The sequence below is a fragment of the Winogradskyella poriferorum genome, from assembly GCF_050618035.1.
Classification (GTDB): domain Bacteria; phylum Bacteroidota; class Bacteroidia; order Flavobacteriales; family Flavobacteriaceae; genus Winogradskyella; species Winogradskyella poriferorum_A.
In genome coordinates, this window is the sequence record NZ_JBODPY010000001.1 from 57,672 (window position 1) to 980,417 (window position 922,746).

Consider the following 922,746-nt stretch of genomic DNA (forward strand, 5'->3'; position numbering starts at 1 on the left):
GAGGTTTTTTTCCTCATCTTCGTAAATAAGGTATACCTTTAATTCATCATGACGAACTAAAAACTCCTTGATCCCCTCAATACCCATAGCCTGAAACGCAGTCGCATAACCATCGGCCGTCATACAATCTGGAGCAATAACTGAGACACTTAGTATATTGGTTTTAGAGGGATAACCAGTTTTGGTATTAATAATATGTGCGTAGCGTCTTCCATCTTGGTCCAAGTTGAACTTTCTATAAGTTCCAGATGTAGCCATTGCACCTTTCATTAAACTAATAACTTTAGAGTAAGATTGTGTGCCATCAAAGTTTGGATCATCAATTCCTACAGACCATGGTTTTTGACGCTCTTGGTTAATACCAGAGACCCTTAAATCACCTCCTATATCCACCAAATAATTATCCACACCTTTAGACTCTAAAAACTCACCTATTAAGTCGATTCCGTAACCTTTAGCAATAGCATTAAACTCTAAGTAAGACGTATTTGGCTTAATTATTTTGTTGTTTTTTAAACCAACCCTATTAAATCCAACAAATTGAACTAAACTATCTATGGTAGTACTATCAGTTAAAAATTTATTTTTCTCCGCACCAAAATTCCAGGCATTAACAACATTGCCAATAGTAGGATCAAACGTTCCTTCAGTTAACCTATATATATCCTTCGAAGCCTGGAAGACACGCTTAAAGTGCTTATCTATAACAACATCTTCGTTTCTATTAAGCCTAGAAATATCAGAATTTGGTAAATACGTCGATAAAGACTTGTTTACCACGTCAAATAGACTGTCTATTTGGGTTATATAATTGACATCATCCTCTGCAGTATATTGTATATTAAATGCAGTACCAAAGACTGGACCCGTAAGTTTTATATTCTCCGGTTTATCTTCGGAGCATGTCATTAACAGAATGCAGAAAATTAAAACAAGACTCTTTTTCATTTTAGTTTAAATTCATATCGATTACTTGTATGCCATTATATTCTATCAGATATTCTTTATTTAGATAAATTGGTAAATCCTCACCATTTGGATTTCCTAATCCTACACCAGCATAGAGCACTTTCGCATTTTTTTCATATGCATGCTTTTTAAAGGTCTCCATCCAAACAACATCGTAATTATTAGGGTTTTCAGGTAACATTACAGCCCTAACAATAACGAAGAACCACTCCTTGTTTTGATCTATACAAACAAATTGTGGGTGCTTTTTCAATTTACTATTTACAGCCACAAACTCAAATCCTCGGGATTCTAAATCCTTACCTACATGATTCATAGCTAAATTATGTAGCTCCTGTAAAGTCAATGCTTTCATACTGCAAAGATACGAAGATGTGGACAGAAATTATTCCCAATTACTATAGTAAAAGTAAATCTTAAAATGGCTTTTGTAATCATCAACATGAATAAGAGTAATAAAATTTGTTTAACTTTAAACAGCTTAGAATATGTATGATTGTAAAAAAACAATCCCTTGGTTAAAATAACCCTAACATACTCATACCTGATGGGCTTAAAAACAACATGATCTCATGTTAAAATTTAATTAGCTAAAAAAATAAAAATGGCCGCAGCAACAACCGACTGGACTAAGGAAGAATTAAAAATTTTTATTCTTATTTTTTGTGCGAGTGTCGACTCTAATGCCACAGAAGATGAAATTAATCTTATAAAATCAAAGACGTCACCAGACACCTATCTCAAAATGCATAATGCCTTTTCGGCACATACAGAGCAAGAGAGTATTGATAAGATAGAAGATTCTATTCATTTGCATGATTTTACAGAAATGGAACTTGCGGAGTTTAGACAGGAGATTTATAAGTTATTTTTGACGGACAGCAAATTTCATAGAAAAGAAAAAAGTCTTGATCGTATATTAGACAATATATTATACTAATGATAAATTATTTATTAATAGTATTGGCTTACTAATTTATCAATGAAGTCTCACCCAGTTTCCAAGCGTGTTGGACTCTTATTTGGTCCACTACTTTTTTTTGTAATTCAACTTTTACCATTTGATTTAATATCTGAAAAAGCAGATAGTGTTATCGCTATAGCGGTCTGGATGATTATTTGGTGGATTACTGAAGCTGTTTCAATATCAGTGACTTCACTTCTACCATTACTCTTATTTCCTATTTTAAAGATAATGCCAATGGGTGATGTTGGAGCCAATTATGGGAGTCCTATAGTCTTTTTATTCTTTGGTGGTTTTGTATTGGCCTTGGCCTTAGAGAAGGTTAATCTTCATAAGAGAATTGCGCTCACAATAATCAATAAAACAGGTACATCTCCAAATAATGTTATCCTAGGTTTTATGATTGCAACAGGATTTATGAGTATGTGGATTAGCAATACAGCGAGTACAGTTGTTATGTTACCTATTGCAATGTCTGTTATAAATATGTTGATTGATGATGAAGATGGATTTACAAAGAAGGATCGAAATTTTGCGCTAAGCGTTATGCTAGGAATAGCATTTTCCGCAAATGCAGGAGGTATTGCTACCGTAATTGGAACACCACCAAATTCCGTGCTCATTGGTCTTTTAGAAAATGAATATAACATCGAAATTTCATTTGTTAAATGGATGACACTTGGCTTACCATTTTCAACCATACTCATAGGTATTATTTATTTTATTCTAATAAAATTATTTCCTAACAAGGGACTACTCTTTAAAGCGAGTCAAAATGTGTTAAAAGAAGAACTGAAATCCTTAGGTAAAATTACTCCAAGAGAACGCCAAGTGTTAATTGTTTTTGCAGTGATTGTTTCTCTTTGGATTGGTCGCAGTTTATTAAACTCTATATTCCCATCTCTTCAACTTAGCGATACTATGATTAGTATATTGGGAGCCATTGCCCTATTTACCATCCCATATAACCTTAAAAAAGGTGAATTTATATTGGAATGGAAAGACACTCGTAATTTGGCTTGGGGTATTTTAATTTTATTTGGAGGTGGATTGGCACTAGCTAAAGGAATGTCATCTACAGGTATTGTAGATTTAGTGGCAAATTCCATTTCTACAAGCAATATAAACATCCTACTAACTGCAAGTTTATTAATAATACTTATGCTATTTATGACTGAGCTTATGAGTAATGTTGCGCTTACTGCAGTATTAGCTCCTGTTGTAGCAGGTATTGCAATAGGATTAGAGGTACCAATGCTTCATTTACTAATTCCTGTAACAATAGCAAGTAGTTGCGCCTTTATGTTACCAATGGCCACACCACCAAATGCCATAGTATTTGCTAGTGGCTACATAAAAGTAAAAGATATGGCGCGTGTTGGAATTATCTTAAATATCATCTCTGTGCTACTACTTATTTTAATGTTTAAACTCGTTATGCCACTCATCTTTTAGACATGAAATCGTGCTACTATATTTTACTTATTTTTCTTGCCTCTTTGTGCCTAAATTGTGAGAAAGCCAGTGAACTACCAGACCCCTTAGAAGCAGGATGGAATGGAGAGCCTGTTTGTGAAATTCTCGAGGATAACAAGGAACTACGCGTGCTAAAATGTACCTTTCCGCCAAATGTTGGACATGAATTGCATTATCACAACCCTCATATTGGCTATACTTTAACCGGTGGCAAATTTAGAATTACTGATTCCTCAGGAACTCGAGAGGTTGACGTCCCTACAGGATACACTTTTAAGAATGCAGAAAAAACAACGCATGAAGTTTTGAATATAGGCGAAACCACTGCAGTATTTCTCATAATGGAATATCGTTAAAATAAAGTTCTGCTTTGATACTGTTTTCTAATTTTAGTATCTTCATAGTAGAAAAAGAAAAACTATGAGTACAACTAAAAGATTCGATCTAGCAGTTAAAAAACTCTACCAAGCATTTCATAATAATACCCTCAATCCTGATGATTGCAAACACTGTGCTGTTGGTAATATTCTGAACAATAATGATAGCTGGAAACATTTGACTGATAAACATGGCTCAACTGAACTAAGTTACTTAGGCAGACTACATTTTAACTTAGGCAGACGATTTAATGGGTATAATCCACAAGAATTATTAATTATAGAAAAGTCATTTCTTGAAGGTTGTGGTTACTATGGATTTAAAAAAGGGAGTAAATTGTACAGACCCGAAAACATAAAAAATAAAGACATCTTATTCAATGGTCTAAGTGCAGTCGTTTCTATATTATGTGAACTCGATGGCAGTAAAAACATTATGGATTGTTCTGCTTTATTCGACTTTAAATCTCAAGAATTAGAACTTCAATATTAATTTTAAACATAAAAAAACCAGCACTTATAAAGCACTGGTCTATTTATTTTTCTAGATTCCTGCTTAACACAGACGACAAGTTTACTGAATGACGCTTAGTGACTATCCACCAAAGTCATCAAATCTAATATGTTCATCTGGAATACCAAAATCCTCTCCCATTTTCTGAACAGCTTGGTTCATTAATGGTGGTCCACAGAAATATAATTCTATATCCTCTGGCGCATCATGATGATTTAAGTAGTTATCAATTACACAGTTATGAATAAAGCCAACAAAACCATCACCTGCTTCGTCATTAATATCGCTTTTAACCTTCCAATTATCTTCCTCTAATGGTTCAGATAAAGCCATGTAGAATTTAAAGTTTGGAAAGTCTTTCTCTAATGCTCTAAAGTGCTCAATGTAGAACAACTCACGCTTAGAACGTCCACCATACCAATAGGTTACTTTTCTTCCTGTTTTTAAGGTCTTAAATAAGTGATATAAATGAGAACGCATTGGTGCCATACCTGCTCCACCACCTACATATAACATTTCACTTTCAGACTCATTGATAAAGAATTCACCATAAGGACCAGAGATAATAACTTTATCACCAGGCTTTTGAGCAAAAATATAGGATGACGCAACACCTGGATTAACATCCATCCATTGGTTCTTAGCGCGATCCCATGGTGGTGTAGCAATACGTACATTAAGCATAATTTCTCTTCCTTCTGCAGGATAAGAGGCCATAGAATAAGCACGCTCAACAGTCTCAGTGTTTTTCATAACTAAAGGCCATAAACCAAATTTGTCCCATTCTGCTTGGAACTTATCTGGTGTCTCATGTTCTTCAGGGTGAGCTGTAATATCTATGTCTGAGTACTTTATTTCACATGGTGGTATTTCAATCTGAATATATCCACCAGCCTTATAATTCATATCCTCAGGAATCTCAACAACAAACTCCTTAATAAATGAAGCTACGTTATAATTTCTAACAACAACTGCCTCCCATTTCTTGATACCAAATACTTCCTCTGGGATTGTTATTTCCATGTCCTGCTTTACTTTTACCTGACATGCAAGACGTGCACCATGTTGTAATTCCTTTCTTGAGAAGTGTGGTGTTTCAGTAGGTAATGCTTCACCTCCACCAGAAAGTACATGACACTCGCACTGAATACAAGTTCCACCACCACCACAAGCAGAAGGTAAAAATACTTTATTACTCCCTAGGGTATTTAATAAAGTTCCACCTGAAGCTACTTCTATTTCTTTTTCACCATTGATGGTAATTTTAACCGGACCAGATGGTGATAATTTTTGTTTTACAAATAACAGTAATGCTACCAACAATAGCGTTACTAATAAGAATGCCGCAACAGTAGTTGCAATAATTCCAAAATCAACTGCTAAAATCATACTATTCACTTACTTTGTTTAAGTTATCGGCTAATACTTTATCTTCTTCAGAAAGTTCAACTTTCTCTTCTACCTGAACTGTTGTATCTTCTTTTTTAGCCCCTTCATCGCCACCAGTTAACATACCACCAAAACTCATAAATCCGATAGCCATTAAACCAGTTATGATAAAGGTAATTCCTAACCCTCTTAATGGAGCAGGTACACTTGAATATCTAATCTTTTCTCTAATAGCAGCTATAGCTAAAATCGCTAAGAACCAACCTATACCAGAACCTATTCCGTAATTTAAGGCTAACCCTAATGTGGCAATTTCTCTAGATTGCATAAATAATGAACCACCTAAGATCGCACAGTTTACCGCAATTAATGGTAAGAAAATACCAAGAGAATTATATAATGATGGTGAGAATTTCTCAACCACAATCTCTACTAATTGTACCATTGTTGCGATGGTAGCAATAAACATTATAAAAGAAAGGAAGCTTAAATCATATTCAGCAAATTCTGGGCCTAACCATGTTAATGCTCCAGGTTGAAGAATATACTGATCTAACAACCAGTTTAAAGGTACTGTTATAGCAAGTACAAATATTACAGCGGCTCCAAGACCTACTGCTGTACTAACTTTCTTAGAAACCGCAAGGTAAGAACACATTCCGAGGAATGTAGCAAACACCATGTTGTCTATAAATATTGACTTAAAAAATAATTCTACGTGTTCCATATTATATTTTTTGAGATCCTAAAAACAATAGGACAATACTCCGTTTTAATCTTCTATTAATGCTTTATTTCTAGATCTTTGAACCCAGATAATAATTCCTACAACAATTAATGCCATTGGTGACAACAGCATAAAACCATTGTTTTCGTATCCTATACTATATAATCCAGTTTTAGCAATTGGATCTCCTAAGACAGGTATACCAAGTAATGTTCCAGATCCTAGTAATTCTCTAAAGAAACCAACTATAATAAGGATAACACCATACCCAAGAGCATTACCAATTCCATCTAAAAACGAACGCCATAATCCGTTACCTAAAGCAAAGGCTTCAAAACGACCCATAATGATACAGTTCGTAATAATTAAACCAACAAATACAGAAAGCTCTTTACTTAATTCGTAAGCAAAAGCTTTTAAAACTTGATCTACTATAATTACCAATGCAGCAACTACCGTTAACTGTACGATGATTCTAATTTTTGATGGAATAATATTTCTAATTGCAGAAATAACAACATTACCAACACCCATTACAAATAATACTGAAATGGCCATTACGATTGATGCTTTTAACTGTGCTGTAATTGCCAAAGCTGAACAAATACCAAGTACCTGAATTGTAATTGGGTTGTTATCCGCTAACGGATCTGTAATTAAAGCTGCATCTTTTTTTGAAAGTAAACCCATAATTAATTTAGTGTTTTAAAAAATGGTACATATAATGCTAAATCCTTCTTAATCATGGCTGCTACACCATCACCAGTAATAGTAGCTCCTGCTATAGCATCAACCTCATGATCGTTTTTATCCTTATTCGTTGGATCGGCATTACTTTTAGATACTGTAACACCTTTAAACTCTCCATTAGACATTAAATGTTCACCAATGAAATCATCCATAAAGAATCTTTCTTTGATATTAGCACCTAATCCAGGTGTTTCTCCTTTGTGATCAAAATATGCACCTTGAATGACCATATTCTCATCCATAGCAACGTACGCCCAAATAGCATCCCATAATCCTTTACCTCTAATTGGAGCGATGTAATAAGACTTACCATCCTTAACTCCAACAAATAAAGGTAATTGTCTAACACCACCTTTCTTTGCTTTATCCTGCTCTTTTTTTACATCAATTAGATAAGCATTATCATCTTCTTTAATCTCATTACCATTGGTAATGACTAATTGCTGTTTTATGTATTCATTGAACAATTCTGGCGCTTTATCTGTAGAAACAAATGACGCACTATTCTCTGTGTTTTCATTAACACCCATTGCGTACAAAATGTTCTGCTGTTTCTCTAATCTTTTGTTCTCAGTAATTCGCTCTTTTAATGAAGACGCTGTAAAAGCTAGTAAGGCTCCAACAACTACAACCATTCCAATGGCGAATACAACCGTATATATATTTGAATCTGTCTTGTTACTCATAACTATGCTACTTTAGCTTTTAGACGTTTCATTCTTCGCTTAACATTACCTTGCACCACATAATGATCGATAGTTGGCGCAAATACATTCATTAATAAGATAGCAAGGAAAACACCTTCTGGGTATGCAGGATTAAATACACGAATCATAATTGAAATGAAACCAATTAAAAATCCATAAATCCATTTTCCTTTATTTGTTTGTGATGCTGTTACAGGATCTGTAGCCATATAAACTGCACCAAATAATATACTTCCAATGATTAGATGTTGCCAGAATGGAACACTCATTAATCCGTAGAATTTGCTCGATTCACCAATCCAACCAGCATCAACAACACCATTAAAAATAAGACCCATTGCTAGAGCTCCTAATAAGGTACTCAACATAATTCTCCAGCTACCGATTTTAGAGAATATTAAAAATAATCCTCCAATAACAATTAAGAATTTTGAAGTTTCGCCAACAGATCCAGGTATTAATCCCCAGAACATGTCCCAATAATCAATACCTGCTAATGAGGTGTTTTGTGCGTATGCACCTAACAAAGTTTCACCAGAGATAGCATCTACGTTTTGACCACTCGCAATTTGATTGGCTCTTTCTACTGCACCATGTACCCATACCTTATCACCAGACATCCACGTTGGATAGGCGAAGAATAAAAAGGCTCTAATGGTCAAAGCAGGGTTTAAGATATTCATTCCTGTTCCACCAAAAACTTCTTTACCGATAACAACACCAAAGATTACTGCTACTGCTAACATCCATAATGGAATATCAACCGGTACAATTAGAGGTACTAACATTCCTGTTACTAAATAACCCTCTTCTACCTCGTGTCCTTTTATTACCGCAAAAATAAATTCTACTGCAAGTCCAACGCCATATGAAACTGCTACAAGCGGTAAAACCTTTAATAGCCCTATAACAAGATTATCCCAAGTCCAAAAAGAAGCACCAAGAAAACCATTGGCTGCATCTATTTCACCTAAGGCTAAATAATGTTGATATCCAGCATTAAACATACCAAAAATTAAACATGGTACTAATGCGATTATAACCGTATTCATTGTACGCTTTAAATCGTCGGCTGCCTTAACGTGAGTGCCACCATGAGTGGTCTCGTTTGGCATGTATAAAAAAGTAAAAAGTGCATTAAAAGCAGGTAACCACTTTTTATCCTTATTCTTTACTTTAAAATTGTGTAAATTCTGTTTTAAACCCATTATCCTATCTCTTTAAGCATTAAGTCTAATCCTTCTCTTATTATCTTTTGATGTGGTTGCTTTGAAACACAGATGAATTCTGTTAATGCAAAATCTTCAGGTGCTACTTCGTACATACCTAAAGCTTCCATTTCATCTAAATCTTTATACATACAAGCCTTTAGAATTTGCATTGGGTAAATATCCAAAGGAAATACTTGTTCATAACTTCCTGTCACTACAAACGCACGATGCTCGCCATTGGTGTTTGTATTAAGTTCATATTTTTTCTTCGGATTTAACCAAGAAAAAGTGAAGGCTCTAGACGTAGAAATTTTATTGAAAATTGGTTTATTCCAACCAAAGAATTCATAATCATCTCCCTCTGGAATTACAGTGATAACATTATTGTAATAATCTAAGTGACCATCTGGTGCAACTTGCTTTCCAGTAAGCACATTTCCAGAAATGATTCGGTCATTGCCATCTTTATCAACACCATTATCGTAAATCATAGTTGAAACCTCAGCACCAATTTTTGTTTTAAAGTATCTTGGCTTTTTAACTGACGAACCACCAAATGCAATAACGCGTTCTGCATTAAACTTACCAGTTAGTAGTAATTCACCTATAATTACTAAGTCTTGAGCATTTACAGTCCAAACGACTTCGCCTTTATTAATTGGATCTACTTTATTGATAAGAGTCCCCACATTACCAGAAGGATGTGGTCCTGAAACAGTATAAGTAGTTGCATTTTCAAGGCCTGCTAACGGTGAGTTAGTTCCTTTTCCTACTGAGATATGAACTCCACCACTTGTCAATTTAGAAAGTGCAGTTACAGCAGTTTGCAATTCTTCTTCTTTACCTCGAAGCGTATAATCTAAGTCTGCTGCCAATGGAGCACTTGCATAGCCTGAGATAAAAATTCCTTTCGGAGTACTCTCGGGATTTGCGACTACATCATATGGTCGTTGTTTGATGAATGCCCAACAACCAGATGCTAATAAATGTGCCTTAATTTTGTCAGCATCAGCAGATAGGTCAAATTTACCATGATCTAAATGGCTTTGCTCTTTGTCTGCCGTAATTTTTATCGCATCAATTCGTCTTCTTGGTCCACGCTGTATTTCAGTTATTTCTCCCGAAACAGGTGAAACAAACTTCATAGCTTCAAAATCCTTGTTATAAAAGAGTGTTTCTCCTGCTTTCACACGAGTTCCTTCTTTGGCAACAAGTTTTGGTATAATACTGTGGAAATCTTCAGGTCTGACGGAGTAAAAATTGCTTATTATCGCATTTTCAGTCGCTTTTTCGGCTTCGCCTACAAGCTTGATGTCTAAACCTTTCTTAATTCTGATGTCTTTTGACATATATATTAACGATTAGTTATCTAAAAATCCGTGCAAATTTACGAATTAATGATGAAAAATATTTCATTCTAAAACATCTTTTTTATTTATAGTGATTATAAATAACTTAAATATATGATAGGTATAGATTTTGATTATCTTTAGACACTGAATAGATTTTTACATGAAGAATAAGGCACTTAACCTTCTAGTCCTAATATTATTACCTGTTTTGGTAATGAGTCAAGCCGAGGAAATTACACCACCCGATTTTATTAAAACCATCACATTTAAAAGTAATACCACTCAAGGTCAATTACCAATTTTACAGTTAGGAGAACCCTTGATTTTAGAATTTGATGCACTCAATGCAAATGAAGAGGACTTTTATTATGTAATAGAGCATTTTAATTATGATTGGACACCTTCAGTTTTGGCTAAAGCTGAGTATTTAAGAGGTTTGGATAATCAAAGAATTCTTGAATATTATAATTCTTTCAATACGTACCAGGTCTATTCACATTATAAATTACAGATTCCTAATTTACAGACTCGTGCCATACTAAAAACAGGTAATTACATGATCTCAATTTTCGATGATTATGGCGAGCTTATGTTTAGTAGAAAGTTCATGGTCTATGAGGATTTGGTAAATGTTGGCGTAAACGTTAAGCGATCTCGAGATGTTAAGTTTGTAGCAGAAAAACAATCTGTAGATTTAGTTATTGCAACAAATAGTTTCAACTTCAATAATCCGCTAGAAACTATTAATACTGTAATTATTCAAAATAACAACCTAAATACAGCCATTTCTGGGCTTCGACCTCAATACACGCTAGGCAATCAGTTGATATATCGCTACGTTGAAGAATCTGCTTTTTGGGGCGGAAATGAGTACCTGTTCTTTGAAACCAAAGATGTTCGCGCAGCGAATGTTGGTGTTCAGTTCATCGACTTGCAAGAAATCTATGAAAGCTATTTGTTTACAAACACCCCAAGATGGGACCGACCGTATACTTATAATCCAGACATTAATGGAAATTTTCAAATTACCGCTATTGATCGAACTGATATAGACGTAGAAGCAGATTACACAATGGTCCATTTTTCTTTGCGCCATGAAGAATTAAAAGACAAAAATCTTCATGTTTACGGCAACTTTAATGCATTTGCCATTGAACCTTTAACCCAATTGATTTACAATGGAGAAAGTGGAAATTATGAAGGTATGTTGCGATTAAAACAAGGTTTTTACAATTATAAATTTGTGGCGGTAGACCAAAACACCAACCAAATAGATGAGGGTTTTGTTAGTGGAAACTTTTGGCAAACTGAAAATAACTACAAAGTATTAGTGTACTATAGAGATCTTGGTGCTAGATTTGATCGACTTATTGGATTTGGTGAGGCTACTTCCGTTAATATTTCAAATTAATTATGTAAGTTTCATTAACTTTTGAGACTAAATTTCAATTATTACATCCAACAAATTCGAAATTTTAATGCAAACCGATATCGTCCTATTTTCTGAATTATGTGATGAACTTTTTAAAGCTGAAATTAATCAGCCTGTAGTAGATCATATACCAACTTCAAAATTATATGAGCAACTGGATTTATCATTAAATGAAAATGGCCTCTTAGATAATGAGCTTGTTAATATTCTAAAAGATATAATAGCAAAAACTCCCAAAACAGCATCTAAACGATTTTTCAACCAACTGTTTGGTGGTAGAATTGGTAAAGCCACACTTGGCGATCTTTTGTCAGTGATGTTTAATAACAGTATGTATACCTATAAGGTCGCTGGGCCACAGGTTGGTATCGAAAAACAGGTTTTAAGAAATATTTCCAAATTAGCTGGATACGATGAAAATGCTAATGGAACATTTGCACCAGGTGGTTCCATGAGTAATCTCATGGCCTTGGTAATGGCACGCGATGCAAAAAACGAATACATAAGGTCAAAAGGAATTAGTAGAAAAATGACGCTATACACGTCTGAAGAATCACATTATTCTATAGCAAAGAATGCAGCATTAACTGGCATAGGACGTGACCAAGTAAAACTTGTAAAAGCAAATGAAAAAGGTGAAATGCTTGTGTCGCATCTCATCGAATTAATTGAGGTAGATATAAATAATGGTGATGTACCATTTTTTGTTAATGCCACTGCAGGAACAACTGTTTTAGGCGCTTTTGATAATATTGAAGAAATCAGTGCGGTTTGCCAATCCTATAACTTGTGGCTACATGTAGATGGTGCCTATTGTGGTGGTGTTATCTTCAGTAAAAAGTATAAACACCTTGTTGATGGTTTAGAAAAATCTGATTCTTTCAGCGTTAATGCTCATAAAATGTTAGGCACACCGTTGAGTTGTTCTATCATTGTGACTAAGCATAAAGGCCAGTTATATGAATCATTTTCAAACGATGCAGAATACCTTTATCAAACCGATGGTGATGACTTTAATTTAGGAAAAACCTCATTACAATGTGGTCGACGAAATGATGCGCTTAAAATATGGACACTTTGGAAATCTGTTGGAACTTCGGGACTAGAAAAAATAGTCGATAAACAATTTGAGCTCGCCGCATATTCAAGATCGTATATTATAAATCACAAAGATTATAAGCTTCATAGTTTTGAAGATTCAATTTCAGTATGCTTTAGTTATAAAGATATTTCTGCAAAAGATTTGTGTACCTCATTATATGAAAAAGCAGATCTGATGGTTGGGTTTGGCAAACACAATGAAACCGAATTTGTGAGAATGGTTACCATCAATACTTGCCTCGACAAAACAGACATTGACGACTTTTTCATCGTATTAGAAGCACATGTAGCCGAAAATATGTTAAAAAAACCTGTAGGATAGCCGAAAAATAAAGGCTTCTACAAAAAAATAGCTTATTTTAGCTTAGAATATTTTATTAAATATGGTACAACAAGTCACAAGTGGCATAAAAATTTCGGTTGAAACCAACTTTGAAGGTACTTTTTATAAAAATTATAAAGTACACTTTGCATTTGGCTATAAAGTGACCATAGAGAATCAAAGTAAAGACTCGGTTCAACTTAATTCAAGACACTGGAAGATTCTTGACGCCTTAAATAATGAGGAAATTATTGAAGGAGAGGGTGTAATTGGCAAAAAGCCAGTTTTAAAACCTGGAGAATCGCATACTTACAATTCTGGCTGTTTATTATCGTCTCCATTCGGTGCTATGCAAGGGCACTACAACATGGTAAATTTCACTAAAGCTAGCAAATTTAAGGTCTATATTCCGTCCTTTAAACTCAGTACACCATTTGCACTAAACTAGGCCTTAAAATCTTCTAAATATTTGAATTTGTAAAGTGTATCTCGTTGCAGGATATGGAAAAACGCACAGTTTGAATAATGCACAAATTCATAATCTGAATAAATATCAAAGGTGGTTTGGTCTATCTCATAAATACCATCACAATCGATATTTCCGTAAGGAGAAATTCGTCTAAATCTAAAATGATTTTTAGGGTTTAAGTTATAAATTTCGAACCAAGCACCAGCCGCAATTCCACTTAACCACTGGGCATGATTTGCCTTATTATCATTTGACTTTGGCAAGATTGTACCGACTAAACTTGGATTATAGCCTTTGAGTGTGTCGATAAAAAGACGTCTATTCTCTCGGCTTACAGTAGATTGAAAACTTCCAATATTGCCCATAGTATCTACTAAATATACCTCATCAAAAGTGTCTGCTATAACGACATTACCAATTGTACTCGGCGTAAACCATTTAGAACGTATTAAACGCTTCTTAATTTTTTCATCGTTCACAGAAGCTATTATTGCATCCGTTACAAAACGGGCACAATTACATGCATCCTTTATAAAAGCAGCATAGCGCATTAGACCTTTCTTTTGCATCATATCAATATGTTTCCTAGCTTTGGAATAATTGATAGTATTGCATACCGATGCATACAAATTCCCATCGCCATGCGTAAGTTTTGGATTGGTAGCAAGAAAGCTTAGAATCTCATTAAGATTTACAATTTCATCACCTTCAAATTTGGCTTTTAAAGGGAAGTTTAGCTCAAAATCCGTTTGCTTTCCCCGAACTCTTCCGTTTGGCTCTGAAGTGATATATCTGCCAAAATCATGATACTCTAGAATACCTGTTTTCTTGTCTATTAAAACAAGGGCCGCATGTCCTGCTCTAACATGTTTTTTACTTCCAATAAATGCAAATCTTAAGAATTTAGAATACCATTCATCAGCATGCGAGACAATTGTTTCGGGATAGGCTAAGGTTAATATTACGGCATTATTTTTTGACACAGATCAAATTAAAATAAAACACAGCAACTTACAAAATATAATATCGAATCATTAGCATTTCTATAACGTTTCAAAAGCTAATTCCAAGGATAAAAAATTGTAACTTTGCACTTTCAAAAAATCAATTCACTAAAAAATTAATACACCATGGGAAAAGGTTTCTTTAATGTTCCAATCGCAGTGAACGAACCTGTTAAATCATATGCTCCTGGCACACCAGAACGCGAAGCAGTTTTAGAGGCATACAAGCAAATGTTTAACAGTAAAGTAGAAGTCCCTTTATACATCAACGGTAAAGACATTAAAACAGGAAACACAAGAACGATGTCTCCTCCACATGATCATCAACATATAGTAGGAGAATATCATCTTGCTGAACAGCAACATGTTGATGATGCTATTGCAACTGCATTAGAAGCAAGAAAAACTTGGTCTCAATTACCTTGGGAGCACAGAGCTGGAATTTTTCTAAAAGCAGCTGAATTAATTGCTGGACCTTATCGTGCTAAGATCAATGCTGCTACGATGATAGCTCAGTCCAAGACCATTCACCAAGCAGAAATAGATGCTGCTTGTGAATTTATTGACTTTTTAAGGTTTAATGTTCAATTTATGACAGACATCTATGCTGAACAACCAGAAAGTACCAGCGATGCTTGGAACCGCGTAGAATATAGACCTTTGGAAGGATTTACTTATGCGGTAACACCATTCAATTTTACAGCTATTTCAGGAAATTTACCAGCTTGTATGGCTTTAATGGGAAATGTTGTAGTATGGAAACCTAGTGATAGCCAAGTTTATTCGGCAAAAGTTATAATGGATGTGTTTAAAGAGGCAGGTGTACCAGATGGTGTAATAAATGTGGTTTTTGGTGATCCTGTGATGATTACCAATACGGTACTTTCAAGCCCGGATTTTTCAGGTTTACATTTCACAGGTTCTACATTTATATTTAAAGAACTTTGGAAGCAGATTGGCGAAAACATCCATAATTACAAAACATATCCTAGAATTGTAGGTGAAACTGGTGGTAAGGATTTTATTATAGCACACAAATCAGCTAATGCTAAGCAAGTCGCAACAGCTATCTCTAGAGGCGCCTTTGAGTTCCAAGGTCAAAAATGTAGTGCCGCATCAAGAGCATATATACCTAAAGGATTATGGAATGATGTAAAAAATTATGTTTTAGAAGATATCAATTCATTTAAAATGGGGTCTCCTGAGGATATGAGCAATTTCATTACGGCAGTTATTCATGAAGGATCCTTTGATAAACTTGCAAAATATATTGACCAAGCAAAAACTGACTCAGATGCCGAGATTATTGCAGGTGGTGGTTACGATAAATCAAAAGGTTATTTTATTGAGCCAACTGTTATTGTGACTTCAAATCCTAAATACACTACGATGTGTACTGAATTATTTGGACCTGTTATAACGATTTATGTATATGAAGACAGTGACTATTCTGACACCTTAAAATTAGTAGATAAAACTAGCGAATATGCTTTAACAGGTGCCGTATTGGCAACAAGCAGATATGCGATTGATGAAGCAACCAAAGCTTTACAAAACTCTGCTGGAAACTTCTACATCAATGATAAACCAACCGGAGCAGTAGTTGGTCAACAACCATTTGGTGGAGCAAGAGCATCAGGCACAAATGATAAAGCAGGTAGTGCTCAAAACTTATTACGTTGGGTGTCTCCAAGATTAATTAAAGAGACTTTTGTTACTCCTACCGATTACAGATATCCTTTTTTAGGAGAGTAACACATAAATATTCGATAAAAAAAGTCCTTAGAAAAATCTAAGGACTTTTTTTATGGATTGTATTTCAAAGGAAGATGAATTACTTTTTTAGTTTGAAAAAAAGGTTCATCAAAATAATCTGACAGTAAGTAGGCTTTAACTGATTTAAAATCTTTTAGTTCATCCGTTAAGTTGCCACCCTTAAGGTAAAGAATACCATTCTTAAGAGTATTACTTTGCTTCTTTTTGGTCTTACCATTAACCCATTTTTTAAACTGTGGCATTGCGGTAACTGCTCTGCTAACAATAAAATCATATTTCTCGTCAATAACTTCGACTCTAGTATGGGTCGTCCTCACATTATTTAATCCTATCTCTTCACTGACAGCATTAATTACTTTAAGTTTTTTGTTAATACTATCAACAAGATGAAATTGACAATTTGGGAATAAAATAGCCAACGGTACGCCAGGAAACCCACCACCTGTACCTACATCTAAAATTGAGGTGTCGTCCGCAAAATTAATGACCTTAGCAATTCCTAAAGAATGTAAAACATGCCTTAGATAGAGTTCCTCAATATCTTTTCGTGAAATCACATTTATTTTAGCATTCCATTCTTGGTACAATGGTCCAAGAGCTTCAAATTGCCGTAGTTGTTTTTCACTTAATTCTGGGAAATATTTCTGTATTAAATCCACCTACTTCCTTTTTGGCAAAAATACGTTAATTTGTTTTTCAAAAATTAACGTAATAGGTTAATGTTTCGATTTATTAATTAATTATCTTTGACCTGTTACAATGTAATTTAATCCCTTGCGTTATAACGAAAACTAACGATTATATGGCACAACAAACTTTATCTTTTTCTAGAGCAGATTCAGCTAAATTTTTTAGAACCCTTAACAAACGCGTCAATAATTATTTTAAGGAAAACAATATTAGAAGAACAGGCAACTGGCAACTATGGGTAAAAACCATAATTATGTTTGCTATGTTCTTAACTCCTTACTTTTTATTATTAACCTTAGACATTCCAACTTGGGCACAAATTTTACTCACTGTAATAATGGGTATTGGTATGGCAGGTGTTGGAATGAATGTGATGCACGATGGTAATCATGGTTCTTTTTCAAATAAAGAGTGGATTAATAGACTAATGGGAAGTAGTATTTATATTCTCGCTGGAAATGTCTATAACTGGAAAGTACAACACAACGTATTGCACCATACCTACACTAATATTCATGGGCATGATGAAGACTTAGAAGCGGGTAGAATTTTACGTTTCTCAAAACATACAAAATGGCGTAAGCATCATAAATTTCAGCATTACTATAGTATTTTCCTTTATGGTTTATTGACCATAAACTGGGCAATTACAACAGATTTTCAACAAATGTATCGTTACATGAAGCGAAAATTGTCATATGGGAAATTTCCAAATCCTGTAGCCAACTGGAGTAAACTAGTAGTTTCAAAACTTATTTACATAAGTATGTGGATTGTCATCCCGATAGCTGTTACTGATTTAGCATGGTATGAAGTTTTAATAGGCTTCTTTATTATGCATTATGTAGCAGGACTTATTTTGAGTGTGGTATTTCAATTAGCACACGTAATGGATGAAGCTGAAATGCCTGTACCAGAAAAAGATGGCACAATGAAAAATACTTGGGCCATTCATCAGCTTAAAACTACTGTAAATTTCGGTGCTAAAAATTGGTTAATTAATTGGTATACTGGTGGTCTTAACCATCAAGTAGAACATCATATCTTCCCGCATATAAGTCATATTCATTATGGCAAAATTGCTAAGATTGTGAAGGATACTGCCAAGGAATTTAATTTACCATATAAAGAGTATAAAACTACAAGAAAAGCAATTGCAGCCCACTTTAGATTCCTAAAAGAAATGGGAATGCAACCTGCTTTACAATCATAATTCTATTACAATATCATGAACCAACTTTCAGATAGAATTAATAATCTATCGACATCAGCTACCCTTGCTATGGCAGCTAAAGCTAGAGAGTTAAGAGCCGAGGGAAAAGACATTATTGGACTAAGTTTAGGAGAACCAGATTTTAATACACCAGATTTCATTAAGGATGCCGCCATTAAAGCTATTAATGATGACTACAACAGTTACACACCTGTTGATGGCTATGGTGATTTAAAAGATGCTATTATTACGAAGTTTAAACGCGATAATAATCTTGTTTATAACCCTGCTCAAATAGTTGTATCCACAGGTGCAAAACAATCGCTATCTAATGTTGCTGCAGTGTTAATCAATGAGGGTGATGAAGTAATTCTTCCTTGTCCTTACTGGGTCAGCTATAGCGATATTGTAAAACTAAATGGAGGTGTACCGGTCGAGGTAAAAACATCGATAGATACAGATTTTAAAATGACCGCTACTCAATTAGAGGAAGCTATTACACCAAAAACAAAAATGATTTGGTATAGTTCACCCTGCAACCCAAGCGGATCGGTCTACAGTGAGGAAGAGCTACGATCATTAGCTGATGTACTCCAAAAACACCCTCATATTTATGTTGTATCTGATGAAATATATGAACATATCAATTTTAAAGGTGGCCACTTTAGTATGGCAAATTTTAGTGATATGTATGATAGAACAATTACTGTAAATGGTGTATCGAAGGCTTTCGCAATGACCGGTTGGAGGATTGGTTATATTGGTGCTCCAGATTGGATTGCTAGAGCATGTAATAAGATGCAGGGGCAAGTTACAAGTGGTGCTAATTGTATTGCGCAACGCGCAGTTATTTCAGCCTTAGAGGCAGATCCATCGCGTATTTCATATATGGTTGAAAAGTTTAAAGAACGTCGTAAACTTATTTTAGGACTACTTAATAACATTGAAGGTTTTAAAACGAATGAACCTGAAGGTGCATTTTATGTTTTTCCCGATGTCTCAGCATATTTTGGTAAAACAGTAAAAGGTACTACTATAAACAATGCTACTGATATGTCCATGTTTTTACTGCAAGAAGCCCTTGTTGCGACGGTTACAGGAGAAGCATTTGGTAATCCAAACTGTATAAGAATTTCTTATGCCGCATCAGAAGAAAATATAAAAGAGGCAATTAAACGTATAGAAGAAGCGTTAAGCTAACATATCGTTTCATCAATCGCCTTTTTTTATTAGAAAAGCTATAACCAAAAGTAGGTTATAGCTTTTTTATTTAAAGATTGATCTAGTATATCGATTTAGAATATTGCAATGAGCAATATGGCAAAAAATGTAACTTTCAAAATAGCTTCGGTATGATTAACCATATTTAATTGAGAAGCTCTAAGACGTCGTCTAATTCCAAAAATTGACTTTGAAGTCGATGCACTAAAATTTTCTCGCACTAATGATTTATAGTTTGAATTTAGAATTCCATGATTTGTAAAATGTCTTACTTCAATGGGTTCTGGTACTGTTTCTAATTCTTGGTTTAATAATAATTCCATGACTGATGATTTTAATTGGTTACATGAATAAGACGGACATTTAAAAAAAATGTTACAGCCTTAAGTCCAACTATAGAAAAACTTAGGAACATCAATCTCAAAAAATATCAGTAAAATTATAGGCTAGCTATATTTTATAAATTTTTAAATTTTTTTGAAAAACCTATCGATTTCGCCAGAAAAATGGTGTTAATAGGATCAAAATTGTGAAGAGTTCCAAACGCCCTAACAACATTAAAAATGAAGCCCACCATTTTCCTAAAGCTGGTAATACAGCATAATTATTAACTGGACCAAAATCCCCAAGCGCCGGACCAACATTTCCTAAACTTGATGCTGAAAGGCCAATTGCAGATTCAAAGTCCATCTGAAACATTGAAAAAATTGCTGCACCAATAATAAAGGAAAGCATATAGAGGATAAAGAACCCTAGTATATTAAATACAATTTCGCCTGAAATTGATTTTTTATTGTAACGCACTGGTAAAATAGCATTGGGGTGCAAAGCCCTCTTAAACTCTAAAAAGCCATTCTTTATTAAAATGAGATGCCTTACAACTTTAACACCACCCGACGTACTACCTGCAGACCCACCTAGAAACATAAGTCCAAAGAAAAACACGGTTAAAAAAGGTGTCCACATTGTATAGTCGGCTGTTACAAATCCTGTTGTAGTCACAATAGCTAACACCTGAAATAAACCATGTCTAATGGCACTTTCACCTTCCCCAAGCACCATAGGATGCGCTACTGAAGACTCTGAGACATTAGCTCTAAAGTAAATTAGTAAGGCTGCAACGATGGTGAAACATAAAATGAATCTGAAGTAAAGCTTAAATTCATCATCCTTAGTAATCTTTGATACTTTGCCCTTGAATAAATAATAGCTCAAAACAAAATTGGTTCCCGCAAGGAACATGAAGAATATAATTATGTATTGTATTGCTGGATTGTCATTCCAGTGGGCAATACTAGCGTTTTTAGTTGAAAAACCTCCCGTTGAGAGCGTACTTAAAGCATGATTAATGGCGTCGAAAAAAGACATTCCTGCAATCTGTAACAATATCGTTTCAGCTGCAGTATAACCCACGTAAATTAGCCAAAGACGCTTTGCTGTATCCGTTATCCTAGGATGAAGCTTATCACCACCAGGACCTGGAGCTTCGGCGGCAAAAAGCTGCATTCCACCCACTCCAAGCAATGGTAAAATAGCAATAGCCAATACAATAATACCCATACCACCAATCCAGTGTGTTGTACTACGCCAAAAAAGTACACCTTCGGGTAAAACCTCTATATCATTTAATATACTGGCACCTGTTGTGGTATAACCAGACATCGTTTCAAAAAAGGCATCAGTAAATGTTGGAATAGCTTCTGTTACGAGATATGGTAAAGTTCCTGTAAGGGACATCACAATCCAACCAAAAGCCACCACAATATAACCTTCGCGTTTATTCATTTCCTTGCGATGGTTCCTTGTGCCTACCATAGCAAAAGTACCTATGAGAAGGGTCACTAAACCTGCTAAAAACAACTGTAATGTGACACCATCTTTATATATGAGACTAATTAACGTGGCTATCATCATAAACCCACCATTAAAAAGCAACAGCAGTCCAAAAAAATGGAAGATGATTTTATAATTTAAATGCAGTCTCGACATATTTAAGAGAAAAACGCTTCAACTTCAGATATTGAGCGTGGTAGGCAACATACTACTACCCTATCACCAGATTCTATAGTAAAGCTACCCAAAGGTATTAAACCTTCTCCATTTCTAATAACTCCTCCAAAAATTGCAGAACGTGGAAACTGAAGATCTTTTATTTGTTTATTGGTGATTTTAGATTCTGGTTTTACAACAAACTCTAAAAGTTCAGCATTCATATTGGTAAGTTTGGTCATGGCAACAACCTCCCCTTTTCTGATGTATCTAAAAATATTATTTGCTGCAAGTAATTTTTTATTGATCAAAGTATCTATCCCAATCGATTGGGACAATTGATAATAGTCCATATTTTCAACCAAGGCTATGGTCTTTTTTACACCCTTAGACTTTGCCAACAAACAGGACATTATATTAGTTTCAGAATTACCTGTAACTGAAATAAATGCGTCCATTTCTGAGATACTCTCTTCTTGTAAAATATCAACATTTCTGCCGTCACCATAAATTACTAATGCATTTGGTAAGCGATCCGCTAAATCCTCAGCAACAGACTTTTTGCTTTCTATAAGTTTTACATTAAACTTGCTAGCACAAAGATCTCTGGCAGTTTTAAATCCTATTTTACTTCCTCCAAGTATCATAACATTTTTGATTCCAACCTTAACTTTCCCTGAAAGTTCAAAAAGTTCCTCATCACCACCTTTAGAAGTCATAAATACCACTGTATCCCCTTCTTTAAATTGGGTATCTCCTCTTGGTATGATAGTATATTGGGTACCAAATCGCTGAATGGCTATTGGAATAAAATGTAGTTCAGAATATAATTCCGCTGCCTGTTTTACAGTTTTATCAATAAAAGTTGCAGTTCTAGAAAGTCTTAAACTCAACATGGTTAACGCACCTTCTTCAAACTCATAAGTATCATTAAATCCATATTGATTCAAGAGTAATTCTATTTCTGATGCCGCTAATGATTCGGGAGAAATTAACTCATCTATTCCGAACTTAGAGAAACCTATGGTCTCCTTGTCATCAATAAATTCAGTATTAGAAATTCGGGCTATGGTTCGCTCGGCACCTAATTGTTTTGCTAAAACTGACGCTGTAATATTTGTAGTTTCAGAAGACGTTACTGCAATAAATAAAGCTGTATTTTCAATACGCGCTTCTCTCAGGATTGAAATAGAAGTCGCATCACCTTTAATGGTCTTAATATCTAAATGCTCACCAGCATAGGCGAGGCTATCTTTTCTAGTATCAATAAGTGTTATCTCTTGCGACTCGTAGGATAATAATTTAGCTAAATGAAATCCTACCTCTCCAGCACCTGCGATAATTATTTTCATCTAATTTAGTTCAAATAGGCCTACAAATATACATATAATTTGATGTGAGCATCAATTTTAAAAATGATATAATAAGAATCGGAAATTATTAAGAACTCTCATAATACCTTATATTTGCAAAAATTTTTTCATGGCAGAAAAAGTGAAACCATATAAGGATAGTGAAGCCTCCAAAAAGAGTCAGGTTACTCAGATGTTTGACACCATTTCGGGAGAATATGACGACTTAAATAGAGTTATTTCATTTGGCATTGATGTAAAATGGCGAAACAAGGTGGTTAAGCTAGTTTCTGAGACCAATCCTAAAAATATTCTTGATATTGCTACAGGCACAGGTGATCTAGCAATTAATCTTGCTAAAACTAGTGCTACGGAAATAATTGGATTAGATATTAGTGATGGCATGTTAGAAGTTGGTAGAAAAAAAATTACCAATAAAAAACTAGATGGTGTCATTTCTATGATTATCGGCGATTCTGAAGATTTACCATTTGAGGACAACACGTTTGACGCTATTACCGTTGCATTTGGAGTGAGAAACTTTGAAAATTTAGAAAAGGGTCTTGCTGAGATTTTAAGAGTACTAAAGCCAGATGGTATTTTTGTAATTTTAGAAACTTCAGTACCAACAAATCCTATCTACAAATTTGGTTACAATACTTATTCTAAATATATTTTGCCAACCATTGGGAAATTATTTTCTAAGGACCGTGTCGCATATAAATATTTAAGTGAATCGGCATCTGTATTTCCTTATGGTGAGGAGCTAAACAATATTTTAAGAAAAATTGGGTTTATTAATGTCGTAGATAAACCCCAAACAATGGGTGTAGCCACCATTTATACTGCATCCAAAGCATAGAATGAAAAAATTCGTAATATTTTTAACCTTACTTTTAGTAGCTCAAGTTGCTAATGCTCAGTTATTTACTAAAGAAAAAGTATCAAACAATATTGATAACATTGATCAAAAGCTGTTGACTTGGGGCTATTTTCTCGGATTCAATCAGTATGATTTCAAATTTGAATACAACCAAGACCTCGAAGATATTTTAGTAGACAAATCGTTTGGATTTCACTTAGGTTTAATTGGAGACTTACGAATTAACGACTACATGAATTTAAGGTTGGAACCTGGTGTATTTTTTACCACTAGAAATTTGCGCTATGATGAAAGTTACTTCAATGGCGCCATGGTAAGCGATGCTGATTTACTCAGAGAAGTAAAATCTACCTATGTGCACCTTCCATTACTGCTTAAGATTTCAACAAAAAGAATAAATAATTTTAAGCCTTTCATCGTAGGCGGTATATCTACTGCACTTAACCTCTCCAGTAACCAAGAAAATCCAGACGATAATAGCGCAGGTCAATTTAGAATGAAAAAAGGCACCTATTTCTATGAAATTGGATTCGGTATCGACTTGTATCTTTTATACTTCAAATTTACACCCTCTATAAGAGGAATATTTGCAATTAATGATGAAGTGGTTAGAGACTCAGACCCTAATAGTCCATGGACTGGTAATATCGCGAAAATGCAGACTCGAGGTGTATTTATCAATTTTACTTTTCAATAGTCTTACGACAAAACTCACTTAATACAATTGCAGTTGCATTAGCCACATTGAGACTTTCTGTATTTTTAAGGTCACCAAACTGAGGAATCGTAATTTTCTTATCTACTAATGCTGAAATGCCCTGAGAAATGCCATTAGCTTCATTACCAAAAATGATTAATCCTTCCTCAGATAAATCTGAAGCGTATATATTATCACCGCTCATAAAAGTGCCATAGACTGGTAAATCAGAACTTTTTATAAAATCTAATAAGTCCTTATAATCAATTTTGATACGTGCTAAAGATCCCATTGAGGCCTGCACAACTTTAGGGTTATAGCAATCTACAGAATTAGGACTACAAATAATCTGTTTTATATCAAACCAATCACAAAGTCTAATGATGGTTCCTAGATTTCCAGGATCCCTAATATCATCTAATACTACAGACAACCCAGATTTATTTATTTTCAGCGTGGCAGGAATCTTAAATATTGCTAACGCTTTATTAGGATTTTTTAGAAATGAAATCCGATTTAAGTCTTTATCTGAAATTATTGAATAATTCTCATCTTCAACATCAAACAATGCTTCTGTAGTAAAAAGATGGTTTAGTTCAATTGGAGAGTTTAAAAATTCTGCTATACCTTTTATTCCCTCAACCACAAACAAACCTTCTTGGTGTCTGTACTTTTTTTGACCTAAACTTTTAATTAACTTTATTTGATGCTTTGTAACCATTAAAATGTATTTACATTTGTTTGATAAAGTACAAAGTAAATCTTTTTTGGACTAATTTTTGTTCAGTAAGGATCATATCTAATTAATGTATAAGACTTTTGAGACTAGCAATTTATCTTGCTTTTAGGAAATTTTTTTGTGGAACTATCCCTCGTGCCATAGTCCTTATACTTCTTCTAATACAAGTAAGTTCTTGCAACATTGTTAAACGTGTAAAATCTGGCGAACATCTTATTACTGAAAATATTATCCTCGAAGATGGGAAAGTAAATAAGCAAGAACGTGTAAATAATATCATAATACAGAAGGTTAATTCTGGCATGCAAGGCATCATTAGAGCACCACTTAAGTTACACTTATACAATCTTGCAAGACCCAATATTGACTCTATAATCGATGCTAGAATATTAAGTAAGCCAACTAAAGTAAAACGTAAAACAAATCTCTTATCCAAAAAACAATTTGATCGCTTTATCGATTCTAAACGGAGTTTTAATAGTTGGTTAAAACGCACTGGTGAAGCACCTGTGATTTATAATGATGCTAAAACACAAAAAACAGCATCTAATCTCAATAAGTATTATGCAAAGCGTGGTTGGTTTAACAATACTGTTGACTTTGAAGTAGAAAAAGACAGCAATAAACGTGCAAAAGTATCCTACAAGATAACTAAGAATCAGCCTTATATTTTAGATTCAATAAAACCGATGATAAGCAGTCCTGCAATTGACAGTTTATATTCTGAATTCAGTAAGTCCTCATTACTTAAAAAGGGAGATCAATTTGATGAAGACAATTATGACCGTGAAAGGGAGCGCATTAATGCATACTTGAGAAATTCTGGTTTCTATTATTTTGGACAAGACTATATTAGAATGGTCATTGATACTATTGGTACTAATCATAAGGTAAATACCGAGCTTATCATTGCCGATAGAGCAATTAGAGGCGAAGATTCAACAATCACTAGACCATTTAAGGTTTACAAAATAAAAGAGATTAACATTTTTACCGATGACAATTTTGACAATAGATTCAAAGCAATTTCAGATACGACACATTACGGTGATTATACGCTATACAGCAAGAATAAACTAAAGTTTAGACCTAAGGCCTTAACAGATGCTGTTTTTATTCAAAAAGGAGATATCTACAGTGACCTAGCAAGGAGTCGAACATCTCGATATCTCAACGATTTACAAATGTTTAGGTATCCAAGTATAGACTATGTAGAAAATGAGGAAGACACTACCTTAACTGCAAATATCTATCTCGAACCTAGAAAGAAATATACACTTAGTTTCGATCCAGAAATTAATCAAAGTAACATTCAGACAATTGGTTTTTCCTTCAGTACAGGACTGAAAATTAGAAATATATTCCGAGGTGCAGAAACATTAGAAGTTACAGGAATTGCGGCCATTGGTGCATCTAAAGACAGATCTGATGACGCTTCGGCATTTTTTGATATCAATGAATTTGGTGGTAACATAAGGCTGACACTACCTAGGCTATTTACACCTTTTAATACAGATAAAATAATACCGAAGTACATGTCGCCAAATACGGTAATTAACTTATCTACCACAAGCCAACAAAATATTGGTCTAGATAAACAGACCTTTGCTGGGATTGTAGCATATAACTGGTCTCCAAAAAACACAGTGACAAATTCAGTTGAGTTATTTAATGTTCAATTTGTTAAAAATCTAAATACAGACAACTATTTTGGTGTATATAGTAACTCCTTTAATAGACTCGATAATATCGCTCGCGATATTGGATATATAGGACAAAACGAATCATTAGAAAATCCTGCAAATAACTTTGGACCTGCAGATGTATTTATTGATGATGTCCTCAATGAAAACACATCATTAACACCTCAAGATGAAGATTATATTTCAGTAAGCAATATAGATGAGCGTAAGGACAGATTAACAGAAAACAACCTCATCTTTTCATCGAGTTTTGATTACAAAAAAGACAAGCGCCAAAATATTTTTGACAATGATTTCTCTATATTTAAGTGGCGTGTGGAGCTAGCAGGAAATTTACTTTCTAATTTCTCGGAACTCTTTGGGAGTACAAAAAACGAAAACGGCAACTATGAAGTATTTGGTGTGGCCTTTTCACAATATTTCAAAACCGAGATAGACTATGTAAAGTATTTCGACTTTGGACGTAATAACATCTTTGCTTTTAGAAGTTATGCTGGTATTGCCATACCATATGGTAATTCTAATAGTATTCCTTTTGCTGAGAGTTTCTTTGGAGGTGGACCAAATGACAACCGTGCATGGACGGCATATAATTTAGGGCCTGGTCGCTCAAACAATACCAATGAATTTAATGAGGCCAATTTTAAAATACACATTAGTGCAGAACAGCGATTTGGTTTATTTGGTGATTTAAGAGGTGCTTTATTTGTAGACGTTGGTAATATCTGGAATGTTTTGGACAATGTTGAAGATGAAGACGCAACATTTACAGGATTTAAGTCTTTACAAGATATTGCTGTTGGTTCAGGTTTTGGATTGCGCTATGATTTCGACTTCTTTGTACTGAGATTTGATGTTGGATTTAAAACTTATGATCCTGCACAAGATTTAGATAATAGATGGTTTAGAGACTATAATTTTAGAAATGCCGTCTATAATATTGGTATCAATTATCCATTTTAGGACAAGCTCATTCTTCGACATCGTTTTCGTTTTTTATTCTTCATTTATCTTCCATTTCAGACACAATAATTTTTAAAATTATGTATTTTTGAACTCTAAATTTTCAATCATAATACTATGAGTCACAATATCAAACCTGGTGTAGCAACAGGTAGAGAAGTTCAGGAAATATTCAATTTAGCGAAAGAAAAGGGGTTTGCCTTACCAGCAGTAAATGTTATAGGTTCAAACTCAATTAATGGTGTTTTAGAAACCGCTAAAGAACTTAATGCTCCTGTTATCATTCAATTTTCCAATGGAGGTGCACAATTTAATGCAGGTAAAGGATTAAGCAACGAAGATCAGAAAGCAGCAATCGCTGGTTCTATTGCAGGTGCAAAGCACGTACATCAAATGGCGGAAGCTTACGGAGTTCCTGTAATATTACATACGGACCACTGTGCAAAAAAATTATTGCCTTGGATTGATGGATTATTAGATGCAAGTGAACAACACTTTAAAGAAACAGGAAAATCACTGTTTAGTTCACATATGATCGATCTTTCTGAAGAGCCTCTTGAAGAGAATATTGAGATTTGTAAAACCTACCTTGAGCGCATGAGCAAAATGGGTATGACATTGGAGATCGAACTAGGTATTACAGGTGGTGAAGAAGATGGTGTAGATAATAGTGATGTAGACGAATCTAAATTATATACTCAGCCAGAAGAGGTAGCATATGCATATGAGGAATTAATGAAAGTAAGTGACCAATTTACCGTCGCTGCTGCTTTTGGAAATGTACATGGTGTATATAAACCTGGGAATGTAAAATTGACTCCGAAAATCTTAAAGAACTCTCAGGAGTATGTTTCAGAAAAATACAATGTAGAACATAATCATATTGATTTTGTTTTCCACGGAGGATCTGGTTCAACAGTAGAAGAAATTAGAGAAGCTATTGGATATGGTGTTATTAAAATGAATATCGATACCGATATGCAATGGGCTTTCTTAAGTGGTGTAAGAGATTACATCGATGAGAAAAAGGACTATTTACAAACGCAGATTGGTAGTCCAGATGGTCCAGACTCACCAAACAAAAAATACTACGATCCACGCGTTTGGTTACGCAAAGGAGAATTGTCTTTCGTAGAAAGATTAAAGAAAGCGTTTGAAGATTTAAATAATGTAGATACATTGTAAAAATCTCATTGCTAACAATTTATAGAACCCACTAAATGATTTGTTTTTAGTGGGTTTTCATTTACTACATTTTGAATTGTTGTAATTACCAATTTTTGAAGATAAATTGGAATGTAGTAATTTTATAAATCATACATTTGCAGAATAACTAACTAGAACTTTGATTAAGATTTAAACGCTTAATCTTGAATCCAAAAAATATAATTTTATATGACAGCTTGGTTCAAAAGAAAAGACAAAGGTATTCAGACCTCAACTGAAGAAAAAAAAGACACACCTAAAGGCTTATGGTATAAGTCGCCAACTGGTAAAATAATAGACACCAAAGAACTTGAACAAAATTTTTATGTGAGCCCAGAAGATGGATACCATGTAAGAATTGGAAGTAAAGAATATTTCGAAATCCTTTTTGATGACAACAAATTTAAAGAGTTAGATGCAGGACTTAGCTCAAAGGATCCTCTAAAATTCGTCGATACTAAAAAATATCCAGACCGTTTAAAAGCCGCACAGGCTAAAACCAATCTCAAGGATGCGGTTAGAACGGCAGTAGGTAAATCAATGGGCAAGGATTTAGTCATTGCTTGTATGGATTTTGCCTTCATAGGTGGTTCTATGGGAAGTGTTGTAGGTGAAAAAATTGCTAGAGCAGCAGATTACGCTTTAAAGAAAAAACTCCCATTTATGATTATTTCTAAATCTGGTGGTGCACGTATGATGGAAGCGGCTTATTCATTAATGCAGTTAGCTAAAACTTCTGCTAAACTTGCGCAGTTGGCAGATGCAAAAATTCCGTATATCTCTTTATGTACAGATCCTACTACTGGTGGAACTACTGCTTCATTTGCGATGTTAGGTGATATTAATATTTCTGAGCCTGGAGCGCTTATTGGGTTTGCAGGACCAAGAGTTGTTAGAGACACCACAGGTCAAGAGTTACCTGAAGGATTTCAAACATCAGAGTTTTTATTAGAACATGGCTTCTTAGATTTTATTTCTCATCGTAAAGATCTTAAGAGAAAAATTAATCTTTACATCGATTTAATTACAAATCAGCCATTAAGAAATTAATAAACTAAAGACCTCAGATTGAGGTCTTTTTTTGTATCTCAAAAATTGGTTAATTTCGCGATTCGCAATTAACCAATATTTAGTCCATGAAACAAAAACTACTTTTTTTATTAGTAGCTGGCATTTATTTAGGCCATGCTCAAGCTCCTATTAGTCAATTTGCAAATGACTCTCAGACAAGTTATGCCATTGTAAATTCTACTAATCCTATTGACCAAAGCACAACAGGTTCTGCATTAACCTGGAACTTTACCATGCTCTCACAGGTTGGTACTAATACAGATTCTAACGCGGCACCAACTGCCTTAGAATTATCAACTTACCTAAATACGACGGAAGTTTTAACCGTTACAACAGATGCCATGCCTCCTGTTGCGACTAAGGTATTTATTAGAGATAATTCTGGTGAAATTTCTTTAACAGGTGCTGAACAAGGATCAGATTTAACACTAATATTTGATAATAATGCAACACTTGGTACTTTTCCTTTAAGCTTTAATTATTCAAATTCAGATACTACAAGCGGTGAGTTCACTGGTGAGGCTAATGGAACAGGTATAGCAGGTACATTTTCGGGTACATTTGACACTGACGTTGATGCCTACGGGACTTTAAATCTAAATGATTTTGGATTAGGTTCTTATTCTGGCAGTGTTACAAGGTTAAAAACTGACCTCAGTATATCGCTTGTAGTGGCTAGCGTATTCAACATAGGAACAGTAGATCAAACTAATTATTACTATTACGATGATACAACTGGTGACCTTGTATTTAGAACTTCGACCAATATTATTGATATTGATTTTCTAGGTAACGTAGTTAATGAAACTGTTGTTCTTTATGAAGCATTAGATCAAAGTGTTTTAGGTAATGACGAAGTTAATTTAGAATCTAATACTATATCAATTTATCCAAACCCAGTAAAGGAAACCTTAAATATTGTTTTGGACGAAACTTCAGAAATCGAAAACATTATTATTTCAGATTTAAATGGTAGACAGTTTAATTTTGAAGGCATTCAAAATAAAAGCATAGATGTATCTAGCCTTTCGAGCGGATTTTATTTGCTACAGATTTATTCAAATAAGGGTATACAGTCAAAAAAGTTTTTCAAACAATAATATTAAAAAAGAGCTACAAACTATGTAGCTCTTTTTCTTTATATACCCTAAATAAACCACTAATTTAGAGTTATTTCAATTTCGGTTCCGTTGTTGAATGTAAATGTTGCCTGGTTATCGCAATCTCCATTGCCGTAATCAAACAATCCTCCAAAGTTTGTTCGTTGTACATCGAACGAACCACTTACAAAATAAGTACAGATAACTTCTCTTCTTAATGGCGTTATAACTTCATAAGTGTGCGTATTACCATTTACAAAAGTAGCAGTCCAATTACCAGTAATTTCAAAAACGTTATCACTAAAAATACCACTACCAAATCCTTCTACCCACTCTCTTATTCGAGTTCCTTCACGAGACGCCTGTACGCCACTTGGCCAAATCACAGTTACCTCTAACGAATGTGTAAATTGAGGATTGCCATTTTCATTCGATAATTCTTTGAGTATCGATCTGCTTCCGATGACATTTTTGTCATCAAAATAAAAATCTAACAAATTGTAATTAATAGAAATTTGTTGTGCTTCGGGATCTCTTGTATAATCAAAAATAATCTGACCCTTTAAAATATGACCATTAACCAAACAGCCTTCAGTACCAAAATCTAATGTCACTTCACGGTAACCTTGTTCAGCTAAAACGGTTATCGTAACACATGGAGGTATATCACCAGTATAGTTACCTCTTCCTGTTTCGCTAACTTCTTGTCCTTCATAGGCATCAATAATCAAATCTCCCAAAATATTATCTACTTGGTCAATTTCCGCAGATTTTTGAACTTCCTGCGTTTCTTCAACTTGATTAGTAATTTCAGGTGCATCTTCATCTTTATTACAAGAAGTAAGAATCAAACCTAAAACGACAAAACCAACTAGTCCTTTTTTAATTGCATTTAATTTTTTCATGATTACTTTTTTAATGTTAATATACTGTTAAGACCTAGGCAATCGAAAAAGGTTTAATTCCATAAAAATTATTCTGCAGTCTAAGTGACTTCCTTTAAGGAAATCTAACCTGTATTAAAATTTAAAACTGAGTCGCACTATTAAAATATTGATAGCTAAGTATTTAATAATCAAAAGAAAAGTTGTTGAAAAATCTATAAATTGCAAAAAAGCGCTATATTTGCACGCTGAAAGAAAGTCTTTCATAATACATAACAATCATTTACAATAATATTAGAATGTATCTTACAAAAGAAAAAAAAGAAGAAATCTTCGCTAAACACGGTAAAGGAAATAATGATACCGGTTCTGCAGAAGGACAGATTGCACTGTTTACATACAGAATTAATCACTTAACTGAACACCTTAAAAATAATCGTAAAGATTATAATACAGAGCGTTCATTGGTAAAATTAGTAGGAAAGAGACGTGCACTACTAGATTACCTAACTAAAAAAGATATCTTGAGATACCGAGCTATAGTTAAAGAGCTTGGATTAAGAAAATAATTTTTGCAAAGACCACGTTTAAAGACGTGGTCTTTTTTTAACTTTATCACTCATTCGTAAGAGTTTAAAAAGCGAATTGAAGAAGCTACTCATAGTTTTTCATTGGTCATAACAACAACTACACAACAACACAACGACCATTGTTTAACAAAGTGATTATTGAAACGTTTCAATAACACAATTATTAAAAATTTTATGATTCCAAAAACTTACAAAGAGGTCATAGACCTTGGTGATGGTAGAGAAATATCTATCGAAACCGGAAAACTGGCTAAGCAAGCACACGGTAGTGTTGTGGTGCAGTCAGGAAAATGTATGCTATTATGTACTGTGGTATCTAATTATCATCAAGCTGATGTTGACTTTTTACCATTAACTGTTGACTATAGAGAAAAATTTGCCGCAGCAGGAAGATATCCAGGAGGATTCTTTAAACGTGAAGCAAGACCAAGTGATGGTGAAGTTTTAACCATGCGCTTAGTTGATCGTTGCCTGCGACCTTTATTCCCTAAAGATTACCATGCGGAAACACAGGTGATGATTCAACTTATGTCTCACGATCCAGAAGTTATGCCAGATGCTATGGCAGGATTAGCGGCATCTGCAGCAATTCAACTTTCAGATATTCCTTTCGAAACTGCAATATCTGAAGTAAGAGTAGCTCGTGTAGATGGTAAATTTGTTATCAATCCAAGTTTTGAGCAGTTAGCAGCCTCAGACATTGATATGATGATTGGTGCATCTGCCGACTCTGTTATGATGGTAGAAGGTGAAATGGATGAGATTTCTGAAGAAGAAATGGTAGAAGCCATTAAAGCAGCACACGAAGCTATTAAGGTTCAAATTGATGCGCAATTAAGACTTGCTGAAGCTTTCGGAAAGAAAGAAACTAGAGAATATGAGCCTGAAGTTGAAGATGAAGAATTAGCTAAGAAAATTCATGACATGGTTTATGATAAAACATATGCCATTGCCAAAGCAGGTTCTGCAAAACACGAACGTGGCGCGGCTTTTAGTGAAATAAAAGAAGCTGTTTTCGAATCATTTTCTGAAGAAGAGCAAGATGAATTAGGAAAATTAATTCATAAATATGTTGCTAAAGCTCAAAAAGAGGCTATAAGAAACTTAACTCTAGATGAAGGCCTTCGTTTAGACGGACGTAAAACGGATGAAATTAGACCAATTTGGTGTGAAGTAGATTATTTACCATCAACTCATGGTTCGGCTATTTTTACACGTGGTGAAACACAAGCTTTAGCCACAGTAACCTTAGGTACAAGTAGAGATGCAAATATTATAGATATGCCATCTTTTGAAGGTGAAGAACGTTTCTACCTACATTATAATTTCCCTCCTTTCTCAACTGGTGAGGCCAGACCAATACGTGGTACATCTCGTCGTGAAGTTGGTCATGGTAATTTAGCACAACGTGCCTTAAAAGGTATGGTGCCAGATGATTGCCCATATACTGTACGTGTTGTTTCTGAAGTATTAGAATCTAATGGCTCTTCTTCTATGGCAACCGTATGTTCTGGTACAATGGCTATGATGGATGCTGGTATTCAATTAAAGAAACCTGTTTCTGGTATTGCTATGGGTCTTATTTCTGATGGTGATAAATACGCTGTATTATCAGATATTCTTGGTGACGAAGATCACTTAGGCGATATGGACTTTAAAGTTACTGGTACTGCTGACGGTATTACAGCAACACAAATGGATATTAAGATTAAGGGACTTTCTTATGAAATTCTTGTCAAAGCTTTAATGCAAGCAAGAGAAGGTCGTCTTCATATTCTAGAAAAATTAACAGATACTATTACTGCACCAAATACCGAAGTAAAAGCACATGCTCCAAAAATTATTACTAAGGTTATCCCTGGAGAATATATCGGTGCTGTTATCGGTTCTGGTGGTAAGGTGATTCAAGAATTACAGAAAGATACAAATACAACAATTGTAATCAATGAAGATCCTGTAACTGAAGAAGGTATTGTTGAAATTCTTGGTACTGATCAAGAAGGTATCGATAAGGTTATTGCAACAATTGAAGCCTTAATGTTTAAACCAGAAGTAGGAAGCGTTTACGAAGTAAAAGTGATAAAAATGTTAGACTTTGGAGCAGTTGTAGAATATACAGAAGCTCCAGGAAATGAAGTTTTATTGCATGTAAGCGAGCTTGCTTGGGAACGCACTGAAAATGTTTCGGATGTTGTAAATATGGGTGACGTATTTGATGTGAAGTATTTTGGTACAGATCCTAAGACACGTAAAGAAAAGGTTTCTAGAAAAGCTATACTTCCAAAACCAGAAGGATGGCAACCACGTCCAAAGCGCGATAATAATAATCGTGGTAGAGACAATAGAAACAATCGTGGTCGCGACAATCGCAATAGAGATAACCGCAGAGACGATAGAAAGCCAAGAGAAGATAATAAAGAGGATTAATACTTTTTGTATCTCAATAAATAAAAAAGCCTATCAATTTTTGATGGGCTTTTTTATTGATCCACTATCTATTAGAACTAATGTTATAACACTTAAATGAAATAAAACTAAATTTTTATTTCATTTTTGTAACATTTCTTCAACTTGTTACGTATAATAAAAAGCAACACTAAGTTGCTGAATGCACAAATCTGAAAATTAAATGAGACAACTTAAAATTACTAAGCAGGTTACCAACAGGGAAACCGCATCATTAGATAAATATCTTCAAGAAATAGGAAAGGTAGATTTGATTACTGCTGATGAAGAAGTAGAATTAGCACAGCGTATTAAAGCTGGTGACCAAATCGCTTTAGAAAAGTTGACTAAAGCTAATTTACGTTTCGTTGTTTCTGTTGCAAAGCAATATCAAAATCAAGGTCTTACTTTACCAGATTTAATTAACGAAGGTAATTTAGGATTAATAAAAGCTGCACAGCGTTTTGATGAAACTCGTGGTTTTAAATTTATCTCTTATGCAGTTTGGTGGATTAGACAATCTATTTTACAGGCATTAGCAGAGCAATCTAGAATCGTAAGATTACCATTAAATAAAATTGGTTCTATCAATAAAATCAATAAGACTTTTGCTTTTCTTGAGCAAAGTCATGAGCGTCCACCATCGGCAGAGGAAATTGCCAAAGAATTAGACATGACTATTAACGATGTTAAAGAGTCTATGAAAAATTCAGGTCGCCATGTATCTATGGATGCTCCTCTTGTAGAAGGTGAGGATTCAAACTTATACGATGTATTACGCAGTGGAGAATCTCCAAATCCTGATAAAGAACTTCTACATGAATCTTTAAGAACAGAGATTGAGCGTGCCTTAGAAACACTAACACCACGTGAGGCAGATGTCATTAGATTATATTTTGGACTAGGGAATCAACATCCAATGACCCTTGAAGAAATAGGTGAAACATTCGATTTAACACGTGAGCGCGTAAGACAAATTAAAGAAAAAGCGATTAGAAGACTAAAACATACGTCGAGAAGTAAAATATTAAAGACATATTTAGGTTAGTATTTCGTATATTTAACGACCAACCTAATAAAGGTAACAACAGTTACAAAACATAACTGTTCGTTTTTTGATTGATGAAAGAACCCACGGCTGATTACCGTGGGTTCACTTTTTTTATATGTTACTTATTGTATTCCCATATATAAATGAAAGCTATCTTTTATATAAGTAGTTTTTCTAAGGGCCTTACTCGACTTATGATTGATGATATGATCCTTACTATTAATCGCAATAATAGAACACGAAGAGTTACAGGTATACTCATAATTAGAAATAAACACTTCTTTCAAAAGTAGAGCAATACTAAAAAGCTATATTTGCATTTTAATTGGATTAAGAATGCGGACTTCACGACCGCTGACGGTCTAATGGAACTAACAATTAACTTTTTAAAACAAAGCTGATGAGTAAATGCCTTATCGCCCCTTCAATGCTGGCCGCAGATTTTGGTAATCTTCAAAGAGACACTGAGATGGTAAACCAAAGTGAAGCCGATTGGTTTCACATTGATGTTATGGATGGTCATTTTGTACCAAATATTTCCTATGGAATGCCAGTTATTGAAGCAATTAAAAAGCATGCCAAGAAACCTCTTGACGTTCATTTAATGATAGAAAAACCTGAACGATATATTGAGGAATTTGCTAGAGTTGGTGCGGATATAATTACCGTGCACTATGAATCTACAGTTCATCTTCACCGAACCTTGAGGCAAATTAAAGATGCTGGTTGCAAGGCAGGAATTGTGTTAAACATCACGACACCAATTTCAGTATTAGAGGATATTTTACCTGAATGCTACATGATATTGTTAATGTCTATTAACCCAGGATTTGGAGGACAAAAGTTTGAAGAGGTGACCTATCAACGCGTGAGTAAATTAAGAAAAATGATAGATGATCAAGGACTCGACACACGTATTGAAATAGATGGTGGCGTAACCGATCAAAACATTCAAAAACTAGTCGAAGCTGGAGCGGACACTTTCGTTGCTGGAAGTCATATTTTTAAAAGCGAAAATCCAATCGGAACAATTCAACGTTTGAAAGCACTATCTAACTAAAAAAAGCGCCTTAGGCGCTTTTTTATTACAACTGTTTCATTAAAAAATGTATTAAATCTGTGGTTGTTATTATTCCAACCAAACAACCATCATCCACTACAGGTAATGCATGAAATTCATTTTCTGAGAATATTTTAGCAACCTCTTTTATTGTCGCTGTTGAAGGAACAGTAACTACATTTTTTACCATGACCTGATCAATAGAAAACATATTATATACAAGTGTATCTACCTCTTCATCGGACTCATATACAGCATCTGCAAAACTGATTCTTAATAGATCAGTGTAGCTTAGCATTCCAATAATTACTTCTTCTTGAACAACAGGAATATGTCTAATCTTATTCCTTTTAAAAAGCATTTCGGCAGTCTCCAGATCATCATCTCTGTTAAGTGCAATGATGTTCTTGGTCATTATATCGGAAACGTAAGGGATATATCTCATGATTAGTAATTTTATGATTCACTATTAAAAGTACCTCAGAAAACCCAGATAAATCATGATAAATATCATATGGCCAATAAGTAAATTTTCACTAGAGATTAAGAACCACTTCCGTAGCCATAGTTATAGCCATAATTATAGCCATAACCATAAGACTTACTTGCTCCAACGCTATTTATAACATAGGCCATATTTTTAAGTTTACCAGCCTCATTTAGTTCTTTCGAAAACTCTAATAATTTCTTTTCTGTGTAATTAGCGCGCGCAATATAGATTGTCGCATCAGCTAATTGCGAAATCAACATTGTATCTGTAACTAAAATGATTGGAGCTGTATCCACAATTATATAGTCGTAGTCTTTTTTTGCTTCTTCAATTAAGGTTTTAAACCTCCCATTTGTTAATAAATGAGCTGGATTTGGAGGTATACTACCGGATAAAATAATGTGATGGTTAGGATGCTTTTCAAATCCTTTTATTATGGCTTCTTTCCAATTAAAATCTATATCATGTAAATAATTAGATAAACCAGGTCTATGCTTATCCTCGTTAATGTGAGAATGAATTTGAGGGTTTCTCAAATCCGCACCTATAATAAGTACCTTTTTATTTATACTAGATAGTGCCAGGGATAAATTTAGACTCACAAAGGTCTTGCCTTCACCTTTTATTGTTGATGTACAGTAAATGACTTTACTTTTTTCATTATCCTGTACTGGCAGAATATAATCAACGTTTGAACTTAAAATTCTAAAGGATTCTGCAAGTGCACTTCTATCATTAGGATCATTGAAGATTAAATTTTGCTTCTTTTTTAAATCTGGTATTTCACCAATTACTGGAATTTCAGAGGAAACCTTAGTTAAATCATCTTTCCCATGAATTTTTGTATCTAGCGTAAACATTAAATACAGGAAACCAAAAGGAATTAGTAATCCTGCCAAAAAAGCCCCAATGTATATAATTCCTCTTTTTGGAGAAATTGGTTTAACACTTGACAATGCATTTTCAACAACCTTTATTGAAGGCTCAGTAATTGCAAGATTGATAGCTGCCTCTTCACGTTTTTGGAGTAACAATAAATATAGACTCTCTTTTATTTTCTGTTGGCGCTCAATGGCCCTCAGTAACTTTTCCTTTTCTGGAATTTGAGATACTTGACCAATAAATTTTTTATTTCTAGACTTTATTTGGTTTTGAGTGACTCGTAATTGAGCCATATAAGAGTTGAGCGATCGATTAATATTAGACTTTAAATCTTCTATAGTATTCGTAGCTAATTTAACTGCAGGATTATTAATACCTCCACTACTAGCTAACCTATCACGCTCAAGAACTGTTGTATTATATTCATTAACTAAATTATTTATACTTTGATTCTGCAAACCAATATTTGCAGGTAATAAATCTGACTCAGTTGTTGTAAGTGCCTCTTTCAATAATTTGGCTAGTGCCAATTGGTTTTCAATTGTAAAAACTTCCTCATCTGATTTAGTTCTTTGTCTTAAACCCAATTCTGCATCTGTATCAAGATCTATAAGATTATTATCCTGTTTAAATTCTTGTCGATCAACTTCAATATCGTCTAACTCGTTTGCCAAAAATGCAAACCGATCATCAATAAAATCAATAGTGCGTTGTGAAACTAATTGTCTATCCGTAATTCCATCTTTATTAAAAACACTTACTAAAGTATCCAAAATACTTTCAGACAATTCAAAACTCTCTCCTTTTAAAGTGAGTTGTAATAAATCACTTTGTTCACCGATTGCTTCAACTTCAATTTGAGATTTCAGCAAGAGAGCAGCCTTTTCAATAGTGTTAAAGTTTATCAAATAGGTTTTACCAATTACATCTTCCAACACTTCCCCTTTATTATAAATTATATTGAAGGGTAAATCGTGCTCCACAATTGTAGAGTTATGGTTTTGGAATAAATAGGTTTGTTCCGTGGTAACGTTTATTACTTCGAATTTATCATTCTCAAGAATTACTTTATAGGTATCGTCACCAGTGATGCTATCTGAACTTATTAATTGGTCATATTCAAATGGTAATTTTGCAACAGGTGATGTTTGAATAGTACCTTCTTCAAAAAATTTAGTGTTTAAATTTAGCTCTCTTACGACTCGCTCAATTATAATGTAGGAAGTTAATATTTCAATCTCATTTTCAAGATTGATGTTAGAACGTTTAAAAATAAATGCTGAGGTGGGTAATTCAAGTCCATCAGACTCATCTAATATCTTCACCTTGGCAGTTGTCTCATAAATTTTAGGCGCATATCTTAAATAAACGTAAGCACTAAATAATGTCAAAAGTGTAACTAAAATAAACCAAGGCCAATAATTTAGATATCGCCTCAACTCCTTTTTTAAATCTAAACTTTCCTCTTCTTGAAAAGCCATCATACTCTTAAACGAATTATCCATAAACTATCTAGAAACTAAAATGGCAACACTTAGCAACAATGAGGCAATTGTTAAAACATTATTTATGTTTCCAATAAAACCCGCATTTTTTACTCTAGGGTTATTTGGATTTACAATAATTACATCATTGGGTTTTATAAAATAAAAATCGCCACTCATAAATGAACTTGACGTTAAATCTATATGAGTAATTTTTCGTACACCATCTACCTCTCGCGTAACTAAAATATCTTCTCTTTTACCATTAATTGTCAAGTCTCCAGCGTATCCTAATGCTTGTAAGAGGGTAATATTTTGCTCAGTAAAATTGTATGTGCCAGGTTTATTAACTTCACCAAGTATAGTAATTTTAGCATTTAACAACCTCACACTGACGGTGGGATTGGATAAATGTCCGCCAGAAACTAACTGTTGCCTTATTTCATTCTGTAGTTCCTCAGTTGTTAAATTTGAAGTCTGAATTTTCCCTAATACAGGAAAATTAATAGTATTCTGCTCTGAAACTAAATAGCCTTCTAATTGTAATAATTGCAGGTTTTGGGCAATTTGAGCTTGTGAAATATTTTTGTTATATGGTATTGATGCTTCTGGCACTAAACTCTCAACAGTAATTTTTAATATGTCATTAGGTTGAATTTTTGCAGATTCATAATTCACTTTATTTATCCCTTCATTAGAAGCGTCCTGTAAGTAAAGGACTTTTTTCTTGGAGGCACATGAGGATAGCATGCACAAAAATAAAACACTTATAACTCTAATTTTCATGTAATGTATATTCGGTATTAAACAAATATAATCGCAATTGTACCATAAACAAAGTGGAGTACTTACTTATATATCTTTACTAGTCCTTTTTCTAATTAAAAAGGGTGACAGATATAGAAAAGAACCATAAATCAATAACAAGAAAATTTGGTGATTTAACTTTAAATGTGTCAAATTAAAAGCGATAATAATAATTACAAGATTTATGATTACAATGATTAATGTTGTTTGTAAATGCGTAAAACCAATATCCAAAAAACGATGATGAATATGATTCTTATCTGGTTTAAATGGATTTGCTTTATGAATAAAAATTCGAATAAAAAATATTCTAAATGTATCTGCTAAAGGAAAAAATAATAATGCAAATGCCAGTGCTGGAGCATCGCGGTAATATATAGACTGATCATCGGACTGCGCTATGTTAATAAAACTTATGGTAAAAAAAGCCAACAGAAAACCAACTATTAGCGACCCTGTATCACCCATAAATATCTTGTTTGATTTAGAAAAATTAAGTTTTAAAAACGCAATCAAGGCACCACACAATGCTATGGCAATTGTAGCCAAACTCAAGTCATTTTCGATAACAAAAAAGTAAACAAATAATCCGCTTACAGCTAATGCAAAAGTTCCAGCTAAACCATCCACACCATCTATTAAATTAAAGGCATTGATTATAAGTACGTAGACAAACATTGTAAAAGTAATGGAAACCCAATATGGCAAAACATCGATATCTAAAATCGTTGAAAAACTAATTATTCTTGTGTCTGTGAAGATAATTAATAAACCAGATGCTAATATTTGACCAGCAAATTTCTTTGTAGCAGACAATACTGTTAGGTCATCTTTTAAACCCAAAAAAAAGAGTATGGTTAGTCCTCCCATTACTAAAAGAAGGACTTTAGTATTCAAAAATGCTCCAACAATGGTCATAACCACAATCAAACTCAAAAAAATCCCAATACCTCCTAATGTTGGTGTATTATTGGAGTGAATACTTCTTACGTCGGGGACATCCATCAAATTTCGTTGCTTGGCCACATAAAGTATAGTCGGAAATGTTCGATATGCTAAAACCAGTGACAAGATAAAAGCTATAATAAGCCAAATTTCAATATGATTAGCCGGAGAAAAATCTTCAAATAAAGTTTTAAACATGGTTGATGATTAGTAGCAATCTAAGTATTTGAAATATACAAAATTATTATTCTCAACTGTATTTTATGGACTTATTTATATAAATCAACTAATACCTTTATGATTCGTTCTGACGTCTTACCATCCCACTTTGGTATAGGTTGTCCCTTTTTCCAATCACCTTTAAAAAGCAAGTCAAAATATTTTTTCAATTGATCAGGGTTCGTGCCAACTAGCACATTTGTCCCCAAGGAAATTGTTTCAGGCCGTTCAGTATTATTTCTTAAAGTCATACAAGGTATATTCATAATTGAAGCTTCTTCTGTTATCCCTCCAGAATCAGTAATTATTGCTTTGGCATTCTCAACTAAATAATTGAATTCAAAGTAACTTAACGGTTCAGTTGTATGCAAACGTGGATGGTTAATTTGCAATTCCTTTAATATTCTAGCGGTTCTTGGATGAACAGGAAAGATAATTGGCAATTCTCTAGAATTTTGCATTATCCCATTTATCATTAATTTTAATTGTACTTCTTCATCAACATTGGCAGGTCGATGCATGGTCATAACAATATATTCTTTTGGTGCAAGAGTCAATTCATTCCAAATTTTAGGCGCAAAAAAACTAGACCTGTACTTAAGCAATGTGTCAATCATTGTATTCCCAACAAAAAAGATACTATTCTTATCAACTCCATTGCTTATCAAATTCTCATTAGCTTTTTTTGAAGTCGTAAAAAAATAATTAGTGATGCTATCTGTAATTAATCTATTTATTTCTTCTGGCATAGACCAATCTTCAGATCTAATACCAGCTTCTATATGTGCTACTTTAGTATGAAGTTTTTGAGCAACTACCGCACAAGCCATAGTTGAGGTTACATCACCAACAACAATTACCAAATCGGCCGGATTAGCCAATAGTTCATCTTCAAATCTTAACATTATAGAGGCGGTCTGTTGAGCATGACTACCTCCATCACAATTTAAATTTACATCTGGTTCTGGTATTTGAAGTTGTTCAAAAAAACTACCAGACATATTATTATCGTAATGTTGACCTGTATGAACTAAGCGATAATTAATGTTGACTCCCTTTGATATCTCCTCATCTAATGTGTGAATAATAGGCGCAATTTTCATGAAGTTTGGTCTTGCACCTGCAATTATTGTCATTTCTAACGGCATAAAATTCAATTAATAGCGTCCCAAAGTTAGATTAATAAAAAAACGAACCAAATGTATTTGACGTTTAATTCTTGATGGCTGATTTATAAGACGGTAGGCCCACTCCAAATTATTAGAAACCCACCATTTTGGAGCTCTCTTCACGTGCTCAGTATATACATCAAAACTTCCTCCTAGTCCTTGATACAATGCACTGTGCTCTTTTTGAAGTCTTTCCATTAAAAGTTCTTGTTTTGGAGAACCCATAGCCACAAAAACAATACTTGGTTTTTTGGCTATTATTTCATCAATTAATTCTTTAGTTTCAGCCTCCGTAATATAACCATTTCTATATCCACAGATATTTATTCCTTTATACTCATTTTTCAATTTTTTTACAGTAGTATCAATAATCTCTTTCTTACCTCCAATTAAATAAAATGATTTGGATTGGTAATACCTTTCAACAATGTTAAGCCACAATTCACAACCAGGAATTTTACTAACATCTTTATATCCCTTTTTATGTAATGCCCATACAGCACCTATACCATCAGGATATCCAAGATTTCTACTAACTATTCTGCGACTTTCCTCAGTAGCGTGTAATATCTTCTCTGCATTAACCGCAACTAGAATTTTCTTATTCGTATAAGCATAATCAATTAGTTCTCCTCTTGATTCAGGAGCATAAGTTAAAACCCTATTTAATAATACTGACTTCATATTATTTGACAGATTCTAAATGGAAATGAGCCATAGCGTTAAACATAAATGCATTACTCCAACGCATGTAAGATATTTTGGAGCTAAAGCCTCTTCTATATTGATAATAAAAATAACCATTCTTTGATTGCATATTCTTTATCGTCCAATCTAAAATGAGTTTCAAGAAATCTTGATTCGCTTTAAATTCATTAAGCTTTGAGGCTGTAACAATTACCTGTGCAGGACAATGTATATCAATAGGATAGGTTTTATTGTGATAATATTTTGACTTTCCGTCAGGTTCGAAAAAATTCTCCTTATAATATTCCCAACCTATTTGAATATTATTTTGAAATGATTGGTCCTTGGTAATCGTTTGATACGTAGCTATGGCATCTAAATTAAATCCAGTATGAAAGCTATCTTTCCAATTTTGAACAGGTAATAAACCATAAATCCAAGAGCCGTCCTTTTCTTGCATATTGCAAGCCGCAATTACTGCTTTTCTAGCTTCATCGTAATACTCAAGCTTTTGGCTGTATTTATAGGCATAACTTAATATTTTTGCACCTAGCAAGGACGCATTAATTACTGTGTTATTGCCATCTAACACACTATACGAAAAAATATGGCCTTCGCCATATGGTGTTCTTGTTAAGTCCTTTAGCACAAATTCTGCTGCAGATACTGCAACTTCAATTACAGATTCGTCCTTTGTGATTTCATAACTTTCAATTAAGGCTTCAACACAAAAACATGTTACAACAACAGTAGGGGTGTGTTTTTTAAATAAGAATAGTCTTCTAGCTTGCCAATCAAAATTATAACCCCAACATGCTCCAGAATACTCATTGTTCTTAAGGCTTAATAATAACCCAGTAATGTTTTCTATTTTTCTAAGCAACTCCGTTTGGGAGCCGAAAATATCATCTCCATTTTTAGCTGCGTGGTATAGTTTGCAATACCCTGATAAAAATAAGGCTACACCTTTGGCATTATGTTCCTTAGGTACCAAAAACAATTTTCGGAAATTGATGGGACTACGCTTAAAACCTTGAATCCATGCTAACCTTGCCAAATCCCAATACTTCATTGGTAGGGCTTGAAAAAATTTTGAGTTGAGTCCATCATAGGGGTCCCATCCTTTATAATCTTCGGATTCACAATAGTCATTTAGTCTTAAAAATGAATCTTTAAAGTCAACCATTCATCAATAAATTTTCAAGTTGCCTTACTACTTTACTCGCTAGAAAATGTTCCTTTGCAAAGTTATGATTATATTCTCCTATTTGACTACATCTATCTGGATTCTCAATTAGTCTTATAAGTGCATTTGCATAGTCCTTTGGATCTAAACTATCCATTAAATAGCCCATTTTTTCATTTTCAAAAAAATCATTTATACCTCCAACTGGCCGTGTAATTACAGGTAATCCAAACGCCATGGCCTCAATCACCGAGGTTGGCATTCCTTCCCCGTGAGTTGTTGGCAAAACATAGATGGATGACCTTCTAAAAGTATCAATAAGCAAATTACCATTGATGTTTCCTAGAAATTCTACTTGTTTAATTGGTGCTTTTTTGACTTTTTTCTTGGCTCGATTAAGAGCACCACCTTCACCTGCGACTATAAGCTTTACATTCGGAAACTTTTTCAAGATATGTTTAAATGCTTCTAGAATAATAAAAATACCCTTATTCTCTTCTATTCTAGCTAGAAAAAGAATAGTAGACTCGATAGGTTTCGAATCCATAGAAAATCCTTTTAACAATCTATCATCTACTTTTGTTGTTGTCAAATAAATAGGTTTTTTAACTCCCCATTTCAATAAAGTTTTTCTAAAAGAACCTGCTAGAACCAAAATAGAGTCTGCTTTATTAAACACTCTAACAAAATATTTTGGATTATTTTCGATCTTATTAACCGCTTCACTATCCCATCCATGAAAAAAAACAACTGTTTTAATTTTTAGAAATTTACTGATTATTAGAAATAACGCATCTCTTTTGATGGCAGTTTTGCCTAAGGATGGATTTAAAACAATAACATCATATTTTACAAACAGACATTTTACAAAAAACTTGAAATAATCATATATCAAAATCAAATACGATAAATAATTATTTCGTCTTCCAATAACATTATAAGTTACTTGATTATTCCAGTAACATCTCAGACCAATGAAATGATTTGAAACACCACCAGGTTGAGAAAGACACGGCACATTTATCAACACCTTCATATCCATTTCTGAATTGATGAATGATTCGAAAACCGCTTTAATTTCTTTAGTTCATCTTCAAAAACCCTCCTTAGATACATTATATCTTTATCTGTTATCTCAATTTCAATTGGTTTATTTGAAATATTTATTTGTTCAATAAACTTGGCCATTCTTTTCCTAGACCTGAATGAAAAAAAAGGTTTAATTATGTCTGTAACCTGAGGATTCCGCATTAATAAGTTTAACCACTTAATCCGAGGTGTTGAAGAGGCATTCAAATGAATAAAATCAAATTTAAAAAAACTAACTATGTCTAAGTCATCTAATAAGTCCCTTAAAACTCCTTCCTGTTTTTGCTCATGAATCAAATCATCAAAATAAATTAGTTTTATCTGATTCCTAGAAAAAAAACTAAGGTATGTATCAATTTGATTGGAATACATACCATGAGCAACATATGAGTTGTTTGATAATTCTTGATAAGAATTTAACTCTTTATTTAATTCTCTAGCAATAGCATCAGAGAATGATCTATTTTCCCTCAAAGTTCTTACGAAATACTTATAGGCAGAAATTGCCCGATCTACAGGATTACGAAGACAGATTATAAGATTGGCTTCTGGGTTATAATCATGTATTCTTTTTGCACATAACTCATCAAAATATAGATAATTAACAGCACTATGTAAACGAATTTCTGATCCTCGCAACCGATAAAATGACTCTATATGTTCATATCCTTTTGAGAAAATTCCATCTTCAGAAAAAAAATGATAATCCTTAATCTCTTTTGGAGCATCAATTAATGGATGCTGCCCTAACCAATCATATAAACTTGTTGTACCGGCTTTTTGAGCACCAATAATAAATGTATTAATTTTCTTACTCATAAAGAAATTTTTGTTTTATAGCTATGCCAAAGAGATAACCAATACTCATAGATAGAATAATTTGATCCGTACGAATAGTTCCCGCAATAATTGCTCGCCCTAACCATATTAAAAAGCAGAACAACAATAAAACTTTTAAATAACGATTCATTTTTTTTATCCAACCAATATTTCTTAAATAAAATATTAATACCAATGAATAAACTATTAACCCAATAACACCAAAATCCACTAGAAATTCGATAAAATCGTTATGAGCAAAATTCCCTCCTAAACTAATAGTTGCGAAAAATCCATAACCAAAAATAATACCGATAAAATCAGAGTCCAACCATTTAGTCAATAATGTTTGCCATATAACATCTCTTCCTGATGCTATCATATTTCTTTTCTCGTCTTGAATAGTTAATAGTCTATATTCTAAGCTTTCGAATGCGGAATCAATAAAGAAAAGATACCCAAAGACAATTAAAACGAGGAAAAATAGAATTTTCCAGTTTAGTTTAAACGTTTTTTTTATCCATCTAAAATTATACAAGCCGTATAAAAACAAAAAAATGAAAATCACCAAAGCCCCTCTTTTCCCTGTGAGCATTGTCAATATTAAAGCGATTATAAAAATCCAAATATTATATTTTTGAAACTTGAAGAGCAACAATGGTAAGATCATAACAAAGATATAGCCAGCAGAAGTATTTATGACATCAACACCATCTATATTACGCGCTGTTATAAAAGCATAAAAAATTTCAAAAAGCCCATTAAAAAGAACAACTATAATTAAAGTATTAAGTAAGCCAACAGATAAGTGTTGACGTATTGTTCCATAAAAGAAAAATAAAGCTACTGCGAATATGTAAATAGCAATAACCAAATCTCTTGGACTATTTGTGACATGGTATGATGGAATACTATTAAAACCTATACAATAGTAAATAATCATCAGACCTATGAACAATCTCCAAAATTTAAAAAAGGTTAGTCTACTTGACAACTTACTGTAAATAGACAGGTTCCTTAAATTATACCAGGAAACAAGAATCAGGCTTATCCCACCAATTGCCTGGACAATAGGACGTGAGCCTCCTTCATCATTACGAATCGCAATATCGGCGGTCAAATAGATCAATATAGATAACAGTGCTAACTTAAATAAAATCTTCATCAAAATCTTTTATTTCCTTGCTACGATTTAAAACATCATATACCAGCTCAATATTGAACCAGTCCCCTTGTTTCTTTTTGTCGTCAGATATATTGATAAACATTAATTTCCCAGAATAACCTAATTTATTCATTGTAAATAATGTAGTCGAATAAAAACTCACTATATACTTCGGTGTAATTGTACTTTCTAAATAAAATATTTCAAAAGGTTTAGAGTTTTCAAATTGACAAATTGGGAACTCATAATGATTTTCGATACGATGTTTAAAATACTTAATTCCTAATTGATTAGAATTTGCAAATTTTTCTATCCTTTTAATCATAGATAAATAATCTAATTCAGAAATCATCTTTTTCTGAACAATAGGTGTACCCAAAATCCATATTTCAGGACTGTCATTTTTTGGCACAGAATATGTACTTTTTGATTGCTTTAGGTCATTATTCTCAATTGTATCGTTTATTGAGAATTCCAAATTATCGAATATTGTAAAAAATTTATATGGTCCTTTATATTTCTTCTTTGTCCTTAAAAAAAACTGACTGAAAATAAAATCACGATTTAAAAGCCTTGATTTTGGTGTAATTTTCTTTTTTCTGTTATAAGATATGACAATTGTTAGTGTTCCGTCATCTACCACTACTGGCTTATGGTTTAATTCATGTAGATTTATTAAATACTCACACCAAATATTATATAAATTGCCAATGATAATATTTTCAAAACTTAATCGTTTTAACTTTTTCTTAGCCAAAAATTCGGCCCTAAATATTCCAATCCTCTTTTGGTCAAATAAAAAAATAACTTCAGCAAATTTTTCATCATTGAACAGTTCAAGAATCTGATGATTAACTTTTTTTCGCTTAGACATCAAAACCAAAATGCAATTTCTTCTTTCAATCCCATACTTCCCTAAATACTCTGTCACGTTTAAAAATTGAAACGTACTTGATATCATAATTAAATATTTACAAAATCTAGGTTTCATTTCAATCGGTTTAGGTTTATATAATATAAAATAGCTACAACCATTTCAGATAATAGCGAACCTATAGAAACTGCAACTAATAGTGAAGAAAAAATATTACTTGCTAAATAAGTAGTTAGAAAAATCGTGACAACTTTTAAACCTATTATCGTTTTAAAAATTTTAATATTCATCAAGGCATTCAAGGCATTATGAAATATAAGATTTGTTCCATAAAACACACCAGAAAATATCATAATTTGGGCAGCTACAATACCTTCTTGATACTCAGGAAAAAACACAGGAAAAATATAATTCAAGGAATAAGCGAAAACAGCACCTCCTAAAAAGGTCAGTGAAAATAAATAAATCGCAGATCTAATGGCAAATTGGCTGACCTGCTTTTGACTATCGGTTTTACCATATCGATGTGACATTTGAGGAAACAAATAGCGATTTGTATATTTTGGTATGTTAAGCATCGCCTGTCTAATACTCCAAGAAGGAGCATATAAACCAACTAAATATGGTGTACCTATCAATATCAATACTAATCTTGGGAAACTTTGTATTTGAGAATTCACATAATTCCAGAAATAAATTGGTAAGCCTACCTTAACTAGATAGATGAAATCTTCTTTTCTAAATTTATGCTTTGCCTTTAATGGACTGTAACAGCTTAACAAAAAAACTGTTTTTGCAGAAATTAGCAATAAATAAAAAATATATCCCCAAATTTCAAAATAATATATCAACGGAATAAAAAGAATATATAAAACAGTTAATACAAATTGAATATTAGCTAGCCTATTAAATGCTGATGAAGATCTATATGTAGCACCGAAAAGATCAACGTTTAGATTGAACGTCGTTAAAACTAAGGCAAGAATCAAAAATGTAAATCCTTCTAAGTTTATTATTTCAAAAATGTAAAAAAACAGTCCAAACAATGACCCAATTAAAATCATAAGTAACCCAAGTATTCTCACATAATATTTGGCTGTTTGCAAAAGAGTTAATCCCCTCGAGTTATTTCCTTTACCTATCCAATATGGAATTTCTCTATTTATACCTACCGTGACGCCAAGATTTAGAATAGTTAGATAGCTAACAATAACTGTAAAACTTTGCCAATAGCCTAAAGACTTTGGATCTATCCATCTGAAGATAACAAAACCAGCGAGTATTTGGATAGTTGTTTTGAAGAGACCTGAAAAAATATATTTTCCAGCAATTTTCTTCTTTTTTTCAATTTTCATCTTTAATTTTTGGAAACCATCCTAAATCTGTTAATAAATTTATAGAATAAATTGTATTGGTATACTTCTTCTTTATCCAAATACGAAACTTTCTGTAAATAGATTGTTTTCTTTTTGAATAACGTTTTCTATGCACCTCAAACTCTCTTTTAGTCAATTCTAGATCAAAAAAAACTTCTATTGAACGGATAATTTTAGCAGGGGATTTTTTAAATTCTTCAAATTCTACAATTAAAGTATTTTCATCATTAACTTCCTTCCAACCATTATAAAACAACAAAAGATCGTCAAACAATCCATTTTTTTTGCATTTATCTAACCAATTATCTGAGGTCAATCCATATTTAAACCCTTTAAACATTTTATGTATTCCGCTTTCAACTCCTCTCTGATAAGCTAAAATCACCTCATGAGGATCTCTTAAAAGAACAACTTTTCTCGTATTTCTTAATAATTCAACATTATTCCTAGAAGGAAATATATGTTGTTTATAAAGAACTTTATCATCCACCCATTTTTGACATATTTCCTTATTGAACTCACGTATATCGCTATGTAAATTATGTAAATACTTCAACTCATTTGGCTTTGGAAAATGCTTGTAATCTGCTGTCTGCTGTATAGCTTCAATAGTATGTAACTCACCGATTGTAGACATAATAGAAGTACTAGCACTTTTTGGGATAGCAATCAACAACATAAAATATCTGATTATTTCATCGAAGTAAAATATTGAATACTCTAATAAATCTCTTTGTTAAATAAATTTTCGACTACTTTATTTTCAAGTTGAAAATAATGCTTATTACAATTATTCTCAATATATTCTATAATCATTCTTGTGCGATTGTTAATTGTTTATTGTATAAATATAAAAGCCATTCTTTAGGTGTAAGATGTCCACAATACTATACGAATAGTTTCATTAATTTATTAAATATCTCTAACTAAATAACCTAGTACATTTGTACACTTCGTTAGCTTAGTAAAAGTATTATATCATTTTAATAAATGAGCTTTACTTGTGAAGCAACCTTTGTCAACAAATCTAAACTAAAATGAATTAGTTCAAATAGATTATTTATTAAACCTATTAACATTATAATATAAGCCTTAATTATGTTATGGACGCTGAACTAAAACAAATTATTTTACTATTTTTAACCTAAATTTAGTCCACTATTATGAAAACTACGAATAATGACCAAATTTCACGTAAGGAGGCCATTAAAAAAATGGGGAAATACGCCGCCATTACTGCTGTAGGCACATTTATGATTTTAAACCCACAAAAAGCTCAAGCAGACTCTCCTCCTGATCCAGGAGGCGATCCAATTACTGGTTAAAGACTTTTTTAATTTTGAACAATCACTTTGCCCCAACGTTGCAATATTTATATGATGACCATTGGGTGCTCTGGTATATCAAATCGAATCGATATAGTATCGTAGACACTAAGTTTAAAACGAGCCTGGATCTTTATTTACAATCAGAAAATCCACAAAAATTTACAAGTTATTTAAGTACTGCATATCCTGACATTAATGGACATGAAGTTTGTAACCAGATTTTTGAATATTTAAAGTCATCCAATGAGCATGTTAATGACGAGATTAAATCAGATCTCACCAAAAATGATGATTTAAGAATTTATAAAAAGTGTTATCGAATTAATGAAAAATCAATACTTCTATTTTCTAATTCTCTAGCACTTTTAAATTTAATACACCCTCAGCTTTCATCCTATGAAATTGCGATCAATCTAAATTCAAATGTATATTTCGATATTTTATTAATTCATGATGAAATCGTATTACTAAAAAATAACAACTGTATTCTAAAAATACCAAAACATGACATTCACATTTTGCGAGGAAAAATCGTAATGCACATCATTTGTGAAATTCATAATCATGAAGAAAAAGATTGGTTAGGTACTTTTCATGGCACGACCATTTCAGATGGTAAAAGTGCTATACTATTTGTTGGCCAATCAGGCAGTGGTAAAACAACAATAAGTACTATTTTGGCTTCCTGCGGATTTTTCATGTTAGCTGACGATGTATCACCTATGCTGGCTAAAAACTCCCAAATTTACTTTAATCCAAATGGTGTATCTATTAAGGACACATCATCTGGTTTAATGAAGAATTTTATAAAAGACTATGATAAATTACCTCAAGTCATCTTAAATAAGTCTAAAGGACCAATCCGATATTACAAATTTAATAACCCGCCAGAGTCACATTATCCATGCAAGTCCATTGTTTTAGTAAATTACGAAATTGGCACTAGTACCCAACTGAAGAAAGTTGGAGTTGATGTGATATTAGAAAGATTGATACCAGAGTCCTGGTTATCACATAACCAAAATCATGCAGAAACATTTCTCAAATGGCTTCAGACGGTCAATTGTTATAAATTGAGCTACAGCGATAATGACGAAATGATGAAAGTGGTTTCCAAACTCTTTAAATAATTGCATTTATATTTACCTATAAATGGCAAAACTACTAAATACATATCAGCTGATTGCCAATATTCTAAGCTTTAAGTCAAACACTCTCGAACTTAAAAATGAATTAGAAAATGGTGATGTAGACTATGATCTACTTGTAAAAATTACCAGTGAACATCTGATCCTACCTACAATCTACTGCCGGCTAAAGGAGAAAAATATTTTAAAATCCATCCCCAAAGATCTCGAGATTTATTTGGAACAAATAACTGAAATAAACCGCAATAGAAACCGATCTATAATTCACCAGGCTAAATCAATTTCTCAATTACTAGATAAGCATCATATTAAGTATACTTTTTTAAAAGGTACAGCTTTATTATTAGGTGGTCACTATAAGGATCTCGGAGAACGCATGATTGGAGATATTGATATTCTAATTGAAAAAGATACTATTGATTATAGTTATGAACTCTTCAAAAAAGAATATTACCCAATTAAAATGACTTTAGGAGATTATTTTTTTGAATCTAAACACTTACCTCGTCTTAAGACCGATCATTACATATGTGCGTTAGAACTTCACAAAAAGCTTTTTAATAATTCTGATTTTGACGGACTATCAAATAGAAGCATTATTAAAAATCGGATCACGATTCAAAGTTATTATATACCGAACAAAACACATCTCTTTGAGCACAATATTCTAAACCATCAAATTAATGATAAAGGCTATTTCTATAATGGTCTAAATTTTCGCACGTCATATGATGCATTGCTGCTTATAGCAAAACATGAGAATGACATCATTAAAGGTAAATTAAAAACAAGGGAAACTGAGGAATACATACTTAGACAAAAGTATCTTTTTAAGGATTTTTCAAACCTCTCTTATAAAAATTCAAAAAAACTCTTCACACACATTCATTCGAATAACTTATTGAGAGTTGTTTGGATTAAAACAGTTACGGCATACTTACATTTAATGAACATCTTAAAAAGACTAATAAAATTAATATCAAATTCCAATTATCGAAAAGCGATTTGGAAAGACCGCCAAAGAATAAAAGCTCTTTTATTTCAGATAGTCAAATTTGAACACAGACCTAGAGCCTAGTTAAACTTCAGGAGACATATCTATTTGTTTTATAGGTTTTAAAGTTTAACTTTGACTAATTAAAAATATTTTTTATGAAAAATCCACTTTTGCTATTAATAATTTGCCTTTTTAGCTGTAGTATTTTCTCACAAAATAGTACTGATACAAAAGAATGGTTTTTGAGTATTGGATTAAATGCAATTAATAGCCAGGGAACCAAATCTCCATTCAATGGCATGGATGAATGGGCTATCAATGCCCCAGTTTCTGCAGCGGTTGAATTAAAATGGAATACAGGTTTAGCAGTTGAACAATCTGTAACTTTAAACTCTTTTGCAGAAGGTGAAAAAATAGATAACATAATTCTACAAGAAGATTACTCCTATTTATCATTTGACACTCATGTAAAGTATTATTTCGGACAGCATCTCTTTCCTAATTTAGATTGGTTAGATGTTTATGCTAATTCTGGAGTGGGATTTTTTAAGATTGATAACACAAATGTTTCGTTTAATCTGGGCGGTGGATTATTATTTTGGCTTAATAGAAGACAGACCTTTGGAATTAGAACCCAAATCATTGGTAAATTGGCACTAGACAATTCAGATAGTGGCATAGATAACAATCATTTTCAAACACACATACAAGCGTTTATTGCACTGTAGTGACCTAAAAGACTATATATAAAAAGAGAGTCTTCCCTTTGTGGAGACTCTCTTTTTATAGTTATATTCTATTTTAAAAACCTTCTTTTAATAAATTATCAAAATAGTCTATTGTATACCTAAGACCTTCTTTTAATTGAATTTTCGGTTCCCATCCGTTTAACTCTTTTTTAGCCAAACTAATATCTGGTTGACGTTGCATAGGGTCATCTTTTGGTAATGGTTTGAATGTAAGTTTGGATTTAGAGTTTGTTAAATCTAGTATTTCTTGGGCTAGTTCTAACATTGTAAATTCATTAGGATTTCCAATATTAACAGGCCCCAAGAACTCATCTCGACTATTCATCATTCTTATAGTCCCTTCAACTAAATCATCCACATATTGGAAACTTCTAGTCTGGGTACCTTCTCCAAAAATAGTGATATCATCACCTCTTAGAGCTTGTACAATAAAATTTGATACAACCCTTCCATCATTAGGATGCATTCTAGGTCCGTAAGTATTAAAAATTCTAATAATCTTTATTTTTACCTGGTTTTGAATGTTATAATCCATGAACAATGTTTCGGCACACCTCTTTCCTTCGTCATAACAAGATCTTAAGCCAATAGGATTTACATTTCCCCAATAGGACTCCTCCTGAGGATGTACCGTTGGATCGCCATACACCTCGCTCGTGGAAGCTTGTAAAATTTTGGCATTTACTCTTTTTGCTAAACCAAGCATATTAATAGCACCCATTACAGAGGTCTTTATGGTCTTAATTGGATTATATTGGTAATGTACTGGTGACGCAGGACAAGCGAGATTGTAAATCTCATCAACTTCGATCATATATGGATTAATAATATCATGCCTTACTAATTCAAAATAATGATGATCCATTAAGTGCTCGATATTACACTTAGAACCAGTAAAATAATTATCTAAGCAGATAACTTCATTGCCTTCATTCAAAAGTCTTTCGCATAAATGAGAACCAACAAAACCAGCACCTCCAGTAACAAGTATTCTTTTCATTCTTATGATTTTATATTATTCAAAAATAAGACTTTTAACATATAAATCCGGAACATTAATTTCATCATAAATAGATACCATATAACGATAGATATAAATCTTGTTAAAAAGATCAATTCAACATCAAATAATAAAAAACTCAGATAATGATCTAAGTTTTAATCTAATCAACTTTAAATGTGATCAGGGTAGGATTTGCTATTATTCTTCCTAAAAAAGCTCTGCTTTGAAAATCAGAAAAGACACAAAACAATAAAGCAAGCTTTTTATTTGCTTGCTTTTTTGATTTATTCGTGACCACGGTAGGATTCAAACCTACGACCGCTGGAGCCGAAATCCAGTGCTCTATTCAGCTGAGCTACGTGGCCCTTTATTATTGTGTAAGCTTCGCTTTTACAATTGTAGAAATAGTCTTACCATCTGCTCTACCTGCAAGCTCTTTATTTACAATTCCCATGACCTTGCCCATATCTTTCATTCCTTCTGCACCAATATTATCGATGGTCATTACAACTACTTTTTCAATTTCTTCTTCACTTAGAGCTTCTGGTAAAAATTGATTAATAATCTCAGCTTGTTCTAATTCTGGAGTTGCCAAGTCCTCTCTGTCTTGCTCTATGAATATAGCAGCACTATCCTTGCGCTGTTTTACAAGTTTTTGTAATAACTTAAGCTCTTGCTCTTCGGTGAGGGAATCTGCACCAGTGGCTGAAGTCTGCTCTAACAAGATGGCTGACTTTATCGCTCTAAGGGCAGCTAGAGCTGTTTGATTCTTTTCTTTCATAGCCGTTTTCATGGCCTTCATTACATCGTCTTGTAAACTCATAAGTTTAAATTTTTGGAGTACGAAGATACTAAACATTTAGAAGTTTTAACCTTTAGAAATAGGCTAAAAAACAAAAAACCCAAAAAGCTGAGGGACTTTTTGGGTTTGACTCAGGTGTGTATAAAACACATTAAACTGAATTGCTATTAATCGACGTTATCGTGTAAGAATGAATTATTACTTCTTAGTTGAATTTCATCATTATCGTCTGTTCCAACAGACATTCTAGAAGTATTATTTTCTGAAGAATGCTGTGCATCTTCTAAATTCACACCTTGTCTTTTGTAAGCAGGTTCTTTTTCTATTTCATCTATTTTAGCATTGTTGAACTTGTAATTGAAGTCTTTCATTTTACGTCTTCTTTCATCTGCCCTAGCTTTAATTAATTCTGAAATTGGACTGTTCATTGGATCAATCTCTTCTTCAACCACTTCTTTTGTTTCTTCTAAAGGCAAGATTTTTTTCTCGAAGACAATTTCTTCCTTAACTTCAGGAGAAGTAGCAGTATTCATTGAAGACTCAAACGTTTCAAAATCATCCAAAGCATAGCGTTTTTCACCTTCTTCATTTACCTCTGTAACAGAAATAATCTCCACTGGCTCGTTAACATCCATATCCTTAACCTCATCATCTAAACTAAAGAACATCTTTTCTTCATTAGATTCTGGTTTCTCAATTTCATCTTGTTTAGTATTTGATAAAGGTAAATCGAACGTAAGTGTAATTTGTTCTTCAGGTTCTTCAACTATTTCCTCCTTAACAGAGGTAACAGGTGTTATGATAAAGTCATTAGATTCTTGCAATTCAGATGTTCTATCTAATACCTCTTCATAAACAACATTCATACTCTTAAGTAAATCAGTCGTCGGAATAATGTCCATTTCATCAAGACTATCCGCTTGTATTTTAGACTCTATTTCCTCTTCATCATCTACCAACGTATGTCTTACAATTTCTGATTCCTTTTCTAAAACAATATCTGGAGTTATTATAGCCGGTTCTTTTTCTATTGTACTAACCTCTTCATTAGGCGCTTCCTCCAACTCATGTATTACTTTTTTAGCTTCTGTATTTGAAATCTCATTCTGTTGGTCAATATTAAATCCAGTTGCTATAATCGTTACAGAAATTGACTCTTGTAACGACTCATCTTCACCAACACCCATAATGATATTTGCACCATGACCAGCTTCCGTTTGGATATGATCGTTAATTTCACCGATCTCATCAATTGTAATTTCTTGTGAACCAGAAACAATTAGCAACAATACATTTTTGGCTCCTGTAATTTTATTATCGTTTAAAAGTGGTGAATCTAAAGCTTTCATTATAGCCTCCTGAGCTCTGGTTTGCCCTGAGGCTGTTGCTGATCCCATTATGGCAGTCCCACTATTACTTAAGACAGTTTTCGCATCACGCAAGTCAATATTCTGAGTGTAGTGGTGTGTAATTACTTCAGCTATTCCTCTCGAAGCAGTGGATAATACTTCATCAGCTTTAGAGAAACCAGCTTTGAAACCAAGATTCCCATATACCTCACGTAACTTATTATTATTAATGACAATAAGTGAATCTACATGCTGCCTTAATTTTTCAATCCCACGTTGCGCTTGCTCATTACGCATTTTACCTTCAAATTGAAATGGCATGGTAACAATACCAACGGTCAAAATATCGAGCTCTTTCGCCATTTTAGCAATTATTGGTGCGGCACCAGTACCTGTACCACCACCCATTCCTGCAGTGATAAATACCATTTTAGTGTTGGTATCTAACATCCTACGGATATCCTCCAAACTCTCTACTGCTGCCTGCTCTCCAACATCTGGATTTGCTCCAGCACCTAGTCCTTCGGTTAAGTTAACACCAAGTTGAATTTTATTTGGAACACCACTATTTTGAAGTGCTTGAGCATCTGTATTACAAATAACAAAGTCAACACCTTTTATACCTTGTTGAAACATGTGATTAATGGCATTACTACCACCACCACCTACACCAATAACTTTAATAACGTTAGATTGATGCTTAGGTAAATCAAAGGATATGTTACCAAATTCGTTACTATTACTCATATTACTTGTGATTATGGGATTTTATTTTGATTAATTAATTGATTCTTATTCTGCGTTATCTAAAAACTCTTTTACACGTTCCGTTAACTTATCTAAAAAGGAACGCCTTTCGGTTGCTACATTCTCTTTCGCACCTATGGTTTCCTCCTCTGTTGGCACTTCTGAACTATCATTTACATTCTCCTCTATCTCACCTACCAACTCTGCTTGTTTTCTTTCTTGGCGCTTTAAACCGTCCATCACCAATCCAACAGCAGTTGCGAAAAGTGGGCTTGCAATATCATCATCACTATCTCCAGCTAAATGTTCGTTAGGATAGCCAATTCTAGTATCCATACCAGTTATGTACTCAACTAACTGTTTTAAATGTTTAAGCTGACTGCCTCCACCTGTCAATACAATACCAGCTATTAATTTTTTCTTTTGCTCTTCATGACCGTAGTTCTTTATCTCTACATAGACCTGCTCAATAATTTCCACTACTCTAGCATGAATTATCTTTGAAAGGTTTTTTAATGTTATTTCCTTTGGTTCTCTTCCGCGCAGACCAGGAATCGAAACAATTTCATTATCCTTATTTTCCCCTGGCCATGCTGAACCAAATTTTATTTTCAATAACTCTGCTTGTTTCTCAATAATAGAACACCCTTCCTTAATATCTTCAGTGATAACATTTCCACCAAATGGAATTACAGCTGTATGTCTTATGATGCCGTCTTTAAAAACCGCTAAATCTGTGGTACCACCTCCAATATCTATTAGGGCAACTCCAGCTTCTTTCTCTTCTTGACTTAAAACTGCATTCGCGGACGCTAAAGGTTCTAGCGTTATACCTTCAAGTTGTAATCCAGAACTTTTTACACAACGCCCTATATTTCTAATTGAAGATACTTGACCTACTACAACATGAAAGTTTGCTTCAAGTCTACCTCCATACATTCCTATAGGTTCCTTTATTTCAGCTTGACCGTCAACCTTAAATTCTTGAGGTAAAACATGTATGATCTCTTCTCCCGGAAGCATTACGAGTTTGTGTACCTGATTAATTAATCGGTCAATATCTGCCTCATCAATTACAACTTCCGAATTAGAGCGTGTTATGTAATCACTGTGTTGTAAACTTCTTATGTGTTGGCCAGCAATACCAACTGTAACTTCAGTAATCTTCTCTCCTGCAGCAACTTCTGCTTCTTGTGCTGCCTGCTGAATCGATTGGATAGTTTGCGTTATGTTATTTACTACACCACGATGAACACCTAAACTTTTAGATTTTCCTACCCCTAATATTTCGAGTTTACCATACTCATTTTTACGACCAATCATAGCAACAATCTTAGTTGTTCCTATATCTAATCCTACTGCTATGTTATGATTTTCCATAGATTACTTTTTGGTGCAAATCACTTGTTTATCAAATTTTAAACTTACCCTCGAATAGGAGTTCAAAATTTTATCTTTATATGCCTTTTGATAAAAAGCCTTAAAATTATTTATTTTCTTACCGAGCTTTTCTAGTGTTCCTACATGAACAATAAAATCACTTTTACGAATTTTAAAGTCTATGGTATTGTCATTATTCTGCCTAATTTCAATAACATATTTCTTTAAAAATTCATCTTCATCAACGGCTTTTGCAAATTGAAAAACCGTATTTAATTTATTTTTATTGATATTCCCAGTAACGAGAGGTACTCTTGCTGTAAAATTATTTGACAAAGGCATAAATGAACCCTCATCATCTATGTAATACGATGCTTCTGAACTTACTCTTGCAATAGGTCTTTTTTGTTCAATTTCTGTGAAAAGCTCACCGTTTACTGACATAAACACTTCTGCTTTCTTTATCATTGCGTTAGAATTCAGGGCCTCTTCTAACTCGTTCAAATCTATAATATCTTTAGATTGCTCCGTAACATGCTCTTGATTTTGTATTAACAATTTACTAACAGTTGCATCAGTGATAAACAATTTGTTTTCACCTAAAAACTGAGGCGGTTTTATCTCCACTTTTCTAGTGCTATTTCTTTGATTTGAAAAAGCAAACAAAAAGCCAACGATTAGCACCAAACAGATTATTTTTATGTAATTCCAATTAATTCGCAAGGCTAAATTCTTCTTTTAAAAATTTAACTTCTTCTCCTATATCACCAGCACCAATAGTTAGTATTACCTGAGCATTTGATTCTTTAATCTTATTTATAATTTCTGATTTTGAAACCAGGGCTTTCGATGGATTTTTTATTAAACCAAGGAGCCATTTAGAATTAACTCCTGCAATAGGTAATTCTCTTGCTGGGTATATATCTAAAAGTAATATTTCATCAAACTCCGATAGGCTTTCTGCAAATTCTGCAGCAAAGTCTTGTGTTCTACTGTATAGATGTGGTTGAAAAATGGCCATAACTTTCTTCCCAGGATACATTTCGCGTACTGCCTGATGAACAGCTTTGATTTCTTCAGGATGATGCGCATAATCATCAATTAATACAAAATCGTCTGATTTAACCTGATAGGTAAATCGTCTTTTAACACCTTTATAAGATGCTAATCCCTTGGCGAGCTGTTCTAGAGGGCACCCAAATTCAACAGCCATCGCCAAGGCAATTATTGCATTCGACAAATTATGTCTACCAGGTAGGCTAAGCCTGAAATCTTCATATATTTTTTCGTGTGATTTAAAATCAAAAACATAAGATCCATTATCGATTCTTATATTTTGAGCTGAATAATCAGAATTATCTTCAATTCCGTAGGTTATTCCATTAAGTGGCAATCCGTTCTTAACAAATAATTTTCCTTCGGGTTTAATACATTTTATAAATTCTTTAAAGGAATCATGTAGCGCTTTCTCATCACCATAAATATCTAAGTGATCCGCATCCATAGAGGTAATACCTGCAATATTTGGTGATAAGGTTAAAAAAGATCTATCAAATTCATCAGCCTCTACAACGGTAACTTCGGTTCCGTTTAGTATGAGGTTAGAATTATAATTTTCACTTATTCCTCCAAGAAAAGCTGTAACCGGGACATTACAATAATTTAGTAAATGCCCTAAAATACTTGTTGTTGTTGTTTTCCCATGAGTACCAGCAACTGCAAGACAATTTGTTTCTTTGGTAATTGCACCCAATACCTCTGATCGTTTATAAACTTTAAAGGCATTAGATTTAAAAAAGGTTAATTCTGAATGCGAATTTGGTATAGCAGGCGTATATACAACCAATGTTTTTTCCTTATTCTTAAATGTCTCAGTTACTAGATCAATATCATCTTTAAAGTGAATATCAATCCCTAAATCCTGCAATGTCTTAGTTAATTCTGTTTCCGTCTTATCATAACCGGCAACATTCTTTCCTTGGGCCACAAAATAACGTGCAATAGCACTCATACCGATACCACCAATACCAATAAAATAGACGTTATGTTTGTTTGCCAATTCCATTATCTATATAATAGTTTATCTACCTCATCAGCAATATCTTGTGTTGCATTTGTTAAGGCTAACTTTTTAATATTATCTGCAAGCATGGTTCTCTTATCATCATTAAGTAGTAAACCCAAAAATTCATCCTTAAAATGACTATCAAGGTCAGATTCTGATATTTTTATTGCTGCATTCTTATCCGCAATTGCATTGGCGTTTTTGGTTTGATGATCTTCTGCAACATTAGGTGAAGGAATGAAAATCACTGGCTTCCCTACTATACACAACTCTGAAACAGAAATGGCTCCAGCGCGAGAAATAATGATATCTCCTGCATTGTAAGCTAAGTCCATCTCGTTTAAAAAGGCATGAACCTGAACGTGATCTAGTTTGCTATATCTCTTGTACTGATCATAATATAGCTTTCCACATTGCCATATTAATTCAACATTATTGGCTTCAAAGAAGTCAATATGATTTTCGATTAATTGATTAATTCTCCTTGCTCCAAGACTACCTCCAAGTATTAATAACGTATGCTTACCATGTTTGAGCTTAAAAGTATCTTTTGCTTCAACTTGGCTATTTTTAAAACTAATTAAATCCTTTCTTACAGGATTACCAGTGAGCTTTATTTTCTCCTTTGGGAAGAAGCGTTCCAAACCATCATAAGCGACGCAAATTTTATCTACTTTTTTTCCCAATAATCTGTTGGTTATTCCTGGATAAGAATTCTGTTCTTGAATTAAACTTGGAACCTTTTTTGATGTCGCCACTTTTAAAAGAGGTCCGCTAGCAAAACCTCCTGTCCCAATTACGACATCTGGTTTAAATGATTTTATAATTTTTCTTGAACGCATTAGACTTGAAATCAACTTAAAGGGAAAGACCAAATTCTTTAGAGAAATTTTTCTCTGAAAACCTGATATCCATAAGCCTTCAATTTTATATCCGGCTTGAGGCACTTTATCCATTTCCATTCTATCAGAGGCTCCAACGAACAAAAATTCAGAATTTGGATGTCTTTCTTTTAATTCATTCGCAATAGCAATTGCAGGATATATGTGACCTCCTGTTCCACCACCTGACAATATGAATTTATATACACCCATTATATAGCTTCGCTTAGTATATCCAATGGATTATCGTTTTCTAAATCTTCTTTACTCTTAATTTCTTGTCGTTTTGCACTAACACTTAGTATAATACCAATAGCCAAACATGTCATCCAAATAGAAGTACCACCGCTGCTTATTAGCGGAAGAGTTTGCCCTGTAACAGGAAATAATTCCACTGCTACTGCCATATTAATTAATGCTTGAAATACTATAGGGAGACCAACTCCAAGGACCAATAACTTTCCAAATATGGTATCTGCTTTTTGAGAAACTATTACAATTCTAAATAGCAACCAGCTGTAAAGCACTAAGAGAAAAAGACCTCCAATTAAACCATACTCCTCGATAATAATAGCGAATATGAAATCTGAAGAAGACTGTGGAAGAAAGTTCTTTTGCCTACTCTTACCAGGCCCCACACCTTGTATACCTCCTGACGCTATTGCAATTTTTGCTTTTTCAATTTGATAATCTGCTTCTGTATCTTCACCATTTGAGAAGTTTTCAATTCTACTCATCCACGTATCTACACGATTCGGCATAGCATCTGGAAAAGCTTTAGCCACCAAAATAAACATAGTTAAGGCCACTAAGCCAGTACCTATGATTATTAACAAATATTTGATCGGATAACCTCCAATAAAAGCCAGCATCATAATCATAGTGAAAATTATTGCTGTCGTTGAGAAGTTAGCTGGTAATATTAATATTAGAATTAAGAAAACCGGCGCCCAGAGTGGTATTATAGTCTCATTAAAACTAACTACTTTATCCTTTATTTTGGATAAATAGCGCGCGACATATACCATCAATACAACTGCAGCTAAAGTGGACGTCTGGAAGGACATATTGACTATAGGAATTTTTATCCAACGACTTGCATTAGCCCCTTCAATGGTTGTCCCTTGAAGCAAGGTTACTAATAATAACACAACCACAATCGGTAACATAATCATGGATAGTCCTCTAAAGTATCTGTAAGGAACCTTATGAACGCCATACATGATAGAAAACCCAAGTAGAAGATGCATAAAATGCTTTACAAAGTAGGAGAATGTATTACCTGTTCCTCCTGTATAGGCGAGATTACTTGCAGCACTGTAAACAGGTAAAAAAGAAAAGATAGCCAATAACGTCGCAATTGCCCAGATTGCTCTATCCCCTTTTATTTGTGTTAGTAATTTCTGCATGCTTATCCCTCAGTACTCGATTCTAATCTCGATTTTAAATCATATTATTATAAATTACGTACGGCGTTTTTAAATTGACGTCCCCTATCCTCATAATTTTCAAATAAATCAAAACTTGCACATGCTGGTGACAACAATACATTATCACCTGCTTCAGAAACCTTGTATGCAATCTTAACAGCCTCTGACATATACTCTGTTTCGATAATGATATCTACCATGTTTCCAAAGGCTTCAAATAACTTTGAATTATCAACACCTAAGCAGATTATGGCTTTTACTTTTTCATTTACAAATGGAAACAACTCTTTGTAGTCATTTCCTTTATCTTCTCCACCAACGATCCAAACAGTTGGCGCATCCATACTTTCTAATGCAAAATATGTTGCGTTAACATTAGTAGCTTTAGAATCATTTATGTACTGTACCTTATTTATTTTTAGCACGTGTTCTAAACGGTGTTCTACCCCTTGAAAGTTCTCCAAACTCTCCCTTATGGTTTGCTTTCTAATTTTTAATAAATGTGCAACGGTAGAAGCCGCCATTGCATTTTTAATGTTGTGTTTCCCCTCTAATGTAATGTTCTCTGTAGGCATTGTTAATTTGTTATTATCTATTGTTATTGTTATTTCGTTATCTCTATAATATGCACCTTGCTCAACTGTTTTAGTTAATGAGAAAGGCAATAATTTTGATTGAATTGAATGATTTTTCATCCACTCAGAAATGACAGGATCATCACCATCATAAATGAAGTAATCATCAGAAGATTGATTCTCTACAATCCTGAATTTTGATGCGATATAATTTTCGAATTTATAATCGTAGCGATCTAAGTGATCTTGTGTGATATTGGTTAAAACAGCTATTGAAGGTTTAAAGTCAACAATATCATCCAATTGAAAACTACTTACTTCCAACACATAATGATCAAAGTGATTTTCGTGTAATTGTTTTGCAAAACTGTCTCCAATATTACCTGCCAAACCAACATTTAAATTCTTTTTTAAAAGATGATGTGTTAAAGTCGCAGTAGTTGTCTTACCGTTACTCCCTGTAATTGCTATCAGTTCTGCATCAGTAAAACGTGATGCAAATTCAATTTCAGATACCAACTCTATCTCAGCAGATCTAATTTTCTTAACGATTTCTACCTTGTCTGGAATACCAGGACTCTTCATCACCAAATCTGCATTTAGTATTTTAGATTCTGTATGAGTTTCGTCCTCAAATTCAATCTCATTATTTAAAAGAACGTCACGGTATTTTGTTTTAATAGTTCCATTATCAGAAACAAAAACGTCATACCCTTTTTCCTTCCCAAGCAATGCTGTACCAACACCACTTTCTCCACCTCCAAGTATCACCAATCGCTTCATTACCTGATCTTAAGTGTAACAATCGATATTATTGCTAATAGTATTCCTATAATCCAAAATCGTGTTACTATTTTACTTTCGTGATATCCTGATTTCTGATAGTGATGGTGTAATGGCGACATTTTAAAAATGCGTCTTCCTTCGCCATATTTTTTTCTTGTATACTTAAAGTAGCTTACCTGTAAAACAACAGAGAGGTTTTCTGCTAAGAAAATGCCACATAAAACAGGAATTAACCACTCCTTTCTTACGGCAATTGCTATCACAGCAATAATACCTCCTATAGTTAAGCTACCTGTGTCTCCCATAAAAACTTGAGCTGGATAGGCATTGTACCATAAAAACCCTATTAAGGCTCCAACAAAAGCTGCTATATATATGGTTATTTCTTCAACCTTTGGGATGTACATAATATCTAGGTAATCTGAAAAAATAATGTTACCAGATATCCATGCAAATATGCCTAGAGTCAATACAATTATGGCTGATGATCCTGCAGCAAGACCATCAATACCATCTGTAAGATTTGCGCCATTTGATACTGCCGTAATGATAAATATGCTCACCAAAATAAATATGATCCAAGCATACTTATTAAGATTAGGACCAATCCATGTAATTAAACTTGAGTAATCAAACTCATTCCCTTTTACAAACGGAATGGTTGTTTTAGTTGACTTTTCTTCTGGCTTAAATAATTTTGTCGCAGGCAGGTCAGGATTTTCAGCAAGTAGCACTTTTTGTTGCTCAATAGGTAACTTTTCCTTTATTGTAACATCGTTATGAAAATATAATGTAGCACCAACAATAATGCCTAATCCAACTTGCCCTAAAACTTTAAATCTTCCTTTTAGACCTTCTTTATCGTTTCTAAATTTCTTTATATAATCGTCTAGGAATCCTATAGTACCCATCCATAAGGTTGTTACTATCAAGAGGATGATATAGATGTTTTCTAACTTTGCAAGCAATAAAACAGGTATCAAGGTGGCAAGAATGATGATTATTCCGCCCATTGTTGGTGTTCCAGCCTTTTCAACCTGACCTTCTAGACCTAAATCTCTAATGGTTTCACCAACTTGTTTACGTTGTAAAAATCTTATGATACGCTTACCATAAATTGTAGAAATTAACAATGATAAGATTATGGCTACCGCTGCTCTAAAAGTTAAGAACCCAAAAAGTGTTGCTCCAGGAAACTGAAATTGTTGTTCTAAGTATTCAAATAAATAATACAGCATCTACTTTTGTAATTGTTTTAAGAGTTCTTGTACTGTTTTATAATCATCGAAATCGAAGCGCTCTCCTTTTATTTCTTGATACGTCTCATGTCCCTTACCAGCAATTAGAATAATATCCTTTGACGTGGCCATTTGACAAGCTGTTTTTATGGCTTGTTTTCTGTCTGTTATTGAAAGCGTTTTTTTAAAATTTTGAGGTTCTACACCTGCTTCCATATCTGCTATAATGGCATCAGGTTCTTCACTTCTGGGATTATCACTTGTAAAAATGACTTTAGTACTAAGAGCTGAGGCTATATGGGCCATTTTTGGTCGTTTAGATTTGTCTCTATCACCACCACAACCAACTACTGTAATGAGCTCTTCGTTCTTTGTTCTTATGCTATTTATCGTCTGTAAGACATTTTTAAGTGCATCTGGAGTATGAGCATAATCTACGATCGCTGTAATTTTATCCTCTGAAATAAAATATTGAAAACGGCCACTTACATTTTCTAATTCGCTAATCAGCCTTAAGATTTCATTGGTTTCTAAGCCTAATAATTCTGCAGTAGCATATATAGCCAGAATGTTATAAGCATTAAAATCGCCGATAAGCTTTGTCCAGAGCTCGTTATCATTAAGCTTAAGTAATAAGCCACTAAAATCATTTTCTAATATTTGAGCTCGATAGTCTGCATAATTTTTAAGGGCATAGGTATACTTTTTGGCTGCTGTATTCTGCAACATCACCAAGCCATTTTTATCATCAATATTTGATAAGGCAAATGCACTTTTTGGCAAACCATCAAAGAATGATTTTTTTACATCGCGATATTCTGCGAAAGTGTTATGATAATCGAGATGATCATGTGATAGATTTGTAAATACACCTCCAGCAAAATTCAATCCTTCTGTTCTACTTTGATGAATACCATGAGAACTTGCTTCCATAAAACAATATTCAACACCCTCTTCGTTCATAAACTTCAAATACCTATTTATACTAAGTGAATCAGGAGTTGTGTGTGTCGCAGGATATATAGTATTATCTACCATAATTTTAACCGTAGATAATAATCCCACCTTATAACCAGCCTTTTTAAATAACTGATATAACAAACTCGTTACTGTTGTTTTGCCATTGGTCCCAGTAACACCCACTAACTTCAAATTATCTGACGGATGTTCGAAATAATTTGAAGCCATAAAAGCTAAAGCCTGATTAGAATCCGCAACTTCTATATATGTCACACCCTCAATTAGAATATCTGGTAAAATCTCACAGACTACTGCTTTAGCACCTGATTTTATAGCTTTTTCAATAAAATCATGACCGTCTACTTGAAGTCCATTTATTGCTACAAAAACATCTTGATCTTTAATTTGTCTAGAATCAAATTCAATTTTCTTTATATCAACGCTCGTACTTCCAACAACAGCATTTATGGTAACCCTATATAATATGTCTTTTAATACTTTCATGAGGCTTCCAACACTATAGTCTGATTAGATTTTAATTTTTCGTGTCTATTTACAGACTGTTTTTTGATAACACCACTTCCCTTTAATTTTACATTTAAGTTTACCTGTAAATTCTCAAGCAAGGCAATGGCATCCATAGCAGGCATACCGACAACATTTGGCATTAATTGCTTGTATTTGTTAGCCATGACATTGTAATTAGCAAAGTCATTTTCAACTGTAGTGTTATTAAATTCTAAAGAATTGACCTCATCGATAATTGGTGTATCTGTATATATTTTTTGAGCAATCCTTTTAAATACAGGCCCTGAAACATCAGCACCATAATACCCTACACTCTTATCTGGTTCATGGATAACTACAATACAAGAGTATTTTGGATTTTCAGCAGGAAAAAACCCAGCAAATGAAGAGATATAATTTAACTTGTCCTTATCTGAATAGTCCTTTTGACAAGTCCCTGTTTTACCTGCCATTGAAAAATTCTCTGAATAAAGTCCGTGCCCAGTACCATGTTTCTTATCAACGACATTCTTGAGAAGTTTTTGAAGCTTACTTATGGTCTCTTTGGAACATATTTTTGGATTTATAATTTCCTTTTCAAAAGGAACAATTACCTTATCAAATTCCCTTACCTCCTTTAAAAATCTTGGCTTAACCATTACGCCGCCGTTCGCAACTGCATTATAAAAGGTTAAGGTTTGTAATGGCGTAAATGAAACTCCATATCCATAAGCCATCCATTGTAAGGCAATACCACTCCATCGTCCGTTCTTAATTCTTGGATCAGGAATAATTGGATTTGGCTCTCCTATTATTGGCAAAGCCAAACTATCCTTTAGATTCATTGAATAAAGCCTGTCCACAAACTTTGATGGCTTGTTTCGATATGCTATATCAATAGCTTTAACAATGCCTGTATTTGAGGACACCTCAAAGGCTTCCGATACACTAATTTTACCGTAACCACCGTTTCTTGAATCTCTTACCTTATTCCCATAAAATGAAAGAATTCCATTTTCAGTATCAACAACATCACTCGTATCAATAACTTTATCTTCTAAGGCAGCCGCTAAAGCCATTAATTTAAATGTAGAACCAGGCTCATGACTTTCACCTACGGCATAATTCAATCGTTCGTAATAAAATCCATTCTTATTCCTACCTAGATTCGAAATCGCTTTAATTTCTCCAGTTTCCACTTCCATCACAACTACACAACCATGATCTGCCTTGTATTTCTCTAGCTGACCTAACAAAGCATGGTGTGCAATATCCTGAATATTGACATCGATTGTTGTATGAACATCATAACCGTCTTTAGGTTCTATTTGATTGAAATCCGCAATTGGTTTCCATTGTCCATTACCAATCTTTTGTTTCAAACGTTTGCCATTTTCTCCTCTCAAGTATTTTATACCAAAAGCTCCATCGATACCAACACGTGTAGCATAACCATTTTCATCAATCTTCTCATATCCAATAGAACGTTCAGCTATTCTTCCCATGGGATGTTCGCGTTTGGTTTTTTGACTAAACACAAAACCACCTCTAATAGCACCAAGTTCCAACAAGGGGAATTGCCTAAATCTTATAAAGTCAGAATAGGAAAGATTGCGAGCCAATAGGACATATTGATTGTTGGTTTCTCTAGCTTTTCTAAGTTTGTTTTGATAGCCTAAAGACGACTTACCAGTAAATGCTTCTAATGAATCACATAATGGACGTATGTAAGTTTCGAAATTTGAATTTGAAGAGGTCACAGGATCGATACCTACATCATATTTTGGTATTGAAGTAGCGAGCAAACTACCATCTGCAGAATACACATTACCTCTATTTGCAGGAATTTCAAAATCCTTAACAGTTCGTTTCTCGGCTAATTCTCGGTAAGTATCACCTTGAATAAACTGTATGCTACATAATTTAAAAACCACCGCCAGTGCAAAAACAAACAATGAGCCTGAAACAAAGTATAATCTATTTAATATGTTAGTCTCTGTTGTTGCCAATGAACATTCAGTCTTTTTGTGATTTAACTTTTATTTTTTTAGGAGGTATTTCTGAAATCTCTATACCTTTTTCTACGACTTTATCAATTATGGTAGACTCCATTTTAAGACGCATTAATTTAGAGCGACCATCGACAAATGCAGAACGTAACTCTTTAACCTCATTAGTGAGCTTAGCTATTTCGTGCACTTTTTCATCTGCGCTGTGAGAGCTGGCAATCATTACTACAGCTAAGGCAGAAACAAAAATGATAATCCGCCAATTTTTAAACGAATCATCACTGATTAGAAACTTCCCTCTTAAAATGCTGTAAATACTTTTCTTCATATTTTTTCTGCAATCCTCAGCTTTGCACTTCTCGCTCTATTATTAATTTTAATTTCTTCTTGTGTTGGTGTGATTAGACCTCCAACCTTTTTTAACGGTACTTCAAAATTTCCAAAAATGTCACGCTCTGGCTCACCCTCAAACATTCCGTTTCTAATAAACCGTTTAACCAACCTATCCTCTAATGAGTGATAAGAAATACAACTTAAACGACCTCCTATTTTTAATATCTCAGGCACTTGTAACAACAATTCCTTTAATGCCTCAATCTCTTGATTGACTTCTATTCTAATAGCTTGGTAAATTTGGGCCAATACCTTGTTCTCTTTCTTATGATTTAAAAACCGATTTAAAGCTTGTTTTAATTGCTTACTGGTTTTAATATCTCCGGTTACTCGAGTCTCTACAATTGCTCTAGCCATAGCAGGCGCTTGCCTTAATTCTCCATACTGGAAGAACATTTGTCTTAACTGTTCCTCCTCATAGGTATTTATCACCTCATAAGCAGACAAGCTACTTTCTTGGTTCATTCTCATATCTAAGTCTGCTTCAAATCGCGTAGAAAAACCTCGATCTGCAACATCAAACTGATGAGATGAAACTCCAAAGTCAGCCAATATCCCATCAACCTCCTTTACGCCATAAAATCTTAAGAACCTTTTTATATATCTGAAATTCTCATTTATGAGAACAAAACGATCATCTTCTATTTTGTTGCTTAATGCATCCTTGTCTTGATCAAAAGCAAACAGTTTACCATTTTCTCCAAGCCTTGATAAAATTTCCTTACTGTGACCACCTCCTCCAAAAGTGACATCTACATAAATTCCATTGGGCTCAATTGCTAAACCATCAACCGTTTCCGTTAAGAGTACTGCATTATGATAAGCCATCGTCAGTATCATCTTGACCCATTACCTCCTCAGCCAATTCAGCAAAATCTGATGTAGCATCATCAATTGCAGTTTCATACTTATCCTTATCCCAGATTTCAATAATATTTACGGCAGAAGCCAAAACAACATTTTTTGAAATTCCTGAAAAACTGATTAAATCTTTTGGAATAAGCAGGCGACCAGCACTATCAACCTCAACCATTTTTACACCAGCCGTAAACCGTCGAATGAAATCATTGTTCTTTTTCTTAAATCGATTAAGCTTATTAACCTTAGCCATTAGGACATTCCATTCTGCCATCGGATACAATTCTAAACAAGGCTGAAATACAGCGCGCTTAAGAACAAAGCCATCTTGCAATGCAGAAGACATCTGCTTCTTTAAGACACCTGGTATCATTAACCTGCCTTTAGAATCAGCCTTACACTCGTATGTTCCAATGAATGATTTCAATTACTCTGATTACTCTTTTTTAACGATTGAATTTCAAATATATTGAAAAATTTACCACATTTTACCACATACTCCCACTTTTGTTGATAAGTTTTATTTCGATAAAAATCAAATACTCAAGTGGACTAATTATACTGCGGTTTTCAACTGTTTTAATTAAGTGGTAATTATCAACATACTTTTTAGTTCAGCAAAAAATTTAAAATTTGATATTTCACCTGTAAACTTTCATTTAATGAGGATTTAATTATATTTGTTTTTAACTCGAAAGCACTAACATTATAGATGGAGCACCTTTTAAAAAAAGAAAAGGAATTTAGTTACATTGAAGTAGGCGAAGGAACACCAATAATTGTACTCCATGGCTTAATGGGTGGGCTAAGTAATTTTGACGCTGTTACTTCATTTTTCGGCACAAATGGCTATAAAGTTGTCATTCCTGAATTGCCGATTTACACCATGTCGCTTATAAAAACTAATGTTAAGAGTTTTGCAAATTACCTTAGAGATTTTATTGAGTTTAAGGGATTTAACGAGGTTATTTTATTAGGAAATTCACTTGGTGGACATATTGGTTTATATCACACCAAAATGTATCCTGAAAAAGTTAAAGCTCTGGTGATCACCGGAAGCTCAGGTCTTTACGAAAGTGCTATGGGTAGTGGCTATACAAAACGCAGTGATTATGAAGTCATTAAAAAGAAAGCACAAGATGTATTCTATGACCCTGCGGTTGCCACAAAAGAAATTGTTGACGAAGTTTATGAGACAGTAAACGATAGAAATAAGCTTGTTAAAACTTTAGCGATAGCGAAAAGTGCAATTCGCCATAATATGGCAAAGGACCTACCTAAGATGCTTACTCCAACATGCATTATTTGGGGTAAAAATGATACCGTTACACCTCCTGAAGTTGCAGTTGAGTTTCATGATTTATTGCCAAATTCAGATTTATTCTGGATTGATAAGTGTGGACATGCCGCGATGATGGAACATCCAGAAGAATTTAATAAAATCCTTAATAGTTGGTTAGAAAGTCGTAACTTCTAACAAACTAAATTACTTTTCCTCAAGAGACTGTATGAAAATAAAATCAGCTGATTTCGTAATTAGCAATTCTGATGTATCAAAATGTCCTAGTCGGCCATTACCTGAGTATGCCTTTATTGGAAGAAGTAACGTTGGTAAGTCATCGTTAATTAACATGCTTACCAATAGAAAAAGTTTAGCAAAAACTTCTGGGAGACCTGGCAAAACGCAACTGATCAATCATTTTATTATAAACGACAATTGGTATTTGGTTGATTTACCTGGTTATGGATATGCTCGTGTTTCAAAGTCTTCTAAAAAGAAATTCCAGAAATTTATTACCAACTATTTTGAACAAAGAAAGCAGTTAGTCTTAGCATTTGTATTAGTTGACATAAGACACGATGCTCAAACCATTGATTTGGATTTTATGGAATATCTTGGCGTAAAAGAAATTCCTTTTGGAATTATCTTTACCAAGGCAGACAAACTAAAACCAAAGGCCATTGAGAGGCAAGTAGATGCGTATTGCTCACAATTACTTAAAACTTGGGAAGCATTACCACCATATTTTATCACCTCCTCTAGCAAAAAAATTGGTCAAGAGGACGTCTTAAATTTTATAGAGGCAACCAATAATGAAATTGAGGATTTACGCAATAAATCCTTTTAAGCTTTAACATCCAAGGCATCTCTTAAGGCATTCCCTACCAACATAAATGCCATTACCAATAGCATTATTGATATTCCTGGAATTAAAGCCAAATAAGGTTGTCCTAGAATGATATAATTATAATGATCTTTTATCATAGCGCCCCAACTCGCCATTGGTGGTTGCGCACCAATACCTAAAAAACTCAAACCACTTTCAATCAAAATTGCAGCTGCAAAATTAGCGGCACATATTACTATTAGTGGGCCAAAAATATTTGGAAGTATATGCTTAGTAATTATTCTGTAATCATTAAACCCTAGAGCTCTAGCCGCAGTAACATATTGCATTTCTTTGGTACTTATAACTTGCCCTCGAACTACACGAGCAACCTCAACCCACATGGTTAAACCTACCGCAATAAAGACCTGCCAAAAACCTTTACCTAATGCTAGAGTTATTGCAATCACCAAAAGTAAAGTTGGTATAGACCAAGTCACATTAATAATCCACATTATTAGAGCATCTATTCTACCTCCATAATAGCCTGCTAAACTGCCCATAATTAACCCTACTACTAATGAGATAAAAACTGCAACAAAGCCTATAAAAAATGAAATTCTTGAACCTATAATGACACGACTTAAATAATCACGACCATACTTATCTGTTCCAAAATAAAAGACTCTTTTCTCTAAGTATTTACTGTAATCTCCATTAGGAAAAACAGAAAGATCTATTACCTTTATTTGACCTTCAGAGTTATCAGTTTTATATTCTGAATAGATTAATTGATTTCCATCGACTTTATATGTTGCAATAGGAATCTCTGTATCAAGATTTTCTTCTCCAAATAAAATACGACTAAAAAATCCTTGATCTGATGTTATGCCAGAGGGTATGGTAAGCATTGTCACTTCAAATCCTGGAGCTTGAGAATGTATTGACAAATGCATCTGATTGGAATTCTTTGAAGCATCTGGTGTAAGAACATAGGCGAAAACTGAAATAAATGCCACTAGGACAATAAAACTCAAACTAAAAACGCCCCAAAAGTTTTTTTTGAACTTTTGAAGCGCTAAGCTTGTTAATGAATTTCTATTAAATTTCATTTATTTTTTAGTAGTCCTATTTTAATCCTATAAAACTACTATTTATTCTAATTCTTTACACCTGCAACATTGTTTTTAATTGCATATGTCATTCTTAAATCATTTAGGACATTCAAGGCTTCTTCTATATAAACATCTCTAGAAAGATTTTCGTGCCAACGCTTACGTTTTTCTTTTAAAACAGAATCTTGTTGCATTAGGTTAATTTCATAAGGCAATGAATTAAACGTAAGATCAGTTTTGTAATCTGATAATTTTTCAAATCGCTTAGCCTCTTGCTCGTTTAATTCCATCTCTGCCCTGTAATCGTTGTAATTGAGAGAATAAACTTCTCGATCTCTAATTTTCTTAACCCATTTTGCGTTAGCGTCTATCAACTTTAGTTGTTCATTAGCTGCCATTCGCGCTTTACTTTTATTTATGGTTTCTTCATAATCAAAATAATTTCCCCACTGCTCATAATCAACTGGATCTATTTTATCCCAAGGCAATGGGTTTTCTTGATCTTTTTCACCAATATTAATGTAACTATAACGGTCTGGTACAATAACATCACTTTTAACACCTTCTAACTGTGTAGACCCACCATTGATTCTGTAGAATTTCTGAGTCGTGAACTTAAGAGCTCCCATATCACCGTTAGAATTGTTGCGCACCATTCTATTTAGGTCTAGAACATTTTGTACTGTCCCCTTACCATAAGTTTGTTTACTACCAATTACAATACCACGCTTATAATCTTGCATTGCTGCTGCTAAAATTTCAGATGCTGATGCCGATAATTCATTAACCAAGATAACAAGAGGTCCATCCCATACAATTGCTCTATCACGATCTCTCAGTACTTCTTTTGGCTCACCTGTAGTTTTAACCTGTACAACAGGACCTTCTTCAATAAACAAACCGACAATGTCAACTACGGTTTGAAGCGATCCTCCACCATTGTTTCTAAGATCTAAAACTAACCCTTCCATTCCAACTTCTTTAAGCCTCTCAATTTCCTTCTTTATATCAGATGCAGCATTACGATTATCGTAACTCTGAAAATCAACATAGAACTTTGGAAGATTAATAACACCAAAAGTTTTACCTTCTTTCTCTACTGTAGAAGACTTAGCATAGGTTTCTTCTAACTCAACTATATCTCTGGTAATAGAAATGTCCTCAATAGTTCCATCAACTTTTTTAAGCGTTAGTGTAACTACTGTTCCTTTTGGTCCCTTTATAAATTTTATGGCATCATCTAAACGCATACCAACCACGTTTACACCTTCCTCCTCATCTTCTTGTTTTACCTTAAGGATTTGATCACCAACCTCAAGTTCGTTAGCTCGCCATGCTGGTCCTCCACTTATGATTTCATTTACAACAATTGCATCCATCTTCTTCTGAAGTCTTGCACCAATACCTTCAAAATTACCTGACATAGCAACATCAAATCTGTCTTTATCCTCTGGTGCAAAATAAAATGTATGCGGATCAAACTCTTCGACTACTGCATTAATATACACAGCAAACCAATCTTTGCGTTGTCTATCATCTATAAAATCGTATAACTCGTCAAGCGAACGCTTCGTAGCTTCTCTAGCTTCTTTTTCTAATTCTGCCATGGATTTATTATCCTTTGTGGTCTGCTTTTCATTCGTTGCAGAAAATACACTTTCAGGAAGTTCGTTTGAAGCAACATCAGAATCTCTTTGTGATACTACCTCATCATAATTTGCAATGGTAGAAAACTTAAGCTGTTGTCTCCAACGCTCCTTCATTTCTTTTTTATTCTTAACGTAGGCTAAAGACTCATATTCGGAAGTGTAAGTCTCATCCTTTGTAAAATCAAACGGCTTTTCTAATAACTCCGCATACAAATCCTTAGATTCTGAAATACGTTTTAATAATCTATCATGGGTTAAGTTGAAGAATGACAAATCATATGACTTTAATTGATCGTCAATCTGATTTTTATACGCTTCGAATTCTTCTATATCTGATTGATAGAAATAGCGCTTAAAAGGATCTAGTTGATTTAAATAATCATAAAATACATTTTCTGAAAATTCATCATTTAACTCTTGTGGATCAAAATGTCCTTGATCGAGAACATAAGTAATCAACTGTATGAGTAGTTTATCTTTATCCGGATTGTCAAATGTCTTACTCGTAAAGCTGCACGACGCAAATGCTATTAAAAGTGCTAGTAAAAAAAACTTGTAATTCCCTCGCATAATCTCTTTGTTTTTGCTATTAAGTTCATACTCAATAATTCACTAAAATAGTGAGAAAAAATCGTGCCATAAAAAAACACGACACTAATTTTTTGTTAAACCTTAACATACTTAACATTTTGAGGTTTTTACTATTTTTACCTTAATTATAAAAAGGACACCATATGGCACAAAGGCCTTTAATTTTAGTAACCAACGATGATGGTATTACGGCACCCGGAATAAGAACTTTAATTAAGGTCATGAATGGGATTGGAGATGTTGTGGTAGTAGCTCCCGATAGTCCTCAGAGTGCTATGGGACATGCTATAACCATTAATTCTACATTGCACTTGGAGAAAGTTGTAATTGATGGTAACCAGCCAGAATATAGCTGTTCAGGAACTCCAGCAGACTGTGTAAAACTAGCTGTAAATGAAATTTTAGACCGAAGACCAGATATATGTGTATCAGGTATAAATCATGGTTCTAACTCTTCTATTAATGTTATCTATTCTGGAACTATGAGCGCGGCTTTAGAAGCTGGCATAGAAGGTATACCTGCTATTGGATTTTCCTTACTCGATTACAGTTGGGGCGCGAATTTTGAACACTGCAAAGCGTTTGTTGAAACTATTACGAAAGAAGTTTTAAAAAATAGCTTACCAGATGGTGTTGTTCTAAACGTAAATATTCCAAACCTTAAAGCACACGAAATAAAAGGTATTAAGGTTTGCAGACAAGCTCGGGCAAACTGGAAAGAAGAATTTGATAAGCGGACTAATCCAATGGGTAGAGAATACTATTGGTTAACAGGTAAGTTTGTGAATATGGATCATGGTGAAGATACGGATGAATGGGCTTTGGCAAATGGGTATGTCTCTGTAGTACCGGTTCAATTTGATTTAACTGCTCATCATACTATTCAAAATCTAAATACTTGGAATCTTAATCAAAATGATCATTAAATCGGCTAGAACATGAAATATTATATTGTTGCTGGCGAGGCCTCAGGAGATCTACATGGCTCTAACTTAATGAAAGCACTTTTTATACAAGATAAAAGTGCAAATATTAGGTTTTGGGGTGGTGATTTAATGCAATCTGTTGGTGGAACTTTAGTGAAGCACTATAAAGAAAGACAGTTTATGGGCTTTGCTGAAGTTATATTTAATTTGAGAAAGATCTTAGGCTTAATAAAATTTTGCAAGAACGATATAGAAGCGTATCAACCCGATGTTATCATTTTTATAGACAATTCTGGTTTCAATCTTCGTATTGCAAAATGGGCAAAACAAAAAGAATTTAGAACCCATTATTTTATTTCACCACAAGTTTGGGCATCTAGAGCTAAACGCGTAGAAAAAATAAAGCGCGATGTCGATGCCATGTACTGTATTTTACCATTCGAAAAAGACTTCTACAAAAAATTTGATTATGATGTAAATTTTGTTGGACACCCTCTAATTGATGCGATTTCAGATCGTCCTCAGGTTAACGAAATAAAATTTAGAAAAGCTCATCATTTAAGTAATAAGCCAATAATTGCACTTTTGCCTGGAAGTCGAAAACAAGAAATTACAAAGATGCTTGGTGTAATGCTCAGTCTAGTTGATGATTTTAAAAATTATCAATTCGTAATTGCCGGAGCACCTAGTCAAGATTTTGAATTTTATAAACCTTTTATGCATCAAAATGATGTTGGTTTTATAGCCAACAAAACTTATGATTTGCTTAGTATTTCGTATGCTGCTTTGGTCACCTCTGGCACTGCCACACTCGAGACAGCCCTTTATAAAGTACCTCAAGTAGTCTGTTACAAAGCCAATCCTATTTCTTATCACATTGCTAAACGCATCATAACTCTTAAATACATCTCGTTAGTAAATTTAATAATGGACAAACCGGTTGTAACTGAGCTTATTCAAGGTGATTTAAATCAAAAAAAGTTAAAAGAAGAACTTGAATCTATTTTGAATTCTGAAAAACGCGAACAACTTTATCTCGATTATTTTGAACTCGAAGAAAAATTAGGTGGTAAAGGGGCCAGTGCTAAAACTGCAAAACTTATTTATGAAGCCATTACGTAGTATAAAATTATTGAGCCTTGTTATTTTAATACTTGTAAGCTTAACAAGTTGCAAATCTAAAAAGCGTTATACCGCAACCAAATCCTCTAGCAAGACTATTAAGGTTAACACAAATTCCAAAGTCTCTAAGGAAGCCAAAGACATTATTAAATATGCAAAAACCTTTAATGGTACACGTTATAAATATGGTGGGACCAACAAACGTGGTATGGATTGTTCTGGACTTGTTTACACAAGTTTTAGAGAACATGACATTAGTGTCCCAAGGACCACATCAGAATTAAAGTCTTATGGTGACTGGGTAGATATTAAAGAGGTTAATGTTGGTGACCTTGTATTTTTTGCAACTAAAAAAAACAGTCGCAAGGTTAACCATGTAGGCATTGTAACCAATGTACGCACAGGCAATGTAGAGTTTATACATGCCTCGAGTAGTAAAGGTGTAATGATCTCCTCGCTTGCAGAACGCTACTGGTACTTTGCCTTTGTACAGGCAAGACGTGTATTGTAAATCTTTTTTATTTTAGGGTTTCGTTTTATGAAACTCCTCAATTTTAATATCATAAAGCTTACACTAGCTCTAATTTCAGGGATTGGTATAGCACATTATTTTAATATCAATTCACGTTTGGCGTGGCCCCTCACATTAGCACTAATTTTAATAGTAGCAGTTTATTGGTTTAAGATTAAAAATACCATTCATAGACATCCCATTTTTGGAATTCTGATCTACCTCTGTTTTTTATGCATTGGCGCAAACACTTATAACCTTAAGGACGAAAAACAGCACTCTGATCACTATACTAACTTAAACCTCGGCCCAGAACTGCATCGGATTGAATTGCAAATTTCTGAACGCTTAAAACCAGATACCTATAACGCCAAATATATTGCGAGAGTAATTGGTATTGATGATGTTAAGTCTCAAGGTCGGCTTTTGATTAATGTGAGCAAGGACTTTAGCCGAACTAGTTTTGGTATCGATGATAAAATAATTGCTGTAACCTCATTAAATGATATACAAAAACCACTGAATCCTCATCAATTTGATTACAGCAACTACTTGCAACTAAGACACGTCTTTGGTCAGCTATATTTAAATTCCAAGAATTACAAAGTCATAGATTCATCAAAGCAAACAATATATGGATACTCAGACTTCTTAAGATATACCATAAATCGTAATCTTATTGAAGCCGGATTTAAAGATGATGTATTGTCTATTATAAATGCACTTTTATTAGGGCAACGTCAAAATATTGATAAGTCTATTTATAATAATTATGTTAATTCTGGAACTATTCACATTTTAGCTGTTTCTGGTTTACATGTTGGAATCTTATTGTGGATTTTGAATTTCATACTTCGACCAATATTATTCTTAAAATATGGAAGAATTATAAGACCCTTAATAATAGTCCTACTTCTATGGTGTTTTGCAATAATTGCTGGCCTTTCACCATCAGTAACAAGAGCCGTAACTATGTTTAGTATCATTAGCATTGCAATGCATTTTAAACGCCCCACAAATATTTATAACACACTATTTATTTCAGCTTTTATTATTCTTCTATTTAAACCAAGATTTTTATTCGAAGTTGGTTTTCAACTTAGCTATCTAGCAGTATTCGGAATTGTCAGTATACAACCCTTAATTTATAAATTATGGAAGCCTAAATTTTTAATAATCGATAAATTTTGGCAGATTTTCACAGTTACGATAGCTGCACAAATTGGTGTCTTACCCATTAGTCTATTTTATTTTCATCAATTCCCAGGATTGTTTTTTGTCTCTAACCTGATAGTTATTCCTTTTTTAAGCCTTATACTCGGATTTGGATTACTAATAATAATTCTAGCGTTACTAAATTGGCTTACACCAATTATTGTTGACACCTATAGTACTATTATAGAATTGCTTAATGACTTTATTGCTTGGATCGCACAATACGAAGAATTTCTATTTAGAGATATTCCATTTAGACTATTTGAAGTCATCTTAACTTATTTAGTAATCGTAGCATTTGTACAAACCATTCGCACAAAAGCTGTCAAATGGTTTTCCATATGCCTAATTGGCGTCATTACTTTTCAAGTCTCTTTTATTACAAAAAAGTACCTTACTAAAGATGAGGCCTTAATCATATTCAATAAAAGTCGGCACACTCTAATTGGACAAAAAAGTAATAGTAGACTAGTTCTACATCATAATCTAGATGTCGAAAAAAGAAATATTGACAATACAATTTCAAACTACATGGTTGGAGAGGAGATTTCAGAAGTTGTTGAAGATCACATCCAGAATATTTATCAATTCAATAAACGGAGAATTTTAGTTGTTGATAGCATTGGCGTATATAACAACATAAGCTTTAAACCAGATTATATATTACTTATTAATTCCCCAAAACTCAATCTCAATAGGCTTATAGATAGCATTAAACCCAAACTCATCATTGCCGATGCTAGTAATTACAAATCCTATATCCACCGATGGCAAAAAGCAAGTCTGGATAAAAAAATCCATTTCCATTACACAAATGAAAAGGGAGCTTTTATATTAAAATAAGGGTTTTTTACTCAGCCTTAAAGGAAGGTTTAAACGCTCTGTAATAATCGTTAAACGCCTCTTGCGTTGTCATTTCCTTATGCTTATTCTCTTTAAACAATTTAAGGTATAACTCTAATTGTTGCGGTTTTAAGTAACCAGATATTGGTGCTAACATATTAGCATCTTCGTCTAAAAAGACCATTGTTGGGTAGGAGTTAACTCTTAAATATCTTGTAAACTCATGCACCGCATTTCTCCGCTTTACCTTTGCAGGATCAAAGTTTGGATTACTAAACGTGCGCTCTTTAAAATTAACAGTAGAGTTACCTTCTGCATCAAACTTCACCGCATAATAATTATCATTAATATAATCTACAACATCCGCATTATGAAAGGTATACTTATCTAACATTTTGCATGGCCCACACCAATTGGTGTATACATCCATAAATATTTTCTTGGGCTGTTGCTTCTGCATTTCTAAGGCCTCCTCTATGGTAAGCCATTTGATTGTAGCCTCGTTTTCCGATACCGGATTTTGGATTGACAAAAAGGTGCCAAATGCCACGAAAGCTATTAGGTATTGTAACTTTTTCATACTTCGATTTGTTGCAATTGTTATACCGAACTTACAAAAAATGCTCAGAAAATGGCTCATTTTAGCGTTTTTTAACGGTTATAACCTAGCGCACACCATGCATTAATTTCTTTAAAAGCGGGTGTAATGCAAACGAGATTAGACCGAGTACAATTGGCACTATTGTAAAGATTAAAAAGAAATTAGACAGACCACTTTCATTAGATATCTTTTCAATATCACCACCCACATAATGTGCCATTTTATTTCCTATAGCAATAGCGAGATAATACACACCAAACATAAAGGCTACCATTCTTGCAGGTATCAATTTACTCAAATATGATAAGCCCATTGGAGATAAACAAAGCTCACCCAATGTATGGAATAGATAAGCCAAAACGAGCCAAATCATACTCAGTTTAGCTGACTCAGCACCAAGAGGAACATTTCTAGACGCAAAGGCTAAAAATCCAAATCCTATGGCCATTACGATTAACCCTAAGCCATACTTTACTGATGCTGGCGGATTATACTTACTGTCCCACCACTTTGTAAATAATGGCGCAAAAATTATAATGAATAAGGAGTTTAAAATGGCAAACCATGTAACTGGAACTTCAGTTTCTGTTGATTGAAATTCTGTGTATAATTTAAAAATAACAATCGCCCATACTATTAAGAAACTAACTCCTAAAATTATATTTGAAAAACTAATTCTATTAAACGTTTGTCTAAAAAGACTTATTAAAACATAAGTAATAATGGCTATTGGTACAACAGTAACAATTAAATCTATGATCTTAAATGTCATTGCCGCATTGCCTACAAGTAGTCGATCCGTAAAATCTCTGGTATAAAGTGGTAATGACCCAGCGGCTTGTTCGAAGGCCGCCCAAAAGAAAATGGTAAAAATACAGAATATTGTAAATGCAATCATTCTATCTCTAACAACACGCTCATATCTTGGAATTCTAACTACAAGAATTATAATAAACATAATCGCTGCCAAAAGCGCAAAGAATAAAGAATCGGTCATCCCAGCAATATCAAAACTTAAAACATGTATATCGCCAATCTTACTTAAGGGATCGTTTACAATAAAAATTAATGCGGATAGAATAAAAATTCCTATTAAGACATAATCTAGGGTTACAAACTTATTTAGCTTTCCACTAATCTTTTCTTTAGTATCATCAACGTTATCGGTAAGTGTATCAATAATACCCTTTTCTTCATCTTTAGGTTTAGCACCAACATCTCCAAAAAGTGGTTGCGCATAATAAAACTGAACCATTCCTAAGAACATGAATATACCTGCCAATCCAAAGCCATAGCTCCATCCAACTTTTTCACCAACCCATCCACATAGCATTATACCAATAAAAGCACCAGCATTTACACCCATGTAAAAAATATTATAGGCACCATCTTTTTTATCGTCGTGCCCTTCATACATTTTGGAAATGATAGACGTCATATTTGGCTTAAAAAACCCATTACCTAAAATTAAAAATGCAATACCTATATATAAGAATGCAGGTGTCTCCACAGCCATTGAGGCATGCCCTAAAGTCATTAATAGCGCTCCTATGACGACTGCCATACGATAACCTATTTTGTTATCTGCTAACCAGCCACCAACAATTGGTGTAAGGTATACAAACAATGCATATGTCCCTAAAAGAGATAATGCAGATTCGGTACTCCAACCCCAACCAGGATTATCACCAGTAACCATTCCGGTAAGAAAAATAACAAGGATAGCACGCATTCCGTAATAGGAAAAACGTTCCCACATCTCAGTAAAGAAAAGCACGAACAATCCTGCCGGATGGCCCATAACTTTAGTCGCGAAAAAATTCTCGGAATTTTTATTCATAAAAAGATTGTTTAGTTAGTATAGAAAAACCCTCACACAAAGAATTGTATGAGGGTATGATTTTAATTAGTCGTTGATATCTGGATCGGCAAGTTCATATTTTTCTGCCTCTAGCATTTCGTGCTCATTATCTTCTGCACCGTGTGTAAGACTCTCAAGTTTCTTTCTAAAAACCATAACTAAAAGTCCGAAGGCCACACAGAAAACTGCGATTCCAGTAAAGATGGTGAACTCACCTAATTTTTCAGAAGCCTCTCCTAACAGACCAGCAAGTTTATTGCCAAAACCAGTCATCGCAAAATAAACACCCATCATTAATGATGCATATTTTATTGGCGCCAATTTAGTAATATATGATAACGCTACCGGAGAAATACATAGTTCTCCAACAGTATGGAATAAATACGCTAATACTAACCAATACATAGCAGATGCACCAGCGCTTTCATATTCAGCAGAAGCTGCAGTCATAAAGAAGAAACCAGTACCCATAATGATTAATCCAACAATCATTTTAAATAATCCTGTAGAAAGTTTTCCTTTAAGTTTACGATGTGCCCAATAACCAGCCACAGTTGTTCCAAGGAAGATAATAAACATAGCATTTAATGATTGGAACCATGATGCTGGTACTTCCCAGCCCATCAACATTCTGTTGGTTTTCTCTGAGGCATAAATATTCATTAAACCACCAGCTTGTTCAAAAGCACCCCAGAATACAATTACTAATAAGAATGATATGAATAAAACTACAACACGATCTTTCTCAATCTTGGTAAGTGGCTTATTCATCGCTTCTTTTTCAACCTTGTTTTCAGAAGCGCCTAAGAAGTTACCAACCTGTTTTAAATATTTTAATCCAACAAGATACTGAATCAATCCAGCTGCCATACCAATACCAGCAAGTCCAAATCCGTAGTGCCATCCATGAACTTCACCTACATATCCTACGATTAAACTCGATAAGAATGCTCCAATATTAATACCAATATAAAATATAGTAAACCCTTTATCTCTTCTAATATCTCCTTGCTTGTAAAGACCTCCAACCATTGTAGAAATGTTTGGCTTTAGCATACCTACACCAGCAATGATTAGTCCTAAACCTGTGTAAAATGCCCATAATTGTTCAACAGCCAAAATACTGTGCCCAGCAACGAGTAATATTCCACCATAAAGAACTGATTTTTTCTGACCAAGAAATTTATCTGCAATCCAGCCTCCAGGAATTGAGGCTACATAAACCAGCATTGTGTACCATCCATAAAGGGCCAGTGCTTCTCCATTTGTCCAACCAAGACCTGCATTATCTCCTGTGGCTTGTGCAACGAGATAAAGTACTAAAATAGCACGCATTCCGTAGTAGGAAAAACGTTCCCACATTTCGGTAAAAAATAATACATATAATCCCACTGGATGCCCAAAAAGTTCCTTTTGGTGCGGTTGTTTGATTGCTGTTGACATATAATTAAAATTTAGTTAGTTAGTTTGATTATCCTTTGATTTTAGAAGTCTCCTCCTCTTTTTCTTCGGAAACTTCTCGCTTATCACCGAGCGTTTTATGAATGAAATTAGTCATTTTCTTATACAGATGAAGACGTGTATTGCCACCATATATCCCATGGTTTTTGTCTGGATATATCATCCATTCAAATTGTTTGTCTGCCTGAACCAATGCCTCAACCATTCGCATTGTATTTTGTAAGTGTACATTATCATCACCAGAGCCATGTATTAACAAGAAATCACCTTTAAGTTTATCTACATGATTAATTGGCGAATTTTCGTCATAACCACTTGGGTTTTCTTGTGGAGTAGTCATATAACGCTCTGTATAGATTGTATCATAGAATCTCCAGCTCGTTACAGGTGCCACAGCAATTGCCATTTTAAAAACATCATTACCTTTAAAAAGCGCATTACTACTCATAAAGCCACCATAACTCCAACCCCAAATCCCAATACGATCTTCATCGATGTAGGACAACTCACCTAATTTTTGAGCCGCAGCAATTTGATCTTCAACTTCATATTTACCCAATTCATTTTGAGTTACTTTTTTAAATGCTGCACCTTTAAAGCCTGTTCCTCTCCCATCGATACATACAACTACATAACCCTCTTGTGCTAATAACTGATACCAGTAATCATTTATACCATTCCAACGATTTGCAACAGACTGAGATCCTGGCCCTGAGTACTGATACATAAATAGAGGATATTCCTTCTTCTCATCAAAGTTGGCTGGTTTAATCATCCACATATTAAGATCATTGCCATTGACATTGATGGTGAAAAATTCTTTTTTTGATGTTTTATATTCTCCTATCTTTTGAGCTAGTCTATCATTATCCTTTATACTCTTTACAACCTCTCCCGATTTAGCACTATTTAAAGTATATTCTGGAGGTGTTGTTGCACTAGAATGTGTATTGATAAAATAGGTGAAATCTGCACTAAAGGAAGCACTGTTTGAGCCTGTTGTTTTAGTGAGGCGTTTTTTATTCTTACCATTTAATTTAATTGAGAATATATCTCTGTTGATAGAGCCATTTTCAGTAGACTGGAAATAAATAGTATTTGCTTTCTCATTAAAGCCATAGTAGTCAGTAACTTCCCAATCGCCTTGTGTTACCTGATTAATTAAATCTCCATCTTTAGAATAGTGGTAAATGTGATTAAACCCATCCTTCTCACTCGTCCAGATAAAACTATTATCCTCTAAGAACGTAAGATTAAATGTTACATCAATATATGCATTGTCTTTTTCCGCCAAAGCGATTTTAGAGGTATTTGATTTGGTATCTATCATCCACAAATCCAATTCGTTTTGATGTCTATTCATATACTGTGCACTTAAGACATTAGCGTCCTTCGTCCACTTAATTCTTGGAATATAAAAATCTGAGTACGCTTTGTTCACCTTGATTTCACTTAGAGATTTTGATCCTAAATCATAAAGGTGTAAGGTCACTAAAGAATTTGCTTCACCAGCTTTTGGGTATTTAAAAACTTGCTGCGTTTGGTATAAGCCAGATCCAAAAACATCCATAGAAAATTCTGGGACAGCGGTTTCATCAAATCTTATAAAGGCAATTTGATTACTATCAGCATTCCAATCAAAAGCTCGTACAAAACTGAACTCTTCTTCATATACCCAATCTGTAATACCATTAATGATTTTATTTTTTTCACCATCGAAAGTAATCTGTTCTACATTACCAGATGCTAAATCTTTTACATATAGATTATTTTCAAAACCATATGCTATTTTAGTCCCATCTGGAGATAAAGTTGGTTCCTGAACTAAATCATCAGATACTTTTGTTACCGATTTTGAATTGATATCGTAAACATAATACTCACCTAATGTAGAACGTCTAAAAACCGGAATTTGGTTAGTTGTAAGTATCACTTTAGATTCATCGTCACTAAAGCTATAATCAAAAAAACCTTGAATTTCTTCAATATCTTCTGAAGAGACCAAGGTTTTTACTTTCTGTAATGTTTTATAATCATAAATATCAATACTCGCATTTCTTGTTTGCCTATCGAAATTTAGAATTGAATATTGCTTTCCATTATTCATAGAATGTAAAGCCTGCATACCTTCGGTTCGAAAGGTACCACTCCATATTTCCTCAAGTGTTATTTGCTTATTTTGACAGTAGATTAACGTTGTGGTAAGAAAGCCAATGATGGCTAAAGCGTGTTTCATTTTCATAAAGACAATTTTCAAAATAACGATGTCAAGTTTACTAAAAATTATGCAAAAAACCTTCTTTATTAACAGTAAATCCGCATAATAAAAGGTAAAAGGACAAGTTTTATACCAATCCTCTGTATCTTTGTATTTTTTAAAATTAACCACACTATGCCAAATATGATTGCTGGCTTTTCAAAGCTTTCAAAATCCGAAAAAATCGACTGGCTTCTCACGACATATTTCTCAGATATAGAGACGTCGAGAGCTTTGGTAAAACAGTATTGGAACACGGACGAAAAGCTACAAAGGCTTCATGATGAGTTTATTGAAAACACAATTACTAATTATTATTTGCCCTTAGGTGTGGCTCCTAACTTTTTAATAAATGATTCGCTTTATGCTGTTCCAATGGCCATTGAAGAGAGCTCTGTCGTTGCCGCAGCTAGTAAGTCTGCTAAGTTTTGGTTGGAGCGTGGTGGTTTTAAAACTGAAGTCATTTCAACAGAAAAAATAGGTCAGGTTCATTTTACTTTTAAAGGTGCATTTACCAAATTGAATGACTTTTTTAATTCTATAAAGTCAGTTTTTGTAGATGACGCCTCAGATATCACAAAGAACATGGAACGGCGTGGTGGTGGTATTCTAGATATTGAATTAATAGACAAAACTGATGAGTTAGACAATTATTATCAGCTACACGCCACCTTTGAAACACTCGATGCTATGGGTGCTAATTTTATTAATTCTTGTCTAGAGCAATTTGCGAGCACTTTAAAGCGTGAAGCCACAAAATACGACGGTTTTAATAGTGAAGAGAAAGACATTTCGGTAATAATGAGTATACTTTCTAATTATGTTCCTAATTGTCTTGTAAAGGCTGAAGTTGCCTGTCCAATAGATGCTCTTAAAAGTAAAGACATAAATAACCCAGAGTTGTTTGCCACTAAATTTAAACAGGCCGTTAACATTGCAGAAATTGAACCTTACAGAGCCGTTACCCATAATAAAGGTATAATGAACGGCATTGATGCTGTCGTACTGGCAACAGGAAACGATTTTAGAGCTGTAGAAGCTGGTGTGCATGCATACGCCTCAAGACATGGTAAATACTATAGCCTCACCCATTGTTCTATCGACAATGGTATTTTTAAATTCTGGATTGAAATCCCACTTGCACTTGGGACTGTTGGTGGATTAACTAGCCTTCACCCTTTAGTTAAGTTTTCACTTGAGCTGCTTAAAAACCCGACAGCGAGAGAACTTATGCAAATTGTAGCTGTGGCAGGCCTTGCCCAAAACTTTGCAGCAGTGAAATCATTGACCACAACTGGAATACAACAAGGTCATATGAAGATGCATTTAATGAATATTTTAAATCAATTTGAAGCAACTGCAGATGAAAAGTCTCAATTGATTGAGCATTTTAAATCGAATGTTGTAACTCATAGTGCCGTAGTTGAGGCTATTGAAAATCTAAGAAACTAAATTGAAAACCTTTAGAAGTAATGGTAAGTTATTGTTAACTGCAGAATATGCAGTTTTAGATGGTGCCTTAGCTTTAGCTTTACCCTCACGTTACGGACAATCATTATCCATTTCTGAGGCCAAAAAAGACCTTCATTGGACAAGCTTTGATGAAAATAACAACATATGGTTTCAAGATAAATTTGAATGGATGAATGGACAACTTATTTCCAAAGCACATGAGAATCCTATCTCAAAACGACTGCTTCAAATTTTTGGTGCTGTACAACAATTGAATCCAGGATTTTTAAAAGATGGTGATTGTTATAACATTGAAACATATCAAGATTTTAATAGACTTTGGGGACTTGGAACGTCTTCTACATTAATTAATAATGTAGCGCAATGGGCCAAAATTGATGCCTATGAGCTCCTTGATCTTACCTTTGGAGGTAGTGGCTATGACATTGCCTGTGCACAACATAATCAGCCTATTACCTATCAACTAACCGATGACAAAAAACCGACTGTAGAAGTAGTTGAATTTAATCCTAGTTTTCAAACCAACCTCTATTTCCTTTATCTAGAGCAAAAACAAGATAGTAGGTCGGGTATAAAAGCTTATCGTGCTCTCGGTAAAGTTGATAACACATCATTAACTGAGATTTCTGAGATCACACATTCCATAATAAACACGTCTCAGCACGATGAATTTAATAGCTTAATTGATGCGCATGAAAATATCATTGCACGTTTAATATCTGATGAACCCATTAAAACTAGATTATTTAATGACTTTAACGGATCTATTAAAAGTCTTGGCGCTTGGGGTGGCGATTTTATTTTAGTGTCAACTAAAACTGATCCTACAAACTATTTTTCTGCTAAAGGCTACAAAACTGTAATACCTTATAGAGATATGGTATTATAAAAAAAGCCTTGCATTATCTGCAAGGCCTTCTTTTATAATTTATTTGTTTAACACTAATAAACAGTCTTAGCTCTATTGTCTTCGATATCTGCTGCTTTCTCTAAAGCTTGGTATACTTTTGACTGTACAGAATTTCTCTTCTCTGTATTTAATCTGTTTATAATTGCTGTATAGTTTTCTAAAGAAGTAGCATCACTAATTTTAGTCACCTCTACAACATAAACTCCTTTTTCACCATCTATAGGCTTTGAAGTTCCACCCTCTGATAATCCAAAAGCTGCACCAACAACTTTAGGTTCTACACCAGCGCCTGATAAAGTTGTACTCTTTATTGTTAAAGCAGCAGCTGTTCTTGGACTTTGGCTTTGATTTGTTGCAATTTCATTTACAGTTGTTGCCGAAAGTTTCTCGCGGATCATCTGTGCCTTCTTTTCCTTTCTAATTTCAGGTAAAGCAATTATCGAAGCGTCTTCTACACTCATTAAACCTTCATCATTACTTTCTACCAATTTAGCCACAATAAAACCAAACCCAGATACAGGGAAATTTTTATAATCACCAACATCTGTATCCTCATTAAAGGCCCAACGTACAATCTCTCTTTGACTTCCTAAGCCAGGAATATTCTCATCTAATTCTTTAAATGTAATTGGCTTAACGGTTAATTCGCGCTCCTTAGCTAAGGCATTAAAATCAGAATCTTTTGCTGCGATTTCAAACTTCGACATTTTATTGAAAACATCTTGTAGTGTTTGATCAGATGGCTCAATTTTATCAGCCAATGTTGCTACTTTATAAGTTTTATTAAAGCTCTTTTGCTCTAGAACTTCAATAACATGGTAACCAAAAGACGTTCCTACAACATCAACATCACCTACCTTATTATCGAAAGCATAAGCCTTAAACTCAGGTGCCATACCTGCATTGTAAGCAAACTCAATTTCACCGTCTTGCTCATTACTTACTTTATCAGAAGATAACTCTAATAAATCCATGAATTTTTTACGTCCACTTGTAATTTCTGCTAAAATACTGTCTGCAGTTTTCTTTGCTTCTTCTGGTGTTTTAGTCACAGTAGCATCTGCTCTCTGTCCACCAATATAAGGTACCAATATATGACGCACCTTTACCGAGTCTGGCAATTGTTTTACCTCAATTAATTTTGAAAGTTTGTAGTACTCACCATCCTTATATGGTCCATAATAGTCACCTACATTTAACTGCATTATACTATCCTTTGCCACTCCTGGAAGTTGCGCTTCTCTAAGGAAAGTATCATCAAATTTAAGGTCTGAATATAAGTTTACAAACTCCTCAACATCTTGAGTATTGTCAAACCCAGGAATTGTATCTGTGTTCTTGCTACTGTCATTATACTCTAAACGATCAGCTTTTAAGGCTACTAAATCAGATTTGATTTTATCTTCATCTGCCTGTGATGCTTCTTCTTTGAATTCTACATAAACCAATTCTCTTGTCGCATCTACTTTAAACTTATCCTCATTTCTATTCATGTAGTCTTTTACATCAGACTTTTTTACTTGCACTAAACTATCGGCAATTGAAGTGTAAGGAATCTGAACGTATCTTACGTCTACAGTTTTAGCATCTCCAAAATAATCGTTTTCTGCTTCGTTAATTGTTGTATTAACCCCAGCTTTAATCATATTATAATAAGACTGTTGTACAGCATTCGCTGCGATAGTCTGCTCATTATTAGCCCAGCTCTCATAATTTACCAAGAAGTTTCCTAAAGGTGCAGTATCGCCATTAAGGTCTTTAAGATTAGCAATAAATGCATTCAATCTATTTACATCAAACTGACCATTTTCATCCTGGAATTCTGGATATGAAGAAAAACTTGTCTTAAGAAGATCTCTCATTTCATCTTTCTCAACACCTAATCCCAACTCGTCAAATTCAGTTTCTAACAAGATTTTACGTAATTCTTGGTTATAAATTACATTCATAGCTTGAGTAGATGTTGTTCTACCACCAGATCTATCTTGATAATTCTTAACTTTTTGCTGAAACTCTGTTCTATTAATATCCTTTCCGTTAACTGTTGCAATTACATCAATATTCCCTCCTGTTAAGGCATCAGAATTTTTGAATAAATCACCAATTACAAAGGCAAATAAAGCCATTGCGATTACAAGTATTAATACAAGTGAGCGTTGTCTAATTTTATTTAAAACTGCCATAGTCTCTTTGTTTGCTATAAATAAGTCTGCGAAAATAGCATTTTCTTAGAAATAATAAAAGGAGAAACCTAGTTTTTAAGGGAGATAAAGACAATTAATCTTGCTCTAAAATTTTAAGCAAAACAACATCAATTTTGGTTGAAGAAACTTCCTCTATAGTGAACTTAAAATTATCAATCTGTACGTCCTCATCAACAGATGGTATATCTTCGGCATAATTAACGATGAGACCACCTAAAGTTTCATAATGTTCGCTCTCTGGAAGGTTTAATTTATAGGTTTCGTTAATGTAATCTACTTCTAAGCGTGCTGAAAATCTATATTGATTTTCCGATAGCACTTCCTCCCTTAATGCAACAGTATCGTGCTCATCTTCAATTTCACCAAAAAGTTCTTCGATAATATCTTCAACCGTCATAATACCGCTTGTTCCGCCATACTCATCAATCACAACGGTCATACTGCGACGCTTTTTAATGAGGATATTCAGAACATCTTTTATTAAAATGGTCTCTGGTACAAAACTTACAGGAATAATTATTGAACCAATATCTTTTGGCTTTTTAAACAACTCAAATGCATGTACATAACCTAAAATATCATCAATATTATCTTTGTACACTATAATCTTTGTTCGACCTGTATCGATAAACAACTGTGTTAAGTTTTCTATAGAGTCATTAATCTCAACAGCAGTTATTTCCGTTCTTGGGATCATAACCTCACGTGCCTTTACATCAGAAAATTCGAGTGCATTTTGGAATATTTGAATCTCACTATCAACACTTTCCATGTCTTCGACCGACTCCATCTGTTCACTAATATAATTTCCCAATTCGAGCTTAGTCATTGCCAAGACAACATCCTCACCCTTTGTTTTAAAAACAAAATTCAATACCGTATCGGACAGCCACAATACAAAGTCTGAAATCCACGAAAAAATAAGATAAAATATATAGGTTGGAAGAGCTAATACCTTTAATAAAGTGTTGGCATAAATTTGAAAAAACACCTTTGGTAAAAATTCTGCCGTAAATAAGATGATTAAGGTAGAAATAACCGTTTGTGACAGCAGTTGTAAGTCAACCAGCAGATACTGCAAGGTAAGATTATCACTTGGTAACATTGACTGAAACCAACGTACCAAAACATCTCCCATTTTTAGCCCATAAATTACTAATGCTATATTGTTACCAATTAGCATTGTTGCAATAAACTTTGAGGGTTTTGCTGTAAGCCTAGCTAAGATATTGCCTAGAAAATCACCCTGTTTTTTCTCGAGCTCAATATGTATTTTGTTAGAAGACACATACGCAATCTCCATGCCCGAAAAAAAGGCAGAAAGTATTAGAGATACAACAATTATGACTAAATCGGAAGCCATGGCTTAAGGCTTATTGCGGTCTTCAAATTTTTTTCTGAAGTGTTGTCTAAAAAAGAACATAAATACGGCTAAGGTCGCGAAGAAGAAACTTATATAAGCACTATTTCTGTCGTTACTCCACTCTGATATTCCTTTGTATATAAAGAGTACCGCAATAACTAAATAGGCAAATTGAAAGAATTTCAATAACTTCATTTTCATTATAATTTACAACAAAGATAATTAATTATCGAGTTCAAATACGGCATCAACTTCTAACATCTGAAAGTTCTTAAATTCCTTATCAGAATCAAAACCGTTACCTCTTGTTGGACCTACTAATCGTTTTAAAGTGAAGGGCTGATTTGTGAAAATCCATTCTAATTTTTCATTGTAATAAAGCTGTTCTGTAAAAAGAGAGTCTTTGGTTGGTGTAGCCACCACAACATTTTTTCTTAAATCTATTATATCGGTATCGTTGTACACTATTGCATAGTCTGCAAAAATCTTAGTCACCTTATCCCCTTCACCATAGACTACAAGTTCAATACCATTTGGGAATTCTGAAAAAGAGAAATCTCTATTTGAATAGTCTAACATTTTTGGACTAATTAAATTAGCCATAAGCTTTACAGAATCCTCTTCAACCTCTGTATACTTTAAATCGATATTTTCAGCTTCTCCAACAGGTTGGTTTTGTAAAACACCTACCTTTTGTACTTCTTCGAAATCATTATTACACGAAAAAAACAAAGTCACAGCTAATACTGTGACTAAGTTTAATTTTATATGTAATTGTTTCCAATTCATTAAATACTTGGAACTTTAACAGATCGTCCAATCCAACATCCTATCTGAATGGTTTGTCCTGCATTACCTTTAGTAAATATATCTGCTTTAGAAGGTGCACTTGCTCTGTAGCTTGTTGCTGTTTGTGCTGCTGCCTTCTTTAATCTACCGTCTATTCGTCCAGCCTTTTCAGCAGTACTTGCCGCTAACCAGAATACAGCTCTTTTGCTAAAGTTATCATCACCACAACTGTTTGCACTTTTAGCATACATGTTTGCTATTTTTAAGTATGGTGAACCATCTGAAGGATTTAACTTCATAGCTTCCATAAAGTACTGTCTAGCTCTACTGTAGCTTCCTTTCTTTCTAAAGTCATCTGCCAACTTCTTATAAAGCTTAGACTTTCTTAAAGGATCCGTCTCTAATTCAATAGTTTGATCGAAATACTTTTGCTCATTTGTAAGTATGTACAAGTAATAAGCCGTATCCGCATTTGGTTCTAAACTGTTTTTCTGTTCTACTAATTGTAAGAATAATGGATCATCTTTACAGCCTTTAGCATACATTCTGTTCATAGCACGCTGTAACCAAATTTTATTCTCCTTATTCTGATCAAAATCTTTTTGGTAAAGAGGAATCAACACTTCACAACTCGCTCTTTGTCCTAATTTAGTATCCATACTAGACGTTACCTTTTCGAACGCTGCTAAGTTTGCTTCGTAGTTTTTCTTATAACTCTTTTCCTTTCTTGTTAATTCTGCGCCACCTTCTTCTTTTTGAACAAGCTTGTTTAACTTTTCAGTATAGCTCTTTTCTAAGTTCTCAATAAGTTCGATTACATCATCATACTTATCAAACATTTGCTGAGCAGATTTAACTTTTAGGTCGTATAGATCTACGACTAAAGAGAAATAAGTATATAGACCTTGAGCACTTTTAAAATGTCCTGCATCTTGTTTAAAGGCGTTATCAAACATTTCATAAATGGTCTCACCCGAAGCTCCAAGTTCTTTTCTATACTTGTAAGTTAACTGAGCCTTGTCAGAAATGACTTCACCAACAGGATATTTAGAAGCAAAATTTTCTCTTGCCTGATCCCATAATAACAGTAAATCTTTTATGTGAGCCACCTGGTCTGCTCCTGTAGAGTTACTAATCTTATGTTTTAAGATTTTTTCTCCGTGAGCATAAATTGCTCTATTAAACTTTGGACATTTGTTACGTACAATGTTCCAAGGTCCATAAGCATCATCATATTTTTTACTCTTCACATAACTATCAAATATTGATAGATTGTTCATACACTCTTCATCTTGTTGAGCTACAGTAAAATTGAAGCCCAATAAAAGTGCAATCATCAATAATGTAATTCTCGTCTTCATCTTAATTATTTATGTTAGTTATACTTTCTTTTCTGGAACCATCTCGAGTTAAGTGATAAACTTACATTAAAGTTTATAAAATTCTCCTGAATGAGGTTCTGATTTGTCGTTCCTCGCTGTCCAAATTCAAATCCTACGTTAGCATTTGAAAATAAACTGCGTTCACCAATCGGTAATCCTAGACCAAAAGATATGCCAAACTCATTTATTGACTCATCTTTTACAACTAATCCTGTGTTCGCAAAGTTTACACCAGCTCTATATACAACACGTTTAAAATAGCCAGAGAAAGCGTCATAGTTAGGAATATAGAATCCTCCTAAAGCAAATTGAGACGAATTTTCGTAACTACTTATTTGGTTATTAAATATTGGATTTGAGAACTCACTTGTATTTCTGTAAGTATACTCTGCTCCAACAAACCACTTTTTAGGTCTACCAATACCAGCTCCAAAAGACATCCTAGAAGGAATTATCACCTTCGTTTGTTCGAGTCCTTGAGACTCCAAATTGTCTTCTAATGTATTTCTGACAATTTCAGAATTACTAAACTGATCAAAAATAACAGTTGAATAACTTCTCTCATTATTGGATGTTAATTCACTCTGTGGCGCATAAGTCGCAGTAGCAGATAGCTCTAACTTATCTGTTACCATGGCTTTGTAGGCTAGACCAATATTTAGATTAAGTCCACTAAGGTCAGAACGCGTATTTTCTCTGGTTTGATACTGTACTAATTCGCCTTCAGGTGTATATTCTAAAGCTAATGCCGAATTCTCAACACTACCAAAATTGTAATTTACGTCGACTCCAATACCGAGGTTTTTATTTATCTGATATCCAAAACCAGCAAAAACACGATTGGTACCACCTTCTCCAGTATATCTGTAAGTTAAATCACCGTCATCATTAATATCTTCTAATTTATAACCTACTGAAGTGTATGGCAATAAGCCAAAACCAAAACCAAATTTACCTAAAGGTACAGAAAGTGCGAGATAATCGAAAGTAGAAGAGTTAGTTTTTACCTCAGAAGAATTACTTTTTAGATTAACGTCAGACATTGTCCCAGCAACGGTAAATTTTACAGGTCTACTTTCTCCGTCAAATGGATAGGCATCTACATTTTTCCCTACGTAAGAGGCAGGATTTCTAAGGTTTACATGGATACTGTCTAAATAAACACCTATTCCTCCCATGCTTCTATTTTCAACAGTTCCTTTAAATTTTAGGCTACCAATACCATAGAAAGAATAAGGTGAAGTCGTTCCTTGTTGTGCAAAGGAACAAGAACTAAATATTGTAATGGCTATTACAACCAGACGTTTAATCATTATTAAGTATTATAATCTAGGATGAAATTCAACCCCTCCAAAAGAAAATTTGAATTCGCAAATATGGTATTTTTTAATTGGTTTGACAAAAAATTGGCATCACCTCCTGTTAAAATAACTGTTAAATCTTGATGATTCTCTTTGTAAGCGTCAATTACACCATCAATTTCTTTAATTACGCCAGTCATCACGCCAGAATGAATAGATTCTTTTGTTGAGTTACCAATAATTGATTTAGGTTGGCTTGTTTCTAATAACGGTAAATTCGCAGTTAAATTATTTAAAGACTTGTACCTCAACCTGATTCCTGGTGAAATAGCTCCTCCTAAATACTCGTTTTCGTTTGTAATAAAATCATAAGTTATACATGTACCAGCATCAATAATAAGCACATTATTATCGGGATATTGATCTACAGATGCACTAACCAGAGCAATTCGGTCTACGCCTAATGTTTTTGGTGTGGCGTATGAATTTTTAAATGGAAACTTCAGCTTGTGATCTAGTATTAAAACCTCAAAATGCTTCTCGATTCGCTCAACATGTTTATCACTAAGCCTACCAACAGAAGAAATTATAGCATGTGAGATGCTGGGATAATCTTTTTTTAATTTTTTGAAGTTTTTTTTGAATTCGGAAAGCTCAAAACTCACCTTAAATTCTATGGTCTTACCAGTAAAGACAGCAAACTTAACAAAGGTATTACCAACATCGACTATGAGATTCATAAAAGGAGTGTATCTCGCAAATTTATAAAATCAAATTTTACATTTTTCTTTTTGTGAATAATAAAATTGAATATATATTTGCATCCGCTTTAATAAGCAACTGGTGCCTTAGCTCAGTTGGTAGAGCAAAGGACTGAAAATCCTTGTGTCCCTGGTTCGATTCCTGGAGGCACCACCATCAAAAACCCGATTCATTTGAATCGGGTTTTTTGGTTTTATATGGTCAGATATTGATGTTGCTTCGTTAGGAGTGAGTAACTTCGAAAATGGTAGATTTCAAATCCACTTTTAACTCTGCAAACGCATCGTGGTATTTCCAATTGAAAGCGAACTCACTTTCATTTTTTGATTGAATGGTCAACTCACCATCAAATGCCTTGTGGGTATTTCTCAATCTTATTAATTCTAGCTGTTTCAAAACAGATGGCTTTTTAAGTCCACTGTGAATCTCGCTCATAGAAAGTGTTGTTCTATTGATTTCCTTATGGCCACCTTTTCCTGCTCTTGCTACAGCATCATAATCATTCTTTCCTTCGAATAAATCTAAATACCATACTTGAGGAATACCTGGCATAAATAATTGAATCACCCTTGCCAAAAGCATTTTTTTTGAATCTTCTCCAAGCGCACTAAAGAAAGTAGCATTGACCTGATAATAGGAAATTTTTTTACCATCCGGTCCATAAAGATTTTTCACCTTTCCACCTCGCTCAATAATTAAATCCATTAAAGAATCTATTTCATCATCATCTAGCAATCCGTCGTTAAACTTACCGTCAATCTCTTTCCCCTTTAAATCTAAAACAGGAATACCATCATGGCAACCTAACATATTAATGGCATGGTAGTCATTAGCCAATATTTCGTTAGCCCATTTTAATAGTGCAACATTAGTGCTATTTTCAATAGTATGTATAATGAGTCCTGGAAAGAAAAAATCATATATGTGGTAGCCTCTAGAAGCTACGGCATCGTGTAAATTTGAACCATACTCGGCATGAATTTCTGGTAATAAAGTAAGCTGGTTACGATCTGCTATTTCCTTTATTCTACTCAGATAGTCCCAAGTACCTGGTACATTAAAAAAATTAGACTCACCAATAGCTTTATGCAAATAAGCAAAGGCATCGAGCCTTAGTATACTGCAACCATAAGCCTTGAGTTGCTTTAGTGTGGTCTCATAAAACTCCCAAACCAAGGGCGATTTGGCGTTAACATCCATTTGCCCTAAATAACTTCTGTTTTTATTCAGAATATTTACAATGTCATTCTTATAATGTTCAAATTCTAGGACATCCAGCTCCTTAAGAGTATCAATAGTACTGATTTGTTTATTAATATGTTCTGTCAGTACAATAGCTTTATCATTAGGAAATCCTTCTATTGAAATTAAGTCTGCTGAAGTAATTGGATTATATATAACCTTCTGATAAAATGTGTTCCAGTAAGGTTGCTCGGATCCATCAGGAAAGATGACATTAAGAATAGGCAAACCAGGCTTACGCATAAATAGTTTTTCAAAATAAGCCTTCTTTGGTATTACAAGACCATCCTCATTCATTTCACCATGTGCTTTCCAAAACGTATTCCAATTGATAAAGAAGTCTTTATATTTTGATGCCTCACCATTTTTAAGCAAATCCTTAAACTGTGGTGAAGCAACAGAAAGATGATTGAGAACTATATCAAATTTAAGTTCTATTCCTAGAGCATTAAGCTCCTTTATGTCTTCTTGGCTAACCAAATCTTTGTTAATTCCATAATCGATTACAGAAAATCCACGATCTAAATCACTATTAAAAAAAGTTGGTAAGACATAAAACAACGAAAAGGCATCCTTAAGTTCTGGTAGATTGAGCATCTCAACAGTATCACTTAATTTATAACCAATACTATCTGGATAAGCATTTAGCATTACCCCTTTTATTTGATTTAAAGACTTATCAAAACTCATTGTAGACTATAAAACTTATTAATAATATTTAAAATTACAACTCCTATCTATCATATAGAATAAAAGTAAAACAAAACAGGTTTAATTCTAACGAAAAGCATTTCGGTTATAATTTAAAGACATCAATAAGAAAAGACCTATAGCTTAATTGCTTTTTTTATATATTGGTAGTTATTACTAACTAACTAATAAATTCATGCTATCTATTATTTCATTTATTGGCTTCACAGGACTTGTGGCCGTAATATCTTGGTATGCCACACGTAAAACAGATGAATCGTCAGCAGACGGTTTCTATCTAGCAGGCCGTAGTTTGGGCGCACTTACCATTGCTGGATCATTATTACTTACCAACCTTTCAGCAGAACAGATTGTTGGACTCAATGGCTCTGCATTTAAGGAGGGCTTAATGGTGATGGCATGGGAAACTCTAGCAGCAATTGCAATAATATTTGGCGCTATTTTCCTACTCCCAAAATACTTAGGTTCGGGTATTACAACCATACCAGAATTTATTGAAACACGGTTTGACAAACAGACAAAAGCCCTATTATCGTTACTATTTTTAATTGCCTATGCTATTGTATTGTTACCAACAATATTATACTCAGGTTCTTTGGCTTTTAGCACCATGTTTGATTTACCAGAATTGCTTGGGATTTCCCAAAATGGAGTCATTTGGATTTGTGTTTGGAGTATTGGAATCATTGGAGTGATTTATGCAATTTTTGGTGGTTTAAAAGCGGTTGCCGTATCTGATTTAATAAATGCTATTGGATTATTAATTGGCGGGCTCTTAATTCCTGTTTTTGGGCTTTTACTTATTGGAGATGGAAGCATCGGTGAAGGACTAAGTACTTTATTCGAGACTAATCCCGATAAATTTAATATGAGAGGAGCTGTGGATTCTTCGATTCCATTTGGGACCTTATTTACAGGTATGATGCTGGCGCAAATTTATTATTGGGGAACCAATCAATCTATATTGCAACGTGTATTTGCAGCTAAAAGCTTAAAAGAGGGTCAAAAAGGTATGTTACTTGCTGCTTTCGTTAAGTTTATAATTCCTGTTGTTGTTGTTTTACCAGGTATAATTGCTTGGCATGTTTTTGAAGGTAACTTGGAGAATGCTGATCAAGCATATCCTGCCCTTGTGAAAAAAGTACTACCAACGGCCTTTATTGGATTCTTTGCTGCCGTTTTATTTGGTGCTGTATTAAGCTCCTTTAATAGTCTTTTAAATAGTAGCGCTACCCTTTTTGGTTTCGACCTTTATAAGCAGTACTTCAAAAAAGAAGCAACTGAAAAAGAGACTGTAAAAGCAGGAAAAAAGTTTGGTCTTATTGTAGCGGCAATTTCGATGTTAATTGCACCATTTATAGCAAACGCACCAGATGGTTTGTTTAGCTATATTCAACAATCATTAGGTAGCTTAAGTGTACCTATCCTTGCGGTAGTACTTATAGGCGTATATACCAAAAAAGTACCAGCTATAGGCGCAAAACTTGTTTTGTCTGTAGGCGTTATACTTTATTTAATAAGTCTAATTTTCTTAGAACCGCATTTTAGAGGTGCTGCTGAAGCGCAAGCCATTGCGAATGGTATTACAGACATAGGAGAATTAAGTATTATTAAAGCTGAAGCTTACCCACATTACCTCCATGTAATGGGAATACTGTTTGTAGTTAATATTTTGGTGATGCTAATTCTTGGCAAACTAAGGCCTAAAAAGGATGAATACATTCCTAAACAAACTGATATTATTGATACTACGCCTTGGAAGCACGCTATCACAGTAAGTATAATAATAGCCGTTTTAGTAATTACGACATACTTTATATTCTAAACAAATAGCTTCCAGAGTTATGAAAAAAACGTGGTGGAAAGAGGGTATTGTCTATCAAATTTATCCAAGGTCTTTTAACGACACATCAGGTAATGGCATTGGTGATATACCTGGAATAATTGAAAAACTTGATTATATAAAATCTCTTGGTGTTGACATCATATGGTTGTGTCCTGTGTATGAATCTCCTAATGATGATAATGGTTATGATATTTCAGATTATCGCGCCATATCAAAAGAATTTGGTGGCTCAGAAGCCTTTGATAGATTATTAAAAGAAATGCATAATAGAGGTCTAAAATTAGTAATGGACCTCGTATTAAACCATAGTTCTGATGAACATTATTGGTTTAAAGAATCTCGAAAATCTAAGGACAATCCTTATAGAGATTATTACTTCTGGAAACCTTCAAACACTAATAATCCTCCTAACAATTGGGTGTCTTTTTTTAGTGGATCTGCATGGCTTAAAGATGATAATACCAATGAGTATTTTCTTCATCTTTTCACCAAAAAACAACCTGATCTCAATTGGGAGAATCCAAAGGTTCGCAAAGAAATTCATGACATTGTAGACTTTTGGTGTCAAAAAGGTGTAGATGGTTTTAGAATGGATGTGATTTCACTAATTTCTAAACAACTTGATTTTCCTAATACACCATATCCTGAAGATTATGGAAAGACCATAAAGAACTATTATGCAAATGGACCTAGAATCCATGAATATTTACGTGAACTCAATGAAAAGGTGCTATCTAAATATGATATTATGACGGTAGGGGAAGGTCCTGGTATAGACCTCAGTAATGGATTAGATTATGTCGATGAAGAAAGAAAGGAACTAAATATGATCTTTCACTTCGATCATATGTTTATAGATAATGGACCTGGTGGCAAATATGATCCGATAGATGTCCCTCTTTCGAAATTTAAAAAGGTATTTAGTGATTGGGACGATAAACTAAAAAATAAAGGTTGGGGCAGTATATTTCTTGGAAATCATGATTTCTCAAGAATGGTCTCTAGGTTTGGCAATGATAATAAAGCTTATCATTCGATTTCGGCCAAGTTATTAGCCATGTTATTATTAACCATGAGAGGGACAACATATATTTACCAAGGTGACGAAATAGGAATGACGAATGTTGCCTATCCTTCGATCGATGATTACAATGATGTAGAAACCTTAGGGAGTTGGAACGAGGCCTTAAAACGAGGTGAAGATATGAGCAAATTCTTAAAATTAGTACATAGACAAAGCCGTGATAACGCTAGAACACCAATTCAGTGGAATACTACTAAAAATGGAGGATTTTCGAATAGTGATCCATGGCTTAAGGTAAACCCAAATTACTTGGATATAAATATTGAGAACCAAGAAAAAGACGAAAACTCTATTCTAAATTTTTACAGAAAAATGATTACTGTTAGAAAAGAAAACAAAGTCTTGGTCTATGGTGATTATGAATGTATTAATGAAGAAGACGAAAATCTCTTTATTTACAGACGTCGGGATTCTGAAGAATCGTATATCGTATTATTAAATTTTAGTGACAGTTACCAAACTATAGAGCACAATAAGCTCAACCTAGATGCGACACAAATAGTTATCTCAAATTATATTGAACCATATAGCACAACCCAACTAAGGCCTTGGGAAGCACAATTAAGAAGATACTATAATTAAAGTGATTTAATCTTAATATCTCTAAACCAAACCTTATCACTATGGTCTTGTAATCCTATGTGACCAGTTTTATATTTACCGAAACCTTCCCAATCCTTAAATTTAGAATTAGCTACCATTTCTTCCCATCCTTCTCCATGCAATGGAAATTCCATTACCTGAGTCCCGTTCATGGACACCTTAGCCAAATTTTCATCTTGGTTCACTTCGATTACACATAAGTTCCATTCTCCAGCAGGATTAATATGCTCATCTGGACACCCAATCATATCGTACAAAGACCCAGCTTTGTGCGTGCCATTAGCAATAAAGGAATCTGGATGTCTTTCATTATCCAATACTTGAATTTCTGGACCAGTCATGTAGGCCTCACTATATTTCTCATCCTCGTATACACCCCAAAAAATACCGCTATTACCACCTTCAGAAACCTTCCACTCAAGAGATAAAACAAAATTTGTGAAAGTACTTTTTGTGATGATATTTTTTCCACCCTCAGGACCAGGTGTAAAGGCCATCGCGCCATCTTCAATTGTCCATTCTGAGTACATATCATCGGATAAATAGCCTCTCCATTGGTCTAATGATGTTCCGTCGAACAAGGAAACCCATTCCTCATTTTCATTTGTGTTCATAGTCTCTGTAATTTCATTTTCTTCTACTTCAATTGCCATTTTATCTTTATTTTCCTTGCAACCCATAAATAAGAATAGTGCCAGGCTAAATACTATTAATTTCTTCATTTTATAATATTTTAAATTCCAAGTATATCTCTTAAGTTTTGTTTATCCGAATCTGCACCTGCAAAATCATCAAATCTTTTTTGTGTAGCTTCTATAATATGATCTTGAATAAATTTAACGCCCTCTCGTGCACCTTGCTCAGGACTTTTAATTACACATTCCCATTCTAATACCGCCCAGACATCACATCCATATTCTGTTAATTTAGAAAAGACAGATTTAAAATCTATTTGACCATCTCCAGGCGAACGATATCTACCTGCTCTGTCTTTCCAATCATTATATCCTCCAAACACGCCTTTTTTACCAGTTGGTTTAAATTCTGAATCTTTAACATGAAATGCTTTAATGTACTCATGGTAATGATCTATATAAGCCAAATAATCGAGTTGCTGTAAAACAAAATGTGATGGATCATATAAAATACTTACACTCTCATGATTTCCTGTAGCCTCCAAAAAGCGCTCAAATGTATCACCATCATGGATATCTTCAACGGGATGAACCTCATAACATGCTGCAACTCCATTTTCTTTAAAAACATCTAATATTGGTAACCACCTATTTGCTAATTCTTCAAAACCAAGGTCTATTAAACCAGCTGGTTGTTGCGGCCAAGGATGCATAACAGGCCACAGCAATGAACCCGAAAAAGTAGCATGAGATGTTAAACCTAGTTTATTACTTACAATTGCGGCTTTCTTCATTTGATCAGTTGCCCATGCGGTTCGTTCTTTATACTTCCCCTTAATATTATTAGGGGCAAAAACGTCGAACATAATATCGTGTGCAGGGTGCACTGCTACCAATTGTCCTTGTATATGGGTGCTTAATTCGGTTATCTCTAAACCATAACTATTTATTCGCCCTTTAAACTCATCGCAATAGGTATCACTTTCTGAGGCAAGATCTAGGTCAATAATATGCTTATCTAATGTTGGAATCTGAATACCCTTATAACCCAAATCACTCGCCCATTTACACAAGCCATCCAATGTGTTAAATGGTGGCTTTTCGTCCATAAATTGTGCTAAAAATATTGCAGGTCCTTTTATTGTTTTCATGTTTTGAATTCTTTAATCTAACGCTACCCAGACATTTCCTTTTTTATGTGAATCCACAGCTTTTTCTATGAAATCCATTCCTCTCATTCCATCAATTATTGTTGGGAACTCACCATGGTCATATTTTTCATTTCGAATCGCTCTTGCGACACCCTTATATATATTACCCATAGAATCGAAAATACCTTCAGGATGTCCTGGTGGTAATTTTGTTCCATCCAATGACAAGTCACCATTATAGGAATGTCCTGGCTTAAGAACACGCATTGGGTGACCATCTTCTAAGAGGTATAAATAATTTGGATTTTCTTGTTCCCATTTAAGACCTGCCTTATCTCCATAAATCTGAACCGTAAAGTTATTCTCTTCACCAGTAGCGATTTGACTCGCTCGGATAACGCCCTTCACGTCATTTTCACATCTAATTAAGACTGTTCCATCAATATCCATTTGATTGTCTTCATATAGATAGTTAAGATCGGCTAAAATTGAATTTACTCGTATTCCAGACATATATTCAACCATGTCAAAAGCATGTGTTCCTATATCTCCTATGCAACAACTTATCCCTGATTTCTCTGGATCTAGACGCCACGTAGATTTACGTGCTTCTTTATCGTGAATAATAGGATTTATCCAACCTTGATAATACTGTGCATCAATTTTTTGAATTTTACCAATATCTCCATTTGCTATCATATGACGCATTTGACGTACCATAGGATAACCTGTATAAGTGTAAGTAACTGCAAAAACCGTGTTAGCTAACTTAAGAGTCGCATGAAGAATTTTAGCTTCCTCATAAGTAGTAGTCATTGGTTTTTCGCAAATAACACTAAAACCATTCTCAAGTAGCTTTTTTGCCATTGGGAAGTGTAGAAAGTTTGGAGTTAATACCGAAACAACTTCAATACGCTCCTCCTTTGGAAGTTTTAGCTCTTCTTCTATTAGCGTATCGAGGTCGCTGTAGACTTGTTTTGTCGGTATGCCTATCTTTCGAGCAAACTTTATACTTTCTTCTAATTCAATATTAAAGACGCCTCCTACCAATTCATAACGGTCAAACATTGAGGCCGCAACTCTGTGGAGTACACCAATTAAAGAGTCTCCTCCTCCACCTAAAATTCCAAGTCTTATTTTATTACTCATTAATTTTTAGTCTTTATATTCTACTTTTTCATTTTTAAATAGAACGGCAAATAAAACCAATACTAAAGCCGCAAAGATTGAAGGGAAAACCCAAATATCTTTCCAACTATGTACACCTTCACTGATTAAGTTTTCATCCACTATCTGACCAGCTACCCAAAAACCTACCAGCATACCAATTCCATAGGTAGCAAGTGTAATTAAGCCTTGTGCCGCACTCTTTACCTTCTCTCCTGCCTTAGAATCAGTATAAATTTGCCCAGAGACAAAAAAGAAATCATAACATATACCATGTAATGCTATTCCGAGAATAATCATAAAGAACAATTCACCAGTATTTCCATAGGCAAATAGAAGATATCTTAAGGTCCATGCCAACATTCCAAATAGAATGGTCTTTTTAAATCCGTACTTCTTAAAAAAGAAGGGTAATAACAACATAAACAAGACTTCAGAAACTTGTCCTAAAGATGCCCAAGCAGTAGAATTTTCAACTTGTGACTCTGTTAAAAATGGACTTATATTTTGATAATAGAATGCCAATGGAATACAGATTAAAACAGATGACAAAAAGAACACTAGAAAGTTTCTATCTTTAAGCAAATTAAGGGCATCAAGACCCAAAATATCTGCTAGTTTTACTTCGTCATCTTTACCTCTGCTTGGTGGTGTTTTTGGTAGTGTAAAACTAAACACACCAAGAATTGCTGAGGCTATTGCTACCATTAAAAAGGTATTAGACAGCATACCTTTTCCAATATTTTCTATAGAGTCCCATTTAAATACGAAACTAATTACCAGTCCTGCTACGATCCAACCAACCGTACCCCAAACTCTAACAAATGGGAATTGCTTTGCAGGATCATCCATTTGATTAAAAGACACCGAGTTTACTAAAGCTAATGTTGGCATATAGGCAATCATGTATCCTAATACGTAGGGATAAAACACTCCAAACTCTGTAGTTTGAGACATTAAATACATAAGTACAGCACCTATCAAATGTAAAACACCAAGAATTTTCTCTGCATTAAAAAAGCGGTCTGCAATAAGTCCTATAATAAATGGAGCGATAATTGCACCCCAAGACTGTGTTGAATATGCCATTGCCGTTTCTGCACCTGATGCACTTAAATTATTCCCGAGAAATGAGCCCATTGTTACGAACCATCCCCCCCAAATAAAAAATTCGAGAAACATCATAAAGGACAGTTTTGCTGATGTGATTGATTTCATAATTAATTTAGTTTTTCTGATGCACTTAGTAAAAGATTTTTGGTATCTAATATGCCCTTCTCTTCTGGCATACCACCTTCAAATTCTACGCCTATATAGCCTGTATAACCTGCATCTTTTACAGACTTTAAAATTCTTACGTAATCTAAGGTTGTTTCATTTCCATCGTCATCAAAAGCATATGACTTAGCACTAACAGCTTTAGCTAATGGCATTAACAACTCAATACCTTTATATTTATCTGGATATTCCTCTTCACAATCTCCCCACTTCTCCCCATCTTTTCGTTTAACACACCAATTTCCAAAATCTGGTAAGGTTCCACAGTTATCCATATTTACTGCTTCTAGCGCATTCATCAATTTGTCAGCATCTGAAGACAACCACCCATGGTTTTCACAAAGTACATTTATGTTCTTGGTTGCAGCATAAGTTGATAATTTTATCAAACCATCAACCACAGCCTCATGCCAAATTCCAGGATCATTCGTTCCAAAAGTGTTTACACGAATAGAATGACATCCAAGAGCTGCTGCTGCATCAACCCATTTTTTATGGAGTTCTACCGCCTCATCACGTTTAGCTTCGTCTGGATCAGCAAGGTCACCTTCATTATCTACCATGATCAGTAAATTTTCAAGATTGTATGTCTTGCTTTCTTCTGCCAGTTTTTCAACTAAAGCGTCAACACCATGTTCTTCATAGAAAGGTTTATACAATTGACTAACATACTCTAAGCCCTCAAACCCTAATGAATCTGCTACCTTAGCAAAATCAAATGGATTCATCCCATGAAATCTAATATTTTCATTTAATGACCATTGTGCTAATGATAATTTGAAAAACGGTTCTTTTTTCACCTCTTCAGTAGTATTTGAGTCTTTGGTTTCACTTTTCTTTTCTTGACAACTAGTAAAAACAACAAATGCTGCAATTACAGGTATAAGTATATACTTTTTCATCATTAATTAGTTAGTTTAAATCCTTTGAAAAATAATCAAATAGCAGAGCAGTAATGTTTATTTTTATTCAGTGAAAGAATTTAAACAAATATTTATGTCTCAGGGTAAGCCGCTAAAGACATATTTACCAAATGTCTTTTTCTATATTCATTGGGAGAACATTTTTCGTGCTTTTTAAAGACTGTTGAAAAATATTGGCTTGTTGTAAAACCACAACTATAGGCCACATCTCCAACCGTATAATTTGGGTTCTCCAACAAGATTCGTTTAGACATTTCTAGACGCCTCATAGTTAAGTAGCGCATAGGTGTTAAATTGGTCAATTGTTTGCAATGATGAGTAAATCTAGTAAGGCCAACACCTGCACTTTGTGACATACGCTCAATAGTCCATTCTTCGGATAGATTTTTATCTAACTCTTTTAAAAAATATTCAACACTTCGCGAACTGTCCGTAAGTGATTCGTTAAGTACGATATCTTCTGTTTTCAGTAAATCTAGAATTAAAATGAGCAAATAATTCACAAGAAGTCGTATCCTAGAGGCATTCGTACCGTTCTTATCTTTATTCACGGCTACATTAATACGTTTAAAACAGTCACGTATCTTTTGATCTGTTTTTAGAATAGACTTTTCGTTTTGACGTAAAAAAGTTGTGAGTTGTTTTAAGTCCTCTTTAGTTAAGGTAATCCAGTCTGGCCATACCCATTCCTGATGTGGACGCCTTACTCCCAAATCGAGTATTACCCAATAGAATTTTCCCATCCCAATGTTTGGATTCCCAACTTTGTGAGCTTCCCATGGTCTGGTAATCGTTAAATGGTTTGGAGTAAGTAAAACCTCCTTCCCTTCTTGCGCATAAGGCATGGTACCAGATTCGAGAAAATGAAATTCTATACCTTCATTTCTATGCCAATCCAAGCCCCAATCTTGAGGTTCATTTGCATCCCAATAACCAATGCTATTTAACCCTAAAGTATTATCGTCTAATCGGTCACCTGGATAGGTATGCCTGGCCAAGGCTTTGAATTTTAATTTATTGCGCTTATAAGCATCTATAAGTGGCAAACATGTATCGGCATGATAAACGACACCATCGGCCTCGTAGGGTTCAATTTCTTGTATGTTTATTTTCACTGAAATATTTTAAACAATATTAATATGCAAATTAGGTAATTTTCTTTTTTCTTAAAATATTATTGGGTTTTTATATGACATCTTCAATAATATTGAGTACTTTTTATCAATTCAATGAGAGACTAAATAAAAATTATGAATAACAATGCTAATCTAGAAGACACTCAATACGATGCAATCGTCGTAGGAACTGGCATATCAGGAGGTTGGGCTGCCAAGGAACTTTGTGAAAGAGGATTAAAAACACTTGTGTTAGAACGTGGACGAATGGTAAAGCATATCCAGGACTATCCTACTGCAAATTTAGACCCATGGGATTTACCTAATGCAGGCCAAGCTGCTCAAGAAGACATTAAGCGTCAAGAAAAACAGCATAGGACAGGCTATACGACGCAACAGGCACGTAAACACTTTTTTGTTGACGATATCGATCATCCTTACAATGAGGATAAACGTTTTGATTGGATGCGTGGTTATCATGTTGGTGGACGATCATTAATGTGGGGAAGACAAAGTTACCGCTTAAGTGACATTGATTTTGAAGCCAATAAAAAAGAAGGTGTTGCCGTGGACTGGCCAATTCGTTATAAAGATTTAGAGCCATGGTATGACTATGTTGAAGAATATATTGGTGTAAGTGGTGAAAATCTAGGATTAAAGCAACTTCCTGATGGGAAGTTCTTAAAGCCTATGGAATTGAATTGTGTAGAAACCCATCTAAAAGAAAGTATTGCCGATAATTTTGATGATAGAGTTTTAACCATTGGTAGAACTGCTCATATTACTGAAGGAACAAAACCTGGTGCTGGTAGAATAAACTGCCAGTATAGAAATAGATGTATGAGAGGTTGTCCATTCGGCGCATACTTTAGCAGTAACTCATCTACCTTACCTGCGGCAGAAGCTACTGGAAATATGACCATGAGACCATTCTCAATTGTTCATGAGATTATTTATGATGATAAAACAAAAAAGGCTGTAGGTGTAAAAGTCATCGATGCTGAAACGAATGAATCTTTCGAGTTTAAAGCTAAAGTTATTTTCTTATGTGCATCAGCAATAGCATCTACTTATATTTTAATGAACTCCAAGAGTGATCGCTTCCCTAATGGACTTGGTAATGATTCTGGTGAATTAGGACATAACCTTATGGATCATCATTTTAAAGCTGGAGCTACCGGAAAATTTGATGGTTTTGAGGATAAATATTATTCAGGTAGAAGACCAAACGGTATTTATATTCCGAGATTCAGAAATTTAGGTGGCGAAACAGATTCTGAAAATTTCTCACGTGGTTACGGTTATCAAGGTGGTGCCAGTCGCCAAGATTGGTCCGAAAGTGTAAGAGAGCTTAGCTACGGAAAAGAATTAAAAGATGCTATTCTAAAGCCAGGTGGTTGGACAATGGGTCTTACTGGCTTCGGTGAAACACTACCTTATCACGAGAATAGAATGTATTTAGACTATGAAAAGAAAGATAAGTGGGGATTACCAACAGTTACTTTCGATGCTGAGTTTAAAGAAAATGAACTCAAAATGCGAGAGGATATGATTAATCAAGCGATGTCCATGTTAGAAAAAGCCGGTTTTAAAGACATTAAGCCAATGGATTCTATTGGCGCTCCAGGTTTAGGTATACATGAAATGGGTACTGCACGTATGGGTCGAGACCCAAAAACATCTGTTTTAAACAGACACAATCAAGTACACACAGTTAAAAACGTTTATGTAACAGATGGAGCTGCGATGACCTCAGCTGGTTGCCAAAACCCATCTTTAACTTATATGGCTTTAACTGCTAGAGCTGCTGCTCATGCTGCAGATGAATTTAAAAAAGGTAATCTTTAAAACATAAATTATGAAAAGAAGAGAAGCAATTAAAGGAATAGGATTATCTTTTGGAGCACTCCTTGTTAGTTCTAGTGCCTTAAGCATATTACAAAGTTGTACGCAAGAGAAAGGTCCTATTTGGGAACCTACATTCTTTGAAAAAAATCAAGTGCAATTCTTAAATAAGGTTACAGACATCATTTTACCAAAAACACCAGACTCACCTGGTGCAACTGAAGTAAATGTCCCACAGTTTATTGACAAATTTATAAACGAAGTCTATGAAGCTGAAGACCAACAAAACTTTGCCAAGGGAATATCTAATATTGTAAATACTCTATTAGAAAGAACAGGCAAAAGCGATATTGAAGACCTCGATGCAGACGATATTGAACCTATACTTGCTGAAGTTCTAAAAAAGACAAAAGAAGAAGACCAGAAAATCTGGGAAGCATATGAGGAGGCTAGATTGAATGAAACGGCGATTGATGCTGATATTCTTAATTATGTAACGCTTAATGGTGTACGTGGACTTTCTATATACGCTTACAAAAATTCGGAGGTTGTTGGTGAAGAAATTTTAGAATACAAGCCAGTTCCAGGAAAACAAGAGGGATGTATTGACCTAAGTGAAACAAACGGTAAAGCATATTCCCTGTCATAAATTTAATGATATTTTTAAATGACTCAGTTTCCAAAAATTTCGCTTTATTTCATCATTCTACTGATATGTCTGTCTTGTAACAACAATGTTAAAAAAGACACACCTAAAACAGAGAAATGGGTTAACCTTTTGGAAAAAAATAGTCTCGAAGATTGGATAGTAAAAATTAAGGATCACCCAGTAGGTGATAATTTTAATGAGACCTTTATCGTTGAAGATTCCATTTTAAAAGTGGACTACACAAAATATAATGATACCTTCAATAATACCTTTGGCCATATTTACTACAAAGAGCCCTATTCTAATTATAAATTAAAATTAGATTATAGATTCCTTGACGATCAGGTTGCTGACGGTGAAGCTTGGGCTTATAAAAATAGTGGTGTAATGATACATTGTGAAGATCCAAAAAATATTGGATTAGAACAGGGATTCCCAGTATCTATTGAAGTACAATTACTTGGAGGTGATGGTGAAAACGAAAGACAAACCGCTAATTTGTGTACTCCTGGAACTCACGTCAATATAAAAGATGAATTGGTAACTGAACACTGTATAAGTTCAACTTCAAAAACCTATCATGACGATCAATGGGTTCATTTAGAAATTGAAGTTTATAGTGATTCTCTAATTAGACATTTTATCAATGGTGAAAAGGTAATGGAATACACGAAACCCATTTTTGGAGGGGAATATTCATCAGAATCTTCGATGTCACTGGAAGGCCAACCTGTCAAATCTGGATATATCTCTCTACAGAGTGAAAGTCATCCTATTCATTTTAAGAATATTGAATTACTTGAACTAGATTAGATTATTCCTCTAACCAATTTCTGCTTCTATTTACGGCTTTGTGCCATTGTTGAATTAATTTTAACTGACCTTCTTTATTGGTATTTGGCTCAAATGTTTCATCCTTCTCCCACTGTTTTCTGAGCTCTTTTTTGTTCTTAAACATACCAACGGCCAAACCAGCCAAATAAGCCGCACCTAATGCTGTTGTCTCCAAATTTGTAGGCCTAACTACATCACATTCAAAAATATCTGACTGTATTTGGAGTAATAGATTATTAGCGGAAGCACCACCATCTACACGAAGCTCTTTAATTTTCATATTCGAATCATTCTCCATGGCCTTGACTATATCATAAACCTGAAGCGCAATACCCTCTAGTGTTGCCCTAGCGATATGACCTTTGGTCGTACCTCTAGAAATTCCCATAATACTACCTCTTGCATAAGGATCCCAATAAGGCGCTCCTAATCCTGTAAATGCTGGCACCACAATCACATTATCACTATCAGCCACAGAATTTGCCAATGCTTCTATTTCTTTAGCGTCATCAATTAAATTTATACCATCCCTTAACCATTGAACTGCTGCGCCTCCTACAAAAACACTACCTTCTAGAGCATAATGTGTTTTCCCATTAATTTGCCAAGCAATGGTTGTCAATAATTGATTTTCTGATAATACTGGTTTTTTTCCTGTATTCATTAATAGAAAGCAACCTGTACCATAAGTATTCTTTACCATGCCTTTTTTGGTACAAAGCTGACCAAACAATGCTGCCTGTTGGTCACCTGCAATACCAGCTATTGGAATTTCGCCACCAAACAGTTTCGAATATCCATAAACTTCTGATGATGATTTTACTTCTGGTAATACTTCTTTTGGTATCTCAAACAATTCAAGCAGTTTTTTATCCCATTTAAGTGAATGGATATTAAACAGCATTGTTCTAGAGGCGTTACTAACGTCAGTAACAAAAACTCTACCTTCGGTAAGTTTGTAAATTAGCCAAGTATCAACGGTCCCAAAGCATAATTTTCCTTCTTTAGCCAATTTCATTGCTCCATCGACATTCTTCAATAACCAACGTAACTTCGTTGCCGAGAAATAAGCATCTAATATTAACCCAGTTCTTTCTTGTACTAATTCCTCATGACCCTTTGCTTTTAACTCATCACAATAAGTCGCAGTTCTTCGGTCTTGCCATACAATAGCATTGTGAATTGGTTCTCCAGTCTCTCTATGCCATACTATGGTCGTTTCCCGTTGATTAGTAATCCCTATACCTGCAACGTCATTAACATCAATATCTTTAGAAAGCACCGACTTAATCGTTTTTAATTGAGAATCCCATATGGCTTCGGGATTATGTTCTACCCAACCATTTTGAGGAAAAATCTGTTCAAAATCCTGTTGGGAGGATTCTATGGGCTTCCCGTCTGAATCATAGGCTATGGTTCTGCTCGAAGTTGTACCTTGATCTAATGCTAAAATGACTTTGTTTGACATATGCTATTATATTAAATAACCAGAGGCTAAAGCCTTAAATTCTTTGATTTGATTTTGTTTCCATTGATCTGATTGCTCAAGTTCAATAGCCAAAATATCTGCAACCTTTTCACTAATATCTAAACACGCTTGCGCATCTAAAAACAATAATCTGATGCGCCTCGCTAAAACGTCTTCAATAGTTCGTGCCATTTCATGCTTGACCGCCCAAACTACTTGACCAATTGTAAACTCATAATTAGGATGAAGTAACTCTTGTAGACTTGGGTCACTTTCAATAAGCGCTTCCAAAGACTTGGCATCACTGCCATAAAACCAATGGACACCATTAAGTTTTGCTTTCTCCGCAGAAGAAATGTTCCCATGTATAGACATTGTCCTTGTCTTTGATTTTATATTTGGTAATACGTGAGCCTCTATAGCTTCATTGACTACATCCTCGCTCATTTCCCTGTAAGTTGTCCATTTACCTCCAACAATTGTGATAAGACCACTTTCTGAATGTATGATTTTATGACCTCGTGAAATTTCTTTTGTATTACTTTTATCACCTTCTGGTGCAACCAAAGGCCTTAGTCCTGCAAATACAGACTTGACATCCTCACGTTTTGGAGCTTTGGTTAAATATGTTTTTGCAGTATCTAAAATAAACTCTATTTCCTCCTCTAAAGGTTTCGGCTCATAGCTTGGTTTCTTAATTGGAGTATCTGTTGTACCAACAACAACTTTGTTATGCCATGGTATAGCAAATAAAACACGTCCATCACTAGTTTTTGGTACCATAAGCGCTGTCTCGCCATCGAGAAAAGATTTATCTAAGACTAAATGTATCCCTTGACTCGGAACTATTTTTAAGCTTCTCTTTTTTCGACCAGCCATTTTTAAAATCTTATTTGCAAAAACACCTGTCGCATTAATTACCACCTTAGCTGAAACTGATATTTCTTCGTCATTTTCTGTATCTAAAACTGAAACACCGTTGACATGACCATTTTCATCTTTTGAAATATCATTAACCTTGTAATGGTTTAAAATAACTGCTCCATGACTTGAAGCAGTCTGTGCTAGATTTAAAGCCAGTCGAGCATCATCAAATTGGCCGTCTAAATAAGTTACACCTCCATTAAGTCCCTGAGGTTTTAAATTTGTTATTCGTTTTATGGCCTTACTTGTAGAGATTATTCGCGAACCACCGAGAGACAATCGGGCGGATAACCAATCATAAATGGTTAGTCCAAATCCATAATAATACTTAAACCACCAATTATAACTTGGTATCAAAAAGGTTTGGCGTTTAAAAAGATGGTTGGCATTCTTTTCTAATAATCCTCTTTCTCGCAATGCCTCAATCACCAATTTTATATTGCCTTGAGCCAAATATCTTACACCACCATGAACCAGTTTGGTGCTTCTACTTGATGTTCCTTTACCAAAATCGTGAGATTCAAATAGTGCTACCGAAAATCCTCTAGAAACTGCATCTACAGCAATTCCTAATCCACTTGCACCACCTCCAACGACGACAATATCAAATTGTTCTGTGGACTTTAATTTTTCTAATTGATAGGTTCTATCAAACATTGATAGGATTTATATTTTTTTAACTTGACTTAATATACTCATTGTACATTGCAATTGGATATAAGGCTGTCCAACCACAAAAATCTCTCTTTGCAGGCATGCCATAAGACACTAAATCTGGTGCGTAATTTTCCCAGAATGTCCCAGTTGCTTCAAACACAGTGGCCACATTCTTATACGTTTTTTCAGCAATTGATTTGGCCAATTCGTCTTCACCATAAGCTGTTAACCCTCTTAAAACCATATAGCTTGTTGGTGCCCAAACACCACCTAACCAATAATCACCCCATCCTAAATAATCTGAATCTGCAGCAGACAGTGCAGGTAATGGCATAGTTCTGTTAAACTCGTTTTCATCTGTGAGATAGCCTAAAAAACGAGATAATCTATCTTCTGGAACTAATTTACCTAGAAGTGTCCAATACATTCCTATATGTCTACGAACAACTTGCTTATCAAATCCTAGATCGTAATAGAACCCATCCTCTTCACTCCAACATTTATCGTTTATTGCTTTTGCAACTTTGGCATGAAATGATTCAAACGCTTCTATGTCTTCATTGCGACCAATAGTCTCAGCCATATCTCTTAACTGGATACTGTACATAGCCATTTGTGCAGAAAAATCTACCAATCTCCCTTGCTTGTTCCAGATCCCTTGCTTTGTATTAACATACTCTGCTATAAACGTATTTAGCTTTGTCTCGTCTGACGCATTCATGGCACTCAACTTCTCTCCAAGTTCATGATGTGTCATGCCATTACCTTCAGTTGGCTCCCAATCTCGAGGTGCACGAGGAATATTATCCATACCTAATCCTAAGGTGTCACCATAAAATAAATTGTCGTCCATCATATAAGTATCGACATGAAATTGAAAGTTCTTTTTTAGAATAGGATATACTTTTCTTATTCTTTCAACATCATTAGATACTTTAAAAATTTCAGACTCAGCAAATGCTAATAACGGTGGATTTATAGATACTGGATGATCTTTAGACCATAAAGGTTCTCCGGTAATACGATATTCTCTGCAGATATAACCATCCTCTTCCATTCTATCGTAAAAATTATCGAGGGCTTGATAAACAGGTAGTTCATCCAAATGATACTTTGCGAAACAACACATAAAACAAGTATCCCATAAAAATATATTTGGTGAAAAGGCCGCATCTATAAATGGTGCTTTAAAAAACGGCTCATCATCGCCACCACGTACCTTTTTCTTAGTAATTTCTAATGCTTTATCATACATGCGTTGCGACAATTCCTTACTCACGACAGATTCTTTTATTTGTGTTACATTTTCTTCCTTACAACTCATTAAAATTGAACTTGTACTAATTGCTCCTGATGCCAAAGCAAGGTTCTTTGCAAAATCTCTTCGTTTCATATTAATTGTGTATTTAGATTCATTTGGTTCTTAGTTTAAACATTGAAAACAATAGAGCAATTGCGGTGACACTCAATAAAAATACAAAGCTCATATGAAGTGTAAAACCATCTGATATATACCCTATCACTATTGGACCAAGTAAAAATCCTAAAAAGCCTATGCCTGTTACAAAAGAAATACTCTTTGAGGCTGCTATACCTTCGGTTTTTCCGGCCATTCTTATTAGTTCTGGAATTATGACTGATAAGCCGAGTCCTATAATTCCGAAACCTATTAAACTCAAAACTAATCCAGCGGACAATACGGCCAAATAACCCAAGGAAGCCATCAAACACCCTAAAAACACAATTTTAGCTGAACCTATCTTAGCACTAATTCCATCACCAAAAAAGCGTCCAATGGTCATCATTATTGAAAACACAGTAAATCCAAAACCAGCATAATTTTCAGAGGCTACCTCAACAACTTCTAACAGATAAATTGAGCTCCAATGTTCTATAGCACCTTCATTACCCATTGTAGTCATAGCCAAAAATGCCAAAATAAAAAGTGGTTTAAACACTTTTAAAGGAAGCTTACTTTTTTCCTTTTTCTCTTCTTCAACTTCATTTATCTTGAAGTAAAATCCAGCTAAGAATAAGTTGGTTACAATTACTGCAATTGCCATTAATAGCATATGATAGAAAGGTGTCTCAAAAATGGTCATTAGAACGGTACCAACTAAGGCACCTATAGCACCTCCTAGACTAAAGAACCCATGTGCCGCAGACATGATGTTGACACTATCGGTTTTCTCCATCTCGGAAACCAAAGTATTCATTGCAATATCGGTAAGGCCTGAAAAGTTGCCTACAATGAACAGAGCAACACACAACATAGTATATGAAGGTGCTAATAATGGACCTAAAAAAGCTATACAAAACAAGCAAACGCCAACAATAGTGCACTTCCCTAATCCAAATTTACGTGTGACAATAGGTACTAGTGGAATAAAAAACAAGAGACCTAAGGCCAAGCAAAAAAGTGCAAAGCCAATTTCTGAATCTGACAATTGTAATTTTTCTTTAACTCTCGGTATATAAAGTACCCAAGTACCAATCATTATATTCAAAGAGCTAAATACCCAAACTACCGAAAAATAGCGCCAATTGGATAATATGAGTCTTAGTGAATACATCTATTTTAGATTGGTTTTTATTTAAAAAAGTTCTTCTGGATCAACTAAATTATTAAGGTGATTTTTGTAGGTATCATCAAGCAAAGTCAATCCATACTGATAAGATGCATTCATCCAGCCAAATCCTTCTTGAGTTATATATTCGAAGTCCGTACCAACATTACCATATTCTGCAAATACTTTGTGTGTAGCAGCAACAACATCATACTTTTCTGGAATTGTACCATTATAATCAATAGCATTTCTAGTAATCATATACAACCATCGGTAAACTAATTCATTTAGTTCATCTGTAAAACCGTGGTTTTTTAATCCTCCCCAAATTAGCATCTGGTGTGGTGCCCAGCCGTTAGGATAATCCCATTGTCGTTGAATTGCATCTTTTGGGAGATTCGCATCCATTTGTCTTGAAGTTCCTGCGATACCACCTTTTTCCTTCAATTGGCTCATCAAAGATTTTACCAGTTTATGTGCATCTCTAACATCAACTAATCCTGCCCATAACGGAAAATAATTTGAAGCACTTTCGAATAGGGTTTGCTCCTGTTTTACAAAATTATAGTCAAAGTATTGTCCATGCTCCTCATTCCACATCAATTCCTGCATAAGATCAGCACGTTCTTGCATAACCTGAAACCAATAAGTACTATACCAGCCATTAAATTCACCACCAAAGTAGTCTTCAATTAAATGTGCAAAATCAGATTCGTACTTATACAGTAAACTATTTAATGCAACCGTATTTAAATCTGCACAAACATCATCTAAACGCCACGAAGTATCATGTCCGGATTCTCGTAAACTTCTATCATGTAAAAAGTATACATCCAATGCTTCATTCTGTATTTGTCCACTTTGATACTGATCAACAAAATCTTTAATTGATAAGCCTGCTTCATCTGCAAACGGTTTTAATGCCACATCATAGTGCCCTTCTTCGCATTCTGGAGTTACACCTATACCTTCTGCTCTATATCTATTTAATCCATTTTCGGTTAGGCGCATGCCTTTTACCATCCAAACCGTTCCATATTCTTTAATAGCTGTTTTAAGATGGCTTGCCAACCATTCTTTATCTTTTGTAATTTCAAACACCTCAGATATTAAACTGCTATAAAATGGAGGTTGTGTTCTTGTTAAATAATAGCTTCTGTTGGCATTTAGAATCTTTCCGTAATGCTCAATCTGATATTGAAAATTATCTGCCATTGCTTTGGCCAAATGGACTTTGTCATCGCACATTAAACCAACAGCTTCAAAATAGCTGTCCCAACCATACATTTCATTAAATCTACCACCAGGTACAACAAACGGCACACCATTTACTTGACCATTCTCTTTTTCTAATTTTAAGCTTAAAATACCTGGTTGATCATTTATCGATTTAACGAATTCTGGAGTAATGACTTCCGGTAATTGAACAGTTTTAATTGGAAGTGTTGTTTCTAACTTTTTGTAATACTCTATAGCCAAGTCGTCTGTATAAGGCACATACACAGGTAAAACACTTGCCGTTAAAGTCTCATTCTTTGTATCAGATATTAAGGCTTCAATACCTGATTTATCCATTTGTCTTGTCAATCCCTTCCAGTAAAAATCTCTTATCATTCTTGAGATCCTATCCGGAGGTAATTCGTCAATATAATTGGGATTAATAGCAGCAATATCCTTTCCTTCTTGCTTTTGAATCACCAATTCTTGTAGAAGGTTTGATAATTGATAGGTTCCATTAATAGTAATTGAATCACCGGAATCAGAAAGTAATTCAAAGGATTTAGGCCCTTTATCCTCTATAGTAATTTTCTTATCACCATCAGTGTCCTCTTGCTCTAAAAGCCTATCAATAGTTTCCTCAATATTTAAGTTTAAAATCATTTAAAATTATGCTTTTGATTTAGACATTCGATCAATTAATATGACAAAGACAATTAATAATCCCATTGGTATTAGCAGAAAATAAAATGCATTTGCACCACCTACACTTTCAAAAAGCTCACCAACAATTCTAGAACCAATTGTTCCGCCTAAAGCTGAAAATATGATGATTAATCCAGACATTGGCGAATGTAGTTTCTTTGGTAATGAACTAAGAACAGATGAATTAAGTAATGGGTAAATTGGCGCTATAAACAATCCAATTAAGGGCAAAATAAATCCTAATGCGGGTACATCTGAAAGCGATTGTATGGTGGCAACTGCATTTCCATCAACCTTCAATTGAGGTAAAATGTAAATTAAAATCCCACCAGATATTACTACGCAAGCAATGACTAAAACAACCCAATTTAAGTACTTTGTTAAAGCACCTGCTATAAATCTACCAGCCGCAAGTGTTAAGGCCAATATGCTCGCCATCTGAACACTTAAAACAGAACTAAAATTAAATATCTTCTTGTTAAAAGTAGGTAACCAAGTCATAATACCTTGTTCTATCATAACAAATAAGAAAGCTGAAATTATAAATACCAATACTAATGGTACTATTATTAATTTAGCTGAAGCCATTATATCCTCCTTTAAATTTGTTCCTGCTGCTTCTACCGTATATTCTAATTTTGAAAACAATAAAAACACAAAGGAAAGCAGTATTAAAGCAGACAAAACATAATAAACATTTAACCAGCTATTAATATTTTGCTCATCATTATAAAAGGCAGGAAATAAGAAATAAGCTAAGGCTATTCCAACCATAAAAAATCCTTCAACTGAACTCATAAAAGAAGCATGCTCTTTTTTTGAACTTGTTAAAATCCCAATTAATGAATACACTGATAGTTTTATTAATGCAAAACTTACACCTATTGATAAGAATAAAACTTTAGTATGAAAAAATGAGTTCCCAAAAATCATGTAGAGACACCCTACAAAGACAATGGCTAAACCTGTTAGCATAGCTTTCTTATAACCAAATCTCGGAAGAAATGAGGCGACAATAAATGAAACTATGGCAATTGGAAGGTCCTTAAAGGCTTCTAAAACTGAAGCTTGTGATTCTGTTACCTCATAAATTTTTATAGATCTTTCAATGACTATACCTACACTATTTAAAAGAATAGCAAATACAAAGTAATTAAGGAATATCGAGATTTTTATACCTAAATTTTTCATGTCTCAATTTAATTTTATCCTGCTGTTTCTATTTCATCACTAACTGATTTAGGCTCCTTTAATCGCATCGCCAGTATTGCAGCAATTACAAAAAATACACCTGCAAACATTATAGCATTTGTGGCCAAACCTCCTAAAAGATGCTTATAAATAGGTCCGAAGGATAAGGTCTGTATTCCCATAGGTATTACAATCATCATATTGAGAATTCCCATGTAAACGCCGCGTCTTTCCTGCGATACCACTTTTGAAACCATAGTATAAGGAATACCCATCATAGCGGCCCAACCAATTCCAAATAAAACCATTGGCACTAGGACCAAATTAGGATCTTGAATATTTGGTATTGCAAACAATGCAATGGCTGTACCTACTAAACTTAAGGCATATACTTTTTTACCTCCAAACTTCATAGTTAATGGTACTAACGCAAGTGCAACCAGCATAGTCACCACATTATAAGTTGTATTCATTTTTGCGGCTTGTGCTGCCGCTTCAGATGTTGAATAATTTAATGTTTGCCTAAACAGTGGTGTAATAAATTGCCAGTAAATGAATAAGGCATACCACTGGAATAAATACACACCTGCGATCTTCCACATAAACTTGGGCATATCTTTTATAGCCTCAATTATTTCTTCAAAAGGTTCTCTCACGCGATGCGCAAAACCTAAACTTTTGCTGTGATTAATCTCAGCTAATTCTTTATCGCTAGGTGGGATTTCTGGTGTTTTTAATACAGACCAAAGAATAGTCGTTATAGATAAAATTCCTCCGATATAAAATGAATAATAAAGCCACTGTGGAATTTTCCCAGCCACTTCTATATCACCACCAAACCACTTTTGAAATAGAATAATTGAACCGTTAGCAAGAAGTATTCCTGCACCTACGAATAGGCTTTGCATTTGATATCCTAAACTTAATTGCTTCTCTGGCAGTTTATCACCAACAAATGCACGGTATGGTTCCATCGCCATATTATTACCAACATCCAACAGCCAAAGCAAACCAACAGCAAACCAAAGCACTGGACTATTTGGAAAAGCAAATAAACAAAGACTACCTATTAGGGCACCAATTAAAAAATATGGTTTACGTCTTCCCCAACGTGGTGACCAAGTTTTATCAGACATTGCACCAATAATAGGTTGAACGATTAATCCTGTAACAGGTCCTGCAATATTTAGAATAGGTAGCATATCTTCTGGTGCTCCTAGATATAAAAAGATTGGGTTGATGGCTGTTTGCTGGAGTCCAAAACTGTATTGAATACCAAGAAAACCAACATTCATATTGAAGATTTGCCAAAAAGACAATCTCGGTTTGGTTAGTTTCATATTTATGATTATTAGTTAGTTACCTAATTTAATAAAATGACTGAAAACACTTTTGAAAACCACCAAAAAAGGTGATTAATCCACAATAGTGTTATTCACAATCATATCGGCATATAGGCGTTGCGACTTAATGATATTATGTTCTATCGCTAATACCTTTTCATTAAATTCATCCATAATATCTCGTGCGCGCTTTTCCCTGTTCAATTTAGTATCTATAAATGAATTTTCAATAAAAACCTTGAACGTGGGCTTTTCTAAAAGCATAGTATACGTACCTTCAACAATACAAAAATCAAAATCCTTGGAATTTAAAATTTCTTCTGATATATCATTGTTTTTGTAATGAACCAAGGGCTTCCTTATCTCACCTTGGTTATCTAGAAAATTCTGAATATTAGAATCTAAGAGTTTTAGGTTTACTTCAGATGGACCAACATGACATATGTCCTCTAGTCTTTTATTATGATTATCCTTTGGAGGCAAGTGAAAATAATCATCTCCATGAAAAAGGAAACCTTTGAGTCCCAGCTTATTTTCTATATCTACAAATAAAGCATAGGCTAAAGAGGTTTTACCACAACCCGATTCACCACCTACAGCAATGCATACTCTCTTTTTTGAAGCTAGGTCTTTATTTAGTTTTGCAATAATTTGATCGTTGATGTTTTCAAAACTAGAATGATATGTAAGCTTATCACCTATCATATAGTTTATTCAAACTTCATTTTAATTCTATCTACAATTAAGTTACCAACATTACGTCCTTGAGTAAGCCCTAAATCTATTGCAGCTCTATAATGAATCCCACCATATAATCGACTTACAGCGGCTTCCTGAGCTGCGAGATTAAACGAATCGAAAGATCGTATTGGAAGTCCAAAAGGTACTTCAGTGTCATCATCAAACTGGAAATTATCACCAAAAATTGCTGTTAACGTCGTAGATGCTGCTCCTGAAACAACAGAATGTCCACTGGTATATTCTGGGAATGGTGGTGTCTGTAAAATAGGTAACCAATCAGGATCTAAGTGCTGATTAATAAGCGTTTCTGGCCTAATTAAGTTACTACGGTATTTTTCATCCCAGCAACTTATAAATGCATCTGCAATTGCAATTGAAGTTTTGGTGTATGCATTTACAGTTTGTGCTACATTAGCATCACTTTTTCTTGATGCTATTTTAACAATACCTATCCAATGTGCACCAGGAGATATTTTCTTAGTAGCAAACATAAAGTGCCCTCTAGTTACGGAAACAAAAGGATTACAATCCCAAAATTGAGCAATTTCGATTTCTTCTGAATCATCACCCTTTGCTGTTATTTCTTTACTAACCTCATAAACCTCCATAAGTTCATCATGGAACTTTGTTCCTTTTTCTAATGAAAATTCTGGATGTCTTGCTGGCTTAAACTGTGCTGCCGAATCTAAAACAAAAGTTCTAATCTTATTCCAATGCGGTTCAATTCCGTCCATATATGATGGTGGTGTAGGTTGCCAACGCGATGGGTCATCCGTGTCAACCGTGAACTTAGGCATCGTTCTCGTTTGGCTATAATTATCTTTATCCATCCATTGCTTAATGTGCTTTACCACATCAAATGCATATGTTTTTGAAGCATTAAATTCAGCTTCATTTTTCTCTTGCCAATCTGTATACAAACTGTCTTGAAGCACCTCCATTTTTTCTTCCGAAAAAATAAGACTCTTACTTAATTCCATATGAGCTATGATTGCCGCCAATTCTAAGTTGATATTTTGACTTTCGTCGGCTTTTGGTATATCGGTGAGCTCATTGACTTGTCCTGCCAAGGATTCCATCTCGTTTGTCTTCTGTGCTAAAATCTCATAGGCCGCAATGTTAGGATATACAAAAACTCTACTCGCTACTGGTGGTGAGAAAATATCATGGATTTGTATGTCCATCACTTTATCTACTGAAGCATGAAAAACTTCAGGTGTAATTTCAATCGGTTCTGCAGGTTTACTGCAACTTGCTACTAGTACTGTAATTGTTAAGTATAGATAATACTTTAAACGCTTCATTTTCAATCCTTCTTTTTATAAGCTCGTCTGATAAGACTTGCCATTATTGGTAACAATTAAATATTTGTTCTCTTTTATTTTTACAATTCTTCTTCCTCTAATTCCCATAGGTAACGGTAAGGCTTCATATTCAATATTTTCTAAATCCTCAATATTTAATACGCCTCCAGAATTTGAAGATGATTCTCCTAGCTCTGTCACAAAACCATTATGATTACCTGTAAATACAATTTGACCATTATCTACAAATACATCCTCTAATGTACTTAATTGTGCTTGATTAGGAAGCGGTTTGGCATCAAATGTAGATCCATTATTTAAATACATCATAGACCGTAACTCATGTAAGCTTTTGATATTAATAATTTCATCTTCTGATTTATCTGTTAAATCTGAAATACTATAAACCGATGCAAATGACTTATAGTCTGTATATTTTTTTCTTAAATATGGCATTTGTTCTACCAGCTTATCTTTGGAAGCAAAAGGTACGTATTTACCAAAGAAATCGTAAAATATTAGCTGATCTAATTTTTCATTTTCATCAAAATCATCCAAGTACATTTTTACTGGAATTTCTTTCGAAGCCTTCCACTTAAAATTTAGACCAACATTACCTCCAATAATATCTAATTTTCCATCATTATTTAAATCTGAAATGGCAACCGTATTCCAAAGTCCACTAGTATCACCAAGTCCAAAGTCTTTAGTTTTGTCCAAAAACTTTCCATCGGCTGTAAAAGACATTATTGTTATTGGCATCCAATCACCCACGATTATTAACTCAGACAAACCATCACCATTTAAATCTGCCCATTCAGAGTCGGTAACCATACCAAAACGTGCTTTGGCGTAAATCTCGAAGGTATAATCACCCTTATTCTTTAGAATATAACTCTGTGGAGATAATCCATAGGCTCCTGGAACAGCTCTATTTCCAATGAATAAATCAACGAGGCCATCACCATCGAAGTCATGGCTAGATACTGAACCTCCATTGGTATTAATTAATCGAGATGGGAGCTTTGAAAAAGTACCACTTCCATCATTTAGATAAACGCGGTCCTCTAATAAAGGATGTCCACTATTGTAATCGTTTCCACCGCTTAGTGCATAAATATCTAAATCACCGTCATTATCGATATCTAAGGCAATGGCATCTGTGTCTTCATATTTTGAATCTTCATCAAAAATCTTGGTATCACTTTGACTAAATTTACCATCATTACTCATAAAGAAAAGGACAGGTTTTTGATTTCTTGCGCCCCCAATATAAAGATCTTCTAATCCATCAGCATTAAAGTCTGCCTTTACCACAGATGGACCTTCAAGAGACAAATTCTCAGGTGCTAAACCATCTAGTTCATAATCTAAGAATACATTTTCTCGATGACGGAAAGGGAATTCCACATAATCTTCTGATTGAATTTTCTCAAAATTATAGGATGAACCCTCACCTTTTTCTATAGCGACAATCGAATTGATTGCTAATTGGTCCATTTTAGAAATGGTCCCATCTAACCAAACCACACTTAAAGAATCGACTTTATCTGTTTCTCCTAAACCAAAATGCAGATTGCGAGTTGAACTCGACAAGTAGCCCTTTACAGTAGACTGCTCCTTGTAATAACTCTTACCATTAGCATAAAGCTTAACCTTTGCACTATTGACGCTATTAGGAAGCCTTACAGTTAGGTAATTCCCAGAACTCGTGTTTTCTAAAAGAGAAACATTTTCATTAATGTTATTTACCACGATATCTAAATCACCATCATTATCTAAATCTGCATATGCTGCACCATTTGAATAGGTGCCTTTATCATTACCATCAATGCTTGTAGGTTCAAAAGATAGACCATCGGCATTCGTAAATAGCTTATTAGACAAACTAAGTGTTGGCATGCTATTTATGAGCTTCAATTCAATACTATCGTGCTTCGTTTCCTTGTAAGTTGCGAAGTCAATTGTACTTAAGTATTTTATATAATCTAAATCATTTGGTCTTTTATAAATACCATTTGTAATGAATATATCATTTAGCCCATCATTATTATAATCCATTAAAAGCGGCGACCAACTCCAATCCGTAGCATAGGTATCCGTTAACAAAGCTGCATCAACAAAGTAAGACCCATTGTTGAGCTGCAAATGGTTTCTTGCATATTGCTGTTGAAATCCGAATGAACTTTTAATCTGATTTACTTTATCTGAATCTTCTCCTCCAGATTTAAGAAAGATCTCTGCATCGTAAGGCATCATATCTAGACTAATAATATCTAGCTTACCATTATTTGTGATATCAGCAATATCGGCACCCATTGTAAACCTTGTGGTATGATTAAAATAGGCCTCACTTGATTCTTTAAATGTTTTATCTCCTTGATTAAGATATAAGTAATCATTCTCATGAAAATCGTTCCCAACGTAAATGTCTATAAAGCCATCATTATTTACATCAGATGTTGCTAAAGCTAATCCATAACCTAAAGCACTACTGTAAATATTTGCTTCCTCGGTAACGTCAACAAATTTGTTATTCCCATCGGAACCTTTATTTTCAAACATGATATCACCCGATAACGCATCTCTTTTTGTCCGTGCTTTTGCATTCCCATAAGAGTAAACGGTATGGATGGAATGGTTCATAAGATACATGTCTAAATCACCATCATTGTCATAATCAAAGAAGGAAGCTTGGGTAGAGAAGCCAGAGAAATCCAAACCATAAGATTCAGCTTGTTCTTTAAATTTATTATCGCCTTGGTTTATGTAAAGCTCATTTTCACCTTTTAAAGATTTGTAATTACCTACTTTACAAACATAGATATCCAATAACCCATCTCTATTTATATCTGCCATAGTAACACCTGTAGACCAGGAGCTCATCTGACTGATACCAGCTTCTTCTGAAATATCCTTGAAATTAAGACCACCTAGATTAAGAAATAGTCTATCTGGTTTTTGATTTGCAGTTAAAAAGATGTCTTCTAATCCATCATTGTTAATATCTCCTATAGCTACCCCACCACCATTGTAGTAATAGAGATATTCAATAATATTTAAATCACCTGTATCCTCTAGATCATTAGAAAAGTTTAAACCAGACACGTCGGATTCTATATTATTGAATGGCGCTGGGAGTTGCTCCTCTTTTACCTCTACACTTTTATCTTCAGCACAAGCAAAAAATACAGCTACTATTAAACCAAATATTACAGTGTGTTTAAAATTCATATACCTCAAGTTCATCATTGTTTCTTGCAATAAATATGGTATTGCCAAGTAACTCTATATCTCTTATCTCTCCTTGTATTTTTAAGCCTTTTCCTGTGGTATGGTGTTTAAATTCGTTATTCCCTAAATTTTCTAAGTAATTTCCATAGGAAGCATCGTATCTACCAAATTCTGGCATCACACCATTAAGATTTCCACCCATAAGAATATCCAAATCACCATCCTTATCAAAATCTGCTGTTGTAATAGCATATATTGGTGTGAACTGTACCTCTTTTGGTAATTTTTTCACCTCAAAATTGAAGCTCCCGTTGTTAACTAAAACAACAGTTTTTAAATTATTCGCCTCTATTACAGTACTTGCATTTAATTGCTCTTCAGAAAAAATCTTGGTAATATCTGCATCTTTAAACGACTCATAATCTGGAAACTTTTTACTCAAATATTTAAGTTGATCTACCAGATTATGTCTTAAAGCGTACGGATATTGTCTTCCGTTTTCTGCTGTAAAAGTAAGAATAGGATCTACATAACTATTACCATCAAAATCATTAGCATATAGTTTTATTGGATTAGATGCAGACGCTCTAAATCGACTATTTAATCCATGATTACCTACAATTAAATCTGCATCGCCATCATTATCAAGGTCAGCTGTTTCAATAGTATTATACCATCCCTTTAAATCAGATAAATCATTTTCTACTTCATTGAATTTGCCTCCTGAATTTTCAAACACTCTAATTCCCATAAATTCTCCAACGACTACTAAGTCTTGGTTACCATCTTTATTTACATCTACAAATAAGGCATCGGTTACCATTCCTAAGGTTGCTAATTCAGGAGCTAAATCTGAAGTGCTTTCCCTGAAATTTCCTGCACCATCATTAACTAAAAGATATCCAGAAGCCGGATCACCATAGTTCTTTGGAATAGAGCGTTCACCCACAAATAGATCTAAATCGCCATCACTATCGATATCTGCCACCGCAACAGTACTGCTACTGTGATAGCCCTCCGCTGTTGGAAGTATCTGTTGGGATAGGCTAAAATTCCCTTTACCATCATTTGTATAGAATTTATCTAAGTAATTTGGGCTAAACTTTGAATACTCAACACCACCACTACAAACGTATAGGTCTAAATCACCGTCGCCATCTGCATCAAAGAAAACACTTTCAGCGTCCTCTGTTGCCTTACTACCAGCAAAAACAGTATTATTCGCTTCAACAAAACGGTTGTTCTTATTAATAAAAAGTTTTCCCGAATTCCCTTTTGATCCTCCAATAAAAATATCGGCATTTCCATCGCCATTAACGTCTCCTAAACTCATTTTAGGACCTTCTGTACTCCTCATAAATGGAAGTAAGCGCTCAATATTAAAGTCTACATAATTGTTTTCTTTGTGTGAGAAATTGAGAATGCTTGTATTCTTAGTAAAAATTTTATTTAATTCTTCTTCACTTTCATTAATCGGTTTAGAAGCATCCTTTTCGTCAAGACTTATTGTTGTATCCACCTTGTTAATTGGAACTTCGGTAATTTTTCCTGATGGCCAATTTACAGTTAGAACCAAACCTTCTGTTTCCTGGAACCCAAAATTAGGGCGCTTATCCATAGAAGATTGGAAACCTCTTACAGGTTGTTGTTCTAAGAAATATGTATTCTCTGGACTTGATAGCTTTAATTTCGCACCAATTCCGTCAATATTTTTTGCTTCACCCTTTAATTGTACTTTCAGATAATGCGAACTAGAATCACTTAGGGTATTCTCATATACAAAAAGTGGCATGTTTACATTGTTAACAATAACATCTAAATCTCCATCATTATCTAAATCTCCATAGGCCGATCCATTTGAAAAACCTTCTGTATCTAAACCATTGGCAGTCCGCTCAAATTTTAAATCACCCGTGTTAATGTATGAGTGATTCTTAACTTTATTTGATGGAATAATATCAATAAGCTTTTTATAATTGACCTGATTATCTCTAATTATAGATTCTATGACCTCTTGGTTAGAGATATATTTTAAATAATCTTGATTTGTAAGGTCTTGATAAATTCCATTAGCAATGAAGAGATCTTTTAATCCATCATTATTCATATCAAAAAACAGAGCACCCCAACTCCAATCAGAGGCCTCAACACCACTAAAACGGCCTACTTCAGTAAACGTAAGATCACTATTGTTAAGTTGCAACATATTTCGAGTAAACTGGTGGTAATAATCGTTCTTAACATTATACTGGTATTTATTCCAATCTTCAAATGTGGTCACCGTTTTCAAACGATCGTACTCACTTGGTAGCATTTCGGTAATGAAAATATCATTATAACCATCATTATTTATGTCTGCTGCATCCGCTCCCATAGAAGCGCCACTTATAGAGTTAATTGATGTTGTAAGACATTCTTTGAAAGTGCCATCTTGATTGTTGATGTATAGGTAATCGCGCTCAAAGAAATCATTGGACACGTAAATATCTTGCCAACCGTCGTTGTTCATATCACCGACCGTTACACCTAGACCAAAACCAATAACGCTACCGTAAATACCAGCTTGCTCACTTACATCATAGAATTTACCATCTCTATTCTCAAAAAGTTTATCACCACCAAGTACATCTCTTTTAGGGCGCTCATTTTTGGTAAGGTTAAAACTTCCAATTGCTTGGTAGGAGTTATTCAATAAATACACATCTAAATCACCATCATTATCATAATCAAAGAATGATGCGTGCGTAGAAAAGCCTTTATCATCGAGGCCTAATTCACCTGCCATTTCAGTGAATGTAAGATCTCCATTATTTATAAAAAATTCGTTTTGCTTATTGTCTCCCTGAACATCACCAGAGTTACATACGTAAATGTCCAAATAGCCATCTGCATTGATGTCTACCATGGAAACACCTGTAGACCAAGCCTTGGTACCACCAACTTTAGCTGATTCTGAAACATCTTCAAACTTAAAATCACCCTTATTTATGTAAAGTTTGTTTTGATTTAGATTGGATGTTAAATAAACATCTTGTAGGCCATCATTATTGACATCTCCAATGGCAACACCACCACCATTATAAAAATTACGGTACTTATAAACATTAAAATCATCCGTAGAAACGAGGTCATTACTGAAACTTATCCCAGTTTCTTCTTCAGAAAGTAGTTTAAATTGCGGCGCTTCACTTTCTTGAGCATTATCTACTTTATCATCATTACATGACAAAATAAATAGAGATAGTACGAATACTATAAAGTGCTTTTTCATTATTATTTAGTTAGTTCTTTATATCTGTATTCCATGTCTTCAATAACTACGGAAACATCTTTATCATTCTCTTCCTTTAACCTAATTTGCCTATTACCATCAATCTTAACAAGCACATCCTTCACCTTTATAAATTCATTACCTGGATACCATTTCATTAAGGTATCTTTTACTTTTGGCATCAGTTTATCCGCTTGTAAATCTTTATTCCAAGGTGCCCAAGCCACATGAGAGAACTTCACATCCATGGCAACTATTTCCTCTTCAGCATTGAACTTGGCATAAAAGAGCATTCTTATTTTATCTTCTGCGGACGCAGAATCATTAGGTTTTAAAACAACCTGAACATAATTATTACTTGGGCCATGTGAGAAAATTTTCTTCCTATTATACTCCCAGCATGTATCATAAAACTGGTCCTTAGATTGCCCAAATTTGAAACTGTAAAAAATAGAATCATTTTTTACTCCACTAGCTAGTTCACTTTCAACTAATCTAGTATACTCCGACTGACATGCAACTAAAAAAAATATTAAACAAAGTAGTGCTGGTTTAATAACGCTGATCTTCATTTCTAAACTCTTTTAATTTTCAACTTTATATAATTCTAAATTTCTATTGTTAATTGATACCATCAAATACATTTCTTCTCCTCTACTTTCGACATGAAAATCTCTAATTTGACCATCAATCTTCAGAGATTTTACTTCATCAAAACCACCTTGGGATGAACCATAAAGCACCCATCCTTTAGAAGCATCGTCAATGCCAAATTGAGGTTTGATAAAAAATTGGTTTCCACCAACAACAAGGTCTAAATTACCATCTTTATTCACATCTAAGGCTTCTATTGCCGCCACATTAGAATACTGTATTTCTACTGGTAATTTTTGACTTACAAATGTCTCATTTTTATTTAAAAAAACAGCGGTATTTAGCATTTTAACATCAAAAATATCGGCATTTTTTAACTGCTCATTTGAAAATATTGAAGCTACTGTCGCCTCCGAGTAGTCCTTATAGTACAAGAGCTTTTGTTTTAGACTTGCAAGCTGTGCCACTAACTCATCTCTGTCTACAATAGGATAATAATTTTCACCTCTTTTTTGACAAATAATTTGCTCAACAGTCCCATTATTATCAAAATCTGATAGGTACATTCGCATACCAGGTTTATAGAAAGAATTCTCACCTTTATTTCCTGCAACAATATCTAATTTACCATCACCATCAACATCAATTACCTTTAGTGTTTTCCAAAGGCCATTTGTATTTTTCAAACCATACTTTTCAGTTTCATTCACAAAGGTTCCACCCGTATTAATAAATATTGAAATAGGCATCCATTCGCCAGAGACAACAAGATCTTTAAGGTTATCATTATTTAAATCTACCCATTGAGAATCTGTAATCAATCCTATTTCTCGTAAAACATCAGGTTGGATAACTTCAAATTTATTATCACCATTATTATTAAGAATAAATCCAGAGGTCGGTTTACCGTAGGTATCCACTTTAAAACGTTCACCAATAAAAATATCTGAATCTCCATCTTGATCATAATCATATACTGAAACTGTAGAAGTACTTATTGGTGCAGGAAACACCAAGGTCTCTATACTATATGAAAATGTATTATTACCATTGTTAATGTATAGCCTATCATTTAAGGCAAAATCAAACTTTGAAAACGTTTTTCCACCACTTGCTACATACAAATCTAAATCGCCGTCATCATCACTATCAAAAAAGACAGCATCTGTATCTTCTGAGCTTGAGCTTAAGTTGAAAGGAGAATCAATTTCTGTATAATCTCCTGATGCTTCAGATATAAACAATTTACCTGACTGCCCTTTTGCGCCACCAATATAATAATCATTAATACCGTCATTATTGATATCAGCATAAGTTATTTTAGGACCTTCATTATTACACATTTCTGGCAGTAATTGCTCTTTATTAAAGTCGACTGCATTGTTTTCTTTATGTCTAAAATTGAAAAAACCTTCTTGCTTTATTAGTATAGGATCTCCTTTTACATTAGACGTCTCTGCGAGTAACTGGCCTTGTTCTTGATCTAATTGATATACTTGATTTGTGGTGAGATTATATTTTCTAGTCTTTACTCCATTTGGCCAAGTAACAATAAGACTATCAATTGTTTCATTATTACCAGTGCCAAGCAGCAACTGATACGAAATAGAACTTTGAAATCCTCTTGAAGGAAAATTTTCTAAACTTCCATATTGGTTTTCACCGTAATACGCTTCGATCTTTGCACCAATAGCATATTTGTTCTTATCTGAACCTTTTAAATTAACGGTAATACTCTTATTAGAATTTAAGTCTGTCGTATTTTCATATAAAAATGCAGGCATATTTACGTTATTGATGACTAAATCTAAATCGCCATCATTATCAATATCACCATAAGCACTTCCATTACTAAAACTTGGTAATTCAAATCCCCAATCCGTTGTGGTTTCTGCGAATTGAAAATCACCATTATTTTTAAATGACGTATTTGGTACGGCCTGAGAGGGCATCAAATCTACCAACTTGTTCATTATTTCCTTATCTGTTGCAATCATATCCCTTATTCGGTCCTCATTTGCCATATAAATAAGGTAGTCTCTATCTAGAAGATCTTTGTAGATACCATTACTGATAAAAATATCTTTTAATCCATCATTGTCTGCATCAAATAAAAGCGATGCCCAACTCCATTCTGAAGCTGCTACATTAGAAAGTCTGCTTATTTCTAAAAATGAATCATCTCCCATGTTACGATGTAATGCATTTCTAGAAAATTGCTGGTGATAGCCTTTATTCTTTGCTATATCGTATTTATTCCAAGATTCAAAAAGTGTTTTGGTACGTTGTCGTTCTATTGTTCTTGGCAACATTTCGGTTACCATAATATCTGCATAGGAATCATTATTTAAATCTGCCGCGTCGGCACCCATAGAGCCCATTGATATTGATCCAAACTGGTTGGTCAAATCTTCAGTAAATGTGCCATCTTGATTGTTTACATAAAGGTAATCGCGTTCAAAAAAGTCGTTTGAAATAAATATATCTGGCCAAGTATCATTATTATAATCGCTTACTGTAATGCCTAATCCAAATCCAATCGCACTAGAATAAATATTAGATGCTTCTGTAACATCTACAAAAACATTGTTGTCATTTCTTAATAGTTTATTACCTGTTTCTGTTGGCTGATTGCGCTGATCCTTTATAAAGTCATAATTACCAACGGCCTTTATTGAATTATTGAGCAAATAACAATCTAAGTCACCATCCTTGTCATAATCAAAAAAATTAGCTTGAACACTAAGGCCTGTTATATCCAGTCCAAAGTCGCTAGATTGTTCAGTAAAGGTTAAATTGCCATTATTAATGAACAACTCATTATGTCGATTTTTATTTTCGCTAGGTGGACCAGCTTTACAAACATAAATATCAAGCAATCCATCATTGTTTATATCTACAAAAGAGACTCCAGATGACCAAACACCAGAACTGGCAACACCTGCCGACTTAGTGATGTCCTCAAATTTCCAATTGCCTTTATTGAGATATAATTGATTGTCTACTAAATTCCCAGTAAAGAAAATATCTAATAAACCATCATTATTAATATCTCCTAAAGCTACACCACCTCCATTAAAAAAGTTTCTATAGGTGTATGGGTTAAGCTGTTCGGTATATTCTAGTGAATTATTAAAAGTAATGCCTGTTGTACGGCTATCTTTTAACTGAAATAAGGTAGATATTTTATCTTTTTCAGCGCTACATGTAAACAGTAATACACTGACAATTAAAAGAATAAACAGGTTTTTCATTTAAGTACTAAAATTTTGCTATTAAAAAAAGAGGTACAAATAAATGTACCTCTTTTTACTCAAATAAAATACTTAAAAATTAAATTAATAACCAGGGTTTTGCGTTAACGTTCCACCACTAGCTTCAATTTGTTCTTGAGGAATTGGGAATACAGTTCTGAAGGCATCACTGTTAGTTTTTTGCCACCAAGACTCGCCCCATTTACCGAATCTGATTCTATCAGTTCTTCTACTAGACTCTTGGAACATTTCTTTACCTCTTTCATCAAAGAAACCATCTGCGTCTATTGATGCTAAAGGTGCAAGACCTGCTCTAGCTCTAATTGTATTTACATCTGGTAACGCCATATTCCAGTTACCAGCATTTCTTGCCATTGCTTCACCTCTCATTAAGTAAACATCACCTAAACGTACGATTGGATAATCGTTGTTCATGTCTGGTCTACCGAATAATTGGAAACTAAATTTCTTAGCTCTTGTACCACTCTGTCTTATTGAGTTAGGCTCTAACTCATTAATCGCTGGAGTATACTCAACAACAATAGTTGGGTCATCAGAAGCATAGTCTAATAAGTCAGCTCCATCAAAATCAGTTTGAGAACCTGCTAAGAAGTTTGCTTCTTTTCTTAAGTCATTATTATCATAGCTATTGTAGAACTCTTCTAGTACTTGATAACCATTCCATGGCTGTGCATCAAGTGCAAATGTTTGTTGAGAACTATAGTGTAAGTTCATCTGAGAGAAGTTCATACCTCCAGCATTTGACTCATCGTAGTAAATAGACCAAATCATTTCAGGGTTAAACTGATTGTTTGGTGCAAATACTGCCGCATATCCAGTTAATTGATCTGGATCTGATGCTACATTTGGACGCTTAGCTAAGTTAGAAACCGCACAACCGTCATCACATAACTGGTATGGACCGTTATCTATAATATAACTTGCTGCCCACATAGCTTCTTCATATCTAGCTGTACCAGTATAAACCTCAGCGTTTAAGTATAATTTAGCTAATAAACCTAAAGCTGCAAATTGATTTACAATGTAAGGTTCTTGCCCCATACCTAACGGGCTACCAGATAAATCCATAGATCCAGTTACAGCAGGAATTCCAAGAGCACCAAGTAATTCTTGCTCTACAAAGTTAAATACAGCAGTTCTGTCTGACTGTGGTGCATCACCACCAGACGATGTAATAAGTTTTACTCTACCGTATAAATCTAATAATCTCCAATAGAAGAAGGATCTTATTACTCTTGCTTGAGACTCCTCACCAGCTGATAAACCAGATTCTAGTGCTAAGTTAGTCTCTGCAATTCCACCATAAGCATCTACCCATGTACCATTAAGTGGTCCATTAGAAGAGTTAACTGTATGTCTGTGCATATCTAACCAGATACCACCATCAAACCAGTCACCACCTTTTTGACCAATGGCCATCTCATCAGAAGAAACTGTTTGTACAGAATAGTAACTACCGTGACCGGCAGAACCATTTCTTAGTCGTCCATAAGCAGCTGCCAACGCTCCAGAAGGGAAGACACCACCAGCAGTCTCACCAGAATTGTCTGGCACACCATCATCGGAAAATTCAGTTACTAACTCATCTTCCAATACTTCTTCAAGATCCGTACAGGTGTAACACATTGTAGCCAATACACCCAAGAATACTACAAAAGATTTTTTCATCATTTTTCTCATTTTTCTCATTTCAATTTTTATTAAAATTTAACGTTTAAGCCCAACGTAATCGTACGATTTTGGAAATAGTTATAACGTCTATCAATACCTGGAGCTAACACCTCTGGGTTTCCAGTATTTCCACCGTTATCTACAGCTCCTAAATCTTGGAATGCTGGTTCTGGGTCAGCACCCGTGTAATCTGTGATTGTAAATAAGTTCTGAGCTGTTAAAGATACTCTAGCACTCTTAATGAATGACGTATCTCCAAGATCAAAATTGTATCCAACAGTTAAGTTATCTAATCTTAAGAAATCAGCTTTCTCAACATAGTAAGAACTAAACTGCGCAGTTCTAATATCATCTCTCGCTAAATCAGTATTCACATAGTTATATGAAGACTGAGATCCAATTCTTGGCTCGTAGAATACACGGAATGTATTCACTAAACTGTGACCAAACGCACCTCTAAAGAATGCATTAACATCCCAGTTACCAAATGAAACTTGGTGAGTCCAACCAATTTCCCAATCTGGGAAACCTTGACCTAATACAGTAAAGTCACCATCTTCTGCCAATGCAGAACCTTGATCAGCAACAACGTTACCGTCACCATTAATATCTGCTAAGATTGGAGTTCCGTTAGCGTCAACCTGTCCAGTAAATACAGGACCCCAGATTTGACCAACTTCTTCACCTTCTCTTACTAAGATTACCTCTGTATCATTTTGACCAGGAGCACCTAAGTTTGCAATAGTTCTGTCACCACCAGCATTTTTCTCTAATACTGTTTCGTAAGTTGAAGCAACAAGACCCATATTATAGTTTACTCTATCATTTCTGATAATATCGTAATTCACAGTTAATTCAAAACCTTTAGTGTTTAACTCACCAGCGTTTTGGAACTGTGAAGTAAATCCATTATTTGATGCAGCATCAATAGAGACTGCAGTAATAAAGTCAACAATGTCTCTGTTATATAAATCTACTGTAGCAGATAACCTGTCCATTGCAAATTCGATACCGAAGTTAAGCTCGCGCTTTTCCTCCCATTTTAAATCTGGGTTTGCAAGTCTTGTTCCAATTCCTGTAGAAGAAGAACCAAATCCACCAGCACCATTTGTTACGTTAAATGTAGTCTGTGATAAACCAACTCCTGGAGGAATCGCACCAGTTACACCATAACCTAAACGTGCTTTTAATAAAGATACGTTATCTAATTCTAAATAGTTATTTAAGTCTGCACCAACCGCTACAGATGGGAATGTACCCCACTGATTGTCAGCACCAAATCGGCTAGAACCTTCTCGTCTTATAGATGCACTTAAATAAATTGCGTCATCAAAGGTAAAGTTACCTCTTAAGAAGAATGCGATAATTCTATCGTCATCATTTCTACCACTATTGGCAATAATTCTACCAGCTTCATTTAAATCTTGTGACACTTCGATAGCGTTACTAAAATCAAAATTAACACCTGGAGGGAAATCTCCTAATTGTAAATAGTTTTCGTTGAAATCATTTTCCTGGAAAGAATAACCACCATCTAACTTCATTCTAAAGAAGTCGTTAAATGTTTTGTTATAAGTACCAAAGAGTTCTAAAGTACTTGTTCTTGCCTCATTACTATAGAAATCAGCTCTACCTTTTCTAAATGGACTAACAGCACCACCTCTAAAGAATGATGTTGTTGGATAATATTGATTGTTATCTGTTCTAGACACTTGTTGTCCAACATTTAATGTAGCAGATAAATCATCAGTAATTGAATATCTAAAGTCAGCGTTATAGTTTATTGTAGTAGTAGCACCAGCATTTCTATTTTGCTCTGCAATTGAAACTGGGTTGAAACTATCGAATAAACCAAGTGTTTCGAAATAACCTCCGAATTGCTCAGAGTTAAATGCGAATGGCGCGTCGTCACCAAATACTGGAGCAGTTGGGTTATAAACGATTGCATAACGTAATGCTTCGTTAAAACCAAAATCACTGTCTCTTTGAGTAAATGCTGAATTAAAGTTAATTCTTAATTTATCATTAAATAAAGTACCAGTAAAATTACCTCTAATGTTTAATTGCTCAAACCCTGAGTTAATTAAAATACCTTCTGTGTCCCTGTAGTTAACTGCAACCCTGTAGTTAGTGTTTTCTGCACCTCCAGACATTGCTATGTTGTGAACCTGAGAAAACGCTGAACGTGTTACTTCATCCACCCAATCAGTATCATTTCCTAGATCTGTACCACCAGTTGCTAGGAACTGTCCACGATCCATAATTTCTACAGCGTTAATCGCATCAGAAACACCATACTGACCGTTGTACTCAACAGAAAAAGGTTGGTTACTACGACCTGATTTTGTAGTTACTAAGATTACACCACTCGATGCTCTCGAACCATAAATCGCTGCTGCAGAACCGTCTTTTAATACTGTGATGTTTTTAATATCACTAGGATCCACATTGTTTAAGGATTGTCCAAGTACACCGTCGATTACTACTAAAGGCTCAGTGTTACCACCAACAGTAGAAAGACCTCTCAGTCTAATTACACCATTGTTGTTTGGATCACCACCTTTGTTGTATACCGATAGACCGGCTACTTTACCTTGTAATAACTGAGATGCATTGTTAATTACACCCTTGTTAAATTCTTCTTCACTAACGCTTGTTACAGCCGTTGTGATTTCTTTTCTAACCTGGTTACCATAACCTACAACAACAACCGCTTCTAATTGAGCAACATCTTCTTCAAGAGTTACATCAATAGTCGATTGTCCGTTCACAGCCACCTCCTGAGTTTTAAAACCGAGATAACTAAAAACAAGCACAGCATCTGAAGCTACATTGTTTAAGGTGTATGTACCATCTAGGTCAGTTTGAGAACCATTAGAAGTTCCCTTTACTATTACATTCACTCCAGGTAATGGACCTGACGTGTCTGAAACAGTACCTGTTACAGTTTGGGCGTACATGATACTTCCCAAAACAAAGAAAAAACTACATAAAATTTTTCTTAATAGATTTTGTGTCATACTTAGTTAGTTTAATTAGTATTTGGTTAGACAGTTATTAAATTAACAAATTTTTGTTAAATAAATATTAATTAAAAAACTAAAATGCCTCTTTTTTAAGAGAATGGCAAAAATTTCTTAATAAAATACTAAAAAAATTTACGAAAAGGTTTTCGTAAATTTTTCGAGATTATTAAGATTTAAGGTATCTTTAACTACGTAGATGAAATACGATTCGAACGAAGCTTTACAATAATTTATGAAGAAAATTACCTTAAAAGAAATTGCTAATCAGTTAGGAATTTCTGTCTCTACAGTATCAAAGGCGCTTAAGGATTATCCCGATGTTAGTTCAGCAACAAAAAGTAAAGTTGTTGAACTTGCGGAATCCCTTCATTTCACACCTAATACATTTGCTCAGAGTTTAAGAAGTCAGCAATCTAAAACTATAGGTGTCATTATACCAAGTATGGTTCATTATTTTTTCTCCAGTATTATTGACGCTGTTCTTAAAGAGGCTGAAGCTAAAGGATATATGGTGATCATCATGCAGTCTAATGAAGACTACGAACTTGAAAAAAAACAAGTAAAGCTCTTATTAGACAAAGGCGTTGACGGGATTTTAATTTCTCTATCAAATGGTACAAAGGACACCACACATCTCCAAAGGGTTATTGACTTTGGAATTCCCCTAGTCTTATTCGATAAAATTTCTAAATTATTAAAATGCTCTAAAGTCATTATCAACGATATTAAAGCCTCTTATGATGTTGTAACTTATTTAATAAATAGAGGTTGTAAACGCATCGCTTATTTTAGAGGCGATCTAAATCCTCAAAATTCGATTGACCGTTTTCTGGGTTATAAAAAAGCATTAGAAGATAATAATATAGCATACGACCCTGCTTTAGTGTATTCTACTCCTAACGCTAATTTTGACGACGGTTATCAAACTACTAAAAAAGCTCTCGAAGAACATCAAATGAATATTGATGCCATTTATACCATCACAGATCTCACGGCTATCGGTGCTATAAATTATCTGAATGAAAAACAAATTAAAATACCAGACCAGATAGCTGTATTTGGTTTTAGTAATTGGTTTATGTCTTCCGTAATAACGCCGACCTTATCCTCAGTGGAGCAAAATGCCTATAAGACAGGTGAAAAATCGGTCGAAATATTATTCCATGAAATTGAAAGTAAACAGAAGGGTGAAAAATACGATTATCAGACGATTACTATTGAAACTGAACTTATCTTAAGAAACTCAAGTTAACACCTTCTAGCTTTTTAGCATTTGCTCTATTTCTAATTGAGATACTTTTGGTGTTGCACCTTCTTTAGAGGCTACTATTGCTCCTACAGCACATGCCCTATTAAGTGTAGACTGATTATCAAAATGGTTAAGTATGCCATCCACCAATGTTGCAAGAAAGGAATCACCTGCTCCAACAGTATCTTTTACCTTAACTGAATATCCGTTATTTCTTAAAAAATTTCCTTCATCATAAAATAGGGCACCTTTACTGCCCAAGGTCACACAAATTTGTTCAGTATTAGTTTTTTTTGAAATGAATTCAATCAATTCTTTCATATCATCCGATTCAAAATTAAAGTACTCACCTATTTCAATTATTTCCTCATCATTAAACTTAATCAGATCTGCCCTTGTCATTAATTCAATAAGATCACCCATTTTATAATGTGGTTTTCTCAGATTAACATCAAACACTTTAAACCGTGCTTCGTTAAGTAAGGCCAATAATGTTGTTTTAGATGTAATAGAGCGTATACTTAGACTTCCGAAAATAAATACATCGGAAGAGATGGTAATAGATTTTAAAATATCTGAAATTTGAATCTCATCCCAGGCACAGGGTTTTTCAATCGTATAAGTTGCCGAACCCGTCTCATCGAGTGCGACTAAAACACAACTTGTCTTTAAATTTGGACTTATTTGTACGCCAAAAGTATTGACATCATGCTCATTCATATAATCAACCAAAGACGTACCATCAGCATCATCACCTACACAACTTATAACATTGACATTATTACCAAATGAAGCCAATCTTATTGCAACATTAAGTGGTGCTCCTCCAATATTTTTATGAGTTGGAAATACATCCCATAAAACTTCCCCAAAACAAGTTATTGAAGACATAATTAATTAAAATTAAATTCCCTTATGGAGACATCTCTTAACTGAAATGTATCGTCATTACTTGATATTGAAATTGAATCTAAAGGACTATTAGGAAAGAAGAGCTCTGTTAAAACAATTTCACCATCATTAATAAAAACCTCTATCGACGTTTTATCTAAAACGACTTCTAATTCGATTAAATTGAATTCCCCTTCTATATGGACTTTTGAGATGCTTGGTGCGAACTTATCCGAAAAATTAACTTTTCCAGATTTTGTTCTATCAAGAAAGATGAATTTTTCTTTATTGTTTAAACCTAATTTTAAAGTATCACCATATGCGTTATATAGATTAATGGAATAAGCTTCATTTTTTAATTCAGTCATGGTTAAACTAAAACTAAGTTTTTCAAAATCTATAGTATTATCAGAAAATAAAGTTTGAAAATCTCTTGGTGTTATAACATCTTTATTTTTCTCCTTAGAAACAAAATTCTTAAGTTCTCTTACAGGTCGACTTCTAACCAAATAGCTTTCATCCTTTTTCAACAGAATCAATTCTCTTGGAATAGTCATCGTACTTCTCCATTTATAGGTAGGTGTGTCGCGAGCATAGTCCCAATTAGACATCCACCCAATGAATAAATTTCTACCATCATCTTGTGGAAGATTAGACCACGTCACACCTGCGTAATTATCTCTACCATAATCCAACCAAACAGCCGTATTCTTTTCAAGTTGTTTGTTGAAGTTTTTATCTAGTGTAAAGGTGCTTCCATCAAAATCTCCTATAAAATATTGGGTTGCACTTCCTCCATTTGGCCCAGACGGATTAATACTCACCAATAGCACCCATTTTTCTTCGTCCAATCCTTCAACCTTCATTGGAAAAAGATCAGGACATTCCCAAACACCACCATGCTCACCTTTAAGTTCTCCAAAATCAGATTCAAATTTCCACGCTTTTAAATTCTCGGAACTGTAAAACATAATTTTATTACCTGCAGCCAAGGACATAATCCATTTAGAATTACGCTGATCCCAAAACACTTTAGGATCTCTAAAATCTTTTATGCCAGGGTTGGAAATAACTGGATTTTCAGCATATTTAGTCCAGGTCATTCCTTCATCTAGGGAATACGCTATACCTTGGGTTTGAAAATCTATATCTCCACGCTTTTCTCCATCCATATTATGATATGTGTAAATAGCGACAACAGGAACCTTACCATCAACTCCAAAACCTGAGGTATTGTCATAATCAACAACAGCACTCCCTGAAAAAATAAGTCCAAGATCATCTGGATAAAGCGCAATTTGTTGCTCCTCAAAATTTATAAGATCCTCGCTAATAGCATGTCCCCAATGCATTGGTCCCCATACATTATCATCAGGATAGTGCTGAAAATAGAGATGATATTTACCGTTTAAATAAAACATCCCATTAGGATCATTCATCCAATTGTTTTCAGGTGTAAAATGATAATTAGGTCTATAATATTCTTGGTCAATTTCTGTACTTACGACTTTCGCTTCTGTCTCTGTTTTACAGCTAGAAAACAACAGAACAAAAAGCCCAAATAAAATGGTGTATCGAGTATATTTAACTTTCATTTTTAATTAATTTTTTACTTAATTCTTCTAAGGAAATACCTTTTGTTTCAGGCATCATAAAAATGACAAATAATAACTGGAAGACCATCATGATGGCAAAGAATAAAAATACCGTTCCTGGACCAATACTTGCAAATAAAACAGGCACCAGTGACGGGATAATTGCCGCTAAAACCCAATGTGTTGAGGTTCCAAATGATTGTCCACTTGCACGTAAATGATTTGGGAAAATTTCAGAGATATAAACCCAAATGATTGCCCCTTGACCAATGGCATGAGATGCAATAAATAAAAATAGAAATATCGGGACTGCTAGTCCTTCCCAATTTTGGTAAAAAGCTATTGATACAAGACTCAATGAAATAATGTACCCAATAGAACCTATATACATTAAAACCTTTCGTCCGAGCTTATCTATTAGGAATACACCAAATAAAGTGAAAATTAGATTGGTGACACCTATACCAATACTACTCAATAAAGCGGTACTTTCACCAAGACCAGCTTCTTCAAAAATTCTTGGTGCATAGTATAGAAAAGCATTTATACCAGAAAACTGATTAAACATGGCAATTAAAAACGCGAGCAGTAAAGAAAAGCGATACTTCTTCATGAATATATTTTCATTAGTCTTCTGATTGCCAGATTCATATCTAACAGATTCTACAAAGGCATTAGCGTCACCTTCTGGGTCAATCAACTCTAAAACCTGTTTTGCCTCATCTTCCTTCCCCTTAGATATTAACCAACGTGGACTTCTAGGCACAATAAAGATTAATAAAGTATAAATTAGCGCTGGGAAAGCCTCAACTCCAATCATCCAACGCCATGCATTTTCACCAACATTTATTAGTAAGTAATTGGATAAAAACGCAATTAAAATTCCAAACACAATATTAAATTGATACAATGCAACGAGCTTACCTCTATTTTTTGCTGGTGAAATTTCAGACACATAAGCGGGCGCGGCGATTGTAGACGCACCTACTCCTATTCCTCCCAAAAATCTAAAAAAGGCAAAACTGTACGGATCATTTACTAAAGCAGATCCAATTGCAGAAATAAGATAAAATAAACCTATCCAAATTAAGGTGGTTTTTCGGCCTAATCTATTGGTTGGTATACCGCCAAAAATAGCACCAAATACAGTTCCCCAGAGTGCCATAGCCATGACAACCGAACCATGAAAAGCATCTGAAGATTGCCATAAGGCCTGAAGTTTCTTGTCCGCTCCAGAAATAACAACAGTATCAAATCCAAATAAAAAGCCTGCAAGGGCAGCCGTAATTGACCATAATAAGATCCTTTTATTCATAAGGCATATTGATTTTATTTCGTCTGAAGTTATAAATCTTTTACCACACCAAAAGCCAAATACCAAAAATTAGCTCAAAACAACCCCGAAAACGATTTCGTCTTGTTTCCTCTTATAACTCAAGTAAAAAAACAACATTTCAAAAGTGTTTGGACATCAGAGAAATATTGATTTATATATCTGTTTTTCAATTACTTAACTTAATTTTTTTTATGCTGAATTTAGATACTTTTAGGAATTAAAAAAATATGGAGAAATGTCAAAAAGTAATTTTATGTACCGTATTAATAAAAGTCCATTGAGATTCTTTAAATGAGTCAATTAAATAAACATAGTAGCAGACTAACTCAAGACGAGTCACAACCAGCATCACAAGCCATGCTTTACGCAGTAGGCCTTAAGGATGAAGATATGAATAAGGCCCAAGTTGGAATTGCCAGTACAGGTTATGATGGCAACCCTTGTAACATGCATTTAAATCGATTGAAAGACGAAGTAAAAATTGAGTGCAATATTGCTAATATGGTTGGTCTTGGTTTCAATACAATCGGTGTATCAGATGGTATTTCAATGGGAACATCTGGAATGAATTATTCCTTGGTTTCTAGAGATATTATTGCTGATTCAATTGAAACTGTAATGAATGCTCAAAGCTATGATGCCTTAATTGCTATTGTTGGCTGTGATAAAAATATGCCTGGTGCTGTAATTTCAATGTTACGCCTTAACAGACCTTCAATAATGATGTATGGTGGTACCATTGCCTCAGGAAATTATAAAGGACGTAAACTAAATATCGTTTCTGCCTTTGAAGCTTTAGGACAAAAAGTGGCGGGTGAAATCGATGATGCAGAATATAGAGAAATCATAAAAAGAGCTATCCCTGGAGCTGGTGCTTGTGGTGGCATGTATACAGCAAATACTATGGCTTCTGCCATAGAGTGTATGGGATTTGCACTGCCTTATAATTCATCCATACCTGCTGAAAACCCAAATAAGCTTTCCGAAGCTGAAAGACATGCAAGAGCAATAAGAAATCTACTTGAAAAAGATCTTAAGCCTTTAGATATAATCTCAAAAAAATCTATCGAAAATGCAATTGCTCTGGTCAATGCCCTTGGCGGTTCCACCAATGCTGTTTTGCACTTTTTGGCTATTGCACATGCTGCAGATATTGAGTTTACACTAGAGGATTTTCAGCGTGTTAGCGACAGAACGCCTTTAATCGCAGATCTTAAACCTTCTGGTAAATATCTTATGGAAGATGTACATGGTGTTGGAGGAACTCCTGCTATTATGAAATATCTTTTAGAAAACGGCTTTTTACATGGTGATTGTCTCACTGTTACAGGAAAAACATTAGCTGAAAATTTAGCGGATGTGGAAGCTATCGAATTTGAAGAACAAGATGTTGTTTTTCCTACGGATAAAGCATTAAAATCCTCGGGTAACATTCAAATTCTTTACGGCAACCTGGCATCAGAAGGCGCCGTAGCCAAAATCTCTGGAAAAGAGGGATTGCTTTTTGAAGGAAAGGCCGTTGTTTATGACAGCGAACAAGAGGCTAATACCGGAATTTCAAACGGAGAAGTAAGTAAAGGAGATGTTGTTGTAATCAGATATGTTGGTCCAAAAGGTGGCCCAGGAATGCCAGAAATGTTGAAACCAACATCGCTTATAATGGGTGCTGGTTTAGGAAAATCAGTTGCCTTAATTACAGACGGACGTTTTTCTGGAGGAACACACGGATTTGTTGTTGGGCATATCACACCAGAAGCGCAATCAGGTGGAAACATAGCCTTAATTGAAACTGGAGATACAATAAGAATCAGCGCTGAAGATAATTCGATCAACGTCCTATTATCGGAGGAAGAACTATCAAAACGAAGACAAAACTGGGTAACACCCAAACCAAAACATACTAAAGGAATACTATATAAATATTCCAAAATTGTGGCCTCAGCATCGCAAGGCTGTGTAACAGATAAATTTTAAATGGTTGTAGAAATAACGGTCTCAACCAAACAGAATTCATATGAAAGAAACGCAAACACTCAAGGACCAAAAGCAAAGTTCTGAAACTACTGTTAGAATTAGTGGTAGTGAGGCTATTGTTAGGTGTCTATTGGAAGAAAATGTAACTACTATTTATGGTTATCCTGGTGGCGCCATAATGCCTGTGTATGACGAATTTTACAAGTATCAGGACAAAATTCATCATGTCCTTACACGTCACGAGCAAGGAGCCACACATGCAGCCCAAGGTTATGCTCGTATCTCTGGTGAAGTCGGTGTTGCCATCGCAACATCTGGGCCTGGTGCTACAAATCTAATAACAGGCATTGCCGATGCTCAAATAGATTCTACACCTATGGTCTGCATTACAGGTCAAGTACCATCGCATTTATTAGGTAGTGATGCGTTTCAAGAAACGGATATCGTAGGTATCTCTACACCTGTAACTAAATGGAATCATCAAATCACTAAAGCATCTGAAATTCCAGAAGTAATCGCCAAAGCATTTTACATAGCTAAAAGCGGTAGACCTGGACCAGTTCTTATCGATATAACAAAAGATGCTCAATTTGAAGAATTTGATTATAAATACGAGAAATGTAACGGCATTAGAAGTTATAAACCTGTACCTAAAATAGATGAATCGTCTTTAGTAGAAGCTGCAAAACTCATTAATGAAGCTAAAAAGCCATTAGTGGTTTGGGGACAGGGTGTTATTTTAGGAAAAGCCGAACAAGAGTTTAAAGCTGTTATCGAAAAGGCTGGACTTCCATCAGCCTGGACAATTTTAGGTGTATCTGCAATTCCAACTTCTCATCCTCTAAATGTTGGAATGGTTGGTATGCATGGTAATTATGCACCAAATGTTTTAACAAATGAGTGTGATGTCCTCATTGCAATTGGTATGCGTTTCGATGATCGTGTCACTGGTAATTTAGCGACCTATGCGAAGCAGGCTAAAATCATCCATTTTGAAATTGATCCTGCCGAAGTTGATAAGAATGTAAAAACGGATGTTGCCGTATTAGGTGATGCAAAGGAAAGCTTACAAAAGTTATTACCGCTTTTAAATGCTAATTCTCATGAAGCGTGGCATCAAAAATTTAAAGACCTGTATAAAATTGAGTTTGATAAGGTTATAAAAAATGATCTTCATCCAACAAAAGAAGGGCTCACAATGGGTGAAGTTTTAAAAGAAATAAATATCCAAACTAAAGGTGAAGCTGCTATTGTAAGTGATGTAGGTCAACATCAAATGATTGCGTGTAGATATGCAGAATTCAATCAAACAAAAAGCAATATTACTTCAGGTGGTTTGGGTACGATGGGTTTTGGTCTTCCTGCCGCAATAGGTGCAAAAATGGCTGCTCCAGAAAGAGAAGTTATCTCCATCTGTGGTGATGGCGGCTATCAAATGACCATACAAGAATTAGGCACAATTTTCCAACAGCAAGTCGCTGTAAAAGTGGTTGTATTGAACAATGACTTTTTAGGAATGGTAAGACAATGGCAACAATTATTCTTTGATAAGCGCTATGCTTCAACGGAAATGACAAATCCCGATTTTGTTGCTATAGCCAAAGGGTATTACCTCAAGGCTAAGCGTGTTACTAAACGCGAAGAACTTGCAGATGCTGTTGCAGAAATGGTTGCAAGTAAAGAACCTTACTTTTTAGAAGTATGTGTAGAAAAAGAAGATAACGTATTCCCAATGATCCCCTCTGGGGCAACAGTTTCAGACATAAGACTTGAATAATATGAGTAACGAAATAAGACATTTTACGGTTTCAATTTACACTGAAAATAATATTGGATTATTAAACAGGATTTCGGCAATTTTTCAGCGTAGACATATAAACATTGAAAGCTTAAACACTTCTAGATCTGAAATCGAAGGTGTTTCTAGATTCACTTTAGTGGTGGACATTACTGAAGATCAAATGAAAAAAATAATAGGTCAGTTAGAGCGACAAGTGGAAGTGATTAAGGCCTATTACCATACTGATGAAGAAACCATTTATCAGGTTTCTGCAATGTTCAAAATAAAGTCAAATCTTCTATTTGAAGAACGTCAAATTCAGAATATCATCAAAGAAAGTAATGCTAGAATTGTAACTGTAAACAAAGAATTCTTTGTTCTAGAAAAGTCTGGAAGAAAACAAGAAATAGACTTGCTATATCGCGAATTAAGTGCGTTTGGCATTATGCAATTTGTACGATCTGGACGCATAGCTGTAACTAAAAACGAAATGAAAATATCTAAAATGCTCGAAGCATTTCAACATTAAAACACAAAGACAATGTCAAATTATTTTAACACATTACCATTAAGAAAACAATTAGAACAATTGGGCAAATGCCGTTTTATGGATGCTTCAGAATTCGAAGATGGCGTTAATGCATTAAAAGGAAAACAAATAGTCATTATTGGATGTGGTGCGCAAGGCCTCAATCAAGGTCTTAATATGAGAGACTCAGGCTTAGATATTGCTTATGCATTAAGACCCGCTGCCATCGCAGAACAAAGAGCTTCATATAAGAATGCGACTTCAAATGATTTTAAAGTTGGCACATACGAAGAATTAATTCCAACTGCTGATGTAGTACTTAATTTAACACCTGATAAGCAACATACTAACGTTGTAAATGCGGTAATGCCGTTAATGAAAAAAGGTGCTACCCTTAGTTACTCTCATGGGTTTAATATCGTTGAAGAAGGCACCAAAATACGTGAGGATTTAACGGTTATTATGGTGGCTCCAAAATCACCTGGAAGTGAAGTACGAGAAGAATATAAAAGAGGATTTGGTGTACCAACCCTAACTGCAGTTCATCCAGAAAACGATCCTGAAGGTAAAGGTTGGGCGCAAGCAAAAGCCTATGCCGTTGCAACTGGCGGACATAAAGCTGGTGTTTTAGAATCGTCCTTTGTAGCTGAAGTTAAATCTGATTTAATGGGAGAACAGACTATTCTTTGTGGTTTACTTCAAACTGGTGCAATACTTTCTTTTGATAAAATGGTTGAAAAAGGAATTGAGCCAGGATATGCTGCGAAATTAATTCAGTTTGGTTGGGAAACAATCACAGAAGCCTTAAAACATGGTGGTATTACCAATATGATGGATCGTTTATCAAATCCAGCAAAAATTAAAGCTTTTGAATTGTCAGAAACATTGAAATCAATAATGCGCCCACTATTTGAAAAGCATATGGATGATATTATTTCTGGTCACTTTTCAAAAACTATGATGGAAGATTGGGCTAATGATGATGTTAATCTATTGACATGGAGAGAAGCCACTGGTGAAACTGCTTTTGAAAAGACCTCTTTAACTTCAGATCACATTACTGAACAAGAGTATTTTGATCATGGAACTTTGTTAGTTGCCTTTGTAAAATCTGGAGTTGAGCTAGCTTTTGAAACTATGGTAGATGCTGGTATAATTGAGGAATCTGCTTACTATGAATCACTTCACGAGCTACCGCTTATTGCAAATACTATTGCACGTAAAAAGCTCTTTGAAATGAATCGTGTTATATCAGACACTGCAGAATATGGATGTTATCTATTTGACCACGCTTGCAAACCGTTATTAGCAGACTTTATGAAATCTGTTGATACATCAGTTATCGGTAAATCATTTACAGAAACAAATGCTGTGGATAATGTTGAATTGATTGCAGTTAATGATGCTATCAGAAATCATCCAATTGAGGCTGTCGGCCAGCGATTGAGAGCTGCAATGACTGCTATGAAAGTAATTAAAACTGCAACTGTTTCGGATTCTGTTTTAGCTTAAGTTTCTGTGTTACTGATTAAATGAAACAAACTGAAACCACATACAAACCTTCTTTAAAAGCTGTAGAATCTGCCGCTCAGAAACTTAATGGTATTGCTAACGTAACACCACTACTTAAGAATGTGCGGTATTCAAAACATTTTGACGCGAATATATATTTCAAAAGAGAAGATTTACAGGAAGTACGTTCTTATAAAATTAGAGGCGCTTACAATAAAATTTCTTCGCTGAGTTCTACTCAGATTGAAAATGAAATTGTTTGTGCAAGTGCTGGAAACCACGCTCAAGGTGTAGCACTTTCTTGTAAGTTGTTGCAGATAAAAGGAACTATTTTTATGCCTGCTCCTACTCCAAACCAAAAAATTGAGCAAGTAAAAATGTTTGGAGAGGACTATATCAAAGTGGTTTTGGTTGGTGATACTTTTGATGATGCTTATAATGCTGCAATAGAAGAATGTGAAAAGCTGAACAAAACCTTTATTCATCCTTTTAATGATGAAAAAGTAATCGAAGGACAAGCGACTGTTGGATTAGAAATAATTGATCAGTTTAAAACACACCCTATTCATTACGTTTTTGTGCCTATTGGAGGCGGAGGGTTGTCCGCAGGTTTATCAACTGTATTTTCAGCACTTTCCCCTCAGACCAAAATTATTGGTGTTGAACCAAAAGGGGCGCCTTCCATGCTCACATCAATTAAGAACAATAGAAATACGACACTAAAAACTATTGAGAATTTTGTCGATGGTGCAGCGGTAAAACGCGTTGGTGATTTAAATTTTGCTATCTGTAAAGAAACACTTCACGATGTTGTTACTGTTGATGAGGGCAAAATATGTCAGACTATATTAGATCTTTACAATAAGGATGCAATTGTTGTAGAACCTGCCGGTGCTTTAAGTCTTTCTGCTTTAGAACAATATAAAGATGAAATAAAAAATAAAAATGTGGTCTGTATTGTTAGTGGTAGCAATAATGATATTACTAGGACAGCAGAAATTAAAGAACGTGCCTTATTGCATGCCAATTTAAAACACTATTTCATTATTAAATTTCCGCAGAGAGCAGGTGCACTCAGGGAATTTGTAGCTGAAATTTTAGGTCCGACCGATGACATTACTCATTTTGAATACACCAAAAAAACCAATCGAGAAAATGGAGCAGCAGTTGTAGGATTACAATTAAAATCTCCAGAAGATCTAGAGCCATTAATTACCAAAATGAAGCTTCATAATTTTTATGGAGATTACCTTAATGATAAACCAGATTTATTTCAATTCTTGGTATAACTTAACGTACAATTAACCTACTTTAAGCATGGTTTATCGTAACTTCAGACTTCTTAAATAAAACGCTATGACATCAACGTTTAAAACTATTCCAGACATATATAAAATCACAAGTTTAATTCACCAGAAGACGTATTTACTTAATGGTGAATTAGTAGAATGGGCTGGTCCAACTTCCAACATTTATTCAACAATCTCTTCAACAGAAGAATATAAACCAACTTTACTCGGAAGCATTCCTGTCTTAACAGAAAAGGAAGCCTTAACTGCATTAGATGCTGCTTCCAAAGCTTATGACAAAGGGCAAGGCCTATGGCCGACAATGAAGGTGGCAGATCGGATTGCGTGTATGGAGAAGTTTGTGGAACAAATGAAAACCAAGCGCGAGGAAGTTGTAAAATTATTGATGTGGGAAATCGGTAAAAATTTGGCTGATTCCCAAAAGGAATTTGATAGAACTGTAGAATATATCTACGACACTATTGAAGATTATAAGGAAATGGATCGAAACAGTGCAAAATTTCATAAACACGCTGGTGTACATGCACATATAAGACGTGGTCCATTAGGTGTAGTCCTGTGTTTAGGTCCTTACAACTATCCTTTAAATGAAACTTTTGCGCTTTTAATTCCTGCTTTAATAATGGGTAACACAGCAATATTTAAACCTGCTAAATTTGGTGTGCTTTTATTATCGCCGTTAATTGAAGCCTTTCAAAATAGTTTCCCAAAAGGTGTGGTAAATATATTATACGGAAGAGGTAGAACTGTTGCCACTCCAATTATGAAGGATGGTCGTGTGGATGTCCTAGCCCTTATTGGTCATAGTAACTCAGCAAATGCATTACAAGATGTGCATCCTAAAAGCAATAGATTAAGAATGGTGTTAGGACTTGAAGCTAATAACCCAGCTATAGTTTTACCAGATGCAGATTTAGATTTAGCCATAAATGAATGCATTACAGGAACAACATCATTTAATGGGCAACGTTGTACCGCTCTGAAAGTTTTATATGTTCACAAAGATATTGTTGATGAATTTAATAAACGTTTCTCAGAAACAATTGACAATTTAAAATTTGGTAATCCTTGGGAAGATGGTGTAAAACTTACACCATTACCAGAACCAGATAAACCAGCGTATATTCAAGAATTAATTGATGATGCCCTTCAAAACGGTGCAGAAATTATCAATAAAAAAGGTGGTGAGACTTCAGATAATTATATCTTCCCTGCTGTTATTTATCCAGCTAAAAACAATATGCGCGTTTGTGAAGAGGAGCAATTTGGACCAATTATCCCAATTATTCCATTTACAGATATTGAAGAGCCTTTAGATGATATGGCATCGTCAAACTATGGTCAACAGGTAAGTCTATTTGGCAAGGATACTAAGACACTGGCACCACTAATTGACACCTTAGTTAATCTCGTATGCCGTGTTAATTTAAATAGCTCATGTCAAAGAGGTCCAGATGTTTATCCCTTTACTGGAAGAAAGGATTCAGCGGTAGCGACATTAAGTGTGCATGATGCACTTCGTTCATTTTCAATACGAACCTTTGTCGCCTCTAAGGATAATGATTACAACAATGAGATTTTAGAAAAACTTCTTAACTCCAGAGCTTCTAACTTTGTAAGTACAGATTATATCCTATAAATCAATTCATTAAAACTGAGATTTTAATAAAATTTAGCCTCAAAATATTTTGATTCCGTAATTTTTCACAAAATTTCGAAATCAGGTATTGCTAGATAAAAATTAATATGTAGTTTGGCCGTATGAATGTACGATTAACATGTAATAGAGCTTTTAGACCCTTCGGGTTGTCTACTTCTTTTCGCCGTCGCTAATAGTTTAGCCTGCAAAATCTCTATTCATTAATTTTTTCAATATTGTGCATCTTTCAAATTTTACATACCAATTTCAAATTATAGTTAACCAAAGCGTTAACCCATTTTTATTTCGTCGTATTCGCGTACGTCGCCCGTAAGGGTATGTCTATTTCTTTGGAGCCTAGGTGAGTCCGGTTCCGTATTTCAAAAAACAATTACAAAATTTTTAATTCAAATTCAATTACAATGCAAATTGTTATTGCAAATAAATCACATAGTATTTACGCAGAAATTATCTGTAACACCATTGCTGAGGCTGCTAAGGTTAGAGGAACAGGTATTGCTAAAAGAAAGCCTGAATATATCATCTCAAAAATGGCTAATGGCAATGCCGTTATCGCTCTAGAAGGAAATACGTTTGCAGGATTTTGTTATATAGAATCTTGGGGACATGGCAAATTTGTCGCTAATTCTGGCCTGATTGTTCATCCTGATTACAGAAATATTGGACTAGCAAAAAAAATAAAGAAAGTTGTCTTTGAACATTCGAGAAAAAAGTTCCCAGAGGCCAAAGTATTTAGTATTACTACTGGTCTGGCAGTGATGAAAATGAATAGTGAACTCGGTTATAAGCCAGTAACATTCTCAGAGTTAACTGATGACCAAAGCTTCTGGAATGGATGCCAGACTTGCAAGAATTACGATGTATTACAACGAACAGATCAAAAAATGTGCTTATGTACAGGCATGTTGTACGATCCAAAAAAGGAATTAAACACTAAGGAACAAAAACATAATTACGATAAGAAAGTATGGACGCGATTAAAAAATATAAAGCAGACCATGTTTCTAAAAAAAGATAAGTCATGAAAAAGTTAGTTATAGCATATAGTGGTGGATTAGACACATCTTATTGCGCATTGAGTCTTAGCAAACAAGGCTTTGAAGTCCATGCGGTATCTGTGAATACTGGTGGATTCACCTCTAATGAAATCAAGGAAATAGAATCAAATGCTTACAAAATGGGCGTAACAACTTATAAAAACATTGACGCGATTTCTACCTATTACAACAAGGTTATTAAATATCTCATATATGGGAATGTCCTAAAGAACAATACATATCCTCTATCTGTAAGTGCGGAACGAATTATTCAAGCTATTGAAATTATTAAATACGCCAAGGAAATAAAGGCCAGTTATATTGCCCATGGAAGCACTGGTGCAGGAAATGATCAGGTTAGATTTGATATGATTTTCCAAACACTAGCTCCTGAGATAGAGATCATAACACCTATCAGAGATCAATCTTTAACGCGACAAAAAGAAATTGATTACCTCATATCAAATGGTATAAACATGTCATGGAACAAGGCAAAATACTCAGTCAATAAAGGACTTTGGGGTACAAGTGTTGGAGGTGCCGAAACACTGACATCCGATTTACCATTACCAGAATCTGCTTTTCCGTCTCAATTAAAAAATAACGGTCAGGAAGACGTGATATTGACCTTTACAAAAGGCGAACTAACTGCTGTAAATGATATAAACCAGTCACCAGAAAAAAACATTGAATTACTAAATAATCTTGCTTCAGAATTTGCCATTGGTAGAGACATTCATGTTGGAGATACCATTGTGGGCATAAAAGGTAGAGTTGGTTTTGAAGCTGCAGCAGCACTAATAATCATAAAAGCGCACCATTTACTAGAAAAGCATACACTCACAAAATGGCAAATGCAACACAAAGACTATATATCCAATTTTTATGGCATGCATCTACACGAAGGACAATACTTAGATCCAGCTCTTAGAGATATGGAAGCACTATTACAGAGTAGTCAAAAAATGGTATCAGGTGAAGTATACATTACCCTTAAACCTTACCATTTTACGCTTAATGGTATTAAATCTGAGCACGATTTAATGAATGCCAAATTTGGTAGTTATGGCGAGGAAAACAATGGCTGGACTGCTGATGAGGCAAAGGGTTTTATTAAGATAAATGCCAACGCCAATAAAATTTACCAACTAACAAATACAGAATTATGATTAAGGCAGGAATAATAGGTGGCGCAGGCTACACAGCTGGTGAATTGATACGATTATTATTAATTCATAAAAAGGTTAGTATAGACTTTATATACAGTACCTCTAACGCTGGCAATTCTGTTCACCAGGTACATCAAGATTTAATCGGCACTACAGATTTAAAATTCACATCTGAAGTTAATCCAGATATCGATGTTTTATTTCTGTGCTTAGGTCATGGAAATTCAAGTGCGTTTTTATCTAAAACGATATTCCCAGAAAAAACAAGAATTATCGATTTAAGTAATGATTTTAGACTTGAAGAAGATCATGTTTTCCATGGGAAAGAATTTGTCTATGGGTTACCAGAACTTCATAAGGAGATAATTAAAAATGCAACATACGTTGCTAATCCTGGTTGTTTTGCCACAGCAATTCAGTTAGGTTTATTGCCATTGGCGAATGCTAATGCATTAGAAAGTGATATTCATATTAATGCTGTAACTGGTGCTACAGGTGCAGGCACTTCATTGTCTGCAACTACGCATTTCACCTGGAGAGATAATAATTTTTCGTATTACAAACCATTTAAGCATCAACATTTAGGTGAGATCAATCAAACCTTAAAGGGTTTGCAAAAAAACTCCATTCCAGAAGTTTATTTTATGCCTAACCGTGGCAACTTTTCAAGAGGTATTTATGCCACTATGTATACAGATTTTGAAGGAACTTTAGAAGATGCCTTTACATTATTTGAAAATTACTATGAAGAGGCTCCATTTACAATTATTTCTAAATCTCCTATTCATCTCAAACAGGTTGTTAATACCAATAAGTGCATTATAAATGTGCACAAACACAACAACACACTTCTTGTAAACAGTATCATTGACAATTTACTCAAGGGTGCTTCAGGACAAGCAGTACAAAATATGAATTTGATGTTTGGTTTTAACGAATCAGAAGGACTACAACTTAAAGCAAACTATTTCTAAAAAAAGCAACATGAAAATAGCAATTATTGGAACAGGAAATCTAGGTAAATCCATTGCAAAAGGATTAATAGTAAACAATGCAATCACCACACTTTATCTTACTAAAAGACACATTGATGAATTGGATGACTTCAAAGGCTACAATGATGTATTTCTAACTTCAGATAACATTGAGGCTATAAAACAATCAGACATACTCATACTAGCGGTTCAACCTGCGCATCTCGAACACATCCTAAAACATATAAAACCACATCTTAATGAAAATCATGTGGTAATTTCTACAATCACAGGATTCACAATTTCAAAAATTGAAGCCGTGATTGGCACAAACAATCATATTATTAGAGCAATGCCAAATACTGCTATTGCCGTTGGTAAATCCATGACTTGTTTGTGCAGTAATGAAAAAGGGCAACAACGTATTAAAGTTGCTATTTCAATTTTCAACAGACTTGGAAACTCTATTGTAATTCCAGAAAGTCAGATGCAAGCTGCAACAGTGGTTTGTGCTAGTGGCATTGCGTTTTGGATGCGACTAATTAGAGCAACAACTCAAGCGGCTATACAGTTAGGATTTGATGCTAAGGAGGCACAGGAACTTGCCATGTTTACTTCTGAAGGTGCTGCGAATCTATTAATTACTACAGGAAACCATCCTGAAGAAGAGATTGATAAGGTTACAACACCAATGGGTTGCACTATAGAAGGGTTGAACGAAATGGAGCACAAAGGATTAAGCTCATCATTAATTCAAGGTATGGTGGCATCTTTCAACAAAATTAACTCTATTAAAAAAGAACAAATATGAGTCTGTTTGATGTATATCCATTATATGATGTAACACCTGTAAAAGCAAAAGATGTTTTTGTTTATGGTGAAGATGGTAAGAAATATCTAGACCTTTATGGTGGTCATGCTGTGATTTCCATTGGACATTCTCATCCTGAATATGTCAATTCCATTAAACAACAAATTGACAATATTGGTTTTTATAGCAACTCTGTTCAAAATCCATTACAACATCAGCTTTCTAAAAAACTGAATACGCTATCAGGATGTGAGAAATATCAACTATTTATGTGTAATTCTGGAGCTGAAGCCAACGAAAATGCGCTTAAACTTGCTTCATTTCACACGAATAAATCAAGGATTTTAGCATTCAAAAATTCCTTTCACGGCAGAACTTCTGCTGCTGTAGTTGCAACAGATAATAAAAAAATTATTGCTCCTGTTAACGCACAACAGCAAGTTGATTTTGTTGCTTTAGGAGATTTGATTAGTGTCGAGGAAATCTTAAAAAAGAATAAAACTTGTGCAGTTATCATTGAGTGTATTCAAGGTGTTGGTGGTTTAGATCAAAGTACTACCGAATTCTACCAAGGATTGGAAAAACTCTGTAAAACCTATAACACCGTGCTTATCGCGGATGAAGTTCAATCTGGTTTTGGGAGAACAGGCGATTTCTTTGCATTTCAGGCTCATGGCATTAAACCGGATATCATTTCCATAGCAAAAGGTATGGGCAATGGGTTTCCTGTAGGTGGGATTTTAATTCATCCCAAAATAGAGGCGTCATACGGCTTATTAGGAACAACATTTGGTGGTAATCACTTGGCGTGTGCTGCAGTTCTTTCCGTACTAAAGGTCTTAGAAGAAAAGGAACTAATGAAAAATGTAAAAGAGATATCCAGTTATATGATAGAAAATCTCTCTTCAATTTCACAAGTTAAGCTTATAAAAGGTCGAGGATTAATGTTAGGATTAGAATTTGAATTTCCTATCGCTTCTTTAAGGAAAAGACTTATTTACGAGCATCACATATTTACAGGTAGCTCTAAAAATCCAAATCTGTTGAGAATTTTACCTCCACTCACAATTAAAAAAGAGCATGTAGACAGCTTGGTCTCTGCTTTGAAAAAAGAACTGAATTAAGATGAAACATTATACACAAATACAAGATATTACCAATCTAAAACAAGCAATTAAGGAGGCCATTTTACTAAAATTAGATCCTTTTAAAGATCAAGGTATTGGCAAGAATAAAACTCTTATGATGTTGTTTTTTAATTCAAGCTTAAGAACAAGATTAAGTACTGAAAAGGCCGCAACAAATTTAGGTATGAATGTAATGTCCATGAATATTAGTAATGCCTGGAAACTAGAATTTGAAGACGGCACTGTTATGGATATGGACACCACAGAGCATATTAAAGAAGCTGCTCAAGTTATATCCCAATATGCTGATATTATAGCGATTAGAGCATTTCCAACCTTAGAAGATAAGATCAAAGATGAATCTGAATTAATACTAAACAGTTTTAAAACATATGCAACAGTTCCTGTTGTAAGCTTAGAAAGTGCTACTGGACATCCATTACAATCTTTAACAGATGCAATTACTATCACAGAGTATAAAGAAAACCCTAAACCAAAGGTAGTACTAACTTGGGCACCTCATCCAAAAGCCTTACCTCAAGCTGTGGCAAATTCATTCATTGAAACTATGCAATTAATGGATGTAGATTTTACAATAACGCATCCTGAAGGCTATGAATTAAACCCAAAAATTGTTAAACACACTCAAGTTAACTACAACCAAGATGAAGCCTTAAAAGATGCTGATTTTATCTATGCTAAAAATTGGAGTAGTTATCAAGATTATGGCCAAATTCTTAGTGAAGATGAGAGCTGGAAAATCACTAAGGATAAACTTGGCAAAGCAAAATTTATGCATTGTCTGCCTGTAAGACGTAATGTGGTTGTTGATGATGATGTTTTAGACAGTGATCAATCTATTGTTATTCAGCAGGCAAATAATAGAACATTTGCGGCTCAATACATTCTCAAGAACCTACTAGAAAACTTGTAAAATGGAGACACTAAAAGTCATAAAAATTGGAGGTCATATCATTGATAATCCAAAAGCTTTGGATAAGTTTTTAGATACTTTCTCTAAAATAGAAGGCCCAAAAATACTAGTTCATGGTGGTGGTAAAATTGCGAGTGAACTTGCAAAAAAAATGGGCGTGCCTGTCAAAATGAACGAGGGTCGTAGAATTACAGACGAGCCTACATTAAACATCATCACAATGGTTTATGCTGGTAAAATTAATAAGATGATTGTCGCAAAACTTCAATCAAAACAATGTAATGCCATTGGATTAACAGGTGCAGATGGAAACACTATTGAGGCTACAAAAAGGCCTGTAAACACGATTGACTACGGTTATGTCGGCGATATATCCAAGGTAAATATCGATACCATAAAAGAGTTTATTGATACAGGTAAAACACCTGTATTTTGTGCAATTACACATGAGAAGGGTCAATTATTAAATACTAATGCAGATACCATAGCCTCAGAAATAGCAATTGGATTTGCTAAAAAACATAATGTAGAACTATACTACTGCTTTGAAAAAAGTGGTGTTTTAAAAGATATAAACGATCAAACCTCAGTCATTAAAAAAATTGACACAGTCTCTTACCAAAAATTAGTAAACAACGGTATTGTTGCCGATGGTATGTTGCCTAAACTCAATAATTGTATCAATGCGGTTAATCAAAAGGTAAACAAAGTCTGTATTGGCAAGTCAGAGGGTTTTTTTAATGAGAAAGAAGGTTATACAACAATAATAAAATGAAAAAAGAATTAACCAAAAAGGCGATAGACTTATTAAAAACGCTAATTGAAACACCATCATTCTCTTCGAAAGAAAATGAAACAGCGTTAGTAATTGAGTCTTGGTTTAAAGACCATAATATCCGCTACCATAGGAACAAAAACAATATTTGGGCTATCAACAAACACTTTGATGAATCTAAACCCAACTTGTTACTCAATTCACACCACGACACTGTAAAACCAAATAAAGGTTATACAAAAGATCCATTTAAAGCAATAATTGAAGATGATAAATTATTTGGACTTGGTAGTAATGATGCTGGTGGATGTCTTGTTTCATTATTAGCCTGTTTTACTTATTTCTATGCTAAAAAGAACCTCAATTACAATCTAATAATTGTAACTTCAGCAGAGGAGGAAAGTAGTGGCCCAAATGGACTAAACAGCATGTTATCTGTTATTCCAGAGATTGATGTTGCCATAGTTGGAGAACCAACACAAATGCATTTAGCTATTGCAGAAAAAGGACTTGTTGTTTTTGACGCTAAGGTAAAAGGAACACCAAGCCATGCTGCGCACCCAAATAATGACAATGCGATCTACAATACAATTGATGTACTCAATTGGTTTAAGGACTTTAAATTCGACAGAAAATCACCAGTGTTGGGTGATGTAAAAATGACGGTTACACAGATTAATGCGGGACAACAACATAATGCCGTACCATCTGAGGTTGATCTTGTTATTGACGTTAGGGTAAACGATAAATATTCAAATGAGGAAATCACTAAAATCCTAAAGGATAAGTCGCCATGTACTCAAATTAAACCAAGAAGTCTTAGATTAAATTCTTCTTCAATTCCAAAAAATCACGAATTGGTAAAAGCTGGGATTGAACTTGGCAGAAATACCTATGGTTCACCAACTTTATCAGACCAAGCTACCTTAAGTTGTCCATCTTTAAAACTTGGCCCAGGAGACAGTACACGATCACATACCGCAGATGAATTTATTCACTTAAGTGAAATTGAAGAAGGTATAGAATTATACATAAAACTACTAAAACACGTATTATGAAATTATGGGATAAAGGTTTCTCAATAGACAAAAAAATTGAGGAGTTTACTGTAGGAAATGACAGGGTTATCGATTTACACATTGCCAAATACGATATTAAAGCCTCAATTGCTCATGCTGAAATGTTAAACTCAATAGGAATCCTAACAGATTCAGAATTTAAGGCATTACAAAAAGAACTTAACAATCTACTTGATGAGGCAAATAACCATAGACTAACAATTGAAGATTCTTTTGAGGATATTCACTCAAAAATTGAATATGAGCTCACTTTAAAGCTTGGTGAAACAGGTAAAAAAATACATACCGCAAGATCTAGAAATGATCAGGTGTTAGTGGCTTTGCAACTTTATTACATGGACAACATCAACATAATTAATAAAAAAGTAAAAACACTTTTTGACACCTTACTGGATTTGTCAGTTATACATAAAGACAAACTTTTACCAGGATATACACATTTACAAGTTGCCATGCCTTCATCTTTTGGTTTGTGGTTTTCGGCCTATGCAGAATTACTTATTGATGATGTACATTTATTAAATGCTGTATTGGCTATTGTTGATCAAAATCCTTTAGGCTCTGCTGCTGGATATGGAAGTTCCTTTCCTATAGATAGAGAATTAACAACAAAAAGCTTAAAGTTTTCTACATTAAAATTTAATGTAGTAGCTGCACAATTAAGCAGAGGTAAAAGTGAAAGATCTTTAGCCATGGCACTCGGAAGTGTATGTAATACCATATCGCGTTTTGCAATGGACATTTGTTTGTACATGAGTCAAAACTTCAATTTTATAAGTTTCCCAGATGAACTTACAACAGGTAGTAGTATAATGCCACACAAAAAAAATCCTGACGTCTTTGAATTAATTAGAGGTAAATGCAATAAAATTCAAGCATTGTATTCTGAAATGTTGCTGCTAACAAATAATTTACCAAGTGGTTATCATAGAGATTATCAATTATTAAAGGAAAATATGATTGATGCTATAGAAACGACGAAGGATGTTTTAGACATATTCGAATATTCTATTAAGCAAATTATTGTCAATGATATTGATCTTACGGATGAAAAATATAAATACATCTTCACTGTAGACAGCATTAATAATCTAATTATAGATGGGATGAGCTTTAGAGATGCTTACAAAAATATTGGCGAGAAAGTACAATCTGGAACGTATCAACAAGACGCGGGAAGAGCCCATACACACCTAGGAAGTATACATAATTTAGGCTTAGAAAAGATAAAAGAAAAGTATCCAAAATGAAAAAAAAGCATCTGTTGCCAGATGCTTTAGAACTCTACTAGTTACTTAATAGCCCTAACCCTAATAGTTTCTAGCAGTCTGTTCTTAGGACTACAAATATAACTATACTCTTGGTAAATCGCTAGTATCTTTTAAAGGTAAATGTGATTCACCCATTAAATAAGCATCTACATGGTGCGCTGCTTGCCTTCCTTCAGAGATGGCCCAGACGATTAATGACTGGCCTCTACGCATATCTCCAGCAGCAAAAATACCTGGTATATTAGTAGCATAATCTTTTGTCGTTGCCTTTATATTTGTTCTAAAATCCATTTCTAAACCAAAGTGATCAGCTAAAGTTTTTTCTGCACCTGTAAACCCAAGTGCCAACAATGCTAAATCACACTCCCACTCTTTCTCAGAGCCAGGTAATTCTTTTAATTGTGGGCGTTCACCTTCCTTGAAAATCCATTCAACCTCAACTGTTTTTAATGCTTTAAGATTACCATTGCTATCACCAATAAACTCTTTAGTTGAAATACTGAAAAAACGTTCCACACCTTCTTTATGCGATGAAGACGTTCTCAGTCGCATTGGCCAATACGGCCATGGTTGATGTGCTGGTCGGCCTTCGGTAGGTTTGTCTAAAATTTCAAAATTAGTCACCTTTTTTGCACCATGTCTGTTGGATGTTCCAATACAGTCAGATCCTGTATCACCACCTCCAATTACGATAACATTTTTATCCTTGGCAGAAATAACATCCTCAAAATCTCTTAATCCATCAACATATTCATTATTCTTTTTAAGAAAGTCCATGGCCTGAATAACACCATTTAAATCTGCTCCTGGAATGGGAATACTTCTTCTTATTGTCGCACCACCACAAAGCACAATCGCATCAAACTCGTCCTTTAATTTATCTGGATCTACATTTTCTCCAACATAAGCGTTTGTTTTAAAAGTAATACCCTCTTCTTCGAGTACTTTTAAACGTCTATCAATGACTTGCTTTTCCATTTTAAAATCAGGAATACCATAACGCAACAGACCTCCAACTTTTGCATCCCTTTCAAAAACTGTAACCTTATGACCAGCACGATTTAATTGTTGAGCAGTTGCCAATCCTGCCGGACCAGACCCAATTACTGCAACAGTCTTACTTGTTCTATTTTCAGGCGGATTTGCTTCAATCCAACCTTCTTTAAAAGCAGTTTCAACAATATTCTTTTCGATATTTTCAATGGTTACCGGATCTTCATTTATTCCTAATACACAAGCTTCTTCGCAAGGTGCTGGGCACAACCTACCTGTAAATTCTGGAAAATTATTAGTCTTGTGTAAAATCTCAGCAGCTTCTTTCCATTTACCCTTATAAACTTTATCATTAAAATCTGGTATCAAATTGCCCAATGGGCAACCACTATGACAAAACGGAACACCACAATCCATACAACGTGCACCCTGATCCTTTAATTTGTTTTCTTCTAAAGGAACTGTAAATTCCTTATAATTCTTAACACGTTTATCTGGTGCTATATAGCTTTCATTCTGACGCTCATATTCTAAAAACCCTGTTATCTTTCCCATGTCTTAAGCTAATTTTAGTTGTTCTTTTTCTAATCTCAATAATGCCTGTCTATATTCCTCTGGCAACACTTTTTTGAACTTTGGTAAATAGTTCTCCCAGTCTGTCAATATGCGTTTCGCCAATGGACTGTTAGTCGCTACATAATGATTTTCAATAAGCACTTTAAGTCGGTTTTCATCCTCTTGTAAGCTTATTGGGTCAATATTTAAATCTGCACCATTACAGTTCTTAATAAAGCTGTTATCAACATCTAAAACATATGCAATTCCACCACTCATACCAGCTCCAAAGTTTCGGCCTACACTACCTAAAATTACCGCAACACCCCCAGTCATATATTCACATCCATGATCTCCAATACCCTCAACAACAGCAGAAGCACCAGAATTTCTAACACAGAAACGCTCTCCGGCTTTTCCATTTATGTAAACCTCACCGGAAGTTGCACCATAAAGTGTTACATTACCAGTTATGATATTTTCTTCTGGAACTATTGTGCTTTCTTCTGGCACTTTAATAGTAAGCTTTCCTCCTGAAAGTCCTTTACCGAGATAATCGTTGGTGTTTCCATGAACAGTCATGCTTACACCTTTTGTTGCAAATGCCCCAAAACTCTGACCAGCTGATCCATTAAAGTCAATATTAATTGTATCATCTGGTAATCCTTGCGCACCATAAATTTTAGAAATCTCATTACTTACTATGGCACCAACGGCACGATCAATATTTGTAATTGGAAGTTTTAAATGTGTACGCTGTCTTCTGAAAAGCGCTTGATGGGCCTTTTTAATGATTTGAAAATCCAAATGGGTGTCCAAATTATGGTCTTGTACATCTGTATTATAAACGTCTACACCGTTTGGTACCTCAACCTGATGTAATATTGGTGTTAAATCTATACCTGAAGCTTTGTAGTGTTCAATGGCCTTATTTCGATTTAACTTTTGAACCTGACCTACCATTTCATTAACTGTTCTGAAGCCAAGTTTCGCCATAATTTCTCTTAATTCTTGAGCTACGAAATACATATAATTTACCACGTGCTCTGGCTTTCCTTTGAATTTTTTACGTAATTCAGGATTCTGAGTGGCAATACCTACAGGACATGTATTTAAATGGCAAACACGCATCATAATACAACCTGAAGCGACTAAAGGTGCAGTCGCAAAACCAAACTCTTCAGCACCAAGTAGACAAGCAATGGCAACATCGCGACCTGTTTTTAACTGACCATCACACTCAAGCACTATTCGGTTTCTTAGGTCATTCATAACCAAGGTCTGTTGTGCTTCGGCAATTCCAAGCTCCCACGGCAGACCAGCATGTCTTAATGACGTTAATGGTGAAGCTCCTGTACCGCCATCAAAACCAGAAATTAAAATAACATCTGCCTTTGCTTTTGCCACACCTGCAGCAACGGTACCAACACCAACTTCAGAAACTAATTTTACATTTATTCTGGCCTCTCGATTAGCAGATTTTACATCATAAATCAATTGTGATAAATCTTCAATAGAATAAATATCATGATGAGGTGGTGGTGAAATTAAACCAACATAAGGTGTAGAATTTCGTGTTTTTGCAATTTCAGGATTTACTTTAGGCCCCGGCAATTGACCACCTTCTCCAGGTTTTGCTCCCTGAGCAATTTTAATTTGAATCTCATTAGCATTTGTCAGGTAATTTGAAGTCACACCAAATCTTCCTGAAGCCACTTGTTTAATGGCTGAATTTCTCCAGTCGCCTTGTGAACTTTTATAAAAGCGTTCTTGGTCTTCTCCGCCTTCACCAGAGTTAGACTTCCCTCCTATACGATTCATTGCAATTGCCAAGTTCTCGTGAGCCTCTTTACTAATAGAACCATAGGACATGGCACCAGTCTTAAAACGTTTTACAATCTCAGTCCAAGGCTCCACCTCCTCAAGTGGAATAGGATCAAACTGATCAAACTCAAATAACCCACGAATGGTCATTAAATGTTTAGATTGATCATTAACCAATTTTGAGTATTCTTTATATGTCGAGGCCTTATTTGTTCTAACAGACTCTTGTAATTTAGCAATGGTAAGCGGATTAAACATATGTTTTTCTTGTCCTCTTCGCCATCTATAATCACCTCCTACTTCTATGTCTAAATTAGTTTCATTAACTCTGAAAGCTTTTTTATGACGTCTTACAATTTCTTGTTCTATTTCTCGTAAACCGATACCTTGAATTCGAGTAGGTGTATTTGGAAAATACTTCTCCACAGTAGCAGTATTTATTCCTATACATTCAAATAATTGTGATGCACGATAAGAATTTAAAGTTGAAATCCCAATCTTATTCATAACCTTCAAAATACCTTTACCGATAGCTTTATTATAATTCTTAATCGCTGTCAAATACTCTAGATCGGTTACATCATTGGTATGTATTTGCTCTTGTACAATCTCATTAACGATATAAGGATTAACAGCACTTGCACCAAAACCAAAAAGCAAAGCAAAATGATGCACTTCTCTAGGCTCTGCCGATTCAATAATAAGACTTACTTGAGATCGTTTTTTTAATTTGTGTAAAGCATGATTAACATAAGAACACGCTAATAATGCTGGGATAGGTGCATGATTTTCATCAACATATCTATCTGATAAGATAATAATATTGGTACCCTCATCGATGGCTTTGGAAGCTTTTACAACAAGATTCTCTAAAGCAATTTCTAATTCATTCAATCCTCTATTGACCTCATAAAGCATGGATATGGTCTCTACTTTAAAATCTGGGTTAGAATCGTAATTTCTAATCTTATCCAAATCGTGTTTAGAGATTACGGGATTTTGAATTTTGAGCTTTTTACAGTGCTCTGGTGAGATATCAAATAGATTAACATCGCTTCCAAGCGTTAAACTAATATCCGTTATCAATTCCTCTCGTATTCCATCTAACGGTGGATTGGTAACCTGTGCAAATAATTGTTTAAAGTAATTATAGACCAATTGAGGACGTTCAGATAATACTGCAATTGGCGTGTCACTACCCATAGAACCAATCGGTTCTTTACCTAGTTGTGCCATTGGCCTTATTATCGTATTTAAATCCTCTTGTGTATACCCAAAGATGATTTCACGCTTCTTAAGATCGATTTCATCATATAATATTGGACCTTTCTTAGCTGAAATATCCTTAAGGTGGATTAGGTTATTATCTAACCATTCTCTATAAGGATATTTATTAGCTATTTTTTCTTTTATTTCTTCGTCATTTACAATTCTTCCTTCATTCATATCCACCAAAAACATTTTCCCTGGCTCCAATCGGCCATGATATTCCACATTTTCAGGCTTAATATCAACAACACCTGTTTCTGAGGACATAATTACATTGCCATTCTTAGTTACCGTGTAACGCGATGGTCTTAATCCGTTTCTATCCAATACAGCGCCTATATAATTACCATCTGTAAAAGGTATAGAAGCCGGTCCGTCCCAAGGCTCCATTAGACATGAATTGTATTCATAAAATGCCTTTTTTGCATCGGACATATCTGGGTTTTTCTCCCAGGCTTCTGGTACAAGCATCATCATCGCTTCAGGTAAGGAGCGCCCAGTCATTAATAATAATTCAACAACCATATCTAATGTTGCTGAATCTGACTTCCCTTTTAAAACTGTTGGAATAATCTTTTTAATGTCGTCACCAAAGGCATCACTTTTTATAATTTCCTCACGAGAAAACATACGCGACACATTACCCCTTAAAGTGTTGATTTCACCATTATGACATATATATCTAAACGGTTGTGCTAAATCCCATGTTGGAAAGGTATTTGTAGAGAATCGTTGGTGTACAAGCGCCAATCTCGTATCGAGTGCAGAATTGAATAAATCCAGATAATACTCATTAATATGTTCTGGTTTCAAAAGACCTTTAAAAATGATAATCTTTGTTGAGAGACTTGGTAAATAGAAAAACTGTGCCTCCGATAATTTTGAATTATAAATGGTGTGTTCTGCTATTTTTCTCGCCGCAAAAAGTTTGAGATTAAACTCTCTATCAGACATATCAGTTTCAGCCTTCCCAATAAAAATTTGCTTAATTGATGGTTCGGTGGTTTTAGCGATCTCTCCAAGTATTTCACTATTAACAGGAACATCTCTCCAGCCAATTAATTTCAAGCCTTGATTTTCAATTTCTTGCTCAAAAATATCTATACAATATTGTCTTTGATTATCCTTTCTTGGGAGAAAAACATTCGCAACTGCATATTGCCCAGATTCTGGTAATTCAAATTCACAAAATATCTTGAAAAATTTATGAGGAATATCGATTAAAATACCTGCTCCATCACCTGTTACACCATCAGAACTTACCGCTCCACGATGCTCAAGTTTCACTAAAATTTCTAGAGCCTTATGAATTATATCATTTGATCGCTTACCGGTTAAACTACATATAAATCCTGCACCACAATTATCATGTTCAAACTCTGGCAAATAAAGTCCTTGTTTCTTCAACATATTTCAAAAATTTTCTACGGTTTTTATGAACAAATCAGTTATCTAATATAGGGGCAGTTCTTGGATTAAAAAAAAATGGAAATCACTTTTCTCAAATCCCTAATTAAGTCTTATTTATTTGAAAAAATCACAAATTTTCACTCTAAAAATGCAAATTATTCAATGATGATTTTTTATTAAAGAAGCGTTAAAATTTACGAAAACGATTGAGTAAAAGTCCAAATACTAAGAATTCATCATTTAAAATCAATTTTTATTACTAAAACTGAAATTTCACAATTATGATTTCAACAAAAAAATCACTTAAAAATATTTTACCCTATAAATTTTAGGGGTCTTTATTTATAATTTCATAAAAATGATAATTCAACCCTATTTTTTTAAGGGTTATAAATAAAGTTTACATAGTTTTGGTTCATCTAACTGATAAAAGATTAAAATTTATGAAACGATTATTTACTTTGACATTACTATTAACGACTTTAGTTTTTAATGCTCAAGAAACGGAAGAGAAAGAAGAAAAAAAATTATCCATCTCAGGTAGTATAGATGCCTATTATCGAGCTAACCTTACAGCTCCAAATGATGAGAATGCTATCGCACCAGGATCATCTTTTGCAAATTTACCTGGTTTTGCTCTCGGTATGGCCAATGTAATTGCATCTTACGAAGGTGAAAAAGTAGGATTTGTTGCTGATTTAGTATTTGGACCAAGAGGTACAGATGCCATTTTTGCATCACCAATGTATTCTGCAACTGGTAATATTGTTAATCAATTATATGCCTACTGGAATGTTAGCGAATCTGTGACATTAACATTAGGTAATTTTAATACCTTCTTAGGATATGAAGTTATTTCTCCAGTACCTAACTTTAACTACAGTACATCTTATTTATTCTCTTATGGACCATTTAGTCATACGGGTTTGAAAGCTGATTTTGCTTTATCTGACGATGTAAGCCTAATGCTTGGTGTATTTAACGATACGGATTTAACTGAATTTAATGCTACAGGCGACTATGCTGTGGGTGCTCAATTAGGATTTTCAGGTCAATTCCTTAACGTACTTTACGATCCATCATTTTTCGAAATTGACTTCACTGGTGGATTTGATTTAACAGATGACTTTTTCCTTGGTATCAATGCTGCTTACTTAAGTTTAGAAGATGATGCTGGAGGATTCTTAGGTGCTGCTATTTACCCACAATACACTGTATCTGATGCATTCGCAATTGGTCTTCGTGGTGAATATTTTGCAGAAGACAAAGAATTTGGTGCTATAGGCACAGGAGTTGAAGACTCAAGTGTATTCGCTGCAACGTTAACAGGAAGTTATACTATTGACGACCTTATCATCAAACCAGAAATAAGACTAGATAGCGCTTCTGATGATGCATTTATTGACAACGACTTAGCTGCAACAAAGAGCTTAGCCTCTTTCTTAGTTGCTGCCATATATAAATTTTAGGATATCTCACAACCTAAAAAGCTTAGGTTCAATAAGTAATTCTAAAAAATTTATTAATTAAAAAAATAAAATTATGTCATTATTTAATATGCCCCTTATAATTCAAGATACTGCTGCTGTTGAAGGCGATATGGGAATGCTTTGGATGTTATTATCTGGTATCCTAGTTTTCTTCATGCAAGCTGGATTCACACTAGTAGAATCTGGTATGACAAGATCTAAAAATGCAGTTAACATAGCAATGAAGAACTTACTGGATATTTGTGTGGGTTCATTAACATACTGGTTCGTAGGATATTCATTAATGTATGGTGATACATCAAATGGATGGTTTTTCTGGAGCGGTCTAATGCAAGGTGAAGGAGCAGACTTGTTCTTTCAAACAATGTTTGCAGCGACAGCAGCTACAATTGTATCAGGTGCAATAGCTGGACGAACTAAATATACAACCTATATAATATTCTCAATTGTCATGACTGCAATTATCTATCCAATTTCTGGTGGATGGCAGTGGCAGGGATCAGGCTGGTTGACTGAACTAGGATTTATAGATTTTGCTGGATCATCAATTGTGCACTCTGTAGGTGGTTGGGCTGCTTTAGTAGCTGCAATTATGGTAGGTCCGAGAATTGGAAAATTTGTAGACGGTAAAGTACTACCAATTCCTGGCCACAACCAAATTTTGGCAACCTTAGGGGTATTTATCCTTTGGTTAGGATGGTTCGGATTCAACGGTGGTTCTCAGTTAGCTTGGGGTGGTGATGACGCAGTAGGTGCTTCTACTGTAGTTTTAATAACCAATCTCGCCGCTGCAGCTGGAGCCTTAGGAGCATTAGTTACATCATGGATATGGATGGGAAAACCAAACTTATCACAAACATTAAACGGAGCACTTGCTGGTTTAGTGAGTATTACTGCAGGCTGTGGAAATATGACAGATGGAGGTGCTGTATTAGCAGGTTTAATTGGAGGTGTAATTGTTGTATTCTCAATTGAGTTCATCGAGAAAAAACTTAAGGTTGATGACGCCATTGGTGCAGTTTCTGTTCACGGTGTTGTTGGAGCTTGGGGAACATTAGTAATAGGTCTTTGGGGTGTTGATGGAGATACAGGCATTGGATTATTCAATGGTGGTGGAGCTGGACAGTTAGGATCACAAGCAATAGGTGTTTTAGCTTATGCGGCCTGGGCAATAGTTCTTTCAGCGATTGTCTTTGGAATTCTTAAAAAGACTTTAGGACTGCGCGTTACTGAGGAAGAAGAAATTCAAGGTCTTGATATTTCTGAACATGGATCAATTGCTTATCCAGGTAAAAGACAGAGAGAACTTGATAATGAATAAATCTAAACATTACTAACAATACAATCTTAAAGATGACTTAATTATATAGGTCATCTTTAAGAGTTGTAAATAATTATCTAAACACTAACAAATAACAACATGAAAAAAATCGAAGCAATTATCAGAAAATCCAAGTTTTCTGCAGTAAAAGGAGCATTACATGATGTAGGTGTAAACTTCTTTTCCTACTGGGATGTAACAGGACTTGGAAATGAAAAAGAAGGTCACGTTTATCGTGGTATTTCCTACAGCACTAGCGATATCCAAAGACGCTATTTATCAATAGTAGTGAATGATGATTTTGAGGATGTAACCATAAAAGCCATTTTAGAATCTGGTGCAACTGGAGATGTTGGTGATGGTAAAATCTTCATATCAAATATCGAAGAGTGCTATAGAATTAGAACTGGAGAAAAAGGAGGAAATACTTTAAAATAAAAAACATGGAATTACTAACTACAAATAACGTATGGATGATGATCTGTACGGCACTCGTTTTCTTTATGCATTTAGGTTTTGCATTTTTAGAAATCGGTCTTACACGTCAAAAAAATACAATAAACATTTTATTCAAAAACATATTTATAATTACGATTGGCCTGCTATTATACTGTCTGGTAGGATTCAACTTAATGTATCCTGGTGAGTTTAATGGATTTTTAGGCTTCGCCGGATTTGGACTAGATGCACCACTTACTGAAGCAGGCGCCTTAGACCTAGCTTATAATGAAGGCTACACCTATTGGACAGACTTTTTATTTCAAGGCATGTTTGCCGCTACAGCCGCAACAATAGTTTCTGGTGCTGTTGCCGAGCGAATTAAGATTGGACCATTCATGATTTTCACAGTATTATATGTTGGAATTATTTATCCAATTGCAGGATCTTGGAAATGGGGTGGCGGATTCTTAGATAGCTTAGAAACACCATTTTATGATTTCGCAGGTTCTACACTGGTTCACTCTGTAGGAGGATGGGCAGCTGTGGTTGCAGTCTTCTTATTAGGATCTAGAATCGGTAAATTTAAAGACGGTAAGCCCCAAGCGATACCAGGTCACAATATACCATTAGCAACAGCTGGCGTTTTAATCCTTTGGTTAGGCTGGTTTGGATTTAACGGAGGATCTGTTTTATCTGCTGATCCAACATTAACATCATTAACTCTAGTTACAACTTGTTTAGCAGCTGCTGCAGGAGGTGTAGTTTCTGCACTAGTATCTGGAGTGATGTTTAAAAATCTAGATCTTACTATGTTCTTAAACGGCATACTAGGTGGTTTAGTTGGTATCACAGCTGGTGCTGATCAAATGAGCCCAACAGACGCCATTATTATTGGTGCTGTTGCTGGAGCACTTATTGTTTTTGCAGTAAGCTTCATTGATAAATTAAAACTTGATGATCCTGTGGGAGCAATTGCAGTTCACTTAATATGTGGTATATGGGGAACACTAGCAGTAGGCCTTTTCGGTGAGCTTGCTGGTGGCGCACAATTTGTGAGTCAATTAATTGGTGTAGGCTCTTATGCTGCTATATGTATTGTATCATCGTTCTTAATTATTTTCGTTCTTAAGAAAACAGTTGGAATCAGAGTTTCTGAAAAAGAGGAGCTTGAAGGTCTTGACGGACACGAGCACGGAATGAATGCATATTCAGATTTTAGAATGAACGAACATTAAAATGAAATTTAAATTGATTGTTTAGATAATTAGTTGTTAGTGAAAGCCCTCTGGGATATTTACTGTTCTGGAGGGTTTTTTAAAAATGGTTAGACTCAAATTTACGCAACAACATAAATCAATTAAAAAAGCCCTATAATTTTTATAGGGCTTCTTTTATATTCTATAATACCGTTTTGAATTAATTAAGCAGAATTACGACTTGCATTAATATTTCCAAATAAAGATCTGGTCACCATTTTCTCAAAGACTTTAATCTCCTCTTCATTTAAGGTCCTATCTTTTTCAAGTTCTTGAATCTTCTTAAGCGCATATTGCTGAATCGTCAATAAAGGCAACACAATAGACTCCCTTACATCAATCGAAGCCTTAGAAACCGGCTCATCTTCCATTAACTCTTTAGATCCTGTAAGTTTTAAGATAAGTCGCTTTGAAGTTTGATATTCTTCATAAATCAGATTCCAAAAATCGCCATATTCAGGATCCTCAGACATATATCTAGTTAAGTTAAAAAAGGACTTAGACAAGGACATCATACTGTTTGCAATCAAAGCTCTAAAAAATCTTGATTCTTGATACAGATGCTGTACCTTTTCAAATTCACCTTTATCTTCATAATGTTTTAATGCTGTACCTACACCAAAGAAACCAGGAACATTTTGCTTTAATTGACTCCAAGAACCCACAAATGGTATGGCTCTAAGATCTGAAAAAACTAAACTATCTGATTTGCCTCGTTTTGAAGGTCGACTACCAATATTGGTTTTCGCATAGTACTTTAACGTACTCATTTTCTCCAGATAAGAAAGGAATTTAGGATGTTTCTTAAAATTGATGTACCTCTCATAACTTAAATTAGCCAAACTATCCATGACTGCTTTATCTTCTCCTGGCATTTCATGATTCTTATCACTCAATCGATTTAAGATTCCCGAGCTTATTAATTGCTCCATATTATATCGAGACGAATCTTCTGTACCAAAATTAGAGCTAATGGTCTGACCTTGTATTGTCAATTGAATTTCTTTATCCTCAACTGTTGGCCCTAAAGAGGCGTAAAACTGATGCGTCTTACCTCCTCCTCTAGCAGGTGGTCCACCTCTACCATCAAAAAAGATGACATCAATATTGTATTGTCGTGATAATGCTGTTAGGCGTTCCTTCGCTTTAAATATAGCCCAGTTTGCCATTAAATAGCCACCGTCTTTTGTTCCGTCGCTAAACCCAAGCATAATCGTCTGCTTGTTTCCTCTTACCTCAAGATGCTCTCTGTAGTTTGGATTGGTATATAACTCTTCCATAACTGCAGGTGATGCTTCTAGATCAGTCACTGTTTCAAACAGTGGCACAACATCTGCTGTTAAATCATCACCAAAAGCAATAATTTTTAACATGGCGAAAAGTTGTAAAACATTCAGCGTCGTTTGATTATTACTAATAATGTATCTATTACAAGCAATTTCTCCATTCTTTTCTTGAATAGTTTTCATTGCCCTAATTGTTTCTACAACATTAATGGCCATTTCATCTTTAAACTCTATATCATCTGAGATGATTCCTTTAATCTCGGAAAGATGCTTAAGCTGTTTCTCTAATGGCAATTCAAAGAAATTTTCTGGAAAAAATGAAGTTTTATTAGCTATGAGTTCACCTACTAATGCTCTAAACATAGCATCATGAACGCGACTATCTTGTCTTATATCTAAACTCGCGAAATGATAACCAAACAAGGTAGTTCTATTAATGAGAGTTGTTACCTTATCTACAAAAAGCGATTGATGCTCCTTGATAAGAACTTCTCTAATTTCAATTAATTCATTTCTGAATTCTTCAAGTGTAATGCGTATCGAAGGATCTCTATGTAAGAGTGTATTATGTAATTTGTGATTAATATCTATAATACGCTCTCTTATTCCTTTAAACGTAAGACGACGTCTTAAATATTTAATATCCTTAATATAATTCTTAATAATGGATTCCTTAAGTTTTCTTGCCACATCAAGCGTTATACTTGGTGTTACAAATGGATTACCATCTCTATCTCCTCCAGGCCAGAAACCAATATTAATTAATGAATTATCAATCTCGCGTTCATCAAAGATATTCGTCTGTACATAATCATAAATTCCACCAAAAGAATGGTAAAAAACATTTTTCAAATACCAGATTAAATTCACAGCCTCATCATATGGTGTTGGCTTTTTATCTTTAAAGAAAGGCGTCTTACCCAATTGCCCGAGTAGACTTCTAATCTCTGTAAGATTATCTACTTTGATAGCTTCAGCTAAGTCTGTAATAATACCTAAAACAGTCCCAGGATAAAATTGTGTTGGGTGCGCCGTAAGTACAATTCTTACTTTAAACGCCTCAAGATACTCTCGTAATAAGTCCGTTTTGTTATCAGCAGCTGCATTTTCTTTTAAACTTCGCAGTGTACCAATACCTTCCATATTATTCACAACCGGAAAAGCCGCATCTTCCACCGCATCAAATAAAACCACCTGTCTTTCTATATACTGAATAAATCGAAAAAGTAAGTTGATTTGACTTTGAGGTGATCGTCTTGCTTGATACTTTTTGAAAAAGGTATCTACGATCGTGGTAGGATCTTCATGATTATCAAATCCTTTTTTACACGTCTCATAAAAAAGCGGTAAGAGTGCTACCGTTTTTGATAGGGTATCAAAAGGAAGCGTCATGAATATACTATTGTATATCTGATATTTTGATAAAACGTTTTGGTTAAAACGCTTTAGTTTAGGTTCTGTTGACATGTTCTAAATAATAGTTGATTGTCCTAAATGGATGTTCTTAAAATTAAGATTCGAATCTTTCGGATTAAAGATAAAATCTTCTAGAAAATCCCCTACAATAGAAGTCGTAATTTTATTTGATTTTTCGTTGATATCTGGAGTTGAAATTTTAAGCTTTAAAGATTTTTCAATTCCTGTTCTTATAAGGTTCGCTTCATTATTTAAACCAAAATGATCTAAAAGCATAGCTGCAGATAAAATAGATGCCACCGGGTTTGCTATTCCTTTACCTGTTGCTTGAGGGTAAGAACCATGAATCGGCTCGAACATCGCATATTTTTCTCCAACAGAAGCTGAAGCCAATAATCCTATTGATCCACCAATTACACTAGCTTCATCACTTATAATATCACCAAACATATTTTCGGTTAAAATCACATCGAATTGCTTTGGATTTAGAATCATTTGCATTGCTGCGTTATCAACAAATAAAAAATCTAATGTAACATCAGCATAAGATTTTGAAACATCTGTAACCACACTTCTCCATAATCTAGAACTTTCCAAAACATTGGCTTTATCTACCAAGGTAACTTTGTGGTTCCGAGTTTGGGCTGCTTTGAAAGCCAAATGGGCAATACGCTCTATTTCTGGCCTTGAATATTCACATAAATCGGAAGCAACATTACCATCTTCGCTTAAATGTTTCTTACCAAAATAAATACCACCAGTCAATTCTCTATAAATGGAAATATCTGTCCCTTCAATTATAGATCTTTTAAGTGGCGATTTATCTAATAATGTTGGATAAGCTTTAACTGGCCTAATATTGGCAAAAAGCCCTAATTCCTTTCTTAACTTCAGTAATCCTTGCTCTGGCCTAACCTTAGCAGATGGATCATTATCGTATTTAGGATGACCTATCGCTCCAAATAATACAGCATCACTCGACTTACACAAATCTAAAGTCTCTTCTGGCAAAGGGTCATTGTACTTGTCTATAGCAATGGCTCCTACATCTGCATTTACGAATTGAAAATTATGATCATATTCAGAAGCGATAGCCTTTAAAGCCTTTACAGCTTGGTTTGTTACTTCTGGTCCTATTCCATCTCCTGGTAATACTGCAATCTTTAACTTCATAAAATTTTATACTGTTCTTTGTGCTTCAAAAGCTTCAATTAATTCTTTACTGTTTATCAGATAATCAATATCGTCATACCCATTAATCAAACATGTTTTTTTATAGGCATCAATTTCAAATTTCTCTGAACGTCCATTATCTAAAATCGTAATAGTTTGTTGCTCTAAGTCAACCTCAATCTGCGTCCTAGGATTAGACCCAATTGCACTAAAAAGGTCACCTAAAAAAGACTCAGAAACCTGTACAGGTAAAAGTCCGTTATTAAGCGCATTCCCTTTAAATATATCTGCAAAGAAACTAGATACAACTACTTTAAAACCGTATCCTACGATAGCCCACGCGGCATGTTCTCTACTAGAACCACAACCAAAATTATTGCCAGCAACTAAGATATCTCCACTGTACGTTTCATCATTGAGAACAAAGTCTTCATTCACCGATCCATCTTTATTAAATCTCCAGTCTCTGAAAACGTTATCACCAAAACCGTTCTTATCAGTAGCCTTTAAAAAACGAGCAGGTATAATCTGATCTGTATCTACATTCTCTATATTTAATGGAATCGCTCTCGATTGTAATTTTGTAAACTTCTCCATTAATTTAAGTGTTTAGTTATATCAATTATTTTTCCTTCTACTGCAGTTGCCGCGGCCACTAACGGACTAGCTAATATGGTCCTTGACCCTTGACCTTGACGACCTTCAAAATTTCTATTCGAAGTAGACACACAATATTCGCCTTGTGGAATTTTATCGTCATTCATTGCTAAGCAGGCTGAGCATCCTGGTTGTCTTAGCTCAAAACCGGCCTCATCAAAAATATCCTTTAGTCCTTCTTCAATAATCTGCGCTTCCACTTGCTTGCTACCAGGCACCAACCAAGCTGTCACATTATCTGCTTTCTGCTTTCCTTTTATATAGTTGGCTGCTACTCTAAAATCTTCTATTCTTGAGTTTGTACAGCTTCCAATAAAGACGAAGTTTATTGGCTTATCAATAAGACTTTCACCTGGTTTAAAATCCATGTAAGCCAAAGATTTATTGAATGACGGATTATTCTCCTCAGGAATACTATCATTTATTTTTATGCCCATTCCTGGATTGGTACCATAAGTCACCATAGGTTCAATATCAGCTGCATCGAAAAAGTACTCTTTATCAAATGATGCACCTTTATCGGTTGGTAGTGTTTTCCAATAGGCAACTTTTTTGTCGAACGCCTCACCTTTTGGAGCAAATTCTCTGTCTTTCACATACTCAAATGTAGTCTCATCTGGTGCAATCATACCGCCTCGAGCTCCCATTTCGATACTCATATTACAGACTGTCATACGACCTTCCATGCTCATTTCTTCAAAGACATTACCTGCATATTCGCAGAAGTATCCTGTACCAGCATTTGTTCCTAATTTTGAGATTATATAAAGAATAACATCCTTTGGCAGCACTCCTGGTTTTAATTTTCCATTAACAGATACCCTTAAACTTTTTGGTTTTTTCAATAACAAGCATTGACTCGCAAATACCTGAGCAACCTGGCTTGTTCCAATCCCGAAGGCAATAGCACCAAATGCACCATGGGTTGACGTATGGCTATCACCACAAACCATGGTCATACCAGGTTGTGTAATACCTAATTCTGGAGCCATCACATGAACAATACCATTATACTTATGCCCAAGCTCATAGAGCGTAATATTATTTGCTTTACAGTTCTCAGAGAGTTGCTTTAACTGTTTTCTTGAAAGCTCATCTTTAACAGGCTTGTCCTGATTTTGAGTTGGCGTATTGTGATCTGCCGTTGCAACAATTTGATCAGGTCTATAAATAGGAATTCCTCGTTCTTTCAATTCGTTGAAAGCCTGAGGACTTGTTACTTCGTGTATTAAATGTTTGTCGATGTATAAAATCTGAGGTCCATTTTCAATGCTACTAACAACATGCGCATCCCAGACCTTGTCAAATAACGTTTTCTTCATCATCTAAGTCGTTATTATTTCTTTGTATACTTTACTCGTCTCTATTATCTGATGAATGTCATTATCATCAATTTCTTTCTTTCTATCAGCAAAACTCAAGAAATTACTATAAACTTCATCTAACTGTAACTTGGTTAATTCATAACCAACCTTTTTAGCTCTGTAGGCTAATGCAGCACGTCCACTTCTCGCTGTAAGAACAATAGCAGAATCTGTTACACCAACGTCTTTAGGGTCGATAATTTCATAAGTTTCACGATTTTTAATAACACCATCTTGATGAATCCCAGAACTGTGAGCAAAAGCATTAGCACCGACAATTGCCTTATTTGGTTGGGTATAAATACCCATGTTATCACTTACTAATTGACTAATACCATAAAGCATCGATGTATTGATGTTGGTATCTAAGTTAAGATAAGGGTGTTGCTTTAAAATCATTACAACCTCCTCAAGGGCTGTGTTTCCTGCGCGCTCACCAATACCGTTAATTGTACACTCAATCTGTCTAGCACCATTTATAACACCTTCGATTGAATTGGCTGTTGCTAATCCCAAATCATTGTGGCAATGACAAGAAAGAATCGCTTTTTCTATTCCTTTTACGTTTTCTTTAAGGTATTTTATTTTGGCTCCATATTCGCTAGGCAAACAGTAACCTGTAGTATCTGGAATATTTAAAACAGTTGCTCCTGCCTTGATAGCTACCTCACATACTCTAGCCAAATATTCATTATCCGTTCTACCAGCATCTTCAGCGTAAAATTCCACATCTTCAACAAAAGATTTTGCATATTTTACCGCAGCATAAGCACGTTCTAAAATCTCTTCTCTTGTGGATTTGAATTTGTGCATAATATGAGAATCGGAAGTTCCAATTCCCGTGTGAATTCTTGGCTTCTTTGCCTTCTTCAAAGCCTCAGCAGCCACTTTAATGTCATTCTCAACAGAACGTGTTAATCCACATACCGTTGCATTTTTTACAATTTCTGATATCGCTTCAACCGAAGCAAAATCTCCTGGGCTTGATACCGGGAATCCTGCCTCAATAACGTCAACACCCAAAGCATCTAACTTAGATGCAATCACAACCTTTTGCTCCTTATTCAACTTGCAACCAGGGACTTGCTCACCGTCTCGCAAGGTTGTATCGAATATTTGAATTTTGTTTTTTGACATTTTTGAAAATAAAGTTTAGTATTCTTATACGAATTTATACCTTGAAACTTTTTAAGTCTATTAGATACATTTTAATTTTACGATGTTCAAACGCAATAATGTATATCAAAAATCTGATTTTCAATTATTTAAGCCTGTTTTCAATTGATAACTAAAGACCAAAAAGACAACTTATTTTCTCTTGTAAAATCCTTAAACAAGTCTGAGAAAAGACAATTCAAACTTTATGTAGGAAGATTGGGCGTAAATACCGACTCTAAATTCTTGAATTTATTTAACCTGTTAGACAAATCCAAAGTGTATGATGAGTCGGCAATATTGAATTCTGGGATTGTAAAAAAACAACAATTAGCCAACGTCAAGGCACATCTTTACAAGCAAATATTAATCAGTCTAAAATTAAACCCATCACATCAAAATGTGAGATCTCAAATTAGAGAACAACTAGATTTTGCCTCTATTCTTTATCATAAGGGATTATATAAGCAAAGTCTTAAGATTTTAGATAAAGCGAAAAGTCTAGCTATTTCCAATGAGGAGAAAAATATGGCTTTTGAAATTATTGAGCTCGAGAAAATTATTGAAGCACAATACATTACTCGAAGTATAAGCAGTAGAGCCGATGAACTCGTAATCGAAGCCAAAGAATTCAGTTCCTTAAACGTTATTGCTTCGAAATTATCCAATCTTTCGCTTCAATTATATAGCATTATGCTTAAAACTGGCTATGTGAAAAATGAAGAAGAGAGTGCAACGGTTACAAAATACTTTAATGACAGATTACCAAAATTAGACTACAAGAAAATAGGCTTTCGAGAAAAATTATGGTTATACAAAGCACATTTATGGTATAGTTTTTTAATGCAAGATTTTTTGAGTTGCTATAAATACTCCTCTAAGCTGGTAGACATATTTTATGACAACCCAAAGATGATTAATTTAAACCCTGTTTTCTTTCTTAAAGGCAACAACTATCTTTTAGAATCCATCTTTTATTTAAGAAACAAACCAAAGTTTACAGAAAAGCTTAATGAATTAAAGGAAACAGTTGACAACAACAAGTTTAACAAGGATGAAAATGTATCAACACTTGTTTTTCTATACACGAATTTTCATAGTATAAATCAACATTTTATTGATGGTAGTTTTGAAGAAGGCTTAGCGCTTATTCCAAAGATTGAAACAGATTTAGTTAAATACAAAGACCGTATTGATCCACATCATCAAATGATTTTTTATTACAAATTTGCAAGTCTAGAGTTTGGCGCAGGCAATAATAAAGCGTGTATAAAACATCTCGATAAGATTATTTCGAACAAGTCATTATCAATGCGAGAAGATTTACTCTGTTTTTCGAGAGTATTAAATCTTGTAGCCCATTACGAGGCTGGCTTAGACTATCACCTCGATTCACTGCTTAGAAGCACCTATAAGTTCTTAATCAAAATGAATGACCTGCATGAGGTGCAAAAGGAAATGATAAAATTTATCAGAGGTTTACAAGATATTTATCCTCACGATCTTAAAAATGCCTTTAAAGAATTAGTCGAGCGCTTAAAGGTTTATGAAGATCACCCATTTGAAAGGAGGTCCTTCTTATATCTTGATATTATCTCTTGGCTAGAAAGTAAAATTGAAAACAAAAGTGTAGGTGAGATTATCAAAAACAAGTATTTGACAAAATATGCGCCTTGAAATTATAGATTTCATAAAAAAAGCATAAAAACCAAAAATAAATTTGGATTTTAATTTTTTGTAATGCAATATTTGTACTCACAAAGTTCAAAAACTTACTGAAATGTTATCAAGAAAGGTGGAGGGAATAGACCCGATGAAGCCTTAGCAACCCTTAGATTTACTGAGAAGGTGCTAAATTCTACTTGAACAAGCGAGTCATTTTTTGCAAGTTCGGATAGATAACTCAAGACTAATTACTCATCTGTAATTAGCATATTTCTTTATAACATTTTTCTATTAAGTACGCTTCGATTGAAGCTTATTTGGCTTTTGGTTTAATTATTTATTAACTCAAAAACTTAGAAAAATGAGTACACAAAAATTCGCAACCAAAGCGTTGCATGCAGGACACGATGTAGAAAAAAATGGAGGCACAAGAGCTGTACCTATTTACCAATCTACAGCATATGTCTTTAATGATTCAGATCATGCCGCTAATCTTTTTGCATTAGCTGAAACTGGTAACATCTATACCAGAATTAACAATCCTACTAATGATATTTTAGAGCAACGATTAGCTGCGCTAGAAGGTGGAATTGCTGCCGTAACAACGGCTTCAGGAACATCGGCTATAGCAACTAGTTTACTTACACTTTTAAAGGCAGGTGATCATATAGTAGCTTCAAATAGCTTATATGGTGGCACTTACAATTTACTAAGTGTAACTTTACCAAGACATGGTATTACCACAACATTTGTAGACCCCTCTAATCCAGAAAACTTCAACAGAGCAGCACAAGAAAATACACGTGCGTTTTTTATTGAGTCTTTAGGAAACCCTAAACTAGACGTGTTAGATATCGCAGCTATTTCTGATGAAGCCAAAGCGTATAAAGTTCCACTTATTGTTGATAACACAGTGGCAACACCATATTTGTTAAATCCTATTGAGCATGGTGCTAACATCGTTATTCATTCCTTAACAAAATATATTAATGGAAATGGTACAGCATTAGGAGGTGTTATTATCGACGCTGGTACTTTTGATTGGACTAATGGCAAGTTCCCTGAATTCACAGAGCCTTCAGCAGGCTACCATGGTTTAGTATATAGTGAAGCTTTAGAGGCGGCAGCATTTATTGCTAAAGTAAGAATTGAAGGTTTAAGAGATTACGGTGGTGCGTTAAGTCCATTCAATGCATTCCAAATTATTCAAGGATTAGAAACTCTAGAACTGCGAATTAAAAAGCATAGTGAAAATGCTTTAGAATTAGCAAAGTGGTTGCAAGCGCAACCAGAAGTAACTTGGGTAAATTATCCAGGGCTCGAGACTAGTGCATACAAAAGCTTAGCAGATAAGTACCTTCCAAACGGGCAAAGTGGTATTGTAACCTTTGGTGTTGAAGGCGGTTATGACGCTGCAAAAATTATCGCAGATAAAACAGAACTCTTTTCGCTTTTAGCAAATATTGGAGATACAAAATCACTAATTATACATCCTGCGAGCACAACGCATCAGCAGTTAAGTGATGAAGCACAAGAAAGTACTGGTGTAACCAAAGATTTAATTCGACTTTCTGTAGGTATCGAAAACATCGAAGATTTAAAAGCTGATTTAAAAGATGCATTTGCTATTGTAAAACAGCAAAAAGTCATTCAAAATTAGCCTTTAGTGTTGTTTAGTTTAAACAGGTGCCCTTGCATTTAGGGCATCTGTTAATCTTCAAAAATTTTAAAATTCTAAAACATGAGTAATTTACAATTCAGTGTTTCGGGAGCGAGTTCTTCCGCGACAAAATTTATAGGAAATACAAGACAATTTACATTAACTGTTGACGAGCCAGAAGCATTAGGTGGTACAGACGACTTCCCTAATCCGGTAGAATATATTTTAGCTGGTTTTGCAGGTTGTATTAATGTCGTAGGACATGTTGTAGCCAAAGAACTAGGCTTTACAATCAACAACTTAAAGATTGAAGTTAATGGCGAACTTAACCCAAATCGATTTTTGGGAAGCTCTAATGAAGAAAGGGCTGGTTTTAAATCTATAAAATTACATCTTATACCAGATACAGATGCAGATATTGAAACCCTAACGAAATGGTTACAAATTGTCGAAGATCGTTGTCCAGTTAAGGATAATCTTCAAAATAATACACCAATTTCTATTGCTGTAGAAAAAGAGTATAATGTTTTATAAGTGCTAAATGAACAGATTAGAACATATAAAAATCTCTAATTTTAAGACCAAATCTGGTAAGATTAAGGATATATCTTTGTCTTACCAGACCTTTGGTCCAAGTTTAGGTGAAGCACCTGTTGTCTTGGTTATACATGCATTAACAGGGAATTCTACTGTAATTGGACCCAACGGCTGGTGGAATGATCTAATTGGTGAGCATAAAATTATTGACACTAATTCGTTTACAGTTTTAGCTTTTAATATTCCTGGAAATGGCTATGATGCCATACCATCTAATTTGATTGAAAATTACAAAGACTTTATTGCTAGAGATATTGCTGAAATATTTGCACTAGGATTAGATCAGTTGGGTATCACATCGTTATTTGCAACTATTGGAGGTTCAGTTGGTGGTGGTTTAGCTTGGGAATTAGCAGCGCTAAGACCCAACCTTATTGAACATTTAATACCAGTTGCGACAGATTGGAAATCAACAGATTGGCTTATTGCTAATTGTCATATTCAAGATGCTATTCTTAACAATTCTAACAAACCTTTAGAAGATGCAAGAATGCATGCTATGACCTTATACAGAACACCAGAGTCGTTTACCGAAAAATTTAAACGTTCCAAAAAATCTGATAGCCTATTCAATGTAGAATCTTGGTTGAATCATCATGGTGACAAGCTTAATAACAGATTCATTTTATCTGCTTACAAAATGATGAATCAGCTATTAAGAACTATTGACATCACAGAAGAAAGAGGTGAATTTTTAGAAGTGGCAAAACAGATAAAAGCAGATATACATATCGTAACCATCAATTCTGACTTGTTCTTTAAACCAGATGAAAATTGGTCGACATTTGTTAATCTTAAGGGTGTTAAAGATAATGTTGAAATAAAAGAAATTAAGTCTATTCATGGGCATGATGCCTTCTTAATAGAATTTAATCAGCTTGCTAGATTTCTCAAACCTATTTTCAAAACAGAAACAGCCAAATTGCAGCAACAAAAACAGTATGTGGCTTAAAAATAATTGTGCTATTAATCTATAAACCCGAACTTTACGTTCGGGTTTTTTTATTTTATGATTTAAGTATAAACCTAAACAGCAGGTATTATTAGAATTTTCTGTAATCTTTAAGAATTAACTTCGACAAAAAGTACTATCTTGATTTTTTGATACTAACTATAAAGCTAATCTATGTCTAAAACATACTACGATCCTTCAGACCTTAGAAAATTTGGTAAAATAACTGAGTGGAGTGAAGAACTAGGCAACAAGTTTTTTGAATATTACGGTAAAGTATTTGAAGAAGGCGCACTTTCTGCGAGAGAGAAGTCCTTAATTGCTCTAGCAGTTGCACATACCGAACAATGTCCTTATTGTATTGATGCCTATACAAAAGATGGGTTGCAGCGCGGTGTTACCAAAGAAGAAATGATGGAGGCCATTCATGTAGGTGCTGCTATAAAAAGTGGCGCAACCTTAGTACATGGTGTGCAAATGATGAATAAGGTGAATAAACTAGACGGATAATTTTATATGACTAAGTTAAAAACACAGTCCTTGCACAAACGCGAAAATGCTTTAGCACAAAGCAAGAGACAACTCGAAATACTATCTAATGGTATCTTTCAAAATGGAGAATTACCTAAGTTTAAGGATAAAATTGCCGAAACAAATCAATTCCCTTTAAAAGCGAAAAAGCTTGAGATTCTGCAGATAAATGTTGGTTATATGTGTAATCAAGTGTGTGAACATTGTCATGTAGATGCTGGGCCAGATCGTAAAGAAATTATGACGGTCGACACCATGAATCAGTGTCTAGAAGTCATCAAAAATACTGGTGCACACACTTTAGATCTTACAGGTGGTGCTCCTGAGATGAATCCTAATTTTAGATGGTTTGTAGAAGAAGCTTCAAAAGCTGGCATTAAAGACTTTATTGTTCGTTCTAATCTTACGATAATAAGAGCGAACAAGAAATACCATGATTTGCCACAATTTTTTAAAAAACATAATGTTCATGTGGTGAGTTCTATGCCTCACTGGACTAGAGGTAAAACCGACAAGCAACGTGGCGATGGTGTTTTTGATAAGTCCATACAAGCCCTAAAAGATTTGAACGCTATTGGATATGGTATGCCAGATAGCGCGTTAAGACTCGATTTGGTTTATAATCCATCAGGCGCGTTTCTTCCGGGAGATCAAGCCTCAATGGAAAAGGATTTCAAAAAAGCATTAATGGAAGATTTTGGTATCCAATTTCATAACCTTTTTGCCATAACGAATTTACCGATAAGTCGATTTTTAGATTACCTCATTGCTTCTGAAAACTACGAGGATTATATGTATCAATTGGTAGATGCATATAACCCATCTGCCGTAGCAAACGTTATGTGTACCAATACACTTTCCGTAAGTTGGGACGGTTACCTCTACGATTGTGATTTTAATCAAATGCTAGAATTGCCTGTCAATAGTAAAGTGAAGCATATTTCAGAATATAACGAAGATTTACTGGAAGGTCGCAATATTGTTATTTCTCAACACTGTTATGGTTGCACTGCAGGTGCAGGTAGCAGTTGCCAAGGGACCGTTGCATAATTAATAGATAGTCTCAGTATGTCTTTCAAAGAACTTAAAATAACCAGATTATCCTCGCAAAGCTCTGCGAGATATCTTAGCTTTATATTGTTTCTTTCCATTCAATTTCTGAGTTATTCTCAAGATAGTTTACACGATCTCCTAGAGAAGTATAATAAAGAAAGTGTGCGCTATATATATGTATCTGAACTAGCAAAAATTCAGTCTGATGTAGTAATCTTAGATGCACGTGAACCAGGAGAATATAATGTTAGTCATATTAAAGATGCTATACCAGTTGGTTTTAACAATTTTAATAATAATGTACTTAACGAAATAAACCAAGACACTGTAATTGTTGTTTATTGTTCTTTAGGTGTGAGGTCTGAGCGTATTGGCGAGAAAATAAAGAAGTTAGGATACAGCGTATACAATTTATATGGAGGTATCTTTGAATGGAAGAATAGCGGTTATGATGTTTACGACACCAATAATAAAATTACTGAGAACGTTCATGCTTATTCTGAAGAATGGAGTAAATGGCTCTTAAAGGGAAATAAAATATATGACTGAAGCACTCGTAATCGTTTTTGTAAAAAACAGAAAATTAGGCACTGTTAAAACACGTTTAGCTAAGACTATTGGCGATATTGGTGCATTTGAAGTATACTCAGAATTACTGAAAATTACAGAAAAGGAAACTTCAGCACTTACTGTTGATAAGCACATTTATTATTCTAATTCTGTGGAACATGTGCAATGGCCAAACGATTATAAAACGATACAATCAGGATCTAATCTTGGAGAGAAAATGTACAATGCATTTAAAGATGGATTTAAATTAGGTTATAAAAAAGTTGTCTTAATTGGTTCTGACCTCCCAACAATTTCAGCTTCAATTATTGAAAATGGAATACAAGCCTTAGACTCGAATGATGTAGTTTTTGGACCAGCAGAAGATGGTGGTTATTATTTGGTTGGCCTAAACAAACTTAACGAATATATTTTTGAAAATAAACCATGGAGCAAGCCTAATTTATTAGTAACAACCTTAACTGAACTAAAGGTATCTAATTACTCATATCACTTATTAAAGACTTTAAATGATATCGATACTTACGAGGATTTAATAGTATCAGATTTTTATAAAAATAACGCAACCCTACAAGAAAAAATACAGCAATTAAATGATTAAATACATCACTGAGAGTACAGAATATTTACAATCCAAAGGCTTTGACAATCCTGAAATTGGAATAATCCTTGGCACTGGTTTAGGCCAATTGATTAATGAAGTAGATATAATTGCTCAGGCTAGTTACAACCATATTCCTAACTTTCCAACTGCAACTGTAGAATTTCACAAGGGTAAGCTCATTTACGGCGAATTAGCTGGTAAGAAAGTGGTTGTAATGCAAGGACGTTTTCATGTCTATGAAGGCTATTCATTACAAGATGTTACTTTTCCTGTTCGGATAATGGAAAAACTTGGGATTAAAACCCTATTGGTTTCAAACGCTGCAGGTGCCATAAATTTAGATTTCAAAAAAGGAGAATTAATGCTCATTGATGATCACATTAATCTACAAGGCAGTTCTCCCTTGGCTTTTAAAGGAGTTTCTGAACTTGGTGAACGTTTTACAGATATGAGTGCACCATATGATGCAGTCATCAATTCTAAAATTGAGACTATAGCTTCTGATAACGGAATTAAATTACACAAGGGTGTATATGCAAGTGTTGTTGGACCTCAACTGGAAACAAGAGCTGAATATCGCATGCTTAAAATTATTGGTGCTGATGCCGTTGGCATGAGTACAGTGCCAGAAATTATTGTTGCAAATCATTTAGGCTTAAGAGTATCCGCTATTTCGGTTTTAACTGATGAGTGCGATCCTGATAATCTAAAACCTGTCAACATTCAAGAAATTATTGAAATGGCCAATAAGGCCGAACCACATATGATCACGATTTTTAAAGAATTAATAAAGACGATATAGATGAGTTATTTAGAGACTACACATAATGTATATAAAGAAGCCGCTTTAACTCCTGACGTAGGCTTATGTTGCACAACAAACCCAATTTGGGAACTGCCAGGATTAAAAATCCCTAGAATTATGCAAGAGATGAACTACGGTTGTGGTAGTACCGTACATGCAAGGGATCTAACGAACAATCCTAAAACCCTATATGTTGGTGTTGGTGGTGGTATGGAGCTTCTTCAATTTGCTTATTTCAGCAGACAAAAAGGTGGTGTTGTTGGCGTTGATGTTGTCGATGAAATGCTCGAAGCCTCTAGAAAGAATTTCGTTGAAGCAGAAGCATTGAATCCATGGTTTAAAAGTGAATTCGTTGAGCTTAAAAAAGGAGATGCTATGAATCTTCCTGTGGATGATAATAGCATTGATGTAGCCGCTCAGAATTGTTTGTTCAATATTTTTAAGGAGGACGACCTCAAGAAGGCTATTGAAGAAATGTATCGTGTACTTAAACCACACGGAAGATTGGTCATGAGCGATCCAACTTGTGAGCAACCGATGAACGAAACGCTGAGAAATGACGAAAGATTAAGAGCTCTTTGCCTTAGTGGAAGTTTACCAATAAAAGACTATGTAAAAGCCTTGACCGATGTTGGTTTTGGTACTATTGAAATTAGAGCTAGAAAACCATATCGTATTCTTGATCCTAAACATTATCCTACAGATGAACTCATATATATTGAATCTATAGAAGTCGCAGCCATTAAAGACCCAATGCCAGAAGACGGTCCTTGTGTATTTACAGGTAAGGCAGCAATCTACTTTGGAGAAGACGACTATTTCGATGATAAAAAAGGTCATGTGTTACTTAAGAATCAACCATTAGCAATTTGTGATAAAACTGCTGGTGCTCTGAAAGCTTTAGGAAGAGATGACGTCTACATTAGTGAATCAACATTTCACTACGATGGTGGTGGATGTTGTTAAACAACATCTCATGACAATATTTAGAACACTCATCCTTTTTCTTGCACTAGGCCTTGTATCCTGTGGTGCAAAAAAGGGAGTTGTTAAAAAAACCTCACCAGACAAAGTAGTGATAGATTCTTTAATCATCACTAAGGTACCTGATGCCACTCCACCACCTTCTCCATCAGATCCTCCAGAGACTGAAGAAGGTAAAATAACTGAAATGATTGAGGTTGTTGATGAAAAAGGAAATACAATAGCTGAAGTAGAGAGCTTAGATGAAGTAAAGGAACTTATGAAAGAGAAACAAAATGATTCTATAAATGACCTAAGTCTTCATCAAAATGTTTCGAAACGATTTTATGAAAACCATGAGCTCTGGGAGCAACTGCTGAAAAAATATGTAACCGAATCTGGTTCAGTTAATTATAAAGGATTTCAGAAAGATGGTAAAGATCTGGCGCTTTATATTAATATGCTAAAAATGGGTTATTCAAAAATTAATGAATACTCACAGGAAAAAAAATTAGCTTTTTGGATCAATACCTATAATGCTTTAACTGTAGATTTAATATTAAGACATTACCCAATTAAAAGTATAAAGGATATAAAAGACCCATGGGATCAACGTTTGTGGAAATTCGGTGACAAGTGGTTAAACCTCAATGATATTGAACACAAAATTTTGCGTAAAATGAATGAACCTAGAATTCACTTTGCAATTGTCTGTGCTTCTGAGTCCTGTCCAAAGCTTCAAAATGAGGCCTTTACAATTTCTAACCTAGAAAAAATGCTCACTATGTCTACAAAGGACTTTTTGAGCGATTCTTCAAAAAATGAAATCTCTGCTAACAGTATAAAACTCTCAAAAATATTTAAATGGTTTGCTAAGGACTTTAAACAAAATGGAAGCCTCATTGATTTTCTAAATCTATACTCTGAGGTACAGATCTCGAATGGTGCAAGCAAAAGTTATAAGGACTACAATTGGGATTTAAATGAATAAGATTTCCATTATTATTCCTGTTCTCAATGAGGAAGAATTCATTGGAGATCTACTAAGTCATATTGCAACCGTTTCAGTTACTTTAAATATAGAAGATATTGTTGTAGTTGATGGTGGCAGTACCGATAAAACAAAAGAAATTGTTGCTACATTTAAGGACGTAAAACTTTTGAATTCAGATAAGGGCAGAGCCAAGCAAATGAATACTGGTGCCAAAAACTCTAATGGTTCTATTTTATATTTTCTTCATGCTGATGCTTTACCTCCTAAAAATTTTGATGCGCTTATCTTAAAAGAAGTATCACGTGGTAACAGTGCTGGATGTTTTAGAATGCAATTTGATAGCAACCATTGGTGGCTGAGGCTTGCCAGTTGGCTCACTCAATTTAATTGGAGACCATGCAGAGGTGGTGATCAAAGTCAATTTATTACAAGAGCATTATTTGATGAAGTTGGTGGTTTTGATGAAAACTTTATTATTTATGAAGACAACATTCTTATTAATGAACTTTATAAGAGAAACGAATTTGTAGTCATCAATAAAAAAATTAAAACCTCAGCACGACAATACAAAAAAGTAGGTATTTGGAAGCTACAGTATTATTTCTGGTCCATTTATGTACAACGCTGGTTTGGCGCTTCGGCAGATGATATTTATGCCTATTATAAAAATAATGTACGATAACTACTTATTTCTGCCTCTCTCATTCGGATACAAATAGTTTACAGAATCACTTTGAAAAACTTCTTTGGTATCAATATCCATAGCTGATAGCTTACCTGTAAATGCAGCACCAGTGTCAATATTCCAAACATTTGCAGCATTCATAGGTTCATATTTGTGATAATGTAAAGTAGGTGTATGACCAATGTAGATTTCTTTATAATGTCTTAATCGGTGAGGATACTTCTCTGAGGTTTTAGGCATTCTTTTATCCAAAGTCAACGCCATTTCCCAGAGTGTTCGGTCAAAATAGAAGCCTCTTATATCATACTCTCGAGATACGCCGTGCATAGATGTAAATCCGGCATGTACAAAAAGTCTATTAGCATCATCTATGTGAAAAAGATCCATAGCCTCAAAAAAATCTAGATGTGCTTTTTTAGTTGCTATTGAATAACCTTCATAGCTCTCTACGGTTTCCTGACCTCCATGATCTAACCAAACAGGATGAGACAAGTCTTCTCTCAGCCAATCTTCACACCAAACATCATGATTCCCTTTGATGAAAATACAGTCGTTCTCTTCCTTCAGTCTAATTAAATAGTCTATGACTTGAGCAGACCCACTCCAACCATCTACATAATCGCCAAGAAAAACTAATTTATCATCACTAGTTATCTTAGCACGTTCAACAAGTTGTTCTAAGGCTCTTAAACCGCCATGTATGTCACCAATTACCAATGTTCTCATAGCTTCAATTTAAAAGTCTGAGCTATCAAAAGTAATTAAATTTATTAGCTTGAATGTATTAAAGAAAATGAAGTAGCTGGCAGTCTTAATTAAAACCAATAAAGGCTAGAAGTATTGTCCAATACCAAATACAATACCACTATTTGCCTTATCACCAAGGCTAAACCCATAGTCTATTCTAAACACAGCATTAAATATTCTTTTATGTATAAATCGAATTCCCAGCCCTGAAAACAGGCTCGCATTTGTACCATCAATTAAATCCGAAAATTCACCTCCTGGTTCACGCCAGGTTCCTGCATCAATAAAAGCGTTTCCTTGAAGGGCAAACCAACCTTTTTCATATAGTATTTGACGAAATTCAGTATTTAAGACTATAGATGCTGTCCCACGATCTACCACATTACCGACTCCGCGTATATTTAATTGATTGTCTAAAGCAAATGCAGCGAATGGCGAGTTGGTATTTGAGGCATAACCAAGTCTCAATCTATTGGCCCAATTACCTCTCGACCCAATTCGTTTAAAATATTCAAAATCATTTCTACCCACAAAGGTGTTTTTAAGAAAATCTGTGTCACCATCGGCATCTATTGTGGCATTAAAATTGAAGATGCTTCTAAAACCTTCTACATACTGATATTCGTTAGTAATAGTGTTGTATTCATACTCCCCAACAATGGATAAACGATTTAAATCTAGAGTTTCTGGGATATCCGATTGCAATTCACCATTAAGAAAATTGTACGTTTCATTAGCATAGTTGAATCCTAATTCAAAACGGTTATTAAAATTATGTTCATAAATAGCTCTTATTTCAAAAGCTTTACTATCAAACTTGTAATTGACATCTGCTCCGTCCTCTAGAAAAATAGGATGCTGTAACACATTGTTTTGATAATTGAGTCCTAGGCCTAGTTTACGAGTAAATAGATTTGGCCCCTCCCAGAAAAATCCATAAGAATCAAACACGTTTTTACTATAAAATCCTCCGACAAGTTGGTTCTGACCAAGTAAATTAAAGTCAAAAAGAGACACACGATAAGCAAGGTCATCATTAACATCTTGCGATACATTAAGACCTGGTATAATTGCAAAATTTTCAACTATTGTGTAGGTCACCTTATAGTTGCCATCCTCTAATTGCTCATACTTTGAAGAAGCGCTTGCTACGGAAGGTAATAATCTAAAGCGCCTTTCATCTGAAGCAATTCGTAAAGAATCCAATACGCTCCCTTCCTTAACAAAGGCTAAGCGTTTTAAGAATTTTGTACGTGTTCTCTTGTTTCCTTCGATTTCTACTTGAGAAATAATTGACTCTTGAGCATACAGATTTACGCTAAAGAATACAGAAAGAAATAGCACAAGGTGAATTAGTCGCATACTGGGAATTGGTTTTTCTTTTTCAAATAATTTTGAATTGTTAGACGAAAAAGAATGTCACCAATTACAAGGATGCTCAATTATATCTCGAAAAATAGAAGAGAAAGCTATTTTGTACCGTATTGATTTCTAATCAATTCTTCAACTGGTTTATTTTGAGGCGTAAACATAAAATTAGCCTCTCCACCTACATTTTGATGATCTATAAACCATTTCCATATAAAACCACCTGCAAACCAATCCTCATTCCAAAACGTTTCATACAGTGCCTTAGTCGTATTTACCTGAGCTTCTAAATTGACTTGATCCATTTTTCGATCTGAGACCCAAGGTCGCTTACCAGAATAATCAACACTGCGATAACCATATTCGGTAAATAGAATCTTTTTATCTAAGGTTTCAGATAAGTTTTGGATATTCACTTTATGCTTTTCCCAACCTTTTAAGCAATCTTCAAAGCTTGGTGTCTTAAGATGGCTTACCGGAAAGTAAGCATCAATACCTATAAAATCCAATTGATCCCAAAATGGTGTGCGTCTATATTCGTCCCAATTAGCAGCGTAAGTTAACTTACCATCGTATATTGACTTTATTTTTTGGATTAAAGAGCTCCAATAATCAGGTCTGTATTTTACAAATAATTCAAGCTCTGTCCCAATACAAAATATTTCTGCATTTGTTTTTTGTGCCAAATCTGCATACTCTAGAATAAAGCTCGAATAAGAATCTTCAAGTGCCTTCCAGTCCTCTTCGGAAGACATCATTATTTTACCCGTAAACTCACCTCGCCAAACCCATATTTGTGGTTTAATCATAACTTTTATGCCCTCCTTCCTTAACTCAGAAATATACTGATCAGCACCAGCACGAGTTTCACCAAACCATTGCCTATCGGTATTATGTATAATTTCAGGATGCTCCAAATTTTTTATAAAACCAAATGGCATTATAGCCGCATAATTGGCATTTACACTCACAACAGGCTTTACATGTGAGCTGTCTACCTTATTTGGCGAAGCTACAAAGCTAACTCCATTTACTTTCTCGGGTTTATAAAGCGTAGCGGCACAACCTAAAAGTAAAAAGCATAAAATGAGCGTTATTAACCGATTCATAATTATAAATATTGCCTAAATTTAAAGAAATTGAATTATGGTCTATAAGGATTTAACAATTCCTTCGACTATAATGGAACTAACCATCTAAATCAATATGGAACACATCGTAATAATTGGAAATGGTGTTTCTGGTGTAACTCTAGCCAGACATATAAGAAAACTATCCAATAAAAAAATTACAATAATTTCAGGTGAAACTAAATATTTCTTCTCTCGTACCGCACTCATGTATGTATATATGGGACACATGAAATTTGAACACACGCAACCTTACGAAAACTGGTTTTGGGAGAAAAACAGGATTAACTTAAAACAAGGTTTTGTGAAGTCTGTCGAGACAAAATCAAAGACACTTTATTTTAATTCTGGTGAAACTTTACAATACGATAAACTCGTAATTGCAACTGGTAGCAAACCTAATAAGTTTGGATGGCCAGGACAAGATTTAGAAGGTGTTATGGGTATGTACCATAAGCAAGATCTAGAAAACTTAGAGATCCATGCACCAAACAATGAAGTGTGTAAACGAGCCGTAATTGTTGGTGGCGGATTAATAGGTATTGAGCTGGCTGAAATGCTTAACTGTAGAAGTATCCCAGTTACTTTTTTAGTTAGAGAATCAAGCTTTTGGAATGGTGTTCTACCAGAAGGTGAAAGTGCTATGCTGAATAGGCACATCAGAAATCATCACATCGATTTGAGATTATCAACTAATCTCAGGGAAATAAAATCTGATGAAAACGGAAAGGTTAAATCTGTAATAATTGATGAAACCGGTGAAGAATTGCCATGTGATGTCGTAGGACTAACAGCAGGTGTTTCACCGAATATAGATTTTCTTAAAGATTCTGAAATTGAAACTGGCCGTGGTGTTAAAGTGAATCGCTATTTAGAAACAAATATTAAAGATGTTTATGCCATAGGTGATTGTGCAGAACAGCACGAAGCTATTGGAAATAGACGACCTATTGAAGCTGTATGGTATACAGGAAGAATGATGGGTGAAACCTTGGCACAAACACTTTGTGGCAATCCTCTTAAATACAACCCAGGACACTGGTTTAATTCGGCCAAGTTTATGGATATAGAATATCAAACTTACGGTTGGGTACATGGTAGTAAAGGGCGACCAGATTACGAAGCTCATTTTCATTGGAAACACGAGGATGACACTAAATGCGTGACTATAGCTTATCATAAAGAAACAAATGAATTTTTAGGTATCAACACCTTTGGAATACGTATGCGTCATGAAACTTTCGACACATGGCTTACCGAAAAACGAGATGTTGATTATGTTATCAATCACCTTACTGAAGCAAATTTTGATCCTGAGTTCTATGCTTCATTTGAAAAACAAATTCTTCAATCCTATAACAACCAATTACAAACTACTATCTAATGAGCAATAAATTAAATCATAGTATGTCTCTGGCAAAACCAGATGCACTTAATATAACTGTAAAACAAAAATTGGCATTAGGTCTTGGCTTGGTTGGGCTTTTAATACTAGCCTTGGCACTATTTAATGTAACTTTCCCATATAAATCTATAGTACTTTGGCTTACTCTAGGTTTAATTGCCATTGGAACCATTTTATATTCAAGAGGTGCCTACCTCACAAAATTAGAAGGCATAAAAAATGATGGTACCTGGTTTAAATCAATTTCCTCAAGAGGATTTTGGGGTTGGTCTGCTGGTATCATTTTAACTGCTTTTTACATTATTCTATATTTCTACCCAGAATATTTAGGGCTAGGAAAAGATGGTGCAGAAAACACAGGGCTTATTAGTTTATTTGATCCTTTAAGTCAGCTATTAAGTGGAAGAAATGCAAGTCAGTGGTTTGTTTATGGGACCCTATATACATTAGCCATTTTAGCCTTTGGTTATAAATTCCTTTTGAAATATAGACATAATCGATATCAACAACTTAGAACTGTTTCGGTAATGTTTTTTCAATTGGCCTTTGCTTTTTTGATTCCGGAATTTATGTATGTCATGAATAATGACCTGCCTTATTATGATCTAAAAAGCGTTTGGCCACTTAACTATTACATTTTTGATGAGTGGTCTGTAAAAGGGTTTTTGAACGCTGGTAATATTGGTTTAGCGCTGTTAGTCTTTGGTGTCCTTTCCATTTTTGTCATAACACCAATATTAACTTACAAATTTGGCAAACGTTGGTACTGTTCATGGGTTTGTGGCTGTGGTGGCTTAGCGGAAACTGCCGGTGACTCCTTTAGACAATTATCATCAAAAAAGTTATCGGCTTGGAGGTTAGAGCGTTGGTTGATTCACTTCGTTCTTGTCTTTTCAGTAGTAATGACTACTGCAATGGTTTATACGTATTTAGGGTATAAAAGCAATGATTTTTGGTTAACAAGAGGTGTGTTTATTACCTTGGTAATTGCATTTCTAACACTCATTTTTGCAGGTGTAATGGCTTACAAACGAAAAGAACTTGGTAAAGATGCAAAATATGGTGCCATCGGCTATTTTGCAGTAATTGCCTTATTACTAATTATGCATTACACTGGCACGACAGATCAACTATTTTACATAAAATCAGGCTCACTGCGTTCGGCATATGGTATATACATTGGCTCTATTTTTTCAGGTGTAATCGGAACAGGTTTCTATCCAATATTGGGAAGTAGAGCTTGGTGCAGATTTGGTTGTCCGATGGCGGCTATACTAGGTTTTCAGCAACGCTTATTTTCCAAATTTAGAATAACCACTAATGGTGGACAATGCATTTCTTGTGGTAATTGCTCAACTTACTGTGAGATGGGAATTGATGTTAGGGCTTACGCTCAGAAAGGTGAGAATATAGTAAGGTCAAGTTGTGTTGGCTGTGGTATTTGCTCTGCAGTTTGTCCAAGAGGTGTTCTTAAGCTAGAGAATGATAATATGAAGGGACGTATAAATCCTAATGAAATTCTTCTAGGCAATGATGTAGATCTTATGAAATTGGTTAATGAGAAGTAAGAAGTTGTATTTTTGCGCATTTAACACGAATTAATGTCCATAATTAAAGTCATTATTCCTGCCTATAACGAACAGGATTCTATTCAGCATGTTATAAAAGACATTCCGGATATTGTTGATGAAATCATTGTTGTAAGTAATAACTCAACTGACAATACAGAAACTAATGCAAAGCAAGCTGGAGCAACCGTTTTGGTAGAACCCCAAAAAGGATATGGCTATGCTTGTTTAAAGGGCATGGACTATATAGCAGACCAAGAAATCAAAACAGAAATTGTTGTTTTTCTTGATGGTGACTATAGTGATTATCCTGAGGAGTTACTTAAAATCGTTGACCCAATTATAAAAAATGATATAGATTTTGTTGTTGGTGCACGTGTAGAAGAATTACGTGAGAAAGGCGCTATGACCTTTCCTCAAATATTTGGTAATTGGCTTGCAACCAGCTTAATGCGCCTATTTTTTGGTTCAACCTTTACGGATTTAGGGCCCTTTAGAGCTATTAAATATGATAGACTTTTGGACTTAAAAATGGAAGATAAGACCTATGGCTGGACTGTTGAGATGCAACTAAAAGCTTTAAGACAAAAACTCTCTTACAAGGAAATACCAGTGAACTATCGGAATAGAATAGGTGTCTCAAAAGTTTCAGGAACCGTAAAAGGTGCTATATTTGCAGGCATAAAAATCCTTTCTTGGATTTTTAAATACAGTTTTAAGTGATTTATTTACAATATTTCATAATCGTAATTTACACTATCGCCATTGTCCTAATCTTTTTATACTCATTGGCACAATTAAACCTGTTATTTAATTATTTATCCTCAAGACGAAAAAAAGAGGAATGTGAGAAGTTCGATTTGGACAATCCTGACGAAGTACCTTATGTAACCATTCAGCTTCCTGTTTTTAACGAGATGTATGTTATGGAGCGTCTCTTGGATAATATTGCTCTTCTAGAATATCCAAAGGACAAATTAGAGATACAGGTCTTAGATGATTCTACGGACGAAACTGTTCATTCTACACGCGAGCACGTCGAGAAATTGGCTTCAACTGGCTTGGATATTAAGCATATTACAAGAACGAATAGAACAGGTTTTAAAGCAGGTGCGTTAAAAGAAGGCTTAAAAATTGCTAAAGGAGAATTCATCGCCATTTTTGATGCTGATTTTTTACCTCAACCCAACTGGCTAAAGCGAACCATACCTTATTTTAAAAATGAAGAAATTGGTGTTGTTCAGACACGATGGGGACACATAAATAGAAATTATTCGCTTCTTACTAAAATACAAGCCTTTGCTTTAGACGCGCATTTTACACTCGAACAGGTTGGAAGAAACTCTAAGGGTCATTTCATTAATTTTAATGGAACTGCTGGAGTGTGGCGTAAAACGTGTATCGAAGATGCTGGTAATTGGGAAGGTGACACGCTTACGGAAGATCTAGACTTAAGTTATAGAGCACAGCTTAAAAAATGGAAGTTTAAATATCTTGAAAATGTTGAGACACCTGCAGAATTACCAATTGTTATTAGTGCTGCAAGATCACAACAATTCCGTTGGAATAAAGGTGGTGCCGAAAACTTTAGAAAGATGCTCTGGCGTGTTGTCAAATCCAAAAATATTACGACCAAGACCAAGGTTCATGGCTTATTGCACCTACTGAATAGTTCAATGTTTTTAAGCATTTTCGTTGTTGCGGTTTTAAGCATACCAATGTTATATATTAAAAATGAATATGCGCATCTTAGAGACTATTTTTATGTGATGAGTTTCTTTGTGATGAGCACCATCATATTCTTTGTATGCTATTGGTTTATGTACCGAAACATATATGGTAGTGGCTTTAAAAAGTTCTTTGGTTATATCGGTATGTTTTTTACTTTCTTTTCTATTGCCATGGGATTTTCATTACATAACTCCATTGCCGTAATCGAAGGTCATGTTGGTAAAAAGAGTGAATTCGTAAGAACACCTAAATTCAATATTAAACGATTTAAGGATAATTGGAAAAACAATAAATACCTCAGAAAATCACTTTCAAAAAATGTAGTTTTAGAGGGTCTTCTAATGCTTTACTTTGGATTTGGACTATACAGTGCTTTTATTGTAGGCGACCAAGGTGGTGATTTTGGATTGTTCCCTTTTCACCTAATGCTTTTTATAGGTTTTGGCTATGTCTTTTTTAAATCTATAAGCTCAAAGGTCTAAGACCTTTCTTCAAAAGGTATTACTATATCTTTTTCTACATAATCCTTTAACCCTTTTAATAGTATAGCCCAACAATAGGCGGAATGCTTAAAATGATCATTTTGTTCCGGCCAGTCTTTATGAAAAAATCTGAGATATGTTCCTTTTTCGTTAGGCTCTAAATCATAACCAAATGTCGTTGGGTCCCAATCCGTATCAGAAATGGTCATCTTAAAATGAATATGTTCACCTGCTTTACAGGAGCTCACTTTTGCAAACCAATTATATTCATCCGTGAAGTTGTAGTTATAGGTTTCACCTATATGAGGTAATCCGTCACACTTTAAGGGCCACCAATTTACAAGATGCTTTGGTTGTGATACGGCATCATAAACTTCATGCGGATTCTTTTCAATTAAAACATTATGATAAATAGCATTGGCCATAATTAGTACATTGTTTTTAAAGTTAAGAATCTTTTTGGATGCAGTAATGTGCTAGAGTTAAATAATTCTATCTTTGAGCGTATGCTAGGCGTGAGTAACATTATAAAATATAAGAAGCTACCTGTTTTATTTATCTTGCTGAGCTTTGGTCTTTATTTTATGTTCGCCTATGATTTGGTTAGGACTGACAGCGCTAAGCTTCTCCTCCTCTATTCGGGTCTTTTTATTTGTGCATATAAGCTCATTAAAACTACAGGTTTTTACTTTAGAGTTTTGGTCTTTGCAGCTATACTATTCCGGCTGTTGTTTCTTCTTTCTATACCAAATTTATCTCAAGATTTTTATCGCTTTATTTGGGATGGCCAATTACTATTATCAGGGTTAAATCCTTATTTATCCACTCCTGATATGCAAATGGAGCTAGGAGCGTTGACGGACTTTTCTAATCTATCAGAATTGCATTCAGGCATGGGAAGTCTGAGTGCTCGAAATTTTACCAATTACCCACCTCTGAATCAACTTTGTTTTGCATTGGCCAACCTTTTTCCAGAAAACAGCATTCTGAGTAGTGTCATTGGTCTTCGTTTAATCATTATAAGTGCGGATTTGGGTACGCTTTATTTCGGTAAAAAATTACTGGAGCATTTAAAACTACCATCGAGTCGTATCTTTTGGTATATCTTAAATCCATTTATCATTATTGAGCTTACTGGCAATCTGCATTTTGAAGGTGTTATGGTGTTCTTTCTTGTGTTGAGTTTGTACTTATTATCTCGCGGAAAGCGGCTTAAATCTGCAATATTCCTAGCGTTTTCAATATCAATTAAGCTGATTCCACTTATGCTTTTACCCTTATTTTTTAAATGGTTTAAAACCGAAGACGACAAAATAAAACTTGTTGCGCTACTTAAGTATTATAGTGCTGTTGGACTTACCATATTACTTCTTTTTACACCTTTTTTCTCAACACAATTTATAACCAATTATTCCCAAACTATAGGGCTCTGGTTTGGAAATTTTGAGTTTAATGCAAGTATATATTATCTGCTCAGAGAAGTTGGATATACAATAACAGGTTACAATGAAATAGCAACCATTTCCAAGATTCTACCTATAATCTCAGTTCTAATTATTCTATCTCTTGCCTTTTTCAAGAAAAACAATACAATTCAAGCATTAAGTTCTTCCATGCTGTTGGCACTTACTTGCTATCTATTTTTGAGTACAACAGTACATCCTTGGTATCTTACAACTCTTGTTGCGCTATGTATTTTTACCAATTACAGATTCCCATTGGTTTGGTCTTTCGTTATAATATTGAGCTATTTAGCCTATGCCAACACAGATTACAAAGAGAACCTCTGGATTATTTTATTAGAATATACCACAGTGTTATCCTTCTTCATTTGGGAAGTTTTTGTTAGAAAAAGAATTAGAGATTAGTCATTAATCTCTTCTGGTGGCTGTACAGCTTCAGGATCGTCACTGTCAAAGTCTTCATAATCATCTTCATCATAATTCTCCATAGTTACTGCTAACTTAGTACTCACTTTTACGAGATACTTGGTATCATCTGTAGTCACCTCAACAGCTTCAATCAACTCATTTTTAGCATTTCTAAAGGAGATAATGTGATCATCATCATACCCATCAGGATACTTTTCAACCAACAAAGCCAAAATCTCAGGTGTCAGTTTTTTAAAATCTACGATGACTCGTTTAAGATTATCTTTCATTTTAGGGTTAGGTTATTTTGTATATCTAAGATACAAACGAATTGAATACAAATATTAATTGAATATTAATTTTGCATAAATTATTTTCCAATAAGAGTTAGGCAATCAAAAGCCTCTATAACATCTTGAGCGTATTAATCTCCTGTGTAGTTAGATGTTTCCAGTGGCCTCTAGGAATATCTTTTTTGGTTAAATGTCCAATGGCTACGCAATCTATTTTAACCAAGTCGTATTTTAAAGCTTCGAAAATAGTTCTCAGTATAGAATTACCAGTGTTCTTAATCTTAATACCAATTTTATTTTTTGGTTCACCATCTATATAGCTGATTTCCTCAACTGTGATAAGCTTACCGTCTACCTTAAATCCTTCCTGAATCTTTTTGAGGTCTTCGAATTTTAAATTCTTATCTAAATCAATCTGAAATAAACGTGCTACACCAGTTTTGGAGTTGGTAAATTTCTGTACAATTTTGTCATCGTTAGTAAATAGTAATAATCCTAATGAATTTCTGCCTAATCGTCCAATAGGTTTAATCTTGGCGCTTGTAGCATTTGCCACCAAATCCATCACGGTTCTTCCTTTACCTTCGGCTGTAGTGGTAGCAAAGCCTTTCGGCTTATTTAACAACACGTAAACTTTAGGTTCTGGACTAATACGTCTACCATCAAATTTTACCTCATCATCAAGTTTTACCTTATAACCCATTTCTGTAACAACCTTTCCGTTTACAGTAACTAAGCCCAAAGCAATATTTTCATCGGCTTCACGTCTTGAACATATTCCTGAATTAGAAATATATTTATTAAGCCTTACCTCATTGCTATCACCAGAATTAGCAGTTGCAGGCTTCTTAGACTTTGGATAGTTCTTCGCACCCTTAGAGGTCTTTTGATTTCCAAAAGCCTTATTCTTTCCTTTACCTACTCTTTTACCACTCATAACGAACTATTTATTAGGCTGCAAAAGTAATATAATACTTTACATTACCTATTGTATTTCAACAGTAGTTTGCCTTTCTCTATTTACCGTTAATTTAGTTACATCTGGTCTTGAATAATGCCCTACAGCATCAAAATTTTGACGTTCTTCTAATACTCGATTAAAATCTATGGTCGCATAGAATAATCCTTCTTTATTGATTATGGGTTCCACGATCCACTCACCATCAGGACCTGCAATACAACTCCCACCATTTGCTAAAGTATCTGGAGCATTTTTTATTATGTCATCAAAATATGGTGTGCTTTCTGGAAAATCTGCTTTATGCATTAGTGCAGAGACTGAGACCACATAAGATCTAGACTCTCTCGCAATAAATCGTGTAATATCTTTTGTATTGTGATCACTACCAGGCCAAACAGCGATATGTAGATTCTCACCTTGACCATATAATGCAGTTCTAGGTAATGGCATCCAATTTTCCCAACAATTGAGGCCACCAACGGTAAATGCTTTTAGTGGATGAACTTGTAAACCATGTCCATCACCAGGTGCCCAAGTTAAACGCTCATCATATGTTGGTTGTAACTTTCTATGAACCGATTTAATTTGGCCGTCTTCATTAATGTATACTAAAGACGCATAAATACTATGACCACCTCTATCTAATGGACGCTCCATAATCCCTAAATAAACTGCAATTTTGTGGTCCTTCGCCAATTTACGTACTTCATCTAATTCTCCATTTTCTATGCATATCGAATTACTCACATAATGTGCATGTAAGATCTTATTTATTTTGGTATTCCATTCTGCACCTCCAGTTAAGGCCAACCAAAACGGATATCCAGGTAATAAAGCCTCACCAAAAACTATAAGCTCTGCATCATCCTTAGCAGCATCTATTATGGATTCTTTTATCTTATTTAAAGTGCCAGATTTATCTAACCAAACAGGTGCTATCTGAGCCATTGCTATTTTTAGGGTATTCTGCATTAGATTCGATTTAAAACAATTGAAATATCTATTAATAAAATAGAAAACACACCTGCAACTATTATAAGTTTTAGCATATTATGCAAAATGAGGTAATGTGTTTTCCTTTTTGATTTCCAGAGTATAAGTAGGAAAACAAATAATAAAATTACAGCTAAATAAAAAAAGTAGTACATATGGCCTATATCGAAATACAAGACCAAAACAATACCAGAAACTATAGTTAGAATAGCTACAATAGTCAGCATAATTTTTGTGATGTTCTCACCGTGTACAACAGGAACAGTTCTATAATTGAGTGCTAGATCACCTTTTATATTTTCTAAATCTTTAATAAGCTCCCTCATTGATACCAATAGAAACAGAAATATGGCGTGGGCAAATACCACAAGTTCGAAATTCCCATAATAAATAAAAATGGCAAAAAATGGTGTCACTGTTAATACTGCAGACACAATATTACCAACCATTGGTTGTTTTTTAAGGCGATGCGAATAGAACCAAATTGCAAAAATGTATAGGGCAAAAAACAGAACCGCCTTAAACGACACATAGCTTGCACAAATTACAGCCAAAAAGTTAAGCACAAAATAGAAGGATAGTTTTGTGTTTTGACTAACTAATCTATCTAGCATGGTTTTTTGTGGTCTATTGATTAAGTCCTTTTCTGAATCGTAAAAATTATTGATAATATAACCTGCAGCAATCGTCGCTGAGGATGCCAAAACAAGCATTAAAAGGTTGACATCTAGGAGGACAGATTTTACTGGGAGATGATTGGCAAAAATGTAAATTGAAGCCAAGTATTGTGCGATAACAACAACTAAAATATTGTACCCTCTAACAACAGAAAAAAGACTAAAAAATTTAAGCAGAATATGTTTTTGCCGTCTTGAGAGCATATTTAAGAATTAAAAGATCCTGTAAATAGTTCAGGAGGACGCGAATTAAAAATTGTATACGACCTCTAACTTTTGCCCTTTTAAAGCTTCTTTGGCCTTATCGATATTCTCAGTAAAGCCAAGAATATATCCGCCACCACCAGATCCACAAAGCTTCAAATAGTAATCGTTTGTTTCAATTCCTTTTTTCCATAATTCGTGGAATTGTTTAGGAATCATCGGCTTAAAGTTATTCAATACAACCTTAGAGAGTTGCTTGGTGTTTTTGAAGAGTGATTTTATATCGCCTTTTAAAAAGTCGTCAACACAAGCATCTGTATGTTTAATAAACTGATCCTTAAGCATACTTCTAAAGCCTTCATTCTTCATATTCTCCATGAAGATATTTACCATTGGTGCAGTTTCACCAACAATACCACTATCTAATAAAAACACAGCTCCTTTGCCTTCTGTTTTTTGAGATGGAATGCCAGTTGCTTCTATATTATCCTTTGACTTTATTAAAATTGGAAGACTTAAATAGCTATTTAAAGGATCTAATCCTGAAGATTTACCATGAAAGAATGACTCCATTGCAGAGAAAATAGACTTTAATCTTAAAAGCTTTACTCTGGTCAAATTTTCAAGAACTGTTATCTTATCAGTAGCATACTTATCGTAAATCGCTGCTACTAATGCACCACTACTACCTACACCATAACCTTGTGGTATTGACGAATCAAAATACATCCCTGAATCTACATCCTTTTGTAAGGCTGTAAAATCAAACGACACTAAGCTCGAATCAATATCGCGCAAGTAATCTACGAACTTAACTAAACTTTGATTTGATTTCTGTGCTTCTTCAGATGGGTTTTCATCCACTTTAAGCGCACCATTATAAAAGTTATAAGGAATAGATAAGCCTTTAGAATCTTTAATTATTCCGTACTCACCGAATAACAGAATCTTAGAATAAAATAATGGTCCTTTCATAGTTTTAAGGTGTTGGGGCTGGCTATAACCGTTTGGCACCATTACCAACGCTATCACAAATATAGTGACCGTTTTGGCAATATGCAACTAACTCACTCTTAATGAAGTCATAAACTTTTGATTCTTCGGCCTTTGGAAATAGCACATGTACATTGGCTCCTGCATCTAAAGTGAAACAAATATTAGAATTAGTATTCTCTCTAAATTTCCATATTCTATTGATAATTTCTAGTGTATTTGGCTTCATTAAAATAAAGTAAGGCATGCTCGTCATCATCATTGCATGTAAGGTCAGTGCTTCACTTTCTACAATTTTCATAAATGCACTTAAATCGCCTGATGCTAAAACATGTTTTAATTTTGAAAGATTTTCATGTGCTTGATTAAATCTTTCTTGCGCAAATGGGTGGCCAAACATTAATTTGTGCCCAACTGTACTACTCACCTGTTTCTCACCTTTATCTACAAGAAGTATGGCATCTTGATAATCATTAAAGTTTGGATGAACCTCACCGTCAAATCGTACACCAAACAAATCAGAACTCTCCGTACTTTCATTTTGGCCCCAAACAACCAATTCCCCTTCGATACTTCGACATGCGCTTCCTGATCCTAATCTTGCCAAAAAAGAAGCCTTTCTATTAAAAAATGCTTTTGAATACTTTTCATTTAAATCTTCTTCTATACTCATTAAGCATAAGGCCAAAGCACTCATACCAGAAGCAGAGGAAGCAATACCTGAACTGTGCGGAAAGGTATTAGAAGTTTCAATTTTAAAATGATAATCATTTAAAAAAGGAACATAGGATTCGATACGTTCAAAAAATGTCTGGACTTTTGGCTTAAAGGCTTCATTTTTCTCACCTTCGAAATACACCTCAAAACTAAATTCTGAGTTACTTTTCTTGGTGTAAGTAACCTCCGTAATCGTCTTACAATCCGAGAGTGTAAAACTAATAGATGGATTTTCAGGAATTTGATTTTTGCGTTTGCCCCAATATTTCACCAATGCAATATTACTTGGTGAAGACCACTTTACGGAACCACTTTCAATTTCGGAATTATAGGAATTAAGAATAAATTCTTGCTCTGTCATGTAATAAATTTCTGTTGCAAAAATAGATAATTTCTAAGGCTTAGCCTCTGTTTCTTCAGCCATAGCCATTAATTTTAGCATAGTTTTATAAGTATACCCTAATCTTAATATTTGAAAATTTAATCCTATTTAATATTTAACAACTATAATATCTACTTGAATTAAAATTAACATATGTTAATCCTTATGTTAATAGTAATATATATCTTACAAAAACTAATAGCTTCATTATCAATTCAGTAAGAGTAACTTTTACTGTCTTTTTCAACTCTTAGATACCACAATTCTAAGCGGTCATTATTCCTCTAGGTTTTCTGCCTCAAACCATAGATTTATCATTCTTGTGGTAAAATTTAGTTATTAACCAACCTAATTTAAGCATGAAAAATCATTACTTAAAAGCAATTTCTTTACTCATTTTTTATCTATTCTTTATTCATCATTCCTTTGCCCAATGGGATGTAGTTGATATTAACACAACAAATAATCTGTACGATGTTCACTTTATTGATAAAGATACAGGATGGATAGCAGGTGATAATACAGTTTACAAAACTGTTGATGCAGGTACTAACTGGACTGAAATATCAATCCCAAAGTGGTTTAAAACTTCTTTTTTTTCTGTGCTTCTAATGCTTTAGGACTACTCTTAGATTTGAAGACGACATTGCCACTTTGAATATATGTATTCACATCTTCCAATCCTAATTTTGCAAGTAGTATTCTAAGGTCAGCCATGGATACTTTTCTATGACCACCAACATTTATGCCTCTTAAAAATGTAATGTAATTATTCATAAACAATAGTTTCAAATTTAAATTAATCTTAAAATTACCCATTATCAGGTATTTCGACAATTAATAAAACACAGTAAGTTTGACTATCGTTCTTACCTTAATGTCTATTGTTGCCCTAAGCTCTACAATAATTCTTTAATCTCAAAATGTTATTAACCAAAACTTTTTTACTATGAGACAATATTATTTTAATTCATTTTTATTTCTAATTATTAATATAGGGTTAATTTCACCTGTTACAGCTCAATGGGACGTAATTGATATTAATACAACTAATAATCTGTACGATGTTCACTTTATCGATAAAGATACAGGATGGATAGCTGGCGATAATACAGTTTACAAAACTGTTGATGCTGGTATTAATTGGACCGCCTACAATTCAGCAGTTACTGATACAAGGTACTACGGTATTTATTTTATAGATCAAATGAATGGCTGGGCTGTAGGCAAAAAGAAAACTGCAAGTACTGCCGGAAGAGTGCACTATACCACAGATGGTGGAGAAACTTGGCAAGTCTATTTTACAGGTGGCAGTTTACCTTGGTGGTCAGTGGCATTTAATGAAGAAGGAACAAATGGTATTATGGTAGGACAAGAGGGACAATCTCTTTTTACCACTGATGGTGGCACAACATGGTTTCCTCGAACTCTTCCCTCAGGTGACGCAGGTATTATTAAAGACGTAACTTTTATTGATGATTTGACTGCCATAGCTGTTGGCTATGACTTAGGCCTTGGGGTTGTTATGAAAACTACAGACGGTGGAAGCTCGTGGACAAATATAATTACTGATCTTGAGGGGAGGCTTGATTCAGTGTCATTCAGTAACTTTTTAGATGGAATAGCAGTTGGATCCAGTGGTAAAATATACAAAACGAGTGATGGAGGTAATACTTGGATTGAAAAGTCAAGTAACACTGCAAGTACATTGAATGGCGTAAAATATTTTGATGAAAATAGAGCAATTGCAGTTGGTACTGGTGGAATAATCGTCGGTTCTCATGATAACGGTGAAACTTGGGCTATAGAACAAACAACTTCAGATTTCAGTTTTACACTCCGTGGTGTAGATAAAGGAGGGGTTGCAACAACTTTTGCCGTTGGAGCTGTTGGAGCTGTAATTAAAGATAATTGTGTCCAAAGTGGCACAATAGTATTTGAAGATAACACAGCAAGCCCCTTTATATCACCCGATTTAACCATTGAATCTAAAATCTATTTTTATTACAATATAATAGAAGACGAAAACACGCCACCTACTTGCACTATTATCGAAGAATTCATTGTTGTCAATGGAGAAGTATTTAAAATGGGATGTCAATATTTAGGTAACGGTTTGCTACAAATGTGGATGGACTTTTCTTTTGAAGAAAGCCCTTTATCCTTATCTATTCCAATTCCTGATTCATTAACTCAAGATGGAATTAGCATAAACTTTGACGAAACTTCGAGACCACCCAATTTTAATATTGACTTAGGGATTAGACAAGATGTTAACGAAAGTATTAATGTTTTTGCTGGCGGAAGTGCAGGAGCAGAAATTATTCTTGGAGGAGTTGCAGTTGGTCCTGCCCAACTAGCTATATCAAAAATTGGTCTTTCTGGTGGTGGCGGAATGGGATTGAAGTTTGAGAATGATCTTTCGGGTAACCAAGTTATTACTCGAAGATTTGAACGTGGTGCTGGAATATCTGTAGAATTCCCATCTATTAATTTAGTTTCAGATGTCCTTAAAGGCACTCCTAAAGCGTCAATATCTTTTAAAGGAATGAATGGGCAAAGTCTTAAATTTACGGAAAGTAGTGATAATACAAAAAAGGCCAAAGCCGCATTCATATTAGAAACTCTTGGAATTGGTGGTATTAAGCTTAGTCCATTTGCTGGTGCCTATATCACAGCATTAAAGAATAGTTTAATTGACCTTAATCCAGACCTCTCTCAGTTCTATTCAACTTATCATAACTCCACACTAAGTGGAGCAAATGCCGAAGGGAGTATTTCATTAGATTTTAATTTTGAACTTGGTAATACGAAATATAATTTTCTAGAAGCTTCCGCTAGTGCATCCTTCTCAAGCAAAAAAGAGATTTTTACAAATAATTTAAGAACATTTGAAATAAGTCATGCAAGAGCTTTTAACGTATCCACATTAAACTTCAAAGTATTAAACGATGCGGTTGACTTTGGTAATTTATTAAGTTTTGAGGTTGGTGGTGAAATGAGCTTATCCGGAACATTTAATACTCTAACTAATCAAACCCAAAATCTTTCTTTATCTTTTAAAGGCTCAGCTTCGCCACAAATTTCTCCATTGCAATTATCTACAACAAGAGAATATAAATTTATAATTCCTGAAAACGTAATTGCAAATAATAGTGTGGCAGATAATATAATTGGTGTGGCATCTGACCTATTGACTATTGGAAACTCAAATAAAACCTTTAATGCTGGTTTTGAATCTTTTACAGGAGCTCTGGATATCAATTATGAGAATAATCCATCAAGTCTTGGCGATTTTGAAGAACACAATTTACTAGAGGTAAACGAGACTGACATTATTGGAATAACCGACAACATAGGAATAGATTTAGGGGCTGCAGTCGGCGTCGGTGTAGGAATAAGTCTTGGTTTCGAATATAGTTACATATCAGAATCAACCTATTTACAAAGTCAATATATTGTTGCGAATGACACTATTTTACCAGTATTTGAAAACACTAAAAATTTAAATAATTTAATAACACTTAGTGATGAAATTACAACCCTTTATGAAGGAACAACATTGTTACTAGATGACGCGTTTGATGAGTTAATCACAGTTGTACAGGAACCTATACAAGATGGAGTTGACTTTGTTGTAGATATAGGAAATTCAGCCGCAGAACTTACAGGTAATTTGATCTCTGATGGTGAACAATGGATTCTGAGGTTAGTAAACCCAGAATATACAATAAGTTTTGACAGAGGACCTTTAATTAATTCTCAATATGGTAGAGCATATATTTCCGAAGTAAATTCTAGCTTCACAAATACCTCTAAACTCTATATTGTTAGTGATAATCTAAATGTTAACCTATTAGACATCAATGATGAAGTGATTACAACTTTTGATCCCGTATCGCTGAGTATGATGATTGATCAAGAAAAAATTGATGCCCTTGGATTTTCAGATACAGAAAAAGCATTGGCAAAACTGTATAAGTTTGATGAAACTAGCTTGACATGGATAGAACTTTCAGGTGATAATAATCCAGATTTAGATTTTGTAGAAACTTCAATTACAGAAGCAGGAAACTACGCTATAGGCATAAACTACAATACTGCTTCTGATTTATCCGCACCAGAAATACCAGATTTTTTTCCAACAGAAGGAAGCATTATCCCTTCGATAGACGAGCACTGGGCTGAATTGTTTGAACCTGTCACAGGTGTCGGTCTTGATTTGTCTCAGACCATTATTAAAATAGATGATGTCGAAGTCCCTATTCTGTGGGACCCTGTCAATGAAAGAATACTATATACCCCTGAAATTGCTTTAGTCGATGGTCCACATACATTTGAGGTTATTGTTAAAGATTTAAATGGCAATACTAATTCTATATTTTCAAATTATACCGTTGACAGTTCCCTTAGCGTAGATGATATTTCTGATATAGATAAGTTTAAAATATTTCCAATTCCTGCACAGGACATATTGAAAATAAAAGGAAATTTATCAATTATAGAATCAGTAGAAATTTATAACATCGATGGACAGTTTGTAAAAAGAATAACCAATAATTATGAAAGTATTGATATTCAAAATCTTTCTTCTGGTTTATATTTTGCAAGAATAAGTACAAGTAGTGCTTTTCGAGTTGTAAAAATCATTAAACAATAAATACTCATTAAAAATTGAGTAATTTATTTTAACTGTGGGTTTTATTTTACTAAAAATAGAGCCCACATTTATTGACCTATTGATTGAGAAACAATATATGCACCAGTCCAAGCATTCTGAAAATTAAACCCACCAGTAACTGCATCAACATTAATCACTTCACCGGCAAAATATAATTTTGGAATAACCTTACTTTCAAAGGTTTTAAAATTGATCTCTTTTAAATCCACACCACCAGCAGTAACAAATTCCTCTTTAAATGTGCTCTTGCCAGTAACCTCAAAAATAGCCTCTGTTAATTGTATTGATAAATGTTCTAATTGATTTTTATTGACGTCCGCCCACTTTGTAAATTCTGATATACCTGAGGCAAGAACTAAATTTTTCCAGAGTCTTTTAGGTAGGTCGAATTGGGTTGAATTAATGATATTTTTCTTCGCAAAATCCAGTTTTATAGATTTTAAGGCATCAATACAAACTTCCCTGCTTAACTGAATAAAATTAATCTGAATTTTGAACTTATAATCTCGTTTGGCCAATTCAATAGCTCCAAAGGCTGAAAGTTTTAAAATTGCTGGTGCACTAAGCCCAACATGGGTAACAAGTAAAGGTCCGGTGGAAACCAAGTTAGTTTCCAGCACTTTTACTTCAACATCCTTTGCTACAACACCTGGAATATTGGTTATCCGTTTATCCTTAATATCAAACGTAAAAAGCGATGGTACAGGTTTTACAATGGTATGTCCCAAGCCTTCAAGGATATTCCAGATTTTTGAATTACTACCAGTGGCTACCACTAACTTATCACATGTAAATGCAGTAGCTTTAGTTGAAATTTTAAAAATAGAATCAGACGTATCTATCGTTGTCACAGACTGATTATACAACACTTCTACTCCATAGTTTTTACTCTCTTTCAAAAAACAATCTATAATAGTTTGAGAGGAATCTGACACCGGAAACATCCTCCCATCATCTTCGATTTTTAGTTCAACACCACGCTCCTCAAACCAAGAGATGGTATCTCCTGTCATGAATGTATGAAAGGGACCAAGAAGTTCTTTTTCTCCTCTTGGGTAGTTCATTGTGAGATCTGCTGGAATAAACTCTGCATGGGTTACATTACAGCGCCCACCACCTGAGATTTTTACTTTCTGAAGACCAACTTTACCACGTTCTAAAATGGCAACAGACAAATCTGGATTCTTTATAGCAATATTAATTGCAGCAAAAAAACCAGCGGCACCTCCACCAATTATTATAATATCTTTGTGATTGTCCAAAGTATTCAAATGAAAGGTAAAATTACTATGATAATACCCAAAAGACTAATTTTTGTATTACTAATAACTCTGGCTTGCACATCCTTTGGAAATTTGGAACTTCTAGGTGACTTACCTAACAGTCTTAAAGAAGTTTCGGCTGCGGAACGTATTCCTCATTCAGACTTAATATGGGTTATTGAAGATTCTGGAAATGATAATGTTCTATTTGGGATAACACAAAAAGGTGATATTAAGAAAGGTATTGAAATTACAAATGCCCAGAATAAAGATTGGGAAGAACTTACCTCAGATAAATATGGCAATATCTATATAGGCGATTTTGGAAACAACAATAAGAAGCGCACGTCATTTAAAATTTATAAAGTCAAGCAACAAGATTTAAATAAAAAACAAGCTACTGCCGAGGTTATTTCCTTTAAGCTACCATTTATTGAGGAACCTCATGATTTTGAGGCCTTCTTTCTCCATGAAAATAGCCTTTATTTAGTCACAAAGGAAAATAAAGGATTCACTTTATTTACGTTACCTAATACCATTGGACAACATGAAGCAAAGTTTATTGAGCATTTTCAACTAGAGGGTAAAGACACTAAAATCACTGCAGCAGACATTAGTGAAAATGGTGCAACTGTAGTCCTATTAAATCATAAAAGAGTTTGGAAATTTTCAAATTATAAACTCCCTAAATTCTTTGATGGTAATATCGAGAAGTTGAGCTTTAAGCATAATTCACAAAAGGAAGGTGTCTGTTTTATGAACGACTCTACCCTTATTATTACAGACGAACGCAGTGGACATGATGGTGGTAATATTTATGGATTTAATTTGAATAATCCCAATTAAAACCCAAAGCCTAAATTAAAGGCAATACGCAGACCATCATCGCTATTAAAGGCCGAGAGATTCGCACTTATCATACTATAAGCGGTCAAAAATATACCACCTCCTATCGAGGTGTTCCATTGATCTTGATTAAAGGAAGGGTCACTGACTAAGTTATTATCAATCCAAACACGGCCATAATCAAAACCACCATAGAAACCTACATTAAAAGGTAAGAAATTTGATGATTTTCGTCTTAAATTAAAGCGTAAGTCAGTACTTTGAACAAAAGCACTCTTTCCAGAAAAACGCTCTCTTCTAAAACCTCTTAATCCCGTACGATCGCCAAGTACTGCGGCCTGATAGAACTCAAAATCATCACCAATATTAATATGACTTCTCAATTTTGTCGCCAATACAACTTGACCTTCTGGTACAAGCTTATAATCAAAAGCTAATTCTGGTATAATATATCCAAACCCTTTAGAAGTATTCGTGTTATTTCTATAACCAGCTTCTAAACTAAATAGCATTCCCAATGTAGGAAAGGTTTTGTCATCCTTAACATCATAAGTGTATTTTGCCTGAGCACCAAAAAAATTCTGTTCGTCAAATAGTGTAGCATCTGTATCAAACTCAGTTTCTAAATATCGCCCTGGTGTTCGCTCAACCTCATTGGCCTCGTAGGTAATACCGGCTTCAAATGAAGAACCATACTGTCCTTTCCAAATGATTGAAGGTGTTGCACTAATAGTTCTAATTTTGACTCGGTTAAAATCAAAATCCAGATTATCGTTATCCACTTCAGGGTTAGGTGTAGAATTACCAAAACCAAAATAGTTAACCGCAAAATTTGGACTATTATAATGTATATTAAAAACCAAATTTGAACTACCTATGACATTCGCAAATTCACCCTTGTAATTTAACACCAAACCACTAGTAGCAAAAAAATAACCAGCTGAAAACGTATGCTGTGACGAAAAAGGATTTCTCTCAAAATTGAAATTTGTAAGCACATTAGTAAATCCCAAACTAAATCCGTCATCAGGATTGGCACCCAAAGTAGGTACAATTTGATTTGTGCTATTCTTTAGTTTCTTATAGTTATAGACATTAGTTTCGTAATCATCAGTCAATTTCTTCTTGCCTTTATTAGTAACAAAGGTGTTATTCTTAGTCTTGTGATCGTAGTACTTAAGTTTTTTTCCATTCTTAATATCATAAACATCATTGTTTTGGCCACCAACCAATCTTACTTTAATAAGTTGGTCTCCATCTCCATAAACATTAAAAACATCATCATCATCCAGAGCATAAATCCAAATTTCTCTAGTGTCCTCCTTAAGGTAAGTTCTTTGATGAAAGATATCAGCCTTTTCGCCATCTTTTATTCTGTAGGCAGTTACTTTTGTTTTTCCACTCGGAAGACGCTCAACATCAAACCAATCATCTTTATTGGTTCCCTTAATCACAGCAAATTTATTTATGAGCTTATAGTAACGGTCAGAAATGTCTTTAAGATTACCACGACGGGCTCTAAGTAGTCGTTTAATTTCTTCAACATCTTCATCACGAACTTCCTCTGGCACATTTAAAAATGCATCTTCTATAACAGCATCTGTAATATTTTCCTGAATATATTTTACCTGCTTATCCCAAACTTCTTTATCAGATGATTCAATTAATGCCATATCTAATGGATACGGTTCTACATTAATTTCTTTTACATCAACTAATACCTCATCATATTTACGTAGTAAGCCAGCAGAAGGCAATAAACGAACTGCAATATCTAACAAAAATCCATCGCTCATTTTTGAGAATGCTTGGTCTCTATCGCGTGGCATAGGTCTATATACTTTTTGACCTTTCTCTTTAAATTCAATCCATCGCCATTGATCTTGGTGTCTATCCCAATCACCAATTAGCATATCAAAAAGTCGCGCTTTAATATAGGAAGCTTCATCTACAATGATATCCTCATCTTTTCGAATCTTTTTAAGCATATCATCTGTACTAATAAGTTCATTCTGGAAGCCAAAACTAGCCTTATCACTATGGCCTTCTGACGTATGTTCTTCAATCATATAAAGCTCATCACCAAAATCATCATTGTATTGACCAAGTGCATTCTGTTTGGGAATATAATATAGTACTGGATTAGTATGATAGATGCCAACCGCATCTGACAAATCACCAATTATAAATGGTGCATAAGGATGTGAACCTGTAAATACATCCATGACTAAATTCGTAGTAAAATCTTCATCTAACTTATCGCCTATATATTTGTCCTTAAAGACTAGGGCTTGTAAATATTGAGATGCCTGCTTTTCTAAAGCACGCATTACGTATTGAGCACCATTTTTATCTTCTAACCTTAGTGATTTAGACTGGTTTCCCCCTCCCTTTCTTACTGGTTTTAATCCTCCAAATAATGTATCAAGGTTTACAGTAGGGGCTTTAACAGTCGTTGCAAATTGCTTTCTAAAACGATCTCCCCAAAGAAATTTATAAAAACCTGATTTTTCGGCATCCTCCTTTTTGTAAATTGAAGCCTCGACAGTTTTTGGAAACTGGTACGGATAGTTCACAATCTCATAATCTTGTTTTGAAAATACCGTTGTGCTATAAACAGGATCTTTTTTTCCGACTTCGTAGTATCTTACATAAGATGACCCATCAGTAAATACATCCAATCTTGCATATCCATTTCCACTACTGCTAAATTTACCATTACCAACCAATCGTGTTGCTGAACTTTTAGATCCCGATCCGCTAACTATCTGTGGGATTCCAGCTTCAATGATGTACTGCAAATTATGATCATGACCCGAAACAAAGATCACTTTATCATTCTCTTGTGACAAGCTTACAATTCTATTTTTTAATTCGTTATACATCTTATTTTGGAGGTCAGCATTAGATACACCTCCTGTTTTTCGTATAACATTTTTTATAGTGCCAAGAATTGGTAATGGCTTCATATGGCTACCAAAACTATACTGTCCACCATGAGAACCATAAGTAAACATAGGATGGTGCAATGCAATCAATGTCGTTTTTCCTCGAGCTTTTTTTATTTCACTACTTAATTCATCCAAAAAATCAACGCGCGTTTTAAACTCACATTCATCATTAATCGTAGGATGTTTGTCCCAATCTGTGATGTACCAATGTGAATCAACCACTAATAAAACGATGTCATCAGAAATTTTCACCTTTTCTATTGGACAACCATTTTCAGGTAAAAAAGTGTCTTTCCCTAGAGCCTTCTCAACAAACTTCTCTTGTCTTTTTAACCCTTTTAATCCACTGTACCAATCGTGATTACCAGGAATAAAAATAGTCTCACCTTTAAAATCTTTTGCGACGTCTGTCTGTACTTTGATTCTATGTTCTGCAAGTTCTTTTTCTCCTTTTTTATTTGTAAACCCTTTTTCATAAATATTATCACCGAGAAATATTGCAGTACTATTTGAAGATGCCTCACGCAAGGCAAGACCAAATTCTTTGATGGCTGGATCAACTTCTCCTAGCTTCGAATTCCCGGCATCTCCTAAGAGATAGAACGAGTGTCTAATGGTCTTATCTGATGGAAAATCTGCTTTTGACACATCATTTATTTGAGTCTGGTATGTTGCACATGCATTTAAGACTAAGAATAAAATAATTATTAAGGATAAGCGTCTTTGAAAAACTCTCATGACATGTAATGGCTGGTAAATAGATTATAAATTTAACTAATTTTCTGACATCGGTTTATCGTTGAATTTTGTGTTTACAAATTATGAACTACAAGATAACATGGAACACCCAACTTTATGTCTTGCCCATTCAGGACGTTTAGCAAACCATTTTTGCATGGCAGGCTGTTCTTCATATGGTGCTTTTAACAACTCAAAAAAATCTTCGATTAAACTAAAATCTCCATCGTTAGCCTTATTAATTGCTAATTGTGCCATATAGTTTCTTAGAACATACTTTGGGTTAACTAAATCCATAGCCACTTTACGCTGTGAGTCGGTTCGCTTTTCGAGCTTTAATCTATTATCATAAGAACTAAACCAATGCTCCCAATCTGTTTTTACATTTATATCTAATTGTTCTAAATCATAAAACGCATCCTCAACAACCTTAAGCCCAGATTCGGGTTTACCTAGTTGGTAGTTAGATAATAATCTAAAAAACAATGTCATATCTGTCTCGATTAAAAGTAGACAATCCTCCAAGGACTGAATTAACTTCATATCATCTTCATCTTCATCTTCATCTGTTAGACCGATTTTTAGACGCATCATATCAAGTGATTTCCGCTCAAATTCAAGCTTATAATTAGTCAAAATCGCCTCAAATGGTTCAGCTTCTTCTACAAGTGGATAAAGCGCATTTGCTAATTGAAGTAAATTCCATAAGCCAATATTTGGTTGGTTACCAAATCGATATCGTTTGTGTTGTTTATCTGTAGTATTTGGTGTCCAACCAAAATCAAATCCTTCGAGCCAGCCGTAGGGTCCGTAATCTATGGTTAATCCCAAAATGGACATATTATCTGTATTCATAACACCATGCACAAATCCAACACGCTGCCAATGGATGATCATATCAAGTGTCCTTTGGGAAACCTCCCTAAACAATTCTATATACTTTATTTTGCCTTCTCCCTTTATCTTAGGATAAAAATGCTTTAAAGTGTAATCGGCTAGTTTTTTTAGATTGGTTATGTCATTGCGAGATGCAAATAGTTCAAAGTTTCCAAACCTAATGAATGTAGGTGCTACACGACTCACAACTGCTCCTTTTTCATAGGCTTGGTTTCCGTCATAAAGCATATCTCTAAGAACCTCATCTCCGGTTAACATTAAACTAAGTGCTCTAGTTGTTGGCACACCCAAATAATGCATAGCCTCACTACACAGATATTCTCTTATTGAAGATCTAAGCACGGCTAATCCATCACCTTGTCTCGAGTATGGTGTTTCTCCTGCCCCTTTCAATTGTATCGCCCATAACTTATTGTTTTCTTCAATTTCAAATAAATTAATGGCTCTTCCGTCTCCTAACTGACCTGCCCAATTACCAAATTGGTGGCCCGCATAAGCCATAGCATAAGGGTAAGTCTTCTCATAAATTTTGGATCCAGAAAAAATATCTAAAAACGCTTTGGACTTGATGTCTTGTTTATCTAATCCAAGATTCTCGGCTAACTCAACAGATGCGTGAATTAATTTTGGGCTAGTTGGCTTTTTAGGATTCACAAACGAAAAAGCTACATTTAAAACTTGTCTTCTAGAATTCTCTGAGTTTTTATCTGCAGGAAGTTGTTTATTATATGTATCTGAAATATTTAACTTCATTAAATACGTAATCTATTGAACAATAAAGCGACAGAAAGCTAAGTTACTAAATAGCCCTGATTCGGGTTCTAAATAATTCTTAAATTAGCATTCTAGCGCAATCTATATGGAAAATATCTTATTGGACGTTGAAAACTATGTGACAAAACATCTAAATGAAAATCTAGATCCAAATTTTGTCTATCATAATTTAGCTCATACCCAAAGAGTAGTAGAAAAAGTATTAGAACTCACTGATGATAACGAAGTTACTGAAGACGAAAAAAGACAACTCATTATTGCTGCATGGTTTCATGATACTGGTTTTATAAATACCATCGAAGGGCATGAAAAAGAAAGTGCTAAAATTGCTGATGACTTTCTATCTGAACACAATTTACCCGATGGTGAAATTAAAACCATAAAGCAAATCATACTTGCTACAGAAATGAATCATGAACCTACTAATAAGCTAGAAGGAATTATTAGGGATGCTGATTCTGCACATATTTCGAGTAAAAATTATGAGGACTATGCGTCGCTATTGCGCAAAGAATGGGAACTTACCTTAGGTAAGGAAGTAAATAAGCATGAATGGCTCCAAGAAAATATTGATTTTCTATCTAGCCATACATTTAATTCACCAATTGCTTCGAGCAAATGGGAAAAAAGAAAAGGTAAAAATTTGGCCTCTCTCATTCAAAGTCAAAACAAAATTAAGGCACGAACGGAAAAACTAAAACAAAGAAAAGCCGAACTTACCTTTAAAAAAGAGAAGCAAGATCTCCCAGATCGTGGTATTGAGACTATGTTTAGAGTGGCCTTAAGAAACCATATTACTCTTAGTGATATTGCAGATACTAAAGCCAATATTTTACTTTCTGTAAATGCTATTATAATATCTGTTGCACTATCTAATTTATTACCTAAGCTAGACAACCCTTCAAATGACTATTTAATTATCCCTACATTAATTTTTATGGCCTTTACAGTAATCTGTATTGTACTATCTGTTTTAGCGACAAGACCTAATGTTACCAAGGGTCAATTCACTAAAGATGATGTTGCTAATAAAAAGGTTAATCTCTTGTTCTTTGGAAATTTCCATCAGATGAAATTAGATGAATTTGAATGGGCCATGGGAGAAATGATGAAAGATAAAGAATACCTCTATGGATCACTCACAAAAGATTTATACTTTTTAGGATTGGTACTGAACCGAAAATATAATTTATTAAGAACGACCTACAGTGTTTTTATGATAGGTATTGTAATCAGCGTTATTGCCTTTGGTGTTTCGTTTATGCTTTCTGAAACAGCCATTAACGCTTAATGACTAATCTCCTTCATTAAGTCATCGTAAGTGTAAAAGTCTTTATCATTACTGTCTTTGTGGTAAAGCACACTAACTCTTATAGCTTTTAAGCCTGTGACAGCCTGTAGATCTTGAAGCTCAAGAATCTCTACATCATTATCTAAGTAATTTTTTGACTGAAGAAACTTAACATAGCGCAGGTACTCCTCTTCATCCTGCTTTTGAGAATAAACAATACTTATTTTACCTTTTTGTGTTATGCGTTCTTTTGTTCCTTTAATATAAGCCTTATCTACACGCTTTTTCACAATTTCATATCGTGCATTGTAAGTACCATCAACATCAAATTGTTTCTCATCCATTCTAAAGCTAATAGTTAATGGCTGATTAAAAACCAATATCATAGATGCAACGTCTAACTTAATAGGGAAATCTGATTGCATTTGATAATAAGAATTTTCCATTTCACACATCACCTGCAATTGCCATAATCTCAAATTATAGAGATAAATAGAACTAAAGGTATCCTCTTTTGTAAGGGATTCACCTATATACATGTTATGTTCTACACCATCAGTTTTGAAACGCTCAAAATAATGAGGATACATGGCCTGTGCTTCTACTTGCTTCTCATCTAGAAGAGAGGCCATATTCTTGTTAATAGAGGCAATAGTCTCATCATAATCCTTGCGGTGTTTGTAAACTGTTCCTAGTTTTTCATCTACAGAATCAAAATAGGAATCTATTTCATCCTTTAAGGAACTATTGGCCATTAAATGATTTATTACTGGATGAATATCTTGCTTAATAAATGCATTTATTTGTTGTTCACTATCGACTTGAAAATGACTATTTAGTTGATCTAACCATTCGCTAATTTGATATAAATACTGATCATAAATAGGCAATGCCTCTTCTGTTAAAGCATTACTCATAATAGACTTCAAAGCATTTAATTGAATTGTAAGATCTAGTTGAGTCGCTGTATTTCTAGCCACCGAAGACCCTTTAATATCTATTTGACCAAAAAGTGGGTAAATATCTTCAAAGGCAATTTGATTAAAATTTGGTTCCTTCCCATTAAATTCATCCTTTATGTAGTTTCTAGCCTCTTGCTCGAAGCGCCAATGTACACTTTGGTGGATAGAGGTACACTCTTGCTGAATTATCGCTTCAATCAAGTTTTCTTCCTCACTTTTAGAGCGCTCAACTGCTGAAACAATAAATGGCATTACATCTACCAATTTATTGGCATTGATACTATTTAAAACCTGTGGTTTTTCTGAGACAATCTCGAGAATACCCATTAATCCCTCATCATTAGCAATAGGTGCAAAAATCGCACTCTTTATACCCTGCTCTTTGAGTACTTTTACATGTGGCGCATGTCCTTTAGATTTCTCAAAGGCCTTGTCCACATTTGAAATTGAGAAATATTTATTCTCTTTCAATAACCGATTGTACGACCATTTACAGAGTGCATCTGAACAATTAGAAACTTCAAGATTATTCAGCAGGAAACTATTCATCCCAGCACCATATACACGCTCAAAAGTATCATCGTCTTTATTATAAATTGAAAAACCAACTTTAATATCCTTCAACCCTAAAAGTGATCTGAATATCTCATGGAAGTCTTCCATAAAACCTTCATCCTTGCGCTTGTCTTCTCCGATTAATGTAGATTTAATATTGGAAATTGATTGGTCATCAGTGACATCGAAAATATTCGAGATTACAAAGCCCTTAAAATCGTAACTATTTGGTGGAAACTTCTCCTTCCAAAGTTCAATATTCTCAAAATTATCTAAGAGTTGTGCATAATCTTCTTCTGTTATTTTAGGTGCACTCTCTTTTGGAATAATCTCGGTAAAATCAGCGTTATACAAGATCTTGTAATAGCGCATAATTCCGTTTGCGTCTGGAATCTCATAGAAGAATGGACGCTTAAAGTTTATATTATAGCCATAACAAAAATTCAAGATTATAGTACATGCTATGATGTACCTCTGATCTGTTGGCATGTTTTTAATTTGCAACTCAAAATCATCTCCTGCAATTTCAAGAATTGATTTAAAACGCTCCGATGAATTAAAAATGACATTAAGAAACGGTACTGATGCCGTTTTTATTTCATTCTTGGTAAGTATAGGACTAAAGGCATCTTGAAGGATACCTTCAATATTTTTTTCGTGGTCTTTTAGTAATCTTAAATCACTAAAACCTTCTGTAAGCACAGGGTTTTCTTCTGCAATTTTCAATACGCGTTTTGCATTAGAAGCAATAAAATTATTATCTGCTTCTACAAGATCCTTGTACTGATTTATAAACTTATTAAAGCTAACTTTAATAACTAAGGGCGAGTCAATTCCTTCGTTAACATCCATAGCGTTATAATATGTCGGATTAGTAATAATTTGATTCAAGACTAGTCGTTTAGGATAAGACTATCTTACAACCAATTTGTTACAAATATCGCAATCTTATTTTTAACGTACTAAATATTAGCTTTTAACCCGTTAAAACTGACATTGAGGTAACAATAAAAAACAGCTATTATACCATTAAATTTTAGGCTTTCACAAGCCCTAAAATTTGCTATTTATTCCTACTTCTTAATTAAACTAATCGCAAAGCCACCTCCTTCAGCCAGTCTTAAACTAAGCTTACTTTCCTTCGTTATTTCCATATTCTCGATGGCGATATCGAGTGGATTATCATCCCAATGTGCACTTTCACCATCTTTGTAAATAACAGCTTCATAAGTTTGATCTGCATCCAAGAAATCAAAATCTAAATCTAGAGTGATTGAATTCTCATCAGTAATAGAACCAACAAACCAATTACCAGTATTACGTTCTTTTCTTGCGATAGTAACATAATCTCCTACCGATCCATTTAATACAACTGACTCTTCCCAATCAACTCCTACATGTCTAATAAACTGCAAGGGTTCTGGATTGGCTTCATAGTGTTCTATTAAATCTGCCGCCATCTGAACAGGACTATAAATCACCACATACAGCGCTAATTGTTGTGCTAAAGTTGTATTTACTTGACTTTCCTCTCTATACTCATCGAATTTTATATTAAAAATACCAGGCGTAAAATCTATTGGTCCCGCGAGCATTCTTGTAAAAGCAACAGTTGGTAAATGACTTGGAGGATTTCCTTTCTCTATAGACCAAGCATTAAACTCTTGTCCTCTTAATCCTTCTCTCGAAATTGCATTTGGATAGGTACGTCTTAGTCCTGTATCTTTTATAGGCTCATGCGCATTTACAGCAACTTCGTATTTGGCTGCTTTTTCAACCGCCGTATTGTAATGATTAACCATATACTGTCCGTGATGGTACTCTCCATCTGGTAATATTTTACCCACATAACCAGATTTTACTGCATGCATCCCATACTTTTGCATTAAAGCATAAGCTGTATCTAATTGCTTTGTATAGGTTTCTGTTGCGGCAGAAGTCTCATGATGCATAATAATTTCTACACCTTTCGATTTTGCATAAGACGACACCTCATCAAAATTGTAATCTGGGTATGGCGTAACAAAATCAAAAACACCTTCTCGATCTGGGAAACCAATCCAGCGCTCCCAACCTGTATTCCAGCCTTCAACCAAAACACCTCCAATATTATTTTTTGCTGAAAAATCGATAAATCGCTTCACATTCTCTGTGGTAGCACCATGACGACCGTGTGCTTTACCTGTATCGACCCATTTGCCATCAATTTGCTCCATACCATAATCCCAAGAGGATTTACCCAAGTGCATTTCCCACCAAACACCAGTATATTTCATTGGTGTAAACCAAGAAACATCGCCTAGTTTATTAGGTTCATTAAGATTTACAATAAGGTTGGACGAAATCAAACCAGGAGCATCTTCAGATATTTGAATTGTTCTCCAAGGTGTTTTAAACGGAACACTGCGTTTTACTTTATACTCTGTATTTTCACTTCCTACAAGAATACTCTTAAACTTAAGATTGTTCTTATCTACTGCTAAAGTCATATCAGAGTAATCGACCAAAGTAGCTTCATGTAAACTTAAATGCAATCCTTTTTCACCAACCAAGGTTGTTGGTGTATTAACAGCATTATTAGGAATGTACGTCTGCGCTAAATTTGGATGATTCTGTTTGCTTATGGCATCGATTTCTGAAAATTTGGTCTCCGAATATAAATGTTCATAAATATCCCAATCTCCAGGAATCCAATAGGTCATATAATCTTCGGTGAGATTGAACTCTGTATGCTCTTCTTTAATAAGTGCTTCTGTCCAACCTTCCTGTTCAGGGAAATGATATCTAAAACCTATACCATCATCATATACTTTAAATACAACATTAACCTTACGTTGAAGAGCGGTTGTTTCCTGAAGTACTACACTTAGTTCGTTATAATGGTTTCTTACATCTAATTGCTCGCCCCAAGGCATTTGCCATGTTTCGTCAAAACTTGTTATATCTGCTGTTTGAATTTCAAGATTCTGACCAATAGGATCCGCATTTGTAAATTCAAATCCTAAATAAGAGGTATCAATAACCACCTCATTTTTAAATTTAACCAGATAGTAAGGACTACCTGAGTTATTTACATTAAAATGAACCTTAATATTTGATTCTGGTGAAGCTACCTCAATTGAACTTTGTTCATTAGTTGCACATCCTATAATTAAACATGCAAATAGCAATGCTAAAACTCTTATCTTCATATTTACAGTTTTTCTAATAATACAATATCATATTTTGAGTCGACCACGACGCGACCATCTTTTACATTTGTTGTTATACCAGAATAGGCATCTCTCACGGTATCACCATCTGAATATAATTTAGAAACATCAATAGATTTAGGTCCTTTGTGAACATCAACTCCTATGACTACAACATCTTTATAATTCCCTTTTTGAAAACTTCTAAAAAAGTAATAGGGTTGTGCCGTAATCATCTGATGTTTGCCCGCTCCTACAGCTGGGTGATTAGCTCTAAACTTACCTATTTTTTGCCAATGTTCTAAAATATCTTTTGTTGTTTGATTTGTATTGGCATCCTCCCAGTTCATTACCGATCTTAAATTTGCATCACCTTGTGCCTCATCAACTTTTAAAACTCTAGCGAGCTCATCACCGTAATAAACTTGAGAAGCTCCAGGTGTTAATAATAGTTTTGTTGCTGTTTCAAATGGCTTTTTTCTAAGGACATCAAATGGGCTACCATCATCATGAGAGCTCATATAATTTAAAACACTAAAACCTTTTAAATCTGTTTGCAATTTCTCATCATATAGAGCAAACATATCTTGAATTGGCATTTGCTGTGCATTCCATTTAAATTCAAAATTGATTTGAGCTGTGAACATCTCATCAAAATAATTGACTTTTTTATCGCCAAAATCAAATGCCTTTCCAGCAGATATACCATAGTTATAAACTTCTCCAACTAAATAAAACGGATTATCATCTAGCACCTTTTCTGGATTATTCTTTTTAAAGTCGGCAAATGCATAATCACATTCCTTCTTAAATTCCTCCCACACATAAGGCTCAGTATGCTTAACGGTATCGCATCGATAACCGTCTATTCCGAACTCTGTTATATAATCCGTTAGCCATTTCATAATGTAAAAGCGTGGTGCTCTTGGATGCCCTGTTCTTTCAAAAAAGGCGTCTAGTTCTGCCACTTCTTCTTCGTATCTACCTTCTGATTTCCATTTCTCTACTAACTGAGGTGGTAATTCCACGTCCTCATTAGATTCTGTTCTTATATCTGGTAGGTTAGCCACTAAAGTGCAGGTTACGGTATTCTCATAGTTGTCATAGGTGCATTGTTTATCCGTTCGTACCCATTCATTTGGCCAAACAGGATCTTTCTCTGTAACTGGACCTGTATGATTTATTACAGCATCTAAGACAATTCTAATACCTTTAGCATGTGCTTCTTTAACCAACTCATGTAAATCTTCCTTTGTACCATAGTTTGGATCTAATTTAGTCCAGTCTTTTGCCCAATACCCATGAAAACCATACGATACACCTGTACCTTCATCAGTTGCTCCATGAATCTGTTCCACCAAAGGTGTCATCCAAATAGCATTTATCCCTAAATCCGTAAAGTAACCTTCTTTTATTTTTTGAGTAACACCTTTTATATCGCCACCTTCAAAACCACGTAATTTTCCTGGTGTCTCATTGCGGTCAAAATTTACATCATTTGTAGGGTCACCATTATTAAATCGATCTGTTAGTAAAAAATAAAGATTTGCTCCTTCCCAGACAAAAGGTGTTTGTTCTGCGGTATTATTTACTGTAGAATTAGTTGATGTTTCATCTGATTTATTTTTGCAGGTCATCACTAATAGGCAGATTAACAGTGTTAGCGTTACATTTTTCATTTGTTATGATTGATTTTTAGAATATATGATTGTAATGGCCCAATATCAATTCGTACTTCGGCCTTTCCGTCATTAACTTTTAAACTTGAATTATATTGATTGTATAATTGATCTTCTACATTATATTCTCCATTCTCAAGCTTTAATTTTTTAATTAAATCCTCAGGTAACTGAAGTTCAAAACCATAAGTATTATCAGCATTGAAGTTAGAAATAATAATTAATTGTTCCTCATCACTCCATCTTACAAAAGATAGAACTTTATCATTATACCATTCTGTATGGGCTTGATTGTAGAAATGAATATCTTGATAAGCGCCCATTAGAGCTGGGCTATAAATGATGAAATTGAGTAATCGTTTATAGAAATCTCTAAGCTCCGATTCTTCTGTTGTAGATTGCCCTCCATCAAAATTCTTGTCATTCACCCAACGCACCAAACTTGGTACAGAACCATAATCAAAAATTGAAGTACGTGTAGGATCACCAAATCCTAAATCCTCAGCTCCTGGTTCTCCAAATTCCTGCGCAAAATATACCATTGTAGGTGATGTTGTAGACGTTGCAGATACGACCATAGCTGGTTTACCCTTCTTTGCATCTCCAGCAAAATCTGGACTTGCAATACGCTGTTCATCATGATTTTCCAGAAAGTGGAGCATGTGATGCTCTATATCTGAAAGTTCAGATAGAATTGGCGGAATGTTGTCTGTTTTGCCATGACCTTGCATTACATGTTTTAAAGTGTCATAAAGTTGCACTTTATCATAGAGGTAATCCATCTTACCCTTTTTTATATAATCTCTATATAAGTGTGGCTGATAAACTTCAGCTAATATAAAAGCTTCGGGATTTTTCATTTTAATACTAGAATTCATATAACTCCAAAATTCTACTGGCACCATTTCTGCCATATCAAAACGAAATCCATCTACGCCTTTTTCTAGCCAGTAGATTGCAATATCTTTAAACTTAGTCCAAGAACTTGGAATTCGCTTATCCTGCCAAAATTTGAAGTGTGCCTCATAATTCTCGTTTTCATAACCCTCAGGAAGTTCATCAAAGTCCTTCTTGCCATCTGGACTAATACCATAATTTACCTTAACGGTTTCGTACCAGTCATTAACATTTGGCTTTGATGCTCGAGAACCATTACCAGTCCATTTAGCAGGGTTTTCATCAAACTTACCATCTGCTAGAGGGTGTTTCTCACCTCCTAAGGGAAGGTAGCCGTTCTGCCAATCTGGAACCTTAAATGACTCTCCTGGATTATAATAAAAATTGTTATCCATCGTATAGGTAACTGAAGTATCATCTTCAGCTCCAAAATCTGTTACACCTTCTGGATTGGTTAAACTCTTGTAATTACGTGCTACGTGATTTGGAACAATATCTATAATAAGTTTTAAACCTGCTTTGTGTGTACGCTCTATTAATGCCTCAAATTCCTCTAATCTATTTTCAACATTTTCGGCTAAATCGGGATTAACGTTGTAATAATCCTTAACGGCATATGGTGAACCCGCACGACCTTTTACCACATCAGGATCGTCATTTGAAATGCCGAATTTGGTATAGTCTGTTATAACGTCGTGATGTGGTACACCTGTATACCAAATATGTGTGACACCTAGATCTTTAATTTCTGACAGGGCTTTATCCGTAAAATCATTTAACTTACCAACTCCATTTTCTTCTAAGGTTCCCCAAGGTTTATTTGTTGTATTAGTATTACCAAATAAACGTGTAAAGACTTGATATACGACTTCTTTTCTCTTCATACTCTGCTTTATATCTTCAGTTTCTGAGGTTGTTAAACTATTTCCTTGTTTATCATTTTTACATCCAATCACCAGTGTTATACCTAAAGCTAATATGATAAATTTATAGTGCTTCATATTTGGATTATTATTACAATTTAATTCTTAATTCTTCCTCGTTATTTGTATCCCAATCTATCTTAAGGGTTAAGGTCTTGTATTGGGAATTATAAGTGCCATTTACTGTAGCATTATTCAATTTTATTTGCTTTGGTTTTGTCTGTAAATTATGAATGGTTAAATCAATAGTTTTTTTATTTGCTTTAAAGTTCTTTCCAGTTTCCGCATCAAATTCAATTTCTAACCATTTACCTTCTATTTCGACTTCAAACTCCAATATTTGATATTGCCCTTTTTCAATGGTGTTTGTAGAAGTACCATCGTCTGCATACATGTAGCGTTCAGATTTATCAACAGTAACTGTATGATAATACTGCAATTGTATGTAATTTTCATCATATTCTTTTGTTGATTGCATTGGCTTTGCTAACGGAATAAAAGCACCACCCCTCGCATAGACAGGAATAAAGCTTTCATCCAAAGAAATGGTTTTTGTTTGCCCTCCTTCGATGACTTCATCAGTCTCTATATCAAACCACATCGAACCTCGTGGGAAGTATATCTCTTGTGTTTTTTTGCCTTGTTCTAAAACAGGTGATACCAGGATATCATTTCCCCATAGATATGCAGTAGAGTAGTTATATAGATCGCGATTATCTGGTTCTTCAAAAAATAAAGGTCGCATTAAGGGTCTTCCTTCTGTGTGATTCTCTATCATTAAATGATAATTATAGGGTAACATTCTATAGCGCATCTGTATTGCAAAATTTGCTAGACGTTTTGCTTTTTCGCTTCTAAAAACAGGCTCACTGGCTAGTGTCTCATCTGCGTGTGGCCTAAAGATGGGCTGAAAAACACCATATTGTAACCAGCGCGCATAAAGTTCATCATCGAGATTAGCACCAGCAAAACCACCTAAATCACTATGCATATAAGCCAACCCTTGCATTCCCATTTGTAAAGCCATCTCCGGCTGTGGTAATAATCCTCCCCAACTTCTACTCACATCACCTGTCCATGGAATTAACCCATAGCGTTGTGAACCCGAATAACCAGCTCGCATTAATACAAAGGGTCTTCGATTTGGATCTGCTTCTAAGCTAGCTTCATAAACTAATTTTGCCCAATTATGACCATAAACATTATGTAACTCATCGGCTGTTCCTGTTTCAAAATTAACCCAATTAGGTAAGGCTTCAGGTTCTCCCAAATCTCCCCAAAAACCATTAACACCATATGAAGAAATCCGTTTGTAAATATTTTTGAACCATGTTTCTCCTTTTGGTTTAAAAATGTCAATAATACCGCCTTTGCCAAAATAAAATTCAAATACCGCAGGATTTCCAATCGAGTCTTTGGCCAGGATATCCTCTTCCACAGCTTCATCCCATCGATTAGACGTTTTTAGAACATACGGTTCCGTAATCAATGTAGTTTCCACATTTTGAGATTTAAGGACTTCTATCATCTGCTTTGGCTCTGGAAATGAATCTCTGTAAAATTCAAAATTACCTAGTGTACCTTGAATTTCTTTACCAAACCAATACAGGTCAATAATAACAGCATCAACAGGAATATTTTCATCCTTAAACTTCTTAACTGTTTCCAGAGTTTCTTTTTGAGAATGATAACCGAATCTACTTGAGAAATTTCCCAGCGCCCAACGTGGTAACATAGGTTGTTTACCTGTTAAATCTGTATAGTTTTCGATAATGTCATACCAAGTCTTACCAGCTACAATTTGATAGGTTTTTCTACCGGATAGTGTTTCATAAGTTAACGTATTATTCTTGGCACTATCTAAATCGAGATATCCAATTGTAGAATTATCAAAATGAAGTAAATATTTACTTGAAGACAATACAATTGGTAAAGTATAATTTAGCAACTCACCAAAAGATTGATAGCCATATTGGGCTCTGTTATAAAGAGGTAATCTATACCCTCTGCGATTCATCCCTAAGGCCCTTGAGCCACCACCATATAAAACCTCATCATTTGTGAGATTAAATTCAATCTTTTCAGATTCATCTGCTATTATATGATCTTTCACCAAATCCATCTTCTCATGCATACTTTTATAATAGCCTCTTTTTTCAGATGTCAAAGGATTTCCATTGTAGGTGTACGCAATTTTAAAAGGTTCGGTTGTTACCGTAATAGCAATACCCTCAGTACCAAAAGTGATGTTATTACCAGCATATTTATAAGAAGTTTCAACTTGTTCTGGAGTCATGACCACGGCATGAGATTCACTTGTTTGTGTCTCCCCTTGAGGCACAAAAGTTGTTTCTAAAATATCATTCGAATAAAACTTAAAAATGTACTCTCCATCATTGGTTACTACAGAAAATATTCCATTTTCTTCAGAATGCGATTTGTATACTCTATCTGGATTCTGAGCCAACGCACACGTGAAGCACATAAATATCACTAGAAGACTAATACTGTTTTTAATCATTCGGTTTGATTTAGAAATTATTCGGTAAAACATCTATTTTATAAGTTTTACAATTAAATATAAAACCTCATAAGACCAGAAATGGCTCATGAGGTTTTAAGGTTGCTATTAATCTACTCCCTTTCCTAAAAGGAATGTAAGTGGTATATCCAGTCGTCTATTCCATGAATTTTCTGAATGATCAGTTCCTTCAAAAAATAAGTTCTTAGCGTCCTTATTAGAATAGCCTTTTAGTTCTAATATTCTATCAACTTCTGGTGCATATTGTGGGTAATATTGATCTAGGGTCTGATTACCATAGTCAAAATAGATTTTATTAGTACCGCACTTAGGAAAACGGTCTTCCATGTAGGCAAAAATTGCTTCTGGAAATGGATTATCATCTTGAGGCATAGCACCAACCCAATGTGTGGAAAGGCAACCTGCGCCTCCAAATATTTCTGGATACTCACTGATGGCATACATAGACATTAATCCTCCCATACTTGAACCCATTACGAAGGTATGGTCTTTATCTGTAAAAACTGAAAATGTCTTGTCGATGAGTGGTTTTAATTCTTCAACTAAGAACTTAAGATAATTATCTCCATTTAGCTCAAAATTTTGAGAGCCAGAAATATCCTTTAATGATGCTTGCGTAGCCTCATCGATATAATTAAACGATTTCTGCGGAAACAAATCTTGCCATCTAATATTAGCAATATTATGAATCGCTACAACAATAAAATCATTTGTTTTTCCTGCATTCATAAGTTGAAACGCCCATTCATCAACCTTCCACTCTTGTTTATTCCAAGTTGATGGACCGTCAAACAACATCTGACCGTCATGCATATATAGAACACTATATTTTTTATCCTTAGAATAGGTGTCTGGTAACCAAACATCAACAGGGCGCTCCTTAATATATTCTGATGGATATCCTTCTAATCGAAGTAGTTCCCCTGAACTTAGAGACGCATTAAACTTGACAAACACTTCAGTTTCAGGTTCGGAATTTATATCCTCCTCAACGATCTCAGACTTTACTTGTTTACAGGAAAGTGAAAGTGTAAGAACCACCAATATTAAGATTCTTTGTTTCATTTTAATTTTTTGTTGTGAATAGATAACTTCCTTTTGATGCTAACACCAATTTATCACTCCATGTAATACTTTCATCAGTTTGCACATTTCTTAATGCTTTATCATTAATACCTAGTTCATCAAAACGAGATAAATCTAGTTCATATGCATCCTCATTTTTGTTTATGATATTAATAACCGTTTCTTCGTCATTGGATCTAACAAGCACATAAATATTATCTTTTGGTGCAAAATGCATGGTTTCACCAGAGTGGATAGCACTGCTATTTTTTCTAAAGTTGAATAACTTAGAAACATACTTCTGCATGTCTTTTTGCGTATCCGTCAATCCTGCTCCTGTAAAGGCATTTACAGAATCCCCTTGCCAACCACCAGGAAAATCTGTTCTTATAAGACCATGATCACCTGGCTTTTCAAAATCATTCATAAGGATCTCTGTCCCATAATAGACCTGAACTGTTCTTGGTAATGTTGCGTACAAGGAAAGCGCCATTTTAGTGCCTTCAATATCACCTTCTAATTGTGTAAAAACACGGCTCATATCATGATTATCTGGAAAAACTAAGATATTCTCAGGACTGGCATAATGAAAATCATTAGCTAATCCTTCATAGATTTTTACAAGTCCCTTATCCCAGGATTCATCCTCTTTTATACCATCGATGACCAAGCGTTGCATGGCGAAATCCATGGTGGATTTTAAGTTAGAATTATAGCCATCTTTATTCTTAGACCCTTGTTGCCAATACGCAATTAATAAAGGATTATAACTCCACTCTTCACCAACGATATTAAAGTTTGGATATTCTGTCATTATTGCACCTGCCCAATTGCTCATAAATTGTTTATCAGGATATGGATAAGTGTCCTGTCTAATACCTCCTAAGCCCAGACTTTCTATCCACCATATACTATTTTGAATAATGTATTTGGCCATAAAAGGATTACGCTGATTTAAGTCTGGCATGGTTGCGACAAACCATCCTTGGTTATTACTTATCCTATCAATTTCTGAGGCATAGCCATCTTGATTGGTTGTTCGTCTATGTGAAGAATGTTTTACAGTCTGCCAATTCCAATTATCAATATTCTCTTCATAATGCTTCTGAAAATTTACCCAATCTTTAAATGGCAAATCCTTCATCCACCAATGTTCTAAACCACAATGATTTGCAACTTGGTCCATAATAAGTTTCATGCCTTTACCTCTCAGTGTATCAGCAAGTGCTCTATACTCTGCATTAGAACCAAATCTAGGATCTACATTATAGTAATCTGTAATCGCATAACCATGATAAGAGCCCTCTTTCATGTCGTTGGTTAATAATGGTTGTGGCCATAGCGCTGTAAAACCAAGATTTTTTATATAATCAACATTAGCTATAACACCTTGTATATCACCACCATGCCTTGCATAATTATCTGACCGATCTGTTCCTTGCTCATTCAAACCCTCTACACTATCGTTAGCTTCATTTCCATTCGCAAAACGATCTGGTGTAATTAGAAATAAGGCATCTGAACTATCAAATCCAACATAGTCTATTGCTGACTTCTCTCTTTCTTTCAGCTCATAAGTTTGCACCAAATCATTTTCACCTTCTTTGCTAAAAGTGATATTAAATTTGCCTGGCTCAGTACCTGCATCAATCTGAAAATCTAAAAACAAATAATTTGGACTGTCTGCTCTAATAACCTTAGTTAAAATAACACCTGCGTATGAAATGTCAGGTGTATAGGACCCAATATTTGGATGATGTACGAGTAATTGTAAAGCATCATTCTTAAAATCGGTCCACCAATGTGGTGGCTCAACTCTATCAAGATCGTTATTAATTTCTGTGATTTCTTGAGGGCTTGCCTTATCTGACGAAGTTGATTCGCTATTACAAGCAAAAACCAACAACAAAATAAGACAGATTATGAGTTGCTTTAAATTCCTCATATTACATATGATTTTAAATTACTATTCCTCTTATAAGGAATTGATTTCGTTATATAGTAACTAAGCTATTTGGTGTAATGGTAACCGTTTTACCATTAACCAAAATATCTAATTCGTTATCACCTTCAAGCTCAAAATGCGTTCGATCTTTATCAACTATAACTTTGATTATTTGATGCCTAAAATTCACCTTAAAAGAATAGCCATCCCACTGCTGTGGTATTTTAGGTTCAAATGATAATTGATCATTTTTAACACGCATACCTCCAAATCCTTCAACAATACTCATCCAAGTACCTGCCATAGATGTAATATGAAGTCCTTCATGCACTTCATGATTATAATCGTCTAGATCTAAACGTGATGTTCTTAAATAGAAGGTATATGCTTGGTCCATTCTATCTAATTTGGCGGCTTGAATACTATGTACACATGGAGATAATGAACTCTCATGAACCGTAAATGGTTCATAAAAATCAAAATGACGTTCCAATTCTTCGGTTGTAAAGTGATCTTCGAAGAAATAAAAACCTTGAAGGGTGTCGGCTTGCTTAATATATGGTGAACGCAAAATCCTATCCCAAGACCACTTTTGGTTTATTGGTCGTTGCGTTTGGTCTAAATCCTCAACTGTAATTAGTTCTTTATCCAAAAATCCGTCTTGTTGAAGGTATACATTATGTTCTTCAGAATATGGGAAATACATGTTATTGGCTACTGCCTTCCAATCCTCAATTTCTGCCTTCGACAATTTCACCTTATTCATAACACGTGTGTAGTCTGTGGCATATTCCTGTTGTACTTTTTCAATATTTTCTACAGCATAGTCAATACACCATTTTGCAATGTAATTTGTATACCAATTATTATTAATGTTATTCTCGTACTCATTTGGTCCGGTTACACCTAAGATCACATATTTGTTTTTGTCTGCTGAAAAAGATGCTCTCTGTTGCCAAAATCTAGCGATACCAATAAGAACTTCTAATCCCATTTGAGGGATATACGTATAATCACCTGTATATCTATGGTAATTATAAATAGCAAATGCTATGGCACCATTACGATGAATTTCTTCAAAAGTTATTTCCCATTCATTATGACATTCTTCACCATTCATCGTTACCATTGGATATAATGCTGCTCCATTTTTAAATCCAAGCTTTTCAGCATTTTCTATCGCTTTTTGAAGATGCTTATAACGATACGTTAAAAGATTACGTGCAACATTTTGATCTTTTGTTGCCATGTAGAAAGGAATACAATACGCTTCTGTATCCCAATATGTACTACCTCCATATTTTTCGCCAGTAAATCCTTTTGGTCCAATATTGAGTTTTGGATCGGTACCGAGATAGGTTTGATTAAGTTGAAATATATTGAAACGTATACCCTGTTGTGCCTTAACATCACCATCTATTGTGATGTCTGCCATTTCCCAAATATGAGACCAGGCTTCCTTTTGCTCAGTTAAAAGTTTGTCATATCCAACCTTTATAGCCTCATCGAGAACCGATTTAGCCACATTAACCAACTCATATTTGTCCTGATTTCGATCCGAAGTATAACCACCAAATTTATGTATTGTAAATACATCGCCCTGCTTCACTTCTTTTTGATAAGAAAAGGCAACATGCGTGGAGGTTTTATCTATTCCTGGACTTAAGTCTACAAGCTGTTCATTGTAGAATAATTGAGACTGCATGAACGTGCAGGTATAAAATTCAGTTTTCATGGTTTTGGCCTGAATAAATGCCTTCTTACAATCTTGTGACACACTTAGGGTATCCCAAAATTTATCATCCCAATTTGTGTCTTCGTTATTAATTGCGCTATCGATATATGGTAGAAAATCAATCGTCGCATTAGCATTAACAGGCTTTACACTATAATTTATAACACCTAATTCCTCACGATCTAAGCTTAAAAATCGTTTTGCACTTACCTCAACCTCAACACCATTTTTTAAGGTCGCATTAAAACTTCTAGAAAGCCAACCTTCTTTCATGTTCAACTCTCTTCTGAAATTATCTACCTTTTCACATGCAAAAAGATCGAGTGGTTCACCATTGACCGACACATTGATTCCAATCCAATTAGGTGCGTTAAGGACTTTAGCAAAATATTCTGGATAGCCATTTTTCCACCATCCTACTCTAGTTTTATCAGGATAGTAAACACCTGCAATATAACTACCTTGAAATGTGGGTCCGGTGTATTTCTCTTCAAAATTAGCCCGTTGACCCATTGCACCGTTTCCTATACTAAATATACTCTCTGATGCCTTAACGTTATCTCTGTTAAATCCTTCTTCTATGATGGACCATTCATTGGGTACTATATAATCTAAATTCATTGATATTAGGGTTTGAATACCTAGTGTATTCTAATTGTTTATTAGTGTATTTATAAATTCTTCTGAAATTTCGGTAAAATCATTGAATATGTAATCGGCTTCAGATAAAACTTCAGAACTACCAATTCCAATAGAAATCATATTTGCTCTATTTGCCGCTTGCACACCTGCAACTGAGTCCTCAAAGACAATACAATCTTCTGGAGCTCTACTTATTAGCTTTGCAGCGATAAGAAACACCTCTGGATCTGGTTTTGCCTTACTCACATCTGTACCATCAACAACAGCATCAAACATATCTTTTACATTTACTTTCTCAATGATATATCTTGCGTTTTTACTCGCCGAACCAAGGGCTATGCCTTGATTTGCCATTTTAAGAAAGATTAATGTCTTTTTTACATCTGGTAAAAGTTCTGACTCATCCATTTTATTAATATAAGATAAGTACTCTTCATTTTTTGATGCCATTAATCTTGTGAATTCATCTTGCGGTAAAGTTTTGTTTCCCCAAGATAATATCTTTTCGAGGGACCTCACTCGACTGACGCCTTTAAGTTGTTCGTTTTCTTTTTCTGAAAAATCTATACCCAGACTATTAGCAAGTTCTTTCCATGCCAAATAGTGGTATTTTGCTGTGTCTACAATGACACCATCAAGATCAAATATGAAACCTTTTTTATTCATTAATATATTTTTAATTTGCTGTAACAGTGTCGTCTACATCCTTCACCCTCGACACAAGAAGTGCAGCAATAATAAATGATACTCCACTTAGTACTAGTGCAAATATTGGTCTGTCGTTATATAAATATTTAACCATAGGACCTCCTATTAAGGCATTTAATATTTGAGGTAGTACTATGAAAAAATTAAAGATCCCCATATAAACTCCCATTTTTCTAGCAGGTATAGAACCAGCGAGTATAGCATATGGCATCGCCAGAATACTTGCCCACGAAATACCTACACCAACCATTGACAATATGAGCCAATTTTTATCTGGTAGAATATATAATGATAATAATCCAAGGGCACCTATAACCAAAGAGTAAGAATGTGTTTTCTTTCGGCCTATTTTCTTAGCTATAGCAGGAAGAAAAAATGCGTAAATAGCTGATACTAAATTATAGACTCCAAATAATATCCCAACCCAGTCACCGGCATCTTGAAATCCTTTACTATGCGTATCTGTAATATCAAGTCCATAAATATGTGATGCTATAGCTGGAGTAGCAAAAACCCACATTCCAAACAATCCAAACCACGAGAAGAACTGGACCCAAGCAAGTTGACGCATTGTTTCGGGCATTTTTGCAAAATCTGAAAAAATATTCATTAGACTTGATGATTCTTCCTCCATTGCTTCTTCTCCCTCAGCCGCATGAATCATCTCCATTTCTTCTGGTGAATATTCTTTGGTTGTAATTACTGTTACTAAAATACTACCTATTAAAACTGTTGCTCCAATAAAAAAGGACAGTAATAAATTAAAAGGTACTTCTCCAACTGACGCTTCATTAGTTACTCCAAACCAATTTGTCATTACATATGGCAACCAAGAACCAATTACTGCTCCAATACCAATTAGTACCGTTTGCACACTAAAACCCAATGTTCTTTGATCTGATGGTAAAACATCCGCAACAAGTGCTCTGAATGGTTCCATGGCAATATTAAATGATGCATCCATAATCATCAACATACCAGCACCAACCCATAATGCAGGCATAAATGCGGTAAACATATCTGAATTTGGCATAAGTATAAGACCTAATGAAGCTAATATTGCACCAACTAGGAAATAAGGTCTTCTTCTACCAAGTTTTGTCCAAGTTCTGTCACTGTAGTGACCAATTATTGGCTGAACAATTAAACCAGTTAAAGGTGCAACAATCCAAAACCATGAAAGCTCATGAACATCTGCTCCGAAAATTTGAAGTATTCTGCTAGCATTAGCATTTTGAAGGGCGAAACCCATTTGAACTCCTAGAAAACCGAAACTTAGATTCCATATTTCCCAAAAGCTTAATCTACGCTTTTCCATTAAATAGTATGATTTAGTTAATACTATTCTGATAAGCTATAACTCACCAAAACTTAAACGAGAAGTGAAAATATAAGTTTTGATTCAGGTTGTAAATATAGTTATTTTTTTAAATCGCCAACATCGAAGAATCATTTAGTTGATTCTCTTTCAATTAAATCGGTTGTAATTATAACTGTTTGATATTGTTCTTCTTCATCTGTGTTTTCTGATTCGAGTTTATCAATAAGTAAGTGTGCTGCCCTCTCACCCATTTGTTGGGCATGTTGGCTAACTGTTGTTAAACTCGGCGTTGCATGTTTTGAAAGCACACCATCAGTAAAACCTATTACTTGAATATCATCTGGTATCTCAAGTCCTAACTTTCGAGCAACTTTCATAGCGGATAAGGCATAAAGCTCATTTACAGCAAACACGCCATCAATTTTTGGATTTGAATTAAATAATTCTTCGATTTCAGATTCCAATACCTCTAAATGTTCTTCATAATCTAAGGTATCATCCATTTTCAATATCAAATCTGCCTCTGGTGTAATATGATGCTCTTGTAGAGCTTGTAAATAGCCTTGAGTCCTTAGTTTTCCTACACTGACATAGTCTTTTGTTGTAATAAGAGCAATGGATTTACATCCGTTTTCAATCAACTTCTGGACTGCCCGCTTCGCACCTTTCAAATCATTTACAACGACTTTATCGCATTTTAAGTCAGAAACCACACGGTCAAACATAACAATGGGCATTCCTTGACTCATTGTTTCATTAAAGTGGTGATAATCCTGTAGCTGTTGAGTCTCCTTTGAAATCGATATGATGAAACCATCAATACTACCATTGGCAAGCATCTCCATATTAATGACCTCTTTGGAAAAAGACTCATTTGATAATCCAATAATTACGTTATATCCTCTTTGATTTGCAATTAACTCAACACCACGAATAACCTTTGAAAAAAAATGATGCACTATTTCTGGTATGATTATACCAATAGTGTTGGTTTTTCTGTTTTTTAAGCTAAGTGCAATATTATTTGGCCTGTAGTTATACAGTTTAGCAAAAGCTTGGATTTTCTGTTTAGTATCGTCGCTAATTTCTGGACTATCCTTTAGAGCTTTTGACACTGTAGAAATAGAAACTTCTAACTCTTTCGCTATTTGTTTAAGTGTAATTTTTCGATTCATATCAACTTAAAATATGCATGCTTTTTAGCTAAGATAAGACAATTTTCAATTTGAAATTTTTCTAAAGAATTCAATTTTAACAGTAAAAATTTGACAAATCCTCATTTTTTCAATGTTTTTTTAAAAAAGTTAAACAGACTTAAAAAGTTTTTAACACTATAACGTTTTCGTGACTTATGTCATCTTTTTTAACACTTGAGGGACAGTAATTTTACATAGATTTAACGCAAGAAGTGAAAATATAAATCAATTAACTAAAGCAATTAATTTAAAAACACTGTATGAAAACAATCTTAAATGCTTTACTGTTTTGTCTTATTATGGTGCCTGCAACCTTGTTGGCACAATCAACCATAACAGGTACAGTAACAGACAAAGCTAATGCCATGCCTTTACCTGGCGTTAACGTCATTATTAAAGGCACTTCTAGAGGAACTTCTACCGATTTTGACGGTAATTTTACCTTAGAAGTTAGTGAAGGGGAAACTATCGTAGTTTCTTATTTGGGTTATACAACTCAAGAAATTGTTTATAATGGTGGTTCCACCTTAGATGTTGCACTTGTAGAAGACGCAGCACAACTTGATGAGGTTGTCCTCATTGGTTATGGTTCTACAACTAAACAAGATGCTACAGGTGCAGTTGAAAAAGTAGGCGACGAAGAATTTAACCGCGGTGCAATTGTTGCACCACAACAGCTGATTGCTGGTAAGGCAGCAGGTGTAAGAATCACAAGTGGCGGTGGTGCTGCTGGTGAAGGTGGTGAAATTAGAATTCGTGGTGGTGCATCGCTGAATGCTGTAAATGATCCATTAATTGTAATCGATGGTCTTCCCATAGATCAAAGAGGAGGTGCTCAAGGGAGTAGAAATGCATTAAATGCTATAAACCCTGCAGACATTGAAGACTTTGTAGTACTAAAAGATGCCTCGGCAACAGCCATTTATGGTTCGAGAGCCTCGAATGGTGTTATTCTTATTACTACCAAGAAAGGATCTGCTAATCAACCATTACAATTAGAGTACGGACTACAAGCTTCTACAAGACGCATTACAAATACTGTTGATGTATTAAATGCCAACCAGTATAGAGCCTTAGCCGAAGCCAATGGCGTAGATCCAAGTTCTTTTGGAAATGCAAACACGGATTGGCAAGATGAAATTTTTACGACGGGAATTGGAGCTATTCATAATATCACAGCTTCAAAAGGTTATGAAAATTTCAACTTCAGAGTTAATTTTAACCATGTTTCTCAAGAAGGTCCTTTATTAGGTGACTTATATGAAAGAAATGGATTTAACACCTCTTTTGTACACAGATTCTTAGATAACGATTTAAAGTTAACCTTAGTTGCAAGAGGTATTCAAGATGAGTATAGCTATGCTGATGCTGGTGCCATTGGTTCAGCAGTAAGATTTGACCCTACGCAATCTGTGAGAGATGAAGATGGTAATTTTACACAGCTAGGCGCGGCTTTAGCACCTGCTAATCCACTTTTTACTTTAGAAAACACAAACGACAGACAGACTATAAAGAGAGCAATTGCTAACTTTAACATAGACTATAGATTCTGGTTTTTAAGAGATTTAAAATTTAATCTTAATGCTGGTATCGACTATGCTGAAAATGATGGATATAGATTTGCACCAGCAAATCCAAACAACCCAGACGCATTTCCTTTTAGAGGATTCTCTTCTGGTTTAAATAGAAACACATCATTAGACTTCTATCTGAATTACAAAACTAATGTTGAATCTATCAATACAACTTTAGATATTACAGCAGGTCATGCATTTCAAGAGTTCTATATTCGTTCGGACATAGATCAATCAAATGGACCTGTACTTACAGTTGATACTGATATTAATAGAAATGCACTTGAATCTTATTTTGCTAGAGCAAGTTTTGACATTGCAGATAAATATTTGATTTCTGCGAGTTTTAGACGTGACGGCTCTTCAAGATTTAGTGAAGATAACCGTTGGGGTTCTTTCCCAGGGCTTTCTTTAGGTTGGAAACTTACGAACGAAAGCTTTATGGAAAATTCGTTCTTCTCTAACCTTAAATTAAGAGCAGGTTGGGGTGTAACTGGTCAACAAGAGTTTAACCAAAACTACGGTTATTTAGGACTTTACACACCTGCAAGAAATGATGCTGCCTTTATACAAGTAGGAAATACTTTTATCCCTACACTAAGACCAGAAGGTTATGATGAGAATATTAAATGGGAAGAAACCACACAATATAACGTAGCCTTAGATTTTGGATTCTTTAATAATAGACTTACAGGTACCATTGATGCGTACTACAGAGAGACTGAAGATTTAATATCTCGAGTTCCTCCTGCTGCAGGATCTAACTTAACTGATATTTTATTTACAAATGTAGGTGAGGTAACAAGTCGTGGTTTAGAGCTTAGTTTAAATGGAGTTATTGCACAAAAAGAGAACTTTGAGTGGAATACTAATTTCAACGTTACATTCCAAGAACAAGAAATTACTAAATTGAGTTTAACAGATGATCCTAATTTCTTCCTACCTTCACCTAGTGGTGGTATTGCTGGAGGTGTTGGTAACTTTATCCAAATCTTTAGACCAGGTTATGATCCTTCTACATTCTTTGTATTTAGACAAGTTTATGATAATGATGGTAATCCTATAGAAGGTGCCTACGTAGATGTAAATGGAGATAACCAAATTACTGAAGATGATAGACAGGCTTACAAAAAGGCAACACCAGATGCTTTTATAGGTTTTACAAATAATTTCCGTTACAAGAACTTAGATTTAAACTTTACGTTTAGAGGAAGTTTTGGTAACTATGTTTACAATAATGTTGCATCTGCAAATGGTAACGTAAATGCAATTATTGGTCAGGCAGGATATTTAGCCAATGCACATTCTGATGTATTAAACACAGGATTTGCAAATGTGAATTTATTTTCAGATGCCTACATTCAAAGAGCTGACTTTGTGAGATTAGATAATATCTCCTTAGGTTACACTATTCCGTTCTCTAAAGTTAAACTTAGAGCATCATTAACAGCAACGAACTTATTTGTCATTACGGAATATGATGGTTTAGACCCAGAAATAGGAAATGGTATAGAGAACAACTTCTATCCAAGAACTAGAGATGTTGTATTGGGACTTAATTTTACTTTTTAAAAAAATGAAGAATAATTATATAAACAACAGAGCTATGATGTTAAGAACAATTAAAAGTTTATTTGTAGTCTTTATGCTTGTACTATTTGTACAATCATGTGCAGACCGATTAGACTTACAGCCAGAGGATGAACGCCTCACAGCTCAAGCTGCTTTTGATGATCCAGATGCATACAAGCAATTTCTTGCTAAGTTATATGCAGGGATTTCTTTAAGTGGTCAGCAAGGACCTTCAGGATCTCCTGACTTGGCTGGTTTAGATGAAGGATTTTCTAATTACTTAAGACTATATTGGAAAATGCAAGAACTTACAACCGATGAAGCAATTATTGGTTGGAATGATGGTACAATTCAAGATTTACATGGTCAAGTGTGGACTTCTGGTAACGAATTTATCAGAACGATGTACAGTAGAATTATGTATCAAGTTGCACTTACAAATGAATTTTTACGCCAAACTACAGATGAGAAATTAAGTAGCAGAGGTGTTGAAGCCGATTTAAGAGCTGAAATACAAACTTTCAGAGCTGAAGCTCGTTTTATGAGAGCTTTATCGTATTGGCATGCTATGGATTTATTTGCAAATCCTCCTTTTGTAACTGAAGACGATCCAGTTGGTGCATTTTTCCCACCACAGATTCAACGTGGAGAACTATTTGCTTTCATAGAAACTGAGTTACTTGATATAATCGATGACATGGCTGCGCCACGTCAGAACGAATATGGTAGAGCTGACAGAGGAGCTGCATGGATGGTATTAGCAAAATTATATTTGAATTCAGAAGTTTACACAGGTACTTCTAGATATGCTGATGTTATCACTTATGTAAATAATATTGTAGGCGCTGGTTATTCAATTCCAGACATCCCTTACTTTCACTCTTTCTTAGCAGATAACGATTCTAATGGTGCACAAGACGAAGTTATTTTTACTATCCCATTTGATGGTTTAAGAACTCAGGCCTTTGGAGGTATGACATTCTTAGTTCATGCTCCTGTTGGAGGAACTATGGATCCTGCTGATTTCGGAATCAACGGAGGATGGTTCGGTATAAGAACTACACCAACTTTTGTAGATCAGTTTAGTTTAGAAGATTTTGATACTGCATCGGCAACTAGTGCTGTTGGTGCTTTATCAGATTGGGGACTAATTGGAAGTGGTACACCAAATGGATGGGATGGACCAGATATCCCAATGGCGGAATTATCTACAAACGTTTATCAAGGCTATATCAATTTTACCGATGGTGAAATGAAGTTTAGATTTAACAATGACTGGTCATTAAACTATGGTACAGATCCAAGTAGTGAAAATCCTTTTGCACTTTCGCAAGATGGTCCTAATATTCCAGTATCAGAGGGTCTCTATAAAGTTACTCTTGATTTGAATACTTTGACTTACTCATTTGATTCTGTAGATGGTAGAGAATTACTATATACTGATGGTCAAAATAAGGATATTGAAGAAGTTGGTCCATTTAACCAAGGTTATGCTGTTGCTAAATATAGAAATGTAGATGTAAACGGTAATCCAGGTTCAGACTCATCAGGAGATCATACAGATATTGACTTCCCAATGTTCAGATTGGCAGATGCCTATCTTATGTATGCCGAAGCCGTTGTAAGAGGTGGAGGCGGTTCTATGAGTACTGCTGTTGAATACGTTAATGAAATAAGACAACGTGCATACGGTAACGCTGCTGGAAATATTTCAGAATCAGATCTTACTTTAGATTTCATCATAGATGAACGTTCTAGAGAATTATTCTTTGAAGGTCACAGAAGAACAGACCTTATTAGATTTGGTCAATTTTCAGATTCAGGTATTTGGCAATGGAAAGGTAACGTACAACAAGGTACTACAACGGAATCTTTTAGAGATCTTATGCCAATACCTGCAACAGACTTAGGTATTAATACCAATTTAACTCAAAATCCAGGATACTAATTAACACGACAAATAAAAATGAAAAAATTATCGATTTTAGGCCTATTTATATTTGCCTTAATAAGTTTTAATAGTTGTGAAACTGAAGATGATGTAGTTTTCACAACAGATAATAGCGGAGATTTAACTTTTACAAATAGTTTTTCTGCGGAATATCTTTTGACACCACAAACAGCTGCAAATTTAGCTGAACGTTTTACTTGGGACAATGCAGAACTAGATGTGCCAACTAACGTAACTTACCAATTACAGAAATCAAATTCTGGAGATTTTTCAGATGCAGAAGTCATCGGTGCAACTTCAGGAAATGAAATTTCAATTACGATTGGAGATATGCTTGCTTATGCTGCACAGCTAGGTTTAGATGCTGATCCTAATACGCCTGCACCAAGTACAGGTGAAGTTCACTTTAGATTGAGATCTTTTTTAGGTGATGGTGGGCAAGAAAATTTTGGTGCCTCACAAGCACTAACGTTGGTAATGTTGGAAGTTACTGGTGAAGAGCAAGCTGTCTGTGATTTAGATCAGTACTTCTTAGTTGGAGCTGGTGTGAAATTTGCAGGATGGTCTTGGGATACACCTCAAGAAGCAAAATGTTCTGGTACTAATATTTACACCGTAAATGTTGACCTTTTAAATAATGTTGATGGTGATGGGAACTTTAGATTTTTTACTACTGCAACAGATTGGGGATCTGGAATTAACTACCCAGGTTTTATAGCTGAAGGTTATACTATAGATCCAATGTTCGAAGATGCACAAGATGGTGACAACAACTTCTTATTTACTGGTCCTTCTGGCAAGTACTTCTTAACTATAGATGCTTTAAACAAGACCATTACTTTAGATGAGCCAACAGCTCAAGGAAACTGTGACTTAGACCAAATGTGGGCTGTAGGTGCAGGATTAACAGACGCAGGTTGGTCTTGGGATACACCTGTACAGCTAATGTGTGAAGGCGATGGTGTTTATTCAGGTTGGGTAAATTACACAAGTGCAACCGATGGAAATAACTTTAGATTCTTTACAACTGCAACAGATTGGGGTTCAGGATTAAATTATCCTCACTTCGAAGGTGAAGGCTATACCATAGATGCCAATTTTGAGAATGCTCAAGATGGTGATTTAAACTTTGCCTTTATTGGTACAGATGGTCAATATTTTACAACTATTGATACGTTGAATAAAACTATTACTTTAGAGTAGTCTATCAATATAAATAAAGTCTATTTAAATTGAATAAAAGGCTATGTTTCAGACATAGCCTTTTTTAAATTTCGATGCTATGAATAAAAATTTACATTTCTTAATAAGCTTTCTACTCATTAGTGGCTTTCAATTTATAAGTGCTCAAACCTTTACTTGGAATCCACAATTTTTTAATGAAGATGAGAGTGTGACGTTAACCGTCTCAAATTTTGACCCAAATGCGCAATGGGGTGAATCAGACATTTACCTTTGGGCATGGCATATTGATACAAATGGGACTCAATTTAATAATCCAACAGCGACAGGTACAGACTTTGGCAATTCACCCGAAACAGCAAAATTTACAAACAACGGTGATGGTACTTATACCTATGATTTTGGATTACCAACCGATTTTTTTGATAATACCGGTATTGCTAGGATTGGCTATTTGATAAAATCGCAAGACGGAAGTAGCCAAAGTGGCGATAATTTTCAGGATGTAGGTCGAGTAGTTGTAGAAATTACTTCTCCTTCAACTGATGCTGTATTCGTAAATTCTGGTGATAATTTATCTATTACTTCTATTATAAACTTTCAAGGTTCTACAACTGTTCAAGGGTCATTCGAGATTTTCTTCAATGATGTTTCTGTAGATTCTGGAACTTGTGGTTTCCCTAATTGTAATGGGCAGGTCAATAACATTACTGAATATGGAATTGTTAGAGTTGTCGGAACTCCTCCTGCACCAAACAATGGTGAATCTGCAGAAGCGACTCTAGAAGTATTCGTTATCCCTACTGTTACCGAAGAAGCTCTACCGGCTGGTTTAGTAGATGGCATTAATTATGATGCGGATGCTACAAAAGCTACTCTGGTATTAACTGCTCCAGGTAAAGACTTTATTCAAGTTGCTGGAAGTTGGAACAATTATACACCTGGCAATAGTGATCTTATGAAAAAGGATCCTACCACAGATAAATTCTGGTTAGAAATTAACGGATTAACCTCAGGGCAAATAGAAACTTATCAATATTGGGTTTTTGACACGAGTCCTATAGCAGACTCCCCAAATTTGGTTAAAGCCGCTGATCCTTATTCATCATTAGTATTATCACCTTTTGATGATCCTACAATACCATCTAGTTCCTATCCTAATATTCCAATATATCCAGATGGACAAGAACGTGAAGTCACAGTTTTACAGACGGGTCAATCACCATACAACTGGCAAGTGACCAATTTTGTAAAACCAAAAGAAGAAGACCTTATCGTTTATGAGGTTTTAGTACGAGATTTTGATGCAAACCGTAATTATCAAAATATTATAGATCGCATAGATTATTTTAAAAATTTAAACGTAAACGCCATTGAGTTAATGCCTATTATGGAATTTGAAGGAAACGAAAGCTGGGGTTATAATACGGCATTCCATATGGCATTAGATAAATTTTATGGTACACCAGACAAGTTTAAAGAACTTGTAGATGTATGCCATCAAAATGGAATCGCTGTAATCTTAGATATAGCCTTTAACCATGCCTTTGGTAGAAATCCATTAGTACGTATGTGGATGGATGATCCTGACGGTGATGGTTGGGGTGGACCTTCAACTGAAAACCCGTATTTTAATGTACTTCCTCAACACTCATTTAATGTAGGTAGCGATTTTGACCATAGTTCTACATACACTCGCGATTATGTGAAACAGGTTATTGCTTACTGGGTTGAAGAATATAAAATTGATGGCTACCGATGGGATTTAACCAAAGGCTTTACTCAAAATTGTGGTGATGGTACTTTTAATGGTGATTTTGGATGTACCCAAAACTATCAGCAAGACCGAATTGATGTTTTGAAGGAATACATAGACCATGTTTGGGCTATTGACCCAGACCACTACTCTATTTTTGAGCACCTTGGTAATGAAAATGAAGAAAAAGAATGGGCAAACTATCGTTTAGCCGAAGGAAAAGGCGTTATGATGTGGGGTAAAATGACTAGTCCGTACTCTGTTCTAGCAAGAGGCTATTATACAGACCCTGATCCAAATACAGGACAATTCTCAGGTTGTAATATGGGTAATGGAAATATTACTGGTGTTGGCCATAAAAGTAGGCCATCATTCCTAGGTAAACGATTAATAGGTTATGCAGAAAGTCATGATGAGGAACGTGTACTTTATCATGCTTTGATAAATGGTAATACTTCTGGATCAAATGCTACATCCTTTGAATCGAGAACTAAAACAATGTCAGCAATTGGTGCGATGTTATTGACTGTTCCAGGCCCTAAAATGATTTGGCATTTCGGTGAATTAGGTATGGAAAATTCAATTTTTACAAGACAGGATGGTGTTGTAAATTTACCTGACGGACAATGTAATTATCAAGATGGTGGTGCTATACCAGGAGAGAATAAATTAGACACTAAACCGCAACCACAATGGGTAAATAACTGGCAATCTGATGCAAATAGAAGTCAAATATATGATGACTGGTCAAGATTGAATGCCCTCAAAATTGCTGAAGATGTCTTTGAAGGTGATTATACAATTGAAGCTAGTGATATTACTCCAAGAATAGAAGTTTTTAATACTGCACTTCCTAATTCTCAATTAAATAATGTAATAGTATTAGCTAATTTTGATGTTGTAAATCAGTCTGTAAATACAGATTTCCCAACAGGAATCACAACCATTTGGTACGATCTTATGGACGAAACTGGATCAACAACTATTGCCCAAACTACAACTTCTATCACACTTACTCCAGGTGAATTTAGAATTTTAGGTAATCAACCTGTTGCATCATTAAGTATTGATGAAGAATCATTTTCAAGATTTAGTATTTATCCTAATCCTACTAATTCAGGATTTAGTATAAACATGAACGCATCTACAGTTGAGATTCATGATCTAACTGGTAAAAAGGTAAAGCAATATAAAGGCAGTTTTACAAGAACTGATGTATTCGATATTTCGAACTTAAATTCTGGAATGTACATTGTCAAAGTAAAAAATGACACAGAGCAAACTTCATCTACAAAATTGATAAAAATGTAGTGTTTAAGTATTTAAAGGAAAGGCTTCTTTAACGAGAAGCCTTTTTTAATTATTTTAGTTAACTGAGTGTTATGTCAACAATTTAATTGAGTACCAATGCAAAAGAAATCCATTTATAAATTGAATTTATTTTTTGCCATTTTCCTTGTGGTTTCTTGTGCTTCTTGTGAAAGTGAAAGTCCAGATGAAGTTATTGTCGAAGAACAAACTATTAATTTTTTTTTATGGCGCTGATTTGTCTTACGTTAACGAAATGGAAGATTGTGGTGCGACCTACAAGAATTTTGATGGTACAGAAAGTGATGTTTACACCATTTTTAATAATGCTGGTGCTAACCTAGCGCGTTATCGATTATGGCATAATCCGCAATGGACTGAGTATTCAAATTTTCAAGATGTAAAAAAAGGGATACAACGGTCCAAAAATGCAAACATTAAGGTATTACTCGATTTTCATTATAGTGATACTTGGGCTGATCCTTCACGACAACTCATTCCACAAGCTTGGATTAATCAAATTGATGATAGGGAAGCATTAGGAGAACTATTATACAATTACACCTATAACACTCTGAATGCATTATCTAATGATAATCTCTTACCAGATATCGTTCAAGTTGGAAATGAGATTAATACTAATATTTTACAGGAAGAGGAAGACGCTGGGCCAATTGACTGGAATCGAAACTCTTATTTGCTGAATAAAGGTATTGAAGCTGTTAGAGCTATAGCAACACTAAAAAACAAAGATATTGAGGTAATGTTGCATATTGCTCAACCTGAGAATGGACTATGGTGGTTTGAGCAAGCTACCGCAAATGGTATTACCGATTATGATTGGATTGGTATTTCATATTATCCAATTTGGTCAGACTATTCATTAAACGAAGTTAGTGTACCATTGTCTACTTTAATCACAACGTACAACAAGAAACTAATGGTTGTTGAAACTGCTTATCCATTTACATTAAATAATGCTGATAGTGCTAATAATATATTAGGACAAGACGCTCTTACAGAAGGGTTTCCCGCAACACAACAAGGTCAACTGAGTTATTTAAACAATCTCTCTAATGCCATAAAGCAAGCTGGTGGTAAAGGTTTAGTATATTGGGAACCTGCTTGGGTATCAACGGATTGCTTTACGCAATGGGCACAGGGATCACACTGGGATAATGCTACCTTATTTGATCATACCGGAAAAGCAACTTTAGGCATGAATTATTATAATAATGCCCTTGACGATTAATTTCATATGAAAACATCCTGTCTGCATTTATTTATTGCTTTTACCCTCTGCTTTTCAACGCAATCAATGGCGCAAGAATTGAAAGATTATAAATGGAAAAACAGATTGGTCTTGGTAATTGGTAATAATACTAATAACACAACCTTCACTCAACAGTTAGAGGTGCTCGAAAATGATAATCAGGGTTTAAATGAAAGACGACTTAAACTTTTCAAAGTACTGCCCAATAAGTATCAGTTAGACGAGGAAGTATGGGTAGAAGGTTCACTAATATTTGACAAATACAACGCCAATAAAGACCCATTTAGGATAATTCTTATTGGATTAGATGGTGGCATCAAATTATCACAGTCTACTGTTATCTCGAAGAAAGATCTATTTGATCTCATTGATTCCATGCCCATGCGAAGCTCTGAACTTCGTTCTAAAAACTAAAAAAGCTTCTCAATTTTGAGAAGCTTACCTTTTTTTGTGCGGGCGGCGAGACTCGAACTCGCACACCTCGCGGCACTAGATCCTAAGTCTAGCGTGTCTACCAATTCCACCACGCCCGCAAATAAGGACTGCAAATATAAACAATACTTTCAATAATCAAACAGGATTGATTTAAGAAAATATTGGTCGCTGTTTTCTTATTTTTGTGAGAAATAAAATCAGAAGTATGCAATCCATTACATCATATATTGAGGCTAACAAAGACCGATTTCTTAATGAACTCATTGACTTACTTAAAATACCATCAATTAGTGCCGATTCTGCCTATAAAGAAGATGTACTAAAAACTGCTGAAGTCATTAAATTAAGCTTAGAAAAAGCTGGATGCGATGTCGTAGAAATTTGCGAAACAGAAGGTTATCCTATAGTTTACGGAGAGAAAATTATGGATAAAAACCTCCCAACAGTTTTAGTATATGGTCATTATGATGTGCAACCACCAGATCCTTTAGATTTATGGAATTCCCCACCTTTTGAACCTGTAATTGAAAAAACCGAATTACATCCTGAAGGGGCAATTTTCGCACGAGGTGCCTGTGATGATAAAGGGCAAATGTACATGCATGTTAAGGCGTTGGAATATATGACTTCAGAAAATCAACTACCGTGTAATGTAAAGTTTATGATTGAAGGGGAAGAGGAAGTTGGAAGTGAAAATCTTGGTCATTTTGTGAAAGCAAATCGAGAAAAATTAGAAAATGATGTGATCTTAATATCAGATACTGGAATGATCGCCAAAGACGTACCTTCAATAACAACAGGTTTACGCGGATTGAGTTATGTCGAAGTCGAGGTCACAGGTCCAAACAGAGATCTACATTCCGGATTATATGGTGGTGCTGTGGCAAATCCTATAAATGTATTAACCAAAATGATTGCGTCCTTACATGACGAAAATAACCATATTACGATTCCTGGTTTTTATGATAAGGTTGAGAATCTTTCTGATGCAGAACGTACCGAAATGGCAAAAGCTCCTTTTTCTTTAGAAAATTATAAAAAAGCACTCGACATAGACGCAGTATATGGCGAAAAAGGCTATACCACAAACGAACGTAACTCTATACGACCAACTTTAGATGTTAATGGTATTTGGGGTGGTTATATTGGTGAAGGTGCAAAAACTGTAATTGCAAGTAAAGCCTATGCAAAAATATCAATGCGCTTAGTACCACACCAAGATTGGGAAGAAATTACGGAATTATTCAAGACGCATTTTGAAAGTATAGCTCCCTCAGGTGTGAAAGTTAAAGTTACGCCTCATCACGGAGGACAAGGTTATGTTACACCTATAGACTTTGATGGTTATAAAGCCGCTTCAAAAGCCTACGAAGAGACCTTCGGTAAAACACCTATCCCACAAAGAAGTGGTGGTAGTATTCCAATTGTATCATTATTTGAGCAAGAATTAAACAGCAAAACCATCTTAATGGGCTTCGGCCTAGATAGTGATGCCATACATTCACCCAACGAACATTTTGGAATTTGGAATTATCTTAAAGGAATTGAAACAATACCATGGTTTTATAAGTATTATGCTGACATAAAAAGCTAAACTACTCCTTTACAATTTTGAACGAGCCGGATTTCGTTTCGGAGTTCACACCTATAAAATAAACACCATTAGTGTATTCTGTAAAATCTATCTCTATAATAGATTGACTAGATGTGATGGTATTTAAAACTTTACCTGAAATATCACTTACAGAAATACTAAGGTTGGTATCTAAAAAATTTTCAACCTTAAGAATAGTATGAACCGGATTTGGGTAAATGTTTAGGTCATTTACAGAAAAGGACTCTGTAGATAACGCAGTAAATGCAATACATGTACTTAATTCGGTACAGGTTCCATTACTTACCTCAACCGCATAGTTCCCATTAGTTGTTGGAACAAAAGTTTGTGCTGTCTCACCATTTATTGGATTATTGGTATCACAATTAATCCACTGGTACGTGCCAGTCGTTTGATTAGAAATTAAACTTGTGGCATTTTCTGTTACTGTATTGTCTAATGTCACCAATTCTGATTTACTCGCAGTATAGGCTAACACAAGTTTTGTTAATTCCGTCATATAAGGAAAATCAATATCAGCAGCACGGTCATTAGAAGTATGATAGTTTGGTGTTTGATCGTTTGTTTCCCAAGATTCGCCTACTAATACTGCAGAATACCCTTGATTCCAAAATGTGGAATGATCACTAAATGTCGTTCCAGGATCAACAACAATAGGTGTTAAATCAAACGTATAGGTATTTAATACATCCAATAGGTCATCCTTAATAGTAAGAGAGTTTGCAATATCTCTTACATCAATATCAAATTCATTGTCACCAGCAGTACCAGGTGCATCGCCATCATATCCTATCATATCCATATTCACAACACCAAGAATATTATCTCTTGTATTACCACCAGTGGTATTGGCTGCTTGTTGGGCATAATAATTTGCTCCTAAAAGCCCTATTTCTTCTTCATCCCACAGCGCATAGACAATTGTGTTCTCGGTACATTGGCTAGATAAAATTCTTGCAATTTCAATTACTGCTGCAACTCCAGTGGCATTATCGTCCGCACAAAATGTAGTAACAGAATCATAATGCGCACAGATAATGTAAATGTTATCTGGGTTTACAGAACCATGCTGCGTCGCAATAACATTTTTACCAGTACTATTAAAATTCTGAACCTGTACTGTAAGATTCGAAAAAGCTTCTAGTCGTTCCCTAATGTAGTCGGTTGACAAGTCATTATTACTTTGAACTCTATTTGAAATGGTTTGAGACATCCCATTAATAGTTGTGGTTTGCTCACCACTTAAATCCGCTACAATGGTTTCTAAATTTGAGGTGTTGACCATACCCATTAAATCTTCAATAGACTGGGCATAGAGAGTTGAACCAATTAGAAATAAAGTAATTATTGATAGTGTTTTTCTTAACATAAGACCATTGTATAACGAAGCATTGAATATACAAATTTTCAAATTTTAACATCCCATTTTTGTATCAATTCAATTTTTTATTCTACATTTGTAGAGTTAATTCTAATTTTGTAGAACATGGAACTTTCCAAAACCGAAGAACAGTTAATGCAATACCTATGGAAACTCGATAAAGCATTTATGAAAGATATCTTAGATGTTTATCCAGAACCTAAACCGGCAACAACTACTGTCGCCACGCTATTAAAACGCATGATTGGTAAAGGTTTTGTTGCCTATAAAACCTATGGAAAGTCTAGAGAATATTATCCTTTAGTAAAAAAAGAAGATTACTTCTCCAAGCATGTCAATGGTCTTATTAAAACATTTTTTAATGATAGTGCATCGCAATTTGCTTCGTTTTTCACGCGTAAAACAGATTTAAGCAAAGCGGAATTAGAAGAATTAAAATCTATTATTGACCAACAAATTAAAAATAAGTAGTTATGGAAATATACTTGTTAAAATTCACAGCCTGCTTATTTATCTTTTGGGTACTCTATATTTGGTTGCTAGAAGGTCAAAAGATGCACCATTTTAAGCGTTTTTATCTATTAGGATCCTTTGCAACGGCCTTAATTATTCCGGCATTATCTATTACGCATTATATAGAACCCATTGCGCAAAACTTTGATACTGCGCCCATAAATTTACCGATAGAAACTTCCCTCGCTACACCAGTTTTAGAAGAACAATCGAATATCGACTTAACCACGATAGTTTGGTTAATTTACGGGTTGGGTGCGTTATTGTTTAGTGTCCGATTTATTATTAATCTCATTAGATTATATAAGAGCATCACTAAAAGTGATCAAATACATAAGGGGAATTTTATTTACATATTGTTGAGACAATACCGCATTCCGCATTCATTCTTTAGATATATTTTTCTTCATAAAACGGCATATCAGAACCATGAAATACCAAAGGAGGTCCTATTGCATGAAGAAACACATGCCAAACAATTACATAGTCTAGACATACTTTTAGTTGAGTTATTGCAGATAGTATTCTGGTTCCATCCATTGGTCTATGTTCTTAAACACCACATAAAATTAAATCACGAATTTCTAGCAGATGAAGCCGTTCTCAATGATGGTGTTAATTCATCTAGCTATCAAACCATATTATTACAATTTTCATCAAACACTCAAGACGTTCAACTCTCGAGTGCCATCAATTATTCATCATTCAAAAAACGATTTACAGTTATGAAATCACAAATATCAAAAACCAAAAAATGGGTAAATAGCTTATTGCTTTTACCTGTTGTAGCGATTCTTTTCTACAGTTTTGCTGAGCGCGAATATGTGCAAAAAGAGAATCCGGAAACTGTTAATTCTATTAATGCAGAATTAGAAGACGCGGAAAAACTCAGGATGAATTACATCAGTGATGATCCTGAAATAAGACACTATACAGACCAAGTTTTTTATGTAAAAAATGAGATGACAGGTTTGAACGTAGCAAAGAAATTCAATGAACTAAATGACTATTATAAAAGAAAATGGATTTATGTTGGTAGCACACCATTATCAAGAAGAGAAATTCCTAATTCCGATTTTGATAAGTTGAATAATTCTGAGGTTTATTTGGTACTTATCGATGGCCAGCCAGTCGATAATTCTGAACTAGAAGCTTACAACAGAAAGGATTTTGCTACATACTCTAGTTCAAAAATATCTGCCCTTGCAGAAATGAAGCAACAAAACCTCTACAACCTCATTACTGAAGAGGGTTTGAGAATTCAACTACAATTAGCGGTAACGCAATTTAATATGCTTTCTGAAGAGTATGGTGAATTATTAACATACTTAGATAATAATTATCCTGAGACAACAATTGAATTGATAAACCTTTATGAGTTTATTCAACAACTTTATTCTAAAATACCAGAAGAAGTAGTAAATAAATACAACCTAATATTACCTAAACCAATTTCAATAAATACTCTTAACGACGAACTTAAAGCATACCTCAAAAAGTACGAAGCGTATAAAAAGCTCCAGGATACGCCACCACATTACATTAATAAAAGTAGTGCTGAAAAACAACAAATGGATGACCTATTTTCAGACTTAGGTGGTATGTACTTTAGAATGAAAAAAGAATATAAAGCTAAAGTGAAACGCCCTACAGCTCCTATACTTCCCTACGCTAAAATTACACTCAACGGTAAAACCTACTATAAAAAAAGGAGTGAGTTAACTAAGGAAGAAAAAGAAACACTTCCTCCACCGCCTCCACCTGCACCAAAGAAGTCTAAAGGAGGCCCTAATATTGAGGATCTGCAAGAAGTTTATAATCCTTCATTTTTAGAATATATTCTAGAAATGGATCAATTGGGAGCTTCATTCTATTTAAATGATGAATTGATTTCGGTTGAAAAAGCTAAGACTATTGCAGTTACTAATAAAGGAGAATGTACCGAAATGATCACTCAAAAAGATAAGGAGGGGAATTACCTTGTTAAATTATCTAAATCGGCTAATAATAAATATGCCAGAAGTATTGAAGTTAAAATACTTAATAAAAACGCTTATCTCATCGATGGTATAAAGGCAACAAAAAAGAACTTTAAAAAAGTAATTGAAAGCTTACATCAAGATATCACCACAGCGGATCGAAATCAACTAATGAATATCCATGTTAGTTCGTCTAAAGACATTTCAAACAAAGAGGTTTGGTTTATTTATAACAATCTGTTAGACTATGGTTTTTATCGCATTGTTACACCAAATCAAATTGTGAATAGAGCTAAAGGCAATACACCATTTGCTATTGAAAGTAAGATGTCGATTCAACAAAAATTACCAACCGAAAAAGAAATTGCCTCGTATAATCTTTGGGCTAAAAAGATGAAAGCAAAGTTTGCTAAAATGTCAGAGTCTGAAAAAATAAACGGTTATCCTCATATGATTAATGACGAAACTTTTAGATACTATAATTCTATTTATGATAGAATGACTTTTAAGCAAAAAAAGAAATCAGTCGCTCTTCCAGAAGCCGTTTTAGTCACTGAATGGCCAATGCCAGAATACACGGTTGTAGAAACTGTAAGCCAACCAATACAAGAAAAAGCTACTAAACAACAGATTGTAGCCTATAATAAATGGGCTAAAAAAATAAATAATGCTGTTGAGAAAGCTAAGGCCAATAACTCTTATGAATATCCAATCATCAAAAAGAAGGAAGTAGAACGTTATTTACATATCTACAAAAATTTAATGACCGAAGCGCAACGTCAAAACGCTGAGCCCTTCCCAAGCATTCCACCACCTCCTCCTCCAGCACCAGAAACACCAAAACCTATGGTAAAGGAAGTGAAGTCCATTAAACAGCCTAAACCACCAGCTCCACCTAAGGTAAAGGTCACAAAAACCAAGAATGGTGAACTTAGTGAAGTGCCACCTCCACCACCTCCTCCATCTATTTTAGATTCAGTCATATACTATGCTAAAAAAAGCATCCCTATGTATTTTGGAGGCAAAGAGATAACTTCAGATGAAGCTATTGCATTGGTAAAATCCAAAAAGGTTAAAGGATTAGAGTATAAAAACATCAATGGTTCCAAAAGAGTTCTTCTTACTAAAGAAGCAAAAAAGCATAAAAAGCGAAGCTAAAAACTCATCCATTTTTAAAAAAGCCTCAAGAAATTTTGAGGCTTTTTTGTCTAAAAGTGTAACATTATCGCATTTTTAACGTTCTAATACCCTATACATCAATCAAAATCATCATGCTAAAAAAATTCTTTATCCTTTGTTCTGGAGCGGATACCCAAATTTTAGAAGACTGTTCTAATGGCGAACAAAATAAATATGCAGGTATTGGCGCTACGGTGTTCTTTACAGCTTTAATGGCTACAATCGCTGCGAGTTATGCCCTTTATACCGTATTCGATAATTTATTGACATCCATTTTCTTTGGTTTCATTTGGGGCCTTTTAATTTTTAATCTAGATCGATATATCGTATCAACGATTAAAAAGCGAGACAGTGCCATAGATGAATTTCTTCAGGCCATTCCTAGGATTCTCTTAGCTATTATTATAGCTGTAGTAATTTCAAAGCCTTTGGAGCTTAAAATTTTTGAGAAGGAAATTAATCAAGTCCTTCTTGAGCAAAAAAATGAAATGACTTTATCCAATCAAACACAGATTGCCGAACAGTATACACCAAAAATTGAAGACCTAAATGCTCAAATAGAGGGATTAGAATCTCAGATCGACACTAAAGAATCTGAAGTTAATGCGCTTTACGACACCTATATCACTGAAGCGGAAGGGACAGCAGGCACTGGCTTATTAGGTAAAGGACCTGTCTATAAAGAAAAAAGAGAAAAACATGATGCTGCTTTGGCCGAGCTTCAAACACTAAAAGAAGAGAACAAGGCTAAAATTACCAATATTGAGAATGAAATTATCGCCTTACAAGGCGACTATAAAGCCAATGTTACAGATTCACAACCCATAATTGATAATTTTGATGGACTTATGGCTCGTGTAAATGCCCTTGGTGAATTACCATGGTTACCTTCATTTTTTATATTTCTATTGTTTTTAGCCATTGAAACCTCACCTATTTTTGCCAAACTCATTTCACCGAAGGGTGAGTATGATTTTAGACTACAAGATTTAGAAACTACGGTTAAAACGTGGACCATGCAAAAGGTTGCAGAACGCCAGTTACTTCTTAAAACTGATAATGATATAAACAATAAGGTTTATACCGAAATTGCAGATGAAGAAGAAGTGATGAATTATAAGCGGAAAAAAGCGCGGGAACTTATGCAACTTCAAGCAGATGCATTTTTTAAAAATCAAAAATCAGCACTTTAAACTTTAGTTGTATTTTTAAGATTGAAAAAATCAATCTTATGAAATATCTCTACATCCTTTTATTTGCCTTTTTATTTACCAATTGCATTAGCATTAAGGCCGATGTAAATAATACCACAGTTAGTTCTACCGATTATGACCTCGCAGAGGCTGGAATAAGATTGGTTATGCAACAACAGGAAACAGCTTGGAATAACCACGACTTAGAAGGTTTTATGGAAGGCTATTGGAAAAGTGAAAATCTTAAGTTTTATGGCGCAAGTGGACTTACACTTGGATGGGAACAAACATTAGCAAACTATAAAAAGCGTTATCCAACCAAAAGCGAAACAGGCAATTTAAACTTTGTGATTAATGATATTTCGAGAATAGAAGGTGATAATTATTGGGTTATGGGCGAATATCACTTAAAACGGGACATTGGGAATGCAGACGGTATTTTTATCATTATTTTCAAAAAAATCAACGGCGCATGGAAGATTGTTGCCGATATGTCTTGCTAAAAAAACAAAGTGCAATAAAAGCCGTCTATCTATCACCATAAACGCACCGTATTGCACTTAAATTTAAAAGCTATTGTTGTTCTTATTATGCTGCTACAATAGAACCGGTTGGTATTGCAACAGTATTTGTTTCCTCTTCGGATTTGAAGTGATCGTATAATTCTTTACAACCCAATCCGATGATTGATAATTTTTTAGACTTGTTAATAGACTCGTTGTGCAGTTGTGCCAACACCATAACACCAGCTCTATCAATACTTTGAATTTCCTCAATATTGATTAAAACTTCATCCATTTTATCGAAAATATTCGAAAAATGTGAATTGAAAGTTTTTATACTCAACTTGTTGAGTGTCCCTTTAATCTTAAAGCGATTGTTGTAACTGGTAATTTGAAGATCCATAATAAATAGATATTAATTCATATATTAATTTAAGGCTATTAATCAGTAAATTGGGTGCTATTATCTCAGAGGGATAGTCTAAATTTCGCAAATAATGAATGATGATATTATAATTTATCGATAAACGGTTGTATAGATTTGTTTACTTGAATTTGAGTGCTTTTTTTACCGATAAACAACAATATCATGTACTTCAACTATTGGTATAAATATAGATATTACTTTATTGACTTTTACCGAAGTAAAATGGTGTCCACAATATTTGCATTAATTGGAATTAATTAATCCACTTAAATAAGGGGCATCTTAAATAAAACTCATAAAATACTAGTCTTCTAACATATTTTCATTTCTGAAACCTGGATTATCTTTATACCAATCTTGATGGGATATTCCTCCTGATGTTGCCCATGACACAAAGTAATTATAGGCATCATCTATTCTTACATTTTCCTTTGGTACTTTAAAATCATGAATAATACTTATTGCCCATGGCATGCCATTAGAAGAGATAAAGTTTCCATCAGCATCTGAGTTTATTCCATCTGTTATACTAACATTAGTTCCTAAACTAGTTCTATTGTGAAGCGGTAAATGTACCTCTTTGTGCCGTTCTTGATTAATAATTATGAATGGATTAAATGGAGCCACCCCTAATTCTGAGGTAGTTACAGGTGCTGTCAACGTTATAGAAACTGTCCTTTCGTTTAAAAAATTGTCTGCATTATCTGTTAATATAATTACAGCTTTGTCCTGATTAGCTTCAGTTCCATTTGCATTAAGTGTTATGTAATCCGAACTATATGTTGTACCTGTGACACTTTCAACTTGATCTGGCAATAAACCATCTATCTCTATCCCAAAACCATTATCGTAGCCCGCACCATTAGCTTTTACACGACAAATGAGATCAACTTGAACAACGTCATTATCTGAATTTAAAATAACAATTGCTCTGTAGCTAAATGCAAGATCATTAAAATCATAGTCACCATATGTCGGCCACAAGTCTTCAAAAGCAATAGTTCCTTTCCCGTATTTACTAGGCGTAAAGACTTCAAATGCTTTTTCTGAATCATCAGGATAGGAATCTTCCGAATCGATTACACCATCTCCATCTGTATCTGTTGTATCTACACTATCAGAATAAACATGAAGTGTGGTTAAATCATTTATGGCTCTATTAAAACTAGTATTATTCCCAGCATTTACGCCGTATTGATATTGCCATCCTCCAGTTGTGGTATCCATAATAATCAAACTTGAATTTGATCCGCTATTAGCTAGCCATAATTCTTGGTTTGAATCAATAGTCATTGATGTAGGTTGAAATGGTAAATTATCTGCACTAATTCTAGTTGCTACATAATCATTATTTTGATTTAATTCAATACTGTAAAGCCCTGAAAATGTACAAACGTAAATAGTCCCGTCTTCTGCAAAATCAATATCTCCACCAGTAGTATTGTGTAATCCTGTAATCTGCCACGAATTCAATATCACACCAGATATAGGGTCTATTGTGAACAAAACTCCATTGTTGTCAGAGAAGTATAATAAATTGTCATTTGAATTATAAGCTAACCTAGGGCCTCCCATACCTAAGTTGGCTACTGTAGACCATTCATCATTTTCAATGGAGTATCTCATCAAAGGATATGGACTTGATCTTCCGATAGAGTATAGCATTAAATTTTCTTGATCAATGGCAGCTGTCCAGCTTCCCATAGGCATCTCTGATATCATGGTTAAATCACCATCAAGGGGATCAATTTGAAACAACTCGCCTTGACCGTTAACACAATACAAATAATCATTAACATCATTTCTCTCTAATTGTATAGTATTTCTCCCCGTTAAATTTTGAAATGAATAGTTGACTTCACCATTCACAACATCAACAAATTCGCCAGAAAAGTTCAATCTATCATTTCTTCTTATATAAACTTTATTACAATATTTTGGCAAAGTCACTAATTGTTCTAAAACTCCGTTTCTAGGCATTCCTTTAAGTACTTGCTTGTTTATAATGTCTTCTCTATAAACATCATCAGTTACAGTATTACCCGACTCATCTAAGAAGGTCTTCGTACCTAAAAAATTAGGATCTTCTGAAGTTACAAAGACTTCATATAAAGCGCTAGAATTATCATTTATCCTTATATTAACACTGCTATGGGTATTGTAATCAAAATCGGTTGGTACATCAATAAATAAAGCGTTTTCCTCAGCTGTAATATCATTCCCAATGTCTGGTTTCGCACAGGTATTCATAGAGAATAATAAGACTATGGCAAAATTTCTGACTAATAATTTCATAGTTTATATTTTTGAGTATGATTTAGTATTTTTCTTAATAAAATTAAACAACCTTGTGCGAGATTTTTAGAAAATTCTGTATTATGACCTTAATCTATGATAGTCTCCTAATTACTGTCGACGAGCGGTATGATTTGAGTAAAGTACACATGTACTATTTTCTATGTTACAAATAGTATTCACAGTATTAAACAAAATGTCAATCTAAAACGACAATTAGCAATACAAAGAATACCTTTATTAAACTTTGATTAACATTCTTTCTACTTTTTCATTTCTTATCAATTATAATATGTGTCTCTTACAAAATCTTTCAAACACTTTGGGCGAGGCGAAGCCGTTAGAAATTATATGTTCAATATTATTTACTTGATTGACCATATCATTAAAATTTTAACAAATTATCCATTTGAGCCATTATATCTAGAATCAATTTCATAATAAAGCTTATTGAAAACTTCTTGAAAAGAATGTATGCAAAAGCCACTCTGGACTAACTATTTCTTATCAATCTTAAAGTGACCTTTATTTTAACTATTAGTTTCTTACTGATAAATTTGGTAATAATTACCTCTTTTTCGAGTGAAACCTAAATAGATATCCAAAATTAGATTCGCCGAAAAAATATCAAAATTTACATAGGTTCGCTTATCTCAACCTATAGCTCTAAAATAAAACTCTATCACCTCGATTTAAAAACAATACTAGTCTTTCAATAAACTACTGTTTCGATAACCTGGATTATCCTTGTACCAATCTTTATAATTATTACCTCCAGAAGTGGCCCAGTCACTAAAAAAGTTATAGGCGTCATATATTCTAACTGATTCCTTTGGAACTTTAAAATCATGTATTATACTTAATGCCCAAGGGTAACCAGTATCGGATATATAATTACCATCAGGATCTACATGCATTCCACTAGTTTCTACTAAATTTTGACCAAGCTGAGTTGTTGAATTAAAAGGAAGGTGAATTTCGTGCTCTCTAACTTTATTTGCAATTAAAAATGGTTTAAATGGGGCTTCACCTAGAATGGTAGTGCTTGTGGGGTTTACAAAATTAATTGTAATAGTTCTCTCTGTAATTAAATTATCGGCATTATCTGTAAAAATTATGACCGCATTATCTTGAGCACTTTCTGTACCATTAGCATTTAAATTTATATAATTTTCGCTGTAGGAAGTACCTGAAACACTTTCAATATCCGACGATGCTAGCCCTTCTATCTCTATCCCTATACCATTTGTAAAACCTGCAGAATTTGATTTAACTCTGCAAATAAAATCCACTCTTACCACTAAATTATCTGAGTTTAATAATACTATTGCTTTATAATTTAAAGCCATATCATTGAAATCATAATCACCACTAGAAGGCCATAAATCTTCGAAAACAATACTGCCAGTACCATATTTACTAGGTGTGAAAATTTCGTAAGCTACATCGGGATCATTAGGGTAAGCATCATCATTATCCACAACACCATCTCCATCAGTATCGGTTTCATCAGGTTCATTTGAAAAAATTCTAAACGTGGTTAAATCATTAATTGTTCTTCCAAAATCAGTACCGTTGTTTGCGTTAATACCATATACATATTCCCAGCCACCTGTTACTGTATCCATTATGATTAAATCCGAACTCGATGCATTATTTGCAAGCCATAAATCCTGATTAGAATCAAATGTCATGGAAGTGGGGTAAAAAGGTAAATTATCTGCACTAATACGAACACTATCATATTCATTATTTTCGTTTAAATCCAGTCTATATAATCCGGAAAATGAACATAGAAATAATGTCCCATCTGCCGCAAAGGCTAAATCACCACCATGGGTGTTATGTAATCCATTAATGTCCCAAATATTCAAATTTGTCCCATCCACAGGATCAAACGTATATAATTTATCTAGTTTTGAAAAATACAGCAACCTATCGTTTACATTAAAATCTAATCTAGGTCCACCGATTCCAAGATTTGCAATAATTTCCCACGAATTACTTGCAATATCATATTTCATTAAAGGATGCGGACTACTTCTGCCTATTGAATACATAAATCCATTTTCTTGATCTATAGCAGCTGTATAACTGCCCATAGGCATATCGGAAAGATAAGTTAATGATCCATCTAATGGATTTACTTGGAAATGTTCTGCTGATCCGTTAACGCAATACAAATAATCTTCAACGTTATCTCGTCCCGTATTATTGTTGGAATCCACATTATTAAAATATTCAACTTTATTATCTGTAATTAGCTCAACAGATCCTGAATACTTTAAATTCTCCTTTTTTCGGATATATAATTGTTCATAGAAATTTGGAATATTTACTGAATGCTCTAAAATTCCATTTTTTGGAACGCCAGAAAAAATCAATTTATTAAGAATATCATTTTTAAATACCTCTTCGGTTACCATTTCACCTGACTGGTTTTCAAAGGTTTCATAACCTACAGAATGTGCACTCTCTGTATAAGCATATACATCATATTTAGAATTTACTGAATTATCATGTATTTTAATATCTACTTTTCTATATGTACTAAAGTCGAAACCATCTGGGATATTTATTGACTCAACATCTGTAACTTCTAATGATGAATTATCTATTTCTGGTTTGGCACAAGCACTCAACAAGGTTAATAATATTATGACTGAATTTTTTATTAAAAACTTCATTGATTATATATCTTTTTTGTTATTCATAGATTTGGAAATCATTACTAATTTAAATTGACTTTAGTAACATTTTTTTAATATTTCTATTTTAAGACCTTTTATTTAGACAAATGCCCATTTAATGTAGATAAGCTGTGGAGCAATTTTCATTTAATTAAATTTTGAGTGTAAGAACTAATTGGAAATTTGCACAATTACCTTGTTAAATAGTATTTTTTGGTATTAAGCAACAGGAGACTAGGACATATAAAAAAAGTCACTCTAGATTTATTATTTAAAATAATCATTGAGCGACTTTTTTAATCAACTTACTATTAAATTAATTTTAATTAAAAATTAGTTTAGAATTATTTCTATTACCGTTAGTGTCGGAGTACCAATCTAAATCTGGATTTGAAGTAACGAAATCATCAAAATTTGGATAGGCCTCTAAAATTGTTACATTCTCTTTTGGCCACGGCCAATCAATAGGTAAATCATTTAATGCCCATGGAAAACCGTTAGCATTGACAAATAAACTACTCCCAGTAGATCTGTCATCACAGTCTGAAAAATTATTATCATCATTAAACATTGACGGTAAATTCAAAGCGGCATAATTACTGTGTACTTCACTATATAAATGATGTATTTCCTGCCCTGATACACCATCTCTCAATAAAAATTCATCATAAGCACCATTTAATTTAGTTACAGTACCAGAAATTACTGGAATATTTGCGTAGTCTATTTGTCGACTATTAATTATAGCATCGGGATTATCGACATAAATAGATTTCAGATTCGCAAATACAAATAGGGTGGTACCATTATCACTATCATGTAATCTTGTAATGTCACTTGCTCCGTAATTATCTGAAGCATCTAGGCTTAATACCGCGTCATTATCTTCATCTATCACCCTTAAAACAAAACTATTATTATAACCACCTCCTAAAGCAGGAAACTTGTAATTAAACTCAATAGTTGTAACATAAGTATTTTGTCCATCGTTATTATCTCCGTTATTTAGCCCCTCCTTATAGCTATAATTATTAACCAAATCATTAAAATCATAATCGCCTTGACAAGGGTATAAATCTTCATAGACAGATGTAAAATACAAACCTTGCCCTTGAGGATAATTATAAGTAGCTATATCAGGGTTATTATCGTCTACATCAACACCTTCTTCAGATCCGTCTCCATCATTATCAACTATATTGTTATAACCTGGCGAGCATGAGTTTGATGATATAAATGTGGAACATGTATTAATCACATCATTATCTCCCATAGAACTTAAATAACTGTTAGAACATATATCTAATTCTCCTTTAAATTTCTTACCGCCATTAAAGGTTATAGAGCCAGTTTCAATAATAGAATAAGCATGGTCACCTTTAATGTTGCCACTTGAAATAATACTTGCACATTTAAATATAGAACCTTCTTTGACTTTAACCTCTTTATTTGAATTGTTCATGAATGCCCCTGTAATGAGTGTATATGATGCGTTCTTAAATTCTACTTCATCATTATTGATTAATGTCCCCGATATTATTGTTTTACAATAGTTTTTAAATTTACCATCGTTTACAGTGAAATTGCCAGCAACGGTTAATTCGGAACCTTCTTTATTATCAAATTTATCTGATAGGGTGACATGACCACCTATATAAACTGATCCCCCTTCATTTTTAAAATGTTCATTATTGTTGAAACTACCGGAGATGTTTATCGTTCCACCAAAATTTTGAACTTCTTCTGAAACTGAAAGATTTCCAGTAATATTAGTTAATCCCCAGTTATCTAAATCCTCAGCAATATTTGCATTTACTCCATTAAAAGTGCCCTCATTATAAATTTTTGAATTTATAGTCCCTGACAGATTTAAAGTCCCGCCTTGAGCCACATATATTGTAAGCTTACTCGAATTGTCATTTAAATAGGCAGGGGTCCATGAACCTCCACTACAAATGTAGATTTTGGTATTAGAATTAACATTTAACCCTTGTGTCGCGTTTCCGGTTATTTTATAATTCCCACCATCGTTTCCATTAAACTCAGAGTAGTCATCACAATTCCAACTTGGGGGATCGTCAGAAGAAAATGACCTTCCTGCCTCTTCGTTTTCTTCCGCTATATCATCTGTCAAAATAAGATTTTCTAATTGGTTTGGTGTGATAAAATACTGTCTAGTGTTTGTTGCGAGATCTACCTCCACCAAAACCATTTGAGTATGATTTGGTATTTGGACATCTCTATTTAAAGGATGGTCCTTATCAATATAGCCTTGATATAACAACTTATTAGAATTACCTTCCACTTTGAAAATCCTAATTTTGGCCATAAAGGCAATAGATTCTTCTGATAAACTTATGTTTGTGTTTTGAAGTTTCACCGGTCTGAGATTATGACCATCCGGAACTATTAGTGATGACATGTCATCAACATTTTCATTGGTTGGTGTTGAAGCTTCATCTTGAAATTCTCTACTGCAATTTTGATACATGACAAGCAATAGAACAAGAATAATATTCCATTTTTTCATTTTTAAACATTATTGGTTAATAGCACTACAAACCTAAAATGTTTAATAATGTAAGGGATTAAATTTAGCCTAAAGCTTTAAAAGAAGTCCTGAATGGTCAATAAGTGTCGTTAATTGGTAATTGTGACTTAAAAATTAGGATATTGATAATAATGATTGAAATAATGTTGGCTTTACCTTATCAGTTCTTCTTTGCTCAATAATCTTAGCAATTATCTCATTTCGGCTATGCGTCAATACCCTCATTACCTTTATTATTTCCTCGCTATTTATTGCTTTTATATATGTTATCTGATTAAGATTTGAAATACTTGATAAATATCTTGTCCCAGCTCGTAATGCAAAATTAAAGGATTTCTTTCTTCTTATAAAGATAACATTTGCATTATCACAATTATTACAAATCTGTATTAGCTCGTCTTGAATTATATCACTCATATTATTGACCAAGCAAAATTCTATTTCAAAATTATCATTAATATGATTTATTAAATCATCTGTAGGAATACAATCATTATCCTCTCCAAAAACTATTATCACACCAATTTTCATATCATTTAATTTAGGTTAAGTTTAAATTTTATCGGATAGTAGCTCTTTTGGCACGTTCCCAATTCACAGATTGATTATCCCCTATAAACCTTATAAACCCAAGAACCACTGACAGATTCATTATAAAAAAGTAGTAGGGGATGAATAACACCTTGATACTTGTGGCATTACTTTCTAATAACCATCCTAGCAAGGCACCTAAATACATTATTAATTGTAACCAAAAAAACACATTATAAAAGCCAAAACCTGTAAGACCGTCTTGATATATAATTAAAAAAGAAACAGGAATTATCAATAATAGACACAAAGGGGTTATGGTCCAGCGTAAAACACGATGCGAAATGTATTGAAATGAAAATAGGCCGTATTTAAAGATATTTAATAGTGACCTGAGTCTAACTACAGATTGAATCCCGCCTGCTGAAATTCTAATCTTACGCTTTAACTCCTCTTTTACATTTGCTGAAGCAGTTTCAATTGCATATGCTTCTGGATTATATTGAATGGTGTATCCTTTTTGAGCTACCCTAAGTGAAATGATAAAGTCATCTAATATGGTATCTGGTTCTACCTCGTTGTATAATTCAGTTCTTATTGCAAATAACTCTCCAGCTGCACCTACAGCAGAATACAGTTCTGCATCCCACTTTTTCAATTTTGATTCGTACTTCCAATACAAACCCTCTCCTGCTCCTGCTGCTACATCACTATCTCTATTTACTATTCTTTTCTCGCCTGAGACACAACCCACTTTTTTGTCATTAAAACAATTTACAATATGCATAATGGAGTCTTCTCCCAAATCTGTATTAGCATCACTAAAAACAACCAGAGGAGTTTTTACATGAGGCATCACTCTGTTCATGGCATTGATCTTACCTTTTCTTTCGTTGCTATGAAAAAGCTGCACATTGTCATAAGTTTCAAGTAGTGTGTTTGTCCCATCATTAGAACCATCTGTTACCCAAACGACCTTCAGTTTATCTTTCGGATAATTTAGATGCATTGTATTTTCCATTTTCTGGCGCACATAATTTCTCTCGTTATAAGCAGGAATCATAAGAGTGACCTCTGGGAACTCGTTTAAAGCTACACTGGCACTACAATCTTTTGAAAATAAGCGCTTTATTTTTACCATGGCATATAGCAAAATACCATAGCCTATGTATGTATAAACTATTATAAATAATAGTATCCAGAATAGTATTTTTAAAGTATCCATAAAAATGATTTTAATGTAAAATTAGTTAGCTTTTTGCTGTGTTTATAAATAATTCTTTAGTCAGACTTACAGTTTAGATAGTTCACCATTTGGTATCGATAGGTGGCAAATTACTGTCTTGATAAGGTTTAATACTTTACCTTCTCCCAAGTTTGTGTTTCAAAATTATATTGCTTTAATACTTTAGCAGGATTACCCGCAACCAAGGTATATTTAGGTATATCTTTTGTAACCACACTTCCTGCCGCAACTATAGAATGTTTACCTATAGTAACGCCAGGCACTATAACAACATTAGCCCCAATCCAAGATTCATCTTCAATGATAATGGGCTTAGTGGTAAACCCCTGTGCATGAATTGGTCTATAAATGTCCTTATAATTATGATTTAATCCAGAAATCACCACACCCTGAGCTAGTCTTACATCATTCCCTATATTTACCGGTCCAATTATTGTATTACTTAAACCTATTCTTGTCCTATCCCCAATGATAACGTCACCTACACCATTATTCACTGCTGAGAAATCTTCAATGGTTGACGCTTGACCAAGACTGAATTTATTCCAGGGCACCACATCCATCCTAGTGTGTCTTCTCACAACAGATCCTTTTCCTTTCTTATGAACAAATGGGTTTACAAACCATTTTATCCATAATCTAGGTCTTGCTTGATTGGGGATTAAAATAGACCAATGAGCCAATCGCTTTAATTTACTGTTCGATTTTATTTTAGACACAAATTCCATTAATGAAATTGTTTTAAAGTAGATTCCATGGCCGCGTAAATATGATTAACACTATTTTTCCAAGTGTGTTGATTAGCAAATTTTATCTGTGCCTTTGCTTTAGTTTTTGAATGCTCCGTTAAAGCTTTATCAATAAGCGACACATAATCTTCTTTTGTTTCTCCCAGGTAAACATAGTCCTTAAACATTTGCATTGCTTTTGTTTCTGTAGCTACAACTGGTTTACCCATAGCTAAATATTCGTCTATTTTTCTAGGATAATTACCTATAGTAATTTCATTAACAACCTGAGGGTTAATAGCAACATGAAAGCCTTTAATGTATGAGGCTAATTGGTCTGCTGGTTTGTAACCTAAAAAATGTACATTTTTTAACTCATGTAAATTCGAATATCTAAATGCTTCATCTTCAGGACCAACAAGAACAATATTCCAATCCGATCTTTTAACAGCTATAAACTCTAATAAATCTATATCTAATCGCAATGTAGTTAGGGACCCTACGTAGCCAATTACAGGGCCTTGAATTGTATTAAATTCCTCCGGAATGGCCATACTATTATCTTCATCGCTAAACATACTCACATCACACCCTTGTCCTACCATAATACTATTCTTGTTATATTTTGAGCTATAGTCTACATAGTATTCTGAATTATTGACAATGACATCTGCATTTTCCATTAAAACTGGCTCTAGACGCTCACCATGCTTTTTCCAATATGGCTCTTTAACTAAGTTGTCTCTAATATAATAGGTGTATAGCTCTGGTTGCAAAAACTCTTTTAAGTGAAGTCCCAAAAACATAGAACTGTCATTGAACAATAAAATATTTTTAAAACCTAAGCGATTGATTGCATCTGTAATATTCTCCGAAAATAATTTTGCATTTCGCCTATTTAAAAGTTTGAATATTTGGTGAGAATTAATCCAATTTATAGACTCAATGACACTCTTTGGATAAAGGTTCCATAAGTTTGATTCTATTTTTTGAATATCTGGAAGATGACCTTTTGAAATATGAATTCGCTTTTGAATTGACGGCTTATATTTTTGCCTATACCTCGTAATCCTGTCTAATGGTGGATTTACATAAAGAACCCTGTTATACTTAGCAAATTCCACAGCAATGTTTTTACAGTTACTGCCAATTTTTATATCCCAAGGCTGTATTCCTACTATTACTATATCTTTTCCTGTTACAGTCATTTCTAAATATTGTTATGGTTAAACGTCTGATAAATTCCCAAGACCTGTCTTGCTGCATTTTCCCAGGTAAATTTGGTATACCTTGCCAATCCCTTTTCAGTAAGCTGATTTTTATAATTTTTATCCGAACGTACTTTGGCTATAGCTTCATAAATATTTTCTGTACTATTTGGATTTACCAGACAAGCTGCATCACCTGCAACTTCGGGCATTGAGGATGTATTTGAGGTAATCACAGGAGTTCCACATGCCATTGCTTCGATGATTGGAATCCCGAAACCTTCTCTTAATGAAGGAAATAAAAACAACTCGGACAGACTAAACAATATTGGTAAGTCTGTGTCTACTACATACCCTGTAAGTATTATTTTATCGCTTAACTCTTCTTCTAAATCAATAGACTTTAAGATCGTACTTAGTTTGGATTCATTAAGACCAACAAGAACTAATTTTAAATCTTCTGTATACACATAAATATACATGTAAAAGGCTTTTAAGACACGTGCTGTGTTTTTTCTAGGGTCTGTATTGCCTAGATGCAACAAAAAGTGTTCTGGAAGATTATATTTCTGTTTAACTTTTGCCCTTGCTTTGTTATCAACCACAGCTTTAAAGGACTCATTGACACCATTATGTACTGTTTGTATTTTGCTGCTATCTAACTTATAAATTTTAGAAATATTTTGTCTTTCAAAGTTAGAAACCGTGATAAGCCTCTGGCTCTTCTTAACGATGCTGTTAACAATTAATCTTCTATAGAGATTTCCTATTTTTTGATACCAAGAAGCGCTACTTGTCAATTGTTCTAGCACACTTCCTTCTTTAAAAATAACATCATGGAGCGTAGTTACTAATGGCATTTGCAAAGCCAAAGGCGCTGTATTACTAGTACAATGCAGAATATCACAGTTATGAGCTTTAGCCAATTTAGGCAGTTTGAATTGTTCCCAAATCGGATATGCGCCACCTTCAATCTCAACGATATGAAAATTATCAGTACTAGAGATGACCTTGTTATCTACATCTGGTTTTACAAAGATGAAATACTCATTCTCCTTGTCTAACACTTGTAAGTTTTTGATTAACTCAAGAGCAACTCTGTCCATACCATGTTTCTGCGGACGAAATAAACGCTGTGCCTCTATACCAATTCTCATTTTCCTTGGCTTTTAATTTCTCCGTGTGATGTATGAATAAATTTAGTATTAGCTCCCTTTAAGTTAAAAAGGAGATAGAACATCCTTAGAAAAGCAGAAGGCATTGAAGCCATTGCTTTCAAAGTTGCGGTATTGTAAAACGGTATTGGAAGTGCTAATACAAAAGCTACAACCAAAAGCGCAAGATTTACTCCCCAGACAAAGCTAGATACGTAGGTTTTAATATTTAATCCAAAATCTAACAGGCAATAAACTAGCGCAGTTATAACTGTTATTCCAAGCAATAAAATTCTAGGTGGTACTATCATCTGAAAAACCTTATCAAAGAAGTTTATATTACCGCTTGTAAAAAGCGCTCTTAATCCAGTTCTGTAATATCTTTTTAGATATACAAACTGAGTTGCTAACCAACGTCTTCGTTGTTTTGAAAAGTCTGATGACTTCTGAACTTTCTCGTCTAAAACAACAGTATCTTGAAGATATTCTATGGTGATGTTCTTTTTAGCCAACTCAAACTCAAGTTCTTTATCAAATCCCCCAATAGCCGTAATCTTTTTCATAATGGCCTTAAATATTCTGTATTCAAAACCCATACCTGAACCAATCAATCCTGAAGATAATCCTAAAGCACGATGCCCTCTTCTGTAAATATGATTGTTTATTTCTTCGCTAGCTGCATCTAAAATAGCAAAAGGCGTATTTAGATTTTTTGCTTTTCTATGCCCTTGTACCACACGAAAACCATTCTGAAATGCCGTATTCATTTTCGTTAAAAAATGAAACTCCATAATGTTATCCGCATCAAGTATAATAGCATATTCATAATCGTCATCCATATAATGCATAGCAGCATTTAAGGCTTTTGCTTTGGTACTATTTTCAAAGCTTACTTCTACTATTTTAATAGGTAGTTTTTGAAGTTCTATTAGCGTTGTAGGCTGTAATGAATCTGCAATAACAACAACATCAAAAAAACTTGATGGATATTGTTGTATCAACGCTTTCTTTGCAACACCTACAATAACAGCATCCTCCTTGTAGGCGGGAATAAATATTACCATTTTGCTCAGCTCGTTATCTGTATTTTGCTTTCGTTTTTTATAGAAGTGTCCTGCGGCAGCAAATACTAAAACATATAGACATGATACTACGAAGTAAACAGCAAAGACAATTTCTGTGCCCTGCGCTAAATATTGAAATATCTGAGTTATAGTTTCCATGGTGATAGTTCTTCTAATAGTGAATAATTAGTTTTATTTAACTGCTAGTTCTCTTCTTTTAAACTTGCTAATTACTGTTCTTACTTTGAGAGCAACTTCTCTTACAAAGGGTAAATATTTACCACTTTTAATATTATAGGCAAGTGACTGAGAGTCGTATATCATCTTAAAGTTTTCTGTACAAAACACAGGTTTCTTGGTAAGCTTATTAATCTCTAGGGCTTGCTTTAAATTACTTTCCACAAATAGATTGTACTTGCTCTTTTTATATTCATTGGCTTTATGAATGCCATGACAGTTGGCTTTTTGCCTAGCTTTCATATTTGGCAGGTCTAGCATCACAAGTCTATCGTATTTTATCCTATGGTTTTCTAACCAAGTTTCGGTTTCAGTTCTATATTTTTCTAATCGAGATGTTACTAATGTTCCTATTTTACTTCCTGGGAGATACAATGGTGTCGCATTTAGTAGAAACGAGATATACTTTGGTCCATCGTCATTCTGTTCTTTAGTTGGATCTGCACATAATACACCATCAATATCAAAACATGCTTTATCTAAAGTAGAATGGTTAAAGATGTTCCACTGAAAATAGCGTGGATTAGCTACTGTTTCTAAGGCATAATTCACAAGATTTTCCTTGCCCGGTGCCGCATAAACTACTGCATACTTAAAATTGAATTTTGATTTTAAGTGTGCTAAATTCTCCTTACACTCCGCCAAGGCAGAACCACTAGCAATACTATCATCTACGACCAATACATTCTTATAATCTGAACTGTCAAAAAATTGTCTTCTAGCACCCGCTTTATACACAAAGCCATTAATAAATGAATGGATATCCGTATATGGTAAATTAAGATATAGCGCTAATAGATTAGCAGGTAGCATTCCACTTCTTGGCACACCAACCACCAAATCTATGTCTCTAGATATCAAATGAAGTTTTCTTAATATGGTTTCATTTAAATCGTTAATACTTCTATAATTCATGACTCTATTATTTTATGCACTTTTTAATCTTTTACTTTTATCCAATTGTGGAGAAACAAACATGAAAACCATAGTGGCGTACATGAGTATCCCTGTGGGCATTTGTCCAAAAACACCATTACCATAAGAGGCCGCCATTATACCGGCCATCCCACATGCAATTGCAGTTATTTGGATTTTTAAATTATGATCCTTGATTTTGAACATGATATTTCGAGCACCTGAAAGAAGAATGAAAAACAACATAAATAAATAATACACTAATCCAACCACACCTGTATCTGCCCAGACCATGACATACCAGCTATCAGTCGCTGTATTTGCCAAAAAAGTACGAGGTGTAAAACGTTTTCCCCAGTTACCTGTGGCTCCTATACCACCCCCAAAAGGTCTTGAAGCCAAATAACCTTTTAGCTTTCTTTGGTTAGCTAAACGTACTTGTAGCGATGCTTCATTAGGGTCAAATGCGGTGCGCATTCTTCTTATTTCTGCATTTCCCTGACCAATTGTTGTGTGTGCAAAAAAAACATACACCCCTATTCCCAAAACAGCCCCAAGCAAAAGGATTTTGAAATTTTTGCTAAGAATTAAAAACAAAAACCCGCCAATAGCTGGCACAGCAAGAGCACCTCTAGTTCCTGAAATAACCATACCTAGAAAACCTGCTAATGCTACGCTAAAAAAAAATACTCTAAGCTTAATACTTGTTTTTTTGAATAAAGCTAAAATCCCAAACACAACACCTGCATGTGCCTGAGAGGCACCAAATTGACCAGCGTCTGAATAAAATGAGAAAATCCTTAACTTCCCGAAAAGGACATGTGTTTCTGCACCACCCAACTCTAACCAACGCTGTTCAAAAGGATCAACTCCAAATTGAAATTGTTGTAAGCCCTTTAAAGTTCCTATAATCGAAAGAATTCCCCAAATTATAAAAAAGTTATTTAAATCTTTTTGCTTACTAAATAATATAAATAACAATGGAATTGCCAAAACCTGATAGAGTCCTACACCGCGCATTGCATAAAACCAAGCCTCCATACTGATCACTTCTGGATTTCCTAATTGTAATAACACATAAACCATCCATAAGCTTACCACTATAGTCAAGCTAGACTTCGCTTTTAGCCATGGTAGTTTTGTTGCAAATGATTTAAAGAATAAGGCGATATAGATTAGCACTAATAAGGCGTCTATAGTTAATCCCCATGGTGCTTGGACATATCGCGAAGCCCCTATAGCAAAAAAGCCTAAAATGATAAGAATATAAATTCCGATTTTTGGGTCTTTGAATATGGCATAAACCAAGACTGCAACAAAAAACAAACTCACACAAAGTGCAACCCCTATAACCTCAGCTTTAACGATTACTATTCCCAAAACACTCAATACTGCAATAAGTATTATTGCAGTATTGAGGTTGGTAATTCGCATTGAACCTGAGTTATTTTCAAAAGGGTTAATATGATTTTTAATTATGTTCATTGTTTATTCTGTAAAACTTAACTTATTGATTTGTTTTACATTACAAACATAGAATCTAAACCGAGTGATGTAGGCTAGATTTCGACGGATGAACATTAAGCGTAGACGAAAAGAAAACTAATATTGATAAAGAAATTCTACTATATTTTTTAGTGTATGCCCCATAGCCCATGTATTCAACCAAAACGCAAAGCCACAACCTCAGATCGTCGCTTCACAATAAAATACTATTTATCTTCATCTAGTTAAACCTGAAATCCTTTGGTCAACTGTTTTGATTGAAGCCAAAGGTTTTTGTAAAATTTATGACCGCTCTTAAAGATTTCGAAAAGCGAAACACGAAACGTCTTATTTAGAAAATAAGCCCCAACTATAATTCCAACAGTTGTAAAGACAAGTGTTGAGACAGCAACCATTTCAATGGACTTAAATACATATATGGCTACCAAATCCCCAATAATATTAGCGCCTAACATTATGGACACTTTTAAAGCATTGATATTAGGTCTATTGATACTGTCCAAACCAATTCCAGTCATTCTATCTATAGGAAGTAATAGCCCATAAACCGATAATATTCTCACGATAGCTACAATATCTATACCTGTTACCGCGGTATCTAAATATTGATATCCAGAGATTAGAATTACAAATGCTTCTGCAAAAACAAAGGTTCCTATGGACACGGCAAAGAACAAATAGGTTAATGCACCAGAATAAGTGTTAAATAGTGCTCTTACATTATCTGTTTTTCCCTCTAAACTCGCTTTTGACATTTTTGGAAAAGCTGTAGCCGTGAAACTTCGCAAAGGAATTTGTTGGATCTCAGTAAGCTTTAGCGGGATACTGAACAAGGCCACAGCATTACTGCCAAAAGGACTTATGCTAATAATTAAAATATCTGCATTGCGTAATAAGTTAGTTCCAATAAGTGTGAACGTGCTGTACTTTCCAAAGTTCAATAAGGTTTTTAGTGTTTTTTTAGTTGCTTTTCTGATGAGGCTTAAACCATCCCAGGATTGACTTATACAAACCAAAGAAGTCAATGTATTTACACCCAAAAACACTAAGGTAATCTCTAAGACAGAACACTTTAAAACAAAAGTATTGACCACTAAAAAACCAAAGAACAGCCCACTATTTAATGCTTTAATGATTAATATTTTATCGTACCTCATCTTTGCCTGTTGTACTACAAGCGCATTGTTAAACGGAAGGTTTACAAATGCCAGAACTGGATACCAGCTAAAAAAGACCACATATGATGATGTATTAATAACATCACCAAAAACTACTTTAACACTAAGCAATAACATGGCTATGATCAAAGTTGCTAATAAGCTGATAAGAACATTAGCGCCTATTAACTGGTCCCTATTCTTTTCTGTGGCTCCCGAAAGAAATCTTACCAGTCCATTATTGGTAATTCCATAACGAAGCATTTCAACAAGTGATCCTCCAGAAATAAATAGTACCCATTGAGCAAATTCTTGTGTCTCTAAACTTCTTGCCAACAAAGCAAAACCGCCAAAACCCAATAGGGCGATAATTAGGTTTCCTGATAAAGACAAGAAATTATCTTCTCTGATTACTTTATTGAACAGCTTCTTCATCTTAAATATGGTTATTCGTGTAGAACTGAAAACTGAACATATTCTTTAATCTAGTTCTCGTCTTAGAACGCTTCTTTGGCAACTCGCCCAAAACAGTTTCAACTTCCATAATCTCAACACCGTTAATAATAAACTGTAATTTTTCGCTCGCAATTGCTTTTAAATTATCTAGAATGTTATCATCTGCTTTAGACCATAATCTATTAGAACGACAAACCATTAATGCTAAATCTGAATTTGCTATTAATTCTGAAGGGTAGCTAAACTCAAGCAAATTTGGTAATTCGATCAAAATATAGTCTAAACTCCCATTGTTATCTTCTGAAAAATTGACCATAAATTCTTGATAATCCTTAACTCCTTTATAAGATTCGTCCATATTATATATCTTGTATTCACAAGTACTTAAATTATCATTTGCAGGAGATAAAAACGGATGGCCATAATCTATTCGTGGATCTTGATACCCAAAGAATTTATATAACCAGGCCGATCTGGAAATACTAGTCTTAGATTTATCTTCATCCGAATGGTTGAACACCATCACGGAATGCCCTGACGCCTTTAACTTTATAGCGATATTAGTAGCAATAACGCTTTTACCTTCATTATTTCTAGTGCTAAAAACAGTGATTATTTTTGGAGTCTTAGTAATATTTTGCGCTTTGAATGTTCTATCTAAATTCTGCATTACAAAATCCATCAAACGATCTTGCATTCTTACTAAATTTAAATGCGATTTTGCTCTAAAAAGCTTAGGAAGCATTCCCATGGATGGGATTTCTAATTTCTCTTTTGCTTTTTCTTCGTTCTTCAGAGAATCATCAAAAAATTCCATAAGTAAAATGGTAGCAAGTATTATTATACCAGTAATAAGGACTATTGCTATTATGATAATTTTTCGCTTAGACGGAATAGGTTTTAATGGATAAAACGGTGGATCTACTGCAGTTAAATTGCTAGACAGTTGTGTGTCTTGAAACTTAAGCTTAGCAAGGTTTAGACCATGCAAAATCTCAAGGTATTCTTGTTCTGCCACTTCTATTTCCCGTTCTATTCGCTTTAAATTAGCACCAGCCGGCGCATACGTTGCAAATTGTTTTTCTATGGCTTTATTCTGCGCATCCATTACCGAGAGTTTAGCTTTTAAATCTTCGGTCTCTACAACTTTATCCACCCAATCTGGCAATACTTTTTTAATAGGTACACCATCTGTTGAATTTTGGAACGAATACAATTCGTCCACATTAGTTTTTATTTCTTTCTGAAGTGCTTTAGCCTGTTTTTTTAATTGCTCTATATTTTGTGTAGAACGCTCATCGCCATTAGATTTGGCGGCGTACATTCCTATTTTATAATTAAGCTCTCCTAATTTCTTTTTACTTTTCACAATAGCATTATTCTTTTCTTGAATAAGCTCTTGTATCGCCATTTTTTCTTCTAAACGTTGCGCAGAAGCCTGTGTACCCGCTAGTTGAGCCATATTCTTTTTATAGGTCACTTCCATGTCTTCTTTTACGATTGCAACCGCTTTACTTTGCTCATAGTAATTTATAATGTTATTATCTTGATTGAATCTTAGCATCTTCTGCTCTATCGCCTTCAATTTCGTTTCTGACAACATCAGTTGTTTTTCGAAGTATTTTACAACAGCATCAGACCCATTTTCTTTTAGGTCCTTATACATCTTAGTACATACCTCTATATAGATTTTTAGTGTTTGTTGACAAATACCCGGGTCATCTATTTCGTAACTCAGTTTCACTAAGTCACTCGAGGAGATACGCTCTATTTTTACTTTTGAAATGGCCTCAATAGAATAATACGGGTGATCATAACTAAGTAGTGAATACACAAAATTAGAATTGTCACTGTGCATTACTTCCGTTAAATATGCCACTGTAGCTTCATAATCTAAATTGCCGTCTTTGTCTAGACTTGTTTGATTAGACAAATGGGCTTTAATATCCTTTGGTAGAATCTCCTGTAATTCGTCAAAAACTTCTTCTGAAATAAACTTATGGTTAGGCTTCTTTAAGGACAAATGTCTACTCAATAATCTTATCGCCACTTCTTCTTGTGTATCTCTAGATTTAATGATGTTGATAAGGTTATCAAATGCATTATTAGCGGCTAGATAATTAAAGGTCTTATCCATTTCTATGGACGATCCCGAGGCTATGCCTGTGTAAAGTATGGTTTCTGAATAGTAGTTTCTCTTTGGGTTTGCCGTAAGCAACACCGCTAATACCCCAAAAATCAATGGCACCACTATAAGAATCGTCTTATGCTTTAATATCAGTTTTATAAAATCAGTAGGTTTCATCGTTTCGTGCTTAAAAAATTAATTGATTTTTACACCCGTGTAATTCTCTAATAGCTTTTTAGCTAAAAGCAAGTTTGACTTTGCTTTTTCAAATTCTGTTGCTACACCAGCTGTGATATCAGATATTCTTATGTACTCATATATTTCCATTTGTCCATTGGTAAACTCCTTTTTTGCCATTTCCTTGTTTACTTTAGCATCGCTCAGGTTTATTGCTTGAATTTCGAGCAAGTTTTCCTTTAGAATTAAGTCTTCGTAATATCTAATTACTGTTTCTCTAATTTCATATTCTTGAAATTCCACCAAGCTTTTGGCTTGGGATATTTCTGCTTTTGCTTGTTTTATATCAGACTTTCTATTGAAAATATCGAATACAGGAATTTTTAAGTATAAGCCTACCCCATAGTTAGTCTGTATCGATGTACTCGCTAAGGTTACTGTATTAGGACCACTAATGTTATTTGAGAAATTATCGAATGTACCATATCGGGTATCTGCTTGGATTCCGAAATTTCGTGTCCAATTTCTACGCTTTGCCTTAAGATTTGCTTGCTTTACTTCGATTTCATTTTTTCTGTAACCAAGCATTCCGTTGTTTACTAAAGCTGAATCAATCAACACTTCTAGTTCTGGTATTAATAGTTTAAATGCATCTTGGGCTTCAGTATCTGTAGTTGTATCTTGAGCGTAATTAAACGTACTTACCATTACATTGACAATTAGCGTAATTACTATTTTAGAAAAATGTTTCATGGCTCTAGTTTTGTATTTGTTATACTGTTTCTAGAACACAAACTTACAATTGCACTAGAGTGAATTCTCTTATATTTCGATGGATAAACACTAAGTATAGACGAATTGAAGATGTATGTTGACTAAGCATTTTGCCTATTTCACAAATACTTAAGCACAAAAAAGCCACTATCCCAACGTATGGGCATAGCGGCTAAAAACCAACCATGATAAACTATACTGTACTCTTTTGAAATAATGCAGGAATTGTTCTTAAAAGAATCTTTAAATCGAACCAAAGCGAATATTTATTTCCTGCAAAATAATCAGCGTAACGATTATCTAGAGCAATACGCTCATCTTGGGACATATCACCTCCCTTTCCTCGTAATTCTACTTGCCATAGCCCTGTAATACCTGCAGGTGCCAAGAAGCGTTTAGACATCTGATCTTGTGTAAGCAACTCTGCTTCATATACCGGTAAGGGACGATTACCTACTAGTGACATATCGCCTTTTATAACATTGATAAGCTGTGGTAATTCATCAATACTTGTATTTCTTATGATTTTACCAATCTTAGTAATTCTTGGGTCTTCAACAATTTTAATAAAGCTAGAATTGTTGTTTTGCTCTTTTAATTTTAGTAGCGTATACCAATGATCGCAAATCTTTTTTTCCTCGTCATATTTTACTGGCGAACAATATTCACCGGCATGCAACTTGCTACATCTTGGACATTCTCCTGCATGAAGTTCGGCTTGGGCTTGAGAATTATTATATTGGTTTTTATCCTTAGCCAATTGCTTTAATAGCTTATCAGATCCTACACGCATTGACCTTAATTTATAGAAGTCAAATGTTTTTCTGCCAACACGCTTGGCGATGTAATATACCTTTCCTTTTGATTCTAACCGAATAGCTATAATGGTTAACAATAATAACGGTAAAAGCATGACTAATACCAAGGAAGCTATAACAATATCAAAGATTCGCTTTGACAACGGAAACTTATATTTTATAGGCCCTGGAAATACACCTGATGAACTTAAAACCTCACGAGATTTAGTTAATTGCTCGGCCCTAATTAAAATTTCCTCTATACTTGTAGACCCAACCACAAAATAATCATCTACACCTCTTTCAAAGGCTTCTTTATAAATTTTAGCGTTATGCTCTTCTAGCAGCAAAATAAACGGAATTGTTGATAAAGTCTTTTCATTTTTTAGTTTGTTATATAAATGCATACCATTATCACCTAGTAATTTATATTCACAGATGATAACCGTTATATCTTTATCGGTTTTTAGAACGTCTAATGCTTCTAAGCCATTATTGCAGTACACCACCAAATTTTCAATATCTTCAGTACTCCATTCTATGCTTTGGGTATCGTTCCCTATGTAAAGTGATTTCATGTTTTTCAAAAGTTTTTGGGGGCTTATTTACCAAGCATTGCTATAATGAATAGGGTATAAATTCTTCTTCACAACTTCATCTAATTCTTCTGGATTAAATGGCTTAGTCAAATAGTCTTGTGCACCTAATTTATAAGATTTTATACGCTCCTTGCTTTGCGATTTACTAGACAACATTATAATTGGTGTATGTTTAGTATAGCCTCTTAGTCTTATGTTTTGTAAGAGTGTAAAACCGTCCATCTCATCCATTTGAATATCGCTGATTATTAAATCGGGTAAATTCTTTTCTAGCCAAGCTTCTGCTTCCGCTCCTGAGTTAACTGCCTTAACGTTGTATTTATTTGATAAGAAAAACTCCAGTAGAGTTGTCATTGTTAACTCATCGTCTATAATTAATATCTTTTTTTTCATCACTTTAAAATTTTACTACTTTATAACTTGTTTAAAAAAGGCAATTGTTTTCTCTAAACCTTCGTCTAACTTTACATTTGGCTCCCAGTCTAATTCATTTTTTGCCAATGCTATATCTGGTTGTCTCATTAAAGGATCATCACTTGGCAATGGTTGATAAACTATTTTAGATTTTGAATTGGTTAGCTGAATAACCTTCTCTGCAAGTTCAATGATCTTAAACTCATCTGGGTTACCGATATTAACGGGCCCTGTAAATGCATCGTCTGTTCCCATAGTTCTCACCATACCTTCTACTAAGTCATCTATATATTGGAAGCTTCTCGTTTGCTCACCTTTACCGTATACAGTAATATCTTGGTTTTGCAACGCCTGAACTATAAAGTTTGAAACTACCCTTCCATCATTTGGATGCATTCTTGGTCCGTAAGTGTTAAAAATCCTCACGATTTTAATCTTTACATTATTCTGAGCATGGTAATCTCTGAACAAGGTCTCTGCGGCACGTTTACCTTCATCATAGCAAGAACGTTTTCCTACAGGGTTTACATTTCCCCAGTAAGATTCTGGTTGCGGATGTACCATCGGATTGCCATAAACTTCACTGGTTGACGCTTGTAAAATTTTAGCATTAACTCGTTTTGCCAATCCGAGCATATTAATGGCACCCATTACTGATGTCTTTATAGTTTTTATGGGATTGTATTGATAATGAACAGGCGAAGCAGGGCAGGCCAAATTGTAGATTTCATCTACTTCTATTAAATAAGGGTTAATAACATCGTGACGAATTAACTCAAAATATGGATGTTTGGTTAAGTGAAGGATATTCGCTTTTTGTCCAGTAAAATAATTATCTAAACAATATACTTCATGTCCTTCTGACAACAGTCTTTCGCAAAGATGTGAGCCAACAAATCCTGCTCCTCCTGTTACTAATATTCTTTGCTTGTTCATGGTTATTGGGTTTTATTTCTAAAGCAAACTTAGAGGTGAAATGACTTTTAGTGCGTCATATTTCGACAGAGAAACATTAAGTGTAGGCCAATGGACAAAATCAATTGATAGTTTGGTTTTTAATAAAGTAATCCACAAGAAAAATTACCAGACAATCTATTTATAAGGTTTTTTCAAATGAGTACATCCCTTTTACATTGATCTTGCACTTAACGAAAAACATATCAAACAAAAAAGGCATAAGAATATCTTATGCCTTTAGCCATTAATTAAGGGTCATCATGTGTTATGAATTCCACTCAAATGTAACTTGAATGTAATTTGATAAAATTAATATTAGACTTATTGCTGAAATCTGACGTTGAATAAATAGTAAGTGTCGATGAATGGTTTTTTGATTATATAATAAATAAAAAAAGGCTGTATCTTGTTTACAGCCTTCCATTGCTATTAATCAATAATCAAAAAAATACTTTGATATTATACACTTAAATATACACCAGCTACATATATAACACGAATTAATTTCGATTATTGAAACTTATCTATAGCTGGTTGGACAGCTTTTATCGATGAATGGTTTTTAAAGCAAATTTAATCGCTTCATCAATTCTGGTCGGTTAGAACGACTCACGGGAATAACATCCCTTTTTATAAGTACACTATTATCTTCTATATCCACAATCTTATTGATATTTATTATGTATGACCGGTGGACCTTCAAAAAAAGATTGTCTGGTAATTTTTCTTCTATTTTCTTTAGTGTAGAATGTACGGTGTAGTTTTTATCCTCGGTTTTAATCAAAATGTAATCGCCTTTGGCTTCAACCAAATAAATACTTGGAAAATCGATTTTGATTAATCTTCTAGCTATATTAACATACAAGTCATTCCCTGAAGTGGTCTCTAAGGATGCAGATCCACCTGCATTTGGGGATACAGAAACCGGAGTCAATTTTGCTTTTTCGATAGCCTTAGCAAAACGTTCCAGTCCTATTGGTTTTACCAAATAATCAACAATACAATCATATTCAAACGCTTGAATGGCGAAATTAGCATCAGATGTTGTTAAAACAATTTTAGGTGGATTGTTAATGGTCTCAATAAAATCGAAGCCTGTAAAATCTGGCATGTGTATATCCAAAAATATAAGATCTACTTCATTCTGGTTAAGATACTTTATAGCCTGAATCGCATTTGGAAACTCATCTAAAACAGTTAAGCTTGGTACATTACTACATAGTTGTGAGATAATAGCTCTAGCAGTAGCTTCGTCGTCAATAATAATACAATTCATAAAATAGCTTTATAAGGTCTTTAAAAAATTAGTCATGTTTTCTAAAGTAGCATCAAAATTAACTTGCCCTTCTTTACTGCCTTCCAAGAGGTTATGCTCATATTTAACGGCAGATTCATAACTGTTTACGAGTCCTAAAATACTAATTTTATGTTTAAGTTTGTGTACATTTGCAGCAGCTTCTCTAAAATTATTATCAGCAATATTTTTGAAGTAAATAGCTTTCTCTTGAGGAAGTTCCTTTTGAATAATGCCAATCAGTTTTTGCTCAAAGTCCTTATCACCACCAGACATGCTTTTTATATAGGATAAATTAGGCTGCTCCATGGTTTATTTTTTTAAGGTGAAGAAAAATGTAGTGCCTTCGTTGGGTATTGATGTTAACCAAACCTCACCCTTGTACAAATCCACAATCTTTTTAACGATTGATAAGCCAATACCGGTTGATTCTTTATTCTTATTTAAAGCGTGAAATATCTTGAAGATTTTCTCGTGATACTCTTTATCTATACCTAAACCGTTATCCTTAATAGAAAATTGGTAGTACGATTTCTGCTCCTCAACATCAATCTCAATTAATCCAATGTCTTTATCAATAAATTTTATGGCGTTACTAATAAGATTTTGAAATAATTGTTGCAGTTTAGTTTTGTCACCTAAAACAGTTGGAAGTTTATTGTTAATAGTTATACTGATATGATCAGGAACATAGAGAATTTGCTTCAGATCTTTAATAAGCTTGTTAAGGTCAACATTGGTTTGATTTTTAGTGTCCGAACTGATACTTGAATACAGAAGAACATCAGAAATCAGTTGTTCCATTTTTTCTAAGGTCATCTCGATGAGTTCAAAATTCTGGTTGGTTGCTTCATCAAAATCGCCTTTGTTATCCTCCTTAATCCACTGCACTAAGGCATCAATACTTCTTAAAGGAGATTTTAAATCATGAGAAACAATATGTGCGTATTCCTGCAACTCATTGTTACTTTTCTCTAAAGCTTCGAGAAGTAAGATATTTTTAGTCTCAGCTTTTTTGCGCTCTCTCAAATTTAACGCACTTTTTAATTGCATGGCAACTAGGCTTGCAATATTCTCAAGCACTCTTAAATGTTCCTTTGTGAAATAATTTTTAGAATGGTGTTCAGAATCTATGATCCCAATAACTTTACCATCGCTTAAAATAGGGACTGATATTTCGGAAAATCGGCGGTCATCATCAACAATATATCGGTGGTCTTTGCTCGTATCGCCAATAAGTTCTGGCTTGCCAGTTTTAGCAACACTTCCCACAATACCTTCTCCAATTGGTAAAACAATTTTATTTTCAATTTGTTTATGGCTGTTAAGCTTTGAACCATATGCTGCGATTTGTTCAAGATTTTTTTCTTTATGATTTACCAGATAAATAACACAATCTTTTGAGTCTAAGTACTGGGCAATATTATAGGTAATCTCCCAAGCAATCTCATAGATATCCATTTTACCTAAAAGAGCTTTTGCAACATCATTAATCAATTCTATAATCAATGACTGTTCTCGTTCCATGGTTACATCTTCAATTAAGGCAACTTGGTACTTAACATTGCCTTCTTGATCTCTAACCGCACTCACATTAGTTTTTGCCCAAAGGACGGAGCCATTTTTTTTTGCGATAGCGTTTTTCGACTATAAAATTATCTAACTCTCCCGAATCCAATTTTTCGAGATAAGCTTTAGACTCGGGAAAATCTTCCCCAAAGCTTATATCTGCAATGGTGAGTTCTGAAAGCTCCTTCTCCGAATAACCAAGTGTACTTTGAATTGACGTGTTTGTCCTTAGAATTTTTCCTTCTTGCGCTAGTACAATTCCAATTGACGAATTTTGGACTATAGTATCTAGTTGGCTTTTTTGTTCTTCTACAACCTGACTAATTCTTTTCTTCTCTGTAATGTCTGTAACAATACCTTGAGCGGCGATAACCACATCATTTTTGTCAAAGACCAAACTAGCATTTATATGTACCCATTTTACCTCCTTGGATTTTGTATAAACTCTTGCTTCGTAGTTTTTAAAAAAGCCTTTGGTAAGTAACTCCAAAAAAGAGGCCATGGCATATTCATAGTCGTCTTTGTATATAAGTTTCATTACATTAACAGGTTCTTTATCGATATCATAACCAAATAACTCTGTTGCGGCTTCATTAAACTTTAAGACATTTCCATTAATATCCATAATAACATAGGCATCGACAATATTTTCGAAAATGCCTTGTAATTCAGAAGTGGTTTTATTGTATAAAGAGGTTAATTCCGCATAGGAAGCTTCAAGTTTCTGATTTAACTCATAAAGTTCGGCTGACTTAGCTTCTAGAATTTCCTCAGCTGCTTTCCTCGACGATTTTTCACGAGCCAGTGCTCGTTTTAGTATATTTAATTCCTTTTGACTCATTCATTACCTCTTAGTGATGAAAAATCGCACTTCAGTGCCTTCACCATTGAGCTTTTCAAAGTCTATATCTACAGGTACTTTAAAAAGTTTAAAGGTTTCTAGCATTAAACCCTTACCAAGCATATACAAGGCTTTATCTGATTTATAGGTCATTACCATTTTGTCGTCGGTACGTTCTTCTAAGTCGAAGGTGGGTAGTTGTGCATCAGGATAAATCTTTTGAACCTCAACATGGATATGGTTCTCTATTGAGGCTAGTAAATCCATAGGATTTTTATAGTGACTGACTAAATCTGGATAAGATTTTAATAACACCGCGAACAAATGCTCTGAATACACCATAAGCAAATCGTCAACAGAAATATCTGTGTTATTGCTTAGATGAGAAAGGAGCTGTAACATCTCAGAAAACTCATAAGTTCCTACAGATGTATAGACACCACCAGAATTCAGTTCTGATTGACTTATGATCTTATCCACCATAGCCAATCCAAACTTTTCTTCTACCAACTCTAAAAATTCTGTAAATATTACACCTTTCATTGTTTCCCTTCTATTAATTCATTAATACACCAATATGACAATAATTTCTCAATTTTCGAAACATAATCCTCATATTTTAAAGGTTTTAGTACATAACCTGCAATACCCATTTTATAACATTCTAATAAATCGTGTTGATTGCTAGACGTGGTAAGTACAATAGTTGGGATATGTCGTAATTGATCATGTGATTTCAGAATCTTTAAAAACTCAATCCCGCTAATTTTAGGCATATTGAGGTCTAACAAAATTATATTCGGTAAGTAAGTTTTATCCTCAAGTAATTTTAAAGCCTCCTCGCCGTTGCTAGCTTTGACTATATTATGATTTAATTGAAGTGAACTGGTCGCTCTACTCAACTTCATCACCTCAATCAAATCATCTTCAATTAATAAAATATTTAAATTCTTCATAATACTTTCTTGAACTCTTCCATACTATATTAGCTATTGCAAGTTAGCAATTGCACTTTAGAAATGTATATTGGTTTCGTTCGGCTGAATTTAAATGTAGATGAATCGTGTATAAATATCGACAATTGGTTTTTTGCTATTTTAAACTTTCCTTCACTTTTTTAGGCAATCCCTTTACCACCACATCGTAAGAATGGTCTATGAGCTCAGTTATAAGCTTGTGAGTAAGTTCACCTTCATGGAAATAAACACTGTTCCATTGTTGTTTATGCATATGATAACCAGGCTTAATACTATCATAGTCTGCTCTTAGTTCTTGTGCATATTCTGGATCGCACTTAAGATTTATAAAGCCTTCTCCTTTTTCCCATTTTGAGAGTGAAGCCAAGGCGAACATTTTATTACAAACCTTAAATACCAAAACATCGTCATCAAAAGGAAAATGTTCTGTCACCTCCTTTTTGGCCATACAATAATTTCTGAAATCTTCTATATTCATTCTAGAAGCTTATGGTCTTTTTCTTCAGTTTTAAGTGCCGTATAGTCCAGTTTCCAGCCAATAGTTTCTACTAAGTTCTCAATAAGATTTATGGCCTCTAATGCCTCTTGCTTTGCCACATTATATAGACCACTTTCTGGTATTTTATCTTTAATATGTTCCTTTGCTTTAGCATGAAGTTCTGTTAGATCCGAAGCGTCAAACTTATTAAACATCCCATCTTTCTTATCGTAATAATTAATATTACTCTCTATAGATAAGATTTCTGGTTGCGGAAAATGAGATAGCACCACAGTTTTGGTTTTTGGATTTGAACTCATTTGTACTTTCCCTAAATCAAATCCTACATGTGCTTTTGCATTAATAACAACAAGGGCTTTCTTTTTACTAGATATTAATTTTAAAAATTTCTCCTTAACATCTTCATAGTGATAGATTTCGGCAAAATCGCCCTCTACTGTAATAAATTTGCACACACGCTTCACCTTGTCCAATAATATTAAGGACTGTGCATTAGTGGCCTTCTTGGTTTGCCATTGTCTATAAACGGTGACAATACCTAAGGTGACTAATATGCTTATAATAATTATAAAAAATGTTTCCATAATGTATATTTAGGACACCTTGATGACCCAGACCGTCACAATTAAGAATCTAGAATTTTAAATAAAATAGGTTTACTCGGCGAAGCATCATTGACAAATGGAGCAATTTGAAGGTTTAAAAAATAGGTGCCATCTTCAATTTTATTGGATACATAGATAAACTCTGTAATGGTAGCATCTGATCGTATTTTGCCTCTGGTGTTCCAAAACGCATGGTGTCCTCTAAGTTCTCCACCATCTTCTTCTCGATCTACACTCGGTAAATCAATCAGTAAGTGTTTCACCCCTTTCTTCACTAGAAGCTTAATGGCATCCTCTTCAAAATAAGTCCAATTGGTATTGGAATATTGTCTTGATTTTTTATCGCTAGTATTGGGTAAGGTTCTAATCACAATAGCATCTCGCTTTTTATTCCCAATTGCAAATTGTAACTGTTTTGCAGAAATCACGTAATCCTCCCCTTTTTTCTCTGGTGCTACACTGATCACCTCAGCGAGAAAGAAAAATTGATCTAAATACTTATTTATAGAATATTTATCCTCTATGATATGCCAAACCGTTTCGGTATGTGTACCATGCGAGTGTGGATTAAAAGTTATGGTATTAAAGTTTACCGATGCACCTTCTGCTACACTTATAACATCGCCATCAAAAACTTCTGGTGCAATTTTAGGTGGTCCAATATACCATGCATTGACGTTTTTATCACTGGCTTTTATAGGTATTGAAATATCGAGTGGCTTTGATAAATCAGTCCTTAATTTTCTAGAATTGTATTGTATTGTTGCAATCACCCTAAATTCAACTTAAATAGTTCTGAAGCAATTCCATCACTTAAAAATTGCCCCTTCTTTGTTACTCTTAAATGTTCATTATCAATATACAACAAATGTTGATTTATAAAAACATTGGCCTGCTCAATTAAGTAATCTTTATAGACGGTACCAAAATCGGTTTCAATCTTTTTAAAAGAGACACCCCAAATTGTGCGCAAACCTGTCATAATGTACTCGTTATAGCGATCTGTTTTGGTCAGCGTTTCTAATTCTATAGGCAACTCATTTTGTTGTAATGCCTTTATGTATTTTGTATTATTGCGTATATTCCAGCCACGTTGAGTGCCATTAAAAGAATGCGCAGATGGCCCAATTCCAAGATATGGTTTACCCTGCCAATAAGCAGAATTATTTTTACTGAAGAAACCTTCCTTTCCAAAATTTGATAGCTCATAATGTATGAACCCATGGTCCTCCAACTTTTCCTTAAGCAAATGAAATTGTTCGTGTGCTTGGTCGTCATCTACATTATCAATTATTCCTTTTTCAATAAAAGAGGCTAGGGCCGTTTTAGGTTCAACCGTTAAGGCGTAACTCGATATATGTGGCACTTCAAAACTTAAGGCAATCTCAATATTTTTGATCCATTGTTCATTAGTAGTGCCAGGTATTCCATAAATTAAATCAACCGATATATTCTTAAAATATTTAGTGGCTATTGCCAAGGTTTCTTTAGCTTCTTTAGCATTATGAGCGCGATTCATCAATTTTAAATCCGTATCAAAGAAAGATTGTATCCCAATACTGAGACGATTAATGGGACTATTAGATAGTACCTTTATGCTGTCGTGAGATAAATCATCGGGATTAGCCTCTAGTGTAATTTCTGGGTTTTCAACGACTTCGTAATTAGCATAAATGGCATTGATAATATTGGTTAACTCATTATGGGTTAAAAGGGATGGCGTACCGCCACCAAAGTATATGGTTTCAACGCATGTGCCTTTAAACTCATCTTTACGAAGCTCTAACTCCTTAACTAGAGCTAATAACAAGTCTTCTTTTTTCTTTAATGAAGTTGAAAAATGAAAATCACAGTAATAACAAGCTTGCTTACAAAATGGAATATGGATATAAATACCAGCCATATCATTTCTTCACTCTATCACCATTCAGCTTTACAAAAGCGGACCAGCCTGTATAGCTTTTCCCTACATCGACTCTACCTTGATTGTAAAAATGACAAACGGCAGCAGCCAATCCATCAGTAGAATCCAAGTTTTTTGGTAAGGTCTTTAACTGCAAAACACTTTGAAGCATTTTTGCAACTTGCTCCTTACTGGCATTTCCATTACCAGTAATTGCCATCTTTATTTTTTTGGGTGAATATTCCGTAATTGGAACCTCACGTGATAAGCCTGCAGCCATTGCAACACCCTGAGCCCTTCCTAACTTTAGCATACTTTGAACATTTTTACCAAAGAAGGGTGCTTCAATAGCGATTTCATCTGGGTGATACGTATCAATTAACTCTACAGTACGTTCAAAAATGAGCTTAAGCTTTAGGTAGTGATCGTCATACTTTTTAAGGTGGAGCTCATTAAGTTGCATAAACTGCATTGATTTTCCGACTACTTTTATTAATCCAAAACCCATTATCGTGGTTCCTGGATCAATCCCCAAAATAATTTTTTCCTTTCCCATTTTTTCAATCACAATACTGACAACCACTTAAAGCAATCGACAACCCAAAAGTTACATTAAATAAATCGCCATTAAACGCGCCTAAACCATTAATTGCTGGGTTATAATCATCTAATGATGTCACACCTGGGATATAAGCAATATCAGTATATATTGCAACCTTTTGATTTATAGCATAATGAATCTCTAATCCACCTAATACATTTAAATAGGTCTGTTTATTATCACCCAAAGTTCCCAAAGGTTTTACAAATGTAATTCCTGGCCCAGCATGTAAGACTGTACTTAAACGCTGAGGCAAAAATCCCAATACATGCGTTGGATCATAAACAAACTGTGCATTAACTCGAGAATAATTTGCCTTAAATTCTGGTGCATTGTCTTCATTTTTAAATCTGTTGAAACCATAATCTAGTTTCACACCATAATCTCTTTTAAACATATGCTGAATACCAAGATTTACAGTTGGAAAGTTAAGAGATTGAGCAGCGCTACCTTCTACAAATCCACCTGAGCTTGGGCTATTAAATCCCACTGCCACCAGTGCTTTCCATTTACTCGACTCTCTTAATTGTGCATGACCAAGTTGGCCCACAAAAACCAATAGAAAAAGGAGGATATAATATTTATTGTGGAGTGGAATCTTCAATTTTAAGTTATTTTGCGATATGTTTTATGACCTGCCTTACAAAACTAAGCAATTCTTCTTTGTACTTATCAAATTAAGTATTGTAGTTGGTGCGGGATTTTTTATTTATACCAAACTCGTAAAAAACGAAAATTTACTCTTTAGTAATTATATCTCATTTTTAATAGAAAATGACCCATTTTCGCCCAAAAACATCATTTTTTTGATCATTTTGACCATTTTTAACTGGTTTTTTGAAATAATCAAATGGCAAAATCTGGTTAAGTCCATTAAGAAAATTTCCCTGAAAGAGGCTTTTGAACAAAGTCTAGGTGGCCATACAGCATCGTTAATCACACCAAACAGAATAGGAGATTATGGTGCTAAAGCTATGTATTACTCAGGTGGTCTTAAAGGAAAGATTATACTACTCAATCTTTGGGGCAATATTTCTCAAATGACCGTGACAACAGTCCTTGGTATTATAGGGTTTTATCTTTTTCTACAGAGTTATGATGTTGAAATTAACTACTATCGTTTAACACGTTTTGTCTTTATATTTCTTGTAATCGGAACATTATCGATTTTTGGTATTACGCATAAAAAATTTAGAATAAAGGGATATGGATTAAGAGATATCACTTCATTTTTAAAGAGAATACCTAACACTATTCATACTACTACCTTTAGTCTTTCCATTATTAGATATGCTATATTCTCATATCAATTTTATTTCTTGTTAATGATTTTCGGAGTAGAATTAGGGTATTTTGACGCTATGATTGTTATTTGTAGCATGTACTTATTAGCCTCTATTATCCCAACGATTTCATTCTTTGATGTTGTCGTTAAAGGTAGTGTTGCTGTTTTCTTATTCAGCTTTTTAGGTGTTAATGAACTTACCATATTATCCATAACTACAACAATGTGGTTACTCAATTTTGTTATCCCAAGTGTATTTGGCAGTTATTTTGTGCTCAATTTTAAACTCCCAAATTCAGAAATATGAGTCTCGAGGGTATTTTAATAATCACTACTCTAATTTACCTTGTGTTAATGAGCTATCTGGTTTATGGTTTTGACCAAGTCGAGGATTTTAAATTAACAGACTTAAAGGCTTCTACTAAGTTTTCCATTATCATTCCTTTTAGAAATGAAGCCAATAACTTATTAGTGTTATTAAAGTCCATAACTGAATTAAAGTATCCAACCTCGCTTTTTGAAGTTTTGCTAATCAATGATGATTCTAATGATAATTCTGTAGAGGTCATTCAAAACTATCTTGAAAATCTTGACCCTAATCTAGGACTTAACATAAAAGTCTTATCTAATGTTCGATTTTCAAATTCCCCAAAGAAAGATGCTATTACATTTGGTGTAAATAAAGCTTCAAATGGTTGGATTATAACAACCGACGCAGACTGTATGCTTCCACCTTACTGGTTAGATGCATTTGATGAAAAAATTCAGAGTTCTGACTCGATTTCAATTGTTGGACCTGTGACACTAATTAATGAACCATCCTTTCTAAATAAATTTCAATTATTGGAAGTTCTGGGATTACAAGGTTCTACAATTGGTAGTTTTGGAATGAAAAAACCTTTAATGTGCAATGGTGCCAATTTCTCATATCAAAAGTCGGTGTTTTTAGACTGTGAAGGTTATAAGGGCAATAATGATATCGCAAGTGGTGACGATCTATTTTTACTAGAAAAATTTTTAAACTACAGTAATGACCAAGTCCATTATTTAAAATGCAATAAAGCTATTGTTTCCACTCGAGGTGAAGTAAACTTAAAAAGTGTAATATCGCAACGCATACGATGGGCATCGAAAACAAGTAATTATGGCGAATGGTTCACAAAACTTGTTGGGCTAATCGTTTTTCTAGCCAACCTAAGTATGATCGCAATTTTACCGTTGATATTATTAAATATGATGAGTTTGAGAATTGGATTTGCTTTAATTATAATAAAGTTAGGAATCGATTTTCTAATGGAATTTAAAGCTTCGAGATTCTTTAACCAAGAAAATGCGCTTTTATATTTTCTATTTTCTGGTATTCTATATCCGGTTTTTAGTGTCCTTATTGTCTTCTTAAGTATCATTTTGCCCTATCGTTGGAAAGGCAGAACCTTTAAAAAGTAATTTCTAGTTTTTTTTGGTAGCTTTACTAAAACCAAATCAACTTAAAGATGAAAAATATTCTAACTGCACTTCTTTTTTGTATGGCATTTCAATTGAATTATGCTCAAGAAACCTACACTCTCCAAGATGAAAATTTAGAATTAAAAACCGAATTAGAAGGAAAATTAGATTTATTGTGGAATACGTTTGATGGTGTATACCGATATTTTGTGCGTACTGATAACGGTGATATTATTGAATTAAAAAACACCAAAGGATCAAACAACAAATACCAAGAGGAATATAAAACTGTACTTAGTAAGCTTACTAATGGTTCTAATACCAAAAAACTTAAACTTACGGTTTATGATCTCAAGAAATTTTTGGACGCCTACAACCAAACAGCAGACAGTTCTTACGTATCTGTAGAGCGTGAACGTAAAATAGATTTTAGACTTGGTTTTTCTGGTGGTATAACCAACAATCCCTTTGTCAGTAACCCAGATAATACCATATCACCACTCATTGGTGCAGAACTTGAAATCTTTGAATCACAAACATTACCTCGACATTCAGGGTTTCTACAGGCTAGACATGCTTTTGAAAGTGATGCGTTTAAATATAGTGCCACAGAATTCTCACTTGGTTACCGTTACCGTTTCGTCAATTCCTCAAAGTTTGCGCTTTATGGACAAGTAAAGTTTGCCACATTAAACTTTACCAATAGTACAGTTATTGGATCCACCAATAACACCTTAGAGATAAGTGAAACTGCATTTGATCTCCCTTTAATCTTTGGAATTGGCTCCGATATTAAGGTTAGTGAAAATGGTTTTATTACCATCATTTACGGTGAATTATTCTCAGTTTTTTTAGATAATCAAGATAATTTTTCAACTGATATTTCAATTGGCTATAAATTTAATCTCTAATGAGCCTACGTAATTTTAAGACCTCCAATCCTGTATTTAATGGTTATTTCTGGGAAGATGATCAGTCCTCCTCTAAAACCATGTCTGTCTTTGGGATTTTTATTAAGTCCATGATAGGTATTGTAGTTATCGCTGCAATAACTGTTTACTTATGGAAGCTCAATGAAGATGGTATGCCAATGCGCTGGTTTACATTAGGTGGCATGTTAGGCTCTATTGTAATTAGTATTATCATTTCAGTAAGAAAACACTGGGCGCACATTTTGGTGCCACTTTATGTTATTGCCAAGGGGTTTTTCTTAGGCGGTTTTTCATCTTATGCTCATAGAAATTTTCCGGAATTACCTTATCAGGCAATTGGTGTCACCATAATCACATTTTTTGTAATGCTTATACTTTATCAACTACGGATCATAGTGGTTACAAAAAAACTTAGAAGTGTTATCATCACTGCAACAGTGAGTATTATGGTCGTTTATATCATCTCATTTATTCTGAATTTATTTGGTATAAAAACATATATCTGGGGAACATCTTGGTTTGCAATTGCGTTTAATGTTATTGCCGCAATCGTAGCATCTTTTGCACTTCTTTTGGATTTTGATTATATAGAACGCTATAAAGGAAAGGCTCCCAAATATAAAGAGTGGTTAGCGACTTGGGGACTGCTAGCAACCCTCATTTGGCTGTACGTAGAAGTCCTTAGGTTGATGCAAAAATTAGCGATTCGATTTTAGTCTATTTTTACCACGACCGGAAACTCAAATGCTGTCGTCACCTGTTGACCACGTTTAATGGCCGGATAAATTTTTGGAACTGCATTTAAACTATTTAAAATCAATTGCTCTATCTCTGGAATTGCGAGCTTTGTTGCTGGCTTATAATCAATAGATTCTACCTTTAAACTACCAGTCTTATCAATTATTAACTTGAGTTTTATAGTATCGCTAACATCATCTGTTACTACGAGTTGCTGTTCGCTTAAATACGTATTTACGGTATTTACTAGCGTGTTTTGAAAGCACAATTTACTGTCTTCCTTTGTACTTAATGAATCACAATTAGCAAATGTAGGATAAGTATCTACTTCATTCCAATTGAAGGTATGTAGTTCTTCCTCCAATAAATCCTCTGAATACACTTTCTTTTTTTCAAAATGATCACAGGACGTCATAAATAAAAAGACAAAAAGAAATGCTAGAAATCTCATCAGTATAGTTAAGATACTGAAAAGTACAATTTTTTTAGATTTTAGTCTTGTTCTAAAAACTTTTCTTTCTTCAGTTTATCCAAGCGATCTTTAGCAAAGGCAACAAATGGCGTTTCTTCTTCATGCTTTTCGATAAACGCTTCGTACAATTTAATCTTAGAATCATTATCTGCGTAGTATTCATCCTTTGTTCTGATTAAGAAAAACTCCGTCATTATATCTTTAGGATCTTCTCTTAATGCTTTTTGAAACGCCTCAATGGCTTCCTTATATTTTTTCTGACGATTTAAGATTCTACCTAGTCGTTGATACTCGTTGGACAAGGATACATCCTTTAAAAATAAAGCCTTCCTATAGTAATCTTCAGCCTCTTCAAAATCACTGAGACGTTCATAGTAAGACCCTATAACAAATATGGCATCTGCATTATACGGATCATATTTTAAGGCCTCCTTGCGATGAAATATAGCATCTTGATAATCTGAATTTTGAGCGTAACTCAGACTTAACTTCTCATGTATAAACTCCGATTTTTCACCTAATTCTATCAGTTTTTTAAACCAAACCACTGAATGGGTATAATATTCTTGAAAATAATAGGCCTGTGCTTTTAAGCTAATCAATTCTATGTTATTAGCATAGACTTTTAAGCCCTTATCAATTAAAATATGAGCCTCTTCAAACTTTCTTTTTTTGATATGGTTTTTGGCAATTTTAAAAATGGCTTTTTGATGTGATTCATCTAAATCAAAAGTCCTTTTAAAAGCCTCTAATGCTAAGGTGTCATTTTGCTTTTCCAAGACCAACCCATGTTCATAGTGAAAATTTGGATTTAAGCTGTCTGAAGTTATAAGGCCTTCCAATATATCTTTGGCCTCATCATACTGCTTTGTGCGCGTTAATAGTTTTGCATATTCATATTGCACCAAACTATTCTCTGGTTGCGACGCTATAGCGCGCCTATAATTTTCTAAACCAGCTCCATAGTTTCCAATAGCTACGTAAGCCTTTGCAATTTTATCGTACCTAATTAATGAATCTGATTCTGATTCATACGCCTCTATGGCTTTTGAATAATTTCCTACAGCAAAAAGAGCATCACCACTATTTTCATTATTCTGCGCCTTTATCCATATTGTGGTAATACACAGAAATGCCAGACTTAAATAAAATCGCATTTAATCCTTTTTCTTTTTATCCTTTACTACCTTGAAATAAATTGGCAACGTAAAAGGCACCTCTACTTTTTCTCCCTTTTTTTCACCAGGCTTAAATTGTGGTAATAAATTAATCACACGTTCGGTCTCTTCAACTAGTTTTGGGTGTGTGGCATTTACTTTAACATCCTTAACAGCACCATCCTTTCCAACTGTAAAACTCGCAATAATACGTTGCGTTTCCTCACTAAGATCTAAGGTACTTGCCATTTTAGTATTAAAATTTTTATTAACAAAAACACTCACTTTAGCAGTAGTACATTTCTTTCGCTCATCCTCAGTTTCTAAATTAACACAATCAAGATGAGTTGGATAGAGATCAAAGCGCTCAGATTCATTATTCTGTGAGGCATTCTTATCTGAATTGCTTAAATCTTCAATTTCTGTTTTCTTTACGGTCTCGGAAACTTTATTTTCGTCTTGTTCCTTTGTTGAAGTTGATTTTTTACTTTCTGCTACCTGGAAGACGATTGGTAATGAATATGGTACAATTACAGTCTTACCCTTTTGTTTACCAGGTGTAAACTGAGGAAGGGTCTTAATAACACGGATGGCTTCTGTTTCAAATTCTTTCTTAGATGCTCTAGCTCTCACATCTTTTATAAGACCTTCTTTATCAATTTTAAACGACACAAAAATGCGCTGACGCCCCGTAACACCTAATGAATCTGCTAAACCTATATTAAAATTTTTGTTGACATGCTTTGCCACAAATTGACTCATACATTTTTTACGCTCTGCATTAGTTGGCAAGTCTTTGCATTCGAGAGTTGTTGGTACTTCATCGATTACTGCAAATGGTACTTCTATAGATTCTTCTGCCTCTATTTTCTTTTCTGGACTTTCTGTTGGTTCATCACTAAAAAGTTCTAATCGCGAGCTACCTTTAGTATCGCAAACAATAAGACTCGTAAATGCCTTATCATTTGAAAGCTGGTTTAAAAGTGCATCAAAACGAGCTTGTTCCTCTTTAGTCTTATTGGCTAAATCACCAACAACTAAACGTAATTGACCATCTCTTGCATAAGACTCCCAATGCTCCATGGCCTCTTTAGTTTTTAGCCAATCTCGGTGTTCTGCATAAGTTCCGCGAAGTTTCATTTTATTGGCTAAATCAGTGTCCTTATCCGTAAGTACACCTTGCTCAGATTTTCGCCTAATCATGTCATCAGCCACATATTCCATATAAGCTTTAGACTTTAAAAACGCTTCTTTTGATAGCACATACTTGTCTAAGTATTTTTTACCGATACCTGCAAATTCAGAAATTTCAGCAAAGTCAGCACCATTATTCTTCATGGATACAATCTGGTCGTAGTACTTCTTTATCAATTGCTCCTCCGTTGGGTCTTGATTACTATATGATTGCGTTTCAAGGTTTTGTTGTGCTTTAACTTCTGTAGATGTATATATAAGCATTACTAGTACCACTGGTAAGAGTAAGGTGTATTTTAAAAGATTGGTCTTCTTAGACCTTGATTTTTGTAGCATTGCAATTCGTTTTTTGATTAATGATTTATTAAAGAAAGTATTGGTAAAGGAGACATTATTGACATCAAATATTTGATTTAATAATGCCTGATAATAATTAGAAGCACCATGATGCTTTACTGCCTTAGCATCTGCAATATATTCATGCAACTCTTTGATTCTATTTTGATAAATGTAAACAAGTGGGTTAAACCAAAATATGATCCTTAAGATTTCGAAAAATAGAAGATCTAAGCTATGCAACTCTTTAATATGTACTAACTCATGATTGTAAATGGTTGATTGTTCTTTTTCTGGAATACGATCTCCTAGAAAAATCATGTTGAAAAATGAAAAAACTTTAGTACTCTCAATGAGACGTACCACCAAAACGTTATTTCTCCAACGCTTTGGATTATTACTTCGCATCCAGAAGATTTTGGAGAGTTTGAAAAGAAATAAAGCTAAAGCAATACAACCTCCAATTATTAAAATAGTTTGCCAAATGGGTTGAGATGATTGCTCAACGGTAATACCGGTAATTTCAGCAATTTGGATTTCATTTTCGGTAAGTGTTTCGGCTCCAATTAAAACTTCTGGCAACTCAATAACAAAGTCTTTTGTAGTTACAGATTGTAATCTTGGTAACTTTAAGAATGGCAATACCAACGATAAAACCGAAGATATAAGTAAATAAGCACGATTATAATTAAAAAAAGTTTCCTTTCTAAAAACCAAATCATAGACTAGTAAAAACAAAGCCTGAAATGCAACAATTTGAATAATATTATAAAGCATACCTAGTTGTTTTTATTTATTTCTTTTAACAAGCCTTCGATGTCCTTAACATCGATATCATTTTTTTGAACAAAGAAGGATACCATACTTTTAAATGAGCCCTGAAAATAGTTGTCTACAAGTTTATTTATTGACTGGTTACTATAGGATTCTTTGGCTACCATTGGAAAATAAATATGACCTTTACCCTGTTTTTCATAATCTACAAATCCCTTAGATTCTAAAATCCTAATTATAGTCGATACCGTATTATAAGCAGGCTTTGGCTCTGGTAAAATCTCAATGACTGATTTAACATTGGCCTTCTTTAATTGCCATAAAGCTTGCATTATTTCTTCCTCCGCTTTTGTTAATTGCTTCATAGAACTAAGTTTTTAGTTATAACAAATATAACTAAATTTTTAGTTTCAACTAATTTTTTAGTTAAAATGTAACAATTTCTTAAAACTAACGTCATACCAGTGAATTTAAACAGATTAAATGGATATACTTTTAATATTTATAGCACTGGTTCTAATGTTCCTTGGTATCATTGGTAGTTTTCTGCCCATCTTACCTGGACCATTAACAAGTTGGGTTGGGCTTCTAGTCCTTCATTTTACCGATGGTATAGAACTCAGTCAAACCTTTCTAATTGCGACACTGGCTGTTGCAGTATTTATATATGTCTTAGACTATATTATTCCAGCACTTGGCACTAAACGATTTGGAGGAAGTCGGTCTGGAATGATAGGAACAACGATTGGTCTAGTAGTTGGTTTATTGTCTCCTATCCCCTTTGGGATAATAATAGGGCCTTTTTTAGGAGCACTTATTGGGGAAATGATTCATCGCAATGACATTGATAAAGCGCTTAAAGCGGCTTTTGGTTCATTTCTAGGTTTTATAGCCTCTTCATTTCTAAAATTTATTGTAGCCATAATTTTCCTTGGTTTTTTTATCATTAAACTGTCTGAACATACAGGTCCTTGGATTTAAAAAAACAGTTATAAATGAAAAAACCTGGAAGCATCTGCTTCCAGGTTCATTTTCTTGCTATTAACTCAACAATGACTTAAAGAGGGATTAATTAATTCTTGTTGACTGATGTAAATATATGTGACCAACCTTACTTTTTGTTGCGGTAAATCCGCAAACTTGGTGAGGCAAAACCGTAATTTTCAATAATAACGGTGCCTCATGCCCTGTTTTTATATAGCTAAAATGTGTGCTTTTTTTAGGATTTAATTATAAATAACCCTTTTCGCGTGCTTCTTGAAGTAAAGACTCATCCTTTCCATCGGTGACTGAAAACAACAATTTTAGTTGCTTTTTTCGCTTCTCTATAGCACTTGTAGATAGTGGAATATACTCACTAAGACTTTTAGTTTTTATACCCTGTGATAATAAATGCAGAATTTTTCTATTGACATCATCAACATAAATTTCGCTCGAAATAGTTTTCTTAATGTAATTGCTTACTGTACTACTGTAGTAAGGTGGAAATTTTAATATTTGCTGAAATGCATCTGCCAATTCCATTGAGGTAAGGTCGCTCTTAATTAAAAATCCGTCTGGATTAATTTCTTTAATGATATTATGAATCCTAAAAGATTCATTAAACATGGTGAGGATAATTATCTTACAATCTGGCATTACCTTTTGAGCCAATAAGGCCAAATCTTCACCAGATGCATACCTCCCATCTTCAGATGCTGGAAGGCTAATATCAAAAAAACAGACGTCATAAGGTGTAGCTTTTGATGCTCTGTTAATCATTAACTGTGCTGTGTCACAGTTATTCGCCGTATCTATAAGAAGCGTTTGATCTTCTTCCTTGGTCGACATTAACACATTTTGGTAGCCTTCAATAATTATTGGATGATCATCTACCATTAAAATGTTAATATGTTTCATGTCGATTTCTTTAAGTACGGAATTTCAATGTTAATAGCAGTACCATCTCCAATCTTAGATACAAATTCGATTTCTCCATTAACATCCTCTACTCGAGATGTGATGTTTTTTAAACCAATCCCCTTTTTATTTTTGGAAGTATCGAATCCAATACCATCGTCGATGATACTTAAGCAAATTACATTTTTTTGAAGTGAAATACTAATTTTTATTAGCTTGGCTTGTGCATGCTTATAAACATTTTGCATGGCTTCTTGTATGATTCTGTAAATGTTTATCTTAACTCTATTATCAACTACATCCCAGTCTATTTCATCACTATGGTCAAACTCATATTGAAGCTCGTAAGCCTGCATTTGACCAGAAATTAACTCCGATACAATATCTATAAAACCAGAACCGGCTACAAAATCTGTGTTTAATTCGTGTGAGATTTTCCTAATATCTTCCTCGATAGTTTTAAGTTGACCAATATATTCTGCTCTTGTTTTTATAGCATCTTTCCCATCCTTTAAATTCATACTATCCAAACTCAGGCGCGTTCCAAATAATCTGCCAAGAACACCATCGTGCAATTCTTCCGAAATACGTTTTTTCTCAAGTGCCCTAGCTTCATCTACTTTATCCTGTTGTTCACGCATAAGATTATAAATATCTTCATTAGCCTTAGATTGAACTTGAATTAATTTCAGCTTTCTATTCTTAGCACGTTGCGATATAAACAAATACACAATAATAGCGGCTAACACCGAACCAATTGAGAGGATTAATAAGTATAGATTTTCTTTCGAAATCTGTTCATTTTCGGCTTCTAACTTATCTGTTTTATACTCAATTCTAGCAAATTTATTCTGAGTAGCGCGTTCCTTACCATAAATACTATCTGCAACCCTAATATGTTCTCTGAGGTAGGAACTACTTTCATCACCTTTAGTGAGTTCTGCTAGAACGAGCATAGACTCTAAATAGTAATCATTTATTGGAATGGACTTGGCGAGACGATAACTCTGAAGGGCATATTTTTTAGAAGAATCTGCAACCTTATTACGTTTATAAAATCTAGCAAGATCTAAAGAAGCGTATAACTTTGTGTACTCATCTTCCAATTCCTCACTAATTTCAAGGGATTTTTTTAAATCATTTTCAACCTCTTTATAATCGTACTCACCTCTCAAAAACTTAGTATAGGTAAAATTGTTTAAGACCAAACCATAAAATGACATATCCGCTTTAAGTTGAGGACTATCAATAATTTCAGAAAAAATATTCAATGCGTTTTTATAGTCTCCTTTTTCGCGATAAGTAATTGCAATATTGTTTAAGGACTCAATTTCTAATTGTCTTCCATCCTCTAAATTCTTTGTCAAATCAACTGCTTGATTGTGAAATTCTAGAGCCTCGTCATAATTTTGAAGTTTTAATGAGACCAAGCCTAATAGATTAAGAATAGTATACTTTTTTGACTCTACGTCCTCTAAATCTAAGCTTTCGAAAATTCGAAGTGCTTTAATTGCATTTTGTTCGCTACCTAAATAATCCTTTTCGTCGTCTTGTATCGAGGCAATATTATAAAGAATATTAGCCTTATCATAGGACATATCTAAAGCATCAAAATACTTTAAGGCTTCAAGATAGTACGTGTAGGCCTCTGCTTTATCAAGCTCAATCTCACTATATAAATAACCCAGACCTGCATTAATTAAGGCAATACCTGTAGAATCTTTTAAGGTTCGAGCAGTCTCTAAATTTCTTAAGGAATTGATTTTGTACAACTCAAATTCTCCTGTAAGTAAATAAGTATAAGCCAATTTTCGTTGGCTAATGAGTGTTGTTGTATCTGATTTTGTTTTTTTAGATAAGGCTACGGCTCTTAAGCCGTAATCTATACGCTCTGTTTTAGATAGAGATTTGTCTGAAGATAAATCTCGTAAAATAAATATAGAATCTAATAATGAGTTATTTTCTTGCGAAAACAATGCAGTAGATACTGTTATGCAAGAAAATAAAATAAGCAGTTTAAACCTCAAGAGTCCTAGTTTAATTTACTCTCAAAGTTAAAATTTTTTAGGTAATCTAACCCGAGAAATTACCTAGACATATAAACGCAGTAAAAGCCCATAACAATACTTGCTATAGGCTCATTTATATGTTTGAAATAATTACCTTATCCTTCCGAAGGCATCATGTTAGCTTTCTTTTTTCCTTTTGCTAATAGATCTACTTTCGCAGGTTGATCTTTGTCACTAGTCTCTGTCATAACTTGTTCAGACTGAACTCCAGAAACCGTTAATAATGCAATAGCAACTAATGTAAGAGTAATTTTTAGAGTTTTCATATTTCTCAATTTAGGGTTTATTATAGTCAACATTGATCACAACGATTATCGTTGTAATGAGGGAAGGGAATGGATAATTAACTATTGTAGGCGACGCCTAAATTGTACTAAAAAAAACGAGGGACGTTTTGTATAAAAGTTAAATGGATTTCTTGTAAAGAGATATTTAGGGCATTACAAGAACATCAAATATAGATGTATTTATCAATCCTACAAATAAAAATAGGATAAAATGTATATTTTCATCGATTAAGTGTTGTTTTTGGATTAAAAATCTTCTAAAAACAAAAAAGCATCCCAATTTTCAAAACTGAAAAAAGGAAAGCCTTTCATTGGTAAATACCCATTAATTTGGGTTTTTACTACGTCTCAGAAATACTGAGCACAACACAACATCTTTATATAAACTATTCTGTTAAGAATAGGTTTTTCATTGATTATTCGACAAAAATATAACACCCGATTTTATAATACAACATAATTGATACTTATTTTAATCGGCTTAATTACTGTTAAACACGACTTCATTGTTATTCTCAGACTGGCAATCCAAATTCTTATGACTAACCATACAGGCTCCAGAATCATATACATTACAAGACAGTATCGGAGACATATATACATGAAGTGTCATGGCACGGCCTGCGGATGTATTGGCTAAATTATGAAAACCCATACTTTCATCCATAAAGGAATAATCTCCTTTTTTGTAAACATGATTCATAGTACTTTTTAAATTTAGATTATCATCTAACTCGTACCTATTCTCCATTATTTCACCATCTAATTGGTAGACCCAACATTTCTGTCCACCATGATCGTGTATTACAGACGCATCATTTTTATTCCAACACACTAACAGTAATTCAAATTCTTCAGACTTGTAGATGTAATTTCTAGAGTAGCCCTCGGTCTTCCATTTCTGAAACTCATCAAAGGCCTCTAAAGGAATTGCTAAGTTTTCTAAAATCTGATCAATAGCTTTCCATTCTGAATCTTTAATAGACGTAATCAGTTGGGATATGGATACTACTTTTTGCAATTGTGAATTTTTGTGTAAAATAATATTTGCCAACGAAATTCACAAACTAAACAATAGGAAGACTAATTTAACTTTGAAACAAAAAAATCGCTAAAGAAAATTCTTTAGCGATTTGCTTTTTTCGGTCTGGACGGGACTTGAAACCATTTATTTTATTTTACTACATTTACATCCACAGACCCTTTAAACACGAACAACAACGCCAAAAAACCAATGAAATAAGGGGTTTTTGAAAAGTTAAAAAATCAAATAAACAAAAAAGAAAACAAAATTAACCGTACAAATACCGTACAATTTTATTAATTTTGCACTTAAACCAATTCTAATGTCATGGCAACAGTCAACTTTCTTTACCGTTCTACAAAGCTGAAAGCACCTCTTACCCTTAGATTATTATATAGACATAACGACACTGACCATGTCTATAGTTCTAAGGTTAAGTACGAGGTTGAAAAAGACTATTGGAAAAAACACTTTAAAAACACCAAAGATGCACAACTCAAAAAACAACAGCTTGAGGTAAATACGGAGTTACAGAATATTGAAAACCACATTCTAGGAGCTTTTAAAGAAACAGATATAAATGACATATCAAAAGAATGGTTAACTCACCAAGTTCACTTGTATTACAATCCTCCAACTGAACATAATTTTAGTGAATATACTATAGATGTAATTCAACAAATAATTAACGAAGCACCCACAAGGGAAAATGGTAAAGGAGGAATAGGATTAGGAACATGTCGGATTAATGCATACAAGAGACTCAAAGAATTATTCAATGAATTCCAAGGTAAAAGAAAAATAAAAATTAAGGAACTTAACAGCAATAAGTTTAACGAAATCAAAACTTGGCTTTTAGAAACCAAGAATTACTCTTCAACTTATTCCACCAAAAAATTGTCAGACTTAAAAGGCATCTGCAAATATGCTAAAGGAAAAGGAATAGATGTTGCAATTGACCTTGACAGTATAAAAACAAAACAAGCTTCCGCATACGACGATGACATGGATGTCATAGCATTAACAGCCCAAGAGATTGAAAAAATTGAAAATACAGAACTAACTAGCAAAGCATTAATCAATGCTCGTAAATGGCTTATATTAGGATGCTACACTGGTCAAAGAGGACAGGCTTTGACTACCCGAATTACCGAGGAAAACTTTAAACCTTATGGAGAAGACTTGATAATAAAAATAATTCAGAAAAAAGGAAACATACCTATTAATATTCCAGTATTACCCAAAGTCAGAGAAATTTTCGAAAATGGACTGCCATATACAGTTTCAATTCAAAAATTAAATAAACATTACAAAGAAATTGGAGAGAAAGCAGGTATAGACGATATGATTATGGGAAGAATCCAAGAAAAAGGAAGAAGAGGAGTAAAGAAACTAAGACCAAAATATAAATACTTAAGCACTCATGTTGGACGCAGGACTTTTGCCTCTTTACATTACGGGGAAATGCCAACTCCACTTATAATGAAAGTTACAGGTCACAAGAAAGAAAGCACCTTTTTAAATTATATTAATCAAGCTGAAGACACTCATATTGGAGCATTTCTTGAGTATTACAAAACAAAAGGACTCAAAGAACGCAAAGAACCGAAACTAACAGTTATTAAAGAAGCTAATTAAAATGATACCTAAAGAATTTAGAGAGACTCTTAAAGTAGAGAGAGAATACAAAAGCTATTTGGAAGATATTGAGCGAAGCATTGAAATAATAACAAACCCTAAAGGTGATAATTTACCACCAGAGACAAACCATTCTCTGGAAGAGTTAGAAAAAGAAGCAAAAGCATCCCCTGAATATCAGTACGAAGCATCAATATGTAATAAGTTTAAAATAGAATATGAGGCTCTTAACAAATCCAACACATACTTCTTGGGATGTGAATTCGACACATACGAAAAGACATATCAATCAAGATTAAAAACTTTTCAAATTGAATACAAAGATTCAAAAGAACATGATTTCATTCATGACGAATTGAATAAGCTCATTCACTTCAAGTTACCAAATTATTTGGATATTAAACTAATCAAGTCTATTGGTTATTCTGTTGATAGAGCTAAAGAATATTTAATCGGGATTTTAGAAGACAATGACTTTACCGTCACATTCTCTAAAGAAGACAATGGCACTGAAAAATTATCAATAAAGAATAACTTGAGAGATTTATCAATAAGTAAAATTGATAACTCCAAATTAAAATGGAATGCCAAACCAACCCATTTAGTTGAACTAGCAATGGCACTTATTGAAAGCAAAAGTGTTAATATTGGAAAAGGGGTCGGGGAAATATCCGAAAAGAAATTTTACGATTATTTAGCCAATCTTTTCAATATCGATAAGCTATATCATGAGAAATACAAAGCAGACATTAGGAATCGAGTAAAGGACGAAACCGTATTCATCCCAATGTTAGATAGTTCACTAAGAAAATCAATTCTTGATAGACTTAAATAACGGAGTTTTAGTTAAAACATGTTAAAATTCATAGTTAGCAACTATTTACTAACTAATTGATTTTTAGTCAGTTGTGTAATTTAGCATCGTTTAATGTAAAAACCATTACGATGTCAAATATTATCACACAGCTACACAGCTTAAAGCCAGATGACTTACTAAAGCCTCTGGAATTATTAAAAAGAGAAATTGAAGAACTAAAACAATCTCTTAATCAAACAAAACCTACCGAATATCTTTCGAGAAAAGAAGTTGCCTTACTATTGAAAACAAATCCTCAAACAGTTAGCAACTGGACTAAGGAAGGCAAACTTAAAATCTACGGATTAGGAGGAAGAAGATATTACATAAGAAGGGAAGTTGAACAAGCTCTTATTGAGTTAAACCAATAGAGCTATGAAAACCGTACTAATTCAAAAGCAGCTTTTAGAGGATTTAACTATTGCACTTAAAAAACACAACAGCAACAACCCTAAACCAAAATTAAAACTAGATGTTGCAGTGTTTTTTCTAAGCTTGTTTAACAGCATTCCTACCAATTTTAGGGAAGAAGAGCGAACGGACATAATTTCACTAGATTCTCAAAGACTAAAAAGCTATCACGCTTCATATAACAAGTATCTTGCATTTTTTGTAAAAGAAGATTTCATTAAAAAAGAGAAAGACTATGGAGCAGATATTCATGAATGTAAAAGCTTTGTCCTATCAGTTAGATTTTTGACCTCTCCTCTAGTATCTTATAACATTGAGAGTATAACTCTTTTGAAAAAGTTTGATAGCAGTGGTAGAGATTCAATACAACAAGAAAAAAATAAGTTTTGCCAAGTAAAACGACCACACCTTGTAAAATTCTTTGACGATAGGCTGACAATAAATGCAATAGAGGCTTTTAACGAAATTAACCAAAACACAATCACGGCTAAAGCCAAAAGGAAAAGAAATGCCAGCATGGTACTAATAAAAGAATTTATAAAACAAGAATGGAAGTATTCTATCAAACCAAACTCAGACAACAGACTTCACACTAACCTTACTAGAACGCCAAAAGTTATAAGAAAGCATATCAGATATGACGGGCATCCTATTGTTGGAGTAGATTTAAAAACCTCTCAGCCGTTTTTTCTTTGCGTACTGATTGTTGCAATTGTAAAGAAGGATAAACAACTGCTCAAACAAATAAATGCCATTGAAATACTTGACGAAACAACAATAAATAAACTCTTTAATCTAGATTTAGACATTAATGAATTAAGAGAATTTGTACTCACTGTTTTAAATAAAGATTTGTATGACGAATTTGAGAAAAAACTAAATATTAGTTTCGATGAAAAAGGACAACCTTATAGAATGGTCTCTAATTACAAAAGAAACAAAAAGAGAAAAAGTCGGAAGAAAAGAGAAATAGAAAAACGGCACAGAACAAAAAAAGAATATAAAACATCTCGAGACCTTGTTAAGGCTGTATTAATGGAAATATTCTACAGTAAACCAAAAACAACAATAAAAGAAGCAAAAGTATTTAGAGAAACTTATCCTAGTATCCATAAAATTTTCGTTTGCCTTGATGAAAACAAAATTAATTTCTCCTTTCTTTTACAACATATTGAAGCTCACATACTTTTAGATTGTGTAGCAAAGGAGATTCATGTAAAATATCCAGAAATGCCATTATTTAGTATTCATGATGCTTTAGCAACGACCACAAAGTTTGTGCCTCAACTGAAAAAAGAAATGAAATCTATTATCAAGGAACTAACAAGTATTAAACCTAAAATAGAATTAGAAGATTGGAAAGAAATAAAGAATACAGATAATAATAATTTTATTACCCCTAATGTAGCATGTTTTTAATTAAAATTTAAACATGCTACTTACTGAAAAACAAACCCTTGCATTTAAAACAGATTTAATTCTTCAAAACAATTATCTCACATGCATTCATTTTAATCTCGTTCTTTTTTTTGTCAAACCCTTCTTTTAGAAAAAAACTAACACTCTTTCCCTCTTTAGCAAATCTCCTCCCTTGTTTTATAGATTGAAAACTGAAATAATATGATTCCCGACTATCATTAAGACTTATGAAACCTGCTTTACCATTTGGGAGTATTTTAGATATTTTACCATGATTCATTGGTTGACCATCGAACAACAAATCATTCCAAATATCCTCAACAATTTTCTTCTGCTCTCTCAAGCCTATAGAAGAATTCTTGTCCAGTTTAAAAAAGGCAATCAACTTTTCTTGTTTTGAATCTAATTGCGACCCATTATCCTTTTTAATACAGATAACTAATTGGGCATGTTCTTTAGCATATTCAAATTTGTCCTGTTTATAAAATATCCTAGCAAGGTGGGTAAATAAATTAACTTTCATAAAATCATCCCCAAAGTTCTTAGCAGCCTTTAAAGCAAATTCAAGAGACTTATCAAAATTCCCTTGTTCGAAGTAAATTTGACTTAACTCATATTCGATAAACCATTTTTCATTTGTTCCTTTATCTAAAGGTTTTAAAATTTCTTCTGCTTTTTCCAGTTCTCCCAACTCAAAATAACTTAAAGCCATTCTTCTTTTAAACCAATTAGCATTGTTATAATGGAAATTAGTAATAGTTTCTAATGCCAATTCTGCACTTTTAATACACTCTTCGAAAGCCCCCTCCCCATATTGTAGAGAAATCAGATAAGAATAATACTTTTCAAAATCTGATGCTAATTTTCTTTCAACGCCATTTTGTTCTATGGATTGCTCTCTTCTTGAAAGCTTTTCAGGAGAAATCTTATCAATCCAGTACCTAGTTTTAAACAAATTAAAATTTGGTCGCCTAAAGTGCTTTAAAACCTTAAATACTCCAATTGTAAATGGACACGGAATATTGTTATTTTCGCTTACTTCCTGCTGACCATTTAATTCATGTATTCGGTTTAAAGCTCTTTCTATTTCAACAATAAAATCAGAGTTAAAGTTTCTTATATATTTATCGAAATACGCCCAAACCAAATTATTTTTTATTAACTCAAAATCGGGAAACCCTTCCACATACCTTTCAGAAAGCTCAATCGACTTATCTAATTGACCACAATTTTTTAATGAATGGACATAACTCCAAATATCCCAATGATTAAAAACAACAGACTCACCTTCATATAATTGCTCATACAAAACAACCGCTTCATCAAATTTTTTTTCTTGCCTTAGTTCTTTAGCTTTCTGTAATTGATTTTCCATTTTTATCTATAAAGTCATAAAAAATAATTTTCAACTCATCATAAAGAGAAGCACTATTGCATTTAATTGGATAAACTGTTGTCAAGAAACCCTCTGAGTTTAAAAAAACGTCTAACATTAACAAATCGTCATCTGACTTAAAAATGAATCTATCCGAGAATTTCCCCTCTTTTACTGATACTAATTCAATATTTTTAGATTCTAAATCTGATTTAATATGGTCATACAGTTTTTCAAATAAAGTATCACTAAAATTCAGTCCTGAATTATAGAGGTTAATAGAATTTGACTTCATCATAGTTAAAAATTCGTCAACCTCTTTTTTAAATTCATCATTAGTGGATGTAACAATTTGATGTCGTTTGAATCTATTTTGACCATCATAGTAAATTATTAGTTTACCTCTGTCTCCTTTAGAATTTTCAATATTGTAATGCTCAGCATAATTATGATGTAATACAGAATTGACAATCACACCTAATGAAGCTAGTTCTCTTGAAATCCAGCAATAAAAATGATATAACACATCATCTTTATCTTCAAAAGACTTAGGCTTATCGATTAACCTTACTGGAGTTTCTTCAGTAAAAGGAAAAAAATCAGAACTTTCATTTTTGACCGTACAATTGTGGTTATCTCTCCATTCTAATTTTGAATAAGGAGTTATATATGGGGGATTTATCAAGAATAGTCTTTTGATAGCACAACCTATCCCTGAATAAACCCACTTAAAGTATTGCTTATTTGAAGTACCTCGTCCGTCTGGATTTAAGTTAAAAAAAATATTCTTCCATTTATATGATTGTGCTTTGTGGACTGTCAAAGCATAACCGTAATTTAAATTCAAAGCATTTATATACTTATCATGAAATTTAATTTCACGATTAAGTTCAATTCTCCGCTTTTTCCAAAACTGTTTTTCTAGACGATTGATATCAGCCTTGGCTTCCTTTAATTTAGTCTTAACTTGTTCTCCTCGGGCTTCCGCATCAGTGAGTTCTTTTACAGTATTTTCAAATCTCAAATATTTTTGTGATAATTTGAATTCTCTCCAATCCTCAGAGGAATTTTTTTCTTCTTTTATTTGCTCTCCAATCTTCCTACTAATATAAATCCTCTGAGCAATATATTCTTCTTTTGATATATCTTTTGAAACCCAGTAGTTAAGGTTACTAAGAACAGAAACCTCCAAGTTTCTTTCAATTAATTTTAACCTAAGTTCCCTATACTTAATTACAACGGGTTTCCTCCCTTTGAATGGTTGCGTAATGGGCTCAATTTCATCACCAACAGTAATTACCTCTGCAAACTCTCCTTTAAAAATTCGTTGAGGAACAGCAAACGGGTTATCGGGAGCAACAACAACGTCATTCTCTATAAGTAGAATATCACCCTTTTCGAGTTCATTATTTTTATTCAATACGTTTTTTCTAACCCAATTATTTGATTGTGAAATATTATCATTAGAGTAAGATAAAATTTTAGTATTGTACAATTCATTTCCGAAGTGCTTTGCCATTGACTCCTTCAAATGACTACCTGACTTTGACACCTTTACCAAATCCGAATCAATTAACTCCAATTGATTATATTGGTCTTTAATTATTTGTCCTCTTATATTAAATGCTTGCTTAACAATATTATTATTTGTAGGCGGATAAGGTGGGATTTCCAATTCTTTACAGTCAAGGAAATAATTTGATTTTAGATAACTCGAACATAACGCTGATTCTTCATAACTGCCATAACCAAGCCTATAATTATCTCCAACGAAAATAATCTTGCGCTTACTTTCTTCAATATTGGCAAAAGTCAAAAAATCGGACAGAAGATACCCTGTTCCAAACTGAATATTATCACTTATAAAACCTGAGTCTGTTAAATGATGAGCTTCATCAACAATATAGAGATAAGATTCTGGGTCGTTATTTTCCCTAATATTAAAAATCAATTTTGTATCTGTTAACTCTCCTTCTGATTCATCATTTTCCAATTCAATTTCTAATTCTTTATCATTAACTTCAACCTCTATTTCTTCTGAAAATTTAAACACATAACTGTAAAGGGTATTTACCGATTCCACCTGCTTTCTAACATTTCTCGCAATCCGATTATGGGGAGCAAGAACTTCACAACCTTTAATTGTGTTTTTTGGTATATTGTTGATTATATGATTGATTAAAAATGTCTTACCACATGAAAACGACCCAGACAGAATTAATATCTGTTGTTCATCGTTCTTCAAGAATTTTTCCACCTCAGCAAAAACATTGTTCTGTTCAGTTGTTAAACTATATTTTATTTCACTTTTTAAATCTTGCTCCTCATCTACTTTAAACTTATCTTCAGGATTCCATAAAGTAGTACTAAATAAGTGAGCCAGTCTTTCTAAATCACCATCACTTAAATTTATTCTTGTAGAAGTAATATCCTCAAGTGTTGGTAGAACCGTATTTTTATCGGCAATGAAAAACCAGTTTTTATCCTCATTAGGTATACTGCCACTTATGCTTACTTCACTAGTAAAACTAACAACACAATCAATAAACCTTGTATGAAATTTTGAGTTTTTACTTAAAAATTTTGCCTTATTAAAGATTATATAATCACCAATTTTTTGTTTGTGTTTTGACAGTTGTATATATGGATTTTTCTGATTCCCTCCTTTTACCGACTTCCCATTAATTGTCCAATTTTCTACTCGAAAATTCTCTGGTTCGGGTAATTCTAATTCTCCTGAATAATTCTTAAAATCAATTATCACAAAAGAAGATGAGGATATAAATAGGGCATCTGGCGCAACCCTTTGACCATCTTGGTCGGTAATTACAGGGTTTCCAATGAACGCATATTGTCCTTTGCTATATTTATAACGCTCAATTAACTCCAAAGCTAATTTTCTGAAAAATATATTTTCATGAACATGTTCAAACTTATTTCGGTAAACTTTTATTGGCATTTACATTTAAATCTTATACAACATTTGGTCTTGAGCTCTCAAGTAAATACGTCCAACATCTTTTTGACACACCTTAACATTTTCCGTTTTGAATTTCGTTCTTAGTGGATACTTAGCTGTATCTCTAAAAGTTCTGCTACATTCAATTACAAGGTTGGTAGGTATGCCTTGATTTGGCAATGGTCTTATTCTAACTCGACCCGTTTCTGGGTCAAGAAAACTTTCACATTCAATGTTTTCTATATAATCTCCAACAATCATTATTTATTGATTTAAACGTTTATAAACCTTCTTCAGCATATAGTTCCTTACAATCTTCCCAAAATCCTTATCATCCATCATTTTAGAAAAGATATCCTGATTTTGTTCCATCCTTCCAATTAGTTTGTCCATAAAAGCATCTTCAAAACCAAACTTGAAATTATCCAATGTGTTGTTTTGGGCTTGTTCCGTTAGCCTATCATCTGCTACCAATTCTTCTTCAATTTGGTCAAAAAAGAGTTTATCAGCTTCAGTAAATTCCGTTCCGAATTTAGTATTGAGCACGCTAATAATTTCAGATAGAGCTTCTTTCTCCTCTTTAGAGACTCTTATACCTGATTCAGTAATAGTATCTAATCCATACTCACCTTGACTTTCTAATACCAAATTTTGCTCAGTTATCTTTTGTAGCCTATAATATTCTAATGAAACCTCATCACCAAGCTTAAATCTATCTCGTTGATTTTTACGTGGTAATTTCTTTAATAAAAACCTAGAATAAGTAAACAGCTTCTCCAAATCCACATCGGTAAAAGGCATGATTTGAGTTAAAAAGGAATAGGTTCTAACAAAGGCTTTTAAAGCGTGTTTAAAGTCTTCCTGATTGATTATGATATCTAGTGTATCTTCCTTTGTATTCTCCTCTGGAAGCTCTTTAAAACGCTCCACAGCAGGGTCTATATATGCATTCAATTTACTCTGCTGCTTCACGTTTAATGCATTGATGGATTTGAAATAAATATTACAAAAATTATCTACTTCTGATTGCCAAATAATTTGAGCTTTTTCTATCTCATGCTTCAAGTCATAAAGATGATTTGGGTCTGTATTTGATTCTATAGTTGTTAACTCATAATAAGGTTGGAAGGAACTTATGATGTCTTCAACTTCATTGGTAAAATCTAATATAAATGTGTCTTCCTTCCCTGCATACATTCTGTTCAATCTTGAAAGTGTCTGAACACATTTTACTCCTGATAATTTCTTATCAACATACATAGTATGCAATAATGGTTGGTCAAACCCAGTTTGATATTTATCAGCAACTAATAACAGTTGATATTCATTTGTACCAAACTTTTTAGGCAACTCTTTCTCTTTAAAACCATTAAGTTCCACTTCCGTTACTCCTTCTGGATAACCACTGTATATAACCTTACCAGAGAAGGCAACAATTGTTTTAATGTCCTTGTAACCTTTATCTTTTATGTACTTATCAAATTCTTCTTTATATCTAACTGCATGCAACCTAGAACTAGTTACAACCATTGCTTTTGCCTTTCCTCCAATTTTTTTGGAAACAACTTGTCTAAAATGCTCAATGATAACTTCCGTTTTTTGAGCAAGGTTATGGGGATGCAAAGAAAGAAAACGACCAATTGCCCTAGATGCTTGTTTCTTGTTTACTTTTGGGTCTTCTTCTATTTCTTTTGAAAGTCTAAAATATGTTTTGTAAGTTGTGTAGTTCTGTAATACATCTAAGATAAAACCTTCTTCAATAGCTTGCTTCATACTATATACATGGAAAGGTTTAGGCTTACCATCAACGTCAATTGTTCCAAAGACTTCAATTGTTTTGGCTTTTGGAGTGGCTGTAAAGGCAAAGAAACTTAAATTATCTTGCTTGCCTCTTGCTTCCATAGATTTTCTAATGGCGTCTTCTGCATCATCGTCTAATCCAGATTCTAATTCTAGCTCCTCAGCTTCTTCTAACGTCTTAGCAGAAAGAACTTCTTTCATTTTCTTTGTAGCCTCACCACCTTGAGAAGAATGTGCTTCATCTATAATCACAGCATATCTTCTTGTTGGTAAATCTCCAATCTTATCAAGAACAAATGGGAATTTCTGAAGTGTAGTGATGATAATATTTGAACCTGCTTCAAGTGCATCAGCTAATTGCTGTGAATTCTTGTCAATCTTTTGAACTACACCTTGTTTATGCTCAAATTGATAAATGGTATTTTGTAACTGGCTATCTAAAACTCTGCGGTCTGTGATTACAATTACCGAATCAAAAATGCGCTCATTGCCAGCATTGTGTAAACTAGATAATCGATAAGACAACCAAGCAATAGAATTGGATTTACCTGAACCTGCTGAATGCTGAATTAAGTAGTTTTTACCTGTCCCATTGTCCCTTGAATTTTGGGTTAAGTTTCTAACAACATCCAATTGATGGTAACGAGGAAAAATCATAGTTTCCTTTTTCCTTGTCAAACCATCTAATTCATACTCTTCAACATTAAGATGAAGAAATTTCCCAATAATGTCCATGAAACTATCCTTAGCCCAAACATATTTCCACAGGTAATCAGTTCTATAACCATCTTTGTTAGGCGGGTTTCCTGCTCCATTGTTAAAGCCTAAATTGAAAGGTAAATATCTTGTAGCCTTAGCCATTAGTTTTGTGGTCATGTAACATTCATCTGTATCAACCGCAAAATGTACTAAAGCTCTCTTTTTAAATGCAAATATGGGTTCGGTTGGCTCTCTGTCAAAAACATATTGTTTTTTAGCATTACTAACATCTTGACCTGAAAACTGATTCTTAAGCTCTATGGTGGCAATTGGCAGTCCATTTAAACTCAATACCATATCTAAAGAGTTATTGCCATTACGCTCATAATAAAGCTGCCTAGTAACGCTTAAATGATTTTTATTGTATAATATCTTATCATCCTCGTTAAGTGTAGTTTCAGGCTTAAAATAGCCCATTTTAAACTTAACTCCGTAATCTGTAAATCCATTTCTAACTACATCAAGAGTGCCTCTCAAATCCAATTCACGAATTAGACGTTGAACAACTTTAGTTTCTACATCCTCCTTATGGATGTTACTTAACTTATTCCAAGCTTTAGGCTGAGAGTCTTTCAGGAAGTTAGTTATATAGGATGGAAATAAACCTAACTGAGCATCAAAGTCTTGAGACAGTCCTTTTACATAGCCCCCTTCTTCCAATAATGATGCTTCAATTGCTTCTTCAAATGTTAATTCTGTATGGATTCCTTTTGCCATAAATTACTTTTGTTTTAGCTTTTTAATATAATTTTCCACCCCAAAAGGCTTAAACGTATCTGAATAGGACATTCTAGAAGGATGTCTTGGATGTCCATCATTTGTTAAATCACCATAATGCAACCAATTAAAAGAATCATCAAAGTTTTCATAAAGTTCAAAAAGGCAATTCTTTAGATAATCTCTACAGGTAATCTCAACACCCCATCCAGCCCAAATATCTCTTAATTCGTAATCCCTTAGAATGTCTTTAATAGCCTTGTTATTATCTTGAATAATATCCAGATTGGCTATACTATCGATATTTTCAGGATATGTATCTCTCTGTGGATAAACATTTAACATTATCCAGCCATCATAACCATTAATATCAGCAATACGTTTAACTCTCTTAAGTGTTGTATCTAGTTTTACAGGGGTAGCAGTACTAGGGTTTATCCCAATGCAAATTAGGTTGCTTTCACCAATTTCACCCAGAGTATATCTAGCAGAATTATCTTTATTAGTTATGTATGTCCATTTAATCATTAGACTCAAGTTTTAAAAAGTAATAATTGTTTACCTGAGCCCATTTAAAACTATAATCTAAATTAAGTTTGACATTAACAGGTTTACCTCCAATTGGGGTGTTTAAATTAATACCGCCCTTAATCTTATGTCCATCAGAAATATCGTAGTCCCAACTTTTTGCCTCTTTACTTTTAGGATAAACAAAGTTTCTACTATCAGTCATAGTTAACTGAATTCCAGATGCATAAGAAGCATTTGCATAAGCTTCAAGTAGTTGCAAATCTTCATAAACTCCCAATTTAAAAATATCTTGTGCCCCTCTTAATTTACCAGTAGATGTTTTCGTTTTATAGCACTTCATTTCAATTGGCAAATACAGTTTAGATTCTCCTTTAACCATTCGCATAACTATATCACATTCTCTTAAACGTCCATTTACAGGTATACCTGTTTCCAGCTCAAGCTCTACCGATTCATCATTGTTGTATATAGCTAAATCAAGACTATTTTTTAAAAGGTATGCAAATTGTAATTGCATAGAAGCTTCTTTGTTAATAGAAATAAGACCACAACCAACCTTTGCCGAAAAGCTTTCCCAACAAATATCAATTATGTTTTTTACCCTATTTACTAATTCCTCCATGCTTAAATTAAAACTTCTTCTCTAACATCAATTTTACCAGTAACCACTTCACTGATTAATGTAGTTTTGTATTCATTCAAATATTTTATTTCTTTTTTCAAAACAGATAAAGTCTTATCTATTTCATTGTGCTTTGTTTTAATATAGGCAACTATTTGCTCTTGCTCATCAACTGGAGGGACGGGAAGTCTAAAATCCCTAAATTCAATAGCAGGCAGCCTCCATCTACCTGCTTGAGCACTTCCTCTTCCATAAGGAAAGAATAGTTTTTCATTATAAAACATTTGATAGAGATAAAGGTAATAATCACTTTTACTCTCACTACTTATACTTTCAAACACCCTATAGTCAGGACTAGTAACTCCCTCATATTGTGATTTATCAACAAATCCAGTCAATAAATCCATATGGTTCATAACAAACTGCTCTTTTTTGACCAGTTGGTATTTAGAATAGTCCATAGAAAGCTGACCGTCACCACTTGTTATATCTTTTATTTTAATACCTTTTTGAGTAACCGACAAGACATCATATCCTAGTTTTCCTGCTATATTTTTTCTTATATCAAATAGATATTTAGTTCTTCTTACATCCCAATGCTCTGGGATTTTCCCTAACCATTGAACATCAGAGTCTTTCATTGAAGCACTTGAATTAATGCCTTTTGTCACACTATGATTTATGATTGCTTTTCGTTCCTCTTTTAAAAACTGAACTATTTGTTTTTTTTGAGTAATTAATTTACCAATTTGAGATATTTTTTTGTCTAAATATCCTCCTATTTGGGTTTGCTCTTCAATTGTTGGAATAGGTATTTTAATATTACCTAGTTTTTCTGTATTCAAAATTTTGACAACATTGCCGTTAGCAATACTGTTCAATTCATCCTCAGAAGAAGACATGAAGTACTTTCCATATTCTGAATTAATATTATTCAAAAAAAGAATACCGTTAATTTGTTGATTGGTAATTAAATCAGTTCCTGCTATTCCAAATTTACCTATCGTGCCAATGCAACATAAAAGCACCGACCCTTTCGGTAAAATATTGTTTTCTTTTTTCCCTTTATCACTAATCTTTATATCAGAATCAATAATTGGGTTAAATTCATCTAACATATTTGGTTTTACCCAAATAATACCTTCTTTAGCATAATTATCTGGTTCAGCCATTGGAGGAGTGTATCCCGTTTTTATTCTTGAATTAAATTTAAGTTTTGAGATTTTCCAATGCTTAGGAATTTTACCAATCCAATCAACTCCAGAATCCTTATATAATTTATATTTTTTCATTATCTCCTTAAACCTCTTAATAGTCCCTTCAAATCAAAAAGTAATTCACCAATATGGTCATTCCAGTATTTATCTATATCGTCTTCAGGCTGGTCTTCGTCATTTAGAATAAATACAAAGGGGTCTGTAGACAACCTTAAGTCGAATTTTATAAACCTAGTTTTATCTGGAATATCTTCTTTTTTAATCACTTCATTTCTAATATCTAAACATATATCAATTACTTTTTGAGCATTGTTCTTGGAATATTCAAGCTGTTTGACCTCATCTATTTTGGACACCAAAAACTCCGTTAAATCAATATTCTCACTCATTTATAAAAATTTAGAAAATTCTTTAGCCATTTTTTCAGCCTTTTCTAGCAGCCAACTAAAATAGGCTTCCCATTCATCCACATTACTTAGGTCAGCATTTCTTCCAATGGTTATTCTTGAAGCTAATTTACCTTCCAACTCATTCCATTCTAAGGAAAACCCTAAACCTTCTTGGATAGCCTCTTTGTTTATTAAGAATTTTTCGAATAGCTTGGGAGATTTTGATATATAAATACTAGAGGCAATCGCATTATCTCTAGTGCTTACTGTTAATGAAATATGGGCTTCTGAAGTTCCAAAACTAATGTTATACCAATGTTGCGCTCTTGCTTTTCTGCCAATTCTTAAACTCGTATTATTGGCTTTAGCATAATCTTTAAATTGCTTCCAAAAATCCAATTGACTTAATTTTGTGTCGGTCAACTCTTTGGTTGTAGTTGCACTTTCCTGTAAAGCTTTTGCCCAGTCATTAGGCTCAACTATAATATGAAATTTAGGAGCAAAAGGAGAATCGCCAATTTGCCACAACTCCATACGAATTAGGAAGAAACTTAAGTCTGCTGAAGTATTATTGTTTAACCACTCCATTGCTTTTTGGTGCTCTTCTCTTACTTCTTTAACTATCCAAATAATAATACTGGCATTATATCCAGAGGCGTAAGTAATGATTTGACCTAGATGTTTATGGTCTGTATATTCTAATTGGTTTTCAATGATTACTTTTCGCTCTGAATCCTCATCAGTAGCCACCAAATCCACATTGTATCGTCCTATAGCTTCTTCTGGTCTCACATTGATTAACGAAATGCCTATTTCATCACTTAACAACTGAATATTCTCTTCTTGAGCCAACCATTGAGTAAAGTCAAGAGCTTCATGCGCCCAATACTCTCTTAAATTAACTTTGTTTAGCTTACCTAACTTTTTGTTCATTAGCTTATAACTTCTTTAATTAAACCATCGGTTTGCTCTTCTAACGCCAAAATATCAGCCTTAATCTCTTCTAAAGACCTCAATGGCTTGTACTCATAAAAGTATTTTGTAAAGTTGATTTCATAACCAACCTTGGTTTTCTTTTCATCCACCCAAGCATCAGGTACATGAGGTAGAACCTCTCTTTTCATGTAACTTTTAATGTCTTCTTTTAAAGGAATGTTTTCAGTATCTCTTAAACTGCTATCTGGTTTTGGGTTTCCACTACGGTCAGTAATCACTTTACCTTGTTCCTTAAGAGGTCTTTCAACCGTAACTTTAGAGTAACCAAAATCTTCATTATCAAAAATCTTGCAGTACTTACTCTCTTTAAAACTACCATAAAGCTCCGTTATGTCCTTGATGTGGTCATCACTGAGTTCATTGCGTTTATCGCCTAATGACTTGCTCATTTTCTTATAGAAATCTATAGCATTAATGAGTTGTATTTTACCTTTACGTTCAGAAGGCTTATGATTACTAATCATCCATATATAAGTGCTTATTCCAGTATTATAAAATAGTTGATTGGGGAGGGCTATTATGGCTTCTAGCAAGTCATTTTCTATTATCCATTGACGAATAGAGCTTTCATTCTTTTTACTGCTAGGCGAACCAGAGAATAATGGAGAGCCATTAAAAACGATAGCCAAACGTGAACCACCCTTCTTAGGGTCTTGCATTTTACTTATGAGGTTCATCAAAAATAGAAATGAACCGTCACTTACAGAAGGTAACCCTGCTCCATAACGACCACCATGACCAAGCTCATTATGTTCATCTTTTACTTCCTTTTCAACCTTTTTCCATTTAACACCAAAAGGAGGGTTTGTAATTAAGTAATCAAACTTATGATTTATAAACTGGTCACCTTTTAATTTAGTGTCAGTAATGCGTTTTAAACTGTTTGCATGTTTAATATTAGATGGGTTTTGACCTTTAATAAGCATATCAGATTTACATATGGCATAAGATTCTGGATTAAGCTCTTGACCAAACACTTCCAAACGAGCATCTGGATTTAATTCGGCTAAATACTCTTCGGCTACAGATAGCATACCTCCAGTTCCAGCACAACAGTCAAAAATGGTCTTCACAATACCTTTTTGAGTAAGAATTTCTCTGTCGTTCATAAACAAGAGATTCACCATTAAACGAATTACCTCTCTAGGTGTAAAGTGTTCCCCTGCGGTTTCGTTAGAGATTTCAGCAAACTTTCGTATTAGCTCCTCAAACATATAACCCATTTCCATACTGGAAATTCTATTTGGATGTAAATCGACTTCTTGGAATCGTTTTAACACCATGAATATTAGATTAGAATCATCTAACTTGGTAATCTGATTGTCAAATTCAAACTGTTCTATGATTTCTCTGGCATCCTCAGAAAAACCATTAATGTAATTTCTCAAATTGGATGCAATATTGTTTGGGTCAGCAATAAGCTTGTTAAAGTCGAATGGGCTTTTGTTATGGAAATTATAACCAGCTTCTTTATTAAGGATAGGGTCAAGATTTTGAATATTCATGGTCTTAACTTGACTATATTTTTTAAGCACTTTAGCTTTAGTATTTTCCAGTACGCAATCTAAACGCCTTAAAACAGTTAATGGCAAAATAACTTTACCATAATCGCTTTGCTTATAATCACCTCTTAAAAGGTCTGCTATAGACCATATAAAATTTGCTGACTCTTTAATGTTTGTCATATATTATCTAGTTAATTAAGGGAGAGAGAGAATTAGGGATAAATATAATTAAAGTTAGTTTCAAGACTAAATATTTTAGTAAGAAATTCCCTAAATTGTTTTAAGTTTATAAAGTTTGAACGCTATTAAAATCACCTTTTAGCAATGGCAATCTGTCAAATCAGCCAAAAGAGCTTCGTCAATTGATTAGTTAAACTTAAACGGTGTTACTATTTTAGAACATAAATAGTACATTTACCAAACAAAAGAATTAATAAAAAGTATAAGAATAGAAAATTAGATTCAACATATAAGATTGCATTAGCTGTTATTCATTGAACAAGAAAACTGGTAATTTTTAAAACCCAAGAATAATAGACCTAATGCCTGTGTCTTGGCACGGGCTTGGTTTATTTGGGTTTAGGTATACCAGTACCTCTTGTTCAGTAAGCTATAGTTCCGTGCTTTTCTTTTTAACAAAATAATAAAATCACTTTCGGAACTGGTGAAATAATAAAACCTCAAGATGAAACTATTTAGCCTAATTATTTTAGCTTCCATAACAATTTCAATCAATGCTCAGAACAAGAAAACTAAACAAGAAATTATAGCTCAAATAGAAGAGTTATCAAACTGGTCTGAAGTTGTATTTGGCAATGAAATGAAGTACAAATTAGACATGAAATATAACCCAACAACCAAGAGAATAAACATTGTAAACTTTGCTGATTGGGGAACTCGATTCAACAAAACAGAAATCTCATTTTACTTGTCCGATATTGACAAATCTTCTTTTAGCTACAATTCAAGTAAAATAGACAAAGAACTTTATTCAACATTTGTTACTATTTCTACTAATAACAAGTCAGTTGAATGGAAAAAAACAGAATGGAAAAAGGGCAAGAAGCATCTTGCAATTACCGAAGAATGGTATAATGATAAAATTAACGTTGCTGCAAATTCTAACCTATTGTCAAAATATTTATCACTCAGATATATCGATTTATGGTATGAGCTTACTGAATGCACGCAAAAAAAACAACTTAAGTAACGAATGGACATGACGAGAACGGAAAAAAAAGAAGAGATTTTAAATAAGTTATACAGTTTACAACTAGACTTGGAAGAGTACTTAACTATCTGGAAAAAAACAGGAGGTGGAACAACTGGACATGCAATTGGAAGCGTAATCTCTGCAATCAAAGAAAAAGCAGATTTCTTTAAAAGTAATTGTTAACCACATTGATTTTTTTTCGGAAAATTGGGGAGATTAGGGTCTCTATATAAACTACCCCCTACCAAGTCAAAAAGAAAACCCAATTTAAAAGAAGCACCCCCCTTCCAGTAAAAAGATTCTATCTCAAAACTTTTGAACTTTTTTAAATTCACTATCACTAATCGAGGCAAAAGGGTACGTCTATAAGGTGTTTATTAAGCTATAGTAATTTGTACATTATAATTGCTAAAAGAACATTTATGATTCACCCTAAACTCACTATTCAAAAGCATTACCAAAGTTTCCATCAATTGTCACTTCTTTTGCCATAATAATAATCCTGAATGGAAATGACCGTACAAAAACCGTACAAAAACAAAAAAGCTTCACAATTTTCTTTGCAGAAAAAAGGAAAGCTTTCCATTGGTTTAACTACTTAAACCGCCCCATTTTACTGGGAACAACACAACGTCTTTAAACAAAAAAAGCTCTAAATCTATAGAGCCTCTTTTTGAATCTTGCGGTCTGGACGGGACTCGAACCCGCGACCCCCTGCGTGACAGGCAGATATTCTAACCAACTGAACTACCAGACCGTTGCTTTATAGCGAGGGCAAATATACATTGCATTTTTAATATCACAAACAAAAAAGAGAAAAAATAGGCAATTCTCTAAACAAATTTTTGCCGCTCTATCATGTAAGTAGTAAGGATAGAATTAAAACCCATATTTATATCGGCCTCGACATATTTAATTCTGTATTGACCGCACTTTAAACTCAGGTTTTTAAAGTAATCTTCAACAGCCTTCTCATAATTATCTTTAATGTTATCTGGATATAAATTAATATATTCTCCAGTTTCTACATCAATAAATCGCTTAGGTCTATTATCAAAATTAAATGACAATTCTCTTTGCTTATCAAATACATGGAACAAGACTACCTCGTGCTTATTATGCTTAAGATGTCTAAGTGCTTCAAATAACTTTTCATCCTCTTCTGAGGTTTGAAACATATCTGTAAATAAAAATATTAAGGATCTTCTATGAATTTTGTCTGCGATCTCATGAAGATATTTATAAGTTTCGGTAGTCTGTGACTTGGAATTAACCAATACCGCTTCGCTTAATTTGCTCAATAGCATTTGATGATGACGCTCACTACCCTTTTCTGGTGCATAAAAATTATAATTATCGCTGTAAATACTCAATCCAACAGTATCACGTTGTTTCTTTAAAATATGCATTAATGAGGCCGATGCTAAAGCTGAAAAGGATATTTTATTAAGGTTATCTATGGTTGATCCAGCAGATTTAGGATAATGCATCGAGGCACTATTGTCTACAATAAGTTGGCATCGAAGATTTGTTTCTTCATCATAGCGTTTTGTGTATAATCTATCAGTCTTTGCATATAATTTCCAATCAATATGCTTGGTACTTTCACCTTGGTTATAGATTTTGTGTTCTGCAAATTCTGCAGAAAAACCATGAAAAGGACTTTTATGCATACCCGCTATAAATCCCTCCACGACTTGTTTAGCTAACAACTCAAGATTCTTAAACCCACCAGCCTTATTTAGCTCTAATTGTAAATCCATATTAATCGAAACTAAAAAAGGTTTGCCGAAATGGCAAACCTTTTATCATTTCTTTATTACTATTTCTTATAATAATGCATCAATTGCATCTGCATAAGCATTTTTAGGTGCTACACCAACTTGGCGTCCTACAACCTCACCGTTTTGAAATACAAGAACAGTAGGTATATTTCTAACACCATACTTTGCTGCAAATTCTTGGTTTGTATCTACGTCTACTTTACCAACTACAGCTTTACCTTCATATTCTTGACTTATTTCATCGATGATAGGACCAACCATACGACAAGGACCACACCAAGCCACCCAGAAGTCTACCATTACAGGCTTATCACTCTTTAATACCGTTTCTTCAAATGTCGCATCTGTTATTTCTAATGCCATAATCTATATTTTTAATAAAATTTTACTTCAATTTTGTATGCAATATTAGTCAAAAAAAATGCCAAACCTTACAAGGGTAGTATTTGTTTTGGTAATAGAACCATTGGCTGGTTATATGCTAATTTAACTTGTAATTTATTTCGTACGTCTCTAGCTCATTTAAGAGTTCTTGTGAGATTTTTACTTTTTGTTTTCTACTTGGCATATTTAATTTGAGCTTATCAGAATGATCGTAGACTATAAAATTTAATGCGTGATTACCATTATGCATCTTAAATACTTCTTGCAAATCAGCAATCTTATTTTGTTCTAGATCATCTATATTGAGCTGAATAGACAGTTTTTTAGCATAGGTGTCCATCACATCATGTAATAATTGGAAATTATTGAATTGAATTCTTGGCTCTCCTTTTTTGCCGGTCTCCCTATTCACCCAACCTTCTTTAACAAAAGCTCTTACATAAACAAAAGAATTAATAACAAAGAAATGCCTGAATTTTAAATATTCTTCGCCAAAAATTCTGAATTCATGACTATCCGAATAATCTTCAATAGTAAATAAAGCCCATCCTTTCCCTTGTTTACTCACACGATGTTGCACATCGGTAACTACACCGCCAAATGTAATTTCTCTATTTATAACAGTTTCTAAATCCTTGAAAACTGATATATCACCATTACAAAAGGTTTTCATTTCAATTTTAAAATCATCTAATGGATGACCAGAAATATAGATACCAACCACTTCTTTTTCTCTGGATAGCTTTTCCATAGTTCCCCAATCCTCACATGGTGGCACTTTTGGTTCAGCAATCTGAACCTCACTTGCATCACCAAATAAACTCACCTGAGCAGAATTTTCATTTTCTTGATGTTTGGCACCATAACGTATGGCTTTCTCTAAAAACGTAATCCCATCACCATCATGAGCAAAATATTGTGCACGATGTGTGTCTTCAAAACAATCAAACCCACCAGCATTTGCTAGTCCCTCAAAGGATTTTTTGTTGGCTGCTCTTAAATCGATACGTTTTGCCAAATCAAAAATTGATTTGTAATGGCCATCCTTTTTCCGGTTCTCAACAATTGTTTTCACAGCTCCATGACCAACACCCTTTATCGCACCCATTCCAAATCTTACGGCATTATTCTTATTTACCGAGAATTTATAATAACTCTCATTAACACTTGGTCCTAAAACTGGTAAACGCATGCGCTTACATTCTTCCATGAAAAAGGTGACCGATTTGATATCGTTCATATTATTAGAAAGAACTGCCGCCATGTACTCTGCAGGATAATGGGCTTTTAAGTATGCTGTCTGATAGGCAATCCAAGCGTAACACGTAGAATGGGATTTATTAAATGCATAACTCGCAAAAGCCTCCCAATCCTTCCAGATTTTCTCGAGTTTCTCCTTATCCATACCCTTTGCTGCAGCTTGGTCTATGAATTTTGGTTTCATTTTATCGAGGACAGCCTTTTGTTTTTTACCCATCGCCTTCCGTAAAACATCGGCCTCACCTTTGGTAAAATCGGCAAGTTTTTGTGACAGGAGCATTACCTGCTCTTGATATACAGTAATACCATAAGTTTCCTTGAGGTACTCTTCCATTTCTGGCAAGTCATAAATTATCTCTTCCTTGCCGTGTTTTCTATTAATAAAACTTGGAATATACTCCATCGGACCTGGTCTATACAAGGCATTCATGGCAATTAAATCATCAAAAACAGTAGGTTTAAGATGCTTCATATGTTTTTGCATTCCAGGAGATTCATACTGAAAGATCCCTACAGTCTCACCACGTTGAAATAGTTCATAGGTCTTTTCGTCATCTAAAGGAAAATTCTCAGGATCTAGTTCAATACCGTGTTTGGCCTTTACAATCTTAACCGTATCCTTTATAAGTGTTAGTGTTTTTAATCCTAAGAAATCCATCTTAAGTAAACCAGCACTTTCAACCACTGAATTATCAAATTGAGTAACGTATAAATCTGAATCTTTAGCCGTCGCCACCGGAACATAATTGGTAATATCTCCTGGAGTAATAATGACACCACAAGCATGTATACCAGTATTCCTAACGGAACCTTCTAGAACACGAGCTTGGTTTACCGTTTCTGCTTGAAGGTCCTCACCTTCAGATATATTTAATAATTGATTAACCTTTAGCAGTTCTTCTTGCCTAAATTTCTGAGCAAGCTCTTTTTCTGACTTCCCAAATATTTTTCCAAGTTTGGACATATTTGGAATTAGTTTCGCAATATGATCGGCCTCATTAAGTGGTAAATCTAATACACGTGCAGTATCTCTAATAGAAGACTTTGCTGCCATTGTACCATAGGTGATAATCTGTGCCACTTGATTAGCACCATATTTATCAATTACATACTGCATAACACGCCCTCTACCTTCATCATCAAAATCGATATCGATATCAGGCATACTCACACGATCTGGGTTAAGAAATCGCTCAAAAAGTAAATCGTACTTAATAGGATCAATATTCGTAATCCAAAGACAGTAAGCCACCACTGAGCCCGCTGCAGAACCTCGACCTGGACCAACAGACACATCCATATTACGTGCTTCCCTAATAAAATCCTCTACAATTAAAAAATAGCCTGGGTAACCCGTATTTTCAATAACGCTGAGCTCAAAATCTAATCGCTCCTTAATTTCCGCCGTTATTTCTCCATAACGCTTTTCCGCACCTTGATATGTAAGATGCTTTAAATACGCATTTTCACCACGCTTACCGCCATCTTCTTCATCTTTAGCATCTTTAAATTCTTCAGGAATATCAAAAGCCGGTAACAGAACATCGCGCGCTAATTCATAAGGCTCAATTTTGTTAACTACCTCTTGAATATTAATAATTGCTTCAGGCACATCTCTAAATAAGGCCTTCATTTCTTCGGAGGACTTAAAATAATAGTCTTGATTTGGCAACCCATAGCGATAGCCACGTCCACGACCAATTGGAGTTGATTGCTTTTCACCATCTTTTACACACAAGAGAATATCATGTGCGTTGGCATTTTCTTGCTCGACGTAATAGGTATTGTTTGTGGCAACAAGCTTTATGTTATGTTTCTTCGAGAACTGAATTAATACCTGATTAACACGATTTTCATCCTCCTGATTATGTCGCATTAACTCAATATAAAGATCCCCCCCAAAAGTATCTTTCCACCAAAGTAAAGCCTCTTCTGCTTGTCTTTCACCAACGTTCAACACTTTGCTTGGCACTTCACCATAAAGGTTACCCGTTAAGCAAATTAGATCCTCCTTATAGGTTTCGATAAGCGTTTTATCTATTCTTGGCACATAATAAAATCCATCCGTAAAAGCAGCCGATGATAACTTCGCCAGATTATGATACCCTTTTTTATTTTTTGCTAATAAAACAATCTGATAGCCATTGTCTTTTCTCGTTTTATCTTGGTGGTTATCACATACAAAAAACTCACAACCAACAATTGGTTTTATGAGTTTACACTCTTTATTTTCACCATTCTCCTCGGCATTTTTGTGTTGAGCCTTTACCTGTTTATTATGATTAGATATAGCACTCACAAAATGAAAGGCACCCATCATATTCCCATGATCGGTTAATGCAACAGCAGGCATCTCGTCTTTAGCAGTGGCATCTACCAAATCTTTTATGCTAATTGTAGATTGAAGTATTGAAAACTGAGAATGATTATGTAAGTGAACAAAATCTACCTCAGTCAATTGCTGTCTTATCTCATCTGAGGTTTCGGAACCATGACTAACAGATTGCTTATTCTGAAGGCGCTCATTTATCTTTGCGCTCTCTCGCTTAAGATTTATATGCTTAAGACCAATTAAATCAATTGGTTTTGGATTTGCTTCAGAAAAATTATCAAAATAATCGGGCTGAACGTCTAATTCTTCTTTGGTAAATTCTTTGCGTCTTATTAACTCCAAAAAGCATCGGGTGGTGGCCTCAACATCGGCAGTGGCATTATGCGCTTCTGCAAATGGTTGTCCAAACAAAAACTGATGTAATTCTGTAAGTGTTGGTAACTTAAACTTTCCACCTCGACCACCTGGTATTTGACACATTAAAGCGGTATGTTCTGTACAGGTGTCTAAAACTGGTAATTCTTGCAATTGATTAGCTATGTCAGCTCTCACAAATTCAGCTCCCATTACATTAAGATCGAACTTAACATTCTGTCCAACAACAAACTTTGATTTGTTAAGGATAGCTTTAAATTTCTCTAAAACTTCATCGAGTAATACACCCTGTTCGTCAGCTAACTCAGTAGAGATTCCATGAACTTTTTCTGCATCAAAAGGAATATTGAATCCTTCAGGTTTTATAAGGTAGTCTTGATGGTCAATACAATTTCCCATTGCATCATGCAACTGCCAAGCAATTTGAACAACTCTAGGCCAATTATCAGTATCTGTAATCGGTGCATCCCAACGCTTTGGTAAACCTGTTGTTTCAGTGTCAAAAATTAAATACATAAAACCCTTTTTGTGAAAACAAATCGAACTTTAAAAATAGTAAATAAAGCTACTTATATAAAATGAAGTTATAAACAGTTGTAAACAAAAAAGCCACCTAAAAAGGTGGCTTTTGATATATTATTTAAAATCTCTTATACATCCAAATAATCAGGAATTCCATCACCATCGGTGTCCACTGCATCAGCAGGATTACCGTCTCCATTTGGATCTGCATTTTCATTAATAGTTAAGATCCCATCATCGTCATCGTCATTATCTAAATAGTCTGGTGTTCCATCACCGTCACTGTCACCAGTTTCAAAATTAGATAGTAACCCATCACCATCATCGTCACTATCTAGAAAATCAACATCACCATCACCATCAGTATCAATTGGGTCTCCATTCGCATCAAAAGCTTCATCCATGGTTAAAATCCCATCGCCATCATCGTCATCGTCCAAGTAATTTGCTATGCCGTCACCATCAATATCATCATTAGTTAAATCACCATCACCATTAAAATCTTCAAAAACGTTTGCAATACCGTCACCATCATCATCATCACAATTTAAGTCGTCCAAAATAAGTTGTATTGATCCATCTCCAGGTCCACAAACACTAATATCCTCTAATAAATATGTTCTGTATTGTTCACATAATGCAATGTATGTACCTAAAGACGCACTACTAAATTGAGCTTCTGCCTCTGCTGTATTTGCCTGTGCTTGGGCACAAGTAATTTGACAATCTCCCAAGCCATCGATAATATCTTGGATTGTGCCTTCAACGTCTCCACAATAGTTACGTTGCGTATTAAGCGCGGCCACATAATTATTACAGGCCTCAGCTAGTGCTACACTATCAATAAAATCTAAACTTGGATCAAATGTGGCCTCATAAGCTAATCTTGCAACCAATGCATCAGCCTGTACATCCTCACATGTAATTGGATCTGCAGGGAATTCGCCAAACTCAAGAGGTACCTTATAAAAAATTCCGTTGGCATAACCGATAGAGTTAAGACCCGAAGAATCGAAAGCTAAAAATCGATATGTTCCAGTAAACGTAGCATTTACTAAATCAATTTCCTCAATTACTATCTCTCCCAATTCAGGATATACTGATACGCTTTCATCTGGCCTGTTATTTGTTGAATATCTGGTGTTAAACGCATCCGTGTAAACCGCTTCCATGGCATCAACATCTCCAAAAATATAAGTGCCTTCTGCAACAGTTGGAACTTTTAATTCTACAGTCTCAATATTGTTGGTACCAACTATGGTTAAAAACCCATTAGCTTCAATTTCGGCGTAAAAAACTTTGGCTCTCCAAAGCTCATTTTCGCGATCTCCTTGAAAAGCAGGATTATTAAACTGTATATCATCACCGCAACTAAATAATAAAAGGAACGTGAGAGAGATGAGGATTATTTTTTTCATTCTAAAATGCGTATTTATGTCCAATTCAAATATAACGAATCGAGACCGTCAAAAGTATAATATTTTTTGATATTCACTTAAGGTCATTAATCCATTGATAATTAAAAAAATGTATTATCTTTGCGCCCTCATTAATAACAGAGGTCGAGTACCTCACTAATTAATTATTATGCCTGTTAAAATCAGATTACAAAGACACGGTAAGAAAGGAAAACCTTTTTACTGGATCGTGGCAGCAGATGCCAGAGCAAAAAGAGATGGTAAATACTTAGAAAAATTAGGTGCTTACAATCCAAACACAAACCCAGCAACAATAGAGTTGAATGTAGACAAATCTGTAGAATGGTTACAGAATGGTGCACAACCAACTGATACTGCTAGAGCAATTTTATCTTATAAAGGTGCTCTATTAAAAAACCATTTAGCTGGTGGTGTTAAAAAAGGTGCTTTAACAGAAGATCAAGCTGAAGCAAAATTCAATGCTTGGTTAGACGAGAAAGCATCAAAAATCCAAGCGAAAGCTGACGGATTATCTAAGGCCGCTGCCGATGCAAAAGCAGTTGCCCTTGAAGCGGAAAAAGCAGTTAATGAAGCTCGTATAGCAGCAGCAACGCCTGTTGAAGAAGAAGTAGCTGAAGAGACTGAAGCTTCTAATGAAGAAGAGTAAAAATTAATTTTTTATACTTTTAACCCTGACCAATGTGTCAGGGTTTTTTATTTACTTCACAATGAAAAAGGACGACTGTTTTTATCTCGGTAAAATTGTAAAAAAATATAGTTTTAAAGGTGAACTCTTAGCAAAGTTAGACACTGATGAACCCGATTTGTACAATAATATTGATGCGATTTTTATAGACCTAAGAGGAAATTTAGTGCCATTCTTTGTAGAAAAATCGCAATTGCATAAGTCCGATCTATTACGTTTAAAATTTGAGGATATTGAAACTGAAGCTGATGCTGAAGCGCTTCTCAAATCAGATTTATATCTGCCATTAGAAATGCTCCCAAAATTAGAGGGCAATAAATTCTACTTCCATGAGGTTATTGGCTACACTATTATCGATTTAAATTTTGGTGAAGTGGGCATAATCAATAACATTAATGACTCTACAGCGCAAGCTATATTTGAAATAGATCGAAATGGTATTGAAATTCTTATTCCTATGAATGATGAGTTCATTGTAAAGGTGGACAGATCCAAGAAAGTGATCCATGTAAATACTCCTGAAGGACTAATTGATTTATATCTTGAAGGATAATGTCCGATACCTTTAAATTCAAGCAATTCAGTATTAACCAAGATAAATGTGCCATGAAAATTGGTACGGATGGTGTTTTGCTTGGCGCTTGGGCCAATATAAATCATAACCCTATATCTGTTTTAGATATAGGTGCTGGCACAGGTTTAATTGCACTGATGCTAGCACAACGCTCTCCTCAAAGTTTTGTTGAAGCTATTGAAATAGATGCTGATGCTTTTGAACAATGTGCAGGTAACTTTGAAAATTCTATTTGGAATGACAGGCTTTTTTGTTATCACGCTTCACTACTTGAATATGTGGAAGAAGTAGAGGACAAATATGACCTTATAGTTTGTAATCCTCCCTTTTATTCTGAAGACTATAAAACCAATAATAAAGCACGAGACCTAGCAAGATTTAATGATGCCATGCCTTTTGAGCATCTACTTTATGCGGTTGCAAATTTATTGGATGACAATGGTAAATTCTGCACCATCATACCTAATAAAGAGCAAGATCGATTTGTAAAATTGGCTAATCAAATTCATCTATACTTAAATGAGGTTACGCTTGTAAGAGGTAATAATAACTCAGAGCTCAAACGCAGTCTATTATGTTTTTCTCGTCAAGAATCAGAACTCCAAACCGACGAACTGACTATAGAAATTAATAGACATCAATACACGCCAGAGTACATTGAATTAACAAAAGAATTTTATCTCAAAATGTAGGCTTAGGGTTGGGCAATGAAAACGTTTTCGTTACTTTTGCTTCATAAATTTTAATTCACTTATGAAGCCAGATTTATTCGAAGCCCCAGATTATTACAATCTTGACGATTTATTTACTGATGAGCATAAATTAGTAAGGGATGCCGCAAGAGAATGGGTTAAAAGAGATGTTTCTCCAATTATTGAAGAATATGCACAACGTGCAGAATTCCCAAAACAAATTATAAATGGCCTCGCTGAAATCGGAGCCTTTGGTCCATATATACCTGAAGAATATGGTGGTGCCGGATTAGATCAAATTTCTTATGGTTTAATAATGCAAGAAATTGAGCGTGGTGATTCTGGTGTTAGAAGTACAGCATCCGTTCAATCTTCGTTGGTAATGTATCCTATTTGGAAATACGGAACAGAAGAACAACGTCAAAAATATTTACCAAAACTGGCATCTGGTGAGTGGATGGGATCTTTTGGTTTAACAGAACCAGATCATGGAAGTAATCCTGGCGGAATGACCACCAACTTCAAAGACATGGGCGACCATTATTTATTAAATGGTGCAAAGCTATGGATAAGTAATTCTCCTTTTTGTGATGTTGCTGTGGTGTGGGCTAAGAATGAAGAAGGTCGTATACATGGTCTTATTGTAGAACGTGGTATGGAAGGATTCTCAACACCTGAAACTCATAACAAGTGGTCCTTAAGAGCGTCGGCAACTGGCGAACTTATTTTTCAGGATGTCAAAGTTCCAAAAGAAAATCTATTACCCAACAAATCGGGATTAGGAGCACCACTTGGTTGTTTAGACTCTGCACGATATGGTATTGCTTGGGGCGCAATTGGTGCTGCAATGGATTGCTATGATACAGCACTGCGCTATTCTAAAGAACGTATTCAATTTGGTAAGCCAATTGCGGCTTTTCAATTACAACAGAAAAAGCTTGCTGAAATGATTACTGAAATCACCAAAGCACAACTCCTAGCATTTAGATTAGGACAGCTTAAAAACGAAAACAGAGCAAGCTCAGCGCAGATTTCTATGGCTAAGCGAAATAATGTTGAAATGGCTATAAAGATTGCCCGTGAAGCAAGACAAATGCTCGGAGGAATGGGTATTACTGGTGAGTATAGCATTATGAGACATATGATGAATTTAGAAAGTGTTATAACCTATGAGGGAACACATGATATTCATTTACTCATCACAGGATTAGATATTACAGGTTTGAACGCCTTTAAATAAGCACCTCAAAATATTTTAAGTAATGCCTCCGAACTCGGAGGCATTTTTAGTTTATGCATATTGTATCTTTACATTTATGAAAAAGATAATTATACTGTTGTTAGTATTTGGCCTGCTCAATTGTAGCTCTGATGATACTGAGCCGGTTATTCCTAAAAATTTCAAAGTCTTGTCCTTAGGTGATAGCTATACGTTTGGACAAGCGGTTTGCGACACTTGTGGTTATCCTGAGCAACTCGTAGATAGTTTGAGTAAAAGATTTAATGCTGTAGACACCTTTGAGCTTCAGGTCATAGCTCAAACCGGATGGAATACCAAAGACTTATTAAATGGTATTGAAAATGAAGATCCTCAAGGCAATTTTGATTTAGTGACCTTATTAATTGGTGTAAATAATCAATTTCAGAATAGACCTTTTACGTGGTTTGAAGAAGATTTCCCTACACTAGTTGATACAGCGACTCAACTCGCCAAAGGCAAAAAAGAAAATGTGATAATATTAACCATTCCAGATTATGCGAATACAGGTTTCGGCCAGGCTTTTGGTGGTGCAGAAATAACTGAAGAACTTCTTGTTTATAACGCCTATATTGAATCATTTTGTAACCAAAATGACTACAATTATATCGATGCTGAAAATTTAATTTATGATGGCCTCATCAATCCTGAATTATTGGCACCAGATAACTTGCATCCCTCAGCGCTTGCTTATTCAAATTTAGTGGTGCAACTTCTTCCTTTGGCTTACGAAATTCTATTAGAATAAATTGTGTAAATTCGATTTATGCTTTCAACAAAAAGTCGGCTAAATAGAGCGTACAACGAAGCCATTCGTATACCTTTTAATGATAATTCTAAATTTATTCTTTTTAGTGATTGTCACAGAGGCGATAACAGTTTTGCCGATGATTTTGCCAATAATAGAAATATTTATTTTCATGCATTAAAGCACTACTATAATGAAGGCTTTCATTATTGCGAATTAGGTGATGGCGATGAACTTTGGGAAAATTTATCTTTCACTTCCTTATTACATGCACACAAAAATGTGTATCTACTCATGAAACAATTTCATGATGAAGAACGATTGCACATGATTTGGGGAAACCATGATATGGTTTATCGAAAGCAAGATTACGTCGATAAATACCTCAACACATACTTTGACCCTAAAACAGGTAATGACGAAGAACTCTTTTGCGATATTAAATATCATGAAGGGATTGTTTTGAAACATAGCCAAACCCAACAAGAGTTATTTCTATGTCACGGTCATCAAGCCGACTGGTGGAATTATCTGTTTTGGAAGTGGAGCCGTTTCATGGTTAGAGTCCTTTGGAAACCCTTAAATGTCATGGGAATTGCTGATCCTACTAGTCCAGCTAAAAATTACAAAGAGCTTATTAAAGTAGAACGACGAACAAAAAAGTGGATTATTGATAACGACAATCTTATTACCATAGCTGGCCATACACATAGGCCTAGATTTCCTGAACCTGGCGATATAGCATTCTTTAATGATGGAAGTTGTGTGCATCCAAGAAGTATAACTGGTTTAGAAATAGAGGGTGGGAAAATCTCCTTAATTAAATGGCAAATTGCTACTAACGATGAGGGTATTTTGCAAATTGTTAGAGTGTTATTAGAAGGTCCAACGCCTCTAATTGATTATAAAACAGAATAGTTTATATCTCAGGAGCAAGTTCTACTTCAAGTCCTTCAAGTTCTGGTGTGATATGTAGTTGACACCCTAATCTACTATTGTCTTGAACATTAAATGCCTCTGACAACATTGCTTCTTCGTCATCTTGCATTTCAGGTAATTCAGTTTCTGATAAGACATAACATTGACAAGACGAACACATAGCCATACCACCACAGATACCAATGGTACCCTCTGGCGCTAATTCGTAACTGCGAACAACTTCCATAAGATTCATTGCCATATCTGTAGGTGCCTCCACTTTATGAGAAACACCATCACGGTCAATTATGGTTATGTTCACATCTTGATTATCCATTAATCAATGGCTTTTACAACTGCTTTTGGTGCTTCTTTACGCGTTCCGTCAAAACCATCTACACCTGCTACAGTTGTATATTTTAAAACGTAGCGTTTTCCTGGATGAATAATTTTATAGGCAGCTTGACACATTAGGGTAGCTTCATGAAAACCACAAAGAATCAACTTTAATTTACCAGGATAGGTATTAACATCACCAATAGCGAAGATTCCTGGTATATTAGTCTGGTAATCCAGAGCATTATTAACTTTAATAGCGTTTTTCTCAATTTCTAGTCCCCAATTTGCAATCGGTCCTAGCTTTGGTGACAAACCAAAGAGCGGTATAAAATGATCGGTTTCAATATTAAATGGCTCTTCATCTTTTTTAGTTATCTCAACACTTTCAACCTTTCCATCACCATTTATTGCTGTTATTTCGGCCGGCGTAATTAGATTGATTTTTTCTGCATTTTTTAATTCCTGTACCTTTTCAACAGAATCCAAATGACCTCTAAACTCGTTGCGCCTATGAACCAAAGTAACCGATTTTGCGACCTCTGCAAGGAAAATACTCCAGTCTAAGGCAGAATCACCACCACCTGCGATGACTACCGTTTTATTGCGATACATCTCTGGCTCTTTGATCATATACTCCACACCACAATCTTCATAGTCTGTGATGTTCTCAATCTGTGGCTTTCTCGGCTCAAAACTTCCTAAGCCACCAGCAATTGCTACTACAGGTGCTTTGTGCTTTGTCCCTTTATTGGTTGTAACAATAAATGACCCATCGTCTTGTCTTTCAATAGTATCAGCGCGCTCTCCCAAAGTAAATCCTGGCGCAAACTGCTTACATTGTTCTAAGAGTTTGTCTGTAAGATCTCCAGCCAATATCTCAGGATATGCTGGAATATCGTAAATGGGTTTTTTGGGATAAATTTCTGAACATTGCCCACCTGGTTGTGGTAAGGCATCAATTAAATGACACTTTAATTTTAATAATCCTGCTTCAAAAACTGTAAAAAGTCCTGTCGGACCAGCACCTATAATAAGAATATCAGTTGTAATCATGAAATTTGAATTGGAAGCAAATCTACTAAGGCCTCTTCTTTTAAAATGTGATAATTATCACATTATCTATTCTACATTTATAACACGTTCGATCTGTGGCGCATACTTTTTAATCGTCATCTCAACACCAGACTTTAGAGTCATCTGATTAACGCTACATGCTGTACACGCACCAACCAATTGCACTTTAACCAATTTATCCTCTTCAATAGATAACAAATTGATATCGCCTCCATCACTTTGTAGAAAAGGACGGATTTCATCAAGTGCTTTTTCTACATTGATTTTTAGTTCTTCTGAGTTCATTTATTTCTTTTTAACAGCAGAACAACCTGCCATTGTTGTAATCTTAATTGCCTCTGTTGCCGGCAGAGCCTCGTTTCTATAAACCACCTGCTGTACCATATCTCTGGTAATAGCTTCAAAAGCCTCCTCAATTGGAGTTGCTGTTTGAAGTGCAGCTGGTCTACCAATATCTCCTGCTTCTCTGATACTTTGTACTAATGGTACTTCACCTAGAAAAGGTACCTGCAAATCTTCTGCCAAATACTTGGCTCCAGACTCCCCAAATATATAATATTTATTCTCTGGCAGTTCTGCTGGCGTGAAATAGGCCATATTTTCAACAATTCCCAATACTGGTACATTGATATTTTCTTGCTTAAACATGGCTACACCCTTTTTAGCATCTGCAAGTGCAACATTTTGCGGTGTACTTACTACAACTGCACCTGTAATAGGTAAGGCTTGCATTATACTCAAATGTATATCGCCTGTGCCTGGTGGCAAATCAAGCAAAAGAAAATCTAACTCGCCCCAAGCGGCATCAAAAATCATTTGATTAAGAGCTTTGGACGCCATAGGTCCTCTCCAAATTACTGCCTGATCAGGCTTTGTAAAAAATCCAATTGATAAAATCTTTACACCATAATTCTCAACAGGTTTCATCTTAGATTTTCCATCCACATTTACAGATAATGGACGTTCCTCAGCAACATCAAACATAATTGGTACAGACGGCCCATAAATGTCAGCATCTAATACACCAACCTTAAAGCCCATCTTAGCTAGCGAAACAGCTAAGTTTGCTGTTACTGTAGATTTACCTACACCACCTTTACCTGAGGCAACAGCTACAATATTTTGTATACCTGGAATAGGTTTCCCTTTAATCTCATTTTTTGGTTTTTGTGCAGGAGCGTCGACCTTTACATTAACCTTTATTTTGGCCTTTTCATAAACTTCTTTATGAATGGTCTGAAGTATTTCTACTTCAGTTTTTTTCCTTGCCTGAAGACTTGGATTCTTTATAGTAATATCCACAATAACCTCATCTGCAAAAGTCACCACATTAGTAACAGCACCACTTTCTACCATATTTTCACCTTCTCCAGGTACGGTTATAGACTTTAAAGCAGTAAGAATATCTTGTTTGTTAAGCTTCACGTTAAATCAATTTTTTGTAATTGCAAAGATACTGCTAAAAGTTCAGATTTTTACAGCTTAAAATTGAATTGAATAATGGTAAGATATAATTTGATAATAGGCAGTAAATCAGATCAATTCCTTTGATGGATCCCAATAAATAGCCTCTAAATTTTGAATTTGATTTTCTACAACCTCAACACCTTCATTTTCTAATAACTGTTGCATTAGATTGGTGCCCTCAAAATGGTGCTTTCCGGTTAATAAGCCCTTTCTGTTTACAACGCGATGTGCTGGTACATCTTTTGTATGTGAAGCATTCATAGCATAACCAACGATTCTTGCGCTTTTTGTCGCGCCTAAGTATTTAGCAATAGCGCCATAACTCGTTACTCTTCCAAAAGGAATCAATCGAACCACTTCATAAACTTTCTCAAAAAAACCTAAAGTTTCGGGTTTCATTATAATTCTCTTAGAATATTAACTAATGTTATTAAAGCTACAATGCCAGTTATAATACCAATACTGTAATTCATGCTCTTCTGGGAAGTGAAAGATCGGTCCTTAATTTTATCAAAAAAGAAGATATAGAAATAAAGCATCACAAAAGTCCCCATCGAGGCACCTGTTACATAGGTTATAATGCTTAGTCTTTCAAAATTCATCCAGCCAAATGAAGCTAAGGTGATAGTCATATAAGCTTGATATGGTATAGGAAATACGTTGAGAGCTGATAAAAACATACCATGAAAGAATCGGCTTTTTTTACTTCTTACCTCAGGCTTTATAATAGGCTCTTTATGATTTTTAGCAATGACTAAAAAGTAAATGGTAATAAGCACAAAAATGACGAAGGCTACCCGTTGAAGAATATCTACAACATCTGGTCTATTCGACAAATATCTGGCAAAGATTGCCGCAATATAAGTTTGAATGAAAACAATGAGACAAACGCCTGAAGAAAAAGTAATACCTCTTCCCGGGCCTTCTTTAAGACTAATTCTTGCTGCCGTCATATTAAGCAGTCCAGGTGGAATTACACCAATTAATGCTACGAATAAGCCAAGGAAAAATACAACAGTAATGCTCAAATCTTAGTTGATTTTAAATCTAATATACGTAATTGCTTTGTCTTGTTCTAAATACTGAGCTTCGTAAAATGTTTGTATGGCTGTAACTTCTTCAGGACTCCCTTCTAATTTGTAAACATTATGATTTGCATATAAAACTTCGTGACCTGCACCATGCAACAAACCTAAGGTGTAACCATGCATAAACTCACTATCTGTTTTTAAATGCATAATCCCGTCTGGTTTTAAAATCTGCTTGTATTGTTGGAGGAAGGACGAATTGGTTAAGCGATGCTTTGTACGCTTGTACTTTATCTGTGGATCTGGGAAAGTAATCCAAATTTCGTCAATCTCATTTTCCGAAAAGGCATGCTGAATGAGTTCTATCTGTATTCTTAAAAAACTCACATTATCTAAATGTTCTTCTATAGCCGTTTTAGCACCACGCCAAAAACGTGCCCCTTTAATGTCTATGCCAATAAAATTTTTTGAAGGATTACGTTTTGCAAGATTAACAGTATACTCACCTTTTCCACAACCCAATTCTAAGACGATTGGATTTTGATTTTTAAAGACCTCTTCTCGCCATTTCCCCTTAAAGGTGAATTGTCCTTCAGTCAAGTCGCTTCTTGATGGCTGATAAACATTTTTAAATGATTCGTTTTCTTTAAAACGCTTTAGCTTGTTTTTGCTTCCCACTTTAATACAGTAGTTTAATAATGCCGTAAAATTAAGGAAACATTTTAGGTTTATCTTTGTTTATGAAAGTAGTTTTTACATTGTATCGGACTAATTAAATGCAAGATCTCGAATCCAAAAATATTCTTGTTGCACCATTAAATTGGGGCCTTGGGCACGCTACGCGTTGTATCCCAATCATTAAGGCTTTATTATCAGAAAATTATAAACCTATTCTTGCCAGTGATGGTGATGCACTGCTTCTATTGCAAAAAGAGTTTCCAACATTAAAATGTTTGGAATTACCATCCTATAATATCACCTATTCAAAAAAAGGAAGCAATTTTAAAAAGAAACTCATTAAGGATTCGCCTCATTTATTACGAACAATTCGCAAGGAAAAAGAAGCAATAAAAGAAATTGTTGATTCGGAAAATATCGTTGGCATAATATCAGACAATCGATTTGGGGTAAGACATAAAAAAATCCCCTCGATTTTCATTACCCATCAACTTAAAGTTCTAAGCGGAAAAACAACCTGGTTAAGCACCAAACTTCATCAAAAAATCATATCAAAGTTTGATGTTTGTTGGGTTCCAGATCATGAAGATGAGCATAATCTAAGTGGTGATTTAAGTCATGGTAGATTTAATCATATCCTAGTAAAATATATTGGTCCATTAAGTAGATTTAACAAAAGAGAAACCGAAATAGTCTATGACCTCATGGTCCTACTTTCTGGACCCGAACCTCAGCGCACCTATCTTGAACAAAAACTACTTGACGCACTTAGTTCGTACTCTGGAAAGGTCCTTTTTGTTAGAGGCAAATTTGAAGAACAGCAAAAAAAGAAAACTACCAGAAATATTAGTGTCTACAATTATATGACAAGCTTTCAACTTGAAGACGCTATTAATCAAAGTGCACTCGTTCTTAGCCGTTCTGGTTACACCACGATTATGGATCTAGCTAAGCTAGAGAAACGAGCTTTTTTCATTCCAACACCTGGGCAATATGAGCAGGAATACCTCGCTCAACTTTTAGATAGAAAAAAAATAGTTCCTTATTGTCATCAAGAGGACTTTGAGTTAAAAATGCTGAATGACACTATTGGTTTTTCTGGTTTTGTAAATCACAATAATACTATGAGCCTAAAGGGATTATTCCGCCTTTTCGAGGGTGAATGAAAATTCGCTTCCAACCCCTAGTTGACTTTCAACATAAATTTTCTCTTCGTGTGCCTCAATAATGTGTTTCACAATAGACAAGCCCAAGCCCGAACCACCTTCTTTTCTGGAGCCACTTTTATCCACTCTATAAAAACGCTCAAATAAACGAGGTAAATCCTTTTCATCGATTCCTTCTCCGTTATCCGTGACTCTAATAATGGCCTTATTCTTTATAAGGTTCTCAATGCTTACTTCTGTTGTGCCTTTCTCATGTCCATACTTAATAGAATTCACAATGAGATTGGTTAGAACCTGCTGAATACGCTCTTTATCTCCATAAACCATTATAGGCTCCTTATAATCCATATCGAAAGTTAACGTGATTTTCTTCTTAGAAGCTTTCATTTCAAATAACTCAAAAACTCCTTCCACTAATTCTACAATGTCAAACTCTTCTTTGTTTAATCGCAGATCTCCGACCTCTAACTTTGTGATCATATCCAAATCCTTAATGATATAGATAAGTCGCTCAACGCCTTTGCTTGCTCGTTGCAGATATTTCTTTCGGATTTTTTCATCATCCATGGCACCATCTAACAAGGTAAGTATATAACCTTGTACTGTAAACAGAGGTGTTTTAAGTTCATGTGACACATTACCCATAAACTCCTTTCTATATTCTTCCCTTACCTTAAGTGTTTCGATTTCGAGTTTTTTGTCCTTGGCATATTTATCGATCTCTCGCGTAAGTGTCCCCATATCTGTAGTAATAGGTTGCTGTCTTAGACTTGTAGATTCCAAAAGTGTAAGATCGTCATAAATTTTCTTTACCCTTCTGTAAATAAAGCGCTCCACCCTATACTGAATTATGACAAAACATAACAGGTAACATACAGGTGCAAAGAATATAACTTGCCAACTTAGTTTATGATAGTACCATAAAAAAACACTCACAAGGAGTGTCGTAAACACCGTTACATAAAGCGATGTTCGAATGGCAAATTTGTAGGTATTCTTAAAGTTACTTTTTTGCATTAGTCCACGAACTTGTAGCCAACGCCTTTAACGGTTTTAAAAGATTTATCACCAATTTTTTCACGAAGTTTACGAATATGCACATCGATAGTTCTTCCACCAACGACAACCTCATTACCCCAAACTTTGTCTAGTATCTCTTCGCGTTTAAAAACCTTACCAGGCTTGGTTACTAGCAAAGATAATAATTCAAACTCTTTTCTAGGCAAGGTAATTTCTTTGCCTTTTATGGTAATTTTATACTCGTCTTTGTATATGATAAGATCGCCAATTTTAACAATATTGTCCCCAGCGTTTTCCGTGTCTTTAAGACGTCTTAATAAGGCCTTCACTTTACTCACTAAAACTTTTGGCTTTATTGGTTTAGCGATATAATCATCGGCACCTGCTTCAAATCCTGCAACCTGAGAATAATCTTCACCGCGTGCCGTTAAAAAAGTGATAATCGTATTTTCTTGATCTGGCAATTCTCGGATACGTTCACAGGCCTCAATACCATCCATTTCTGGCATCATAACATCGAGAATAATGAGATGAGGCTTATGTTTTTTGGCTTTATTAATGGCCTCAATTCCATTTTCTCCGGTAATAACATTATAGCCTTCGGAAGACAAATTATAACCGACTATTTCCAAAATATCCGGTTCGTCATCAACCAAGAGAATTTTAATATCCTTTTTCTTCACGGTTAGGTTATTTTTAAGTTTCGTAAATATAAAGTTTATCTGCTTTAAGTTATGTATAATAATTAATTGATAACAATTCTCTAACATTAAATGGACTACAATAATAAAATCATAGAAGTTGATTTATCCTATGTTATTTAATTGTAAAAAATCAATCTTTAAGTAATGTAGGGGCTCAACACTTACAATTTGTTAGTATATTTATAGTCTAATTAATTAATCCTTTATTATGAAAAAACTTTACTTTTTACTTTTTTGTTTAACAATCGCTACATTTTCATATGGTCAGACTACAGTCTTTCAAGAGTCGTTTGAGACTGATGGAAATGGATCAAGATATACTACCTCACAGGTAGAATTCTCTGATGGATTTGGCGACTTTTTTGGAAGAACAAATTTGAATGCTTCTGCCGAAGATGCGGCTGATTTAATAGTTGGCACATTTTATTCATTATCTGGAACTGATGGTGATTTTTGTTTTGCAGGTATGGATATTGATGCAGCGAATGCAGGTGGATCAGGAGGTGGTAATGTCCATTCACTTCTTTTTGATGACGTAAACATTACAGGCTTCTCAAATTTATCATTAGCTATTTTATTGGCAGAGGATAAAGATGGAACTAATTTTGATTGGGATGATGATTCTTTATTTTATGTAGAAGTTTCTATTGATAATTCTGGAACTTTTAATAAAGTCCTTCAAGTCTCTACTGCGGACGCAATGGGTGGTTCAAATGTTAGTCAACCAATGATAGATTCAGATTTTGACGGCAATGGTGATGGCCCTGAAATAACAGACACCTTTACAGAATATTCTGCAGCGATAAGTAGTGGTAGTGTAATCGACATTAGATTAGTATGGGAAAATTTAGTAGCAGGTGACGAAGATATATCAATTGATAATTTAAGAATTGTTGACGGATTTGCTGCATCACCAAATATTACAGCAGGACCAGATGTTGCGGACTTAAATTATGAATTTAACTCAGGTCCATCTATGGAAGGTTCATTTACTGTTGAGGGATCTGATCTCACTGATGATATCACGGTTACACCGCCTGCCAATTTTGAAATTAGCACAACATCAGGTTCAGGATTTGTGACTACACCTATAGTCTTAACTCAATCAGGAGGATCTGTTGCTAGCACTACAATTTATGCAAGACTTAGTCAAGGCCTTGCTGTTGGTGACTATGCGGATGACGTAACAGTTACCAGTTCAGGTGCAACAGATAGAACTGTTAATTTAAGTGGATCAGTTTTTAATCCATTAACAAATGCTCTTAGAATTTCTGGTGTTTTTGATGTATTAAATAATGGAACTCCAAAAGGAATTGAAATAGAAGTTTTAAGTGATATTGCTGATTTAAGTGTGTTCGGTGTAGGTAGCGCAAATAATGGCGGTGGTACAGATGGTGAAGAATTTACTTTCCCAGCTGTTGCCGCGTTAACTGGAGATTTACTTTATGTTATTGGCACTGGACAAACAGCTGATTTCAACACCTTCTTTGGAGTAAGCTTAACGCCTTACGAATCAAGCGCAGCATTTATAAATGGAGATGATGCCATTGAACTTTTTGAGAATGGGCAAGTAATTGATGTATTTGGTGATATCAATACAGATGGTACTGGCGAACCATGGGACTATGTAGATGGTTGGGCATATCGCAATGTTGGTACTGGACCTGACGGTTCAACTTTTGTACTTGCTAATTGGACATTTAGTGGTACTGGTCAACTAGATGGAACACAAAATAACAATTCTACAAATCCTTACCCTTCTGGTAATCTTTTATCAATTGATGAAGGTATAAATGTAGATTTTTCAATTTATCCTAACCCAGCTGAGTCTGGTAATGTAACCATTACATTGAATAACAATGAAGAAGCAAATATTCAAGTATTTGATGTTTTAGGTAAGCAAGTTATTAATCAAAGATTAACTAATAACAATCTTGATGTATCACAGTTAAGATCTGGATTATACATCGTTAAAATAACGCAAAACAATGCATCAGTTACTAAAAAATTAGTCATAAAATAGTAGCATTGTTTTAAAATGAAGCGCAACTTGATAACTCAAGTTGCGCTTTTTTATTTTCCATATTTTTGCGTCATGCAATTAGAAGAGGCTATTTTTAATATTAAAACCCATGAAGAATTTGAAGCTACTGCACTTCAAATTTTTAAGTTTCAATTTGAAAATAATCCTGTTTACAGAGCCTTTTGCGATTTACTTTACAAGCATCCTTCTGATGTTAGAAGCATTAAAGACATTCCCTTTTTACCTATACAGTTTTTTAAATCACACAACGTATTATCCTCTACCAGTGAAACTCAAAAGGTATTTACTAGTTCTGGTACAACTGGTAGTAAAACAAGTAAGCACCTTGTGACCAATTTGAAGCTTTATGAAAGGAGTTTTATGAAGTCCTTTGAACTATTCTATGGTGATATTAGAGATTACACTGTTTTAGGTCTTTTACCTTCATATTTAGAAAGGGAAGGGTCTTCATTAATTTATATGGTGAATCATCTCATTAAAGCCTCAGCAAAGGCAGAAAGTGGCTTCTATTTAAATAATTTAGAACAGTTAGCCAATACCTTAATCAATCTTGAAAATCGAGGACAAAAAACGCTGTTAATTGGTGTCTCCTTTGCGTTATTAGATCTTGTAGAGGCCTATAATTTTGATCTTAATCATACCATTATAATGGAAACAGGAGGTATGAAAGGCAAACGCAAAGAATTAATCCGCGACGACCTTCATAAGCATTTAAAAGAAGGTTTTAATGTTTCAGACATACATAGCGAATATGGTATGACAGAATTATTAAGTCAGGCTTATTCTACTGGCAATGGTATATTTAGAACTCCTCCTTGGATGAAAGTACTAACTAGAGATACTGAAGACCCCTTAACTACACAACCTGATCTAAAGACAGGAGGATTAAATATCATCGATCTCGCTAATATTTACTCCTGTGCTTTTATAGCGACACAAGACCTAGGTAAGACCTATGCCGACGGAACCTTTGAAATTATTGGAAGATTTGACAATTCGGATATTCGAGGTTGTAATCTCATGGTGCTGTAAGGAATTATTAAATAAAACGACCAATTTAATACTTATGAAAAGAGGATTTTTCATTAGTTGATTGATTGGTTAGATGAGCAATGCCCAAAGATTTTGGGCATTGCTTGTATTTAAACTATTTTGAGGATAAAATTTGTTTTTTTACCTCTACTGAGAATTACATATTTATTTTTTATAAGATCTGAAGACGTAATCTTATAATCCTCACGGACCTTTTCCTTATTTACGGAAATCGCATTTTCTTTGAGTGCACGTCTAGCCTCTCCATTAGAATTTAAAAAACTTGTTTTTGCAGAAAGTGCTCCAATCATATCTAGGCCTTCTTCAATCTCTGTCCTATTTATCTCAACTTGCTTTACACCTTCAAAAACATCTAGGAAAGTCTTTTCATTTAGGGAATCAATATCGTCTTTAAAATTTTTACTAAATAAAATTTGGGAAGCTTTAACCGCATTCTCGAGTTCTTCTTTAGAATGTACCATGACGGTGATTTCCTCAGCAAGTCTCTTTTGTAATAAGCGCTGATGAGGCATTTGTGAATGCTCATTTATAAGAGACTCTATTTCATCTTGCGATAAAAAGGTAAATATTTTAATGTACTTCGCCGCATCTTCATCACTTGAGTTCAACCAATACTGATAAAATTTATAAGGAGATGTTCTGTTAGCATCCAACCAAACATTACCACCTTCAGACTTACCAAACTTTGAACCATCACTCTTTGTGATTAAAGGACAGGTAATAGCAAATCCTTTACCATTTCCAATACGTCTAATTAACTCTGTGCCTGTAGTTATATTTCCCCATTGGTCACTACCACCCATTTGTATGGTACAACTATTATCTCGATACAAGTGCAGAAAGTCATAGCCCTGAACTAATTGATATGTAAACTCAGTAAAGCTCATTCCGTCATTATTGCTTTCTCCAGAAATTCTATTCTTTACAGAATCTTTGGCCATCATATAATTAACTGTGATATGCTTACCTACATCTCTAATGAAATCAAGAAATGAAAAGGACTTCATCCAATCATAATTATTAACCAAAACAGCACTATTAGGTGCATCACTTTCAAAATCTAAAAAGTGCGATAACTGCTTTTTTATCGCTTCTTGATTATGACGCAGAGTAGACTCATCTAATAAGTTTCGTTCATTAGACTTTCCTGAAGGATCACCTATCATTCCGGTAGCACCACCAACAAGAGCAACTGGTTTGTGCCCACATCTTTGGTAATGGGCTAAAAGCATTATTGGAACCAAATTTCCGATATGTAATGAATCTGCAGTAGGATCAAAACCAACATATGCGCTTCGCATAGCCTCTTTTAGATGATCCTCAACACCTGGCATACTATCATGCAACATGCCTCTCCACTTTAGTTCTTCAACAAAATCTTGACTCATTATTCTTTATTTTTCGCAAAGATATGTTTCCGAAATTAAAGAGAAAAGACAATTCTAAAAAACGTAATTTTGCAGTATGATCTTAGTTACTGGCGGTACTGGTTTAGTAGGCTCTCATTTGCTTTATCAATTGGTGCTAAACAAGGAAAAAGTGAGAGCTACCTATAGAAGGGAAAAAACGCTACAACGTGTAAAATACGTATTTTCCTATTTCGAGGAAAACTCAGAAGAATTATTTAATCAAATCGATTGGGTCGAAGCTGATATAAATGATATACCTGCTTTAGAACAAGCCTTTAAAGGAATTACACACGTCTATCATTGTGCGGCCTTTGTGTCATTTGAGCCCGATAAATACAAACTGCTTCGAAAGATAAATATTGAGGGAACCGCCAATATCGTAAACCTTTGTTTGAGCAGTTCTATCGAAAAACTCTGCTATGTAAGCTCTATTGCAGCAATAGGACATAAAGAAAATCCTGAAGCACTTATCGATGAGCAAACACCATGGAATCCAGAAGAGGACAATAGCGTATATGCCATTACAAAGTATGGTGCAGAATTAGAAGTATGGAGAGGTACTCAAGAAGGACTAAATGCTGTTATTGTTAATCCAGGTGTTATACTAGGAGCTGGCTATTGGAATGGTGGTAGTAGTGGGAGTCTTTTTAAACAAGTTTATAAAGGCATGACTTATTATGTAAAAGGAATTGTCGGTTATGTTGATGTTTTTGACGTGGTAGATGCTATGATTAAGTTAATGAACAGCAACATCAATAATGAAGGATTTATTTTAATTTCTGAAAACATGACCTTTCAAGAATTTCAAAATAAAGTTGCTAGGGACTTAAACGTAAAACCACCTCAGAAAGAAGCTAAATCTTGGCTTTTGGGATTAGCTTGGCGCTTGGATTGGATAGGTCATAAGTTATTTGGTAAACGTAGAAATCTATCTAAACAAACCGCGAAATCTGCCTTGAGTATAACTAGATATGACAATTCCAAAATTAAAAAAGCCCTTGATTTTAAATTTAAGACTATAGATCAGTCCATCGAAGAAATCTGCGAACTGTATAAAAGAGATTTAAATAACTAAACTCACTTTTTTTCTGTAACCTTTGGTTTGTTGGTTACCTTTGATTTTGATTTATTTGCCTCCTTTATGGAATCTCGCCTGCGCTTGGCGTTAACTTGTTCCATTTTTTGAAGATCTTCCAATTGCTTTTTCTTAGACTCTAATTTGGCTTTTACTTCTTCAATAATAGAAGTATAACTCTCAGTATCAAAAGCCCAATAGGTGTTGCTATCAGCAAATTGTGCACTATCTATTTTATGCTTAGTTAATAAATAGGACTCTGGTTTTAAGTTACGTTTTTCAAATACCTGACGATTAACCCCTTTTGCTCCATTTATAACATATAAATCGAATAAAATTTCGGACATCTTATCCTTTGGTATTAAGTTATCTGGCTTTTTAGGTTTATCCTTATTATTACAGGAAACAGCTAAAATTGCTACTAATAATATGACGGTTAATCGTTTAATAATATTATCTATTAAAAGTTAATCTCTGCCCTGCCTTAACGTCTAATACCTTAAAGTTATTATAAGCTAATTGTCCATTTACAAAAGTATGTGTTATTCGACTTTTAAAGGTATTCCCTTCAAACGGTGACCATCCACACTTATACAAAATGTTGTCCTTATTTACGGTCCAAGGACTATTTAAATCTACTATTACCAAATCAGCATAATAACCTTCTTTAATGTAGCCTCGTTTTTCTACATCGAATAAAATTGCAGGATTATGACATGCTTTTTCTACAATTTTCTCAATTGAAATCTTACCGTTATGATGTGCTTCTAATAATGCAACCAATGCATGTTGTACTAATGGTCCTCCTGATGGTGCAGAGGTATAAGGATTATTTTTTTCTTCAACAGTATGTGGTGCATGGTCTGTTGCTATCACATCGATGCGATCATCTAACAATGCTTTCCATAATGCATCTCTATCTTTTGCAGTTTTCACTGCCGGATTCCATTTTATACGACTGCCTTTTGTTTTATAATCTTCATCTGAAAACCATAAATGGTGAATACAGACCTCTGAAGTTATTTTCTTGTCCTTTAATGGAATCTTATTTGAAAATAAATGTGTTTCTTTTCCGGTAGACAAATGGAAAACATGTAATCTAGCTCCTGTTTTCTTTGCTAATTCTATTGCTTTTGAAGAGGATAGATAACATGCCTCTTCGCTTCTTATTATAGGGTGAAATTCCATCGGAATATCATCTCCATACTCCGCCTTGTATTTAGCTAAATTTTCTCTTATAGTCCCTTCATCCTCACAGTGAACTGAAATAACCATATTCGTACTAGAAAATATTTTTTCTAATACTTCTGGGTCATCAACGAGCATATTTCCTGTCGAGGATCCCAAAAACAACTTTAAGCCAGCAACAGATTTTGTATCTACCTTTAATATCTCTTCTAAATTATTATTGGTGCCACCAAACATAAACGAGTAATTGGCATGTGATGATTTTGAAGCTATTGCAAATTTTTCTTCTAATTTCTCTACAGTAGTTGTTTGAGGTTTTGTATTTGGCATCTCTATAAAAGAGGTAATACCACCTGCTAATGCCGCTCTCGATTCTGTTTCAATATTGGCCTTATGTGTTAAGCCTGGTTCTCTAAAATGAACCTGATCATCGATTAGACCAGGAATAACGTAATTTCCTTCAGCATCAATAACGGTCATATCTGCCGACTTCACACTAATTGATGAATCTATACTTGCAATAACATTGTCTTCTATTAGGATGTCACCTTCAAAGATTTGTCCTTCATTTACAATTTTAGCGTTTTTAATGAGGGTATTTCGCTTCATATTAATATTATCTTGTAAATAAACTTTTTAATTTTAAACTAATTACACCAAAAACAGCTTCAGAGATTATACTGCCACTCATTTTGGATTTTCCTAGGATTCTGTCTTTAAAAATTACTGGAATTTCCATTATCACAAACCCTTTCTTGTATGCTTTAAATTTCATTTCAATTTGAAATGCATAGCCCACAAATTTAATCTTCTTAAGATTAATGGTCTCTAAAACAATTCTTTTATAGCAAACAAATCCCGCTGTAGAATCATTGATTTTCATTCCGGTAATCATTCTCACATATTTTGAAGCTCCATAAGACAGTAAAATTCTGGATATCGGCCAATTAACAACCGTAATACCCTTAACATATCGAGATCCTACAGCTACATCTGCACCATCAATCGAACAAGCTTCGTACAGTTTAATTAAGTCATTAGGGTTATGCGAAAAATCAGCATCCATCTCAAAAATATAGTCATAGGACTTTTCTAAAGCCCATTTAAAACCATCGAGATAAGCCGAACCTAGTCCTTTCTTGCCTGTACGCTGTAATAAAAAGAGCGAACCCTTAAATTCACCTTGGAGATCCTTAACTTTTTGAGATGTATTGTCTGGAGAATTATCATCCACAACTAAGATATGATATACCTTATTTTGTGAAAATACGTCCTTTATAATAGATTCGATATTTTCAATCTCGTTGTAAGTGGGTATGATGACTATAGCGTCGTTCATTCAGCAATTCTAAATTTTGACAAAAGTAAAATTTTTAATGCATTAATAAGTGTTTATTTAAGTCTTTCATTATTCGTGTTTACCAAGTTAAAAAGACCATATTTTATTTTTAATTTAGCCTTATGAGAGAATTTATCACTAATGAATGGTTTACAGTATTTACATTGTTAGGACTTCTTTCAGTTGTTGTAGCAAAAACACTTAACAGTCTTAGATTTAGTGATTTTATTTATGTTATTGGTAACTCAAAATACCTTAAAATATATTCACGAGATCAAAATTTCATTGATACCTTCGATGGCTTTTTATTCTTCAATTTTACACTCTCCCTAAGTGTTTTTATTTTCTATGCCTATTCTACTTTTGTCTCTCCATTGCAGTTTGATTTAATCACCTTTCTTAAAATGAGTTTTGCAATTGCAACTATTCTCATTATTAAAGTTTTGGTAGAACGTCTTATCGCAAGTCTCTTCGAAATAGACGAACTAATTGACAGTTATCTCTTTCAGAAAACAACTTTTAAAAACTACTCAGGCTTAGTTTTATTGATAGCAAATTTATTCCTTATTTATACTAACAATTTTACGACCATCATTCTATCGGTTACCATTGGTCTCGTAGGTCTAATAAATCTCATCGGATTTTACTTGACTTTTAAAACGCATCAAAACTCAATAAATCTTAATTTATTTTATTTTTTATTGTATCTTTGCGCTCTCGAAATTGGACCTTATGTTCTTTTATATAAGGTGTTTAGGGACTATAACGTATAAAACACAGACAGACGTATGAAAGTGAAAACAATTTTAGTGTCGCAACCAGAGCCTAAAATAGAGAACTCTCCATACTACGATCTTCAAGAAAAGCAAAAGGTAAAAGTAGATTTTAGACCTTTTATTCACGTTGAAGGTGTATCAGCAAAAGATATTAGACAACAAAAAATAGATTTAAGCAAATTCACTGCTATAATACTTACGAGTAGAAACTCGGTAGACCATTTCTTTAGGGTAGCTGAAGAAATGCGTTTTAAGGTGCCAGATTCTATGAAGTATTTCTGTCAGTCAGAAGCTGTTGCTTACTACCTACAGAAATATGTTGTTTACAGAAAGCGTAAAATCTATGTTGGAAAACGTACTTTTCAAGATTTAAGCCCTCTAATTAAAAAGTATAAGGAAGAGTCTTTTTTATTACCAACGACGGATAAAGTAAAACCAACTATTCCTGAAATATTAGATAACTTAGGTGTGAATTGGACCCAAGCTACTTTTTATAAAACAGTAATTAGTGACTTATCTGATTTAGCAGATGTATATTATGATATTTTAGTATTCTTTAGCCCTTCTGGAATAGAATCATTGTTTCATAATTTCCCAGATTTCAAACAGAATAATACAAGAATAGCTGTGTTTGGTAATACAACTGTTAAGGCTGTAGAGAAAAAAGGACTGCGAGTAGATATTGCTGCTCCTACGCCTGAAACGCCATCGATGACTATGGCGCTGCAGAAGTATATTGATTCTGTAAATAAAGGCAAATAAACAAATCGACATAAAAAATTAAAGCCCAATTAATATTGGGCTTTTTTATTAAAATACAATTTGATATGCTTTAATTTTTGAAGATTCGCTTTTAATTTCATCCTTATCAATCACAAAAACCTTTTCAGCATTTTTTAGAATTTTATTAAAACTTTTGAATTCAGAATTAATAAAATCATTGTAATATATAACACTTGCCTCTGGTATATTATCCAAATATTCTATTCTGTTTCTATATGAATAATGATAGAGAATTAAACTTTCCTTTAATTTTAACTTAGACGCGTCTCTTTTTTCTTTAACAACCTCTCCTTTTTCATTAATCCAAAGGGCATCCTTACAGTTTTCATCAGAGATATCTTTAGAAAATTCATATGTTCTGACCCATATAGAATCGCTAACTTTTTTCTCCGAAACAATCATTTCATCAGCCGAAGAATCAAAATTTAAATAAATCGAATATTTCTGTTTTAATTGTGCAAACATTAGTTGTGCCAACACCATAAAAAGAAAGAGAGGGAATTTTAATTTCATATTTAAATATTTGTTGGACCTACTACAACAATGCCTAAATATATAAATAATTTATTTTCAAAAGATTAGAAATAAAAAAGCGATTCGTTTGAATCGCTTTTTACTTTTTTTAAAACGCATAGCGCTGTGGTCCACCTCGCCTAATTTCCTCAGAGGCATAAGATTCAAATTTCTTAAAGTTATGTCTAAACGAATTAGACAACTTAAATGCCATTTTATAATAGGCATCATCATCATTCCATGTAGCTCTTGGACTTAGCACCTCAGTTGGAACACCTGGACAAGTTCTTGGTTGTGCTACTCCAAAGACAGAGTGAATATGATAATCTTCATAAGTATAATCTCCAAGATCACCATTCAATGCCGCTGTAATCATAGCACGTGTGTACTTTAATTTCATACGCGTCCCTACTCCATAAGGACCACCAGTCCATCCTGTATTCACCAACCATACATTAACACCAGCTTCTTTCATTTTACGACTAAGCATATCAGCATATTTTGTTGGATGTAATGGCATAAATGGTGCACCAAAACAAGCAGAGAACGAAGGTTGTGGCTCCACAACTCCTGCTTCTGTACCTGCAACTTTAGCCGTGTAACCAGATATGAAGTGATAGGCGGCCTGAGCAGGTGTTAATTTAGATATTGGAGGTAATACTCCAAAAGCATCTGCTGTAAGAAAGAAAATGTTTTTTGGATTTGCAGCAAACGATGGTTGCTTAATGTTGTCTATGTGAAAAATAGGATAACTCACTCTTGTATTCTGTGTAATGGTGCTATCCATATAGTCTACCTCGCCATTATCTTTAAAAATAACATTCTCAAGAATCGCCCCAGGTCTAATCGCTCTATAAATATCTGGTTCCTTTTCTTCACTAAGATCAATTACCTTGGCATAACATCCACCTTCAAAATTAAATATAGTATTTTCTTCTGTCCAACCATGCTCATCGTCTCCAATTAGCTTTCTATTAGGATCAGTAGATAATGTAGTTTTACCTGTACCCGACAGACCAAAGAAAATTGCTGTTTCTCCGTCTTCACCAACATTAGCAGAACAGTGCATTGGCAAAACATTTTTCTCAACAGGTAGAATAAAATTAAGCGCTGTGAAAATTCCTTTTTTCATTTCACCAGTGTAGGCAGAGCCTCCAACTAAAGCCACTTTTTTGGTAAAATTTAAAATAGAGAAATTCCCTTGCCTTAATCCATGATTTTCAGGATCTGGACAAGAATATCCTGGAGCACAAAGTACCAACCACTCCTCTTTAAAATCTTCTAACTCATCTTCATCTGGCCTTAAGAACATATTAAAAATAAACATGTTTGACCATGGGTATTCTGTAACAGTTCTTACGTTCATTTTATAGTTTGGATCAGCACAAACATACCCATCTCTAACAAACAATTCTTTACCACTGAGGTACTTCTCAATTTCTGCTTGAAGAAGGTCAAAATTCTCCGGTGAGATCGGTTTATTAGATGTTCCCCACCAAATCTTTTCACTTGTATAGTCATCCTTAACTAAAAAACGATCTTCTGGAGATCGTCCTGTAAATTTACCAGTATTAATAGCAAGCGTTCCATTTTTGGTCTCTCTTCCCATTTCTAATTCCAAGGTTCTTGCCTGTAATGCTTCTGGTGAAAGTTGATAGTTGATTTGAGCATCTTTAATGCCATATTTATCTAACGAAATCGTTTTCGCTGATTGGGTATGGTTTGCCATAATTATAGTATTGTTTAGGTCGCAAAATTAAAACTTTATTTTAGAATATAGTGTTATAATACTATTAATCAGTGCTACTTTTTATTATACCGATTAACATTCTTAACCAGCCAATTATAAATAATAATCCACCTACAGGTGTTATTAAAGCAATTTGTTTAAAATCAAATGAGGAAAGTGCATTAGTTGATAGACCATAAATAGATCCTGAAAAACAAATTAAGCCTAATATAATTAAATAAAAGACCTGCTTTTTCGCTGTAGACCCTAAGAAATTAGTACTGCCAATAATTAAAAGTAAAAAAGCATGATAGAGCTGGTATCTCACGCCAGTTTGAAATGAAGTTAAAGCATCTTCATTAATTAATTTTTCAAGCCCATGGGCTGCAAAGGCACCAAGAGCAATGCCGAAGATTCCTAAAATGGTGGCTGTAACCAATATTGTTTTGTTCATAAGTAAACAGACTTTTGCTAATAATTTAAATCTACTATTTAGTACATTCGTGCTGTACAAAATTAGTCATATATAGACACTATGCGAAAGATTTTAATCATTGGTGCAGGTAAATCTTCTTCCTATCTCATCAAATATCTAGTTGATAAATCTAATTCAGAAAATTTAGAGATTACAATTGGAGATATTAATGTAGACAACGCAACTAAACTTCTTGGAGAACATACCCAAAATACGCAGGTGATTCCACTCGATGTTTTTAACTCAGATTCTCGCAGATCTGCAATTCAAAACGCAGATATCGTTGTGTCTATGCTTCCTGCCAGAATGCACATCGAAGTGGCTAAAGACTGTATTGAATTTAAAAAGCATATGGTAACAGCATCATATGTAAGTAAAGAAATGCAAGCTTTAGATGCAGAGGCTAAAGCTAACAATCTCATTTTTATGAATGAAATTGGCGTGGATCCTGGTATTGATCATATGAGTGCCATGCAGGTTATAGACCGTATAAGGGAAAATGGTGGTGAGATGATTCTATTCGAATCATTTACTGGTGGGCTTGTTGCCCCAGAAAGTGATAATAACCTATGGAACTATAAATTTACATGGAACCCTAGAAATGTAGTAGTAGCCGGTCAAGGAGGCGCAGCCAAATTTCTACAAGAAAATCAATTTAAATACATCCCATATCATAGGTTGTTTAGACGCACTGAATTCTTAGACATTGATGGTTTTGGGAGATTTGAAGCATATGCTAATCGCGATTCATTAAAATACCAACACTCCTACGGATTAGATAATATAAAAACGCTTTATCGTGGTACTATGCGACGTGTTGGATTCAGCAAAGCTTGGCATGTATTTGTTCAACTGGGAATGACTGATGATAGCTACACAATTGAAGACAGCGAAAATATGAGCTATCGTGATTTTGTAAACTCCTTTTTACCCTATAGCCCAACGGATTCTGTTGAGCTCAAATTTAGACATGCCCTCAAAATTGATCAAGACGACATTGTATGGGATAAATTTCTAGAACTCGACTTATTCAGTTCGTCAAAAATAGTTGAATTGAAACAAGCCACACCTGCTCAGATACTTCAAAAAATCTTAATGGATAGCTGGACGTTAAATGCATCAGATAAGGATATGATTGTGATGTATCATAAGTTTGGATATGAAATTAAAGGCGAAAAACGTCAAATTGATGCTACTATGGTTGTTGTTGGTGAAGATCAAACATATACAGCTATGGCCAAAACTGTAGGCTTACCAGTTGCCATGGCAACACTCGATATCTTAAATAAAAAGATTACAACACCCGGTGTACAAATACCTATCTCAAAAGAAATCTACACGCCAATCCTTGAAGAACTTAAAAGTTATGGTGTTGTGTTTAATGAGAAAAAGGTTCCTTATTTGGGATATAATCCATTAAATCTCGAATAATTTCAATCTGATATCATTTTATTATTTTTAACTTTCAATTCGTAAATAAATTAAGCATGAAAGTTAATGATAAAGGTATTTTCATTGATGGTATTGATAAAAAGATACTTAGAGCTTTAATGGAAGATGCCAGAACACCTATTTTAGAGATAGCTCGTGGTGTAGGTATTTCTGGAGCTGCGATCCACCAACGCTTAAAAAAATTAGAAAAATCAGGTTTACTTGCTGGTTCAAAATTTATAATCAATCCTAAGATACTGGGTTATACTACAATGGCTTTTGTTGGTGTATACCTAGACAAGGCCGTAAGTAATCCCGATGCCGTAAAGCAATTACAAAAAGTACCCGAAGTCATTGAATGTCATTACACAACTGGTGAGTGGAGTATTTTTATTAAAATATTGTCTAAAAATAACGAGCATTTAATGCATGTCCTGAACTCTCATATACAAACTATTAAAGGTGTTTCTAGAACTGAAACATTTATCTCATTGCAACAACAAATTAATAGACAAATAAAAATCTAGCTCAATAAAAAAGCACCTTTCCCAAGGTGCTTTATATCTTTATCTAACTCGAAATTAATCTCTTCCTCCAAATACTTGTAAAGCCCAATATAAAAGTGATGCAAGAGCTCCTATCGCTGCAACAAGATATGTTCTTGCTGCCCATTTAAGAGCATCTTCTGCACCCTCATATTCTTGCTGACTCACCATATGCTTATTTTTTAACCAGGCCAAAGCTCGGTTACTTGCATCATATTCTACTGGTAAAGTGATAAAACTAAATAAGGTGGCTGCTCCCATAAAAACTAAACCAGCAACGGCTACCCAGTAACCCATACCAACTCCAGCTGCGGCTCCCATTATTAGACCACCAATAACTAACCACTGTGACATCCCTGAGGTTACACTTACCACTGGCACAAGTGCTGATCGCATTTGAAGCGCACTGTATGCTTGTGCATGTTGTACCGCATGACCTACTTCATGTGCTGCAACTGCAGCTGCTGCTGCATTTCGTTGATTATAAACAGCCTCACTTAAATTTACCGTTTTATTTTTTGGATTATAATGGTCAGTCAATTGACCTCTCACAGAAATAACTTCAACGTCTGCAATGCCATGATCCGCCAACATCTTCTCAGCAATTTCTCTACCACTCATTCCATTTTGAAGTTGACGCTTAGAATAGAAAGCAAATTTTTGCTTTAGTTTATTACTTACCAACCAACTTACCAATGCTATTGCACCGATTAAAACATAATATCCTAACATAGTTTTCTAATAATTATTTACATAAAATTACTAAATGATATGCAAAAAATAAGCCAAATTGAAGTTAAGAAATTTTGTCAGTTTGAGAGCTAATATCTGTAAAATTACATCGCCTCTAAGGACCAATTAAAGGCTTCAGCTATTTCTTCGTATACAATCTTACCTTTTACAATATTTAGGCCTTTTCTGAGCGAATTGTCTTTAGCACACGCTACTTCCCATCCTTGATTTGCCAATCTTAGTACATAAGGTAAAGTTACATTAGTTAAGGCCAATGTTGATGTATAAGGTACGGCACCAGGCATGTTGGCAACACAGTAATGTACAACATCATCAATAATATAGGTAGGATCCTCGTGTGTGGTAGCTTTTGTTGTTTCTATACAACCACCTTGATCTACAGCTACATCAACGACAACAGTACCAGGACGCATCTCCTTTAACATATCTCTAGTGATGAGTTTTGGTGCTTTTGCCCCTTTAATTAGAACACCACCAACAATTAAATCGTGATCTTTTATTCGCTTTCGGATATTGAACTCGCTTGAAAATTCTGTTACAACATGATTTGGCATTACATCATTTACATAACGAAGTTGCTTCATGTTTATATCCATAATTGTGACATGTGCACCTAATCCTGCTGCCATTTTGGCGGCTTGAATACCTACTACACCTGCACCTAAAACAAGTACCTTTCCTGGCGGCACACCAGGAACACCTCCTAATAAAACACCTCTTCCTTTAATTGGCTTTTCAAGATATTTTGCACCTTGTTGAATAGCCATACGACCGGCCACTTCAGACATTGGTGTTAAAAGTGGCAACGATCCATCCTCATCCTCAACAGTTTCATAGGCAATACATATGGCCTCACTTTTAATCATGGCTTTGGTTAAAGCCTCACTAGATGCAAAGTGGAAATAGGTAAAAACAACATGATTGGATTTAATTAAAGGATATTCCTTTTCAATAGGTTCCTTAACTTTTACAATCAAATCTGCAGAGGCATAGACCTCTTCTATAGTGTCTAATATAGTAGCACCAACTTCGGTATAATCTTTATCAAAAAAGCCACTGCCTAAACCAGCATCTTTTTGTACATAAACAGTATGATTGTTTTTAATGAGTTCAAAAACTCCTGCTGGTGTCATACCAACACGATTTTCATTGTTCTTAATTTCTTTTGGGACTCCGATGTTCATTGTAATAGATTTTGAGATTAATAGCGATGTGAATTACTACTAAAAAAATGAACAATCCAAATTTGAATTTGATTTGGCTGTCATTTTTATGAGATTATTATTTATATAAAATTTTATTGAAATAAATTCAACAAATAATTCATTTTCAAATAAATACATCAATAGATGTACGAAGCATAGAATCGACAAACTGAAAATCACAAATTTTTAGTCTTGCTCAACTACGACTTTTACAACCTTATTATCCTCTAACTTAATAACCAAATGCTGTGGTTCGGCATCAAAAAAATTTGGAGGTGTTCCCAGTTTATAGGCAAGATAATCTGTTGAAGAAACATCTAAAACATCAGGCAAACCTAATAGCTGAATGACTTCTTCCCTGGTTTTACTGTAAAGTACTTTTTGCTCGATAATATCATTGGCCATTTTATAACGAACATCTGGATTAACTCTCCATTCTGTAGCATCAAATTTGTCCTGAAAAATCGATAGAAACACAATACTAATTATAGTAGCTAAGACGAAAACAAGTGCTATTTTCTTAAGTCTTTCTAAAGTTATCATTTCTACTAAAAGGAATTATTTACGATACTTAAGTATAAAACTAACTAATAAAACTGCAGATACCAATGTTATACCATTAGCCAAAATGAGTGAGGGTCGCTTTAAAATGAGGCCATATATAAACCAAAGAATTACACCAACTAATAACATAAGGACCATGGGTAATGAAAGACCGGAAACATCCTTAGTTTTATAGGTTTTATAGACTTGTGGTAAATAAGCAGCAGTCGTTAAAACTGCCGCACACATCCCAATAATCTCTATATAATCTATTTCAATCACTAATTACTTAACCAACAATATTTACGATTTTACCAGGCACTACAATCACTTTTTTAGGTGTACGCCCTTGTAGCTGTTCTTGGGTTTTATCGTAAGCCAACACGGTCTTCTCAATATCTTCTTTACTCATATCTAACGGTAATTCTAGGGTAAATCGCATTTTACCATTGAAAGATATTGGGTAGTTCTTAGAACTTTCTACCAAGTGCTTTTCTTCAAATCTTGGAAAAGGTGCAGTAGAAATGGACTCTGCATAACCCAATGCTTCCCATAATTCTTCAGCAATATGTGGTGCATAAGGTGAAATTAAAATCAGCAAAGGTTCTAGTATCTGCTTACTTGTACACTTTTGTGCAGTTAATTCGTTAACAGCAATCATAAAAGTTGAAACCGACGTATTAAAGGAGAAATTATCAATATCTTCTTCAACCTTTTTTATGGTTTTATGTAGGGTTTTTAAATTGTCTTTAGTTGGCTCAGCATCATTAACATTTAGATCTTCTTGGCCAACATATAATTTCCAAAGTTTTTTAAGGAAACCATGTACACCTGTAATACCTGCAGTATTCCATGGTTTATATTGCTCCAATGGGCCTAAAAACATTTCATATAATCTCAAACTATCGGCACCATATTGCTCACAAATTTCATCTGGATTAACTACGTTGTACTTAGATTTAGACATTTTCTCAACATCTCTACCTACCTTGTAAACACCATCTTCTAGAATGAATTCTGCATCTTTAAAATCAGGTCTCCAGTTTTTAAATGCCTCAACATCTAATTCATCTGATGAGTTTATCATTGACACACCTGCGTGAATGGCTTGAATAGCTTTTCCTTCAATTAGCCCTTTAGAATAGAACTTATTAGTATTTTCCTCTCTATACACAAAAGCACTGGTCCCTAAGATCATGCCTTGGTTTATTAACTTCTTGGCATATTCGTCTTGAGGTACATAACCTTTATCGAACATAAATTTTTGCCAGAATCGTGAGTAAAGTAAATGACCTGTAGCATGTTCACTTCCGCCTATATATAAATCCACTTGTTGCCAATAATTAATAGCATCCTGAGAAAAGATTTCATCCTCATTATTAGGATCCATATAACGGTTAAAATACTGTGAGCTTCCAGCCCAACCTGGCATGGTGTTTAATTCTAATGGGAAGACCGTCTCATTATCAATATTATCATTATCTACAACTGTATTGGTTGTTGTATCCCAAGCCCAAACTTTTGCATTTCCTAGAGGCGGTTCGCCAGTTTCTGTTGGCAGATATTTTTCAACCTCAGGTAAGGTCAGTGGTAAAAATGACGCATCAATCATCTGCGGTAATCCGTTTTTATAATACACTGGGAAAGGTTCGCCCCAATAGCGTTGACGCGAAAATACTGCATCTCGTAGTCGGTAATTGGTTTTTCCTTGCCCTTGGCCTATTTGCTCTAATTCATAGATGGCACGTTTCGTTGCTTTCTTATAATTCAATCCATCTAAGAAATCGCTATTCGCAATTTTCACATTGTCTTTTGATGCGAAGGCTTCTTCTGAAATATCTACACCATCAAAAATATTTGGAATAGATATGTTGAAGTGCTTTGCAAAATCATAATCGCGCTGATCACCACATGGCACCGCCATTACTGCGCCAGTACCATAACTTGCCAATACATAATCACCAATCCAGATGGGAATAGGTTCTTTGGTAAAAGGATGCTCAGCATAGGCTCCTGTAAAAACTCCAGATATGGTTTTTACATCTGCCATTCTATCGCGTTCAGATCGCTTCGCTGTTGCTTCAATATAGGCATCAACCTCAGCTTTTTGTTCCGCAGTAGTTATTTGGGATACTAATTGGTGCTCAGGCGCCAAAGTCATAAACGATACACCAAAAATGGTGTCTGGTCTCGTTGTAAAAACATCGATATTTGCATCATGGTCTTTAACCTTGAAGGTTACAGAGGCACCAACCGACTTCCCTATCCAATTACGCTGACTTTCTTTGAGGGAATCTGTCCAATCAATGGTCTCAAGTCCTTGAAGTAAACGCTCCGCATAGGCAGATATTCTCATACTCCATTGCGTCATTTTCTTTCTAATTACTGGATGACCACCACGTTCTGAAACACCATTGATGATTTCGTCATTTGCTAAAACTGTACCTAATGCTGGACACCAATTTACTTCGGTTTCAGCCAAATAGGTAAGTCTGTATTTTAATAAAGTTTCTTGTTTTTCTTCAGAAGTAAATCCACTCCACTCCTCAGCTGTAAAAAGTGTAACGTCATCATCACAAGCCGCATTTACATTGGCATTGCCTTCAGCTTCAAAAAGTTTAACTAAGCTATCAATATCTTCTGCCTTATCACTGTTATAGTTATACCAAGACTCAAAAAGTTGAATAAAAATCCACTGTGTCCATTTATAATATTGCGGGTCTGAAGTTCGGACTTCCCTGCTCCAATCAAATGAAAATCCTATCTGATCTAATTGTCTTCTGTAGGTTTTTATGTTAGCCTCAGTTGTTATAGCAGGATGTTGTCCAGTCTGAATCGCATATTGCTCAGCAGGCAATCCAAAACTATCATAACCTTGAGGGTGAAGGACATTAAAACCTTTATGACGTTTGTAACGCGCATAAATATCGCTTGCTATATATCCTAGTGGATGGCCAACATGTAATCCTGCACCACTTGGGTAAGGAAACATATCTAAAACATAATATTTTGGCTTATCCGAATAGTTTTCAGCTTTAAAAGTTTGTTTATCGGCCCAATACTTCTGCCACTTGGCTTCAATCTTGTTAAAATTGTATCTCATTATAGCAATACCCTTGAAATAAGGTGCAAATTTAGTGGTATTACAACACAATTAAAAACTAAACGTTGTATTACTCGAGATAACTAAATTGTTTTTTATTTTTACTGTATTAATCCAATTTTAAATGGCCTCATCATTTGACAAATACCAGAAGCGCAAACTTATTTCATCCTACATCTCTGTTGTTATAAGTATCGCTTTAGTTCTATTTTTATTAGGATGCTTAGGTCTATTAGTGATCAACGCCAAAAAGGTAGCCGACCACTTTAAGGAACAGGTTGTAATGACCATTTATCTAAATGATACTGCTAAAGAGGTAGAAGTAAATCAGTTGACGAAAAGCTTGGCTATGGCCGATTATTCTAAAGAAGCACTTTATGTTTCTAAAGAAGAGGCTGCCTCAGTGATGAAGGCTGAAACAGGAGAAGACTTTATGGACTTTGTGGGTTATAATCCTTTAAAGAACTCTATAGATGTTTATTTAAAGGCAGACTATGTTACGACCGAGAGTCTTTCAGAAATATCAGAGGGATTATCTAATAAGTCTTTTATTGAAGAAATACGATATGATAATGACCTGGTTGAGTTGATGAACGACAACGTTAAAAAAATAACATTCTGGGTACTTATCATCAGTGGTGTTTTTACAATTATTGCGGTTCTTCTCATCAATAGTTCTATTCGTCTAGCGGTGTACTCCAAGCGCTTTATTATTAAAACCATGCAGATGGTTGGTGCAACGAAGAGTTTTATTAGAAGACCCTTTATTTGGAAAAGTGTACAACTTGGAATTATTGGTGCTATTGTGGCACTAATAGGAATGGCAGTCGTTCTATATTATTTAGATCTAACGTTCCCGGAATTAGAATTACTTAATAATACCATACTAATTATTGCATTATTTGTTGGTGTCTTTCTACTAGGAATTGTAATCACTTGGATTAGTACGTTTATTGCCACACAACGCTTCCTTAATCTTAAGACTGATCAGCTTTATTACTAGTTGCTTGCTTAGATCTAAAATAAAATGCTGTTATATTTCGTTAACTGCATAACTTCTAATGATTATGAAAAAAACAGTAATCTCTTTAATTACAGGATTCGCTTTAATATTTCTTTGTTTTCTATTACTTAAATCTTGTATCATTAATAATCCAACACCTGAAGATTGTGTCGTAAAGAGTGTTAGAGTCACAAAGATTACTGAAGGAAGCAGTTATGACATTGTATTTAGAGACGATGGTACAGATTTCTATTACATTAATAGAGGATTAGAGCAAGGTTTAAATTTAGATTCTCTTAAGAGAAAAGTTCTAAATAAAACTGTTACTTTGCACTTAGCTAAGGTTGTGGGAGGTATTACATCCGAACATATTTCGCAACTTGCCCTCGGTGACGAGATAATTTTTACTGAATTTAAAAACTAATGGGAGAGAAAAAACGTAAAGAAGACGCTAAAGCTGATTTTATTTTTGGCAAAAAAAATTACAAGTGGCTTTTTATTGGATTAGGTTTTATAGCCTTAGGTTTTATCCTCATGGCAGGCGGTGGCAGTGACGACCCTAAAGTTTTCGATCCATCTATCTTTAACTTTAGACGCATTCGCTTAGCACCTACTCTTGTTCTTATTGGATTTGGAATTCAGGTTTATGCCATTCTTCTTAATCCAAACAAAAAAGACTCTAAAAAGAAGTCGTAAAATCTATTGCTAATTGCTCTAAATACTCTGTAGTATTTTTTAAAGCATCCTCAAAACTCGTTGCTTTATCCATAATGGTTGTGCTATAGGCAATTCCCATATCTTTAACTTCATCAGAGTTTAAATCTGAGCTTCCCGAAAAAGAAGCTACTTTAACATTGTACCTTTTGGCCACTTCGATAATACCACTAATAGCCTTCCCTGAAAGTGTCTGGTCATCGAGTCGCCCTTCTCCAGTGATAATCCAATCCGCATTTTTAACGCTTTCCTCAAAATTGGCAATCTGCATAATTAAATCAATACCAGGAATGAGCTCACCATTTAAAAATGTAACTGTTCCCGCACCCATACCACCTGCCGCTCCAGCACCTTCAATTTGCTGTGTTTTGATATTAAAGTGATCATCTAAAAGTTGAGAAAAATGCTGTAGCCCAGAATTTAAATGTTCAATTTCTGATGAACTTGCACCTTTTTGTTTCGCATAGACATGAGCCGCACCCTTTGGTCCGTATAATGGATTCTTAACATCACACGCTATTTGAATCTTAATATTCTTAAGTCTTTGATTAACCTTGTTATCACTAATCTTATAAATATGGATAAGATTTCGACCCACTGGTTCTAGACATTTACCATGATGATCAAGAAACTCATATCCTAAGGCCGTAGCCATACCAATACCACAATCATTAGTAGCACTTCCGCCAATACCTAAAATAATATGTTTTGCACCTTCATTAATAGCACTAAGAATCAATTCTCCTGTACCAAAAGTCGTTGTATGCATACAGTTTTGATCTTCAGGTTTTAGAAGCTTAATTCCTGATGCTTCAGCCATTTCAATAAATGCTATTCCTGTTGTTTCAGAATACAAATAAGACGCCTTAATAGGACGAAATAAAGGATCCTTAACCTCAACGGTTTTAAATACACCCGACAAGTAAAAATTTATAACTTCTATCGTACCGTCTCCACCATCAGCCAATGGTAATCTTACAACTTTAGCGCCGAGATTATCTTTCAGAATTGGTTCTACAATATCGCAGAATTCCATTCCAGAAAGTGATCCTTTATATTTATCTGGTGCTAATATTATTTGCATTTGCTAACCTAGAATAGTTGGTAAAAAGAAGCTAAAAACAAGAATAAGTACAAAGAATGAAAGTAGAATTACACTCTCCTTTTGCATAAATTCTTTTGAGTTAAAAGTGTATTGTAATTCCATAGTTTTAGCCGGTACTTTACTAGTCAACTTACTCACAATAACTGCCATAACAACAGCAATAACAAATCCTGTTAGATTGTACCATATCCAGAATAAATCCGGAACATTTGATATCCCAAGTTCGGCTAATGCAGTATGGATGGATCCTTCACCATCATAAAAACTACCTTGACTAAATAAATAAATCAATTCCGGTAAATACTTGAAGACCAAATTAACAACTACGGAAGTTACAATGGCCACATTCATACCAATATGATTTACCTTTTTAAAGAAAATAGCTATAATAAACGCTGCTAATATTGGCCCAAAAAATAAGGACGAAATAGCATTTATTAATTCAATTACAGTACTCTGACTATTCCCAAATAAATAGGCTGCCAAAATGCAAACCGAACCCCAAAACACCACTAAGCCTTTTGATATAAACATATAGCGCTTACCTGATAATTTTTTCTGACCACTATTGAAAAAATCTTCTATCGTAACCGCACTGAGAGAATTAATTGTTGAACTCAAGGACGACATGGCTGCAGACATCACTCCAACCATTAAAATGCCAATTAGACCATTTGGTAAATAATTGGTTATGAAAACAGGAATCATTAGATCTGGTTTAATACCTGATTTTGCAAATTCTCCTGGATAGTGAATTCTTGTTGTTTCTTTAATACTCTCATAAAATTCTGGAATGTTACTGACGAGATACCCAATGATTAATCCCATAATACAATACACCAGAACTACAGGAAAGCGTAACAACCCATTGGCCATCAATAGCTTTTTTATGGTGCCTTCATCCCTCGCAGACAGCAAACGTTGTGCTTGAGTCTGATCAGTCCCATAGTACGACAAATACAAGAATAGTCCACCTAAAAGCATAGGCCAAAACCCATATTCATCGCCACTGAAAAACCCAAAATTATCTAAATCTATAACCTGTAACCTTTCAGGGGCGAAGCCATTAAAGGTCCCTGTATCTTTTAGTAAAGAATACCCAACAATTAAACATATTACCAATCCTGCAAATAAAATTATCATTTGAATGGCATCGCCCCAAACCACTGCTTTCATACCTCCTTGATAGGAATAAACCAAAGTGACTACACTAATAATGATTAAGGTATAATGAAAACTAATTCCAACAACAGCTTGGATAATTAATGCCATAGTAAACACCATCACACCAGTACCCAATGCTCGACTAATTTGAAACACCACACTAATTAGTTTTCGTGTTGATTTTGAGAAGCGTTGTTCTAAATATTCATAGATACTAACAATACCAGATTTATATAATGGTGGAATAATAAAAAACATAATCCCAATCATAGCTAGGGGAACAGCAAATTCGAAGGTCAACCATTTCATACCACCATTGGCTTTTAAACCTACAAAAGCAGGTGCTGAAATGAAGCTTATAGCAGAAAGTTGCGTCGCCATAGTAGACAAACTTAATGGGAACCAACCCAAACTTTTACCACCCAAGAAATAATCCTTTGAATCTTTATTATCCTTGAAAAAATAACCCATAGCAATAAAGCCTATGAGGTAAATGGCAATTACGGTGTAGTCTAACCAATTCATATGTTTATTCGTTTATTAAATCTAAAATCAAGGCAGCGCTCCATGAAAAATTCTTACCGCCATAGGCAGCTGTTTCAAATTGGGTTTTTCTGGCATCAAAATATTCGTAAAACCCGTGGTGATCAATGAAGTTAATTGTTTCGGTCTTAATACGATTTGCTAAGTCTATATATCCATAGCGTTTAAGACCTCTGAATATCAACCAATTTAAGTTTACCCATATTGGACCTCTCCAATACTTCTTTGGATTATAATGTGAACTTGTAGGGTCAAAGGATGCGCAAAGAAATAAATCTTCATTACCAAAATCTGCTTGTAGTCTCCTAACCAGTTTTTCGGCATGCTCCTTAGTTGGTATACCAGCAAATAATGGTGTAAAAGAAGAAGAGGTAGTATGTGCAATATGCTTTTGATTACGTAAATCGTAATATACATAAGAATCGGAATCCTCATGATATAGCTTTTCCTCAAACCTTACTTTAGCCTTGTCTAACCAATTTTGAAGGTACTCTACTTTTTCAGTTTGATTACCAATAATATTATATAAATCAATTAGGGCTTCCGTTGATTTTATGAGTATTGCGTTAAACAAAGGGTCTTGTACTAAAAATGGTGAGAGCTCAGCAATTTTTTCATCACTATAGTTATGTGCTTTTGCAATTTCCAAAAGATGTAAATAACAATCATATTCTCTGTTTGTAGGACGTTGAGAGGCATCAACATGTGTGGTATCCTTTCGCTCGTATTTATATTTTGGCGGATCCATAGTCTGCCAAATTTCATCCCAAATTGGTGAGTTATCCGTACCTGATTCCCAATTGTGGTAGATATAAACTAAACCTTCATTATAAGGATCTCGGTACTCATAAAAATGCTGATGGTTTTTATATACCTTATCAATATTTCTTGTAATGAACTCTAATATATCGGCTTTGTCTTCAGCAATTTCATAAAGCTCCTTTAAAACAAATCCTAATACTGGAGGTTGGGTAATCCCGGTTGTTTTAATGTTTTTTGGCGATGCAGGATGTAAATCCGATCTATGATAATCTGGTCCTGGAAAATAGGTGTCACTATGGTTGTGAAATACAATGTGAGGAATAAATCCATTTTGCCATTGTCCACTTAACAACGATTCCACTTCTCGTTTAGCCTTGTTCATGTCATAATGTGCATATCCAATGGCTATAAACCCAGAATCCCAATGCCATTGAAACGGATAAAGCCCTTCACATGGAATAGTAAATCCTTTATCCTCGTTAAAATTTGAATTTAAAACCTTTTTTGCGCCTTCAGCAAGATTGATTTTGCCCATAAAAGTAAAAGTGGAGATTCTTGATTAGTTGTAATAGTTAGCTCCTATAAATTTAAAACAAAATTTAAGAACAACGATTTTAATACCATTTCCTTTGAAACTTGTTTCTAATTGATACTTTTGCTCCATGGAAGTGATTGACGCAATAATTTTAGGCATAATTCAAGGACTTACCGAATTTCTCCCGGTTTCCTCTAGTGGTCATTTAGAACTTGGTAAAGCTATTTTGGGTGATAATTCTGTTCCAAAAGAAAGTTTATTATTCACTGTTGTGCTTCATTTTGCAACTGCATTGAGCACAATTGTTGTGTTTAGAAAAGACATCCTCGACATCCTTAAAGGCATACTGAAATTTGAGTGGAATGAGGACATGAAATTCATTGCCAAAATTGTCGTTTCAATGGTTCCAGCTACCTTGGTTGGGTTGTTTTTTGAAGAACAATTAGAACAACTTTTTGGTGGTAATATCCTTCTGGTAGGATTTATGCTCATTGTAACTGCACTTTTATTATTCCTAGCCGACAAAGCAAAAAATACAAGTAAAAATGTATCATTTTCAAATGCTTTTGTAATTGGTATATCGCAAGCTATAGCCATGCTTCCTGGAATTTCAAGATCTGGTGCTACAATTTCTACGTCTGTATTATTGGGTAATGATAAAACTAAAGCTGCACGTTTTTCATTTTTAATGGTTGTGCCATTAATATTTGGAAAGATCGCTAAGGATATCCTCAGTGGAGAACTCACCTATGAAAGCTCAAACTTTTTACCACTTAGTATTGGCTTTGTTGCTGCCTTTGTTGCTGGTTTATTCGCGTGCACATGGATGATTGCGTTGGTAAAGAAAAGTAAGCTCTCCTATTTTTCTATCTATTGCGCAATCGTTGGTCTCATCGCAATTATATGGTCAATAAGTCAATAATAATTGTTATGTGATGCTTAGTGGTGAAGATTTTAAAAACGGTCAAGTTCTTTTAATAGATAAACCATTAGAATGGACCTCATTTCAAGCCGTAAATAAATTACGCTGGGCCATTAGAAAAACATTTAAGATTAAGAAAATTAAAGTCGGCCACGCTGGCACCTTAGATCCTTTGGCAACCGGTTTACTTGTTATTTGTACAGGTAAAATGACGAAGCAAATAAATACATTTCAAGGGCAAGAAAAAGAATATACTGGCACAATTACGCTTGGTAGTACAACACCGTCTTATGATCTTGAAACTGAGATTGACCAAACTTATCCCATAGATCACATTACAGAAACTCTAATCCATGAGGCTACTGAAAAATTTATCGGAGAAATTGAGCAATACCCTCCTGTTTTCTCTGCAGTAAAAAAAGATGGAAAACGTCTTTATGAGTTTGCCAGAGCCGGACAAGAGGTTGAAATTAAACCCAGAAATATTGAAATAAAGGCCTTTGAAATCACTGCAATTGACAATCTTAATCTCAAGTTTAGAGTAGTTTGTAGCAAAGGAACCTATATTAGATCCTTGGCGCATGACTTTGGTAAGACTTTAAATTCTGGAGCTCATCTCACTGAACTTCGACGAACACGAATTGGAGATTTTAAAATTGAAGGTGCCATTTCTCCTGAAGAATTCATAGAGACACTGCATAAAGACGCTCCTTAAAAACCGTTGATTACAACCAACTCGTTCTATTTTTCGTATATTCAAAACACAGTGTATTATAAACTATGTATTTAATTGAAAAATATAAGGCTGCCATTATCACTTTCCTGCTCTCAGGAACTGTGATTCTTGCCCTATTTACGATTCAATTAAAACAAAAAGGTACACTAATCTCTGAAAGCTATTATGAGCTTGAGCCAGAACCAGAAAAAGAAGAGAAACGCTACGAAGAGTTAACCGACTTAAACGAACCTTCGACAAACAAGGCTTTTAATGAGGATCAAGAATTTAAAGAAATGATGCGCAATTTTAAAACACTGGCCTCAAACGACTTTCAGAAAACTACAGAACAGCTCGAGGAAGCTTCAGAGACAAAAGAAGTTAATGAAGAGACAAGCCTGGATAAATCAGTTAATTCAAATAATGGCTACGGTATTAATAAAGAAGAAACCAAGTCTTTTAAAGCGTTACAAGATCGCTTAAATAAACGTCTAGAAAACCAAAAAATAGCCGATGAGCATTCAAAAACAAGAAGTACACTCACCTATTCCTTAACAGGACGTACATTAGGCTATTACGAGATCCCAAGATATCTCTGTGAATATGGTGGTAAAATTGTAGTTTCAATAAGAGTAGATGAGAATGGAAATGTCTTTGACGCTTACATTAATGGTGCTTCCAACTCCACAAATCAGTGCTTAATAGATCATGCCATAGACTATGCTAAATCCGTACAGTTCGATACCTCAGATCGAAAGGATCAACTCGGAACCATTACCTTTTTATTTAAAGGGAAGCGCTAGATTACTTCAGTAAATTAATTAAATCACTAACCGTTGATTGACCTTTGTCTTTGTTGTACCAACGTTGTAAATCTTCTTTAAATTCTGGTGTCAGTTTACCATGAAGGGCTTTATAATCATTTACCAATTTTGTGGCCACAGAAGGTCTAGGACCAAAAGTATTTACCACTTCATTAGTGGTGTCATCTATCATAATTAGCTTTGGTATAGCACGACCACCATTGGTTAAAAACGCATCCATTAAGGCGTCGTTTTCATCGCGCATCACAATTTTGTAATCAATCTTATCATTGAGTTCTGCTACCTTATTAATCACAGGCATTACATGTGCAGCGTCACCACACCAGCTCTCCGTAATTACTAACCAAGTAGCTTTTTTATCAAAGGACTTTATACTTGCTATGTCCTCCTCAGACAGTTTAACCGTTTTATCCCAACGACGCATACGTCTGTCGTTTAGCATGGTATAATTAATCAAAGCGTCTGTTTTATCCTTACCAGTAGTCAACTGATCTTCTACCAGTTTTTCCACTAATTCGCGGTATTCTGAATAGCTAATACTTTTATCTAAGCTATTTGAAATTATATCGTTTATCATTGGTGTTTCTAGTACTTCCATAATACAAAGTTACGTCTAAGCTGCCATTTATTCTGCAACTGTTGTTACATTAGTAGTGTAGAATTTAAAACCTTACAAAATGGAAAAATCGCGTTGTGGCTGGTGTGTTGGAGACCCCTTGTACGAGACCTATCATGATGAAGAATGGGGTGTTCCCCTATACGATGATGATAAATTGTTTGAGTTTTTAATTCTCGAAACCTTTCAAGCCGGATTAAGCTGGATTACCGTACTTCGGAAACGTGAAAACTTTAGAAAAGCATTTGATAATTTTGACTATGAGAAGATTGCCAAATACCAACAATCTAAAATTGATGCACTGCTTTTAGATGCTGGTATTATAAGAAACAAACTAAAAGTTAAAGCGACTGTAACCAATGCCCAAGCATTTATCAAAATTCAAGAAGAATTTGGTTCGTTTTCAGACTATATATGGCAATTTACAGATGGGAAACCCATTAAAAATAAACTCAAAGATTACAGGAAAGGGCCAGCCAATACACCACTTAGCGATACGATAAGTAAAGACTTAAAAAAGCGAGGTTTTAAATTTGTAGGTACTACGGTTGTATACGCGCATATGCAGGCCACAGGTATGGTTAATGATCATGAGGTATCGTGCTTTCGTTATAACGAAGTTTAAGATATATCCTATTTTAAATACCTCAAAAAAGCCTCGCGTGACATATAGCTTGCACCCAAACTTTCTAGATGGTTAGTATGAAGTTGGCAATCTATTAGCCTATAACCACCCTTCTGCACCATATGAATAAAAGCCACTTTACTCGCATTACTTTTCAGTGCAAACATGCTTTCACCACAGAACACACCATTTTTTAAGTCTATACCGTATAACCCACCAACGAGTTCTTTATTCTCCCATACCTCGATTGATTTGGCATAGCCTAGTTTATGCAACTTTACATAAGCTTCAATCATCTCATCGGTAATCCATGTCCCTTCTTGACCTTGACGTTTGGCCTCAGCACAATGATGAATTACCCTTTCAAAAGACTTATTCTTAGTTACTCTAAATAGATCTTTGTTTAGCACTTGTTTCATGCTTTTAGATACTTTTAAATCTTTGGGAAAAAGAACAAATCTGGGATCTGGCGACCACCATAAAATTGGATCATCTTTATCGTACCATGGAAAAATACCATTAGTGTAGGCATGTATTAACCGTTCTGAAGATAAATCACCACCAACGGCGAGTAAGCCATCTGACGTTGCTTCAGTAACATGAGGAAACTCTATTTTTTGGCTCAAAAAGTGCATTTTCAGCGCTATTATAGCACTTTTTAGACAATTTTGCTGTTAAATCGGCTAATTGGTTTTGTCAGTTAGTTAATTTTATTGATATTTGACATGACCTTTATGTATAAATTTTTGTTCATCATTGCTTTTTTTTAAGTTTGTTTGTAAAGGTCAAACCTAAAACCACAACATTAAGTCCTGACTAACCATCAGGACTTTTTTATTGCCTGAAATTAAAAAAGACTCACAATAGAAGATGAGTCTTTTTATAAATGAAATTGTTCATTCTATTTATTCTCTGATAAAAACGATTATTTTACCTTGATTGAAGGTCATCAGTGAGAGCATATTACTACCATTAAAATTTAAACCCTCTATATACGAACAAAAGTAGTCATCAATACTACTATATCGTTTTAAAATAAATGTTCCATCTGCTTGATTCTCTCCATTGCAACTGCCAGTGATAACATAATTCTCAGTTGAACGTAATTCTTCACCATAATAATTGTTAAAAGTACCATCTTCTAAAAATTCTATTTTAGTTTCAGAGTCATTTTCTAGAATCCAAACCCCTAAGATATCCTTCTTATACTCCTCAATTTTTGATTCTTTGCAACCTGAAAACTGAATAGCAATTAAAATAAGAACTGTGAATATTCTAACCATAAAATGAATAATTAAACGTTAAAAAAAAGACCTGTTTTACTAAAACAAGTCTTTATTATAAATTATTATTTACAATTCCCTAAAATGGTAAATCATCATGGTCTTCTTCATTTAATTCACTCACTGGCTCAAAAGCATCTGTTGGTGGCACAGGTGGCATATCTGCATTACCAGACTCAGCTTGTAAAGCCTCAATTCGCCATCCTTGAATTGAATTAAAATACTTAGTTTCACCCTGTGGGTTTACCCACTCTCTACCTCTTAAGTTTATACTTACTTTTACTTGTTGTCCTACCTGGAAATTATTAAGTAATTCAGACTTGTCCTGCACAAACTCTACCATAATATGTTGTGGGTACTGCTCTTCTGTAGTTACTACTACTTCACGCTTTCTAAACCCATTACTACCAAAAGTCTGTGTTTCTCCAATTACCTTAATTCTACCTTGTACTTCCATGTTTTACTTAATCTATTTATTTTAATATTGATTCTTTTTTTGAGACTACGAAAGTAATAACTTCCATGCACTTTCTACATCACCAAAGCTCAAATAATTTTGAGCTAATTTGTGTTTTTTACGATGAGATGCCTCCTTTATATTAGGATAGCGTTCACTTAAATGTGCTATGAATTCACTCACCGCTTTTTGGGATGGCAAGCGCTCTACATTTGCTAGCATCCCTAAATTATTTCCAGTAAGGATCATACTGTTTTTTACATGTTCTGGCATGGCATCTACACCAATACCCATTGTTTTTAAAGGCTTAGGGATTTCAAAAAATCCTTTTTTGGCCCTACTGTAATAACTTCCTCCTGCTCTTGCTACCAGATCTAATGCTTCTTGATTTATAGATCCATCACCATTTATAACTTCTTCAGTGATGTGAATTTTAACCACTTCACACACAATTAAATTTCCGGCACCACCTTCTTTACCCAAATAAACTATGTCATTGATTTTACATTCGAGTTGTACAGGAGATTCAGCAACTCTAAACGGTTTAACCTCATCTGATGGTAACATAGTAAGCCCAGCCTTTTCAAACTCATTTACACCTTCGGGATACTCCGTACTCGCCAATGACATTTGGTGGACTAAATCATAGTTTACTACATTAATAACAACCTCCTTTACCGCTTCTGCATTAACCAATGTGTGTTTTACCGTATTGTCTCGCACACGTCTTGCAGGTGAAAAAATCAAAATTGGCGGATTGGTGCTAAAGACGTTAAAGTAACTAAAAGGGGACAGATTAGGATGACCTTCTGCATCTATTGTACTAGCAAATGCGATTGGTCTTGGTGCCACCGAGCTCAACAAATAACTATGTAATTTGGCTGTAGTAAGATCTTGTGGGTTAATAGAAATCATATAGCACTCTGATTTTCAACAAAGATAATTATATTGTGATGCCTACCGAAGTATTTATGCACATAGACGGACAATATTATTAACACTTTTGCATTATATTTAGAAATGAAATTGCGCTAACCAATGTTTAGACTGAACAGAAACGTAATCCGCTGGATTATCATACTTTCCTCTTTTATAATTATCTCTTTAATTCTGTGGAATACTTATGCTTTCTTTCAAAAATTTAAGGCCGAAGAACGCATAAAAATGAACACTTGGTCTGTTGCACAAATCGATCTTTTAGAAAATATTGATGATTTAGACAAGGACGTAAACAATGTTACGTCTCACGTCCTTACAGAAATGACAACGAGTACACCTATGCTGGTCATCGATGCAGATGGAGCCGTTAATAATTATATTAATATTGAAGAAACGAAGCTCAGTGATTCACTTAAGGTACAGCGTTTAATAGCCAAATTCTCTAATGAAAACCAACCTATTGAGGTTAAAGTGGGTAAAGAAACCATACAAACTATTTATTATGGCAATTCGCCATTACTTAATAAACTGAAGTATTATCCTTTGGCTTTACTTCTAATAATACTGCTGTTTGCAGCTGTTGTTTATTTCTTTTATCGTAGTTCAAAAAACGCCGAACAAAATAAGCTATGGACTGGTATGGCTAAAGAAACGGCACACCAAATTGGAACTCCCTTATCTTCTTTAGTTGGTTGGACAGAAATCTTAAAATCTGAAAATGTTAACCCAGAATACATTACAGAAATAGAAAAAGATATAACTCGACTACAAACCATTACAGAACGCTTTAGCAAAATAGGATCTGCTCCAACGTTACAAAAAACTGATCTTGTGGAAGCCACTTCCTCATCATTTGAATATTTAAGGTCGAGGTCCTCGAAATTAGTTGACTTTAAATTAAACAAGCCTAATACCGAATTGCCTGTAAATCTCAACCCACAACTCTACAGTTGGACCATTGAAAATTTAGTAAAGAATGCCATCGATGCCATGAAAGGGAAAGGAGAATTAACCTTAGATATTTCCCAAAATGACGCACAGGTGTTTGTGAATATTTCAGACACTGGAAAAGGCATACCGAAAGGGCAATTCCAGAAAATTTTTGAACCTGGTTACACCACAAAAAAGCGTGGTTGGGGACTTGGTTTATCTTTAGCCAAGCGCATTGTTGAAGATTACCACAAAGGAAAAATTAAAGTCTTGCATTCTGAGATTGGGAAAGGCACAACCATCCAAATTGCCTTAAAAACGGTTTAGAAGTTTATTCAAAATGTGAAGCAATTAATTTCGCAGTCGCTTCAAACTCCTCAGGTGTCATTTTTTGCTTTGTAGTAAACCGCGCATTTTCCATATTATGTAATGGAATTAAATGGACATGCACATGTGGCACTTCTAGACCTATGACCGACATACCCACACGCTCACAAGCAATAGATTTCTCAATAGCAATTGCCACCCTACGCGAAAAGGCCATAAGACCTAAATAGGTCTCTTCGTCTAAATCAAAGATTTTATTTACCTCCTTTTTGGGAATACAAAGTGTGTGTCCTTTAGTATTAGGATTAATATCTAAAAATGCAAAAAAAGCATCGGTCTCTGCAACCTTGTAAGATGGGATCTCCCCTTCTATTATTTTGGTAAACACTGTAGCCATGTTATAAATATAAAAAAGATTCCTATCTATAGGAATCTTTAAGTCTTATAGTCTTTCAAATTTTATTTAACGTGAGATCTCCAAGATATCAAATTTCATTACACCACTTGGAACTTGTATTTCGGCAACATCACCTACAGATTTACCTAGTAATCCTTTCCCGATAGGAGAATTCACAGAAATTTTACCACTCGCTAAATCGGCTTCGCTTTCTGCAACAAGCGTATAGGTCATCTCCATACCATTAACCTGGTTCTTTATTTTTACAATAGAAAGTGCCAATACCTTAGATGTATCTAGTTGAGATTCATCAATGACTCTGGCATTAGCCAAAGTTTCTTCCATTTTTGAAATTTTCATCTCTAGCATCCCTTGCGCTTCTTTTGCCGCATCATATTCAGCATTCTCACTTAAATCACCTTTATCACGAGCTTCAGCAATCGCTTGAGACGCCTTAGGACGTTCCACATCTTTAAGGTAATTTAATTCCTCTCTTAATTTTTTTAATCCTTCTTCGGTATAATAAGATACTTTACTCATAATTCATTCGTTTTTGTATATACAAAAAGACGCCGAACTGAGTTCAGCGTTTATCAAAATTCTTGTTACAAGATTCTAATACAAATATATAAAATATTTACGGTATAGCTTAAATAATCGTAAATTGACCCGTAAAAAATAAGATGAAAAAAAGGTTACTAATTTTGACTTTTATTATAATGTCATGCAGTGGTGATGATAATATTAATCCCAACTGTAATTTTCTATTTGATGCCGTAGTTAACCTTACCGTTAATACCAATTTGCCACAATTTAATCAGCTTGAATTTCCAGGAAACGGTGTATACGTATCTGGTCAAGGTAATGGTGGTATTTGGTTATGGCGAAGAGATTCATCCACACTCCTAGCTTGGGATGCCTCAGACCCTAGTTTACCACCTTCTTCTTGTTCTTTATTAGAATTAAGTGGTACAGGTGATATTGTGGAAACTAGTTGTGATGAAGTGAACCAATATAGCCTTGCTACTGGTGTTGGTCTTAGTGGAAATACACAACCCTGCACGTTAAAGCCATACAGGGTTGATGATCTTGGAAATGGTCAATTTTTAGTTACAAATAACTAAAAATTTAAAGTCACACCAAGTAAAACATTTGTTGTTGCCTGTGGATAGAAGCCTGAGAAAAATCCTGTTGAAATTCCCGTAGGGCTGTCGGGATCACCAAAATCAAATGATCCAAAATAGCCATTAGACACATACTTTTCGTTGAAAATATTGTTCACTAGACCTGTAAAAACTACTGAATCAAAAATTGAATTGGTCTCTATGGTATAGGTCACATTAAAATCATTAACAAAGAAGCTATCTAATCTAGATTCTGGATTTTCTGTATTTCCCATAAATTGTTCACCAACATATTTACTCAACAACGATAATTGTAAGTTTTCAATAGGCTGAAAAACGATAGCATTGGCAGCTACTAAATCTGGTGAAAACGAAATGTCTGTCTTCCCCAAATTTTGAAGTTCTCCATTTAATGACACAATCGTTTCTCTGTTTTTATTAGAACTAATTGTCATATTAGGTTGCAATGTTAATTGCGGTGTAACAGGTATTACAGCTTCTAACTCCAATCCTAATCTATAGCTTTCTCCACTGTTTGTTCTAATAGGATTCCCAACATCGTCTAAGCGTCCTGATAATACTAACTGCTCGTTGTAAAGCATGTAATAGGCATTAGCATTGAAACTAAAATTTCCTTTTCTATGTCTCCACCCAAGCTCAAAATCATTCAATTGCTCTGGCTCTATATCATTATTAGATTCAAAATCTGTTCTATTTGGTTCTCTATTCGCTCTAGCGTATGAGAAATAGAAACTATTATTAGTGTTTAAATCGTAAGTGATACCAGCTTTTGGATTAAAAAATGTAAAGTCTTTATCTACCTCAAAGTCTACTAAATCTGAAGTTGTTCCGTAAGTCTTATAGGTTACATTTCTTACCTGCAAATCTCCATAAAGACTAATTTTATCATTGAGCTGATAATTAGCTTTTGAGAATATAGACAGGTCATTTTTTAAACTATTTCCATCATAATAACGGTCACGAATATCTGACTGACTCGCAAACTCAGCCCAAATAACTTCACCAAAATGATCACCATCATAATGACTAAATGAACCACCAAAAATCATATCTAAGCCATTGTTTTTATAGTTAGCACTTGCATTGATTACATAAAAATCATTATCCAACCATCTACGACGAATTAAATCGGTTATATTTTGTGTTTCACCATTTACCTCGAACTCCTCGAATCCGTAGGTTTCAAACTCATCATCTTCCCTGAATTGTTCAAAATAACCACGTCCATAAGTGTAGTTTAAACCAACAGTTGTTGACCAATAGTTATTGTAGCGCTGATTCCAATGCAACTGATAATGATCTTGGCTGTAGTTATCCACTTCATTATCATAAAACTGAATATTACCATTATCATCCTCATAGATTCCTGCAGGATTAAAAGTTCTGTCCGATTCTAAAGTTGCTCTGTCTATACCAAACCATGATTGATAAGTCACTTCGTTACCTCCAAAAACTATCGCTTTTATCAACGTATTATCATCTATATAAGATCCCTGTAAAAAATAAGCCTTAAGATCTGCAGATGCCCTGTCGATATAACCATCTGATGAAATATTTGACAAACGACCAGCAATTTCAAAATGATCGTTAATGAGACCTGTAGAGAACTTAACGGTATGCTTTCTGGTATTGAAACTTCCAAAAGAATTAGATATTTCGCCTTTGGCTTCTTTAGATACAGCATCGGTTAAAATATTAATACTTGCTCCAAAAGCTCCAGATCCATTGGTTGAAGTCCCAACTCCACGCTGTAACTGTAAACTTTCTACAGAGGATGCAAAGTCACCCAAGTTTACCCAAAATGTTCCTAATGATTCGGCATCATTATAAGGTATTCCGTTAATAGTGATGTTTGTTGATTGTGGACTCACACCTCTCACTCTTATACCAGTATATCCTACACCAGCACCAGCATCTGAGGTGGTCACCACCGACGGTAGAAAATTCAATAAAATTGGAATATCTTGACCAAGGTTGCGCTTAGCGATTTCCTTTTTTGTAACGTTGGTATGCGTAATTGGTGATTTAGCATCCACACGTACAGATTTTACCAGGACCTCATCAAGTTTTTCAACTTTTGTCGAATCCTGCACCTTGTCTTGAGCACTTAGTGTCGTGCAAGCTATTAAGGCAAATAATAAGATTAGATTTTGACTTATTCCAAGTCGAATTTTGAATAAATTTTTAGTTTCGGCCATATTATTTTGAAAGACGAAACTGAATCTGGTCAACATAAACAATTGACCAAATTGAGATTTAAGAATACTAGATTTCATTACGATTAAAAAATAATCGAATAAAAAGAGGTAATTATTCTGTATTAATAATTAATTATTAGAGCTCTAAGCTCAATTCCTTAGCAGCATTACCTGCTCAGGTTCAATGGGTATGATCTCAGCCACTTATTGGCACCCCTTTTTTGAGAACGCCGCAAAGATAGTCTACAATTGAAAAATAACAATAGCTTAAGCTGAATTAATTATTTAATAGACATCTGGCTTTCGTCGATTGGCTTTCTTCTCAGAAGCTTTTCTTTTATCCTCAAGTCTTTTGCGCTTTACTGCTCGTGGAAGTTTGGTTTTTTTTCTCTCTTTTTCTTCTTTTAATCCTTGCTGGATTATATCTAAAAAACGGTTTATAGCTGTAGTCTTGTTCTTTAGTTGGCTTCGACTTTGGCCAGAACTTAAAATGAGTATACCGTCTTTATTAATCCTATTTTTTAGGATCGAATGTAAGCGCAGTTTTTGTTCCTCATCTAAATAATTTGAATTAACTAAATCGAAATATAAGACAATCTTAGTAGCTACTTTATTGACATGTTGTCCTCCACTACCAGAGCTACGAATTGCCTTAAAAGTAAGTTCAGATATTAGTCCTTCGGCATCCACCCTATTTAATTTGATGACTATCTTTTAAAAGGTCGTTGACGGTCTTCACCGGATTGAAAGTAATTATAGGAACCTCTACAAAAATGGTATTCCAAAAGGCCATACTACCATTCCATAGTCCAGGTAATTCGAGTGCTTTTAAATCCTTACCTGCTTTAGTCTTTGCGGTGATAAATGCTGCCTTGTGATCAACAAAATCTTCAAGGTTAAATGTTTCTCCTTTATAATTTCTAACACCACATACCAAATCTACTGGGTTAAAGTGCGTCGCATTCATTAAAATACTTTTCTGCGACTTATCATTTTGATTAATCTGAGCAGACTCTACAATCTGTAGTGAAACTTGTGAATTTTGATCTTTAACCCAAAAAGGGCCACCACCTGGTTCACCTTCATTTTTCACCATTCCACAAACACGAATAGGACGATTTAGCTTTTCTCTTAAATATTCAATTTTATACTTATCAGAATACTTCTCAAATTCATGTGAAATCCTAACATTTAGTTTTCGTGTTAGAAATTCAGCAATTTCAACTAAGCGATCTTCAGATACCGCATCTGAATCGAGCTCATTTAAAAACTCAAATGCTTTTTCTTGCACCTGTAATAATATACCAGCAAGTACCTTTTTATATTTTGCGACTTCATCCTTATATTTCTTCACCACTACATTATCTATATTTTTAATAAAAATAATGTCGGCATCAAGTGCATTTAAATTCTTAAGTAATGCACCATGTCCAGATGGTCTAAATAATAAAGTGCCATCATTTTCTCTAAAAGGATCGTTGTCTAAAGTGACGGCAATAGTATCGGTTGAGCCTTGCTGATATGAAAACGAAATGTCAAAAGATATACCTGTTTTTTGCTCCACAAACTCCTCTATACGTCTAAATTCTTCTTTAAACTTATCCTTATATTTTGCCGAAATGGTAAAATGTAACTTGGCCTCTTTATTGTCAGAAGCGTACAATGCGGCTTCGTACAAATGCTCCTCAAAGGCAGTAGAAATATGATCATTTTTATACTCATGAAAAGGCAGTAACCCTTTTGGAGAATCTCCAAAATTAAGATGCCCTTCGTTAAGCATTGTACTCACATAAACTATGGCTTTTTCACCAGAAGCCAAATTTTCATAGTCGACATCACTTTCATTGATCTTATCCATTACCAACTTATGAAATGGAAATTGCTCCAATCCTACACGGAATAATGAAAAATCTTTGAGTTTATTCTTATTAATAAACGAATTGAGGGATTCTTTTTTAGGATCGTACTCTTCTAAGAACTGAAAAAGGAATTTAAACATTCTTGTTGCTGCACCTGATGCAGGAACAAACTTTAATAATGATAAATCATTTCTTTTACCATCAAAATGGGTAATCGCTTTTTTAATATTATCATTATTCAGTCCAATTATTCCATTGTCTATTGTTGCAGCTTCATAAACGTTTGCAAATGGTATTCCTGTTTTAAATAATTCAATTTGAGAAGACACTTGGGCAACGGTTAAGCCCTTTGCCTCTATTTGTTTTAAATCCTCTTCAGTAAAAGTCATGCTGATTCTGTTAGTAGGTTATCTATATGTTTTATTGCCAATTTAAGACGTTCTTTCTTATTTCCCTTTAATAATACATATGGTCGCTTATGATCTATTAGAGCCTTTTCAAATGCTTTAAACATACGCTCTCTTTCATTGGGTTTATCTCTAAGATCATCTGGCTCCCACGGTGTGTCAATATAGGTTAAAAAATAGAGTTCATACGAATTTTTAAGCGCATATTCTTCTAAAAGGGGATCACAGGTTCCTGAATAATAGGCTTCACTATACACCTTAGTTTCAAGTAGATCCGTATCGCAAATTAGGATTGTATCCGTTTTCTGAGCTAATTTATTTTCCAATTGCATCTGACCTTTCGCAATGGGTAATAAATCTTTAGGCTCACAGGTTTTTCTTTCATTATTCCATTTATCCTGCAAATACGCTCTTGCATACTCTGGCACCCAAACCGAATTGTAGTGTCTCGCTAACTGTCTGGACAAGGTAGTTTTTCCAGTGGACTCTGGTCCAAATAATACTACTTTTATACAGTTTGATGGATGTTGTTTAAGTGCTTCTTCCATGCAAGATATCCAAAGATGGCGATTACCGTAAATCCTAAATATTGTAAACTCGTAAAGGTAAATCCTTTATATAAATACAAAGGTACAGATATGATATCACCAACAATCCAAAATATCCAATTTTCTATTTTCCGCTTGGCCATTAACCACATTCCGACAAAAAATATTGCCGTTGTTATGGTATCTACGTAAGCGACCCAAGACGTCCATTTATCAAATACTCTGTAAACGATATAAACAAAAAGTAGTGTTGCGAAAAAAATGCCAACACTTATTAATTTCTGATTTTTTGTGGTTGTACTTATTGGTGTTACATGGGTTTCGTCGACCTTACGTGTCCACACATACCAGCCATATACACTCATTAAAAAGTAATAGGCATTAATCATCATATCTCCCAAAAGCTCCCATTTAAGTAAAAGATATACGAATATTGCCGTGCTCAACATACCAGTTGGGAAAACCCAGATATTATTCTGTTTAGAAAACCAAACGGAAAGGAATCCAAAAACAACAGCCACAATTTCTAGAACTATATCTGTAACTTGATATTCGGCATATTGACCAAAAAGTAAATCAAAAATCTGGCTTATAATCACTTCGGTCGGTCTTTACTATCTTCATATTTAAAACTGCAATATCTATAGCTTGGAAAGCTTGCTTAATAGCTTCATTGAGAAAAGGCATGAGTTTATCAAAATCGCCATAGATTTGTGTGCTTAGTGGATTTTCTAATACCGTAAACTCTGAAGCTCTAAGCAACTTGATAAAATCAACAATGTGAGGTTCGTAATCATCCTTAAGCGGTGTGAGTGTTAATTCAATTGAAACTTTCATTATTAATTTATTTGGATGAAAATTTGAAATTAGGTTTTAGTAAGTACTCATAGAATAAGGGATCATTTTCAAAAGCATTTCCTATTACTACCATATTTGCGCCAGCCTCAATAGCCTGGTCAAAGGCCTCTTTAGACTTTATACCACCACCTACAATAAGTGGTAGATCCATAAATTCTTTAACAGCAGTTATAATTTCTTTATTAATTGGTGATAAAGCGCCACTGCCTGCTTCGAGATAAATGAGTTTCATCCCTAAATATTCACCTGCCTTAGCCGTATCTTTAATAAGACTTATATTTTCTCTCGAAATAGGTTTAGTTTGACTCACCCTTTCAACTGAGGTTATGTTACCACTCTCTATTAATAAATAACCTGTTGGAATGACTTCTAATTCGGTATTGTAAAGTTGATCTACAGCTTTTACTTGCATATCGATCAAATAATCGGCATTACGACCAGAAATTAGAGATAGAAACAAAATGCCATCTGCATACTTAGAGATTTGATTAGCGTTGCCAGGAAATAAAATGACTGGAAGTTCAGTATGGTCTTTAATTTCCAATACTAAGTCATCTATGCTTATTCCGTTAGTTTCACTACCTCCAACAAATATATGTGTAGCAACGGTTTGATTTATCTGTTCAATAAATTTTCCAATCCGATTTACATCAGCCTTATCCGGATCGATTAAAACAGCCAATTGCGTTTTACCAACTTCAGAATTTATTATAATGTCTTGATATAATTTTCTCATTAAGGTACTACATAAGCACAAGTAAAACCTTCAAATTCTAAAAAGGCCGTATTATATCTGTGCTTTTTATTTTTATAATCTATCCACGCTACTGTTTTACCATCCTCTATCATAAATGGTATAACTAAAAAATGTTCTCTAAATAACATACCAGGCGTTGCAAAGAGCTTGTATAATGATTCTTTTATTCCCCAAATAACCGTGAGTTTATTGATATAATCTTTTGATGATTTGTTGAGATATTGAAATTCGTAATCCACAAATTTCTCTGCAATTATGGAGATTTTGTCTCTTTGTTTTTCAATATCAATACCAACTTCCAAATCACTAATAATAACACCTGAAAAATTAAAAGAGTGTGTAATTGAAATATGCTTACCATCCTTTAAATGTGGTTTCCCATTGCTATCGTAAAACAAATCTCGATCGGTATAACCAAACTCTCTTAATAAATGACGCACACTTAAAAAACCACGTTGATGCATCTCACTTTTCATTCCCAAAACACGTTCTAGGCTATTGGGTTTTAAATCTAGAGGTTCTATCAAATCCTGGTAGGACTCTTCAATCTTCCAGATTTTAACACAGGTTTGTGAGTTTACATTAATGGATTTGTAAAGTGGCATTTAATATTCTAAAACCTATTGATTACCTTTGCACTGCCTTAAGCAGATGTGGCATTATTCGGTAAGCGAATTTAACCAATTCAATTCTAAAGCCAAAGGCAATTAAAACTAAAAAGAAATTAGAAAGATGAGTACAAAAATTGCATATGTTCCTTATAAGGTAAAGGACATGTCGCTTGCAGCATGGGGAAGAAAAGAGATAGAATTAGCAGAAGCTGAGATGCCTGGCCTCATGAGTTTACGAGAAGAATATAAAGATGAACAACCACTTAAAGGTGCACGTATTGCGGGATGCCTACACATGACAATCCAGACTGCAGTTTTAATAGAAACTTTACAAGCACTTGGTGCAGAGGTAACTTGGAGTTCTTGTAATATATTTTCAACTCAAGACCAAGCCGCTGCTGCGATTGCTGATGCTGGAACTGCTGTTTATGCTTGGAAAAATATGACTGAAGAGGAGTTTGATTGGTGCATAGAACAAACTTTATTTTTCGGTGAAAATCGCGAACCATTAAATATGATATTAGATGATGGTGGAGATCTCACTAATATGGTCTTGGACAAATACCCAGAGTTAGCTGATGGTATTAAAGGATTATCTGAAGAAACAACAACAGGTGTACACCGTCTATATGAGCGTGTTAAAAATGGAACGCTTCCTATGCCAGCCATTAATGTTAACGATTCTGTGACAAAATCTAAATTTGACAATAAGTATGGATGTAAAGAATCTGCTGTTGATGCTATAAGACGTGCTACAGATATAATGTTAGCAGGTAAACGCGTAACGGTTTGTGGTTATGGCGACGTTGGTAAAGGAACTGCAGCCTCATTTAAAGGTGCTGGTAGTATTGTTACTGTAACAGAAATAGATCCTATCTGTGCATTACAGGCAGCAATGGATGGTTATGAAGTTAAGCGTTTAGAAACTGTAGTAGCAAATTCTGATATTATTATTACAACAACTGGAAATAAAGATATAGTAAGAGCTGAGCATTTTAAAGCTATGAAGGATAAAGCTATTGTCTGTAACATTGGTCATTTTGATAACGAAATTCAAATGGCTTGGCTTAACGAAAACTATGGTACTACAAAAAACACCATTAAACCACAGGTTGATAAATATACGATTGATGGCAAGGATATAATTGTATTAGCAGAAGGTCGCTTGGTGAATTTAGGATGTGCAACAGGTCACCCTAGCTTTGTAATGAGTAATTCATTTACAAACCAGACACTAGCGCAGATTGAGCTATGGAATAATTCTGAGAATTATGGCAACGAAGTCTATATGTTACCAAAACACTTAGATGAGAAAGTTGCTAAATTACATTTGGAAAAAATTGGTGTTGAATTGACAGAATTAAAGCAAGATCAGGCGGAATATATTGGTGTTACCGTAGAGGGCCCATTTAAACCAGAGCATTATAGATACTAAACTAGTGATCTACTTTAACAAATAGACTAAACCCTTGCAGAACAGCAAGGGTTTTTTAATTTTATAAGTATGAAAGAGCTAACTAAGCTAACCAAATATCTCAATAGGTTTGAAACAGTAATCCCACAGTTTGAGGAGAAAAATCTATTAGTTTCAAAATCTTCTGTAGGTTGGCAAATAGATCATAGTCTTAAAGTTATTAATGGTATAATAAGTCAATTAAAAACATCTTCGAACGACAAGAAACCTAAATCTACATTATTAGGGAAATTCTGTTTATTAACGCGGTACATACCAAGAGGTAGTGGAAAAGCACCTAAGGTTGTTCTGCCTCCTGAGGTCATTAAATTAAATGACTTATTAGAACAATTAGAATTGGCACGCCTAAACATAAAAGACTACCCAAAGATTAATAATAAAGCTACTTTTAAGCATCTCTATTTTGGGATTCTCAACAAGACCTCAACTTTTAAGTTTTTAGAAGTTCATACAAATCATCATCTTAAGATAATTGACGATATATTAAAGTAAACCCTTTCTATTTCTAGAAAGGGCTTAACAATTAACTTAAGCATATGAAGATTAATCTTTATTAAGATTAAGACTTCCTAAATCATGGAAATAAAAGGTCTTTGAGTCTGACATTGACACAAACAAACCTCTTGAAAACTTACTTCCTAGTGAAAAAGTAACAACATCGCATCCATCTGTTTCAATGGTCCCTAAGTCTAATTCCATTACAAAATCATTAGAAATTCTATCAAAGACATTAAAGCTGTTTTCTTGCTGATTTGACACTATTAAAAAACCACTATTTCCATTATACTTTGCAATAGCAATACCTTCGATATCTCTGCTAAAATATTCTCCCCCAAAACAGCTTATTTCTTCGTCTCCCTTATCAGGTGATGCATAATATTTTCTGATGCAATGATCCTCATCTGAATAATATATATAACCCAACTCTTCATCAACAGCAATGGCTTCAATCTCCTTATTTCCACTGAAATTACCGAACTTTCTAGCGAATTGTAGTTTTAATCCTTGAGTGTCTACTATAACTTCGTATTGATATAAATAGTTTTTAATTGGCCCTTCTTTTCTACTGACTATTAAATAAGTCTTCTTTGTTCTCTGTTCCTTATAAAAAGCAATGCCCATTGGTCTGCGATAACTCACATTGGATTCATCTTCAAAAACTTTTAATCCACCACTATCCAACATTTTCATTTCAGGCACCGAAAACAATCTTATCTGATTCTTCTCTCTTTCAGTAAAACCAATTATATCAATGGTCGTTGTATCATTTATAAAAAAACCATTCGATATATCAACATTATTGGGGTAGCTAAGTCCAGTAATGGTCTTATCCATAATTATTTTCCCCTCCAAATCAAAAGCATAGATCCCACCATTTACCTCATCTTTATCGGTGCCAAACACAATTGATTCTAATGGATTCTCCCTATTTATCCAGATTGCTGGATCGTCGGTGTCATGAGGTGTCTTCTCAGTTATTAGTACCGGTTCAATTTTTGGAAGATGTTTATTATTACAACCAAAAATTACCATTATCAATACAAGCAGAAATGGCTTACCTTCTTTTAAACAAATCATATTTTAATCCTATTGATAATCTTCTTCCATAATACTCAGCTTGCATTGTTCTGCTTCTTACCCCTTGAAAATAGCGTAGAGGTTGATCTGTAATATTATTTAAATCGAGATAAATTCTTAGATTATCATTAATTGCATAATTGACATTGAAATCTACTAAAAATTGTTCGTCATAGTATCGATCTTCAAAGGCATTCCCTCCAATTTCATCGATGTAAGCATCTGAGTAATTCGCTGATAAACGAATATTAAACTTATTATCCGTATAAGCAATAGAACCATTAAACATGTTTGGTGCAGTACCAGGTAAATCTAAATCAGTTCTAGAACCTCCTTCTTGATTCTCAACGCCTTCAGTATCTGAAGTTAAATAGGTGTAATTAAGATATATATTGAAATTTTTTAGAAACCCTGGTAAGAAATCCAACTGTCTTTGGAATGAAAATTCAGCACCAAAAATAGTTGCTGCATCGCCATTTAATGGCTGAAAAAGATCAAATCCTGTAGAGCTGTCTGTTGATTGAGACGTGTAGATAAAATCACTAATATCCTTATAAAAAACACCTCCAGATATTATACCAACATTACTAAAATAATATTCTGCCATTAAGTCAAATGCCATTGAAGTAGTAGTTTCTAATTCTGGGTTACCAACAAATATTTCCTCGTCGTCATTGACCACATCAATAAAAGGAACTAAATCTTCATAATTAGGCCGTGCTAATGTATTTGTCCAAGCAAAACGAATAACTGCATTTGGATTTATGTCATATTTAAAATGAATACTAGGTAAAAGGTTTGTATAAGAACTCTCTTCAGTAACTGTTCCCACCAAATCTTCTTCATCCTGAATTTGATTACCTGTCGCAGTTATACTAGTACTCTCTACCCGTAGACCAGCCAAAACCGAAAGCTTATTGGAAAGCTTTTGATCTAACATTGCATAACCTGCAACCACATTTTCTTCAACATTGAAATTAGCCCTTAAAAATTCATCAGGTAAAGACTCTATTTCAAACAATGAACTGTTATTTAAGTTTAATTGCCCTAGATATCTTGGAGAAACAAAAGATCCAGCTGCATATCTGCCACCTGCCAAATAGTTGTCATCTGTTTGATCAGTTAATGGAATAGAACTAAAATCATCAAAGTCTCCAGTTAATGGACTAAATTCAAAAAAGTTATTGTTTCTTATTTTATCCTTTAAACGAAGTCTAGCACCAATCTTAACAGAACCGTCACCTTGACCGAAGATATCACTTGGCACTTCAAGATTAACAAAAGCATTTAGATCTTCTTCTTCTGTAAATTGATTCTCCTCTGTAATTTCTCTTAATGAATAACGATCTAAACTTGTATTAGCAGTTACAGAAGGGATTATCAATGGGAATTCTGGATCTGAAAGTAATACACTAAAAGGTATAGGGTTACCATCACCATTATCATCTAGTTCATATGAAATGTAACGTTCATTTAGTCGTTCTTCGGATGCACTTGCGTAAGAGGCTAACCAATCTAGTTTCACAGATCCAAAAAGATGATCTCCACCTAGTGTATAGTTTTGCATTCTTTGATCCTCTAATCTTGTATTTCTATTTCTATCATTATCTATACCTCCTTTAGTCTGTCTTCTTATTTCCCCTTGATATCCAATTATAGATTCGGTCCCATCTTCAAAGACTGGTTCTATCGCCCGATATCTTAATCTATAACGATTTTCTCGGTCATCTCTCCAATTATACATGGTTTTTAAATAGACTGTATTATTAGGGTCAAATTTATAATCAAAATTTGCCGAAAAACTACGTCGAATTCGCTGAACAATATATGTTCTTATATCATGTTCTTCAATATATGGTGACACTTCAATATCCTCACCTGATATAGGACTTTCAGCTTCATTCAACCAAACAAACTCTATATTATCAGAGCCAAAGTCATTGTCATTAACTGAAGCAGACAACATCCAACCAAATTTTCCATTCTTAGACCTATCTCCAAGTATAAATGATCCGTTTAAAATTCGTCTATCAGTAATGAAATTTACACCAGATCCGGCTGTTGCCGAAAGTCTAAATCCTTCAGGAGCTGTCCTCGTTACCAAATTAACCGAGCCTCCTAGTGCATCTCCATCCATATCTGGTGTCACAGCTTTATTTACCTCAATCTGCTGAATCATATCAGCAGGGATGAGATCCATTTGAATATTTCTATTATCACCTTCAGCTGAAGGAATTCGTGAACCATTCAAAGTGACAGAATTTAATTGTGGAGCCAATCCTCTCACTATTACATTACGTGCCTCTCCCTGGTCCACCTGCATAGTAATACCAGGAATTCTTTTTACCGCATCACCAATATTTGCATCAGGAAACTTACCAACTTGGTCAGCAGATACTATATTGGTAATATTTCGCTTGTTTTTCTGTGTATTTAGAGCTTTGGCTTGTCCTCCAACAAATCCTGTTAGGATTACGCCGTCTAGCTCTTCAGATTTTGGCTGTAGAACTACCTTAACCTCAACAGTCTGACCATCTGTTACATCAATACTAATTTCTTGACTGCTGTATCCTAAATAATCTATGTTAAGTGTTTGAGATCCAACTGGAACATTTAATAATAGAAACTTGCCTTCAGAATCTGAAACGGTCCCTTTATTAAGTTGTTTTATTGTAATAGTAGCGTAAGGAATAAAGAGTCCCTGTTCATCGATTATTACTCCTTTTATATTTCCATCTTGAGCAAATGAAAAAATACTTAAAAATGAAAGAATAATAAACAAAAAGTAATGTCTGTACATAATTTTATTTTAATTGGTTAACTGACTACTAATTAATAAATTAAGACACTCAATTAAATTATCTACACTTTACTATTGTATTAACATTTCCGCTATTATTAACCAATTTAATTATTAGATAACATTCAATTAAACATTTAGTTTTATGAAGTAATTTTTATTTAAATCAGTCCTTTTCGTATATTCATTTAATGGCTATAAATTCTAAACTTCCAGAAACAGGCACCACAATTTTTACAGTAATGAGTGCCTTAGCAAATGAACATAATGCTATAAATCTGTCTCAAGGTTTCCCTAATTATACGAGTAGTTCTAAACTAAACGAGCTGGTTTCAAATGCCATGACAAATGGGTATAACCAATACGCACCAATGACAGGTAATCTCGATTTGCGTTTAGCTATTACCCATAAATACGACTTACTTTACAATTCGACCTATCATCCAGAAAACGAAATAACCATAACTGCAGGTGCAACACAGGCTATTTATACTATAATCTCGGCATTTATACATCCAAATGATGAAGTTATTTTATTTAAACCTGCTTATGATTGTTACGAGCCAGCAGTAAAGATTAATGGTGGTATCCCTATCCCTTTAGAATTAAATACACCAGATTACAAAGTTGATTGGGACCAAGTGGCTACTTTTATTACATCTAAAACCAAGATGATTATCATTAATTCGCCACACAATCCAACAGGAACTGTATGGTCTAAGGAAGACATGTTAAAACTGCAAGAACTGACCCAGAATACAGATATCATAGTTTTAAGTGATGAAGTCTATGAGCATATGGTGTTTGATGATTTAAATCATTTTAGTGCTTGCTTCTTTCCAGATCTAAAAAAGAGGTCATTTATTACAGCTTCATTTGGTAAGACGCTTCATAATACAGGCTGGAAAATTGGCTATTGCTGTGCGCCTAAAGACTTAATGACAGAATTTAGAAAAGTTCATCAGTTCAATGTTTTTTCGGTTAATCACCCTATGCAAAAAGGAATTGCTGACTACATGAGTGATCCCAATACCTATTTAGAACTTTCAGCATTTTTTAAGCAAAAAAGAGATTTATTTTTAAATCTCATATCAGAATCAAGGTTTAAATTTAAACCGTCACAGGGCACTTACTTTCAAGTCTTAGATTACTCCAATATTACTGATGAGAAAGATACTGAGTACGCTGTAAGGCTCACCAAAGAAAATAAAATAGCCTCAATCCCATTATCCGTCTTTTATGACAATTCAAAAACTGATAAAACACTACGTTTCTGTTTTGCAAAAACCGACGAAACTTTAATAAAAGCTGCGGAAATTCTATGCAAAATCTAAGTTACTTTTTGTAATTTTCTGTGTCTCATATTTATGAATCAAAACATAATATGATGAAGCAAATTATTTTTCTAGTTCTTATAACATTTTCAATTGGTCTTAACGGACAAGAGGTTAAAAAAGATGGTAAAATTTACCAAGTAAAAAAGGAACGTATTTTCTTGGAGGGAAAGGATGTAACTGAGGTATTAAATAATGAAGAAAGTAGATCTATACTAGACACAGCAAAGTCCATATCCAAGTCTTCTGAAAAAGAAGAGAAAGCATTAAAAAAGAGACAAAAAGTAGCCAAAAAACAAGAAAAAGCTCAAAAAAAGGCTGAAAAAGCCGAAAAACGAGCCAAAAAGGCAAAAAAAGAAAAAGAGAAAAAACAAAAAAGATTTAAAAAAGCAAAAGCCAGTTTAAATAAAGCAGAAAACAAATACAATAGGCTTAAAAAGAAAGGTAAACTTTCACCTATAGAAGAAGAAAAATGGTTTAGTAAAATCGATAAGCTTAAAACAAAACTAGATAAGTCAAAAAAGAAATTATAATGACCAAAAGCAACCTTAATGTAGCACTTATTCAAACCCATTTATTTTGGGAGGATCCAGAAAAAAACAGAACGCATATAGAAAACAAAATCAATATGATTACGGATGATGTTGATTTGATAATCTTACCTGAGATGTTTACGTCTGGATTTACTATGAATGCACCAAAGGTTGCTGAAACAATGGACGGAAAAACAATAAACTGGTTAAAGACAATTGCCAAGTCAAAAGACTTAGCAATTATGGGCAGTTTGGTGATATCTGAAAACGATAATTATTTTAACAGATTCGTTTGCATTACACATAATGGCTTATTAGCTCAATATGATAAAAGACATACTTTCACCTTAGCTGGCGAGCATAAAGTTTACAAAGCAGGTACAGAAAAGGTTGTTTTTAATTATTTAGGTTGGCGCATTTGCCCATTAATATGTTATGATCTGCGTTTTCCTGTTTGGGCACGAAATGTGGAAGACTATGATTTATTATTATATGTTGCTAATTGGCCTAAGCCAAGAATAAATGCATGGGACGCTCTACTTAAAGCACGCGCTATAGAAAATATGTGTTATTGCATTGGTGTAAATCGTGTTGGCTTGGATGGTCTTAATTATGAATATCCTGGACATTCAGGAGCTTATGATGTTTTAGGGTATAAACTAGATCAAATAAAAACAGATACAGAACAAGTGGAAATTGTGACTTTAGAAAAATCACCAATCGAAAAATACCGATCAAAACTGAACTTTCTAAATGATCGCGATGGTTTTAATCTAGAAGTGTAAAGTCAATAATAAAATCAAAACTGGCTCGTATTTCCTCAACATCTTCAGTCGGTGCATAACTTACACGTTCTGGTTGAATGCCTAGAAGAAAATTACCCGTGTCAAATTTACCATTACCATTAGTATCATAAATAACTCTTAAGCCGTATTTACGTGGTGCTATATCTGTAAAATCAACGATTGGACTATTGGTCGTATAGCGTTCATAGATAACGACACCTTGATCATTAACCAATTGTACAATTAAAGGGAATTCGGCATTTTTTAGTTGTACCCTTAAATTTCCATATTCAGATTTCATTTTTGTTCTAAAAGAAAAATTGAGCGTGTCTTTATTTACGCCTCCATAAAAATCCTCAAAAGTCTCTGGCAAAACGGTTAGAACATAACTTTGACCTTCCTGCTTATCTATTGGAAAAGTATAAATATTGAAGATTGAATCGTACTCTACACCAAAATCCACAGATAAGGAGTCCTTATTAATTACACTGATTTTTGACTTATTAATTTTACTGATAGGAATATTAGGCTCCAACATTAATTCTTGATCAAAATTTAATGTTCCAGCATTTACAGCTTTTATAGAAAGCGAATCACCCTCAAGTACTCTAAAGCGATGTTTAAAAGTATCTACAAACTTCTCATTAGTAACAACAAACATTGCACTATCTCTTTCAAATACGGGCTTATACCAATAGTAAAGACTGTCTGATTGTTTATCTTTTGTTATGCGATATTCAAAATCACTTGGCCGATCACCTAATAATTCTATTTGCATTCCTTCATAACTTCCCTCGTAAGGAAATAAGATTCTAAACTCACCATCTTGTTTTGGCTTAAAAGCCTTAAAGTTAATCTCCTCATTAAATAAAACAAGCCTGAAAGTCGTATCTGAGGGTATGGTAATAAACTCTTTTCGATAACCTATTTTATCTTCTTTCTGATTAAATAGAAAGTTCGAATTCTTGTCTTTAAGCGCAATAAGCTTATACGTTCCAGCCTTTATATTATCAATACTAAAAGTTGTTAAACTATCAAGCGTATTTGTAACATATCTTGGTTTATCTTTAAATACAATCGAATCGGAATAAGTGGAGTCAACCTCATATAACATTACTGTTACAAATTCATCAGGTTGCTCGAGCAAGGCATCTTCAACATAGCCTTTTACAGAAAGTGAATCAATACTATCACCTGTAGAAAATACATATCTGTAATAAGGGTAAGGATTCTCTTCATTATTGTCTACAATGCTTTCTCCAAAATTAAAAGCATAGGTAGTATTTGGTTCTAAGGTATCTTTTATTTTAATGGATATGTATTTGCTAGCACCTCCCATAGGAATGATTGTAGGATCAGTATCCATAGGTGGGGAAATAATTAACTGCTTACGTAGATCTTTGATTTTAACGTACTCATCAAAATATATTTTAATCTCATCACCTTTAAAGTTGGTAGAAAAATTTTCTGGTTCTGATTTTAGAATAACTGGTGGTTCGGTATCCTTTTCACCTCCAGTAGGTGTTCCTCTATTTGCACAACTGGCAATAGACGCGATAATAAAAAGAACTACTAATACTCTCTGTAAATTATGATACATTTAGAAGTGAAAATTTAGAACAAAGAAACAATTTTAATACTTAGAAACGAAAATATTAATCTGCAATTGCCATGGTAGCAAGACTTAACTTAATATTATCAAACTTTAACAAAACAGCAGCGCAAGATTCTATAGTAGCTCCAGTCGTAATAATATCGTCTACAATTAAAATATGTTTTCCATTAAAGTTTTGATCTTTACTGAGATCAAAAACAGCACTATTATTTTCTGAGCGTCCAAAACGTCCTTTAAAAACCTGTGTCTTGGTCGGCTTTGTTTTAATTAGAAGTTTATCATTGAATTCTACATTTAATTCTTGTGCAATTGCCTTACCAAAACGTGTCACTTGATTATATCCTCTTTTTCTCAATTTTGTCTTGTAAAGAGGAACAGGTATAACACAGTCAATAGTCTTGTACGCATCGATAGTTTTTAACTCTACTCCTAACCACTTGCCAAGAACTCCACCAATTTGCTCATGGCCACGATATTTTAGATTATGCAAAAGATTTTGAACAATAGTTTTCTTTGAAAAGTGAAGTAAGGCTGTGGCATTTTCTAGTTTCACTCTACCGTATAGAATTTTCTTTACGGCATCTGAGTTTTCGAAATGAAAATTAGTTATAGGTAATTGGTGTCGGCATTTTAGACATATGACAAATTCATTATCACCTAATACAGAATTGCAAGCTTCACAAACCTGAGGGAAAAACAAGTTTAACAAATTTTTTACCACTTAATCGAATAAAATAATTTGGCCATAGTATTAACCATAATTTCGCATTGAAAGTAATAATTAATTATGATAGTTAACCCTCAATTATTTAACTATAGATTAATTATAGGTTCGCTCTTAATCATTTTAACTGCTTTAGGAATTTATAGTTTTACAAACCATAAATCCATCAAATCCTACGAGGAATTCTTAAAGCAAGAAAAATTTCTGATAGAACAAGAGCTATCGGAAATGTTAGAAAGTTATGATGAATTAAGTGAAGATTATGATCTTATGGCTTCTCAGCTCCAGGAAGCAAAATTAGAAACTAAAAATGCTTTAGATTCTTTAAGATTATTAAAAAGTGATTTGTCAATTATCACTAAATTCAAGGAGCAACTTATAATTTTAAAGTCTAAAAGTAAGGTACTCTTAAATACCATAGACTCCCTAAATATTGCGAATCAGCATTTAATGGAAGAGAAGCAGGATGCTTTGAATACAATTGAGAGAAAGAGTTCTACAATTAATGCACTTGCTACTAAAAATGACCTTTTAAATAAAGCCATTGATAACGCTTCAATACTAAAGGCTAGCAATATTAGTGCCCAATCCTATAAGTTAAGTGGAGCTAAGAAACGCTTTACGACAAAAGCGCGCCGCGCTAATGCTATTGACGTTTGTATACTCCTTGCCGAGAATCCGTTAACAGATGAAGGCGATAAGGAGATTTATATACAAATAGTAAGCCCTAATGGCAATGTTGTAGGCGATAAAGGCGAAGTCTTTTTTGATGATGATTCTCTTATTTACAGTAAAAAAGAGCTTGTATCCTATCAAAATGAAAACCTAGAAGTTTGTAGCGCTATTATTGCTGATAAAGATGATAAACCCTTTCAAAAAGGTGACTATATCATAAATGTGTTCCACAAGAAAGATAAACTTGGTAGCACACGCGTAACTTTAAAGTAGATACAACAATATAATTTTTATAAAACCACTCTGTTAATTAGAGTGGTTTTTTATTTTTGTGCCATGGCAAACGATGATAAATTTAAAAAGGTAATCTCCCATGCTAAGGAGTACGGTTATGTGTTTCAAAGTAGTGAGATTTATGATGGCTTAAGTGCGGTTTATGATTACGCACAAAATGGAGCAGAATTAAAAAATAATATTCGTAATTATTGGTGGAAGGCCATGGTGCAAATGCATGATAATATTGTTGGCATTGATGCTGCAATTTTTATGCATCCAACCACCTGGAAAGCCTCTGGTCACGTTGATGCTTTTAACGATCCTTTAATTGATAATAAGGACTCTAAAAAAAGATATCGCGCAGATGTTTTAATTGAGGATTATTGCGCTAAAATAGAAGCCAAAATAAACAAAGAAGTTACCAAAGCTGCAAAGCGTTTTGGTGATGCATTCAATAAAGAAGAGTTTGTTTCTACTAATGGACGTGTTCTTGGATACAAAGAGAAAATCGATACCATCTTAAAACGCCTTGCTAAATCTTTGGAGAATGAAGATTTAGCAGACGTAAAAGCACTTATAGAAGAGTTAGAAATTGCCGATCCTTTGTCTGGCAGTAAAAACTGGACAGATGTTAAACAATTTAACCTCATGTTCGGTACTAAACTTGGTGCCTCTGCAGATTCAGCTATGGACTTATACTTAAGACCAGAAACGGCACAAGGTATTTTTGTCAATTTCTTAAATGTTCAGAAAACTGGAAGATTAAAAATTCCTTTTGGAATTGCCCAAACAGGTAAAGCTTTTAGAAACGAAATTGTAGCGAGACAATTTATTTTTAGAATGCGTGAGTTTGAACAAATGGAAATGCAATTCTTTATTAAACCAGGCACACAAAAAGAGTGGTTTGAATATTGGAAAGAGACGCGTTTAAGATGGCATAAGTCTCTTGGCATGGGTGAAGACAATTACCGTTTCCATGACCACGAAAAACTTGCGCATTATGCTGATGCGGCAACAGATATTGAATTTAATTTCCCATTTGGTTTTAAAGAACTCGAAGGTATCCATTCTAGAACAGATTTTGATTTGAGTCAACATGAGGAATACTCAGGAAAGAAGCTACAATACTTTGACCACGAAGATAATGCAAGTTACACACCATATGTTCTTGAAACCTCAATAGGATTAGATCGTATGTTCTTGGCTGTTTTCTCTAATTCGCTACAAGAAGAAGAATTAGAAAATGGAACAACTCGTACAGTTCTTAAACTACCAGCAGTTCTAGCACCAACTAAGGCCGCCATTTTACCATTAGTAAAAAAGGATGGTCTGCCAGACATAGCAAAACAGATAGTTGAGGATTTAAAATGGGATTTCAATGTTGTATATGATGAAAAGGATGCTGTAGGTCGTCGTTACCGTAGACAAGATGCTGTAGGGACACCATTCTGTATCACCGTAGATCATGACACACTAGAAGATAACACTGTTACAATACGTCACAGAGATACTATGGATCAAAAACGACTAAAGATTGAAACAATAAGAGAAATCATCAAAAAAGAAGTTGATGTACGTGAGTGGTTAATGCGCATGTAGATAATATTTACTAAATAAAAAACCCAAGCACTTGCTTGGGTTTTTTATATTCTCTTATACTTTGCGTTTTACTAAAACCGATAACCAAAATTAACTGCAAAGCGAACCTCTACATTCTCAAGGTAATCATCATTATCAAAATTTCCTAGGTTCCTTGCAATATCACCATTTAATGTTAAGGTGAATTTATTATCAAACATCCACTTATGGCCAATACCAAAACCAGCTGAAGCGCCTCCAATATCATAGGTGAACTCTTGGTTTACCTCCTGACCTTCTACTTCATCAAAGAAGTAATATTCATCTACCGTGATTTCACCTGTTCTTAATTTAAGTTGTGGATAAAAGAAAAACCCATGATGATCTTTATCTTTTGAAAAATAAACCAGATAAGCTGCTCTCAATGAAAATGCAGAATTATCTTCAATATAGCCAACATCGTAGTACCCATAAGTATCAAAAATATTAGCGCTTATAAATAGTGATTGGTTGTTGTCAAAAAGGCGCTCATAATTTACACCCAATGTTCCGGCAACGACTAAATCCAAAAGATTAACAGAAATCTCACTCTTTTTAGGTGGTTCGGTATTATCATCTTGTGCATTCCCAGTAAAGATTAAAAGGCCTAATAAAAAGGATAAAACTAATTTTTTCATGTTTGATTGATTTAATTTTGAAATATATCTATAGATGACTAACCTATTAAATGGTTGCGTAGGAAAATATATAATTTTAGAAATATGCCTTAAGTTGTATCGTGCCAGTATGAATGGTTTTTGAAGTCTCTGTTTTTCTACCAAAATATGAGAGATTTAAGTCTAAAAACTTAGTGAGTTTTTTTTGTGCTAAAAGATTCCAAGTAAAGTTTTGTCCTGGCTGTAATCCTTCAAGCATCTGGTAGGCTACAGGTGTATTAGGATTTCCTTCAAACTCATTTTGAAAGAAATTAAACTCGCCTGTTAAGGCAATTTTCTGAGCATTATTATAGGTAAAAGAAACACCATAATTATTTTGGGACAAGGCTTCAAGGTCACCTATCCGATTCGTTTTTGAAGTGTATTGATAAAAGACATCAAACTGTGCATTCTCATTAAATAAATAAGACAGTTTTGGTTGAAATTGATCCTCATTAATTTCAAAATTTCTATTCGTAAAATTCTCACTCAAACTCTCTTCTCTACCAAAACTTGCCAAGCCATTAAGAAGCCAGCTTTTTGCAAACTTGTGATTAAAGTTAAACTGATGATTCAACGATTTATTCTCTTGAAACCCTATTGAAAGTAAACTCCGGCTCGTGTTGGTTAAATAGGTATATGATGTGGTGTAACGTTGTTTTCCTCTATTATAAAATAGCACATTTCTTATACTATTATTAAGTCCAAGTTCATTCTCCTCGTCTGCCTTAAAAGGATTTAGATTAAAATTGTTACCATCTCTTCTTACCTTTCTATCTATTAAAAAAGAGGTCTGATTATAAAAGTGAGACCAAAATTTTCTGCTTCCGCTTTTTGAAGAACTCCATTGTTGAAAATTCAAGGTTAAGGTCTGACTCAATCTGTTCTGATGCGTTCTCACAAAAACCTGATTAGGTAAAAGCACACGAATGTAATTTCCTTGATCTGCAAATTGAGCAATTTCAAATTCATTTAATTCTTGTACTCCATTTTCATTATAATCTATCCATGTGTAAGCACCTTGACCTGCTTCTACCTCGACATAGGTAAAATCTTGTTGCGGTAAGGTCCCAGAATTGGTTTCAAAATTTGTATTCCAAATTAAAATATTATTAAACAGCTTCTGATTAAAATTTAGTCTACTATTTAAACTTTGTTCATTTTGAGAATCTTCTACAGTCGCCTTTAAATCTCTGTAGTTAACAAATAGTTGAAGATTAGTGGCTTTATTTTGTACTAACCTCGATTTTAAATAATAAGTATTGGAGCGATTAACACGTTGTACAAGGTTATCTCTTACACTATCATTTACACGATTAATATAGCCGAGCTCAACAAACACCTTTGTACTATCTCCAATGCCAGCAAATACTTCGTAAGCATTAAATTTTTGACTCAATGGTGTGAGTGAATCTTCTGCTAATACTCGCTGTTCATTATCCTCGAGCGCATATTTTACACCAGCCCATTTATTCTTTTTACCATATACCACTCGGTTAAAAGATCTCAAAAATGTAGAGCTGTTTACTGTACTTTCTCCATTGAGGTAACTCGTGTTTGAAAAAATAGTAAAGTTTCCTAATCTTAAATTAGCTCCAAGATTATGTCGGCTTCCACTAAAATTGCTTGAGTAATCTAAATACTCAAATTTGTAAGTTGCTCTACCTTTTTTAGAATGCGATAATTCTATTCCTGAATTAAAAAGAAGTTGGTTTCCAAAATTAAAATTACCTTGATCATCTCGTTGATCTTCAAGATTCCAATCACGATTAAACTCTGCTCTATATAGACGTTGTATGGTCCTAAAATCCTTCTGGATGAAATCAGCATCTACAAGAGCAGATAAATTCCAGAGACTATCGGACTGAATAATATTTTGGTTTATCCTGAGTTTGCCTGCAAATCCGTCATTATCATCATCGTCTATACTAGAAAATAAGTTAAGGTCATTTTTGCTACCTGCTAGTTCAAAGAATAGATCTGTCTTTTCACTAGGTTTATAACGACCATTTAAAACTGCTATCTGTAATCGCTCTGGCGCTACTAACTGCAAAATAGGTTCATAATTACCTTGAGGTACTCCAGCTACAGGAGGCACATATTCAAAAATATTCGAGATAGCGTTATCATTACTTAAAACATAGTTCCCCTGATTGTTGCCAACCAATGTGAAACTTACGCTAAACAGCTGATCGTTTGGATCATTGGAAAAGACAAATATCTCCTCAGTTCCAAACAATTCCTTGCGGTATAAAATTCTATTTTCAGAAAAATTTTGCTCTACTGCAGAAGGTGCTGTCATTAATCCTCTATCATCACCAGCATCTGCAAGAATTTGGGTTTGCTCTGTTGAAAGGCTTTGTTGTAAAGGTTGATTCTTTGCATCACTCTCCGAATAAACTGAAACGTTTAGACTCAGCTTATCAGATTTATAGCCACCACCTCCAAAAACTGTAAATCGGCTATAATTACGCTCACTAAATTGATAATCTACCGTAATTCTCATTTCTGAAGTTATTGGAAAAGTGGAATTGAAAATGATTTCTCCAGCATTATAATCTATAATATAATCTCTATTCTCACCACGTTCTAATGGCACGCCATTTACATAGACAGTTTCACTACCAGAAACAATTAAAACAAATAGTTCGTTATTAGGCCCTCTTAATTTATAAGGCCCTTGATTTCCTTCTTGTGCAATAAACTGTGTAGTGGTAAATTGCCCTCTAACCAATGCACCTGATGCATAAACATTGGTCTTTTCATTTAAGTTAGCATTAACCAATAAACCTTGAACACGTTTTGTAAACTTCGCAAAGTAACTGTCATTATTAATAAGATCTATGTCACCTACCCTAATATTCCAGTTATCACTAAACAATTCTATAAACACCTGGTCAAATTCATCTAACCGTTGTGAATAGCCACTTTCTTGCAGTGGAATATTAGCATCTTGTATAGAGGCACGAAGCGAAACTTTATCACTCAATTTACCGGATATTTGAAGGTCTAACTCACTATTTAAAACAGAATTTTGATTGTTTCCTACCGTGACACCTCTAGAAATACTTCCTGAGGTTGTTAAACCATCAAAGGGTGTAAATGTGTTTTTTCGATTGGTGTTTTCGAGCTGATAGAGCTTTCTAAGGCTAGAACTTCTATTCACAATAATGCTCTCATCTAACTGCTTATACTCCTTGGTAATAAAATTAGGGTAGCGCAAATAGTCAATAATTAGTGTATCTGCAGAAATAGGTGCTCTAAAGCTTAAGACTGCTTTGGCAAAGTCTACTTTGTAAAGTGATGAATCTATAAGCTTACCACTCTTATTTTTAACTACTAAATAGGATGGATTAATACTAACAGTGTCTATTCTAATTGAGTCCTTAACCGCTAATTTCTTGGTCTTATAATTCCCTCGATTATTTTGGGTGTTCCCAAAAAAAGAGACAAGTAATATTAATAAGACCAACGTACGTTTCATGTAGACTAATAACTAGTAATAGCTCAAAATATTTTATTGTTAAAATAGGTGCAAAATAATAGTGTAAAAGTAGGGTATTATTTAATTTCGCTTAAACCGTAAAAGTTAATAATGAAAATTGCATCCTATAACGTAAATGGTATTAGAGCAGCCATTAATAAAGGTTTTATTGAATGGTTAGATGCCACAGGTCCAGATGTGATCTGTCTTCAAGAAATAAAGGCTTTAGAAGAACAACTAGAATTAAGTCTTTTTACAGAAATAGGCTATAATTATAACTATTGGTTCAGTGCACAGAAGAAAGGTTATAGTGGTGTTGCTATTCTTTGTAAAAAAGAACCTAATCATATAGAATTTGGTACTGGGATTGAATCTATGGATTTTGAAGGTCGAAATATAAGAGTAGATTACGATAAAGTCTCGGTAATGAGTATGTACCTACCTTCTGGGACCAATGATGCACGATTAGAGCACAAGTTTGAGTACATGGACTTAATACATGATTATCTCAATAAACTCCAAAAGCAACTACCTAATCTTGTAGTTTGTGGCGACTATAATATCTGCCATGAACCTATTGATATTCACAATCCAAAGATGAAGGGTGTATCGGGCTTCTTACCAGAAGAACGTGAGTGGCTTGGTAATTTTATAGACAGTGGTTTTATCGATAGCTTTAGGTTTTTACATCCAGAAAGACAGGAGTTCTCTTGGTGGAGTTACCGTGCCAACTCACGTGCAAACAATAAAGGTTGGAGATTAGATTACGCGATGGTTAGTCAGCCATTACAAGAAAATATAAAACGAAGCGTTATACTCACTGAAGCAGTGCATAGTGATCACTGCCCTATTCTTTTAGAATTGGATTTATAGTTTAATTATCAATCAATAAAACGTAAAAAATGATAAAACGAATTTCCTTGTTAGTGCTAACAGTAGGATTATTAAGTTCTTGTGTTTCAAAGAAAATTTATACGGACTTAGAGGACAAATATGCTGACCTCAAGAAAGAAAATAGAAGTCTTAATGACCAGGTTGAAAAGCTTGAAAAAGAAAAAAATATAGTCCTTAACGACCTTAATTCAATGGCGGCACAGCATGACAAGGCTATCGAAGAATTAAATCAATTAAAATCAGAAATAGCCGCTACGCAATCTAACTTAGATAATCTTAAGGCATCATATGAAGCCCTAGAAAAAAATAGTTCTGCGGAAATTGCCAAAAACTCAAAAAAGAATAGAGAGTTATTGGCGCAATTAGAAGCTAAAGAACAGGCATTAGCTAGTGAAAATGCAAGGTTAGAGAAACTAAAGAAAGAACTCGAAGATCGTTCTAAGCGTGTGGCAGAACTAGAAAATGTTATAGCAACAAAAGATGCCAATATGAAAGCATTGAAAGATGCCATTTCTAAAGCACTTACAAATTTTGAAGGTAAGGGATTAACGGTAGAGCAACGTGATGGTAAAGTTTATGTTTCTATGGAAAATAAACTACTTTTTAAATCGGGTAGTTGGTCTGTTGGATCGGAAGGGCGCAAGGCTGTACAACAATTAGCAAACGTACTTGCTGAAAATCCGGATATTGCTATACTTATTGAAGGACATACAGATAACGTCCCTTATAAAGGTAATGCTCAGTTAAGCGGCAATTGGGATTTGTCCACAAAACGTGCAACAGCAATAGTTAATATTCTTAGGGAAAATACATCTATTAACCCAGAAAATTTAACAGCTGCAGGTCGTGGTGAATATGCACCAATTGCTTCTAATGATACTTCCGAAGGAAGAGCAAAAAACAGAAGAATCGAAGTGGTTCTAACACCAAAACTCGATGAGATTTCAAAGTTATTAAACGATATCTAAGAATAAACTTAACATAGATTTAGACCTTTCTAGTTTTTTGAACCTGAAAGGTCTTCTTATTTTTGCAAGAAACCATTGAAAAAAGCAAGATGAAATACACAACACTACCCAATACAGACATAAAAGTTAGTAAAATATGTCTTGGTACAATGACATGGGGTAACCAGAACACCCAAGAAGAAGGGTTTGCTCAAATGGATTTAGCTATAGATAAAGGTGTGAACTTTTTTGATGTTGCCGAATTATATCCTGTACCAGCGACGGCAGAGACCTATGCCGAAACAGAGCGCATCATTGGTAATTGGTTTACAAAAACCGGCAATAGAGACAAGGTTATACTTGCTACAAAAATTGCAGGACCTGGAGACTATACAGCACACATTAGAACTACTGGCTTTAGTAAAGCGTCCTTACATGAGGCCGTTGACAACAGTTTAAAACGTTTACAAACCGATTATATAGATCTTTATCAGTTGCACTGGCCAGAGCGTCAAACAAATACTTTTGGAGTTAGAGATTATACACATAATCCTAATGACGGTTGGGAAGATAATTTCAATGAAATTCTTCATAATCTAGATGAAATAATTAAATCTGGCAAAATAAGACAAGTTGGTTTGTCTAATGAAAAGGCTTGGGGAACCATGCGATACTTAGAGGAATCTAAACACCATAATTTACCAAGAATGATTACCATTCAAAATGCATATTCTCTATTATGCAGACCTTTTGAAGGTGATCTTGCTGAGGTGGCACATCGTGAGAATATTGGATTGTTAGCCTATTCGCCAATGGCTTTTGGTGTCTTATCAGGTAAGTACATAAAAGGAACTGCGGCAGATAATGCGAGATTAAAACTATTCCCAAGATTTGCAAGATACAGTGGCAAGCAAGCTACTGAAGCAACAAAACGTTATTTAAAAATAGCGGAAGACAATGGTATGACCTTAGCGCAAATGTCATTGGCTTTTGTGAATGGGAGACCATTCTTAACCAGTAATATTATTGGCGCTACCAACTTGGAACAACTTGAAGAAAATATTGATAGTATTAATATTTCTTTATCTAAAGAAGTACTGAATGAAATAAATAAGGTGCATTCAGAAATACCGAATCCAGCACCTTAATAGCATAACTAAATAAAAAAAGCCCTTCCAAATTGGAAGGGCTTTTTTAATAGATATTATTTGATTTTGTTACCATTTTTATCAAAAAAATGATATTCAAGATAAGTGTAAGCATCTCTAGGTAAGACTTTTACCCATTTTTTATGTTCAAAAAACCATTTTGAACGCACTGATGGAAACCCTTTGGTTAAAAAGGCTGCTATAAAAGGATGTGCATTTAAGGTTACCTTTTTATAGTCTCTTTTGAAAATTCTTTCTAGGTCTTGACTTATTCTAGACACCACTTTAATCGGTGCTTCAATTTCGTCTCCTCCTACTAGGTTAGGATTTTCTTCTTTAGTTTTAATATTACGTTCTGGCCTAACGCGTTGTCTGGTTATTTGCACTAAACCAAACTTACTCGGCGGTAATATTTTATGTTTTGCTTTGTCGTCCTTCATCTCATCTCTAAGATGATTGTAAAGCTTTTTTCTATTCTCTGCTTTACCCATATCGATAAAATCGATAACAATAATGCCACCCATATCACGTAGTCGTAACTGGCGGGCAATTTCTGAAGCAGAGATTAAATTAACTTCTAGAGCAGTATCTTCTTGGTTTTTTTCTTTATTAGAACGGTTACCACTATTTACATCTATCACATGCATAGCTTCGGTATGTTCAATAACCAAGTAAGCGCCTTTTGCCATGGATACGGTACGACCAAATGATGTCTTTATTTGGCGTTCTATTCCGTATTTTTCAAAAATTGGCACTCCATTTTTGTAATACTTTACAATGGACTCTTTTTTCGGTGCAATTTGTTGCACGTAATCTTTTACTTGAATGTACAATTCTTCGTCATCTACAATAATACCTGAGAATGAATCATTAAAAATATCCCTCAAAATTGAGGATGCTTTATTCATTTCACCTAGCACTTTTGTAGGATGATGTGCTTTGTACAGTTTTTTACACATTGCTGTCCATCTACCCAGCAAATTTTGTAAATCATTATCTAGCTCGGCAACTTTTTTGCCTTCGGCTACAGTACGAATAATAACACCAAAACCTTTAGGAGTGATACTCTTTACAAGTCTTTTTAGTCGGTCTTTTTCTTCTTGTGATTCAATCTTTTGAGAAATTGAAATACGGTTAGAAAATGGAACTAATACAATGTATCTCCCTGCAATAGACAATTCTGAACTAATGCGAGGTCCTTTAGTAGAAATTGGTTCTTTTACTACTTGTACTAAAATGGATTGATTAGACTTAATGGCGTCTGAAATTTTACCATGCTTATCTAAATCCTTTTCTAATGGAAAGTCTTTGAGCCTGTAATCTCTTAATTTCCCTGTGCTTACACGTTTAATGAATTTTAAAAGAGAAGGGAGTTTTGGACCTAAATCATGATAGTGTAAAAAACCATCTTTTTCATAACCAACATTTACAAATGCGGCATTTAGTCCAGGTATAACCTTGCGAATTTTAGCAATAAAAATATCACCAACTGCAAAATTATTATCTTCTTCGTCTTTATGTAATTCAATAAGTTTTCCATCTTTTAATAAGGCAAAATCAACAATATCAGAACTCGATCTTACGATTAATTCCTTGTTCATAATGTTAATTTATATCTAACTCAAAATTGAGATAGATGGATTTTACTAAATTTTTGACACAGGATGTAATATCCAACAAATCTATGGGCATAAATTGATGCTTACATAAATTCTATATCAAAGAACGATTCTTTAAAACTGAAAAAAAGTAGTTCTAAAACTACTTTTTTGCAATTTATTTCTTTTTGTGACGATTAGCGCGTCTACGCTTTTTACGCTTGTGCGTTGCTACCTTGTGTCTTTTTCTTTTTTTACCACTTGGCATAGTTGTTAATGCTTTAAGTTAATATTTTACTTTCCTACTTTTAGTTAACTTCAACATTAGATTTAACACCCTCTAAAAATACTTTAGCTGGCTTAAAAGCAGGTATGTTGTGTGCTGGAATTTTAATAGTCGTATTTTTTGAAATGTTACGACCAGTTTTCTCAGCTCTTGTTTTGATAATAAAACTTCCGAAACCTCTTAAATAAACATTATCTCCACTTTCTAATGATGATTTTACTTCATCCATGAAGGTTTCTACTGTAGCCTGAACATCTCCTTTTTCCATACCTAGTTTATCAGAGATCTTGGCGACTAAATCGGCTTTTGTCATTGTTATTAGTTTTAGGGTTACTATAAATTCTAAGGGATGCAAATATATGTAATTTAAATTCAATATTTCAAGCGTAATTAATTAAAATTTAACGTGATAAAGATTTAATTTTGCAAAACCTGAAATTTGTCAAATGAATTTTCAAAAAGAATTAATTAGCTGGTATTCAATTAATAAGAGAGAATTACCATGGCGCTCCACAAAAAACCCTTATTTCATTTGGCTTTCAGAAATAATTCTACAGCAAACACAAGTCAATCAAGGCTTACCATATTACGAAGCTTTTACCCATACCTTTCCTACGGTTTTTAAACTTGCAGAAGCCTCCGAAGAGGAGGTCTTGAAACTTTGGCAAGGATTAGGCTACTACTCAAGAGCTCGCAATCTTCATACAAGTGCAAAGTTTATTGCTAACGAACTTAATGGTCAATTTCCCAGCACCTATTCAGAAATAGTAAAGCTAAAGGGTGTGGGCGATTATACTGCGAGCGCCATTGCTTCTATAGTTTTTAATGAAGCAACAGCTGTGGTAGATGGCAATGTCTACCGAGTACTGTCTAGATATTTTGGGATTGACACACCAATTAATACATCTAAAGGAATTAAACAGTTTAAAGAACTCGCTTCAACTTTAATTCCTCACGACAATCCTGGAAACTACAATCAGGCCCTAATGGAATTTGGAGCGAGACAGTGCAAACCTAAAAGTCCAAATTGTGCAATATGCCCACTGAAGAACAGCTGTATGGCCAAAAAAAAATATCGTATTGATCAGCTTCCTGTTAAACTGAAGAAAACCAAGATCACAAAAAAGTATTTCAACTTTTTGGTATTCCTGGATAATTCTGGAAAAACGGTTCTTGATAAACGAACAGCGAAAGGTATTTGGCAAAATCTTTACCAGTTCCCATTAATAGAAACCGATAAAAGTCTAGATCACACAGAATTTGAGCTTTTAAAACAAGAACTCGACAGTTTAAGTTTTAAGGTATTGGATTATAGCCTCTATAATACAGAAGACAAAATACACAAACTATCACATCAGCACCTCTATACAAAATTCTGGATCTTAGAAGTTGACAGCTTACCTAATACGGCTATTAAAATTGAAAAATTGGATACATTCCCAATGCCAGTTTTGATAAGTAATTTCGTAGAGGAATTCAATTTTGCGACTGATTAAAAATGACATTTTTTTATTACCTTTAATTCACTGTATATAACTAATTTTGCTAAAAAATATAGACTATGTCTGGAACATTGAATAAAGTAATGCTAATAGGGCATTTGGGTGATGAAGTAAAAATGCATTATTTCGATGATAAGAATTGTGTGGGTCGCTTTCCTTTGGCAACAAATGAAACTTACACCAACAAAACCACCAATGAGCGTATTTCTAATACCGAATGGCATAATATCGTTGTGAGAAATAAGGCAGCAGAGATTTGTGAAAAATATCTAACCAAAGGTGACAAGGTTTATATCGAAGGACGTATCAAAACAAGAAAATGGACAGACGATAAAGGCATGGAACGGTATTCTACAGAAATTCAGTGTACAGACTTTACTTTTCTTACCAATAAGAATGAACAACAAGGTGCGCCATCTGTATCTAATACTAATACTCAAAACCAAGCATCATCTGAGCCAAAAAGTATAGTTGAAGATGAGAATGATGATTTACCATTCTAGCCTATCATTTAAACCTTTTTAATTTGGACCCTGAGCCCTCGATTCTTAATACTATTTTCCTTATTTCGAATACTTCGTTCGTTACTAGTGTTATTCTGCTTATCGTTTTATTAATCTGTTCTGCATTAATTTCTGGTGCTGAAGTTGCAATTTTTTCATTGACAAAATCTAACATCAATGAAGGTATTGAGAACAAATCATCGCAAATGCAGATTATTTCTGATCTACTCGATCGTCCAAAGAAACTATTAGCGACTATTTTAGTGGCTAATAACTTTATTAATATCGCTATTGTCCTACTGTTTGCCTACATAGGAGAAACACTATTTGATAATATCAGTAATACCTTGGCAAGATTCTTATTAGAAGTAGTAAGTGCTACTTTTCTAATTATACTTTTTGGAGAGATTATTCCAAAAATCTATGCGAGCAGAAACAGTGTTCAGTTCTCTTCTTTTATGGCTAGACCTCTTAAGGTACTCGATGTGATTTTTTCACCTATAAGCTTACCGATGAGATATGTTACCATGAAAATTCAAAACACATTTGGGAAGCAAAAATCTAATTTAAGTGTGGACCAACTATCACAAGCTTTAGAACTCACCAATGATGATGACACAACACAAGAGGAACAAAAATTGCTTCAGGGAATTGTTTCCTTTGGTAATACAGACACAAAACAAGTGATGCGCCCTCGAATGGATCTTTTTGCCCTCGATGTAAGCACTCCCTTTAGTACCATTATTTCAGAAATTATTGAGAATGGATATTCTAGGATTCCAATCTATAAAGAAAGTATAGATACCATAATCGGTGTTCTGTATGTTAAAGATTTATTACCACATTTAAATAAAGAAGATTTTAAATGGACGAAACTGTTGAGAGACCCATTTTTTGTTCCAGAGAATAAAAAACTAGATGACCTCATGGTAGAATTTCAAACCAAAAAGGTTCATTTAGCTGTTGTTGTTGATGAATATGGAGGCACTTCAGGACTGGTATCTCTAGAAGATATTATTGAAGAAATAGTTGGAGATATTAGCGACGAATATGATGATGAAGATCTTATTTATACTAAGCTTGACGATAACAACTATAGTTTTGAAGGTAAAACACCCTTAAAGGATGTCTTTAAAATATTAGAAATAGAAGATGATATTGAAGACTTTGAAGCCAGAAAAGGTGAAGCAGAAACGCTTGCTGGTTTTGTTCTAGAGATTTCTGGAGGATTTCCTCGAATAGGAAGTAAAATAAATTTTAAAAATTACGTTTTTACAATAGAAGCTTTGGAGCGCAAACGAATAAAACAGATTAAATTAACCTTATTAGACCCAATCAATTGAAACGAATTTTAGTACCAATTATTAGTCTCTTTATGTTAGGTTGTGGAGAAGATCCACTACCAAAACCAAGTGGAATGTTAAGGTTAGATTATCCAATAGCTACCTATAAAAAGGCTAATATTCCTTTGCCATTTAGTTTTGATAAAAATAAGATTTCAGCACAAATTAAATCGGTAAAAACGGCAGGTAAGGTTAAGGGTATTGACATAAAATATCCAAGCATGAAAGCCACTATTTACCTCAGCTATCAAAATATCAATGGGTCTAACTTAGATAGTCTTTTGCGCGATGCACAAAATTTAACCCAATCACATACTATTAAGGCTGATGAAATTGCTAGTAATCTTTTTGAAAACGAAGAAGCAAAGACTTATGGTATGTTATATGAAATTGGTGGTGATGCAGCATCACAATCTCAATTTTATCTTACTGATAGTTTAAATCATTTTTTAAGTGGCTCATTATATTTTTATACTAAGCCTAACTATGATTCCATCTATCCAGCCTCAGAGTATCTTAAAAAAGATATTAAACGCTTGATGGAATCGTTAGAATGGAAACAGTAAAAACGTCAATGTATTACATAAAAAAAGCAACCTTTTAAGGTTGCTTTTTTTATTATTTATAATTCTATGATTAGAAGTTATAACGAATACTTGCGTTAAATGTTCTTCCGATACCTAAATAGTAACCGAAAGCATTTCTTTGGTTAATATAAGCCTCGTTAAATAAGTTGTATACGTTAGCTCTAAATACCATTGGGTTATCACCTAATGTAAATCTGTAGGTTAAACCAGCATCAGCTAAAGTATAAGCAGGTAATCTTACTGCCTCATACTTATCACCATCTAAAGCTGCTTGTACAACATCTTCTACATCGATAAACTCATATAAATCAGTGTAGATGTTATAATCTGCATCGATAGAAAGACCTTCGCAAATATCTGCTCTGAATCCGATACCAAAAGAAGTTTGAGGAGCGTTACCAATTTTTACATCAGTTAATTCAAGAGTTCCATCAGTTACTAAGAAATCACCTGTATCATCATTTTGCAAAGTATATGGTGTATCACCTTCATACTTCCAGTTACCTAATGATCCATAACCTCTTAAACTCCATCCTGCTGCAAGTGGTCTATATTCAAAATCAAATTCTAAACCTTGGTGAATTTGAGTTACATCTGTAAATCTGTAGATACCAAACTCATCTAAAGGAAGGTTTGTGCCAACGCTAACAAATCTATTACCCCATTCTGTTCTGTATACATCAAGGTTAACTCTTAAAGTTTGGTTTTGGAAACGGTAACCACCTTCTAAACCAACAATCTCTTCATTTTCAACCTCTGGCTCAACTAAAGCGTTAGAGTATCTAATGTTAGCAAATACATTATCTAAGAATGGTTGACGAGAGAAAGTACCAGCATTAGCAAAAATAGAGTGCTCTTCATTGATTTGATAAGACGCACCACCTTTTACTTGGTAACCTGTTTTGTTTAATTTTTCAGACTTTCCTAAACCATCGCCTACACCACCGAAGAATCCTTCTCTTTGGTAAGACTGCGTAGAAATTGCACCTTGTACGAAAACTGAGAAATTATCTGTAGAATATTCTGCTTGTCCGAAAGTACCAATATAATTGATAACCTCTTCGTAGTTTCTGTCGTATCTCTGATCATCATCAGCAAAATCAAATAAAGTAGTCCAAGGATTTGCTTCAAAAGTTTCAGAAATTACGTAATCGTCTGGACGCTCTGGAATTCTAAAGTTATCTACATAACCATTAAGACCAAATGTGTCTACTAATTGTCTAAAGTGAATACCATTATATGTTCTTCCATCGAAACCTACATTGAATGTCCAGTTTTCACTAGTTGCAATGTTTAAGTTAGATAATAATCCATACCAGTTATGGTTGTTCATAGAAGCTCTTCTTAAGTAAGAATCACCGAAATTACCATTACCATTTGCATCTGCAGTAGCGATATTATTTTCCTCAATTGCATCAAAATTGATTTCTCTTTCGTTTAATCCGAAGATACCAACATCTTGATTTCTTATACGACCACGGCCAAGGTTACCTGTTCCTCCACCACGTCCCCAAGACGCATATAATACAGTAGAAAGATCTAATCCATCTTTAATATTCCAGTCCCAGTTTAAGTTGGCAACTGGTTTGTGGTAAAAGTTACGTCTTTCAGTAAAACGCTCTCCACGGTAAAAACCAGAGTTGTCGTTCGCTTTTTCACCATAAGCTTCGTAAAATTCTAAATCTTCAGAGAAGTTTTGGTCGTGCCACTGTGGTGCACCTGTAATTAAGAAATTAAAAGTGTTACGCTCATTTGGTTTATAACCAACAGAGATCATATAGTTTTGTCCTTGTCCAGCTGTACCAATTGAATACTTTCTGTGTGCTTGCCAGTGATCAATTAATACAGAAAAAGCCCAACCTTTATCATTAACACCAGTGTTATAGTTGAATGTTCCTTTCATGTAGCTATCGTTACCTGTTAAGAAACGAACAAATCCGCCTTCTCTTTTCTCTGTAGTTTTAGATACAATGTTTACTGTACCACCTACAGAAGAAATAGCTAATTTAGAAGAACCTAAACCTCTCTGTACCTGAACTGCATTTGCAACGTCAGACATACCAGACCAGTTAGACCAGTACATTCTACCGTCTTCCATACCGTTAATTGGCTGACCATTTAATAAGTAAGCAGTATTAGTATCGTTAAAACCTCTAAGGAAAATCTGACTATCTCCAAAACCACCAGCTTGGTTTGATACATAGATAGATGGTGTATTCTTCATAGCTTCACCAAATTCTACGTTACCAGTTGCTTTAAGAACAATATCTTTTCCTTTAATCGTAGATACCGCAACAGGAGTTTTTCTATCTTCAGCTAAATCGATAATTCCTGAACCTACTACAACTACCTCATCTAAGGTATTGTCTAAATTTAATACAATAGATCCGAAATCTGTATCACCATTAAATGCTACAACCTTAGTTTCAAACCCAACGTAAGAAATTACAATCTCACCAGAATCTGATGCTGCTGTAATTGTAAAATTACCATCAAAATCTGTAGTTGCACCATTAGAAGTTCCCTTAACAATTACGTTTGCTCCAGGAAGGGGTGCATTCATCTCACCGTCAATTACCTTACCGGTAAGAGTACTTTGAGCAAAAGCTACAGTAGTCAACATAGTCAATACTGTAACAAATAAAAAAGAGTTAAATTTTTTCATATAAAATTTAAGTTAATTGGTTTCTATTAGTGCTGCAAAATTACATATAAGTCTAATTAATACATTAACTAAACGTTAAGAATTTCTGTTAAAGCAAGTTAATTATACAATTGATAAATTAACTAGCCTCAAAATATTATTATACTAAACTTTTTAACAGTTTTTAGCGATTTCTTCTGTAGTAGTCTAATAATTGTTGCGTAGAAGCATCATGAGCTACACTAGCGCTAGTGTCATTAAGCTCATTTAAAATCGTTTTGGCAAGTTGTTTTCCAAGCTCCACCCCAAACTGATCATAACTGTAGATGTTCCATATAACGCCTTGTACAAATATTTTATGTTCGTACATCGCTATAAGTTTTCCTAAGCTTTCGGGAGTAAGTTTATTAATGAGAATTGACGTGGTTGGTTTGTTTCCATCAAAAACCTTAAATGGCAATAATTTATTGATCTCGTCATCATTTAAGCCCTGACCCTTTAATTCTACAACTACTTCTTCTTCAGTTTTACCATTCATTAATGCCTCTGTTTGAGCTAAGTAGTTAGACATTAACTTATCGTGGTGATCACTATTGTTATGTAAAGACTTCACGAAACCTATAAAATCTGATGGAATTAATTTTGTTCCTTGGTGGATAAGCTGAAAGAAGGCGTGCTGAGAATTGGTACCTGGCTCTCCCCAAATTATAGTACCTGTTTGGTAACCAATTTTCTTACCTTCACGATCCACGCTTTTACCATTACTCTCCATAATACCTTGTTGTAGGTATGTGGCAAATTGATTTAAATATTGTGTGTAAGGGATTATAGCTTCACTCTCAGCCTTAAAAAAGTTGTTATACCAAACCGTTAATAAACCAGAAATTACAGGAATATTTTGGTTAAAATCTGCTGTTCTAAAATGCTCATCCATTTTACGAGCACCCTCGAGTAAAGCATCATAATTTTCATACCCTAAGGCTAGACTTATTGATAGTCCAACGGCACTCCATAAAGAAAAACGACCACCAACCCAGTCTTTCATAGGAAAAATATTTTCCTCATCAATACCAAAAGCTTTTACACTCTCAATATTGGTAGAAACGGCAACAAAATGTTTTGAAACGGCTTCCTCTGGAAGTGATTCTAAAAACCAAGCTCTTATTGAATTTGCATTTGAAAGCGTTTCTTGAGTAGTAAAGGTTTTAGATACAACGACAAATAAAGTGGTTTCTGGATTTAAATTCTTAATCACTTCCTTGTAATGATCACCATCTACATTACTCACAAAATGGGTGCTCAGATGATTTTTATAAAACTGTAATGAATCCACTACCATTGCTGGTCCCAAATCAGATCCTCCAATTCCAATATTCACAATATCGGTAATTGCCTTACCTGTATGACCCTTGTGTGCACCTGAAACTATTCTATTTGTAAAATCTTTAATTTTTGACTTTACCTCAAATACACCAGGAACAACATTTTCTCCATTTACAGTAACCTCATTTTCACTATTTGTTCTCAGAGCAGTATGCAATACAGCCCTACCTTCTGTAACATTAATAATATCTCCCTGAAAGTATTTATCTATAGCATCACCCAACTCAACTTCTTGGGCAAGACTTATAAGTTCATTTAGGGTTTTATTAGTGATTCTATTCTTTGAATAATCAACCAAAAAATCTTCCCATTCTATAGTCAAATCTTTTGCCCTACTAGGTTGATTGGCAAATAATGATTTGAGATGACTGTTTTTTATATTGTTAAAGTGAGATTGTAATTTGCTCCAAGCTTCTGTTGTGGTTGGATTAATTGCTTTTAATGCCATTTTTATAAAATTGGGTCCTCTGTAATGGTAGTTTCTTCCGAATTTAGCTCCGCATCAAGGAAATAAATATTATCTAGTTGTTTTTTAATAGGCTCGATATGCTCTAAAAACCTAAGTTTTAAGGAATCTGAGATTGGCTTCGCTTCAGGTAATTTTTGTTTAAACGGATCTACCTGCTTACCATTTTTCCAAAAACGATAACAGACATGCGGACCTCCTGTATTACCAGTCATTCCAACATATCCAATGATGTCTCCTTGTTTTACAAATTCACCTTTTTTAACGGCTTGTCGGCTCATATGTAAATACTGTGTGGTATAAGTATCATTATGTCTAATCTTAACATACTTTCCATTTCCACCTCGCCTTGTTGATTCAATCACCGTTCCATTTGCTGTGGCCATAATTGGTGTGCCTACAGGAGCAGCAAAATCGGTTCCTTTATGAGGTCTTACTTTATAACCATATAAAGCAATACGACGTTTAAGATTATAACGCGACGACAACCGCCCAAATTTTACAGGCATTTTTAAGAATGCACGCCTTAAATTCTTTGCCTTCTCATTAAAATAATCTTTAATCCCTTTTATTGAATCTGTCATAAATTCGAAGGCGTAAAGCGAATCTCCATTATGCTCAAAATAGGCCGCTTTTACTTCATGCACACCAGCGTAAATTGAATCTGATATGTACTTATCTGTGTAAATTACCTTAAAGCGATCTCCTGGATAAAGCCTCCTGAAATCGATAGTCCATGCATAAATATCATCTGCCATCTTATGAGCAAGAACTTGGCTTATTCCTTTTTCGTCTAGAGTTTCTGAAATATTATTTCTAATAATTCCAGTAGCCGTCTTCTCAACATAAGTAATAGGTCTTTTACTTGTGTAAGCTTCAATGGAATCCTTGAAGTTTATGACAACGTAATCTTCGATGCTTGGTTGATAAATGAAGGTTGTTGGAATCTCTAGACTGTCTTTTGAGCAAAGTAATGTATAAGGTCGTCCTGGGATTAAACGTCTAGCTATATCAAAGGTATCTTTGGCTTTTTCTGCAATCTGGAAGATTTTTGGATAGCCAATTTGATTGCGTTCCATTATTTCACCAAAACTATCGCCCTTTCGAATGGTATCGCGTTTTACAACATAGTCGTTGAGATTAAACCCAAACTCTATTTGCTCTTCTTCCTCAACAACGCTGGCTAAGTCATTTTTATATTCCTCTACAGGAACTTCGTTTTTACATGTCAAAAAAAGTAGTAAAAATCCCGCTAGTGCTACTAATCGTTTTAACTGCATTAATGCATTTATTATAAGTTGTTTCCCCAGTTTTCTAACTCTTTTTCAGACCATAAGTCTGGAAAGAAAATGCGTCTTTGGTATTTTGGGTGCATATATTTTTTCCAATCACTCCCTCCGGTAGCTTCTCCATCTCCTATTCCACTTTCAATATAATGCACTGCAGCATTATAGTGCGCCATTACCCAAGTTACATTCACCGTATAATCATAATGTCTCATTGCCTTAATCAAACTTTCGTCCTTTTGATCTTGCTTTGGCAATTCCTTAAATCGAGTCCAAAGGTTTTTGGTATTGTAATTTTCCATAAACCTTAAAAACTCATTCTTATAACGGTTTTCAAAATTAATTAAAAGTGTGGATTTTTTTCCTATTTTGTGATCTTTTCCTGCAGCCTGCCAATACAAATGCTCAAAAGCGTGTGTATAAGGGGTTTCTCTATTAATGGTAGATCTAAATCTATAGTCAATGAGATTAATTAATTCGGTTGATGCAAATTCTATAAATCGGTACTGTGCACTCTGAAAACCACTTGCTGGAGTTAAGGTATATCTAAATTTCATATACTGTTCGACTTCCATTCCTTCTCTCATAATATTAAAGGAGGTGGTTAACATATCGAAATAACGACTTACTCTCATGATTTTGCTTTCAAAAAAAGTGACATCTAGATCTTTTTTCTCTGCTACTTGAGAAATCTCCCATAAAATCATTTTGAAAATGAGCTCATTAATTTGATGATAGGCTATGAAAACCATCTCATCTGGAAGCGTAGTTCTTTGAATTTGAAGATTTAATAAAGCATCTGTTTGAATATAGTCCCAATATGTAATCGGCTTGCTGTATAGCAAGCCGTATAAATGATCATCTGTATCTTGGTCTATTTCTGTATACTTCTCCTGAAGTTGTTTTAAAATATCATCGTAATTTGGTTGGTCACTCATTTGTTAATCTTCAAATTCAACTTCAAAAGAATATTTTAATCCTCTAAATGCTTCTAAATCTGCTCTTAAAGAGCCAACAGCTAAATCTGCTTTTATTCTTAGTGGAATTCTATTTTTATCTGCACTAACCCAAAGGGTTAAACTTTCTTCCTCTTTAAAAACACGACCTGCCATTACATAAGGTCTAAATTTTAAGGTTTTTACTTTAACCTTAGAGCCGTTTACATCTACTTTAATAGTTTCTCTACCTAAGTATTTTAATTTAAACCCATAGTTTTCTTCATCAAAAAACATGTTTGTTCTAATCTCATCACCAATCTTTAAGTCTTCAATATCAATGTTATTACGTAGATAGTAATACATAGACACCATATCCTGAACATCGCTTTCGGTAGTATGCGTACTTATCTTTTTACGTTTTTTGTTGTTTACTGTGGCTTTATGCGCCTCATGATCAAACTCAATTTCAATATCCTTGGTATGTCCACCTTCATCTATTTTTCTAATGAACTTATATGGTGCTCCTGTAGCCCTGTCAAAATAGCTTTCGTATCTATCTCTTACCTTAAAAAAGGCATTAATCAGTCCAGTGGTTTTACCTTTGCCAACAACATGAAAAACTGGTTTCCCCTTTAATTGTTTCTCGTCTATTTTAAGGGTGGCTTCCCCAGCTTTTAACCATCCGCTGTAGCTCATTCTAAACTTAAACCACTCTCCTTTTTGAAAAGCAGTATCCTTTTGGACACCAGAAAAACCGAGTCCCGCAAAAAATAATACTATTACAAAAATATATTTCATAACTCTTTTATTGTAAATGTAAATAATGTAACGTTACATAAATGTTACAATTGTCTTAATAATGCTTACACTTAGCATATTTACAATTACCATTCCAAAAGTATAAAAATCAATCAGACTGAATTAACCTAGAAAAACAAAAACACTCTAGAGTGTTCCTCTTTTTGCTTGCTCTCGTTCTATTGACTCAAACAATGCTTTAAAATTTCCTGCTCCAAATCCTTTGGCACCCATTCGTTGTATAATCTCAAAAAATAGTGTCGGTCTATCTTCTACCGGTTTGGTGAATATTTGAAGCAAATAACCTTCTTCATCGGCATCAACGAGTATAGAAAGCTTCTGTAACTCTTGGATATCCTCTTTCATCATTTCCATGTGCGCACCTAAACGTTCTGGAATCATATCGTAGTAAGATTGTGGAGGTGGTGGTAAAAACTCCACTCCTCGAGCCTTAAGTTGAGCAACTGTTTTTACAATATCATCTGTAGCTACCGCAATATGCTGAACTCCGGAACCTTCATAAAAGTCTAAATATTCTTCTATCTGCGATTTTTTGGCTGCTTTTGCTGGTTCGTTAATAGGAAACTTTATTCGACCATTTCCATTACTCATTACCTTACTCATTAATGCCGAATATTCAGTATGAATTTGCTTATCATCAAACGAAAGGAAATTAACAAATCCCATTACATCTTCATACCATTTTACCCAAGTATTCATTTGTCCCCAACCTACATTGCCAACCATATGATCTATATACTTTAATCCAACAGGTTCTGGATTGTAATCACTCTTCCATTCAACAAAACCAGGCATAAATACACCGTTGTAATTTTTACGCTCTACAAACATATGAACGGTTTCACCATAGGTATAGATACCTGAGCGCACCACCTCACCAAACTCATCCTTCTCTACAACTGGTTCCATATAAGATTTTGCGCCACGCTTAGTAGTCTCCTCATAAGACTTTCTTGCATCATCTACCCAAAGCGCAACCACTTTTACTCCATCACCATGCTTTACAATATGATTATTTATTGGAGACTTACTGTTTAAGGGTGTGGTTAGGACTAGTCTAATTTTGTCTTGCTTTAAAACATAACTAACCGAATCTGTAGATCCCGTTTCTAATCCTTTATATGCATACGACTGAAAACCGAATGCTGTTTTATAAAAATGAGCCGATTGTTTCGCATTACCAACGTAGAACTCTACATAATCGGTCCCTAGAAGTGGTAAAAAATCTTGGGCCTCATCAAATATCTTCTCTAGACCGTAATCAACACTTTTAACTTCTTTTGCCATAATATTAATTGATTTCTTAGTTTAATTTTCTAATTCTTCCTCTAGTAAAGCATCAATGTTTACTGAGTCTTTTTCTTCTTCGAAATTTTTGTCTTCTTCAAAATCATCAAAGGTTTCAGACTCCATTTCGTAATCATAATACTCATCTGTGGTATTGTGTTCATATCTTATTTCATCAAAAATGTTAGAAGATAGCATTGTACCATAAAAAACAATTACTACTAATGAAATTAAGAATACAAAACCGTTGATAACAATGCCAATGATATTTATGATTTTAGCTGAATTGACATTATTAGCAGATTGCGTAGAAAACACTTCTGGATGCAGACGATATTCTTTCAAACTTTTATTTGCAGATATCAGTCCTATTATTGCTAATATCAATGGAATAATGGCTGTTAGACCATAACAACAACAGCCTGCAATACCTAAAACTAAAGACAAAATTCCAAGTATTAAAGCCAGTGGATCCGCAGCTAATTTATTATTGTTCATCTATTAATTTTTAATTTATTCTAACCAAGACTTGTAGTAATCACCATCAGCAATTTTAAGGGCTTCTTCGGTGACCTTTAAAGGCTTAAAGGTATCGACCATTACTGCAAGCTCGTCTGTTTTTACCTTACCAATACTCCGCTCCATTGCTCCTGGATGTGGCCCATGAGGAATACCTGCAGGATGAAGGGATATATGACCGGCTTCTATGTCATTTCTGCTCATAAAATCGCCATCTACATAATACAACACCTCATCACTATCTATATTACTATGGTTGTATGGTGCTGGTACAGCAAGTGGATGATAATCATACAATCGAGGGACAAAACTACAGACCACAAATGCATCTGTTTCAAAAGTCTGATGTACTGGTGGTGGTTGATGCACTCTCCCGGTAATTGGTTCAAAATCGTGAATTGAAAATGCATATGGATAATTATAACCGTCGTAACCAATAACGTCAAACGGATGTGAAGCGTAGACCATTTCTATAATCTCATCTTGTTTTTTAATCTTTATTAAAAAATCTCCAGATTCGTTATAGGTCTCCAACTCATTTGGCTGTCTTATATCACGTTCACAAAATGGTGAATGTTCTAACAATTGCCCAAACCAATTACGATAGCGCTTTGGAGTATATATAGGCCTGTAAGATTCAACGATAAATAATCTGTTATCCTCAGTATCAAAATCAATCTTGTAAATAATCCCTCGAGGAACTAATAGATAATCACCATATTTAAAATCTAAATTGCCGAGATGGGTTCTTAATTTACCTGTTCCTCGATGCACAAAGATCAATTCATCGGCATCAGTGTTTTTATAGAAATAATCTTTTGTTGATTGTCTAGGAGCTGCCAAAATGATATTACAATCGGAGTTTGTTAAAACCACTTTACGACTGTCTAAAAAATCATTCTCTTGCTCTACTTTAAAGCCATGTAAACGATAAGATTGTATGTTGTTGTTCTTTGCAATCTTTGGTGCTACACTATACTGCGCTCTTATTTCTTTAACTTGTGTAGGACGTTGTTCATGGTAACTATTAGTTGACATGCCATCGAATCCAATTGTTCCAAACAATTGTTCGTAATAAAAGTCTCCGTTTGGTTTTTTGAATTGTGTATGTCGTTTAGGTGGAATTTCACCGAGTTTATGATAAAAAGGCATTTCTTTTTAATTTAAATATTGAATAAATAATACCCAGAAATTGAGTAATACTAAACTGTTTTAAAGGTACAAAAAATGCGTAGCTATTCTGGATTTCTCTTAATTAGAAAGTGTAAGTGAAGTTTAATATCTGCCCAGAATGGTCTCATAATTAATTCAAAGTTGAGAATTTTTAAACTAAAACCAAAATCCTAGATTAAAAAACCAATACGAATTCCCTGTTTCTGGTGAATAGGTGAATTTACCTTCTAACGGCCCTAAAAAGGTTTCTAAGGAATAACCTAGAGCATATCCAGTAAAATCTGGAGCAGAAAGCCAGTTACCAGATTCAAAAAGGCCATTCTCTACATTAGCATAATTGGCAGCTAATAATAAATGGTGGTTATTGAAAAGCTCATAATCGAATGTAAAACAAGCTTTAACAAAGCTATCACCTGTAATGTCCAAATAGTCATAACCGTAAAACGAAAAGAAATTATTGATAAAATTTCTTCCGTAGCCACCTAAGGCAAAGTTCAATGAATTTGTGCTTTCATCACCAATTTTAAATCCTCCGTGTGTTTCTATTTTCATGGCAGCCTTGTCAGTAAAACTAAAAGCATAACCAATATCTGCTTTAGCAATCGAAAAGGGTGCAAAATCAGAATTAAAATCTGATGCTCCAAGGTACCAATGGAAATCTCCATTAAAGTAAAAACCACTTTTAGGGTAATAAGGATTGTCATAATCATCAAATACCAAATTACCATAAACACTATAGTAATCGGTGTTCTCAAAGGTAATTTCATCTTCTTGATTCTCCTCTAAAAGTGTTTCGGATGTAATTTTTAAACGTTTGTACTCTCCTCCTAGCCGTAAAGCAAAGTCTTTTCTAAATATTGTTTGTAAATAAATCTGGTTTGTAAAATCATTGAGGTCTACATCAATTTTGTTAAGCGAATTTAATAACGGTGAATCTTCATCTAAGGCTAAGGCTGGGTTGACACCTTTACTAAAATGATTAAACCTAGATTTTACTCCTATACTGATATAAAAACCTTTATCTATAAAATAATCAAAATTATATCTAGAATTATCTCCTAAGATAAAATCTAAGGATGCCAAATCGTTTTTAAACAACAATTGCTGTTTTGTGATATTGGCCAAAGCGGCACTTTTATAAAGACCGTCATAATGAACACCAAGTTTTAAAAATGTTGTGATTTCAGATTCTTTTATCTCTCCTTTTAGTTGAAAGGTTGAGTCTTGTTCTGTGGCTTCTAGACGATATCGAAATGTATCAAAGTTATTTGTTGCTATTAAATTGTTTATCCCTTTTTTAAACTTATCGTAGCTTATTTTTTCATAATCCTTTAATCTCAATTTTCCTAACATGTAGGATCTAGTAAATCTCTTTTTCCCATCAATGCTTACATTAGATATTCTTAAACTGTCCAAAGGACTTATTGATGGTCGAGATATCGATGTTTTCTTTTTCTGTTTAACTTCTACAAGTTCAGAAAGCTTATTTGTAGCGGCAATCTCACCATTTTCTATGATATCGCGCCCCTCATCAAATGAAATAACCGAAAAATTGGTAATATCTGGTTTTATGTAAATGTCTGTTAAAGGCGCTTTATCCTTCATGGCATTGATAGTGCGGAAATTATTAATCTGAATTAATATTTCTGGAGCTGATTTTAAAGATTCTCTGTCCTTTAGCGCATCTTGAACATCAACACCAATTATAACATCCATACCTCTAGCTCGAAGTTCTTCAACCGGGAAGTTGTTTGTTACGCCACCATCAATTAATATGCGATCATCAATAACTACAGGTTGAAATAAAGATGGTAATGCGCCACTCGCTGTAACCACTTCAGCTAAATTGCCCTTGTCCATTACCAGTGATTCTCCTGTTTCTATATCAGTTGCAATACAAAAAAATGGAATAGGTAATTCCTTAAAATCCCTAACCTCATTAACAGGAAGCATTAATTGATATAAAAGATTATAAACATTTTGCCCTCGTGAAAGGCCTGAAGGTAAGCTGATACTAAATTTATCAAATGGTAAACTTACAGCATACTTTTCCGCATTTTCCCTTTCATAGAAGGTCTTAGAAGAGCGTTCGAACTCATCATTAATGAGAACATTAAAATCTTGACTATTAAAAAAAGCTTCTAATTGCTTACCCGAATACCCAGTGGCATATAGCGAGCCTATAATTGCACCCATGCTCGTGCCTGCGACATAGTCTACCTTTAGACCCAAACTATCGATCACTTTTAAAACACCAATATGCGCAAACCCTTTTGCACCACCACCACTTAAAACAAGACCTACCTTTGGTTCATCTTCCTCTTGAGCTGTTAAATTTTGACCGCATACAACACCTAACATCAAAACAATTATGATGATTCTTTTTCTAATTCTATTATTATATTTTGTGTTTGTTATCAAGTTTTAATCCTTGTGGTAATAGTTATATATTTTATTCGCTCTTGACACTCCAACAACTTCTTCCAATTCATCGAGTTTAGCATTGGCAATTCGCTTTACCGTTTTAAAATGCTTCATAAGCTCAATTATTGTCTGCTCACCTACACCAGAAATATTTTCAAGCTCTGTAGTAAGTGCGTTTTTACTTCTTCTATTCCTGTGATGCTCTATACCGAAACGGTGGGCTTCATTACGTAATTGTTGAATAATTTTGAGCGTTTCACTTTTTTTGTCTAAATATAACGGAATTGGATCATCCGGATAAAACAATTCCTCTAATCGTTTCGCAATGCCAATAATCGCAATTTTACCTCGTAACCCTAAGAGATCTAAACTCTTTAGAGCAGATGATAATTGACCTTTACCACCATCAATTATAATCAGTTGTGGCAACGGTTCATCTTCTTCTAATAGTCGTTTGTAACGCCTATGTACCACTTCTTCCATTGAAGCAAAATCATCTGGACCTTCAACTGTTTTAATATTAAAATGTCTATAATCCTTTTTACTTGGCTTACCGTTTTTAAAGACAACACAAGCTGCAACTGGGTTTGTTCCTTGAATATTAGAGTTGTCAAAACATTCTATATGCCTTGGCTCTACAGACAATCTTAAATCGGCTTTCATTTGCGCCATGATTCGATTTGCATGCCTATCTGGATCAACAATTTTAATCTGCTTCAATTTATCCATGCGATAGTACATTGCATTTCTCTTGGAGAGATCTACAATACTTTTCTTATCACCCAATTTTGGAACAGTCACTTTTATAGCTTCACCCAAATCAACTTGAAAGGGCACATATATTTCTTTTGAATTTGAATTGAATCTTTGACGAATCTCAGTAATGGCAAGTTCTAACAAATCCTTATCAGACTCCTCTAGTTTCTTCTTCATTTCTAAGGTATGTGATCTTATAATAGACCCATAACTCAATTGCAGAAAATTAACATAAGCATAAGTCTCATCGCTAACGATTGAGAATACATCAACATTACTAATCTTAGGATTTACAACTGTTGATTTTGACTGGTAATTTTCAAGAATTTCTAGCTTCTCTTTGATTTTCTGTGCGTCTTCAAATTGCATGTTTTGGGCATACAATTTCATCTGCTTTCTAAACTGTTGTAATGAGTCTTTAAAATTACCTTTAAGTATTTCCCTTATCGCCTTTATATTAGCGTGGTACTCTTCTTCCGTTTCTCTTCCTTCACAAGCACCTTTACAATTTCCCAAATGAAATTCTAAACACACCTTGTACTTGCCAGCTTCAATCTTTGCTTCTGACAGGTCATAATTACAAGTACGTAATTGATATAACCCCTTAATTAAGCCTAACAAGGTTTTCACGGTTTTCATACTTGTATAGGGTCCAAAATATTCGGAGCCATCCTTAAAAACACGTCTTGTTGGGAATATGCGCGGGTATCTCTCATTCTTAACACAGATCCAAGGATAAGACTTATCATCCTTAAGCATAACATTATACTTCGGTTGATATTTTTTTATGAGGTTATTCTCTAATAAAAGGGCATCATTTTCGGTCTCTACTACAATGTGCTTAATAGACACTATATTCTTTACTAAAACTCTAGTTTTTCCATATTCGTGATTCTTAGTAAAATAACTACTCACCCTTTTTTTGATATCCTTGGCTTTTCCCACGTAAATAAGTCGTTCTTCCTTATCAAAATATTGGTATACCCCAGGTTGATGCGGCAGGGTCTTTATTTGTATATCTAGCGCTGTTTCGGACATTGATTCAAAGGTATAAAAAGTAACGTGTTATAAGTACTTAAAGTTTATGAATAGCATAAATTTGATGAACTCCAATTACTTGATTAACTTTAGCACTTTAAGCGCTACTATGAACATCGTTATTCTATCTAGAAACGAAAATTTATACTCCACAAGACGTCTTATCGAAGAAGGTGAAAATAGAGGTCATGAAATTGAAGTCATTGACCCCTTAAAGTGTGATATTATAATTGAGCGTGAGAAGCCGACCATATATTACAAGGACAGATATTTAGATTATGTGGATGCTATTATCCCAAGGATTGGAGCTTCAGTTACTTTTTTTGGTTGTGCGGTGGTAAGGCAATTTGAAATGATGAATATTTTTACAACCGTTACTTCAGATGCCATTATTAGGAGTCGCGATAAGCTTAGAAGTTTTCAACGCCTTTCAAAAGCAGGTATTGGTATGCCTAAAACTGTATTTACAAACTATTCTAGAGATGTAGAAGAGGTACTTAATCATGTTGGTGGCCCTCCTGTGATTATAAAATTACTTGAAGGCACCCAAGGATTAGGCGTTGTTTTAGCAGAGTCTAAAAATGCTGCAGAATCCGTTTTAGAAGCATTTAATGGATTACAGGCTAGAGCTCTAGTACAAGAATATATTCAAGAAGCCAAAGGCGCGGATTTAAGAGCCTTAATTGTTGATGGGCAAGTCATAGGTGCTATGAAAAGACAAGGTCGAGAAGGTGAGTTTAGATCTAATCTACATCGAGGCGGTAGTGCTAATTATATAAGGCTCTCCGAAGATGAACTTAAACTTGCTATTAAAGCTGCGCGTGCACTTAAACTGCCTGTATGTGGTGTCGATATGCTTCAATCTGATCGTGGACCTCTTATAATGGAAGTAAATTCTACACCAGGCTTAGAGGGTATTGAAACTGCCACTCAAAAAAATATTGCTAAAGCAATAATAACTTTTATAGAGCGAAATAGACGATAAATGATTAATTAAACACTTGTAAAAAGTGGATTAATATGAGTGATAAGGAAGTACTAGATATTTTAGGTGAAAAAGTTGAACTGGGCCAAAGTGCTAAGGTGAGTTTTAACGTTGCCAAACTACATACTCAAAATAGGATTGATGTCCCAGTAATTATCGAACGATCTAAAAAACCTGGCCCAACTGTTCTGGTAACAGCTGGCATACATGGTGATGAAATAAATGGTGTTGAAATTGTTAGGCAAATTATATCTAAAGGTATAAATAAGCCCAAAAAAGGAACCATTATTTGTATACCAGTAATTAATGTTTTTGGATTCATTCATTTAGATCGTGAGTTTCCTGATGGTCGCGATTTAAATAGAGTTTTCCCTGGTGGTAAATCAGGTTCTCTTGCAAGTAGAGTAGCCAATAAGCTTATGACCGAAATTGTTCCTCATGCAGATTTAATTCTAGATTTTCATACAGGAGGTGCCGATCGCTTCAATGCTGCACAAGTAAGAATTGTAAAAAATGAAGTCATCCTAGATGAGCTTGCTGAAGTTTTTGGAGCACCAGTAATTTTCTATTCTAAAAATCTTAATAAGTCATTTAGAAGTAGTTGCTATAAACTTGGTATACCTATGCTTTTATTTGAAGGTGGGAAATCTTTCAGTATCGATAAAACTGTTACAAATACAGGTGTTAATGGTATTAAACGCGTGTTGAATCATTTGGATATGCTCAGTAATAAATTTAAGGTGTCTAAGCCTAAAAAAAATGCAATTAAGATATTAGAGAGTAAATGGATTAGAGCAAATCATTCTGGTATGTTTAAGTCTAATGTGTCTGTAAATACATTTATTAATAAAGATGATGTATTAGGCCATATCACAGACCCTTATGGAAGTTTTAATCAATTTGTAAAAGCACCAAACGACGGTTACATCTTCAACGTTAATGAATCACCAATTATTTATCAAGGGGATGCAATATTTCATATCTCGACAAAAATTGAGTCTTGACAAAACAACAGTTACGAAAAAAATACAAAGAATTAAGGCTTAACTGGTCAATTGAAGAAATTGATGAAGCTAGCCTTAAAATTGCTAATCAACTACTAAATATTCCTATTTGGAGCTACAACTATTATCATACCTTCTTACCTATTGAAGAGCAAAAAGAAGTAAACACAGAATATCTACTGAACATTTTAGCTGGCAAAGACAAAAACATTATTATTCCCAAAAGTAATTTTAAGGATTTTTCAATGAGCCACTATCTTCTTACTGACAACACAATACTTAAAAAAAACCCATACAAAATACCTGAACCGGTCAATGGTATTCCCGTTGAAACCAAACTTATTGATGTTGTTTTTGTGCCTCTTTTAGTTTACGATTTAAAAGGAAATAGAATTGGATATGGCAAAGGATTTTATGATCGGTTTTTAGCCTTATGTAAGCCCGAAACATTAAAAATAGGATTATCTTTTTTCGAGCCTGAATCTGAAATCATCACAACAAACGAGGAGGACATAATTCTAGATTATTGTATTACTCCAAACAGAATCTATACTTTTACAAAGTAATCTAGATTTTACCTAGGCCTTAATGCTATTTCATTATATAAACTGCCCCAATTATTATTATTGTTATCATTGGGTTCTCCATTTGTAGTTAGTAATGCATCTTGATCTGTTTCATCATACTTCCAAAGCCATGCTGCAAATGAAATATTTTGTGCATGTAATAAATTAAGAAGGTACCCTGGATTCATCAGTACTCCACTATTTACAGGAGCCACTTCTCCAAAAAACAAGGGTAGGCTTGCCTCATTTAAAGCATTGATACGTTCATTTAGATTTATATCTGAGTCTAACAACCATTTTTCATAGGCATGTATATCATAAAGCACATTATTCTTGTTAACCAAGAAGTTTGAACCAACATTTAACAACACACTTTCATCTTGCCCTTGTTCTGCACAAGGAACAACTATAATATTATCATTTCCGGTAGACCTAATTACAGCATAAAGTTCATTCATAATCGATGTCCAAGAGCTATCCGTATAACCATCTGCTCTATCGAACCTAAAAGGTTCATTCCACAACTCAATCCATACATCCGATTGATCTTTAAATTGATTAGCCCATAATTCTAGCTTTGATTTAAAGTCTAACCAATACGCCGTTTGCGTCGGAAACTTCCCCGTAAATAAATTTTCTTGAGTCCCATCCCAACCAAAAGGACATAAAATAGTGACAAGATTATTTGCTCTATTATCGTCTACAATAGATTGCAGGGAATGCAAAAACTGACCATTAGAATCTAAAATTGGAGAACCTGTCAGCGGATTTTCGTTCACATTACCAACAAACTCCCGAGCAATATTTAAATTCCATGACACCATATCTGCACTGCCAACAGCAAAAGAATGTAAGGCATTTGCACCTACCAACTGAACAGGATTTCCCTCATACAAGATAGAACTACCATGAATCCGATAGATACCTTCATTAGATGGAATACCTTCGTCATTATCACATGAGAGTAATAAGCAAAAGAGAATAATAAGGATTAAGTAGTTTTTCATAAAATGAACAACTAAGATTTCTTCTTTTCTATAAAGGCACTTTTATTAAACACTATTAATATACCTATTCCTATGCTAATTGCAACATCTGCAATGTTAAAAACAGGATCGAAAAATGAAAAGTACGTCCCACCTATAAAAGGTATTCCTTCTGGCAAAATCCCAGACCAAATAGGAAAATGAAACATATCAACCACTTTGCCATGAAATATATCTGCATAACCACCTTCATTGGGTAAAAATGAAGCAACATCAACTAGGCTGTCACTGAAAAAAACACCATAAAAAACAGAATCTAAAATATTACCTAGTGCACCAGCGAAAATAATGGCTATTGCAAATGTTAGAACTCTTGATTTTTGTTTTTTTAGAACATCTAATAGCCAAAATGCAATTCCTGTTACGGCAAAAATTCTAAAAAGTGTAAGTATTAGCTTTGCACTCCGATCTGAAATTGCTGGAATAAAATCACTCAATTTAGTACCCCAAGCCATCCCATCATTTTCTACAAATACAATTTTAAACCATGAGAAAATAGTTACATCTTCATTTAAAATAAAATTTGTCTTTATATAGACTTTACTTAGCTGGTCAAGTAATAGTATCATAACAATAACTAATATGGTGTTTCTTTTAGACATTAATTGATTATTCGAAATTTATAAATTATTCCATTTTACTTACAGAAATATTCCCGTTTACTGTTTTTAAATTAAAGGTTGACCTTGGATTTGTAAATTGAGCTAATTCTAACTCACCATTACTCGAATTAGCATTAATCCTAGCATTCCTTGTCCTCACCACAATACTGCCATTAATTGTACTTACGTTAGCCTCACTCACCTCTCCCAGGATCTTAAAGTATCCTTCTTGCAGTCTTATATCTAAAGCATCAAATTTACCTTTTAGTGTAACATTGGATATATCACTGATAACATTCAGATTGAGTTTTTCTGGAACTTTTAGAATTAACTTTGCCGCAACAATTTTATGCGCATTTCTTTTATCATCTTTAATAAACGCATAACTGTATTGTTCTAATTTAAGATTGATCTTATTGCCAACAACAGCACTTACAACCTGAAACTCATTCTCATATTCCCCATCAACTATAGATTCAAAAGAAATATACTTAGTTGCAACAGTTTCAATATCAATCTGAAAAATTTCATTGCCCTCGATATTAATTTCAGTTATAGCTGTGGCATCAATCTCTTTATAGTTCATATTCTGAGCTGATAATTCACCTAGAATGCAGAGTAAAAAAAAAGCTTTGAAACTAAAATTCCAAAGCTTTATGATGTTATACCTATTCAAATGTCTATATCATTTAAACAAATTCCATTTTTAATAGGAACTTATTTTTGCATATTCTTAGCTTCGATACTTAATGTAGCATGAGGAACCAATTTAAGACGTTCCTTTTTTATCAGCTTACCAGTAACACGACAAACGCCATAGGTTTTGTTCTCTATGCGTATCATAGCATTCTTTAAATCTCTTATGAATTTTTCTTGGCGAATTGCTAAAGCAGAATTAGCTTCCTTACTCATCGTAGCACTGCCTTCCTCAAATGCTTTAAAAGTTGGAGAAGTATCATCCGTACCATTATTATGGTCGTTCATGTAAGCACTTTTAATAAGCTCTAAATCGTGCTCTGCTTTATCTATTTTCTCTTGGATTAAAACTCTAAACTCTTCTAAGTCTTTATCCGAGTATCTGTTTGTAGTTTCTGCTGCCATCTTAATTAATGTTTTTTGATAAATAACTTTGTATTTACATCATCAAATGAAATTTCAATACCGTCATTTACTATGTCTTTAATTTGTAATTCTTCTGTTAAGGTTTCAGATTTAATATAGGCTTCATTAGATGCAATTGCCTCGGCAATATTTTCATCGTTCTGAAGTTGAACATCAATCCTATCTGTTACCTCAAATCCAGAATCTTTCCTCAAATTCTGAATTCTATTAACTAGTTCTCTCGCAATACCTTCTCTCTTCAATTCTTCGTTAACTGTAACGTCTAGAGCCACTGTAAGGCCACCATCGTTAGCAACTAACCAACCTTCAATATCTTGAGAAGTTATCTCAACATCCTCTAATCCTAATGTAATATTTTTTCCGTTAATTTCAAGCTCAATTGAACCATTCTGTTCAATTTTTTTGATGTCATCCGAATCAAATTTTCCTATTTCGCTAGAAATGAACTTCATATCCTTTCCAAATCGTGGACCTAATACCTTAAAATTAGGCTTAATTTGTTTCACGAGTATATCTGATGCATCTTCTAAAAGCTCAATTTCCTTAATATTTACTTCGTGCTTAATTAAGTTAGAAACGGCTTCAATTTCCTCTTTTTGAGAAGTATTGTCAACAGGTATCATAATCTTCTGAAGTGGTTGACGCACCTTTATTTTTTGTTTTGCCCTTAACGACAGTACTAAAGATGATATTGTTTGAGCATTTTCCATTTTACGCTCCAATAGCTTATCAATTGAATTCTTATCTGCTACTGGGAATTCTGCCAAATGCACACTCTCAAAACTCTCCTTATTTGTAATTGAATTTAGATCCAAATACAATCTTTCCATAAAAAATGGGGCAATAGGTGCACCTAATTTTGCTACGGTAATCATACATGTGTAAAGCGTCTGATAAGCCGAAATTTTATCGGTTTGATAGTCGCCTTTCCAAAACCGTCTTCTACTAAGTCTCACATACCAATTACTTAGATAATCTTGAGTAAAATCTGAGATTGCACGTGCAGCCTTGGTTGGCTCATAATCTGCATAGTAATCATCAACCTTCTCGATTAATGTATTTAATTCAGATAATATCCAACGATCCAACTCTGGTCTTTGGTCTAATGGAATCTCTTCCTCAGAATAGCTAAAGCCATCTAAATTTGTATAAAGGCTAAAGAAAGAATACGTATTGTAAAGTGTTCCGAAAAATTTACGCTTAATTTCTTCGACACCTTCAATGTCAAACTTTAAGTTGTCCCATGGATTTGCATTGCTAATCATATACCAACGTGTAGCATCTGCCCCATGATTGGCCAATGTTTCAAAAGGATCTACTGCATTACCTAAACGTTTGGACATTTTTTGTCCATTCTTATCAAGGACAAGTCCATTTGAAACTACATTTTTATACGCGACAGAATCGAAAACCATTGTTCCTATGGCGTGTAGGGTGTAAAACCATCCACGTGTTTGATCAACACCTTCAGCAATAAAATCAGCGGGAAACGCTTCGTTCTTATCTATCAAATCATTATTCTCAAAAGGGTAATGCCATTGTGCATAAGGCATAGAGCCTGAATCAAACCAAACATCAATTAAATCACTTTCGCGCTTCATTGGTTGCCCAGAAGGAGAGACAAGAATAATCTTATCGACAACGTTTTTATGAAGGTCTATTTTATCATAATTTTCCTCTGACATATCACCAATCTCAAAATCCGCAAAAATATCTTCGGTCATGAAGCCTGCATCTACAGCACGCTGAATTTCTGCTTTTAATTCATCAACCGATCCAATACACAACTGCTCTTTCCCATCTTCTGTTCTCCATATTGGTAACGGAATTCCCCAAAATCGAGATCGTGATAAATTCCAGTCGTTAGCGTTAGCCAACCAATTTCCAAAACGCCCTTCACCAGTTGATTTTGGTTTCCAGTTAATAGACCTATTTAGCTCATGCATTCTATCCTTAACATCAGTGACTTTGATAAACCATGAGTCTAGCGGATAATAAAGTATTGGTTTATCAGTTCTCCAACAGTTTGGATAGCTATGCTTATATTTTTCGACTTTAAATGCCTTATTTTCTGTTTTCAATTTAATGGCGAGCTCTACATCAACAGACTTATCTGGTGCTTGACCATCATCATAATATTCATTTTTGACATACTTCCCAGCCAATTCTCCCAGTTCTGGTCTAAAGCGTCCTTGTAAATCTACAAGCGGAACGAGATTTCCGTTGTCATCTTTTACAAGCATTGGTGGAATTTCAGGTATTGCTTGTTTAGCAACCAAAGCATCGTCTGCTCCAAATGTTGGAGCAGTATGTACAATCCCTGTACCATCCTCAGTCGTTACAAAGTCTCCAGAAATTATTCTAAATGCATTTTGAGCATTTTCATAAGGTAAAGCATAATCTAAGAGTTGCTCATAGGTGATCCCTACTAAATCTTTACCCTTAAATTCCTTAACTACATAAAATGGTATTTTTTTATCACCATTTTTGTATTCTAATAACTCCGATTTGCTTTCAACTTGATTGAATTTTCCATCAAATTGCTTATTTACTAAACTCTTTGCTAATACTACATTAATCGGCTTGAAAGTATACTGATTATAAGTTTCTACTAAAACATAATCAATCTTAGGCCCAACCGTTAAAGCAGTATTACTTGGCAAGGTCCATGGTGTTGTTGTCCATGCTAAAAAATAAATATCACCCTCATTTTGAAGAAACTCTGGAAGTGAGCTTTCGTTCGCCTTAAACTGGGTAACAACTGTTGTATCTGTAACATCTTGATAAGTTCCTGGTTGATTTAACTCATGTGAACTTAAGCCAGTTCCTGCTTTTGGAGAATATGGTTGAATGGTATATCCTTTATACAGTAAATTTTTACCATAAATCTGTTTGAGCAACCACCAAACACTTTCCATGTACTTGGACTTGTAGGTTACATATGGATCGTCCATATCTACCCAGTAGCCCATTTTTCTTGTGAGATCATTCCAAATATCAGTATATCGCATTACGGCTTTTTTACAAGCCTCGTTATACTCTTCGATACTAATCTTAGTACCAATATCTTCTTTGGTTATCCCTAATTCTTTTTCTACACCTAATTCTACAGGTAATCCATGTGTATCCCAGCCCGCTTTGCGCTTAACCTGATACCCTTTCATGGTTTTATACCTTGGGAATATATCTTTTATTGCACGTGCTAAAACGTGATGAACTCCAGGCAAACCATTAGCTGACGGTGGACCTTCAAAAAATACATATGGTTCCTTACCTTCTCGAGTAGTTACACTTTTTTCAAAGATGTTATTCTCTTCCCAGTAATCATTAATTTCTTCTGCGACTTTAGGTAAGTTAAGCCCTTTATATTCAGGGAACTTTGTGTTCATTTCTATCTATATTCTTTAGGAACCGCGAAATTAAGAATTTCTATCTAAAGGATTGATTTTTAAATAAAAAAAAGCAAACCGTGGGAGTTTGCTTTTTTTAGTTAGGGCTATTAATTAATCTTGTTTGTAAAAAATTAACCTCAAAACAAATGTAGACCGAATAAATCATCTATAAATTAACATAGGTTAATCTGTCTTTAAGGTTTTTCTAATTCTGCTAAGTTGAACAGGAGAAATATTTAAATATGAGGCTATTTGATATTGCGGTATTAATTTTTCAATATTTGGTATCCTTTCAATTAGTTTTAAATACCGCTCTGTTGCATTGAGCGCCATTTCTTCTAATTGCTTCAGTTCGTAAATCGTAAAAACTTCTTCCATGATACGATTGTAGAGATTACTAACTTTAACATTAGTCTTAGTTACCTCATTAAACTCTTGAAAATCTATTTCAAAAATGACTGAATCAACTAAAGCCTCATAACAAAATAGAGATGGTTTGTTCTTTATTAAAGAAGAGAATGCACCAATAAAATTTAAAGGTGTAAAAATATTTTTTGTGATTTCTTTACCAGATTCTAAGGTACTATAAGCACGCATTAAACCGGTTAACACTAGAGCAACTTTACTGGTTTTACTTCCTTGCTCAACAATACTCTCCCCAGCTTTAAGCTTTTTGATTTTACCTAAATCTTGGAGAATAGCATATGTAGTTTCATCAACATGGAATTTTGATTTTAAAAAATCATAGTTAGGGTCATCCATGAATGTATAGTTAATAATTCTCAGCGAATAACTGCAATTATTCAGCCTATTACAAATTTATTCCGTGAAAATAGTGTTAAAAATGTTAACATGTCAATTCTTTCATAAAATGATGATTTAATCAAAGAAAATACGCACAAAAACTTCATTTTTTGTACCTCTCCTAATTAACTTAACTTTTATTTTACAATGAATTTTTTTGTGAACTGAGTATTATCATCTGTAATCACCTGAACAATATAGGTTCCAGTCGCAAGACTATTAAGCTGGTATTCGCTATACGAACCAGGATACATCGAATTAGTCCCATATACTGTTTGTCCCAACATATTGGTAACTGCTATATTTGAAAGTTCTCTACCATTTGGATTCATTATGACGATTTTCTTTCTACTCATTGCATAGTAGATAGTCAAGTCTTCTACACTATCCTCAATATCCGAAAGTGTCTGTGACTGCTCAGAGAAAACTACCTCAAATCTACCACTATGTTTTCCAGCTTCAGAACTGAAAGCATAAGGTTGTTCGCCTCTAAGATCATGATACTCTCCTGTGAGATTATCTTTAAGATAGATTTCTTGATCCTCAGCTATATTTTCTGTTTCAGTTAATGCGATTTCATAATTATAATCTCCAGAGGAATTTAGCACCATAGGAATAATCTTATCATCGGTAATAGCACTATAAGCCTGAATGGTCATTGCCTCCTCTCCAAAAGAGAGATTGATATCGTCATCACCTACGCCCATATTTTTAGCATCATAACCATAATCAAACGCTTCGGATGTAAAATCACTAAACCCTAACAACAGTTCACGTCTCGCTTCAGGGCCATCAACCGATGTAAACTCAAGTCGTATGGTCTGCATCTCTTGTTCATTTTCTGACGATGACTTTCCTCCGCTAACACCATTTTTGAAAAAAATTGACCCATTATTATATGTGCCATCGTGATCAGACTCCTTTATGAACAGTCTTTGGCCATTATTAAATCGTATCTGACCATCAGCAATTACCTCAACCATAAATCCTTGGCCTACTGGTAAGTATCTGGATGGCTTCTTAGTACCATCTTGACTTCCATTATTTGCACCATTAAATCCAACAAATTGGTAGGCTCTCACCGAACCAGTCTTATTAACCTGAGCATAACCTCCATCATACTCATCTAGATAATGAGACGTACCGCTCCACTGTTGCCATAGCTGAATAGTTCCTTCTATGATACCAGCATTATCATCTATAAACTGATGAATATCTAATGCTGAAGCATATGGATTGCCTAGTAGATAATCAGTTTTTGAAACTCCTGATACGGAACCATTTCCTCCTGTATCGACCACATCGACCAAGATCGTTCCATTATTTGGTTTTCCTTCAAACAAATATTGTTGTTCACTACCAACTCCTGTTCCTTTTTGAGTATAACCAGTCCCAGGCTGTAAAGCACTATTTTGGTTGATGGACGACCAAGAATTGTAATTTATTCCATTGATATAGGTATAAAGCCAATATCTACTAATCTTACCCGCTTCGTGAAGTGCATTTGTAAATTCAAAACTAGATCCATCTGACTTTTTAAGCATCCCAAGATTATAGGTACTATTATTAGTGTTATTGCTTGTTGTATTATTGTCTGAAAGTGATGATGCACCAAGGCTACCAATTGGTGAGCCCCAGTAATTATACCAGTAGTGGCTTGAAGTACCTTCTTGTCGTCTTTTAATTTTACCATCTGATGATGTTACCAAATCACTTCTAGAACCCTGGATAAGTTGTGAATCACCCATAAGATCTAATGTACCGTTAAGCTCTAGATAATAGGTGTTCTCAATTTTATAATCTCCATTAACAACAAGTTCAGCACCTGAATCAATGATAAGTCCAAGATTTGTGTGAGAACTTGATGTAGTGATATTATCTTTTACCCTAACGATACTCCAGTCTTTATTACTAGAAATATCCTCAATATCCCAAACATTACCATGAGCCCAAGTACCCTCAGCACTCCAATCTCCATCATTAACAGTCTCATATGGCATTGGTGCCGTTTGTTGTTGCATCGAAGTGATATTGTGAAGCTTTGTTATTCTATCACTTTGAGAGAAATCAGTTGTTCTCTCATAAGAAATAATGTCTGTCATTGGATAATAGGCTAATAAGGAACTCCATGAAATCTTTTGAGAATCCGTTTCGTCTTCAATGGCTTTAGGCACTGATTTTCCTTGTACATTCCCGGACCCTTCTTCAATCTCTTGATATACCATTTGCTGAATTTGCGAATCAGTAAGAGCTTCATCAAAAACTCTCACTTCATCAATGTCTCCTTTAAAGTATTGTCGGTTAGCAATTACGGCAGATGTTCGACCTACTTCAAAATTTCCATTAGCTGTCCCAGTGCTTTGAATTACAGCTCCGCTACCACCAACACTTCCTGAGTTAACTAATTCTCCATCTATATAGAGATTCAATTTACCCGTTGCACTTGTATAGGTTCCTGAAATATGATGCCATTCATCAAAATTTATGGCACTAGTTGAAAGGGTAACTGGCGAATTCCCAACAGTAGATATAGTAAAAGAAGGCACATTACCACTTTGCAACCATAATTTACATCCTGTATCTTCACCGCCAATCGTCATATTATTTGAATTACCTGAGTCTGATTTAACCCAAGCCATTATAGAAACCTGATTTTCACCATTAATAAATTCTGGTGTAGATAAATAATCATCTACGCCATCAAAATCGAGTCTAGATTCTACTAAAAAAGGATTAATCTCAATGTTAGCTCCACAGTTTTCTAAAATCAAATCCGTAGAAGACGGAATACTAACATCTAATAGTACATCGATATCTTCCGTACAAGATCCACAGCTCGAATCAAAACCTCCACCATCATCAACATCATAAAACATATGACCAGTTATTCCGCCTCCACTTGCTAATGCCGAATTTGTTCTTACTATTAAAACCGAATTTATGTCATCACCAACAACATTATCATTACTTAAATTTATATCATTGACCAACATGGTTCCATAATTATAGAAAGTAGCTGTCCCGAATGATAAATTACCATCCAACACAAACAATCCATTATTTGTATAGTCAGCATTTAATGACATATCACCTTGTACATAAAGCGAGCAATTATTAATCAAGGCACTAGATCCTCCAGAGGATAAAGACCCAACAACTTCTAAGATCCCACAATTAGCAAACTCACTAGAAACACTTGCATCAGACTGAACTTTAACTTTACTACCATTAAAGTTTACCATTTTTGAATTACCTCCTAATTGCAACTCATCTCCTATATTAAAAATACCACTATTGTATATTATAGACTGTCCTGCTGGATTAAACGTTCCAGGAATATCTATTTCTCCAGTTGTATAAACATAAACCTCAGTGTTGTTTATTGATGGATTTAATGGAAATGCCAAGGTCCCTTCAACATAAACTGTTGCACCATTTATACTCGAAATATTACCAGAATAGGTTACACCAGAGGCAACATATAAGGTTCCTTTGAAACCTGTGGTAGCAATCGTATCACTATTATCTGCAAGGATACATACAGTATCCGAATTGTTAACGGTTGATGGCGGACTAATAGGATTACTAGTACTATCAAACCAACCAGATGAAGTATAAGTATATGTACATGAAGGTATAGACGGTGGGTTAAATGAGTAGGACTCGCACGTCTGTGCTTCAATTTTTTGAGTTATAATTTGCTGACAAAGGATCACAGCAAATAGGAACAGTAAATTTGGTTTCATAATTATTAACTGTTAGGACATTATAATTATGTACTCAAATTTTGCTTTAGAACAGGATTTAATTAAAAAGATTAATCCAACTGAGGGAAATAAAAGGAGGGATAGGGCTAATCACTAATACAATAGTAAGCTAATACAACTGACCTGACAAGAAAACAGAGATTTTTTTTCGTTTAAATGCTTAAATTTATCGACAAAGTGCTTTTTGCAAAAGCTGAAGTGCAGTAAAATATCGTTTAAAAACACTGTATTTAAGGTAGTTACAGTATAATTTTAACTAAATCCTCGATTTTGGAAATCTTATGTATTCCTATTTGATACGAACTCTCTGGAAGTTTACTATACTTTGATATAAAAATAGCTTTAAACCCGAGTTTTTCAGCTTCTAATATGCGTTGTTCTATCCTCTGAACAGGTCTCATTTCACCTGATAATCCAATCTCTGCTGCAAAACAATAATCACTTTGAATTGGTATATCTTCATTAGAAGACAAAATCGCTACAATTACAGCTAGGTCTATAGCAGGATCATCCACTGTTATTCCACCCGTAATATTGAGAAAAACATCTTTTGCACCTAACCTAAAACCAGCACGTTTTTCTAAAATAGCCAAAAGCATATTTAGCCTTTTTGAATTAAATCCAGTAGTAGATCTTTGCGGTGTTCCATAAACTGCTGTACTTACTAATGCTTGTACTTCTATCATTATTGGCCTCATACCTTCTAAAGTGGCTGCAACTGCATGGCCAGAAAGTTGCTCGTCTTTTTGGGATATTAATAACTCGGAAGGGTTTGTAACTTCTCTTAATCCCGAACCTTGCATCTCGTATATCCCAAGCTCATTTGTAGAACCAAAACGGTTTTTATTAGCCCGTAATATTCTAAAAACATGGTTACGATCACCTTCAAATTGTAAAACGGTATCCACCATATGCTCCAGTATTTTTGGCCCAGCAATATTCCCATCTTTTGTAATATGACCTATCAACAAAACTGGCGTGGCAGTCTCCTTTGCAAATTTTATAAATTCAGTAGTACACTCTTTAATTTGCGAAATGCTACCTGCTGAGGACTCTATATAATCACTATGAAGTGTCTGAATTGAATCTATTATGATGATATCAGGTTGTAGGTTTTCAACCTGTTTAAATATATTCTGAGTTTTTGTTTCTGTTAGCATATAACAGTTATTTATTTCTGAACCTATACGTTCAGCCCTCATTTTTATTTGTTGCTGACTCTCCTCACCAGAAATGTAAAGCGTTTTATAAGGTATACTTAACGCCAATTGTAATAATAATGTACTCTTGCCAATCCCAGGTTCTCCACCCAATAATGTGACTGAACCTTTTACCATACCTCCGCCAAGTACCCTATTAAATTCAATGTTTTTTAAATCGAGCCTTTCGTCTGAAGATGCGTCAATCTCCTTAATCTTTAAAGGTTTCGATATTCGTTTAGGCTGTGAGTCATTGGTTTTCCAAGCTTTCTTGTCTGGCTTTTGTATGACCTCTTCTGTTATAGTATTCCATTGCTTACAAGACGTACATTGCCCTTGCCATTTTGGATACTGGGCACCACAGTTTTGACAAAAAAAAGATGTTTTTAATTTAGCCATATTAAAGAAAGACCATTGCCTTTAAAAGGAAAGCTAAAATAAAACAATTTTAATTTATGTCTTTAAACCAATTGAGGAAAGTGAGCAATTTTATAGCCGTCCATTTGGAAGCCGTTTTAGAACCTAAAACGTCTTTAATTTTTATAAATAATGCTTCAAAAAAATAATCTGTTGAAGGAGTTCGCTTTCTAGTTGTCTTCATCTTCTCCTCCTTCCTTTTCGTCATCATTGTCAGTGTCAACAACAGTTAATTCATCAATTTTTGAAAAAATAAAGTCTCTATTAATATGGCTTACATCGTTAAGTGTGAGCGCAGATTCATACAACTTTTTTGCCTTTTTTGTTTTGCCTATTTTCTCTGCATATTGGGCCAAGTAATATGTACCCAGAAGTGATTCTGGAGTTAATTTTTTCGCTAATTTCCCAATTTTCTCTAATGATTCAATATCATCACGCTTATCAGCTATTTCAACAACCTTCTTGAATTCTTCTTCCGTAATTTCCTTCTTTACCCCAAATAACTTTTCTATCTTTTTATATCTGTCAACAAGGTAAACATCTAAAGTACCTTCATACGGGAATACTTTTTCATTTAATTCTTTTTCTCTCAAAGGCTTATAAATTTCGAAGATTTTATCAAAAGATCTCGCGATTGCACTCGTTACAAGTGTGTAATGTGAATCACCGTCAAAATCATCAAAATAGTATGTTAAGTTAGAATTTTGAACCTTTGAAATGTCAGCGTCTGCATTAAGAACAACCTTTCTTATATAGGGCAAGTCTTTATCTGCCGTGGCCATATAATAAAATATATCATTGTCAAAAAACTCCAAACGTTCTCCTAAATAACTTCTAACTGTTCCTTGTAAATCAGGACTCAAACATACGTAAGCATTAAATGGAGGATTCTCCTTAAAAAGAAATGAATTAATAAAATTCCCCATTAAATCGTGGCCAACGGCTACTTTAAATTTACTTGTATTGTATTTAGTATCGAGATAGGGTAATAATTCCTCCAACACAAAATCATGAAATCTCAGACCAGATTCTTTGGGCAATCCACTGACCTCATCGCAATAACCATCAAAATTTCTTTCATCTGCTTGGACAACACCAACAACGATAGAACTAGGCATATCATCAAAATAGGTTTGAAATTCTAACTGACCCACAACTGGTTCAAAAAGATAATCACCATCAAAAACTATAATTAATGGATAAACTTGTTCTGACTCTGGACTGTATCCCTTGGGTAGTTTAATTTTTAATTCTCGTATCGAATTTAATTTAGACGACGCTATTTCATCATAAATGATTTGGGCAGATAATTGATAAAATAGAATAGAGAATAATACTATAAAAGTAGTCTTCTTCATTTAATTAAGTAGGTTTAGCTTTGGTCTACCAAACATACTAATTTATCGGTAAGTTGTAAATTTTTTTCGATGAAATACACTACTTTTTTAAAGCGTCTTGCGCTTCATACATTTTCTCTAGCATAATTTCCTTGTCAATATATTGAGATGGCTCCATTAATAATCCAGCCTTATATCTTAATAATGCCTTTTTATAATTACCTTCTTTTTCATTAACCATTCCCATATAATAAGCACTGAGCATTGAATTTGGAAATTCTTTTTTCACCAATTTAGCAAGGTTATCAAGTGATTCAAGATCATCACGCTTATTACAAGCAGCAGCAATTGCTCTAATATCATTTTCAATTAACTTCTTTTCAAAGCCATAAAAGAATTCAATATCCTCATATTTTTTAACCAGATACTCATAAGGTGACCCCTCATACGGTATAATCTTCTCCTTATATTCTTTACCGTTTATTGGTTTGTATAGTGAGAATATATGATTAAGCGCTTTGGGAATACCTCTTCCTACTAATGAGTAATGATTCGCATCTTCAAAACTATCGAAGTTATAACTGAGATTTTCATTAGTAATCAACTTTAACTTAGAATCGCTTTCATTAATTGATTGTTTCAAAAAGCTTATATCAGCATCAGCTGTTGCCAGATAATAGAATGTTTTCTGTTCAATATCTGTTAGGCGATCGTTAAGTCTTGTTGTCATCTCTGGTGCAAGATCAGGACTAAGTGCTACGTATGATCTAAATAGTGGTTTGTCCTTAAATAAAAAGTAGTTTAAAAAATTAGCGCTTAAATCATGCCCTATAATTATTCTAAAATTAGAGGTATTATATTCTTTTTCGATAAATTGGATGAGCTCCGAAGCCAAAAATTCATAAAAAGCTGCACCATCCTCAACCGGTAAAAAACTATCTTCATCATAGTAAAAATCATCCTCTCTTGTATTTGATTGATTTATACCCACTACGATACAATCCGGAATATCTTCCCAATAAGCTTGATAATCTATATTACCAGCCACAGGCTCAAAAAGATAGTCGCCATCCAAGACGACCACAAGTGGATAAGTTCGCTTGTTTTCTGGGTCATAATTACGTGGTAATTGAATTTTTAACTCTCTGGATTCCTGAAGTTTTTCAGATTCAATGGTCTTGTAAATGGCCTGAGCGCCTAAACCAAATGAAAAAAGGAGTACAATTAAAAAGGTATAATATTTATTCATCTAAAGCTTAAAATAATAGTCTAAGCAAGGTAAAAAATATTTCTAAATAGCTTATTTGTTCCTGTTATAAATTGGTAAATACAGGATCGAAAGTCCTCCAATGATAACAATCATAAGTGTCTGAGATGTCCACATGATCCAACCAAAAGCCCTACTAGGATCCTCCGGTAAATTAAATAATACTAATGCTATTACAATTGCTTCGGGAAAAGATCCAATACCACCATTCGTGGCTGCTATGCTAAAGCTTGCCAAGATGAAACCAATAAGAATAGGTGCCAATGAAATATTGATAAGGTCAGATATAGCGAACGTGGTAACATAAAACATTAAGAGATACATAATCCAAATAAATACGGTATGAAAAATAAAAGACCACTTATGTTTCATTTTAAAAATGGACAACGCACCTTCCACCAAACCATTTATAAACTTCTTGATTTTAATAGCAATGACAGATGAACTGCGTTTTACAAATAAATAGAATATAGCCACTAAAAAGAAGATTCCCATGCTGGCTATAATCAATATTACCGCATTAAATTTCTGAACTAAGAAGTCGTAAATGAAGTTGAATTCTAGAAAAAGTGCTACAATTATAATAAGCAGTAGCATTATAGTATCTGCGACACGTTCTGCTACAATAGTTCCAAATCCTTTTTCAAATGGGATTTTCTCATAATTAGTTATTATAGAAGCCCTAGCAATTTCGCCTGCGCGAGGTATTGTGAAATTAATTAGATATGCTGAAAAAACAGCCATAAAGCTATTTGCTAACTTAGGTTTGTAGCCTAAAGGTTCGCACATTAAAAGCCATCGATAAGCTCGCGACGTATGACTAATAACACCTAGTACTACACCTAGTATAATCCAAAAATAGTTTGCCTCCTTAAAATATTGAAGAAGTGTTGGAACAGAAATTTGAGATAGTGAGTACCATACAAAAATTGCCCCAATTAATAATGGTAATACAATTTTGAGAATGGATTTCACACTATTCAAAAATGTTTACTTTAGAAGATTCGTTTCTTCATCTGGGAATACCAAGGAAGGCTTAAAATTTTTTGCCTTTTCAATGTCCATAAAAGCATAGGTAATAAGAATCAAAATATCACCTACTGCCACCTTTCGTGCCGCTGCACCATTTAAGGTGATTTCACCTGTGTTCCTTGGCCCTGGAATACAATAAGTCTCAAGGCGTTCACCGTTATTGTTATTTACAATCTGAACTTTTTCTCCTTGTATAATATTGGCCGCCTCCATTAAATCTTCATCTATGGTAATACTACCTATATAGTTAAGGTCAGCACCTGTACATTTTACACGATGAATTTTAGATTTTACAACTTGAATTTGCATTTGGCAAAAGTAATTAATTTAATGCGATATTATCTATTAATCTTATATCACCTGCATACACAGCAATAAAGCCTCTGTATGTTTTCTTCGTAGACTTTCTCTTAATTGGCTTTAGGGTTAAAACGTCAGCAATGGTAAAATATTCAAGCTCCAATAATGGTTGCTTTTTAAACTGTTTTTCGACCCATTCCGTAACTTGTTTAGCACTTTTTGTGCCAAACATTGATTTAGCCGATTTTAAAGTTTTATAAATAAATGGTGCTATTTCCCTATGCGCTTTTGTCAGCCTCGCATTTCTAGAACTTAAAGCTAGACCATCGTCAGAGCGATATATACTACATCCAATGACTTTTACAGGAAGCTGATGCAAAGCAACCAGCTTCTTAATAATCTGAAGTTGCTGAAAATCTTTTTCTCCAAAATAGGCATTGCTGGGTTTAACAATCTCAAATAATCTTTTTACAATTGTGCCAACACCGTCAAAATGTCCTTTTCTAAAAGCACCTTCCATTTCAAATTCCAGTCCATCAAAAGAAAAGGTCTCTGCATTAATATCTTCACCATAGACATCCTCTACAGCCGGTGCATATATTATTATGGCATCAGAATTTAGACTTTTTAGTAAATCAATATCTGTTTTAAGTGTTCTTGGATACTTGGTTAAATCGTCTTGATTATCAAATTGAGTGGGATTAACAAATATAGATACCACTACAATGTCATTATTTTTAAGTGCGGTTTCAATCAGTGACAGGTGACCTTTGTGCAAAGCACCCATAGTTGGCACTAATCCTAGTTCTTTTGCTCCCTTTAAATGTTCATTGAGGTAGCCACTCAGCTCTGCTTTTTTATGGTAAACTTTCAATGTGCTTCGAAAATTTTAATGCCTGCAAACTTAATATTTTACTGGCAATCTGCACAAATTTTTGTAATTTTGCATGTTTTTTATTTTAAATACTAAAAGTAACTGATTTATGAAGGATAAACGAATATTGTATGTGTCTTCGGAAGTAGTTCCATATTTGCCAGAAACTGAAATTTCTTCAATGTCTTTTGAAGCTCCTAGAATGGTAAATAAACAAGGGGGACAAATACGAATATTTATGCCAAGATTTGGTAATATCAACGAAAGGAGACATCAGTTGCATGAAGTCATCAGGTTGTCAGGTATTAATTTAGTAATTAATGACCTAGACATGCCACTTATTATTAAAGTGGCCTCGATACCTAAGGAGCGTATTCAGGTCTATTTTATAGATAACGAAGAGTATTTTAAAAGAAAAGCAACACTTACAGATGAGGAAGGGAATTTGTTCCCAGATAATGATGAGCGTGCTATCTTTTTTGCAAAAGGAGTAATTGAAACCGTTAAAAAATTGAATTGGGCACCAGATATTATTCATGTTAATGGATGGCTGGCTTCTCTTCTACCACTTTATTTAAGAGAATTTTATAAGACTGAACCATTGTTTACTGAAAGTAAAATTGTTACTTCGGTGTACAATCAAAGTTTTGAAGGTACGTTAAATAAAGAAATGATTAATAAAGTAAAGTTCGATGGATTAGAGGATAGTGTTATTAGCCCTCTAACTGAGCCTGATTATGTCAATTTAATGAAAATTGCCATTGACAACTCAGACGCGGTGATACGCGGATCGGAAGAATTACCGGAGGAATTGAATACTTATTTAAGTAGTACTGAAAAACCAGTATTAGACTATTATTCAATTGAAGAATTCGCAGATCCTTACACTGAATTCTACACAAATACTGTTCTTAACAGTTAACATTACTTATGAAAAGAAATAAAATTGCCCTTCATTTATTTGCACTAAGTGTTATTTTCACTTTATTCATTGCTTGTGATAAAGACTTCTCTACTATCGAATCGGATGTTCTTAATCCAGACATAGCGACCGATTTTGATATTAAAAGAGATAGTTTTGAAATTACTACATGGACTAAAACTTTAGGACCATATCAATCCGATGGTCTATCCTTGAATGGTCTTGGTATATACGATGATTCTTTTGGTAGAACAACAGCAAGTTTTGTGTCGCAAGTATCAATTTCGTCCTTTGACCCTTCTTTTGGTGAAAATGTCGTGTTAGATTCAGTTGCATTATACATCCCGTTTTTTTCTAGAATTACAGATCAAGATGATGAGGGTGATCCGATATACACTCTCGATTCTGTATTTGGAGATCAGCCATTTAAACTGAGTATTTTTGAAAATAATTATTTTATCCGTGATTTTGTGCCAGATGGTGATTTTAACGAAAACGAAACATACTTCTCAAATAAAACAAGGTCTGATGGATCTCCAATTTCTGATATGTTATTAGAAGGCACTCCAATTGAATACTTAAATGAAGATGGTAGTGTTAATACAGAAAACATTGTAACTATTTCTAATGAGGCCATCATATTAACATCTCCAGATACTGATGAGGATGAAGATGAAGATCCACAGGTTGTCCAGACTTTAGCACCTGGATTGCGTTTAATGTTGAAGCCGGATTATTGGCAACAAAAAATAATTGATCAAGAAGGTGAAACTGTTTTGAGTAGTCAGAATAATTTTGCCGAATACTTTAGAGGACTATATTTTAAAGCTGAACCTGTTAATGGTGATGGTAGCTTTTTGTTATTAAGTATAGGATTTTCCACAAATAACATTACACTGCACTACACGCGCGATGTTGCAAGTGATGATAGTGATGATGATAGCGAGGATGAAGATGAAGAAACTACAGAACAAGATACTTTTCAAATTACGTTTGGCCCTAACTTTATTAATTTTTCCGAAAATGAGTTTAACCCACCGATCACTGACGGTGACGATGTTGATGGTGATAGCCGAATATTTTTGAAAGGAGGAGAAGGTTCAATCGCAAAAATTAGATTCTTTAATGGTACAGATGTTGATGACGATGAAACTACTTTAAATGCATTTGAAGCCTGGAAAAATGATTTTGTTGAAACAGATGAAAGTGGAAATTTTGTCCGTTCTAAGCGATTAGTAAATGAAGCTAATTTAGTTTTTTACGTAGATCAAGATATTGTGAATGGTGGTGAACCAAACCGACTTTATTTGTATGATATAGAGAATAAATTACCTTTAGTAGATTATTTTTTAGACGGAGTTGTAAATTCAATACCTTCGATTTCAGTATTAAACCATTTAGGTCCGTTGCAACGTGTTGATGATGAGCCTGATGGCGAAGGAATTAAATATAAGCTTGAAATTACAGAGCATATTAATAATTTGCTCTTAAGAGATTCAACTAACGTTGATTTAGGATTAGCTGTTTCTTTAAACGTTAATTTAGAAGAAACCTTCCCACAAAGGGAGATAATTTCTTCAGAAGATAATTTAACTTCTCCATTAAGTTCGTCGTTAAGCCCACGAGGTACGGTTTTACATGGTAATAATACTGAAGATGAAACCAAAAAAGTGTATTTAGAAATATATTACACTGAACCAAATAACTAAATCGATAACCTATGTGTGGAATTGTTGGATATATTGGCCATAGAGATGCCTATCCAATCGTAATTAAAGGACTTCAGCGGCTTGAGTACCGCGGATATGATAGTGCTGGTATAGCATTATATGACGGGAAAAACATTAAACTATCTAAGACAAAAGGAAAAGTTTCTGATCTAAAAAATAAATTAGAAGACGAAATTTCAGTAAACGGATCTTTAGGAATTGGTCACACCCGATGGGCTACACACGGTGTTCCAAATGACGTCAATTCTCATCCTCATTATTCAAACTCAGGTGACCTAGTAATCATTCATAATGGAATAATTGAGAATTATGATGCCTTAAAGAAAGAGCTTATAAAGCGTGGATACATTTTTAAGTCTGATACAGATACTGAAGTACTTGTAAATCTTATAGAGGATGTAAAGAAGAATGAAAATATCAAACTTGGAAAAGCAGTGCAAATTGCTTTAAACCAAGTGATTGGTGCTTATGCAATTGCAGTCTTTGATAAAAACAAGCCAAATGAGATTGTGGTTGCAAGACTTGGTAGCCCATTGGCAATAGGAATTGGTGAAGATGAATTTTTTATTGCAAGTGATGCTTCTCCATTTATTGAATATACAAAGAATGCCATTTATCTTGAAGATGAGGAAATGGCTATTATTCGTAGAAATAAAGGAGTAAAAGTTAGAAAGATTAAAGATGACGCACTTGTAGATCCTTATATGCAAGAATTACAGCTCAACCTAGAACAGATTGAAAAGGGAGGTTATGAGCATTTCATGTTAAAAGAAATATATGAACAGCCAAGTGCTATATTAGATACGTTTAGAGGACGACTTCTTACGAATGAAGCTATCATTAAAATGGCAGGTGTTGAAGACAACATGAAAAAGTTTTTGGCTGCTGACCGAATTATCATTGTAGCGTGTGGTACGTCTTGGCATGCTGGTTTGGTAGCAGAATACATCTTTGAAGATTTAGCGAGAATTCCTGTAGAGGTAGAATATGCTTCTGAATTTAGATACAGAAATCCTGTCATTACCGAAAAAGATGTGGTCATAGCTATTTCGCAATCTGGAGAAACTGCAGATACATTAGCGGCAATTAAGTTAGCCAAATCAAAAGGGGCCTTTGTTTTTGGAGTGTGTAACGTTGTAGGTTCATCAATTGCGAGAGAGACCAATGCAGGTGCCTATACACATGCAGGACCTGAAATTGGAGTTGCCTCTACAAAAGCATTTACAACTCAGATAACTGTATTGACATTAATGGCATTGCGTTTAGCTAGAGCTAAAGGAACAATAACTAGTTCAGAATTTAGACATCACCTTATTGAATTAGAAACTATTCCTAGTAAGGTGGAAGAAGCGTTGAAATCTGATGCTTATGTACAAACCATAAGTGATATCTATAAAGATGCAAAGAACTTCCTTTATTTAGGAAGAGGCTATAATTTCCCAGTTGCCTTAGAAGGGGCTTTAAAACTTAAGGAAATTTCATATATACATGCTGAAGGGTATCCAGCTGCAGAGATGAAGCATGGACCAATTGCATTAATTGACGAGCAAATGCCAGTTGTAGTTATTGCTACTAAGAAAGGGCATTACGAAAAAGTTGTGAGTAATATCCAAGAAATAAAATCTCGAAAAGGTAAAATTATTGGAATTGTAACTAAAGGTGATAAAAGCGTAAAAGAGTTGGCCGATCATGTTATTGAGGTGCCAGAGACTATAGAATGTCTTACACCACTTTTAACAACTATACCGTTACAGCTTTTATCTTATCATATTGCTGTAATGTTAAATAAAAATGTGGATCAACCAAGAAACCTAGCGAAATCTGTTACGGTAGAGTAAATAAATAATATAAGAATAAAAAAAGTGTCCTTTAAAAGGACACTTTTTTTATTCTTAATTTTTGATAAATCTCATCCGCAGATTTTAATATTTTTTCACTACAATCCGAAGTGTCTATTGTTTTGTTATTATTGAAAGGTTTAATATTAGATAAATCAAATCCCATTTTCAATTCTTGCTGCAGATACCCAAGTACTTTTTCTGGATATAATAGATAATCTTCATAATCTAATAAGATAAACTCAGAGCTATCTAACGTAAGGAGATATTTATAATAATTCAACCAAACCGAAAGCCAGTAATCCATTTTATCTCGGTCCAATTGAATATTAACAGGCTCCTCTTCACTAAAACTAAATACCTTTTGGTTAAAACCAAATTCATGATGCCCTAGCCAATCCATGTAAGTTTCTATGAAATCATCATCATGCTGAAACTCTCTAAATCGTAGGTGCTGATTTAACAAAGAATAAGCATGGTCAATTGGATTTCTAAACAAGAAAATGGCTTTAAAATCCTTATTTAAAGATCTAAGCGAAGGATATCTTAGAATTAGATTGTTATTCTTAGAAAGATATAAATGTGTGTTATCCTTCCTAATTAAGGATTGATACTCTAAATACTTCTGATATATTTCCTCACTTATCTCGTGCTTAGTTAAAATAGATTCACCAATAAAACTATCATTAAGAAAAACTTTAAAAAAATATTCTTCTAAAGCCTCAATAGTGTTTAATCCAAACATCATTTTGTCTCCATGCTTGCGTTCTTTTAAATTCGCTTCCTTAGGATTATATAATTTTTTCCAAAGATTTGGTGCTAAAAGAAAAGGCATGTTGGAATAGTCTAACGAACTAAATTTACCTGCTTTAAAAAGTTGATCCGTTAAACTCGTGGTTCCCGCACGTGCCAAACCAGTTACAATAACAAATTCAGTACTATTATTAATTCTCTCGCCTTTTTTGAATTTCTTATCAAATGAGAATAAAAGCTTCGATAAGTTATAATTATTTAAAATTAGCTTATGTAAAAGCTTAGAAGCCTCAGAATAGTTATTACTACTCTTCTTCTTTTTTAACAAGAAGGGAATTATACTTCCAATCGAAAGACTTAAAATGAACCATAAAGAACTAAAGTCTAAACTATCAAACTTTTCATCAACAACTAAGCTGTAAAGAAATAACGGCACAAGAGTTGCTAATGCAATTAAAGAAAATACAATTAAAGTTTTAAAAAGTGACTTAAGAATTCGCTTTAATGCTCCTATTAATTTTTTCTGCTTTACAACATCTTCCTCCTTTGAAAGCACTTCATTTGAGAGTGCTACAGAAGATTCAAGAAGTTCAAAGAAAACTTTTCTTGAACTCAATATTGATGCCGCCAAGGCTAATCCAGAGACACCTGCAATAAAATAATAAAGCATTATCCTTTCTTAAATAAATTTCGAAAGAACCGTTTAATCGGTATCCATAACACTACACCGAAAGAAAAGATAACTAATAATGAAATAAAAATGATGATTAGTAACGTTCCAAGTCCTAATCCAGGTCCAATATAATTAAGCATAATAGTAGATTTTAAAAATTAATATTTGTATAAATTGTTGTCCAATTTGGGAGGTAATGATATCCATCAATATCGCTTTTGAGGGTAGTTTTTAGAACAACTCCATTTTTGTTCAATACCCATAAAACCCCTTGTCCTTGTTCTTCAATAAAAAGATCCCCGTTTGGTAACAATTCATATAATCCTTCCGCGCTTGTAAAAATTTCATTCTCAATAAATTGATCTTCATACAAGGCATTGTAAGAATCAGAGTCAAAGTTATAAATTAGTACATTTGAGTGACTTATTTTTCGTTGAATAGTCCCATTACTAGGTTTAAATTCAAATTTATTAAACATAACATCCCATGAAGCCGTATTGTTATTAAACAATGCTACGGTGCTGTCAGAGACGATATCAATATCATGCTGAAATGAGAATGGTCCTTCTAAAACTTTAATAACCTTATTTGTAGATGGCCTAAATAAAATTATAGCGGAGAGATGTCTAAAGCTCAAAAATAAATCTCCTTTTTTGAAATATTCTGAATGATCATTTAAAACTGGTTGTACATCGTTTAGATGGAAAGGATCTTTCACATGATTCGCTTTATTCAAAAGTTCTTCTAGGTCATTTTCTAAAAATAAACTTGTAAGTGATTTACTATATAATGTTTTTCCCGTCTCAACATCAATACTTAGAATTACATCATCCCTGTAGTCAATTTTGGAGCCATCCACTGATAGTGTATTTGGAATAATTATTCCATCCTCGTGTTTAACACCTGGTGTCCAAATATTTCCATCATGATCAAAATTTAAACCATGATGAAAAATGAACTCATTATTAAACCATACAATTTTGGAGGTCGAATCTATCCTAACTAAACCAGGTCTTTCATCAAGACTAGCGACTATTCCTCGATTAGGTAATAATTTAGATGGCAACAATCTGTCATTTTGCCCTACCTCATAATGTTGCCCTAAAAATTCAATTGGTAAAATCCAATTCTTTATAACATCTTGATTTTTAAAGTTTTTCAATTCTATATTAAACTGAGATCCATCTCTGTATGCATAAGTCCCAAATAAATCATATGTAAGATTATTAATTTCGTTTACATCCTCTGCTCTAGTTTTTAAATAATATTCGGGAGCCTGAAAATAGTGTTTATAGGCCATTTTCATATTCGACGGTAGTTCAGAAAAGGTTTTGATAGGTCCAGTTATAGGTCCCGCTGCACGTTGACCAAGAGCCACATTACGAACAATTCCACTCCACAACATTAAAACGAAAATTCCGATAATGACTAAAGCCAATTTTCTTATGATCTTCATTCTATATACTTTAGGTTAATTTTATAATAGGCTTCAATGATAACAATAAATATATTGATGACTTAAATTAATCCATGTAACGCAATTTTATACGTTATGCTTTATAACTAAACAAAAAACAACACATTAAATTCACATCAATCATGAATTAAATCTACTCATACTAAAATATCAAAATCACCAAAAAATCATGAAAATTGTATTATTCACAATTTTTACGCATAATTTTTCATAAAATATATTATGCGCGCATAATTTTTTGCGGATTTTTTATTGTGTTTACGTATATTTATTTAAATTGCCCACTTAATACTCTAAATAAATAACTAATTCTCTAAAATGAAGACAACTCTAAAGCTTTTTGCGATGCTTTTTTGTGTGGTATGTTTCGGACAAACCACTGTAAAAGGTAAAATTATGGACAATTCTGGGTTACCCTTACCTGGAGCTAACATTGTTGTGGTAGGAACTTCTTCTGGGACATCATCGGATTTTGATGGTAATTATGTTCTCACAGTAGATCAAGAACCTCCATTTTCAATACGTGTTACGTATACCGGATTTCAAGATCAAGTAATTGAAGTTACATCAAATGATCAAACCATTGACGTTACTATGGTGGAAGGAAACGAATTAGACGAAGTTGTTATTTCGGCTTCTCGTACTCCAGAACGTATTTTTGAATCACCTGTTACTGTCGAGCGTTTTGGTCTGAAAGAAATTAAAAATACTGCATCTGTCGATTTTTATGATGGTCTTGAAAACCTTAAAGGTGTTGACATAAATACAAACAGTTTAACATTTAAATCTATTAACACTAGAGGTTTTGCAACTTTTGCAAATACCCGTTTTATGCAACTGGTTGATGGAATGGACAACTCTGCTCCGGCACTAAATTTCCCACTTGGTAATTTATTAGGGATGACAGAAACTGATGTATTAAGTGTAGAATTGTTGCCTGGTGCTGCGTCCGCTTTATATGGTGCAAATGCATTTAACGGTATTTTATTCATGCGAAGTAAAAATCCATTTGATCATCAAGGGATTAGTGGTTATGTTAAACGTGGTATAACCTCTCAAGAGGCTGCTGGTGATAATGATTACACGGACTTAGGAATCCGCATGGCTTACAAGTTCAGCGAAAAATTTGCAGTCAAAGTAAACTTTGGATATTTAAAAGGTACAGACTGGGCTGCAGTAAGTGAAGAAGATAAATTAAATCGTGGCTTAACAAGAGCAGATATTGATTATGATGGAATTAATGTTTATGGTGATGAAGTAAGTACAAACATTAATGGTGTGGCTCAAATTTTAGAAGGATTGGGATTAGCACCGGCAGGAGCATCAGGACTTATTCCATCGGTTAATGTAAGTAGAACTGGTTACAATGAAAGAGATTTAACCAATTATAATGCTGAGAGTATTAAAGCAGATTGGGGATTATATTTCCGTCCTTGGGAAAATGACTTCGAAATTCAATATGTTGGAAAAATTGGTTCAGGTAATACCATTTATCAAGGTGCCAATAGATATAACATCAAAAACTTTTTCCTACAACAGCATAAGCTTGAAATCAGAAATGACAATTTCTTTGTTAGAGGTTATGTAACTGAAGATAAAGCAGGAGATTCTTATGATATGGTCTTCACTGGAATTAATATTAACAGAGCCTGGAAAGATGATAACACATGGTTCGGTGAATATGTGTCTGGTTATATTGGCGCAACCTTAAGTGGTGCTACAGATGAACAAGCACATATTGCAGCAAGACAAGTAGCAGATACTGGTAGATACCTTCCAGGAACACCAGAATTCCAAGCTGCTTTTAATAGAAGTGTTAACGACCCTGACTTATCAACTGGATCTAAATTCCAGGACAATTCTAAAATTTATCACGGAGATTGGAATTACAATTTTGGTGATTTAGTAAATTTTGCAGAAATCCAAGTTGGTGGTTCTGTTAGAAGATATAGCCTAAATTCTTTTGGAACAATTTATACCGATGTTGATGGACCTATTAATTATGATGAGTTTGGTTTATATACACAATTACAAAAGTCTTTAGAACTTTCTGAAAGTGTCGAATTAAAGTTAACAGGTTCATTACGTTATGACAAAAACGAACTGTTTGATGGTTTCTTTTCTCCAAGAATATCTGCTGGTTTCACAGTTAATGAAAACCACAATATTAGAGCTTCTTTCCAAACAGGTTTTAGAAACCCAACAACACAAGATTTATATATAGGTCTTAATGTAGGTAGAGCTATACTTGTTGGTGGTGCTCCAGACAACCCAGAAAGAGATGTTAGAAACTATAATGTTAATGATGGCTCATTAAGTCCATTTGGAGCAACAATTTTAGGACAACAATCAGTAGATATTAATGCTTCAGGTGCTTATAATAATTCATTCTTTGCAAATTCTGTACTTAATGGTTTTGCCAATTCTGGTAACCCAGCAGATTTAGAGATTGCGAATTCAAACTTAGCGCAACCAGAACAGGTTAGTTCATATGAACTAGGATATAGAGGTAAGTTTGATAATATTATTGTTGATGCATCTGCTTACTATAATAGATATCAAGATTTCTTAGCTAATGAAACAGTAGTTTCTCCATTTTATGGTGATGTCCAATTGACTCAAACACTTCCTAACGGAGTACCTTTAGCGGTTGCAGCTATTGCAAATGGAGATTTTGAGGCTTACCAAACATATACAAATGCTGATGAGGATGTAAACTCATACGGTGCTGCGATTCAAGTTTCTACTAAGGTATTAGATGGATTTGACTTAAGTGCTAATTATACATATGCTAGATTAGATTTTGATACAGAAGCAAATCCTGATTTCAGAACAAATTTTAACACACCTGAGCATAAAGTAAAATTATCTTTTGGTAAAACTGAGCTCTTTAAGAATTTTGGTTTTAATACCTCTTGGAGATGGAGTGATAACTTCTTCTGGGAGGCTTCATTTGGTGATGGAGAGGTGCCAGCTTACAGTGTATTAGACGCACAAATAAACTACAGAATTCCTAGTCTTAAGACCACTTTAAAAGTTGGTGCAACAAACTTATTACAAGATGAGTACTTCACGGCCTTTGGAACAGGTTTCATTGGTTCAATGTATTACGCTTCTCTCACAATAAATAATCTATAAAAAATTGACGATGAAAAAATTAAAATATATAGCATTATCATTTCTTGCTCTGAGTATATTTTCGTGCGAGAATGAGACATTAGACGATTTAAGAAACAGAGGTAATACCGATTCTGAACCTCTACCTGAATTAACTGCTGGTACAGCTGATTTTTCAAATTATGTGTCTATAGGGCCATCTTTTACTGCTGGTTTTAGTGACGGAAGTGTTTTTCTTGCCGCGCAACAAAATTCGTTTCCTAAAATTTTATCAGACAAGTTTGCAAATGCCGGCGGAGGAACCTTTACGCAACCATTGGTAAGTGACAATTTTGGTGGTCTTGCAGCGGGTGGAGTAAGAATTTCAAACCCTAGATTGGTTTTTGGTGGTGCTGGACCTGTTCCATTAGAGTCTGTTATTGGACCTGTTACAGTTGGAACAGACATCGTTACTAATAACCCAATTGGGCCATTTAATAATTTAGGTATTCCAGGTGCGAAAAGTTTCCACTTTATCGCTCCAGGATATGGGAATATTGCTAATTTACCAAATGCAAACCCTTACGCAGTTAGAGTTACTGGTAATGCGCCAAATGCAACTATTTTGGAATTGGCAACTGCACAAAGCCCGAGCTTTTTTACGGCTGATTTAATTGGTGGTAATGATGTTTTAGGTTATGCAACGCAAGGTGGTGACGCAAATATTGATCAAATTACTGATCCAATGACATTTGAAGCGGCCTTTAATGCCATAATTGGTGGCATGACAGCCAATGGAGCTAAAGGCGCTGTAACAAACATTCCGTATGTGACCAGTTTACCTTATTTCACAGCAGTTGGTCATGATGTTGTACCATTGGACCAAGCTACAGCAGACTTAGTAAATGGTGGATTTGCTCCTTATAATGGCGGATTATTATTTGCACAAAGTAACGGGTTATTAGATGCAGAAGAAGTAGCACAAAGAACAATTAATTTTACAGCATCAAGTAATAATGCTGTAGTAATTGAAGATGAAAATTTAACCGACTTATCTGCGTTTGGGATACCAAGTTATAGACAAGCTACAGCAGACGATTTAGTTGTTTTACCGGCTGCAAGTGTTATTGGTACAACTGTAGGCGGAAATCCTACATTAATTAATGGCGTGTCAGTTCCTTTAGCAGACCGATGGATATTAACACCAGAAGAACAAGCAGAAATTGCTACAGCTGTTGATGCATATAATGCAACTATCTCTTCCGTTGCAAGCTCTAATGGTTTGGCCTTTGTTGATGTAAATGCTATTCTAGAAGAAGCTGCAAGTACAGGTGTAGTGTTTGATGATTTCATTCATACAGCAGATTTAGTTTTCGGCGGTCTTGTTAGTCTTGATGGTATACATCTTACTTCCAGAGGTTATGCGTATATGGCTAATGCATTTCTGCTGGCTATCGATGATACTTATGGTTCTAATTTTGTCGCTTCAGGCAACTTAGCCCGAGCTGAAGATTTTGTAACTAATTATTCGCCTCTTTTACAATAAAGAAGCTTAAATAAAATATTCAAAAACACGCTTTTGTAAAGCGTGTTTTTTTTATTTAAAATGGGCTGGTTTTTTTAAATAAAACTATATCTTTGCAGCGCGAAAAACACGTTGTTTTTCATAATTAGAATATAGCAAAACAAAAACAGTTAAGTAATGTCAAAAGTTACAGGTAAAGTTGCACAAATTGTAGGTCCAGTAATCGATGTTGAATTCGGTGCTGGTACTGAACTTCCAAAGATTTATGATTCGTTAGAAATAAATAGACCAGATGGTTCAACATTAGTACTAGAGGTACAATCTCACATCGGTGAAGATACAGTTCGTACTATTGCAATGGATTCATCAGATGGTTTAAGTAGAGGAACTGAAGTGATTGCAACTGGCGCACCTATTCAAATGCCAATTGGTGAAGACGTTTATGGTCGATTATTCAATGTAATTGGTGATGCGATTGATGGTTTAGGTGATTTACCAAAAGCTGACAAAGATGGGCTTCCTATTCACAGACAAGCTCCAAAATTCGAAGAATTATCAACTTCAACTGAAGTTTTATTTACTGGTATCAAAGTAATCGATTTAATTGAGCCTTATGCAAAAGGTGGTAAGATTGGATTATTTGGTGGTGCTGGTGTAGGTAAAACAGTATTAATTCAGGAGTTGATTAACAATATTGCAAAAGGACACGGTGGTCTTTCTGTATTTGCTGGTGTAGGTGAAAGAACTCGTGAAGGAAATGATTTACTTCGTGAGATGTTAGAATCTGGCATTATTAAATATGGTGATGACTTTATGCACTCTATGGAAGAAGGTGGTTGGGATCTTCAAAAGGTTGATAAAAAAGCCATGAAGGATTCTAAAGCAACTTTCGTATTCGGTCAGATGAACGAACCTCCTGGAGCACGTGCTCGTGTGGCATTATCTGGTTTAACGATTGCAGAATATTTCCGTGACGGTGCTGGAGATGGGCAAGGTAAGGATGTATTATTCTTCGTTGATAATATCTTCCGTTTTACTCAAGCTGGTTCAGAGGTGTCTGCACTTTTAGGTCGTATGCCATCAGCGGTGGGTTACCAACCTACTTTAGCAACTGAGATGGGTGCGATGCAAGAACGTATTACATCAACTAAGAAAGGTTCTATTACTTCTGTACAGGCGGTTTACGTACCTGCAGATGATTTAACTGACCCTGCTCCTGCAACAACGTTTGCCCACTTAGATGCAACTACTGTATTATCTCGTAAGATTGCCGAGCTAGGTATTTATCCTGCTGTAGATCCATTAGATTCTACATCTCGAATTCTTACTCCAGAAATTTTAGGTGACGAACACTACGACTGTGCTCAACGTGTTAAAGAGTTATTACAGCGATATAAAGAATTACAAGATATTATTGCTATCCTTGGTATGGAAGAATTGTCTGAGGAAGATAAATTAGCTGTATCTAGAGCAAGACGTGTACAACGTTTCTTATCACAACCATTCCACGTAGCAGAGCAGTTTACAGGTATACCTGGTGTATTAGTAGACATTAAAGAAACAATTAAAGGTTTTAATATGATTATGGATGGTGAACTAGATCACTTACCAGAAGCTGCATTTAACCTTAAAGGATCTATAGATGAGGCTATCGAAGCTGGTGAGAAAATGCTTGCAGAAGCATAATCTTTAAAATTTAGATTTATGTATTTAGAAATTGTATCACCTGAAGCAACACTTTTTAGTGGCGAAGTAGAATCTGTTACTGTGCCAGGTGTTAATGGTGAATTTGAAATGTTAAAAGATCACGCTCCTATCGTGTCTATCTTAAAAGAAGGACATGTAAAGGTTAATGGTAGTAACATTCAATTAGAAGAAGAAGTTGAAGCTAAGTTTTCCAAATCAGATAGAGGAGTTTGGTTAGCAATCAATTCTGGTACAATAGAAATGAAGGATAATAAACTTATAGTATTAGCTGATTAATACAAAAGCATTATCTCGTTAATATAAAATTAAAAATGCGAAGTATATATAGTACTTCGCATTTTTTGTTAGATCCGTAATTTCTTAAAAATTACCGTTTGGACTAATTCCCGCAACTGCAGGTGAATAAAGTTCCATGTCAAAAACACCAATTACCAAGGCAATAGTATACGCAAACATGGTTAAGAATAATACAAATACTAGTCCAACAAATAACCGAAATGATTTAGGGTAACGAAAATCTTGATTCAATGTTCCCATAAAATTTGATGGTTGGTTAGTCCTCCTAAGTTAGGTACTTAATATTAACTTTTCATTAACATATGTAAATCATCTAATTGATTTTCAATTTGTTATAATTATAGAAGTGCCTATTTTCTCTGGTAGATCAGCTTTCGAGGAAGTCTTTTCTAGTTTAGCTTAAACAATTTCAAACCTTTATTAGCAACCAATACGATAAGATAGGAATGGTTCTTAATTTGAATTATTTCAATGGCTTTTACTTCTTCATTAATTAGGTCATCAAATCTATTTAGTACTTTGAAGTTATTGTCCTGAGACGATAAAGTAAACCCGTTAGAAGCATCATATCTAATAGTCTCCACCTCCGCATCATAAATAGCTCCAAAACCTAAAACTTCCGATGTTGTATCCGAATGTTCATTTAATAATTCAAAATCTAATACGGGTCCAAATTGTGCTTCAACGGGTAAGTCCGTAAAAGACAGGTCACCTTTATTGTTGTCTATATAGACAGAACTAAAGGTAGACGCTTCAAGATGTAAAGCATTATTTATGTTTTGTTGGCCATATATTTGGAAAATATCAGAATTAGCAAATTCACTATAACTTTCAATTTTCTCCATTAGAAAAGGGGTTTGTTGTGACGAACATTCCTTTCCTCGAACCGGAAAAATATCACCATTTGATTCTTTACTTATAGCAATATCGTAACTTTCATTATCATCAAAATAACTACTATAGATATGTAAAGGTTCCCTTTCATTAGGTTGAAATTTGTTGTTTAGACCCATATTTCCAACAAAATATTCGTCGTTCCCGTCTAAATCAAAATCTGTTGCCAATATGGACTGATACCAACCAGAGCTATTATCTTTTGTTAAGCTTGAATCCGTTTTGAAGCGATTCTTCTCATTTTTTAAAAAACTTATAGGCATCCATTCACCAACAATCACCAAATCTAAGTCACCATCTACATCGTAATCTGAAAAGACTGCATCATTAACTAATCCAATGGATTGTGTATCACTTAGGATTTTTGTTGATACATCTACTAACCTTCCACCTCTATTCTCCAAAATATAAGATTTGGGTGCTTTTGGATATTGGCCAGGTATTACTCTTCCGCCAACAAAAAGATCTATATCGCCATCATTGTCAAAATCGCCAGAAGCTATCGCCTTAGTTACCGTTAACATTTGTGGCAGTCGCCCTTTTGAGAATAGACCTTGTCCGTTATTTAAGTACAGTCTGTCCTGTAATAGCTCACGATTCGAAGACAGACTATAATTCCCAGTTGTTATATACAAGTCTAAATCACCATCATTATCAATATCAAAAAAGTGACCCTTATTATCATTATAACCCTTGTCTTTTATAAAAACATCTTGCTCAGATTTCTTAAACGTCCCATTGGGTAATTGAAAAAACAGTTCTGCAGGATAACCTGAAGTGTTCCCTATAAATATATCTTCTAAACCATCACCGTTAACATCAGCAACTTCTAAAGGTTGATCAATAGTTGATTGTTTTTGTGGAAGCAAAATTTGAAGACTATAATCATCAAAATTTACTGATTTATGAACATAGTCTATACCTAAATCTTCAGCCTTAATTTCCTTATTGTGCTCACTTATAATCTTATTATTGAATTGATATAGCTCAGTAGGATTGTAATTTACCTCTACCGTTTGGTTAACGTTTAAATTTATCAGTTTTTGAATTTTTCCATCATTCCATATAACTTTTACACTATCAATATTCTCAGTTTTATCTAGCCCAAAGTGAAGCGTTCTACCCACCGAAGATTGATAACCTCTATTAAAATATAGATCTTTATACTGGTTCTGATCACCATAATATATTTCAATTTTTCCTCCTATCCCACTACTGTTATTAATTGCGCCTTTTATATTGAATTTAATATAATTAGAACTCGTATTGTTTCTATATATGCTTGCCTGCTCCAATTGATTATTTAAAATAAGATCTAAGTCTCCATCATTATCTAAGTCAGCATAAGCAGTACCATTAGAGTTTAATTTATGTGAAAAGCCCATAGCGCTGGAACTATCTCTAAATGTATAATTGCCATTATTAATAAACATGTAATTGGCAAGCTTTGTTGAGGGTATTAATTTCTTTGCTTCTTCAAAACTTTTCTGCCTATCGTTTACAATGTCCTTCTTAAACATTTTAGTTCTAAAATCTTGATTAGCAATGTCTTTTTCAATACCATTAGTTATAAAAATATCGTTTAACCCGTCGTTATTAAAGTCTGCAATAAGTGGAGCCCAACTCCAGTCGGTTTTTGAAAGTTTGGCTAACTGACCTATTTCACTAAAACTTCCATTACCATTATTTAACTGCAACATATTAGACATATATTGATGATGATAGCCATTATTAACCATTTGGTTAAACTTGGCAATATCCATAGAGGCCATATTTTCCTTACCACGTTTCCTATCGGCCGAAAGCATATCTAGCACAACAAGATCTGGCATCATATCGTTATTGATATCAGCAAAATCAGAACCCATACTATTATTAGATATATGCTTAAGCGCTTCTAAGGCTTTATTTGTAAATGTCCCATCATGATTATTTATATATAAAAAGTCAGGTTCAGAGAAGTCATTTGCTACAAAAATATCTGGCCAAGAATCATTATTAAAATCACCAATAGAAGCACTTAAACCCCAAGCGCTAAGCGAAGAAATCCCAGCAGATTTCGTAATGTCAATGTATTTGCCATTGTCATTTCTAAATAACTTGTCAATATCATCTTTGGTAATACTCGGTAAATTCTGTGGTTCTAAATACACTGATTGATTTGGTTCGATGCTATGGTTAACAAGATATAGGTCTAAATCACCATCTTTATCGTAATCTAAAAAGTATGCCTGTGTAGAAAAGCCATACTCCTTTAGACCATACTTAAGGGCTTCTTCTTTAAAAGTGTTGTCTTTTTGATTAATAAACAATTGGTTCTGTCTTGCTTTTCTATTTTTAACTGAGGCCGACTTACAAACATAAATATCCAACCAACCATCATTATTTATATCAACCATGCTTACACCTGTTGACCAACCTTGGTCATCTCTCACGCCGGCTTTATCAGTAATGTCTTTAAATTTAAAGCCTCCTTTATTGAGGTATAATTTATTGGAACCCTGATTAGATGTAAAATAGATATCCTCAAGACCATCATTATTTATATCTCCCACAGCCACACCTCCTCCATTATAGATATAACTGTAGTTCAAAAAATTAAATTCTGCTGTTTCAGTTAAATTATTCTGAAAAGTTATCCCTGAATATTTTGATGGTATAAAAGTGAATGCAGTTGTAGAACCATCATCATATGAATCATCACCACAACTTAAAGGAAGAAAGAAAATTAGTATGAAATACCAATAGTGCTTCATCTTAAATAATTAATTACGAAGGTAGTTACTTTTTGCCTTAATCGTTTAGAACTTTCCAAACCAAAAAACAAAAGGTTATTCAATTAATCCAAGTATTCTACCCATAACCCAAGCCGTGTGTGAAGCGGTTTTACCAGTTGAAGGATGTTGTGTGTCTGAATATAAATGCTTGGCCATATTCTCAACATGAAACTGTTGAATGTGTTTAGGATTATCTATTTGAAAAGTTTCTGAACCTTGAGAAGTTACTAATTGTATGGGTTCCTCAAAGAAAACCGAAAAAGATAATTCGCCTTCACTTCCTATGATACGAACTTTATCTTCTCGCTGATAGGCACCAAAACTCCAAATACCACTTCCTAATACTCCTGAAGCATATTCCCATGAGCCTACGATACAATCTTTAGAGGTATAAAGATGTTGTTGATTCTTTGAAATACCACCTACTTTAACGACATCTCCAAAGAAATAATTAAACAAATCCAACCCATGACTCGCTAAATCATCAAAATAACCTGCTGGTGCAATCTTAGCATCAGTACGCCAATTATAGTCACCTGATTTATCCAAATCGCTTGGTGTACGACTCAAATACCAATGGATATGTCTAACATCGCCTATCGCCTTCTCTTCTAATAATGACTTCACCTTATTAAATCGTGGTAAAGACCTACGGTAATACGCAACAAATAATGGCACCCCTTTAATCTTAAATGTATTGGTAATTTCAAGACATTCCTCATAACTCGGCGCCATCGGTTTTTCAATACAACATATTTTATTGGCTTGTGCCACCTTCATGGCATAATAATGATGCGTATCTGGTGGTGTAGCAATGTAAACTGCGTCTATTTCAGAATCATTTATTAATTCATCTGCATCATTATAGTAGCGTGGTACATTATGTCGTTCAGCATAATCTTTGGCTAGCTCAAGGTTACGTCGCATAACAGCAACAAGCTCAAAACCTTCGGCCATTTTATAGGCTGGTCCACTCTTAACTTCAGTGACATTGCCACAGCCAATAATTCCCCATTTAACAGTTTTTGCCATTCTACAACTGCTTTACAGCTTCTAATTCTACCTTAAGTTCTTGAAACATGGTCATAATACTACTTAGCTTCAGTTCCTTCTCATCGTACTCTTGCGTATTAATACAACATGTAAATTCCCAAAGTTCTAAGATAGTTTCTTTTGACACAAAATAAGGTTTGTAAGATTTATTATCTGAGCTCAATAATAGTAGATTCTCATCATCCGCACTATACACACGCTTATAAACCAAACCGTCATCCTTTGTTAGAACAATATAGGTTCTGCCGTTTTTAATATCATTAATATCCTCCACATACTTTGCCACGACAAAAGCACCATCCTTAACCGGTAACATAGAGTCGCCTTTTATAGGAAAGGCACGATGTGTTCCTGTAGGCAAAAACGGTAACTTTATTTTTTGAAGCTGTTCTATATATTCCGGATCGTCATAGCCAGATAAATACCCTGCTGAAGCCTTTGCAGGAATAATTTCAATTAAATCTTCATTGTCTTCATTAACCGTTACAGGAAATAAGACACGCTTATTCCCTATCTCAATAAAAGAGGTGTCCTTGGCTTTCCGTAAATCTTTACGAACGAGGATATCTATAGGTATATTAAAATAATTTGACAGATCTATTAAGCGTTCAATTGGTGGTTCGCTTCGTCCTTCTTCATAGGATCCTACCATTGAGCGTGTCCATCCTAAATCGTCTGCAAAACGTTCTTGAGATAGCTTCCTTAAAGATCTCAGGTGTTTTATGTTGGCTTGTATTGGCTTCATCGAAATAATTTTAACATCATTTACTACAAATATAAGCAATATATACTACATATAGTAGCTAATTTTGTTAGTCCCATGTATTTAAACTGTCATACATACTACAGCCTGCGTTACGGTACCATAAAACCCGAGCAATTGCTTGCTATTGCCTCAGAAAATGGTGTTCAGACCTTGGCGCTAACCGATATTAATACAACCTCAGCATGCTTAGATATTGTACGATTATCAAAAAAATACAAGGTAAAACCTGTACTTGGTGTAGATTTTAGAAATAAGGCAGAACAACAGTTTATTGTCATCGCAAAAAACAACCAAGGTTTTCAAAATATAAACTCATATCTGTCAAAATTTCTTCATAATCAAGACTTAAAAATTCCTAAGCAACCTGACGACCTTTTAGAAGATTGCTTCATCGTCTATCCTTACCAAAAAGGAAAGCATTTTGAACTTAAACAAAACGAATTTTTAGGAATTACACCCAAAGACCTCAACCAATTAAAATTTTCTAAGTGGAATGCGCACAGAGAGAAATTGGTGGTTTTAAAAACGGTATCCTTTCAAGATAAAAAAGGCTTTAATACGCATCGTCTACTACGTGCTATTGATAATAACACCTTACTGAGTAAACTTCCTAAGTCTGAAGAAGGTCATGAAGACGATAAGATGTTACCATATGATGCGTTGTGTGAGCGCTATTCAGAATTTCCAAGCCTCATTAACAATACAGAAGACCTACTAAACCACTGCTCTATTACATTCGATTTTGAGAATCCTATCCCAAAGAATCAACGCTTCTTAACCAAAAATGCAGATACGGATTATGCGCTTTTAGAAAAACTGACCTATAAAGGAATTCCTTATCGCTATGGCAACGATGTTGATGCTAAAATCTACAATCGTATAGAAAAGGAACTCAATATTATAAAGCAAAAAGGCTTTGTTTCTTACTTTTTAATTAACTGGAAAATCTTAGAGTATGCGCGCAGTAAAGACTACTACTATGTTGGTCGTGGCAGTGGCGCCAATAGTATTATTGCTTACCTATTGCGCATTACAGATGTAGATCCTATTGAACTCGACTTATATTTTGAGCGCTTCATTAATCTCTTTAGACAAAATCCGCCTGATTTTGATATTGATTTCTCTTGGAAAGACAGAGATGATATTACTGAATTTATTTTTAAAACCTTTAAGCATACAGCACTCATCACAGTCTATAACACCTTTAAATATAGAGCATCTGTTAGAGAATTGGGTAAAGTTTTTGGGCTACCAAAATCTGAAATGGATATGTTGACTCGCGGTAAGTTTGATGTTAAGAGACTCGACCGATTAACGTTATTAGTCCTTAAGTACAGTCGCTATATTGAAGGTTTTCCTAATTATTTGGGTATACATGCAGGTGGTATTTTAATTTCAGAACAGCCTATTCATTATTATGGCGCTACGTTTATGCCACCAAAAGGATTTCCTACCACACAATTTGATATGGTTGTTGCCGAAGATATTGGCTTGTATAAGTTTGATATTTTAAGTCAGCGTGGTCTTGGTAAAATTAAAGATGCCGTAACTATTATTGACAAAAACTACAGCGACCAACCACCTGTAGACATTCATGATATTAAACGTTTTAAAGAAGACAAACGCATAAAGTATTTACTTAAGAATGCTAAAGCTATCGGTTGTTTTTATGTTGAATCACCAGCTATGCGCATGCTTTTAAAAAAGTTAAGAGTAGACGACTATCTTGGTTTAGTGGCCGCAAGCTCTGTGATTAGACCTGGTGTTTCAAAATCTGGCATGATGCGCCAATACATTTTACGTTGTCGCCATCCTGAAAAAAGAAAGGACGCACCTGCTGTGCTCTTAGATATTATGCCAGAAACTTATGGTGTTATGGTCTATCAAGAAGATGTGATAAAAGTGGCACACTATTTTGGCGGACTTACCCTTGGTGAAGCTGATATGCTACGTCGTGGTATGTCTGGTAAGTTTAGATCTAGAGCAGAATTTCTGAAAGTAAAACAGCAGTTTTTTGATAATTGTAAAAACGATGGCAAACCATTAGAACTCACAACAGAAATATGGCGACAGATTGAAAGTTTTGCAGGTTATGCCTTTGCTAAAGGACACTCCGCATCTTACGCTGTGGAAAGCTACCAAAGTCTCTTTTTAAAAGCCTACTATCCGTTGGAATATATGACAGCTACTATCAATAATTTTGGTGGGTTTTACAGTACAGAACTCTACGTTCATGAAGCGCGAATGCACAATGGTATTGTTGAATCCCCTTGTATAAACAACTCATACAATCAAGCGATTATTAGAGACAAAACCATTTATCTGGGATTCATGTTTTTACAATCTTTTGAATCTAAAACCACAGCGCGTATTCTAAAAGAACGTGAGCAAAATGGTGCCTTTACATCACTTGATGATTTTATAGAACGTGTTCCTATTTCTATAGAACAGATTACCATTTTAATAAAAATCAATGCGTTTCGATTTACAGGAATCAATAAACGTGAACTCTTATGGGAAGCGCATTTAAAAATTAGTAAAACGGTAGTACAAGACCATGTAGTGACCTTGTTTAAAACAAAGCGTATCAACTACAATACACCAGAATTACCAAGCACAGCATTAGAGAATGCCTTTGACGAAATTGAGCTGTTAGGATTCCCACTATGTAATCCGTTTTATCTACTCGAAGTGCCTTCAAAAAGTAAACTACGCGCTAAACATTTAGAACAACTTGAAGGGAAATATATTACCATAGAAGGCTATTTGGTGACTACTAAAAACACAAGTACGTCTAATGGAAAACGCATGTATTTTGGAACCTTTTTAGATAGAGATGGTGATTTTATAGATACGGTTCATTTCCCACCAATTTCCAGCAAATACCCTTTTAGAGGAAAAGGTGTTTATGAAATTACTGGCAAGGTGATGATAGAGTTTGATTGTGTATCTATTGAGGTTTCCAAATTTGAACGTCTTGCAGTGATTGAAGATCCACGCTATGCTGTAAAATCAGCAAACCCAACATTTCAAAGAAAGAAAAGTTTTAAAGATCTAAAAACTCAATATGAACACCAATAGATCTATAGTGCATATGGATTTAGACACTTTTTTTGTGTCTTGTGAGCGTTTATTGGATAGTCGCCTTAATGGTAAACCTGTGCTTATCGGTGGCACTAGTGATAGAGGTGTTGTAGCTTCCTGTAGTTATGAAGCACGTAAATTTGGCGTCCATTCTGCCATGCCTATGCGTATGGCAAAACAACTGTGCCCAGAAGCTATTATACTTAGAGGTAACTCTGGCATTTACACTAAGTTTTCACAAAACGTAACGGAAGTTATCAAAGAAAGTGTACCACTATATGAAAAAACCTCTATTGATGAATTTTATATAGATCTCACCGGAATGGACAAGTTCTTTGGGTGCCATAAGTTAGCTTCAGAATTACGCCAGCGTATTATCAAAGAAACAGGATTACCTATTTCCTTTGGGCTATCTTTAAATAAAACGGTTTCAAAGATTGCAACTGGTGAAGCAAAGCCCAATAACGAAATTAGAATTCTTGCAGGTACCGAAAAACCATTTTTAGCACCTCTTTCTGTAAAGAAAATTCCAATGGTAGGCAATGTCACTTACAAGGCACTTTGTGATTTGGGTGTGAAGCGTATTAAAACCGTTCAAGATATGCCTATGGAATTAATGCATAAGGTGTTGGGTAAAAACGGCCTTTCTATTTGGAAAAAGGCTAATGGTATAGACAATAGTCCTGTAATACAATACCACGAACGTAAATCTATTTCTACTGAGCGCACTTTTGGCCAAGACACCACAAATATTCATAAGCTCAAAGGTCTCGTTATCGCCATGGCAGAAAACCTGGCTTATCAGCTGAGACGTGGTAACAAATTAACAGCCTGTATTACCTTTAAGATTCGGTATTCCGATTTTCAGACCTATACACAGCAAAAACGAATTCCATATAGTGCTATGGACCATAACATCATTCCTGTGGTTTTAGATTTATTCACAAAACTTTATAATCGTCGGTTACTCGTACGCTTAATAGGTGTACGCTTTAGCCATTTAGTGGAAGGTGGTCATCAAATCAATTTATTTGAAGACAACGAAACGCAACTCAACTTAGCACAGGCCATTGATAAAATGCGTGAGCGTTATGGAGACAGAGCTGTAATAAGTGCCGCAGGTATGGAAGCTAAAACCATTAGCCGTTGGAATCCGTTTACTGGCGAACCGCCTCCACTACTCGCAAATCGTCATCAATAAAACGAAAATTAGTATCTTAGAAACATGTGTTATTCTACAGCATTACGCAAAGAACGAGAAAAGATTGAAAAGGAATTGCAACGTCAAATTAAAGTGACATTTGATGCAAAGTCCACCTATCAACCCTATTATCATCTCAATGGATTTACACATGGAAATCTACAGATTATACCAATGAAAGATCCAGAGAGGATTTCTGATGCTACTTGGGGAATTATACCAGATTGGGCACTACATGATCCTGAAGCATTCCGAAAGAAGAGCAATACGTTGAATGCACGCTCAGAATCTATTTTTGACAAAGCGTCCTTTAGAAATAGTGCCGAAGATAAACGCTGTTTAATTTTAGCTGATGGTTTCTATGAACCACATCACGAAAATGGGAAAGCAACACCCTATTTCTGTTATCAACCATCTGCCACGAATGCAGAAGGTGATTTGTTTGTTTTTGCAGGACTCTACAACGAATTGGATGATAATACCCTAAGTGCAACCATATTGACTACAGAAGCAAACGAATTTTTTATGGAGGTGCATAATAAAGGCAAACGCATGCCATTAGTTTTAGATGCGCACTATTACGAAGATTGGTTAGATGATGGCTTAAGTATCCCAGAAGTCAATGAGTTAATGGCCGTAGGAATTACTACTAAACCCTTTGAGGCACATCCTGTAAGCAATGATTTATACAAAAGATATGTAGACACAAATAAGCCTTATATCATTAAGCCAGTACAAAAGGATACCTTGTTTTAAGTTGATTATTATTTTAGCAGTATGAATGAAGAAATAATAGTCTCTGAAAGCAACAGGCCATTTTGGCAAATCATAGTTGCTTCACTCTTTTTTACCCTAGCCACGGTGGTTTTACTTTTAACTCTCTATTCAATTATTTTCACCAATGAAAAGATCTCAGTTTCTCTAGGAAATTTCAATACCATAATAATATTTATTTCAATAGGAATTGGATTCTGTGTGCAAAAACGAATTTACGTGGACCTGGCCAATTCAAAGTTTAGACCATCCTATGAAATCGGCCCAATCAAGATTGGTAAGTGGCAGCAAATTATTAATTACGAATATATTTCCATTTTTACACAACCATTAAAAGATGGAGGTTCTATCTTTGAGGTTAATCTTTGGTACGACAGAAATAAACATTTTAAATTGTATGAAGGCAATGATTATCTACAAAATTTTATGATAGGATTTGAGATATCTGAAAAATTAAATATTGATCTATTAGATGCTACCGTACCCAATGATTATAAATGGATTGATAAAGATGAATGGAAATCACAAATGAATGAGTCGAATTCCTAAAAAACTTTTAGACAAATTAAATAACCGCCAGGCAAATGACGCACTTAGACAATTGTCTTTGCCAGAAAATCTTATTGATTTTTCATCTAATGATTATTTGGGATTTGCAAAATCTGAGTTGATTTTTCAAAAGGCTCATCATCATCTAATTTCAAATAATACTAAACAAAATGGAGCAACAGGATCTCGGCTCCTTTCAGGAAACCATAATCTATATAAGGTATTAGAGTCTCATTTAAAATCTATTCATAAAGCAGAAAGTGCATTAGTTTTTAATTCAGGATATGATGCCAATCTTGGTATTTTCTCCTCTATACCACAGCGTGGTGATATCATATTATATGATGAACTTATCCATGCTTCAATACGAGATGGCATAAGTATGAGCAACGCTAAATCCTATAAGTTTAAACACAACGATTTAGAACATTTAGAGAAATTAGTACTTCAAAATACCTCAACAGCTAACGAAATATATATTGTCACAGAATCCGTTTTTTCAATGGATGGAGACTCACCAGACCTTAACGCTCTTGTTGCCCTAGCGAATAAACACAACTGCTATTTAATAATTGATGAGGCACATGCAATTGGTGTATTTGGTTATGGTTTAGTACAACATCTTAATCTCGAAAAAGAGATATTTATAAGACTTATAACATTCAGTAAAGCACTTGGTTGTCATGGTGCTACTATTCTCTCAAATGAAGCAGTTAAAGACTATCTGATAAATTTTTCAAGACCATTCATTTATACCACAGCATTACCACCTCATAGTTTAGCTACCATCATCGAAGCTTACAAAGAACTAGAGCATACAATGCAAATGGAGACACTTCAATCCAATATTAAATTCTTTAATTCAGAATTAGTGAAGCATAATCTAGAGTTGAAATTCATCCCGAGTAATTCTGCTATTCATTGTTGTATCATTCCAGGCAATCACGAAGTAAAGTCTATTTCTGAGCAATTAAAGCTAGAAGGGTATAACGTAAAGCCAATTTTATCGCCAACAGTTCCCTTACATTCTGAACGGTTAAGAATATGTCTACATAGTTATAATTCCAAGCATGAAATCTCGGAAATTTTGAGGCTGATTGCTACCTTTACAAACTCATGAGTGAGACATTTGTAACCATAGCACGATACCAGTATTCCTCTGAGGCTCAAATAGTAAAGGGTCGATTAGAAGCGGATGGAATTGATGTATTTTTAAGAGACAATATTACTATAGATACAGACCCTTTAGTTTCGAATGCCATTGGTGGTGTGAAGCTTAAGGTATTATCAAAAGATGCTGAAAAGGCAAATGCTATTTTAAATTCTATTCAAAAATATGCTACTGACGATGAAGGGAAGGCCATAGTCTGCCCTAATTGTGGTAGTAATCATATAGAAATGTATTCAACCATTAATAGTTTTAAATCTTTGTTTTTTTTCCTTATTGGGTTCATATCAGGAACCTTACCTTTTAGCACACGCTACCAGTACAAATGTGAAAATTGTAAAACAGAATTTCCCATTAAATGAAAACACTTTTCGTAACAGGAATATCTACGGATGTTGGTAAAACTATTGCATCAGCAATTTTGGTTGAAGCTTTGCAAGCCGATTATTTTAAACCCGTACAGGCAGGCGATTTAGATAATAGTGATACGCATAAGGTCGAACGTTTGGTCTCAAATAGCAAATCTGTATTCCATCAAAATAGTTATGCATTAAATACACCAATGAGTCCTCATGGCGCCGCAGAATTAGATGGAATTCAGATAGACTTAAAACAAATTAAACGTCCAAAAACTAAAAACAGTTTGGTCATAGAAGGTGCTGGCGGATTATTAGTCCCTCTAAATAGTACTGATACGATAATGGATTTAATTGAACCTACAGATAAAGTCATTGTCATATCACGCCATTACTTAGGGAGTATAAACCATAGCCTCTTAACCATTAACACTCTAAAAGATAAAGGATTTGATGTTTCAATTATTTACAGTGGAGATGAGCATAAATCTACAGAATCTATAATTGAAAAAATGACCAATGTAAAAGTAATAGGACGCATAAATGATGAACCCTATTTTGATCAAAATGTCATTAAAGAATATGCAGAAACATTTAGATCCAATTTATGAGTTTAAAAGCACGAGATAAAAAACACCTTTGGCACCCTCTTAAACAGCATCAAACACATCCTGATAGTTTAGCTATTGTAAAAGCTAAAGGGTGCTACTTGTATGATGAAGAAGGGAATTCCTATATCGATGCTATTTCCTCATGGTATACTTGCATGTATGGACACTCTAATGATTATATCATTAAGCGTGTCACAGAGCAAATGCAAGCGCTAGACCAAATTATGTTTAGTGATTTTACACACCAACCTGCTATAGAACTTTCCGAACAACTTATTGAAATACTCCCAGAGGGTCAAAACAGGATTTTCTTTAATGATAATGGTTCTACAGCAGTTGAGGCCGCTATAAAAATGGCTTTACAATATTACTTTAATAAAGGAGAAAAGCGCTCCACATTTATAGCATTTGAAGATGGATTTCATGGCGACACCTTTGGTGCCATGTCTGCCTCAGGACTTTCCGTTTATAACGGTCCATTTGAAGAATTTCTTATGGAAATTAAACGCATACCTGTTCCAGATGGCTCTAATGCAGACCGTATCATCGATCAATTAAATACCATCATCTCAGAAAATCTTATTGCAGGATTTATTTATGAACCATTGGTGCAAGGCGCTGCAGGCATGAAGATTCATAATCATGAAGGCTTAAACAAGATATTAAATTACTTTAAATCTCATGGTATATTGACCATTGCAGATGAAGTTATGACAGGATTTGGAAAAACAGGCAAATACTTTGCTTCATGCTATTTGGATACAAAACCAGACATTATTTGTCTTAGCAAGGCACTTACTGGTGGTTTAGTCCCTATGGCAATTACTTCTTGTACTGAAGTTATATACAACGCTTTTTTAGGGGACTCTATCGCTCAAGGTTTTATGCATTGTCATACTTATTCTGCGAACCCCACCGGATGTACTGCAGCTATTGCAAGTATAGAATTACTAAAATCAGATTCTATCCAAAATAGTATAAAATCCATTTCTAAATCACACGAGGCTTTTCTACAATCTATCGATCAGCATCCAAAAATTAAATCTGCGAGAAGTATTGGTGTTATATTGGCCATAGACCTCGATACAAAAGCCAGCCGTTATGGCGAACTCCGCGATCAACTTCTTAAATTCTTTATGAAGCATGGTGTATTCTTAAGACCTTTAGGTCATACAATTTACATCCAACCACCTTATGTCATAAGTGAAAAAGAGCTTCAAAAAATTTATGATACAATCATACTGGCATTAAATGAAATCTGAGGCATAAATCTTACTTTTGCCCTAAAGAAATAAATGTTGAAGAATCCAATTTCCATAACTGCTATGGCATCCATTTCTCCCTTAGGAATTGATCCTGATGAGATATGGGAAAATTACAATTCTAATAAGCACTTTTTCACCAAACAAAAAGAAGAATGGGTCTCCAAGTTACCTGAAAGTTCTGAGTCTAAAATTGAATCGCTAAGTCAGTCGAATTCAAAATATAGACAATTAGATAAAACAGTACTCTATGGTATTTTTGCTGCCAGACAAGCGGTTAAGAATGCCAACTGGAGTTCAAGTGATGATTTTGGGGTAAATATTGGTTCTTCAAGGGGAGCAACAGAACTTTTTGAACAATACTATACCGATTTTTTTACCCAAAAGAATGTTTCAGTTTTAAGTTCTCCAACAACAACACTTGGTAATATTTCTTCATGGATTGCTCACGATCTTCAAACACAGGGCCCAACTATTTCTCACTCCATTACATGTTCAACTGCTTTACACGCAATGCTAAACGGTATTGCATGGCTACACGCTGGCATGAGTGATAAATTTCTTGTTGGCGGAAGTGAAGCGCCTCTTACAGATTTTACCATAGCTCAAATGAAGGCCTTAAAAATATATGCCCAAGGTGATGATTCATGGCCATGTAAATCACTAGATTTCAGCAAAACTGAAAACACCATGATTCTAGGAGAAGGTGCTGCCATGTTATGTCTAGAAAATGGAACAAAACAAAATGCAATTGCTGTTATAAAAGGTATTGGTTACGGCACTGAAACTTTAAAACATAATGTTTCATTGTCAACTAATGCCGTTTGTTTCCAACGCTCAATGAAAATGGCCCTAGGCCAAATAGACACCTCCGATATTGATGTCATTATCACACATACACCAGGAACCATTAAAGGAGATATCGCTGAGCTTAATGCCATTAAAAAGGTTTTTGGAGATAGGATTCCTGCGTTAACAACCAATAAAACACTTATTGGTCATAGCCTAGGTGCCTCCGGAACCTTAAGTATAGAAATGGCTATTCTAATGCTAAAGCATCAAAAATTTATTGAAGCAACCCATTTAAAACAAGAATCACCAGATCGTATATCTAATATTTTAATAAATGCTGTAGGATTTGGTGGCAATGCCGTCAGCTTAGTAATTTCTTTATAATCTAAAGTTTAGACATTCCTAAATGAATTTGAATTAATTAGTTTTTCATATTTTAAAGGACATAACGGCCCTATAAATAATTTTGTTTTCTTATGATTAATAATGCATCTAGCCATCAAAATTTTAAAACTCGCTTCACCAGTTTCTGGGCCCTTTTAATTCTATTAATTATTTTCTCTTGTGAATCACAAATCGAAAACCCAATTGAAAAAGCACTTCAATCCAATAATGAAAAGATAAAGAAGGTTGTTGAAAATATAGAGCAGCATGAAATTCAAATACTGTTTTCTGAAGTCATTAAAGATGAAGACCAGATTTCTTTTTTGGACTTTTCATATCAAGTGGTTGATTCTAATTATTTCTATCCTGCAAGTACTGTAAAATTTCCAATTGCGTTATTAGCTCTTGAAAAACTAGGCCAAACCAAAGGGCTGAACATAGATACACCATTCAGAGTTGAAGGCGACTCGCTAACAACAAGCTTTAGAGAAGAAATCAATAAACTGTTTGCTGTTAGTGATAATTTGGCCTACACTAGGCTCTTCGAATATTTAGGAAAGGACTATATAAATGATCACCTAGAAAGTCTAGGTATAACCTCCCGAATATCACATCGATTCTCCGTTCCTAACCCATATGATTTAGAGACCAAACCTATTCATTTCTTTAACGAGGATTCTGCTATTTATACTACAAAGAGTTATGTCAGTAAAAATCTAAAACCACTGGAACTCAATAGAATTAAAAAAGGAGAAGGTTATATCGAAAATGATAGCCTTATTAGCCATCCGATGGATTTCTCTTTAAAAAATTACCTCCCGTTATCTTCATTACATAATATGATGAAACAATTTGTATTTCCTGAAGCTTTCGGCCAGGACAAACAATTCGATTTATCAGAAACACACAAAGAATTTTTCTTAAATGCTATGCGAAATTTACCATTTGAGGTAGGTTATGATCGAACAGAATATTATGATAGCTACGTAAAGTTTCTAATTTTTGGAGACACCAAAGCACCAATACCTGACTCTGTTAAAATATATAATAAGGTAGGTTATGCCTTCGGTTACCTCACAGATTGCGCCTATATTGTAAATGAAAAAACAAATAAAGAATATATAATAACAGCAACTATACACGTAAATGAGAATAAAATATTCAATGACGATAATTATGAGTACGAAAGTATCGGTATTCCATTTTTAGCAGAATTAGGAAGAGAATTAGTACTTAATAATTAATCATTTTATATTTTTACATTACATAAATATCCTCACATTCATCTCAAATTTTATGAGCGAAATAAGACACAATTGGTCCAAAGAAGAAATCTTAGAAATATATAACAAGCCATTAATGGAGCTTCTATATGAAGCGGCTACAGTACATCGACTGCATCATGACCCGAATACTGTACAGGTTTCAACTCTACTTTCCATTAAAACTGGAGGTTGTCCAGAAGATTGTGGTTATTGTCCTCAAGCAGCAAGATATCACACCGATATTGAGGGAAATGACTTAATGTCTGTGCAACAGGTAAAAGCCCAGGCATTACGAGCAAAGTCCTCTGGAAGTTCAAGAGTGTGCATGGGTGCAGCATGGAGAAATGTTAAAGACGGACCAGAATTTGACCAAGTCTTAGAAATGGTGAGAACCATTAATAAACTGGATATGGAAGTATGCTGCACGCTTGGAATGGTGACAGAAAATCAAGCAAAACGTCTGGCAGAGGCAGGTCTATATGCTTACAATCATAATTTAGACTCATCGGAAGAATATTATAAAGAAGTGATTTCTACGCGAGGCTATGAAGATCGCTTAGAAACAATCGATAATGTGAGAAAAACCAATGTTACAGTTTGTTCTGGTGGTATCATTGGAATGGGTGAAAAGGAGGAAGATAGAGCAGGTATGCTTGTTGCCTTAGCAACTTTAAATCCTCAACCAGAATCTGTTCCAATAAATGCTTTAGTGGCTGTTGAAGGCACACCTTTAGAAGACCAAGAACCTGTTTCAATTTGGGATATGGTGAGAATGGTGGCAACAACGCGTGTTGTTATGCCTGAAACCCAAGTCAGATTGTCGGCTGGCAGAACACAAATGACGAGAGAGGGACAAGCCATGTGCTTTTTTGCAGGTGCAAATTCTATTTTTGCTGGTGATAAGTTGCTAACAACACCAAATCCTGACGTTAATGAGGATATGGAAATGTTCAAATTATTAGGTCTAAATCCTCAAAAACCATTCATTAAGAAGATGCAACCAAAAACAGTGGAAGCCGAAGATTCAGAATACCAATCTTTGGGTGAAAAGCCTAAATGGTCTAGACCTGATCATAAAATTGAGCGTAATGAAGTTGCTAAAGAAAATGCCAAAGTATTACGTGAATAGAAAATAAACCGTAATAATATGAATCCCCCAAATCTAAAATACCAACACAGCATAGCACTATGGCTATACTTTATTTTAATTCTTTTTTATTGTTGCGAAACAGATAGTAATATAGAGAATAATAGTTCTTTTAGTTACACATTCGAAAACCTAGAAGAATCTCCAATAGAACAAAATCAACAATTTAATGATTGGGAGTCTACAGGTTGGGGTGTTTACGAGGATATTATTTTTGACGGAACAATAATTCTTCATAATACCGAACACGATGATACCAGTTTTGATTCGCGAACGTTAGTTACAGAAATTACTGGTGGTGACCGCTATAATAATGCTTTTTTCACCAATACCATAGCCAAGAGATGGGAACAACTTGATTGGTTTTTTAGAGATGTTAAAAAGTTTGAGTTTCATATAGAATTTTATCCGGAGTCAGCAATAAATTGTGATATTTCAGATTTATCAGAAGTTGAAGGTTTTGAATTTACATTTCAAAACGTGGTAATTCCAAATTCTTGGGGATGGGGATTGCAATGGAGTAAAACTAACACTTGGAGTTATTGGAACGACCAAAAAATTAATAATGAAATTATAGGTTGGGAGAACATTAATGGCATTTCTTCTTGCATCCAAATAAACCAATGGAATACCTTAAAATTGACTGGTGTGATAAATGGTAATTCACTCACCTATGAGACACTAGAATTTAATTCAGAAGTTTTTGATCTAAATATTACCTTAGATAATGTTGAAGTCCCAACTGGGTGGTCTGAGAATTTTCTTCAAATTGGCTTTCAAATAAATGGAAATGATGCCATCCGTACAGATCACACCCACGGCGTTGATCCTGTGAAGGTTTATTTAAACAACATTAACCTAAAAGTTACCGACTAAACAATTACAATATTTTAAAGTTAATTGCCGTTTTTATTAACTTTAAAAACTAAATTCGACTCCATTGGGATTAAATCTAGAGCAAATACCTCGTGTTAAGACGATCAGTAAAGCAGACTTTATAACGCATTACTTTAAACCACAGAAACCTGTGGTAATAGAGCGATTTATAGAGGACTGGCCTGCCTATTCAAAATGGAATTTAGATTACATGAAAGAAATTGCAGGTCACAAGACTGTCCCTTTATATGACGATCGGCCTGTAGACTATAAAGATGGCTTTAATGAAGCGCATGCTACCATGAAAATGAGTGATTATGTTGATTTGTTAAAGCGAGAACCAACGAAATTTAGAATTTTTCTCTGGAATATTTTAAAGGAAGTTCCTGAGTTGCAAAAAGACTTTTCTTATCCTGATTTTGGGCTTCGACTTATGAAAGGATTACCAATGCTCTTTTTTGGTGGTAAAGATTCATACACCTTTATGCATTATGATATAGATCTTGCCAATATATTCCATTTCCATTTTGAAGGAAAAAAGCAATGCATTTTATTTGACCAGAATCAGAATAAGCATTTGTATAAAATTCCGCATTCTTTGATTACTCGCGAAGACATAAATTTTGCTGATCCGGACTTTGACAAATGGCCTGCATTAAAAAATGCCAAAGGCTGGATCTGTGACCTCAACCATGGCGAAGTCCTATATATGCCAGAAGGTTATTGGCACTATATGCGCTATATAACACCTGGTTTTTCAATGAGCTTAAGGGCTATTGCAAGAAACCCGAAAAACTTAATGAAAGCTCTTTATAATGTATTTATAATGCGTAACTATGATAATGTAATGCGAAGGTTACAAGGTCAGAAATGGATTGATAGGAAAAACCAAAAGGCAATCACAAATACAAATCGTTATTTAGGCTCAGATTAATTATACCTCTATTATATTGATAAAAACCATATAAATTTATATGGCTTTTTATTTTATATACTCTAGGAGTTTTTCGTAAACTAAATGACTCTCCCAACCTCTGTATAGGAGATAATCTGCTACTTTCTTACGTTTTTTATAACTATTCTTTTCCTTTTCTTGAGCTACTCGCTTTAAAACGAGATGATCTAATGTTTTGAGATATTCTGATTCATCAATTTCTTCAAAGGCCTTTTTGATACTATACGATGAAATCTCTCTCATTTTTAATTCTCGTTCTAACCGAAGTTTGCCCCATTTTTTTATCCTAAATTTTCCTCTTACAAATGCACACGCAAAACGTTCTTCATTTAAATAATTATGTTCGATAAGATGTACGATTATTGCGTCAACGGCCTGGGGTATCATCTTCATTTCCTTCAACTTAGATCTAACCTCTTTATGACATCTTTCTTGATATGCGCAATATTTTTCGAGCTTTTTCTGCGCTTCGTCGACCGTATATGTGTTTTGTAGATTCAAAACCTAAAAATAAGCTATTTTAATTTTTTAATTCGCATATTTACCTAGGTATAAAAATACTTTAGTACCCAAATTTAAATATCACCCTCATGATAAAAAATTACCTATCCCTCGTATTTTCATTAATTATTTTTGGAATTGCTTTTGGACAAGTTAAAATCGCTGAAGTCAATTTTGAAATTCCTGGTGGCTATACAACCAGCATACCAGAATTCACAGATTTAGGGCCAAGTACCGGTTTAGATTATTTCATTAGAACAGATGGCTCTGACATAGCTGGAGAGGTATTCACTAATATCCAAGGCAATTATTATTTTGGCGCACAAGACATTAATGGCGAAGGTGCTTCTCTACCTGTAACTCTAAATTTAAATGATATTGATATAACTGGATACGAAAATTTAGAATTTCGCGTGTATCTTGCAGAGGATGATGATGGTGCAACCAACCAAGATTGGGACATAGTTAATTATGTACATTTTAACTATGACATTGATAATTCTGGTACTTATGTAAACTTATTATGGATCGAAAATGATGGTACAACATTTAATTCGGCACCATTTATCGATACAGACTTTGATGGAACTGGTGATGGTACTGAAATTACTGATACTTTTGTACAATTTACTGAAAACATTCTAGGCACAGGAGGAACTCTAGACATAGAGGTCATATTTAATTTAGATGATGGTGATGAGGATATTGCCATAGATAATATAGAAATTTGGGGAACCTATTTAGCAAGCACAGGAATAACCACTTGGGACGGTACCTTATGGGATAATGGCACCCCTGATATTAATACATCTGCCATAATAGATGGTAATTATAATACTGGAATTAATGGAAGTATTAATGCAAATGACTTAATAATTAATGGAGGTAATACCTTAAGAGTTTCTAACGGTTCTTACATAAATATTAAGAACGAGATAACTTCGAATGGTGATATTATTGTTGAGACCAATGGCTCAATAGTTCAAAAAAATGATGCGAGCATCAATACTAATACTGGTAACATTACAGTACAAAAAGAGACATCAATACTAAACGGCTCCCTAGATTATACATATTGGTGCTCTCCTGTTTCTGGAGAAACTGTTGAAGATGTATTTGCTCTTGTTCCAACAAATAGACGTTTTTATTTTGATGCTAATAATTTTATTGATTTACAAGATGAAGTAGGAAATTCAGGTGTTTTTAATCCAGGACAAGACGATATTGATGACGATGCCAACGCATGGCAATTGGCTTCTGGTATTTTACTTCCTGGTGTTGGATATGCTACAACGCCTAGTCCTTTCGGACCATTTCCAGCAGCACAGCAATTCACTTTTATTGGTCCATTAAATAATGGTTTAATACAGCCAACCATCGTTAATAATTCTGGTGGTTTATATAATGATTGGAATTTTATTGGCAATCCTTATCCAAGCGCTATAGATGCTTTTAAATTTTTCACGGAGAATGCTGGTGTTGTTGATGCAATTTATCTTTGGAGTCAAGCTACTCCCCTTGATGCTAACGCACAAGGAAACCAAGGATTTAATTTCTCTGGTGCAGATTACGCCATATTATCTGCAAGTGGAATTAATACTGCTGGTGGCTCAACAGTGATCCCTGATAATTATATTCCTTCGGGACAAGGGTTTTTTGTTGAAGCTTTAGGTGGTACTTCTGTTACTTTTAACAATGCCATGCGAGATACTGGTAACAATACCCAATTTTTTAGAAACGGTAATTTGAATAGCTCAAATCGAGATGCATTCTGGTTAAATTTAAATTCAGATAACGGTGTGTTTAATCAAATAGCTGTAGCCCATTTGCAAGGTGCAACCGATACAAACGATGGTTCATTTTATGATGTTAAGCGAAATGGCGCCAACTTAAGTGCAGCTCGAATCTATTCATTGATTCCAAATATTACAGATGAATTTGTGATACAAGGTAAAAGCTTATCTAGTTTAGATATGGAGGAAATTATCCAACTTGGTTTTGCTAATTCCATAGAAGTTCCTACTATTTTCACAATTTCATTAGCGCAATTTGAGGGCTCTTTCCATACAAATGGCAACATTTATTTAATAGATGAAGAAACGGGAACTACACATAACCTAAAAGAATCAGATTATACTTTTGTTTCTGAAGTTGGAGAATTTAATGAGCGATTCAAAGTTGTCTTTAATGCACAAGTACTTTCAATTAATGAGAATGAAATAAATGACAATCAACTCATCATTTCTGAGTTAAATAATGATGAGGTTGAGTTTACTTTAAATTCGATTCATCAGATGGTAAATATTGAAATTATGGATTTACTTGGCAGGACCATTTATAATTTAGAAGCTAAAAATTCTAAAGAGACCTATAATCTTGAGAAGCTCACTCAATCAGCATATATAGCAAAAGTGACACTTTCCAACGGACAAACCATTATAAAGAAAGCGTTAAAAAGATATTAATCCTACGGAACATATTGAGAGCCTCGGTTATTTAGCTGAGGCTTTTTTTATAAGTTATACCTTAGCGCAAGGATTAGATTTCTTCCAGGTGAGGTAATCCCAGAAGAATAAGGTCTATAGCGCTGATCAGTCATGTTCTCTAAACTTGCGGTTATACTCATGTTACTGTTTAACATATATTGTGCACGAAGATTAAGTGTTTGCCATGATGGAGAAAAAGGATTGCCATTTTCGTCTAAAGCATATAAATAGGATTTTGACAATTCTGATGGAGCCAATTGATCAAATGATAATGCACCATTATAAATAACAAAAGCATCTAATTTTAGATTTTGATACTTATAAATTAGATGTGTTCTTCCAAAATTTGGAGCTACATGCCTCACAGGAACTTCGATACCATCATTATCCTCTGTACCACCAATAACATTATATTGAGACCTAAGCTTTAAATGATCTGTAAAATTAACTTCAATTCCAGCCTCAAAGCCATATATCCATGCTTTAGATGCATTTTTAATGGACTGTACATTACTTAATTCACCATCATAAATAATCTCTGTCTCGCCATTAATGTTTGAGTCACGCCTAATAAGCGCATTATCCAAAAATGTATAATATGTTCCTAAATCGACTATTACCTTTTCATCAAAATTAAGCTTTAAACCGAGCTCTCCTCCATATGCATATTCAGGTGAAAGATCATTGTTTGGAATCACTACTGATCCAGGTTCGGAGTCAAATACTTTTCCTATATCATCAATATTTGGAGCTCTAAAAGCAGTTGAGGCATTTAATTTCCATTGTATCATATTACTTGGCGCCCAAGTAATTCCTGCTGTCCCAGTTAAAGCACCAGTATTTATATTAGCGTTATTAAAGGGAAGGCTTAAAAATCTATTATTCTCTCTAAAATCTGCTTTTGTCAGTACGTGATTATATCTTAATCCTGTTTGAAAAACAAATTTTTGATTTGGCTTGTATTTTAAACTTGCATATCCAGCAATTGATTGCCAAGTAGAACCATCTGGATATCTGGTCACTGTCGGCATATCTTCTAAAGTATCAATATTTAATTCAGTCCCTGTGGATCCGATTTTATTAAATAAATACTCAATACCATAATAAATAGTACTCGATTTACTTAGAGATTTTTCTAAATCTAAATTAAAAGTAATAGCATCCACATTTTCTTCTCGTATTTCCCTTAATGGAGACTCAAAAGCGCGTACAATTCTACTCTCCTTAAAATTTTGATATGCTAAAGAAGAATGAATCTTATCATAAAGGTTTGATCGACTACTTGTTTTTGTTACCTGCAGATTACTCATAAACCAACGCTGTGGGCCATAATTCCATTCAGCTGATCTTAAGCCATCTTCAGAAGGTCTTAACAAACGATCATATCTTGCATATTCAGAAGTTGTAGTATAGTATAATCCAAAATCAAACTTCAAATTGTCAGTAGGTTCATAATGTACTTTTTGCATCAAATTGAGTTGGTTATAACCTGTTGGTTTTTGAAGCTCAGGTTCATTATTATCAACCAGCAGATCCTGATTATTGCGCCTAACGACATATTGTGTTCTGAGGTACTCATCGGGACCATTACTCCCCATTCTTAAGTCATCAAAGTCTGTAAAACTGACATTAGTTAAAAAAGCCCATTTTTTAAACCCAATATTAAAATCAAAATGTCCTGTATTCTCATTATTTGCGCTTGCATAACGCAGCAAAGAGCTACCACTGATGTAAGATTCGTCTTTATAAGAAAGTTGAGGCTTCTTGGTGTAAAAACTCATAACTCCACCAATGGCATCACTACCGTATACAACTGACCCTGCCCCTAGCGTTACTTCAGTGTTTCTTATAGATAAGGGATCTATCGAAATAACATTTTGAATATTACCTCCTCTAAAAATGGCATTATTCATTCTTACACCATCTACTGTAATTAATAAACGATTTGTGGAAAACCCTCTAATCATTGGACTTCCTCCTCCTAATTGACTTTTCTGAACAAAAATGTTTCCAGAATTATCTAACAAATCAGCACTAGTCTGCGGATTTGCGAAGGTCACATCTTCAGACCCAATACTAATTATGGTTTGAGGTATATCTGCCTTATTTTGCTTAAACTTTGTGGCTGATATTACAATTTGACTTAAATCTTCCACTTTAGGTGTAAGTACAACTACACCATTATTTTTCAGAATTTCAGATTTCCTAAAAAAGACTTTTTCATACAAGAAGTTTTGAAAAAATATAGTCTCTGAATCATCAAAAATATCAATATCAACCTTTCCTTCAAGATTAGTAACTAAAGATTTCGTTTTCTTCAGATTGTATATGGCAATACCAGGTAATGGGTCATTTGTATCACTCTCAATAACCGTAATCGTCTGTGCTTTAACAAAATGAATTGAAATAAAAACAAATAAGATTTTAAGTAAATGGCATTTCATTCTTAGAAGTATCTTCATTATATCGTTTCCTAATACTTGGCTTAATGGAATACCTCGTTAAGCACCTGTAATGACCTCGGTTTTTTAAAACCTCCCAAATGTAATTCAAAATAATGCAATAACATATTTAAAAACTCTTGTCTTTGCTTTGCATTTATTTTTATACTTGAAATAGCATCAAAATTTGTGCCCAATAGCTGTTTTAGCAATGTTAAATTATGGCCTGAAACACTATAAATACCTCTACCAGTATCCTCAAAACTGCCAGATTGAAGATTAAAATATGGAAGATGAATTTTAGTTTCATCAGGAAGAAATCCCAAAAATCGACTGAGCTTTATTAAGAATAAGAGATGAAAATTAGAAAAATCATCCTCCGTATCAAGATACTGTAGTGCAGCAGATATATAATTGAACAAATCAGTATCTTTCTCCTCTTCTTTTAAAATATTTGATAATATTTCGGCTAAGAAAAGTACAATGGAACTCTTATAAATGTTCGTGTGAAGTGTTTGGTAAACATAATTGAATTTAACCTCCTTTATAGACTGTAGTGATTTACTCGGTTTATAATTCTCTTCTAATCTGAGTTGAGATAACTCCTGAAAGTAAACTGTTTTTGCTTGACTCTTTTTTGACTTTAAAACACCACGTAAAATATAACTTACAACACCGCGTTCCTCCGTATAGCATTTTACTATTAAATCAAAATCACCATACTTAATTTTCGAGAGAACAATACAATTGTTGGTCGCAATCATACTATCTAACAATTAATACTTTAAGTACTTTCGTTTCGAATGAGTCCAGATCCGATATCATTATTAAATATACTCCTGTCCGTACTATAGAATTCGAGAGATTCTTGCCATTCCAAATCGCAGTACCACCATCAATAGCAAAGTTATAATTTGCGGATGAAGATCTTAAGTTTACATTAGACTGAGCTTCGGCAACTAAATTGCCTTCAACATCTGTAATTTTTATGTTTACACGCTCTGTTAGACCTGTGATTTTTATACCTTTATTAATATCGTTTAAATCATCAAATCCTAAAACTTCATACTCTGGTCTTACTGGGTTAGGATATACATAGGCATCATCTAACGTCTCTTTAGTGGCTGAACCTCCTGATCTAAAGGACACCAAACCTCTTGTAGTAGCAAAATAAACAATACCATTATCAGCGTCTATTGACATATCATTAATTGTATTTGATGGTAAGGGTGAATTGTCGACAGTAAAGTGATATATGGTGTTCTGACCATCTGGAGAAAAGTAGAATACTCCAGAATCTGCCGTTCCAACCCATTTATTATTAGAACCATCTACTTTAATATCTGTAATCCCTTGATTAGCCAACAATTCTTTAGGAATACCATCTTCTAAAATTATGATTGATCTCATTGTTGGATTGGGGTCTTCATAAAATCCTGCTGTATTAAACAGTACTCTTAATCCCTTGGTTGTACCACACCACAACTGGTTTCTATTATCTAGTGCTAATGCTGTAAACCTAGTAAAGGGTAATACATTTTGAGACTCAGAATTTATTTTTCTTAATGGATCATTAGCAATATTCTCATTAAAAGCTATTAATCCATTATTGTAAGCACCTATCCATTTTGTACCATTCCTATCAATTTCCATATCAAAGAAACCGTTTTCGTCACTTGGATTTTCTATTAATGCAGAAAAATTATAGCTCTGCCAACTACCTGATATCGGATCATAAGATTTCAATGGTCGTTCAACAAAACTTGTAATGTTCCATAAAAGCCCGTTTGAATCAAATTCAGCCGCTGAGACTCTAATATCAACATAGTCAGGGTTGTTAGGTAGAACCAAAGATTCCAAACCACTATTTGTTTGATCTAGTAATATTGTAGGCTCAAAATCATTTAATTCTAATATACCATTAAAGAATGAACTAATATAAACTTGGTTTGAATTAAAAACATTGGGTGTAATTTCATTTAACTCTCTTGCTCCAAACAAACTGTCAAATTTTATATTGGTCCATTCTTCTTCAAACAAATAACTTATCCCTTTTGAAGCTAAGGGATATGGATTTAATGCTTCGGTATATGCACCATAAGTCGCCCAAACGGTTCCTGTAGTTGCATTTAATCTAAACATGTTATTCTCTGATGGACCGTTAGGTAAGATTTGCAAATAATCTACTCCATCACTCAAGGCTGATGTGATAATTCCAAACTCATTAGTCCCTATATAAATACTATTATTGAGGTTAACTGAAGCTGTTAAATTTGACGAAAACTCAGAAGAGGGTTGAAAAAAATTTATGAGATTAATTGACGTATCATAAACAAGGACTTCAGTATTGGAAGTAAATACAATATTCTCTCCTTGAACCTTACTGTCCACTGGTAAATTATCAAATTGAAAAAGTTGCACATTTTCATTGTCATCAATTTCAAATAAAAATCTACTTAATCTTGTCGCATAAATTTTATTATTGAATGTATTAACAGTTCTGAAGTTTCCAGGGAGAACAGTTTCCCATTGCGAAAAATCAATAAGATTTGGGTTACTTAAATCTCCTCTAATTAATCCTATCCCATCTAAGCAAGCAGCATAAACTTTATTGTTTAAGACCGAGGTCTGATTAACTCTTATCTGAGAACCTCCATTTCCTATAAAATAAGTGTCCCCAAATTCTAATCGTTCTAAATCGTAGACTGATATACCAAAGTTTGTAGAAATATAAACAAGCCCTTCATGTTCATAGAAATGATTTATTTGTTTCTTGTCAGGTGTAATATTGTCTTTGTCCAAAATATCAACAATTGACAAAACGGTTCTATCTGATATTGAATACAATTCAATTAAACCAGTATTATAACCAATTAGTAAAGACTGAAAATTATCACTAAAATAAATAGTAGTTATATCTCTGCCTGATAACCCATCTATTGTAGTTATTTTTGTAATATCAGATGTTAAAGGATCATAACTAAACACCGCATTCTCAGCTGCAGCAAATATCATATTGTTTCCAGTTACAACATCTACTATACTATTATATGAAAAATGACCTCCCCATAAATTGGAAAAATCTTGAGCAAGACTTAATTCTGATAATACCAAAAAAATTAAGGTAAGTAACCCCTTATTTATTTTCATAGAAGACTATTGTTGGGTATATGAGAAGAACCAAAAATAACATATTTTATTGTAATTTAGGCCAAAATTAAGCTTCCTTAATGCTATTTAGTAGCCCTATTTTTTTGTTCTTTTTTCTCCCATTAGTTCTGGTGATTTATCATTTATCTCCAAAAAATTATAAGAACTTAATTCTATTGATATTTAGCTTAGTTTTTTATGCTTGGGGAGAATCTCTAGTCGTCTTATTACTTATTCTTTCAGCCTTAGTAGATTATAGTTGTGGCCTATTAATTGATGAGGGGTTTAAAAAAATAGGTCTTATTAGTTCATTAATATTTAATATAGGTGTTTTACTATTTTTTAAATATTCCTATTTTTTAATTGATAATATAAATAGCGCTCTACAAATTCTAAATTTTAACTTTTCCCTAAAAAATATAGATGTTTCATTACCAATTGGAATTAGCTTTTTTACATTTCAGACTATGTCTTACACTATCGATGTATATCGTGGTAATGTAAAGGCAAATAAAAGATTCTTGGATTTTGCGACATATGTTGCTCTTTTCCCTCAACTAATTGCTGGCCCGATTGTGAGATATGCTGAAATTCAATTTCAGCTTAAGGAAAGAAAACGAAATATTCATCAAATTTCAGCTGGAGTAGAACGATTTATCATTGGATTATCTAAAAAAATGATAATTGCCAATAATTGTGGTTACTTGGCAGATGGAATTTTCAGCTTAGCAGAGAGCGATCTTTCAACTGGCATGGCATGGTTAGGTATAATAGGGTATACTTTCCAGATTTACTTTGACTTTTCTGGTTATTCTGACATGGCAATTGGACTTGGAAAATTGTTCGGATTCGACTTTCCTGAAAATTTTAACTTCCCATATATATCAAAATCTATACGTGAATTCTGGAGGCGTTGGCACATTACACTTTCCACTTGGTTCAGGGATTATTTATACATTTCACTTGGGGGCAACAAAAACGGTAGTTTAAAAACCTACTCCAATCTCATAATTGTGTTTTTTATTACAGGTTTATGGCACGGTGCCAATTGGACATTTATTATTTGGGGACTATTTCATGGTTTTTTTATGATTCTTGAAAGAGTTAAACTCCAAAGTTACTTAAATAAAATACCAAAAGTCTTTTCCCATGGATATGTGATACTCGTTGTTCTAATATCATGGGTCATTTTTCGTAGTCATAATTTGACGCAAGTATATTATTATTTAGACTCCATGTTCTCATATACAGGTAGTATAAATACTGAATATTTATCTCATTTGATGACTTGGGAAACTAATCTGGCACTCATTTTTGCTTTTATCTTTTCTATTCCTAAAGAAAAAAGCTTAAGGCTTATTAAAGAAAACATTTTAAAAGACAAAAAATACTATTTGATAACTAGAACCCTAATTCTTGCTTGCCTTTTCACAATTTGTGTTTTTTACGTTGCAAATGAAAGTTATAATCCATTTATATATTTTAGATTTTGACCTCTGATTATAAAAATATTTATTCTAAAACTGTAATAATGCTCTTTGTGCTAGTTATTACAGTCCCAGCTATAATTGGTCTATCATCAAATACAGTAAGTCAATTATTAATCACTAAAAAAAACATAAATACCCCTCTTAAGTTTAAGTCATCATTAAATAAGTATTATCAGAATGAATTCTTATCAAACTCAGTATTTGTAAATTCCTATTTGAATTTTAAAACTTCCGTTTTGAAAGAGAATGCCATTCCACATAGTGTTATTGAAGGTAAAGATGGCTGGTATTACTTAGGTAATTATTATTCTAATACGTTAAATGATCATTTTGGGAATGATAATTTTTCAAATATTGAACTGGAAAAAATTAAGCAAAATCTCTTGAAACTTGATTCATACTTTAAATCACAAAACATTAAATATTGTATTGTCGTACCACCTAATAAAAATACTATTTACCCAGAATACCTTCCTTTTCAACTCAATAAGAAAAAGACAAAACTAGATGTATTAAAAGTCTACTTAAAGAATAGTGATATTCCTTTTATTGATCTAACACAAACATTAAAAAAACATAAAGATTCTATTATACTTTACTACAAAACAGATTCTCATTGGAATAGTTATGGTGCCTATTTAGGCTATAAAAAAATCATGGATCATATTAGTAATCAAATTGAGATTAATTCATTATCTCTTGACGATTATATTCTAGAAAAGAAACATGAAAAATACGGCGATTTAACATCACTCTTAAAATTAAGAATTAAGGAAGAAAACATAAGATTAGTTAATGAAGATTTAAATTCAAATTATAATAAAAGAGATGAGTTTTTATCATTTATCAATGATAAAAACAATAGCTCTAAATTATTAATGTTCAGAGATTCATTTGCTAATGATCTAATCCCGTTTTTTAATGACACTTTTGCTGAAACGACTTATATAAAATATTATAACATTAAAGAAAAAGTATTGAAGGAGAAACAACCAGATTTTATAATTATTGAAGTTGTTGAAAGAGACTTGAGAAAATTGTTAAAAATAAAAAGCCCCTTGTAAAAGAGGCCTCTTAAAAATTTTTAGGTTAAAATTTAAACTACACCTTGAGCTAACATAGCATCAGCAACTTTTACAAAACCAGCAATATTGGCTCCGGTAATATAATCTATTGAACCATCATTGTTTTTACCATATTGAACACAAGAATCATGAATATCTTCCATAATATCCTTTAGTCTTGCATCTACCTCTTCTCTTGTCCAACTTAATCTTAAGGAGTTTTGACTCATTTCTAAACCAGAGGTAGCAACACCACCAGCATTAGAAGCTTTACCTGGCGCGAATAAAATTTTAGCCTTTTGGAATTCATGAATAGCCTCTGGAGTAGAAGGCATGTTTGCGCCTTCAGACACACAAATACAACCATTACTTACAAGTTGTTTTGCTTCTTCTCCATTCAATTCATTTTGAGTGGCACATGGCAACGCAATATCACATTTTACTGACCACGGTCTCTTACCAGCAAAATATTCTGCACTAGGATACTTATCTACATATTCACTAATTCTACCTCGCTTTTCGTTTTTAAGATGCATTACAAATTGTAGCTTCTCAGTATCAATACCATCTTTATCGTAAATATATCCACCAGAATCTGATAAGGTTAAAACTGTAGCTCCGAGCTCTATACACTTTTCTGCTGCGAATTGTGCCACATTTCCAGATCCAGAAATGACAACCTGCTTACCGTCGAATGAATCATTCTTAGTCTTAAGCATATTTTCGGCGAAGTAAACATTACCATATCCTGTGGCTTCTGGTCTAATTAATGATCCTCCCCAAGACTGTCCTTTACCTGTTAAAACACCTGTAAATGTGTTATTTAGTTTCTTGTACATACCAAACATGAAACCAATTTCTCTGGCGCCAACACCAATATCACCTGCTGGCACATCAGTGTTATGGCCAATATGTCTGTATAATTCGGTCATAAAAGCATGACAGAAACGCATAATTTCATTATCTGATTTCCCTTTTGGATCAAAATCAGAACCTCCTTTACCACCACCCATAGGTAATGTTGTCAAACTGTTCTTAAATACTTGTTCAAATGCTAAGAATTTTAAAATACTAGCATTAACAGTAGGATGAAATCTCAAGCCTCCTTTATAAGGACCGATGGCAGAATTCATTTGAACTCTATATCCTCTATTGACTTGTATCTCACCTGAATCATCAACCCAACTTACTCTAAACGATATTAACCTTTCTGGTTCAACCATCCTAAGTAATATGTTTTTTCCATGATAAATATCGTTTTGAACGATATATGGAATTACAGTTTCTGCAACCTCTTGAACGGCTTGCAAAAATTCTGGTTCATGGCCATTTCGTTCTTTAACGAGGTCCATGAAGGCGTCTATTTTATCTTTCATATAAAATATTGTTAATAAATTCTGATTTTCAGGGTACAAATATACGTTATCTACAAAAATAGCCCTATATTTTTTTAATATTCTCAATAATTTTTAAAATTCTTACACTGTCAATTTTTTCTGAAAAATTAGAATAATTATGCATTTTGTCCGTTTTATTTTGTAGTTCATCGACTTTTTATATATTTGTTCGGCACGTGCCTCAACTTTCGAACCCACTATGGTAAAAGACATAAAAAAACTTACGCTACTTATTGTGTTAGCACTCTCAATGCAGCCTGCTTTTTCACAGCTTGGATTTTCACATGAGATTGGAGCATTTTTTGGGCCTATTGCATTTCAATCAGATTTTGGAGTGAGAAGTGATTTGGAAACTAATGCAGGAAATACTGGCATTGCAGTAGGTATTGTACATTACATTAACTTCTCTTATCGTGCTGATTGTAATTGTTACTCTACTGACACCTATTTCAATGATCATTTTAAGTTGAGATCTGAGATTTCATGGAATAAAACCAAACTAGAACATTTCGGAAAGTGGGTAGATAGCGACCGAACAACACCAGAGGCAGATCAACTCAGAGCGCATTCTGGAGAAGCCCAAAACTGGGATATTGGTATGCAATTAGAATATTTCCCTAGAAGTATTAGAGCTTTTACAGCTGGCGCATACTCTTTTGCTCCTTTTGGAGCTCTAGGAGCTCATTTCGTATCTTTCAATCCCTCCGTTGAAACGACTTACGGTTTACCTGGTGGAGCTGCCAATCTCGATAATTTTTATAATCCTTGGAATGTTGCATCAGGTGGTGACCCATTTGTTAGTGATGAAGGAGGATCAACATGGTCAGTCGTTGCTAGTGTTGGAACCCGTTATAAATTAACTGTTTTATCGGATCTGTTTGTTGAATTACGATGGCAATATTATTTCGATGATTTTGTAGATGGCTTAAATCATAAATTAGGCTCTAATAAAGCAAATGATTGGAACCTTTGGTTCAATTTTGGTTATATCTATTACTTAGATTAACAAAAAAAGCTATGCCATAAGAACATAGCTTTCGAATATCTTTCTTTTATAAATTAACTAGCCAATAGCTTGTTTTAAATCGTTAACAAGATCTTCCTCATCTTCAATACCTACACTTAATCTTATTAAAGAATCTACAACTCCAGATTTTTCTCTTTCTTCCTTAGGAATACTCGCATGTGTCATACTTGCGGGATGACCTGCTAATGACTCCACACCACCTAAAGATTCGGCCAATGTAAACACTTTTAGATTTTCAACTATACGGATGGCTTCTTCATAGTTATTCCCTTTTGTTGTAAATGAAACCATTCCTCCAAAATCATTCATTTGTGATTTAGCGATAGTATGATTTGGATGCGACTCAAATCCCGGCCAATATACCTTCTCAATTTTTGGATGAGAATTCAAAAATTCCGCGACAGCCTTACCATTTTCGCAATGACGTTGCATGCGCACATGGAGTGTTTTTATACCACGTAGTACTAGAAATGAATCTTGAGGCCCACAAACTGCACCACTTGCATTTTGTATAAAGTACAGCCTGTCAGCAAGCTCTTTATCGTTCACTACTAATGCGCCCATAACAACATCACTATGGCCTCCTAAATATTTAGTTGCAGAATGCATTACAATATCTGCACCTAAATCTAATGGTCTTTGAAGATAAGGTGTTGCAAATGTATTGTCTACAACCAATAAGATATTATACTTTTTTGCAACCTTTGAGGTCGCAACAACATCTATAATATTCATCATTGGATTAGTAGGGGTTTCTACCCAAATGAGCTTGGTATTTTTATTTATAAAACTTTCAATGTGTGAGGCATTTTCCATCCCAATAAAATGAAACTTAATCCCAAAATCCTCATATATTTTGGTGAATAGCCTGTATGTCCCACCATAAAGATCATTGGTGGAAATCACCTCATCACCAGGTTTTAATAATTTTACGACTGCGTCTATTGCTGCAAGTCCAGAACCGAATGCTAATCCATATTTCCCATTTTCTATACTCGCAAATGATTTTTCTAAAGCATTACGGGTTGGATTGTGCGTTCTAGAATATTCATATCCTTTATGCCCTCCAGGTGTGGATTGTGCATAAGTAGATGTTTGATAAATTGGAGGCATAACTGATCCATAAGCAGGGTCGTGTTCTTGTCCTCCGTGTATTGTTTTCGTATTAAACTTCATTCATATTAAATTTAAGATCCATTAGACGAAACTAAATGGATTTCTTAACAAGTTTGTTCTAATTTCGTGCAACAAATTTACTTCATTATTCGTTCTATTCAAATCAATGAAATACCTTTATTTTTAGCTTAAATTTTACTTAAATTGAAAAAAACACTCTACTATCTACTCTGTTTCGCATTTTTTTATAATTGTAAAACAGATGTTCAACCTCTCACATTCGAATCCATTTCTGCTGAAAACGATTTTGAAGCGGATATTTCACTAATTTATGAAGAGGTAAAACCCAATAACGACCTCACCAAATCCATAAACAATACTATTAAATCCCAAATTATCAATTCAATTGATCCGGATGAAAATGATGGTAGTCTAGAATCAACTTTGAAAAAATTTAATACAGAGTATTTAAATTTCATTGATGAATTTCCGGATGCGTCTTCAGTAAAATGGGAATTGCATACTGAGACAGAAAAAATGTATCAATCTGAGAACATTATAACTATGGCGATTAGCACCTATGAATATAGAGGTGGTGCACACGGTAATGACCAAATAAAGCTCATTAATATCAATGCTAAAAATGGTGAATTAATAAAAATCCCAGAACTTATTAATGATACTTTAAAACTGAAAAAAGTTGCACAACGCTATTTCATAAAAGAATTAGAGAAAAATAATATAAGTGAAAAGCTAGAAGATTATTTCTTTGGTAGACCATTTCAGTTACCAGAGAATATTGGGCTAAGTGAAGAAGGACTTATTATGTTATATAATACCTATGAAATCGCTAGTTATGCACAAGGTTATACGGAATTCATTATTCCCTTTGAAGACGCCTTAACCTTATTAGAATTTAATTGATTTATTTAGTCAACCTTCTAATAATTGGCTCTACCGTTAATCCCTGTCCAACAATTGAAACTACCACAACAATATAGGTTATAACTAGGAATAGATCACGATGCATGTCGCTCGTTAAACTAAGAGCCAACGCTATTGATATTCCTCCTCTTAATCCTCCCCAAGTCATTATTAAATTGGTCTTAGGCACAAAATCTAAGCGTTTTGCAAAAAACTTTACTGGCAACCATAATGACACATAACGACAAAGTAGAATTATTGGTATTGCCAATAACCCAGCATAGACGTAGTTTCCTTCTAGCGTTAATACCAACATCTCCATACCAATTAGTACAAATAAGATAGTATTTAATAAGACATCTATGAGTTCCCAAAATTTATCGACATAGGTTTCTGTAGTCTTAGACATGGCATTATGTCTTACAGTATCATTCCCAACAATTAAACCTGTTGTAACCATAGCTAAAGGTGCAGAAAGATGAAACTTGTGTGCAATCATAGTCCCTCCCATAACTGCCGAAAGTGTTAAAATAACTTCGATTTCATAGTTGTCGATAGATTTCATCAATTTGTATGTAATCCAACCTAGAAAAAGTCCAAGTGCTATCCCTCCTATTACTTCTTGACCAAAAAGTGTTGCAATATCTGAAAAATCTATACTAGAGTTTGGTTTAGCAGCAATAGCAAAAATGGTTAAAAAAACAACCACTCCTACACCATCATTAAACAATGATTCTCCTACAATTTTGGTCTCTAACTTTTTGGGTGCTCCTGCTTTTTTTAATATCCCAAGAACTGCAATCGGATCAGTAGGTGAGATTAATGCACCAAACAGTAAACAATTTATAAACGTAACTTCAATCCCAATCCAATTAACTACATAAAACATTATTGTCCCCACAAGAAAGGTAGATACCAAAACACCTAAGGTCGCAAAAGCTAAAATAGGGCCTCGTTGCACCTTTAGTTGGTCAAAATTGGTATGTAAAGCTCCGGCAAAAAGAAGAAAGCTCAGCATTATATCTAATAAAACAGTCTCAAAATCAATACTAGTTATAAACGCCTTTTCTCTTACTAAAAGGGTATCATCAAATTGACCAATAATAACAATTACAAGCGTAAATACTAATGTGATTAGCATAAGACCGATTGTAATTGGGAGTTTTATAAACCTCACATTGATGTACCCAAATATTGCCGAAATAACAATGAGTATAGTAGCAATTGAATAATATTCCATAATTCTAAATTGATTTACGCAACGCTAATATATAACCTAGATGAATACCTTCATGAAAATTATTGAATTCGATAGCTTCTTCTACATTGCTTAATGTACTTTTAGTAGTTACTGTATATTCATTATAGGATTGAAAAATTTTTGCATCATAATCTTCTTTAGTCTTTTCGATAGTTGAAAAAAGTAATCCTTTTATAAAATCTACCTCAGCCTGATTTAGATCTGAACTTGGCTTTGTGCCTTTTCGGTAGGAAGCAATCATCTCATCACCAATCAGCATCGGCAATCCAGAAAGATTATACACCAATAATTGTTGCGTAACAATGACATGTGCAATATTCCAAATTATATTATTATTAAATCCTATAGGTATATGATTTAATTCTTCGATTGATAAATTTTCAATAAAACTTTTTAAGAGTTTTCTGTTTTTGAGGGTAATGTCAAATGCCCAATTCATAGACTTATATTTTTCTTAAATGTAATTAATTTTAACCTGAAATAAGGTTACCTTGTACTGCTAAAATTTTTGACAATTATAGAATGAAGAAAATGTACCATCTCAGCACCTGTAATACGTGTGCTAGAATCATAAACGAATTGAATCCACCTGATGACATGGTGCTTCAAGACATAAAATCAGAGCCTATTTCTAACGATCAATTAGAAGAAATGCGTCGATTAACCGATAGCTACGAAAGTTTATTTAGCAAGAGAGCACGCCATTACAAGGAACTTAGTCTTAAGGACAAAAATTTATCTGATAATGATTATAAAAATTACATCCTTGAGCATTATACATTTTTAAAACGACCTGTTACTATATTACATGATACAATCTTTATTGGTAATTCCAAAAAAGTAATTGAAGCAACAAAAAATGCTCTAAATGACCAGTAGGGGTTTTGCATTATTTGCACTATTTATGGTGCAATTATTATATGGCCTAAACTACACTATTGCCAAATTAGTTATGAACGGTAGTTATATTAAACCTTTTGGTTTTGTATTGTTACGCGTAGCTGGTGCAACAGTTTTATTTTGGTTAATTAGTCTTTTTATTCCACAAGAAAAAATTGAAAAAGGCGATTTTATAAAACTGTTTCTAGCCGCAGTTTTTGGAGTGGTTATAAATATGCTTTTCTTTTTTAAAGGGTTAGAATTTACATCACCGATACATGCTTCTGCAATAATGACGATAACACCAATAATTATCCTCATTTTATCAGCATATGCTCTTGGTGAAAAAATTACCAAACTAAAAGTTTTTGGCGTCATTTTAGGATTAATCGGTGCGCTAATCCTTACTATTTACGGAAAATCATCTAGAGCGGGAGATAATGTTCCACTAGGAAATTTATTAATATTCCTAAATGCAATTTCATACAGTATTTATGTTATCCTCATAAAAAAACTAACTTCAAAATACCACCCATTTTCTTTTATTAAGTGGTTGTTTTTATTTGGACTAATACTTCTAATTCCGTTTGGGTATAGCGAACTTAACGAAGTAAATTGGGGATCCTTTACACCTACAATTACTTACTCTGTCTTATTTGTAATTATTGGTGCAACATTTGGAACATATTTATTAAACCCACTTGCGCTGAATAAACTAAAAGCATCAACTGTCGGTATATTTATTTACCTTCAACCTGTTATAGCTGGTCTTTTTGCTCTATATGTAGGTGCAGATTTTTTTGATTTATTAAAACTATCTGCAATGCTTTTAATATTTGCTGGAGTTTACCTAGTCACTAAGAAGCCTAAAAACGCAAATTAAATTGCTTTTAAAATCAAAAATATTTAATTCAGTTATTGATATCCCACAACAATACTGGGAAAATCTCAATTGCTCTGATAATATATACTATTCTCCAGATTTTTTGTTTGCATTTGAAAAGGCCAACCAAACCATCGAATTTAATTACATCTTTATACTTAAGAGTGATATAGCTGTTGCTTTTGCAAATACACAAATTGTTACAATTGGTGTTGAGACCATCACCAAGAATATCAGAATGTCATCAAAATTAAGAGCTATCGTAAATAGATCTTTCTGCAATAATCAACTGCGTGTTTTATTTTGTGGAAACGTATTTTTAAGCGGTGAATATGGAACATTTCTGCGAGATGGTGAAGATAAAATTGAAACGTTTAATGCCCTTGCGGAAGGAGTAAAAAAATTGACAAAGGCGACTAGACGACTCCATACAATATTCATCAAAGACTTTCATGATGAATCCCTTTATATAACAGAACATCTAAAGTCCTTTGATTACGCAGCGATGCAAGTTGAATCTAACATGATTATAACTTTAAAAGACGAATGGACCTCTTTTGAAAATTTTAAAAATGCATTAAAATCTAAGTATCGTATTAAAGCAAACAGAGCAGACTCAAAGAGCGAACCCTTAGAAGTAAAGGTATTTGATGCAAATGATATTCTAAAGTATAAAGATGATTTACAAGCATTATATCAAAACACAATTGATAATGCCGATTTTAATGCACAGATCCTAAATCTCGATACTTATTCTTTACTCAAAAAAGCATTTGAAGATAAATTTACTGTTAAAGGTTATTTCTTAGACGGACAACTTGTGGGCTTTCTGTCGGCCATGCAAAATCAAACAAACTTAGATGCACATTTTATCGGAATAGATTATTCTAAGAACAAAGAATATGCTATTTACCCAAGAATATTAAATGATTATGTACGGTTAGGTATTTCGACCAAATCGAAGCAGATTAATTTAGGAAGAACAGCTTCAGAAATTAAAAGTACTTTAGGCGCAAAACCTATTAATCTTACCTGTTACTGCAAACACAGAAGATATCTCCCAAATCAAATTCTTAAGCCATTTATTAAAAATGTTCAGATAAAATCCTTTAAACAGCATCAACCGTTTAAGTAAGGTTCAATGGTTTGGGTAATATCCCATGTGAACGTGTATCTGCCTTGGTCAAGATTTTAAAACTTTCAGATTTTGGGAAGCTATTAGCCAATTCAAGTAAAACATCTGGCAATTCCGTCAATTTTCTTTTCTTTAAATCAATCCATGCACCTTGCATTTCACAATAGGCTAAATTATCTCCCTTCTCGTTGTAAAAGTTGTGTTCAAATTTAAATAGCATTCCGTCCTCGCTTAGACCAGACACCTCAATGGTCACTGTTATAGGTGCACCAATGAAGGATTCCTTAAAATAGTACATGTGTTCATAAAAAACCACAGGCCCGATATTGTGCTTTCTAATTTCTGCCATTGAAAAACCATGCTCACCAAAAAACGACATCCTCGCATGACTCATAAAATTGGTATATGCAGAATTAGCAAGGTGGCCATTAGCATCAACATCACTCCAACGTATTTCAAATTGTTTTTTATACATGAAATTTTAATTTTTAAAAGCGCAAAATTACGAAAGTATACTTGTAACTCCATGCCGTATTAAGTGATAATAAAAGATTCCATAATCATTCAATTTTGTACCTTAGCGCCATTAAAATTTTACTGTTTGTAATGATACAATCCATGACAGGTTACGGGAAAACTATATTGCAACTCCCGACAAAAAAAATATCTATAGAACTGAAGTCTCTCAATAGCAAAAACCTAGATGTTAATGCACGCATGCCTTCTACTTATCGTGCCAAAGAATTGGATATAAGAAAACTCATTGCAAAACATTTAATCCGTGGGAAAGTAGATTTTTCACTTTTTGTAGAAATTACAGGAGAGGATACGAGTTCTAAAATCAACACCTCGGTTGTAAAGCAATATATTAAACAACTTCGAGAGGTTGATGCAACTGGTGAGGATGTCGACTACTTACAAATGGCTATAAGATTACCAGATGCTATTGCCACTGAGCGCGATGATATAGATGAAGAAGAATGGGCATTAATAGAAGATGGTATTAAAGAAGCTATTTCTAAAATAAAAGACTATCGTAGTGACGAGGGAAATACTTTAAAAGAAGACTTTTTGGGCCGTATCGAAACATTAGGTTCGCTTTTAGAAGACGTTATCACCATGGACCCAGAACGTATTGATGGTGTAAGAGCGAGACTCGAAAAGGGTCTTTCTGAAATAAAAGAAAAAGTAGATGAGAATAGGTTTGAACAAGAGCTCGTTTATTACATTGAAAAATTTGACATTACTGAAGAAAAAGTGAGGTTAGATAATCATTTAAAATATTTTGTACAGGCTTTAAACTCTAAAGACTCAAACGGAAAAAAACTGGGTTTTATCTCTCAAGAAATTGGGCGAGAAATAAATACTATTGGATCTAAATCAAATTATGCTCCAATGCAGAAACTTGTTGTGCAAATGAAAGATGAGCTAGAGAAGATTAAGGAACAATTATTGAATGTGCTTTAAATAAAATTGTTTTGACAAAAAAGACACCACAAGGTAAACTCATAGTATTTTCTGCACCATCAGGATCTGGAAAGACCACAATAGTTAGGCACCTTCTCAACCAGCCCGAACTTAATCTAGAATTTTCAATTTCTGCCACATCAAGAGATAAACGAGGTAATGAAGTACATGGCAAAGACTATTACTACTTAAGCCTTAAAGCGTTTAAAAACAAAATCAAAAACGACGAATTTCTCGAATGGGAAGAGGTCTATAGAGATAACTTTTATGGCACTTTAAAAGAAGAAGTTGAGCGTATTTGGGCTAAGGGTAAACATGTCATTTTTGATATTGACGTTTCTGGTGGTTTAAGAATTAAACGAAAGTTTCCAGATCAAACTTTAGCAGTATTTGTAAAACCTCCAGATTTAAATGAATTGGTTAGACGCCTTAAAGATCGTGGCGAAGAAAGCCCTGAGAAAATAAGTATGCGCGTTGCCAAAGCACCTGCTGAACTCGCAACAGCTCCTCTTTTTGACACTATAGTTGTAAACGCAAACCTTGAAGAGGCTTTAACCGACGCATACGATAAGGTATCGGAATTTTTAAATAGTTAAAATGAAGATTGGATTATACTTTGGTACGTTTAACCCAATTCATATTGGCCATTTGACTATTGCAAATCACTTGGTTGAAAATAGTGAATTAGACCAGGTTTGGTTTGTTGTAACTCCCCAAAGTCCTTTTAAGAAAAAAAGTAGTTTACTAGATGATCACCAAAGATTAGAAATGGTGTATTTGGCAACAAAGGACTACAATAAGTTAAGACCTTCTGATATAGAGTTTGGGCTCAAGCAACCTAACTACACTATTGATACTTTGACATATTTAATAGAAAAGTTTCCACAACATGAATTCTCCTTAATAATGGGTGAAGACAACTTAAAGAGTTTTCATAAATGGAAAAATTATGAGCAAATTCTTGCCAACCATGATATTCTAGTATATCCTAGATTATCCGACGGAAAAGTTGAAACTCAATTTAACGAACACCCTAAAATTTTTAACATTTCTGCCCCAATAATGGAGCTTTCTTCTACGTTTATAAGGAACGAAATTAAGTCTGGAAGAAATATTAGACCAATGCTACCCGATAAAGTGTGGCATTATATAGACGAAATGAATTTTTACAAATAAGTTGTTGTTAAAAAGCCTTAATATTTCAATTTATTCCCCTTAATGAGTATTTTTATATAAGTAAAATCTGATTATCAAATGATCCTAACAGTTAGTATATTATCCCTATTATCTGCCTTTATATTAAATAAGACTAGAGTCATTTCTTTACGGAATAATCTTAATGCTAAAAGTGAAAAAAGATTAATCATTTCGAGCGTGCTGATAATTTTGTTCCTTATAACAAATGTTACATTGCCGTATCCAAAGTCATTATATTGGTTCTTGGCATTGGGTGTAATTTTTGTGGGATCCGTATTATCTTTTGGGACCTTAAAGTCTGAATTTAATAGATTCCAAAAATTAGAATTAAAAGACAAGGTAATTAATGTGCTTTTTTACAGCCTGCTTTTTACAATCACTAACATCTATCTTTAAAAGTGGTAAAAAGCATCTTCTAGATGTTCGATTTCAAACCTTTCATTAGTATTAACTAAAGCGATAATATCAAATCGTACTTCTACATCTAGGTTATTCTCTATTACATACTCGTTTACGGCTTTTACTAAATTTTTAATTTGTTTTGGCTTTACAAAATCCTGAGGGTTTCCAAACTCGGTAGAAGACCTTGTTTTAACCTCAACAATAACCAGCATATTATTTTTTAAAGCGATAATATCAACTTCGGCTTTTTCAAAGCGATAATTACGCTCAAGAATTATATAATTCTTCTTAATTAGAAAGTCAACAGCAAGCTGCTCTCCTTTTTTTCCAAGCCTATTGTGCTCTGCCATAAGTCTAAAATAGAAAAATAGTCTTAAATTTAAGTCATAATCTAAATCAGTTAATTCATCAATCTCATTATTAATTTTCCATTTAGCTTTAATGAAAAAAGTTCATTATTACTACTCTTCTTTTTTCATGGGCTAGTTTTCGTTTTTCTTTTACTACGGCAAGGAATTATTTACAATCACAAAGCTAGTAAATGGTTGAGCCTATTAATGTTTCTCTACGCCATGTATATAGTTCCGTATATGCTTGGGTATGCAGGCTGGTATGGAAAAGACCTAACTGCCGATATACTATTTTTTATCCCTTTTATGCAGGTCTATCTAATTGGTCCTGTTTTCTATTTTTATACTAAAACGCAATTGAATGGAAGTTTTAAGTTGGTAAAAAGAGACTACCTACATTTCGTTCCAGCTATTCTATATCTTATATATAGCCTCATTGTTTTTGTAACCGATAAATTAATTCTCTACGAGTATTATTTTTATGCAGACAAAAGAGATAAAGATTTATCAAATTGGTACCAAGCTACAGGATTAGTGTCAATGGGCTTTTACTTGGTTTTAAGTCTGCGATACTACTTTAATTATAAAAATCTACTTTTTGAAACTGTTAGTTATGCTGAATCTGTTCTATTTAAATGGATGCGAAATTTCATGATTGCATTTTTAGGCATCTTAGTCTTGCGTGTGATGTTCTTTATTCTTAATCCTGAATGGGGAAATTTCGGAAGTCAGTTTTGGCATTATATAGCATTCTCTGTTGTTTTTTATTATATCGCAATAACAGGTTACAGCAACGTAGTACGACAAATTGCATTGGCGAATGAAAAGTTGAAAACAGTTAATGTATTTGACGAGCATAATCAAAAGCATGAAACCACAGACAATGTTATTGATTTTGGGAAAGATTTCTCTGAATGGAAACATAAGTTGACCGTCTTAATGGTTGAAGAACAACTTTATGAAAACCCACGACTCACATTAACTGATGTTGCTCGAGAACTTAATATTACAACCAAAACTGTTTCGGGTGCTGTTAATAATGAATTCAATATGAATTTTAATGACTTTGTTAATCACTATCGCATTGAAGCTGTAAAAGCAAAACTTGATAAAGGTGAACAAAATTTCACAACACTTCTCGGAATAGCATTGGATTGTGGATTCAACAGCAAAGCGACTTTTAATAGGGCCTTTAAAAAAAGCACAAATCTTTCCCCTAAAGATTATTTGTCTAAGATTAAGAATAAATAGGTCTCAAATCGAGATTTGAAGCGTTTAGCATCTGATTTAAACAGACATTTGCTTAAAATAATTACAATATGAAATATTTTCTTTCACACATTTTATGTCTCAGCTCATTTATTTTAATAGCTCAGTTACCAATAGATAAAATTGACACTTTAGTTAATTCCAAAGTTAATTATGATGCTCCAGGCATTATGATTGGCATCGTTAAAGATGGTAAAGTCATTTATGAAAGATATAGAGGATTAGCAAATCTCGAACATCAAGTTGAAGTGAATGAAAAAACTAGATCTAATATCGCATCAACAGCAAAACAATTTACTGCACTAATGCTTTTGCAACTAGAAATGGAAGGTAAATTAAGTTTAGAAGATGATATTAGAACATACCTTCCAAATCTATTTAAAACTGTAGATGATGATATTAAAATTCGTCATGTTATAAATCATACCAGTGGTATTAGAGATTATGTAGAATTGTTTGATCTTTCTGGTGATGTCTGGTGGAAACGAGTTGGACTAGACAATGATGATGTCATAGAATTATTAGAAAAACAAGAAGATTTAGGTTTTAAACCTGGCTCTAGATACGTGTACAGTAATTCTGGCTATGTGATTCTGGCAAAAATTATTGAAAAAATATCAGGTCAAAAATTTACAGACTATTCAGATGCATTTTTCCAAAGCTTAGGCATGGATGAAACATCATTTATAAAAAGATATATGGGTGTTATCCCAAACAAAGCTGCACCCTACTCAGATTGGGGTTATGGCGAAATATTTCATTCTATATCAGTTACAAAAACAGCTGGCGAAGGTTTTCTTTATACGACACTAAAAGATCAGTTAAAGTTTGAAATGGCAATCCAAAACGCAAATCTTAATGGAAACACCTTATTAATAAATAGTCAAAAACCGATACCAAATAGTGAGATTACCGATTATGGATTTGGTTTAAAACTAGATGACCGACTTGGCAGAACCGCAGTTCACCACGATGGTGTAACAAACGCATACCATGCTCAAGCCTTAAGATTTCCTGCGGAGAAATTATCAATTTTTATAATGAGTAATAATGGAAATATTAGAAGCGACTTACTGGCTGATGAAATTGCATCATTAATATTACCACCTCTAGAATCAGTGACTAATTATGACACTAATTATTTTGAGGATACTACTTCAACATCAAACATAGAAATACTCGGTCAATATTATACTAAAAGTGGGTTCTTAACACGTATTGAAAAACAAGAGGATAAAATTTACTTTAAACAAGGAAATTACCTTAGTCTAGAGCTCATACCCGAAAATTCTTCGACCTTTTATTTTGCAGGAAATACGTCTGAAAAACTTCGTTTCTACAATGATAAAATGATTATTTATTATGCATCTGGTGCAGCTCCTGTATATACAAAAGTCGATGTGCCACAAGCTTCTTTTGAAGATATAGAATCATTTGTCGGTACCTATACCAATTCAGAATTAAATCTGCGATTTGAGTTTAAACTTAATGAAGATGGAAATCTTATCTCTCAATTTTCAGATCAAGAGGGCGTTTTAGATGTTTCGATATTTAATAATGTTGATTTATTAGTCGGAGACAGTTATTACATTAAAGTTATAAGAGACCGATTTAATCGTATAACTGAATTAAAACTAAGCTATGGCCGTGCCAAGAACATCAGTTTTAAAAAAGTAGACAATTTAAAATTTCATCCAAAAGTTGAAACAGAAAACGGTTCTATTCAAGTTAGTACCATAGGTTCAGTTAATGGTGATTCCTCAGATATTTTATTAACCAAAAACTATCCCAATGGGAATGAAATATGGTCTAGAAGGATAGGTGGAAGTAGTTACGATACAGCAAGCTCTATAATATCTACTAAGGACGGATATTTAATTATAGGTTCAACGAGCTCCTTTGGAGAAGGAAACTATGATTTCTATGTGATTAAAACCGATAAATCTGGTAAAAAACTATGGGAGAATACCTATGGTAAATTCTACAATGATTATGGTTATACCGCTGAAATAACAGTTGAAGGCTATCGTATAAAGGGAACTACACAAAATTGCCCTAATAATACCGACATAAACCGAACTTGTGTAACTAATATTTGGTTTGTTGATATAGATAAATCAGGAAATGAATTATCTAATTCAGTGTTAGAGGAACTCGATTAATTAGAAAATACTATCGTAGATTTTTCCTTACCGACATCTAGGGTAACTGTTCTTCCTAATACTAAAGCACGGTTATCCTTTTCATGACCCGCTGGCATATTAAAAGCAATCGGAAAATCATATTCAGATAAGGCGTCAAGAATGAGTTGTTCGATTGAAGTTCCCCACAGTGTAGTGTTCTTTCTAAGTTTAGACATATCACCAACTATGACACCATTACAGTTATCAAAATAGCCAGCACGTTTTAGACTTTGAAGCATCCGATCAATATGATATTTATACTCTCCTATTTCTTCAATAAATAATATCTTTCCGGTAGTATCAATACTGGTTTTAGAACCAAGCATGGTATGTAAGATTGTTAAATTTCCACCTACAAGTTGCCCTTTTGTACGACCGACTCTATTAGCTCCATTGCCTTCGAGTGTATAATTTATTGGATTTCCAAATATTGCAGATTTAAAAGAATCTACAGTAGCTTCAATTTCAGAAATATCCTTTGTTAAACTCACACACATTAAAGCATGCAAAGATTCAAAACCTTCATTATGCATTTGATTATGCAGAGCAGTGATATCACTATAGCCAATTAACCACTTAGGGTTCTTTTTAAATTTTGTGTAATCTAATCTATCTAATATCCTAACTGTTCCGTAACCACCTCGAGCACACCAAATAGCCGAAATGCTAGGATCATCCATTGCTTGTTGTAAATCTTCACAGCGCTCCGCATCTGTACCAGCAAAATGATCTGCTTTACTAAAAACATGATTACCTACAATGGCTTGTAAGCCCCAACTCTCTAATAAACGAATTGCCTGTTGTATTTCGCCTTCACGACTTTTTAAAATTCCTGATGGTGCAACAATGGCTACAGTATCACCTTTTTTTAAGTATGGAGGTTGAATAATGTTATCGGTCATTGCGGTAAAATTTTCAGTATGCTCTTGTCCATTTAAATTTCCTGAAAGAAAAAAAATTACACCAATTATAGAGTAAACAAAAACGTGTTTTAAACTCATAAATATTGCTTTTTGTAAATATAAAAACTATAACGCGAAGATTTAGTCAATTACTTTTTTAATATTTATTTAACAAAAATGATCCAAATTTTCTATCTTAACCGTACTTATATAATATTTCCCTCCCCATTTTGTTAGTATTATTAAATAAATCCTGCTTATGCCTGTTATTACAAATTGCATTACTTCTACGCTAGAACCTTATGTCCCATCAACAGAAAATCCATGGGATGAAAAAAAGATAAGACATGCTTTTCGCAGAATTGGCTATGACGCCAATAAGAGTATGATCAACAATGCACTGCAAATTTCACCAAGTCTTTTTATTGATCAGCTCGTTAATGAATCCTTATATGCATCCGATTGGCCTACACCAGTGTGGGCAAACTACAACAATGAAGATTATGCGAATTTGGGATTAGACTTTAACGAACAAACCCAAGCGAATCATAAAGAATTAATGCTAGCCGTTATGGACCAGATGCAGACTACTGGTCTTAAAGGTCGCTTAATTATGTTTTGGAGTAATCATTTTGTAACTCGTCTCGAAGACTATTATTTGAGTAATTATCTCTATGAATATTATAGTATAATCGAACAACATGCATTTGGTAATTTCCAGGAGTTTGTTAGAGATATTGGATTATCCTCAGCTATGCTTGTTTATTTGAATGGTTTTGAGAATACTAACTTTAGCCCTAACGAAAATTATGCACGAGAGCTCTATGAACTTTTTACACTAGGCGTTGATAATGGATATACTCAAGAAGATATTGTAGAAACTTCAAAAGCGCTGACCGGTTATAACCATAGAGAAAATTATAATTGGTCTAATCCTATTTATTTTGAAGCTAGTACTTTTGATAATTCTGAAAAGACCATATTTAATCAAACAGGCAATTGGAATTATAACGATGTAATAGACATCCTTTTTCAAGAAAGAGCACCACTAATTGCTTCACATATATGTAGAAAACTCTATACGCATTTTGTAAGTGCAACTGTTAACGAAGATATCGTATCAGAAATGGCAACACTCTTTGTTCAAGATTTTAACATTGCCAATGTGCTTAGAACCCTATTTAAAAGTGAGCATTTCTTTGATCATAATGCCATTGGAACGCAGATAATGAGTCCATATGATATGACCATGTCCTACCTCAACATTACCAATTTTAGCTTAGAGCAAGAATTTTTTGAAGCTATGATCTATTTCAATGGTGTGATGGGACAACAAATGTTTGAGCCTGTTGATGTTGCAGGATGGCAAGGCGATAGAGATTGGATAAACTCGAGCACACTTACAGGCCGATGGGAAATTTTACAATGGACCATTTGGAATACTTGGAATACCAATAGTGAAGATTTTAGAACGTTTGCCATTGAGAGTTCCAATAATAGTAATGACCCTTATGTCGTTGCAAAAAGCATCATCGATAGATTTGTGCCTTTAGAACTTTATACTACTGAAGATTATGAAGCCGCAACAGATGTACTAAAACATAATCTACCAGAAAATTATTATACTAATCAAATTTGGAATCTTCAATTTGACTCCGTGCCCTATCAAGTAGTTCTATTATTACTTCACCTCATCAAACTCCCAGAATTTCAACTCAAATAACCTACAACTATGTGTAATCAGCATTCAAATAAAAATCAGAAATTGGGCACTAGTGCCCATGATCAAGAACATAAAAAATGGAATCGAAGATCTTTTTTACAAGCTCTTGGTCTTTCTGGCGCCGGAACTATGATGCTTGGTGGTATGCCACTTTCAGCCTCTAGCAATTCTAAATTAGCTGCCGCGATAAGCAATACAGAATCAGATCGTGTCCTGGTCATAATAAGACTTAAAGGCGGCAATGATGGCCTTAATACAATTGTACCTATTTACGATTATGACACCTATGCTATAAATAGACCAAATATTAGACATCATCTCAATCAGGTTACAGCCTTATCACCAGATTTTGCTATTCCAAATTTTATGACCGACCTATTGAATCTTTGGGACAATGGTGGCATGAAAGTAGTCCATGGTGTAGGTTACGAAAATTCGAGTCAATCGCATTTTGCTGGCTCAGATATTTGGGCTTCCACAGATCCGACGAGCTCCACTCAAACAGGTTGGTTAGGTAGGCATTTTGAGGAATTATATCCTGAATATCTCTTAAATCCACCTTCTAAACCTGCCGCAGTGCAAATTGGAAGTATTGGAAATCTCATTTTTGATGGTGATTCTAATAATTATGCATTTTCCGTTGCAAATCCTGGTCAATTGGAGGCCATTGCTCAAACCGGAACAGTGCATGACATGACTAGTTTCCCAGAATGTATCTATGGTGAACAACTAGAGTTTATGAGAGGTACAATTAATACCACTTACCAATATGCAGGCACTATACACGAGGCTTACACAGAAGGTGCAAATAGTGAACAATACATGGACTCACAACTTGGGCAACAGCTCTCTATTGTAGCACGTCTAATTAAGGGGAATTTAGGAACTAAAGTCTATATGGTTAGCTTAGGAAGCTTCGATACCCACGCCAACCAGGTAAATGAGCACAGAGAGCTTTTAACCGATTTATCTAACTCGCTAAAAGTATTTTATGATGATTTAGCCCAAGCTGGTTTTGATGATAAAGTCTTATCCATGACCATAAGTGAGTTTGGAAGAAGAATCTATGAAAACGGGTCTAATGGCACTGACCATGGTGCAGCGGCACCATTAATGTTGTTTGGACCAGCATTAGAAGGTAACGGATTTATTAGTCAACATCCTAATATTAGTGATCCAAGTGGTAACTTAGAATACACACAGGATTTTAGAGAGGTTTATGCCTCAATAATGCAAGAATGGTTATGTATAGATGCAGACTTAGTTAATGAAGCCCTTTTAAATACAAATTACGCAAGAGTAGATCTCGGTTTTAATTGTAGCTCTCTTAGTGTTAATGATATTAATCGTGATCGTTTTAAGCATTTTGTATTGTATACGGATAACGACTCCATAATTAAGATTACTAATCCATATACACAACACACCGTTATTAAGTTATTTGATATTATGGGTAGAGAGATTACGACCCTAAAAAATGAAATGCTATTTGCAGGCGAGCATAGTGTAAGCATTAAGAATACTGTAAAACAAAAACTAAGTGTTGGACAATACATATATAGAATATCGATTGGAAGCCAAAATTATAGTAAGTCATTAATAATAAAATAGCGGTTAAAGTCTGCCTTTAGTTAAGCCAAACCTATTGGTTTTATTACTACAAAGTAATGTTGTAATTTTGCCCTTCATAAAATTATAACGTATGTCAAAAAGATATACCATTACAGCGGCTTTACCTTACACAAATGGACCTATTCATATAGGACATTTGGCCGGTGTTTATGTGCCAGCAGATATATACTCAAGATATTTAAGAATAAAAGGGAACGATGTTGCATTTATTTGCGGTAGCGATGAGCATGGTGTCCCAATTACCATTAAAGCAAAGAAAGAGGGTGTAACACCTCAAGATATTGTGGATAAGTACCATGCGATTATAAAAAATTCCTTTGAAGAATTTGGAATTTCCTTCGATAATTACTCTCGTACATCTGCAAAAATTCATCATGAGACGGCTTCTGAGTTTTTTAAAACGCTTTATGATAAAAACGAATTTGTAGAAGAAGTTTCTGAACAACTTTACGATGCTGAAGCCAATCAATTTTTGGCTGATCGTTTTGTTACAGGAACCTGCCCAAAATGTGGTTATGAAGAAGCCTACGGTGATCAATGCGAAAATTGTGGATCTAGCCTAAATGCTACGGATTTAATAAATCCTAAATCGGCAATTACTGGTAATGTCCCAACACTAAAAGAAACAAAACATTGGTTCTTACCCTTAAACAAACATGAAGATTTCCTAACAGAATGGATATTAAAAGGCCATAAAAAAGACTGGAAACCTAATGTATACGGCCAAGTAAAATCATGGATAGACGATGGCCTAAGACCAAGAGCTGTAACTCGCGATTTAAATTGGGGAATCCCAGTACCAGTAGAAGGCGGTGAAGGAAAAGTTTTATACGTTTGGTTCGACGCACCAATTGGTTATATTTCTTCTACTAAGGAATGGGCTGAACGAGAAGGCAAAAATTGGGAGGATTACTGGAAAGATGAAAATACCGAACTCTATCATTTTATTGGAAAGGATAATATCGTGTTTCACTGTATTATCTTCCCTTCTATGCTAAAGGCAGAAGGGTCTTATATCTTACCAAAGAATGTTCCAGCCAATGAATTTTTAAACTTAGAAGGGAACAAATTATCTACCTCAAAAAATTGGGCTGTTTGGTTACCAGATTATTTGAAGGATTTCCCAAACCAGCAAGACGTGTTGCGTTATGCCCTTACGGCCAATGCACCAGAAACTAAAGACAACGATTTTACTTGGAAAGATTTTCAAGCCAGGAACAATAATGAGTTGGTAGCTATTTTTGGAAATTTCATTAACCGTGTAATTGTACTTACCAATAAGTATTATGACGGTAGCATTCCTGAGCCAGCTGAATTCACAGAAACTGATGAACAAACCTTAGCAGAACTAAGAGCCTATCCATCAGTTATATCAAGCTCTATTGAGCGATTCCGTTTTAGAGAAGGTAGCCAAGAACTGATGAATCTAGCCCGTCTTGGAAACAAGTATCTCGCAGATGAAGAACCTTGGAAAACAATTAAAACAGATGAAGACCGCACAAAAACAGTAATGTTTATCGCACTTCAAATCGCTTCAGCGCTCGCAGTATTGTGTGAACCATTTTTACCGTTTACATCGGGTAAATTGAAAGGAATCTTAAAAGAAAATCAGAACACTTGGGATGATATTAATAAAAAAGAAGTTTTATTATCGCCAGGTCACACCATCCAAACAGGAAAACCAGAATTGCTCTTTTCTAAAATAGAAGATGAGACTATTCAATTCCAATTAGATAAGTTAGAATCAAGTAAAAAGGCAAATGAACTGGCTAACAAAACTGTTGAGCCTCAAAAAGAAGAAATTAGTTTTGAGGATTTTACAAAATTAGATCTTCGTGTAGGGACGATTCTTGAGGCTGAGAAAATGCCTAAAACAAAAAAACTTCTCGTTCTTAAAGTCGATACAGGTATTGATACCAGAACAATTGTTTCTGGGATTGCTGAATCTTTTAAACCAGAAGAGATTATTGGTAAAAAGGTTACGGTTTTAGCCAATCTTGCACCGCGTAAACTAAGAGGTGTAGAAAGTCAAGGGATGATCCTGATGACCGAGGATGAAAACGGTAAATTGGTCTTTGTTAATCCAGATTTAGAAGACGTTTCTAACGGATTAAAAATAAGTTAATAGCTTTACTATTAAAGTGTTACTTATCTTTAACCAATTGCTTAAATTGGAGTTAAAGTAGGTGAATTCGGGCATAGTTTTTGATATTTTTATATTAAAAATAATTAGCTATGCATAAAACTACCTCTCACCTCCTCCACATTATATTTTTTGTTTTTATTCTCAACTTTACGCTTCATTCTCAGGAAAACAATACAATTTTTGAAGCTTATGAACATTATGTTGAGGCTCCCAGAGAAGTGGTATATCTTCATTTAAATAAGTCCACCTATGTTAAAGGTGAGAGTATTGGGTTTACAGCCTATGTCCTTGATAAGAAAGAAAAAACACCATCCTTAATTACCACCAATCTGTATGTAAGTATATCTGATGAAAACAATAAGCAGATTAAACAACAGCTAGTAAAAGTAAATAACGGAGTCGCTTCAAATGTTATCGCCGTAGATTCTCTTTTTTCTTCAGGGTTTTATAATATAAAAGCCTACACCAATTACATGCGAAATTTCGATGAACCTAATTTCTATTCCGAAGCGATAAAGATTATAGATCCAGAAGTTGAATCATATGTTAAGAAGAGCATAGTTAAAAATGATATAGACGCCCAATTTTTGCCAGAAAGTGGTCACCTACTTCATGGAGTAATGAATAATATTGGTGTGGTTATAAAAGATAGTCAAGGCTTTGGATTACCTGAGGCATCTGGCGAGGTTGTTAATAATAACGGTGAAGTCATTACCACTTTTAAAACCAACAAACTAGGTATAGGTAAGTTTCCTTTATTTGCTGATATAAACAGTACCTATACAGTAAAAATTAAGCATGCCAATAAAGATTTCAGTTTTCCTTTAGGGCATTCTGTTGAAAAAAATGGTATTGTCTTAAACGTAAGACATCTAAAAAATAAACTTTTTGCTTCTGTAGTGACGAATCAAGAAACCTTAGCCTTAATACAGAACAAAAGGTATACACTTATGCTACATAATGGTGATGGCTACGAAATAATGGATATCTATTTTACAGATAACACTGTAGTAACTAAAGCCATTGAATATGCAAATATCCCAGTTGGTACCAACATTATAACGCTATTTAATGAAAATGAAACTCCGGTTGCCGAACGTTTATTCTTTAATTATAATGGTATAAATGCACTTACTTCAAATTCTATAAACACAACGAAAGAATTTGATTCTGTGTCTGTACAATTAAAGTATAGAGATATTGATCCTAATATATTTAATAACATAAGTGTGTCGGTATTACCTAAAGAGTCAAAATCATACAATAGACACAATAGTATTATTTCTCAAACTTATTTACAGCCCTACATTAAAGGCGCTATAGAATACGCAAAATATTATTTTAATAATGTCGATGAAAAGAAAAAGTATGACTTAGATAATTTACTGCTAACTCAAGGCTGGAGTAGTTATGATTGGAACAATTTATTTCTCCCAGAGAAGTTAAAATTTCCATTTGAACAAGGGATTTTATTAAAAGCAAACATTAACAATCCTGACCACCTAGAGGATGTTTATGTACTCCATCATTTTAAGGATAATGCCCCACAGTACAAACAATCTTCAAACAATGGAAATTCATTCATATTTGACCGTATATTCCCTGAAGAATCTGATGAAATTCTGTTGTCTAGAGTTGAGGATAATAAAAAGATGTTACCTGCTCAACTTTACATACAATCATTCCCTAGTCACATTCCAAGACTATCTAATAATTTTAAAACGTTAAAGCCGAAGACATCCTATAAAATTTCAGAAAGCCTCACTAATACAAACCCTATCCTTTTAAATTTTGATAACGTACAAGAACTCCAGGAGGTTGTTATCGAAGCAGAGTTTGAGGATATTAAAACCAAAACAGAACGAGTTAGTAGAAGTGTATTTGGAATTGTGAAAGAGGTCAACGACTTAGATAAATTAACCTATCTATTTCTTGAGGACTATCTATTAACTTTCCGTGTAAGATCTGTTTACAATGCTGAAAGTGGTAACATGTCTTATTTTAACGGAAGATCTTCTGGAAGTATTCTTGGAGGTGGTCCTATGCAAGTTTTCTTTGATGATGTTCCGCTAACAGATACCGGTTTCTTGTATCAGTTCCCTATTGCCAACATTGACTATGTTGAAATAAACAGGGATGGTACTGGTGAAGGTGCTAGAGGTGCTAATGGAACCTTAAGAATTTACTCAGATTTTAAGAGTATGTTCAGAGGTAGGCAAGATCAAACGACACAGGATATTGAATTGCCACTTACATTTAGTAAAAAGAAAACATATTATGTTCCTAAATATGCCAGTTATAAAAGTGAATTTTATAAAGGTTATGGTACCATCGACTGGAAACCAGAACTTCATACTAATGCAGAAGGTATTGTTAGTTTTAAAATTGCAACACCCAAAGTACCATTTACTTTGTTTATCGAAGGTATCGCTAATAATGGACAATTTATTTCAGAAGAAAAGTCAATACCTTTGGACTAAATTGTATTTAACAACATGCTAAAAATAGCATATCATCCCATTTACAGGCATCCATTACCCGAAGGCCATCGCTTTCCTATGGAAAAGTATGAGCTTTTACCGCAACAACTTTTGCATGAAGGTACATGTACAAATGCCAATTTTTTTGAACCCTCAAAGCCAAACGATAAGTATATTTTAGCAGTTCACGAACCTGAATATTACTATGATCTCGTTAATATAACTTTAGATCAACGTGCCGCTAGAAAAATTGGCTTCCCTTTAAGTGAAGTACTAGTAGAACGCGAGGTCATTATAGCAGATGGTACCATTAAAGCAAGCTTACGAGCTTTAGAGCATGGCATTGCTATGAATATTGCTGGAGGTACGCATCATGCCTACACCAACCGTGGTGAAGCCTTTTGTTTACTCAACGATCAAGCCATTGGTTCGCGCTACCTTCAAAACAAAGGTTTAGCCAAAAAAATTCTCATTGTAGATCTCGATGTGCATCAAGGAAATGGCACGGCAGAAATTTTTCAAAACGACAAATCTGTATTTACATTTTCAATGCATGGTAAAAGCAACTATCCTTTTAAAAAAGAAATAAGTGATTTGGATATTGCATTAGATAATGATACACAAGATTCAACATACTTAGATTTACTTAAATCTACACTACCAAAGCTCATAGACCAAGAACAGCCAGATTTTATCTACTATCTCTGTGGCGTAGATGTGATATCATCAGATAAGTTGGGGAAGCTAGGACTGAGTGTTGAAGGATGTAAGGAGCGCGATCGATTTGTGCTTCAAAGTTGCAAAGACCATAATATACCTGTAATGTGTTCTATGGGTGGAGGCTATTCTCCAGACATTAAAACAATTGTTAATGCACATGCCAACACCTTTAGATTGGCACAAGAAATCTTCTTCTAATTACTGTAAGGTTTCAAGGGAAATATTGACAACCTCTACATGATTAAAGAGTTTAAAGAATTTAGTACAGGTGCCATTTTAAATGTGGCTGATGAAAGCATACTTCAACCCTTCAAAACAACACAACCCATAGGTCTTTTTACCTTTATTTGGACACGCAAATCAAAAGCACTGATTGAAGTTGACGGCATCCCATTTACACTAGAAGCCAATAAGATTTTAGCACTAACACCAGTACAAAACTTTAAATTCATTGAAGGTGAGGATTTGGCCGTTTATCAATTTAACCGAGAATTTTATTGTATTAAAGATCATGATCAAGAAGTGGGTTGTGCTGGGCTTATTTTCTTTGGACACGATTTTATCCCGATTATAAATCTGTCAGAAGAAGAACAAACTAAATTTAATTTATTACATAGTGTTTTTCTAGACGAGCTCGATACTAAAGACAATATACAAGCAGAAATGTTAAGGATGTTAATGGCGCGTTTTATGATAAAGGCTACACGCATACTTAAGAATAATTCGGATGCTTTAAAATCGCAAGAATCTAAAATAGACTTACTGCGACACTTTAATTTATTAGTAGAAAGTCACTTTAGACAAGAGCACAGTGTCGCCTTTTATGCTGATAAGCTTTTTAAATCTCCCAAAACATTATCTAATACTTTTGCAAAATTCAATAAAAGCCCACTAAAGATTATTCACAATAGAATTGTACTCGAAACGAAAAGGCAATTACTGTACACCGATAAATCTGCTAAAGAAATTGCGTACGGTATTGGTTTTGATGATGCTTCTCATCTAAGCCGATTATTTAAAAAACACACGTCTTTATCTCCTTCCCAATTTCAAAAACAACACAAAACCAACAACTAGGGAAAAATTGACAAGTTGTTAGGCAGTTTTTCCATTCTTTGACCCTGTCGATGATTCCATCTTTGCATTGTAATATTAAAACAACGAAAAGATGAATTTAAAACATACTTCCATTTTTAATCTGATAGACATCTTCAGAAGAGGAAAACAGAAAATTCAACACACTATTAATCCGAAAACACATTGTGAGCAAAAGCAAATTCACGATTTCTATTGTGATAGTGAAAAGCCACATGTCCCAATACAATAACAGATATAATTAAAACACAAAAAATTAAAAATTATGAGCACATTTAATGTACCAAAAAGAGACGAAGTCAGCGAAAATAATCAAGCCATTTTCGATAATCTAAAAAGCAAACTTGGCTTTGTACCAAACCTTTATGCCACTTATGCACATAGTGATACCGCTTTAGAAAATTACCTTTCTTTTTCTAGCGCAAAAACTTCACTTTCTGCAAAAGAAAAAGAAGTGGTCAACTTAGCAGTAAGCCAAGTTAATGACTGTATTTACTGTTTATCTGCTCATACCGCAATTGGTAAAATGAATGGATTTAACGATAATGAAATTCTAGAGTTTAGAGCTGGTTATTCATCATCTAACCCAAAACTTAATGCACTAGCGCAGTTGGCAAAAAACGTAACAGAAAATAGAGGAAGAACTGAAGCCTCTGTATTAGAGAACTTTTTTAGTGCAGGTTACTCAAAAGGAAATTTAGTTGACCTCATTGCATTAGTAGGTGATAAAACCATTTCAAATTATCTGCACTCCACAACACAAATTCCGATAGATTTTCCAGTGGCACAACCACTAGAAACTGAAACTGTATAATCAAATAAATTAATAATAACGATTTCCAATAAAAGGGAAATCACTTAATCAAAATTAGAAATCATGAAAAAAATCTTAGCAACACTAGTTATTCTTTTAGGCTTTAATAGTCATGGAAATGCACAGGACAAAATGATGAAAAAAGAAATGCAAGCTACTACCGTAACTTTAGAACAAACTAAAGGTGCTTTTACACAAGACAATCTAACCCTTAAAGAAGGGAGTTACATTTTTGAAATTTCAAACAATAATGTAGGTCATGATGTTGGCTTCGTTTTAGTCTCAAAAGGCAAGGATGCGTCAAACCCAGAAAACCACATCAAAACTGCTTATGTAACAAGTGTAGTGAAAAACAATAGCAAAGAAAAGTCTAATATTACGACTTTACAAAAAGGAGAGTATGTGTACTTCTGTCCTTTAAATCCGACACCACAATATACTCTCACCGTAGAATAAAAGGTGATTATTTATAAATAATATAGGCGATTCATTTGTTGTGAATCGCCTTTTTTAAGATCAACTCCTCATAAATTCTAACTAAACTGAAATTAGATTAAATATAGATAAGCGCAAGAAAGACTGAATCCTTTACAATCAATGATTTAGTCAGTATCTTTGTAAAAAAGAAAATTATCATGTTATCAAAAACAATCGAAACTGCTTTAAATAAACAAATAAGAATAGAAGCCGAGTCTTCTCAAGTATACTTAGCAATGGCTGTTTGGGCCGAAGTAAAAGGATTAGAAGGTATTTCTAATTTTATGTACGATCAGTCCGACGAAGAAAGAGAACATATGCTAAAGCTTGTAAAGTTTGTGAACGAGCGTGGTGGTCATGCCCATGTCTCTGAATTAAATGCACCAAACGTAACCTTTAATTCGTTCCAAGAAATGTTTGAAAAACTATTAGAGCATGAGATTTTTGTATCGACCAGTATTAATGAATTGGTTCATATCTCTTTAGAAGAAAGAGACTATGCAACTCATAACTTTCTACAGTGGTATGTTGCTGAGCAGATCGAAGAAGAAGCTACAGCCAGAACCATTTTAGATAAGATTAATATGATTGGCGACGATAAAGGTGGTCTATACCTATTTGATAGAGATATTCAACAACTTACCGTAAATTCTGCAGCCCAAGATTTAGGCCCAGAGGCTTAAATGTTAAAATTTATTTAGAATAAATAAAAATAGTTATTTTTGCGCATCGCAATTCAGCAATGGGCAAAAAAAACAAAGACAAAAAGCTTAAAAAAGAACGTACAAAAGTTCTTCAGACTTCTGGCTTTGATGGTTTAGGCAAGGTTAAATCTAAATGTTGTAAAAAATATAAGAAGGCCGAGCATAAGCGTTGTAAAAAGTGTCCTTGCTTTGATCTAATGAAAAAAGTAGCCTAATGACAAAGGCTATAAAAATAAAAAAGTGCGATTTTAGGGCGTCGCACTTTTTCTTTTTAGCTCATTAAATGAAAATAGTATTTAGTCCCGAAACTATCTCGCTTACGAACTAAACGCTATCAATTAGTTTAGCTAACATATTTAAAACAAAGGAATTAACCAAATTTTTATGTTAATTTTCGTGTTAAATTTTACGAGCTGAAATGTTAAATTTTCGTATGGTGATCATATTCCTTTTAAGGAAAACTGAAATTATACGACTCCTTTAAATAGAAAGAGCACGACTTTAGGATGCCGTGCTCCGCGTAGTAAACGATTGAAATAGTATTTAGTCCCGACTACTAACCCGCTTACCGTCTACGTTTTCATTAATGTTATTTGGTATATACAATTTAAGCCTAATTTTGGGCTTAAATTGTGATATATATCAGTTTTTATAGTAATGATCTAGACAGCCAAATGTATATTTCTAAGGGACTTGACCAAACAAATTCAAGGTTACACAAATATTGTTTATAGGGCAATAAGATTAGGGCAAGCTTACTACTTTAGGGCGTAGTATATAAAGAGTGCGGGCTTAGGGTACCGCACTCAGTAAATTTATAGTCTATTATAGAAAGATATTTAGTCCCGAACTATCTCGCTTATAAACTATCTCACTATTAATTAGCCTCACAAGTTACGAATATTTGACTTTTTAGGACTTAACTTATGTTAATTAAGTGCCTATTTATAAGCATTCTACGTATTTTTTTAACAGTTTTACTCGAAATAATATTAGTTATAGGGTCATATTGATGCGAATAATTAAATCTTTCGACATTGATAGCATTCCTTTGAATTGAATAATCATTCTTGCATTTTATCACCAATAATTATCGTTTTATCGTCCCATTGGCAATTAGTTTTATTGAATTTTTAAAACATATGGATTTTGCAGTATCTTAGGGGAAAATTAAAACTATGATAAAAATTACTTCTATATCTAAAAGATTATGTTGTGCTTTAGTGATATTCTCTGGTTTTTCACTATTTGCACAAGACAATATTAATGAAGTCCACGTGCACACACCTTCGAGACCAGCATGTGTACTTCCTCCAGGTGAATTTACAGGTTTAATTTCTGTACCACGTGCACCTGAGACTGCAGCGCGTATGGAAGCTGGCGGAAGTCCTTGTGCCACATTCGTAGTTAGCTATAATGGTTTTACACCAGAGGCGCAAGCGGCTTTTCAATATGCCGTAGATATTTGGGCAAATTCTATAGAGTCTCCGGTCCCAATTAATGTCAACGCACAATTTACTTCATTAGGTGCTGGTGTTTTAGGAAGTGCTGGTGCCGCTACTTTTTTAACTATAACATCTGGAGCACCTGGCTCACAGCCTAACACATTTTATCCAGCAGCCTTATGGGAAAAATTAGAAGGCGAAGATCGCAGTATGTTTGGTGGGTCAAATGATATTAATGCGAACTTTAGTAGTGATACAAACTGGTATTTTGGTACTGATGCAAATCCTCCAGCTGGTCAGTTCGATTTTGTCTCTGTTGTTTTACATGAATTGGGCCATGGCCTTGGTTTTGCTGGCTTTGCTAACGTTGAAGATAGCTTTCCTGACGATATAGGTGATATTAGATTTAATGGTGCTGCAAGTATTTATGATGCATTTATTGAAAATGGTGCTGGTGACGCCATACTAAGTTTTCCAGATCCTTCAGCTGCATTAGCAGCCCAATTAGTGGGTAATGATTTATATTGTAATGGACCAACTGCTATTGCACAATTAAACCAAGGCGGTACATTACCAAGAACTTTCGCGCCAACAAGCTGGCAACCAGGTTCAAGTTACAGCCACTGGAACAACTCCACATTTCCAAATGGAGATGTTAACTCCTTAATGACATCTTCTATCGGACCAGGACAGGCCAATCATAATCCTGGTTTTATTACCTTAGGATTTTTCCAAGATATGGGTTGGTCGATCTGTGCAGGAGCACTTTCAGTTGAGGAGTTAACTGTAGAAAATGTGAGTATTAGCCCAAATCCATTTGTAGATTCTATAGACATTACATTAAAAGAAGGTAATGTTAGCGATTACAGCGTAAGTTTAATAGATATTAATGGTAGATTTGTAAATACTGTTAAGCAAGACAATAACAACGGAACATTAACGCTGTCAAATCTAAACAATTTAGATACTGCACTTTATTTCGTTAAAATCACCAACGAGATTACTGGGAACAGTATTACAAAAAAGGTGGTTAAAAATTAATTCGTCTTTACATAAAATAAAAAAGAGCAACCATTTAGGTTGCTCTTTTTACTGAAATAAACTCAATTATTTCCCTAACATAAGTAATTCATTACATACCACTTCTGTGATGTAACGTTTTATACCATCTTTATCTTCCCAACTTCTTGTGGTTAATTTCCCTTCAATAGCAACCTCCTTACCTTTTGCTACATACTTGTCTACAATCTCTGCGGTTTTTCCCCATGCTACAATATTATGCCATTGCGTATCTGTAACTTTTTCACCTTGCGCATTTTTATAGCTCTCATTAGTTGCTATTGCAAATTTGGCTAAGGTTTTACCAGATTCTAAATTGATGATTTCTGGATCATTCCCTAAATTCCCAATCAACTGTACTTTGTTTCTTAAAGTGTTCATAATTCTAATTTTTAATGTTAAACAGTTAATACTAATCGAGTTCTTATGTTTCGACATGGCAAAGATGCGACAGGCTCCAAATTGTAGCCGGTATTTACTTAATTAAAATCGTTTGTAAATATTTGTAGTCATTTGTAAACGGATAAATTATCACTATATTTACCCTAAATAATGGCTTTATGCAAAAACAGTGTCCAGAGTGCGGTAATAAGATTATTGGAAGAATCGACAAGAAATTTTGTAGTGATGCTTGCCGAAATGCCTATAATAATAGGATAAATAAAGATTCTAAAAATCTTATTAGAAATACCAATAATAGGCTAAGAAAAAATTATAGAATACTCGAAGAGTTAAATCCCAATGGTAAATCAAAAACCTCTAGAGCACGCTTAATTGAAAAGGGATTTGACTTTAATTATATCACAAGCATATATACCACAAAAGCCGGGACGATTTATTATTTCGTCTACGATCAAGGGTATCTTCCATTAGAAAATGAATACTACGCACTAGTAAAACGTAATGACTAGGAGTGGTTTTTTACAGAGCTATTCCAGTTCTGACCTTTAAGTTGTAAAGCCGCCTTTAAGATATCTTTTTGGCTTATTTGTCCAATAAGTTTTCCATGCTCTACTATTGGAAACCGTCTACGCTTAGAATTTAAAAACTTGTTGGCAGCATCAAAAACATCCATATTTCCATCTATAGTTTCAACATTTGTTGCCATACGCTTTTCAACATTATCATGTTCTAAAGGCATATTATAATAACGGCTTTCACTCAATTGCTTAAGACAATCACCTTCTGAAATAATTCCGACCAATTCGTTCCTACTATTCACTACAGGTCCACCTGAAATTTTGTACTTAATTAAAGACTCAACGACTTCTTGGACAGATTGATCTGGTCTAAAGGTAATTAGACTTGTAGTCATGTAATCTCTAACTTTTAATGCTACTGGTGCGGCAACACTTTGTTGCTTGCGCGATCCTTGAAAACTTTTTATTCCCATGATCTTAAATTTTTAGAGTTACTCTTAAAGTTACTGAATTTAAATCATTTAGCAAAATAGCCGTTTAAGGCCATAATTATAATGGTATTTTTGTATTCTAACGAGATGACTTCCTTTGATAAAACAAATTAGCATAATAGGATGTGGTTGGCTGGGCTTTCCTTTAGCCAAAAAATTAACCAAAAAAGGGTATACCATTAAGGGCTCTACTACCTCTACTGACAAAATTGAAGAACTTAAAAGTGAAAATATTCAACCATTTCTAATTAGATTAAATACGGTTGAAATTGAAGGTGACATTAATAGGTTTTTAGAACAGAGCGATCTGGTTATTATTAATGTTCCACCTGGTTTAAGACGTAATCCTAATAAAAATCACGTTAGGGAAATTGAACTTTTGGTAGAGGCCATCATAGAAAACGGTGTTAAGAATGTTATATACGTAAGCTCCACATCTGTTTTTAAAGATGAGGCTATTATTCCGACAATTTCAGATATTGACCAACCCAATAATTTTGAAGGTTCCAAACAACTCATTGATATTGAAAACTTACTAATGGGCAACAATGCTTTCAACACATGCATTCTTCGCTTTGGAGGTCTTATTGATGAAACCCGACATCCAGGGAATTACTTAGCAGGTAAAACAGATCTTGCAAATCCTGATGCACCAATAAATTTAATTCATAAAGAAGACTGTATTGCAATACTATCTGAAATTGTGGTGAAAGGTCTTTTTAATACCCAATTCAATGCGGTTTACCCACACCATGCTTCTCGTTCAGACTATTATAAAGACTATGCTTCTCATAACAATTTGAAAGCACCACAATTTAAATTAGACGAAGTCAGTAAAGGAAAAATAGTAGACAGCTTAAAACTGGTACGGCTTTTGAATTACGAGTTTAAACATGCGCCGTAGAAATTAATATAATTTTAAGCGCAATTCTCATTAATTTTTATAGTTTTAGCGCCTAAAATTAATTAATAATGAAACAGACAACAATTGCATTAATGTTACTTTTCTCAGTTAGCGTTTTTGCACAAGGTAATGACGGACTTAAAACGCACTACGAAGCGTACTACAAACAAATGAAAAAGCAAGGTGATGTACAAGGGATAATCAGTGCCTTGACACATCTTAATGTATTAGACCCTTCTGTTGAAAGACAAGATACTTTAGCGTATTTATATTTATCTGAAGGTAAATATGTGCAGGCATTAAATACTATTGGTGTTGAGAAAAATGCAACGGACTCAGATATGAATGTTGAGGTAAAAGCTTTGGCTTTAAAAAACCTTAATCAGCCAAAAATGGCACTCGAACACTACGAGGAATTATTTAAGAGAAGTCCAAATCCTTATTTAGCATATGATATGGCAGACATGAAAATTCAAATTAATGATCTTGCTGGTGCACGTACTAATGTTGAATATGGTATCGCCAATGCCACTGTAGATCAAAAAAGAGCATTTTACGAGAGCCAACAACCGTATGAAACATCACTTAAAGCTGCATTTTTATGTCTAAATGGCTTACTAACATTTACTGAGGATAAAACCAATAATATTGATGCTGCATTAAAATTAATGAACGATGCGCTTGCTATCGATCCTAATTTTAACTTAGCCAAAGTAAGCAGACAAGCATTAGAATCTCAAAAAGCACAACTTGCTACAGAAGCTAGTAAAAACTAATTTGCTACTTAAACTCATAAAAAAATGCGACCTGATTGGGTCGCATTTTTTTTGGTCGTTACCATATTCTAACCCGCTGTTCAGGCGGTAGATACATAGCATCTCCTTCTTTTATATCGAAGGCTTCATAAAAAGCATCAATATTCTTTAAAGGTTGTGTTGCTCTAATTTGACCTGGTGAGTGTGGATCTGTCATTATCTGATTTCTTAATGCATCATCTCTAGACAATGTTCTCCATACGGTTGCCCAAGACATAAAGAAACGTTGCTCTGGTGTAAATCCATCGATTTTACCCGGTCTACCATTCTCTTCAAAAAATAATTGTAAGCCGTCGTAGGCTCCAAGTACACCACCAAGGTCACCAATGTTTTCACCTAATGTAAATGGACCATTTACAAAAACGCTATCTAATACTTCTATAGCAGAATATTGGTCTGCTAACGCTTTACCACGCTTTTCAAACTCGGTAAGGTCTTCTGGTGTCCACCAGTTGTTCACATTACCGTCTGCGTCAAATCTTGCACCAGAGTCATCAAAAGCATGAGAAATTTCATGACCAATAACTGCGCCAATACCACCATAATTCACAGCTTCATCTGCTGTATAGTTATAAAAAGGCGGTTGTAATATCGCTGCTGGGAATACAATTTCGTTATTTATAGGATTGAAGTATGCGTTCACCATTTGAGGTGGCATTCCCCAACGTTTTTTGTCAATTGGCTCATTAATCTCACTAAGATTTTCTTTTTGTTGCCACTCTAAAACAGCCATCATATTTTCAGTATAAGAGTTCCCCTCTTTAACCTTCATTTCTGAATAATCTCTCCACTCATCTGGGTAAGCAATCTTAACTGTGAATTTATCTAGTTTTTCGATAGCTTTTTTCTTAGTCTCATCTGTCATCCAATCTAACTTTTCAATTCTATTTTGAAAAGCTGTGATAACATTAGCAATCATCTTTTCTGCTTTCTCTTTTGCTTCTGGAGGAAACTTTGCTTGCACATATAATTGACCAACAGCTTCACCAACAGTACCATCTATGGTTCCTAGTGCACGTTCGTCAGCAGGACGCATTGCTTTAGATCCATTTAAGGTTTTTCCGTAGAACTCCCAATTGGCTTTTTCAATTTCTGGGCTTAAATACGCTGCAGCATCATCTAGTGTTCTCCAAGTCATTAGCGTCTTAATATCTTCAATGGAAGTAGTGTTTAAGAACTCATTCATTGCAACCATATAATTTGGTTGCATTACCATTACGGTATCTATTTGCTTTTCAATTCCCATATCATCCATCATCTTAGTCCAATTGATGCTTGGCGCCATAGCTTGAAGCTCTCCGACAGTTCTTGGGTTATTCATGTTTCTTACATCACGACTTGCTACTTTATCTAATCTTGGTTCAGCAAGTTGTGTCTCTAATTTAAGAACAAGCTCTGCAGCGGCTTTTGCATCTTCTTCAGAGTAATCAATATACTGTAGCATTCTTGTGATATGTGCCTTGTACTGTTCTCTTATTTCCTTATTCTTATCATCTTGCTCTAGATAATAATCGCGTTGTAATCCTAATCCTCCAGGTGCCACCCAACAGGTATTCATTGTACTGTTGTTTAAATCTGGTCCTGCCCCTATGCCTGCAAATGGAACAGATACACCAAGGTTTGTTGCGGCAACAACTTGTAAATCCTCAACAGACTTAATGCCTTTGATGGCTTCTAAGTATGGCTTTAAAGGTGTTACACCTGCTTCTGCCCTAGCCACCGTATCTAATTCAGATTCAAAAATTAAAAGTGCCTTTTTCTGATCAGATCCTTCTTTGTACGTCCCTAATTCTTTAGAAGTATTAAGAATCTCAAGTACATCTGCTCTTGTAGACTTACGTAATACACCAAATCCACCCCAACGAGACTCGTCGTCTGGAATTGTGTTTGTTTTCATCCATGTTCCATTAACGTAATTGTAAAAGTCATCTTTTGGACTTACCGAAGTATCCATGTTTTCTAATACAATTCCTGGAATTTTTTCTGCCGAAGCAGTGTCCTTATTGGCCTCCTCTTTACACCCTAAAATAGTAAAGCACGCCAATACTGTTATCGCTAGTACGCGATTTAGATTGGTATTCATAATGTGATTTTAATTAGTTCGAATTCGGTTTAATTATTAATAAGACTTGATTACCAAAGAAATGTTACAAGCAAACCAAATTTTAACGGAATATTCCTCTACTCTGCTTGGATCTTATCGTAGATATCTCGCTCTAATTTTTTGTTGATTTGAAAGTTTAAATTAGAATAAGCCGTTAAGACAGCTTCAAGGCTTTCTAATTGTTCAGTAGAGGTAATATTGTCTAAGGTTAAATCTGCATTTAGCTTCAATAATGTTGTTTCAACAATGGCAACTCTAGACAAAATAGGATTAGTTTGTAAGTTCTCAGGAACGTTAGATTTAAAGTCATCCACAAATTCAACCAACAGATTACTTTCACTATTGAAGAAGGACAAATCCACCTTTTTTAAGTAACTTATTTGTATGCCCAGCTCTTTATACTTTTCCCATGCCTCAACGGCTTCTTCAGCTTCAATACTTAATACGTAATCTGTATACTCAATATCTTCAACAGTCTTCTCGGTAATTTTAAATTCCTTTTGATTAGTATTCTCATCAGAATTTAAAGCCGTATCAATACTATTGGATTTTCCACACCCAAATAGCACTACTAGAATTGATAAATACAAAAATGAAACTGCGTTTCTCATACATTAAATTTACGCGTAAATATAATTAAACTATAATTTGTACTCGATATTATGCCATAGTATAAGTTTTTGAATAATCAATAATTACACTTCTTTTTTTGAGTATTTTTTAAGGTTATTTTCAATAGTTTCTTTCTATTTTTGATAATTATATAAAATCTAAAATGGGTTCTAAAATATTAATCATTGGTGCATGTGGGCAAATTGGCACAGAATTAACAGCAAAACTCCGCAGTATTCATGGCACCGATAATGTAATTGCCAGCGATATTAATACCAGAAAATTAGATTTGGTTAATGCTGGACCTTTTGAGATTATTGATGCTAAAAACTTTAATGCAATTAAAGACTGTTGTAAACTCTACAATATCGATACGGTATATCTCATGGCTGCACTGCTCAGCGCGACTGGCGAAAAATATCCTATGGAGGCTTGGGACCTTAATATGAATTCCCTATTTCACGTGTTAAACCTCGCTAAGGGTGGCACTATAAAAAGGGTATACTGGCCAAGTAGTATTGCCGTTTTTGGCCCATCGACTCCAAGAGTCAATACACCTCAGCATACCATTTGCGAACCTACAACCGTCTATGGTATTACCAAACAGGTTGGTGAACGTTGGTGTGAATACTACCATAACAAATATGGCGTTGATGTTAGAAGTTTAAGGTATCCTGGCATTATAAGCCATAAAGCAATGCCTGGTGGTGGTACAACAGATTATGCAGTTGAAATTTATCATGAGGCATTAAAATCTGGTAGTTATGAATGTTTCTTGTCTGAAAACACCAGCTTACCAATGATGTTTATGGACGATGCTATAAAAGCAACTGTAGATTTAATGGAAGCACCTGCTGAAGCTATAAGCATAAGATCATCGTACAACTTATCTGCTATAACCTTTACGCCAAAGGATATCTTTGAAAGTATTAAACAACATATTCCAGAATTTAAGATTACCTACAAACCAGACTTTAGACAAGATATTGCCGATAGTTGGCCATCATCAATTGATGATAGTGTTGCACGTAAAGATTGGAACTGGCAACATAGTTTTGATTTAGATAGTATGACTGAGGTGATGCTCAAAGAATTAAAAAAGAAATACGGGAATAAATAGACAAAAAAAAGCCACTTCGTTTGAAGTGGCTTTTTGCTCCTCAGACTGGGCTCGAACCAGTGACCCTCTGATTAACAGTCAGATGCTCTAACCAACTGAGCTACTGAGGAAAATATTTTTTCGCATTAGCGAGCGCAAATATAATTTATTTTTTAATCTCTACAATATGAAAAATGAATTTTTTAATTGGTAATTGCTTTGAAAATATCATTCCCATTGGCAAATAATACCAGTGCAATTAAAATAAAAAATCCAACAATTTGTGCCTGCTCTAAAAACTTTTCGCTTGGTTTACGGCCAGAAACCATTTCGTATAACAAAAACATAACGTGCCCACCATCTAAAGCTGGTATTGGCAATAAGTTTAAGATGGCTAGCATAATGGATAAAAATGCTGTTAAGCCCCAGAAATATGGCCAACTCCAAACGCTAGAGAATTGATCGTAGATCGCTTTAAATCCACCAAGCCCTTTGTAAGCTCCAGTCTTAGGATTAAAAATCGCTGCAAGTTGGTCACCATAATTACTAATGGTTTTGGTGAATTTTCGCCATCCAGCACCAAAACTTTCACCAAAAGTGTATGATTTACGGGTTACTTCGTAATAACCTAATTCTTCAAATTTTGGGTGGATTTTATAGGGTCTTAAGCCAAATTTACCGTCTTTATCAACTTTTAACTCAGTTGTTAAGCGCTTATCTTCACGAATAATCTCGGCAGTCACCAATGTATTTTTAGTCTCACCAACAACCTCATCTAATTGATCGAAGTACTTTAACTCCTTTCCATTCACCGAAGTTATGATATCACCTACTTTTATATTGTTGGCTTTATTAGCTGAAGTGTCTGCAATTTCAGCGACCATAAAAGGAACACGATATTCAAAAAGATCGCGATTACCAGATGAAGAAAGCTGTCCTAGAAAATCTTCAGGTAAGTCAATTGTTTTTGTGTCCTCACCTCTTTTAACCGTTATCTTCTCCGCTTTTATAATATTTAAGCCTATGTCACTATCGTTGATAATAGGTATATCATTAATGGATACGACTTTGTCTCCTGTTTTAAATCCAGCCTCTTCTAGAGTTTCATTAGCAACCCAATAACCATCCTTTAGACTATTTACGTTTACTACAGAATCGCCATATGCAAAGGATACAGCCACATAGATCACATAAGCTAAAATGAAGTTTACGGTTACACCTCCCAACATAATAATCAGACGTTGCCATGCTGGCTTAGATCTAAATTCCCATGGCTGTGGTGGCTGCGCCATCTGCTCTTTATCCATGCTCTCATCTATCATTCCAGCGATTTTCACATAACCGCCAAGTGGCAACCAACCAATACCATAAACCGTTTCCCCTATTTTCTTTTTAAAAAGCGAAAACTTTACATCAAAAAACAAGTAGAATTTCTCCACCTTAGTTTTAAAAAGTTTAGCAGGTATAAAGTGTCCCAACTCATGTAATACAATGAGTAGAGATAAACTGAGTAAAAATTGAGATATTTTTATAACGAATTCCATTCCGGGATTTTCAAAATTGAGATTGACAAAAGTAATCTTTTCAAGGCATTTAGAAAACAAATGCAAATTCAATCAATTCCTTTTTAACAAGGATTTAAAAATCTAGGTCCTAATTCATTACAAATCTGTTAAAAATATTCGCTTAAAGAACAAGTAGTCGTACCTTTGCAAACCAATAAATGCAAATATTTATGTCCTTTCTATCATTTTTTAAAGACTATAAAAAATTCGGAATTTTCTTTTCGATTATGTGCTTTATTATCATCGCTATTTTCTACAATATTTTAAATGTAAAAAAGCCTTTACCAATCTATCAGCCAGCTATGGTAAGTGAAGAATTGGTTGACAGTACCATTCAACATAAGGCAAAATACCACAAGATTGCAGATTTTAGCTTAATAAATCAAAATGGTGAAATTGTTACACAAGAGACCTACAAGGATAAAATTTATGTGGCAGACTTCTTTTTTACAACCTGCCCAACTATTTGTCCGATTATGACTGATCATATGTATGAAATACAAAAGGAAATTATCAGTGATGATGACGTTATGCTCTTATCACATTCGGTAACTCCCAAAATTGATAGTGTCGCACGGTTAAAAAAATATGCCAAGGAAAAGGGTGTAATTGATCGAAAATGGAATCTGGTTACAGGTGATAAAAAACAGATTTACGAATTAGCAAGAAAGAGCTATCTCGCTGTTAAAAACGATGGCAATGGTGACGAGTATGATATGATTCATACTGAGAATTTTATGCTTATTGATAAGAAACGACAAATTCGTGGTTTCTACGATGGTACAAATCCTGATGACATTTCAAAATTGTTGGAGGATATAGAAGCCTTGAAAGAAGAATCTTAAATTCTTCTGAAAAGCAATAAGTTGAAATTATTATTTAGCTTATTTTTGCTTCTTTAAAATAATTCTAAATAAGACTAGGTGACTTTAGCAGATTTAAAAAGAGGGCAAAAAGGCGTCATAACAGATGTGTCTTCTATACATATTCCTCTTAAACTGTTAGAAATGGGTTGCCTTCCTGGTAATGACGTAGAACTAGTGCAAGTTGCACCTTTTTCAGATCCTATGTACCTGAATATTAATGGGTCGCATTTAGCCATAAGAAAGGAAACTGCAAATCACATTTTAATAGAGACTACTGATGAGTAAACAAATTAACGTTGCACTCATTGGTAATCCCAATACAGGTAAAACCTCGGTTTTTAATGTTCTGACAGGTTTAAATCAAAAGGTTGGAAATTATCCTGGTATTACAGTTGAAAAAAAAGAAGGGATCTGCAAATTACCACGTGGTGTTAAAGCCCATATTATTGACCTTCCAGGAACGTATAGTTTAAATGCCTCTTCTTTAGATGAGAACGTCGTTATAGAGCTTCTTTTAAATAAAAACGACAAAGATTTTCCAGATGTTGCGGTCGTAGTTAGTGATGTTGAAAATCTAAAACGTAATCTACTTTTATTTACACAAATCAAAGACTTAGAGATCCCAACCATATTGGTGATTAATATGTCAGATCGAATGGCTTACAAAGGGATTTCCTTAGATATTCCGTATTTAGAAGAACAACTTCAGACAAAAATTGCACTGATTAGTACACGAAAGAATGAAGGTATTGACCAATTGAAAGAATTGATTACTTCCTATAAATCATTATCAACAAAACCTTGTGTTGATGCTTCTTCAATCGACCCTCAGTATTTTGAAAGTCTACAGAATGCCTTTCCTAGTCAGCTTTTATATAAGTTATGGTTAGTCATTACACAAGATGTAAATTTTGGTAAAACGGATAGAAATACTATTGATGCCGTTTCAGAGTTTAAGACAAAATCCAATGCAGATTTAAAGCGTCTTCAGCAAAAAGAAACTATTAAACGTTACCAATTTATAAACAATACCCTAAAAAAGGGTCAGACTATAGATTTAGAATCAGCAAAGGATATCCGAATTAAGCTCGATAGAATCTTAACCCACAAGGTTTGGGGTTATGTCATTTTTGCAGCCATTTTACTATTAATATTTCAGGCGATATATGATTGGTCTAGCGTCCCAATGGATTTTATAGATGAATCTTTTGCGTCATTAAGTGAATGGGTTAAAGCTTCCTTACCAGAAGGTATATTTACCAATTTACTCGCTGAAGGTATTATAGCAGGACTTGGTGGTATTGTTATTTTCATTCCACAGATTGCCTTTCTCTTCTTGTTTATTGCTATTCTCGAAGAAAGTGGCTACATGAGTCGCGTTGTGTTTTTAATGGACAGGATAATGCGACGGTTTGGCCTTAGCGGAAAAAGTGTTGTGCCTCTGATCTCGGGAACAGCTTGTGCTATACCAGCAATTATGGCAACGCGTAATATTGAAAGTTGGAAAGAGCGACTTATTACTATTCTTGTAACGCCATTTATAACGTGTTCGGCACGTTTACCAGTATACCTCATTATTATAGCACTAGTTATTCCTGAAGGTCGATTTTTAGGTCTAAGTTATCAGGCATTAACACTAATGCTTCTATATCTCATAGGATTTGGTGCTGCCGTGGGTTCAGCTTACATTTTAAATAAGATTCTAAAAATTAAAAGCAAGTCGTTCTTTGTGGTTGAAATGCCTAATTACAAAGTACCTTTATTTAAAAATGTAGCTATAACGGTAATTGAAAAAACTAAGGCTTTTGTTTTTGGTGCAGGAAAAATAATCTTAGCAATTTCTATTATACTTTGGTTTTTAGCCTCATTTGGACCAGGCGAACAATTTAATAATGCTGAGCAAATTGTTACAGAACAGTATGCTTCTGAAAACTTAAGTGATGAAGAGCTCGATCAAAAAATAGCATCACACAAACTGGAGAACTCCTTTATTGGGATAACAGGACGCACCATAGAACCTGTGATAAAACCGCTTGGTTATGATTGGAAAATCGGTATTGCGATACTGAGTTCATTTGCGGCAAGAGAAGTCTTCGTTGGTACGCTAGCAACCATATATAGCGTTGGTAGTGATGAGGAAGAAACGATAAAAAACAGAATGGCTGGCGAAACAAATTCTAGTACAGGTGGCACCTTATTTAATTTTGCCTCAGGTATTTCTTTGTTGCTCTTCTATGCATTTGCGATGCAATGTATGAGTACATTGGCTATTGTAAAACGAGAAACCAATTCTTGGAAGTGGCCAGTCTATCAATTAGTGGTTATGACCGTATTTGCGTATCTTGTAGCATTGATCGCTTATCAAGTTTTATTTTAAATGAACACAATTTTACAAAACATATTAGCTTTTTCAGTCTTAGGTATGGCAGTTCTCTACCTATTTAAAACCTTTGTATGGTGGCCAAAGAAAAAAGCTAAAAAAGCGTGTGGTGATGACGACTGTGGTTGTCACTAAATTAATTATCCTAGACCTACGTCTAAGGTCATCATAACAATAAATCCTCCTATAAATCCTAAAGTTGCAATATCAGTATACTTATCGCGCTGCGTTTCTGGAATCACCTCTTCTACAACCACAAAAATCATAGCTCCTGCGGCGAAGGCTAATGCGTATGGTAATATAGGTTGAAAAAAGGTTACGGCTAAGGCACCAAGCACTGCTGCCATCGGCTCTACAATTGCAGACATTTGTCCGTACCAAAAACTTTTAAACTTACTCACACCATGACGTCGTAAAGGCATCGATACAGCAAGGCCTTCCGGGAAATTTTGAATTCCTATACCTAACGCTAAAGCTACAGCACCACCAATTGTAGCTTCTGGTATTCCAGCAGCTACACCTCCAAATAATACACCTACGGCCAACCCTTCTGGTATGTTATGTAATGCTATTGCCAGTACTAAGAGTGTAGTGCGACGCCAAGGTGTTTTTACACCTTCTTTCTCTTCTTCCCTAAAATTAATATGTAAATGAGGTAACACCTTATCTAATCCAAAAATGAATAAGGCGCCTAAAGCGAATCCAACCACTGCCGGAATTACTTTTACAAAACCTTCACCTTCACTCATTTCAATTCCAGGCGCTAACAGACTCCAAAAACTTGCAGCAACCATTACACCTCCAGTAAATCCTAGCATACCGTCTAAAAGTGCTCTGTTCATTCCTCTAAAGAAGAAAACCAAAGATGCACCAGCAGCTGTTAATATCCAGGTAAACAAAGAGGCATAAAGTGCCCCTAAAACAGGATCTATAGATTCAAAATATTGTATTACACTTTCCATACTATGATAGTTTAGTTACGTAAATATTATTTGTTATAGTCTTGGACATACTCCTATTTTCGCCATTAATAGTAAAACTCATAGACTGATCAAAATCCTCAATGTCTAGGACAACAAGTTTTGTCCCAATCTGTATTTGATGCTTGTCTAAATATTTTAGGAATTTTGATGATGAGTCTTGTACACCTACACATTTATAAGTACTACCCACTTGAGCTTTAGATAAAATAATTTTATCTGTTCGCATTATTTGACCATCCTTGTCTGGTATGGGATCGCCATGAGGATCGTGAGTAGGATAATCCAAAAATGTATCTAACTGATTAATTAATTTCGGAGACTTGATATGCTCCAATTGTTCTGCTACATCATGTACTTCATCCCAAGTGAAATTTAATTTATCAACCAAAAACACTTCCCAAAGTCTATGTTTTCTAATGATATCTACGGCTGTTAATCTCCCCTTTTCAGTTAAGTTAACACCCTTGTATTTTATGTAAGTAATAAAGCCTTTTTCAGCCAGTTTCTTTAGCATATCAGTAACTGAAGACGCTTTTGCATCAATCTTCTCCGCAATAGCATTAGTACTTACGTCACTCTTAGTGGTCTGACTAATATGATATATGGCCTTTAAATAATTTTCTTCTGTTAAGGTAACGGACATAACTATTCTTCCTTTAATATACTTAACATCTCAGTAGGTGAAATATAGCGATAAAATCGTTTTTCGATTTCGAAATCCTCGTTCAAAATAACTGTTGCAGGTAGTTCTATGGTTTCATTTGGTCTTCCGGCAAGATACTCTGGAATTTGGTGTATTGGGTTACGCTTTTTACCAAATTGTTCATTTACAAAAGTTTTACGGCCAAATTGAATGATTTCATTGGATTCTACATTGAATTTTACAGCATAGTATCCATCATTAAGTATAGTTTTCACATCTTCTTTAGAATAAACCGAACGGTCCATCTTCTTGCAATACACACACCAATCTGCGTAGAAGTATACCAATACTTTTTTTGGTTGTGCTTCCAGCGCATTTTCCAATGCTTCAAAATCAAGCCAATTAATCTTAGTTTCCTGTGCTTCTACAAACACGGTGAAAAAGAGAATCGATATGATTAGGCAAATACGCATTAATGCAATTTTCCGATTTTAATGCCCACAAAGAAAGTTCTCGGTAAAGCAGGTCCATAAACATAATCAGAATCTCGTGTTGGACCACTATCAAAGTCATCCTGAAAACTATTGAACAAGTTCTTTACACCAGCATTTAAAGTTAATTGAAAGTCTTCAGAAACATCAAAATGTGTCTCCGCATTAAAATTAAGATCAAAAAAGCTTGGACTTTCATTTAAACTTAAAAATCCTGAATCACTTACAACGAAGGGCACAATCATTTCACCAGTAAATGTTCCTGTAACTGATAGACTAAAACGTTCATTAGGTGTCCAGTTAGTATTTAAGTATCCATAAAAATTGGGATTCCTCACAAATTCTGACACGAGTATATCCGATTCATTTGGTTTAGATCCATCAGTCTCAAACAAAACCTGATCTTCATCATAGGCTGAATTCTGTAAGGTTCCTCCAAATTGGAACAACCATTTCTTAGAAGGTGAAACACCAAATTCAAAATTAGCACCATAAACCCTTGCACCTTCTCCATTTCTAACCTCTTCTACAATAGATCCATTAGGTAACTGCACACCTGTGCTTACCAAAGTAAACGGATTCTCCAAGCTGGTATAAAACCCTTCGAGTAAAAAGTTAGTCTGAGTTGTATTAAAGTCTTTTGTGAAATTTAAAGATGCTGTGTATGCATTCGAAAATTCTGCCTCAAGATCATTAGATAATATGACAAACTGAGGTTCTCCTCCCACAGACGAAATGTGTAAATCTTCATTAAAGGCTTGAGGCGCTCTAAATCCTCTTGCATAACCACCTCTTAATTTTAAATCATCTGAAATTTCATAGGCCAAGGTAATTCGAGGATTCAATGTGGTCTGTGAAATATCTACGCCACGTTCAATGTCACCAACTCTATAAATACCATCAACATTAATATGATCTAAACGTGTACCTATAAGTGCCGAAAATGTATCATTTGGTTTCCATTCATACTGTCCATAAATGCCCAAAGCATGAACATTCTGGTCAACAAGTCTGTTATAACCTGTAATATTGTCCTCCGTAGTACTAATGTTATACTCTATTCCCGTAGTCAATACATCACGCTTAAACTGGCTAGTAAACTGAAATCCATTGGCAACAGCCAAATCCTTAGTAACACCATAAGCATTTAATGCGGTAAGACTATCTTGAGCCGTTCTTCCGCCACCTAATCCACCATAATAACTATCTCTATCTGTGTATTGAACAGAGCTGTAAATAGAGTAAAACTTATCGTTTTTAATGTTATTAAAATCATAACTGAGGCCTCCCATAATGGTATTGTGTTCTAGCTCTTCTGTTATATCCGTTAAATGTGGCGCTAAATCGAGTCGGTCACCACCACGTCTATATTCGTTTAATACGGTTGCATCTAGGGTTAATCGGCTTGCGTCAGTAGGCTTATAATACACCTTTGTGCCAAACGTGGTGTTTTTTAACTCTACCATTTCGGTAAAACCATCGTCATTCGCATCCCATTCATCTCGGTTTCTATGAATCCCATAAAACGTTGCACCTGTTTTTAAATCGTCTGAAACAATAGATGTATTAAAGTTTAAAACGCGATCTGGTGTATCTCCATCTACCAATCCTAAGTAACCTCCAACTTCCCAAGTATTTAATACAGGGTCTTTAGTGATGATATTTACAGTTCCTGCAATGGCATTAGATCCAAATAAAGCAGAGCCTCCGCTTCGAACAATTTCAACCCTGTCAATGATTTGGGTTGGAATTTGCTCCAAACCATATACACTATTTAAAGCACTAAAAACCGCTCGACTATTTACAAGTATTTGAGAATAACTTCCATCCAAACCGTTTAGTCTTACTTGGGTAAAACCACAATTTTGACAATTGGTCTCTACCCTTACTCCAGGTGAGAAATTTAAACTTTCGGAAACCGCCAAAGACTGTGTTGCATTTATTAGTTTTTCACCCAAGGTATTGACTATTATAGGAGCTTCTTTTTTATTTACCCGATTTCGGGTTGCACTCACTACAACCTCATCCAAACCTAATAAGTCCTCCTCTAATTCAATTAATAAGTTGTCCTTGTTTTCTTTGGTAATTGAAATGGCTTCATTTTTAAGCTTAAAGCCTAAGGCCTTCACACTTAAACCATAATCTCCAAGGGGAATCTCTAACGTGAATAGACCATCTTTATTAGAATAGGCTATATAGGTGTTGCTCCCACCTTGAAATTTAATCGACGCATAAGCAATAGGTTGATCTTCTACTTTTACAACACCTGATATTACACCATTTTGTGCCAAACAGATATTTGCAATGAAAAGAAACAGTACTATTTTCAACCTCATTTATTCAATTTTTCTGCAAATATAAATATATTTTTAGATTAATCTAAAAAAGTAAGCATAAGACTCTGAAATATCCTATTATTATTGGTGCTAAAGCTCTAAATTGTGCTCAGATTTACTCTGATTTACCTCATCAACATGCTCGATCTTTTGCATTTTAAACGTGCTCGGATGTTCTAATATACCCAATGAAGAATCTGGGTTGTCATTAGTATTAACAACAAGCTTTATAATAACAAGTGCTAGAATAATAATAAATCCTGTACCGAGTAGCCACAACATAAATAGACTTATTTAAACCCTCTTTCTTTTTGAATATGCTCATAAGCTTCCTGAACCTGCCTAAACTTTTCCTCTGCACCTTCCTGATGTTCTTCTCCTAAATGCCCAACACGGTCTGGATGATATTTTTTGGCCATGCGTCTATAGGCTTTTTTAACCTCATCATCTGAAACAGTCTTATCAATCTCTAATATCTTGTAAGCATTATCTGTGCTGTTGTAAAACATAGCTTTAATACTCTCATAGTCCTTACTACTAATCCCTAAGTATCCTGAAATCGTATAGATTTCCTTTAACTCGTCGCTAGTAACATGTCCGTCTGCTTTCGCAATGCCAAATAAAAAATGAAGTAATTGCAAACGCGAAGGATGATCCATCATTTGCTTTATCTGCAAGGACACCTGTCTTTTAGAAATGTTTTGTTTTGTAATCCGTTTAAAGAGATCGAATGCATGATTTGCGCGTTCCTTACCATACATATTTCTAAACTGCTGACGTACAAAATCTAGCTCTCTCATATCTTGCTTACCATCTGCCTTAATAACAATAGACGCAAGGATTAAAAGACTAACCTCAAAGTCTCCAGATTGGGTTTTTGGTCGCCTACGTTGTGTTTCATAATTTGGTTTTCGGCGATAAGGATCACGCCTTCTGCGTCCTGTTTGCCTCTCACCAATTAAGGGACTACCTGCATCTGCCATGTTATCTACAAAACTGCCAATTGCTAAGCCAATTATGGCTCCTATTGGCCCTCCAAATGACCAACCAATTGCACCACCTATCCATTTTGCAAAACTCATATTTATCTATAGATTTTATGAATGCCTAAATATACTATTTGTTAGTGTATAGCTTCTACTATTTGTTACACATTTGATATCTTTGCAACTCTAAAAGTGTTAATTTAAAGGAATAAAATATGTATCCAGCAGAATTAGTTAAACCAATGCGCGAAGATTTAACAAACGTTGGTTTTGAAGAATTACATACAACAGAAGCAGTAGATGCGGCTTTAGCAAAAGAAGGTACCACTTTAGTGGTTGTAAATTCAGTTTGTGGTTGTGCAGCAGCAAATGCTAGACCAGGTGCAAGACAGAGTTTGCAAAATGCTAAGCGCCCAGACAACTTAGTTACTGTTTTTGCAGGTGTAGATAGAGATGCTACTGATAAGGCAAGAGAATATATGATTCCATTTCCTCCAAGTTCGCCAAGTATGGCCTTATTTAAAGATGGAGAATTGGTGCATATGTTAGAGCGTCATCACATTGAAGGAAGACCAGCAGAACTTATTGCTGAGAATTTAATGGATGCCTACAACGAGCATTGCTAGACAAAATTATTCAGTATGAATTTTTAAAAAGACCACGATATTTATCGTGGTTTTTTAATTTTACAGCATGCGAAAACTACTTGCTTATCCTATCACGGTTTTATACTTTCTATGCTTTGGACTAACCTTAGTTATTTTCCATCCTATACAATGGTTTTGCAATAATGTATTTGGTTATAAAGCCCATAAAATCAGTGTAGATTGTCTTCAATTTTTTTTAATGCGCTGTCTAAATGTTCTTGGCACTCGATTCTCATTTAATAATCCACATCATATTGAAAAGGGTATCCCATTAATCTTAGTTGCCAATCATCAGAGTATGTATGACATTCCTCCATTGATTTGGTTCCTGCGTAAACATCATGTAAAATTTATAAGTAAGAAGGAGTTAGGAAAAGGCATACCAAGTGTATCCTATAATCTTAGACATGGCGGATCTGTCCTTATTGACCGCAAAGATGCTTTTGGTTCGATTAAAGCCATCCAAGAATTTGCACAACGTGTGGAACAAAGAAAATGGGCTGCTGTCATTTTCCCAGAAGGTACTCGAAGTAGGGATGGCCATCCCAAACCATTTAAAACTAAAGGCCTAATAACCATGTTTAATCATATGCCTTCTGCCTTGATAGTACCCATAACAATAAACAACTCATGGAAGACCTTACGCTATGGTAAATTCCCAATGGGACTTGGAGCACATATTAAATATACCGTCCATAAACCCATAGCCTTAACAGAAAGTAAGGATCGTAAAGAATTAATCTCAGAAATAGAAAAGACCATAACTGAAGCTATAATTGTTTAATGGATACCGTTTTAATAGATAAGACTAAACACTTTGTAAAATCAGAATTACGCAATGCTGAGGGTGGGCATGATTGGTTTCATACAGAACGTGTGTTTAATAACGCCTTACTAATTGCCAAAAGTGAAAAGGTAGATATTAATGTGGTTGCCCTAGCCTCCTTATTGCATGACATCGCAGACTCTAAATTTCATAATGATGATGAAACCATTGGACCAAAAAAGGCGAGTCAATTTCTGTTGAAAAACAATGTAGATAGTGTCATTATTGAGCATGTTGTAAAGATCATTGAAAACATGTCTTTTAAAAACACTTTTGATGGTGGACAAATGTTCAATTCTAAAGAATTAGAGGTCGTTCAAGACGCAGATCGCTTAGATGCTATTGGTGCTGTTGGAATAGCAAGATGTTTTAATTATGGTGGTTTTAAAAATAGGGCACTTTACAACCCTGAAATTAAGCCAAATCTGAATATGACTAAAGCTGAATATAAAAATTCAGATGCTCCAACCATCAATCATTTTTACGAAAAATTATTACTTCTTAAAGATCGAATGAACACCAAAACTGGGAAACGAATTGCTTCTAAACGACATAACTATATGTTAGGGTTTCTAGAGCAGTTTTACGAAGAGTGGAATGGTAAGCTTTAGATTAATTAGTTTTTGCAATTTCCAAGGCTGTTAACTTATATTCTATTATAGCCATCTCTTCACCAAGCTGAATTAATTCATCTGCACTTACATTATCACTCTTATTAACCTTATCCAATATTTTCTGCCCTTTACTTGTGTAATACTCTATGGCAATGTCTATTTTATTATCCATTATTGAACCATTAATTTTAACTCACTTCTATATTTTGATGCACTCTTTCCTGTAAACTCTTTGAATAATTTATTGAAGTGCGAAAAATTATTAAATCCACATTCAAAACTGATATCAGTAATGCTCATTTGACTTTCCGATAATAGTTTTGTGGCATGTACAACACGATATTCATTAACTAATTTAGTAAAGGTCTTTCCTGTAACTTTTTTGAAGTAACGACAAAAGGCAGGAACAGTCATACTCACCTTTTCTGCAATTTCATCCAAGCTTATATGTTCCTTAAAATTGTCATTGATATGATTAAAAATGATATCGACCTTGGCGCTATCTTGTGGCTCTGTTTCAAAGGCATAACCATCTGCATTAAGAATCACATAATCTTCAGACTTTGCCAAACCATGTAAAATTTCTAGTAAAACAAGAATTTTCTTAAATCCCTCCTTTTCTGATAGCTTTTCAATTTTTTTACCAATTTTCTGTTTGGTCTTAACACCGAAAAGAATGCCACTCTTAGCACGTTCAAATAACTTGTTAATCCCTTCCATTTCTGGAATATCAAAAAAATAATCCCCCAAAAACTCTTGTTTAAACTGAACGATGGTTTCTGTTCCATTAACAGTTAAACGATCAGTAAAACCATTATGAGGGAGATTAGAGCCTATTAAAAGTAACTGACTGTTATTAAAATAAGAGAGATGATTACCAATGTGCCTTTTGCCTTTACCCTTATTAACATATACCAATTCAATCTCTGGGTGGAAATGCCAAAAGGGTTTTTTCTCACCTATATAAGTTTCGTGTTTAATAACACGCATAGAGCTCCCAAACTCTGGGCTTATCTTTTCTAAAGTAGGTTTTCTTGTCTTCATAGCTTATTGACTATCACAAAATTACGGGCAAATGTACTTCTAAATCTATATACAATTACCAACTTTATATACTATATTAACATTATATGCTATTTTAACTTCGTTTAGGGTTAATTATGTATATAAATATGCCAAAATGCTTGTTTTTCAGCTTGTGCTTCCAACATAAATTTGCAGTGTTGAATCATAAAAACTGATATAGACAATTTTCAAAATGATGAATAATTAAAATTAAAAAGCGAAAATTAAATTCAGTTCAACCCCAAAAAAGAGGAAACAAATGAAAACATTAATTAGAAGTATTTTGGTAGTAGCAATAATGTTAGGAACATCTACAAGCTACGCGAGTAAGATGAGAACGGTTAATCCATACTCTCAATTTGTAAATGAAGGCAATCATATTTCGGTTTATGACGCTTCTGGTAACGTAATATATTCTGGTACAATAAAAAATAACGGAAACTTAATCAGACTATACGATTTTACACAACTAGATAATGGTGTTTATAAAGTAGAAATAAACAAAGCCTTTGAAATAGAAGTAAGTTCTATTGAAGTTAATAATAGAACCGTAAAATTTGTTGAAGATTCGAGCCACAAAATTTTTAAGCCTGTATTTAGAAATGAAGATGCAAGACTTATTATTTCTAAGCTTGGAGCAGATACAAAAGAAATGAAAGTAAATCTATATTTTGAAGACAACTTAATTTATTCAGATACAGTTAAGGGATCTGAAGTATTAAATAGAGTCTACAGATTAGATGAATCTTTACCTGGTGAATATACTGCGGTAGTTAAATCAAATAACCGTGTATTTACCGAGAATTTTAGAATATAGATTGTTGTTTATATATTAGTTTTTATTTAGTTAGAAGTGGGCTCAGGCCCACTTCTTTTTTAGAATAATTTAAACTGACCTGTTTTAAATTGTTCATGTAATTGGTCATTTAGCTTCGGCATTGCCTTTCCTTTAAAATATTTAGCCTTTGCTAATCGCATAGTATCGTTAATTTGCTTGGCGATCTGCCCTTCACCTCGCATTCTAACTCCAAACCGGCTCTCATTTAAGCTACCTCCATGACAATCGGAAATTTGGTTTAATACTTTATCTGCCTTATCTGGTAGAGTTTTTCTAATCCAATCGGAAAAAATTTCCCCAATTGCACCATTTAAGCGTACTATAGTATGTACAATACTTAAGGCTCCGGCTTCTGATACTGCCTTGGCCATTGGTAATATTTCATGGCTATTTATCGATGGAATTATTGGTGCCAGCATTACATTAACCGGAATACCATGTTCGCTAAGCACTTTAACAGCCTTTAATCTTTTCTTTGAAGTTGCTGTTCTAGGTTCTAATAGACGTCTGTTTTGTTCAGACAATGACGTAATGGAAATATTCACTGCAATTAAATTGTCTTTAGAAAGTTCTTGTAATAGGTCCAAATCTCTAAGAATAAGGGCATTCTTTGTAATGATTCCAACCGGATGCTTGTATTTTAAAAATACCTTTAGGCAATCTCGAGTAATTTCTAGTTTCTTCTCAATGGGTTGATAGCAATCGGTGTTTCCAGACATCACAATGGTTTTAGCCTTCCAAGTCTTTTTTCTAAGAAGCGTGTCTAAAAGTTTTGGCGCGTCTTTTTTTATTAGAATTTTCCGTTCAAAATCTAATCCTGCACTATAACCCCAAAATTCATGACTATTACGAGCATAACAATAAATACAACCATGCTCACAACCTTGATATGGATTCATGGAATAGGCCATACCAACATCTGGACTTGTTACTTTATTGACTATAGATTTAGGGTAAACATTAATATAGTTAGTCTTGTTATTATCACTTGATTCTCCTTCTTTTTCACAATACTCCAAGAAATCATCTCTCATCTTGTGATTCAATTCAAAGAATCGATTTTTAACATTTAACTGTGCACCACGACCATTAATTACAGATTTGGAATTCATACCTCTAAATTAGTCTATGGACATTCAAACTCTAGCTACAGGATGTAGTATTGTTATTCCCTATTGTCCTAACACCAATTCCTAAGTCAAAATAGTATATAAATTAGTTAATGTTCTTGTTTTTAGATAGTTATATTCTTTTCATTTTTGTAATAAACTACTTTACTTATGAAAACATCATATGTATTGCTCGCCTTTTTAAGCCCATTTCTTATTCTTGTATTTTTAATGGTAAGCCCCTTTTATATGTTGCATAGAATTGTAAGTTCTAAGCAAAACTAAAGCACTCCGTATAGGCATTTGCAGTCCTTTTTTTGGTATTAGATTTTATTGTACCTTCATAAGGTATTAACCAACATTCCTATTATTTATGAAGCGTAGAAAATTTATCAAGAAAACCGCTGGTGCGACCGTTGCATTCTCAATTGTTCCAAGTTTTGTTCTAGGAAAGACGCATGTTCCTCCTAGTGATACCTTATACGTTGCGGCGATAGGTGTTGGTGGCCGAGGTGCAGGTATCGTTCGAGGTTTAAATTCTAATAAGAATGTGAAATTTGTCGCCTTATGCGATGTAGATGATAAACTTGCTAAAGGTAGCTACAAACTGGTTCCTGATGCGAAGCGCTATAAAGATTTTAGGAAGTTGTACGATAACCACGTAAATGAAATCGATGCCTTTTCCGTTGGTACTCCAGACCATACACATGCCGTTATTTCTTTACCCTTTATGAGAGCTAAGAAACATGCTTATATCGAAAAACCACTCACACATAATATATACGAGGCACGCTTAATGGCTAATGTAGCTAAAGAACATGGAATTGTAACCCAAATGGGAAATCAAGGAAGCTCAGGTGATGGTATACGTGAAGCACAAGAATGGATTGATTCTGGTGTCATTGGAACTATAGAAAAAGTTGATTGCTGGACTAACCGTCCTGTATGGCCACAAGGTCTTAGAAATATAAATGAAGGTGAACCTGTACCAAAACATCTAGATTGGGATTTATGGTTAGGCCCAGCTGAAAATCGTCCTTATCACTCTGCTTATCTTCCATTTAAATGGAGAGGATGGTGGGACTTTGGTACTGGTGGCCTCGGTGATATGGGCTGTCATATTATGGAAACACCTTTTAAAACTTTAGGATTAGGATATCCTTATGAGGCTGAGGCCAGTTGTACGACAGTTTGGGCTGGTGATTTTGTTGAAGCCAATTACAACAAAGCCTGTCCCCCTTCTTCCATAGTTAGATTAAAATTTGAAACCGAAAAGCATGGAAAAGTTGACCTTAACTGGTACGATGGTGGTATAATGCCAGATTTACCCGACGAACTAAAAGATGGCGAATTTATTGGTGATTGGAGTGGAGGCACTGTGTTTTACGGAACAAAAGGTATGTTGGTTACGGATTGCTATTCTGGTAACCCAAGACTGCTGCCAAGTAGCACAATGAACTATTTTAATAAACCAGAACCAACCATTCCTAGAGTTAAAAACGGTGCCAACGGTCATATAGACCAGTGGGTTGAAGCTTGTTTAACTGGTATTAAAACCTCATCCCCTTTTGATTACGCCGGACCATTAACGGAGTCTGTCCTAATGGGGAATTTGGCAATAAAAGCGTTTCAGTTCAAAGTGCTAAAAGAAGGTAAGAAACCAACAGATTGGGCACCTTTTGATTATCCTGGTCGGAAAAAATTACTCTGGGACGGTGAAGCCATGAAGGTTACCAATTATGACAAAGCCAATGAATGGGTAACTAGAAACTATCGCAAGGGTTGGGAAGTAAAATAATTAAGCTCCAGGAAAATCTGCTTTTCTCTTTTCTAAGAAAGCGGTGGTTCCTTCCTTAAAATCTTCTGTTCCAAAGCAATTACCAAACGATTCAATTTCAACATCGAATCCATTAATCCCGTCTTCATAATTGGCATTAATTGCGCGTATTGCCTCTGAAATTGCTACCGAAGAATTACGCATTATTTTACCTGCAATTTTTTCGCATAACGGTAATAATTCTTCTTGTGACACCACATGATTTACAAGACCATAACTTAATGCCTGATTCGCATCAATCATACCAGCCGTCATTACCATTTCCATTGCTCTTCCTTTACCAACCAATTGTGGTAAACGTTGCGTACCACCATAGCCAGGTATTACACCAAGAGATACCTCAGGGAGACCCATTTTTGCATTGGTGCTTGCAACTCTAAAATGACAAGCCATAGCTAATTCTAACCCTCCACCTAATGCAAAACCATTTACTGCTGCAATAACAGGCGTACTTAAATTCTCTACAAAATCAAAAAGTAAAGCCTGTCCTTGTGCGGCTAGTTTACCACCTTCTTCTATATTAAAATCTGCAAATTCACTTATATCAGCTCCCGCAACAAAGGCTTTTTCACCACTGCCTGTTATTACAATTACTTTGGTATCATTATCATTGTTAGCTTCATCTAATGCATCATGTAATTCTTGAATAGTGTCTTTATTCAGGGCATTTAATTTACTAGGTCTATTAATTGTAATTACTGTTATCCCATTTGAAAACTGAGATAAAATGTTCGTGTAGCTCATATATTTATTCTTTTGGAAAGGAAACTGTAAATAAAGTGCCTTCTCCTATTTGAGAAGTAAAGTTAATACTTCCATTAAAGGTTTCCACAATATTTTTTACCATGGCCAAGCCAAGTCCCATTCCACTTGTTTTTGTAGTAAACTTTGGTTCAAATATTTTTGACTTTGTGTCATCTGTAATGCCACTACCGTTATCTTTAACTGTAATATTAACGTTTGTACCAGTACTAAAAACTCGAACATCAATTCGTGGATCTGTCTTATCCTTTGGCATCGCTTGTATACTATTTTTTACAAGGTTGGTAACAACACGAATCAACTGCGTCCTATCAAATTTGGCAATGATCTCCTCAGATTCAGCACTAAAACTTATATAATGTTCATTAAAAATATCTAGCGCTAGCTTTACAATATTCACCACATTGAGGACCTCACTTTTCTGAGCTGGCATTTTAGCAAAATTTGAAAATGCAGAGGCAATAGAACTCATGGTGTCTATCTGTTGTATCAATGTCTTGCTATATTCATCTACTTTTTGATCAATATCTGGATCTTGAGGGTCGAACTTACGCTGAAAACTCTGAACGCTCAAACGCATTGGCGTTAGTGGATTCTTTATTTCGTGAGCTACCTGTTTTGCCATTTCTCGCCAAGCTTGTTCGCGCTCACTGGTAGCAAGCTTAACAGCACTTGCCTCGAGCTCATCAATCATACTATTATAAGAGTTTACCAAACTACCTATTTCTTCACTAGACGTTTCGATTTCTATCTTTTTATTACGTTTTTCAAGACGAAGTTCGTTCATCTTATCACTAATTGTTTTTAGTGATTTGGTGATATATTTTGAGATAAAATAGGCAAATACTATTGCCGCCAATATCATTGCTAAATAGGCATAACCCAAACGCAATAAGAACTCATTCAACTCTCTATTTAGAAAGTCATCATTCTCGAGATAGGGTAAATTAAGAATGGCCAAATTCTTAAATTTTTCGTCTGTGATATAAGAGTACGAAGACTGAAAGGTTTGACCGTTTTCTTGAATTTTTACCACGTGCCTATGATCTACTGTATTAGCCAAAGTATTTAATATTTCAGCATCGATACATATCTCAGTGGTATCTCTTTGAATCGTTCGCTTAGAACTTTTTAGCAGTTGCCCTTCAAGATCATATAGATTTATTTGAAGATTATGGATGGCATCAATATCAAAGATTTCATCCTTAAAAATCAACGGTATATTCTCAGTTGTAACAGGATAAGTTGTCTCCTTAATTGCAAACTCAATACTTTGCCTAATGGCTTTTTCTTTTCGTTCTAAACGTTCTCTATGGTAGTCCCTTGCTTCCTCGTTATACTGATAAATTGTAACTGCCGCGATAAGAATAGAAGCCAATAATACAAGTAGTATCATTGCGATAAAAATTCGGGAGCGTAAGGACAGTTTTTTAAGCTTCATTGCGGTTTATAATGCATTAAATATAGCAATAATCAAGCCAATTATGCATTAGGATTCTTTGCACGAATATTTTTATAAAGTCTAAAGCCAAGCATTATTAAAATGGCCAAAACTACAATACCAATAACACCAAAAATCCAATTGATGGAACTTTTTAGAATCACTAAGAAAACAACAGCAAATAAAATAAAGGTAGCACCTTCATTCCAGATACGCATAAAGTTTGAAGTTATCTTAACCTCATCTTTTTGCAGTTGTTTGAAGTACAAATGTGTTTTATAATGATATATATAAAGTAAAAACACAAAGGCCAATTTAACAAGCATCCATCCTTGTTGAAACCAGCTAGGCATTAATACCATAAGCCAGATAGCAAATAAAGTTGCTAAAACAGCCGATGGCCATGTAATAATAAACCAAAGGCGTTTTGCCATAAGCTTAAGTTGTTTGCCTAGAATTTCCTTTTCTGGAGATGGCTTATGAAAGGCCTCTATTTGATAAACAAACAATCTGGGTATATAAAATAATCCCGCAAACCAAGTGATTACAAATATGAGATGTAATGACTTTATATAATTATAATACTCCATTGATTAATCTTCAACAAACAAATAATTAAGGTTTTTAGAATTAAAGGCTTCATTAAAGGCTTTAACCTCACTATTTAATAATGTATTAAATGTTTTTAACTGCGCCTCTATCTTACCAGTCAATTCATTCTTAACAGCAATATCTTGTTCTGTTGGTGCAAAATCACCCATTCTTACCAGAGAGTTTAAATGCCCTAATTTGTTGGTTAATCGAATTGGAAAATTTAATGGATCCTGGCCACTTCGATTCTTAGTTTGATATAAAGCCTTTTCAATTTCAGATAACTGTTCCTCCAAATTCTTAGCCTTATCAACCAAATCTTTCACATTATCATCACCCGAATATTGCTTTTGAAATGCGCTTAACTGCTTATTAATATTTCGGATTTTCTTTATGGATTTGTGGGCTTCGTCCATAGTTTTATTTACAGCTTTAATAAAATCGAATTGCTTTTGCATATCGGCCAAAGAACTTTCTGCTCTAGGGTCTGCAAAGATTTTAAAAGCCTGTTTCTGTGTTTCTCCATTAACATCTAAACTCACAGTATAATCACCAGGCACAGCTCTTGGACCATCTAAACTCGCCCACCAAAGGATCATACCCTTTAAACGCTCAGCACCATCATAGGTCATATTCCAAACAAATTGATTTGCCCCTTTCTTTACCTTTAGTTTATTCTTTTTGCTTTTATTAGAGTAGGTTTTTATTGTATCGCCTTTTGTGTCAAAATAAGTCAGTGAAACCTTATCATCATCTTTTAAATCCTTCAAATTAAAATACGTAATTACGCCATTAGGATGATTAGTTCCGGTTGTTTTACTTCCAGTTCTACTTCCACCTCTCATTCTATACGAATCTTTTGGTTTAAATAAATGATTCCCCTTAATATTAGTGTTATATAACTGATGAATAACTGAAAGATCATCAATCATCCAAAGGCTTCGCCCTTGAGTAGCGACAATTAAATTATTATCCTTAATGGTTAAATCTGTAATAGGAACAACTGGTAAATTGAGTTGAAATGGTTTCCAGTCTTTACCATCATTGAAGGATATGTACATTCCGGTTTCCGTACCAGCATAGAGTAATCCTTTTTGTTTAGGGTCCTCGCGTAATACTCTAGTGAAATGCTCTTCGTTTATACCATTAGTTATTTTCTTCCATGTTTTACCATAGTCAGTCGTTTTATATAAATAAGGTGCGAAATCACCTGTTTTATATTTAGTCCCAGCAACATAACAAGTCCCTTCATCAAAAGCACTTGGCTCAATACTATTTATCATCATCCATTCTGGCATTCCCTTAGGTGTTACATTATCCCAGGTTTTACCACCATCTTTTGTAACATGTACTAAACCATCATCACTTCCTACCCACAATAAACCTTCCTTTAATGGTGATTCTTGAGCCGCAAAAATGGTACAATAGTATTCAACCGAAGTATTGTCTTGTGTTATTGGACCACCTGAAGATTTTAGTTTTTCAGTATCATTTCGAGTTAAATCTGGACTAATAATATCCCAAGATTGCCCTTCATTCTCGGTGACATGTACATGCTGTGAAAATGTGTATAATCGATCGGGATTATGTTTTGAAAATATAATTGGGAAATTCCATTGAAAACGGTACTTCATCCCTTCTGCACCATGACCCATAGGGTTATCTGGCCACACATTAATAGCTCTAACAGTTCCTGTTTTGTGATTAACGCGTGTTAAAAATCCGTCATAACTACCACCATAGACAATATCATTGTCCTCAGGATCTACTGCAATGTGGGCAGATTCACCACCAGCTGTACTTTCCCAATCATCTTCGCTAATTGAGAAACCATCTGTTCTATGCGGAATTCTTATGGTTGAATTATCTTGTTGAGCAACATATATCCTATAAGGGAATGCGTTATCCGTTGTTACTCTATAGAATTGAGATGTGGGTTGATTGTGATAAGTACTCCAGGTTTCTGCACCATCATAAGTTACCTGTGCACCACCATCGTCTCCAATAATCATTCTATTAGGATCTTCTGGAGCAATCCATAGATCGTGATGGTCACCATGAGGCGCTCTGTAATTACCAAATGTGCGTCCTCCATCTGTACTCTTATGGTAACTCACATTTAAGACATAAACCGTATTTACATCTTTCGTGTCTGCATATACTCTGGTGTAATACCAAGCACGCTGTCTTAGTTTACGTTCACTATTAACTTGATTCCAAGATTCACCTCCATCATCACTTCTATATAAACCGCCCTTGTCTTTATTCTCAACTATAGCCCAAACACGCTGACTGTTTACTGGTGAAACACTAACACCAATAATCCCTAAAATACCTTCAGGAAATCCTTTATTAACTGAAATCTCAGTCCATGTTTCACCACTGTCTGTACTCTTCCAAAGTGCTGATCCTTCACCACCAGAACTTAAGCTATATGGTGTGCGTTGTACACGCCAAGTCGAAGCATATAATACCCTCGGATTAGTTGGATCTATTTGAAGATCTACAACTCCTGCATGGGCATTTGAAAACAATACCTTACGCCAAGTTTTTCCACCATCTGTACTCTTATAAACGCCACGATTATCTGTAGGCTTGTAAATATTTCCCATCACACCAGCATAAACAATATTATGGTCTGTTGGGTGTACTGCAATCCTTGGAATATGTCTCGATTTTTCTAGACCTGATTGCATCCAAGTTTTACCTGCATCAACACTTTTCCAAATACCATAGCCAGAGGATACATTTCCTCTAACCGTTTTCTCTCCACCACCTACATAAATTACATTGGGATCACTTTTTGAGACTGTTATTGAGCCAATACTGCCTCCAAAATAGCCATCTGATATATTTTCCCATTGTCTACCGCCATTTGTTGTTTTCCAAATGCCTCCACCTGCAGCACCAAAATAATAGAGGTTAGGCTGATTGGGCACTCCTGTTACTGCAGCGCTTCGTCCACCTCTAAAAGGTCCCACAAGTCGATACTCTAAAGCTTCATAATCTGATGCTTTGATATCTTGAGATTGAATGTTTAAGCTAAAAAATGATAAAAGTAAAACTGTGAAGAATGTTGAAATTTTCATTTTAAATAAGGTTAGTTATAAGAATCCTAAAATTAAGGATTTAATATGATTTTGCTTCCTTTGGCAATAAATTTAACTTCACTTCTTTATGTAAAAAATAGGCTGTTACTAGTGTTGCCAAAACATCTGATATTGGGAAAGCAATCCAAACTCCTAATTCGCCATAGAATTGTGGTAATATAAAAATAAGAGGAATAAAAAATAGCCCTTGTCGTAATAGTGTCAACAATAAAGCTGGCGTAGCTTTCCCTATGGCTTGAAAATACGCCGCACCAATAAGTTGAACAGCTATAATTGGAGTGGCTGCAAACACCCAACGCATAGCTGGAGGCGTTTCTCTTAATACAGTTTCATCTTGTGTAAAAAGACTTGTTATAGCTTCTGGAAATAGCATGAGAAAAACAAAAACAACACCTGCTAGAAGTGCACCATATTTAATAGCAGTCATAATGGTCTCTCTAACACGTTTGTAATTTTCAGCACCATAATTATATCCAGCTATTGGTAAGAACCCTTGGGTAATTCCGTAAACCGGGAATAAAGCGAACATTAACATACGACCCACAATAGCGTAAGCTGTAACCGATGTTTCACCTCCAAAATCAAATAATATATTATTTATTAGTAAGTAGGTTAAACTTACAATGGCTTGACGTGATAAGGTGACAAAACCAAGACTACCAATTTCTTTAACAATAGGTAGCTTTAATTTGTAAAAACAATCTGTAATTTTTAATTCTGAGTTTTTGGACAAGAAAAACCAAAGGATAAATGCTAGACATAAAAGATATGATCCTGTTGTTGCCCATGCTGCACCATGCATCCCAAAATCAAAAACACGAATTAAAAGATAATCCAATACTAAATTTCCAACTGAAGGAATCATCATAGCATACATGGCAAATTTTGGTTTGCCCTCTGCTCTAATCACAGTATTCCCCATCATACATAATGCTAAAAAGGGGATCCCATATAGCACGATGATATAATAAATCTTTGCTGGTTCAAAAATGGCACCTTTACCACCAAATGCAGGAATAATTGAATCCACAAAAAACAGTCCTGGAATTACTAAAGAAACGGTTAATAAGAGGGTCAGCGTAATTTGATTTCCAAATGTGGTGAGTGCCTTTGCTTTATTGTCTGCACCAAGCGCTCTTGATATGATAGAGGAACCTCCAATGCCAATAGCCATACCCAAGGCCGCAATAAAAAAGGAGACTGGGAGTACAACGTTTATAGCTGCAATTGCTACTGGCCCAATCCAGTTACCCACAAAAATGGTGTCAACCAGAATATTTAAAGACATCACCAAAATCCCGATGGATGCGGGTACAGCTTGTTTTATCAGTAATTTACCAATGGGCTGATTCCCTAAATCCTGAGAGGATACCTTTGCCATTAATAAACGGTAGTTTCAATATTAATCCACTCGTTCACCATATTAGAAATGACTTGAGCAAAATCATCGCGGTCATTTAAGCAAGGAATTACAGTAAATTGCTCTCCTCCTACTTCATGGAATATTTCCTCCCCTTCCATAGCGATTTCTTCTAAGGTTTCTAAACAATCACTAACAAAAGCAGGTGTAACTATTGCCATTTTTTTAATCCCTTCCTTACCCATTCTTTCAATGGTTCGATCGGTATAAGGTTTTAGCCATGGGTCAAATCCCAAACGTGATTGAAAAGTTGTAGAATAGGTTCCGTTTTTTAGACCTAATTTCTTAGCCACATTAACTGTTGTTATTTCACATTGATGACGATAGCAGAATGCGTGTTGAGGACTCCCCATTTTAAAACAACATTTCCCATTCATTTTACAGTTCCCTTTGCTAACATCGCTTTTTCTAATGTGACGCTCCGGAACACCGTGATAACTGAATAAAATATGCTCATAATCCAATCCTTCTAACCGTTCTGCGATACTCGTAGAAAGTGCATCAATATAATCTTGACGCTTATAGAATGCTGGCGTAGTTGTAATTTTTACTTGTGGAAAAAACTCTGAAACAAGTTCCTCTACCTTTACATCTATGGTTTCCGTAGTAGCCATAGCAAATTGCGGATAAAGTGGTATTGTTTTAATTTCTGTACATCCTTTATTTACTAATTCTTGAATGCCGTTTTTAATAGTCATGCTCCCATAGCGCATAGCTAAGGCAACAGGTACATCCAATAAATTTTGAACTTTTTCCTGAAGTCTTTCCGATAAGACAATTAGTGGTGAGCCTTCATCCCACCAAATTTTTTTGTATGCTTTTGCTGAAGCCTTTGGTCGTGTATTTAAAATTATCCCTTTTACCAGAAGCGTGCGTGCCCAAAGTGGTAAATCGATAACACGTTCGTCCATAAGAAACTCATCTAAGTATTTCTTAACATCTTTAGGATTTGGCGTATCTGGCGACCCAAGATTTACTAATAATATTCCTTTTCCCATATCAATTTTTTGCTCTGCAAAAATACGATACTAATAGCCAATAAAACGTGGCATTAATTGTATTTTAATATTGCAGGATAGTTTATTTCTTTAGGAACTAACACTCGTAATATAGCGTTTAGGTGTAGTTCCAAATTTCTTTTTAAAAGCCGCAATAAAATGGCTTGCCGTACTGTAGCCAACTTTAAGACCTACCTCATTTACGTTATGATCTCCTGTCTCTAAAAGTTTACGTGCCACTTCCATCTTATAATCAAACAAAAAACCATATACCGTATCTCCATATATTTGTTTAAAGCCTTCTTTTAGCTTCTTTAAACTCAATTCTACCTCACTGGCTAAGTCCTTTAAACTTGGTGGTTCTGCCATTCGAGCTACCACTATGTCCTTTGCTTTTTTAAGTTTAGCTACATTAACCTCATCTACTAAAAAAGGACATTGCTCAATATCGGCATCTTCACTTCTATTAAAATAAAGACTCAATAGCTCATAGACTTTTGCTTTAAAATATAATGACTTAACAGAGGTATTGAGATTATAACTTATCATCTGGTTTAAAACAACAGCCATAGAAGGGTTTATTCTACCATCTTTATAATACTTTTTATCTCTATTTTCAGTACTCAAAAATGTCACATAGTCGGCGTCTTTAGAAAAAAGACTGTGAAACTTATTAATAGACAGCACGGCGGATACCATCCAAGAATGTGGCTGTAACTCTACATGAATAGGTAAATCACGCTGTGGGTTATATAATAACAATGACGATTCTTCCGTAATATCTAGCTTGTAATTTCCTTGGTTAAAGACAAATACCGCCATGCCTTTGGTACAAAAATGAAACTGAATATAACTGCTATCAATTTTACGTTCTAAAACTTCAACATCGTCATTTTCATTCTTTCTAGAAAGGACAAAAAAACCATCTTCAATCCATGTTTCCTCAAAAGTTCCTTTAGCGACACTTTTTAAAGCTATTTTTTCTGATTTCATTTTGTTATTATTTAGAATCGTTCTAAACAAAGTGCTAAAAACCCCTTGTTATTACTGCAAAAATATGACAAATATCATTTTTTATTAAAAAAGAATCTTAAAAAACCAGAAACGACATTTAAAGTTCCTTCAGCGTTATTTTTTTGTTATTAACAAAATTATTTTTGCCTTGTTAATTTCCAAGTCAGGTAAACGAGCGAATGCAACACCATAAAAGCACACATTTTTATGCCATAGGCCTCAGCTATTTAAAAGCTGATGCCGAAGTACGTGGTCATTTTAGTCTAAGTGATACTGCAAGAACTAATTTGTTAGACCAGGCTAAAACTAATGGTGTTGAAAGTTTAGTGGTTATATCTACGTGTAACCGTACCGAACTTTATGGCTTTGCGGAACACCCATACCAACTTATTCACTTATTGTGTGAAAACACAAAAGGAACGGTAGAAGAATTTCAAGACGTAGCTTACGTTTATAAAAATAAAGAGGCTATTAGTCATATCTTTAGAGTTGGCTCAGGTTTAGACAGTCAAATACTTGGTGATTTTGAGATCATAAGCCAAATTAAATTTAGTGCACGACTTTCTAAGTCGAAAGGCTTATTAAATTCTTTTTCAGAACGTCTTATCAACTCAGTAATTCAGGCAAGTAAACGCATTAAAACTGAAACTGAATTATCATCTGGAGCAACATCAGTCTCTTTTGCATCTGTACAATACATTTTAAATAATGTCGAAAATATTTCAGATAAAAATATTCTACTTTTTGGTACGGGTAAAATAGGTCGTAATACTTGCGAGAACCTCGTTAAGCATTCTAAGAATTCTCACATAACACTCATAAACAGAACAAAAACTAAAGCTGAGGAAGTTGCTGGTAAGTTTAATCTAGTGGTTAAAGATTACGTAGATTTAGAATCTGAAATTAATAATTCGGATATCGTTATTGTTGCTACTGGTGCTCAAGAACCAACAGTATACAAGTCACTTATTTCAACTACAAAGCCCTTATTAATTTTAGATTTATCTATTCCGAAAAATGTGAGCGAAGATGTTATGGACTTGAGCAATGTAAGCCTGGTTCATATGGATGATTTGGCTAAAATTACCGATGATACCTTAGAAAAACGTCGCGCTTATATTCCTAATGCTGAAGCCATAATTGATGAAATTATGGGCGATTTTAACGCTTGGTTAGATACCTTAAAATTTGTACCTACAATTCAAGCAATTAAGCATAAACTAACAGATCTCAAAAACTCTGAATTAAACACACAACGTAAAAAAATTGCAGATTTTAATGAAGATCAGGCTGAGCTTATCACCAACAATATTATTCAAAAAATTACCAATCAATTTGCACATCACTTAAGAGAGGATAGTGCAACTTCTGATGAGAGCTTAGAGCTTATCAAGAAAATATTTCAGTTAGAAACTTCAGACAATGTCTAAAACAATACGAATTGGCACGCGTGACAGTGAACTGGCGTTGTGGCAGGCAAAAACTGTTCAGTCCCAACTAGAACAACTTGGGCATAAAACCGTTTTGGTTCCTATTAAATCTACTGGTGATATTGTTTTAGATAAACCGCTTTACGAGTTAGGGATCACAGGGATTTTTACAAAGACTCTCGATATCGCCATGTTAAATGAAGATATTGATATCGCTGTTCATTCTTTAAAGGATGTACCTACTCTTCTACCAAATGGTATTGTACAAGCGGCCGTTATAAAACGTGGTAATGTGAATGACACCTTGGTTTATAAGAATAATGAAGAATTTCTTTCTGCTAGAGATGCCGTTATAGCAACTGGAAGTCTAAGAAGAAGAGCGCAATGGCTTAATAGATATCCAACCCATACTGTAGTTGGATTACGTGGAAATGTCAACTCACGCCTAGAAAAGTTAGAACAGAATGATTGGAATGCAGCAATATTTGCAGCTGCAGGTATTGGTCGATTAAATATGAGGCCAGAAAATTCCATAAACTTAAGTTGGATGATTCCGGCACCTGCACAAGGCGCAGTTATGATTACAGCTTTAGAAAAAGATAAAGATATTCTCGATATCTGTACAGAAATTAATCATGAAGAAACAGAAATTTGTACCACTATTGAACGCAAATTCTTAAGACAGTTAGAAGGTGGTTGTACTGCTCCAATTGGCGCACTTGCTTTTATAAAAAATGAAGAAGTTAACTTTAAAGGTATTCTTCTAAGTAAGGATGGCACCAAAAAAATTGAGGTTTCAAAAATAGTTCTATTGGGTAACCATGAACGACTTGGAGAAGACTGTGCCGATTATATTATTAGTCGAGGTGGAAAAACCTTAATGGATCAGTTAAAACGAAACGACAAGAAGACTAATATATATTCTACAAAAACATTAACTGAAGATCAGTTACAACTTTTTCACAATGATGTAGTCGCTGATAGCAACGACGCCATTAAGATTAGCCTAAACAGATTACCTAAGTCGCACATAAAGGAGGAACTTAAGCATGTAATCATTACGAGTAAAAACGCAGTTGAGTCACTTCTTAATAACTATGGTAAGGAAGAACTAAAGTTCAAGCACATCTATTGTGTTGGTAGACGTACTCGAAGAATGATAAAAACACGAATTGGTGAGGTAAAGCATTATGAAGCTAACGCGAAAAAGCTTGCACAATATTTGGTTGAGAATATAAAAGGTGAAGCGGTCACTTATTTTTGCAGTGATTTGCGTTTAGATGATCTCCCTAATATCCTTGCCGAGAACAATATCACAGTAAACGAGGTTGAAGCTTACCAGACAAAATATGATTCTAAAAAAATAGAGGATACTGTAGACGGTATTATGTTTTACAGTCCTTCAACAGTGGAGAGTTTTCTTAAACAAAATAAGGCAAAAGGTATTGCCTTTTGTATTGGTGAAACCACAGGGAATATTGCGCGTCAGTATTTTGAAGATGTACGAATTGCAAAAGTACCAACGGTAGAAAGCGTTATAGAGTTGGTCAATGAACACTATGTATAAGTAGCTATGATAAAGAACGATTTATATCTAAGAGCATTAAAAGGTGAAACCGTAGAACGCCCTCCTGTGTGGATGATGCGTCAAGCTGGTCGTTATTTGCCAGAATTTATGGAAATTAAGGCTAAATATGACTTCTTTACACGATGTCGCACACCAGAATTGGCCAGTGAAATCACTGTACAGCCTATAAGACGCTATGGTATGGATGCTGCTATTTTGTTTAGTGATATTCTCGTTATTCCTCAAGCCATGAATATTGAGGTAGAAATGAAACCAAATTTTGGACCGTATCTACCTAATCCTGTGCGTAATCAAAAGGATGTTGATAATGTTATTGTTCCCGACGTAAATATTGAACTCAATTACGTAATGCAGGCCATTAAAGCCACAAAAGAACTTTTAAATGATGAGATTCCGTTAATTGGATTTGCAGGTTCTCCATGGACAATTCTTTGTTACTGTGTGCAAGGACAAGGCAGCAAAAACTTTGACAAAGCAAAGCAGTTTTGTTTTACAAATCCTGTAGCTGCACATCAACTTTTACAAAAAATTACAGATACGACCATAGCTTATCTTAAATCCAAAGTTGAAGCAGGCTGTAATGCGGTTCAGATTTTTGACTCTTGGGGAGGAATGTTGTCACCAGTGGATTATCAAGAGTTTTCTTGGCAATATATAAATCAGATTATAGAAGCCTTAAAAGATGATGCGCCTGTAATTGCATTTGGTAAGGGTTGCTGGTTTGCACTTGGTGAAATGGCAAAATCCAATGCTTCAGCCTTGGGTATTGATTGGACATGCTCTGCTAGAAACGCGCGTTATTTAACTGGTGGTAATATCACCTTACAAGGAAATTTTGACCCAACGCGACTTTTCTCGCCACCTGCAGAAATTAAGAAAATGGTTCATCAAATGATTCATGAGTTTGGGAAAGACAAGTACATCGTTAATTTAGGGCATGGTATCTTACCAAACATTCCTTTAGACAATGCAAAGGCATTCATAGATGCAGTAAAAGAATATAATGCTTAAAAATATTTTCATAGGAATTGAAGCCTATTCAGGTTCATTCGCCTTAATTTCTAAATTGAAATTATGGAAATACTTCGTTATTCCTATGGCTATAAGTGTAATTACGGCTCTAATTATTGGTTTGTCTGCCTATGGATTATCGGATAATATTGGACGATTTATTTCTGGAGTTTGGCCTTGGGAATTTGGTAAAGAAACTTTTACGGCCATCTCCACATTTATTGGTGCCATTGTAATAATTGCTATTGGACTAATCTTATATAAGCATATTATCATGGCACTGTCTGCGCCTTTTATGAGTCCTGTTTCAGAAAAAATTGAGGCGTATCTTACGGGTTCTGCATTACATCAACATCGAAAATCTACGTTTCAACAACAGTTATGGAGAGGTATAAGAATTAATATGAGAAACCTTGCAAAAGAACTACTCATTACTATTCCTATTCTGATTTTAAAATTTATACCACTGGTTAATATTTTTTCAACAGCCTTGTTGTTTTTGGTGCAAGCCTATTATGCAGGTTTTGGGAATATGGATTATACTCTTGAGCGCCATTTTAATTACAAGGAAAGTGTCAACTTTGTGAGAAAAAATAGAGGTGTTGCTATTGGAAACGGTATTGTTTTCATCCTTTTATTATTAGTTCCCGTTGTTGGTATAATCTTAGTTTTACCATTAAGTGTTACAGCGGCTTCATCAAAAACGGTCTTGCTATTAAATAAGAATGAAGGTGCGGGCAACTCTATAAATAAGGTGTCATGATAGCACAGTTGGAAGGTTTTGAAATCAGCCCAGTGCATGGAGGCGACGCTTGGAAAATTTGTAATTTTTGTGTTGCAAATGCTGACCGTCTTAAACGATTTTTTCCTAAAACTTTAGAACAAAATCTTACACCTACTTTATCTCAGATATTTGTAGAGAAAAAAGTAAAACAGTTTCAAAACAAAGAAGAGTTTTTGTTTACTCTAAAAGAAACTGAGACTCGAAACTTGGCAGGATTAATCTACCTTAAAGAACTCAACTGGGATAGTATGCAAGGCGAATATGCCTATTGTGTAGGTTATACTTATAAAGGTAATGGTCTAATCACAAAGGCTATAAATACATTAAATGACTATGCACTAAATACACTTCATCTTAAAACTATTCAGATTATTGCCCATAAGAGTAACAAAGCAAGTATAAGTGTAGCTTTAAATAATGACTTTACTTGGGTGAAGACCATAAAGCAAGGATTTACACCAAATGGTGAAGAACCTTTAGATATGGAATTATATGAACTTTATAATACATAGAAATTGAAGGATAAGTTTTTTAATTACATACACGAATTACAAGACACCATTACTTCTAAATTAGAAGCAATTGATGGTAAAGCCATGTTTCAGCAAGATATTTGGAAACGCCCTGAAGGTGGTGGTGGTAGAACTAGAGTAATTGAAAACGGAAATGTTTTTGAGAAAGGTGGTGTAAACATCTCTGGAGTGCATGGTAAATTACCAGAGAGTATGCAAGCCTATTTTGGTGTTGAAGATGCTGATTTTTTTGCTTGTGGTTTGAGTTTGGTGCTACATCCTAAAAATCCAATGGTACCGACAGTACACGCCAATTGGCGCTATTTTGAAATGTACGACCAAGACGGCAACATTGTAGATCAATGGTTTGGAGGTGGACAAGACCTAACACCATACTATCTTTTTGAAGAGGACGCGAAACACTTTCATCAAGTGTGCAAAAGTGCTTGTGACAAACATCATTCGGAATTCTACCAAAAATACAAGGAACGTTGCGACAATTATTTTTACAATACACACCGAAATGAGGCTCGTGGCATTGGTGGATTATTCTTTGATTATTGTAAAAAATCTGAGCGCATGAGTATGGAGGACTGGTATAACTTTGTAACAGAAGTTGGTGACAGTTTCCTTAACGCATATGTACCCATTGTTGAAAAACGAAAAGATTTAACCTATACTCAAGAACAACGCGATTGGCAAGAAATAAGACGAGGACGCTATGTAGAATTTAATCTTGTGCATGACAAAGGGACTTTATTCGGACTTAAAACCAATGGAAGGATAGAAAGTATCCTAATGAGTCTACCACCACATGTACAATGGGTTTATGATCATCATCCTGAAAAAGGAAGTGAGGAAGAAAAATTAATTAAAGTATTACAACAACCTAAAAACTGGATATAATATGTTTCCGATTAGAAGAAATAGACGTTTAAGGACTAACGAGGTTATAAGAGGTTTAGTGAGAGAAACTATCATAACACCAAATGACTTTTTAGTTCCCCTTTTTGTTGTTGAAGGCCATAATATAAAAGAAGAAATAGCTTCAATGCCCAACTATTATCGTTATAGTTTAGATCTTTTAAAAGAGGAGGTAAAGTTACTTTGGAGTCTCGGTTTAAAGTCTGTGTTGCTTTTTGTGAAAGTTGAGGATGACTTAAAAGATAACAAAGGCACAGAAGCACTTAATCCAAATGGTCTAATGCAACGCGCTATTAAAACTGTTAAAGAAGTATGTCCGGATATGTTGGTAATGACCGATGTTGCACTAGATCCATTTTCTTCATATGGTCACGATGGTATTATTGAAAATGGAAAAATAATAAATGATGCTACAGTTGAGGTGTTGGCAGAAATGAGTATTTCTCATGCTGAAGCAGGAGCCAATTTTGTTGCTCCAAGTGACATGATGGATGGACGTATTCTCGGCATAAGAGAAGCTTTAGATCAGTCTAATTTCTTAGACACCGGAATTATGAGTTATAGTGCTAAGTATGCTTCGGCATTTTATGGGCCTTTTAGAGATGCTCTCGATTCCGCACCAGTGGATCTACAAAATGTTCCAAAAGACAAAAAGACCTATCAAATGGATTTTGCCAACCGTGAAGAAGCTATTCGTGAAACTGAAATGGATATTAATGAAGGTGCTGATGTTGTTATGGTAAAACCAGGACTATCCTATTTAGATATTGTACGAGATATTAGGAATAGTTTTGATATTCCAATTGCAGTTTATCAAGTTTCCGGCGAATATGCGATGCTTAAAGCTGCATCTGAAAAAGGTTGGTTAGATCATGATGCTGTAATGCTAGAACAAATCACATCCATTAAACGTGCAGGAGCTGATATTATAGCGAGTTATTTTGCAAAGGATGTAGTCAAGTTATTGTCATAATGGCTATCTTTTGAGGTAATTTGAAAAAAGACATTCCTCATATTGTATTTCAATCCGCTGAAAAAGAGAACTTTGGATTTGATGTTGTTTCCATAGACTTCATAAGACAACAAAAAGGATTTGACCACAATCCCGAGCAACCTCATCAATTAAAATTCTATAATCTGATTTTTTTTACTGAAGGAGAAGGCAAGCATTTTATTGATTTTAATTGGTATCCCATTAAGGAAAACACACTCATTTACCTCACCAAAGATCAAGTTAATGCATTCGATTTTTCCACTAATTTTAAAGGGTATTGCATACTATTTACTGAAGATTACTTTGCTAAGAGTTTCTCACATCTTCCGAATGATTTTGTTTTCAGACTCTTTAATCCGCAACTGTTTTCTCCTATACTTCAAATTCCTAGACAATCAGATTTTAATAGTTACTTCGATTTATTACAAAGTGAGTTTAAGAAGCGTTCAATTTTTAATCAAAAGTCCATATTAGAATCACTTTTCGTCATATTAGTCTCAAAGGCTGAGTACTATAAACAACATCAAACCTTTCATATTAAAACTTCATCTAAAATTCAGTTATTTCAGAATTTTACAAGACTGTTAGAAAATAATTTTAATAAAACTCGTAGTGCTAATTTCTATGCTACTGAATTGGGTGTTACCTACAAACACCTTAATACAATTTCTAAAGCCTTAGTTAATAAAACTGCAAAAACTGTAATTGACGACTACGTGATTTTACAGGCAAAACGAAGCCTAACTAATTCATCAATTAAAAGCACACAACTTGCTTATAAACTTGGCTTCGAAGACGCTACTAACTTCACCAAGTTTTTTAAGAAAAATACAGGTTTAACCCCAAAATCATTTAAAAACGCCAATAAATAGAAATATAGGTTCGTTTTTAACCATTTTAATTCAGATTTTCATCTTTAATTAATTTGTCCTTCTCTTCATCTTTGTACAACACAAAATCATCATTATGAAGAACATATTAACACTCGTTACTCTGGCATTTTTATTATGCGCATGTAACACAACTCAAAAATCAAACAAAGAAGAAACACAAAAAACATCTATGGAAACAAAAACACAACATTCAAATAAGGACAAAGCAACTGCAGTTTTAGAAAGCTTAGAAACTGGAGATCAAACAGCAATTACTTATATAAATCCCAAAAAATACATACAGCATAATCTTGCTGTCGCAGATGGTTTAGCTGGTTTTGGAGAGGTTATGCAACATGCACCTGAAGGTGGCTTTAAGGCCAAGGTTGTACGCTCTTTTCAGGACGGAGACTATACATTTTCACATACTATTTATGACTTCTTTGGACCTAAAGTTGGATTTGACATATTTAGATTTGAAGACGGTAAAATTGTTGAGCATTGGGATAACCTTGCCGAATTAACACAGCCAAATCCAAGTGGTCATTCTCAGACTGATGGAGAGACAAAAATCACAGACTTAGACAAAACTGAAGCAAACAAAGACCTCGTAAATAATTTCTTAAATACCGTTTTGGTTAATGGAGAATTTGATAAAATGGCAAACTATTTTGATGGCGACAATTATATTCAACATAATTCTATGATTGGTGATGGCCTATCAGGTCTTGGTAAAGCACTAGAAGATATGGCTAAAAATGGTGTGACAATGGTCTATGATAAAGTGCATATTGTTCTAGGGGAAGGAAATTTTGTGCTTGCCGTTAGCGAAGGAAAATTTGCTGGCGCTAATACGTCTTTTTATGATCTTTTTAGAATTGAAAATGGCAAAATAGCAGAGCACTGGGATATTATTGAAAGTATTCTACCAAAAGCAGAACACAAAAATAGCAACGGTAAATTCAATTTCTAGACAATGAAAAAATTCATTTTAATTATAATTGGAATTACAGTGTTAAGTTGTCATCAAAATACTGAAACTACCGATTCTTATGTAATTGAAGTTACATCCTTTCACTATAAACCGTCTGTTAATTCCGATAAATTTTGGGAGGAAGACTCCAAGATTCAAGATTTATATACCAGTAAACAACCTGGTTATATAAGTAGAGAAAGTGGATACTCAAAAGACACAAACGAAGTTGTTGTTGTCGTAAGATGGCAAACTATGAACGATGCAGAAGCCTCAATGGCAAAGTTTATGAGTGATAATTCAGTAGCATCTTATGTCAACATGATTGAAGGGTCTACAATGAAAATGAGCAGATATTTAAAACAATAAATTAACCCTTAAAGATTAACAAATAAGCCTGATACGTAATCAGGCTTTATTATTTGTAATGGTTAAAAAATCAATATCGTTATCCTGTATTAAAGAATTTACAATTATCCCTTTTTATAATAATTCCTTTAAAACAGCTTTTCGTAAATTAGCAATAACTAAATTACAATACCTTAATGGGCTTACTTATTTTTTACGCTATAATTTCAATCTTCTTTTCGTTTTTATGCTCCATTTTAGAAGCTGTTTTGTTAAGTATCACACCTACTTTTATTAACGTAAAAAAGAAAGAAGGAAAAGCCTACGCTGAATCTTTAGAGAATCTTAAGAAAGATGTAGATCGACCACTAATCGCAATACTTACTTTAAATACTATTGCCCATACTGTAGGTGCTATACTAGTTGGTGTGCAAGCCAAAGTCGCTTATGCTGAACTATATGGAACAACAAAACGTTCAGTCCTTGGTATTGATTTTACAGAAGATGTTATGGTTGGACTTGTTTCTACGGTGATGACCATACTAATTCTTGTTGCTTCCGAGATTATTCCTAAAACTATTGGTGCTACTTTTTGGAAACAATTAGCGAATTTTACCTCAAAAGCACTTAATGTGTTAATATTTCCATTAAAGTGGACCGGAATACTATGGTTACTTCAATTAACCACTAAATTAATTGGTGGAAAGGGTCATGGCAGTGTTTTAAGCAGAGAAGGATTTGTAGCCATGGCTGATATTGCTCAAGAAGAAGGCGTCTTTGAAGAGAGCGAAAGTACAGTCATTAAGAACTTAATAACCTTTAAAGAAGTTCAAGCTAAAGATGTGATGACACCGAGAACGGTCATGAAAACTGAAAATGAAAGTACATCTATCGAAGCATTCTTTGAAGTGAATCAAAATATTAGGTTCTCTCGTATTCCAGTCTTTACGGAAGAAGCAGATAATATAACTGGACTAGTTCTTAAAGACGAGGTTTTTAGGGAAATGGCATTAGGTAATGGCTCTAAGCCTTTATCAGAATTAAAGCGAAACATTATCATCGTAAATCGCAGTATGCCCATTCCAAAACTTTTTGAACAGCTTGTAGAGAGTCGCAACCATATGGCACTTGTAGTTGACGAATATGGCTCAGTAAGTGGTTTGGTAACCATGGAGGATGTTATCGAAACCTTATTAGGACTTGAAATTATGGATGAAAGTGATAATGTCTCTGATCTTCAATTATTAGCGAGAAAAAGTTGGGAAACAAGAGCTAAACGTCTTGGTTTGATTGAGAATGAAAACCCAGAAAACTAATGCCAACCTGTGTCATCGAAACGCCTATTGGGTATGCTGAAATTACAGGAGACCAAAATGGTATTGATTCAATAAAAGTTTTAGATTCAACTAAAACCATAACTGAAAACGTGCCTTCTGAGCTTGTAGATTGTGCTATGCAACTTAAAGCCTATTTCAATAACGAAATAAAACAGTTCGATTTAACTTTAAATCCTAAAGGCACTGAATTTCAGAAATCAGTTTGGAAAGAACTACAAAATATTCCTTACGGTAAAACCATATCTTATCTGGAGCTTTCAAAGAAATTAGGTGACCCAAAAGCCATTAGAGCTGTGGCCAGTGCCAATGGTAAAAACCCACTTTGGATAATTATTCCATGCCATAGAGTAATCGGTTCTGATGGTAGCCTTACTGGTTATGCAGGTGGACTGTCAAGAAAACAATGGTTATTAAACCACGAAAGCGAATACAAACAACAAAGTTTATTCTAATGTATAAGTCTGGAACCGAAATATTAAAAAAATACTTTAAAGTATCTACCATATACAAATACGGGTTCAATTGGTCTCCAATGTACAGGAGAACAACTGGGAAAATTGTTGAGGTAAGTGATGATTTACTTTATATTAAGATAAAACTAAAGCTTAGCTGGAAAAACCGAAACTATGCAGGAAGCATGTTTGGCGGAAGCATGTTAGCCGCGACAGACCCTATATACATGATTCAGCTTTTACAAATTCTTGGCAATGATTACATTATATGGGATAAATCTGTTGAGGCCACCTACAAAAGACCAGGTAAAGGTAAGATCTATGGAGAATTTGTTTTTACAAAAGAAGAAATTGAATCTATCAAGAAAAAAATTAGCAATGAAAATGAAATGGATATTGTAAAATCAATGAATCTCGTTGATGAAAAAGACAATATTGTTGCTACCTTTAACAAAACACTATACATTGCAAATAAGGCCTTTTATAAATCAAAGGTTAAAAATCGCAAGAAAAAACACTAAGCTTTATTGAAAAATGAAACTATTAAAAAAGACATTACGCTTTATTGTTATACTATTGGCATTAGTAATAGGCCTGCTCTATATTACTGATACAGATTATCTCTTAAAAGCCGTTAGAACCATTTATATGAAAGGCCACACTACGGCTTATCTAGAAGACTACAAGTATTTTGATAACCAAATCGTAGAAGCAAGTGAGAACCCTGAGCCATGGCCTAATCACATAAACTATAATAAAACACAACAGACAGATAAGCTAAAACAAGCGCATAAAGATTGGGGCACTATTGCTTATGTAATTATTAAAAACGACAGTATTTGGTTTGAAGCGTATTATGATGGTTTTAATGAAGATTCAAAATCAAATTCCTTCTCTATGGCCAAGAGTTATGTTTCTGGTTTAATGGGTAAGGCTATTGAAGAAGGATATATAAAAAGCTTAGAGCAACCTGTATGTGATTTTCTACCTGCATTTTGTGAAGGAGAAGCCTTAAAAATGACTGTTGGAGACCTATCTAGTATGGCCTCTGGCACAAATTGGGATGAAGCCTATTATTCGCCTTTTTCTATCACAACAAGAGCGTATTTTGATGATGATCTTGCAAAGGTTTCCAATGGATTGAAAATGGCCACAGAACCTGGTAAGGCATTTAAATATGCAAGTGGTGATACACAAATGCTTGCTATGGTTATTGAAAAAGCAACAGGTAAAAAATTATATGATTATTTAGAAGAAAGTTTCTGGAAACCACTAGGCAGTGAAAACGATGTGTTATGGCAAGTTGATAGTGAAGACCATGACCTAGTAAAAGCATATTGCTGTATTGCTGGTAACGCGAAGGATTTTGCGAGATATGGTAAATTGTTTAAAGACCATGGCAAGTGGAATGGGAAACAAGTTCTTGATTCTAGTTTTGTTGTAAAGTCTATAAAACCAAGATTTCCTGAAAGTCCAGAATACGGTTACGGATGGTGGTTAAAGGATGTCAATGGCAAAAACTTTAAGATGATGCGCGGTCATCTCGGGCAGTACGTTATAATCCAACCCGAAGATAATGTAATCATTGTACGTCTAGGACATCAAAAATCGCCTGATGCTGGCATTGGTAAATTCACTAATGATATTACATTATATATCGAAGAGGCATACAAAATGCTTGGTTTATGATCAGCAGACTAGATCTCGAAAATATATTGTTTTTAGATATCGAAACTGTTCCTGAAACGGAAAAGTTCGATGAACTCAACGACACAAAACAACACCTATGGGAAGCCAAATCCCAATATCAGAGAAAAGATGAATTTACAGCAGAGGAATTTTATGATCGTGCTGGTATATGGGCAGAGTTTGGTAAAATAATCTGCATCTCGGTTGGTTATTTTAAACTTAATGGTGAAGAGCGGTCCTTTAGAGTGACCTCATTTTATGGTGATGAAATTAGAATATTAAAAGACTTTAAGAATCTTATAATTTCACATTTTAGTCAAAATAAGCATTTGCTTTGCGCGCACAATGGTAAAGAATTTGATTTTCCATATATCGCGCGACGCATGATAATTCACAATATAGAATTACCCTATAAACTCAATCTTTTTGGTAAAAAACCTTGGGAAGTTCCGCATTTAGACACTTTAGAGTTGTGGAAGTTTGGAGATTATAAAACCTATACCTCTCTAAAACTTTTAACCCATGTTTTGGGAATTCCGTCTCCTAAGGATGATATTGATGGTAGTGAGGTATATCGTGTTTATTATGAAGAAAAAAATATAGATCGTATAATCAACTATTGTGAAAAGGATACCGTTGCCGTGGCCCAGATTTTTCTCCGATTAAGAGGTGATGAATTACTTCATGAAAATGAAATAAAGCATATATAAAAAAAAGCCCAGATTTAAAATCTAGGCTTTTTTAATAGTGATATTATAATTCTAATTCTTTATGAATCGTTTTAAAATGATATCATCACCTACGGCCAATTCAACAAAGTAAACTCCTCCCTCTAATTCTTGCACATTTATTTCATTGTATCTATTACCTTTTGCAACAGTTTGACCTAGCATATTAATAATTCTATAAGTCGTTGTTTCTTCACTTAGGAAATTAGACTTTATATATAGAACATTTTTAACTGGATTTGGATAAAGTGAAAAGGCGTTTGCATTATTTTCATCTTCATCACCTAATTCATCATCTCTTGTTCCGAAAGGAATAGCAACTGTTGTACCCGAACAAGATGTTTCATAAATCTTCACATTTGAGAATGTAGAATTATTGCCAGAACCAGCATCATTATCATTAATAAATACTAACCTGTCCATACTTCCTGTATATGAATCACCAACCGGAATTACGTAGGTAACAGTACCATTAGAATAATTATCAAAGTTCGTAATACCATAATTCTGTGTTCCGTAGAACTTAAAGTAGAATGAAGAGGTTAATGAATTATCATTCTCAAATCCAATAGCATGTATTTCACCCTCTGATGTACTACTAAACTCTAATTCTATAACAGTATTTGCAGTAACTGTATAAGGGAAATTAATATACTTCCATGTATTATTAGATAAGGTTAATGATGTGCCACCTGAACCTATTGAATTACTTCCATCGCTATCTTGGGTAGAGAAGGAATTAAGCGTATAATCATTAAAGTTAAGAACATCACAACCCGAAGAACCAGAGCCATCATCAGCATTTAATTCTAAATTATCTATAGCAATATCACTTCTCCAACTAGATCCTGTTGTACCAACAAATCGTAAAGTAATAGATTGACCAGTATATGTTGCTAAGTCTACAGAAGCTTGGTTCCATTGATTACCTTGATTACCAGATAAACTCCAAATAGAAGTCCATGAGCCACCTTCATCTGTAGAAACCTCAAGAGAAAGCGTTCCAATATTGGTTCCATATAAGTGATTCTGGAAAGTAAATACAGCAGCTGTTTCAGCAGTTAAATCAAAACAAGGACTAACTAGAATAGCCGTTGCATTTGGTCCTATCTGGCCTGGACTATTATTAGTAGAAGCCTCCAAGAACATATAAAAAGATCCATTAGCTGCAGAACTTGGTCCTGTAGTATTTGAAGGTGTCGAGCCACTATTTCTTACCCAATTACCATCATCTCCACCAGCTTGAGTCCAACCATCACCAGATTCAAAACTCTCGGTGTATGGGAAAGTAGAAATTCCACCAGTACATCCACTAGACACTTCATTTACATTCACAGTTCTCGTTACTTGTGACGCAGCATTTCCTGCGGCATCACTTACGTTATAGGTTACCGTATAAGTCCCTGCAACATTTGTATTAACGATATCACCACCAATTACAATATTCGCTGAAATATTGCCATCAATGTTGTCGGTTGCATTTGCACCTTGCTCTGTGTAGGTATCACCTACATTAAGATCAACAACAGATGCACCAATTAATGTAATTACTGGTGCCGTAGTATCTGGATTAACAGTAACAGATCTTGTAACTTGGTTTGCAGCATTTCCTGCGGCATCACTAACGTTATATGTGACAATATAAGTGCCTGCAATATTGGTATTCACAGTGTCTCCACCTATAACAATATTTGCAGAAATATCACCATCTATATTATCTGATGCTGTCGCACCTTGCTCATTATAAGTCTGCCCTAGATCTAAACTAATATTAGACGCACCAATTAATGTAATAACCGGAGCCGTAGTATCTGCATTAACATTAACTGTTCGTGTAACTTCTGATGCAGCATTTCCTGCGGCATCACTAACATTATAAGTGACAATATATGTCCCTGGAATATTTGTATTTACAGTGTTTCCACCTATAACAATACTCCCTGAAATATCACCATCAACATTATCAGTTGCGGTAGCTCCAAGTTCATTGTAGGCTTCACCAACATTTAAGTTGATTGTTGAAGCACCATTTAAAGTTATTACTGGAGCTTCAGTATCTGGTCCTGTTCCTTCTATTACAATGGTATAGTCTTCCACTTCACCATAGGTAAAGGAGGCACATGGACCTACCGTAGCATTATAACTCATTGTTACACGCATTCTAGTAGCCACTTCCGATGCGCTACTTGGCACGGTAAAGCTTCCACTTACAGGAGTTGCCTGAGTAGGAGATTGTGTAAACACTTGTTCATTCGCATCCGTAAAATCTCCATCTCTATTATAATCAATCCAAACAGAATATCCTTCATTATATAAAGTTCCTGTCCATGTTGGAGTTATTGTTACTGTGTACTGAGATCCTTTTATTAAGGTCGTGGACTGTGCAGTAAAATCTGAATAGAATTGAGCTCCTGAACTATTATCAATAGTATTTAGCTGTACTCGAGAAATATATTCATCATTTACATTTGAACTTTGTGAAGCACAATACGTAACAGGAACAGCATCGGTAGTAACTACCGCACTATTACTTTCACTAGAAACATTCCCTGCAGCATCTTTGGCGATTACAGTAAATGTATATTGCGTTTCAGGAGATAATCCTGTAACTGCAAAACTCGTGTTGGCTGGTAATATTTCTCTACTGTAGCTTCATAAATTACACCATCATCATTAGAAAGTGATACTGTAAATTCTATTTTCTCGTTCGGCTGTATACCTGCATCTAATGTTAATGATGCCGAAACTGTTCTTTGTTCTAGAACACTCATACCAGTTTCTGTCGCAGGAGACACAATACTGGTTATATTAGACGATATTGGCGTAAAGTTTAAAGTAAAATCACTTGATGTTTGGCCTACACGCTCTATTCCAAAATCTAAATTTGATGTAAGACTAGAGATATCACTTTGTGTTAAATCATGCAGTTTTGCATACTTACCTCCATAATAAGCGCCCATTAAAGAAATACGTACCGATCGTTTTGCAATAGGAATAATATCGCTAGGCGAAGGCCAAAAACCTGTTCCTCCATGTTCTGGTGTAGTGGCTAAAATATTTTGTCCAGACCCATTAGAACCATTAGCATCGGTACTTCCACCAACCATCCAGTCATCGGCAATACCGTTAGCTGCTGAAAAAATTGTTGCACCAGATACATAGCGATTGTATTTTGTCATGGCCTCATGCATACGATGCATTTCATCCTCTCGCCCAGAGACAAAAGATGGGTTTCCTCCATAAGGGTGTGGGATTGAATTTGCAAAAGAGTGATTCCATATTCCCATTTTAAAGTTTCTGTTAGTGATAAAATCAACCATAATTTGAGTCTCAGGCTCAGATGCTGCGCTTGGGCCACGGTATGAATCACTTGTAGTTGTTCCTGACGAACCCGAACCTGCAGTACCCCAGAAATAATCAAAATTTCTGTTTAAATCAACACCTCTATTTGATGAAGAGTTTGATGTCCCTCCTGCACCTGGTCTTAAATTCTTACGTTGCATTCCACCACCTGATGAACTCAAATGTTCATTCCATCGTAATCCATCTGGATTAACAACAGGAACAAAATACAACTCATTGTTATCAACTAAATGTTTTATGGCAGAATCCGTACTGTAATTCTCTATTAAGTACCACATAAAATATAAATTCCCCATTAGAGCATTTACCTCTCTAGAATGGATCATAGATGTAAATAAAAGCTGTGGTCTTGTACCTTCAGTAGTACTGCTTTCATTACCTGTTATCCTTACGTAGTAAATGGTCTGCGGATCCCAAAAGGTATTTCCTTGACCACTATAGGTTAGACCATTATTAGTTATTGTACTAGATGGATTTCCCCATGTTGTCTGATTCGTAGGAGATGCATCTTGTTTTACCGAAACTATATTAAGACCGTTACTAACAGAATACGTTCGCATTTGATCGAGCTCTGCCAAAACTTCGCTAATGGTATAACAACCACCCATTGAACCTAGTTCAAAATTTAATGGTGTTGACCAATCTTTTTCGTCTAATTCTGCATATTGCAAATAATTTTCGATCGTAGTTGCTGAAACCGAACCACGTTTGGCTAATTCTGCATTTCTAAGTGCAATGGTTTTAGCATGTTCAGCCTTAGTCTTTAAGTTAGCCATTGGCAATCCACTTACTGCACGTTGGTTATAGAAGCTCTTTAAGTCGGTGATCTCTGTTGTGTATGAGATACCGAGTTGCTCCAGAACCATTCGATCTGCATCTGATATGTCTATGTGCATTTCATCGTGGTGATGAGTTGCTCCACATCTCAAATCAATCCCTTGCTGAGCAAGAAGATCTATTGTAGATTGACTCGGATTGTTAATTGAAATTCTAGAATGATTGTTTTGAGCAAAAATTTGGAATGCTAAAAATAGCATTGGGACTAAATAGGTAATTTTTCTCATTAGTTTGGGGTTAGTAATGAAATTAATAGGTGGCTAATATAGAATATTTATTCAGTTTTTATCCATAAAATGCATATTTATTCGATGAAATGCATATTTTGAAATTACACCAAAATATAACAGGCTGTTTATTAACAGATTAAATAAACTACTTGAATTCAAAATTTTTGGCATCAAACACTAAAATTGCCCCCTTCACTTTACTATTTTTACATTAATTATGGGTGACCCTGTTTTATTAGACATAGAAAATCTTTCCGTTTCGTTTTATAACAATGAAAAAGAAACACCTATTTTAAAGAATTTAAGTTTTCAGCTTAATTCGAATTCGATTACAGCGATTGTTGGTGAATCTGGATCTGGGAAATCCATTACCTCACTTTCAATTATGGGACTTCTTCCGAGTCAAATCTCAAAAATCACCTCTGGTTCAATTCAGTTTAATACAAAAGAACTCGTTGGGTTAAACCAAAAAGACTATCAACTCATAAGAGGAAATGAAATTGCTATGATTTTTCAAGAACCAATGAGTTCACTTAATCCCTCAATGCGCTGCGGTAAACAAGTCGAAGAAATCTTAAAAAAACACACTGCATATAGCCAGCATGAAATACAGACTGAAGTTGTTGCTTTATTTAATAAAGTAAAGCTTCCAAATCCAGAGCGAATATATAAAGCTTATCCTCATGAAATATCTGGTGGCCAAAAGCAACGCGTTATGATTGCCATGGCCATTGCTTGTAAACCTAAAATTTTAATTGCAGATGAGCCTACAACAGCTTTGGATGTAACGGTACAACAGGAAATATTAGACTTAATTAAGTCTTTACAAAAAGATACGAAAATGAGTGTTCTTTTTATTTCTCACGATCTTTCGCTGGTTTCGCAATTTGCTGATGATGTTATTGTTATGTATAAAGGTGAAATTATAGAAAAGAATTCAGTTCGTAATATTTTTGAATCTCCGAAACACACTTATACCAAAGCACTCATAAATGCACGGCCATCTACAAATGAAAGATTAAGAACACTACCTACAATATCAGACTTTTTAGAGGGTCAACCTGATTCTGAAATAATATCGACTTCACAACGCCTTGAACATCACAAGAATTTGTATAACCAGAAACCACTGTTAGAGGTTCATAATATTGAAAAGGAATATTTTACAAATACAGGTTGGTTCTCAAAACAAAATAGTTTCAAAGCGGTTAATGATGTTAGTTTTAAAGTATATCGTGGAGAAACACTTGGTTTAGTAGGTGAATCTGGATGTGGTAAGTCAACCCTTGGAAATGCTATCCTTCAATTAGACAAAGCTACAAGTGGCAAAATTATCTATAATGGCGAGAATATTACCAATCTTACGAAAAAGGAATTAAGGAAACTTCGAAAAGATATTCAGATTATCTTTCAAGACCCTTTTGCTTCTCTTAATCCTAGAATTATGGTAGGGCAAGCCATTATGGAACCAATGCGTGTTCATAGTATTGGCAAGGATGATGGTGAAAGAAAAGAAAAAGTACTCAATATATTAACTCAGGTTGGTCTAGACGAGACCTATTTCTCAAGATATCCTCATGAATTCTCTGGTGGTCAACGCCAGCGTATAGGTATTGCAAGAACAATTGCCTTAGAGCCAAAACTCATAATTTGTGATGAATCTGTATCAGCATTGGATATTTCGGTGCAAGCTCAGGTTCTTAATCTATTAAATCATTTAAAGTCGACGTTTGGTTTTACCTATATTTTTATTTCACACGATCTTGCTGTTGTTAAATATATGGCGGACCAATTATTGGTAATGAATGCTGGAAAAATTGAAGAAATTGGTGAAGCAGATACGTTGTTCAATTCACCTGAAAAAGAATACACAAAAAAATTAATAAACGCTATCCCTAAGGGCTAAAAAAACATGCTATAACATAGTTGCTATAGCATGAAAATTTTCTTAGTTAATTTTAAAACATTAGAGACTAACCTCATTGTGTTTTTGAAATTTGAAAACATTCCGTTTTCATTTAAAGTAGGTTCTGGTAGATTTTGATTTGTTTTCATAGATTAAATTCATGATAGATTTGGGGCAAATCATAAATTAAGTTTATGGTAAACTTGGTTATTAATTTGGGATTGCTAATATGGGATTAATTTTCAATTTATCAGTTTAAATACCTTATTAATCGTTGAAATACATGTTTTTTTAACATTTTAGAACGCTATCAACGAAATATCCTACAAAAAAACCACCTTGCTAAAAGTGGTGTAATAAATAAGTCTATCTAATATCTATAATTCCATCTCAGGTATTTCCCCTTCAACAATTAGAGTACCTTCGGTCGCTTCTTTAATCTGATCTACTGTAACACCTGGAGCTCTTTCAAGTAATTTAAATCCTTCTGGTGTTATTTCTAAAACCGCCATATTAGTCACGATTTTCTTTACACAACCAACACCAGTCAACGGTAGACTACAGCGTTTTAATAATTTAGATGCTCCTGCACGGTTTGTATGCGTCATCGCAACAATTATGTTTTCTGCACTAGCCACTAAATCCATAGCGCCACCCATTCCTTTTACCATTTTGCCTGGTATCTTCCAATTTGCAATATCACCATTCTCCGCGACCTCCATAGCTCCCAAAATAGTAAGATCTACATGTTTCCCTCTAATCATAGAGAAACTCATTGCCGAATCAAAAAAGCTTGCACCTGGTAGTGTTGTAATGGTCTGCTTGCCTGCATTAATAATGTCTGGGTCTTCTTCACCTTCAAAAGGAAAAGGTCCCATCCCTAAAACTCCATTTTCACTTTGAAACTCTACCTCTATATCTTCTCTTACAAAATTGGCCACTAAAGTAGGTATGCCAATACCTAAATTTACATAATACCCATTTTGTACTTCCTTTGCTATACGCTTTGCAATTCCGTTTTTGTCTAACATATCAGTTGCGTTTTCTTACTGTTCGCTGTTCAATTCTCTTCTCATATTGCACGCCTTGAAAGATGCGTTGCACAAATATTCCAGGTATATGAATTTGATTTGGATCTAACGCACCTGCTGGTAAAAGCTCCTCAACTTCAGCTACGGTAATTTTAGCTGCACCACAGATATTAGGATTAAAATTTCTTGCAGTTCCCTTGAAAATTAAATTTCCGGCAGTATCACCCTTCCAGGCCTTTACAAAACCAAAATCTGCCTTAAAGGCGTATTCTAGGATGTGCATTTTGCCATCAAACTCTCTCACCTCCTTGCCCTCTGCAACTTCAGTACCATAACCTGCAGGTGTGTAAAAAGCAGGAAAACCTGCTTGAGCTGCTCTACAGCGCTCAGCAAGAGTCCCTTGAGGAATAAGCTCTACTTCTAGCTCTTTAGATAACATTTGACGTTCAAACTCATCGTTCTCACCAACATATGAGGAGATCATTTTTTTGATCTGTTTCTGCTGTAACAACAAACCTAATCCAAAATCATCAACACCTGCATTATTAGATACACATGTTAGACCTTTTACATTAAGTTGAACCAAGCGCGCAATTGCATTCTCTGGAATACCAGACAAACCAAAACCGCCGAACATAAAGGTCATATTATCTGAAACACCTTGTAACGCCTCAACAACGCCAGGTACTTTTTTATTTATCATAAATTGATTATTTACATCATGAAATTTACGAAACTATGATTGATTATCACAGAAATTTCATTTGAAAAAAAGGCAAGTTGAAAGGTCTAAAAATCAGAGAAATCATCGATATCATCAATCAAGTCGTCATCATTTTTTCCCTCCTCATCAGCACTTAATGTACAATCTACTCTTATCGATAATTCAGACGGTTCTTCAAATTCTTCCTTAGAAACATTGAGTGTTTCGTCTTCATAACAGGCCTTCATAAATAAGGCCCAAATTGGAAGCGCTGTAGAAGCTCCCTGACCATACTCTGTATCTTTAAAATGTGCCGCTCTGTCTTCTGCACCAACCCAAACACCGGTTACTAAATTTGGAACCATTCCCATAAACCACCCATCACTATTATTTTGTGTTGTTCCTGTTTTACCTGCAATTGGATTTGTTAATTCCCAAGGGTAACCCGTAAGCATTTCTTCTGTAAATCGTCTGTTTACTCTCCAGTTATCTCTTAAACGCGCACCAGAACCAGACTGTACTACACCTTCCATTAGATTCACAGTTACATAGGCAACTTCTTCACTTAATACATCTTTACTTTCAGGCGTAAATTGATAAAGTACGGTTCCATTCTTATCCTCAATCCTCGTTATCATAACAGGCTTGTTGTAAACACCTTTATTGGCGAAGGTAGAATAAGCCGCAACCATTTCGTATACACTTATATCTGGTGTCCCTAAAGCAATAGCAGGTACTGGTAAAATTTCTTGTTCTACACCAAGCTTTTCAGCCATTTCCACAACGGGTTGTGGCCCTATTTCGTTCATCAATCTTGCTGTAATAGTATTAGTAGAACTTGCGAGTGCTTCAATTAAAGTCTGATTCCCAGAATAATTATAATCTGAATTCTTTACCGTCCAAGGTTCCGGATTACCATATTTCTCAGCTTCAATTGTAATGGGTGATCTCGGAAAGGAATCGCATGGTGAAAGTTGAAGCTGATCTATTGCAGTTGCATATACAAACGGTTTAAATGTTGAACCTACTTGTCGCTTCCCTTGCTTCACCATATCATACTTAAAGTGCCTGTAATCCATACCGCCAACCCAAGCCTTAACATGACCTGTTTGCGGATCCATAGACATCATTCCAGGTCTAAGAAATGACTTATAATAGCGCATAGAATCGATTGGCTTCATAATAGTATCTACTTCTCCTGGCTTGCCATCTATCCATTTAAATACCCTCATTTCTTTTGGTACATAAAAAGAATCCTCAATTTCCTTATTTGATTTTCCTTGAGCTTTTAAGATTCTCCAACGCTCTCCTCTACGCATTCCGTCTCTTAGTAGCTTGTCAATCTCTGCTTTATCGAGCTCTAAGAAAGGTGCTGTAGGATTTCTTTTCGGTGTGTTTTGATGATCAAATTCTGCTTGCAATCGTGGCATGTGTTGCCCAACCGCCTGTTCTGCATACGCTTGCATACGAGAATCTATAGTTACAAAAACTCTAAGACCATCACTCGTAATATCATACATACTTCCATCTGGCTTGCGATTTTCCTCTTTCTTCACCCATTCCTTCATGAAACCTCGAAGATATTCTCTAAAGTACGTAGCAATACCTTGGTTGTGTGTTTCTGGAGTGTAGTTTAAGTCTAAGTCTGTATTTTGTAAAGAGTCTTTAACTTCTTCGGTTATGTACTTGTATTTATGTAACTGGGCGAATACAACGTTACGTCTATTTTTCACTCCCTCCGGATTTCTGCGTGGATTATATAATGAAGAGTTCTTAAACATACCCACTAACATTGCAGATTCTTTAAGGTCTAAGTCTTTGGGTTCTTTACCAAAATATATTCTTGCTGCTGATCGTATGCCATCACCGTTATTACCAAAATCATAAATGTTAAAATACTGAGCAATGATTTCTTCTTTGGTGTATTGACGTTCTAATCTAATAGCAATAATCCACTCTCTAACCTTTTGGAGCGCTCTTTCAATTCTGTTTTTGGAAACTTGATCTGTAAACAATTGTTTTGCCAACTGTTGAGAAATAGTACTTGCACCACCTCCAGTACCAGCTTTAAAAACAGCTCTCATGGTGCCTCGTCCATCAATCCCAGAATGATCGTAAAATCGTATATCCTCGGTTGCAATTAGAGCATCGACTAGATGCTTAGGTAAGTTTTCATAACCAACAGGTGTTCGGTTGTCGTTAAAATAAAATTTTCCTAAGGTCTTACCATCAGCAGAAATAATTTCTGTTGCTAAATTAGTTTCAGGATTCTCTAATTTTGTGTGATCTGGCATTTCACCAAGTGCACCCCAAGATGCCAATAAAAATAAAAGGATAAATGCTAGAATACCACTGGCAAATAAAATCCAAAACCAACGTATATACTTTGAAAAATCAACTGTTTGGGCCTTGGTTGGTGTAGCCTTCTTTTTTGCCATAATCTGAAATTATTTTAGCGCATTCTCAACGCGAAATCCTATGTCCGTTATTCCTTCAAGATTGTTAACTCCTTCAACACTGCCATTTTCTCTCATAGCATGTTGTATATTGACTTGATATTCCCCTTCTTCATTAAATATAAAAGGTTCATCAAAGCCTTTGTACCATAATTTATTTTCCTTGATATCAGAAAATCCAGACCCTAAAAGTTCTCCATTTGGCTTAGCCATACGATATTCTAGAGTATCTCTTAAAGCCTTTCCGTTAGGGTAATTTAATTCAACGATGAGAAATAGATTATTAAATTTATAATCATTAGTATTTCTAACGTTTACAAATAAATTATAGGAATTTGTGGTATCCGGAGCTTCAATGGAAAAATTAGCGATTGTATCCTTGTTCCATTGATTTGGAACCGATTTGTAAACATCATAAACAGCATTAGAATCACATGAAAAATTCAATAAACAAATCAGAAATAAAACTATACTAATTGGTTTTTTTTGCATTTGTTTTTTGATTTCTATTTCGGTTACGATTACGCTTCTTCCTATTGTTTTTACGTTTTCTTTTGGATTTTGGACTATCAAAACGTGTTAAACTATCCTGACCAACAACGTTTTCAAACTCATTTTTAGTATCCTCGACTTGCTCAACAGTGTATTCCTCGAGGCTTACCACCTTTTCTTTACGCTTATTCTTAGCTATAATTTCATTGGCCTGTTCTGTAGTAATAACATGCCAATTCATCCACTCACCTTCATAGGCATACCACATTAAGCCTTTAAAAATATCCGTCTTCTGGCAAATGGCCACACCTTTTTCTGTATATAATTTAGTGTCGCTTTTTGGAAAGGCTTTTAAGGCATCTAGGTAAGCATCTAACTCATAATTTAAACAACATTTTAGCTTACCACATTGCCCAGCAAGTTTAAGTGGGTTTAAAGATAATTGTTGGTATCGCGCTGCAGAAGTACTTACCGATCTAAAATCTGTTAACCATGTAGAACAGCACAATTCACGTCCACAAGATCCTATGCCGCCAAGTCTCGCGGCTTCTTGTCTAAAACCAACCTGACGCATTTCAATACGCGTTCTAAACTCACGAGCAAATACTTTGATTAATTCTCTAAAATCTACACGCTCCTCTGCAGTGTAATAAAAGGTCGCCTTGCTCCCATCGCCTTGATACTCGATATCAGAAATTTTCATTTTAAGATTAAGGTCGATTGCAAATTGACGTGCCTTAACCTTCATGGGTTCTTCTTTATCTCTTGAGCTCGACCAAACATCTATATCTTTTTGCGTCGCTTTTCGATAAATCTTCAAAACGCTCTCTGGGTCATCAAGATTTACTTTTTTACGTTTCATCTGCACACGAACCAATTCTCCTGTAAGTGTTACCATACCTACATCATGGCCAGATTTAGCCTGTGTAGCAACAATATCTCCAATACTTAAAGTTAAATTTTCGGTGTTTTTATAGTAGTGCTTTCTCCCATTTTTAAATCGGACCTCAACCCCTTTAAAAGGTTCTTGTCCATTGGGTAGTGACATATTTGACAACCAATCAAAAACAGTAAGTTTATTACAACTATCCGTACCACAAGTACCGTTGTTTTTGCATCCTTTAGGTTGACCGTCTTTACCAGTTGAGCAACTGTTACAAGCCATAAAAAATAATATATATAAAGTCTAGATATAGAATCTAGAATAAGGATTCATAATTAATTAGTAAAGATAATATTATTTATTTAGTGGTAGTGAAGAACACTGAAATCTAACTGATAGTAATTCTTTTAGAATACTTCATTAAAAAGGCTCCTTTATGGAGCCTTACTTATTATTGTTCTTTCTGGCTTTCAAAAATATTCCTGAGATCTTTTTTATAAGGCAAATGATCTGCTCTACCTTTCTTAAAGATATCATTACTATTGCCTTGACCCTTTCTCAAAGCCTTTTGCTCTTCGTAGGGTAATTTTATAACCTCTTGGCAGTTTGATGAGCAACAATTGTCCATTTTTTCTTTGCACTCATCGCATTGAATAAATAACAAATGACAGGCCTCATTAACACAATTAGTGTGTGTATCAGCGGGTTTACCACATTGATGGCAGTTTGCAATTATATCATCGCTTATACGCTCAGAACGTCTCTGATCGAATACAAAGTTTTTACCAATAAATTTATTCTCTAAACCTTGGTCATTAACCTGTCTAGTGTAATTTATTATACCACCTTCTAGCTGAAAGACGTTTTTAAATCCTTTGTGTTTGTAATACGCACTCGCCTTTTCGCAACGAATTCCACCTGTGCAATACATTACCAATTTCTTGTCTTCTTTATGTTCTCTCAAATCCTCTTCTATAAGATCTAGAGATTCTCTAAAAGTATCTACATCTGGTGTAATTGCATTTTTAAAATGTCCTATCTCACTTTCGTAGTGGTTTCTCATATCTACCACAACCGCATCTGAGTCTTCAATTAGTGCATTAAATTGCTCAGCATTGACATGTACACCTTTGTTGGTGACATCGAATGAAGCATCATTAAGACCATCGGCCACAATTTTGTGTCGCACTTTTACCTTTAGCTTTAGAAATGCATAGTTGTCGTGCTCAATGGCCACATTTAATCTTACATTTTCTAAAAATGAAATGGTATCAAGGTGATTCTTAAAGGCATTAAAATTTTCTGCAGGCACAGAAAGTTGGGCATTAATACCTTCGTTTGCCACATAAATTCTTCCTAAGACATCTAGTTCGTCCCAAGCCAAATACATGTGGTTTCTAAAAAGTTCTGGATTGCCAATTTTGGCGTACTTATAGAAAGAGATCGTCAAGCGGTCTTTACCTGCTTGCTTAATTAATTCTGCTCTTTCTTTAGCACTTAAGTTATTGTACAGTTGCATGCTATACCAATTTTTTAAGTTAAAGAATAAGGTACAAAGGTAGACTTTTTGATGAATGTAAATAAAAAAGCACCTTGAAATGTTCACGGTGCTTTTTTAGATCAACTAACTATAACTAAAACTAATTAAAAGGGTTAATCGACATTGGTTAAACAGTTGCTGAACTAATCAGCAACTGAATGACCTAATGTTTTGCTAAACTTGGTTTGTTTAAAAAGTAGAAAATTTTTAAAGACTTATCTCTCAACTTTTCAACAGCTTTTCATAGCATTTTTTCCTTTTTCATACAGTAGATGTAAAAAGTGTAAAATGGTTGCGTCAGAATATTAAAAAAAATAAAATAAGTGGTATTTTTGATATCCTAATAATTAAGATTTTTGAATAAATGAGTAGTGAAAAAGACGCAAAATTAAAAGCATTAAAACTTACTTTAGACAAGCTAGATAAGGCATATGGTAAGGGAACAGTAATGAAGATGAGTGACCAAGCCATTGAGGATGTTGATGCTATATCTTCTGGTTCTTTAGGATTGGATATTGCTTTGGGAGTTGGAGGTTATCCTAGAGGACGAGTAATTGAAATTTATGGACCAGAATCTTCGGGTAAAACCACATTAACCTTACATGCCATTGCAGAAGCTCAAAAAGCTGGTGGTATTGCCGCTTTTATAGATGCAGAGCATGCTTTTGATCGCTTTTATGCAGAAAAGCTCGGTGTAGATTTAGAGAATCTTATTATTTCCCAACCAGATAATGGTGAGCAGGCACTTGAAATTGCAGATAACTTAGTACGCTCTGGTGCTATTGATATAGTTGTGGTAGATTCTGTAGCTGCCTTAACCCCAAAAAGTGAAATTGAGGGTGAAATGGGTGATTCTAAAATGGGATTACACGCCCGCTTAATGTCGCAGGCACTTAGAAAATTAACTGCTTCTATTAGTAAAACTAATTGTACCATGATTTTTATTAACCAGTTGCGTGAAAAGATTGGTGTAATGTTTGGTAACCCAGAAACGACTACTGGAGGAAACGCACTTAAGTTTTACGCCTCAGTTAGACTAGATATTAGACGTTCTACACAGATAAAAGATAGTAACGGTAGTGTAATGGGTAACAAAACACGCGTTAAGGTTGTTAAAAACAAAGTAGCGCCTCCTTTTAGAACTGCAGAATTTGATATTATGTATGGTGAAGGAGTTTCAAAAGTTGGTGAAGTATTGGATTTAGCTGTAGAACATGATATTGTAAAAAAGAGTGGATCTTGGTTTAGTTATGAGGATACCAAGCTTGGACAAGGTAGAGATGCCGTTAAAACGTTAATAAAAGATAATCCGGATTTAATGGATGAGTTAGAAGAAAAAGTGAGGGCACTCATTAATAGTTCTAACTAAAAAATATAAATCCTGAAAAATTTCAGGATTTTTTTTGTTTTTGACGCAACCCTTTTGAAGTTTCTGCATCTATAAGGTGTAATTGATTAAAATCATACATGAAAAAGTTTAGTTTAATAGCTGTATTACTGTTTTCATTTTTTTGGTCATGTAGTATCGAAGATGATAATGAACCTGAGTTTTTTCTTGAGGTATTACCGATTGACTCGGTAGAAATACCACAGGAATTTAATTATGGTGAAACTTATGATTTACTTTTGACCTACACACGCCCTACATTTTGCCATACGTTTAACAATTTTGCAGAAACTGTTAGTGGGCATGAAAGAACAATAGCTGTAGTAAATACGGTCTATACAAATTTAAACTGTGCTGAATTTTCTGAGACTGTAACTGTAAATTACGAATTGTCAATTACAGGAACACAAACTTATAAATTTAAGTTTTATCAAGGAAAAGACAGCGAAGGACATGATATGTATTACACGGTAGAAGTACCAGTAGTACAATAAGTATTAATCAATTACCAAAAAAATGTGAGTTTAGAGCAACTCATAACAAATTGTATAAATCAAGATGCGAAAGCACAAAGCCAATTATACAAGCAGTATGCAAGTAAATTATTTACGCTTTGTCTTAAGTACTCTCGAAATTATGCCGAGGCAGAAGATAATCTGCACGACGCATTTATTACTGTATTTAGTAAAATAGATCAGTATAATAATAAAGGTTCTTTTGAAGGTTGGTTAAAACGAATTGCAATTAATACATCATTGCAACGCTATAGAGACAATGCAGGTGTCTTTGACATTGTAAACGAAGAACGCATTGAAGATGTAAAAGTAGATATTAATGATAGCGATGTAAGTATTGATTTTTTGTTAGGGATAATTCAAGAATTACCCGATAGATATAGATTAGTATTTAATTTATATGTGCTAGACGGTTATTCTCATGTCGAAATAAGTGAGTTAATAAATATTTCTGCTGGAACATCCAAATCTAACCTAGCGAGAGCCAGAATGATATTGAAAGAAAAAATAGAAGATTATAAAGCGAATTTTAATTCGCGATCAATATAAAATGAGTAATAAGAAAAACATAGATAGACTTTTCCAAGAAAAGTTTAAGGATTTTGAAGTTACGCCCAATGATGCGGTATGGAATCGCATTAGTGAAAGTTTGCCTAAAAAGAAAAAGAAGCGTAGAGTAATTGCGTTATGGTGGCAAATTGGTGGCGTTGCTGCAGCTATTGCTCTTTTAGTAACAGTAGGTGTGTCTGTATTTAATAACGACCCTATTGAAAACCAGAATACTCCATTTGTAGATATTGAAGAAGGTACTGAAAATACAACACCTGCATTAGAGAATAACACAGAATCTAATGAAAAGGAACTTCAAACTAAACAAAATCTACTTAAGTCTACTAATGAGTCTCATTCAAAAGTTGCTGATTTAGAAGATGATACTAAAAAATCTAATAGTGAGTCAGCATCATCAAATAGTAAGATTCAAAAGAATGTAAAAGAACTTATTTCTAGTACTTCTCAAAAATCTAAAGTAGCCGAAAACACGAAAACTAAGGAAAGTTCTTCTGCTCCAAAGAAACCTAACAGTATATTAAAAACTGTTGATACTGATGCTACGACTAAGGTGGCCAGTACTACATCAGAAAACACAATTAATAACAACACAAACAACGAGAATAGTGTAGTCTCAGAAAATGAGATGAAAGATGTTATTAAGAATGAACTGAATAAGACAAGAGAAGCCGTTGTAGATAATACAAAGGTGAATAAAGACAATACAACTTCTAATAATAGCGAAAGTACTATTACAGAAGACAAGAAACCTACAACAATTGTTGAAGACATTAATAAACAATCTATAGAGGACGCCATAGCCGCGAACACTAAAACCAATAATGAAAAAGAAGAAGATAAAAAGAACAGGTGGAGCATAGCGCCAAATGTTGCGCCTGTTTATTTCAGTTCTTTAGGTCAAGGTTCTCCTGTACACAGTCAGTTTAATGAAAATGCTAAAAGCAGTGATATAAATATGAGTTATGGTATCGCTGGGTCTTACAGCATTAATAATAGATTAAAGGTTAGAGCTGGTGTTAATAGAGTAAATCTAAATTACACAACATCTGATGTTATTGGATTTATTGGAAGCGAGGCTGTTTCTAGAGGTGTTAGCGCTAGTGCGCAGTTTGATAATATCGATTTAAGCAGTAGTGTACAATCTGTATCACTGGTTAGTTCTTCTCTGGTAAATGCTTCATCTATGCCTGCGGCATTTAGCTCTCAATTTGTTGGTGATTTAGATCAACGATTTGGATTTATTGAAGTCCCTTTAGAATTAGAATACAGATTAATAGATAAAAGATTTGGTGTAAACTTCATTGGTGGTTTTAGTACATTCTTCCTAAGTGAAAATGAAATCTATGCAGACATTAACGGAAGCAGTACAATGATTGGTGAAGCAAACAATATTAACAGCACGAGTTTTAGTGCCAATTTAGGATTAGGCTTAGATTATAGCCTATCCAAACAATGGAATTTTAATCTTGAACCAACGTTCAAGTATCAACTGAATACATTCAATAATACGTCAGGTAATTTTAGACCTTTCTTTATTGGAGTGTATACAGGATTAAGTTTTAAGTTTTAGGTAAAATTAAATTAGGTTAGGTTATTGCAATATAGAAAGCAATGATGAATGCAATGATGACAAAAGCTACCAGTGGTTAAGGTAGCTTTTCCTTTTTTAAGGGTTTTTGTAAATCTTCAAATATTATAGTGCGGGCTTTTTCATTAAGAGCTTTGGTATTCTCAATCGAAAGCCCTTCAGTAGATAAAAACTTATGAATTCTTGCGCGCATTCGCCCTGGACCTCCACTAAAAAAGGTATATGAAAAACGCTTCTTATTGTCATAAAAAGTCATGGGCACAACAGGTATTTGGTGATTTATTGCCAATCTAAAAGCACCATCTTTAAAACTGTCTAATATTACATGTCCCTCTGGTACACCACCTTCTGGGAAAATGCATATACTAAGCCCTTGTTTTAAGCGTTTTTGTGCTCTAATAAATACGGCTTGCCTGCTTTTAGCACTGCTTCGATCTACTAGTATACAGGTACGTTTATAGAAAAAACCAAATAGTGGAATTTTGGCAAGTTCTTTTTTCCCCACAAAAACAAACGGATTCTTTACAGATACTAACATGAGCATTATATCTACCATAGAAGTGTGATTTGCAATAAACATGTAGCTCTTTTTCGGATCAGGTACTTGATCTTTAATGATCTTATAATTAAAGCCCATTCCTATTAATATAAATCTTGCCCAAAATCGTGCAAGCTCGAAAAAAAAGGGATACCACTTTTCTCTAGAAATCGATATTAAAAGTATGGGAAAGAGTACAATAATTGGCAAGGCAACCAATACATAAAACCAAACTCTATAAACAATCCAAAATGGGTATTTAATAATAGCCATAGCACCAAAACTAATTAAATAGTTCCTTTAAAAAAATTATCTTTGCTTTTCAATTTTAGAATTAAGTATAATTTAATTTTACGCCTGATTTTGCAGGTTTGATTATGGCAAGAATACTAACAGGAATTCAAAGTACAGGAACACCTCATTTAGGTAATATCTTAGGCGCAATTATCCCAGCTATCGAACAAGCTAAAGACAGTTCTAACGACTCCTTTTTGTTTATAGCAGATTTGCACTCGTTAACCCAAATAAAGGATGCTTCACTTTTACGTAGCAACACTTATTCTACTGCAGCAACATGGTTAGCATTTGGTTTGAATATAGATAAAACTGTTTTTTATAGACAAAGTGATGTGCCTCAGGTGACTGAACTGGCTTGGTATTTAAATTGCTTTTTCCCATTTAAACGTTTAGAACTTGCTCATAGTTTTAAGGATAAAGCAGATCGTCTTGATGATGTTAATGGTGGTCTATTTACCTATCCTATGCTTATGGCTGCAGATATTCTGCTTTACGATTCTGAAATTATTCCTGTAGGAAAAGACCAAGAGCAACATATAGAAATGACACGTGATGTTGCATCTAGATTTCATGCTAAAATGGGTGCTGAAGTTTTTGTTTTACCTAAAGCAGATATTCAAAAGGATACGATGCTTGTTCCAGGAACTGACGGTGGTAAAATGAGCAAGAGTAAAAATAATATCATTAATATTTTCTTGCCAGAAAAGAAATTGCGTAAGCAAATCATGTCTATTAAAACAGACAGTACACCGTTAGAGGAACCAAAAGATTGGGCAACTTGTAATTGTTTTGCTTTATATGCATTATTAGCAAATGAGGACCAAGTAGCTACAATGAAGTCTAATTACGAAGGTGGCAACTATGGCTATGGCCATGCAAAACAAGCTTTATTTGAATTGATAATGGAGCGGTTTGCAGAACCACGTGAACGTTATGCTTATTATATGGATAACCTTAGTGAAATAGATACTGCATTAGCCAAAGGGGCAGCAAAGGCAAAACTTGTTGCGGACGATGTTCTAAAACGTGTTAGGGATAAAGTTGGGTATTAATTACACATGAAGAAAGAATTAATAAGTCCTATTTTAAGCATTTTAGCAATGCTCCTCTTAATAATATCTCGCTTATTAACGGCCAATGAAATGGATCTTCTGGCCTATGGTGCACTTGCAATTATAATTGCAAGTATATATCATATTTACAAGATCATAGAATCTTCTAAATAACTTCAAATAGCTTACCAGGTAAAGGCCTCACCACACCTTTTAATTCCATATTTAGTAACAAACTTGCAATTTTATAACTAGGTATGTTGCAGTCAATGGCAATAATGTCTAGAAGTTCCTTGTCTTTACCTTTTAAGTAATTATAAATTGTTTTTTCATCAGTATCTAATTCCACGAACAACTGTTTTTGAACAACTTGTTTTTTATCCGCTTCTAATTTCCAATTTAGTAAGTAAGGGATGTCTAATGGATCGGATAATAAATGGGCTCTTTGCTGTTTAATGAGATTATTACACCCTACGCTTTGACTATCGGTTGTTCTACCAGGCACTGCAAATACGTCTCTGTTATAAGAATTAGCAATATCTGCAGTAACTAAACTACCTCCTTTTTCTGCAGATTCAATAACAATAGTAGCTTCTGATAAGCCAGCAATAATTCTATTCCGCTTGAGAAAATTATTTCTATCAAAATTATCATTACTCCAAAAGTCAGTGTAAAAGCCTCCATGACGTTCAATATCTGCAACATACTTTTTATGCACCTTAGGATAAATCTGGTTTAGGCCATGTGCCAGACAACCTATTGTTTGCAGATTATGTTTTACAGCAGCTTTTTGAGCTGTAATATCTGTTCCATAGGCAAAACCTGAAACAATAACTGGGTTATATGATGATAAGGTGTCTACTAATTTCTCACAAAAGGCTATACCATTAGTCGTTATCTTCCTTGTACCAACTATACTAATTACATACTGACGCTTTAAATTAATATTCCCAGATTGAAATAATAGTATTGGTCCATCTATGCAATGTTTTAATCGCTCTGGATAAGCTTCGTCTCTAAAGTAATGGACTTGTATATCATTTGTTTTAATGAATTGCAATTCATTCTCTGCTTCTTCGATATGAATAGCATCAAAAAGACCTTCAATTGTAACATGTCCTATCCCGTCAATTTTAAGAAGATTATGCTTCTTTTCTTTTAAAACTGCCTCTGCAGAACCACAGTGATTAATGAGTTTCTTAGCGGTTGTTGAACCTATTTTTGGGACATGCTGTAAGGCTAAAGTATATATAAGCTCTTGTTCGGTCATGGTGTGTTTACTGGCTTGTAAATTACAATAAACTAAAATTTTCTGATGTTAATAACTATATAGTTTCAAACTTTCTTCGGAAACAAAAATTTTTAACTTTGTTTGTCTCGTTATTTAGTATTTAAAAGACTTAATACATGCAATTAGAATCCTACATTAGTGATTTACTTTACAGATACGACTGTGTTACTGTACCAGGCTTTGGTGCATTTTTAACCAATCGTGTTTCTGCAAAGGTGCATGAATCTACAAGTACGTTTTATCCTCCTAAAAAAGTACTATCCTTTAACGAGCAATTACAGAGCAATGATGGTTTATTGGCCAATTACATAGCTGAGATCGAAAAAATCCCTTACAATAATGCACTTCATAAAGTGTCTAAACAAGTGCGATCCATAAAGTCTTATTTAATTGAAGGGGAAACGATTCAATTTGAAAATATTGGTGAACTGATATTAAACTCCGATGGAAAAATTGTATTTGATCCATCGAATCATATTAACTATCTCACTGACGCTTTTGGTCTAGGGCATTACACTTCTTCTGCTGTTAGTAGAGAAGCTTATAAGGAAACTGTAGAAAAACTTGAAGCCACTACTCCAATTGTAATGACACCAGAAAAGCGTTCTAATACCAATTGGCTTAAGTATGCAGCAGCGGCTGTATTGGTTTTAGGATTAGGTGGTTATTTTGGTTACAACTACTACAACACCAGTATAGAAAACCACAATCAGATTGCGCAAGAAGAGGCGAATGCCAAATTAGATGCTAAAGTGCAAGAAGCGACTTTTGTTATCAGTAATCCATTACCAGCAGCAACGCTTTCTCTTGAAAAACAAAGTGGTAATTATCATATCGTTGCTGGTGCTTTTAGAGTTGAAGCCAATTCTGTGAAAAAGGTTAACCAATTAAAAGCAAAGGGTTACAAGGCAAGAACAATTGGTGTTAATCGTTATGGATTACATGAAGTTGTTTATGCTAGTTACGAAACTAGAGCAGAAGCACAACGTGCACTTTACAATATCCGAAAAACACACAATCGTGATGCTTGGTTATTGATTAAGAAATTAGACTAACTCTACATCATTTTAAGTTTTAGCATCTTATCTTTGCATAAATTTTGAGACTTTATGCAACCTAAAACAGCATTTCAATCTAAAACAGTAGTTACAGATCTTGTATTACCAAGTGAAACCAACCCTATCAATAATCTTTTTGGTGGTGAATTGTTAGCACGTATGGACAGAGCTGCAAGTATTGCTGCAAGGCGACACTCAAGACGTATTGTTGTAACCGCTTCTGTAAATCACGTAGCATTTAATCGTGCCATTCCTCTTGGTAGTGTTGTTACTGTTGAAGCTAAGGTATCTCGTGCCTTTTCATCTTCCATGGAGGTTTATTTAGATGTATGGATTGAAGACAGAGAGTCTGGTGAGTGTATTAAGGCTAATGAAGCTATTTATACGTTTGTTGCTGTTGATGAAACAGGTCGCCCTGTAAAAGTCCCAGAGCTTATCCCTGAAACTGAACTCGAAAAAGAACGTTTTGAAGGCGCATTAAGAAGAAAACAACTCAGTCTTGTGCTTGCTGGTAAGATGAAGCCTGAAGATGCCACAGAACTCAAAGCTATTTTTGAGTAGATTTTAAACCTTTTTACTTTTTCTAGGTCTTATTACTAAACCAAATTTATTAGTAATATGAAATACCTAGTTTATACCTTAGTTTTAGTTTTTGCATTGAGCACTACTTCATGTGCAAGGCAAGTGGTTGTTAAGCAACCTGCTACAGTAACTGTTGTAAAGAAATTACCTAGACAATATAAAATAGTGCGTGTTAACGGTAAACGCTACTACTTTTTTAATGGTAGACACCATAGAAAAACCAGAAATGGCTTTGTAGTAGTGCGAGTTTAAGTTTAAGTTGAGTTAGTTTAGTGATGAATTCCCCTTCAGAAAAGTTGGGGAATTTTTTTAGTACTTAGCCAACCAAGGTTCTGGATTGATAACTTGGTCATTCTTATAAATTCTAAACCCAAGTAAGGTCTCGCCCTTGATTCTATTTGTAAATACCTGACCTATAGTTTGCCCTGTTGAAACCTTGTCTCCTTTTTTCACATAAATCTTGGCCATATTCATATAAACAGACAAGTAGTTACCATGCCTAATCATGACCGCAGGATTACCATTTTTAACCACCAAGACTCCTGAGACTTCACCATTAAATACCGACTTTACTTCTGCATTCTGTTCGGTCGCAATGTAGATACTTTTATAGTTTTGAGTGACAGAATTATCAGTTAAGGAGCGTTGTCTACCAAACTTGCCCTTTATAACACCTCTCGAAACTGGCCAGCCTAATTTGCCTTTATTGGCTTCAAAATTAGACGCTAGTCGCTTTGCCTCTGGTGTTAAAACAAACTTTCCTGTTGAGGTCTTTTTACCAGCCTTTTTGTTTGAGGCAGCTATGGCCTCTCTAATTAATCGATCAATTTCCTTATCTAATTCCCTTACCTCTTGCCTCTTCTTCTTTATCTGAGCGTTAAACTTACTCATATCGGCCTTTATTGAAGCCATCAATACCTCTCGGTTTTTTAACTCGTCTTCTAAGTTGCGTTTTGCAATTCGGTTTTCCTCAACCAGCTTTTGCTTATCCTTTTTTTGACGTGTTAATTCAATATTTAGCTCCTGTAATTCTGCAGTTTTCTTTTTAATCGCTTCACCTTGTTCCTTTTGATAATCGGTATATTGCTTTAGATACTGCAATCGCTTATAGGCTTGTTTAAAATTATCTGAGGACAATAAAAACATGATTCTGCTTTGCTCAGATTTACTTTTATAAGACTTAACAATCATTGTGGCATAGTCATCTTTTAACTCTTGCAATTGTGTTCTGAGATTGCTTATTTCTTTTTGATTTGAGTTAATCTCACGCGTCAATAAGTTAGCCTGTTCGTTAGTAATTCGAATCAGGTTTTTCCTAACACTTATTTTGTAATTAAGATCTTCAATTAAAGTAATAACCGATTTTTGCTCTTTCTTATTTGAAAACAATAAGGCATTAATCTGCTTAATTTCTTTAAGCTTTTGTTGTCGTTGTGCTTCGAGCTCTTTTTGCTTTGTGCTTTGGGCACCAATAAAACTAAACGAGAGAAAAAGACTAAAAAAGAGAAATAAATATGTGCGCTTTAAGAACATTATTTTATTACTATTTCTTTATAGCCTGCAGGTATTTTAAATGGAAACCTAACATCTTCATTTATGGAGACTGATTTAAACTCTAGAGTTACTCCTACCTCATCTGTATTCTCAACTGCAACTATTTCAATGTCCTTAGGAATCACTTGTGATTTTACTTCTTGATAAGATTTATAATCAACTTGTAAAAATCGCTTTTTAAGTTGTTGATAGAGTTGTAAACTATCCATCTTAAAATGTGAAGGATTGATTAAATAAAATAACTCTAATAATGCATTTTGGTCTTTTGGCTGCAGGGCATATGAGTTCTCAGAAACCTCAACCTTATGTGGCTCCTCTTTAAGATCATATATAGCTTGCCCAAGAAGTATATTTTGGACTTTATTAAAGTCTAATTCTACGCCAACGAAATCACTCAATAAGGCATAATCTCCATCAAAATACTCATTGTCTTGCTTGTTGTAAAAACGTACTTTGTCTGGTGTAATCATCATTCTAGCAAGACCTAATGGTGCGCTTAACCATATGGTCTTATCCTTTTCCATTCTATAGTTAAAGGTTAAACCTTGTTCCTTGTTGCCTTGTCTTAAGTCTATTCTAACCTTTGCCTGCATTGTTCTAAAGTCTACATCGTTTTTTTGATGTTGCTTAATAACTTGTTTTGCAGACAATCTATTACTAGCTTCACCTGAAGCGATGACATTTTTAGCTGATTTACATCCAAAACTGGAGGCTATTAAAACCACTAATAACGATCGTAATACTTTTCTATATGATAATTCAAAATTCATTTACTGCTGTGCTTTTATTGCTTGCGCCTTCTTAGCAAACGCATCGGACTTTGTAATATTATTCAATCCTTTATATGCGATACTAAGTTCTGAATAAAAATCAGCCTCCATTTGTGGGTTGTCAATTAAGAAATCGAGACCCATTTGAAGGTTTTCTAAGGCTTCTTCGTGTTGTCCTATTTGGTTTTTAGCTACGCCATTGACCAAATATAGAATCGGTTGAGCTGGATAGAGTTCTAGGGCTTCATTACTGCCTGAAACAACTGCATTAAAATCATTCATATCGAGCTGTAGCAAAAGAATATCTTTAATGAGCTTAAAATCATCAGGGTTTTGCCTCAATGCTTCTTGAAAATTGGTTAAAGCCTTAACCTTATCACCTGCTTTTAAATAATACTGTCCTAATTCACTATGCGTTTGGGCATCTTTATTTTCGTCTACCTGAGCAGTTATTTCTACAAGGTCTGACTCATATTCTGGATTTTTAGCCACAAATTTTACAAAATCACTTAATACTTTAGCTTTCGCATCAGCATTTATCTCTGGGCTCGATAATGCAATTTTTACTGAATTTATTGCCTTTTCAACTTCATTATCTTGTAAATAGAATTTATACAAAGCCAAATGCACAAATTTTGAATCTGGCTTAACCTTCAATAAATTTTTAGCAGCTTTGTAAGCTTTTTTCTTGTCACCTACTTGACTATATCTGTAAATCAACTTAAGGTGATTTTCTTCATTATTCGGGTTGTTAGCAATCCGTTGTTCTAAATTCTCAATACGATCATCTGCATTACCAGTAATGCTATAAATGTCATTTCGCATCGCATCTCTAGATTCGCTTAGTCCATACTCCTCATCGAGTTCATCCAAGATATCCAAAGCCTGCTTATAGCGTTCTTCTCTAACATATAACGATGCTAAATCCTCCTTATAATCTGGATGGTATTTAACCAATTGCTTTATAGTCTTTATGGCATTGTTTATATCATCTTGCTGATAGTAAACATCATACAGCTCGTCCAAAAACCATTCGTTATCGGGTTGCATGCTAACTGCCTTTTTTAAGGCATCTTCTGCGGCACCATAATTTTTTAGCAAATTGTAATTTTTGCCAAGTTCAAAATAAATAACAGGTTTTTTACTGTCTAGATTGAGACATTGCTGAAGCGCATCTACCGCACGATCATAATTTTCTATTCCTTTTTGTTTTAAGGCTTCAAAGAAATACTCTTGAAATTCATCTTCAACATTCCCAAGATCATCGTCTGGTCTATTATTGAAATTTACCTGAGCAACAGCAAAACATGGCACTAAAAGAAGTGTCATTAAAAGAATCGCTATGCTTTGTGTAGGTCTCATATTGTAATTGGATACTCAAATAAATCTAAACGGTAACGAATTTGAGCTTTATTTATAAATGCGTCAAAAGTTATTCCAAAACAGAATAGTCGCCAATACTAATTTTAGTAAAACTGCCGTCAAACTTAACGTGGTTACCAATCATTGCTTCCTCTAAATTAGCATTTTTGATATTGGTTTGGTTTTGTATTAAGCTATTTTTAACGCTGCTGTTTTCGATAACACAGTCCTTCCCAATAGAAACGTATGGGCCGACACTGGTATTGCGTAGAACAGTGCCTGCTCCAATAAAACAAGGTTCAATAATATTAGAATTCTCTAGAACTACAGAATCGTGCACGAGTTGCTCCTGGTTGTCGGATTTTAAGAACCCTAACATCTTAGCATTAGTCTCAATGGTAATATTCTTATTGCCACAATCCATCCATTCGTCAACTGTGCCAGTCTTAAAAATCTTACCATCTGCCATCATGCGTTTTATACCATCATTAATCTGGTATTCACCTCCATTCATCACATTCTGGTCAAGCACTTCTTGAAGCTTATCCTTTAATACGGCAACATCTTTAAAATAATAGATCCCAATTACTGCTTGGTCACTCACAAAGTTCTCTGGTTTTTCAACCAATTCAACGATTTCATTTTTATCATTGAGTTTTACCACGCCGTAAGCTTCAGGATTCTCTACTTGTTTTGTCCAAATGACACTATCTGCAGTTGGGTCTAACTCAAAATCAGCTCTAATTAAAGTATCCGCATAAGCAATTACTGCAGGCCCAGATAAAGACGGTTTAGCGCTCATAATAGCATGGCCTGTACCTAATGGTTGATCTTGTCTATAGATTGAAGCTTTAGCTCCGAGTTCTTCGGCAAGAGCCGTTAGGCTTTCTACAACATCATCACCAAAAAATGCAGGATCACCTAATACAAAAGCAATTTCCTCTACAGGTTGATTTAAAACCTTTGCAATGTCTTTTACCAACCGATGCACTATTGGTTGGCCTGCTACTGGAATTAATGGTTTAGGAACCGTTAAACTATGTGGTCTTAAGCGTGAGCCACGACCTGCCATTGGGACAATTATTTTCATTTTATTTACTTTTTAAAATTTATTTTACACCTGTACTACCAAAGCCACCTGCACCTCTGTCGGTTTCAGTTAAAACATCAACTTCTTCCCATTCTGCTCTTTCATGTTTTGCAATGACTAATTGTGCAATGCGCTCTCCATTTTGAATTACAAAATCCTCATTGGATAGGTTAACTAGAATCACACCTATTTCTCCTCTATAATCTGCATCAATAGTTCCTGGAGCATTTAAGACCGTAATTCCCTTCTTGGCTGCTAAGCCACTTCTTGGTCTTACCTGAGCTTCTGTGCCAACCGGTAATTCTATAAATAAGCCTGTACCAACAATTGTGCGTTCTAAGGGTTTTAATACTCTAGATTCGCTTAGGCTAGCCCTTAGATCCATTCCTGCAGATGCATTAGTTTCATAGTGAGGTAATGCATGCCTAGACTTGTTAATTATTTTAATTTTCATTTCGTCTTAATATTTGTTTTAGTTGGTTCTTTTCCAACAAAATAACTATGCCCAAAAATACAATTAACAAAGCAAATCCTATAACATAATTCTCACGATATTTATAGAATGACAACGCAGAAAATCCTATTGAAACCGACATGTAGATGCCTATTTTCTTTAGATTATACGGAATCGGATAATATTTTCTACCAAAGTAATAAGATAGAAACATCATAGAGGCATACGCCACCAGAGTCGCAATGGCAGAAGCCTTATAGCTATACAATTTTATGAAACTAAAATTTATAACTAATGTTACTATTGCGCCAACAACCGAAATATAGGCACCAAATTTTGTCCGATCTGTAATTTTATACCAAACTGAAAGGTTATGATAAATACCAAGGCAAAAGTTTGCTAATAGTATAATAGGAACAATCCACATGGCCTCCCAATAGGATTCACTTCGAATGATAATTGGTTTTAAAAGATCTGCAAATACTACTACTGATAATAAAATTAGAGAGCCAAAGGCTACAAAAAACTCAAGTATATTCGCATAGTTTTTTTGAGGGTTCTCTGTTTTTGCATGACTAAAGAAATAGGGTTCTATACCAAGCCGATAAGCTGTTGCAAAAAGCGTCATAAATAATGCTAGTTTATAACAGGCCGAATACATTCCAATATCATTTTCTGCAACATCTGCTGGTAATAGTTCTTTTAGTAATATCCTATCAAATGTTTCATTTATGGAAAACGCAATTCCTGCAATAAGAACAGGCATAGCATAACGCATCATCTGTTTCCATAATGCCTTATCGAATCTAAACCTAATCTTTAAGTAGAATGATATCAATAAGACTAAAGTGGCTGCACTAGCTACTAAATTGGCAATGAAAATGTAGCTAATTTCAAAATTGGGCTTATATATACTTTTAAAAATATCATGCTGTTGAGATAACTGGGCTAAAGCCAACAAGAAAAATAAATTGAGCCCAATATTTATAGCGACATTCACAATCTTTATAATTGCGTATCGAACTGGTTTTTCATTTGCTCTTAACCATGCAAAAGGTATAATAACAAGGGCGTCCAATAATAATATCCATATCACCAGATTTACATATTTTACATCAATCTCAATTATACCCGAAATCCATTCTTGCGATAAAATTGCAAGTAAAAAGAAAATGAGTGAAGAAATTAATAGCGATATAATGGAGGTGCTAACGACTTTATCCTGATCGTCTTCTTTATTAAAAAACCGGAAAAATGCTGTTTCCATTCCATAAGCTAATATGACATTAAAGAGTACGAAATAGGAAAAAATAACTGAAACCTTACCGTATTCACTTGGATTTGCTAGTACAGCTTCACTGGTATACAAAGGGACCAATAAAAAGCTCAACATACGTGGAAGAACCGTAGCTAAACCATAGATAAAGGTCTGCTTAAATAATGATTTAAAAGCGCTCAATTATTAATAATATATAAGCTCAAAAATATTAAATTAAAATTGGTCTTAACCGTAGGTAATAAAAAAGACTTTAGTAAAAATATCTGTACTATAAATTGCATTAAATGACTTAGTTGTCATCTTCCTCATCTAGAGTCGCTAAGTCTGTAGATTTTGGTCTAATATATTCGGAAGGTGCACCTTCCTTATAATATGTGCCTGCATATTCTGAGGGTTGACGCACTTTTATGTACTTGGTCTCACCATTTTCAATATAACTTACAACACATTCATTCTGTGTTAACTTAAATGGGTATTGCAACGGATTGTCATTTGGGTTAAATGTGTAAGCTATAGACTGATTTTTTAAAACTGCAGAATAACGTCCTCCTTTTTCGACCAATTTACCTTTTAGGTTTCTAAAAAATACACTATCGATTTTAATTGAATTTGGTTTATTTACGATAGGTACAAAAATGTTAACACCAGTACCACCTACATCTATACCTGCATACCATTCCTGAAAGTATACCTTCTTAATACTAAACTGCGTCTCTTGTTGGTAAACGGTTGTGTCTTTTGGGCTTGCGCATTGAAAAGTGAAACATACAATGCTCAAAAACCCTAGTGCTTTAGTTATAGTATTTAAGGTCTTCATAATAAAGTAGATATAGATTTGGGCTTACAATATAGTAAAATATTACATTTTATCGTTTTTTTATGCATTTAATCGATGAACGACCATGAAGCAATAAAAAAACCCAACTCATTTGAGTTGGGTCTATTTTATTTATAATCCTAAGATGGATCCTTAATCTTTAATAATTATTAAGTGCCTCTGCACCACTATTCTAATTTGACTTGCGTCTAATTATTAAGTGCCTCTGCACCACCAACAATTTCAAGAATTTCATTAGTAATTGCAGCTTGACGTGCTTTGTTATACGTTAACTTAAGCTGATCTCTTAACTCCGTTGCATTATCTGTTGCTTTGTGCATAGCCGTCATACGAGCACCATGCTCAGAAGCAAATGAATCTCTTATCCCTTTAAATAATTGTGTCTTTAAAGACTTAGGAATAAGCGTCTCAACAATCTCTTGCTTTGATGGTTCGAAGATATAATCAAGATTTGCAGAAGCATCAGATTCAACTGGTACAATTGGTAAAAACTGTTCAGTTAGTACAATCTGAGTTGCTGCATTTTTAAAGCTGTTGTAAACAAGCTCTACTTTATCAAACTCACCTTCAACAAACTTTGCCATAATCATTTCTGCAATGTCTGCAACATTATCAAAAGTTAAATCATCAAAAACCTCACTTTTATTTGCAATAACATTTCCGGTCTTTGAAAAAGCATCATTAGCTTTCTTTCCTATGGCAAGAATCGAAACATTCTTATCACTATAGGTCTCGTTAACTAATGTATTAACCTGCTTTATAATATTTGAATTAAAAGCTCCACAAAGTCCTCTATTAGATGTAATTGCAACAACTAATACGTTATTTACTTGACGTTGATCAGCAAATTTACTTCCACTATCGGCATCTAAAGTTGCACTTAAACTTTGTAATAGCTCTGTTAATTTATTAGAATATGGACGCATTGCAGTAATCGCATCTTGTGCCTTCTTTAGCTTTGCAGCAGATACCATTTTCATGGCACTGGTAATCTGCATAGTTGAAGATACCGATGATATTCTGTTACGTATTTCTTTTAAGTTTGCCATTTTCTATTTTATATAAACTCTATGCCAACATAGAGTATAATTCTATATTTATTAAGCCGTATACTTAGCAGAAAGGTCCTTAGCTACACTTGTTAAAGTATCAATAACCTCATCTGTTAATTTACCTGCCTTTAATGTGTCTAATACACCTCTGTGCTTAGCATTTAAGAACTCGATATAGTCTCTTTCGAATTCCTTTACTTTCTCTACAGGTACATTTCTTAATAAGTTCTTAGACCCAGCATAAATAATCGCTACCTGATCTTCTACAGTAAAAGGATCATTTTGTGCTTGTTTAAGAATCTCAACATTACGTTTACCTTTTTCGATTACATTTAAAGTTGCTGCATCTAAATCAGAACCAAACTTTGCAAACGCTTCTAATTCACGGAATTGTGCTTGGTCTAATTTTAATGTTCCTGCTACTTTCTTCATAGACTTAATCTGAGCAGAACCACCAACACGAGATACCGAAATACCTACATTAATCGCTGGACGTACACCAGAGTTAAATAAATCTGACTCTAAGAATATCTGTCCGTCAGTAATAGAAATAACGTTTGTTGGAATATATGCAGATACATCACCAGCCTGAGTTTCAATAATTGGTAATGCAGTTAAAGAACCACCACCTTTTACTATCGGCTTTAATGAATCTGGTAAATCGTTCATATTTTTAGCAATATCATCATCTGCGATAACCTTTGCCGCACGCTCTAATAATCTAGAGTGAAGATAGAATACATCACCAGGATATGCTTCACGTCCTGGAGGGCGACGTAATAATAATGATACCTCACGGTAAGCAACAGCTTGCTTTGACAAATCATCATAAACAATTAACGCTGGTCTACCAGTATCTCTAAAGTACTCACCGATTGCTGCACCAGCAAATGGAGCATAAACCTGCATAGGAGCAGGATCTGATGCATTAGCCGCAACAATAACAGTGTAAGCTAAAGCTCCTTTTTCTTCTAAAGTTTTAGCAATTCCAGCAACCGTAGATGCTTTTTGACCTACCGCTACATATACACAGAATACAGGCTCACCTGCATCGTAAAATTCTTTTTGATTTAAAATGGTATCGATACAAACAGTAGTCTTACCAGTCTGACGGTCACCAATTACAAGCTCACGCTGACCTCTACCTACAGGAATCATCGCATCGATAGACTTAATACCTGTTTGCATAGGCTCATCTACAGGCTGACGGAAAATTACACCAGGTGCTTTACGCTCTAGAGGCATTTCATATAATTCACCTCCAATTGGGCCTTTACCATCGATTGGGTTACCTAAAGTATCAACAACACGACCAACCATCTCTTCACCTACTTTAATAGATGCAATTCGGTTTGTACGTTTTACAGTTGCCCCTTCTTTAATTTCTTTTGAAGGTCCTAATAATACGATACCAACATTATCTTCTTCTAGGTTAAGTACAATACCTTCTAGTCCACCTTCGAATTCTACTAATTCTCCGTATTGCGCATTAGAAAGTCCATAAGCACGTACAATACCATCACCAACAGTTAATACTGTTCCTACTTCGTTTAATGAAGCTCCTGCTTCAAATCCTGATAGTTGTTGTTTTAAGATTGCTGATATCTCAGCTGGTTTTACTTCTGCCATTTTATTCTAGTCTTTAGCTATATTCTATTAGCTATTAATTTAATGTAAATTCTCGCTTTAGTTTGTTCAATTTATTGGTGATACTTGCGTCATATTGCAAATCACCTACACGTAAAATGAATCCTCCTAAAATAGATTCATCTACAATATTTTCAATTTCAGTAGCCTTACCTGTAAGTTCTTTAACTTTAGATAAAACTTTCTTTTCAAGCTCTTTTGTTAGTGGTGTAGCCGTAGTCACTTTTGCAACCTGCGTATCTCTTAATGCATCATACAAATGATTGTACTTGTTTGCTACCTCACCCAATAAGGCAATTCTCTTATTCGTAATAAGAGTATCTATTAAATTAGAAGTTGCCTCATTAGCATTTCCAAATACAGCCTTTAATACTGCTACTTTATCAGACGATCTCACTACAGGACTTTGAAGCATTGCGCCTAATTCACTGTTATCTGCAATCGCAGTAGCAATAGTTTTCATATCAGCATTAACCTTATCTGCTACTTTGTTGTCTGTAGCAAGACTCAGTACTGCCTTGGCGTATCTTATAGCTGCTCTAGATTCTGCCATTTGATATTAGTTTAAAGTAGTTTCACCTAACATATCCTCAACAAGTTTTAATTGCTTGTCTTTGTTAGATAATTCATCACGCACAACTTTCTCAGCAATTTCGATTGATAACCCAGCAACATGGCTTTTTAACTCTGCCATAGCCGCTTTCTTTTCACTATCTATTGCTGCTTGAGCCTGTTCGATCATTTTGCTTGCTTGAGTTTGAGCTTCTTCTTTAGCATCAGAAATCATTTTAGCTTTCATTTCGCGCGCTTCTTTAAGCATAGTCTCACGCTCTGCTCTCGCTTCTTTTAATATACGCTCATTGTCTGCTTGAAGATTTTCCATTTCTTGTCTAGCTTTTTCAGCAGAAGCCAAAGCATCTTTTATGCCTTCTTCTCTTTCGCTAACAGCGCCTAAAATTGGATTCCAAGCAAATTTTCTCAATATAAATAACAGGACTAAAAAAGTAATTAAAGTCCAAAAAACAAGTCCAAATTCTGGTGTAATTAAATCCATTCTGTTTCGTTTAAATAACTTAAATTTTAAAAATACAGAAGCAACCAACCGTTACTTCTGTATTTTGTTTGTTTACCCTTGTAAGAAAGCAACAACAACACCGAAAAGTGCTACCGCTTCTACGAAGGCTGCTAAGATTAATGCAGAAGTTTGAATTTTACCGTGCATCTCAGGTTGACGTGCCATAGCTTCCATAGCTGACCCACCAATTCTACCGATACCCATACCAGCTCCAATAGCTGCTAATCCTGCTCCAATCGCTGCAATTCCTGTAATAGTCATAATATAAAATTTAAATTAATGATGTGCTTCTTCAGTTGCCATACCAAAATATAAGGCTGACAATATTGTAAATATGTATGCTTGTATTGCCGTAACAACAATTTCAATAACCGTAATGAACAATGAGAACACTACAGATACTGGAGCCATTGCCACAGTTTTAAATACAAAAATTAATGACATTAATGCTAATATGATTACGTGACCTGCTGTTATATTAGCAAACAAACGAATCATTAGAGAAATTGGTTTTACAAACATTCCAATAATCTCAATTGGCATTAAAAATATTTTCATTGGTACAGGCACTCCTGGCATCCAAAAAATATGCTCCCAATAATGCTTGTTTCCACTAAATGTTGTGATGATAAATGTAATAGCCGCCAATGTAAAGGTGAACGCAATGTTTCCACTTACGTTAGCGCCGTTTAAAATTGGAATTAAACCAAAAATATTGTTAATCCAAATAAAGAAAAATATTGTAAGTAAGTAAGGCATGTAACGCTTATACTTATGGTCACCAATCATAGGCTTTGCAATCTCATCTCTTACGAAGACTATAAGAGGTTCAACAAAACTTGCAATTCCCGAAGGTACATAATCGTCTGCCTTTTTATATCTGCGTGCTGCTGATAAGAATATTAATAATAAAACCGCTATAGATACCCACATCATAAAAACATTTCGAGTTATGGATAAATCTAAAGTTGGTCTGTGTGCATTGGTTGGATGCCCTTCAGCATCATAAGCAACCTCAGAAGCGCCCTCGTCTAATACATAAACTTTCTCGTGAACATTCACGAATTTCTGTCCGTTTCTTTCAACAATTTCATGACCATGGTAATCGTGATGAAACGCAGAGGAAGAAAAAACACTAAATCCCTTGTCTGTGTAAACAATAACTGGAAGTGGAATTGTTATGTGTGATTCGTTTTCTTTGCCTTCGTTTAAAGTAGCTATATGCATACCGTAAGCGTCTTTTACGTGATGCAATATCATTTCTTTTGGATCGAACTTTTCTCCTTCTTCGCCTTCGCCAGAGTCCTTAGCAAAACCAATAAAACTAACGGATAAAAATAGAGCGGTAAGTGCTAAATTTCTAAAGGTGTTTAATGTCATTCTTTACGGCTTTAAAATACCTTGTTTTAAATTCGCTGCAAATGTACGTACATTATATGAATTGACAAACATTATTTTGGCCTTAATTTTTAAAGATGTCACCTTAAAAACCAAGGTCGGAGATTAGGCTACATAAAATTCAATTCTTATGGTCTTTGTAGGAATCTTGTGATTGAAAATACCTCGAAGAAAAGAAAAAGGAAATAAGGAATAAAAAAGTTAAAAACATCTGGTTGTTTATTCTCAAAATCTGATAATAAAAGTGGCAATAAAAACAGAATTGCTAAGACCATTTTTAAGAATGTGAGAATCATAAACAGATTAAAAATTTCTTTTTTACCTGTAGAATACCTGTAATTAATAATTGAATAAAATAGAAGTGTAATAACTACATGAAATGCATAGATCTGCCAAACTGGAAAAAAGAAGGTTATTTCTTTAGCAAAATGATACAGTAAATAACTGTGTATCCCATATAAAATCGCTGTAACTGCAATAAGTTGCAACAAGAAAATACCTTGTCTTTTTTTAAACTCTTCCATGAAATTCTGAATAACTACTTTGAGTTTGCAATAATACGCTTAATAACATAAACAATGGACAAAACAACACCAGTTAAAGTTAACCCTAATGTATATAAGTTTTTTTCATTAGGATATTTTTCATCAAGTTTTATCCCAATAAATGTTGCCACACCTATTATGGCCATCATTTGAATAACTAAACCAGAATAATACGCGTAATTGTTAAGCTTGTCGTTCTGACCTTTGTGTGGTTTGTGGTTGTGGTTTGACTGGTTCATTACTTAAGGCTTTAACAGTACCTTTCATACTACATGTCGCATTGAATGTAGCTCCAGGTTCTACCGCCAATTTACTTGTATGTACTTCTCCCTCTATATGGGCAGTAGATTTTAAAGATAAGGTTCCTGATAAAACTAATTTACCCGAAAATTTTCCTTCAAAATCTGCATTTTCTCCTTGCAATGTTCCTTTAATATAACCAGATTTCCCAACTACAACCTTACCAGAAGTTTTTACATTACCCTCTACTGTTCCATCTATACGAAATGGTCCTTGACTAATGATATCTCCCACGATCTTAGTTCCGTGAGCAATAATATTTTGTTGTGTACTTGTTTCCATAGTTATTGGCTTTTTAGATTTCTTGTTGTCAGAAGAAAACATGTTGTAGGTTTTATTGTTGTTCTAAATATGCATTTAAATTTTTATGTCTTTGGATAATCGCATAATTAGGTGAGGAAATTGCAAAAAACGGCCTAGTTATTTTTGGAGGTAATGGCCTACCTCTCTTATCCTTTTCTTCAGATTTTAATAGTTCGGCAAAACCACTTGCTCCTGAGATACTCTTTAATCCGTGTACAACTACAAAAGTAGTATTTTCGTCATACACGTCTTTTGAAGTAGTTAAATCAAAATACTTCACTTTTCCTACCTGTTCATTTAATGTTTCTATGAAGGTATCAATCTCTTCATCAGTTTCGTCATTGAATTGATAGATAACATTAAAGTTTTTAGAGACGTCATTTGAAACAAAATCTTTCTTTGCCAACACAGGTATGGCATTGTCCAATATTTCTTGGGCCTTCTTACCTTCTTCGGTATTGGCATAATTAAGAGAAATAAAATTTATAGCCTCTTTATAGGCTTCAAAACCAAATAATCTACCACGAGCCGACGCCTTTAAAATTTCGAATTTTGGAACAAAATCATCACCTTCAAACTTCTTTATGTTTTCTTCTGCTTCAGATATTACAGTAGCATATTGTTGCTCATTATACTTATTGTAAAGGTTTGTGTAAATTACTTCTGGACTATTTTCGTCTTTTGACAAGGCATCCTCAGGATTCAGTAAAATTTCAGCATATCTAGAATCTGAATGATTATTAATAATATCGGTCTTCATGGCCTCTGCCTTTCTTGTTAAGCCCAGTTCTTCATAAATTCGAAACAAATTATATTTTGAAGGCAAGACTAAACGCTCTTCCGGATCATTATTAAGTAAGGTTTCGTATCGCGATTTTGCTAATTCTAACTCTTTGAACTTTTCTTTGTAAATCACACCTAATTGATAATACGCATAATTACGTTCTTTTGCTATACTATCAATTTCAGTAGCTTCTGTTGGTAATTGGGCCAAATAAAAGTCTGCAGTGTATCTTTTATCTTCTCCTTTAGTTTCTGCAACCTTCTCCTCTTCATCAGAACTCTCAACTTTTCTTCGTTGGTCAGATAGCCTCCAATTATCCTGCAATTGTCTATCGCCCCACAAGTTTAAAAACTCATTTTTACCATAGGCAACAGTTGTTGGATTATAAAAATAAAAGCTACTTTGATTATTACCACCAAAATTTCCTGGTAATCCAGCAGGACTAATTCCTCCTTTTTGCGGATCATTATTTCTGCCTAAATTATTATTGACCTGAGCGCTATTGCGTTGTTGTAATTTTTCTTGTTTTAGTTTTTCTTCTTCCTCTTCCTTTAATTTTAATGCATTAGCATACTCTGCATATAATGCAACTTGGTCTTCTTTTGGTAAATTAACGATGTACAATATGCTATCATTAACCTCAGCAATGCCTTCATAATAAATAACATCATCAAGATTCTCACGCTTGCGCTTTAAAATTCTAAACGCTTTTGTTTTAGGGTCCATCGCTGTCATGGTACTATCATAATAAGCGCCTGCTAACTTATAGCCATTACGATCAAAATACATGTTTCCTAATGTCTCGTAATTAAGGGCCTTTAAGTATTGATCTGTTGTTGTTTTTCTCAATGATTTGTTATAGTAAGATTCTGCCAAACTATCTGACATATTATTACGATGGAATTCTGCTATTCTATAATAAATCTTATCTAAAAACGGTCTGTTCTCTCTGTTTTCTTCGAGCTCTGTTAGGTATTCTTGGAACGCCACTAAATCACCATTTAACTCATCGAAATTTTTTGATTTTTCCAAATGTGCATTGATGTAAAAAGCTCTAGGGACTTGACGATGCATATCAATAATCTTATCGAATTCGATATTGGCACTGTCCTTATGCCCAAATTCATTATAAAGCTGTCCTCTAATAAAATGATACCTCGCTTTTTCTCTCTTTAATTTAGTATGGTCAGCAGCGATTTGAAGCTGAGCCATAGCGCTATCCTTAGATTTAATATTGATATACGCTTGTGCTAAAGTTGAAGTGGCATCTGCTAAATCTTGACCTTCTAATTCTTCCTCTTCTAAAAGACGTTTTAACTTTTTTATAGCCAGTTCATTATTATCAAGTCGCATATCCGCTTTTTCACGCCATATTTTTACTTGATTAATTTTATCGCTCGTTGGATATTTATTGAGGATATTATTAAAGGCCGCCAAAGCTGGTACAAATCGTTGGTCATAATACCTTGCTTGTCCAAGAAGTAGATAAGCTTCATCAATTTGAGGATTCTTTTCTTTACCCTCGATATTCATTCCGTGCACTTGGATAGCCTTAATTGCCTTTTCTTCCGCACGTTCAAAATCCGCATTTTTGGTCTGTCCAGGCAAGAAAACTTCATCCTCTATCTCCATGCGTTCAACAGGTAATAATTGCCAAAAATTTTCGGAGTAAGCGTCATTAACAGTTTCTATGCCACGCTCGAGAGCAATATTCCCATTATATAAAATATTATACTTGGTCCCTAGCGCATGAAAATTACGATTGATGAACGTGTCTTTTTTCCGCGAACAGCTTTGAGCAACAATCGCAATAAGGACAAGAAGTAATATGGATTTAACGCAATGCTTCAAATTTGGAACATTTAGGCAATTTAATAACTAAAGTTATAGGCTTTTAGTATGCTATGGGGTAAAAATAAACATCTTTTTGAACTTATTATGTTTATAGAGAATTTTTCAGAACTAATCGTTTAAAACAAGAAACTCGCTAATTAGTAACTAGCGAGTTTAATATTTACTTTACAAAGACTGAATTACTCTTCTTCCATCGCAACGTCTAAGGTGCCAGCAAAATGTGCCTCGAGCTCCTTTAAAGTTGTAGGATTGGTTTCTAGATCTTTAATAACCTCACCTTTTTCTAAAACCACAATACGTTCACAAACGTCAGTAACATGCATAAGGTCGTGACTAGAAATAAGAATGGTTACGCCTTGTTTTTCAGCTAGGTCTTTAAGTATTTGCTTAAGTCTTATTTGAGTAGTAGGGTCTAGGTTAGCAAAGGGTTCATCTAAAATAATAACTTCTGGATTTCCTATTAATGCCGCAACAATACCAGCTTTTTTCTGGTTCCCTTTACTTAAATCTCTTAAATACTTTTTCTTACCAATTATTTCACCGTTAAAGAAATCTTCAAATTGTGAGGTTAACGCATCTACGTCAGCTTTATTCTGACCTCGAAGATCTCCAATAAAATAGAAATACTCTTCTGGTGTTAGATACCCAATTAAGAAGCTTTCATCTATAAATGCAGAAGTAAAAGGTTTCCAATCTTCACTCTTGTCTACAACAATATCATTATTTGTTATACTCCCTGTCGTTGGTTTTATTAAATCTAGTAACAAACTAAAATACGTTGTCTTTCCTGCACCATTATTCCCTACTAATCCAAAACTTTGTCCTTTTGGAATGCTTAACTCATCGATTTTTAATACCGTATTGCTATTGTAGGTTTTTGAAATGTTTGTAGTATATATCATAGTTAATCTTTGTATTAGCTGTCTTGACTAAAGGCGTCAATCATTTTATATTTTGACTGTAAATAACGTTGTGTAATAATTCGCATTAATTTTTTGTGTAAAACAATACCCGAAATACCCATTATAATTAGCACTGCAATACCTGTTTCGAAACCAGCAAGCCAATTCGTAAGCCCAAAGATGAGCATTGGTAAAAGCATAAGTGGTAACCCAATTATCCATTGAACTGCTCCTGTCCCTTGGTAGTTAAATGCTGCTCTTTGATTAAGGTCTATCTTCTTTCTATTGAATGAACCTCCAAAAAGCATGACGTGGGAGTTAACTCCGATATTGTATATGGCCGCTGCGAAATGTGCAATCAATATCTTCCATCCAAAATAAACATATGGAATACTCAATACGAACATTATTCCCACACTCAAAACCATCAGAATAAATTTAGATCTTAGATACTGTTCATACTTTATATTCTGACTCATCAACATCTTGTAGTAACTACTATCCCAAGCAGGAATAAATTGTCCAAAATTGATTTGAAATATCCCAGTAACAAAAATGCCTATAAAAGGAAACAACCAAACCATATCGCGATACATAGGTTGCGGATAGAAAAATAAACCATATAATAAGCCGATAACCATTATAAACACAGACGATTTAGTTCGTTTATTTCTCCAAATTAACTTTAAATCAAGTTGCATAAAAGGTGCAATGTCTCCAAAACGCTTGGTCCAGGATAAATCTGCAACCTTTACTTCGGTTACCTTTGATTTTAAAGAACTATCCAAAAACAACTTGTCCTTTAAGATTTTGAAGTTAAAGCTGTAACAAAATGCTAATATTCCTAATGGGATTAACAGTAAAATAGGATTATCTGCAATACTCAAAAATGCACTCCCGAGTAATGATGATATAGAAACAATGCCAAAAGCATCTAGGGCATACAATATGCTTACCAAAGCGATCACAGGCAAGAATGATAACTCTGTTTCAGCAGAGAAGGCCTCAATAATAAAATTGAGAAAATTAATTATTAAGACCACAATTATCATAGCAAACATCCACGTTAGTGCTGTTATGGTCTCATAATCATTTATAATTAACATTATACTAAATGGTATAATGGCAAATAGAGGTAGAAAATTAAAAAAGGAAAGGGCAGATTTCCCCAATACATAATGAACTACTGATGATCGCTTTACAGGTAAGGTTAAAAGTGGTTTAACACTCATAACAGGTAGCTTCTGCAAAAAGAAGCGCATGAGTAAATCGATCATAATCCAAAAGAAAATAAATCCATTTACAACTACAAAGGGGTCTTCTTCTGGAAATACCTTCTTAAGAATTGGCAAAAGTCCAAAACCGAGGATTAGAAATACGCCAATAAAGTAAAGCGCTAAAAACACCATTAATATATTCAGCGCCATATTTTTTTGCCAGTAAGAAGAGCGAAAATATTGCTTCCATTCTAAATTAATAAAATGTTTAATCATAGCCTTGAGGTTAGTTTTTTCTATTAGTAAACTTAATTGTTAATTTGTTACAAACAAAGTTAACTTTAAAGTAGCGCTTCTTTATTTTTGCAAAAAATTATTGCAATGTCACAGTTTCACCCATTGAAAATTAAGTCTATTGAAAAGGTAACCGATAAGTCAGTTGCCATATCATTTGATGTGCCATCGAGCCTTTCTGAAAAGTTTCGTTTTGAAGCCGGTCAGTATATTACTTTAAAAACCGAAATAAATGGTGAGGAGGTTAGACGTGATTATTCGATATGCTCCTCAAAAAATAGTGGTGAATTAACTGTTGCTGTGAAGGCTGTTGAAAATGGAACATTTTCGGTTTATGCCAATGAAAAACTCAGTACTGGTGATTTAATTGATGTTGCCGAACCTAATGGTCGCTTTGTTTTTGAAGCCAATAACGCTAAAACAAGAACAATTGCTGCCTTTGCTGCAGGTAGTGGTATTACACCTATTTTAAGTGTTGCGAAAACCTTGTTAGAGGATGAACCATTTAGCAATTTTATATTGGTTTATGGTAATAGATCTGCAAAGGAAGCAATGTTTAATAATGATTTAATGGAGCTTAAGTCGACCTACGGGAATAGGTTTCATGTTCATTTTATTTACAGTCAGTCACAAGAAGTTGATGCGCTCTTCGGTCGAATTGAAAAAAGTACGGTTAACCTAATTGTGAAAAATAAATATAAAGGTGTCTCCATCGAAAAATTTTATTTGTGTGGTCCTGAACAAATGATACATACTGTAAAGGAAGTCTTGTTAGAGAATCAAATAAAAGAAAGTAATATACTATTTGAATTATTCACAGCGCCTACTGCATCAGAGGACAACAAAAAGGCCTCTGTTTCAGATGGAAATGCTCTTATTAAAGTAATTGTTGATGATGAGGAATTTGAGTTTGAAATGCCAAAATCTCAGTCTGTTCTTGAAGCTTCATTAAAACAAGATATTGATGCACCCTACTCTTGTCAAGGCGGTATTTGTAGTAGTTGTATAGCAAGAATAACAGATGGAGAAGCTGAAATGCGTCAAAACAATATTTTAACAGATAGCGAAATTGCTGAAGGCTTAATACTTACGTGTCAAGCACATCCTACTTCGGATTCTTTAGTGGTAGATTATGACGATGTTTAATTCTTAAGTACGGTCGTTACTTTAGTAACAATTTCTTCAACAGAAATACTTCCAGCAGCATTTTCATATCCTTCAGGATAAGAATTGCCATAAATAGATGTTGGTATTAATGTAAACTCATCTCTGTTTGCCAATAGCGCATAATCTTGTGGTTGATTAAATGGTGCAAAACCAGCATAAGGATGCGTGACACCCCAAATGGTAATCACTTTAATTCCAAACATTGCGGCAAGGTGGGAATTACCAGAATCCATAGAAAGCATTACATCTAAGTTTGAAATTAATTTTAACTCATCATCAAATGATAATACACCTGCCACAGAATCTACATTCTCATATTTAGACGCCATGTTATTTAGTAGGCTTGTTTCTTCTTTACCGCCACCAAAAAGTAATATCCTGTACGACTTATTTAATTCACTTATTACTTTTTCCATGAGATGGAGCGGATACATCTTACTACTATGTGCAGCAAACGGCGCAATTCCAATAACTGGTGTATTGGATTTAGCTAAGAGTATTTTAAGCTCTTCAGATAATTCGAACCGCTCAGAAAAAAGTGGCCTAGACAAATCTAATTCAAATCCTAAAATTCTAAAGACGTCTGCATAGCGCTGGTGTGTAGTTTTGAGTTGGTGAACAGACTTCCCTGTAACTAAGTCCTTCTTTTCTTTTCTACCTTTATCTATCTGAATAACCTTCTTACCAATAAAAAAGACCTTTAAAATTTTGGTCCTTAGTACATTATGTAAATCAGCTATAGCGTCAAAACCAATCTTCCTTAATGCTCTCGAAAGCTTGTAAAGTCCAATTATACCTTTGTGCGTTCCCTTAAGATCAGCAGTATAAACTTGAACATTCGGAATACCATTAAATATGGGCTTAAAGAATGGTCTAGTAACTACAGTAATCTTTACATCTGGATTTTGATTAGCAAAGGTTCTTAAAACCGGAACCATCATAGCAACATCTCCCATAGCTGAGAAACGAATGACTAAGATATGTTTTGGTTTTGGCATGAAATGTAAAGTATGGTATCCTGAAATAATTCAGGTCGACTATTTACTTTTGGCCTCTCAAAACAGGATTTAGCTCATCATCATTGTACATCTTCATTTGCTTGTAAACTTTCATGTACTTGTCGCCATTGGCAATATCCTTCAACAAGTCATCAATAGCTTTACTTAAGTCTACACGCTGCTCCAAAAGAACATTTAATTTCTTTTCACAAGCTTCTTTATGTGCATCTGTAGCATCTTCTCTTATCGTTTCTAAATGCATGTGATAAATCTTAAGAGCAAGAATGGAAAGCCTATCAATAGCCCATGCTGGACTTTCAGAATTTATCTTAGCATATGGCTTAACCTCTACATCATTAAATTTATCTAAAAAGTAACTGTCTATATATTCAACCGTATCGGTTCTGTCTTGATTAGAAGCATCTATTTTACGTTTGAGTTCAAGTGCCGCAACAGGATCGATGTTTGGGTCTCTAATAATATCTTCATAAGCCCATTGTACTGTATCAATCCAGCATTTACGGTATAACAAATGAGCAATGAGGTCCTCATTCTTGTCAAATTTATTGGTAAATGGCTGGTCTACGGTATTTAAAACCTTGTAAGTTTTAATAACATCCTTAAAAATTGCATTTGCTTTATCTGAAATCATTTTCATTCAAATTTTGAATATGCAAATATACTCTGAATTATTAACTTAGTCATCACTTAAATACTCTAAAAATGGAAATACGAAATCTTTCTGAAACACCATCATTACTCAATTCTTTCATTTCAGAAATAAGAGATTTAGAAATACAAAAGGACAGTATGCGATTCAGAAGGAATATTGAACGTATTGGTGAGGTTCTAGGCTTTGAGCTGAGTAAATCCCTCTCATTTTCAAAATTAACAACACAAACACCGTTGGGTAGTTTGGAGTCTGAAGTTATTAATGATGATATTGTTATATGTTCCATTCTCAGAGCTGGTCTACCACTCCATGTAGGATTACTGAATTATTTTGACAAAGCAGAAAACGCTTTTATATCCGCTTATAGACATCACACCAGTGAATCTGGAGCATTTGAGATTAAAGTTGAATATTTAGCTTGTCCTGATTTAAGCGATAAAACGCTTTTGCTCGTAGATCCCATGTTAGCTACTGGGCAATCAATTATTTCTACTCTTGAAGCCTTAAAACCGTTTGGCCAGCCTAAAGAAACACACTTAGTTAGTGTTATAGGAGCCCAACAAGGTGTCGACTACGTCACTAAAAATGTTGATGACACCGTGAAACTTTGGATTGCTACAATTGATAAAGAGCTAAATGAACGTGGCTATATCGTCCCAGGATTAGGTGATGCTGGAGACCTATCTTTTGGAAAAAAATTACAGAATTAGTCCAATAATTGGTGTCAAAATAAATATGCCTACAAATACTTCCTTAAACCATTTTTCGCTTATAGCTTCGATATAATTTGCCATAATAATCGCAAAAGGAGCAATAAAAAACACAAACTCACTTCCATCCTTATATGGAGAAATAATAGCAATTAATATTCCTATTATGGATGTCCAAGCGACAATAAAATATGAAGGTTTAAGCTTATTATTTTTATCCGTTAAGGATCTAAAAAAATAAATAATAGTCCAGATAAAGGCGGTGAATAGTATTGTGAGCTTAAAAATATTTTCAAGGCTATTATAAGAGGTGTAGTCTAAACTTGAAAAGCGCTCAAAATTTGATGGCCTAATATAGGCGTCATGGAAAATTATGTTATATCCCAATAACAACATAGCTACAGTTGCTACTCCAACCAGTGGAATTAGAACATTGCGTAGATCATTTTGAGAATAATAAATAAGAGCAACTATAATTATAGCAAAAAACAATATAGCCCAGAAATATAATAATGTTGCTAAAGCTATCCAGAAGGACGCATCAAAGAGTTTCTTCTTTACCTGTTTATTTGAGCTTAAGCTTAAAATTCTCCTTAAAGCGAACAGAATAAAAACATTAGCTAATAATAAGTTGATATTATTGATAATCTCAGGAAAAACACCAAGAGCAACACCAAAGACCAAAATTGCATAACTATTTCTCTGGGTGAGATTGTTTTTTGAAACAATAAAGTCTAATAAAAATACAAGGAACACTACAACAAGTACTCTTGTTAAGGTCGAAAATAAGGTATTAAGATTGCCAAAGAATAATTCAAAATTAGAAATTGAAAAAAGCACTAATACAAATGCTAAGACTATTATAAAATTAATAGGTTTAGATTTATTAAAAACACTTGTAATCATTAACTCTTTTTGTATTTTTGCTCCGTAAATTTAAAAAGTTATGAAGGATTTCTTTTACGGTATACAGGATTTATTTGTAAACACACTTTTCGCACCTTACGATGCACTCAGAGCTTTAGAACTAGAAAATTGGTTTTCTGCTAATGTGATGAGTTGGTTTTTTATGCTAATTGGTTTTGTTGCATTTATTTATTGGATGATGCAACTTGCAAAATATAATAGCAATAACGAAGAGGACAAAAGCGTTTCAGCGCACTCTTATTTATAAATCGAAACCAATATCCTTACGATAATACATCTTATCAAAACATAATTTAGATATGCTTTGGTAAGATTTTTTTATGGCTTCTTGGTAATTGTGGCCATAAGAAGTGATTGCCATTACTCTACCACCAGAGGTCACTACTTTATCCGAATCTTGTTTTGCGCCTGCGTGAAACACCAATGATTCTTCCACATCATCAATACCAAAAATTTCTTTTCCTTTTTCATATGCTTCTGGATATCCACCAGAAACTAGCATCACCGTTGTTGCTGCGCGATCGTCAATTTCTAAATTAATCCTTGACAATGTTTGATTTCCCATAGCCTGAAAAACCTCTACCAAATCTGTCTTTAATCTTGGTAAAACGACTTCAGTTTCTGGATCTCCCATCCTTACATTATACTCAATGACTTTAGGTTCGTCTCCTACTTTGATTAAACCAATAAAGACAAATCCTTTATAAGGCAAATTATCCTTAGCCAAGCCGTCTATGGTCGGCTTAACAATTTTACTTTCTATTTTGTCTAAAAACTCCTTTGTAGCAAATGGTACAGGTGAAATGGCACCCATTCCTCCTGTATTAAGTCCCGTATCACCTTCACCTATACGCTTGTAATCTTTAGCTGTTGGTAGGATCTTATAACTCTTTCCATCAGTAATTACAAAACAACTTAGTTCGATACCGTCTAAGAACTCTTCTATAACAACTTTTGAACTTGCATTGCCAAACTTTGCATCGACAAGCATACTCTGCAGTTCTTTTTTAGCTTCATCTAAATCGTTCAAAATCAAAACGCCTTTACCAGCAGCTAAACCGTCCGCCTTTAACACATAAGGTGGGTTTAAGGTCTCTAAAAACTTAAGACCATCATTAACATTATCTTTTGTAAAGCTATCATAACTCGCAGTTGGGATGTTATGCCTCATCATAAATTCTTTAGCAAATTCCTTACTCCCTTCGAGCTCAGCGGCTTCTTTTTGAGGACCAATTACATTAACGTGCTTTAGTTTTTCGTCATTCAGAAAAAAATCATGAATTCCATTTACTAAAGGATCTTCTGGGCCAACAACAACCAATTCAATATTATGTTCTAATACAGCTTCTTTAATCCCTTGAAAATCATTAACACTCAAGTCAAGATTATTGGCAATATTAGAGGTGCCTGAATTACCAGGTGCAACAAATAAATTCTTGCAATGTTTACTTTGTGAAATTTTCCAAGCAAAAGTATGCTCTCTTCCTCCAGATCCTAATACTAAGATATTCATATTGAAATTTTCTTTGCGCAAAAATAATTGGTTTTAAGATTAAAAAAGAATTAATTTACGTAAACCTTAAACACTAAAATACAACTTGAAATTATTTGATTTTTCGTTAAAAGTTAATGGCTTTGAAATTGATAAAGCAAGGAAAGCCTTGGCAAATATTCAACAAAAATCAGATAAGGAATTTAAGACCTATCAACAGTCTCAAAAAAAGGCAATTTTAAGTTATCATCTAGAGAATAATCCATTCTATAGGGCATTTGGTAAGTCCATTGATATAGAAAATTGGGAGACTGTTCCGGTTATGACTAAGCGTCATTTACAACAGCCTATTGAACAACGATTGTCCAAGGGATATAATACTAAGAATGTCTATCTCAATAAAACTTCTGGAAGCTCTGGTGACCCTTTCATTTTTGCAAAAGATAAATGGTGTCATGCGATGACATGGGCACAGATCATGGATCGATTTGCTTGGCATGGTATTGATTTTAATTCTTCAAAGCAAGCTCGTTTTTATGGAATCCCTTTGAATAAAAAAGGCTATTACAAAGAGCGTATCAAAGATGCTTTTAGCAATAGGGTACGGTTTTCAGTTTTTGATATGAGTGATATCTCTTTTAAAAAAGCGGTTAGTAAATTTAAAAATACAGCCTTTGAATTTATTAACGGTTACACAAGCCCAATAGTGCAATTTGCAAAGTATCTCGACAGAGAAAATCTCGAACTTAAAAGCATATGTCCAAGTTTAAGAGTGTGCATTGTGACTTCAGAAATGCTTTTTGATTCAGATAGAGAATTAATGAAACGTGTTTTTGGAATTCCCGTTATAAACGAATACGGTGCATCGGAATTAGATTTGATTGCTTTTGAAAATCCCAGTGGTAGTTGGAGAGTTAATAACGAAACTATCTATGTAGAAATATTAGATGACGTAGGTAAAAAAGTAACCAATGGTAGTGAAGGGAGGGTAGTAATTACTTCTTTGTTTAACAAAGCTCATCCGTTTATACGCTATGATATTGGTGATATTGGTGTGCTTTCTGAAGAAATCTCAGAAAGACAACCCGTTTTAAAATCCTTAACAGGACGAACTAATGATATTGTGAAACTTCCAAGTGGGAAAACTGCAGCTGGATTAACTTTTTATTACATCACAAAAAGTGTCATTGAAAATGATGGTAATGTATCTGAATTTATTATTGAGCAAGTTACGCTAAGTAGGTTTAATATTAGATATGTTAGTGGTACTGAATTAACCTCGAAGAAGAAGGATACCATAATGTCTGAAATAGAAAGATATTTAGAGCCAGGTTTAAGTATCGATTTTGAAAGAGTTGATGAATTAAAACGAACAAAAGCTGGGAAATTAAAACAGTTTATTTCTATGCTATAGGTTGAATTAGTTTCTTTTTCACAAAAAAGTGCTCAATAAAAAACCGCAATAAATAAACAGTAGATTTGAATATACCGAAATTCAATCCCTTTCTATAAACGTTATAATTATATTTTATTAGGTTAAACTTATTTGAAGACAATGAATTATTTGCATTCCGATAATAAGCAATGGTTTCTTTGATGCCCTTTGCTGGTTTATCGCTTCTTTTTAAAGCCTCAATCCACAATAGCCAATCTTGACGTTTTTTTAAATCCTTAGTATAGATTTTACCAAGGTTTTTACAGTTGTAAATCCCTGTTAAATTGCCAATATAATTTGCCTTAATCAGTTTGTTATAATATAAAGTTTGTAGTGCATTAACTTTTATTTTTTGGGGGTTACTTTGGTGATCTATTAACTCATAACTTCCAAAGCAGACATCTATATTCTCATTTAGCATAAGATCAATTTGAATTTCAAGTTTAGATTTATGCCAGAGATCATCTGCGTCCAAGAATGCGATAAAATCACCTGTGGCCATTTGGGTGCCTTTATTTCTAGCTTCTGCCGCTCCTTTGTTTTCAGAAAATTCAAAATATTTTATTCTTTCGTCTTTCTGAATGTAACCATTTACAACCTCCGCTGAATTATCTGTGGAAGCATCATCAACCAAAAGGAGTTCCCAGTTCTTGTAAGTCTGATTTAAAATACTTTCTAAAGTCTCCTCTATAACAGTTGCCTTGTTAAAAATGGGTGTCACTATGGAGACTAGAGGATGCATGTAGTCTATTAATATGCTTTATCTTCTCCTCTTATAGCATTTATGAGGGTTTGAAAGATGATTTTAAGATCTAATAATAAAGACCAATTTTCTATATAAAATATATCATATCTAACACGGCCAATAATATCTTTATCCGTTTCAACCTCTCCTCTAAAACCACTGGTTTGAGCTAATCCAGTAATTCCTGGTTTTACAAAATGTCTAACCATAAATTTATCGATCTTTTTTGCATACATATTTGTATGGCTCACCATGTGCGGTCTAGGACCAACTACTGACATGTCACCAAAAAGCACATTAAAGAATTGAGGTAATTCATCAATACTTGTTTTCCGAATAAACTTACCAACCTTTGTTACCCTCTGATCTCCTCGAGTTGCTTGATGTAAATTGGCAACTTTATTAGGTGTCATTGAGCGGAATTTATAACAATCAAATTCCTTGTAGTTAAATCCATTTCGTGATTGCTTAAAAAACACTGGACCTTTTGATTCTAGCTTGATGAGAATAGCTATGATTGGCGTTAACCAAGAAAGAACAAAGACAATTACAATACTTGAAAATAAAATATCGAAACTACGCTTTGCAATCATGTTAACTTGGTCCTCTAAGGGAATGGTTCTAAGAGACAAAACCGGTATATAGTCGTAGTAGTCGTACTTTAACTTTTTTGAATAAATTTCTTTACTATCTGGAATAAATTTTACCACCTTTAAATTATTATCCGCAAAATCAACCACATCAGCTATTTGGCTATTGGTTAACTCAGATATAGAGCAATATATTTCATCTATTCCCTCGTCTAATATATAATAAAAGCACTCCTTTAATTTGTTGTCTTCTTTTAAGTTGAAAGATTTTTTGTGCGAATATCCATATTCAGGGTGCTTAGAAAAGAAATTTTCCAGTGCTAAAGTCTTTTTATTGAGGCCTAAGATTACTGTTTTTCTGTAATTACCACCAAGAGATACTCTATATCTCTGAAGCAAATAATAGACTGTAAATTTTAGTAAAGTAATTAGAATAAAAGAATAAAAAGTATAGTAAACTATTGGTCTAGGATAAATCTTCAATTCATGATATAAACCTGAAAATGCAAAAACCAATAAAAGAAATAATACACCTTGTTTGAAAATTAAGGAGAGAATATTTATTGGTCTTGTATATCTGTAAACTTCATAAAACTTGGAATAGATTGAGATAAAGAACCATCCTATAGTTATAAAAAAGCAAAAGACAAAAGTTTCTTTCTGTTCAAGCAAATAGATTACAGCTAGACCATTAATTATACTTAAATCAATTGTATAAGAAATTGGTCTTAAAAATCCCGAATATCTTCCCTGTTTAAATAAGCTCAAATTATAACAATTTAATTTTTTTAGAATATTTAAGCATTAAAGAAACGTTTTAGTAACAATAACTTAATAAACATAGAATTTGTAACAAGGTACCTTTTCCACATTCGCTTTGGTTCTTTAACAAGTCTATAAAGCCATTCCAAACCACTGTCACCCATCCATTTGGGACATCTTTTAATTACTCCAGCATAAACAGGAAATGCTCCACCTACGCCAAGTAACACAGAATTCAACTCCTTATAGTTTTCGTACATCCACTTTTCTTGTTTTGGACAGCCCAGTGCCACAAAAATGATGTTTGTAGAAGACGCGTTAAATGACTGAATATAATTCTCATTATCCCATTTAGCATTAAAAGGTGGTGAAATAGCATGTGTAATAGTTATATTACTAAACTCTGAGCTAATTTTATCAGTAATTATTTTTAAAACTTCAGGTGTTGATCCAAACAATCCAACCCTAAGTTTGAGTAAGTTACACTTTTCGAGCATTTGAGGAAAAAAATCCATTCCAGCTATTCGCTCTTGCTTAATATTATGAAAATATTTGAATGATTTAGCGACTGGAGCGCCATCAGGAAAGGCAAAATATGCAGTGTTAACCACATCCATCATATAATCATCATTATTAGCTTCAACAGTCATGTGAGCATTAACAAAACAGACATATGACGATTTTCTATTTAAGGCTAGCTCACCTACTTCTTTGAGGGCTTCATTGAAACTAAAATTATTAATATTTAAGTTAATTATAGGATGTTTCAGCATAGAGATTTCGATTGTCACAAAGATATATAGTTTTAAGTTATTTAATATAGATAGAAATATATTAAACTAACTTTTGACTAATGTTGTTTAAATAAAATACTCCAATCATAAAAACAAATGGGATATTGGTACTATTTAAAAAACCACTAGTTAAAGCCGAAATAAAAAAGATTAATGTTATAAAGAATAGAAGATAGTTATTTTTCAATTTAATGGCATTCAGTGTTGTTTTGAAAAACAACATATAGACAACTAATCCAATTAAACCGAAATAAAAAAATATGTCGATTAGATCCATTTCAGGTCTTTCAATGGTAAAATCACAACCTCCCACAAACACATTTAAAATATTCCAATCAACTAATATTTGATCGTTCCATGTTGCTGATAATCTATCATTTCGATATGACAACAGCGCAGATAAAAAACCTCTTTCATTATAAATTTGAACAAACAATTCTAACTTATTCTCTATAAACAAATACAATTTATCCCATAAAAAATATGTCAGTGTTAATAGCGCAATAAATACTAATAGTACTTGTCTATAAATTGTTCTTAAATTGTTGCACACATGATAAATTAGAAGAATAATTAAGAAAAAGTAAATACGCTTTGTACCTCCCAATAAAGCAACTACTATTAAAAATATTAATTTATAATAATCATATTTTAACTTAAGAAATGAAGCTTTGTAATAATATATGGCAATCATTACTATAGTGATATAACTTAATTGATTTGGCCTATTAAACAGACCTGAATATCCTGGCCTTCTGGGATTCGGATAACTTTTTAATACATCAATATCAAATAAAAACGAAATCACGATTAATGAAGCGTTAAGAAGAAAAAATATCTCGTATAATTTAAACAGCTTAACATTCAGCTCTTTTTTATCATGAATTACATAGAAAGTTATTATTGTTATTGGGAAAAACATATACTTAATGAAGAACTCTCCATTCGAAATATTTATAATGTTATTGTTTAATCTTGGTAATAAATAATTAGAACATCCGAAGAGCAAAACTAAAACACCTACAAGACACATTAGTTTACGTGTAATTTTGTGTCTTATGTATGCCTTAAGGTGGACAATTATAAATATGATGTAGCTTAGAAAAATAAGAGTCTTAAAGATAAGTGTATACCGATTAAAATCAGAATCTAAAAACAATGCTACTCTTCTAAAAAAATCTCCCAGAATAAGGAAGACAAGGGTAGACAAGCCTAGTTTATATAAGTTCTTATATTCAATACTATCCAACATAGACTTTAACTTCGCTAAATTCTAATTTAATACGCTTTCATTACTTCAGAATAAACCTTTTTCAAACCCTCAAAATTAGACACATGAGTATAATTCTCTTCGTAAATTCTTCTAGTTTTTATTCCATATTTTGAGGTGTCATTTTTCTCAAAGTCAATTATAGTACTAGCCAAATCTGCCTCGTCGTTTGTATTAAAATGCCTTCCTGTGACATTTTCTATTACAATATTATTGATATTGTCAATATTAGAAGCAATTACTGGAGTTCCAGAAGAGTAAGCTTCTAGGATTGTATTCGGTAGTCCTTCAAAACATATTGATGGAAATATTAAACCTTTGGTTTTATTTAGCTGTTCTTTTATAAAATTCTTTGATTGTCTTCCTAAAAAAGAAATATTTTCGTTTGAAATATTTTTCATTTCCTCCATCAAAGGACCTTCCCCAATGACTTCCAGTTTTAACTGAGGAAGTTTATTAAAAGCTTTAACTGCTACTTGTATACCTTTTTCTTCAGATAGGCGACCAATATAAGTATATACATTTCTCTCAGTTTCATCTAATTTAAAATCATCCACGCTATTGGGTTTAACAATTATTTTCGATTCTGAAATATTTATGGATGACTCAATAAAAACTTTTTTTGCAAATGGTGTTAAAACAATAAATTTATCTACATGATTTGACCAGGTCTGTCTCATATTATGATAAAATAAAACTCCTGCCAATAAAAGACTTTTTGATTTAGAATTTTGAAAACAATTGTATCTAACTGAGTTATAGGCAAACTTTTTATTGGTGCATATCATACATGGTTTTTCGTTTCTTAATAAAAGTCCATTAGGACATATTAGCCTGTAGTTATGTAAAGTCATAACAATAGGTATTTTATGGTCTTTAGCACACTTTAAAATGCTTGGTGTTGCCTTATAAAACAAATTATGTACATGAATTACATCTGGTCTATTTTTGGTTATTTTGTTTTTTACTAGATCATACGACCTTTTGTTGTAAAAGACTTCATTAACTTTTATATCACTATTTTCAAAGATTATGGTGTCAACTTTAAAATTGTTTTGAATAAGCAATTCTCTTTCTGATTTAACAACAACATCTTCTCCTCCAAAAGTGTTATATGAGTTATGTATCTGAAGTATTTTCATTAGTTAATTTTCTGTTGAAATCTAAGTTCGAACATAATAATCCATAAAAAAAGAATAGGAACACAATCCCCTTGTTTATGTCCAATATATTTTCCGTGATAAATGAAATAAGATTAATTAATATTAAAACAAAAAGTAATTTACTATAATGGCTCGAGTTTACCATTGAAAAATAAAGTGACCCACCAATAAAGAGCAATAATACCATTAAACCAAAGACACCCTTAGTAGCGAGCGCATCCAAATATTGGTTATGGGCATTATATCCAAAAAGATCAAATTCATCTTGATCTAATAATGCATATTTTTTATCCATTTCTACCTTTATATCGCCATTGCCAATCCCAAAAATTGGATTTTCTTTAAAAATAGATAGCGCTGTTTGCCATTTATACATACGCAATTTTCCTCCCCCAAAACGGCTCACATTTTCACTCTTACCCACTGAAATTATGTCTTCAAATCTTTCTCTAAGCATGGTATTTGTCGAAAATAATATAATTATTCCAACTATTGCTGTTGTGGTAGCAATTGCTAAGTTCTTTCTGCTACCTCTATATCGATCAAAAATTAAATATCCAATAATGATTAAGAAAGTTAAAAAGCATGTTCTTACAGACATTATCATAAAACAGCTCATGAATAAGGCAATTGTGAGCCATTTGAGAACTAACCTCCTTTTAAACCAAGATTTTTTATTGAAAAACAAAATACTTAATGCGAACAAAATGTAATTAGAAAAATATGTTGCGTGAAAGTCGACCAACTCACTAAATTTATGATGACCAATTAACCAATAACTTTGGTAGTTAAAATTTAATCCATAGGTCTGATAGTGGAGAAAAAAAGCTTTTACCATTGCAACTAAACACAACCCAATTAAAGCTACCACAAAACTGTCTAAAATTTTTGATAGTTGTTTGTTGTTAACTTTAGGCAATAAAAAAAATCCAACGCTAAAAATGAGCATGGAACTTCTTTTTTCAAGTATTTTTAGTGCATTAACTGTATTCTCTGAATTGAATACTGATAGTATATCTACAAAAAAAAGAAGCAACGGCAAGAAGTATAATATAATGTAGCCTTCCTTTTTTAAGGACTTTAAATTGAACAAAAAAAATAGTAAATAAATGCCTATAGCGATATTATTAAATGTCATAGGCATAACTAATGACGAAGCAATTAACACCAAGATTAAAATGAAAACACTATTTTTCTTCATAGAATATAGTTTGTATCATATAAAATAATGCTAGAAAATCAAAATAAATAAACGCATTATCAGTTACCAATACTACCCAATAATAGACTAGAATTACTAAAGCTTTTAGATTAAAAATATTAAGCTTATTAAATAAAAGTATCCATATAGTATAAAATCCAAAACCAATCTCTATATGATTTCTAAGAAAATCTGAATGAAGTCTGTTCATTTTCTTGAAATTTAATCCTTCTAGAAATTCTGTTACTGTCCCCTGTCCGGTGCCAATGAAACCAACTTCCAAATTTTCTAATACTCTTTTATACATTTGTGCCCTTCCCATAGTAAAATGGTTTGCTGATAGGCCAATATTATCCTTAATCCATGTGTCATATACACCTAAAGATAAATTTATAAGAAGGAACATAAATAACATCAATGAAAAAAACATCAACAAATTCGCATTTAACTTTACTGATTTAGTGAATTTTGAATTTCTATAGATAAGATAAATAATTACCGATAAAATTGATGCTGCGATAGCAATTCGTTTAAAAGCAATTATCAAGAATACAAAGGCCCAAATAGTGAATTTTTTATTTGCTTTCGTTACAAAAAAGTATATGAAGAAAAATCCAAATAATAGGCCAAAATGTGATTCAGTTCCTAATTGTGAGGTTTTTAAACCTTCCAGTATTGAATTAGGATTAGCAATTAAATTGAATATCTCTGTAAAGTTTTCGAGAACCATGCTAATGATTGTCAACAGAAAGAAATACTTGATATGTTTATTAGAAATCGTTCTAATATTATTAAAAAAAATAACATAGATAATTGGTAATATTATCAATAAGCTTTCCGCTATGAAACGTGAAGAAAACTCAAACTTGCTAAGTGTAACAAAAGAACCAAATATTAAAAAAACTAAAAAAAGCTTGAAAGTTGACAACAGATAACCTTGTCTAAACTTCATTGATACTAATAATAACAATGGCCCAATAGATAAATACCTTAAATAATTTAGGCTATCAACAAAATGTGGTATAAAAATCATCAATAATGATGTTATCAATACCGCATTGATTATTGTTTCGTTTTTTTGTATCGTCATTCCTAATAAAGATACTTAAATGTATCTATATCGATTTCATAAAATTTATTTACAAAAGCTTTGGTGTCACTATTGAAGTAATCTTTGTACCCTGATTTATCAGTTTCTCTTTTATAATATTGAAATAGCTTAGAGGGATTCGCAATTAATAATTTTATAAATAACGGATGAAAATTAGACTTCTCACTTGACTTATTTTTATGAGACAATTCGTAATCTGAATACTCAATTTTTTTACATGCAGTCTTAAAGTCATCCTGCAAGTTTTCTGTTTTTCCAAGAAAATCTATCATCAAATTTCCGTTTTCATCATAAAGAAAATCATACTGTGGCCTTACAAACCAATACCATTTTTTAGAAGTCCATAATTTTTGTTCAAAGAAATTATAAACAAAATCATTGAAATCAACAATTCTTGAATATCCTAAATAGTGATATAATGAAACAAATCTTGCCCATGGATTTCTAACAAATGAAAATTTAAAATATGCGTCATATTGTTCTTGGGTTAAATAGTTAAGGTCCACATATTCTCTTGCCATTAAATGATTCAATCTTGGAGGACCTAAATCAGGATTTCTATTTCTACCAGTCAATAATTCTTTTTGAGAAAATTCTTTTTCAAATTTATCTAGTATTGTTAAGCCTCCACATTTAGGGATATGAACAAAGATACATTTGTATTTATGAGATACCATGAAATTAACTATTACGTTTATTGGCGCTATTAGACGAAAACACAGCTGTTAATTGATAATAAGATGTAATTTTCAACATTTTCTTTATATAAAAAGCAGATAGAACATTTAACGTTATCAGACTTGTAGTAGTTGCAATGGCCGCTCCGGTTAGACCATATAAATTTATCAGTACAACATTTAAGATCACGTTTAAAACTAATGCTACAATCGCTATGTTTCTAAAAATCTTTTGGTGTCCAGTCATTTGGAGAATTACACCAACGGAACCACTTAGTGACCCTATCAATTGACCAAATGCTAAAATAATTAATGCTATTTGCCCCTCAATAAAATCTTCACCTAAAAATAATAGAATAGGATTACAGAACACAATTATCCCAACAAAAATTAGTAATGAAATGTATGTGTTTAATTTGGTAGAGTAAGATACTATTTTTTGTAATTCATCAAATTGCTGACAATGATAGAATTCAGAAATTTTTGGAGCTAATATGGAATTAATGGCTTCCAAACAAAACTTTATCAAAACTGCAATTCTAAAAACAATATCATAAACCCCTACTTTTGATTCGTCTTCAAAAATCCCTAAAAATATTTTGTCAGTCCAATCTAATAACATTACGACTAAAAGTGCCATTAAAATTGGCACAGAATCTTTAGTAAAATCTAACGTGCTATCCCATTTAATTTGACCTAAGGGTCTTAAAAGTTTAAAAATGATAATTAAAGACACTACTGCTAATAATGCCAACCCCAAAAAATGACCAATAATAACCCATTCTGAGCTCCTATTGAGTATATAAACAAAAATCAAGGTAAATATGGTGGCTAAAAAGAATCTTCCAAAGGTGTTAAATATTGAAAATAGCGTGTTTCTTTTTAAACCTCTGAAAACACCAGAATTTATTAAAACAATAGATAAAAAAGGTAATGTAATAGCTCCCCATTTTAAATATGGTTGTAATTTTTGATTAAAGAAGATATGGGTTGAAATAAAATTTGATAATAGGTAAAGACTAGTAGCAATTATAAATGAAATAACAACACTTATGATAAAACTGGTAACATATAAATTTGTTTTTGTATCAGTTTCTAAATTAGAAGAAAAAACTTTTGTTAAATGAACATCAAAACCTAATCTTGTAATAGCGGAGCCAATTACAATAAAAGTAAAGGAGAGTGTTACCAACCCATAGGTTTCAGAGCCAAATTTTTTTATTACAAAAAGCGCAAATATATATGCAAATAAAAATCCAAAAACTCTGAACAAAAAGTATATACCCGCCTTTGATAGTAGTTCGCGAAGGTTATTGTTTAATAACACTCGCCTAATATTTTCTTTTATAAAATTGATACCAGTCTGTATTGATTAATTCATCAATTGATTAATTACTTTAGGCTTCAAAATTAAAGCAGGAGCGTGGTTGTTATTTATTCGCTTTGTTTTTAATTCTTTTGAGGTTGAGTCAAATTCAACAAACTCATTAAGTTTAAAACTATCCAAAATAGAGTTGCCATCTATAATGATAGAATTATCTCCATAGGACATTATTAACTCGTTTATAACAACCTTTTTGACCTCTTTATTTCCAAGGTTCAAAACAATTCTTGAGGATATATTTTCACCAAAATTTGCATTAATAAAGTCTAGAGATGTTGTAGCTACTACGTCCTCAGTTATCACAATGCTTTTTCTCTGAAATTCATCAACTTTGATGTTGTCCATTATTAATTTGAATTTATCTGGACTATTACTTTTATATTCAATTGAAACTAAAAACTCCTTTTTTTTAATTTTACTGGCATTTGACTCGACCGAGGAATTACTGTTTTGATTACAGCTTATAAAAAATAAAAGAACAAAAAAAAAGATTGGTGATTTCATGTTTTCAGGGTCATAATTAAACTATTAATCCAGCTGCAACCGTTTCATTCGTTGCGTCATCAATCAAAATGATACTCCCAGTAGTTCTATTTTCTCTGTAAGGATCTACCATTAACGGTTTTGTCGTTCTAATTTTTACCTTAGCAATATCATTCATGTTCAATTCCTTATCTTCTTTATTCCTATCTAACGTATTAATATCATATTTATACACAACTTCCTTGATCATTGCCTTTTGATCATTAGAAGTGTGTTGAATACTATATTTAGCTCTTGACTTTGCAGATGCGTTGTTTAACCAGCACAACATTACCTCAATATCCTGTAAAGTTTCTGGTTGGTTCTTTGTTCTTACAATCATGTCACCTCTTCCAATATCTATATCGTCTTCAAGCGTAACGGAGACGGACATTGGCGCATACGCCTCTTCCAATGATTGATCAAATGAATCAATTGATTTGATTTTTGATGTAAACCCGGATGGTAAAGCTGTGATTTCATCACCAACTCTTAAAATACCACTTGCAACTCTTCCGGCATAACCCCTGTAATCTCTGTGTTCATCACTTTGAGGCCTTAAAACAGTCTGTACGGGGAATCTGGTATCAACTTTATTAATATCGCTACTTATATGCATCGTTTCTAATGTATGTAACAATGGTGCACCTTGATACCAATCCATGTTCTCAGAACGATTAACAACATTATCACCATTCAAGGCGCTTATTGGTATAAACCTAACATCTTTAACAAGCATTTTTGATGAAAACTCCTCAAATTGTTCTATTACCTTATTATAAGATTCTTCTGCATAATCAACTAAATCCATTTTATTAATACAAACAATTACATGTGGTATTTGTAATAATGAAGCAATAAAAGAATGGCGTTTAGTTTGCTCAATTACACCATGTCTTGCATCAACAAGAATTATTGCTGCATTAGCAGTTGAAGCACCTGTAACCATATTTCTAGTATACTGTATATGACCAGGGGTGTCAGCTATTATAAATTTACGTTTAGGAGTAGTAAAATATCTATAAGCAACATCTATAGTTATTCCCTGTTCTCTTTCATCTCTTAAACCATCAGTAAAAAGTGCGAGATCTACTCCTTCGTGACCTTTCTTTTTACTTGTATTTTGAATAGCTTCAAGTTGGTCTTCAAATATAGCCTTTGAATCATATAGTAGGCGTCCTATTAATGTACTTTTACCATCGTCAACACTTCCGGCAGTTGTAAATCGTAATAATTGATTATTGTCTAAACTCATTTATCGTAGGCTTTAATTTATATATCCTAATTTTTTCATTGTATCCGCTGAATATCTTAAAAACTCCTTCTCTGCGTCTTCATCAAAATAATTTTTCCAATCACCAGACACTCCTTTTCTTAAAAAACTGGATTTTGATTCTTCCCCTTTCTTTCTATTTGCCTGATTTTCGAAAGAGTATTTATTTATAATACCCTCTAATTCATTCTTATTAATTCTTTCAACTTTAAAAAAATCTATTAGTATACTAGACATAGCTTTATCCGTGTCTTTTAATAGATCTTCATATTTTATTAAGTAAATGTTGTTAGAATTCTCTTTTACATTCAACCACGAATTATTGAAATCTCTCCAGTTACCTTGATACGTAAAATGCTTCAACTTGGAAGGATTAGCTGTAAAAGTATACCTAATAAAATCCTTCATGTTCTTTTTGACATTTTCAAAATCATCAAAAGGTACATTTTTTCGATGATAGATTACATCTTTGGGGTGAAGTCTATTTTTATCATTCCATAATAACTGATGATGATATAGTGATACCATTACATCTCTTCCGTCTCGAACCAATAAAACAATATGTTTGTTCTTTTTAATATTAAATATTGGTTTGTAATGTCCATGATAAAGAATTCTTCTTACACTGGGGAATCTGTTACGGGGAAAAGAAATGTTAAAATAACTCGATATTAACTGGCCTAACCATGTACCACCAGACTTAGGATACTCTACCAATACGATCGAGTTATTAATTGGCGATAAGGTGTTGACAAAAATAAGTCTGGTTAAATTCTCAACTTTATTTTTAAATTTTTTTAAAATCATCTAGTTTAAAAATAACTAAAAATAACCTTGTCGTTTTCTATCCTCCATGGCTGACTCAGAACGTTTATCATCACTTCGATTCCCTCTTTCCGTTTGTTTCATCCCCGAAACCTCGGCAACTATTTTAGATAGCGTGTCAGCATCAGATTCAATTCCTCCGGTAATTGTAATGTCTCCAAGTGTCCTGAAGCGTACTTTCTTGGTCACAATTTCTTCATGATCCTCTAAAATCAGAAATTCGGAGTTTGGTATCCAACTATCTTGACGCCAAACAACTTCTCTTTCATGAGCAAAGTATAGAGATGGAATTGCAATATTTTCCCTTTTGATATAATTCCATACATCCATTTCTGTCCAATTACTAATCGGAAATGCCCTAAAATGCTCACCTTCAAAATGTCTTCCGTTAAACAAATTCCATAATTCTGGGCGTTGATTTTTTGGATCCCATTGTCCAAAATCATCTCGATGAGAGAAAAATCGTTCTTTCGCCCTAGCTTTTTCTTCATCTCTTCTTCCTCCTCCAATTGCACAATCTATTTTATTAGCTTCAATAGCGTCTAGAAGAGTTGTTATTTGGAGTGCATTTCTAGTGGCATTTTTTCCTTTCTCTTCAGCTACTCTTCCTTCATCAATTGACTCTTGAACCGATCCAACAATCAGCTGAGCACCCAATTCTTTGATAGTATCATCTCTAAATTTTATAGTCTCCGGGAAATTATGTCCAGTATCTACGTGCATTAATGGAAAGGGTATTTTTGATGGGTAAAATGCCTTTTTTGCTAAGTGGGCAACCACTATAGAGTCTTTTCCGCCTGAAAATAATATTACAGGATTATCAAATTGAGCCCAAACTTCTCTTAAAACGTAAATTGCCTCACTCTCTAATTCGTCTAAATAATTTAAATAATACTTACTCATTCTTGAGATTTAGTTTTGGTTTAATGAAGTGTATAATTTTTTCAACTGATACTTCAATACTTTCCTTTTCTGTATTTATTTCGATATCTGGATTTTCTGGTGCTTCATAAGGCGCAGATATTCCAGTCATATTTTTAATTTCTCCTCGTCTTGCTTTTTTATAGAGCCCTTTTACATCTCTTCTTTCGCACTCTTCAAGACTAGTGTTGATGTAAATTTCGACAAAGTTAACATCTTTAACGATAGTTCTAATATTCTCTCTATCTTTTTTATAAGGGGAAACAAATGCGGCAAGAACAACCTGACCTGCGTCTATCATAAGATTCGCAACTTCCGCAATTCGTCTAATATTCTCAGTTCTGTCTACAGGTGAAAATGATAGGTCGTTATTTATACCTTTGCGAATATTGTCACCATCTAATGTATATGTATTTATGCCTTCTTGAAACAATACATTTTCAACCAGATTTGCAATTGTGGACTTACCAGACCCGGATAATCCAGTAAACCAAAGTAAAAAGCTATTATGATTATTTTTATTTCTGCGGTCCTTTCTAGAGATTTGGTAGTTATGGGGTATTATATTTTCTGACATTCTATCTTATTTTTCCTAACACGTAATTTCTTATTTTACCTAGTGGTAACATTAACCAAAGTCGTTCATGTAAATAATAGAGCACAAATTTCGTAAATAATTCGGTTATAGCAATATACAAAGCAATCTGGTCAAAAGACTCTAAAACTGTACCAGAGATTATAAAAGTCATTGTTGTTGCAACAATTCTCCATGAAAGCGATTTCTGCAGCGTTCTTTTTTGTGTTGCTCTTTTATTTACCAAGACTCTTTGCCAAACCCTTTCGTGCAAATAATAAACCAGAAACTTTATAAAAAATTCTATGGAGCCTATTTTAATAGCAATCTCTAAACTACATTCATCAAACAAACAAGTTATTAGAAGAACAACAAGTATAGTATCCGCAGTGGCAACAATTCTCCATGAAACGCCTTTTAAAACACTTCTTATATGTGACTCCTTCTTATATAATGTCATAGATCATATTATATCCTTGGACACAACAAACCAAGGGTTTAATAAATTCTCTTTGTTGTATAATAAAGGCTTCTTTGTAGCCTCAGAGATGACTTCTATTCCAATTGAATTACAGATGGCCTGGCCTGCTGCCGTATCCCACTCCATTGTAGGTGCAAAACGAGGATAGACATCCGCTTTACCCTCAGCGACTAAACAGAATTTTAAAGAACTTCCTTTGGAAACAATGGAGACATCTTTTCCGCTATCTTTTAATATTGAAATATAGTCTTCTGTTTCCTTACTCATATGTGATCTACTACCAACAACCTCAATTAAATTTGATGTGTTGTTCTTTGGTTCTAATTTTTGAGCTAAATCCATTACCTTATTAATACTAGAGCTATGGGTAGTTAATACTGATTTATATGAATAGCCATTTAAAACGTCTCCAAAATAGAGTGTTTTTACTGCGGGAGTATAAATAACACCTAAAATGGGTGAACTTTTAGATACCAAAGCAATATTTACTGTGAATTCACCATTACGCTTAACAAATTCTTTCGTGCCGTCAACTGGATCAACAATCCAACAGGTGTCCCAGCTTTTTCTTTCTTCAAAATCAATTTGTTTGTTCTCTTCAGAAATAATTGGAATGCCTGTAGGCTTTAAATATGAATTAATTATATCGTTTGCCCTTCTGTCTGCCTCCGTTAAAGGTGATTTATCTTCTTTTATTTCAAAATCAAATGGTGCATCATATACATCCATGATTACCTTGCCAGCTTCTAGAGACGCTTGTATTGCAACTTTTAAATCTTTATTTATTGATATACCACTCATAAATTTCTTTTATTCCATTTTCTAATTGCATGTTGTGCTTCCAGCCTAAATTATTTAATTTGGTAACATCTGTCAACTTTCGCAATGTGCCATCTGGTTTATTTGTATTGTATACTAATTGACCCTTGTATCCAATAATAGACTTTATTAATTCAGCCAATTCCGATATTGAAATATCTTGGCCAGTTCCAATGTTTATATGAGTATTTCTAATTTCATTATTATCCTCAGAGTAGGTATCTTTAAAATCTTGGGTTTCCATAATAAAAACACATGCTTCAGCCATATCTCTTGACCATAGAAATTCTCGTCTAGGTTTTCCTGTTCCCCAGATTTCAACCTTATTCTCGTCAACCCCAAAACTCAATAAATAATTCCTTGCATCCTCGATTCTTGCAAACCCCGTATCCTTTAAAACACTTTCATATTTATTCTGCTCTAGCAAATGAGCTAAATAAATTTTTCGGATTAAGGCAGGAAGGACATGTGATTTCTCCAGATCAAAATTATCATTAGGCCCGTACAAATTTGTCGGCATAACTGAAATAAAGTTGGTGTTATATTGCAGGTTGTAGCTCTCACACATTTTTATACCCGCAATCTTTGCAATTGCATAAGGCTCGTTTGTATATTCTAAGGTATCTGTAAGAAGATATTCTTCTTTCATAGGCTGTGGGCAGTTCTTTGGGTAAATACAAGTGCTACCAAGAAAAAGTAATTTTTTTACGGAGTGCAAATAGCTTTGATGAATTACATTATTTTGTATCATAATGTTATCATAAATAAACTCACCTCTATATATATTATTAGCAACAATACCGCCTACTTTTGCGGCGGCAAGAAAAACATATTCTGGTTTATACGATTCAAAAAACTCGGCAACCTTCACTTGATCTGTTAAATCTAACTCAGCATGAGTTTTAGTAATCAAATTTGTATACCCTTTTGAAAGAAGTGTTTCTACCAATGCACTCCCGACAAGTCCCCTGTGACCGGCAACATAGATTTTAGATGTTTTTTCCATTTATGTAGCTATTCGAAATAATTGTTGATTCTATATCCTCCATCTTTCAAATACTGTTTCTTCCTCATTAATTTTAGATCACTTTGCATCATGTCTTCAACCAATGCTGGTAAATCATATTTTGGAGTCCACCCTAATTTTTTATTTGCCTTAGTAGCATCACCTATGAGTAAGTCAACCTCAGTTGGCCTATAGTACTTTTCGTCAACGGACACAACCTCCTTACCTATTTCAAGTGGATAATCAGGATTGGTTGAAGTTTTTACATATCCTCTTTCGTTAGCCCCTTCACCTTTAAATTCTAGTTCAACACCGATATGCTTAAAACACATCTTAACAAAATCCCTAACTGAAGTCGTTTTACCTGTTGCAATCACCCAATCCTCTGGTTGATCGGCCTGTAAAATCATCCACATCATTCGAATGTAATCTTTGGCATGCCCCCAATCTCTCTGCGAATTTAAATTTCCTAGATAAATTTTGTCTTGAAGACCTAAAGCAATTTTTGCAGTAGCTCTCGTAATTTTTCTCGTTACAAAAGTTTCTCCCCTTATAGGTGATTCATGATTAAATAAAATACCATTACAAGCAAACATTCCATAGGCTTCCCTATAATTTACAGTAATCCAAAAAGCATACATTTTCGCAACCGCATAGGGACTTCTAGGATAAAAAGGGGTTGTCTCGGTCTGAGGTACTTCTTGCACTTTTCCATAAAGTTCAGAAGTTGATGCCTGATAAATTCTTGTTGTTTTTTCGAGACCTAATATTCTTATAGCCTCTAAAATTCTCAATGTTCCAATACCATCTGCATTTGCCGTATACTCTGGTGTCTCAAATGAAACGTGTACATGGCTCATAGCGGCTAAATTATAAATCTCCTGAGGTCTCACCTCTTGGATTATTCTAATCAAATTTGTGCTGTCGGTTAAATCGCCATAGTGAAGAAAGAAATTTCTGTTTTCCTCATGAGGGTCTTGATAAAGATGGTCTATCCTGTCGGTGTTAAATAAAGAAGATCTTCTTTTAACTCCGTGGACCTCATAACCCTTTTTTAACAAAAACTCACTTAAATAAGCTCCGTCTTGACCGGTAACTCCTGTTATTAGTGCTACTTTTTTTTGCATGCTTTTATGTTTTTTAAGTTAGTTAGAGTCTAAATTCTAATATTTAATACAAAGTGGCAAATGTAATCTTTTTAAGATTATATGATTTATGTTGATCATTTAAAAAATTAACTAAAATCATATCTACTAAGCAATTTTTGGGAGCTCTCTTCCCAAGTACTCAATTCTTTATAAACGGCTTCCGTTTTTTCTAAATCCAAAACGCTGTATTTTGGTCTGGTGGCAATTGTATCAAAATGATCAACTGGTTTTATCTTACTAATTTTTTTAGAATCATATAAATTGACAATATGCCTAGCAAAACCATACCATGATGTGGAGCCTCTTGCTGAAAAATGATAAACACCGTATTCAACTTGACCGTCCTCTATAAGATAAAGAATGAATTCTGCTAAATCTGAACTTTGTGTTGGTGTGCCGATTTCGCTATTGGTAATATATAATGTTTCATTATTCTTAATTTTTCTAATTACAGTTTTTAGAAAATTTGATAAGTATTTAGAATAAAGCCATGAAGTTCTAACTATATAATACTTCTTAGTGTTGCACACAATGTTGTGTTCACCATCTCGTTTGGATCTACCATAAATATTTAATGGTTCTGTAACGTTATCCTCTTTATATGGGGCCGATGATGTACCATCAAAAACATAGTCTGTCGAAATTTGAATTAGAATAATATCTAGTTCATTACAAATTTCTGCAATATTTTTTGGTCCGATTGCATTAACTTTAAAAGCCTCTTCTTGTTCCTTTTCAGCTAAATCAACATTTGTATAGGCTGCACAATTAATACAATAATGAAAACTTGATTTATAAAATACACGATCTAGAGATTTACTGTCCGTTATATCAACTTCTTTACGTGAATAAAATGTAAAATTGAATCCTTCTTTACTCTCAAATTCTCTGAATGTTAAACCTAGTTGACCATTTGCCCCTAACACAATTACATTTTTCATAACTGTATATTTTTAAAACCAGGGAGGCTTAAGTCTCGTTCAGAAACAACAAGTTGTTTTTCACCAATTTTCCAATTAATTGAAAGATCTATATCGTTAAATATAATTCCTGATTCAGAATCTTTATTGTAATAATTATCGCATTTATAAGAAAAAATTGTGTTGTCTTCCAGTGTTAAAAAACCATGAGCAAATCCTTTAGGAATAAAAACTTGTAACTTATTTTCTTCTGAAAGTTCAATACTAAAATGGTGTCCAAAAGTTTTAGAATGTGGTCTAATGTCAACAACCACATCTAATACACTCCCTTTTACAACTCTTACTAATTTTGCCTGAGCATTAATACCTCGTTGAAAATGTAGCCCTCTTAAAACGCCCTCAGAAGATTGAGATTCATTGTCTTGTATAAACTCAATATCTAAACCTGTTTCAAGTTTGAAAGCTTTATCATTATAAGATTCTAAAAAATAACCTCTTTGATCCCAGAAAACTGTAGGTTCAATTATCAAACAACCCTCTAAATTTGTCTTTCTAACCTGCATTTTAATCTAATAACCTCATTAGTTGTTTACCATAACCACTTTTTAATAATGGCTTAATCAAATCTTTAAATTGTCGTTTATTTATATAACCCATTTTAAATGCAGCTTCTTCAATAGAGCCAATTTTTAATCCTTGACGTTGTTCAATTAATTGAACAAATTGTGAAGCCTGCATTAAGGAATTAAAAGTGCCTGTATCTAACCAAGCAGTCCCTTTGTCTAACACAGTAACCTTTAGTTTATCCTCCCTTAAAAAAGCTTTGTTTATATCGGTGATTTCTAACTCTCCTCTTTCGCTAGGCTTTATTTTCTTTGCCTTTTCTACTACTGAATTATCATAAAAATATATTCCAGGAACTACATAATTAGATTTGGGTTTTTGCGGTTTTTCTTCAATAGAAACAACCTTTCCATTTTTGTCGAACTCTACAACACCATATCTCTGAGGGTCATGAACGTGATAGGCATAGATAATACCTCCATCTGGGTTGTTGTTTTGTTGTAGTAATGTTGATAGCCCTGTTCCATAAAAAATGTTGTCCCCTAAAATCAATGCGACTTTTTCTTTATCTATAAATTCTTCAGCAATTAAAAATGCTTCAGCTAACCCATTTGGTGATTCTTGTTCTGCATATTGAAATTTACAACCATATTTTTCGCCATCACCTAGTAGCTCTTTGAAAATAGGTAAATCTTTAGGGGTTGAAATTATGAGAATTTCATTTATCCCAGACCACATTAATGTTGATAAAGGATAATATATCATTGGCTTATCATATACTGGCATTAATTGTTTACTTAGGACCAGTGTTAACGGGTGTAGGCGGGTTCCAGATCCACCTGCTAGAATAATACCTTTCATTCTTCCTTATATTTTTTCAGATACCAATTAATAGTTTTTACTATGCCTGTTTCGAAATTTTCAATTGGTTCCCAGCCAAGTTCATTTTTAATTTTGCTGGCATCAATAGCATATCTAAAATCGTGCCCCGGTCGGTCTTGAACAAATTGAATTTGATCAGTATATGAGTTCTGTTTAGGGAAGGTTTTATCTAATACAAGGCAAATCTTGGTGGCAATTTCAAGATTATTAAATTCATTATCACCACCTATATTATAGGTTTCGCCTGAAATACCCTTATTGAAAGCAAGATCTATTCCCACACAATGGTCTTCAACAAATAACCAATCTCTTATATTACTTCCATCACCATAAATGGGAATTGAATCATTATTAATTGCATTTCTTATAATCGTTGGTATTAATTTCTCGTCATGTTGTCTAGGGCCATAGTTATTACTGCAATTTGTAGTTACAATATTCACCCCATAAGTATGAAAATAGGCTCTCGCTAAGAAATCTGAAGACGCCTTTGAAGCACTATAAGGGCTATTCGGGGCATATGCTGTATTCTCTGTAAACAACCCCTCTTTACCCAATGATCCATAAACTTCGTCAGTTGAAATATGGAGAAATCTATTTCCCTCTTTACCTTTTTTGCATTTATGAGGTGCCTCCATCCAAAAATGTTTGGAAGCTTGTAAAAGATTATAGGTTCCAACAATATTTGTATTAATAAATTCGTCCGGTTTAGCGATTGAGTTATCCACATGAGACTCAGCCGCAAAATGCACTACTCCCGAAAAATTAAATTTCTCAAAAAGACTAAAAATCAATTTTTTATCACAAATATCACCATGTACAAAGGTATAATTCTTCATTGATGATACTTCACTTAAATTAGAAAGCTCACCTGCATAGGTGAGCTTATCTAGGTTAACGATATTAATATTCTTATGTCTGTTTAAATAATATTGAATAAAATTAGAGCCTATAAACCCTGCGCCTCCAGTAACAAGTATATTGCTGGTTTTACTCATATTCTTTAATGAATTTAAATGCTTTTTGGAAGGCGAATAAAATTATCATAAAGACAAGCACCAGTGCCGGGAAAATAATTGAATATTTCTTGAACATATCGGTTTCAACAGAACCAACTTCTTCAAAGCCTGAAAGGATATCATAAAAATCACTTTCTTCAATCAACTTCTCATCCAAGGCTCTGATTGCTGCTCTAACCTCCAATTCCTCTTGAAAAAGTTCATATTCCCTAGTTTGAGTTCTTTCTTGGGTAATAGGAAATAACCCGCCAGAACCCAATGTTAATTGTTCTTTGTCGGATTCTTTATTAAGTATATTTAAATAAACGTTCTGAAGGCTATCAACTCTTTTTAACTCTTTTTGATAATATGATTTACGGATTAAAACAGTTGAATCCCTAATTCTCTTCATTTTCTTTGAATACTCGTTTTCAAAAGTTTTTACAAAACCTTTCTCTAGACTAGGGAAAATATCATGTGAGCTCGATCTTGCTGTTATTGAAAACAAACTACCTGCAAGAATATCTCTATTCTCAATATAATCTTCATAGGATAAATCTTCAGCTAAAGTGCTATCTATTGTCTTGATATAATTGTCATATTGTTGTAACAACTCATTTTCGGTTTCAGGGCCTATTTTCATTTCAAAGCCAGTTAACTCAGTTGCCTTAATAGTATCTATTTCGAAGATTTTTGACAACTCCGTATAATTTTGTGATGCAATAAGTGCATTAAAGTAATTTACATTATTTAAGAGTTGATATTTAGAGGAAAAATGAGGTTTAACAAGCATATCGGAAACATAGATAGGAGCTACAGCTTTTTCTGCAAGAAACCCAATCACGGTTGCAGAAAATAGTACAATCGTAATAATTTTAAAATTATTTACAATCGGCTTTAGGGTATAAATGCAAGCAGAGAAAATTCCTTGAATGAGCTTGCCAATAAAGGCAAATAATTTTTCAAAAAGTTTCCCAATTGCATTGAATAATTGGCCTAAATCTACCTCTTCATTAGAATTATTTTGTTTTAAATTCTCACTCATTTTTACTAAGAATTAAATATTTGTTCTAAAATTTTCTTTGTTATAACGTATGTTGGTTTAACGCCTGAAACACCTAATCCACCCGATGCCAATGTACTACCTGTCTCTAAGGGATTATCACTAGCATAATAGGCATATCTCACTTTTACATCTTCGTTTATATTACCTCTTACCTTAGAAGCTGCCTGTATGGCCTTCTGATAATGCGCACCCTCCATTTCTAATCCAATAACTTCCCAAGTCGAGTTTTTAAAGAACTTCAATATCTCTTTATTTTGTAATGAAGTCCCTAAAACAGTAATCATGGTGCCTTCATAAACATCAACGCCGCAATCTACTAAATCGTTTTTAGATAATTCATTTTTAAATGGGTAATTATCAGCTGTTCCTTCAAAAATATGAGCGGATGGTATCATTACATCACCCTTACCTCCTTCGAGAATTCCTGCCTTACCCATTATGGATATAGATTTAACATCTAGGTGAATTTTTTTGCCATTAACCTTAATTGGTTTTAAAAACTCGTCTAAGGTTTCATAGGCTTGCTCGCCGAACGCATAATCCATAACAAAAATTACAGCTTTTTTATCTTGTTCGGTTTCAGCATACTTGAATTTGGTTTTAGAGAAATCAATCTTGTTTGTGTCAAAAATCTGCACGTCGATATTTGTCCCAGAGGTGTCTTTTATATAAATCATTCCGTTTTGTAGCGCAAATTTCTCAACTTTGTTTCTGGCACTCTGGTTAGATGGATCGCTTAATGATTTATAAATCTCAAAAATATCTTTTTTTGCTTCAGAAGTCTTTAGCGTTGCAGTTGTAAAGAGTGAATTCATTACACTGTGCATGTTAGCACTTATAATATGAATTGGTCTTTCTAGCAAGTTGTTTTCATATAATACTTGCTTAATTTCATCTGCCCACACTTCGCCATGTATGTGATGGCCTAAGCGCTCCCGTAGCACTGGACTAAAGGTAATTGTTCGTTTTTTATTTTGAACTTTCTCATCAATGGCTAATTTTCCTAGCCAATAAATGATATGTAAAAAACGTTCTGGTTGACCTTCAATTGAAAAATCTGGGTAAGCTTCCGTAATTTCATTAAAGGTCCTACCTAAAATATTTGCAGTATGAGTAATTGCAATTTCGCGTTCCTTCTGGGTTAACTTTTTTGTTGTTTTAACCGCTTTCTCAAGTTTATCCCAATCTCTAATTGTGTCTCCTTCTTCATTGATTAAAACGCGCTTACTTATTTTATGAGACTCTACAAATAGAAAGGTTAGGTGTGTAAGAATATCATAAATCTCAGATCGCCCACGAGTAATCTCAATGTTCATCTGCTCATTATCTATACGATAACAATTACGTCGGCGTTTTGGAGGAATAATTGGTTTAAAATGTGAGTTTCCATAGCCCTCATCACTTGTAAGATTAATGTAGGTACATTCTTCTATTCCTTGCGGAAGACGATCAATTACATAAAGTAATCCTTCGAGCTCTGCTTTTTCGTCTGCGATGGATCCATATATTTCTGGGCGAAGCAATAATAATGCTTCTCTCAAAGTTTCACCAGAGACACCCATGGGTTTGTAAAACCCTCTATTAAAAAGATGGCGCATTGTAATGTACATGCGCTCAATAGCACTTGAGCTTTCTTGCGCTCTTGTCCTTTTATGGTTTTTGTTATTACTCATTAGTTATTTTAACCTGCAAATATAGCTTATTTAGTCAATTGTAGTTCGTAGAGTTTATCCGCAATCTTCCTATCATTGGATAATCTCGGAATTTTATTTTGCCCACCAAGCTTGCCAATAGACTTCATATAGGTCTTAAATCCATCCTTTTTTATGCGTGTTAATTTGAGTTGTGTTAATACCTTTCCTTCAATCAAATCAAAATAATAGCTGTTTTGATTTTGAAGGGAATTATCTAGTGCATTAACAAATATTTCATCGTCATCTGGCTCATTCTCAAACTCAATAAACCATTCGTGATAAGGCAATCCTGTCGTTGGATTAATTTGAGGCGATACCGTAAATTCATTTACAGAAATTGATGTGTTCAATATTGCCTCTTCCAATGCTTGTTCAACTTCTTTCCCTATAACATGCTCTCCAAAAGCCGATATGAAATGCTTTATTCTACCGCTTACAATGACTCGATAAGGACTCAAAGAAGTGAATTTTACTGTATCTCCAATATTATACGACCACAAACCAGCATTCGTTGAAATAATCATAACATAATTAACACCTATCTCAACATCTTTAATGGTTATACGACTAGGATTGTCTTCAAAAAAATGTTCGGCTTCAATAAACTCATAAAATATTCCGGAGTTGAGTTGCAAGAGCATTCCTTTTTCGCCTTGCTTATCTTGAAATGCAAAAAACCCCTCACTTGCTGGGTATAACTCTATACTATCTACTTTGCGACCAATAAGATTTTCAAATTTAGCTCTATAGGGTTCATAATTTACGCCTCCAAAAATGAAAAGATTAAAGTTCTTAAAAATGTCGCCAACTTTTTTATCGGTTCTTTCAATGAGTTTCTCAAAATACATCTGAACCCAAGAAGGAATTCCTGAAATTACCGACATATCCTCATTTAAAGTCTCCTCTACAATAGCATCAACTTTTGTTTCCCAATCCTCTATGCAATTTGTTTTGAGAGAAGGCATCCTATTCTTTTGAAGATAGCTTGGAACATAGTGGGCTACAATACCTGATAATCGCCCTAATTTAATTCCATTTTTCTCCTCTAGTACTGGGCTTCCTTGCAGAAATATCATTTTACCATCTACAAATTCCGTATTACCTGTTTCTTTGATGTACATCAAAATAGCATTACGCGCTGCATTTACATGCGTAGGCATACTCTCTTTTGTAATTGGGATATATTTTGAGCCTGATGTTGTGCCTGAAGTTTTAGCAAAATAAATAGGCTTACCTCTCCATAACACATCTTTTTCACCTTTAACAACGCGATCAACATATGGCCTAAGCGCTTCATAATCCCTTACAGGAACTTTCTCCTTAAAATCTTCGTAGGTCTTTATTGAAGAAAAATCATGATCTCGTCCAAAGGTTGTATCCTTAGCCTGCTTTATAAGTTGATTAAAGACTTTTGTTTGTGTCTCTAATGGATTGTTTGCCCATTTGCTAATGCGCTTTGCCACTATTTTTGCAAAAGGCTTAGATAATCGTGCTTTTAATGAAGGCATTACTGAAAATCAATAAAATTAGTTGGGTTAACAGGATAACCTTTACTCCATAATTCAAAGTGAAGATGAGGCCCTGTGCTTAGCTCTCCTGTGTTTCCTGACATAGCAATGACTTCTCCTGATTTGACCAAGTCTCCTTGACCCTTTGTAATTGCCGAGTTATGCTTATAGACAGAAATAAGTTCTTGATTGTGTTCAATAATCACAACGTAGCCAGTCTCCACAGTCCATTCAGCAAAAATAACAGTGCCATCAGCTACCGCCTTAACAGGTGTATTATCAGCCACAACAACATCTACCGCAAAATGCTTTTCTTCTACGTTGTAATCTTCTGAAATGGTTCCGCTTACAGGTGGAAACAGAACAAAATTTGATGGATCTATGGAAGATTCGAATAGATTGTATTTATCTTCTTTTTCAACCTTAGCCCTAAGAATGGAATCTTCTTTATTCTTTTCCACTTCCAGAACATCTATATCATTTTTAGCAATCTCCATGATGGAGTCTCGATTAAAATCAACAGTCGAAATATCACCAGTAAGTACCTTTCTTATTGAGGCATAATACTGTTTATTTAATTCGAGCTCTCTTACCAATGAATCTGTTTTATAGTTTAGTTGAGACGCTTGTCTCTTTAATTTTGTTGAAGAGTAGCCTGGAATATATTCTCTTAAAGGTGTAAATGCTATAAGCAGGGTTGTAAAAAATACCAATATTATAGCTGAAATAGAAGTTAGAACAAACACGTTTAATCTAGAAAGTTTGAGCGCAAAACGTTCTTCAAAAGTGTCTTCGTTTAAAATCACCAAACGGTATTGGTGAAGTAATTTTCTAGCAAATTTTTTATCGTTTTTTTCTTTTTTTGCCATCAAAACAAAATTAGTTAAAATACTTAAACCACGCAGATGAAGAGTGCTAAAGTTAGACAAAGAACGTAGTTATTTAAGTTTAATTATTAACTTTGTCTCCTAAATTAAAAATTATGAGTTTAGTAATATTTCCTTTAGCTATTGGTTGGCCTCAAGTTGTCCTTATAGCAGTTGTTATTTTAATCCTTTTTGGTGGTAGAAAAATCCCAGAGTTAATGAGAGGACTCGGTAGTGGATTAAAAGAGTTTAAGGATGCAAGTAAGGATGAATCTGCAAATGAAGAGAAAGAATAAAAAGAAGATCTATATAGAAAAGGCCAACTAAATTAGTTGGCCTTTTTTTATTTAATTTTTATAGATTTTATAATTGATTCTAATTCAAATACCAGATCTCGCTTACTAAGAGAAGGCGCATAAACATAGCCGTCTGCCACAAGGTACCTGTTATTGATTTTATCCTCGATTAAATAGGTTAAAAACGGACCAGCCATTGGATATTCGTTCATTGTCCAAATACTTCGAACTTCATAGGTTGGCTTATTGTCTATAATTGTTTTGAACAAAGAAGGCGCATAAGCCTCTTCAACCTTCATGTAAATATCATCCTCACCAGGAATTTTAGTTTTAGTGATGCGATTACGTAAATTAACAATATCAATGACAGTGCTATCGCCTTTTGAAATTTCTTCTAAAGGTATTTCATAAAACATAAATTCCATTGTTTTAGAGCTACTGATGTTTTTTCTGACCCAGTAAAAATCGTCTTCAGCTTTACTGATTCTATAAGCCGATGGGATATCTACGGTGAGGCCTAATGCTTCTTCCATTTTTTCATCAGCTAATAAGGATAGATTAATACGTCTGAGTTTTTCCTTGACTTCTTCTTTATTAAAGGCGTCAATTATTTTTTCTTTATTCTGACGTAATTGATCAATAATTTCCTGATCAGTCTTTCCTCCAACTACAGCTACAGTTTGGGGTTTGGCAAATACCTCTCCTGCAATTTTAGTGGTGGGATCTAAATTGCCTTTTTCAATTTTTAATACTAAACGGCTTCGCGTAGCAAATCCATCAAATACTTGCGGTGGGATCTGACGAATTTTAAACAAAGGTTCATCAACAGGTAGTCCGGTTAATGGTGCAGCAAAAACATTTCTGATGCTCTCTCCAACTTTCCCATCCCACAATAAATTATCTACTACAACAGAAATTGTATTTAAATTTCCATTTGACTCCGGTAAATAAACCTTATTTCCTTTATTATTGTCTTCGCCACAGCTAAACATTAACAAACAAACAAGCATTACATAAAATACTCTCATTATCTTAAAATTTTTGTTGGTTTTTATTTAGACACAATTAGTGTCATTCCTATGTTAAGTTTATTCCCACTAATATCGTTCCAATCTTTAAGATTTTGAACAGAAACTCCCGAAAATTTTTGGGCAATGCTCCAAAGTGAGTCTCCTGATTTTACTTTATAGGTTTGTTTACCTTTAGGGTCTACCTTCTTTTTTACTGAGGTGGTTTGTTTATTAACCACAGGATTACGTGGATAAATAGTTAATCTTTGACCAATTTTTAGATTATTACTTCTTAGTCCGTTCCATCGTTTTATTTGGCTTACCCTTACACCATAACGTCTTGCAATTTTCCCCAAATAATCTCCACTTTTTACACGGTATCTAATTTTAGTATCCTGATTCACCAGCTGAGGTAAAGGCTTTTCGCGTTTGTCAAATTCTGCTTTTGCATAAGCATAAATTTTTTCTTCATTATTGGTAAAAACACCTACCGATCTTCTCGGTAGCCTCAGGTAATACGTTTTCCCTTCAATTTTTGGGATAATCTCTAATTTATAGGATGGATTTAAAAATTGTAGCTCTTCAATATTTACGCCAGTCACTTCAGATATGTGATCTAAACTAATCATCTGCTTAACATGAACAGTATCGGTTTCGATGTGCTGAAAAGGAGGTCTTTCTGGCTTAAAACCATGCTCCTCCCCAAATTCAAAAATATACATGGTTGCTAAAAAAGAAGGTACATAGCCTGCAGTTTCTCTAGGTAAAAAAGGACGAATATTCCAATAATTCTTATATCCTCCTGATCGCCTTATGGCCTTATTTACATTTCCTGGGCCAGAATTATAGGCTGCGAGCGCTAAATCCCAATCACCATAGAGCTTATACAGTTTTGCTAGATACTGTGCTGCTGCAGTAGTCGATCTAATAGGGTCGCTACGTTCATCAACATAACTGCTTACATCTAGTTTATACTCTTTCCCGGTGGTAAACATAAACTGCCACAGCCCAGTTGCGCCTACTCGAGATCTAGCTTTGGGTTTAAGGGCTGACTCTACTATAGCCAGATACTTCATCTCGAGAGGAATATTGTAGTTGTCAAATTCCTGTTCGAACATTGGGAAATAGAAATGACTCAATCCCATTAGTCTTTCTAACGAACTTCTCCTTTGTTTTAAAAAACGTTTAATTACACTTTCGAGTGACGGATTATATTCTACGTTAAAAGGAGTACGCGCATTTAAACGCGCTAGCCTAGCCTTTAAGGTGTCTGTTGAAAGTTCTGGGTAATCAACTGGCTCGTAAGTAAGCTCAGAAACTGTTTTATAAATTGAATCGAATAAAGTATTACTATATAGTTCTTCTAGCCATTTCTCATCTAATTCCTTTGCCTCATCTAGATCTTGTAAACTTTTTATCCTTAATGTATCCTGTTCTACTGGGATTTTACTTTGTGAACTAATTGTGCGCCCATCAATTATGGAGTCGCCTACTTTAATTGGACTGGTCCGGCTCTTCACTATTGTATCATTTTGCGAGATACAGATTTGCGAAGCATAGCATAATATGCCGAAAAGTATGGTTCTAAATTTCATGAATAATGCGCAATTGCGTTAATGTAAACGCATTTAGAATTAAATATAGTATTTATATACTAATCTAATATGGCAGCAATCCCAGGTAAAGTCTTGCCTTCTAAGCTTTCTAACATTGCACCACCACCTGTACTTACGTAGCTTACTTTGTTATCAAATCCAAACTGTTTCACTGCTGCAACCGAATCTCCACCTCCTACTAAAGAGAAGGCGCCATTTTGAGTAGAATTTGCAATTGAATCGCCTAAAGCAATTGTTCCCTTTGAAAAAGTTTCCATCTCAAAAACACCTAAAGGACCATTCCATAATATGGTCTTAGAATTATTAACAACTTCATCGAAATTCTCTAAAGATTTTGGTCCGGCATCCAATCCTTGCCAACCATCTGGAATGTGCTTTACACCCACCACTTGGGTAGACGCTTCGTTACTAAAACTGTCTGCGGCTATAACATCGACTGGTAAATGAATTTTAACACCTTTAGATTCTGCTTGTTTTAATATATCTAAAGCCAATTCCATTTTATCATCTTCACAAATGGAATCTCCAATGCTACCACCTTGTGCTTTTATGAATGTAAACGTCATACCACCACCAATAATCAGGTGATCAACTTTATCCAAAATGTTTTCAATTACTGTTATTTTAGAAGAAACTTTAGCACCACCTAATACCGCTAAAACTGGTTTTTCACCATCTTCTAAAACTTTTTTGATACTCTCAATTTCCTTAGCTAATAGGTGCCCAAAACATTTAGCTTCAGGAAAAAATTGTGCTACAATCGTTGTAGAGGCGTGTGCCCTATGTGCTGTTCCGAAGGCGTCATTTACATAAATATCACCAAGCTCTGAAAGCTGTTTTGCAAAATTTTCATCACCTTTCTTTTCTTCTTCATGAAAACGTAAGTTTTCTAACAAAAGGATTTCTCCTGGTTGCAAAGCATTGGCTTTTTCGGTTGCTTCGTCACCAACACAATCACTTGCAAATTTCACCTCAACACCTAAAATATCTTCAATTTTAGAAATTATATGTCTCAATGAAAACTCATCTTGTACGCCCTTTGGTCGGCCTAAATGAGACATTAAAACACAGCTACCGCCATCTTCTAATATTTTAATAATTGTAGGCTTAGCCGAAATGATTCGAGTTGCATCTGTAACCTCAAAATTGTCATTTAAGGGTACGTTAAAATCAACTCTTATTAATGCTCTCTTATCTTGAAAATTAAAATCGTTTAATGTCTTCATTTTTTAATATTTAAGTGACAAATATAAGTGCATAAAGTGCATTTGGCAAGATGAATATTAATAAGGCCAAAAACAACAAAAAATTACATAGTTTTGCGCTATGCTTTTTTCAGAAGTATTAGGTCAAGAACACATTAAAAACCATCTCACAACTAGTGTCGATAAGGGCAGAATAGCCCATGCACAATTGTTTGTAGGGCCTGAAGGCTGTGGTGCTTTACCAATGGCACTAGCCTATGCACAATATCTTCTTTGTCAGAATAAAAATGGTGAAAATACTGGTGGTAACGATTCTTGTAACTTAAAGTTTAAAAACTTCTCCCATCCTGATCTCCATTTTGCATTTCCTGTAACCACGAGCAACAAGGTAAAAAGTAAACCTGTTTCTAACTTCTATCTCGAAGAATGGCGCCAACTATTAGAACAACAGCCGTACGGCAATCTTTTTGATTGGTACAAGATGCTTGGCGTTGACAATAAACAGGGTCAAATTGGTGTGGACGAAGCTCATGAAATTGTGAAGTCGCTTTCTTTAAAATCATATGAAGGTGGTTATAAGGTTATGATTATATGGATGGCCGAAAAAATGAATACGCCTTGCGCCAATAAGTTATTAAAACTCATAGAAGAGCCTCCTGAAAAAACTGTTTTTTTACTAATTGCTGAAGATGAAGAACAACTGATTAATACTATTCGTTCACGTTGCCAAATACTGCATTTCCCAATGCTCTCTGAGGAGGTTATTGCCCAATCCTTAGTTACAAATTATCATATTGAAATGTCAGTGGCTACAAAAATTGCGCATCAGTCTAATGGAAATTACAACAAAGCTTGTGATCTCATATATCAGGATAGTGAGGATATTCAATTTGAAAAATGGTTCGTCATTTGGGTACGTTCTGCTTTTAAGGCAAAAGGAAATAAGAGCGCAATTCATGATTTAATTTCATGGTCTGAAGAAATTGCTAAAACGGGAAGGGAGACTCAAAAGAAATTTCTGAGCTTCTGCCTAAATTATTTTAGACAAGCTTTATTATTAAATTATAAAGCCAATGAATTAGTTTATTTAGAGCCTAAATCAGAAAATTTTAAACTTGAAAACTTTGCCCCATTTGTTCATGACAACAATATCATGGAAATATCAAATGAACTTCAGGATGCCATTTATCATATTGAAAGAAATGGTAATTCAAAAATTGTTCTCACAGATCTCTCTATTAAACTAACACGGTTGTTGCATAAAAAAAGCCAAGCATAAGCTCGGCTCTATTATATTATTGTCAATCAATTTATTTATTCTCTGACGAGCTATTATCACCATTTAATGCTTTAAGGACTTCTTCTGTAATATCCTGTGCGTCAGCACCATAAAGCACACTTCCAGCTTCATTTGATCCTAAAATAAATGTATATCCCTTTTGCTTACCGTAATCTTTAATAAAGGCTTTAACTTGTTTCACAAGCGTATCGATCTCCTTTTGTCCTTCAGCTTGCAACACCTTCTCTTCATTACCAAGCTGATAATCCTGCATTTGCTTTTTTTGTACTAAGGCGTTGTATTCTTCCTCAGCTTTACTTTGGCTCATTTTCGCTGCACGAGATTGAAATAACTGTGCTTCAACCTGAATAGCTTGTTGCATGCTATCCGCCTTTTTATTAAAATTATCAATTTTGATTTTGAACTTCTCTTCAAAATCTTTTTTCTTTTGATAATCATTCACCACTTTGTTATTATCTACAAATGCGATTTTTTGTTGTTCTTGGCAAGATGAAAATGTAAGTGCTATTATGCAAACTGCGATTAATTTTTTCATGATTTAGATTTCAAATTAATTTTTGTAAATGTATAAAAGTAAACAAGTGAAACATCATTTTATTGGTGTATATACAAAATCTATGGTGTATTAATAAATCTATTAATTTTATCAATTAAAAATGAGTCGAAATTAGCTCATTTAAGAGTCTTATTTATTTTAGTAGTACAATTCAGCGCAGAACAACAAAATACTTCGATATAGCCTTAGAGAATTGGTTTTAGCTTTGTTTAAGAATATAAATGATGGAAGAATACTCTTTTGTGCGCTTTGCCTTGATATTTGATTTTAATCCAATCCAAAAAGCTTTAAAAGGATTCATAAAACCGCTTTTATATTTTTCGGATAACAGACTCACATAATACGAATCAAATAACATTGGAATTGTTTTATCAACTGTAAAACCAAATTTTGAAAAAAGTGTCTTTATGGACTGTCTAGAAAAATGCCATAAATGTCTTGGCACATCATAAGCAGCCCAATAACTTTTATAATGCTTTGCATCATAACTTTTATAATTAGGAACGGCAATGACTAACACTCCATTTGATTTTAGAAGTCTTTTAAATAGATTGATGTGCATTGTTAGTTTCGGAAGATGCTCAAGAACATGCCAAAGTGTTATGACGTCAAAACTATTTTCTTCAAATTCTAAAAGCTGTTCTATCTCGTAAACGGAATAACCAGTTTTATCATTGGCAATTTTTCTTGCCTCTATGTTTGGTTCAATTCCTGTAATATTCCATCCAGACTCCTTAGCCACTTTTAAAAAATCACCTGTGCCACATCCTACATCTAAAAGAGATTTCGAATCTGTACTAAAAGAATTAATAAGGTTTACTTTCTTTTTTAGTGCTCGCGACCTAATAAAGTGATATGCGTATTCAAATAAATTTCGTTTTGAATCTGTATGTGAAATATAATCTTCGCTCTTATAATATTGAGACAATTTATCCTCTGCTGGTGCAGGACATGTCTCTAACATATGCAGATCTTCGTTAAGAATTAATTGAAATTCTTCACCAGAAATAGAGTGATCTTTTACTTTTAAAAAAGTTGATTGACTCATTTTATGATGAATTGTTTCACGTGGAACACTAGTTATCTTCCTAAATAAACTAAAAGAACTGAGATATCATTTGGTGAAACACCACTAATTCTTGAAGCTTGAGAAATTGTTACAGGTTGTATTTCGGTAAGTTTTTGGCGCGCTTCCATACTCATAGATTTTAATTTAGAATAATCGAATTCTTTAGGAATTTTCAAATTCTCTAATCTATTTAGTTTGTCAGCATTATTCTTTTCCTTTTCTATATAGCCAGAATACTTTACTTGTATTTCGGTCTGCTCTATAACTTCAGCATCTAAATTATTCGCATTAATATAATCCTCAACAGCCTTAAACTTTCTTACATCATCAATAGTAATGTTAGGTCGCGCAAAAAGCTTAAACATCTTATCCTGTTGTTTAACTGGTGCTGAATTTTTAGCCTCTAAAACAGGATTCGCCTCTTCTGGTTTAATACTTGTGTCTTTAAAAAATTGAACGAAAGCCTCCGATTTAGATTTCTTTTCTTCCATTCTTCTTAAACGTTGTTCTGAAGCTAAACCTAACTGATAGCCTTTGGGTGTTAATCTAAAATCAGCATTATCCTGCCTTAACAACGTTCTATACTCAGCACGAGAAGTAAACATTCTGTATGGCTCTTCAGTACCCTTAGTTATTAAATCATCAATTAAAACACCAATATAAGCCTCATCCCTTTTTAAGGTAAACGGATCCTTTTCTTGAACTTTTAAGCTCGCGTTTATTCCGGCCATTAATCCTTGAGAGGCCGCTTCTTCATAACCTGTGGTTCCATTTATTTGACCAGCAAAGAATAAGCCATCTACCAATTTAGTTTCAAGCGTATGTTTTAATTGTGTAGGTGGAAAGTAATCGTATTCAATAGCATAACCAGGCCTAAAGAATTTTACATTTTCAAACCCAGCAACAGACCTCAGTGCCTTAAATTGAACGTCCTCGGGTAAAGACGTTGAGAACCCATTAACATAAACTTCTACCGTATTCCAACCCTCTGGCTCTACAAATAATTGATGCCTGTCTTTATCTGCAAAGCGATTTATTTTATCCTCTATAGATGGGCAATATCTTGGCCCAACACTTTTTATTCGTCCATTAAACATAGGAGAGCGGTCAAAACCTTCACGTAATAAATCATGTACTTCAGTACTAGTATACGTCATATGACAAGAGCGCTGCTCCTTTAACGGTTGTGTTTTGTCTAGATAAGAAAACTTTTCAGGGTTTTTATCTCCAGGTTGTTCAATCATTTTAGAATAATCTAAAGATCTACCATCTACTCTTGGAGGTGTACCTGTTTTCATTCTGCCAGAATCAAAACCTATTGCAATAAGTTCTTCAGTTATTCCTGTTGCGGCACGTTCACCTGCTCTTCCACCACCAAAGTTCTTATCGCCAATATGGATTAAACCATTTAAAAATGTTCCATTTGTTAGAACTACCGATTTAGCTTTTACTTCAATTCCAAGAGATGTTTTAACACCCACTATTTTATCACCTTCTATTAAAAGACCAGAAACCATTTCTTGATAGAAGTCCAAGTTCGGTGTATTTTCTAACAATAATCTCCAATCTTCTGCAAAACGCATTCTATCACTTTGAACTCGCGGACTCCACATTGCAGGTCCTTTTGATTTATTAAGCATCTTAAACTGAATTGCTGATGTGTCGGACACTATACCGCTATAACCACCTAAAGCGTCAATCTCACGAACTATTTGACCTTTAGCTATACCACCCATCGCCGGATTACATGACATCTGGGCAATATTTTGAAGATTCATTGTGATTAACAATGTCTTACTTCCCGTATTAGCCGCTGCAGCTGCGGCTTCACTTCCTGCATGGCCAGCACCAACTACAATTACATCATATACATCGCTAAACATGATTATTTTCCTTACGTTCCACGTGGAACAATTAGTTTAAAAATTTGAGTTTGCAAATATACGTCGATTCTACAATAGCATCAATAACTAGCCATGTAGTATTCTTCTTTAGCTCGCATCACTTTCGATTCATCAGGTGTTTTATCCTTATAACCACAAAAATGTAATACACCATGAATCATCACGCGTAATAATTCATCTTTAAAAGCAACACCGTAATCAATAGCATTATCTCGTACTCTATCAATAGAAATATAAATATCTCCTTGTATTATTTTTCCTACGGTATAGTCAAAACTTATTATATCAGTTAAAGTGTCATGATTCAAGAATTCTACATTGAGCTTGTGCAAGTATTCGTCGGTGCAAAAAATGTAATTAATATCACCGATTTTATAACCCTCCTTTTTAATTGCATCCAATATCCAGTTCGTTAATTTATCTTCGTCTACTAGATTAAAATCTGCCTCGTAATTATAATTTACCATCAGTACTCTTGAAATAATCCTGAATCTTCTTCTTTAAATGATTTCGCAAAGGTAGTGCTTGTCTGTTTAATATTTCTGTAGTGTTAAAATACTGCTTAGCAGTGGGTAGTTTGTTTGTATTGGTATTATTAAACTCTTGCTTATTCGTCTCAGATTCACGCTTCGAATCCTGACCTTGTAAAAATGTAGCGTTTTCTAATTTCAAAAGCTGATGCTGTAGATCCATCATCTTTTGAAGCGTCTGATTTGTAAACCCATAATTAAGTAGATCTAGTTCTACTTCTTCCATTTGCTTAATCAATTCACCAGCAGATTGTATTTGACCATCCTTAGCAATTTTATCCTCTAAGGCTTGTCTTAATTGTTGCTGTCGCTGGTAAATTTTAAATAGCTCAGCATTCTGCTCTTCGTTGCCGCCTTCACCATATCCATCATTCGTCTCCTCACCATCTTTACTACCTGAACCGTCCTTTCCGTTTGAGCCATTTTTACCATCGTTTGATTCACCTGAGTCACCACTATTATTTCCTTCACCATTTTGCTGTCCATCATTACCATTCTGTCCACCCTGTCCATTTTGCCCTTTTTGACCATTTTGGTTTCCATTTTCTCCCAACTCACCTTGGCTTCCCTGTTGTCCTTCGCTACCCTCACTTTCTCCTTTACCCTTTTCGCCTTTTTCGCCCTCTTTATCACCTTGTCCATCTTGGCCTTCCTGACCTTCATTTCCTTCCTCGCCCTTCTTTCCTTCTTGGTTTTTCTTTACACCTTCCTCCATTTCCTTATTCAATTCTTCCTGAGACATAATTATGTCCTGTAGTTGCTGACCTTTACCAGATCCTGGGCTTGGCATGGCATTCATAGACATTTCCATATTATCTAGAACATCACTAAGAAAGCTTGCTAGTTCATTACTAGCAGTAATCGCATACTGTTGAGATGCTATACCTTGATAAAGCCTATTTTCAGTCAGTTGGCCAAGTGATTTATCCATGTTAAAATATACTTCAGTGATTTGAGAGTTTACTTTTTCAGAAATTTTTGGTTGTCTTAACGAAAGTGCAAACAAACTATCGTCCACATGCTCAAAATGCTCCCTCAAATTACTCTGTTCAATAATATATTTACCGTATTTATTGTTGTCGATATTAATTTCTTCGAAAGTGTTCATTAGGCCTTCTTGGTCAAACGAAAAGAGTAATAGGTTTTCGAGAATTTGACGAAGCATATCCACATCTTCTTGTGCCTGATCACCGCCACCTCCACCTCCGGAAAGTGATTGCTTCATCATTTCGCTGAGTTGCTTCATCTTCTTTGAAGCCTTTTTTTGGCGCTCCTGAGCATTTTGTAGCTGCTCTTGCGATTCTTCTGTTTCTTGGCCCTTCTGTTCTTCTAATTGTTCTTTCTTATCTAAAGACTCCTTAGCGTCATTTTGATCGAAATTGATTTCACTTTCGATGAACTCGTCACGAGGTACGTCCATAGGCTTTTGTAGCCTTCTATCGTCTCGTTTTAACTCATCAATATCCTCTTGGAGCTTCTCAAACTCTTCCTGGAGTTTCTCCTGACTTTCTTTATTGTTCTTTTCTTTATTCTCAGAGAGCTTTTCTTGTTTTTCGGAAAGTTCTTCCAGCTGATTCGCGATCTTCTCGGTCTTTTTCATAACATAAAAGCGTTTTGTTAATTCTAACAATTGCTTCATGCTTCTCTTTTTGTTCTTATTCTGCTTGGCTAATTCTTCAAGCTTTTGAGTAAACTCTTCTTTGTTAATTTTATCTTTTAGCTCCTCTAATTCTTTTAAGAGCTCTTCATCCTCTTTAAGCTTCTGTTCATTTTCCTTCAGGCGCTCTTGTAGATCCTTTTTAAACTGATCTTCCTCTTTCTTTTCGTTTTGAAATTCCTCAAGATTGTCTTGTAGTTTTTTATTGAAGTTTTTCATCAATTGTTCTTGTTGCTTTTGGCGCTTCAAAAACTCTTCAAACTTCTTTTTGTCATTGAAATTAAGTTGCTCTTTCTCCTTTTGGGTTTTAGAAAATTCTTCTAGCTTTTTGTCTTGCTCCTCTAGCTTCTCAAAAGTCTTACTAATATCATTGATGGTTTTATTTTGTTCCTGAAGCTGTTTTTGTTCTTCTTCGTCCTTGGTGCGTTTTCTATAATTAAAAACACTACTTTTTGTTCGTTTGTAATTATTAACAGCATCGTTGTCATAAACCTCAAAGTATAACTGATAGCTTACACCTTCCTGAAGGTTCAATTGATTTGGAAAAGCCGTAACAAACTCAGTGAAGTTCGATCTAGAAAACTCTAAGGGCTCTGTAATTTTTTTGGACTCATCCTCGGCAGGATAATACACCAATTGTAATTTACTTAATCCATAATCGTCACTGGCTTGGCCATAAAAATATAGGCTTTGTTGATCAATTGTGTCCTTCTGAACCTCAATTTTAAGTTCTGGGCTTGCGTCTCTAACCACACTAATATTGTAGCTTAGATTTTCATAATCCTTAAGTTGCTCATTGCTCGTGGATATATTGTAATTGTAATTTTTATATAAGTGTTTTGAGGCAATAAACTGTCCTTCAGAATCTTGCTTAAAACTTAATGTGTCTTGCGCATAAATATTAACAGATGTTGTTGACTTGGTATTGGCTCTCCAAGTTACCTTGGTGCCTTCTGGAATAATTGCAGAACCTGTACTTTTAAGAATCTCATCTTGCTTCTTAGTATGAGAAGGGTAATCTAAAACCATCTCAAAATTTGTAAGGTTTGGTGTGTTTAAAATTTCAAGAACATAAGGCTTCGAAGTAATACCATTTGCATTAAGAACAAACTCTGTGTTCGCTTTTAATAAATTGAAAACAAACTGAAATTCGCCTGGCGCTATCGGTTGTAAAAAATAAGACTGACCGTTAAATTGAATTTGAGCATTTTCTGGTATAACCTCTCCGACTGTTCTTATCCTGAGTTTAAAATCCTTATTCTCAATGGCTCTCAAGGATTCATTTATAACAAAAAATTGAAATGGCGCTGGTGGCTCATAAGCCGTTTTATAGTTAACAACACGTTCGTAACTATCACTAAACCAGTTGATTCTACCAGAAACTAAAGACAATAAAACAATTAAAACAGGTATCGCTGCATATTTTAAATACTTAAGATTAGATTTAAAGTTAATGGCAAGCTGAAAAGGAATTGGCTTGAGCTCTTTTGCCTTTTGCTCAATGCTCGCCATAAGAAGTTCTGACCGTTCAGGGCTTTTTCCTAGTTGCAATACATTAAGTAACTTATCATTTACTTCTGGAAAGTGGTTACCGATAAGCTTTGAAGCCTTTTCGTATCCTATACCCTTACGAAGTCTAAATAGTTGCGCTAAAGGAATGGCGATGAACTTTAAAAACAAGCCCAATTCTACCACTATGAAAATCCAGAACAAGACAGTTCTTAAAGTGGTGTTTAACCAAAGTAAATACTCTATAAATAGTGTTGCTAAAAAGTAGAGTAGTCCAATAGCAAAAAATAAAATCACACCTTTTAGAAGTTCGTTGGTATAATACTTCTTTATAAAGGCTTCAAGCTTTGATTTTATGTCATTAAAATTGCTCATTTCAGTATACTAACTTACTAAACTACGATTTATTTTAATTGTCATTTCCCTAAATTTGGTAAGATTCTGTTAATTTAGAAACCGTAAATGTTAATTCCCTATGAAAGATCTTAAGTACTTGGCTGCATTTTCTATCCCAACAGTAGCGCTATTTGGTTTATTTTTTCAAGATTATTGGGTTTGGGCAACGCCAATTTTTGCATTTGTATGTATCCCTGTTTTAGAATTAATCTTCCCTGTTGATACTTCAAATCTAGATGGCGATACTGTTGAATCAAAAGTTAAGAACAAGGTATTTGACTGGCTGTTATATCTTAACCTTCCAATAGTATTTGGCATTGTAATCTATGGATTATATCTCGTCTCAGCGACACCTTTAGAAACTTATGAATTTATTGGCTTGGTGTTTTCGGTTGGTATTGTACTCGGTGTAAATGGAATTAATGTAGCCCATGAACTTGGTCACAGACAAAAAACTAACGAACGTTTTCTTGGTAAAGCCCTACTCCTTCCCTCATTTTATATGCATTTTTATATTGAACATAATTATGGGCACCACCTCAATGCAGCAACTCCTGAGGATCCTGCTACTGCGAAATATAATCAATCTGTTTATTCCTTCTGGGTTACTTCAACCATAAGACAATATTTTAGCGCTTGGCGCATTCAAAATAAGCTATTAAAAAATGCTGGAAGTACTTTTTGGTCCTTCAAAAACGATATGCTTTGGTATACAATTCTTCAGTTAACCTATTTAGCTATTGTAGTTCTGGCTTTTGGAACCATTGCATTACTTTTTGCTATTGCCTCTGGTATTGTTGGCTTTGTGCTTTTAGAGACTGTGAATTATATAGAGCATTATGGGTTAATGCGTTTACAAACTAAATCTGGCCGTTATGAACGTGTTAAAGAAGTGCATTCTTGGAACTCTAATCATGTGATTGGCCGAATTGTCTTATATGAACTAACAAGACACAGTGATCATCATTTTAAATCCTCGAAAAAATATCAAGTTTTAGATTGCCATGAGGAAAGCCCTCAGATGCCTTTTGGCTATCCTACGTCTATGGTTTTATCCATGATTCCTCCATTATGGTTTAAGATTATGAACAAACGTGTGCCTAAATCAATGATTATATCTTAAACTTAATTGCTTTGTGGTAAAGCTATATCAAACTATCTTTGCGACTCTAAAGTCGTTATATGTCTAAAAATGTTAGAGTGCGCTTTGCGCCAAGCCCAACAGGACCCTTGCATATTGGTGGTGTAAGAACCGCTCTTTTTAACTATCTGTTTGCGAAAAAACACAACGGTGAGTTTGTTTTACGTATTGAAGATACCGATCAAAACAGATATGTAGATGGTGCCGAAAACTATATAGTTGAAGCTTTAAACTGGTGTGGTATTCCATTTGATGAAGGACCTGGTAAAAATGAAAAGTTTGGACCATATAGACAAAGTGAGCGCAAACACCTATACCGCAAATATGCAGACGAACTAGTTTCAAACGGCAAGGCCTACTACGCTTTTGACACTGCAGATCAATTAGACGCACATAGAAAAGATCATGAAGCACAAGGAAAAACCTTTATATACAATTGGCATAATCGTGAAAAAGGGCGCTTAGTAAATTCTCTAGTACTATCGGAAGAAGAAACAAAAGCTAAACTTGAATCTGGTGAGGATTATGTTATTCGATTTAAATCGCCTCAAGACCAAACATTACAACTTAAAGATATTGTAAGAGGCGACATTACCATAGATACAAATGTCCTTGACGACAAGGTTTTGTTTAAAAGTGATGGTATGCCTACCTATCATTTAGCCAATATAGTAGACGACCATCTTATGGAAATCTCACATGTAATTCGTGGTGAAGAATGGTTGCCATCATTAGCACTTCATCAACTCTTATATAATGCTTTTGAATGGGAAGCGCCTCAATTTGCCCATTTGCCATTAATATTAAAACCAACAGGAAAAGGAAAACTCAGCAAGCGCGATGGTGATAAGCTTGGGTTTCCTGTTTTTCCATTACAATGGGAAGACCCTCAAACACAATCTATTTCAAGAGGTTACAAAGAAGATGGCTACTTCCCTGAAGCCGTTGTAAATTTTTTAGCTTTCCTTGGTTGGAATCCTGGAACTGAGCAAGAACTATTTAGCCTAAAAGAACTTGTAAATGCTTTTGATATAAATAAGGTAAATAAAGCGGGTGCACGATTTGATCCAGATAAGACCAAATGGTTTAATCACCACTATATGCAAGAACAACTAGACTTGGATTTGGCTAACACATTTAAGGCAAATAGAACTGAGCTTTCTGAAATTGATACAAATTATGTAGCGCTTGTTATTGGCTTGGTTAAGGAGCGTGCTACTTTCATCAATGATTTCTGGGATCTTAGTCATTACTTCTTTATGTCTCCAGAAGTTTACGATGAAAAGGCTTCTAAAAAAGCCATAAAAGAAGACACTTTTGAAATCTTACAAACCGTAATAAACATTGTAACGAGCACCAGAGAGTTTACAGTTCAAAATTTGCAGAGCAAAATTAAAGGTTGGATAACCGATAACGGCATTGGTTTCGGAAAAGTGATGATGCCTTTGCGTCTTGCATTAGTTGGAGCTTTACAAGGCCCTGATGTTTTCGAAATAATGTTTATGATCGGTAAAAATGAAACGGTAAAACGTATAGACGCGTTAATCAAACATTTTAACTAAAACGTAATTAAGGCCATAAAGTTTATCATGGATTGATTTCCTTTAAAATCAGAATTTCCAGAGTGAGGCCCTATTTCTGTAACATTGTCGTTGAGTTTATTCAAAATATTGGTAAAACCATAAATATATTGGGCTCTAAGCTTAAATGCACCAAAGCCAATAGTTGCGCCAATTGCTCCGTTAGCATTGATCTGGGAAATCTCCTCAATATCTTTAGCTAAAACACTATTTCCGTTGTTTAAATAAACATAAAGGTTCTCCTCATTATTTGAGCTTAAATCTAACTTACCATTGTATTGAATCATTGGTCCAGCATCTATGGTTAATAGATTGGGCACTACTTTTACATGAAATAAAAGTGCAAGCTGAACAGCCATTATATCATATTCAACTTGTTTATCTCCGACCAAATCAATATATGTCTCATAACCTGAAAACTCAATGCTATTACTAGATATTTGAAGGCCATAGCTAATGTTATACCATTTATGTGGCAGATCTCCAGTGGCGGATGAACTTATAAGCCAGCCGTTACCAGCTGTTGTATTGAAATTGTCGGTATTAATATCAAATTGTGTAATGCCTCCGCCAAGTGCGAAACCATTTTTTATCGTGTAACGTCTATGTTGTGCGTTAGAAAGTGTAACAAATGTTATGGTAAATGCTACTAATACTATGTGTTTAATGTAATTCATGTGTTTTATTGGGTGGCAAACAAACCTAAATAAAATAATTTAATATTACTTAAATTTAATACTTCATATTCACTAACCTAAAATAACTTAGTCATGGGTCAATTTTTTTTAATACCAATTATATTTTTTGGTCTTCTTATTTTTATTTCTTCATTCTTTATCGTTAAACAACAAACTGCCGCTATTATTGAGCGTTTTGGAAGATTTCAAGCAGTTAGACAATCTGGTTTAAGAATCAAAATACCTCTTGTAGATCGTGTTGCTGGACGTTTAAGTCTCAAAATTCAGCAGCTTGATGTTATTGTGGAAACTAAAACTTTAGATGATGTGTTTGTAAAACTTAAGGTTTCTGTACAATATGTTGTGGTAAAAAACAATGTTTATGATGCCTTCTATAAACTTGAATATCCACACGATCAAATCACATCATTTGTATTTGACGTGGTGCGTGCCGAGGTGCCAAAAATGAAGTTAGATGATGTCTTTGTTAAAAAAGATGATATAGCAATTGCGGTGAAGCGCGATCTTCAAGAATACATGTCTGATTATGGTTACGACATCATTAAAACTCTTGTTACTGATATTGACCCTGACGCACAAGTAAAAGCAGCAATGAATAGAATTAATGCATCTGAGCGCGAAAAAATTGCAGCACAGTTTGAGGGTGATGCTGCAAGAATTCTTATCGTAGAAAAAGCTAAAGCAGAAGCAGAAAGCAAGCGCTTACAAGGACAGGGTATCGCCGACCAAAGACGTGAAATCGCGCGTGGTTTAGAAGAGTCTGTAGAGGTATTAAACAAGGTTGGTATTAACTCGCAAGAAGCGTCAGCGCTAATTGTTGTAACCCAGCACTATGATACCTTGCAAGCTATTGGTGGAGAGACCAACAGTAATCTAATATTATTACCAAATTCACCTCAAGCAGGAAGTAACATGTTAAACGATATGGTGGCTAGTTTTACAGCTAGTAATCAAATTGGAGAGGCAATGAAAAACGCCAATAAAAAAGAAGACAATTAACTAGAATAAAAAACCGGAGCATCTTACTCCGGTTTTTTTTCTCTTATTTAAGTATTCTAAACCCAGCCGCAAAGAATGGATCCCATAGCAGCTAAAGTAATAGTCCAATAGCTAACATTTATTAAAATATACTTCCAACCTTTTCTTTCAAAAAGGGCATTAATACCTAAAACAGGCAACACAAAAAATATTGAGCCTATAGCGCCGTGTAACGCACCATGACCAAAATTACGGTGCATATTCCCAAACTCTTCCATAAAGGCTTTAAATGATTCTGCATCAGGATTAGTAAAAGCCAATTGCTGTGCTGCTACTTGATGGATTACCATACCGTTTACGGTGAATGCAAGCATAAATGATAGGACAAGTGTAACACCAAAAATTAACGCAATGTTTCCTGTTTTCATTTTTTCTTCGGTCATGCCAGAAGCTTTCATCCAAGCAGTTCCCATTACATTTGGATTATACCAAATAGCACCAATTATTAAGGGCAAAATTGCAGCCACAATAATTGCAACAAAGTTCAATTCCATAATTGTTTGATTTATAGTTAGTGACTCTAATGTACAAAAAAACCCTTTAGAGGGTTCTAAAGGGTGTATGTGTATTTATTATTTGAATTTAAATTTGCGACGCTTCTGCAACCAATAATTCATTCTTATCCTCTAGCCCCTTATTGATAAAATCATCAATGTTTTGGTTTCGTTTCAAACCGCTATTGAGCATTTCCTTCAACACAATCATGGTCGCAATTCTAGTACCTGATTTTTTGACTGCTGTTCCAAACAAAGGCTCCAACTCCTCATAAGAGATCTCTGAAGCAAGCTTTTGAATTTCTGCCTTTGCTTTTTGTTGTTTTTCTTCAGGAAGATTTGTGTACTTCTTTCCTAATTGTTGTACAACACTAATCGCCGAACGCTTTTGTTGTGGCTGTTTTTGTTGAGGTTTCTGATTGTTTTGTGGTTTTGGTTTTTGCTTTGCCCAACTATCTCTCAAACCAACTGTTTTATTAAATACTAAAGCACCACTTTTAGAGTCTGCATCGACAACAAAATACCCCAAACGCTGAAATTGAAATCTGTCTCCAGCACTAGCTTCAGATAAGCTAGGCTCTAGATAACCAGTTTTAATTTTCAAAGAATTAGGGTTTAAAAACTCCATAAAATCCTTGTCCTTGTCACCATCAGGTGACTCATCCATAAACAATCTATCGTATTCTCTAACTTCAGCTGTAATTGCATGTTTGATAGATACCCAATGCAATGTGCCTTTCACCTTCTTACTAGTATCAGTGTCATAAGTACAATGAATTTCTGTAATCTCACCAGATTCATCTTTTACAACCTCATTAGCTTTAATAATATATGCGTTTTTAAGCCTCACCTCTCCTCCTAGTCTTAGCCTAAAGAATTTATTACCTGCTTCTTCTTTAAAGTCTTCTCCTTCGATATAAATTTCTTTTGAAAAAGGGACTTTTCTAAATCCAGCACCAGCATCTTCTTGATTGTTCTCTGCATCTAGCCATTCTTCTTTGTCATCAGGATAATTGGTAATCACAACTTTAACAGGGTTAAGCACAGCCATAACCCTATTTGCGGTTTTATTTAAGTCCTCACGCACACAAAATTCTAAAAGCGAAACATCGATTACATTTTCGCGCTTAGCCACACCGACCTTTTCGATAAAATTTCGAATAGAGTTTGGTGTATACCCTCTTCGTCTTAATCCAGAAATAGTTGGCATTCTAGGATCATCCCAACCCGATACCACACCTTCTTCAACCAGTCGAAGTAACTTTCGTTTACTCATAATGGTATAGCTAAGATTTAAACGGGCAAATTCGCGCTGTTTTGGTGGTAAAGGCAACACATCCTTCGAATATTCATAAACATGGTCTCTAAACCAGTTATAAAGCTTTCTGTGAGGTTTAAACTCTAATGAACAAAGCGAGTGAGAGATTTGCTCTATGTAATCGCTCTCACCATGTGTCCAGTCATACATAGGATAAATGCACCACTCGTCACCAGTTCTGTGGTGATGCGCATACATAATACGGTACATAATAGGATCTCTCATTAACATGTTAGGATCCTTCATATCAATCTTAGCCCTTAAAACGTGAGTGCCTGCAGGGAATTCACCAGCCTTCATTCTTTGAAATAAGTCTAGATTCTCCTCAACACTTCTTCCTCTATATGGGCTGTTGGTGCCTGGCTCAGTTGGTGTTCCTTTTTGCTCCGCCATAACTTCTGATGATTGGCTATCTACATAAGCTCTTCCATCTTTTATCATCTTTATAGCCCAATCATATAGCTTTTCAAAATAATCAGAAGAGTAGAGCTCGTTAGCCCATTTGTAGCCCAACCAAGAAATATCCTTTTTAATCGCATCTACATATTCTTGCTCTTCTTTAGCTGGATTAGTGTCATCAAACCTTAAATTAACAGGTGCGCCATACTTCTCACCCAACCCAAAACTTATACCAATAGCCTTGGTGTGTCCTATGTGTAAATACCCATTTGGTTCTGGTGGAAAACGAAAGCGCAAATTTTCTTTTGGAAGACCATTTGCTAAATCCTCTTCTATAATATGCTCAATAAAATTGAGTGATTTTATCTCCTCTGACATCTCAAAATTTTAATGCGTAAAATTAAGTAAAATGTAACATTAATACACTATACACTACGTATAGAATAGAAACCTTTTAAACCAAAAAACGATGAATTATAAATGTCCAAAATGTGAGAATACAACCTATGAGCTTGGAGAAATGAGAGCTACTGGTGGAACCCTCTCCAAAATATTTGATGTGCAAAACAAAAAATTTACTTCTGTAACTTGTAAAAATTGCACGTACACTGAATTTTTTAAAGCTAAAACCAGCGCTATCAGCAACATATTTGACTTTTTTACTAATTAATAAGAGCCTTTCTTTATCAGCTTTATAAAGGCTTATATTTGTAATATGGGAATAATTAAAGTTAAAAATATTCGTGTATATGCACACCATGGTTGCCTTAAAGAAGAGACCATAATAGGTAGTGATTATAGAGTGGATTTAGTCGTTAAAGTAGATCTGTCTAAATCTGCAAGAACGGATGAGTTATCCGACACTGTTGATTATGTTTTTTTGAACAGGGTTGTACGAGAAGAAATGGCTATTCCTTCAAAATTATTGGAAACGGTTGCACAACGTATATTAGACCGTATTTTCGCCGAAGATAAGCTCGTAAAAAAAGCTGATGTATCCGTTAGTAAAATTAATCCTCCAATAGGTGGTGATGTGGAAATGGTGACTATAAAAATGTCGCAGAAAGCCAATAAATAACTTATAATTTTTATATTTGCTCACCCTTATAAGGGCGTCTTGGCCGAGTGGCTAGGCAAAGGTCTGCAAAACCTTGTACAGCGGTTCGAATCCGCTAGACGCCTCTCTAAAACCCTTCTAAACGAAGGGTTTTTTTATTTATTACTCTCAAGGTATTCGACCAATTTAGCGATGCTTTGAGGGTCTTTAATATTTACTTTATTGTCCTTTTTGTAGTTGCTATATTTCTTCTTAAGTCTACTGTATTTCTTCTTAATGTCCCTTAAAGATTCAATCGTGATTTCACCTTTACTTGTAACAATAAAATATCGGTATTTGAGCTCTGCAGTATACAGCTCAGGGAGCTCTAAATCGTAAAAAATATTTTGATTAAAAACTTGTCTTTGTACTACAGCTGTCCCTGTTTGACTAGAGCTACCATAAGCACTACGATCTTCAGTGCTTGATTTAAGAACACAATAGTATTCAACAAACAAATCAGTATCAGAATCAAAAAGCAATTCATAAAACTTACCGCTTCTATTTACAAACTTCCTTTTTCCTACATAAAGTGTATCAGCATTTCTTGCTAAGTCATTTCGCAAAGGCACATACTTACCGTCTTCTTTCAAAACTACAGCTTCCACTAGAGCATTGTAATTCACCTTACCCTTACTCAGCTCTCCATTTTTATCTAACAAAACTCCTTCTGTAAATTCAGGCAATACATAATGCTCTCTTTTGCCTTGAGAAAAGCCACACATTACAGAACATACAATTAATGCTGTTATAAGTTTATTCATAACCTAATAGGTTTAGTAATTTATATCTTGATTTATTGGGTTCACCTTATCGATCTGTTCTTTACTTTTTTCATAAAGTTCTGGAAACAAACCTTGTGTTAATAGAAGTATACCAAAACCTAAAATGACAATAGCAATGATTTTTTTTGTTTTAAAAACTCTCCTAGGTGTTAACTTATTCTTTAATCGTTTAGCTAAGGCAATTTTTATTAAATCTGTTAAAAAATAGGTCGTAAGCATGGTAACTATAAACACAATAATACCATTTTCAGATTTAGTAAGGGATGTTCCTATCACAATAAACCCAAGCCAACCAAGCAAGACACCTATATTTATAAAATTGAGTAAAAATCCTTTTATAAATAATTTCCCATAGTCTCTTTTAGGAAGTTCAATTCTGCCGTATTCTTTAACTATAGATCGGAAAGATCGAGATGTTTTTATAAATGATATTATACCGTAAACCACTAATAATACACCACCAAAAATTAGAAAATTAGGATCGTCCTTTATCTTATCTACAAGTTTATTGGTACTAAAAAAAGCAAGTGCTATAAAGACTACATCGGCAAATATTACACCTAGATCAAATATTACAGCACTTTTAAAGCCTTTAGTTGCACCTGTTTCAAGTAAAACAAAGAAGACTGGTCCAATTGTAAACGCTAAGATTACACCAAATGGAATTGCCGTTAAAATATCATCAATCATGTAAAGCTTTGGATTTACACAAATGTAATAATTCTGCTATTTACATACGCTTGATTCGTCCTCCAAAAACACGACTCTCATCGATTCGTTTTGGATTTCCGTAGATATAAACATCACCACCTGCTCGGATTCTTACATCAACAAATTCTGAAGCATTGATAAAAGCCTCTCCTGCGGCATTAATGCTAACCTCTGTTTTCTCGGTAATAAACTCCTTTGCGTTAACAATGCCGCCAGTATATATTGATAAATCTTGATTTTTAGAACTCCCAGAAACATTTATAATCCCTCCTGTTACAGCTCTAACTGTAGCATATTTAGTCTTAAGATCTGTAGTAATCTCAGCTCCTTCTTGAGCTCTTAGTTCTATCTCAAATTGTTCTATTGTCTCTTTTACGGCAACTTTAGATCCCTCGTTAGCGTCGATCTCTTCTACAGAGGTATAATATAAACTTACAACAGTGTCATTACCGTCATATATTTCTTCGATATTCATACGAATTTTTAGTTTACCATTTTTGTTTAATACCTCAACATCGTTTTTGTTTCTTCCAGAAATAACAACCTTATTTTCATTAGACTGAATCATATTAAGATTAATTAAATCATAGACCTTAACAGTAGAAAACTCTCCTAAAGATTTTTCAATGGTCTGTTGGGCAAGAACTGGTAAACTGATAATAAACGCGAGGATTAATGTGAATTTTTTCATAATAGCTTAATTAATAATTTTTTATTCTGTGACTTTAACTGCAGTACCTGTTACAGATACCATAGCATAATTACTTGTGGTTAGTTCTATTTCAACTTTTATACCAACCACGGCATTTGCATTTAATTTTTTTGCATTCTCCCTTAATTTCTGAAACGCATTCTCTTTTACGTTGTCTACACTATCTTGAATTTTGTTGATATACTTAGACATACTAAATCCCATTGATAGGACTTCACTGTTCATAGAAACACCAGTTACTATTCCTAAATAATCAACAATTTTGAAACCTTCGATAGTATTAGTGGTAGTTAAAATCATATAGATTTGTTTTTTAAGTAAGCCTCCCAGAGTTCTTGTGGATTAACAACAGTTAAATCTACTTTACCACAAGAACCACATATTTGTGCTCTTAGTTTACCCTTTTCAAATTTATTTAAAAATGCCCTATCCGTTGTTTGCACAATAACAGATAAGTCGTTTTTTACGTTGCCATGACCGAAATCTACTATTTTCATATCGTGCATTAGTTTTGACGATCCGCATGCATTACATATATCGTTTTTCATAAATGAGAAATATTACTCTATCTAAATTTGACTAACATCTTCTATATTAATCCTCAGCCTTTCCAATCATGTAAAAATCAAGATGTTTTCGTACGAGATCAGTACTCTTAACTTTCACAATAACCTCCTCGCCTAGCTGATACATGCTGTGTGTATTTCTTCCGATCATAGCGTAAAGGTCTTGATCAAAATCATAGCTATCGTCTTTTAGGTCTCTTATACTCACCATACCTTCACACTTATTAGTCATAATTTCAACATAAATTCCCCAATCTGTAACACCAGAAATAACACCTTTAAATTCTTCGTCTTGATGATCTTGCATAAAACGTATCTGCATATACTTTATAGAATCACGTTCTGCTTTAGTAGCTAAATATTCCATATTACTGCTATGCTTACACTTTTCTTCATACAACTCCTCATTAGCAGATTTTCCACCATCTAAATAGTGTTGTAACAATCTGTGCGCCATCACATCTGGATAACGTCGAATAGGTGAAGTAAAATGTGAATAATACTGAAAAGCTAAACCATAATGACCTATATTTTGGGTTGTATATTCTGCCTTAGACATACTCCTAACAGCTAATGTGTCTACGAGATTTTGTTCCTTCTTACCTACCACATCGACTAAAAGTTTGTTTAACGAAGAAGCCACACTACTTCGGTCTTTAAAATTTAATTTATGACCAAATCGGCTTACTATATTTTGAAGCTGCGATAATTTTGCTTCATCTGGTTCGTCGTGAACACGATAAACAAAAGTTTTCTTAGGGTTCTGTTTTCCAATAAATTCAGCTACTTTTTTATTAGCTAGGAGCATGAACTCTTCAATTAACTTATTCGCATCTTTACTTGTTTTAAAGAATACGCCTGTTGGGTTTGCCTCTTCATCTAAATGAAATTTTACCTCAACCTTATCAAAAGATATAGCACCAGTTCGCATACGTGTAGCACGCATTTTTTTTGCCAATTCATCTAGTTTTATAATAGCGTCGGCAATAGCTTGATCCGTTTTATAGGCTTTACCAGTTAATGAAACATCTTCTGGTATTAAATTAGATTGTGTTTCAATAATAGATTGTGCCTCTTCATATGCAAATCTTGCATCAGAATATGTAACTGTTCTACCAAACCATTGGTTTTTAATTTCACACTTATCATTCATCTTAAAAACTGCAGAAAAGGTGTATTTCTCTTCGTGTGGTCTCAGCGAACATGCGCCATTTGAAAGTACTTCTGGTAGCATAGGTACTACTCTATCTACCAAATAGATTGACGTAGCACGCTCATAAGCTTCATCATCTAAAACCGTATCTGGTTTTACATAATGAGATACATCTGCAATATGAATTCCTATTTCATATAAACCGTCTTCTAATACTTTAAAAGATAAAGCATCATCAAAATCTTTAGCATCTTTAGGATCTATTGTAAAAGTTAAATCATTACGCATATCTCTACGCTTTGCTATCTCCTCCTTAGTAATTGAAAGATCTAGTTTCTTAACGTAAGACTCAACTTCATAAGGGAATTCATGTGGTAGTCCATATTCTGCTAAAATAGAATGGATTTCGGTGCTATGTTCACCAGGTTTTCCTAATACTTTCACTACTTTACCATAAGGGGAACTTGCATTATCTGGCCAATCTGTCAGTGCTACCAAAACTTTATCACCATCTTCAGCTTTTTTTGTTTTATTTATTGGAACAAAAATATCTGTATACATTTTTGAATTGTCTGCGACTACAAATGCAAAATTCTTCTTATCCTGGATTTGAATAGTACCAACATATTCAGTTTTAGCACGTTTTATAATTTGGGTTATTTCACCTTCTTGTTTACCTCTATGTTTTCTTCGATACGCATAAAATTCAACCTCATCTCCATCTAAAGCTTTGTTTATATTATTTGAAGCTATAAAAATATCCTCTTCGAAATCGTCACATATAACATAACCATTACCCTTGGATGATAAATCTAAAATACCTGTAAAATATTCCGTAGTAACGAACGCTTTAAACTTACCTCGATCGACTTCTTCAATTTCACCTTTAATCTTTAGCTGTGCTAGTTTTTTAATGATTTGGTTTCTACTACTAGCATCATTAACACCAAGCTTAGAAGCAATCTGTTTATAGTTAAACGTTTTATTACGTTCTTTTTTTAAAATACTAAGAATTGTATTCGTTAAGTTAGAAATCTTGTTTGTTCTAGATCTCCTTTTTTTCTTTCTTGCCATTTAGTTTGTAATCATTTTCATTTTCCTAAAGGTGATAGGAATTCTTTTCTAAAACTTGACATCGGCGGAAGTAAGGGTATCAAGTTTCCTACAAAATTACACTAATAAAGTAATAAAGTGTTTAGTTAAGGTTAAATTAAAAAAATTCACTTATTCACATTTTATATTATTACTATTATTCTTTATTTAAAATTTAAAAAAAGAAATAGTGATTATTATTGTTTGTTAATTGTTAGTATAAGTTTTAGTAGTTTTATTTTGAAAAATTATAATTTACAATCTGTCACTAATTAGTTAACATAATAAAAAGTTATAAACTGTTGATTTTAAAGGAAATCTTACTTATTATAAACAGCTGTTAATATCTATTGTTAATAGAATAATTTTATAATTATTTAGAATAACAGTGTTAATTTCTCTTATTAGGTATATGAATAACTTACTAGAAAAAAATGACTAAATAATTTTTATTTCTCGCTCTACTTTTGGTTTGAAAAAATATTCAACTCTTCCTAATTTTTCTTTTAAATAGTTGTAAACAGTTATTAACATGTAGTGATATAAACTATTAACCAGATTTAAAAAAGTGTAACTTTGTTGTTCATTATTAATAGCTATAAAAAATGACGGTTTCAATAGGAAATGATCATGCAGGACCAGAGTATAAATCTGCAATTGTAAAACATCTAGAAGAGAAGGGATTTAGTATTACAAATTATGGTACGGATACCACGAACAGTGCAGATTATCCAGACTTTGTTCATCCTGTTGCTAGCGATGTAGATGCTGGAAAAGTAGATTTTGGAATTTTAATTTGTGGTACGGCTAATGGTGTAGCTATGACTGCAAATAAATACCAAAAGGTTAGGGCAGGAGTATGTTGGAATTCTGAAATTACACATCTAACAAGACAGCATAACGATGCTAATATTATTTGTATACCTGCACGATTTACATCCATTCTTCAGGCTATAAAAATGGTTGATGTATTTATAAATACGGAGTTTGAAGGTGGTCGTCATAAACGACGTATAGATAAGATTCCATTATCATGTTAAATGGGTCACTCACATTCCCATAAACATCACCATCACCACGATCATAATGGTCGTAATCTATTCATTTCAATTCTTTTAAACATCGCTATAACAATAGCGCAAGTTATTGGTGGTATTGTTTCAGGAAGCTTAGCATTATTAAGCGATGCATTACACAATTTTACAGATGTAGTATCTCTAATAATCAGTTGGATTGCTAATAAACTTGTAAAGAAAAAAGCCTCCTTAAAACGTACTTTTGGTTATAAACGTGCTGAGATTTTAGCTGCTTTTATAAATGCATCTTCTTTAATAATCATAGCTATCTTATTAATTATTGAAGCTATTGATAGGTTTTCAAACCCTCAGCAAATTGAATCCAATCTTGTTATCTGGCTCTCTGCAATCGCAATACTTGGTAATGGATTAAGTGTATTATTATTAAAGAAAAGTGCGGATCATAATATGAATATGAAAAGCGCCTATTTACACCTACTTACAGATATGATGGCTAGTGTAGCTGTACTTATTGGTGGTTTGTTGATGAAATTCTATGAGATCTGGTGGATTGATAGTGTATTAACCTTAGCCATTGCTATTTATCTTGTTATAATGGGTTGGGATCTATTAAAAAACTCGTTTAAGGTATTGATGTTATTTACACCAGATTCAATGTCTGTGAAAACTATAGTTGCTGATATACAAACAATTAAAGAAGTAAAGAATGTGCACCATGTACATATTTGGCAATTAAATGAAGACGAAGTTCATTTAGAAGCACACATTGATTTTAATGAGGATATAACATTATCACAATTTGATTTAATATTAAATCAAATTGAGGAATTAATATTTAAAAAGTACGATATTAATCACATTAATATTCAGCCAGAATATGGAAAATGTGATGCAAAGGATGTTATTGTACAAGATTAAACAACCATGTTAAAAACAGAAGTATTATCATTTGAAGAACTGAATACACAACAGTTGTATGATTTATTACAACTAAGAAGTGAAGTGTTTGTTGTGGAACAAGATTGTGTTTATCAAGATATAGATGGTAAAGATCAAAAGGCACTTCATGTTCTTGGCTATAGTAATCATGAGCTTGTGGCATATACTAGGATTTTTAAACCAGGAGATTATTTTAATGAAGCTAGTATTGGAAGGGTAGTAGTTAAAGCCTCTTATCGTCAACATAAATATGGTTACGATATTATGAATGCTTCTATTGAGGCAGTTATAAAGAATTATAAAACTTCAGAAATCCGTATCTCAGCCCAAACTTATTTAAAGTCTTTTTATAATAACTTAGGATTTGTTGAGGTAGGAGAGGAGTACTTGGAAGATGGTATTCCACACATTAATATGCTAAGAGCTTAATTAGCGTTTTTATCAATTTTAGTAACCTGTATTTCTACACGTCTATCAAAGGCAGGTTCACCACCAAGAGGAAATTTACGCTTTAAACCAACATAGCGCATACGTGTGCGACTTACACCTTTTTTTGCAAGGAAATCATAAACAGTTTTTGCTCTAGCTACGGAAAGGTTTCTTTTTTTTGTTTTTCTATCAATAGCATCTCGAGTGCCATGGGTGCAACAAACATGACCCTCTACAGTAAAGTAGATATCTTTACGCTCAACCAGAACTTCTGCAATTTTATCTAATCTTATCTTAGACTCTTTGGTTAGATAACTATATCCTGTTTTAAATAATATATTTTCTAGAAGTATTTTATCACCTTCTTTAAGATCGCTCTTTAACTTATCTTCAGTTGATTTTTTAATTGGTTTTGATACAATTTTCCTTGGTGGATCATAAGGTTGTACAATAATCTCAACCTTACGGTTTAAACCTCTAATCTTGCTAAGATTTTCCTCATGAATTATGTTGAGCAGTATTTCACCTTTACCATCAACATTGGTAATCTTGGACTCATCAAATTCATTATTAGAAAACACCTCTTTAATAGCATCTGCGCGCTGTTGCGACAGGACCATATTATAGGAGTCACTTCCTCTATCATCACAAAATCCATAAATAGAAACCTTCTCAATATCTAGGTTTTCTATATCAGATAAAAATAGGAGTAATCTGCTATGTTCGGTTTCTGGAATATCAAATTTATCAGTTTCAAAATAGACCTGATGCTTCAATACTTTCTGTGAAAAAGAAAGCTGAATAAAAAAGCACATAAAAATGATTAAGGGTCTCATTTTATCCAATAATTTCTTAGAACCAAAGGGTTTCTCAAATGTTAAATATAAATAATTTTAATTTTTTACCTCAAAATACTAGCATATTGCTCAGGATTATTGAGGATACTTAGCCCTTTTTTAATGTCAGAATTATTGGCTTTGTAGTAGCTGTATAAGCCCTCACTGTAGAAGTAACGCTTTATTATTTCATCAGTTAGCAATGCTTTTAACTGTGTTTTATTAGCATCTATTGCGTTAGACTTAAAGGCTTGTAATGAGGCAGATAAATTATGAAAATCAGAATCTATTACACGAGTCAATTCCTCATCTTCAGCTATAGCCATAGCCTCATTAAAAGCTTGTTCGGTTTTAGTTTCAAAGTTGAAACCAGATTGTTTTAAGTATTTTTTGAAATCTTTATAGTCAGCTTCAGAAAATTCAAATTCTAACAACTCATCTACTGTGTTATTATAGTAAAAATTGGTAGCATAATTAAAAACTAGATTTTCATTTAGAATAGCCTTTGTAATTGTGGATTCTTTACCAAATTCAACCTCTACATCAGGTTCAATACCACCACCATCAAATACCTCTCTTCCGTTTCTTGTTTTGAAACTGTTGTAATTTTCTTTCTTAACTCTAGTAGCCTTACCGTTTTCATCGCGATTCCAGTAATCTAAAGCTTGGATGCATCTTCCTGATGGAGTGTAATATCTTGAAATAGTTATTTTCATTTGAGTTCCATAGGTGAGAGCCTTTGGTCTTTGCACTAAGCCTTTTCCAAAACTTCTTGTTCCAACTACCACAGCTCTATCCATATCTTGTAGCGCTCCAGAAACAATTTCGCTTGCCGAAGCACTTCTACCATCTATTAAAATAACTAAAGGTATTTCTGTATCTACGGCATCACGCCTTGTATAATAGGTCTTGTTGTATTTTTTAACTTTTGACTTTGTAGTCACTACAAGCTGGTTCTTTGGTACAAAAATATTAGTGACATTAACCGCTTCATTTAATAGACCACCTGGATTACCTCTAAGATCTAATATAAGTTGAGTGGCGCCTTGATTTTTTAATACTCTTAGTGCACTTATTGTTTCTGAAGACGCCTTTTCATTAAATTTTCGTAGCACGATATACCCTGTTTTCTCATCAACCATGGAGTAATGTGGTACAGCTTTTATTTCAAGAGATTCACGGATAATTTTAATTGTATTGGTTGCTCCTTGGCGATTATAGGTGATATTAACCTCAGTACCAGCAGCACCTTGAAGTAAATTTGCGGCGTCATCCTTAAAATCTGAAACGACAACATTATCAACTTTTATAATCTCATCTCCAGCCTTTAGACCTGCTTTATCAGCCGCATAGTTTTTGTAAGGCTCAACAATCACTAATTTATCTTTTAGTGTAAGGACCTTAGCACCGATTCCGGTATAGTCACCAGCATTATTAATACGAGAAGCTTCTACATCTTGTTCGTTATAAAACTGTGTGTAAGGATCTAAATCATCTAACATGCTCTTAATAGCAGTATCCATTAGGTCTCCAGGATTGGTATCATCAACATAATTCATGTTGAGTTCTTTAAATAGAGTTGTGAATATTTCTATTTGTTTGGCAATTTCAAAGAAATCACTTTTAAATGCTGTGGCGCCAAAAAATAGACAGATGGCAAGAACAGGTATGATTATTCTTTTATGTAATAAGGCTTTCATTAGTTTGAGGTTTTATCTAGAAACTTATTGAACAATTTCTTCATTGCTTCATTTAGTTGCTCAAAAGTTGTTCCATCTTTACTAAGATACAAAATCATAAACGCATAAGGTGTTGAACTATTGTTAAAGAAATCACCTCTATTGAGTCTGTATGCCTCTCTCATTAGGCGTTTAATTCTATTTCTAGAAACTGCTTTTTTGTGGAGTTTTTTACTTACAGATACACCACACTTAATAACGCTATCATCATTAAATTCTGTTTCAAGATAAACTAAGCGCAACGGAAAAGCTGTTACAGATTTACCTTCTGCAAAAAGCAAATCGATGCTCTTTTTACTCTTTAGTTTGTCTTTCTTACTGTATTTAAATGACATTTTTTGGTTCAATTGGCTGTAAAATTAGAATTGTATTCTGGTTTGTCCAAAATCTGTAGTGGGACCGCTATGATAAAAATCATGTTTTTAGGCTCTAATTTGGAGTAACTTACATAGATAAATCAATACTTGGCTTTAATTATGGGACACTTAGACGTAAAACAACTTAAAAGCCCTAAAGATAAAGCATTATATATTCACCATTTGGTAAAAGATCTTGAGGCGTTGGATATAATGCTAAAAAAAGAAATGATTGAAGAAGAACCAATTCGTATTGGCGCCGAACAAGAATTCTGTGTTGTTACCAAAGACTATTTTCCAAACAATAACAGCATTGAAGTGCTTAAAGAAATAAACGATGAGCATTTCACAACAGAAATAGGAAAATATAATCTTGAAATAAATTCAGACCCTTTGATTCTAAAAGGGAAGTGTTTTTCGCAACTTCACTTAGATCTTAAATCTTTATTGAAAAAAGCTGAAGAAGCGGCTCACAAAAAAGATTCAAAAATAATTCTAACAGGAATTTTACCTACACTTCGCCTTAAGCATATAGGAGAGGAGTATATGACCAACATGCCAAGGTATCATGTTCTTAATAATTCACTCAAAGATTCAAGACGAGAAAACTTTAATATACACATTAAAGGAGTTGATGAACTAAACCTCATTCATGATTGTGTTATGTTAGAAGCTTGTAACACAAGCTTCCAGACCCATCTGCAGATAGCACCACAAGAATTTGTTGACAAGTATAATTGGGCACAGGCTATTGCGGGACCTGTATTGGCGAGTTGTGTTAATTCACCAATTTTATTTGGTCGAGAGCTTTGGTCTGAAACAAGAATTGCACTCTTTACTCAGAGCATCGATACACGAGCAAATTCTTTTATACATAACGAAAAACAATCTCGTGTAAGTTTTGGTGCTGACTGGGAGCGTGGTAGTGTAAGTGATATTTTTAGAGACCACATTGCTAGGTTTAGAAGTTTATTAACCTCAGATGAGCATGATAATAGTTTAGATCTTTTAGAAGCAGATAAAATACCCAAACTAAGAGCTTTACAACTTCATAACGGAACTGTTTATAAATGGAACAGAGTATGTTATGGTGTTGGTGGTGGTAAACCACACCTAAGAATAGAGTGTCGATACATACCATCTGGTCCTACACTAAAGGATGAAATTGCCAACATGGTGTTCTGGGTAGGTTTAATGAAAGGCCAGCCAGAGAAGTACAAAGACATTCATCTCAATATGGATTTTAAAGATGCTAAAAACAACTTCTTTAAAGCGGCCCGAAATGGGATGGAAACTCAATTTAAATGGAATAAAAAATTAGTATCAGCGCAAGATTTAATCCTGCATGAGTTCTTGCCAATAGCTAGAAAAGGCCTAGAACAAATGAATGTTGATAAAGATGATATTAATACTTATTTGCTTGTTATAGAAAACAGGTTAAAATCTAACAATGGTGCCGAATGGATGATAAGTAGTTTTAGGGAATTGCAAAAATCCAAAACCAATTTTGAGGCCCTTCAGAATATGACCGCCTATATGCATAAGAATCAACTAAAAGATAAAACAGTAGATACTTGGGGGAAATTTAATCCTGATCAGAACCTTAAAATTGATATCAGTCGTATTGTGAAGCACAATATGAACACAAAAATTTTATTGGTAGATCAAAACGACAGCTTAGAACTGGTAAGTAATATTATGAGGTGGAAGAAAATTCATCATATGCCAGTCATTAATAAGAAAAAGGAATTGACAGGATTATTGTCCTGGACTGATTTGATAAAATTAGGAAATAAAGAACTACACCTTCGTGTAAAGGATGTAATGACTAAGGCGCTTATTACCATATCTCAAGAAGCTTCTTTAGAGGACGCAAAAAACCTAATGAAGACCTATGATATAAACTGTTTGCCAGTTGTTAGAAATAAAGAACTTTTAGGCATTTTAACCTCAAGTGATTTTTAAAATGCAAGCTGTTGTAGAAACCCATAAACACAAAGAACAAAAGCCTAACAGAATTTTTCACCACCTCAAAGGTAAAAGGCCTGGCTCTATTGTTGTGTTTTTTGCTGGTATTCATGGAAATGAGTTTGCGGGTGTTGATGCCTTAAATAAGGTATTAAATAGGGTAGACGAAAATGATCTTTTTGGAGAGATTTATGCTGTTTACGGTAATATAAAAGCACTTAAAAAAAATAAACGCTTTATTGAATTAGACCTCAATAGAATGTGGACTACCGATAAGCTCCAAATTCTTGAAAACAAAGAACAATACTCTCAAGAAGAACAAGAACAGATTGAACTTTTTGAATTTATTAAAGGCCTGTTCAGGTCCAATAAATCACCTATATATTTTATTGACCTTCATACAACTTCGAGCAAGAGCCTTCCGTTTATTACGATTAATGATGCTATAATTAACCGAAAGTTCTCTCAATGTTTTCCCGTCCCTATAGTATTAGGTATAGAAGAATATTTAGAAGGGCCACTACTGAGTTATTTAAATAAGTTGGGTTATGTTTCTTTAGGTTTTGAGGCTGGGCAGCATGTAGATCCTCAAGCTATAAAGAGCTGTGTCGCGTTTATTTCATTAGCATTAAAACATACAGGACATTTAAGAAATGATGAACTTGGTGGCCATGGAGAATTTGAGCAGGTTTTAAAAGATGCATCTTTCAGCGCATCTTCTATCTATGAGGTTATTTATAAATACCATATTAAGCCAAAGGAAATTTTTGTAATGAAGCCTGGTTATGAGAGTTTTCAAACTATTGAAAAAGGTGCTTTCTTAGCAACATCTAACGGTGAACGCATATATTCTGAGCACAATGCCAAACTGTTTATGCCACTGTATCAAAATTCTGGAAATGACGGATTTTTTATTATTCGGAAGATTCCTCATATTTTTTTAGAGCTTTCAAGCTTTCTAAGAAAAATAAAGGCAGACACGATTTTGACATTACTTCCTGGCATTAGCTGGTACGATAAAAGAATGGGTGTTCTTAAAGCAGATTTGACCATAACAAGACTAATGGCAAAATCAATATTTCATTTATTCGGTTACCGAAATAAGCAGTTAGACCAGAGACATTTATTGCTTTACAATAGAGAACGCGTATCTAAAAAAGAGATGTACAAAAAGGAAAACTGGTATAAAAAAACCGCAACTGTTTGGTTGCGGTCTGTTCTGTTTTAGTTTTATTCTGAAACTGAATATACGTTGTTTTCTCTTTTGACATCAGCCATAAGCATAGATCTATCAATCTCTACTTTTCTAACATTCTTACTCGCAGTTAAAGTGTAGGTTGGCATTGCCCAAGCCCAATCAGAAACAACATTTGCTGTGGTTGGTTTTTCACCACGCATCATCTGTAATGGGATGTAAAACGCTTCTTCAGACCCATCTTCATAAGTAACCACAAGATCAATAGGCATTGGCATTAATCCAATACGTTCTAATTCGATTTTATTTCCGTTTACAGATTTAACACTGTAATCTATGGTATTTGTAGTTTGTGCAAAATCAATTAAATACCAGTCTAATTCTAAATCTGTAATGCGCTCGGCGGTACGCACTATATCCATAGGTTTTGGATGTTTAAAAGAAAAATCATTAAAGTATTTTTTAATGGTTTTCTTAAGGTTCTCCTCGCCAATTATATAACCAAGTTGCGCTAAAAACACCGAACCTTTACTGTAGGCCGAAGCGCCATAAACTTGGTTATAAGCATAACGATCTGCGTGTGTGGTTAGTGGTTGTTCATAACCAGAGTTTGCTAATGCGATATAACCTCTGTAAGAACCCGCAACCGGATTAGAACTTTTATTTTCTTTAAGTGAATTTGAGGCTAATGACGAAATATAGCTTGTAAAGCCTTCATCCATCCACTCGTGCTTGGCTTCATTACTAGCCAGTAGAAATTGAAACCACGTATGCGCCATTTCGTGTGAAGTAACACCAAGCAGACTACCATAATTGCGTTCGCCTGTAATAAGGGTACACATAGCATATTCCATACCACCATCACCACCCTGTATAACAGAATATTGATCGTATGGATACTCACCAACATTTTCACTGAAAAATTCCATTAGTTTTGCTGTATCTGGCTGTAGTTTTTTCCAATTGTCCAAATAAGTTTGGTTCATGGTTTTCTTGTAATAAAAATGAAGCTTTGGACCATTCTCCATTTCAAAGGTATCATGAACAAAATCCGGATCTGCTGCCCAAGTAAAATCATGAACTTTTGGCGCAACAAAATGGTATTCTTTTTTATTGCCGACTTTTTTGGGCTCCCCTTGAAGATAACCGGTTCCGCCAACAACATAATCTGAATCAATTTTTAGTTTTACATCAAAATCGCCCCACACACCGTGAAACTCGCGTGCTATATATGGATCTGCGTGCCAGCCTTCATCATCATACTCAGCCAATTTTGGGTACCATTGTGCCATAGAAAGCGCAACGCCTTCCTTGTTGTTTCTACCCGAACGACGAATTTGCACAGGGACTTGAGCATCAAACTCCATATCAAAGGTTACTTTTTCACCTGGCTGAATAGGTTGGTTTAGTTTAACCTCTAGAATTGTTCCAACGGTTTCATATTTTAATGATGAACCATTTTGAAGTAGTGAAGTGACTTTGACATAGCCAATTTCGTTTGGTTTTAGCTTACTTATGCGATCACCAATTTTTGCACTAGGATCTGCTATGGTTCTTGAGCGAACATCCATTTCGCTTCCTGGCTGAAAGGCGTTAAAATATAAATGATAATAAACACGATTTAGTATATCTGGAGAATTATTAGTGTATTCTAACGTTTGCTTTCCAACATATTGGTAAGAATCCACATCCATATCAATTTCCATTGTATAGTCAACATGTTGTTGCCAATATCCTGGATTTGAATTAAGTTCTAAACTTTCATCAATTGATGTTTTATCCGTTGCCCAACCATTAGTAAATAGGGCTGTACAAAAAACACAAACCAAAAACTTTTTCATAATTCTATTTTATTTTTGATGCCATAATTAAGGCGTTGTATGCGTTAGCTATTCTACCAGATTTTGATAAATCTGAAAACGGCTTCACATTTGAGGCGTCTCCACCAACAACCACTTTTGTTGTGAGCGGTAAACCAGAGTCCATAATTACTTGCTTTACCTGAGTAGCTGTTAAATTTGGGTATTGTGATCTAAGTAATGCAGCTATACCCGCTACACCTGGCGCTGCCATTGAAGTCCCACCTTTAAAATCATATTCATTCTCTGGAGTTGTTGAATAGACAGATGATCCTGGTGCAAAAACATCTACATTTTTCTTTCCATAATTTGAGAAACCAGACACCATTTTAGAACCATAATTTTCCGTTAATGAACCGACTCTAATATAATTATCCGAAACCTCAACAAAGTTCACATTGTCATCTGGGAAATTAGGTTCAACATCCACATTCTTACTGTCGTTACCTGCAGCATGGACAAAAACGACATCATTGTCTCCAGCGTATTTAATAGCGTCTCTTACCCAAGCGCTATGAGGAGAATAGGATTTTCCAAAACTTCCGTTTATCACCTTTGCGCCGTTATCAACCGCATAACGGATTGCAAGGGCAACGTCTTTATCATATTCGTCACCATTTGGAACCACTCTAAGCGCCATTATTTCCACATTATTTGCAACTCCATTTGCTCCCAACCCATTATTACGCTCAGCCGCAATAATACCAGCAACATGTGTTCCGTGAGATTCATCTTTCACCATATGTTTTACATTACCATTACCATATGATGTGTCTGTAATATCATTGATGTCATCATTAGTCTTTCTACCCCTAAAATCCTTATTTAGATTATAGTTTAAGCTTTCATTTATGCTTACTAAGCCTGATTCTATTTCCTTTTTTGCTTCTTGAAGTGTTAATCCATTTGCACTGATATTATTCGCTATTTGAACCGCCTGAATAACATTTTGATCTTCTGACTTTATTTGATTAACCTCTTCTAGCGTATAATCTTCTTTTCCTGTTGCTTTAACTAAAGCTTTGTCAGCATTGTTTACGGCCTGAGCAATTTGGTCGTATTGTGTTTTTCTGCTTGTCCAAAGATTATAATCGTCCTCTAGTTGCTTTTGAGCCTCTTGATATCTTGGATTTGAAGTATCACCAGACACCAATAGCCTTACATATTCTAGTTGTTCATTATATGCGTCGCCCAGAAAATTCCAGCCATGGACGTCATCTACATAACCATTCTTATCATCGTCTTTACCATTGTTAGGAATTTCATCCTTATTGGTCCATATGACATCATCTAAATCTTCATGATCAATATCAATTCCAGAGTCGATAACCGCCACAATTACTTTTTGACCTTTTTTGCCTTTTATTATTTCTGAGTAAGCCCTGTCTACCGCCATTCCAGGGATGGTATCTCTCTCTAAATCTAGATGGCCCCAATTTTTCTTCTCAGCCTCAGTTAAATCCATAACCTTTAATGGCGAGGTATCAATATTTTCAATTGGAGTGGATAAAATATCCGCTGTACTACCACAACCAATCATTAGTGTGGCAACAAATAATAAAGAGCCGTAAGTTCTTCTACTTAAGTTCATATAAATTTTATTTAATTAAATATTTCTTGGCATGTAAATGTATCTTTTAACCCAACACCCTTTTCGGTATGTCCCACAGTTATGATTTCATTATGCGCGTCGTGTTCTAAGAATAAGTAATAATTATTATCAGCAGCCATATTAAGAAAAAATTCTTTCTCATCTAGAGTTAAGAGTGGCCTTGTATCATAACCCATCACAAACGGAATTGGCAAATGCCCAGCAGTTGGCAACAAATCTGCCATAAAACAAATGGTTTTATCCTTATAAGAAATCATGGGAACCATCTGCTTGTCCGTGTGACCGTTTGCAAAGAAAACACCAAACCCAAGTGATGAATCTTGAGAAATATTATCGCTAGGAACATCAATAAATTTGAGTTGTCCACATTCTTCCATTGGTAGGATATTTTCTTTTAAAAAGGACGCTTTTTCTCTACGATTTGGTTTAGTGGCCCACTCCCAATGATCCTTATTACTCCAAAAATGAGCATTCTTAAATGCTGGTTCTAATAGTGTTTTGTCTTTGTTCCACTGGATGCTTCCACCGCAGTGATCGAAATGAAGATGCGTCATAAACACATCTGTAATATCCTCTCTGCTAAAACCAAAATGAGCCAGTGATTTATCTATAGAGTCGTCTCCCCACAAATAATAGTAACCAAAAAACTTTTCACTCTGTTTGTTGCCCATCCCAGTATCAATAAGAATTAATCGTTCTCCATCTTCTATTAACAAACAGCGTGCCGCGATGTCAATCATATTATTGGAATCTGCGGGATTGGTACGCTGCCATAAGGATTTTGGAACAACACCAAACATTGCACCACCATCTAGCTTAAAATTTCCTGCATTTATGGGGTATAATTTCATAATCGCGCAATTTACAAAATTGTAATTAATGCCTTGAAAACTTAAGGATTTATTAGCATTTTTAGAGTTGATAAAAAAAACCCTATTTTCGGGTACACTAAAAATAACTATAGATGGTTGAATTAGCAGGTATTATCATCCTTGGCATATTAGCTCAGTGGGTAGCATGGAAGTTTAAGATTCCTGCTATTTTACCATTAATATTAATCGGTCTTTTAGTTGGACCAATCGCTGCAGAATTTATAAACGAGGATGGGTCCAAGTGGATAGAACCCATCTGGAATGGAAAGAAAGGTCTATTTCCTGGTGAAGGATTATTCTATTTTGTTTCTCTTGCCATAAGTATAATTCTGTTTGAAGGTGGATTAACGCTTAAACGAAGCGAAATTCGAAATGTTGGTCCAGTGATTACTAAACTTATCACGGTTGGTGCGGCTGTAACCTTTTTTGGAGCAGCAGTACTTGCTCATTATCTATTTGGTTTGTCTTGGGACTTATGTTTTCTTTTCTCGGGATTAATTATTGTAACAGGACCAACGGTAATTACGCCCATATTACGCAATATACCTTTAAAGCGAGACGTATCTGCTGTACTCAAATGGGAAGGCATACTTATAGATCCTATTGGAGCTTTGGTGGCGGTATTGGTATTTGAATTTATTTTTGTGGGTGGGGAAATTGGCTTCACCAAAACAGCACTTGTTGAGTTTGGTAAGATTGTATTATTTGGTACCACGTTCGGATTTACTTTTGCCCATGCCTTGGTATTTGCCATAAACAAGAATTTTATACCTCACTATTTATTAAATGTTGTTTCGCTTTCTGTTGTGCTTTTAGTATTTGTAGAATCCGAATTATTTGCTCATGAATCTGGCCTTTTAGCAGTTGTGGTAATGGGAATGGTTATCGGGAATAGTAAACTAGACAACATAAAAGAGCTCTTGTATTTTAAAGAGTCCTTAAGTGTTTTGTTAATCTCTATCTTATTTATACTTTTAGCGGCCAACATCAACTACGAAGACCTACTCTTATTATACAGATGGGAGACTGTTGCGCTTTTTTTAACAGTTGTATTTGTTATAAGACCATTGGCTGTATTTATAAGTTCATCTGGTTCCAAACTAAGAACCAATGAAAAATTATTTATCAGTTGGGTTGGGCCAAGAGGTATTGTGGCTGCAGGTATCGCGTCTTTATTTGGAAGTAAGCTGAGTGCTGAGGATGTGGTTGGTGCTGAATATATTACACCTTTGGTGTTTATGATTGTTCTCGGCACTGTATTGTTAAATGCTACAACAGCAAGAATATTCGCTAAAATTTCGGGCGTGTTTTTAACCAAATCCGAAGGGATTTTAATAATTGGAGCCTCTAAGGTATCTCGAATAATAGCTCAATATTTAATTGATAATGGCAGGCATGTTGTAATGGTAGACACTAACCAAAGCAATATAAGCGAAGCTGAGGCGCTCGGTATTGAGGCCTACGAAGAGAATATATATTCGGACAATCTTAAAGACAATGTTGAGCTTAATGATATAGGATATTTATTGGCGCTGACAGGAAATGCGGATATCAATCGCTATGCTGTTGAAAAGTACCGTGATCAATTTGGGGAACATGGTTCTTTTAGGCTTGCCTCAAAAGCTGAACTTGAGGCAGGTGAAATACTACCAGGCGATGGCTTATTTACACTTTCAGACGATTTTAATATGCTTATGGAAGTCTCAGAGGAGCATCCCCATATCAGAGAAGCAAGTATTAAAGATATTGAAGACTACAATACCATTTTAGAAAAAATCAAAGCTAACTCTGAGCAAGTACCATTATTTGTAAAAACAAGCAAAGGTGAAATTCACATTATCCCATCTATTGATGATGAGATTGAAAGGGAAATAGATACCAAAAGTAAATTGGTTTATTTAGGGCAGACTCTTTAAAAGGAAACACCAGGCTGTTAGGGAGCCCAGTATCCCTCTTAACAGGTTAGAGTTATAGAATAAAAATTATTCTCTAATTTTTTATAACTTTTTGTACGAAGCTATGTCCCATTTTGTTTTGAGCTTTTATGAAATAAAGTCCATCTTTTAGACTCGCAATAGAGAATTGAAAGTCATTTGATTTGAAAACTTCTCTGCCATTAATATCATATACCCAAACATGATTTATGGTCTCATCATTGATTGTTAATTGACCAGTTGTTGGATTAGGAAAAATTTTCGCCTCTAGAACTTCGTTACTATTGTCAGATAGTGTTTGATCAGTAACACTTAATACGAGCTCATCCGAATTTCGACATGCTATCGTAAATTCATAGGTAAACCCTCCAAAGGAAGCGGTTGTAGACGAAGGTAAATTACAAAGATCTATAGTGTCGCCAGATCCAGGCGTATTTAGAATTACAAATTCATCACTAATAGAAGGTGCAAAACCTAAGGACACATCAATACCTCCATCTAAATTTGCATCACCATCTATAGTCAGTAAGTCATAATCTACTCCTTGAACTGAGCCATTAATTTCAATTTCAAGAATAGATGTAGGGCTCGAGTTGAATTCATTAACTAGACTCAATGTGCCTGGTGACAGACCTGGGGAGAAAATTCCATTATTTATAAAATCTGAAGGACTAGAAGGCAGTGTTAATGTCCCAACACCTTTGATTATTCCAGAGCTACTGTTAGTTAATGCGCCAGACCCATTAAACACCAAAGCATTTTGAGTAATTTCTATGGTTCCTGTATTTGTTATTTGTGCGCTAATAAAGGCACTTCCTGAAGAGGTATTGCTAAGAATATTACCTGAGTTATTTATAACGTTTGGCGCTACTCCAAAATTTGAAAACCCTGAAGTTGATGCCTGTAGATCTATAACTCCACCAGAATTATTATTTAACACAGAGCCTGTTGAAACGCTAATGGTGCCACCAACAATTTGTCTTAATTCACCGTTATTGTTAAAGGTTGTTCCGCCATTAATTCGTTTGGTACCTCCAGATGTTTTTACGATTACATTTTCATTGGTCAGCGCGCCTCCGCCTTCAATATTACCACTGTTCCATGAAATTGTACCAGAACCAGTAAAGTCAAAAGTTGCAGACGTATTAACATTTATGTCATCACCCCACAATATATTGCCTTCAAGATTACCTGTTAAATCACCTGATATTGACACAGGAAATGCCCAAGCGAGCACAGCTGTAGAAGTGACATTATAGGTGCCACCATTAAGCACCAGACCGTCAAAATTTAAATTGAATACACCGTTATTAATATTTAATGTCCCTCCATCATTGTTTAAGTTTATTGTTACTGAAGATTGATCAGATTGACTTGGCAATGTCACATTTAATGTCCCAAGGTTATTAAATAATCTACTCGTGTCAGCAATTCCTTGAGAACCAATATTACAACCACTATCCTCAATTGAAATAACACCTATAAGATTGTTATTGAATGTACCGTTTGAGTCAATTAATATATCACTGCTGTTTTGAAGTGTAATAGCACCATTATTATTTATAGTTGAACCATCTTCGATTGCTAGGTTTCCACTTTCAAGAGCCAAAGTTGTGGTGTTAGTTAAGGTACCACCACCTGTTAAATCGCCACCAGTATTATTAATAATAGCATTACCAGTAAAGTTAAATTCAACGGTAGTGTTAATATTTAAGTCATTATTCCAGTTGAGTTCCCCCAGTACGTTACCAGTCAATATTCCAGTAGCATCAATAGTTTCGTTCCAGTTCATTGATGCTCCTGAGGCAATATTGAACTGCCCACCCATAAAGTTAGCAGACACAGTGTTAATGTTCAGTGCTCCAGAATCAACTTGAAAGACACCACTTGTATTGATGAGATAACCATCTATGGCAGCAATATCAGTTGGATTAGGCATAGAGGTTTTGATTACACCCTGATTATTAAGGGTGTTTGGAGGAAGACCTACATTAGAAATTTCAGAACCTGTTGTTTGGAAATCGATAATTCCAGTGCCTGAGTTATTAAGAACACTATCTGTACCAATAAAAATGTTTCCACCGCCAGAGAGATTGATTTCTCCAGGATTGTTTAGAACCACAGATCCGCTTAAATCAAAACCAGAAAAGCTTAAATTTATGGTACCGCTATTGAGCAATACACCTGGTCCAATTAAATCTCCAGAGAACCAATTAACTACCACGTTATCTTCAAACTCTGAATCTACGGCAATTGTAATAGATTCTGTAACATTTAAGGTTGAATTACCTTGAACTTCTATTGACCTTATATCTGCAGGTGTATCAATGGTAACTGCAAAACCTGTAGGAATTAAAACGTCATCTGAAGCATCAGGAACATTACCGGTCCAATTATCTGGGTTAGACCATAGATCATTTATGTTACCTGTCCATACGTTTTGTGAGTACAATTCTATCGAAAGAATCAAAAACACGAAAAAAAGTAATTTAGTTTTCATAATGCATGATTTTAAATTGATAGTGTAAATCTATACATCAGGGTAGGTTTAGGACAATACCTGAGCTCTGGTATATTATTAAATGATAAAGGGCCTTAACCCAAAGGTTAAAGCCCTTGCCTTCAAGAGAAGATATATCAATTTAAATCATACACCTTGAAGATTCTAGATCAATTTTGATTAATAGCACATTATCTAGACCTTAAATCTAAGCTGTAATAAGAGTAAGAAACAATACCAGAAGTCAGGTAAATTTAATTAGGAAACGAAATAATAAAAGAGGTGCCTTTATCTAACTTGGAATCAACATCAACCGACCCTTCAATTTGATTAATCCTTAGGTTTATATTCTTTAAGCCATGTCCAAGATTAGTAGTACTGTTATCAAACCCAATACCATCATCTTCAATGGTTATAACAGAATGATCTCCATGACCAATGAGTTGAATGTCTAAGTTTTTTGCTTTTGAGTGTTTTAGGACATTGTTAAAAATTTCTTGAATAGCTCTATATATCTGTAAGGCTTTGTTTTCATTGATTATTTCGGGGAATTCATAAGCCTCAAAACTAACTTTTAAAGATGTCTGATTATTAAGTCTAGATGATAAATCTTTAATTGCATTTTCAAGACCTACAAGATTAAGGTCTGATGGAGATATTTCATGTGACAAATTCCTAACATTGTTACAGATATTGTCTAAAGCATCACTTATTTCAGTATTATTGAATTTGTCATCAACAAAACGCCTAAGGTAACCTAATTGGCTTCCTATATTATCGTGTAATTCTCTACTAATTCTCTTACGCTCCTTGTCTTCTCCTTTAACAAATGAAAAGAGGTTTTTCTTTTCTTCTAATATTAGCTTTTTAGATAAAACATTTCTCTCATCATAGATGTCTTTTACCATATAAATTACCGTGAATGTGAGAAATAATATTTCTAAAAATGAAGAATAAAAGATTATAGGTAAGCCATAAATTATGGTGTTGATAAGGCCATAACTATGATAAAGAATGGTTAATAAGACCCCTGTAATCATAAACACGTAGGCTATGGCAAATAGTGAGCTACGTTTAAAATTAGTTTTAAAGAATTTAAATATTTCAATACTAATTAGAACGACCATAATTAAGAAAACCAAATACCAGAGCTTCATAAAAACCGAAACATACTGATTAAAGAATTCTGTTAAAAAGAAATGAATAGCTAATCGTATTGAGATTAAAGTAATGAGTAAAAAGTCAATTCCCCTTTTTAATCTTGGCATATAGTTTTTTGCCTCTAATATTTTTTGAGAGAATATGATAAAAAGCATTAATGAAATCTCACTAAATAAAACGTAGTTGGTATACTTATCAAAAATACTGTCTTCATTTAAAAAAAATAGGGAAAATAATCCTGTATAAGAACTTATAAAAAGACCTAAAAAAACAATATACAACGCATAGATGATATAGCTATATTTTTTAAGGAAGATGGCAATAAATAGACTAAACAAAACGGATAACAAACTAATCCCATAATAAGTGCCAATTAACGCTAATTGAATAGCACTTTTTTTATAAAAGTGATTATCACTTTTAATATAAACAGAGGTAACCAAAGGCTTACCTTTTTCCTTTCTGAGTTGAAGGTGGTATGTTGCTATTTCTTTAGGTTTAAGATTTAAATCAAATACAAAAAGTCTATTATCTATTGGCCGACTTTTTTTTGAATAGTTTATTCCTGTTCTAGAAATTGTTTCATTATGATTCCCACCTTTTAAAAGTGAAACCTCATCAATTAGTGCATTAGACAACTCAAGGATTAACCTTTTTTCAACCGATGTGGTGTTTCTGATTTTAAAACGAATTGTGTTGATGTTTTTTTCAAATCCAAAGTAGAAGTAATCTTCCCTCATTGCATTTGCAGGATCAACTGTGCCATAATCGGTTAGACTTACCTCTTTAAAATCAACTGAGATATTAATAACACGAGGCAAAGCTTGTGCTCCTGATAAGGTTGAAAAAAGGAGAAAGAAGATTAATGATAAAACGCCCTGTATATCAAAGTAGCTTTTTTTCATTGATTAATTTTATCAAATCTATCGAGTTGTGAATGTTTAGTTTTTTGAAAATATTCTTCTTATGCGTTTCTACAGTGCGAGGACTGATAAAAAGCAATTTTGCAATTTTTGGAACATTATAGCCTTTTGAGAGTTCTAGAATAATTTCCCGCTCTCTTCTTGTTAATTTTATACTTTCTAAAAAGCCATCATTTTCAACCACATCATTTTTAACGCCTTTACCCATATAAAAAATATTATTATTGAGCACACTATCGAAGGCTGTTAGAAGATCATTTGAAGAACAGTTTTTTAACAAAAACCCATTAGCATTATTCTGCTTCACTTTTTTAACAATGCTTTCGTTATTGTACATTGTTAAAACAATAATCTTAGGGGATGGTTTTAGCGCTTTTATTTCACCAATTAATTCAAGCCCATTTTTATTAGGAAGGTTGAGGTCCAAAAGAATAATGTCTGGTTGAAATCGTTTAATTTCTTGAACAACTAATCCACCATCATTAACCGCCCCAACGACTTTGTAGCTTTTATCGTTATTAATGATGGATACCAAGCCATCAATTACAATTTGATGGTCTTCACAAATAAGTATGGTATTTGGCTGGTTTCCCATAATTGGTTAGTCCAACCTTGAAGATAATAAAAAGAAACAAATACGTTTAGTCGTTCAGCTTTAATACCGCCATAAATGCTTGTTGTGGAATCTCCACATTTCCAACTTGGCGCATACGTTTCTTACCTTTTTTCTGCTTTTCTAGAAGTTTACGTTTACGTGAAATATCACCACCATAACACTTTGCTGTTACGTCTTTTCTTAAGGCCTTTATAGTCTCTCTAGCAATAATCTTTGCACCAATTGCTGCTTGCACAGGAATATCAAACTGTTGACGCGGAATAAGCTCTTTAAGCTTTTCGGTCATCTTTTTTCCAATTGTATAGGCATTGTCTGCATGCACTAATGCAGATAGCGCATCTACTGTTTGGGCATTCAATAAAATATCTACACGTACTAGTTTAGACGAACGCATTCCAATTGGCGAATAGTCAAACGAGGCATATCCTTTAGATACCGTTTTTAGGCGGTCATAAAAATCAAATACAATTTCTGCTAAAGGCATGTCAAAACTCAGCTCTACACGTTCGGTAGTTAAATAAGTTTGATTTGTAATTTGGCCACGTTTCTCAATGCAAAGGCTCATTACCGGACCAACAAAATCCGATTTTGTTATGATTGTAGCTTTTATAAAAGGTTCTTCAACACGGTTTAAAGTTGAAGGCTCAGGCAAATCAGATGGATTATTTACAATTACAATATCATCTGGATTTTTATTGGTAAAAGCATGGTAACTCACGTTTGGTACAGTTGTTATCACCGTCATGTTAAACTCACGCTCTAGTCGTTCTTGAATAATTTCAAGGTGTAGCATGCCTAAGAAACCACATCGAAATCCAAAACCAAGTGCCGCTGAGCTTTCTGGTTGAAAAACCAAAGACGCATCATTTAATTGTAGTTTTTCCATAGAGTTACGAAGTTCCTCGTAATCTTCGGTATCAACAGGGTAGATACCTGCAAAAACCATTGGCTTAACATCCTCAAATCCTTCAATAGCATTTGTAGTTGGATTTTTAGCATCAGTTATTGTGTCTCCAACCTTAACCTCCCTAGCATCTTTAATTCCCGTTATTAAATACCCTACATCGCCAGCCTTTATTTCCGTTTTTGGAACCTGGTTTAGTTTTAGTGTTCCTACTTCATCAGCAAAATAGGTTTTACCTGTATTAATAAACTTAATGTTTTGCCCTTTCCTAATAGACCCATTAATGACCCTAAAATAAGTTTCAACACCACGAAATGGATTATAAACAGAATCAAATATCAATGCTTGCAATGGTTCATCAACATTTCCTTCTGGAGCTGGTATACGCTCAATAATAGCCTCAAGAATGTTTTCTACTCCAAGCCCTGTTTTACCACTTGCAGGAATTACCTCTGAAGGATCGCAGCCAAGTAGATCTACAATATCATCTGTTACCTCTTCAGGGTTAGCACTTGGAAGGTCTATTTTATTGAGAACCGGAATAATTTCTAGATCATTTTCTAATGCTAAATATAGATTTGAAATGGTCTGTGCTTGAATACTCTGTGCGGCATCAACTATTAGTAAAGCGCCTTCACAGGCGGCAATAGAACGAGACACTTCATAAGAAAAGTCAACGTGGCCAGGCGTATCAATAAGATTAAAAATATAGTCTTCGCCATTGTAGGAATACTCCATTTGAATGGCGTGTGATTTTATAGTAATACCACGTTCGCGCTCAAGATCCATATTGTCTAATAGTTGATCTTGCTTTTCTCTATCTGTAACCGAACCAGTAAAATCTAACAATCTATCAGCAAGTGTGCTTTTACCATGATCAATATGCGCAATAATGCAAAAATTACGAATGTGCTTCATTTATCTTTCTCTATAGCAATAAATTGGATGCAAATATAAATTATTTAATGCTCAAAACGTTACTATATCGTACATTTAAGCCGAATTGAATTGTGCAAAAACCGCAATTAATTCTAAAAAACAATCTTTATATTGCGATTCAAACCTAACTAATGATAGCCTTTACCAGAATCCTGTTCCTTGCATTATTTTTTGCATGTCCTTGTTATGCAATTGCACAGAACTATTCAATTTCTGGAAGGGTTGTGGACAAGAACAATGAGCCAATTGAACTTGCAAACATTTTGGTCAATGATTTAAGTGGCACATTTATAAGTGGGTCGTCTACAGATGACAAGGGAGATTTCGTAATAAATAATCTTAATCAGAACACCTATGATCTTGTTATAAGTTTTATTGGCTTCGACGATTTTAAGCAACGTATTGTTCTAACAGGTGTGTTGGATTTAAAGACAATTATTTTAAAGGAATCAACTCAAGAGCTTCAAGAAGTTGAAATTATTGCAAAAAAACCAACAGTTTTAAGAAAACCAGACCGATTAATTTTTAATGTTGAAAATACCGCTTTGGTGGAAAATTCAACGCTTGGTGTTTTAAGAAGTACTCCTGGAGTAATAGTATCTGATGGCGGTATTAACTTTAAAAACGCACCAGCGACGGTATATATAAACAACAGAAGAGTACAACTCACACCAAATGAGCTCATTCAACTTTTAGAGAATTCACCTGGTAACAGCATTAAATCTGTAGAGGTTATCACAAACCCGCCATCTAGTTATGATGCCGATAGTGGTTCTGTTATAAATATTGTGATGAGTAAAAACCTGGTAACGGGATATAGAGGCTCCATCGTTGGTAACTACACACAAGGTGTTTTTCCAAGGTATAATGCCGGAATGAGCCATTATTTTAAAAACAATAAAATAAATCTTAATCTTAATTATAGCTATTCACAGAGAAAAATAAATAGAGACCAAGATGAAAATGTAAATTTTTTAGATTCGGCTGGTGGTGTTGATGAAATATGGAGATATAATGTAAATCGAAATACTCGATCTCAAAACCATAATGTTAATCTTAATTTCGATTATTTTATTGATGATAACAACACCTTAAGCATTACCACAACTGCATTATACACACCTTATTTCAAATATAATATTGCAAACAATACTAATATTTTTAATCCGGATAATGTTTTTCAATCTCGATTCACCGCTGACAATCTTTCTAGGGACGACAAGTATAATATTGGTAGTGATATTATATTTAACCGTCAATTAAATGAAAAGGCTAGTATTACTTTTAAGGGTCATTATACGACCTATGACTACCAACGGGAACAAAATGTAATTAGCAATTTTTTCGATGCTGATAACTCGTTCATCAATGATTCTGAATTCAATACTCTCGCCAACCAAAGCACAGAAATTATTAATGGAGGGATAGATTATAATTTAGAACCTAGCGAGAGCTCAAAACTAGATATAGGTTTAAAATATTCGAATGTTAACACAGATAGTGACATCACAAGGGTTGATATCATCAATGACCAAGAAGTATTGAACACCGCTAACTCTGATGCCTTTAATTATGACGAAAAAGTCTTAGCAGGTTATGCTAATTTCAGTAAATCATGGAGTCAGTGGGATTTAAGTATTGGATTGCGCCTGGAACAAACGAATATTGAAGGTTTTTCGGAATCGTTAAGTCAAATTAATTCTCAAGACTATTTAAACTGGTTTCCTAACTTAAGCCTGTCACACAATATATCTGAAAAAGCTTCAATAGTTGGAAATTATAGACGTAGCATTGAGCGCCCAGATTTTAGGAATTTGAATCCTTTCACCTTTTTTATAAATGAAAATACGGTGGTACTTGGAAATCCCAACCTCCTCCCGTCTTACACTGACAGTTATTCTTTAACCCTAAACCTTTCTAATAATATTGCAATTTCTGCTTATTATGATGATTATGATGGTGTAATAGAAGAATTACCAAGACAAGACAATGAAACCAATATCATAGAGTTTACTCCAACTAACCTTGACAAAAAAGTTGACTTTGGTTTTGATCTTGATTTTAACTTTAGGCTGTCAAATAGTTGGGATGTTTCTGGATTTACATCATTCTATAAAGTAACTGAAGAGGTTGATTTTGGAAATGGATTTGTAGAATTAGAGCAATGGTCAAACTATTCCAACCTCACCAACAACCTCACTTTATTAGAGGATAATAGCCTAAATATTGATTTTATTTTAGAGTGGTCTAACAGAAATTTACAGCGATTACAAACAGTTGAAAATAGATTAATTTCTATTTTAAATATTTCAAAAACGATAATGAATAAAAAGGGGGTTATTAGTTTGGCGGTAGAAGATATTTTCAACAATCAAGATTTCGACACTTCAATTAATTACCTAAATCAATCCAGTAGGAGGTTTCTAGATTTTGATACACGCTTTGTTCGATTAGGGTTCCGCTATAAATTTGGTAATACACAACTGTCTTCAAATGAACGTTCTGCTGATGCGGAAGAACGCACTAGAATTAAGGATTTAAACTAATCTTGCCACTCTGCTATAAATAAATTGGTGTCTCTACCGCCACCATTATTGCGATTGGAAGAAAATGCCAGATACTTACCATTGTTTGAGAAGACAGGAAATGCATCAAAAGTTTCCCCATGTGTAACACGTTTTAGGTTTTTTCCATCAATGTCAATCATGTATAGATTAAACGGGAAGCCACGTTCAGCCTCAAAATTAGATGAGAATAAAATTTTGTCACCTGAGGGATGAAAAAATGGACTCCAATTGGCATTACCCAAATCAGTTAACTGACGTAAATCAGAGCCATCGGCATTACAGATATAAAGCTCCATTTCTGTAGGTTCAACTAAACCTTCAGCTAATAAGTCTTTATAATCTTTAATTTCTTGATCTGTCTTGGGGCGTGATGATCTAAAAATAATTTTGGTGCCATCTGGTGAAAAAAAGGCACCTCCATCATAACCCAATTCATCTGTGATTTGCGTTACTTCCGAACCATCCAAATTCATGGTATACAACTCTAAATCTCCGCTTCTTGTAGATGTAAACACAATTTTATCACCCTTAGGCGAAACCGTTGGTTCTGCATCATAACCTACCTCATTAGTAAGCTGTTTAACAATATTCCCTTCTAAATCAACAACAAAAATGTCGTAGCTATCGTAAATGGGCCAAATATATTTTCCATTTTTTCGCAAAGGAGTCTCTGGGCATTCATCTTGTTTAAGATGTGTAGAGGCATAAATAATATGCTTATTATCTGGTAGAAAATAAGAACACGTGGTTCTGCCTTTGCCAGTACTCAGCATTGGAGGTGCAATACTGTCCGTGAAGGTTTCCTCAAAATTCATTAAAAACATTTGGTCGCACCCAACATTCCATTTTGCATTGTTAGATTGAAAAACGAGTTGCTTATCATCAAAACTCCAATATGCTTCTGCATTATCACCTCCAAATGTTACTTGGCGAAGTGATTTAAAATGTGTCTCTTCAGGATAAATAAGCGGATTTTGATCTGCTGTACTTAACTTGTTTTCAGGAGTAGAGTCAGTATTGTTTGAAGAATCGTTTTTACAGGCTGAAAAAGCAAATAAAATAAGCAGTAAAGCAACAAATCTATTCATGTTTAACAATTATTATAAGTGGCATTTAATGCCTAATTTTGGGTAAAAATAAGGCATCATTATGAGAAAATTATTGTTTTTATTGGTTTTAGTTGGTTTATGGACTTGCAAAAATGAACCTAAGGTAGCAACAAATAAAATCAAAGATGATGTTGGGTTCTTGGCAGACGATAAACTTGAAGGACGCCAAACAGGTACCGAAGGTGAAATAAAGGCAGCAGACTATATTGTTTCAAGATTTAAAGAGATGGGTATAAGCCCAAAAGGAACCAATGGCTTTTTACAATCGTTTTCATTTAAACCTAAAACAGATCCACATAAGGAGGTGGAGTTTACAAAGAATGCTGATAATACGATTACAGGAAACAATGTTGTTGGTTATATAGATAATAAGGCTGAAACTACAATCATCATTGGTGCTCATTATGATCACTTGGGTTATGGTGGAGAAGGATCCTTATTTAGAGGTGAGGAAAAAGCTGTACATAATGGTGCGGACGATAATGCTAGTGGTGTGGCCATTATGCTCAATCTAGCAGATCGCTTAAACGTAAGAAACCTTAACGCTGAAATAAAAGACAAGAATAATTATTTATTCATGGCCTTTTCAGGTGAGGAAATGGGCCTGTTAGGTTCAAATTACTTTTCTAAAAACCCAACAATTGATGCGGAATCTATTAATTACATGATTAATATGGATATGGTTGGGAGGATGAAAGCAGATAGTACGTTAGCGGTTTATGGTGTAGGTACCTCGCCTATTTTTAAGCAGACCATTAAAGCTAATAATGAAAAATTTAGGTTAGTTGAAAATGAAAGTGGTGTGGGACCAAGCGACCATACTTCTTTTTATCTTATCGATGTTCCAGTGCTACATTTTTTTACAGGCCAGCATGAAGACTATCATAAGCCGAGCGATGATGCTGATAAATTGAACTATGAAGGGATGAACTTAATTTCTGATTATATATATGAGATTATTAGTGACCTGAATGATAATGGTGAACTTGCATTTAGAAAGACTAAAAATGAAAGTGAAGAAACACCTCGTTTTAAGGTGGGTTTAGGTGTTGTTCCCGACTATTTGTTTGATGGTGAAGGAATGAGAATAGATGGTACACGCGAAGACACGCCTGCTTTTAATGCTGGGATTATAAAGGGTGATATTGTTGTAAAATTAGGAGACAGTACTGTTACCGATATGATGAGTTATATGAGAGCATTGTCTGTTTTTGACAATGGAGATGAAGCAGAAATTACCATCACGCGAGATGGAGAGAAAATCGAAACCAAGGTTAAGTTCTAATCTTAACCATATCCATAATCTATTTTTTATTTAAATTTGAAGAAAAAGATTGCTTTTCTTCAAATGAAAAAGATAGCTACACTATGTTGCTGTCTGCTTGTTTTGTTGTCATCAATTAGTTGTGATAACGAACCTGTAGACTTTGATATCAGTACCTTGAGTTTTAACCCGAGGATACTTGGTCAATGGCAACTAGTTGAATTTAATTCTGAAGTATCTTATATTCCGGGAGACCAAGATCAGTCCTCAGTTACAGAAACACGCGTTTTTAATATCGCTACAGACCTATATGTCATCTTCGATGATGATAATTTAAAGATTAGAGGTGATTATACCTATAACGTAAGAGTTAAGGTTGACGGAATAGAACAAACAAGCAATTTCTACACAAACTCAGATGTAGATGAAATATATGATTATACAGTTGATAACAACCAGTTGTCGATAGAAGAACCATTCTTTGATATTACCACGCAGGAACCTAATACGATTCATTTATTAGGAGGACAAAGCCATAGTTATGAAATTTCGGAAAACGGAGAGACATTGTTTATTATACAAGATGAAGTACTCACAAGTTCAGATATTTCATTACCAAATGGAACCACAATTGTAAAGAGAACAACTTCTGTTTGGACTAAAGATTTTACCATATTTAGTTGCGCTCTCAGAGACGCAACACGAGAAGCAGAAATTGCATATAATGCGAGTAATCAAGACATTCAACTATGCCTTGATTATAGAAGAGCTTTAGAAGATCAAATTTTACAATGTGGAGACCCAGATGGAAGTTTAAACGACATTATTAATCAATTAGGCAATTGTGGTCTGTTGTCGGCAGATGTATTAAGAGTAACCGCAGGGCTCCAAAATATTGATTTTGCTAACAAAACCATATCTTATTCCAACGAGGTAATTTCTGTTTATGGCGCGTCTTTATTTGGCAACCACAGTATTTCTTTTGAGGTTCCTGAGTATGTAACTGGTATAGATACTTTTATAAATTTTGTAATAAAGGTAGATGGTGTTGATTATTTTCCTTCTTACCCAGGTGTGAACAACTTTAGATTTAACACCTTAATTAGTAGTAATTTTTCGTTTAATGCTGTATTTGAGGGTACTGTCGCAAGCGCACAAGGCGATGAGCTCACCTTGTCCGTTGGGATTGTAGATGTAAATTATTAATAGGTGTTTTAAAAAACCTTAGTTTTGCAAAAAAAATTTGAGCCTTGGTTAAAATCGGTGACATAGAATTAGGAGACTTTCCATTACTGTTAGCACCTATGGAGGATGTTAGCGACCCTCCCTTTAGAGCCTTATGTAAAGAGCAAGGTGCAGACGTTGTATATACTGAGTTTGTTTCGAGCGAAGGCCTTATTCGCAACGCTACGAAAAGCGTTATGAAACTCGATATTTATGAAAAAGAAAGGCCAGTCGGTATCCAAATATTTGGAGCCAATATGGATAGTATGCTTCAGACCATAGATATTGTTGAAAAATCAAATCCTGATATTATAGATATAAACTTTGGATGTCCAGTAAAGAAAGTGGTGTCCAAAGGTGCTGGCGCTGGTATTCTTAAGGATATTTGTTTAATGGAGAAGCTTACAGCGGAAATGGTTAAACGGACTAACCTACCAGTTACAGTTAAAACACGTCTAGGCTGGGACCACGATTCTATTAAAATTGTTGAGGTCGCAGAAAGGCTACAAGATGTAGGTATAAAGTCAATTGCAATTCATGGGCGGACAAGAGCTCAAATGTATAAAGGAAATGCAGATTGGAAACCCATTGCCGCAGTAAAGAACAATCCAAGAATGCATATTCCTGTATTTGGCAATGGTGATGTGAATACTCCAGAACGTGCTGCAGAAATGCGTGACGAATACGGTTTAGATGGCGCTATGATTGGAAGAGCGTCCATTGGGAACCCTTGGTTTTTTAAACAGGTTAAGCACTATTTTAATACTGGAGAACATTTACCTCCAATTTCATTGAAGGAACGTGTTGAGGCTGCAAGGCGTCATTTACAAATGTCGATTGATTGGAAAGGTGAGAAATTAGGTGTTTTCGAAACTCGACGACATTATACCAATTATTTTAAGGGGATACCAAACTTTAAGGAGTATAGAATGAAAATGGTAACAAGCGACCATTCAGAAGATGTATTCGCTGCTTTCGATGAGGTTTTAGAAAAATTCTCTTACTATCAGTTCGTTTAATTAGGAACTAATTAATTCTCTATTTATGCGTTGGGACGCAATTCTAGACGCCACTATACCTAGAATAAATAACGTTGCCACTACAATTAAAACATTGATAAGTTTAAGGCGAACTGGATAAGGTAGCTCTGGTGTGAGCATAACCAAATCAAACTGTTGCTGAAGAAAAACGATCACAAGACCCAAAAGTACACCAACAATACCGCTTAAAATTGTCATTAAACTTCCTTGAAAGAAGAAGATAGACTTTATTGATTTTGTTTCTACACCTAAATTAAATAACGTACTAAGGGATTTCTTTTTATCCAAGATCATCATAATTATTGCACCAATCACATTAAAAAGTGCTATTATAATTACTAAGGTAAATATTAAGTAAATCGCTAGGTTTTCAGTATTGAGCATTTTATAAAGCGCGTCATTGAGTTGCTCTCTGTTTTTCATTATAAATTTTGAAGGATAAAGCCTTTCAATTTCCGATTTTACTTGAGCTTCTTTCGAGTTATCGGTAAGCTTTAACTCTATCGCAGAATACTGATTGTCATTATAGTTTAACAGTGATTTGGCAGCAGAAATATCAGCATAGATAAATTCATTGTTTAACTCCTCATTGATATCAAATAGGCCAACATTATTCACATAAATTGAATTATAAGCACCCTTTAATGAACTAAACTGACCTTTACCTGGTTTAGGTACATAAAGCGATAAGGGTTTTAAGTAATCAAATACACCAAAAGATAAATTATTTGAGATTCCCCAACCCGAAACAACATCGTTACTCCCTTCTTCAATCCAATTCCCTCTAGACAGCATAGAGTCTACATGTGTAACACTTAAATAATTTGGGTCTACACCCTTAAGTGTAGCCAATAGATTTTTATTTTCAGATTTAATAATAACTCGTTCTTCAATAATGAATGATGAAGCTTCAATACCATCAATATTATTTAGTACTAAAACAGCTTCTTCAGTAAATTCAAAAGATTTACCACTACTTGGTAAGAGTTTAATGTCTGGATCTACGAACGAAGAAAATTGAAGGCTAAAATCTTTAAGACCTGCAAAAACAGATAAGACTATAAAAAGTGCCGCTGACGCAATTATAACACCACCAGAAGCAATTAAGGTCATAATGTTAATAGCGTTGTTGCTACTTTTAGAAAAAAGGTATCGTTTAGCTATATATAAAGGAAAATTCACTTAAGATTTTTTACGCTTTCCTAACAAATCAGGATTATCTAAAGGGTTATCACCACCCTCTAGAGAACGTTCAATACCATCAATATATTCTAAAGAATCATCTATAAAAAACTCAAGCTGTGGCATGCGTCTTAGTTGGTGTCTTGTACGCTGGGACAGTTCGTGTCTAATTAAAGGCGTATTAGATCTTATACCTTCTAAAAGCTTTTGCGCCTCATTGTTGGGAAATATACTTAGATACACTTTGGCAATAGATAAGTCTACAGTAACACTAACTTTGCTTACAGAAATAATAACTCCTCTAAGACCGCCTTCTGACGCTGCGCGTTGAAGTACGTCAACTAGATCTTGCTGAAGTACGGTTCCTATTTTTTTCTGCCTATTACTTTCCATAGTGCAAAAGTAGATGATATTTAAAGATAATAGTATTTTTATCTAACAAAAATCATGTTTTATAACGCTAGTTATTGCGTTATTTCGAGAACTAAAAATTGATTTAATGAAAAAAATAGAACACATTGGTATTGCGGTTAAAGACATTGATGCTTCAAATGCGCTATTTGCAATGTTATTTGATAAGCCACATTATAAAATAGAAGCAGTGGAAAGCGAAGGTGTGAAAACTTCATTTTTTAAGGCAGGACCTAATAAAATAGAGTTACTACAAGCCACTAATGAAGATAGCCCAATTGCAAAGTTCATTGAAAAAAAAGGTGAAGGGATTCATCATATTGCCTTTGCGGTTGATGATATACATGCTGAAATAGAACGCTTAAAATCAAATGGATTTAAAATGATTCATGAAGTGCCAAAAAAAGGAGCAGATAATAAAATTATTGCCTTTCTACACCCAAAGTCCACAAATGGAGTTTTGGTAGAATTATGCCAGGATATCGAGGATTAAATTGATTTTTTTTTCTTGTAGAGTATTAAAATATATAGTAATATTGCAGACTCTTTAGAGATAAAGTGATTGGCTTTGCCAATAGGTCCTATAACTCAGTTGGTTAGAGTATCTGACTCATAATCAGAAAGTCCCTGGTTCGAGCCCAGGTGGGACCACAAAAAACCCTTCAAATGAAGGGTTTTTTTGTTTTAAAATATGTCATCTTATTAGATAATTATGTCTATTTCATGATTTTTGAAGGGTTATTTCCCTATCAAATTTTAGCACTTCGTCGATAATATTTGCCGTTAAAAGACGTTTTTTGTTATGATTAGTTTTGTTAGCCCGGTTTTTTTGTTACTTTTACAGCGTTAATAGCAATATGGAGAATAAAAATATGTTAGCCTCAATCTTATTTTCTCTCATAGGCTTTTTGTCTATGGCACAGGGAGGGACACCTCCGCCTCCAACACCACCTCCACCACCAGGTCTTCCAATAGATGGTGGATTATTCATTCTTTTTAGTATTGCTGTGGCTTTCGGAATATATAAGAGCCTCCAAATTTCAAATCAAAAAGCTTAATTTCTAAGCTCATTTAAGCGTTTTACATATTTTCCAATCACGTCGAATTCAAGGTTGACTTCGTCTCCAGCTTTTAGATTTTTAAATGTAGTATGTTCGTAAGTGTAAGGGATGATGGCCACAGAAAATTCATTTAACTTAGAATTTACTACAGTAAGGCTTACACCATTTACAGTTATAGATCCTTTTTCGATAGTTACGTTACTTAAAGCCGGATCATATTCAAATGTAAAATACCAACTACCATCCTCTTCTTTAACTCTTGTACAGGTAGCAGTTTGATCCACGTGCCCCTGTACAATATGCCCATCTAACCGATCTCCTAGTTTCATGGCGCGCTCTAGATTAATGGTATCACCAGTCTTTAAGGTTCCTAAATTAGTTTTGTCTAAGGTCTCTTGAATTGCCGTAACAACGTATTCATTATTGTCTATTGCAACGACTGTAAGACAAACACCATTGTGCGCAACACTTTGATCAATTTTTAATTCGTGCGTGACGGTACTAGTGATGGTAAAATGCAGATTACTGCCTTCTTGGTTTATATCATTAACAGTTCCTAAATCCTCTATTATGCCAGTAAACATGGTTGTCCTTTATTTATTTAAATTTGTAGTCGCAAAGTTAAACACAAGGTGCAAATCCATTATTAATTTTAATAAAAAAATAGGATATTCAAATAAGATGAAAAGAGAGGAAAAGATAATCGTAGGAATTTCTATTGGAGACCTTAACGGTATAGGTCCGGAAATTATCATAAAAACCTATGAGGATTCTAGAATGTTAGAGCTTAATACACCTGTTGTTTTTGCATCAGGGAAAACCATGCAATTTTTCAAAAATCACTTTAATAGTAAGATTAATTTTTTCAACATAGACAGTCCTGACCGTATTGTTCATGGGAAAGTTAATGTTGTTAATGTTTGGAAGGAACCTGTAAAAATAGAATTTGGCAAAACCAATCCAAAGATTGGAGCTTATGCCATTAAATCACTTCAGTCAGCAACTAAGGCTTTAAAAGAAGAGAAGATAGATGTTTTAGTAACTGCACCAATAAATAAGCACAATATTCAATCCGATCAGTTTAACTTCCCTGGTCATACAGATTATTTAGCACAAGAACTAGAGGGCAATAGCCTTATGTTTATGGTGTCAAACGGTTTACGCGTGGGCTTATTAACAGATCATATACCTTTAAAAGAGGCTTCTGAGCATATTAATGAGACCCTAATTCGAGAAAAACTAAATACGGTCTTATTGTCTCTTAAACAAGATTTTGCTATTTCCAAACCAAGAGTTGCTGTACTCGCTATTAACCCACATGCTGGCGATAATGGTGTTATTGGAAAGGAAGACGATGAAGTGCTAAGACCCACTTTGGAGAAAATAAGAAATGAAGGCGCTCTAGTATATGGTCCATACTCTGCAGATAGCTTTTTTGGGTCTAATACCTACAAAGCATTTGATGCTATAATTGCATCCTACCACGACCAAGGCTTAATTCCATTTAAAACCTTGGCTTTTGGTGAAGGTGTTAATTATACGGCTGGCCTTAATAGAGTAAGGACTTCACCAGACCATGGTACTGCGTTTGAAATTGCAGGCAAAGGCCAAGCAGATGAAAGTTCTTTTAAGCATGCTATAGATACAGCAATCCAAGTTTTCCGAAACAGAAATGTGCATAAACAATACAGCGCAAATCCATTGGAAAAGGCTTCAAAATAGATATAAACATTTTTTGTTAATATCTAGGGTGAAATAAACAATAAATTTATATATTTGCAGGCTCAAAATGAGTGGGTAATGAAGGCATTGAAAGCATATAATATTCCGTTCACGGGATTAAAAGTTGGAGAACACCATTTTGATTATCAAATAGATAATACGTTCTTTAAGAATTTTGATTATAATGAGTTCAATGATGTTAACGTAAAGGTTGACCTTAAGTTTTTGAAAAAAACAACACTATTAGAGTTGTTTTTTTCTGCAGAAGGTGATGTTAATGTCAATTGTGATTTAACAAATGAACCATACAACCAAGCGATTTCAGATGAGTTTAAACTTGTCGTAAAGTTTGGTGAGGCTTACAACGATGATAATGAAGATATCCTTATTGTACCTCATGGTGAATATGAAATTAATGTAGCACAATACGTATATGAACTTATAATTTTGGCTGTACCTGCAAAACGCGTGCATCCAGGAATAGAAGACGGTACCTTGAAGTCTGAAATTTTATCAAAATTAGAAGAGTTAAGCCCAAAGATGAGCGATGACTCGAGAACATCAGAGGATATTGATCCTCGCTGGAATAATTTAAAAAAACTATTAACGGATAAATAACATTTAAAATGGCACATCCTAAACGTAAAATATCAAGAACAAGAAGAGACAAAAGAAGAACGCATTATAAAGCTTCTGTACCTCAAATAGCTACTTGCCCAACAACTGGTGAGCCACACTTATACCACAGAGCTCATTGGCACGAAGGTAAGCTATATTACAGAGGTCAGGTTTTAATAGACAGCACTTCTGAAGAAGAGAATTTAGCATAACTATTATGCACGCATATAATAAAACGCTCACTTGTGAGCGTTTTTTTTATTTAAATTTTCTGAATAGGGCAAAAACTACTTAATTTGCATAATTATTTGCCAAAAAATGCCGAAAAATGGTTTAAAATGGTCGGTTTTTACCTTTTTTCGATACTTTTAATTAATCTAAAAGCTAATAATGAGTAAAATCACGGCAGCAATTACAGCTGTAGGAGGCTATTTACCGGATTTTGTTTTATCGAACAAAATTCTTGAAACAATGGTAGACACCAATGATGAGTGGATTACCACTAGAACAGGAATAAAGGAGCGCAGAATCCTTAAAGAAGAAGGCAAAGGCACCTCGTTTTTAGCGATTAAAGCAGCAGAAGATCTTCTCCAAAAAACAAACCTAGATCCTAAAGAAATAGACCTAGTAATTGTTTCTACTGCAACTCCAGATATGAAAGCAGCTTCAACTGCAGCTTATACAGCGACCGAGATAGGTGCTGTTAATGCATTCTCTTATGATTTAGAGGCTGCATGTTCTAGTTTCCTTTTCGGAATGTCAACTGCAGCTGCATACATAGAATCTGGCCGATATAAAAAAGTGTTACTTATAGGTGCAGATAAAAATTCATCATTTATTAATTATGAAGATCGTGCCACATGCATAATTTTTGGAGATGGTGCAGGAGCAGTATTATTTGAACCAAATAACGAAGGGCTCGGATTACAGGATGAAATTTTAAGAAGTAATGGTGAAGGAAGAGAATTTCTTCAGGCTACTTATGGTGGTTCTTCATATCCAATAAATGAAAACACTTTCAAAGAAGGGAAGCATTATGTGTTCCAGGATGGTCGTACAGTATTTAAAAATGCGGTCTTTAATATGGCAGATGTAGCTGAACGTATTTTGAAACGTAATAATCTTACTAATGAAGATATATCTTGGTTAGCAGCACATCAGGCCAATAAAAGGATTATTGATGCAACAGCACAACGTATAAATTTAGAAGATGAAAAAGTGATGATGAATATCCAGAAATATGGAAATACAACATCTGCGACTTTACCACTTCTTTTATATGATTATGAATCTCAATTAAAAAAGGGAGATAATATTATTTTCGCCGCCTTTGGAGGTGGTTTTACTTGGGGCTCGATTTATTTTAAATGGGCTTACAATTCTTAACTTTTAAACTAACTAACACAAATTCTAAATACTATGGATTTAAAGGAAATTCAGAACTTAATTAAATTTGTTGCCAAGTCTGGCGCCAGTGAGGTTAAGCTAGAGATGGATGACGTAAAAATCACTATTAAGACTGGCTCGGAAAATGAGACAACTATTGTACAACAAGTCCCTGTTCAAGCAGCAGCACCAGTTGTAGCGCAACCTGTTGCACCAGCACCAGCACCAGCAGCACCTGAGGCACCTAGTGCACCAGCACCAACAAGCGACGATTCTAAATATATCACTATAAAATCACCAATAATAGGAACCTTCTATCGTAAGCCGTCTCCAGACAAACCAGTGTTTGTTGAGGTTGGGTCTGAAGTTAAAGAAGGTGACGTATTGTGTGTGATAGAGGCTATGAAGCTATTTAACGAAATTGAATCTGAAGTAACAGGTAAAATCGTTAAGGTACTTGTAGATGACTCATCTCCAGTTGAATTTGATCAACCATTATTCTTGGTTGACCCTTCATAACAATTGAAAATTCCAATCCACAAATCCAAAACCAGTAATTTGGAATTTGGTGTTTGGAAATTGAATTTTTAAACGAAAAGTTATGTTCAAAAAAATATTAATTGCCAATAGAGGTGAAATAGCATTACGTGTTATTAGAACCTGTAAGGAAATGGGAATAAAGACTGTTGCAGTATATTCTACAGCAGATGCAGACAGTTTACACGTTAAATTCGCAGATGAAGCGGTTTGTATTGGTCCAGCACCAAGTAGTGAATCCTATTTAAAAATGTCTAATGTCATTGCGGCAGCAGAGATAACGAATGCCGATGCTATTCATCCTGGTTATGGATTCTTATCAGAAAATGCCAAATTCTCTAAGATATGCGAGGAACACGGTATTAAGTTCATTGGAGCTTCTGAAGATATGATTTCAAAAATGGGAGACAAGGCCAATGCAAAAGCTACAATGAAAGCGGCTGGTGTTCCTTGTGTTCCAGGAAGTGATGGTGTTATTGAGTCCTTCGAGGAGTGTGAGAAATTAGCAAAGGATATGGGATATCCGGTAATGCTAAAAGCTTCTGCAGGAGGTGGTGGAAAAGGTATGCGTGCCGTATGGAAACCAGAAGATTTACAAGGCGCTTGGGAATCTGCCAAGACAGAATCTAAAGCTGCATTTGGTAACGACGACATGTACATGGAAAAACTGATTGAAGAACCACGTCATATAGAAATTCAGATTGTGGGTGATTCTACAGGAAAAGCATGTCACCTTTCTGAGCGTGATTGTTCTGTACAAAGACGTCATCAAAAACTAACTGAAGAAGTACCTTCTCCTTTTATGACAGATGAGCTAAGGGATAAGATGGGTAAGGCTGCGGTTAAAGCAGCAGAATACATTAATTATGAAGGTGCAGGAACCGTTGAGTTTTTGGTAGATAAGCATAGAAACTTCTACTTCATGGAAATGAATACACGTATTCAGGTAGAGCATCCAATTACTGAGCAGGTTATTGATTTTGATCTTATTAGAGAACAAATTTTGGTGGCGGCAGGAGTTCCTATTTCAGGAAAGAACTACACACCAAACCTACATTCTATAGAATGTCGTATTAATGCTGAGGATCCTTTTAATGATTTTAGACCTTCGCCAGGAAAGATTACAACACTACATGCACCAGGCGGACATGGAGTACGCTTAGATACTCACGTATATGCTGGTTACAGCATTCCACCGAATTATGATTCGATGATTGCTAAGTTAATTACAACAGCTCAAACTAGAGAAGAGGCAATTAACAAGATGAAACGTGCGTTAGATGAGTTCGTTATTGAAGGAATAAAGACAACCATTCCATTCCACAGACAGCTCATGGATCATCCAGATTATTTAGCTGGTAATTATACCACTAAGTTCATGGAAGATTTTAAAATGAAAGAAGATCTTGAAGATTAAATAGAAAGCTCCTAAATTTAGGAGCTTTTTTTATGGTATGAATTTATCCTATTGGGAAATAAAAACGTGGTTAACTGATGTTGATTTTACAATAATTGGTAGCGGTATTGTTGGTTTGAGTTGTGCACTCGAATTACAACAAAACTATCCTAAATCAAAGATTCTTGTTTTAGAAAAAGGCTTATTACCGCAAGGCGCGAGCACAAAAAATGCTGGTTTTGCATGTTTTGGCAGCCTTAGCGAAATCATTGATGATTTAGAACACCATTCAGAAGAAGAAGTTTTTCAATTAGTTTCAAAACGCATTAATGGATTGACGCTCTTAAGAAAGACTTTTGGAGATCAACATTTAGATTATAGACCTCATGGAGGTTATGAATTATTTTTAAATGAAGATGAGGCACTATACCAAAAATGCGTGGCTTCAAAGGATAGAATAAACAAGCTTCTAAAGCCTTTGTTTGGCGAAGATGTATTTTCATTTAAGGACAATACTTTTGGATTCAATCACGTCATAAATAAGTTAGGTTTTAATCAATTTGAAGCCCAAATCGATACTGGTAAAATGATGTCGTCCTTACTTAAGAAGGTCTCTGACGCAGGTATTAAAGTATTGAATAATTGCCATGTGAAAGCCATTGAAGATGGTATAGATTCAGTACAGACTGTTACCAATGCATTTCAATATAAGTCTTCAAAGGTTTTTGTAGCCACTAATGGTTTTGCAGGCCAATTAATAAATGAGAATGTGCAACCAGCACGTGCTCAAGTACTTATAACGAGGCCTATAAATGACCTTAAAATAAAAGGCACCTTCCATTTAGACAGAGGGTTTTATTATTTTAGAAATATTGATAATAGAGTGCTATTTGGAGGTGGTCGGAATTTAGATTTTAAAGGTGAAGAAACCGCAGAATTTGGTGAAACAAAACTAATACAGGACAAGCTAGAAGAGTTATTAAAGACAACCATTATTCCTGATAAAAAGTTTGAAATAGAACATACGTGGTCTGGTATTATGGGCGTAGGAAACCAAAAAAAATCTATAGTTAAACCTCTTAGTAAAAATGTATTTTGTGGCGTAAGACTTGGTGGAATGGGTGTTGCTATAGGTAGTATAGTGGGTAAGGATTTGGCAAATCTAATTGAATGAATTTAAAACAAAAGCTCTTTAACTTAACTCAAGAAACCTTGAGCGAAAGACTGAAAGTTGTTCAAACCACTATTTCAGATATTCAAACTGCTTTACTTTCGGAGACTAAAAGCACGGCTGGCGACAAGCACGAAACAGGCAGGGCAATGTTGCAATTAGAACGAGAAAAAGCAGGACAGCAATTAGCAGAAATTCAAAAGCAATTTGAAGTTTTAAATAAGATTGATCCTAACAAAGAAAATCATGTAGTTGCTCTTGGTAGTATAGTATTTACCGAAAAGGCCAATTATTTTATCAGTACAAGTGTTGGGGAGTTACTGTATGAGGATATAAGATTTTATGCCATATCAATGGCATCACCTATTGCGAGACTCTTGGTTGGTAAAACCATTGACCAAACCTATTTATTTCGAAATGAAAAAATAACAATCACAAAAATTATTTAAAAAGAAGTAATTGCTTTATACACCTTAAAAACTATTGTAACTTCACAAGTAAAAAAGTGTTGTGGTTCGCTCGGTTCAAATTTTAATAATTCTCCTTTCTTTTTTTGGGACTGCTCAGAAGACGAATTCTATAGATTTTGTCATTAGAAATCTAGGTATTAACGTGGATGGTCACTTTAATACTTTTCAAATAAACACAAATTTTAATGCCGAGGGTGAGTTGGTTTCAATTTACGGTAAGATTGATGTTAAATCCATTAAAACAGGAATTGATAGTAGAGACGAACACTTACTAGAGGAAGACTATTTCCATGAAAATAAGTTTAAACACATCACACTTAAAAGCACGTCAATTATAAAGAGTTCGGAGAATAATTACAGAGTATCAGCTGAGCTGTCAATAAAGGGAAAAACTAAGGAAATCAAAATACCAGTTTTAGTCGAAACCATTAAGAACAGTAAGTTGATTACATCTTCTTTTGAGATCAATAGAAGGGATTTTGATGTGGGCGGAAGCAGCTTTGTAATGAGCAAAACCGTAAAAATAGAAGTCAAACAATATCAAGATTTACCATGACCTCTAGGCCTGTTGATGTGGTTATAATTGGTGGTGGATTGGCTGGTTTATGTTGCGCTATCCATCTCTCAAAGCATCAATTCAGAGTAGTCTTAATCGAGAAGAATCACTATCCAAAACACAAGGTTTGTGGTGAGTACGTGTCAAACGAAGTGTTGCCCTATTTAGAGTATCTAGGATTTAATCCGTTTGAGCATGGTGCAAAATCCATAACGAAGTTTGAACTTACAACTCACAATAATAAAAGCATTTCAGCTAAGTTACCTCTAGGCGGTTTCGGGATAAGCCGCTTTAAAATGGACTATGAACTTTATTTACTTGCTCAAAATTCTGGTTTAGAAGTGATTCACGACACAGTTATGGATGTTCAGTTCGAAGAAGATATCTTTAAGACAGCATTAAAGTCAAGCGAATCTCTTTCATCAAAACTTGTGGTTGGTGCTTTTGGAAAACGCTCAAATCTTGATGTCCATTTTAAGCGAGATTTTATTAAAAAGAAATCGCCATACCTAGGAGTGAAAGTGCATTCAAAAGGTGAATTTCCAGACGATAAAGTTGCATTACATAATTTTAGAGGCGGCTATTGTGGTGTATCCAAGGTTGAAAATAATCATATAAACCTTTGTTATATTACCAGCTATGATGCTTTTAAGACATATAAAGATATCGATCAGTTTCAAAAATCTGTGGTATTTAAAAATAGAGCACTCAGCCATATTTTTGAGCAAACCGTCCAAGTATTTGACAATCCCTTAACTATAAGCCAGATTTCTTTCAAAACTAAAAAACCTGTAGAAAATCACATGCTTATGTGTGGAGATTCAGCAGGAATGATTCATCCACTTTGTGGCAACGGTATGGGAATGGCCATACGTAGTGCTAAATTGGCTTCAGATGTAATGATTGATTTTTTGAATAATAAAATTTCAACTCGTCAAAGACTAGAAGACGCCTACACAAAATCATGGAACAAGACATTTGGATTAAGACTTAAAGTAGGACATAGTATCGCTTATTTATTCAGGCAAGATTGGTTGGCGCCAAAATTACTCGTACTTTTAAGAGGGTTACCATTTCTAGTACCTCAAATTATAAGAATGACACATGGTAAACCGATTAAAATGGAATGAGTTTATTTATTGACACAACATACCGGAGCAATGCCACTGAGATAATGGACGATTTTTCTATGAAAGGTGAGCTCTTGCGAGACACACTAGATAAACTTGGAAAAATCAATAAGTGGCTGGGAGGAAACCATGTTACCATAGATGGTGTAAAACAACTTTTAAATAACCAGGACAAAGCAAAAACCTATACCATACTTGATCTTGGATGTGGCCATGGCGATATGTTAAGGCTTTTGGCAGATTATGGAAGAAGTCATGATTTTAAGCTCAATCTTATTGGTATAGACGCTAATGAAGATGCCGTAGCCTATGCACAGGAATTATCTAGTGATTATAGCGAGTTAAGCTTTCAACATCTCGACATTTTTTCTGAAGAATTTAAAAGTTTAGATTTTGATATAGCGCTATCCACGCTTTTTTTACATCATTTTAAGAGCGATGATATTAAAAGGTTATTGAAAGAATTAATTTCAAAAGCAAGTATTGGAATTGTCGTAAACGATTTGCATCGCAGTAAATTAGCCTACGGATTGTTCAAGTTATTAGGCTTGGTTATTTCTAACGATATGATTGTGCAAGATGGCTTAACATCAATTTTAAGAGCCTTTAAGCGAAAAGACCTAGAAAGCTACTCAAATCAATTACAACTCAAATCACAAATCCGTTGGAAATGGGCATTTCGATTCCAATGGTTAATAAGAACTTAAATGGCTGTAAGAATTACGTCGGTTGCAAAGCAACTACCAAAATATACTAGAGAAACAAAAGATATACTGCCTTATGTAGCCCTTTGGTTAGAAGGGCAAGAAGAACGTTTTAAGCGTAAAGTTTTAAAAATCTTCGAGAATGCAGCAGTTGATAAACGTTATTCCATCATGGATGCTCAAGAGGTATTCTTAAAAACATCTTTTGAGGAGAAAAACGATATTTATACGCGAGAATGTGTAAAGTTGGCTGAACAAAGCTTGATCAAAGCTCTAGATAAAGCAAACTTACAACCTTCAGATATTGACTATATTATTACGGTTTCTTGCACTGGTATTATGATACCCTCTTTAGACGCTTTTCTAATAAACAGCCTAAAGATGAAGCAAGATATTGTACGTTTACCAGTTACTGAAATGGGTTGCGCTGCAGGTGTTTCAGGAATTCTATACGCTAAGAATTTTTTAAAGGCCAATCCTTATAAACGTGCTGTGGTTATTGCTGTAGAATCTCCAACAGCAACATTTCAATTAGAGGATTACTCGATGGTAAATATTGTAAGCGCTGCAATTTTTGGAGATGGTTGTGCCAGTGTTATTTTGTCTTCTCACGAAGATGAACAAGGTCCTGAAATTTTAGATGAGGCCATGTACCATTTCTATGATGCGGCTCATATGATGGGTTTTAAATTGCGTAATTCTGGTCTTCAAATGGTATTAGATCAATCGGTGCCACAGACTATTGCTGATCATTTCCCAAAAATTATTCATCCCTTTCTAGAACAGAATCATTTAACAATCGAAGACATTGATCATTTGGTATTTCATCCAGGTGGTAAAAAAATTGTACAGACCGTTGAAGATTTATTTGGAGATTTAGGGAAGAACATAGACGATACTAAAGAGGTGTTGCGTCTATATGGCAATATGAGTAGTGCTACGGTTCTTTATGTTTTAGAACGGTTTATGGATAGAGATTTACCAAAAGGTGATAAAGGATTAATGCTAAGCTTTGGCCCTGGATTTTCGGCTCAGCGCATTTTATTAGAATGGTAATATGAAAGAATTTATAGAAAGAAATGAATGGGCTCTTATTTTAGGAGGCAGTAGTGGTCTAGGATTGGCAACGGCTAAAAAACTAGCACAACATGGCCTAAATGTTTGTATTGTACATCGTAATCCTAGAATGCAACAGGAAGCTATTGCTAAAGAATTTGAAACTATTAAACAAGAGGGTGTTCAATTTAAATCCTTTAATGTTGATGCGTTTAAACCAGATATTCGAAATCAGGTTATTAATGAATTGAAGGTATTTTTTGGAGAGACTCATAAAATCAAAGCCTTAGTTCATAGTGTGGCTAAAGGCAATTTAAAACCTATGGTGTCTGATGAGAATAGTGAACTTAAAACCGATGATTTCATGCTTACGATTCAAGCAATGGGTGTGAGTTTATACGATTGGTTTAAATCCGTTTTTGATGCTCGTTTATTTTCAAAGGATGCACGAATTATTAGTTTCACAAGTGAAGGCAATTCCAAAGCATGGCAGAACTATGCGGCTGTTTCTGCAGCAAAAGTTACTCTAGAGGCTATAACCCGAAACATTGCTCTTGAGTTTGCACCGCATGGAATTAAAGCCAATTGCATACAAGCTGGTGTTACAGACACAACCTCACTAAGATTAATACCTGGTAGTGATGTAATTATTGAACAAAGTGAAAAGCGCAACCCAAACAAACGCTTAACTACACCTGAGGATGTAGCTAATGCTGTTTATTTATTAATTAAGGATGAAGCATCCTGGATTACAGGAGTGATAATTCCTGTTGATGGAGGCGAACATTTAAGATAATATGACCACAGAAGAACTCATACATCTTTTACCATATCAGGACCCGTTTCTTTTTGTAGACGAGATCGATGCCATTTCTAAAGATGGTGTTACGGGAAGCTTTACTTTCAATCAGGAAGCCTTTTTTTATGAAGGGCATTTTAAAAACAACCCAATTACACCTGGTGTTATATTAACAGAATGTATGGCCCAGATTGGACTAGTGTGTTTAGGAATTTATTTGTTGGCAGATGAATTAACTAGTTCTAAACAACCGCAAATAGCTCTAACAGCAAATCAAATGGATTTTTATTTACCCGTTTTACCTGGTGAAAAAGTTACAGTAGTATCTGAGAAAGAGGTGTTTCGGTTTAACAAGTTAAAATGCAAAGTAAAAATGCTGAATAGTAAGGGAGATTTAGTAGCACGAGGATTAATTTCAGGAATGTTGAAGGTATGACGAAACGCGTTGTTATAACAGGTCTAGGAGTGGTTGCGCCAAATGGTGTAGGCGTTGAAACTTTTACACAAGCCCTGAAAAATGGAACCTCGGGTATTTCGTTTCACCAAGAGCTCAAAGACTTAAATTTTTCGTGTCAGATAGGAGGAATTCCTCCAGTTTCGGATGAATTAAAATCAAAATATTTTACAGATCTACAATTACGTGGGTTTAATAGTTCAGGTATTTTATATGGATGCATTGCTGGAATTGACGCATGGAAAGATGCTGGTTTTACTGTTAATAGTGACTCAGAACTCGACTATGAAACAGGTCTCATCTTTGGAACAGGCACTTCAGGTGTGGAAAAATTTCGTGAGGCTATTTACAAATTAGATGATGGTAATGTAAGGCGTCTAGGTAGCACAGTGGTATTGCAAACTATGGCAAGTGGTGTTAGCGCGTATCTCAGTGGTATGTTGGGATTAGGTAATCAAGTCACCACAAATTCGTCTGCGTGTTCTACAGGAACAGAAGCTTTATTATTAGGGTATGACAGGATACAAAATGGGAAAGCCAAGCGTATGCTAGTGGGAAGTTGTAGTGATCATGGACCATATGTTTGGGGAGGTTTCGATGCGATGCGTGTTATGACGTATAAACATAATATGGAACCGGAGAAAGGGTCGCGTCCAATGAGCGCTACAGCATCAGGTTTTGTACCTGGAAGTGGTGCAGGGGCATTGGTTCTTGAATCTTTAGAAAGTGCATTAGAACGTGGCGCAAAGATTTATGCTGAAGTATTGGGTGGTGAGGTAAACTCTGGAGGTCAACGTAATGGAGGTACCTTAACAGCACCTAATGCAGAAGCCGTTCAACGATGTATTTCAAGAGCTGTAGAGAATGCAAAGATTTCAAATGCCGAAGTTGATGTAATCAATGGACATCTTACTGCAACAACTAAAGATGCATTGGAAATTCAAAATTGGTCTCAAGCCTTAAATCGAAGAGGTGAAGACTTTCCATATATAAACTCTACAAAGTCACTAGTAGGTCATTGTTTGGCAGCCGCTGGCGCCATAGAATGTGTAGCAAGTATAATTCAGCTAAAAGAACAGTTTATTGCACCTAGCGTTAACTGTGAAGATTTGCATCCTGAAATTGAGAAATGGTTGCAAAGAGATAAGATACTACAGACATCACAACAGCATGATTTTAATATTATTGCCAAGGCAAGTTTTGGCTTTGGAGATGTTAATGCCTGTGTTTTATTTCAGCGATTTATGGCGTAACTTTGTTTTATAACACATTGCCATGAACAAAGACGAATTAATTACCAAATTAAAAACCATTATTGCACCTTATGTACAAGATGAGGTGGCCTTTAAAGAACTTACAGAAGATACAGATTTTGTTAATGACCTAAAGATCAATTCCGCCAATTTGGTGGATATCATTTTGGATATTGAGGATGAGTTTGATATTCGTTTAGAAAATGAAGACATGGAGCAAATGCTAAATGTCAAATCTGCAATGGCCATTGTTACTTCTAAATTAAATGGTTAATGGTTGGTAACGATATCATAGATATTCAATTAGCCACCTTACAATCTAATTGGCAAAGGCCAAGATACTTAGACAAACTTTTTACGACTTCAGAGCAGGAGTTAATCAGATCATCTGATAATGCAACCCATATGGTGTGGAGGTTATGGAGTATGAAAGAAGCGGCATACAAATTATATACGCAATTAAACCCAGGCCGATTTTACAATCCAAAAGCCTTTAAGTGTTTTATAGGCGACACTTCTTATGTAAGATATAAATCTTTTCGCTGTGAAGTAAATACACAGCACACCAAAGATTATATAATTTCAGTTGCACGATTAGACAATAGTCAGTCCTTATTCAATGTTATAGAATTTAGAGAACCATCACATACTGCAATAAGTTTAGCAACCCAAAAGCATGCTATTCAGTTGTTTTCCGATCAGAATAATTGTGCACCAAAAGAGGTAACATTTATAAAATCGGAATTTGGGATTCCATTTATCCAGTATAAATCAGAAAGGTACAATGTTAGCCTATCCCATCATGGTAGATTTGGAGCAGTGGCCATTACGTAACCTATGAGAAATCTTGAGCGCTTAATATCAGGTATTATAAAATTTAGAATTGCAATTATTGCCATTCTAGTTTTAGCGATGGGTTTTTCAGGTTATCAGACCTTAAACAAACTAAGTGTAGATAATTCTTTGGGGATTTGGTTTCTAGAGGATGATCCTAGCTATAGAGCATACATAGACTATCAAGAAAAATTTGGTTCTGATGAGATTTTTGTTGGGATGATTCCTGTTGAAAATGCTCTAGATGCTTCGAGTATTTCCAGGTTAAAAGGAATGCACAAAGAAATAGATTCGTTATGGTACGTTAAAACCTCATTTAGTTTGGCCACAGCTGAATACCCACTTTATGCCAACAAAAAAATCCTTTTTCAGGATTTATACAATCAAAAGCGAAGTAAAAAAGGTCTAAAAAACCTATTTGAAAAGTTACCTAGCATCACAAGTCAACTTGTTACAGAGGATTTCAAGAATTTGTTTTTTTACATTCAGCTTAATCCAACACCGACTATTGAAGAACGTCGTGATATTATAGCAGGTGAAATAACGTCAGTTATTGATAAGCACTTTGATAAGTATTATTTAACCGGTGCACCAGTATTAAACGAAGCCTACAGCAAAGGCATTTACAAGGAGAGTTTAATCTTTGGAATATTAACGGTTCTTGTCATAACCATAATGCTATTGTTTTTGTTGCCAAGTAAGCGTTATTTAATAATGGCCTTGCTTTCAGTCGCAGCACCAATTACAATTTTATTCGGAATTATTACCTCATTTGGTTATGCCTTGAATATGATTTCAATGCTTATTCCGACTATCCTTATGGTGTATAGTGTAAGTGATGCTGTGCATATAATTAATATTTATCACAAGGAAGGATTGAAGCAGGAGCAACTGACTAAATTACAACTGATTACTGTTGCTGTACGTAAAAGTTTCACACCATGTTTTTATACAACCTTAACAACATTTGTTGGCTATTTTGCTCTCTATTTGTCGCCTTTACCAGCATTTAAGAACATGGGAATTTTCACCTGTATAGGCTTGTTACTTGCATTTTCATTAGTATATGTTATTATCATAATAGGATTTAGTTTTATTAATCTCGAATTTGATATAGCAAAACCAATCTTAACGCTTAAACGTTACTCTCAAACGAAAACCATCAATTGGTTGAATGCCTTTACTACTCAGAATAAAAACAGAATTATTTGGGTGTCCACGTTGATTTTAATTTTTGGCTTGTATTCAATATTTAAAGTTCAGATTGACACCAACTCATTAGATTTGCTAGCAGAAGGAAAGGCGAAGGACGATTTAAGACTAGTAGAGACCAAGTTAAAGAGTAGTTCTAGACTGCAACTAAATATTACATTCAATGAAGGTAAGATGCTCGATAAAGCATCGCTCAAATTACTAGAAGACTTTCAATCTCAACTTGAAAACAGTGAACTATACAGTGCGCCAATTTCGATAGTCAATATCAAACAATTCCTTGAAAAACGATCACCTGTCTTATTTCAATCTAACCTATCTTCTAAGACTATCGATGAGACATTGACAAGGATTAATACAGACAACAGTAGCTTTTATACACTGTTTTCTGAGGATTTTAAAACCGCAGGAATTACTCTTGGTGTTAAAGAGCTAAAAACTTCTGAACTTGAGGCGCTGATGGAGGAAATTGAAGTCCGATTTAATGAAACTTTCAATGATGATTATAAGTTGAAAATAAATGGGTTTTCTGTAGTATTCTCCCAATTAAACAACTTCATTTTAGAAACACAATTTAAATCATTCTTTGCAGCTTTCTTCGTTGCGTTTTTATGTCTTTTAGTTTTTATCAAAAACATTAAAACAACTATTCTCGTTTTAATTCCTAACATCCTACCGTTAGCAATCTTGGCCATTTTTATGAGTTTGTTAGATATTCCTCTTGATGTTTCCACAGCCATGATTACACCTATTATGTTGGGTATTGCCATGGATGACACCATCCATTTGGTTTATAAATATAGACGTGGTGACACTATACAAGGAACACCAACAGAGCGTATGGATAGTGCTATGCATTATACTGGGAGCGCTTTATTCTCTACAACAACAGCACTGGTTGCTGGCTTTTTAATTATTGCCTCTAGTGCAGTACCATCTGTAAGAGATTTTGGATTACTCTGTGCTGTTACCGTTGCCATAGCATTAATTACTGATATTTTCTATTTACCTGCTCTATTGAAGCGTTTTGATAAGTAGTTTATTTAAAGAAATCGAAATAAAACTCTGCGTTTTGAGGTAGTTTTAAATGATGCTCTACAAATATTGGTTTCGACTTATATTCTGCCTCAATTAACCAATTTTCCCCATTAAAGTAAGGCTGTTTTACGATGGCTTTGTGATGTGATGTTTCAACAATTTTTAATTGGTGCGCATAATAAATTTCATTGTCGATTACTGAGAATTCACCAAAAAACGAAGCAACTAGAGGCAACTTAGGATTTTCATAAATGCGCTCGGGAGTGTCTTTTATAATGACTTTTTTCTCGTGTAATACCATCATATCTTCTGCAAATCCCAACACATCATTTTTATCGTGAGTTGCTACAACACAGCTTATATTATTTTCTTTTAAATAGCTGAATATACTTCGTCTAAGCGATTGCTTTTTAAAATTATCTATGTGGCTAAACGGTTCGTCGAGTAAAAGAATCTCAGGCTCTTTTGCCAAGGCCCTGGCCAATGCAACACGTTGTTTTTGACCACCACTAAGATTTTTCACCTTAGTTTTAGCAAAGGGTTCAAGCTCAACCACTTTTAATAATTCTCTGGTGCGCTTTTCTTTTTCTTCTGGATAAAAACGAGAAAGGAACTTCCCAATGTTTTCTTCAACCGAGGTGTAGGGCATCAGATCAAACTCTTGAGTTACAAATTTCATAAAATCATAACCAATCACGAGATTAAAAGCAGGGCCTAGAATTTGATTTTTTTTCCACCAAACTTCGCCTTCTTCGAGATCAAACTCACCATAGATTAGTCTTAAAAGCGTACTTTTTCCAGAACCACTTTCGCCAATAATCGCGAGTGTTTTTCCTCGATCAACTTCAAAGCTGAGGTCTTTTAACACCTCATTAGTTGAGTAAGCAAACGATATGTTTTTTACGCAAAGCATGTGCAAAAATACCATAAAAAAACCGCTTGATTTCTCTAGCGGTTTTTAATTAAAATTATTAGAATTTTAGTTTTTAATGAACTTTCGTATGCTAGATTTTCCTTGATAGTCTAATCTTAAAACATAAACACCACGTTCTAGATTAGATACATCTAACTGACCTTGATTAAGATTCTGTTTGATAACTACCTTACCTTGAACATCAAATATAGTCACGGCCCCATTTGAAAGGTCACCTAGTGTATCAATGGTTAATACTTGTGCCACAGGATTTGGATAAATTTTGAAATCGTCAGCTAAGTTGTCATCAACAGATAAAAACGAACCCTCTACAATGTTGTGTGTTGTATTGATATCTGGATTAGGAATATTATCAATAATTCCAGAAGGCCAATAAATAATAATATTATCTATCACATTTTCAGAACCTAGTCCAAAATGTGTATTAAGACTACTCATAAATTCAAATCCTTCACCACTTCGCACGTCTCTGATTTGCACACCAGCTGCCGTATGGACTTCGACTCTAGCTCCAATGCCATTAATATTACTTACCGTACCTACGGTATTAATTTTTATCCAGTTGTTAGAATTACCCAGATTGTAAAATCGAGTTCCATTGTAAAAGGCATCTATAAAACCGTCATTGTTTAAATCACCAAACGCACCATTTTTGTAATTAATTTGGTTTGGATCGGCATCTTCAAAAGTTAAGTCTCCTTTTCCATATAAAATGGTACCATTGGCTATAATATCTAAATAGCCATCATTATCAATATCATAAGCAGAGCTTTCCCAGCCTGTTGGAGCACCAGACACGCCTGCCATTGCTGTAACATCAGTAAACGTGTAGTCGTTTGTTGTATCTCCATCATCTGAAAATCCATTATTACGCATCAATTTATGATCACCAGAACTCGCACCTACAAAGACATCCATATCACCATCATTATCAAAATCACCCCAAGCAGATGACCATGTTTGCATAGGATCATCTAATCCTAAATCAGCGGCATTCTCACTATAGGTATCATCACCATTGTTAGTGAGCATCATATTTGTTCTTCGTTCAGTTGAACCACCACACTTAGCTATAAACAGGTCGATATTTCGATCATTATTATAATCGATCCATATTGAGCCATAATCACCACCTGTTGGGAAATTGCCCAGAGAATAGGGTGCACCCGGAGTGACATCAGATTGGTAAAAAGTTAAATTTCCAGAACCATCATTAATAAAATAAACGTTAGGTTCAACATCGTGACATACAAAAGCATCTAAATGACCGTCATTATTTATGTCCACAAAATTTGAGCGTTGCGAAAAGGTATATTGTGTTGTCGATTGTTGTGTGAAGCTCAAACCATCACCACTAGCTTGCATAAATGAAACACCACTACCAGCACCATATAACAAATCTGTTTTTCCGTTAGCATCAAAATCTGCTGCAGCAATGCTCCAGCTAGGTAAGAAATCTGCATCTGGTGTAGTAATATTAATATTCTCAAATGAGCCATCACCATTTTGTTTCTGAATATTAATATTAGAAGAAGAGACTGTTACAATGTCATCTAAAAAGTCACCATCCATATCTACCACAGCTAAATCATAAGTACCACTTACCGTTATTGGTTGAGGATCAAAATTTATTCTTGCTGGTGATTGCGTTGTAAAAGTATGTGGTCCAGAAAAAGTCGAAGATTCACTACCACAATTTGATTGTACATAGAAATCATAAGATGTTCCTGTATCTAATCCATTTAGATCATAAGTTGTGGAGCTAATACCATTAATTGTAGTTCCTGAACCGAGAGAAAATCCAGATAAACCCCATTCTACACTCCAAGATGAAGCTGAACCATTCTCCACCCAATTTAGTGTCGCTGTATTAAGAGCAACACTTGCAGTTCCTAAATTTCCTGGAGAAGGACAAGCGGATCCTTCTTCTATACAAATATCGGCAGTGCCAGATTGCTGGTCTCTCCAAACAACAGCATAATAAGTATTGCCAGGGATTAAACCCGTAATCTCACCTGAGCTATCACCAGTATCATAATCATTGTTAGCGCAGGTAGAAACTGAATTGCCACCACAAGAATCATATACCTCTAGACCAATTTGATTTGCACCACCACTAAATTTAAAAACTACAGAACCAATTGTAGGTGCTTCAAAACTGATAAAATAACCGAAGTTTCCAATATTATCACATGTTGGGTTCTCATTATTTGCATCTATATCAGCCGCAATACTAAAATCAAATGCTGTTGGTGTAGCGCTGTTACAGTCCATGTTTACAGCCAAATTTAGAGCTGAACTACAAGAAGCACCAGGAGGTGTGGTGATAAAATTGTAAGGACCAATAAAACTTGAAGTATCTGAGCCATCACAATCTGATTGTACATAAAAGTCATAGGACACACCTTGCGTTAAATCTGTTAAATTATAGTTTGTTGTGGTTAATCCATTTACTGCCGTACCAGTTCCTAAAGTAAAGCCTGAAGTTCCCCATTCTAAATTCCATAATGTAGCCGTACCGTTTTCTATCCATTCTAAATCGGCAGTGGTCTCTGTAATGTTAATTGCACTTAAGTTTGAGGGATCCGGACATGTTGGAGGAGCCATTGAAGTTAAGGTTGGTGAGGTAAAACAAAATCCCCATCCCCAAGATGTATTATCTTGATAGTAGATACGGTATCTAAAGTTTTCTAATTGATTAGCATTAAACCCAGCGATATTTAAAACAGGATGATCTAAATTTGAAAAAGTTCCTGAACAAAAGTTAGAATTTGGTGCATTACTAGTGCTAGAATCATAGATATTTCCCCATTGCACCCATTGAGAATTTTCTGCATCCCAATATTGTATGGTTAAGGTCTCATTTACAAAAACATTAAACACATAAGATACATCTAAAGCTAACCAAATTTCACCAGCGCCTTGAGCACTTGTTAAGTCTATAATTGGTGATTCCGCAGCCAAATCATTATTCGAGCCGTTGCCTGCATCATCATCATCAAAATTAAAATTTGATGAATTATCAGTAGGATCACCATAAAGGAAATTTTGGTCATAGGTCCCTGTTATTGACCAATCAGAATTTGGCCAATTGGCTGGTTGATTTAGTACTTGTGCCTTGGCTGAAATAAGCACAAGCATCGCAATAAACAAAAGGGTAATTTTTTTCATTTCAGTTCGATTATTCGCAATTAGTTAGTGAGTTTATCCACTCTTCTATGAGGTTAATTCCCTCATCATGATTTATGGTTCTGCCCAGTAAAGGCATTCTAAAGGATTCGTCAGTTGTATTTAATCTATAAAAAAGTATAGACAGTTCAGTGTCATTGGGTTTTACAATATCAGAATTTGGAATGAATTGAGTCTCAGGTTCTATACAAACACCCATGTTTTCACGATTATCAGTCAAATTATAAGCAAATCGCATAGGTCTATAATTACAATGCCCATCATCTGAGTGACAATGTGCACAATTAATATCTAAATAAGACCTAACTCTCATTTCTATAGGCTCAGAGTCGTCATTCCAAGCTACTGTAGTATTTATATTTCCTGGTAAATCAGAATCTAAATAACCAACTGTAATAAAATTTCTTAACTGATTATCTAAACCAGTGGAATAATTATAGTTCTTATTTATATTCTGAGGTTTTAAACCAATAGGAGTAGGTTCATCAAGTTGGTTATGGCATGTAAAACATTCTGCTCTAGAAGGAATTCTATACGTCGTACTTTTTAAAGATTCTCCTTCTTGCCAAGTTAAGTCCACAAGATCTCCTTGATTGCTAAAAAAAGCTTCTGTCTGTTCTTCATTCCATAAGTAATTTGCAAAATCCCAACCTTCAATGGTTTTAAACATTAACCTTGTCTCTAGAATGCGAGTTGAATTATTGGGCTGAATGGAATTATAATAGAAATTCTTGATTAAAATTGTTCCAACAGGAAATTCTAATGGTGTATGGTCATTCACATAATTAGCTTTAGTACCATTTGGCATCCATATAAACCTTTTCTTTTTTGCATAATCAGAAAACAAGGGTGAAATAAGATCATAAGGTACAACTCCAAAAGTGGGTTCTAAGTTTCTTAATTCCCCTTCAAAAAAGTTATAGGCAGAAAGGGTCTGGTGAGGCGTATCTTCGAATACTGAGACTACAGAAAGTGATAGAATATTAATTGTTACATTCTCTGTTTTGCAGTTATTTGAACTGTCGCAAATTGTATACTGAAAGACCTCCTCCCCAACAATGTTAGGATTGGCCTTAAATATTACAGAATCATCACTAAGGTCATTTGGGGTGTTATTGTCATTAATAGTTGATGTCCCTTTATTAGGATTTGAAATTGTTAGTTGACCTTGATTAGGAATATTATTGTCGTTCTGAAAGATAAAGATTTCTGTTTGAGAATTTTGCTCCAATACTGCAATATCAGAACTTGTCTCTATTTCAGATAATTTAGTGAAACCATCGTCTTCACCACAATTTATAAGTAATAGAAAAAAGAGTATAAGTACTAATTCACCTTTAATTTTCATAGACTAGATTGCACAAACAGGCCAGAATAGTACTTAGGGAGTTCGGGACTGTTGTAAAAAATTAGTCTATAAAGCTAACCTTTTTTTGTTAATCCCTTATTCTGAGGCTGATTTACTAGCTATAAAACATCTTTTTAAGGTGATTTACCCTTTTATTTTCTTATTTGTTTTGCTTGGCAATACATCAAATCCCATATTATAAAGTGTAAAACCAAAAATATCAGCATATTGTTCTATGGTTTTACTTACAGGTGTACCTGCTCCGTGACCTGCATCTGTTTCAATGCGAATTAGTGTTGGATTAGTACCTTGTTGTTTGCTTTGTAATTCGGCAGCAAATTTGAAACTATGTGCCGGAACCACTCTATCATCATGGTCTCCAGTGGTAACCATAGTTGCAGGATATTCAACACCTTCTTTTACATTATGTACAGGTGAATATGCTTTAAGATATTCAAACATTTCTTTACTGTCTTCAGCCGTACCGTAATCATAGGCCCAACCAGCACCAGCCGTAAAGGTATGGTAACGTAACATGTCTAATACGCCAACAGCAGGTAATGCAACTTTCATTAATTCAGGACGTTGCGTCATGGAGGCTCCAACTAATAATCCTCCATTTGAACCACCTCGAATAGCTAGATAGTCTGAGGAAGTGAATTTGTTTTCAATTAGATATTCAGCTGCCGCGATAAAATCATCAAATACGTTTTGTTTTTGCATTTTAGTACCAGCATCATGCCAAGCCTTACCATATTCTCCGCCACCTCTTAAATTTGCAACCGCATAGACACCACCTTGCTCCATCCATACGGCATTTGCAATGCTAAAACTTGGCGTTAATGGAATATTGAATCCGCCGTAACCGTATAGAATTGTCGGGTTTTTACCATTAAGATCAAGTCCTTTTTTATGAGTGATTATCATTGGTACCTTAGTCCCGTCTTTACTTGTATAAAAAACCTGCTTACTCTCATACTCTTCAGGGCTAAAATCAATTGCAGGTTTTCTGTACAGTTCAGATGAACCATTTTTAATATCGTACTTGTAAATACTTCCTGGTGTCACATAGTTCGTAAACGAGTAGTACAAATGTGTATCCTCTTTTTTAGTACCAAACCCACCAGCACTACCAACACCTGGCAAGGTAACTTCTCTTACAAGCTCACCCTCATAATTATATTGCAATACTTGAGATACAGCATCTACCATATAGGTAGCAAAGAAATAGCCACCACCTGTAGAAGGGCTAAGTACATTTTTGGTTTCTGGTATAAAATCCTTCCAGTTTTCTGGCGCGGGATTTGAAGCATCAACAGTAACTACTCTACGATTTGGAGCATCTAGATTTGTCATTATGTAAAGCTTGGAACCTTCATTTTCGATAATATTTGAATCTGAATCGGTATGCCCTAAAATTTCTGTTAATCCTGAATTAGGATTTGTTAAATCTCGTATATATAGCTTATTACCTGAAGTTGATACTCTTGGCGTAATGATTAAATAACGATCATCTTCGGTAACTCCAGCATAGATGTAACGGTGTTTTTCTTCAGGCGTCCCACCATAAATCAATTGATCTTCGGATTGTTTTGTACCTAATTTATGATAATAGACCTTGTGTTGATCTGTTTTTGCCGATAACTCACTTCCTTTAGGTTTATCGTAGCTAGAGTAATAGAAGCCCTCGTTTTTAAACCAAGACATACCACTAAATTTAATATCTATAAGTGTGTCTTCAATTATTTGTTTGGTTTCGGTATTCATTACAAGGATTTTTCTCCAATCACTTCCACCCTCTGAAATAGAATAGGCTAGAGTTTTACCGTCTTTGGAAAAACTTAGACCTCCCAATGAAATGGTGCCATCCTCTTTAAAAGTGTTAGGATCAAGGAAGACCTCAGCACTATTTTGATCTTGTCCGTTTTTAAAACGATATATTACATACTGATTTTGAAGCCCATCATTCTTATAGAAGTAGGTATAATCACCCTCTATAAATGGTGCACCAATCTTCTCATAATTCCAAAGCTTAGTAAGACGCTCTTTTAATTCTTCACGATATGGGATATTATCTAAGTATCCAAATGTTACTTCATTTTGAGCCTTAACCCATTCTCCTGTTTCTGTACTCCTATCATCCTCTAACCATCGATAAGGATCAGATACTGTTTCACCAAAATAGGTATCAATGGTATCTACTTGTTTGGTTTGAGGATATTCTACAATTAGTGATTGATCTTTGTTTGATTGGTTTTCGCAAGACGTTAGCATAATAATTACCAGAAATGGAAGAAATAACTTTTTCATTAATGAATTTTTTAAGAGCTCTAATTTAAATAAAAAAGCAACCTTTATTAAGTTAAGATTGCTTTTTAAGAATACTTTAAATAATTGAGAATGTGTTTAAACCAAATTATTTTTAGTTAGATATTCGGCAATTTGGATGGTGTTTGTTGCGGCTCCCTTTCTAAGATTATCACTAACAACCCATAGATTTAAGCTGTTTGGTTGAGAGGTGTCTCTTCTTATTCTACCCACAAAAACATCATCTTTACCGTTTGCATACATAGGCATTGGATAAACATTTACATCGAGATTATCTTGAACTGTTACGCCATCGGTTTCCTTAAGTAGTCCTCTAACGTCATTTAAGTCAAAATCATTTTCAAACTCAACATTTACAGCTTCACTATGACCACCAGCCGTTGGAATTCTTACAGCAGTTGCTGTTACAGCAATAGTTCTGTCGTTTAAAATCTTTTGAGTTTCTCTAACCAATTTCATTTCCTCTTTTGTATATCCGTTTTCTTCAAAGACATCACAATGAGGAATAGCATTTTTATGGATTGGATAATGGTAGGCCATCTCACCTTTTTTCCCTGCTATTTCGTTTTCCAATTGTTCTACAGCTTTTACACCTGTACCAGAGACAGACTGATAAGTAGAAACAACGATACGTTTAATTTTATACTTGGAATGCAAAGGTGCCAAAGCCATAACCATTTGAATGGTTGAACAGTTTGGATTAGCAATAATTTTATCCTCTTTTGTTAATGCACTAGCGTTTATTTCTGGGACTACCAGTTTCTTACTTTGGTCCATGCGCCAAGCTGAGGAATTATCGATTACAGTTGTTCCTGCTTCTGCAAATTTAGGTGCCCACTCTAAGGATGTACCTCCTCCAGCAGAGAATAAAGCAATATCTGGTCGTTCTTCAATTGCTGAAGGAATACTAATAACCTCATAAGTTTTCCCTTTAAAATCAATTTTCTTTCCTACGGATCGTTCAGAGGCTACTAATAATAATTCATCAACTGGGAAGTTACGCTCTTCTAATACCTTTAGCATAACGTTACCCACTAAACCGGTTGCACCTACAACTGCTACTTTCATTTTATATATTTTATTATTGTCGTGCAAAATTAAATAAAATTGACTCCTTCTATTAAAGAAAATAAGGGCTTTTAACAACAAATAATTTGGGTGTTAATTAAATAACTAATTAGTGTAAAAAAAAGAACCCAGACAATTGCCTGGGTTTAGTTAGTATTAATGTAGTGTAGCGGTATCGCTAATCGTTTTTATTTTTTTAGAGCATCTCTAATTTCAGTTAATAAATCAACTTCAGATGGACCAGCTGGTGCTTCTGGAGCAGGCTCCTCTTTCTTTTTCATTTTATTTACCCCTTTAACAACAAGGAACATTACAAATGCCACAATAATGAAATCAATAACATTAGTTAAAAACGTTCCGTATTCTAACCAAACTTCTCCGGCCATTTCTCCGGCATCATTTAGAGCACCGTCTTTAAGTTTGTACCTTAAGGCTTTAAAATCTGAATCAAATATCAAGCCTATCAGTGGGGAAACAATTCCTCCAGTAAAGGCTGTTACAACTTCCTTGAAAGCAGCACCCATGACAAAACCTACGGCAATGTCTACTAGGTTACCTTTCATTGCAAATTCTTTAAACTCATTTAGCATAATAAAAGTGAATTAAATAGTTAGTAAATATGTTAGTGTGACACTAAAGTAATCAAAAAAGTCACAAATTATTAGTGACAGATTCTATTTTGTTAAGATTCTTTTAACACGATTTGAAATGGATGTTAGAATTTCATAAGAAATTGTGCCTGCTGATTCTGCCAAAGTAGCTGCTGAATAGGACTGATCAAAAACAATCACCTCATCACCTTCAGTACATTCAATATTGGTAACATTAATCATAAGCATATCCATACATACATTGCCAACAATAGGTGCTTTTTGGCCGTTTACGATTAGATATCCTTTACCATTGCCGTAAAGCCTGCTTATACCATCTGCATGTCCAATAGGTATTGTTGCGATTTTCTCAAAGGAAGAGGCCTTGTAAGAGCGGTTGTAGCCGACAGATTCGCCTTTTTCAATTTTATGGATTTGAGATATAACTGATTTTAAACTCGCGACAGGGATGAGGTTTTTATCTTCATTTGGGTTATTACCAAACCCATAAAGTCCGATACCGCATCGCACCATATCATAATGCGCTTCCGGATAATTTAAAACACCAGAAGTGTTACAAAGATGAAGCCACGGCTTATAGCCTATTTTATTTGAAAAATCCTGTGCAATAGCCTCAAAACTAGAAATTTGATTAAGAGTAAAATCTTTTTCATCATGGTCTTCACTTGCGGCTAAATGCGAAAAAATTGACTTTACTTTTATGCTTTTACCTTTAATTAATTTGTTGATGATGTAGTCTACATCATTTTCCCAGAATCCTAAGCGATTGAGTCCAGTATTAAATTTAATATGAACAGGATAATCCTTCTGTGATTGGCGTTCTGCAACTTCAATAAATGCGTTTAAGACTTTAGTATTATATAAGCTGGGCTCTAGGCAATGTTCAATTAGAGACTTAAAATTTTTAGGTTGAGGATGTAGCACTAAAATCGGAGTTCTAATGCCATGAGCTCTTAATATTTCCCCTTCCTTTACATAGGCCACAGCCAAATAATCAACACCTAATTTTTCTAGATGTTTAGCAATAGTTACCGAGTCGCTGCCATAAGCGAATGCCTTGACAACACCTAAAAATTTCGTGTTTGAATCTAATTTTGACTTTAAATAATTGAAGTTATGGCTTAGTGCATTTAAATCTAGCTCTAAAACAGTTTCTTGCGCTTTAGCCATTTGGTTTTTGATCTTTCGCGTTAACTTCTTGAGCATCATTCACTTTCATCTGTCTCACTTTATCGCGTAACATACTCTTATAAAAAGCTGCTCGACTTAAAGGCTCATATTCATCTACCTCACCCAATAGAACAAGATCGTCACTTTTGGCTTTTCTATAACTGTATTGCGCAAGATTACCGGTCTTAGTGCAAATGGCATGCACCTTTGTTACATATTCAGCCGTAGCCATAAGATATGGCATAGGACCAAAAGGATTGCCTTTAAAATCCATATCTAATCCCGCAACAATGACACGAATCCCTTTATTAGCTAAGTCATTACAGACCCTCACTATTTCATCATCAAAAAATTGAGCCTCATCAATACCAACGACATCACAATCATCTGCAAGTATTGGAATGTTTGCGGCAGCAGGTACTGGTGTAGATCTTATTTCGTTAGAATCATGAGAAATTACCATCTCGTCATCATACCTTACATCGATTGCAGGCTTAAAGATTTCGACTTTCTGTCTAGCAAATTTTGCGCGTTTAAGTCTTCGAATGAGTTCTTCGGTCTTACCAGAGAACATCGATCCACAAATCACCTCAATCCACCCAAATTGTTCTTTATGATTTACCGTATTTTCAAGAAACATTTCGTAATTTTAACACTAAAACGTAGTAATAATTCGTTTTTATAAAGGTCAATCAAAAATATTAAAAATCAAAAGTAAAAATGAAACATCTGTCATTTAATTATCGCAAATTAAATGCGTTTTATCAGATGAATATTTTTCACTTGGAGAATCAACAAGTAAGTTAAAAATGAAAAAGAAACTAGAATCAGAATTAATAAGCATAGCACATCGAATTCTGAAGTTAAAGGGCAAAGAAGATGTGGATAGAATGCACGAAGAAGTTTCTAAACTTTACGAGAAATTAACCGTACTTAAGTTTGCGCAAGAGAATTTTGAAGATAAAATGCCTACCATTGGTAATGACAGCTCGTTTTTTGACATGCTAGACACCGCATTTAATAATAAAGTGAGTGATAATATTGAAATTGAAAATAAGGTTTATATTAATCTAGATGAGGTTGAAGATGATGGGATTATGGAACCTGTAATGAACAAGATCAAAGATATGGTAGCGCATATGCCAGAGGAAGCAGTTGAAACTAATGAGATTGATGTTATTCTTGAAAAAGCAACGGAAAGGGAAGTTGCAACAACAATAGAGTTTGAAAACCTCACTGCAGATTTTGCAAATATCCCTGAATTTGAACCTGTCGAAGATGCTCAAAAGCGTAAATCTTTAAATGATAAATTTAAGGGTCGAAGTTTACAAATAGGATTAAATGATAAGATCGCTTTTATAAAACACCTTTTTGATGGTAAAAGTGAGGATTATGACAGAGTTATTTCGCAGATAAATACCTCTAAATCCATTGAGGAAGCTAAAAATCTAATCTCAGAATTTATCAAACCAGACTACAATAATTGGGATGGTAAAGAAGAATATGAAGAACGATTTATGGAACTGGTTGAAGGTAAATTCAATTAGTAAATGCGATTAAAACAAGCTTTTTATTGGGTTAGTACTGCGATACTTTGTGGTATTATGCTTTACTCCGCAACCATGTACTTTGCCAAAACTGAAATGGTTAAAGGTTTTTTTGAAGGTTTTAATTTCCCTACCTACCTAGTCATACCGTTAGCCATTGCTAAAGTATTTGGTGTATTAATTGTGCTTACAAGACCTTCAAATTGGTTAACAGAATGGGCTTATGCTGGTTTCTTTTTCAATTTAGTACTGGCAACATTAGCTCATCATTATGCAGATCAAGGTATAATTGGATTTTCCTTATATGCGCTTGTGGCATTGTTTCCATCATATTTTTTAGGCAAATATCTTAGAGACTGATGAGCAAACTATATGTCGTACCAACACCAATTGGAAATTTAAAAGATATAACCTTTAGGGCTATAGAGGTTTTGAAAGAAGCTGATTTAATCTTAGCAGAAGACACCAGAACATCTGGAAAATTATTAAAGCACTTTGAAATAAATACACCAATGCAGAGCCATCATATGCATAATGAGCACAAAACAGTTGGTGGTATTGTTGAAAAACTAAAATCTGGTAGCACTATAGCTTTAATTAGTGATGCTGGTACACCTGCAATATCAGACCCGGGTTTTTTGCTGGTTAGAGCATGTTTAGAGGCTGAGGTAGACGTGGAGTGTTTACCAGGAGCCACGGCTTTTGTTCCGGCATTGGTTAATAGCGGTTTGCCAAATGATAAGTTTGTTTTTGAAGGTTTCTTGCCTGTAAAGAAAGGACGCCAAACACGTCTTAAATTATTAGCTGAGGAAACACGAACTATGATTTTTTATGAAAGTCCACACAAACTTATTAAAACACTAAGTCATTTTTGTGAATACCTAGGTGAAGAGAGACAAGTATCGGTTTCACGAGAGTTGACCAAGCTCTATGAAGAAACCATTAGAGGTACTGCAAAAGAAGTGTTAGACCATTACACTAATAAACCACCAAAAGGTGAGATTGTGATTATTGTGGAGGGGAAAAAGTAATGAAAGAACTCCTCAATATTATTTATCAATGTACTATTTGTAAAGCGCATCTTCCCTTAGGACCAAGACCAGTAGTTACGGCTCATATAAAATCTAAGATTGTATTAATTGGTCAAGTTCCAGGAACCAAAGTACATCAATCTGGTATACCATGGGACGACCAAAGTGGTAAGAAGTTAAGAGAATGGCTTAATGTTACTGATGACCAATTCTATAATGCCGTGAATTTTGCTATCATACCAATGGGTTTCTGTTATCCAGGTAAAGCTAAGACAGGTGATTTACCGCCTAGACCAGAGTGCGCACCACAATGGCATGATGCCCTATTAGAGAATATGCCTAATGTAGAATTGATTATTTTAATAGGTGCTTATGCTCAGAAGTATTATTTAAAAGACCATGCAAAGCCTACATTAACAGAAACAGTAGGTGAATACAGAAGTTATTTACCAAAGTTCTTTCCAATTCCACACCCTTCACCAACAAATCGTTTTTGGCGCTCTAAGAATCCATAGTTTGAGCAATCTGTAGTGACAGAATTAAGCACTATTATCACCAATATAATTTCATAAGAAGTTGAAATAACTAGGTCTTGTCTTAGTACCTAGAGCCATCATGCTTACCAACCTCAAAACCGTGCTTGCCTAAGTACTGATTTCCACTTTCTATAGCGCCTTCTTCCATGGTTGTACCCATAGAGTCGTTCCAACGGTTTAAATATCCAAAAAGCGAAATTACACCTAGCATTTCTACAATTTCACCCTCGTCCCAATGCTCATAAAGTCTAGCTTTTATCTCTGCATTTACAGCATTTGGGACTTGGCTTGCGGCAAGACTAAAATCTAAAGCAGCACGTTCTGCTTCAGAAAAAGCTGGATGTGTTCTATATTCCCAAATATTATCTAATTGTTCTTGTTCCGCACCATAGCGTTCTGCGGCTCTGATGGCATGCGCCTGGCAATATCGACATCCTGTTGCATTACTACTCACCCAAGCAATCATTCGTTTTAAGGCAGAAGTCACTCTTCCTTCATTTGCCATAACGGCTTTATTCAAATTAATAAATGCCTTACTAATAGCAGGTCGTCGTTGCATGGTAAGCACAGAATTAGGACAAAATCCTAGTGTCTCATTAAAGAATTCTGAGAGTTTTTTTGTTTCTAAATCGTGCTCTGGAGATAATGGTGTTACTAATGCCATAGTTATTTTTTTAGTGGTATTTTTGAATGTACAAGATAAGATAACTAATAAGTAATCTAAAGTATATGGCAGATAAAATCGTAACACATTGGCAAGGAGGATTAACCTTTGAGTCAGACAACCCAAGTGGTAAAAAAGTAATAATGGACACTTCTAAAGAAGGAACAGATGAGCGCTTTGGTTTATCACCCAAGGCCATGATGTTATCTTCACTTGCTGGTTGTTCTGCTTTAGATGTTATTTCCATTTTAAACAAAATGAATGAAGAGATTGATGATTTTAAAATCGAGGTCTCTGGTGAACTTACTGAAGAACACCCAAAATATTATCATACGGTTGTTGTAGACTATCATTTTTATGGAGCCGATATAAATAAGAAAAAGTGTCAGCGTGCCGTAGATCTTTCCGTTGAAAAATACTGCGGTGTTATGGAGATGTTTAGACAATTTGCTACGGTTACTACAAATATCTTTTATCATATTGCCACAAAAAGAAATACCTAAACCATAGTTAATAGTCTATGCGCTGGATCGTAAAACCAAAGCCAGATGCTTCTAAAATAAAGTCTTTAAAAGAAGAATTAAAAGTAGACGAAGTTGTAGCGACGCTATTAATTCAGCGTGGAATCGAAACTTATGATGAGGCCAAAACCTTTTTTAGGCCAAGTTTTGATGATTTACACGATCCATTTCTAATGATGGATATGGATAAGGCTGTTAGTAGAATTGAAAAAGCCATTGATCATAACGAGAATATTTTGGTTTATGGCGATTATGATGTCGATGGCACTACATCAGTCGCATTAATGTCTTCTTATTTAAAAACAAGACTAGGAACAGTAGCGACGTATATTCCTGATCGTTATGAGGAGGGCTATGGCGTATCGTATAAAGGGGTTGATTTCGCAGATGACAACGGTTTTACGCTCATCATTGCTTTAGATTGTGGTATTAAGGCTATTGATAAGGTTGCTTATGCAAAGCAAAAAAATATCGATTTCATTATTTGTGATCATCACCGACCAGGCGATACAATTCCAAACGCTGTGGCCGTATTAGACCCAAAAAGAGAGGATTGTAATTATCCTTTTAAAGAACTATGCGGATGTGGTGTAGGTTTTAAATTAATTTCTGCATTGGCTTCAAAACAAGGGCAGAGTGTAGAAGAATTAGCCTCCTATTTAGATTTGGTAGCAACAGCAATTGGTGCGGATATAGTTCCTATCGTTGGTGAAAATAGAGCCTTAGCCTATTTTGGTATGCAGGTCATAAATACCAACCCAAGACCTGGGATGAAAGCTATTATTGCTGAAGTAAAAAAGGAAGAATTAACCATTACCGATGTAGTATTTATTATAGCTCCTAGAATTAATGCTGCGGGACGAATGAAACATGGTAATCATGCAGTAACTTTATTAACGGAGACCGATTTTAATAAAGCGGCTTCCTATGCAGTAGATGTTGATTTTTTTAATACAGACAGAAGGGAAGCGGATCAAAGAATCACTGAAGAGGCCTTAATTCAGATAGAAAAAAACAAAGAACAAGAACGTTATACAACAGTAGTTTTTGATGAGGCTTGGCATAAGGGAGTTATTGGTATAGTGGCATCTAGATTAACCGAAACTTATTATAGACCCACTTTGGTATTTACCAAAAGTGGTGACAAATTGGCGGCATCTGCACGATCAGTTAAAGGGTTTGATGTTTATAATGCATTAGAAGCGTGCTCAGAATTTATTGAACAGTTTGGTGGCCATAAATATGCAGCTGGCTTAACTTTATTACCTGAAAATTATGAGGCCTTTAAAGCAAAATTTGAAGAGGTTGTAAAAAGCACAATTGACCCTAAACTTTTAACGCCAGAATTGAAGGTGGATTTAGAGATCGATTTAAATGATATAGATAATAGATTAATGCGTATCATTCGCCAGTTTGCTCCTTTTGGACCAGGTAACATGACTCCCGTATTTATGTCTCAAAACGTAACGGACACAGGTTGGGGTAAATGTGTTGGAGAAGCTAATAAACATTTGCGTTTTACTGCTTCACAGAATGGTAGTAAAGGGATTGTTAGTATCGGGTTTAGTTTAGGAGATAAACTAGATTTGATAAAAAACCAAAAGCCATTTAATGTGGCTTATACCATTGATGAGAATTTTTGGAACGGCACGAAGAGTCTCCAATTAAAGTTAAAAGATATAAAAGCATAAGATTTGCCAAAACAAGATCCATACGCCGCCCTCAGAATAAGAGAATTCAATATTTTTCTCATCGTTAGATTTGCTTTGATTTTTGCATGGTCTATGCAGTTTGTTGTTATAGAGTGGCAAGTTTATGCGCTAACTGATAATGAGTTAAGTCTAGGTATTATAGGTGCATGTGAGTTTATTCCTGCATTTTTAATGGCACCATTTGCTGGACATATTGTTGACCAGAAAGAAAAACGAAATCTATTTGCTATTCTCATAGCTTTGTTTTCCCTAATTAGTTTTGGATTATTTTGGTTAACCTCACAGATGGTTACAGAGACTTGGACAACTTCAAATATCGTTCTTGGTATTTATTGTCTCGTTTTTTTTGGAGGCTTGTTACGTGCTTTTTTTAGTCCAACAGTATTTTCATTAGTCGCGCTTTTAGTCCCTAAAGCTATATATCCTAATGCCGCAACATGGAGCAGTAGCACATGGAAAGGCGCTACAGTAACAGGCGCGTTAATTGGAGGATTTTTAATTGGCTCTATTGGTGTCAATACTACTTTAGGAATCATATTCTTACTGGTAATGTTTGGATTAGTCGTTGTGTTCTTAATAAAGAAAAAGCCCATACTCAATAAGAAGATTGGTGAGTCCGTTAAAGAAAGCCTTAAAAGTGGATTGCGATTTGTATTTACCGATAAGGTTATTCTGGGCGCATTAACCCTAGATATGATTTCTGTTTTATTTGGTGGAGCAGTGGCGATTTTTGCAGTATTTGCGACAAAAGTGCTCAATGCAGGGCCAGAAGGATTTGGGATTCTTAATGCGTCTTTGTCATTAGGAAGTATTCTCACCATGTTAGCAACAACCCATATTCCTATTACTAAAAGTACTGGTAAAAAATTACTAGTTGCAGTTTTTGGTTTTGGTCTAAGCATGATAGTTTTTGGCGCTTCAAAATTATTTTGGCTCAGTGTAGTAGCTCTATTTATTGCCGGAGTATTTGATGGCATATCTATGGTGGTTCGACAAACTATACTTCAGCTTAAAACGCCAGATGATATGCGTGGTAGAGTTGGTGCCGTAAACTCGATGTTTGTAGGTTCATCTAATGAGTTAGGTGCTTTAGAAAGTGGCATTGCGGCACGTATTTTTGGCGCACCATTGGCCGTTGTTTTAGGTGGTACAGTAACCTTACTTACAGTAGTTGTAATGAGTTTAAGAAATAAACCATTAAGGGAATTAGACTTGCGAAAGGATGTGGCCGAGCATTACGACAATGCCAAATCTTAATAGTTTTTTAGTTGCAAAGTACTACCGTCAAACTCACCGTAGGTGTAATATTGAATCCAATCGCCTAGATTCATGTATTTTGATTCGCTATTGAGATCGATTTCTAGAGGCAAATGGCGATGTCCAAATACAAAAAAATCACGATGCTTGGTTTCTAGCTTTCGCTTACTATAAGCCACTAACCACTCATTATCTTCTCCAAGAAAGGTGGCATCATCATCACCAGAAATTAATTTGTTCTTAACTGAAAGATATTGCGCAATTCTTACACCTATATCTGGATGTAACCATCTAAAAAGCCATTTAAAAAAGGGATTTGCAAACACCTTTTTCATGCGTTTATAGCCTTTGTCACCAGGACCGAGACCATCTCCATGACCAATAAAAAATGAAGAATTATTTATAGTAAATTCTTGTGGTTTATGAAAAACAGGGATACCTAACTCGTCTTCAAAATAACCACTCATCCACAAATCGTGATTACCTACAAAATAGTAGATAGGAATACCAGAATCGCTTAGTTCTGCAAGCTTACCTAACGTTCTTGTAAATCCTTTTGGGACTACTGTTTTATATTCAAACCAAAAATCAAAAAGATCGCCAATTAAGAAGATAGCTGCGGCATCTTTTTTTATTTCATTTAACCAGGATACGAATTTCTTTTCTCTTGGCAGTGAAGCTTCTTTTGTAGGTGCACCTAAATGATTGTCTGAGGCAAAGTAGACTTTTTTGCCATCCGGAACATCTATGTGAAATGGTTTATTCATTATCAGAAGCATACCACTCCGCAAAGCTGGTTGCTGTTTCCTGTAGTTTTAGGGAATGAAGTTTTATATTATCAGGTAAACGGTCAGAGATTTTTTTTGCAAAATCTATGATCATCATTTCTGTAGTCGGTTGATAATCTACAAGTATGATATCATGACCTTGGCTCTTAAGATCGTTTGCTAATTCTAAATGTGGTGTATTTTTATTGAAAATCATTGTATGATCAAATACATCTACAATTTCTTCTTTTACAATTTTTTTGAGATCACCAAAATCGATGACCATTCCAAACTTCACATTTGATTTATCCGAAATAGGAGTACCAATTACTGTAACAAACAAATGATAGCTATGACCATGTAAATTTTTACATTTTCCGTCATATCCATATAAGGCGTGTCCTGCTTCGAATGAAAATTTCTTAGTAATACGTATACTACTCATTATCGTCTTCTATTTCTGTTGACAAAATAAATAACAATTAATGCAATTGCCAATAATAAAAAAAGATAATTTCCCATCTATTCTTCTTTAATTCTGTTTTTATTGTAGCGATATATGAGGTATGCAATCGCTATAAGTATAACAAAGGGAAGCATTGAGCCAATAAATACACCAATACTATAACTGTCATCTGGTGCGTCTTTTAGTTTTTGTTCAATGTCAACCTCTTGCAAAATGCTTACTAGAAACATCATAAGTCACTATTCTAGTGTCCAAATTTAAGTGATTTCAGCAAGTGTTTTGAATGTTTTCCTGAATTTAATAATTAAAGGCAACCCTCTTGCAACTATCCAAAGCGTAAATGCGGTAAAAATGCCATAGAGTTTATAATCCAAATTATCCAAAGTCATGATAACTGGAATAAATACTAAAAGTGTTGAAAATAATAGCACATTTCTTAAGTATTGCATTTTTCCAAGACCTTTAAATACACCATCAAAAATAAAAGCTAATGCACATAGAGGTTGCATGGAAAGAACAATCCAGAAAACCTTGTTAAACTCCTTAAGAACCAATAAGTCGTCCGTAAATAGGGTTCCTATTGGATTGTAAAACATGATCCCAACAATGGCAATGATTAAACCAATAACAACTCCATATTTTATGAGTTTGTTGCTTAAATCCATTAGATCACCATATGCTTTTGCTCCTAATAACTTCCCAGAAAGAATGTTCCCAGCACTTGCATATCCGTCAATAAGAAATGCGCCCAAGAACCAAAGGTTAATCGCTATGGTGTACGCCGCAATGTAAGTTGAGCCATATTTGGTTGCAAAGCTTGTTCCGAAGTATAATGCCACATTTAAAGCGATAGTACGTATAAATAAGTTTAATATCATTAATGCAAAGCGTTTAATCTCTGGATTAAAAGGCAACTTCACCAATAATGGAATATTTGTTTTTGATTTAATGTAATAAATGGAAAGACTCGCCATTATAATCTGCGCAACGACACTAGCATAAGCAGCGCCTTTTATGTGCATGGCTGGAATAATATCTTGTATGCCGTAAACAAATATGATATCTAAAATGATATTAACAAATGCACCCGTTATCGCAATGAGCATGGGGTGATAGGTATTTTGAAGCCCTCTAAACGTCCCAAAAACGGCTATGGTAAATAAAGTAAATGGGAATCCAAATACACGGATGTGATAATATTCAACACTGCAATTTAATATCAAATCAGAGGCGTTGTATAATTTAAAAATTTGGGTTGCAAATGGGTATGTTGCAAAGATGATAAGAATACTAAGTGAGGTAATAATAAATATAGCCTGAGCCGGTAAATTTCTAACCTCACTTAATTTGTCAGCACCTAAATATTGAGAAACAATTGAAGAGATCGCACTTCGGGTTTGTCCTAATACCCAAATAAGCATGGATAAAAAAGTAGTCACGATACCAACAGCAGCTAGTGATTCGGTAGCGTTTAAATCCATGTTTCCGATAACTGCAGCGTCTGTTAGGGATAAAATAGGTTCTGAAATACCAGAGATTAGTGCTGGTATTGCTAATTTGTTGATTTGCTTAAATGTAATTTTAGTACTCAAAGGACTAGTTCGTAACAATGGAAGGGATATTCACTTTGCTTTGGGAAAAAAATATCGCCTAATCTTTTATAGCCACGAAGTTCGTAAAACTTTTGATTTCTTTTGTTCTGAGAGAAGGTGTCTAATCTTATGGATGTATAGTTATTATCAATGGCATAGCTTTCTGCAAAATCCATTAGTTTTTGTGCAAATCCTTTACCCTGATAATCTGGATGAATAGCCAATCTATGAATATACAAGTTATTATCATTTTTAGTCAACCATTTTATAGGGATATACTCTTCATCCATTAAGGTAGATATTACAACAGTACCCGCGATAGAACCTTCTATTTCAAGCACATATAGCTCTTGCCTGTCAACATCCTTTATAAATGCTTCTTTATTTGGATAGTGTTCATTCCACTGGTAAATGCCATTTGCAATCATCGCCTTAGCACAGGCTTTTGTCATGGCCATAATTGCCGTGATGTCTTGTAGTGTTCCTTTACGAATCATTAATTAATTGTACTTTTGCTTAAATTCGATTAGCATGAAAACAATTTTAGTTCCTGTTGGTTCGTCAATAAATGCAAAATCTCATTTGCAATATGCGATTGATTTTGCCAAGGCATTTGGTGCAAAATTATATGTTGTTCAAATATATAATGTTTATACCAAAGCAGGAACTATGATAAAGATTGACCATATTTTAGAGCGAGAGTCTAAAGCATTTTTAGATGATCTTGTAGGTTCTATCGATACAAAAGATGTAGAAGTATATACTAGAACTTTTAAGGGCAAATTAATTAGCACTTTAGATAAGGTTTGCCAAGCCTTAGAGGTAGACTTATTGATCTTAGAGCCTAGAACAAACTCCATAAAAGATGAAGTGTATTTGGGTAAAACATCAGGTAGAATTGTTAAACGAACTCAAATACCAACCCTTATTGTTCCAGAAGGATGTGAATACAAGCCAATCGTGAAAATCTTGGTTGCACTAAAATCGGCTACGATTAAAAAAGAAGGTGTATTAAGGCCACTTATTTCAATTAAAAATCAGTTTAGAGCAGTAGTAAACGCACTTCTTGTAAAAACACCTTATCATAATGAAGGTGACTTTGATTTAAATGACGAATTAAAAGGAATATTGACTAATATAACCTACGCAGAAAGCCCAACTACGTTTCAAGCTGTATTAGAGCACTACAAAAAACATAGTCCTGACTTATTGTGTGTTGTAAGGCGCAAACGCGGGTTTTTCTCTAAACTTTGGGAAGACAATACCGTCTTAAAAAGAGATTTTCACAGTTCTGTAATTCCAGTTTTAGTTTTAAGTGGATTAAAATAAAAAATTGGGGATGTAGCTCAGCTGGCTAGAGCGCTTGACTGGCAGTCAAGAGGTCGGCGGTTCGAGTCCGCTCTTCTCCACCAAGTCGATAGAAGCCTTTCAAGAAATTGAGAGGTTTTTTTCGTTAAATGAAACAGTATAGAAGCAAACCAAAAAAAGTGCCAGTGGCTTCCTCGATGAAGAAACTGGCACTTATAACCAACAAATCAAAACATATGGTTTTTGGTAACCTAACCCCTGATAAAATTAAACTTATCATATGACAAAAGAATTTAATTTCTATAAGTTGTCAAATACGAACCACAACTAGACAATTACTGTCGTTTAATGGAAGCTAGCAAGCTTATGCTTTAACAACATGTTCTTTTGTTAATGTCTTGAAGATTATAATTTTCCTCCAGCCTTGTCCTTTAATAACATGATATTAAATAGTTTTTGGTCGTAATATATTTCAATATTTGAAATGCTACTTTATTTGATTGTAGCTAAATTTTAATTTGAAAAGTTTTTAGAGCAAAATCATACACCTTTGATTAGAATAATATTTAATTTTTCAATTTTTATGAGGATGGATCTTCTTTTATAAAATTGATTGCGGACTCAATAACCAGTTTCAATTCTGGACTAAGTTTATTTGAGGGCCAAGGGTGCTTTGTATTAAATACATGATCTGCACCTTTGATTATTTTTAGATGTGCACTAGGATTCCATTTGTTGAGATTGTAAGCTTCTTTTATGTCTACAGCATTATCATTATCACCATGAATAATGAGATGTGGTATCTTAAGTTTAGAGGTGGCTCGACTAATAGTTAATTGCTCCTCATTCTTTTTGAAATCATCATAGTATTGATAAAAATGAGGCATATTTTGTTTTGTTCTTCCATTAAGAACATGGTAAACACCTACCTTTTTCCATTGCTCTAGAGCTTCGCCTTTTGGAAAACGATTACCATAATCAGAAACACCAGCAATTGAAATTACTTTAGTAATCCTTTGATCTTCTTCGGCCTTAATGGTGACAATACCTCCGCCACGACTATGACCAATAAGAACTATTTGATTTAAGTTAATTTGTTTGTGGTCTTTATATTCTGCTTCTATCCAATTTAAGACGTCATTTAAATCATCTAATTCTTTAGAGTAGTTGTTGTTCCCAAATGCTTCAAGATCTGGGAAGTCAATAGGGTTATCTATTGTGCCTCCATTATGTGAAAAATTAAACTTTATAAAACAGCATCCTGCTTTAGCAAATTGCTCAGCCATTAAATTCCAAGGTCCCCAATCTTTAAAACCTTTGTAGCCGTGACAAAACAGAACTATAGGTTGATTTTGAATATCGTTAGTATAAAAAACATCTATAATGATTGGTTTTTTATGCGCCCTATTTAGAATAATATTTTTTAGTGTTTTAATCATTCCAGTTCTTTTTCAATAAAATTTATATCAGGATTACAGATTTCAAGAATTAATTTTTTGAGCTCTATTTCAAAACTATCTAAGGTGTCCTTAGTGATTAATTGATCTTTAGTTCTTGCCCTAGCGGAGGATTTTACTCCGAACTTTAGAAGTCCCTTACTGAGGTTCTTAAAGGAAATAATACCTGCCTCTACCGGAAGTTCAATGACATTTTGTTTATGCATCATATAGACGTAGCACAAAACCTGAAAAGATTTACTGAATTTATCATAATCTGTAGTAATGGAATCCCAATCCACAATTTCAACCTTACCTTGGTCGACCTTGCCAGATTTATAATCAATGATACGTCGTGTACCATTAAATTCATCTATGCGGTCAACTTTACCTTTTATGTTTATAGGGAAATTAATTCCATCTATTTCAATCGTACAATTAGTGTCAGCTTCAACGGCAATAACTTTTATACTATTGCCATCTTTTAAGGACTTAATTTCACTCTCTAAAAACAGTTTTATATAATGCTGGGCAATGTTAAAAATGATTAGATTTTTACCTTTTGTAAAATCTCCTTCTTTATATAGTTTTTTAAAGTGCTTCGCTACAGAATCCTCAATATTAGGTATTAATGATTTCAAATAATCAATCGTTAAAAAGTTGCCCTCAACCGGACGGTAAAAATCTTCTAAGGTATTGTGAATGACTGACCCTAATGTGTTATACGCGATGTGCTCTTCTACATCATCATATTCTTTTATTCCTAAAATTTTTTGATAATAGAAATCGATAGGATTGCGGATATAATTGGTTAAGGACGATGGTGAGAAACCACTTAAAGATACCTCGCTTATCTTGTCCATTACCATTTTTGTTTTGGGTATTTCAAGAAGTGGTTTTGTGATTAAAGGAATATTGGGGACAGCCAATACTTCATTTATTTTATGAATTCCTTCCACTTCTAATTGTGTTATGAATCTACTTTTTTCACCACCATTTAGCGCGTCATTCTCGGTGTTGTAAAGAATATAAACATGCTTTGCCCTTTGCAGTAAGTGATAAAAGTGATATGTATAAACGGCATCTTTTTCTTTAAAGGTTGGAAGGCAGTTTTCAATTTTTACATCAAATGGAATAAAAGAGTTATTACTCTTACCCGCTGGCAGTATACCCTCATTCACAGAACTGATTATTACCGTTTCAAAATCTAGAACACGAGACTCTAGCATTCCCATTAATTGCAACCCTTCTAGTGGTTCACCTTTAAAGTCTAGATTCTCTGATGCCAGCAATTCCTTATATACTTGATATATCGCTTGGATTGATGATAAGTGGTTGTATTCGTTATTGAGCGTTATGAGTTGGTTGAATATTGCATAAAATCTTTGTAAATATTCTAGCTCTAGTGCCTTAGTCTTTTTTTGTTTATCTAAACTGTGTTTGATTTCAAGTATAAGTTCTATACAGCGTTCTAAGGCAATCTTAGGAGAGTTTTTCCAATCTCCAAATAACAGTGTAATTAAGTGAGTGTGAGGACCACTTATGGACCTTAGTTTATTTAGATTAAGATAGGTAAGGTTATTGGTTTGAATAGTAGTCACAATTTTTTCGACACTATTATTTGATTCATCTGCATCAAAAAGACAATAAAAAGAAGGATGGGTTAAAACCTTAACAACGTCTTGATAATAATATGCCCCAGATTGACTTTTATGTATTTTAAATAAGGCTTCAAAGGCAGAAGCCAAAGGGACATATTTTAAGTTTAATCCCATTGTTACATTAAGCTTATCTATTTCTTCAGGTAGTGAATTTAAAACAGGGAGGATTAGACTTTCTTCTCCAAGGACAACTGCAGTTTGAGAAAGTGATTCTTTATTCAAGTTTAATTCACCTAAGATTTGACCTATATATTTTGCCTGGCCAATAAACTTTGGCACACCAACCACATTGATGCTTTTTTCTTGTTGATAGTGATTGTGTAGCCAATTAAAGGGATTTTTTTTAAAATAATTCCAAGTTGTTTTATGGGTCCTTATAAAATGACCAGCATCATGAATCGGGTCTTTTACAAATGTTTCGTCGATATCCCAATATACGTGGGCTATATCGCTTTGTAGTAAAGCTTGAATAATATTAGACTCAGCCTTATTTAGTGCATTAAACCCAAGAAACACTAAAGTTTTATCAAGATTATTTTCGATGTAGATCTCGATATTTTCGCAAGCTTCTCTATACGCTAATCCTTGGTAGGCACTCTTATTTTGAAGGAGATTATCAGTGAATTTATCATAGAGTTTACTTAAGGAGTTCCAAAATTTTAAATGCTCTGAAATGAGCTCGGTTTGATTATTGGTTTTAGACCAATGGTTTATTTTATTTATCGCATTGAGGTATTCAAAAATATGATGCTGATCAACTAGGTGCCTGTCAATTTCGTTGAAGTCTTGGAGAAGTATTTGAGCCCATTTTGAATAGGATTCAAATGTTTCACGTTCTGAGCTTTCGATTACCTCTTTATATGCATTATATAGCCGAAAAATAAGATCAACATTAGAAAGTACGGTAAGACCAGATAAATCTTCTATAAACTCTTCAATACTTTTTATTTCAGGAGAAAAAATTGGCGTATCAACTAGTTTTGAAAGTTGATGTTTGAGAAAGAGCCCTGCACGCTTACTTGGCAGAATAAAGTAGAGATCTTCAAATTTTAAATTTTTAGATTTAAGATCTCTGAGCACAGAGGTGATAAAACTTTCCATGCATTAAAAATAAAAAACGCTCCGTTTTAAACGGAGCGTTTTTTATTTTTAATGAATAAAATTTATTCTTCTTTTAAAAGCACAACTTCGACGCGTCTATTTGCTTTTCTACCTTCTCGAGTTTTATTGTTTGCTATAGGATTGTTTTCGCCATATCCTTTACCTTCTAAACGATTTGCATCTATTCCATTAGCAACAAGATAATCAATTACCGCATTAGCTCTTTTTTCAGATAACTTCTGATTTAAAGTAGCCGAACCAGTACTATCAGTATGACCATCTATAGAGAATCTAGAATTTGGGTATTCTTTAAGTATAGCCGTAATATTTTGTAATACTTGCTCAGATTGATCTTTGATGGTTGATTTACCTGTATCAAATAAGATAGTCTTAGCATAATCATTTAAGGTCTTCATTATTGCTGGAGTTGGAGCTTGTCTTGGGCAACCATCTAATGCAACTTCACCAGCTTCATTAGGACATTTGTCATCTTTATCTAAAACACCATCACCATCGGTATCTGGCCAAGGACAACCGTTGTTTGCAGCAGGACCTGCTTCATTTGGACAGTTATCATCACCGTCAGCAACACCGTCACCGTCAGCATCTGGACAACCAGCTAAGGCTTTTAATCCAGCAGTGTTAGGACACTTGTCATCTTTGTCCATTACACCATCACCATCACTATCAGGACAACCATTGAACTCAGCTAAACCAGCAGTGTTAGGACAATCGTCTTTAGAATCTTGGATGCCATCGTTATCTGAATCTGGACAACCATTAAAGATTTCTAAACCAGCTTCTTCTGGACATGCATCATCTTTGTCGTAGATCCCGTCACCATCTGTATCAGTACCACCAAACTTAAAGATTAAACCAAGAGAATGTTGGAAATGCTTAGGTAAATAATCTTCGAAAGCATGCTTATACATAGACTGTGCTTCGATACCTAATTTTTCGTTAATCCAGAATCTAAGACCTAGATTACCGTTTAATGTACCAGCACCTACGTTATCTAACCAAGTGTAACCACCACCTACGCCTAAGTATGGCTCAAACTTTTTAGAATTTAATACTTCTTGGAAACTATAAGAAACTGTACCGTCTAAACTGTAATATGTTAAATCTCCAACGAAATTAGTAGCTTCTTCACCATCAACAATTTTAGTACCAAACTTTTCTATTTTGTTAATAGTACCACCAGCTGTAAATGTGAATCCATCACTTAAATATCTAGAGACTGCTACTCTTGAGATATTTGGAAAGATATTCCAGTGATCTGAAACATTAAAAAACTCATCGAAATAAGGACCTTGAGGTAAATCTTCACCTACAGGGTACGCATCGACAGCATTTGTCCCTAAGCTTAACGCCCATGGGTTGTTTTTATCTTGCGCATTTGACGTGCTAAAACATACTAATAGCACTGAAACGAATAATAATCTGCTAAGATTTTTCATATTCTAATTAATTTAATTTTAAGTGTTAATTGTTGGCAAAAGTAAGTTGTTAAAATTTATTAACAAAGACAAATATATAAAAATATTGCAATTTTGCCCTAAAATAGTGAGTTTGTAACGATTTTAAATTATTTCTAAATCCTTTCCAACTTTAACAAAAGCGGCAATAGCTTTATCCAATTGTTGCTGTGAATGTGCTGCAGAAAGTTGTACTCTTATCCTTGCTTTTCCTTTTGGAACAACTGGATAGAAAAACCCTATGACGTAGATACCTTCTTCGAGCAATTTATTGGCCATTGTTTGAGCAAGTTTCGCGTCGTACAACATTACAGGAACAATAGCAGAATCACCATCGATGATATCAAACCCAGCATCATTCATTTTCTCTTTAAAATATTTAGTATTCCAATCTAACTTATCTCTTAAGCTTGTATCATTCTTAAGCATATCAAACACCTTAATAGATGCACCAACAATAGCAGGTGCCAATGAATTTGAAAACAAATATGGTCTTGATCGCTGTCTAAGTATTTCGATGATTTCTTTTTTTGCCGTAGTATATCCACCCATTGCACCACCCATTGCTTTTCCTAAGGTCCCGGTGATGATGTCTATTCTTCCAAGAACACCTTTTTCTTCTAAGGTCCCAATACCCGATTCACCGATAAAACCTGTCGCATGACATTCATCGATCATGACCAGAGCATCATATTTATCTGCTAAATCACAAATTTTATCTAGTGGTGCAACCAAACCATCCATTGAGAAGACACCATCGGTTACGATAACTTTATGTCTTGCCCCATTTTTATTGGCTTCAATTAGTTGTTGCTCTAAATCTACCATATCATTATTTTGATATCTGTATCTGGCAGCTTTACATAACCTTACACCATCAATAATTGAAGCATGATTTAATGAATCAGAAATGATAGCGTCTTCCTTCCCCAACAGTGGTTCGAAAACACCGCCATTTGCGTCAAAGGCAGCGGCATACAAAATAGTATCTTCAGTACCATAAAAGTCTGCAATTTTTTGCTCTAATTCTTTGTGAATATCTTGAGTACCACAAATAAACCGTACAGAGGACATTCCAAATCCATGAGTATCTAATGTTTCTTTAGCGGCTTTTACAACTTCTGGGTGTGAAGAAAGACCTAGATAATTATTTGCACAAAAGTTGAGTACTTTTTCACCTGTATTTAAGGTAATTTCTGAACCTTGAGGTGATGTTATTATTCGTTCTTCCTTAAATAAACCAGCCTCTTTTATATCCTGTATTTCGTTTTGTAAAAATGCTTTAATAGCTCCGTACATAGTTCTTATTTTTTATTTTGCCAAAGATACGTGCATTAGACTAGACTTCCATTACTTCAACCTCATCATTTATATAAACTAAATATTTCTTGTCTGTTACAAGGTTCATTTTATGGATTACGGTCTCATAGTCCTTCAATTGATTAATATATTCAGGCTTATGTGCACCTGTTTTGTAGTCTAATATCGTGACTTCATTCTTGGAATTTATGTTTAATCGATCTGGCCTCAATTGTTTGCCAGAATCTAAAATGATATCTTTTTCGTTATAAATTGTATAGTCATCGGTAAACAGCGACTTTAGTTTTTCGTGCTCAATAATTGCCATTATAATATTGAAAAGTGGTTCTTTCATTGTGCTATTAATATCACCTTTAAGCGTCAACTCTTCCATTGCCAGTGAGATATCTTGTTTTGTCTTTATTTTAGACATTAGATTATGAATTAAATTTCCTTTTTCTATTGCTAATTTTTGTTTGGTATCCCAAAGCATACCCGATTTTGTAATGATTTTTAAATTATTGTTTTCTTTCCTTGATGAGGGTAAAGAAAGTGGTACTTGAGCTACCTTTTCTTCATTTTGAGGTGTTATCGGTTTACTTTCTGAAACTCCAAATTCATATTCTTTTTTATCTGGTGTAAGTAAATCTTTGGATTTTAAATAGGAAAGAAAAAATCCGGAGTACGTCTTCGGATTTGGCTCGCCTTTCGAATAATCTTCTTTAGAAATAATATATAATTGATCTGTAGGCCTGGTTAAGGCCACATAAAGTAAATTTATATGGTCAAGTTCTAATTGAGATTGACGTTGGCTAAAAATATCAGCTCCAATTTCTCCATAATATTCAATTTCCTTATTATAATTTAGAAGTAACGCATTAAAGTTGTTGTATTCTTCGGGAGAAAGAGGATACCAAATTTTAGGATCGAGTTCTTTATAAATATCTAATTCTGCAAAAGGAAAAATAACAATTGGAAATTCTAATCCTTTCGACTTATGAATGGTCATTATTTTAACAGCCTCTAAATTTTGAGGCGTAGATATGCTAAGCTTGTGCTTGCGTTGCTCATAGTAATCTATAAACTGTGATATATTAGTATTTTGTTTCTGCGTATACTCCAATACGAAATCTAAATAGAATTGCAGAAACGCATCTGAATTTTCATTTAGGCTAAATATCCTGATTATTTCTTCAATAAGTTCGTATAGTGGTAATTGTAGCAACCTATACACATCGATATGGAATCCTAAATCTGAAATTTTACTCATACAATCGTGAAAATGATCTTTTATATATGCTTTGAAAAATAAGTGCGTGTCTTCAGTTTTAATTTTTTGGCAGAGATATTTTAACAGCTCAGCTTGAAGTTCTTTATTTTGTGGTTGTACGAGTAATTTTATAAAATTATTTATGAAGCATACCTCGGGTGAATTTGAAATCAACAGTGTTTCTGATGAGGTAATGTCTATATTGTTTTGAGCAAGGAAATCGGATATAAGCACTCCTTCTTTGTGTCTTCTAACTAATACACATATATCGCTCAGGCTGTAACCCTTATTTAAGCAATTTTGTACAGTCTTCAAAACACTTTCGGCGTAAAGTAGCGCCTTCTCTGATTCATCAGAATTATCAATGAAACTCAAATTTACATAGCCTAATTTATCACTAGAACATTTTTGGGTAGCATTATTATAAATTTTAGAATGACTATCATCTGATAAGATGTTTGAACCAACAAAATCAAAAAATGAATTATTAAATTCAATTATTGTTTTACTGCTTCTATAATTGGTGTCTAGATTATCTATAGTTGGTTTTATCTGAAATGGATTTGCTGTCGCATTACAAAGATTTATAAATTGTTCGACCTTGCCACCGCGCCATCTGTAAATGGCCTGTTTTGCGTCACCTACAAGTAATAAAGATCCATTAGTCGCTGAGAGCGCATTGTCAATTAAAGGTGTCAGATTTTCCCATTGCATTACCGAGGTATCCTGAAATTCGTCAATGAAATAGTGTTTAAATTTTTCACCCAAGCGTTCATAAATAAATGGTGTTGGTTGTCCTTTGATTTGTTGACTTATCAGCGTATTAAATTCTGATATCAGAAGTTTATTTTGATCGGTTTTTATCGCATCCAATTCCTTCTTAATTAAGCTAAGAACAGATAGAGGCACAAGATTTTTATAAAATCCTTTATGTAATTTCAAATCAAAATATAGATCTCTTGTTTGATTAAACAGATGGATAAATTGAGGTTTTAATGAATCTAAAGTAGCTTTTACATGGTCTGAAGTAGATTTTTCTGGGTAAAGAGGTTTGTCTTCAATATTTAAAATCCAAGATGTTCCAAAATCCATGTTTAGGTTCAAATTAGAAACCTTTAAAAAATAGTTTGGGAGATAGGCCCTTTTCCCACCAGTGAAATCTGTAAAGTCAAGATTGTTTTTTTCAATTAGCGCATATGCCTCGTTAGCATATTCTACTAACTGAGTTTCAATACTCTTGATTTTAGCCTGGAGTAACTTTTTTAGTGCTTTAAAATCAGACTGTGATTTGTCCTTAATCCAATTAACCACCTCAAGATGATTCTCGTTGGTTAATAATTTTGATATATTGTAAAAATCAAAACTAATGTCCCAACTTTTATCATTCTCTGTTTTTTCGATTGCAAAGTCAATTAAAGGGCGTGTGAGTTCATTATTTTTCCCAGTTTGATTTATTAAACTATCAACGGCTTCGGTAAGCAAGCGCTCTTCGTCTAGTTCAACTTCAAAATTTGAGGGCAATTGAAGATCTTTTGAGAAAGTTCTAATGATCCTATGTGTAAAGCCATCTATGGTCGAAATGTCAAAGGCGCCATAGTTGTGAATTATGTGCCAAAGAATATTTTTAGATTTTAATTGAAGATCTTCAGGTGTTATACCTGTTTCTTCACAAATCATCAAAAACATGGCATGCCGATCACTTAAGGGCATATTTTCTAAGAAGGTTCTCAGCATATCAATGATTCTATTTTTCATCTCGCCAACCGCTTTGTTTGTGAAGGTGATTGCAAGGAGATTTTTAAAGAATAGTGGATTGTCAGAACTGAGAAGTAGCTTTAAATAAGCCTTAGTAAGCGTAAAGGTTTTACCGCTTCCGGCCGAGGCATTGTATATGTTGAAAGCAGATCTTTGCAAAAGATAAATTTTATACCAAAATAGGGAATCTTAATAATTTATTTAGATTTTCTTGACTCCATTATTGTAATTTTGTGATTATTGAAACATTAACTTAAAACCAAATAATTATGGCTTTTGAATTACCAAAATTAAAATATGCATATGATGCTTTAGAGCCACATATTGATGCTCGTACAATGGAGATTCATCACTCTAAACATCACAACGGATATACAACTAAATTAAATGGAGCAATAGATGGAACAGATCTTGAAGGGAAATCTATTGAAGACATTCTTACAAATCTAGACATGTCTAACGGTGCAGTTAGAAATAATGGAGGTGGCTTTTACAACCACAGTTTATTTTGGGATGTTTTGAATCCTGAAGATAGAGGTTATTTATCAGGAGAATTAAAAGATGCTATAGAAGCTGAATTCGGATCAAAAGATGCTTTTATTGAAGCTTTTAGTAAAGCTGCAGCAACACAATTTGGTTCTGGTTGGGCTTGGTTGTGTGTGCACAAAGGAGGTAAAGTAGAGGTATGTTCTACTCCTAACCAAGACAATCCTTTAATGCCAGGAGTATCTTGTGGTGGCACACCTATTTTAGGATTAGATGTTTGGGAGCATGCTTATTACTTGAACTATCAAAACAGAAGACCAGATTACATTGCGGCATTCTTTAATGTTATTAATTGGAATGAAGTAGAAAGACGATACGCTGAGGCAAAGTAGTACTGTAATAAATAAATTAATCAACCCAAGCCATTTAGGTTTGGGTTTTTTTGTGTTTAAAATTCAGGAATGAATATGGCACATTATTAAATGAAAAAAGGTGAACAGAGAGTTCACCTTTTTTGCCCCAAATCTACCATAAACTTAACCTACTTATGTTATGGTGATTCAAATATAAGCGGCCTATTTTCTAACAAATGAATTTATTGGATAAACGACCTAAATTTTAGTCTAAGAGTGGAATGGGATGAGTTTGTTTACATATGTTAATAAAAAAACGAAGCTAAGATTAGAAATCCTCTTCGTTCGTTCTTCAATTGATTTCATAAAAAAAGGTGAACACTGTTCACCTTTTTTTGCCCCAAATCTACCATGAACTTAACCTACTTATGTTATGGTAGCTTAAATGTAATTTTAATTTGTTAATATGAGGTAAATATTGGATGAAATGCACAAAACATAGATAAAGTACCTATTTTATCGGATAAAACGGTGATTTTGTCGAATTTTAGTATGCACGTTCCTTATTGCCCTCAAAGAAGTTTATGAAGGCTTTGTTTACTACTCTATTACCTCCAGGTGTAGGATAGTTTCCTGTAAAATACCAATCTCCTAAATTATCAGGACATGCTTTATGCAAGTTTTCTACAGGTTGAAAAATAATTTTAACCTCGGCCTTAACATCCTCATCACTTAATAGCTCTGAAATTTTATCAGAAATTTCCTCATCAGTGAATCTATCATATATTTCTTTTACGTAATTCTTAACGCTACTATCCTTTAGACCAACTTGACTAAGACATTTTTTATAAACTTCTTCTACTAAGTTATATTGATTAGTGTCTTTTAATAACTCTAAGGCCGCCCTAAAAGCTACTAGACTTTCAAGATTAGCCATATCAATACCATAACAATCAGGGTATCTAATTTGCGGCGCAGATGAAACAACTACTATTTTTTTCGGATTCAGTCGATCCATCATTTTAATGATACTCTTTTTTAGAGTTGTTCCACGAACAATACTATCATCAATAATTACTAGGTTGTCACTTGGTTTAATGACACCATAGGTTACATCGTAAACGTGGGCAACTAAATCATCCCTGCTGCTATCCTCAGTGATGAAGGTTCTGAGTTTAACATCTTTAATGGCTATTTTCTCAATTCTAGGTCTTTCTGAAAGTATTTCTTCAACTTTATCCGCTGATAAATTGCGTTTACCACTAAGAATTATTTTCGTCTTTTCTCGATTTAGATGTTCTTCGACAGTATCAATCATTCCGAAAAATGAGGTTTCAGCTGTGTTAGGAATAAATGAAAATACGGTATTCTTAGTATCATTATTAATGGCCTCTAAAACTTTTGGCATTAAAAGCCTACCAAGCTCTTTTCGTTCTTGATATATTTCTGCGTCGCTACCTCTCGAAAAATAAATACGCTCAAAAGAACAAGCTTTTCGTTCTAATGGTTCTAGGATCTTTTTAATTTCTGTTTTACCAGACTTTTTTGTGATTATCGCATGCCCTGGATCGAGTTCAATCACTTCTTCAAATGGAACATTAAAAACAGTTTGAATAACTGGGCGCTCAGAAGCAACTACTACTACTTCGTCATCCTTATAGTAATACGCTGGTCTTATACCTGCTGGGTCTCTTAAAACAAAAGAATCACCATGACCCAAAAGGCCTGCCATAGCATAACCACCGTCCCAATTTTTGGCTGCGCGCTTCAGGATTTTACCAACTTTTAATCGCTCAGCAATTAACGGTGAACATTCTATTTTGGAGTATCCTTCTTTTTTTAGGTCCTTATATACTTTTCCAACGGCATCATCCAAAAAGTGACCTATTTTTTCCATCACAGTAATGGTATCTGCTTTTTCTTTTGGATGTTGACCAATTTCTACAAGGTTATCAAATAATTCGTTAACATTGGTCATATTAAAATTACCTGCAACAATTAAGTTTCTGTGCATCCAATTGTTTTGTCTTAAAAATGGATGTACACTTTCTACACTGTTCTTACCGAACGTTCCGTAACGGACATGTCCTAGTAAAAGTTCTCCAATGTACGGGATGTTCTTTTTTTGTTGAGCAACATTATTTTGGTAATCTGGATTATTGCTTAATTCTGTATTAATTCGCTCATTTATCTGGGAGAATATATCTTGGATGGGTTGCTGAGCAATGGATCTCACTCGACTTATATAACGTTCTCCAGGGCTTGTATCTAATTTAATACTTGCAAAACCAGCACCATCTTGTCCTCTATTGTGCTGTTTTTCCATCATTAGATACATTTTATTTACACCATAAAACGCACTACCATATTTTTCTTTGTAGTACTCTAATGGTTTTAAAAGTCGTATAAGTGCTATACCACACTCATGTTTTATTGCATCACTCATTATATGTAATAAAAAACGCGCTCTAATTTGAGCGCGCTAAGTTACGTTAATTCTATATCAAATTGCGTTAGACTCTTAAATTGGTCTAGTCGTCTATAAACCTCGTTATCATTTAAATTTTGCATACGCTCAGTTCCAAATTTTTCAACACAGAAGGAAGCCAAGGTCGATCCGTAGATGACAGCTGTTTTCATGTTTTCGAAAGAATAGTCTCCAGTCTTTGTTAAGTATCCAACAAATCCTCCAGCAAACGTATCGCCTGCACCTGTGGGATCAAACACCTCCTCAAGTGGTAAAGCTGGTGCATAGAATACACTATCATCATGAAACAATAAGGCGCCATGCTCACCTTTTTTAATTACGACAAACTTTGGTCCCATAGCATGTATTTTTCTTGCAGCCACAACTAATGAATATTCACCGGTTAGTTGTCTTGCCTCCTCATCATTAATGGTAATGACATCTACATGTTTAATGGTCTGGTGTAATTCTTCAAGTGCACAATCCATCCAAAAGTTCATTGTATCTAATACAACAAGTTTAGGTTTTTGTGTCATTTGATTTAAAACACTCATCTGAGTAGATGGATGCAAGTTTCCTAGCATTACAACTTCTGCATCTTTAAAGTGTTCAGGCACCTTTGGTTCAAAATGTTCTAAAACATTCAGTTCTGTTACTAAGGTATCACGTGAATTCATATCATTGTGATATTTACCACTCCAAAAGAAAGTTTTTCCATCAGGAACTATTTCAATACCTGACACGTCAATATTTTGTTGGGATAGATAGTCTAAATAGTCTTGTGGAAAGTCACCACCAACAATAGAAACTACAGAAGAATCTATATTAAATTTTGATGCTGCTAATCCAATAAATGTTCCAGCACCACCTAGGATTTTATCGGTCTTACCAAAAGGTGTTTCTATGGCGTCAAAAGCTACAGTACCGACAATCACTAATTTGCTCATCAATGTGTGTTTAATTAGGTTGCAAATTTAAACAAAATATATTCCTTGTGAAATTCATATAGTCGTTGAATATACCATTTACTTTCGTCCAAAATCTGCTGGTATTTCTCCCCAGGCTTTTGTCTCCCATTTTACTATTGTAGTGTTGTATTCGTTAGTCATTAACCATTTTAAAGCACGATCGACCAAATCAAACAGAATCTCGTTTTTATCAGTCCTTTTTAATTTAGAATTGCAAGTTTTCTTTTTAACCCAACTCATAGCTGTTTTTGAATCTGTATAAATAATTCTATCGCTATTATGTTGTTTTAAAAATGCTAACCCATGGACAATAGCTAAAAACTCACCAATGTTATTTGTTCCATCTTCAAATGGACCTTGTGCGAAAAGCTGATTTTTATTCTTAGTATCAACACCACGATATTCCATTTTACCTGGGTTACCACTTACTGCTGCATCTACACATATTGAATTTGTATTAGGTTGCCCAATTTTTTTAAGTTGTTCTTGGGACAATTCGCTTTTAAAGGCTTTGTTTTTACCTATATACTCCTTAGGACCTTCCTTATAGGCACGCTTGGCAGCATCAAATGTTGAAAATGATTTGTACTGAGCACCTTTAAAATCCTTAATTTGAGCTTTGCAATCATCCCATGTTTCAAAAACACCAGTATTGTGACCTTTCCAAACTGTGTAGTATTTTTTTTTGGATTTAGCCATTAAGTAAATCTTTTACTACTCGCGGGAAATGCAGCATTTCCAATTCGTGAATTTTAGAAGCTACATCTTCTGCTGTATCTGTTGGTTCAATGTCACAACTTGCCTGAAAAATTATCGCACCCTCATCATAGTTTTCATTCACATAATGAATGGTTATGCCGGATTCTTTTTCTTTGTTATCTACGACTGCATGATGAACATGCATGCCGTACATTCCTTTTCCTCCATACTTAGGGAGTAGAGCAGGATGAACGTTAATGACTTTATTCTCAAAGTGATTAAGTATAAATTCTGGGAACTTCCATAAAAATCCTGCTAGTATAATAAGATCAGGTTTTTGTAACTTTAAGATATTAAGGACATCATTAGATTTTGAAAAGGCCATGCGATTAAAGGATAATGCGCTAATATTTAGTCGTTTACACCTTTCGAGGACTTTGGCACGAGGATTGTTTGTCAAAACCTGAGTAACGGATACATTATTATCGTTGTGAAAAAACTTAATTAAATTTTCAGCATTTGAGCCACTACCGGACGCAAAGATTACAACACGTTTCATATACTACTTTCGATGTACCATTATTCAGAACAAAAAAAAGAATAATAATTAACAATTAGACCCAAATAAATAAAGGTTATGCCTATTTTTTTTAACATGCTATACATTTTAACTGTAAAAATGTATTTTAAAATAAAGTTTTTTATTTTTGCGGTCTAATTAAAACTTAAAATTAAAACATTATGTCAGACATTGCATCAAGAGTAAAAGCGATAATCGTAGACAAATTAGGTGTTGATGAAAACGAAGTTGTAGCAGAAGCTAGCTTTACAAATGATTTAGGAGCAGACTCGTTAGACACTGTAGAATTAATAATGGAATTCGAAAAAGAATTTGACATTCAAATCCCAGATGATCAAGCTGAAAATATTGCAACAGTTGGTCAAGCTATTTCTTACATAGAAGAAGCAAAATAATAACGATTTTATGGAATTAAAGCGAGTTGTTGTTACTGGTTTAGGTGCACTTACACCTATTGGCAATACCAAGGATGAATATTGGGATGCGCTAATAAGTGGTAAAAGTGGTGCGGCACCCATTACACATTTTGATGCTGAAAAGTTCAAAACTCAGTTCGCTTGTGAAGTAAAAAACTTTGAAGTTAACGACTTTATTGACAGGAAGTTAGCAAGAAAAATGGACAAGTTTTCGCAATATGCGATGGTAGCTTCAGATGAAGCAATTGCAGATTCAAAACTTGATCTTGATTCTTTAAACAAATATAGGGTAGGTGTAATTTGGGGAGCCGGAATAGGTGGTTTAAAGACATTTCAGGATGAGGTGTTAAATTATGCTGCTGGTGATGGTACACCACGTTTTAATCCCTTCTTTATTCCTAAAATGATCGCTGATATAGCACCTGGAAATATTTCCATAAAATATGGATTTATGGGTCCTAATTATACAACGGTCTCTGCATGTGCATCTTCTGCTAATTCAATGATCGATGCTTTAAACACTATTCGTTTAGGACATTGTGATGTTGTAATTACTGGTGGAAGTGAAGCTGCGGTTACAATTGCTGGTATGGGTGGTTTTAATGCTATGCACGCCATGAGTACAAGAAACGAAAGCCCTGAAACAGCTTCGAGACCTTTTGACGCTAACCGTGATGGTTTTGTGTTAGGTGAAGGTGCTGGGTCTATTGTTTTAGAGGAATATGAACATGCAAAAGCTAGAGGAGCCAAGATCTATGCCGAAGTTGTAGGTGGAGGTTTATCTTCAGATGCGTATCATATGACAGCTCCACATCCTGATGGAATTGGTGTTGTTGCAGTAATGAAGAATTGTTTAGAGAATGCCGGATTAAATCCTGAAGATGTAGATCATATAAATACGCACGGAACGTCTACACCATTGGGTGACGTTGCCGAATTAAAAGCTATATCTGAAGTATTTGGCAGTCATGCTAAAAACATAAATATTAATTCCACTAAATCCATGACAGGCCATTTATTAGGTGCTGCTGGTGCGATTGAAGCTATTGCTTCAATTCTTGCGCTTGAGAATGGAATTATACCTCCTACGATAAATCATTCTACTGTAGATGAAAATATCGATCCGGAATTAAATTTAACGCTCAATAAAGCTCAGAAAAGAGACATTAAAGTAGCAATGAGTAATACATTTGGATTTGGCGGACACAACGCTTGTGTATTATTTAAAAAAATAGATTAAATCCCGAATGAGTTTCATTCGTAACATATTAAATTCCCGCTCTGACAAAGACGGGAATTTTTTTTTGGAACTTAAAAGTATCCTTGGGTATAAACCAAAGTCTAAAAACCTCTATATAAAGGCTTTTACGCATCGTTCGATGAACATTAAGGATAAAAAGGGTAATGCCATAAATTATGAGCGCTTAGAATTTGTTGGTGATGCCATGCTAAGTTCTGTAATTGCCGCGTATTTATATGAACAAGTACCTCATGGAGATGAGGGTTACCTCACCAAAATGCGTTCTAAAGTAGTTAGTAGAGAACACTTAAATGAATTAGGGAAGGATTTAAAATTAATAGACCTAGTTCAAAGTAAAATTCCTAAAAATAATTTCGGAAATAATATCCACGGAAACCTATTTGAGGCCTTAGTGGGCGCAATATATTTAGATAAAGGATATAAAATCTGTGAACGCTTTATTTATAACCGTGTCATAAATCCATATGTAGATATTGAAACGCTAGAGGGTAAAGTAATAAGCTATAAAAGTTTGCTGATTGAATGGTGTCAGAAAGAAAAAAATACTTTTGATTATGAAGTATATGAAGATACCGGTAAAGATGAATTAAAACACTTTTCTGTTCGTTTGAGTATTAATGGTAAAGTGGTTTCTAAGGCAAGAGCGACTTCTAAAAAGAAGGCAGAAGAAAAAGCTTCAAAACGTGCCTTTTTTGCTTTCCAGAAACAGATGACAAAGCACATCTAACATCCTTTTTTTAGTAAATCCTAATCGCATAAACTAAAACGTTTTCGTAATATTATTGGGTTAAGATTAGCGAAAAGTTAATCTATTTAACCTATTAAAATCCTATATTTACAGCCTAAGGTTGTGCATATATGGCTTTACATAAATTACATGTAGATGATTTTGAAGACGACGCATATAAACTTATTGCTGTGCACTGCAGTTTAGAAGATTATCGTCTGGCCTATTTGCTTAATAAAAATTTAGAGTTGCAACTGCAACGAAAACCAGAAGATCTCGATTATAAATACTTGGAGTCGTCGTATAGCATTTTTGAATGGAAAAACGATAACGAATACGTGACATGGAATTTAATATCTAATGTTTGTAAGCGAGAGGAAGTCAGTTTATCAAGTACAGGCACCTTGTTTCAAAATAACAATAAGGTGCTAACAACATTTCATTTAATTTCAGAATATAAAACTGTAGATTATTTTATTAAGATTTCTGAAGAGACAACACACTTAAATGAAAAAGTATTACTAAATAAACTACAACGAATTCCTCAAATAATTACGAGCTATTCAATAGACCCCTTAAAACTAAAATCAAAAAACCATTTAATTTTTTGAATTGATGCCAAACAAAAAGACAAAAATAGTAGCGACACTAGGTCCAGCAACAAGTAAAAAAGAAACTTTACAGAAAATGCTGGAAGCTGGTGCAAATGTGTTTAGAATAAATTTCTCTCATGCCGACTATGAAGATATAAGAGAACGCATTAAAATGATAAGAGAATTGAATGATGAGTTCGGATTTAATGCTGCAATATTAGCCGATTTACAAGGCCCTAAATTACGTGTTGGTGTGATGAAGGGTGAAGTGATTGTTAATGAAGGCGATGAAATCATATTTGCTACTGGAGAACGATTTGAAGGCACCAAAGAACGTGTCTATATGACCTATGATAATTTCCCTCAAGATGCAAAACCTGGTGAACGTATATTATTGGACGATGGAAAGTTAATCTTTGAGGTGGTTTCAACTGATAAAAAGAGTGAAGTTAAGGCACGCGTTATTCAGGGGGGCCCACTTAAATCAAAGAAAGGGGTGAATCTGCCAAATACAAACATTTCACAACCAGCATTAACAGAGAAAGACATTGAAGATGCTATTTTTGCCATAGGTCAAGAAGTAGATTGGATAGCTTTATCATTTGTTAGACATGCTGAAGACCTCATGCAATTAGAAGAATTAATAAAAGAGCATTCGAGTTATAAAATTCCGATCATTGCAAAGATTGAGAAGCCTGAGGCAGTAGAGAATATAGATAAAATTGTTGCCTATTGTGACGGACTTATGGTTGCACGTGGGGACTTAGGTGTAGAAATACCAGCAGAGGAAGTACCATTAATTCAGAAAAAATTGGTCTTACGCGCTAAGCGTGCTCGTATACCTGTAATCATTGCTACACAAATGATGGAAACAATGATCACAAGTTTAACACCTACTAGAGCAGAAGTAAATGATGTTGCCAATTCGGTGATGGATGGTGCCGATGCAGTAATGCTTTCAGGAGAAACATCTGTAGGACAGTATCCAGTGGAGGTTATTCAGCAAATGTCTAATATTATTAGAAGTGTTGAGGATTCTCACTTAATAGAGGTGCCTCAATCACCACCTCATATTCGTACTAAGCGTTATATCACAAAGGCTATTTGTTACCATGCTGCTAATATGGCAAATGAAATAAATGCTAAAGCCATCTCTACATTAACTAATAGTGGTTATACAGCATTTCAGATTTCTGCATGGCGACCTGCAGCTCACATTTTGGTATTTACATCTAACAAGCGGATTTTAACACAACTCAATTTACTTTGGGGTGTTAAAGCATTTTATTATGATAAGTATGTAAGTACTGATGAAACCATCGAAGATGTGAATGCTATCGCTTGTAAAAAGGGTTACTTAGATGTTGGTGATATGCTTATTAGCTTAGCTGCAATGCCAATTAAAGATAGAGGTATGGTAAATACTTTACGTGTTACAGAGATTGAAAGTTGTAGTTTTTAGTTAGCTTAGAAATCAAACTTTAATTGTACACTTACTGATTTTTCTTCAGCCTTAAGACTGTTTTTTGATTCTGATTTATCTGTATTTAAATTAGAAAGTGAAATGCCTAATAATCGTACAGAATTTTTTAATCGCTCTTGATATAGTAAGTCCTTTGCGTTCTCTAGAATTATAGATTTATCATTAATGAAATAAGGAAGTGTTTTACTTCGTGTCTGTAATGTAAAGTCGCTATACTTAATCTTTAAGGTAATTGTCTTACCAGAGACATTTGTATGTGTTAAACGCCTAGAAACCTCCTCAGCTATATGCTCTAGCTTTTCTAGCATAAAAATCTCTGAGGATAGATTTTCACTAAATGTACGTTCTGCAGCCAAGGATTTTCTTATTCTATTGGGCTTTACTTCACTATTATGTATTCCTCTAACAATGTAATAATAGTGCTTACCAGACTTACCGAAATTTTCTTCGAGATATTCAAGGCTTTTATCTTTTAGGTCTTTACCTGTAAAAATTCCTTTTTGGTACATTTTCTCAGCAGTAACTTTGCCGACACCATAGAATTTTCTAATATCTAAATCTTCTAAAAACTGGAGAACATCCTCTGGATTAACTGTTTTTTGGCCATTTGGTTTGTTATAATCACTAGCAATTTTTGCAACAAATTTATTTATAGAAATACCTGCAGATGCTGTTAGTCCGATTTCATCGGCAATGCGCTGTCTTATTTTTTGAGCAATTAAAGTAGCGCTTGGGAGTCCAATTTTATTTTCTGTAACATCTAAGTAGGCTTCATCTAAGGATAATGGCTCTACTAAATCTGTGTAGTCTAAGAATATAGATCTTATTTGAGTAGATATTTCTTTATACCGATCGAAACGATGTTTTACAAAAATCAACTCAGGGCAGAGCTTTTCAGCTAGACGACCAGACATAGCGCTTTTAACACCATACTTACGTGCTTCGTAACTAGCTGCACTAATTACACCTCGAGCGCTTCCACCACCTACTGCAATGGGTTTACCTATTAATGATGGATTGTCCATTTGCTCAACTGAGGCATAAAAGGCATCCATATCAACATGAATTATTTTTCTAATTGGTAATTCGTCAGGCATAGTGTAAATTTACGTAATACCATGATAGAAATAGAGCGTAAATTTTTAGTCAGTTCAGAGGCGTTTAAATCTAAAGCCATTCGAAGCTATAGCATAAAACAAGGGTTTTTAAACTCGCACCCAAATCGTACTGTTAGAATTAGAATACTTGATGATAAAGGTATTCTCACAGTTAAAGGAAAGTCATCTATTGATGGATTATCGCGTTTTGAGTGGGAAAAGATAATATCTTATAATGAAGCAATTAATCTCTTAGATTTATGTGAAGAGGGCATTATTGATAAGCAACGTTACGAGATCAAAGCAGGAGAACACATTTATGAAGTCGATGAGTTTTTTGGAGATAATGAAGGATTGATAGTTGCTGAATTAGAATTAAAGTCAGTTGATGAAGAATTTATAAAACCAAAATGGCTCGGAGATGAAATCACAGGTGATATAAAATATTATAATTCTAAATTGAGTAATAATCCATATAAAAACTGGAAATCATGAAGAAATATTTGTCCATTATTCTAATTGTGAGCTCTATTTTTTGTTGCAATAATCAATCATCAAAAACAGATCAGGAGGAATCAACTGATTCAATGATGGAGACTCTAAAATCTACAAAAGTCCAGATCGAGGCGTTAAAGGAAAGTGGTTTTCAGATTTTTGATTATGTAGATGAAAAAACACAGGATACTGTGATAATGCAACAGTATTTCATTGCTTTTTTAAAAAAAGGACCTGTTAGAAACCAGAATGAAGTAGAAGCCAGTAAATTACAAGAGGAGCATCTTGCACATTTAAGTAAAATGTATGAAATGGGATATGCTGATATCTCTGGACCCTTTGGTGATGATGGAGATATTAGAGGTATAACAATATATAACGTCCCTAATATGAAGATGGCGGATAGTCTTGCTAATGCTGATCCAATGGTAAAGGCTGGGAGGCTGGTTATTGAGATACATCCATGGTGGGCTGCAAAAGGCTATCCATTACGATAAAAAAAAGCTCTGAAATTATTCAGAGCTTTTTTAGTATTTAAATATTATGAGATTTATTGTTGCTGCGGTCCACCACTAACAATTATAAATTCTGAGCGTCTGTTTTCTTGGTGTTGTTCTTCAGTACAACGGCCACCACAATCAACCTTTAATTCAGATTCACCCTTACCTTCAGCAGTAATTCTAGATTCATCGATACCTTTAGAAATAACATACTGAACTGTAGATTTAGCTCTACGTTCTGATAATCTGTTGTTATACGATGCTGGTCCACGTGTATCGGTATGCGAAGTCGCATTCACAACTAAATCTGGATATTTGTTCATAATTTGAACTAATTTATCCAATTCAAATGCCGCTTGTGCAGTAATATTAGATTTATCAAAATCGAAGAAAATTGGTTGTAATTCAATTTTATCTTCAACAATTAATTTTTCAATTGGATCTAATGATATTTGAACTGCTAGTTCCTCTTCGTTGGTACCATTAACAGTCGCTTTTTTACTGTCATATTCCTCCATAGAAACTTCCAGTTCAAAATCTTGCTCACATTCTACAATAAATTCTGAAAGTCCTTCAGCATTTGTCATTTTTGTAGACACCTTGTTGCCTTCTGAATCAATAAGTGATACTGAGGCACCATTTATTGGCTGGCGTGTTTTGTCGTCTAAAACAGTCGCCATTACTAAAACATCACATAATGGTTGAAGCTTTTTAAACGCATAAACATCATCACTCCCTTTACCACCATCTCTGTTAGAAGACACAAATCCTTCTTCAACTTCTTCATTGATTGTGAATGCGAAGTCATCTGCATTACTATTGATAGGGATTCCTACATTTCTTATAGGCGCAACCTTACCATCAATTTCCTTAGTGAAGAAAACATCCATACCACCTAAACCAAGGTGGCCATTAGATGAGAAATAAAGAGTACCATTACTGCTTATGTAAGGGAACATCTCTTGCCCTTCTGTATTTACTTTTTGACCAAGGTTCTGTGGCTCACCTAAAGAACCATCATCATTTATACTGGCCTTGTAAATATCAAAATTACCATATCCACCTGGCATATTTGATGCAAAGTAAATGGTCTTACCATCAGCACTTACAGACGGATTTTTAACTGAGTAGTTCTCACTATTAATAGAAAGACTTTCTACCGTATCCCAGTCAGATCCTAATTTAGTTGCTTTAAATAAATAAAGCTGGCTGTATCTTACTTTAGAAATAGAGTCTTTTTCAAAGTCCTTTTCAAAATAACTTTCTCTAGAGAAATACATGGTCTTACCATCTGGAGTAAAAGTTACTAGCCCTTCATGGTATCTTGTATTTATTTTATCGTTCATTAAAGTGGCACTTTGATAAGACCCATCAGAATTCTTAGACAAGCTATAAATATCTAGAAAAGGCTCTTGGTTCCAACCATAAGTCTTACGATTGTCATTTCTACTAGAGGCAATATATAATTTACCGCCATTCATTGTACCTCCAAAGTCTGACTGCTCCGAGTTAAAATCTGCATTCTGAACATTGAACTTTTTACCTTGTTCTAATATCTTTGGTAAATAGTTTGGATTTTTTCTGAATGCTGTAGAACGATCATCAGATGGTCTCATAGAAGCAAACTTTTCCATTTGCTGATTAGAGGCATCATATTTACCGTTTGCTTTAAGCATTTCAGAATACTTATAAATCATTTCTGGGTCACTTGATGACTCTAAAGCCTTAGCATACCATCTTTCAGCCTCAACAGTGTTAAATACATTATAATAACATTCAGCTAACTGGCCATAAACGTAAGCATCGCCTTTACCCTTTTCAATGAGTTTGTTATAGCTTTCTGCCGCTTTTACAAACTCAAATTGTGCAAATTGCTTATCAGCCTTTTTTGTGTCTTTAGTCTGAGCAGTTAAGCATAAACTACTCATCAACGTAAATAATAATAGTGTTTTTAAGTTTTTCATTTTGTTTAGCTTAACTGATTAGAAATATCTTGGTGAACGTGAAACTTTTTTCTGGAAATTGAGATCAAACAATATCATAACCTCGTGAGATGCTGGTGCAAAAGCATTAATCTCAGAAGAAACGGCATCATAAGCATATCCAATTCTCAATGCTGGTGAGATGGCAAAATTTACCAATCCAGAAAACGAATCATCTAATCTGTAAGATGCTCCAATTTCAAACTTTTTGTAAAATCTTGCATTCAAGTTAACATCAAAAGAGGTTGGTGCATCAAACGCTGATTTTACCATAAAAGATGGCTTTAATTCTGTGTTTGGAGATAAATCAAACACGTAACCACCAGTTAGAAAATAATGTTGCGTTTCTGATCCTATTTTATTCCCATTGGCATCTAGATGTACCGACGACAAAAAGTTAGGAACCGATAAAGACAGATAATATTTATTTGTGTAATAAAAGAATCCTGCACCAAAATTTGGTGTTGTTTCATTAATACCGATACCAAAGAATGGATCATTTGCATCAATAACTGAGACATTATTACTCGTTAAATTTATATCATGGAATGTAGCACCAGCTTTAACTCCAAATGCTAATCTGTGATCACCACCAAGGTTTAATGTGTAAGAAACATCAACATAGGCATTGGTCTCCTTTACAGGACCAATCTGGTCGGCAATTACCGAAAGCCCCATTCCTACATTATTACCTACAGGGAGATGACCAAAGAAAGTACCTGTTTCTGGGCCACCGTCGATTTTAGTCCATTGATTTCTATATATTAATCCGAATGACAAATTCTCTCTAGAACCTGCATATGCTGGATTAATAACATTCATATTATACATGTACTGTGTGTACTGTGGGTCTTGTTGCCCATACATTTGAAATGCTAAGAGCAGAACCGCTATAATAGTGAGTTTTTTCATTATAATAAGTTGATTCAGTTAGTTGATTATCTATTAATGTAAATCCATCCAGTTTTAGACTTACTACCACCTTCATATACCATTGTATAGAAATAGGTTCCTACTGGTAATTCTTCACCATCATTAGTCTGTCCTACCCATTCGTTAGAATAGTTAGATTTAGAATACACTAATGTTCCATTTCTATTAAAGATTTCAAGACGTGTTACATCAAAATATCTTAGGTCAAAAGTATCGTTAAGTCCTACTGACACACCTGGTGAAATACCTTGTGGAATTGCACAGTTTTCGATTTCTGTTACAATAATGTTAGATATTGTATTTGAACATCCAGTGGCATTGAATGTGATTCTCGCTGAATAGTCACCTTCTTCAAATGCTTCATAAGACGTTCCATTTGCTCCAGAAATATCATTATCATTTAATACCCATTGAATTGTAACATCTGAAGTATTAAAGCCTTGTGGTATCAATGTAAGTACAACACCAGATTCTGCTGCTGGACATAATAAGAACTCACCAGTATCTTCATCATAGTAGAATACATCTGTTGAAATTGAGCCTAATGGAACCACATTAACAACCAAGTTAAATGATGTAGTCACATAACATCCAGTAAGTGAATTTTCCGCTCTAACATAAATAGTAGCGTCACCACTTGAATATGGACTTGCAATGGCTCCCGTTCCAGCATCTGCATCTGCCTGTGTAGCATGATAACTAACAGTAACATCTGGATCTGTAGTAACTTCAGAATCAATTGATGTTAAATCAAAATCTGTTATGCCGTCGACTGAACCGTCTATATCATCACAAACTACAAAATCAGCAGGCTGATTAATAACAGGGATGGCTAATACAGTTAGTTCTACTTCAGACAATTGTCTACAGCCTAAGTATCCATTATTAAATGCATCAGTATCTTCTATTCTAATTACAAGTGTTTCACCTGCTGTATCATAAGGAGAACTAACTGCATTTATCGCTTGGTTTGCGTCAGCTGTATTGGTGTAATAGGTTATTGTGAAATCATCACCATATCCTAATGAATCAGAGAATGCATCCAAGTCAAAAGAAGCTGTTCCATCACTTTCTGGCCCATCACACACTTCGAATGTTTGTGGGTCTAAGGCATCTGGATCATTATACATATTAATCACGACAAACTCAGAGAAAGCATCTGCCGCACATTGGTCATCAAAGGCTTGTACTTGATAGAGATCAGATTCAGTAACAACAAGCGTATCTGTTGTTTCTCCATCGATCACAAATCCGTTTTTATACCAAACGTATGAATCTGCAAATGGCGAATCTGCAATAATTGTTACAGTATCGAATCCACATACAGAAGCTTCAACTGGAGTACTAGGATCTGAATCTGTATCAACAAAAACTACCTCGTTACTTGTAATTTCAGCTGAAATTTCTGCTTCAATTGTACCATCACCAGTATTACCCACATTAGTTTGCTCAATAGAAATTACACCTGCACCATTTGAGAAGTTAGTCACTAATAGTACATAGATTTCACCTTCAAGGGCATTGTCAATGGTAAGGTTTTCAATTGGCGCAGCAGAATAACTACAGTCAATAATATTACCGAATGGGTAGAATCCATTGTCTGGGTTGTTTGAGAACGGGCATGTAGGACAATCTACAAGTTCTATTTCGGAACAACCTTGCTCTAAGGATGTAAATGGACCCCAAATTGCGAAGTCAACGTCTAATCCTGGCTCACCACCATCTTGAACACCATTATTGTTGTTATCTTGCCATTGAACAATTTCAATTTCGATTAATCCAGATTCTCCAATTTGGATAATATTCCAAGATGGATTAGGAACAGTTCCTAAACAAGCCACATCTGTTGGATCAGGAAGACCAACAATATTTGATCCTACAAGTGCACCACCAAGCGAACAGAAATTCTCTGCGTTATCACATATTACATTTGTTGGTGCTTCTCTAATACATAAATCAAATGTGGAAGTTTCCAAGTTGCTACCTGCACTAAATACACGCACATAGTATGTGTTGCCTACTACTAAAGAAGGTGTGATACTAGATGTTTGCGTAGAACAATATAATTCCGTTAAACTACCACAAGACCCTTCATATACAGCATGGTCTAAGTTGGTAGTACCACCTTGAATGTTATTTAATGAAATAAATTCAACTTCATCTAAAGCTGTAAACTCAAACCAAACATCATCATTTGGATCACCAGCACAAGAACCTGGATCCACGCCAGATGGTGTTGCTGCCAAAATTGTTCCTGGAGTTACTTGTTCACATAAGTCATTATTATTTACAACCGCAATTGTTGCAGTATCACATTCATCATTATCTGGAGGACAAGCCAACACTGTAAAGTTCTCACTACTTATAATACAATTGTTGTCTTGCTCATTCATTACAAATACTTTAACTGTACTACCAAATGGGAACGGTCCAGCTTGGACTATTCCAACAGCCGTTGCTTGAACAGTAGTTGCATCGAGGTTATTTGAAATTTCAAGTGAAGTTGCATCACCTAAACTTGTTACGTCAACGTCAATAAAGAACTGATCATTATCACAATCTGGTACAGTCGTAAATGTAGCTTCTGGTAAGGTACATGTAAGTTCAATAACATTAACTGTAAAGTCTAATGTAACTCCCCAAGATCCATTATAACATGGATTTGGAGTTGCTTGACCAGAGTCTGCTGTACCAATACGCATTCTGTGTTCACCTAAAGGTGCTGTTGCTGGCATAACAAATGATGCATCTAATGTTGTTGGATTGGCATTTGTAGATTCACCTGAGAATACTAATTCTGAAGCATCAAATACCAGATCATCATTAAAATCAATCCAAATGTTTGTGTCATAAGTAAATCCAGTTGCAAATGAAACTTCTACAGTAGTATTTACACCTTGAAAAACATTAACAACAGGTGATGTTTGATTTTCATACGTTACATCGCCTAAACTTGGGAAGTCAACAATGCCTATAGTTACATTCGTAACACCTTGACCATCATTACTTGTTGGTATAGATTCACAATATCCAGTAAAGAACTGACTTGGTCCAGACCAAGAACTTAAATTACTCGGATCACATTCTGCTTGTACATACCATTCATATAAAGTATCGGATAATAGTCCAGTAATTACATAAGGGTTAGTAACACCGTTAACAACTGTACCTGTACCTTGTGTGAATCCTGCAGGACCATACTCGATATTCCATACCGTTGATGTACCTGCTTCTGTCCACGCTACTTCAGTTGAAGTCAATGATAAGTTAGTAGAGGTTAAATCTGTTGGTTCCGGACATGTTGGAATATTTCTTACTTGGAAATTATCCACAAACACATCAACATCTTCAGGATCGTTAACAGTTCCTTCAGATCCTAAAATTCCAAATTGAACTATCTGACCACTGTAAGCTGTTAAATCCACAACAGGATGTATACCTGGAATTGGAACTACAGAAGAATTATCATAAAGTAATAATTCTATCCATGTAGTACCACCGTCATTAGTCATTAATAATTGAACTGTATCGTCAGATCCTAAAGTTCCGGCTACTGTACTACTATTCCAATTGGTAATAGCGAAATCAAATTCTACTTGGAAAGGCCCACCTGTTAAATCAAATTGAGGTGAGATAATCCAATCGCTTTTACCAGTTGAGAATAAATTAATCTTGTAGGCACCATCACCTGTTCCGACATTTAAGAATTCATCTGCAACCCAAGAACCAGCACCTAAATCAGTTGGTCCAGTTGTTGCGTCACCATTACTTGCTTCGTCCCAACAATCTGGAATAATCGTTGTAAAGTCTTCTAAATAATCTGGTACAAAGATGTCACAAAGCGTAGTAAATGTTGCTGGTCCTGTCCATGAACTTAAATCACCACCACAATCAGATTGAACATAAACGTCATAAGATGTAATGGCACTTAATCCTGTAGCGATGTATGGATTAGTAACATTTGTTGCTGTTGGTGTTCCCGTAGGTGTGTCTCCAGCAGGAACAATTTCAATATTCCAAATCGTAGATGTTCCTGATTCAGTCCAAGAAACCTCTGCACCATCAGGCGTTGGATTAGAAACAACTAAATCTGTAGGCTCAGGACATGATGGAATATTTCTTACTTGAAAATTATCTACAAATACATCTACATCTTCTGGATCGTTCACTGTTCCTTCAGTTGCATAAATTGCGAACTGCACCGTTTCCCCACTATTAGCTGTTAAATCAACAACTGGATGGATGCCTGGAATTGGCACCACAGATGTACTATCGTAAGATAATAAAGTAGTCCAAGTAGCACCATTGTCATTTGACATTAAGAAAATAACTTCGTCGTCAGAACCAAGTGTACCTGCGACAGTACTACTATTCCAATTTGTAATTGCGAAGTCAAACTCTACTTGGAAAGGCCCACCTGTTAAATCAAACTGAGGCGATATAATCCAATCACTTTTTCCAGTTGTAAATAGATTGATTTTATATGCACCATCACCAGTACCAATATTTAAGAATTCATCTGGAGTCCACGAACCAGCGCCAAAATTTGAAGGGCCTGTTGTTGGATCTCCATCATCTGCTTCATCCCAACAATCAGGTATTATAGTTGTAAAGTCTTCGAGATAATCTGGTACAAAAACATCACATAACGTTTCAAAAGTTAATGGTCCTGCAAATGCACTTAGTTCAGTACCACAATCGGCTTGTACATATACATCATAACTTGTTACAGCCATTAAACCCATTGCAGTAAAAGGATTAGAAACACCTGTTGCTGTTGGAGTCCCTGTAGGTGTGTCACCTGAAGGTACAATTTCGATATTCCACACTGTAGCTGTTCCATTTTCTGTCCATGAGATTTGAGCCTCACTTGAAGTAACACCACTCGCTACTAAATCACCAGGTGTAGCACATGCTTGTGTAATACCTCCTAAAATAACATTAGGAAGCGTATCATCTATGTTGCTTGCAGTTGGTGGAGCAGCAGGATCTGGATTTGTAAAATCACTGAAATAAGAGATTGTGCGATTGGTCGCAACTGCTGAATTGAAGAAATCATCTCCAAAAGAGTCATAACCAGCACTATTTTCTTCAACAGCAATAATTAAATTATCAGTGCCATTATAAGTAAAAGGCGTATCAAGTGTAATGGTTACCCATCCTTCTATGCCTGGTGTAACTGTTATACCACCAGCATAAACTTGAGTTAGCGAAGTTAACGGTTCCCAGTCGTCGGTAGTAGCAAACTCAGTTCTTGTAGATTCAGCCATGTAGATAACTAAATCTTGACTATTTGCTAGGTCAGACGTCCCACTGTAATACCACTGAATATCTGTAATATCACCAGATGCATTAATTTCTGAAGCTAGATATACCGATTGGGCATATGAATACCCATAGTATGCTTCAAAAGGCGCATTTTCACCTTGTAAATTTCCAGTACCAATAGTAACCTGTGCATTGATTTGGAAAAGGACTAAAAAAAGTGAAAATAGTAGTAGTGTACTTTTTTTCATTATTAATTTGGTTTTTTGGTAATTAAGTAACCCCTTGTAATAAGTTGATTACAAAGGAGTTGAAATGTTTTATTAAATGGTGGGGCTTTAGATGACAAAAATTCCGGTGGTTGTCCGAAATTTCGATATCCACTCGAATATATAAAAATTGGTTATTAACACTCTGTTAACAGTGTTATAATAGACTAAGTACAGTTATAATCGATAAAAGGGAGGGTGTAGATTATGATGATTTTAGCGTGATAAAGACAGGGAAATGGTCGCTATAACCACCTTTATACTTCTTACCTACATAGGTTCTAAAGGGTTGACCTTTGAATTTTCCATGATACTGTGTTAGAGATTTAATATCAAAAACGTCTGCTTCATCAAAAGCTAATTTAGAATGTTTAGTATCAAAGAAATTTGTAGAAAAAAGAATTTGATCAAATAGATTCCATTCAAAATCATGATTTAAACTACCAACATCTTGTGACCAAACAGTTTTAAAAGGATTAAAAAGTCCACCATCTTCTTCAATTAGCTCTAAGCTTTTATTATTAGGATTGTCATTAAAATCTCCCATGACAATAATTCTCTCATTTTCATTTTCTGATTTAATAGAATCAATAATTTCAAGTACTTTTTGTGCTGATGCGATACGTTTAGGTTCCGTTTCTTTTTCACCTTCTCTTCTTGATGACCAATGGTTAACGATAATGTTAAGGTTTTCACCATCTAATTTTCCTTTGACTAATAATATATCTCTTGTGTAATCTCGTAAACCTTCATCTGTTTCAAGATAAATCGAGTATGTTTCAGAATATTCTACATTAAATAAGTTAGGTTTATAGAGCAGTGCCACATCAATACCACGCTCATCAGACGAATCGTAATGTACAAAGCTGTAATCCTCATCATCGAGATGCTTACTTTCAACTAAGTCGTTGAGTACGCGCTTATTTTCTACTTCAGCTAATCCAATAATAGCAGGAGCATGGCTATTTTCATCTGGACCTATTTTTGAAATAACAGAGCTAATTTTTCTAAGCTTATTATGATATCTTTTTTTTGTCCATCGTTTTCGCGAAGTTGGTAAGAAATCATCGTCGTCACTCATTGGGTCATTAATGGTGTCAAACAAATTTTCAATGTTATAAAATGCAACTGTATAGATATCGTCTCTGTTAGTCATAGCACTAAATATATGACTTTAAAATCTTAATCGGAATAATGCATTTGTTTAACTTTGCACTTTGGTTTTTATATGATTGAAAAAAAGGATATTGTATTAGAAAAAGTAGTTCTTGTTGGGATAATTACACAAGATCAGGATCAAGAAATGTCTAAAGAGTATTTAGATGAGTTAGAATTTTTGACCTATACGGCTGGTGGATGTGTTGTAAAACGATTTACCCAAAAAATGAATATGCCAAATGCTAAAACCTTTATTGGTTCTGGTAAGATGAACGAAGTGATGCAGTATGTTAAAGACAATGAAGTAGGGACTGTGATTTTTGATGATGAATTATCACCAGCCCAAGAGCGTAACATTAGTAAAATTCTTAATTGTAAAATCCTAGATCGAACCAATTTGATTTTGGACATTTTTGCGCAACGTGCACAGACAAGCTACGCAAGAACGCAAGTTGAATTAGCGCAATGTGAATATTTGTTGCCAAGACTTAAAGGAATGTGGACACACCTCGAAAGGCAAAAAGGTGGTATTGGTATGCGTGGACCAGGTGAAACTGAAATTGAGACCGATAGGCGTATTGTAAGAGATAAAATTGCGCTTTTAAAAGCAAAAATTAAAACCATTGATAAGCAGATGGCTGTTCAACGAGGTAATCGTGGTAAAATGGTTCGTGTTGCTTTAGTGGGTTATACAAATGTTGGTAAGTCTACACTAATGAATGTCATTAGTAAAAGTGAAGTTTTTGCTGAGAATAAATTATTCGCAACGTTAGATACCACAGTTCGTAAAGTGGTGATAGGAAACTTGCCATTTTTAGTAAGTGATACTGTTGGTTTTATTAGAAAGTTACCGACGCAATTGGTTGAGTCTTTTAAATCAACTTTGGATGAGGTAAGAGAAGCAGACTTATTATTACATGTGGTAGACATATCGCATTCTAACTTTGAAGAACATATAGAGTCTGTAAATCAAATCCTAGATGAGATTAAGAGTAAAGACAAGCCAACAATTATGGTTTTTAATAAAATAGATGCTCATAAACCAGAACCTATTGAAGATGCGTTAGAGGTGTCTAAAGCAAATTATACCATAGATGATTGGAGAAATACATGGATGTCAAAAATTGGAGACAATGCACTGTTCATCTCTGCACTAAATAAAGAGAACCTTACTGAGTTTAGAAAACGCGTGTATAAAGAAGTAAGGGAAATTCATGTTACAAGATTTCCTTATAATCATTTTCTATATCCTGATGTAGAGGATGTCAACTAAAAAAGGAAGGTGACTAACCCTCCTTTTAAATTATTATTTAAAGTATCTATTAGAATTTATAGCTTACACCAAACGTATAGTAAGACTGTAAATCATTATCTACATTGTCAAAAGTTGCTGCTGTATCTCCAAGTGTATTAACAGCATAATTGAGCGCTTCTTGTTTATTGCTTCTCAATCCAAAATCAAATCCTACACCAAAGTTTTTCCATAAGGTATAACTGAATGAATTAATCCATGTCCAGTTAGATAGGTCACTATCCTCATAACTTTGAAACGTAGATAAATTAGATTTTAAGTTCACTTTACCAATGCTAGCAGTGTAATCAGCTACAATTTTAGCACCCAATGAAGAATTGAATATAGTGTCATCATCCGCAAATACAAAGTTGTAGTTTAATGGGTGTATCACAACCACTAGGTTACTAAGTGGTGTCCAAGTGGCACCAACACCTAAATCTAGGTATCCTGGATCATTAAAGTTATCTAGAATTGTAGTTCTGTATTCTAATAATCCTGAAACAGCCCATTTGTCGCTTAATCTTCTCCCGTATAATGAAGATAAATTAAAAACGTCTGTTGTAGGTTCAAAACTGTCATTGTCTGTTGCGTCGTCCTTATCGTCTAATTTTACCCAGTTTAAATTGGTATTTAAAGAGTTTCTCCAAAAGAATTTATCTTCGATTAAGTTAGCAAAGGCATTTACCGTAAAACCAATATTACCAGATTCGTTATTTGGAGCACCTTGTGCATACCAATTATTAAAGTTAGAAAGACTTCCTCCTATAGTACCAAAGGCACCAACACGCCATCCTGGTAATGCATCTATTTGAGCTTGTAGTGCATCTGCTTCACCCTGAAACTTATCTGCTTCTGCTTGCTTCTCTGCTTTTTGAGCTTCTAATTCTTCTTTTGTTTGAGAGAATCCAAAAGAAACCGCCATTATTAAAATGGCTAAAACGATTAATTTTTTATTCATAATTAATAGGTATTAAATGGTTTAATGTAATCTGTGCAAATATAAGCGAATAATGATTTATCTCTATAATTAACGTATGTTATGTGTGTAAGACCTATTATTTAGTGAAAGGTCACACTTTTCAGATTATTTTTTTTTGTGAAGTGGTACGGCCGAACAAGCTTCTCCAAACATAATAGATTTGGCAACAGGCACAAGTCTTTCCGTAAGCATAACCAAAGCATTAGCTGGTACAGGTTTGTGGGAACATCCTTTTATGATAACAGGCATGTCTTTATATTCGGATAAATCCATTTCAGAAATGATTGAAGTGTACAGAATAGATTCGAGATGATCTAAGTCACCTAATACCACCTTTTTAGCAATACCCATTAAGTTAACCGTTATAAGCATGTAGGCCCAGTCTGGTATTATGGCGTCAGACGAGCAAAATAAAGCTACGTAGCTGGTATCATACTGCGACCAGTCGTGTGCTTTAACTGAGGCTCTAAAGTCTTTTTCCCTTAAAACCAGCCCTTCGAATAACCAATCTTTAATATCGAACAGTATGCGATTACCGTCTGGATAAAAATCCTCAAGATCAATAACTTTTAATTTGCTATTTGCAACTCTATTAATTATTTCTTCTGCCATGCTATAGCATTCCTAGTTCTAGTTTTGCTTCTTCACTCATTAAATCTTGAGACCAAGGTGGATCAAAAGTAATTTCAACTTCTGCATCTTTTACTTCGTTTATAGACTTAATTTTTTCTTCAACTTCTAAAGGTAGTGTCTCTGCTACAGGGCAATTAGGTGTTGTTAAAGTCATTAAGATTTTAACGTCATAGTCTTCGTTTACAAACACATCGTAAATAAGGCCTAATTCATAAATGTCCACAGGAATTTCAGGATCGTAGATTGTTTTTAAAACCCTTACGATTTTATCACCCAAAACATTGGTATCTATAGTTGTATCACTCATTTTAGTTCAATTGTGTTTGGTATGCAATAGCATACATTTTTAATTGTTTTATCATGCTAACCAAACCATTAGCTCTCGTTGGAGACAAGTGCTCTTTTAATCCAATTTTATCAATAAAGTCGGTGTTAGCTTCAATAATTTCATTTGGATGCTGACCAGAAAACACACGGATTAATATCGCAATTATTCCTTTAGTTATAATAGCATCGCTATCTGCGGTAAAACTTACTTTATCGTCCTCCATATCAGCATGTACCCATACTTTACTTTGACACCCTTTTATAATATGATCATCAGTTTTGTATTTATCATCAATTAAGGGTAAAGTTTTACCTAAGTCAATCATGTATTGATAGCGCTCTTCCCAATCATCAAACATTGAGAATTCGTCTATAATTTCGTTTTGTACTTCAGCAATTGTCATCGTCATTTATTTTGTCGCAAAATTACAAAAACCCTACTGTTTGGTAGCATTTTCTTTAATGGATAACACTTTATTAACTATGGCTTCGATTTCTTTTGGAGGATGTCCATGATCAAAGCTTTGAGATGTAAATTCTTCCTTATTGCTTATTACAATTAATGTTGCTATTGGTGCACCATCAAATAGGCGTTTATCTGTGGGAGCTTTTAATTGACTAATTGTTTTAAGATCAACTTGATTTAGCATTTGTGTTAGTTCATCTCTATCACCATTTGAGCAATTATAGTCACTGAAAATATTTAAATTTCGGTCGCTTGAAAGACGCACTTTAGTGTCAGAAATTTTTATGTAATCAAAAGCTCCACGAGATGTGGTTTGGTAAATAAGAATCGGGTTCGTTAAAGCTAAATTTTTACTTGATTCGGTTGGACTGTTCTTTGTCCCTTTCAATATGGTATTACCCTCAGACGAAAAAACAAGTGTATTGTCAATAAACTCTATGGTTTCAGATTTATTTAGGGCTGATAAAAACATGCGCTCTGTATTGCTGATTTCAGCACCACAGAATTTCTTAGAGGATGCAATATTGCTGATGCTAATTTTACCTTTCTCAAATGTATAAGAGCCAAAAAAACTATTACAACCACCAAAACCTGTAACTTCATTTTTTTCTGAAAAAGAAATTTTTAAAGTTTTTGATGTGATAGATTTGTCTGCTAATTCTGTAATGATGTAATCGCCAACAAGAGAATTCTGATCCATAATTTTAGCATCTATATCATTGTTTTTTGAGTTACACGAATCTGCCATTAAAACAATACTGAGCAGTGATAAAAGAAATTTCATTTTAGACTATTTTAGGTTAAAGATATTGTTTTTTTATAAGCTAATTCTATGCCAAAAAAAAGACGCCATATAGGCGCCTTATTTATTTTATCTGATATTTTAATTACCAGTGAATTCATCTCTTGGGCCACCAGGAGCCAGAACTGAACGCATTCTTTCTTTTTGTCCCTGTGTAAATAATCCCATACAGTCATCATCAGTATAGTCCATATAATTTTCTGTCATATCAATAGAACGACAATGACTAACTTGACCAGGACAGCCATAATTTGGACGATCAGATTTTGGTGTATCAGAAACAAAATCATCTCTATTACATCTACCATCTCCCCAAATATGTCTTAGATTTAACCAATGTCCAACCTCATGTGTTGTAGTTCTACCACCATCAAATGGCGCTGTTGCAGTTCCGTTTGTTCCAAAATACTGAGGAGAAACAACCACACCATCAGTAGAAGCGTTTCCACCTGGGAATTGAGCATATCCTAAGATACCACCACCAATATTTGCTACCCAAATAGTTAAGTGACCAGGTTGAGCCGGATAAACAGACTTAACAGCATCATTAGTTCCCCATTGGGAAGTAGAGTTTGCTCTTCTATCAATTGTTGCGAGTGTAAAGTTAATATCTACATCTGCACCTCTTTCAGGATATGTATTAACATCACTAAAATTTGTGTCATTGAAATCTGCATTTAAAACAGCAATTTGAGAATTTACCTGTGAATCACTTATGTTTTGAGCGCTGTTAGCATAAACAACATAAACATATACAGGGATATTAATTGATCCTAAACCATCATCAACTGGTGGATCTCCACCTCCGTCGTCTCCACCGCCGTTATTACCACCGCCATTACCACCGCCATTACCATTTCCTGGGCGCAAATTGTTTGTGAATCTTCTAGATCTTTCTTCAATATTGTACATCGTCTGGTATAAGCCAGGGTTTTCATTTAACTGTCTATTTAAAACAGCCATAGTTGTGCAGTTTTTACCGTTTGCTGCACGATCTGTAGTCATGGATTCTGATGGATCTGTCAAAAGATAGAAGTCAGACATGTCAATTGTAGTTTCTTGTTCTTGATATTCATTAGCATCGTCGGAACAACCAATGAAAAGGACGCCAATAAAGGCTAATCCTAATAAAGATTTTTTCATAAATTTTAAAGGGTTTTAAATTAGCAACCCGAATATATGATAATTATTCAAAATATTAACAGAAATTTAAGCAAATACTGAGAATATTTGATAAAGTGTTTAGGTCAAAAAATAATGATTTTTTGATGAAAGAGATTTAACTTTCTAAGAGTTAAAGGGTTAGGATAGCATCATAATCGACTTTTTAAGTGCAGAAATAAATAAGTCGATTTCTTCTTTAGTATTATAAAACATAAATGAGGCTCTCACTGTACCTGGAATTTGATAAAAATCCATAATTGGCTGTGCACAATGGTGACCAGTTCGCACTGCAATACCCATTTTATCGAGTAATGTCCCTAAATCATAAGGGTGGATGTTACCGACATTAAATGAGATTACCGAAGTTTTGTTATATGAAGTTCCATAAATTTTCAAGCCATCAATTTTCAGTAATTCTTCCGTTGCATAGTTGAGCAATTCATTCTCGTAAGTAGCAATGGCATCAAAGCCAATAGTATTCATGTAATCTAATGCAGCTCCAAAAGCAATACCTCCACAAACATTAGGCGTACCTGCTTCAAATTTGTGTGGTAGATCAGCGTAAGTAGTTTTGTCAAAAGACACTTCGGCAATCATCTCGCCACCTCCTTGATAAGGCGGAAGCTTATTTAACCATTCTTCCTTGCCATATAACATACCAATACCTGTTGGGCCACAAATTTTGTGCGCAGAGCACACATAAAAATCAACATCTAAAGCTTGGACATCTGGTTTGATATGCGGACATGCCTGAGCACCATCAATGAGAACAGCAGCACCAACTGAGTGCGCCTTTTCTATTAGATATTCTATGGGGTTTATTGTACCAAGTGCATTAGAAATGTGATTTACAAAAACTAGTTTTGTATTCTCATTAAGCAAGGCATCGTATTCGGAGAGGATTAATTCACCCTCTAAACTCATTGGGATCACCTTAAGTGTTGCACCTGTTTTTTCACAAAGCATTTGCCAAGGCACAATGTTGCTGTGATGCTCCATTGCAGAGACTATAATTTCATCTCCTTTATTTAAAAGAGAGGAAAACCCATTAGCAACCATATTAATGCTGTGTGTTGTTCCTGAGGTGAAAATAATCTCGTAAGGGTGTTGAGCGTTAAAATGCTTCTGAATGGTTTGACGCGCATGCTCGTAGGCATCAGTTGCCTCTTGACTTAGTGCATGAACACCTCTATGAATATTGGCATTATAACTTGTGTAATAATCTACAATGACATCAATGACCTGCTGAGGTGTTTGAGATGTCGCTGCATTGTCTAAGTAAATTAATGGTTTGCCATTGACCTCCCTTTCTAGGATTGGAAAGTCCTTCCTAATTCTCTCTACATTAAATCCCATTTCTTTCTTGCTCTGAAGTTTAAAGGTCAAATCCTATATCTACACCTAATTTATTGGCAATGATCTTGGTAATTCTAGTTTTTATTTCAGGTATTTTAACAGAATCTAATACGTTATTACTAAATGCAAACATTAATAGTGCTTTAGCTTCCTTTTCTGGAATACCTCTAGATCTTAAATAGAACAAAGCGCTTTCGTCCAATTGCCCAATAGTACAACCATGAGAACATTTTACATCATCAGCAAAAATTTCTAATTGTGGTTTTGTATTGATGCTTGCTTTATCACTAACAAGAATATTATTATTTGCTTGGAAAGCGTTGGTCTTCTGTGCTTCTTTTTCTACAACTACCTTACCGTTAAACACACCTGTTGCACTGTCATCAAAAATACCTTTATAATCCTGATGGCTTTCACAGTTTGGTTCTATATGGTGAACCAAAGTATTGTGGTCTACATGCTGTTTGTCACCAATTATTGTAATACCCTTCATTGTTGAATCAATACGTTCGCCGTTTTGAAAAAAGTTGAGGTTATTACGCGTTAGCTTACCACCAAAAGAGAAGGTGTGTACCTTGGCAATACTTTCTTGCTTTTGATTGATATAGGTATTATCTATTAACGATGCAGATTGTCTGTCGTTTTGTATTTTGTAGTAATCTACAATTGCTCTTTTATTAGCAAAGACCTCGGTTACACTATTAGTAAGTATTGGGTTATCCGTTAAGCTCTGATGTCTTTCAATAATTTGAACATGAGAATTTTCATCAACAACAACCAAGTTACGTGGCTGTAACATTAAAGCGGATTCATTTCCGGTAGAGAAATGTAAAATCTGAATTGGCTTTTCTACCAATTTGTTTTTTGGAATATGAATGTAAGCACCCTCAGCTGAAAAAGCCGTGTTAAGTGATGACAAACCATCCTTTGTTGCGATTTTATTGAAATAGTTTTCAATAATTAATCGGTATTTTGGCTTCGTTAAAGCCGAAGACATTAGGCAAACATCTATTCCGTCGTGTGTTGTTTGAGATAGATGCGATGAGTATTTACCGTCTATGAAGATGATTTTATACGAATCAATATCATGAACAAAATACTTTTTAACGTCTTTATATTCTAACGCTTTTTCGTGCTTTGGGAATACACTGTAATCATGTTTTAAAACTGAATTTAATGATGTGTATTTCCAAGCCTCTTGACGCTTAGTCGGAAACCCTTCTACTTCAAAAGTTTTTATAGCTTCAGTTCTAATATCATGAACAGGAGAGTCTATGTCTACCATATTCTCAAAAGCCATAAAGGAGGATACTAACTTCTCTTTTAATTCCATCTGCTTAATCTTAAGCGTTTACTTCTTCTTTTACCCAGTCGTAACCTTTAGCTTCTAACTCGTGAGCTAATTCTTTTGGTCCTGTCTTTACAATTTTACCATTATGTAGAACGTGTACATAATCTGGTACTATGTAATCTAATAGTCTTTGGTAATGCGTAATCACAATAACTGCATTATCTTTTGATTTTAGCTTGTTAACACCATTAGCAACGATTCTTAAAGCATCAATATCTAAACCAGAATCTGTTTCATCTAGTATAGCTAGCTTAGGTTCTAACATGGCCATTTGAAAAATCTCATTTCGTTTTTTCTCACCACCTGAAAATCCTTCATTCAATGAGCGCGAAAGGAACTTACGATCAATCTCAAGTAATTCTGATTTTTCTCTGATAAGTTTCAACATTTCGTTAGCAGGCATATCTTCCAATCCTTTTGCCTTTCTTGTTTCGTTGATGGCTGTTTTTACAAAATTTGTAACACTAACACCCGGAATTTCAACAGGATATTGAAATGAAAGAAACACACCTTTGTGAGCGCGTTCTTCTGGTCCAAGTTCATCAATATTCTCACCATCTAGGATGATTTCGCCTTCGTTAACTTCATATTCTTCTTTCCCAGCAACAACTGAAGCTAGAGTACTTTTACCTGAACCGTTTGGTCCCATAATAGCATGAACTTCGCCTGGCTTAACATCGAGATTGATACCTCTTAAAATGGCTTTATCTTCTACACTTGCGTGTAAATTCTTTATCTTTAACATAGTTCTTAATTTCCTAGTTTAATAACGTCGTCTCTATTTGGATCTGGTGCCTCTACATTTAAGATCTCTTTGATCTCTAAATTATATTTCCAAAGGCTTTCTTTATTTGTATTTTCTACCTTTTTTACACGTACCGTAACAGGTACTGAGGTATAAGCATCTTCTTTAAATGGTGCTACTTTTTCATTCAGTTGCTTGGTGGTTTCGTCTATAACGATTCCAAAAATTTCATTTGTAGTTTGTAAAACAGCAGCATTCTTATTTACATCGTAAACAAAATCACCTTTCATGGTTATGTAACCATCATTGGCATCATAGGATTTTGCACGATTTTCCTCTAAACTGCTATTTTGTTCAGATTCGTTTTTGCAACTACTGAAACATAAAGTAACAAGGAGTATTAATATGAGCTTTTTCATAATTTTCATTTTAACCTACAGAACCTTCTAAACTGATTTCTAATAGTTTTTGAGCTTCAACAGCAAATTCCATTGGGAGTTTGTTTAATACTTCCTTACTAAATCCATTGACTATTAAGGCAATTGCTTTCTCAGTATCTATACCTCGTTGGTTACAATAAAAAATCTGGTCTTCACCAATTTTACTTGTAGTGGCTTCGTGTTCTATCTGAGCTGTTTTATTTTTTGCTTCGATATATGGGAAGGTGTGTGCACCACATTCGTTACCCATTAACAAGCTATCACATTGTGAAAAATTCCTTGCGTTCTTTGCTCTTGGGCTTATCTGAACTAAACCACGATAAGAGTTTTGAGATTTACCAGCTGAGATCCCTTTAGAGATGATAGTTGATTTTGTGTTATCACCTAAATGAATCATTTTAGTACCCGTATCTGCTTGTTGGAAATTATTAGTTACGGCAATTGAATAGAATTCTCCAACCGAATTATCTCCTTTTAGCACACAAGAAGGATATTTCCATGTTACTGCACTACCAGTTTCAACCTGGGTCCAAGAAATTTTAGCATTCTTCTCGCAAAGGCCACGCTTGGTTACAAAGTTGTATACACCACCTTTACCTTCAGCATTTCCTGGGAACCAGTTTTGTACCGTAGAATATTTGATTTCAGCATCATCTAATGCAATGAGCTCAACCACAGCAGCGTGTAATTGATTTTCATCTCTACTTGGAGCAGTACAACCTTCTAAATAACTTACATAACTGCCCTCATCAGCAATAACTAATGTTCTTTCGAACTGACCAGTACCTGCTTGATTAATTCTGAAGTAGGTCGATAATTCCATTGGACATCTCACACCCTTAGGGATGTAGCAAAAAGAGCCATCACTAAAGACTGCACTATTTAAAGCAGCGTAAAAATTATCTTTTTGAGGTACTACTGTACCGATATATTTTTTGACTAATTCTGGGTGTTCTTGTATCGCCTCAGAAATACTCATAAAAATGATACCTTTTTCAGCTAAGGTCTCTTTAAAGGTTGTTGCTACCGAGACAGAATCTACAACAACGTCCATTGCAACTCCAGCAAGTTTTTTTTGTTCATCTAAGGAAATTCCTAGTTTTTCAAAAGTTGCTAAAAGCTCAGGATCTACTTCATCTAAGCTATCATATTTTGGTTTGCTATTAGGAGCAGAATAATAGGATATCGCTTGGAAATCAGGTTTTTCATAATGAACATTTGCCCATTCTGGTTCCTTCATTTCTTTCCAGGCCTTAAACGCCTCAAGGCGCCAGTTCGTCATCCATTCTGGCTCATTCTTTTTCTTAGAAATCGCTTTAACGATATCTTCATTGAGTCCATTCGGGAACGTTTCAGATTCTATATCTGTGTAAAAACCATATTCGTATTCTTTGGTCTTTAGTTCCTCTCTTAAATCGTCTTCAGTATATTTACTCATGGATTTTTGTTAAAGTGAAAATGATTCTCCACAACCGCAGGTGCGATTGGCATTAGGATTATTAAAGACAAAACCTGTCCCATTTAATCCTCCAGAATATTCTAAAGTTGTCCCAATTAAATAGAGAAAACTCTTTTTATCAACAATGATCTTAATACCATTGTCTTCGAAAACCTTGTCTCCATCAATTTGTTCTTTATCAAACTTGAGATCATAAGAAAGCCCAGAGCAACCACCGCTTTTTACTCCGACTCTAATGTAGTCAGTACTAGGGTTGTAGCCGTCGTCAGTCATTAATTCCATGACCTTTTTCTTGGCTTGTTCAGAAACTTTAATCATATCGTCTAACTAGATTCGTTCTAAATTGAATGCAAATATACGATATAACTGAGCTCAAACCATGTTTCCTAACATTATATTAGTATATGATTTAATAGGAATTGACTATGCCTTAATAGGCGATTTTAGTCTTGAGTAATTGAAGTTTTAAATGGTATAAAGTTCTTAGTGTAGATTTAATGTGTTTGTCTGGTGAACTGATGTTATCAAAATTCCCATGGACATCCGTTTGTACCACTGTGCCACAACATTTACACGTTAACTCGTATGAATTGTCATTATACTGATTTGATCTGATAAAATTATGACCGAGTACTGCACAAGGTAATGCGAAGTTGGCATTGGTTTTCATAAGTAGGGTTGTTTTGGTTAAATGAAGATAATTAAAATCTTTCGAGTTATATGACCAAATACCTAATTATTCGATGAAATGCACAGGTTAAGTTTTGTGACAGGCTCTATTAATTCTGAAAATCTGGATTTGTAATGAATGAAGCATCCGATAATGTGAGTAAAAAAGCTTTGAGATCAGCTTTTTCGCTATCTGTTAATTGAACACCGCCTTGATCAATATTTTTCATGAGTGGATCAATCGTAGGTGAGTCTTGAAGGCCTTCACTATAGAAATTAATTACTTCATCTAAAGTTGAAAATCTGCCATCGTGCATGTAAGGTGCTGTAAAGGCTAAATTCCTCAACGAAGGGGTTCTAAATTTCCCATTATCATTTGGATCTCCAGTCACTGCGCCTAAACCTAGATCTGTAAATTCACTATCCAATCCATTGTTATGAAAATCGTTGTCTGTCCATAATGGACTATTTGGATTACCATGACAATGAAAACAGTCACCTTTATCCTCACGTAGAAAGATATCCAATCCGTTCAGTTCTTGATCCGTAAGATCAGTTTGCCCAAGAGAATAATTATCAAATTTTGAATTGGCAGAAATAAGTGTTCTTTCAAATTGAGCAATGGCTTTAGTTGTTAATTCTTTAGTAATGGTTGAGGTATTAAATGCTTTTTGAAATAAGCTCGGGTATTCGGTATGCGATTGTAACCTAGCAATTACATTTTCCCAATCACTATGAAGTTCAATAGGATTTTCAACAGGCTCCTCCGCTTGTCGTTCTAAACTTAGAGCTTGACCATCCCAATTAAATCGATCGCTATAATTCCATGCGAGATTAAAAAGAGGCATAGAATTTCTATTACCTGGAATACCATCAATACCTACGCTTGTTGAAGAATTATCTGAGAAAGCATTTTGTGGTGCATGGCATGACGCACACGATTTTGTGCCATTTGCAGAAAGAATATTATCAAAAAATAACTTTTTACCAAGGGCAATTCCTTCTCTTGTCTGAGGATTATCGTTGGGAATTATGGGTGCCAATATATTTTCTGAAAAAATTATTGGAATATTAAGTGCTTCTTCTGTTGGTGAGAAATTTGAATCATCACTACTACAATTCGAAAAACTCATTGCGCAAAAAACCATTACAGTCCAATAGAACCTATGTATTTTCTTATTGAGAAACATTGCCTAGACTAAAAACATTTTGACCGTTTTGAAACATTTGAATTTGGGCTTGAGAATTTGGCATGAGCATCTGATTTAGAACATTTAAATCCCAAAGATTAGGTTCCTTAAACCATTGAGCAATATTCATTTTAATCTCTATTTCTGCATTACTGTTTAATTCAATGCTTCCTAAATCAACCTCAAAAAATGTGTCTTGAGGAAAAGTTGGATTAGTTCCTGGGTTGTCAACAGCTCTAATAGAATGAAAATTGTAGCCTTGTTCTTGAGAATTAGAATCTATGAATTTACCATCTAATTGCATGTAATGATAACCACCACCTAGCATGGCTGGCACATTAAAATTTGCCGTATTTAAGTCTGCTAAATTTTCAGAATTATCATCATTATCTAAACCAAAAGTAAAAGAAACATTATAGGTGCCAGGAGGTATAGATTGGGAAGGTAAAAACATCAAATCATTATTGGTGACATCAATAAGATGGTGAAAGTCCATTTCAAAGGTTTCATTATTATTGCTAAAAACAATGTCAGACACAACATACCTTAATCGTTCTATACTTAAAAGTTCACCATTCGCATTTGCATATTGAATTGCATTAAAATTAATGTTTGTAATTAGCGCACCATCCCAGTTATGCGAAAACTTAAATGTCGTATTTATTTCAGGAATAGGATTATCATCGTTTTCACTACAGGCGCATATAAATATTGACAAGAAAGCGTATAAGAATATAGATTTTTTCATCAGTCTTCAATTTTTAGGAGTAATAAGTCTGTAAAACCTTGGTTTAATAAAATATCACCATCATTACTCGTGCTGTCTCCAGTTACAATGATAGAACCGTCATTTAATTGAGCGATATCATAAGCGAAATCAATATTAGAGCCACCGACAGAACGCTCCCAAATGATATTACCATTTGGATCAACTTTTAAAATCCAAGCATCATTTTGCCCTTTATTTATTGCAACATCATTATCACTGCTTCTAGAACTTCCCGCTAGAATAAAATTTCCATCTGAGGTAGACTCAAGGGCTCTTGCAACATCAAAGTTTGATCCACCAAGTGTTTTTTCCCATAAGACTTCTCCAGAAGGTGTAATTTTTATCAGCCAAAGGTCAGCACCACCATTATTATTAGAAACGTCGAGGTCATTACTTCTGGTATCTCCTGCAATTAAAAAATTACCATCTGTGGTTGAAACGATGGCTCTACCTTCATCGATTTGGGTACCACCAAGTGATTTTTCTGAAATAAGTTGACCATCTGCTGAAATATCTAAAAGCCAAAAGTCATACTCACCTAAATTATTTGAAATATCAGTATCATTACTATCAGAACTCCCAATGACTAAAAAGCTATTATCATCTTTTTGGATTATACCATAGGGTGTATCGGTAAAGTTGCCACCATAATAATTACTCCACTCTAGAGAACCGTTTTGATTCGTTTTAATAAGCCAATAATCACCACCTGCATGTTTTGGAGACACTCTATTTGTAGCGCCTAAACCACCTGAGGCAGTTACATCAATGATACCTGAAAGTAAGAGACCACCATCGTTTGTCTCAAGCAATGAAATGCCAGTATCAGCACCAGAAAAACCATATGACTTTTCCCATAGAAGATCGCCTTGTGCATTCAATTTTATTAGCCAAAAATCTTGAAAACCAAAATTTTCAGAAACATCTATATCAGCACTAAAACTATATCCTAGGATGGCATAACCTCCATCTGAAGTTTGAATAATTGAATTGCCTCGATCGTCACCACTACCACCAAAAGTCTTTTGCCATTCTATGGTATTAAGGGCATTATACTTAATAATCCAGAGGTCAAAACTTGTGTCCTGTTTGTCTATGATATCACCATCATTACTTTGGGTATATCCTAGGATGGCATAACCTCCATCATTTGTTGCAACAATTGAACGCCCACTTTCATTGTTAGAACCGCCTAAAGTTTCAACGGCAACTATTGAAACGTTATTAGAAGTTGAAGTAGTATCATCACTCGAACAACTCATACATAGCATAGTAAAGCAAAGAAATATGGCCTTGAGCGATTTCATAGGTTTAATTTGGCCTTACTACAAATAATCCACCTTCAATATCACTTATAATAATATTACCGCTCTCAAAAAATGGATATATGTTCCAAGCACCATTAAAAGAGGTGTTGTCATGTGGGATAAAAGTGTCAAAAAACCCAATTTCGGTCATTGTCCCAGATGCAATATCCGAAACATCTACCACCCTTAAACCAGCAGTATAATTTGCAATGTAGAAGTTATTACCAACAACATAGCCGTTGTGATCTATAGCAGCTGTAGGGCCTAAATAGTCCATTTGAAATTGAGGATCGTCTAAATCGGTAAAATCAAATACTATTGTTCTTGAGTTGAGACCAAAATTAATTTCATCTACCTCATCACCTAATAAGAAATAAGTCATATCCTCAGTAAACCAACCTTGATGTGTATATCCAATATTACTATAATCTATTGTAGAGATCTGAGTTGGAGCACTCTTGTCTGTTACATCTACAAGTACAACTTCGTTAACATTACTCCCAATTAGTATTTCTCTTCCTGTGTAATCGGCATCTGGACCATTATAAGTGACTACTTGCGCATCATGAGAATAGGCATCATCCGCATAACCACCAGCAGCGACCGGATTTAATGGGTTTTGAATATCTACAAAATGTGGTCCTCCTGAAAAGGTGTCAGAACCAACAGCATAAGCAAATCCACTGGCTTCATTAATAACAATATTGTGCGCTTTGCCAAAACCATCATACACCGCATCTGGTGCAAATATTTCTGGCGGGTTGGTGACATTTCTTAATCGGGTTAAATCAAAAACTTGCATGCCGTGATCTCTATCTGCTGGTGGTACGCTCGATGTAAAATCAGCTACTATAAATGCATAGTTGTTATAAACTTTAATGTCGCGCCAAATACTATTAACGGTTTCAGTTGGTATTCTACCTAAGTAAATGGGTTGAGAAGGGTCTGATATATCTACAAAAGCCGCACTAGTGGTCGTACCAACGAGCGCATACTCTTTACCAGTTTCTGGATCGGTCCATCCCCAAGAATCATTGCCTTCTGCTCCAGATCCACCAAGATCTTCAACAGGAATATGACTCATTAAATCATAACCATCGCAAGGATGACCATTAGCAAATCCATTTATGCAAGGGAATTGAGGTACAATTGTACTGTCATCACAAGCATCGCCAATACCATCTCCATCTGCATCTTCTTGACCAGGATTTGGAATTGTTGGGCAATTATCTACATCATCATTAATACCATCATCATCATCATCATCATCACAAGCATCTCCTAATCCATCATTATCCGTGTCTATTTGATCTAAATTTGAGACGTCAACACAATTATCAAAAGCATTTGTTATCGTATCATTATCGATATCTGTGTTGCCAGGATTTAAATCGTCATTTGAACAGCCAAAATAAAAGACTAAAGCCAATGCAGTTAAAAGATAAAGTGAAGATTTAAGAATGGAGCTTTTCATAATCTTTTTTTAGCAAGTTAGTCTAAATTTTACTTTTAATGGAAATTACGGTTGAAATTATCCTAATTATAGGATAAGGAAAATAAAAAACGTAATATTTTTGCACTATGTTAGAAGATAAAAATCCACAGCGCACACCACTTAGCGAATTAGGTGAGTTTAAATTAATAGATCACTTAACTAAGCATTTCACTGTAACCCAAAAATCTACCATAAAAGGGATTGGTGATGATGCGGCAATATTAAATTTTAAGGATAAGGAAATCGTGGTTACAACCGACTTGTTGGTTGAAGGTGTACATTTTGATTTAAGCTACGTGCCGTTAAAGCATTTGGGTTACAAGGCAGTCATGGTAAATCTGTCTGATGTATATGCAATGAATGCCAAAGCTACTCAGATTACTGTATCTATTGCAGTTTCAAACAGATTCCCGCTTGAGGCATTGGAAGAATTGTATGCTGGGATAACCACTGCAGCCAAAATTTATAATATTGATGTGGTGGGTGGTGACACAACCTCTTCAGTATCTGGGTTAGTAATTTCTATCACTGCTCTTGGAGAAGTGTCCCAAAATAAGGTAGTAAAGCGTGATGGTGCTAAGCCAAATGATTTATTAGTTGTGACAGGTGATATTGGTGGTGCCTATATGGGACTTCAGGTTTTAGAAAGAGAAAAAGAGGTGTTTAAGGTTAATCCGAATAATCAACCAGATTTATCTATGTACACTTATATAGTTGAGCGTCAACTCAAGCCAGAGGCAAGAAAAGACATAGTTGAGTTGTTAGAGAAATTAGAGGTTAAGCCTACAAGTATGATAGATATAAGTGACGGATTATCCTCTGAAATAATTCACATTTGCGAACAGAGTAATGTAGGAATAGATTTGTATGAAAATAAGATACCACTAGACCCTCAAGTTATTTCAGCTTGTGAAGAATTTGATATTGATAGTACAACAGTTGCCTTAAATGGAGGTGAGGATTATGAGTTGCTTTTAAGCATTTCGCAAGAGGATTATCCTAAAATAAAAGCGAATCCAAATTTTACAGTTATTGGTTATTTTACTGAAAAAGAAAAAGGAAGACATTTAGTAACTCGAGCAGAAGAACGTATAGAAATAATTGCTCAAGGATGGAATTCTCTTAAGAATTAACCATTAATAGTTTTTGGCTACGCTCTAGTCGTTTATTATGCACTTTATTTAAAATAGAATTGATTTCCTTGTGTTTCGGTGTAAGCGGAATGAATTTACCGTTACCATCGATAGTCATTTCAGAATTACAGTGTTTGCATTTGTATTCTTTGACATGAAACGTCACTTTTTTAGACACCTCATATTGATGGCCAAACAAAGAACAATAAACATTTTTCATTTAAATAGTAGTGTTTATATAGATTAAGGATTCACAAAGGGAGACCTAATATATAAAAACTAGTTATTCACAAGTTATTAACAATTAATAAATCGATGAACTGAGTGATTTTTGCTTTAAACGCATTAATCTGTTTTCATAAATTCGCTCTAAGGTTGAATTTATGTCTTGATACTTTGGGGTAAGCTCGATGAGTTTGCCATTACTGTCTGTAGTAAGTTGCTTTTTGCAACATTTGCATGTGTAAACTTTTACGTGGTTGGTAACTTTCTTGGTCATTTCGTAATTATGGCCAAAAAGGGCACAATAAAGTTTGGTAGGCGTCATCGTAGAATTGTGTTATATATTTTGATTTTTTAGGGACAATAAACTTAGTCAAAAAATCAAATAAAAAACGCCAAAACGATTTATTTTTCGATATAGTGTTTAAAAATGTAAGATAAATCTGATTTATTTTCAATATGACTCATATGACCTTCTGAAGTTTCGAACAACTCAATTCTAGTATTTATAATATGATCTTTAATGTTGTCGATATTGATTAGCAAGTCTTTTTTTCCGAGGATAATGTATTTCTTTCCAGTTATTGCTTTAAAGATTTGAAATCTATTAGGTCGTTTAGCCATTCCTTCTTGTGCTGCTATATAACCTTGAATGGAAGTTTGTAAGGCTATATTCAGTGCTTCATTATAAGCAACTTTATATTTTGAAATGCTCTGGGTTGCAAACAAGTTCTTAAAGGACGTGCTGATCAAGGTTTTATAATTTGTTTTTGCCATTTCGGAGGCTGATTTTCTTAGTTTAATTCTGTCCTTATCATCACCAAGAAATGTGGAGTTCATTAGGCATAAATCTGTAATAAAGTTTGGATACAGTTCTGCCATGGCCAAAGCAACATAGCCTCCCATTGAATGTCCAATAACCTTAACCTCAGAAATATTTAAATTGGATAGCACAGCATAAACAGCTTCTGCCATTTCTTCCATGGTGTGGATGTAACCTATGGAATCTGTTTTGCCATGTCCTAAAAGATCAGTTGTAATTACCTTGTGAGATTGGGAGAGAATTGCTGTAAATTCATCCCACATGGATAGATTTTCCAAAAAGCCATGGAGCAATAATATTGTATCTCCAGATCCATGAACTTCATAATTAATGCTACTATTTTTATACTTTAGAATCATGGTCACAAAGATAAATTAAGCGATTTATATGAACCTATTTCATCCTTTGTAAATTACTATATTTGGTAGACTTAAATGATAAATCAATCTATGAAACTGACTCGACTCCTGGTTCTGCTTATATGCTTATCGAGTACATTTTTAAATGCTCAATTAAATGAAGCGAACCTAGACACTCTTATTGAGGAGACCTTAAAAACCTTTGAAGTTCCTGGAATTTCGGTAGGTATTTTAAAAGGTAATGAAGTCGTTTATGCGAAAGGACATGGCGTTAGATCCTTAACCACTCAAAAGAGCATGAATGAAAATACCCTAGTTGGTGTAGCCTCCAATAGTAAGGGATTTACCTGCTTTGCCTTGGCCATGATGATTGATGAAGATAAGCTTAACTGGGACGATCCTGTGAGAAAATACATTCCAGAATTTCAACTTCATGATCCTTGGGTCACAGAACATTTTACTGTTAGGGATTTAGTGACACATAGAAGTGGAATGGGACTTGGCGCAGGCGATTTAATGTTCTTTCCAGAAGGGAATGATTTTACTGTTAATGACATCATCGATAATGTAAAATATTTAGAACCAGAGAGTTCATTCAGGAGCAAATACACTTACAACAATAATATGTTTATAATTGCTGGTGAGGTATTAAAACGTGTAAGTGGCTTAAGTTGGGAAGAATTTATTGAACAGAGAATCATGAAGCCTGTTGGAATGACAAACAGCAAGGCTTCTTATAATCGTGTAAACGATAAAGGAAATATTATTGAAGCACACACAAGGGCAGATGGCAAAGTCATTCAAATACCACATGATTGGAGCGAGACCGCAAATGCCGCAGGAGGTATAGTTAGTAATGTGCCAGACATGCTTACTTGGGCAAAATTCTTAATGAACGATGCTGTTACCGAAAATGGTGAACGACTTTTAAGTAAGGTGCAATTTCATGAATTGTGGCAATTGCAAACACCTATAAAAGTAAGGCCAGGAGATTGGTACGACTCTAATTTTAGAGGCTATGGACTGGGATGGTTTGTTACAGATGTAAAAGGAGGTCACAAACAAGTCTATCATACAGGTGGTCTAATTGGTACAGTCACACAATTCACCTTAATTCCTGATTTAGATTTAGCCATTGTGGTATTAACCAACCAAATGAATGGATCAGCATTTCATACCATCACCAATACCATTAAAGATTCATATTTGGGCTATGACGATAGAAATTGGTTAAAGCGATATGGGGATCGTAATGCAGACTTTATTAAATACAATGATAGTCTTAAGGCAGATGTTTACGCCAAGGCCAATAAGATAAAAGGTAGCTCGATTTTACCTAAGCCAGAACAAATTGTTGGGACCTATTCAGATAATTGGTTTGGTGATATTGTTATTAGTAATAATGAAAGTGGTTATATGATTAAATGTAAAAGATCTTCAAGGCTTTTTGGCGAGTTGTTACCCTATAATGCTACAACCTTTGTTGCCAAATGGAATGATAGGAGCTATGATGCAGACGTGTTTGTTCAATTTACTTTCGATGAAAACGGTAATGCAGTTTCGGCAACTATGAAATACATTGCGCCAATTACTGATTTTAGCTTTGATTTTCACGATTTAGAACTTGTAAAGACCAACTAAGTGAACATACAACGCAAAGAACTTTTAGTCACAAGTTTTGCTTTATTCTCTTTGTTTTTTGGAGCAGGGAACTTGTTATTACCACCATTATTAGGTTATAATGCTGGTGAGAACTGGATTTGGGTAACTATTGGTTTTATGATTACCGCTGTGCTCATTCCTATTATTGGAATTTTAGCCCATGCCAGACTTCAAGGGACTATGTATGATTTTGGTAAAAAGGTAGCGCCTTGGTTTAGCTCTATCTATTGTATCATTGTGTATATCATATCCGTAGCAATTCCTTCTCCACGAACGGCTTCTGCGACACACGAGATTGCAATTCATCCAGCCTTTGGAACAAGTCCTTTATTGACCAGTAGTATTTACTTTGCTTTGGTTTTGGTGTTTGTGTTGAACCGTTCAAAAATCTTGAATCTCATCGGTAAGTTTTTAACGCCGTTAATTGTTATTATACTTTTGGCAGTGATTGGTATAGGATTGACTTCGTCATCATTGACAACAGGGACATCAACATTTGAAACACCTCTAGTCTCAGGAATTTTAGAAGGCTATCAAACCTTTGATGCTATTGGCGCTGTGGTTGTTGGAGCCGTAATTATTGTTTCCCTGAACTTTAAAAATATGAAGGTAAGTCGGTTTGAATCTAAGCGCAAACTTATTAGAAAATCTGGCTTTATAGCTGGCACAGGACTTTTTGTTATCTATGCAGGACTCATTGCAGTTGGCGCCTATTATGGTTCTGAGATTGCAGTTGATACGGCATTAAGTTCTGATATGCAACGTGCAAATCTGTTAAGAGGTATTAGCATTGCAGCTTTAGGTAATTTTGGCAACGCGGTATTAAGTATTTTAATTGCTCTGGCTTGTTTTACAACCGCTGTTGGTATTGTAGCCGGAACAGCAGATTACTTTCGAGGTGTGTTCAATAAATCGAATACGGCCTACTTTGTCACTGCTGTCATTGCATGTATTGCAGGAGTTGGCGTAGGACAATTAAATTTCCATTCTATAATTGTAATTGCTTATCCGGTTTTATTATTCATATACCCAATAACAATTGTACTGATTATTTTGAATGTTCTTCCAGAGCGTATAGGAACACCATTGGTGTTTAGAACTGTAGTTATCGTTACTTTTATTTTCAGTATACCAGATTTTCTTCAATATTTAATTCCTGAAAACGCTTTAATTTCTTTTATTGATTCAATTCCATTAGCAAATAAAAACTTAGGTTGGGTATTACCAGCAGTAATTGCATTAATTGTTTCTAACTTATTCCAAAGCTCTAAGACGAACTCAGATTCTTAATGGCAGAAAAAGCTTTGTCTACAAGGTGATTTTCGACTAAAACTGTGAATTCATTTGTTGTAGAGATGACTTCGTAAAGGGATATATTTTCCCATGCAAAACGTTTAAAAATCTGGTAGTATAAACCAGAAATTTTAGAATTGTTCTCAGGTAGTCGAATACTTATAGCAGACAGATTATCTTGAGAGCCGATCATCTTCTCTTGCTTAAAACTTTGAAGTACATTCTGTTTTTCTGATTCTGAAACCACGATGTTACTTTCGTAGATTCCTCGAGAAAAGCCGTAAAAGGCTTTTGGGTTGAGACTTTCTAAAACTTTAGCATGACTCTCAATTAAGGTACTGGAGTTTTGGTATGTAAAATCTAATAAGTTAGATCGGACGGTTATATCACCAAGTTCTCTAAGTACAAATTTGAGTTGTTGAGATTGACGTAAATGATTAGGTGGATTGTAACGTCGTAAAGCCATCATAATGGCACCAGTCTTTACAGGTTTTCTCAACATTTTGCTTATTGGCTCTTGTAGTTCTTCAGACAACGCAGAAAAGTTGATAATCTCTCTGAATAAGGCCTCTTCTAAAAAGGGCTGTGTAATTAATATTTCTTCAACACAGGAAGCAATAGTCTTCATTTTGTTATATAATTAACAATATGTGTAAAAGTAAACTATTTCTTTTAATTATTTATCAATTATTGAAGTGCATTTTATTTTTGTAATCAAAATAAGAGATATGCTAGTATATAAGTTCGGTGGGACTTCAGTTGGTTCAGTTGTTAATATGAATCATGTCAAGGAAATCATAAACACAGACGGTAGAAAAATTGTTGTGCTATCTGCAATGTCAGGCACTACAAATGTATTAGTGGAAATTTCAGAATTGATAGCTCAAGAAAAGAGAGAAGATGCAATTTTAAGAATTGATGTATTGAATGAAAAGTACAATGCAACGGTTTACGACTTAATAACGGATTCGATATTAAGAACAAAAGTAGCTGAATATGTGAATACTATTTTTAAGTCACTGAGAGCTCTCGTTGACAGCCAATATTCCGTAGGCTTGCATAATAGAATTGTTGCTAAAGGAGAGTTACTTTCTACATTTATGTTTAATTACTTTTTGCAACAAGAAGGTATAAATGCAAGGTTATTGCCAGCTCTAGAATTCATGAGGATTGATAGGAACAATGAGCCAGATTTATTTTACATAAAACAAAATTTAAATCGTTTATTGGATTCCTCTGAAGAAGCCGATATTTATATTACTCAAGGTTTTATATGTTTGGATGCAGATGGCAACATCACAAATTTACAACGTGGCGGAAGTGACTACACCGCTACAATCATAGGTGCAGCTATCGAAGCAGATGAAGTGCAGATTTGGACTGATATAGATGGTTTTCATAACAATGATCCAAGGTATGTAAATGACACCTCTGCCCTTTCAAATTTGTCTTATGATGAGGCTGCCGAATTGGCTTATTTTGGTGCAAAAATTCTGCATCCATTAACGGTAATGCCTGTAAGAAATCTAGATATTCCTTTAAGATTAAAAAATACGATGGCACCTGAAGCACATGGAACATTAATCACAAATAAAATTCATGGTGAAGGTATTAAAGCCATAGCCGCTAAAGACAATATCACTGCAATTAAAATCAAATCAGTAAGAATGCTATTGGCACATGGATTCCTGAAGCGTGTTTTTGAAGTTTTTGAGAAATATGAAACAGCCATAGATATGGTTACCACTTCAGAAATTGCAGTATCCTTAACCATTGATAATACAACGCATTTAGAATCTATTGTTGATGAACTACAAAAATTTGCTACAGTTGAGGTTGATGATTATATGAGTATTGTTTGCCTTGTTGGAAATCAAATAATTTATCATCCAGATACGCCCGAATTGTTTCAAGTGCTTCAAGATGTCAATGTTAGAATGATCGCTTATGGTGGTAGTAATAATAACATTTCGCTCTTAGTAAATACGAGTGATAAGTTAGAAACATTGCAGAAGTTACAACGCTACATTTTTGAGAATGAACCTCAATTGGCACTTAACGCTTAGTTACAGTCCAAAGCGTAACTGGCAGAAGTGTCTTTATCCCAACTATCTGGTATGGCATTGAGTTGTGTAGAATTAACTTGAATGCAGGTTAAGTTATTAGAAGTGCAATCCATGGTGTTTAGGTTAACTTGATTGCTTAAATCAAGGCTGGTGAGTTGGTTGTCTGCAACCGCTAAGAAAACAAGTGAACTGACATCACCAAGCTCGAGATTTGACAGGTTGTTGTTATTGCATTCTAACCAAATCAATGAATTGTTGTTACTCACATCAAGACTTGTAATCTGTGTATTATCATTACTGTATATCAGTTCTAAGTTAGCATTGTTGCTTAAATCTAAACTTGTGATTGGCAGGTTTTCACAACGCAGAATGGAGAGCAGAGGATTATTACTAATATCTAAACTTGTCAATGGGTTATTATCTACCGATAGATTATTGAGATCTGTATTGTTGCTCAGATCAATACTACTAATCTGATTATTATTAAATGCCAGGCCTTGAAGTGCAGTATTGTTACTCACGTCTAGTGTTGTAAGCTGGTTACCACCCAAACCTAAACTTGTTAAATTTAAATTCTGACTTACATCAATATCAGATAATTGACACCCTAGACAAGATAGGACTTCTAATTGCAGATTATTACTCACGTCTATATTAGAAAGCTGAGCATCCCAAAACATTAATTTTTTAAGTTTAGGATTATTAGAAACATCTACGCTGGTAAGATCAACAAAACGACAATCAAAATTTTCTAATTCAGGATTGTTCGAAACATCAATACTGGTTATGTCATTGTTATAGCACCACAATACTTCTAATAAAGGATTATTGCTTACATCTAATCCTGTTAATGCACTGTTGTCATAGGTATATAGTTCTTTAAGATTAGCATTATTACTAACATCAATGGATGTCAAAGCATTTGCATGACACCTCAGTATTTCTAATTGTGTATTTTGAGTAACGTTCACACTCGAGAGACTATTAAATCTGCTATAACTACAATCGAGCTCCTTTAGATTCGGATTGCTTCTTAAGTCTAATGAAGAAATACTTTGGCCACTGCAATTGAGAATTTCTAAGCTTGTAAAATATTCAATACCTGTAAGATCTGTGATGTCATTACTTGTATCATCAAAATTTATGTCCGAAATATTTAATTGAGTAACGTTGGCTACATTTGAGATTAACAGATTTCCGTCTAAGATATCATCGTAACCCAAATTTATTAAAGCTTGTTCAAAAACAGGATCTGGGATATTTCCTTCATTTGATGAGGAATTGTCATCATCATTGTCGCAGGATAAATGAATGAAACAACATAGTGCTAGAAAGTAGAAAAAAGGAATGGTCTTTTTCATGATAAAACGGTCTAAACCATTACTAATTTAATCCAAATTAATCTGACATACAATTGATTACAAAATTCAGGTCTAACTTTTTAAAATAATAATTAGTTTTAGGCTAACCTTATAAGGGATTACATTACCATTAAATGAAACTTACGAAGTACGACACTATTTATTTTATCAACTCAAAAGTTTTATTTCATCCACAACCCATTCAGTCTTCAATTTTAAATACTTCATTTGAATTTGCATATAATATGGCATTTGGAGAGGGTCATCATAGAAATCATCGCACTGGCGGAACAGAACAACGTTCAGCACTCGATATTTTTAAAAACACTTTACAAGGTAAAATAGCAGAAGGCATCTCCTTTGAGGTTTTGGCGTCAAATGGTATAACATGTGAACCGATTGACTATAGCATTCATGGAAAGGGAGTTTGGGATGATTCTGATTTAGAATACAAAGGCAAAAGGATTAGCGTTAAGTCGAGTGCCTATTTTTCTAATTTACTGTTACTCGAAGCCAATGATTGGAATTTAGATGGTAGTTACAAACCAAACTCAAATAAGGCGCAATCTAATTCGTATTACGATTATTTCTTATTGGTAAGAATAAAACCCAATACCAATTCATTTTTCAACACAGAAAAGGATAAAGAAATTCTAAAGGCGTCAGTTTTAAATCAAAAATGGACTTATGATATCCCAGGATGTTGCAGTCTTAAAACTTTGAAACATATTATTACCAACAATTATATTTTGCCTCAAGGTGCTTTGTTAAATGGGAAGACCAAAATAGACGCAGAAAATTATTATATCCAAACAGGAAATTTAAAAGGAATTAAACAATTAATAGCTGAGCTGAAGCCATTGGATTAAGCTGTTTTAACCAAGTTATCTTCTGTTATAACAACAGAATGTAATACGGTTTTAATGGCATTAGCAAGGCGACTAATAACAGGTACACTTACTGAGTTTCCCGCTTGTTTATAAAGATGTGAAATGGCAATTTCAGGGAAGTTATAGTCATCATCAAACCCTTGAAATCTAAAACACTCACGAGGAGTTAATTTTCTAAAACCATAAGGCGTTTTAACAAGAGGCACATTATGGCCTCCAGTTCCCATATTTGCGGTTAAAGTTGGGCAAACGTTAGATTTATTTTCTCTTACATATTGACGCCTAAATTGATAAACAGTATCGTCGCGTCGTATCGCTTCTTTTAGCATAGGATACATATATTTATCCTCACCATAGTAGTAGCGTGCATCAACTTTTTCGTTTATTATGACGTCTTCGATGGTTTTAGTAAGATCTTCCTTTCCAGGAAATTGAAATCTAAAATTCTCAAAAAATGTTGGGTCTAAATCCTTATCAAAGGCTACAATAAAAATACGTTCTCTATTATGTGGTACATTTCCGTAATCTTTGGTATTTAAGACTTTGGCATCGAAAGAATAATTGTGTTTTTCAATAAGATCTTTAATTATTTTGAAGGTACGGCCTTTGTCATGTCCAACTAAGTTTTTTACATTTTCTAAAAACAAAACCTTAGGACGCATGCTGTCCACAAAATCTAGTATTTTAAAAAAATGATTACCACGCTTATCATCAAATCCTTGTCTATAACCAGCTACCGAAAAGGGTTGACAAGGGAATCCTGCAGTTAGAACGTCTACTTTGGCAAGAGAATCTATATCCAATTGCATCACGTCGCCTTCAACCAATTGATGCTTAAAATTAGTTCTGTAGGTTTTACATGCATTTTTATCATACTCATTAGCCCATACAAGTTCAAAGCCATTTTTCTTAAAGCCTAAGCAAATGCCACCAACGCCTGCATACAAACTCCCTACACTAAATGCTTTACTCATTACTTATAGAATTTCTTCAATAGGTTTTAAATCACTAAAGCCAATAAAATTCTTAAGGCTTACAGAATTAACGGTTTCGTTATTAGAATCAACAAGATTTTTGAGAACCAAATCTTTATCACCATAACCACAGATACTAAAAGTGGTTTTATCCTTTTGAATCACAAAAATGATAGGATTAACTATTGATTTTAATTCTAAAACAGGAAGCGCACCAAAGTCAAAAACCTTAATATCATAAAGCGCATTTTCACCTTCAATTTGTGGTTTAAAGTCTTTGATATTAAGATCATCAATTGTGGTGACGGTAATATTGAGATGCTTCTGGCATGCTACTAAACCACCATAATTCTTGAGGGTCTTATCCAAAAAAGTCTGACCTTCATAACGGTCGCGTAGTTGATTTAAATTCTTAAGTCCTAATGAGTGCATTACGGAATCTCTAACTGCGAACTCCTCCTTCATAGACAATCTAATTTGGGGATATTGTCGCAAAAATTCGCCAGTATGTTTTAAAAATTCTGTAATCAAACTAATTTTTTTAGATCGAACGCTAAGATAATGAAGTTAAAATGATTAGCTATTCATCAAATCTTCAATTTCCTCAGCTTCAATTGGAATATTTCGCATAAGATTAAAAGGCTCACCCGATTCTTGAATAACCACATCATCCTCTAGTCTTATTCCAAATCCTTCATCGGGAATATAAATACCAGGTTCTACAGTGAAGACCATGTTGGCTTGCATTGGCTCATGCAATAGGCCATAATCATGCGTGTCCAAACCAATATGGTGCGAAGTACCATGCATAAAATACTTTTTATAAGCAGGCCAGTCTGGATTTTCATTTTGCACATCAGCTTTGTCAATTAAGCCAAGACCTAATAATTCTGAGGTCATCAATTTACCAACTTCAATATGGTAGGCTTCCCAGAGTGTTCCAGGCACCAGCATTTTTGTTGCTTCTTCTTTAACTCTGTTCACGGCGTTGTAGACTGCTTTTTGACGATCTGTGAACTTGCCGGAAACTGGTATGGTTCGCGTCATATCACTAGAATAGTTAGCATATTCAGCACCAACATCCATAAGGATTAAATCACCTGCCTTACATTGCTGGTTGTTCTCGATATAATGAAGAACATTTGCATTATTACCGGAGGCAATAATTGGAGTGTAAGCAAAACCTTTTGAGCGACGATTTAGGAATTCATGCATGTATTCCGCTTCTATGTTATATTCCCAGATATCTGGTTTAACAAAATTGAGGACACGTCTAAAGCCCTTTTCTGTAATATCGCATGCCTTTTGCATAAGCTTCAGTTCAATAGCATCTTTTACAGACCTAAGACGTTGTAAGATAGGGTTACTCTTTGCGACTTCGTGCGCTGGGTATTTATCTTTTAACCATTTTGTGTAGCGATCTTCGCGTGTTTCTGTTTCAACATTTGCTCTGTAATGTTCATTAGTATTTATATAAACTGTGTCACATTGGGTCATTAACTCAAACATAATCTTATCCATATCCTGGAGCCAATACACCGTTTTTACACCAGAGGTTTCAAATGCCTTTTCTTTGGTTAATTTTTCACCTTCCCAAACTGCTATATGAGCATTAGTTTCTCTTAAAAATAGAATCTCTCTATGCTTCTCTTTAGGGCAATCTGGAAACAATACTAAAATACTCTCTTCTTGATCGACACCACTTAAATAGAAAATGTCTCTATGTTGTGCAAAGGGTAATGTACTATCAGCACTTACAGGATATATATCATTAGAATTAAAAACAGCTAAACTTTTAGGTTTCATTTGAGCCATGAAGTTTTTTCGGTTTTTTATAAAAAGATTACGGTCGATTAAATCGTATTTCATTGTAATAAAATTAGAAGCCTAAAGGTACGAGAATCTGTTAAACTTTGTTAGCAAATTTTGTTCGAGAATAGAGATTAAGTAATTTTCATTTTCTAAAACCAACCAACATGAAATACTCAAAACTTCTCTCGGGTCTTTTTACTTTTTGTATTGCTTTTACTTTTGCTCAACAACCAGCTACTAGTGCCGATGTTGTTAAAAATGCTTTAGAGCAAAAGCGTTCTATGACACAGCAATCCATTGTAAAAAATGTACCCTTTAAAAATATTGGACCAACCATAATGAGTGGACGTGTGGTTGATTTAGATGTTAACCCAGAAATGCCGTCAGAGTTTTATGTAGCATATGCCTCTGGTGGTGTATGGCATACCATTAACAACGGTACAACCTTTACGCCAATTTTAGATAAATCAGACACTCAAAATGTAGGAGACATAGCTATACATTGGCCAACACGTACCATTTATGTTGGTACTGGAGAGAATAATGCTTCGAGATCTTCATACGCAGGTATAGGCATATTAAAGTCTACTGATAATGGAGAATCTTGGGAAAATATTGGTTTGATGGATGCGCATCACTTTGCACCAATTTTGGTACATCCAGATAATCCAGATGTACTGACGGTTGGAGTCACAGGGCATCTGTATTCACCAAATACTGAAAGAGGTATATATAAAACAAACGATGGTGGTAAGACATGGAAGCAAACTTTATTTGTAGACGATATGTCTGGTATTATTGATTTACAGCATAGTCCTAATAACTACAATGTGATGTTTGCAACATCTTGGACCAAAGACAGAAAAGCTTGGAATTTTACGGGTAATGGCACTAATTCTGATATTTATAAAAGTACCGATGCTGGTGAGACATGGCAAAAGGTGTCTAGAGATGGCAGTGGATTTCCAACAGGTGAAGGTGTTGGGAGAATAGGCGTTGCTGTATTTAATGACGATGTAGTTTATGCAGTGCATGATAGTCAGTTCAGAAGACCAAGTAATAAGAAGAAATCGGATAAGCGTGGATTAAGCAAGGATGATTTTAAATCCATGAGTACCGAAGACTTTTTGGCATTAGAAGACAAAAAATTAAATACGTTTTTAAAAACTAATGGATTTCAAGAGAAATATCGTGCAGAGAATGTAAAGCAAATGGTACGTTCAGGAAATGTAAAGCCAATAGATTTAGCTAAGTATTTAGAAGACGCCAATTCTTTATTATTTGACACACCTGTCATTGGTGCTGAGGTTTATAAAAGCGAAGATGGAGGAAAATCATGGAGCAAAACACATGACGACTTTTTAGATGGGATCTATTTTAGTTATGGGTATTATTTTGGTCACATCCATGTATCTCCGGCCAATCAAGATCATATTTATATTTATGGTGTACCAATCGTTAAGTCCAAAGACGGTGGTAAGAATTGGACCTCTATAAGTGCTGAGAATGTACACGCAGACCATCATGCTCTTTGGATTAACCCTAAAAACCCAAACCATCTTGTAAACGGTAATGATGGAGGTGTTAATATCACTTATGATGATGGTGAAAATTGGATAAAAAATAATTCGCCTTCAGTAGGTCAGTTTTATGCTATTAATGTCGACAATGAAAAACCATATAATGTTTATGGTGGTTTACAAGATAATGGTGTTTGGAAAGGTGCAAATAATGCTCGTGAAGATAAAGGATGGCATCAAAGAGGTCAATATCCTTGGAAATCTATAATGGGTGGTGATGGTATGCAAATTCAAATTGATAATAGAAATTCTAATATTGTATATACGGGTTATCAGTTTGGAAACTATTTCAGGCTAAACCTAGAGACTGGCAGTCAGACATATATTCAACCTAAACATACTTTAGGTGAAAACCCTTATCGCTTTAATTGGCAAACACCAATATTATTATCTCCTCATAACCAAGACATTTTATACTTGGGAGGTAATAAATTAATGCGTTCTATGAATCAAGGGACAGACTGGGAAGCAATAAGTGATGATTTAACAAATGGCGGAAAGAAAGGAAATGTTGCTTATGGAACCATTACTTCAATAAGCGAAAGTCCATTTAAGTTTGGATTAATTTACGTAGGCTCTGATGATGGTTTGGTTCATGTCACCAAAAATGCTGGTGATAATTGGACGAAGATTTCAGATACGTTTCCTAAAGATTTATGGGTAAGTAGAGTTGTTACGTCTCAACATAATATTGGTAGTGTATATGTGACTTTGAATGGATACCGTTGGGACGATTTTAGTGTTTATGTATTTAGGAGTGATGACTTTGGTCAAACCTGGAAAGATATAAGTGGTAATATTCCAGCTAGTCCGGTGAATGTTATAAAAGAAGATCCTGAGAATGAAAATTTATTGTACGTAGGAACAGATAATGGTGCTTATGTGTCTTTTAATATGGGAGAATCTTGGGAGATTTTTTCAAACGGTTTACCAAATGTTGCTTTCCATGATATTGTGGTTCAACCAGAGGCAAAAGATTTATTGCTAGGGACACACGGAAGGAGTATTTATAAAGCGAATATTGAACCCTTACAAAAAATGAAGGATGAGCTAAAATCAAAAGATGTTTCAATTTTTAAATTAAGTCCAGTACGATTTTCTAATCGTTGGGGAAGTTCTTGGAGCAAATGGTTGGATGCCTATGAACCAGAAAAAACCATTCAATTTTATAGTAATAGTTCAGGGACTTATTCATTAAAAATATTATCAGATCAGGGTACAGAATTAAATAGTATGTCTATTAATGCTGATAAGGGTTTTAATTACTTAGACTATAATCTTGAACTGACTGAAAAGGGCAGAAAAGCTTTAATGAAAGAGAATACAAGTATTGATGTAAACAAAGCTAGTAACGGAAAATATTATTTGCCGAAAGGGACATATACTGTAATGATTAATAATTCGAAAACTAAACTTGAGATAAAGTAAATTTTAGTTCCTTATAGCTTTAAGCAATGGGAGTTGTTAAACTTAGCATAATACTTTTTTCGCTTGCTGTATTTTGATGATATTGTAGCATCACTAATCAATTCATCAATCAATCTATGTTACAGCGCTTATTAGTTGTACTAATCTTTCTGATTTCTTTTCAGAGTTTAAAAGCACAATCAAATATTACAGAACAACTTAGTATTTTCTTAGACTGTAGATTCTGTGATAACGAGTATTTAAGACAGAATTTAGGTAATGTTCAATTTGTAAGGGATCAGTTTTTGGGCGATGTTCATGTTTTTTTTGTATCCCAAAGAAATGGGAGTGGTGGCAGAAGCTACGAAGTGGAATTTATTGGTAAGAAGGAGTTTGAAGCCATTAATTATAAACTTACCTTTTCTACAGATGCTAATATGACTAATGATGAAGTCCGTCAGCTAGTTTTAAAGAATCTTAAACTTGGATTGGTAAGATTTTGGATCGCCAAGGGTACTACAGACGAAGTTACCGTAAATGTTCCAGCACCAGAGGAAGAGGAGGAAGTAGAAGAAGATGATCCTTGGAATTATTGGCTATTTCAGATTGGAGCTGGAGGATTTTTTGATGGCCAGGAACAGAGTAGGTTTAGCAACATAAATATTAATGCCTCGGCAAGAAGAGTCACAGAGAAAAACAAATTCTCATTTAGAATGCGATTTAGTGAAAGTCGCAATGTTTTTGAATTTGAGGGCGACGAAATCGTTGGTATAAATGACTCAAAGTCTATTCGTGTGAGTGACATTTTGAGTATTAACGATCATTGGTCCTATGGTTTCTTTGGATTTATAGGGTCTTCAACCTTTAATAATACAGATCTTCAATGGACCTTTAGACCTGCAATAGAATATAGTTTCTTTAATTATGTAGATTCAGCAAAGAAGCAGTTGACGATTTCCTACAGAAATGGCATAAGGTATAACGATTACATAGAGCGCACTTTATTTAATGAGACGGAAGAGTATTTTTGGGAACATGGAGTTCAGGTTGGTGGACGAATAAATCAAGAATGGGGAAATTTTAATGCTGAGGTTTCCTTCAATCAGTTTTTAAATGATACGAGTTTGTATGCGCTTAACTTTTTTATTGGTACAAGAATTCGTCTTTTTAAAGGCTTTAATTTTAACGTAGGAGGTAGTTATTCCATCACCAGAAATCAGGTTAATTTACCTGGTGGCGACCTTTCTTTAGAAGAACTTCTCTTACAACAACAACAGTTACAATCTGGCTATAATTATTTTGTAAATGTTGGCTTTAGTTATGCCTTTGGTTCTATCTACAACACCATCGTAAATCCTCGATTCGATTTTTAGATTAAAATCATTCTAAATAATTAATTATAGTACGCTGTTGTTGGCAAAGCGGCAATTGTGCAGTATTTTTGCAAGACTAACAAAAAGATTAGATCTACAATGAGCGGAATTCTAAATTCGTCGATTGGAAGAAAGTTTGCCATGGCTCTTTCGGCACTCTTCCTAATGATTTTTCTAGTAATGCATGTTTCCATTAATTTCACTTCTGTTTTCAGTGCAGAATTGTTTAATGAAATGTCGCATTTTATGGGTACAAATCCTTTAGTTCAAGGACTAATGCAGCCCATTTTAATTATTGGAGTTATTTTCCATTTTGTAATGGGCTTTATTTTAGAAGCAAAGAACAAAGCTTCTAGAGGTGTAAAATACGCTAGCAATACAGCCTCAGATAATTCTACTTGGGTATCGCGCAACATGCTTCTTACTGGAGTAGTTGTACTTGCTTTTTTGGGTTTACACATGTACGATTTTTGGGTACATGAAATGACCGTTAAGTACATCGAAGGTGATATGAGTGGATTAGTAGATCCAAACAATGCTGATTCTGGTTTTAGATACTATGAGGAGCTTAGAGAAAAATTTGTAAGTCCTGTTAGAGTTGGTATTTATGTGGTGGCATTTATATTATTAGCGTTGCATTTATTACATGGATTCAATTCTGCATTCCAGTCAATAGGTGCAAATAACAAATATGTAAAGAGTTTAAAAGGGTTCAGTAAAGTGTACTCAATCGGTGTACCAGCACTTTTTATATTTATCGCAGTTTACCATCACTTTACACATTAAAAAAGATTCATATGTCAATATTAGATTCTAAAATACCTGAAGGTCCTTTAGCAGATAAATGGACAAAACATAAAAACGAAATTAACCTTGTTAATCCAGCCAATAAAAGATTAATCGATGTGATTATCGTTGGTACAGGATTAGCAGGAGGTTCTGCTGCTGCCACTTTAGCAGAGCTTGGATACAATGTAAAAGCATTCTGTTTTCAAGACTCACCAAGACGTGCACACTCTATTGCAGCACAAGGTGGAATTAATGCGGCTAAAAATTACCAAGGGGATGGTGATTCAACTTATAGATTATTTTATGATACTGTAAAAGGTGGTGATTACAGATCTCGTGAAGCTAACGTTTATCGATTGGCTGAGGTTTCGACAAATATTATTGACCAATGTGTTGCTCAAGGTGTACCATTCGCTAGAGAGTATGGTGGGTTATTAGACAATAGATCTTTTGGAGGTGTTCTTGTATCTCGTACGTTTTACGCAAAGGGTCAAACAGGGCAACAGTTATTGTTAGGAGCTTATGCGGCAATGAATCGTCAAATAGGACGTGGTAAAATTAAAATGTACACACGTCACGAAATGTTAGACGTAGTGATTGTAGATGGTAAGGCACGTGGTATTATTGCTCGTAATTTGGTAACAGGTGAAATAGAAAGACATTCTGCTCATGCAGTGGTATTAGGAACTGGAGGGTATGGTAACGCGTTCTATCTTTCAACCTATGCTATGGGTAGTAATGTTACTGCAGCATGGAAAGCACATAAACGTGGTGCTTTTTTCGCTAATCCTTGCTATACGCAGATACACCCAACTTGTATTCCAGTATCTGGAGATCATCAATCTAAATTGACGTTGATGTCAGAATCTTTAAGAAATGATGGTCGTATTTGGGTACCAAAACATAAAAAAGATGTTGAAGCAATTAGAAATGGTAGTTTAAAACCAACTGAGATTGCCGAAGAAGATAGAGATTATTACTTAGAGAGACGTTATCCTGCTTTTGGTAACCTAGTACCAAGAGATGTTGCCTCTCGTGCAGCGAAAGAGCGTTGTGATGCTGGGTATGGTGTGAACCAAACTGGTGAAGCTGTATACTTAGATTTTGCGTCTGCTATTGAGAGATACGGTAAAGAACAAGCTTATGTAAAAGGGCTTGATGTAGATGATATGAAGGTCGTAACAGACCTTGGTAAAAAGGTTGTTGAGAATAAGTATGGGAACTTATTTCAGATGTATGAGAAAATTGTAGATCAAAACCCATACGAAACACCAATGATGATCTATCCTGCTGTTCATTATACTATGGGAGGTTTATGGGTAGATTATAATTTAATGACCACGGTTCCTGGTTTATATGCTATCGGAGAAGCTAATTTCTCTGATCATGGTGCAAACCGATTGGGAGCTTCGGCATTAATGCAAGGTCTTGCAGATGGCTATTTTGTATTACCATACACAATTGGTGACTACTTAGCTCATGATATTAGAACAGGACCAATTCCTACAGATACTAAAGAGTTTGATGAGGCTGAAACGAAAGTGCGTTCTGAGATTGATAGTTTAATCAATAACAAGGGTACAAAATCAGTTGATCATTTCCACAAGCGCTTGGGTAAAATCATGTGGAATAAATGTGGAATGGCTCGTAATGAAAAAGAATTAAAAGAAGCCATTGATGAAATTGCGGCCTTAAGAGAGGAATTCTATAAAGATGTATTTGTACCTGGAGGTCAAAATGAATATAACGAAGAGTTGGCCAAAGCTGGTCGCGTAGCAGATTTCTTAGAATTAGGTGAGCTATTCGCAAAAGATGCTCTTGAGCGTAATGAATCTGCAGGTGGTCATTTTAGAGAAGAATACCAAACTGAAGGCGGTGAAGCTCTAAGAGTGAAGGAGTACCAATATGTTTCTGCTTGGGAATATAAAGGACAGCCAAGTGATGCTATACATCACAAGGAGCCATTAGAATACAAAAATATTGAAGTGAAAGAGAGAAGTTACAAATAAAAGCTATGATGAATTTAACACTAAAAATATGGCGTCAGAAAGACGCAAACGATAAAGGAAAAATTGTTGATTATCCAGTTAGTGGCATTTCTCCTGACATGTCTTTTTTAGAAATGTTAGATGTATTAAATCAAGAATTGATTGAAAAAGGAGAAGAACCAGTAGCGTTTGATCACGATTGTAGAGAAGGAATTTGTGGTACATGTTCTTTATACATAAACGGTAGAGCACATGGCCCTCAAACGAGAATTACTGCGTGTCAACTTCATATGAGAAGTTTTAAAGATGGCGATACTATTTATATAGAGCCATGGAGAGCTAAGGCGTTTCCAGTAATTAAAGATTTAATCGTTGATCGTTCTTCTTTTGATAGAATTCAACAAGCAGGTGGTTTTATATCTGTGAATACCTCAGGTAATACTCAAGATGCCAATGCCATCCCAATTGAAAAGGAGAATGCAGATAAAGCATTTGATGCTGCAACATGTATAGGTTGTGGTGCTTGTGTAGCGAGTTGTAAAAACTCATCTGCAATGTTATTCGTTTCGGCGAAAGTATCGCAGTTTGCACTGCTACCACAAGGACGCGTAGAAGCAACAGACCGTGTTTTAAACATGGTAAAGCAAATGGATGAAGAAGGATTCGGAAATTGCACTAATACTGGTGCTTGTGAAGTAGAATGTCCTAAAGGAATTTCACTAGAGAATATTGCACGTATGAATCGTGAATATTTAGCAGCAAGCTTTAAAGGTTAAATAAATCCTGCTTAGCAGGTAACTACATACAATCCCAAGGTAAAATCTTATCTTGGGATTTTTATTTTCATATATATGGATAGCACTGAATTCTATAATTCACAAATCGATGAATTTACCAAAGAGTCAAAGGAAATCTTTAAGCAACTAAGTGTTTTAAGTATTCTCAGACTTGTTGTATTTCTCTCGACTATTGGTGTAATTTATTTATTGAGACAACAGTGGCAATGGGCATTTTTAGTTGGTCTTGTCGGATCGGCTGTATTTCTCATTTTACTTTCTCGATATACTGATTTAAAAGCAAAAAGAGCGCTAAGTAAGCGCCTTATAAAAATCAACGAGGAAGAACTAAAGATAAATAAGGGTGAATATAATCACAGGGCTGATGGGATACAATTTCAGAATTCAAATCACTTTTATAGTCTGGACATAGACCTATTTGGTAAGGGCTCATTCTTTCAGTTCATGAATAGAACTAATATTAATGAGGGAACGGAAAAATTGGCTGATGTGCTTTTAGCCAATAACATTAGTAATATTCAAAAACGTCAGCAGGCTATTAAGGAATTAGCGAAATTACCAAGTTGGACGCAATTATATGCTGGTTTAGCACAAGGGATTGAAACGGATTATAAAGCCACCAAAATAATTACTTGGCTTAAGTCTTACAGTCCATTTCTTAAAACACTTCATTATTGGTTGTCTATTAGTTTTAGCGCATTATCAATATGCATAATAACTCTAGTAGTTTTACAATATGTCCCTGTAACTTTTGCTGGTTATTGGCTTTTAATTGGCCTTGGTATAACTGGTATTTATTTAAAGCGGATTAGTATCCTTGCACATAATACAGAACGTACAAAAGATACCTTTAGGCAGTATGCCTTGCTTTTAAATCAAATTGAAAATCAAAGTTTTACTTCAGAGCTACTAAAGGAGCAACAAGACAAATTAAAATTTAAGGAGGTAAAGGCATCAAAAATCTTTTCTGAATTTACCAAGGCACTGGATGCTTTGGATAATAGAAATAATTTAATCTCAGCGCTTTTTGGAAATGGATATTTGCTTTGGGATATTGCTCAAAGTTATCGTGTTGAGCAATGGATTATCAAATATGCAGATAAAGTTGAAGACTGGTTTGACGTTGTTGTTTTTTTCGATGCTTTTAATAGTCTAGGGACCTACACTTACAATCATAGTACTTATGTTTTTCCAAGTATTGTTGATGATGAAACTTGTGTAAATGCAAATGACCTAGGTCATCCTTTATTGCAAGCTCAAAAAAGAATAGATAGTGATATAGAACTAAATAAGAATGAATTTTTTATTGTAACCGGAGCTAATATGGCAGGTAAAAGTACATTCTTAAGAACCGTTGGACTTCATATTGTGATGGCTAATATGGGTTTACCTGTGTGTGCTAAAACGTCTTATTACAATCCTGTTAAATTGATTACTAGTATGCGCACAACAGATTCTTTAAAAGATGACAGTTCATATTTCTTCAGTGAATTGACACGGCTTAAGTTTATTGTTGACACGATTTCTACTGATGAAAATTATTTTGTTATCCTAGATGAAATATTAAAAGGGACCAATAGTACAGATAAAGCCAAAGGGTCTAAGAAGTTTGTTGAGCGACTCGTTAGTATTGGTGCTACAGGCATTATTGCAACTCACGATTTAAGCTTAACAAAGATTGAAGCTGAGTTAGAACCTGTTCAAAATTATTTCTTTGATGCGCAAATAATTAATGAGGAGCTTTACTTCGATTATAAACTTAAAAAGGGTGTCTGCTCAAATATGAATGCAAGTTTCTTATTGAAGAAAATGGAAATTGTGTAAATAAAAAACCCTTACTCGTAGTAAGGGTTTTTTATAATATGTAAGTGTTTCTTAAGCTTCAAATGGAGCTACAGAAACATAAGACTTATTGTCTTTCTTTTTTGTAAACTGTACAATACCATCAACTTTAGCATGTAAAGTGTGGTCTTTTCCTTGGTATACATTTTCACCTGGGTGATGTGTATTACCTCTTTGTCTCACGATAATATTACCTGCAATAGCAGCTTGTCCACCAAAAATCTTTACACCTAAGCGTTTCGATTCTGATTCTCTACCGTTTTTCGAACTTCCGACTCCTTTTTTATGTGCCATTTTATTTTGGTTTTAATATTAACTTAAAGCTGCAATTAAATCAGCTTTTTTCATTGAAGAGATTCCAGAGATACCTTTAGCTTTTGCTAATTCTTTTAGCTGAGCAACAGTCATCTTACTTAAATCTTGTGAAGCATCTTCTTTAACTTCTGCTTTTGGAGTAGCCTCTTTTGCAGGAGTTTTAGGTTCAGCTTTCTTTGCTTCTTTTTTAGGCGCAGCTTTTTTAGCTCCTGAAGCAGTGATACCTTCAATTACAATTTCCGTTAATGATTGTCTGTGTCCATTTTTAACACGGTAACCTTTACGTCTTTTCTTTTTGAAAACGATTACCTTATCACCTTTTAGGTGCTTAATGACTTTTGCACTAACCTGTGCTCCGTCTATAGCCGGGGCGCCTAAAGTTACATCGTTACCGTTACCAATTAGAAGAACATTATCGAAAGCTACTTTCTTACCTTCTTCTGTAGATAAACGATTAACAAAAACTTTTTGGTCTTTCTCAACTTTAAATTGATGCCCTGCTATCTCTACAATTGCGTACATAGCGTAACGTTTTTATTATTTGTTTAAATTATATAGCCCTCTTTTCAGAAAGCGGATGCAAATATAGTCCTAAATTCTTAATCTACAAACGTTTTAAGCGATTTAGATGGCAAACAAGGAAAATGTGTTTTTATTCCATAATCAATGTCAAGGAAATCTCACTTTTTTCACATTTTATTATGTAAAAAAAGGGTAATGATTACTTATTTTTGTTTGGCTTAGTGTAACAATGCACAACTAATTGATACAAACACTAAAACAATTTTGAACTTAAACACATTAATAATGAAAAAAAGCTTTTATGCTCTAATGCTTTTCATGTTTGTTGGATTTTATGCCACAGCACAGAAAGTAGAATTTGAAGAGTACAAATTAGATAATGGTTTACACGTTATCTTACATCAAGAGAATGCAGCACCTGTAGTTACGGTGGGTGTAATGTACCAAATAGGTGCAAAAGATGAAGTGGAAGGAAGAACTGGTTTTGCGCACTTCTTTGAGCATTTATTATTTGAAGGAACAGAAAATATTGAAAGAGGGAAATGGTTTGATATTGTCTCAGCTAATGGTGGAAGTAACAATGCCAATACATCACAAGACCGTACTTATTATTATGAAACATTCCCATCAAATAAATTAGAGATAGGACTTTGGATGGAAAGTGAGCGCATGCTTCACCCTATAATAGAGCAAATAGGGGTTGATACTCAGAACGAAGTAGTTAAAGAGGAAAAACGTCAGCGTATTGATAATGCACCTTATGGTAAAATTATATATAGAACAGGTGTAAACAATCACCTTTTTAAGAAGCATCCTTATGGTAGGTCTGTTATTGGATCAATGGATGATCTTAATGCAGCACAGTTAGACGAGTTCATAGATTTTAATCGTCAATACTACAATCCTAACAATGCGGTTTTAGTAGTAGCTGGTGACATCGATATCGAACAAACAAAGGCATTAATTGCAGATTATTTTGGACCAATTCCTAATAATGCTGAGCCTAACACTAGAGAAGAAATCGTAGAGCCACCAATTACTGAGACTAGATATGCAACAGAATATGACTCTAACATTCAAATACCAGCTTATATTTTCTCATATATAACACCAAAATCTACAGATAAAGATGCCTATGTCTTAGATTATATTTCAACAATCTTAACTGGTGGTAACAGTTCGAGAATGTATAAGAGAATGGTTGATCAAGATAAAGTAGCATTACAAGTTTTAGCTTTTAACCAAGGAAGCCAGGATTATGGAACTTATACAATGGGTGCATTAATTAAAGGAGAACCAGATTGGGATGCTCTAAGAGCTACTATGGATGATGAAATAAAAAAGTTACAAACTCAATTAATTTCGGATAAAGAATATCAAAAACTTCAAAATCAGTTTGAAACAAACTATGTTGAAGCAAATTCGAGTGTTCAAGGTATTGCGTCTTCATTAGCTACTTACTACATGTTACAAGGTGATACAGACAGAATTAATAAGCAATTAGATATTTACAGATCGATTACTAAAGAAGATATTATGCGTGTAGCAAATGAATATCTTAAGCCTAATCAGCGCGTAGAAATAAAATATTTAGCAGGTTCTGGACCAGAAGATTCAAAACAATAAGCATTAATTACAGTCATGAAAAAACATTTTATATATACATTGGTTGCGTTATTCATAGGACTAAGCGCAACAGCACAAATAGATAGAACAAAAATTCCGGAATCTGGACCAACCCCAGAAGTGAATTTACGTGAAGCAAAGGAATTTAAGTTAAAAAATGGTTTAACTGTTCTTGTTGCAACAGATACTAAATTTCCAGTAGTTAACTGGAGTCTTAACTTAAATAATCCTCCAGTTTATGAAGGTGAAAAAGCAGGTGTACAATCTTTAACAGGAGCTCTTCTTGGTAAGGAGACTCAAAAAAGTACTAAGGATGAATTTGCTGAAAAAGTTGATTTCTTAGGTGCTTCTGTTAACATTAACCCTAATGGTGGATTTGGTTATTGCTTAGCTAAATATCAAGATCAGGTTTTTGCCTTATTTGCTGAAGCGGCATTACAGCCAAAATTCACACAAGAGGAATTAGATTTTGAAAAGGAACAATTAATCGAAGGGATTAAATCTGGTGAAAATAGTGCAGCAGCGATTGCAGGAAATGTAAGAAGTGCCCTTATGTATGGGAAAAACCATGCGGCTGGAGAAATTGTGACTGAAGAGACTGTAAATAATGTAACCTTAGAAGATGTTAATGCTTTTTATAGTGAGCGTTTTAAACCTTCTAATGGCTACATGTTGTTCTCTGGTGATATTACCGTAAAGGAAGCTAAAAAATTACTTAAAACGTATATGAGTGATTGGGAGGCTGGTTCAGTTGTAACACCAGAATATCCAAGTTTTGAGGATGTTGCTACAACAGAGGTGAACTTTGTTGATGTACCTAATGCAGTGCAGACAGAATTAGCAGTTATGAGTGTTTCACCATTAAAGATGACAGATAAAGATTATCATGCCGCGCTCGTTGCAAATTATATTTTAGGTGGTGCTTTTGGTTCATATTTAAATATGAATTTAAGAGAAGAGAATGGATACACATATGGTGCAAGATCAAGTCTAGGTACTGGACGTTGGTATAATTCAACCTTTAGAGCGACAACTAAAGTAAGAAATGAGGTTACTGATAGCGCAGTGGTAGAAACTCTTAAAGAGATTAAACGCATAAGAACTGAACCTGTGGATGCAGAGATGTTAGCTAATGCTAAAGCAAAGTTCTTAGGTAATTTTATTCTTCAGTCTGAAGATAAGTCAGTAGCAGCAAGACGTGCATTGTCTATAAAGACAAACAAATTGCCAGAAGACTTTTACAAAAATTACATTGCAAATATTGATGCCGTAACAGTAGAAGACGTACAGCGTGTTGCCAATAAATATTTTTCTGATGAGAATGCAAGAATTGTATTGGTAGGAAAAGCGGCAGATGTTCTTGAGAATGTTGAGAAAATAGAATGGAATGGTAAGAAGTTACCAGTGAAGTTCTTTGATAAGGAGGCAAATGTGGCAGAGAGACCAGAAACGATTACTTTACCAGAAGGTGTGACTGCGAAATCCGTATTAGATAAATATCTATCTGCTGTGGGTGTTAAAGATAACATGGATAATATTTCTTCTGTTATGACCCAATATGAAGCTACAACGCCTATGGGAGCCGTAGTGCAAGAAGAAAAGCGTATTGATGGAAAGACTAACCAGAGTATCTACATGGGAGGAAATAAGATGATGTCCATGATTATGACACAAGAAGGTGCATCTGCTAATAATCAGCCATTACCAGAGAACATGACTAATGATGTTAAGGTAAATGCAGGCTTATTTATGGAAATTAACTTGGTAAATTCTGATGCCGTTAAGCTTACAGGAGTTGAAAAAGTTGAAGATAAAGATGCCTACGTAGTACAAGTTCCTGGAGAAGTTATTTCCTATACTTTATACTATGACGTTGAATCAGGGCTAAAGGTTAAAGAGGTACAGACAACTTCTATGGGTGGACAAACTCAAAGTCAGGATGCTGTATTGAAGGACTATAAAGAATTTAGTGGACTTAAGTTCCCAGAGACTAGAGCTGCGACCATGATGGGTCAGTCGGTTGAGTTTAAATTAAAAGAAGTTAAGATAAACGAAGGTGTTTCTGAAGCTGATTTTGATTGATCTATAAGACAATAAATGAAAAGGCCAGAGTTAATGCTCTGGCTTTTTTTATCTCTTAATTCTTCTATGAGATAAATAGACGCCTGCTAAAATTAATAATGTTGCAAGTCCTTGTATTAAGCTAAACGATTCACCATCTAATATTCCCCATATTAAAGCAACAACTGGCATTATATAGGTAACCGAAGAAGCAAAGACAGGTGTGGAAATTTGAACGAGTTTATTAAAGATAACCTTTGCCATTGCTGTACCGAACACAGAAAGTATTATTACAAAAATAATTGAGTTTATAAATTCTGGATGTTCAAAGGTTTCGGTTTTAAAGAAGTCAGTAAAGAAGAGTACAATTAAAGCCGGAATTAAAATAAAGACATAATTACCAGTTGCAATTGCCAAGGGTCTAACATCTTGTAAATAACGTTTTATAATATTTACGTTGGTCGCATACATTAATGTAGAGGCAATAACAAAAATGGCGTAGTAATAATTTTGATTAGGGTTTAATTCCGATCCTTTAGTTATTAATATGGCTGTTCCGATAAAACCTATAATTACACCTAGTACTTGGCGTTTGGTAGAAGAAATTTTGAATACTGCAAAACCAAGTAAGATAGTATTTAAAGGAACTAAGGAATTAAGAATTGATGTTACGGCACTATCAATTTCCGTCTCTGCAATTGCAAAGAAAAAGGCTGGTATAAAGGACCCAAGTAGACCAGAAATAAATAACCATTTCCATTTATCTTTTGGAATTTCCTTAAGACTATAAAATCCAGCAATAAGTAAAATAATACCTGTAATAATTGTTCTTAAGGCACCTAACTGATATGGTGTTAGTCCTAGCAGAGACTTTTTAATAAGAATAAATGAACTTCCCCATATTATAGAAAGTATAATAAGATAGATCCACTTTATATTAGGGTTTTTCATACAAATTCTTGATAAAGGAATCACAAAAATCGTTAATTCTCATTCAAGAAACGGTAAGATTTATTAGATTTAGCGCAAATTTAAGAGTTTAGAATTATGAACACCATAAAGAATCTTTTTAGTCTTGTAGTTGTAATGCTATTAATAGTAGCATGTAAAAATGAGACAGAACCAGAGGTAAAGACTGTTGAAGTTAATGTGACTAGTAAAAGTGTATCACCTACTATCGATGAAAACGCGACTTTTGCAAAGGTTGAATTTGGAGTGGAAGGTATGACTTGTGCAATGGGTTGTGCAAAAACCATTGAAAAGAAAATAGCTAAAATGGACGGTGTAAAATCTGCTAAAGTAGATTTTGAAAAGCGATTAGCAATGGTAGAATATGACGAAGCAAAAGTTTCTCCGGAATCTTTGGAAGAAACGGTAGTAAGTGTAGCAAAAGTCTACAAGGTTAAGAATATGAAGAAAGTAGAGGCGTTTAAAACCGAATAATCGGTTTAAAACAATTCACAAAACCATATAAACGCTATCCATAAGGATGGCGTTTTTTATTGAACCTGAAAGAGAATATAAGTTAAAGCCAAGCAAGCGAAAGGCAAGCTCCAAAGCAGGTAAATGGATGTGGATTTAGCTTTAATCTTTGCCTTAAGTACATTACGTCTTTTACCATTAAAGCGCATCCAATTTTTAAACACAATAAAAACACTAATCAATACAAAAATTGTCCAGAATTTGGTTGTAGATAGCGTTGTCAATTTTATCTGCTTTGCAAATGCTAAGAAGAACGAACTCAACAAAAGAATAATGGACAGCTCGAGAAGGTTTATATATATAAGAGCTATAGGTAGGCTTTTTCTGCCCAAATGACCTTTGTAGAAATTAAGAACCGAAATATAGAATTGATCAAGCATGCTCTAAAAATATAAAAACCACACCTAACAATAAGGTGTGGTTCTTTATATATGTATTACTTATTAGTTACCAGTAACCACGATATTATCAACATGATATCTGGTTGTAGCACTTGGATCTGAACCTTCATAGAAGAATCCAAATACCGCTGTACCATCTACACAAGAAATATTAACTGGCCCTACAGTTTCAAAATTTCCAAAGGTGCTCGATGGACCAACAGGTATAGTTGCATCTAATAATGACCAGGTAGCCGTAGTAGGGTCACCAGTATAGTCTGTAGAAACCCAAACCGATAGGTTTGTGCCGTTATCAAAATTAGACTGAATATCAAATGAAATTTCTTCACCAGTTGTAGCGTCCATATTTACTGGTGGTGTTACTAACCACACATTAGCTTCTGCATTTCCAGAACTAAAAGCCGAAATTCTAGAGTAAAAATTACCACTAAAACTACTAATGAACCAATCTGTACTTGTGCCACTGATATTGATGTTATCCCAGCCTTCAGATGCATATGTACCAAAACCTTCAAAGTCTTCTTCAAAAATTACAGAACCACCACCTGATGCACCAGTACATTCTAAGAAATCTGGGTCACAACGATTTTCATTATCAAAATTGATATCTTCTGGTGAGTTTACAACAATAGTGTAAAAATCATCAAAGAAGTCTCTTGTTAATACTGCAGAAATAGATCCTCTATTAGCCGGTAGTTTTAATCCTTTAAAATCTGAGAACGTACTCGTACTCATGATTACCGTTGTACCGTTAGCACAGCTTTCAACGGTACGCTCACCATCAAATTCATCAGTATCTTCTGCGGCAAATGTTAATGGGTTGTCACCAAGTACATCGTTACGGTTAAATTGCATATCACTAAGTCTAATGAAAAGATTTTCGAGGTCATTAGAGAAGTCGCTAATTTCAACATCTAGAGGAATTATTGTTGCAACTTCAGGGTCTAAAATAATATGCTCAGTTCTTTGAGAATTTGCAATTTTTTCAATTCCATTACCCGCAGCTTTACCTAGTTGTAAAACACCATTATCTTCTGCAATTGTAAGACCGTCTAGTTTAATAAATACTTTTCTTCCAAATTCATATAAGGTAAACAAAGGATTCGTATCGATTTGTACAACAACACCTGCTGTTGGGTTTTCTGCTTTATCCTGTATTACTAATTCTTCGAAAAAGTTTCCACCTTCATCACTTGAGATTACATAACCCGAAGTATAAACATCAAAGTTTGGATTATCTTCGAATGTATAAGCTTCACCTTGTTGGTTAAAGAATCCTAAAACAGCATCAATATCAAGCATCTGATCATCCGGACCAAACTCTACATCATTGACGGTTATATTTGGTAAACCATATTCATCATCTTCTACACAGGCCGTAAATACTAATAAACCTATTAGTAAAAGAGTTAATTTATTTAAGTTTAATGTTTTCATTTTGTTTGTCTTTATAAAGTTAAAGATTATGTTTTAATATTTATTAGAATCTTACGTATAGGTTTAAATAATATGTTGTGCCATTACCGTAGAAATAACGGTTTCCAAAAACAGGTCCATTTTCATTAGTTTGTTCTTGTATCTGACTTCTGTAATCAACTCTTCTTGCTTGTTCAAAGCCACCAGTTCTATATTCCTGATTAAAGACGTTATTTATTGTTGCAAAGAATCCAAGGAAATAATCACCTACTTTCCAAGATTTACCACCAATAATATTTACAAGCATGTAGTCTTCAAATTGTTCTTGTCTCAATAATTCACGTGCAACAATTGGATCGTAATCGTTAAAACCATATCCAGAAATATTTCCACCTTGTCTATATTGATCTTCTGTTATAAGATCTAAGTTTGTATTAAATCGACCTGATCTTTTAAGATTGTTAACATCGACATAAGCATTAGAAAAGTGGTTTGCTGTAACTCCAATATTCCAAAAGTCTGGATCTCTATATTCAAAACCAATTTGAAATGCACGTTCTGGGCCACCTGCTACATGATAATTTTCTAGCGCTACTGTACCATCTCCATAAGTTAAATCAGTAGCAAAATCATCACCAGATAAATACATGTTAGGATTATTGGTAAAAATGTATTGCCCAACCGAGGCAGCACCTTTTAATTTGATTGTTGGTGTTACTTGTGCTTCTATACCAAGCTCACCACCTAAATGTCTTCGGTCTACATTTGTAAGTACTTCTTGTACAAATGCTCCAGAACTTCCTTCGGTAAAATAGAAACCAATATCAGTTCCATCCTCAAATGTTGAATAGAAACCTGTAATACGTGCTTTTACAATTGGCGATCTGTAAATGTAACTAGCATCTACTGTAGTGATGACTTCACTATTAAGTTCATTTACCAATTCGTTATTTTGTCTTGCATTTTCAAAGGTATTTCTAATGTTAGGTGCTTTGGTTAAATAAGCCGCATTAAAATCAAATAAATGCTTACCGCTTAATTTATAAGTACCACCTGCTTTGATACCAAAATTTGTAAATTCTGCTTTTTCGCTTTTTCCAAAGGAGTTATCAGCAAAATATCCGTTTTGATATAAACCATTTCTCTGGTAATCTGTACGTGATACATTTCCTGCTAAATAGAAATCAACCTTATTATATTTAAACTGTGCTTGAGCAAAGCCACTTAAAACATTAGCATTGATTTCGTAATTGTATTTGTATCGATCGCCTTCTCCTGCTAATCGGTTAGGGTTTCTAACATCGGATTGAGCTAGGTTACTTAAATTTTGATTAGGATCAGTTTCTTCAGCAAAAAAGTCGACATCCAAATAACCTGTTGCTCCAAACAAATCTTTTACTAAAGCAAAATTTTCACTCTTTAAAGTTCTGTAGTTAATCGCACCATTGAATTTGATATTATCTGCTAATTCTGCATCTAATAATATGTTGGCAGTAAGTTGTTGATCATCAATACGATCTTCTTGTAACGCGTAAATTGCATTATGACCTCTAGCATTAGAGTTTATATTGGCTCTGTAAATATCATTCCAATTAAATTGGCCATTATTTATAAATTCTTGCTGTGCCAAATAAGCCAGCTCATAATCATTTGCTGTAGGAGCATCATCAGTATTTAAAAAATAACTTGGTAAATTTTGATAGTACGTTGGGTCTGTATTACGAGCACCACCTATATAAGTATCTTGCCCATTGAAATTCACCAAACGTGTACCACCATTATCTATTCTGGTATTTCCAATTTTACCAAATTGATAAGCAACATTTGTGTTTAATTTTACTTTTGATGAAACATCCCAAAAATGGTTTAACATTAAAATAGGTTCGTTTATTTCACGCATTCTTGAATTGCGCTGTTCTCCATTGAGATCACCCCAAAACGGGTTATACTGTCTGCCTTTTAATCGAAAAACTTCTTCGGTAATTGCAGTTGAGCGACCACGGCGATTCTTTGCATAAATCCCAGTAAAGTTTAAACTATGCTTATCATTTATTTGTTTCTCAACAGCTACAAAAAACGAGTTAGCATCATATAAAGTACCATCTATATATCCATTCTCTCCGAAACGTCTTGACCCTAAAACAGAATAGGACCAACCACCTTCTAGAAGTCCAGAACTATAGCTCGCCATGACTCTACCTTGATAACTTCTATTGGCAGATGCATAAGAAATTCGACCACCTCTTCGGTATTTTGAAGCGCGCATAATAATGTTATTGGTACCTGCCAAATCACCAAAAGCGTAATCATTAGGTGAAATACCCATTGAAAACTCTTGGTTTCTCTGAACATCGTTAAGTCCTCCCCAATTTCCCCATTGTGGGCGACCAGTGAACTGCTTGTTCATTTCAATTCCATTGATCAGAACTTTACCATTTGCATTATCTAATCCTCGAGGTCTAAAGAATGTGGCGCTAAAGTCAAATGCGGCAGCATTTAAAAATACATCTCGTGAGGCCTGCAATAAACCAGAAATATTATCTGTTAGACCATCATCTTCACTATTTAAATTGTCATCAGAAATAGAAATAATAAAGAGATCTTTTTTGTCGCTCGAATCAAAATCTAAAGTCATACCGCTGATATCAACTGTTTGACCTTCGTTTACAACGATTGGGTAACGCTTTGTTACGTAACCGACTTTTTCAACTTTTAAAACCTGTTCACCAAGGGGTACATTTTCGGAAAAACTAAACTCCCCTTTGGCATCGGTTTTTGTGGTTTGTCCGGTTTCCTCAAAAGAAACCGTTACATCAGGAATAGGTTCTCCTGTAGTTCCATCTAGAACGCTTCCTTTAACTAAAGTTTGTTGTGCAAAACTTGAAAAAGTAAAGGCAATTCCACATAGAAATAGTAAAAAACTTTTTTTCATGCCTAATTTTAAAATTGATTGTTACAGTAGATTAAATAATAGTTATTTAAGGCGTCCAAATGTACGTTATTTATAATAATTACATACTTTTGGCAAGCAATTTATATAGGAAATAACAATAAGATAATACTACACTATGAAATTACTAAAATCGATTCTCCTAATACTCACATTTGCTACTTTTTTTAGTGTAAATGCCCAGCAGGAAAAACGTTTTAAAATACATACCGTTGCTTTTTATAACCTCGAAAATTTATTTGATACAATCAATGACCCGCTTAAGAATGATGAAGCTAGTCCAATGATGGAATTAAAGGCTAATCGCTCTGAGGTTTATAGAAAGAAGATTAAAAATATGGCTAGGGTTATCTCAAATATTGGGAGTGATAAAGCTAACAATTCACCTGCTGTAATAGGTGTATGTGAAATTGAGAATAGAAAAGTTTTGGAGGATTTAGTAAATGATCCATTGCTTTTAGCCAAAGATTATGGCATAATACATTACGATGGGCCAGACCGAAGAAGTATTGATGTAGCGCTCTTATACCAAAAGTCGCTTTTTCAACCCATGGAATCGAGCTCACATGAGCTAAAAATATATGACGACCTTTCGAGAAAGCGTGTTTACACTAGAGATCAGTTGTTAGTGAGTGGTAAGCTAGATGGTGATTTAATACACCTTATAGTTAATCACTGGCCATCGCGTAGTGGTGGCGAGGCACGAAGCAGGTCTAAACGTGTAGGCGCTGCGAAATTAAACAAACGTCTTATTGATTCTTTACAGTCTATAGACCCATACGCTAAAATTTTAACTATGGGAGATTTAAATGATGATCCTACGAATGACAGTGTGAAGAAAGTACTTAAGGCTAAGAAAGATAAAAAGAAAGTACCACTGAAAGGAATATATAATCCTTTTGAAAAAATGTTCACAGAGAAAGGATATGGCACTACAGCTTATAGAGATGCTTGGAGTTTGTTTGATCAAATAATGGTGACCAAACCTTTAATCGAGAGTGACTATTCTTCATACCGTTTTTGGAAAGCTGGGATATATAACAAAGCGTATTTATCTAACAAAAGAGGACGATGGGAAGGCTATCCATTACGAAGTTTTGCTGATGGTGGATTTACCGATGGATTTAGTGACCACTTCCCAGTCTATGTTTATCTCATAAAAGAGGCAGAATAAGGAATTAAAAAAAGCATCTTAATTAAGATGCTTTTAATTTTTAACTGAACCAAAGGTTCCAAGGTATCTTTGCTAAGACCAGAACCAAAGCTAAGCTGTAAAAGATAGCCAGCATTTTAAATTTAGGTTTAGATACCAATTTCTTTTTATGTTTTGAATAACCAATTGTTACAAGTGCAACTGCAATAATCATTGTTGTTGGATGTTCTACAATTAGGTTTCGTAATCCAGAGTTCTTCATAACTTCTCCCATACCACCTACCTGCTCTATAGTTGAAAAGTAATCTTTAAGGAAAAATAGGATTATACCTATAAGTAATTGTATATGCATTGTGATTAATGCAAATAAGGATATTCTAAAATCTTTAGGATCAAATTCTTTATTTCCAAAAAATTTAATCAATGCATTAAAGGTTGCTACAACAAGTACAAGTAAAACTAGATAAGCCCAATAAGAATGAATAAATTGTACAGTTTCCATAAATGAGAGGTAAATATTATGTTGCAAAAATAACAATTTAGAGGCCAATTTTATTTAATTAACTATACAATAACTATACAACTATGTAATAAATAGGGATAACTGTAACTAATCAAAACTTTAATTAGATTATATATCTATATTTAGACATGCTTAACCCTAAAGATAAACTGAAATTTGCCTGCATTTTTATTTGTGTTGCGCTGTTTCAAGAAATAAATGCGCAACTAGGTTTTTGCCAAGGTAGCTCAGGAGATCCTATTTTTCTGGAAAATTTTGGGACAGGTAGTTCTTTCTCTGCATTACCTAATGGAACTACAACTTACAACTTCAGTGCATCTTTTCCAGATGATGGGTTTTACACGGTTTCCAATGGATCATTTGGAAATCCTTTTGACTGGCATGAAATAGAAGACCACACTCCAGGTGATTCAGATGGGAAATTTCTAATTGTTAATGCGGGGTTTTCTGCTGGTGAGTTTTACAGAACAACAGTTACAGGTCTTTGTGAAATGACAACATATGAATTCTCAGCTTGGTTGTTCAATCTACTTGAAGTCCCAGGCTTTTGTATTAATCTTGGAATTGAAATCCCAATAAATGTTAGTTTTCAAATTTGGGATGAAACAGATACAAATTTGTTAGCTAGCGGTGATACAGGTGATATATTTGCCACGGCCGAACCAACTTGGGGTGAATATGGTTTAGTCTTTCAAACCTTGGCAAATCAAGAATCAGTAATACTTAAAATGATAAACAATGGTATTGGTGGATGTGGTAATGACCTAGCCATTGATGATATTGAATTTAAGACCTGTGGGGATACAGTTGTTGTTAATGACGAATTTAACAATACATCAGCGTCAATTTGTGAAAATGAAGTGCCTTATTCTACAGAACTAATTGCATTACCAGATTTTTCAGTTTTTAATGATCATTTTTATCAGTGGCAGGTAAGTACAGATGGGACTACATGGTTAGATATAAATGGAGCAACTAATCAGACTTTAGATGTTATTGTTAGTGAAGCTAGTTATTACAGAACTAAAGTTGCGGAGGTAGCCGCTAATCTAAATAATAATCAATGTGTGCTTTATTCTGACATTTTTGAATTTACATTTGATCCTAGCCCATCACCTCCCTCAAGTGATGGGGATGTTCAATTTAATTGTGATTTAAATTCAGCTACCTTAGTAGTTTCAGTTCCTGACAACATCTCTGTTAATTGGTATACTGATCTAATTGGAGGAACCCTTTTAGAAAGTAACAATATAGAATATATTATAGATTTTGAAGGCACTGTATTTGCCGAGAGTGTCAATATTATTACAGGTTGTGTATCATTGTCACGAACACCTGTAAGTTCATTTGTTAATGCACCACCAGATCCTATTGCGAATGAGATTAACTTTAATTGTGCACAAAGTGCTTTTGAAATATCAGTAAATACTGTTCCAAATACAATTGTCAATTGGTATGATTCATTTACTGATGGTACCTTATTGTCTTCAGACAGTACAACTTTTACTGTCACAGAAGAAGGAGTATATTATGCCGAAGCAGTAGACTTAAGTTCTGGTTGTTCCTCCTTAAATAGAGTAGCATTTGACCTTAATAGAAATACTGCAATTCAAAATTGTATAATCCCACAAGGGATATCACCTGATGTGTCACCTGGATTAAATGATACATTTGATTTGAGTGCTTTTGGCATCTCTCAAATTGAAATATATAATAGAAATGGCAGTTTAATATATAACAATAACAATTACACAAATCAATGGAAAGGTCAAAGCAATGCTGGTGAAGATCTTCCGGTTGGGACGTACTATTATGTTGTTTTATTTGAAGGTGAAACAGAAAAAAGAACCGGTTGGGTTTATTTAAATAAATGACAGTTCATAAAAGAAATAGAATAAATAAGATACTTAGTGCTATTATTATAATTGCGCTTTTCTTTTCTGCATTAGAGTTAAACGCTCAGTTAGGCTTTTGTCAAGGAAATTCTGGTGATCCAATCTTCATGGAAACATTTGGAACAGGGACAAATTATGGACCTCAGTTGCCAGCTGGTACAACAACGTATCAATTTATTGGTAACAGTGGTCCGCAAGATGGACAATATACAATAGGTAGTAATACATTCTCGTATGGTTGGAATTTACCAAGTGACCATACACCTGACGATACCAATGGTAAGGCTTTAATTGTAAATGCGAGCTTTTCTTCTGGAGAGTTTTATAATGCTACGATAAGTGGATTGTGTGAGAATACAACCTATGAGTTTTCTGCATGGCTTATTAATATTTTACCTGCTTCGGGATGTGGAGGTTCAGGAATACCTGTTAATGTAGGATTTCAGATATGGGATGATACAGATACAAGTTTGTTGGCAAGTGGCGATACAGGTAACATCTTTGGGTCTAATACACCTACTTGGGAGCAATACGGATTAGTTTTTCAGACATTGCCTGGCCAGACTTCTATCATCTTAAAAATGATAAATAATGGTGTTGGTGGATGTGGAAATGATTTAGCAATAGACGATATAGTCTTTAAAAGTTGTGGAGATTTAATTACAGCAGAAAACCCATTAGGTGATAGTTCTGAGACCATTTGTAGTTCCTTAACGCCCTATTCGCAAACAATCACTGCTATTCCAGACAATACCGTATTTAGTTCGCATTTTTATCAATGGCAGTCTAGTCCTGATGGTGTAAATTGGGTGGATTTGGCTGGAGAGACTAATGATGTACTTAATATCACCGGACTCAATGCCACTACATTTTATAGAGCCAAGGTTGCAGAGTTTGCAGCTAACCTAAGTAATTCAGATTGTATTACTTTTTCTGATGTCTATGAAATTAATGTCACACCTGCACCACCACAGCCCACAATTGAGTGCTGGGAAACAGCTACTTTTGATTCAAATATTTGTGATTGGATTGTAACAGGAACACAACCTGTTCAACCAGCTTTGGAATGTTGGGAAACCACGACGTTTAATAATACGACATGTACTTGGGATGTAACAGGAACACAGCCTGTTCAACCAGCTTTGGAATGTTGGGAAGCCGCGACGTTTAATGACGTCACATGCTCATGGGATGTAACAGGAAGCCAACCTGTACAGCCTACGATAGAATGTTGGGAAACGGCCAATTTTAACACCACAACTTGTACTTGGGAAGTTACTGGTACTCAACCAGCACAACCTACTGGTTTAGAATGTTGGGAAACAACGTCATTTAATGATACAACGTGTTCTTGGGATATATTGGGCACCCAGCCAGCTCAGCCATCAATTGAGTGTTGGGAAACAGCTACTTTTAATAATACCACATGCGCTTGGGAGATTACAGGCACACAACCACCAGCTCCAACAAATCTTGAATGTTGGGAAGTAGCATCATTTAATAATACCACATGTAGTTGGGAAGTTTCAGGTTCTCAACCTATTCAACCTACATTAGAATGTTGGCAAACTGCAATATTTGATACGACAAGTTGTACATGGGTAATATCTGGGACACAGCCACCAGAACCAACTAATCTCGAATGCTGGGAAACAGCCACATTTAACGACATGACTTGTATGTGGGAAGTTTCTGGAGTTGAGCCTGAGGAGCCTATGGATTTGTTATGCTGGCAAACAGCTGTTTTTAATGAAACACTTTGTGAATGGGAGATTATTGGAGATCAACCATTAGAAACGCGAAATGAGTTTTTATTTTTATGTGAGGGTGAGTCTATAGAATTAGAAGCTATTTCTGAAATAAATAACCCAACTTACACATGGGAAGATGGACAGGATACTTTTTCTATTTCAGTTGATAGTGGAGGTAGTTATGTTGTTGAGGTTACTGATAATTGTTTTACTGAGATTATAACATTTAATGTTACTGAGATTGAAGTTCCAATAATTGAAAGTGTTGTTTCCGATGGTAATGCAATCGTTGTAAACCTTCAAAATCCAGGAGATTATGTCTATTCCTTAGATGGGATTGATTTTCAGATAAGCAACGTATTTAGCGATGTTGAAAGTGGGTTATATACAGTTTATGTTAAATCTAATGTATGTGATGTTGTTGTTACTGCCGATCACATACATTTCTACATTCAGAAGTTCATTACACCTAATGGTGATGGGAATAACGATACTTTTAATTTTAACCTTGCGCCATATTATAATTCTACGGAAGTCTATATATTTAATCGGTATGGCAAGCTATTATTTTCGGCAAAAAATAGTAACGTTAATTGGGACGGAACTTTTATTGGAAATAAATTACCAAGTTCTGATTATTGGTACAAAATTGTTATAGACAATCAAGAATTTCTTGGACATTTTGCCTTAAAACGTTGATTTATTTTGCGTTGAAATTATAAGCTCGTTCGACTTTACAGATTTTAATACTGTACCATTCGTACCATTTTTCCTTTCCAATTTGTTGAGCAACAAGATGTTCAGCATTCATTTTCCAATTTTTAATAGCTTCTAAACTATCCCAATAGCTTACTGTAATACCTACTCCAAAATTTGAGGAGGTTTTGTCATAATTCTTCGCACTTTCTATACCAAGGTATCCGTTTTGTTTCTCTGCTAATAGCTCCATTTCTTGAGCCATTTTCTCGTAACCATCCTTGTCATTTGCATGCTTTGAAGTAAATATTACAGCAAAATAGGGTTTAGCTTGTTTTATTGTTAACATCCCATGGGTATATTAAATACAATTAGTTTCTCAATTGTGTTATCGTCCTTATCAGTAATCATAATTTTTAGAAATATTCTACTCGTTGAAACCGATATTGGATATTCATTTATGCTTTTAGCATTATTGAGATGTTCAACCCACTCTGGACCACAGTAATCTTGAACCTCCTTTTTCAACTCATCTATCGATATACCAACAAATTTAGTCCAATCCTCTTGAGTGTAAGATAGGGTTTTAAATCTACTGTTATCTATTTGTGTTATAGGTTTCCAATTAGACACATAATGTTTCCACTCTGTTAAATCACAATGAGGGCCTTCATTTGAAATGGATATACTATTTTCAAACTGTTGAAAAATACTAATCCTTTTATAGTCCTTATGTTTTAAAATCAAAGTTTTGCCTTCGGGTGTGTCACCAAGTTCAACATCAACTGATATAGTGTCGGAATCAAAAAATGATTTTACCTTAAATTCATCTATAGTTTTAATATCCTTGATTTTTAAATTTAGATTCTTATAATCTACTTCAATACTTTCTTTTAGTTGTTTGGATAGATAACCACCAAAAACATAGCCATATTGGGTACGGGTTTTTACTTTCATCCAATTTCCTGTAATCGTTTTGCCATTATCTAGAATTACGAGTTTTTCTCCTGTGTCATTTTCAATTTTAATAGGTTGACCATATTTAAGTTTACCTATTTTCTTTGAGGTTAAATTTGGTTTTTCCCTGATGGAAAGACCGTTGTCAGCGACCACATAGGCCAATTCCTGTGCATTAATAAAAGGAGCAATAACTAGTAATGCAATAGCTAAAATTTGTTTCAAACAATTCATAATTTTTGTTTTTAGTGTTGAACATTTTAGCGGTTGTTCAATAGGTAATTTTAGTGTGTAAAGTGCAAAACAGGAGGTCTTGTCTTTAACAAATTAGATGAAGTAAGTACTTTCTTGTTAATTAGTTACGGTGGTAAATGTAGGGTTAGATTTTTTTATCTTGTTAAAGTGTTCTTAAAGTTGAATTACTTTATTTTTCATATATCCCAATGCTGATCTCACCCTTAGCATTCATTTGTGCTCTATACATTCCGGCAGTATTAAATTCGGCGATCATATTCCCATTTTTGTCTAATGCCACTATGCCACCATCACCACCAAGATCTTTGACTTTGTCTAACACTATTTTGGCAGCTTCTTCCAGACTAAGACCTTTATAATCCATTAGGGCCGAGATATCGTGAGCAACTTGCGCTCTGATAAAATATTCTCCCCAGCCAGTACTCGACACACCACAGGTTGCATTGTTTGCATAGGTTCCCGATCCAATTATTGGTGCATCACCAATACGACCATAGCGCTTATTTGTCATACCACCAGTAGAAGTACCTGCGACAATATTGCCGTTTTTATCTAAAGCCACACAACCCACTGTACCAAATTTTGAATTCTGAATATCTTCATCAAAGAAATTTATTAAAGCAGATTCCATATCAATATTTTTTTCCTTTCGTGCTTGCTTTTCTTTAACACGCTTTAATCCATTAAATCGACTTTCTGTAAAGAAGTAATCTGGTTCTACTATGGTTAAGCCTTGTTCTTCCGCAAAAGTTTCTGCGCCTATTCCTGATAGCATTACATGATCTGATTTTTCCATAACAGCTCTCGCTAGGTTTATGGGGTTTTTTACGTTGGTTGTTCCTGCAGACGCACCAGCATTTAGAGTTTTGCCATCCATAATCGAAGCATCGAGTTCATTTGTTTCAGCATTTGTAAAAACGGCACCTTTACCAGCATTGAAAAGTGGTGAATCTTCCATAACGTTTATTGTTTTCACAACAGCATCTAAACTACTTCCTCCTTCTTTGAGAATATTGTGACCAACTCGTATTGCTTCTTCAAGTTTTGCTTTATAGGCCTTTTCACGTTCTGGGGTCATATTCTTTTTTAATATGGTTCCTGCACCACCATGAATAATTATTGCAAATTCTGCGCGTTCCTCGTTGGTAATTGATTCTTTTTCAAGACCTGAGTCTGAGAGATTTTTGGTTTCGTTTTTACAATTAAATAGAAGTAAGAGAAAAGTAAAAATTAGAATAGAACGCTTCATATTTCAAAGGATTTTTATGAGCATTAAAGTTACATTTTTAAGTAGCATGCTTCAAGCAAAAATGGCAATTTATTAGTAACTTCGCGATAAATTTTAATAATTCACAAAAACTAAGTCAATATGGAAGCCATTGCTACCAATTTCGGAATAAAAGAAGCTTTAGATCAATTAGGAATTAAAGCTATTAATGAGGGAACTTCAACAGGGTCTAATAATTTTTCTAACGGAGAAATCATTGAATCTATTTCTCCAGTTGATGGACAATTAATTGCCTCTGTAAAAGCATCAACTAAAGAAGATTATGAACTTGCCATGCAAGAGGCTGTTAAGGCGTTTAAATCTTGGCGCGTAATGCCAGCACCTCAAAGAGGAGAAATTGTACGTCAGTTTGGTGAAAAATTGAGAGAAAAGAAAGAAGCACTTGGTAAACTTGTTTCCTATGAGATGGGTAAATCCTACCAAGAAGGGTTAGGTGAAGTACAGGAGATGATTGATATATGTGATTTTGCAGTTGGACTTTCGAGACAATTACATGGTTTAACTATGCATTCTGAGCGTCCTGGTCATCGCATGTATGAACAATATCATCCATTAGGAATAGTTGGAATTATTTCAGCATTTAATTTTCCCGTGGCCGTATGGTCATGGAATACAGCTTTGGCATGGATCTGCGGAGATGTTTGTATATGGAAACCTTCTGAAAAGACTCCAGTTTGTGGTGTTGCATGCCAAAATATTATAGCCGAAGTATTAAAAGAAAATGATTTACCAGAAGGAATATCATGCTTAATAAATGGAGATTATAAGGTTGGAGAATTTATGACCAAAGATTCTCGAGTGCCTTTAGTTTCAGCAACAGGATCAACAAGAATGGGAAAAATCGTTGCTAAAGAAGTTGCAGGTAGATTAGGCAAATCGCTTTTAGAACTTGGAGGAAACAATGCAATAATTGTTACACCAGATGCAGATATAAAAATGACTGTTATTGGAGCTGTATTTGGAGCTGTTGGAACGGCAGGACAGCGTTGTACTTCTACACGTCGTTTAATTATACATGAATCGATTTATGATAAAGTTAAAAATGCAGTAGTCGATGCCTACGGACAGCTTAGAATAGGTAATCCTCTGGATGAAAACAATCATGTTGGTCCATTGATTGATAAAGATGCTGTTAGAATGTATAATGAAGCACTAGAAAAAGTTGTTGAAGAAGGCGGAAATATCATAGTTGAAGGAGGTGTCCTTTCGGGTGAAGGTTACGAGTCTGGTTGTTATGTAAAACCTGCAATTGCCGAAGCTAACAATTCCTATGAGATTGTACAACATGAAACATTTGCTCCGGTTTTATACTTACTAAAATATTCTGGAGATATTACTAATGCGATTGAAATTCAAAATAATGTAGCTCAAGGATTATCTTCTGCAATTATGACAAATAATTTACGTGAGGCTGAACGATTCTTATCTCATGCTGGTTCAGATTGTGGTATAGCTAATGTGAATATTGGAACTTCTGGTGCTGAAATTGGTGGTGCATTTGGAGGTGAGAAAGAAACAGGTGGTGGAAGAGAGTCAGGATCCGATGCCTGGAAAATATATATGAGACGTCAAACCAATACCATAAATTATACGACTGAACTACCTTTAGCTCAAGGTATAAAGTTTGACTTATAACAAATATTTTAATATTCAGAAAAAGTCACATCCATCGATGTGACTTTTTTTGTTTTACTGACTCCTAATAGTAGGAAGCTATAGGCTATTTTTTTGTATTTTAAACTAAATATAGTCACTGCAGTCATAGTATTATGGAAAAACGACAGATACTTCATCTTTATTGGCGTGCTGGGTTTGGTCTTAAGCCAAAAGAGCTAGAACACCTGTTGCCTTTAGAACGACACAAAATAGTTAATGATCTTTTTCACCAATCAAGAGATATTGTGCCATTAAAAAAGGATTTATCTTATTTAAATTCTTACCCTGTTGATGAATTAAAGAAAAGCAAGGTATTAAGGATGGAACTTTTCGAGAAAAATAGAAAAGAAACCCAAATATTAAATACTATTTGGCTTAAGCGCCTGACAACCACAAATATGGTTTTAAGAGAGCGTATGACCCTCTTTTGGGCGAATCATTTTGTTTGTAAAGATTTGGCGACCAATCACATTTTACAATACAATACTACGCTCAGAACACATGCTTTAGGCAACTTCAGAGATTTCGTTAAGGCTGTTACAAGAGAACCTTCCATGATAAAATACCTTAATTTAAATAGAAATGTAAAAAACAGTCCAAATGAGAATTTTGCGCGTGAACTTTTAGAATTATTTACTCTTGGAGAAGGAAATTACTCTGAAACTGATATTAAAGAATGTTCTAGAGCTTTTACAGGATATAATTTTAAAGTTAACGGTGAGTTTAGATTTATAAAAAATAGACATGATTATGGTCAAAAATTGTTTTTTGGTCAAAACGGAAAATTAAAAGGCGATGATATCATAGATCTAATTTTAGAGCAAAGACAGTGCGCCAAACATATATGTGAGAAAATTTATAGCTATTTCGTTAATGTTGATTTGGATGATGAACATATTAATGAAATGACAGATGTGTTTTATCGGGATTACGACATAGAACGATTAATGCGATTTGTGTTTATGTCAGATTGGTTCTATAAGAAAGTAAACATAGGTACAAAAATTAAATCTCCTGTCGATTTAATTGTTGGAATACAAAGAATAGTGCCAGTTTATTTTACAAAAAACAATGAACTATATAGATTGCAAAATTTATTAGATCAATTTTTGCTATTTCCGCCAAACGTTGCAGGTTGGAAAGGCGGCAAGAATTGGATTACTACTAATAGCTTAATGTTGAGGATTAAGTTACCATCTATGATGTTGGAAAAGGAAAGCTTTACCTATCAATATAAAGGTAACTTGAAAAATCTAAGAATTGTCTCTGTAAAGAACAAGTATCAAGAAAAATTAACTGTTTATGTGGATTGGCCAAGTTATCGAAAAAGTGTAAAAAAAATATCTTTAGAAGCCCTGAAAGACACTCTTATTTTATGCGATATCAATAACGGAACAAAACGATATATTAGAAGTTTTGGCAGACGATCTAGTAAGAAAAACTTGGTTAATCTTATGTCACTGCCAGAATATCAAATGTGCTGAAAAAAATTGGAAAGATGAAAAGAAGAAAGTTTATTAGGAATAGTGCATTAGCAACAAGTATGTTAATGGTGCCAAAATTTTTGAAGGCATTTGAAGATATATCTACGAGCACTTTTGGACATAAAAATTTAGTAATTGTTCATTTAAAAGGTGGTAATGACGGGTTAAATACAATTATTCCGATAAATAATGACATTTATTATAAGTCTCGACCTAAGATTGCGATTAAAAAAACTGAAACTATAAAACTAAATTATGAGTTGGGCTTTCATAAGGCTTTATTACCGTTAAAAAGTTTATATGATTCAGGAGAACTTAGCATTATAAATAATGTTGGTTACCCAAACCCTAGTCGTTCACATTTTACTTCCACGGATATATGGCATACGGCGGGTGATCATGAGAATATATTAGATTCAGGTTGGATTGGAAGATATTTAGACAATTATGGGAAAAAGCCCTACAATGCCATTCAGATAGATGATCAATTAGCTTTAGCTTTAAGAGGGGAAAAGATTAATGGAATCGCCACAAAACATGCAAAGCAACTATTTCGTTCTTTACAAGAGTCCGATTTCAATACTATATTATCGCATTATGATAGAAGTCATGAGACGGAACATCACCTAGGCTATTTATATCAGACTATGATTGATGCGAAATCTTCAGCAAAATATTTATACGAAAATGCTTTAGACTCAAAATTATCAGATAATTATCCTAAGAAATCCACACTTGCAAACCAAATGAAAGTTATTGGGCAATTCATTAATTCCAGAATTGATGCCAATGTCTATTATGCTACATTAAATGGTTTTGATACACATGTTGCACAAGTTGCTAGACAAGCTAATTTGTTGAAGACTTATGCGGAAGCAATGGATGCTTTTGTTAAAGACTTAAAGATAAATGGAACATTTAATAATACCTTAATCCTAACTTTTTCTGAATTTGGAAGACGTGTAAAACAGAATTATAGTAATGGGACAGATCATGGTGCTGCCAACAATCTTTTTGTAATTGGAAAAAACTTAAAACGTGCAGGTTTATATAATCTACCATCTTCACTAACCGATTTAGATGATAATGGGGACATTAAATATGAAATAGATTTTAGGGAGGTTTATGCTACTATTATCGATAAGTGGCTTCAGGTAGACGATCAGAAAATACTAAATAAGTCTTTTAGCAAATTAGATTTTATCTAAACTAAAAAACCCTATCTCAAAAAGGATATTCTCCTATTGAAACAGGGTTTGTATAAATTGATTAATAGCACTTCAAAGATGCATATATTTTTTATAGTTAGGTAAAATTTATGACGAATGGCGAAAAAAAATGTATGACTTGCAAACTTGCAAAAATACGTTCGACGAGATGCAAAAAACAGCGTTGAAAAATGAGATTTATTCGATATAATTCAATTGTATCGTACTTTTCTTAATATTCTTATCGTCTCTTTATAGGACCTATATAGTTCTATACTATATTTTTTTATGTATGGTTTAGCATATTCTAATTTGGGTAAGGCATCTTCAAAACCGTTGAGATAGCAAATGAGATAACTTGCGGCTAAGTTTTCTAAGTCAGAATGCTCATGAGGAGCAATAGTAGTTCCTTTTTCTAATTTTTCTAATATAGAATTATTGGTGTTATAGATATGATGCAATACCTTTTTGTCGTATTGTGGTGGTTCAAATATTAAATTGGCCTCGATAGAATAGTTTGCATTGTTTTCAAATTGAATTGTTTTCTCTTCAAGTTTGTAAAACTTGAACGAATTCTGTAAACCCAACCTTACGTATTCAATTATAGTAAAGGAATGATCATCAAATGCTATAGCAACCTCATCTAATGCAGAATAAAATAATCTTACTTGCTCGTTTATAAGTTCAATATCTACTCTAGAATAGAAAACTTCATCTTTAACTTGCTTTTTGTCACCAGACCAACAGAGCACAAAGTACTCTTTAAATACTTTATAGGTTGGACTAAAGTCTTTTCGTTTATTCATAAAATCGAAGACACCATCAAGAGTGAGTTGAATGTTGTTTTGGGCATGTTTCTCAATGGCAGAAACTATTTTGGAATTAACATCTTTAATTTCGATATCAAATACCTTTGGCATACTCATACTGCCATCTCTAAAGAAAACAGACCCACCGTAATACTTCCAGATGTTTTTTCTTAGAGATGTTATTTCATCAATTGGCCTTATGGTTACAAGACCAACTACTTTATCATCTGGCAAATGTGGAAATGGGATATTTTCATATTGAACGACAGGTGGGTTGGTGAGATAGGCATTAATTAAATTCTGAATTTTACTATCGTCAAAAAAATCTGTGCCTATTATCTTATTGTCTTCATCCTGAACTCCAATTACGATATAGGAGTTGTTCTTTGGATTACTGTTAGAAAGCGCGCAAATGTGCTTTAAAAACTTGGCTTTACCCTCCTTATAACTAATATCTACTTTTCTTTTTTTGTCATAGAAACTGTTCTCATCGTTATGAGCCAGTAGATTTTTTATAAGAAGTCGTTTGTTAATCATTCTAGCCCACAGGAACTGTTTTAGTTAGTCTTTTTCACGGTTACAGAGTTAGCCTGTGCAGTAGGGAAAACCAAAACATCAGCAAGATTTACATGTGAAGGTCTGGTAACAGTAAAATGTATAATTTCAGCAATATCTTCTGCTTGGAGTGCTTTGTAACCCTGATATACGTTTTCCGCTTCAGGACCTCCTTTAAATCGAACCTCTGAAAACTCAGTTTCAACTAAACCAGGATTTATGGCACTCACTTTAATACCATAAGGATTCAGATCAATGCGCATACCTTCTGTTATTGCTAATACGGCGTGCTTGCTTGCACAATAGACATTACCTTTTGGGTAAACCTCTTTTCCTGCTGATGATCCAACATTAATAATGTGGCCATTTTTCCTTTCTGTCATCCCTGGAATAATAGCTTTGCTTACATAAAGCAAACCTTTAACATTAATATCCATCATGGCATCCCAATCATCAACATTTCCACTTTGGATAGGGTCTAAACCATGTGCATTTCCAGCATTATTAATTAATATGTCTATAGCTTTAAATTCATCAGGAATTGAACAAATAGCTTCTTCAGTTTTTTGACGGTCTCTTACATCAAAATTTAAGGTAAAGACATCTGTTTGTCTGGATAATGCTTTTTGAACACTATCTAGACGGTGTTGGCGTCTTCCACAAAGAATTAAATTTATACCATGTTCAGCAAATACATGTGCTGTTGCTCTTCCAATACCACTTGTTGCTCCAGTAATTAACGCAGTTTTCTTCATGTGTTTTTATTTAGGGTACTTTATGACCTTGACAAGCCACTAGAATTAAAAACCAATCCTCTAATTCTAGATTTAATTTAGTGGCCTCAACAGCTTGTTTTAATCGCTTTGAATTTGTTGTTCCAACAACAGGAATAATACCAGCAGGATGCCTTAACGACCAAGCCAATAACAATTGATCTTCAGTAGCATTATATTTTCCTAATAATTCACCAAGTTGCTTGTGTATACGCCTAGTTTGTTCATTGTCTTCTCTAAAAACAGAACCTAAAGGAGACCATGCCATAGGCCTAATACCACAGGTTTTCATATAATCTAATGTGCCATCATGCATAGCACTATGTTGGGTCAATGAAAACTCGATTTGATTAACATCTATATCCATTCTTAAGCCAATCATTTCCATCTGTGAAGGTGTAAAGTTAGAAACACCAAAATCTTTGATTTTCCCTTGTTTCTTTAAAAGTGTTATCGCCTCTGCAATTTCTTCAGCTACCATTAATGGACTTGGTCGGTGAAGCAGTAAAAGATCAAGATAATCAGTTTCTAAATTCTTCAAGGATTGTTCTACAGACCAAATAATATAGTCTTTGCTATAATCGTAGTGTTTAACTTTATTTTCCCTATTCTCGCACATATACTGAATGCCACACTTCGATATAAGTTGGATGTTTTCACGTTTTATACTAGAATTTGTGAAGGCCTTACCAAATGCAGCTTCGGTAGTGTAAGCGCCGTAAATATCGGCATGATCAAATGTAGTTATCTCATTTTCAACACAATGATGCATTAGATCTGTCATCTGTTTTGTTGACATTTTTTTACCCCACTCACCCCAGGTCATCGTACCTGCAATTATTTTAGAATATTTCAAAGGATTTAGTCTTAGATTTTATCAAATTAGTGATGCATAAAAATAAAGAAAACTTTCATATACTTAAATGAGTGTTAAGCCTTTATTTTACTCAGATTTTTAACCAAATGTTAACAGCAACTACCGATTTATTTTAACACTTTGCATCTTCGAAAAAAATATATTTAACAGTTTCGATAAAAAATATTGAAAAAATGGAAGAAACGAGTACGATTGATATAAAATCAATAAATGAGAAGATAGAAAAAGAGAGTGCTTTTGTTGATTTATTGACCTTTGAAATGAATAAGGTAATAGTTGGGCAAAAACACATGATTGAGCGACTATTAATCGGATTACTTGGACAAGGACATATTTTGTTAGAAGGTGTTCCTGGATTAGCAAAAACCTTAGCGATTAATACGTTGTCTAAGGCAATAGATGCTTCGTTTAGTAGAATTCAGTTTACTCCAGACTTACTTCCTGCTGACGTTATAGGAACCTTAATCTACAACATAAAGGAAAATGATTTCTCTATCAAGAAGGGTCCAATATTCGCCAACTTTGTTTTAGCAGATGAGATTAACAGAGCACCTGCAAAAGTGCAATCTGCACTTTTAGAAGCTATGCAAGAAAAGCAAGTTACTATTGGAGATGAAACATTCATACTTGAGAAACCATTTTTAGTTATGGCAACTCAAAACCCTGTGGAACAAGAGGGAACTTATCCTTTACCTGAAGCGCAGGTAGACCGTTTTATGCTTAAGACGGTAATTGATTATCCAAAATTAGATGAAGAACAACTCATTGTAAGAGCTAATCTTAAAGGTGCCTATGATAAAGTAAATCCTGTAGTTTCTCCTAGACAAATATTGAGTGCACAGGAGGCGGTTAGAGAAGTGTATATGGACGAAAAGATTGAAAAATATATTCTTGATATCATTTTCGCAACGCGTTATCCAGAAAAGTATAATCTTACTGATCTTAAGCCACTGATTTCATTTGGAGCATCACCAAGGGGAAGTATCAATTTGGCTATAGCTGCCAAATGTTATGCCTTCATTAAGCGCAGAGGATATGTGATTCCTGAAGATGTACGTGCAGTAGTTCATGATGTGCTTCGCCATAGAATAGGAATTACCTATGAGGCAGAAGCAGAGAATGTTACTTCAGAGGACATTATTAATAAAATTGTCAACGAAATCGAAGTACCATAGAATTTTAGATTTTCGAAAAACAAAACACGGTTTAGCCAATCGTAAAACAACAATCTTCTATCGAAAATTGAGACATGGATACTAAAGAACTTTTAAAAAAAGTACGGAAAATAGAGATTAAGACACGTCGGCTGTCTGATCATATTTTTGGTGGTGAATATCATTCCACATTTAAGGGAAGAGGTATGACTTTTTCTGAAGTACGTCAGTATCAATTTGGTGATGATGTTAGAAATATAGATTGGAATGTTACCGCGAGATATAATGAGCCTTTTGTAAAAGTTTTTGAAGAGGAACGTGAGCTTACCATGATGTTGATGGCAGATGTTTCAGGTAGTAAATTATTTGGTACTAGGAATCAGTTTAAAGATGAAATCGTAACTGAAATAGCTGCGACACTTGCCTTTTCAGCAACACAGAACAATGATAAAATAGGGCTGATATTATTTTCAGATGAGATTGAATTATATATACCACCTAAAAAAGGAAGATCTCATGTTCTTAGAATTATTAGAGAGTTGTTAGAGTTTCAACCTAAAAGCAAGAAAACAAATATTGGTGAGGCCTTTAAGTTTTTGTCCAATGTCATGAAGAAAAAGGCCATTGTTTTTGTATTATCCGATTTCATTGCTGATGACTACAAGCATAACCTTAAAATATCTGCAGGTAAACACGATATTACTGGGATTAGAATTTATGACAAACAAGAAGCCTCAATTCCTAATATTGGAATGGTACAAATGGAGGACGAGGAGTCTGGTGAATTACTTTTGGTGAATACAGCATCTAAAAAAGTTAGAATTAATTACGAAAAATTTTACAGAGAGAGAGTTGATTATTTTAAGGATAGTTTTACTAAATCTGGAGCAGGATCTATAGATTGTAGAGTTGATGAAAGCTATGTAAAAAAATTACTTGGCTATTTTAAAAGACGAGGCTAGTCTATGTACGGAGAGAATTTGATAAAGAGAAGAACACAGGTTTTGATACACCAAAATAATTGGCCATTAATTGGTTCTATCATTTTGTTTTTTGTCTTTTCAATAACCACATCGGCTCAGGTGAAAAGTGAGATAGACACGACTCAAATTAGAATTGGAGAACAAATTTCTTATAAAATAGATGTAGAGGCCGATTCAAGTTCAGTTGTTGTATTTCCGGAAGGACAAACTTTTTTGCCACTTGAGGCTGTAGAAGCAACCGATATTGATACAACAAAAAAGGATGCCAAATTCTTACTATCAAGAATTTATAAGTTAACCCAATTTGATTCTGGCGCCTACTCCATCCCAAGACAAAAGATAACTATTGGCGATAAATCCTTTTTTACAGATTCCTTAAAAGTACAAGTTAATGCTATAGAAGTTGATACTACCAAACAAGGCTTGTATGATATTAAACCAATTATTGATGTCGATAGAAGTGGTGGTAGATTTTGGAAATACTTATTGCTTACTTTATTAATTGTTGGGTTGGTAGCGTTTTTATTGTACTGGTTTATTTGGCGAAAAAAACCACTTACCGAGGAGGAGGAAATAGCACTGTTACCACCATATGATCGTGCCAAGTTGGCAATAAAACGATTAGATGATAGCCAACTTTTAAGTCAGTTAGAGATAAAGAAATTCTACTCAGAGCTCACTTTAATTATACGTAGATATTTAGATGAGAAGGTCTATGATAGGGCTATGGAAAGTACGACTTATGAGCTTATTTCGAGATTACAATTATTAAAAGATGGGAATCAATTTCCATTTAAAAACGAGACGATTCAGAATATAGAAACCATTCTAAAGCGTGCGGATTTGGTGAAATTCGCCAAATCAAAACCAGATGTTGCTTTGGCTGAAATGGATAGACTCACGATTGAAAAAGAGCTTGAAAATGTAAAAGCAACCTTACCAGAACCTTCTGAAGAAGAAAAGCTTTTAGACAAACAATATAAAGAGGCTCAAGAGCGAAAAAAGAAACGGAGAAAAATATGGATTACCGTGCTCATATCTTTATTCCTAATTATTGCAACAGTTGTCGGTTTCGGTATTAAATATGGTTTTGGTTATGTAAAAGACACTATTATAGGTCATGAAAGTAAAGTGCTTTTAGAAGGTGAATGGGTAGAGAGTGCTTATGGTTTTCCACCTGTTTGGATAGAAACACCAAGAGTTCTTAAAAGAGTTGATGCACCCTTACCTGATGAGTATAAGGAGCAAATGAGTATGACCACATTTGTTTATGGTACAATGCTAGATATTTTTAGTGTAGCAATTAATACAACTACACTCAATGTGCCAAAGCAGACACCACAGACGAAGGACACAGAGAATCCAACGTTTGATTTGCTGAAGGTTTCAGAAGAAAGTATTAAAGGATTTGAGTCTAAAGGTGCAAGAGATATTCTTGTAAAGAGAGATCAATTTATTACCCCTAATGCTGCAGAAGGACTAAAAACTTATGGGTCTTTCAATATAGAAGTGCCAAATACGAGTAAAGTAGTTGCGGCAGAGTATGCCCTATTCTGTTTTTCTAATGAAAATGTCTTGCAACAAATTATAATTACTTGGCCAGAGAACGATGACTATGCTGATGAGATGGTACAGAGAATTATAGATTCTATTGAATTAAACCCTAATGAAACTGAAGAAGAAAACTAATGTTTGAGAATATAGAGTTTCTAAATAAAGAATTGTTTTGGTTGATGCTACTGTTGCCTCTAGCATTAGTTTGGTATGTTTTTACTCATAATAAGCAAACTGCAGAACTCAAAATATCCAGTATTAAGGGCTTTAAGAGCACGTCTTCAGTATGGTCTAAACTGAAGCATTTGTTATTTGCTTTTCGTTTAATTGCTTTGGCACTTTTAATCACAGCAATTGCAAGACCAAGAACTGTTGATGTCTCAACGCGTACAAAGACAACGCGAGGAATTGATATTGTAATGGCAATAGATGTTTCGGCAAGTATGTTAGCAAAGGACTTAAGACCTAATAGACTTGAGGCTTTAAAGCAGGTTGCCTCAGATTTCATTGACGGTAGACCTAACGATAGGATTGGACTTGTGGAATATGCAGGAGAAGCTTATACCAAAACGCCAATAACTAGTGATAAGTCCATTGTGCAGCGCTCACTACGTGACATCAAGTATAATACAATAATAGAGGGAGGAACTGCCATAGGCATGGGTCTCGCAACATCAGTAAATCGATTGAAGGATAGCAGAGCCAAGAGTAAGGTAATCATTCTTCTTACTGATGGTGTTAATAATTCTGGGTTTATTGATCCTAAAATCGCCAGTGAGTTAGCTGTTGAATACGGAATTAAAGTTTATACTATAGGACTTGGAACAAATGGAATGGCCTTATCACCTATATCAATTAACCCAAACGGCTCATTTAGGTATGGCAGGCAACAAGTTGAAATAGATGAAGAGTTACTCGAAGAAATAGCAGAAGTTACAGGAGGTAAATATTTTAGAGCAACTAACAATAAGAAATTAGTTGAAATCTATAATGAGATAAATAAGCTTGAGAAAACTGAAATCGAGGAGAAAAAATATTACAATTACGAAGAGAAATACCGACCATTAATTTTATTGGCAGGTCTTTTGTTGTTAATTGAATTGTTACTCAGAAACACAATATTTAGAAGCTTTGTTTAGACTAGATGAAAAAATATGGTTTTGGACTTTACTGGTTATTCCAGCAATAATCCTATTGTTTGCTTTAGTACAATTATGGAGACGTAGTGCGCAGAAGAAATTTGCGGACAACCATTTACTAAAAAGATTAAGTCCAAATCAATCTTTGTTTAAAAGTGTTTTAAAGGTATTAGTTTTATGTGGTGCTTTTGGATGCCTTTCAATAGCATTGGTAAATCCTAAAATTGGTACTAAATTAGAAACAGTAAGAAGCCAAGGTGTAGATATTGTATTCGCAGTAGATGTTTCAAAAAGTATGTTGGCAGAAGATATTGCACCGAATAGATTGGAAAAATCTAAGCAACTTGTTACACAGATAATTAATAGTTTAGCAAGTGATCGTGTTGGGATAATAGCATATGCAGGTAAGGCCTTCCCTCAATTACCAATAACAACAGATTATGCCTCTGCAAAAATGTTTCTTCAAAATATGAATACAGATATGCTGTCCTCACAAGGAACCGCAATTCATGAAGCCATACAATTAGCCAAAACTTATTATGATGATGAAGAACAGACCAATAGAATATTAATTATCATTTCGGATGGTGAAGACCATGAAGGTGATGCCGTAGATATCGCAGAGGAAGCTAATGATGAGGGTATAAGAATTATTACTGTCGGAGTTGGTGATGTTAAAGGTGGTCCAATTCCAATAAAGCGTAATGGTGTAGTTTTAAATTATAAAAAAGACCAAAGCGGTGAAACTGTCATTACAAGACTAGATGAGGCAACCTTAAAAGAGATTGCAGATGAAACCAATGGGATTTATATTAATGGAACCAACACGCAAGAAGTTGTTGATGCAATAAAAGATCTTTTAGATAAGATGGACAAAAAAGAATTTGAATCTAAACAAATTGCAGACTTTAAAGATCAGTTTCAATGGTTTTTAGGGTTAGGTATATTTTTATTGTTTATAGATATTTTCTTTTTAGAGAGAAAAACAGCCTGGTTAAAACGATTGAATTTATTTAATGAAAATTTTTAATTATTCTTTAACTGTGGTTATTATATGGGTTTACTAATTTTAAATTAAGTAAAGAGAGAAATGAAATATTGCTTAGTTGTTTTTATAGGGCTAATTAGTTTTTTTGGATTTGCGCAAGATAAATCAAAGGAACAGATTAAAGCAGAAGAGAAAGCCACCAATTTGGTTTATGAAGGGAATTCACTTTTAGGTGAAGATAACTTCGTGGAAGCAGAGATGGAATATAGAAAAGCAATCTCTGAAGCTCCAAATAAAGCTGTTGGGTCATATAACCTTGCACATTCATATTATAAAAAGGGCAGTTTTGATGAGGCACTATTCAGATCTCAAGAAGCGGCGAAGAATGCTAAGACCAAAGATGAGAAGCATCGTGCTTTTCATAATATTGGAAATATTCTAATGCAGAATGAGCAGTGTAAACAAGCAGTTGAAGCCTTTAAAGATGCTTTACGAAACAATCCAAATGACGAAGAGACACGTTATAATTTTGCATTAGCAAAGGAATGTGCAGAGCAACAAGAAGATGGTGGTGGCGAAGATAATAAGGAAGATAAAGATAAGGAGCAAGAGCAAGATAAAGAGGAGGAAGAGAAAAAGGAAGATCAAAATAAAGACGATCAGGATAAGAAGGACGAAGGTGATCAAGACAAAAAAGATGGTGATAAGGAAGAAGATGAAGATGGTAAACCAAAGGATGAGAAAAAAGATGATGGCAAGGGCAAGGATGATAAGGATAAAAACCAAAAACCAAAGCCAAAGCCTGGTCAAATGTCACCACAACAAATAAAAAATATTCTCGAAGCTATGCAGAACCAAGAGCAAAAGGTTCAAGAGAAAATAAATGCAGAAAAGCAAAAGGGCGCTAAAGTGAAAACTGAAAAGGATTGGTAAAGGTGATACCTTTTATTTTATCCTCAATCTTAATGCTAAATGAACTTAATTAAACAGATATCACTTTTATTTTTACTAACAAGCACTTTGTTTTGTGAGGCTCAAGTTATATTCAAAACAGAAGTCAATAAATCGCAAATTGGCATTAATGAAAAGATCCAAGTTTCGTTTACATTTAATGAGCCAGATGCGGAATTTACTCCTCCAGAATTCAATGATTTTGAAGTTACATATGGTCCCTTAACGTCTACAAACACAAATGTTAAGGAAGGAGGAAGAATAAGTTATGAGAAGACGATTGCCTACACCTTAATTCCGAAGAAGCGAGGTACCTTGGTAATTGAAAGCGGGACTTTAAATTTCAAAGGAAATACATATAGTTCTAATACTGTAAGTATTGATGTGGTAAGGGTTAGAAAGAAGAACTACCTTATTGATAAAGATTCTTTACAAAAAAAAGTGTTTTTAAAATTGGTCTATCCTGAAACACCTATATCTGTTAATGATTCTATAGAGGTCAATTATAAATTGCACGTAGCAGAGGGTATCTCTGCACATAAATGGAAATTAATAGAAGATAGTAAAGTCAAAAATGCTGAGGTAACAGATATTTCTCCTCAAAGTCTCAATGTAGTCAATGAAAAAATAGATGGTATAACTTACCGTACAGTTATTTTAAAATCATTAAGTCTAAAACCGAGTAAGCGAGGTAAAATAAATATTTCGCCATTAGAGTTAAGAGTTTCAATTGGCATACCTTCAGGTAGAAGGGTTTTTAATGATAAAAATGTTGAGGATATTAAAGAGGTAGTTATAGCATCTGAAAAAGTAAAAGTTGAGGTGAACTAAAATGAGATTGATAAAGAACATATCGATTTTTATGCTTTTGATGATGCTAGGTAGTGTCTCAGCCCAAGTAAAGTTCGAAGCCAAAGTCAGTAAGAAAAAGCTAGGTGTTAATGAACGTTTACGCATCGACTTTGAAATGAATAAAGATGGTGACAATTTTGTACCACCAAGTTTTAAAGACTTTGATGTTGTTGGAGGTCCTAATACATCTGTGAGCAATTCTTGGCTAAACGGTAAACGGTCTTATACTAAAACCTATAGCTATTTTTTAGCACCAAAGAAAAGAGGTAAGTTTACTATAAAGCAGGCCACTATAGAAATAGAAGGTGAAATTTATAAAACCTTTCCTGTTACAATTACAGTCACAGCCGCAGTAGATAAACCTAATGGTAATTCTGCAGCTTCAGACATCGCTTCACAGAATATACATTTAGTCGCAGAGGTATCTAAAAGTAATCCATACCTAAATGAAGCGATAACCGTGGTTTACAAACTATATGTTTCACCAGAAACTGGTGTTAGTAACTGGCGAGAAAAAGATAATCCTAGATATAATGACTTCTGGAGCCAAAATATTGAAATAAAAGGGCTTCCAATTGAAAAAGGTATCTATAAGGGTGAAGAATATCGTTATGTTGTTTTAAGAAAAACAGTTTTATATCCTCAGAAAACAGGTAAACTAAAATTGGAACCTTTGGTTTTAGACATAACGGTAGAGGTTCCTACAGGTAGAGCAGATATATTTGGTCGTCCAATTATGACAAAGGTGCCAAGAACAGTTACAGCGGGAAGCAGAACAGTAGATGTTAAGCCTTTGCCAGAGGTAGGAAAACCAGCTGATTTTAAAGGCGCTGTTGGAGACTTCAATTTTAATGTCACTACAACAAAAAGTCAATTAAACGCAACGGAATCCTTACAAGCAAAAATCCAAGTATCTGGTAAAGGGAATTTAAAGTTGTTCGAACTTCCTAAGCTTACTGTACCAAGTTCGTTAGAGGTATATGAACCAGAGCATCGAGAGAATGTTAGGACTAGATTAAGTGGTATGCAGGGTACAATTTCAGACACCTATACCATTGTGCCACAGTATAAAGGTAAATATCCAATACCATCAATTTCCTTTTCATATTTCGATTTAAAAACAGAGTCCTACAAAAGAATTACTTCAGATGAATTGGTAGTAGACGTACTAGAAGGTCCTACAGCTTCAATTTCTAATTCTAATACCTCTGAGACCTCTAACATTAAGCAAGCTGTTAGACCAACATCTAACACATTTGCATTTATTAAAACAAAGGCTAATTGGGAAAAAAAGAGTGTAACACCATTCTTCGGGTCCAACACTTTTTGGGCATTTGTACTTTTACCATTTTTAGCAATTCCTATTGCCATTTTTGTGAGGAGAAACAAAGAAAAGCGCGATGCTGATGTACAAGGTAATCGTGTAAGAAAGGCAGATCGATTAGCGAGAAAATATTTGAGTGAAGCTAAGAAAGCATTAAATGATAAGGTTTCTTTTTATGTGGCTTTGGAGAAAGCACTTCATAACTATCTTAAAGCAAAACTAAGAATAGAAACAAGTGATTTTAATAAGGACAAAATAGAGCAATTACTTTCCAATAGAAATGTGGAATCTTCAATAATAGCAGATTTCAATTCTATTTTAGAAAGCTGTGAGTTGGCGAGGTATACACCAATTGAGCAAGTGACGATGCAAAGTGATTATGACAAGGCAGCCAAGACGATTTCAATAATAGATAAACAGATTCGATAGCATGCGTATAATAACTGTCATATTATTATGTTTTTCGCTATTTGGTATTAGCCAAAATACGCAAGTATTTGAAGAGGCCAATGCTTTGTACAATGATGGCAAGTTTGCTGAGGCTATAGATAAATATGAATCAATTCTAGATTCTGATGTACATTCAGCAGAGCTTTATTTTAATTTGGCTAATGCTAATTACAAGCTTAACAACATAGCACCAAGTGTATATTATTACGAAAAGGCTTTGTTGCTTAATCCTAATGACGAGGAAATCAAAAATAATTTGGCTTTCGCGCAGAATATGACAATCGATGCCATAGATAAAGTACCAGATGTAGGGTTTTCAAAAATCATTAAAAATTTTGTGAATACCTTAAGTTCAGATACATGGGCTATCATAGCGGTAATTGGAGTTTTTATTTTTGTACTGCTCTTTTTACTCTATCATTTTTCACAGGCTACCTCAAGAAAGCGATTAGCCTTTGTCGTTAGTATAGCAAGTCTATTTATTGCTATTTTGTCTGTTGTTATGGCATTTCAGAAAGTAAGGCTCGATGCTAAAAAGAATCCTGCTATAGTCTTTGCACAAGAGTCTCGTGTAAAGTCAGACCCAAATAAATCTAGTGAAGAAGTATTTCGTCTTCATGAAGGAACAAAGGTTCAAGTCTTAGAAACATATGAAGATTGGAATAAAATTCAATTGGCCGACAATTCCGTTGGTTGGATTCAATCCCAAGACATTAAGTTGTTGAATGATTTTTAATTATATTTATTGAAAATCCTGACATAATTATATATTTGTTGGGCAACGACCTATGATTTTTAAAAAATTTACTGCGCTGTTTATTGTTGTGCTATTTCTATCAATAATAAGCGTACCGACCATTATATCTTCAATAGATAATACTATTGATATTTCCTTATGCGATGGTATGGGTGAAGAAGAAGAAATTGAAAATTTTAAAATTCTTCTCGAACCTGTGTTTTCAAATATTGAAAGCACGCCCAATGTCATTAATAAATGGGATAATATTGACCTCATAGATGGGTTTTATAGTAGACCCTTGTTACATATTATTTCACCACCTCCAGAATCACAATCCTAATATTCTAGAGAAACTTTCTAATTAAATAATCAATAAGGCTGTTAAAAATACGTACAGCCGTAAAATTTAACTTTTATGTTTAAATCATTAAAAAATGACTTGCCAGCGAGTATTGTCGTATTCTTTGTTGCCTTACCATTATGTTTGGGTATTGCTTTAGCCAGTGGCGCACCATTATTTTCAGGCTTAATTGCGGGAATTGTTGGTGGTATAGTTGTTGGTTTTCTTAGTGGATCAGAGATTGGAGTAAGTGGTCCAGCAGCAGGTCTGGCGGCAATTGTATTAACAGCTATTACAGCATTAGGTGGTTGGGAGAATTTCTTAGTAGCTGTAGTTTTAGGAGGTGCAATTCAGATTGCATTTGGATTGCTAAGACTTGGTATTATAGGTTATTATTTCCCATCTTCTGTAATCAAAGGAATGCTAACAGGAATAGGTGTAATTATCATCCTTAAACAAATCCCATACTTTTTCGGAATAGACAAAAACCCAGAAGGTGATTTTGCCTTTTTACAGATTGATGGTGAAAACACACTAACTGAATTATTAAAAACTTTAAATGCATTATTTAGTGGTAATTTTGATAAGGGAGCCACTATTATTGCAATTATTGCCATGGCGATATTGATTCTATGGAGTAATGTGTTGAGTAGTAAAGGTAAATTCTTCCAACTTGTACAAGGACCTTTGGTTGCTGTGGTCGTAGGAATTATTTTCTATTTTATTACCAAAGATGGAGATTTGGCTTTAGCAGCAGAGCACTTAGTTTCTGTGCCAGTCCCAGAAAGTATTTCAGATATCACATCACTCCTTGCGTTTCCAAACTTTGCTGTAATTACTCAAGCTGATGTTATAATTACTGGTTTCACCATTGCATTAGTTGCTTCTTTAGAAACACTACTGTGTGTGGAGGCAACAGATAAATTAGACCCTCAGAAGCGCGTTACACCAACCAATAGAGAGCTATTGGCACAAGGAACAGGAAATATAGTTTCTGGTTTAATCGGAGGATTGCCAATTACTCAGGTTATTGTTCGTAGTTCTGCTAACATTCAGTCAGGTGGTCGTACAAAAGCTAGTGCTATTATTCACGGCTTTTTCTTATTAATTTCTGTTGTAACTATACCACAAATATTAAACTACATTCCACTATCAGTTCTTGCTGCAGTCTTATTTATTGTTGGTTATAAATTAGCAAAACCATCAACATTTAAGGCGATGTATAATGGTGGTTGGATGCAATTTGTTCCATTTATTATTACCGTATTAGGAATTGTGTTCTTAGACCTTTTAAAAGGTATTGGTCTTGGACTTGCTGTGGGTATTTTTATTGTACTATTTAAAAGTTTCAAAAATTCACATTTCTTACATAAAGAGGGTGAAGACGTTGATGATGGTAAAATTAAAATGACACTAGCTGAGGAAGTAACGTTTTTTAATAAGGCCGCTATTTTGAAAGAGTTAGATCGAATTCCTGCTGATTCGATGTTAGAATTGGATGTTTCTAACACAAGATATCTCGATAATGATATTATTGAAATTCTTGAGGATTTTGCTGTCAAAGCCAAAGAACGAAACATTAATATAAGATTGTACTCGGAGCGCGGGACGGTTGATAATCCAGAGAGTTTTATCGATTTCTTTAAGCTTAATCCGAAGAAATAAAAAAGAAAGACTAATTTCAATAACAATATAAACTAAGATAGAATGAAAAATATAGCTATAACCAAGGACATGCAAGGTGCAATGACACCAAATTCGGTCCTACAAGATTTATTAAATGGTAATAAGCGTTTTGTAGAAGGTAATCCAGAAGGATCAGATAATGCATCGTTAATAAACCAGACAATAGCAGGACAATATCCAAAAGCAGTAGTCTTATCTTGTATAGATTCGCGAGTGCCAGTAGAAACTGTTTTTGATCAGGCTATTGGTGATATTTTTGTAGCAAGGGTAGCAGGTAATTTTGAAAATACAGATATCCTTGGCAGTTTAGAATACTCATGTAATGTAGCAGGTAGTAAATTAATATTAGTGTTGGGTCACGAAAGTTGTGGAGCAGTTAAAGCAGCATGTGATGGAGTTGAGCTCGGAAATATCACTGCGATGTTAGATAATATTATGCCAGCTGTAAGAAAGTCGGCTGATGAAGTAGAAGGCGAAGCCAATTCCTCTAATAAAGAATTTGTGGCTAAGACGGTAGAGAATAATGTAAAACTTACCATAGAACGAATTCGTAAAAAGAGTCCAATTTTAGCCGAAATGGAAGACTTTGGAGAAATCGCTATTGTTGGTGGTGTATACAGTTTACATACGGGAAAAGTAGAAATGTTATAATAACTGGATTATATAAAATAAAAAGCCGCTTATTGCGGCTTTTTTTATGCTTGATTTTCTTCTAATCCATCCTGTTCGGATTCACTTTTTATCAAATTAGGAAATATCATTGGAGCCAATGATTTTACAGGTTCGTAAAGAACACTTTCTTCAAGATCTTCTTTTTCAATAAAAGGAAGTGTCTTATTTAATTTATTAAATACAATTAATAGAATACTTAGTATAAGGCCTATTTTAAGCGCTCCAAATGCGCCTCCCAGTAGTTTATTTAATAAACCCAAAGCTGCGAAATCTGCTAATTTAGTGAGCGCTTTACCAGCAAGACTTATAGCAAGTACGATAATTACAAATGTAATGGCAAAGGCCACAATATTTATCGTTTTTTCGCTCCAGTCTACTTTAGATTCTAAAAAACCAGAAGCAAAGAAACTAAAATGAATGGCACCATAAACACCTAATACAAGAGCGAGTAAAGATGCCACTTCAACAAATAGACCCTTCATGGCACCTCTTATTAAACCAAAGAGTAATAGGGCACCTAATACAATATCAATGATACTCATAATAATAGCGGTTTAAGCAAATATAATTTAACTTTGCTAATCTTATAACGGAGATTGTTATTGATAAATTATGGCAAGAGATCAACAATTAAAAGAAAGATGGGATTTGGTGGTAGAAAAGCTTTCCAATCAATTTGCTGATGGAGATCCGCTAGACCTCGACGCTATTATTTATTTAATAGGTGTGCAAGAACTCGGACAATTGCATAGAGCTTTTAAAAAAGATCATAAATTAGATTTAATGCATATCGCTATTTGTAAGTTATTAGAGCCTTATGGGTTTTACGAATTTGATTATGTTGATGAAGAGGGTTGGCCACACTATAAGGTAAAAGAACAACTTCCTTTTTTAAAAGCAGGTGAACAGAGCGTTCTCATGAAAGAGGCTATAGTAAACTATTTCGTTGAGACGGAGTATATCGATTAAGATTTTATAAATTTGCCGTTCAATTAAAGAGCATACTGAATTAAATTCAGGATAGTAATGATAGATAAGTTAAAGGAACTCATAGCGGAAGCAGAAGCATTTTCTGCCCAATCTAAAGAAGAGGTTGAGGCATTCAGAATAAAATTTTTAGGATCCAAGGGGCTTTTAAAGCAATATTTTGCTGAGTTTAAAAATGTAGCCAACGAGCAAAAGAAGGAGTTTGGGCAAACAATTAATCAACTCAAGAAAACAGCTGAAGAAAAAGTAAATACACTTAAGGAAGCTTTAGATCAGCGAGAGGAAGACAGTGGTATTTATGGAGATCTTTCACGTCCTGGTGAACCCATTGCCTTGGGTGCACGTCATCCAATTTCTATTGTAAAGAATCAAATCATCGATATTTTTTCGCGAATTGGATTTAATGTAAGTGAAGGTCCAGAAATTGAAGACGATTGGCACAATTTTACGGCTTTAAATTTACCTGAATATCATCCTGCAAGAGATATGCAAGATACCTTCTTTATCCAGACAGATCCTGATATTTTATTACGTACGCATACCAGTTCGGTGCAGGTGCGTTACATGGAAAATAATAAACCTCCAATCCGTACTATTTCACCTGGTAGAGTATATAGAAATGAAGCTATTTCTGCACGTTCGCATTGTTTCTTTCATCAGGTTGAAGGCTTGTATATAGATAAGGACGTAAGTTTCGCAGACTTAAAGCAGACTTTGCAGTACTTTACCACTGAGATGTTTGGTAAATCTAAAATAAGGTTAAGACCTTCCTATTTCCCGTTTACGGAACCAAGTGCTGAGGTAGACGTATATTGGGGACTTGAAACAGAGACTGATTATAAAATGACCAAAGGAACAGGTTGGTTAGAAATAATGGGTTGTGGTATGGTAGATCCTAATGTCTTAGAAAACTGTGGTATAGATTCTGCAGAATATTCAGGTTTCGCTTTTGGCATGGGTATAGACCGAATTGCTTTATTACTGCATCAAATTAGCGACATACGCTTATTAAGTGAGAACGATGTACGATTCTTAGAGCAGTTTAAATCTGCACTTTAATCCGTGAAAAAAGACATTGAGATCCCAAAAGTTGAGGATGTTTATGTTGCTGTAGTACAAGAGCAACATTTAGAGTATAAAACACTCGATTGGAATGCCTACATCATTAATAATAGTGATGCAGATTTAGATACTGTTCTTATTGTATCTCAGGGAAAATCAGAAACTAAGATGACACCTCCTATGCGCCACACTATCGCTAAACTTCCAGCTCGAAGTTATGCTAAGATAGAGTATATGCAAGAGCAGGTTTTACAGCTTAATAACACCTTTAAAGTCACCTTTTTTAAAGGAAATCAGATGTTTGATAAAACCTATCTGTTCAGAAAAAATACAATCAATGACAAGGCTTTACAAGTAATTCCTCTAATGCAATTAAAAGGAATTTTAGTGAAGTAGTCGAATTACTAATCTAGTCTTTCGGTCAATTTTTTAAAAACCTTTTTTGGGTTTTTGTTTTCATATAATACGCTATAAACAGCATTGATTATTGGTAGTCGTGTTTTCTTCTTATTCTTTTGGTTGAGCAATTGCGCACTCTTTGTAGCATAATACCCTTCTGCAACCATATTCATTTCCATCATTGCAGACTTTACGGTATATCCTTTTCCAATCATATTACCGAACATACGATTACGAGAAAACACAGAGTAACCAGTAACCAATAAGTCGCCTAAATACGCTGAATTATTAATGTTACGCTTCATTTTGTGCATTTTTTTAATAAAGCGTTTCATCTCACGAATAGCATTACTCATTAGTACACTCTGAAAATTATCACCATAGCCCAAACCATGCGCAATACCAGCAGCGATAGCATAGATATTTTTAAGCATTACAGCGTATTCAACACCTATAATATCATCACTAATCTTAGTCTTTATATAATGGCTAGATAAATTGTCTGCAATAGATTGTGCCTTATCAGCGTCTGCACAAGAAATGGTTAAATAAGATAAACGTTCTAGAGCTACTTCTTCAGCGTGACATGGCCCAGCAATAACCGCAATATTTTCAAACGGAATGTTGTAGATATCATGAAAATGCTCTCCCACTAGTAATCCGGATTCTGGAATAATACCCTTTACAGCAGATACAATAGTTTTTTGACTTATTTCTGAAGTCAATTTTTCGAGTTCAGAGTGCATAAAAGCAGATGGTATAACAAAGATGAGGACATCTGCCCAATCTGCTATTTCGTTAATATCATTACTGAGTTTTAATTGATTGGTATGAAATTCTACAGAGCTAAGGTAACTGGGATTATGCTGTTCTTTTATAATATGATCTTTGATATATGCACTTCGCATATACCATCCAACTTCATCTAGATTCTCGCAAAGCATTTTTACGATTGCTGTTGCCCAAGAACCAGCACCAAAAACAGCATATTTAGTGTTATTGTCCATAGAAATTACATTCAATTTGAAACTCAAAAATACATAAAAAAAATGGAGGGTATTAGAAACTAAAATAGCTATTAAAGTTTCCTTAAACCCTTATTATTACTAAGATAATTCTCAATTTCAAAGGCTTAAAGAATTCCTTCCAAATAACTCGGTTTGCACTTTGGCACGCGTTTTGGATTTATACATATAGTAACCCTTAAAACCGTTGAATTATGAAGACATTGAAATTACTATTAGGTTTTGCACTAAGTGCAACATTGTTCACCTCTTGTTATACAGATGAGGTTGTTATTGTAGACAATAATCCTGGAGTGTCGTTGGATCAACTATTACGTTCTTACGAGTTATGGTATGTTGATATTAATCAGACACAAGGTTTTGGTGAAACACCATTTTTACAAATCGCATTTACCCTTTCATTTAGAAATGGAACGCTTTTTGCCAATAATAATCTTGTAGATTTTGGAGCTCAAGGAAATGGATTTGGTGTTCCAATAGGTAACTATGTGGCTTACGACATGATTTTGGATGTAGATCATGTCATCGATGGGATTGAGAGTTTTGATGTTTATCAGATAGATGGTAATACTATTGAATTATATAATCCTTTTAATGATACCTCCTATTTCCTAAGAGGATTTCAGAGAAATAATTTTGACTATGATTTTGTATTCTATGACAACATCCATTATTTCTTGCAGGAATATGAAGCTTGGGAGAAAGTCTACACAAGTGAATTTGGTGCCTTAAATGAATTTGAAAATGAGAATTATTTACAGTTTTTATCAGGCGGCAATGATTCTACGTTTCGCAGTTCACAGGATGTAAATATTGTAAATCCAGACAATATATTTTGGGACTATACAGGTGTTTATGGTGTAGGTGATATTTCTGGCAACATGTATCTAAAAACTTTAACGTTAGATTATGATTTCTTCGACAATGAATTCTTTGAGCTTAGCGTTATTAATGATGGAACAATCGAATTGCTCCATCCAAATTCTGGAACAATTTATGAGTTTGAAGGACGAGGTTATATACCATATTTTAGAAGTTCTGATACAACAGGTAAGATAACCAAGGAGGTTGATAAGCCTAAGAAGCGTAAACAGAAATCTAAAAAGGTTGATAACCCAAGAGAAAATACAAGAGGCTAAATTTTGGTTGGTTATTTAGTTTCAAAGCGCTCAGTTAAATACTTGTTTAACTGGGCGTTTTTATTTGAGGCTATTTATGACCACTTCTAAATCCTCAAAGGCATACGGCTTAGCCATGATAACTTTATCACTTGAGAGTAAAAAATACATTGGAGTTGCCGCAATACCATAAGTCTTTACAATAGGATTTTCCCATTTGCCCAAACCAATGGTATGTTTAAACTCTGGATACTTTTTAATTTCTTCCGTCCAATCTGTTGGATCATTTTCTAATCCAAAAGCAACAACTTGTACATTAGGATTTGAAGATATTAGTGTTTTTACTTGTGGAAGTTCATTTAAACAATGACCGCAGCCACTACTCCAAAAAACCAAAAGATAGTAATCCGATCCCTCAAGATCATGCAGGTTAATTGTGCTTTCAGTGGAGCTTATTTCAAAATCAGGAGCTTTAGTTCCAACGGAAGTATTTTTATAGGAAACTAAAGTCTCAGCCAAGACTTTTTTTCCGGTTGTATTCGCCAAGTCCAAAAGGTAGGTGTCGGTCACATAATTAGCCAACTCATGATTATCGGTACTTACAAAACGTTGCCAAAGCACTTCAAGTAATGATGTTTTAATAACATCGGAGTCTGGACCTATTGCTAGAGCTACCTCATCCACATGTTTTTTTAAGATGTTATTACTTGGATTTTGCACCATATTAAAAACATATGCAGTAATGCGATCTACTAAAAAAGATGAGCTTTGTAATAAATAGTCATTAAAATCAACTTGATTCAAATAATGTTCCTTGAGATTTTTTGAATACGTACTTATATCTTCATATGTAGCCGGAAGGTATGGTCTATTTGCAATAATAAAGGAAGAGACGAGTTTGCCCTCAGCCAATTGCTCGTAACCCTTTTGTGTATCATCTAAGGTTTTAAAAATGGCTTTAAAGCCGTCTTCATCTTTTACATCTTTCGAAAAATAATTGCTTATGGTAATATTTACCATATCCATACTTTTAAGGTAGGAGTTCCATAATTTATTTTCTTCTGATGTTTTAAATTCAACACCACTTTCTCTATTAAAATCAAAATCAATTGATTCTTTCCCATTATATATAAAGTCAAAATTATTTTCCTCTGGAGGGATGGCATACACAATTTTATAAATTCCAGGTGTTACTGTTTCATCCATTGGGATTTCAAAATGACCAAGACTATCTAATTTACCTCTGTTTACATAATCTGCACCTTCGGGAGTTGCTTTATATAAAAAGGCATAAGTGTAATCACTAGAAGGTGAAAAGGTGCCTGATACACTTTGTGCTTGAACTAGAAATGGGAAGCATATTAACAGGAGAAGGATTTTTTTCATGTTGTTTGATATTAATGGCAATTAGGCCTCAATAATTACGCCAAAATTATGATTTACTTTTTTTAGACCTTACGCTTTCTATAAATACCGTTGCCAAAATAAGTGTACCTCCAACAAATGTATGTAATGTTGGTATTTCATTCAAGAAAAAGTAAGCGATTATAATTCCAAAAACAGGTTGGGCACTTCCAATTATACTTGCTGTACTAGCTTTAAAATATTTAAGACTATTAATAAATAGTGTATGTCCAACAGCTGTTGTCATTAAAGCTAATAGAAGGACATAAGGATATTGAGTTTTAATATTTGAACCGTCAAATAAGAACAAAGTTGGAAGCAAAACAAAACTTAATATGATAACTTGATAAAACATGAGCATCGTCCCATTGTAATTAGTGGCATGCTTTTTAAGGATTAGGATTCTAATGGCATAGCAAACTGCAGACAGAATACCCAAAAGAATGCCTTGTAAATCTGAACTCTTCAAATTAAATTCTGGAGCCAGAATATAAATCCCAATAAGTACAATAACGCCCATTAGAATATGCACTACATCGACCTTTGTTTTAGAAAAAATGGGCTCTAACAATGCTATTATTACTGGAAACGTGAATAGTGACAACATACCTAAGGCGACATTAGATAATTTTAAAGCATAGAAATAAGTGATCCAATGCGCACCCATAAAAATTGAAGCTAAGAAAAAAGTCCAACGGTCTTTATGACTTGTAATTCTTAAGTCCACTTTTTTAAATCGGCAGTAAGCCACTAAAAATAATCCGGCAATTGCTGAACGCCACCATATGACTACTGGTGTCGGCATATCAATAAATTTACCAAGTGCTCCTGATGTACTTATTAATACTGTAGCAACTGTAAGCCAAAGAAGGTGGTTATAATGACTTTTTTCATTCATTGATTTTTGATAAGGTTTCTAGGGCTTGCTTCACAGATGTTATATTCTCAAAAGAAAGGAGTAATCTTAAACCATTTCGGGTTTTCTTTTCTTTCATTTTACACTTACCTGTATTACGTTGTACAAACTGTAGTACTTTGGTAAAAGCATCGCTTTGATAAAACGAACTTTGTTGATCTTGAATAAAATAACCAATGAGTTTTCCTTGCTTCATTATGAGCTTTTCAACACCTATTTTTACCGCTATCCATTTTAGCCTCACGCTATCAAAGAGTCCAGAAACCTGAATTGGAACTTCTCCAAATCTGTCAACGATTTCAGATTCAAATTTCTGTAAATCTTCTTCAGTTTTTATCTCATTTAGTTTGGTGTATAAATTCAAACGTTCGGTAATATTGTTGACGTAATCGTCCGGGAATAATAGTTCAAAATCAGTATCGATAGTAATATCCTTTACGTATTGCTTCGGTTTCCCATCCTCTTTATACAGATCAGCAAATTCAGATTCTTTTAATTCTTCAATAGCCTCGTTGAGAATTTTTTGATACGTGTCAAAACCAATATCATTTATAAATCCACTTTGTTCGCCACCCAGTAGATCTCCTGCGCCTCTGATTTCTAGGTCCTTCATGGCGATATTAAAACCGCTTCCTAACTCTGTAAACTGCTCTAATGCAGTGATACGTTTTCTGGCATCAGTAGTCATGGCAGAGTACTCTGGTGTAATGAAATAACAAAACGCCTTTTTATTACTTCTACCAACTCGTCCACGCATTTGGTGCAAATCGCTAAGACCAAAGTTATTAGCATTATTAATAAATATAGTATTAGCATTAGGAACATCTAGACCGCTTTCTATAATGGTTGTACTAACCAATACATCAAAATCACCATTCATAAAAGCCAACATTAATTCTTCCAATTTCTTACCATCGAGTTGGCCATGGCCTATTCCTATTTTTGCATCTGGAACTAGCCTCTGAATCATGCCAGCAACCTCCTTTATATTTTCAATTCTGTTATGAACAAAAAAGACTTGTCCACCGCGCTGTATTTCGTAACTAACGGCATCGCGAATTGTTTCTTCGTGAAACCTAATTACACGACTTTCAATAGGATATCGATTTGGTGGAGGTGTGGTGATTACCGATAAATCTCTTGCCGCCATTAAACTAAATTGTAATGTTCGTGGTATCGGAGTGGCAGTTAATGTCAATACATCAACATTTTCCTTTATGGTTTTAAGCTTCTCCTTCACCGCAACACCAAACTTCTGTTCCTCATCAACAATGAGTAGGCCTAAGTCTTTAAATTTTACAGATTTGTTAGCCAATTGGTGTGTGCCAATAATTATATCTACACTTCCTTTTTCTAAACCTTCTAAAGTTTCACGCTTTTGCTTAGCTGTTCTAAATCTATTTACATAATCTACGGTAACTGGAAAGTCCTTAAGACGTGCTTTAAAAGTCCTATAATGCTGATAGGCTAAAATTGTTGTAGGGACTAAAACCGCAACTTGCTTGCCGTTGTCAACGGCTTTAAAAGCGGCTCTAATTGCAACCTCTGTTTTGCCAAAACCTACATCACCACACACCAATCTATCCATTGGGCGCTCACTTTCCATATCGTTCTTAATATCTTGGGTAGAGCTGATTTGGTCTGGTGTATCTTCATAGATAAAGGAAGCTTCAAGCTCGTGTTGCATATAGCTATCTGGAGCATATTGAAACCCTTTTTTCAGCTTACGCTTTGCGTAGAGTTTTATAAGATTAAAGGCAATTTCTTTTACTCTAGACTTTGTCTTTTGCTTTAGATTTTTCCAGGCTTTGCTACCTAGTTTGTAAATCTTTGGCGGCTTACCATCCTTGCCATTAAACTTGGTGATCTTGTGTAAAGAATGGATACTTAAATACAAAATATCACGCTCTCCATAAACTAATTTTATGGCTTCTTGTTTTTTACCTTCAACCATTATTTTTTGAAGGCCACCAAACTTCCCAATGCCGTGATCAATATGTGTCACATAATCTCCAATTTCTAAATTGGTAAGTTCTTTTAACGTAATGGCTTGTTTTTTTGCATAACCATTCTTGAGGTGAAATTTATGATAACGATCAAAAATTTGATGGTCTGTATAGACAGCGACCTTTTGTTCTTCATCAATAAAACCTTGATAAAGCGATACTACAATAGTCTTGTAGTTGACTTGTTCCTCAGTGTCTTCAAAAATATCATGAAAACGTTTTGCCTGTTGCTCGCTTACACAAGCTATATAGTTGGCATAACCATTCTCATGATTGTCATTTAAATCTGCAATCAGCAAATTGAACTGCTTATTAAAAGCAGGTTGCGGTTTGGTATTAAATAGAACTGTTTTTCCACCTAAAAATGATGTGTTGCCAAATTCTACGACCGTATAGTCTAGAAACTGTCTTTTTAGTAATTCTGAATTACAAAACAATTCTGAAGGAGAGGCATGTTTGATCTCAGTAGAAAGCGCTTTAAACGCTTCTTCTGCCTTTGCATAGAATTCATCTATTCTGGAGAATAAAAGAGAACTATTTTTAGAAAAAACTACTGTTTTAGACGCTATGTATTTAAGGAAACTCTCGCGTTTTTCTTCAATGAATTTACTAGCGACATTTGGGATAATACTTACCTTTTTAATTCGCTCTGTTGAAAGTTGAGTTTCAACATCAAAAGTTCGTATGCTATCTACTTCATCACCGAAAAACTCTATACGATAGGGTTCGTCATGTGAAAAAGAAAAGACATCAACAATTCCACCTCTTACAGAAAATTCACCTGGCTCAGTAACAAAATCAACACGTTTAAAGTTGTATTCAAATAGAACCTCATTTACAAAGTCTATACTGAGTTCGTTGCCTACTGAAATTTTCAGAGTATTTTTTTCAAGTTCTTTTTTGGTGACAACCTTTTCGAATAAGGCATCTGGATAGGTGACTATAACAGCTGGTTTTCGCCTAGAATTTATGCGATTAAGGACCTCGGCTCTTAGAAGTACATTTGCATTATTGGTTTCTTCAATTTGGTAAGGCCTTCTATAACTTCCTGGATAGAAAAGCACGTCCTTATCATTGATAAGTTGTTCTAAATCGTTGAGGTAATAGGCAGCTTCTTCTTTATCATCAAAAATTAATAGGAATGGTTTATCAGACGTCTTAAAAACCTCGGACAAAACGAAGGAAAAAGAAGAGCCTACAAGACCTTTAAGGTGAAGATTATTATGGCTGTGATTAGTGTCGCCATTTTGGTTTTGGGCAATAGCATTTTGGAGATTTTGCATTTGCAAAGTCTCTGCATAAGATTTGGAAATTAATGCTTTGCTCAAGTTCCTAATTTGAAGATGCAAATATAAAATTTTTGATTGGTACCATAACGATAAATCCTTGGAATAGAATTATATTTGTAGTCACAGATTACAAGGACTTTTAAACAAATATTTATGTCAATTTCAGATTTATACGATAACGAATTTAGAAAACGTAATAAAGACCATTTTGCTGCCATTGTAAGAGTAGCAATGAGTGATGGTGTTTTTTCGGATGAAGAACAAGAATTCCTAGTTCGTTTGGCTGATCGTCTTAATATCAGCGAGCATGATTATAAACGAATTATGAAAGATTACGAATCGCATCCAATTAATCCACCTGTATCTTATGATCATAGACTTGAGCGTCTATATGATCTATCTAGAATGGTAGTTGTTGACAATATTCAAGAAGAAGAAGAAAAGAAATTATTGCGCAAGTTTTGTGTAGCTCTTGGATTCCATGCTGTTAATGTTAAATACATTACTGAAAAGGCATTAGAGCTAGTTACTCAAGGCCATAGTCTAGATGAATTTATCGACGGAATAAAAAATATGAATCAATAGAAATTAACGATTCAAAAAAAAGCGAGCTAACAGCTCGCTTTTTTTATGCGTTTCTCATAAATTCTTCGGCTTTTTCAACCATGTTTTTACTGCCACAAATAAAAGGAACACGTTCGTGCAGTTCTGTTGGTTCAATATCCATAATTCTGTTGAGCCCATCGCTTGCTTTACCATTAGCTTGTTCTGCTAAAAAGGCCATTGGATTGCACTCATACAATAATCTAAGTTTACCTTTCGCATTTTTCGAACTTTTTGGATACATGTAGATCCCGCCTTTAATCATATTTCTATGAAAATCTGAAACTAATGAACCAATGTATCGTGAAGTATAAGGTCTATCGCCTTCTTCTTTTTGACAGTACTTTATGTAATCTTTTATTCCTCTAGGAAAGTGTATATAGTTACCCTCGTTTACTGAATAGATTCGTCCATCTTCAGGAAACTGCATGTTAGGATGAGATAAATAAAATGAGCCAATCGCTGGATTTAGGGTAAAACCATTCACACCATCACCTGTAGTATATACAAGCATGGTTGAGGTTCCATAAATCACATAACCTGCTGCAACCTGTTGACTCCCCTTTTGTAAAAAATCTTCTAACTGAACTGGTGTGCCAACTGGAGTAACACGTCTGTAAACCGAGAATATAGTTCCTACAGATACATTAACATCGATATTTGATGACCCATCTAATGGATCGATTAATACAACATATTTGTTTTGATGATTTTCATCTTGGCTGTTAATTGAAATGAAATCATCTTCTTCTTCACTCGCAATACCACAAACAATGTTGCGTTTTGTCATCGTTTGAATAAATTTTTCATTGGCATATACATCTAACTTTTGCTGATCTTCACCTTGAATATTAGTGTCACCAGCATTACCAATAATATCTACTAGTCCAGCTTTGTTAACCTCATGATTAACAACTTTGGCAGCAAGTCTTATAGAGTTAATTAGTCGAGAAAGTTCTCCTGATGTGTATTTAAATGAAGCTTGATTTTCGATGATAAACTCACCGAGTGTTTGATTGGCGTGAGACATGAAGCGTTATATTAATTGTGGCAAATATCGCATTTTTTAGATAACTATAACGTTTTCGTAAATTATTTTAATTGTTATGTAAAGTTACTTTGGGTTATATTTGAATTCTTTTTGAATTAACAATGAATCAACCGCGTTTAGCTACAAAAAAAGATATGCCTAGGGTTTTAGAACTCATTAAAGAATTGGCAATTTTTGAAAAGGAACCACACGCTGTTGAGGTAACGTTACAGGACTTAGAAACTGATGGATTTGGGGAAACTCAAAAGTTTACATGTTTTGTTGTTGAAATAAATAACAGAATCGAAGGCATAGCGCTCGTCTATCCGAGATATTCTACATGGAAAGGTGAAGTATTACATCTTGAGGATCTAATCGTAAGCGAAGCTTGTCGTGGGTTAGGTTTAGGAACAATATTGTTAAATGAGGTTGTAAAATATGCTAAGCAATTAGGTGTAAGACGTGTGAGTTGGGAAGTGTTAGATTGGAATGAACCCGCTATAAAGTTTTATGAAAGTAAGGGTGCTAATGTGATGAGAGACTGGGATGTGGTGCAGCTTGATGAAAGTGCAATTGATAATTATCTAAAAAATATTTAGTGCAAGTATATAAATTTGGAGGCGCTTCCGTAAAAGATGCAGAGGGTGTAAAAAATTTAGCACATGTCCTTAAAACAACAGGATATGATAATTTGGTAGTTGTAATCTCTGCAATGGGAAAAACTACAAATGCCTTAGAGATTGTTATTAAGAATTACTTTGATAATAAAGCGGAGTTACAAAGTGCTATTCATGATGTTATTAAATACCACAACGAAATACTATTAGAGCTATTCAATAATGAACAGCATGTTGTATTTAATGCGGTCAAAAAACTATTCGATGAACTTTCCTTGTTTTTTAAACACAATAAGTCTCCAGATTATAATTTTGTTTACGATCAAATTATAGGGTATGGAGAATTAATATCTACAACAATTGTAAGCCATTACTTAAATGATATAGGCATATCAAATACCTGGCTAGATATTAGAGACTTCATTAAAACTGATAATTATTATAGACGAGGTAATGTGGATTGGGAACAAACCCAAGATCTAATCAGCTCTAATTTTAATACAACTCGGTTAAATATCACCCAAGGTTTTTTAGGTAGTGACGCAAACAACTTCACTACAACTCTAGGTAGAGAAGGCAGTGATTACACCGCTGCGATATTAGCCTATTGTCTAAATGCCAAGGATGTTACTATTTGGAAAGATGTACCTGGTGTTTTAAATGCAGACCCAAGATATTTTGAGAATGCCCAATTGCTTAATCAAATATCGTATCGTGAGGCTATAGAATTGGCTTTTTACGGTGCTTCTGTAATTCATCCTAAGACGTTACAACCTTTACAGAGAAAGGAAATTCCTTTATTAGTAAAGTCCTTTCTAAATCCGTCTAATAGTGGTACAACGGTTGGCAAAGGCAAGCTTATAGAACCAGAAGTACCATGTTTTATCGTAAAGAAAAATCAAACATTAATTTCATTATCATCATTGGATTTTTCATACATAGTCGAAGAAAATATTAGTGAAATTTTCAATTTATTACACCTTTACAAGATGAAGGTTGATGTTATTCAGAATTCAGCTATTAGTTTTTCGGTATGTATAGATAATTTATATAATAACCTTGATAAACTCTTGCAGCACTTAAAAGCTAAATTTAAAGTAACAAGTTATGATAATGTTAGTCTTTATACCATAAGACATTATAACGATGAGGCAATTGATAATCTAGAGAAAGGGAAAACTGTTTTATTAAAACAATTAACACCACATACTATTCAAATAGTAACGACATAAGGAATAGTATGTAAATTAAATAAAGGATAAGCTAACTTGATTATTTAATAAAGACTAAATACCAAGTTATTAGTTATTAAATTTGTTGTTATGGGCAAATCAACCGAAATGGGATTAGTAACCGCCAAAGAGGTAGCGAAAGCTATCAATGCCGACAAATACGGTATTTTGGGGACTTTTTTCGGTTGGATTTTAATGAAAGTCCTTAAAATCTCTACACTCAACAAAATCTACAATCGTAATAAGCACCTTAGTGATCTTGAATTTTTAGATGGCATATTAGGAGAGTTTCAAATAAAATTTGAAATCCCTGAGGAGGATATAAAACGTTTACCAAAAGAAGGGCCTTATATAACAATTTCTAATCATCCCCTTGGTGGTATTGATGGCATATTACTTTTAAAATTGATGCTAGAACAGCGTAGCGATTTTAAGATTATTGCCAATTTTCTATTACATCGAATTGAGCCACTAAAGCCCTACATTATGCCAGTAAATCCTTTTGAGGATCGTAAAGATGTTAAGAGTAGTGTCTCAGGATTTAAAAGCGCTATTCTTCATTTAAGAGAAGGAAGTCCTTTAGGTGTTTTTCCTGCTGGTGAAGTATCAACCTATAGAGATGGAAGGCTTGTTGTTGACAAGCCTTGGGAAGAAGCTGCAATGAAATTAATTCAAAAAGCACAGGTGCCAGTTGTTCCTATTTATTTTCATGCTAAAAACAGTAGATTGTTCTATAGATTATCCAAGATTAGCGATACTTTAAGAACAGCCAAATTACCATCAGAATTATTAACTCAGAAAAGAAGAATAATTAAAGTACGTGTTGGTAAGCCAATATCCGTAAAAGATCAATCTGAGCACCAGAGCTTAACTGAGTTTACTGAATTTTTAAGGCGTAAGACCTATATACTCTCAAAGACCTTTGAAGATAAGTCGAAGATTTTAGAGAATATTAAATCCACTGTCAAGGTGCCAAAATCACCTAAAAGTATTGTGACGCCAATTGACTCTAAAATTATGGTAGATGAGGTCAACTATCTTAGAGAGAAAGATTGTAGACTCCTACAAAGTAAAAATTATGAGGTCTATTTAGCCTCTGCCAGAGATATACCCAATATTTTACGAGAAATAGGACGACTTAGAGAAATTACTTTTAGGGAAGTTGGTGAAGGAACTAATGAGGCTATAGATTTAGATACCTTCGATACTTATTATCATCATATGTTTTTATGGGATAATGATAAAAATATAATTGCCGGAGCCTATAGAATGGGTCTAGGTGCTAAGATTTTTGAGCGCTTTGGTATAGATGGTTTCTATCTACAAGACTTGTTTAGGTTTGAGCCAGAATTATATAAAATGATGAGCCAGTCTATAGAAATGGGACGTGCGTTTATCATTAAAGAATACCAACAAAAACCGATGCCTTTGTTTTTGTTATGGAAAGGGATTGTACACACAACATTGCGTTACCCTGAACATAAATTTCTTATCGGAGGTGTAAGTATTAGTAATCAGTTTTCAAATTTCTCTAAAAGCTTAATGATAGAGTTTATGAAATCCCATTACTATGATCCTTATGTTGCACAGTACGTGCATCCTAAGAAAGAATTCAAAGTGAAGCTTAAGGATGCGGATAAGGATTTTGTTTTTGATTCGACCGAAGCAGATTTAAATAAGTTCGATAAAATTATTGATGAGGTAGAGCCAGGCGCATTAAGATTACCTGTACTTCTTAAGAAGTATATTAAACAGAACGCCAAACTTGTGGCATTTAATGTAGATCCGTTATTTAACAATGCAGTGGACGGTCTTATGTATATAAAAATTGCCGATTTACCCGAAAGTACTGTAAGACCTGTAATGGAGGAATTTCAGGCTGAGTTGGAGCAAAAATTTATGGATAATAATGACAAATAGATGGTTCTTATTATTTGTGCTTTTTCCTTTATTTCTAGTCTCCCAGACGATTAAAGGTAAGGTCATTGACAAAGTAACACGAGAACCTGTTGAAACTGCTTCTATTTATTTTGACCATACAACTATAGGGACAACCACAGATGAAAACGGAGAATTCTCTATTGAATATAATGATGCGGTACAATCTAATCTAGTCATCTCTTTTTTAGGATATGAGAAGGTACTAATCACTGATTACAGATCTATGAGTAATGTGATAGTTGAGCTTGTTGTTGCCACCAATACATTAGATGAAGTCTATGTTAATTTTGATGATGAATTAACTAGAGCACAAAAACTTCAACTTTTTAGAAAAGAATTTTTGGGCACATCGCGTGTGGCGAATTCTTGCAAAATATTAAATGAAGAGGACTTAGTGCTTTATTACGATAGTGATAATAAAACGTTATATGCTAGTTCTCCAGTACCTGTAGTTGTAAAGAACAGACTCCTTCAATATGAAATAGATTTTGATATTATTGACTTTGAAGCAAACTATAACACCATAGATTTTGAAGAACAACGCTTTCTTATTAATGCAGTAAAATATTTAGGGACCTCCTTTTACAAAGATCTAAATGTGGATTCGAAAAAGCGCGTACAACGTAACCGTAAAAAGGTATACAATGGTTCTGTTCAGCATTTTATTAGAGCCCTTTATAATCAAAATCTAAAAGCAGAGAATTACCGAGTTTATAATAAAGGTAAAAAAGTGAATGAGTGGAATTATATTTCAGTTAAAGATAGCAAACAAAAAGGTATAAAGGAGCTGACACTGAAGTCCAAAATTTCAATTCTATATAAAAGGTCTCGACAGTCCACGATGGAATTAAAAACTGATAAAATCTATATAGATGTTTACGGTAATTATGCGCCAATTATAGGTGTATATCTTACTGGTTATCTTGGGGACCAGAGAGTGGGTGACACTTTACCTTCAGACTTTGGATTAGAGAAATAAAAAACCCAGAATTAAATTCTGGGTTAAATATGATTTAAAGTGATTTGAACCAATCTTGAAATTGATTACCCAGTAAAAAGGTAGTCTTCTTTTCACCACCAAAGGCGCCGATCAAACTCATTAGCCATGCGATGAAAAGGACAATAAATATTAAGAAATTCAGTATTGGGATCCATGATGTAATGAAGGCAATAATAAGAAGCCCTAGCATTTGTCTAATGTAAAAGGATCCTAACTCAGTTTTGTTATTACTATTCATTATAAGTGCGATAACCCATCCTATGATTGTAAGATGCGCAATTATAGCAATATTTTTACCATCGCTTAATACTTCTTTTGCCTCGTCAGCAAACTCCGTAGCTTTTTCTTTTGCATCACTTGCAAGTTCTTTTGCATCATCTGCTAATTCACTTGCTTTTTGAGTGATCTTTTCTCCAGCTTTTTTAGCACTTTCTTTTGCATCACCTATCATATCATCTAGGTCGTCTTTTAAATCTTTATTCTCGTCTGACATTTTATTTTGTTTTAATGGTTAATAGTAAAATTAAAATTAGTAAAAAAAGTTGCCGCTTTATTGAAAGGCAGTATCAATTGGTTCCCAGAGTTCGATTTTATTATAGTCATTATCAAGGATCCAGGCGAACTTCCCATAATCATATGTCTCCATTTCACCCACAATTGTTACACCTTCCTCTTCTAATACTTTTAAAAGTGCTTCAAGATCATGAACTCTATAATTAAACATAAAGTCTTTTTTTGAAGGATCAAAATAGCTCGTTTCTGCTTTAAAAGGACTCCACTGTGTCGAACAATCATTGCCCTCTTTATCTTTCCACCAGAAAGTACAGCCATATTGGTCAGTGTTTAGCCCTAAGTGTTTTTTGTACCATTCTTTTGAGGCCTCAGGATCATTGGTTTTAAAAAAGAGCCCACCAATACCTGTTACACGTTTTTCCATATTATTTCTTTTTTATTGCAGATTCATAAATATCTATCCATTCTTCACAAGTCATTTTGCGTGTGAGTTCACCTATCAATTCATAAGGGATGTCCTCAACTTTTTTAAAACGAATACAGCTTTTGCCCATATCTAATTTTCTAGTGCTGTGTTTCGGATATTCGTTTACAAACCAATCATGCAGTTCTTTCTTTGCATAAATGCCACTATGATATAAGTTAACAGAATTTTTTTGCGAAGCAAAACTCATAAATGGTAATGGTGTTTTAGGATCACAATGATAGCCATCTGGATATACCGAATGAGGAACATAATAACCAATCATTTTGTATTGTATGCCTTCCTCAAATCCTTTTGGGAGGTTATCATTAATGACTTGGCGTAATTTTTTAAGCGCGAGTTGTCGTTCTTCTGGGACTTGAGAGATATAGTCCTCAGGAGAGTCTGCATTATATTGCATAGTGAGATTAATTTAGTAACCTCTAAGTTAGCAAAATTTAGCTTTGATTTTATCTACAATGGTTTGTGCCAATTTGACCTTACTCTCCACCGTCCATCCTGCTACATGAGGTGTGAGTAAGACATTTTCAGCATCAATTAAAAATTGAAATGCTATTGGAAGATCTCCTGAAAATAAGTTTTCAAACGAAGACTTTTCGTATTCTAATACATCCAAGCCAGCACCCAAAACTTTTCCAGATTTTAGAGCTTCTGCCAAATCTTCGGTAACCACACTTTTACCTCTTGCCGTATTTATTAGCCAAATAGGTTTTTTAAACGAATTTAAAAAAGCACTATTTATCATATTTACGGTTAAGGGTGTCTGAGGTGTATGTAAACTTAATACATTTGTTTTTTCTTGAAGTTCTTCTAGCGAAACTTGAGTACAGTTTTTGTCACCAACATTTGCTTTAATGTCGTAGCAAATGACGTCAACATCAAATCCTTGAAGTTTTTTAGCGAAGGCTTTTCCCATGTTACCATAACCAATAAGCCCAACAGTTTTACCATCTAGCTCTAATCCACGATTTTCTTCTCGCAACCATTTCCCTTGAGCCACTTCGCTATTGGCTTTGTTTAGTTTGTTAAATAGGGAGAGAATCATTCCAAGGGCATGCTCGCCGACAGCATTGCGGTTGCCTTCTGGTGCTGAGATTAAGTAGACACCTTTTTCTTGAGCATAGTCACAATCGATATTTTCGAGCCCAGCACCGACACGACCAATGAATTTTAGATTTATGGCATTATCTAAAAAGGTTTTGTCAATTTTAAAACGGCTTCTTATGATAATACCGTCATAGGAGCTTATTTTAGCTTCAATTTCTTCCTTTGATGAAGTGTAATCTTCATGATTTTCAAAACCCAATTCATGGAGCTGATTTATGAGTAATGAATGGTTGGTATCTAAATGGAGAATTTTCAAATTTTAGGATATTCTGTTTGTGTACGCTCGTGTTGTACGTTTCCGGTATGCGCGGTGTTTAGTTTTTCAAATAAAAGCACATGGACTTCTTCATCGTTTAAGGTACATGGATTGTGTTCAACGCCTTTTGGGACGACAATAAATTCACCAGCGTTCACAATTTCTGTTCTATCTCTAAACTGCATATGCAATGTGCCTTTAATGACTTGAAAGAGCTCGTCCTCCTCGTCATGGCTATGCCATACAAATTCACCTTTTAGTTTGGCTAATATGACTTGCATATCATCTACAGTGGCAACCTGATGCGGATGCCAGTTTTTAGAAAATTTGGTGAACTTTTCTTGAATGTTTATTGGTTTCATACCTCAAAGATACGAAGACCTAAGGATTAGATTCCAAGGATTAATTTGGCTATCCAGAAATAAAGTAAAATTCCAAGTATATCGTTACTTGTAGTAATAAATGGACCTGTAGCAATCGCAGGATCTATACCTCGTTTATCTAAAAATAGTGGGACGAATGTACCGATGAGTCCAGCAATGATAATTACGGCGACAAGTGAAACAGAAATTGCCACAGCTTTGTTGACATCGCTTGTGTATGCCCAAACGAATAGAAATAAGAAAATAGCTAAAATGACACCATTTAAGGCGGCAAGAAGCATTTCTTTAAGTAGCCTACTATTAATACTTCCTTTTACATCGTCATTTGCCAAACCTTGTACAATTATCGCACTAGATTGTACACCAACATTACCAGCCATCGCCGCAATTAATGGTGTAAAGAAAAACAACACTGCATATTGATTAAATGCTTCTTGAAACCCTTCCATTATTATAAAGGCGCCTACACCTCCAAGCAGTCCTAAAAATAACCAAGGCAAACGTGCACGGGTTAATTCTAGAATACTATCGTCTGAGTCAACGTCTTGTGTAATACCTGCTGCTAACTGATAATCTTTATCTGCTTCTTCCTTTAAGACATCTACAATATCATCAATCGTAATGCGACCAAGAAGTGTTTGCGAATCATCAACGACAGGAATAGCCTCCAAATCGTATTTAGCCATGACCTTAGCAACATCTTCCACATCCTCCGCTACATTCACAAAGTCAACATTTTCTTTAGCGATATCAGCAATTTTTTGCTCACTTTTAGCTACGATAAGATCTTTTAATGACAATCGTCCAATAAGCTTCTCTTGCTTATCAACAACATAAATGGAGTGTACTCTTGTTACTTCCTTAGCTTGACCTCTAATTCGCCTTAAACAACCAGCAACGGTCCATGTTTCATAGACCTTAACAAGTTCCTTAGCCATTAAACTACCAGCCGTATTTTCATCATAAGTTAGGAGCTCAGTAATTTCTTCTCTATGCTCTTCATCTTCAATATTAGAAATAACTTCAGCTTGGCGTTCTTCGGGAAGCTCTGCAATAATATCTGCAGCATCATCAGTATCTAATTCTTCAACTTCTTCTGCAATTTCTTTGGCAGAAAGATTTTTAAGAATCTTTTCCCTTGTATCTTCATCTAATTCAGTAAGGATGTCTGATGTGGTTTCAGAATCAAGAAGCTTAATGAGATAGATGGCATCATCGAGATCTAATTCGTCCAAAATCTCAGCAATATCTGCATAATGAAACTCGTTGAGTAAATTTTTAAGTTCCTTATCGTCTTGATTTTCAACAAGGACTTCTACTTGCTCAATAAGCTCATCAGTTAACTGAAATTGTATGTTATCTTGGATTTCTTCCACCTAAAGCAAACGTATTTATTCTAAAACTAAAAGTCCGAATATTATATACTAATGGTCATTTTGAATTAAGGTCGTCAGTTTGATAAATTCTGATACGCTTAATTGCTCTGGACGCTGCCCAAAGATAGCATTTGCTTTTAAATTATCTGAAAGATTGAAAGTTTTTAAACTATTTCGAAGTGTTTTACGACGCTGTTGAAAACCAGTCTTCACTATTTTAAAAAATAGTTTTTCATCGCATGGAAGTTGGTAGCTTTCTTTACGTTTTAAGAGAAGTACACCAGAATCCACTTTCGGAGGTGGATTAAATACTGTTGGTGGGACTGTGAATAAATATTCTGCGTCATAGAAAGCTTGAGTAAGTACAGAAAGAATACCATAAATCTTAGATCCTTCTTTTGCACAAATTCGCTTCGCTACCTCCTTTTGAAACATGCCTGAAAACTCAGGAATTTGGTGGCGCATTTCTATAGTCTTGAATATTATCTGAGACGAGATATTATATGGGAAATTACCAATGATGGCGAAATTTTTATCCTGAAAAATTTGAGATAAGTCATATTTTAAAAAATCTTGCTCATAAATTCTGTCAGCGAGCTTTGGGTAGTTTTCTTCTAGATAACTCACCGATTCGGTATCAATCTCAATGACATGGGTTGTGATATTCTTCTCTAACAAATATTTGGTAAGCACACCCATTCCTGGACCAATTTCTAAGACATCCTCATAAGAACTAAGGCTAAGCGTATCGGCAATTTTCTTGGCAATATTTTCATCTTTCAGAAAATGTTGACCTAAGTGTTTTTTAGCTCTTACATGTTGATTATTGGCCACTTATAATTTATTAGTTAAAGTTAACAGTGTATTCGTCTACAATTTCCAATTCTGTTCTAAATGCCAACATTTTATCTGCAAAACGTTTTAAACCATCCTGTCTTAATCGTTCTGCATCTTCTTTGTAGTACTTAGCTAAAGCCTCTTTATTATGCGCTCTATATTGTATAGAGTAGGTTTGACCTCCCATTTCTTCTTTAACTAGGACCTTGGTTAATTTTGCCTCAATAAACTTACCCGTTGCCAAGACTTGAGGGATATGGTCTTTAATCCACGTTAGCCATTCGTCATGTGCAGAGTCATCAATATTTACAGTTACGTTGTAAATGATCATTTTACTAGAAATATAATTTTGGTAAAATTAATGATAACCGCCTAATTAATTGGGTCACCTCGCAACATTCTAAATTTCTTTCGAGCTTCGATAAAATATATACTGTCCTCGTGTTCAAAAATTATGCGTTCGTAATTGGCTTTGGCTTCTTCTGGTCTTGCCAAATAGATATTGTAGAGTTCGGCTAAATGATACAGCGCATCATCCATTAGAATATCTTCTCTGTAGTCTTTAATAATAAGTAAATAATTAGCCTCAGCTTTATCATATTGCTTTTTAGCTTCATATAATTTCGCTTGCTTAAATAAGGCTTGATCAATTATACTTTCACCTTTATGTTCTCCTAAAATTATATCTAAGACAGAAATGGCCTTATCTGTTTTATTCTGAAAATCATAAAGATCGGCTTTAGCATATAATTTTAATGCTGTTCGTGTACTGTCTTCATATTTATTATCAGAAATAAGAAGTTTTAAATCTAGGGCGTCGTTAGCAATAAGCTGAGAGGTTGAAGACTTTAATATCTTTAGTTGTGATTCTGCCCAATCAAAGTCACCTTTGTAATAGCTGGTTTTAGCAACCTTAAACCTAGCCTCTTGAGAAATTGTGCTATTCTTTAAATTGGCCTGAATTTGTGAGTAGAAAATTAGGGCTTCATTAAATCGTTCTTGCAAAACGAGTATATCGGCCAGTAATAATTTTACGGTTGCTTGTTGAAATTCGCTAATGTTTAATTTCATGCTTTCCCTAAGAAAACTTGTGGCTTCCTCTGTGTTCTTTTTGGTAAAGGCTAAAAATTCACCAAAAGATAGCTGTAGGGATAGTGTATTGTCTGAAAGGCCATATTCTTTAAAGAGAGTCTTATAGCGTGCTTCAATTTGGTTTAGTAATTTTTCATCTCCATTATTTGAATCGATCTCGAGGATATATTGATGTGCAGTTAAGGCAGTACTTGTATCTTGAGTTGTTTTTAATATGTAATTAAAGATGTTCTTGGCGGTATCCTCATCATTATCATCTAATGCAGTAATAGCCAACTCTATAATTCGATCTAGACTAATAGGATTTCGTTTGTAAAGTGCTTTCTCTTGTGTAAATGATTTTGAATAAGCTTTTTCCTGAACGTACAACCAACTCAGCATTTCATACCAATACGGATTAGGATTCTGCTGTATTTTTTTGAGGAGTTGACGTCTAAGAAAGATGTTATTTTCATTTTCATTATTCTCAGAAATGAATTCGCTTATGGCGCGTTTAATGTTGTTGAGGTAATTTGGTTTATACTCGATGTATTCTATATAATTTTCAAACATCTTTTCGACATTCCCTTGGTCGCCATAGATTCTTGCGAGCTGAATACTGTAATTTTTGTCTGGTGTTAAAACCTTACCCTTATCATAGATTCTAATCGCTTCATCAAGCAGAGAATGGTCCTCAAATTTGCGTGCAACGCTATAGATATAATTCGGTTTTTCATCAATAAATGATATGGCCTCTTCATATAAAGTTTGGGCTTTACTAAGGCTATCCTGAAGCTGATAATTGTATCCTAATTCTACAATGAGAGTTGGGTTTCTCCTTTTTGCCAAACGTTGAACCAGGATATCTTGAGCATTTTGAAATTCTTCGAGTTGTTGATGTGTTTCAACAAGTTTGAATAAAAAATTATAACTGTATGGTTTTTCCTTGAGAAGGTTCTGATAAATGATGAGTGCTTTTTTAAATTCTCCTTTTTTATAATAACTATCTGCAAGTATCTCGTTGTTTTGGCCATAGCCAAATTGCATAACGAGCAGAGTAATAATTATAAAAAGTGATTTTTTCATTGCAGGGTTTTTGTAAATATAACAAATGGGCAAAGCACATATTGTAAATGTTATTATAAAAAAATGCCTAAACGTTCGGTTTAGGCATTTTGACCAGCAAAATAAATGTGCTATTAATCATTATTCGTCATAAAATATGATTCAGTTACTTTGTCTTGGTGTCCTTATTATCTTCTAGTATTGTCGGTTAAAATAAAACCTTGCTTACCATAACTATTAAAGCTGCAAGTAAAACAATACGTTTTAGGTTTTTCATTATAGGTTAGTTATCAGATTTGGATTACTAACATGATAAAAATAAATAAAAAAAGCGAAGAAATACACAAAAAATCGATTAAAAACCTATTTTTTTAACAAATCTATCATGCTTAGAATGGAGGAGTTACATCAATCGATATACTCAAATCCAGTGTAAGGCACTAAAACATCTGGGATTTTTATACCAGCTTTTGTCTGATAATTTTCTAAAATTCCAGCTAAAACTCTAGGTAAGGCCAAAGAACTACCATTCAATGTATGACATAATTCTTTCTTGCCGTCACTATTTTTAAAACGCAACTTTAAACGATTTGCTTGGAAGTTTTCAAAATTAGAAACTGAAGATATTTCTAACCATCTTTCTTGGGCAGTTGAAAAGACTTCAAAATCATAAGTTAAAGCTGAAGCAAATGTAACATCACCACCACATAGTCTTAAAATACGATAAGGCAATTTTAGTTCCTTTAAAATCTCTTTGACATGATCAACCATACCCTCTAACGCATTATACGAGTTATCAGGTTTTTCTACCCTTATGATCTCAACTTTATCAAATTGATGTAAACGGTTTAATCCACGGACATGAGCACCATAACTTCCAGCTTCTCTTCTAAAGCAAGGAGTATAACCAGTAATTGAAATAGGCAAGTCCTTTTCATTTAAAATACTGTCCCTAAAAATATTTGTACCTGGTACTTCTGCAGTTGGAATGAGATATAAATTATCTGCACCTACATGATACATTTGCCCTTCCTTATCTGGTAATTGCCCTGTTCCAAATCCTGAGGCTTCATTTACTAGATGGGGTAATTGGTATTCAGTATAACCTGCTTCTGTATTTTTATCTAAAAAATAAGTAATTAAGGCACGTTGCAGTTTTGCGCCCTTACCTTTATAAACTGGAAATCCTGAACCGGTAATTTTATTACCTAATTCAAAATCAATAATGTCATATTTCTTAGCAAGTTCCCAATGTGGAAGTGCACCTTCAAATAATTCTGGAATATCACCTTCTCTATAAACCTCCTCATTATCTTCATCAGAGTTTCCGTTTGGAACAGAAGTATGAGGTACATTTGGGATTTTGTATAAAACTTCCTTCAGGGCATCAGTCTTCGAATTTAATTCTTGCTCTAAATCCTTTGTTTCTTCTTTAAGTTGGGTCGTTTTTTCCTTTAGTAGGTTTGCTTTTTGTGCTTCACCCGATTTAAACAACATGCCAATTTCCTTTGATAATTTGTTAGATTCGGCTTTTGTGTTGTCTAGTTTAGTTTGTAATGAACGTCTTTCTTCATCAAGTGAAATGACCTCATTAACCATTGTTGTTGGGTCGATATTACGTTTTTTTAATTTGGTAATGACCTCTTCTTTATGATCTCGGATAAATGCAACCTGTAACATAGTGGTGATTATTTATAATTGACAAAAATGTCAAAAAAATCGAATGACAAAAGTAATAAGAATTTGACCAGATTAAAATAAAAGTAATTCTAATTTGATGGTAATATCCAGTCGTGATGTTTAAAGTGATTCCACGACTCATTTGCAAGATCTACATTGGGATCTATAAGCAATTTAGCAGGTTTTCCATTTACACTAACATAGGCACGTACATAGATTTCTACATTTTGTCCTTTCCTGGCAAAATCTTCCTTTAAATATTGTGCAAATTGCCAAATTATGTCTGGTTTGGTTTTGGCGCCATTCTGTTGCTTTTTTGTTAGATAATCATTGAGATTAATACGAATGGTTTCTTGTGTATCTGCATCTACAGCTTTATAACTGGCACTCCCTGCTTTTGCTCTTAACATCATACGCCAAGCCAGACGATGTCCTTCTTCGGTCCAAAGAACATTATCCTTAAAGTAGTGATGCCTTAATGGTAAGGCGATATGGATTAAAAAATAGATGACGAAAAGACCAGCTATTAATTTTCCACTTTTTGGAATACTAACAGCATTATCTGTATAAAGGGGTTTCTTTTTAAGGAAAATGCCTTTCACGGTTTCTGGACTAAAGAAGAATAGACTAAATGCTAGAGATAAGTACGGAAATATGCCAATTTGGAAAACAATAGAATTAAACAAATGAAAAAAGACTGATGCAAAAAATGCAATACGACGTGTAGGCTTAAATAATAAAAGTGGAATGATTAAACCATCAAATAAAATGCCTCCATATGCTATAAAATAATGCACGCTTTGTTTTTGAAGGAATTCACCAATAATTGGGTAACTGGCTTTACCTTTCATAAGAAGTGCAACTACAGAGGTGTCTAGCCAATCAGGATAGAGCTTCGCAATTGACGCATAAGTGTATAGAATCAATAATTGTACTATAAATATCCATTTACACCATGCTGGCATTGAAATTTTCTTTATTGCAGGATTAAGCTTAGCATCTAAAGAAGCATAAGAATTAGCAGGCAATAAAACCATTAAAAAGCTGAGTATAAATAACAAATAGTAGTGGTTATTGTAAGCTGATTTTTGCATTAAATAGGTGGCTGTCCACATCAGTGCAAACATTAGCATACTGAATCTATATTTATAGCCTACCATTACTAATAGCCCAAAAAGGCCCATAACAATATAATAGACATACATCCAGTCTCCAGGTAGTGGTTGCAACCATTCAAAACCAATAAATGAAAATGTAAATTCTGGATCGATTAGTGTACGTTTAACCCAACCAGTAAAAACGGCACCTACAGATTCTAAAAAACATAATAGACCAAAGAAAATTCTGAAAACAACAAGCCCAGAATTATCAATATGTCTAAATAGAAATTTAAGCATTTAGATGAGATATGAATTTGAGAGCGTTGTATTTATCGTTCTTGAGTTGTGATTTAAGCGCATCAATATTTTCAAATTTATGCTCATCTCTCAACCGTTTTAAAAACTCAATCTTAAAGGATTCTCCATAGATCGTTTCATTAAAATCGAAAAAGTTCACTTCTATAGATCTGTTTTTGCCCTCTACAGTAGGGTTAGTTCCTATATTCATCATACCATATATGGAGTCATTATTCCGGTATGACTTTACCACGTATACACCATCTTTTGGAATTAACTTATACTTTTGATCTACTTCAATATTTGCAGTTGGAAATTCCAATTTTCTACCAAGTCCTTTACCTTTAACTACTTGTCCATGTAAGAAGTAATTATATCCCAGAAAAGAATTAGCCAATGCAACTTCGCCTTCATTTAGAGCATTTCTAATTTTAGTAGAACTAATGGTTACATCTTTTATGTCTTGTGCAGATATTTCTTGAATATTGAAATTGAATTCTTTAGAAAAATCTCTGAGATCATTGATATTGGCACTACGGTTTTTCCCAAAGTGATGATCGTAGCCTATAACGACTTGTTTGGTATTGAGTTCATCAATTAATACATTTTGCACATAATCTCGCGCTGAAAGATTTGCAAATTCTTGAGTAAACTCTTTCACTATAACTTGGGAAATACCGTGAGATTTTAAAATTGCAATGCGTTCCTCAATCGTATTAAGCATTTTTATAGTTTCATCTTTGTACAAGACCATTCTGGGATGCGGAAAAAGTGTTAGAACAATAGGTTCATAACCATATTTTTCAGCCAGATTAACCACCTGATTTAAGATTTTTTGATGGCCAATGTGCACGCCATCAAAGGTTCCAATAGTCGTTACTTTTGCTGATTTTTCAGTCAAATCAAAGATTTAATTAATAATTAATGTTTTTTGCGCAAATTTTTTAACGTCTGTTAAAAAAATCATAAATTCGGGAAATTTTAATTTCTACTAGAACAACTTATGAAAACAAAGCTACATTTTGTTTTGTCATTAACCATGTTTTTATGTGTTATTTCGGTATCTGCCCAGCAAAATTACTGGCAACAGATTCAAAAATCCGATCTAAATAATGACAATCTTACCGAACTTAATCAGAAGCATTATCAGCTATTTAGGCTAGATATAGATGCTTTAAAAGAAGAACTTAGAGATGCTCCACTGCGAGGGACGGGTTTAACTCAAGATTATGCGAGAATTTATCTTCCAGATTTAAATGGAGAATTTGTTCAGTTCGCAGTTGTTGAAGCGCCTGTTTTATCAGAAGAGTTATCGGAATTGTATCCTGAAATCAAGACTTATCTCGGATTTAGTATTGATAAGCCAGGAACAAGAGTACGATTCAGTATTACACCACAAGGATTACAAACTATGGTTTCAACTTTAGATGAGCCAATGAGTTTTACAGTCCCTTTATCAAAAACAAATAATACTGAATATATCAATTATTCGAGGGACGTAAGAATAAATCAAACTAAGGATTTTAGTTGTTTAACAGATGATGAGTTCTTTCCTATCGATACTAATAGCTTAACCAATAGAGATGCAAATGATCAGACGTTAAGAACATTTAGAATTGCCATTTCAACTACAGCAGAATATACTGGTTTTTGGGATGATGGTGATGCTGGTAATGGAGATGCTGCAGAAGATGCATTAGCTCAGGTGGTTGCTACATTAAACAGATCTAATGAAGTTTTTGAAGTAGATATGGCTGTAACTTTTACCTTAGTTACAGGCACAGAAATAATATATACAGATACGGCTACTGATCCATACGGTGGTAATTTTAATGGCGAATTACAAGCAACATTAACAACAAATGTTGGTGAGGCCAATTATGATGTTGGACACCTTTTTCACTTTGGAGGTAATAATGGAAATGCAGGTTGTATAGGATGTGTATGTGTAGATGGTGCTAAAGGATCTGGTTTTTCATCGCATTCCTTTTTAGATAATGATGGTGGACCTTATATGTCAGATTTCTTTGATATAGACTATGTGCCACATGAAATTGGACATCAAATGGGAGCTAACCATACGTGGTCTTTTAGCAGTGAAGGTACAGGTGTAAATGCCGAGCCTGGTAGTGGAACAACAATTATGGGTTATGCCGGAATTACTGGACCAAACGATGTTCAAGATCATTCCGATCCTTATTTTCATTATTACAGTATAGTACAAATATTAGGAAATTTACAAACAAGAACTTGCTGGGTGGGAACAGCTATTGCCAATAACCCACCAGTAGCAGATGCAGGTGATGATCACACTATCCCAATTGGAACAGCATTCATTTTACCTGGTAGTGCTACAGATCCAGATTCAGGAGATATACTTACATATACATGGGAACAAATTGATAATGGTGTAAGTACTTCAGGCAATTTTGGTCCTAATTTGGCATCTGGAGCTGTTTGGCGTTCGAGACCTCCGAGTACATCACCAGATAGATATATGCCAATTATCGAACGTGTTGTTGCAGGTCAATTAACAGAACAATTCCCTACTGAGACAGTTGATAATTCTTCTTGGGAAACAGTTTCAAATGTATCGAGAACATTAAATTATGCATTAACCGTTAGAGATCGTAGTGATGCAGATGGTGTTGGTCAAACACCACAGAGTGATTTTGATTTAATGACTGTAACAGTCGATGATTCTGCTGGACCCTTTGTTGTGACTTCTCAATCAACAAATGAAACTTGGGATGCAGGATCCAACCAAACTATAACTTGGGATGTTGCGGGTACTGATGCTGGAGCCGTTAATACACCTACGGTAAATATATTATTATCAACAGATGGAGGATTTACATTTCCATTTGTTTTAGCATCGAATGTGCCAAATGATGGTGAAGAAGTTATCACTGTGCCAATTACGGGTGGTGATTCTTCAACATTGAGAGTTAAAGTTGAAGGAAATGGAAATATTTTCTATGCTATTAATTCTACTAACTTTTCACTTCAAGAATCGGAGTTTGTATTAAATGTAGATCAATCAGAGATAGACGTATGTTCTCCTGATGATGTGATTTATACATTTACTTATAATACATTCTTAGGATTTACCGGAGTAACAGATTTTAGTGCTACAGGTTTACCGGCAGGAGCTACTGCGACATTTGCACCTACAAGTGCATCAGCCGACGGAACTAGTGTTACGGCAACCATTTCTGGTATAGGTTCTCTGGCAATTGGAAATTATCCTTTTCAGTTAGTTGGTACTTCAGGAGCAATTACTAAATCTTCCGATGTTGCATTTAATGTCTATGACACAAATTTTGCAACAATTAATCTATTAACGCCTGCAGATGGTGTTGATGACATTGAGGCAACTAATGCTATCTTCACATGGGATGTTGATCCTAATGCAACATCTTATGAAATAGATGTAGCTACAGACTCTGGTTTTACAAATATTGTGGCCAATGCAACAGTAACGGATCCAACGTTTACGGTTACCACATTAGATATTGTAACAGAATATTTTTGGAGAGTAAGAGCAATTAATGATTGTGGTCAAGGAAGTTATTCGCAAGCGTCCTTTACAACCGCAAATATTTTCTGTACGGTTTATAACTCAGGTGATACACCAATTAACATTCCTGATAATAATCCAGTTGGAGCAACTTCGATTATTAATGTACCTACTACCTCTTTAATTACAGACTTGATTGTTACTATTGATGTAACCCACACATTTGATGCAGATTTAATTATTACACTAATTGCACCAGACGGAACGGAGGTAATCTTATCTAACAGAAATGGTGGTAGTGGTGATAATTTTATAGGAACAATTTTCAATACGACAGCAACAACACCAATTGCTGATGGATCCGCGCCATTTACAGGTGAGTTTTTACCAGATGAAGATTTAGGGATTTTAATCGGTGGATTCTCAGGAGGAGATTGGGGTCTTAAAATAACTGATAATGCTGGTATTGATACAGGATCAATTGATAGCTGGTCACTCGAAATTTGTGGTAGCCCACAAGAAGATATTGATAACGATGGCATACCAAATGATGACGATAATTGTCCTGCGACAGCTAATATTGATCAATCTGACATCGATAATGATGGTATTGGTGATGTGTGTGACGATGATATAGATGGTGATGGTATTTTAAATGGGGACGATAATTGTCCTGAAACACCGAATCCGGATCAATCAGACTTTAACAATAATGGTATAGGAGATGTATGTGATATAGAATGTGATTTACAAACATCAACAGATACGCCTGTTGCCATAGCAGATAGTGGTGATGATGCCACTTATACTGTTACTGCAGAAATCGTTGAAGTACTTATTATTAGCGACGTCAATGTCACAATAAATATTCCTCATACGTGGGTTAATGATCTTGACATTTTCCTTACAAGTCCAACAGGAGTTGAGGTAGAATTGTCTACAGGTAATGGTGCAGCATTTGCACAAGATTATATCGATACTACTTTTGATATGGATGCTACAATTCCAATTACTGGAGCTGCAGCGCCTTTTACAGGAACATTCTTACCAGAAGGAGATTTAAATGACTTTAATGGAGATTTTTCAGTCGGTACATGGACATTAACAGTTACTGATACATTTGGTGCTTTAGATGGTGGTACAATCGAAGAATTTACAATTGAGGTTTGTGGTACTAGAGATCCGAATGATATTGATGGAGATACTATTTTAAATGACGACGACAACTGTCCGGAGACAGCCAATACAGATCAGGCAGATCTTGATAATGATGGTATTGGAGATGTTTGTGATGATGATATCGATGGAGACGGTGTCTTAAATAGTGTTGATAATTGTGTAACAACTCCAAATCCAGATCAGGCTGATAACGACATGGATGGCTTAGGAGATATCTGTGACGATGATGATGATAATGATGGTGTACTTGATGTTGATGACAATTGTCAGTTTGATTTTAATCCAGACCAACAAGATGTTAATGGTAATGGTATTGGAGATGCATGTGATGGTTTAATTATTAATGACGTACTCACACCAAATGGAGATGGTATTAATGATACATGGATAATTATTAATGCAGATCGATATCCGAATGCAGATATAAAAGTATTTAATCGATGGGGTAAAGAAGTCTTTAGCACCAAAGGTTATAATAATGATTGGAATGGAACTTACAGCGGTGACACTTTACCAACAGGCTCTTATTATTATCAGGTTGATCAAAATGGAGACGGTACAGTAATGTTATCTGGATGGATTTATTTAACGCTTTAAGAGTGTATAACTTAAATAAAATGAACACAATGAAATTATATAAAAACACAGTAATCATAATTGCAATTCTTTTGTTTGGGTCAACATATGCTCAACAAGAACCAAATTATACGTTGTATAGATATACAATGAATGTTATTAATCCAGCCTATGCTGGAGCTGACGGGACAGCTAATCTCACATCAAACTTTAGAAGTCAATGGATAAGTGTAATTGGTGCGCCAGAAACACAAAGCTTTTTCTATTCTAGACCACTAAGTGAGAAGGTTGGTATAGGTTTATCGGTTGTAAGCGATCAAGTATTTATTGAAAGTCAAACCAGTTTTAATGTAGACTTTTCTTATAAGTTACAGATTTCCGAATCGACAGATTTATTTTTAGGACTTAAAGCAGGTGGTAGTACCTACAATATAGATAGAGGTAATCTTGCAAATATTGGACTGCCAGATGACCCAGCTTTGGGAAATATAGATAGTGGGTTTAGACCAAATTTTGGTGCTGGTGCCTATTTAGTAAATGACAAGTATTTTCTTTCACTCTCTGTCCCTAGAATATTGTCTTCTGAAAGATTAGATGAAGCGGACGGAAGAGTTACACAGGCGACTCAGGAAGCTCATGTTTACCTTTCTGGTGGTTATAATTTTAGAATTAATGATAATACAGAATTTAGACCATCAACTATGGTGAGATATGTGAGTGGATCTCCGTTGTCATTAGATTTAACAGGAGCCTTCAGATTCTATAATAGATTTGAAGTTGGCTTAGCCTACCGAACAGATGAAGCTTTTGGAGGGCTTATGATGATAAATCTTTCAGATTGGTTAGATATTGGCTATTCTTACGAAAGTTCAACACGAGATGAAATTTCGAACAATAGTAATGGAACTCATGAAGTACTACTACGATTTGTTTTTAGTAGGAATAATTAGAAATTAATATCATAAAAAAGACCGTCATTTGACGGTCTTTTTATTTTCCATTAAAGGTGTTCATTGTATTATTTGCTCCAGATAGTACAAAAGATTTTATAAGTGCTATTGATTTGTCTAAGCGCTCATTGAGTTGCTCTGATTCTTCACTAGTCCATTCACCAAGGACATAGTCTACTTGTCGTCCTTTAGAAAAGCTATCGCTTATCCCAAATCTCAATCTATTGTATTTAGTTGTTTGTAGTTTGTCTTGCAGGTCTTTAAGACCATTATGGCCACCATCACTACCTTTAGTTTTTAACCTTAAGGTGCCAAAAGGAAGGTTTAAATCGTCCGTTATTATAAGAAGATTTTCCAAAGGAACCTTTTCTTTGGTAAGCCAGTATTTTACTGCTTTTCCACTAAGATTCATGAAGGTACTTGGCTTTAATAATAGAACAGATCTACCTTTTAGTTTTAATGTCGAAAGATCACCAAGTTTGACAGTTTCAAAGGAGAGTTCTTCCTGCTTTGCCAAATGATCTAATACTTGAAATCCGATATTGTGTCTTGTATTGGAATATTTTTCTCCAATATTACCTAAGCCAACTATTAAAAACTTTTTCATAACATCTAGATGTTTGTCTTTTTCTTCATCTCCAAAACCAAGCCAATTTTTAATTATATCCCACATAGATCAAATTTGTGCTAAAATAAAAAAGCATTCTGTAATAGAATGCTTTTGATATAATTGGTTAAGCTTTGCTTATTCCTGAGCGTCACCTGCTGGCGTTGCATTTTCTGCACCACCTTCTGCTGTTGCTCCACCTTCAGTAGTTTCATCTTCATCCTCATCTTCGTCTTCTACTGCCATAGATGCTCTAGATCTTCTTACCTGACAAACAACAGTATTGTCTGGGTGTAAGAACGTGTAAGCATCGTTTTCTAATTCGGTAATGTATAATTTACTTCCGATTTTTAAAGGTGTAATATCTGCTTCGATGAAGTCAGGTAAATTTCCAGGTAAAGCTTTTACTCTTAATTTACGCTGATTTCGTCTTAATACACCACCGTTTAATACACCTTTTGAAGTACCGATAATATGAACTGGGATGTTCATAGTTATTTCTTTATCCTCAAAAGTTTGATAGAAATCTACGTGTAGTATTCTATCTGTTACAGGATGAAACTGAATATCTTGCATAATTGCATTGTAAGTTTCACCGCTCTCTAAAGCAATCACAACAGTAAGCGCATCTGGAGTGTACACTAACTTTGAGAAAGCCAATTCTGGTGCCGAGAAATGTAGTGGCTTGTCTCCTCCGTATAACACGCAAGGAACCTGACCAGCATTACGTAAGGCTTTTGTTGACTTCTTGCCCACGCTTTCTCTTTGAGATCCATTGATTGTAATTGATTTCATTTTGAAATGTTTTATTAATAAAAAATTTTCCCTCTAAAAGGGGTGCAAATTTAAGAATATATTGTTGAAATACTAGTGTTTAAGGGCTTTTTTTAATCTGAAATAACAGAAGCACTTTTCCGTAGCCTTAATCTTTTAGAAAAGCCGTCTAATTAAATGACGAATTTATTACTTATTGACTCGTTGTTATGCACATTATACATAACCTCTGCAAATAAATTAGCACATGTTAAAACCCTGAGTTTGCTACTCTCTTGGCGTAGTGGAATAGAGTCTGTAACAATAAGTTCTTCTAAAGCAGAATTTTCTAATCTTTCGTAGGCGTTTCCAGATAGAATAGGATGTGTACAAATTGCTCTAACACTTATAGCGCCACGTTCCATCATAAGATCTGCAGCTTTAGTCAGCGTTCCTGCTGTATCAACCATGTCGTCGACTAATACAACATTTTTCCCAGTGACGTCACCAATAAGTTCCATATGAGAAATTACATTTGCTTTGGCTCTTTGTTTGTAACAAATAACAACATCACTTTGTAAGGCCTTAGAATAAGCATAAGCACGTTTAGATCCACCCATATCAGGTGAAGCAATAGTTAGATTATCTAAGTTTAAACTATTCAAGTACGGTAAAAATATGGTCGATGCAAATAAATGGTCTACTGGCTTTTCGAAGAATCCTTGTATCTGGTCTGCGTGCAAGTCCATAGTTATAATTCTTGTGGCACCAGCAGCCTCAAGCATCTTCGCTACTAATTTTGCAGCGATAGGAACCCTTGGTTTATCCTTGCGATCTTGTCTTGCCCATCCAAAGTATGGCATTACTGCTGTAATATGTCTAGCAGAAGCGCGCTTCGCAGCATCAATCATTAAAAGCATCTCCATCAAATTCTGAGGGCCAGGATGAGTAGAGCCAATAATAAATATGCGAGTACCTCTTATAGATTCTTCATAAGATGGCTGAAATTCACCATCACTGTAAGTAGAGGTAATAACGTTGCCTAGTTTAACACCATAGGCATTAGCAATTGATTCAGCAAGTTCTCTACTCTGAGAGCATGTAAAAATTTTGGCTTCGGTTGCAAAAGGCATATCGAAAGAGTAATAAAGGGTTAATCAATTAGGGTCATTTAGCAAAGCGCAAATTTAGCAAAATAATTTGCGGGTTAAGGGATATTACAATCGCTTTTTTGTGCACCTAGAAAAAATATTTTCTATTTTTGCGTTCCCGTTTTGCTCAAGTGGCGGAATTGGTAGACGCGCTGGATTCAAAATCCAGTTCCTTCGGGAGTGTGGGTTCGATTCCCACCTTGAGTACGCATAAGCTTCAAGTATACATCTTGAAGCTTTTTTTATGAATTTAATTGTAACTTTGGTACATCCCAAATGAATTAATTATGTTAGAAAATTTTTGGTTTAATGTTCAATATGGCATTAATCATGTACTTGACCCAAATGGCTATGACCATGTGTTATTTTTAATGGTATTGGCTGTACCTTATGTGTTTAAAGATTGGAAACGTGTTCTAATTTTGGTCTCATTGTTCACGCTAGGCCATACCTTATCCTTGGTTTTGGCAGCCTATGGTATAGTTACAGTAAATGGCAAACTTGTTGAGTTTTTAATACCTGTCACCATTTTAATCGTGGCTATTTACAACGTATTTACTGCTGGTAAAAAAGAAAAATCAAGTAAAATCTCCTTATTGTTTTTTGCAACTCTATTTTTTGGACTTATTCATGGTCTTGGTTTTGCTAGAGAATTCAAAATGTTTGCAGGACAATCTGAAAATAAGCTAGAACTTTTAATAGAGTTTGCTTTAGGTATTGAAATTGCCCAGATCATTATAGTCTTTGTGATACTGTTCCTTGGGTTTTTATTTCAAACTATTTTTAGATTTTCGAGAAGAGATTGGGTTATGGTACTCTCCGCTGTTGTTGTAGGTCTTGTTATACCTATGATCATGGGTAGTGATTTGTTAAATTAGATAACAAAGATTGGTAAAACTTTAACTCTAAGCCGATTGTGTATAAAATAGTATACTTTTATCTTCGTTAATAACATTGTACGTTTGTGCAATAATCAAATGCATGTCAGAAACTAAACAAAGACGCTACGATAAAGCATATTTAAGAATAGCTAAAGAATGGGGTAAACTATCGCATTGTAAGCGTAAACAAGTTGGTGCAATAATTGTAAAAGATAGAATGATTATTTCCGACGGTTACAATGGAACACCTACAGGTTTTGAAAATTATTGCGAGGATGACGAAGGTTATACCAAATGGTATGTCTTGCATGCTGAAGCGAATGCAATTTTAAAAGTAGCCTCTTCGACCCAATCCTGTAAAGGTGCAACACTTTACATTACATTAAGTCCTTGTAAAGAGTGTAGTAAGCTGATTCATCAAGCTGGAATAGTTAGGGTTGTTTATCACAATGCTTATAAAGATGACTCCGGTTTGCAATTCTTAAAAAAGGCAGGTGTAGAGCTTGAATATATTGAAGACTTACAGTCATAATGGCGACAAAAAATAAATACATACCATTAATAATAGGTGTTGCGGTTGCAGCAGGTGTCGTCATTGGAGGGAAATTAAACTTCACGGATACTTCAGACCGTTTATTTACAACAAACAGCAAAAAGGATAAGCTTAATCGGCTTATAGATTACATCGATTATGAATATGTTGATGATATTAATACCGATAGTATTGTTGACGTCACTGTAAATGGCATCTTAGAAAATCTCGATCCACATTCTACCTACATACCAGAAAAAGACATACAACGGATTACCGAAAATATGAAAGGTGATTTTGTTGGTATAGGGATTAATTTCTATGCTTATAAAGACACTATTGCAGTTGTTAAACCGACTGAAGGAGGCCCAAGTGAAGCTGCAGGAATTTTAAGTGGTGATAGGATTCTTATGGCCGATGGTGATACCATTCATGGAAAAATTATAACAGATGATCTTATCACTAATAAGTTAAAGGGAGATAAAAACACTAAGGTAAATTTAACTGTGTTTAGAAAGGGTGAGAAAGACCTTTTAGAATTTGAAGTAACTAGAAAGGATATACCAATTAAAAGTGTTGATGCCTCCTACATGCTTACGGATAATTTGGGGTATATCAAGATTAATCGATTTGCAGAATCTACTTATAAAGAGTTTAAAACAGGATTAAAAGAATTAAAGAATCAAGGTGCCGAAAAATTGGTTTTAGATTTAAGAGATAATCCTGGTGGGTTTTTAGGAATCGCTGAGCAGATTGCAGATGAGTTTCTAGAGGATAAAAAACTAATAGTATTTACTCGAGATAAAAAAGGACGAGAAGAACGAACCTATGCTACAAAACGCGGTGATTTTGAAGATAATGAAGTCTATATTCTCATAAATGAAAATTCTGCATCCGCAAGTGAAGTTATTGCAGGTGCATTACAGGATAATGATAAAGGTATAATCGTCGGTAGACGATCCTATGGAAAAGGTTTGGTGCAGCGTGAAATGGCACTTGGAGATGGTAGCGCGGTTAGACTAACAGTATCTCGATATTATACACCAACGGGTAGATCTATTCAGAGACCCTATGAGAATGGTAAGAACAAGAATTATTTTAGAGATTATTTTAAGCGTTTAAGAACGGGAGAATTAACAGATTCTGATAATATTAAGGTTGATGATTCACTAAAATTCACCACACCTAAAGGTAAGGTGGTTTATGGAGGAGGAGGTATAATACCAGATATTTTTGTTCCTGTTGATGCCGCCTTTGATAATGAGATGATAAATTATATGAGGCGAAGAGGTCTTTTTGGGTTTTTTGTTTTTGAAGAACTAGATAAAGATCGAAACCAATATGAAAATTATACTAAGTATGACTTCATTAATAATTTTGAAGTTGATGATGAAATGGCCCTACGATTTAAGGACTATGTGAATTTCAAAGAAGATTCTAATATCACCTTTGTTGCTTACCGTGAAGAAATAAAACGTCTTATTAAAGCCACTTTAGGACGCCAATTATTTGATGATAATACGTTTGATGAAATTTTAAATAGAGAGGATAAAATGGTGCAAGAAGTTATTTTACTTAGTGCAGAATACCCTAATTTTAAACAGTAACCTTGTCATGTATTTTGGAATGCTTACCATTATTCCAAAGCGTTAAAATATCAGTAGCGACCTGCGCACCGCTTCCACTTGCAATCGCAAATTGACTTCTCCATCCTGCTAAGGTTCCAGCCACAAATAAATTTTCACTGACAACATGGTCTTTATTTTTTAACCAAATCCTGTCTTTTTCGATTGCCGCTCTGGGATGAGGTTCTATATAAGACTCTAATCCTTTTATGGTTATAAGACTTGTATAGCCAACTGCAATAACAGCCATTGTCGTTTCGTAAATATTTTTATTGGTAATTACTCTATAGCCATTGGAAGATTCTTCGATTGCTTTTACTTTTTCCTTTCCCAATTGTTCTACGTGAGGGTACAGAGTTTTTAGTTGATTTTTACCGTCTAGAAGTATATCACGTCCTAATGTGCCTGGCGCCAATCCAAGGACGTTATTAAATAGCGCATTTTGAAGGTGTGACGTTTTCTGATGCGTAATTATACCAATACGTTTGTCCTTAGCAAAAGGTTTGCTTATTGCAGAACCAAGCACCAAAGCACAAGACATACCAGCTGCTCCTGCACCAATAATCAAAACATCATATTTCATTTACGCTTCTTTTGTAAAGCTTCAACTTTTTTAGATAGTCGTAAAATTTGAAGCAATATCACTGCGCAGAGTCCAGCAATTATGGTCAAAATTGCTGTATAACTATTACCTTCTAGTGGAGCCTCTAAATTGATTTTGGTCGTGTTAAATACGATTAATGCTATGGCAATTATGGTGAGAATGGACGTAAAAATCTTCATAGTCTTTTAGTTAAAAATTAAACCAATAAAGCTTTAATATTTGTTGCAAATAACTTCACTGCAATCGCTAGCAAAATTACACCAAAAACTTTTCTTATTATGTTAATTCCATTAGTTCCTATAATACGCTCAATTTTAGCAGAAGTTTTTAGAACTAAGTAAATGACTAGAACATTACTAACAACGGCGACAATTATATTTTGAATATCAAATTCGGCACGTAGAGAAAGTAAGGTTGTTAAACTACCTGGGCCAGCGATTAGTGGAAACGCAAGAGGGAATACAGAAGCCGTTAATGCATTGTTATCATCATCTTTATATAATGTTATTCCAAGTACCATCTCTAAAGCAATAAAGAATATTACGAATGCTCCTGCAACTGCAAACGAATTAACATCAACGCCAATAAGGCTTAATAAACTTTTTCCAAGAAATAAAAATAAGATCATAATAACACCAGCAATTAAGGATGCCTTCTCACTTTGGATATGACCAACTTTTTTTCTGAGATCAATAATTATTGGGATATTTCCAATAATATCGATTACTGCAAATAATACCATAAATGCAGTAAATATTTCTTTAAAATTGAATTGCATTATAACGATTTAAATTTCGCCGCAAAGGTGCGACTTAATTACAGATTTTCAATATTAAATTACTGTAAAGTTTAATTATTTTTGTGATATGTTTCAATTAGGTAAAACACTGGTTTCAGAAGACATTATCGAAAAGGATTTTTTATGTAATCTTTCAGCATGTAAGGGTGCATGTTGCGTAGAGGGTGATGCTGGTGCGCCTTTAGATGAGGAAGAAGTAAAAATTCTTGAAACAATCTATCCTAAGGTAAAGCCATTCCTTAGAAAAGAAGGTATTGAGGTTATAGAAGCTCAAGGCACATCTGTGACAACATCATATGGAGAATTAGAAACACCTTTAGTAAATGGTGCTGAATGCGCTTATGTAATATATGACGAAAAAGGCACTGCCTTATGTGGAATTGAAGAAGCCTATAACCAAGGTGAGGTCAATTGGAAGAAACCCGTTTCATGTCATTTATATCCTATTAGGACAAGATCATATTCTGAATTTACAGCTGTTAACTACGAAAAGTGGGAAATATGTGATGATGCCTGTACTTTAGGAAAAGAGTTGCAAGTTCCTATTTATAAGTTTGTAAAAGAGGCCTTAGTGCGAAAATTTGGCGAAGACTGGTATGCTGAATTGGAGAAAATCGCACAAGAAAATTTCAAAAAGTAGTCTTACAGTTTTTCAGAAGAGAAAAAGTTAAATTCTTCCAATAAAAGAAACTTTTTACTGCATAAAATTTTATTTCATAATTTATTTTCTTTTCAGATTTCTGAAGGAATTTTTATTTGGTTTGGTTTTTTTCATCAAATTTTCAACAAAAAATTCAATCGTAGTAAACACGCCTTATTAGGTTATTATTAATAAGATATTACCTACAAAAAATCAAATATTTTTAAAATTAAAAAATATTTATAAAATACTGAAAATCATTTATTTAAATTGAAAATGAAAGAGGATTAGGATTTTTTGTGCAATTCTAAGTGTTGTTAAAAACTTGTTGACAATGTTTCTAAAATTGCCTTTCATTATACTGTACATTTTTGAATCTTTGTCAGTCCCAGGTCTTAGTAAATTTTTTCGTTTAATTTTCAATAAAAGCAATTAGAACATGTCGCAAGCAGTAGAGCCAATTTTAGCAGAAAACAAAGATAGATTTGTAATTTTTCCGATTCAACACCATGATATTTGGGAATGGTATAAGAAATCAGAAGCAAGTTTTTGGACTGCAGAAGAAATTGATTTACACCAAGATCTTACAGACTGGTCTACAAAGTTAAATGACGACGAAAGATACTTTATTAAGCATATTTTAGCCTTTTTTGCCGCAAGTGATGGAATCGTAAATGAAAACTTAGCTGAAAACTTTGTAAATGAAGTACAATACAGTGAAGCTAAGTTTTTCTACGGATTCCAAATTATGATGGAGAATATCCATAGTGAAACCTACTCTTTATTAATTGATACCTATGTTAAGGACGAAGCTGAGAAAGACGTTCTTTTTAAGGCAATCGAGAATTTTCCTGCTATTAAGAGAAAAGCCGATTGGGCCTTAAAATGGATTGAGTCTCCAAGTTTCGCTGAGCGTTTAATTGCTTTTGCAGCAGTTGAAGGTATTTTCTTCTCAGGTGCATTCTGTTCTATTTTTTGGTTAAAGAAAAGAGGACTTATGCCGGGATTAACTTTCTCTAACGAGTTAATCTCGAGAGATGAAGGTGTGCATTGTGATTTTGCTGTGCATCTTCATAACCACCATTTAATTAATAAAGTGCCTAAAGAGAGAATTAGAGAAATTATTGTTGATGCCCTAAATATAGAACGCGAGTTCGTTACGGAGTCGTTACCAGTAAGCTTAATTGGTATGAATGCCAAATTAATGACGCAGTATTTAGAATTTGTAACCGATAGACTTTTAGGAGAACTTGGTTGCGAAAAAGAATACAATGCAAGTAATCCATTCGATTTCATGGATATGATATCACTTCAAGGAAAAACTAATTTCTTTGAGAAGCGTGTGTCTGAATATCAAAAGGCAGGTGTACTTAACAAAGAAGAGGAGAAAGATAAATTTACTTTCGACGCTGATTTTTAATTGAATTAGTTCTAGCAATAGACAAAAAATTCAATGCCAATTCTATGCCTTTTTCAATGAAGGCGTAGTCCAAAAAAAAAATTAATAATTCAACTAAGTGGTTATTATATTTTAATAGCCACCATAACTAACTAACGGTTTTCTGAATTGGTGCATTCAGAAGACACTTAAAACTAACTGATATATGTATGTAATTAAAAGAGATGGCCGCAAAGAACCAATGATGTTCGACAAGATTACAGCTCGTGTAAGAAAGCTGTGTTACGGATTAAACGAACTAGTAGATCCGGTAAAAGTAGCAATGCGAGTAATTGAGGGCTTATATGATGGCGTAACAACAAGCGAACTCGATAATTTAGCGGCAGAAATTGCGGCTACGATGACAACCAGTCACCCAGACTATGCAAAATTAGCGGCAAGAATATCAGTTTCTAACTTACATAAAAACACCAAAAAATCTTTCAGTGAGGTCATGGAAGATTTATATACATATGTCAACCCAAGAACGGGAAAGAAAGCACCACTTTTATCTGATGAAGTTTATAATGTAATTAAGGATAATAAGGATAAGTTAGATTCGGCAATTATATATAACCGTGATTTCGGCTATGATTATTTTGGGTTCAAAACTCTTGAGCGTTCCTATTTATTAAAGCTTAATGGTAAAATTGCTGAACGTCCACAGCATATGCTCATGCGTGTTTCCATAGGGATTCACCTTAACGATTTAGATGCTGCTCTTGAGACATACGAATTAATGTCTAAGAAGTACTTTACACACGCAACACCAACTTTATTTAATTCGGGTACGCCAAAACCACAGATGTCATCTTGTTTCTTGTTAACCATGAAAGAAGATAGTATTGATGGTATTTACGACACTTTAAAACAAACTGCTAAAATATCACAATCAGCAGGTGGAATAGGATTGTCTATTCATAATATTAGAGCTACAGGAAGTTATATTGCTGGGACCAATGGAACCTCTAATGGTATCGTGCCAATGTTAAGAGTATTTAATGATACAGCACGTTATGTTGACCAAGGTGGAGGTAAGAGAAAAGGAAGTTTTGCGATTTACTTAGAGACTTGGCATGCTGATATTTTTGATTTCTTAGATCTTAAAAAGAATCATGGTAAAGAAGAAATGCGCGCAAGAGACTTATTCTATGCGATGTGGATTTCTGATTTATTTATGAAGCGTGTTCAAGAAGATGGAGAATGGACTTTAATGTGTCCAAATGAATGTCCCGGTTTGGCAGACACACATAGTGAAGAGTTTGAAGCACTTTACACTAAGTATGAAGCAGAAGGGAAAGGACGTAAAACGATTAAGGCAAGAGAACTTTGGGAGAAAATCATGGAATCTCAAATTGAAACAGGTACGCCTTATATGTTATACAAAGACGCAGCTAACCGTAAGTCTAACCAGAAGAATTTAGGGACCATAAAATCATCAAACTTATGTACTGAGATTTTAGAGTATACTTCTCCTGATGAGGTAGCTGTATGTAATTTAGCTTCAATTGCATTACCAATGTTTGTAAAGAATGGTGCATTTGATCATAAAGAGCTATTTAGAATCACAAAGCGTGTTACTAAGAACTTAAACAGAGTTATCGATAGAAATTACTATCCAGTTAAGGAAGCTGAGAACTCTAACATGCGTCATAGACCAATTGGCTTAGGTGTTCAAGGTTTAGCAGATACGTTTATAAAGCTTCGTTTACCATTTACGAGTGATGAGGCAAAAGCTTTAAACCAAGAAATTTTTGAAACCTTATACTTTGCTGCTGTAACAGCATCAATGGAAGAAGCTAAGGTAGACGGACCTTACCAAACATATGAAGGTTCACCAATTAGCCAAGGAGAATTTCAACACAACCTTTGGAATATAAAGGATGAAGAGCTAAGCGGTCGTTGGGACTGGGCAAAACTTAGAAAGCAAGTAGCGAAGAATGGAGTTCGTAACTCTTTATTAGTTGCACCGATGCCTACTGCAAGTACGTCGCAAATCCTTGGTAATAATGAGTGTTTTGAACCGTATACCTCTAATATTTACACAAGACGTGTATTATCTGGTGAGTTTATTGTAGTAAATAAACATCTTTTAGAAGATTTAGTAGAGCTAGGATTATGGAATGAGTCAGTGAAGCAAGATATCATGAGAGCTAACGGATCAATCCAAAATATAGATATCATACCAGAAGATATTAAGGAGCTATATAAGACGGTTTGGGAATTGAGTATGAAAGACATTATCGATATGTCGCGTCAAAGAGGTTACTTTATTGACCAATCGCAATCGCTTAACTTATTCATGGAAGGCGCAACAATGGCTAAGCTTACTTCAATGCATTTCTACGCTTGGAAGAGTGGATTAAAAACTGGCATGTACTATTTAAGAACTAAGAGTGCTGTTGATGCTATTAAGTTTACACTTACTAATAAGAAAAAAGAGGAGCCTGTTGCAGAGGCCGTGCAGGTAACAGAAGAGGCTGTAGTGGCAAAACAAAAAGCCAAAGCCGCTAAAACTGCAGCTAAATTCACGCAGGAAACTACAGAAGTAGAACCGATGTCTCCTGAAGAGATGAAGGCTTTAATCGCACAAGCAAAAGCCAATGAAGGCGATGACTGTTTAATGTGTGGATCTTAATCTTAATTGAATTATCATAAATAAAAAAGCACCTCAATTGAGGTGCTTTTTTTAATTTCTGTAAAGGGTATCTGTGCCCAAGTATTTGTCGTCTTTATTATAATACCAGGCTCTAACTTTTGGCATTTTTATACCATTGATTGTCGACTCTTCTGTGAGTAAAATGTATTCTCCAGAATCTTTTATTAATTTGCCAGAATCGTCTGTTTTAAAAAATTGATAAACCTCCATGGCATAGTTTTCAGGATTAAAGTAAAAATACCAAATGTCATTACCTACAGCCTTGTCATAGGTTACTTTTACAACTAAGTAGTCCTTACCTTTAAATGATCGCTTGAGAACTTCATTATCTATGTTTGTACCAGGATCGGTTAGTTTCATCGGGAGACCATACAAATAGGTATAGTAATTCTTATAGAGATTGGCTCTGTCACAAGACATGTTTTTTTCCTTTGCTGCCGCAGTATCCAAGATATTATCGTTATAGTACATTGTACATTCATTCTTGTCTAGGATATAGGAGGTTGTGATTGAATCCCTAGTGGCTTCAACACTAAAATATTGAGCAGGCAGATTAATTGAAATTGTGCTTGTTCTATCAGAGGCATTAGGAGTAGCCATCACAACTTTAAATATTGAATTAAACGAATTCCAGTTCCCAGATGGGTCATGATATTCGATGGTCTTTTTAATAAGCTCTTTAGCACTTATTTCCTGCGCGTACTGAAAAAATGTAATAAAGAAGAGTGCAACGGACAATAAAAATTTCATAAGTTATTTTTTTACAAATTACAACTTAATAAAAAAAGCACCCAATGCCGAACTTTACGGGAGGGTGCTTCATTTTATTGCCTTTTCAGGTCAATGGATTAATTAGCTTCCATTAATGCAAAAAACTTGTCAATATTTGGCATTAATATAATTCGTGTTCTTCTATTTTTAGAACGGTTTTCTCTAGTGTCATTAGAAACTAAAGGTTGGTAACTACTGCGACCAGATGCGATAAGTTGTTCTGGTTTAACACCGTATTTGTTTTGTAATCTTCTTACCACTGAGGTTGCTCTTAAAACACTAAGGTCCCAGTTATCTGCGATCTTATCAGTATTGATTGATCTAGAATCTGTATGGCCCTCTACCATAACATCTATACTTTCTTCAGATTTGATAACATCTGCAAGTTTTTCTAATACAGTATTAGCCTTATTGCTTAATCTATAACTACCAGTATTAAAAAGCATTTCGTCAGAAATTGAGATCATAACAACAGTTTCATTAATGTTAACTGCAATGTCCTCATCCTCATCCAAGTCAGACGTGTCCATAGACTTTTCTAAATTGTACTGGATCGCCAAATTCATTGAATCCTTTAATGTTTTAGCATTAGCTAATTTTTCTGGGTCTACTTTTTCTAAAGTAGAAAGCATTTTCTCCTTGCTTGCATTAGAGATTACAGTTCCATCAGCATTAACATCGAGTTTAATGTCGTTCTCAATTTTAAGACCTTCAACATCTTCATTTAAAGAGTTGATCTTTGCATTATAGTCATCAACCCTAGCTTGGATCTTTGCAAACTTTGTTTCGAGATCCTCTTTAGCGACTTTAGTTTTTGTAAGCTCACTTTTAATTTCACCATTTTCTTGTTCTAGCGCTAGATATTTCTTTTTAGAAACACAAGAGTTTAATACGATTACACTAAGTAATAGAATTGAAATTTTTTTCATTTGTTGGTTTTGAGTTATTGTTAATTCCATTTTATATACGACGAAAGTCAAGAAAAGGACGTTTAAAAGTGATTTTTTTGAATTTTTTTTAATGACCTCGAAGATTACATTACCTTGATATGTAATTACTTTCATATGCAATACGGTTTCACAGACATATTACAATTGCTAGGTGCGCTAGGTGTGTTTTTGTTTGGTATGAAAGTAATGAGTGATGCACTCTTATTATTGGCTGGGAATAAAATGAGATCCATCCTTGCTAGTATGACATCCAATAGATTTTTTGGTATTGCTACAGGCTTTCTTATAACTTCAGTTATACAGTCCTCATCGGCTACTACCTTAATGGTAGTTAGTTTTGCTAATGCTGGATTATTGACACTAACTGAATCCATAGGTGTTATAATGGGTGCAAATATTGGGACCACCATAACAGCTTGGTTAATTACCATACTAGGATTTAAAGTAAGTATGAATGCTATTGCTTTACCGCTGGTAGGACTTGGTTTTGGACTCACATTTTTAAAGAAAGCACAACTTAAGAACCTTGGAAATTTTATTATTGGGTTTGCTCTTCTCTTTATTGGACTTCAATTTTTGAAGGATGCAATGCCAGATATTAATAATAATCCAGAACTGCTGGCATTTCTTTCAAAGTATACAGATCTTGGTTATATCTCTATTTTACTTTTTTTATGTATTGGTACTGTATTAACGGTAGTAATTCAATCTTCTAGTGCAACAATGGCACTAACGCTTATTATGACCGCTCAAGGTTGGATACCTTTTGAATTAGCGACAGCAATGGTTTTAGGAGAAAATGTGGGTACTACCATTACGGCGAACTTGGCCGCGATTATCGGAAATTTTAGAGCTAAACAAACCGCAAGAGCGCATCTCATTTTTAATTTAATTGGTGTTTTATGGATGCTGATTTTATTTTATCCCTTCTTAAAAATGGTGAGTTGGTTAACTGAATATTTAGGGAATGATTCGCCTTATGTGAATGCTATGGCAATACCAGTGGCTATTTCGTTATTCCATACAACATTTAATATTGCTAATACATTATTATTAGTCTGGTTCGTAAATCCAATCTCCAAAATTGTGGAACGCATGGTTCCAGAAGTTGCCATGCAAGAAAAAGCTATTGAACAACCAAAATATCTGTCGAGCGATGTTTTAAAATATCCTGAAACAGCAATTGCGGCTATAACCCAAGAAACACAATATCTGTTTAAAAATGCAATATTTCAGATTGTATCTCATGCCTTAAGTATAAGTAGAACCGACATAAAATCAGATTTAAAAGTAAAGAAGGTTATTAAAAAGTCTACGACTGTTTTTGATACTGATGTAAGAGAACTTTATCAAACCAAGGTTAAGACTATCTATGGTAAGATTATAAGTTATGCGACAAAGGCACAAAGTGCTTTAGTCTTAAATGAAATGCAAAACAATCAAATATTGGAACTTAAAGTAGCTAATAGAAAGATGGTTGAGATATTAAAAGATGTATTGGAATTGAGTAGGAATGTTAACCAATATCTCAATTCTGATAATGAATATATAAAAAAGGAATACAACAAATTAAGGAATAGGACTGTAAAGGTTTTAAGGACTATTCATTTATTTAGAACAGTAGAAGACAACCAATTACATCATGAAAAATTGATTAAGCTAAAGAATGAAATCGTTGAAAAACCTATAACAAGTAATAGGTCAGTAAACGACTTGATTAAGAACGATTTAATTTCTGTAGAAATGGCATCCTCACTCTTCAATGACTACGACAATGTCAACAATATGATTGATAAATTAATTCAGGTTGCCGAGTTGCTTTATGGCAAAAAGGATACACTTATTGAAAATAATTCAAATTAATGTTATTCTGATTCTTCAGGACTATTGTTCGCAGTAGCTGGTTCAACAGAACTGTCATGAGCGCTGTAGTATTCCTCAAGAAGATTCATTGTTGCTGTTAGTAGATCTTTAGTTTCTAATAATAAACTAAAGTATAGTGTTGTATTTTTTGGACTTGATTCTTCGCTTCTAGTACGTTCAACTTGACGTTGAATTTTTTCTTTTACGAGATTAAAAACCACTGGTTTCTCAGCGAGAACGGATCCTATCATCTCAAAAGAACGCGATTCAAAAGCACTTTGTGTTGATTTAAATAAAGATTCTATTTTTTCATCTAAATCTTTAAGCTCTTTAATCTGGCTGAATTTTAGCTTTTTGTGATTATTGTTAATGTGCTTATGACTAGCTCGAGAAATATATTCTAGGGATTGGGTCATATCCTGTAAGTAACCAAGAATATTTATATAAAAATCACTTGCTGAGACACTTGGTTCTTCAAGATTTCTAATAAAATAAAAGATATTATCCTTTAGATCATCAATCTCATCAGACAGTTTAGTAATCTGTTTTCTGTTTTTCTTTAAGGAACTAAGGTTCTGAGTTGCCAAACCATTTATAGCTGACGTGTAAATTCTATTTCCACGTTTTACAACGTTGGCAATATTTGATGCACTCTCGTGAATTACACCTTGTGTTGATCTGCTTTCTGCTCTTTCAAGATGGTCTTCTTCGCGCTGTTCTTTAGTCTTCTTTCTGTGGGTAAGGTAGTTTTTAACCAATAAGAAAATGGCTAAAACAAATAACCCAATGAGTGCATAACCACCTCCAATAAATAAAATGTAAGCCATCAATGAAGCGGCAACGAATGCGCTTATCGCAGTGAAAAACCAACCACCAATAACATTGAGTACACCAGCAACCCTGTAAACAGCGCTTTCACTTCCCCAAGCTCTATCCGCTAAGGATGTTCCCATAGCAACCATAAAGGTGACATAGGTGGTTGAGAGTGGTAATTTCATAGAGGTCGCAATGGATATGAGTACACTAGCAACCATTAGGTTTACAGCAGCTCTCACCAAATCAAATGCAGGGCGATCCTGTTTTTTTAGAAATGTTGTTGGTTGTATAAACTGATTGTTGGTCCAATTTTTATAAGATTCGGGCAGTAATCTCATAACACTTTCATTTAAACCGATAGATAGTCTAACAATGTTTCTAGAAAGGAAATTGGGTTCAAAACGTTCCTTTACTTCGTCTTGGCGCGATAAGTCAACCGATGTTTTTACCACGGCCTTGGCCTTGCTAGAAAACCAAAGCGTCAATACCATAACCAATCCTGCAATCAACAATAATAGTGGTTCGGTCTGTACAGGTTCTCCGAGTGCCGTCATCACATAGTTAGAAGGCTGTACACCACTAGCAACCCAAGCCTCATAAGAGTTGTAAGCTGCAATAGGGACACCAATAAAATTTACAAGGTCGTTTCCAGCAAATGCTACGGCAAGCGCAAAAGTTCCGACAATAATAATTAAGGTGTAGATTTTAGCATTGAAAAGCCGTATTGCTAAAAAGGATAGTACAGTACATACTAAAAAGCTAATTCCTATAAATGTATATGGATTTGTGTTTAAAAACTCATTGACTGACGCCGGAATGAAAGTCGCATTTTTTAACCCTTTGATTATGATAAAGTACATAATAGAGGTTATGGCAAAACCACTAAAAATGGAGCTATAAATAACAGGTTTTTCGTCAAACTTAAAGGACAATAACAGTCTAGAGATATATTGGATAATGGCTCCTATGGTGAAGGCCACAACAACTGAAAGCAGTATGCCGAGAATTATTTCAATTGCCTTTGAGTTATTAATGTAGTTGGTTAAATCTGTAATGCTTTCGGCATCATTGCTATATATTTTAATTAAAGCCACAGCAACAGAAGCACCCAAGAGTTCGAATACAATGGATACGGTTGTTGAGGTGGGCAAACCGAGTGTATTAAAGAAGTCCAAGAGTAAGATATCTGTGAGCATTACGGCCATAAAAATGATCATAATCTCATTAAACATAAATTCTCCTGGATTAAATATCCCTTTCCGTGCAACCTCCATCATACCACTACTAGTAAGTGCACCAACGGCTACACCAACACTAGCTACGATCATTATCGTTTTAAAGGAAACTGCTTTAGAACCTATTGCTGAATTTAAGAAGTTAACAGCGTCATTACTTACACCAACGACTAAATCTGCGATTGCAAGAAAGGCCAAGGCGGCAAGCATGTAAACATAAAGATTCTCCATGTTAAGGAATCATAAAATTGAATGCAAAATACCTTAAATATTTTGAACGTTGTGTTACCTAATTGTTATTTTTAAATAGGGCCAAATCAATGCTTAAGCCACTATAAAACCTTAATAATATAGTGGCTGAGCACTAAATTTTAAGAATACAAGACGAAAGTAAGAATAACTTTTCTTCTGTAATAATATTAAAGGACTCAAATCTATATTCTAAACCGAGTTGTAATTTTAATTTTTGAGATAGTAGCCAACCCATTTGTAATGTTGTCCGATGATCAACTTCTGGCTTTATCAAATTGCTACAACTCAAAAGTACTTCCATTGAAGCCATAACATAACTTTCTCCAACATCTAATTTCTCTCCATTTAGCGGTGCGTCTAATGCAAATCTGTATCTAAATCTAATGATAGTTAAGTCGTCAAATAGTCGCTGTTCCGTTCTTAATCTGTGTCCAAACCTTTTGGCTTCACTGGTTTTGGTATAATTAAATTGTTGTGTAAATCTAAGTTCATTGTCACCGCCATCTATAGATTCTCTAAACCTATACTGTATACCTAAACTCAGACTGTGATTGTAATCTAAACTATAGGTTGAAAAATGAACCAGGTCTAGTTGTCTATTTTCAAAATTGAAGGTTTCATCTTGATAAAGATAGTATCTAGATCTTAGTGCAAAATTTATTTTGTAATTGTTACTTGCATTATGATTTAAGGCAAATGCAGATTCACCCAATCCTTCAAAATTTTCTTGTGCAGAAAAATTGAAGCTTACCATGAGCATAAGTACTATAGAAATTGGTCTAGTACAAGACATGCTCATAAGAATTAGGATTTACAATTCTAGCTTCAACAAAATCCCCTTTACTATCAAATGTAAATTCTTTAATGGTTCTTGTTTTACCCTCCTTAACTTCAGCGATGATTTCGAACCTAGGCTTTAGATCTGTATTATTATTAATTATGGTTTTAAAAAAATCTTTGGGACTTAACGTGTTATTGAAAAGGAATTGTTTTTGAATTTTTATGATTCTGTGTTTGCCGTAATTGTTTTTTAAATAGCATAAAATGTTATCTGATATGGGCTTTGAAATGCCGCCAAATTTAGTCTTAACCTCTATGTCTTCAAGTTCACCATTAGTATTAAATTCAACACTATATCTAAGTTTATTGAGTTTAAATTTGGCCTCAAAACTTTGTTTCTCACCATCCATTTCTTTATAAAATCGTAGACGCTTGGCATGAGCGGGAATATGGTCAGTGACCTCAAGAGCATTAATAGGAAAGTCTTCTTTATTTATCCGTTCCTCTTTTTCATTTTTTGTTTGGGCATACGAAATCAGCGAGAAGAATAAGCATAGATATGTAATGAGATGAGTATTATATGTCTTTGTCATAGTGCGAAAAGGCCATTGGAAGCTTAAAGATAATAACAAATCCTATTAATAATTAGGACTGTAATGCAAACAATCTAAAAAATATAAAACATTAAAAAACAACTAGTTGCAAGTTTAATGTTAATTTAATGTTATGTAAATGTTGCACAAATGTAAAAAATATGTTATGTTTGTTAAGTGATAATTAAAAGCCCAAATAAAATGAAGAAGATATTTATACTACTAGTAATGTTAGCCGTAGGGTTCTCCTATGCTCAAGAGAAGAATACACCAAAAGTTGAAAAAGATGGTGATTTAACAATTGTAACCTATTTCCATGATAATGGTGAAGTTCAACAGATAGGTGCTTTTGATATAAACGGGAAACTTCATGGTGAATGGAAAAGTTTTGACAATAATGGTAATAAGGTCGCTATAGGTAATTATGATAGCGGTAAAAAAGTTGGCAAATGGTTTTTTTGGGAAGGTGATTCACTTAAAGAAGTTGACTACATCGATTCTAAGATTGTTAGTGTTAATCAATGGAATAATAAAACGAAAGTTGCTATAAGAGATAAATAACAAAATCCCTAACAGATAAATAAAAAGCTCTCCAATTTGGAGAGCTTTTTATTTAAACTAACTTGTAAATGTCCCTTAAAATTTAAAAGTATAGCCTAAAGAAATTTCAGTACCTGGTTCTCTTAATGTAAATACTTGGTCTTGCGCTCTGTACGACACATATTCGCTAAGTCTTGTACTATTAAGAATGTTATTAACTTTTAAATCAATTGAAGATCTTTTGTTTTCTCCAAAGGATTTATTTAATGTAAAGTTTAAACTATTAAAAGGTTTCGTGTAAACGTCTGGTACTTCTCTAATACCTACAACCTCTAAAGTTTCTCCCTGAACATTATAGAATAATCCAGTTCTAAATCCTTTCTCTGAGTCATTGTAGTTTAGACCAACGTTTATCAAGTAAGGAGCCTGTCCTTGTAGATCTCTTTTTCTATCAATAGTTTCACCATCTCGTGCACCAGCAACTCTTCCATCAAACTCATCATCTGACATGGTTAATTCAGACTTTATAACTGATACATTGGCATTAAATTTTAAATTGTCTAAGTCTTCAGAAATAAAACCTAGTCGCTGTCTTATTTCGAACTCGGCACCGTATACAATGGCGTCACCTAAATTACCAACAGTTAATTGAGTAGGTGCGTTTAAGAAGAATACTTGTTCAATTGGATCCGTAAAATCTTTATAGAAACCACTAAGTGCAAACATTTGTCCGTTATCACCAAAGAACTCATACCTTAAATCAAAGTTGTTTACATAAGTTGGTACAATATCAATGTTACCAATAAATAAACGGTTTGTGATTGGGTCAAAAATCTGCGACACCGATGCTTCTTTAAATGAAGGACGTGCTGTTGTTCTCGAATAAGATGTTCTTAAATTGGCATTATCATTTAACGCATATATCAGGTTTGCTGATGGGAAAAAGTCAAACTCATCTAAGATAAGGTCGCGATCAAAGAAGATGGTATTGTTATCTCTTGTACCTGTATAGAACGAATTAAAAAATTCTGTTCTCAAACCTAGTACCGTTTTCAAATTTTCATTGATGTTAAATTCTGTAGAGAAGTATGTGGCAGCAATATGCTGTTCACCTTCATAAGCATCAATAGGATTAAATACATCGATTGAAATAAGATAAGTTCCAGTATCTGAAGTTGGATTCCATACATTATCAGAATCAAGTAAATTATCTACATCACCATTTGCGATATAAGATTGATCACCTTGTATGTTAAAGGTATAATCGTCTATACTAAAATCTCTAAACTTATAGGTATAAGCACCACCAAACTTAATTTTAGCTGGGCGTCCAAATAAATCAATTGTTTTATCAAAATCTGCTTTACCAGCCCAAGATTCCTCTAGTAAGTTTCTCCATAATTGTATTGGAAAAGTAGACGCTGAAGGCGATAAGAAGGAATCACCATTATCACTTTGCTGTAATGGTGTAATACGATGACCTTTGTCCATTACTTTTGAGAAGGTTGGAGATAATTTCCATTCAAAATTCATGGCATTCTCCTCATCGCTAAGACGATGCTTACCACTAAATAATAAATTCGTGATAGATCGTTCTGTGTACGTAATCGAATTTTTAGTTAATGGCTCAATACCACCACCAGTACCATCCTGTGAAATCGTCTGGTTAAAGAAACCTGCAGTTGATTCACCATTTTGAATGTGTAATAAATTAACTCTATACTTAGATTTGTCTGTCTTGTAAGCCAATCCCAACATCCCATTAAGAATAACATTATTTATCCCTTCAGAACCACGAGAATCTAATGTTCCAACCAATTCGTTAATAGATCTGTCTTGTGGATTTTTAATATATGCACCATCAACTCGATTTTCATAAAAAGTTGTATTGTTTTTATAAGAAAATGATGCTAGGTAACCCAATTTATCGTCTCCAACCTCATATTGATTTCCGAGAGTAAATCCGAAATCAAAATTCATTCCACTAGTTTCTTGTTTCGCACGAAGCTCTTTTTGAAATCTATCTGTTAATGTGGTTAAAAGTAATTTGTTTTCAGATGTACTTGGAATTGGTTGATATCTGTTAATAGGAAGATTTCTTGTCCCATCATCAAAGCCTAGAATATCTGTGTCACTACCAGTTGATGTTAAGTAGTTATCATTAAAATGCATATCTGGATTATACCCACTACCAAGAGAAATAGAGTATTCTGGTCTTGAAGGATAATCTTTAGTGACAATATCTACGATACCACCTGTAAAATCGGCAGGATATTCAGCTGAAGCAGACTTTAAAACAATAACATTATCTAAAATATTTGTTGGGAATAAATCCATTTGAATGGTATTTCTATCTGGATCAAGACCTGGAATATCGACACCATTCAATATAGATTTGGTATAGCGATCTCCAAGACCACGAACGTAAACGTATTTTCCGCCTTGAATTGATACACCAGGTACACTTTTCACAGCACTAGCCACATTACCTGCACCAGTACTTTGTATTGCCTGAGCAGACAAACCATCTAAAACAACAACAGATTTTTTCTGCAGATTTAGAACTGCATTTTCTGTATTTCTCTTTGTTGAAGTTGTAATAACAACTGTATCAAGAGAGTTGGTTTCTAATACCACATCTAAAGTGAATGAACCACCATCGGTAATCACAACATCTGTAATTTCCTTTGTATTATAACCTACAAACGAAAACACTAAAGTATAGGTGCCTTCCTCTAATTCAAGTTCATATTTACCATCAAAGTCTGAAGTTGTTCCTTTAGTAGTGCCTTTAACAAGGATATTAGCAAAGGCCATAGGCTCATTAAAGTCTCCATCAATCACGGTACCAGATACTTTACCTTGAGAAAATGATATTAAAGACATCATTAAGAAAACACAAACCAAGATGTTTTGTATGTTTTTCATATATAAAATTATAAGAACCCATCACCTACCTAGTAAGTGATGGGTTTTATTGTAAAATGTTTTTTAGAATCCTAAACCACCCGCAACATTCGAGTAAGTCCAGCTTAAATTTGAAGTAGTTGCTCCAACAGTTTCAGAACCAGCTGAAACCGCAGTTGCAGTTGAACCAAAACCTGTAACCATTACGTTTTCTGCCTTATTTACGAAAATATCAGCTACATCAGTAACACCTGCAGGTAATACTATTTCCCAAGTTCCAAAAGTTAATAAACCATTATTATAGTTAGTGGCAACACCATCATTATCTAATTCCACATCAGATTCATCTTTAAAACCAAAGGCAAATACATTTTCAGTAAATCCTTGTGCGTTACTTCTGTAATCAGCATACTCACCGTTTGAAGTTACTGTATTTCCGATAATTGTAGCATTTCTTAATGTGAATTCACCACTTCCAGTACCTTCTGGGCCATCAATTTCAAAAGCGTGGTCAGAGATGTCTCCTAAAACCACTACAGCATTATCAATAGTACCAGAATAAGCCTGGTCAATATCTAAAGCATCATCACCTTGTGCCCATACTAATAAGTTAGAAGCATCTACAGTACCACCAAAAAATTCGATACCATCATCAACATTTGCTACAACTTCGATATTGTCGATTAATGTACCAGACCCAACACCACCAAGTGTTAATCCGTTGATTTCATTTCCTTCTCCAATTAAGGCACCACCATGGCGAATAGATACATAGCTTATTGCGCCTGAACTGTCAGCTGCATCTGTACCACCATACAAGCCAAATGTATCGTCTGCAGGAATACCTTCTATTTGTGCTTCTAAAATGTCACCAGAAAATGAACATGGTGCATTACCTAAAACTATAAGACCTCCCCATAAACCTCTATCATCTTGGTCTAAATTAGTTCCTGCAGTTTGTCCACAGCTAATGTTATCACTTGTAGAAGTAAAAATAATTGGCTGGTCAGCTGTTCCTTGTGCATTTAAAGTTCCGCCTCTTGCAACAATAAGTGCAGATGCTAATGATCCTGTACCTGCAGATCCTTTAATAATTGTTCCTGGATTGATTGTTAATGTTACACCATCTCCAACAACAACTTTTTGATTCAATTGATAAATATTGTCTGCAGTCCAAGTTGTACTTACAGCAATTAATCCAGTAACTGGGATAACCGGACAGTCGTCTCCTCCATCAGGATTGTTATTATTTATAATTGTAGTTTCTTCAATAATTATAGGCGTGTCGTCATCTTTAAAACATCCTGTAAATACTAGAGTTGAAGCTAATAATGCGGTTAAAATTACTTTTTTCATGAGTTAAATATTAAATAACAGTTTTCTTTTATAATTGTGATGCAAAGAAACAGCCTTAATCTGTCTAAGGGGTTAATCAAAAATTAAACATTTGTAATTAAAAGGTTAGAATTATGTTAGCTTAACTTTAAGTGGTTTCACAATGAGGCAACATTAATTTAACATAGCTTCAAGTGAATATTGACCTTTAATTATTTACAGATTTAAACCTCAAATTTTTATCTTGCCGATACGAAAACTATCTGTAATGAATTGGGACCAATTACTCTCACTTAAACGCTATGGCGACACTAACAAACGACTCAGAAAAGAACAAAATGAAGGCCGTTTAGGTTTTGAAGTTGATTATGATAGAATAATTTTTTCTTCAGAATTCCGAAGTTTACAAGATAAGACTCAAGTTGTTCCTTTATCTAAAACAGATTTTGTACATACCAGATTAACGCATAGTTTGGAGGTTAGTGTTGTGGGAAGATCACTCGGACGAAAGGTTGGAGAATTGCTCTTAAAAAAGCATCCACATTTAGAAACGACCCACGGTTTTAAGATGAATGATTTTGGCGCTATCGTAGCATCAGCCGCTTTGGCTCACGATATTGGGAATCCTCCATTTGGACATTCTGGAGAGAAAGCCATTGGTGCCTATTTCAAACAAGGTGATGGTACTTCATTTAAATCTGAGATGTCTGCAAAAGAGTATCAAGATTTATGTGATTTTGAGGGTAATGCTAATGGCTTTAAAATTCTTACTGAAAGTCGTGAAGGTAGAGAAGGAGGTTTAAGGTTAAGCTATGCCACTTTAGGGGCTTTTATGAAATATCCTAAGGAGTCATTACCAAAAAGACCAACAGCGCATATTGCAGATAAAAAGTATGGGTTTTTCCAAAGTGAAAAACAAATGTTTGTTGAGGTTGCTAATGAACTTGGTCTTACAAAAAGAAGTAATGAGCACTTGAGTTTCTGTAGACATCCACTAGCCTATTTAGTAGAAGCTGCAGATGATATTTGTTACACGATAATAGATTTTGAAGACGGCATTAACCTTGGTTTAATTGATGAGGATTATGCACTTGAGTATTTAATTAGTTTAGTACGAGACACTATTAATACACAAAAGTATAACGTATTAAAGTCCAAACAAGATAGGGTTAGTTATTTAAGAGCACTTGCCATTGGTAATTTAATAAATGAGGCAGCAAGAGTCTTTATGGATAATGAAGACGATATTCTTCAGGGAAAATTTGAATCTGCCCTATTAGATGTCTGTAAATTCAAGGCACAGATAGAGGATATTATTGCCATCAGTGTTAAGAATGTATACCAGTCTAAAGAAGTGATTGATAAAGAAATTGCTGGTTATGAAATATTGAATCAATTGCTAAAATCATATGGTAGTTTAGCTTACAATAGCTACAACGGAGACTTGTCTAGCTATGACAAATTATTGCTAAAAACGCTTCCAGAAAATGTTGTTTTTAAAGACGATTCGCTCTACGATAATTTAATAACAGTCTGTTTATTTATATCAAAATTATCTGATTCTAACGCTATGTTACTGTATAATAGGCTTAAAGGAAATCTAGCCTAATAATGCATTTCATCGATTAAATTTGTTATTTGACGTTATTTTGACTTACTTTAAAGTCTAATAACCTCCAAATAACCTACTTATGAAAAACAATATCCTTGGAGGCTTGGTCATTTTCATGGTTGTAGTGACTTGCCTAATTATGATAGACGATATTTCTCAAGGTGAAAATCAAGAGCTTAATCAAGTAAAATCTGAAGTTGAGAAAATTGACAAGGACAATAATCTAGCTGTGATCGATCATTCGTCTTAAATCATCAATTTTAGCGCGTATACTATCTGCATTAAGGTTTTGAGTACTTCTTAATTCCGAAACACTACCGTGTTCTACAAATTCATCATTAATACCCATTTTTACAATAGGATTTTTAAAGTTGTGGTCATTGGCAAAATTAACTATCGTACTACCAAATCCGCCAATTAAAGATCCATCTTCAATGGTAATAATGGCTTCATAGTTATTGAAAATAGAATGGAGTAAGGCTTCATCTAAGGGCTTAATGAATTGCATATCATAAAAACCAATACTTTCACTATTCGTTAAAGTAAGTAATGCTATTTCCACTTCGCTTGCTATAGTTCCGATAGAAAGTACTGCAATTTTTTCACCTTCGTTTAAGCAAACCCCTTCACCTATTTTTATTTGAGAATAAGGCTTTTTCCAATCTATAATATTACCCTTTCCTCTGGGATATCTTATGGCAATAGGTTGTTCGAGTCCTAATTGAGCAGTATATAAGATGTTGCGCAAAGCAACAGCATTACGTGGTGCAAAAATAATGAGATTAGGAATACAATTGAGATAAGCTAAATCAAAAACACCATGATGTGTTGCACCATCTTCACCAACCAGACCTGCTCTGTCTAAACAAAATACAACGGGTAAATTTTGTAAGGCAACATCATGAATTATCTGATCGTAAGCACGTTGTAAAAATGTAGAATAGATATTACAAAAGGGAATAAAACCCTGTGTTGCCAATCCTGCTGACAGAGTAACGGCGTGTTGCTCGGCAATTCCAACATCAAAGGCGCGCTCTGGAATGGTATCCATCATTAATTTAAGTGAACTTCCGGTTGGCATTGCAGGTGTAATACCAACTATACGTTCATTTTGTTTGGCAAGATCAACTATGGTTTCACCAAAAACATCTTGATATTTTGGTGGTTCATCCGCTTTTATTTTTGGAACAAGTTCACCGGTTTTTGCATCAAATTTTCCAGGTGCATGGTATTTAACCTGATCTTCTTCAGCTGGTTTTAAGCCCTTACCTTTTGTGGTAATTACATGGAGTAACTTTGGACCTTCTACCGTTTTTAAGCGTTCTAACTCATTAATTAATAAAGGCAATTTATGACCATCAATTGGACCACTATAGTCAAAATTTAAAGCTTCAAAGATGTTATCTTGATTTTGTGTACCTTTTTTTACGTTGGTTAAATATTGTTTTAATGCACCAACACTTGGGTCTATGCCAATAGCATTATCATTTAGAATAACGAGTAAGTTGGTGTTTGTTACACCAGCATGGTTTAACCCTTCAAAAGCCATACCGCTAGCAATTGATGCATCACCAATTACAGCAATATGTTGACGATCTTCATTTTTTAACTTTGAAGCAATTGCCATTCCAAGTGCGGCAGATATTGAAGTAGAGGAGTGCCCAACACCGAAAGTGTCGTAGTGACTTTCACTTCGTTTAGGGAAACCACTAAGTCCATTAATCTGCCTATTGGTATGAAATTTATCTTTTCTTCCTGTTAGAATTTTGTGACCATAGGCTTGATGACCAACATCCCAAATAAGTAGATCTTCAGGTGTATTGAACACATAATGGAGTGCAATAGTTAATTCCACAACACCTAAACTGGCTCCTAAATGCCCTTCTTTTACAGCTACAATATCTATTATAAAATCTCTTAATTCTTTACATAAATATTGGAGTTGTTCCTCACTGAGTTGTCTAAGATCAGTAGGCGAATTTATATGTTCTAATACCTTTGTCTCCACCCAACAAAAATACGAGAAATACTTTGCGGAATAAAACTGTAATATATCACCTAGCGCTTAAGAATTCATAAATAAAACCATGAGAATTGATAGTGTTTTTATCAATAAGGCCTATGGTTTTACAATCTTTTAATAATTTGTTATTTTCGTAAAAAAAATTGCAAAGGATGAAATGATAGTCATCCCCTAACTTTTACTAATTATTTTTTAAGATGAAAAAAAACTACATCGGTTTTCTATGGCTTTTTACACTTCTTTTTGTTGGGCCTTTTGTAACTGCACAGAATTATTTAGATGATTCACAATTTGGAATCCTTATTTCAGATTATTTGAAGGAGAATCAAGAAAAGTTTAATTTAAATAATGAAGATTTAGACAATATCATTGTAAGAGATGCCTATTCAGATGATGCAGGTATAAATTATGTTTATTTAAATCAGACCTATCAAGGTGTTGATATTTTCAATGCTATTTCTACTGTTGTGATTAAGGATAATCAAGTCTTTTATTATGCCAATAGATTTTTAAATGATGTAGCTGGAAGAATAAATACTGCAACACCAGCGCAATCACCAGAGTCAGCAATTATTGCATTAGCTAACCACTATCAGTTAGGGACACCTAACGGTTTAACTCAACTTGAAAAAACGGGTAATAATTACCTTTTTTCTAGAGCTGATATTGCTCAAAGAGATATCAATGTAGAACTCGTTTATGCCAATAAGGACAATCAACTTATTTTGGCTTGGGATGTTATCATTTTTCAAAATGATGGCTCACATTGGTGGAGTGTAAGAATTGATGCAACTACAAATGAAATCATTGATGTTAATGATTTTCTTTTAACCTGTTCATTCGAAGTAGACCACACGCATTTATCGCCGGAGCAAGAATTAAATTTCTATAATGAAATGATTTCTCCTTCGTCACTTGTTGTTGATGGCGCAAGCTATAATGTTTTTGCGCTACCAGCAGAAAGTCCAAATCATGGCCCAAGACAGTTGGTTGTTAATCCGGCTAGTCCTGTTGCTTCACCTTTTGGATGGCATGATGAAGACGGAGTTCCTGGCCCAGAGCATACTGTAACTAGAGGTAATAATGTTTTTGCAGCAGAGGATAGAGATGGTCAGGTTTTTACACCAGGATATCAGCCAGATGGAACTTCAACACTTACTTTTGATTTTCCATTAGATTTAAATCAACCGCCAGCTGGATATGAAGATGTTGCCATTACCAATTTATTCTATTTGAATAATATGATGCATGATATTTGGTATCATCATGGATTTGATGAGGTTGCAGGTAACTTCCAATCTAACAATTACGGTAATGGAGGATCACAAAGAGATGAAGTTGTAGCTGATGCACAAGATGGAAGTGGTCTTAACAATGCCACGTTTGGAACTCCTCCAGACGGCCAAAATCCTATTATGACTATGTTCTTATGGGCTCCAGTAGGACCTTTAAATGATCCATTAGAAGTTTCTAATGGTACTGCAGCAGGCAATTATTCTGGAGTTGAGGCTAATTTTGGAGGCCCATTATCAACCACTCCTATAGATGCTCAATTAGCATTAGCTATAGATATTACTGCAGACGTTTTAGATGCATGTGATCCCTTATCAAATACTGCATTTTTAGATGGTAAAATTGCTGTTATAAGAAGAGGAGAGTGTGAATTTGGATCTAAGGTTCTTGCAGCTGAGAACGCAGGCGCTGTTGCTGTACTTATGGTAAACAATGTTCCAGGAGACCCAATTACGATGGGACCAGGTGCAGAGGGAGATGCTGTAACCATACCATCTATAATGTTATCACAAGCCGACGGAGAGGCAATTATTGCTTCATTAGCTAATAATGCTAATACAATTAATGCCACTTTAGTGAACAATGGTCCTTTTCAAATCGATGGTGACTTTGATAATGGTATTATAGCACACGAATATGGACATGGTATTTCCAATAGAACAACAGGAGGGCCTTCAGCAGCAAATTGTCTGTTCAATGCTGAACAAATGGGTGAAGGCTGGTCTGATTGGTTTGGTTTAATGATTACAATGTTCGATACAGATACTGCAGATGATCCGCGTGGTATTGGAACCTTTGCTGTAAGTCAGGCAACTACAGGACCTGGTATTAGACCTAGACGCTACAGCCCAGACTTTACTATTAATGAATTGACTTATAGTGTAACTAACAATCCGAGTATTAGCCAACCTCATGGTATTGGATCTGTATGGGCGACTGTACTTTGGGATTTAACTTGGGCGTATATTGATAAATATGGTTTTGACTCAGACTTATATAATGGTGATGGTGGAAACAACAAAATCATGGAACTCGTTGTTCAAGCATTAAAAATGCAACCATGTAGCCCTGGATTTATTGATGGTAGAGATGCACTTTTAGCAGCTGATACACTTTTAACAGGAGGTGTTGATCAATGTACTATTTGGGAAATCTTCGCTGCTCGTGGTTTAGGTTATAATGCAACACAAGGCGATTCAGACATTCGAACTGATCAAGTTGAAAACTTCTCTATGCCACCAAGTGATGATCCATCATTAGATAATTGTTCTGACTTATTGAGTATTGATGAATTTTCAGTTAATGGGTTAGATGTTTATCCAAATCCAACACAAACTGAATTAACGATTAGAACTAAAGAAGGATTAGGAAACGTAAGAATTACCTTAATCGATATCAATGGTCGAGTAGTAATGAGTCAAGAAAGCGATTTATTAAACACGGTAATCTTAAATACTTCGACTCTTAAGACTGGAGTTTATTTACTTAATATTAAAGGTGATACTGTAAACTATAATGAGAAGATAATTAAAAACTAATTATCTTGAGTTTATGATAAACCCATATGATGACACTTACTTTATGAAAAAAGCCCTTCAGGAAGCTGAAGAGGCTTTTCATAAAGGTGAAGTACCAGTTGGTGCTGTTGTTGTTATTCAAGATAAAATTATTGCGAGGTCTCACAATTTAACTGAGCTATTAAATGATGTTACAGCGCATGCTGAAATGCAAGCTATAACTTCAGCCTCTAATTTTTTAGGAGGGAAATATTTAACGGGTTGTACACTTTATGTGACTTTAGAACCATGCCAGATGTGTGCAGGAGCCTTATATTGGAGTCAAATATCTAAAGTGGTTTATGGCGCTACAGATGAGAAACGTGGCTTTACAGCTTTAGGCGCAAAACTTCATCCAAAAACCAAAATTATTGGTGGGATTCTAGAGGAAGAGGCATCCACACTAATGAAGCGTTTTTTTATAGAAAAGCGTAATCTTAATTAAAAAAAAACGCCCAACCATAGGCTGAGCGTTGAAACTGTAATAAAGTATATCTTATAGTTTGGTTATGTTAGCCGCAACCATACCTTTTCTTCCTTCTTCTTCTGAGTACTCAACATTATCGCCTTCTCGAAGCTCTAAACCGTTAAGGTTAGATACGTGTACGAAGATGTCTTTTCCTGTTTCGTCGTTTGTAATAAATCCAAATCCTTTTGAATCATTAAAAAATTTAACTGTTCCAGTCATTATAAATAAATAAAAATTAAAGTGCAAAGGTAGGGGAATAATTACTACCTAAGGTTAAATAAATGTTTTATTTTAATAAAAGCAGATTTTAAGCGTCTAATTTTCAAAAAGAAACGTTTAGTATTTGTGTCTTTTTTGATTGGCTTTCATCTTGTCCAAATTTTCTTTTGTAAGCATGTAATCTTTCATATTCTTTCCTTTCCAACGGTAATATGAGAACAACGGGAATACAATGAAGAAAATTCCAACAACACCAAAACCGATAAGTTTTTGAGAATATTCTACATCCAGAACGAATCCACAAACGATACTAACTAGAGAAGCGATTAAGACAATAAATGTTATAACCGGTAAGACTTTCATGATTTTAAATTGAGTTTTAAATTCAATTCGTCTAATTGTTCTTCATCAATTGGTGCTGGTGCATCAATCATAACATCTCTACCAGAATTATTCTTAGGAAATGCTATAAAATCCCTTATAGTTTCTTGACCACCTAGTATAGCGACAAGTCGGTCTAATCCGAAGGCGATACCACCATGAGGAGGAGCGCCATATTCAAAAGCATCCATTAAAAATCCAAATTGAGCTCTAGCCTCTTCTTCAGAGAAACCTAAGTGTTTTAACATAACAGCTTGGGTTGGCTTATCATGGATACGAATTGAACCACCACCTATTTCATTACCGTTTAACACCAAGTCATAAGCATTGGCTTTTACCTCACCAGGCTTAGTGTCTAATAATTCTAATTGCCCTGGTTTAGGTGATGTAAATGGATGGTGCATGGCATGATATCGTTCTGTCTCTTCATCCCATTCTAATAATGGGAAATCCATAATCCAAAGTGGTGCAAATTCGTCTGGTTTACGTAACCCTAAACGCTCTGCAAGTTCCATTCTTAAGGCGCTTAATTGTGTTCTTACTTTATGGGTTTCACCAGATAGTACACAGATTAAATCTCCTGGTTTTGCACCTGTGACTTCAGCCCATTTCGCCAAATCATCTTGGTCATAAAACTTGTCCACGGATGATTTAAATGTTCCGTCATCATTGCAACGACAATAAACCATTCCTAAAGCTCCAATTTGTGGACGTTTAACCCAATTTATGAGTTTGTCAATTTCTTTACGTGTATAGGTGTTTGCTCCAGGAACAGCAATACCTACAACAAGTTCAGCAGAATTGAATACATTAAAATCTTTGTGCTGTGTAACTTCGTTTAATTCTCCGAATTCCATACCAAACCTAATGTCTGGTTTGTCGTTACCATACAAACGCATGGCATCGTCATAAAGCATTCTTGGAAATTTATCAACCTCAACACCATTTATTTCTTTTAAAAGGTGACGTGTTAAACCTTCAAACGTGTTTAGAATATCCTCTTGCTCCACAAAGGCCATTTCACAGTCTATCTGAGTAAACTCTGGTTGACGGTCTGCTCTTAAATCTTCATCTCTAAAACACTTTACAATTTGAAAGTACCTATCCATACCACCAACCATAAGCAATTGCTTAAAGGTTTGTGGAGATTGAGGTAATGCATAAAACTGACCTTCATTCATACGTGACGGAACTACAAAATCACGTGCGCCTTCTGGTGTTGATTTTATCAAATATGGCGTTTCTACTTCAATGAAATCTTCATTAGACAGATAGTTGCGAACAGCTTGTGCTACCTTGTGTCTAAAAATTAAGCTCTGCTTAACAGGATTTCTTCTTATATCTAAATAGCGATATTTCATACGTAAGTCATCGCCACCATCAGTCTTGTCTTCAATAGTAAATGGAGGAACCAATGAGGTATTTAGAATTGTTAATTCAGAAACTAAAACCTCAATATCTCCTGTTGGTATATTTGGATTTTTAGAGGCACGTTCAATAACGGTTCCTTTTGCTTGTATCACATATTCTCGACCGAGCTTTTGCGCTTTCTCCATGATCTCTTTTGGTGTGCGCTCTTGATCAAAATAAAGTTGTGTAATCCCATAACGATCTCTCAGATCTATATAGATCATAAATCCCTTATCTCTTAAACCTTGTACCCAACCACTTAGAGTTACTTCTGTATTATTATGATCGGCTCTTAACTCACCACAAGAATGACTTCTATACATATTAAAAATTTAAAATAAAATATCTTGATATAATCAAGCAATTAGCGCCGCAAATTTAATCAACTTAATAGTATAAATAAATAAAAGCCTCAACAAATGTTAAGGCTTTTGGCTATTAATCAACGCACAAAATTACTCCAGTGCGGGAGTTTGAGTCGTATTTATTTCTTCCGTTACAGGTTGTGAACTGAACTTTCTTTTTAACCACATTTTAAATCTTATGGATAAATAAAATAACACAGGTACTACAATAAGTGTTAAGAATGTTGCAATGAACAGACCATAGATTACTGTCCATGCTAATGGTCCCCAAAAGATAACGTTGTCACCTCCGAAATAGATATTAGCATCTAATTCGCTCATTAGCGTAAAGAAATTAAGGTTTAAACCAATTGCCAACGGAATAAGACCAAGTATAGTAGTTATTGCAGTTAATATAACCGGTCTTAAACGGGCTTTACCAGCTCTAATGATTTGCTTTAATAATTCATCTTTTGGTAGGTACTCTGAGATATCAAGATCGAGCTCATTCTTTTTTCTGTCAATCAGTAATTGGGCATAATCTAGTAGTACTACACCGTTATTTACAACAATACCAGCTAGGGAGATAATACCCATCATTGTCATTAAAATTACGAACGAAGCTCCAGTAATTACGATCCCGCCGAACACACCAATTAAACTCAATGATACCGCAATCATTATTATTGCAGGTTTTGAAACGGAATTAAATTGGAATATTAGAATAAGAAATATTAAAAATAATCCAGCAAAAAATGCACTCATTAAAAACGCTTGTTCTTTATTCTGCTCTTCGATCTGCCCTGTATAATCAATCTTAATATTTGGTGGCAGGTCTTCAAAATTTTTCATTTCATTTTGAATCTGAGTAACTACAGCACCAGCATCCACATAGCCAGGTGCTAGCGAGGAATAAACTGTTACAACACGTTTTGTGTCTCTATGCTTAATAGCGCTAAAACCAGAATTATTATTTTGCTTGGCCACAGCAGAAACAGGTATTTCCCTTACTTGACCCGAGGCCATGTCTCTAAATATTATTTTTTGATTGAAAAGAGCACTCTTATTATATCTTAGATCCTCATTAAAGCGAACATAGATATCGTAATCATCTCCATCTTCCTTATAAATTCCTGCTTTAGCACCAAATAAAGAGTTACGTAATTGTTGTCCTACTTGACCTGAGCTTACACCTAATTCACCAGCCTTTTCACGATCAACAACAACTTGCATCGCAGGTTTGTCTTTGTTTACATCAATTTTTAATTCATCAATTGCAGGGATGTTTTTAGAATTAATATAACTACGCATGCGCTCCGCAATGGCAATAAGTTCGTCATAATTATCACCTTCGATTTCAATATTTATTGGAGGACCAATTGGAGGACCATTAGCATCTTTTTCAACCGAAATTAAAATACCGGGATAAATACCTGTTAGAGACTCTTGTACTTTTTGTCGTAAGTCTTCACTGTCTTTTCCTTTACGATATTTATACTCTCGCATTGATGCTGTAATTTTTCCTTTATGTGGCATTTCGGCAGAAGAGCCTCCATCTGTCATTGGGTTACCAGCACCTTCACCAACTTGGGAAACCGCACTTTCTACAAGAAAATTACTGCCCTCGGCTATATACTCAGGATCATTGAGTATGCTGTATACTTTCTGTTCTATTTCACCTGTTATCCTATTTGTTTTATCAATATCAGTCCCTTCAGGATATTCGATATAAACTATAATCTGGTTTGGTTTATTATCTGGAAAAAACTCAATCTTAGTACGTTGCATTCCCACAGAAATTCCGAAACTTATAAAGGCTGCAAAGAATAAAAGTAAACTTCCAATAGCAATCATTTGAGGTTTCCATCCATTTAGTGATGAGGACAGAACTCTTTCATAGAAATTCTCTAAACGGGTTAGTATTTTAGTTTGAAATGCATTAGCCGCACGTCTTAAAACCAGTCTATATACCCATAGTAAAATGGCAGTTATAATCATTAGCGTACCTAATCCTCTATAGGTTCCACCAAACAGCACTATTAATGTACCAATACCGACTAAGATTGCAGAAATCTTTACAATTTGTTTTAAAGGCATTTCTTTGTCTTCCGTTGTCATAAATTGTGACACTAAAACAGCATTAAAGAATATAGCCACCACTAATGAAGACCCTAGTACCACACCAAGTGTTTTTGGGAAATAGACCATAAATTGACCCATTAATCCTGGCCAAAGCCCTAATGGAATAAATGCGGCAACGGTTGTAGCTGTAGAGATAATTATTGGAAATGCAATTTCACTAATACCTTTTTTGGCTGCTTCTAGACGTGGCAAGCCTTCCTCATCCATCAGACGATATACATTTTCAACAAGTACAATACCATTATCTACTAACATACCTAGTCCCATAATAAGTCCAAAAAGGATCATAGTATTCATGGTAAACCCAAGCGCACTAAGAATGGTTAAGGACATAAACATGGACATTGGTATTGCAAACCCTACGAATAGTGCATTTTTAAAGCCTAAAAAGAACATTAGGACAGTAACAACGAGAATAATACCAAAGATGATATTGTTAACAAGATCATCTACTTGACCTATAGTTTTAGAAGACTGATCGTTTGTTGTCGTTACTCTTAAGTCAGGAGGAAAAACATCTGCCTTAGCCGTTTTTACAATTTCATCAATTTTCTCGGCTGCGGCCACCATGTTTTTTCCTGAACGCTTTTTAACATCCAGCATCACAACAGCTTCACCAATATTGGTCTCTGGATTAAACTCCCTTGCATAGGTTGTTTTATCCTTTGGTCTAAAGGTTATTTTTGCAATATCTTTTAAATAGATTGGACTATTATTTTCTGATTTAACAACAAAATTTTCTAGCTGGTCAGGCGAGTCGATTTCTCCTATTATCCTAATGGTACGACGTTGACCACTGGTAATAAAATTACCTGCAGACATTGTCATATTACCATTGCTAATAGCGCCTGTGACATCATTAAAACTCACTTTAGACGCCATCATTTTATAGATGTCCACAGCGACTTCTACCTCTTTTTCTTGAGCACCACGAATATCGACTTGCTTTATTTCTGGTAAATCCTCAATTTCATCTTCTAGGTATTCTCCAAATTCCTTTAGTCTTTCAACAGGGTAGTTGCCGGAAATATTAATATTTAGAATTGGCATCTCCTCAGACATACTGAGCTCAAAAACATTAGGCTCTACTTTTGCACCATTAAATGTTGGCCAGTCTTCACTTGAGGTTTCGCTATCAATCTCATCTTTAACCTTCTGTTTGGCTTGTTCTACGGTTAGATCTTCATCAAATTCTACGATAACCATAGAGTAATCTTCTTGTGAAGTCGACGTAATTTCAACGACATTACTCACATTTTTCAGTTTATCCTCTAATGGATCTGTTATGAGTTTTTCTATATCTTCCGCAGTGTTTCCAGGGAATAAAGAGCTGATATAAATTTTGGTTTCTTTAATCTCTGGAAAGCTCTCTCTTGGCATTGAAAAGTAAGCAGACCCTCCTAAAAATAATATTAGAAGAATAGCCACATACATTGTGGTTTTATTGTTTATTGCCCAAGACGATAGTTTAAATTCCTTATCAACTACCTTTTTGTTTTTCTTTTTACTGGTCATTGATTTTAGTTTTTAACTTTTACTGGTTGTTCATTTTTAACACTTCTGGCACCCTCCACGATGAGTTCTGCTCCAGATTCTAAACCAGATAGGATTTCAATTTTATCACCTTGTGTTCTTCCAGTTTTAATAATGACTTGGTTGGCAATTGCCTTGTTACCGTCTTTGTCTTTTAGTGCATAGACATATTGATCGCCTGCTGCATTTTCTGAAATAATACTTTGTGGTATTAAGATGGCACTATCGCTTGTGTAATCATTAATTTTCAATCTAGCTGTAAGATTAGGCTTAATAGATTTGTCCTTGTTAGGGACAGCAATCTCAACTTTAAAGGTTCGGTTGGCAGGATTAATAAAATTCCCAGTTTGTCTTATTGAAGACATAAGTGTTTTTCCTAAAACAGGGAAATTCACTTCAACCTCTTTCCCTTTTACAACATTTGTAATATAGCTTTCTGGTACATCAGTTTGAATATACATATCGCTTAGATTAACGATTCTAATAAGTTGTGTCTGGCCTGCTGCAACTACATTTCCTCTTTCTGTTATCACATCATCAATAACACCTGAAAATGGCGCTCTTACGTTAGATTTAGCAAGTTGTTGCTTTAGTTGATTCACAGATTCAACAGCACTCTCATAGGCAGATTTAGATTGTAAAAACTGAATTTCACTACCTATTTGTTGTTCCCATAAACGTTTTTGACGTTCATAAGTTGTCTTTGCCAAGTCTGCCTGGATTTGCAACGCAGAAATTTGCTGGCTAAGACCACCATCATCAATTTTAGCTAAAAGCTGCCCTTTAAATACTTTGTCACCTTCTTTAATGTAGACATGGGTAAGTATACCTGGCATCTCTGGAGTTAAAACAACATTTTTCTTTGTCTCTACACTCCCTTGTAGCTCCAGATAATGTTTAAACTCTTCTGCTTTTGTTGTAATGGTAGTTATAAGTGGGATATTTCTATCAGGACTAAGCGTTTTTAATTGTTCATCTAATTGCTTAATCTTCTGAACTAACACTTGTTGCTCATTAACTAACTCATCTTTTTTAGTTTGAATTGTTTTCACATCATTGGTTGCAATGATGTCTTCAATACTTTGTTGTCGATCACCTCCAGAACAGGCTAGAAGTAAAGTGGCGATTGTGAATATGCTTAATATTTTTTTCATGATGATATATTTAATAGTTCGTTGGTGTATTGGTAATGGTTTCAAGTTCTGCTTTTGCATTAATTACATCGAGCATAGTCTGAAGGATTTGTTGTTGCGCACTATAAAGTTGTGTTTGTGCTTGTCTTAGTTCGAAACTAGATCCTATACCTTCAAAGAACTTAGTTTCGTTCTTTTGTGCTATACGCTCTGCTAGCTCTAGATTTCGTTTTTTATTGTAATAATCTTCAGTAGCGAATTGATAGTTACTTTTGGCAGTTGCAATTTGAAGTTTTAATAATTGTTCAACTTCTGTGAGATCATCTTTTGCTTTTTCAAGATTAATTTTTGCGCGTTGCGTTGCGGCACCACGCATACCAGAACTAAAAATTGGGATGTCTAGGTTTAAACCAAAAAGTGAAAATCCAAACCACTGATTATTATTGTCTAGAAATACAAAGTCATTAGAGAAACTATTATAACCACCATTAAGAAATGCACTCAATGTTGGCAACGCTTTACTTTGTTCTAATTTTACCAGAAGTTCTTTAGAGTCTTTGTCATTTTCTGCTATTTGATAATCTAACGTGTTGGTTACATCATTCTCAATTTCTAAGGACTCAGTTGCCAAATTTTGAAATGCTAATGACTCTAGAGTGTCTGTTAACTCAAGTGGAGATTTGTAATCAATACCAAGTGTAATGTTTAACATCTGATAGGCAATAACTTCGAGACGTTTTAAATTATCATAATCACTTTCGAGGTTTGATAGTGTGATTTGCAACTGTTCTACACTTTCCAATTCCTCTAGGCCGTTTTCATAAATTTTAGTTGTTTCATTCAGGTTGTCTTTAAGAACCGCAATATTTCGTTCTAAAATTTCTACACCCTCCTCAGAAACTAAGACGTTACCATAAGCATTAATAACAGATTCTCTCACTTCTAAATCTGTTTTAGCCTTTGCATTTTTTGAAATTTCTAAAAATACCTTTGTTGATTGTAAGCCTACTATATAAGAACCATCAAATATGAGCTGATTAAGTGTTGCTGTTGCCGTTGCATTTTGTTGAGTTCCAAATATGACTTCAGCAAATTCACCAGGATCACCACCAAAAAATTCAGCAGGTACTACAGATACCTGTTGCTTTAGAAAGTTT

Annotated in this window: 803 protein-coding genes, 9 tRNA genes, 3 pseudogenes and 1 riboswitch (2 of these 816 running past the window's edge); of the genes and pseudogenes, 342 read left to right on the plus strand and 473 right to left on the minus strand. The window is 34.4% G+C overall.

Going from position 1 to position 922,746, the window contains the following annotated elements; translation table 11 throughout:
* On the minus strand, positions 1–948 hold the 5' portion of the coding sequence (locus tag ACRHOC_RS00290; RefSeq protein WP_431156490.1) for an FAD:protein FMN transferase. The gene continues 33 nt to the left of window position 1, outside the view; the window shows 948 of its 981 coding nt (coding positions 1–948); its start codon is at positions 946–948; the stop codon falls past the left edge of the window.
* A gap of 1 nt (position 949) precedes the next feature.
* Positions 950–1,324, minus strand: a complete 375-nt coding sequence (locus ACRHOC_RS00295; protein WP_431156491.1) for a Na(+)-translocating NADH-quinone reductase subunit F — start codon at positions 1,322–1,324, stop codon at positions 950–952.
* A 249-nt stretch (positions 1,325–1,573) separates the two neighbouring features.
* Here ACRHOC_RS00295 and ACRHOC_RS00300 point away from each other — a divergent pair, with 249 nt between their 5' ends.
* The 4 genes from ACRHOC_RS00300 (at position 1,574) to ACRHOC_RS00315 (ending at position 4,279) form a co-directional block, all read left to right on the plus strand.
* Positions 1,574–1,909, plus strand: coding sequence for a hypothetical protein (locus ACRHOC_RS00300; protein WP_431156492.1), 336 nt, complete (start codon positions 1,574–1,576; stop codon positions 1,907–1,909).
* A gap of 42 nt (positions 1,910–1,951) precedes the next feature.
* The gene (locus ACRHOC_RS00305) at positions 1,952–3,388 is read left to right on the plus strand and encodes an SLC13 family permease (RefSeq protein WP_431156493.1); all 1,437 of its coding nucleotides are present in this window, start codon (positions 1,952–1,954) and stop codon (positions 3,386–3,388) included.
* Positions 3,389–3,390: 2 nt separating this feature from the next.
* Positions 3,391–3,765: a cupin domain-containing protein gene (locus ACRHOC_RS00310; protein WP_431156494.1), complete on the plus strand. Its 375-nt coding sequence runs from the start codon at positions 3,391–3,393 to the stop codon at positions 3,763–3,765.
* A gap of 64 nt (positions 3,766–3,829) precedes the next feature.
* The gene (locus ACRHOC_RS00315; protein WP_431156495.1) at positions 3,830–4,279 is read left to right on the plus strand and encodes a Na(+)-translocating NADH-quinone reductase subunit F; all 450 of its coding nucleotides are present in this window, start codon (positions 3,830–3,832) and stop codon (positions 4,277–4,279) included.
* A gap of 102 nt (positions 4,280–4,381) precedes the next feature.
* Here ACRHOC_RS00315 and nqrF read toward each other — a convergent pair whose 3' ends face one another.
* Genes nqrF through ACRHOC_RS00345 form a run of 6 tightly spaced genes read right to left on the minus strand, consistent with a single transcriptional unit; the run spans position 4,382 to position 10,433 of the window.
* The gene (gene nqrF / locus ACRHOC_RS00320) at positions 4,382–5,689 is read right to left on the minus strand and encodes an NADH:ubiquinone reductase (Na(+)-transporting) subunit F (protein ID WP_431156496.1); all 1,308 of its coding nucleotides are present in this window, start codon (positions 5,687–5,689) and stop codon (positions 4,382–4,384) included.
* 1 nt (position 5,690) lies between these two features.
* Positions 5,691–6,416, minus strand: a complete 726-nt coding sequence (gene nqrE, locus ACRHOC_RS00325; protein WP_431156497.1) for an NADH:ubiquinone reductase (Na(+)-transporting) subunit E — start codon at positions 6,414–6,416, stop codon at positions 5,691–5,693.
* 45 nt (positions 6,417–6,461) lie between these two features.
* Positions 6,462–7,106 (minus strand): NADH:ubiquinone reductase (Na(+)-transporting) subunit D, encoded by a 645-nt coding sequence (locus ACRHOC_RS00330; RefSeq protein ID WP_431156498.1) that lies wholly within the window; start codon positions 7,104–7,106, stop codon positions 6,462–6,464.
* Positions 7,107–7,108: 2 nt separating this feature from the next.
* Complete coding sequence (locus ACRHOC_RS00335; RefSeq protein ID WP_431156499.1) at positions 7,109–7,852, minus strand: Na(+)-translocating NADH-quinone reductase subunit C; 744 nt, start codon at positions 7,850–7,852, stop codon at positions 7,109–7,111.
* Between the two features lie 2 nt (positions 7,853–7,854).
* On the minus strand, positions 7,855–9,081 hold the full coding sequence (locus ACRHOC_RS00340; RefSeq protein WP_431156500.1) for an NADH:ubiquinone reductase (Na(+)-transporting) subunit B: 1,227 nt from the start codon (positions 9,079–9,081) through the stop codon (positions 7,855–7,857).
* Positions 9,081–10,433: a Na(+)-translocating NADH-quinone reductase subunit A gene (locus ACRHOC_RS00345; RefSeq protein WP_431156501.1), complete on the minus strand. Its 1,353-nt coding sequence runs from the start codon at positions 10,431–10,433 to the stop codon at positions 9,081–9,083. Before ACRHOC_RS00345 ends, ACRHOC_RS00340 begins: the two co-directional genes overlap by 1 nt.
* A gap of 163 nt (positions 10,434–10,596) precedes the next feature.
* On the opposite strand from ACRHOC_RS00345, the gene ACRHOC_RS00350 reads away from it, so the two are divergent.
* The 3 genes from ACRHOC_RS00350 to apaG all read left to right on the plus strand — a co-directional run bounded on the left by ACRHOC_RS00350 (position 10,597) and on the right by apaG (position 13,739).
* The gene (locus ACRHOC_RS00350; protein WP_431156502.1) at positions 10,597–11,847 is read left to right on the plus strand and encodes a DUF5103 domain-containing protein; all 1,251 of its coding nucleotides are present in this window, start codon (positions 10,597–10,599) and stop codon (positions 11,845–11,847) included.
* A gap of 67 nt (positions 11,848–11,914) precedes the next feature.
* Positions 11,915–13,291 (plus strand): pyridoxal phosphate-dependent decarboxylase family protein, encoded by a 1,377-nt coding sequence (locus ACRHOC_RS00355; RefSeq protein WP_431156504.1) that lies wholly within the window; start codon positions 11,915–11,917, stop codon positions 13,289–13,291.
* 61 nt (positions 13,292–13,352) lie between these two features.
* Positions 13,353–13,739, plus strand: coding sequence for a Co2+/Mg2+ efflux protein ApaG (gene apaG, locus ACRHOC_RS00360; protein WP_431156505.1), 387 nt, complete (start codon positions 13,353–13,355; stop codon positions 13,737–13,739).
* Here apaG and ACRHOC_RS00365 read toward each other — a convergent pair.
* The gene (locus tag ACRHOC_RS00365; protein WP_431156506.1) at positions 13,736–14,743 is read right to left on the minus strand and encodes a DUF6695 family protein; all 1,008 of its coding nucleotides are present in this window, start codon (positions 14,741–14,743) and stop codon (positions 13,736–13,738) included. The two genes, apaG and ACRHOC_RS00365, sit on opposite strands and share 4 nt — an antisense overlap.
* Before the next feature lie 147 nt (positions 14,744–14,890).
* Between ACRHOC_RS00365 and pruA the strand changes: the two genes are divergently transcribed.
* Positions 14,891–16,519: an L-glutamate gamma-semialdehyde dehydrogenase gene (gene pruA / locus ACRHOC_RS00370; protein ID WP_431156507.1), complete on the plus strand. Its 1,629-nt coding sequence runs from the start codon at positions 14,891–14,893 to the stop codon at positions 16,517–16,519.
* A gap of 50 nt (positions 16,520–16,569) precedes the next feature.
* Here pruA and rsmG read toward each other — a convergent pair whose 3' ends face one another.
* Entirely contained in the window at positions 16,570–17,199 is a 630-nt protein-coding gene (gene rsmG / locus ACRHOC_RS00375; protein ID WP_431156508.1) for a 16S rRNA (guanine(527)-N(7))-methyltransferase RsmG, read from the minus strand.
* Between the two features lie 143 nt (positions 17,200–17,342).
* Here rsmG and ACRHOC_RS00380 point away from each other — a divergent pair, with 143 nt between their 5' ends.
* On the plus strand, positions 17,343–18,443 hold the full coding sequence (locus ACRHOC_RS00380; RefSeq protein ID WP_431156509.1) for a fatty acid desaturase family protein: 1,101 nt from the start codon (positions 17,343–17,345) through the stop codon (positions 18,441–18,443).
* A gap of 15 nt (positions 18,444–18,458) precedes the next feature.
* Positions 18,459–19,643, plus strand: coding sequence for a pyridoxal phosphate-dependent aminotransferase (locus tag ACRHOC_RS00385; protein WP_431156510.1), 1,185 nt, complete (start codon positions 18,459–18,461; stop codon positions 19,641–19,643).
* Positions 19,644–19,738: 95 nt separating this feature from the next.
* Here ACRHOC_RS00385 and ACRHOC_RS00390 read toward each other — a convergent pair whose 3' ends face one another.
* The 3 genes from ACRHOC_RS00390 to trkA all read right to left on the minus strand — a co-directional run bounded on the left by ACRHOC_RS00390 (position 19,739) and on the right by trkA (position 23,005).
* Positions 19,739–19,987, minus strand: a complete 249-nt coding sequence (locus ACRHOC_RS00390) for a hypothetical protein (RefSeq protein WP_431156511.1) — start codon at positions 19,985–19,987, stop codon at positions 19,739–19,741.
* A 163-nt stretch (positions 19,988–20,150) separates the two neighbouring features.
* On the minus strand, positions 20,151–21,653 hold the full coding sequence (locus ACRHOC_RS00395; protein ID WP_431156512.1) for a TrkH family potassium uptake protein: 1,503 nt from the start codon (positions 21,651–21,653) through the stop codon (positions 20,151–20,153).
* Between the two features lie 2 nt (positions 21,654–21,655).
* Complete coding sequence (trkA, locus tag ACRHOC_RS00400) at positions 21,656–23,005, minus strand: Trk system potassium transporter TrkA (protein WP_431156513.1); 1,350 nt, start codon at positions 23,003–23,005, stop codon at positions 21,656–21,658.
* 130 nt (positions 23,006–23,135) lie between these two features.
* Here trkA and ubiE point away from each other — a divergent pair, with 130 nt between their 5' ends.
* Both ubiE and ACRHOC_RS00410 read left to right on the plus strand, forming a co-directional pair.
* Positions 23,136–23,867 (plus strand): bifunctional demethylmenaquinone methyltransferase/2-methoxy-6-polyprenyl-1,4-benzoquinol methylase UbiE, encoded by a 732-nt coding sequence (gene ubiE, locus ACRHOC_RS00405; protein ID WP_431156514.1) that lies wholly within the window; start codon positions 23,136–23,138, stop codon positions 23,865–23,867.
* A gap of 1 nt (position 23,868) precedes the next feature.
* On the plus strand, positions 23,869–24,585 hold the full coding sequence (locus ACRHOC_RS00410; protein WP_431156515.1) for a porin family protein: 717 nt from the start codon (positions 23,869–23,871) through the stop codon (positions 24,583–24,585).
* Here the strand turns inward: ACRHOC_RS00410 and ACRHOC_RS00415 are convergent.
* Positions 24,572–25,306, minus strand: coding sequence for a TrmH family RNA methyltransferase (locus ACRHOC_RS00415; RefSeq protein ID WP_431156516.1), 735 nt, complete (start codon positions 25,304–25,306; stop codon positions 24,572–24,574). The two genes, ACRHOC_RS00410 and ACRHOC_RS00415, sit on opposite strands and share 14 nt — an antisense overlap.
* A 98-nt stretch (positions 25,307–25,404) precedes the next feature.
* Here ACRHOC_RS00415 and ACRHOC_RS00420 point away from each other — a divergent pair, with 98 nt between their 5' ends.
* The 4 genes from ACRHOC_RS00420 to ACRHOC_RS00435 all read left to right on the plus strand — a co-directional run bounded on the left by ACRHOC_RS00420 (position 25,405) and on the right by ACRHOC_RS00435 (position 31,367).
* Positions 25,405–27,990, plus strand: coding sequence for a BamA/TamA family outer membrane protein (locus ACRHOC_RS00420; RefSeq protein WP_431156517.1), 2,586 nt, complete (start codon positions 25,405–25,407; stop codon positions 27,988–27,990).
* Positions 27,991–28,107: 117 nt separating this feature from the next.
* A complete protein-coding gene (fbaA, locus tag ACRHOC_RS00425; protein ID WP_431156518.1) occupies positions 28,108–29,175 on the plus strand; it encodes a class II fructose-bisphosphate aldolase in 1,068 nt (355 codons plus the stop codon).
* A gap of 210 nt (positions 29,176–29,385) precedes the next feature.
* Positions 29,386–30,246 (plus strand): acetyl-CoA carboxylase, carboxyltransferase subunit beta, encoded by an 861-nt coding sequence (gene accD / locus ACRHOC_RS00430; RefSeq protein ID WP_431156519.1) that lies wholly within the window; start codon positions 29,386–29,388, stop codon positions 30,244–30,246.
* Positions 30,247–30,332: 86 nt separating this feature from the next.
* The gene (locus tag ACRHOC_RS00435) at positions 30,333–31,367 is read left to right on the plus strand and encodes a T9SS type A sorting domain-containing protein (protein WP_431156521.1); all 1,035 of its coding nucleotides are present in this window, start codon (positions 30,333–30,335) and stop codon (positions 31,365–31,367) included.
* A 59-nt stretch (positions 31,368–31,426) separates the two neighbouring features.
* Here ACRHOC_RS00435 and ACRHOC_RS00440 read toward each other — a convergent pair whose 3' ends face one another.
* Positions 31,427–32,272, minus strand: coding sequence for a hypothetical protein (locus ACRHOC_RS00440; protein WP_431156522.1), 846 nt, complete (start codon positions 32,270–32,272; stop codon positions 31,427–31,429).
* A gap of 278 nt (positions 32,273–32,550) precedes the next feature.
* On the opposite strand from ACRHOC_RS00440, the gene rpsO reads away from it, so the two are divergent.
* The 5 genes from rpsO to rpe all read left to right on the plus strand — a co-directional run bounded on the left by rpsO (position 32,551) and on the right by rpe (position 37,397).
* On the plus strand, positions 32,551–32,820 hold the full coding sequence (gene rpsO / locus ACRHOC_RS00445; RefSeq protein WP_431156523.1) for a 30S ribosomal protein S15: 270 nt from the start codon (positions 32,551–32,553) through the stop codon (positions 32,818–32,820).
* A gap of 195 nt (positions 32,821–33,015) precedes the next feature.
* Positions 33,016–35,268, plus strand: a complete 2,253-nt coding sequence (locus ACRHOC_RS00450) for a polyribonucleotide nucleotidyltransferase (protein WP_431156524.1) — start codon at positions 33,016–33,018, stop codon at positions 35,266–35,268.
* Between the two features lie 202 nt (positions 35,269–35,470).
* Positions 35,471–36,334, plus strand: coding sequence for a sigma-70 family RNA polymerase sigma factor (locus ACRHOC_RS00455; protein ID WP_114300575.1), 864 nt, complete (start codon positions 35,471–35,473; stop codon positions 36,332–36,334).
* Between the two features lie 146 nt (positions 36,335–36,480).
* Positions 36,481–36,630, plus strand: coding sequence for a BLUF domain-containing protein (locus ACRHOC_RS00460; RefSeq protein WP_431156525.1), 150 nt, complete (start codon positions 36,481–36,483; stop codon positions 36,628–36,630).
* Between the two features lie 107 nt (positions 36,631–36,737).
* The gene (gene rpe, locus ACRHOC_RS00465; protein ID WP_431156526.1) at positions 36,738–37,397 is read left to right on the plus strand and encodes a ribulose-phosphate 3-epimerase; all 660 of its coding nucleotides are present in this window, start codon (positions 36,738–36,740) and stop codon (positions 37,395–37,397) included.
* A gap of 25 nt (positions 37,398–37,422) precedes the next feature.
* Here rpe and ACRHOC_RS00470 read toward each other — a convergent pair whose 3' ends face one another.
* The 13 genes from ACRHOC_RS00470 to ACRHOC_RS00530 form a co-directional block, all read right to left on the minus strand.
* Positions 37,423–37,842 carry a CBS domain-containing protein gene (locus tag ACRHOC_RS00470; RefSeq protein WP_431156527.1) on the minus strand — a complete coding sequence of 140 codons (420 nt, stop codon included), beginning with the start codon at positions 37,840–37,842 and terminating at the stop codon, positions 37,423–37,425.
* Positions 37,843–37,940: 98 nt separating this feature from the next.
* The gene (locus ACRHOC_RS00475) at positions 37,941–40,274 is read right to left on the minus strand and encodes a GumC family protein (protein ID WP_431156528.1); all 2,334 of its coding nucleotides are present in this window, start codon (positions 40,272–40,274) and stop codon (positions 37,941–37,943) included.
* Between the two features lie 3 nt (positions 40,275–40,277).
* Positions 40,278–41,039 (minus strand): polysaccharide biosynthesis/export family protein, encoded by a 762-nt coding sequence (locus ACRHOC_RS00480; protein WP_431156529.1) that lies wholly within the window; start codon positions 41,037–41,039, stop codon positions 40,278–40,280.
* 66 nt (positions 41,040–41,105) lie between these two features.
* The gene (locus tag ACRHOC_RS00485; RefSeq protein ID WP_431156530.1) at positions 41,106–42,203 is read right to left on the minus strand and encodes an MraY family glycosyltransferase; all 1,098 of its coding nucleotides are present in this window, start codon (positions 42,201–42,203) and stop codon (positions 41,106–41,108) included.
* A gap of 71 nt (positions 42,204–42,274) precedes the next feature.
* Positions 42,275–43,360, minus strand: coding sequence for a non-hydrolyzing UDP-N-acetylglucosamine 2-epimerase (gene wecB / locus ACRHOC_RS00490; protein WP_431156531.1), 1,086 nt, complete (start codon positions 43,358–43,360; stop codon positions 42,275–42,277).
* A gap of 21 nt (positions 43,361–43,381) precedes the next feature.
* Entirely contained in the window at positions 43,382–44,077 is a 696-nt protein-coding gene (locus ACRHOC_RS00495; protein WP_431156532.1) for a WecB/TagA/CpsF family glycosyltransferase, read from the minus strand.
* Between the two features lies 1 nt (position 44,078).
* Complete coding sequence (locus ACRHOC_RS00500; RefSeq protein WP_431156533.1) at positions 44,079–45,266, minus strand: delta-aminolevulinic acid dehydratase; 1,188 nt, start codon at positions 45,264–45,266, stop codon at positions 44,079–44,081.
* Complete coding sequence (locus ACRHOC_RS00505) at positions 45,259–46,302, minus strand: glycosyltransferase family 4 protein (protein WP_431156534.1); 1,044 nt, start codon at positions 46,300–46,302, stop codon at positions 45,259–45,261. Before ACRHOC_RS00505 ends, ACRHOC_RS00500 begins: the two co-directional genes overlap by 8 nt.
* Positions 46,299–47,174, minus strand: coding sequence for a sulfotransferase family protein (locus tag ACRHOC_RS00510; protein ID WP_431156535.1), 876 nt, complete (start codon positions 47,172–47,174; stop codon positions 46,299–46,301). Before ACRHOC_RS00510 ends, ACRHOC_RS00505 begins: the two co-directional genes overlap by 4 nt.
* The gene (locus ACRHOC_RS00515) at positions 47,167–48,339 is read right to left on the minus strand and encodes an O-antigen ligase family protein (RefSeq protein WP_431156536.1); all 1,173 of its coding nucleotides are present in this window, start codon (positions 48,337–48,339) and stop codon (positions 47,167–47,169) included. The genes ACRHOC_RS00510 and ACRHOC_RS00515 overlap by 8 nt, the downstream gene beginning before the upstream one ends.
* The gene (locus ACRHOC_RS00520; RefSeq protein ID WP_431156537.1) at positions 48,323–49,330 is read right to left on the minus strand and encodes a polysialyltransferase family glycosyltransferase; all 1,008 of its coding nucleotides are present in this window, start codon (positions 49,328–49,330) and stop codon (positions 48,323–48,325) included. Before ACRHOC_RS00520 ends, ACRHOC_RS00515 begins: the two co-directional genes overlap by 17 nt.
* Positions 49,327–50,568 carry a lipopolysaccharide biosynthesis protein gene (locus ACRHOC_RS00525; RefSeq protein WP_431156538.1) on the minus strand — a complete coding sequence of 414 codons (1,242 nt, stop codon included), beginning with the start codon at positions 50,566–50,568 and terminating at the stop codon, positions 49,327–49,329. Before ACRHOC_RS00525 ends, ACRHOC_RS00520 begins: the two co-directional genes overlap by 4 nt.
* A complete protein-coding gene (locus ACRHOC_RS00530; protein WP_431156539.1) occupies positions 50,558–51,268 on the minus strand; it encodes a sulfotransferase domain-containing protein in 711 nt (236 codons plus the stop codon). Before ACRHOC_RS00530 ends, ACRHOC_RS00525 begins: the two co-directional genes overlap by 11 nt.
* A gap of 484 nt (positions 51,269–51,752) precedes the next feature.
* On the opposite strand from ACRHOC_RS00530, the gene ACRHOC_RS00535 reads away from it, so the two are divergent.
* The 4 genes from ACRHOC_RS00535 (at position 51,753) to ACRHOC_RS00550 (ending at position 54,790) form a co-directional block, all read left to right on the plus strand.
* Positions 51,753–51,914 (plus strand): hypothetical protein, encoded by a 162-nt coding sequence (locus tag ACRHOC_RS00535; protein WP_431156540.1) that lies wholly within the window; start codon positions 51,753–51,755, stop codon positions 51,912–51,914.
* A gap of 14 nt (positions 51,915–51,928) precedes the next feature.
* Positions 51,929–53,047, plus strand: a complete 1,119-nt coding sequence (locus tag ACRHOC_RS00540) for a hypothetical protein (RefSeq protein ID WP_431156541.1) — start codon at positions 51,929–51,931, stop codon at positions 53,045–53,047.
* A 22-nt stretch (positions 53,048–53,069) separates the two neighbouring features.
* Entirely contained in the window at positions 53,070–54,143 is a 1,074-nt protein-coding gene (locus tag ACRHOC_RS00545) for a nucleotidyltransferase family protein (protein WP_431156542.1), read from the plus strand.
* Between the two features lie 74 nt (positions 54,144–54,217).
* A complete protein-coding gene (locus ACRHOC_RS00550) occupies positions 54,218–54,790 on the plus strand; it encodes a hypothetical protein (protein ID WP_431156543.1) in 573 nt (190 codons plus the stop codon).
* 73 nt (positions 54,791–54,863) lie between these two features.
* On the opposite strand, the gene ACRHOC_RS00555 is transcribed toward ACRHOC_RS00550, so the two are convergent.
* From ACRHOC_RS00555 to mraZ, 16 genes are all read right to left on the minus strand, one after another.
* Complete coding sequence (locus tag ACRHOC_RS00555) at positions 54,864–55,811, minus strand: UDP-glucuronic acid decarboxylase family protein (RefSeq protein WP_431156544.1); 948 nt, start codon at positions 55,809–55,811, stop codon at positions 54,864–54,866.
* A gap of 294 nt (positions 55,812–56,105) precedes the next feature.
* Positions 56,106–56,179, minus strand: a tRNA-Arg gene (locus ACRHOC_RS00560).
* Positions 56,180–56,184: 5 nt separating this feature from the next.
* Positions 56,185–56,637, minus strand: a complete 453-nt coding sequence (locus ACRHOC_RS00565; protein WP_431156545.1) for a GatB/YqeY domain-containing protein — start codon at positions 56,635–56,637, stop codon at positions 56,185–56,187.
* A gap of 146 nt (positions 56,638–56,783) precedes the next feature.
* Positions 56,784–58,712 (minus strand): cell division protein FtsZ, encoded by a 1,929-nt coding sequence (gene ftsZ, locus ACRHOC_RS00570; protein ID WP_431156546.1) that lies wholly within the window; start codon positions 58,710–58,712, stop codon positions 56,784–56,786.
* A 45-nt stretch (positions 58,713–58,757) separates the two neighbouring features.
* The gene (ftsA, locus tag ACRHOC_RS00575) at positions 58,758–60,092 is read right to left on the minus strand and encodes a cell division protein FtsA (protein ID WP_431156547.1); all 1,335 of its coding nucleotides are present in this window, start codon (positions 60,090–60,092) and stop codon (positions 58,758–58,760) included.
* A 3-nt stretch (positions 60,093–60,095) separates the two neighbouring features.
* A complete protein-coding gene (locus ACRHOC_RS00580) occupies positions 60,096–60,758 on the minus strand; it encodes a cell division protein FtsQ/DivIB (RefSeq protein WP_431156548.1) in 663 nt (220 codons plus the stop codon).
* A gap of 46 nt (positions 60,759–60,804) precedes the next feature.
* Entirely contained in the window at positions 60,805–62,157 is a 1,353-nt protein-coding gene (murC, locus tag ACRHOC_RS00585; RefSeq protein ID WP_431156549.1) for a UDP-N-acetylmuramate--L-alanine ligase, read from the minus strand.
* Positions 62,157–63,251: an undecaprenyldiphospho-muramoylpentapeptide beta-N-acetylglucosaminyltransferase gene (murG, locus tag ACRHOC_RS00590; RefSeq protein WP_431156550.1), complete on the minus strand. Its 1,095-nt coding sequence runs from the start codon at positions 63,249–63,251 to the stop codon at positions 62,157–62,159. Before murG ends, murC begins: the two co-directional genes overlap by 1 nt.
* Positions 63,251–64,447 (minus strand): FtsW/RodA/SpoVE family cell cycle protein, encoded by a 1,197-nt coding sequence (locus ACRHOC_RS00595; RefSeq protein WP_431156551.1) that lies wholly within the window; start codon positions 64,445–64,447, stop codon positions 63,251–63,253. The genes murG and ACRHOC_RS00595 overlap by 1 nt, the downstream gene beginning before the upstream one ends.
* A 47-nt stretch (positions 64,448–64,494) precedes the next feature.
* Positions 64,495–65,826: a UDP-N-acetylmuramoyl-L-alanine--D-glutamate ligase gene (gene murD / locus ACRHOC_RS00600; protein ID WP_431156552.1), complete on the minus strand. Its 1,332-nt coding sequence runs from the start codon at positions 65,824–65,826 to the stop codon at positions 64,495–64,497.
* Complete coding sequence (gene mraY, locus ACRHOC_RS00605; protein ID WP_431156553.1) at positions 65,826–67,067, minus strand: phospho-N-acetylmuramoyl-pentapeptide-transferase; 1,242 nt, start codon at positions 67,065–67,067, stop codon at positions 65,826–65,828. The genes murD and mraY overlap by 1 nt, the downstream gene beginning before the upstream one ends.
* On the minus strand, positions 67,068–68,531 hold the full coding sequence (locus ACRHOC_RS00610; RefSeq protein ID WP_431156554.1) for a UDP-N-acetylmuramoyl-L-alanyl-D-glutamate--2,6-diaminopimelate ligase: 1,464 nt from the start codon (positions 68,529–68,531) through the stop codon (positions 67,068–67,070).
* Positions 68,528–70,543: a penicillin-binding protein gene (locus ACRHOC_RS00615; protein WP_431156555.1), complete on the minus strand. Its 2,016-nt coding sequence runs from the start codon at positions 70,541–70,543 to the stop codon at positions 68,528–68,530. The genes ACRHOC_RS00610 and ACRHOC_RS00615 overlap by 4 nt, the downstream gene beginning before the upstream one ends.
* 7 nt (positions 70,544–70,550) lie before the next feature.
* A complete protein-coding gene (locus ACRHOC_RS00620; RefSeq protein WP_431156556.1) occupies positions 70,551–70,871 on the minus strand; it encodes an FtsL-like putative cell division protein in 321 nt (106 codons plus the stop codon).
* Positions 70,868–71,776 (minus strand): 16S rRNA (cytosine(1402)-N(4))-methyltransferase RsmH, encoded by a 909-nt coding sequence (gene rsmH, locus ACRHOC_RS00625; RefSeq protein ID WP_431156557.1) that lies wholly within the window; start codon positions 71,774–71,776, stop codon positions 70,868–70,870. Before rsmH ends, ACRHOC_RS00620 begins: the two co-directional genes overlap by 4 nt.
* Positions 71,751–72,221 carry a division/cell wall cluster transcriptional repressor MraZ gene (gene mraZ / locus ACRHOC_RS00630; RefSeq protein WP_431156558.1) on the minus strand — a complete coding sequence of 157 codons (471 nt, stop codon included), beginning with the start codon at positions 72,219–72,221 and terminating at the stop codon, positions 71,751–71,753. The genes rsmH and mraZ overlap by 26 nt, the downstream gene beginning before the upstream one ends.
* Before the next feature lie 285 nt (positions 72,222–72,506).
* On the opposite strand from mraZ, the gene ACRHOC_RS00635 reads away from it, so the two are divergent.
* Together ACRHOC_RS00635 and yihA are read left to right on the plus strand one after the other, a co-directional pair.
* Complete coding sequence (locus ACRHOC_RS00635) at positions 72,507–73,271, plus strand: alpha/beta fold hydrolase (RefSeq protein ID WP_431156559.1); 765 nt, start codon at positions 72,507–72,509, stop codon at positions 73,269–73,271.
* 31 nt (positions 73,272–73,302) lie between these two features.
* Complete coding sequence (yihA, locus tag ACRHOC_RS00640) at positions 73,303–73,923, plus strand: ribosome biogenesis GTP-binding protein YihA/YsxC (protein WP_431156560.1); 621 nt, start codon at positions 73,303–73,305, stop codon at positions 73,921–73,923.
* On the opposite strand, the gene ACRHOC_RS00645 is transcribed toward yihA, so the two are convergent.
* Both ACRHOC_RS00645 and ACRHOC_RS00650 read right to left on the minus strand, forming a co-directional pair.
* Positions 73,920–75,014 (minus strand): ABC transporter permease, encoded by a 1,095-nt coding sequence (locus ACRHOC_RS00645; protein ID WP_431156561.1) that lies wholly within the window; start codon positions 75,012–75,014, stop codon positions 73,920–73,922. The genes yihA and ACRHOC_RS00645 overlap by 4 nt on opposite strands.
* A 47-nt stretch (positions 75,015–75,061) precedes the next feature.
* Entirely contained in the window at positions 75,062–77,236 is a 2,175-nt protein-coding gene (locus ACRHOC_RS00650; RefSeq protein ID WP_431156562.1) for a carboxy terminal-processing peptidase, read from the minus strand.
* Between the two features lie 164 nt (positions 77,237–77,400).
* Between ACRHOC_RS00650 and surE the strand changes: the two genes are divergently transcribed.
* The 4 genes from surE to ACRHOC_RS00670 are packed head-to-tail and all read left to right on the plus strand — an operon-like array spanning position 77,401 to position 81,874.
* Positions 77,401–78,183 (plus strand): 5'/3'-nucleotidase SurE, encoded by a 783-nt coding sequence (gene surE / locus ACRHOC_RS00655; protein WP_431156563.1) that lies wholly within the window; start codon positions 77,401–77,403, stop codon positions 78,181–78,183.
* 12 nt (positions 78,184–78,195) lie between these two features.
* Positions 78,196–79,305 carry a lipid-A-disaccharide synthase gene (gene lpxB / locus ACRHOC_RS00660; RefSeq protein WP_431156564.1) on the plus strand — a complete coding sequence of 370 codons (1,110 nt, stop codon included), beginning with the start codon at positions 78,196–78,198 and terminating at the stop codon, positions 79,303–79,305.
* Positions 79,289–79,816 (plus strand): C40 family peptidase, encoded by a 528-nt coding sequence (locus ACRHOC_RS00665; protein ID WP_431156565.1) that lies wholly within the window; start codon positions 79,289–79,291, stop codon positions 79,814–79,816. The genes lpxB and ACRHOC_RS00665 overlap by 17 nt, the downstream gene beginning before the upstream one ends.
* 27 nt (positions 79,817–79,843) lie before the next feature.
* Entirely contained in the window at positions 79,844–81,874 is a 2,031-nt protein-coding gene (locus ACRHOC_RS00670) for a ComEC/Rec2 family competence protein (RefSeq protein ID WP_431156566.1), read from the plus strand.
* Positions 81,875–81,881: 7 nt separating this feature from the next.
* On the opposite strand, the gene ACRHOC_RS00675 is transcribed toward ACRHOC_RS00670, so the two are convergent.
* From ACRHOC_RS00675 to ACRHOC_RS00690, 4 genes are all read right to left on the minus strand, one after another.
* Positions 81,882–82,454, minus strand: coding sequence for a thioredoxin family protein (locus ACRHOC_RS00675; RefSeq protein WP_431156567.1), 573 nt, complete (start codon positions 82,452–82,454; stop codon positions 81,882–81,884).
* Between the two features lie 85 nt (positions 82,455–82,539).
* Positions 82,540–84,315, minus strand: a complete 1,776-nt coding sequence (locus tag ACRHOC_RS00680; RefSeq protein WP_431156568.1) for a peptide MFS transporter — start codon at positions 84,313–84,315, stop codon at positions 82,540–82,542.
* Between the two features lie 66 nt (positions 84,316–84,381).
* Complete coding sequence (locus tag ACRHOC_RS00685) at positions 84,382–85,779, minus strand: peptide MFS transporter (RefSeq protein ID WP_431156569.1); 1,398 nt, start codon at positions 85,777–85,779, stop codon at positions 84,382–84,384.
* Between the two features lie 28 nt (positions 85,780–85,807).
* Positions 85,808–88,039 (minus strand): S9 family peptidase, encoded by a 2,232-nt coding sequence (locus tag ACRHOC_RS00690; RefSeq protein WP_431156570.1) that lies wholly within the window; start codon positions 88,037–88,039, stop codon positions 85,808–85,810.
* A 150-nt stretch (positions 88,040–88,189) separates the two neighbouring features.
* Here ACRHOC_RS00690 and ACRHOC_RS00695 point away from each other — a divergent pair, with 150 nt between their 5' ends.
* Together ACRHOC_RS00695 and ACRHOC_RS00700 are read left to right on the plus strand one after the other, a co-directional pair.
* Positions 88,190–89,506, plus strand: a complete 1,317-nt coding sequence (locus tag ACRHOC_RS00695; RefSeq protein ID WP_431156571.1) for a hydroxymethylglutaryl-CoA reductase, degradative — start codon at positions 88,190–88,192, stop codon at positions 89,504–89,506.
* A gap of 1 nt (position 89,507) precedes the next feature.
* Entirely contained in the window at positions 89,508–90,416 is a 909-nt protein-coding gene (locus ACRHOC_RS00700) for a GYDIA family GHMP kinase (RefSeq protein WP_431156572.1), read from the plus strand.
* A gap of 53 nt (positions 90,417–90,469) precedes the next feature.
* Here ACRHOC_RS00700 and ACRHOC_RS00705 read toward each other — a convergent pair whose 3' ends face one another.
* From ACRHOC_RS00705 to ACRHOC_RS00735, 7 genes are all read right to left on the minus strand, one after another.
* On the minus strand, positions 90,470–92,620 hold the full coding sequence (locus ACRHOC_RS00705) for a SurA N-terminal domain-containing protein (RefSeq protein ID WP_431156573.1): 2,151 nt from the start codon (positions 92,618–92,620) through the stop codon (positions 90,470–90,472).
* A 94-nt stretch (positions 92,621–92,714) separates the two neighbouring features.
* A complete protein-coding gene (locus ACRHOC_RS00710) occupies positions 92,715–94,004 on the minus strand; it encodes a hemolysin family protein (protein ID WP_431156574.1) in 1,290 nt (429 codons plus the stop codon).
* 3 nt (positions 94,005–94,007) lie between these two features.
* Positions 94,008–94,199: a hypothetical protein gene (locus ACRHOC_RS00715; RefSeq protein WP_431156575.1), complete on the minus strand. Its 192-nt coding sequence runs from the start codon at positions 94,197–94,199 to the stop codon at positions 94,008–94,010.
* Positions 94,200–94,226: 27 nt separating this feature from the next.
* The gene (lptC, locus tag ACRHOC_RS00720) at positions 94,227–94,793 is read right to left on the minus strand and encodes an LPS export ABC transporter periplasmic protein LptC (protein WP_431156576.1); all 567 of its coding nucleotides are present in this window, start codon (positions 94,791–94,793) and stop codon (positions 94,227–94,229) included.
* Complete coding sequence (locus ACRHOC_RS00725; protein ID WP_431156577.1) at positions 94,793–96,154, minus strand: tetratricopeptide repeat protein; 1,362 nt, start codon at positions 96,152–96,154, stop codon at positions 94,793–94,795. The genes lptC and ACRHOC_RS00725 overlap by 1 nt, the downstream gene beginning before the upstream one ends.
* A gap of 14 nt (positions 96,155–96,168) precedes the next feature.
* The gene (locus ACRHOC_RS00730; RefSeq protein ID WP_431156578.1) at positions 96,169–97,488 is read right to left on the minus strand and encodes a hypothetical protein; all 1,320 of its coding nucleotides are present in this window, start codon (positions 97,486–97,488) and stop codon (positions 96,169–96,171) included.
* A 2-nt stretch (positions 97,489–97,490) separates the two neighbouring features.
* Positions 97,491–98,216 (minus strand): type III pantothenate kinase, encoded by a 726-nt coding sequence (locus tag ACRHOC_RS00735; RefSeq protein WP_431156579.1) that lies wholly within the window; start codon positions 98,214–98,216, stop codon positions 97,491–97,493.
* 102 nt (positions 98,217–98,318) lie between these two features.
* On the opposite strand from ACRHOC_RS00735, the gene ACRHOC_RS00740 reads away from it, so the two are divergent.
* Positions 98,319–98,394, plus strand: a tRNA-Phe gene (locus ACRHOC_RS00740).
* A 66-nt stretch (positions 98,395–98,460) separates the two neighbouring features.
* On the opposite strand, the gene ACRHOC_RS00745 is transcribed toward ACRHOC_RS00740, so the two are convergent.
* On the minus strand, positions 98,461–100,170 hold the full coding sequence (locus ACRHOC_RS00745; RefSeq protein WP_431156580.1) for a glycosidase: 1,710 nt from the start codon (positions 100,168–100,170) through the stop codon (positions 98,461–98,463).
* Positions 100,171–100,366: 196 nt separating this feature from the next.
* Here ACRHOC_RS00745 and ACRHOC_RS00750 point away from each other — a divergent pair, with 196 nt between their 5' ends.
* Together ACRHOC_RS00750 and ACRHOC_RS00755 are read left to right on the plus strand one after the other, a co-directional pair.
* Complete coding sequence (locus ACRHOC_RS00750) at positions 100,367–102,016, plus strand: solute:sodium symporter family transporter (RefSeq protein ID WP_431156581.1); 1,650 nt, start codon at positions 100,367–100,369, stop codon at positions 102,014–102,016.
* 19 nt (positions 102,017–102,035) lie between these two features.
* On the plus strand, positions 102,036–103,703 hold the full coding sequence (locus tag ACRHOC_RS00755) for a glycoside hydrolase family 13 protein (protein WP_431156582.1): 1,668 nt from the start codon (positions 102,036–102,038) through the stop codon (positions 103,701–103,703).
* Here ACRHOC_RS00755 and ACRHOC_RS00760 read toward each other — a convergent pair.
* The 6 genes from ACRHOC_RS00760 to ACRHOC_RS00785 form a co-directional block, all read right to left on the minus strand.
* Entirely contained in the window at positions 103,700–104,446 is a 747-nt protein-coding gene (locus ACRHOC_RS00760; protein ID WP_431156583.1) for a 3-keto-disaccharide hydrolase, read from the minus strand. The two genes, ACRHOC_RS00755 and ACRHOC_RS00760, sit on opposite strands and share 4 nt — an antisense overlap.
* 11 nt (positions 104,447–104,457) lie before the next feature.
* The gene (locus ACRHOC_RS00765) at positions 104,458–105,510 is read right to left on the minus strand and encodes a sugar phosphate isomerase/epimerase family protein (protein WP_431156584.1); all 1,053 of its coding nucleotides are present in this window, start codon (positions 105,508–105,510) and stop codon (positions 104,458–104,460) included.
* Positions 105,511–105,522: 12 nt separating this feature from the next.
* Positions 105,523–106,659, minus strand: a complete 1,137-nt coding sequence (locus ACRHOC_RS00770; protein ID WP_431156585.1) for a Gfo/Idh/MocA family protein — start codon at positions 106,657–106,659, stop codon at positions 105,523–105,525.
* A gap of 6 nt (positions 106,660–106,665) precedes the next feature.
* Positions 106,666–107,895, minus strand: coding sequence for a nucleoside permease (locus ACRHOC_RS00775; protein WP_431156586.1), 1,230 nt, complete (start codon positions 107,893–107,895; stop codon positions 106,666–106,668).
* A 2-nt stretch (positions 107,896–107,897) separates the two neighbouring features.
* A complete protein-coding gene (locus ACRHOC_RS00780) occupies positions 107,898–108,860 on the minus strand; it encodes a sugar phosphate isomerase/epimerase family protein (protein WP_431156587.1) in 963 nt (320 codons plus the stop codon).
* Positions 108,861–108,949: 89 nt separating this feature from the next.
* Complete coding sequence (locus ACRHOC_RS00785; protein ID WP_431156588.1) at positions 108,950–109,993, minus strand: helix-turn-helix domain-containing protein; 1,044 nt, start codon at positions 109,991–109,993, stop codon at positions 108,950–108,952.
* Positions 109,994–110,128: 135 nt separating this feature from the next.
* Here ACRHOC_RS00785 and ACRHOC_RS00790 point away from each other — a divergent pair, with 135 nt between their 5' ends.
* From ACRHOC_RS00790 to ACRHOC_RS00800, 3 genes are read left to right on the plus strand one after another with little or no spacing between them, the layout of a single operon-like run.
* Positions 110,129–111,841 (plus strand): GMC oxidoreductase, encoded by a 1,713-nt coding sequence (locus ACRHOC_RS00790; RefSeq protein WP_431156589.1) that lies wholly within the window; start codon positions 110,129–110,131, stop codon positions 111,839–111,841.
* 10 nt (positions 111,842–111,851) lie between these two features.
* Positions 111,852–112,487, plus strand: coding sequence for a gluconate 2-dehydrogenase subunit 3 family protein (locus ACRHOC_RS00795; RefSeq protein WP_431156590.1), 636 nt, complete (start codon positions 111,852–111,854; stop codon positions 112,485–112,487).
* A gap of 18 nt (positions 112,488–112,505) precedes the next feature.
* A complete protein-coding gene (locus tag ACRHOC_RS00800; protein ID WP_431156591.1) occupies positions 112,506–113,300 on the plus strand; it encodes a 3-keto-disaccharide hydrolase in 795 nt (264 codons plus the stop codon).
* 1 nt (position 113,301) lies between these two features.
* Here the strand turns inward: ACRHOC_RS00800 and glpK are convergent, their stop codons facing one another.
* From glpK to ACRHOC_RS00875, 15 genes are all read right to left on the minus strand, one after another.
* Positions 113,302–114,789 carry a glycerol kinase GlpK gene (glpK, locus tag ACRHOC_RS00805; RefSeq protein ID WP_431156592.1) on the minus strand — a complete coding sequence of 496 codons (1,488 nt, stop codon included), beginning with the start codon at positions 114,787–114,789 and terminating at the stop codon, positions 113,302–113,304.
* A 6-nt stretch (positions 114,790–114,795) separates the two neighbouring features.
* Positions 114,796–116,370, minus strand: coding sequence for an FAD-dependent oxidoreductase (locus tag ACRHOC_RS00810; protein ID WP_431156593.1), 1,575 nt, complete (start codon positions 116,368–116,370; stop codon positions 114,796–114,798).
* A gap of 19 nt (positions 116,371–116,389) precedes the next feature.
* Positions 116,390–117,763: an MGH1-like glycoside hydrolase domain-containing protein gene (locus tag ACRHOC_RS00815; RefSeq protein ID WP_431156594.1), complete on the minus strand. Its 1,374-nt coding sequence runs from the start codon at positions 117,761–117,763 to the stop codon at positions 116,390–116,392.
* A gap of 19 nt (positions 117,764–117,782) precedes the next feature.
* Positions 117,783–118,943 (minus strand): MFS transporter, encoded by a 1,161-nt coding sequence (locus ACRHOC_RS00820; RefSeq protein ID WP_431156595.1) that lies wholly within the window; start codon positions 118,941–118,943, stop codon positions 117,783–117,785.
* A gap of 21 nt (positions 118,944–118,964) precedes the next feature.
* Positions 118,965–120,818: a trehalase family glycosidase gene (locus tag ACRHOC_RS00825; RefSeq protein WP_431156596.1), complete on the minus strand. Its 1,854-nt coding sequence runs from the start codon at positions 120,816–120,818 to the stop codon at positions 118,965–118,967.
* 6 nt (positions 120,819–120,824) lie between these two features.
* Positions 120,825–122,051: an MFS transporter gene (locus ACRHOC_RS00830; RefSeq protein WP_431156597.1), complete on the minus strand. Its 1,227-nt coding sequence runs from the start codon at positions 122,049–122,051 to the stop codon at positions 120,825–120,827.
* Positions 122,052–122,065: 14 nt separating this feature from the next.
* Positions 122,066–123,391, minus strand: coding sequence for an MFS transporter (locus ACRHOC_RS00835; protein ID WP_431156598.1), 1,326 nt, complete (start codon positions 123,389–123,391; stop codon positions 122,066–122,068).
* A 75-nt stretch (positions 123,392–123,466) separates the two neighbouring features.
* The gene (locus ACRHOC_RS00840) at positions 123,467–124,099 is read right to left on the minus strand and encodes a hypothetical protein (RefSeq protein WP_431156599.1); all 633 of its coding nucleotides are present in this window, start codon (positions 124,097–124,099) and stop codon (positions 123,467–123,469) included.
* Positions 124,100–124,104: 5 nt separating this feature from the next.
* A complete protein-coding gene (locus tag ACRHOC_RS00845; RefSeq protein ID WP_431156600.1) occupies positions 124,105–125,439 on the minus strand; it encodes a vanadium-dependent haloperoxidase in 1,335 nt (444 codons plus the stop codon).
* A 15-nt stretch (positions 125,440–125,454) separates the two neighbouring features.
* The gene (locus tag ACRHOC_RS00850; RefSeq protein ID WP_431156601.1) at positions 125,455–128,673 is read right to left on the minus strand and encodes a VCBS repeat-containing protein; all 3,219 of its coding nucleotides are present in this window, start codon (positions 128,671–128,673) and stop codon (positions 125,455–125,457) included.
* Positions 128,663–131,944 carry a VCBS repeat-containing protein gene (locus tag ACRHOC_RS00855; protein ID WP_431156602.1) on the minus strand — a complete coding sequence of 1,094 codons (3,282 nt, stop codon included), beginning with the start codon at positions 131,942–131,944 and terminating at the stop codon, positions 128,663–128,665. Before ACRHOC_RS00855 ends, ACRHOC_RS00850 begins: the two co-directional genes overlap by 11 nt.
* 2 nt (positions 131,945–131,946) lie before the next feature.
* Positions 131,947–132,516, minus strand: a complete 570-nt coding sequence (locus tag ACRHOC_RS00860) for a hypothetical protein (RefSeq protein ID WP_431156604.1) — start codon at positions 132,514–132,516, stop codon at positions 131,947–131,949.
* A gap of 12 nt (positions 132,517–132,528) precedes the next feature.
* The gene (locus tag ACRHOC_RS00865) at positions 132,529–135,792 is read right to left on the minus strand and encodes a VCBS repeat-containing protein (protein ID WP_431156606.1); all 3,264 of its coding nucleotides are present in this window, start codon (positions 135,790–135,792) and stop codon (positions 132,529–132,531) included.
* Between the two features lie 84 nt (positions 135,793–135,876).
* The gene (locus ACRHOC_RS00870; RefSeq protein WP_431156607.1) at positions 135,877–137,484 is read right to left on the minus strand and encodes a RagB/SusD family nutrient uptake outer membrane protein; all 1,608 of its coding nucleotides are present in this window, start codon (positions 137,482–137,484) and stop codon (positions 135,877–135,879) included.
* A gap of 29 nt (positions 137,485–137,513) precedes the next feature.
* Positions 137,514–140,504, minus strand: a complete 2,991-nt coding sequence (locus tag ACRHOC_RS00875) for a SusC/RagA family TonB-linked outer membrane protein (protein WP_431156608.1) — start codon at positions 140,502–140,504, stop codon at positions 137,514–137,516.
* Between the two features lie 238 nt (positions 140,505–140,742).
* On the opposite strand from ACRHOC_RS00875, the gene ACRHOC_RS00880 reads away from it, so the two are divergent.
* Positions 140,743–141,762 (plus strand): LacI family DNA-binding transcriptional regulator, encoded by a 1,020-nt coding sequence (locus ACRHOC_RS00880; protein WP_431156609.1) that lies wholly within the window; start codon positions 140,743–140,745, stop codon positions 141,760–141,762.
* A 6-nt stretch (positions 141,763–141,768) separates the two neighbouring features.
* On the opposite strand, the gene ACRHOC_RS00885 is transcribed toward ACRHOC_RS00880, so the two are convergent.
* The 3 genes from ACRHOC_RS00885 to ACRHOC_RS00895 are packed head-to-tail and all read right to left on the minus strand — an operon-like array spanning position 141,769 to position 145,560.
* A complete protein-coding gene (locus ACRHOC_RS00885; RefSeq protein WP_431156611.1) occupies positions 141,769–142,650 on the minus strand; it encodes a carbohydrate kinase family protein in 882 nt (293 codons plus the stop codon).
* A gap of 2 nt (positions 142,651–142,652) precedes the next feature.
* Entirely contained in the window at positions 142,653–144,245 is a 1,593-nt protein-coding gene (locus ACRHOC_RS00890; protein ID WP_431156612.1) for a glycoside hydrolase family 32 protein, read from the minus strand.
* Positions 144,235–145,560, minus strand: coding sequence for a sugar porter family MFS transporter (locus ACRHOC_RS00895; RefSeq protein ID WP_431156613.1), 1,326 nt, complete (start codon positions 145,558–145,560; stop codon positions 144,235–144,237). The genes ACRHOC_RS00890 and ACRHOC_RS00895 overlap by 11 nt, the downstream gene beginning before the upstream one ends.
* A 312-nt stretch (positions 145,561–145,872) precedes the next feature.
* On the opposite strand from ACRHOC_RS00895, the gene ilvD reads away from it, so the two are divergent.
* From ilvD to argH, 15 genes are all read left to right on the plus strand, one after another.
* A complete protein-coding gene (gene ilvD, locus ACRHOC_RS00900) occupies positions 145,873–147,555 on the plus strand; it encodes a dihydroxy-acid dehydratase (protein WP_431156614.1) in 1,683 nt (560 codons plus the stop codon).
* 40 nt (positions 147,556–147,595) lie between these two features.
* Positions 147,596–149,332 (plus strand): biosynthetic-type acetolactate synthase large subunit, encoded by a 1,737-nt coding sequence (gene ilvB, locus ACRHOC_RS00905; protein WP_431156615.1) that lies wholly within the window; start codon positions 147,596–147,598, stop codon positions 149,330–149,332.
* A 1-nt stretch (position 149,333) separates the two neighbouring features.
* Entirely contained in the window at positions 149,334–149,864 is a 531-nt protein-coding gene (ilvN, locus tag ACRHOC_RS00910) for an acetolactate synthase small subunit (protein ID WP_431156616.1), read from the plus strand.
* Between the two features lie 12 nt (positions 149,865–149,876).
* The gene (gene ilvC, locus ACRHOC_RS00915; protein WP_431156617.1) at positions 149,877–151,376 is read left to right on the plus strand and encodes a ketol-acid reductoisomerase; all 1,500 of its coding nucleotides are present in this window, start codon (positions 149,877–149,879) and stop codon (positions 151,374–151,376) included.
* Between the two features lie 20 nt (positions 151,377–151,396).
* A complete protein-coding gene (gene ilvA, locus ACRHOC_RS00920; protein WP_431156619.1) occupies positions 151,397–152,665 on the plus strand; it encodes a threonine ammonia-lyase in 1,269 nt (422 codons plus the stop codon).
* A 67-nt stretch (positions 152,666–152,732) separates the two neighbouring features.
* On the plus strand, positions 152,733–154,325 hold the full coding sequence (locus ACRHOC_RS00925; RefSeq protein ID WP_431156620.1) for an NADP-dependent glyceraldehyde-3-phosphate dehydrogenase: 1,593 nt from the start codon (positions 152,733–152,735) through the stop codon (positions 154,323–154,325).
* A 422-nt stretch (positions 154,326–154,747) separates the two neighbouring features.
* Positions 154,748–155,371 (plus strand): GNAT family N-acetyltransferase, encoded by a 624-nt coding sequence (locus tag ACRHOC_RS00930; RefSeq protein ID WP_431156621.1) that lies wholly within the window; start codon positions 154,748–154,750, stop codon positions 155,369–155,371.
* Positions 155,368–156,552: an argininosuccinate synthase domain-containing protein gene (locus ACRHOC_RS00935; RefSeq protein ID WP_431156623.1), complete on the plus strand. Its 1,185-nt coding sequence runs from the start codon at positions 155,368–155,370 to the stop codon at positions 156,550–156,552. Before ACRHOC_RS00930 ends, ACRHOC_RS00935 begins: the two co-directional genes overlap by 4 nt.
* Complete coding sequence (argC, locus tag ACRHOC_RS00940; protein ID WP_431156624.1) at positions 156,549–157,526, plus strand: N-acetyl-gamma-glutamyl-phosphate reductase; 978 nt, start codon at positions 156,549–156,551, stop codon at positions 157,524–157,526. The genes ACRHOC_RS00935 and argC overlap by 4 nt, the downstream gene beginning before the upstream one ends.
* A gap of 10 nt (positions 157,527–157,536) precedes the next feature.
* Complete coding sequence (proC, locus tag ACRHOC_RS00945; protein ID WP_431156625.1) at positions 157,537–158,337, plus strand: pyrroline-5-carboxylate reductase; 801 nt, start codon at positions 157,537–157,539, stop codon at positions 158,335–158,337.
* The gene (locus ACRHOC_RS00950) at positions 158,334–159,461 is read left to right on the plus strand and encodes an aspartate aminotransferase family protein (RefSeq protein WP_431156626.1); all 1,128 of its coding nucleotides are present in this window, start codon (positions 158,334–158,336) and stop codon (positions 159,459–159,461) included. Before proC ends, ACRHOC_RS00950 begins: the two co-directional genes overlap by 4 nt.
* 1 nt (position 159,462) lies before the next feature.
* A complete protein-coding gene (locus ACRHOC_RS00955; RefSeq protein ID WP_431156627.1) occupies positions 159,463–160,398 on the plus strand; it encodes an acetylornithine carbamoyltransferase in 936 nt (311 codons plus the stop codon).
* A 1-nt stretch (position 160,399) separates the two neighbouring features.
* Positions 160,400–161,173, plus strand: coding sequence for an acetylglutamate kinase (gene argB, locus ACRHOC_RS00960; RefSeq protein ID WP_431156628.1), 774 nt, complete (start codon positions 160,400–160,402; stop codon positions 161,171–161,173).
* The gene (locus ACRHOC_RS00965) at positions 161,170–162,231 is read left to right on the plus strand and encodes a M20 family metallo-hydrolase (protein WP_431156630.1); all 1,062 of its coding nucleotides are present in this window, start codon (positions 161,170–161,172) and stop codon (positions 162,229–162,231) included. Before argB ends, ACRHOC_RS00965 begins: the two co-directional genes overlap by 4 nt.
* The gene (gene argH / locus ACRHOC_RS00970; protein WP_431156631.1) at positions 162,228–163,502 is read left to right on the plus strand and encodes an argininosuccinate lyase; all 1,275 of its coding nucleotides are present in this window, start codon (positions 162,228–162,230) and stop codon (positions 163,500–163,502) included. Before ACRHOC_RS00965 ends, argH begins: the two co-directional genes overlap by 4 nt.
* A gap of 102 nt (positions 163,503–163,604) precedes the next feature.
* On the opposite strand, the gene ACRHOC_RS00975 is transcribed toward argH, so the two are convergent.
* Positions 163,605–165,071: a glutamate synthase subunit beta gene (locus ACRHOC_RS00975; protein ID WP_431156632.1), complete on the minus strand. Its 1,467-nt coding sequence runs from the start codon at positions 165,069–165,071 to the stop codon at positions 163,605–163,607.
* A 3-nt stretch (positions 165,072–165,074) separates the two neighbouring features.
* Positions 165,075–169,574, minus strand: a complete 4,500-nt coding sequence (gene gltB / locus ACRHOC_RS00980) for a glutamate synthase large subunit (protein ID WP_431156633.1) — start codon at positions 169,572–169,574, stop codon at positions 165,075–165,077.
* 443 nt (positions 169,575–170,017) lie between these two features.
* On the opposite strand from gltB, the gene ACRHOC_RS00985 reads away from it, so the two are divergent.
* From ACRHOC_RS00985 to ACRHOC_RS01000, 4 genes are all read left to right on the plus strand, one after another.
* Complete coding sequence (locus ACRHOC_RS00985) at positions 170,018–171,043, plus strand: outer membrane beta-barrel protein (RefSeq protein ID WP_431156634.1); 1,026 nt, start codon at positions 170,018–170,020, stop codon at positions 171,041–171,043.
* Between the two features lie 73 nt (positions 171,044–171,116).
* Positions 171,117–172,385: an ammonium transporter gene (locus ACRHOC_RS00990; RefSeq protein WP_431156635.1), complete on the plus strand. Its 1,269-nt coding sequence runs from the start codon at positions 171,117–171,119 to the stop codon at positions 172,383–172,385.
* Positions 172,386–172,484: 99 nt separating this feature from the next.
* Positions 172,485–172,823 (plus strand): P-II family nitrogen regulator, encoded by a 339-nt coding sequence (locus tag ACRHOC_RS00995; RefSeq protein ID WP_431156636.1) that lies wholly within the window; start codon positions 172,485–172,487, stop codon positions 172,821–172,823.
* A gap of 5 nt (positions 172,824–172,828) precedes the next feature.
* Positions 172,829–174,061: an ammonium transporter gene (locus ACRHOC_RS01000; RefSeq protein WP_431156637.1), complete on the plus strand. Its 1,233-nt coding sequence runs from the start codon at positions 172,829–172,831 to the stop codon at positions 174,059–174,061.
* Between the two features lie 185 nt (positions 174,062–174,246).
* Here the strand turns inward: ACRHOC_RS01000 and ACRHOC_RS01005 are convergent, their stop codons facing one another.
* Genes ACRHOC_RS01005 through ACRHOC_RS01025 form a run of 5 tightly spaced genes read right to left on the minus strand, consistent with a single transcriptional unit; the run spans position 174,247 to position 181,115 of the window.
* Complete coding sequence (locus ACRHOC_RS01005) at positions 174,247–176,835, minus strand: phosphoenolpyruvate carboxylase (RefSeq protein WP_431156638.1); 2,589 nt, start codon at positions 176,833–176,835, stop codon at positions 174,247–174,249.
* Positions 176,836–176,838: 3 nt separating this feature from the next.
* Positions 176,839–177,957, minus strand: coding sequence for a 3-isopropylmalate dehydrogenase (leuB, locus tag ACRHOC_RS01010; RefSeq protein ID WP_431156639.1), 1,119 nt, complete (start codon positions 177,955–177,957; stop codon positions 176,839–176,841).
* Between the two features lie 6 nt (positions 177,958–177,963).
* On the minus strand, positions 177,964–178,554 hold the full coding sequence (gene leuD, locus ACRHOC_RS01015) for a 3-isopropylmalate dehydratase small subunit (protein ID WP_431156640.1): 591 nt from the start codon (positions 178,552–178,554) through the stop codon (positions 177,964–177,966).
* The gene (gene leuC, locus ACRHOC_RS01020) at positions 178,554–179,936 is read right to left on the minus strand and encodes a 3-isopropylmalate dehydratase large subunit (RefSeq protein WP_431157434.1); all 1,383 of its coding nucleotides are present in this window, start codon (positions 179,934–179,936) and stop codon (positions 178,554–178,556) included. The genes leuD and leuC overlap by 1 nt, the downstream gene beginning before the upstream one ends.
* Positions 179,937–179,939: 3 nt before the next feature.
* The gene (locus ACRHOC_RS01025) at positions 179,940–181,115 is read right to left on the minus strand and encodes a 2-isopropylmalate synthase (RefSeq protein WP_431156641.1); all 1,176 of its coding nucleotides are present in this window, start codon (positions 181,113–181,115) and stop codon (positions 179,940–179,942) included.
* A gap of 147 nt (positions 181,116–181,262) precedes the next feature.
* On the opposite strand from ACRHOC_RS01025, the gene ACRHOC_RS01030 reads away from it, so the two are divergent.
* The 12 genes from ACRHOC_RS01030 (at position 181,263) to ACRHOC_RS01085 (ending at position 192,209) form a co-directional block, all read left to right on the plus strand.
* On the plus strand, positions 181,263–182,810 hold the full coding sequence (locus ACRHOC_RS01030) for a hypothetical protein (RefSeq protein WP_431157435.1): 1,548 nt from the start codon (positions 181,263–181,265) through the stop codon (positions 182,808–182,810).
* Positions 182,811–182,913: 103 nt separating this feature from the next.
* Positions 182,914–183,038: riboswitch (SAM riboswitch) on the plus strand.
* Positions 183,039–183,159: 121 nt separating this feature from the next.
* Complete coding sequence (locus ACRHOC_RS01035; protein ID WP_431156642.1) at positions 183,160–184,458, plus strand: O-acetylhomoserine aminocarboxypropyltransferase/cysteine synthase family protein; 1,299 nt, start codon at positions 183,160–183,162, stop codon at positions 184,456–184,458.
* Between the two features lie 81 nt (positions 184,459–184,539).
* Complete coding sequence (locus ACRHOC_RS01040; RefSeq protein ID WP_431156643.1) at positions 184,540–184,992, plus strand: OsmC family protein; 453 nt, start codon at positions 184,540–184,542, stop codon at positions 184,990–184,992.
* Positions 184,993–184,999: 7 nt separating this feature from the next.
* Positions 185,000–186,007, plus strand: a complete 1,008-nt coding sequence (locus ACRHOC_RS01045; protein ID WP_431156644.1) for an alpha/beta fold hydrolase — start codon at positions 185,000–185,002, stop codon at positions 186,005–186,007.
* 174 nt (positions 186,008–186,181) lie between these two features.
* Positions 186,182–186,517: an arsenosugar biosynthesis-associated peroxidase-like protein gene (locus ACRHOC_RS01050; protein ID WP_431156645.1), complete on the plus strand. Its 336-nt coding sequence runs from the start codon at positions 186,182–186,184 to the stop codon at positions 186,515–186,517.
* 6 nt (positions 186,518–186,523) lie between these two features.
* Positions 186,524–187,588, plus strand: coding sequence for an arsenosugar biosynthesis radical SAM (seleno)protein ArsS (arsS, locus tag ACRHOC_RS01055; protein WP_431156646.1), 1,065 nt, complete (start codon positions 186,524–186,526; stop codon positions 187,586–187,588).
* An 18-nt stretch (positions 187,589–187,606) separates the two neighbouring features.
* Positions 187,607–188,140 (plus strand): rhodanese-like domain-containing protein, encoded by a 534-nt coding sequence (locus ACRHOC_RS01060; RefSeq protein ID WP_431156647.1) that lies wholly within the window; start codon positions 187,607–187,609, stop codon positions 188,138–188,140.
* A complete protein-coding gene (locus ACRHOC_RS01065; RefSeq protein ID WP_431156648.1) occupies positions 188,133–188,762 on the plus strand; it encodes a TIGR04282 family arsenosugar biosynthesis glycosyltransferase in 630 nt (209 codons plus the stop codon). Before ACRHOC_RS01060 ends, ACRHOC_RS01065 begins: the two co-directional genes overlap by 8 nt.
* Positions 188,755–189,567 (plus strand): purine-nucleoside phosphorylase, encoded by an 813-nt coding sequence (locus ACRHOC_RS01070; RefSeq protein WP_431156649.1) that lies wholly within the window; start codon positions 188,755–188,757, stop codon positions 189,565–189,567. Before ACRHOC_RS01065 ends, ACRHOC_RS01070 begins: the two co-directional genes overlap by 8 nt.
* Positions 189,568–190,536 carry an arsenosugar biosynthesis arsenite methyltransferase ArsM gene (gene arsM / locus ACRHOC_RS01075; protein ID WP_431156650.1) on the plus strand — a complete coding sequence of 323 codons (969 nt, stop codon included), beginning with the start codon at positions 189,568–189,570 and terminating at the stop codon, positions 190,534–190,536.
* A gap of 10 nt (positions 190,537–190,546) precedes the next feature.
* On the plus strand, positions 190,547–191,524 hold the full coding sequence (locus ACRHOC_RS01080; protein ID WP_431156651.1) for a DUF547 domain-containing protein: 978 nt from the start codon (positions 190,547–190,549) through the stop codon (positions 191,522–191,524).
* Positions 191,517–192,209 carry a TIGR04283 family arsenosugar biosynthesis glycosyltransferase gene (locus ACRHOC_RS01085; protein ID WP_431156652.1) on the plus strand — a complete coding sequence of 231 codons (693 nt, stop codon included), beginning with the start codon at positions 191,517–191,519 and terminating at the stop codon, positions 192,207–192,209. The genes ACRHOC_RS01080 and ACRHOC_RS01085 overlap by 8 nt, the downstream gene beginning before the upstream one ends.
* On the opposite strand, the gene ACRHOC_RS01090 is transcribed toward ACRHOC_RS01085, so the two are convergent.
* From ACRHOC_RS01090 to ACRHOC_RS01100, 3 genes are all read right to left on the minus strand, one after another.
* Complete coding sequence (locus ACRHOC_RS01090; RefSeq protein ID WP_431156653.1) at positions 192,210–192,938, minus strand: metallophosphoesterase family protein; 729 nt, start codon at positions 192,936–192,938, stop codon at positions 192,210–192,212.
* 105 nt (positions 192,939–193,043) lie between these two features.
* Positions 193,044–194,321: a POTRA domain-containing protein gene (locus ACRHOC_RS01095; protein ID WP_431156654.1), complete on the minus strand. Its 1,278-nt coding sequence runs from the start codon at positions 194,319–194,321 to the stop codon at positions 193,044–193,046.
* 107 nt (positions 194,322–194,428) lie between these two features.
* Positions 194,429–195,436 (minus strand): glycoside hydrolase family 113, encoded by a 1,008-nt coding sequence (locus ACRHOC_RS01100; RefSeq protein ID WP_431156655.1) that lies wholly within the window; start codon positions 195,434–195,436, stop codon positions 194,429–194,431.
* A 97-nt stretch (positions 195,437–195,533) separates the two neighbouring features.
* Between ACRHOC_RS01100 and ACRHOC_RS01105 the strand changes: the two genes are divergently transcribed.
* The 4 genes from ACRHOC_RS01105 to ACRHOC_RS01120 are packed head-to-tail and all read left to right on the plus strand — an operon-like array spanning position 195,534 to position 200,643.
* On the plus strand, positions 195,534–196,841 hold the full coding sequence (locus tag ACRHOC_RS01105; protein WP_431156656.1) for an NAD(P)/FAD-dependent oxidoreductase: 1,308 nt from the start codon (positions 195,534–195,536) through the stop codon (positions 196,839–196,841).
* Entirely contained in the window at positions 196,841–198,430 is a 1,590-nt protein-coding gene (locus ACRHOC_RS01110; protein WP_431156657.1) for a 4Fe-4S binding protein, read from the plus strand. The genes ACRHOC_RS01105 and ACRHOC_RS01110 overlap by 1 nt, the downstream gene beginning before the upstream one ends.
* A gap of 33 nt (positions 198,431–198,463) precedes the next feature.
* Positions 198,464–199,153, plus strand: coding sequence for a glycosyltransferase family 2 protein (locus ACRHOC_RS01115; RefSeq protein ID WP_431156658.1), 690 nt, complete (start codon positions 198,464–198,466; stop codon positions 199,151–199,153).
* Complete coding sequence (locus ACRHOC_RS01120) at positions 199,153–200,643, plus strand: cellulose synthase family protein (RefSeq protein ID WP_431157436.1); 1,491 nt, start codon at positions 199,153–199,155, stop codon at positions 200,641–200,643. Before ACRHOC_RS01115 ends, ACRHOC_RS01120 begins: the two co-directional genes overlap by 1 nt.
* Here the strand turns inward: ACRHOC_RS01120 and ACRHOC_RS01125 are convergent.
* Positions 200,640–201,068, minus strand: coding sequence for an SRPBCC family protein (locus ACRHOC_RS01125; protein WP_431156659.1), 429 nt, complete (start codon positions 201,066–201,068; stop codon positions 200,640–200,642). The two genes, ACRHOC_RS01120 and ACRHOC_RS01125, sit on opposite strands and share 4 nt — an antisense overlap.
* A gap of 48 nt (positions 201,069–201,116) precedes the next feature.
* On the opposite strand from ACRHOC_RS01125, the gene ACRHOC_RS01130 reads away from it, so the two are divergent.
* On the plus strand, positions 201,117–202,511 hold the full coding sequence (locus tag ACRHOC_RS01130; RefSeq protein ID WP_431156660.1) for a mannosyltransferase: 1,395 nt from the start codon (positions 201,117–201,119) through the stop codon (positions 202,509–202,511).
* Here ACRHOC_RS01130 and ACRHOC_RS01135 read toward each other — a convergent pair.
* The 6 genes from ACRHOC_RS01135 to mvaD form a co-directional block, all read right to left on the minus strand.
* Complete coding sequence (locus ACRHOC_RS01135; RefSeq protein WP_431156661.1) at positions 202,508–202,804, minus strand: hypothetical protein; 297 nt, start codon at positions 202,802–202,804, stop codon at positions 202,508–202,510. The two genes, ACRHOC_RS01130 and ACRHOC_RS01135, sit on opposite strands and share 4 nt — an antisense overlap.
* A 115-nt stretch (positions 202,805–202,919) precedes the next feature.
* A complete protein-coding gene (locus tag ACRHOC_RS01140; RefSeq protein ID WP_431156662.1) occupies positions 202,920–203,744 on the minus strand; it encodes a pseudouridine synthase in 825 nt (274 codons plus the stop codon).
* A 48-nt stretch (positions 203,745–203,792) separates the two neighbouring features.
* Entirely contained in the window at positions 203,793–204,740 is a 948-nt protein-coding gene (locus tag ACRHOC_RS01145) for a carbon-nitrogen hydrolase family protein (RefSeq protein WP_431156663.1), read from the minus strand.
* Positions 204,740–205,642 (minus strand): geranylgeranylglycerol-phosphate geranylgeranyltransferase, encoded by a 903-nt coding sequence (locus ACRHOC_RS01150; RefSeq protein ID WP_431156664.1) that lies wholly within the window; start codon positions 205,640–205,642, stop codon positions 204,740–204,742. Before ACRHOC_RS01150 ends, ACRHOC_RS01145 begins: the two co-directional genes overlap by 1 nt.
* Before the next feature lie 45 nt (positions 205,643–205,687).
* The gene (locus ACRHOC_RS01155) at positions 205,688–206,617 is read right to left on the minus strand and encodes a mevalonate kinase family protein (protein ID WP_431156666.1); all 930 of its coding nucleotides are present in this window, start codon (positions 206,615–206,617) and stop codon (positions 205,688–205,690) included.
* Between the two features lie 22 nt (positions 206,618–206,639).
* Positions 206,640–207,713, minus strand: a complete 1,074-nt coding sequence (gene mvaD / locus ACRHOC_RS01160) for a diphosphomevalonate decarboxylase (protein ID WP_431156667.1) — start codon at positions 207,711–207,713, stop codon at positions 206,640–206,642.
* A gap of 380 nt (positions 207,714–208,093) precedes the next feature.
* On the opposite strand from mvaD, the gene ACRHOC_RS01165 reads away from it, so the two are divergent.
* Positions 208,094–208,354 carry a YCF48-related protein gene (locus ACRHOC_RS01165; protein ID WP_431156668.1) on the plus strand — a complete coding sequence of 87 codons (261 nt, stop codon included), beginning with the start codon at positions 208,094–208,096 and terminating at the stop codon, positions 208,352–208,354.
* Here the strand turns inward: ACRHOC_RS01165 and ACRHOC_RS01170 are convergent.
* Positions 208,317–208,511 carry a DUF1697 domain-containing protein gene (locus tag ACRHOC_RS01170; RefSeq protein ID WP_431156669.1) on the minus strand — a complete coding sequence of 65 codons (195 nt, stop codon included), beginning with the start codon at positions 208,509–208,511 and terminating at the stop codon, positions 208,317–208,319. The two genes, ACRHOC_RS01165 and ACRHOC_RS01170, sit on opposite strands and share 38 nt — an antisense overlap.
* A gap of 172 nt (positions 208,512–208,683) precedes the next feature.
* Here ACRHOC_RS01170 and ACRHOC_RS01175 point away from each other — a divergent pair, with 172 nt between their 5' ends.
* Positions 208,684–212,394 carry a YCF48-related protein gene (locus ACRHOC_RS01175; protein ID WP_431156670.1) on the plus strand — a complete coding sequence of 1,237 codons (3,711 nt, stop codon included), beginning with the start codon at positions 208,684–208,686 and terminating at the stop codon, positions 212,392–212,394.
* Positions 212,395–212,462: 68 nt separating this feature from the next.
* On the opposite strand, the gene ACRHOC_RS01180 is transcribed toward ACRHOC_RS01175, so the two are convergent.
* Positions 212,463–213,677, minus strand: coding sequence for an NAD(P)/FAD-dependent oxidoreductase (locus ACRHOC_RS01180; RefSeq protein WP_431156671.1), 1,215 nt, complete (start codon positions 213,675–213,677; stop codon positions 212,463–212,465).
* Positions 213,678–213,686: 9 nt separating this feature from the next.
* Between ACRHOC_RS01180 and ACRHOC_RS01185 the strand changes: the two genes are divergently transcribed.
* The gene (locus tag ACRHOC_RS01185; protein WP_431156672.1) at positions 213,687–214,523 is read left to right on the plus strand and encodes a hypothetical protein; all 837 of its coding nucleotides are present in this window, start codon (positions 213,687–213,689) and stop codon (positions 214,521–214,523) included.
* Here ACRHOC_RS01185 and ACRHOC_RS01190 read toward each other — a convergent pair.
* Positions 214,520–218,212, minus strand: coding sequence for a metallophosphoesterase (locus ACRHOC_RS01190; RefSeq protein WP_431156673.1), 3,693 nt, complete (start codon positions 218,210–218,212; stop codon positions 214,520–214,522). The genes ACRHOC_RS01185 and ACRHOC_RS01190 overlap by 4 nt on opposite strands.
* 81 nt (positions 218,213–218,293) lie before the next feature.
* Positions 218,294–219,862, minus strand: a complete 1,569-nt coding sequence (locus tag ACRHOC_RS01195) for a protein adenylyltransferase SelO (RefSeq protein WP_431156674.1) — start codon at positions 219,860–219,862, stop codon at positions 218,294–218,296.
* A 106-nt stretch (positions 219,863–219,968) separates the two neighbouring features.
* On the opposite strand from ACRHOC_RS01195, the gene ACRHOC_RS01200 reads away from it, so the two are divergent.
* Positions 219,969–221,174, plus strand: coding sequence for a Pycsar system effector family protein (locus ACRHOC_RS01200; RefSeq protein ID WP_431156675.1), 1,206 nt, complete (start codon positions 219,969–219,971; stop codon positions 221,172–221,174).
* Here the strand turns inward: ACRHOC_RS01200 and ACRHOC_RS01205 are convergent.
* From ACRHOC_RS01205 to ACRHOC_RS01255, 11 genes are all read right to left on the minus strand, one after another.
* Positions 221,171–223,543, minus strand: a complete 2,373-nt coding sequence (locus ACRHOC_RS01205) for a GAF domain-containing protein (protein ID WP_431157437.1) — start codon at positions 223,541–223,543, stop codon at positions 221,171–221,173. The genes ACRHOC_RS01200 and ACRHOC_RS01205 overlap by 4 nt on opposite strands.
* 221 nt (positions 223,544–223,764) lie before the next feature.
* Positions 223,765–225,882 (minus strand): glycoside hydrolase family 97 protein, encoded by a 2,118-nt coding sequence (locus ACRHOC_RS01210; RefSeq protein ID WP_431156676.1) that lies wholly within the window; start codon positions 225,880–225,882, stop codon positions 223,765–223,767.
* A 2-nt stretch (positions 225,883–225,884) separates the two neighbouring features.
* The gene (locus ACRHOC_RS01215) at positions 225,885–227,561 is read right to left on the minus strand and encodes an alpha-amylase family glycosyl hydrolase (RefSeq protein WP_431156677.1); all 1,677 of its coding nucleotides are present in this window, start codon (positions 227,559–227,561) and stop codon (positions 225,885–225,887) included.
* Complete coding sequence (locus ACRHOC_RS01220; RefSeq protein WP_431156678.1) at positions 227,558–229,459, minus strand: alpha-amylase family glycosyl hydrolase; 1,902 nt, start codon at positions 229,457–229,459, stop codon at positions 227,558–227,560. The genes ACRHOC_RS01215 and ACRHOC_RS01220 overlap by 4 nt, the downstream gene beginning before the upstream one ends.
* Positions 229,460–229,472: 13 nt before the next feature.
* Positions 229,473–231,902 (minus strand): TIM-barrel domain-containing protein, encoded by a 2,430-nt coding sequence (locus ACRHOC_RS01225; protein ID WP_431156679.1) that lies wholly within the window; start codon positions 231,900–231,902, stop codon positions 229,473–229,475.
* Positions 231,903–232,010: 108 nt separating this feature from the next.
* Complete coding sequence (locus ACRHOC_RS01230; protein ID WP_431156680.1) at positions 232,011–232,988, minus strand: alpha/beta hydrolase; 978 nt, start codon at positions 232,986–232,988, stop codon at positions 232,011–232,013.
* 1 nt (position 232,989) lies between these two features.
* Positions 232,990–234,933 (minus strand): glycoside hydrolase family 13 protein, encoded by a 1,944-nt coding sequence (locus ACRHOC_RS01235; protein WP_431156681.1) that lies wholly within the window; start codon positions 234,931–234,933, stop codon positions 232,990–232,992.
* Between the two features lie 49 nt (positions 234,934–234,982).
* The gene (locus tag ACRHOC_RS01240) at positions 234,983–237,289 is read right to left on the minus strand and encodes a glycoside hydrolase family 65 protein (RefSeq protein ID WP_431156682.1); all 2,307 of its coding nucleotides are present in this window, start codon (positions 237,287–237,289) and stop codon (positions 234,983–234,985) included.
* A 30-nt stretch (positions 237,290–237,319) separates the two neighbouring features.
* Positions 237,320–237,976, minus strand: coding sequence for a beta-phosphoglucomutase (gene pgmB / locus ACRHOC_RS01245; RefSeq protein WP_431156683.1), 657 nt, complete (start codon positions 237,974–237,976; stop codon positions 237,320–237,322).
* A gap of 10 nt (positions 237,977–237,986) precedes the next feature.
* Complete coding sequence (locus tag ACRHOC_RS01250; RefSeq protein ID WP_431156684.1) at positions 237,987–239,336, minus strand: MFS transporter; 1,350 nt, start codon at positions 239,334–239,336, stop codon at positions 237,987–237,989.
* A gap of 131 nt (positions 239,337–239,467) precedes the next feature.
* Complete coding sequence (locus tag ACRHOC_RS01255) at positions 239,468–240,514, minus strand: LacI family DNA-binding transcriptional regulator (RefSeq protein ID WP_431156685.1); 1,047 nt, start codon at positions 240,512–240,514, stop codon at positions 239,468–239,470.
* A gap of 281 nt (positions 240,515–240,795) precedes the next feature.
* On the opposite strand from ACRHOC_RS01255, the gene ACRHOC_RS01260 reads away from it, so the two are divergent.
* From ACRHOC_RS01260 to ACRHOC_RS01285, 6 genes are all read left to right on the plus strand, one after another.
* The gene (locus ACRHOC_RS01260; protein WP_431156686.1) at positions 240,796–243,681 is read left to right on the plus strand and encodes a SusC/RagA family TonB-linked outer membrane protein; all 2,886 of its coding nucleotides are present in this window, start codon (positions 240,796–240,798) and stop codon (positions 243,679–243,681) included.
* Positions 243,682–243,685: 4 nt separating this feature from the next.
* A complete protein-coding gene (locus tag ACRHOC_RS01265) occupies positions 243,686–245,629 on the plus strand; it encodes a RagB/SusD family nutrient uptake outer membrane protein (RefSeq protein WP_431156687.1) in 1,944 nt (647 codons plus the stop codon).
* A gap of 18 nt (positions 245,630–245,647) precedes the next feature.
* Positions 245,648–246,835 carry a SusE domain-containing protein gene (locus ACRHOC_RS01270; protein ID WP_431156688.1) on the plus strand — a complete coding sequence of 396 codons (1,188 nt, stop codon included), beginning with the start codon at positions 245,648–245,650 and terminating at the stop codon, positions 246,833–246,835.
* 79 nt (positions 246,836–246,914) lie between these two features.
* Positions 246,915–249,881 carry an alpha-amylase family glycosyl hydrolase gene (locus ACRHOC_RS01275; protein ID WP_431156689.1) on the plus strand — a complete coding sequence of 989 codons (2,967 nt, stop codon included), beginning with the start codon at positions 246,915–246,917 and terminating at the stop codon, positions 249,879–249,881.
* A gap of 184 nt (positions 249,882–250,065) precedes the next feature.
* Entirely contained in the window at positions 250,066–251,130 is a 1,065-nt protein-coding gene (locus ACRHOC_RS01280; RefSeq protein WP_431156690.1) for a glycoside hydrolase family 53 protein, read from the plus strand.
* A 6-nt stretch (positions 251,131–251,136) separates the two neighbouring features.
* A complete protein-coding gene (locus ACRHOC_RS01285) occupies positions 251,137–251,565 on the plus strand; it encodes a DUF4174 domain-containing protein (RefSeq protein ID WP_431156691.1) in 429 nt (142 codons plus the stop codon).
* A gap of 37 nt (positions 251,566–251,602) precedes the next feature.
* On the opposite strand, the gene ACRHOC_RS01290 is transcribed toward ACRHOC_RS01285, so the two are convergent.
* Positions 251,603–251,684, minus strand: a tRNA-Leu gene (locus ACRHOC_RS01290).
* A gap of 107 nt (positions 251,685–251,791) precedes the next feature.
* On the opposite strand from ACRHOC_RS01290, the gene ACRHOC_RS01295 reads away from it, so the two are divergent.
* Positions 251,792–253,180: a dipeptidase gene (locus ACRHOC_RS01295; RefSeq protein WP_431156692.1), complete on the plus strand. Its 1,389-nt coding sequence runs from the start codon at positions 251,792–251,794 to the stop codon at positions 253,178–253,180.
* Position 253,181: 1 nt separating this feature from the next.
* On the opposite strand, the gene ACRHOC_RS01300 is transcribed toward ACRHOC_RS01295, so the two are convergent.
* The gene (locus ACRHOC_RS01300; protein WP_431156693.1) at positions 253,182–254,570 is read right to left on the minus strand and encodes a M28 family peptidase; all 1,389 of its coding nucleotides are present in this window, start codon (positions 254,568–254,570) and stop codon (positions 253,182–253,184) included.
* A gap of 117 nt (positions 254,571–254,687) precedes the next feature.
* On the opposite strand from ACRHOC_RS01300, the gene ACRHOC_RS01305 reads away from it, so the two are divergent.
* The 4 genes from ACRHOC_RS01305 (at position 254,688) to ACRHOC_RS01320 (ending at position 259,949) form a co-directional block, all read left to right on the plus strand.
* A complete protein-coding gene (locus ACRHOC_RS01305; RefSeq protein ID WP_431156694.1) occupies positions 254,688–255,053 on the plus strand; it encodes a BlaI/MecI/CopY family transcriptional regulator in 366 nt (121 codons plus the stop codon).
* 2 nt (positions 255,054–255,055) lie between these two features.
* Positions 255,056–258,232, plus strand: coding sequence for a M56 family metallopeptidase (locus ACRHOC_RS01310; RefSeq protein ID WP_431156695.1), 3,177 nt, complete (start codon positions 255,056–255,058; stop codon positions 258,230–258,232).
* A gap of 113 nt (positions 258,233–258,345) precedes the next feature.
* Complete coding sequence (locus ACRHOC_RS01315) at positions 258,346–259,446, plus strand: DUF4407 domain-containing protein (RefSeq protein ID WP_431156696.1); 1,101 nt, start codon at positions 258,346–258,348, stop codon at positions 259,444–259,446.
* A 38-nt stretch (positions 259,447–259,484) separates the two neighbouring features.
* Positions 259,485–259,949, plus strand: coding sequence for a YybH family protein (locus tag ACRHOC_RS01320; protein ID WP_431156697.1), 465 nt, complete (start codon positions 259,485–259,487; stop codon positions 259,947–259,949).
* A gap of 85 nt (positions 259,950–260,034) precedes the next feature.
* Here ACRHOC_RS01320 and ACRHOC_RS01325 read toward each other — a convergent pair whose 3' ends face one another.
* The 30 genes from ACRHOC_RS01325 to ACRHOC_RS01470 all read right to left on the minus strand — a co-directional run bounded on the left by ACRHOC_RS01325 (position 260,035) and on the right by ACRHOC_RS01470 (position 292,853).
* Positions 260,035–260,352 carry a hypothetical protein gene (locus ACRHOC_RS01325; protein WP_431156698.1) on the minus strand — a complete coding sequence of 106 codons (318 nt, stop codon included), beginning with the start codon at positions 260,350–260,352 and terminating at the stop codon, positions 260,035–260,037.
* 327 nt (positions 260,353–260,679) lie between these two features.
* Positions 260,680–262,671, minus strand: coding sequence for an LruC domain-containing protein (locus ACRHOC_RS01330; protein WP_431156699.1), 1,992 nt, complete (start codon positions 262,669–262,671; stop codon positions 260,680–260,682).
* A 704-nt stretch (positions 262,672–263,375) separates the two neighbouring features.
* Positions 263,376–265,358 (minus strand): LruC domain-containing protein, encoded by a 1,983-nt coding sequence (locus tag ACRHOC_RS01335; RefSeq protein WP_431156700.1) that lies wholly within the window; start codon positions 265,356–265,358, stop codon positions 263,376–263,378.
* Between the two features lie 325 nt (positions 265,359–265,683).
* On the minus strand, positions 265,684–267,891 hold the full coding sequence (locus tag ACRHOC_RS01340; RefSeq protein ID WP_431156701.1) for an LruC domain-containing protein: 2,208 nt from the start codon (positions 267,889–267,891) through the stop codon (positions 265,684–265,686).
* 135 nt (positions 267,892–268,026) lie between these two features.
* On the minus strand, positions 268,027–268,443 hold the full coding sequence (locus tag ACRHOC_RS01345; RefSeq protein ID WP_431156702.1) for a hypothetical protein: 417 nt from the start codon (positions 268,441–268,443) through the stop codon (positions 268,027–268,029).
* Positions 268,444–268,471: 28 nt separating this feature from the next.
* Positions 268,472–269,668, minus strand: coding sequence for a glycosyltransferase (locus ACRHOC_RS01350; protein ID WP_431156703.1), 1,197 nt, complete (start codon positions 269,666–269,668; stop codon positions 268,472–268,474).
* 128 nt (positions 269,669–269,796) lie between these two features.
* Positions 269,797–270,417: an acyltransferase gene (locus ACRHOC_RS01355; protein ID WP_431156704.1), complete on the minus strand. Its 621-nt coding sequence runs from the start codon at positions 270,415–270,417 to the stop codon at positions 269,797–269,799.
* Positions 270,417–271,625 carry a glycosyltransferase gene (locus ACRHOC_RS01360; RefSeq protein WP_431156705.1) on the minus strand — a complete coding sequence of 403 codons (1,209 nt, stop codon included), beginning with the start codon at positions 271,623–271,625 and terminating at the stop codon, positions 270,417–270,419. The genes ACRHOC_RS01355 and ACRHOC_RS01360 overlap by 1 nt, the downstream gene beginning before the upstream one ends.
* Before the next feature lie 2 nt (positions 271,626–271,627).
* Positions 271,628–272,782, minus strand: a complete 1,155-nt coding sequence (locus ACRHOC_RS01365) for a glycosyltransferase family 4 protein (protein ID WP_431156706.1) — start codon at positions 272,780–272,782, stop codon at positions 271,628–271,630.
* Positions 272,779–274,002: a glycosyltransferase gene (locus tag ACRHOC_RS01370; protein WP_431156707.1), complete on the minus strand. Its 1,224-nt coding sequence runs from the start codon at positions 274,000–274,002 to the stop codon at positions 272,779–272,781. Before ACRHOC_RS01370 ends, ACRHOC_RS01365 begins: the two co-directional genes overlap by 4 nt.
* A gap of 33 nt (positions 274,003–274,035) precedes the next feature.
* Complete coding sequence (locus tag ACRHOC_RS01375) at positions 274,036–274,995, minus strand: phosphoribosyltransferase family protein (RefSeq protein ID WP_431156708.1); 960 nt, start codon at positions 274,993–274,995, stop codon at positions 274,036–274,038.
* A gap of 12 nt (positions 274,996–275,007) precedes the next feature.
* Entirely contained in the window at positions 275,008–276,480 is a 1,473-nt protein-coding gene (locus tag ACRHOC_RS01380) for an O-antigen ligase family protein (protein ID WP_431156709.1), read from the minus strand.
* 245 nt (positions 276,481–276,725) lie between these two features.
* Complete coding sequence (locus tag ACRHOC_RS01385) at positions 276,726–278,093, minus strand: oligosaccharide flippase family protein (RefSeq protein WP_431156710.1); 1,368 nt, start codon at positions 278,091–278,093, stop codon at positions 276,726–276,728.
* A 1-nt stretch (position 278,094) separates the two neighbouring features.
* Positions 278,095–280,419 (minus strand): hypothetical protein, encoded by a 2,325-nt coding sequence (locus ACRHOC_RS01390; protein WP_431156711.1) that lies wholly within the window; start codon positions 280,417–280,419, stop codon positions 278,095–278,097.
* Positions 280,420–280,437: 18 nt separating this feature from the next.
* Positions 280,438–281,172, minus strand: coding sequence for a TolC family protein (locus ACRHOC_RS01395; RefSeq protein WP_431156712.1), 735 nt, complete (start codon positions 281,170–281,172; stop codon positions 280,438–280,440).
* Positions 281,173–281,386: 214 nt separating this feature from the next.
* Positions 281,387–282,568, minus strand: coding sequence for a sugar transferase (locus ACRHOC_RS01400; RefSeq protein WP_431156713.1), 1,182 nt, complete (start codon positions 282,566–282,568; stop codon positions 281,387–281,389).
* A 27-nt stretch (positions 282,569–282,595) separates the two neighbouring features.
* Positions 282,596–282,982: a response regulator gene (locus ACRHOC_RS01405; RefSeq protein WP_431156714.1), complete on the minus strand. Its 387-nt coding sequence runs from the start codon at positions 282,980–282,982 to the stop codon at positions 282,596–282,598.
* 15 nt (positions 282,983–282,997) lie between these two features.
* On the minus strand, positions 282,998–283,939 hold the full coding sequence (locus tag ACRHOC_RS01410; RefSeq protein WP_431156715.1) for a UDP-glucuronic acid decarboxylase family protein: 942 nt from the start codon (positions 283,937–283,939) through the stop codon (positions 282,998–283,000).
* A gap of 583 nt (positions 283,940–284,522) precedes the next feature.
* Positions 284,523–285,236 carry a LytR/AlgR family response regulator transcription factor gene (locus ACRHOC_RS01415; protein WP_431156716.1) on the minus strand — a complete coding sequence of 238 codons (714 nt, stop codon included), beginning with the start codon at positions 285,234–285,236 and terminating at the stop codon, positions 284,523–284,525.
* Between the two features lie 9 nt (positions 285,237–285,245).
* Positions 285,246–285,563: an Hpt domain-containing protein gene (locus ACRHOC_RS01420; RefSeq protein ID WP_431156717.1), complete on the minus strand. Its 318-nt coding sequence runs from the start codon at positions 285,561–285,563 to the stop codon at positions 285,246–285,248.
* 3 nt (positions 285,564–285,566) lie between these two features.
* Positions 285,567–286,847 (minus strand): GAF domain-containing sensor histidine kinase, encoded by a 1,281-nt coding sequence (locus ACRHOC_RS01425; RefSeq protein WP_431156718.1) that lies wholly within the window; start codon positions 286,845–286,847, stop codon positions 285,567–285,569.
* 1 nt (position 286,848) lies between these two features.
* Positions 286,849–287,664: a PAS domain-containing protein gene (locus ACRHOC_RS01430; RefSeq protein ID WP_431156719.1), complete on the minus strand. Its 816-nt coding sequence runs from the start codon at positions 287,662–287,664 to the stop codon at positions 286,849–286,851.
* A gap of 3 nt (positions 287,665–287,667) precedes the next feature.
* On the minus strand, positions 287,668–288,207 hold the full coding sequence (locus ACRHOC_RS01435; protein ID WP_431156720.1) for a heme NO-binding domain-containing protein: 540 nt from the start codon (positions 288,205–288,207) through the stop codon (positions 287,668–287,670).
* Complete coding sequence (locus ACRHOC_RS01440; protein ID WP_431156721.1) at positions 288,204–288,620, minus strand: response regulator; 417 nt, start codon at positions 288,618–288,620, stop codon at positions 288,204–288,206. The genes ACRHOC_RS01435 and ACRHOC_RS01440 overlap by 4 nt, the downstream gene beginning before the upstream one ends.
* Positions 288,621–288,756: 136 nt before the next feature.
* Positions 288,757–289,119, minus strand: coding sequence for an MmcQ/YjbR family DNA-binding protein (locus ACRHOC_RS01445; RefSeq protein WP_431156722.1), 363 nt, complete (start codon positions 289,117–289,119; stop codon positions 288,757–288,759).
* Entirely contained in the window at positions 289,116–289,724 is a 609-nt protein-coding gene (locus ACRHOC_RS01450) for a DUF4230 domain-containing protein (protein ID WP_431156723.1), read from the minus strand. Before ACRHOC_RS01450 ends, ACRHOC_RS01445 begins: the two co-directional genes overlap by 4 nt.
* A 41-nt stretch (positions 289,725–289,765) precedes the next feature.
* Positions 289,766–290,518: a cyclase family protein gene (locus ACRHOC_RS01455; protein WP_431156724.1), complete on the minus strand. Its 753-nt coding sequence runs from the start codon at positions 290,516–290,518 to the stop codon at positions 289,766–289,768.
* On the minus strand, positions 290,515–291,648 hold the full coding sequence (gene hemW, locus ACRHOC_RS01460; protein ID WP_431156725.1) for a radical SAM family heme chaperone HemW: 1,134 nt from the start codon (positions 291,646–291,648) through the stop codon (positions 290,515–290,517). The genes ACRHOC_RS01455 and hemW overlap by 4 nt, the downstream gene beginning before the upstream one ends.
* A 1-nt stretch (position 291,649) precedes the next feature.
* A complete protein-coding gene (gene ruvC, locus ACRHOC_RS01465; protein WP_431156726.1) occupies positions 291,650–292,204 on the minus strand; it encodes a crossover junction endodeoxyribonuclease RuvC in 555 nt (184 codons plus the stop codon).
* A gap of 4 nt (positions 292,205–292,208) precedes the next feature.
* Complete coding sequence (locus ACRHOC_RS01470) at positions 292,209–292,853, minus strand: cell envelope biogenesis protein OmpA (protein ID WP_431156727.1); 645 nt, start codon at positions 292,851–292,853, stop codon at positions 292,209–292,211.
* Positions 292,854–292,872: 19 nt separating this feature from the next.
* Between ACRHOC_RS01470 and ACRHOC_RS01475 the strand changes: the two genes are divergently transcribed.
* From ACRHOC_RS01475 to ACRHOC_RS01490, 4 genes are read left to right on the plus strand one after another with little or no spacing between them, the layout of a single operon-like run.
* Positions 292,873–293,841 (plus strand): lysylphosphatidylglycerol synthase domain-containing protein, encoded by a 969-nt coding sequence (locus ACRHOC_RS01475; RefSeq protein ID WP_431156728.1) that lies wholly within the window; start codon positions 292,873–292,875, stop codon positions 293,839–293,841.
* Positions 293,842–293,888: 47 nt separating this feature from the next.
* On the plus strand, positions 293,889–294,980 hold the full coding sequence (locus ACRHOC_RS01480; RefSeq protein WP_431156729.1) for a glycosyltransferase: 1,092 nt from the start codon (positions 293,889–293,891) through the stop codon (positions 294,978–294,980).
* Positions 294,981–295,027: 47 nt separating this feature from the next.
* Positions 295,028–295,891 (plus strand): hypothetical protein, encoded by an 864-nt coding sequence (locus ACRHOC_RS01485; RefSeq protein ID WP_431156730.1) that lies wholly within the window; start codon positions 295,028–295,030, stop codon positions 295,889–295,891.
* On the plus strand, positions 295,891–296,628 hold the full coding sequence (locus ACRHOC_RS01490; protein ID WP_431156731.1) for a Bax inhibitor-1/YccA family protein: 738 nt from the start codon (positions 295,891–295,893) through the stop codon (positions 296,626–296,628). Before ACRHOC_RS01485 ends, ACRHOC_RS01490 begins: the two co-directional genes overlap by 1 nt.
* Here the strand turns inward: ACRHOC_RS01490 and ACRHOC_RS01495 are convergent.
* Genes ACRHOC_RS01495 through ACRHOC_RS01510 form a run of 4 tightly spaced genes read right to left on the minus strand, consistent with a single transcriptional unit; the run spans position 296,625 to position 300,948 of the window.
* Positions 296,625–297,101 carry a hypothetical protein gene (locus ACRHOC_RS01495; protein WP_431156732.1) on the minus strand — a complete coding sequence of 159 codons (477 nt, stop codon included), beginning with the start codon at positions 297,099–297,101 and terminating at the stop codon, positions 296,625–296,627. The two genes, ACRHOC_RS01490 and ACRHOC_RS01495, sit on opposite strands and share 4 nt — an antisense overlap.
* Positions 297,102–297,142: 41 nt before the next feature.
* Positions 297,143–298,279: a tetratricopeptide repeat protein gene (locus tag ACRHOC_RS01500; RefSeq protein WP_431156733.1), complete on the minus strand. Its 1,137-nt coding sequence runs from the start codon at positions 298,277–298,279 to the stop codon at positions 297,143–297,145.
* On the minus strand, positions 298,280–300,586 hold the full coding sequence (locus tag ACRHOC_RS01505) for an energy transducer TonB (RefSeq protein WP_431156734.1): 2,307 nt from the start codon (positions 300,584–300,586) through the stop codon (positions 298,280–298,282).
* Positions 300,587–300,588: 2 nt separating this feature from the next.
* Positions 300,589–300,948, minus strand: a complete 360-nt coding sequence (locus ACRHOC_RS01510) for a BlaI/MecI/CopY family transcriptional regulator (RefSeq protein WP_431156735.1) — start codon at positions 300,946–300,948, stop codon at positions 300,589–300,591.
* Positions 300,949–301,066: 118 nt separating this feature from the next.
* Between ACRHOC_RS01510 and ACRHOC_RS01515 the strand changes: the two genes are divergently transcribed.
* On the plus strand, positions 301,067–301,564 hold the full coding sequence (locus ACRHOC_RS01515) for a DUF456 domain-containing protein (RefSeq protein ID WP_431156736.1): 498 nt from the start codon (positions 301,067–301,069) through the stop codon (positions 301,562–301,564).
* 249 nt (positions 301,565–301,813) lie between these two features.
* On the opposite strand, the gene ACRHOC_RS01520 is transcribed toward ACRHOC_RS01515, so the two are convergent.
* The 4 genes from ACRHOC_RS01520 to ACRHOC_RS01535 all read right to left on the minus strand — a co-directional run bounded on the left by ACRHOC_RS01520 (position 301,814) and on the right by ACRHOC_RS01535 (position 305,859).
* A complete protein-coding gene (locus ACRHOC_RS01520) occupies positions 301,814–302,482 on the minus strand; it encodes a response regulator (protein WP_431156737.1) in 669 nt (222 codons plus the stop codon).
* The gene (locus tag ACRHOC_RS01525; RefSeq protein ID WP_431156738.1) at positions 302,479–304,509 is read right to left on the minus strand and encodes a tetratricopeptide repeat-containing sensor histidine kinase; all 2,031 of its coding nucleotides are present in this window, start codon (positions 304,507–304,509) and stop codon (positions 302,479–302,481) included. Before ACRHOC_RS01525 ends, ACRHOC_RS01520 begins: the two co-directional genes overlap by 4 nt.
* 137 nt (positions 304,510–304,646) lie before the next feature.
* Positions 304,647–304,817, minus strand: a complete 171-nt coding sequence (locus ACRHOC_RS01530; protein WP_431156739.1) for a hypothetical protein — start codon at positions 304,815–304,817, stop codon at positions 304,647–304,649.
* A gap of 502 nt (positions 304,818–305,319) precedes the next feature.
* Entirely contained in the window at positions 305,320–305,859 is a 540-nt protein-coding gene (locus ACRHOC_RS01535; protein WP_431156740.1) for a cysteine dioxygenase, read from the minus strand.
* Positions 305,860–306,189: 330 nt separating this feature from the next.
* On the opposite strand from ACRHOC_RS01535, the gene ACRHOC_RS01540 reads away from it, so the two are divergent.
* From ACRHOC_RS01540 to ACRHOC_RS01555, 4 genes are all read left to right on the plus strand, one after another.
* Complete coding sequence (locus tag ACRHOC_RS01540; RefSeq protein WP_431156741.1) at positions 306,190–307,500, plus strand: phage integrase SAM-like domain-containing protein; 1,311 nt, start codon at positions 306,190–306,192, stop codon at positions 307,498–307,500.
* A 1-nt stretch (position 307,501) separates the two neighbouring features.
* A complete protein-coding gene (locus ACRHOC_RS01545; protein WP_431156742.1) occupies positions 307,502–308,335 on the plus strand; it encodes an RteC domain-containing protein in 834 nt (277 codons plus the stop codon).
* A 110-nt stretch (positions 308,336–308,445) separates the two neighbouring features.
* On the plus strand, positions 308,446–308,727 hold the full coding sequence (locus ACRHOC_RS01550; RefSeq protein WP_431156743.1) for a helix-turn-helix domain-containing protein: 282 nt from the start codon (positions 308,446–308,448) through the stop codon (positions 308,725–308,727).
* Between the two features lie 4 nt (positions 308,728–308,731).
* On the plus strand, positions 308,732–310,186 hold the full coding sequence (locus ACRHOC_RS01555) for a hypothetical protein (protein ID WP_431156744.1): 1,455 nt from the start codon (positions 308,732–308,734) through the stop codon (positions 310,184–310,186).
* A 55-nt stretch (positions 310,187–310,241) separates the two neighbouring features.
* Here ACRHOC_RS01555 and ACRHOC_RS01560 read toward each other — a convergent pair whose 3' ends face one another.
* Genes ACRHOC_RS01560 through ACRHOC_RS01605 form a run of 10 tightly spaced genes read right to left on the minus strand, consistent with a single transcriptional unit; the run spans position 310,242 to position 323,236 of the window.
* Positions 310,242–311,561: a tetratricopeptide repeat protein gene (locus ACRHOC_RS01560; RefSeq protein WP_431156745.1), complete on the minus strand. Its 1,320-nt coding sequence runs from the start codon at positions 311,559–311,561 to the stop codon at positions 310,242–310,244.
* Positions 311,536–314,520 (minus strand): NERD domain-containing protein, encoded by a 2,985-nt coding sequence (locus ACRHOC_RS01565; RefSeq protein ID WP_431156746.1) that lies wholly within the window; start codon positions 314,518–314,520, stop codon positions 311,536–311,538. The genes ACRHOC_RS01560 and ACRHOC_RS01565 overlap by 26 nt, the downstream gene beginning before the upstream one ends.
* Before the next feature lie 6 nt (positions 314,521–314,526).
* On the minus strand, positions 314,527–314,781 hold the full coding sequence (locus ACRHOC_RS01570; protein WP_431156747.1) for a hypothetical protein: 255 nt from the start codon (positions 314,779–314,781) through the stop codon (positions 314,527–314,529).
* A 3-nt stretch (positions 314,782–314,784) separates the two neighbouring features.
* Positions 314,785–317,796 (minus strand): type I restriction endonuclease subunit R, encoded by a 3,012-nt coding sequence (locus ACRHOC_RS01575; protein WP_431156748.1) that lies wholly within the window; start codon positions 317,794–317,796, stop codon positions 314,785–314,787.
* Between the two features lie 3 nt (positions 317,797–317,799).
* Positions 317,800–318,324, minus strand: coding sequence for a DUF1643 domain-containing protein (locus tag ACRHOC_RS01580; RefSeq protein ID WP_431156749.1), 525 nt, complete (start codon positions 318,322–318,324; stop codon positions 317,800–317,802).
* Positions 318,317–318,949 (minus strand): hypothetical protein, encoded by a 633-nt coding sequence (locus tag ACRHOC_RS01585; RefSeq protein ID WP_431156750.1) that lies wholly within the window; start codon positions 318,947–318,949, stop codon positions 318,317–318,319. Before ACRHOC_RS01585 ends, ACRHOC_RS01580 begins: the two co-directional genes overlap by 8 nt.
* A gap of 2 nt (positions 318,950–318,951) precedes the next feature.
* Positions 318,952–320,241, minus strand: a complete 1,290-nt coding sequence (locus tag ACRHOC_RS01590; protein ID WP_431156751.1) for a restriction endonuclease subunit S — start codon at positions 320,239–320,241, stop codon at positions 318,952–318,954.
* On the minus strand, positions 320,241–320,555 hold the full coding sequence (locus ACRHOC_RS01595; RefSeq protein ID WP_431156752.1) for a hypothetical protein: 315 nt from the start codon (positions 320,553–320,555) through the stop codon (positions 320,241–320,243). Before ACRHOC_RS01595 ends, ACRHOC_RS01590 begins: the two co-directional genes overlap by 1 nt.
* Positions 320,556–321,488 (minus strand): DUF4268 domain-containing protein, encoded by a 933-nt coding sequence (locus ACRHOC_RS01600; RefSeq protein ID WP_431156753.1) that lies wholly within the window; start codon positions 321,486–321,488, stop codon positions 320,556–320,558. It lies immediately after the preceding gene.
* The gene (locus tag ACRHOC_RS01605; RefSeq protein WP_431156754.1) at positions 321,488–323,236 is read right to left on the minus strand and encodes a type I restriction-modification system subunit M; all 1,749 of its coding nucleotides are present in this window, start codon (positions 323,234–323,236) and stop codon (positions 321,488–321,490) included. The genes ACRHOC_RS01600 and ACRHOC_RS01605 overlap by 1 nt, the downstream gene beginning before the upstream one ends.
* A gap of 505 nt (positions 323,237–323,741) precedes the next feature.
* On the opposite strand from ACRHOC_RS01605, the gene ACRHOC_RS01610 reads away from it, so the two are divergent.
* Together ACRHOC_RS01610 and ACRHOC_RS01615 are read left to right on the plus strand one after the other, a co-directional pair.
* Positions 323,742–324,266, plus strand: coding sequence for a hypothetical protein (locus ACRHOC_RS01610; RefSeq protein ID WP_431156755.1), 525 nt, complete (start codon positions 323,742–323,744; stop codon positions 324,264–324,266).
* A 9-nt stretch (positions 324,267–324,275) separates the two neighbouring features.
* A complete protein-coding gene (locus ACRHOC_RS01615; RefSeq protein WP_431156756.1) occupies positions 324,276–324,452 on the plus strand; it encodes a hypothetical protein in 177 nt (58 codons plus the stop codon).
* Between the two features lie 500 nt (positions 324,453–324,952).
* Here ACRHOC_RS01615 and ACRHOC_RS01620 read toward each other — a convergent pair.
* The 5 genes from ACRHOC_RS01620 to ACRHOC_RS01640 all read right to left on the minus strand — a co-directional run bounded on the left by ACRHOC_RS01620 (position 324,953) and on the right by ACRHOC_RS01640 (position 332,344).
* Positions 324,953–325,026 (minus strand) — tRNA-Asp (locus tag ACRHOC_RS01620).
* A gap of 76 nt (positions 325,027–325,102) precedes the next feature.
* On the minus strand, positions 325,103–326,032 hold the full coding sequence (locus ACRHOC_RS01625) for a DUF58 domain-containing protein (protein ID WP_431156757.1): 930 nt from the start codon (positions 326,030–326,032) through the stop codon (positions 325,103–325,105).
* Positions 326,033–326,098: 66 nt separating this feature from the next.
* Entirely contained in the window at positions 326,099–326,416 is a 318-nt protein-coding gene (gene trxA / locus ACRHOC_RS01630; protein WP_431156758.1) for a thioredoxin, read from the minus strand.
* 118 nt (positions 326,417–326,534) lie between these two features.
* Positions 326,535–330,920 carry a DNA polymerase III subunit alpha gene (dnaE, locus tag ACRHOC_RS01635; RefSeq protein ID WP_431156760.1) on the minus strand — a complete coding sequence of 1,462 codons (4,386 nt, stop codon included), beginning with the start codon at positions 330,918–330,920 and terminating at the stop codon, positions 326,535–326,537.
* Positions 330,921–331,054: 134 nt separating this feature from the next.
* The gene (locus ACRHOC_RS01640) at positions 331,055–332,344 is read right to left on the minus strand and encodes a DUF6252 family protein (RefSeq protein ID WP_431156761.1); all 1,290 of its coding nucleotides are present in this window, start codon (positions 332,342–332,344) and stop codon (positions 331,055–331,057) included.
* A 169-nt stretch (positions 332,345–332,513) separates the two neighbouring features.
* Between ACRHOC_RS01640 and ACRHOC_RS01645 the strand changes: the two genes are divergently transcribed.
* The 6 genes from ACRHOC_RS01645 (at position 332,514) to ACRHOC_RS01670 (ending at position 337,240) form a co-directional block, all read left to right on the plus strand.
* Positions 332,514–333,011, plus strand: coding sequence for a 30S ribosomal protein S16 (locus ACRHOC_RS01645; protein WP_431156762.1), 498 nt, complete (start codon positions 332,514–332,516; stop codon positions 333,009–333,011).
* Positions 333,012–333,072: 61 nt separating this feature from the next.
* A complete protein-coding gene (rimM, locus tag ACRHOC_RS01650; protein ID WP_431156763.1) occupies positions 333,073–333,603 on the plus strand; it encodes a ribosome maturation factor RimM in 531 nt (176 codons plus the stop codon).
* A complete protein-coding gene (locus ACRHOC_RS01655; RefSeq protein ID WP_431156764.1) occupies positions 333,603–334,316 on the plus strand; it encodes a tRNA1(Val) (adenine(37)-N6)-methyltransferase in 714 nt (237 codons plus the stop codon). Before rimM ends, ACRHOC_RS01655 begins: the two co-directional genes overlap by 1 nt.
* A gap of 61 nt (positions 334,317–334,377) precedes the next feature.
* The gene (locus ACRHOC_RS01660; protein WP_431156765.1) at positions 334,378–335,556 is read left to right on the plus strand and encodes an acyl-CoA dehydrogenase family protein; all 1,179 of its coding nucleotides are present in this window, start codon (positions 334,378–334,380) and stop codon (positions 335,554–335,556) included.
* A 76-nt stretch (positions 335,557–335,632) separates the two neighbouring features.
* On the plus strand, positions 335,633–336,322 hold the full coding sequence (locus tag ACRHOC_RS01665) for an SGNH/GDSL hydrolase family protein (RefSeq protein ID WP_431156766.1): 690 nt from the start codon (positions 335,633–335,635) through the stop codon (positions 336,320–336,322).
* An 18-nt stretch (positions 336,323–336,340) separates the two neighbouring features.
* Positions 336,341–337,240 carry a serine/threonine protein phosphatase gene (locus ACRHOC_RS01670; protein ID WP_431156767.1) on the plus strand — a complete coding sequence of 300 codons (900 nt, stop codon included), beginning with the start codon at positions 336,341–336,343 and terminating at the stop codon, positions 337,238–337,240.
* Between the two features lies 1 nt (position 337,241).
* On the opposite strand, the gene ACRHOC_RS01675 is transcribed toward ACRHOC_RS01670, so the two are convergent.
* The 7 genes from ACRHOC_RS01675 to trmB all read right to left on the minus strand — a co-directional run bounded on the left by ACRHOC_RS01675 (position 337,242) and on the right by trmB (position 341,826).
* A complete protein-coding gene (locus ACRHOC_RS01675) occupies positions 337,242–337,577 on the minus strand; it encodes a ferredoxin (protein WP_431156768.1) in 336 nt (111 codons plus the stop codon).
* A complete protein-coding gene (locus ACRHOC_RS01680; RefSeq protein WP_431156769.1) occupies positions 337,577–338,632 on the minus strand; it encodes an NAD(P)/FAD-dependent oxidoreductase in 1,056 nt (351 codons plus the stop codon). Before ACRHOC_RS01680 ends, ACRHOC_RS01675 begins: the two co-directional genes overlap by 1 nt.
* A gap of 66 nt (positions 338,633–338,698) precedes the next feature.
* Entirely contained in the window at positions 338,699–338,938 is a 240-nt protein-coding gene (locus ACRHOC_RS01685) for a NifU family protein (protein WP_431156770.1), read from the minus strand.
* Entirely contained in the window at positions 338,939–340,078 is a 1,140-nt protein-coding gene (locus ACRHOC_RS01690) for a P-loop NTPase (RefSeq protein WP_431156771.1), read from the minus strand.
* 108 nt (positions 340,079–340,186) lie between these two features.
* Positions 340,187–340,519, minus strand: a complete 333-nt coding sequence (locus tag ACRHOC_RS01695) for an MGMT family protein (protein ID WP_431156772.1) — start codon at positions 340,517–340,519, stop codon at positions 340,187–340,189.
* Positions 340,519–341,148 (minus strand): lysine transporter LysE, encoded by a 630-nt coding sequence (locus ACRHOC_RS01700; RefSeq protein WP_431156773.1) that lies wholly within the window; start codon positions 341,146–341,148, stop codon positions 340,519–340,521. The genes ACRHOC_RS01695 and ACRHOC_RS01700 overlap by 1 nt, the downstream gene beginning before the upstream one ends.
* A gap of 3 nt (positions 341,149–341,151) precedes the next feature.
* Complete coding sequence (gene trmB / locus ACRHOC_RS01705) at positions 341,152–341,826, minus strand: tRNA (guanosine(46)-N7)-methyltransferase TrmB (protein ID WP_431156774.1); 675 nt, start codon at positions 341,824–341,826, stop codon at positions 341,152–341,154.
* A gap of 98 nt (positions 341,827–341,924) precedes the next feature.
* Here trmB and ACRHOC_RS01710 point away from each other — a divergent pair, with 98 nt between their 5' ends.
* A complete protein-coding gene (locus ACRHOC_RS01710; RefSeq protein ID WP_431156775.1) occupies positions 341,925–342,992 on the plus strand; it encodes a glycosyltransferase in 1,068 nt (355 codons plus the stop codon).
* Here ACRHOC_RS01710 and ACRHOC_RS01715 read toward each other — a convergent pair.
* Positions 342,966–344,009 (minus strand): sensor histidine kinase, encoded by a 1,044-nt coding sequence (locus tag ACRHOC_RS01715; protein ID WP_431156776.1) that lies wholly within the window; start codon positions 344,007–344,009, stop codon positions 342,966–342,968. The two genes, ACRHOC_RS01710 and ACRHOC_RS01715, sit on opposite strands and share 27 nt — an antisense overlap.
* Positions 344,009–344,695, minus strand: a complete 687-nt coding sequence (locus ACRHOC_RS01720) for a response regulator transcription factor (protein WP_431156777.1) — start codon at positions 344,693–344,695, stop codon at positions 344,009–344,011. Before ACRHOC_RS01720 ends, ACRHOC_RS01715 begins: the two co-directional genes overlap by 1 nt.
* A gap of 229 nt (positions 344,696–344,924) precedes the next feature.
* Between ACRHOC_RS01720 and ACRHOC_RS01725 the strand changes: the two genes are divergently transcribed.
* On the plus strand, positions 344,925–346,739 hold the full coding sequence (locus tag ACRHOC_RS01725; RefSeq protein ID WP_431156778.1) for a T9SS type A sorting domain-containing protein: 1,815 nt from the start codon (positions 344,925–344,927) through the stop codon (positions 346,737–346,739).
* A 72-nt stretch (positions 346,740–346,811) separates the two neighbouring features.
* Positions 346,812–347,792 carry an acyl transferase gene (locus tag ACRHOC_RS01730; RefSeq protein WP_431156779.1) on the plus strand — a complete coding sequence of 327 codons (981 nt, stop codon included), beginning with the start codon at positions 346,812–346,814 and terminating at the stop codon, positions 347,790–347,792.
* A 110-nt stretch (positions 347,793–347,902) separates the two neighbouring features.
* Here the strand turns inward: ACRHOC_RS01730 and tyrS are convergent, their stop codons facing one another.
* Positions 347,903–349,201 carry a tyrosine--tRNA ligase gene (gene tyrS / locus ACRHOC_RS01735; protein ID WP_431156780.1) on the minus strand — a complete coding sequence of 433 codons (1,299 nt, stop codon included), beginning with the start codon at positions 349,199–349,201 and terminating at the stop codon, positions 347,903–347,905.
* Positions 349,202–349,277: 76 nt separating this feature from the next.
* Here tyrS and ACRHOC_RS01740 point away from each other — a divergent pair, with 76 nt between their 5' ends.
* Entirely contained in the window at positions 349,278–350,297 is a 1,020-nt protein-coding gene (locus ACRHOC_RS01740; RefSeq protein WP_431156781.1) for an NAD-dependent epimerase/dehydratase family protein, read from the plus strand.
* A 2-nt stretch (positions 350,298–350,299) separates the two neighbouring features.
* On the opposite strand, the gene ACRHOC_RS01745 is transcribed toward ACRHOC_RS01740, so the two are convergent.
* From ACRHOC_RS01745 to ACRHOC_RS01755, 3 genes are read right to left on the minus strand one after another with little or no spacing between them, the layout of a single operon-like run.
* Positions 350,300–350,758 (minus strand): DUF4296 domain-containing protein, encoded by a 459-nt coding sequence (locus tag ACRHOC_RS01745; protein WP_431157438.1) that lies wholly within the window; start codon positions 350,756–350,758, stop codon positions 350,300–350,302.
* Positions 350,751–352,094 (minus strand): dihydroorotase, encoded by a 1,344-nt coding sequence (locus ACRHOC_RS01750; protein ID WP_431156782.1) that lies wholly within the window; start codon positions 352,092–352,094, stop codon positions 350,751–350,753. The genes ACRHOC_RS01745 and ACRHOC_RS01750 overlap by 8 nt, the downstream gene beginning before the upstream one ends.
* A gap of 7 nt (positions 352,095–352,101) precedes the next feature.
* On the minus strand, positions 352,102–352,824 hold the full coding sequence (locus ACRHOC_RS01755) for a polyprenol monophosphomannose synthase (RefSeq protein ID WP_431156783.1): 723 nt from the start codon (positions 352,822–352,824) through the stop codon (positions 352,102–352,104).
* Positions 352,825–352,946: 122 nt separating this feature from the next.
* On the opposite strand from ACRHOC_RS01755, the gene ACRHOC_RS01760 reads away from it, so the two are divergent.
* Together ACRHOC_RS01760 and ACRHOC_RS01765 are read left to right on the plus strand one after the other, a co-directional pair.
* The gene (locus ACRHOC_RS01760) at positions 352,947–353,597 is read left to right on the plus strand and encodes a DUF4271 domain-containing protein (RefSeq protein ID WP_431156784.1); all 651 of its coding nucleotides are present in this window, start codon (positions 352,947–352,949) and stop codon (positions 353,595–353,597) included.
* Between the two features lie 15 nt (positions 353,598–353,612).
* Positions 353,613–354,362: a uroporphyrinogen-III synthase gene (locus tag ACRHOC_RS01765; protein WP_431156785.1), complete on the plus strand. Its 750-nt coding sequence runs from the start codon at positions 353,613–353,615 to the stop codon at positions 354,360–354,362.
* 48 nt (positions 354,363–354,410) lie between these two features.
* On the opposite strand, the gene ACRHOC_RS01770 is transcribed toward ACRHOC_RS01765, so the two are convergent.
* The 3 genes from ACRHOC_RS01770 to ACRHOC_RS01780 form a co-directional block, all read right to left on the minus strand.
* On the minus strand, positions 354,411–354,896 hold the full coding sequence (locus tag ACRHOC_RS01770) for a hypothetical protein (RefSeq protein WP_431156786.1): 486 nt from the start codon (positions 354,894–354,896) through the stop codon (positions 354,411–354,413).
* A gap of 109 nt (positions 354,897–355,005) precedes the next feature.
* Positions 355,006–356,625, minus strand: coding sequence for a phosphoenolpyruvate carboxykinase (ATP) (gene pckA, locus ACRHOC_RS01775; protein ID WP_431156787.1), 1,620 nt, complete (start codon positions 356,623–356,625; stop codon positions 355,006–355,008).
* A 64-nt stretch (positions 356,626–356,689) separates the two neighbouring features.
* Complete coding sequence (locus ACRHOC_RS01780; RefSeq protein ID WP_431156788.1) at positions 356,690–357,079, minus strand: DUF423 domain-containing protein; 390 nt, start codon at positions 357,077–357,079, stop codon at positions 356,690–356,692.
* An 81-nt stretch (positions 357,080–357,160) separates the two neighbouring features.
* Between ACRHOC_RS01780 and ACRHOC_RS01785 the strand changes: the two genes are divergently transcribed.
* Positions 357,161–358,531 (plus strand): saccharopine dehydrogenase family protein, encoded by a 1,371-nt coding sequence (locus ACRHOC_RS01785; RefSeq protein ID WP_431156789.1) that lies wholly within the window; start codon positions 357,161–357,163, stop codon positions 358,529–358,531.
* Positions 358,532–358,587: 56 nt separating this feature from the next.
* A complete protein-coding gene (locus tag ACRHOC_RS01790) occupies positions 358,588–359,058 on the plus strand; it encodes an Lrp/AsnC ligand binding domain-containing protein (protein ID WP_431156790.1) in 471 nt (156 codons plus the stop codon).
* Positions 359,059–359,112: 54 nt separating this feature from the next.
* Here the strand turns inward: ACRHOC_RS01790 and ACRHOC_RS01795 are convergent, their stop codons facing one another.
* The 5 genes from ACRHOC_RS01795 to leuS form a co-directional block, all read right to left on the minus strand.
* Positions 359,113–359,808, minus strand: a complete 696-nt coding sequence (locus ACRHOC_RS01795) for a zinc metallopeptidase (protein WP_431156791.1) — start codon at positions 359,806–359,808, stop codon at positions 359,113–359,115.
* Between the two features lie 104 nt (positions 359,809–359,912).
* Entirely contained in the window at positions 359,913–361,013 is a 1,101-nt protein-coding gene (gene ald / locus ACRHOC_RS01800) for an alanine dehydrogenase (RefSeq protein ID WP_431156792.1), read from the minus strand.
* 207 nt (positions 361,014–361,220) lie between these two features.
* Positions 361,221–361,577 (minus strand): hypothetical protein, encoded by a 357-nt coding sequence (locus tag ACRHOC_RS01805; protein WP_431156793.1) that lies wholly within the window; start codon positions 361,575–361,577, stop codon positions 361,221–361,223.
* Between the two features lie 15 nt (positions 361,578–361,592).
* The gene (locus ACRHOC_RS01810; protein WP_431156794.1) at positions 361,593–361,859 is read right to left on the minus strand and encodes a SemiSWEET family sugar transporter; all 267 of its coding nucleotides are present in this window, start codon (positions 361,857–361,859) and stop codon (positions 361,593–361,595) included.
* A gap of 7 nt (positions 361,860–361,866) precedes the next feature.
* Complete coding sequence (gene leuS / locus ACRHOC_RS01815) at positions 361,867–364,680, minus strand: leucine--tRNA ligase (RefSeq protein WP_431156795.1); 2,814 nt, start codon at positions 364,678–364,680, stop codon at positions 361,867–361,869.
* 124 nt (positions 364,681–364,804) lie between these two features.
* On the opposite strand from leuS, the gene ACRHOC_RS01820 reads away from it, so the two are divergent.
* The 3 genes from ACRHOC_RS01820 (at position 364,805) to ACRHOC_RS01830 (ending at position 366,379) form a co-directional block, all read left to right on the plus strand.
* On the plus strand, positions 364,805–365,683 hold the full coding sequence (locus ACRHOC_RS01820) for a cell division protein FtsX (RefSeq protein ID WP_431156796.1): 879 nt from the start codon (positions 364,805–364,807) through the stop codon (positions 365,681–365,683).
* Positions 365,684–365,747: 64 nt separating this feature from the next.
* Positions 365,748–366,107 (plus strand): hypothetical protein, encoded by a 360-nt coding sequence (locus ACRHOC_RS01825; protein WP_431156797.1) that lies wholly within the window; start codon positions 365,748–365,750, stop codon positions 366,105–366,107.
* Complete coding sequence (locus tag ACRHOC_RS01830; RefSeq protein WP_431156798.1) at positions 366,107–366,379, plus strand: DUF3098 domain-containing protein; 273 nt, start codon at positions 366,107–366,109, stop codon at positions 366,377–366,379. Before ACRHOC_RS01825 ends, ACRHOC_RS01830 begins: the two co-directional genes overlap by 1 nt.
* On the opposite strand, the gene ACRHOC_RS01835 is transcribed toward ACRHOC_RS01830, so the two are convergent.
* The 3 genes from ACRHOC_RS01835 to ACRHOC_RS01845 are packed head-to-tail and all read right to left on the minus strand — an operon-like array spanning position 366,363 to position 370,506.
* Complete coding sequence (locus tag ACRHOC_RS01835; RefSeq protein ID WP_431156799.1) at positions 366,363–367,481, minus strand: glycerate kinase; 1,119 nt, start codon at positions 367,479–367,481, stop codon at positions 366,363–366,365. The two genes, ACRHOC_RS01830 and ACRHOC_RS01835, sit on opposite strands and share 17 nt — an antisense overlap.
* A 3-nt stretch (positions 367,482–367,484) precedes the next feature.
* Entirely contained in the window at positions 367,485–369,191 is a 1,707-nt protein-coding gene (locus ACRHOC_RS01840; protein WP_431156800.1) for a sodium:solute symporter family transporter, read from the minus strand.
* Positions 369,192–369,195: 4 nt separating this feature from the next.
* Entirely contained in the window at positions 369,196–370,506 is a 1,311-nt protein-coding gene (locus tag ACRHOC_RS01845; protein ID WP_431156801.1) for an amylo-alpha-1,6-glucosidase, read from the minus strand.
* A gap of 127 nt (positions 370,507–370,633) precedes the next feature.
* Between ACRHOC_RS01845 and ACRHOC_RS01850 the strand changes: the two genes are divergently transcribed.
* From ACRHOC_RS01850 to ACRHOC_RS01860, 3 genes are all read left to right on the plus strand, one after another.
* Positions 370,634–371,428 carry an undecaprenyl-diphosphate phosphatase gene (locus ACRHOC_RS01850; RefSeq protein ID WP_431156802.1) on the plus strand — a complete coding sequence of 265 codons (795 nt, stop codon included), beginning with the start codon at positions 370,634–370,636 and terminating at the stop codon, positions 371,426–371,428.
* A 13-nt stretch (positions 371,429–371,441) separates the two neighbouring features.
* On the plus strand, positions 371,442–372,143 hold the full coding sequence (gene truB / locus ACRHOC_RS01855; protein WP_431156803.1) for a tRNA pseudouridine(55) synthase TruB: 702 nt from the start codon (positions 371,442–371,444) through the stop codon (positions 372,141–372,143).
* 65 nt (positions 372,144–372,208) lie between these two features.
* Entirely contained in the window at positions 372,209–372,946 is a 738-nt protein-coding gene (locus tag ACRHOC_RS01860) for a hypothetical protein (protein WP_431156804.1), read from the plus strand.
* A 1-nt stretch (position 372,947) separates the two neighbouring features.
* Here the strand turns inward: ACRHOC_RS01860 and ACRHOC_RS01865 are convergent, their stop codons facing one another.
* Positions 372,948–373,565: a thioredoxin family protein gene (locus ACRHOC_RS01865; RefSeq protein ID WP_431156805.1), complete on the minus strand. Its 618-nt coding sequence runs from the start codon at positions 373,563–373,565 to the stop codon at positions 372,948–372,950.
* A 79-nt stretch (positions 373,566–373,644) separates the two neighbouring features.
* On the opposite strand from ACRHOC_RS01865, the gene ACRHOC_RS01870 reads away from it, so the two are divergent.
* A complete protein-coding gene (locus ACRHOC_RS01870) occupies positions 373,645–374,208 on the plus strand; it encodes a DNA-3-methyladenine glycosylase I (protein ID WP_431156807.1) in 564 nt (187 codons plus the stop codon).
* 8 nt (positions 374,209–374,216) lie between these two features.
* Here the strand turns inward: ACRHOC_RS01870 and aat are convergent, their stop codons facing one another.
* From aat to ACRHOC_RS01890, 4 genes are all read right to left on the minus strand, one after another.
* Complete coding sequence (gene aat, locus ACRHOC_RS01875; RefSeq protein WP_431156808.1) at positions 374,217–374,843, minus strand: leucyl/phenylalanyl-tRNA--protein transferase; 627 nt, start codon at positions 374,841–374,843, stop codon at positions 374,217–374,219.
* A gap of 270 nt (positions 374,844–375,113) precedes the next feature.
* Complete coding sequence (locus tag ACRHOC_RS01880; protein WP_431156809.1) at positions 375,114–375,491, minus strand: hypothetical protein; 378 nt, start codon at positions 375,489–375,491, stop codon at positions 375,114–375,116.
* Between the two features lie 79 nt (positions 375,492–375,570).
* A complete protein-coding gene (locus ACRHOC_RS01885; protein ID WP_431156810.1) occupies positions 375,571–375,948 on the minus strand; it encodes a DUF3127 domain-containing protein in 378 nt (125 codons plus the stop codon).
* 45 nt (positions 375,949–375,993) lie between these two features.
* A complete protein-coding gene (locus tag ACRHOC_RS01890; RefSeq protein ID WP_431156811.1) occupies positions 375,994–376,863 on the minus strand; it encodes a flavin reductase family protein in 870 nt (289 codons plus the stop codon).
* A 123-nt stretch (positions 376,864–376,986) separates the two neighbouring features.
* On the opposite strand from ACRHOC_RS01890, the gene ACRHOC_RS01895 reads away from it, so the two are divergent.
* The gene (locus ACRHOC_RS01895) at positions 376,987–378,144 is read left to right on the plus strand and encodes a sensor histidine kinase (RefSeq protein WP_431156812.1); all 1,158 of its coding nucleotides are present in this window, start codon (positions 376,987–376,989) and stop codon (positions 378,142–378,144) included.
* 4 nt (positions 378,145–378,148) lie between these two features.
* On the opposite strand, the gene ACRHOC_RS01900 is transcribed toward ACRHOC_RS01895, so the two are convergent.
* Both ACRHOC_RS01900 and greA read right to left on the minus strand, forming a co-directional pair.
* Positions 378,149–378,541 (minus strand): HIT family protein, encoded by a 393-nt coding sequence (locus ACRHOC_RS01900; RefSeq protein ID WP_431156813.1) that lies wholly within the window; start codon positions 378,539–378,541, stop codon positions 378,149–378,151.
* A 66-nt stretch (positions 378,542–378,607) separates the two neighbouring features.
* The gene (gene greA, locus ACRHOC_RS01905) at positions 378,608–379,081 is read right to left on the minus strand and encodes a transcription elongation factor GreA (protein ID WP_431156814.1); all 474 of its coding nucleotides are present in this window, start codon (positions 379,079–379,081) and stop codon (positions 378,608–378,610) included.
* A gap of 143 nt (positions 379,082–379,224) precedes the next feature.
* On the opposite strand from greA, the gene ACRHOC_RS01910 reads away from it, so the two are divergent.
* Entirely contained in the window at positions 379,225–379,665 is a 441-nt protein-coding gene (locus ACRHOC_RS01910; protein ID WP_431156815.1) for a hypothetical protein, read from the plus strand.
* Here the strand turns inward: ACRHOC_RS01910 and ACRHOC_RS01915 are convergent.
* From ACRHOC_RS01915 to ACRHOC_RS01950, 8 genes are all read right to left on the minus strand, one after another.
* Positions 379,662–381,884, minus strand: a complete 2,223-nt coding sequence (locus tag ACRHOC_RS01915; protein WP_431156816.1) for a TonB-dependent receptor — start codon at positions 381,882–381,884, stop codon at positions 379,662–379,664. The two genes, ACRHOC_RS01910 and ACRHOC_RS01915, sit on opposite strands and share 4 nt — an antisense overlap.
* A gap of 285 nt (positions 381,885–382,169) precedes the next feature.
* Positions 382,170–382,574, minus strand: a complete 405-nt coding sequence (gene arfB / locus ACRHOC_RS01920) for an alternative ribosome rescue aminoacyl-tRNA hydrolase ArfB (protein ID WP_431156817.1) — start codon at positions 382,572–382,574, stop codon at positions 382,170–382,172.
* Between the two features lies 1 nt (position 382,575).
* On the minus strand, positions 382,576–384,132 hold the full coding sequence (locus tag ACRHOC_RS01925) for a DUF4301 family protein (protein WP_431156818.1): 1,557 nt from the start codon (positions 384,130–384,132) through the stop codon (positions 382,576–382,578).
* The gene (locus tag ACRHOC_RS01930; RefSeq protein WP_431156819.1) at positions 384,129–384,698 is read right to left on the minus strand and encodes an AAA family ATPase; all 570 of its coding nucleotides are present in this window, start codon (positions 384,696–384,698) and stop codon (positions 384,129–384,131) included. The genes ACRHOC_RS01925 and ACRHOC_RS01930 overlap by 4 nt, the downstream gene beginning before the upstream one ends.
* On the minus strand, positions 384,659–385,291 hold the full coding sequence (pnuC, locus tag ACRHOC_RS01935) for a nicotinamide riboside transporter PnuC (protein WP_431157439.1): 633 nt from the start codon (positions 385,289–385,291) through the stop codon (positions 384,659–384,661). Before pnuC ends, ACRHOC_RS01930 begins: the two co-directional genes overlap by 40 nt.
* Positions 385,275–385,535, minus strand: coding sequence for a thiamine-binding protein (locus ACRHOC_RS01940; RefSeq protein ID WP_431156820.1), 261 nt, complete (start codon positions 385,533–385,535; stop codon positions 385,275–385,277). The genes pnuC and ACRHOC_RS01940 overlap by 17 nt, the downstream gene beginning before the upstream one ends.
* 7 nt (positions 385,536–385,542) lie before the next feature.
* The gene (locus tag ACRHOC_RS01945) at positions 385,543–386,292 is read right to left on the minus strand and encodes a geranylgeranylglyceryl/heptaprenylglyceryl phosphate synthase (protein ID WP_431156821.1); all 750 of its coding nucleotides are present in this window, start codon (positions 386,290–386,292) and stop codon (positions 385,543–385,545) included.
* Entirely contained in the window at positions 386,292–386,918 is a 627-nt protein-coding gene (locus tag ACRHOC_RS01950) for a 4'-phosphopantetheinyl transferase family protein (protein ID WP_431156822.1), read from the minus strand. The genes ACRHOC_RS01945 and ACRHOC_RS01950 overlap by 1 nt, the downstream gene beginning before the upstream one ends.
* A 127-nt stretch (positions 386,919–387,045) precedes the next feature.
* Here ACRHOC_RS01950 and ahcY point away from each other — a divergent pair, with 127 nt between their 5' ends.
* On the plus strand, positions 387,046–388,359 hold the full coding sequence (gene ahcY, locus ACRHOC_RS01955; protein WP_431156823.1) for an adenosylhomocysteinase: 1,314 nt from the start codon (positions 387,046–387,048) through the stop codon (positions 388,357–388,359).
* Positions 388,360–388,428: 69 nt separating this feature from the next.
* Positions 388,429–388,890 carry a DUF1569 domain-containing protein gene (locus ACRHOC_RS01960; RefSeq protein WP_431156824.1) on the plus strand — a complete coding sequence of 154 codons (462 nt, stop codon included), beginning with the start codon at positions 388,429–388,431 and terminating at the stop codon, positions 388,888–388,890.
* A 51-nt stretch (positions 388,891–388,941) separates the two neighbouring features.
* Here ACRHOC_RS01960 and ACRHOC_RS01965 read toward each other — a convergent pair whose 3' ends face one another.
* Positions 388,942–389,976 (minus strand): phytase, encoded by a 1,035-nt coding sequence (locus ACRHOC_RS01965; protein ID WP_431156825.1) that lies wholly within the window; start codon positions 389,974–389,976, stop codon positions 388,942–388,944.
* Positions 389,954–392,776, minus strand: coding sequence for a TonB-dependent receptor (locus ACRHOC_RS01970; protein WP_431156826.1), 2,823 nt, complete (start codon positions 392,774–392,776; stop codon positions 389,954–389,956). The genes ACRHOC_RS01965 and ACRHOC_RS01970 overlap by 23 nt, the downstream gene beginning before the upstream one ends.
* A gap of 191 nt (positions 392,777–392,967) precedes the next feature.
* Between ACRHOC_RS01970 and ACRHOC_RS01975 the strand changes: the two genes are divergently transcribed.
* Genes ACRHOC_RS01975 through ACRHOC_RS01985 form a run of 3 tightly spaced genes read left to right on the plus strand, consistent with a single transcriptional unit; the run spans position 392,968 to position 395,428 of the window.
* A complete protein-coding gene (locus ACRHOC_RS01975) occupies positions 392,968–394,110 on the plus strand; it encodes a methionine aminotransferase (protein WP_431156827.1) in 1,143 nt (380 codons plus the stop codon).
* Positions 394,111–394,163: 53 nt separating this feature from the next.
* Positions 394,164–394,643 (plus strand): hypothetical protein, encoded by a 480-nt coding sequence (locus tag ACRHOC_RS01980; protein ID WP_431156828.1) that lies wholly within the window; start codon positions 394,164–394,166, stop codon positions 394,641–394,643.
* Positions 394,643–395,428: an amidohydrolase gene (locus ACRHOC_RS01985; protein WP_431156829.1), complete on the plus strand. Its 786-nt coding sequence runs from the start codon at positions 394,643–394,645 to the stop codon at positions 395,426–395,428. The genes ACRHOC_RS01980 and ACRHOC_RS01985 overlap by 1 nt, the downstream gene beginning before the upstream one ends.
* Here ACRHOC_RS01985 and ACRHOC_RS01990 read toward each other — a convergent pair.
* Entirely contained in the window at positions 395,412–397,028 is a 1,617-nt protein-coding gene (locus tag ACRHOC_RS01990) for an Ig-like domain-containing protein (RefSeq protein WP_431156831.1), read from the minus strand. The two genes, ACRHOC_RS01985 and ACRHOC_RS01990, sit on opposite strands and share 17 nt — an antisense overlap.
* 55 nt (positions 397,029–397,083) lie before the next feature.
* On the minus strand, positions 397,084–397,743 hold the full coding sequence (locus ACRHOC_RS01995) for a ComF family protein (protein ID WP_431156832.1): 660 nt from the start codon (positions 397,741–397,743) through the stop codon (positions 397,084–397,086).
* Between the two features lie 87 nt (positions 397,744–397,830).
* Between ACRHOC_RS01995 and ACRHOC_RS02000 the strand changes: the two genes are divergently transcribed.
* Together ACRHOC_RS02000 and ACRHOC_RS02005 are read left to right on the plus strand one after the other, a co-directional pair.
* Positions 397,831–398,715, plus strand: a complete 885-nt coding sequence (locus tag ACRHOC_RS02000; protein WP_431156833.1) for a hypothetical protein — start codon at positions 397,831–397,833, stop codon at positions 398,713–398,715.
* A gap of 63 nt (positions 398,716–398,778) precedes the next feature.
* Positions 398,779–400,317: a glycine--tRNA ligase gene (locus tag ACRHOC_RS02005; protein WP_431156834.1), complete on the plus strand. Its 1,539-nt coding sequence runs from the start codon at positions 398,779–398,781 to the stop codon at positions 400,315–400,317.
* A 71-nt stretch (positions 400,318–400,388) separates the two neighbouring features.
* Here the strand turns inward: ACRHOC_RS02005 and ACRHOC_RS02010 are convergent, their stop codons facing one another.
* Positions 400,389–400,973, minus strand: coding sequence for a hypothetical protein (locus tag ACRHOC_RS02010; RefSeq protein WP_431156835.1), 585 nt, complete (start codon positions 400,971–400,973; stop codon positions 400,389–400,391).
* A gap of 76 nt (positions 400,974–401,049) precedes the next feature.
* The gene (locus tag ACRHOC_RS02015; RefSeq protein WP_431156836.1) at positions 401,050–404,475 is read right to left on the minus strand and encodes a hypothetical protein; all 3,426 of its coding nucleotides are present in this window, start codon (positions 404,473–404,475) and stop codon (positions 401,050–401,052) included.
* Between the two features lie 111 nt (positions 404,476–404,586).
* On the opposite strand from ACRHOC_RS02015, the gene ACRHOC_RS02020 reads away from it, so the two are divergent.
* The 3 genes from ACRHOC_RS02020 to ACRHOC_RS02030 all read left to right on the plus strand — a co-directional run bounded on the left by ACRHOC_RS02020 (position 404,587) and on the right by ACRHOC_RS02030 (position 407,464).
* Positions 404,587–405,348 carry an exodeoxyribonuclease III gene (locus ACRHOC_RS02020; RefSeq protein WP_431156837.1) on the plus strand — a complete coding sequence of 254 codons (762 nt, stop codon included), beginning with the start codon at positions 404,587–404,589 and terminating at the stop codon, positions 405,346–405,348.
* 29 nt (positions 405,349–405,377) lie between these two features.
* Positions 405,378–406,337 (plus strand): OmpA family protein, encoded by a 960-nt coding sequence (locus tag ACRHOC_RS02025; protein ID WP_431156838.1) that lies wholly within the window; start codon positions 405,378–405,380, stop codon positions 406,335–406,337.
* Between the two features lie 89 nt (positions 406,338–406,426).
* Positions 406,427–407,464, plus strand: coding sequence for an aldo/keto reductase (locus tag ACRHOC_RS02030; protein ID WP_431156839.1), 1,038 nt, complete (start codon positions 406,427–406,429; stop codon positions 407,462–407,464).
* 56 nt (positions 407,465–407,520) lie between these two features.
* On the opposite strand, the gene ACRHOC_RS02035 is transcribed toward ACRHOC_RS02030, so the two are convergent.
* Entirely contained in the window at positions 407,521–409,065 is a 1,545-nt protein-coding gene (locus ACRHOC_RS02035; RefSeq protein ID WP_431156840.1) for an Rne/Rng family ribonuclease, read from the minus strand.
* Positions 409,066–409,370: 305 nt separating this feature from the next.
* Positions 409,371–409,661 (minus strand): HU family DNA-binding protein, encoded by a 291-nt coding sequence (locus ACRHOC_RS02040; RefSeq protein WP_431156841.1) that lies wholly within the window; start codon positions 409,659–409,661, stop codon positions 409,371–409,373.
* A gap of 133 nt (positions 409,662–409,794) precedes the next feature.
* Here ACRHOC_RS02040 and mutY point away from each other — a divergent pair, with 133 nt between their 5' ends.
* The 4 genes from mutY (at position 409,795) to gldD (ending at position 413,262) form a co-directional block, all read left to right on the plus strand.
* Positions 409,795–410,844 carry an A/G-specific adenine glycosylase gene (mutY, locus tag ACRHOC_RS02045; RefSeq protein ID WP_431156842.1) on the plus strand — a complete coding sequence of 350 codons (1,050 nt, stop codon included), beginning with the start codon at positions 409,795–409,797 and terminating at the stop codon, positions 410,842–410,844.
* 65 nt (positions 410,845–410,909) lie between these two features.
* Positions 410,910–411,353, plus strand: coding sequence for a single-stranded DNA-binding protein (locus tag ACRHOC_RS02050; protein ID WP_431156843.1), 444 nt, complete (start codon positions 410,910–410,912; stop codon positions 411,351–411,353).
* Between the two features lie 23 nt (positions 411,354–411,376).
* Positions 411,377–412,696, plus strand: a complete 1,320-nt coding sequence (locus ACRHOC_RS02055) for a gliding motility-associated protein GldE (RefSeq protein ID WP_431156844.1) — start codon at positions 411,377–411,379, stop codon at positions 412,694–412,696.
* The gene (gldD, locus tag ACRHOC_RS02060) at positions 412,693–413,262 is read left to right on the plus strand and encodes a gliding motility lipoprotein GldD (protein ID WP_431156845.1); all 570 of its coding nucleotides are present in this window, start codon (positions 412,693–412,695) and stop codon (positions 413,260–413,262) included. The genes ACRHOC_RS02055 and gldD overlap by 4 nt, the downstream gene beginning before the upstream one ends.
* Before the next feature lie 70 nt (positions 413,263–413,332).
* Here gldD and ACRHOC_RS02065 read toward each other — a convergent pair whose 3' ends face one another.
* The 10 genes from ACRHOC_RS02065 to uvrC form a co-directional block, all read right to left on the minus strand.
* Entirely contained in the window at positions 413,333–415,948 is a 2,616-nt protein-coding gene (locus ACRHOC_RS02065; protein WP_431156846.1) for a TonB-dependent receptor, read from the minus strand.
* A 163-nt stretch (positions 415,949–416,111) separates the two neighbouring features.
* Positions 416,112–417,758 (minus strand): glucose-6-phosphate isomerase, encoded by a 1,647-nt coding sequence (gene pgi, locus ACRHOC_RS02070; RefSeq protein WP_431156847.1) that lies wholly within the window; start codon positions 417,756–417,758, stop codon positions 416,112–416,114.
* A gap of 2 nt (positions 417,759–417,760) precedes the next feature.
* Entirely contained in the window at positions 417,761–419,056 is a 1,296-nt protein-coding gene (locus tag ACRHOC_RS02075; protein WP_431156848.1) for a peptidoglycan DD-metalloendopeptidase family protein, read from the minus strand.
* 11 nt (positions 419,057–419,067) lie between these two features.
* Positions 419,068–420,000 (minus strand): tryptophan 2,3-dioxygenase family protein, encoded by a 933-nt coding sequence (locus tag ACRHOC_RS02080; RefSeq protein ID WP_431156849.1) that lies wholly within the window; start codon positions 419,998–420,000, stop codon positions 419,068–419,070.
* A gap of 3 nt (positions 420,001–420,003) precedes the next feature.
* On the minus strand, positions 420,004–420,798 hold the full coding sequence (locus ACRHOC_RS02085; protein ID WP_431156850.1) for a DUF3108 domain-containing protein: 795 nt from the start codon (positions 420,796–420,798) through the stop codon (positions 420,004–420,006).
* Between the two features lie 147 nt (positions 420,799–420,945).
* Positions 420,946–422,106, minus strand: a complete 1,161-nt coding sequence (gene hppD / locus ACRHOC_RS02090) for a 4-hydroxyphenylpyruvate dioxygenase (RefSeq protein WP_431156851.1) — start codon at positions 422,104–422,106, stop codon at positions 420,946–420,948.
* A gap of 21 nt (positions 422,107–422,127) precedes the next feature.
* On the minus strand, positions 422,128–422,604 hold the full coding sequence (locus tag ACRHOC_RS02095) for a CCC motif membrane protein (protein WP_431156852.1): 477 nt from the start codon (positions 422,602–422,604) through the stop codon (positions 422,128–422,130).
* Between the two features lie 15 nt (positions 422,605–422,619).
* A complete protein-coding gene (locus tag ACRHOC_RS02100; RefSeq protein ID WP_431156853.1) occupies positions 422,620–423,777 on the minus strand; it encodes a homogentisate 1,2-dioxygenase in 1,158 nt (385 codons plus the stop codon).
* 177 nt (positions 423,778–423,954) lie between these two features.
* Positions 423,955–426,159: a patatin-like phospholipase family protein gene (locus ACRHOC_RS02105; RefSeq protein WP_431157440.1), complete on the minus strand. Its 2,205-nt coding sequence runs from the start codon at positions 426,157–426,159 to the stop codon at positions 423,955–423,957.
* 63 nt (positions 426,160–426,222) lie between these two features.
* Positions 426,223–428,016, minus strand: a complete 1,794-nt coding sequence (gene uvrC / locus ACRHOC_RS02110) for an excinuclease ABC subunit UvrC (protein WP_431156854.1) — start codon at positions 428,014–428,016, stop codon at positions 426,223–426,225.
* Between the two features lie 109 nt (positions 428,017–428,125).
* Here uvrC and rimK point away from each other — a divergent pair, with 109 nt between their 5' ends.
* The 3 genes from rimK to ACRHOC_RS02125 are packed head-to-tail and all read left to right on the plus strand — an operon-like array spanning position 428,126 to position 430,571.
* Complete coding sequence (rimK, locus tag ACRHOC_RS02115) at positions 428,126–429,001, plus strand: 30S ribosomal protein S6--L-glutamate ligase (RefSeq protein ID WP_431156855.1); 876 nt, start codon at positions 428,126–428,128, stop codon at positions 428,999–429,001.
* A 35-nt stretch (positions 429,002–429,036) separates the two neighbouring features.
* A complete protein-coding gene (locus ACRHOC_RS02120; RefSeq protein ID WP_431156856.1) occupies positions 429,037–430,005 on the plus strand; it encodes a succinylglutamate desuccinylase/aspartoacylase family protein in 969 nt (322 codons plus the stop codon).
* Positions 430,002–430,571 carry a 5-formyltetrahydrofolate cyclo-ligase gene (locus ACRHOC_RS02125; RefSeq protein WP_431156857.1) on the plus strand — a complete coding sequence of 190 codons (570 nt, stop codon included), beginning with the start codon at positions 430,002–430,004 and terminating at the stop codon, positions 430,569–430,571. The genes ACRHOC_RS02120 and ACRHOC_RS02125 overlap by 4 nt, the downstream gene beginning before the upstream one ends.
* An 8-nt stretch (positions 430,572–430,579) precedes the next feature.
* Here ACRHOC_RS02125 and ACRHOC_RS02130 read toward each other — a convergent pair whose 3' ends face one another.
* From ACRHOC_RS02130 to panC, 14 genes are all read right to left on the minus strand, one after another.
* The gene (locus ACRHOC_RS02130) at positions 430,580–431,578 is read right to left on the minus strand and encodes a cellulase family glycosylhydrolase (RefSeq protein ID WP_431156858.1); all 999 of its coding nucleotides are present in this window, start codon (positions 431,576–431,578) and stop codon (positions 430,580–430,582) included.
* 11 nt (positions 431,579–431,589) lie between these two features.
* The gene (locus ACRHOC_RS02135; RefSeq protein WP_431156859.1) at positions 431,590–432,219 is read right to left on the minus strand and encodes a lipoprotein signal peptidase; all 630 of its coding nucleotides are present in this window, start codon (positions 432,217–432,219) and stop codon (positions 431,590–431,592) included.
* A 25-nt stretch (positions 432,220–432,244) separates the two neighbouring features.
* The gene (locus tag ACRHOC_RS02140; protein WP_431156860.1) at positions 432,245–432,805 is read right to left on the minus strand and encodes a hypothetical protein; all 561 of its coding nucleotides are present in this window, start codon (positions 432,803–432,805) and stop codon (positions 432,245–432,247) included.
* A 131-nt stretch (positions 432,806–432,936) separates the two neighbouring features.
* Positions 432,937–433,320, minus strand: a complete 384-nt coding sequence (locus tag ACRHOC_RS02145; RefSeq protein WP_431156861.1) for a TraR/DksA family transcriptional regulator — start codon at positions 433,318–433,320, stop codon at positions 432,937–432,939.
* A 5-nt stretch (positions 433,321–433,325) separates the two neighbouring features.
* Complete coding sequence (gene ileS / locus ACRHOC_RS02150) at positions 433,326–436,730, minus strand: isoleucine--tRNA ligase (protein WP_431156862.1); 3,405 nt, start codon at positions 436,728–436,730, stop codon at positions 433,326–433,328.
* 186 nt (positions 436,731–436,916) lie between these two features.
* Positions 436,917–437,495 carry a Crp/Fnr family transcriptional regulator gene (locus tag ACRHOC_RS02155; RefSeq protein ID WP_431156863.1) on the minus strand — a complete coding sequence of 193 codons (579 nt, stop codon included), beginning with the start codon at positions 437,493–437,495 and terminating at the stop codon, positions 436,917–436,919.
* Between the two features lie 179 nt (positions 437,496–437,674).
* Positions 437,675–441,283: a LamG-like jellyroll fold domain-containing protein gene (locus ACRHOC_RS02160; protein ID WP_431156864.1), complete on the minus strand. Its 3,609-nt coding sequence runs from the start codon at positions 441,281–441,283 to the stop codon at positions 437,675–437,677.
* Between the two features lie 260 nt (positions 441,284–441,543).
* Entirely contained in the window at positions 441,544–442,902 is a 1,359-nt protein-coding gene (gene radA / locus ACRHOC_RS02165) for a DNA repair protein RadA (protein WP_431156865.1), read from the minus strand.
* Positions 442,903–442,951: 49 nt separating this feature from the next.
* On the minus strand, positions 442,952–443,104 hold the full coding sequence (locus ACRHOC_RS02170; protein WP_431156866.1) for a hypothetical protein: 153 nt from the start codon (positions 443,102–443,104) through the stop codon (positions 442,952–442,954).
* Positions 443,091–444,278: an alpha/beta hydrolase gene (locus tag ACRHOC_RS02175; RefSeq protein WP_431156867.1), complete on the minus strand. Its 1,188-nt coding sequence runs from the start codon at positions 444,276–444,278 to the stop codon at positions 443,091–443,093. The genes ACRHOC_RS02170 and ACRHOC_RS02175 overlap by 14 nt, the downstream gene beginning before the upstream one ends.
* A gap of 79 nt (positions 444,279–444,357) precedes the next feature.
* Entirely contained in the window at positions 444,358–445,506 is a 1,149-nt protein-coding gene (locus ACRHOC_RS02180; protein ID WP_431156868.1) for an alpha/beta hydrolase, read from the minus strand.
* Between the two features lie 51 nt (positions 445,507–445,557).
* Entirely contained in the window at positions 445,558–446,508 is a 951-nt protein-coding gene (locus tag ACRHOC_RS02185; RefSeq protein ID WP_431156869.1) for a lysylphosphatidylglycerol synthase transmembrane domain-containing protein, read from the minus strand.
* Between the two features lie 6 nt (positions 446,509–446,514).
* Positions 446,515–446,865, minus strand: coding sequence for an aspartate 1-decarboxylase (gene panD, locus ACRHOC_RS02190; RefSeq protein WP_431156870.1), 351 nt, complete (start codon positions 446,863–446,865; stop codon positions 446,515–446,517).
* A 13-nt stretch (positions 446,866–446,878) separates the two neighbouring features.
* On the minus strand, positions 446,879–447,730 hold the full coding sequence (gene panC / locus ACRHOC_RS02195) for a pantoate--beta-alanine ligase (RefSeq protein ID WP_431156871.1): 852 nt from the start codon (positions 447,728–447,730) through the stop codon (positions 446,879–446,881).
* 109 nt (positions 447,731–447,839) lie between these two features.
* On the opposite strand from panC, the gene ACRHOC_RS02200 reads away from it, so the two are divergent.
* The 3 genes from ACRHOC_RS02200 to glmS are packed head-to-tail and all read left to right on the plus strand — an operon-like array spanning position 447,840 to position 452,220.
* Complete coding sequence (locus tag ACRHOC_RS02200; protein ID WP_431156872.1) at positions 447,840–448,652, plus strand: glycogen/starch synthase; 813 nt, start codon at positions 447,840–447,842, stop codon at positions 448,650–448,652.
* Between the two features lie 8 nt (positions 448,653–448,660).
* On the plus strand, positions 448,661–450,361 hold the full coding sequence (locus ACRHOC_RS02205) for a DUF4270 domain-containing protein (RefSeq protein WP_431156873.1): 1,701 nt from the start codon (positions 448,661–448,663) through the stop codon (positions 450,359–450,361).
* 11 nt (positions 450,362–450,372) lie between these two features.
* Positions 450,373–452,220 carry a glutamine--fructose-6-phosphate transaminase (isomerizing) gene (gene glmS, locus ACRHOC_RS02210; RefSeq protein ID WP_431156874.1) on the plus strand — a complete coding sequence of 616 codons (1,848 nt, stop codon included), beginning with the start codon at positions 450,373–450,375 and terminating at the stop codon, positions 452,218–452,220.
* A gap of 31 nt (positions 452,221–452,251) precedes the next feature.
* Here glmS and ACRHOC_RS02215 read toward each other — a convergent pair whose 3' ends face one another.
* Both ACRHOC_RS02215 and ACRHOC_RS02220 read right to left on the minus strand, forming a co-directional pair.
* Positions 452,252–453,643, minus strand: coding sequence for a sulfotransferase domain-containing protein (locus ACRHOC_RS02215; protein WP_431156875.1), 1,392 nt, complete (start codon positions 453,641–453,643; stop codon positions 452,252–452,254).
* 154 nt (positions 453,644–453,797) lie between these two features.
* Positions 453,798–455,102 (minus strand): arylsulfotransferase family protein, encoded by a 1,305-nt coding sequence (locus ACRHOC_RS02220; protein WP_431156876.1) that lies wholly within the window; start codon positions 455,100–455,102, stop codon positions 453,798–453,800.
* 339 nt (positions 455,103–455,441) lie between these two features.
* On the opposite strand from ACRHOC_RS02220, the gene ACRHOC_RS02225 reads away from it, so the two are divergent.
* The 4 genes from ACRHOC_RS02225 (at position 455,442) to ACRHOC_RS02240 (ending at position 461,727) form a co-directional block, all read left to right on the plus strand.
* A complete protein-coding gene (locus tag ACRHOC_RS02225; RefSeq protein ID WP_431156877.1) occupies positions 455,442–458,261 on the plus strand; it encodes a TonB-dependent receptor domain-containing protein in 2,820 nt (939 codons plus the stop codon).
* 10 nt (positions 458,262–458,271) lie between these two features.
* Complete coding sequence (locus ACRHOC_RS02230) at positions 458,272–459,765, plus strand: G-D-S-L family lipolytic protein (RefSeq protein WP_431156878.1); 1,494 nt, start codon at positions 458,272–458,274, stop codon at positions 459,763–459,765.
* A gap of 156 nt (positions 459,766–459,921) precedes the next feature.
* The gene (gene atpD, locus ACRHOC_RS02235; protein ID WP_431156879.1) at positions 459,922–461,430 is read left to right on the plus strand and encodes a F0F1 ATP synthase subunit beta; all 1,509 of its coding nucleotides are present in this window, start codon (positions 459,922–459,924) and stop codon (positions 461,428–461,430) included.
* Between the two features lie 18 nt (positions 461,431–461,448).
* Positions 461,449–461,727 carry a F0F1 ATP synthase subunit epsilon gene (locus tag ACRHOC_RS02240; protein WP_431156880.1) on the plus strand — a complete coding sequence of 93 codons (279 nt, stop codon included), beginning with the start codon at positions 461,449–461,451 and terminating at the stop codon, positions 461,725–461,727.
* A gap of 84 nt (positions 461,728–461,811) precedes the next feature.
* Here the strand turns inward: ACRHOC_RS02240 and ACRHOC_RS02245 are convergent, their stop codons facing one another.
* The 4 genes from ACRHOC_RS02245 to ACRHOC_RS02260 all read right to left on the minus strand — a co-directional run bounded on the left by ACRHOC_RS02245 (position 461,812) and on the right by ACRHOC_RS02260 (position 467,217).
* Positions 461,812–461,988 carry a hypothetical protein gene (locus tag ACRHOC_RS02245; protein WP_431156881.1) on the minus strand — a complete coding sequence of 59 codons (177 nt, stop codon included), beginning with the start codon at positions 461,986–461,988 and terminating at the stop codon, positions 461,812–461,814.
* Between the two features lie 149 nt (positions 461,989–462,137).
* The gene (locus tag ACRHOC_RS02250) at positions 462,138–465,398 is read right to left on the minus strand and encodes a VCBS repeat-containing protein (protein ID WP_431156882.1); all 3,261 of its coding nucleotides are present in this window, start codon (positions 465,396–465,398) and stop codon (positions 462,138–462,140) included.
* 75 nt (positions 465,399–465,473) lie between these two features.
* The gene (locus ACRHOC_RS02255; RefSeq protein ID WP_431156883.1) at positions 465,474–466,451 is read right to left on the minus strand and encodes a Gfo/Idh/MocA family protein; all 978 of its coding nucleotides are present in this window, start codon (positions 466,449–466,451) and stop codon (positions 465,474–465,476) included.
* A 1-nt stretch (position 466,452) separates the two neighbouring features.
* A complete protein-coding gene (locus tag ACRHOC_RS02260) occupies positions 466,453–467,217 on the minus strand; it encodes an XRE family transcriptional regulator (protein ID WP_431156884.1) in 765 nt (254 codons plus the stop codon).
* A 75-nt stretch (positions 467,218–467,292) separates the two neighbouring features.
* Between ACRHOC_RS02260 and ACRHOC_RS02265 the strand changes: the two genes are divergently transcribed.
* The 13 genes from ACRHOC_RS02265 to ACRHOC_RS02325 all read left to right on the plus strand — a co-directional run bounded on the left by ACRHOC_RS02265 (position 467,293) and on the right by ACRHOC_RS02325 (position 481,641).
* Positions 467,293–470,319 carry a DNA polymerase III subunit alpha gene (locus ACRHOC_RS02265; RefSeq protein ID WP_431156885.1) on the plus strand — a complete coding sequence of 1,009 codons (3,027 nt, stop codon included), beginning with the start codon at positions 467,293–467,295 and terminating at the stop codon, positions 470,317–470,319.
* Positions 470,306–471,523 (plus strand): DNA polymerase IV, encoded by a 1,218-nt coding sequence (gene dinB / locus ACRHOC_RS02270; RefSeq protein WP_431156886.1) that lies wholly within the window; start codon positions 470,306–470,308, stop codon positions 471,521–471,523. The genes ACRHOC_RS02265 and dinB (ACRHOC_RS02270) overlap by 14 nt, the downstream gene beginning before the upstream one ends.
* A gap of 24 nt (positions 471,524–471,547) precedes the next feature.
* Positions 471,548–472,279: an SOS response-associated peptidase gene (locus ACRHOC_RS02275; protein ID WP_431156887.1), complete on the plus strand. Its 732-nt coding sequence runs from the start codon at positions 471,548–471,550 to the stop codon at positions 472,277–472,279.
* A gap of 21 nt (positions 472,280–472,300) precedes the next feature.
* Positions 472,301–472,846, plus strand: a complete 546-nt coding sequence (locus tag ACRHOC_RS02280) for a hypothetical protein (RefSeq protein WP_431156888.1) — start codon at positions 472,301–472,303, stop codon at positions 472,844–472,846.
* A complete protein-coding gene (locus ACRHOC_RS02285; protein ID WP_431156889.1) occupies positions 472,830–473,966 on the plus strand; it encodes an aminotransferase class I/II-fold pyridoxal phosphate-dependent enzyme in 1,137 nt (378 codons plus the stop codon). Before ACRHOC_RS02280 ends, ACRHOC_RS02285 begins: the two co-directional genes overlap by 17 nt.
* A complete protein-coding gene (locus ACRHOC_RS02290; protein ID WP_431156890.1) occupies positions 473,963–474,376 on the plus strand; it encodes a putative signal transducing protein in 414 nt (137 codons plus the stop codon). The genes ACRHOC_RS02285 and ACRHOC_RS02290 overlap by 4 nt, the downstream gene beginning before the upstream one ends.
* Entirely contained in the window at positions 474,373–474,981 is a 609-nt protein-coding gene (gene bioD, locus ACRHOC_RS02295) for a dethiobiotin synthase (RefSeq protein ID WP_431156891.1), read from the plus strand. Before ACRHOC_RS02290 ends, bioD begins: the two co-directional genes overlap by 4 nt.
* Positions 474,978–476,243: an adenosylmethionine--8-amino-7-oxononanoate transaminase gene (bioA, locus tag ACRHOC_RS02300; protein WP_431156892.1), complete on the plus strand. Its 1,266-nt coding sequence runs from the start codon at positions 474,978–474,980 to the stop codon at positions 476,241–476,243. Before bioD ends, bioA begins: the two co-directional genes overlap by 4 nt.
* 33 nt (positions 476,244–476,276) lie before the next feature.
* Positions 476,277–477,419 carry a beta-ketoacyl synthase N-terminal-like domain-containing protein gene (locus tag ACRHOC_RS02305; RefSeq protein WP_431156893.1) on the plus strand — a complete coding sequence of 381 codons (1,143 nt, stop codon included), beginning with the start codon at positions 476,277–476,279 and terminating at the stop codon, positions 477,417–477,419.
* Positions 477,420–477,511: 92 nt separating this feature from the next.
* Entirely contained in the window at positions 477,512–478,663 is a 1,152-nt protein-coding gene (locus tag ACRHOC_RS02310; RefSeq protein ID WP_431156894.1) for a serine hydrolase, read from the plus strand.
* A gap of 52 nt (positions 478,664–478,715) precedes the next feature.
* Positions 478,716–479,813 carry a biotin synthase BioB gene (bioB, locus tag ACRHOC_RS02315; protein ID WP_431156895.1) on the plus strand — a complete coding sequence of 366 codons (1,098 nt, stop codon included), beginning with the start codon at positions 478,716–478,718 and terminating at the stop codon, positions 479,811–479,813.
* A gap of 18 nt (positions 479,814–479,831) precedes the next feature.
* Positions 479,832–480,707, plus strand: a complete 876-nt coding sequence (locus tag ACRHOC_RS02320; RefSeq protein WP_431156896.1) for a hypothetical protein — start codon at positions 479,832–479,834, stop codon at positions 480,705–480,707.
* Between the two features lie 64 nt (positions 480,708–480,771).
* Positions 480,772–481,641: a cupin-like domain-containing protein gene (locus tag ACRHOC_RS02325; RefSeq protein ID WP_431156897.1), complete on the plus strand. Its 870-nt coding sequence runs from the start codon at positions 480,772–480,774 to the stop codon at positions 481,639–481,641.
* A 48-nt stretch (positions 481,642–481,689) separates the two neighbouring features.
* Here ACRHOC_RS02325 and ACRHOC_RS02330 read toward each other — a convergent pair whose 3' ends face one another.
* Entirely contained in the window at positions 481,690–482,055 is a 366-nt protein-coding gene (locus ACRHOC_RS02330) for a regulatory protein RecX (RefSeq protein ID WP_431156898.1), read from the minus strand.
* A 197-nt stretch (positions 482,056–482,252) separates the two neighbouring features.
* On the opposite strand from ACRHOC_RS02330, the gene ACRHOC_RS02335 reads away from it, so the two are divergent.
* Complete coding sequence (locus ACRHOC_RS02335; protein WP_431156899.1) at positions 482,253–484,628, plus strand: hypothetical protein; 2,376 nt, start codon at positions 482,253–482,255, stop codon at positions 484,626–484,628.
* Positions 484,629–484,675: 47 nt separating this feature from the next.
* On the opposite strand, the gene ACRHOC_RS02340 is transcribed toward ACRHOC_RS02335, so the two are convergent.
* The 3 genes from ACRHOC_RS02340 to ACRHOC_RS02350 are packed head-to-tail and all read right to left on the minus strand — an operon-like array spanning position 484,676 to position 490,240.
* Complete coding sequence (locus ACRHOC_RS02340) at positions 484,676–487,111, minus strand: TonB-dependent receptor plug domain-containing protein (protein WP_431156900.1); 2,436 nt, start codon at positions 487,109–487,111, stop codon at positions 484,676–484,678.
* A gap of 23 nt (positions 487,112–487,134) precedes the next feature.
* Entirely contained in the window at positions 487,135–487,854 is a 720-nt protein-coding gene (gene recO, locus ACRHOC_RS02345) for a DNA repair protein RecO (protein ID WP_431156901.1), read from the minus strand.
* Between the two features lies 1 nt (position 487,855).
* The gene (locus ACRHOC_RS02350) at positions 487,856–490,240 is read right to left on the minus strand and encodes an ABC transporter substrate-binding protein (RefSeq protein ID WP_431156902.1); all 2,385 of its coding nucleotides are present in this window, start codon (positions 490,238–490,240) and stop codon (positions 487,856–487,858) included.
* Between the two features lie 176 nt (positions 490,241–490,416).
* Here ACRHOC_RS02350 and ACRHOC_RS02355 point away from each other — a divergent pair, with 176 nt between their 5' ends.
* Together ACRHOC_RS02355 and ACRHOC_RS02360 are read left to right on the plus strand one after the other, a co-directional pair.
* Positions 490,417–491,733, plus strand: coding sequence for an MBOAT family O-acyltransferase (locus ACRHOC_RS02355; RefSeq protein ID WP_431156904.1), 1,317 nt, complete (start codon positions 490,417–490,419; stop codon positions 491,731–491,733).
* 233 nt (positions 491,734–491,966) lie between these two features.
* A complete protein-coding gene (locus ACRHOC_RS02360) occupies positions 491,967–492,794 on the plus strand; it encodes a DHHW family protein (RefSeq protein WP_431156905.1) in 828 nt (275 codons plus the stop codon).
* A gap of 32 nt (positions 492,795–492,826) precedes the next feature.
* Here the strand turns inward: ACRHOC_RS02360 and gdhA are convergent, their stop codons facing one another.
* The gene (gdhA, locus tag ACRHOC_RS02365) at positions 492,827–494,170 is read right to left on the minus strand and encodes an NADP-specific glutamate dehydrogenase (RefSeq protein ID WP_431156906.1); all 1,344 of its coding nucleotides are present in this window, start codon (positions 494,168–494,170) and stop codon (positions 492,827–492,829) included.
* Between the two features lie 220 nt (positions 494,171–494,390).
* Between gdhA and ACRHOC_RS02370 the strand changes: the two genes are divergently transcribed.
* Positions 494,391–495,197, plus strand: a complete 807-nt coding sequence (locus tag ACRHOC_RS02370) for a THC0290_0291 family protein (protein ID WP_431156907.1) — start codon at positions 494,391–494,393, stop codon at positions 495,195–495,197.
* A gap of 57 nt (positions 495,198–495,254) precedes the next feature.
* Here ACRHOC_RS02370 and ACRHOC_RS02375 read toward each other — a convergent pair whose 3' ends face one another.
* The gene (locus ACRHOC_RS02375; RefSeq protein WP_431156908.1) at positions 495,255–496,394 is read right to left on the minus strand and encodes a cystathionine gamma-synthase; all 1,140 of its coding nucleotides are present in this window, start codon (positions 496,392–496,394) and stop codon (positions 495,255–495,257) included.
* A gap of 144 nt (positions 496,395–496,538) precedes the next feature.
* On the opposite strand from ACRHOC_RS02375, the gene ACRHOC_RS02380 reads away from it, so the two are divergent.
* Positions 496,539–497,258 carry a DUF3298 domain-containing protein gene (locus tag ACRHOC_RS02380; RefSeq protein ID WP_431156909.1) on the plus strand — a complete coding sequence of 240 codons (720 nt, stop codon included), beginning with the start codon at positions 496,539–496,541 and terminating at the stop codon, positions 497,256–497,258.
* A gap of 1 nt (position 497,259) precedes the next feature.
* On the opposite strand, the gene ACRHOC_RS02385 is transcribed toward ACRHOC_RS02380, so the two are convergent.
* Entirely contained in the window at positions 497,260–498,498 is a 1,239-nt protein-coding gene (locus ACRHOC_RS02385) for a cation:proton antiporter (RefSeq protein ID WP_431156910.1), read from the minus strand.
* Positions 498,499–498,502: 4 nt separating this feature from the next.
* A complete protein-coding gene (locus ACRHOC_RS02390; RefSeq protein ID WP_431156911.1) occupies positions 498,503–498,958 on the minus strand; it encodes a DinB family protein in 456 nt (151 codons plus the stop codon).
* 83 nt (positions 498,959–499,041) lie between these two features.
* Here ACRHOC_RS02390 and ACRHOC_RS02395 point away from each other — a divergent pair, with 83 nt between their 5' ends.
* The 3 genes from ACRHOC_RS02395 to ACRHOC_RS02405 are packed head-to-tail and all read left to right on the plus strand — an operon-like array spanning position 499,042 to position 501,416.
* Entirely contained in the window at positions 499,042–499,398 is a 357-nt protein-coding gene (locus ACRHOC_RS02395) for an arsenate reductase family protein (RefSeq protein ID WP_431156913.1), read from the plus strand.
* Complete coding sequence (locus ACRHOC_RS02400; RefSeq protein WP_431156914.1) at positions 499,388–500,281, plus strand: DMT family transporter; 894 nt, start codon at positions 499,388–499,390, stop codon at positions 500,279–500,281. Before ACRHOC_RS02395 ends, ACRHOC_RS02400 begins: the two co-directional genes overlap by 11 nt.
* Position 500,282: 1 nt before the next feature.
* On the plus strand, positions 500,283–501,416 hold the full coding sequence (locus ACRHOC_RS02405) for a hypothetical protein (RefSeq protein ID WP_431156915.1): 1,134 nt from the start codon (positions 500,283–500,285) through the stop codon (positions 501,414–501,416).
* Here the strand turns inward: ACRHOC_RS02405 and ACRHOC_RS02410 are convergent.
* Entirely contained in the window at positions 501,409–501,891 is a 483-nt protein-coding gene (locus ACRHOC_RS02410) for an acyl-CoA thioesterase (RefSeq protein ID WP_431156916.1), read from the minus strand. The genes ACRHOC_RS02405 and ACRHOC_RS02410 overlap by 8 nt on opposite strands.
* Before the next feature lie 131 nt (positions 501,892–502,022).
* On the opposite strand from ACRHOC_RS02410, the gene ACRHOC_RS02415 reads away from it, so the two are divergent.
* The 3 genes from ACRHOC_RS02415 to nadD are packed head-to-tail and all read left to right on the plus strand — an operon-like array spanning position 502,023 to position 504,059.
* The gene (locus ACRHOC_RS02415; protein ID WP_431156917.1) at positions 502,023–502,883 is read left to right on the plus strand and encodes a YicC/YloC family endoribonuclease; all 861 of its coding nucleotides are present in this window, start codon (positions 502,023–502,025) and stop codon (positions 502,881–502,883) included.
* A gap of 11 nt (positions 502,884–502,894) precedes the next feature.
* The gene (gene gmk, locus ACRHOC_RS02420; protein WP_431156918.1) at positions 502,895–503,479 is read left to right on the plus strand and encodes a guanylate kinase; all 585 of its coding nucleotides are present in this window, start codon (positions 502,895–502,897) and stop codon (positions 503,477–503,479) included.
* Position 503,480: 1 nt separating this feature from the next.
* On the plus strand, positions 503,481–504,059 hold the full coding sequence (nadD, locus tag ACRHOC_RS02425; RefSeq protein WP_431156919.1) for a nicotinate (nicotinamide) nucleotide adenylyltransferase: 579 nt from the start codon (positions 503,481–503,483) through the stop codon (positions 504,057–504,059).
* A 413-nt stretch (positions 504,060–504,472) separates the two neighbouring features.
* On the opposite strand, the gene ACRHOC_RS02430 is transcribed toward nadD, so the two are convergent.
* A complete protein-coding gene (locus ACRHOC_RS02430) occupies positions 504,473–504,832 on the minus strand; it encodes a YraN family protein (protein ID WP_431156920.1) in 360 nt (119 codons plus the stop codon).
* Positions 504,833–505,039: 207 nt separating this feature from the next.
* Here ACRHOC_RS02430 and ACRHOC_RS02435 point away from each other — a divergent pair, with 207 nt between their 5' ends.
* Both ACRHOC_RS02435 and ACRHOC_RS02440 read left to right on the plus strand, forming a co-directional pair.
* Positions 505,040–506,083, plus strand: coding sequence for a helix-turn-helix domain-containing protein (locus ACRHOC_RS02435; protein ID WP_431156922.1), 1,044 nt, complete (start codon positions 505,040–505,042; stop codon positions 506,081–506,083).
* A 68-nt stretch (positions 506,084–506,151) separates the two neighbouring features.
* On the plus strand, positions 506,152–508,263 hold the full coding sequence (locus tag ACRHOC_RS02440; RefSeq protein ID WP_431156923.1) for a serine hydrolase domain-containing protein: 2,112 nt from the start codon (positions 506,152–506,154) through the stop codon (positions 508,261–508,263).
* On the opposite strand, the gene ACRHOC_RS02445 is transcribed toward ACRHOC_RS02440, so the two are convergent.
* Positions 508,260–509,285, minus strand: a complete 1,026-nt coding sequence (locus ACRHOC_RS02445; RefSeq protein ID WP_431156924.1) for a S66 peptidase family protein — start codon at positions 509,283–509,285, stop codon at positions 508,260–508,262. The genes ACRHOC_RS02440 and ACRHOC_RS02445 overlap by 4 nt on opposite strands.
* A 160-nt stretch (positions 509,286–509,445) precedes the next feature.
* Between ACRHOC_RS02445 and ACRHOC_RS02450 the strand changes: the two genes are divergently transcribed.
* The 11 genes from ACRHOC_RS02450 to ACRHOC_RS02500 all read left to right on the plus strand — a co-directional run bounded on the left by ACRHOC_RS02450 (position 509,446) and on the right by ACRHOC_RS02500 (position 523,463).
* The gene (locus tag ACRHOC_RS02450) at positions 509,446–510,909 is read left to right on the plus strand and encodes a DUF1800 domain-containing protein (protein ID WP_431156925.1); all 1,464 of its coding nucleotides are present in this window, start codon (positions 509,446–509,448) and stop codon (positions 510,907–510,909) included.
* Between the two features lie 9 nt (positions 510,910–510,918).
* Positions 510,919–512,520, plus strand: coding sequence for a DUF1501 domain-containing protein (locus ACRHOC_RS02455; RefSeq protein ID WP_431156926.1), 1,602 nt, complete (start codon positions 510,919–510,921; stop codon positions 512,518–512,520).
* Positions 512,521–512,611: 91 nt separating this feature from the next.
* Positions 512,612–514,666, plus strand: coding sequence for a methionine--tRNA ligase (gene metG, locus ACRHOC_RS02460; RefSeq protein WP_431156927.1), 2,055 nt, complete (start codon positions 512,612–512,614; stop codon positions 514,664–514,666).
* A gap of 110 nt (positions 514,667–514,776) precedes the next feature.
* Positions 514,777–517,167, plus strand: a complete 2,391-nt coding sequence (locus ACRHOC_RS02465) for a hypothetical protein (protein WP_431156928.1) — start codon at positions 514,777–514,779, stop codon at positions 517,165–517,167.
* Positions 517,168–517,182: 15 nt separating this feature from the next.
* Positions 517,183–518,085: a histone deacetylase family protein gene (locus tag ACRHOC_RS02470; RefSeq protein ID WP_431156930.1), complete on the plus strand. Its 903-nt coding sequence runs from the start codon at positions 517,183–517,185 to the stop codon at positions 518,083–518,085.
* A 39-nt stretch (positions 518,086–518,124) separates the two neighbouring features.
* A complete protein-coding gene (locus ACRHOC_RS02475; protein WP_431156931.1) occupies positions 518,125–518,964 on the plus strand; it encodes a helix-turn-helix domain-containing protein in 840 nt (279 codons plus the stop codon).
* A 91-nt stretch (positions 518,965–519,055) separates the two neighbouring features.
* On the plus strand, positions 519,056–519,214 hold the full coding sequence (locus ACRHOC_RS02480) for a hypothetical protein (RefSeq protein WP_431156932.1): 159 nt from the start codon (positions 519,056–519,058) through the stop codon (positions 519,212–519,214).
* A 33-nt stretch (positions 519,215–519,247) separates the two neighbouring features.
* Complete coding sequence (locus ACRHOC_RS02485; protein WP_431156933.1) at positions 519,248–519,796, plus strand: carboxymuconolactone decarboxylase family protein; 549 nt, start codon at positions 519,248–519,250, stop codon at positions 519,794–519,796.
* A 63-nt stretch (positions 519,797–519,859) separates the two neighbouring features.
* On the plus strand, positions 519,860–520,252 hold the full coding sequence (locus tag ACRHOC_RS02490) for a cupredoxin domain-containing protein (RefSeq protein ID WP_431156934.1): 393 nt from the start codon (positions 519,860–519,862) through the stop codon (positions 520,250–520,252).
* 179 nt (positions 520,253–520,431) lie between these two features.
* The gene (locus ACRHOC_RS02495) at positions 520,432–520,956 is read left to right on the plus strand and encodes a ferritin (protein ID WP_431156935.1); all 525 of its coding nucleotides are present in this window, start codon (positions 520,432–520,434) and stop codon (positions 520,954–520,956) included.
* 1,199 nt (positions 520,957–522,155) lie between these two features.
* On the plus strand, positions 522,156–523,463 hold the full coding sequence (locus ACRHOC_RS02500; RefSeq protein ID WP_431156936.1) for a T9SS type A sorting domain-containing protein: 1,308 nt from the start codon (positions 522,156–522,158) through the stop codon (positions 523,461–523,463).
* A gap of 66 nt (positions 523,464–523,529) precedes the next feature.
* Here the strand turns inward: ACRHOC_RS02500 and ACRHOC_RS02505 are convergent, their stop codons facing one another.
* Positions 523,530–523,862, minus strand: a complete 333-nt coding sequence (locus ACRHOC_RS02505) for a single-stranded DNA-binding protein (RefSeq protein ID WP_431156937.1) — start codon at positions 523,860–523,862, stop codon at positions 523,530–523,532.
* A gap of 179 nt (positions 523,863–524,041) precedes the next feature.
* Here ACRHOC_RS02505 and ACRHOC_RS02510 point away from each other — a divergent pair, with 179 nt between their 5' ends.
* Complete coding sequence (locus ACRHOC_RS02510; protein WP_431156938.1) at positions 524,042–524,392, plus strand: hypothetical protein; 351 nt, start codon at positions 524,042–524,044, stop codon at positions 524,390–524,392.
* Here the strand turns inward: ACRHOC_RS02510 and ACRHOC_RS02515 are convergent.
* Positions 524,389–524,874, minus strand: a complete 486-nt coding sequence (locus tag ACRHOC_RS02515) for a CBS domain-containing protein (protein ID WP_431156939.1) — start codon at positions 524,872–524,874, stop codon at positions 524,389–524,391. The genes ACRHOC_RS02510 and ACRHOC_RS02515 overlap by 4 nt on opposite strands.
* Before the next feature lie 115 nt (positions 524,875–524,989).
* Between ACRHOC_RS02515 and ACRHOC_RS02520 the strand changes: the two genes are divergently transcribed.
* Complete coding sequence (locus ACRHOC_RS02520; RefSeq protein ID WP_431156940.1) at positions 524,990–525,796, plus strand: NAD(P)-binding domain-containing protein; 807 nt, start codon at positions 524,990–524,992, stop codon at positions 525,794–525,796.
* A 68-nt stretch (positions 525,797–525,864) separates the two neighbouring features.
* The gene (locus tag ACRHOC_RS02525) at positions 525,865–526,572 is read left to right on the plus strand and encodes a hypothetical protein (RefSeq protein WP_431156941.1); all 708 of its coding nucleotides are present in this window, start codon (positions 525,865–525,867) and stop codon (positions 526,570–526,572) included.
* A 58-nt stretch (positions 526,573–526,630) separates the two neighbouring features.
* Here the strand turns inward: ACRHOC_RS02525 and ACRHOC_RS02530 are convergent, their stop codons facing one another.
* Both ACRHOC_RS02530 and ACRHOC_RS02535 read right to left on the minus strand, forming a co-directional pair.
* Positions 526,631–528,694, minus strand: a complete 2,064-nt coding sequence (locus ACRHOC_RS02530) for a M13 family metallopeptidase (RefSeq protein ID WP_431156942.1) — start codon at positions 528,692–528,694, stop codon at positions 526,631–526,633.
* 98 nt (positions 528,695–528,792) lie between these two features.
* Positions 528,793–529,326 (minus strand): hypothetical protein, encoded by a 534-nt coding sequence (locus ACRHOC_RS02535; RefSeq protein ID WP_431156943.1) that lies wholly within the window; start codon positions 529,324–529,326, stop codon positions 528,793–528,795.
* A gap of 164 nt (positions 529,327–529,490) precedes the next feature.
* Here ACRHOC_RS02535 and ACRHOC_RS02540 point away from each other — a divergent pair, with 164 nt between their 5' ends.
* Complete coding sequence (locus ACRHOC_RS02540) at positions 529,491–530,447, plus strand: NAD-dependent epimerase/dehydratase family protein (protein ID WP_431156944.1); 957 nt, start codon at positions 529,491–529,493, stop codon at positions 530,445–530,447.
* A 36-nt stretch (positions 530,448–530,483) separates the two neighbouring features.
* Here ACRHOC_RS02540 and ACRHOC_RS02545 read toward each other — a convergent pair.
* A tRNA-Asn gene (locus ACRHOC_RS02545) sits at positions 530,484–530,557 on the minus strand.
* Between the two features lie 72 nt (positions 530,558–530,629).
* Complete coding sequence (gene rseP / locus ACRHOC_RS02550; RefSeq protein ID WP_431156945.1) at positions 530,630–531,970, minus strand: RIP metalloprotease RseP; 1,341 nt, start codon at positions 531,968–531,970, stop codon at positions 530,630–530,632.
* Between the two features lie 191 nt (positions 531,971–532,161).
* Between rseP and ACRHOC_RS02555 the strand changes: the two genes are divergently transcribed.
* The 4 genes from ACRHOC_RS02555 (at position 532,162) to ACRHOC_RS02570 (ending at position 535,372) form a co-directional block, all read left to right on the plus strand.
* Positions 532,162–532,836, plus strand: a complete 675-nt coding sequence (locus ACRHOC_RS02555; protein WP_431156946.1) for an SCO family protein — start codon at positions 532,162–532,164, stop codon at positions 532,834–532,836.
* Positions 532,837–532,914: 78 nt separating this feature from the next.
* Positions 532,915–533,142 carry a FeoA family protein gene (locus tag ACRHOC_RS02560; RefSeq protein ID WP_431156947.1) on the plus strand — a complete coding sequence of 76 codons (228 nt, stop codon included), beginning with the start codon at positions 532,915–532,917 and terminating at the stop codon, positions 533,140–533,142.
* A complete protein-coding gene (gene feoB, locus ACRHOC_RS02565) occupies positions 533,135–535,234 on the plus strand; it encodes a ferrous iron transport protein B (protein WP_431156949.1) in 2,100 nt (699 codons plus the stop codon). The genes ACRHOC_RS02560 and feoB overlap by 8 nt, the downstream gene beginning before the upstream one ends.
* Positions 535,235–535,372: a FeoB-associated Cys-rich membrane protein gene (locus tag ACRHOC_RS02570; RefSeq protein ID WP_431156950.1), complete on the plus strand. Its 138-nt coding sequence runs from the start codon at positions 535,235–535,237 to the stop codon at positions 535,370–535,372. It begins immediately after the preceding gene.
* Positions 535,373–535,377: 5 nt separating this feature from the next.
* On the opposite strand, the gene ACRHOC_RS02575 is transcribed toward ACRHOC_RS02570, so the two are convergent.
* The 6 genes from ACRHOC_RS02575 to ACRHOC_RS02600 form a co-directional block, all read right to left on the minus strand.
* On the minus strand, positions 535,378–536,199 hold the full coding sequence (locus tag ACRHOC_RS02575; RefSeq protein ID WP_431156951.1) for a ZIP family metal transporter: 822 nt from the start codon (positions 536,197–536,199) through the stop codon (positions 535,378–535,380).
* A 1-nt stretch (position 536,200) separates the two neighbouring features.
* Positions 536,201–536,863, minus strand: coding sequence for a metal-dependent transcriptional regulator (locus ACRHOC_RS02580; protein WP_431156952.1), 663 nt, complete (start codon positions 536,861–536,863; stop codon positions 536,201–536,203).
* 2 nt (positions 536,864–536,865) lie between these two features.
* A complete protein-coding gene (locus ACRHOC_RS02585) occupies positions 536,866–537,336 on the minus strand; it encodes a thioredoxin family protein (protein ID WP_431156953.1) in 471 nt (156 codons plus the stop codon).
* Positions 537,336–539,690, minus strand: a complete 2,355-nt coding sequence (locus tag ACRHOC_RS02590) for a TonB-dependent receptor (protein ID WP_431156954.1) — start codon at positions 539,688–539,690, stop codon at positions 537,336–537,338. Before ACRHOC_RS02590 ends, ACRHOC_RS02585 begins: the two co-directional genes overlap by 1 nt.
* A gap of 90 nt (positions 539,691–539,780) precedes the next feature.
* The gene (locus ACRHOC_RS02595) at positions 539,781–539,972 is read right to left on the minus strand and encodes a hypothetical protein (protein ID WP_431156955.1); all 192 of its coding nucleotides are present in this window, start codon (positions 539,970–539,972) and stop codon (positions 539,781–539,783) included.
* A gap of 8 nt (positions 539,973–539,980) precedes the next feature.
* Complete coding sequence (locus tag ACRHOC_RS02600; protein ID WP_431156956.1) at positions 539,981–540,772, minus strand: TerB family tellurite resistance protein; 792 nt, start codon at positions 540,770–540,772, stop codon at positions 539,981–539,983.
* A 119-nt stretch (positions 540,773–540,891) separates the two neighbouring features.
* Here ACRHOC_RS02600 and ACRHOC_RS02605 point away from each other — a divergent pair, with 119 nt between their 5' ends.
* The 3 genes from ACRHOC_RS02605 (at position 540,892) to ACRHOC_RS02615 (ending at position 542,760) form a co-directional block, all read left to right on the plus strand.
* Positions 540,892–541,302: a BrxA/BrxB family bacilliredoxin gene (locus ACRHOC_RS02605; RefSeq protein WP_431156957.1), complete on the plus strand. Its 411-nt coding sequence runs from the start codon at positions 540,892–540,894 to the stop codon at positions 541,300–541,302.
* A gap of 67 nt (positions 541,303–541,369) precedes the next feature.
* Positions 541,370–542,107: a lysophospholipid acyltransferase family protein gene (locus tag ACRHOC_RS02610; protein ID WP_431156958.1), complete on the plus strand. Its 738-nt coding sequence runs from the start codon at positions 541,370–541,372 to the stop codon at positions 542,105–542,107.
* Complete coding sequence (locus tag ACRHOC_RS02615) at positions 542,107–542,760, plus strand: HD domain-containing protein (RefSeq protein WP_431156959.1); 654 nt, start codon at positions 542,107–542,109, stop codon at positions 542,758–542,760. The genes ACRHOC_RS02610 and ACRHOC_RS02615 overlap by 1 nt, the downstream gene beginning before the upstream one ends.
* Position 542,761: 1 nt before the next feature.
* On the opposite strand, the gene ACRHOC_RS02620 is transcribed toward ACRHOC_RS02615, so the two are convergent.
* Positions 542,762–542,935 carry a hypothetical protein gene (locus ACRHOC_RS02620; protein WP_431156960.1) on the minus strand — a complete coding sequence of 58 codons (174 nt, stop codon included), beginning with the start codon at positions 542,933–542,935 and terminating at the stop codon, positions 542,762–542,764.
* A complete protein-coding gene (locus ACRHOC_RS02625) occupies positions 542,935–543,807 on the minus strand; it encodes an AraC family transcriptional regulator (RefSeq protein WP_431156961.1) in 873 nt (290 codons plus the stop codon). The genes ACRHOC_RS02620 and ACRHOC_RS02625 overlap by 1 nt, the downstream gene beginning before the upstream one ends.
* Positions 543,808–544,087: 280 nt before the next feature.
* Between ACRHOC_RS02625 and ACRHOC_RS02630 the strand changes: the two genes are divergently transcribed.
* Complete coding sequence (locus ACRHOC_RS02630) at positions 544,088–544,645, plus strand: hypothetical protein (protein ID WP_431156962.1); 558 nt, start codon at positions 544,088–544,090, stop codon at positions 544,643–544,645.
* Positions 544,646–544,704: 59 nt separating this feature from the next.
* Here the strand turns inward: ACRHOC_RS02630 and ACRHOC_RS02635 are convergent, their stop codons facing one another.
* On the minus strand, positions 544,705–545,778 hold the full coding sequence (locus tag ACRHOC_RS02635) for a PA0069 family radical SAM protein (protein WP_431156963.1): 1,074 nt from the start codon (positions 545,776–545,778) through the stop codon (positions 544,705–544,707).
* Between the two features lie 370 nt (positions 545,779–546,148).
* On the opposite strand from ACRHOC_RS02635, the gene ACRHOC_RS02640 reads away from it, so the two are divergent.
* A complete protein-coding gene (locus ACRHOC_RS02640; protein ID WP_431156964.1) occupies positions 546,149–547,573 on the plus strand; it encodes a Gfo/Idh/MocA family protein in 1,425 nt (474 codons plus the stop codon).
* Here ACRHOC_RS02640 and ACRHOC_RS02645 read toward each other — a convergent pair whose 3' ends face one another.
* From ACRHOC_RS02645 to ACRHOC_RS02675, 7 genes are all read right to left on the minus strand, one after another.
* Positions 547,574–548,356 (minus strand): enoyl-CoA hydratase/isomerase family protein, encoded by a 783-nt coding sequence (locus tag ACRHOC_RS02645; RefSeq protein ID WP_431156965.1) that lies wholly within the window; start codon positions 548,354–548,356, stop codon positions 547,574–547,576. It lies immediately after the preceding gene.
* Between the two features lie 4 nt (positions 548,357–548,360).
* On the minus strand, positions 548,361–549,815 hold the full coding sequence (locus ACRHOC_RS02650) for an ATP-binding protein (RefSeq protein WP_431156966.1): 1,455 nt from the start codon (positions 549,813–549,815) through the stop codon (positions 548,361–548,363).
* 41 nt (positions 549,816–549,856) lie between these two features.
* Positions 549,857–550,405, minus strand: a complete 549-nt coding sequence (locus tag ACRHOC_RS02655; protein ID WP_431156967.1) for a CopD family protein — start codon at positions 550,403–550,405, stop codon at positions 549,857–549,859.
* A 3-nt stretch (positions 550,406–550,408) separates the two neighbouring features.
* Complete coding sequence (locus tag ACRHOC_RS02660; protein WP_431156968.1) at positions 550,409–553,495, minus strand: VPS10 domain-containing protein; 3,087 nt, start codon at positions 553,493–553,495, stop codon at positions 550,409–550,411.
* 40 nt (positions 553,496–553,535) lie between these two features.
* Positions 553,536–554,897, minus strand: coding sequence for an MATE family efflux transporter (locus ACRHOC_RS02665; RefSeq protein WP_431156969.1), 1,362 nt, complete (start codon positions 554,895–554,897; stop codon positions 553,536–553,538).
* A complete protein-coding gene (gene hemH / locus ACRHOC_RS02670; protein ID WP_431156970.1) occupies positions 554,897–555,934 on the minus strand; it encodes a ferrochelatase in 1,038 nt (345 codons plus the stop codon). The genes ACRHOC_RS02665 and hemH overlap by 1 nt, the downstream gene beginning before the upstream one ends.
* A gap of 90 nt (positions 555,935–556,024) precedes the next feature.
* Entirely contained in the window at positions 556,025–556,927 is a 903-nt protein-coding gene (locus ACRHOC_RS02675) for a helix-turn-helix transcriptional regulator (protein ID WP_431156971.1), read from the minus strand.
* Positions 556,928–557,127: 200 nt separating this feature from the next.
* Here ACRHOC_RS02675 and hemA point away from each other — a divergent pair, with 200 nt between their 5' ends.
* The 15 genes from hemA (at position 557,128) to ACRHOC_RS02750 (ending at position 570,572) form a co-directional block, all read left to right on the plus strand.
* Positions 557,128–558,378 carry a glutamyl-tRNA reductase gene (gene hemA, locus ACRHOC_RS02680; RefSeq protein WP_431156972.1) on the plus strand — a complete coding sequence of 417 codons (1,251 nt, stop codon included), beginning with the start codon at positions 557,128–557,130 and terminating at the stop codon, positions 558,376–558,378.
* Positions 558,371–559,945, plus strand: coding sequence for a hydroxymethylbilane synthase (gene hemC / locus ACRHOC_RS02685; protein WP_431156973.1), 1,575 nt, complete (start codon positions 558,371–558,373; stop codon positions 559,943–559,945). Before hemA ends, hemC begins: the two co-directional genes overlap by 8 nt.
* A gap of 6 nt (positions 559,946–559,951) precedes the next feature.
* Entirely contained in the window at positions 559,952–560,977 is a 1,026-nt protein-coding gene (hemE, locus tag ACRHOC_RS02690) for a uroporphyrinogen decarboxylase (RefSeq protein WP_431156974.1), read from the plus strand.
* The gene (locus ACRHOC_RS02695; protein WP_431156975.1) at positions 560,970–561,740 is read left to right on the plus strand and encodes an EI24 domain-containing protein; all 771 of its coding nucleotides are present in this window, start codon (positions 560,970–560,972) and stop codon (positions 561,738–561,740) included. Before hemE ends, ACRHOC_RS02695 begins: the two co-directional genes overlap by 8 nt.
* Positions 561,737–562,273 (plus strand): GNAT family N-acetyltransferase, encoded by a 537-nt coding sequence (locus ACRHOC_RS02700; protein ID WP_431156976.1) that lies wholly within the window; start codon positions 561,737–561,739, stop codon positions 562,271–562,273. The genes ACRHOC_RS02695 and ACRHOC_RS02700 overlap by 4 nt, the downstream gene beginning before the upstream one ends.
* Positions 562,274–562,276: 3 nt before the next feature.
* On the plus strand, positions 562,277–563,179 hold the full coding sequence (hemF, locus tag ACRHOC_RS02705; RefSeq protein WP_431156977.1) for an oxygen-dependent coproporphyrinogen oxidase: 903 nt from the start codon (positions 562,277–562,279) through the stop codon (positions 563,177–563,179).
* 1 nt (position 563,180) lies between these two features.
* Positions 563,181–564,170 carry a porphobilinogen synthase gene (gene hemB, locus ACRHOC_RS02710; protein WP_431156979.1) on the plus strand — a complete coding sequence of 330 codons (990 nt, stop codon included), beginning with the start codon at positions 563,181–563,183 and terminating at the stop codon, positions 564,168–564,170.
* 20 nt (positions 564,171–564,190) lie between these two features.
* Positions 564,191–565,063 (plus strand): AraC family transcriptional regulator, encoded by an 873-nt coding sequence (locus tag ACRHOC_RS02715; RefSeq protein ID WP_431156980.1) that lies wholly within the window; start codon positions 564,191–564,193, stop codon positions 565,061–565,063.
* Between the two features lie 94 nt (positions 565,064–565,157).
* Positions 565,158–566,036 (plus strand): nuclear transport factor 2 family protein, encoded by an 879-nt coding sequence (locus ACRHOC_RS02720; RefSeq protein WP_431156981.1) that lies wholly within the window; start codon positions 565,158–565,160, stop codon positions 566,034–566,036.
* A gap of 3 nt (positions 566,037–566,039) precedes the next feature.
* Positions 566,040–566,405: a hypothetical protein gene (locus ACRHOC_RS02725; RefSeq protein WP_431156982.1), complete on the plus strand. Its 366-nt coding sequence runs from the start codon at positions 566,040–566,042 to the stop codon at positions 566,403–566,405.
* Between the two features lie 176 nt (positions 566,406–566,581).
* Positions 566,582–567,700 carry a CNNM domain-containing protein gene (locus ACRHOC_RS02730; RefSeq protein WP_431156983.1) on the plus strand — a complete coding sequence of 373 codons (1,119 nt, stop codon included), beginning with the start codon at positions 566,582–566,584 and terminating at the stop codon, positions 567,698–567,700.
* Complete coding sequence (locus ACRHOC_RS02735) at positions 567,700–568,173, plus strand: methylated-DNA--[protein]-cysteine S-methyltransferase (protein ID WP_431156984.1); 474 nt, start codon at positions 567,700–567,702, stop codon at positions 568,171–568,173. Before ACRHOC_RS02730 ends, ACRHOC_RS02735 begins: the two co-directional genes overlap by 1 nt.
* Complete coding sequence (locus ACRHOC_RS02740; protein ID WP_431156986.1) at positions 568,173–568,694, plus strand: PaaI family thioesterase; 522 nt, start codon at positions 568,173–568,175, stop codon at positions 568,692–568,694. Before ACRHOC_RS02735 ends, ACRHOC_RS02740 begins: the two co-directional genes overlap by 1 nt.
* 13 nt (positions 568,695–568,707) lie before the next feature.
* Positions 568,708–569,862 carry a serine hydrolase domain-containing protein gene (locus ACRHOC_RS02745; protein ID WP_431156987.1) on the plus strand — a complete coding sequence of 385 codons (1,155 nt, stop codon included), beginning with the start codon at positions 568,708–568,710 and terminating at the stop codon, positions 569,860–569,862.
* The gene (locus ACRHOC_RS02750) at positions 569,859–570,572 is read left to right on the plus strand and encodes a 3'-5' exonuclease (protein WP_431156988.1); all 714 of its coding nucleotides are present in this window, start codon (positions 569,859–569,861) and stop codon (positions 570,570–570,572) included. The genes ACRHOC_RS02745 and ACRHOC_RS02750 overlap by 4 nt, the downstream gene beginning before the upstream one ends.
* A gap of 51 nt (positions 570,573–570,623) precedes the next feature.
* Here ACRHOC_RS02750 and ACRHOC_RS02755 read toward each other — a convergent pair whose 3' ends face one another.
* Positions 570,624–573,227, minus strand: coding sequence for an immunoglobulin-like domain-containing protein (locus tag ACRHOC_RS02755; RefSeq protein ID WP_431157441.1), 2,604 nt, complete (start codon positions 573,225–573,227; stop codon positions 570,624–570,626).
* The gene (locus ACRHOC_RS02760) at positions 573,158–575,017 is read right to left on the minus strand and encodes a M14 family metallopeptidase (protein ID WP_431156989.1); all 1,860 of its coding nucleotides are present in this window, start codon (positions 575,015–575,017) and stop codon (positions 573,158–573,160) included. The genes ACRHOC_RS02755 and ACRHOC_RS02760 overlap by 70 nt, the downstream gene beginning before the upstream one ends.
* 220 nt (positions 575,018–575,237) lie before the next feature.
* On the opposite strand from ACRHOC_RS02760, the gene ACRHOC_RS02765 reads away from it, so the two are divergent.
* On the plus strand, positions 575,238–576,926 hold the full coding sequence (locus ACRHOC_RS02765; protein ID WP_431156990.1) for an ABC transporter ATP-binding protein: 1,689 nt from the start codon (positions 575,238–575,240) through the stop codon (positions 576,924–576,926).
* A gap of 377 nt (positions 576,927–577,303) precedes the next feature.
* Here the strand turns inward: ACRHOC_RS02765 and ACRHOC_RS02770 are convergent, their stop codons facing one another.
* The 6 genes from ACRHOC_RS02770 to ACRHOC_RS02795 all read right to left on the minus strand — a co-directional run bounded on the left by ACRHOC_RS02770 (position 577,304) and on the right by ACRHOC_RS02795 (position 584,010).
* Positions 577,304–577,957 carry a CoA transferase subunit B gene (locus ACRHOC_RS02770; protein WP_431156991.1) on the minus strand — a complete coding sequence of 218 codons (654 nt, stop codon included), beginning with the start codon at positions 577,955–577,957 and terminating at the stop codon, positions 577,304–577,306.
* Between the two features lies 1 nt (position 577,958).
* Positions 577,959–578,660 (minus strand): CoA transferase subunit A, encoded by a 702-nt coding sequence (locus tag ACRHOC_RS02775; protein ID WP_431156992.1) that lies wholly within the window; start codon positions 578,658–578,660, stop codon positions 577,959–577,961.
* Positions 578,661–578,746: 86 nt separating this feature from the next.
* Positions 578,747–581,098, minus strand: coding sequence for a penicillin-binding protein 1A (locus tag ACRHOC_RS02780; RefSeq protein WP_431156993.1), 2,352 nt, complete (start codon positions 581,096–581,098; stop codon positions 578,747–578,749).
* Positions 581,099–581,107: 9 nt separating this feature from the next.
* The gene (locus tag ACRHOC_RS02785; RefSeq protein WP_431156994.1) at positions 581,108–581,608 is read right to left on the minus strand and encodes a gliding motility lipoprotein GldH; all 501 of its coding nucleotides are present in this window, start codon (positions 581,606–581,608) and stop codon (positions 581,108–581,110) included.
* Positions 581,589–582,773 (minus strand): PSP1 domain-containing protein, encoded by a 1,185-nt coding sequence (locus ACRHOC_RS02790; RefSeq protein ID WP_431156995.1) that lies wholly within the window; start codon positions 582,771–582,773, stop codon positions 581,589–581,591. Before ACRHOC_RS02790 ends, ACRHOC_RS02785 begins: the two co-directional genes overlap by 20 nt.
* A 169-nt stretch (positions 582,774–582,942) precedes the next feature.
* A complete protein-coding gene (locus ACRHOC_RS02795) occupies positions 582,943–584,010 on the minus strand; it encodes a rhodanese-related sulfurtransferase (RefSeq protein WP_431156996.1) in 1,068 nt (355 codons plus the stop codon).
* Between the two features lie 385 nt (positions 584,011–584,395).
* Here ACRHOC_RS02795 and recA point away from each other — a divergent pair, with 385 nt between their 5' ends.
* The 4 genes from recA to ACRHOC_RS02815 all read left to right on the plus strand — a co-directional run bounded on the left by recA (position 584,396) and on the right by ACRHOC_RS02815 (position 588,073).
* On the plus strand, positions 584,396–585,400 hold the full coding sequence (gene recA / locus ACRHOC_RS02800; protein ID WP_431156997.1) for a recombinase RecA: 1,005 nt from the start codon (positions 584,396–584,398) through the stop codon (positions 585,398–585,400).
* A 98-nt stretch (positions 585,401–585,498) separates the two neighbouring features.
* The gene (locus ACRHOC_RS02805; protein ID WP_431156998.1) at positions 585,499–585,912 is read left to right on the plus strand and encodes a hypothetical protein; all 414 of its coding nucleotides are present in this window, start codon (positions 585,499–585,501) and stop codon (positions 585,910–585,912) included.
* A 24-nt stretch (positions 585,913–585,936) separates the two neighbouring features.
* On the plus strand, positions 585,937–586,482 hold the full coding sequence (locus ACRHOC_RS02810) for an RNA polymerase sigma factor (protein WP_431156999.1): 546 nt from the start codon (positions 585,937–585,939) through the stop codon (positions 586,480–586,482).
* Between the two features lies 1 nt (position 586,483).
* Positions 586,484–588,073 (plus strand): hypothetical protein, encoded by a 1,590-nt coding sequence (locus tag ACRHOC_RS02815; protein ID WP_431157000.1) that lies wholly within the window; start codon positions 586,484–586,486, stop codon positions 588,071–588,073.
* Positions 588,074–588,149: 76 nt separating this feature from the next.
* Here the strand turns inward: ACRHOC_RS02815 and ACRHOC_RS02820 are convergent, their stop codons facing one another.
* Positions 588,150–588,902: a lysophospholipid acyltransferase family protein gene (locus ACRHOC_RS02820; protein ID WP_431157001.1), complete on the minus strand. Its 753-nt coding sequence runs from the start codon at positions 588,900–588,902 to the stop codon at positions 588,150–588,152.
* Between the two features lie 104 nt (positions 588,903–589,006).
* Between ACRHOC_RS02820 and trpS the strand changes: the two genes are divergently transcribed.
* Complete coding sequence (gene trpS / locus ACRHOC_RS02825; protein WP_431157003.1) at positions 589,007–589,978, plus strand: tryptophan--tRNA ligase; 972 nt, start codon at positions 589,007–589,009, stop codon at positions 589,976–589,978.
* Positions 589,979–590,144: 166 nt separating this feature from the next.
* Here the strand turns inward: trpS and dprA are convergent, their stop codons facing one another.
* Positions 590,145–591,248, minus strand: a complete 1,104-nt coding sequence (dprA, locus tag ACRHOC_RS02830; protein WP_431157004.1) for a DNA-processing protein DprA — start codon at positions 591,246–591,248, stop codon at positions 590,145–590,147.
* Positions 591,249–591,385: 137 nt separating this feature from the next.
* Here dprA and ACRHOC_RS02835 point away from each other — a divergent pair, with 137 nt between their 5' ends.
* From ACRHOC_RS02835 to ACRHOC_RS02845, 3 genes are read left to right on the plus strand one after another with little or no spacing between them, the layout of a single operon-like run.
* Positions 591,386–592,324, plus strand: a complete 939-nt coding sequence (locus ACRHOC_RS02835) for an SPOR domain-containing protein (protein ID WP_431157005.1) — start codon at positions 591,386–591,388, stop codon at positions 592,322–592,324.
* Positions 592,325–592,378: 54 nt separating this feature from the next.
* Entirely contained in the window at positions 592,379–592,888 is a 510-nt protein-coding gene (locus tag ACRHOC_RS02840; RefSeq protein WP_431157006.1) for an acyl-CoA thioesterase, read from the plus strand.
* Between the two features lie 57 nt (positions 592,889–592,945).
* Positions 592,946–593,161, plus strand: a complete 216-nt coding sequence (locus tag ACRHOC_RS02845; RefSeq protein WP_431157007.1) for a DUF6515 family protein — start codon at positions 592,946–592,948, stop codon at positions 593,159–593,161.
* Between the two features lie 57 nt (positions 593,162–593,218).
* Here the strand turns inward: ACRHOC_RS02845 and ACRHOC_RS02850 are convergent, their stop codons facing one another.
* The 19 genes from ACRHOC_RS02850 to ACRHOC_RS02940 all read right to left on the minus strand — a co-directional run bounded on the left by ACRHOC_RS02850 (position 593,219) and on the right by ACRHOC_RS02940 (position 611,609).
* Positions 593,219–594,442: a murein hydrolase activator EnvC family protein gene (locus tag ACRHOC_RS02850; RefSeq protein ID WP_431157008.1), complete on the minus strand. Its 1,224-nt coding sequence runs from the start codon at positions 594,440–594,442 to the stop codon at positions 593,219–593,221.
* Entirely contained in the window at positions 594,442–595,233 is a 792-nt protein-coding gene (locus ACRHOC_RS02855) for a DUF4292 domain-containing protein (RefSeq protein WP_431157009.1), read from the minus strand. Before ACRHOC_RS02855 ends, ACRHOC_RS02850 begins: the two co-directional genes overlap by 1 nt.
* Positions 595,234–596,595: a tetratricopeptide repeat protein gene (locus tag ACRHOC_RS02860; RefSeq protein ID WP_431157010.1), complete on the minus strand. Its 1,362-nt coding sequence runs from the start codon at positions 596,593–596,595 to the stop codon at positions 595,234–595,236. It abuts the gene before it with no gap.
* 70 nt (positions 596,596–596,665) lie between these two features.
* Positions 596,666–597,685, minus strand: a complete 1,020-nt coding sequence (locus ACRHOC_RS02865) for a sugar phosphate nucleotidyltransferase (protein ID WP_431157011.1) — start codon at positions 597,683–597,685, stop codon at positions 596,666–596,668.
* Positions 597,686–597,704: 19 nt separating this feature from the next.
* Positions 597,705–598,139: a dUTP diphosphatase gene (gene dut, locus ACRHOC_RS02870; protein WP_431157012.1), complete on the minus strand. Its 435-nt coding sequence runs from the start codon at positions 598,137–598,139 to the stop codon at positions 597,705–597,707.
* Positions 598,129–599,598 carry an oligosaccharide flippase family protein gene (locus ACRHOC_RS02875; RefSeq protein WP_431157013.1) on the minus strand — a complete coding sequence of 490 codons (1,470 nt, stop codon included), beginning with the start codon at positions 599,596–599,598 and terminating at the stop codon, positions 598,129–598,131. The genes dut and ACRHOC_RS02875 overlap by 11 nt, the downstream gene beginning before the upstream one ends.
* 109 nt (positions 599,599–599,707) lie before the next feature.
* Positions 599,708–600,235 (minus strand): hypothetical protein, encoded by a 528-nt coding sequence (locus tag ACRHOC_RS02880; RefSeq protein WP_431157014.1) that lies wholly within the window; start codon positions 600,233–600,235, stop codon positions 599,708–599,710.
* A 209-nt stretch (positions 600,236–600,444) separates the two neighbouring features.
* Positions 600,445–601,305, minus strand: a complete 861-nt coding sequence (gene atpG, locus ACRHOC_RS02885) for an ATP synthase F1 subunit gamma (RefSeq protein ID WP_431157015.1) — start codon at positions 601,303–601,305, stop codon at positions 600,445–600,447.
* 51 nt (positions 601,306–601,356) lie between these two features.
* Positions 601,357–602,937, minus strand: a complete 1,581-nt coding sequence (gene atpA / locus ACRHOC_RS02890) for a F0F1 ATP synthase subunit alpha (RefSeq protein WP_431157016.1) — start codon at positions 602,935–602,937, stop codon at positions 601,357–601,359.
* A 34-nt stretch (positions 602,938–602,971) separates the two neighbouring features.
* On the minus strand, positions 602,972–603,508 hold the full coding sequence (atpH, locus tag ACRHOC_RS02895; RefSeq protein ID WP_431157017.1) for an ATP synthase F1 subunit delta: 537 nt from the start codon (positions 603,506–603,508) through the stop codon (positions 602,972–602,974).
* Positions 603,509–603,514: 6 nt separating this feature from the next.
* The gene (locus ACRHOC_RS02900; RefSeq protein ID WP_431157018.1) at positions 603,515–604,009 is read right to left on the minus strand and encodes a F0F1 ATP synthase subunit B; all 495 of its coding nucleotides are present in this window, start codon (positions 604,007–604,009) and stop codon (positions 603,515–603,517) included.
* 72 nt (positions 604,010–604,081) lie between these two features.
* Positions 604,082–604,291, minus strand: a complete 210-nt coding sequence (gene atpE / locus ACRHOC_RS02905) for an ATP synthase F0 subunit C (protein ID WP_181855271.1) — start codon at positions 604,289–604,291, stop codon at positions 604,082–604,084.
* Between the two features lie 15 nt (positions 604,292–604,306).
* Positions 604,307–605,410, minus strand: coding sequence for a F0F1 ATP synthase subunit A (gene atpB, locus ACRHOC_RS02910; RefSeq protein WP_431157019.1), 1,104 nt, complete (start codon positions 605,408–605,410; stop codon positions 604,307–604,309).
* A 146-nt stretch (positions 605,411–605,556) separates the two neighbouring features.
* Positions 605,557–605,952, minus strand: coding sequence for a hypothetical protein (locus ACRHOC_RS02915; protein ID WP_431157020.1), 396 nt, complete (start codon positions 605,950–605,952; stop codon positions 605,557–605,559).
* Between the two features lie 14 nt (positions 605,953–605,966).
* A complete protein-coding gene (locus tag ACRHOC_RS02920) occupies positions 605,967–606,212 on the minus strand; it encodes an AtpZ/AtpI family protein (RefSeq protein WP_431157021.1) in 246 nt (81 codons plus the stop codon).
* The gene (locus tag ACRHOC_RS02925) at positions 606,157–606,597 is read right to left on the minus strand and encodes a bactofilin family protein (protein ID WP_431157022.1); all 441 of its coding nucleotides are present in this window, start codon (positions 606,595–606,597) and stop codon (positions 606,157–606,159) included. Before ACRHOC_RS02925 ends, ACRHOC_RS02920 begins: the two co-directional genes overlap by 56 nt.
* A gap of 10 nt (positions 606,598–606,607) precedes the next feature.
* Positions 606,608–609,211 (minus strand): tetratricopeptide repeat protein, encoded by a 2,604-nt coding sequence (locus ACRHOC_RS02930; RefSeq protein WP_431157023.1) that lies wholly within the window; start codon positions 609,209–609,211, stop codon positions 606,608–606,610.
* Positions 609,212–609,393: 182 nt separating this feature from the next.
* Positions 609,394–610,116 carry an ABC transporter ATP-binding protein gene (locus ACRHOC_RS02935; protein ID WP_431157024.1) on the minus strand — a complete coding sequence of 241 codons (723 nt, stop codon included), beginning with the start codon at positions 610,114–610,116 and terminating at the stop codon, positions 609,394–609,396.
* Between the two features lie 14 nt (positions 610,117–610,130).
* Positions 610,131–611,609 carry a DUF5687 family protein gene (locus ACRHOC_RS02940; RefSeq protein ID WP_431157025.1) on the minus strand — a complete coding sequence of 493 codons (1,479 nt, stop codon included), beginning with the start codon at positions 611,607–611,609 and terminating at the stop codon, positions 610,131–610,133.
* 105 nt (positions 611,610–611,714) lie between these two features.
* Between ACRHOC_RS02940 and ACRHOC_RS02945 the strand changes: the two genes are divergently transcribed.
* The gene (locus ACRHOC_RS02945) at positions 611,715–612,773 is read left to right on the plus strand and encodes a 2Fe-2S iron-sulfur cluster-binding protein (RefSeq protein WP_431157026.1); all 1,059 of its coding nucleotides are present in this window, start codon (positions 611,715–611,717) and stop codon (positions 612,771–612,773) included.
* Here ACRHOC_RS02945 and ACRHOC_RS02950 read toward each other — a convergent pair.
* A complete protein-coding gene (locus tag ACRHOC_RS02950) occupies positions 612,770–613,792 on the minus strand; it encodes a glycosyltransferase family 9 protein (RefSeq protein ID WP_431157027.1) in 1,023 nt (340 codons plus the stop codon). The genes ACRHOC_RS02945 and ACRHOC_RS02950 overlap by 4 nt on opposite strands.
* A gap of 43 nt (positions 613,793–613,835) precedes the next feature.
* On the minus strand, positions 613,836–614,444 hold the full coding sequence (locus tag ACRHOC_RS02955; RefSeq protein ID WP_431157028.1) for a DUF4254 domain-containing protein: 609 nt from the start codon (positions 614,442–614,444) through the stop codon (positions 613,836–613,838).
* Positions 614,445–614,515: 71 nt separating this feature from the next.
* On the opposite strand from ACRHOC_RS02955, the gene upp reads away from it, so the two are divergent.
* Positions 614,516–615,175, plus strand: coding sequence for a uracil phosphoribosyltransferase (gene upp, locus ACRHOC_RS02960; RefSeq protein ID WP_431157029.1), 660 nt, complete (start codon positions 614,516–614,518; stop codon positions 615,173–615,175).
* Here the strand turns inward: upp and ACRHOC_RS02965 are convergent.
* Positions 615,164–616,081: a DUF6427 family protein gene (locus ACRHOC_RS02965; RefSeq protein WP_431157030.1), complete on the minus strand. Its 918-nt coding sequence runs from the start codon at positions 616,079–616,081 to the stop codon at positions 615,164–615,166. The genes upp and ACRHOC_RS02965 overlap by 12 nt on opposite strands.
* Positions 616,082–616,121: 40 nt before the next feature.
* Here ACRHOC_RS02965 and ACRHOC_RS02970 point away from each other — a divergent pair, with 40 nt between their 5' ends.
* Positions 616,122–616,349 carry a DUF6341 family protein gene (locus ACRHOC_RS02970; RefSeq protein ID WP_431157031.1) on the plus strand — a complete coding sequence of 76 codons (228 nt, stop codon included), beginning with the start codon at positions 616,122–616,124 and terminating at the stop codon, positions 616,347–616,349.
* Here ACRHOC_RS02970 and purD read toward each other — a convergent pair.
* Positions 616,344–617,615 carry a phosphoribosylamine--glycine ligase gene (purD, locus tag ACRHOC_RS02975; protein ID WP_431157032.1) on the minus strand — a complete coding sequence of 424 codons (1,272 nt, stop codon included), beginning with the start codon at positions 617,613–617,615 and terminating at the stop codon, positions 616,344–616,346. The two genes, ACRHOC_RS02970 and purD, sit on opposite strands and share 6 nt — an antisense overlap.
* Before the next feature lie 85 nt (positions 617,616–617,700).
* Here purD and ACRHOC_RS02980 point away from each other — a divergent pair, with 85 nt between their 5' ends.
* Positions 617,701–619,008 carry a phenylacetate--CoA ligase family protein gene (locus ACRHOC_RS02980; RefSeq protein ID WP_431157033.1) on the plus strand — a complete coding sequence of 436 codons (1,308 nt, stop codon included), beginning with the start codon at positions 617,701–617,703 and terminating at the stop codon, positions 619,006–619,008.
* On the opposite strand, the gene ACRHOC_RS02985 is transcribed toward ACRHOC_RS02980, so the two are convergent.
* From ACRHOC_RS02985 to ACRHOC_RS03110, 26 genes are all read right to left on the minus strand, one after another.
* The gene (locus tag ACRHOC_RS02985) at positions 618,998–619,771 is read right to left on the minus strand and encodes a glycosyltransferase family 2 protein (protein ID WP_431157034.1); all 774 of its coding nucleotides are present in this window, start codon (positions 619,769–619,771) and stop codon (positions 618,998–619,000) included. The two genes, ACRHOC_RS02980 and ACRHOC_RS02985, sit on opposite strands and share 11 nt — an antisense overlap.
* An 8-nt stretch (positions 619,772–619,779) precedes the next feature.
* Positions 619,780–621,132 (minus strand): undecaprenyl-phosphate glucose phosphotransferase, encoded by a 1,353-nt coding sequence (locus ACRHOC_RS02990; RefSeq protein ID WP_431157035.1) that lies wholly within the window; start codon positions 621,130–621,132, stop codon positions 619,780–619,782.
* A gap of 29 nt (positions 621,133–621,161) precedes the next feature.
* Entirely contained in the window at positions 621,162–621,917 is a 756-nt protein-coding gene (locus ACRHOC_RS02995) for a WecB/TagA/CpsF family glycosyltransferase (RefSeq protein WP_431157036.1), read from the minus strand.
* A 43-nt stretch (positions 621,918–621,960) separates the two neighbouring features.
* Positions 621,961–622,842: a hypothetical protein gene (locus tag ACRHOC_RS03000; RefSeq protein WP_431157037.1), complete on the minus strand. Its 882-nt coding sequence runs from the start codon at positions 622,840–622,842 to the stop codon at positions 621,961–621,963.
* 356 nt (positions 622,843–623,198) lie between these two features.
* Complete coding sequence (locus ACRHOC_RS03005; protein ID WP_431157038.1) at positions 623,199–624,332, minus strand: glycosyltransferase; 1,134 nt, start codon at positions 624,330–624,332, stop codon at positions 623,199–623,201.
* Positions 624,310–625,554 (minus strand): O-antigen ligase family protein, encoded by a 1,245-nt coding sequence (locus tag ACRHOC_RS03010; protein ID WP_431157039.1) that lies wholly within the window; start codon positions 625,552–625,554, stop codon positions 624,310–624,312. Before ACRHOC_RS03010 ends, ACRHOC_RS03005 begins: the two co-directional genes overlap by 23 nt.
* A complete protein-coding gene (locus ACRHOC_RS03015) occupies positions 625,541–626,284 on the minus strand; it encodes a hypothetical protein (RefSeq protein ID WP_431157040.1) in 744 nt (247 codons plus the stop codon). Before ACRHOC_RS03015 ends, ACRHOC_RS03010 begins: the two co-directional genes overlap by 14 nt.
* 362 nt (positions 626,285–626,646) lie before the next feature.
* Positions 626,647–627,342 carry a sulfotransferase family 2 domain-containing protein gene (locus ACRHOC_RS03020; protein WP_431157041.1) on the minus strand — a complete coding sequence of 232 codons (696 nt, stop codon included), beginning with the start codon at positions 627,340–627,342 and terminating at the stop codon, positions 626,647–626,649.
* Positions 627,343–627,346: 4 nt separating this feature from the next.
* Positions 627,347–628,669 carry a flippase gene (locus ACRHOC_RS03025; RefSeq protein ID WP_431157042.1) on the minus strand — a complete coding sequence of 441 codons (1,323 nt, stop codon included), beginning with the start codon at positions 628,667–628,669 and terminating at the stop codon, positions 627,347–627,349.
* A gap of 45 nt (positions 628,670–628,714) precedes the next feature.
* A complete protein-coding gene (locus ACRHOC_RS03030) occupies positions 628,715–629,071 on the minus strand; it encodes a hypothetical protein (protein ID WP_431157043.1) in 357 nt (118 codons plus the stop codon).
* Positions 629,072–629,246: 175 nt separating this feature from the next.
* On the minus strand, positions 629,247–630,503 hold the full coding sequence (locus tag ACRHOC_RS03035) for a sulfate adenylyltransferase subunit 1 (RefSeq protein WP_431157044.1): 1,257 nt from the start codon (positions 630,501–630,503) through the stop codon (positions 629,247–629,249).
* A gap of 12 nt (positions 630,504–630,515) precedes the next feature.
* Positions 630,516–631,328 carry a sulfotransferase domain-containing protein gene (locus ACRHOC_RS03040; protein WP_431157045.1) on the minus strand — a complete coding sequence of 271 codons (813 nt, stop codon included), beginning with the start codon at positions 631,326–631,328 and terminating at the stop codon, positions 630,516–630,518.
* A 15-nt stretch (positions 631,329–631,343) separates the two neighbouring features.
* On the minus strand, positions 631,344–632,249 hold the full coding sequence (gene cysD / locus ACRHOC_RS03045; RefSeq protein ID WP_431157046.1) for a sulfate adenylyltransferase subunit CysD: 906 nt from the start codon (positions 632,247–632,249) through the stop codon (positions 631,344–631,346).
* A complete protein-coding gene (cysC, locus tag ACRHOC_RS03050; protein ID WP_431157047.1) occupies positions 632,242–632,844 on the minus strand; it encodes an adenylyl-sulfate kinase in 603 nt (200 codons plus the stop codon). The genes cysD and cysC overlap by 8 nt, the downstream gene beginning before the upstream one ends.
* Position 632,845: 1 nt before the next feature.
* Complete coding sequence (locus ACRHOC_RS03055) at positions 632,846–633,301, minus strand: DUF2061 domain-containing protein (protein ID WP_431157048.1); 456 nt, start codon at positions 633,299–633,301, stop codon at positions 632,846–632,848.
* A 3-nt stretch (positions 633,302–633,304) separates the two neighbouring features.
* Entirely contained in the window at positions 633,305–634,123 is an 819-nt protein-coding gene (gene cysQ, locus ACRHOC_RS03060; RefSeq protein ID WP_431157049.1) for a 3'(2'),5'-bisphosphate nucleotidase CysQ, read from the minus strand.
* Positions 634,101–635,147 (minus strand): GDP-L-fucose synthase family protein, encoded by a 1,047-nt coding sequence (locus tag ACRHOC_RS03065; protein ID WP_431157050.1) that lies wholly within the window; start codon positions 635,145–635,147, stop codon positions 634,101–634,103. Before ACRHOC_RS03065 ends, cysQ begins: the two co-directional genes overlap by 23 nt.
* An 8-nt stretch (positions 635,148–635,155) precedes the next feature.
* Positions 635,156–636,274 carry a GDP-mannose 4,6-dehydratase gene (gene gmd, locus ACRHOC_RS03070; protein WP_431157051.1) on the minus strand — a complete coding sequence of 373 codons (1,119 nt, stop codon included), beginning with the start codon at positions 636,272–636,274 and terminating at the stop codon, positions 635,156–635,158.
* Positions 636,275–636,381: 107 nt separating this feature from the next.
* Entirely contained in the window at positions 636,382–637,236 is an 855-nt protein-coding gene (rfbD, locus tag ACRHOC_RS03075) for a dTDP-4-dehydrorhamnose reductase (RefSeq protein ID WP_431157052.1), read from the minus strand.
* Positions 637,233–637,778, minus strand: a complete 546-nt coding sequence (rfbC, locus tag ACRHOC_RS03080; RefSeq protein WP_431157053.1) for a dTDP-4-dehydrorhamnose 3,5-epimerase — start codon at positions 637,776–637,778, stop codon at positions 637,233–637,235. Before rfbC ends, rfbD begins: the two co-directional genes overlap by 4 nt.
* A 1-nt stretch (position 637,779) precedes the next feature.
* Positions 637,780–638,640, minus strand: coding sequence for a glucose-1-phosphate thymidylyltransferase RfbA (gene rfbA, locus ACRHOC_RS03085; RefSeq protein ID WP_431157054.1), 861 nt, complete (start codon positions 638,638–638,640; stop codon positions 637,780–637,782).
* Positions 638,637–639,659, minus strand: a complete 1,023-nt coding sequence (rfbB, locus tag ACRHOC_RS03090; protein WP_431157055.1) for a dTDP-glucose 4,6-dehydratase — start codon at positions 639,657–639,659, stop codon at positions 638,637–638,639. The genes rfbA and rfbB overlap by 4 nt, the downstream gene beginning before the upstream one ends.
* A complete protein-coding gene (locus ACRHOC_RS03095; protein WP_431157056.1) occupies positions 639,652–640,704 on the minus strand; it encodes a hypothetical protein in 1,053 nt (350 codons plus the stop codon). Before ACRHOC_RS03095 ends, rfbB begins: the two co-directional genes overlap by 8 nt.
* Before the next feature lie 5 nt (positions 640,705–640,709).
* A complete protein-coding gene (locus tag ACRHOC_RS03100) occupies positions 640,710–642,398 on the minus strand; it encodes a DUF6909 family protein (RefSeq protein ID WP_431157057.1) in 1,689 nt (562 codons plus the stop codon).
* Between the two features lie 26 nt (positions 642,399–642,424).
* On the minus strand, positions 642,425–643,927 hold the full coding sequence (locus ACRHOC_RS03105) for a GH3 auxin-responsive promoter family protein (protein ID WP_431157058.1): 1,503 nt from the start codon (positions 643,925–643,927) through the stop codon (positions 642,425–642,427).
* Positions 643,927–644,796 (minus strand): M23 family metallopeptidase, encoded by an 870-nt coding sequence (locus ACRHOC_RS03110; RefSeq protein WP_431157059.1) that lies wholly within the window; start codon positions 644,794–644,796, stop codon positions 643,927–643,929. Before ACRHOC_RS03110 ends, ACRHOC_RS03105 begins: the two co-directional genes overlap by 1 nt.
* Before the next feature lie 113 nt (positions 644,797–644,909).
* On the opposite strand from ACRHOC_RS03110, the gene ACRHOC_RS03115 reads away from it, so the two are divergent.
* Positions 644,910–645,089: a Sec-independent protein translocase subunit TatA/TatB gene (locus ACRHOC_RS03115; RefSeq protein ID WP_431157060.1), complete on the plus strand. Its 180-nt coding sequence runs from the start codon at positions 644,910–644,912 to the stop codon at positions 645,087–645,089.
* A gap of 47 nt (positions 645,090–645,136) precedes the next feature.
* Here ACRHOC_RS03115 and ACRHOC_RS03120 read toward each other — a convergent pair whose 3' ends face one another.
* From ACRHOC_RS03120 to ACRHOC_RS03130, 3 genes are read right to left on the minus strand one after another with little or no spacing between them, the layout of a single operon-like run.
* The gene (locus ACRHOC_RS03120; RefSeq protein ID WP_431157061.1) at positions 645,137–646,117 is read right to left on the minus strand and encodes a DUF4837 family protein; all 981 of its coding nucleotides are present in this window, start codon (positions 646,115–646,117) and stop codon (positions 645,137–645,139) included.
* 23 nt (positions 646,118–646,140) lie between these two features.
* Positions 646,141–647,694, minus strand: coding sequence for a LysM peptidoglycan-binding domain-containing protein (locus ACRHOC_RS03125; RefSeq protein ID WP_431157062.1), 1,554 nt, complete (start codon positions 647,692–647,694; stop codon positions 646,141–646,143).
* Between the two features lie 59 nt (positions 647,695–647,753).
* Positions 647,754–648,941, minus strand: coding sequence for a phosphoglycerate kinase (locus tag ACRHOC_RS03130; protein WP_431157063.1), 1,188 nt, complete (start codon positions 648,939–648,941; stop codon positions 647,754–647,756).
* Between the two features lie 100 nt (positions 648,942–649,041).
* On the opposite strand from ACRHOC_RS03130, the gene ACRHOC_RS03135 reads away from it, so the two are divergent.
* A complete protein-coding gene (locus tag ACRHOC_RS03135) occupies positions 649,042–650,199 on the plus strand; it encodes an ATP-binding protein (RefSeq protein ID WP_431157064.1) in 1,158 nt (385 codons plus the stop codon).
* A 31-nt stretch (positions 650,200–650,230) separates the two neighbouring features.
* On the opposite strand, the gene ACRHOC_RS03140 is transcribed toward ACRHOC_RS03135, so the two are convergent.
* The 5 genes from ACRHOC_RS03140 to ACRHOC_RS03160 all read right to left on the minus strand — a co-directional run bounded on the left by ACRHOC_RS03140 (position 650,231) and on the right by ACRHOC_RS03160 (position 657,820).
* A complete protein-coding gene (locus tag ACRHOC_RS03140; RefSeq protein WP_431157065.1) occupies positions 650,231–650,755 on the minus strand; it encodes an OmpH family outer membrane protein in 525 nt (174 codons plus the stop codon).
* 220 nt (positions 650,756–650,975) lie between these two features.
* Positions 650,976–651,824, minus strand: a complete 849-nt coding sequence (locus tag ACRHOC_RS03145) for a class I SAM-dependent methyltransferase (protein WP_431157066.1) — start codon at positions 651,822–651,824, stop codon at positions 650,976–650,978.
* A gap of 32 nt (positions 651,825–651,856) precedes the next feature.
* On the minus strand, positions 651,857–653,728 hold the full coding sequence (gene mnmG / locus ACRHOC_RS03150) for a tRNA uridine-5-carboxymethylaminomethyl(34) synthesis enzyme MnmG (RefSeq protein ID WP_431157067.1): 1,872 nt from the start codon (positions 653,726–653,728) through the stop codon (positions 651,857–651,859).
* Positions 653,729–653,808: 80 nt separating this feature from the next.
* Positions 653,809–654,216: an rRNA maturation RNase YbeY gene (ybeY, locus tag ACRHOC_RS03155; protein WP_431157068.1), complete on the minus strand. Its 408-nt coding sequence runs from the start codon at positions 654,214–654,216 to the stop codon at positions 653,809–653,811.
* On the minus strand, positions 654,203–657,820 hold the full coding sequence (locus ACRHOC_RS03160; RefSeq protein WP_431157069.1) for a hypothetical protein: 3,618 nt from the start codon (positions 657,818–657,820) through the stop codon (positions 654,203–654,205). Before ACRHOC_RS03160 ends, ybeY begins: the two co-directional genes overlap by 14 nt.
* Positions 657,821–657,920: 100 nt before the next feature.
* Here ACRHOC_RS03160 and ACRHOC_RS03165 point away from each other — a divergent pair, with 100 nt between their 5' ends.
* Positions 657,921–658,964: an alkane 1-monooxygenase gene (locus tag ACRHOC_RS03165; RefSeq protein WP_431157071.1), complete on the plus strand. Its 1,044-nt coding sequence runs from the start codon at positions 657,921–657,923 to the stop codon at positions 658,962–658,964.
* Between the two features lie 59 nt (positions 658,965–659,023).
* Positions 659,024–660,544, plus strand: a complete 1,521-nt coding sequence (gene gltX, locus ACRHOC_RS03170) for a glutamate--tRNA ligase (protein WP_431157072.1) — start codon at positions 659,024–659,026, stop codon at positions 660,542–660,544.
* Here gltX and ACRHOC_RS03175 read toward each other — a convergent pair.
* Positions 660,541–661,239, minus strand: coding sequence for a hypothetical protein (locus ACRHOC_RS03175; protein WP_431157073.1), 699 nt, complete (start codon positions 661,237–661,239; stop codon positions 660,541–660,543). The genes gltX and ACRHOC_RS03175 overlap by 4 nt on opposite strands.
* A 93-nt stretch (positions 661,240–661,332) precedes the next feature.
* Here ACRHOC_RS03175 and ACRHOC_RS03180 point away from each other — a divergent pair, with 93 nt between their 5' ends.
* Entirely contained in the window at positions 661,333–662,259 is a 927-nt protein-coding gene (locus ACRHOC_RS03180) for an SPFH domain-containing protein (protein WP_431157074.1), read from the plus strand.
* 56 nt (positions 662,260–662,315) lie between these two features.
* Here ACRHOC_RS03180 and ACRHOC_RS03185 read toward each other — a convergent pair whose 3' ends face one another.
* A complete protein-coding gene (locus ACRHOC_RS03185) occupies positions 662,316–662,792 on the minus strand; it encodes a DUF1761 domain-containing protein (protein ID WP_431157075.1) in 477 nt (158 codons plus the stop codon).
* A gap of 88 nt (positions 662,793–662,880) precedes the next feature.
* On the minus strand, positions 662,881–664,887 hold the full coding sequence (locus tag ACRHOC_RS03190) for a glutamine--tRNA ligase/YqeY domain fusion protein (RefSeq protein ID WP_431157076.1): 2,007 nt from the start codon (positions 664,885–664,887) through the stop codon (positions 662,881–662,883).
* Between the two features lie 91 nt (positions 664,888–664,978).
* Between ACRHOC_RS03190 and ACRHOC_RS03195 the strand changes: the two genes are divergently transcribed.
* From ACRHOC_RS03195 to ACRHOC_RS03205, 3 genes are all read left to right on the plus strand, one after another.
* Complete coding sequence (locus ACRHOC_RS03195) at positions 664,979–665,179, plus strand: zinc ribbon domain-containing protein (protein ID WP_431157077.1); 201 nt, start codon at positions 664,979–664,981, stop codon at positions 665,177–665,179.
* Positions 665,180–665,224: 45 nt separating this feature from the next.
* Positions 665,225–665,587, plus strand: coding sequence for a dihydroneopterin aldolase (folB, locus tag ACRHOC_RS03200; RefSeq protein WP_431157078.1), 363 nt, complete (start codon positions 665,225–665,227; stop codon positions 665,585–665,587).
* A 33-nt stretch (positions 665,588–665,620) separates the two neighbouring features.
* Positions 665,621–665,691, plus strand: a tRNA-Cys gene (locus ACRHOC_RS03205).
* Between the two features lie 30 nt (positions 665,692–665,721).
* On the opposite strand, the gene ACRHOC_RS03210 is transcribed toward ACRHOC_RS03205, so the two are convergent.
* From ACRHOC_RS03210 to rnr, 6 genes are read right to left on the minus strand one after another with little or no spacing between them, the layout of a single operon-like run.
* Positions 665,722–666,369 carry a hypothetical protein gene (locus tag ACRHOC_RS03210; protein WP_431157079.1) on the minus strand — a complete coding sequence of 216 codons (648 nt, stop codon included), beginning with the start codon at positions 666,367–666,369 and terminating at the stop codon, positions 665,722–665,724.
* Positions 666,370–666,381: 12 nt separating this feature from the next.
* Positions 666,382–667,080 carry a LysE family translocator gene (locus ACRHOC_RS03215; protein WP_431157080.1) on the minus strand — a complete coding sequence of 233 codons (699 nt, stop codon included), beginning with the start codon at positions 667,078–667,080 and terminating at the stop codon, positions 666,382–666,384.
* A gap of 40 nt (positions 667,081–667,120) precedes the next feature.
* A complete protein-coding gene (locus ACRHOC_RS03220; RefSeq protein WP_431157081.1) occupies positions 667,121–667,792 on the minus strand; it encodes a head GIN domain-containing protein in 672 nt (223 codons plus the stop codon).
* 21 nt (positions 667,793–667,813) lie between these two features.
* Positions 667,814–668,113, minus strand: a complete 300-nt coding sequence (locus tag ACRHOC_RS03225; RefSeq protein WP_431157082.1) for a YbjQ family protein — start codon at positions 668,111–668,113, stop codon at positions 667,814–667,816.
* Positions 668,110–668,361, minus strand: a complete 252-nt coding sequence (locus tag ACRHOC_RS03230) for a hypothetical protein (RefSeq protein ID WP_431157083.1) — start codon at positions 668,359–668,361, stop codon at positions 668,110–668,112. The genes ACRHOC_RS03225 and ACRHOC_RS03230 overlap by 4 nt, the downstream gene beginning before the upstream one ends.
* A 46-nt stretch (positions 668,362–668,407) precedes the next feature.
* Positions 668,408–670,606 (minus strand): ribonuclease R, encoded by a 2,199-nt coding sequence (gene rnr, locus ACRHOC_RS03235; protein ID WP_431157084.1) that lies wholly within the window; start codon positions 670,604–670,606, stop codon positions 668,408–668,410.
* A 623-nt stretch (positions 670,607–671,229) separates the two neighbouring features.
* On the opposite strand from rnr, the gene rpiB reads away from it, so the two are divergent.
* Genes rpiB through ACRHOC_RS03250 form a run of 3 tightly spaced genes read left to right on the plus strand, consistent with a single transcriptional unit; the run spans position 671,230 to position 673,029 of the window.
* Positions 671,230–671,664, plus strand: coding sequence for a ribose 5-phosphate isomerase B (gene rpiB, locus ACRHOC_RS03240; RefSeq protein ID WP_431157085.1), 435 nt, complete (start codon positions 671,230–671,232; stop codon positions 671,662–671,664).
* Positions 671,665–672,579, plus strand: coding sequence for a cation diffusion facilitator family transporter (locus ACRHOC_RS03245; RefSeq protein ID WP_431157086.1), 915 nt, complete (start codon positions 671,665–671,667; stop codon positions 672,577–672,579). It begins immediately after the preceding gene.
* A gap of 6 nt (positions 672,580–672,585) precedes the next feature.
* Positions 672,586–673,029 carry a GNAT family N-acetyltransferase gene (locus ACRHOC_RS03250; protein WP_431157087.1) on the plus strand — a complete coding sequence of 148 codons (444 nt, stop codon included), beginning with the start codon at positions 672,586–672,588 and terminating at the stop codon, positions 673,027–673,029.
* Here ACRHOC_RS03250 and ACRHOC_RS03255 read toward each other — a convergent pair.
* The 3 genes from ACRHOC_RS03255 to rnpA form a co-directional block, all read right to left on the minus strand.
* The gene (locus ACRHOC_RS03255; protein WP_431157088.1) at positions 673,026–673,844 is read right to left on the minus strand and encodes an OmpA family protein; all 819 of its coding nucleotides are present in this window, start codon (positions 673,842–673,844) and stop codon (positions 673,026–673,028) included. The two genes, ACRHOC_RS03250 and ACRHOC_RS03255, sit on opposite strands and share 4 nt — an antisense overlap.
* Positions 673,845–673,930: 86 nt before the next feature.
* A complete protein-coding gene (locus ACRHOC_RS03260) occupies positions 673,931–675,565 on the minus strand; it encodes a S41 family peptidase (RefSeq protein WP_431157089.1) in 1,635 nt (544 codons plus the stop codon).
* The gene (rnpA, locus tag ACRHOC_RS03265; protein ID WP_431157090.1) at positions 675,565–675,939 is read right to left on the minus strand and encodes a ribonuclease P protein component; all 375 of its coding nucleotides are present in this window, start codon (positions 675,937–675,939) and stop codon (positions 675,565–675,567) included. Before rnpA ends, ACRHOC_RS03260 begins: the two co-directional genes overlap by 1 nt.
* A 141-nt stretch (positions 675,940–676,080) precedes the next feature.
* On the opposite strand from rnpA, the gene ACRHOC_RS03270 reads away from it, so the two are divergent.
* Together ACRHOC_RS03270 and ACRHOC_RS03275 are read left to right on the plus strand one after the other, a co-directional pair.
* Positions 676,081–677,925: a CBS domain-containing protein gene (locus ACRHOC_RS03270; RefSeq protein ID WP_431157091.1), complete on the plus strand. Its 1,845-nt coding sequence runs from the start codon at positions 676,081–676,083 to the stop codon at positions 677,923–677,925.
* 1 nt (position 677,926) lies between these two features.
* Entirely contained in the window at positions 677,927–679,156 is a 1,230-nt protein-coding gene (locus tag ACRHOC_RS03275; RefSeq protein ID WP_431157092.1) for a succinylglutamate desuccinylase/aspartoacylase family protein, read from the plus strand.
* 2 nt (positions 679,157–679,158) lie between these two features.
* Here the strand turns inward: ACRHOC_RS03275 and ACRHOC_RS03280 are convergent, their stop codons facing one another.
* The 3 genes from ACRHOC_RS03280 to ACRHOC_RS03290 are packed head-to-tail and all read right to left on the minus strand — an operon-like array spanning position 679,159 to position 683,445.
* Positions 679,159–680,964: a M1 family metallopeptidase gene (locus ACRHOC_RS03280; protein ID WP_431157093.1), complete on the minus strand. Its 1,806-nt coding sequence runs from the start codon at positions 680,962–680,964 to the stop codon at positions 679,159–679,161.
* Positions 680,965–680,968: 4 nt separating this feature from the next.
* Positions 680,969–682,573, minus strand: coding sequence for a S8 family peptidase (locus ACRHOC_RS03285; RefSeq protein ID WP_431157094.1), 1,605 nt, complete (start codon positions 682,571–682,573; stop codon positions 680,969–680,971).
* 11 nt (positions 682,574–682,584) lie between these two features.
* Positions 682,585–683,445, minus strand: a complete 861-nt coding sequence (locus ACRHOC_RS03290; RefSeq protein WP_431157095.1) for an MBL fold metallo-hydrolase — start codon at positions 683,443–683,445, stop codon at positions 682,585–682,587.
* Positions 683,446–683,558: 113 nt separating this feature from the next.
* On the opposite strand from ACRHOC_RS03290, the gene ACRHOC_RS03295 reads away from it, so the two are divergent.
* Positions 683,559–685,382, plus strand: a complete 1,824-nt coding sequence (locus tag ACRHOC_RS03295; protein WP_431157096.1) for a cation:proton antiporter — start codon at positions 683,559–683,561, stop codon at positions 685,380–685,382.
* 73 nt (positions 685,383–685,455) lie between these two features.
* On the opposite strand, the gene ACRHOC_RS03300 is transcribed toward ACRHOC_RS03295, so the two are convergent.
* The 4 genes from ACRHOC_RS03300 to lepA form a co-directional block, all read right to left on the minus strand.
* Entirely contained in the window at positions 685,456–687,900 is a 2,445-nt protein-coding gene (locus ACRHOC_RS03300) for a T9SS type A sorting domain-containing protein (protein ID WP_431157098.1), read from the minus strand.
* Positions 687,901–688,154: 254 nt separating this feature from the next.
* Complete coding sequence (locus tag ACRHOC_RS03305; protein WP_431157099.1) at positions 688,155–689,966, minus strand: sensor histidine kinase; 1,812 nt, start codon at positions 689,964–689,966, stop codon at positions 688,155–688,157.
* Positions 689,947–690,579 (minus strand): response regulator, encoded by a 633-nt coding sequence (locus ACRHOC_RS03310; RefSeq protein ID WP_431157100.1) that lies wholly within the window; start codon positions 690,577–690,579, stop codon positions 689,947–689,949. Before ACRHOC_RS03310 ends, ACRHOC_RS03305 begins: the two co-directional genes overlap by 20 nt.
* A 46-nt stretch (positions 690,580–690,625) precedes the next feature.
* Positions 690,626–692,422, minus strand: coding sequence for a translation elongation factor 4 (gene lepA / locus ACRHOC_RS03315; protein ID WP_431157101.1), 1,797 nt, complete (start codon positions 692,420–692,422; stop codon positions 690,626–690,628).
* Positions 692,423–692,574: 152 nt separating this feature from the next.
* On the opposite strand from lepA, the gene ACRHOC_RS03320 reads away from it, so the two are divergent.
* The gene (locus ACRHOC_RS03320) at positions 692,575–694,989 is read left to right on the plus strand and encodes a TonB-dependent receptor domain-containing protein (protein ID WP_431157102.1); all 2,415 of its coding nucleotides are present in this window, start codon (positions 692,575–692,577) and stop codon (positions 694,987–694,989) included.
* Here ACRHOC_RS03320 and ACRHOC_RS03325 read toward each other — a convergent pair.
* Positions 694,986–696,098: a TolB family protein gene (locus ACRHOC_RS03325; protein ID WP_431157103.1), complete on the minus strand. Its 1,113-nt coding sequence runs from the start codon at positions 696,096–696,098 to the stop codon at positions 694,986–694,988. The two genes, ACRHOC_RS03320 and ACRHOC_RS03325, sit on opposite strands and share 4 nt — an antisense overlap.
* 61 nt (positions 696,099–696,159) lie before the next feature.
* Here ACRHOC_RS03325 and ACRHOC_RS03330 point away from each other — a divergent pair, with 61 nt between their 5' ends.
* Genes ACRHOC_RS03330 through dusB form a run of 3 tightly spaced genes read left to right on the plus strand, consistent with a single transcriptional unit; the run spans position 696,160 to position 699,626 of the window.
* Positions 696,160–697,404 carry a M28 family peptidase gene (locus ACRHOC_RS03330; RefSeq protein ID WP_431157104.1) on the plus strand — a complete coding sequence of 415 codons (1,245 nt, stop codon included), beginning with the start codon at positions 696,160–696,162 and terminating at the stop codon, positions 697,402–697,404.
* A gap of 36 nt (positions 697,405–697,440) precedes the next feature.
* Complete coding sequence (locus tag ACRHOC_RS03335; RefSeq protein ID WP_431157105.1) at positions 697,441–698,589, plus strand: hypothetical protein; 1,149 nt, start codon at positions 697,441–697,443, stop codon at positions 698,587–698,589.
* Between the two features lie 44 nt (positions 698,590–698,633).
* Positions 698,634–699,626 carry a tRNA dihydrouridine synthase DusB gene (gene dusB / locus ACRHOC_RS03340; protein ID WP_431157106.1) on the plus strand — a complete coding sequence of 331 codons (993 nt, stop codon included), beginning with the start codon at positions 698,634–698,636 and terminating at the stop codon, positions 699,624–699,626.
* On the opposite strand, the gene ACRHOC_RS03345 is transcribed toward dusB, so the two are convergent.
* Positions 699,627–700,760, minus strand: coding sequence for an ABC transporter permease (locus tag ACRHOC_RS03345; protein WP_431157107.1), 1,134 nt, complete (start codon positions 700,758–700,760; stop codon positions 699,627–699,629).
* Between the two features lie 69 nt (positions 700,761–700,829).
* Complete coding sequence (gene rbfA, locus ACRHOC_RS03350; RefSeq protein ID WP_431157108.1) at positions 700,830–701,222, minus strand: 30S ribosome-binding factor RbfA; 393 nt, start codon at positions 701,220–701,222, stop codon at positions 700,830–700,832.
* Between the two features lie 106 nt (positions 701,223–701,328).
* Here rbfA and mce point away from each other — a divergent pair, with 106 nt between their 5' ends.
* Positions 701,329–701,733, plus strand: a complete 405-nt coding sequence (gene mce / locus ACRHOC_RS03355) for a methylmalonyl-CoA epimerase (protein WP_431157109.1) — start codon at positions 701,329–701,331, stop codon at positions 701,731–701,733.
* Positions 701,734–701,817: 84 nt separating this feature from the next.
* Positions 701,818–701,891: transfer RNA gene (locus ACRHOC_RS03360), tRNA-Ile, on the plus strand.
* 187 nt (positions 701,892–702,078) lie between these two features.
* Here the strand turns inward: ACRHOC_RS03360 and ACRHOC_RS03365 are convergent.
* Complete coding sequence (locus ACRHOC_RS03365) at positions 702,079–702,231, minus strand: hypothetical protein (RefSeq protein WP_431157455.1); 153 nt, start codon at positions 702,229–702,231, stop codon at positions 702,079–702,081.
* On the opposite strand from ACRHOC_RS03365, the gene ACRHOC_RS03370 reads away from it, so the two are divergent.
* Positions 702,230–702,298 carry a hypothetical protein gene (locus tag ACRHOC_RS03370; protein WP_431157442.1) on the plus strand — a complete coding sequence of 23 codons (69 nt, stop codon included), beginning with the start codon at positions 702,230–702,232 and terminating at the stop codon, positions 702,296–702,298. The genes ACRHOC_RS03365 and ACRHOC_RS03370 overlap by 2 nt on opposite strands.
* Here ACRHOC_RS03370 and ACRHOC_RS03375 read toward each other — a convergent pair.
* Complete coding sequence (locus ACRHOC_RS03375; protein ID WP_431157110.1) at positions 702,295–702,885, minus strand: riboflavin synthase; 591 nt, start codon at positions 702,883–702,885, stop codon at positions 702,295–702,297. The two genes, ACRHOC_RS03370 and ACRHOC_RS03375, sit on opposite strands and share 4 nt — an antisense overlap.
* A 97-nt stretch (positions 702,886–702,982) precedes the next feature.
* Between ACRHOC_RS03375 and pdxA the strand changes: the two genes are divergently transcribed.
* From pdxA to ACRHOC_RS03465, 18 genes are all read left to right on the plus strand, one after another.
* Positions 702,983–704,023, plus strand: a complete 1,041-nt coding sequence (gene pdxA / locus ACRHOC_RS03380) for a 4-hydroxythreonine-4-phosphate dehydrogenase PdxA (RefSeq protein ID WP_431157112.1) — start codon at positions 702,983–702,985, stop codon at positions 704,021–704,023.
* Positions 704,024–704,101: 78 nt separating this feature from the next.
* Positions 704,102–704,641, plus strand: coding sequence for a YceD family protein (locus ACRHOC_RS03385; RefSeq protein WP_431157113.1), 540 nt, complete (start codon positions 704,102–704,104; stop codon positions 704,639–704,641).
* A gap of 8 nt (positions 704,642–704,649) precedes the next feature.
* Positions 704,650–704,853, plus strand: coding sequence for a 50S ribosomal protein L32 (gene rpmF / locus ACRHOC_RS03390; protein ID WP_224477372.1), 204 nt, complete (start codon positions 704,650–704,652; stop codon positions 704,851–704,853).
* 178 nt (positions 704,854–705,031) lie between these two features.
* The gene (locus ACRHOC_RS03395; protein ID WP_431157114.1) at positions 705,032–706,027 is read left to right on the plus strand and encodes a beta-ketoacyl-ACP synthase III; all 996 of its coding nucleotides are present in this window, start codon (positions 705,032–705,034) and stop codon (positions 706,025–706,027) included.
* Positions 706,028–706,060: 33 nt separating this feature from the next.
* Positions 706,061–706,546: an acetyl-CoA carboxylase biotin carboxyl carrier protein gene (gene accB, locus ACRHOC_RS03400; RefSeq protein WP_431157115.1), complete on the plus strand. Its 486-nt coding sequence runs from the start codon at positions 706,061–706,063 to the stop codon at positions 706,544–706,546.
* A gap of 82 nt (positions 706,547–706,628) precedes the next feature.
* Positions 706,629–707,981, plus strand: coding sequence for an acetyl-CoA carboxylase biotin carboxylase subunit (gene accC, locus ACRHOC_RS03405; protein WP_431157116.1), 1,353 nt, complete (start codon positions 706,629–706,631; stop codon positions 707,979–707,981).
* Positions 707,982–708,018: 37 nt separating this feature from the next.
* On the plus strand, positions 708,019–709,134 hold the full coding sequence (locus ACRHOC_RS03410) for an NAD(P)/FAD-dependent oxidoreductase (protein ID WP_431157117.1): 1,116 nt from the start codon (positions 708,019–708,021) through the stop codon (positions 709,132–709,134).
* Positions 709,131–709,580, plus strand: a complete 450-nt coding sequence (locus ACRHOC_RS03415; protein WP_431157118.1) for a 3-oxoacyl-ACP synthase — start codon at positions 709,131–709,133, stop codon at positions 709,578–709,580. The genes ACRHOC_RS03410 and ACRHOC_RS03415 overlap by 4 nt, the downstream gene beginning before the upstream one ends.
* Before the next feature lie 61 nt (positions 709,581–709,641).
* Positions 709,642–710,157 carry a YceI family protein gene (locus ACRHOC_RS03420; RefSeq protein ID WP_431157119.1) on the plus strand — a complete coding sequence of 172 codons (516 nt, stop codon included), beginning with the start codon at positions 709,642–709,644 and terminating at the stop codon, positions 710,155–710,157.
* On the plus strand, positions 710,154–711,287 hold the full coding sequence (locus ACRHOC_RS03425) for an NAD(P)/FAD-dependent oxidoreductase (RefSeq protein WP_431157120.1): 1,134 nt from the start codon (positions 710,154–710,156) through the stop codon (positions 711,285–711,287). The genes ACRHOC_RS03420 and ACRHOC_RS03425 overlap by 4 nt, the downstream gene beginning before the upstream one ends.
* Positions 711,284–711,994, plus strand: coding sequence for a methyltransferase domain-containing protein (locus ACRHOC_RS03430; RefSeq protein ID WP_431157121.1), 711 nt, complete (start codon positions 711,284–711,286; stop codon positions 711,992–711,994). Before ACRHOC_RS03425 ends, ACRHOC_RS03430 begins: the two co-directional genes overlap by 4 nt.
* On the plus strand, positions 711,995–713,047 hold the full coding sequence (locus tag ACRHOC_RS03435) for a type III polyketide synthase (RefSeq protein ID WP_431157122.1): 1,053 nt from the start codon (positions 711,995–711,997) through the stop codon (positions 713,045–713,047). It abuts the gene before it with no gap.
* A 1-nt stretch (position 713,048) separates the two neighbouring features.
* Positions 713,049–713,843 (plus strand): enoyl-ACP reductase FabI, encoded by a 795-nt coding sequence (locus ACRHOC_RS03440; protein WP_431157123.1) that lies wholly within the window; start codon positions 713,049–713,051, stop codon positions 713,841–713,843.
* Between the two features lies 1 nt (position 713,844).
* On the plus strand, positions 713,845–714,282 hold the full coding sequence (locus ACRHOC_RS03445) for a 3-hydroxyacyl-ACP dehydratase FabZ family protein (RefSeq protein WP_431157124.1): 438 nt from the start codon (positions 713,845–713,847) through the stop codon (positions 714,280–714,282).
* On the plus strand, positions 714,279–715,553 hold the full coding sequence (locus tag ACRHOC_RS03450; protein ID WP_431157125.1) for a beta-ketoacyl-[acyl-carrier-protein] synthase family protein: 1,275 nt from the start codon (positions 714,279–714,281) through the stop codon (positions 715,551–715,553). The genes ACRHOC_RS03445 and ACRHOC_RS03450 overlap by 4 nt, the downstream gene beginning before the upstream one ends.
* A gap of 22 nt (positions 715,554–715,575) precedes the next feature.
* On the plus strand, positions 715,576–715,827 hold the full coding sequence (locus ACRHOC_RS03455) for an acyl carrier protein (protein WP_431157126.1): 252 nt from the start codon (positions 715,576–715,578) through the stop codon (positions 715,825–715,827).
* A complete protein-coding gene (locus ACRHOC_RS03460; RefSeq protein WP_431157127.1) occupies positions 715,827–716,387 on the plus strand; it encodes a 4'-phosphopantetheinyl transferase family protein in 561 nt (186 codons plus the stop codon). The genes ACRHOC_RS03455 and ACRHOC_RS03460 overlap by 1 nt, the downstream gene beginning before the upstream one ends.
* Before the next feature lie 3 nt (positions 716,388–716,390).
* On the plus strand, positions 716,391–718,637 hold the full coding sequence (locus ACRHOC_RS03465) for an efflux RND transporter permease subunit (protein ID WP_431157128.1): 2,247 nt from the start codon (positions 716,391–716,393) through the stop codon (positions 718,635–718,637).
* Between the two features lies 1 nt (position 718,638).
* Here ACRHOC_RS03465 and ACRHOC_RS03470 read toward each other — a convergent pair whose 3' ends face one another.
* The 8 genes from ACRHOC_RS03470 to ACRHOC_RS03505 form a co-directional block, all read right to left on the minus strand.
* On the minus strand, positions 718,639–719,550 hold the full coding sequence (locus tag ACRHOC_RS03470) for an ABC transporter ATP-binding protein (protein WP_431157443.1): 912 nt from the start codon (positions 719,548–719,550) through the stop codon (positions 718,639–718,641).
* A 66-nt stretch (positions 719,551–719,616) separates the two neighbouring features.
* On the minus strand, positions 719,617–722,742 hold the full coding sequence (locus tag ACRHOC_RS03475; protein ID WP_431157129.1) for an FG-GAP-like repeat-containing protein: 3,126 nt from the start codon (positions 722,740–722,742) through the stop codon (positions 719,617–719,619).
* A 10-nt stretch (positions 722,743–722,752) separates the two neighbouring features.
* Positions 722,753–724,108, minus strand: coding sequence for an Ig-like domain-containing protein (locus ACRHOC_RS03480; protein ID WP_431157130.1), 1,356 nt, complete (start codon positions 724,106–724,108; stop codon positions 722,753–722,755).
* A 144-nt stretch (positions 724,109–724,252) separates the two neighbouring features.
* The gene (locus ACRHOC_RS03485) at positions 724,253–726,382 is read right to left on the minus strand and encodes a prolyl oligopeptidase family serine peptidase (RefSeq protein ID WP_431157444.1); all 2,130 of its coding nucleotides are present in this window, start codon (positions 726,380–726,382) and stop codon (positions 724,253–724,255) included.
* Positions 726,383–726,514: 132 nt separating this feature from the next.
* Complete coding sequence (locus ACRHOC_RS03490; protein WP_431157131.1) at positions 726,515–727,504, minus strand: aspartate-semialdehyde dehydrogenase; 990 nt, start codon at positions 727,502–727,504, stop codon at positions 726,515–726,517.
* A 188-nt stretch (positions 727,505–727,692) separates the two neighbouring features.
* Complete coding sequence (mscL, locus tag ACRHOC_RS03495; RefSeq protein WP_431157133.1) at positions 727,693–728,094, minus strand: large conductance mechanosensitive channel protein MscL; 402 nt, start codon at positions 728,092–728,094, stop codon at positions 727,693–727,695.
* 84 nt (positions 728,095–728,178) lie between these two features.
* Positions 728,179–729,285 (minus strand): alanine racemase, encoded by a 1,107-nt coding sequence (gene alr, locus ACRHOC_RS03500; protein ID WP_431157134.1) that lies wholly within the window; start codon positions 729,283–729,285, stop codon positions 728,179–728,181.
* Entirely contained in the window at positions 729,278–729,925 is a 648-nt protein-coding gene (locus ACRHOC_RS03505) for a thymidine kinase (RefSeq protein ID WP_431157136.1), read from the minus strand. The genes alr and ACRHOC_RS03505 overlap by 8 nt, the downstream gene beginning before the upstream one ends.
* A 169-nt stretch (positions 729,926–730,094) precedes the next feature.
* On the opposite strand from ACRHOC_RS03505, the gene ACRHOC_RS03510 reads away from it, so the two are divergent.
* Genes ACRHOC_RS03510 through ACRHOC_RS03525 form a run of 4 tightly spaced genes read left to right on the plus strand, consistent with a single transcriptional unit; the run spans position 730,095 to position 732,378 of the window.
* A complete protein-coding gene (locus ACRHOC_RS03510; RefSeq protein WP_431157137.1) occupies positions 730,095–730,832 on the plus strand; it encodes a hypothetical protein in 738 nt (245 codons plus the stop codon).
* Between the two features lie 3 nt (positions 730,833–730,835).
* Positions 730,836–731,192: a DoxX family protein gene (locus tag ACRHOC_RS03515; protein WP_431157139.1), complete on the plus strand. Its 357-nt coding sequence runs from the start codon at positions 730,836–730,838 to the stop codon at positions 731,190–731,192.
* The gene (gene rsmI, locus ACRHOC_RS03520) at positions 731,192–731,863 is read left to right on the plus strand and encodes a 16S rRNA (cytidine(1402)-2'-O)-methyltransferase (RefSeq protein WP_431157141.1); all 672 of its coding nucleotides are present in this window, start codon (positions 731,192–731,194) and stop codon (positions 731,861–731,863) included. The genes ACRHOC_RS03515 and rsmI overlap by 1 nt, the downstream gene beginning before the upstream one ends.
* Entirely contained in the window at positions 731,863–732,378 is a 516-nt protein-coding gene (locus tag ACRHOC_RS03525) for a uracil-DNA glycosylase family protein (RefSeq protein WP_431157143.1), read from the plus strand. Before rsmI ends, ACRHOC_RS03525 begins: the two co-directional genes overlap by 1 nt.
* Positions 732,379–732,460: 82 nt before the next feature.
* Here ACRHOC_RS03525 and ACRHOC_RS03530 read toward each other — a convergent pair whose 3' ends face one another.
* Positions 732,461–733,063: a carboxymuconolactone decarboxylase family protein gene (locus tag ACRHOC_RS03530; protein WP_431157145.1), complete on the minus strand. Its 603-nt coding sequence runs from the start codon at positions 733,061–733,063 to the stop codon at positions 732,461–732,463.
* A 65-nt stretch (positions 733,064–733,128) separates the two neighbouring features.
* On the opposite strand from ACRHOC_RS03530, the gene ACRHOC_RS03535 reads away from it, so the two are divergent.
* The 3 genes from ACRHOC_RS03535 to ACRHOC_RS03545 are packed head-to-tail and all read left to right on the plus strand — an operon-like array spanning position 733,129 to position 736,553.
* On the plus strand, positions 733,129–733,566 hold the full coding sequence (locus tag ACRHOC_RS03535) for an OsmC family protein (RefSeq protein WP_431157147.1): 438 nt from the start codon (positions 733,129–733,131) through the stop codon (positions 733,564–733,566).
* Between the two features lie 17 nt (positions 733,567–733,583).
* Positions 733,584–735,275 (plus strand): single-stranded-DNA-specific exonuclease RecJ, encoded by a 1,692-nt coding sequence (recJ, locus tag ACRHOC_RS03540; protein ID WP_431157149.1) that lies wholly within the window; start codon positions 733,584–733,586, stop codon positions 735,273–735,275.
* A gap of 3 nt (positions 735,276–735,278) precedes the next feature.
* Positions 735,279–736,553 (plus strand): MFS transporter, encoded by a 1,275-nt coding sequence (locus tag ACRHOC_RS03545; RefSeq protein WP_431157151.1) that lies wholly within the window; start codon positions 735,279–735,281, stop codon positions 736,551–736,553.
* Here the strand turns inward: ACRHOC_RS03545 and ACRHOC_RS03550 are convergent.
* The 5 genes from ACRHOC_RS03550 to ACRHOC_RS03570 all read right to left on the minus strand — a co-directional run bounded on the left by ACRHOC_RS03550 (position 736,550) and on the right by ACRHOC_RS03570 (position 739,875).
* Positions 736,550–737,302 carry a UDP-2,3-diacylglucosamine diphosphatase gene (locus ACRHOC_RS03550; protein WP_431157445.1) on the minus strand — a complete coding sequence of 251 codons (753 nt, stop codon included), beginning with the start codon at positions 737,300–737,302 and terminating at the stop codon, positions 736,550–736,552. The two genes, ACRHOC_RS03545 and ACRHOC_RS03550, sit on opposite strands and share 4 nt — an antisense overlap.
* 10 nt (positions 737,303–737,312) lie before the next feature.
* Positions 737,313–737,765, minus strand: coding sequence for a 6-pyruvoyl trahydropterin synthase family protein (locus ACRHOC_RS03555; RefSeq protein ID WP_431157153.1), 453 nt, complete (start codon positions 737,763–737,765; stop codon positions 737,313–737,315).
* 77 nt (positions 737,766–737,842) lie between these two features.
* Positions 737,843–738,019 (minus strand): hypothetical protein, encoded by a 177-nt coding sequence (locus tag ACRHOC_RS03560; protein ID WP_431157155.1) that lies wholly within the window; start codon positions 738,017–738,019, stop codon positions 737,843–737,845.
* Between the two features lie 24 nt (positions 738,020–738,043).
* Entirely contained in the window at positions 738,044–739,378 is a 1,335-nt protein-coding gene (locus tag ACRHOC_RS03565; protein WP_431157157.1) for an MATE family efflux transporter, read from the minus strand.
* Positions 739,375–739,875: a GNAT family N-acetyltransferase gene (locus tag ACRHOC_RS03570; RefSeq protein ID WP_431157159.1), complete on the minus strand. Its 501-nt coding sequence runs from the start codon at positions 739,873–739,875 to the stop codon at positions 739,375–739,377. Before ACRHOC_RS03570 ends, ACRHOC_RS03565 begins: the two co-directional genes overlap by 4 nt.
* Before the next feature lie 34 nt (positions 739,876–739,909).
* Between ACRHOC_RS03570 and ACRHOC_RS03575 the strand changes: the two genes are divergently transcribed.
* Both ACRHOC_RS03575 and ACRHOC_RS03580 read left to right on the plus strand, forming a co-directional pair.
* Entirely contained in the window at positions 739,910–740,707 is a 798-nt protein-coding gene (locus tag ACRHOC_RS03575) for a universal stress protein (protein ID WP_431157161.1), read from the plus strand.
* A gap of 6 nt (positions 740,708–740,713) precedes the next feature.
* Positions 740,714–740,790: transfer RNA gene (locus tag ACRHOC_RS03580), tRNA-Ala, on the plus strand.
* A gap of 477 nt (positions 740,791–741,267) precedes the next feature.
* Here the strand turns inward: ACRHOC_RS03580 and ACRHOC_RS03585 are convergent.
* The 5 genes from ACRHOC_RS03585 to ACRHOC_RS03605 all read right to left on the minus strand — a co-directional run bounded on the left by ACRHOC_RS03585 (position 741,268) and on the right by ACRHOC_RS03605 (position 750,845).
* Positions 741,268–742,125, minus strand: a complete 858-nt coding sequence (locus tag ACRHOC_RS03585; protein ID WP_431157163.1) for an alpha/beta hydrolase family protein — start codon at positions 742,123–742,125, stop codon at positions 741,268–741,270.
* A complete protein-coding gene (locus ACRHOC_RS03590; RefSeq protein ID WP_431157165.1) occupies positions 742,122–744,884 on the minus strand; it encodes a PD-(D/E)XK nuclease family protein in 2,763 nt (920 codons plus the stop codon). Before ACRHOC_RS03590 ends, ACRHOC_RS03585 begins: the two co-directional genes overlap by 4 nt.
* 62 nt (positions 744,885–744,946) lie before the next feature.
* Complete coding sequence (locus ACRHOC_RS03595; protein WP_431157167.1) at positions 744,947–746,344, minus strand: OmpA family protein; 1,398 nt, start codon at positions 746,342–746,344, stop codon at positions 744,947–744,949.
* 123 nt (positions 746,345–746,467) lie between these two features.
* On the minus strand, positions 746,468–747,661 hold the full coding sequence (gene kbl / locus ACRHOC_RS03600) for a glycine C-acetyltransferase (RefSeq protein WP_431157169.1): 1,194 nt from the start codon (positions 747,659–747,661) through the stop codon (positions 746,468–746,470).
* Positions 747,662–747,701: 40 nt separating this feature from the next.
* Positions 747,702–750,845, minus strand: coding sequence for a UvrD-helicase domain-containing protein (locus ACRHOC_RS03605; protein WP_431157170.1), 3,144 nt, complete (start codon positions 750,843–750,845; stop codon positions 747,702–747,704).
* Between the two features lie 110 nt (positions 750,846–750,955).
* Here ACRHOC_RS03605 and ACRHOC_RS03610 point away from each other — a divergent pair, with 110 nt between their 5' ends.
* Complete coding sequence (locus tag ACRHOC_RS03610; protein WP_431157172.1) at positions 750,956–751,564, plus strand: superoxide dismutase; 609 nt, start codon at positions 750,956–750,958, stop codon at positions 751,562–751,564.
* 508 nt (positions 751,565–752,072) lie between these two features.
* On the opposite strand, the gene ACRHOC_RS03615 is transcribed toward ACRHOC_RS03610, so the two are convergent.
* The 4 genes from ACRHOC_RS03615 to ACRHOC_RS03630 all read right to left on the minus strand — a co-directional run bounded on the left by ACRHOC_RS03615 (position 752,073) and on the right by ACRHOC_RS03630 (position 756,218).
* Entirely contained in the window at positions 752,073–753,971 is a 1,899-nt protein-coding gene (locus ACRHOC_RS03615) for an amidophosphoribosyltransferase (protein WP_431157174.1), read from the minus strand.
* A gap of 41 nt (positions 753,972–754,012) precedes the next feature.
* Positions 754,013–754,939 (minus strand): PfkB family carbohydrate kinase, encoded by a 927-nt coding sequence (locus tag ACRHOC_RS03620; protein ID WP_431157175.1) that lies wholly within the window; start codon positions 754,937–754,939, stop codon positions 754,013–754,015.
* 78 nt (positions 754,940–755,017) lie between these two features.
* Positions 755,018–755,659, minus strand: a complete 642-nt coding sequence (locus ACRHOC_RS03625; RefSeq protein WP_431157176.1) for a viroplasmin family protein — start codon at positions 755,657–755,659, stop codon at positions 755,018–755,020.
* On the minus strand, positions 755,652–756,218 hold the full coding sequence (locus ACRHOC_RS03630; protein ID WP_431157178.1) for a phosphoribosylglycinamide formyltransferase: 567 nt from the start codon (positions 756,216–756,218) through the stop codon (positions 755,652–755,654). Before ACRHOC_RS03630 ends, ACRHOC_RS03625 begins: the two co-directional genes overlap by 8 nt.
* 182 nt (positions 756,219–756,400) lie before the next feature.
* Here ACRHOC_RS03630 and ACRHOC_RS03635 point away from each other — a divergent pair, with 182 nt between their 5' ends.
* From ACRHOC_RS03635 to pyk, 5 genes are all read left to right on the plus strand, one after another.
* The gene (locus ACRHOC_RS03635) at positions 756,401–756,634 is read left to right on the plus strand and encodes an acyl carrier protein (RefSeq protein WP_009778413.1); all 234 of its coding nucleotides are present in this window, start codon (positions 756,401–756,403) and stop codon (positions 756,632–756,634) included.
* A 10-nt stretch (positions 756,635–756,644) separates the two neighbouring features.
* Positions 756,645–757,895, plus strand: a complete 1,251-nt coding sequence (gene fabF, locus ACRHOC_RS03640) for a beta-ketoacyl-ACP synthase II (protein ID WP_431157180.1) — start codon at positions 756,645–756,647, stop codon at positions 757,893–757,895.
* Positions 757,896–757,902: 7 nt separating this feature from the next.
* A complete protein-coding gene (gene rnc, locus ACRHOC_RS03645; RefSeq protein ID WP_431157182.1) occupies positions 757,903–758,643 on the plus strand; it encodes a ribonuclease III in 741 nt (246 codons plus the stop codon).
* 131 nt (positions 758,644–758,774) lie between these two features.
* Positions 758,775–759,254, plus strand: coding sequence for an IPExxxVDY family protein (locus ACRHOC_RS03650; RefSeq protein ID WP_431157184.1), 480 nt, complete (start codon positions 758,775–758,777; stop codon positions 759,252–759,254).
* A 4-nt stretch (positions 759,255–759,258) separates the two neighbouring features.
* The gene (pyk, locus tag ACRHOC_RS03655; protein WP_431157185.1) at positions 759,259–760,698 is read left to right on the plus strand and encodes a pyruvate kinase; all 1,440 of its coding nucleotides are present in this window, start codon (positions 759,259–759,261) and stop codon (positions 760,696–760,698) included.
* Between the two features lie 5 nt (positions 760,699–760,703).
* Here the strand turns inward: pyk and dinB (ACRHOC_RS03660) are convergent, their stop codons facing one another.
* The gene (dinB, locus tag ACRHOC_RS03660) at positions 760,704–761,816 is read right to left on the minus strand and encodes a DNA polymerase IV (protein ID WP_431157186.1); all 1,113 of its coding nucleotides are present in this window, start codon (positions 761,814–761,816) and stop codon (positions 760,704–760,706) included.
* A gap of 21 nt (positions 761,817–761,837) precedes the next feature.
* Between dinB (ACRHOC_RS03660) and ACRHOC_RS03665 the strand changes: the two genes are divergently transcribed.
* The gene (locus ACRHOC_RS03665; protein ID WP_431157187.1) at positions 761,838–762,311 is read left to right on the plus strand and encodes a CYTH domain-containing protein; all 474 of its coding nucleotides are present in this window, start codon (positions 761,838–761,840) and stop codon (positions 762,309–762,311) included.
* Positions 762,308–762,808, plus strand: coding sequence for a YciI family protein (locus tag ACRHOC_RS03670; protein WP_431157188.1), 501 nt, complete (start codon positions 762,308–762,310; stop codon positions 762,806–762,808). Before ACRHOC_RS03665 ends, ACRHOC_RS03670 begins: the two co-directional genes overlap by 4 nt.
* A gap of 53 nt (positions 762,809–762,861) precedes the next feature.
* On the opposite strand, the gene ACRHOC_RS03675 is transcribed toward ACRHOC_RS03670, so the two are convergent.
* From ACRHOC_RS03675 to ACRHOC_RS03690, 4 genes are all read right to left on the minus strand, one after another.
* Positions 762,862–764,775 (minus strand): OmpA family protein, encoded by a 1,914-nt coding sequence (locus ACRHOC_RS03675; protein WP_431157189.1) that lies wholly within the window; start codon positions 764,773–764,775, stop codon positions 762,862–762,864.
* 18 nt (positions 764,776–764,793) lie between these two features.
* Complete coding sequence (locus ACRHOC_RS03680) at positions 764,794–765,705, minus strand: PorP/SprF family type IX secretion system membrane protein (protein WP_431157191.1); 912 nt, start codon at positions 765,703–765,705, stop codon at positions 764,794–764,796.
* 26 nt (positions 765,706–765,731) lie between these two features.
* Positions 765,732–771,242, minus strand: a complete 5,511-nt coding sequence (locus ACRHOC_RS03685; RefSeq protein WP_431157192.1) for a gliding motility-associated C-terminal domain-containing protein — start codon at positions 771,240–771,242, stop codon at positions 765,732–765,734.
* 223 nt (positions 771,243–771,465) lie between these two features.
* Positions 771,466–772,416 (minus strand): endonuclease/exonuclease/phosphatase family protein, encoded by a 951-nt coding sequence (locus ACRHOC_RS03690; RefSeq protein WP_431157194.1) that lies wholly within the window; start codon positions 772,414–772,416, stop codon positions 771,466–771,468.
* A gap of 72 nt (positions 772,417–772,488) precedes the next feature.
* On the opposite strand from ACRHOC_RS03690, the gene hflX reads away from it, so the two are divergent.
* Positions 772,489–773,691, plus strand: coding sequence for a GTPase HflX (hflX, locus tag ACRHOC_RS03695; protein ID WP_431157196.1), 1,203 nt, complete (start codon positions 772,489–772,491; stop codon positions 773,689–773,691).
* 49 nt (positions 773,692–773,740) lie between these two features.
* Here the strand turns inward: hflX and ACRHOC_RS03700 are convergent, their stop codons facing one another.
* From ACRHOC_RS03700 to ACRHOC_RS03780, 17 genes are all read right to left on the minus strand, one after another.
* Positions 773,741–774,670, minus strand: a complete 930-nt coding sequence (locus ACRHOC_RS03700; RefSeq protein ID WP_431157198.1) for a DUF3078 domain-containing protein — start codon at positions 774,668–774,670, stop codon at positions 773,741–773,743.
* Between the two features lie 126 nt (positions 774,671–774,796).
* Positions 774,797–775,303, minus strand: coding sequence for a DUF2480 family protein (locus ACRHOC_RS03705; protein ID WP_431157199.1), 507 nt, complete (start codon positions 775,301–775,303; stop codon positions 774,797–774,799).
* A 1-nt stretch (position 775,304) separates the two neighbouring features.
* The gene (locus ACRHOC_RS03710) at positions 775,305–775,631 is read right to left on the minus strand and encodes a DUF59 domain-containing protein (protein WP_431157200.1); all 327 of its coding nucleotides are present in this window, start codon (positions 775,629–775,631) and stop codon (positions 775,305–775,307) included.
* A 1-nt stretch (position 775,632) separates the two neighbouring features.
* Complete coding sequence (locus tag ACRHOC_RS03715) at positions 775,633–776,055, minus strand: SufE family protein (protein ID WP_431157202.1); 423 nt, start codon at positions 776,053–776,055, stop codon at positions 775,633–775,635.
* A 33-nt stretch (positions 776,056–776,088) separates the two neighbouring features.
* Positions 776,089–776,901: an META domain-containing protein gene (locus tag ACRHOC_RS03720; RefSeq protein WP_431157203.1), complete on the minus strand. Its 813-nt coding sequence runs from the start codon at positions 776,899–776,901 to the stop codon at positions 776,089–776,091.
* A 99-nt stretch (positions 776,902–777,000) separates the two neighbouring features.
* A complete protein-coding gene (locus ACRHOC_RS03725; protein WP_431157205.1) occupies positions 777,001–778,062 on the minus strand; it encodes a zinc metalloprotease in 1,062 nt (353 codons plus the stop codon).
* 159 nt (positions 778,063–778,221) lie between these two features.
* A complete protein-coding gene (locus ACRHOC_RS03730) occupies positions 778,222–779,439 on the minus strand; it encodes an aminotransferase class V-fold PLP-dependent enzyme (protein WP_431157446.1) in 1,218 nt (405 codons plus the stop codon).
* A 19-nt stretch (positions 779,440–779,458) separates the two neighbouring features.
* On the minus strand, positions 779,459–780,772 hold the full coding sequence (gene sufD / locus ACRHOC_RS03735; protein WP_431157207.1) for a Fe-S cluster assembly protein SufD: 1,314 nt from the start codon (positions 780,770–780,772) through the stop codon (positions 779,459–779,461).
* Positions 780,773–780,782: 10 nt separating this feature from the next.
* The gene (gene sufC / locus ACRHOC_RS03740; RefSeq protein WP_431157208.1) at positions 780,783–781,535 is read right to left on the minus strand and encodes a Fe-S cluster assembly ATPase SufC; all 753 of its coding nucleotides are present in this window, start codon (positions 781,533–781,535) and stop codon (positions 780,783–780,785) included.
* Between the two features lie 5 nt (positions 781,536–781,540).
* The gene (locus tag ACRHOC_RS03745) at positions 781,541–781,954 is read right to left on the minus strand and encodes a hypothetical protein (RefSeq protein WP_431157209.1); all 414 of its coding nucleotides are present in this window, start codon (positions 781,952–781,954) and stop codon (positions 781,541–781,543) included.
* Positions 781,955–781,964: 10 nt separating this feature from the next.
* Positions 781,965–783,413, minus strand: coding sequence for a Fe-S cluster assembly protein SufB (gene sufB, locus ACRHOC_RS03750; protein ID WP_431157210.1), 1,449 nt, complete (start codon positions 783,411–783,413; stop codon positions 781,965–781,967).
* Positions 783,414–783,422: 9 nt separating this feature from the next.
* Positions 783,423–783,752, minus strand: a complete 330-nt coding sequence (locus ACRHOC_RS03755; RefSeq protein ID WP_431157211.1) for a HesB/IscA family protein — start codon at positions 783,750–783,752, stop codon at positions 783,423–783,425.
* 112 nt (positions 783,753–783,864) lie between these two features.
* Positions 783,865–784,104, minus strand: coding sequence for a hypothetical protein (locus ACRHOC_RS03760; RefSeq protein ID WP_431157212.1), 240 nt, complete (start codon positions 784,102–784,104; stop codon positions 783,865–783,867).
* 109 nt (positions 784,105–784,213) lie between these two features.
* Complete coding sequence (locus tag ACRHOC_RS03765) at positions 784,214–785,236, minus strand: cytochrome-c peroxidase (RefSeq protein WP_431157213.1); 1,023 nt, start codon at positions 785,234–785,236, stop codon at positions 784,214–784,216.
* Positions 785,237–785,279: 43 nt separating this feature from the next.
* Positions 785,280–786,041 carry an MbnP family protein gene (locus ACRHOC_RS03770; protein ID WP_431157214.1) on the minus strand — a complete coding sequence of 254 codons (762 nt, stop codon included), beginning with the start codon at positions 786,039–786,041 and terminating at the stop codon, positions 785,280–785,282.
* Complete coding sequence (locus ACRHOC_RS03775) at positions 786,041–787,369, minus strand: hypothetical protein (RefSeq protein WP_431157215.1); 1,329 nt, start codon at positions 787,367–787,369, stop codon at positions 786,041–786,043. The genes ACRHOC_RS03770 and ACRHOC_RS03775 overlap by 1 nt, the downstream gene beginning before the upstream one ends.
* Positions 787,370–787,373: 4 nt before the next feature.
* Positions 787,374–788,843: a choice-of-anchor B family protein gene (locus ACRHOC_RS03780; protein WP_431157216.1), complete on the minus strand. Its 1,470-nt coding sequence runs from the start codon at positions 788,841–788,843 to the stop codon at positions 787,374–787,376.
* A 107-nt stretch (positions 788,844–788,950) separates the two neighbouring features.
* On the opposite strand from ACRHOC_RS03780, the gene thiL reads away from it, so the two are divergent.
* Positions 788,951–789,997 carry a thiamine-phosphate kinase gene (thiL, locus tag ACRHOC_RS03785; protein WP_431157217.1) on the plus strand — a complete coding sequence of 349 codons (1,047 nt, stop codon included), beginning with the start codon at positions 788,951–788,953 and terminating at the stop codon, positions 789,995–789,997.
* On the opposite strand, the gene ACRHOC_RS03790 is transcribed toward thiL, so the two are convergent.
* From ACRHOC_RS03790 to ACRHOC_RS03800, 3 genes are all read right to left on the minus strand, one after another.
* On the minus strand, positions 789,987–790,217 hold the full coding sequence (locus ACRHOC_RS03790) for a hypothetical protein (protein ID WP_431157218.1): 231 nt from the start codon (positions 790,215–790,217) through the stop codon (positions 789,987–789,989). The genes thiL and ACRHOC_RS03790 overlap by 11 nt on opposite strands.
* A gap of 84 nt (positions 790,218–790,301) precedes the next feature.
* Positions 790,302–790,496, minus strand: coding sequence for a hypothetical protein (locus ACRHOC_RS03795; protein ID WP_431157219.1), 195 nt, complete (start codon positions 790,494–790,496; stop codon positions 790,302–790,304).
* A gap of 128 nt (positions 790,497–790,624) precedes the next feature.
* Positions 790,625–791,401 carry an alpha/beta fold hydrolase gene (locus ACRHOC_RS03800; RefSeq protein ID WP_431157447.1) on the minus strand — a complete coding sequence of 259 codons (777 nt, stop codon included), beginning with the start codon at positions 791,399–791,401 and terminating at the stop codon, positions 790,625–790,627.
* A gap of 90 nt (positions 791,402–791,491) precedes the next feature.
* Between ACRHOC_RS03800 and ACRHOC_RS03805 the strand changes: the two genes are divergently transcribed.
* Both ACRHOC_RS03805 and brnQ read left to right on the plus strand, forming a co-directional pair.
* Positions 791,492–793,042 (plus strand): serine hydrolase, encoded by a 1,551-nt coding sequence (locus ACRHOC_RS03805; protein WP_431157220.1) that lies wholly within the window; start codon positions 791,492–791,494, stop codon positions 793,040–793,042.
* Positions 793,043–794,353 (plus strand): branched-chain amino acid transport system II carrier protein, encoded by a 1,311-nt coding sequence (gene brnQ, locus ACRHOC_RS03810; protein WP_431157221.1) that lies wholly within the window; start codon positions 793,043–793,045, stop codon positions 794,351–794,353. It begins immediately after the preceding gene.
* Here brnQ and ACRHOC_RS03815 read toward each other — a convergent pair.
* Positions 794,331–794,984, minus strand: a complete 654-nt coding sequence (locus ACRHOC_RS03815; protein ID WP_431157222.1) for a hypothetical protein — start codon at positions 794,982–794,984, stop codon at positions 794,331–794,333. The genes brnQ and ACRHOC_RS03815 overlap by 23 nt on opposite strands.
* A gap of 100 nt (positions 794,985–795,084) precedes the next feature.
* Between ACRHOC_RS03815 and ACRHOC_RS03820 the strand changes: the two genes are divergently transcribed.
* A complete protein-coding gene (locus ACRHOC_RS03820; protein ID WP_431157223.1) occupies positions 795,085–796,422 on the plus strand; it encodes an aspartate kinase in 1,338 nt (445 codons plus the stop codon).
* Here the strand turns inward: ACRHOC_RS03820 and ACRHOC_RS03825 are convergent.
* Complete coding sequence (locus ACRHOC_RS03825; RefSeq protein WP_431157224.1) at positions 796,419–797,783, minus strand: leucine-rich repeat domain-containing protein; 1,365 nt, start codon at positions 797,781–797,783, stop codon at positions 796,419–796,421. The two genes, ACRHOC_RS03820 and ACRHOC_RS03825, sit on opposite strands and share 4 nt — an antisense overlap.
* 134 nt (positions 797,784–797,917) lie before the next feature.
* Here ACRHOC_RS03825 and ACRHOC_RS03830 point away from each other — a divergent pair, with 134 nt between their 5' ends.
* Positions 797,918–798,652, plus strand: a complete 735-nt coding sequence (locus tag ACRHOC_RS03830; RefSeq protein ID WP_431157225.1) for a hypothetical protein — start codon at positions 797,918–797,920, stop codon at positions 798,650–798,652.
* On the opposite strand, the gene dcm is transcribed toward ACRHOC_RS03830, so the two are convergent.
* The 3 genes from dcm to ACRHOC_RS03845 form a co-directional block, all read right to left on the minus strand.
* A complete protein-coding gene (dcm, locus tag ACRHOC_RS03835; RefSeq protein WP_431157226.1) occupies positions 798,649–799,647 on the minus strand; it encodes a DNA (cytosine-5-)-methyltransferase in 999 nt (332 codons plus the stop codon). The genes ACRHOC_RS03830 and dcm overlap by 4 nt on opposite strands.
* A 3-nt stretch (positions 799,648–799,650) precedes the next feature.
* Positions 799,651–800,112: a hypothetical protein gene (locus ACRHOC_RS03840; protein WP_431157227.1), complete on the minus strand. Its 462-nt coding sequence runs from the start codon at positions 800,110–800,112 to the stop codon at positions 799,651–799,653.
* A gap of 111 nt (positions 800,113–800,223) precedes the next feature.
* Positions 800,224–801,516 (minus strand): aminopeptidase P family protein, encoded by a 1,293-nt coding sequence (locus ACRHOC_RS03845; protein ID WP_431157228.1) that lies wholly within the window; start codon positions 801,514–801,516, stop codon positions 800,224–800,226.
* A gap of 107 nt (positions 801,517–801,623) precedes the next feature.
* Between ACRHOC_RS03845 and ACRHOC_RS03850 the strand changes: the two genes are divergently transcribed.
* From ACRHOC_RS03850 to ACRHOC_RS03875, 6 genes are all read left to right on the plus strand, one after another.
* Positions 801,624–804,467 carry a WD40/YVTN/BNR-like repeat-containing protein gene (locus ACRHOC_RS03850; RefSeq protein ID WP_431157229.1) on the plus strand — a complete coding sequence of 948 codons (2,844 nt, stop codon included), beginning with the start codon at positions 801,624–801,626 and terminating at the stop codon, positions 804,465–804,467.
* A gap of 116 nt (positions 804,468–804,583) precedes the next feature.
* Positions 804,584–805,819 (plus strand): hypothetical protein, encoded by a 1,236-nt coding sequence (locus tag ACRHOC_RS03855; protein ID WP_431157230.1) that lies wholly within the window; start codon positions 804,584–804,586, stop codon positions 805,817–805,819.
* Between the two features lie 99 nt (positions 805,820–805,918).
* A complete protein-coding gene (locus tag ACRHOC_RS03860) occupies positions 805,919–806,605 on the plus strand; it encodes a succinate dehydrogenase cytochrome b subunit (protein ID WP_431157231.1) in 687 nt (228 codons plus the stop codon).
* Between the two features lie 11 nt (positions 806,606–806,616).
* On the plus strand, positions 806,617–808,617 hold the full coding sequence (locus ACRHOC_RS03865) for a fumarate reductase/succinate dehydrogenase flavoprotein subunit (RefSeq protein ID WP_431157232.1): 2,001 nt from the start codon (positions 806,617–806,619) through the stop codon (positions 808,615–808,617).
* 8 nt (positions 808,618–808,625) lie between these two features.
* Complete coding sequence (locus ACRHOC_RS03870) at positions 808,626–809,372, plus strand: succinate dehydrogenase/fumarate reductase iron-sulfur subunit (protein ID WP_431157448.1); 747 nt, start codon at positions 808,626–808,628, stop codon at positions 809,370–809,372.
* Positions 809,373–809,447: 75 nt separating this feature from the next.
* A complete protein-coding gene (locus ACRHOC_RS03875) occupies positions 809,448–811,217 on the plus strand; it encodes a MutS-related protein (RefSeq protein WP_431157233.1) in 1,770 nt (589 codons plus the stop codon).
* A 51-nt stretch (positions 811,218–811,268) separates the two neighbouring features.
* Here ACRHOC_RS03875 and rpmA read toward each other — a convergent pair whose 3' ends face one another.
* Entirely contained in the window at positions 811,269–811,529 is a 261-nt protein-coding gene (gene rpmA / locus ACRHOC_RS03880) for a 50S ribosomal protein L27 (protein WP_431157234.1), read from the minus strand.
* Between the two features lie 18 nt (positions 811,530–811,547).
* Positions 811,548–812,072 (minus strand): 50S ribosomal protein L21, encoded by a 525-nt coding sequence (gene rplU / locus ACRHOC_RS03885; protein ID WP_431157235.1) that lies wholly within the window; start codon positions 812,070–812,072, stop codon positions 811,548–811,550.
* Positions 812,073–812,357: 285 nt separating this feature from the next.
* Between rplU and ACRHOC_RS03890 the strand changes: the two genes are divergently transcribed.
* A complete protein-coding gene (locus ACRHOC_RS03890) occupies positions 812,358–813,698 on the plus strand; it encodes a M16 family metallopeptidase (RefSeq protein WP_431157236.1) in 1,341 nt (446 codons plus the stop codon).
* Between the two features lie 15 nt (positions 813,699–813,713).
* Positions 813,714–815,780, plus strand: a complete 2,067-nt coding sequence (locus tag ACRHOC_RS03895) for a M16 family metallopeptidase (protein WP_431157238.1) — start codon at positions 813,714–813,716, stop codon at positions 815,778–815,780.
* Positions 815,781–815,828: 48 nt separating this feature from the next.
* Here the strand turns inward: ACRHOC_RS03895 and ACRHOC_RS03900 are convergent, their stop codons facing one another.
* Positions 815,829–816,710: a DMT family transporter gene (locus tag ACRHOC_RS03900; protein WP_431157239.1), complete on the minus strand. Its 882-nt coding sequence runs from the start codon at positions 816,708–816,710 to the stop codon at positions 815,829–815,831.
* Between the two features lie 96 nt (positions 816,711–816,806).
* Between ACRHOC_RS03900 and ACRHOC_RS03905 the strand changes: the two genes are divergently transcribed.
* Complete coding sequence (locus ACRHOC_RS03905) at positions 816,807–817,202, plus strand: cation transporter (protein ID WP_431157240.1); 396 nt, start codon at positions 816,807–816,809, stop codon at positions 817,200–817,202.
* 482 nt (positions 817,203–817,684) lie between these two features.
* Here ACRHOC_RS03905 and ACRHOC_RS03910 read toward each other — a convergent pair whose 3' ends face one another.
* Both ACRHOC_RS03910 and ACRHOC_RS03915 read right to left on the minus strand, forming a co-directional pair.
* The gene (locus tag ACRHOC_RS03910; protein WP_431157241.1) at positions 817,685–819,079 is read right to left on the minus strand and encodes a DUF5689 domain-containing protein; all 1,395 of its coding nucleotides are present in this window, start codon (positions 819,077–819,079) and stop codon (positions 817,685–817,687) included.
* A 43-nt stretch (positions 819,080–819,122) separates the two neighbouring features.
* Positions 819,123–821,990 (minus strand): carboxypeptidase regulatory-like domain-containing protein, encoded by a 2,868-nt coding sequence (locus ACRHOC_RS03915; RefSeq protein WP_431157242.1) that lies wholly within the window; start codon positions 821,988–821,990, stop codon positions 819,123–819,125.
* 136 nt (positions 821,991–822,126) lie between these two features.
* On the opposite strand from ACRHOC_RS03915, the gene ACRHOC_RS03920 reads away from it, so the two are divergent.
* Complete coding sequence (locus ACRHOC_RS03920) at positions 822,127–823,182, plus strand: endonuclease/exonuclease/phosphatase family protein (RefSeq protein ID WP_431157243.1); 1,056 nt, start codon at positions 822,127–822,129, stop codon at positions 823,180–823,182.
* Positions 823,183–823,222: 40 nt separating this feature from the next.
* On the opposite strand, the gene ACRHOC_RS03925 is transcribed toward ACRHOC_RS03920, so the two are convergent.
* Positions 823,223–823,663: a hypothetical protein gene (locus ACRHOC_RS03925; RefSeq protein ID WP_431157449.1), complete on the minus strand. Its 441-nt coding sequence runs from the start codon at positions 823,661–823,663 to the stop codon at positions 823,223–823,225.
* Positions 823,664–823,812: 149 nt separating this feature from the next.
* Between ACRHOC_RS03925 and ACRHOC_RS03930 the strand changes: the two genes are divergently transcribed.
* Together ACRHOC_RS03930 and ACRHOC_RS03935 are read left to right on the plus strand one after the other, a co-directional pair.
* Entirely contained in the window at positions 823,813–825,558 is a 1,746-nt protein-coding gene (locus tag ACRHOC_RS03930; protein ID WP_431157244.1) for a gliding motility-associated C-terminal domain-containing protein, read from the plus strand.
* Positions 825,555–828,029 (plus strand): T9SS type B sorting domain-containing protein, encoded by a 2,475-nt coding sequence (locus tag ACRHOC_RS03935; RefSeq protein WP_431157245.1) that lies wholly within the window; start codon positions 825,555–825,557, stop codon positions 828,027–828,029. The genes ACRHOC_RS03930 and ACRHOC_RS03935 overlap by 4 nt, the downstream gene beginning before the upstream one ends.
* 1 nt (position 828,030) lies before the next feature.
* Here the strand turns inward: ACRHOC_RS03935 and ACRHOC_RS03940 are convergent, their stop codons facing one another.
* The 3 genes from ACRHOC_RS03940 to ACRHOC_RS03950 all read right to left on the minus strand — a co-directional run bounded on the left by ACRHOC_RS03940 (position 828,031) and on the right by ACRHOC_RS03950 (position 830,487).
* Complete coding sequence (locus ACRHOC_RS03940) at positions 828,031–828,375, minus strand: antibiotic biosynthesis monooxygenase family protein (protein WP_431157246.1); 345 nt, start codon at positions 828,373–828,375, stop codon at positions 828,031–828,033.
* Complete coding sequence (locus tag ACRHOC_RS03945; protein ID WP_431157247.1) at positions 828,369–829,217, minus strand: SH3 domain-containing protein; 849 nt, start codon at positions 829,215–829,217, stop codon at positions 828,369–828,371. Before ACRHOC_RS03945 ends, ACRHOC_RS03940 begins: the two co-directional genes overlap by 7 nt.
* A gap of 190 nt (positions 829,218–829,407) precedes the next feature.
* Positions 829,408–830,487: an isoaspartyl peptidase/L-asparaginase family protein gene (locus ACRHOC_RS03950; protein ID WP_431157248.1), complete on the minus strand. Its 1,080-nt coding sequence runs from the start codon at positions 830,485–830,487 to the stop codon at positions 829,408–829,410.
* A gap of 120 nt (positions 830,488–830,607) precedes the next feature.
* On the opposite strand from ACRHOC_RS03950, the gene amaB reads away from it, so the two are divergent.
* From amaB to ACRHOC_RS03965, 3 genes are all read left to right on the plus strand, one after another.
* Positions 830,608–832,161, plus strand: a complete 1,554-nt coding sequence (gene amaB, locus ACRHOC_RS03955) for an L-piperidine-6-carboxylate dehydrogenase (RefSeq protein WP_431157249.1) — start codon at positions 830,608–830,610, stop codon at positions 832,159–832,161.
* A 209-nt stretch (positions 832,162–832,370) separates the two neighbouring features.
* Positions 832,371–833,666 carry a DUF1800 domain-containing protein gene (locus ACRHOC_RS03960; RefSeq protein WP_431157250.1) on the plus strand — a complete coding sequence of 432 codons (1,296 nt, stop codon included), beginning with the start codon at positions 832,371–832,373 and terminating at the stop codon, positions 833,664–833,666.
* Between the two features lie 14 nt (positions 833,667–833,680).
* Positions 833,681–834,874, plus strand: a complete 1,194-nt coding sequence (locus ACRHOC_RS03965; RefSeq protein ID WP_431157251.1) for a DUF1501 domain-containing protein — start codon at positions 833,681–833,683, stop codon at positions 834,872–834,874.
* A gap of 212 nt (positions 834,875–835,086) precedes the next feature.
* On the opposite strand, the gene ACRHOC_RS03970 is transcribed toward ACRHOC_RS03965, so the two are convergent.
* From ACRHOC_RS03970 to ACRHOC_RS03980, 3 genes are read right to left on the minus strand one after another with little or no spacing between them, the layout of a single operon-like run.
* A complete protein-coding gene (locus ACRHOC_RS03970; protein ID WP_431157252.1) occupies positions 835,087–836,220 on the minus strand; it encodes an ATP-binding protein in 1,134 nt (377 codons plus the stop codon).
* A gap of 20 nt (positions 836,221–836,240) precedes the next feature.
* Positions 836,241–836,993 (minus strand): SDR family NAD(P)-dependent oxidoreductase, encoded by a 753-nt coding sequence (locus ACRHOC_RS03975; protein WP_431157253.1) that lies wholly within the window; start codon positions 836,991–836,993, stop codon positions 836,241–836,243.
* 10 nt (positions 836,994–837,003) lie between these two features.
* Positions 837,004–837,867, minus strand: a complete 864-nt coding sequence (locus ACRHOC_RS03980) for an aldo/keto reductase (protein WP_431157255.1) — start codon at positions 837,865–837,867, stop codon at positions 837,004–837,006.
* A 194-nt stretch (positions 837,868–838,061) separates the two neighbouring features.
* Here ACRHOC_RS03980 and ACRHOC_RS03985 point away from each other — a divergent pair, with 194 nt between their 5' ends.
* The 12 genes from ACRHOC_RS03985 to ACRHOC_RS04040 all read left to right on the plus strand — a co-directional run bounded on the left by ACRHOC_RS03985 (position 838,062) and on the right by ACRHOC_RS04040 (position 850,699).
* Positions 838,062–839,063, plus strand: a complete 1,002-nt coding sequence (locus ACRHOC_RS03985; RefSeq protein WP_431157256.1) for an AAA family ATPase — start codon at positions 838,062–838,064, stop codon at positions 839,061–839,063.
* Positions 839,064–839,137: 74 nt separating this feature from the next.
* A complete protein-coding gene (locus ACRHOC_RS03990) occupies positions 839,138–840,004 on the plus strand; it encodes a DUF58 domain-containing protein (RefSeq protein ID WP_431157257.1) in 867 nt (288 codons plus the stop codon).
* Between the two features lie 3 nt (positions 840,005–840,007).
* Positions 840,008–841,714: a hypothetical protein gene (locus ACRHOC_RS03995; protein WP_431157258.1), complete on the plus strand. Its 1,707-nt coding sequence runs from the start codon at positions 840,008–840,010 to the stop codon at positions 841,712–841,714.
* The gene (locus ACRHOC_RS04000; RefSeq protein ID WP_431157259.1) at positions 841,714–842,718 is read left to right on the plus strand and encodes a vWA domain-containing protein; all 1,005 of its coding nucleotides are present in this window, start codon (positions 841,714–841,716) and stop codon (positions 842,716–842,718) included. Before ACRHOC_RS03995 ends, ACRHOC_RS04000 begins: the two co-directional genes overlap by 1 nt.
* Complete coding sequence (locus ACRHOC_RS04005) at positions 842,711–843,748, plus strand: VWA domain-containing protein (protein WP_431157260.1); 1,038 nt, start codon at positions 842,711–842,713, stop codon at positions 843,746–843,748. Before ACRHOC_RS04000 ends, ACRHOC_RS04005 begins: the two co-directional genes overlap by 8 nt.
* 60 nt (positions 843,749–843,808) lie before the next feature.
* The gene (locus tag ACRHOC_RS04010) at positions 843,809–844,639 is read left to right on the plus strand and encodes a tetratricopeptide repeat protein (protein WP_431157261.1); all 831 of its coding nucleotides are present in this window, start codon (positions 843,809–843,811) and stop codon (positions 844,637–844,639) included.
* Between the two features lie 39 nt (positions 844,640–844,678).
* Entirely contained in the window at positions 844,679–845,488 is an 810-nt protein-coding gene (locus ACRHOC_RS04015; protein WP_431157262.1) for a BatD family protein, read from the plus strand.
* A 1-nt stretch (position 845,489) separates the two neighbouring features.
* Complete coding sequence (locus ACRHOC_RS04020; RefSeq protein WP_431157263.1) at positions 845,490–847,262, plus strand: BatD family protein; 1,773 nt, start codon at positions 845,490–845,492, stop codon at positions 847,260–847,262.
* Between the two features lies 1 nt (position 847,263).
* Positions 847,264–848,019, plus strand: coding sequence for a tetratricopeptide repeat protein (locus ACRHOC_RS04025; protein ID WP_431157264.1), 756 nt, complete (start codon positions 847,264–847,266; stop codon positions 848,017–848,019).
* A 52-nt stretch (positions 848,020–848,071) separates the two neighbouring features.
* Positions 848,072–848,362 (plus strand): hypothetical protein, encoded by a 291-nt coding sequence (locus ACRHOC_RS04030; RefSeq protein WP_431157265.1) that lies wholly within the window; start codon positions 848,072–848,074, stop codon positions 848,360–848,362.
* 75 nt (positions 848,363–848,437) lie between these two features.
* Positions 848,438–850,027 carry a SulP family inorganic anion transporter gene (locus ACRHOC_RS04035; RefSeq protein WP_431157266.1) on the plus strand — a complete coding sequence of 530 codons (1,590 nt, stop codon included), beginning with the start codon at positions 848,438–848,440 and terminating at the stop codon, positions 850,025–850,027.
* Between the two features lie 42 nt (positions 850,028–850,069).
* Positions 850,070–850,699 carry a carbonic anhydrase family protein gene (locus ACRHOC_RS04040; protein WP_431157267.1) on the plus strand — a complete coding sequence of 210 codons (630 nt, stop codon included), beginning with the start codon at positions 850,070–850,072 and terminating at the stop codon, positions 850,697–850,699.
* 44 nt (positions 850,700–850,743) lie between these two features.
* Here the strand turns inward: ACRHOC_RS04040 and ACRHOC_RS04045 are convergent, their stop codons facing one another.
* Positions 850,744–851,262, minus strand: a complete 519-nt coding sequence (locus tag ACRHOC_RS04045) for a CvpA family protein (RefSeq protein WP_431157268.1) — start codon at positions 851,260–851,262, stop codon at positions 850,744–850,746.
* Between the two features lie 70 nt (positions 851,263–851,332).
* Between ACRHOC_RS04045 and ACRHOC_RS04050 the strand changes: the two genes are divergently transcribed.
* The 3 genes from ACRHOC_RS04050 to ACRHOC_RS04060 are packed head-to-tail and all read left to right on the plus strand — an operon-like array spanning position 851,333 to position 853,165.
* Entirely contained in the window at positions 851,333–851,689 is a 357-nt protein-coding gene (locus ACRHOC_RS04050) for a hypothetical protein (RefSeq protein ID WP_431157270.1), read from the plus strand.
* A gap of 57 nt (positions 851,690–851,746) precedes the next feature.
* Positions 851,747–852,766, plus strand: a complete 1,020-nt coding sequence (pheS, locus tag ACRHOC_RS04055; RefSeq protein WP_431157271.1) for a phenylalanine--tRNA ligase subunit alpha — start codon at positions 851,747–851,749, stop codon at positions 852,764–852,766.
* Between the two features lie 3 nt (positions 852,767–852,769).
* On the plus strand, positions 852,770–853,165 hold the full coding sequence (locus ACRHOC_RS04060; RefSeq protein WP_431157272.1) for a hypothetical protein: 396 nt from the start codon (positions 852,770–852,772) through the stop codon (positions 853,163–853,165).
* A gap of 8 nt (positions 853,166–853,173) precedes the next feature.
* On the opposite strand, the gene ACRHOC_RS04065 is transcribed toward ACRHOC_RS04060, so the two are convergent.
* The gene (locus tag ACRHOC_RS04065; protein ID WP_431157273.1) at positions 853,174–854,175 is read right to left on the minus strand and encodes an NAD(P)H-dependent glycerol-3-phosphate dehydrogenase; all 1,002 of its coding nucleotides are present in this window, start codon (positions 854,173–854,175) and stop codon (positions 853,174–853,176) included.
* Positions 854,176–854,387: 212 nt separating this feature from the next.
* Between ACRHOC_RS04065 and ACRHOC_RS04070 the strand changes: the two genes are divergently transcribed.
* Positions 854,388–855,332, plus strand: coding sequence for a nicotinic acid mononucleotide adenyltransferase (locus tag ACRHOC_RS04070; protein WP_431157274.1), 945 nt, complete (start codon positions 854,388–854,390; stop codon positions 855,330–855,332).
* Between the two features lie 60 nt (positions 855,333–855,392).
* On the opposite strand, the gene ACRHOC_RS04075 is transcribed toward ACRHOC_RS04070, so the two are convergent.
* The 3 genes from ACRHOC_RS04075 to mfd are packed head-to-tail and all read right to left on the minus strand — an operon-like array spanning position 855,393 to position 860,920.
* Positions 855,393–856,697 carry a TlpA family protein disulfide reductase gene (locus tag ACRHOC_RS04075; RefSeq protein ID WP_431157275.1) on the minus strand — a complete coding sequence of 435 codons (1,305 nt, stop codon included), beginning with the start codon at positions 856,695–856,697 and terminating at the stop codon, positions 855,393–855,395.
* Between the two features lie 46 nt (positions 856,698–856,743).
* A complete protein-coding gene (locus tag ACRHOC_RS04080; RefSeq protein ID WP_431157276.1) occupies positions 856,744–857,613 on the minus strand; it encodes a DMT family transporter in 870 nt (289 codons plus the stop codon).
* Entirely contained in the window at positions 857,606–860,920 is a 3,315-nt protein-coding gene (mfd, locus tag ACRHOC_RS04085) for a transcription-repair coupling factor (protein ID WP_431157450.1), read from the minus strand. Before mfd ends, ACRHOC_RS04080 begins: the two co-directional genes overlap by 8 nt.
* Positions 860,921–861,079: 159 nt before the next feature.
* Between mfd and ACRHOC_RS04090 the strand changes: the two genes are divergently transcribed.
* Positions 861,080–861,511 (plus strand): TerB family tellurite resistance protein, encoded by a 432-nt coding sequence (locus ACRHOC_RS04090; protein ID WP_431157277.1) that lies wholly within the window; start codon positions 861,080–861,082, stop codon positions 861,509–861,511.
* A gap of 43 nt (positions 861,512–861,554) precedes the next feature.
* Here the strand turns inward: ACRHOC_RS04090 and fbp are convergent, their stop codons facing one another.
* Positions 861,555–862,559, minus strand: a complete 1,005-nt coding sequence (gene fbp, locus ACRHOC_RS04095; protein WP_431157279.1) for a class 1 fructose-bisphosphatase — start codon at positions 862,557–862,559, stop codon at positions 861,555–861,557.
* Positions 862,560–862,681: 122 nt separating this feature from the next.
* Here fbp and ACRHOC_RS04100 point away from each other — a divergent pair, with 122 nt between their 5' ends.
* From ACRHOC_RS04100 to ACRHOC_RS04115, 4 genes are all read left to right on the plus strand, one after another.
* Positions 862,682–863,158 carry a GNAT family N-acetyltransferase gene (locus ACRHOC_RS04100; RefSeq protein WP_431157280.1) on the plus strand — a complete coding sequence of 159 codons (477 nt, stop codon included), beginning with the start codon at positions 862,682–862,684 and terminating at the stop codon, positions 863,156–863,158.
* Positions 863,158–864,408 carry an aspartate kinase gene (locus ACRHOC_RS04105; protein ID WP_431157281.1) on the plus strand — a complete coding sequence of 417 codons (1,251 nt, stop codon included), beginning with the start codon at positions 863,158–863,160 and terminating at the stop codon, positions 864,406–864,408. Before ACRHOC_RS04100 ends, ACRHOC_RS04105 begins: the two co-directional genes overlap by 1 nt.
* Positions 864,409–864,516: 108 nt before the next feature.
* Entirely contained in the window at positions 864,517–866,328 is a 1,812-nt protein-coding gene (locus tag ACRHOC_RS04110) for a GNAT family N-acyltransferase (RefSeq protein WP_431157451.1), read from the plus strand.
* Complete coding sequence (locus ACRHOC_RS04115) at positions 866,318–867,328, plus strand: carboxypeptidase-like regulatory domain-containing protein (protein WP_431157282.1); 1,011 nt, start codon at positions 866,318–866,320, stop codon at positions 867,326–867,328. Before ACRHOC_RS04110 ends, ACRHOC_RS04115 begins: the two co-directional genes overlap by 11 nt.
* 34 nt (positions 867,329–867,362) lie before the next feature.
* Here the strand turns inward: ACRHOC_RS04115 and ACRHOC_RS04120 are convergent, their stop codons facing one another.
* The 12 genes from ACRHOC_RS04120 to ACRHOC_RS04175 form a co-directional block, all read right to left on the minus strand.
* Positions 867,363–867,842 (minus strand): YtxH domain-containing protein, encoded by a 480-nt coding sequence (locus ACRHOC_RS04120; protein WP_431157283.1) that lies wholly within the window; start codon positions 867,840–867,842, stop codon positions 867,363–867,365.
* 57 nt (positions 867,843–867,899) lie between these two features.
* A complete protein-coding gene (locus ACRHOC_RS04125; protein WP_431157284.1) occupies positions 867,900–868,286 on the minus strand; it encodes a VOC family protein in 387 nt (128 codons plus the stop codon).
* Position 868,287: 1 nt separating this feature from the next.
* On the minus strand, positions 868,288–868,746 hold the full coding sequence (locus ACRHOC_RS04130; protein WP_431157285.1) for a DUF1801 domain-containing protein: 459 nt from the start codon (positions 868,744–868,746) through the stop codon (positions 868,288–868,290).
* A gap of 27 nt (positions 868,747–868,773) precedes the next feature.
* A complete protein-coding gene (locus ACRHOC_RS04135) occupies positions 868,774–869,709 on the minus strand; it encodes a 2-hydroxyacid dehydrogenase (RefSeq protein WP_431157286.1) in 936 nt (311 codons plus the stop codon).
* Positions 869,706–870,071 carry a cupin domain-containing protein gene (locus ACRHOC_RS04140; RefSeq protein ID WP_431157287.1) on the minus strand — a complete coding sequence of 122 codons (366 nt, stop codon included), beginning with the start codon at positions 870,069–870,071 and terminating at the stop codon, positions 869,706–869,708. Before ACRHOC_RS04140 ends, ACRHOC_RS04135 begins: the two co-directional genes overlap by 4 nt.
* 26 nt (positions 870,072–870,097) lie before the next feature.
* Positions 870,098–871,468, minus strand: coding sequence for a magnesium transporter (gene mgtE / locus ACRHOC_RS04145; protein WP_431157288.1), 1,371 nt, complete (start codon positions 871,466–871,468; stop codon positions 870,098–870,100).
* Positions 871,469–871,516: 48 nt separating this feature from the next.
* The gene (gene rsmA / locus ACRHOC_RS04150; RefSeq protein WP_431157289.1) at positions 871,517–872,302 is read right to left on the minus strand and encodes a 16S rRNA (adenine(1518)-N(6)/adenine(1519)-N(6))-dimethyltransferase RsmA; all 786 of its coding nucleotides are present in this window, start codon (positions 872,300–872,302) and stop codon (positions 871,517–871,519) included.
* Positions 872,303–872,312: 10 nt separating this feature from the next.
* Positions 872,313–872,636 (minus strand): DUF4286 family protein, encoded by a 324-nt coding sequence (locus tag ACRHOC_RS04155; protein ID WP_431157290.1) that lies wholly within the window; start codon positions 872,634–872,636, stop codon positions 872,313–872,315.
* A 41-nt stretch (positions 872,637–872,677) separates the two neighbouring features.
* Positions 872,678–874,462 carry a tetratricopeptide repeat protein gene (locus ACRHOC_RS04160; protein ID WP_431157291.1) on the minus strand — a complete coding sequence of 595 codons (1,785 nt, stop codon included), beginning with the start codon at positions 874,460–874,462 and terminating at the stop codon, positions 872,678–872,680.
* 387 nt (positions 874,463–874,849) lie between these two features.
* Entirely contained in the window at positions 874,850–876,121 is a 1,272-nt protein-coding gene (gene serS, locus ACRHOC_RS04165) for a serine--tRNA ligase (protein WP_431157292.1), read from the minus strand.
* 89 nt (positions 876,122–876,210) lie between these two features.
* Positions 876,211–877,518 (minus strand): HTTM domain-containing protein, encoded by a 1,308-nt coding sequence (locus ACRHOC_RS04170; protein WP_431157293.1) that lies wholly within the window; start codon positions 877,516–877,518, stop codon positions 876,211–876,213.
* Positions 877,511–878,419 carry a bifunctional riboflavin kinase/FAD synthetase gene (locus ACRHOC_RS04175; RefSeq protein ID WP_431157294.1) on the minus strand — a complete coding sequence of 303 codons (909 nt, stop codon included), beginning with the start codon at positions 878,417–878,419 and terminating at the stop codon, positions 877,511–877,513. Before ACRHOC_RS04175 ends, ACRHOC_RS04170 begins: the two co-directional genes overlap by 8 nt.
* A gap of 534 nt (positions 878,420–878,953) precedes the next feature.
* On the opposite strand from ACRHOC_RS04175, the pseudogene ACRHOC_RS04180 reads away from it, so the two are divergent.
* The 4 genes and pseudogenes from ACRHOC_RS04180 to ACRHOC_RS04195 all read left to right on the plus strand — a co-directional run.
* Positions 878,954–881,527, plus strand: a pseudogene (locus ACRHOC_RS04180) (reprolysin-like metallopeptidase); the annotation flags it as partial.
* Between the two features lie 30 nt (positions 881,528–881,557).
* Positions 881,558–881,785 (plus strand): annotated as a pseudogene (locus ACRHOC_RS04185) (thrombospondin type 3 repeat-containing protein); the annotation flags it as partial.
* Positions 881,786–881,893: 108 nt separating this feature from the next.
* Positions 881,894–882,814 (plus strand): annotated as a pseudogene (locus ACRHOC_RS04190) (gliding motility-associated C-terminal domain-containing protein); the annotation flags it as partial.
* Between the two features lie 29 nt (positions 882,815–882,843).
* Positions 882,844–883,743 carry a PorP/SprF family type IX secretion system membrane protein gene (locus ACRHOC_RS04195; RefSeq protein ID WP_431157295.1) on the plus strand — a complete coding sequence of 300 codons (900 nt, stop codon included), beginning with the start codon at positions 882,844–882,846 and terminating at the stop codon, positions 883,741–883,743.
* A 40-nt stretch (positions 883,744–883,783) separates the two neighbouring features.
* On the opposite strand, the gene pth is transcribed toward ACRHOC_RS04195, so the two are convergent.
* The 3 genes from pth to ACRHOC_RS04210 all read right to left on the minus strand — a co-directional run bounded on the left by pth (position 883,784) and on the right by ACRHOC_RS04210 (position 886,236).
* Complete coding sequence (gene pth, locus ACRHOC_RS04200) at positions 883,784–884,350, minus strand: aminoacyl-tRNA hydrolase (protein WP_431157452.1); 567 nt, start codon at positions 884,348–884,350, stop codon at positions 883,784–883,786.
* 138 nt (positions 884,351–884,488) lie between these two features.
* Positions 884,489–885,145: a 50S ribosomal protein L25/general stress protein Ctc gene (locus ACRHOC_RS04205; protein WP_431157296.1), complete on the minus strand. Its 657-nt coding sequence runs from the start codon at positions 885,143–885,145 to the stop codon at positions 884,489–884,491.
* 152 nt (positions 885,146–885,297) lie between these two features.
* Positions 885,298–886,236, minus strand: a complete 939-nt coding sequence (locus ACRHOC_RS04210) for a ribose-phosphate pyrophosphokinase (RefSeq protein WP_431157297.1) — start codon at positions 886,234–886,236, stop codon at positions 885,298–885,300.
* A 143-nt stretch (positions 886,237–886,379) separates the two neighbouring features.
* Here ACRHOC_RS04210 and ACRHOC_RS04215 point away from each other — a divergent pair.
* The 4 genes from ACRHOC_RS04215 (at position 886,380) to ACRHOC_RS04230 (ending at position 889,274) form a co-directional block, all read left to right on the plus strand.
* A tRNA-Leu gene (locus ACRHOC_RS04215) sits at positions 886,380–886,461 on the plus strand.
* Positions 886,462–886,541: 80 nt separating this feature from the next.
* Positions 886,542–887,132, plus strand: coding sequence for a HupE/UreJ family protein (locus ACRHOC_RS04220; RefSeq protein WP_431157298.1), 591 nt, complete (start codon positions 886,542–886,544; stop codon positions 887,130–887,132).
* A 103-nt stretch (positions 887,133–887,235) separates the two neighbouring features.
* Positions 887,236–887,667: a deoxycytidylate deaminase gene (locus ACRHOC_RS04225; RefSeq protein WP_431157299.1), complete on the plus strand. Its 432-nt coding sequence runs from the start codon at positions 887,236–887,238 to the stop codon at positions 887,665–887,667.
* Positions 887,667–889,274: a S41 family peptidase gene (locus tag ACRHOC_RS04230; RefSeq protein WP_431157301.1), complete on the plus strand. Its 1,608-nt coding sequence runs from the start codon at positions 887,667–887,669 to the stop codon at positions 889,272–889,274. Before ACRHOC_RS04225 ends, ACRHOC_RS04230 begins: the two co-directional genes overlap by 1 nt.
* Here the strand turns inward: ACRHOC_RS04230 and ACRHOC_RS04235 are convergent.
* Genes ACRHOC_RS04235 through ACRHOC_RS04245 form a run of 3 tightly spaced genes read right to left on the minus strand, consistent with a single transcriptional unit; the run spans position 889,264 to position 890,674 of the window.
* Positions 889,264–889,875, minus strand: coding sequence for an FAD-dependent oxidoreductase (locus tag ACRHOC_RS04235; protein WP_431157302.1), 612 nt, complete (start codon positions 889,873–889,875; stop codon positions 889,264–889,266). The genes ACRHOC_RS04230 and ACRHOC_RS04235 overlap by 11 nt on opposite strands.
* Positions 889,872–890,075: a hypothetical protein gene (locus tag ACRHOC_RS04240; protein WP_431157304.1), complete on the minus strand. Its 204-nt coding sequence runs from the start codon at positions 890,073–890,075 to the stop codon at positions 889,872–889,874. Before ACRHOC_RS04240 ends, ACRHOC_RS04235 begins: the two co-directional genes overlap by 4 nt.
* 17 nt (positions 890,076–890,092) lie before the next feature.
* On the minus strand, positions 890,093–890,674 hold the full coding sequence (locus ACRHOC_RS04245; protein WP_431157305.1) for a MarC family protein: 582 nt from the start codon (positions 890,672–890,674) through the stop codon (positions 890,093–890,095).
* Between the two features lie 88 nt (positions 890,675–890,762).
* On the opposite strand from ACRHOC_RS04245, the gene ACRHOC_RS04250 reads away from it, so the two are divergent.
* From ACRHOC_RS04250 to ACRHOC_RS04260, 3 genes are all read left to right on the plus strand, one after another.
* Entirely contained in the window at positions 890,763–891,335 is a 573-nt protein-coding gene (locus tag ACRHOC_RS04250; protein ID WP_431157306.1) for a DUF3109 family protein, read from the plus strand.
* Positions 891,336–891,774: 439 nt separating this feature from the next.
* The gene (locus tag ACRHOC_RS04255) at positions 891,775–892,755 is read left to right on the plus strand and encodes a ribonucleotide-diphosphate reductase subunit beta (RefSeq protein ID WP_431157307.1); all 981 of its coding nucleotides are present in this window, start codon (positions 891,775–891,777) and stop codon (positions 892,753–892,755) included.
* A 184-nt stretch (positions 892,756–892,939) separates the two neighbouring features.
* Positions 892,940–895,411: a ribonucleoside-diphosphate reductase subunit alpha gene (locus ACRHOC_RS04260; RefSeq protein ID WP_431157308.1), complete on the plus strand. Its 2,472-nt coding sequence runs from the start codon at positions 892,940–892,942 to the stop codon at positions 895,409–895,411.
* A gap of 51 nt (positions 895,412–895,462) precedes the next feature.
* On the opposite strand, the gene ACRHOC_RS04265 is transcribed toward ACRHOC_RS04260, so the two are convergent.
* Positions 895,463–896,182, minus strand: a complete 720-nt coding sequence (locus ACRHOC_RS04265) for a DUF6503 family protein (protein ID WP_431157309.1) — start codon at positions 896,180–896,182, stop codon at positions 895,463–895,465.
* A 98-nt stretch (positions 896,183–896,280) separates the two neighbouring features.
* The gene (locus tag ACRHOC_RS04270; RefSeq protein WP_431157310.1) at positions 896,281–897,132 is read right to left on the minus strand and encodes an OmpA/MotB family protein; all 852 of its coding nucleotides are present in this window, start codon (positions 897,130–897,132) and stop codon (positions 896,281–896,283) included.
* Positions 897,133–897,267: 135 nt separating this feature from the next.
* Here ACRHOC_RS04270 and ACRHOC_RS04275 point away from each other — a divergent pair, with 135 nt between their 5' ends.
* Positions 897,268–899,016 (plus strand): Na/Pi cotransporter family protein, encoded by a 1,749-nt coding sequence (locus ACRHOC_RS04275; protein ID WP_431157311.1) that lies wholly within the window; start codon positions 897,268–897,270, stop codon positions 899,014–899,016.
* 2 nt (positions 899,017–899,018) lie between these two features.
* On the opposite strand, the gene ACRHOC_RS04280 is transcribed toward ACRHOC_RS04275, so the two are convergent.
* The 3 genes from ACRHOC_RS04280 to ACRHOC_RS04290 all read right to left on the minus strand — a co-directional run bounded on the left by ACRHOC_RS04280 (position 899,019) and on the right by ACRHOC_RS04290 (position 902,692).
* Positions 899,019–901,298 carry an inorganic phosphate transporter gene (locus ACRHOC_RS04280; protein WP_431157312.1) on the minus strand — a complete coding sequence of 760 codons (2,280 nt, stop codon included), beginning with the start codon at positions 901,296–901,298 and terminating at the stop codon, positions 899,019–899,021.
* A 133-nt stretch (positions 901,299–901,431) separates the two neighbouring features.
* Positions 901,432–902,112, minus strand: a complete 681-nt coding sequence (locus ACRHOC_RS04285; RefSeq protein ID WP_431157313.1) for a DUF2490 domain-containing protein — start codon at positions 902,110–902,112, stop codon at positions 901,432–901,434.
* The gene (locus tag ACRHOC_RS04290) at positions 902,099–902,692 is read right to left on the minus strand and encodes a hypothetical protein (RefSeq protein WP_431157314.1); all 594 of its coding nucleotides are present in this window, start codon (positions 902,690–902,692) and stop codon (positions 902,099–902,101) included. The genes ACRHOC_RS04285 and ACRHOC_RS04290 overlap by 14 nt, the downstream gene beginning before the upstream one ends.
* 201 nt (positions 902,693–902,893) lie before the next feature.
* On the opposite strand from ACRHOC_RS04290, the gene ACRHOC_RS04295 reads away from it, so the two are divergent.
* Positions 902,894–903,253: a toxin-antitoxin system YwqK family antitoxin gene (locus tag ACRHOC_RS04295; RefSeq protein ID WP_431157315.1), complete on the plus strand. Its 360-nt coding sequence runs from the start codon at positions 902,894–902,896 to the stop codon at positions 903,251–903,253.
* Between the two features lie 75 nt (positions 903,254–903,328).
* Here ACRHOC_RS04295 and ACRHOC_RS04300 read toward each other — a convergent pair whose 3' ends face one another.
* Both ACRHOC_RS04300 and ACRHOC_RS04305 read right to left on the minus strand, forming a co-directional pair.
* Positions 903,329–906,160 (minus strand): TonB-dependent receptor domain-containing protein, encoded by a 2,832-nt coding sequence (locus ACRHOC_RS04300; RefSeq protein WP_431157316.1) that lies wholly within the window; start codon positions 906,158–906,160, stop codon positions 903,329–903,331.
* A 63-nt stretch (positions 906,161–906,223) separates the two neighbouring features.
* Complete coding sequence (locus tag ACRHOC_RS04305) at positions 906,224–907,495, minus strand: hypothetical protein (RefSeq protein ID WP_431157318.1); 1,272 nt, start codon at positions 907,493–907,495, stop codon at positions 906,224–906,226.
* Between the two features lie 247 nt (positions 907,496–907,742).
* On the opposite strand from ACRHOC_RS04305, the gene ACRHOC_RS04310 reads away from it, so the two are divergent.
* Together ACRHOC_RS04310 and ACRHOC_RS04315 are read left to right on the plus strand one after the other, a co-directional pair.
* Positions 907,743–909,083: a deoxyguanosinetriphosphate triphosphohydrolase gene (locus tag ACRHOC_RS04310; protein WP_431157319.1), complete on the plus strand. Its 1,341-nt coding sequence runs from the start codon at positions 907,743–907,745 to the stop codon at positions 909,081–909,083.
* Between the two features lie 82 nt (positions 909,084–909,165).
* Complete coding sequence (locus ACRHOC_RS04315) at positions 909,166–909,336, plus strand: hypothetical protein (protein WP_431157320.1); 171 nt, start codon at positions 909,166–909,168, stop codon at positions 909,334–909,336.
* On the opposite strand, the gene ACRHOC_RS04320 is transcribed toward ACRHOC_RS04315, so the two are convergent.
* Positions 909,310–911,094 carry a 1-deoxy-D-xylulose-5-phosphate synthase gene (locus ACRHOC_RS04320; protein ID WP_431157322.1) on the minus strand — a complete coding sequence of 595 codons (1,785 nt, stop codon included), beginning with the start codon at positions 911,092–911,094 and terminating at the stop codon, positions 909,310–909,312. The genes ACRHOC_RS04315 and ACRHOC_RS04320 overlap by 27 nt on opposite strands.
* Before the next feature lie 212 nt (positions 911,095–911,306).
* On the opposite strand from ACRHOC_RS04320, the gene ACRHOC_RS04325 reads away from it, so the two are divergent.
* Together ACRHOC_RS04325 and ACRHOC_RS04330 are read left to right on the plus strand one after the other, a co-directional pair.
* Positions 911,307–913,940: a T9SS-dependent M36 family metallopeptidase gene (locus ACRHOC_RS04325; protein WP_431157323.1), complete on the plus strand. Its 2,634-nt coding sequence runs from the start codon at positions 911,307–911,309 to the stop codon at positions 913,938–913,940.
* A 13-nt stretch (positions 913,941–913,953) separates the two neighbouring features.
* Positions 913,954–914,403, plus strand: a complete 450-nt coding sequence (locus ACRHOC_RS04330; protein ID WP_431157324.1) for a nucleoside deaminase — start codon at positions 913,954–913,956, stop codon at positions 914,401–914,403.
* 51 nt (positions 914,404–914,454) lie between these two features.
* Here the strand turns inward: ACRHOC_RS04330 and ACRHOC_RS04335 are convergent, their stop codons facing one another.
* The 6 genes from ACRHOC_RS04335 to ACRHOC_RS04360 all read right to left on the minus strand — a co-directional run.
* Positions 914,455–914,646 carry a cold-shock protein gene (locus ACRHOC_RS04335; protein WP_431157325.1) on the minus strand — a complete coding sequence of 64 codons (192 nt, stop codon included), beginning with the start codon at positions 914,644–914,646 and terminating at the stop codon, positions 914,455–914,457.
* Positions 914,647–914,763: 117 nt separating this feature from the next.
* Complete coding sequence (locus tag ACRHOC_RS04340) at positions 914,764–915,009, minus strand: hypothetical protein (protein WP_431157326.1); 246 nt, start codon at positions 915,007–915,009, stop codon at positions 914,764–914,766.
* The gene (gene aspS / locus ACRHOC_RS04345; RefSeq protein WP_431157327.1) at positions 915,006–916,760 is read right to left on the minus strand and encodes an aspartate--tRNA ligase; all 1,755 of its coding nucleotides are present in this window, start codon (positions 916,758–916,760) and stop codon (positions 915,006–915,008) included. The genes ACRHOC_RS04340 and aspS overlap by 4 nt, the downstream gene beginning before the upstream one ends.
* 132 nt (positions 916,761–916,892) lie before the next feature.
* Complete coding sequence (locus ACRHOC_RS04350) at positions 916,893–920,438, minus strand: efflux RND transporter permease subunit (protein ID WP_431157328.1); 3,546 nt, start codon at positions 920,436–920,438, stop codon at positions 916,893–916,895.
* Positions 920,439–920,443: 5 nt separating this feature from the next.
* Positions 920,444–921,610 carry an efflux RND transporter periplasmic adaptor subunit gene (locus ACRHOC_RS04355; RefSeq protein WP_431157329.1) on the minus strand — a complete coding sequence of 389 codons (1,167 nt, stop codon included), beginning with the start codon at positions 921,608–921,610 and terminating at the stop codon, positions 920,444–920,446.
* 10 nt (positions 921,611–921,620) lie between these two features.
* On the minus strand, positions 921,621–922,746 hold the 3' portion of the coding sequence (locus ACRHOC_RS04360; RefSeq protein ID WP_431157330.1) for a TolC family protein. The gene runs 218 nt beyond the window's last position; 1,126 of the gene's 1,344 nt are visible here — the last part of the coding sequence; its start codon lies beyond the right edge, outside the window; it ends in the stop codon at positions 921,621–921,623.

What these genes read in the sequence shown, in the direction of transcription:
- ACRHOC_RS01395 (WP_431156712.1), bottom strand. Translation starts at nt 281,172, where the DNA reads ATGAAACATTTTTCTAAAATAGTAATTACGCTAATTGTCAATGTAATG.
- ACRHOC_RS01305 (WP_431156694.1), top strand. Translation starts at nt 254,688, where the DNA reads ATGGAACTTTCCAAAACCGAAGAACAGTTAATGCAATACCTATGGAAA.
- ACRHOC_RS03560 (WP_431157155.1), bottom strand. Translation starts at nt 738,019, where the DNA reads ATGATGTTTCTAGTAAGCATTTTGCAAGAGGTTGACATTGAACAAAAA.
- ACRHOC_RS00890 (WP_431156612.1), bottom strand. Translation starts at nt 144,245, where the DNA reads ATGAAAGTTAAATATACTCGATACACCATTTTATTTGGGCTTTTTGTT.
- ACRHOC_RS01760 (WP_431156784.1), top strand. Translation starts at nt 352,947, where the DNA reads ATGAGAGAATTTATCACTAATGAATGGTTTACAGTATTTACATTGTTA.
- ACRHOC_RS01585 (WP_431156750.1), bottom strand. Translation starts at nt 318,949, where the DNA reads ATGGAGGAATTAGTAAATAGGGTAAAAAACATAATTGATATTTGTTGG.
- ACRHOC_RS02075 (WP_431156848.1), bottom strand. Translation starts at nt 419,056, where the DNA reads ATGCAGTTAAAACGATTAGTAGCACTAGCGGGATTTTTACTACTTTTT.
- ACRHOC_RS01420 (WP_431156717.1), bottom strand. Translation starts at nt 285,563, where the DNA reads ATGGAGCAGCCTAATTTATCCTATATAAAAAGCATGTCTGGTGGTGAT.
- ACRHOC_RS01325 (WP_431156698.1), bottom strand. Translation starts at nt 260,352, where the DNA reads ATGGATCTTCAAATTACCAGTTACAACAATCGCTTTAAGATTAAAGGG.
- ACRHOC_RS01925 (WP_431156818.1), bottom strand. Translation starts at nt 384,132, where the DNA reads ATGACTTTTACTGAAGAGGATTTAAAACAAATAGAGGCAAAGGGCTTA.
- bioD (WP_431156891.1), top strand. Translation starts at nt 474,373, where the DNA reads ATGAAAACACTTTTCGTAACAGGAATATCTACGGATGTTGGTAAAACT.
- ACRHOC_RS02305 (WP_431156893.1), top strand. Translation starts at nt 476,277, where the DNA reads ATGTTGAAGAATCCAATTTCCATAACTGCTATGGCATCCATTTCTCCC.
- ACRHOC_RS03535 (WP_431157147.1), top strand. Translation starts at nt 733,129, where the DNA reads ATGGCAGATAAAATCGTAACACATTGGCAAGGAGGATTAACCTTTGAG.
- ACRHOC_RS02635 (WP_431156963.1), bottom strand. Translation starts at nt 545,778, where the DNA reads ATGAATTCCAAATCTGTAATTAATGGTCGTGGTGCACAGTTAAATGTT.
- ACRHOC_RS03825 (WP_431157224.1), bottom strand. Translation starts at nt 797,783, where the DNA reads ATGAAAAAGACCATTCCTTTTTTCTACTTTCTAGCACTATGTTGTTTC.
- ACRHOC_RS03700 (WP_431157198.1), bottom strand. Translation starts at nt 774,670, where the DNA reads ATGAATAAAAAATTAATCGTTTTAGCCATTTTAATAATGGCGGTTTCT.
- ACRHOC_RS00760 (WP_431156583.1), bottom strand. Translation starts at nt 104,446, where the DNA reads ATGAAGAAATTAATAGTATTTAGCCTGGCACTATTCTTATTTATGGGT.
- ACRHOC_RS02245 (WP_431156881.1), bottom strand. Translation starts at nt 461,988, where the DNA reads ATGGGAACATTGAATCAAGATTTTCGTTACCCTAAATCATTTCGGTTA.
- rpmA (WP_431157234.1), bottom strand. Translation starts at nt 811,529, where the DNA reads ATGGCACATAAAAAAGGAGTCGGAAGTTCGAAAAACGGTAGAGAATCA.
- ACRHOC_RS03115 (WP_431157060.1), top strand. Translation starts at nt 644,910, where the DNA reads ATGAGTTTAGTAATATTTCCTTTAGCTATTGGTTGGCCTCAAGTTGTC.
- ACRHOC_RS00350 (WP_431156502.1), top strand. Translation starts at nt 10,597, where the DNA reads ATGAAGAATAAGGCACTTAACCTTCTAGTCCTAATATTATTACCTGTT.
- arsS (WP_431156646.1), top strand. Translation starts at nt 186,524, where the DNA reads ATGACTAAGTTAAAAACACAGTCCTTGCACAAACGCGAAAATGCTTTA.
- ACRHOC_RS01445 (WP_431156722.1), bottom strand. Translation starts at nt 289,119, where the DNA reads ATGAATATAGAAGATTTCAGAAATTATTGTATGGCCAAAAAGGAGGTG.
- ACRHOC_RS01100 (WP_431156655.1), bottom strand. Translation starts at nt 195,436, where the DNA reads ATGAATCGGTTAATAACGCTCATTTTATGCTTTTTACTTTTAGGTTGT.
- ACRHOC_RS01835 (WP_431156799.1), bottom strand. Translation starts at nt 367,481, where the DNA reads ATGCAAATAATATTAGCACCAGATAAATATAAAGGATCACTTTCTGGA.
- ACRHOC_RS03800 (WP_431157447.1), bottom strand. Translation starts at nt 791,401, where the DNA reads ATGATTCTAAAGTATAAAAATAGTAGCATTAATTATGAAGTTCATGGA.
- ACRHOC_RS02590 (WP_431156954.1), bottom strand. Translation starts at nt 539,690, where the DNA reads ATGAGGTTGAAAATAGTACTGTTTCTTTTCATTGCAAATATCTGTTTG.
- ACRHOC_RS01435 (WP_431156720.1), bottom strand. Translation starts at nt 288,207, where the DNA reads ATGAAAGGTGTAATATTTACAGAATTTTTAGAGTTGGTAGAAGAAAAG.
- ACRHOC_RS03840 (WP_431157227.1), bottom strand. Translation starts at nt 800,112, where the DNA reads ATGAAGGAGGAGTTCGCAGTTAGAGATTCCGTAATGCACTCATTAGGA.
- serS (WP_431157292.1), bottom strand. Translation starts at nt 876,121, where the DNA reads ATGTTACAGGTTGCATTTATCCGAGATCATAAAGAAGAGGTCATTACC.
- ACRHOC_RS01570 (WP_431156747.1), bottom strand. Translation starts at nt 314,781, where the DNA reads ATGATTGTTGGAGATTATATAGAAAACATTGAATGTGAAAGTTTTCTT.
- ACRHOC_RS02600 (WP_431156956.1), bottom strand. Translation starts at nt 540,772, where the DNA reads ATGAGTTTTGCAAAATGGATAGGTGGTGCAATTGGTTGGTCATTTGGA.
- ACRHOC_RS02480 (WP_431156932.1), top strand. Translation starts at nt 519,056, where the DNA reads ATGAATTTAAAACATACTTCCATTTTTAATCTGATAGACATCTTCAGA.
- ACRHOC_RS01310 (WP_431156695.1), top strand. Translation starts at nt 255,056, where the DNA reads ATGGAAATATACTTGTTAAAATTCACAGCCTGCTTATTTATCTTTTGG.
- ACRHOC_RS01440 (WP_431156721.1), bottom strand. Translation starts at nt 288,620, where the DNA reads ATGAAGAATTTAAATATTTTATTAATTGAAGATGATTTGATTGAGGTG.
- ACRHOC_RS02580 (WP_431156952.1), bottom strand. Translation starts at nt 536,863, where the DNA reads ATGTCCGTTACCTTAACAGAAGAAAATTATTTAAAGGCCATATATCAT.
- ACRHOC_RS00500 (WP_431156533.1), bottom strand. Translation starts at nt 45,266, where the DNA reads ATGGTTGACTTTAAAGATTCATTTTTAAGACTAAATGACTATTGTGAA.
- dinB (WP_431157186.1), bottom strand. Translation starts at nt 761,816, where the DNA reads ATGCCTGACGAATTACCAATTAGAAAAATAATTCATGTTGATATGGAT.
- ACRHOC_RS04140 (WP_431157287.1), bottom strand. Translation starts at nt 870,071, where the DNA reads ATGAAACCAATAAACATTCAAGAAAAGTTCACCAAATTTTCTAAAAAC.
- pdxA (WP_431157112.1), top strand. Translation starts at nt 702,983, where the DNA reads ATGAAAAGAGAGGAAAAGATAATCGTAGGAATTTCTATTGGAGACCTT.
- ACRHOC_RS02335 (WP_431156899.1), top strand. Translation starts at nt 482,253, where the DNA reads ATGATAAAAAATTACCTATCCCTCGTATTTTCATTAATTATTTTTGGA.
- ACRHOC_RS01150 (WP_431156664.1), bottom strand. Translation starts at nt 205,642, where the DNA reads ATGCTCTCAAGACGGCAAAAACATATTCTGCTTAAATTTTTTAGTCTT.
- sufB (WP_431157210.1), bottom strand. Translation starts at nt 783,413, where the DNA reads ATGAGTAAATATACTGAAGACGATTTAAGAGAGGAACTAAAGACCAAA.
- ACRHOC_RS02040 (WP_431156841.1), bottom strand. Translation starts at nt 409,661, where the DNA reads ATGACAAAAGCCGATTTAGTCGCCAAGATCTCTGATAAACTAGGTATG.
- ACRHOC_RS00390 (WP_431156511.1), bottom strand. Translation starts at nt 19,987, where the DNA reads ATGGAATTATTATTAAACCAAGAATTAGAAACAGTACCAGAACCCATT.
- ACRHOC_RS01255 (WP_431156685.1), bottom strand. Translation starts at nt 240,514, where the DNA reads ATGAATCGAAAAATTACACTTAAACAAATAGCGAAAGAGTTAGAAGTT.
- ACRHOC_RS03445 (WP_431157124.1), top strand. Translation starts at nt 713,845, where the DNA reads ATGACCACAGAAGAACTCATACATCTTTTACCATATCAGGACCCGTTT.
- ACRHOC_RS03175 (WP_431157073.1), bottom strand. Translation starts at nt 661,239, where the DNA reads ATGAATTACATTAAACACATAGTATTAGTAGCATTTACCATAACATTT.
- ACRHOC_RS03625 (WP_431157176.1), bottom strand. Translation starts at nt 755,659, where the DNA reads ATGGCTAAATCCAAAAAAAAATACTACACAGTTTGGAAAGGTCACAAT.
- ACRHOC_RS01565 (WP_431156746.1), bottom strand. Translation starts at nt 314,520, where the DNA reads ATGCCAATAAAAGTTTACCGAAATAAGTTTGAACATGTTCATGAAAAT.
- ACRHOC_RS02630 (WP_431156962.1), top strand. Translation starts at nt 544,088, where the DNA reads ATGAAAACATTAATTAGAAGTATTTTGGTAGTAGCAATAATGTTAGGA.
- ACRHOC_RS03295 (WP_431157096.1), top strand. Translation starts at nt 683,559, where the DNA reads ATGGTTGAATTAGCAGGTATTATCATCCTTGGCATATTAGCTCAGTGG.
- ACRHOC_RS00995 (WP_431156636.1), top strand. Translation starts at nt 172,485, where the DNA reads ATGAAAAAAATCGAAGCAATTATCAGAAAATCCAAGTTTTCTGCAGTA.
- ACRHOC_RS04305 (WP_431157318.1), bottom strand. Translation starts at nt 907,495, where the DNA reads ATGAAAAAAGTAATTTTAACCGCATTATTAGCTTCAACTCTAGTATTT.
- ACRHOC_RS00685 (WP_431156569.1), bottom strand. Translation starts at nt 85,779, where the DNA reads ATGTCAACAGCAATCAAACAACCGCACCAAAAGGAACTTTTTGGGCAT.
- ACRHOC_RS03450 (WP_431157125.1), top strand. Translation starts at nt 714,279, where the DNA reads ATGACGAAACGCGTTGTTATAACAGGTCTAGGAGTGGTTGCGCCAAAT.
- fbp (WP_431157279.1), bottom strand. Translation starts at nt 862,559, where the DNA reads ATGTCTCACGCCAATCAAACACTCGGTGAGTTTATCATCGAAAATCAA.
- ilvC (WP_431156617.1), top strand. Translation starts at nt 149,877, where the DNA reads ATGTCAAATTATTTTAACACATTACCATTAAGAAAACAATTAGAACAA.
- ACRHOC_RS03985 (WP_431157256.1), top strand. Translation starts at nt 838,062, where the DNA reads ATGGAAGAAACGAGTACGATTGATATAAAATCAATAAATGAGAAGATA.
- ACRHOC_RS01175 (WP_431156670.1), top strand. Translation starts at nt 208,684, where the DNA reads ATGAGACAATATTATTTTAATTCATTTTTATTTCTAATTATTAATATA.
- cysQ (WP_431157049.1), bottom strand. Translation starts at nt 634,123, where the DNA reads ATGAGTGGTATATCAATAAATAAAGATTTAAAAGTTGCAATACAAGCG.
- ACRHOC_RS02485 (WP_431156933.1), top strand. Translation starts at nt 519,248, where the DNA reads ATGAGCACATTTAATGTACCAAAAAGAGACGAAGTCAGCGAAAATAAT.
- ACRHOC_RS04340 (WP_431157326.1), bottom strand. Translation starts at nt 915,009, where the DNA reads ATGAAAGTCTTACCGGTTATAACATTTATTGTCTTAATCGCTTCTCTA.
- ACRHOC_RS01990 (WP_431156831.1), bottom strand. Translation starts at nt 397,028, where the DNA reads ATGTATCATAATTTACAGAGAGTATTAGTAGTTCTTTTTATTATCGCG.
- hppD (WP_431156851.1), bottom strand. Translation starts at nt 422,106, where the DNA reads ATGGCAAAAGAAGTTAAAAGTGTTGATTACGGTCTAGAGAAGATATTT.
- thiL (WP_431157217.1), top strand. Translation starts at nt 788,951, where the DNA reads ATGTTAGAAGATAAAAATCCACAGCGCACACCACTTAGCGAATTAGGT.
- ACRHOC_RS02595 (WP_431156955.1), bottom strand. Translation starts at nt 539,972, where the DNA reads ATGTTGTGGCTACTCGGTACAGGATTTATTATTATTCTAGCACTTGTT.
- ACRHOC_RS01430 (WP_431156719.1), bottom strand. Translation starts at nt 287,664, where the DNA reads ATGAGTCAAAAGGAATTAAATATACTAAAACGAGCACTGGCTCGTGAA.
- ACRHOC_RS01665 (WP_431156766.1), top strand. Translation starts at nt 335,633, where the DNA reads ATGAAAAAGATAATTATACTGTTGTTAGTATTTGGCCTGCTCAATTGT.
- ACRHOC_RS00835 (WP_431156598.1), bottom strand. Translation starts at nt 123,391, where the DNA reads ATGAAACTAACCAAACCGAGATTGTCTTTTTGGCAAATCTTCAATATG.
- ACRHOC_RS03915 (WP_431157242.1), bottom strand. Translation starts at nt 821,990, where the DNA reads ATGAAAAAAAGTTTTTTACTATTTCTATGTGGAATTGCCTTTACTTTT.
- ACRHOC_RS02025 (WP_431156838.1), top strand. Translation starts at nt 405,378, where the DNA reads ATGATAAAACGAATTTCCTTGTTAGTGCTAACAGTAGGATTATTAAGT.
- ACRHOC_RS02015 (WP_431156836.1), bottom strand. Translation starts at nt 404,475, where the DNA reads ATGAAACGTACGTTGGTCTTATTAATATTACTTGTCTCTTTTTTTGGG.
- ACRHOC_RS03035 (WP_431157044.1), bottom strand. Translation starts at nt 630,503, where the DNA reads ATGAGTTTAGACAATAATCAATTATTACGATTTACAACTGCCGGAAGT.
- ACRHOC_RS01025 (WP_431156641.1), bottom strand. Translation starts at nt 181,115, where the DNA reads ATGTCAAAAAACAAAATTCAAATATTCGATACAACCTTGCGAGACGGT.
- ACRHOC_RS00410 (WP_431156515.1), top strand. Translation starts at nt 23,869, where the DNA reads ATGAAAAAATTCGTAATATTTTTAACCTTACTTTTAGTAGCTCAAGTT.
- bioA (WP_431156892.1), top strand. Translation starts at nt 474,978, where the DNA reads ATGAGTTTAAAAGCACGAGATAAAAAACACCTTTGGCACCCTCTTAAA.
- ACRHOC_RS02790 (WP_431156995.1), bottom strand. Translation starts at nt 582,773, where the DNA reads ATGGCTTGTAACAGTTGCTCAACTGGTAAAGACGGTCAACCTAAAGGA.
- ACRHOC_RS04035 (WP_431157266.1), top strand. Translation starts at nt 848,438, where the DNA reads ATGTTTAAATCATTAAAAAATGACTTGCCAGCGAGTATTGTCGTATTC.
- ACRHOC_RS04050 (WP_431157270.1), top strand. Translation starts at nt 851,333, where the DNA reads ATGGCAAGAGATCAACAATTAAAAGAAAGATGGGATTTGGTGGTAGAA.
- ACRHOC_RS02175 (WP_431156867.1), bottom strand. Translation starts at nt 444,278, where the DNA reads ATGAAGAAGACTACTTTTATAGTATTATTCTCTATTCTATTTTATCAA.
- pth (WP_431157452.1), bottom strand. Translation starts at nt 884,350, where the DNA reads ATGAAAAAGTTTTTAATAGTTGGCTTAGGTAATATTGGAGAAAAATAT.
- ACRHOC_RS03270 (WP_431157091.1), top strand. Translation starts at nt 676,081, where the DNA reads ATGGGACACTTAGACGTAAAACAACTTAAAAGCCCTAAAGATAAAGCA.
- ACRHOC_RS01265 (WP_431156687.1), top strand. Translation starts at nt 243,686, where the DNA reads ATGAAGAATAATTATATAAACAACAGAGCTATGATGTTAAGAACAATT.
- ACRHOC_RS01850 (WP_431156802.1), top strand. Translation starts at nt 370,634, where the DNA reads ATGGAAGTGATTGACGCAATAATTTTAGGCATAATTCAAGGACTTACC.
- ACRHOC_RS03220 (WP_431157081.1), bottom strand. Translation starts at nt 667,792, where the DNA reads ATGAAAAAATTCACATTAATCCTCGCGTTTATTATCAGTTTACCAGTT.
- ACRHOC_RS01680 (WP_431156769.1), bottom strand. Translation starts at nt 338,632, where the DNA reads ATGATTACAACTGATATTCTTATTATAGGTGCTGGTCCGACAGGACTT.
- ACRHOC_RS04110 (WP_431157451.1), top strand. Translation starts at nt 864,517, where the DNA reads ATGGGATTAGTAACCGCCAAAGAGGTAGCGAAAGCTATCAATGCCGAC.
- ACRHOC_RS04325 (WP_431157323.1), top strand. Translation starts at nt 911,307, where the DNA reads ATGAAAAAAAACTACATCGGTTTTCTATGGCTTTTTACACTTCTTTTT.
- ACRHOC_RS02945 (WP_431157026.1), top strand. Translation starts at nt 611,715, where the DNA reads ATGTCACAGTTTCACCCATTGAAAATTAAGTCTATTGAAAAGGTAACC.
- ACRHOC_RS00650 (WP_431156562.1), bottom strand. Translation starts at nt 77,236, where the DNA reads ATGCGAGGGAATTACAAGTTTTTTTTACTAGCACTTTTAATAGCATTT.
- glpK (WP_431156592.1), bottom strand. Translation starts at nt 114,789, where the DNA reads ATGTCAAACAAAGTCATTTTAGCATTAGATCAAGGTACAACTTCGAGC.
- ACRHOC_RS02000 (WP_431156833.1), top strand. Translation starts at nt 397,831, where the DNA reads ATGATAGTTAACCCTCAATTATTTAACTATAGATTAATTATAGGTTCG.
- ACRHOC_RS04025 (WP_431157264.1), top strand. Translation starts at nt 847,264, where the DNA reads ATGCGTATAATAACTGTCATATTATTATGTTTTTCGCTATTTGGTATT.
- mfd (WP_431157450.1), bottom strand. Translation starts at nt 860,920, where the DNA reads ATGCAAAATCTCCAAAATGCTATTGCCCAAAACCAAAATGGCGACACT.
- ACRHOC_RS01820 (WP_431156796.1), top strand. Translation starts at nt 364,805, where the DNA reads ATGGCCTCATCATTTGACAAATACCAGAAGCGCAAACTTATTTCATCC.
- ACRHOC_RS02935 (WP_431157024.1), bottom strand. Translation starts at nt 610,116, where the DNA reads ATGATATATACTACAAACATTTCAAAAACCTACAATAGCAATACGGTA.
- ACRHOC_RS00680 (WP_431156568.1), bottom strand. Translation starts at nt 84,315, where the DNA reads ATGAATAAAAATTCCGAGAATTTTTTCGCGACTAAAGTTATGGGCCAT.
- ACRHOC_RS02225 (WP_431156877.1), top strand. Translation starts at nt 455,442, where the DNA reads ATGAAGACAACTCTAAAGCTTTTTGCGATGCTTTTTTGTGTGGTATGT.
- ACRHOC_RS03680 (WP_431157191.1), bottom strand. Translation starts at nt 765,705, where the DNA reads ATGAAAAAACTCACTATTATAGCGGTTCTGCTCTTAGCATTTCAAATG.
- ACRHOC_RS04245 (WP_431157305.1), bottom strand. Translation starts at nt 890,674, where the DNA reads ATGCAATTCAATTTTAAAGAAATATTTACTGCATTTATGGTATTATTT.
- ACRHOC_RS01595 (WP_431156752.1), bottom strand. Translation starts at nt 320,555, where the DNA reads ATGAGTGAGAATATTGATTTAACGGAGTTTTTGGTGTCCAAAATAGAT.
- ACRHOC_RS04225 (WP_431157299.1), top strand. Translation starts at nt 887,236, where the DNA reads ATGTCAGAAACTAAACAAAGACGCTACGATAAAGCATATTTAAGAATA.
- ACRHOC_RS02780 (WP_431156993.1), bottom strand. Translation starts at nt 581,098, where the DNA reads ATGGCAAAAAAGAAGGCTACACCAACCAAGGCCCAAACAGTTGATTTT.
- ACRHOC_RS02430 (WP_431156920.1), bottom strand. Translation starts at nt 504,832, where the DNA reads ATGGCAGAGCACAATAGGCTTGGAAAAAAAGGAGAGCAGCTTGCTGTT.
- ACRHOC_RS03780 (WP_431157216.1), bottom strand. Translation starts at nt 788,843, where the DNA reads ATGAAAAGCTCCATTCTTAAATCTTCACTTTATCTTTTAACTGCATTG.
- trkA (WP_431156513.1), bottom strand. Translation starts at nt 23,005, where the DNA reads ATGAAAATAATTATCGCAGGTGCTGGAGAGGTAGGATTTCATTTAGCT.
- ACRHOC_RS00505 (WP_431156534.1), bottom strand. Translation starts at nt 46,302, where the DNA reads ATGAAGGTGTTGATAAATGTGCCGTGTCTTTCTCAACCTGGTGGTGTT.
- rimK (WP_431156855.1), top strand. Translation starts at nt 428,126, where the DNA reads ATGAACATCGTTATTCTATCTAGAAACGAAAATTTATACTCCACAAGA.
- ACRHOC_RS02400 (WP_431156914.1), top strand. Translation starts at nt 499,388, where the DNA reads ATGACCAGTAGGGGTTTTGCATTATTTGCACTATTTATGGTGCAATTA.
- argB (WP_431156628.1), top strand. Translation starts at nt 160,400, where the DNA reads ATGGAGACACTAAAAGTCATAAAAATTGGAGGTCATATCATTGATAAT.
- ACRHOC_RS00830 (WP_431156597.1), bottom strand. Translation starts at nt 122,051, where the DNA reads ATGAAAAATTTAGGTATAAAAATCTCGATATTCCTTAATTACTTTGTA.
- ACRHOC_RS02255 (WP_431156883.1), bottom strand. Translation starts at nt 466,451, where the DNA reads ATGGCAAAAACTGTTAAATGGGGAATTATTGGCTGTGGCAATGTCACT.
- rsmH (WP_431156557.1), bottom strand. Translation starts at nt 71,776, where the DNA reads ATGATACTGACGATGGCTTATCATAATGCAGTACTCTTAACGGAAACG.
- lpxB (WP_431156564.1), top strand. Translation starts at nt 78,196, where the DNA reads ATGAAATATTATATTGTTGCTGGCGAGGCCTCAGGAGATCTACATGGC.
- ACRHOC_RS01560 (WP_431156745.1), bottom strand. Translation starts at nt 311,561, where the DNA reads ATGGAAAATCAATTACAGAAAGCTAAAGAACTAAGGCAAGAAAAAAAA.
- nqrF (WP_431156496.1), bottom strand. Translation starts at nt 5,689, where the DNA reads ATGATTTTAGCAGTTGATTTTGGAATTATTGCAACTACTGTTGCGGCA.
- ACRHOC_RS02640 (WP_431156964.1), top strand. Translation starts at nt 546,149, where the DNA reads ATGAAGCGTAGAAAATTTATCAAGAAAACCGCTGGTGCGACCGTTGCA.
- ACRHOC_RS01545 (WP_431156742.1), top strand. Translation starts at nt 307,502, where the DNA reads ATGATACCTAAAGAATTTAGAGAGACTCTTAAAGTAGAGAGAGAATAC.
- ACRHOC_RS01755 (WP_431156783.1), bottom strand. Translation starts at nt 352,824, where the DNA reads ATGAACGACGCTATAGTCATCATACCCACTTACAACGAGATTGAAAAT.
- ACRHOC_RS00710 (WP_431156574.1), bottom strand. Translation starts at nt 94,004, where the DNA reads ATGGCTTCCGATTTAGTCATAATTGTTGTATCTCTAATACTTTCTGCC.
- pruA (WP_431156507.1), top strand. Translation starts at nt 14,891, where the DNA reads ATGGGAAAAGGTTTCTTTAATGTTCCAATCGCAGTGAACGAACCTGTT.
- fabF (WP_431157180.1), top strand. Translation starts at nt 756,645, where the DNA reads ATGGAATTAAAGCGAGTTGTTGTTACTGGTTTAGGTGCACTTACACCT.
- ACRHOC_RS02320 (WP_431156896.1), top strand. Translation starts at nt 479,832, where the DNA reads ATGAATCCCCCAAATCTAAAATACCAACACAGCATAGCACTATGGCTA.
- ACRHOC_RS03015 (WP_431157040.1), bottom strand. Translation starts at nt 626,284, where the DNA reads ATGGTTCTCGAAAACTTTACAGAGATATTCAATTTAATTGCTAATCCT.
- ACRHOC_RS01475 (WP_431156728.1), top strand. Translation starts at nt 292,873, where the DNA reads ATGTTTTATGACCTGCCTTACAAAACTAAGCAATTCTTCTTTGTACTT.
- atpH (WP_431157017.1), bottom strand. Translation starts at nt 603,508, where the DNA reads ATGGCAGAATCTAGAGCAGCTATAAGATACGCCAAGGCAGTACTGAGT.
- ACRHOC_RS03705 (WP_431157199.1), bottom strand. Translation starts at nt 775,303, where the DNA reads ATGGCAGAAGAAATAATTAATAGAGTTGCAAATAGCAAATTAAAAGTT.
- ACRHOC_RS00715 (WP_431156575.1), bottom strand. Translation starts at nt 94,199, where the DNA reads ATGAAGTTATTGAAATTCTTTCAATTTGCCTATTTAGTTATTGCGGTA.
- ACRHOC_RS01225 (WP_431156679.1), bottom strand. Translation starts at nt 231,902, where the DNA reads ATGATTAAAAACAGTATTAGTCTTCTAGTGATATTTATGTGCTTCACG.
- ACRHOC_RS02700 (WP_431156976.1), top strand. Translation starts at nt 561,737, where the DNA reads ATGATAGCACAGTTGGAAGGTTTTGAAATCAGCCCAGTGCATGGAGGC.
- ACRHOC_RS03300 (WP_431157098.1), bottom strand. Translation starts at nt 687,900, where the DNA reads ATGAAAACTAAATTACTTTTTTTCGTGTTTTTGATTCTTTCGATAGAA.
- ACRHOC_RS03410 (WP_431157117.1), top strand. Translation starts at nt 708,019, where the DNA reads ATGAATTTATCCTATTGGGAAATAAAAACGTGGTTAACTGATGTTGAT.
- ACRHOC_RS01450 (WP_431156723.1), bottom strand. Translation starts at nt 289,724, where the DNA reads ATGGAAACATTTTTTATAATTATTATAAGCATATTAGTCACCTTAGGT.
- ACRHOC_RS04290 (WP_431157314.1), bottom strand. Translation starts at nt 902,692, where the DNA reads ATGACAAAGACATATAATACTCATCTCATTACATATCTATGCTTATTC.
- ACRHOC_RS03620 (WP_431157175.1), bottom strand. Translation starts at nt 754,939, where the DNA reads ATGAGCAAATTAGTGATTGTCGGTACTGTAGCTTTTGACGCCATAGAA.
- ACRHOC_RS00880 (WP_431156609.1), top strand. Translation starts at nt 140,743, where the DNA reads ATGAAGAAAATTACCTTAAAAGAAATTGCTAATCAGTTAGGAATTTCT.
- ACRHOC_RS00450 (WP_431156524.1), top strand. Translation starts at nt 33,016, where the DNA reads ATGATTCCAAAAACTTACAAAGAGGTCATAGACCTTGGTGATGGTAGA.
- ACRHOC_RS04220 (WP_431157298.1), top strand. Translation starts at nt 886,542, where the DNA reads ATGTTAGAAAATTTTTGGTTTAATGTTCAATATGGCATTAATCATGTA.
- ACRHOC_RS00460 (WP_431156525.1), top strand. Translation starts at nt 36,481, where the DNA reads ATGAAAGCTATCTTTTATATAAGTAGTTTTTCTAAGGGCCTTACTCGA.
- ACRHOC_RS03030 (WP_431157043.1), bottom strand. Translation starts at nt 629,071, where the DNA reads ATGGACAACATCAAAGTTGATGAATTTCAGAGAAAAAGCATTGTGATA.
- ACRHOC_RS01900 (WP_431156813.1), bottom strand. Translation starts at nt 378,541, where the DNA reads ATGGCTACAGTGTTTACCAAAATAATAGAAGGGGAGATCCCATCTTAC.
- ACRHOC_RS01895 (WP_431156812.1), top strand. Translation starts at nt 376,987, where the DNA reads ATGTTTAGACTGAACAGAAACGTAATCCGCTGGATTATCATACTTTCC.
- ACRHOC_RS00935 (WP_431156623.1), top strand. Translation starts at nt 155,368, where the DNA reads ATGAAAAAGTTAGTTATAGCATATAGTGGTGGATTAGACACATCTTAT.
- ACRHOC_RS01575 (WP_431156748.1), bottom strand. Translation starts at nt 317,796, where the DNA reads ATGGCAAAAGGAATCCATACAGAATTAACATTTGAAGAAGCAATTGAA.
- ACRHOC_RS02795 (WP_431156996.1), bottom strand. Translation starts at nt 584,010, where the DNA reads ATGCAACTGTACAATAACTTAAGTGCTAAAGAAAGAGCAGAATTAATT.
- rpsO (WP_431156523.1), top strand. Translation starts at nt 32,551, where the DNA reads ATGTATCTTACAAAAGAAAAAAAAGAAGAAATCTTCGCTAAACACGGT.
- ACRHOC_RS03865 (WP_431157232.1), top strand. Translation starts at nt 806,617, where the DNA reads ATGTCAATATTAGATTCTAAAATACCTGAAGGTCCTTTAGCAGATAAA.
- ACRHOC_RS00520 (WP_431156537.1), bottom strand. Translation starts at nt 49,330, where the DNA reads ATGAAACCTAGATTTTGTAAATATTTAATTATGATATCAAGTACGTTT.
- ACRHOC_RS04195 (WP_431157295.1), top strand. Translation starts at nt 882,844, where the DNA reads ATGAAATTATATAAAAACACAGTAATCATAATTGCAATTCTTTTGTTT.
- ACRHOC_RS02470 (WP_431156930.1), top strand. Translation starts at nt 517,183, where the DNA reads ATGCTAAAAATAGCATATCATCCCATTTACAGGCATCCATTACCCGAA.
- ACRHOC_RS01660 (WP_431156765.1), top strand. Translation starts at nt 334,378, where the DNA reads ATGAAGCCAGATTTATTCGAAGCCCCAGATTATTACAATCTTGACGAT.
- wecB (WP_431156531.1), bottom strand. Translation starts at nt 43,360, where the DNA reads ATGACAATAATTGCAGGTGCAAGACCAAACTTCATGAAAATTGCGCCT.
- ACRHOC_RS02050 (WP_431156843.1), top strand. Translation starts at nt 410,910, where the DNA reads ATGTCTGGAACATTGAATAAAGTAATGCTAATAGGGCATTTGGGTGAT.
- ACRHOC_RS03995 (WP_431157258.1), top strand. Translation starts at nt 840,008, where the DNA reads ATGTACGGAGAGAATTTGATAAAGAGAAGAACACAGGTTTTGATACAC.
- ACRHOC_RS00635 (WP_431156559.1), top strand. Translation starts at nt 72,507, where the DNA reads ATGGAGCACCTTTTAAAAAAAGAAAAGGAATTTAGTTACATTGAAGTA.
- ACRHOC_RS02215 (WP_431156875.1), bottom strand. Translation starts at nt 453,643, where the DNA reads ATGCTTTATTATTTTATTGCAGGTGTCTCTGGATTAGCCTTGGCGGCA.
- ACRHOC_RS03570 (WP_431157159.1), bottom strand. Translation starts at nt 739,875, where the DNA reads ATGATTCGTAAAGGAACACTACAAGACATCACGGCAATTATGGCCATG.
- ACRHOC_RS01555 (WP_431156744.1), top strand. Translation starts at nt 308,732, where the DNA reads ATGAAAACCGTACTAATTCAAAAGCAGCTTTTAGAGGATTTAACTATT.
- ACRHOC_RS04315 (WP_431157320.1), top strand. Translation starts at nt 909,166, where the DNA reads ATGAAAAACAATATCCTTGGAGGCTTGGTCATTTTCATGGTTGTAGTG.
- ACRHOC_RS03765 (WP_431157213.1), bottom strand. Translation starts at nt 785,236, where the DNA reads ATGAGTTTTTCGAATTGTAGTAGTGATGATTCAAATTTCTCACCAACA.
- ACRHOC_RS01715 (WP_431156776.1), bottom strand. Translation starts at nt 344,009, where the DNA reads ATGCAAAAAAGTAACTTTAAGAATACCTACAAATTTGCCATTCGAACA.
- ACRHOC_RS00620 (WP_431156556.1), bottom strand. Translation starts at nt 70,871, where the DNA reads ATGAAGAAAAGTATTTACAGCATTTTAAGAGGGAAGTTTCTAATCAGT.
- ACRHOC_RS03805 (WP_431157220.1), top strand. Translation starts at nt 791,492, where the DNA reads ATGAAACTGACTCGACTCCTGGTTCTGCTTATATGCTTATCGAGTACA.
- ACRHOC_RS01240 (WP_431156682.1), bottom strand. Translation starts at nt 237,289, where the DNA reads ATGAATTTAGATTATATAGTACCCAATGAATGGTCCATCATAGAAGAA.
- ACRHOC_RS00690 (WP_431156570.1), bottom strand. Translation starts at nt 88,039, where the DNA reads ATGAAAATGAAACACGCTTTAGCCATCATTGGCTTTCTTACCACAACG.
- ACRHOC_RS01825 (WP_431156797.1), top strand. Translation starts at nt 365,748, where the DNA reads ATGAAAAAAACAGTAATCTCTTTAATTACAGGATTCGCTTTAATATTT.
- ACRHOC_RS02160 (WP_431156864.1), bottom strand. Translation starts at nt 441,283, where the DNA reads ATGAAACCAAATTTACTGTTCCTATTTGCTGTGATCCTTTGTCAGCAA.
- fbaA (WP_431156518.1), top strand. Translation starts at nt 28,108, where the DNA reads ATGAGTCACAATATCAAACCTGGTGTAGCAACAGGTAGAGAAGTTCAG.
- ACRHOC_RS03530 (WP_431157145.1), bottom strand. Translation starts at nt 733,063, where the DNA reads ATGGCATTAGTAACACCATTATCTCCAGAGCACGATTTAGAAACAAAA.
- ACRHOC_RS04040 (WP_431157267.1), top strand. Translation starts at nt 850,070, where the DNA reads ATGAAAAATATAGCTATAACCAAGGACATGCAAGGTGCAATGACACCA.
- ACRHOC_RS00745 (WP_431156580.1), bottom strand. Translation starts at nt 100,170, where the DNA reads ATGAGTTTTGATAAGTCTTTAAATCAAATAAAAGGGGTAATGCTAAAT.
- ACRHOC_RS02250 (WP_431156882.1), bottom strand. Translation starts at nt 465,398, where the DNA reads ATGAAGCACTATTGGTATTTCATACTAATTTTCTTTCTTCCTTTAAGT.
- ubiE (WP_431156514.1), top strand. Translation starts at nt 23,136, where the DNA reads ATGGCAGAAAAAGTGAAACCATATAAGGATAGTGAAGCCTCCAAAAAG.
- ACRHOC_RS01205 (WP_431157437.1), bottom strand. Translation starts at nt 223,543, where the DNA reads ATGGATGTTAACGAAGGAATTGACTCGCCCTTAGTTATTAAAGTTAGC.
- ACRHOC_RS00755 (WP_431156582.1), top strand. Translation starts at nt 102,036, where the DNA reads ATGAAAAAAACGTGGTGGAAAGAGGGTATTGTCTATCAAATTTATCCA.
- ACRHOC_RS02730 (WP_431156983.1), top strand. Translation starts at nt 566,582, where the DNA reads ATGGGCTTACTTATTTTTTACGCTATAATTTCAATCTTCTTTTCGTTT.
- kbl (WP_431157169.1), bottom strand. Translation starts at nt 747,661, where the DNA reads ATGTACGGAGCTATTAAAGCATTTTTACAAAACGAAATACAGGATATA.
- ACRHOC_RS03325 (WP_431157103.1), bottom strand. Translation starts at nt 696,098, where the DNA reads ATGAATAGATTTGTTGCTTTACTGCTTATTTTATTTGCTTTTTCAGCC.
- ACRHOC_RS01345 (WP_431156702.1), bottom strand. Translation starts at nt 268,443, where the DNA reads ATGAAAATTGGTGTGATAATAGTTTTTGGAGAGGATAATGATTGTATT.
- ACRHOC_RS03305 (WP_431157099.1), bottom strand. Translation starts at nt 689,966, where the DNA reads ATGAAAAAAAGCTACTTTGATATACAGGGCGTTTTATCATTAATCTTC.
- ACRHOC_RS04100 (WP_431157280.1), top strand. Translation starts at nt 862,682, where the DNA reads ATGAATCAACCGCGTTTAGCTACAAAAAAAGATATGCCTAGGGTTTTA.
- gltX (WP_431157072.1), top strand. Translation starts at nt 659,024, where the DNA reads ATGTCTAAAAATGTTAGAGTGCGCTTTGCGCCAAGCCCAACAGGACCC.
- ACRHOC_RS02415 (WP_431156917.1), top strand. Translation starts at nt 502,023, where the DNA reads ATGATACAATCCATGACAGGTTACGGGAAAACTATATTGCAACTCCCG.
- mnmG (WP_431157067.1), bottom strand. Translation starts at nt 653,728, where the DNA reads ATGTTTAGCGATGTATATGATGTAATTGTAGTTGGTGCTGGCCATGCA.
- rimM (WP_431156763.1), top strand. Translation starts at nt 333,073, where the DNA reads ATGAAAAAGGACGACTGTTTTTATCTCGGTAAAATTGTAAAAAAATAT.
- ACRHOC_RS01980 (WP_431156828.1), top strand. Translation starts at nt 394,164, where the DNA reads ATGAAGCAAATTATTTTTCTAGTTCTTATAACATTTTCAATTGGTCTT.
- hflX (WP_431157196.1), top strand. Translation starts at nt 772,489, where the DNA reads ATGATTGAAAAAAAGGATATTGTATTAGAAAAAGTAGTTCTTGTTGGG.
- mutY (WP_431156842.1), top strand. Translation starts at nt 409,795, where the DNA reads ATGAATTTTCAAAAAGAATTAATTAGCTGGTATTCAATTAATAAGAGA.
- ACRHOC_RS00725 (WP_431156577.1), bottom strand. Translation starts at nt 96,154, where the DNA reads ATGAAGACGAGAATTACATTATTGATGATTGCACTTTTATTGGGCTTC.
- ACRHOC_RS02030 (WP_431156839.1), top strand. Translation starts at nt 406,427, where the DNA reads ATGAAATACACAACACTACCCAATACAGACATAAAAGTTAGTAAAATA.
- ACRHOC_RS03665 (WP_431157187.1), top strand. Translation starts at nt 761,838, where the DNA reads ATGATAGAAATAGAGCGTAAATTTTTAGTCAGTTCAGAGGCGTTTAAA.
- alr (WP_431157134.1), bottom strand. Translation starts at nt 729,285, where the DNA reads ATGGCTAAAGCGCAAGAAACTGTTTTAGAGCTAGATTTAAATGCACTA.
- ACRHOC_RS02495 (WP_431156935.1), top strand. Translation starts at nt 520,432, where the DNA reads ATGTTATCAAAAACAATCGAAACTGCTTTAAATAAACAAATAAGAATA.
- ACRHOC_RS00415 (WP_431156516.1), bottom strand. Translation starts at nt 25,306, where the DNA reads ATGGTTACAAAGCATCAAATAAAGTTAATTAAAAGTTTAGGTCAAAAA.
- leuD (WP_431156640.1), bottom strand. Translation starts at nt 178,554, where the DNA reads ATGGAGAAGTTTACAAAATTACAATCGAGAGCGATTCCATTAAATATA.
- rseP (WP_431156945.1), bottom strand. Translation starts at nt 531,970, where the DNA reads ATGGAATTCGTTATAAAAATATCTCAATTTTTACTCAGTTTATCTCTA.
- ACRHOC_RS01530 (WP_431156739.1), bottom strand. Translation starts at nt 304,817, where the DNA reads ATGAAAACTCTAAAAATTACTCTTACATTAGTTGCTATTGCATTATTA.
- glmS (WP_431156874.1), top strand. Translation starts at nt 450,373, where the DNA reads ATGTGTGGAATTGTTGGATATATTGGCCATAGAGATGCCTATCCAATC.
- lptC (WP_431156576.1), bottom strand. Translation starts at nt 94,793, where the DNA reads ATGAATTGGAAACAATTACATATAAAATTAAACTTAGTCACAGTATTA.
- ACRHOC_RS01355 (WP_431156704.1), bottom strand. Translation starts at nt 270,417, where the DNA reads ATGGAATTTGTGTCTAAAATAAAATCGAACAGTAAATTAAAGCGATTG.
- ACRHOC_RS03925 (WP_431157449.1), bottom strand. Translation starts at nt 823,663, where the DNA reads ATGGAAACTGTACAATTTATTCATTCTTATTGGGCTTATCTAGTTTTA.
- ACRHOC_RS03195 (WP_431157077.1), top strand. Translation starts at nt 664,979, where the DNA reads ATGAATTATAAATGTCCAAAATGTGAGAATACAACCTATGAGCTTGGA.
- ACRHOC_RS04115 (WP_431157282.1), top strand. Translation starts at nt 866,318, where the DNA reads ATGACAAATAGATGGTTCTTATTATTTGTGCTTTTTCCTTTATTTCTA.
- ACRHOC_RS04120 (WP_431157283.1), bottom strand. Translation starts at nt 867,842, where the DNA reads ATGTCAGACGAGAATAAAGATTTAAAAGACGACCTAGATGATATGATA.
- ACRHOC_RS01410 (WP_431156715.1), bottom strand. Translation starts at nt 283,939, where the DNA reads ATGAACAAGCAAAGAATATTAGTAACAGGAGGAGCAGGATTTGTTGGC.
- ACRHOC_RS03850 (WP_431157229.1), top strand. Translation starts at nt 801,624, where the DNA reads ATGAAATACTCAAAACTTCTCTCGGGTCTTTTTACTTTTTGTATTGCT.
- ACRHOC_RS03745 (WP_431157209.1), bottom strand. Translation starts at nt 781,954, where the DNA reads ATGAAAAAGCTCATATTAATACTCCTTGTTACTTTATGTTTCAGTAGT.
- rfbD (WP_431157052.1), bottom strand. Translation starts at nt 637,236, where the DNA reads ATGAAAAATGTAATTGTGTTAGGGGCAAATGGTCAACTAGGTTTAACA.
- ACRHOC_RS03820 (WP_431157223.1), top strand. Translation starts at nt 795,085, where the DNA reads ATGCTAGTATATAAGTTCGGTGGGACTTCAGTTGGTTCAGTTGTTAAT.
- rpe (WP_431156526.1), top strand. Translation starts at nt 36,738, where the DNA reads ATGAGTAAATGCCTTATCGCCCCTTCAATGCTGGCCGCAGATTTTGGT.
- ACRHOC_RS02725 (WP_431156982.1), top strand. Translation starts at nt 566,040, where the DNA reads ATGAAAAAATTCATTTTAATTATAATTGGAATTACAGTGTTAAGTTGT.
- rpmF (WP_224477372.1), top strand. Translation starts at nt 704,650, where the DNA reads ATGGCACATCCTAAACGTAAAATATCAAGAACAAGAAGAGACAAAAGA.
- ACRHOC_RS03650 (WP_431157184.1), top strand. Translation starts at nt 758,775, where the DNA reads ATGGCTTTACATAAATTACATGTAGATGATTTTGAAGACGACGCATAT.
- ACRHOC_RS01230 (WP_431156680.1), bottom strand. Translation starts at nt 232,988, where the DNA reads ATGAAACAAAGAATCTTAATATTGGTGGTTCTTACACTTTCACTTTCC.
- ACRHOC_RS01645 (WP_431156762.1), top strand. Translation starts at nt 332,514, where the DNA reads ATGCCTGTTAAAATCAGATTACAAAGACACGGTAAGAAAGGAAAACCT.
- cysC (WP_431157047.1), bottom strand. Translation starts at nt 632,844, where the DNA reads ATGTCAGAAAATATAATACCCCATAACTACCAAATCTCTAGAAAGGAC.
- ACRHOC_RS03760 (WP_431157212.1), bottom strand. Translation starts at nt 784,104, where the DNA reads ATGAAAACCAATGCCAACTTCGCATTACCTTGTGCAGTACTCGGTCAT.
- ACRHOC_RS03125 (WP_431157062.1), bottom strand. Translation starts at nt 647,694, where the DNA reads ATGAAATTTAGAACCATACTTTTCGGCATATTATGCTATGCTTCGCAA.
- ACRHOC_RS02130 (WP_431156858.1), bottom strand. Translation starts at nt 431,578, where the DNA reads ATGAAAAACTACTTAATCCTTATTATTCTCTTTTGCTTATTACTCTCA.
- ACRHOC_RS03630 (WP_431157178.1), bottom strand. Translation starts at nt 756,218, where the DNA reads ATGAAACGTGTTGTAATCTTTGCGTCCGGTAGTGGCTCAAATGCTGAA.
- ACRHOC_RS01860 (WP_431156804.1), top strand. Translation starts at nt 372,209, where the DNA reads ATGTATTTAATTGAAAAATATAAGGCTGCCATTATCACTTTCCTGCTC.
- ACRHOC_RS01685 (WP_431156770.1), bottom strand. Translation starts at nt 338,938, where the DNA reads ATGAACTCAGAAGAACTAAAAATCAATGTAGAAAAAGCACTTGATGAA.
- ACRHOC_RS02020 (WP_431156837.1), top strand. Translation starts at nt 404,587, where the DNA reads ATGAAAATTGCATCCTATAACGTAAATGGTATTAGAGCAGCCATTAAT.
- ACRHOC_RS04285 (WP_431157313.1), bottom strand. Translation starts at nt 902,112, where the DNA reads ATGTCTTGTACTAGACCAATTTCTATAGTACTTATGCTCATGGTAAGC.
- ACRHOC_RS00475 (WP_431156528.1), bottom strand. Translation starts at nt 40,274, where the DNA reads ATGGATAATTCGTTTAAGAGTATGATGGCTTTTCAAGAAGAGGAAAGT.
- ACRHOC_RS00840 (WP_431156599.1), bottom strand. Translation starts at nt 124,099, where the DNA reads ATGATAGGTGATAAGCTTACATATCATTCTAGTTTTGAAAACATCAAC.
- ACRHOC_RS01785 (WP_431156789.1), top strand. Translation starts at nt 357,161, where the DNA reads ATGCGAAAGATTTTAATCATTGGTGCAGGTAAATCTTCTTCCTATCTC.
- ACRHOC_RS00985 (WP_431156634.1), top strand. Translation starts at nt 170,018, where the DNA reads ATGAAACGATTATTTACTTTGACATTACTATTAACGACTTTAGTTTTT.
- ACRHOC_RS02575 (WP_431156951.1), bottom strand. Translation starts at nt 536,199, where the DNA reads ATGGAAAGTGTAATACAATATTTTGAATCTATAGATCCTGTTTTAGGG.
- ACRHOC_RS01275 (WP_431156689.1), top strand. Translation starts at nt 246,915, where the DNA reads ATGAATAAAAATTTACATTTCTTAATAAGCTTTCTACTCATTAGTGGC.
- ACRHOC_RS03185 (WP_431157075.1), bottom strand. Translation starts at nt 662,792, where the DNA reads ATGGAATTGAACTTTGTTGCAATTATTGTGGCTGCAATTTTGCCCTTA.
- ACRHOC_RS03470 (WP_431157443.1), bottom strand. Translation starts at nt 719,550, where the DNA reads ATGCTTTGCGTAAAAAACATATCGTTTGCTTACTCAACTAATGAGGTG.
- ACRHOC_RS03455 (WP_431157126.1), top strand. Translation starts at nt 715,576, where the DNA reads ATGAACAAAGACGAATTAATTACCAAATTAAAAACCATTATTGCACCT.
- ACRHOC_RS03940 (WP_431157246.1), bottom strand. Translation starts at nt 828,375, where the DNA reads ATGTTAACAATAAAACAAGCTAAACCCTATTTTGCTGTAATATTTACT.
- ACRHOC_RS01750 (WP_431156782.1), bottom strand. Translation starts at nt 352,094, where the DNA reads ATGAAGCGAAATACCCTCATTAAAAACGCTAAAATTGTAAATGAAGGA.
- ACRHOC_RS04235 (WP_431157302.1), bottom strand. Translation starts at nt 889,875, where the DNA reads ATGAAATATGATGTTTTGATTATTGGTGCAGGAGCAGCTGGTATGTCT.
- pgmB (WP_431156683.1), bottom strand. Translation starts at nt 237,976, where the DNA reads ATGAATAAAAAAGGTTTCATATTTGATCTTGATGGTGTCATTGTAGAC.
- ACRHOC_RS01830 (WP_431156798.1), top strand. Translation starts at nt 366,107, where the DNA reads ATGGGAGAGAAAAAACGTAAAGAAGACGCTAAAGCTGATTTTATTTTT.
- ACRHOC_RS00380 (WP_431156509.1), top strand. Translation starts at nt 17,343, where the DNA reads ATGGCACAACAAACTTTATCTTTTTCTAGAGCAGATTCAGCTAAATTT.
- ACRHOC_RS01145 (WP_431156663.1), bottom strand. Translation starts at nt 204,740, where the DNA reads ATGCAGAATACCCTAAAAATAGCAATGGCTCAGATAGCACCTGTTTGG.
- ACRHOC_RS02475 (WP_431156931.1), top strand. Translation starts at nt 518,125, where the DNA reads ATGATTAAAGAGTTTAAAGAATTTAGTACAGGTGCCATTTTAAATGTG.
- ACRHOC_RS03770 (WP_431157214.1), bottom strand. Translation starts at nt 786,041, where the DNA reads ATGAAAAAATCTATATTCTTATACGCTTTCTTGTCAATATTTATATGC.
- ACRHOC_RS01115 (WP_431156658.1), top strand. Translation starts at nt 198,464, where the DNA reads ATGTCCATAATTAAAGTCATTATTCCTGCCTATAACGAACAGGATTCT.
- ACRHOC_RS00485 (WP_431156530.1), bottom strand. Translation starts at nt 42,203, where the DNA reads ATGTTTAAAACTTTATTTGAAGATTTTTCTCCGGCTAATCATATTGAA.
- ACRHOC_RS03910 (WP_431157241.1), bottom strand. Translation starts at nt 819,079, where the DNA reads ATGAAAACATTAAACTTAAATAAATTAACTCTTTTACTAATAGGTTTA.
- ACRHOC_RS01910 (WP_431156815.1), top strand. Translation starts at nt 379,225, where the DNA reads ATGAAAAAAAGGTTACTAATTTTGACTTTTATTATAATGTCATGCAGT.
- ACRHOC_RS03245 (WP_431157086.1), top strand. Translation starts at nt 671,665, where the DNA reads ATGGGTCACTCACATTCCCATAAACATCACCATCACCACGATCATAAT.
- ACRHOC_RS02585 (WP_431156953.1), bottom strand. Translation starts at nt 537,336, where the DNA reads ATGCGTATTTGCCTAATCATATCGATTCTCTTTTTCACCGTGTTTGTA.
- ACRHOC_RS02925 (WP_431157022.1), bottom strand. Translation starts at nt 606,597, where the DNA reads ATGTTTTCTTCTGACAACAAGAAATCTAAAAAGCCAATAACTATGGAA.
- ACRHOC_RS02435 (WP_431156922.1), top strand. Translation starts at nt 505,040, where the DNA reads ATGTTTCTCTACGCCATGTATATAGTTCCGTATATGCTTGGGTATGCA.
- trxA (WP_431156758.1), bottom strand. Translation starts at nt 326,416, where the DNA reads ATGGCATTAGAAATAACAGATGCGACATTTGAAGAAACGGTATTAAAG.
- ACRHOC_RS01505 (WP_431156734.1), bottom strand. Translation starts at nt 300,586, where the DNA reads ATGCTTTATAATATTATTCAAATTGTTGCATTTCAGGCTTTGTTTTTA.
- ACRHOC_RS02145 (WP_431156861.1), bottom strand. Translation starts at nt 433,320, where the DNA reads ATGGCAGCAGAAACTACAAACAGATACTCGGATAAAGACTTAGAAGAG.
- ACRHOC_RS00395 (WP_431156512.1), bottom strand. Translation starts at nt 21,653, where the DNA reads ATGTCGAGACTGCATTTAAATTATAAAATCATCTTCCATTTTTTTGGA.
- pgi (WP_431156847.1), bottom strand. Translation starts at nt 417,758, where the DNA reads ATGGCATTAAAAGCAATTAATCCAACCACAACAGAAGCTTGGAGCAAA.
- arsM (WP_431156650.1), top strand. Translation starts at nt 189,568, where the DNA reads ATGAGTTATTTAGAGACTACACATAATGTATATAAAGAAGCCGCTTTA.
- ACRHOC_RS02855 (WP_431157009.1), bottom strand. Translation starts at nt 595,233, where the DNA reads ATGAATTTTGAATTATCATATAGAAAAGTATTACGATCGTTATTAGTG.
- ACRHOC_RS04020 (WP_431157263.1), top strand. Translation starts at nt 845,490, where the DNA reads ATGAGATTGATAAAGAACATATCGATTTTTATGCTTTTGATGATGCTA.
- ACRHOC_RS04250 (WP_431157306.1), top strand. Translation starts at nt 890,763, where the DNA reads ATGTTTCAATTAGGTAAAACACTGGTTTCAGAAGACATTATCGAAAAG.
- ACRHOC_RS02740 (WP_431156986.1), top strand. Translation starts at nt 568,173, where the DNA reads ATGTATAAGTCTGGAACCGAAATATTAAAAAAATACTTTAAAGTATCT.
- ACRHOC_RS02660 (WP_431156968.1), bottom strand. Translation starts at nt 553,495, where the DNA reads ATGAAAATTTCAACATTCTTCACAGTTTTACTTTTATCATTTTTTAGC.
- ACRHOC_RS01795 (WP_431156791.1), bottom strand. Translation starts at nt 359,808, where the DNA reads ATGTTAGGATATTATGTTTTAATCGGTGCAATAGCATTGGTAAGTTGG.
- ACRHOC_RS01190 (WP_431156673.1), bottom strand. Translation starts at nt 218,212, where the DNA reads ATGAGAGTTTTTCAAAGACGCTTATCCTTAATAATTATTTTATTCTTA.
- ACRHOC_RS01960 (WP_431156824.1), top strand. Translation starts at nt 388,429, where the DNA reads ATGAAAGAGCTAACTAAGCTAACCAAATATCTCAATAGGTTTGAAACA.
- ACRHOC_RS01590 (WP_431156751.1), bottom strand. Translation starts at nt 320,241, where the DNA reads ATGAAAAAATATAAATTATATAAGGATTCTGGAGTTGATTGGATTGGT.
- ACRHOC_RS01640 (WP_431156761.1), bottom strand. Translation starts at nt 332,344, where the DNA reads ATGAAAAAAATAATCCTCATCTCTCTCACGTTCCTTTTATTATTTAGT.
- ACRHOC_RS04350 (WP_431157328.1), bottom strand. Translation starts at nt 920,438, where the DNA reads ATGACCAGTAAAAAGAAAAACAAAAAGGTAGTTGATAAGGAATTTAAA.
- ACRHOC_RS01495 (WP_431156732.1), bottom strand. Translation starts at nt 297,101, where the DNA reads ATGAGATTTCTAGCATTTCTTTTTGTCTTTTTATTTATGACGTCCTGT.
- ACRHOC_RS01040 (WP_431156643.1), top strand. Translation starts at nt 184,540, where the DNA reads ATGAGTAATTTACAATTCAGTGTTTCGGGAGCGAGTTCTTCCGCGACA.
- ACRHOC_RS02105 (WP_431157440.1), bottom strand. Translation starts at nt 426,159, where the DNA reads ATGTTAGGTGTTGTATGCGGTCAAAATTTAACAGCTCAAGAGGAAGAT.
- ACRHOC_RS00765 (WP_431156584.1), bottom strand. Translation starts at nt 105,510, where the DNA reads ATGAAAACAATAAAAGGACCTGCAATATTTTTAGCACAATTTATGGAC.
- ACRHOC_RS03890 (WP_431157236.1), top strand. Translation starts at nt 812,358, where the DNA reads ATGAAAAAAAGCTTTTATGCTCTAATGCTTTTCATGTTTGTTGGATTT.
- ACRHOC_RS02005 (WP_431156834.1), top strand. Translation starts at nt 398,779, where the DNA reads ATGGCAAACGATGATAAATTTAAAAAGGTAATCTCCCATGCTAAGGAG.
- ACRHOC_RS01095 (WP_431156654.1), bottom strand. Translation starts at nt 194,321, where the DNA reads ATGCGACTAATTCACCTTGTGCTATTTCTTTCTGTATTCTTTAGCGTA.
- ftsA (WP_431156547.1), bottom strand. Translation starts at nt 60,092, where the DNA reads ATGGAAAATCATAACATAGCAGTAGGATTAGATATAGGAACAACTAAG.
- ACRHOC_RS02280 (WP_431156888.1), top strand. Translation starts at nt 472,301, where the DNA reads ATGAATGAAGAAATAATAGTCTCTGAAAGCAACAGGCCATTTTGGCAA.
- ACRHOC_RS03055 (WP_431157048.1), bottom strand. Translation starts at nt 633,301, where the DNA reads ATGACATTATATAAGAAGGAGTCACATATAAGAAGTGTTTTAAAAGGC.
- ACRHOC_RS02220 (WP_431156876.1), bottom strand. Translation starts at nt 455,102, where the DNA reads ATGAAGATCATAAGAAAATTGGCTTTAGTCATTATCGGAATTTTCGTT.
- ACRHOC_RS01790 (WP_431156790.1), top strand. Translation starts at nt 358,588, where the DNA reads ATGAAAGTTAATGATAAAGGTATTTTCATTGATGGTATTGATAAAAAG.
- ACRHOC_RS02205 (WP_431156873.1), top strand. Translation starts at nt 448,661, where the DNA reads ATGAAAAGAAATAAAATTGCCCTTCATTTATTTGCACTAAGTGTTATT.
- ACRHOC_RS01070 (WP_431156649.1), top strand. Translation starts at nt 188,755, where the DNA reads ATGATTAAATACATCACTGAGAGTACAGAATATTTACAATCCAAAGGC.
- ACRHOC_RS03510 (WP_431157137.1), top strand. Translation starts at nt 730,095, where the DNA reads ATGAAAAAGAAACTAGAATCAGAATTAATAAGCATAGCACATCGAATT.
- ACRHOC_RS03690 (WP_431157194.1), bottom strand. Translation starts at nt 772,416, where the DNA reads ATGACTAACAGAGACGATATCTATACAGTTGCATTTTATAACATTGAA.
- ACRHOC_RS01490 (WP_431156731.1), top strand. Translation starts at nt 295,891, where the DNA reads ATGAGCCTACGTAATTTTAAGACCTCCAATCCTGTATTTAATGGTTAT.
- ACRHOC_RS02820 (WP_431157001.1), bottom strand. Translation starts at nt 588,902, where the DNA reads ATGGCTATTATTAAATACCCATTTTGGATTGTTTATAGAGTTTGGTTT.
- ACRHOC_RS03555 (WP_431157153.1), bottom strand. Translation starts at nt 737,765, where the DNA reads ATGAGTAGTATACGTATTACTAAGAAATTTTCATTCGAAGCAGGACAC.
- ACRHOC_RS03415 (WP_431157118.1), top strand. Translation starts at nt 709,131, where the DNA reads ATGAATTTAAAACAAAAGCTCTTTAACTTAACTCAAGAAACCTTGAGC.
- ACRHOC_RS03100 (WP_431157057.1), bottom strand. Translation starts at nt 642,398, where the DNA reads ATGAGTAATAACAAAAACCATAAAAGGACAAGAGCGCAAGAAAGCTCA.
- ACRHOC_RS01285 (WP_431156691.1), top strand. Translation starts at nt 251,137, where the DNA reads ATGAAAACATCCTGTCTGCATTTATTTATTGCTTTTACCCTCTGCTTT.
- ACRHOC_RS02140 (WP_431156860.1), bottom strand. Translation starts at nt 432,805, where the DNA reads ATGAACTATAAAGAGATTGATGCCACAGCTATAACTGAAATTAATATC.
- sufD (WP_431157207.1), bottom strand. Translation starts at nt 780,772, where the DNA reads ATGGAATTAAAAGAGAAGTTAGTATCCTCCTTTATGGCTTTTGAGAAT.
- ACRHOC_RS02455 (WP_431156926.1), top strand. Translation starts at nt 510,919, where the DNA reads ATGTGTAATCAGCATTCAAATAAAAATCAGAAATTGGGCACTAGTGCC.
- ACRHOC_RS02765 (WP_431156990.1), top strand. Translation starts at nt 575,238, where the DNA reads ATGGGTGACCCTGTTTTATTAGACATAGAAAATCTTTCCGTTTCGTTT.
- ACRHOC_RS00510 (WP_431156535.1), bottom strand. Translation starts at nt 47,174, where the DNA reads ATGAGTAAGAAAATTAATACATTTATTATTGGTGCTCAAAAAGCCGGT.
- rplU (WP_431157235.1), bottom strand. Translation starts at nt 812,072, where the DNA reads ATGTACGCAATTGTAGAGATAGCAGGGCATCAATTTAAAGTTGAGAAA.
- ACRHOC_RS00295 (WP_431156491.1), bottom strand. Translation starts at nt 1,324, where the DNA reads ATGAAAGCATTGACTTTACAGGAGCTACATAATTTAGCTATGAATCAT.
- ACRHOC_RS01765 (WP_431156785.1), top strand. Translation starts at nt 353,613, where the DNA reads ATGAAAGTGAAAACAATTTTAGTGTCGCAACCAGAGCCTAAAATAGAG.
- ACRHOC_RS01045 (WP_431156644.1), top strand. Translation starts at nt 185,000, where the DNA reads ATGAACAGATTAGAACATATAAAAATCTCTAATTTTAAGACCAAATCT.
- ACRHOC_RS03595 (WP_431157167.1), bottom strand. Translation starts at nt 746,344, where the DNA reads ATGAAAAATCTTAGCAGATTATTATTCGTTTCAGTGCTATTAGTATGT.
- ACRHOC_RS03710 (WP_431157200.1), bottom strand. Translation starts at nt 775,631, where the DNA reads ATGAGTGATACAACTATAGATACCAATGTTTTGGGTGATAAAATCGTA.
- ACRHOC_RS00865 (WP_431156606.1), bottom strand. Translation starts at nt 135,792, where the DNA reads ATGAAAAACCTGTTTATTCTTTTAATTGTCAGTGTATTACTGTTTACA.
- ACRHOC_RS02080 (WP_431156849.1), bottom strand. Translation starts at nt 420,000, where the DNA reads ATGAGTGACCAACCAAATTACGATGATATTTTAAAACAACTTCAGGAG.
- ACRHOC_RS00855 (WP_431156602.1), bottom strand. Translation starts at nt 131,944, where the DNA reads ATGAAAAAGCACTTTATAGTATTCGTACTATCTCTATTTATTTTGTCA.
- gltB (WP_431156633.1), bottom strand. Translation starts at nt 169,574, where the DNA reads ATGTTGAAGAAACAAGGACTTTATTTGCCAGAGTTTGAACATGATAAT.
- ACRHOC_RS01845 (WP_431156801.1), bottom strand. Translation starts at nt 370,506, where the DNA reads ATGGGCAAAATCAATCTTGCTGAAGGCGCAAAAAAGGTTTTAAATTCA.
- ACRHOC_RS01885 (WP_431156810.1), bottom strand. Translation starts at nt 375,948, where the DNA reads ATGGAAGTACAAGGTAGAATTAAGGTAATTGGAGAAACACAGACTTTT.
- atpG (WP_431157015.1), bottom strand. Translation starts at nt 601,305, where the DNA reads ATGGCAAACTTAAAAGAAATACGTAACAGAATATCATCGGTATCTTCA.
- ACRHOC_RS02940 (WP_431157025.1), bottom strand. Translation starts at nt 611,609, where the DNA reads ATGATTAAACATTTTATTAATTTAGAATGGAAGCAATATTTTCGCTCT.
- ilvB (WP_431156615.1), top strand. Translation starts at nt 147,596, where the DNA reads ATGAAAGAAACGCAAACACTCAAGGACCAAAAGCAAAGTTCTGAAACT.
- ACRHOC_RS00695 (WP_431156571.1), top strand. Translation starts at nt 88,190, where the DNA reads ATGCCAAATATGATTGCTGGCTTTTCAAAGCTTTCAAAATCCGAAAAA.
- ACRHOC_RS03040 (WP_431157045.1), bottom strand. Translation starts at nt 631,328, where the DNA reads ATGATTTTAAAAAAATTTAAAAATAAAGTTGAGAATTTAACCAGACTT.
- ACRHOC_RS01725 (WP_431156778.1), top strand. Translation starts at nt 344,925, where the DNA reads ATGAAAAAACTTTACTTTTTACTTTTTTGTTTAACAATCGCTACATTT.
- recO (WP_431156901.1), bottom strand. Translation starts at nt 487,854, where the DNA reads ATGATTGCGACCAACAATTGTATTGTTCTCTCGAAAATTAAGTATGGT.
- ACRHOC_RS02605 (WP_431156957.1), top strand. Translation starts at nt 540,892, where the DNA reads ATGTATCCAGCAGAATTAGTTAAACCAATGCGCGAAGATTTAACAAAC.
- ACRHOC_RS03860 (WP_431157231.1), top strand. Translation starts at nt 805,919, where the DNA reads ATGAGCGGAATTCTAAATTCGTCGATTGGAAGAAAGTTTGCCATGGCT.
- ACRHOC_RS01975 (WP_431156827.1), top strand. Translation starts at nt 392,968, where the DNA reads ATGGCTATAAATTCTAAACTTCCAGAAACAGGCACCACAATTTTTACA.
- ACRHOC_RS02385 (WP_431156910.1), bottom strand. Translation starts at nt 498,498, where the DNA reads ATGGAATATTATTCAATTGCTACTATACTCATTGTTATTTCGGCAATA.
- ACRHOC_RS04045 (WP_431157268.1), bottom strand. Translation starts at nt 851,262, where the DNA reads ATGAGTATCATTGATATTGTATTAGGTGCCCTATTACTCTTTGGTTTA.
- ACRHOC_RS00820 (WP_431156595.1), bottom strand. Translation starts at nt 118,943, where the DNA reads ATGTATTCACTAAGACTCATATTATCCAATTGGCGCTATTTTTCGGTA.
- ACRHOC_RS02865 (WP_431157011.1), bottom strand. Translation starts at nt 597,685, where the DNA reads ATGAAAATAATTGTCCCAATGGCAGGTCGTGGCTCACGCTTAAGACCA.
- truB (WP_431156803.1), top strand. Translation starts at nt 371,442, where the DNA reads ATGCTTAGTGGTGAAGATTTTAAAAACGGTCAAGTTCTTTTAATAGAT.
- ACRHOC_RS03330 (WP_431157104.1), top strand. Translation starts at nt 696,160, where the DNA reads ATGAGAAAATTATTGTTTTTATTGGTTTTAGTTGGTTTATGGACTTGC.
- ACRHOC_RS03720 (WP_431157203.1), bottom strand. Translation starts at nt 776,901, where the DNA reads ATGAAATTTCTTTTATCACTGCTCAGTATTGTTTTAATGGCAGATTCG.
- ACRHOC_RS02240 (WP_431156880.1), top strand. Translation starts at nt 461,449, where the DNA reads ATGTATTTAGAAATTGTATCACCTGAAGCAACACTTTTTAGTGGCGAA.
- ACRHOC_RS03515 (WP_431157139.1), top strand. Translation starts at nt 730,836, where the DNA reads ATGCGATTAAAACAAGCTTTTTATTGGGTTAGTACTGCGATACTTTGT.
- ACRHOC_RS03190 (WP_431157076.1), bottom strand. Translation starts at nt 664,887, where the DNA reads ATGTCAGAGGAGATAAAATCACTCAATTTTATTGAGCATATTATAGAA.
- ACRHOC_RS02135 (WP_431156859.1), bottom strand. Translation starts at nt 432,219, where the DNA reads ATGTCTAAAAGAAACACCATATTAGTTATTGTTATGATACTATTACTT.
- ACRHOC_RS01840 (WP_431156800.1), bottom strand. Translation starts at nt 369,191, where the DNA reads ATGAATTGGTTAGACTACACCGTAATTGCCATTTACCTCATAGGCTTT.
- ACRHOC_RS01730 (WP_431156779.1), top strand. Translation starts at nt 346,812, where the DNA reads ATGCAATTAGAAGAGGCTATTTTTAATATTAAAACCCATGAAGAATTT.
- dcm (WP_431157226.1), bottom strand. Translation starts at nt 799,647, where the DNA reads ATGAGTAAAGCATTTAGTGTAGGGAGTTTGTATGCAGGCGTTGGTGGC.
- atpE (WP_181855271.1), bottom strand. Translation starts at nt 604,291, where the DNA reads ATGACTATTACAGGAATTGCAGCGATTGGAGCAGGATTAGCAGCTATT.
- hemH (WP_431156970.1), bottom strand. Translation starts at nt 555,934, where the DNA reads ATGGGAAAAGGAATATTATTAGTAAATCTTGGGTCGCCAGATACGCCA.
- ACRHOC_RS00565 (WP_431156545.1), bottom strand. Translation starts at nt 56,637, where the DNA reads ATGAGTTTACAAGACGATGTAATGAAGGCCATGAAAACGGCTATGAAA.
- ACRHOC_RS04265 (WP_431157309.1), bottom strand. Translation starts at nt 896,182, where the DNA reads ATGAAATTTTTATTGTCCGTTGCACTCTTCTTTATTACATTTTTTCAG.
- ACRHOC_RS01320 (WP_431156697.1), top strand. Translation starts at nt 259,485, where the DNA reads ATGAAATATCTCTACATCCTTTTATTTGCCTTTTTATTTACCAATTGC.
- rfbB (WP_431157055.1), bottom strand. Translation starts at nt 639,659, where the DNA reads ATGAGTAAAACCAGCAATATACTTGTTACTGGAGGCGCAGGGTTTATA.
- ACRHOC_RS02340 (WP_431156900.1), bottom strand. Translation starts at nt 487,111, where the DNA reads ATGAAGATACTTCTAAGAATGAAATGCCATTTACTTAAAATCTTATTT.
- ACRHOC_RS03290 (WP_431157095.1), bottom strand. Translation starts at nt 683,445, where the DNA reads ATGAAATTATACCCCATAAATGCAGGAAATTTTAAGCTAGATGGTGGT.
- ACRHOC_RS01090 (WP_431156653.1), bottom strand. Translation starts at nt 192,938, where the DNA reads ATGAGAACATTGGTAATTGGTGACATACATGGCGGTTTAAGAGCCTTA.
- ACRHOC_RS03020 (WP_431157041.1), bottom strand. Translation starts at nt 627,342, where the DNA reads ATGGTATCTCATAAATACAAATGTATCTTTGTTCATATCCCTAAATGT.
- ACRHOC_RS03905 (WP_431157240.1), top strand. Translation starts at nt 816,807, where the DNA reads ATGAACACCATAAAGAATCTTTTTAGTCTTGTAGTTGTAATGCTATTA.
- ACRHOC_RS03485 (WP_431157444.1), bottom strand. Translation starts at nt 726,382, where the DNA reads ATGCTAACGTCTTGCGAAAACCAATCAAACAAAGATCAATCACTAATT.
- ACRHOC_RS00645 (WP_431156561.1), bottom strand. Translation starts at nt 75,014, where the DNA reads ATGAAATTTAATAGAAATTCATTAACAAGCTTAGCGCTTCAAAAGTTC.
- ACRHOC_RS01335 (WP_431156700.1), bottom strand. Translation starts at nt 265,358, where the DNA reads ATGAAGTTTTTAATAAAAAATTCAGTCATAATATTATTAACCTTGTTG.
- ACRHOC_RS02095 (WP_431156852.1), bottom strand. Translation starts at nt 422,604, where the DNA reads ATGAACAATAATAAATTAGCTGCGGATCCACTGGCTTTAATACTTGGA.
- ACRHOC_RS01890 (WP_431156811.1), bottom strand. Translation starts at nt 376,863, where the DNA reads ATGATTTCTATTAACCCACAAGATCTTACTACAGCCAAATTACATAGT.
- ACRHOC_RS04230 (WP_431157301.1), top strand. Translation starts at nt 887,667, where the DNA reads ATGGCGACAAAAAATAAATACATACCATTAATAATAGGTGTTGCGGTT.
- uvrC (WP_431156854.1), bottom strand. Translation starts at nt 428,016, where the DNA reads ATGTCCGAAACAGCGCTAGATATACAAATAAAGACCCTGCCGCATCAA.
- ACRHOC_RS00665 (WP_431156565.1), top strand. Translation starts at nt 79,289, where the DNA reads ATGAAGCCATTACGTAGTATAAAATTATTGAGCCTTGTTATTTTAATA.
- hemC (WP_431156973.1), top strand. Translation starts at nt 558,371, where the DNA reads ATGTCTAAAACAATACGAATTGGCACGCGTGACAGTGAACTGGCGTTG.
- ACRHOC_RS02230 (WP_431156878.1), top strand. Translation starts at nt 458,272, where the DNA reads ATGAAAAAATTAAAATATATAGCATTATCATTTCTTGCTCTGAGTATA.
- ACRHOC_RS02200 (WP_431156872.1), top strand. Translation starts at nt 447,840, where the DNA reads ATGAAGGATAAACGAATATTGTATGTGTCTTCGGAAGTAGTTCCATAT.
- ACRHOC_RS04130 (WP_431157285.1), bottom strand. Translation starts at nt 868,746, where the DNA reads ATGCAATATAATGCAGACTCTCCTGAGGACTATATCTCTCAAGTCCCA.
- atpB (WP_431157019.1), bottom strand. Translation starts at nt 605,410, where the DNA reads ATGACATTAAACACCTTTAGAAATTTAGCACTTACCGCTCTATTTTTA.
- recJ (WP_431157149.1), top strand. Translation starts at nt 733,584, where the DNA reads ATGCGCTGGATCGTAAAACCAAAGCCAGATGCTTCTAAAATAAAGTCT.
- greA (WP_431156814.1), bottom strand. Translation starts at nt 379,081, where the DNA reads ATGAGTAAAGTATCTTATTATACCGAAGAAGGATTAAAAAAATTAAGA.
- ACRHOC_RS00550 (WP_431156543.1), top strand. Translation starts at nt 54,218, where the DNA reads ATGAAAAATCCACTTTTGCTATTAATAATTTGCCTTTTTAGCTGTAGT.
- ACRHOC_RS00795 (WP_431156590.1), top strand. Translation starts at nt 111,852, where the DNA reads ATGAAAAGAAGAGAAGCAATTAAAGGAATAGGATTATCTTTTGGAGCA.
- ACRHOC_RS03365 (WP_431157455.1), bottom strand. Translation starts at nt 702,231, where the DNA reads ATGAATAATCCACCATCTATTGGAAGACCTGGTGGTGGAGGTGGTGTT.
- ACRHOC_RS02985 (WP_431157034.1), bottom strand. Translation starts at nt 619,771, where the DNA reads ATGCATCCTCTAGTCTCCATAGTGACACCCATTTTTAACAAGGCAACT.
- ACRHOC_RS03130 (WP_431157063.1), bottom strand. Translation starts at nt 648,941, where the DNA reads ATGAAGACATTAAACGATTTTAATTTTCAAGATAAGAGAGCATTAATA.
- ACRHOC_RS02375 (WP_431156908.1), bottom strand. Translation starts at nt 496,394, where the DNA reads ATGAAGTTTAATACGAAAACAATACACGGAGGACAAGAACACGACCCT.
- ACRHOC_RS04260 (WP_431157308.1), top strand. Translation starts at nt 892,940, where the DNA reads ATGTATGTAATTAAAAGAGATGGCCGCAAAGAACCAATGATGTTCGAC.
- ACRHOC_RS02555 (WP_431156946.1), top strand. Translation starts at nt 532,162, where the DNA reads ATGTCCTTTCTATCATTTTTTAAAGACTATAAAAAATTCGGAATTTTC.
- ACRHOC_RS03310 (WP_431157100.1), bottom strand. Translation starts at nt 690,579, where the DNA reads ATGGGAAACCAGCCAAATACCATACTTATTTGTGAAGACCATCAAATT.
- ACRHOC_RS02745 (WP_431156987.1), top strand. Translation starts at nt 568,708, where the DNA reads ATGAAACTATTAAAAAAGACATTACGCTTTATTGTTATACTATTGGCA.
- ACRHOC_RS01105 (WP_431156656.1), top strand. Translation starts at nt 195,534, where the DNA reads ATGGAACACATCGTAATAATTGGAAATGGTGTTTCTGGTGTAACTCTA.
- hemE (WP_431156974.1), top strand. Translation starts at nt 559,952, where the DNA reads ATGATAAAGAACGATTTATATCTAAGAGCATTAAAAGGTGAAACCGTA.
- ACRHOC_RS00670 (WP_431156566.1), top strand. Translation starts at nt 79,844, where the DNA reads ATGAAACTCCTCAATTTTAATATCATAAAGCTTACACTAGCTCTAATT.
- ACRHOC_RS03375 (WP_431157110.1), bottom strand. Translation starts at nt 702,885, where the DNA reads ATGTTTACTGGCATAATAGAGGATTTAGGAACTGTTAATGATATAAAC.
- ACRHOC_RS00735 (WP_431156579.1), bottom strand. Translation starts at nt 98,216, where the DNA reads ATGAATCTCATAGTCGATGTTGGTAATACCTTTGTTAAGTTTGCTGTC.
- ACRHOC_RS03460 (WP_431157127.1), top strand. Translation starts at nt 715,827, where the DNA reads ATGGTTGGTAACGATATCATAGATATTCAATTAGCCACCTTACAATCT.
- surE (WP_431156563.1), top strand. Translation starts at nt 77,401, where the DNA reads ATGGCACAAAGGCCTTTAATTTTAGTAACCAACGATGATGGTATTACG.
- ACRHOC_RS03345 (WP_431157107.1), bottom strand. Translation starts at nt 700,760, where the DNA reads ATGACCTTAATTGCTTCTGGTGGTGTTATAATTGCGTCAGCGGCACTT.
- ACRHOC_RS00770 (WP_431156585.1), bottom strand. Translation starts at nt 106,659, where the DNA reads ATGAGTAATAAAATAAGACTTGGAATTTTAGGTGGAGGAGGAGACTCT.
- ACRHOC_RS04205 (WP_431157296.1), bottom strand. Translation starts at nt 885,145, where the DNA reads ATGAAATCAATTACAATCAATGGATCTCAAAGAGAAAGCGTGGGCAAG.
- dut (WP_431157012.1), bottom strand. Translation starts at nt 598,139, where the DNA reads ATGAAAATTAAAATAATTAACAAGTCTAGGCATGCATTACCTCACTAT.
- ACRHOC_RS03320 (WP_431157102.1), top strand. Translation starts at nt 692,575, where the DNA reads ATGATAGCCTTTACCAGAATCCTGTTCCTTGCATTATTTTTTGCATGT.
- ACRHOC_RS01740 (WP_431156781.1), top strand. Translation starts at nt 349,278, where the DNA reads ATGATCTTAGTTACTGGCGGTACTGGTTTAGTAGGCTCTCATTTGCTT.
- ACRHOC_RS00545 (WP_431156542.1), top strand. Translation starts at nt 53,070, where the DNA reads ATGGCAAAACTACTAAATACATATCAGCTGATTGCCAATATTCTAAGC.
- ACRHOC_RS01295 (WP_431156692.1), top strand. Translation starts at nt 251,792, where the DNA reads ATGCAATCCATTACATCATATATTGAGGCTAACAAAGACCGATTTCTT.
- ACRHOC_RS02805 (WP_431156998.1), top strand. Translation starts at nt 585,499, where the DNA reads ATGAAAAAGTTTAGTTTAATAGCTGTATTACTGTTTTCATTTTTTTGG.
- ACRHOC_RS02065 (WP_431156846.1), bottom strand. Translation starts at nt 415,948, where the DNA reads ATGAAAAAATTTAACTCTTTTTTATTTGTTACAGTATTGACTATGTTG.
- ACRHOC_RS01600 (WP_431156753.1), bottom strand. Translation starts at nt 321,488, where the DNA reads ATGAACAAAAAGTTAGGTAAGCTAAACAAAGTTAATTTAAGAGAGTAT.
- ACRHOC_RS03215 (WP_431157080.1), bottom strand. Translation starts at nt 667,080, where the DNA reads ATGATTGATGATATTTTAACGGCAATTCCATTTGGTGTAATCTTAGCG.
- ACRHOC_RS00315 (WP_431156495.1), top strand. Translation starts at nt 3,830, where the DNA reads ATGAGTACAACTAAAAGATTCGATCTAGCAGTTAAAAAACTCTACCAA.
- ACRHOC_RS02275 (WP_431156887.1), top strand. Translation starts at nt 471,548, where the DNA reads ATGTGTTATTCTACAGCATTACGCAAAGAACGAGAAAAGATTGAAAAG.
- ACRHOC_RS01985 (WP_431156829.1), top strand. Translation starts at nt 394,643, where the DNA reads ATGACCAAAAGCAACCTTAATGTAGCACTTATTCAAACCCATTTATTT.
- ACRHOC_RS03870 (WP_431157448.1), top strand. Translation starts at nt 808,626, where the DNA reads ATGAATTTAACACTAAAAATATGGCGTCAGAAAGACGCAAACGATAAA.
- pheS (WP_431157271.1), top strand. Translation starts at nt 851,747, where the DNA reads ATGATAGATAAGTTAAAGGAACTCATAGCGGAAGCAGAAGCATTTTCT.
- ACRHOC_RS00870 (WP_431156607.1), bottom strand. Translation starts at nt 137,484, where the DNA reads ATGATGAAAAAATCTTTTGTAGTATTCTTGGGTGTATTGGCTACAATG.
- ACRHOC_RS01770 (WP_431156786.1), bottom strand. Translation starts at nt 354,896, where the DNA reads ATGAAATTAAAATTCCCTCTCTTTCTTTTTATGGTGTTGGCACAACTA.
- ACRHOC_RS03145 (WP_431157066.1), bottom strand. Translation starts at nt 651,824, where the DNA reads ATGAGTCAATCAACTTTTTTAAAAGTAAAAGATCACTCTATTTCTGGT.
- ybeY (WP_431157068.1), bottom strand. Translation starts at nt 654,216, where the DNA reads ATGGTAAATTATAATTACGAGGCAGATTTTAATCTAGTAGACGAAGAT.
- ACRHOC_RS00305 (WP_431156493.1), top strand. Translation starts at nt 1,952, where the DNA reads ATGAAGTCTCACCCAGTTTCCAAGCGTGTTGGACTCTTATTTGGTCCA.
- ACRHOC_RS01480 (WP_431156729.1), top strand. Translation starts at nt 293,889, where the DNA reads ATGAGCTATCTGGTTTATGGTTTTGACCAAGTCGAGGATTTTAAATTA.
- ACRHOC_RS00965 (WP_431156630.1), top strand. Translation starts at nt 161,170, where the DNA reads ATGAAAAAAGAATTAACCAAAAAGGCGATAGACTTATTAAAAACGCTA.
- ACRHOC_RS02010 (WP_431156835.1), bottom strand. Translation starts at nt 400,973, where the DNA reads ATGAAAAAATTAGTTTTATCCTTTTTATTAGGCCTTTTAATCTTTACT.
- ACRHOC_RS02915 (WP_431157020.1), bottom strand. Translation starts at nt 605,952, where the DNA reads ATGGAAGAGTTTAAAAAAAGACAAGGTATTTTCTTGTTGCAACTTATT.
- ACRHOC_RS03975 (WP_431157253.1), bottom strand. Translation starts at nt 836,993, where the DNA reads ATGAAGAAAACTGCGTTAATTACTGGAGCAACAAGTGGTATTGGAAGA.
- ACRHOC_RS01670 (WP_431156767.1), top strand. Translation starts at nt 336,341, where the DNA reads ATGCTTTCAACAAAAAGTCGGCTAAATAGAGCGTACAACGAAGCCATT.
- ACRHOC_RS04160 (WP_431157291.1), bottom strand. Translation starts at nt 874,462, where the DNA reads ATGAAAAAATCACTTTTTATAATTATTACTCTGCTCGTTATGCAATTT.
- ACRHOC_RS00950 (WP_431156626.1), top strand. Translation starts at nt 158,334, where the DNA reads ATGAGTCTGTTTGATGTATATCCATTATATGATGTAACACCTGTAAAA.
- ACRHOC_RS02395 (WP_431156913.1), top strand. Translation starts at nt 499,042, where the DNA reads ATGAAGAAAATGTACCATCTCAGCACCTGTAATACGTGTGCTAGAATC.
- ACRHOC_RS00750 (WP_431156581.1), top strand. Translation starts at nt 100,367, where the DNA reads ATGCTATCTATTATTTCATTTATTGGCTTCACAGGACTTGTGGCCGTA.
- ACRHOC_RS03610 (WP_431157172.1), top strand. Translation starts at nt 750,956, where the DNA reads ATGGCTTTTGAATTACCAAAATTAAAATATGCATATGATGCTTTAGAG.
- ACRHOC_RS01550 (WP_431156743.1), top strand. Translation starts at nt 308,446, where the DNA reads ATGTCAAATATTATCACACAGCTACACAGCTTAAAGCCAGATGACTTA.
- ACRHOC_RS01315 (WP_431156696.1), top strand. Translation starts at nt 258,346, where the DNA reads ATGCTAAAAAAATTCTTTATCCTTTGTTCTGGAGCGGATACCCAAATT.
- aspS (WP_431157327.1), bottom strand. Translation starts at nt 916,760, where the DNA reads ATGTATAGAAGTCATTCTTGTGGTGAGTTAAGAGCCGATCATAATAAT.
- ahcY (WP_431156823.1), top strand. Translation starts at nt 387,046, where the DNA reads ATGAGTACAAAAATTGCATATGTTCCTTATAAGGTAAAGGACATGTCG.
- ACRHOC_RS03475 (WP_431157129.1), bottom strand. Translation starts at nt 722,742, where the DNA reads ATGAAAAAAATTACCCTTTTGTTTATTGCGATGCTTGTGCTTATTTCA.
- ACRHOC_RS02390 (WP_431156911.1), bottom strand. Translation starts at nt 498,958, where the DNA reads ATGAATTGGGCATTTGACATTACCCTCAAAAACAGAAAACTCTTAAAA.
- ACRHOC_RS02370 (WP_431156907.1), top strand. Translation starts at nt 494,391, where the DNA reads ATGGTAAAAGACATAAAAAAACTTACGCTACTTATTGTGTTAGCACTC.
- ACRHOC_RS01360 (WP_431156705.1), bottom strand. Translation starts at nt 271,625, where the DNA reads ATGACTGTAACAGGAAAAGATATAGTAATAGTAGGAATACAGCCTTGG.
- ACRHOC_RS01870 (WP_431156807.1), top strand. Translation starts at nt 373,645, where the DNA reads ATGGAAAAATCGCGTTGTGGCTGGTGTGTTGGAGACCCCTTGTACGAG.
- ACRHOC_RS01695 (WP_431156772.1), bottom strand. Translation starts at nt 340,519, where the DNA reads ATGAAACCCGAAACTTTAGGTTTTTTTGAGAAAGTTTATGAAGTGGTT.
- pckA (WP_431156787.1), bottom strand. Translation starts at nt 356,625, where the DNA reads ATGGCAAACCATACCCAATCAGCGAAAACGATTTCGTTAGATAAATAT.
- hemB (WP_431156979.1), top strand. Translation starts at nt 563,181, where the DNA reads ATGTTTCCGATTAGAAGAAATAGACGTTTAAGGACTAACGAGGTTATA.
- ACRHOC_RS01135 (WP_431156661.1), bottom strand. Translation starts at nt 202,804, where the DNA reads ATGAAAGATAATCTTAAACGAGTCATCGTAGATTTTAAAAAACTGACA.
- argH (WP_431156631.1), top strand. Translation starts at nt 162,228, where the DNA reads ATGAAATTATGGGATAAAGGTTTCTCAATAGACAAAAAAATTGAGGAG.
- ACRHOC_RS04355 (WP_431157329.1), bottom strand. Translation starts at nt 921,610, where the DNA reads ATGAAAAAAATATTAAGCATATTCACAATCGCCACTTTACTTCTAGCC.
- aat (WP_431156808.1), bottom strand. Translation starts at nt 374,843, where the DNA reads ATGCACTTTTTGAGCCAAAAAATAGAGTTTCCTCATGTTACTGAAGCA.
- ACRHOC_RS03790 (WP_431157218.1), bottom strand. Translation starts at nt 790,217, where the DNA reads ATGAAAAATGTTTATTGTTCTTTGTTTGGCCATCAATATGAGGTGTCT.
- ACRHOC_RS03795 (WP_431157219.1), bottom strand. Translation starts at nt 790,496, where the DNA reads ATGACCAAGAAAGTTACCAACCACGTAAAAGTTTACACATGCAAATGT.
- ACRHOC_RS02815 (WP_431157000.1), top strand. Translation starts at nt 586,484, where the DNA reads ATGAGTAATAAGAAAAACATAGATAGACTTTTCCAAGAAAAGTTTAAG.
- ACRHOC_RS01200 (WP_431156675.1), top strand. Translation starts at nt 219,969, where the DNA reads ATGGAAAATATCTTATTGGACGTTGAAAACTATGTGACAAAACATCTA.
- ACRHOC_RS02620 (WP_431156960.1), bottom strand. Translation starts at nt 542,935, where the DNA reads ATGGATAATAAAATAGACATTGCCATAGAGTATTACACAAGTAAAGGG.
- ACRHOC_RS00790 (WP_431156589.1), top strand. Translation starts at nt 110,129, where the DNA reads ATGAATAACAATGCTAATCTAGAAGACACTCAATACGATGCAATCGTC.
- ACRHOC_RS01260 (WP_431156686.1), top strand. Translation starts at nt 240,796, where the DNA reads ATGAAAACAATCTTAAATGCTTTACTGTTTTGTCTTATTATGGTGCCT.
- ACRHOC_RS04010 (WP_431157261.1), top strand. Translation starts at nt 843,809, where the DNA reads ATGAAATATTGCTTAGTTGTTTTTATAGGGCTAATTAGTTTTTTTGGA.
- ACRHOC_RS01035 (WP_431156642.1), top strand. Translation starts at nt 183,160, where the DNA reads ATGAGTACACAAAAATTCGCAACCAAAGCGTTGCATGCAGGACACGAT.
- ACRHOC_RS03685 (WP_431157192.1), bottom strand. Translation starts at nt 771,242, where the DNA reads ATGAAAAAAAGTACACTACTACTATTTTCACTTTTTTTAGTCCTTTTC.
- ACRHOC_RS00355 (WP_431156504.1), top strand. Translation starts at nt 11,915, where the DNA reads ATGCAAACCGATATCGTCCTATTTTCTGAATTATGTGATGAACTTTTT.
- ACRHOC_RS03990 (WP_431157257.1), top strand. Translation starts at nt 839,138, where the DNA reads ATGGATACTAAAGAACTTTTAAAAAAAGTACGGAAAATAGAGATTAAG.
- ACRHOC_RS02440 (WP_431156923.1), top strand. Translation starts at nt 506,152, where the DNA reads ATGAAATATTTTCTTTCACACATTTTATGTCTCAGCTCATTTATTTTA.
- folB (WP_431157078.1), top strand. Translation starts at nt 665,225, where the DNA reads ATGGGAATAATTAAAGTTAAAAATATTCGTGTATATGCACACCATGGT.
- ACRHOC_RS01300 (WP_431156693.1), bottom strand. Translation starts at nt 254,570, where the DNA reads ATGTTAAGAAAAACACTATCAATAATTACTTTATTTCTAATTGGTTCA.
- ACRHOC_RS02610 (WP_431156958.1), top strand. Translation starts at nt 541,370, where the DNA reads ATGCGAAAACTACTTGCTTATCCTATCACGGTTTTATACTTTCTATGC.
- ACRHOC_RS01370 (WP_431156707.1), bottom strand. Translation starts at nt 274,002, where the DNA reads ATGGAAACTATAACTCAGATATTTCAATATTTAGCGCAGGGCACAGAA.
- rfbC (WP_431157053.1), bottom strand. Translation starts at nt 637,778, where the DNA reads ATGCAGGTTAGAAAGACAAATTTAGAGGGTTGTTTGATAATTGAACCT.
- ACRHOC_RS03950 (WP_431157248.1), bottom strand. Translation starts at nt 830,487, where the DNA reads ATGAAGCGTTCTATTCTAATTTTTACTTTTCTCTTACTTCTATTTAAT.
- ACRHOC_RS01515 (WP_431156736.1), top strand. Translation starts at nt 301,067, where the DNA reads ATGGATATACTTTTAATATTTATAGCACTGGTTCTAATGTTCCTTGGT.
- ACRHOC_RS04030 (WP_431157265.1), top strand. Translation starts at nt 848,072, where the DNA reads ATGATTTTTAAAAAATTTACTGCGCTGTTTATTGTTGTGCTATTTCTA.
- ACRHOC_RS01970 (WP_431156826.1), bottom strand. Translation starts at nt 392,776, where the DNA reads ATGTACAGACATTACTTTTTGTTTATTATTCTTTCATTTTTAAGTATT.
- ACRHOC_RS03120 (WP_431157061.1), bottom strand. Translation starts at nt 646,117, where the DNA reads ATGAGAGTATTTTATGTAATGCTTGTTTGTTTGTTAATGTTTAGCTGT.
- ACRHOC_RS02450 (WP_431156925.1), top strand. Translation starts at nt 509,446, where the DNA reads ATGCCTGTTATTACAAATTGCATTACTTCTACGCTAGAACCTTATGTC.
- ACRHOC_RS00595 (WP_431156551.1), bottom strand. Translation starts at nt 64,447, where the DNA reads ATGCAGAAATTACTAACACAAATAAAAGGGGATAGAGCAATCTGGGCA.
- ACRHOC_RS04210 (WP_431157297.1), bottom strand. Translation starts at nt 886,236, where the DNA reads ATGCCTTTTGCAACCGAAGCCAAAATTTTTACATGCTCTCAGAGTAGA.
- ACRHOC_RS02155 (WP_431156863.1), bottom strand. Translation starts at nt 437,495, where the DNA reads ATGGATGACCCTAACTATGATTTTTTAAAATCAAAATTCCATGTTGAT.
- ACRHOC_RS01580 (WP_431156749.1), bottom strand. Translation starts at nt 318,324, where the DNA reads ATGATTAAATGGACATACATAACTAATAAAGATAATTCTGCTAGATAT.
- ACRHOC_RS02845 (WP_431157007.1), top strand. Translation starts at nt 592,946, where the DNA reads ATGAAATACCTAGTTTATACCTTAGTTTTAGTTTTTGCATTGAGCACT.
- ACRHOC_RS02350 (WP_431156902.1), bottom strand. Translation starts at nt 490,240, where the DNA reads ATGAAAATAAATAAGGGGTTACTTACCTTAATTTTTTTGGTATTATCA.
- ACRHOC_RS03430 (WP_431157121.1), top strand. Translation starts at nt 711,284, where the DNA reads ATGAGTTTATTTATTGACACAACATACCGGAGCAATGCCACTGAGATA.
- ACRHOC_RS03935 (WP_431157245.1), top strand. Translation starts at nt 825,555, where the DNA reads ATGACAGTTCATAAAAGAAATAGAATAAATAAGATACTTAGTGCTATT.
- ACRHOC_RS03970 (WP_431157252.1), bottom strand. Translation starts at nt 836,220, where the DNA reads ATGATTAACAAACGACTTCTTATAAAAAATCTACTGGCTCATAACGAT.
- ACRHOC_RS03065 (WP_431157050.1), bottom strand. Translation starts at nt 635,147, where the DNA reads ATGGAAAAAACATCTAAAATCTATGTTGCCGGTCACAGGGGACTTGTC.
- ACRHOC_RS01235 (WP_431156681.1), bottom strand. Translation starts at nt 234,933, where the DNA reads ATGAGGAATTTAAAGCAACTCATAATCTGTCTTATTTTGTTGTTGGTT.
- ACRHOC_RS01195 (WP_431156674.1), bottom strand. Translation starts at nt 219,862, where the DNA reads ATGAAGTTAAATATTTCAGATACATATAATAAACAACTTCCTGCAGAT.
- tyrS (WP_431156780.1), bottom strand. Translation starts at nt 349,201, where the DNA reads ATGAGTCAAGATTTTGTTGAAGAACTAAAGTGGAGAGGCATGTTGCAT.
- ACRHOC_RS03490 (WP_431157131.1), bottom strand. Translation starts at nt 727,504, where the DNA reads ATGAAAGTAGCAGTTGTAGGTGCAACCGGTTTAGTGGGTAACGTTATG.
- ACRHOC_RS03855 (WP_431157230.1), top strand. Translation starts at nt 804,584, where the DNA reads ATGTTACAGCGCTTATTAGTTGTACTAATCTTTCTGATTTCTTTTCAG.
- ACRHOC_RS01945 (WP_431156821.1), bottom strand. Translation starts at nt 386,292, where the DNA reads ATGAGAAAATTATATCAAGACATTATAATAAATTCTGAAGTTGGTAAA.
- metG (WP_431156927.1), top strand. Translation starts at nt 512,612, where the DNA reads ATGTCAAAAAGATATACCATTACAGCGGCTTTACCTTACACAAATGGA.
- ACRHOC_RS01270 (WP_431156688.1), top strand. Translation starts at nt 245,648, where the DNA reads ATGAAAAAATTATCGATTTTAGGCCTATTTATATTTGCCTTAATAAGT.
- ACRHOC_RS01400 (WP_431156713.1), bottom strand. Translation starts at nt 282,568, where the DNA reads ATGAAATCACTTTACATAGGGAACGATACCCAAAGCATAGAATGGAGT.
- ACRHOC_RS00975 (WP_431156632.1), bottom strand. Translation starts at nt 165,071, where the DNA reads ATGGGAAAGATAACAGGGTTTTTAGAATATGAGCGTCAGAATGAAAGC.
- ACRHOC_RS00800 (WP_431156591.1), top strand. Translation starts at nt 112,506, where the DNA reads ATGACTCAGTTTCCAAAAATTTCGCTTTATTTCATCATTCTACTGATA.
- ACRHOC_RS00435 (WP_431156521.1), top strand. Translation starts at nt 30,333, where the DNA reads ATGAAACAAAAACTACTTTTTTTATTAGTAGCTGGCATTTATTTAGGC.
- ACRHOC_RS03435 (WP_431157122.1), top strand. Translation starts at nt 711,995, where the DNA reads ATGGCTGTAAGAATTACGTCGGTTGCAAAGCAACTACCAAAATATACT.
- ACRHOC_RS01625 (WP_431156757.1), bottom strand. Translation starts at nt 326,032, where the DNA reads ATGGATTTACAATTAGAGCTAAATAAGGCTGGTGGGTTTAAGAATCTT.
- ACRHOC_RS00495 (WP_431156532.1), bottom strand. Translation starts at nt 44,077, where the DNA reads ATGAAGTCAGTATTATTAAATAGGGTTTTAACTTATGCTCCTGAATCA.
- ACRHOC_RS02785 (WP_431156994.1), bottom strand. Translation starts at nt 581,608, where the DNA reads ATGCAAAAAAAACCAATTAGTATAGTTTTATTTCTGATTTGTTTATTG.
- ACRHOC_RS00345 (WP_431156501.1), bottom strand. Translation starts at nt 10,433, where the DNA reads ATGTCAAAAGACATCAGAATTAAGAAAGGTTTAGACATCAAGCTTGTA.
- ACRHOC_RS02880 (WP_431157014.1), bottom strand. Translation starts at nt 600,235, where the DNA reads ATGAAGACCTTAAATACTATAACTAAAGCACTAGGGTTTTTGAGCATT.
- ACRHOC_RS02735 (WP_431156984.1), top strand. Translation starts at nt 567,700, where the DNA reads ATGCCAACCTGTGTCATCGAAACGCCTATTGGGTATGCTGAAATTACA.
- ACRHOC_RS01215 (WP_431156677.1), bottom strand. Translation starts at nt 227,561, where the DNA reads ATGAAAAATGTAACGCTAACACTGTTAATCTGCCTATTAGTGATGACC.
- ACRHOC_RS01330 (WP_431156699.1), bottom strand. Translation starts at nt 262,671, where the DNA reads ATGAAATTATTAGTCAGAAATTTTGCCATAGTCTTATTATTCTCTATG.
- ACRHOC_RS04310 (WP_431157319.1), top strand. Translation starts at nt 907,743, where the DNA reads ATGAATTGGGACCAATTACTCTCACTTAAACGCTATGGCGACACTAAC.
- ACRHOC_RS02760 (WP_431156989.1), bottom strand. Translation starts at nt 575,017, where the DNA reads ATGAGAAAAATTACCTATTTAGTCCCAATGCTATTTTTAGCATTCCAA.
- ACRHOC_RS02900 (WP_431157018.1), bottom strand. Translation starts at nt 604,009, where the DNA reads ATGGATTTAATTACACCAGAATTTGGACTTGTTTTTTGGACTTTAATT.
- ACRHOC_RS01930 (WP_431156819.1), bottom strand. Translation starts at nt 384,698, where the DNA reads ATGGAAGAAGCACTTAAACAACATCCATCAAACTGTATAAAAGTAGTA.
- ACRHOC_RS03575 (WP_431157161.1), top strand. Translation starts at nt 739,910, where the DNA reads ATGAAAACAATTTTAGTTCCTGTTGGTTCGTCAATAAATGCAAAATCT.
- accB (WP_431157115.1), top strand. Translation starts at nt 706,061, where the DNA reads ATGGATTTAAAGGAAATTCAGAACTTAATTAAATTTGTTGCCAAGTCT.
- murD (WP_431156552.1), bottom strand. Translation starts at nt 65,826, where the DNA reads ATGAAGCGATTGGTGATACTTGGAGGTGGAGAAAGTGGTGTTGGTACA.
- ACRHOC_RS01185 (WP_431156672.1), top strand. Translation starts at nt 213,687, where the DNA reads ATGAAAGGTAAAATTACTATGATAATACCCAAAAGACTAATTTTTGTA.
- ACRHOC_RS01405 (WP_431156714.1), bottom strand. Translation starts at nt 282,982, where the DNA reads ATGAAAAAAAAGATATTAATTATAGACGATGAGTTAACAATGACAACT.
- ACRHOC_RS03140 (WP_431157065.1), bottom strand. Translation starts at nt 650,755, where the DNA reads ATGAAAAAATTAATCGCAGTTTGCATAATAGCACTTACATTTTCATCT.
- ACRHOC_RS00455 (WP_114300575.1), top strand. Translation starts at nt 35,471, where the DNA reads ATGAGACAACTTAAAATTACTAAGCAGGTTACCAACAGGGAAACCGCA.
- ACRHOC_RS02260 (WP_431156884.1), bottom strand. Translation starts at nt 467,217, where the DNA reads ATGAAGCCAATACAAGCCAACATAAAACACCTGAGATCTTTAAGGAAG.
- ACRHOC_RS02170 (WP_431156866.1), bottom strand. Translation starts at nt 443,104, where the DNA reads ATGAAGACAACTAGAAAGCGAACTCCTTCAACAGATTATTTTTTTGAA.
- ACRHOC_RS00525 (WP_431156538.1), bottom strand. Translation starts at nt 50,568, where the DNA reads ATGAAAATTGAAAAAAAGAAGAAAATTGCTGGAAAATATATTTTTTCA.
- ACRHOC_RS02775 (WP_431156992.1), bottom strand. Translation starts at nt 578,660, where the DNA reads ATGATAAATAAAAAAGTACCTGGCGTTGTTGAGGCGTTACAAGGTGTT.
- ACRHOC_RS04065 (WP_431157273.1), bottom strand. Translation starts at nt 854,175, where the DNA reads ATGGACAATAACACTAAATATGCTGTTTTTGGTGCTGGTTCTTGGGCA.
- ACRHOC_RS01365 (WP_431156706.1), bottom strand. Translation starts at nt 272,782, where the DNA reads ATGAGAATTGGTATAGAGGCACAGCGTTTATTTCGTCCGCAGAAACAT.
- upp (WP_431157029.1), top strand. Translation starts at nt 614,516, where the DNA reads ATGGAAATACGAAATCTTTCTGAAACACCATCATTACTCAATTCTTTC.
- ACRHOC_RS03590 (WP_431157165.1), bottom strand. Translation starts at nt 744,884, where the DNA reads ATGGAAAGTTTTATCACCTCTGTGCTCAGAGATCTTAAATCTAAAAAT.
- ACRHOC_RS02840 (WP_431157006.1), top strand. Translation starts at nt 592,379, where the DNA reads ATGCAACCTAAAACAGCATTTCAATCTAAAACAGTAGTTACAGATCTT.
- leuB (WP_431156639.1), bottom strand. Translation starts at nt 177,957, where the DNA reads ATGAAGTTAAAGATTGCAGTATTACCAGGAGATGGAATAGGACCAGAA.
- ACRHOC_RS01375 (WP_431156708.1), bottom strand. Translation starts at nt 274,995, where the DNA reads ATGAATTATAGAAGTATTAACGATTTAAATGAAACCATATTAAGAAAA.
- ACRHOC_RS03210 (WP_431157079.1), bottom strand. Translation starts at nt 666,369, where the DNA reads ATGAATAAACTTATAACAGCATTAATTGTATGTTCTGTAATGTGTGGC.
- ACRHOC_RS00775 (WP_431156586.1), bottom strand. Translation starts at nt 107,895, where the DNA reads ATGAAATCAATCACATCAGCAAAACTGTCCTTTATGATGTTTCTCGAA.
- ACRHOC_RS03635 (WP_009778413.1), top strand. Translation starts at nt 756,401, where the DNA reads ATGTCAGACATTGCATCAAGAGTAAAAGCGATAATCGTAGACAAATTA.
- ACRHOC_RS03895 (WP_431157238.1), top strand. Translation starts at nt 813,714, where the DNA reads ATGAAAAAACATTTTATATATACATTGGTTGCGTTATTCATAGGACTA.
- ACRHOC_RS00385 (WP_431156510.1), top strand. Translation starts at nt 18,459, where the DNA reads ATGAACCAACTTTCAGATAGAATTAATAATCTATCGACATCAGCTACC.
- ACRHOC_RS02100 (WP_431156853.1), bottom strand. Translation starts at nt 423,777, where the DNA reads ATGCCTTTTTATCATAAACTCGGTGAAATTCCACCTAAACGACATACA.
- ACRHOC_RS00340 (WP_431156500.1), bottom strand. Translation starts at nt 9,081, where the DNA reads ATGGGTTTAAAACAGAATTTACACAATTTTAAAGTAAAGAATAAGGAT.
- ACRHOC_RS04275 (WP_431157311.1), top strand. Translation starts at nt 897,268, where the DNA reads ATGCAATACGGTTTCACAGACATATTACAATTGCTAGGTGCGCTAGGT.
- ACRHOC_RS01485 (WP_431156730.1), top strand. Translation starts at nt 295,028, where the DNA reads ATGAAAAATATTCTAACTGCACTTCTTTTTTGTATGGCATTTCAATTG.
- ACRHOC_RS01350 (WP_431156703.1), bottom strand. Translation starts at nt 269,668, where the DNA reads ATGGATACTTTAAAAATACTATTCTGGATACTATTATTTATAATAGTT.
- ACRHOC_RS03900 (WP_431157239.1), bottom strand. Translation starts at nt 816,710, where the DNA reads ATGAAAAACCCTAATATAAAGTGGATCTATCTTATTATACTTTCTATA.
- ACRHOC_RS01385 (WP_431156710.1), bottom strand. Translation starts at nt 278,093, where the DNA reads ATGAAGAAGCTGTTCAATAAAGTAATCAGAGAAGATAATTTCTTGTCT.
- ACRHOC_RS02615 (WP_431156959.1), top strand. Translation starts at nt 542,107, where the DNA reads ATGGATACCGTTTTAATAGATAAGACTAAACACTTTGTAAAATCAGAA.
- ACRHOC_RS02860 (WP_431157010.1), bottom strand. Translation starts at nt 596,595, where the DNA reads ATGAGACCTACACAAAGCATAGCGATTCTTTTAATGACACTTCTTTTA.
- rbfA (WP_431157108.1), bottom strand. Translation starts at nt 701,222, where the DNA reads ATGGAAAGTAATAGGCAGAAAAAAATAGGAACCGTACTTCAGCAAGAT.
- ACRHOC_RS00815 (WP_431156594.1), bottom strand. Translation starts at nt 117,763, where the DNA reads ATGAAACGAAGAGATTTTGCAAAGAACCTTGCTTTGGCATCAGGAGCA.
- argC (WP_431156624.1), top strand. Translation starts at nt 156,549, where the DNA reads ATGATTAAGGCAGGAATAATAGGTGGCGCAGGCTACACAGCTGGTGAA.
- ACRHOC_RS00310 (WP_431156494.1), top strand. Translation starts at nt 3,391, where the DNA reads ATGAAATCGTGCTACTATATTTTACTTATTTTTCTTGCCTCTTTGTGC.
- ACRHOC_RS02500 (WP_431156936.1), top strand. Translation starts at nt 522,156, where the DNA reads ATGATAAAAATTACTTCTATATCTAAAAGATTATGTTGTGCTTTAGTG.
- ACRHOC_RS02410 (WP_431156916.1), bottom strand. Translation starts at nt 501,891, where the DNA reads ATGTATAAAAAACAATTTGAAATACGTTGGAGTGATGTTGATGCTAAT.
- ACRHOC_RS00875 (WP_431156608.1), bottom strand. Translation starts at nt 140,504, where the DNA reads ATGACACAAAATCTATTAAGAAAAATTTTATGTAGTTTTTTCTTTGTT.
- ACRHOC_RS01950 (WP_431156822.1), bottom strand. Translation starts at nt 386,918, where the DNA reads ATGCCACTTTACAAATCCATTAATGTAAACTCACAAACCTGTGTTAAA.
- ACRHOC_RS02285 (WP_431156889.1), top strand. Translation starts at nt 472,830, where the DNA reads ATGAGTCGAATTCCTAAAAAACTTTTAGACAAATTAAATAACCGCCAG.
- ACRHOC_RS03135 (WP_431157064.1), top strand. Translation starts at nt 649,042, where the DNA reads ATGCTTTTTTCAGAAGTATTAGGTCAAGAACACATTAAAAACCATCTC.
- ACRHOC_RS00470 (WP_431156527.1), bottom strand. Translation starts at nt 37,842, where the DNA reads ATGAGATATATCCCTTACGTTTCCGATATAATGACCAAGAACATCATT.
- ACRHOC_RS02750 (WP_431156988.1), top strand. Translation starts at nt 569,859, where the DNA reads ATGATCAGCAGACTAGATCTCGAAAATATATTGTTTTTAGATATCGAA.
- ACRHOC_RS02530 (WP_431156942.1), bottom strand. Translation starts at nt 528,694, where the DNA reads ATGAATACCAATCTAAATCGCGTACTAGCGATAACAGTATTGGCGTGC.
- ACRHOC_RS01780 (WP_431156788.1), bottom strand. Translation starts at nt 357,079, where the DNA reads ATGAACAAAACAATATTGGTTACAGCCACCATTTTAGGAATCTTCGGC.
- rfbA (WP_431157054.1), bottom strand. Translation starts at nt 638,640, where the DNA reads ATGAAAGGTATTATTCTAGCAGGTGGATCTGGAACCCGCCTACACCCG.
- dinB (WP_431156886.1), top strand. Translation starts at nt 470,306, where the DNA reads ATGAACACCAATAGATCTATAGTGCATATGGATTTAGACACTTTTTTT.
- ACRHOC_RS03965 (WP_431157251.1), top strand. Translation starts at nt 833,681, where the DNA reads ATGAAAAGAAGAAAGTTTATTAGGAATAGTGCATTAGCAACAAGTATG.
- ACRHOC_RS04070 (WP_431157274.1), top strand. Translation starts at nt 854,388, where the DNA reads ATGAAGACATTGAAATTACTATTAGGTTTTGCACTAAGTGCAACATTG.
- ACRHOC_RS01005 (WP_431156638.1), bottom strand. Translation starts at nt 176,835, where the DNA reads ATGTCAACAGAACCTAAACTAAAGCGTTTTAACCAAAACGTTTTATCA.
- ACRHOC_RS00825 (WP_431156596.1), bottom strand. Translation starts at nt 120,818, where the DNA reads ATGATTTTAAACTTAAATATTGAGGAAACTATTGATAGGCTTTTAGAG.
- cysD (WP_431157046.1), bottom strand. Translation starts at nt 632,249, where the DNA reads ATGAGTAAGTATTATTTAAATTATTTAGACGAATTAGAGAGTGAGGCA.
- ACRHOC_RS02120 (WP_431156856.1), top strand. Translation starts at nt 429,037, where the DNA reads ATGAGTGATAAGGAAGTACTAGATATTTTAGGTGAAAAAGTTGAACTG.
- ACRHOC_RS03585 (WP_431157163.1), bottom strand. Translation starts at nt 742,125, where the DNA reads ATGATTAAAACACTAAAAAATATTATTCTAAATAGGGCGCATAAAAAA.
- ACRHOC_RS02510 (WP_431156938.1), top strand. Translation starts at nt 524,042, where the DNA reads ATGCAAAAACAGTGTCCAGAGTGCGGTAATAAGATTATTGGAAGAATC.
- ACRHOC_RS01880 (WP_431156809.1), bottom strand. Translation starts at nt 375,491, where the DNA reads ATGGTTAGAATATTCACAGTTCTTATTTTAATTGCTATTCAGTTTTCA.
- ACRHOC_RS01520 (WP_431156737.1), bottom strand. Translation starts at nt 302,482, where the DNA reads ATGAAACATATTAACATTTTAATGGTAGATGATCATCCAATAATTATT.
- ACRHOC_RS00530 (WP_431156539.1), bottom strand. Translation starts at nt 51,268, where the DNA reads ATGTTGTTGATTGCTATCCCAAAAAGTGCTAGTACTTCTATTATGTCT.
- ACRHOC_RS02535 (WP_431156943.1), bottom strand. Translation starts at nt 529,326, where the DNA reads ATGAGAAACGCAGTTTCATTTTTGTATTTATCAATTCTAGTAGTGCTA.
- ACRHOC_RS02330 (WP_431156898.1), bottom strand. Translation starts at nt 482,055, where the DNA reads ATGAAGATGATACCCCAGGCCGTTGACGCAATAATCGTACATCTTATC.
- ACRHOC_RS03725 (WP_431157205.1), bottom strand. Translation starts at nt 778,062, where the DNA reads ATGAAAAAATCTTTATTAGGATTAGCCTTTATTGGCGTCCTTTTCATT.
- ACRHOC_RS02515 (WP_431156939.1), bottom strand. Translation starts at nt 524,874, where the DNA reads ATGGGAATAAAAAGTTTTCAAGGATCGCGCAAGCAACAAAGTGTTGCC.
- ACRHOC_RS01165 (WP_431156668.1), top strand. Translation starts at nt 208,094, where the DNA reads ATGAAAAATCATTACTTAAAAGCAATTTCTTTACTCATTTTTTATCTA.
- ACRHOC_RS00780 (WP_431156587.1), bottom strand. Translation starts at nt 108,860, where the DNA reads ATGATGAAAAAGTATATACTTATACCTGTAATTGCAGCATTTGTTGTT.
- ACRHOC_RS00860 (WP_431156604.1), bottom strand. Translation starts at nt 132,516, where the DNA reads ATGAAGATCAGCGTTATTAAACCAGCACTACTTTGTTTAATATTTTTT.
- bioB (WP_431156895.1), top strand. Translation starts at nt 478,716, where the DNA reads ATGAGCGAAATAAGACACAATTGGTCCAAAGAAGAAATCTTAGAAATA.
- ACRHOC_RS02695 (WP_431156975.1), top strand. Translation starts at nt 560,970, where the DNA reads ATGCTTAAAAATATTTTCATAGGAATTGAAGCCTATTCAGGTTCATTC.
- ACRHOC_RS03095 (WP_431157056.1), bottom strand. Translation starts at nt 640,704, where the DNA reads ATGAGTGAGAATTTAAAACAAAATAATTCTAATGAAGAGGTAGATTTA.
- ACRHOC_RS02720 (WP_431156981.1), top strand. Translation starts at nt 565,158, where the DNA reads ATGAAGAACATATTAACACTCGTTACTCTGGCATTTTTATTATGCGCA.
- pyk (WP_431157185.1), top strand. Translation starts at nt 759,259, where the DNA reads ATGCCAAACAAAAAGACAAAAATAGTAGCGACACTAGGTCCAGCAACA.
- leuC (WP_431157434.1), bottom strand. Translation starts at nt 179,936, where the DNA reads ATGAAGAAAACGTTATTTGACAAGGTCTGGGATGCGCATGTTGTTAGT.
- ACRHOC_RS02650 (WP_431156966.1), bottom strand. Translation starts at nt 549,815, where the DNA reads ATGAAGCTTAAAAAACTGTCCTTACGCTCCCGAATTTTTATCGCAATG.
- lepA (WP_431157101.1), bottom strand. Translation starts at nt 692,422, where the DNA reads ATGAAGCACATTCGTAATTTTTGCATTATTGCGCATATTGATCATGGT.
- ACRHOC_RS01805 (WP_431156793.1), bottom strand. Translation starts at nt 361,577, where the DNA reads ATGATAACTTTAGAAAGACTTAAGAAAATAGCACTTGTTTTCGTCTTA.
- ACRHOC_RS04015 (WP_431157262.1), top strand. Translation starts at nt 844,679, where the DNA reads ATGAACTTAATTAAACAGATATCACTTTTATTTTTACTAACAAGCACT.
- ACRHOC_RS01500 (WP_431156733.1), bottom strand. Translation starts at nt 298,279, where the DNA reads ATGCGATTTTATTTAAGTCTGGCATTTCTGTGTATTACCACAATATGG.
- ACRHOC_RS04000 (WP_431157259.1), top strand. Translation starts at nt 841,714, where the DNA reads ATGTTTGAGAATATAGAGTTTCTAAATAAAGAATTGTTTTGGTTGATG.
- rnc (WP_431157182.1), top strand. Translation starts at nt 757,903, where the DNA reads ATGAGTTTCATTCGTAACATATTAAATTCCCGCTCTGACAAAGACGGG.
- nqrE (WP_431156497.1), bottom strand. Translation starts at nt 6,416, where the DNA reads ATGGAACACGTAGAATTATTTTTTAAGTCAATATTTATAGACAACATG.
- ACRHOC_RS02570 (WP_431156950.1), top strand. Translation starts at nt 535,235, where the DNA reads ATGAACACAATTTTACAAAACATATTAGCTTTTTCAGTCTTAGGTATG.
- ACRHOC_RS04075 (WP_431157275.1), bottom strand. Translation starts at nt 856,697, where the DNA reads ATGAAAAAAATCCTTCTCCTGTTAATATGCTTCCCATTTCTAGTTCAA.
- dprA (WP_431157004.1), bottom strand. Translation starts at nt 591,248, where the DNA reads ATGACCGAACAAGAGCTTATATATACTTTAGCCTTACAGCATGTCCCA.
- ACRHOC_RS03775 (WP_431157215.1), bottom strand. Translation starts at nt 787,369, where the DNA reads ATGAAATCGCTCAAGGCCATATTTCTTTGCTTTACTATGCTATGTATG.
- atpD (WP_431156879.1), top strand. Translation starts at nt 459,922, where the DNA reads ATGTCAAAAGTTACAGGTAAAGTTGCACAAATTGTAGGTCCAGTAATC.
- amaB (WP_431157249.1), top strand. Translation starts at nt 830,608, where the DNA reads ATGGAAGCCATTGCTACCAATTTCGGAATAAAAGAAGCTTTAGATCAA.
- dnaE (WP_431156760.1), bottom strand. Translation starts at nt 330,920, where the DNA reads ATGTATTTAATTTTTGACACTGAAACAACAGGTTTACCAAAGCGTTGG.
- radA (WP_431156865.1), bottom strand. Translation starts at nt 442,902, where the DNA reads ATGGCTAAATTAAAAACATCTTTTTTTTGTCAAAACTGTGGTGCCCAG.
- ACRHOC_RS01380 (WP_431156709.1), bottom strand. Translation starts at nt 276,480, where the DNA reads ATGAACATAATTAAAAATCATATTAACCCTTTTGAAAATAACTCAGGT.
- ACRHOC_RS03385 (WP_431157113.1), top strand. Translation starts at nt 704,102, where the DNA reads ATGAAGGCATTGAAAGCATATAATATTCCGTTCACGGGATTAAAAGTT.
- ACRHOC_RS03930 (WP_431157244.1), top strand. Translation starts at nt 823,813, where the DNA reads ATGCTTAACCCTAAAGATAAACTGAAATTTGCCTGCATTTTTATTTGT.
- ACRHOC_RS02655 (WP_431156967.1), bottom strand. Translation starts at nt 550,405, where the DNA reads ATGGAGTATTATAATTATATAAAGTCATTACATCTCATATTTGTAATC.
- ACRHOC_RS01000 (WP_431156637.1), top strand. Translation starts at nt 172,829, where the DNA reads ATGGAATTACTAACTACAAATAACGTATGGATGATGATCTGTACGGCA.
- ftsZ (WP_431156546.1), bottom strand. Translation starts at nt 58,712, where the DNA reads ATGAGTAATAGTAACGAATTTGGTAACATATCCTTTGATTTACCTAAG.
- ACRHOC_RS00990 (WP_431156635.1), top strand. Translation starts at nt 171,117, where the DNA reads ATGTCATTATTTAATATGCCCCTTATAATTCAAGATACTGCTGCTGTT.
- ACRHOC_RS03440 (WP_431157123.1), top strand. Translation starts at nt 713,049, where the DNA reads ATGAAAGAATTTATAGAAAGAAATGAATGGGCTCTTATTTTAGGAGGC.
- ald (WP_431156792.1), bottom strand. Translation starts at nt 361,013, where the DNA reads ATGAACATCGGAGTCCCAAAAGAAATTAAGAACAATGAAAATCGTGTT.
- ACRHOC_RS02310 (WP_431156894.1), top strand. Translation starts at nt 477,512, where the DNA reads ATGATTAATAATGCATCTAGCCATCAAAATTTTAAAACTCGCTTCACC.
- ACRHOC_RS04270 (WP_431157310.1), bottom strand. Translation starts at nt 897,132, where the DNA reads ATGAAAAAAATTTCAATTCTATTACTTAGTGTAATCGTATTAAACTCT.
- murG (WP_431156550.1), bottom strand. Translation starts at nt 63,251, where the DNA reads ATGGGTGTATATAAATTCATATTGTCAGGTGGTGGAACAGGAGGTCAC.
- ACRHOC_RS03425 (WP_431157120.1), top strand. Translation starts at nt 710,154, where the DNA reads ATGACCTCTAGGCCTGTTGATGTGGTTATAATTGGTGGTGGATTGGCT.
- ACRHOC_RS02970 (WP_431157031.1), top strand. Translation starts at nt 616,122, where the DNA reads ATGAAGGATTTCTTTTACGGTATACAGGATTTATTTGTAAACACACTT.
- ACRHOC_RS02490 (WP_431156934.1), top strand. Translation starts at nt 519,860, where the DNA reads ATGAAAAAAATCTTAGCAACACTAGTTATTCTTTTAGGCTTTAATAGT.
- ACRHOC_RS00675 (WP_431156567.1), bottom strand. Translation starts at nt 82,454, where the DNA reads ATGAAAAAGTTACAATACCTAATAGCTTTCGTGGCATTTGGCACCTTT.
- ACRHOC_RS02645 (WP_431156965.1), bottom strand. Translation starts at nt 548,356, where the DNA reads ATGAGCTACACGAACATTTTATCTCAGTTTTCAAATGGGATAACAGTA.
- apaG (WP_431156505.1), top strand. Translation starts at nt 13,353, where the DNA reads ATGGTACAACAAGTCACAAGTGGCATAAAAATTTCGGTTGAAACCAAC.
- ACRHOC_RS03280 (WP_431157093.1), bottom strand. Translation starts at nt 680,964, where the DNA reads ATGAAAAAGTTTTTGGTTTGTGTTTTTTGTACAGCCCTATTTACTAAT.
- ACRHOC_RS00955 (WP_431156627.1), top strand. Translation starts at nt 159,463, where the DNA reads ATGAAACATTATACACAAATACAAGATATTACCAATCTAAAACAAGCA.
- ACRHOC_RS02525 (WP_431156941.1), top strand. Translation starts at nt 525,865, where the DNA reads ATGAAACAGACAACAATTGCATTAATGTTACTTTTCTCAGTTAGCGTT.
- feoB (WP_431156949.1), top strand. Translation starts at nt 533,135, where the DNA reads ATGAGTAAACAAATTAACGTTGCACTCATTGGTAATCCCAATACAGGT.
- ACRHOC_RS01060 (WP_431156647.1), top strand. Translation starts at nt 187,607, where the DNA reads ATGTCTTTCAAAGAACTTAAAATAACCAGATTATCCTCGCAAAGCTCT.
- ACRHOC_RS04170 (WP_431157293.1), bottom strand. Translation starts at nt 877,518, where the DNA reads ATGCTTAAATTTCTATTTAGACATATTGATAATTCTGGGCTTGTTGTT.
- ACRHOC_RS00515 (WP_431156536.1), bottom strand. Translation starts at nt 48,339, where the DNA reads ATGAAGATTTTATTTAAGTTAGCACTGTTATCTATATTGATCTATTTG.
- ACRHOC_RS02950 (WP_431157027.1), bottom strand. Translation starts at nt 613,792, where the DNA reads ATGCCAAAACCAAAACATATCTTAGTCATTCGTTTCTCAGCTATGGGA.
- ACRHOC_RS04125 (WP_431157284.1), bottom strand. Translation starts at nt 868,286, where the DNA reads ATGGAAAAACGTGTAACAGGTATTGGTGGGCTCTTTTTTAAAACCAAT.
- ACRHOC_RS03105 (WP_431157058.1), bottom strand. Translation starts at nt 643,927, where the DNA reads ATGCCTTCATTAAAAGCACGATTATCTAAGCCTTTTGCAAAAATAGTG.
- ACRHOC_RS04255 (WP_431157307.1), top strand. Translation starts at nt 891,775, where the DNA reads ATGTCGCAAGCAGTAGAGCCAATTTTAGCAGAAAACAAAGATAGATTT.
- atpA (WP_431157016.1), bottom strand. Translation starts at nt 602,937, where the DNA reads ATGGCAGAAGTAAAACCAGCTGAGATATCAGCAATCTTAAAACAACAA.
- gdhA (WP_431156906.1), bottom strand. Translation starts at nt 494,170, where the DNA reads ATGAAAGATAAAATAGACGCCTTCATGGACCTCGTTAAAGAACGAAAT.
- ACRHOC_RS04080 (WP_431157276.1), bottom strand. Translation starts at nt 857,613, where the DNA reads ATGAATGAAAAAAGTCATTATAACCACCTTCTTTGGCTTACAGTTGCT.
- ACRHOC_RS02465 (WP_431156928.1), top strand. Translation starts at nt 514,777, where the DNA reads ATGCATAAAACTACCTCTCACCTCCTCCACATTATATTTTTTGTTTTT.
- ACRHOC_RS01615 (WP_431156756.1), top strand. Translation starts at nt 324,276, where the DNA reads ATGACGAGAACGGAAAAAAAAGAAGAGATTTTAAATAAGTTATACAGT.
- ACRHOC_RS00730 (WP_431156578.1), bottom strand. Translation starts at nt 97,488, where the DNA reads ATGATTAAACGTCTGGTTGTAATAGCCATTACAATATTTAGTTCTTGT.
- rsmI (WP_431157141.1), top strand. Translation starts at nt 731,192, where the DNA reads ATGAGCAAACTATATGTCGTACCAACACCAATTGGAAATTTAAAAGAT.
- ACRHOC_RS03010 (WP_431157039.1), bottom strand. Translation starts at nt 625,554, where the DNA reads ATGAAGAAAAATAGTGTTTTCATTTTAATCTTGGTGTTAATTGCTTCG.
- ACRHOC_RS01605 (WP_431156754.1), bottom strand. Translation starts at nt 323,236, where the DNA reads ATGACAAACATTAAAGAGTCAGCAAATTTTATATGGTCTATAGCAGAC.
- ACRHOC_RS01710 (WP_431156775.1), top strand. Translation starts at nt 341,925, where the DNA reads ATGCAAGATCTCGAATCCAAAAATATTCTTGTTGCACCATTAAATTGG.
- ACRHOC_RS03000 (WP_431157037.1), bottom strand. Translation starts at nt 622,842, where the DNA reads ATGTTTTTCCCAATAACAATAATAACTTTCTATGTAATTCATGATAAA.
- ACRHOC_RS00895 (WP_431156613.1), bottom strand. Translation starts at nt 145,560, where the DNA reads ATGAATAAAAGGATCTTATTATGGTCAATTACGGCTGCCCTTGCAGGC.
- ACRHOC_RS01065 (WP_431156648.1), top strand. Translation starts at nt 188,133, where the DNA reads ATGACTGAAGCACTCGTAATCGTTTTTGTAAAAAACAGAAAATTAGGC.
- ACRHOC_RS01220 (WP_431156678.1), bottom strand. Translation starts at nt 229,459, where the DNA reads ATGAAGCACTATAAATTTATCATATTAGCTTTAGGTATAACACTGGTG.
- ACRHOC_RS03255 (WP_431157088.1), bottom strand. Translation starts at nt 673,844, where the DNA reads ATGTGCTTTTTTATTCAGCTTTCTTTTTCACAGAAAGTATTGAAGCAT.
- ACRHOC_RS02540 (WP_431156944.1), top strand. Translation starts at nt 529,491, where the DNA reads ATGGGTTCTAAAATATTAATCATTGGTGCATGTGGGCAAATTGGCACA.
- ACRHOC_RS01280 (WP_431156690.1), top strand. Translation starts at nt 250,066, where the DNA reads ATGAAGTTATTGTCGAAGAACAAACTATTAATTTTTTTTTATGGCGCT.
- ACRHOC_RS01865 (WP_431156805.1), bottom strand. Translation starts at nt 373,565, where the DNA reads ATGGAAGTACTAGAAACACCAATGATAAACGATATAATTTCAAATAGC.
- ACRHOC_RS00925 (WP_431156620.1), top strand. Translation starts at nt 152,733, where the DNA reads ATGACATCAACGTTTAAAACTATTCCAGACATATATAAAATCACAAGT.
- ilvA (WP_431156619.1), top strand. Translation starts at nt 151,397, where the DNA reads ATGAAACAAACTGAAACCACATACAAACCTTCTTTAAAAGCTGTAGAA.
- gmd (WP_431157051.1), bottom strand. Translation starts at nt 636,274, where the DNA reads ATGCAAAAAAAAGTAGCACTAATAACAGGAGTTACCGGTCAAGACGGA.
- ACRHOC_RS03395 (WP_431157114.1), top strand. Translation starts at nt 705,032, where the DNA reads ATGAGTAAAATCACGGCAGCAATTACAGCTGTAGGAGGCTATTTACCG.
- ACRHOC_RS02850 (WP_431157008.1), bottom strand. Translation starts at nt 594,442, where the DNA reads ATGTTCTTAAAGCGCACATATTTATTTCTCTTTTTTAGTCTTTTTCTC.
- ACRHOC_RS03815 (WP_431157222.1), bottom strand. Translation starts at nt 794,984, where the DNA reads ATGAAGACTATTGCTTCCTGTGTTGAAGAAATATTAATTACACAGCCC.
- ACRHOC_RS04090 (WP_431157277.1), top strand. Translation starts at nt 861,080, where the DNA reads ATGTCAATTTCAGATTTATACGATAACGAATTTAGAAAACGTAATAAA.
- ACRHOC_RS00885 (WP_431156611.1), bottom strand. Translation starts at nt 142,650, where the DNA reads ATGTCTTCAATAACTTGTTTTGGGGAAGTTTTATGGGATGTATTTCCA.
- panD (WP_431156870.1), bottom strand. Translation starts at nt 446,865, where the DNA reads ATGCAAATTCAAGTTGTAAAATCTAAAATTCATCGTGTAAAATGTACA.
- mvaD (WP_431156667.1), bottom strand. Translation starts at nt 207,713, where the DNA reads ATGACAGAGCAAGAATTTATTCTTAATTCCTATAATTCCGAAATTGAA.
- ACRHOC_RS00335 (WP_431156499.1), bottom strand. Translation starts at nt 7,852, where the DNA reads ATGAGTAACAAGACAGATTCAAATATATATACGGTTGTATTCGCCATT.
- ACRHOC_RS00535 (WP_431156540.1), top strand. Translation starts at nt 51,753, where the DNA reads ATGAAAACTACGAATAATGACCAAATTTCACGTAAGGAGGCCATTAAA.
- ACRHOC_RS03845 (WP_431157228.1), bottom strand. Translation starts at nt 801,516, where the DNA reads ATGAAATACGATTTAATCGACCGTAATCTTTTTATAAAAAACCGAAAA.
- ACRHOC_RS03110 (WP_431157059.1), bottom strand. Translation starts at nt 644,796, where the DNA reads ATGGCAAAAAAAGAAAAAAACGATAAAAAATTTGCTAGAAAATTACTT.
- rnpA (WP_431157090.1), bottom strand. Translation starts at nt 675,939, where the DNA reads ATGTCATTTAAATACAGTAAGAAAGACAAACTAAAGAGTAAAAAGAGC.
- ACRHOC_RS04330 (WP_431157324.1), top strand. Translation starts at nt 913,954, where the DNA reads ATGATAAACCCATATGATGACACTTACTTTATGAAAAAAGCCCTTCAG.
- ACRHOC_RS01390 (WP_431156711.1), bottom strand. Translation starts at nt 280,419, where the DNA reads ATGAAACCTACTGATTTTATAAAACTGATATTAAAGCATAAGACGATT.
- ACRHOC_RS02505 (WP_431156937.1), bottom strand. Translation starts at nt 523,862, where the DNA reads ATGAACACTTTAAGAAACAAAGTACAGTTGATTGGGAATTTAGGGAAT.
- ACRHOC_RS02665 (WP_431156969.1), bottom strand. Translation starts at nt 554,897, where the DNA reads ATGGCAAAGGTATCCTCTCAGGATTTAGGGAATCAGCCCATTGGTAAA.
- mce (WP_431157109.1), top strand. Translation starts at nt 701,329, where the DNA reads ATGAAAAAAATAGAACACATTGGTATTGCGGTTAAAGACATTGATGCT.
- ACRHOC_RS03525 (WP_431157143.1), top strand. Translation starts at nt 731,863, where the DNA reads ATGAAAGAACTCCTCAATATTATTTATCAATGTACTATTTGTAAAGCG.
- ACRHOC_RS01510 (WP_431156735.1), bottom strand. Translation starts at nt 300,948, where the DNA reads ATGAAGCAATTAACAAAAGCGGAGGAAGAAATAATGCAAGCTTTATGG.
- murC (WP_431156549.1), bottom strand. Translation starts at nt 62,157, where the DNA reads ATGGAATTGGCAAACAAACATAACGTCTATTTTATTGGTATTGGTGGT.
- ACRHOC_RS00480 (WP_431156529.1), bottom strand. Translation starts at nt 41,039, where the DNA reads ATGAAAATTAGAGTTATAAGTGTTTTATTTTTGTGCATGCTATCCTCA.
- ACRHOC_RS01675 (WP_431156768.1), bottom strand. Translation starts at nt 337,577, where the DNA reads ATGGATAATCAAGATGTGAACATAACCATAATTGACCGTGATGGTGTT.
- rpiB (WP_431157085.1), top strand. Translation starts at nt 671,230, where the DNA reads ATGACGGTTTCAATAGGAAATGATCATGCAGGACCAGAGTATAAATCT.
- trpS (WP_431157003.1), top strand. Translation starts at nt 589,007, where the DNA reads ATGGCAAGAATACTAACAGGAATTCAAAGTACAGGAACACCTCATTTA.
- accD (WP_431156519.1), top strand. Translation starts at nt 29,386, where the DNA reads ATGACAGCTTGGTTCAAAAGAAAAGACAAAGGTATTCAGACCTCAACT.
- ACRHOC_RS00930 (WP_431156621.1), top strand. Translation starts at nt 154,748, where the DNA reads ATGCAAATTGTTATTGCAAATAAATCACATAGTATTTACGCAGAAATT.
- ACRHOC_RS01170 (WP_431156669.1), bottom strand. Translation starts at nt 208,511, where the DNA reads ATGAATAATTACATTACATTTTTAAGAGGCATAAATGTTGGTGGTCAT.
- ACRHOC_RS00810 (WP_431156593.1), bottom strand. Translation starts at nt 116,370, where the DNA reads ATGTTTGATAGAACCTATCAATTAGAAAAATTAAAGTCCACAGAACAA.
- ACRHOC_RS01965 (WP_431156825.1), bottom strand. Translation starts at nt 389,976, where the DNA reads ATGATTTGTTTAAAAGAAGGTAAGCCATTTCTGCTTGTATTGATAATG.
- ACRHOC_RS03260 (WP_431157089.1), bottom strand. Translation starts at nt 675,565, where the DNA reads ATGAAAGCCTTATTACATAAAAGAATAATCATACCTGTTCTTGCCATC.
- ACRHOC_RS00705 (WP_431156573.1), bottom strand. Translation starts at nt 92,620, where the DNA reads ATGGCAGTTTTAAATAAAATTAGACAACGCTCACTTGTATTAATACTT.
- ACRHOC_RS03285 (WP_431157094.1), bottom strand. Translation starts at nt 682,573, where the DNA reads ATGAACTTAAGTAGAAGAACTTACGGCTCTTTATTATTTGTTGCCACA.
- ACRHOC_RS01610 (WP_431156755.1), top strand. Translation starts at nt 323,742, where the DNA reads ATGAAACTATTTAGCCTAATTATTTTAGCTTCCATAACAATTTCAATC.
- ACRHOC_RS01110 (WP_431156657.1), top strand. Translation starts at nt 196,841, where the DNA reads ATGAGCAATAAATTAAATCATAGTATGTCTCTGGCAAAACCAGATGCA.
- ACRHOC_RS02835 (WP_431157005.1), top strand. Translation starts at nt 591,386, where the DNA reads ATGCAATTAGAATCCTACATTAGTGATTTACTTTACAGATACGACTGT.
- ACRHOC_RS02625 (WP_431156961.1), bottom strand. Translation starts at nt 543,807, where the DNA reads ATGAAGACAAGAAAACCTACTTTAGAAAAGATAAGCCCAGAGTTTGGG.
- ACRHOC_RS00330 (WP_431156498.1), bottom strand. Translation starts at nt 7,106, where the DNA reads ATGGGTTTACTTTCAAAAAAAGATGCAGCTTTAATTACAGATCCGTTA.
- ACRHOC_RS01340 (WP_431156701.1), bottom strand. Translation starts at nt 267,891, where the DNA reads ATGAAAAAATGGAATATTATTCTTGTTCTATTGCTTGTCATGTATCAA.
- ACRHOC_RS03160 (WP_431157069.1), bottom strand. Translation starts at nt 657,820, where the DNA reads ATGAGCAATTTTAATGACATAAAATCAAAGCTTGAAGCCTTTATAAAG.
- ACRHOC_RS03830 (WP_431157225.1), top strand. Translation starts at nt 797,918, where the DNA reads ATGAAACTTACGAAGTACGACACTATTTATTTTATCAACTCAAAAGTT.
- ACRHOC_RS03250 (WP_431157087.1), top strand. Translation starts at nt 672,586, where the DNA reads ATGTTAAAAACAGAAGTATTATCATTTGAAGAACTGAATACACAACAG.
- hemW (WP_431156725.1), bottom strand. Translation starts at nt 291,648, where the DNA reads ATGGCTGGTATTTATATCCATATTCCATTTTGTAAGCAAGCTTGTTAT.
- ACRHOC_RS03875 (WP_431157233.1), top strand. Translation starts at nt 809,448, where the DNA reads ATGGATAGCACTGAATTCTATAATTCACAAATCGATGAATTTACCAAA.
- ACRHOC_RS01140 (WP_431156662.1), bottom strand. Translation starts at nt 203,744, where the DNA reads ATGAGTGGTAAAAGAGTAGGTAAAGGAAAGAATAAGGCTTTTGGAAAT.
- ACRHOC_RS04240 (WP_431157304.1), bottom strand. Translation starts at nt 890,075, where the DNA reads ATGAAGATTTTTACGTCCATTCTCACCATAATTGCCATAGCATTAATC.
- ACRHOC_RS01915 (WP_431156816.1), bottom strand. Translation starts at nt 381,884, where the DNA reads ATGGCCGAAACTAAAAATTTATTCAAAATTCGACTTGGAATAAGTCAA.
- ACRHOC_RS03225 (WP_431157082.1), bottom strand. Translation starts at nt 668,113, where the DNA reads ATGATTTTAACTACCACTAATACTATCGAAGGTTTCAAAATTGTTGAT.
- ACRHOC_RS01050 (WP_431156645.1), top strand. Translation starts at nt 186,182, where the DNA reads ATGTCTAAAACATACTACGATCCTTCAGACCTTAGAAAATTTGGTAAA.
- ACRHOC_RS02920 (WP_431157021.1), bottom strand. Translation starts at nt 606,212, where the DNA reads ATGAACCAGTCAAACCACAACCACAAACCACACAAAGGTCAGAACGAC.
- sufC (WP_431157208.1), bottom strand. Translation starts at nt 781,535, where the DNA reads ATGTTAAAGATAAAGAATTTACACGCAAGTGTAGAAGATAAAGCCATT.
- ACRHOC_RS03945 (WP_431157247.1), bottom strand. Translation starts at nt 829,217, where the DNA reads ATGAATTGTTTGAAACAAATTTTAGCTATTGCATTACTAGTTATTGCT.
- ACRHOC_RS03670 (WP_431157188.1), top strand. Translation starts at nt 762,308, where the DNA reads ATGAAGAAATATTTGTCCATTATTCTAATTGTGAGCTCTATTTTTTGT.
- ACRHOC_RS03165 (WP_431157071.1), top strand. Translation starts at nt 657,921, where the DNA reads ATGAAAGATCTTAAGTACTTGGCTGCATTTTCTATCCCAACAGTAGCG.
- ACRHOC_RS01210 (WP_431156676.1), bottom strand. Translation starts at nt 225,882, where the DNA reads ATGAAGATAAGAGTTTTAGCATTGCTATTTGCATGTTTAATTATAGGA.
- ACRHOC_RS02955 (WP_431157028.1), bottom strand. Translation starts at nt 614,444, where the DNA reads ATGATTTCAGATAAAGCAAATGCAATTTTTAAGGATGTTATTAAAACT.
- yihA (WP_431156560.1), top strand. Translation starts at nt 73,303, where the DNA reads ATGAAAATAAAATCAGCTGATTTCGTAATTAGCAATTCTGATGTATCA.
- mraY (WP_431156553.1), bottom strand. Translation starts at nt 67,067, where the DNA reads ATGCTGTATTATTTATTTGAATACTTAGAACAACAATTTCAGTTTCCT.
- ACRHOC_RS00300 (WP_431156492.1), top strand. Translation starts at nt 1,574, where the DNA reads ATGGCCGCAGCAACAACCGACTGGACTAAGGAAGAATTAAAAATTTTT.
- ACRHOC_RS04280 (WP_431157312.1), bottom strand. Translation starts at nt 901,298, where the DNA reads ATGGAGAATCTTTATGTTTACATGCTTGCCGCCTTGGCCTTTCTTGCA.
- ACRHOC_RS02180 (WP_431156868.1), bottom strand. Translation starts at nt 445,506, where the DNA reads ATGAATAAATATTATACCTTTTTAATTGTACTCCTTTTTTCATTTGGT.
- ACRHOC_RS03005 (WP_431157038.1), bottom strand. Translation starts at nt 624,332, where the DNA reads ATGAAAATACTTCAGATACATAACTCATATAACACTTTTGGAGGAGAA.
- ACRHOC_RS03920 (WP_431157243.1), top strand. Translation starts at nt 822,127, where the DNA reads ATGAAATTACTAAAATCGATTCTCCTAATACTCACATTTGCTACTTTT.
- ACRHOC_RS02675 (WP_431156971.1), bottom strand. Translation starts at nt 556,927, where the DNA reads ATGAAATCAGAAAAAATAGCTTTAAAAAGTGTCGCTAAAGGAACTTTT.
- leuS (WP_431156795.1), bottom strand. Translation starts at nt 364,680, where the DNA reads ATGAGATACAATTTTAACAAGATTGAAGCCAAGTGGCAGAAGTATTGG.
- ACRHOC_RS01655 (WP_431156764.1), top strand. Translation starts at nt 333,603, where the DNA reads ATGTCCGATACCTTTAAATTCAAGCAATTCAGTATTAACCAAGATAAA.
- ACRHOC_RS00610 (WP_431156554.1), bottom strand. Translation starts at nt 68,531, where the DNA reads ATGAAAGTATTAAAAGACATATTATATAGGGTTACCATAAATGCTGTT.
- nadD (WP_431156919.1), top strand. Translation starts at nt 503,481, where the DNA reads ATGAAGATTGGATTATACTTTGGTACGTTTAACCCAATTCATATTGGC.
- ilvD (WP_431156614.1), top strand. Translation starts at nt 145,873, where the DNA reads ATGAGTCAATTAAATAAACATAGTAGCAGACTAACTCAAGACGAGTCA.
- ACRHOC_RS02770 (WP_431156991.1), bottom strand. Translation starts at nt 577,957, where the DNA reads ATGTTAGACAAAAACGGAATTGCAAAGCGTATAGCAAAGGAAGTACAA.
- ACRHOC_RS00850 (WP_431156601.1), bottom strand. Translation starts at nt 128,673, where the DNA reads ATGAATTTTAAACACACTGTAATATTTGGTTTAATAGTAGCTGTATTT.
- ACRHOC_RS02965 (WP_431157030.1), bottom strand. Translation starts at nt 616,081, where the DNA reads ATGATTACAAGTGTTTTTAATAAATCTAAACCTATTAATTTTATAATA.
- ACRHOC_RS01125 (WP_431156659.1), bottom strand. Translation starts at nt 201,068, where the DNA reads ATGGCCAATGCTATTTATCATAATGTTTTAATTGAAAAGAATCCGCAT.
- ACRHOC_RS03615 (WP_431157174.1), bottom strand. Translation starts at nt 753,971, where the DNA reads ATGAGTGATGCAATAAAACATGAGTGTGGTATAGCACTTATACGACTT.
- ACRHOC_RS02445 (WP_431156924.1), bottom strand. Translation starts at nt 509,285, where the DNA reads ATGAGTTTAAAACACGTTTTTGTTTACTCTATAATTGGTGTAATTTTT.
- proC (WP_431156625.1), top strand. Translation starts at nt 157,537, where the DNA reads ATGAAAATAGCAATTATTGGAACAGGAAATCTAGGTAAATCCATTGCA.
- ACRHOC_RS01250 (WP_431156684.1), bottom strand. Translation starts at nt 239,336, where the DNA reads ATGGAAAAGCGTAGATTAAGCTTTTGGGAAATATGGAATCTAAGTTTC.
- ACRHOC_RS03480 (WP_431157130.1), bottom strand. Translation starts at nt 724,108, where the DNA reads ATGAAAATTAAAGGTGAATTAGTACTTATACTCTTTTTTCTATTACTT.
- ACRHOC_RS04335 (WP_431157325.1), bottom strand. Translation starts at nt 914,646, where the DNA reads ATGACTGGAACAGTTAAATTTTTTAATGATTCAAAAGGATTTGGATTT.
- recA (WP_431156997.1), top strand. Translation starts at nt 584,396, where the DNA reads ATGAGTAGTGAAAAAGACGCAAAATTAAAAGCATTAAAACTTACTTTA.
- ACRHOC_RS01085 (WP_431156652.1), top strand. Translation starts at nt 191,517, where the DNA reads ATGAATAAGATTTCCATTATTATTCCTGTTCTCAATGAGGAAGAATTC.
- ACRHOC_RS01540 (WP_431156741.1), top strand. Translation starts at nt 306,190, where the DNA reads ATGGCAACAGTCAACTTTCTTTACCGTTCTACAAAGCTGAAAGCACCT.
- ACRHOC_RS03675 (WP_431157189.1), bottom strand. Translation starts at nt 764,775, where the DNA reads ATGAAAAACTTAAAAACACTATTATTATTTACGTTGATGAGTAGTTTA.
- ACRHOC_RS03755 (WP_431157211.1), bottom strand. Translation starts at nt 783,752, where the DNA reads ATGATTAAAGTTTCTGAACAAGCCAAGAAAAAGGTCATGGAATTAATG.
- ACRHOC_RS04155 (WP_431157290.1), bottom strand. Translation starts at nt 872,636, where the DNA reads ATGATCATTTACAACGTAACTGTAAATATTGATGACTCTGCACATGAC.
- ACRHOC_RS04300 (WP_431157316.1), bottom strand. Translation starts at nt 906,160, where the DNA reads ATGAAAAACATACAAAACATCTTGGTTTGTGTTTTCTTAATGATGTCT.
- rnr (WP_431157084.1), bottom strand. Translation starts at nt 670,606, where the DNA reads ATGGCAAGAAAGAAAAAAAGGAGATCTAGAACAAACAAGATTTCTAAC.
- ilvN (WP_431156616.1), top strand. Translation starts at nt 149,334, where the DNA reads ATGAGTAACGAAATAAGACATTTTACGGTTTCAATTTACACTGAAAAT.
- ACRHOC_RS01155 (WP_431156666.1), bottom strand. Translation starts at nt 206,617, where the DNA reads ATGAAAGGACCATTATTTTATTCTAAGATTCTGTTATTCGGTGAGTAC.
- hemA (WP_431156972.1), top strand. Translation starts at nt 557,128, where the DNA reads ATGCAACACCATAAAAGCACACATTTTTATGCCATAGGCCTCAGCTAT.
- ACRHOC_RS02290 (WP_431156890.1), top strand. Translation starts at nt 473,963, where the DNA reads ATGAGTGAGACATTTGTAACCATAGCACGATACCAGTATTCCTCTGAG.
- ACRHOC_RS02085 (WP_431156850.1), bottom strand. Translation starts at nt 420,798, where the DNA reads ATGAAATATATTTTTGTAATAGTATTATTTTTTGCGGGACTCGGTTTT.
- ACRHOC_RS03505 (WP_431157136.1), bottom strand. Translation starts at nt 729,925, where the DNA reads ATGTTTCTTGAAAATACGGTAAATCATAAAGAACAATTTGGGTGGATT.
- ACRHOC_RS03180 (WP_431157074.1), top strand. Translation starts at nt 661,333, where the DNA reads ATGGGTCAATTTTTTTTAATACCAATTATATTTTTTGGTCTTCTTATT.
- ACRHOC_RS01080 (WP_431156651.1), top strand. Translation starts at nt 190,547, where the DNA reads ATGACAATATTTAGAACACTCATCCTTTTTCTTGCACTAGGCCTTGTA.
- ACRHOC_RS00555 (WP_431156544.1), bottom strand. Translation starts at nt 55,811, where the DNA reads ATGAAAAGAATACTTGTTACTGGAGGTGCTGGTTTTGTTGGTTCTCAT.
- ACRHOC_RS01940 (WP_431156820.1), bottom strand. Translation starts at nt 385,535, where the DNA reads ATGAAAGTTTCAATTGAATTAACACTCACACCGCTTAAGGATGATTAC.
- mscL (WP_431157133.1), bottom strand. Translation starts at nt 728,094, where the DNA reads ATGCTAAATGAGTTTAAAGAATTTGCAATGAAAGGTAACCTAGTAGAC.
- ACRHOC_RS03230 (WP_431157083.1), bottom strand. Translation starts at nt 668,361, where the DNA reads ATGAAAAACGATATATGTAATGCATGCGGATCGTCAAAACTAATGCAC.
- purD (WP_431157032.1), bottom strand. Translation starts at nt 617,615, where the DNA reads ATGAATATCTTAGTATTAGGATCTGGAGGAAGAGAGCATACTTTTGCT.
- ACRHOC_RS03715 (WP_431157202.1), bottom strand. Translation starts at nt 776,055, where the DNA reads ATGACAATTGCTGAAGTACAAAACGAAATTATAGACGAATTCTCAATG.
- ACRHOC_RS01415 (WP_431156716.1), bottom strand. Translation starts at nt 285,236, where the DNA reads ATGAATTGTATTATTATTGACGACGAAGCTACTGCTAGAGCTATTATC.
- ACRHOC_RS00440 (WP_431156522.1), bottom strand. Translation starts at nt 32,272, where the DNA reads ATGAAAAAATTAAATGCAATTAAAAAAGGACTAGTTGGTTTTGTCGTT.
- ACRHOC_RS03275 (WP_431157092.1), top strand. Translation starts at nt 677,927, where the DNA reads ATGCAAGCTGTTGTAGAAACCCATAAACACAAAGAACAAAAGCCTAAC.
- ACRHOC_RS03465 (WP_431157128.1), top strand. Translation starts at nt 716,391, where the DNA reads ATGAGAAATCTTGAGCGCTTAATATCAGGTATTATAAAATTTAGAATT.
- ruvC (WP_431156726.1), bottom strand. Translation starts at nt 292,204, where the DNA reads ATGGGAAAGGAAAAAATTATTTTGGGGATTGATCCAGGAACCACGATA.
- ACRHOC_RS03730 (WP_431157446.1), bottom strand. Translation starts at nt 779,439, where the DNA reads ATGGGATTTAATGTAGAGAGAATTAGGAAGGACTTTCCAATCCTAGAA.
- ACRHOC_RS00845 (WP_431156600.1), bottom strand. Translation starts at nt 125,439, where the DNA reads ATGAAGCGTTTAAAGTATTATCTATACTTAACAATTACAGTACTAGTA.
- ACRHOC_RS04295 (WP_431157315.1), top strand. Translation starts at nt 902,894, where the DNA reads ATGAAGAAGATATTTATACTACTAGTAATGTTAGCCGTAGGGTTCTCC.
- ACRHOC_RS02265 (WP_431156885.1), top strand. Translation starts at nt 467,293, where the DNA reads ATGTATTTAAACTGTCATACATACTACAGCCTGCGTTACGGTACCATA.
- ileS (WP_431156862.1), bottom strand. Translation starts at nt 436,730, where the DNA reads ATGAACACAAAGTTCCCTGAATATAAAGGGCTTAACTTACCTAAAGTC.
- accC (WP_431157116.1), top strand. Translation starts at nt 706,629, where the DNA reads ATGTTCAAAAAAATATTAATTGCCAATAGAGGTGAAATAGCATTACGT.
- ACRHOC_RS02035 (WP_431156840.1), bottom strand. Translation starts at nt 409,065, where the DNA reads ATGAACAAGGAATTAATCGTAAGATCGAGTTCTGATATTGTTGATTTT.